The organism is Pseudomonas sp. ZY71 (genome assembly GCF_036542145.1).
Taxonomy (GTDB): Bacteria; Pseudomonadota; Gammaproteobacteria; order Pseudomonadales; family Pseudomonadaceae; genus Aquipseudomonas; species Aquipseudomonas koreensis_A.
Genome location: NZ_CP144274.1, coordinates 2349906 through 3272651, shown reverse-complemented (window position 1 = coordinate 3272651; position 922746 = coordinate 2349906). Strand labels below are relative to the sequence as shown.

At 59.4% G+C, this 922746-nt stretch carries 796 protein-coding genes, 4 tRNA genes, 13 pseudogenes and 3 riboswitches (2 of these 816 running past the window's edge); of the genes and pseudogenes, 422 read left to right on the top strand and 391 right to left on the bottom strand.

Features of this window, described 5'->3' with window-relative positions:
• Both VY732_RS14505 and VY732_RS14500 read left to right on the top strand, forming a co-directional pair.
• Nucleotides 1-15, top strand: partial view of an alkene reductase gene (locus VY732_RS14505; protein ID WP_331695786.1) — the 3' end only. 1098 nt of this gene lie to the left of the window's left edge; 15 of the gene's 1113 nt are visible here — the last part of the coding sequence; the start codon falls outside the window, past its left edge; the stop codon is at nucleotides 13-15.
• Between the two features lie 255 nt (nucleotides 16-270).
• Nucleotides 271-1230 (top strand): EamA family transporter, encoded by a 960-nt coding sequence (locus VY732_RS14500; protein ID WP_331695785.1) that lies wholly within the window; start codon nucleotides 271-273, stop codon nucleotides 1228-1230.
• A gap of 20 nt (nucleotides 1231-1250) precedes the next feature.
• On the opposite strand, the gene VY732_RS14495 is transcribed toward VY732_RS14500, so the two are convergent.
• Nucleotides 1251-2165, bottom strand: a complete 915-nt coding sequence (locus VY732_RS14495; RefSeq protein WP_331695784.1) for a hypothetical protein — start codon at nucleotides 2163-2165, stop codon at nucleotides 1251-1253.
• 388 nt (nucleotides 2166-2553) lie between these two features.
• On the opposite strand from VY732_RS14495, the gene VY732_RS14490 reads away from it, so the two are divergent.
• Complete coding sequence (locus VY732_RS14490; protein ID WP_331695783.1) at nucleotides 2554-3852, top strand: MFS transporter; 1299 nt, start codon at nucleotides 2554-2556, stop codon at nucleotides 3850-3852.
• Nucleotides 3853-3894: 42 nt separating this feature from the next.
• Here the strand turns inward: VY732_RS14490 and VY732_RS14485 are convergent, their stop codons facing one another.
• Both VY732_RS14485 and VY732_RS14480 read right to left on the bottom strand, forming a co-directional pair.
• On the bottom strand, nucleotides 3895-4953 hold the full coding sequence (locus tag VY732_RS14485; protein ID WP_331695782.1) for an aromatic ring-hydroxylating dioxygenase subunit alpha: 1059 nt from the start codon (nucleotides 4951-4953) through the stop codon (nucleotides 3895-3897).
• Between the two features lie 141 nt (nucleotides 4954-5094).
• Nucleotides 5095-5706 carry a dTMP kinase gene (locus tag VY732_RS14480; protein WP_331695781.1) on the bottom strand — a complete coding sequence of 204 codons (612 nt, stop codon included), beginning with the start codon at nucleotides 5704-5706 and terminating at the stop codon, nucleotides 5095-5097.
• Nucleotides 5707-5833: 127 nt separating this feature from the next.
• Between VY732_RS14480 and VY732_RS14475 the strand changes: the two genes are divergently transcribed.
• From VY732_RS14475 to VY732_RS14465, 3 genes are all read left to right on the top strand, one after another.
• Nucleotides 5834-6967, top strand: a complete 1134-nt coding sequence (locus tag VY732_RS14475; protein ID WP_331695780.1) for an alanine--glyoxylate aminotransferase family protein — start codon at nucleotides 5834-5836, stop codon at nucleotides 6965-6967.
• A gap of 166 nt (nucleotides 6968-7133) precedes the next feature.
• The gene (locus VY732_RS14470; RefSeq protein WP_331695779.1) at nucleotides 7134-8255 is read left to right on the top strand and encodes an SMP-30/gluconolactonase/LRE family protein; all 1122 of its coding nucleotides are present in this window, start codon (nucleotides 7134-7136) and stop codon (nucleotides 8253-8255) included.
• Nucleotides 8256-8510: 255 nt separating this feature from the next.
• The gene (locus VY732_RS14465; protein ID WP_331695778.1) at nucleotides 8511-8762 is read left to right on the top strand and encodes a DUF2790 domain-containing protein; all 252 of its coding nucleotides are present in this window, start codon (nucleotides 8511-8513) and stop codon (nucleotides 8760-8762) included.
• Between the two features lie 76 nt (nucleotides 8763-8838).
• On the opposite strand, the gene VY732_RS14460 is transcribed toward VY732_RS14465, so the two are convergent.
• The gene (locus tag VY732_RS14460; RefSeq protein WP_331695777.1) at nucleotides 8839-9765 is read right to left on the bottom strand and encodes a LysR family transcriptional regulator; all 927 of its coding nucleotides are present in this window, start codon (nucleotides 9763-9765) and stop codon (nucleotides 8839-8841) included.
• A 221-nt stretch (nucleotides 9766-9986) separates the two neighbouring features.
• On the opposite strand from VY732_RS14460, the gene VY732_RS14455 reads away from it, so the two are divergent.
• The 5 genes from VY732_RS14455 (at nucleotide 9987) to VY732_RS14435 (ending at nucleotide 14801) form a co-directional block, all read left to right on the top strand.
• On the top strand, nucleotides 9987-11423 hold the full coding sequence (locus VY732_RS14455; RefSeq protein WP_016984517.1) for an NAD-dependent succinate-semialdehyde dehydrogenase: 1437 nt from the start codon (nucleotides 9987-9989) through the stop codon (nucleotides 11421-11423).
• Nucleotides 11424-11434: 11 nt separating this feature from the next.
• Nucleotides 11435-11767 (top strand): carboxymuconolactone decarboxylase family protein, encoded by a 333-nt coding sequence (locus tag VY732_RS14450; RefSeq protein ID WP_034154073.1) that lies wholly within the window; start codon nucleotides 11435-11437, stop codon nucleotides 11765-11767.
• On the top strand, nucleotides 11768-12769 hold the full coding sequence (locus VY732_RS14445; protein ID WP_016984515.1) for an NAD(P)H-quinone oxidoreductase: 1002 nt from the start codon (nucleotides 11768-11770) through the stop codon (nucleotides 12767-12769).
• A 206-nt stretch (nucleotides 12770-12975) separates the two neighbouring features.
• Nucleotides 12976-14415 (top strand): ATPase domain-containing protein, encoded by a 1440-nt coding sequence (locus VY732_RS14440; protein ID WP_331695776.1) that lies wholly within the window; start codon nucleotides 12976-12978, stop codon nucleotides 14413-14415.
• A gap of 23 nt (nucleotides 14416-14438) precedes the next feature.
• Nucleotides 14439-14801 (top strand): response regulator, encoded by a 363-nt coding sequence (locus VY732_RS14435; protein WP_093431585.1) that lies wholly within the window; start codon nucleotides 14439-14441, stop codon nucleotides 14799-14801.
• Here VY732_RS14435 and VY732_RS29965 read toward each other — a convergent pair.
• Nucleotides 14796-15251, bottom strand: a complete 456-nt coding sequence (locus VY732_RS29965; protein ID WP_442968573.1) for a fimbrial protein — start codon at nucleotides 15249-15251, stop codon at nucleotides 14796-14798. The two genes, VY732_RS14435 and VY732_RS29965, sit on opposite strands and share 6 nt — an antisense overlap.
• An 826-nt stretch (nucleotides 15252-16077) precedes the next feature.
• On the opposite strand from VY732_RS29965, the gene VY732_RS14425 reads away from it, so the two are divergent.
• Nucleotides 16078-16659 (top strand): hypothetical protein, encoded by a 582-nt coding sequence (locus tag VY732_RS14425; protein WP_331695775.1) that lies wholly within the window; start codon nucleotides 16078-16080, stop codon nucleotides 16657-16659.
• Between the two features lie 37 nt (nucleotides 16660-16696).
• Here VY732_RS14425 and VY732_RS14420 read toward each other — a convergent pair whose 3' ends face one another.
• The 6 genes and pseudogenes from VY732_RS14420 to VY732_RS14395 form a co-directional block, all read right to left on the bottom strand.
• A complete protein-coding gene (locus VY732_RS14420; RefSeq protein WP_331695774.1) occupies nucleotides 16697-18325 on the bottom strand; it encodes a methyl-accepting chemotaxis protein in 1629 nt (542 codons plus the stop codon).
• Nucleotides 18326-18440: 115 nt separating this feature from the next.
• Nucleotides 18441-18872 (bottom strand): hypothetical protein, encoded by a 432-nt coding sequence (locus VY732_RS14415; protein WP_331695773.1) that lies wholly within the window; start codon nucleotides 18870-18872, stop codon nucleotides 18441-18443.
• 339 nt (nucleotides 18873-19211) lie between these two features.
• On the bottom strand, nucleotides 19212-19595 hold the full coding sequence (locus VY732_RS14410) for a type 1 fimbrial protein (RefSeq protein WP_331695772.1): 384 nt from the start codon (nucleotides 19593-19595) through the stop codon (nucleotides 19212-19214).
• Between the two features lie 104 nt (nucleotides 19596-19699).
• On the bottom strand, nucleotides 19700-23332 hold the full coding sequence (locus VY732_RS14405) for a transporter substrate-binding domain-containing protein (protein ID WP_331695771.1): 3633 nt from the start codon (nucleotides 23330-23332) through the stop codon (nucleotides 19700-19702).
• A gap of 7 nt (nucleotides 23333-23339) precedes the next feature.
• Complete coding sequence (locus tag VY732_RS14400) at nucleotides 23340-24047, bottom strand: response regulator transcription factor (protein WP_099759160.1); 708 nt, start codon at nucleotides 24045-24047, stop codon at nucleotides 23340-23342.
• Between the two features lie 174 nt (nucleotides 24048-24221).
• Nucleotides 24222-25442 (bottom strand): annotated as a pseudogene (locus tag VY732_RS14395) (EAL domain-containing response regulator).
• 322 nt (nucleotides 25443-25764) lie between these two features.
• Here VY732_RS14395 and VY732_RS14390 point away from each other — a divergent pair.
• The 4 genes from VY732_RS14390 (at nucleotide 25765) to VY732_RS14375 (ending at nucleotide 30465) form a co-directional block, all read left to right on the top strand.
• Nucleotides 25765-26370: a fimbrial protein gene (locus tag VY732_RS14390; protein WP_077572906.1), complete on the top strand. Its 606-nt coding sequence runs from the start codon at nucleotides 25765-25767 to the stop codon at nucleotides 26368-26370.
• A 68-nt stretch (nucleotides 26371-26438) separates the two neighbouring features.
• Nucleotides 26439-27188, top strand: a complete 750-nt coding sequence (locus VY732_RS14385) for a fimbrial biogenesis chaperone (protein WP_116030287.1) — start codon at nucleotides 26439-26441, stop codon at nucleotides 27186-27188.
• Nucleotides 27189-27406: 218 nt separating this feature from the next.
• Entirely contained in the window at nucleotides 27407-29854 is a 2448-nt protein-coding gene (locus VY732_RS14380; RefSeq protein WP_331695873.1) for a fimbria/pilus outer membrane usher protein, read from the top strand.
• A 215-nt stretch (nucleotides 29855-30069) separates the two neighbouring features.
• Complete coding sequence (locus VY732_RS14375; RefSeq protein WP_077572908.1) at nucleotides 30070-30465, top strand: hypothetical protein; 396 nt, start codon at nucleotides 30070-30072, stop codon at nucleotides 30463-30465.
• Nucleotides 30466-30556: 91 nt separating this feature from the next.
• On the opposite strand, the gene VY732_RS14370 is transcribed toward VY732_RS14375, so the two are convergent.
• The 3 genes from VY732_RS14370 to VY732_RS14360 form a co-directional block, all read right to left on the bottom strand.
• A complete protein-coding gene (locus VY732_RS14370; protein ID WP_086936038.1) occupies nucleotides 30557-30688 on the bottom strand; it encodes a hypothetical protein in 132 nt (43 codons plus the stop codon).
• Nucleotides 30689-30836: 148 nt separating this feature from the next.
• Nucleotides 30837-31346 carry a nucleoside deaminase gene (locus tag VY732_RS14365; RefSeq protein WP_077572909.1) on the bottom strand — a complete coding sequence of 170 codons (510 nt, stop codon included), beginning with the start codon at nucleotides 31344-31346 and terminating at the stop codon, nucleotides 30837-30839.
• Nucleotides 31347-31376: 30 nt separating this feature from the next.
• Complete coding sequence (locus VY732_RS14360) at nucleotides 31377-32708, bottom strand: nucleobase:cation symporter-2 family protein (protein WP_077572910.1); 1332 nt, start codon at nucleotides 32706-32708, stop codon at nucleotides 31377-31379.
• Nucleotides 32709-32922: 214 nt separating this feature from the next.
• On the opposite strand from VY732_RS14360, the gene VY732_RS14355 reads away from it, so the two are divergent.
• Nucleotides 32923-33837 carry a LysR family transcriptional regulator gene (locus tag VY732_RS14355; RefSeq protein WP_116030286.1) on the top strand — a complete coding sequence of 305 codons (915 nt, stop codon included), beginning with the start codon at nucleotides 32923-32925 and terminating at the stop codon, nucleotides 33835-33837.
• Nucleotides 33838-33888: 51 nt separating this feature from the next.
• Here the strand turns inward: VY732_RS14355 and VY732_RS14350 are convergent.
• The 5 genes and pseudogenes from VY732_RS14350 to VY732_RS14330 form a co-directional block, all read right to left on the bottom strand.
• Nucleotides 33889-36978 (bottom strand): annotated as a pseudogene (locus VY732_RS14350) (efflux RND transporter permease subunit).
• Nucleotides 36975-38084 carry an efflux RND transporter periplasmic adaptor subunit gene (locus VY732_RS14345; RefSeq protein ID WP_331695770.1) on the bottom strand — a complete coding sequence of 370 codons (1110 nt, stop codon included), beginning with the start codon at nucleotides 38082-38084 and terminating at the stop codon, nucleotides 36975-36977. The pseudogene VY732_RS14350 and the gene VY732_RS14345 overlap by 4 nt, the downstream one beginning before the upstream one ends.
• A 136-nt stretch (nucleotides 38085-38220) precedes the next feature.
• Nucleotides 38221-39492: an OmpP1/FadL family transporter gene (locus tag VY732_RS14340; protein ID WP_331695769.1), complete on the bottom strand. Its 1272-nt coding sequence runs from the start codon at nucleotides 39490-39492 to the stop codon at nucleotides 38221-38223.
• 198 nt (nucleotides 39493-39690) lie between these two features.
• On the bottom strand, nucleotides 39691-40317 hold the full coding sequence (locus VY732_RS14335; RefSeq protein WP_331695768.1) for a TetR/AcrR family transcriptional regulator: 627 nt from the start codon (nucleotides 40315-40317) through the stop codon (nucleotides 39691-39693).
• Nucleotides 40318-40375: 58 nt separating this feature from the next.
• Entirely contained in the window at nucleotides 40376-41542 is a 1167-nt protein-coding gene (locus VY732_RS14330) for an MFS transporter (RefSeq protein WP_331695767.1), read from the bottom strand.
• Nucleotides 41543-41636: 94 nt separating this feature from the next.
• On the opposite strand from VY732_RS14330, the gene VY732_RS14325 reads away from it, so the two are divergent.
• The 5 genes from VY732_RS14325 to VY732_RS14305 all read left to right on the top strand — a co-directional run bounded on the left by VY732_RS14325 (nucleotide 41637) and on the right by VY732_RS14305 (nucleotide 45030).
• Nucleotides 41637-42542: a LysR family transcriptional regulator gene (locus VY732_RS14325; protein WP_331695766.1), complete on the top strand. Its 906-nt coding sequence runs from the start codon at nucleotides 41637-41639 to the stop codon at nucleotides 42540-42542.
• 147 nt (nucleotides 42543-42689) lie between these two features.
• Entirely contained in the window at nucleotides 42690-43514 is an 825-nt protein-coding gene (locus tag VY732_RS14320; RefSeq protein WP_331695765.1) for an AraC family transcriptional regulator, read from the top strand.
• A 71-nt stretch (nucleotides 43515-43585) separates the two neighbouring features.
• The gene (locus VY732_RS14315) at nucleotides 43586-43972 is read left to right on the top strand and encodes a cupin domain-containing protein (RefSeq protein WP_331695764.1); all 387 of its coding nucleotides are present in this window, start codon (nucleotides 43586-43588) and stop codon (nucleotides 43970-43972) included.
• Between the two features lie 57 nt (nucleotides 43973-44029).
• Nucleotides 44030-44251, top strand: coding sequence for a hypothetical protein (locus VY732_RS14310; protein ID WP_077572920.1), 222 nt, complete (start codon nucleotides 44030-44032; stop codon nucleotides 44249-44251).
• 275 nt (nucleotides 44252-44526) lie between these two features.
• Nucleotides 44527-45030: a cupin domain-containing protein gene (locus tag VY732_RS14305; protein ID WP_212622097.1), complete on the top strand. Its 504-nt coding sequence runs from the start codon at nucleotides 44527-44529 to the stop codon at nucleotides 45028-45030.
• Nucleotides 45031-45219: 189 nt separating this feature from the next.
• On the opposite strand, the gene VY732_RS14300 is transcribed toward VY732_RS14305, so the two are convergent.
• Complete coding sequence (locus tag VY732_RS14300; RefSeq protein WP_123594701.1) at nucleotides 45220-45609, bottom strand: winged helix-turn-helix transcriptional regulator; 390 nt, start codon at nucleotides 45607-45609, stop codon at nucleotides 45220-45222.
• 113 nt (nucleotides 45610-45722) lie between these two features.
• On the opposite strand from VY732_RS14300, the gene namA reads away from it, so the two are divergent.
• Both namA and VY732_RS14290 read left to right on the top strand, forming a co-directional pair.
• Nucleotides 45723-46763: an NADPH dehydrogenase NamA gene (gene namA / locus VY732_RS14295; RefSeq protein WP_077572923.1), complete on the top strand. Its 1041-nt coding sequence runs from the start codon at nucleotides 45723-45725 to the stop codon at nucleotides 46761-46763.
• Nucleotides 46764-46803: 40 nt separating this feature from the next.
• Complete coding sequence (locus VY732_RS14290; RefSeq protein WP_331695763.1) at nucleotides 46804-47187, top strand: nuclear transport factor 2 family protein; 384 nt, start codon at nucleotides 46804-46806, stop codon at nucleotides 47185-47187.
• Between the two features lie 96 nt (nucleotides 47188-47283).
• Here the strand turns inward: VY732_RS14290 and VY732_RS14285 are convergent, their stop codons facing one another.
• Nucleotides 47284-48294 carry a zinc-dependent alcohol dehydrogenase family protein gene (locus tag VY732_RS14285; protein ID WP_331695872.1) on the bottom strand — a complete coding sequence of 337 codons (1011 nt, stop codon included), beginning with the start codon at nucleotides 48292-48294 and terminating at the stop codon, nucleotides 47284-47286.
• A gap of 170 nt (nucleotides 48295-48464) precedes the next feature.
• Between VY732_RS14285 and VY732_RS14280 the strand changes: the two genes are divergently transcribed.
• Together VY732_RS14280 and VY732_RS14275 are read left to right on the top strand one after the other, a co-directional pair.
• A complete protein-coding gene (locus VY732_RS14280) occupies nucleotides 48465-49379 on the top strand; it encodes a LysR family transcriptional regulator (RefSeq protein WP_331695762.1) in 915 nt (304 codons plus the stop codon).
• Nucleotides 49380-49547: 168 nt separating this feature from the next.
• Nucleotides 49548-50009 (top strand): hypothetical protein, encoded by a 462-nt coding sequence (locus VY732_RS14275; protein WP_331695761.1) that lies wholly within the window; start codon nucleotides 49548-49550, stop codon nucleotides 50007-50009.
• Nucleotides 50010-50025: 16 nt separating this feature from the next.
• Here VY732_RS14275 and VY732_RS14270 read toward each other — a convergent pair whose 3' ends face one another.
• Complete coding sequence (locus VY732_RS14270) at nucleotides 50026-51270, bottom strand: MFS transporter (RefSeq protein WP_331695760.1); 1245 nt, start codon at nucleotides 51268-51270, stop codon at nucleotides 50026-50028.
• A gap of 229 nt (nucleotides 51271-51499) precedes the next feature.
• Between VY732_RS14270 and VY732_RS14265 the strand changes: the two genes are divergently transcribed.
• The 12 genes from VY732_RS14265 to VY732_RS14210 all read left to right on the top strand — a co-directional run bounded on the left by VY732_RS14265 (nucleotide 51500) and on the right by VY732_RS14210 (nucleotide 65300).
• Nucleotides 51500-52432 carry an AraC family transcriptional regulator gene (locus VY732_RS14265; protein WP_331695759.1) on the top strand — a complete coding sequence of 311 codons (933 nt, stop codon included), beginning with the start codon at nucleotides 51500-51502 and terminating at the stop codon, nucleotides 52430-52432.
• Nucleotides 52433-52520: 88 nt separating this feature from the next.
• Entirely contained in the window at nucleotides 52521-52976 is a 456-nt protein-coding gene (locus VY732_RS14260) for a (2Fe-2S)-binding protein (RefSeq protein ID WP_123594631.1), read from the top strand.
• On the top strand, nucleotides 52976-55228 hold the full coding sequence (locus VY732_RS14255; RefSeq protein ID WP_331695758.1) for a xanthine dehydrogenase family protein molybdopterin-binding subunit: 2253 nt from the start codon (nucleotides 52976-52978) through the stop codon (nucleotides 55226-55228). The genes VY732_RS14260 and VY732_RS14255 overlap by 1 nt, the downstream gene beginning before the upstream one ends.
• Nucleotides 55229-55245: 17 nt before the next feature.
• Entirely contained in the window at nucleotides 55246-56598 is a 1353-nt protein-coding gene (locus VY732_RS14250; RefSeq protein ID WP_331695757.1) for a c-type cytochrome, read from the top strand.
• 12 nt (nucleotides 56599-56610) lie between these two features.
• Entirely contained in the window at nucleotides 56611-57615 is a 1005-nt protein-coding gene (locus VY732_RS14245) for an XdhC family protein (protein ID WP_331695756.1), read from the top strand.
• Between the two features lie 123 nt (nucleotides 57616-57738).
• Nucleotides 57739-58641 (top strand): bestrophin family protein, encoded by a 903-nt coding sequence (locus tag VY732_RS14240; protein WP_038361505.1) that lies wholly within the window; start codon nucleotides 57739-57741, stop codon nucleotides 58639-58641.
• A 314-nt stretch (nucleotides 58642-58955) separates the two neighbouring features.
• Nucleotides 58956-59513: a GTP cyclohydrolase I FolE gene (folE, locus tag VY732_RS14235; protein WP_077572935.1), complete on the top strand. Its 558-nt coding sequence runs from the start codon at nucleotides 58956-58958 to the stop codon at nucleotides 59511-59513.
• Nucleotides 59514-59594: 81 nt separating this feature from the next.
• Nucleotides 59595-60137: a DUF3833 domain-containing protein gene (locus VY732_RS14230; RefSeq protein WP_331695755.1), complete on the top strand. Its 543-nt coding sequence runs from the start codon at nucleotides 59595-59597 to the stop codon at nucleotides 60135-60137.
• The gene (locus VY732_RS14225) at nucleotides 60134-60844 is read left to right on the top strand and encodes an SDR family NAD(P)-dependent oxidoreductase (RefSeq protein WP_077572937.1); all 711 of its coding nucleotides are present in this window, start codon (nucleotides 60134-60136) and stop codon (nucleotides 60842-60844) included. Before VY732_RS14230 ends, VY732_RS14225 begins: the two co-directional genes overlap by 4 nt.
• A 14-nt stretch (nucleotides 60845-60858) precedes the next feature.
• The gene (locus tag VY732_RS14220; RefSeq protein ID WP_077572938.1) at nucleotides 60859-61164 is read left to right on the top strand and encodes a DUF6482 family protein; all 306 of its coding nucleotides are present in this window, start codon (nucleotides 60859-60861) and stop codon (nucleotides 61162-61164) included.
• 326 nt (nucleotides 61165-61490) lie between these two features.
• Entirely contained in the window at nucleotides 61491-63896 is a 2406-nt protein-coding gene (locus VY732_RS14215) for a glucose/quinate/shikimate family membrane-bound PQQ-dependent dehydrogenase (protein ID WP_331695754.1), read from the top strand.
• A gap of 105 nt (nucleotides 63897-64001) precedes the next feature.
• A complete protein-coding gene (locus VY732_RS14210; RefSeq protein ID WP_331695753.1) occupies nucleotides 64002-65300 on the top strand; it encodes a carbohydrate porin in 1299 nt (432 codons plus the stop codon).
• Between the two features lie 62 nt (nucleotides 65301-65362).
• On the opposite strand, the gene VY732_RS14205 is transcribed toward VY732_RS14210, so the two are convergent.
• Nucleotides 65363-65623 (bottom strand): hypothetical protein, encoded by a 261-nt coding sequence (locus VY732_RS14205; protein WP_163013585.1) that lies wholly within the window; start codon nucleotides 65621-65623, stop codon nucleotides 65363-65365.
• A 165-nt stretch (nucleotides 65624-65788) separates the two neighbouring features.
• Nucleotides 65789-66436: a hydrolase gene (locus VY732_RS14200; RefSeq protein WP_137217134.1), complete on the bottom strand. Its 648-nt coding sequence runs from the start codon at nucleotides 66434-66436 to the stop codon at nucleotides 65789-65791.
• Between the two features lie 178 nt (nucleotides 66437-66614).
• On the opposite strand from VY732_RS14200, the gene VY732_RS14195 reads away from it, so the two are divergent.
• The 5 genes from VY732_RS14195 (at nucleotide 66615) to VY732_RS14175 (ending at nucleotide 69840) form a co-directional block, all read left to right on the top strand.
• Entirely contained in the window at nucleotides 66615-67538 is a 924-nt protein-coding gene (locus tag VY732_RS14195; protein WP_331695752.1) for a LysR family transcriptional regulator, read from the top strand.
• A 31-nt stretch (nucleotides 67539-67569) separates the two neighbouring features.
• Entirely contained in the window at nucleotides 67570-68031 is a 462-nt protein-coding gene (gene alaE, locus VY732_RS14190) for an L-alanine exporter AlaE (RefSeq protein WP_331695751.1), read from the top strand.
• 347 nt (nucleotides 68032-68378) lie between these two features.
• Nucleotides 68379-68708: a hypothetical protein gene (locus VY732_RS14185; protein ID WP_137217137.1), complete on the top strand. Its 330-nt coding sequence runs from the start codon at nucleotides 68379-68381 to the stop codon at nucleotides 68706-68708.
• Nucleotides 68709-68919: 211 nt separating this feature from the next.
• Nucleotides 68920-69444, top strand: a complete 525-nt coding sequence (locus tag VY732_RS14180) for a hypothetical protein (protein WP_137217138.1) — start codon at nucleotides 68920-68922, stop codon at nucleotides 69442-69444.
• A 114-nt stretch (nucleotides 69445-69558) separates the two neighbouring features.
• Complete coding sequence (locus tag VY732_RS14175; protein WP_137217139.1) at nucleotides 69559-69840, top strand: hypothetical protein; 282 nt, start codon at nucleotides 69559-69561, stop codon at nucleotides 69838-69840.
• Between the two features lie 35 nt (nucleotides 69841-69875).
• Here VY732_RS14175 and VY732_RS14170 read toward each other — a convergent pair whose 3' ends face one another.
• From VY732_RS14170 to VY732_RS14125, 10 genes are all read right to left on the bottom strand, one after another.
• Entirely contained in the window at nucleotides 69876-70250 is a 375-nt protein-coding gene (locus VY732_RS14170) for a hypothetical protein (protein ID WP_137217140.1), read from the bottom strand.
• A 54-nt stretch (nucleotides 70251-70304) separates the two neighbouring features.
• Nucleotides 70305-70667 carry a hypothetical protein gene (locus tag VY732_RS14165; RefSeq protein ID WP_331695750.1) on the bottom strand — a complete coding sequence of 121 codons (363 nt, stop codon included), beginning with the start codon at nucleotides 70665-70667 and terminating at the stop codon, nucleotides 70305-70307.
• Nucleotides 70668-71200: 533 nt separating this feature from the next.
• Complete coding sequence (locus tag VY732_RS14160; protein WP_331695749.1) at nucleotides 71201-75589, bottom strand: response regulator; 4389 nt, start codon at nucleotides 75587-75589, stop codon at nucleotides 71201-71203.
• Between the two features lie 43 nt (nucleotides 75590-75632).
• On the bottom strand, nucleotides 75633-76790 hold the full coding sequence (locus VY732_RS14155) for a response regulator (RefSeq protein WP_116030263.1): 1158 nt from the start codon (nucleotides 76788-76790) through the stop codon (nucleotides 75633-75635).
• 139 nt (nucleotides 76791-76929) lie between these two features.
• On the bottom strand, nucleotides 76930-77418 hold the full coding sequence (locus VY732_RS14150; RefSeq protein WP_077572950.1) for a DUF2867 domain-containing protein: 489 nt from the start codon (nucleotides 77416-77418) through the stop codon (nucleotides 76930-76932).
• 167 nt (nucleotides 77419-77585) lie between these two features.
• Nucleotides 77586-78932: a glutamine synthetase family protein gene (locus VY732_RS14145; protein ID WP_331695748.1), complete on the bottom strand. Its 1347-nt coding sequence runs from the start codon at nucleotides 78930-78932 to the stop codon at nucleotides 77586-77588.
• Nucleotides 78933-78952: 20 nt separating this feature from the next.
• Complete coding sequence (locus VY732_RS14140; protein ID WP_212622113.1) at nucleotides 78953-79510, bottom strand: helix-turn-helix domain-containing protein; 558 nt, start codon at nucleotides 79508-79510, stop codon at nucleotides 78953-78955.
• A 13-nt stretch (nucleotides 79511-79523) separates the two neighbouring features.
• Nucleotides 79524-80813 (bottom strand): NAD(P)/FAD-dependent oxidoreductase, encoded by a 1290-nt coding sequence (locus VY732_RS14135; RefSeq protein ID WP_331695747.1) that lies wholly within the window; start codon nucleotides 80811-80813, stop codon nucleotides 79524-79526.
• Nucleotides 80814-80891: 78 nt separating this feature from the next.
• Entirely contained in the window at nucleotides 80892-82010 is a 1119-nt protein-coding gene (locus VY732_RS14130) for an aryl-sulfate sulfotransferase (RefSeq protein WP_331695746.1), read from the bottom strand.
• A gap of 60 nt (nucleotides 82011-82070) precedes the next feature.
• Nucleotides 82071-83054 carry an ABC transporter substrate-binding protein gene (locus VY732_RS14125; RefSeq protein ID WP_331695745.1) on the bottom strand — a complete coding sequence of 328 codons (984 nt, stop codon included), beginning with the start codon at nucleotides 83052-83054 and terminating at the stop codon, nucleotides 82071-82073.
• A gap of 47 nt (nucleotides 83055-83101) precedes the next feature.
• Between VY732_RS14125 and VY732_RS14120 the strand changes: the two genes are divergently transcribed.
• Nucleotides 83102-84205: a GlxA family transcriptional regulator gene (locus VY732_RS14120; protein ID WP_331695743.1), complete on the top strand. Its 1104-nt coding sequence runs from the start codon at nucleotides 83102-83104 to the stop codon at nucleotides 84203-84205.
• A 113-nt stretch (nucleotides 84206-84318) separates the two neighbouring features.
• On the opposite strand, the gene VY732_RS14115 is transcribed toward VY732_RS14120, so the two are convergent.
• The gene (locus VY732_RS14115; protein ID WP_331695742.1) at nucleotides 84319-85647 is read right to left on the bottom strand and encodes an ATP-binding protein; all 1329 of its coding nucleotides are present in this window, start codon (nucleotides 85645-85647) and stop codon (nucleotides 84319-84321) included.
• The gene (locus tag VY732_RS14110; RefSeq protein ID WP_116030254.1) at nucleotides 85644-86366 is read right to left on the bottom strand and encodes a response regulator; all 723 of its coding nucleotides are present in this window, start codon (nucleotides 86364-86366) and stop codon (nucleotides 85644-85646) included. Before VY732_RS14110 ends, VY732_RS14115 begins: the two co-directional genes overlap by 4 nt.
• 147 nt (nucleotides 86367-86513) lie before the next feature.
• Between VY732_RS14110 and VY732_RS14105 the strand changes: the two genes are divergently transcribed.
• The 3 genes from VY732_RS14105 to proP all read left to right on the top strand — a co-directional run bounded on the left by VY732_RS14105 (nucleotide 86514) and on the right by proP (nucleotide 89237).
• Nucleotides 86514-86825, top strand: a complete 312-nt coding sequence (locus VY732_RS14105; RefSeq protein ID WP_077572959.1) for a hypothetical protein — start codon at nucleotides 86514-86516, stop codon at nucleotides 86823-86825.
• Nucleotides 86825-87484 carry a DUF3313 domain-containing protein gene (locus VY732_RS14100; protein ID WP_331695741.1) on the top strand — a complete coding sequence of 220 codons (660 nt, stop codon included), beginning with the start codon at nucleotides 86825-86827 and terminating at the stop codon, nucleotides 87482-87484. The genes VY732_RS14105 and VY732_RS14100 overlap by 1 nt, the downstream gene beginning before the upstream one ends.
• A gap of 250 nt (nucleotides 87485-87734) precedes the next feature.
• Nucleotides 87735-89237, top strand: a complete 1503-nt coding sequence (gene proP, locus VY732_RS14095) for a glycine betaine/L-proline transporter ProP (RefSeq protein ID WP_034154137.1) — start codon at nucleotides 87735-87737, stop codon at nucleotides 89235-89237.
• A 31-nt stretch (nucleotides 89238-89268) separates the two neighbouring features.
• Here the strand turns inward: proP and VY732_RS14090 are convergent, their stop codons facing one another.
• The gene (locus VY732_RS14090) at nucleotides 89269-90156 is read right to left on the bottom strand and encodes a LysR family transcriptional regulator (protein ID WP_331695740.1); all 888 of its coding nucleotides are present in this window, start codon (nucleotides 90154-90156) and stop codon (nucleotides 89269-89271) included.
• A gap of 99 nt (nucleotides 90157-90255) precedes the next feature.
• Between VY732_RS14090 and VY732_RS14085 the strand changes: the two genes are divergently transcribed.
• The gene (locus tag VY732_RS14085) at nucleotides 90256-90918 is read left to right on the top strand and encodes an NADPH-dependent F420 reductase (RefSeq protein ID WP_331695739.1); all 663 of its coding nucleotides are present in this window, start codon (nucleotides 90256-90258) and stop codon (nucleotides 90916-90918) included.
• Here the strand turns inward: VY732_RS14085 and VY732_RS14080 are convergent.
• The 4 genes from VY732_RS14080 to VY732_RS14065 all read right to left on the bottom strand — a co-directional run bounded on the left by VY732_RS14080 (nucleotide 90892) and on the right by VY732_RS14065 (nucleotide 94241).
• Complete coding sequence (locus VY732_RS14080; protein WP_331695738.1) at nucleotides 90892-91536, bottom strand: nucleotidyltransferase domain-containing protein; 645 nt, start codon at nucleotides 91534-91536, stop codon at nucleotides 90892-90894. The genes VY732_RS14085 and VY732_RS14080 overlap by 27 nt on opposite strands.
• 111 nt (nucleotides 91537-91647) lie before the next feature.
• Entirely contained in the window at nucleotides 91648-92226 is a 579-nt protein-coding gene (locus tag VY732_RS14075) for a hypothetical protein (RefSeq protein WP_331695737.1), read from the bottom strand.
• Between the two features lies 1 nt (nucleotide 92227).
• Nucleotides 92228-93016, bottom strand: a complete 789-nt coding sequence (locus VY732_RS14070) for a DUF2092 domain-containing protein (protein WP_331695736.1) — start codon at nucleotides 93014-93016, stop codon at nucleotides 92228-92230.
• Nucleotides 93017-93125: 109 nt separating this feature from the next.
• Nucleotides 93126-94241 (bottom strand): AI-2E family transporter, encoded by a 1116-nt coding sequence (locus VY732_RS14065; protein ID WP_331695735.1) that lies wholly within the window; start codon nucleotides 94239-94241, stop codon nucleotides 93126-93128.
• Between the two features lie 449 nt (nucleotides 94242-94690).
• On the opposite strand from VY732_RS14065, the gene VY732_RS14060 reads away from it, so the two are divergent.
• Nucleotides 94691-96238: a hypothetical protein gene (locus VY732_RS14060; protein WP_331695734.1), complete on the top strand. Its 1548-nt coding sequence runs from the start codon at nucleotides 94691-94693 to the stop codon at nucleotides 96236-96238.
• A gap of 235 nt (nucleotides 96239-96473) precedes the next feature.
• Here VY732_RS14060 and VY732_RS14055 read toward each other — a convergent pair whose 3' ends face one another.
• Nucleotides 96474-97079, bottom strand: a complete 606-nt coding sequence (locus VY732_RS14055; protein ID WP_331695733.1) for a TetR/AcrR family transcriptional regulator — start codon at nucleotides 97077-97079, stop codon at nucleotides 96474-96476.
• A 157-nt stretch (nucleotides 97080-97236) separates the two neighbouring features.
• Here VY732_RS14055 and VY732_RS14050 point away from each other — a divergent pair, with 157 nt between their 5' ends.
• From VY732_RS14050 to VY732_RS14035, 4 genes are all read left to right on the top strand, one after another.
• The gene (locus VY732_RS14050) at nucleotides 97237-98619 is read left to right on the top strand and encodes an aspartate aminotransferase family protein (protein WP_331695732.1); all 1383 of its coding nucleotides are present in this window, start codon (nucleotides 97237-97239) and stop codon (nucleotides 98617-98619) included.
• Between the two features lie 269 nt (nucleotides 98620-98888).
• A complete protein-coding gene (locus VY732_RS14045) occupies nucleotides 98889-100592 on the top strand; it encodes an amidase (protein ID WP_331695731.1) in 1704 nt (567 codons plus the stop codon).
• 330 nt (nucleotides 100593-100922) lie between these two features.
• Entirely contained in the window at nucleotides 100923-102218 is a 1296-nt protein-coding gene (locus VY732_RS14040) for an OprD family porin (RefSeq protein ID WP_331695730.1), read from the top strand.
• Nucleotides 102219-102768: 550 nt separating this feature from the next.
• Nucleotides 102769-103128: a DUF6124 family protein gene (locus tag VY732_RS14035; RefSeq protein ID WP_331695729.1), complete on the top strand. Its 360-nt coding sequence runs from the start codon at nucleotides 102769-102771 to the stop codon at nucleotides 103126-103128.
• 359 nt (nucleotides 103129-103487) lie between these two features.
• Here VY732_RS14035 and VY732_RS14030 read toward each other — a convergent pair.
• From VY732_RS14030 to fdnG, 7 genes are all read right to left on the bottom strand, one after another.
• A tRNA-Sec gene (locus VY732_RS14030) sits at nucleotides 103488-103583 on the bottom strand.
• Nucleotides 103584-103589: 6 nt separating this feature from the next.
• Nucleotides 103590-105506 (bottom strand): selenocysteine-specific translation elongation factor, encoded by a 1917-nt coding sequence (gene selB / locus VY732_RS14025; RefSeq protein WP_331695728.1) that lies wholly within the window; start codon nucleotides 105504-105506, stop codon nucleotides 103590-103592.
• On the bottom strand, nucleotides 105503-106915 hold the full coding sequence (gene selA / locus VY732_RS14020) for an L-seryl-tRNA(Sec) selenium transferase (protein WP_331695727.1): 1413 nt from the start codon (nucleotides 106913-106915) through the stop codon (nucleotides 105503-105505). Before selA ends, selB begins: the two co-directional genes overlap by 4 nt.
• A 313-nt stretch (nucleotides 106916-107228) precedes the next feature.
• Nucleotides 107229-108155 (bottom strand): formate dehydrogenase accessory protein FdhE, encoded by a 927-nt coding sequence (gene fdhE, locus VY732_RS14015; RefSeq protein WP_331695726.1) that lies wholly within the window; start codon nucleotides 108153-108155, stop codon nucleotides 107229-107231.
• A gap of 3 nt (nucleotides 108156-108158) precedes the next feature.
• On the bottom strand, nucleotides 108159-108824 hold the full coding sequence (locus VY732_RS14010; protein ID WP_331695725.1) for a formate dehydrogenase subunit gamma: 666 nt from the start codon (nucleotides 108822-108824) through the stop codon (nucleotides 108159-108161).
• Nucleotides 108821-109756 (bottom strand): formate dehydrogenase subunit beta, encoded by a 936-nt coding sequence (fdxH, locus tag VY732_RS14005; protein ID WP_034154153.1) that lies wholly within the window; start codon nucleotides 109754-109756, stop codon nucleotides 108821-108823. Before fdxH ends, VY732_RS14010 begins: the two co-directional genes overlap by 4 nt.
• A gap of 14 nt (nucleotides 109757-109770) precedes the next feature.
• The gene (fdnG, locus tag VY732_RS14000; protein ID WP_331695724.1) at nucleotides 109771-112836 is read right to left on the bottom strand and encodes a formate dehydrogenase-N subunit alpha; all 3066 of its coding nucleotides are present in this window, start codon (nucleotides 112834-112836) and stop codon (nucleotides 109771-109773) included.
• A gap of 323 nt (nucleotides 112837-113159) precedes the next feature.
• Here fdnG and VY732_RS13995 point away from each other — a divergent pair, with 323 nt between their 5' ends.
• From VY732_RS13995 to VY732_RS13980, 4 genes are all read left to right on the top strand, one after another.
• A complete protein-coding gene (locus VY732_RS13995) occupies nucleotides 113160-114314 on the top strand; it encodes a MalY/PatB family protein (protein ID WP_331695723.1) in 1155 nt (384 codons plus the stop codon).
• Nucleotides 114315-114526: 212 nt separating this feature from the next.
• The gene (locus VY732_RS13990) at nucleotides 114527-115384 is read left to right on the top strand and encodes a glucose 1-dehydrogenase (RefSeq protein WP_331695722.1); all 858 of its coding nucleotides are present in this window, start codon (nucleotides 114527-114529) and stop codon (nucleotides 115382-115384) included.
• Between the two features lie 160 nt (nucleotides 115385-115544).
• Nucleotides 115545-116888: a cation:proton antiporter gene (locus VY732_RS13985; RefSeq protein ID WP_331695721.1), complete on the top strand. Its 1344-nt coding sequence runs from the start codon at nucleotides 115545-115547 to the stop codon at nucleotides 116886-116888.
• A 186-nt stretch (nucleotides 116889-117074) separates the two neighbouring features.
• Nucleotides 117075-117371, top strand: a complete 297-nt coding sequence (locus tag VY732_RS13980) for a hypothetical protein (protein ID WP_077572983.1) — start codon at nucleotides 117075-117077, stop codon at nucleotides 117369-117371.
• Between the two features lie 303 nt (nucleotides 117372-117674).
• Here VY732_RS13980 and VY732_RS13975 read toward each other — a convergent pair whose 3' ends face one another.
• The 4 genes from VY732_RS13975 to VY732_RS13960 all read right to left on the bottom strand — a co-directional run bounded on the left by VY732_RS13975 (nucleotide 117675) and on the right by VY732_RS13960 (nucleotide 124181).
• Nucleotides 117675-118211, bottom strand: coding sequence for a hypothetical protein (locus tag VY732_RS13975; protein ID WP_016983364.1), 537 nt, complete (start codon nucleotides 118209-118211; stop codon nucleotides 117675-117677).
• A 77-nt stretch (nucleotides 118212-118288) separates the two neighbouring features.
• A complete protein-coding gene (locus tag VY732_RS13970) occupies nucleotides 118289-120208 on the bottom strand; it encodes a hybrid sensor histidine kinase/response regulator (protein ID WP_331695720.1) in 1920 nt (639 codons plus the stop codon).
• 5 nt (nucleotides 120209-120213) lie between these two features.
• Nucleotides 120214-122532 (bottom strand): ATP-dependent DNA helicase, encoded by a 2319-nt coding sequence (locus VY732_RS13965; protein ID WP_331695719.1) that lies wholly within the window; start codon nucleotides 122530-122532, stop codon nucleotides 120214-120216.
• Complete coding sequence (locus VY732_RS13960) at nucleotides 122529-124181, bottom strand: VRR-NUC domain-containing protein (RefSeq protein ID WP_331695718.1); 1653 nt, start codon at nucleotides 124179-124181, stop codon at nucleotides 122529-122531. The genes VY732_RS13965 and VY732_RS13960 overlap by 4 nt, the downstream gene beginning before the upstream one ends.
• A 195-nt stretch (nucleotides 124182-124376) precedes the next feature.
• Here VY732_RS13960 and VY732_RS13955 point away from each other — a divergent pair, with 195 nt between their 5' ends.
• Entirely contained in the window at nucleotides 124377-124601 is a 225-nt protein-coding gene (locus tag VY732_RS13955; protein ID WP_077572987.1) for a YgdI/YgdR family lipoprotein, read from the top strand.
• Nucleotides 124602-124712: 111 nt separating this feature from the next.
• On the opposite strand, the gene VY732_RS13950 is transcribed toward VY732_RS13955, so the two are convergent.
• The 14 genes from VY732_RS13950 to VY732_RS13885 form a co-directional block, all read right to left on the bottom strand.
• On the bottom strand, nucleotides 124713-125087 hold the full coding sequence (locus tag VY732_RS13950) for a hypothetical protein (RefSeq protein WP_077572988.1): 375 nt from the start codon (nucleotides 125085-125087) through the stop codon (nucleotides 124713-124715).
• Between the two features lie 241 nt (nucleotides 125088-125328).
• On the bottom strand, nucleotides 125329-127182 hold the full coding sequence (locus VY732_RS13945) for a polyurethane esterase (RefSeq protein ID WP_331695717.1): 1854 nt from the start codon (nucleotides 127180-127182) through the stop codon (nucleotides 125329-125331).
• A 197-nt stretch (nucleotides 127183-127379) separates the two neighbouring features.
• On the bottom strand, nucleotides 127380-129068 hold the full coding sequence (locus tag VY732_RS13940; RefSeq protein ID WP_331695716.1) for a polyurethane esterase: 1689 nt from the start codon (nucleotides 129066-129068) through the stop codon (nucleotides 127380-127382).
• A gap of 77 nt (nucleotides 129069-129145) precedes the next feature.
• The gene (locus VY732_RS13935; protein WP_331695715.1) at nucleotides 129146-132223 is read right to left on the bottom strand and encodes an autotransporter domain-containing protein; all 3078 of its coding nucleotides are present in this window, start codon (nucleotides 132221-132223) and stop codon (nucleotides 129146-129148) included.
• 183 nt (nucleotides 132224-132406) lie between these two features.
• On the bottom strand, nucleotides 132407-135358 hold the full coding sequence (eprS, locus tag VY732_RS13930) for an autotransporter serine peptidase EprS (protein WP_331695714.1): 2952 nt from the start codon (nucleotides 135356-135358) through the stop codon (nucleotides 132407-132409).
• Between the two features lie 322 nt (nucleotides 135359-135680).
• Nucleotides 135681-137051: a TolC family outer membrane protein gene (locus VY732_RS13925; RefSeq protein WP_331695713.1), complete on the bottom strand. Its 1371-nt coding sequence runs from the start codon at nucleotides 137049-137051 to the stop codon at nucleotides 135681-135683.
• A gap of 2 nt (nucleotides 137052-137053) precedes the next feature.
• On the bottom strand, nucleotides 137054-138403 hold the full coding sequence (locus VY732_RS13920; protein ID WP_034154169.1) for an HlyD family type I secretion periplasmic adaptor subunit: 1350 nt from the start codon (nucleotides 138401-138403) through the stop codon (nucleotides 137054-137056).
• A complete protein-coding gene (locus VY732_RS13915; RefSeq protein WP_331695712.1) occupies nucleotides 138400-140175 on the bottom strand; it encodes a type I secretion system permease/ATPase in 1776 nt (591 codons plus the stop codon). The genes VY732_RS13920 and VY732_RS13915 overlap by 4 nt, the downstream gene beginning before the upstream one ends.
• A 209-nt stretch (nucleotides 140176-140384) precedes the next feature.
• Entirely contained in the window at nucleotides 140385-140807 is a 423-nt protein-coding gene (locus VY732_RS13910; RefSeq protein ID WP_331695711.1) for an AprI/Inh family metalloprotease inhibitor, read from the bottom strand.
• Between the two features lie 93 nt (nucleotides 140808-140900).
• Nucleotides 140901-142346 carry a serralysin family metalloprotease gene (locus VY732_RS13905; protein WP_331695710.1) on the bottom strand — a complete coding sequence of 482 codons (1446 nt, stop codon included), beginning with the start codon at nucleotides 142344-142346 and terminating at the stop codon, nucleotides 140901-140903.
• A 466-nt stretch (nucleotides 142347-142812) separates the two neighbouring features.
• The gene (locus VY732_RS13900; RefSeq protein WP_077572997.1) at nucleotides 142813-143898 is read right to left on the bottom strand and encodes a polyamine ABC transporter substrate-binding protein; all 1086 of its coding nucleotides are present in this window, start codon (nucleotides 143896-143898) and stop codon (nucleotides 142813-142815) included.
• A 59-nt stretch (nucleotides 143899-143957) separates the two neighbouring features.
• Complete coding sequence (locus VY732_RS13895; protein ID WP_331695709.1) at nucleotides 143958-144302, bottom strand: cupin domain-containing protein; 345 nt, start codon at nucleotides 144300-144302, stop codon at nucleotides 143958-143960.
• Nucleotides 144303-144344: 42 nt separating this feature from the next.
• Entirely contained in the window at nucleotides 144345-145751 is a 1407-nt protein-coding gene (locus tag VY732_RS13890; protein WP_331695708.1) for an NAD(P)/FAD-dependent oxidoreductase, read from the bottom strand.
• A gap of 52 nt (nucleotides 145752-145803) precedes the next feature.
• Entirely contained in the window at nucleotides 145804-146619 is an 816-nt protein-coding gene (locus VY732_RS13885; RefSeq protein ID WP_116032735.1) for a helix-turn-helix domain-containing protein, read from the bottom strand.
• 263 nt (nucleotides 146620-146882) lie between these two features.
• Here VY732_RS13885 and VY732_RS13880 point away from each other — a divergent pair, with 263 nt between their 5' ends.
• Entirely contained in the window at nucleotides 146883-147155 is a 273-nt protein-coding gene (locus VY732_RS13880) for a DUF1652 domain-containing protein (RefSeq protein WP_038367758.1), read from the top strand.
• 50 nt (nucleotides 147156-147205) lie between these two features.
• Here VY732_RS13880 and VY732_RS13875 read toward each other — a convergent pair whose 3' ends face one another.
• Nucleotides 147206-149680 (bottom strand): UvrD-helicase domain-containing protein, encoded by a 2475-nt coding sequence (locus VY732_RS13875; RefSeq protein ID WP_331695707.1) that lies wholly within the window; start codon nucleotides 149678-149680, stop codon nucleotides 147206-147208.
• A gap of 279 nt (nucleotides 149681-149959) precedes the next feature.
• Between VY732_RS13875 and VY732_RS13870 the strand changes: the two genes are divergently transcribed.
• On the top strand, nucleotides 149960-150655 hold the full coding sequence (locus tag VY732_RS13870; protein WP_137217924.1) for a pirin family protein: 696 nt from the start codon (nucleotides 149960-149962) through the stop codon (nucleotides 150653-150655).
• A gap of 69 nt (nucleotides 150656-150724) precedes the next feature.
• On the opposite strand, the gene pgm is transcribed toward VY732_RS13870, so the two are convergent.
• The 4 genes from pgm to VY732_RS13850 all read right to left on the bottom strand — a co-directional run bounded on the left by pgm (nucleotide 150725) and on the right by VY732_RS13850 (nucleotide 156964).
• Complete coding sequence (gene pgm, locus VY732_RS13865) at nucleotides 150725-152371, bottom strand: phosphoglucomutase (alpha-D-glucose-1,6-bisphosphate-dependent) (protein ID WP_077573003.1); 1647 nt, start codon at nucleotides 152369-152371, stop codon at nucleotides 150725-150727.
• Nucleotides 152372-152476: 105 nt separating this feature from the next.
• Nucleotides 152477-153877: an aminotransferase-like domain-containing protein gene (locus VY732_RS13860; protein WP_331695706.1), complete on the bottom strand. Its 1401-nt coding sequence runs from the start codon at nucleotides 153875-153877 to the stop codon at nucleotides 152477-152479.
• A gap of 49 nt (nucleotides 153878-153926) precedes the next feature.
• Nucleotides 153927-155393 (bottom strand): hypothetical protein, encoded by a 1467-nt coding sequence (locus VY732_RS13855; RefSeq protein WP_331695705.1) that lies wholly within the window; start codon nucleotides 155391-155393, stop codon nucleotides 153927-153929.
• A 548-nt stretch (nucleotides 155394-155941) separates the two neighbouring features.
• Nucleotides 155942-156964, bottom strand: coding sequence for a zinc-dependent alcohol dehydrogenase family protein (locus tag VY732_RS13850; protein ID WP_016983050.1), 1023 nt, complete (start codon nucleotides 156962-156964; stop codon nucleotides 155942-155944).
• 270 nt (nucleotides 156965-157234) lie between these two features.
• Between VY732_RS13850 and VY732_RS13845 the strand changes: the two genes are divergently transcribed.
• Nucleotides 157235-158149, top strand: coding sequence for a LysR family transcriptional regulator (locus VY732_RS13845; protein WP_034154182.1), 915 nt, complete (start codon nucleotides 157235-157237; stop codon nucleotides 158147-158149).
• Between the two features lie 127 nt (nucleotides 158150-158276).
• Here VY732_RS13845 and VY732_RS29960 read toward each other — a convergent pair.
• From VY732_RS29960 to VY732_RS13835, 3 genes and pseudogenes are all read right to left on the bottom strand, one after another.
• A pseudogene (locus VY732_RS29960) lies at nucleotides 158277-158792 on the bottom strand (methyl-accepting chemotaxis protein); the annotation flags it as partial.
• Nucleotides 158793-159140: 348 nt separating this feature from the next.
• A pseudogene (locus VY732_RS29955) lies at nucleotides 159141-160064 on the bottom strand (HAMP domain-containing protein); the annotation flags it as partial.
• 521 nt (nucleotides 160065-160585) lie between these two features.
• Nucleotides 160586-161836 (bottom strand): MFS transporter, encoded by a 1251-nt coding sequence (locus VY732_RS13835; RefSeq protein ID WP_331695703.1) that lies wholly within the window; start codon nucleotides 161834-161836, stop codon nucleotides 160586-160588.
• A gap of 102 nt (nucleotides 161837-161938) precedes the next feature.
• Between VY732_RS13835 and VY732_RS13830 the strand changes: the two genes are divergently transcribed.
• Nucleotides 161939-162907, top strand: coding sequence for an AraC family transcriptional regulator (locus VY732_RS13830; RefSeq protein WP_331695702.1), 969 nt, complete (start codon nucleotides 161939-161941; stop codon nucleotides 162905-162907).
• A 21-nt stretch (nucleotides 162908-162928) separates the two neighbouring features.
• Here the strand turns inward: VY732_RS13830 and VY732_RS13825 are convergent, their stop codons facing one another.
• From VY732_RS13825 to gcvA, 3 genes are all read right to left on the bottom strand, one after another.
• The gene (locus tag VY732_RS13825; RefSeq protein WP_077573013.1) at nucleotides 162929-163690 is read right to left on the bottom strand and encodes an SDR family oxidoreductase; all 762 of its coding nucleotides are present in this window, start codon (nucleotides 163688-163690) and stop codon (nucleotides 162929-162931) included.
• Between the two features lie 29 nt (nucleotides 163691-163719).
• Nucleotides 163720-164547 (bottom strand): DMT family transporter, encoded by an 828-nt coding sequence (locus VY732_RS13820; RefSeq protein ID WP_331695701.1) that lies wholly within the window; start codon nucleotides 164545-164547, stop codon nucleotides 163720-163722.
• Between the two features lie 74 nt (nucleotides 164548-164621).
• On the bottom strand, nucleotides 164622-165527 hold the full coding sequence (gene gcvA, locus VY732_RS13815; protein WP_331695871.1) for a transcriptional regulator GcvA: 906 nt from the start codon (nucleotides 165525-165527) through the stop codon (nucleotides 164622-164624).
• 227 nt (nucleotides 165528-165754) lie between these two features.
• On the opposite strand from gcvA, the gene VY732_RS13810 reads away from it, so the two are divergent.
• The 5 genes from VY732_RS13810 to VY732_RS13790 all read left to right on the top strand — a co-directional run bounded on the left by VY732_RS13810 (nucleotide 165755) and on the right by VY732_RS13790 (nucleotide 174393).
• A complete protein-coding gene (locus VY732_RS13810; RefSeq protein ID WP_077573016.1) occupies nucleotides 165755-166270 on the top strand; it encodes a hypothetical protein in 516 nt (171 codons plus the stop codon).
• A gap of 244 nt (nucleotides 166271-166514) precedes the next feature.
• Nucleotides 166515-168254: a dipeptidase gene (locus tag VY732_RS13805; protein ID WP_331695700.1), complete on the top strand. Its 1740-nt coding sequence runs from the start codon at nucleotides 166515-166517 to the stop codon at nucleotides 168252-168254.
• 272 nt (nucleotides 168255-168526) lie between these two features.
• Nucleotides 168527-169780: a multidrug efflux RND transporter periplasmic adaptor subunit MexE gene (mexE, locus tag VY732_RS13800; RefSeq protein WP_331695699.1), complete on the top strand. Its 1254-nt coding sequence runs from the start codon at nucleotides 168527-168529 to the stop codon at nucleotides 169778-169780.
• A gap of 15 nt (nucleotides 169781-169795) precedes the next feature.
• Entirely contained in the window at nucleotides 169796-172975 is a 3180-nt protein-coding gene (locus tag VY732_RS13795) for an efflux RND transporter permease subunit (RefSeq protein ID WP_331695698.1), read from the top strand.
• Nucleotides 172972-174393 carry an efflux transporter outer membrane subunit gene (locus VY732_RS13790; RefSeq protein WP_116032660.1) on the top strand — a complete coding sequence of 474 codons (1422 nt, stop codon included), beginning with the start codon at nucleotides 172972-172974 and terminating at the stop codon, nucleotides 174391-174393. Before VY732_RS13795 ends, VY732_RS13790 begins: the two co-directional genes overlap by 4 nt.
• 197 nt (nucleotides 174394-174590) lie before the next feature.
• Here the strand turns inward: VY732_RS13790 and VY732_RS13785 are convergent, their stop codons facing one another.
• Genes VY732_RS13785 through VY732_RS13775 form a run of 3 tightly spaced genes read right to left on the bottom strand, consistent with a single transcriptional unit; the run spans nucleotide 174591 to nucleotide 177886 of the window.
• Entirely contained in the window at nucleotides 174591-175556 is a 966-nt protein-coding gene (locus VY732_RS13785) for an HlyD family secretion protein (protein WP_331695697.1), read from the bottom strand.
• Between the two features lie 4 nt (nucleotides 175557-175560).
• Complete coding sequence (locus VY732_RS13780; RefSeq protein ID WP_007914938.1) at nucleotides 175561-175761, bottom strand: DUF1656 domain-containing protein; 201 nt, start codon at nucleotides 175759-175761, stop codon at nucleotides 175561-175563.
• A complete protein-coding gene (locus VY732_RS13775) occupies nucleotides 175751-177886 on the bottom strand; it encodes an FUSC family protein (RefSeq protein WP_331695696.1) in 2136 nt (711 codons plus the stop codon). The genes VY732_RS13780 and VY732_RS13775 overlap by 11 nt, the downstream gene beginning before the upstream one ends.
• Nucleotides 177887-178057: 171 nt before the next feature.
• Between VY732_RS13775 and VY732_RS13770 the strand changes: the two genes are divergently transcribed.
• From VY732_RS13770 to VY732_RS13760, 3 genes are all read left to right on the top strand, one after another.
• Entirely contained in the window at nucleotides 178058-179113 is a 1056-nt protein-coding gene (locus VY732_RS13770; RefSeq protein WP_331695695.1) for a tetratricopeptide repeat protein, read from the top strand.
• Between the two features lie 131 nt (nucleotides 179114-179244).
• A complete protein-coding gene (locus VY732_RS13765) occupies nucleotides 179245-180747 on the top strand; it encodes an ATPase domain-containing protein (RefSeq protein WP_331695694.1) in 1503 nt (500 codons plus the stop codon).
• On the top strand, nucleotides 180744-182414 hold the full coding sequence (locus tag VY732_RS13760) for an ATP-binding protein (RefSeq protein ID WP_331695693.1): 1671 nt from the start codon (nucleotides 180744-180746) through the stop codon (nucleotides 182412-182414). The genes VY732_RS13765 and VY732_RS13760 overlap by 4 nt, the downstream gene beginning before the upstream one ends.
• 36 nt (nucleotides 182415-182450) lie before the next feature.
• On the opposite strand, the gene VY732_RS13755 is transcribed toward VY732_RS13760, so the two are convergent.
• Genes VY732_RS13755 through VY732_RS13735 form a run of 5 tightly spaced genes read right to left on the bottom strand, consistent with a single transcriptional unit; the run spans nucleotide 182451 to nucleotide 188995 of the window.
• Nucleotides 182451-182828 carry a response regulator gene (locus VY732_RS13755; protein WP_003225116.1) on the bottom strand — a complete coding sequence of 126 codons (378 nt, stop codon included), beginning with the start codon at nucleotides 182826-182828 and terminating at the stop codon, nucleotides 182451-182453.
• A gap of 44 nt (nucleotides 182829-182872) precedes the next feature.
• The gene (locus VY732_RS13750; protein ID WP_077573026.1) at nucleotides 182873-184087 is read right to left on the bottom strand and encodes a hybrid sensor histidine kinase/response regulator; all 1215 of its coding nucleotides are present in this window, start codon (nucleotides 184085-184087) and stop codon (nucleotides 182873-182875) included.
• Nucleotides 184081-184674 carry a chemotaxis protein CheB gene (locus tag VY732_RS13745; protein WP_331695692.1) on the bottom strand — a complete coding sequence of 198 codons (594 nt, stop codon included), beginning with the start codon at nucleotides 184672-184674 and terminating at the stop codon, nucleotides 184081-184083. The genes VY732_RS13750 and VY732_RS13745 overlap by 7 nt, the downstream gene beginning before the upstream one ends.
• Nucleotides 184671-185504 (bottom strand): CheR family methyltransferase, encoded by an 834-nt coding sequence (locus tag VY732_RS13740; protein WP_123595650.1) that lies wholly within the window; start codon nucleotides 185502-185504, stop codon nucleotides 184671-184673. The genes VY732_RS13745 and VY732_RS13740 overlap by 4 nt, the downstream gene beginning before the upstream one ends.
• Nucleotides 185504-188995, bottom strand: coding sequence for a response regulator (locus VY732_RS13735; RefSeq protein WP_137217904.1), 3492 nt, complete (start codon nucleotides 188993-188995; stop codon nucleotides 185504-185506). The genes VY732_RS13740 and VY732_RS13735 overlap by 1 nt, the downstream gene beginning before the upstream one ends.
• 262 nt (nucleotides 188996-189257) lie before the next feature.
• Here VY732_RS13735 and VY732_RS13730 point away from each other — a divergent pair, with 262 nt between their 5' ends.
• The 12 genes from VY732_RS13730 (at nucleotide 189258) to VY732_RS13675 (ending at nucleotide 202853) form a co-directional block, all read left to right on the top strand.
• Nucleotides 189258-189626: a response regulator gene (locus VY732_RS13730; RefSeq protein ID WP_137217903.1), complete on the top strand. Its 369-nt coding sequence runs from the start codon at nucleotides 189258-189260 to the stop codon at nucleotides 189624-189626.
• Nucleotides 189627-189695: 69 nt separating this feature from the next.
• A complete protein-coding gene (locus VY732_RS13725; RefSeq protein ID WP_331695691.1) occupies nucleotides 189696-191006 on the top strand; it encodes a glycosyltransferase in 1311 nt (436 codons plus the stop codon).
• Between the two features lie 119 nt (nucleotides 191007-191125).
• Complete coding sequence (locus VY732_RS13720; RefSeq protein ID WP_331695690.1) at nucleotides 191126-192013, top strand: phospholipase; 888 nt, start codon at nucleotides 191126-191128, stop codon at nucleotides 192011-192013.
• Nucleotides 192014-192081: 68 nt separating this feature from the next.
• On the top strand, nucleotides 192082-192987 hold the full coding sequence (locus VY732_RS13715; protein WP_077573033.1) for an AraC family transcriptional regulator: 906 nt from the start codon (nucleotides 192082-192084) through the stop codon (nucleotides 192985-192987).
• A 343-nt stretch (nucleotides 192988-193330) separates the two neighbouring features.
• Nucleotides 193331-194641, top strand: a complete 1311-nt coding sequence (locus VY732_RS13710; protein WP_116028944.1) for an ABC transporter substrate-binding protein — start codon at nucleotides 193331-193333, stop codon at nucleotides 194639-194641.
• Between the two features lie 154 nt (nucleotides 194642-194795).
• Nucleotides 194796-195722 carry a carbohydrate ABC transporter permease gene (locus VY732_RS13705; protein WP_077573068.1) on the top strand — a complete coding sequence of 309 codons (927 nt, stop codon included), beginning with the start codon at nucleotides 194796-194798 and terminating at the stop codon, nucleotides 195720-195722.
• Between the two features lie 8 nt (nucleotides 195723-195730).
• Nucleotides 195731-196561: a carbohydrate ABC transporter permease gene (locus VY732_RS13700; RefSeq protein ID WP_095120887.1), complete on the top strand. Its 831-nt coding sequence runs from the start codon at nucleotides 195731-195733 to the stop codon at nucleotides 196559-196561.
• A gap of 163 nt (nucleotides 196562-196724) precedes the next feature.
• The gene (locus tag VY732_RS13695) at nucleotides 196725-197828 is read left to right on the top strand and encodes an ABC transporter ATP-binding protein (RefSeq protein ID WP_331695689.1); all 1104 of its coding nucleotides are present in this window, start codon (nucleotides 196725-196727) and stop codon (nucleotides 197826-197828) included.
• A gap of 19 nt (nucleotides 197829-197847) precedes the next feature.
• On the top strand, nucleotides 197848-199320 hold the full coding sequence (locus VY732_RS13690; protein WP_331695688.1) for a mannitol dehydrogenase family protein: 1473 nt from the start codon (nucleotides 197848-197850) through the stop codon (nucleotides 199318-199320).
• A 419-nt stretch (nucleotides 199321-199739) separates the two neighbouring features.
• Nucleotides 199740-201236, top strand: coding sequence for a xylulokinase (gene xylB, locus VY732_RS13685; protein ID WP_331695687.1), 1497 nt, complete (start codon nucleotides 199740-199742; stop codon nucleotides 201234-201236).
• A 13-nt stretch (nucleotides 201237-201249) separates the two neighbouring features.
• A complete protein-coding gene (locus VY732_RS13680) occupies nucleotides 201250-202188 on the top strand; it encodes a carbohydrate kinase family protein (protein ID WP_331695686.1) in 939 nt (312 codons plus the stop codon).
• Between the two features lie 44 nt (nucleotides 202189-202232).
• Complete coding sequence (locus VY732_RS13675; RefSeq protein WP_095120893.1) at nucleotides 202233-202853, top strand: transglycosylase SLT domain-containing protein; 621 nt, start codon at nucleotides 202233-202235, stop codon at nucleotides 202851-202853.
• A 143-nt stretch (nucleotides 202854-202996) separates the two neighbouring features.
• Here VY732_RS13675 and VY732_RS13670 read toward each other — a convergent pair whose 3' ends face one another.
• A complete protein-coding gene (locus VY732_RS13670) occupies nucleotides 202997-204298 on the bottom strand; it encodes an OprD family porin (protein ID WP_331695685.1) in 1302 nt (433 codons plus the stop codon).
• Between the two features lie 374 nt (nucleotides 204299-204672).
• Between VY732_RS13670 and VY732_RS13665 the strand changes: the two genes are divergently transcribed.
• The 7 genes from VY732_RS13665 (at nucleotide 204673) to VY732_RS13635 (ending at nucleotide 214495) form a co-directional block, all read left to right on the top strand.
• Nucleotides 204673-206721, top strand: coding sequence for a type VI secretion system Vgr family protein (locus VY732_RS13665; RefSeq protein ID WP_331695684.1), 2049 nt, complete (start codon nucleotides 204673-204675; stop codon nucleotides 206719-206721).
• On the top strand, nucleotides 206712-207569 hold the full coding sequence (locus VY732_RS13660; RefSeq protein WP_123595625.1) for a DUF4123 domain-containing protein: 858 nt from the start codon (nucleotides 206712-206714) through the stop codon (nucleotides 207567-207569). Before VY732_RS13665 ends, VY732_RS13660 begins: the two co-directional genes overlap by 10 nt.
• Nucleotides 207570-207597: 28 nt before the next feature.
• Entirely contained in the window at nucleotides 207598-211152 is a 3555-nt protein-coding gene (locus VY732_RS13655) for a LysM domain-containing protein (RefSeq protein ID WP_331695683.1), read from the top strand.
• Nucleotides 211149-212156: a tetratricopeptide repeat protein gene (locus VY732_RS13650; RefSeq protein WP_331695682.1), complete on the top strand. Its 1008-nt coding sequence runs from the start codon at nucleotides 211149-211151 to the stop codon at nucleotides 212154-212156. The genes VY732_RS13655 and VY732_RS13650 overlap by 4 nt, the downstream gene beginning before the upstream one ends.
• A gap of 98 nt (nucleotides 212157-212254) precedes the next feature.
• On the top strand, nucleotides 212255-213241 hold the full coding sequence (locus tag VY732_RS13645; protein ID WP_331695681.1) for a tetratricopeptide repeat protein: 987 nt from the start codon (nucleotides 212255-212257) through the stop codon (nucleotides 213239-213241).
• The gene (locus VY732_RS13640; protein ID WP_331695680.1) at nucleotides 213238-214245 is read left to right on the top strand and encodes a tetratricopeptide repeat protein; all 1008 of its coding nucleotides are present in this window, start codon (nucleotides 213238-213240) and stop codon (nucleotides 214243-214245) included. The genes VY732_RS13645 and VY732_RS13640 overlap by 4 nt, the downstream gene beginning before the upstream one ends.
• Nucleotides 214246-214255: 10 nt before the next feature.
• Entirely contained in the window at nucleotides 214256-214495 is a 240-nt protein-coding gene (locus tag VY732_RS13635; protein ID WP_331695679.1) for a hypothetical protein, read from the top strand.
• A gap of 203 nt (nucleotides 214496-214698) precedes the next feature.
• Here the strand turns inward: VY732_RS13635 and VY732_RS13625 are convergent, their stop codons facing one another.
• Nucleotides 214699-214995, bottom strand: coding sequence for a hypothetical protein (locus tag VY732_RS13625; RefSeq protein ID WP_331695678.1), 297 nt, complete (start codon nucleotides 214993-214995; stop codon nucleotides 214699-214701).
• A 78-nt stretch (nucleotides 214996-215073) separates the two neighbouring features.
• Nucleotides 215074-215472 carry a hypothetical protein gene (locus VY732_RS13620; RefSeq protein ID WP_331695677.1) on the bottom strand — a complete coding sequence of 133 codons (399 nt, stop codon included), beginning with the start codon at nucleotides 215470-215472 and terminating at the stop codon, nucleotides 215074-215076.
• A gap of 14 nt (nucleotides 215473-215486) precedes the next feature.
• On the opposite strand from VY732_RS13620, the gene VY732_RS13615 reads away from it, so the two are divergent.
• The gene (locus VY732_RS13615) at nucleotides 215487-215756 is read left to right on the top strand and encodes a DUF2790 domain-containing protein (protein ID WP_331695676.1); all 270 of its coding nucleotides are present in this window, start codon (nucleotides 215487-215489) and stop codon (nucleotides 215754-215756) included.
• A gap of 89 nt (nucleotides 215757-215845) precedes the next feature.
• Nucleotides 215846-216244 (top strand): hypothetical protein, encoded by a 399-nt coding sequence (locus tag VY732_RS13610; protein ID WP_095050875.1) that lies wholly within the window; start codon nucleotides 215846-215848, stop codon nucleotides 216242-216244.
• Here VY732_RS13610 and VY732_RS13605 read toward each other — a convergent pair.
• Nucleotides 216241-216510, bottom strand: a complete 270-nt coding sequence (locus VY732_RS13605; RefSeq protein ID WP_007912157.1) for a DUF1652 domain-containing protein — start codon at nucleotides 216508-216510, stop codon at nucleotides 216241-216243. The genes VY732_RS13610 and VY732_RS13605 overlap by 4 nt on opposite strands.
• Nucleotides 216511-216877: 367 nt before the next feature.
• On the opposite strand from VY732_RS13605, the gene eco reads away from it, so the two are divergent.
• Complete coding sequence (gene eco, locus VY732_RS13600; protein ID WP_064391153.1) at nucleotides 216878-217363, top strand: serine protease inhibitor ecotin; 486 nt, start codon at nucleotides 216878-216880, stop codon at nucleotides 217361-217363.
• Nucleotides 217364-217384: 21 nt separating this feature from the next.
• Nucleotides 217385-217690, top strand: a complete 306-nt coding sequence (locus VY732_RS13595) for an NIPSNAP family protein (RefSeq protein ID WP_064362707.1) — start codon at nucleotides 217385-217387, stop codon at nucleotides 217688-217690.
• Between the two features lie 30 nt (nucleotides 217691-217720).
• On the opposite strand, the pseudogene ilvA reads toward VY732_RS13595, so the two are convergent.
• Nucleotides 217721-218710 (bottom strand): annotated as a pseudogene (ilvA, locus tag VY732_RS13590) (threonine ammonia-lyase, biosynthetic); the annotation flags it as partial.
• 249 nt (nucleotides 218711-218959) lie between these two features.
• Here ilvA and VY732_RS13585 point away from each other — a divergent pair.
• On the top strand, nucleotides 218960-219298 hold the full coding sequence (locus tag VY732_RS13585; protein WP_077573053.1) for a DUF2834 domain-containing protein: 339 nt from the start codon (nucleotides 218960-218962) through the stop codon (nucleotides 219296-219298).
• A gap of 119 nt (nucleotides 219299-219417) precedes the next feature.
• Here the strand turns inward: VY732_RS13585 and VY732_RS13580 are convergent, their stop codons facing one another.
• Nucleotides 219418-220191: a methyltransferase domain-containing protein gene (locus VY732_RS13580; protein ID WP_331695675.1), complete on the bottom strand. Its 774-nt coding sequence runs from the start codon at nucleotides 220189-220191 to the stop codon at nucleotides 219418-219420.
• A gap of 159 nt (nucleotides 220192-220350) precedes the next feature.
• Here VY732_RS13580 and VY732_RS13575 point away from each other — a divergent pair, with 159 nt between their 5' ends.
• From VY732_RS13575 to VY732_RS13565, 3 genes are all read left to right on the top strand, one after another.
• On the top strand, nucleotides 220351-220884 hold the full coding sequence (locus tag VY732_RS13575; RefSeq protein ID WP_331695674.1) for a tetratricopeptide repeat protein: 534 nt from the start codon (nucleotides 220351-220353) through the stop codon (nucleotides 220882-220884).
• 63 nt (nucleotides 220885-220947) lie between these two features.
• On the top strand, nucleotides 220948-221430 hold the full coding sequence (locus tag VY732_RS13570) for a sigma-70 family RNA polymerase sigma factor (protein ID WP_405124204.1): 483 nt from the start codon (nucleotides 220948-220950) through the stop codon (nucleotides 221428-221430).
• Nucleotides 221430-222194: an anti-sigma factor family protein gene (locus VY732_RS13565; RefSeq protein ID WP_331695673.1), complete on the top strand. Its 765-nt coding sequence runs from the start codon at nucleotides 221430-221432 to the stop codon at nucleotides 222192-222194. The genes VY732_RS13570 and VY732_RS13565 overlap by 1 nt, the downstream gene beginning before the upstream one ends.
• Before the next feature lie 77 nt (nucleotides 222195-222271).
• On the opposite strand, the gene VY732_RS13560 is transcribed toward VY732_RS13565, so the two are convergent.
• From VY732_RS13560 to VY732_RS13550, 3 genes are all read right to left on the bottom strand, one after another.
• A complete protein-coding gene (locus tag VY732_RS13560) occupies nucleotides 222272-222646 on the bottom strand; it encodes a hypothetical protein (protein ID WP_331695672.1) in 375 nt (124 codons plus the stop codon).
• Between the two features lie 137 nt (nucleotides 222647-222783).
• Nucleotides 222784-224085, bottom strand: coding sequence for an ATP-binding protein (locus tag VY732_RS13555; RefSeq protein WP_331695671.1), 1302 nt, complete (start codon nucleotides 224083-224085; stop codon nucleotides 222784-222786).
• 4 nt (nucleotides 224086-224089) lie between these two features.
• Nucleotides 224090-224791, bottom strand: a complete 702-nt coding sequence (locus VY732_RS13550) for a response regulator transcription factor (RefSeq protein WP_007912171.1) — start codon at nucleotides 224789-224791, stop codon at nucleotides 224090-224092.
• A 266-nt stretch (nucleotides 224792-225057) separates the two neighbouring features.
• Here VY732_RS13550 and VY732_RS13545 point away from each other — a divergent pair, with 266 nt between their 5' ends.
• The 8 genes from VY732_RS13545 to VY732_RS13510 all read left to right on the top strand — a co-directional run bounded on the left by VY732_RS13545 (nucleotide 225058) and on the right by VY732_RS13510 (nucleotide 235629).
• A complete protein-coding gene (locus VY732_RS13545) occupies nucleotides 225058-226215 on the top strand; it encodes an efflux RND transporter periplasmic adaptor subunit (protein WP_331695670.1) in 1158 nt (385 codons plus the stop codon).
• Between the two features lie 15 nt (nucleotides 226216-226230).
• Nucleotides 226231-229329, top strand: coding sequence for an efflux RND transporter permease subunit (locus VY732_RS13540; protein WP_331695669.1), 3099 nt, complete (start codon nucleotides 226231-226233; stop codon nucleotides 229327-229329).
• 182 nt (nucleotides 229330-229511) lie between these two features.
• Nucleotides 229512-230153, top strand: a complete 642-nt coding sequence (locus tag VY732_RS13535; RefSeq protein WP_095113319.1) for a DUF1345 domain-containing protein — start codon at nucleotides 229512-229514, stop codon at nucleotides 230151-230153.
• Between the two features lie 141 nt (nucleotides 230154-230294).
• A complete protein-coding gene (locus tag VY732_RS13530) occupies nucleotides 230295-231326 on the top strand; it encodes a LacI family DNA-binding transcriptional regulator (protein WP_331695668.1) in 1032 nt (343 codons plus the stop codon).
• Between the two features lie 151 nt (nucleotides 231327-231477).
• Complete coding sequence (locus VY732_RS13525) at nucleotides 231478-232260, top strand: sugar phosphate isomerase/epimerase family protein (RefSeq protein WP_077573080.1); 783 nt, start codon at nucleotides 231478-231480, stop codon at nucleotides 232258-232260.
• Nucleotides 232253-233230 carry a sugar kinase gene (locus VY732_RS13520; RefSeq protein ID WP_331695667.1) on the top strand — a complete coding sequence of 326 codons (978 nt, stop codon included), beginning with the start codon at nucleotides 232253-232255 and terminating at the stop codon, nucleotides 233228-233230. The genes VY732_RS13525 and VY732_RS13520 overlap by 8 nt, the downstream gene beginning before the upstream one ends.
• A gap of 109 nt (nucleotides 233231-233339) precedes the next feature.
• On the top strand, nucleotides 233340-234638 hold the full coding sequence (locus VY732_RS13515) for an MFS transporter (RefSeq protein WP_331695666.1): 1299 nt from the start codon (nucleotides 233340-233342) through the stop codon (nucleotides 234636-234638).
• Nucleotides 234639-234651: 13 nt separating this feature from the next.
• Nucleotides 234652-235629: a 2-hydroxyacid dehydrogenase gene (locus VY732_RS13510; protein WP_331695665.1), complete on the top strand. Its 978-nt coding sequence runs from the start codon at nucleotides 234652-234654 to the stop codon at nucleotides 235627-235629.
• A gap of 141 nt (nucleotides 235630-235770) precedes the next feature.
• Here VY732_RS13510 and VY732_RS13505 read toward each other — a convergent pair whose 3' ends face one another.
• Entirely contained in the window at nucleotides 235771-236958 is a 1188-nt protein-coding gene (locus VY732_RS13505; RefSeq protein ID WP_331695664.1) for a pyridoxal phosphate-dependent aminotransferase, read from the bottom strand.
• A 231-nt stretch (nucleotides 236959-237189) separates the two neighbouring features.
• Between VY732_RS13505 and VY732_RS13500 the strand changes: the two genes are divergently transcribed.
• Nucleotides 237190-237921 carry a hypothetical protein gene (locus tag VY732_RS13500; protein WP_331695663.1) on the top strand — a complete coding sequence of 244 codons (732 nt, stop codon included), beginning with the start codon at nucleotides 237190-237192 and terminating at the stop codon, nucleotides 237919-237921.
• 69 nt (nucleotides 237922-237990) lie between these two features.
• Here VY732_RS13500 and VY732_RS13495 read toward each other — a convergent pair whose 3' ends face one another.
• The 3 genes from VY732_RS13495 to VY732_RS13485 form a co-directional block, all read right to left on the bottom strand.
• Nucleotides 237991-239616: a methyl-accepting chemotaxis protein gene (locus VY732_RS13495; RefSeq protein ID WP_331695662.1), complete on the bottom strand. Its 1626-nt coding sequence runs from the start codon at nucleotides 239614-239616 to the stop codon at nucleotides 237991-237993.
• 200 nt (nucleotides 239617-239816) lie between these two features.
• A complete protein-coding gene (locus VY732_RS13490; RefSeq protein WP_116028975.1) occupies nucleotides 239817-240959 on the bottom strand; it encodes a glycerate kinase in 1143 nt (380 codons plus the stop codon).
• A gap of 217 nt (nucleotides 240960-241176) precedes the next feature.
• Nucleotides 241177-242295, bottom strand: coding sequence for a sugar diacid recognition domain-containing protein (locus VY732_RS13485; protein ID WP_077573087.1), 1119 nt, complete (start codon nucleotides 242293-242295; stop codon nucleotides 241177-241179).
• A gap of 171 nt (nucleotides 242296-242466) precedes the next feature.
• Between VY732_RS13485 and VY732_RS13480 the strand changes: the two genes are divergently transcribed.
• The 3 genes from VY732_RS13480 to rarD all read left to right on the top strand — a co-directional run bounded on the left by VY732_RS13480 (nucleotide 242467) and on the right by rarD (nucleotide 246349).
• Complete coding sequence (locus VY732_RS13480; RefSeq protein WP_331695661.1) at nucleotides 242467-243777, top strand: MFS transporter; 1311 nt, start codon at nucleotides 242467-242469, stop codon at nucleotides 243775-243777.
• A gap of 382 nt (nucleotides 243778-244159) precedes the next feature.
• The gene (locus VY732_RS13475) at nucleotides 244160-245173 is read left to right on the top strand and encodes an aldo/keto reductase (protein ID WP_331695660.1); all 1014 of its coding nucleotides are present in this window, start codon (nucleotides 244160-244162) and stop codon (nucleotides 245171-245173) included.
• A 294-nt stretch (nucleotides 245174-245467) separates the two neighbouring features.
• Nucleotides 245468-246349, top strand: a complete 882-nt coding sequence (rarD, locus tag VY732_RS13470; protein WP_331695659.1) for an EamA family transporter RarD — start codon at nucleotides 245468-245470, stop codon at nucleotides 246347-246349.
• Nucleotides 246350-246526: 177 nt separating this feature from the next.
• On the opposite strand, the gene hppD is transcribed toward rarD, so the two are convergent.
• Both hppD and VY732_RS13460 read right to left on the bottom strand, forming a co-directional pair.
• Complete coding sequence (hppD, locus tag VY732_RS13465) at nucleotides 246527-247603, bottom strand: 4-hydroxyphenylpyruvate dioxygenase (RefSeq protein WP_007912211.1); 1077 nt, start codon at nucleotides 247601-247603, stop codon at nucleotides 246527-246529.
• Nucleotides 247604-247848: 245 nt separating this feature from the next.
• Entirely contained in the window at nucleotides 247849-248796 is a 948-nt protein-coding gene (locus tag VY732_RS13460) for a DMT family transporter (protein WP_331695658.1), read from the bottom strand.
• A 78-nt stretch (nucleotides 248797-248874) separates the two neighbouring features.
• On the opposite strand from VY732_RS13460, the gene VY732_RS13455 reads away from it, so the two are divergent.
• From VY732_RS13455 to VY732_RS13445, 3 genes are all read left to right on the top strand, one after another.
• Nucleotides 248875-249744 carry a LysR family transcriptional regulator gene (locus VY732_RS13455; RefSeq protein ID WP_331695657.1) on the top strand — a complete coding sequence of 290 codons (870 nt, stop codon included), beginning with the start codon at nucleotides 248875-248877 and terminating at the stop codon, nucleotides 249742-249744.
• A 118-nt stretch (nucleotides 249745-249862) separates the two neighbouring features.
• Entirely contained in the window at nucleotides 249863-251398 is a 1536-nt protein-coding gene (locus tag VY732_RS13450) for a cyclic diguanylate phosphodiesterase (RefSeq protein WP_331695656.1), read from the top strand.
• A gap of 234 nt (nucleotides 251399-251632) precedes the next feature.
• Complete coding sequence (locus tag VY732_RS13445) at nucleotides 251633-251998, top strand: histone-like nucleoid-structuring protein, MvaT/MvaU family (protein ID WP_077573093.1); 366 nt, start codon at nucleotides 251633-251635, stop codon at nucleotides 251996-251998.
• Nucleotides 251999-252216: 218 nt separating this feature from the next.
• On the opposite strand, the gene VY732_RS13440 is transcribed toward VY732_RS13445, so the two are convergent.
• The gene (locus VY732_RS13440; protein WP_137217865.1) at nucleotides 252217-252735 is read right to left on the bottom strand and encodes a DUF4946 domain-containing protein; all 519 of its coding nucleotides are present in this window, start codon (nucleotides 252733-252735) and stop codon (nucleotides 252217-252219) included.
• A 139-nt stretch (nucleotides 252736-252874) separates the two neighbouring features.
• Between VY732_RS13440 and gloA the strand changes: the two genes are divergently transcribed.
• Nucleotides 252875-253396 carry a lactoylglutathione lyase gene (gene gloA / locus VY732_RS13435; protein ID WP_038368197.1) on the top strand — a complete coding sequence of 174 codons (522 nt, stop codon included), beginning with the start codon at nucleotides 252875-252877 and terminating at the stop codon, nucleotides 253394-253396.
• Nucleotides 253397-254195: 799 nt separating this feature from the next.
• Here gloA and ahpF read toward each other — a convergent pair.
• The 3 genes from ahpF to VY732_RS13420 all read right to left on the bottom strand — a co-directional run bounded on the left by ahpF (nucleotide 254196) and on the right by VY732_RS13420 (nucleotide 257522).
• Nucleotides 254196-255758 (bottom strand): alkyl hydroperoxide reductase subunit F, encoded by a 1563-nt coding sequence (ahpF, locus tag VY732_RS13430; protein ID WP_331695655.1) that lies wholly within the window; start codon nucleotides 255756-255758, stop codon nucleotides 254196-254198.
• A gap of 124 nt (nucleotides 255759-255882) precedes the next feature.
• Nucleotides 255883-256446, bottom strand: a complete 564-nt coding sequence (gene ahpC, locus VY732_RS13425; RefSeq protein ID WP_007912224.1) for an alkyl hydroperoxide reductase subunit C — start codon at nucleotides 256444-256446, stop codon at nucleotides 255883-255885.
• A gap of 137 nt (nucleotides 256447-256583) precedes the next feature.
• Nucleotides 256584-257522: a site-specific integrase gene (locus VY732_RS13420; protein ID WP_116028984.1), complete on the bottom strand. Its 939-nt coding sequence runs from the start codon at nucleotides 257520-257522 to the stop codon at nucleotides 256584-256586.
• A 177-nt stretch (nucleotides 257523-257699) separates the two neighbouring features.
• Between VY732_RS13420 and VY732_RS13415 the strand changes: the two genes are divergently transcribed.
• Nucleotides 257700-258716, top strand: a complete 1017-nt coding sequence (locus tag VY732_RS13415) for a DNA-binding protein (RefSeq protein WP_331695654.1) — start codon at nucleotides 257700-257702, stop codon at nucleotides 258714-258716.
• Here the strand turns inward: VY732_RS13415 and gorA are convergent.
• From gorA to galU, 3 genes are all read right to left on the bottom strand, one after another.
• Nucleotides 258713-260071, bottom strand: coding sequence for a glutathione-disulfide reductase (gene gorA, locus VY732_RS13410; protein WP_008082669.1), 1359 nt, complete (start codon nucleotides 260069-260071; stop codon nucleotides 258713-258715). The genes VY732_RS13415 and gorA overlap by 4 nt on opposite strands.
• Before the next feature lie 106 nt (nucleotides 260072-260177).
• Nucleotides 260178-261707 carry an MFS transporter gene (locus VY732_RS13405; RefSeq protein WP_331695653.1) on the bottom strand — a complete coding sequence of 510 codons (1530 nt, stop codon included), beginning with the start codon at nucleotides 261705-261707 and terminating at the stop codon, nucleotides 260178-260180.
• 291 nt (nucleotides 261708-261998) lie between these two features.
• Entirely contained in the window at nucleotides 261999-262838 is an 840-nt protein-coding gene (gene galU / locus VY732_RS13400) for a UTP--glucose-1-phosphate uridylyltransferase GalU (protein WP_007912230.1), read from the bottom strand.
• A 258-nt stretch (nucleotides 262839-263096) separates the two neighbouring features.
• On the opposite strand from galU, the gene VY732_RS13395 reads away from it, so the two are divergent.
• Both VY732_RS13395 and VY732_RS13390 read left to right on the top strand, forming a co-directional pair.
• Complete coding sequence (locus tag VY732_RS13395; protein WP_008082671.1) at nucleotides 263097-263282, top strand: hypothetical protein; 186 nt, start codon at nucleotides 263097-263099, stop codon at nucleotides 263280-263282.
• Between the two features lie 142 nt (nucleotides 263283-263424).
• The gene (locus tag VY732_RS13390; protein ID WP_331695869.1) at nucleotides 263425-263706 is read left to right on the top strand and encodes a hypothetical protein; all 282 of its coding nucleotides are present in this window, start codon (nucleotides 263425-263427) and stop codon (nucleotides 263704-263706) included.
• A gap of 3 nt (nucleotides 263707-263709) precedes the next feature.
• Here the strand turns inward: VY732_RS13390 and VY732_RS13385 are convergent, their stop codons facing one another.
• Both VY732_RS13385 and VY732_RS13380 read right to left on the bottom strand, forming a co-directional pair.
• On the bottom strand, nucleotides 263710-263940 hold the full coding sequence (locus tag VY732_RS13385; protein ID WP_008082673.1) for a hypothetical protein: 231 nt from the start codon (nucleotides 263938-263940) through the stop codon (nucleotides 263710-263712).
• A gap of 71 nt (nucleotides 263941-264011) precedes the next feature.
• Nucleotides 264012-264368: a hypothetical protein gene (locus VY732_RS13380; RefSeq protein WP_077573101.1), complete on the bottom strand. Its 357-nt coding sequence runs from the start codon at nucleotides 264366-264368 to the stop codon at nucleotides 264012-264014.
• 210 nt (nucleotides 264369-264578) lie between these two features.
• On the opposite strand from VY732_RS13380, the gene VY732_RS13375 reads away from it, so the two are divergent.
• The 5 genes from VY732_RS13375 to ada all read left to right on the top strand — a co-directional run bounded on the left by VY732_RS13375 (nucleotide 264579) and on the right by ada (nucleotide 267716).
• Nucleotides 264579-264881 (top strand): DUF1883 domain-containing protein, encoded by a 303-nt coding sequence (locus VY732_RS13375; RefSeq protein ID WP_016984992.1) that lies wholly within the window; start codon nucleotides 264579-264581, stop codon nucleotides 264879-264881.
• A gap of 28 nt (nucleotides 264882-264909) precedes the next feature.
• Nucleotides 264910-265086 (top strand): hypothetical protein, encoded by a 177-nt coding sequence (locus VY732_RS13370; RefSeq protein ID WP_194933039.1) that lies wholly within the window; start codon nucleotides 264910-264912, stop codon nucleotides 265084-265086.
• Nucleotides 265087-265179: 93 nt separating this feature from the next.
• Entirely contained in the window at nucleotides 265180-265890 is a 711-nt protein-coding gene (locus VY732_RS13365; protein WP_331695652.1) for a 2OG-Fe(II) oxygenase, read from the top strand.
• Nucleotides 265891-265895: 5 nt separating this feature from the next.
• Nucleotides 265896-266561, top strand: a complete 666-nt coding sequence (alkB, locus tag VY732_RS13360) for a DNA oxidative demethylase AlkB (RefSeq protein ID WP_331695868.1) — start codon at nucleotides 265896-265898, stop codon at nucleotides 266559-266561.
• A gap of 87 nt (nucleotides 266562-266648) precedes the next feature.
• Entirely contained in the window at nucleotides 266649-267716 is a 1068-nt protein-coding gene (gene ada, locus VY732_RS13355) for a bifunctional DNA-binding transcriptional regulator/O6-methylguanine-DNA methyltransferase Ada (RefSeq protein ID WP_331695651.1), read from the top strand.
• Here the strand turns inward: ada and acuI are convergent.
• Together acuI and VY732_RS13345 are read right to left on the bottom strand one after the other, a co-directional pair.
• Nucleotides 267713-268696 carry an acrylyl-CoA reductase (NADPH) gene (acuI, locus tag VY732_RS13350; RefSeq protein WP_331695650.1) on the bottom strand — a complete coding sequence of 328 codons (984 nt, stop codon included), beginning with the start codon at nucleotides 268694-268696 and terminating at the stop codon, nucleotides 267713-267715. The two genes, ada and acuI, sit on opposite strands and share 4 nt — an antisense overlap.
• A gap of 21 nt (nucleotides 268697-268717) precedes the next feature.
• On the bottom strand, nucleotides 268718-268954 hold the full coding sequence (locus VY732_RS13345; protein ID WP_137217853.1) for a hypothetical protein: 237 nt from the start codon (nucleotides 268952-268954) through the stop codon (nucleotides 268718-268720).
• Between the two features lie 96 nt (nucleotides 268955-269050).
• On the opposite strand from VY732_RS13345, the gene VY732_RS13340 reads away from it, so the two are divergent.
• From VY732_RS13340 to VY732_RS13300, 9 genes are all read left to right on the top strand, one after another.
• Entirely contained in the window at nucleotides 269051-270115 is a 1065-nt protein-coding gene (locus VY732_RS13340) for an NAD(P)H-dependent flavin oxidoreductase (RefSeq protein WP_331695649.1), read from the top strand.
• A 171-nt stretch (nucleotides 270116-270286) separates the two neighbouring features.
• A complete protein-coding gene (gene modA / locus VY732_RS13335) occupies nucleotides 270287-271054 on the top strand; it encodes a molybdate ABC transporter substrate-binding protein (RefSeq protein WP_331695648.1) in 768 nt (255 codons plus the stop codon).
• Nucleotides 271055-271735 carry a molybdate ABC transporter permease subunit gene (gene modB / locus VY732_RS13330; RefSeq protein WP_331695647.1) on the top strand — a complete coding sequence of 227 codons (681 nt, stop codon included), beginning with the start codon at nucleotides 271055-271057 and terminating at the stop codon, nucleotides 271733-271735.
• Between the two features lie 3 nt (nucleotides 271736-271738).
• Nucleotides 271739-272818, top strand: a complete 1080-nt coding sequence (modC, locus tag VY732_RS13325) for a molybdenum ABC transporter ATP-binding protein (protein ID WP_116028992.1) — start codon at nucleotides 271739-271741, stop codon at nucleotides 272816-272818.
• Nucleotides 272819-272890: 72 nt separating this feature from the next.
• Nucleotides 272891-273928 (top strand): DNA topoisomerase IB, encoded by a 1038-nt coding sequence (locus tag VY732_RS13320; protein WP_331695646.1) that lies wholly within the window; start codon nucleotides 272891-272893, stop codon nucleotides 273926-273928.
• A gap of 144 nt (nucleotides 273929-274072) precedes the next feature.
• Entirely contained in the window at nucleotides 274073-275710 is a 1638-nt protein-coding gene (locus VY732_RS13315) for an ATP-binding cassette domain-containing protein (RefSeq protein ID WP_331695645.1), read from the top strand.
• A gap of 71 nt (nucleotides 275711-275781) precedes the next feature.
• Nucleotides 275782-276012: a hypothetical protein gene (locus VY732_RS13310; RefSeq protein WP_123595533.1), complete on the top strand. Its 231-nt coding sequence runs from the start codon at nucleotides 275782-275784 to the stop codon at nucleotides 276010-276012.
• 118 nt (nucleotides 276013-276130) lie between these two features.
• Nucleotides 276131-276361 carry a hypothetical protein gene (locus VY732_RS13305; RefSeq protein ID WP_008082703.1) on the top strand — a complete coding sequence of 77 codons (231 nt, stop codon included), beginning with the start codon at nucleotides 276131-276133 and terminating at the stop codon, nucleotides 276359-276361.
• 269 nt (nucleotides 276362-276630) lie between these two features.
• Nucleotides 276631-276915, top strand: coding sequence for a hypothetical protein (locus tag VY732_RS13300; protein WP_331695644.1), 285 nt, complete (start codon nucleotides 276631-276633; stop codon nucleotides 276913-276915).
• Nucleotides 276916-276982: 67 nt separating this feature from the next.
• On the opposite strand, the gene VY732_RS13295 is transcribed toward VY732_RS13300, so the two are convergent.
• Nucleotides 276983-277069 (bottom strand) — tRNA-Leu (locus VY732_RS13295).
• Between the two features lie 699 nt (nucleotides 277070-277768).
• On the opposite strand from VY732_RS13295, the gene VY732_RS13290 reads away from it, so the two are divergent.
• Complete coding sequence (locus tag VY732_RS13290) at nucleotides 277769-278932, top strand: acyltransferase family protein (protein WP_331695643.1); 1164 nt, start codon at nucleotides 277769-277771, stop codon at nucleotides 278930-278932.
• Between the two features lie 320 nt (nucleotides 278933-279252).
• Here the strand turns inward: VY732_RS13290 and VY732_RS13285 are convergent.
• From VY732_RS13285 to VY732_RS13255, 7 genes are all read right to left on the bottom strand, one after another.
• A tRNA-Cys gene (locus VY732_RS13285) sits at nucleotides 279253-279326 on the bottom strand.
• A gap of 47 nt (nucleotides 279327-279373) precedes the next feature.
• Nucleotides 279374-279449: transfer RNA gene (locus VY732_RS13280), tRNA-Gly, on the bottom strand.
• A 60-nt stretch (nucleotides 279450-279509) separates the two neighbouring features.
• The gene (pgsA, locus tag VY732_RS13275; RefSeq protein ID WP_007950102.1) at nucleotides 279510-280070 is read right to left on the bottom strand and encodes a CDP-diacylglycerol--glycerol-3-phosphate 3-phosphatidyltransferase; all 561 of its coding nucleotides are present in this window, start codon (nucleotides 280068-280070) and stop codon (nucleotides 279510-279512) included.
• A gap of 32 nt (nucleotides 280071-280102) precedes the next feature.
• Nucleotides 280103-281926: an excinuclease ABC subunit UvrC gene (gene uvrC, locus VY732_RS13270; protein WP_110719179.1), complete on the bottom strand. Its 1824-nt coding sequence runs from the start codon at nucleotides 281924-281926 to the stop codon at nucleotides 280103-280105.
• A 2-nt stretch (nucleotides 281927-281928) separates the two neighbouring features.
• Nucleotides 281929-282570, bottom strand: a complete 642-nt coding sequence (gene gacA, locus VY732_RS13265) for a response regulator transcription factor GacA (RefSeq protein WP_016984198.1) — start codon at nucleotides 282568-282570, stop codon at nucleotides 281929-281931.
• Nucleotides 282571-282697: 127 nt separating this feature from the next.
• Nucleotides 282698-283141 carry a GNAT family N-acetyltransferase gene (locus VY732_RS13260; protein WP_331695642.1) on the bottom strand — a complete coding sequence of 148 codons (444 nt, stop codon included), beginning with the start codon at nucleotides 283139-283141 and terminating at the stop codon, nucleotides 282698-282700.
• Entirely contained in the window at nucleotides 283141-283899 is a 759-nt protein-coding gene (locus tag VY732_RS13255; RefSeq protein WP_331695641.1) for a carbon-nitrogen hydrolase family protein, read from the bottom strand. The genes VY732_RS13260 and VY732_RS13255 overlap by 1 nt, the downstream gene beginning before the upstream one ends.
• Before the next feature lie 615 nt (nucleotides 283900-284514).
• Here VY732_RS13255 and VY732_RS13250 point away from each other — a divergent pair.
• Nucleotides 284515-285591: a 3-deoxy-7-phosphoheptulonate synthase gene (locus VY732_RS13250; RefSeq protein WP_331695640.1), complete on the top strand. Its 1077-nt coding sequence runs from the start codon at nucleotides 284515-284517 to the stop codon at nucleotides 285589-285591.
• 53 nt (nucleotides 285592-285644) lie between these two features.
• Here VY732_RS13250 and VY732_RS13245 read toward each other — a convergent pair whose 3' ends face one another.
• Nucleotides 285645-286724, bottom strand: coding sequence for a hypothetical protein (locus tag VY732_RS13245; RefSeq protein ID WP_137217843.1), 1080 nt, complete (start codon nucleotides 286722-286724; stop codon nucleotides 285645-285647).
• 336 nt (nucleotides 286725-287060) lie between these two features.
• Between VY732_RS13245 and VY732_RS13240 the strand changes: the two genes are divergently transcribed.
• The 10 genes from VY732_RS13240 to VY732_RS13195 all read left to right on the top strand — a co-directional run bounded on the left by VY732_RS13240 (nucleotide 287061) and on the right by VY732_RS13195 (nucleotide 300146).
• A complete protein-coding gene (locus VY732_RS13240; RefSeq protein ID WP_331695867.1) occupies nucleotides 287061-287930 on the top strand; it encodes a lipase family alpha/beta hydrolase in 870 nt (289 codons plus the stop codon).
• Between the two features lie 97 nt (nucleotides 287931-288027).
• A complete protein-coding gene (locus VY732_RS13235) occupies nucleotides 288028-288309 on the top strand; it encodes a peptidylprolyl isomerase (protein WP_007912303.1) in 282 nt (93 codons plus the stop codon).
• A 133-nt stretch (nucleotides 288310-288442) separates the two neighbouring features.
• Complete coding sequence (locus VY732_RS13230; protein ID WP_331695639.1) at nucleotides 288443-290311, top strand: extracellular solute-binding protein; 1869 nt, start codon at nucleotides 288443-288445, stop codon at nucleotides 290309-290311.
• Nucleotides 290311-291372: a microcin C ABC transporter permease YejB gene (locus VY732_RS13225; RefSeq protein ID WP_077573122.1), complete on the top strand. Its 1062-nt coding sequence runs from the start codon at nucleotides 290311-290313 to the stop codon at nucleotides 291370-291372. The genes VY732_RS13230 and VY732_RS13225 overlap by 1 nt, the downstream gene beginning before the upstream one ends.
• Nucleotides 291372-292394 (top strand): ABC transporter permease, encoded by a 1023-nt coding sequence (locus VY732_RS13220; RefSeq protein WP_095120956.1) that lies wholly within the window; start codon nucleotides 291372-291374, stop codon nucleotides 292392-292394. The genes VY732_RS13225 and VY732_RS13220 overlap by 1 nt, the downstream gene beginning before the upstream one ends.
• A 9-nt stretch (nucleotides 292395-292403) precedes the next feature.
• Nucleotides 292404-293978: an ABC transporter ATP-binding protein gene (locus tag VY732_RS13215; RefSeq protein WP_331695638.1), complete on the top strand. Its 1575-nt coding sequence runs from the start codon at nucleotides 292404-292406 to the stop codon at nucleotides 293976-293978.
• A 167-nt stretch (nucleotides 293979-294145) separates the two neighbouring features.
• Entirely contained in the window at nucleotides 294146-295552 is a 1407-nt protein-coding gene (locus tag VY732_RS13210; RefSeq protein ID WP_331695637.1) for a sigma-54 interaction domain-containing protein, read from the top strand.
• A gap of 307 nt (nucleotides 295553-295859) precedes the next feature.
• Nucleotides 295860-297251: a GntP family permease gene (locus VY732_RS13205; protein WP_331695636.1), complete on the top strand. Its 1392-nt coding sequence runs from the start codon at nucleotides 295860-295862 to the stop codon at nucleotides 297249-297251.
• Between the two features lie 7 nt (nucleotides 297252-297258).
• Nucleotides 297259-298032, top strand: a complete 774-nt coding sequence (gene hbdH, locus VY732_RS13200; protein ID WP_331695635.1) for a 3-hydroxybutyrate dehydrogenase — start codon at nucleotides 297259-297261, stop codon at nucleotides 298030-298032.
• A gap of 158 nt (nucleotides 298033-298190) precedes the next feature.
• On the top strand, nucleotides 298191-300146 hold the full coding sequence (locus VY732_RS13195) for an acetoacetate--CoA ligase (RefSeq protein WP_331695634.1): 1956 nt from the start codon (nucleotides 298191-298193) through the stop codon (nucleotides 300144-300146).
• Between the two features lie 48 nt (nucleotides 300147-300194).
• Here the strand turns inward: VY732_RS13195 and VY732_RS13190 are convergent, their stop codons facing one another.
• Nucleotides 300195-303962, bottom strand: coding sequence for a hypothetical protein (locus VY732_RS13190; RefSeq protein ID WP_147304404.1), 3768 nt, complete (start codon nucleotides 303960-303962; stop codon nucleotides 300195-300197).
• A 133-nt stretch (nucleotides 303963-304095) separates the two neighbouring features.
• Nucleotides 304096-305205, bottom strand: coding sequence for a PilT/PilU family type 4a pilus ATPase (locus VY732_RS13185; protein WP_331695633.1), 1110 nt, complete (start codon nucleotides 305203-305205; stop codon nucleotides 304096-304098).
• A gap of 113 nt (nucleotides 305206-305318) precedes the next feature.
• Here VY732_RS13185 and VY732_RS13180 point away from each other — a divergent pair, with 113 nt between their 5' ends.
• Complete coding sequence (locus VY732_RS13180; RefSeq protein ID WP_331695632.1) at nucleotides 305319-307856, top strand: PAS domain-containing hybrid sensor histidine kinase/response regulator; 2538 nt, start codon at nucleotides 305319-305321, stop codon at nucleotides 307854-307856.
• 51 nt (nucleotides 307857-307907) lie between these two features.
• Nucleotides 307908-308183, top strand: coding sequence for a peptidylprolyl isomerase (locus VY732_RS13175; RefSeq protein ID WP_007912322.1), 276 nt, complete (start codon nucleotides 307908-307910; stop codon nucleotides 308181-308183).
• A gap of 108 nt (nucleotides 308184-308291) precedes the next feature.
• On the opposite strand, the gene VY732_RS13170 is transcribed toward VY732_RS13175, so the two are convergent.
• The 8 genes from VY732_RS13170 to VY732_RS13135 form a co-directional block, all read right to left on the bottom strand.
• A complete protein-coding gene (locus tag VY732_RS13170) occupies nucleotides 308292-309230 on the bottom strand; it encodes a sugar kinase (protein WP_331695631.1) in 939 nt (312 codons plus the stop codon).
• 130 nt (nucleotides 309231-309360) lie between these two features.
• Nucleotides 309361-310575 carry an amino acid deaminase gene (locus tag VY732_RS13165; protein WP_331695630.1) on the bottom strand — a complete coding sequence of 405 codons (1215 nt, stop codon included), beginning with the start codon at nucleotides 310573-310575 and terminating at the stop codon, nucleotides 309361-309363.
• Nucleotides 310576-310614: 39 nt separating this feature from the next.
• Nucleotides 310615-311379, bottom strand: coding sequence for an IclR family transcriptional regulator (locus VY732_RS13160; protein ID WP_331695866.1), 765 nt, complete (start codon nucleotides 311377-311379; stop codon nucleotides 310615-310617).
• Between the two features lie 294 nt (nucleotides 311380-311673).
• A complete protein-coding gene (locus tag VY732_RS13155) occupies nucleotides 311674-312063 on the bottom strand; it encodes a RidA family protein (protein WP_007912330.1) in 390 nt (129 codons plus the stop codon).
• Between the two features lie 30 nt (nucleotides 312064-312093).
• Nucleotides 312094-312885 carry an amino acid ABC transporter ATP-binding protein gene (locus tag VY732_RS13150; protein WP_116029009.1) on the bottom strand — a complete coding sequence of 264 codons (792 nt, stop codon included), beginning with the start codon at nucleotides 312883-312885 and terminating at the stop codon, nucleotides 312094-312096.
• Complete coding sequence (locus tag VY732_RS13145) at nucleotides 312882-313544, bottom strand: amino acid ABC transporter permease (protein ID WP_116029010.1); 663 nt, start codon at nucleotides 313542-313544, stop codon at nucleotides 312882-312884. Before VY732_RS13145 ends, VY732_RS13150 begins: the two co-directional genes overlap by 4 nt.
• A gap of 9 nt (nucleotides 313545-313553) precedes the next feature.
• On the bottom strand, nucleotides 313554-314216 hold the full coding sequence (locus VY732_RS13140) for an amino acid ABC transporter permease (RefSeq protein ID WP_116029011.1): 663 nt from the start codon (nucleotides 314214-314216) through the stop codon (nucleotides 313554-313556).
• Nucleotides 314217-314267: 51 nt separating this feature from the next.
• Nucleotides 314268-315116, bottom strand: a complete 849-nt coding sequence (locus VY732_RS13135) for a transporter substrate-binding domain-containing protein (RefSeq protein WP_007912334.1) — start codon at nucleotides 315114-315116, stop codon at nucleotides 314268-314270.
• Between the two features lie 425 nt (nucleotides 315117-315541).
• Here VY732_RS13135 and VY732_RS13130 point away from each other — a divergent pair, with 425 nt between their 5' ends.
• On the top strand, nucleotides 315542-315946 hold the full coding sequence (locus VY732_RS13130) for a hypothetical protein (protein WP_331695629.1): 405 nt from the start codon (nucleotides 315542-315544) through the stop codon (nucleotides 315944-315946).
• Nucleotides 315947-316037: 91 nt separating this feature from the next.
• Nucleotides 316038-316469: a thioredoxin family protein gene (locus VY732_RS13125; RefSeq protein ID WP_077573139.1), complete on the top strand. Its 432-nt coding sequence runs from the start codon at nucleotides 316038-316040 to the stop codon at nucleotides 316467-316469.
• Nucleotides 316470-316505: 36 nt separating this feature from the next.
• Here the strand turns inward: VY732_RS13125 and VY732_RS13120 are convergent, their stop codons facing one another.
• From VY732_RS13120 to VY732_RS13085, 8 genes are all read right to left on the bottom strand, one after another.
• Nucleotides 316506-316754 carry a type II toxin-antitoxin system Phd/YefM family antitoxin gene (locus tag VY732_RS13120; RefSeq protein WP_038368375.1) on the bottom strand — a complete coding sequence of 83 codons (249 nt, stop codon included), beginning with the start codon at nucleotides 316752-316754 and terminating at the stop codon, nucleotides 316506-316508.
• 294 nt (nucleotides 316755-317048) lie between these two features.
• Nucleotides 317049-318608, bottom strand: coding sequence for a TerC family protein (locus VY732_RS13115; protein ID WP_331695628.1), 1560 nt, complete (start codon nucleotides 318606-318608; stop codon nucleotides 317049-317051).
• A gap of 346 nt (nucleotides 318609-318954) precedes the next feature.
• Nucleotides 318955-320601, bottom strand: a complete 1647-nt coding sequence (locus VY732_RS13110) for a phospholipase D-like domain-containing protein (protein WP_331695627.1) — start codon at nucleotides 320599-320601, stop codon at nucleotides 318955-318957.
• Nucleotides 320602-320776: 175 nt separating this feature from the next.
• Nucleotides 320777-321439, bottom strand: a complete 663-nt coding sequence (locus tag VY732_RS13105) for a vWA domain-containing protein (protein ID WP_331695865.1) — start codon at nucleotides 321437-321439, stop codon at nucleotides 320777-320779.
• A 2-nt stretch (nucleotides 321440-321441) separates the two neighbouring features.
• On the bottom strand, nucleotides 321442-322443 hold the full coding sequence (locus tag VY732_RS13100) for an ATP-binding protein (RefSeq protein WP_331695626.1): 1002 nt from the start codon (nucleotides 322441-322443) through the stop codon (nucleotides 321442-321444).
• A 223-nt stretch (nucleotides 322444-322666) separates the two neighbouring features.
• Nucleotides 322667-326515 carry a cobaltochelatase subunit CobN gene (cobN, locus tag VY732_RS13095; RefSeq protein WP_331695625.1) on the bottom strand — a complete coding sequence of 1283 codons (3849 nt, stop codon included), beginning with the start codon at nucleotides 326513-326515 and terminating at the stop codon, nucleotides 322667-322669.
• 3 nt (nucleotides 326516-326518) lie between these two features.
• Nucleotides 326519-327592, bottom strand: coding sequence for a cobalamin biosynthesis protein CobW (gene cobW / locus VY732_RS13090; RefSeq protein WP_105708975.1), 1074 nt, complete (start codon nucleotides 327590-327592; stop codon nucleotides 326519-326521).
• Nucleotides 327593-327691: 99 nt separating this feature from the next.
• Nucleotides 327692-327902, bottom strand: a riboswitch (cobalamin riboswitch).
• A 919-nt stretch (nucleotides 327903-328821) separates the two neighbouring features.
• Complete coding sequence (locus VY732_RS13085) at nucleotides 328822-330123, bottom strand: IS4 family transposase (RefSeq protein ID WP_331695864.1); 1302 nt, start codon at nucleotides 330121-330123, stop codon at nucleotides 328822-328824.
• Nucleotides 330124-330320: 197 nt separating this feature from the next.
• A riboswitch (cobalamin riboswitch) is annotated at nucleotides 330321-330542 on the top strand.
• Nucleotides 330543-330666: 124 nt separating this feature from the next.
• On the opposite strand from VY732_RS13085, the gene VY732_RS13080 reads away from it, so the two are divergent.
• From VY732_RS13080 to cobM, 4 genes are all read left to right on the top strand, one after another.
• The gene (locus VY732_RS13080) at nucleotides 330667-330864 is read left to right on the top strand and encodes a CbtB domain-containing protein (protein WP_003225486.1); all 198 of its coding nucleotides are present in this window, start codon (nucleotides 330667-330669) and stop codon (nucleotides 330862-330864) included.
• A gap of 11 nt (nucleotides 330865-330875) precedes the next feature.
• Complete coding sequence (locus VY732_RS13075) at nucleotides 330876-331574, top strand: CbtA family protein (RefSeq protein WP_137219333.1); 699 nt, start codon at nucleotides 330876-330878, stop codon at nucleotides 331572-331574.
• The gene (locus VY732_RS13070) at nucleotides 331571-331984 is read left to right on the top strand and encodes a cobalamin biosynthesis protein (protein ID WP_137219332.1); all 414 of its coding nucleotides are present in this window, start codon (nucleotides 331571-331573) and stop codon (nucleotides 331982-331984) included. The genes VY732_RS13075 and VY732_RS13070 overlap by 4 nt, the downstream gene beginning before the upstream one ends.
• A gap of 81 nt (nucleotides 331985-332065) precedes the next feature.
• Nucleotides 332066-332812 (top strand): precorrin-4 C(11)-methyltransferase, encoded by a 747-nt coding sequence (gene cobM / locus VY732_RS13065; protein ID WP_331695624.1) that lies wholly within the window; start codon nucleotides 332066-332068, stop codon nucleotides 332810-332812.
• A 158-nt stretch (nucleotides 332813-332970) separates the two neighbouring features.
• On the opposite strand, the gene nfuA is transcribed toward cobM, so the two are convergent.
• From nfuA to VY732_RS13050, 3 genes are all read right to left on the bottom strand, one after another.
• Nucleotides 332971-333555: a Fe-S biogenesis protein NfuA gene (gene nfuA / locus VY732_RS13060; protein WP_007912592.1), complete on the bottom strand. Its 585-nt coding sequence runs from the start codon at nucleotides 333553-333555 to the stop codon at nucleotides 332971-332973.
• Nucleotides 333556-333612: 57 nt separating this feature from the next.
• The gene (locus tag VY732_RS13055; protein WP_331695623.1) at nucleotides 333613-334635 is read right to left on the bottom strand and encodes an acyltransferase family protein; all 1023 of its coding nucleotides are present in this window, start codon (nucleotides 334633-334635) and stop codon (nucleotides 333613-333615) included.
• 184 nt (nucleotides 334636-334819) lie between these two features.
• Nucleotides 334820-337126 (bottom strand): fatty acid cis/trans isomerase, encoded by a 2307-nt coding sequence (locus VY732_RS13050; protein ID WP_331695622.1) that lies wholly within the window; start codon nucleotides 337124-337126, stop codon nucleotides 334820-334822.
• Nucleotides 337127-337280: 154 nt separating this feature from the next.
• Between VY732_RS13050 and metH the strand changes: the two genes are divergently transcribed.
• Together metH and VY732_RS13040 are read left to right on the top strand one after the other, a co-directional pair.
• Nucleotides 337281-340991: a methionine synthase gene (gene metH / locus VY732_RS13045; protein ID WP_331695621.1), complete on the top strand. Its 3711-nt coding sequence runs from the start codon at nucleotides 337281-337283 to the stop codon at nucleotides 340989-340991.
• A 181-nt stretch (nucleotides 340992-341172) separates the two neighbouring features.
• Nucleotides 341173-341391, top strand: coding sequence for a DUF2970 domain-containing protein (locus VY732_RS13040; protein ID WP_077573152.1), 219 nt, complete (start codon nucleotides 341173-341175; stop codon nucleotides 341389-341391).
• A 4-nt stretch (nucleotides 341392-341395) separates the two neighbouring features.
• Here the strand turns inward: VY732_RS13040 and VY732_RS13035 are convergent, their stop codons facing one another.
• Entirely contained in the window at nucleotides 341396-342469 is a 1074-nt protein-coding gene (locus VY732_RS13035) for an ABC transporter substrate-binding protein (RefSeq protein WP_331695620.1), read from the bottom strand.
• Nucleotides 342470-342993: 524 nt separating this feature from the next.
• Between VY732_RS13035 and VY732_RS13030 the strand changes: the two genes are divergently transcribed.
• Nucleotides 342994-344652 (top strand): nitrite/sulfite reductase, encoded by a 1659-nt coding sequence (locus tag VY732_RS13030; protein WP_034152311.1) that lies wholly within the window; start codon nucleotides 342994-342996, stop codon nucleotides 344650-344652.
• Nucleotides 344636-345130: a DUF934 domain-containing protein gene (locus tag VY732_RS13025; RefSeq protein WP_038368934.1), complete on the top strand. Its 495-nt coding sequence runs from the start codon at nucleotides 344636-344638 to the stop codon at nucleotides 345128-345130. The genes VY732_RS13030 and VY732_RS13025 overlap by 17 nt, the downstream gene beginning before the upstream one ends.
• A 68-nt stretch (nucleotides 345131-345198) precedes the next feature.
• Here VY732_RS13025 and sohB read toward each other — a convergent pair whose 3' ends face one another.
• Entirely contained in the window at nucleotides 345199-346230 is a 1032-nt protein-coding gene (sohB, locus tag VY732_RS13020; protein ID WP_077573155.1) for a protease SohB, read from the bottom strand.
• Nucleotides 346231-346434: 204 nt separating this feature from the next.
• On the opposite strand from sohB, the gene VY732_RS13015 reads away from it, so the two are divergent.
• Nucleotides 346435-347145 carry a histidine phosphatase family protein gene (locus VY732_RS13015; protein ID WP_150705592.1) on the top strand — a complete coding sequence of 237 codons (711 nt, stop codon included), beginning with the start codon at nucleotides 346435-346437 and terminating at the stop codon, nucleotides 347143-347145.
• 63 nt (nucleotides 347146-347208) lie between these two features.
• Nucleotides 347209-347526, top strand: a complete 318-nt coding sequence (locus tag VY732_RS13010; RefSeq protein ID WP_007912567.1) for an SCP2 sterol-binding domain-containing protein — start codon at nucleotides 347209-347211, stop codon at nucleotides 347524-347526.
• 143 nt (nucleotides 347527-347669) lie between these two features.
• Here VY732_RS13010 and VY732_RS13005 read toward each other — a convergent pair whose 3' ends face one another.
• The 10 genes from VY732_RS13005 to VY732_RS12960 form a co-directional block, all read right to left on the bottom strand.
• Nucleotides 347670-349289: an ABC transporter ATP-binding protein gene (locus VY732_RS13005; RefSeq protein WP_331695619.1), complete on the bottom strand. Its 1620-nt coding sequence runs from the start codon at nucleotides 349287-349289 to the stop codon at nucleotides 347670-347672.
• Nucleotide 349290: 1 nt separating this feature from the next.
• The gene (locus VY732_RS13000) at nucleotides 349291-350313 is read right to left on the bottom strand and encodes an ABC transporter permease (RefSeq protein WP_331695618.1); all 1023 of its coding nucleotides are present in this window, start codon (nucleotides 350311-350313) and stop codon (nucleotides 349291-349293) included.
• Nucleotides 350313-351377: a microcin C ABC transporter permease YejB gene (locus VY732_RS12995; RefSeq protein ID WP_331695617.1), complete on the bottom strand. Its 1065-nt coding sequence runs from the start codon at nucleotides 351375-351377 to the stop codon at nucleotides 350313-350315. The genes VY732_RS13000 and VY732_RS12995 overlap by 1 nt, the downstream gene beginning before the upstream one ends.
• Entirely contained in the window at nucleotides 351364-353205 is a 1842-nt protein-coding gene (locus VY732_RS12990) for an extracellular solute-binding protein (protein ID WP_331695616.1), read from the bottom strand. The genes VY732_RS12995 and VY732_RS12990 overlap by 14 nt, the downstream gene beginning before the upstream one ends.
• A 226-nt stretch (nucleotides 353206-353431) precedes the next feature.
• Nucleotides 353432-356086, bottom strand: coding sequence for a TonB-dependent receptor (locus VY732_RS12985; protein ID WP_331695615.1), 2655 nt, complete (start codon nucleotides 356084-356086; stop codon nucleotides 353432-353434).
• Between the two features lie 118 nt (nucleotides 356087-356204).
• Entirely contained in the window at nucleotides 356205-356708 is a 504-nt protein-coding gene (locus tag VY732_RS12980; protein WP_077573163.1) for an RES family NAD+ phosphorylase, read from the bottom strand.
• Entirely contained in the window at nucleotides 356705-357181 is a 477-nt protein-coding gene (locus VY732_RS12975; RefSeq protein WP_177412546.1) for an antitoxin Xre/MbcA/ParS toxin-binding domain-containing protein, read from the bottom strand. The genes VY732_RS12980 and VY732_RS12975 overlap by 4 nt, the downstream gene beginning before the upstream one ends.
• Before the next feature lie 270 nt (nucleotides 357182-357451).
• On the bottom strand, nucleotides 357452-360361 hold the full coding sequence (locus VY732_RS12970) for a TonB-dependent receptor (RefSeq protein ID WP_077573164.1): 2910 nt from the start codon (nucleotides 360359-360361) through the stop codon (nucleotides 357452-357454).
• 91 nt (nucleotides 360362-360452) lie between these two features.
• Nucleotides 360453-361400, bottom strand: a complete 948-nt coding sequence (locus VY732_RS12965; protein WP_331695614.1) for a FecR family protein — start codon at nucleotides 361398-361400, stop codon at nucleotides 360453-360455.
• Entirely contained in the window at nucleotides 361397-361903 is a 507-nt protein-coding gene (locus VY732_RS12960) for a sigma-70 family RNA polymerase sigma factor (protein WP_331695613.1), read from the bottom strand. Before VY732_RS12960 ends, VY732_RS12965 begins: the two co-directional genes overlap by 4 nt.
• Before the next feature lie 297 nt (nucleotides 361904-362200).
• Here VY732_RS12960 and VY732_RS12955 point away from each other — a divergent pair, with 297 nt between their 5' ends.
• The 4 genes from VY732_RS12955 (at nucleotide 362201) to VY732_RS12940 (ending at nucleotide 367890) form a co-directional block, all read left to right on the top strand.
• Complete coding sequence (locus VY732_RS12955; RefSeq protein WP_331695612.1) at nucleotides 362201-363919, top strand: hydrogenase maturation protein; 1719 nt, start codon at nucleotides 362201-362203, stop codon at nucleotides 363917-363919.
• A 778-nt stretch (nucleotides 363920-364697) separates the two neighbouring features.
• Nucleotides 364698-365561: a LysR family transcriptional regulator gene (locus tag VY732_RS12950; RefSeq protein WP_077573167.1), complete on the top strand. Its 864-nt coding sequence runs from the start codon at nucleotides 364698-364700 to the stop codon at nucleotides 365559-365561.
• Between the two features lie 110 nt (nucleotides 365562-365671).
• Nucleotides 365672-366817, top strand: coding sequence for a sterol desaturase/SRPBCC family protein (locus tag VY732_RS12945; protein ID WP_331695611.1), 1146 nt, complete (start codon nucleotides 365672-365674; stop codon nucleotides 366815-366817).
• A gap of 56 nt (nucleotides 366818-366873) precedes the next feature.
• Nucleotides 366874-367890 (top strand): SMP-30/gluconolactonase/LRE family protein, encoded by a 1017-nt coding sequence (locus VY732_RS12940; RefSeq protein WP_442968572.1) that lies wholly within the window; start codon nucleotides 366874-366876, stop codon nucleotides 367888-367890.
• 148 nt (nucleotides 367891-368038) lie between these two features.
• On the opposite strand, the gene VY732_RS12935 is transcribed toward VY732_RS12940, so the two are convergent.
• Together VY732_RS12935 and VY732_RS12930 are read right to left on the bottom strand one after the other, a co-directional pair.
• Entirely contained in the window at nucleotides 368039-368203 is a 165-nt protein-coding gene (locus VY732_RS12935; protein WP_007912545.1) for a hypothetical protein, read from the bottom strand.
• A 107-nt stretch (nucleotides 368204-368310) separates the two neighbouring features.
• On the bottom strand, nucleotides 368311-368553 hold the full coding sequence (locus VY732_RS12930; RefSeq protein ID WP_077573170.1) for a YdcH family protein: 243 nt from the start codon (nucleotides 368551-368553) through the stop codon (nucleotides 368311-368313).
• Here VY732_RS12930 and VY732_RS12925 point away from each other — a divergent pair.
• Entirely contained in the window at nucleotides 368552-368728 is a 177-nt protein-coding gene (locus tag VY732_RS12925) for a hypothetical protein (protein ID WP_331695609.1), read from the top strand. The genes VY732_RS12930 and VY732_RS12925 overlap by 2 nt on opposite strands.
• Before the next feature lie 30 nt (nucleotides 368729-368758).
• Nucleotides 368759-369280, top strand: a complete 522-nt coding sequence (locus VY732_RS12920) for a DUF4142 domain-containing protein (RefSeq protein WP_331695608.1) — start codon at nucleotides 368759-368761, stop codon at nucleotides 369278-369280.
• 297 nt (nucleotides 369281-369577) lie between these two features.
• On the opposite strand, the gene VY732_RS12915 is transcribed toward VY732_RS12920, so the two are convergent.
• Entirely contained in the window at nucleotides 369578-369841 is a 264-nt protein-coding gene (locus tag VY732_RS12915) for a hypothetical protein (protein ID WP_331695607.1), read from the bottom strand.
• 249 nt (nucleotides 369842-370090) lie between these two features.
• Here VY732_RS12915 and VY732_RS12910 point away from each other — a divergent pair, with 249 nt between their 5' ends.
• From VY732_RS12910 to VY732_RS12885, 6 genes are read left to right on the top strand one after another with little or no spacing between them, the layout of a single operon-like run.
• Entirely contained in the window at nucleotides 370091-370942 is an 852-nt protein-coding gene (locus tag VY732_RS12910) for an STAS domain-containing protein (RefSeq protein ID WP_116029042.1), read from the top strand.
• Nucleotides 370943-370944: 2 nt separating this feature from the next.
• Entirely contained in the window at nucleotides 370945-371307 is a 363-nt protein-coding gene (locus VY732_RS12905) for an STAS domain-containing protein (RefSeq protein ID WP_007912539.1), read from the top strand.
• The gene (locus VY732_RS12900; RefSeq protein WP_008084828.1) at nucleotides 371304-371708 is read left to right on the top strand and encodes an anti-sigma regulatory factor; all 405 of its coding nucleotides are present in this window, start codon (nucleotides 371304-371306) and stop codon (nucleotides 371706-371708) included. The genes VY732_RS12905 and VY732_RS12900 overlap by 4 nt, the downstream gene beginning before the upstream one ends.
• Nucleotides 371705-372715 (top strand): ATP-binding protein, encoded by a 1011-nt coding sequence (locus tag VY732_RS12895; protein WP_150774570.1) that lies wholly within the window; start codon nucleotides 371705-371707, stop codon nucleotides 372713-372715. The genes VY732_RS12900 and VY732_RS12895 overlap by 4 nt, the downstream gene beginning before the upstream one ends.
• Entirely contained in the window at nucleotides 372708-373583 is an 876-nt protein-coding gene (locus VY732_RS12890) for a sensor histidine kinase (protein ID WP_331695606.1), read from the top strand. Before VY732_RS12895 ends, VY732_RS12890 begins: the two co-directional genes overlap by 8 nt.
• Entirely contained in the window at nucleotides 373573-375516 is a 1944-nt protein-coding gene (locus VY732_RS12885) for a response regulator (protein WP_077573177.1), read from the top strand. Before VY732_RS12890 ends, VY732_RS12885 begins: the two co-directional genes overlap by 11 nt.
• A gap of 231 nt (nucleotides 375517-375747) precedes the next feature.
• Here the strand turns inward: VY732_RS12885 and VY732_RS12880 are convergent, their stop codons facing one another.
• The 3 genes from VY732_RS12880 to VY732_RS12870 form a co-directional block, all read right to left on the bottom strand.
• The gene (locus tag VY732_RS12880; RefSeq protein ID WP_331695605.1) at nucleotides 375748-378381 is read right to left on the bottom strand and encodes an excinuclease ABC subunit UvrA; all 2634 of its coding nucleotides are present in this window, start codon (nucleotides 378379-378381) and stop codon (nucleotides 375748-375750) included.
• Nucleotides 378382-378412: 31 nt separating this feature from the next.
• Nucleotides 378413-380524, bottom strand: a complete 2112-nt coding sequence (locus VY732_RS12875; RefSeq protein WP_331695604.1) for a hybrid sensor histidine kinase/response regulator — start codon at nucleotides 380522-380524, stop codon at nucleotides 378413-378415.
• A 134-nt stretch (nucleotides 380525-380658) separates the two neighbouring features.
• Complete coding sequence (locus VY732_RS12870) at nucleotides 380659-381348, bottom strand: GntR family transcriptional regulator (RefSeq protein WP_116029047.1); 690 nt, start codon at nucleotides 381346-381348, stop codon at nucleotides 380659-380661.
• Between the two features lie 129 nt (nucleotides 381349-381477).
• On the opposite strand from VY732_RS12870, the pseudogene VY732_RS12865 reads away from it, so the two are divergent.
• Nucleotides 381478-381632: pseudogene (locus VY732_RS12865) on the top strand (flavin reductase family protein); the annotation flags it as partial.
• A gap of 137 nt (nucleotides 381633-381769) precedes the next feature.
• Here VY732_RS12865 and VY732_RS12860 read toward each other — a convergent pair.
• The 8 genes from VY732_RS12860 to VY732_RS12825 form a co-directional block, all read right to left on the bottom strand.
• Nucleotides 381770-382429, bottom strand: coding sequence for a DUF799 domain-containing protein (locus VY732_RS12860; RefSeq protein ID WP_137219646.1), 660 nt, complete (start codon nucleotides 382427-382429; stop codon nucleotides 381770-381772).
• Complete coding sequence (locus VY732_RS12855) at nucleotides 382426-382797, bottom strand: DUF4810 domain-containing protein (protein WP_137219647.1); 372 nt, start codon at nucleotides 382795-382797, stop codon at nucleotides 382426-382428. The genes VY732_RS12860 and VY732_RS12855 overlap by 4 nt, the downstream gene beginning before the upstream one ends.
• A gap of 28 nt (nucleotides 382798-382825) precedes the next feature.
• The gene (locus VY732_RS12850; RefSeq protein ID WP_161986630.1) at nucleotides 382826-383512 is read right to left on the bottom strand and encodes a CsgG/HfaB family protein; all 687 of its coding nucleotides are present in this window, start codon (nucleotides 383510-383512) and stop codon (nucleotides 382826-382828) included.
• Between the two features lie 264 nt (nucleotides 383513-383776).
• A complete protein-coding gene (locus VY732_RS12845; protein ID WP_331695603.1) occupies nucleotides 383777-386875 on the bottom strand; it encodes an error-prone DNA polymerase in 3099 nt (1032 codons plus the stop codon).
• The gene (locus VY732_RS12840; RefSeq protein WP_331695602.1) at nucleotides 386851-388266 is read right to left on the bottom strand and encodes a Y-family DNA polymerase; all 1416 of its coding nucleotides are present in this window, start codon (nucleotides 388264-388266) and stop codon (nucleotides 386851-386853) included. Before VY732_RS12840 ends, VY732_RS12845 begins: the two co-directional genes overlap by 25 nt.
• Before the next feature lie 7 nt (nucleotides 388267-388273).
• Nucleotides 388274-388891 carry a translesion DNA synthesis-associated protein ImuA gene (gene imuA / locus VY732_RS12835; protein ID WP_016986862.1) on the bottom strand — a complete coding sequence of 206 codons (618 nt, stop codon included), beginning with the start codon at nucleotides 388889-388891 and terminating at the stop codon, nucleotides 388274-388276.
• Nucleotides 388891-389508 (bottom strand): transcriptional repressor LexA, encoded by a 618-nt coding sequence (gene lexA / locus VY732_RS12830; protein WP_137219653.1) that lies wholly within the window; start codon nucleotides 389506-389508, stop codon nucleotides 388891-388893. The genes imuA and lexA overlap by 1 nt, the downstream gene beginning before the upstream one ends.
• 38 nt (nucleotides 389509-389546) lie before the next feature.
• A complete protein-coding gene (locus VY732_RS12825; protein ID WP_212622256.1) occupies nucleotides 389547-390464 on the bottom strand; it encodes a LysR family transcriptional regulator in 918 nt (305 codons plus the stop codon).
• Between the two features lie 103 nt (nucleotides 390465-390567).
• Here VY732_RS12825 and VY732_RS12820 point away from each other — a divergent pair, with 103 nt between their 5' ends.
• The 3 genes from VY732_RS12820 (at nucleotide 390568) to VY732_RS12810 (ending at nucleotide 395080) form a co-directional block, all read left to right on the top strand.
• Complete coding sequence (locus VY732_RS12820; protein ID WP_331695601.1) at nucleotides 390568-392310, top strand: amidohydrolase; 1743 nt, start codon at nucleotides 390568-390570, stop codon at nucleotides 392308-392310.
• 152 nt (nucleotides 392311-392462) lie between these two features.
• Nucleotides 392463-393200 (top strand): TorF family putative porin, encoded by a 738-nt coding sequence (locus VY732_RS12815; protein WP_331695600.1) that lies wholly within the window; start codon nucleotides 392463-392465, stop codon nucleotides 393198-393200.
• Nucleotides 393201-393421: 221 nt separating this feature from the next.
• Complete coding sequence (locus tag VY732_RS12810) at nucleotides 393422-395080, top strand: phosphoethanolamine transferase (protein WP_331695599.1); 1659 nt, start codon at nucleotides 393422-393424, stop codon at nucleotides 395078-395080.
• Between the two features lie 127 nt (nucleotides 395081-395207).
• Here VY732_RS12810 and VY732_RS12805 read toward each other — a convergent pair whose 3' ends face one another.
• Genes VY732_RS12805 through VY732_RS12790 form a run of 4 tightly spaced genes read right to left on the bottom strand, consistent with a single transcriptional unit; the run spans nucleotide 395208 to nucleotide 398069 of the window.
• Nucleotides 395208-395486 carry a DUF971 domain-containing protein gene (locus tag VY732_RS12805; RefSeq protein ID WP_331695598.1) on the bottom strand — a complete coding sequence of 93 codons (279 nt, stop codon included), beginning with the start codon at nucleotides 395484-395486 and terminating at the stop codon, nucleotides 395208-395210.
• Entirely contained in the window at nucleotides 395483-396445 is a 963-nt protein-coding gene (locus tag VY732_RS12800) for a HEAT repeat domain-containing protein (protein WP_331695597.1), read from the bottom strand. Before VY732_RS12800 ends, VY732_RS12805 begins: the two co-directional genes overlap by 4 nt.
• On the bottom strand, nucleotides 396442-397290 hold the full coding sequence (locus VY732_RS12795) for an ABC transporter ATP-binding protein (RefSeq protein WP_077573190.1): 849 nt from the start codon (nucleotides 397288-397290) through the stop codon (nucleotides 396442-396444). Before VY732_RS12795 ends, VY732_RS12800 begins: the two co-directional genes overlap by 4 nt.
• On the bottom strand, nucleotides 397290-398069 hold the full coding sequence (locus tag VY732_RS12790; protein ID WP_331695596.1) for an ABC transporter permease: 780 nt from the start codon (nucleotides 398067-398069) through the stop codon (nucleotides 397290-397292). Before VY732_RS12790 ends, VY732_RS12795 begins: the two co-directional genes overlap by 1 nt.
• A gap of 104 nt (nucleotides 398070-398173) precedes the next feature.
• Between VY732_RS12790 and VY732_RS12785 the strand changes: the two genes are divergently transcribed.
• Nucleotides 398174-398368: a hypothetical protein gene (locus tag VY732_RS12785; protein ID WP_331695595.1), complete on the top strand. Its 195-nt coding sequence runs from the start codon at nucleotides 398174-398176 to the stop codon at nucleotides 398366-398368.
• 144 nt (nucleotides 398369-398512) lie between these two features.
• Here the strand turns inward: VY732_RS12785 and VY732_RS12780 are convergent, their stop codons facing one another.
• The 6 genes from VY732_RS12780 to VY732_RS12755 all read right to left on the bottom strand — a co-directional run bounded on the left by VY732_RS12780 (nucleotide 398513) and on the right by VY732_RS12755 (nucleotide 404978).
• Nucleotides 398513-399916, bottom strand: a complete 1404-nt coding sequence (locus VY732_RS12780) for an ABC transporter substrate-binding protein (RefSeq protein WP_331695594.1) — start codon at nucleotides 399914-399916, stop codon at nucleotides 398513-398515.
• A 231-nt stretch (nucleotides 399917-400147) separates the two neighbouring features.
• Complete coding sequence (locus VY732_RS12775; protein WP_003225615.1) at nucleotides 400148-400393, bottom strand: 4Fe-4S dicluster domain-containing protein; 246 nt, start codon at nucleotides 400391-400393, stop codon at nucleotides 400148-400150.
• A 28-nt stretch (nucleotides 400394-400421) separates the two neighbouring features.
• Entirely contained in the window at nucleotides 400422-402152 is a 1731-nt protein-coding gene (locus tag VY732_RS12770; RefSeq protein WP_123595398.1) for a fumarate reductase/succinate dehydrogenase flavoprotein subunit, read from the bottom strand.
• On the bottom strand, nucleotides 402149-402901 hold the full coding sequence (locus VY732_RS12765; protein WP_038368826.1) for a GntR family transcriptional regulator: 753 nt from the start codon (nucleotides 402899-402901) through the stop codon (nucleotides 402149-402151). The genes VY732_RS12770 and VY732_RS12765 overlap by 4 nt, the downstream gene beginning before the upstream one ends.
• Nucleotides 402902-403111: 210 nt before the next feature.
• On the bottom strand, nucleotides 403112-404080 hold the full coding sequence (locus VY732_RS12760) for a Gfo/Idh/MocA family protein (protein ID WP_331695593.1): 969 nt from the start codon (nucleotides 404078-404080) through the stop codon (nucleotides 403112-403114).
• A 10-nt stretch (nucleotides 404081-404090) separates the two neighbouring features.
• On the bottom strand, nucleotides 404091-404978 hold the full coding sequence (locus VY732_RS12755; protein WP_116029061.1) for a Dyp-type peroxidase: 888 nt from the start codon (nucleotides 404976-404978) through the stop codon (nucleotides 404091-404093).
• 396 nt (nucleotides 404979-405374) lie between these two features.
• Between VY732_RS12755 and VY732_RS12750 the strand changes: the two genes are divergently transcribed.
• Nucleotides 405375-406558 (top strand): IS3 family transposase gene (locus tag VY732_RS12750; RefSeq protein ID WP_331691757.1). Its coding sequence is split into 2 segments (ribosomal slippage): nucleotides 405375-405639 and nucleotides 405639-406558, totalling 1185 coding nucleotides; the frame shifts between segments, so codons are not numbered across the junction.
• 65 nt (nucleotides 406559-406623) lie between these two features.
• Here the strand turns inward: VY732_RS12750 and VY732_RS12745 are convergent.
• On the bottom strand, nucleotides 406624-407721 hold the full coding sequence (locus VY732_RS12745; protein ID WP_331695592.1) for an AraC family transcriptional regulator: 1098 nt from the start codon (nucleotides 407719-407721) through the stop codon (nucleotides 406624-406626).
• 211 nt (nucleotides 407722-407932) lie between these two features.
• Here VY732_RS12745 and VY732_RS12740 point away from each other — a divergent pair, with 211 nt between their 5' ends.
• From VY732_RS12740 to VY732_RS12730, 3 genes are all read left to right on the top strand, one after another.
• A complete protein-coding gene (locus tag VY732_RS12740; RefSeq protein WP_331695591.1) occupies nucleotides 407933-408880 on the top strand; it encodes a SphA family protein in 948 nt (315 codons plus the stop codon).
• A gap of 255 nt (nucleotides 408881-409135) precedes the next feature.
• Nucleotides 409136-409330, top strand: a complete 195-nt coding sequence (relB, locus tag VY732_RS12735; protein ID WP_077573204.1) for a type II toxin-antitoxin system RelB family antitoxin — start codon at nucleotides 409136-409138, stop codon at nucleotides 409328-409330.
• The gene (locus VY732_RS12730; RefSeq protein ID WP_331695863.1) at nucleotides 409311-409604 is read left to right on the top strand and encodes a type II toxin-antitoxin system RelE/ParE family toxin; all 294 of its coding nucleotides are present in this window, start codon (nucleotides 409311-409313) and stop codon (nucleotides 409602-409604) included. The genes relB (VY732_RS12735) and VY732_RS12730 overlap by 20 nt, the downstream gene beginning before the upstream one ends.
• A gap of 45 nt (nucleotides 409605-409649) precedes the next feature.
• Here VY732_RS12730 and VY732_RS12725 read toward each other — a convergent pair whose 3' ends face one another.
• From VY732_RS12725 to gspG (VY732_RS12685), 9 genes are all read right to left on the bottom strand, one after another.
• Nucleotides 409650-422162, bottom strand: coding sequence for a filamentous haemagglutinin family protein (locus tag VY732_RS12725; protein WP_331695590.1), 12513 nt, complete (start codon nucleotides 422160-422162; stop codon nucleotides 409650-409652).
• Between the two features lie 189 nt (nucleotides 422163-422351).
• Nucleotides 422352-423461 (bottom strand): substrate-binding domain-containing protein, encoded by a 1110-nt coding sequence (locus VY732_RS12720; protein WP_077573207.1) that lies wholly within the window; start codon nucleotides 423459-423461, stop codon nucleotides 422352-422354.
• Between the two features lie 470 nt (nucleotides 423462-423931).
• Nucleotides 423932-425143 (bottom strand): type II secretion system inner membrane protein GspF, encoded by a 1212-nt coding sequence (gene gspF, locus VY732_RS12715; protein WP_331695589.1) that lies wholly within the window; start codon nucleotides 425141-425143, stop codon nucleotides 423932-423934.
• Nucleotides 425143-426549 carry a type II secretion system ATPase GspE gene (gene gspE / locus VY732_RS12710; RefSeq protein WP_331695588.1) on the bottom strand — a complete coding sequence of 469 codons (1407 nt, stop codon included), beginning with the start codon at nucleotides 426547-426549 and terminating at the stop codon, nucleotides 425143-425145. Before gspE (VY732_RS12710) ends, gspF (VY732_RS12715) begins: the two co-directional genes overlap by 1 nt.
• Before the next feature lie 166 nt (nucleotides 426550-426715).
• Nucleotides 426716-429106 carry a type II secretion system secretin GspD gene (gspD, locus tag VY732_RS12705; RefSeq protein WP_331695587.1) on the bottom strand — a complete coding sequence of 797 codons (2391 nt, stop codon included), beginning with the start codon at nucleotides 429104-429106 and terminating at the stop codon, nucleotides 426716-426718.
• Nucleotides 429103-429651 (bottom strand): type II secretion system protein GspM, encoded by a 549-nt coding sequence (gspM, locus tag VY732_RS12700; protein ID WP_331695586.1) that lies wholly within the window; start codon nucleotides 429649-429651, stop codon nucleotides 429103-429105. The genes gspD (VY732_RS12705) and gspM overlap by 4 nt, the downstream gene beginning before the upstream one ends.
• Nucleotides 429644-430822, bottom strand: a complete 1179-nt coding sequence (gene gspL / locus VY732_RS12695; RefSeq protein ID WP_331695585.1) for a type II secretion system protein GspL — start codon at nucleotides 430820-430822, stop codon at nucleotides 429644-429646. The genes gspM and gspL overlap by 8 nt, the downstream gene beginning before the upstream one ends.
• Entirely contained in the window at nucleotides 430819-431778 is a 960-nt protein-coding gene (gspK, locus tag VY732_RS12690) for a type II secretion system minor pseudopilin GspK (protein ID WP_331695584.1), read from the bottom strand. The genes gspL and gspK overlap by 4 nt, the downstream gene beginning before the upstream one ends.
• Nucleotides 431779-431786: 8 nt before the next feature.
• Nucleotides 431787-432245 (bottom strand): type II secretion system major pseudopilin GspG, encoded by a 459-nt coding sequence (gspG, locus tag VY732_RS12685; protein ID WP_273914941.1) that lies wholly within the window; start codon nucleotides 432243-432245, stop codon nucleotides 431787-431789.
• Nucleotides 432246-432392: 147 nt separating this feature from the next.
• On the opposite strand from gspG (VY732_RS12685), the gene gspI reads away from it, so the two are divergent.
• The 3 genes from gspI (at nucleotide 432393) to VY732_RS12670 (ending at nucleotide 434860) form a co-directional block, all read left to right on the top strand.
• Nucleotides 432393-432779, top strand: coding sequence for a type II secretion system minor pseudopilin GspI (gspI, locus tag VY732_RS12680; protein WP_122843694.1), 387 nt, complete (start codon nucleotides 432393-432395; stop codon nucleotides 432777-432779).
• A 404-nt stretch (nucleotides 432780-433183) separates the two neighbouring features.
• Complete coding sequence (locus VY732_RS12675) at nucleotides 433184-434287, top strand: hypothetical protein (protein WP_116029071.1); 1104 nt, start codon at nucleotides 433184-433186, stop codon at nucleotides 434285-434287.
• A 3-nt stretch (nucleotides 434288-434290) separates the two neighbouring features.
• Nucleotides 434291-434860 (top strand): LemA family protein, encoded by a 570-nt coding sequence (locus VY732_RS12670; protein ID WP_331695583.1) that lies wholly within the window; start codon nucleotides 434291-434293, stop codon nucleotides 434858-434860.
• Nucleotides 434861-434971: 111 nt separating this feature from the next.
• On the opposite strand, the gene VY732_RS12665 is transcribed toward VY732_RS12670, so the two are convergent.
• A complete protein-coding gene (locus VY732_RS12665) occupies nucleotides 434972-435430 on the bottom strand; it encodes a winged helix-turn-helix transcriptional regulator (RefSeq protein ID WP_331695582.1) in 459 nt (152 codons plus the stop codon).
• A gap of 96 nt (nucleotides 435431-435526) precedes the next feature.
• On the opposite strand from VY732_RS12665, the gene VY732_RS12660 reads away from it, so the two are divergent.
• Nucleotides 435527-436468, top strand: a complete 942-nt coding sequence (locus VY732_RS12660) for an aromatic alcohol reductase (RefSeq protein ID WP_331695581.1) — start codon at nucleotides 435527-435529, stop codon at nucleotides 436466-436468.
• Between the two features lie 176 nt (nucleotides 436469-436644).
• Here VY732_RS12660 and VY732_RS12655 read toward each other — a convergent pair whose 3' ends face one another.
• Nucleotides 436645-437004 (bottom strand): DUF6124 family protein, encoded by a 360-nt coding sequence (locus VY732_RS12655; protein ID WP_158830392.1) that lies wholly within the window; start codon nucleotides 437002-437004, stop codon nucleotides 436645-436647.
• A gap of 592 nt (nucleotides 437005-437596) precedes the next feature.
• On the opposite strand from VY732_RS12655, the gene VY732_RS12650 reads away from it, so the two are divergent.
• Together VY732_RS12650 and VY732_RS12645 are read left to right on the top strand one after the other, a co-directional pair.
• On the top strand, nucleotides 437597-437938 hold the full coding sequence (locus tag VY732_RS12650; RefSeq protein ID WP_331695580.1) for a hypothetical protein: 342 nt from the start codon (nucleotides 437597-437599) through the stop codon (nucleotides 437936-437938).
• Nucleotides 437939-438068: 130 nt separating this feature from the next.
• On the top strand, nucleotides 438069-438458 hold the full coding sequence (locus tag VY732_RS12645) for a hypothetical protein (protein WP_175554536.1): 390 nt from the start codon (nucleotides 438069-438071) through the stop codon (nucleotides 438456-438458).
• A gap of 157 nt (nucleotides 438459-438615) precedes the next feature.
• On the opposite strand, the gene VY732_RS12640 is transcribed toward VY732_RS12645, so the two are convergent.
• The 5 genes from VY732_RS12640 to VY732_RS12620 form a co-directional block, all read right to left on the bottom strand.
• Complete coding sequence (locus tag VY732_RS12640; RefSeq protein WP_034155636.1) at nucleotides 438616-438975, bottom strand: DUF6124 family protein; 360 nt, start codon at nucleotides 438973-438975, stop codon at nucleotides 438616-438618.
• A gap of 474 nt (nucleotides 438976-439449) precedes the next feature.
• On the bottom strand, nucleotides 439450-439737 hold the full coding sequence (locus VY732_RS12635) for a hypothetical protein (protein ID WP_331695579.1): 288 nt from the start codon (nucleotides 439735-439737) through the stop codon (nucleotides 439450-439452).
• Nucleotides 439738-439799: 62 nt separating this feature from the next.
• Nucleotides 439800-440180 carry a hypothetical protein gene (locus VY732_RS12630; RefSeq protein ID WP_331695578.1) on the bottom strand — a complete coding sequence of 127 codons (381 nt, stop codon included), beginning with the start codon at nucleotides 440178-440180 and terminating at the stop codon, nucleotides 439800-439802.
• A 90-nt stretch (nucleotides 440181-440270) separates the two neighbouring features.
• Nucleotides 440271-440654 (bottom strand): hypothetical protein, encoded by a 384-nt coding sequence (locus VY732_RS12625; protein ID WP_331695577.1) that lies wholly within the window; start codon nucleotides 440652-440654, stop codon nucleotides 440271-440273.
• On the bottom strand, nucleotides 440651-441799 hold the full coding sequence (locus tag VY732_RS12620; RefSeq protein WP_331695576.1) for a hypothetical protein: 1149 nt from the start codon (nucleotides 441797-441799) through the stop codon (nucleotides 440651-440653). Before VY732_RS12620 ends, VY732_RS12625 begins: the two co-directional genes overlap by 4 nt.
• Before the next feature lie 609 nt (nucleotides 441800-442408).
• On the opposite strand from VY732_RS12620, the gene VY732_RS12615 reads away from it, so the two are divergent.
• The 4 genes from VY732_RS12615 (at nucleotide 442409) to VY732_RS12600 (ending at nucleotide 445705) form a co-directional block, all read left to right on the top strand.
• Entirely contained in the window at nucleotides 442409-443485 is a 1077-nt protein-coding gene (locus tag VY732_RS12615; protein WP_331695575.1) for a pentapeptide repeat-containing protein, read from the top strand.
• On the top strand, nucleotides 443485-444111 hold the full coding sequence (locus VY732_RS12610) for a nucleotidyltransferase domain-containing protein (RefSeq protein ID WP_331695574.1): 627 nt from the start codon (nucleotides 443485-443487) through the stop codon (nucleotides 444109-444111). The genes VY732_RS12615 and VY732_RS12610 overlap by 1 nt, the downstream gene beginning before the upstream one ends.
• Complete coding sequence (locus VY732_RS12605) at nucleotides 444095-444391, top strand: hypothetical protein (protein ID WP_331695573.1); 297 nt, start codon at nucleotides 444095-444097, stop codon at nucleotides 444389-444391. The genes VY732_RS12610 and VY732_RS12605 overlap by 17 nt, the downstream gene beginning before the upstream one ends.
• Before the next feature lie 264 nt (nucleotides 444392-444655).
• The gene (locus VY732_RS12600; protein WP_331695572.1) at nucleotides 444656-445705 is read left to right on the top strand and encodes a ParA family protein; all 1050 of its coding nucleotides are present in this window, start codon (nucleotides 444656-444658) and stop codon (nucleotides 445703-445705) included.
• A 331-nt stretch (nucleotides 445706-446036) separates the two neighbouring features.
• Here VY732_RS12600 and VY732_RS12595 read toward each other — a convergent pair whose 3' ends face one another.
• The gene (locus tag VY732_RS12595; protein WP_331695571.1) at nucleotides 446037-446468 is read right to left on the bottom strand and encodes a type II secretion system protein N; all 432 of its coding nucleotides are present in this window, start codon (nucleotides 446466-446468) and stop codon (nucleotides 446037-446039) included.
• Nucleotides 446469-446588: 120 nt separating this feature from the next.
• Between VY732_RS12595 and VY732_RS12590 the strand changes: the two genes are divergently transcribed.
• Together VY732_RS12590 and VY732_RS12585 are read left to right on the top strand one after the other, a co-directional pair.
• Nucleotides 446589-447035 carry a GspH/FimT family pseudopilin gene (locus VY732_RS12590; protein ID WP_331695570.1) on the top strand — a complete coding sequence of 149 codons (447 nt, stop codon included), beginning with the start codon at nucleotides 446589-446591 and terminating at the stop codon, nucleotides 447033-447035.
• Nucleotides 447032-447640, top strand: coding sequence for a prepilin-type N-terminal cleavage/methylation domain-containing protein (locus VY732_RS12585; RefSeq protein WP_331695569.1), 609 nt, complete (start codon nucleotides 447032-447034; stop codon nucleotides 447638-447640). The genes VY732_RS12590 and VY732_RS12585 overlap by 4 nt, the downstream gene beginning before the upstream one ends.
• Before the next feature lie 698 nt (nucleotides 447641-448338).
• On the opposite strand, the gene VY732_RS12580 is transcribed toward VY732_RS12585, so the two are convergent.
• Genes VY732_RS12580 through VY732_RS12570 form a run of 3 tightly spaced genes read right to left on the bottom strand, consistent with a single transcriptional unit; the run spans nucleotide 448339 to nucleotide 450522 of the window.
• Nucleotides 448339-449277 carry a FecR family protein gene (locus tag VY732_RS12580; protein ID WP_331695568.1) on the bottom strand — a complete coding sequence of 313 codons (939 nt, stop codon included), beginning with the start codon at nucleotides 449275-449277 and terminating at the stop codon, nucleotides 448339-448341.
• Nucleotides 449278-449308: 31 nt separating this feature from the next.
• A complete protein-coding gene (locus VY732_RS12575; protein ID WP_008087984.1) occupies nucleotides 449309-449860 on the bottom strand; it encodes an RNA polymerase sigma factor in 552 nt (183 codons plus the stop codon).
• Entirely contained in the window at nucleotides 449857-450522 is a 666-nt protein-coding gene (locus VY732_RS12570; protein ID WP_331695862.1) for a secretin and TonB N-terminal domain-containing protein, read from the bottom strand. The genes VY732_RS12575 and VY732_RS12570 overlap by 4 nt, the downstream gene beginning before the upstream one ends.
• Before the next feature lie 207 nt (nucleotides 450523-450729).
• Between VY732_RS12570 and VY732_RS12565 the strand changes: the two genes are divergently transcribed.
• Nucleotides 450730-451044, top strand: a complete 315-nt coding sequence (locus tag VY732_RS12565; RefSeq protein ID WP_331695567.1) for a hypothetical protein — start codon at nucleotides 450730-450732, stop codon at nucleotides 451042-451044.
• 129 nt (nucleotides 451045-451173) lie between these two features.
• Here VY732_RS12565 and VY732_RS12560 read toward each other — a convergent pair whose 3' ends face one another.
• Nucleotides 451174-451614 carry a carboxymuconolactone decarboxylase family protein gene (locus VY732_RS12560; protein ID WP_331695566.1) on the bottom strand — a complete coding sequence of 147 codons (441 nt, stop codon included), beginning with the start codon at nucleotides 451612-451614 and terminating at the stop codon, nucleotides 451174-451176.
• 311 nt (nucleotides 451615-451925) lie between these two features.
• Between VY732_RS12560 and pdxR the strand changes: the two genes are divergently transcribed.
• From pdxR to VY732_RS12540, 4 genes are all read left to right on the top strand, one after another.
• Entirely contained in the window at nucleotides 451926-453359 is a 1434-nt protein-coding gene (pdxR, locus tag VY732_RS12555) for a MocR-like pyridoxine biosynthesis transcription factor PdxR (RefSeq protein ID WP_331695565.1), read from the top strand.
• A 123-nt stretch (nucleotides 453360-453482) separates the two neighbouring features.
• Entirely contained in the window at nucleotides 453483-453776 is a 294-nt protein-coding gene (locus VY732_RS12550) for a putative quinol monooxygenase (RefSeq protein ID WP_331695564.1), read from the top strand.
• 236 nt (nucleotides 453777-454012) lie between these two features.
• Nucleotides 454013-454417, top strand: coding sequence for a cupin domain-containing protein (locus VY732_RS12545; RefSeq protein ID WP_116029092.1), 405 nt, complete (start codon nucleotides 454013-454015; stop codon nucleotides 454415-454417).
• A gap of 217 nt (nucleotides 454418-454634) precedes the next feature.
• Nucleotides 454635-455348 carry an ATPase gene (locus VY732_RS12540; protein WP_331695563.1) on the top strand — a complete coding sequence of 238 codons (714 nt, stop codon included), beginning with the start codon at nucleotides 454635-454637 and terminating at the stop codon, nucleotides 455346-455348.
• Nucleotides 455349-455513: 165 nt separating this feature from the next.
• Here VY732_RS12540 and VY732_RS12535 read toward each other — a convergent pair whose 3' ends face one another.
• Both VY732_RS12535 and VY732_RS12530 read right to left on the bottom strand, forming a co-directional pair.
• On the bottom strand, nucleotides 455514-460409 hold the full coding sequence (locus tag VY732_RS12535; RefSeq protein ID WP_331695562.1) for an NAD-glutamate dehydrogenase: 4896 nt from the start codon (nucleotides 460407-460409) through the stop codon (nucleotides 455514-455516).
• A 480-nt stretch (nucleotides 460410-460889) separates the two neighbouring features.
• The gene (locus VY732_RS12530; RefSeq protein WP_331695561.1) at nucleotides 460890-462284 is read right to left on the bottom strand and encodes a hypothetical protein; all 1395 of its coding nucleotides are present in this window, start codon (nucleotides 462282-462284) and stop codon (nucleotides 460890-460892) included.
• A 283-nt stretch (nucleotides 462285-462567) separates the two neighbouring features.
• On the opposite strand from VY732_RS12530, the gene VY732_RS12525 reads away from it, so the two are divergent.
• The 10 genes from VY732_RS12525 (at nucleotide 462568) to VY732_RS12480 (ending at nucleotide 475661) form a co-directional block, all read left to right on the top strand.
• Nucleotides 462568-462921: a hypothetical protein gene (locus VY732_RS12525; RefSeq protein ID WP_007913918.1), complete on the top strand. Its 354-nt coding sequence runs from the start codon at nucleotides 462568-462570 to the stop codon at nucleotides 462919-462921.
• Nucleotides 462922-463190: 269 nt separating this feature from the next.
• A complete protein-coding gene (locus VY732_RS12520; protein ID WP_007913915.1) occupies nucleotides 463191-464150 on the top strand; it encodes an AAA family ATPase in 960 nt (319 codons plus the stop codon).
• A 5-nt stretch (nucleotides 464151-464155) separates the two neighbouring features.
• Entirely contained in the window at nucleotides 464156-465100 is a 945-nt protein-coding gene (locus VY732_RS12515) for a DUF58 domain-containing protein (RefSeq protein ID WP_116029096.1), read from the top strand.
• The gene (locus VY732_RS12510; protein ID WP_077573233.1) at nucleotides 465097-465594 is read left to right on the top strand and encodes a DUF4381 domain-containing protein; all 498 of its coding nucleotides are present in this window, start codon (nucleotides 465097-465099) and stop codon (nucleotides 465592-465594) included. The genes VY732_RS12515 and VY732_RS12510 overlap by 4 nt, the downstream gene beginning before the upstream one ends.
• Nucleotides 465587-466666, top strand: coding sequence for a vWA domain-containing protein (locus VY732_RS12505; RefSeq protein WP_007950106.1), 1080 nt, complete (start codon nucleotides 465587-465589; stop codon nucleotides 466664-466666). Before VY732_RS12510 ends, VY732_RS12505 begins: the two co-directional genes overlap by 8 nt.
• Nucleotides 466663-468402: a tetratricopeptide repeat protein gene (locus VY732_RS12500; protein WP_331695560.1), complete on the top strand. Its 1740-nt coding sequence runs from the start codon at nucleotides 466663-466665 to the stop codon at nucleotides 468400-468402. The genes VY732_RS12505 and VY732_RS12500 overlap by 4 nt, the downstream gene beginning before the upstream one ends.
• Nucleotides 468399-470036 (top strand): BatD family protein, encoded by a 1638-nt coding sequence (locus tag VY732_RS12495; RefSeq protein ID WP_331695559.1) that lies wholly within the window; start codon nucleotides 468399-468401, stop codon nucleotides 470034-470036. Before VY732_RS12500 ends, VY732_RS12495 begins: the two co-directional genes overlap by 4 nt.
• A gap of 161 nt (nucleotides 470037-470197) precedes the next feature.
• Nucleotides 470198-471442, top strand: a complete 1245-nt coding sequence (locus VY732_RS12490) for an exonuclease SbcCD subunit D C-terminal domain-containing protein (protein ID WP_116029101.1) — start codon at nucleotides 470198-470200, stop codon at nucleotides 471440-471442.
• Complete coding sequence (locus VY732_RS12485) at nucleotides 471439-475080, top strand: AAA family ATPase (RefSeq protein ID WP_331695558.1); 3642 nt, start codon at nucleotides 471439-471441, stop codon at nucleotides 475078-475080. The genes VY732_RS12490 and VY732_RS12485 overlap by 4 nt, the downstream gene beginning before the upstream one ends.
• Entirely contained in the window at nucleotides 475077-475661 is a 585-nt protein-coding gene (locus VY732_RS12480; RefSeq protein ID WP_331695557.1) for a glutathione S-transferase, read from the top strand. Before VY732_RS12485 ends, VY732_RS12480 begins: the two co-directional genes overlap by 4 nt.
• Nucleotides 475662-475740: 79 nt before the next feature.
• On the opposite strand, the gene VY732_RS12475 is transcribed toward VY732_RS12480, so the two are convergent.
• From VY732_RS12475 to VY732_RS12440, 8 genes are all read right to left on the bottom strand, one after another.
• Nucleotides 475741-475998, bottom strand: coding sequence for a hypothetical protein (locus VY732_RS12475; protein ID WP_123593797.1), 258 nt, complete (start codon nucleotides 475996-475998; stop codon nucleotides 475741-475743).
• Nucleotides 475995-476207 carry a hypothetical protein gene (locus VY732_RS12470; RefSeq protein ID WP_137218191.1) on the bottom strand — a complete coding sequence of 71 codons (213 nt, stop codon included), beginning with the start codon at nucleotides 476205-476207 and terminating at the stop codon, nucleotides 475995-475997. The genes VY732_RS12475 and VY732_RS12470 overlap by 4 nt, the downstream gene beginning before the upstream one ends.
• 350 nt (nucleotides 476208-476557) lie before the next feature.
• A complete protein-coding gene (locus VY732_RS12465; RefSeq protein ID WP_007917967.1) occupies nucleotides 476558-476737 on the bottom strand; it encodes a hypothetical protein in 180 nt (59 codons plus the stop codon).
• A 156-nt stretch (nucleotides 476738-476893) separates the two neighbouring features.
• Nucleotides 476894-478069, bottom strand: a complete 1176-nt coding sequence (locus tag VY732_RS12460; protein WP_123593799.1) for a lactonase family protein — start codon at nucleotides 478067-478069, stop codon at nucleotides 476894-476896.
• A complete protein-coding gene (locus VY732_RS12455) occupies nucleotides 478066-478368 on the bottom strand; it encodes a DUF5629 family protein (RefSeq protein WP_331695556.1) in 303 nt (100 codons plus the stop codon). Before VY732_RS12455 ends, VY732_RS12460 begins: the two co-directional genes overlap by 4 nt.
• A gap of 166 nt (nucleotides 478369-478534) precedes the next feature.
• Nucleotides 478535-480115 carry an aldehyde dehydrogenase (NADP(+)) gene (locus VY732_RS12450; protein WP_331695555.1) on the bottom strand — a complete coding sequence of 527 codons (1581 nt, stop codon included), beginning with the start codon at nucleotides 480113-480115 and terminating at the stop codon, nucleotides 478535-478537.
• Between the two features lie 9 nt (nucleotides 480116-480124).
• A complete protein-coding gene (gene araD1 / locus VY732_RS12445; RefSeq protein WP_331695554.1) occupies nucleotides 480125-481117 on the bottom strand; it encodes an AraD1 family protein in 993 nt (330 codons plus the stop codon).
• Between the two features lie 145 nt (nucleotides 481118-481262).
• A complete protein-coding gene (locus tag VY732_RS12440) occupies nucleotides 481263-482585 on the bottom strand; it encodes an MFS transporter (RefSeq protein ID WP_093437814.1) in 1323 nt (440 codons plus the stop codon).
• A 193-nt stretch (nucleotides 482586-482778) separates the two neighbouring features.
• Here VY732_RS12440 and VY732_RS12435 point away from each other — a divergent pair, with 193 nt between their 5' ends.
• Together VY732_RS12435 and VY732_RS12430 are read left to right on the top strand one after the other, a co-directional pair.
• A complete protein-coding gene (locus VY732_RS12435) occupies nucleotides 482779-484515 on the top strand; it encodes an IlvD/Edd family dehydratase (RefSeq protein ID WP_007917984.1) in 1737 nt (578 codons plus the stop codon).
• A 188-nt stretch (nucleotides 484516-484703) separates the two neighbouring features.
• Nucleotides 484704-485423 carry a FadR/GntR family transcriptional regulator gene (locus tag VY732_RS12430; protein WP_095122912.1) on the top strand — a complete coding sequence of 240 codons (720 nt, stop codon included), beginning with the start codon at nucleotides 484704-484706 and terminating at the stop codon, nucleotides 485421-485423.
• A 304-nt stretch (nucleotides 485424-485727) separates the two neighbouring features.
• Here VY732_RS12430 and VY732_RS12425 read toward each other — a convergent pair whose 3' ends face one another.
• Nucleotides 485728-488112 (bottom strand): efflux RND transporter permease subunit, encoded by a 2385-nt coding sequence (locus tag VY732_RS12425; RefSeq protein ID WP_116029110.1) that lies wholly within the window; start codon nucleotides 488110-488112, stop codon nucleotides 485728-485730.
• Nucleotides 488109-489152 carry a WD40/YVTN/BNR-like repeat-containing protein gene (locus VY732_RS12420; protein WP_331695553.1) on the bottom strand — a complete coding sequence of 348 codons (1044 nt, stop codon included), beginning with the start codon at nucleotides 489150-489152 and terminating at the stop codon, nucleotides 488109-488111. The genes VY732_RS12425 and VY732_RS12420 overlap by 4 nt, the downstream gene beginning before the upstream one ends.
• 438 nt (nucleotides 489153-489590) lie before the next feature.
• Between VY732_RS12420 and VY732_RS12415 the strand changes: the two genes are divergently transcribed.
• The 7 genes from VY732_RS12415 (at nucleotide 489591) to VY732_RS12385 (ending at nucleotide 494921) form a co-directional block, all read left to right on the top strand.
• Nucleotides 489591-490181, top strand: coding sequence for an amino acid synthesis family protein (locus tag VY732_RS12415; protein ID WP_007917992.1), 591 nt, complete (start codon nucleotides 489591-489593; stop codon nucleotides 490179-490181).
• A gap of 31 nt (nucleotides 490182-490212) precedes the next feature.
• Nucleotides 490213-491046 carry an alpha/beta fold hydrolase gene (locus tag VY732_RS12410; protein WP_034155597.1) on the top strand — a complete coding sequence of 278 codons (834 nt, stop codon included), beginning with the start codon at nucleotides 490213-490215 and terminating at the stop codon, nucleotides 491044-491046.
• Nucleotides 491043-492524 (top strand): aldehyde dehydrogenase, encoded by a 1482-nt coding sequence (locus tag VY732_RS12405; protein WP_331695552.1) that lies wholly within the window; start codon nucleotides 491043-491045, stop codon nucleotides 492522-492524. The genes VY732_RS12410 and VY732_RS12405 overlap by 4 nt, the downstream gene beginning before the upstream one ends.
• 12 nt (nucleotides 492525-492536) lie before the next feature.
• Nucleotides 492537-493022 carry a flavin reductase family protein gene (locus VY732_RS12400; protein WP_331695551.1) on the top strand — a complete coding sequence of 162 codons (486 nt, stop codon included), beginning with the start codon at nucleotides 492537-492539 and terminating at the stop codon, nucleotides 493020-493022.
• 134 nt (nucleotides 493023-493156) lie between these two features.
• Nucleotides 493157-493561 (top strand): carboxymuconolactone decarboxylase family protein, encoded by a 405-nt coding sequence (locus VY732_RS12395; protein WP_016984498.1) that lies wholly within the window; start codon nucleotides 493157-493159, stop codon nucleotides 493559-493561.
• Between the two features lie 42 nt (nucleotides 493562-493603).
• Nucleotides 493604-494356 carry a GntR family transcriptional regulator gene (locus VY732_RS12390; RefSeq protein WP_077573257.1) on the top strand — a complete coding sequence of 251 codons (753 nt, stop codon included), beginning with the start codon at nucleotides 493604-493606 and terminating at the stop codon, nucleotides 494354-494356.
• Nucleotide 494357: 1 nt separating this feature from the next.
• Nucleotides 494358-494921 carry an NUDIX hydrolase gene (locus tag VY732_RS12385; protein WP_007918003.1) on the top strand — a complete coding sequence of 188 codons (564 nt, stop codon included), beginning with the start codon at nucleotides 494358-494360 and terminating at the stop codon, nucleotides 494919-494921.
• Nucleotides 494922-495046: 125 nt separating this feature from the next.
• On the opposite strand, the gene VY732_RS12380 is transcribed toward VY732_RS12385, so the two are convergent.
• A complete protein-coding gene (locus VY732_RS12380) occupies nucleotides 495047-495343 on the bottom strand; it encodes a DUF1330 domain-containing protein (RefSeq protein ID WP_236430166.1) in 297 nt (98 codons plus the stop codon).
• 68 nt (nucleotides 495344-495411) lie between these two features.
• Here VY732_RS12380 and ribBA point away from each other — a divergent pair, with 68 nt between their 5' ends.
• The 5 genes from ribBA (at nucleotide 495412) to VY732_RS12355 (ending at nucleotide 500904) form a co-directional block, all read left to right on the top strand.
• On the top strand, nucleotides 495412-496521 hold the full coding sequence (gene ribBA / locus VY732_RS12375; protein WP_212622305.1) for a bifunctional 3,4-dihydroxy-2-butanone-4-phosphate synthase/GTP cyclohydrolase II: 1110 nt from the start codon (nucleotides 495412-495414) through the stop codon (nucleotides 496519-496521).
• A gap of 426 nt (nucleotides 496522-496947) precedes the next feature.
• Nucleotides 496948-497973, top strand: a complete 1026-nt coding sequence (locus VY732_RS12370; RefSeq protein WP_331695550.1) for an ABC transporter substrate-binding protein — start codon at nucleotides 496948-496950, stop codon at nucleotides 497971-497973.
• Nucleotides 497970-498917, top strand: coding sequence for an ABC transporter permease (locus tag VY732_RS12365; protein WP_331695861.1), 948 nt, complete (start codon nucleotides 497970-497972; stop codon nucleotides 498915-498917). Before VY732_RS12370 ends, VY732_RS12365 begins: the two co-directional genes overlap by 4 nt.
• Before the next feature lie 6 nt (nucleotides 498918-498923).
• Nucleotides 498924-499733 carry an ABC transporter permease gene (locus tag VY732_RS12360; protein ID WP_122594265.1) on the top strand — a complete coding sequence of 270 codons (810 nt, stop codon included), beginning with the start codon at nucleotides 498924-498926 and terminating at the stop codon, nucleotides 499731-499733.
• A 16-nt stretch (nucleotides 499734-499749) separates the two neighbouring features.
• Nucleotides 499750-500904 carry an ABC transporter ATP-binding protein gene (locus tag VY732_RS12355; protein WP_331695549.1) on the top strand — a complete coding sequence of 385 codons (1155 nt, stop codon included), beginning with the start codon at nucleotides 499750-499752 and terminating at the stop codon, nucleotides 500902-500904.
• Nucleotides 500905-501350: 446 nt separating this feature from the next.
• Here the strand turns inward: VY732_RS12355 and map are convergent, their stop codons facing one another.
• From map to VY732_RS12340, 3 genes are all read right to left on the bottom strand, one after another.
• A complete protein-coding gene (gene map / locus VY732_RS12350) occupies nucleotides 501351-502142 on the bottom strand; it encodes a type I methionyl aminopeptidase (RefSeq protein WP_331695548.1) in 792 nt (263 codons plus the stop codon).
• Nucleotides 502139-502366 (bottom strand): ParD-like family protein, encoded by a 228-nt coding sequence (locus VY732_RS12345; protein ID WP_007918027.1) that lies wholly within the window; start codon nucleotides 502364-502366, stop codon nucleotides 502139-502141. The genes map and VY732_RS12345 overlap by 4 nt, the downstream gene beginning before the upstream one ends.
• A gap of 64 nt (nucleotides 502367-502430) precedes the next feature.
• Nucleotides 502431-503288, bottom strand: a complete 858-nt coding sequence (locus tag VY732_RS12340; RefSeq protein WP_331695547.1) for a LysR substrate-binding domain-containing protein — start codon at nucleotides 503286-503288, stop codon at nucleotides 502431-502433.
• 109 nt (nucleotides 503289-503397) lie between these two features.
• Between VY732_RS12340 and phnD the strand changes: the two genes are divergently transcribed.
• From phnD to VY732_RS12285, 11 genes and pseudogenes are all read left to right on the top strand, one after another.
• Nucleotides 503398-504264 (top strand): phosphonate ABC transporter substrate-binding protein, encoded by an 867-nt coding sequence (gene phnD, locus VY732_RS12335; RefSeq protein WP_331695546.1) that lies wholly within the window; start codon nucleotides 503398-503400, stop codon nucleotides 504262-504264.
• Nucleotides 504261-505052 carry a phosphonate ABC transporter ATP-binding protein gene (gene phnC, locus VY732_RS12330; protein WP_331695545.1) on the top strand — a complete coding sequence of 264 codons (792 nt, stop codon included), beginning with the start codon at nucleotides 504261-504263 and terminating at the stop codon, nucleotides 505050-505052. The genes phnD and phnC overlap by 4 nt, the downstream gene beginning before the upstream one ends.
• Before the next feature lie 2 nt (nucleotides 505053-505054).
• Nucleotides 505055-505873: a phosphonate ABC transporter, permease protein PhnE gene (gene phnE, locus VY732_RS12325; protein ID WP_095123397.1), complete on the top strand. Its 819-nt coding sequence runs from the start codon at nucleotides 505055-505057 to the stop codon at nucleotides 505871-505873.
• 110 nt (nucleotides 505874-505983) lie between these two features.
• Nucleotides 505984-507075 carry an iron-containing alcohol dehydrogenase PsrA gene (psrA, locus tag VY732_RS12320; RefSeq protein ID WP_331695544.1) on the top strand — a complete coding sequence of 364 codons (1092 nt, stop codon included), beginning with the start codon at nucleotides 505984-505986 and terminating at the stop codon, nucleotides 507073-507075.
• A gap of 129 nt (nucleotides 507076-507204) precedes the next feature.
• Nucleotides 507205-508500 carry an MFS transporter gene (locus VY732_RS12315; protein WP_331695543.1) on the top strand — a complete coding sequence of 432 codons (1296 nt, stop codon included), beginning with the start codon at nucleotides 507205-507207 and terminating at the stop codon, nucleotides 508498-508500.
• 10 nt (nucleotides 508501-508510) lie between these two features.
• Nucleotides 508511-509380, top strand: a complete 870-nt coding sequence (locus VY732_RS12310; RefSeq protein WP_331695542.1) for a LysR substrate-binding domain-containing protein — start codon at nucleotides 508511-508513, stop codon at nucleotides 509378-509380.
• 74 nt (nucleotides 509381-509454) lie between these two features.
• On the top strand, nucleotides 509455-510282 hold the full coding sequence (phnX, locus tag VY732_RS12305) for a phosphonoacetaldehyde hydrolase (RefSeq protein ID WP_137218173.1): 828 nt from the start codon (nucleotides 509455-509457) through the stop codon (nucleotides 510280-510282).
• 352 nt (nucleotides 510283-510634) lie between these two features.
• Nucleotides 510635-511570, top strand: coding sequence for a Ppx/GppA family phosphatase (locus VY732_RS12300; protein ID WP_331695541.1), 936 nt, complete (start codon nucleotides 510635-510637; stop codon nucleotides 511568-511570).
• Between the two features lie 42 nt (nucleotides 511571-511612).
• A riboswitch (cobalamin riboswitch) is annotated at nucleotides 511613-511807 on the top strand.
• Nucleotides 511808-511951: 144 nt separating this feature from the next.
• A complete protein-coding gene (locus VY732_RS12295; protein ID WP_331695540.1) occupies nucleotides 511952-512965 on the top strand; it encodes an ABC transporter substrate-binding protein in 1014 nt (337 codons plus the stop codon).
• Between the two features lie 8 nt (nucleotides 512966-512973).
• Nucleotides 512974-513978 (top strand): FecCD family ABC transporter permease, encoded by a 1005-nt coding sequence (locus VY732_RS12290; RefSeq protein WP_331695860.1) that lies wholly within the window; start codon nucleotides 512974-512976, stop codon nucleotides 513976-513978.
• A 92-nt stretch (nucleotides 513979-514070) separates the two neighbouring features.
• Nucleotides 514071-514739 (top strand): annotated as a pseudogene (locus VY732_RS12285) (ABC transporter ATP-binding protein); the annotation flags it as partial.
• Here VY732_RS12285 and VY732_RS12280 read toward each other — a convergent pair.
• A complete protein-coding gene (locus VY732_RS12280) occupies nucleotides 514723-515229 on the bottom strand; it encodes a GNAT family N-acetyltransferase (protein WP_331695859.1) in 507 nt (168 codons plus the stop codon). The pseudogene VY732_RS12285 and the gene VY732_RS12280 sit on opposite strands and share 17 nt — an antisense overlap.
• Before the next feature lie 217 nt (nucleotides 515230-515446).
• Nucleotides 515447-517735, bottom strand: coding sequence for a 5-methyltetrahydropteroyltriglutamate--homocysteine S-methyltransferase (metE, locus tag VY732_RS12275; RefSeq protein ID WP_331695858.1), 2289 nt, complete (start codon nucleotides 517733-517735; stop codon nucleotides 515447-515449).
• Between the two features lie 423 nt (nucleotides 517736-518158).
• Here metE and VY732_RS12270 point away from each other — a divergent pair, with 423 nt between their 5' ends.
• The 3 genes from VY732_RS12270 to yecR all read left to right on the top strand — a co-directional run bounded on the left by VY732_RS12270 (nucleotide 518159) and on the right by yecR (nucleotide 521521).
• On the top strand, nucleotides 518159-519535 hold the full coding sequence (locus VY732_RS12270) for a pyridoxal-phosphate dependent enzyme (RefSeq protein WP_123593815.1): 1377 nt from the start codon (nucleotides 518159-518161) through the stop codon (nucleotides 519533-519535).
• Entirely contained in the window at nucleotides 519532-520704 is a 1173-nt protein-coding gene (locus VY732_RS12265) for a cystathionine gamma-synthase (RefSeq protein WP_331695538.1), read from the top strand. The genes VY732_RS12270 and VY732_RS12265 overlap by 4 nt, the downstream gene beginning before the upstream one ends.
• 508 nt (nucleotides 520705-521212) lie before the next feature.
• Nucleotides 521213-521521, top strand: coding sequence for a YecR family lipoprotein (gene yecR, locus VY732_RS12260; RefSeq protein ID WP_008082757.1), 309 nt, complete (start codon nucleotides 521213-521215; stop codon nucleotides 521519-521521).
• 105 nt (nucleotides 521522-521626) lie between these two features.
• Here yecR and VY732_RS12255 read toward each other — a convergent pair whose 3' ends face one another.
• Nucleotides 521627-523249, bottom strand: coding sequence for an ATP-binding response regulator (locus VY732_RS12255; protein WP_123593817.1), 1623 nt, complete (start codon nucleotides 523247-523249; stop codon nucleotides 521627-521629).
• 115 nt (nucleotides 523250-523364) lie between these two features.
• Between VY732_RS12255 and VY732_RS12250 the strand changes: the two genes are divergently transcribed.
• On the top strand, nucleotides 523365-523970 hold the full coding sequence (locus tag VY732_RS12250) for a response regulator transcription factor (RefSeq protein WP_331695537.1): 606 nt from the start codon (nucleotides 523365-523367) through the stop codon (nucleotides 523968-523970).
• Here the strand turns inward: VY732_RS12250 and VY732_RS12245 are convergent.
• From VY732_RS12245 to VY732_RS12230, 4 genes are all read right to left on the bottom strand, one after another.
• Nucleotides 523905-524330, bottom strand: coding sequence for a fe2+ zn2+ uptake regulation protein (locus tag VY732_RS12245; RefSeq protein ID WP_331695536.1), 426 nt, complete (start codon nucleotides 524328-524330; stop codon nucleotides 523905-523907). The two genes, VY732_RS12250 and VY732_RS12245, sit on opposite strands and share 66 nt — an antisense overlap.
• Nucleotides 524331-524462: 132 nt before the next feature.
• Nucleotides 524463-526679, bottom strand: a complete 2217-nt coding sequence (locus tag VY732_RS12240) for a TonB-dependent receptor (RefSeq protein WP_331695535.1) — start codon at nucleotides 526677-526679, stop codon at nucleotides 524463-524465.
• A gap of 109 nt (nucleotides 526680-526788) precedes the next feature.
• Complete coding sequence (locus VY732_RS12235; protein ID WP_331695534.1) at nucleotides 526789-527190, bottom strand: ParB N-terminal domain-containing protein; 402 nt, start codon at nucleotides 527188-527190, stop codon at nucleotides 526789-526791.
• 25 nt (nucleotides 527191-527215) lie between these two features.
• Nucleotides 527216-528106 (bottom strand): HpcH/HpaI aldolase/citrate lyase family protein, encoded by an 891-nt coding sequence (locus VY732_RS12230; protein WP_331695533.1) that lies wholly within the window; start codon nucleotides 528104-528106, stop codon nucleotides 527216-527218.
• 614 nt (nucleotides 528107-528720) lie between these two features.
• On the opposite strand from VY732_RS12230, the gene VY732_RS12225 reads away from it, so the two are divergent.
• The 13 genes from VY732_RS12225 (at nucleotide 528721) to VY732_RS12165 (ending at nucleotide 544643) form a co-directional block, all read left to right on the top strand.
• Nucleotides 528721-530115, top strand: coding sequence for a Y4yA family PLP-dependent enzyme (locus VY732_RS12225; RefSeq protein ID WP_331695532.1), 1395 nt, complete (start codon nucleotides 528721-528723; stop codon nucleotides 530113-530115).
• Between the two features lie 14 nt (nucleotides 530116-530129).
• The gene (locus tag VY732_RS12220) at nucleotides 530130-531173 is read left to right on the top strand and encodes a PLP-dependent cysteine synthase family protein (protein WP_331695531.1); all 1044 of its coding nucleotides are present in this window, start codon (nucleotides 530130-530132) and stop codon (nucleotides 531171-531173) included.
• Between the two features lie 28 nt (nucleotides 531174-531201).
• Nucleotides 531202-532362, top strand: a complete 1161-nt coding sequence (locus tag VY732_RS12215) for an NAD/NADP-dependent octopine/nopaline dehydrogenase family protein (RefSeq protein ID WP_077573288.1) — start codon at nucleotides 531202-531204, stop codon at nucleotides 532360-532362.
• Between the two features lie 36 nt (nucleotides 532363-532398).
• Nucleotides 532399-534249 carry an IucA/IucC family protein gene (locus tag VY732_RS12210; RefSeq protein WP_331695530.1) on the top strand — a complete coding sequence of 617 codons (1851 nt, stop codon included), beginning with the start codon at nucleotides 532399-532401 and terminating at the stop codon, nucleotides 534247-534249.
• A gap of 13 nt (nucleotides 534250-534262) precedes the next feature.
• Nucleotides 534263-535504, top strand: coding sequence for an MFS transporter (locus VY732_RS12205; protein WP_331695529.1), 1242 nt, complete (start codon nucleotides 534263-534265; stop codon nucleotides 535502-535504).
• 15 nt (nucleotides 535505-535519) lie between these two features.
• Nucleotides 535520-536704 (top strand): aminotransferase class V-fold PLP-dependent enzyme, encoded by a 1185-nt coding sequence (locus tag VY732_RS12200; RefSeq protein ID WP_331695528.1) that lies wholly within the window; start codon nucleotides 535520-535522, stop codon nucleotides 536702-536704.
• 85 nt (nucleotides 536705-536789) lie between these two features.
• Nucleotides 536790-537305 carry a sigma-70 family RNA polymerase sigma factor gene (locus VY732_RS12195; protein ID WP_016987079.1) on the top strand — a complete coding sequence of 172 codons (516 nt, stop codon included), beginning with the start codon at nucleotides 536790-536792 and terminating at the stop codon, nucleotides 537303-537305.
• Nucleotides 537306-538283, top strand: a complete 978-nt coding sequence (locus VY732_RS12190; RefSeq protein WP_331695527.1) for a FecR domain-containing protein — start codon at nucleotides 537306-537308, stop codon at nucleotides 538281-538283.
• 97 nt (nucleotides 538284-538380) lie between these two features.
• A complete protein-coding gene (locus tag VY732_RS12185; RefSeq protein ID WP_331695526.1) occupies nucleotides 538381-540795 on the top strand; it encodes a TonB-dependent receptor in 2415 nt (804 codons plus the stop codon).
• Nucleotides 540796-540857: 62 nt separating this feature from the next.
• Nucleotides 540858-542039, top strand: coding sequence for an ABC transporter substrate-binding protein (locus tag VY732_RS12180; protein ID WP_331695525.1), 1182 nt, complete (start codon nucleotides 540858-540860; stop codon nucleotides 542037-542039).
• Nucleotides 542036-543097 carry a FecCD family ABC transporter permease gene (locus VY732_RS12175; RefSeq protein ID WP_077573294.1) on the top strand — a complete coding sequence of 354 codons (1062 nt, stop codon included), beginning with the start codon at nucleotides 542036-542038 and terminating at the stop codon, nucleotides 543095-543097. The genes VY732_RS12180 and VY732_RS12175 overlap by 4 nt, the downstream gene beginning before the upstream one ends.
• Complete coding sequence (locus tag VY732_RS12170) at nucleotides 543091-543846, top strand: ABC transporter ATP-binding protein (RefSeq protein ID WP_331695524.1); 756 nt, start codon at nucleotides 543091-543093, stop codon at nucleotides 543844-543846. The genes VY732_RS12175 and VY732_RS12170 overlap by 7 nt, the downstream gene beginning before the upstream one ends.
• Nucleotides 543847-544013: 167 nt before the next feature.
• Nucleotides 544014-544643, top strand: a complete 630-nt coding sequence (locus VY732_RS12165; RefSeq protein ID WP_116029146.1) for a hypothetical protein — start codon at nucleotides 544014-544016, stop codon at nucleotides 544641-544643.
• Between the two features lie 82 nt (nucleotides 544644-544725).
• Here the strand turns inward: VY732_RS12165 and VY732_RS12160 are convergent, their stop codons facing one another.
• A complete protein-coding gene (locus tag VY732_RS12160) occupies nucleotides 544726-545724 on the bottom strand; it encodes a bile acid:sodium symporter family protein (protein ID WP_116029147.1) in 999 nt (332 codons plus the stop codon).
• An 84-nt stretch (nucleotides 545725-545808) separates the two neighbouring features.
• Here VY732_RS12160 and VY732_RS12155 point away from each other — a divergent pair, with 84 nt between their 5' ends.
• The gene (locus tag VY732_RS12155; protein WP_123593825.1) at nucleotides 545809-546597 is read left to right on the top strand and encodes an AraC family transcriptional regulator; all 789 of its coding nucleotides are present in this window, start codon (nucleotides 545809-545811) and stop codon (nucleotides 546595-546597) included.
• A 209-nt stretch (nucleotides 546598-546806) separates the two neighbouring features.
• Nucleotides 546807-547277: a hypothetical protein gene (locus VY732_RS12150; RefSeq protein WP_331695523.1), complete on the top strand. Its 471-nt coding sequence runs from the start codon at nucleotides 546807-546809 to the stop codon at nucleotides 547275-547277.
• 18 nt (nucleotides 547278-547295) lie between these two features.
• On the opposite strand, the gene VY732_RS12145 is transcribed toward VY732_RS12150, so the two are convergent.
• Entirely contained in the window at nucleotides 547296-548240 is a 945-nt protein-coding gene (locus VY732_RS12145; protein WP_331695522.1) for a Dyp-type peroxidase, read from the bottom strand.
• A gap of 164 nt (nucleotides 548241-548404) precedes the next feature.
• Between VY732_RS12145 and VY732_RS12140 the strand changes: the two genes are divergently transcribed.
• Nucleotides 548405-549379 carry a TerC family protein gene (locus tag VY732_RS12140; protein ID WP_331695521.1) on the top strand — a complete coding sequence of 325 codons (975 nt, stop codon included), beginning with the start codon at nucleotides 548405-548407 and terminating at the stop codon, nucleotides 549377-549379.
• 116 nt (nucleotides 549380-549495) lie between these two features.
• Here VY732_RS12140 and VY732_RS12135 read toward each other — a convergent pair whose 3' ends face one another.
• Nucleotides 549496-550596, bottom strand: coding sequence for a polyamine ABC transporter substrate-binding protein (locus VY732_RS12135; protein WP_331695520.1), 1101 nt, complete (start codon nucleotides 550594-550596; stop codon nucleotides 549496-549498).
• 250 nt (nucleotides 550597-550846) lie between these two features.
• Nucleotides 550847-552253: a purine-cytosine permease family protein gene (locus VY732_RS12130; RefSeq protein ID WP_331695519.1), complete on the bottom strand. Its 1407-nt coding sequence runs from the start codon at nucleotides 552251-552253 to the stop codon at nucleotides 550847-550849.
• Between the two features lie 324 nt (nucleotides 552254-552577).
• Here VY732_RS12130 and VY732_RS12125 point away from each other — a divergent pair, with 324 nt between their 5' ends.
• Together VY732_RS12125 and VY732_RS12120 are read left to right on the top strand one after the other, a co-directional pair.
• The gene (locus tag VY732_RS12125) at nucleotides 552578-553063 is read left to right on the top strand and encodes a flavin reductase family protein (protein WP_016987069.1); all 486 of its coding nucleotides are present in this window, start codon (nucleotides 552578-552580) and stop codon (nucleotides 553061-553063) included.
• A gap of 152 nt (nucleotides 553064-553215) precedes the next feature.
• On the top strand, nucleotides 553216-554259 hold the full coding sequence (locus VY732_RS12120) for an LLM class flavin-dependent oxidoreductase (RefSeq protein WP_007910852.1): 1044 nt from the start codon (nucleotides 553216-553218) through the stop codon (nucleotides 554257-554259).
• A gap of 84 nt (nucleotides 554260-554343) precedes the next feature.
• Here the strand turns inward: VY732_RS12120 and VY732_RS12115 are convergent, their stop codons facing one another.
• From VY732_RS12115 to VY732_RS12090, 6 genes are all read right to left on the bottom strand, one after another.
• Nucleotides 554344-555351 (bottom strand): glycosyltransferase family 2 protein, encoded by a 1008-nt coding sequence (locus tag VY732_RS12115; protein ID WP_331695518.1) that lies wholly within the window; start codon nucleotides 555349-555351, stop codon nucleotides 554344-554346.
• 225 nt (nucleotides 555352-555576) lie between these two features.
• Nucleotides 555577-555771 (bottom strand): hypothetical protein, encoded by a 195-nt coding sequence (locus tag VY732_RS12110; protein ID WP_331695517.1) that lies wholly within the window; start codon nucleotides 555769-555771, stop codon nucleotides 555577-555579.
• Nucleotides 555772-556036: 265 nt separating this feature from the next.
• Nucleotides 556037-556480: a hypothetical protein gene (locus VY732_RS12105; protein WP_331695516.1), complete on the bottom strand. Its 444-nt coding sequence runs from the start codon at nucleotides 556478-556480 to the stop codon at nucleotides 556037-556039.
• Between the two features lie 3 nt (nucleotides 556481-556483).
• On the bottom strand, nucleotides 556484-569872 hold the full coding sequence (locus VY732_RS12100) for a hemagglutinin repeat-containing protein (RefSeq protein WP_331695515.1): 13389 nt from the start codon (nucleotides 569870-569872) through the stop codon (nucleotides 556484-556486).
• 25 nt (nucleotides 569873-569897) lie between these two features.
• Nucleotides 569898-571604, bottom strand: coding sequence for a ShlB/FhaC/HecB family hemolysin secretion/activation protein (locus VY732_RS12095; protein WP_331695514.1), 1707 nt, complete (start codon nucleotides 571602-571604; stop codon nucleotides 569898-569900).
• A 168-nt stretch (nucleotides 571605-571772) separates the two neighbouring features.
• A complete protein-coding gene (locus VY732_RS12090; RefSeq protein WP_331695513.1) occupies nucleotides 571773-572222 on the bottom strand; it encodes a winged helix-turn-helix transcriptional regulator in 450 nt (149 codons plus the stop codon).
• Between the two features lie 179 nt (nucleotides 572223-572401).
• On the opposite strand from VY732_RS12090, the gene VY732_RS12085 reads away from it, so the two are divergent.
• The 10 genes from VY732_RS12085 to argE all read left to right on the top strand — a co-directional run bounded on the left by VY732_RS12085 (nucleotide 572402) and on the right by argE (nucleotide 580953).
• Entirely contained in the window at nucleotides 572402-573220 is an 819-nt protein-coding gene (locus VY732_RS12085; RefSeq protein ID WP_331695512.1) for an alpha/beta fold hydrolase, read from the top strand.
• A 129-nt stretch (nucleotides 573221-573349) separates the two neighbouring features.
• Nucleotides 573350-574114 carry a COG4705 family protein gene (locus VY732_RS12080; RefSeq protein ID WP_331695511.1) on the top strand — a complete coding sequence of 255 codons (765 nt, stop codon included), beginning with the start codon at nucleotides 573350-573352 and terminating at the stop codon, nucleotides 574112-574114.
• A gap of 27 nt (nucleotides 574115-574141) precedes the next feature.
• A complete protein-coding gene (locus VY732_RS12075) occupies nucleotides 574142-574579 on the top strand; it encodes a hypothetical protein (protein ID WP_331695510.1) in 438 nt (145 codons plus the stop codon).
• A gap of 96 nt (nucleotides 574580-574675) precedes the next feature.
• On the top strand, nucleotides 574676-575341 hold the full coding sequence (locus VY732_RS12070; RefSeq protein ID WP_331695509.1) for a response regulator transcription factor: 666 nt from the start codon (nucleotides 574676-574678) through the stop codon (nucleotides 575339-575341).
• Nucleotides 575317-576687 (top strand): ATP-binding protein, encoded by a 1371-nt coding sequence (locus tag VY732_RS12065; protein WP_331695508.1) that lies wholly within the window; start codon nucleotides 575317-575319, stop codon nucleotides 576685-576687. The genes VY732_RS12070 and VY732_RS12065 overlap by 25 nt, the downstream gene beginning before the upstream one ends.
• Before the next feature lie 57 nt (nucleotides 576688-576744).
• A complete protein-coding gene (locus VY732_RS12060; RefSeq protein ID WP_331695507.1) occupies nucleotides 576745-577011 on the top strand; it encodes a FecR/PupR family sigma factor regulator in 267 nt (88 codons plus the stop codon).
• Between the two features lie 207 nt (nucleotides 577012-577218).
• Nucleotides 577219-578538, top strand: a complete 1320-nt coding sequence (locus tag VY732_RS12055; protein WP_331695506.1) for a flavin-containing monooxygenase — start codon at nucleotides 577219-577221, stop codon at nucleotides 578536-578538.
• 57 nt (nucleotides 578539-578595) lie between these two features.
• Nucleotides 578596-579012, top strand: coding sequence for a RidA family protein (locus VY732_RS12050; RefSeq protein ID WP_127926852.1), 417 nt, complete (start codon nucleotides 578596-578598; stop codon nucleotides 579010-579012).
• Between the two features lie 118 nt (nucleotides 579013-579130).
• The gene (locus VY732_RS12045; protein ID WP_095050052.1) at nucleotides 579131-579808 is read left to right on the top strand and encodes a DUF1028 domain-containing protein; all 678 of its coding nucleotides are present in this window, start codon (nucleotides 579131-579133) and stop codon (nucleotides 579806-579808) included.
• Complete coding sequence (gene argE, locus VY732_RS12040) at nucleotides 579805-580953, top strand: acetylornithine deacetylase (RefSeq protein WP_331695505.1); 1149 nt, start codon at nucleotides 579805-579807, stop codon at nucleotides 580951-580953. Before VY732_RS12045 ends, argE begins: the two co-directional genes overlap by 4 nt.
• 18 nt (nucleotides 580954-580971) lie before the next feature.
• Here argE and VY732_RS12035 read toward each other — a convergent pair whose 3' ends face one another.
• A complete protein-coding gene (locus VY732_RS12035) occupies nucleotides 580972-581883 on the bottom strand; it encodes a LysR family transcriptional regulator (protein WP_077573310.1) in 912 nt (303 codons plus the stop codon).
• A 235-nt stretch (nucleotides 581884-582118) separates the two neighbouring features.
• Here VY732_RS12035 and VY732_RS12030 point away from each other — a divergent pair, with 235 nt between their 5' ends.
• Nucleotides 582119-583534 carry a purine-cytosine permease family protein gene (locus VY732_RS12030; protein ID WP_331695504.1) on the top strand — a complete coding sequence of 472 codons (1416 nt, stop codon included), beginning with the start codon at nucleotides 582119-582121 and terminating at the stop codon, nucleotides 583532-583534.
• 100 nt (nucleotides 583535-583634) lie between these two features.
• The gene (locus VY732_RS12025) at nucleotides 583635-584258 is read left to right on the top strand and encodes a glutathione S-transferase family protein (protein ID WP_331695503.1); all 624 of its coding nucleotides are present in this window, start codon (nucleotides 583635-583637) and stop codon (nucleotides 584256-584258) included.
• A gap of 6 nt (nucleotides 584259-584264) precedes the next feature.
• Here the strand turns inward: VY732_RS12025 and VY732_RS12020 are convergent, their stop codons facing one another.
• Complete coding sequence (locus tag VY732_RS12020; protein ID WP_331695502.1) at nucleotides 584265-584762, bottom strand: winged helix-turn-helix transcriptional regulator; 498 nt, start codon at nucleotides 584760-584762, stop codon at nucleotides 584265-584267.
• Between the two features lie 98 nt (nucleotides 584763-584860).
• On the opposite strand from VY732_RS12020, the gene VY732_RS12015 reads away from it, so the two are divergent.
• Nucleotides 584861-585499 (top strand): isochorismatase family cysteine hydrolase, encoded by a 639-nt coding sequence (locus VY732_RS12015; protein ID WP_331695501.1) that lies wholly within the window; start codon nucleotides 584861-584863, stop codon nucleotides 585497-585499.
• Nucleotides 585496-587064 (top strand): aldehyde dehydrogenase (NADP(+)), encoded by a 1569-nt coding sequence (locus VY732_RS12010; RefSeq protein WP_331695500.1) that lies wholly within the window; start codon nucleotides 585496-585498, stop codon nucleotides 587062-587064. Before VY732_RS12015 ends, VY732_RS12010 begins: the two co-directional genes overlap by 4 nt.
• A gap of 59 nt (nucleotides 587065-587123) precedes the next feature.
• On the opposite strand, the gene VY732_RS12005 is transcribed toward VY732_RS12010, so the two are convergent.
• The 3 genes from VY732_RS12005 to ptrR all read right to left on the bottom strand — a co-directional run bounded on the left by VY732_RS12005 (nucleotide 587124) and on the right by ptrR (nucleotide 589336).
• Nucleotides 587124-587552: a TOBE domain-containing protein gene (locus VY732_RS12005; protein WP_077573316.1), complete on the bottom strand. Its 429-nt coding sequence runs from the start codon at nucleotides 587550-587552 to the stop codon at nucleotides 587124-587126.
• Between the two features lie 141 nt (nucleotides 587553-587693).
• Nucleotides 587694-588374: a M24 family metallopeptidase gene (locus VY732_RS12000; RefSeq protein WP_331695499.1), complete on the bottom strand. Its 681-nt coding sequence runs from the start codon at nucleotides 588372-588374 to the stop codon at nucleotides 587694-587696.
• A gap of 83 nt (nucleotides 588375-588457) precedes the next feature.
• Nucleotides 588458-589336: a putrescine utilization regulator PtrR gene (gene ptrR / locus VY732_RS11995; protein WP_116029165.1), complete on the bottom strand. Its 879-nt coding sequence runs from the start codon at nucleotides 589334-589336 to the stop codon at nucleotides 588458-588460.
• Nucleotides 589337-589439: 103 nt separating this feature from the next.
• Here ptrR and VY732_RS11990 point away from each other — a divergent pair, with 103 nt between their 5' ends.
• Nucleotides 589440-590831, top strand: a complete 1392-nt coding sequence (locus VY732_RS11990; protein WP_331695498.1) for an aldehyde dehydrogenase family protein — start codon at nucleotides 589440-589442, stop codon at nucleotides 590829-590831.
• Between the two features lie 313 nt (nucleotides 590832-591144).
• Here VY732_RS11990 and VY732_RS11985 read toward each other — a convergent pair whose 3' ends face one another.
• A complete protein-coding gene (locus VY732_RS11985) occupies nucleotides 591145-592689 on the bottom strand; it encodes an MFS transporter (RefSeq protein ID WP_331695497.1) in 1545 nt (514 codons plus the stop codon).
• Between the two features lie 203 nt (nucleotides 592690-592892).
• Here VY732_RS11985 and VY732_RS11980 point away from each other — a divergent pair, with 203 nt between their 5' ends.
• Nucleotides 592893-593783: a LysR family transcriptional regulator gene (locus tag VY732_RS11980; RefSeq protein ID WP_331695496.1), complete on the top strand. Its 891-nt coding sequence runs from the start codon at nucleotides 592893-592895 to the stop codon at nucleotides 593781-593783.
• 3 nt (nucleotides 593784-593786) lie between these two features.
• Here VY732_RS11980 and VY732_RS11975 read toward each other — a convergent pair whose 3' ends face one another.
• Nucleotides 593787-594956: a DUF1624 domain-containing protein gene (locus VY732_RS11975; RefSeq protein ID WP_331695495.1), complete on the bottom strand. Its 1170-nt coding sequence runs from the start codon at nucleotides 594954-594956 to the stop codon at nucleotides 593787-593789.
• Between the two features lie 216 nt (nucleotides 594957-595172).
• Between VY732_RS11975 and VY732_RS11970 the strand changes: the two genes are divergently transcribed.
• Together VY732_RS11970 and VY732_RS11965 are read left to right on the top strand one after the other, a co-directional pair.
• Complete coding sequence (locus tag VY732_RS11970) at nucleotides 595173-595769, top strand: paraquat-inducible protein A (protein ID WP_077573324.1); 597 nt, start codon at nucleotides 595173-595175, stop codon at nucleotides 595767-595769.
• On the top strand, nucleotides 595766-596452 hold the full coding sequence (locus tag VY732_RS11965) for a paraquat-inducible protein A (protein WP_077573325.1): 687 nt from the start codon (nucleotides 595766-595768) through the stop codon (nucleotides 596450-596452). Before VY732_RS11970 ends, VY732_RS11965 begins: the two co-directional genes overlap by 4 nt.
• Here the strand turns inward: VY732_RS11965 and ydiJ are convergent.
• On the bottom strand, nucleotides 596385-599411 hold the full coding sequence (gene ydiJ / locus VY732_RS11960) for a D-2-hydroxyglutarate dehydrogenase YdiJ (protein ID WP_331695494.1): 3027 nt from the start codon (nucleotides 599409-599411) through the stop codon (nucleotides 596385-596387). The genes VY732_RS11965 and ydiJ overlap by 68 nt on opposite strands.
• Before the next feature lie 157 nt (nucleotides 599412-599568).
• Here ydiJ and VY732_RS11955 point away from each other — a divergent pair, with 157 nt between their 5' ends.
• Nucleotides 599569-600453, top strand: a complete 885-nt coding sequence (locus VY732_RS11955) for a LysR substrate-binding domain-containing protein (protein ID WP_331695493.1) — start codon at nucleotides 599569-599571, stop codon at nucleotides 600451-600453.
• 97 nt (nucleotides 600454-600550) lie between these two features.
• On the opposite strand, the gene VY732_RS11950 is transcribed toward VY732_RS11955, so the two are convergent.
• Both VY732_RS11950 and VY732_RS11945 read right to left on the bottom strand, forming a co-directional pair.
• Nucleotides 600551-601825 (bottom strand): glucarate dehydratase family protein, encoded by a 1275-nt coding sequence (locus tag VY732_RS11950; protein WP_123593851.1) that lies wholly within the window; start codon nucleotides 601823-601825, stop codon nucleotides 600551-600553.
• 30 nt (nucleotides 601826-601855) lie between these two features.
• A complete protein-coding gene (locus VY732_RS11945; protein WP_331695492.1) occupies nucleotides 601856-603223 on the bottom strand; it encodes an MFS transporter in 1368 nt (455 codons plus the stop codon).
• A 118-nt stretch (nucleotides 603224-603341) separates the two neighbouring features.
• Here VY732_RS11945 and VY732_RS11940 point away from each other — a divergent pair, with 118 nt between their 5' ends.
• On the top strand, nucleotides 603342-604241 hold the full coding sequence (locus VY732_RS11940; RefSeq protein ID WP_077573330.1) for a LysR substrate-binding domain-containing protein: 900 nt from the start codon (nucleotides 603342-603344) through the stop codon (nucleotides 604239-604241).
• Between the two features lie 126 nt (nucleotides 604242-604367).
• On the opposite strand, the gene VY732_RS11935 is transcribed toward VY732_RS11940, so the two are convergent.
• Together VY732_RS11935 and VY732_RS11930 are read right to left on the bottom strand one after the other, a co-directional pair.
• The gene (locus tag VY732_RS11935) at nucleotides 604368-604973 is read right to left on the bottom strand and encodes a DUF6338 family protein (protein ID WP_137217326.1); all 606 of its coding nucleotides are present in this window, start codon (nucleotides 604971-604973) and stop codon (nucleotides 604368-604370) included.
• 198 nt (nucleotides 604974-605171) lie between these two features.
• Entirely contained in the window at nucleotides 605172-605507 is a 336-nt protein-coding gene (locus tag VY732_RS11930) for a hypothetical protein (protein ID WP_077573332.1), read from the bottom strand.
• A gap of 184 nt (nucleotides 605508-605691) precedes the next feature.
• On the opposite strand from VY732_RS11930, the gene VY732_RS11925 reads away from it, so the two are divergent.
• A complete protein-coding gene (locus tag VY732_RS11925; RefSeq protein WP_007910805.1) occupies nucleotides 605692-605931 on the top strand; it encodes a hypothetical protein in 240 nt (79 codons plus the stop codon).
• Between the two features lie 66 nt (nucleotides 605932-605997).
• Here the strand turns inward: VY732_RS11925 and VY732_RS11920 are convergent, their stop codons facing one another.
• A complete protein-coding gene (locus VY732_RS11920) occupies nucleotides 605998-606195 on the bottom strand; it encodes a hypothetical protein (RefSeq protein ID WP_034152400.1) in 198 nt (65 codons plus the stop codon).
• Nucleotides 606196-606419: 224 nt separating this feature from the next.
• Between VY732_RS11920 and VY732_RS11915 the strand changes: the two genes are divergently transcribed.
• Nucleotides 606420-606782: an NUDIX hydrolase gene (locus VY732_RS11915; RefSeq protein ID WP_331695491.1), complete on the top strand. Its 363-nt coding sequence runs from the start codon at nucleotides 606420-606422 to the stop codon at nucleotides 606780-606782.
• A gap of 4 nt (nucleotides 606783-606786) precedes the next feature.
• On the opposite strand, the gene VY732_RS11910 is transcribed toward VY732_RS11915, so the two are convergent.
• The 3 genes from VY732_RS11910 to VY732_RS11900 all read right to left on the bottom strand — a co-directional run bounded on the left by VY732_RS11910 (nucleotide 606787) and on the right by VY732_RS11900 (nucleotide 609119).
• Nucleotides 606787-607029 carry a DUF1652 domain-containing protein gene (locus VY732_RS11910; protein WP_016983016.1) on the bottom strand — a complete coding sequence of 81 codons (243 nt, stop codon included), beginning with the start codon at nucleotides 607027-607029 and terminating at the stop codon, nucleotides 606787-606789.
• 111 nt (nucleotides 607030-607140) lie between these two features.
• Nucleotides 607141-608040: a polysaccharide deacetylase family protein gene (locus VY732_RS11905; RefSeq protein WP_123593854.1), complete on the bottom strand. Its 900-nt coding sequence runs from the start codon at nucleotides 608038-608040 to the stop codon at nucleotides 607141-607143.
• A gap of 131 nt (nucleotides 608041-608171) precedes the next feature.
• Nucleotides 608172-609119, bottom strand: a complete 948-nt coding sequence (locus VY732_RS11900; RefSeq protein WP_331695490.1) for an ABC transporter substrate-binding protein — start codon at nucleotides 609117-609119, stop codon at nucleotides 608172-608174.
• 293 nt (nucleotides 609120-609412) lie between these two features.
• Between VY732_RS11900 and VY732_RS11895 the strand changes: the two genes are divergently transcribed.
• From VY732_RS11895 to VY732_RS11880, 4 genes are all read left to right on the top strand, one after another.
• On the top strand, nucleotides 609413-610393 hold the full coding sequence (locus VY732_RS11895) for an aliphatic sulfonate ABC transporter substrate-binding protein (protein ID WP_137217322.1): 981 nt from the start codon (nucleotides 609413-609415) through the stop codon (nucleotides 610391-610393).
• Nucleotides 610394-610455: 62 nt separating this feature from the next.
• Complete coding sequence (locus tag VY732_RS11890) at nucleotides 610456-611298, top strand: ABC transporter permease (protein ID WP_331695489.1); 843 nt, start codon at nucleotides 610456-610458, stop codon at nucleotides 611296-611298.
• Between the two features lie 29 nt (nucleotides 611299-611327).
• A complete protein-coding gene (locus VY732_RS11885; protein ID WP_077573338.1) occupies nucleotides 611328-612008 on the top strand; it encodes an SOS response-associated peptidase in 681 nt (226 codons plus the stop codon).
• A 332-nt stretch (nucleotides 612009-612340) separates the two neighbouring features.
• The gene (locus tag VY732_RS11880; protein WP_077573339.1) at nucleotides 612341-612613 is read left to right on the top strand and encodes a hypothetical protein; all 273 of its coding nucleotides are present in this window, start codon (nucleotides 612341-612343) and stop codon (nucleotides 612611-612613) included.
• Nucleotides 612614-612659: 46 nt separating this feature from the next.
• On the opposite strand, the gene VY732_RS11875 is transcribed toward VY732_RS11880, so the two are convergent.
• The 3 genes from VY732_RS11875 to VY732_RS11865 are packed head-to-tail and all read right to left on the bottom strand — an operon-like array spanning nucleotide 612660 to nucleotide 613869.
• Nucleotides 612660-612806, bottom strand: a complete 147-nt coding sequence (locus VY732_RS11875) for a hypothetical protein (RefSeq protein WP_174244442.1) — start codon at nucleotides 612804-612806, stop codon at nucleotides 612660-612662.
• 53 nt (nucleotides 612807-612859) lie between these two features.
• Nucleotides 612860-613171: an AzlD domain-containing protein gene (locus VY732_RS11870; RefSeq protein ID WP_331695857.1), complete on the bottom strand. Its 312-nt coding sequence runs from the start codon at nucleotides 613169-613171 to the stop codon at nucleotides 612860-612862.
• Complete coding sequence (locus VY732_RS11865) at nucleotides 613171-613869, bottom strand: AzlC family ABC transporter permease (RefSeq protein ID WP_016983007.1); 699 nt, start codon at nucleotides 613867-613869, stop codon at nucleotides 613171-613173. The genes VY732_RS11870 and VY732_RS11865 overlap by 1 nt, the downstream gene beginning before the upstream one ends.
• 186 nt (nucleotides 613870-614055) lie before the next feature.
• Between VY732_RS11865 and VY732_RS11860 the strand changes: the two genes are divergently transcribed.
• The gene (locus tag VY732_RS11860) at nucleotides 614056-614430 is read left to right on the top strand and encodes a DUF2784 domain-containing protein (protein WP_077573342.1); all 375 of its coding nucleotides are present in this window, start codon (nucleotides 614056-614058) and stop codon (nucleotides 614428-614430) included.
• Here the strand turns inward: VY732_RS11860 and VY732_RS11855 are convergent, their stop codons facing one another.
• The gene (locus VY732_RS11855; protein ID WP_331695488.1) at nucleotides 614431-614958 is read right to left on the bottom strand and encodes a DUF3087 domain-containing protein; all 528 of its coding nucleotides are present in this window, start codon (nucleotides 614956-614958) and stop codon (nucleotides 614431-614433) included. It abuts the gene before it with no gap.
• A 223-nt stretch (nucleotides 614959-615181) separates the two neighbouring features.
• On the opposite strand from VY732_RS11855, the gene ppnN reads away from it, so the two are divergent.
• A complete protein-coding gene (ppnN, locus tag VY732_RS11850; protein ID WP_331695487.1) occupies nucleotides 615182-616555 on the top strand; it encodes a nucleotide 5'-monophosphate nucleosidase PpnN in 1374 nt (457 codons plus the stop codon).
• A 208-nt stretch (nucleotides 616556-616763) separates the two neighbouring features.
• Here ppnN and VY732_RS11845 read toward each other — a convergent pair whose 3' ends face one another.
• Nucleotides 616764-618158, bottom strand: a complete 1395-nt coding sequence (locus VY732_RS11845) for an FAD/NAD(P)-binding protein (protein WP_331695486.1) — start codon at nucleotides 618156-618158, stop codon at nucleotides 616764-616766.
• A complete protein-coding gene (locus VY732_RS11840; RefSeq protein ID WP_116029181.1) occupies nucleotides 618158-618721 on the bottom strand; it encodes a helix-turn-helix domain-containing protein in 564 nt (187 codons plus the stop codon). Before VY732_RS11840 ends, VY732_RS11845 begins: the two co-directional genes overlap by 1 nt.
• A gap of 85 nt (nucleotides 618722-618806) precedes the next feature.
• Here VY732_RS11840 and VY732_RS11835 point away from each other — a divergent pair, with 85 nt between their 5' ends.
• The 7 genes from VY732_RS11835 to VY732_RS11805 all read left to right on the top strand — a co-directional run bounded on the left by VY732_RS11835 (nucleotide 618807) and on the right by VY732_RS11805 (nucleotide 626047).
• Nucleotides 618807-619742 (top strand): DMT family transporter, encoded by a 936-nt coding sequence (locus VY732_RS11835; RefSeq protein WP_212622365.1) that lies wholly within the window; start codon nucleotides 618807-618809, stop codon nucleotides 619740-619742.
• A 247-nt stretch (nucleotides 619743-619989) separates the two neighbouring features.
• Nucleotides 619990-622908, top strand: a complete 2919-nt coding sequence (locus VY732_RS11830; RefSeq protein ID WP_331695485.1) for a monovalent cation/H+ antiporter subunit A — start codon at nucleotides 619990-619992, stop codon at nucleotides 622906-622908.
• Complete coding sequence (locus tag VY732_RS11825; RefSeq protein WP_007910763.1) at nucleotides 622908-623252, top strand: Na+/H+ antiporter subunit C; 345 nt, start codon at nucleotides 622908-622910, stop codon at nucleotides 623250-623252. Before VY732_RS11830 ends, VY732_RS11825 begins: the two co-directional genes overlap by 1 nt.
• Nucleotides 623249-624928 (top strand): monovalent cation/H+ antiporter subunit D, encoded by a 1680-nt coding sequence (locus tag VY732_RS11820; protein ID WP_331695484.1) that lies wholly within the window; start codon nucleotides 623249-623251, stop codon nucleotides 624926-624928. The genes VY732_RS11825 and VY732_RS11820 overlap by 4 nt, the downstream gene beginning before the upstream one ends.
• Nucleotides 624925-625413, top strand: a complete 489-nt coding sequence (locus VY732_RS11815) for a Na+/H+ antiporter subunit E (RefSeq protein WP_331695483.1) — start codon at nucleotides 624925-624927, stop codon at nucleotides 625411-625413. Before VY732_RS11820 ends, VY732_RS11815 begins: the two co-directional genes overlap by 4 nt.
• Nucleotides 625410-625688 (top strand): K+/H+ antiporter subunit F, encoded by a 279-nt coding sequence (locus tag VY732_RS11810; RefSeq protein ID WP_007910754.1) that lies wholly within the window; start codon nucleotides 625410-625412, stop codon nucleotides 625686-625688. Before VY732_RS11815 ends, VY732_RS11810 begins: the two co-directional genes overlap by 4 nt.
• Nucleotides 625685-626047, top strand: a complete 363-nt coding sequence (locus tag VY732_RS11805) for a Na+/H+ antiporter subunit G (protein WP_016982998.1) — start codon at nucleotides 625685-625687, stop codon at nucleotides 626045-626047. The genes VY732_RS11810 and VY732_RS11805 overlap by 4 nt, the downstream gene beginning before the upstream one ends.
• 108 nt (nucleotides 626048-626155) lie before the next feature.
• Here VY732_RS11805 and VY732_RS11800 read toward each other — a convergent pair whose 3' ends face one another.
• On the bottom strand, nucleotides 626156-626596 hold the full coding sequence (locus tag VY732_RS11800; protein ID WP_331695482.1) for a DUF3995 domain-containing protein: 441 nt from the start codon (nucleotides 626594-626596) through the stop codon (nucleotides 626156-626158).
• 94 nt (nucleotides 626597-626690) lie between these two features.
• On the opposite strand from VY732_RS11800, the gene VY732_RS11795 reads away from it, so the two are divergent.
• Together VY732_RS11795 and VY732_RS11790 are read left to right on the top strand one after the other, a co-directional pair.
• Entirely contained in the window at nucleotides 626691-627080 is a 390-nt protein-coding gene (locus VY732_RS11795) for a DUF2946 domain-containing protein (protein WP_331695481.1), read from the top strand.
• 92 nt (nucleotides 627081-627172) lie between these two features.
• Complete coding sequence (locus tag VY732_RS11790) at nucleotides 627173-629305, top strand: TonB-dependent receptor (RefSeq protein WP_331695480.1); 2133 nt, start codon at nucleotides 627173-627175, stop codon at nucleotides 629303-629305.
• Between the two features lie 90 nt (nucleotides 629306-629395).
• On the opposite strand, the gene VY732_RS11785 is transcribed toward VY732_RS11790, so the two are convergent.
• From VY732_RS11785 to VY732_RS11775, 3 genes are all read right to left on the bottom strand, one after another.
• The gene (locus VY732_RS11785; protein WP_331695479.1) at nucleotides 629396-630412 is read right to left on the bottom strand and encodes an ABC transporter substrate-binding protein; all 1017 of its coding nucleotides are present in this window, start codon (nucleotides 630410-630412) and stop codon (nucleotides 629396-629398) included.
• 127 nt (nucleotides 630413-630539) lie between these two features.
• Entirely contained in the window at nucleotides 630540-630737 is a 198-nt protein-coding gene (locus tag VY732_RS11780; RefSeq protein ID WP_038366428.1) for a hypothetical protein, read from the bottom strand.
• Entirely contained in the window at nucleotides 630734-631183 is a 450-nt protein-coding gene (locus tag VY732_RS11775) for a hypothetical protein (RefSeq protein ID WP_174245057.1), read from the bottom strand. Before VY732_RS11775 ends, VY732_RS11780 begins: the two co-directional genes overlap by 4 nt.
• Nucleotides 631184-631606: 423 nt before the next feature.
• On the opposite strand from VY732_RS11775, the gene VY732_RS11770 reads away from it, so the two are divergent.
• Entirely contained in the window at nucleotides 631607-631858 is a 252-nt protein-coding gene (locus VY732_RS11770; RefSeq protein ID WP_331695478.1) for a hypothetical protein, read from the top strand.
• A gap of 48 nt (nucleotides 631859-631906) precedes the next feature.
• Nucleotides 631907-632143 carry a DUF2789 family protein gene (locus VY732_RS11765; protein WP_116029189.1) on the top strand — a complete coding sequence of 79 codons (237 nt, stop codon included), beginning with the start codon at nucleotides 631907-631909 and terminating at the stop codon, nucleotides 632141-632143.
• A gap of 7 nt (nucleotides 632144-632150) precedes the next feature.
• Here VY732_RS11765 and VY732_RS11760 read toward each other — a convergent pair whose 3' ends face one another.
• The 3 genes from VY732_RS11760 to VY732_RS11750 form a co-directional block, all read right to left on the bottom strand.
• Nucleotides 632151-632354, bottom strand: a complete 204-nt coding sequence (locus VY732_RS11760; protein WP_116029190.1) for a hypothetical protein — start codon at nucleotides 632352-632354, stop codon at nucleotides 632151-632153.
• Between the two features lie 111 nt (nucleotides 632355-632465).
• On the bottom strand, nucleotides 632466-633689 hold the full coding sequence (locus VY732_RS11755) for a methyl-accepting chemotaxis protein (RefSeq protein WP_442968571.1): 1224 nt from the start codon (nucleotides 633687-633689) through the stop codon (nucleotides 632466-632468).
• 599 nt (nucleotides 633690-634288) lie between these two features.
• Nucleotides 634289-634693 (bottom strand): TraR/DksA family transcriptional regulator, encoded by a 405-nt coding sequence (locus tag VY732_RS11750; protein WP_003225981.1) that lies wholly within the window; start codon nucleotides 634691-634693, stop codon nucleotides 634289-634291.
• A gap of 402 nt (nucleotides 634694-635095) precedes the next feature.
• On the opposite strand from VY732_RS11750, the gene VY732_RS11745 reads away from it, so the two are divergent.
• Nucleotides 635096-636004 (top strand): MurR/RpiR family transcriptional regulator, encoded by a 909-nt coding sequence (locus VY732_RS11745; RefSeq protein ID WP_331695476.1) that lies wholly within the window; start codon nucleotides 635096-635098, stop codon nucleotides 636002-636004.
• A 55-nt stretch (nucleotides 636005-636059) separates the two neighbouring features.
• Here the strand turns inward: VY732_RS11745 and VY732_RS11740 are convergent, their stop codons facing one another.
• Entirely contained in the window at nucleotides 636060-637400 is a 1341-nt protein-coding gene (locus tag VY732_RS11740) for a hypothetical protein (RefSeq protein WP_331695475.1), read from the bottom strand.
• A gap of 355 nt (nucleotides 637401-637755) precedes the next feature.
• Here VY732_RS11740 and VY732_RS11735 point away from each other — a divergent pair, with 355 nt between their 5' ends.
• The 5 genes from VY732_RS11735 to VY732_RS11715 all read left to right on the top strand — a co-directional run bounded on the left by VY732_RS11735 (nucleotide 637756) and on the right by VY732_RS11715 (nucleotide 641797).
• Complete coding sequence (locus VY732_RS11735) at nucleotides 637756-638361, top strand: glutathione S-transferase (protein WP_331695474.1); 606 nt, start codon at nucleotides 637756-637758, stop codon at nucleotides 638359-638361.
• Between the two features lie 2 nt (nucleotides 638362-638363).
• The gene (locus tag VY732_RS11730) at nucleotides 638364-639470 is read left to right on the top strand and encodes a DNA alkylation repair protein (RefSeq protein ID WP_331695473.1); all 1107 of its coding nucleotides are present in this window, start codon (nucleotides 638364-638366) and stop codon (nucleotides 639468-639470) included.
• A gap of 341 nt (nucleotides 639471-639811) precedes the next feature.
• Complete coding sequence (locus tag VY732_RS11725) at nucleotides 639812-640204, top strand: hypothetical protein (protein WP_331695472.1); 393 nt, start codon at nucleotides 639812-639814, stop codon at nucleotides 640202-640204.
• Nucleotides 640204-640620, top strand: a complete 417-nt coding sequence (locus VY732_RS11720) for a hypothetical protein (RefSeq protein ID WP_331695471.1) — start codon at nucleotides 640204-640206, stop codon at nucleotides 640618-640620. The genes VY732_RS11725 and VY732_RS11720 overlap by 1 nt, the downstream gene beginning before the upstream one ends.
• Before the next feature lie 619 nt (nucleotides 640621-641239).
• Nucleotides 641240-641797, top strand: coding sequence for a hypothetical protein (locus tag VY732_RS11715; RefSeq protein WP_331695470.1), 558 nt, complete (start codon nucleotides 641240-641242; stop codon nucleotides 641795-641797).
• A 301-nt stretch (nucleotides 641798-642098) separates the two neighbouring features.
• Here VY732_RS11715 and VY732_RS11710 read toward each other — a convergent pair whose 3' ends face one another.
• The 14 genes from VY732_RS11710 to VY732_RS11645 all read right to left on the bottom strand — a co-directional run bounded on the left by VY732_RS11710 (nucleotide 642099) and on the right by VY732_RS11645 (nucleotide 651873).
• Nucleotides 642099-642755 (bottom strand): DUF2931 family protein, encoded by a 657-nt coding sequence (locus VY732_RS11710; RefSeq protein WP_331695469.1) that lies wholly within the window; start codon nucleotides 642753-642755, stop codon nucleotides 642099-642101.
• A 31-nt stretch (nucleotides 642756-642786) separates the two neighbouring features.
• Nucleotides 642787-643446 carry a DUF2931 family protein gene (locus VY732_RS11705; RefSeq protein ID WP_331695468.1) on the bottom strand — a complete coding sequence of 220 codons (660 nt, stop codon included), beginning with the start codon at nucleotides 643444-643446 and terminating at the stop codon, nucleotides 642787-642789.
• An 11-nt stretch (nucleotides 643447-643457) separates the two neighbouring features.
• The gene (locus tag VY732_RS11700) at nucleotides 643458-644114 is read right to left on the bottom strand and encodes a DUF2931 family protein (RefSeq protein WP_095120308.1); all 657 of its coding nucleotides are present in this window, start codon (nucleotides 644112-644114) and stop codon (nucleotides 643458-643460) included.
• The gene (locus VY732_RS11695; RefSeq protein WP_331695467.1) at nucleotides 644114-645655 is read right to left on the bottom strand and encodes a DUF2235 domain-containing protein; all 1542 of its coding nucleotides are present in this window, start codon (nucleotides 645653-645655) and stop codon (nucleotides 644114-644116) included. Before VY732_RS11695 ends, VY732_RS11700 begins: the two co-directional genes overlap by 1 nt.
• Before the next feature lie 130 nt (nucleotides 645656-645785).
• Nucleotides 645786-646148 carry a DUF6124 family protein gene (locus VY732_RS11690; protein ID WP_331695466.1) on the bottom strand — a complete coding sequence of 121 codons (363 nt, stop codon included), beginning with the start codon at nucleotides 646146-646148 and terminating at the stop codon, nucleotides 645786-645788.
• 638 nt (nucleotides 646149-646786) lie between these two features.
• The gene (locus VY732_RS11685) at nucleotides 646787-647266 is read right to left on the bottom strand and encodes a GNAT family N-acetyltransferase (RefSeq protein ID WP_331695465.1); all 480 of its coding nucleotides are present in this window, start codon (nucleotides 647264-647266) and stop codon (nucleotides 646787-646789) included.
• A 13-nt stretch (nucleotides 647267-647279) separates the two neighbouring features.
• Nucleotides 647280-647492, bottom strand: coding sequence for a DUF4287 domain-containing protein (locus tag VY732_RS11680; RefSeq protein ID WP_331695464.1), 213 nt, complete (start codon nucleotides 647490-647492; stop codon nucleotides 647280-647282).
• On the bottom strand, nucleotides 647489-648298 hold the full coding sequence (locus tag VY732_RS11675) for a hypothetical protein (protein WP_331695463.1): 810 nt from the start codon (nucleotides 648296-648298) through the stop codon (nucleotides 647489-647491). The genes VY732_RS11680 and VY732_RS11675 overlap by 4 nt, the downstream gene beginning before the upstream one ends.
• Before the next feature lie 35 nt (nucleotides 648299-648333).
• Nucleotides 648334-649029, bottom strand: a complete 696-nt coding sequence (gene arsH, locus VY732_RS11670; RefSeq protein ID WP_123593893.1) for an arsenical resistance protein ArsH — start codon at nucleotides 649027-649029, stop codon at nucleotides 648334-648336.
• 9 nt (nucleotides 649030-649038) lie between these two features.
• The gene (locus VY732_RS11665; RefSeq protein WP_331695462.1) at nucleotides 649039-649509 is read right to left on the bottom strand and encodes an arsenate reductase ArsC; all 471 of its coding nucleotides are present in this window, start codon (nucleotides 649507-649509) and stop codon (nucleotides 649039-649041) included.
• 14 nt (nucleotides 649510-649523) lie between these two features.
• Nucleotides 649524-649871: a metalloregulator ArsR/SmtB family transcription factor gene (locus VY732_RS11660; protein WP_331695461.1), complete on the bottom strand. Its 348-nt coding sequence runs from the start codon at nucleotides 649869-649871 to the stop codon at nucleotides 649524-649526.
• 148 nt (nucleotides 649872-650019) lie between these two features.
• The gene (locus VY732_RS11655) at nucleotides 650020-650451 is read right to left on the bottom strand and encodes a VOC family protein (protein ID WP_331695460.1); all 432 of its coding nucleotides are present in this window, start codon (nucleotides 650449-650451) and stop codon (nucleotides 650020-650022) included.
• A complete protein-coding gene (locus VY732_RS11650; RefSeq protein WP_331695459.1) occupies nucleotides 650441-650893 on the bottom strand; it encodes a GNAT family N-acetyltransferase in 453 nt (150 codons plus the stop codon). Before VY732_RS11650 ends, VY732_RS11655 begins: the two co-directional genes overlap by 11 nt.
• 74 nt (nucleotides 650894-650967) lie before the next feature.
• Nucleotides 650968-651873, bottom strand: a complete 906-nt coding sequence (locus tag VY732_RS11645; RefSeq protein ID WP_331695458.1) for a LysR family transcriptional regulator — start codon at nucleotides 651871-651873, stop codon at nucleotides 650968-650970.
• Between the two features lie 132 nt (nucleotides 651874-652005).
• Between VY732_RS11645 and VY732_RS11640 the strand changes: the two genes are divergently transcribed.
• Nucleotides 652006-653658, top strand: a complete 1653-nt coding sequence (locus VY732_RS11640; protein WP_331695457.1) for a GMC family oxidoreductase — start codon at nucleotides 652006-652008, stop codon at nucleotides 653656-653658.
• A 130-nt stretch (nucleotides 653659-653788) separates the two neighbouring features.
• Nucleotides 653789-655411 carry an MFS transporter gene (locus VY732_RS11635; RefSeq protein ID WP_007910646.1) on the top strand — a complete coding sequence of 541 codons (1623 nt, stop codon included), beginning with the start codon at nucleotides 653789-653791 and terminating at the stop codon, nucleotides 655409-655411.
• Nucleotides 655412-655466: 55 nt separating this feature from the next.
• On the opposite strand, the gene VY732_RS11630 is transcribed toward VY732_RS11635, so the two are convergent.
• Both VY732_RS11630 and VY732_RS11625 read right to left on the bottom strand, forming a co-directional pair.
• Complete coding sequence (locus VY732_RS11630; protein ID WP_331695456.1) at nucleotides 655467-655835, bottom strand: DUF427 domain-containing protein; 369 nt, start codon at nucleotides 655833-655835, stop codon at nucleotides 655467-655469.
• A gap of 288 nt (nucleotides 655836-656123) precedes the next feature.
• Entirely contained in the window at nucleotides 656124-657530 is a 1407-nt protein-coding gene (locus tag VY732_RS11625) for a serralysin family metalloprotease (protein WP_331695455.1), read from the bottom strand.
• A gap of 277 nt (nucleotides 657531-657807) precedes the next feature.
• Between VY732_RS11625 and VY732_RS11620 the strand changes: the two genes are divergently transcribed.
• The 3 genes from VY732_RS11620 (at nucleotide 657808) to VY732_RS11610 (ending at nucleotide 661143) form a co-directional block, all read left to right on the top strand.
• Nucleotides 657808-659751 carry a DNA topoisomerase III gene (locus VY732_RS11620; RefSeq protein ID WP_331695454.1) on the top strand — a complete coding sequence of 648 codons (1944 nt, stop codon included), beginning with the start codon at nucleotides 657808-657810 and terminating at the stop codon, nucleotides 659749-659751.
• Nucleotides 659752-659799: 48 nt separating this feature from the next.
• On the top strand, nucleotides 659800-660303 hold the full coding sequence (locus tag VY732_RS11615) for a GNAT family N-acetyltransferase (protein WP_331695453.1): 504 nt from the start codon (nucleotides 659800-659802) through the stop codon (nucleotides 660301-660303).
• Between the two features lie 510 nt (nucleotides 660304-660813).
• Nucleotides 660814-661143: a hypothetical protein gene (locus VY732_RS11610; protein ID WP_077573387.1), complete on the top strand. Its 330-nt coding sequence runs from the start codon at nucleotides 660814-660816 to the stop codon at nucleotides 661141-661143.
• 257 nt (nucleotides 661144-661400) lie between these two features.
• Here VY732_RS11610 and cynR read toward each other — a convergent pair whose 3' ends face one another.
• Entirely contained in the window at nucleotides 661401-662288 is an 888-nt protein-coding gene (gene cynR, locus VY732_RS11605; protein WP_331695452.1) for a transcriptional regulator CynR, read from the bottom strand.
• 121 nt (nucleotides 662289-662409) lie between these two features.
• Between cynR and cynS the strand changes: the two genes are divergently transcribed.
• The 3 genes from cynS to VY732_RS11590 all read left to right on the top strand — a co-directional run bounded on the left by cynS (nucleotide 662410) and on the right by VY732_RS11590 (nucleotide 663866).
• A complete protein-coding gene (gene cynS, locus VY732_RS11600) occupies nucleotides 662410-662877 on the top strand; it encodes a cyanase (protein ID WP_016982959.1) in 468 nt (155 codons plus the stop codon).
• A gap of 80 nt (nucleotides 662878-662957) precedes the next feature.
• Nucleotides 662958-663194, top strand: coding sequence for a DUF2790 domain-containing protein (locus VY732_RS11595; RefSeq protein ID WP_331695451.1), 237 nt, complete (start codon nucleotides 662958-662960; stop codon nucleotides 663192-663194).
• A gap of 12 nt (nucleotides 663195-663206) precedes the next feature.
• Entirely contained in the window at nucleotides 663207-663866 is a 660-nt protein-coding gene (locus VY732_RS11590) for a carbonic anhydrase (protein WP_099758674.1), read from the top strand.
• A 122-nt stretch (nucleotides 663867-663988) separates the two neighbouring features.
• Here the strand turns inward: VY732_RS11590 and VY732_RS11585 are convergent, their stop codons facing one another.
• Together VY732_RS11585 and glsB are read right to left on the bottom strand one after the other, a co-directional pair.
• The gene (locus VY732_RS11585; protein ID WP_331695450.1) at nucleotides 663989-665491 is read right to left on the bottom strand and encodes an aldehyde dehydrogenase family protein; all 1503 of its coding nucleotides are present in this window, start codon (nucleotides 665489-665491) and stop codon (nucleotides 663989-663991) included.
• A gap of 207 nt (nucleotides 665492-665698) precedes the next feature.
• Nucleotides 665699-666607 (bottom strand): glutaminase B, encoded by a 909-nt coding sequence (glsB, locus tag VY732_RS11580; protein ID WP_034152462.1) that lies wholly within the window; start codon nucleotides 666605-666607, stop codon nucleotides 665699-665701.
• A 137-nt stretch (nucleotides 666608-666744) separates the two neighbouring features.
• Here glsB and VY732_RS11575 point away from each other — a divergent pair, with 137 nt between their 5' ends.
• Both VY732_RS11575 and VY732_RS11570 read left to right on the top strand, forming a co-directional pair.
• Nucleotides 666745-667233, top strand: coding sequence for a GFA family protein (locus tag VY732_RS11575; protein WP_331695449.1), 489 nt, complete (start codon nucleotides 666745-666747; stop codon nucleotides 667231-667233).
• 227 nt (nucleotides 667234-667460) lie between these two features.
• Nucleotides 667461-669653 (top strand): TonB-dependent siderophore receptor, encoded by a 2193-nt coding sequence (locus VY732_RS11570; RefSeq protein ID WP_331695448.1) that lies wholly within the window; start codon nucleotides 667461-667463, stop codon nucleotides 669651-669653.
• Nucleotides 669654-669918: 265 nt separating this feature from the next.
• Here the strand turns inward: VY732_RS11570 and VY732_RS11565 are convergent, their stop codons facing one another.
• The 3 genes from VY732_RS11565 to VY732_RS11555 form a co-directional block, all read right to left on the bottom strand.
• Nucleotides 669919-671205: an ATP-binding protein gene (locus VY732_RS11565; RefSeq protein WP_331695447.1), complete on the bottom strand. Its 1287-nt coding sequence runs from the start codon at nucleotides 671203-671205 to the stop codon at nucleotides 669919-669921.
• Nucleotides 671206-671913, bottom strand: coding sequence for a winged helix-turn-helix domain-containing protein (locus tag VY732_RS11560; RefSeq protein ID WP_077573396.1), 708 nt, complete (start codon nucleotides 671911-671913; stop codon nucleotides 671206-671208).
• Between the two features lie 251 nt (nucleotides 671914-672164).
• Nucleotides 672165-672770: a tRNA-(ms[2]io[6]A)-hydroxylase gene (locus tag VY732_RS11555; protein WP_116031199.1), complete on the bottom strand. Its 606-nt coding sequence runs from the start codon at nucleotides 672768-672770 to the stop codon at nucleotides 672165-672167.
• 159 nt (nucleotides 672771-672929) lie between these two features.
• Between VY732_RS11555 and VY732_RS11550 the strand changes: the two genes are divergently transcribed.
• Nucleotides 672930-673793: a universal stress protein gene (locus VY732_RS11550; RefSeq protein WP_331695446.1), complete on the top strand. Its 864-nt coding sequence runs from the start codon at nucleotides 672930-672932 to the stop codon at nucleotides 673791-673793.
• A gap of 201 nt (nucleotides 673794-673994) precedes the next feature.
• Here VY732_RS11550 and VY732_RS11545 read toward each other — a convergent pair whose 3' ends face one another.
• On the bottom strand, nucleotides 673995-674465 hold the full coding sequence (locus VY732_RS11545) for a DUF1289 domain-containing protein (RefSeq protein WP_038366489.1): 471 nt from the start codon (nucleotides 674463-674465) through the stop codon (nucleotides 673995-673997).
• Between the two features lie 468 nt (nucleotides 674466-674933).
• Here VY732_RS11545 and acnB point away from each other — a divergent pair, with 468 nt between their 5' ends.
• Nucleotides 674934-677543 carry a bifunctional aconitate hydratase 2/2-methylisocitrate dehydratase gene (acnB, locus tag VY732_RS11540; RefSeq protein WP_077573399.1) on the top strand — a complete coding sequence of 870 codons (2610 nt, stop codon included), beginning with the start codon at nucleotides 674934-674936 and terminating at the stop codon, nucleotides 677541-677543.
• Between the two features lie 204 nt (nucleotides 677544-677747).
• On the opposite strand, the gene VY732_RS11535 is transcribed toward acnB, so the two are convergent.
• Together VY732_RS11535 and VY732_RS11530 are read right to left on the bottom strand one after the other, a co-directional pair.
• Nucleotides 677748-679394: a SulP family inorganic anion transporter gene (locus VY732_RS11535; protein ID WP_137217279.1), complete on the bottom strand. Its 1647-nt coding sequence runs from the start codon at nucleotides 679392-679394 to the stop codon at nucleotides 677748-677750.
• Nucleotides 679395-679533: 139 nt separating this feature from the next.
• A complete protein-coding gene (locus VY732_RS11530; RefSeq protein ID WP_064117620.1) occupies nucleotides 679534-680814 on the bottom strand; it encodes an HAAAP family serine/threonine permease in 1281 nt (426 codons plus the stop codon).
• 974 nt (nucleotides 680815-681788) lie between these two features.
• Here VY732_RS11530 and VY732_RS11520 point away from each other — a divergent pair.
• The 5 genes and pseudogenes from VY732_RS11520 (at nucleotide 681789) to VY732_RS11500 (ending at nucleotide 685327) form a co-directional block, all read left to right on the top strand.
• Nucleotides 681789-682172: a tautomerase family protein gene (locus VY732_RS11520; protein WP_116031208.1), complete on the top strand. Its 384-nt coding sequence runs from the start codon at nucleotides 681789-681791 to the stop codon at nucleotides 682170-682172.
• Between the two features lie 218 nt (nucleotides 682173-682390).
• Nucleotides 682391-682914, top strand: a pseudogene (locus VY732_RS11515) (cysteine hydrolase family protein).
• A 347-nt stretch (nucleotides 682915-683261) separates the two neighbouring features.
• Nucleotides 683262-683741 carry a DUF4822 domain-containing protein gene (locus tag VY732_RS11510; RefSeq protein ID WP_077573405.1) on the top strand — a complete coding sequence of 160 codons (480 nt, stop codon included), beginning with the start codon at nucleotides 683262-683264 and terminating at the stop codon, nucleotides 683739-683741.
• Nucleotides 683742-683759: 18 nt separating this feature from the next.
• Nucleotides 683760-684188: a hypothetical protein gene (locus VY732_RS11505; RefSeq protein WP_077573406.1), complete on the top strand. Its 429-nt coding sequence runs from the start codon at nucleotides 683760-683762 to the stop codon at nucleotides 684186-684188.
• Between the two features lie 170 nt (nucleotides 684189-684358).
• The gene (locus tag VY732_RS11500; protein ID WP_123593910.1) at nucleotides 684359-685327 is read left to right on the top strand and encodes a 2-hydroxyacid dehydrogenase; all 969 of its coding nucleotides are present in this window, start codon (nucleotides 684359-684361) and stop codon (nucleotides 685325-685327) included.
• On the opposite strand, the gene tssA is transcribed toward VY732_RS11500, so the two are convergent.
• The 5 genes from tssA to VY732_RS11475 are packed head-to-tail and all read right to left on the bottom strand — an operon-like array spanning nucleotide 685324 to nucleotide 692837.
• Nucleotides 685324-686406: a type VI secretion system protein TssA gene (gene tssA / locus VY732_RS11495; RefSeq protein WP_331695445.1), complete on the bottom strand. Its 1083-nt coding sequence runs from the start codon at nucleotides 686404-686406 to the stop codon at nucleotides 685324-685326. The genes VY732_RS11500 and tssA overlap by 4 nt on opposite strands.
• Complete coding sequence (locus VY732_RS11490) at nucleotides 686403-690233, bottom strand: type VI secretion protein IcmF/TssM N-terminal domain-containing protein (protein ID WP_331695444.1); 3831 nt, start codon at nucleotides 690231-690233, stop codon at nucleotides 686403-686405. Before VY732_RS11490 ends, tssA begins: the two co-directional genes overlap by 4 nt.
• On the bottom strand, nucleotides 690230-690994 hold the full coding sequence (locus VY732_RS11485) for a DotU/TssL family secretion system protein (protein WP_331695443.1): 765 nt from the start codon (nucleotides 690992-690994) through the stop codon (nucleotides 690230-690232). Before VY732_RS11485 ends, VY732_RS11490 begins: the two co-directional genes overlap by 4 nt.
• Nucleotides 690995-691012: 18 nt before the next feature.
• A complete protein-coding gene (tssK, locus tag VY732_RS11480) occupies nucleotides 691013-692344 on the bottom strand; it encodes a type VI secretion system baseplate subunit TssK (protein ID WP_331695442.1) in 1332 nt (443 codons plus the stop codon).
• Nucleotides 692345-692390: 46 nt separating this feature from the next.
• Nucleotides 692391-692837, bottom strand: coding sequence for a type VI secretion protein (locus VY732_RS11475; protein ID WP_077573412.1), 447 nt, complete (start codon nucleotides 692835-692837; stop codon nucleotides 692391-692393).
• Nucleotides 692838-693064: 227 nt separating this feature from the next.
• Between VY732_RS11475 and tssB the strand changes: the two genes are divergently transcribed.
• The 11 genes from tssB to VY732_RS11420 all read left to right on the top strand — a co-directional run bounded on the left by tssB (nucleotide 693065) and on the right by VY732_RS11420 (nucleotide 706491).
• Nucleotides 693065-693607 carry a type VI secretion system contractile sheath small subunit gene (gene tssB / locus VY732_RS11470; RefSeq protein WP_064390536.1) on the top strand — a complete coding sequence of 181 codons (543 nt, stop codon included), beginning with the start codon at nucleotides 693065-693067 and terminating at the stop codon, nucleotides 693605-693607.
• 30 nt (nucleotides 693608-693637) lie between these two features.
• On the top strand, nucleotides 693638-695119 hold the full coding sequence (gene tssC / locus VY732_RS11465; protein ID WP_007911038.1) for a type VI secretion system contractile sheath large subunit: 1482 nt from the start codon (nucleotides 693638-693640) through the stop codon (nucleotides 695117-695119).
• 74 nt (nucleotides 695120-695193) lie between these two features.
• Nucleotides 695194-695691, top strand: coding sequence for an Hcp family type VI secretion system effector (locus VY732_RS11460; RefSeq protein WP_007911046.1), 498 nt, complete (start codon nucleotides 695194-695196; stop codon nucleotides 695689-695691).
• Between the two features lie 15 nt (nucleotides 695692-695706).
• A complete protein-coding gene (tssE, locus tag VY732_RS11455) occupies nucleotides 695707-696150 on the top strand; it encodes a type VI secretion system baseplate subunit TssE (protein ID WP_123593913.1) in 444 nt (147 codons plus the stop codon).
• Nucleotides 696134-697927 (top strand): type VI secretion system baseplate subunit TssF, encoded by a 1794-nt coding sequence (tssF, locus tag VY732_RS11450; RefSeq protein WP_077573414.1) that lies wholly within the window; start codon nucleotides 696134-696136, stop codon nucleotides 697925-697927. The genes tssE and tssF overlap by 17 nt, the downstream gene beginning before the upstream one ends.
• Nucleotides 697891-698916: a type VI secretion system baseplate subunit TssG gene (gene tssG, locus VY732_RS11445; protein WP_116031221.1), complete on the top strand. Its 1026-nt coding sequence runs from the start codon at nucleotides 697891-697893 to the stop codon at nucleotides 698914-698916. The genes tssF and tssG overlap by 37 nt, the downstream gene beginning before the upstream one ends.
• 2 nt (nucleotides 698917-698918) lie before the next feature.
• Nucleotides 698919-701459 (top strand): type VI secretion system ATPase TssH, encoded by a 2541-nt coding sequence (gene tssH, locus VY732_RS11440; RefSeq protein WP_116031223.1) that lies wholly within the window; start codon nucleotides 698919-698921, stop codon nucleotides 701457-701459.
• 13 nt (nucleotides 701460-701472) lie between these two features.
• A complete protein-coding gene (locus VY732_RS11435; RefSeq protein ID WP_077573417.1) occupies nucleotides 701473-702477 on the top strand; it encodes a hypothetical protein in 1005 nt (334 codons plus the stop codon).
• Nucleotides 702478-702510: 33 nt separating this feature from the next.
• Nucleotides 702511-703869 carry a hypothetical protein gene (locus tag VY732_RS11430; protein ID WP_077573418.1) on the top strand — a complete coding sequence of 453 codons (1359 nt, stop codon included), beginning with the start codon at nucleotides 702511-702513 and terminating at the stop codon, nucleotides 703867-703869.
• A gap of 57 nt (nucleotides 703870-703926) precedes the next feature.
• Nucleotides 703927-705936: a type VI secretion system Vgr family protein gene (tssI, locus tag VY732_RS11425; RefSeq protein ID WP_331695441.1), complete on the top strand. Its 2010-nt coding sequence runs from the start codon at nucleotides 703927-703929 to the stop codon at nucleotides 705934-705936.
• A 12-nt stretch (nucleotides 705937-705948) separates the two neighbouring features.
• Nucleotides 705949-706491 (top strand): toxin-antitoxin system YwqK family antitoxin, encoded by a 543-nt coding sequence (locus VY732_RS11420; RefSeq protein WP_116031228.1) that lies wholly within the window; start codon nucleotides 705949-705951, stop codon nucleotides 706489-706491.
• Between the two features lie 237 nt (nucleotides 706492-706728).
• Here the strand turns inward: VY732_RS11420 and VY732_RS11415 are convergent, their stop codons facing one another.
• Nucleotides 706729-707124, bottom strand: a complete 396-nt coding sequence (locus tag VY732_RS11415; RefSeq protein WP_007911072.1) for a DUF4280 domain-containing protein — start codon at nucleotides 707122-707124, stop codon at nucleotides 706729-706731.
• Between the two features lie 190 nt (nucleotides 707125-707314).
• Here VY732_RS11415 and VY732_RS11410 point away from each other — a divergent pair, with 190 nt between their 5' ends.
• Both VY732_RS11410 and VY732_RS11405 read left to right on the top strand, forming a co-directional pair.
• The gene (locus VY732_RS11410) at nucleotides 707315-708382 is read left to right on the top strand and encodes a phosphotransferase family protein (protein WP_034152478.1); all 1068 of its coding nucleotides are present in this window, start codon (nucleotides 707315-707317) and stop codon (nucleotides 708380-708382) included.
• A 22-nt stretch (nucleotides 708383-708404) separates the two neighbouring features.
• Nucleotides 708405-709172 carry an SDR family oxidoreductase gene (locus tag VY732_RS11405; RefSeq protein ID WP_034152479.1) on the top strand — a complete coding sequence of 256 codons (768 nt, stop codon included), beginning with the start codon at nucleotides 708405-708407 and terminating at the stop codon, nucleotides 709170-709172.
• 123 nt (nucleotides 709173-709295) lie between these two features.
• Here VY732_RS11405 and VY732_RS11400 read toward each other — a convergent pair whose 3' ends face one another.
• The 7 genes from VY732_RS11400 to VY732_RS11370 all read right to left on the bottom strand — a co-directional run bounded on the left by VY732_RS11400 (nucleotide 709296) and on the right by VY732_RS11370 (nucleotide 717682).
• Entirely contained in the window at nucleotides 709296-709889 is a 594-nt protein-coding gene (locus VY732_RS11400) for a trimeric intracellular cation channel family protein (protein WP_240049765.1), read from the bottom strand.
• Nucleotides 709890-709930: 41 nt separating this feature from the next.
• Nucleotides 709931-710143, bottom strand: coding sequence for a hypothetical protein (locus VY732_RS11395; RefSeq protein ID WP_331695440.1), 213 nt, complete (start codon nucleotides 710141-710143; stop codon nucleotides 709931-709933).
• Between the two features lie 1875 nt (nucleotides 710144-712018).
• Nucleotides 712019-712276, bottom strand: coding sequence for a DUF1652 domain-containing protein (locus VY732_RS11390; RefSeq protein ID WP_212622423.1), 258 nt, complete (start codon nucleotides 712274-712276; stop codon nucleotides 712019-712021).
• Nucleotides 712277-712413: 137 nt separating this feature from the next.
• The gene (locus VY732_RS11385) at nucleotides 712414-713910 is read right to left on the bottom strand and encodes a helix-turn-helix transcriptional regulator (protein WP_331695439.1); all 1497 of its coding nucleotides are present in this window, start codon (nucleotides 713908-713910) and stop codon (nucleotides 712414-712416) included.
• A 197-nt stretch (nucleotides 713911-714107) separates the two neighbouring features.
• Complete coding sequence (locus tag VY732_RS11380; protein WP_116031236.1) at nucleotides 714108-714998, bottom strand: LysR substrate-binding domain-containing protein; 891 nt, start codon at nucleotides 714996-714998, stop codon at nucleotides 714108-714110.
• A 6-nt stretch (nucleotides 714999-715004) separates the two neighbouring features.
• Nucleotides 715005-717218: a xanthine dehydrogenase family protein molybdopterin-binding subunit gene (locus tag VY732_RS11375; protein WP_331695438.1), complete on the bottom strand. Its 2214-nt coding sequence runs from the start codon at nucleotides 717216-717218 to the stop codon at nucleotides 715005-715007.
• Nucleotides 717218-717682 (bottom strand): (2Fe-2S)-binding protein, encoded by a 465-nt coding sequence (locus VY732_RS11370; protein ID WP_331695437.1) that lies wholly within the window; start codon nucleotides 717680-717682, stop codon nucleotides 717218-717220. The genes VY732_RS11375 and VY732_RS11370 overlap by 1 nt, the downstream gene beginning before the upstream one ends.
• Nucleotides 717683-717800: 118 nt before the next feature.
• Between VY732_RS11370 and VY732_RS11365 the strand changes: the two genes are divergently transcribed.
• The 9 genes from VY732_RS11365 (at nucleotide 717801) to VY732_RS11325 (ending at nucleotide 727739) form a co-directional block, all read left to right on the top strand.
• The gene (locus tag VY732_RS11365; RefSeq protein ID WP_331695436.1) at nucleotides 717801-718724 is read left to right on the top strand and encodes a LysR substrate-binding domain-containing protein; all 924 of its coding nucleotides are present in this window, start codon (nucleotides 717801-717803) and stop codon (nucleotides 718722-718724) included.
• Nucleotides 718725-719098: 374 nt separating this feature from the next.
• Entirely contained in the window at nucleotides 719099-720028 is a 930-nt protein-coding gene (locus tag VY732_RS11360; protein WP_116031241.1) for an amidohydrolase family protein, read from the top strand.
• A 4-nt stretch (nucleotides 720029-720032) separates the two neighbouring features.
• On the top strand, nucleotides 720033-720938 hold the full coding sequence (locus VY732_RS11355) for an amidohydrolase family protein (RefSeq protein ID WP_008081961.1): 906 nt from the start codon (nucleotides 720033-720035) through the stop codon (nucleotides 720936-720938).
• Between the two features lie 247 nt (nucleotides 720939-721185).
• Nucleotides 721186-722571, top strand: a complete 1386-nt coding sequence (locus tag VY732_RS11350; RefSeq protein ID WP_331695435.1) for a UbiD family decarboxylase — start codon at nucleotides 721186-721188, stop codon at nucleotides 722569-722571.
• Nucleotides 722568-723185: a UbiX family flavin prenyltransferase gene (locus VY732_RS11345; protein WP_331695434.1), complete on the top strand. Its 618-nt coding sequence runs from the start codon at nucleotides 722568-722570 to the stop codon at nucleotides 723183-723185. The genes VY732_RS11350 and VY732_RS11345 overlap by 4 nt, the downstream gene beginning before the upstream one ends.
• Before the next feature lie 99 nt (nucleotides 723186-723284).
• Entirely contained in the window at nucleotides 723285-724328 is a 1044-nt protein-coding gene (locus VY732_RS11340; RefSeq protein ID WP_331695433.1) for a CobW family GTP-binding protein, read from the top strand.
• A gap of 233 nt (nucleotides 724329-724561) precedes the next feature.
• A complete protein-coding gene (locus VY732_RS11335) occupies nucleotides 724562-725929 on the top strand; it encodes a nucleobase:cation symporter-2 family protein (protein ID WP_116031247.1) in 1368 nt (455 codons plus the stop codon).
• 13 nt (nucleotides 725930-725942) lie between these two features.
• The gene (locus VY732_RS11330) at nucleotides 725943-727331 is read left to right on the top strand and encodes an amidohydrolase family protein (protein ID WP_331695432.1); all 1389 of its coding nucleotides are present in this window, start codon (nucleotides 725943-725945) and stop codon (nucleotides 727329-727331) included.
• A 216-nt stretch (nucleotides 727332-727547) separates the two neighbouring features.
• On the top strand, nucleotides 727548-727739 hold the full coding sequence (locus VY732_RS11325) for a hypothetical protein (protein WP_077572215.1): 192 nt from the start codon (nucleotides 727548-727550) through the stop codon (nucleotides 727737-727739).
• Nucleotides 727740-727858: 119 nt separating this feature from the next.
• Here VY732_RS11325 and VY732_RS11320 read toward each other — a convergent pair whose 3' ends face one another.
• From VY732_RS11320 to VY732_RS11305, 4 genes are all read right to left on the bottom strand, one after another.
• Nucleotides 727859-728494 carry a Vgb family protein gene (locus VY732_RS11320; RefSeq protein ID WP_123593929.1) on the bottom strand — a complete coding sequence of 212 codons (636 nt, stop codon included), beginning with the start codon at nucleotides 728492-728494 and terminating at the stop codon, nucleotides 727859-727861.
• Between the two features lie 31 nt (nucleotides 728495-728525).
• Nucleotides 728526-729737: a helix-turn-helix domain-containing protein gene (locus VY732_RS11315; RefSeq protein WP_331695431.1), complete on the bottom strand. Its 1212-nt coding sequence runs from the start codon at nucleotides 729735-729737 to the stop codon at nucleotides 728526-728528.
• 121 nt (nucleotides 729738-729858) lie between these two features.
• Nucleotides 729859-730305, bottom strand: a complete 447-nt coding sequence (locus VY732_RS11310; protein ID WP_331695430.1) for an NUDIX hydrolase — start codon at nucleotides 730303-730305, stop codon at nucleotides 729859-729861.
• 88 nt (nucleotides 730306-730393) lie between these two features.
• A complete protein-coding gene (locus VY732_RS11305) occupies nucleotides 730394-730624 on the bottom strand; it encodes a hypothetical protein (RefSeq protein ID WP_116031257.1) in 231 nt (76 codons plus the stop codon).
• A gap of 119 nt (nucleotides 730625-730743) precedes the next feature.
• Here VY732_RS11305 and VY732_RS11300 point away from each other — a divergent pair, with 119 nt between their 5' ends.
• The gene (locus VY732_RS11300) at nucleotides 730744-731172 is read left to right on the top strand and encodes a nuclear transport factor 2 family protein (RefSeq protein ID WP_331695429.1); all 429 of its coding nucleotides are present in this window, start codon (nucleotides 730744-730746) and stop codon (nucleotides 731170-731172) included.
• 169 nt (nucleotides 731173-731341) lie between these two features.
• Nucleotides 731342-732598: a hypothetical protein gene (locus VY732_RS11295; protein ID WP_331695428.1), complete on the top strand. Its 1257-nt coding sequence runs from the start codon at nucleotides 731342-731344 to the stop codon at nucleotides 732596-732598.
• A gap of 82 nt (nucleotides 732599-732680) precedes the next feature.
• Here VY732_RS11295 and mqo read toward each other — a convergent pair whose 3' ends face one another.
• The gene (gene mqo / locus VY732_RS11290) at nucleotides 732681-734327 is read right to left on the bottom strand and encodes a malate dehydrogenase (quinone) (RefSeq protein ID WP_331695427.1); all 1647 of its coding nucleotides are present in this window, start codon (nucleotides 734325-734327) and stop codon (nucleotides 732681-732683) included.
• Between the two features lie 470 nt (nucleotides 734328-734797).
• On the opposite strand from mqo, the gene VY732_RS11285 reads away from it, so the two are divergent.
• On the top strand, nucleotides 734798-735229 hold the full coding sequence (locus VY732_RS11285) for a nuclear transport factor 2 family protein (RefSeq protein WP_038369331.1): 432 nt from the start codon (nucleotides 734798-734800) through the stop codon (nucleotides 735227-735229).
• Nucleotides 735230-735370: 141 nt separating this feature from the next.
• On the opposite strand, the pseudogene VY732_RS29950 reads toward VY732_RS11285, so the two are convergent.
• A pseudogene (locus VY732_RS29950) lies at nucleotides 735371-735964 on the bottom strand (methyl-accepting chemotaxis protein); the annotation flags it as partial.
• A 312-nt stretch (nucleotides 735965-736276) separates the two neighbouring features.
• Nucleotides 736277-736924 (bottom strand): annotated as a pseudogene (locus VY732_RS29945) (methyl-accepting chemotaxis protein); the annotation flags it as partial.
• A 305-nt stretch (nucleotides 736925-737229) separates the two neighbouring features.
• Between VY732_RS29945 and sodC the strand changes: the two are divergent.
• The 3 genes from sodC to VY732_RS11265 all read left to right on the top strand — a co-directional run bounded on the left by sodC (nucleotide 737230) and on the right by VY732_RS11265 (nucleotide 738707).
• Entirely contained in the window at nucleotides 737230-737751 is a 522-nt protein-coding gene (sodC, locus tag VY732_RS11275; protein ID WP_331695425.1) for a superoxide dismutase [Cu-Zn] SodC, read from the top strand.
• A gap of 159 nt (nucleotides 737752-737910) precedes the next feature.
• Nucleotides 737911-738225, top strand: a complete 315-nt coding sequence (locus tag VY732_RS11270; RefSeq protein ID WP_016983279.1) for a DUF2388 domain-containing protein — start codon at nucleotides 737911-737913, stop codon at nucleotides 738223-738225.
• Nucleotides 738226-738305: 80 nt separating this feature from the next.
• A complete protein-coding gene (locus VY732_RS11265) occupies nucleotides 738306-738707 on the top strand; it encodes a hypothetical protein (RefSeq protein ID WP_176091710.1) in 402 nt (133 codons plus the stop codon).
• Here the strand turns inward: VY732_RS11265 and ligD are convergent, their stop codons facing one another.
• The 4 genes from ligD to VY732_RS11245 form a co-directional block, all read right to left on the bottom strand.
• A complete protein-coding gene (gene ligD / locus VY732_RS11260; protein ID WP_331695424.1) occupies nucleotides 738708-741299 on the bottom strand; it encodes a DNA ligase D in 2592 nt (863 codons plus the stop codon).
• 17 nt (nucleotides 741300-741316) lie between these two features.
• Nucleotides 741317-742270 (bottom strand): methyltransferase, encoded by a 954-nt coding sequence (locus VY732_RS11255; protein WP_212622437.1) that lies wholly within the window; start codon nucleotides 742268-742270, stop codon nucleotides 741317-741319.
• 11 nt (nucleotides 742271-742281) lie between these two features.
• The gene (locus VY732_RS11250) at nucleotides 742282-743658 is read right to left on the bottom strand and encodes an iron-containing redox enzyme family protein (RefSeq protein WP_331695423.1); all 1377 of its coding nucleotides are present in this window, start codon (nucleotides 743656-743658) and stop codon (nucleotides 742282-742284) included.
• Between the two features lie 162 nt (nucleotides 743659-743820).
• Nucleotides 743821-744591 carry a tellurite resistance TerB family protein gene (locus VY732_RS11245; RefSeq protein WP_077572191.1) on the bottom strand — a complete coding sequence of 257 codons (771 nt, stop codon included), beginning with the start codon at nucleotides 744589-744591 and terminating at the stop codon, nucleotides 743821-743823.
• 260 nt (nucleotides 744592-744851) lie between these two features.
• Between VY732_RS11245 and pcsA the strand changes: the two genes are divergently transcribed.
• On the top strand, nucleotides 744852-745574 hold the full coding sequence (gene pcsA / locus VY732_RS11240) for a phosphatidylcholine synthase (protein ID WP_007919592.1): 723 nt from the start codon (nucleotides 744852-744854) through the stop codon (nucleotides 745572-745574).
• Between the two features lie 124 nt (nucleotides 745575-745698).
• Here the strand turns inward: pcsA and VY732_RS11235 are convergent, their stop codons facing one another.
• Both VY732_RS11235 and VY732_RS11230 read right to left on the bottom strand, forming a co-directional pair.
• Nucleotides 745699-746511 (bottom strand): class I SAM-dependent methyltransferase, encoded by an 813-nt coding sequence (locus VY732_RS11235; RefSeq protein ID WP_116031269.1) that lies wholly within the window; start codon nucleotides 746509-746511, stop codon nucleotides 745699-745701.
• A gap of 33 nt (nucleotides 746512-746544) precedes the next feature.
• Nucleotides 746545-746817: a DUF4242 domain-containing protein gene (locus VY732_RS11230; RefSeq protein WP_331695422.1), complete on the bottom strand. Its 273-nt coding sequence runs from the start codon at nucleotides 746815-746817 to the stop codon at nucleotides 746545-746547.
• 225 nt (nucleotides 746818-747042) lie between these two features.
• Between VY732_RS11230 and VY732_RS11225 the strand changes: the two genes are divergently transcribed.
• The gene (locus tag VY732_RS11225) at nucleotides 747043-747504 is read left to right on the top strand and encodes a GNAT family N-acetyltransferase (RefSeq protein ID WP_331695421.1); all 462 of its coding nucleotides are present in this window, start codon (nucleotides 747043-747045) and stop codon (nucleotides 747502-747504) included.
• Nucleotides 747505-747521: 17 nt separating this feature from the next.
• On the opposite strand, the gene VY732_RS11220 is transcribed toward VY732_RS11225, so the two are convergent.
• The 3 genes from VY732_RS11220 to VY732_RS11210 are packed head-to-tail and all read right to left on the bottom strand — an operon-like array spanning nucleotide 747522 to nucleotide 749318.
• Nucleotides 747522-748733, bottom strand: coding sequence for a cytochrome c biogenesis protein DipZ (locus tag VY732_RS11220; protein WP_331695420.1), 1212 nt, complete (start codon nucleotides 748731-748733; stop codon nucleotides 747522-747524).
• Between the two features lie 37 nt (nucleotides 748734-748770).
• Complete coding sequence (locus VY732_RS11215; protein ID WP_331695419.1) at nucleotides 748771-749025, bottom strand: hypothetical protein; 255 nt, start codon at nucleotides 749023-749025, stop codon at nucleotides 748771-748773.
• Nucleotides 749026-749054: 29 nt separating this feature from the next.
• Nucleotides 749055-749318 (bottom strand): DUF2790 domain-containing protein, encoded by a 264-nt coding sequence (locus VY732_RS11210; protein WP_331695418.1) that lies wholly within the window; start codon nucleotides 749316-749318, stop codon nucleotides 749055-749057.
• A gap of 296 nt (nucleotides 749319-749614) precedes the next feature.
• Between VY732_RS11210 and VY732_RS11205 the strand changes: the two genes are divergently transcribed.
• Complete coding sequence (locus tag VY732_RS11205) at nucleotides 749615-750355, top strand: response regulator (RefSeq protein WP_007919579.1); 741 nt, start codon at nucleotides 749615-749617, stop codon at nucleotides 750353-750355.
• On the top strand, nucleotides 750352-751659 hold the full coding sequence (locus tag VY732_RS11200; protein ID WP_331695417.1) for a HAMP domain-containing sensor histidine kinase: 1308 nt from the start codon (nucleotides 750352-750354) through the stop codon (nucleotides 751657-751659). Before VY732_RS11205 ends, VY732_RS11200 begins: the two co-directional genes overlap by 4 nt.
• Before the next feature lie 119 nt (nucleotides 751660-751778).
• On the opposite strand, the gene VY732_RS11195 is transcribed toward VY732_RS11200, so the two are convergent.
• On the bottom strand, nucleotides 751779-752528 hold the full coding sequence (locus VY732_RS11195; RefSeq protein WP_331695416.1) for an HvfC family RiPP maturation protein: 750 nt from the start codon (nucleotides 752526-752528) through the stop codon (nucleotides 751779-751781).
• Nucleotides 752521-753360 (bottom strand): HvfB family MNIO-type RiPP peptide maturase, encoded by an 840-nt coding sequence (locus VY732_RS11190; protein ID WP_331695415.1) that lies wholly within the window; start codon nucleotides 753358-753360, stop codon nucleotides 752521-752523. The genes VY732_RS11195 and VY732_RS11190 overlap by 8 nt, the downstream gene beginning before the upstream one ends.
• 407 nt (nucleotides 753361-753767) lie before the next feature.
• On the opposite strand from VY732_RS11190, the gene VY732_RS11185 reads away from it, so the two are divergent.
• Together VY732_RS11185 and VY732_RS11180 are read left to right on the top strand one after the other, a co-directional pair.
• Nucleotides 753768-754814, top strand: a complete 1047-nt coding sequence (locus VY732_RS11185; RefSeq protein WP_331695856.1) for a class I SAM-dependent methyltransferase — start codon at nucleotides 753768-753770, stop codon at nucleotides 754812-754814.
• A 54-nt stretch (nucleotides 754815-754868) separates the two neighbouring features.
• Nucleotides 754869-755711, top strand: coding sequence for an NAD-dependent protein deacetylase (locus tag VY732_RS11180; protein WP_331695414.1), 843 nt, complete (start codon nucleotides 754869-754871; stop codon nucleotides 755709-755711).
• 321 nt (nucleotides 755712-756032) lie between these two features.
• Here the strand turns inward: VY732_RS11180 and VY732_RS11175 are convergent, their stop codons facing one another.
• Nucleotides 756033-756920, bottom strand: a complete 888-nt coding sequence (locus tag VY732_RS11175) for a LysR family transcriptional regulator (protein WP_116031283.1) — start codon at nucleotides 756918-756920, stop codon at nucleotides 756033-756035.
• 293 nt (nucleotides 756921-757213) lie between these two features.
• Between VY732_RS11175 and VY732_RS11170 the strand changes: the two genes are divergently transcribed.
• The 3 genes from VY732_RS11170 to VY732_RS11160 are packed head-to-tail and all read left to right on the top strand — an operon-like array spanning nucleotide 757214 to nucleotide 759795.
• Nucleotides 757214-757912, top strand: a complete 699-nt coding sequence (locus VY732_RS11170; RefSeq protein ID WP_016983257.1) for a CoA transferase subunit A — start codon at nucleotides 757214-757216, stop codon at nucleotides 757910-757912.
• A gap of 24 nt (nucleotides 757913-757936) precedes the next feature.
• The gene (locus tag VY732_RS11165; protein ID WP_007919566.1) at nucleotides 757937-758602 is read left to right on the top strand and encodes a CoA transferase subunit B; all 666 of its coding nucleotides are present in this window, start codon (nucleotides 757937-757939) and stop codon (nucleotides 758600-758602) included.
• Between the two features lie 11 nt (nucleotides 758603-758613).
• On the top strand, nucleotides 758614-759795 hold the full coding sequence (locus VY732_RS11160) for an acetyl-CoA C-acetyltransferase (protein WP_331695413.1): 1182 nt from the start codon (nucleotides 758614-758616) through the stop codon (nucleotides 759793-759795).
• 223 nt (nucleotides 759796-760018) lie between these two features.
• Here VY732_RS11160 and cobF read toward each other — a convergent pair whose 3' ends face one another.
• Together cobF and VY732_RS11150 are read right to left on the bottom strand one after the other, a co-directional pair.
• Nucleotides 760019-760774 (bottom strand): precorrin-6A synthase (deacetylating), encoded by a 756-nt coding sequence (gene cobF / locus VY732_RS11155; protein WP_331695412.1) that lies wholly within the window; start codon nucleotides 760772-760774, stop codon nucleotides 760019-760021.
• Complete coding sequence (locus tag VY732_RS11150) at nucleotides 760774-761328, bottom strand: histidine phosphatase family protein (RefSeq protein ID WP_331695411.1); 555 nt, start codon at nucleotides 761326-761328, stop codon at nucleotides 760774-760776. The genes cobF and VY732_RS11150 overlap by 1 nt, the downstream gene beginning before the upstream one ends.
• Nucleotides 761329-761657: 329 nt before the next feature.
• Here VY732_RS11150 and VY732_RS11145 point away from each other — a divergent pair, with 329 nt between their 5' ends.
• From VY732_RS11145 to VY732_RS11110, 8 genes are all read left to right on the top strand, one after another.
• A complete protein-coding gene (locus VY732_RS11145; RefSeq protein WP_007919561.1) occupies nucleotides 761658-762512 on the top strand; it encodes a MurR/RpiR family transcriptional regulator in 855 nt (284 codons plus the stop codon).
• 2 nt (nucleotides 762513-762514) lie between these two features.
• The gene (locus VY732_RS11140) at nucleotides 762515-763159 is read left to right on the top strand and encodes an isochorismatase family cysteine hydrolase (RefSeq protein ID WP_116031288.1); all 645 of its coding nucleotides are present in this window, start codon (nucleotides 762515-762517) and stop codon (nucleotides 763157-763159) included.
• The gene (locus tag VY732_RS11135) at nucleotides 763156-764487 is read left to right on the top strand and encodes a glutamine synthetase (protein ID WP_331695410.1); all 1332 of its coding nucleotides are present in this window, start codon (nucleotides 763156-763158) and stop codon (nucleotides 764485-764487) included. The genes VY732_RS11140 and VY732_RS11135 overlap by 4 nt, the downstream gene beginning before the upstream one ends.
• Nucleotides 764471-765223 carry an N-formylglutamate amidohydrolase gene (locus VY732_RS11130; RefSeq protein WP_331695409.1) on the top strand — a complete coding sequence of 251 codons (753 nt, stop codon included), beginning with the start codon at nucleotides 764471-764473 and terminating at the stop codon, nucleotides 765221-765223. The genes VY732_RS11135 and VY732_RS11130 overlap by 17 nt, the downstream gene beginning before the upstream one ends.
• An 81-nt stretch (nucleotides 765224-765304) precedes the next feature.
• A complete protein-coding gene (locus VY732_RS11125; RefSeq protein WP_331695408.1) occupies nucleotides 765305-766654 on the top strand; it encodes an APC family permease in 1350 nt (449 codons plus the stop codon).
• Nucleotides 766655-766772: 118 nt separating this feature from the next.
• A complete protein-coding gene (locus VY732_RS11120) occupies nucleotides 766773-767789 on the top strand; it encodes an arginine N-succinyltransferase (RefSeq protein ID WP_116031295.1) in 1017 nt (338 codons plus the stop codon).
• Nucleotides 767790-767850: 61 nt separating this feature from the next.
• Entirely contained in the window at nucleotides 767851-768885 is a 1035-nt protein-coding gene (gene astA / locus VY732_RS11115) for an arginine N-succinyltransferase (protein ID WP_116031297.1), read from the top strand.
• 168 nt (nucleotides 768886-769053) lie between these two features.
• Nucleotides 769054-769923: an isocitrate lyase/PEP mutase family protein gene (locus VY732_RS11110; protein WP_007919546.1), complete on the top strand. Its 870-nt coding sequence runs from the start codon at nucleotides 769054-769056 to the stop codon at nucleotides 769921-769923.
• 133 nt (nucleotides 769924-770056) lie between these two features.
• On the opposite strand, the gene VY732_RS11105 is transcribed toward VY732_RS11110, so the two are convergent.
• The 3 genes from VY732_RS11105 to VY732_RS11095 all read right to left on the bottom strand — a co-directional run bounded on the left by VY732_RS11105 (nucleotide 770057) and on the right by VY732_RS11095 (nucleotide 773414).
• The gene (locus VY732_RS11105) at nucleotides 770057-770359 is read right to left on the bottom strand and encodes a hypothetical protein (protein ID WP_034152534.1); all 303 of its coding nucleotides are present in this window, start codon (nucleotides 770357-770359) and stop codon (nucleotides 770057-770059) included.
• A 533-nt stretch (nucleotides 770360-770892) separates the two neighbouring features.
• The gene (locus tag VY732_RS11100) at nucleotides 770893-772131 is read right to left on the bottom strand and encodes a M20/M25/M40 family metallo-hydrolase (protein WP_331695407.1); all 1239 of its coding nucleotides are present in this window, start codon (nucleotides 772129-772131) and stop codon (nucleotides 770893-770895) included.
• Nucleotides 772132-772340: 209 nt separating this feature from the next.
• Nucleotides 772341-773414 carry a diguanylate cyclase gene (locus VY732_RS11095; RefSeq protein WP_077572152.1) on the bottom strand — a complete coding sequence of 358 codons (1074 nt, stop codon included), beginning with the start codon at nucleotides 773412-773414 and terminating at the stop codon, nucleotides 772341-772343.
• Nucleotides 773415-773591: 177 nt separating this feature from the next.
• Between VY732_RS11095 and VY732_RS11090 the strand changes: the two genes are divergently transcribed.
• The 19 genes and pseudogenes from VY732_RS11090 to VY732_RS11000 all read left to right on the top strand — a co-directional run bounded on the left by VY732_RS11090 (nucleotide 773592) and on the right by VY732_RS11000 (nucleotide 795712).
• The gene (locus VY732_RS11090; RefSeq protein ID WP_331695406.1) at nucleotides 773592-775046 is read left to right on the top strand and encodes a flavin-containing monooxygenase; all 1455 of its coding nucleotides are present in this window, start codon (nucleotides 773592-773594) and stop codon (nucleotides 775044-775046) included.
• 21 nt (nucleotides 775047-775067) lie between these two features.
• The gene (locus tag VY732_RS11085; protein ID WP_242206552.1) at nucleotides 775068-775994 is read left to right on the top strand and encodes an alpha/beta fold hydrolase; all 927 of its coding nucleotides are present in this window, start codon (nucleotides 775068-775070) and stop codon (nucleotides 775992-775994) included.
• A gap of 119 nt (nucleotides 775995-776113) precedes the next feature.
• A complete protein-coding gene (gene glcD / locus VY732_RS11080) occupies nucleotides 776114-777613 on the top strand; it encodes a glycolate oxidase subunit GlcD (RefSeq protein ID WP_331695405.1) in 1500 nt (499 codons plus the stop codon).
• The gene (glcE, locus tag VY732_RS11075) at nucleotides 777613-778662 is read left to right on the top strand and encodes a glycolate oxidase subunit GlcE (protein ID WP_212622458.1); all 1050 of its coding nucleotides are present in this window, start codon (nucleotides 777613-777615) and stop codon (nucleotides 778660-778662) included. The genes glcD and glcE overlap by 1 nt, the downstream gene beginning before the upstream one ends.
• Nucleotides 778663-778664: 2 nt before the next feature.
• The gene (gene glcF / locus VY732_RS11070; protein WP_331695404.1) at nucleotides 778665-779885 is read left to right on the top strand and encodes a glycolate oxidase subunit GlcF; all 1221 of its coding nucleotides are present in this window, start codon (nucleotides 778665-778667) and stop codon (nucleotides 779883-779885) included.
• 88 nt (nucleotides 779886-779973) lie between these two features.
• Nucleotides 779974-781356, top strand: a complete 1383-nt coding sequence (gene hglS / locus VY732_RS11065; RefSeq protein ID WP_331695403.1) for a 2-oxoadipate dioxygenase/decarboxylase HglS — start codon at nucleotides 779974-779976, stop codon at nucleotides 781354-781356.
• Between the two features lie 345 nt (nucleotides 781357-781701).
• Nucleotides 781702-782217, top strand: a complete 516-nt coding sequence (locus VY732_RS11060) for an Hcp family type VI secretion system effector (RefSeq protein WP_007919523.1) — start codon at nucleotides 781702-781704, stop codon at nucleotides 782215-782217.
• Nucleotides 782218-782347: 130 nt separating this feature from the next.
• Complete coding sequence (tssI, locus tag VY732_RS11055; RefSeq protein WP_331695402.1) at nucleotides 782348-784390, top strand: type VI secretion system Vgr family protein; 2043 nt, start codon at nucleotides 782348-782350, stop codon at nucleotides 784388-784390.
• Nucleotides 784380-785117: a DUF4123 domain-containing protein gene (locus VY732_RS11050; RefSeq protein ID WP_331695401.1), complete on the top strand. Its 738-nt coding sequence runs from the start codon at nucleotides 784380-784382 to the stop codon at nucleotides 785115-785117. The genes tssI (VY732_RS11055) and VY732_RS11050 overlap by 11 nt, the downstream gene beginning before the upstream one ends.
• Complete coding sequence (locus tag VY732_RS11045) at nucleotides 785117-789802, top strand: RHS repeat-associated core domain-containing protein (protein ID WP_331695400.1); 4686 nt, start codon at nucleotides 785117-785119, stop codon at nucleotides 789800-789802. Before VY732_RS11050 ends, VY732_RS11045 begins: the two co-directional genes overlap by 1 nt.
• 6 nt (nucleotides 789803-789808) lie before the next feature.
• Nucleotides 789809-790096 (top strand): barstar family protein, encoded by a 288-nt coding sequence (locus VY732_RS11040; RefSeq protein ID WP_175554716.1) that lies wholly within the window; start codon nucleotides 789809-789811, stop codon nucleotides 790094-790096.
• A gap of 64 nt (nucleotides 790097-790160) precedes the next feature.
• A pseudogene (locus VY732_RS11035) lies at nucleotides 790161-791090 on the top strand (RHS repeat-associated core domain-containing protein); the annotation flags it as partial.
• Nucleotides 791087-791518, top strand: a complete 432-nt coding sequence (locus tag VY732_RS11030) for a hypothetical protein (protein ID WP_150752177.1) — start codon at nucleotides 791087-791089, stop codon at nucleotides 791516-791518. The pseudogene VY732_RS11035 and the gene VY732_RS11030, both read left to right, overlap by 4 nt.
• A 162-nt stretch (nucleotides 791519-791680) precedes the next feature.
• A complete protein-coding gene (locus tag VY732_RS11025; protein WP_016983321.1) occupies nucleotides 791681-792082 on the top strand; it encodes a hypothetical protein in 402 nt (133 codons plus the stop codon).
• A gap of 156 nt (nucleotides 792083-792238) precedes the next feature.
• The gene (locus tag VY732_RS11020) at nucleotides 792239-792661 is read left to right on the top strand and encodes a HEAT repeat domain-containing protein (protein ID WP_331695399.1); all 423 of its coding nucleotides are present in this window, start codon (nucleotides 792239-792241) and stop codon (nucleotides 792659-792661) included.
• Nucleotides 792662-792911: 250 nt separating this feature from the next.
• A complete protein-coding gene (locus tag VY732_RS11015) occupies nucleotides 792912-793349 on the top strand; it encodes an immunity 22 family protein (RefSeq protein ID WP_331695398.1) in 438 nt (145 codons plus the stop codon).
• Nucleotides 793350-793635: 286 nt separating this feature from the next.
• Nucleotides 793636-793947, top strand: a complete 312-nt coding sequence (locus tag VY732_RS11010; protein WP_331695397.1) for a hypothetical protein — start codon at nucleotides 793636-793638, stop codon at nucleotides 793945-793947.
• 240 nt (nucleotides 793948-794187) lie between these two features.
• On the top strand, nucleotides 794188-794562 hold the full coding sequence (locus VY732_RS11005) for an SMI1/KNR4 family protein (protein ID WP_331695396.1): 375 nt from the start codon (nucleotides 794188-794190) through the stop codon (nucleotides 794560-794562).
• Nucleotides 794563-794686: 124 nt separating this feature from the next.
• A complete protein-coding gene (locus VY732_RS11000; protein WP_331695395.1) occupies nucleotides 794687-795712 on the top strand; it encodes a hypothetical protein in 1026 nt (341 codons plus the stop codon).
• Between the two features lie 70 nt (nucleotides 795713-795782).
• On the opposite strand, the gene VY732_RS10995 is transcribed toward VY732_RS11000, so the two are convergent.
• Both VY732_RS10995 and VY732_RS10990 read right to left on the bottom strand, forming a co-directional pair.
• Nucleotides 795783-796757: a tetratricopeptide repeat protein gene (locus VY732_RS10995; protein WP_331695394.1), complete on the bottom strand. Its 975-nt coding sequence runs from the start codon at nucleotides 796755-796757 to the stop codon at nucleotides 795783-795785.
• 51 nt (nucleotides 796758-796808) lie between these two features.
• Nucleotides 796809-797627 carry a VanW family protein gene (locus tag VY732_RS10990; RefSeq protein WP_331695393.1) on the bottom strand — a complete coding sequence of 273 codons (819 nt, stop codon included), beginning with the start codon at nucleotides 797625-797627 and terminating at the stop codon, nucleotides 796809-796811.
• A gap of 224 nt (nucleotides 797628-797851) precedes the next feature.
• On the opposite strand from VY732_RS10990, the gene VY732_RS10985 reads away from it, so the two are divergent.
• Nucleotides 797852-798655 carry a glycosyltransferase family 2 protein gene (locus tag VY732_RS10985; RefSeq protein ID WP_077572120.1) on the top strand — a complete coding sequence of 268 codons (804 nt, stop codon included), beginning with the start codon at nucleotides 797852-797854 and terminating at the stop codon, nucleotides 798653-798655.
• A 354-nt stretch (nucleotides 798656-799009) separates the two neighbouring features.
• On the opposite strand, the gene VY732_RS10980 is transcribed toward VY732_RS10985, so the two are convergent.
• The 7 genes from VY732_RS10980 to VY732_RS10950 form a co-directional block, all read right to left on the bottom strand.
• Complete coding sequence (locus VY732_RS10980) at nucleotides 799010-799594, bottom strand: hypothetical protein (protein WP_137217336.1); 585 nt, start codon at nucleotides 799592-799594, stop codon at nucleotides 799010-799012.
• An 85-nt stretch (nucleotides 799595-799679) separates the two neighbouring features.
• Nucleotides 799680-799862, bottom strand: coding sequence for a hypothetical protein (locus VY732_RS10975; RefSeq protein ID WP_077572118.1), 183 nt, complete (start codon nucleotides 799860-799862; stop codon nucleotides 799680-799682).
• A gap of 10 nt (nucleotides 799863-799872) precedes the next feature.
• Nucleotides 799873-800115: a hypothetical protein gene (locus tag VY732_RS10970; protein WP_116031342.1), complete on the bottom strand. Its 243-nt coding sequence runs from the start codon at nucleotides 800113-800115 to the stop codon at nucleotides 799873-799875.
• Between the two features lie 194 nt (nucleotides 800116-800309).
• Nucleotides 800310-801377 (bottom strand): lipocalin-like domain-containing protein, encoded by a 1068-nt coding sequence (locus tag VY732_RS10965; protein WP_331695392.1) that lies wholly within the window; start codon nucleotides 801375-801377, stop codon nucleotides 800310-800312.
• Complete coding sequence (locus VY732_RS10960; RefSeq protein WP_331695391.1) at nucleotides 801367-803838, bottom strand: ABC transporter permease; 2472 nt, start codon at nucleotides 803836-803838, stop codon at nucleotides 801367-801369. The genes VY732_RS10965 and VY732_RS10960 overlap by 11 nt, the downstream gene beginning before the upstream one ends.
• Nucleotides 803835-804488 carry an ABC transporter ATP-binding protein gene (locus VY732_RS10955; protein WP_331695390.1) on the bottom strand — a complete coding sequence of 218 codons (654 nt, stop codon included), beginning with the start codon at nucleotides 804486-804488 and terminating at the stop codon, nucleotides 803835-803837. Before VY732_RS10955 ends, VY732_RS10960 begins: the two co-directional genes overlap by 4 nt.
• Nucleotides 804489-804662: 174 nt before the next feature.
• On the bottom strand, nucleotides 804663-806360 hold the full coding sequence (locus VY732_RS10950) for a sulfatase-like hydrolase/transferase (protein WP_331695389.1): 1698 nt from the start codon (nucleotides 806358-806360) through the stop codon (nucleotides 804663-804665).
• Nucleotides 806361-806749: 389 nt separating this feature from the next.
• On the opposite strand from VY732_RS10950, the gene VY732_RS10945 reads away from it, so the two are divergent.
• From VY732_RS10945 to VY732_RS10865, 17 genes are all read left to right on the top strand, one after another.
• The gene (locus VY732_RS10945; protein ID WP_116031352.1) at nucleotides 806750-808102 is read left to right on the top strand and encodes a UDP-glucose dehydrogenase family protein; all 1353 of its coding nucleotides are present in this window, start codon (nucleotides 806750-806752) and stop codon (nucleotides 808100-808102) included.
• A complete protein-coding gene (locus tag VY732_RS10940) occupies nucleotides 808099-809136 on the top strand; it encodes an NAD-dependent epimerase (protein ID WP_034152563.1) in 1038 nt (345 codons plus the stop codon). The genes VY732_RS10945 and VY732_RS10940 overlap by 4 nt, the downstream gene beginning before the upstream one ends.
• An 18-nt stretch (nucleotides 809137-809154) precedes the next feature.
• Nucleotides 809155-809901 (top strand): sugar transferase, encoded by a 747-nt coding sequence (locus VY732_RS10935; protein WP_331695388.1) that lies wholly within the window; start codon nucleotides 809155-809157, stop codon nucleotides 809899-809901.
• Nucleotides 809901-810548, top strand: a complete 648-nt coding sequence (locus VY732_RS10930; RefSeq protein ID WP_213028214.1) for a CpsD/CapB family tyrosine-protein kinase — start codon at nucleotides 809901-809903, stop codon at nucleotides 810546-810548. Before VY732_RS10935 ends, VY732_RS10930 begins: the two co-directional genes overlap by 1 nt.
• Before the next feature lie 21 nt (nucleotides 810549-810569).
• Complete coding sequence (locus VY732_RS10925; protein ID WP_331695387.1) at nucleotides 810570-811595, top strand: polysaccharide biosynthesis/export family protein; 1026 nt, start codon at nucleotides 810570-810572, stop codon at nucleotides 811593-811595.
• 16 nt (nucleotides 811596-811611) lie between these two features.
• Nucleotides 811612-813204: a GumC family protein gene (locus VY732_RS10920; RefSeq protein ID WP_034152567.1), complete on the top strand. Its 1593-nt coding sequence runs from the start codon at nucleotides 811612-811614 to the stop codon at nucleotides 813202-813204.
• On the top strand, nucleotides 813201-814292 hold the full coding sequence (locus tag VY732_RS10915; RefSeq protein WP_331695386.1) for a glycosyltransferase family 4 protein: 1092 nt from the start codon (nucleotides 813201-813203) through the stop codon (nucleotides 814290-814292). Before VY732_RS10920 ends, VY732_RS10915 begins: the two co-directional genes overlap by 4 nt.
• The gene (locus VY732_RS10910; RefSeq protein WP_123593984.1) at nucleotides 814289-815662 is read left to right on the top strand and encodes an O-antigen ligase family protein; all 1374 of its coding nucleotides are present in this window, start codon (nucleotides 814289-814291) and stop codon (nucleotides 815660-815662) included. The genes VY732_RS10915 and VY732_RS10910 overlap by 4 nt, the downstream gene beginning before the upstream one ends.
• The gene (locus tag VY732_RS10905) at nucleotides 815659-816627 is read left to right on the top strand and encodes a glycosyltransferase (protein ID WP_077572106.1); all 969 of its coding nucleotides are present in this window, start codon (nucleotides 815659-815661) and stop codon (nucleotides 816625-816627) included. The genes VY732_RS10910 and VY732_RS10905 overlap by 4 nt, the downstream gene beginning before the upstream one ends.
• A complete protein-coding gene (locus VY732_RS10900) occupies nucleotides 816620-817756 on the top strand; it encodes a glycosyltransferase (RefSeq protein WP_077572105.1) in 1137 nt (378 codons plus the stop codon). Before VY732_RS10905 ends, VY732_RS10900 begins: the two co-directional genes overlap by 8 nt.
• A gap of 13 nt (nucleotides 817757-817769) precedes the next feature.
• Nucleotides 817770-818771 (top strand): polysaccharide deacetylase family protein, encoded by a 1002-nt coding sequence (locus VY732_RS10895; RefSeq protein WP_108227203.1) that lies wholly within the window; start codon nucleotides 817770-817772, stop codon nucleotides 818769-818771.
• Nucleotides 818768-820075, top strand: a complete 1308-nt coding sequence (locus VY732_RS10890) for a lipopolysaccharide biosynthesis protein (RefSeq protein ID WP_331695385.1) — start codon at nucleotides 818768-818770, stop codon at nucleotides 820073-820075. The genes VY732_RS10895 and VY732_RS10890 overlap by 4 nt, the downstream gene beginning before the upstream one ends.
• On the top strand, nucleotides 820072-821991 hold the full coding sequence (locus VY732_RS10885) for a hypothetical protein (RefSeq protein WP_331695384.1): 1920 nt from the start codon (nucleotides 820072-820074) through the stop codon (nucleotides 821989-821991). Before VY732_RS10890 ends, VY732_RS10885 begins: the two co-directional genes overlap by 4 nt.
• 68 nt (nucleotides 821992-822059) lie before the next feature.
• Entirely contained in the window at nucleotides 822060-822749 is a 690-nt protein-coding gene (locus tag VY732_RS10880) for an N-acetyltransferase (RefSeq protein ID WP_331695855.1), read from the top strand.
• Nucleotides 822750-822753: 4 nt separating this feature from the next.
• Complete coding sequence (locus VY732_RS10875; protein ID WP_331695383.1) at nucleotides 822754-823938, top strand: GNAT family N-acetyltransferase; 1185 nt, start codon at nucleotides 822754-822756, stop codon at nucleotides 823936-823938.
• Nucleotides 823910-824701 carry a ChbG/HpnK family deacetylase gene (locus VY732_RS10870; RefSeq protein ID WP_331695382.1) on the top strand — a complete coding sequence of 264 codons (792 nt, stop codon included), beginning with the start codon at nucleotides 823910-823912 and terminating at the stop codon, nucleotides 824699-824701. The genes VY732_RS10875 and VY732_RS10870 overlap by 29 nt, the downstream gene beginning before the upstream one ends.
• A 114-nt stretch (nucleotides 824702-824815) precedes the next feature.
• On the top strand, nucleotides 824816-825508 hold the full coding sequence (locus VY732_RS10865; RefSeq protein WP_331695381.1) for a GNAT family N-acetyltransferase: 693 nt from the start codon (nucleotides 824816-824818) through the stop codon (nucleotides 825506-825508).
• A gap of 127 nt (nucleotides 825509-825635) precedes the next feature.
• On the opposite strand, the gene VY732_RS10860 is transcribed toward VY732_RS10865, so the two are convergent.
• The gene (locus VY732_RS10860) at nucleotides 825636-826433 is read right to left on the bottom strand and encodes a class I SAM-dependent methyltransferase (RefSeq protein WP_331695380.1); all 798 of its coding nucleotides are present in this window, start codon (nucleotides 826431-826433) and stop codon (nucleotides 825636-825638) included.
• A gap of 318 nt (nucleotides 826434-826751) precedes the next feature.
• On the opposite strand from VY732_RS10860, the pseudogene VY732_RS10855 reads away from it, so the two are divergent.
• Both VY732_RS10855 and VY732_RS10850 read left to right on the top strand, forming a co-directional pair.
• Nucleotides 826752-826889, top strand: a pseudogene (locus VY732_RS10855) (helix-turn-helix domain-containing transcriptional regulator); the annotation flags it as partial.
• 98 nt (nucleotides 826890-826987) lie between these two features.
• Nucleotides 826988-827335, top strand: a complete 348-nt coding sequence (locus VY732_RS10850) for a hypothetical protein (protein ID WP_034152578.1) — start codon at nucleotides 826988-826990, stop codon at nucleotides 827333-827335.
• A 124-nt stretch (nucleotides 827336-827459) separates the two neighbouring features.
• On the opposite strand, the gene VY732_RS10845 is transcribed toward VY732_RS10850, so the two are convergent.
• The 5 genes from VY732_RS10845 to VY732_RS10825 form a co-directional block, all read right to left on the bottom strand.
• Entirely contained in the window at nucleotides 827460-828890 is a 1431-nt protein-coding gene (locus VY732_RS10845) for a sigma-54-dependent transcriptional regulator (protein ID WP_016983353.1), read from the bottom strand.
• On the bottom strand, nucleotides 828859-830352 hold the full coding sequence (locus VY732_RS10840) for a sensor histidine kinase (RefSeq protein WP_331695379.1): 1494 nt from the start codon (nucleotides 830350-830352) through the stop codon (nucleotides 828859-828861). The genes VY732_RS10845 and VY732_RS10840 overlap by 32 nt, the downstream gene beginning before the upstream one ends.
• 94 nt (nucleotides 830353-830446) lie before the next feature.
• Nucleotides 830447-831550: an SCO family protein gene (locus VY732_RS10835; RefSeq protein WP_331695378.1), complete on the bottom strand. Its 1104-nt coding sequence runs from the start codon at nucleotides 831548-831550 to the stop codon at nucleotides 830447-830449.
• Nucleotides 831547-834354, bottom strand: a complete 2808-nt coding sequence (locus VY732_RS10830; RefSeq protein WP_331695377.1) for a multicopper oxidase domain-containing protein — start codon at nucleotides 834352-834354, stop codon at nucleotides 831547-831549. Before VY732_RS10830 ends, VY732_RS10835 begins: the two co-directional genes overlap by 4 nt.
• Nucleotides 834355-834644: 290 nt before the next feature.
• Nucleotides 834645-836093 (bottom strand): ATP-binding protein, encoded by a 1449-nt coding sequence (locus VY732_RS10825; protein WP_331695376.1) that lies wholly within the window; start codon nucleotides 836091-836093, stop codon nucleotides 834645-834647.
• Nucleotides 836094-836644: 551 nt separating this feature from the next.
• Between VY732_RS10825 and VY732_RS10820 the strand changes: the two genes are divergently transcribed.
• From VY732_RS10820 to VY732_RS10795, 6 genes are all read left to right on the top strand, one after another.
• The gene (locus tag VY732_RS10820) at nucleotides 836645-837991 is read left to right on the top strand and encodes a hypothetical protein (protein WP_331695375.1); all 1347 of its coding nucleotides are present in this window, start codon (nucleotides 836645-836647) and stop codon (nucleotides 837989-837991) included.
• 35 nt (nucleotides 837992-838026) lie between these two features.
• The gene (locus tag VY732_RS10815) at nucleotides 838027-840261 is read left to right on the top strand and encodes an Ig-like domain-containing protein (protein WP_331695374.1); all 2235 of its coding nucleotides are present in this window, start codon (nucleotides 838027-838029) and stop codon (nucleotides 840259-840261) included.
• 72 nt (nucleotides 840262-840333) lie between these two features.
• Nucleotides 840334-840798 (top strand): curlin, encoded by a 465-nt coding sequence (locus VY732_RS10810; RefSeq protein ID WP_077572090.1) that lies wholly within the window; start codon nucleotides 840334-840336, stop codon nucleotides 840796-840798.
• A gap of 28 nt (nucleotides 840799-840826) precedes the next feature.
• Nucleotides 840827-842278 carry a curlin gene (locus VY732_RS10805; protein WP_077572089.1) on the top strand — a complete coding sequence of 484 codons (1452 nt, stop codon included), beginning with the start codon at nucleotides 840827-840829 and terminating at the stop codon, nucleotides 842276-842278.
• A gap of 270 nt (nucleotides 842279-842548) precedes the next feature.
• Nucleotides 842549-842755 (top strand): type II toxin-antitoxin system RelB family antitoxin, encoded by a 207-nt coding sequence (relB, locus tag VY732_RS10800; protein ID WP_034152589.1) that lies wholly within the window; start codon nucleotides 842549-842551, stop codon nucleotides 842753-842755.
• Nucleotides 842745-843029 carry a type II toxin-antitoxin system RelE/ParE family toxin gene (locus VY732_RS10795; RefSeq protein ID WP_331695373.1) on the top strand — a complete coding sequence of 95 codons (285 nt, stop codon included), beginning with the start codon at nucleotides 842745-842747 and terminating at the stop codon, nucleotides 843027-843029. The genes relB (VY732_RS10800) and VY732_RS10795 overlap by 11 nt, the downstream gene beginning before the upstream one ends.
• 173 nt (nucleotides 843030-843202) lie before the next feature.
• Here VY732_RS10795 and VY732_RS10790 read toward each other — a convergent pair.
• From VY732_RS10790 to VY732_RS10690, 21 genes and pseudogenes are all read right to left on the bottom strand, one after another.
• Nucleotides 843203-843573 (bottom strand): annotated as a pseudogene (locus VY732_RS10790) (DUF6124 family protein).
• Nucleotides 843574-844536: 963 nt separating this feature from the next.
• Nucleotides 844537-845397: a CsgG/HfaB family protein gene (locus VY732_RS10785; RefSeq protein ID WP_077572085.1), complete on the bottom strand. Its 861-nt coding sequence runs from the start codon at nucleotides 845395-845397 to the stop codon at nucleotides 844537-844539.
• Nucleotides 845398-845425: 28 nt separating this feature from the next.
• Nucleotides 845426-845857 carry a curli assembly protein CsgF gene (locus VY732_RS10780; protein ID WP_077572084.1) on the bottom strand — a complete coding sequence of 144 codons (432 nt, stop codon included), beginning with the start codon at nucleotides 845855-845857 and terminating at the stop codon, nucleotides 845426-845428.
• Complete coding sequence (gene csgE / locus VY732_RS10775) at nucleotides 845854-846246, bottom strand: curli production assembly/transport protein CsgE (RefSeq protein WP_077572083.1); 393 nt, start codon at nucleotides 846244-846246, stop codon at nucleotides 845854-845856. The genes VY732_RS10780 and csgE overlap by 4 nt, the downstream gene beginning before the upstream one ends.
• Entirely contained in the window at nucleotides 846243-846782 is a 540-nt protein-coding gene (locus VY732_RS10770) for a type II secretion system protein (RefSeq protein WP_077572082.1), read from the bottom strand. Before VY732_RS10770 ends, csgE begins: the two co-directional genes overlap by 4 nt.
• Nucleotides 846757-847131: a type II secretion system protein gene (locus tag VY732_RS10765; protein WP_007919395.1), complete on the bottom strand. Its 375-nt coding sequence runs from the start codon at nucleotides 847129-847131 to the stop codon at nucleotides 846757-846759. Before VY732_RS10765 ends, VY732_RS10770 begins: the two co-directional genes overlap by 26 nt.
• Before the next feature lie 5 nt (nucleotides 847132-847136).
• A complete protein-coding gene (locus tag VY732_RS10760) occupies nucleotides 847137-847610 on the bottom strand; it encodes a type II secretion system protein (RefSeq protein ID WP_077572081.1) in 474 nt (157 codons plus the stop codon).
• Nucleotides 847611-847612: 2 nt separating this feature from the next.
• On the bottom strand, nucleotides 847613-849460 hold the full coding sequence (locus VY732_RS10755) for a secretin N-terminal domain-containing protein (RefSeq protein ID WP_077572080.1): 1848 nt from the start codon (nucleotides 849458-849460) through the stop codon (nucleotides 847613-847615).
• Nucleotides 849457-849969, bottom strand: coding sequence for a hypothetical protein (locus VY732_RS10750; RefSeq protein ID WP_077572079.1), 513 nt, complete (start codon nucleotides 849967-849969; stop codon nucleotides 849457-849459). Before VY732_RS10750 ends, VY732_RS10755 begins: the two co-directional genes overlap by 4 nt.
• A complete protein-coding gene (locus tag VY732_RS10745) occupies nucleotides 849969-850517 on the bottom strand; it encodes a GspMb/PilO family protein (protein ID WP_212622496.1) in 549 nt (182 codons plus the stop codon). The genes VY732_RS10750 and VY732_RS10745 overlap by 1 nt, the downstream gene beginning before the upstream one ends.
• Entirely contained in the window at nucleotides 850504-851049 is a 546-nt protein-coding gene (locus tag VY732_RS10740) for a PilN domain-containing protein (RefSeq protein WP_212622497.1), read from the bottom strand. The genes VY732_RS10745 and VY732_RS10740 overlap by 14 nt, the downstream gene beginning before the upstream one ends.
• Before the next feature lies 1 nt (nucleotide 851050).
• Nucleotides 851051-851854, bottom strand: coding sequence for a hypothetical protein (locus VY732_RS10735; protein WP_077572077.1), 804 nt, complete (start codon nucleotides 851852-851854; stop codon nucleotides 851051-851053).
• Entirely contained in the window at nucleotides 851835-853541 is a 1707-nt protein-coding gene (locus tag VY732_RS10730; protein WP_116031134.1) for a GspE/PulE family protein, read from the bottom strand. Before VY732_RS10730 ends, VY732_RS10735 begins: the two co-directional genes overlap by 20 nt.
• An 81-nt stretch (nucleotides 853542-853622) precedes the next feature.
• A complete protein-coding gene (locus VY732_RS10725) occupies nucleotides 853623-854153 on the bottom strand; it encodes a response regulator (RefSeq protein WP_034152602.1) in 531 nt (176 codons plus the stop codon).
• A 219-nt stretch (nucleotides 854154-854372) separates the two neighbouring features.
• Complete coding sequence (locus VY732_RS10720; RefSeq protein WP_331695372.1) at nucleotides 854373-855134, bottom strand: peptidylprolyl isomerase; 762 nt, start codon at nucleotides 855132-855134, stop codon at nucleotides 854373-854375.
• Between the two features lie 15 nt (nucleotides 855135-855149).
• Nucleotides 855150-856700: an ABC transporter substrate-binding protein gene (locus tag VY732_RS10715; protein WP_331695371.1), complete on the bottom strand. Its 1551-nt coding sequence runs from the start codon at nucleotides 856698-856700 to the stop codon at nucleotides 855150-855152.
• 9 nt (nucleotides 856701-856709) lie between these two features.
• Entirely contained in the window at nucleotides 856710-857330 is a 621-nt protein-coding gene (locus VY732_RS10710; protein WP_331695370.1) for an SCO family protein, read from the bottom strand.
• Nucleotides 857327-857977, bottom strand: a complete 651-nt coding sequence (locus tag VY732_RS10705; RefSeq protein WP_116031129.1) for an SCO family protein — start codon at nucleotides 857975-857977, stop codon at nucleotides 857327-857329. The genes VY732_RS10710 and VY732_RS10705 overlap by 4 nt, the downstream gene beginning before the upstream one ends.
• Nucleotides 857978-857991: 14 nt before the next feature.
• Nucleotides 857992-859914, bottom strand: coding sequence for a YncE family protein (locus VY732_RS10700; protein WP_331695369.1), 1923 nt, complete (start codon nucleotides 859912-859914; stop codon nucleotides 857992-857994).
• 431 nt (nucleotides 859915-860345) lie between these two features.
• Nucleotides 860346-866171 carry a manganese-oxidizing multicopper oxidase MnxG gene (gene mnxG / locus VY732_RS10695; protein ID WP_331695368.1) on the bottom strand — a complete coding sequence of 1942 codons (5826 nt, stop codon included), beginning with the start codon at nucleotides 866169-866171 and terminating at the stop codon, nucleotides 860346-860348.
• A 200-nt stretch (nucleotides 866172-866371) separates the two neighbouring features.
• Nucleotides 866372-866980: a lytic transglycosylase domain-containing protein gene (locus tag VY732_RS10690; protein ID WP_077572069.1), complete on the bottom strand. Its 609-nt coding sequence runs from the start codon at nucleotides 866978-866980 to the stop codon at nucleotides 866372-866374.
• A 205-nt stretch (nucleotides 866981-867185) separates the two neighbouring features.
• Between VY732_RS10690 and gspG (VY732_RS10685) the strand changes: the two genes are divergently transcribed.
• From gspG (VY732_RS10685) to VY732_RS10675, 3 genes are all read left to right on the top strand, one after another.
• Nucleotides 867186-867614 carry a type II secretion system major pseudopilin GspG gene (gene gspG / locus VY732_RS10685; protein WP_034152611.1) on the top strand — a complete coding sequence of 143 codons (429 nt, stop codon included), beginning with the start codon at nucleotides 867186-867188 and terminating at the stop codon, nucleotides 867612-867614.
• Between the two features lie 14 nt (nucleotides 867615-867628).
• A complete protein-coding gene (locus tag VY732_RS10680) occupies nucleotides 867629-868816 on the top strand; it encodes a type II secretion system F family protein (RefSeq protein ID WP_077572067.1) in 1188 nt (395 codons plus the stop codon).
• A gap of 75 nt (nucleotides 868817-868891) precedes the next feature.
• Nucleotides 868892-869488, top strand: coding sequence for a hypothetical protein (locus VY732_RS10675; RefSeq protein WP_331695367.1), 597 nt, complete (start codon nucleotides 868892-868894; stop codon nucleotides 869486-869488).
• A 530-nt stretch (nucleotides 869489-870018) separates the two neighbouring features.
• Here the strand turns inward: VY732_RS10675 and VY732_RS10670 are convergent.
• Nucleotides 870019-870918 (bottom strand): LysR family transcriptional regulator, encoded by a 900-nt coding sequence (locus VY732_RS10670; RefSeq protein WP_331695366.1) that lies wholly within the window; start codon nucleotides 870916-870918, stop codon nucleotides 870019-870021.
• A gap of 128 nt (nucleotides 870919-871046) precedes the next feature.
• Between VY732_RS10670 and VY732_RS10665 the strand changes: the two genes are divergently transcribed.
• Entirely contained in the window at nucleotides 871047-872066 is a 1020-nt protein-coding gene (locus VY732_RS10665; RefSeq protein WP_331695365.1) for an alpha/beta hydrolase, read from the top strand.
• A 108-nt stretch (nucleotides 872067-872174) separates the two neighbouring features.
• Complete coding sequence (locus tag VY732_RS10660; protein ID WP_331695364.1) at nucleotides 872175-873602, top strand: mechanosensitive ion channel family protein; 1428 nt, start codon at nucleotides 872175-872177, stop codon at nucleotides 873600-873602.
• Between the two features lie 208 nt (nucleotides 873603-873810).
• On the opposite strand, the gene ycaC is transcribed toward VY732_RS10660, so the two are convergent.
• The 6 genes from ycaC to VY732_RS10630 form a co-directional block, all read right to left on the bottom strand.
• Nucleotides 873811-874434, bottom strand: a complete 624-nt coding sequence (gene ycaC, locus VY732_RS10655; RefSeq protein WP_007913541.1) for an isochorismate family cysteine hydrolase YcaC — start codon at nucleotides 874432-874434, stop codon at nucleotides 873811-873813.
• Between the two features lie 70 nt (nucleotides 874435-874504).
• Nucleotides 874505-876343 carry an amidohydrolase gene (locus tag VY732_RS10650; RefSeq protein ID WP_331695363.1) on the bottom strand — a complete coding sequence of 613 codons (1839 nt, stop codon included), beginning with the start codon at nucleotides 876341-876343 and terminating at the stop codon, nucleotides 874505-874507.
• Between the two features lie 43 nt (nucleotides 876344-876386).
• On the bottom strand, nucleotides 876387-877013 hold the full coding sequence (locus VY732_RS10645; RefSeq protein WP_331695362.1) for an antibiotic biosynthesis monooxygenase: 627 nt from the start codon (nucleotides 877011-877013) through the stop codon (nucleotides 876387-876389).
• Entirely contained in the window at nucleotides 877006-877422 is a 417-nt protein-coding gene (locus tag VY732_RS10640; protein WP_331695361.1) for a DoxX family protein, read from the bottom strand. Before VY732_RS10640 ends, VY732_RS10645 begins: the two co-directional genes overlap by 8 nt.
• A gap of 214 nt (nucleotides 877423-877636) precedes the next feature.
• Nucleotides 877637-877996, bottom strand: coding sequence for a DUF6124 family protein (locus VY732_RS10635; protein WP_331695360.1), 360 nt, complete (start codon nucleotides 877994-877996; stop codon nucleotides 877637-877639).
• Between the two features lie 514 nt (nucleotides 877997-878510).
• Complete coding sequence (locus VY732_RS10630) at nucleotides 878511-879434, bottom strand: LysR family transcriptional regulator (RefSeq protein ID WP_331695359.1); 924 nt, start codon at nucleotides 879432-879434, stop codon at nucleotides 878511-878513.
• Nucleotides 879435-879645: 211 nt separating this feature from the next.
• On the opposite strand from VY732_RS10630, the gene VY732_RS10625 reads away from it, so the two are divergent.
• Nucleotides 879646-880077, top strand: coding sequence for a helix-turn-helix domain-containing protein (locus VY732_RS10625; protein WP_116031109.1), 432 nt, complete (start codon nucleotides 879646-879648; stop codon nucleotides 880075-880077).
• A gap of 125 nt (nucleotides 880078-880202) precedes the next feature.
• Entirely contained in the window at nucleotides 880203-883091 is a 2889-nt protein-coding gene (locus VY732_RS10620) for an ATP-binding protein (protein WP_331695358.1), read from the top strand.
• On the opposite strand, the gene VY732_RS10615 is transcribed toward VY732_RS10620, so the two are convergent.
• On the bottom strand, nucleotides 883068-884525 hold the full coding sequence (locus VY732_RS10615) for an ATP-binding protein (protein WP_331695357.1): 1458 nt from the start codon (nucleotides 884523-884525) through the stop codon (nucleotides 883068-883070). The two genes, VY732_RS10620 and VY732_RS10615, sit on opposite strands and share 24 nt — an antisense overlap.
• A gap of 90 nt (nucleotides 884526-884615) precedes the next feature.
• Nucleotides 884616-885566, bottom strand: coding sequence for a GlxA family transcriptional regulator (locus VY732_RS10610; RefSeq protein ID WP_331695356.1), 951 nt, complete (start codon nucleotides 885564-885566; stop codon nucleotides 884616-884618).
• Nucleotides 885567-885781: 215 nt separating this feature from the next.
• On the opposite strand from VY732_RS10610, the gene VY732_RS10605 reads away from it, so the two are divergent.
• Nucleotides 885782-886504 carry a pirin family protein gene (locus tag VY732_RS10605; protein ID WP_331695355.1) on the top strand — a complete coding sequence of 241 codons (723 nt, stop codon included), beginning with the start codon at nucleotides 885782-885784 and terminating at the stop codon, nucleotides 886502-886504.
• Nucleotides 886505-886552: 48 nt separating this feature from the next.
• Here VY732_RS10605 and VY732_RS10600 read toward each other — a convergent pair whose 3' ends face one another.
• Together VY732_RS10600 and VY732_RS10595 are read right to left on the bottom strand one after the other, a co-directional pair.
• Nucleotides 886553-887038: a hypothetical protein gene (locus VY732_RS10600; protein ID WP_331695354.1), complete on the bottom strand. Its 486-nt coding sequence runs from the start codon at nucleotides 887036-887038 to the stop codon at nucleotides 886553-886555.
• Between the two features lie 180 nt (nucleotides 887039-887218).
• The gene (locus tag VY732_RS10595) at nucleotides 887219-888094 is read right to left on the bottom strand and encodes a LysR family transcriptional regulator (protein WP_123595900.1); all 876 of its coding nucleotides are present in this window, start codon (nucleotides 888092-888094) and stop codon (nucleotides 887219-887221) included.
• A gap of 111 nt (nucleotides 888095-888205) precedes the next feature.
• On the opposite strand from VY732_RS10595, the gene VY732_RS10590 reads away from it, so the two are divergent.
• From VY732_RS10590 to VY732_RS10580, 3 genes are all read left to right on the top strand, one after another.
• Entirely contained in the window at nucleotides 888206-889405 is a 1200-nt protein-coding gene (locus VY732_RS10590; protein ID WP_331695353.1) for a YbfB/YjiJ family MFS transporter, read from the top strand.
• Nucleotides 889406-889465: 60 nt separating this feature from the next.
• Nucleotides 889466-890464: an NAD(P)H-quinone oxidoreductase gene (locus VY732_RS10585; RefSeq protein ID WP_331695352.1), complete on the top strand. Its 999-nt coding sequence runs from the start codon at nucleotides 889466-889468 to the stop codon at nucleotides 890462-890464.
• A gap of 112 nt (nucleotides 890465-890576) precedes the next feature.
• The gene (locus tag VY732_RS10580) at nucleotides 890577-891521 is read left to right on the top strand and encodes an alpha/beta hydrolase (RefSeq protein WP_077572049.1); all 945 of its coding nucleotides are present in this window, start codon (nucleotides 890577-890579) and stop codon (nucleotides 891519-891521) included.
• Here the strand turns inward: VY732_RS10580 and VY732_RS10575 are convergent.
• Nucleotides 891518-893329 (bottom strand): ABC transporter ATP-binding protein, encoded by a 1812-nt coding sequence (locus VY732_RS10575; protein ID WP_331695351.1) that lies wholly within the window; start codon nucleotides 893327-893329, stop codon nucleotides 891518-891520. The two genes, VY732_RS10580 and VY732_RS10575, sit on opposite strands and share 4 nt — an antisense overlap.
• A gap of 19 nt (nucleotides 893330-893348) precedes the next feature.
• On the opposite strand from VY732_RS10575, the gene VY732_RS10570 reads away from it, so the two are divergent.
• Nucleotides 893349-894041 (top strand): hypothetical protein, encoded by a 693-nt coding sequence (locus VY732_RS10570; RefSeq protein WP_139353588.1) that lies wholly within the window; start codon nucleotides 893349-893351, stop codon nucleotides 894039-894041.
• A gap of 159 nt (nucleotides 894042-894200) precedes the next feature.
• Entirely contained in the window at nucleotides 894201-894620 is a 420-nt protein-coding gene (locus tag VY732_RS10565; RefSeq protein ID WP_331695350.1) for a VOC family protein, read from the top strand.
• 51 nt (nucleotides 894621-894671) lie between these two features.
• Here the strand turns inward: VY732_RS10565 and VY732_RS10560 are convergent, their stop codons facing one another.
• The 5 genes from VY732_RS10560 to VY732_RS10540 all read right to left on the bottom strand — a co-directional run bounded on the left by VY732_RS10560 (nucleotide 894672) and on the right by VY732_RS10540 (nucleotide 900101).
• The gene (locus tag VY732_RS10560) at nucleotides 894672-895001 is read right to left on the bottom strand and encodes a hypothetical protein (protein WP_331695349.1); all 330 of its coding nucleotides are present in this window, start codon (nucleotides 894999-895001) and stop codon (nucleotides 894672-894674) included.
• A gap of 151 nt (nucleotides 895002-895152) precedes the next feature.
• Complete coding sequence (rtcA, locus tag VY732_RS10555; protein ID WP_331695348.1) at nucleotides 895153-896178, bottom strand: RNA 3'-terminal phosphate cyclase; 1026 nt, start codon at nucleotides 896176-896178, stop codon at nucleotides 895153-895155.
• A gap of 8 nt (nucleotides 896179-896186) precedes the next feature.
• Nucleotides 896187-896975, bottom strand: a complete 789-nt coding sequence (locus VY732_RS10550; RefSeq protein WP_331695347.1) for a nucleotidyltransferase domain-containing protein — start codon at nucleotides 896973-896975, stop codon at nucleotides 896187-896189.
• Between the two features lie 15 nt (nucleotides 896976-896990).
• Nucleotides 896991-898217 carry an RtcB family protein gene (locus VY732_RS10545; RefSeq protein WP_331695346.1) on the bottom strand — a complete coding sequence of 409 codons (1227 nt, stop codon included), beginning with the start codon at nucleotides 898215-898217 and terminating at the stop codon, nucleotides 896991-896993.
• A gap of 336 nt (nucleotides 898218-898553) precedes the next feature.
• Nucleotides 898554-900101: an RNA-binding protein gene (locus VY732_RS10540; RefSeq protein WP_331695345.1), complete on the bottom strand. Its 1548-nt coding sequence runs from the start codon at nucleotides 900099-900101 to the stop codon at nucleotides 898554-898556.
• A gap of 204 nt (nucleotides 900102-900305) precedes the next feature.
• On the opposite strand from VY732_RS10540, the gene rtcR reads away from it, so the two are divergent.
• Together rtcR and VY732_RS10530 are read left to right on the top strand one after the other, a co-directional pair.
• The gene (gene rtcR, locus VY732_RS10535) at nucleotides 900306-901910 is read left to right on the top strand and encodes an RNA repair transcriptional activator RtcR (protein ID WP_331695344.1); all 1605 of its coding nucleotides are present in this window, start codon (nucleotides 900306-900308) and stop codon (nucleotides 901908-901910) included.
• A gap of 99 nt (nucleotides 901911-902009) precedes the next feature.
• The gene (locus VY732_RS10530; RefSeq protein WP_331695854.1) at nucleotides 902010-902288 is read left to right on the top strand and encodes a hypothetical protein; all 279 of its coding nucleotides are present in this window, start codon (nucleotides 902010-902012) and stop codon (nucleotides 902286-902288) included.
• 8 nt (nucleotides 902289-902296) lie between these two features.
• Here the strand turns inward: VY732_RS10530 and VY732_RS10525 are convergent, their stop codons facing one another.
• From VY732_RS10525 to VY732_RS10485, 9 genes are all read right to left on the bottom strand, one after another.
• A complete protein-coding gene (locus tag VY732_RS10525) occupies nucleotides 902297-904114 on the bottom strand; it encodes a glycoside hydrolase family 28 protein (RefSeq protein ID WP_331695343.1) in 1818 nt (605 codons plus the stop codon).
• Between the two features lie 13 nt (nucleotides 904115-904127).
• Nucleotides 904128-904496 carry a 5-carboxymethyl-2-hydroxymuconate Delta-isomerase gene (locus VY732_RS10520; protein WP_331695342.1) on the bottom strand — a complete coding sequence of 123 codons (369 nt, stop codon included), beginning with the start codon at nucleotides 904494-904496 and terminating at the stop codon, nucleotides 904128-904130.
• Between the two features lie 23 nt (nucleotides 904497-904519).
• Nucleotides 904520-905296 (bottom strand): ABC transporter ATP-binding protein, encoded by a 777-nt coding sequence (locus VY732_RS10515; RefSeq protein WP_102902870.1) that lies wholly within the window; start codon nucleotides 905294-905296, stop codon nucleotides 904520-904522.
• Between the two features lie 10 nt (nucleotides 905297-905306).
• Complete coding sequence (locus tag VY732_RS10510) at nucleotides 905307-906146, bottom strand: ABC transporter ATP-binding protein (protein WP_026000816.1); 840 nt, start codon at nucleotides 906144-906146, stop codon at nucleotides 905307-905309.
• Between the two features lie 11 nt (nucleotides 906147-906157).
• Nucleotides 906158-907075: an ABC transporter permease gene (locus VY732_RS10505; protein WP_177412589.1), complete on the bottom strand. Its 918-nt coding sequence runs from the start codon at nucleotides 907073-907075 to the stop codon at nucleotides 906158-906160.
• Between the two features lie 62 nt (nucleotides 907076-907137).
• Nucleotides 907138-908748 carry an ABC transporter substrate-binding protein gene (locus VY732_RS10500; RefSeq protein ID WP_331695341.1) on the bottom strand — a complete coding sequence of 537 codons (1611 nt, stop codon included), beginning with the start codon at nucleotides 908746-908748 and terminating at the stop codon, nucleotides 907138-907140.
• Nucleotides 908749-908793: 45 nt separating this feature from the next.
• Nucleotides 908794-909807 carry an ABC transporter permease gene (locus VY732_RS10495; RefSeq protein ID WP_419789267.1) on the bottom strand — a complete coding sequence of 338 codons (1014 nt, stop codon included), beginning with the start codon at nucleotides 909805-909807 and terminating at the stop codon, nucleotides 908794-908796.
• An 84-nt stretch (nucleotides 909808-909891) separates the two neighbouring features.
• Nucleotides 909892-911502, bottom strand: coding sequence for an ABC transporter substrate-binding protein (locus VY732_RS10490; protein ID WP_331695340.1), 1611 nt, complete (start codon nucleotides 911500-911502; stop codon nucleotides 909892-909894).
• Between the two features lie 72 nt (nucleotides 911503-911574).
• Nucleotides 911575-912729 (bottom strand): mandelate racemase family protein, encoded by a 1155-nt coding sequence (locus VY732_RS10485; RefSeq protein WP_008079679.1) that lies wholly within the window; start codon nucleotides 912727-912729, stop codon nucleotides 911575-911577.
• A gap of 360 nt (nucleotides 912730-913089) precedes the next feature.
• On the opposite strand from VY732_RS10485, the gene VY732_RS10480 reads away from it, so the two are divergent.
• The 3 genes from VY732_RS10480 (at nucleotide 913090) to VY732_RS10470 (ending at nucleotide 915644) form a co-directional block, all read left to right on the top strand.
• Complete coding sequence (locus tag VY732_RS10480) at nucleotides 913090-913815, top strand: oligogalacturonate-specific porin KdgM family protein (RefSeq protein ID WP_331695339.1); 726 nt, start codon at nucleotides 913090-913092, stop codon at nucleotides 913813-913815.
• A gap of 96 nt (nucleotides 913816-913911) precedes the next feature.
• Nucleotides 913912-914754 carry an NAD-dependent epimerase/dehydratase family protein gene (locus VY732_RS10475; protein WP_331695338.1) on the top strand — a complete coding sequence of 281 codons (843 nt, stop codon included), beginning with the start codon at nucleotides 913912-913914 and terminating at the stop codon, nucleotides 914752-914754.
• Nucleotides 914751-915644, top strand: coding sequence for an SMP-30/gluconolactonase/LRE family protein (locus VY732_RS10470; RefSeq protein WP_331695337.1), 894 nt, complete (start codon nucleotides 914751-914753; stop codon nucleotides 915642-915644). Before VY732_RS10475 ends, VY732_RS10470 begins: the two co-directional genes overlap by 4 nt.
• 4 nt (nucleotides 915645-915648) lie before the next feature.
• Here VY732_RS10470 and VY732_RS10465 read toward each other — a convergent pair whose 3' ends face one another.
• A complete protein-coding gene (locus tag VY732_RS10465; RefSeq protein ID WP_038364752.1) occupies nucleotides 915649-916404 on the bottom strand; it encodes a FadR/GntR family transcriptional regulator in 756 nt (251 codons plus the stop codon).
• Nucleotides 916405-916602: 198 nt separating this feature from the next.
• On the opposite strand from VY732_RS10465, the gene VY732_RS10460 reads away from it, so the two are divergent.
• Complete coding sequence (locus tag VY732_RS10460) at nucleotides 916603-917745, top strand: pectate lyase family protein (protein ID WP_331695336.1); 1143 nt, start codon at nucleotides 916603-916605, stop codon at nucleotides 917743-917745.
• Nucleotides 917746-917958: 213 nt separating this feature from the next.
• Here VY732_RS10460 and gspF (VY732_RS10455) read toward each other — a convergent pair whose 3' ends face one another.
• The 3 genes in view from gspF (VY732_RS10455) to gspD (VY732_RS10445) are tightly spaced (each overlapping or abutting the next) and all read right to left on the bottom strand, a layout consistent with a single transcriptional unit that may run on beyond the window.
• On the bottom strand, nucleotides 917959-919170 hold the full coding sequence (gene gspF, locus VY732_RS10455; protein WP_123595936.1) for a type II secretion system inner membrane protein GspF: 1212 nt from the start codon (nucleotides 919168-919170) through the stop codon (nucleotides 917959-917961).
• Nucleotides 919170-920576 carry a type II secretion system ATPase GspE gene (gene gspE, locus VY732_RS10450; protein ID WP_331695335.1) on the bottom strand — a complete coding sequence of 469 codons (1407 nt, stop codon included), beginning with the start codon at nucleotides 920574-920576 and terminating at the stop codon, nucleotides 919170-919172. The genes gspF (VY732_RS10455) and gspE (VY732_RS10450) overlap by 1 nt, the downstream gene beginning before the upstream one ends.
• Nucleotides 920573-922746, bottom strand: the 3' portion of a protein-coding gene (gene gspD / locus VY732_RS10445) for a type II secretion system secretin GspD (protein ID WP_331695334.1). 199 nt of this gene lie beyond the right edge of the window; only the last 2174 of its 2373 coding nucleotides appear in the window; the start codon falls outside the window, past its right edge; the stop codon is at nucleotides 920573-920575. The genes gspE (VY732_RS10450) and gspD (VY732_RS10445) overlap by 4 nt, the downstream gene beginning before the upstream one ends.

Genomic DNA, 922746 nt, shown 5'->3' with positions numbered 1-922746 from the left:
CCATTTCATGCTTGAGCAGAAGCAGACCACCCGCCTGTCATGAATGTGTAAATCCCTGGAAGCAGGGGCCGATACGCCCCTGCCCTATTAAGTCATACGATCTCTACGCTTAATCAAATAGGTAAAAATCCACCTTAACGCCGAGAATATGAGTAGCTGTGCGCTTTCAGGTCTATTGCCCGACGTCGCCGAATGCGATAAAACGGGTTGGTTGTACGACAACTAATAAAAACCAAGTCGTTCGAACGGCTAACAATCGTGAGATCTGCCATGCCTCGCCCTACCGCTACGCAAACCGTACCGCCGCCCTACCCTCGTTATCTGGCTGTGATCATTCTGTTGTGCATGGGCTGTGCGTTTGCCGGCAATCATGTGGCGGCGCGAGTCGCATTTGATGATGGTGCGGGAGTGTTGCTGGCGATTTTGATGCGTTCCGGCGGGACCTTGCTGGTGCTCGCCATCCTGGTGCTGTGGCAAAGACAAAGCCTGCGTTTGCCGGCGGGCGCCTGGCGTTGGCAACTGTTGCTGGGGTTGCTGATCACTGCGCAGAGTCTGTGCCTTTACTCTGCTGTCGCGCGGGTGCCGGTGGCGCTGGCCCTGCTGGTGGCGAACGTGTTCCCTATTCTGCTGGCATTGCTCACCTGGGCGCTGGGTGGCCCGCGACCGAGCGCGCGCACCGCGATATTGATGGGTTTGATTCTATTGGGTCTGGTGTTTGTGCTGGATGTCCCCGGGCGCCTCTCGACCACGACAGACGTCAGTGCGCAATGGCTGACGGGCGTCGCGCTCGCGTTCTGCGCCGCCAGCGTGTTCGCCTGCGCGCTGTGGATCACCGACCACAAGTTGTCTCAGGTACGTGGCTCGGTGCGCAGTCTGCTGACCATTTTCATCGTGTTCAGCAGCGTCAACCTGGCGGGGCTGACGGGCGCCCTCCCAGGCGGACTGAACCTGCCCGCCACCTCGACCGGATGGCTGGCCCTCGCCACTTTGGTGGTGCTGTACGGCACAGGTTTTATCGTCCTGTTCATTTCGGTACCTCGCCTCGACATGCCGCGCAATGCGCCGGTCATGAACATCGAGCCATTGGCAACGCTGCTGATGGGCTGGATTGTGCTGGATCAGATGCTCAGCAACGGACAGATTCTCGGCGGGGTGATTGTGGTCACGGGCATCGTTTTGCTGACATATCGTAAATCAGTGGTTAAGGCTGAGGTTAAAGTCAGTGCGTGAAGGGTTCTCGCCAGCGGTTCTCACGGTCGAGTTTGGCCTGCTTCGGCCAGCTTCTTTTGCACATAAAAAAGCATCAACACCGAATTTGTCTGAGCCTGTCGAGATTGCTGCTCAAACAACGCCACAAGCTCTTCTTCACGCTTGCACCCTGCGTTGACATCGCCCTTTGTAAATTCGCAGCTAGCGTATTGGCCCCAGCCTTTGCGAGCCTCATCAGTATCTCGGGCGGGATACACCCAATACGCTTGCCATGCACCGTCGACGACAGGTTTGCCGGCTGCGTCTATCTGTTCTATCGCCTGCAAGGTGGCTGTGGCGGCGGCGTCCAGAAAACCTTGAGGGGTGGCGTCGGCTTTACTCGCCTCATCACGAAGCGCCTGACACTGCGCTTCAGACAAACCGAACACTGGCAGCGCTTCAATACTCTCGAACTCATCAAACGGATCGGGATCATTGCCCGGCAACTTGGCGTGGTAAGCCGGGACTACATGGCCGGGTACACTCATGTCCTGTATGTAATGCAAGACCCTTCCCGCTTGCTCGTATACCGCAACGGGATCGGCATCAGGTTCCGCCAGCAGCGCGTTCAGCTTTTCAATACGTTTGGAAAAAATCACATCCAGGCTGCGATTGGCGAACCAGAATGGCTCAAGCTTTTTGTTGCGGTTGTAGAAGTGCCAATTGGTAGCGCGCTGAGGGAGCGTCAGCAGGTTTGAATCCTCAGCGTCAGTGCCTGCCGCCAAAGCCTCGGCCAACTGCTCGGGCAACTTCACCCCCGGGCAGCGTTGATACGCCTGCGCTGCTCTCAGTGCATAGGCCGAATGCAGGTCGGGGTTGAAGGCGAAGGCCGGGGTTGAAGGGTTGAACAGCAGCGATAGACCAAATGCTGCGAGGTAACGTGTTGCGGCTGTTCGGCCTATCGGGGTGGCTTCCATGCTGTTGATCTCCAGAAACTTGCGTGATTGCGCAACACTTACCGTACACGAGGCAATTTAGCACTTGGGTGATGGCAAAAAGCTGTTTTTTCTCCGTCCGCTCAGGACAAGCATAAATGGCAACACCTGCGTCCTAACGTCGCAGCAAACAGCTCTTGGCAAATCCTGCACAAGCCTTAGAATCCCGCGCTCTCTTGCGGCCCCCATCGGTGGCTGCCTGCATCACTGTCACAAAAACGCGTACCTGAATGGCTGGCCACACCTCGTTGACGAGTGGCCGACTCAACCGCCCTGCCCGTTCGGCAGGCATTCGCACCACACATTTTTTCGGCTTGGCAATCGCATGCGCAGAGGCGCACGTTGCGCTGTTCGATCTCCAGAGGTTTTTATGTCTCCGCGTTTGCTGGCCATGGCGCTGGCGCCCCTGCTCGGGCTGTTCATTGTTGCGCTGGGCAACGGTTTTCTGTCATCGCTGACCACCCTTCGACTGGACGCCGCCGGCGCTTCGGCGACGATGATCGGTATCGTTTCATCGGCCTACTTCATCGGCCTGACCCTGGGCGCCGTATTCAATGACCGCCTGATTTTGCGCATCGGTCATATCCGCGCCTACGGCAGCTTTGCCTCGCTGATCGCCGTGACCATTCTGCTGCAGGGATTGTTCTATGACACCTGGGGCTGGTTCGCCCTGCGCCTGATCAATGGCTGGGCCACGGTCGGCGTGTTTCTGGTGATCGAAAGCTGGCTGCTGCTGGCGGGCGACGCGAAGATTCGCGGGCGCTTGCTCGCGTTGTACATGATCGTTTTGTACGGTGCCGGTGTGCTGGGTCAGGCAACGTTGGGCAAGATCACTGGGTTGAGCGACAGCGCACCGTTCATGGTCGCCGGTATGCTCGCCTCGTTGTCGGTGTTGCCGATCGTGATTCTGCCGCGCGTGTCGCCACTGCTCGATCAGGTCGAGCCGCTCAAGCCTCGGCAACTGCTGGGCGTGACGCCGACCGGGCTGGTCGGCTGTTTCGGCTCGGGTGTGACCATCGCGGCGATCTACACCTTGCTGCCGCTGTATCTGCAACGCAGCGGTCTGAATGTCGGTGAAGTCGGCAGCATGATGGCTTGGACGATTCTCGGCGCGATGCTCCTGCAATACCCGGTCGGACGCTGGTCCGATCGCAAGGATCGTTTGCAGGTGCTGACCATTCTGACGGTGGCGTGCACAGTATTGTCGCTGCTGATCGTATTGCTGCCGTTGTCCACGACGATGCTCGCGGCGATGTTGTTTCTGCTCGGCGGCGGTGTGTTTGCGCTGTACCCGGTTGCCGTCAGCCACGCCGCCGACCGTGCCCCGGCCGAAGCGTTGGTGCCGATGATTCAGGGCCTGCTGCTGATCAACTCTCTGGGCTCGGCGATCAGCCCGATGATGATCTCGCCGGTGATGAATTCGTTCGGTGCCAATGGTTTGTTCTGGGTGTTTGCACTGGTCAATCTGTGCATGGTCACCTTCTTCCTGTGGCGCCGTGGCAAACGCCCGGTTCCGGCCAATCCCGCGCCGTTTGCAGCGGCAGCAACCTTCTCGCCGACAGGTGCGGAGCTGCGGGTGACCGAAGACTTGCGTCAAGCGGTGCAGGAGCATCCGCCGATGGTCGATGCATTGAGCGGTGAGCCTTCGCCTCAGTGCGAGACGCGCTAAGCGTTGCGCCAGTCTGCGTCAAGCGCAGGCTGGCTCGCACCACTATTCGGATTCGTGGGTGATGTCCACGAGCGGAATCGGCTCGATTGCCCACGCGCGAATCTGACGACGTTCGGGGCTGGGTATTGCGCAGGCCTTGCGTCCGGTGAAGGTTCGCGCAAGACGCTCTTCATCGATGCGCCAGCCGCGCAACTCCAGCGCCTGCAGGCCTTTGCGAAAGGCAATCTGCAGCGCATCGGATTTCAACGAAACCTCCTGCTGGAAAGAATCCGGCACACGCTCCGGCCGCACGTTTTTCAGCACGGCATGATCTTGTTCGAAGATACGGATGTTGCTGGCAATAAATCTGCGATCCAGCAGTCCGGAGCGCAGGAACGTTCTGCCCATCATCCACCAGGTACGCGTGCGGTTAGCATCAATCGGCACATGCGCCGAGACGATGTAGATCCGCCAGCCGTTCGGTAACTCAAGCTCAAGCGTTGTACACGGGCCGGACAAATGGAAACCCGGGACGGTGACCACACTGACAAACTCGGTGGAGGATTTGCGCCGCAGCAGCCCTTTGCGTGCCGGCCTGCGCATAAGCATTTGCGCGCTGCCGCTCCACGCATCGCTGTCGACCTCGAACGATTCAATCTCGGGATGATCCGGATCGCCGAAGGTTGATCCATGGACAAACGGTGCGTGCGCGAAATCCAGACCGTTTTCGATAATCCGGTCCCAACTGGCCTGCCAGTCAAAGTGACCCGAGACCACGCGGATCGCGGGATCGTCGACCCAATCGAGCGTCGGCAACGGTGGACGCTCAGACTCAGGCAGATCACCTAAAAACGCCCAGATCCATCCGTATCGCTCCAGCGTCGGGTACGCATCGACGCGGGCCTTGGCGGGAATCCGCAGGTCGGGCTGCGCCGGTATCTGCGTGCACACGCCATCAGCGCCAAACCGCCAGCCGTGATAGGGGCACTGCACGCTATTACCCACCTTGCTGCCGGCGGACAGTGAGCCGCCGCGATGCACGCAAATATCCGAGAGCACGTGAGCGACGCCAGCGTCATCGCGGAACGCTACAAAAGGTTGTCCGAGCAATCGAACCGGCATCAATCCATCAGTCAACTGTGACGATGGGAGAACGACATACCAGAGGTTTGTGAGCATGGGGGGCGTGTGATCCGTTAGTACGGTTAGCTCAGATCAGAAAAACCTGAAATTCAAATTAGACCAGCGCCTGCGCAGCGACAATCAGCCAAGCACTTTATAGATCTCTGCAACTACCTGAGTCGTTGCGGCTTCGATGGTTCCTTCGTTACGGCACAACACCCAGCCGTGATCGGTAACTGCCTGCTCGAACATCTCGCTACACACAACGTGCTCTGCGTGTTTCTGGATCACCGTGCCGCCCAGTCCTCGAGATCGTGCCGTTGCCCGCGCCCATGAAATATCCGGCGCGGTGACGACGCCGACATGCAGATCCGGCACGCGCACGCCTCGCTCGATGTTCAACTGCAGAATCTCGGCAAACGGAACGCTATGGCGAAATGCGGCGTCCGACGGATACCAGCGGTCGATCAGGATGATGCTGTCCAGCGGCTGTTTGGGCAGCACTTCTTGGGAAATCCAGCGACGACTATCGGCAAGGCGCTGACACACCGCCCACTCCAGTTCCCGCGAGGGATGTCTGGCGAGCTGGTTGACCAGGGCCATGGTTTCGCCGCGGTACGGATCGCTTTTCCTCTCGCAAAGCCGAACGACTTTCTGCTTGTCTGCCCGCAGTGCGGCGGTCACAGCCTCCAGCAGCGTGGTTTTACCGGTGCCCTTGGGCCCATCCAGAGAAATAAACAGCGGCAGCTTCATGGTTCACGCAACGACAGAGACATTGCTGAGCACTCTAACCTCATTTGCTCAATTCAATGAGCTGATCCCTGCCCTTTGCCTACACTTGCTTGCCAAAGATGTTTACCTCTCTGCCGAAGGAGTCATCATGTCCAAGCTCTATCCGAGCATCGATCCCGAGGGATTGGTCGAGTATTCCGTGGTCTACACCGACCGCTCGCTGAACCACATGTCGCAGTCCTTTCAAGGCGTGATGAAGAACATTTCCACGACCCTGAAACAGGTCTACCACGCCGAGGCGGTGGCGGTGGTTCCGGGCAGCGGGACATTCGGCATGGAAGCGGTGGCGCGACAGTTCGCCACTGGCCAGCAATGCCTGGTGATACGCAACGGCTGGTTCAGTTTTCGCTGGAGCCAGATTCTGGATATGGGCAACATCCCGGCGGCCACTACGGTGCTGAAGGCCCGACCGGTCGAGACGGGTCGACAGGCCGCCTACGCCCCGCCGCCGCTGGACGAAGTGCTGGCCACCATTGCCGCGCAGAAGCCGAAAGTGGTCTTCGCGCCCCACGTCGAAACTTCATCCGGGATCCTCCTGCCCGACGAGTATCTGCGAGCGGTCGGAGACGCCGTGCATGCGGTGGGCGGTCTGTTCGTGCTGGACTGCATTGCCTCCGGCACCATTTGGGTGGATATGCACAAATGCGCCGTCGACCTGCTGATCAGCGCCCCGCAAAAAGGCTGGAGCGCATCGCCTTGCTGCGCCCTGGTGATGTTCAGCGCTCTGGCACGTGAGCGCATCGAACAGACGCAAAGCAGCAGCTTCGCCTGCGACCTGAAAAAGTGGCTGCAGATCATGCAGGCCTACGAACAGGGCGGACATGCCTATCACGCGACGATGCCCAGCGATTCCCTCGCACGGTTCAACGACGTGATGAAAGAGACGCAAGCCTACGGTTTCGACAAGATCCGCGACGAGCAACAGGCGCTGGGCGATCGGGTGCGTGCGTTGTTGACCGGCAAAGGCTTTAAAAGCGTGGCCGCGCCAGGCTTTCAGGCTCCCGGCGTGGTGGTGAGCTACACCGATGATGCCGATATCAAGAGCGGCAGGAAATTTGCCAATCACGGCCTGCAGATCGCCGCCGGCGTGCCGTTGCAATGCGATGAACCGGCGGACTTCCAGACCTTCCGCCTCGGGCTGTTCGGGCTGGAGAAGCTGCAGAATATCGAGCGCACGGTCAGCCTGCTGGAGCAGGCGTTGGATGAGGTGGTGGCTGGCTAAGATCTGTTCGTTCCCGCATGCCAATTTTACGGTGGAGGTCGCGCTCACTCGCTTCCACCGCTACATGCACCCTATGGCCCGCACACAACGTACAACTTGTACGATGTCCTATCACAAGGTATTACTACGTCTCCTCGAAAAAAAATAAAACCACGGAGATCGCTACATGGACTCACGCCTGTCCACCAAGCCTGACAGCCTCAACCAAGCGCAAGGCAACACCCGCCGCAGCTTCCTGAAAAAGTCCCTCGCCGTTTCCGCCACGCTCGCCACCGTCGGCAGCACCGCACTGACGCGGATCGTCGAGGCCGCCGAACCCTTGAGTCAGCGCTACCCTGATCCGCTGATTCACATCCTCGACGATAGCTTCCTCGAGCTACGTGTTTTCAACGCCAGTGTTGAGAAACTTGCCACCGGTATGCGCTGGGCCGAAGGACCGGTCTGGGTCGGTGATGGCCGCTATTTGTTGGTCAGCGACATTCCCAATAATCGCATCATGCGCTGGGACGAAATCACCGATACCTTCTCCGTTTACCGCGAACACTCCAACTTCTCCAACGGCATGTGCCGGGATCGCCAAGGGCGTCTGCTCGTCTGCGAAGGCTCCACCACCACCAGCGAAGGTCGGCGCATCACGCGCACCGAAGCCAATGGCACGATCACCGTGCTGGCCGACAGCTTCGACGGCAAGCCCTTCAACTCGCCCAACGACATCGTCTGCAAAAGTGACGGATCGATCTGGTTTACCGACCCGCCCTTCCAGACCGGCAACAACTACGAAGGCCACAAAATCACCCCGAGCCAACCCCACGCCGTGTACCGCATCGACGGCGAAACTAAAAAAGTTACGCGGGTCATCGACGACCTCAACGGCCCCAACGGCCTGTGCTTTTCGCCCGATGAGAAGACCCTGTACGTCGTCGAAGGACGCGCCAAGCCCAATCGCCTGATCTGGGCGATTGCCGTAAAAGACGACGGCACACTGGGCGAACGCCGCAAGCACATCGAAGGGCTGGAATATGCAGCTATCGACGGCATCAAATGCGACGAAGCCGGCAACCTGTGGTGCGGCTGGGGCGGCAATGGTGACCCCAAGGCCGACCTGGAAAAACTCGACGGCGTGCGCGTGTTCAATCCGCAGGGCAAGGCCATCGGGCACATTTCCCTGCCAGAGCGTTGCCCGAATTTGTGCTTTGGCGGGCGCGAAGGCAATCGGTTGTTCATGGCCAGTAGTCACTCGATCTACTCGCTGTTTGTGAATACTCGGGGGACTACGTTTGCGTTGTAAAAGCGAGGTTCCTTTCGCGATAGATTCGTGAGTGTCGAAACGATAGTCTGCCGCGCATCCGAGGATGTGCGGTATTCAATCGCGGTTACTGTCTCCGCCTTGCCGGACCCGGTGAAACGCCCTAGCGTCAGACACCGCAAGATTGTGTTCGGAATTGATAAAAGTCTTTCCCGGATTCACGCCTGTTTGCGCAAAACCCTCAAGCCTAAAGTTCGTCCTGCCAGCAACATCACACTTACTTTAGGAAATCTCATCATGAAAACGGCAATGATCATCGTCGCACTTTTGGGCTTCAGTTCAGTGGTAGCGGCACAGGACGGTTCTGCAAAGACTCAACAGGTCGAGCAATATCGCTACGGCACCCACCTGGATGTCGCCAAGGTCATCGCTGAAGACCCGGTGCCGGATGTTTGCGCAGTGGTACCGACGCACATGACCTACCAGGATTCGCAAGGCAAACGCCACGTACTGGCCTATAACGTCATGGGCCGTTGCAGCCAGGGCTAAGTCATCTGTTCGCCGATCATTGCGCCTCGGAGAGTGGTCTCATCGAGGCGCAAATACCTTTTTGCTCCGCGGCGGTTCAATCGATCAGTGCTTGGGCCGTGGCTGCCAGCTGACTGCCAACCCGATCTTTCAGCGTTTCAATAAACCGGGTGATTTTTGCATCGACGAACTGCCGAGAGGTATAGACGGCATACACGTTGCGCTCATAGGTATGGTAGTCAGGCAAAACCCGCACTAGCTTGCCGGAACGTAAATCATCGATGGCCGTAAACCCGGCCAGCAAGCCAATCCCCGCGCCCTCTCGAATGGCATGTGCCATCGCATCCATATCGTTAACGCTGAAACTTGCCCCTGTCGGGACAAATGTCGCGTCCCCCGCCTTGCTCTTCAACTGCCACTCGTCCCGCACATAGTCGACGGTGCCCAGCAACAGACACTGGTGATCGCGCAGATCTTCAGGTGTTTCCGGGGCCGCATGCCTAGCCAGGTAGTCTGGCGACGCCACCAGCACACAATGGCTGACACCGATCTTCTGGCTGACATACGCCGAATCGGGTAGCGCGCGGGCGATCAGAATCGAGACGTCCAGTTGATCTTCCAACAGGTTTGGCATGCGTTGCGAGAGCAATAAATCCACCGTCACCTCCGGGAATTGCTGACGGTACTCCAGCACGGCCCCCGTAACCAGATGTCGAGCCAGCCCGGGTACGCAATGCACCCGCAGTGTTCCCCGAGGCTCCAGCGCGGCATTGCTGGCTTCGGCTTCGGCACTCTCCAGATCAGCGAGAATCTTCGTGCATCGCTCATAGAACCGTCGCCCCGCATCGGTGACCGACAGGCGTCGGGTCGAGCGTTGCAACAGACGTGCGTCGAGCACGTTTTCCAGCGCCGATACAGCACGCGAGACGTTACCGACGGTGGAATCCAGATGATTGGCCACGGCCGTGAAACTGCCCATCTCGACAACCTTTATGTACACCGACATGTTCGAAAGCTTATCCATCGCGACCTTCCTGTAGATCTGACGCTTACCCGTGATAGCGCGCACTTTTTCCGGATGCTACACGTTCGGCCCGCGGCTCGATATTACCTCTGGCGACAACAATGATTCCCTCTGGCCCGTCTAAATCAATGGCCCCTCCTTCCATAGACTTGGTTGCACAGGCCGTCTGAACAGGCGCCGGGTTTCATCCGAATCTCTGACAACCAACTGAAGGGCAGATCATGAAAACCTCCTACGACCCGCTTTATCTTTTCATCGGTGGCGAATGGATCAGTGCCGAAGGGCGCGATACTGCCGCCGTCGTCAACCCGGCAACCGGCCGGGAAATCGGCCGCGTCCCACTCGCCACCGCAGGCGATCTTGATCACGCCTTGGAAGTGACTCGCCTGAGCTTCGAGCAATGGCGCCAGACCGTGCCTGACAAACGCGCCAAGATCCTCAAGCGTGCCGCCGACCTGATCCTCGAGCGTTCACCGCAGATCGCCGCGCAAATGACCCTGGAGGAAGGCAAGCCGCTGAATGAAAGCCTCGATGAAGTGACCCGTGCGGCGGAGTATTTCGAATGGTTCGCCGAAAGCGCCCGGCGTATCGATGGCCGTGTGGTCCCGGCCAACCGGCCAGGCGTGTTGCAACTGGTCAAACGCCAGGCCATCGGCCCGGTGGCCGCATTTACGCCGTGGAATTTCCCGGCAATCACCCCGGCACGCAAGCTCTCGGCAGCACTGGCCGCCGGTTGCAGCGTCATTCTGAAACCGGGTGAGGAAAGCCCCTCCACAGCGCTGGCCCTGGCGCGTGCACTCGACGATGCAGGATTGCCCAAGGGTGTGCTGCAAGTGGTCTTCGGCGTACCGGATCAAGTGTCCAGCCATCTGATCGCCTCGCCGATCATTCGCAAAGTGACCTTCACCGGTTCGGTGCCGATCGGTCGCCTGCTGTCTGCACGCGCTGCCGAAGGCGTGAAGCCCATCACCCTTGAACTGGGTGGGCACGGACCGGTGCTGGTGTTCGAGGATGCCGACATTGAAAAAGCCGCCGTCGAAGGCGTCGCCAACCGCTTTCGCGGCACCGGGCAGGTGTGCATTTCATCCACTCGGTTTCTGATCCAGCGTGGCGCCTATCAAGCCTTTGTCGATCACTTTGTCGCTGCGACCCAAGCCCTGAGAATCGGTGACGGCCTGCATCCGGATACTCAGGTCGGACCTTTGGCCAACCCAAGGCAACTGGCAAAAATGGAAGAACTGGTCGCCGATGCCGTCGAGAAAGGTGCACGGGTATTGGCCGGTGGTGAAGCCTTGTCTGGCGAAGGCTACTTCTTCCAACCCACGGTTCTGGCCGATGTGCCGATGAACGCCCGCGTCATGCACGAAGAACCCTTCGGCCCCATCGCCGTGCTGATGCCGTTCGATGAACTGGCCGATGGACTGCAAGAAGCCAACCGCCTGCCCTACGGACTCTCGGCCTACGCGTTCACCTCCAACGCGCGCACGGCCATTGATGTCGCTGACGGGTTAGAGGCCGGGATGATCGGGATCAACCAATATCGCATCGTCGCGACCGAGCTCCCGTTCGGCGGCATGAAAGAAAGCGGTCACGGCTCCGAAGGTGGCATTGAAGGCATCGAGCACTATCTGACCCACAAATTCATCAGCCAGGTTTAAGGAACTCGCCCATGTCCAAGCTCAATTTCAGCAGTCCTCGCGAAGCCGCGCGCGCGTTCACGCCAAAGCTTTCGCAATTCGTCGACTCGACGCTTTATCCGCAGATCTGGAGTGACCCGGCGTTGTCCCCGCGCGACCGTAGCCTGATCACCGTGGCGGCATTGATAGCCGCTGGTCACTCGGAAGAGTTGCCTGCTCACTTGCGCCGGGCGGCTGGCAACGGTGTGACCCAAGACGAACTGGCGGCAGCGATCACGCACCTGGCTTTCTATGTGGGCTTCCCTGGCGCCATCACTGCGTCTGCTATCGCCAACGCCACGTTCAGCGAAACGGAGAACAACTGAATGAAAGCCATCAACATCAGAGAATTTGGTGCGCCAGAAGTCCTCGAACTCGTCGAGGTCGCCGATCCTGAAGTCCGTCCTGACGACCTGCTGGTGCGTGTCTATGCCGCCGGGGTGAACCGAGCGGATCTGACGCATCGAACCGGTGGGTACGGCCATCCGAATTTCGGCGACTCGCTGATCATCGGCCTGGAAATCGCCGGCGAAGTGATCGGCAAAGGTAGCGCGGTGACCGGGTTCGAGGTCGGAGATCGCGTCATGGGCGTGGTCGGCGGCGGTGCCTACGCCGAGCTGGCACGCATCGATTACCGCATGGCCATGCACATCCCTGCGCAGCTTGATTATGTACACGCGGCGGCCATTCCCGAGGTCTTCGTCACGGCCCATGAAGCGATGATGCACCTCGCTCGACTCAAGGCTGGCGATTCGGTGTTGATTCATGCGGCCGCTGGCGGCGTCGGGTCCGCTGCGGTGCAGTTGGCTTACGCCACCGGCGCCACGGTGTATGCGACCACCGAAGGCAGCAAGCTGGCGCGTGTCGAGCATTTGGGCGCAGACGTGGCGATCGATTACAAGACGCAGGACTTCGCTCAAGTGATCGCCGACAAAACCCAGGGGCGTGGCGTCGATGTGATCATCGACTTTATCGGTGAGCCCTACTTCGCCCGCAACATCGCGTCCCTTGCCAAGGGCGGTCGCCTGATTCAGGTCGGCATCCTTGGCGGTGGCGGCAACGTCACGGTGGCGCTGGAGGACATTCTTTACCGCCACTTGCAAATCATCGGCACGGTGATGAAGTCACGCACGCAACCGGAGAAGCACGCCATGATCAAACGCTTTCGCGAGCACTGGCTTGATCGCTTCGAGGGTGCCGGAAGCCTTGAGCCGGTCGTCGATAGCACGTTTGCGCTAGCGCGGGCTGCCGATGCGCATCGCCGGATGGAGTCTTCCGAAAACGTCGGGAAAATCATTTTGACGATGCAGCCGGAAGACTTGATTTGAAACGGGTTGAGTTCTCGATTAATGACGGTGCCCTGGATGGGCACCGTTTTCGAAAGGCTTGGCAGAAGTCACGGGGCATGGAACACGCCAAAACGATATGTTCCAACGCTACTTTCCCTCCACCGGCATGGCCCAAAAATGGAAATGGCGTTAGCATTTCACCCATTCGGCTTAACAAGCCTGTTTTTTCAGATCAGGGTCGCAAAGTGGAAAAGCTAAAACGCCTTCAAAGCGGAATCGAAGGGCTCGACGCGCTGCTTCAGGGTGGCCTGGTCGCGGGTGCTTCGTACATCGTTCAGGGCCGCCCCGGTTCCGGCAAGACCATCCTCGCCAATCAGCTCGGCTTCAATCATGCCCGCAATGGCGGTCGCGTTCTGGTCGCCACGTTGCTGGCCGAGTCTCACGACCGACTGTTTCAGTTTCTGTCGACCATGAGTTTTTTCGACGCATCCCGAGTGGGCGCTGAAATACAGTTTGTCAGCGCTTTCGATACGCTGGAAAACGAAGGCCTCGATGAAGTGGTGAAACTGCTGCGGCGCGAAATCAGCCGGCAGAAAGCGACGGTCATGGTCGTCGACGGTTTGCTCAACGCGCGCTCGAAAGCCGACTCACCGATCGACACGAAAAAATTCATCTCCGAACTGCAAGGCCACGCGGCATTCGCCGGTTGCACCGTGCTGTTTCTCACCAGCTCGCGCCTGGACGACGGCAGCCCGGAACACACGATGGTCGACGGCGTCATCGAAATGGGCGAAGAGCTGTTCGGCACGCGATCGGTGCGACGCATTCACCTGCGCAAGACCCGCGGCAGCGGGGCCTTGACCGGTGTTCACGAGTGTGAAATCACCGAAAAAGGCCTCGTGGTCTATCCGCGCCTGGAAAGTCTGTACAAACGCCCTTCCGCCCCCGACAGCGCAGACATGACACGCATTCCCAGCGGCATCGTTTCGCTGGATGACATCCTCGGTGGCGGCTTGCACAGCTCCAGCGTCACGCTCGTAATGGGGCCTTCCGGGATCGGCAAAACCACGCTGGGGCTGAAGTTTCTCGCGCAGTCGACGACCGAAGCGCCGGGCCTGCATTTCGGTCTCTATGAGAGCCCGCAACGGCTACGACTCAAAGGCCATTCGCTGGGCATCGATATTGAACAAATGGAACACAGCGGTGCGCTGAGCATTGCCTGGCAGCCGACCACCGAGGGCTTGCTCGACGCCCTCGGTGCGCGCCTGCTGAGCCTGGTCGATGAAAAAGGTATCAAGCGCCTGTTCATCGACAGCCTCAGCGGCATGACTCGGGTTTCAACCACACCGGAACGCATCACCGACTTTTTCAGTGCACTGATGAACGAGCTGCGATCCCGAGGCGTCACGGTCTTCGCCTCTTGGGAAATGCGCGATCTGTTCGGCTCCGAGGTCAGCGCACCGAATTCCGACCTGTCAAGTATTGCCGACAACCTGATTCTCATGCGTTTCTTTGAAAATCACGCTGAACTTCGCAGGACGCTTTCCATTCTCAAGATACGTGATAGCTCCTATAACCCTTCGCGGTTCGAGGTAGTCATCCGTGATCAAGATGTGTTCCTGGAAAAGGCTTTGAGAAATGAACCTTCCGTCTCATCTGAGTCATTGCCTGGTTCAATATCGTAAGTCTTCGAGCGGGTTGAAATAACATGACCACCATCCTGGTAGTCGACGACGAGTATCTGATTGCTGACATTCTTGGCTTTGCGCTGGAGGATGAAGGCTTCATGACGGTGACGGCCAGCAATGGCAAAAAAGCCCTCGAAGTGCTGGAGAGAGAACGGCCAGCACTGATCATCACGGACTTCATGATGCCGGTCATGGACGGCCTCGAATTCGCCGAAGCCGTGCGTGCCCAGCCTTGCGTCAAACACCTGCCGATCATTCTCATGAGTGGAGCGCAGGCGCACATTGGCATGCAGCGCTCGGATCTGTTTGACGTGGTGCTGCCCAAGCCTTTCGACATTGAAGTGATTGTGGCTGAGGTGAAGAAGCTGTTGGCCTCCTCATAGATACTCAACGACAAAGGCAATTTCGGCATTGGCATTGCCCGCTCGCATTTGCGCATTGGAAGGCTCGATGCGCACGAAGCGGGCTTGCAAGTCTACAGATGCATTCCCGCCTTCCGATGTGGGCGCTTTCATTATGTAGTTCTGATTCAGCTTGAGTGGCTTCCCGTCTCTGAAGCGCATCTGCAATGCCAAACCTTTGGCAGTGGAGCTACTGTTCAGATTTACCATGCCAGTATTAGCGTCCCACGCAGGGCTGCCCGCAGTGGGCGAAAAGGAGTAGCGGAAGTTGTTTATTCCGGTAGGACAGTTTTTCATACTGAGAAAAAAGTATTGCTCCTTGGCATAGGCACCGTTCTTTGGGAAATCGCTCAAGTTATAACTACCCATATCAACTTTCACATCGGGTGTTTCGCAAGACTGTGAGACGACCCGGGTGCCATTTGTATTCATTGCCAGAGGCTCGATTTCAGCGGCGACAAAGACTCCCAATTGGCCTGAGGGTATCGTCGCACTCCCTGAAATAGTGCCCGTCTTTACGAGCCGCAAGATGTGCTCACTGCCATTCCAACCCCAACCGCCAGCAACGTCGCTGTCTCCCGGAAAGCCTTTCCATGCTTTACCCGAGGGCGGTCGAATCCATTGCCAGCCGATCCCGGTATTTCCAACAGGAAAAATCTGCGCGCCTGATTGGGTGACACCCACAGAGTTGCGCACACCTTCATTGTGTACCGCAGAGCACCTGAACGAACTGGGAATGGCTCCCAGGGTCACGATTGGGCTTTCATAGATAACCGTGCCGTTCGGTGTGTCCTGCGGCACCGAGATCGTGGCCGGAAGGACAACTTGGACGTTGCCCTTGGAGTTGTCGGGATAGAACTCGCATACCGCCGCCATTGCATTTGACGACAGCACATACAAGAGCCCGACAATTAATATATAGCATAACTTCATAACACTCTCTCTGACTCTGCGTTGCATGCAAACAACTGAATGATTGACGATGGTGCGAATATTCAACCGGCAGCAAAATCACCACAACCGGAGCGAGAAGATAATGAATAAATAGCACTTGGGCAAAAAGTTTATTTATTCAACAATCAGACAATTCTCATGGATTTATAGTCAACTAACTAAATCTTGAAACCTATAAAAAGGACGCGTTGTTGAACACCTCCTTTACCAGCGTAAATAACCAACACCCAATTTAAGACTCGTCTTAAAGGCGCAACGAAACTCGGCCATTACACTGGCGGCTCTTGATAGGAGAAACGATTCCGTGAGAGCCCTCGATACCCTCAATAGTCCAAAACCCCAGAGCAACGCCGCCATCTACTGCCTGACGATTCTGGCACTGGCGCTGATCACCATGACTGTGGTCGCCGGTTACCAGCTCAATGAACTGTTTCCACTGAAGGCTGTGGTGCAGCAACAGGAGGTCCAGCTCACCCACCGCGCTGATGCTATCCAGTCAATGAGCGCAGAACTCAAGCGTCTGGCAGAACAGAAGCAAGCCCTGGAAACCGACCTGCTTACCACGAAGGAACAAGTGAAGGCCGCCGAGGCGGCAAAGACGGAGCTCGAAAACACTCAACGCGCGGCGCAAACCAGCGCCGCGTTAGAGGACGAAGATTCTCTGTGCGCGATCATCGAGCAAAATATCCGCCTCGTAGCGGATCAGCTCAGTCGCGACGACTTCTTTCGCTTGCGTGATGAGCGCGAAGCTGAAGCCGAAGCCGTGCTTGAAAGCTATGAAAAACAACTCGCCACCTGCATTGAACAACTGACGGCACAAACCGCATCACCAGCTCAGAATTCTGCACCCGATGCGCAAGACTTCACTTCACCGATCAAGCACTGATAAAAAAGCCCTGGCAACCAGGGCTTTATGCTCACAGTCAGAGCTTGAATTCCTTGGTCAATTTGTTCAGCGACGCCGCTAACTGCGAGAGCTCCGCCGATGCAACCGCCGTCTGTTTCGATCCTTCTGCGGTTTCACAGGACAAGTCGCGAATGCTGATCAGGCTGCGATCCACTTCACGCGCAACCTGAGCCTGCTCTTCAGCGGCGGTCGCCATCAGCAGGTTTCGTTCATTGATGAGATTCAGTGAGCCAGTAATGTCGGTCAGCACTTCGCCGGCGATATTGGCCATCTCGAGTGTTCTTTCGGCCTGAGAGCGGGTGTGGCTCATGGACGTAACTGCCCTGCTGGTGCCCGACTGAATGGAGCTGACCATGGACTCAATGTCCTCGGTCGATTTCTGCGTACGCTGCGCCAGCCCTCTCACCTCATCTGCAACCACGGCAAAGCCACGGCCCGCCTCCCCCGCCCGCGCCGCTTCGATCGCTGCGTTCAAGGCAAGCAGATTGGTTTGTTCGGCGACTTCTCGGATCACGTCCAGCACGCTGCTGATATCGCTCGCCATCGTAGAAAGCGCCTGCACTTCTGCCGAGGTGCTATGCACGCTGGAAACCATCAGGTTAATTGCCGCAACCGTTTCGCTGACCCGGGTTTTACCGGCGATGGCTGCGGCGCTTGATTCCGACGTCAGTTGCGAGGTCGATGCGGCGTTGTCCGCAACCTGTTCCACCGCTGCACTCATTTGCGTCACGGCCGTGGCGGCCATTTCGATTTCATGGCTCTGACGCTGAGTGATACGCGAGATATCTTCGGTGACGCCGTGCATGACTTCCGAGGTTTCGGCCAACTGCGTGGACGAGTCACGGATCATGATCAGGGCGTCACGCAAACTGGTTTGCATCGCCGCCAGTGACGACAGCATCTGCGCCGCCTCATCGGAACCATCCAGCGCGATGGTTTCGCTCAAATCGTTGGCGGCGATGCATTCCGCAACCCTTAGCGAGCCTGCAATCGGCACCGTCAGGCTGCGCGTGTACAACACTGCCAAGGCCAAGGAAGCACCGATGGCAATGACAATGAACACACTGACGATCAACAGCGTGTGTTCGTAAACATTGTCGGCCTGCTTGCCCGCTTCATAAGCTTCGATCTCGTTGAGAGCAATCAGCTTTTTGAGCGCGACCTGCACGCCGTCCGAGGCGGCACGCATCTGATTCTTTGACAGCGCAATGGCCGCTTCAAGCTGCCCTTTCGCCACGGTTTCAAGGTATTGGTCCTGCGCCTGATCATTGACCTGTTGTGCTTTGGCGAACGTCTCGAAGGCCTCACGCCCGGCGTCAGTTGCCAGCAGATCAATAAGCGCTCGCTGATGATTTTTGATGAGCTGACGCGACTGCTGAATGTCCATCAGAGCCTGAGCCTTGCGCTCAGGGGTTTCGATAGGGTTGCGCAGGCGGGCGTTATTGCCCTTGATTTCGATGAGTTCACGATCCAGTTGTCCGAGCAGCTTGATACTCGGCACGATGGTGGTCTCAACGTACGTTTCTGCTTTGTTGAGTAAATCGACTTGCTGCAAGGCGATCAGTCCGATCGCGATAATCATGAGACAGAACAAGCCAAAACACAGCGCCGAACGCGGCGCGAGATTGAGTTTACGAAGCAGCATGATGCCTTACCTTAGAGTGTATTCAAGACAATGGGGCAAACGAGTGGGCAGCACAGCAGGCGCTGGGCAATAGCACCTCAAAGCACAAGCGGATTACCGCGCGAAGGCGCAACAGCTAGCGGTTTGCACCTGAAGGAAGCGTGGAATCGGATGAGGCCGGCTCCGCCAGTTCCCTGAGCGTCGGGTCGGCCAGCATCAGAAAATCCGCCAATCGCGGCAGATCGATTTTCGAGACCAGACGCATCCAGCGTTGCGGATGCGGGTTGAAGAAGGTCTTCGACCACTGATGATCATCACTGGGGTTGAAAATCAGCAGGTGACGAATCAGCGGGTTTTCCCCAAAAAAATCGAGCGGATCCATCGCCATCTCGTTGAGCAACTCAGCATTGACCACGACCAGGCTGAGCCGTTGGGGGCAGTAATACGTCAGTACTCTCAGGTCACGATAAGTACAGACATTCACTACGCTGAGACAGCCCAGCTTGTTGAACTGTTGTTCAATCGACAGACCTCTACGCACGTCGTTATCGGCGATCAGGATCCGCAAGGATCGACTTCGGTTATTTTCAAGAAACATCGGACACCTTTGGCAGCTCCATTCTTCCTTTCAAGAAAATAACCAAGGGCCAACCTGTCCGATATGAGACTTGTCTCAAAATGACCACGGGGATCGCTGAACGAAAACCACACCTTGATGACAAGCCCGCGCTAGCGGGGCCAGGCCTGGTTCAAAGTCTTTGGAGGGAGGGGGTTTGCAACGGTGGCGAGCGGCGCAATGCCAGAAGCGCGGGACGGTTGTGCACGAACCAGACAATTCTCATTATTAACGCCCCTTGTTGTCAGTAACCTTGAAACAAGAGGCGCAAACTCATTCTTTCTCAGCCCATCAAGGCAGCGTCAGCGTCACGACGTAATTGCCAGTCGTTATCGGGTGGCCCTTGGTGTCCGTGAGCAGCAGGCGCTGATCGTAATATTTTTCCTGCTCGTGGGTATCGGCAATCATCTTTACGAACACTTGCTGGCGCGGCTCACCCCGCCCTGCCGCACTGACGTTGGTCACCGAGAACATCTGACCAGTGCTCGCCTGCGGACAATCAAGCAGCTCGACAGAAGCAGAAGCACGGCTGGCGCCACTCGCCATGCAACTTGCCTCGACGATCTGTCCGCTGAAGCGAATCACTCCGCTGACGGGTGCAGACTGGGCCGCGCTGACGGTGTCAAAACCCAGCAGGCAGAGACAGGCAATCAATAAAGGACGTCGAATGATCATCGCGAAACTCCATGGTTATTAACCAAGGTATCGCCCGTTGCAAAATGATCTTTAGCATCCCCCTTCAATGCAAGGCCAGTCAGCAGAGCCCTGCGCCAATACGGTTACAGCTCGACCCGTTTGATTTTCTTGATCAGATCAGCCTGTGCATGCTCCAGCTTCAACGCGCTGCGATTGATATCCAGTGGATCGATGACCGGCGCTTCGCACTCGGCCTCAAGCTCGTTACACGCCTCGATGACCTGATGCTCGGCGACAATGCGCGCCGCGCCCTTGATCCGATGTGCCAGGTCAGCCAACAACCCGGGATCGCTTTCGGGTATCAGCGAATGCAGTTCCTCCAGATCCTTCTCACAACTCGACAGCGCCTCGCGCAGCAGTTCTTTCATCATGTCGAGATCGCCTCCGGTGAGCTCGTTCAGACGCTCGCGAATCGACCCCAGCTCCTTGATACCCGCCGCAGGCGGGCTTTCCACTGGCTCGGTTTCGACGTTCTTTTCCCAGCCGGCAAGCAGGGTCGACAAGGTGCTGAGGCTGATCGGTTTGAACAGACAGTCATCCATCCCCGCCTCTCGGCATTTCACTTTTTCTTCCGGCTGCGCGTTGGCTGTGAAGCCCAGCACGATACACGGCGCTTCACCACTACCGCGTTCGTCCTGGCGAATGGTGCGGGCCAGTTCATAGCCGTTCATGACCGGCATGTTGCAGTCCGTGATCACAATGTCGAACGGCTCCGAGCGCCACAACGCCAATGCCTGGGCACCATCGGCAGCATCACGCACCGCCTGGCCAAGAAAACTGAGCTGCTGCGTCAGCAACAAACGGTTGGCGCTCTGGTCGTCCACTACCAGAATCCGCAGCGTCGGCACTGGCTTGTCCTGGACAACCGAAACAGGCAGCACCTTGCCGCCGAGCGGACTGAGGATATTGAAGAACAGCGACACTTCCAGGCAGGTGCCTTTGCCCAGCGTACTGGTGATGTTCAGCCGCCCGCCCATCAACTCGCACAACGAACGTGAAATCGCCAATCCCAGACCGGTGCCGCCCCGGTTCGAGGGGCCGTGATTGGCTTGCGAAAACGGCTGGAACAGGTTCTGCAGATCAGCACTGGAAATACCGATGCCGGTGTCTTCGACTTTGAGGTCGACTTGCAAACGTTCGTCAGCAAGGCGTTGGCCGCGAATCGAGACGCTGACATGCCCGGTATCGGTAAACTTGATGGCATTGCCGACCAGGTTCGAGAGCACCTGCTGGAAGCGCATCGGATCAACCAGTACGTCACAGCCGACCGTGGCGTCGATATCGAGCTTCAATACCAGACTCTTCTGCCTGGCCAGGCCGTCGAACACCCGCGCCACGGATTCGACCAGTTCGCGCAGGTTGGCACGTTTCGGCGAAAGACTGACATGCCCAGACTCGATGCGAACCACATCGAGGATATCGCCGATCAGCTCCAGCAGGCCTTTGGCCGAGTCGTAGGCCACTTCAATCGCCGGTCGATCGAAGTGGCCCTGCTCGGCGCGCTTGAGTGTGAGTTCAAGCATGCCGATCACGGCGCTCATCGGCGTACGGATCTCGTGGCTCATGGTCGCCAGGAACGTGGTTTTGGCACGGCTCGACTCATCGGCCAGCTCTTTCGCCGAACGCAACTCTTCGATCAGTTCGCGGCGTTCGCTGATGTCGATCCAGCCGCAGATCACGCCTCTGACTTCCCCCGTTGTGTCGTGATAAGGCTGAATCCAGTGATAAATGATCAGCCGCGTATCACCGACATGCAGTGTGCGATCCACCTCGTAAGGTTCGTCCCGCTCGATGACGCGCAGATAGTCATCGTGAAATTGCAACGCCTCCTGGCGATTGCGCTTGCCGCTTTCGAGCACGGTCTTGCCAATCACGTCCTTTTCCAACAGGCCAAACGTTTGCAGATAATTGTTATTGCAGGTGACAAGCCGACCTTCACGATCGCGTACGTAAATGGGATGCGGTGTGCCGTTGATCAGCGCCCCCATGAACTTCAGTTGATCACCGAGCAAGCGCTCTGCCCGACTGCGCTCGCGGATCTGCCGGCGGATATAGAAATTCCACGCCAGCGATCCGAGGATAATCAAGAAAGCGCCAGCGCTGATCTGGTAGATCAACGTCTTGTAATCGCGCCACGACAAGCCCGAGAACGCAGCAATGGGGCGCCAACGGTTGAGGATCACGTCCAGCTCGTCGGGTGGAATGCTCAGCAGAGCCTTGTTCAGAATGCTGACCAGTTCGGTATCGGCGCGTCGGGCGGCGAAGGCGAGGAAACCTTTGTTCATGCCGACGATGTTGGAGATGCGCAAACTGTCGCTGTAGATGTGAGCGATGTAATAGCGCGCACTGTGCAGCGTGGTAATCATCGCGTCTGCTCGCCCATCCTTCACGTCAGCCAGAGCGCCGAGCACTGTCTCGTTGTCGACAATTTCAATGTCGGGATAATCCTTGAGCAGCTCACGCTCCGCCGAGCTCTCGGGGACGGCGACGCGCTTGCCGCGTAGCTCCTGCAGGCTTGAAGGCGCGCCAGCGTCCTTGGCGGTGACGATCACAAAAGGACTGGCGAGGAACGGGTGGGTGAAACGCATACCGACTTCACGGGAGACGGTTGGCGTCAGCAACGAGATATCGGCGCTGCCATCCAGCAGGCGTGTGCTCAAGCTGGAAAAGCTGTCGGTGCGCTTCACATCGATCTGCAAACCAGTGCGCCGCTGAATCAGTTCCAGCAGATCGGCGCCGATTCCGCCAAAGTTGCCATCGCCATCAAAGAACGCAAATGGCGCCTGATCGTCATTGATCACGAACCGCGCGACCGGGTGCAGCTCAAGCCAGCGTGCTTCGCCGGGTGTCAGGTCAATACGTTTGGGGGTCAGTGCCCCGCCGCCACCGGACCAGCGTTTGGTGATTTCGGCTATCTTGCCCTCTCCCATCGACTCGATGACCGAGTCGATCAGACGCAGCAATTGATCATTACCTCGGCGCAGGGCAAAGCTGAAACCGTTGGTTTGCGTTTTGACGAAAGAGTGCAGGCGCACATAGTTGAAGTAGTTGAGGTTGATCAGATAGTTGCTGGACACCGTGTCGCCCAGAAACAGATCGACTTTGCCAAAGGCCAGCGCAGCCAGTGCCAACTCGTTCGATGGGAAAAGTACGAACTCGGCGTTGGGATACAAGCCATGCAGCTGACTGGATGGCAGGTAATCGTCGGCAACCGCAATACGCAAACCGGCCAGATTGGCCGGCATCGGTCGCCGATCATCGCCGCGCATGAACATTGCCGGCACGTCTTCGACATAAGGCTTGCTGAGCGTAACGAGGCCGTCGATCAACTCGAAACTGTTGGAGCTGCCCAACATGTCGATGTCGCCACGTTCAAGCGCCGCCATGGCATCGCGACGGTCGGGATATGCCTTGACGGTAACTTCGACATGCAGGGCCTGACCGATAATGCAGGCGATGTCGGCGGCAATCCCCTCATAACGCGTACCGCTGGCGGTCATGACATAGGGCGGGAAATCCGGAAGCGCCGATCCCAATACGAGGCTGCGTTTCTGCCGGAGCCAACTCCAGTCTTCATTGCCCAGATCGACCTGCACCTCCTTGCAGTCTGATCGACCGAACACCTGCAGAGTGCGCGGCTCTGCTGCCCACAACGACCCGCTACCGAATACGAAAAGCACACTGACGAGCAAAACACCGCGCAACAGATGAAACATAAGCGAGTTATCCCTGGTTGTCGGCTGTCAGGCTGTGCTGCAACTTGAACAGCTCTGCATCACCACGAATGCCAAGCTTTTTGAAAGCGGCCTGTTTTTGCCCACTGATGGTTTTGCGACTGCGCGAGAACTTCAAAGCGATCTGCGTCACCCCCATGCCCTCGAGACAGCAGCGCAAGACTTCTTTCTCCTTCGGCGACAGCAAAGGATTGCTCAGAAAATCGTCGCTGTGCACCGCGCCGTCATCATTGGCACCAGCAGGCTCATCGACCGACGCAGGCAGCACATCAAGCTCGAAGGCCATTGCCGGCGACAGGTACAACTGGCCGGACGCTGCGCAGCGGATGCCCGTGATCAGGTCATCGACTGGCTGGGACTTGCCGAAGAATCCACTGACGCCCGCTCCGATCGCCATGTTCACCACCGCCGGGCGCTCTTCAGAGGATGAGACGAGGATGCGCATGTCTGGATATTGCTTGCGCAGCAGGCGAATCAGATTAAGCCCGTCCAGCTCGCCATCGTGCAGCTTGTAGTCGAGTATCAGCAGGTCGATGTCGACCTCGCGCAATCCAGCGAGCAACTGCGCGCTGCTCCCGTACACACCCACGACACTGAACTCGGCTTCGCGCGTCAACCGCGATTTCATCGCCAGACGTATGAGCGAGTGATCATCAAGGATGGCAACGCGTAACGGATTCACGACTGACCAATGCATGAGCAGCTCCATGATGAGGAGGGTTGAAGGATCATCAGCACTTGGCAACCGCAGCCGATCCCGGGCATCACCGAAGCTTTCAGGTGCATCTGATTGATTTCTCGGCACATGATGATTGTTTTAAAGACACGACGAAATAGGGCTTTGTCCCAAAAGTCAGACCGCGAGCGCGCATCAAAGGTCGGACGTACCTATTGCGCGGCGCCAGGACGACTTTTGACCCTCGAAGCGCCAATCGACCAGGTGCGCCCAATTCATGGGTCGAGCATAGAAGAAGCCCTGCCCCCACTGGCAACCGAGTCGAGCCAGGTGATGAACCTGGTCTGCGGTTTCAATACCTTCTGCGACCACACGCATGTCCAGCTCGCGCGCCAGGGCCAAGGCACCGTGGATAACCGCACTGTAGCGAGCCTACTGGAAATTCTGCACAAAACCGGCGTCGAGTTTGATTTCGTTGAACGGCATCTGACACAGTCGCTCCAGCGAAGAGTAGCCGACACCGAAATCATCGATCGCCAGGCTGAAGCCGAGCATGCGCAGACGCACCATGTTTTCCATGCTGATCTCGGGCATCTGCAGCAGACCGGTTTCCGTCAGCTCGAATATCAGCCCGGCTGGCGAGGCGCCGTGAATGCGCAACAGCGCCTTGATCCGGTCGACGAGATTCGGGTTGGCCATCTGCGTGACGTCGAGATTGAAGGCGAGCTTGAACGGCTTGCCGTGGGACTGCACGAAACGCTGCAGACTCAGTCCTTGCGTGAGCAGGCTGAAAAACATTTCGTCGAGCAGTCCGCAACGCTCGATCGTTGGCAGAAACATACCCGGTGAAAGCAACCCGCGACTGGGGCTTTGCCAGCGCACCAGCACCTCGGCGCCATCCACCTCACCACTGCGCAGGTGAAACTTGGGCTGGAAGTACGCGCGAAATTCCTGCCGGCGTATCGCTTCGAGCACTTCGTTCTCCGTAGGCTGATCGAGATGACTTTCCGCCAGTTTGGCATCGACCTGGCTGTGCGGCCGATAGCGAGCCAGCAATGGCGCCAGTACATCGACCATCAAGGGCTTGCCGACACTGCCAAGCAATTCCAGGCCCTGCAACGTGACAATTCGATCAACCGTGCGTAACAAGTCCTCAGGCAGTGAACTGCAGATGATCACTGCGCGAATCAATCCGGCCTCTCTCGCCAGGCGCAAAAAGGTCAAACCATCCATCCCGGCCATGCTCAAGTCACACAACGCAACGTCCACGCCCCCTGCCTGAGAAATCACAGCCAGCGCATCTTTGCCATCAGCCGCCTGAAAGATATTTTTGTAACCCAGACTATTAAGCGCGCTGACCGCAGCCGTGCGCTGGAAGGCGTGATCTTCCAATACCAATATACGAAGCGTGTTCACAAACCGGGAACCTCTTTCTATCAGCCATTAATAGCGAAAAGCCTGAATCTTCTTCCAACAGAAAGATCGCTCACAAACTTTGCATTGACTGAGAATTTCTGCCTCCGCGAATACTAATCAGATAGAGCTCGCGCGACTTTGAGAATTGTCTCATTTAGTCCGCCATACAATTGACTGAAAATATAAACACGCACTTCCGATATTGCTGAATAACTCGCACTTGCGACGCTTTAAGACAAATCTCAAAGACCCATCGCCATCACCGACCTAAGATGGCCAGGCATTTCAAATGCAGCACTTCACAATAACTTCGGATATAAACATGAAAAAGTTCGCTTTCGCAGTACTCACTCTTTCCGTACTGGCTGCCTCCACTGGCGCACTGGCTGCAGAAGAAGCCGCTAAAGCTGTCAAGGGCGGCAGCGGTCAGATCAGCTTCACCGGCGTCATCAACAACGATGCCTGCTCGGTAGATGGCGCTTCGGGTAACGACAAGATGATTGCCGTGGACATGGGCAGCGTATCGATCAAAGACATGGGCACCGATTCTGCCCCGGGTGCTGGTCGCGTGGCTGCCAATGATTTCAACCTGAAAGTGAACTGCAACGCCGGCACCAAGGTGTCGATGCTGTTCAAACCAACCGTCAACGGCGGTTCGGGCCTGGTTGATGGCAAGAAAGTTCTCAAGCTGCAAGGTACTGATGCGGCCAAAGGCGTAGGTATCGCGCTGCTGGACAGCAACGGCCAGTTGATCGACCTGAGCTCCGAAGCCACAGCCAAAGTACAGACCAGCCTGACTGGCGACGGCACCACTGGCGGCGACGGCACCCTGTCGTTCGCAGCCGCTTACGTCACCACCGGCGACAAGACCACCGCTACTGCAGGTACCGGTAACGCCACTCTGCCGTTCGTTCTCGAATACGAATAAGCAGCGCGCAATACCTGGACGGGGCCGCTGTGCCTCGTCCTTCCCCACCAGATCAATCGGTGAAAACTATGTTAAGTCGCTATTTTCCGCTGTGTCTGGGGCTTGCCGGGGTGTTGATGACGCACTCGGCATTCGCCAGCATCTCCTTGAGTTCCACCCGGGTCATCTTCGATGGCGCGCACAAAGAGGCAAACGTCACCGTGCGCAACGGCGGGCAAACCATCCTGGCGCAATCGTGGCTGGATGCCGGCGACACGGCTGGCAGCGCGCCGCCATTTGCGGTGACTCCACCGCTGGCCCGACTCGAACCCAATCAACAGCAACTGTTGAGGATTCTGTATGAAGGCCGCGGCATGCCTGCGGACAAAGAGTCGGTGGTGTGGCTGAACGTGCAGGAAATCCCTCAGGCCAGTGCTGCCGATGTCAATACGCTGCAACTGGCGGTACGTCAGCGCATCAAGGTTTTCTTCCGTCCGGATGGACTCACCGGTGACGCCGCGCAAGCGCCGGTGCAACTGGTATGGCAACTGGTCACGCAAGCTGGCAAGTCGGTACTGAAAGTAAAAAATCAAAGCAATTACCACGTATCGCTGGCCGACCTGAAAGTCGCTGCAGGAAAAAAAACCGAACTGGTGATTGATTCGACAATGATCGTTCCGGGCGAAGTCCGTTCATTCAACTTGAAAGAGTTGCCACCTGGATCTCCGCGTCTGACGTTTTCAGCCATTAACGATTACGGCGCACAACAACGATTCGATGCACCACTCAGCGCTACCGAAAGTCATGCCGAACGCTTGAAAGATGCATCCGCCCAATAACTTCCCCGCCCCACCCCGCCAATTCACAAGCTATTTACGAGTTCCGGACTCCGGTTGAAGCAACACGGACTGATAAGGCAAATTGCATGTTCTCCTCCCAACACCACACATCTTCAAGTTGTGTAAAGCATCACGTTGTGCGCCATAAAAGCAAAACGGCGTTGGGCTGCCTGCATCCATTGTGCTTTGCCATCAACATGGCCATTTGTGGCTTCGCCATGGGTGCCGAAGCCCCGGCCGCGGTAGCGGGTGAAGCGTTCAATACCTTGTTTCTTGAAGGTTCATCGGCGGTCGATCTGCAACCCTTGTTGAATGCCAACAGCGTTCTGCCAGGCCGATATCGCGTTGACGTTTTCAGCAACGGCACGCTGGTCGGGCGTCGCGACGTTGATTTCGCGGCCAACCCGCTCAACGGCAAAGTCGAGCCACGTATCACCCTGGAATTGTTACAGCAGCTGGGTGTGGACATGCGCAAACTGCGTGAGCAAGGTCTGGTTGATGAGCAACGGCCTGCCGATCACTACGATCTTGCGTCGATGATCGAGCAAGCCAGTATCAGTTTTGACGCCAACCGCCTGCGCCTCAATATCAGCGTGCCGCAGGTTGCTATGGCACGCGGCATGCGCGGCTATGTTGACCCAGAGCTTTGGGACGATGGCGTGGCCGCCGGATTCATCAACTATCAGTTGAGCAGCACCCGCAGCAAAACCGATTACTCGACGCAAATCTCCAATAATCTGGGGCTGCGCAACGGCATCAACTTCGGTGCCTGGCGTTTGCGCAACGAGTCCAATCTGAGCAGTGCCACCGGCCGGCCCAATCGGTTTGTCAGCAATCGCACGTTCATCCAGCGCGACCTCACGGCGATCAAGGGGCAACTGAGTGCGGGTGAAATCTTTTCCGACTCAGACCTGTTCGACAGCGTGCGCTATCAAGGCGTCAAGGTGGCCTCTGATGAGGGCATGCGCGCAGACAGCGAGCGCGGCTATGCGCCGATCATTCGTGGCGTGGCTGAAACCAATGCGAAGATCGAGGTCCGCCAGGATAACTACATTCTTTACACCACCAACGTGCCGCCGGGGCCGTTCGAGATCAGTGATATCTATCCATCGGGTTCCAATGGCGATCTGGAGATCACCATTGTCGAGGCGGATGGTCGGCGCAAGGTCACCCGGCAGGCGTTCTCCGCCTTGCCGACGATGGTGCGTGAGGGACAGTTGAAGTACAGCCTGTCGAGCGGCAAATTCAACAACAACAGCGAGGGCTACGACAAGCCGGCCTTCCTGGGCGGCACTTTCGCCTACGGTCTGACCAGCAACCTGACAGGCATTGCCGGCATTCAGGCCAGCAATGGTTTCAAGGCGCTTTCCGTCGGTGCGGCGAAGAACACTTCGATTGGCGCGATGTCGCTGGACGTGACGCAATCGTCCAGCAAGGCATTCGGTAAAACGACCCAGGGCAGCAGCGTACGCGCGCTCTATGCAAAGACCTTCACCGGCACCGATACCAGCTTCACCCTCGCCGCCTATCGTTATTCGACCGAGGGTTACCGCACGCTGACCGACCACGTTCAAGACACCAGCACCGGCGCTACACGGCGCGCAGGTAACGCCAAAACCCGTACCGACCTCACGGTCAACCAGACCCTGGGCGAAGCGCGCCAGTACGGCTCGCTGTACTTGAATGCCAGTGATCAGCGCTATTGGGATCGCGGCGGCTCGCGCAGCTTCTCCGCCGGTTACAACAACAATTGGCGCGACCTGAACTACAACATCAGCTTGAGTAAAACCGAGGAATTCGGCACACGCGGCGACACCACTCACGACACCCAACTGAGCGTTTCGATCTCATTCCCGCTCGGATCGACACCTCGCGCACCTCGCGCCTATATTTCCAGCAATCATCAGAACACCGGCACCAGTACGCAAGCCGGGATCAATGGTTATCTGACTGAAGACAGTGATACCTACTATTCCGTACAGACCGGGCGCAGTGTGCAAGGTGATCGCTCCGGCTCACTCAGCCTGAGTACCCGGACAGCGATGGGCGATCTGGGATTGGGCTACAGCCGAGGCAGCGGTTATGAATCACAGAACCTGAGCGCGGCCGGATCGATCGTGGCTCACGCGGGGGGAATCAACATGGGCCAGACCGTCGGCGAAACATTCGCAATGGTGGAAGTGCCTGGTATGTCAGGGGTAGAAGTCAGCAGCTACTCCGGCGTGAAAACCGGCCTCAACGGCTATGCCGTCCTTCCAAACGCACAGCCCTATCGGGTGAATTGGGTGACGCTGGACACACGAAATCTCGGCGGTGACATAGAGCTGGACAACGCCACCCAACAACTCGTACCGAGACGAGGTTCAGTCGTGCTCGCGCGCTTTGAAGGCAGCAAAGGTCGACGGATCCAGTTCGAACTCTACGATGCCGAGGGCAAACCCCTCCCATTCGGAGCCGTACTGATGGACGCCGATGGTAAACAACTGGCGCTTTCCGACCCCACCGGCAAGGCGTTAGCGCTTGTTACCCAAGATCAAGGCATCATCACAATCAAGTGGCAGGGCAAGAGTTGCCCCGCCCCCTACAAGCTTCCAGAAAGGCTAAAGGATTTGAACTATGAGCATTACCGGCTTTCTTGCTCTACCAGCGTAGACACATCGAAATAACACGTTCAATTCTTCAATCTTCAACATCAAGGCTCTGATTTATTCAGAGCCTTGTCGTTTCTGCGCGTCTAGCCATGGCGCATAAAAACAAGACAATTCCTATATCCACACGCAGAAGACTCATTACCATAAAAGGCGTAGTGAGCACTCACGCGCAACCGTGTGAGATCAATAGCCCCACCGCCCTATAGGCGAGAAAGCCAAGAGAATTAGCCATGCCAAAAATCAGTGCAATGAGCGTAACCATCTATAAGAAAAAACCAGAGAACAACCAACACATAAAATCAGATTCGCAAAATCATCTAGCACTTACGAAGAAAACCACAAGCGACGACAAGATTAGAATTGAGTCCAGCGAAGAAGGTGTTAATACGGTCAAACAGCCTATTAGTGCAGTCGAGCTCATAAAAAAACAAATTGCCGAGATACAGCAACAACTTGCAACTCGCAGAGCAGAGCTGGCTAAAACCGAAAGAATGAATATGCCAGAAGAAGAGAAGGCTCAAAGAACAATCGAGATTCAAAATCAGATTTCTGTATGCGCTGGCAACCTCCACGCGCTGCAGGCAACATTGATCCAAATGACACTCAGCGTTGACACACACGCTTGAAATCCCCGCCGATGGCCGCACAGGCACGGACCAGCGCCTCATGGCGCGTCGCAAAGCGACGCGCCGAAGGTATGTGTCCCGAGCCTACCGATCAGCAACTGCCGGGCGGGATGCCTTCCTTGTTAAAATCTTTAAGGCGCTTTTGCTCTTCCTCTGTGGAATGCGCCGGCGTCGATTGATCCGGTACTTCTTCCTCTGGAAATTGTGCTGTTTCTTCAGTCATTGCTTTGCCCTCGTTCTGGTTACTCATTCGGCATCGGCCGAGGGCTGGCAGTTCCAAAACTTCGCACCTTCTCCCTCTCGGCGAGCAAGTGCTCTTAAGTCTCTGGATAGCGCAACCTCACCCCATTCGAGCTTCGTTGCAAAGCTGGTTACGACCAAAAACCCTTGTGCGGCTCAGCCGCCTCCCCCTCCAGCATCGGCCCCAACACACTGACCTTGCGCTGCCCCTTGGCGAACACCTCGCGGCATGGCAGCGAGAACGTCGGGTTCTCCGGATGGTCACCGGTCAATCCCAGTAACGCATGCTCCGACAAGGCATAAACCACCCGCCCGATCCCGGTCCAATACACCGCGCCGGCGCACATGCAGCAAGGTTCGGCGCTGGTGTACAGCGTGCACAGTTCCAGCTCTTGCGGCGACAGCAGTTTTGCCGCTGCGGCGGCCGCCACCAACTCGGCATGCTGAGTCGGATCGCCTTGCGGCGGCATCGAGTTGTTCCCCGCTTCGACAATCACCTTGCCGTTGCGATCCGCCACCAATGCCGCGAACGGATGGCGACCGCGTTGTTTCGATGCCTCGGACAAGGCGATGGTCTGGCGCAGCAAGGTCAGATCAAGCTCGCTGACGCCGGCCGGAATGAGCTGAGTGAATTGATTCATGGGTAACTCCTGGGCAGTGGAAAACAAAAGTCAGTCGGCCAGTTCAGCGCCGATGGTTTCGGTCGATTTTTTATCGTTGTTGAGCAGGATGTTGAGGACAATGGCGGTGATCGCGCCGAGGAAAATCCCGCTGTCGAGTACCAGTTTCAGCGTTGGCCCAACGTGTTCGAACAGCGCCGGAAAGGACATTGGCAGCACTCCGACACTTACCGATACGGCGACGATGATGCCGTTGCGAGTGCCCTCGAATTGCACCCGCGACAGTTCTTGAATGCCCGCCACCGTGGTCATGCCGAACATGACGATCGCACAGCCGCCGAGCACCGGAGTCGGTACCGCGGCGATCAAAGCACCGAGTTTCGGGAACAAACCCATCAGCACCATGATTGACCCGGCGGCGGCCACGACGAAGCGGCTTTTCACGTTTGAGAGCGCAATCAAACCGGTGTTCTGGGTGAAGGCGTTGTAGGGAAAGCTGTTGAACAAGCCGCCGAGCATGGTCGACAACCCATCGGCGCGAAACGCATTGCCGAGGGTTTGTTGCGTAGTCGGTTTGCCGGTCAGTTTGCCGATCGCCAGGCAGTTGCCGGTGGTCTCGGCCATGATCACCAGCATCGCCAGGGTCATGATCAGAATCGGCACCGGCGCGAATTCCGGCGCGCCGAATGCCATCGGCGCGCTCAGCTCAAACCACGCCGCTTCGCTGACCCGATTGAAGTGAGTCATGCCGCAAGCCGCTGCGATCAGACTGCCGACAAACAGCCCAATCAGCACGCTGAGGTTGCCGATGAAGCCCTTGAATTTGGCGTAGATCACCAATGTCACGCTGACCGTGGCCAAACCGAGTAACAGGTTCGCGGGATTGCCGAAATCCGCCGAGTCGGGATTGCCGCCGCCCAGCCAGATCGCCGCCGCCGGCATCAGCGAGATGCCGATAATGGTGATCAGGCTGCCAATCACCACCGGCGGAAAAAACCGCAGCAAGCGGCTGAACACCGGCGCCAACGCAATAGTGATGAAGCCTGCGGCAATCACCGCCCCGAAAATCTGACTGAGGCCGAACTCCTTGCCGATCATGATCATCGGCGCCAGAGCAATGAACGAGCAGCCCTGAATCAGCGGCAGCCGCGCGCCGAATTTCCAGAAACCGAGAGTTTGAATCAGCGTCGCCACGCCAGAGGTCAACAGGTTGGCGTTGATCAGCAACACCACCTGCGCTGAGGTCAGCCCCATCGCACTGCCGAGAATCAGCGGCACGGCCACCGCTCCCGCGTACATCACCAGCACATGCTGCAAGCCAAACGTGAACAACTGTCGCAGTGGCAAAACCTCGTCCACCGGATGAATGCGTTGTGTAGTCATTTCACACGCTCCTGAAGGTGCGGCATCTGTTGAGATCGCGGGCATGCTCAGGGACGCTTGAAAGTCAGATCCGCCCCGGAGATCGTTTGACGCGAGGGCATATTTGAACGTTTATTGCGATGAAACAAATTAGCAACCATCGCTTTTTTCGATGGCACAATCAGGCATTCGTTAGCCGCTCCAAACCTTCATTTTCGACCCGGGAGTTCACCGCTTGCGCTTCTCACTCGATCAACTGTTGATGTTCGTCCAAGTGGTCAAAAGCGGATCGTTTTCCGCCGCCGGGCGCCAACTGGGCAAGACCCAATCGACCATCAGCGCGGCGATTGCCAACCTCGAAACCGACCTTGGCGTCGACCTGTTCGACCGCAGCAACCGCAGCCCTGCCCTCACCGCCAGCGGCCACAAATTGCTGGTGCAGGCCGAAGCCGTGCTCGAACGCTGCATGACCTTCGAAGCCCACGCTGACTGCCTTTCGGACAGCGTCGAAACCAGCCTGACACTGGCGATTGAAACGCCGTACGGGCCGATCATGCCGGTGCTCAAAGCCTTCGAAGCCGCGTTCCCCTTTGTCGACCTGATCATCCGCCATCCGGTTTACGGCGACGTTAGCGAACTGGTCAGCAGCGGCGAAGCGGTACTCGGTGTGGCGTTTTCACAGCCCGGCTACCCCAAGGAACTGGCGTTCCAGCAACTGGGCAAACTGATCATGCTGCACGTCTGCCATCCCGACCATCCGTTGGCGCAACTCGACAACGTCACCTTCGACGACCTGCACGTCCATCGCCGCCTGGCCTTCAGCGCCCACGCGAGCAAACTGCCGAGCAGTGAATACCTGCGCTCGACCCAGTTGTGGCAAGCGGAAAGCTATCTGGCGTTACTGGAAATGGTCCGCGCCGGGCTCGGCTGGGCCACCCTGCCCCGCCAGCTCATTCAGCGTGAATTGGCCAAGGGTGAGCTGGTGGAGCTGCAGCTCTCGGCGTATCCGCATACCGACTGGCAGATTGGTGTCGATCTGCTCTGGGCGCGGCAACGGCCGCTGGGTAAAGCGGAACGGTGGTTGAAGGAGAAATTGCAGGGCAACAAGGTGTATGAGCTGGATCGCAATGGGCAGATCACCACGCTTTGACGTGGGGACAACAAGGCCCGCGAAAGCGGGCCTCGATTGCAGGCGTTGTCACTACGCCAGTTTGACTGTCTCGGTCTGAACCTCGTGCTCAGGGCGGATCTTGAACCAGATCGAATACATCGCCGGCAGGAACACCAGCGTAATGATAGTGCCGACGAACGTGCCGCCAATCAGGGTGTAAGCCAGCGTCCCCCAGAACACCGAGTGTGTCAGGGGAATAAACGCCAGGATGGCCGCCATTGCCGTCAGCAGTACCGGTCGCGCACGTTGCACCGTGGCTTCGACCACAGCGTGGAACGGGTCCAGCCCTTCCAGCGTGTTGTGGTGGATCTGCCCGATCAGAATCAGCGTATTGCGCATCAGGATCCCCGACAGCGCAATCAGCCCGACCAGCGCATTGATGCCAAACGGCTGATTGAAGATCAGCAGCGTCGGCACCACACCAATCAAGCCTAACGGCGATGTAAGGAAAACCATGATCATCGCCGCGATCGAACGCACCTGCACAATGATGATCAGCAACGTCATGGCGATCATGATCGGCAGCAAGGGCAGGATCGCCTTGCCCGCCTTGCCGGATTCCTCGATGGCGCCTGCCTGCTCGATCCGGTAACCGGCAGGCAGTGTCTCGATGATCGGCTGCAACTGCTTGAGGATCACGCTCGAAACATCCGGTGGTTGCAAGCCTTCGGCAATGTCGCCCCGCACGGTGATGGTCGGCGTGCGGTCACGGCGCCGCAGAATCGGATCCTCCATGCGCACATCGACCTCGCCGATCTGCGACAACGGGATGCGTTGCCCTGTTGCGCCGACCAGGGTGAAACCTTTGATTTGTGCCGGGTCGAGCCTGATATTGCCAGCGGCACGCCCGACCACCTGCACAGAACGAATATCCTCGCGGACCGCGGTGATCGGCACTCCGCTCAACAGAAACTGCAGTTGCTGAGCAACCGCATTGGAGGTCAGCCCCACCGCCTGCAGGCGGTCCTGATCGAGACTGAAATGCAAGGTCGGGGTCAGCGGCCCCCAGTCAGTGTTCACCGTTCTCATCATCGGGCTGTCTTGCAGCACGCCGCGAACCTGATCGGCGATATCGCGCAGCTTCGCCGGATCAGGGCCCATCACCCGGTAGGCAACCGGAAACGGCGAATAAGGGCCAAAGACAATTTGCGTAGCCCTGACACGGGCCTCCGGCGCGAGGCCTTCAGCTACCGCTTCGCGCAAGCGCAACTTGAGGGTTTCGCGTGCATCCTGACTCTCTGTCAGCACGACGATTTTGGCAAACGACGGATCGGGTAATTCCGGCGCCATCGCCAGGAAGAAACGCGGCGCACCCTGGCCGATATAGGCCGTGACGATTTTTGCCTCATCCTGCTTGTGCAACTAGGCCTCGACCTTGGCGGCCGTGGCGCTGGTCTGCTCGATCGAAGTCCCATAGGGCATCTGCACCTCGATCATCACCTCGGGACGGTCGGAGGTCGGAAAGAACTGTTTCTTCACCAGCCCCATGCCTGGCACGGCGACGAAGAACAGCGTGACCACCGTGCCTGCCACCAGCCATTTGCGAGCGATCACTGCGGTCAGCAGCTGGCGGAAACGGTTGTAATTCGGCGTGTTGTAGATCGCCGCGTGGCCACCTTCGACCTTCTTGATGTCCGGCAACAACTTCACGCCCAGATACGGGGTGAACGCCACCGCAACGACCCAGGACGCGATCAACGCGATGCCGACGATCCAGAACATGTTGCTGGTGTACTCGCCGGCAGTGGACTGGGCAAACCCGTTCGGCAAGAAACCGATTGCGGTCACCAGCGTACCGGACAGCATCGGCGCCGCCGTATGGCTCCAGGCATACGCGGACGCTTTGATGCGGTCGTAGCCCTCCTCCATTTTCACCACCATCATTTCAATGGCGATGATCGCGTCATCAACCAACAGCCCGAGCGCGAGGATCAATGAGCCGAGGGTGATGCGATCAAAGTTCTTGCCAGTGGCGGCCATCACCACGAACACGATCGCCAGGGTCAACGGCACAGCGGCAGCGACCACCACCCCGACCCGCCAGCCCATGCTGAGAAAGCAAACGAGCATGACCACTAGCAGCGCGACAAAAAACTTGACCATGAACTCTCCGACCGCCGAGTCGATATTGACCGCCTGATCGGTGACTTTGGCGAGGGTCATGCCCAATGGTATTTCCGCATTGATCCGGGCGGTCTCCGCATCCAGCGCCTTGCCCAGATCCAGACCATTCCAGCCCTCGCGCATCACCACACCCAGCAGCAGCGCGTCTTCACCGTTATTGCGCACGACAAAAGTGGCCGGATCTTCGTAACCGCGTTCAACCGTCGCCACATCAGAGAGCTTGAGTGTGCGGCCCTGCACGGATACCGGTGTGTCGCGAATTTTCTGCACCTTGTCGAAAGCGCCGTCGAGACGCAGAAATACCTGTGGCCCGTTGGTTTCGATGGAGCCAGCGGGCGTCAGCACGTTCTGGCTGTTCAGTGCGGCGAAGATGTCCTGCGGCGACAAGCCGAGGGTCGCCAACCGGTCATGGGAAAACGAAACGTAGATGCGCTCGGCTTGCTCACCGATGATGTTGACCTTCTTCACCCCCGGCACATGCAGCAGACGCTGGCGCATGGTTTCCGCATCACGCACCAGCAAGCGCTGCGGCTCGCCTTTGGCTTTCAAGGCGAACAGCGCGAAAGTCACGTCGGAAAACTCATCGTTGACCATCGGCCCGATCACACCGGCCGGCAGCCTGATGGCTTCATCGTCGAGTTTCTTGCGCGCTTGGTAGAACTCTTCCTGCACTTGCGACGGCGGCGTGCTGTCGAGCAACGACACCATCGTGAACGCCAGTCCAGGGCGGGTGTAGGTTTCCGAGCGGTCGTACCACTTGAGTTCTTGCAGGCGCTTTTCAAGGGGTTCGGCGACCTGATCCTGCATCTCTTGCGCCGTCGCGCCGGGCCACGCGGTAATCACGGTCAACTGCTTGACCGTAAACGGTGGATCTTCCGCACGTCCCAACTTAAAGAACGACAACGTCCCTGCAACAGCAATCAGAAAAATCAGGAACACCGTGATTGCCCGCTCACGCACGGCGATGGCCGAAAGGTTAAATCGCCCCTGACTCATGGACGACTCCCGGCAACGCTGGCTTCGCTCTGCTGTGGCAATCGCACCTCTTCGCCATCGCGCAGCAGATGGGCGCCCAACGCCACCACCTGCTCACCGGCAGTGAGGTCGCCGGCGATGCGCGCCGAATCATCGCTCAACCCCAGCACCTGAACCGCTCGCCAGGTCACCTTTGCCGGTGTTCCGGCAATCACCCACACACCGGGGCCTTTGCCCGGGTCGTAAACGGCGGCAATGGGAACTTGTAACGCCTGAGTCTGATTGGCACCCTCGGCAATTCTGAGAGTTACGGTCGCACCGATTGGCGCATTGGCCAGCGGCCCCTCGAGCACATAGCGCGCTTCGAACGTGCGCGTTGTGCGGTCTGCCGAGTCCGAAAGCAGCCGCAGTTTCGCCGTCACCGCCGCAGAATTCACCCCGTAAAGGCTGGCTTGCGCGGTGGAGCCGGCAGCCGGACGCAGGGTTTCGGGCAGATGCACGATGGCTTCGCGCTGACCTGCACGGGCCAGTCGCACCACCGGTTGTCCCGGACTGACGACTTGTCCAGGTTCAGCGAGTGTTTCCACCACCACGCCGTCCGCATCAGCGACCAGCAACGCATAACCCGAGGCATTGCGCGCTACATCGGCTTGCGCTTGCGCGGCATTGAGCTGCGCCTTGGCAGTCTCCGCGGCGGCTCTGTACTGATCGTAGGCTGATGCCGAAATGGCACCAACGCCGACCAGTTTGCGATAGCGAACCTCATCGTCGGCTGTCTGTTTGGCGCTGGCGCGAGCAGCGATGACCGCCGCCTGCTGCGCCCGCGCTTGCAGTCCGAGGTCGATCGGGTCGAGACGCATCAACGGCTGACCCCGCTTGACGACCTCCCCCGTATCAACCAGGCGTTCGAGCACCTTGCCCGATACGCGAAACCCAAGGTCGCCCTGAACGCGCGCCGCGACCACTCCGGTGAAAGAGCGAGCGACATCGGGTGATGCTTGCACCGCAGCGGATCTGACCAGCGGCGCCTGGGTTCGGGGATCTGCAACGCTGGAAGATTCGCCACAGGCGGTCAGGGCAAGAGGCAACAAGCATGCGGCAATGGGGAAAGGTCGGAGCCGGCGCATAGGTTCACCTACTGAGGAATAGGATGATCATCATATTCTCAGTCTTGTGACCAATATCGTCAATAGTCACTATTTGAGAAATGACTGCATCCTGACCATCAGCAATATCGGCCTACGAATCGACTCACATGCCCGACTAAAAACGGTAGCTCACAGAAGTCCCCAGCCCGCTCGCACTGTTCTTGTATCTGGCACTGTAGGCACCTCTCGATGCCGAGGTGTCGTTGACCTCAACGCTCTCCTCCCAAAGGTAGGAATAAGCCAGGTCGATCGTGACATTTTCCACGGGCGTCCAGCCGGCACCGAAGCTGAGCACCTTGCGGTCGCCCGTCGGAATGCGCGGCCCTCGATTGGTGTTGTTGGCCGGTGACTGATCAACCGAGAAACCGGCGCGCAGCACCCATTGGTCATTCAATTGATAGGCTGCACCGATCGCGTGAGCCCAAGTGTCATGCCAGTTCTGCTCTTCGCTGATCGTGCCCAATTGGCCACTCAGCAACGGCGGCAAGCCACTGTTCTCGATCGTCAGTTCCTTGAAGCGGCTCCAGCGCGTCCAGGTACTGCCCAAATAAAGCGTCCAGTCGTTATTGAATTGATGCGTGACCGAAAAGTCCACCGACTCCGGCGTGTCCACGTCCAGCGATGCGTCATAGCTGCGGCCGCTGACGCCCAGCACGCTGAAGATGCCATCGGTGACCTTGGTTTTCGCATCCAAGTGGTAACTGACTTTGGAGTGATAGGTCAGCCCCAGGCGAGTCCGGTCTGTGGCCTGCACCAGCACGCCGGCGTTGAAGCCCAGCGCGGTGTCATCGCCGGTGCTTTTCAGCTTGCCGTCATTACGCCCCGGGCTCAGTGGATTGGGAACCATGCCGGATATCTCGCCGCTGATACGGTTAATGGTCGGACCGAAACCGATCGAGACGTTTTCGTTAAAGGCGTAGCTGATGGTTGGTTGGAAAGTCAGCGTGGTGACTTCGCTCTTGTTGGCGTAATAGCGTCCGGCAAAGCCACTGCCGTAGTCGGTGATCAGCCCGAACGGTACATAAAATCCGACGCCGAATGCCCAGTGGTCATCAATGGGTTTGACGTAATACCCCATCGGTACGGTGGTCGTCGGCACCATGTCGCCATCTTCATTGCCGCCGAACGTACTGCGCGTCCGGCTGATATCTGACTTGGCGAACAGCGTCGCTGCGCCCACGCTGACCTGCTCTCGTTTAAGCCGCGCCATGCCCGCCGGGTTGCCGTAGATCGTACTGGCGTCTTCGGCTGAAGAAGAGCGCCCGGCAAAACCGGAGCCCATCCCGCTGATGCTTTGTTCGTTGAGTGCAAAGCCACCGGCAAACACATTGGAAGACGCAAGCACGAAGGCCAGGCCCACGGGGCTCTTGAGCATTGTTTTTTTCATTATTGGACTCTATGGAAATCACTGGAATAGAACATCGAGCACTACAGCGAAACCATATTATCCATGTGACCGATTCAGTCAATGGTCACATAAGACTAAATTCAATGCCCTCCCGGCACTGATGTGCCGGTGGGCAGGAAACGTAATGAGAGGATGTCGTTTGACTCGAATCGCCTGAAAACCTTGCTCAGCGATGGGTCAAGGCATGAGGCTGCGCAGGATGAGGTTGGTGGTCAGCGTGGGCGCTTGCTCGATCAGATCCAGATTGTGTTGCAGCAGCAGCGGGTTGACGAAAGGTCGCAACGCCAGATTGATCGCCTCGACGGTCTCGTCCAGCGGGGTCTTGCGCTCGAACTCCCCCGCCTCTCGACCATGGCGCACGATGTCGAAGATAAAGGCCTTGATCTGCGCCTCATACACCTGGGCACTGTTCCAGCGCTCCGAAGCGGAAAACGCCGCGATGTCGTAAAGCTTGCGGTCGTTGAAGAACAGATCCACACCCGTAGCGATCACGGTTTTCACCAACCTGCGCAAACGCTCGGTGGCTGAAACCGCTTCGGTATTAATCGCTTGTTCGACTGCCGCAGCAATTTGGCCCAGACAGTTGGAGCAAATGGCCTCGCCAATTGCCTGCTTGGAATCAAAGAATTTATAGATGTACGCCTTGGAAAAACCGATGGCCTTGGCCAGGTCGGAAACCGTGGTTTTACCGTAGCCATATTGGCTGAAGTGCTCGTTGGCCGCGGCGACAATCTGGTCACGAATGTCGTGTTCGGCGGGGCCGCGAGTGCTCGGCGAGGAGGTAGACAGGGATGGCTGATTCATGGGGGCAGCTTACTCACCCTGTCGGTGACTGACAACTCGCCGAGCATTGTTGAACGTGTTACACCACGGCGGCTTCAATCGTTCTCGAGCGCCACGCAAACCCCAACACCATCAGCAACCCCAGGCCCGCCATTGCCGCGCCGGCCAGGGAGATCGCCGGATAACCCAGCCCGCTGCTGATCACCGCGCCGCCCAGTGCCGCACCAATCGCATTGCCGAAGTTGAAGGCGCCGATGTTCACCGCCGAGGCCAGATTGGGCGCGTCCTTCGCTGCTTCCATAACGCGCATCTGTAGTGGCGGCACCAAAGCAAAGCTGGCAATACCCCAGATCAGAATGGCCACGGCGGCCGTCAGCGGCCAACGCATCAGTACGGTGAACGCCAACAACACCAGAATCAGCACGCTCAGCGAGACGATCAGGGTGCGATCGATCGAGCGGTCAGCGGCCTTGCCGCCCCACATGTTGCCCAGCGTCAACCCGACACCGTAAAGCATCAGCATGGCGGTGATGTAAGCAGTGGACGCATGGGTCTCGCTGCTGAGGATCGGCGCGATGTAGGTGAAGACGGTGAACATGGCGCTCGAGCCGACCACGGTCAGGGCCAGCGCGGCCAGCACCGGGCCGCGCCCCAATACTCGAATTTCCGCCATGACACCGACACTTTGCGGCGCCCGCACGTTGGGCAAGGCGAACCACAACGCCGCCATGGTCAGCACGCCCAGGCCGGTAATCCCCCAGAAAGCCGTGCGCCAACCAAACATTTCGCCAAACCAGGCAGCCAGCGGCACACCGCCGATGGTCGCCAGGGTCAGGCCCATGAACATCGCCGCAACCGCCCCGGCACGTTTTTCCGGGGCGACCAGGGTGGCGGCGACGACGGAGCCAACGCCAAAGAAGGCACCGTGGTTCAGCGAGGTCACGACCCTGGCAACCATGAGGCTGTAGTAGTCGGTGGCCAGGGCCGACATCAGATTACCGAGGGTGAAAATCGCCATGAGCCCGATCAGCAGATAGCGCCGGGGAATTTTGCCGGTGGTCAGGGTCATCAGCGGCGCGCCGAGCAATACCCCCAGCGCATAAGCACTGACCAGCAAACCGGCAGCGGGAATGGAAACGCCCAGATCCGCAGCGATACCCGGCAACATGCCCATGGGGGCGAATTCTGTAACGCCGATGCCGAAGGCACCGATGGCGAGTGCAACAAGTGGTGGATTGATACGCATGGAAAACTCCTTATCTATGCCGCCAATGCTACGATCCCGTCTTTTAAGGCGGTAGATAGCATTTTTGGCAATCACCTTTGCGTAGGAGGCACAAGTGGATTTCAACGGCAGGTCAGGTGAAATGAGCGTGTTCACCACCGTGGCGCAGGAAGGCAGTCTGTCGGCTGCCGCGCGTGTACTGGGCCTGACACCCTCGGCCGTCAGTCGGATCATCGCGCGCACCGAGCAACGGCTCGGCACTCGCCTGCTATTGCGTACCACCCGAGCGATTACCTTCACTGCCGAGGGCGAAGCTTTCCTGCGCGGCGCCCGGCGGATCCTCGCCGACATGGACGAGGTCGAAGAAGCCATCGCCGATCAAGGCGTGCCCAAGGGGCGACTGCGGGTCAGTGCCGCCCTTGGCCACGGCCGTCTGGCCATCGTTCCCTTGGTCGCAGCCTTCAGCGCCCGTTACCCGAACATCGTCGTCGACCTCACCCTCGGCGACGAAGTGGTCGACATTCTTGCCGGACAGGCCGACGTCGCAGTGCGCTTCGGCCATCTGCCCGACAGTCCGCTGACCGCACGCAGGATTGGCACCACCGGCCAGGTCGTGGTGGCATCGCCCGAGTATCTGCAGCGCCACGGCGTCCCGCAGGAGCCGGAAGACCTGCTCCAGCACAACTGCCTGCGCTTCAATTTCAAGCGTGCCGAACCCAACTGGCCATTCATCCGTGATGGCAAAGCGTTTTCCCTGAAGGTCAGCGGCAACATCGAATGCAGCAGTGGTGAAGCGTTGGCACAATTCGCGCGAATGGGCGCCGGCATTGCCCGTATCGGGGAGTTCAGCGTGAGCGAGGATCTGCAGCGTGGCGACCTGATTGCGCTGTTGCAAGACTGGAACCCGGGGGATCAGGAACCGATTCATGCGGTGTTCGTTGGCGGCGTGGCGATGCCGGCGCGGGTGCGGTTGTTTGTGGACTTCTTGCTGGAGAATCATCGGATGTCAGCGCAGGCATAAGCTGATATTTGCGGATACTCGTGATGGTGGATGGCCGCCGTTAAAGACCGCTTTCGGGCAGGAGCAGACATCTGAATACCCGCACTTGTATATTTCCGACAGACCAATCTTCACCACCAACGCGCAGAATCGGGAAGGTACACATTCATGGATCAGAAAAATGGCCAGGCCGGCACTGCCGACTGGGTCATCCGCAGTGTTCAACCTGGAGGCATCGAGCGTATCGAAGCGTGGTTCGGCAGCCACGGCTACGATCCTCATCGACACGACACCTACTCGATCGGCCGTACGTTGGCGGGCGTCCAGAGCTTTCACTACGCAGGCTCGATGCGCCACGGTCTCCCCGGCAATACGCTCGTGCTTCACCCAGACGAACTCCACGATGGTATGGCCGGCACCGATGCAGGCTTTCGTTATCGAATGGCCTACGTTGATCCGGCATTAATCCAGAACGTCCTGGGCGGGGAACCCTTGCCCTTTATCGCTGGGGGACTGTCGAGCGATCCGCGTCTGTTCCGTGCCAGCGAAGCATTCGTGCAAGCGGTGGATCATCCACTGGAAACACTGGAGGAACAGGACGCGCTGTATGACCTGGCGATGGCGTTGCGTGCGGTCGGCGGCAAACCGCGCGGGCGCAAGCGTGTGGATTACCGCGCAGCCGAGCGCGTCAGAGCATTCATCCTCGAACATCTGCACACGTGCATTACGCTGGAAATGCTGGAGCACGCCAGTGGGCGCGAGCGCTGGAGCCTGTCACGCGACTTCAGAACACTTTACGGTACGAGCCCTTACCGATTTGTCACCCTGCGCCGTCTGGATCGGTTCCGCGCATTGGTGCTTGAAGGTTTCACCCTGGTGGATGCGGCCCTCGTCGCGGGTTTCCACGATCAAAGTCATATGACGCGACACTTCACCCGCTGCTACGGAGTTCCGCCCATGCGCTGGCTGGAACGATTGCGGGCAGCACGCTGACTTGCAGGATCGTACAAGAGCGCCCTGCTCCATGCTCTTAGGATGGCGACTTCGAACACCGAGGATCCGTCATGTCAAAGCTCTGTCATCAACAATCATCAGTTCCTGTAAACCTGGCACATAAAGCTTCGCTCATCGAACAGCAATGGAGTCCCAGGGTTGTCGCGGAGATGAATGACTACCAGTTCAAGGTTGTGCGAATCGAAGGCGAATTCATCTGGCACTCACATCCTGAGACCGACGAAGCATTTCTTGTCCTGGAAGGCACCTTGCGCATCGACCTGCCGGATGGCTGCGTCTATGTGAATCCGGGTGAACTCTATGTAGTACCCCGTGGCGTCGAACATCGGACAGCTGCTGAAGGTGAAGCAAAACTGATGATGATCGAGCCTCGAGGCATTTTGAACACCGGGCATGAAGATGGCGAAAGAACGGCATTGAACGACGTCTGGATATAATCCAGCGTTATCCATTATCAAAGCCGATGAATTCACGATTTTGCGGGAGATGTGACAGTGCTATCCGATCCAGAGGCGCGCGTAGCACTCAAAGAACTGATTGAAAAATACCTCAAGGGAAGAGATCCCGATTACGACCGTCTGATCGAAATTGTTCAGGATCCTTCGCGGCAAGTTCCGATCAGGGGTGTGCTTGAGGATATTAGACGGTACAACAAGGTCCAGTACACGCAGCAGGACCTAGAACTGATCGACAACCTTTTGTACATGTATGGCTGAGACAGAACGTGCTGGTCGCGGGCAAATGGTTGAAATAGGGTTGCACAGTGAGATGGGCATCCACCTGTGCGGCAACAGGTCGGAAATATCACTCGCCCGGCGCGTCGGCAGACGCGTCAGACCTTCTTTCAGACATCGGCCTGAGTCATGCATCATGACTTCGGTGAACGCTTACGCATCGGGCAAGTGAAATTGAAGAGCTGCTGCCGCATAAATGGCAACTCGATTAGCTACGCGAGGCGGGATGCCCGTACAAATACTTTCGGGAGTGAGTAATGAGCAATGACCCCTGTGCTTTAGCTGCGCGCATGATTCGCAACTTCAATGATGTGCCGCTGCAATACGAGCGCCGCGACCCTCTTTACGAGAGCCATGGCGCGCGCCTCGGCACTGACACCGTCGCGCAGAAACTCGGTGCGTCGATGGACATCGTCGCGCCAGGCAAGCGTTCTTGCCCCTACCATTTTCATTATGCTCAGGAAGAGATGTTTGTCATCCTGGAAGGGTTCGGCACCCTGCGCGTGGCGGGTGAAATGTTGCCGATCCGAAGCGGCGACGTCATCTTCATTCCGGCCGGCCCCGAGTATCCGCATCAAATCATCAACACCTCGGATGCGCCGCTGAAGTACCTGTCCATTAGCACCCGAGAAACCCCCGAAATCTGCCAATACCCGGACTCCGGCAAATATCAGGCGATGGTCACAATCAATGGAGCTCGCGCGTTCACCGCTGTGCAGCGGCCCGGGACTACGCTTGATTATTGGGACGACGAACCATGAGGGGGCATCCACATTAGTTATCAGTCAGCCAGGAAGCTCGGTTTCATTCATGATGACGGGCGCCATCATGTCCAGATCCGGCGCAACCAGTTCGATGTGGCTTTATCTCGGAATGCGCTTGAGACATTACTGATTTGAGCAACAAACTTCGCATTGTTCACCCCCTCCACCTCTCAACATCGGCGTGATTCAAGCCAGAGATTCCAACTTGTCGTCACAGACGGCAGAGCGCCTGAGCTCCAGGATCGTGCGTTCATGCACTGCGCCCCACTCTCGCATCGCACTCACCAATGGCGCGAGTGAATGACCTAACGCTGTAAGCGAATACTCCACTTTGGGTGGCACCTCGCGATAGATTTCGCGATGAATCACCCCGTCCGTCTCCAGTTCTCTGAGCTGGAGTGTGAGCATCCTCTGCGTGATATCTGGAATCAGCCGACGTAGCTCGTTAAAGCGCTTCGTGCCTGACATCAGGTGAAAAAGTATGAGCGATTTCCATTTTCCACCGATGACATCGACAGTGAATGCGACGGGACAAGCGAAAGCCTCGATTTCATCCTGGGGGTTACATTTTTTCACTGTTATCACCATGGTATAAAAAGTGTGCCTACCGCACAAAATTGTGCGTACTTACGTCGATGTGCTGCAAAAGTTAGCATGGATTCCATATTCACCACTATGGAATCGGACAGATGAGTTTGTTGTTATCACCCTATGAAATTAAGGGCCTCACCCTGAAAAACCGGGTCGTCATGTCCCCTATGTGCATGCATATGGCGGCGGATGATGGTTTCGTCACTGACTGGCACCGCGTTCATTACGGCGCTCGTGCTCTGGGTCAGGCGGCGCTGATTTTTCCCGAAACGCTGGCCATTCAGGCTGACGGTCGTATTGGCGCCGGTGACCTTGGCATCTGGAGCGATGAGCACGTTGTCGGCTTGAAGGCGCTGACGGAATTGCTTCACGGCTTTGGTGCAAAAGCCGGCGCTCAGATCGGCCATGCGGGGCGCAATGCTGACCTGCCCGGTCTGATTCACATCGCGCCATCGGCGATTCCATTTACGCAAACCAGCCCTGTTCCTCGCGAACTCGCGGCTGATGAGATTCCGGCTCTGGTAAAGCTGTACGGCGATGCCGCACGTCGAGCCAGCGAAGCTGGCTTCGATGTGCTTGAGATCCATGCCGCGCACGGCTACTTGTTAAGTGAGTTTCTCTCGCCGTTGGCTAATACCCGCGACGACGAATATGGCGGAGATGCCGAGCGTCGTTATCGCTTCCTGCGCGAGGTGCTGGAAGAGGTCAAAACGCATTGGGGGGATCGCCCTCTGTTCGTGCGCATCTCCAGTTCTGATTACGCCGAAGGCGGAAACACGCCCGAGTCGTTCCTCGAATATGGTCGCTGGATGAAAGCGCAGGGCGTTGACTTGATCGACTGCAGCTCCGGCGGGATCAAGATGGTCAAGGTCGAGACCTACCCGGGTTACCAGGTGCCGGCCGCTGAATTACTGCGTAAGGAGTTGCATATAGCAACAGGCGCTGTGGGTGTGATTCAGAGTGGACGTCAGGCTGAAGAAATCTTGCAGAACGGCCGAGCTGATCTGGTGTTTGTCGGGCGGCAAATGCTCCGAGATCCATTCTGGGTTCGCAGCGCTGCAGATGATCTTGAAGAAATCATTGAGATTCCTACCGCCTACACACGTTATGGATCTGTCTGGCTTGATGCCAAAGCCTGATGCCTTTGTTGCACTAATCCTATGAAGCAGGAGCAAGCACATGAGCAAGCCGACTTACGTTGAAGAATACCAAGCCATCACCGAGGTGCTTAACCAGTACATTGAGGGCTGCAAGCAGGCCAAAAGCAGCATCATGAAGCCAGCCTTCAGTGAGCAAGCGACCATGTTCAGCGTCGATGGCGACGGTAAGCTGACGGGCGGCGCAATTTCAATCCTGTTCGACGGGATCGACAAGGGTTTCCGCCCTTCTCCTGATGCACCGGCGGCTATCGTTCGCGTCGAAGTCGTCGGTACGGCGGCGAGCGCTCGCATCGACGCCAACGACATGTCAGGTATCTCTTTCACCGACTTTTTTCATCTGCTGAAAGTTGATGGCAAGTGGACTGTGATTAGCAAGATTTTTCAAACTCATGTAGCGCCTTGATGACTTGGGTCGTCCGGCGGCCCTTGCTTATGCGTTGACATCAGAATCTGCTGCGATGAGCGAGAAAAAAGGCGCCAAATTGGCGCCTTTACGTTATCAAGCGACTTTGATCACAACCTTCCCAAATGCTCCCCTCGCGAGATGTTCGTAAGCTTCTCGTGCTTTCTCGAACGGATAGACCTGATCGATCACGGGACGGATTTCGTGCTCGTTGAGGAAAGTATTCATCCGGTCAAATGATGAACGCGGCGCCACGGCGATTCCGCGAATGGTCGTCTGGCGGAAAATAAGTGGCATCAGATTGAGCTCAACGGTTTGTCCCGTGAGAAAGCCGATCTGCGCAATACGCCCCGATGCCTTGGTTGCTGCGACCGATTGGTTGATGCCGCTGCCACCGGCCACATCGAGGAGCAGATCCACGCCTTTGCCGTCGGTTAGCTTCAGCACTTCGTCCGCCCAATTCGGCGTCGTTCTGTAGTTGATGCCAGCCACGGCCCCCAGCCCCGTCACGGTTTGCAGATTCTGGTCGCTGCTCGACGTTGCGATGACCTTCGCGCCAAGTGCAGTAGCAATCTGCACGGCAAATATCGATACACCTCCAGTGCCTTGAACCAATACGGTCTGGCCCGGCTGGATTTGCCCAAAGTCCACCAGCGAATACCAGGCTGTGAGCGCAGCAATAGGCAGTGTTGCCGCCTCCTCGTCGCTCATGTTGTCGGGGGCACCGACGGCGCTGTCTTCATGGATGATCATGTATTCGGCCAGACCGCCGGGCAACGGCGAACCGAAGCAGTAATCGGGTTCGTTCGGCCCTGGTTCGCCATCCAGCCAACGTGAGTAAAGGTGGGAATTGACACGATCACCGACTTTAAAACGCGTGACGTTGTCACCAATCGCAACCACCGTGCCGGCTGCATCACTTACGGGAATCAGAGGTTTGGGCACCCTGTGCGGTTCATAAATGCCGTCGACGATAGCCTTGTCGCGAAAGTTGAGCGAGACAGCGCCGACCTTCACCAGTAACTCGCCTGCCTTGGGTTGCGGGGTCGCAACCTCTCCCAATTGCAGGTTGTCGAGTCCGAAATCGTTCAATAACCAAGCTTTCATTGCCAATCTCCAAATACACATCAATGGCCTCGAACCAGAGCCGGTTCCGCCTTGGGTGCATTTTTCGCTGTTGAAGGTGCGCAATAAATGCGTGGAAAAAGACATGATTGTTCTATTCTTGGATAACAATCATGTTCAACCGTTGATGTCCGGGTTCATAGGAAAGCGTCATGGAATTGCTTCAATCGATGCGACTGTTCGCCAGGCTTGCCGAACTTGGCAGCTTTACCAAAGCTGCCGAATCGCTGGACATCGGGCGACCGCAGGTCACTCGGTATATCCAGGAGTTGGAAACGTCATTGGGCGTGCGCTTGTTCCAGCGCACCACGAGAAAGGTCGCCCTCACCGCCGAGGGCGAGAGGTTCTATGAGCGGGTACAGGAAATTCTGGCGGGTATTTCTGCTGCGACCTCAATGTTCGATCGATCAGGAGCAACGCTCACAGGCCGGCTGCGCGTCGATATCCCAAGCGCCTTCGCGCAGATGAAATTCATCAATAGCCTTAAAGAATTCACCGTCTGCTACCCCAGTATCAACCTGGTGCTGGGCGTGACTGATCGGGCCATCGACTTGATCGGCGAAGGCGTCGACTGTGCGTTGCGTATCGGCGATCTACCGGATTCGACCTTGATCGCTCGCCCTATCGCGATGGCGACGATGGTGACGTGTGCCGCGCCCGAGTATTTGAACGAGCATGGCGAGCCCAAGACACTCGACGATCTAGCCTCCCATCGAGGCGTCAACTTCTTGTCCGGTCAGAGCAACAGAACATTGCCCTGGCATTTTTCGGTGAAAGGTCAGGATCGATCCTTTGTGCCTGACGCCGGCATCACCGTCACCGAGTCGAATGCGTACGTTCAGTGTGGCGTGTCGGGTTTCGGAATAATTCAGGCACCCGGGATCGCCGTGGCCAAGCATTTGGAAAGTCGCGGTTTGGTGGAAATTCTAAAGCCTTATCGGCCAGCCCCTCGCCCGGTGTCGTTGCTATACCCGAGCCGGACTCATCTGGCGCCCCAGGTTCAAGCTTTTATTGAGTGGCTGCAAGAGCGCTTTCCGCTGCTTCATTCCGACTGGCTGGAACTGTAGCGATTGAGCTGTAAACGGTGGTCACGGGGCAGAACCGGTCCTTCGCGAATGTGCATTCCTGCCCAATTCCCATAACCCCCTTATGTAACCCGAAAACACGCCGATACCGTGCTGCAGCACGGAAGCACCGCAGCAGCACTTACTTCATGGACGGCAGGAACCCGAACAATGTTGGAATACCTCTGGCGCAGCATCCATTCCCCGGACTACTTGCCCAACGTACTGGACTGGATGATCCATATTCTCCTCAGCCCGTTCATGGTGATCATGTGCCTGATGGTCGGAGCGCTCGCCGGCAAATGGTGGAGAGCACTGCCCTACGGCAGTCTGACTTGTTATGTGGTCTTTCTGAGCCGGTCTTCTTTCTATCGGTGGGAAAGCATTTTCCCCGTAGCCGGTCTGCCTGCACTGGCAATCGATGGCGCGCTATTGGCGCTCCTCGGCTTTTACTTGAAAGGCGTACTAAGAACCCGCGCAGACGCAAAACCCGAAGGCCATTGGCTGCGCAGGCTTTATCAAGGCCTTAAGGTCTTCCTGCTGACAGTCATGGTGATTTTCTGGGGATTGGTCGTGCTGTTTGTCGTGGTCTTCACTGTCTCGGTCGCGACCCAACCGTCATTGGCGCACTGAGCAGCGTCCTGCTTGATCAGACCAATCGGGACCCAGCTTTGCCGGAAACAGCGTCCGAATGAACTGCCGACTCAACAAGATGAACTTCAGTGGCATTACGCCCCGCCAACCAGGCAAGCACTGACGCGACAACCAATACAGCGGCGCTAAATTCGAATGTAGCTTTATAACCACTCAAATCAAAAGCCAGACCACCAATGATCGCGCCACCGGCGATAGCCAGTTGAACAATCGCCACCAGCAAGCCACCTCCGGCCTCCGCATCATCCGGCAGCGTTTGCGCCAGCCATGTCCACCATCCAACCGGCGCGGCCGTGGCGACCAGTCCCCAGAGGCCGAGCAACACGGCGGTCAGCACCGGTGATTTGCCGAAGCTGACCAACGCCAGCGCGATGGCCGCCATGATCAGCGGGATGACGGTCAACGTGCGGTAGAGGCCGCGACCCATAAACCGTTCGATCAGAAAAGTGCCGATAAAACCGGCCAGTCCCAACCCCAGCAGCATCAAGGACAACGTTGAGACACTGACGCCCGTCACGCCTTCAAGAAAGGGCCGCAGGTAGGTGAACAACATGAACTGGCCCATGAAAAATACGCTGACAGCGACCATGCCCAAGGCCACTGGCAATTGCTTCATCAGGCGCAGGACATTGCCGCTACCGGCCTGGCGCTCGACCTTGAAGGACGGCAGGCTGATCAGCAGCCAGACGGCGGCCAGCACGGCGACCGGAACCACGCAGAAAAATGCGCCGCGCCAGCCGATCAGCGAGCCGAGAAAACTCCCCGCTGGAGCCGCGATTACCGTGGCCAGCGCGTTACCGCCATTGACGATGGCCAGCGCTCGCGAAACCTGTTCAGGCTTCACCAGACGCATCGCAGTCGCCGCCGACAATGACCAGAAACCGCCGATCGCGATCCCGATCAACGCACGTCCAAACATGAATGACGGGTAACCCGGTGCGACCGCGACCACCGTGCCGGAGACGATCATCAGTAAGGTCAGGCCCAGCAGCAATTTCTTGCGTTCGACGCGAGCAGCGACCGAGGCAATCAGCAGGCTGGTGATCAGGGCAAAGGCACCCGACACGGAAATGCCCTGCCCGGCCTGGCCTTCGGTGATGTGCAGGTCTGCCGCAATCGGCGTCAGCAGGCTGACGGGCATGAACTCTGAAGCGACCAGGGCGAATGCGGCCAGCGACATGGCCAGCACAGCGCTCCAGCCGCCTGTTGTTTTAGAAGGATCTGTAGAAGGAAACGTCATGGGAACTACCTGTGGTGCGAAAAACCTGTGGATGTGATGCGCAGGGGCAAGCAGCTTGAAACCCATTCGGGCACTGCCCCTGTAACAGATAGACACATTCTCCCGGTCAATCCGGCCCTTCCCTAGCGCATTCCTCTTGAATGCTTGCCTGATCCTCTGGCGATGCAGGGTGATGGATAGGAAACGTCTCGCGCGCGGATTAGAGTTCAGTCAACAGGAGTGACCCGACATGATCGATACCCCCCTTCGCCATGAGCCACCGTTGGCGTTGCACATTGACCCGCGCGTGAGCGCACCGGGTGACTTCGCCACGGCCATACCCGGCTTGTCGTTGTTTCGTCGCGACCAACCGGCGCCCCCCGTTGTGTGCATGATCGAACCGAGCCTGATTCTCGTCGGTCGCGGTGAAAAGCGTTTGTGGGTCGGTGGTGAAGGCTACAGCTATGACCCTTCGCGGTTTCTGGTGACCTCACTGGACCTGCCCGCCAATTCCGAAGTGATGCTCGCCAGTCCTGAGCAGCCCTGTGTCGGCCTCGTGCTGAAACTGGATGTGAGCATGCTCGCCGAGGTCATCACCAAGAGCGGCCTGCCGGCCAAGCGGCAGCCAGCCACGGGCACGGGCGCCGCGATTGGCAGTCTGTCGTCGGCGCTGGAGGGCGCGCTCGATCGCCTGCTGGCATTGCTCGATGAACCCGAGGCAATCCCGGTGCTGGCGCCGCTGATTCTGCGCGAGATCCACTATCGGCTGCTGCATACCGATCAAGGCGCACGGCTGCGGCAGATCACGGCCGTCGATGGTCAGGGTTATCGCATTGCCAAAGCGATTGACTGGCTCAAGGTCAACTACACCGATGCCCTGCGCATTGACGATCTGGCCGCGCGGGTGCAGATGAGCGCGCCGACCTTTCACCATCATTTCCGCCAGCTCACCGGCATGAGTCCGCTGCAGTACCAGAAATGGCTGCGGCTCAACGAAGCGCGGCGACTGATGCTGGTCGAGCGCCTCGACGTTTCACGGGCGGCGTTTGCGGTCGGCTATGAAAGTCCTTCGCAGTTCAGCCGCGAATATGGCCGCCTGTTCGGCACTGCACCGAGTCGTGACATTGCCCTGTTGCGCGGGCAGCCATTCGAGGCAGAAGCGCTCGGCAGCGTAGCGAATTGAACGAAACAACCAGCTTCACCGGTGATGCGCCTCGCCGCGTGTCACCGCAAATAACAATGCACGTCAACCGATGATCAGCGGGTGAATCATGGAACTACGAATCAACCAGAAGACCTATCAGGTCGATGCCGACGCCGATACGCCCTTGCTGTGGGTGATCCGCGATGATCTGGGCATGACCGGGACCAAGTACGGCTGCGGCCTGGCGCAATGCGGCGCCTGCTCCGTGCTGGTGGACGGCAATGTGGTGCGCTCGTGCGTCACGCCGGTGGCCGGTGTGGTCGGCCGCGAGGTCACCACCATTGAGGCCATCGAAAACGATGACGTGGGCAAACGGGTGGTCTCGACCTGGGTCGATCTGCAGGTCGCGCAGTGCGGCTACTGCCAGTCCGGGCAAGTGATGGCCGCCACCGCGTTGCTCAAACAGAACCCCAAGCCGAGTGATGCGCAGATCGAGGCAGCGATGGTCAATCTGTGCCGCTGCGGTACCTACAACGCCATTCATGCCGCCGTGCATGAGCTGGCCGGCAAGGGAGACGCGTGATGAACGTTCGAATCGACCCTTCACTGCAAGCCTCGGTACTGGATCTGCACGAACCGATCAATGTTTCGCGCAGACGTTTTCTCACCGGTACCGCCGTCGGCGCACTGGTCCTCGGCTTCGGCCTGCCGCTCGGTACAACGCGCGTGCAAGCTGCCGTTGCAGCGGCGACGGCCGAGCGCGGCACACAGGTGCCGGCGTTTCTCGAGATCCGTCCGGACAACCGCGTACGTCTGCTCTGCCCGTTCATGGAAGGCGGACAAGGCACGTTCACGGCGATGGCACAAATCGTCGGTGAAGAGCTGGATGCCGATCCATCGACCTTTCTGGTCGAAGCGGCGCCGCCCGGCGAAGCCTATGTGGTGTTGGAAAACGGCATGCGCATCACCGGCGGCAGCATGTCGGTGCGCATGAGTTACCCGGTGATGCGCCGCCTCGGTGCCCTCGCCCGCGCCATGTTATTGCAGGCGGGCGCGCAGCAACTTGGCGTGCCGGTGAGTGAATTGACCACCGAGCCTGGCAAAGTCGTGCACGCCAAGTCGGGCCGCTCGCTGGCCTACGGTGAACTGGCCGAGCGCGCGATGGATCTGCCGGTTCCCGATCCGGCCTCCGTGACACTGCGTGATCCGAGTCAGTTCCGCTGGATCGGCAAACCGGTGAAGCGCCTCGATGCCTACGACAAGTCCACCGGCAAGGCGCTCTACAGCATCGATCTCAAGGTCGACGACATGCTCCATGCTGCCGTTCAACATGCCCCGCGCCTGGGCATGACGGTCGGCAACCTGCGCAACGAAGAGCAGGTCAAGGCAATGAAAGGCGTGCATTCCGTGCATCGTCTGCCGGGTGCCGTGGCGGTGGTCGCCGAGCGCTGGTGGCACGCCAAACGTGCCGTCGAGGCAATTCAGGTCGACTGGCAAGAGCCAACGGCCGAAAGCAAAGTGCGGCCGATGCCCGCCGACTTTTCCAGCGATGCCTGGTTCAAGCGCCTCGCTGAAGACAAAAGCCCGGCCAAGGATGATGAAAACCAAGGCGACGTGGCTGCGATTCTCAAGGAAACCAAGACGCGGATTGACGCCACTTACCACAACCAATACCTGAACCACGGGCAGTTGGAGCCGCCTTCGGCGCTGGCCCGATTCAACCCGGACGGTTCGCTGGAAGTCTGGTTGCCGAATCAGGCACCGGACATGTTCCGCGCCGACATCGCCAAACGCACGGGCCAAGATATTTCGCGCATCACCTTGCATTCGCCGCTGCTGGGCGGGTTCTTTGGTCGGCATTTTCTCTACGACTCGGCCAGTCCCTATCCGCAAGCGATCGCGCTGGCGAAAGCGGTTGGACGTCCGGTCAAACTGATCTGGAGCCGCGAAGAAGAGTTCCTGCGTGACGTGCTCCGTCCCGTTGCTGCGGTGAATTTCCGCGCCGCGCTGGACAGCGACGGCTGGCCGCTGGCAATCGAAGCGATCAGTGCCACCGAAGGCCCGACCGAAGCCCTCGCCGGCAAGCAGGGTGAGAAGCTTGACCCGACGGCGCTTGAAGGCTTGTCCGGCAAGTCCTACGCGATCCCCAACAAACGCATCGCGCAGATCTACGTCAAAGGCCCGGCGATGCTCGGTTACTGGCGTTCGGTGGGCAATTCGCTGAACGACTTCTTCTATGAATCGTTCCTTGATGAACTGGCCGACAAGGGCGGCAAGGACCCGTTCGACCTGCGCCTGCATTTGCTGCGTGACAACAAACGCCTGACCACGCTGCTGCAAGCGGTGGCTGAACTGTCGGGCGGCTGGAAGCGTGGGCCGTTTACCGCCGAGGATGGCAGCAAACGTGCGCGCGGCGTGGCCATGGCTTCGCCGTTCGGTACAGAGACGGCGGTGATCGCCGAGGTGTCCATCGAGAACGGCCAGGTCAAGGTGCACGACATCTGGCAGGCGATTGACCCGGGCAGCATCGTCAACCCAGCGATTGTCGAAGCGCAGGTCAATGGCGCCGTGGCGCTGGGACTGTCGCAAACCCTGGTGGAAGAAGCCGTGTGGATTGATGGCAAACCCCGGGCGCGCAACTACGACTTGTATCCGATCCTGCCGCCTGCGCGGATGGCTCGGGTCCGTGTGCGTGTGGTCGAGAGTGGCGAAAAAATGGGTGGCATCGGTGAACCGCCGTTGCCTGCGGTCGCGCCTGCCGTCGCCAACGCAGTGGCAAGGCTAACCGGTCAGCGGGTGCGCAGCCTGCCCATGAGCCGACACACCTTCACTTGATCAGCGCCGGAGCGTCCATGAATAACAGCCGATTCGCAAGAACCGCAGGCTGGCTGGCAGTGCCGTGCCTGGTCGCGGCAGGCCTGCTGGCCTGGTATGTCACCCGCGAGCCTGTCTCGCGCCTGGAAAACCATCAGATCGCCGTGGCCGACATCGACCCGGCACTGGTCGCCCGTGGCGAATACGTCGCCCGGCTCAGCGATTGCGTGGCCTGTCACAGCGTGCCGGGCGGTGCGCCGTTCGCTGGCGGCCTGGAAATGGCCACGCCGCTGGGCTCAATCCATGCGACCAATATCACCCCGGACACGGAGACCGGCATCGGCCACTACAGCCTGGCGGATTTCGACCGGGCGGTGCGTCACGGCGTGGCGCCCGACAGTCGCCGTTTGTACCCGGCGATGCCCTACCCGTCCTACGCCAAGCTCAGTGACGATGATGTACGTGCGTTGTATGCGTTCTTCATGAAAGGCGTGGCGCCGGTGAAACAGGCCAACATCCCCAGTGCGATTCCTTTTCCGCTGAACCTGCGCTGGCCGATTGCACTGTGGAACGGCGTGTTTGTCGACGCCGAGCCCTACGTAGCCAAACCGTCGCAGGATGAACAGTGGAACCGTGGCGCTTACCTCGTTCAGGGCGCCGGGCATTGCGGCAGTTGCCACACGCCGCGCGGCCTGGCGTTCAACGAGAAGGCACTGGATGAATCCGGTAAACCGTACCTCGCTGGCGCCTTGCTCGATGGCTGGTATGCACCGAGCCTGCGTGATGACCACAACACCGGGCTGGGCCGCTGGAGCGAGCCGGAGATCGTGCAGTTCCTCAAGACCGGTCGCAATAAACATGCGGTGGTCTACGGCTCGATGACCGAAGCGTTCAACAACTCCACGCAGTTCATGAGCGATGATGATTTGACCGCGATTGCCCACTACCTGAAATCGCTTCCCGGGGATCGCGAACGGGATGGCGCGCCGTGGCAGTATCAAGCGGTTTCGGCAGCGCAACGTCTGGACTCGCCCGGTGCTCATACCTACGTGGCGCGCTGTGCTTCCTGCCATGGCCTCGACGGCAAGGGTCAACCTGAATGGATGCCGCCGCTGGCCGGCGCGACTTCTGCGCTGGCCAAGGAAAGCGCCTCGTCGATCAACATCACTCTGAATGGTTCGCAGCGTGTGGTCGCGGCTGGCGTGCCAGATGCCTATCGCATGCCGGCCTTCCGTGAACAGCTGTCGGATCAGCAGATCGCCGAAGTATTGACGTTCATGCGCAGCACCTGGGGCAATCAGAGCACGGCGGTGGATGCGCAGACGGTGGGCAAACTGCGTGAACACACCGATCCGGCCAGCAGCAGCCCGATCATTCTGCAGATGCGCTAAGAGGAGACACCGATGGAAAGCATCGACTTGCTGGTCCTGCGCACGGCGCGGGACTGGCTGGCCGCCGGCGAGCGTGTGTTGCTCGCCACGGTGGCGCGCACCTGGGGTTCATCACCACGCCCGACGGGGTCGATGATGGCTTTGCGTGACGATGGTCGCGTGGTGGGCAGCGTGTCCGGTGGCTGCATCGAAGACGATCTGATCCATCGCTACACCACGGCCCATGGCGGCAGCGCTTTTAGCGACAGCGCACCGCAAGTGGTGCGCTATGGCGTCAGTGCCGATGAAGCGCATCGTTTCGGCCTGCCCTGCGGTGGTACGCTGGAACTGATCCTTGAGTTCAACCCTTCGTGGCAGTCACTCGATGAACTGCTGTTGCAGCTGGACGCCGGGCAACTGGTTCGTCGTCTCCTGGTGTTGGAATCCGGACAGGTGATGCTCGAACCGACCGCGACGCCGGAACAGTTCAGCTTCGATGGCGCGCAGATGCTCAACACCTTGGGGCCGGGTTATCGGATGCTGATGATCGGTGCCGGCGCGCTGGCCGAGTATCTGGCGACCATGGCCTTGTTCAACGGTTTCAAGGTGGCGGTGTGCGATCCGCGTCCAGAGTACATCGAGACTTGGGCGGTAGACGGTGTGGAGCGGATTGTCGGCATGCCGGACGACGTGGTCCGCGACTTCGCGGTCGATCTGCGCACCTGCATCGTCGCCTTGAGTCATGACCCCAAACTCGACGATCTGGCATTGCTGGAAGCGCTGCACAGCCCGGCGTTCTACATCGGTGCAATCGGCTCGCGGCGCAACAGCCAACTGCGCCGCGAACGCCTGATCGAGCATTTTGGCGAGACCGAGGCGTCGCTTGCGCGCCTGCACGGACCGATCGGCCTGTACATCGGCAGCAAGACGCCTGCGGAAATCGCCGTTAGCGTGATGGCCGAGATTCTTGCGGCGAAGAATGGTGCGCGCCTGCCGCAAGCGTTTTCAATTGCCAGGGGCAAGGCGCTCGTGGAGTGAGTGGCCCGTCTACACCGCGTCGATGTCATCGGCCGGGCGGTGACGGCAAAAACCGAACCTTTCCCGCGAAAACAGCGTCCGAGCTAAGGCGTTAACGCTTACCGCTCACCACGAGGTTTCCGTTTGAAAGCAGCCATCGTCAGAAAATACCGTTTGATCATCAAGACTCTGGGCTATGTCGGCTGGGCGTTGTTCTGGCTGCTGCTCTGGGACATCGCCGTCACCGTCGACTTCATGCTGTTCCTCAACGCCAAGCTGAACCTGCCGTTGATGCCTCTGACGTTATTGGGTTCGGCATTGATCGTGCTGATCAGTTTCCGCAACAGCAGCGCTTACAACCGCTGGTGGGAAGCACGCACGTTGTGGGGGTCGATGATCAACAATTCGCGCAGCTTCGCCCGGCAGGTGCTGACTTTGCTGGATGATCCCGATGGCGAAGTCAATCCGGTCAAGTCGACCCTGTTGCGCCGCCACGTCGCTTATGTGAATTGCCTCGCCGCGCATCTGCAAGGCCAGCCTTGCCCTGAGGAAGTCCGCGCGTTTATTCCCGCCAATGAATTCGCCCGCAGTGGCACGACCAATAACTTTGCCAATGACATTCTCACCGGTTCCGCGACCTTGCTCGCGCGGGAATACAAGGCCGGGCGCCTGGACAGCATTCGTCTGGCACGGCTGGAGTCGACGCTGGTGGATTTGTCCAACAGCCAGGGCGGCATGGAGCGGATTGCCAATACGCCGCTGCCCTACCCTTATGTGTATTTCCCGCGGCTGTTTATTTCGCTGTTCTGCCTGATCGTGCCCGTCGGGCTGGTGGAGTCTTTGGGCTGGTTCACGCCGTTGGCTTCGACCGTGGTCGGTTTTATGCTGCTGGCCATCGAACGCATCGGCACCGATCTGCAAAGCCCGTTTCGCCACAGCGAACACCAGATTCAGATGGAAGCGCTGTGCGAAACCATCGAGAAAAACCTGCAGTCGATGCAGCGTGATTCTTTGGGTGACGTGCGCAGGCTTGAAGAGAACGCTTGAGGTGCAGCAATCGGTAACCGTCAGGACGTCTGACGGTTTCCAAATCAATCAGAACGCCGCACAACATCGCTTGTGATCGCACGCGCTCACACATCTCCCGGAGCGCTCACTGTCATCCCCCTCTGCTTCCCGCTCCTCGCGGTCTCACATTTTGCGATGTGAGGTTTTCGCATCTGCATAAAAAAGATTGCCGATTCATTGTCAGGTGATTTTTTTCAGCCTATCTTCAATAAAACCTATACAAAGCACTTCATTGCGTACAACTCTTTCGCTATGGATTGGCCTCACGCACAGCACTGCCGCGAGCACCTTGAATGAACCCACTATTAGCCAGCCATTACCGTGAAATTCTCGTCGGCGTCGGTGAAAACCCCGAGCGCGAAGGACTGTTGGACACACCCAAGCGCGCCGCCAAAGCGATGCAGTACCTGTGCAACGGCTACACCATGAGCCTGGAAGACGTCACCAACGGTGCCTTGTTCGAGTCGCAGAGCGATGAAATGGTGATCGTCAGCGACATCGAGCTGTATTCCTTGTGCGAGCACCACATGCTGCCCTTTATCGGCAAGGCACATGTCGCGTACATCCCCACCGGCCGGGTCCTGGGGCTGTCGAAGGTCGCGCGGGTGGTAGACATGTTCGCGCGTCGCCTGCAGATCCAGGAAAACCTTACACGGCAGATTGCCGACGCCATCCAGCAGATCACCGATGCCGCCGGTGTGGCGGTGGTCATTGAAGCGCGGCACATGTGCATGATGATGCGCGGCGTTGAGAAGCAGAATTCGGTCATGACCTCCTCCGTGATGCTGGGGGCTTTCCGGGATAGTTCGACGACACGGCAGGAGTTCCTGCAACTGATCGGACGTCGATAAAGCTATACAGGGGACAGTCACTGTACAAGCCGATAGTTCGAATCTCACCCTCTTCACTTGTGTGTTTCAGGGAGTTAGGCGATGACCCGATTTCTGCTGTTACTGGCACTGGTCCTCAGCGTCGCAAGCTGCGGCAGCGTAGATGTTGCCCGTTATGCCGAGCAACAACCGGCCCTGGACCTGCAGCGTTTTTTCAGCCAGCCCGTCAAAGCCTGGGGGATGTTTCAGAAGCGCAACGGTGAGGTGGCCAAGCGTTTTGAGGTCAACATCGTCAGCCGGCGTGAGGGCAACAACCTGATTCTCGACGAGCGCTTCCTGTACAGCGACGGCACCCGCCAACGTCGCGTCTGGACTCTCACGCCCGAAGGCCAGGGGCGTTGGAGCGGTCGCGCGGCTGACGTGTTGGGTGTCGCCGAGGGCCAGGTCGCGGGCAACACGTTGCACTGGCGTTATCGCCTGAATCTGCCGGTCGATGACTCGACTTACGAAATGAGCATGGACGACTGGATGTACTTGATGGACGAGGACACCTTGATCAACCGTACCAGCATGTCCAAATTCGGCGTAGAGGTCGGACAGGTGACATTGTTCTTCCGTCGCCAGGGTGCCGGAGTCAGCGAATGAACCGCGCATTGACCCTGGCCTCGCTCGGCGACGGTTATCGCGCGCTGGTGATCGGCGCCAGTGGCGCCCTCGGCACAGCCTTTTGCCAACTGCTGAAACAGGATCCGCGCTGTGCCGACGTTCGTGCGCTGGGGCGCCGTACCCTCCCCGCGCTCGACCTTGAACGGCCCGAAACGATTGCCAGTGCCGCCTCCGAACTGGCAGGCGAAGCGCCGTATCAACTGATCATCCACGCGGCCGGTCTGCTCCATCGCGAAGGGATCAAACCGGAAAAAAGCTTCAGCGCAATCGAGCCGGAGGCGCTGCAAACCGTGTTTCAAGTGAACACGCTGGGACCGGCATTGGTGTTGCGTCATTTCCTGCCACTGCTCGATCCTCGGGGAGCGATGGCGATGCTTTCGGCCAAGGTCGGGAGCATTGGCGACAACCGTTTGGGCGGCTGGTACGCCTACCGCGCCTCCAAGGCTGCGTTGAACATGCTGATCAAGACCGCCGCCATCGAACTGGCACGCACGCGCCCGCAGAGTCGCTTGCTCAGTCTGCACCCGGGCACGGTGGTGTCGGGGTTGTCGCAACCTTTTCGCGGCGCCTCCAGCGCCCGTCCGGCAGACGTTGCCGCTGAACAGTTACTGACCTTGATAGACCAGTTGACGTCGGCCGACAGCGGCCATTTCTTTGCCTACGATGGAGAACGCCTACCCTGGTAGGCAAGGAGTGAAGCATGAACCTGCAAGCCCTCACCGAACGTGCGGCCAACAGTGAAATACGTGAACTGGAGCTGCTGTCACTCGAAGGTGGTTTTTATCTGGCGCGGATCCGTCTGGATCACGGCCAGTTCACCCTGCTGGATGACGCAGCCAAGCCGATGCACCTGCGCTCGATCACCCACCTGCGTGACTTGCTGCAGACCGTGCCGGCCTTTCCCTGCGTGCTGGTGCAGCAATGCGTGCACGACGAAATGTGCGGGCGCGATACAGGGCCTGTCGAAGAGCTGCGTATTCCCTTTTCGCTCACTACGCCCGTATGAGTCGAACCACGCACATCAACTGGTAACGAGCGGGGGCCGCCCCATTTGTCGCGTACCCGCTAAGCTGGTGTTACGGCCGTGCGTCAGTTGAACGTTGTTGGCTGAGTGAAAACAGCAAAATATAAATGCTGTCATAACCATGATTTTTTCTGACAAAACGGCGTCTTTTGCAGGTTTTCAAAAGCTCTGTTGAAGCCTGTCAGAGCGCCATTTGCGGCCCAAGCGGATTATCAAAAATCCAATAACGCTTTATTACTGAATTAGTGATTTAACTAGGTAGTTACCTAACTATATAATGCCCTCCTCATTTCAACGGGACACTCAACGTGAAGCAGAGTCAACGCCTCTCGGGCATATCAAAATTCATTCTGATCGGGCTGGGCGTCGTCATCGCCCTGCTCGGCTTGGCGCTGGCTGCGGGCGGCGTGAAGTTGGTCAGCCTGGGAGGCTCGTGGTACTTCCTGGTGGGTGGCTTGGTCATGGCCGTTTCCGGTCTGCTGATCGCGCGCTTCAAGCTTGCCGGCGCGTGGTTGTTCGCCGCGTTCCTGGTGGGCACCGCGATCTGGGCGGTGAGCGATGCCGGGCTGGTGTTCTGGCCGGTGTTCTCGCGCCTGTTCATGTTCAGTGTGATCGGCCTGGTCGTGGCGCTGGTTTATCCGCAGCTCAAGCGTGCCAACGGTGGCGTTGCCGGTCGCGGCGCTTACGCTGTGGCTGCGGTGCTGGCGGTCGGCGTGGTTGTGGCGGCCGGCAATATGTTTGTCGCCCATCCAACCGTGGCGGCAACCGGCACTGGCCCGGGCCTGACCCCGGTCGAGCCGGACAAGGCGCAAAAGGACTGGGCTCACTACGGGAATACCGAAGGTGGCAGCCGCTTCGCTGCGCTGGACCAGATCAACCGCACAAACGTCGACAAGCTGAAAGTGGCGTGGACCTACCACACCGGTGACGTCGCCGAGAGCGATGGCAACGGTGCTGAAGATCAGCTGACCCCGCTGCAGGTTGGCAACAAGGTGTTCATCTGCACCCCGCACAACAACCTGATCGCCCTCGATGCCGACACCGGTAAAGAGCTGTGGAAGAACGCGATCAACGCTCAGTCGAAAGTCTGGCAGCGCTGCCGTGGCATGGCCTATTTCGACGCCACCAAAGCCATCGCACAGCCGAGCAACTCGTCGATCATCGAAGCCAAACCGGCGCCGGCCGCCAATTGCCAGCGTCGTCTGCTGACCAACACCATCGATGCGCGCCTGATCGCGGTCGATGCGGACACCGGCGAGTTCTGCCAGGGTTTCGGCAACAACGGCCAGGTTGATCTGAAGGCTGGTTTGGGTAACGTGCCGGACAGCTACTATCAGTTGTCCTCCGCGCCACTGATGGCCGGCACCACCGTGGTGGTTGGCGGTCGCGTGGCTGACAACGTGCAAACCGACATGCCAGGCGGCGTGATCCGTGGTTTCGACGTGATGACCGGCGCCATGCGCTGGGCGTTCGACCCGGGCAACCCGCAGGATAAAAACGCACCGGCCGACGGCAGCACTTATGTGCGCAGCACGCCGAACAGCTGGGCGCCGATGTCCTATGACCCGGCGACCAACACCGTGTTCCTGCCGATGGGCAGCTCGTCGACCGACATCTATGGTGTCGAGCGCAGCAAACTCGATCACACCTACGGTGCTTCGATCCTCGCGCTGGACGCCACCAGCGGTGACGAGCGCTGGGTATTCCAGACCGTGCACAACGATCTCTGGGACTTCGACCTGCCGATGCAGCCGAGCCTGATCGACTTCACCAAGGACGGCAAAAGCATTCCGGCGCTGGTCATCGGCACCAAGGCCGGGCAGATCTACGTGCTCGACCGTGCCACCGGCAAACCGCTGACCGAGGTTAAAGAAGTCCCGGTGAAAGCGGCGAACATCCCCAACGAACCGTACTCCCCGACTCAGCCGAAATCGGTGGGCATGCCAGAAATCGGTGCTCAGCACCTGACCGAATCGGACATGTGGGGCGCTACTCCGTACGATCAGTTGCTCTGCCGCATCGACTTCAAAGGCATGCGCTACGACGGCCTGTACACCGCGCCGGGAATGGACAAATCGCTGAGCTTCCCGGGTTCGCTGGGCGGCATGAACTGGGGCAGCCTCTCCACTGACCCTGTACACGGCTTCATCTTCGTCAACGACATGCGTCTGGGTCTGTGGATTCAGATGATCCCGTCGCAGAACAAAGGCCAGGCCGCTGGCGGTGGCGAAGCGCTGAACACTGGCATGGGCGCCGTTCCGCTGAAAGGCACGCCTTACGCGGTGAACAAGAACCGCTTCCTGTCGGTAGCCGGCATTCCTTGCCAGGCACCACCGTTCGGCACGCTGACGGCGATCGACATGAAGACCCAGAAAATCGCCTGGCAGGTTCCGGTCGGCACCGTTGAAGACACCGGTCCGCTGGGCATCCGCATGCACCTGCCGATCAAGATCGGTCTGCCAACCCTCGGCGGCACCCTGTCGACCCAAGGTGGTTTGATCTTCATCGCCGGCACTCAGGACTTCTACCTGCGTGCGTTCAACAGCGGCAACGGTGAAGAAGTCTGGAAAGCGCGTCTGCCGGTTGGCAGCCAGGGCGGCCCGATGACCTACGTTTCGCCGAAGACCGGCAAGCAATACATCGTCATCACCGCCGGTGGTGCGCGTCAGTCGACCGATCGCGGCGACTACGTGATGGCTTACGCCCTGCCGTAAACCACGGCGTCCACGTGAAACGCGGACGCTTGCTTCGAGCGCGGCACCTTCGGGTGCCGTGCTGCTTTCCCCCCTATTGCTCAAGTTTTCTGCAGGAAGATTTACATGCTATCGGCTGTTGGTTTTTCCCGTTCCGACCTGTTCAAAGGCCTGTTGCTGGGCGTCGCGTGCACCACCACCCTCCCCGCGCTGGCCGACAACGATTCCGATCTGTTGACCCGCAGCACCCTCACCGGTGACTGGGGTGGCTTGCGTCACCAGATGGATGAACAAGGCATCAAGTTCACCGGCGATTACAGCGGTGAAATGGCCTACAACGCCGACGGCGGCCTGCATCGCTCGGCGCGCTACTCGCAGAACATCAAACTCGGCGTGCAGTTCGATCTGAGCAAGCTGTACGGCGTCGACAATGCCGGCAAGGTCCAGCTGACCATCAACGACCGTCGCGGCAACAGCGCTTCGGAAGACCTCGTCGGCAACCGTCTGCCGATCCAGGAAAACTACGGTGGCCTGTACACGCGCCTGACCGAACTGAGTTACGAGCGCAGCCTGTTTACCCCGGCGCTCAACGTGAAGCTCGGTTACATGGCCATGGGTAATGACCTCGGCGGCCTCGACAGCGGCATTCTGTGCAACTTCATGAACGCCGGTTTCTGCGGCCATCCGCTGAACATGTCCGGTGGCAGCGGCTGGACCAACTACCCCAATGCCCATTTGGGCGTGCGGGTGAAATACGACCTGTCGTCCTCGTGGCAACTGCGCGTGGCCGCGTTCAACGTCGACCCGCAAAGCAACGGCAACTCCAGCCGTGCCTGGCACCTTGGCCCGAAACACACCACCGGCACCGTGGTGCCGATCGAACTGGTGTACAAACATGCGGGTGAGCTGCCCGGCGAATACAAGCTCGGCTACTACTACGACAGCTCTGATGTAAAACGCATCGGCAGTGACAAAGAAGTGTCCGGTCGCGGCGGCCATTACCTGCTGATCGATCAGGCGGTCTGGAACTCGCCTACCTCCGAAGGCCGCAGCCTGCACGCCTTCGGTCAGTACTCGGCGGCCAGCGAAGCGGCCTCGCCGTTCAGCAAGTGGTACGGCACCGGCGTGGTGCTGTACAAACCGTTCGAAGGTCGCCCGCGAGACACCGTTGCTCTCGGTTACGGCCGCGCCGTGCCGAACCCGCGCAGCCGCGACGTGCTGCAGGACGCCGCATTGAACAACGGCACGGCGTTCCCGAACCTGGACAGCGCCGAGCAATTGATCGAACTCGGCTACGGTTATCAGGCCACGCCTTGGCTGACCCTGCGACCGAATATGCAGTACATCATCGAGCCGGGCGCGTTTTCCGGGCAGGACATCGACAATGCGCTGGTGTTTGGTTTGCAGGTCAAAGCGGCGCTCTGATCTCCAAATAGCAGGCAATAAAAAACCCGGTTTGAATGCCGGGTTTTTTATTGTTTTCAAGATCACTTTTTCTTTTTAGCCGGCTTATCAGCCTTCTTTGAATCCTTGGCCTTCTCAGGCTTGCTGTCCGCTTTTTTGGCAGACTTCTTCGGCTCGGCATCTTTCTTCTTGTCTTTCTTGTCCTTGTCGGAGGACTTTGAAAGCGCCGAAGCCGCCGCTGATTTTTTCTCGGGTGATGACTTTTTGTCTTTCAAGTCCTTGCTGGCTTTCGAAGCGTCACCTTTGTCTTTGCTTTTCTTTTCGTCTTTAGCCACGTTGACCACCTCTCGGAGTGTGCCGTTATTGACACAGCGCCTGTGCGATTGACCACAAGCTAATCATTAGGCGAGCAGGTCCTACAGCGGTTCAGATTATTTTCAGGCGTTCGAAAAAGCCTAATAAAGCAGCGCCAGCTATTGCCGGCGCCACCTTTAACAACGGCCCGTTAATCAGGCCTTGTTGCCCGCCGCCTCCAGCGCCTTTTCAGCATTGAAGCCGTCGTAGTTTTCGAACACGCCCATAAAGCCCGGCACGGTCACCTCTCGCGCCCAGTCGCGCTGCAGTTCGCAGTACATCTGCACCCGGCTGATGAGCTTCGCACCCGCCTGCTCCATTCGGCGCAACGCTGCCTCGTGCGCGGCCAGCGACGTGCCGCCCACCGCATCGATCGGCACATAAACTTCATAACCTTCCTGGATCGTGTCGAGCACCGGGAAAGTCAGGCAGGCTTCAGTCCACAGCGCAGTCATGATCAGTTTCTTGCGCCCCAGCGCCTTGACCGCCTGCTTGAACTCGGTGTCCTCCCAACTGTTGATCGACGTGCGGTCATAGGTTGGCAGATGGCCCAGCACCGCTTGCAACTCTTGAATCGGCGGTTTGTTGCGGCCGGTCGCGACATTGACGGTCGAGTGGATGATCGGCAGGTTGAAGTTGACCGCCGCCTTCGCGACGCTGGTGATGTTGAAGACCAGTTCATCACGCGGCATCGAGCGGATCGAGGACACCTGAACCGGTTGATAGTCGATGATGATCAACGCTGAGTTCTCGGGCGTCAGGAGTTGATCGGTGTGGGGGTTGCGGATTGCTTCGCTTGCCATTTGCAGGTCCTTTTGTCTGGGTAACGCACGCGGGTAAAACGGCCGGAGCCCGTGCGGCTAAGTGTTCCAGAATGCACGCGAGTGACGCCGTGCCTGGAAAACCCATTGTGCTGTTCCCCTATTCGCTGCAGTAGTAGCATCCCGAGGCGAACTGTGTCGCGCCAAGGGGAACGCGAAAATGGATATCGAAGAACTGCAAACCTTTGTCGAAGTGGCCGATGCCGGGGGTATTTCACAGGCTGCGCTGCGGCTCGGAGTCTCGAAATCAATCGTCAGCCGCCGGCTGGCCCGGCTTGAAGCGGAACTCGGCGTGCAACTGCTGGCACGCTCGACGCGCGGAGCGTCACTCACCGAGGCCGGCGCGACGTTCCGCGATTACGCCGCCCGAGTCTGCAGCGAAATCGATATCGCCAAGGAAACCATCCTGCCCGCCGGCGCCCTGCGCGGTCGCTTGCGCGTCGCGGTGCCGTTGTCGTTCGGGCCGACACACTTCGCCCCGGTGCTGGCGAAAATGGCTCGCCGTCACCCTCAATTGCACATGCAGACCTGCTACAGCGATCGCTTCGTTGACCTCATTACCGAGGGTTACGATTGCGCCATTCGCGTGGGTTATCTGCAGGACTCCAACTTGATCGCAAGGCGTATCGGCCCGGTCTACACCAAGCTCGTCGCCAGCCCGGACTACATCAAAGCGCACGGCGCCCCGGAAACCCCGGACGAACTGCACGCCCATCAGGCGCTCATGCAAGGCACCGAAGCCTGGCAATTCATGGCGGCTGACAAGATCATCACGGTGCGCCCGCAAGGACGCTTCAAGGCTGACAACGGCACCGCGCTCGCCGCGGCCGCGACTGCCGGCCTCGGCGTCGCCTACTTGCCCGATTGCCTCACCCACGAACACATCGCCTCGGGTGCACTCGTGCCGATCATGACCAACCATCCACCGCCCCCCGCCGGTGCCTACCTCCTCCGCGCGCCGGGCCCGCATCCCGCGCGCAAGATCCGCGTGCTCACGGATTTGCTGATCGAGTACTTCGGCGAATCTCCGCACCTCGCGGTGCAGCCGCTGTCACAGCACGAAGAAGCGCCGGCGTTTAGCTGAGGAAAGCTGAAGCCATGAAAGGAGAAATGGTGTGCCGCACCGTCTGCAACAGCCAACGCGTCGGACTGCATTTATCGCAGACACCACGGCGCTGATCCTGTTTTTCACCACCACCGGCGTCATCAATGAACGTTTCATTGCCGGCATGACCTGGGACCAGGTTCTGCATGCGCGCCTGCTAGGCGCGGCGCTGATGATTCCGGTCGCGCGACCTTACGGTATCTGGCGCGACTGGGTGATGACACGCGCCAGTGAGGGTCGGGTGTCGAGGCTGCTCTGGGACAGCATCGCCCTGGTCAGTTTTCAGGTGCCGATCTATGCGGCGATCATTGCCTTCAGTGGTGCATCGGGAGAAGGTCTGCTGCGTGGCACGCTGGGTGCGGCGGTGATGATGCTGGTGCTCGGTCGACCTTATGGGGCGTTTCTTAACGGGGTGCGGAGGCTGTTTGGCTTGCCTCCGGGTGGGGACAAACCGATGTCGTTGAAGGGTTGAGTGGCTATTATCAGCCCAGAGCGGACGTAATGGCGTTTGTGTAGTATCTGCCTCTATTCCCTCGTATATGAGGTACTCGATGCCTGGTCGCCACTCCTCGTCCCCAGCAAGATCTGGCCGAAACCTGCAAAACGCCCGTTCGCTTTTGGGAAAGCGACTGAGCGCGCTGCTGCACGACCAATACTATTTCAACGACGAGAAATATCTGGGAGACGCAGGTTCTCTAGAATGGCGGTTTGGCGAGCGAGAAGTTCTATCGATGTATCTCTTGAGTGATGGCGAAAGCTTCGTTACCTCAATTTGACGAACGCCTTGGCGTCGATTGCAGCCTCGGGGGGCGGAAGAAGATGAACGAAGAATTCAGCTATGTCTGGCTATTGCCGCTTCTTGAGAAACCTTTCGAAACAGCTGCACTCGATTTGCCAGATGCGGTAAAAACCCTTGGCAAAAAATATACGCTACCTGCCGATATAGCGTTGCAGCCATTGGTGATTACGGCTTTGATGTCGCATTCCGAATATTGGTCGGGACTGGCGCTTAAATGGCTGGAGGATGGCTTTCCTATAGACATTCCGCTGACCGCGCTCTTGGCTCATTGCGCCGAGGACAAAACGTTGTCTCAGTCTCGCCGTCATAGAGCACGCAGGCTTGTCGGCCGGAAAAAATTATGGGGCTGAACGCTATGTTTGACTGTTATCGACCGATTCTGTTGAAAAAGTCGGCTTCGGTTTTCACGGCAGAAAAGTTCGTGCCTGAGATTGAAGCCTGTGCTTTAGGCAAACAGATTTTTTCAACAGAATCGACCCAAAGCGGCCAGTCGTGAAGGCAACTTAAAGCTTTCGAGGGAAATGTTCCTCAGTCTGCGCTTGATAGGTTAGGGGTGAATTGATGAAAAGTTATCAAGGTAATATTTCTAAAGAATCATTGAATCTGTTTGTTTCAGATATTGGCTCAGGAGAGTTTTTTTCATACGTGGGAAACTCGGTGTCATTAGAACAAGCCATTGCGGTTCTAGGTTTGCTTTCTCCTGATTTTATTGAGTCTGACGGCCACGTTTTCTGGTTGCCTGACGCTCATCAATATGATCCGCAAAAGTTTCCTTTAATGGGATTGGTCGAAACTAAAGCTGGCGCGTATGAAAAAAGTGCGTCGCGCAGAAATGTTGAACGATATAGAAATATTTTCCCTATAAATCAATTCTTTACAAAATGGGAAGAGACATCGAGTCGTCCTATATTGAAAGTTGGTTTGTCGGAGGAAGATTATCGTCTTTGTCATTTGTTTGCTGAGCAGATAGTCAGATATTGGGCGCGCGCCTTATCAGAATGCTTTCCAGAGAAGGTATTTCAGTTTGAAGTTGCCGATGGTCTTCTCGACGAATATGGAGTTTGCCTGACATTCTGGCAGTCGTAGCAGCAAACTCCGATCAATGCTGATGACACACATGAATGCTCCTTGCTAACGTCGTGCGGTTACTTGAATGACAGTTCCCAGTCGATCTTATAACCCCTCCCCCGGTGCAAACCTATGAACCTCTCCCACGCTGCAAATGGCCATTTACTCATCGAATTCGGTGAGTTGTCGGATGCCGACTGGAAGGCGCTGGAAAGCAAACTGGTTAATGCCTGGGGCTTTCGACGCGTGGGCGAAGTCGTTGTCGGCCTGGACGGAACAATCTGTCCCGACTTCGAGCGCCAGGATCTGACGCTCGCTGCAGGTTGGGACATCTGGTTAGGGTATCACTTGCTTTCTGAGTGCGCCGCCGGCGACGAATTCTTGCAAAGGATGTGTGATGATCTGCAGTTCTGAGGTGTCCATTTTCGGGATTTCAGGGACAGACCACATTAAAAAACACTAAAAGACTCTATAGTGCGTTTTGCCGTTTTGCCGGCGCGGATTGTCGGAACTGCAAAAACACCCCCAAAAATAGCGCCAATCAGCAGGTATGTCGTCAACTCCGGAATTTCCGGCATTAAAATTGTTCGTGATGAAGTGGTGGCGGCCCAAAAGAAATAATTAGTCCACACCCCCGTAAGTAAAACCACAAAAGCTGTAATAGCTCGTTTCTTCAGTTTTTTTTGAGTCAGGCTTTGTTTCTTGCATGTTATTTCCAGGTAATGCTTGGGTAGTTCATTAAGCGCGTCTCTGAAATTATCTGTGGTTTTCTGGTCACAATCTCCCTTGTTCCGATCAAGCATCATCTCAGAGACAGACCCCATTCAGAAAAACGTGATCTGTTCTTTAATCCCGCTCTACTGGCCAGTTTCAGCGGTTCAACCTCTCGCTCCGGTTTCATAGAAATGGTCAACGCAATAGGCTCTTCCCTTGAGTACACGTTGCTCGCAGTCCTTCGCCAGACAAGCAGAAGTATCCAGACCGCCATGATTCTCGACGATGCGTAGCTTGATCAAGGATTCCATATCAGCTGATTCCCAGCCCTCGGGCGTATCCAGCTTGCGCGCGTACAGCGGTTGATACTTATCCCACTCATCGGTTCGCCAAAGCTGCCCACACCCGGGGCATTGCAATAGTTTGACCCAGTCCGCCGTTGCAAGGCAGCGCATTCCTGCGACAAACGCCGTGTACTTCTGACCAATCTCTACCAGGTCGCCCTTGGCGTTGCAGGTACATTGCATTTTCCTACTCCGAATCTTCTTGCTTCTACTCGTTTCAAGGTGAGGCCCTGCTTCTGGCCGAAAGCAGTCGTTCGTGACGAGTGTCCATCGACCATAAGCAGCTCTTGGTGGGGAGCAATAATTGTCTGACGCAAAGATTCAATTGGCGACGTCAGCGGGGCCCGGAAGGAGTTCATAGGCCAACCCGGCCTCATAAAAGCATGTTCGCCACTCTAGAAAACCAGGACGGTCCTCGCACAGAAGGCGAACGATCTGCCCATCCTCTGCGATACAGACTTCTTCCACCAAAGCGATATCTCCCGGTGCCGCCTCCCGAGAGCTAATCCAATCAGTTAAAGCTACTTTTGCTTGATCAGCGCTGATTAGTTTTATGAGATCGCCTTTACAAAGTGCCATGTCCTTTCACCTGGATTTTTACTGATAACAAGTACATGAGCCTATCGGTTTTTTAAGACGAGGTCTTTTTTCGGCCCGAAGGCTTCCTTTGGGCTAGGTCCGCTTGTGGCCCGCATTAGACGTTCGCGAATAGCGTTCTACTGCCCATCGCAGCCTTTCACAAGCTGCAAGGCGCGATCAAAGTCGAACAGTTCCACCTGCGCCGCGACGAGTGTCAGACGCTCTGCCAACGCTCGATCGAGTGGCCTGTTGCGCAGTGCCGCCAGCACGTCCAAAGCCGCCGTATCACCTTCGTCCAAAAGAACAATTAGCCTGTTCAGTTGCTCGCTGATGGCCGAGTCGTCCAGCCGGTCACCATCTGTGGAGGCCGTTGTGTCCGCTTTAAGGTCGGCCAGAGACGCCAGGGTCGGGCGCAAGCAATGCTCGACCTGCGTCGCTAGCGCTTGCACTACCGTCGCCGGCTCGCCGTTCTGGCAGGCCTGTTCCAGCAAAGCGCAAGCCTGCGCCACCGCTTTGGCGCCGAGGTTGCCGGCGATACCGCGCAAACTGTGCGCCAGCCGCCCGGCGGCAGCAGGATCCGGATCGATCCGTGCGGCCTGGAATTGCTCGGCAAAGTCTGTCTGAGTATCGCGAAACTTGCAGAGCAGACGTAAGTAGAGATCCCGCCGCCCCATGCAGGTGGCGAGACCCGCCGCCAGGTCAATGCCCTCAAGATGATCTGGCAAGCCATTGGCAAAACCGGCGTTCAGCGGTGTTTGAGCGGCTCTTGGTTTGATCCACTTGGCCATTGTCGCGAACATGGTTTCGACATTCAGTGGCTTGGAAATATGGTCGTTCATGCCGCATTCGAGCGCGCGCTCGCGGTCACCGTCCATGGCGTTGGCGGTCATGGCGATCACCGGAAGACTGCTGAAGCGCGGTTGCTGGCGAATGTGCCGGGTGGCCGTGTAGCCATCCATCACCGGCATCTGGCAATCCATCAGCACGCCATCGAAGTCGCCATCCTCGCCGAGGATATCCAAGGCCTCCTGGCCGTGCGTGGCAAGTCGCAAGCGTATTCCGACGCTCTCCAGCAGTTCGCTGGCCAGTTCCTGATTCAGCTCGTTATCTTCGACCAGAAGCAGCCGCGCGCCATTGAGACTGGCGACGGTACTGGCATTGTGTTGGGAGCGTTCGCCAGCCCGAGTGTCGCTGTGCGTGTCTCTGCCCAGCACGACACCGATGGCTTCGAGCAACGATGACGGCGTGACGGGTTTGGTCATTACCACCGGCAGCTGGATGCCCTGGCGTTCGGCTTCTTCGCGGGCTTCTTCGCGGCCAAAAGCCGTCACCATGATGACCGATGGCGTGCGCAGCAGACTGGCGGAATGCATTCTGCTCACGGTTTCCATGCCATCCATGCCGGGCATGCGCCAGTCCATCAAGACCAGATCGTACGGCAGGGCCTTGTGTTCGGCGTCGGCCAACATGCGCAGCGCCAGACTTCCGCTCTGTGCGACATCCACTTCCAGGCCAAAGCTGCGTGCCATGCCCGAGAGAATTTCACGGGCACTGGTGTTGTCATCCACGACAAGCACACGCATGCCCAACAGTTCGCCAGCCTTGAACATGCGACGCGGCAGAACGTTTTGCTGTACGCCGAGTTGTACCTGGAAGTGGAACGTGGAGCCGACTCCCGGCTCGCTCTCGACCCAGATTCGGCCGGCCATCAGTTCCACCAGTTTCTTGGAAATAGATAATCCTAAACCGGTGCCGCCATATTTGCGGGTGATCGAAGTGTCCGCCTGACTGAACGACTGGAACAGGCGTGAACACTGCTCGACGGTCATGCCGATGCCGGTGTCGCGCACCCAGAAATGCAGCTCCACGCTGTCCGTGTACGCGCCCACTTGTTCCAGACCGACCACGATCTCGCCGTGTTCGGTGAATTTGGCCGCGTTGTTGCCGAGGTTGATCAGCACCTGCCCCAGCCGCAAGGGATCGCCCAGCAGTGCCGTGGGCAAGTCGGGCGGGATCTGGAACAACAACTCGAGGCCCTTGTCTTCGGTCTTCAAGCCAATCATGGCAGCGAAGCTGTCGAGTACGTCTTCCAGGCGGAACGGCACCTGTTCGAGGCTCATCCGGCCGGCCTCGATCTTGGAGAAGTCGAGGATGTCGTTGATGATCCCCAGCAGGTTCTCCGCCGAGCGGTGGACCTTTTCAATGTAGTTGCGCTGGCGTTTGTCCAGTTCGGTACGCAGTGCCAGGTGGCTCATACCGATGATGGCGTTCATCGGCGTACGGATTTCATGGCTCATGTTGGCGAGGAACTCGCTCTTGGCCTGCGTGGCTTCTTCGGCCGCAGCCCTTGCCTCTGCCAGTGCGGTGACGTCGATGTTGATGCCGGTTGCGCGCAATGGTTTGCCGTCAGGCGTGCGTGAGAAGCGGTTCAGCGACCGCAGCGTGCGCACCCGTCCATCGTTTTTGCGGACGATCCGGAAGTCGAACTCGACGCGGTCATTGCCACTCTGGATGGCGCTCTCGAAGGCGCTGCTGACGCGTGCCACGTCCTCGGGATGCATCAGCGCCTGCCAGTGCGCCAACGTGCCACCGAATCCGCCAGGCTCAAGTCCGAACAGGGTTTCGAGCTGAGGCGTCCAATAATTTGTGCCGCTGACCAGATCGACGTCGAACAGCCCGATGTCACCGGCCTCTTGTGCCAGGTTCAGGCGATCGCTGGCGGTTCGCAGCCGGGCTTCCATCGCGCGGCGTTCACTCACGTCGCGCACCGAGGCACACACGCAGACACCACGCCCCTCCAGACGCGGTAGATGAGAAAGGCCGATTTCCACGGAGAACAGACTGCCGTCTTTGCGTACCCCGCTCAGATCGTCAAGGTCGCCGCCCATCTGCCGGGTTCCGCCGCTGGCAATGAAGCCGTCGCGTAACTTGACATGGCGCTCGCGGGCAGCCTGCGGTACCAGACGTTCGATGCTGGCGCCAATCAGCTCGCCGGGGGCGTAGCCAAACAAGGTGTCCATTTGCGGGTTGGTCATCAGAATACGGCCGTCGGCCCCCAGCACCAGCATGCCGTCCGGTGCGGCCTCGATGATGCCGCGGTACCAGGCCTCGGTGGCGCGCAGTGCGGCCTGCTGGGCCTCCAGCTCTCTGGCCTGGTGTTCCAGCTGCAAGGTTTGCGCGCCCATTTCGTCAGCCTGGCGTCGAGTTTCCTGCAGCAGCGCCTGGGCTGCCTCGCTGCGTTCCATAATGGCCATCGCACCGGCCAGCCTGGGCAGGACCTCTTGCAAGAGCAACACCTCGTTCTCCTCCAGCGAGCGAAAGCCTGCCATTTCCACAACCCCGAGCAGGCGCTCGCCACGCAGCACCGGCTGCACCATCAGGTGGCTGGCGGCAGCTGCGCCCAACTGCGCGCGCACATGCCAGAACGATTCGGGCAGATCCTCAAGCTGACGGGGTTGGCGATCCAGAGCGCACTGGCCAAGCAAACCCTCACCGAGTTCAAGCTCGGCGGGCAACGGGTGCTCACTGTCCACCGCATAACCGCCGACCAGTCGCAGGCGTGATGCGCCTTCATAGAGCACGTAAAGCGCCCCCTGGCACATGCCCAACTGTGGCGCGATACGGCTGAAAAAAGCCTGGGCCAATTGTTGCGGCGTCTCGGCCTGTTGCAGATCGACTTGCAGGAGCGAGGCGTGAGCTTTCACCCAGCGCTGCCGTTCAAGTTGACAAGCCTCCACCTGCAGCGTGGCAATGGCGCGCGCCAGATCGCCGGTTTCATTGCGCAGGTCGGTGTGCGGGATCTGACCGTCCAGCTTGCCCGACGCCAACTCATCCACGGCCACGCGTACGCGATTCAACGGCACGCGAATGGAATAACTGACCAGCCAGGTCAACAGCAAAGCCAGCGTCGAACCGCCCAGCAGCAAGATGTACGTGATCGTAGTACTACGCTCTGCGTACTCAGCCAGGTTCTTCGCTGTATCGTGGATGTCGGTTTCCTTGTTTTTCTCGATCTGCGTAAGCAGCCCGTCACCGCCCTGCTCCAGCGCAAGAAAGTCCTTACTGTTGAGCAACATCAAGGCCTGCCCCAAGGAACCCTTGCCGGCGAACTCCAACGCTTCATCGCCATCTTTTTGCAGACGCTGCAATACCCGTTCGAATTCCAGCAGGCTGCTGATGCTGCTCTGTCGGCGCAGTGTTGGACGGACCTGCTCCAGCGCTTCATGGAGTCGCGCCTGGGCGACATCCATCTGGGCTCTGGCGCTGATACGGATGTCGGCGTTGTTGGTAGCGATTGCACGTTGCATGGCGAGCAACAGATGCGGCAACTGCACCCGGACTTCCTGCACATGCTGGATACCCACCAGATCCTGTTGGTACAACTGCTGCATTTCATTTTTGAGCGAATACTGGGTGCGCAGGCTTTGCACGCCCAATATCAGGATCAACGTCAGCAGCGCAGCGAAGCCGATGATCAATTTACTGCGCAGGGACAGGCGCTCGAGCATCTCGAACAGTCTGTTCATAAACGGCCTCTTTCAACTGGATGTGCAAACGGATTCGCGGGGCTCAGGGACGGTCGGCAATCTGCTCAAGCAGAGCTACCTGCCTGGCCATGTCCTGGTCACTGTCGGCGAAGCGCTCGGCAATTTCGCGGAACTGCTCGGCATTGGCCAGAAACGCGTCACAGATGTCCGGATCAAAATGCGAGCCGCGGCCTTCGCGGATGATTTTTACCGCCTGCTCGTGGGGCATGCCGGGCTTGTACACGCGGCGACTGATCAGGGCGTCGTAGACATCCGCCACGGCCATCAATCGGGCGCTGATCGGGATGTCATCGGTGGCCACGCCTTGCGGATAGCCACTGCCATCCCACTTTTCCTGATGGCCGTAGGCAATTTCCTTGGCCAGATGAAGGAAGTCGACGTTTATTCCCAATTGATCCTCTGCGTGCTGGATGGCGTCGCGCCCCAAGGTGGTGTGGGTCTTCATGATCTCGAACTCTTCGGCGGTGAGCCGTCCCGGTTTGAGCAGGATGCGATCAGGAATGCCAATCTTGCCGATATCGTGCAGCGGCGCCGATTTGAAGAGCAGCTTGATGGTGTCCTCGTCGAGAAAGTCGCGGAAGCGCGGGTGATTGCACAACAGTTCAGCCAGACGCTTGATGTAGTGCTGGGTGCGGCGAATGTGGTTGCCGGTTTCGTTGTCACGGGTTTCGGCCAGCGAAGCCATGGCGTGGATCGTGACATCCTGGATGGCGATCACCTCGCGGGTACGCCGCTGCACTTCCTGCTCCAGAAAATCGTTCTGATTGCGCAGGAAATCGGCAACGGCCTTGAGCTTGATCTGAGTCTCGACCCTGGCCATGAGCACCGGCGGGATGATCGGCTTGGTGATGTAATCCGCAGCACCGAGGCTCAAGCCGCGAATCTCGTCCTCCGTAGCGGTCATCGAGGTCAGGAAAATGATCGGAATATGGCGAATGCGAGCGTCACGCTTGAGCTGCTCGGCAACCTCATAACCGGACAGGCCGGGCATCATGATGTCCAGCAGGATCAGGTCGGGAAGCGGGTCGGCCTGTAGAAGGCGCAGGGCTTTTTCGCCGCTGTTGGCGGCCTTGACCCGATATTTGTCCTTGAGCAACTCGGCGATCAGCATCAGGTTATCGGGGGTATCGTCGACTACCAGAACGGTAGCTGATGGGTAAACGCCGTGAGTGCTATCCATGGTTGTTGGCTCCCTTGCCAGACAATTAAGGAGTCGGCGTACTTGCACCAATCTCTTGCTGGCAAGCGTAGCTAGAAAAGCTGCAATCGCTAGGTGGAAATTGGTCGATAGCGACCCCTCTCGACGCTGGCGTCGACAATCACGTTGCGGCGGCGCCTGTCTCGCGTTTCAGACGCTCGAGGTCCCTATTGACCAGTAACTTATGGACCAGGCCCACCGGCAACATGTAGAGGCGCCCAAAGACGTTATGCGTTACGACAGACGATGTGATCGTGAACACCCGATCTGTTATCGAAAGACAAATCATGACATCCAGGTGCCGGTCTCTCACGCTCAGAACGAGCAAGTCGGGGGCGCTATGCTCCACCAGAAAAAAATCCAGCTTTTCGCCAGCCTGTACGGTTTCTCGCCTGGCACCGGAGAACCCGCCGATGCGCTCCACACCGAATAACGAAGAAATCGCATCCCTCGTTCGAAACGCCAGCCGCATGCACCGTCCCGGCTTGGCCCGCATGAAGTTCCAGGCATCAAGAGTGGTGATTTCAACAGGCAGCAGCACCGATCTGCTGTGATAGTAATCAAGATCGGGCAATGCACTCAGGGTGTGAGCAGGTGATGGGGTGGTCATACGTGATTCCTTTCAGTGATCCGCCTGCCCTTGCCGTACTGCCGGAGACCGGCACTTCGAGTTTCGGCAGAGAACCGATGGAATAATTGCACGGGTTACATCCTTCTTCTCACAGGCACTCTGCAAGCTCGCGTGAATTCATTACATTCAAGAAATTGCCCTCGCCCTCACAAATACCATCGATACTCCCGCGCACTGATCTCCTGCATAAACGCCAAATGATCCTGGCGCTTGTTCTCGCAATACACATCGACAAACTCAGCACCCAGCCCCTCACGCAACTGCGGCTGATGCTGCATCGCGCGCACGGCCTCGAACATTTCCTTGGGGAAATCGATCCCGCTGCTGCGATCTTCATTCAGCGGCGCAATGGGTTCTTTGCCCGACTCCAGCCCGTGTTCAAGCCCCACCAGAATCGCCGCCAACACCAGATACGGATTGGCGTCCGCGCCCGCCAAGCGATATTCAACCCGCAGGTTCTTCACGTCCGACTCTGGAATCCGCAGGCACGCATCGCGATCCTCAAAGCCCCAACTGGCCTTGGTCGCGGTGTTCACCGTACCGCCCAAGCGACGCATCGAGTTCTGGTTCGGGGCGAAGATCGGCATGCTGTGCGGCAGCAATTCCAGGCACCCGGCGACTGCATGGCGCAACGACTGCTGCTCATTGGCGGCCAACAGATTATCTCCCTCAGCGTCATATAGGCTGACATGCACATGCATGCCACTGCCCGGATGTTGCAAGTACGGCTTGGCCATGAAACTGGCGCGGTAGCCGTGTTTAAGCGCAACGCCGCGCGTGCTGCGGCAGAACAACGCTGCCCAATCCGCCGCGCGCAAACCGTCGTCGAGATGGCCGAAGTTGATTTCAAACTGGCCGGGGCCGAGCTCAGCGGTAATCACCGTGGCATCGATACCTTGCGCCCGGGTGGCTTCGACCATGTCATCCAGCACCGGCGCGAAACGTGAGAGCCGTTCGATGTGCAAGTTCGGTTGATCATCAGCATCGTCGGTCAGATCGTCGCGGGCAAATTGCGGCAGGCCGTCGCGCAGTTTTTTGTCGAACAGATAAAACTCCAGCTCGAACGCCACCACCGGGTGAATGCCTTTGCGCGCCAGGCGTTTGAGCACCTGCGCGAGGACTTCACGGGGTTCGAATTCGATGGGTTTTTCGGTGCCGTCCGAGGTGATCAGCATCTGCCCCAGCGGCTGCGCTTCCCACGTCACCGGCTTCAGCGTGCCCGGCACCAGGCGGCGCACGGCATCCGGGTCGCCGTCGTTGAAGCAGTAATCGCCGATCGGGAACAAGCCACCCTGCACGCCCAGCAATACGCAATTCTGCGGCAGCTTCAGTACGCTGCCGGCGGCGACTTTTTCGAGCATTTCGATTGGATAGCGCTTGCCATAAAAGTGCCCGGGAATGTCCAAGCAAATCAGGTCGACATAACGCACCTCGGGGTAGCGTTGGCGAAAGGCACGCACTTCGGCGAGCAGGTCAGCGCAGACAGCGTCCATCGTATTTATCCTTTTTGTAATCAGGTGTAGACCCAGAGCACGCGGGTCAGCTGCTCAGTGAGGTTGCCGTAGCGGCAGCGGGTATGACTGTCGAATTGAAAGCTGTCGCCGGCCTTCAACGTCGTCGGTTCTTCGTCGTCGCCCAGCCAAAGCGTCAATTCGCCTTCGAGGACGTAACCGCCCTGCTCCGAGCTGTCGGTCAGATGGCGGTCGCCGCTGCTCGCACCGGCTTCGAGATGACTTTCGAGCATGGAGAACGAGGCGCGGATCTGCGGCGACACCAGAATGTCGGTGATGCCGTTGGCGAAATACAACGTGCGGCGCTCGTCCGGACGGGTCACCCACGGCAATTCCTTGGGCTTGGGCAAACTGTAGAAATAGGTGGTCGGCACGCCGAAGGTTTCACTGATCGCGGTCAGATCCGCCACCGTCGGCCGCGACAAACCGCGCTCGACCTGCGAGAGAAAACCCACCGAACGGCCGATCTTGTCGGCCAGTTCCTTGAGGGTCCACTTCTTGTGCTTGCGCAGGTCGTGGATAAGGATCGCCAGTGCGGCGATTTCTTCTTGCTTGTTCATCGTCAAAATCTCATCAAATGCTGTCGCGCAGTCGATACCAGGCCTTGCCAATGGCCTCCAGCGGTGCAGCGAAATGTTTGCCGCCGGGGAAACGGCCATTGCTCAAGCCCTGATACAACGCCAGTTCATCCGCGTCGCCGAGAATCGCAGCGGACACCGCGCGCGCGGCGGCCAATGTCGGCAGAACGCCGTGGCCCGAATAGCCTTGCAGCCAATAACGATTACCCGCGCCGCCAACGTCGGGCGTGCGGTTCATCGTCAGGTCGATATGCCCGCCCCAGGCAAACTCGATGCCGATGCCTTTGAGCTGCGGGAACACCCGCTCAAGAAACGGCCGTGTCGCCGCCGCAATGTCCTTGGGCATGCCGCCCAGATAGGTGCAGCCGCCGCCGAACAACAAACGGTTATCCGGCGTGCGGCGGAAGTAATCGAGGACGAATTGGTTGTCGGTCACGCAGACATTGCGCGGCAACAGCGCAGTGGCCTGCTCGGACGCCAGTGGTGCGGTGGCGACCTGGTAAGTGCCCACCGGCAGAATGCAGCTGGACAGTGGCGGGTCGAGTTCATCGAGATAAGCGTTGCACGCCAGCACCAGCACATCGGCGCGCACCGAACCGCACTCGGTGTTGACCCGGAATCCGCCGCCCTGCTCCTGATAACTCAGCGCTTTGCTTTGTTCATGAATACGCCCGCCGGCCCGCTCGATGGCATCCGCCAGGCCCAGCGCCAGTTTCAGTGGATTGAGGTGCGCGCCCTCAGGGTCGTAAAGCCCGGCCTGATAGCGGTCGGTGGCCACCCATTCCGGCAGTTGTTCCCGAGGAATGAACTGCAACAGATCGTGGCCCCACTTGTGGCTGGCCTCGTGTTGCCATTCGCTGAGCAGGCTGACCCGCCGTGGCATCACCGAGGTCCACAGGTGCCCGGGGCGATAGTCGATGTCGAAGCCGTGACGACCCGGCAATTCACGCAATTCCCGAGCGGCCCAACGCATGCCGTCCCACAAGCGTTTCGCCCGCTCATGACCGAGTGCAGCTTCCAGCGGCGGCATGTCGCACGACCAGCCGAGAATCGCCTGCCCGCCGTTACGCCCCGACGCGGCCCACGCCACGCGACTGGCCTCCAGCACCACTACGCGGTTACCCGCCAAGGCCAGACGCAACGCCGTGTGCAAACCACTGAAACCGGCGCCGACGATCACCACGTCGGCGTCAACTTCACCTTCCAGAGCCGACCGATCACGCAGAATACCGGCGCAACTGTGGGCGTAATAGCTGTCGACGTGCTGGCTGGATTGCAGGAACATTCGCGACCTCATGAAATTATCTTTTTATAATTTCATGAAAATCTACAGAATAAATTTCACGACAGCAAGCCAGGTTGCTCAGTCACGCAGCCAAGGCAGGTCTGCGCGCTGATAACGGTGAGCACGGAATATCGCGTTATTTTCCCCCGGCAAATAACGTCGTGAGGCCGCATCGGGGTACGTGGCGAAGTGCGGATTGACGTACTCCCAGACCACTTCGCCAGTCGGAGTGACTTCGAACAAACGGCCGAAGTTGGCCTCGGTGATCAGCGTATTGCCGTTGTGCAAACGCTGCGCGCCGCCCATGAACGGGGTGAAAAACGCATACCCCGGGGTGTCGGCGTATTGCCATTCAATGCGTTGCGTCGACGGGTTGATTTCGAGAATGCGCGAGTGCGGCATGCTCACGTGCGGGCGGAAGATGCCGTTGTCGAACAGCAGCACGTTGCCGTTTTCCAGCTCACTTGGGCAGTGCTGCTGCGCGACCAGATCGTGGCCCAATCGCCACAGCACTTCACCACTGCCACGCTGCACGGCAATCACCGAAGAAACACTGCGCAGGCTGAGGATCACTTTACCGTCGCGACCCGGCGTGACCGCGTTGGTCATTGGCCAGTGATGGCGTTCGAAGCATTCGTGCAGCGGATAGTCTTCAGGTCGCAGATGTTCCCAACTGCGCCACTCCCAGACCACATTGCCCTGACGATCGACTTCCTTGACCACGTCAGCATAAATCACCCCGCCCGGCGCCTCGCTGCCGGGAATACCGCCGACCACACGCCGGGCCAGCTCGGCGCTCAATGGCTCGGCGGTGGTGTACAGCAGATTGCCGTTGTCCAGCCATTGCGCGTCGTGGTGGTGAAGCAGATCGGTGTGCTCCCAGACCACTTCGCCTTGCGGCGTCACTTCGCTGAACGCGCCGCCATGCCACACCGACCAGCCCGGAAACAGATCCGGTGAATCAGGATGGTTGCCGTTGTAGCCAAGGTTGCCGTTGCGCAGGATCACCGCGTCGCGGCCGGGGCGCTGGGGTAGTTTCCAGCGGTGGACGACCTCGCCATCGAGATCGATCAGGAACACATTGCCATCTGCTGTTTGTGGCGCGAACAGCGTGTAGCCGCCAGCGCTGCGCGCATGATCGACAGCGATCAGGCCGGTTTTGCGGCGCTTGAGTGTGGTGGTTTCAAGGTTGGGCATGGCTTTTCTCCGGGCGAGTGAGCCCTCGCCGCGAGCAACGCGGCAAGGTGAACTGAAGGGTTATGGGTGGCTTGGCAGTAAAGGGTTGAAGCGATCGTCGAAGATCTGCCCGACCTGCAGTGGTCGCGGAATCAGACGTTCGCTGGCAAACAGGTCGGCCAGATGCTGTTGCGAGGCGATGACCGAGGATTCGATCGGCACATAGCGAAGATTTTGATGCGCGAGCATTTCTTGCACCAGCGCCACGGGAAGTCGGGTGGTTTGCGCGAAAACTTCGGCCCATTCTTCAGGGTGTGCCGTGGCCCAGGCTTGAGCGCGGGCCAGCCTGGCGAGCAAATCGCCCAACGGCCCTGCCCGCTGCGGATCACTCAGTGCCTGCAGGCTGGCGACGGTGAAATTCAGCCCGGTTTCCGGCCAGGCGCTGCCATCGACCAGAACCCGTGCACCGCGCGATGTCGCCTGGCCGACGAAGGGATACCACACCGCCCAGGCATCAAGCTTGCCGCTGGCAAACGCATTCTGTGCGTCCACCGGACTGACGTAAGCGATGTTCACATCCCGAGGCGTGAGGCCTGCTTTATGTAGCGCGGCCAACAACAAATAATGCCCGCTGCTGCCCTTGGCCACGGCCACCCGCTGACCTTTCAGATCGGCGACCTGCTGAACGCTGGAGCCTGCGGGAACCAGCAGCGCATTGTTGTTTTGTGCACCGCTCGCGACGCCGATAATGCGGATGTCGAAGCCACCAGCCTGAGCGAACACCGGCGGTGCGTTGCCGACGACACCGGCATCGATCGCCCCGGCGCTCAAGGCTTCGAGCATCGTGGTTCCGGCCAGAAACGGGTGCCAGGACAGCGCATAGGCAAGGTGTTGATCTTCGCCGGCGGCATGCAGCAATGCCTGGGTCAAACCGCTTTGATCGCCCAGTTTCAAAGGTTCGGCAGTGGCCGACAGCGGCTGGCTGAGCAGCAACGCAACGCCGCACAGCAGCGCTTTTACAGGGTGTGCCAGCAGACGCTTGGCAGCAGGAAGTTTTACCGGCATTGTCGTGCGCTCATTTGTGCATTGATTTCAGTATGTCGAGGCCCGCCGTGTCGCTCCATGCCAAACACCCCTCCTTTGCTGCCATGACGGACGCCGCGCCGCTGCCTGCTCGCACTGTCGTGGTGTTGGCGTTCGATGACTTGCTGCTGCTCAATGCGGCCGGCCCGCTTGAGGTGTTCGCAGCCATACCGCGCGTGTTGGCTGCGCCCTACAGCGCAAGTCCGCCGTACCGCTTGCTGGTGGCATCGCCGCGTGGCGGTCAGGTGATGTCCATTTCCGGCATCAGCGTGACCACCTGTTCGCTGGAACAGATCGATGCCATGGCCCCGGTGATCGACACGCTGATCGTCGCCGGTGGGCCGGGCATGGCCGCGCTTGAAGCTGACGAAGCCGCGTGCGCTTGGCTACGCCGCCGCTCGGTTGACATCCGTCGGCTGTGCTCGATCGGTACGGGGTCGTTTGCCTTGGCCGCAGCGGGCCTGCTCGATGGTCGCGAAGTGGTGACACACTGGAAATTCGCTGCCGAACTGCAGGCGCGCTACCCAGCGGTACGCTGCCAGACCGATGCGCTGTATCTGCACGATGGCAACCTCTGGACTTGCGGCGGCGCCACCGCCGGTATCGATCTGGCCCTTGGTCTGGTTGAACAAGACCTCGGTGCCGACGCGGCGCTGGCCCTGGCGCGGTACTTCACGGTGTTCATGTGGCGTGATGCCGAACAGCCGCAGCTCAGTGCCTCGCTCAATGCTCAATCCAAGGCCCTGCGCACCGACCCGGACGCGCGTCTGGCGCGGCTGCACGCCTGGATTGCGGCGAACCTGAACGGAGACTTGCGCGTCGAGCGGCTGGCCGAACAATTCGGCATGAGTCCGCGCCATTTTGCCCGTGCCTATGTCGCCGCCACCGGAGAAACCCCGGCGCAAGCGGTGGAGAACCTGCGTCTGGAGACGGCGACTCGACTACTCAAGACCACCCGCGAGCCGATCAAGCGCATTGCCGAAACGGCGGGATTTGGCCGCGAGGAACGTATGCGCCGGGCCTTCCAGAAGCATTTGGGCATCAGTCCCCACGGCTATCGCAGTGAAATGAAAGCCGCTGCGACGGGAGCGGCGCAGCCGTTGGGCATTGCACTCGCCGGGCTGGCCCAATGACTCGCTGCGTGGATCAATGCTGCAGCGCATAGCGCCGGCAATGTTCCAGATAGACGCCTACGCCGCTCGAATGCTTCAAAGTGTTCCAGCGAACTTCGTACAAGCTGTCCGCCCTAGAGTGGCAGTTCGACTCGCGCCAACAACCCTCCACCGTGGCGGTTGCTCAACGTCAACTCGCCACCCTGCTCGCGCGCAATCGCCCGTGCCGCCGACAGCCCGAGGCCCACACCGCCGGTGTCACGATTGCGCGAAGCTTCCAGACGGAAGAACGGATCGAACACTTGCTCCAGCGCTGCCTCGGGAATCCCTGGGCCTTCGTCGCTGACCTCGATGCAGATCGAATACTCGTCACGCGTCAACGCAATGACCGGACGCTGCGCATACTTCAGCGCATTCTCGAGCAGATTGACGATCACCCGCTTGATCCCCAGCGGCCGGCCTTCGTACACCAGATGCGCCGGGCCATCGAAATCGACATTGATCTGCTGATCGCGGTAATCGTCGACGATGGTTTGCAGCAGCTCCGACAGATCGAACGCGGTGGTTTGCTCGCGGTGGGTGTCTTCGCGGAAGAACGCCAATGCAGCGTTGATCATTGACTGCATCTCTTCAACGTCGCGAATCAGTTTGCCCTGATGATCGAGGTCTTCCATGAACTCACTGCGCAAACGCATGCGTGTAAGCGGTGCACGCAGGTCGTGGGAAATTGACGCGAGCATGTGCGTGCGCTCGGCGATGAAATGCTGAATCTGCGCTTGCATGGTGTTGAAGGCGATGATTGCCTGGCGGATTTCGTCGGGGCCTTCAAGCTTGATCGGCGGTGCGCGCAGATCGGTGCCGAAACGTCTGGCGGCCCGCGTGAAACGCTGCAAGGGGTTGGCCAGTTGCCGGGTGGCGACCCAGGCGACGAGCAATGTGGCAATCAGTCCCAAGGCGATGACGATCGCGATGCGCACGCCAAATTCCAGACCCCAACTGCGCTCCGGCGGGATAAATGACAACCAACTGCCATCGACCAATTGCACGACGGCGGCGTAATGCGCCTGGGGACTGCCGTTCGGCCAATCGCCTGGGCTGAACACCTCGATTTTTCGATCATTGCCCAGCAGTTGCTGGAGCACCGGCACCCTGCTCGCTGGCAGACGAAGGCCGTCATTGGGCAGATCGAAATCCGCGCGCTGCGCTTGCCACGACACCTGCAGCATGGCGCTGCTCGCCGCCGCGGCCAGTTGCGGGCGCAGGTTGGCCGGGGCCGCCTCGATCACCCGCGAGGTCGCGGCAATCTGCTCCAGCAGGCCGGTGCGTTCAATCGGTGGTCGCGCCCAGATGCCGGCGACTTGCACGAACAGCGCATTCAACGCCAGCGAAGCGAGCATCGCCGCCACGATGGTCAGGGCGATGTGTCGGCGCAGGGTGTCGCCGCGCCACAGCCGGCGAATCACGAGCGAGTGACCTTGGCGGTGAACAGATAGCCGCCGTTGCGCACCGTACGAATCAGGTCCGGGCGCTTGCTGTCGGGTTCGATCTTGCGCCGCAGGCGACTGACTTGCACATCGATGCTGCGATCGAAAGCGTCATGGCCGTGGCCGTGGGTCAGGTCGATCAATTGCTCGCGAGTGAGGATGCGCTGCGGGTGATCGAGGAACACCACGAGCAAATCGAACTCGCCACCGGACAGCGGAATCATCACGTTTTCCGGTGAGCGCAATTCGCGACAGGTGATGTCCAGATGCCAACCGGCGAAGGCAATCACCGGTCGCGAAGGCTCGACCGGATTGCGCTGTTCACCGGCACGACGCTGCAAAGCGCGCACCCGGGCGAGCAATTCCTGCGGGGCGAACGGTTTGGTCAGGTAATCGTCCGCGCCCAGTTCCAGCCCGACAATGCGATCGCTCAACTCGGCCATGGCGGTGAGCATGATGATTGGAATGCCCAATTGCGCGCGCACCTTCTGACACAGGCTCAGGCCGCTTTCGCCGGGCATCATCAGATCAAGAATGATCGTGTCCGGACGGTTCTGCGCGATCGCCGCCCACATGGCTTCGCCGTGCGGCGCCACGTCGACTTCATAGGCGTGCTGCACGAAGAACTTCTTCAGCAGCGCGAGGATTTCCACGTCGTCGTCGACGAACAGCAGTCTGCTCACAGTCACAGGATCCATGCACCAAAAAAAGCCAATCTAAAGCCATTTTGCCGCCCGGGTCATTTATTTCAATCGAGCAACATTTCTACGCGCCAGACATCAAGCGGACATTCTCTGGCAAAACCTCGCGGGCACTCTGCCGGTATTTCAAGCAGGGGGATTGGCATGAAGGTCATAAACAAAAAACCGGGCGTCGCGCAGCACAACGGCAATCGACCACTGATTCTCAGCCAGCGCACCGCCGCGCTCGGCCCGGACACACCGGTGGTCTTTCAGGAATCGTGCCTGGGGGTTTCCATTGATCAGGGTACGGTGGTTCTGCGCCGTTACTTCGAGCATTTCAGCCCGACCAATGCGCACTGGGTGGAATACGTGCACAGCGTCAACACCGCCGATCTCATGAACTGGATCATGGCCCATGGCCGATTGCACATCGAATGCTCGGACAACCTGGCGCAAAACAAGGAAGCCGTTTGATGTCGCGTATTCGTTCGCTGTCGCTGTCAATTGTCGCCACGCTGAGCCTGGCGGCGTGCAGCAACAAAACGCCGGAACACACAGGGTTTCTGCATGACTACAGCGTGTTGACCGAGCGCCAGTCGCCGTCCGGGCAACCCGTGTTGGCGTGGGTCAGCCCGGCCCTCGCCCGGGGTCGATACACCCAGGTTTATCTGGCGCCAAGTCAGTTCTACCCGAGTGCCGAGCCGACGCAACGGATTCCGTTGAGCACCCTGTCCGGCGTCACTGACTACTACGACGCGGCGCTGCGGCTGGAATTGAGCAAAGTGATGCATCTGGTCAATCAACCCGGGCCGAACACCCTGATAGTGCGCCCCGCTATCACGCAAGTGGCGACCAGCACTCAGGGTTTGCGCTTTTATGAGTGGCTGCCGGTCACCCTCGTCGCTGCCGGTGTCAGTACGGTGACCGGCATCCGTGATCAGGACAGCAAGGTTGCCACCGAGGTGTCGTTCGAGGACGGTTCGACCGGCGAAGTGATTGCCGAAGTGGTGCGCAAAGGCACCGGTGTGCCGCTGGAGAACGACAAACAGGTGCTGACTGCCGATGACGTCAAGGTGGTGCTGGATGGCTGGGCTAGCGACCTGCGGCAATCGTATACGGCCATCCGCCGGTAAACACATGTCCCCTGTAGGAGCTGCCGAAGGCTGCGATCTTGTTGGGACGCGGAGCGTCCCCGGCTGCATTCCCACGCAGAGCGTGGGAACGATCAATCGCAGCCTTCGGCAGCTCCCACACAGGTGCGCCAGGAAAAAAAGCAGCGAGCAGTGAATTATTTCGTGTCCTCATGTATCTGAGCCAAAGAGTACGCGCCATCAAATAGATGGCATCTACGCGGCACGATGGATCAGCAAAGAGAAGACCCGGATGAAATCACGCAAGAAAACCGTCAAGCCGATTGGCCTGAAAGACATCACCATTGTCGACGACGCCAAGATGCGCAAGGCGATCACCGCCGCCGCACTGGGCAATGCCATGGAATGGTTCGATTTTGGTGTCTACGGCTTTGTCGCCTATGTGCTCGGCAAAGTGTTCTTCCCCGGCGCCGACCCGGGCACGCAGATGATTGCCGCGCTGGCGACGTTCTCGGTGCCCTTCCTGATCCGGCCGCTGGGCGGCTTGTTCTTCGGCGCATTGGGCGACAAGTACGGACGACAGAAAGTCCTCGCCGCGACCATCGTGATCATGTCGCTGAGCACCTTTGCCATCGGCCTGATTCCGTCCTATGCCTCGATCGGCATCTGGGCACCGATCCTGTTGCTGTTGGCGAAAATGGCCCAGGGTTTCTCGGTCGGTGGCGAATACACCGGTGCGTCGATCTTCGTCGCTGAATATGCGCCGGACCGCAAACGCGGCTTCCTCGGCAGTTGGCTGGATTTCGGCTCGATTGCCGGTTTCGTCCTCGGTGCCGGTGTGGTGGTGTTGATCTCAACCACGCTGGGCGAAGCCAAGTTCGAGGAATGGGGCTGGCGTCTGCCGTTCTTCCTCGCCTTGCCACTGGGCATGATCGGCCTTTATCTGCGTCACGCCCTGGAAGAAACCCCGGCGTTCCAGCAGCACGTTGAAAAGCTTGAGCAAGGCGATCGCGAAGGCCTCGCCGGTGGCCCGAAAGTCTCGTTCAAGGAGGTCGCGACCAAACACTGGCGCAGCCTGATGACCTGCATCGGTGTAGTGGCGGTGACCAACGTCACCTACTACATGCTGCTCACCTACATGCCGAGTTACCTGTCGCACAACCTGCATTACAGCGAAAACCGTGGCGTGCTGATCATCATCGCGATCATGGTCGGCATGCTGTTTGTGCAGCCGGCAATCGGTTTCATCAGCGACAAGATTGGCCGCAAGCCTTTTATCGTGGTCGGCAGCATCGGTTTGTTCATTCTGGCGATCCCGGCCTTCATGTTGATCAACAGCGGCAAGATCGGTTTGATCTTCGCCGGCCTGCTGATGCTGGCCGTGTTGCTGAACTTCTTTATCGGCGTCATGGCCTCGACGCTGCCGGCGATGTTCCCCACGCACATTCGCTACAGCGCGCTGGCGGCGGCTTTCAACGTCTCGGTATTGATTGCCGGCCTGACCCCGACCGTGGTCGCCTGGCTGGTCGAAAGCACCAACGATCTGTACATGCCGGCGTATTACCTGATGGTCATCGCCGTGGTCGGTCTGGCCACCGGTGTGACCATGAAGGAAACCGCCAACAAGCCGTTGCGTGGCGCTGCGCCGGCGGCCTCTGACCTCGAAGAAGCCAAGGAACTGCTGCAAGAGCACCACGACAACATCGAGCAGAAAATCGAAGACATCGACGCTGAAATCGCTGCGCTGGAAGCCAAGCGCAAGGAACTGGTGCAGCAGCATCCGCGAATCAACTGAATCGCTTTATTCGCGCATCCGAATCGCCCGGTCAGCCAAATCGGCTGACTGCGGCATCGATGAACTGGCGAACTTTCGCGGTCTTCTGCCGATGCGCGGTGTACAGCAAATGCATCGCTCTGCTCGGCGCCTCAAAGCCCTCCAACAACCTCACCAATTCCCCCCTGCGCAATGCCGGCTCAAGAAAATCGGCAGGCCCCAGCACAATCCCGAACCCATCAATCGCCGCTGACAACAGCGCCTTGCTCTCGTTGACGTGCAAGCGACTGCGCACCGGCACACGCTCGACTTGGGCGCCGTTGAAAAACGACCACTCGTGGTCGGCGGGCCGTGACCAGTATGCATACCCCAAGCACTCATGCTGTTGCAGATCGGCGGGCACTTGCGGCGTGCCGTGTTCGGCCAGATAGCGCGGCGCTGCACAAACGATCAAGCGATACGCAGCCAACGGTCTGGCGGTCAGACTGGCCGTCGCCAGCGGGCCGATCCGAAAAGCCACCTCAAACCCCTCCTCTACCAGATCCACGGCACGGTCGGTCAAGTGCAGGTCGATTTCCACCTCGGGGTACTCGCGCAAGAACGCGGTCACGAACGGCATCAGACTGTAAGAGCCAAAGCTCACCGGCGCGCTGATCCTGAGCTTGCCGCGCGGCGTGTCGTTCATGATCTGCGCCAGCGAATCAGCGGCTTCTGCCTCAGTGACGATGTGCTTGCAGCGCTCGTAATAGGCCTGGCCCAGCTCGGTCAGGCTTTGCCGGCGCGTGGTGCGATTGAGCAACCGTGCGCCGAGCCGTTGCTCAAGAGCGGCCACGTGCTTGGCGACCATTTGCGCTGACATGTCGAGGCGTTGCGCGGCACTGGCGTACGAGCCCGCTTCGGCCGCCATCACGAAAGCCGCCATGCTGGACAGCCGATCCATTCGAAACTCCTGTTAGCGAAAGTAAGTAACAGAGTGCAATTTATCTGCATCTGATCAGCAATCATCATAGTGGCTCCCCACCTGAAAGAGGAACACACCATGCGCATTGGAATCGTTGGAGCCGGCTTCATCGGGCGCGCCGTCGCGCAAATCGCCCTCGCCGCCGGGCACGAAGTGATGCTCAGTAACTCCCGCGGCCCGCAGACCATGAGCAGCGTGCTCGCCGGCATCACCGGCTGCCAGATCGGCACGGCCGAACAGGCCACGCAGTTTGCCGACGTGGTGTTGCTGGCCATCCCCTACGAACACATCCCGAGCCTGCCGCCGGCGTGGTTCGAGGGCAAAACCGTGCTCGATGCCAACAACTATTACCCCGATCGCGATGGCCACATCGCCGCACTCGACACCTTCCAGACCACCACCAGCCGTTTGCTTGCCGAGCATTTGCGCGGCGCCACGGTGGTCAAGGTATTCAATGCCATCCTCGCCGCAGACCTGCTCACCGATACCCGGCCGCACGGCTCCAGCGAGCGGCGCGCCCTGCCCGTCGCCGCAGATGACGCTGACGCCAAGGCGTTGGTCGTGGGTTTGCTGGACGAACTTGGCTTCGATGCGGTCGACGCCGGAAGCCTCGATGAGAGCTGGCGATTCGAGCGGGCGAAACCGGCTTACTGCGCGCCGCTGGACAAGTCCGGGCTGGAGATCGCCTTGGCTGCTGCCGAGCGCGAGGTCGAATTACCCTTGGGCAGCTGGCGGCGCTGATAACACCTGAACGCTGCTGAGGCAGTCGTGCTCTGGGTGCAACAGCGTCAGATGCCGAATTAGCCACGCGCGCTCCGGCGCAGACAAATCAGGCCAGACCGTCGTGAAGTCGATGCGGTCTTTGGGGCGCGTGTGCTTGGCTTTGAACAAGAGAACGGCGGCAGGTCGCAGATACGGGATGCCGCCCGTGCTTTGCAGAACCATTTCCGCGCGTGGACCGGTAATCGACGGATCGCGTTTATAGGTCCAGGTTTGCGGGGTGCCCGGCTCGATCATCACGTCCACGCGCCAGGCCGGTGCGGTGCGGTCGTAAGCCCATATCTGAAAAACGTCTTCGGCGGGCACGCAAGTCGCTGACAGAAACTGGAACGTACCGTCCTTTACTGCATAGAAATCGAGATCACCGAGTGCCTGGCGAAAACAGGCGAAATCGGCCCGAAGCACCGTGAATTCCAGGTCACTGTGCGCGCGGGTTTGCCGACCGAGCCAAAGGTCCAGCGCCCAGCCACCGACCACACACCATGGGCGGTCTACCGAACGCAGTCGCCGCGCCAACTCATCGGGTGTCCAGGCTTGCCATTGCTTTTGGTCGGGCACCACCGGATGGGCTGTTGTCATGTCTGGGGCTCGTAGATTAATCGAAGGGCTTCGTAACGGCGCCATTCGACCTGCTTTCACCACCCGGCTCAACATTTTTATCAGCTAGCCTTGAATCCGATCGCACGTGACTCAAGGCGCATTGACCACCACATACGTCACATCACTGCCCTGATACTGCGGCTGGTACCAGGTCGAACCGCACTGCATGTAGGCGACGTTGTACTGAATCACCTGCACACAACTGCTGGGCATTTGCGCCGGGGTAAAGATCGAGCCCACCACCGCCGCCGTGACCGCGACGGTTGCCGTGACCGCCGCTGCGGCCGCCAGCGGATGGTAGTGATCGTCGTAGCCATAACGGCCATGGCCGTCGACATCAATATCGACATCGCGACTGTTATCGATATTGACATTACGGTTGACGTTGCGATTGCTGTTATTGACGTTCGTGCGGTTGCCGACATTGTTGCCGGCATTGACCCGATTGCCCGAATTGACCCGATTGCCGGCGCTGACATTGTTGCTGCGCTGTGGCGCATTGATGCGCTGCGCCCGTTGCGCATTCGGCGCCGGCGCGCGGTTGACGTTGGCGCGGGCATGTCCCTGAGCGCGTTGCCCCCGGGCGTCGGCTTCGGCGACATAACCGGCGGTGAGCAGCGTGGCGACGGCCAGCGACAACAACAGACTCCACATCATCGACTTGTTCATGTCACTGCCCTCCCTGATCGCTGGCTTTTTTAAACGCAATCGCCACATCGCCTTTGCCCGGTTTGAAGGTGAATTGCGTGTCCGGGATGGTCGGCTTGAGGTTCCACTGATACACCGCGCTGTACTCGGGGAAGCTCTTCTCGTCAGTAGTAGTGATCACCAGTTTGCACGGCAAAGGTTTGTCAGAACGGGTCAGCCACAATTGCCAGTCGATGCCTTCCTGGCGAAACGCCAAATGGTCGCAGAGCTGGCCCTTGATGACCGACGGGCCCACGTACAGCGCGGCTTTCAAGGCATCGATCTGCGCCTGATCACTGCCGAACAGAAACAGGTCCTCCATCGGTACCTGCACACCGTAGAAGTTCTCCACCTTGTGCAGGGTTTCCGCGACGGTGGCCGGGGCGTCGACGGTGGTGTAGTACTTCAGGTACGGCGAATACTGGGTGAGTTTTTTGCCGTTATAGAAGAACTCGCGGGTGCGCACGTCGCCTTCGCTTTTCGCATACAAACGATCCTGGCCGATCACTTTAAGGGTGTTGGCGGACTCGGTCTTGATCTTCTGCCCGGACTCCAGAACCGTGTCGCGCGAGACTTGAGCATCGACCTGAAACTTCGGCAGGCTGCGCAGGTAATTGCCCATGTCGATGAGCTTGTCGACCACTTGCGGGTTGATCAACGGCGCGTCGTCCGTGGCCTCGGCAGTGGGCGTAGCCGGCGGGTCTTCGGCGCGGGCTCCCGGCGCGAGAACCAGTGTGAACATCAGGCAGACAATACTGGCTGGGGCTTTCATCGGTTCCGCTCCTGTCCCTGGGTGGGCATTGCGCCCGAAGGGCGACTGATTGACCAGCCTAGACCTCAGTCCGGGGGTACGCCAATGCATCAGCGAGAGGGGGTGAATGTCACGGCAGATGTTCTTTGCGCTGGCTCTCCAGAAGCTCGGTGACATCGGCCGGTTGATACACCCAACCGATGAACAATTCATAGCCAACCGCGAGGATCACCGGCCCAGTGAACAGACCGATAATGCCGCTGGTGACCATGCCACCCAGTGCGCCAATCAGCACCACCGGCATCGGCACCGCGACGCCGCGCCCCAGCAACATCGGCTTGAGCACGTTGTCGGCAAGCCCGGCAATCGCCATCCACACCGCAAAGATAATCGTGCCGGCGCTGACCCCGTCCACGGCGAAGACATAAATCACGATGGGCAGCGTGATCAGCAACACCGGCAATTGGGTGATGCCCAGCAGCAACACCATCAAGGCGAGAACACCGGCCGCTGGTACGCCCATGACCACCAGCGCCACGCCGACCAGCAGCATCTGAATAAACGCGATGCCAACCACGCCCTGCGCCACGGCGCGGATGGTTGCCGTGCACAGTTCGGCAATCTGCGGGCCGCGCACCGGCCCGGAAATGCGTGTGGTGACAGCCACCGCTGTGCGGTGGCCGCGCTCGCCGTGATGCATGATCAGCCCGGCGACGATCAAGGCAACCACGAACACCACAATGCCCGCTCCGACACCGGCGGCTTGATGCAACACCACTTTGCTCCAGTCCTTGAGGTGTGGCGCCAGTTCCTGAAACACCCAGCTCAGATCCTGGGACGCATGCGTCCAGATGCCGTACAGCGGCGCGCCAATCAGCGGCCAGCCTTCCACACTGGCCGGGGGCGGCGGAATTTCGAACTGCCCGGCCTCGAACGTGTGCATGCTGCCCTTGATCGAATCGGCGATCGACGCGCCCAACAGACTTAACGGCAGCATCAGAATCACCAGGCCCAGCAGCACCAGAATGATTGCCGCCCAGCCGTAGCGATTGCCGAGTTTCGCGCCCAGCAGCTGATTCAGCGGATACAGCGTGACGGCCAGGATCAGCGCCCAGAGCATGACATTGAGAAACGGATGGAAAATGTCGTAGCAGAACAGCACCAGAACGGTGATCAGCCCCGCTCGAATGAGCACATCCAGCAGCGCTCTGGAACTTTGAAACGCTATCAGCGGTTTGTCTTCCATGTCGGCTCTCCTGATTGGGCCAGCGTTGAACCGCTGTGAGCCTAGTTCACATCCCGGCAGGCACCGTAAATTTTCCCGCCAAGCTGGAACAGGCGTACACCCGGCCCATCAACCCTTTCAGCAAATTTTTATCCCGCACCACGAGCAGCCATATGTGGATGCTGCATAAGATTGCCTGCCGCCGTGGAATATCTGACCACTGATGCTCTGTTCAAAGGCCTGCCGACCCGGATGATGGCGTGTTAACATCACTCGCAATATTTTTATCTTTGTGTGTTTTTTTAACCGGCCGACTTAGACGGGCTACTACCGCTGCCAGCAGCAACTGTGCGGGGCTACTTATGGAAACGTGGGCTTTTCACGATTACAGACTCGCAAACCTGCAATCGCACTTCATGTTGTACATCCAGTAGACATCGATACCTGACAACTATTTTTTGAGGGCCTTTATGAGTGCCAAGGACGTTTCTCCAAATCCCGACTCCAACTTACATAACAAGCCACATAATAAAAAAAGGATAGCGGCGCCTTTCTTTCGCGCACTGCCGCCGATAATTATACTTGTTGCCGCAGGGTTGCTTTCATGGATCATGTATCCCTGTCTAAAAGCAATTCAAAGAGACGGCGAAAAGCTAAAGGCTAATCTTGCATTCATCGACATAAACCGAGCCTTGAATAATTATAAACCGCTCACCATTTCAGATATTCGCCAACAAATGAGTTCGCAAAGCGCCGAAATCACCAAGGAGTTCGGCGGAAAAGACTTGGTTATTATTCTGCCAAGCGACCCGAAGTCAGATTTCTTCCTAGTGAATTACCCCAACAAGCTTGACGCTCAATTCAACTACCCAGACCACGGGGATGGGGGCACGACCACCAGAAAGCTCAAATATCTCAACAATCCTGTCGGAAGATACTTTTTTGACTTCACAAAGGAGGACTGGAATTTTCTGATTGATCGAAGTTACATGTTTTCAAACAGCACAACAGCAAACGTTAATCGCAGCGGTTTGGATGATGGTCAATCGGTAGCTTTTCTCCGGCCCGAGTCGCCCACCAACTTTATAGAGGACTCACCGCGAGCTGTGCCTTACGCGACCACACTGGAGGAACTTAATCAGTGGGCGTTCTTTCATGAAATGACCCATGCTCACGACCAGGCAGTTCATACCCGCAACTACTTGGATACAACACAAAAATATGGCATGGACATTGATGAGGACACGGGTCAACTCATTGCGGAATCGATTGCTGATACAGGTGCTGCGTTGATTGCGCTACGCGTGACGGAAAACATGGATACCTTCAAATTCTTGATAAGACCGATGAGATTCCGAGATCCAGGAGATAACATCCATAGCACTCAGCATGTGTCTGAAGCTGTGCTGCGAGAGATATCTTTAGTCGACGTAAAGGGTAAATCCGATATCGAACTAATGACTCTGGCCGAGCGACTGGTGGACCTCTATGTAATCGAGGAAGTGAAGAAATATCAAGAAGCGCGTTATTGGTTATTTTCTTCAAGCCTGTCTGACAACCTCCTTAACATTAAAAGCGGAATGCTTTACCCAGCAGCAGACATGATGAGCGAAAGCTCATCTGCAATTGAGGCATCACTGCAAAATTTATTGTATCAGGGTCAGTTTCGCGAGCTTTTTCCAGAACTGGACGCATCGATACGAAAACATATTTTCAAGTTCTTTGATTACGCCATGATGAAGGCGTATTGGAAGGCGACTCATGGCCGCATCTTTTCTCACGCAGAAGACTTTAACCCTCAGGCCTTTTCAACAGAAATGCACTACGCGATTGATTACTCGGCTCGCGAACGAAAAGATCAAAACAATAAAAAACTTCATGACTACTACATAAGCGCCACCAACAACCGACTGGGATTTGATCAGCACGACATCATCGACAGTCGCTTGAAACTGGAAATGGAAGAGTTCACTTTGATGAAAAACAGACCCAAGCAATCTCCCGTGAATTCACACTAACGTTGCAACCCGAGAACCTTGAACAGTCCATTTCCTGCGAGAGGTTCTTGGTGATGGGTCGAAACAGGGGAGTATCAACGGCCTTCATCGATTTCACTGCTTGCGCTTCGAAAGAATACTCTTCAACAGCAACGCCCATCAGTTGAACGAACAATGGACGCTGTTGAGTTCGGTGAACTGGCAGGACTGGAGCGACTTTACCGACACAGGCTCATGGCGATTTTGATCGAGACGATCAGCGCGCAAGCATGCCGTGGCACAACAGATTCAAGACCCCGCGCATGTGCAAGGCGTGCGCGGCCCGATCCGGGACTTCCTGCGTGGCCAAGCGAATAAACGCCATGTTCGCGTACTGGTTGAACAGCGTCGCCACCACGTCGAGATCGATCGATTCACGCACTTTGCCCGTCTGCTGGAAATGCAGGAGCAGCGCTTTGGTTTCTTCGATCACCGCCGCATTCCACGGGCTCATCGCTTCGGCCAGTTCGCCGGTCAGCAGAAACGGCGCCAACTCCCGCCACAGCGAAGCCGGCATCGCCTGCAGCTGGTAATCGGTCATCAGCCCTTCGAACTCGCAAAGCGCCTCCAGCGGATCGCTGTCCTCGTCCAGATTCGCCCGCGCCTCGCGCATGGCTTGCTCGTCGGGTTGCTTGAGCAAGGCCAGCAGAATCTCCTGCTTGCCGCCGAAATAATTCACCACCGTCGGCGCGGAAACCCCCGCCTGCACGGCGATCTGGTCCAGCGTGGTGGCCGCAAAGCCGTTGCGCTTGAACAACTCGAGCGCCGCCTCGGCAATCACTTGCCGGCGCTGTTCCTTCTGACGTTCTCTGAGTCCGCTCATGTTGCCTCTGATGATCCTTGCCAATGGCCCTCAGCCTACGGAGATCTTTTTTCACCGACAAATATTTTCTTTACAAAAATATTTTTAGATGACAAAACTTTCTCCGTGCAGCGCTGCAACGAACTCACTCACTTGCCCTTTGCTCTGGAGATCCGCCATGTCCGCCGAATTCGATTCGACCCGCAGTACCCGCGATTACCAAGCCTCTGACGCTGCTCACCACATCCACGCGTTCGTTGATCAGAAGGCCCTCAACGAGGAAGGCCCAAGGGTGATGGTCAGCGGTGATCGGCTGGCGTTGTGGGACAACGACGGCAATCGCTATCTGGACGGTATGTCGGGCCTGTGGTGCACCAACCTCGGTTACGGGCGCAAGGATCTCGCCGCTGCCGCGACCGCGCAGTTGGAGCAACTGCCCTACTACAACATGTTCTTCCACACCACTCACCCGGCGGTAATCGAGCTGTCCGAGCTGCTGTTCAGCTTGCTGCCCAAGCACTACAGCCACGCGATCTACACCAACTCCGGTTCCGAAGCCAACGAAGTGCTGATCCGCACCGTGCGCAAGTTCTGGCAAGTGATGGGCAAACCCGAGAAGAAAATCATGATTGGCCGCTGGAACGGCTACCACGGCTCGACCCTCGCCGCGACGGCGTTGGGCGGGATGAAGTTCATGCACGAGATGGGCGGCACCATTCCTGATGTGGCGCATATCGATGAACCGTACTGGTTCGCCCACGAAGGTAATCTCAGCCCGCAAGAATTTGGCCTGCAAGCCGCGCGGCAACTGGAAGACAAGATTCTCGAACTGGGCGCCGACAAGGTTGCCGCATTTGTCGCCGAACCGTTTCAGGGTGCGGGCGGCATGATCATTCCGCCGGCGACGTACTGGCCGGAGATTCAGCGAATCTGCCGCCAATACGATGTGTTGCTGTGTGCTGACGAAGTGATTGGCGGTTTCGGCCGTACCGGCGAATGGTTTGCGCATCAGACGTTCGGGTTTGAGCCAGACACGCTGTCGATCGCCAAGGGCCTGACCTCCGGCTACATCCCCATGGGCGGTTTGATTCTGTCGCGGCGCATGGCCGAGGCGTTGGTGGAAAAAGGCGGCGTGTTTGCCCACGGCCTGACCTATTCCGGCCACCCGGTGGCGGCCGCCGTGGCGATTGCCAACCTCAAGGCCTTGCGCGATGAAGGCGTGGTCGCGCAGGTGAAATCCGATACCGGACCGTATCTGCAGAATTGCTTGCGCGAGGTGTTTGGCAATCACCCGTTGGTGGGAGAGATTCAGGGCGTTGGTCTGGTGGCGGCGTTGCAGTTTGCTGAAGACAAGGCCAGCCGCAAGCGCTTTGCCAATGAAAACGACATTGCCTGGCGTTGCCGCACGATTGGCTTTGAGGAAGGGCTGATCATTCGCTCGACATTGGGGCGGATGATCATGGCCCCGGCGCTGGTGGCCACGCGTGCGGAGCTGGACGAGTTGATCGACAAGACGCGGATTGCGGTGGATCGGACGGCGCGGGAGTACGGGGTTTTGTGATTGGCTGAAGGAATATGGCGGCCGGAATACAGCTATCGCGAGCAGGCTCACTCCTACATTTGGAATGCGTTCCCCTGTAGGAGTGAGCCTGCTCGCGATGGCGTCAGTCGGGTTGAAAACAGGCAAGATTCAATCCCGTCGATTACTCCGCACGCCGCTTGGTGTTAAATAGGCGCCAGTCTTAACCTTGTCGCTTATAGCTGTGCAACGAGAACCGATATGAACACCCATTCCAGGAAAAACACCCAAATTCAAACAGCGGTGAGCGCATGATTGAAGTCACCGAAGTTTCCATTGCCCAACTGCGCGCCGCGCTTGAGTCCGGCCAGACCACCGCAGTCGAACTGGTGCAGGCATATCTCGCACGCATCGATGCCTACGATGGCGCCGACACCCCAACGGCGCTAAATGCCGTGGTCGTGCGCAACCCTGAAGCGTTGAACGAAGCACGGGCGTCCGATGCCCGTCGTGCCAAAGGCGAAACCCTCGGCCCGCTCGATGGCATTCCCTACACCGCCAAAGACAGCTATCTGGTCAAGGGCCTCACCGCCGCGTCCGGCAGCCCGGCCTTCGTCGATCTGGTTGCCTATCGCGATGCCTTCACCATCGAACGCCTGCGCGCGGCCGGGGCAATTTGCCTGGGCAAAACCAACATGCCGCCGATGGCCAATGGCGGCATGCAGCGCGGCGTCTACGGTCGCGCTGAAAGCCCTTACAACGCCGATTACCTGACTGCGCCGTTTGCCTCCGGTTCGTCGAACGGTGCTGGCACCGCCACGGCAGCGAGTTTCGCTGCGTTCGGTCTGGCCGAAGAAACCTGGTCGAGCGGGCGTGGCCCGGCGTCGAACAATGGTTTGTGCGCCTACACGCCGTCGCGCGGGGTGATTTCCGTGCGCGGCAACTGGCCGTTGACGCCGACCATGGACGTGGTCGTGCCTTACGCACGGACCATGGCTGACTTGCTCGAAGTCCTCGACATCGTCGTCGCCGAAGACCCGGACACCCGTGGCGACCTCTGGCGCCTGCAACCGTGGGTGCCGATCCCGAGCGTCAACGAAGTGCGCCCCGTCGCTTACGCCGATCTGGCCGCCGACGCCAAAGCACTGGCCGGCAAGCGATTCGCCGTACCACGCATGTTCATCAACGCCGACCCTGAAGCCGGTACCAGCGCAGCACCCGGCATCGGTGGCCCGACCGGCCAGCGCATCAATACCCGCGCTTCGGTAATCGACTTGTGGAAGCAGGCGCGCCAGGCCCTCGAAGCGGCCGGTGCCGAAGTCGTCGAAACCGATTTCCCGCTGGTCTCCAACTGCGAAGGCGATCGTCCCGGTGCGCCAACCGTATTCACCCGTGGTCTGGTCTCGAAAGAGTTCCTTCACCATGAGCTGTGGGACCTGACTGCGTGGGCGTTCGACGACTTCCTGCAAGCCAACGGCGACCCGAAACTGAATCGTTTGGTCGACGTCGACGGGCCGAAGATCTTCCCGCACGAACCGGGCACGCTGCCCAACCGTGAGGGCGATCTGGTTGCGGGCATGGATGAATACGTGCGCATGGCCGAGCGCGGCATCACGCCGTGGAATGAAATCTCTACCGTACCCGACGGCCTGCGCGGTCTCGAGCAGACTCGACGTATCGATCTTGAGGAGTGGATGGATAAGCTGGGCCTCGACGCCGTGCTGTTCCCGACCGTCGCCGATGTCGGCCCGGCGGACGCCGATGTCAATCCTGAGTCAGCCGACATCGCTTGGAGCAACGGCATCTGGGTGGCCAACGGCAACCTCGCGATCCGTCACCTCGGCGTGCCGACCGTCACCGTGCCGATGGGCGTGATGGCCGACATCGGCATGCCGGTCGGCCTGACCTTCGCCGGCCGCGCCTACGACGACTCGAACCTGCTGCGCCTGGCCGCCGCATTTGAATCGACCGGCAGCAAACGCCAGATCCCGCCGCGTACGCCGCCACTGTCGTAACGCGATCAAAACTGTAGGAGTGAGCCTGCTCGCGATGTGGTGTGTCAGCCTGGATAAACTTGACTGACACACCGCCATCGCTGGCAAGCCAGCTCCCACAGGTTTCAGCTCCGCCACAAAATCCCCATTCAACCCAAATCCCTGTAGGAGTGAGCCTGCTCGCGATAGCGGTCTGTCAGTTAAATTTATCGAGACTGACACACCGCTATCGCGAGCAGGCTCACTCCTACAGGGGTTGTGTGATGCCGTTCATTGAGCACATCCGCTCAATCCCCGGCGCTGAAATCCCTCGATCATCCAGGCCACCTTCATTGCCGCTGGCCACCGACCATGATCGACCGCGCCCCTTTGCGTCTCACCCTCCTCGCGCTGCTCTGCGGTCTGAACCCAACCGCCCACGCCAGCGGTTTTTTCGACGACGCCAAAAGCGAAATCCTCAGCCGCAACTTCTTCCTCAGCAACGACTACCGCTCTCCCTCACCGTCCGGTAAAAACTACAAACAAGAATGGGCTCAAGGCTTTATCGGTACCTTCTCATCCGGTTTCACACCCGGCACGGTCGGCTTCGGCATTGACGCCCACGCCTTCACCGGGCTGAAACTCGACGGTGGCCGGGGCCACTCCGGCACCGGTCTGCTGCCCGTCGACAGCGATGGTCGCAGCGAAAACGATTACTCCAGCGCCGGCGGCGCGCTCAAGCTGAAAGCCTCGCGCACCACCCTCGCCTTCGGCGAAATGACCGTGGAAACCCCGGTGTTCGACACCTCCGACAAACGCCTGCAACCGGAGTACGCCACAGGTTTTCTGCTCAACAGCGCCGAGTTCGATCACCTCAATCTGGTAGCAGGGCATTTCACCGCGTTCAAGAATCAGGACAGCTCATCCGGCAAAGGCGACTTCTACGGTTACGGCGCCAATACCGAGGCCGGTGGAATCAGTTTTCTCGGCGCTGACCTGTTCACCGACAGCCCGGTGGGCGGCGCGTTGTACGCCTCGGAACTGAGCGACACCTGGCACCAGTACTACGGCAATCTGCATTTCAAGCAGCCCGGTGTATTGCTCGACGCCAACCTCTACCGCACCCGCGACACCGGCCGCGCACTGGCCGGCGCCATCGACAACACCGCGTTGAGCCTGTCCGGCAGATACGCCTTCGGCCCCCATGCGGTAATGCTCGGCTGGCAACGGATCAATGGCGACACGCCGTTCGACTTCGTTGGCGGCGACTCGATCTACCTCGCCAATTCGATCAAATACGCCGACTTCAACGGCGCCAACGAACGTTCCTGGCAGGCGCGCTACGACCTCGACCTCGGCGCCTTCGGCATCCCCGGCCTGACCTTCATGACCCGCTACGTCTCCGGCAGCCACATCGACGGCACCCACGCGCCCAAGGGTGGTGCCTATAACCCGTTCGATCCTGACAGCGATGGTTACCAGCCGCAGCAAGGTGACGGCGGCAAGCATTGGGAACGCGATATCGATTTGAAGTACATCGTGCAATCGGGCGTGGCGAAGGATCTGTCGGTGCAGGTCTCGCATGTTTCACATCGGGCCAATGAGGCACAGGCCGGTGATGACATTGACCGGATTTACGTGGTGATCCAGTACCCGCTGGGTTTCTAACCCACCACCCATCCCGATTTGAAACGCTATCCCCTGTAGGAGTGAGCCTGCTCGCGATAGCGTTTTTCCAGCAACATTCATGCTGACTGATACACCGTTATCGCGAGCAGGCTCACTCCTACAAGGGAATGAGGAAATTCGCTAGTTTCGTGTCGGTTGACGGGTTCGTAACAGGGAAAGACCACGTTTGCACCCAGCCAGTCGCCCGATTTTTTGCCTTTTAAACTCCCGTGTTTAAAAGACACCTCCAGACACGCCTTCAAGGCTACAAATTCTTGCGCCATTGCCTACAGCTACGCCAGAATCCGCCGGCTTGTGCGCCTTGGGGGCGGGTTCTATTGTGGGTCGGTCGCTGACGAATCAGCGATCGGGTTTAGCAGCTCGGCAATTTTCAAGGCACGCGAGTACTGCCATTACGTTATGGCGGCTTTGCGTGGGGCACTTCGGTGCGCCGGGATCCTTGAGCCTGGTCTGCTAACCCGCGTACAGCCGCCACCCTATCCGTTTAGCAGCGATGGATGACGGCTCCACATCTCAAGGAGCTTTACCCATGATCAAACCAACGCCAAACCCACCCGAAACCGACCTCGCCTCCCCCTACGAAGCCCTCGATTCGAAAAAGCTCAACGACGCTGCCGAACGCGCCCTCGATCACTACCTCTGCCCGCCCGGCTCCACGCCACCGCCACGTAAAACCCGCCGGATGTACGCCGTTACCGCAGACTTCAAAAACGAGGAACTGCTGGCCGATGCCAGCGAAACACTCGCCTCGGCCAGAACCATCGCCCATGACTTCGCCCACCTCATCCCCGCGTCACAGCGCAGGACGTTGTTGGGTATCGCGCAATTGATCATGCTCGGCGAGCTGGCGGTGAATCGGGTGATGGATAATCTGGAGTTGCCGCAGTAGCGGGCCTCGCGACAGACTCTGAGTCAGGCGCCGGCAGTGCCGACGCCTTCGCGAGCAGGCTCGCTCCCACAGGGATTCGTGTCGCTCACGTGGGTGCGGTTCCACCGCCGAATTTGTGAGAGCGAGCCTGCTCGCGAAGGCGGTGGGTCAGTCAGCGAGATGTCGACTGAAAAACGGCATTCGCGAGCAGGCTCGCTCCCACAGGGATTCGTGTCGCTCATGCGGTTGCGGTTCCACCGCCGAATTTGTGGGAGCGAGCCTGCTCGCGAAGGCGGTGGGTCAGTGAGATGTCGACTGAAAAACGGCATTCGCGAGCAAGCTCGCTCCCACACTGGATGGGGGAGGTTCGGAGGGAAAAGTGGCGGAAGGCAGCCGGAGTCGAACCTGCCCGGGAACGGATGCCGCCCCCAACCGGGTTTGAAGCCCGGCCGCGCCACCGGGCGCGATTGCCTTCCTTGAACTCATTGTGCGCAGGCGTTGGCCAGCGCGTTGTCGGGGCGGATCTGGCGGGATTCGCCGAGGCGTCGGGTCAGGCCGACGCGGTCGAAGTATTCGAGGTACTGAATGCAGCGTTTGCGTCCCAAGCCTAGCGCATCGCGGAAGGTTGTCACCTGGATCTGCGGATTTTCCTTTGCCAGTTTGATCAACACGTCAGCCATTTGGCGCAGTTGCACGTCACTCAAGAACAGATCGCGCACGACTTGATGCATCAGACCGAGCCGGGCCAGTTTGCGTAGCAGCAGGCGTACGACGGCGTCGTCCTGCCCGAGCATTTTCGCGATGTCGCGCACCCACGGCGGGTCGAAACCAGCCTGTTCGAATAACGGGTGTAATTCCAGCCAGAGGCTTTCGTCCTCGGCATTCAGACGTACCTGATGATCCGGCAAATGCAGCCACGGCCCGCTCACCTGAATCGATCCGGCGGTGAGCAATTCGTCCAGCAAACTGACAAACGTCGAGCGTTCCAGTGCCAGACCGCTGAAGCGGCGCAGGCGATCGCGGTCCGGGCCCAGCTGGTCGGGTTCCAGTTCATGGAACTGTGCGAGTTGCTCCAACAGGGTGAACTTCAGTTGTGCCCAGCGCTGCACATTGAACAGCAGCGGGCCTTGGCGGGTGTCGATCAGGCGGACGTTTTCCGCTAACGACCAGGTTGCGCGCGGGCGATTGAATTGGCGTTCAAGCCGCAGCGGATCGAGGCCGCCCGCGCTGTAGTTGAGCAACACGGGCAGGACCTGTTCGAACTCGTCGCCCGAAACCAAGGCGTGCAGTTGCGCGAGACGTTCGGGGCTGCGACGATGCCGCGCCGGGGCGAACGGGTCAAGGACCTGTCCGCCGCCCAAGGTGCGTTGCGCGCTCTGGTCGCGCAGGATCAAGCGATCACCTTTCACCGCGTGCACCGGCGCGTTGATCAGCAGTTGCGCGAACATGCGCTCGCCGGGACTCAGGCGCGGGCCTTCGAGCAAAGCCACCCGCGCAATGACATCCTGTGTACCCAGATGCACATGCACCGGGTGAAAGTGTTCGAAGGTACGTTCGCCGGGAAGCAGTTGAAACTCGATATCGACTCGCTGCGTCGGCGCATGCAGCCATTCGCTCAGCAGCCACTGGCCGCGATGGATCTGCGCCAGTTCAAGACGCTCGCCGCTTATATTCAAAGCCACTCGCTGCCCGGCGAAAGCCTGTTCGGCGGGTTGATTTTGCGCGTGCATGCCGCGAACCCGGACCGATTTGCCGGAAGGTCCGAGCAACAGTTTGTCGCCGACTGAAACAGTGCCCGACAACGCTGTGCCGGTAACCACAATCCCCGCACCGGCAACGCTGAACGCGCGGTCGATGGCCAAGCGGAAACCACCTTCACGGCTACGCTCGTGCACTTCACTTTGCGTCTGTACCAACAACTGGCGTAACCCATCAATACCCTGCCCGCTCAGGCTCGACACGGTCAGGATCGGCGCCTCGGCAAACGGCCCCGAGGCAAGCAGATCCAGCACCTGACGTTGCACTTCTTCCACCCTGCCCGCCTCAGCCCGATCGCATTTGCTGATCGCCACCAGGGCGCGCGGGATGCCGAGCAATTCGACAATCGCCAGATGCTCGCGGGTCTGCGGCATCACGCCGTCATCTGCGGCAACCACCAGCAACACCAGATCGATGCCTTGGGCGCCGGCGAGCATGTTATGAGTGAATTTCTCGTGGCCGGGGACGTCGATAAACCCGGTCAGGCCGGCGCCCGGTCCCAGTTCGGCATAGAGATAGCCAAGGTCGATGGTCATGCCGCGTTCGCGTTCCTGCGGGCGGCGGTCGCCGGTCTGTCCGGTCAGGGCTTGCAGCAGCGAGGTCTTGCCGTGGTCGATGTGCCCCGCTGTGCCGACAATCATGAATCGACCTGCAACCGCGGCAACTGCGCGAGCCACGCGGGCTCATCATCAAGCTGACGCAGATCCAGCCACAGCGCATCGTCGTCGATGCGCCCGAGTACCGGGATCGGCAAGGCGCGCAACGCCGCTTCCAGACTAAGCAGAAAGCGACCGCGCAAACGCTTCGATACTTGCGGACGCATGCACAGCGCCGCACTCGGCAAGCGCGCGACCGGTTGGCTGCCACTGCCGATCATGCCCAATGCCTCGACTGCGCTGACCTGCCACAGCGAACCCAAGACTTCAGCCATCAAGGGCTGCAACCGTGAGGCCTGCGCAAAGATATCTGCCTGCGGCCGGGTGAGCAGACGCAAGCTCGGCAGACGTTCAGCGAGGCGATCCGGATCGCGATACAACCCCAGCACCGCTTCCAGCGCCGCCAAGGTCAACTTGTCCACCCGCAGCGCGCGTTTCAACGGGTTCTTCTTGATCTTCGCGATCAGCTCTTTACGCCCGACGATCAACCCGGCCTGCGGGCCGCCGAGCAGTTTGTCGCCACTGAAAGTGACGATGTCCGCGCCATCCAGCAGCGCTTGCCGCACCGTCGGTTCCGCCGGCAACCCCCAACGGGTCAGATCCAACAGACTGCCACTGCCCAGATCTTCCAGCAGCGGCAAACCGTGTCTATGGGCTAACTCGGCCAGTTCAGCCGTCGGCACCCGCGCGGTAAAACCTTCGATGCTGTAGTTGCTCGCATGCACACGCATGATCAAACCGCTGCGTGGGCTGATCGCCGCTTCGTAGTCGCGAGCATGGGTGCGATTGGTCGTACCGACTTCATGCAGGCGCACGCCAGCGCGGGCCATGATGTCGGGGATGCGGAAGGCGCCGCCGATTTCGATCAGCTCGCCACGGGAAATGATGCCTTCCTTGCGCGCGCCCAGACTGTTCAGCGTCAGCAACACGGCGGCGGCATTATTGTTGACCACGGTGACGGCTTCGGCGCCGGTCAGTTCGCGGATCAGGCCTTCGATCAGGTCATCGCGATCGCCGCGTTTGCCGCTGGCCAGATCGAATTCCAGATTGAGCGGATATCGCGCGGCCATTTGCACCGCGTCGATGGCTTCGTCGGGCAACAAGGCGCGGCCGAGGTTGGTGTGCAGGACGGTGCCGGTGAGGTTGAACACCCGACGAACCTGACTGCGCTGCTGTTGCGCCAAGCGTTCGCCGACTCGGCCGGCAAGGACTTCGGCGCCGATTTCAACGGCGGACAACTGCCCGCTCAACACGCCGGGCCGCAGCTCATCGAGCAGTTGACGCAGCCCCGTCAGTAACGAATCCCGGCCGTAACGCTCGGCCAACGGCGCGCACGCCGGGTGACGCAACAAGCCGTCAATAGACGGCAACCGCAGGGCAACGCTGGAAGACATCAGCCACTCCTGATTCAACTGAAACAGCCCCTTCGGGAACAAGCTCCGTCCCACAAGGGTTTCAGAAGTGTAGACGCACTGTGGGAGCGAGCCTGCTCGCGAAAGCGGTGTGCCAGTTAGTGTGGATGTGACTGACCTCACGCCTTCGCGAGCAGGCTCGCTCCCACATTGCTTTGGGGCGGCCTGCAAAATGAATGCACACAGCCATTCCCTGTGGGAGCGAGCCTGCTCGCGAAGGCGGTAAGTCAGTCAAAGCTGATGTGGCTGAAATGGCCCCTTCGGGAGCAGGCTCCCTCCCACAGTTTTGCTCTCGTCATTCGTCTCCCGGGGCCAGTAACAGATTCGGTGCCAGCCGCTGATAACCGTCCTGGGCCAGACGCATGTCCAGTAACAAACTGCTGAGATCCGCCGACAACGCCTCCGCATCAGCATCGTTTTCCAGATACACCAGTTTCAGATAACTGTTACAACCCGGACAGACCTCCGCCCTTATCGGCGCCTGATTGGCCGCATGGCGATCGTCCTCAAGGCTGAAATAATCCAGACCCTTACTCGACTCGCAGTACACGCACTTGACCCGCACCACATGCCATTCACAGGCACACAGCGAGCAGACCAGATAACGCAAACCGTTGTGCTTGCCGCGATGACGGATTACCCCGGCCATGGCCGGTGAACCACAGGCCGGGCATTGGCTGAGGCTGTCGCCGGGTTTCAGTTGCAGATTCGCCGCGCTGAGCAGCCAGTGGCTCCACGCCACTTGCAGTGCCGCGCCAAGAAACGGCACCAGTTGCGCCGGCACCATCGAATACTGACCACTGACCAACGCCACGGCCCATGCACGTAACTGGCCGGGACTGGCGACCCGCAACGTTGTCACCGCCTCGATGACGGCGGGCTGTTCATCAGGTTCATAACGCTGCAGCAAAGCTTCGAGATAAGCCTGCCAGCCCTCTTCGCGCACCAAGGTATCAGCCGCGAACGGCGGCAACCCATGCTGCTGACAAGCCTCGATCCGTTGCTGATCGAACGGCGCCGTCAGCGGCGGATCGTCAAACACCTGCTGCTGCACCCGACACAACCCGGCAATCAGCCGCAGATAGTCAGCCAGCGCATGCCCCTCGGCCAGTTGCTCCAGTCGAGCGGCCCGCAGCGCAAACAGGTTAGGCGGCGGCAGGTGCAGAAACGGCGGCGAACTCGCCGCCGCTTCGATTTCCCCAGGTTCCAGAATGGTTGGCAAACGTCAGCCCTTTTTGGTGATCGGTCGTTCCGGCACGTCCGGTTGGCGTTCATCGCGGGTGATGTCGCGATACCAGAGTTCATGGTGTTTCTTCGCCCAGGCGCGGCTGACCCAGCCATGCATCATCGCGTCCACCGAACCCTTGATCCACAGCCCGGCGTAGATGTGAATGATGATGCTCAGCACCAGAATGAACCCGGCCAGCGCATGCAACAACATTGCCCAGCGGATCACGGTGATGCCGAAATACGCACTGAACCAGGCGCGCCAGATCACCAGCCCGGTGAACAGCAAACCGAGCATGCACAGCAGTAAAGTCCAGAACAGCAGCTTTTGCCCGGCGTTGTATTTGCCCACTGGGGGCACGGTTTCTTCGTCGTTGACCAGCACCCGATCAATGCGCCGCAGCCATTTACCGTCGTTGCTGATGAAAAAATTCGCCCGCCAGAAATTCAACACCAGACCGAGGAACAACACGAACATGAGCACGCCCATGTACGGATGCAGAATCCGCGTCCACGGCCCGCCGCCGAACAGGTTGCTCAGCCAGAACAGCGACGGATGAAACAACGCCAGCCCGGACAGCCCGGCCATGAAAAACAGGATCGCTACCAGCCAGTGATTGGTGCGCTGGTTGGCGGTGTAACGCAGGATCGTCTTGTTGCTCATGGCCGCTCCTCCCCGCGTGGATCGAAGGTGTGCACCGCCGGATCGACGACGTGCACCGAGGTGTCGGGTGGCGTCGGATGTTCATCCTCTTCAACGCGATTCGGACCGATGCGCACGTAATGGAAGAACCCGGCCAGCACCGCCGCGCCCATAGCCAGCAGGCCCAGCGGTTTGCTGATGCCTTTCCACAAGCCCACCAACGGACTGATCGCCGGATCCTGCGGCAAGTTGGCGTAGATGGTTGGCGTATCGGCGTGGTGCAACACGTACATCACATGCGTGCCGCCAACACCGGCCGGGTCATACAGACCGGCGTTTTCAAAGCCACGGCTTTTCAGATCGACGATGCGTTCGGCGGCGTGTTCCTTCATGTCTTCCTTGGTGCCGAAAACAATGGCGCCGGTCGGGCAGGTTTTCACGCAGGCCGGTTCCAGCCCTACCGCTACGCGATCCGAACACAAGGTGCATTTGTAGGCCTTGTGATCCTTCTGCGAAATACGCGGAATGTTGAACGGGCAACCGGTGATGCAATAACCGCAACCGATGCAGTGATCCTGATCGAAATCGACGATGCCGTTGGCGTGCTTGATGATCGCGCCGGGGCTCGGGCACGCCGCCAGACAACCGGGCTCGGCGCAGTGCATGCAGCCGTCCTTGCGGATCAGCCATTCGAGGTTGCCGGCGTCGGTTTCGTGCTCGGTAAAGCGCATCAACGTCCAGGTTTCCGCGCTCAGATCCTGCGGATTGTCGTAGGTGCCGTGGTTGTGACCGACCTCGTCGCGCAGCTCGTTCCATTCCGAGCAGGCGACCTGGCAGGCTTTGCAGCCGATGCATTTGGTGGTGTCGATCAGCTTGGCCACCGCCTCCTGATTCCTCACCGACGGCGGCACCGTGGTGGTGGCCGAGCGGGCAATGATGTCTTGGCTGGCCATTTAAAGATTCTCCATCAGAGCTTCTCCACGTTGACCAGGAATGACTTGGATTCCGGGGTCTGTGTGTTGCCATCGCCGAGGAACGGCACCAGGGTGTTGGTCAGGTAACCGTGACGCGTCAGGCCGGTGAAACCCCAATGCAGCGGGATGCCGATCTGATGCACGACCTGGCCGTTGACCTGCAGCGGCCGGATCCTTTTCGTCACCACTGCCACCGCTTCGATAAAGCCGCGTTTGCAACTGACGCGCACGCGATCACCGGCGGCGATGCCCTTCTCTTTCGCCAGCACTTCACCGATTTCGACGAACTGCTCGGGTTGAGCAATCGCGTTCAACTTGCAGTGCTTGCTCCAGAAGTGGAAATGTTCGGTGAGCCGGTAACTGGTGCCGGCGTACGGGAAGTCCTTGGCCTCGCCGAGGGTTTCCCAGACCGAATCGAAGATCCGCGCCGCCGGATTGCTGGTGGCTTTCTTGTTTTGCGGGTGCAGCGGGTTGATGCCGATCGGCGTTTCGAACGGCTCGTAGTGCTCGGGAAATGGCCCCTCGTTCATCTTGTCGACGGCGAAGAACCGAGCCACGCCTTCGGGGTTCATGATGAACGGGTTCATCCCGGCTTCCGGCGGTACATCGGCCTTGTAGTCCGGCACATCGGTGCCGCCCCAGGTTTTGCCGTTCCACCAGACCAGACGTTTTTTCGGATCCCACGGTTTGCCGGCGACGTCCGCCGAAGCGCGGTTGTAGAGAATCCGCCGATTCGCCGGCCAGGCCCACGCCCAGCCGAGATGCTGGTGCATGCCGAACGGATCGCTGTTGTCGCGCCGCGCCATTTGGTTACCGGCCTCGGTCCAGCTACCGGCGAAAATCCAGCAGCCGGACGCAGTGCTGCCGTCATCCTTGAGCAAGCCGAAACCGGCCAGTTGCGAGCCGGCCTTGACCGCGACACCCGTGGCGTCGGTGAAATCGGCAACAGCGCTGCCGTTGATTTCCTTGGCCAGCTCTTCCGGCGAAGGCTCGTCAGGGATCTTGTATGGCCACGTCAGTTTCAACAGCGGATCAGGGAATTTGCCGCCCTCGGCCTGATAGCGCTTACGCAGGCGCAGGAACAATTCGCTCATGATGCGGATGTCGGTCTGCGCTTCGCCCGGGCCGTCGGCACCCTTCCAGTGCCATTGCAGCCAGCGACTGCTGTTGACCAGCGAGCCGTCCTCTTCGGCAAAACAGGTGGTCGGCAGGCGAATGACTTCGGTCTGGATTTCGTCGGTTTTCACATCGTTGTACGGCCCGACGTTGTGCCAGAACTCCGAGGTTTCGGTGGCCAGCGGATCCATCACCACCAGCCATTTCAGCTTGGCCAGTGCGCCCATCACGCGGTTTTTGTCCGGCAGCGCGGCGATCGGGTTGAAGCCTTGGCAGAAGTAGCCGTTGACCTTGCCCTGGCTCATCAAGTCGAACATCTTCAGGACGTCGTAGTTGGGGATGTCGAGTTTCGGCAAATGGTCGTAGCACCAATTGTTCTCGACGGTGGCGTTGGCGCCGTACCACGACTTCATCAGGCTGACGTGGAATTTGCTGTAGTTCTGCCAGTACGACAGTTGCCCCGGGCGAAGCGGAACTTGCGTACGTTTATGGATGAAGGCGTTGTAGTCCTGCTCGCTGTCCTGGCCCAAGGTCAGATAGCCCGGCAGTGCATTGGAGAGCAAGCCAAGGTCGGTCAGGCCCTGAATGTTCGAGTGACCGCGCAAGGCATTCACGCCGCCACCGGGCATGCCAACGTTGCCCAGCAGCAGTTGCACCATCGCCGCGCTGCGAATGATCTGCGCGCCGATCGAGTGCTGCGTCCAGCCCAAGGCGTAAAGAATCGTCATGGTCTTGCCCGGTGTCGAGCAAGTGGCGATTTCGTCCCAGATTTTCTGCATGGCGTCGACCGGCATGCCGCAAATCTGGCTCGCGAGGTCGATGTTGTAGCGGCTGTAATGCTGCTTCATCAATTGATAGACGCAGCGCGGGTCTTGCAGGGTCGGGTCGACTTTGGCGAAGCCGTCCTCACCCAGCTCGTAACCCCAGCCGGATTTGTCGGTGTAGCTGCGCTTGGCGACGTCGTAACCGCTGAAGATGCCGTCTTCGAAGCCGTAGCCTGCTTTGACGATGAACGACACGTCGGTGTAGTTGCGCACGTACTCGTGCTGGATCTTGTCCTCGGTCAGCAGGTAATTGATCAAGCCGCCCATGAAGGCGATGTCGGTGCCGGTGCGGATTGGCGCGTAATAGTCGGCCACGGACGCGGTCCGGGTAAAACGCGGATCGACCACGATCAGCCGCGCAGCGTTGTGCGCTTTGGCCTCGGTCACCCATTTGAAGCCGCACGGATGCGCTTCTGCTGCGTTGCCGCCCATCACCAGGATCAGATTCGCGTTGGCGATATCGGTCCAGGTATTGGTCATGGCACCACGGCCGTACGTCGGGGCAAGACTTGCCACCGTCGGGCCGTGTCAGACACGCGCCTGGTTATCGAACCCCAGCATGCCGAGACTGCGAATCACCTTCTGAGTGATGTAACCGGCTTCGTTGGACGCCGCCGATGCCGCGAGGAACCCGGTGCTCAGCCAGCGATTCACCGTTTGCCCGTTGGCGTTTTTCTCGATGAAGTTGGCGTCGCGATCGGCTTTCATCAGATCGACGATGCGGTCGAGCGCTTCGTCCCAACTGATCCGCGTCCATTCACTGCTGCCCGGTTTGCGGGTTTGCGGGTAGAGCAAACGGCCGGGGCTGTGAATGAAGTCGAGCAGGCCTGCGCCTTTCGGGCAGAGGGTGCCGCGGTTGACCGGGTGGTCGGCGTCGCCCTCGATGTGAATGATGCTCTGCGCTACGTTCTTCGCGGTATCGCCCTGGCTGTACATGATCAAACCGCAGCCGACCGAGCAATACGGGCAGGTGTTGCGGGTTTCATGGGTGTGGGCAAGCTTGAAGTGGCGCACCTGCTCGGCGAAGGCTTGCGTCGGGGCCATGCCCAACGCGCCCAGGCTCGAGCCTGCAAGGCCGATACCGGCGACCTTGAAGAACTGACGACGGCTGAGATCCATCGTGCACTCCTGATCAGGTGGAACCCGGTACTTGAGCCGGGTTTTATCTGGACAATCACGGTTGCGGCAATTGAGTGCCGACCTTTTCACTGTAGACAATGACCACACGATCTGTGTGAAAACCGACCGTCGGCGACAATCGGTCATGCACTGGAAAACCTGTGGGAGCGAGCCTGCTCGCGAAGAGGCCCTGTCAGTTGAGACAAATATTGACTGGCACACCGCCTTCGCGAGCAGGCTCGCTCCCACAGGTTTTGTGTGCTCCTGCACGGCCATGGGCTTATCATGCCCGCAGGACCAATCCCGCCTTCACGAGACCGCGCATGACTTTCGATTTTGATCAGCTATTCGACCGCCACAACACCGGCAGCACCAAGTGGAGCCGCTATTCGGCCGAGGTGTTGCCGATGTGGGTCGCTGATATGGATTTCGCCGCGCCGCCGGTGGTCATCGAGGCGCTGCAGCAACGCTTGCTGCATCCGCTGGTGGGCTACAGCGTGGCGCAGGACAACCTGCGTGAAGCCATCGTCGCCGACCTCTGGAACAAGTTCGCCTGGAAGGTCAAACCGCAAGAGCTGATCTTCCTACCGGGCGTCGAGTCCGGTTTCAACATGGCTTTGAAAGCACTGGTGCAACCGCAACAGAACGTCGTGGTGCAGGTGCCGAACTACCCGCCGCTGCGCCATGCGCCGGGGCATTGGGGGTTGAACAAGGTCGAGCTGGAGTTCGTCGCACAAGCCGACGGCACCTACGCCACCCCGTTGGACGTACTGCGTGAGTCGCTGAACGGTGGCGGCGCACTGTTGCTGAGCAACCCGCACAACCCGATCGGCAAGGTGTTTGGCCGTGAGGAACTGCAAGCGGTGGCGGATATCTGCGCGGCGCAGGACGCGTGGATCATCTCCGACGAAATCCACGCCGAGCTGTGCTTCGACGGTCGCGTGCATACTCCGACGGCGTCGCTGAGCACGGAGATCGCCGAGCGCACCATCACCCTGATGTCGGCGAGCAAGGCCTACAACATCGCCGGCCTGAAGACTTCGTTCATGATCATCCAGAATGCCGCCCTGCGCGAACGCGTCAACCACGCCCGTTGCGGCATGGTCGACAGCGTCAACCCGCTGGGCATGGAAGCCACCCGCGTCGCCTACAGCGAAGGTGCGCCGTGGCTGGCCGAGCTGAAAACCTATCTGCAGGCCAACCGCGACTGGCTGGTTGACGCCGTACGCAGCCGCTTGCCGGGCGTGACCATCAATGTGCCGCAGGGCACGTATCTGGCGTGGCTGGATTGCTCGGCGCTGGACCTGGATAACCCGCAGCAGTTCTTCCTTGAACAGGCCAAAGTGGGGCTCAGCCCAGGTCTGGACTTCGGCGATCAACACCAGCAATTCGTGCGCCTGAACTTCGGCTGCCCGCGCTCGTTGCTCGAAGAAGGCATCGCCCGCATGGAACGCGCGCTGACCCACCGCAACATTTAAGAGCACCACATCCCCCGTGTAGGAGTGAGCCTGCTCGCGATAGCGTCCTGACATTCAACATCATTGTTGACTGAAATACCGCTATCGCGAGCAGGCTCACTCCTACAGGGAATGTATGTTCACGCAAAATCCTCGTCGTAAATCCGATCGAACTCACGGCAAACGCACCGGGTCAACCACCCATACCAGCCATGAGACCTCGGAGACCCGCGATGACCGACTATCCAAAACCACCCTTCCCCGCACAAGCCCAGACCGTTCCCGGTTCGCAACGCAAAATGGAGCCCTATCCCGATTGCGGCGAGCAAAGCTATGTCGGTACCGGGCGACTGGCCGGCAAGATCGCCCTGATCACCGGCGCCGACAGCGGCATCGGCCGCGCCGTGGCGATTGCTTTCGCCCGTGAAGGCGCTGACGTTGCAGTCGCCTATCTCAATGAACACAAAGACGCCAAGGAAACCGCGCGCTGGGTCGAACAGGCCGGGCGTCAGTGTCTGTTGCTGCCCGGTGATATCGCGCAGAAATCCCACTGCCAGGCCTTGGTCGACAAGACCGTCGAGCGCTTCGGCCGCATCGACGTGCTGGTCAACAACGCCGCGTTCCAGATGACCCACGAAACCTTCGAGGAAATCCCCGATGACGAATGGGTGATGACCTTCGACGTCAATATCACCGCGATTTTCCGGTTGTGTCAGGCGGCGATCAAACACATGGGTGCAGGGGCATCGATCATCAACACCAGTTCGGTCAATTCGGACATGCCCAAACCCACCCTGCTCGCCTACGCCACCACCAAAGGCGCGATTGCCAACTTCACCGGCGGTCTGGCGCAAATGCTCGGGCCGAAAGAGATTCGCGTGAACTGCGTGGCACCCGGACCGATCTGGACGCCGCTGATCGTCTCGACCATGCCCGATGAAGAAGTGCAAAACTTCGGCGGAAACACACCGCTCGGCCGCCCCGGGCAACCGGTGGAGGTGGCGCCGATCTACGTGCTGCTGGCCTCGGACGAAGCCAGTTACATCACCGGCCAGCGCTATGGCGTGACCGGTGGTAAACCGATGCTGTGAGTAAACGCACTGCAGGAGCTGCCGCAGGCTGCGATCTTTTGATTTCGATGTTAAAAACAAGGTCAAAGGATCACAGCCTGCGGCAGCTTCTACAGGAGCGGCGTCAGAAGCGAAAGGGTCTCTGCAGGCGGCCGTCATTAATCACTGAGGGCGGCACATCATGAGTTTTGTCGTGTGGGTGGCGGTGCTCGGCGCCGTGCTGCTGACCTTGGCACTGACCTCGTCGTACCTGCGCTGGATGCCGGTGACCACCTCGGCGGTCTGCCTGCTGCTAGGGATCGGCATCGGCCCCAGCGGCCTCGATCTGCTGAAACTGTCGTTGGAAAACGCCTCGTTGTGGATGGAGCACCTGACGGAAGTCGCGGTGTTGTTTTCCTTGTTCGTCTGCGGTTTGAAGTTGCGTTTGCCCCTGCGCGACAAGCGTTGGCGGATTGCTTTTGGCCTCGCCGGACCGGTGATGGTGTTGACCATTGTCGGCGTTTGTCTGCTGCTGCACTTTGGCTTGAGCTTGCCGTGGGGACCGTCGCTGTTGATCGGCGCGATTCTGGCGCCGACCGACCCGGTGCTGGCGGCGCTGGTGCAGGTCAACGATGCGCGGGATGTCGACAGTGTGCGTTTCGGCCTGTCGGGTGAGGCAGGGCTCAATGACGGGGTGGCGTTTCCGTTCGTGATACTCGGTTTGTTGCTGATTCACGGGGACGGTTCTGCCGCCGAGTGGCAGGGCTGGGTCTTGCGCAGTTTATTGTGGGCGGTGCCTGCCGGATTGCTCACCGGTTACTGGATGGGCCGCGGTATCGGCCGCGTGACTTTGTCGCTGCGTATCCACAACGACGACAGCACGCTCAGCCCCAATGATTATCTGGCGTTGTCGTTGATTGCCCTAGCCTATGTCGTCGCCGAAGCCATCGGCGGTTATGGCTTTCTGTCGGTGTTCGCGGCCGGGCTGGGTTTGCGCCAGGTCGAAGTGAAATCCACTGGCGCCGGCCAACCGCCCGCCGAGCATCTGGTGCAACCGGTGGTCGGTCATCAGAACGTCGAACCGCAATACGCGGTGCACGGCGACACCGAACGACTGGAAAGCAGCCAGGTCGCCGCCGGAATCATGATGGGCGATATGTTGTCGTTCGGCAGTCTGGTCGAGCGTGCCATGGAAGTGTTTCTGGTGACCCTGCTCGGCGTGGTGCTGGTTGCGCACTGGGATTGGCGGGCGTTGCTGGTGGGCGGCGTGTTGTTTTGCCTGATCCGCCCGGCCTGCGTCGCGTTGATGCCGTGGGGCGCGTTGCTGGAGGGGCGGCAACAGCTGTTGATCGGCTGGTTCGGCATTCGCGGGATCGGTAGCCTGTTCTATCTGTTTTATGCCTTGAATCACGGGCTGACCGACACCGTAGCCAGCGTGTGTACCGACCTGACCTTGTCGGTGGTGGCGCTGAGCATTTTGCTTCACGGCATCAGCACGCAACCGATCCTCGCTCGCTATGAGCAGCACAAGAAACTAAAAACCTGATTTTTAATTCAGAGCTTTATCGGCTGATTGATCGAATTTTTTTCTGTAAAAAAATGGATCCCTGCGTAATGGCCGGCAGTCACAAGCATAACCCCTCGCCGGAAACATCAGGCGGGGCCCGGCAGGTTCGGTTCCACTGCGGCGTTTAAGCCTGTTAAAGGAATCCTGAAGAATAAGGTTACGGTCATGAAAGAATGCTCGACTCCGGCACAAATCAAGGCTTGCAGAGCACTGGCTCTGGAACGCAATCGTCAATTGTTCGATAACGCCCACACCCTCAACCGCGCGGCCAATGCGCTGCTGGAAGTTGAACATCTGGACATCGAACAATTCGAGCACTATCGAGCGCTGCGCAAGAAAGCCGATTTGATGTTTGAAGATGCCATTGATCATTTGTGCGTGTTGAACGAGGATTTTCCGCCGATTCCAATGTCCTCGCAGAACTCGGTGGCGTTGCGTCGAGAGCTTGAGACTGTGGAGTGAGCCAGAGCAGCCCCTCACCCTAGCCCTCTCCCAGAGGGAGAGGGAACTGACCGCGGTGAATGGTTGAGGTACGCCGACTTGAGATACCGGGTTGCACGCGGATTTTGACCACGACACTGAGATACCGAGTTGAACGCAGATTTTGACCACAACGAAGATCTGCTCCCTTCCCCCTCGCCCCCTTGGGGGCGGTCCGACGTTTCGGGAGGGTTGGGGTGAGGGGGATCGGTCTGAATGGCAACACAAAATCCAAGCGAATGAAAAAGCCCGGCCACATAAGCCGGGCTTTTCTATATCTGCCCATCACCCTCCAGGATTGGTCACCTGAATAAATACCGCATAACTCCCCAGCAACACCCAGAACGTCGCAAAAATCCACGGTGTACGTACCGAAAACAACAGCGACTTGCGATACCCCTTGTGGCTCGACTCCATCTCGCTGAACAGCGGTGATTCGTCATACGCCAGCCCCATCAGCGGCTCACTGTGCAGCAAGTGGCTCTGCTTGAAATGCCAGTGATCGATGATGTCGTACGCTGCGCGAATCCCCGGCCAGGCATTCAGTGAGCTGAGCAACCCGAGCAGCGCCAGAAACGGTGGCACCACCAGCGTGAACAATTTGCCCCACTCCGGGTTGAGGTTGGCCATGCAGGACGCGAAGGCAATCACCAGAAACGACTGCGCCGCCAGATAGGCGTCGGTGCGGTTGGCGAGGATGCTGGTTTCGTACTGGATCTCCCGGCGATAGAAATCCAGCCGTTCCTTGGGTGAGCCGAACATTTTCGCGTCATGTTCGGTCAGGGTTTCTTCAGCGGTGGGCTCAGTCAGTATGCGAGACAAAAGATGCACGCTCCGGGTTGGGGAAAACATTTAGAAATCCCCACCGGCGCGCAAGTTCAGAACGATTGACCGCTGCCTCACTTCATCGATTGAGCAATGATCGCCACCAGATTCATTTGCGTGAACGGCTTGGGCAAGCGTGGCAGTTGCGCAGCAAAACCTTCCAGACGTTCGGCGTAACCGGTGGCCAGGATAATCGGCAGATCCGGTTTAAGCAGACGCACTGCGTGGGCCAGTTGCGCGCCGCTCATCTGCGGCATGGCCATGTCGGTGATCATCAGGTCGATGACTTCACCCTGATCGAACAATGCCAGCGCCTGCGCACCGGACGTCGCACTGACCACGCGATGACCGAGGTCTTCGAGCAACAGACTGGTGCTGGTCAGTACCAGCGAGTCGTCATCCACCACCAACACGCTGAGCCTTGGCACCACCACCGGCTCGGCGTGTGGCAGCAGCGGCTTGCTGGTCGAGCCCTCGACGGCCACCGGAATCCACAGTTCAGCCGTGGTGCCTTGGGCCTTTTCGCTCTTGAGGACGAAACGCCCACCCAGTTGCTCCATGAAGCCGTGGACCATCGACAATCCCAGTCCGGTGCCCTTGCCCAAGCCTTTGGTGGTGAAGAACGGATCTCTGGCCGAGGCCAGTGTGTGCTCATCCATGCCCTCCCCGCTGTCGATCACGCTGAGACAAACGTAACGACCTGCCGGTAGATCCGAATGACTGAGTTCGAGCACCACTTGCGGTTCAGCAGTGATGCTTACCGTACCGCCGTCGGGCATGGCGTCGCGGGCGTTGGTTGCCAGGTTGAGCAAGGCCAGTTCCAGCTGATTGGTGTCCGCCAGCACCAGTTCGAGATCTTCGGGAAACCGCGTGTCGATACGGATACCCGGACCGAGGGAGCTACGCAGCAAACCGGTGATGCCCTGGACCAATTGCGCAATGTCGACCGACTCGGTTTTCAGTTCCTGACGGCGGGCAAAGGCCAGCATGCGCTGGGTCAGCGACACGCCGCGCAACGCACCTTGGGTGGCGTTTTCCAGCAAGCGGTTGATTTTCGGGTCATCACCGGTGCGCTTCTGCAGAATCTCCAGGTTTCCGAGAATCACCGTCAGCAGATTATTGAAGTCATGGGCGATGCCGCCGCTGAGCTGTCCGATCGCCTGCATCTTCTGCGCCTGAAACAGCGCTTCACGGGTTTTTTCCAGCGCCTGCTGGGCCTGATGGGCTTCGGTGATATCGCGGGTGATCTTGGCAAAACCGAGCAATGTGCCGGTGTCGCCACGAATCGCATCGACCACCACATGAGCGAGAAACCGTGTGCCGTCCTTGCGCATGCGCCAGCTCTTGTTCTCGAAGCGGCCCTCGCGGGTGGCGATTTCCAGCGCCCGTTGCGGTTCGCCGAGCTCACGGTCTTCGGGGGTATAAAAGATCGAAAAGTGCTGACCGATGATTTCTTCCGGCAGATAGCCCTTGATCCGCTGGGCGCCCTGGTTCCAGTTGCTGACCCGGCCTTCGGGGCTGAGCATGTAGATCGCATAATCGGTGACGCCCTGCACCAGCAAGCGGAACTGCTGTTCGCTTTGCTTGAGGGTTTCCTCGGCCATTTTGCGGTCGGTGAGGTCGCGAGTGATCTTGGCGAAACCGAGCAATATGCCGCTGGGATCAATGATCGGATCGATGACCACGTGCGACCAGAAATTGGTGCCATCCTTGCGTACCCGCCAGCCCTCGCCCTCGAAGCGCCCTTCACGGATCGCCGTATCAAGCGCCCGTTGCGGCAGACCGGCGGCGCGATCATCGGCGGTATAGAAGCGGGAGAAATGTTCGCCGAGGATTTCCGCTTCTTCGTAGCCCTTGAAGCGTTTGGCCCCGGAGTTCCAACTGGTGATGATGCCGTCGGGATCGATCATGTAGATCGCATAGTCGACCACCGCATCGATCAGCAGACGAAAACGCATCTCTTCGATCGCCGCGGTCTTGTTTTTCTCGCTCATCACACTCACCAGCCATTGTCATGATCGGAAGTATGCGTCAATCCGGCGAATTGGGAAGCGGCCGACTCATGATTGATTGCCCACCAACGCGGCAGCAGCTGTTTGATCCGGCTCTCGGCAAAGCGATCGTCAATCAGCATCACCACGCCGCGATCCTCGCGGGTACGGATGACCCGCCCGGCGGCCTGCACGACTTTCTGCACGCCGGGGTACAGGTAGGTGTAGTCGTAACCGGCGCCGAAGATCGCCGCCATGCGGTATTTCAGCTGTTCGTTGACCGGATTGAACTGCGCCAGCCCCAGCGTCGCAATGAACGCGCCGATCAGCCGCGCACCTGGCAAATCGATGCCTTCGCCGAACGCACCGCCCAACACGGCAAAGCCGATGCCTTGGCTGTGCGCGGTGAACTGATCGAGGAAAGCCTGCCGCGCGCCTTCGAGCATCCCCCGCGATTGCTGCCACAGGGTGATGTGCGGATAGCGCTCGGCGAGTAACGACGCCACTTGTTGCAGATAATCGAAGCTGCTGAAAAACGCCAGATAGTTGCCCGGACGTTCGCTGAACTGCCGCGCGATCAATTCGACGATCGGCTCCAGCGAGGCTTGCCGATGGTTGAAGCGCGTCGAGATGCGGCTGACGATCTGCACCTGCAACTGTTCGGCGCAAAACGGCGATTCGACATCGATCCACACGCTGTCGGCAGGCGTGCCGAGCAAATCGGCGTAATAGTGACGCGGGCTGAGGGTCGCGGAGAACAGCACGCTGCTGCGCGCCGCTTTCAAGCGCGGACCGATGAATGCCGCCGGCACCACGTTGCGCAGGCACAACTGTGACAGCGGCTTCTTGCGCTCGAGGTCGCGCTTGCTGATGTCGAACAGGTAATGCGCGTCGTACAGCTCCGCGACCCGGGCGAATTGCAGCAAGTCGAAGTAGAAGTTCTGCAAGGCGCTGTCGAGACCCTGCGGATGATCATTGAGGTAATCGCCGATGGCCGCGCAACATAACGAGATCGCTTGCAGAAGTTTTTCCGGCGCCTTGTCGTAAGCCTGATAGGCCGCCAGTTGCGGCGCATGCAGGGCGTTCCATTCACGGTTGATCCGTTGCAGGGAGTTTTTCAGCGCGGCGGGCGCGGTTTTGCGCACGCTGCCCAAGGTGAACTGATCGAGACTGGCGCTGTACATCTGCCGGCCCCGCTCGACGAGGTTGTGCGCCTCGTCCGCCAGCACCGCGACTTTCCATTGGTTGAGCTGGGCGAGACCAAAGAGCATGGCGCTGAAGTCGAAGTAATAGTTGTAGTCGGCGATGACCACGTCGACCCAGCGGGCCATCTCCTGACTCAGGTAATACGGGCACACCGCGTGTTGCGCGGCGACCTCGCGCATGGCCGCTTGATCAAGCATGCGGATTCGACTGGCCGCTTCCCGGGCGGCGGGCAAGCGATCGTAAAAGCCTTGGGCCAACGGACAGGATTCGCCGTGGCAGGCTTTGTCCGGGTGTTCGCAGGCCTTGTCGCGGGCGACCATTTCCAGCACCCGCAAGGGCAAGGCTGGCGACTGATCGAACAACACCTGACTGGCGTCCAGCGCCAGCTTGCGCCCCGGCGTCTTGGCGGTGAGGAAGTACACCTTGTCCAGTTGCTGCGGTGCCAGCGCTTTGAGCATCGGGAACAGCGTGCCAAGGGTTTTGCCGATGCCGGTCGGTGCCTGGGCCATCAGGCAGCGCCCGGTGCTGACAGCCTTGAACACCGACTCGGCCAAATGCCGCTGACCCGGACGAAAATCCGCATGGGGAAACGCCAGTTGTTGCGCGGCCAGATTGCGCGCCTCGCGATGGGCCATTTCCTGCTCGGCCCATTGCAGGAACAGCGTGCATTGCTGCTCGAAAAACGCTTTCAACGTATCAGCGCTGAACGCCTCGACCAGGCAAGTCTCTTTCTCGCTGACGATATCGAAATACACCAGCGCCAGATTGATCTGTTCAAGCTCGAGTTTGCGGCACATCAACCAGCCGTAGATCTTCGCCTGCGCCCAGTGCAACTGACGGTGATTGGCCGGTTGTTTGCTCAGATCGCCACGGTAGGTTTTGACTTCTTCCAGGCAGTTTTGCGCCGGGTCATAGCCGTCCGCCCTGCCCTTGACCTTCAATTGCCGGAACTCGCCTTCCAGTGCCACTTCACTTTGATACTTTTCGCTGCGCCGCGAGGCCACAGTGCGGTGGCCGGCGATGCCTTCCAGCGCCGTGGGTGATGGGGTGAAGCGCAGGTCGAGGTCGCCGGTCTTGGCGGTGAACTCGCAGAGTGCGCGCACGGCAATGCTGTAGCTCAAGCGCTCTGCTCCGCCCATTGCACGTAACACACCGCCACTGGCATCTGGTGCTGGTGGCAGAATTCCAGCCAGCGCAGTTGATTGTCCTGCAAGCGATCGCCGGGGCCTTTCACTTCAATCATCCGGTAGGTTTTGTGTTGCGGCCAGAACTGGATCAGATCAGGCATGCCGGCACGGTTGGCCTTGATGTCGAGCAATAAACGGTTGAACCAGTGCTTGAGGTGTTCGGCCGGCAGACAGGCCAGCGCTTGCTCCAGCAGTTGTTCATTCAATGCGCCCCAGAACACGAATGGCGACTGGATACCCCACTTGTCGATGAAGCGCTGGCGAATGGTCGCGGCATAGCGGCCGTCGTCGAGCTCGCTCAGACACGCCTGAAAAAGTTCGGCGCGGCGCTGCTGGAAATCTTCATTGAGCAGGTCCACCGGGCCACGCTGGAACGGGTGAAAGAACGCGCCGGGCAACGGCGCGAAAATCGCCGGCCAGCACAACAGGCCGAACAGTGAGTTGATCAAGCTGTTTTCCACGTAATGCACCGGGCCGTCGTCATCGTGCAGATGCGCCTGCACGTAAAACTCCACAGACAAGGCTGGGTCGGTGCGTGGCAATTGCAGATCCAGCCGCTCGACCGGTCTGGCCGCTACGCGTTTGAGCGGCGGGCCGCCGAGTTTGCGCCGCACCCTTGGCAATATGCGTTGCAGGCCTTGCTGCTCGGCAGCGCTTTCCGGCGCCTGTTCGGCCAGCGTGGCGAGCTCCAGTGCCAACGAGTATTCGCCGCTGCGTTCCAGCACGCGAATCATGCGCAAACGGGCACCGGGATAGGCGCAGTCGCGGTAAATGCTCAGGGCCAGGGCAAACTCGGTGATGCGCTCGCAATACTGGCCGATCTGGAACAGCACCTTGCCACGCCGGCGTTGCAGCCACGGGTTGTCGAAGTGCAAGGCGCTGACCTGCGCGACGATGATTTCCAGCGGTTCGCCGGCCTCGAAACGCAATTGGCAGTCGTGCAGGAACAGGCAGGCGTCGACGTCTTCGCGGCTGCGCAGGCCTCGCGAGTCCGAGCAGAACTCGACTTTTTCATAGGTGAAGATGCCCAGGTCGGCGAGGACGAATTCCGACCAGTCCTGATACAGGTTGCCGAAGAACATCAGACGCAAGCGGTCGCACAGGTCCATGATGGTCAAGCTGAACAGCCGGTCATCGAGCAGTGGCGCCCAGTCGCGCAGGCAGCGCAATTCGCTGAACTGCTCGGCCAACAGCGGCAGCCAGTCATCCTTGCGCCCCTTGGGCTGTTCGATGGCGGCGCCGAAGGCTTGCAGAATTTCGGCCTTGAGCAACACGTCGAACAACTCGGCGAGGGCCAGCGGAGCGTGTTCGTCGATCCAGCCACGTTCCAGCAAGGGCTGCGCGGCCGCAGCGATATCACCGATTTCAGCGTAATTGAGTTTGCCGGCGCGAAAATGCACGCCCTTGCGCATGACCATCCGCACCAGTAAACCCTGCGACGCGCGCGGCAAGGCCTTGAAGTCGCGAATGAACGCGTGTTCCGTTTCGCTCATCACATCGGCATAACGAAGTTCAAGCCAATCAAGCACTTGCCGGAAGTTGTTAAGGTAATAGAACGGGTCGTCGAGGGGATTGGCAGTCACGGGAAGTCTGGGGCCATGGCGAACGAATACTGGTTATGCGTACAGATACCAGCTGTGCCCTGCTCGGTGCAAACGGAAAATGATCAATGGCATTTTTTCGCCGGGCTATCGAACTTTTCCCCCGGGGATGGCACCAACCGCGTTAGAAGGCCGACAATGCTCGGCATCACATCGAATGAGGATTTAGAGGTGGGTATGAAAATCAAGTCACTGGGCATCCCTTTCGCCGTCGTTGCCGCGCTGGCACTGGCCGGTTGCTCGACCCCGACGGTGGTCACTCTGCAGAACGGCACCCAGTATCTGACCAAGGACATGCCGAAGACCAAAACCAAGGACGGCTTCTATGAGTTCGAGGATATTTCCGGGGCCAAGGTGAAGGTGCGTGCTGATGAAGTCGCGACCGTGCGCGAAGAAGACTGACACCCCGCGATACGTGTAGGAGCTGCCGCAGGCTGCGATCTTTTGATCCGGATCTTGAAAATCAAAGGCAGAAGATCGCAGCCTGCGGCAGCTCCTACAGGGATATTTGTATTATTCGAAGGTCGGCATACCCGGAATGCTGCCATCGCAAGGCATGTACGTGCCGCCCCGCTTGACCACTTCACCCTGCAAACGCCGGCAGCGTTCCAGATCCTGCTGCGCCATGCGATCAATGCTCAGATTGCCGGTGGTTTGCGGCTGTTTGCCGTCACCCAGGCGCAGGGTCACGAACGGTTGTTCGGGCTGAATCTGAAAGCGGCTCTTCTCTTCAACCGGCTCGACCACCTCGGTTTTCGGCGGACTCGGCAGTTGGTCGGTGGTGATGCCGTAACGGCTCAGAATCGAAGTTTGAGGTAGATCGGCGCAGGCATTGGCCGAACACAGCGCCAGTGCAACGAACCCGACATACCCCTTGAAACCTTTCACGTTTGAATCTCCTGTACTCAATGGCGGCTAGCTATAGAACGTGTGCGCACGTGCTGGCTTTAGGCCGCATTTCCTGTTTTCGCAGGGGTTTGAGTCAGGGAATGGCTGTCGAGTCACTTTTGAAACCGAGTTATCGTTCTTCGCGAGCAGGCTCGCTCCCACAGGGGATTTGTAAACGACACAGATCCAGTGTGGGAGCGAGCCTGCTCGCGAAAGGGCCCTTACCGGCACCCCATCAACATCAGGCGATCACAACACCGTCAGCACTCAGGCTGTTCAGCGACACCCCGACCAACGTCACCGAATCATTGCCAAACGTCAGCACCGTGTCCTGCCCGACAGCGGCGGCATGGGCGCGGAAATCCTCCGCCGGCAACACACCCTGCACGCCGAGAAACACCAGTTTGTCATTCGACGTAAACCCGACCACCCGATCCTGCCCGAACGCGCCGTTGAACAGGAACGTATCCGCCCCGCCTCCCGATTCCATCAGGTCATTACCGGCGCCCCCAACAAACACGTCATTGCCAGCACCACCAATCAGGTGATCGTTGCCATCCAGCCCGAACAACCAATCGCCACCCGAATGCGCCTTCAGGGTGTCGGCGCCAGCGCTGCCTTTGACGCTGGACTCATACGCGGTGACGTTGTTGCCGACTTTCAAGCCGCTGGCCGTGACGCTGTGGGTCACGTCGTCCTTGAACAATCCCCAGAGAAACCCCGGTTCTTTGGTGACGATGCTGCCGATGTCGCGGGTGATGCTGATCCCGCCGTTGGCATCGCGCACGTACAAGTTGCCGGCGCCGTCATTGGCAAAGTCGAAGTTCTTCACTGCGCTTTGCAGATCGAGGGTGTTGCTGCCCTGCCCGCCCAGAATGACGTTGTAGCCGCCGCTGTCGCGGAAGGTGTCGTTGCCGGCGCGACCCTCCAGGTAATCGTTGCCGCTGCCGCCCTGGATCAGGTCATTGGCGTCGCTACCGATGATGAAGGTGCTGCCCTTGTGGGTTTCGGCGTTGCGGTTGAGGTCCTGCACCCAGGTGTTGGCCCGCGCCGGGTCTGAGAGGTTGGCGACGATGATCGTCGAGTCGCGGCTGGTCAGGTCGTAGAATTTTGAGTCGATCACGCGGTTCATGCCGTCGCCGTAAGCGGTCGGCAAGTGCGAGATCCAGGTGGGAATGTTGAGGATCGAGTACGGCAACAGATTCCACGCGGTCGAGGCGTAGTGATCGTTGAAGCTGACGATGTTGTCGGTGGCCGAGGCCTTGGGCGCGTCGTGCACGCCGATCGAGGCGCCGGTGAAGGTCGAGCCGTCGAGGGCGCGGAACACCGGGTCGTTTTCGTAGCCGACGTTGAGCACTTTGTCGGTGCTGCTTTGCGTCGGCGAGGCGTAGGCGATGTAGTTGGAGTCGGCAAAAAAACCGCCCCACTTGCCGCCGCTCAAGTCGGCCATGCTGTTGACCGCCAGGCCACCGAGGCTGTGACCGCTGACCAGTACGTCCTTGCCGCTGAGGCCGTTGGCCTTGGCAAACGCCACCACATCATTGAGCAGATTGCCGAACGCTTCGCCGACGTAGTTCTTGGCGTAATCCTTGGGGCCGAAGGCGGCGAGCAGGTCGTTGATCACGTCGCCGATGGAGTCGAGGATCAGGTTTTCCCGCGGGCCGCTGGTGCCGCGAAAGGCAATGCCGAGTTCGGTCAGATGGCCCTGAGCATCGTACTTGCCGAGGATTTCCACTTGGGCGGTGGTGTAACCGGCCTTCTCGCCAAAGAAGGTTCCGCGCGCATCGGTCTTGCCGTCGTAGCCCAGTTGCGAGGCGGTGATCGGCGTCCAACCGGCCTTTTTCACGGCGTCGAGGGCGAGTTTTTCCGAGTCGGGGTTCCACGGAATGCCGGGAATCACCCCTTGCGAATCGGTGCCGCCGAGCAGCGCCGCGACCAGCGTGGCGGGCAGGCCGAGGCCGAAACCGTTGTGCTGATAACCGGCGGCAAAGCCGTTATCGAGGTTGTGATAGGAATACAGCGTGATCGCCATGGCATCGCTGAACAACGCCTTGGAATCGGCTGTACCGAAGTTCTTGTAGTCATACACACCCATTGCTATTGCCTCTCTCTTGTTGGAATTGTTAGAGATAGCTCACAGCCAGGGCGCCCCACGGGGACGCCCCGGAGCATTTCAGAATCTACATAGCTTTAAACTGTAGGCCTTCGCCTGCTCGCGATAGCGGTGTGCCAGATGAAAAAATGCAAACTGACACAACGCTATCGCGAGCAGGCGAAGGCCTACAGGGATTACTAGGCGAACACGAACGCCGAGTCCGACAGGTTAGCCACTCCCACCCCGATCAGGGTCACGGCATAGTCGCCAATCTTCAGCACGGTGTCGTTGCCGTTCTGCGCCGCGTGCTGCTTGTAGTCATAGCCCTGCCCCGCGCCCTCGACGCCCATGAATACCAGTTTGTCGCTGCCCTGATAGCCGTTGATGGCATCGAAACCGAACGCGCCGCTGAACAGGAAGGTGTTGTTGCCACCCACGGCGCTCATCACGTCATTGCCGGCGCCACCGACGAAGGTCACATGGCCCTTGTCGCTGATCAGTTTGTCGTCGCCACCGAGGCCGAACAGCCAGTCACCGTCAGCCGAGGCATGCAGCGCATTGCCGTAGCCATCGCCGCTAAGCGAATGGTTGTACTGGGTCAGTTCACTGCCATTGGTCAAACCTTTGGCGGTGACGCCCCAGGTGATTTCCTTGCTGCCCCACCACGAACCCGACTCCTTGCTCACCAGCGCGCCAATGTCGCGGGTCATGCTGATGCCGCCGTAGGCGTCGCGCACGTACAGCGTGCCGTCACCGTCGTTGGCGAAGCTGAAGTTCTGCAATGGTTTCTGCAGTTCGAAGGTGTTGTGGCCCTGGCCACCGAGCAGGATGTTGTAGCCGCCGTCATCACGGAACCGGTCATCACCGCCCAGGCCTTCGAGGAAGTCGTTGCCCGCGCCGCCCTTGAGCCAGTCGCTGCTCTGGGTGCCGATGATGAACGTGCTGCCGGTGTGCGGCTCGCCACTGCGGCCGAGATCTTCGACCCAGGTCTTGCCGCGAGAAGCTTCTTCCAGATTGGAGACGATGATCGTCGAGTCTTTATGCGTCAGGTTATAGAACTTCGAGTCGATGACCCGATTCAAGCCATCGGCATAGCCGAGCGAGCTGTGGGCCGACCAGTTCAGCGGATTGACGATGCTGAACGGCACCAGGTTCTGCGCGGTGGACGCGTAGTTGTCGTTGAAGTTGACGATGTTGTCGGTGGTCGAATCGTGCGGCTTGTCGTGCTTGCCCATCGAGGCGCTGCTGAACGTGGTGCCATCGAGCACGCGAAAAACCGGGTCGTTCTCGAAACCGATGTTCAGCACATTGTTGCCGGTGCTGCTCTGAGTCGGCGAGGCGAAGGTGATGTAGTTGGCATCCCTGAAGAAGCCGCCCCAGTTGCTCGCGCTCAATTCGGCGACGCTGTTGACGCCGAGCCCGCCGAGGCTGTGACCGCTGAGCAGCACGTCCTTGGCGGCGATACCGTTGGCAATGGCGAATGCGGCGACAGCCTTGAGCAGATTGTCGAAGGCGTTTTTCGCGTAATTGCTCGCGTAATCCGACGGCCCGATGGCGGCCAGCAGGTTGTTTTTCAGGTCGCCGAACGTATCGCTGTAACCCAGCCCACCGGTGCCGCGAAAGGCCACGCCGATGCCAATCAACTTGCCGGCGGCGTCGTATTTGCCGAGCACTTCCGCCTCGGCGCTGGTAAAGCCGTCCTTCTCGCCGAAGAACGTGCCTTGCGGCCCGACCTTGCCCTGATAGCCCAGCGCCGTCGCTGTGAGCGGCGACCAAGCGGTGGCCGGCAACGGTTTGCCGGTCGGCGTGTAGGCATACAGCGTGAGTGCGATGGCGTCGCTGTACAACGCTTTGCCATCGGCATTTTTATAATCGAACAGTCCCATGTTGTGCTCTCTCTTCCTTCAAATGACTGGCAGCTCTTTGCAGAGCTGCCAGCACGCCTTAGAACTGCCAGTACTCTTTAGAACTGCCAGTCGAGGGTCAGACCCACGCCGTGGTCCTTCTCGTTCGAGCCGATCAGGCCGTTGTAATCCAGGTTCACCCGCACATCGCGGTTGAGCGCCAGACCTGCGCGCACGCCGACCACTGCGGCATCGCGATCCATCGACACGCCCTGCACGGTGAACGCGCTGTTGCCGTTGGCAAAGGCCAGATGGCTGTCGGCATCGACGTTATTCAAGTTGTGCTGCCAGCCGAGGCTCGCGCCCAGTTCAAGTTGCTGCTGATCCGACAAGGCGAACGAACGCTTGGCGCGCACGCCGAGGGTCGACAGCACCACATCGCGATTGTCCTCATCGCTCTTCAACGCTGCAGCATCACCCTTCTCGGTGAAGCTTTCGGTATTGAGGTGCACGTAAGACAGATTGGCGAACGGCTCCAGGTTCATCGGTTGCAGGCCCAGATCATAAGCGGCCTCGGTGAACACTTGCGTGGTTGCGGCATCGTGCTTGGTCTTTTGTTTACCGCTGACGTCCCCGAACTGCAGGTCACGTTTGACGTCGACACGGTGCCAGCTATAGGCGCCGCCGACGGTCAGACGCAGCGCATCGATCTGATGCCCGAGGTACGCGCCCAAGTGGTAGCTGTCGACCGACGCCGACGAATGCGTGCCGCTGCCCATGCTCAACGAGCTGTCGCTATAACCGGTAACGAAACCGAGACGGGTATCTTCAGCGATCAAGCCGTCAACACCGGCCAGCAGGCCACCGATGGAGCTGTTGGAGTCGGCATTGTCATGCCCGCCATCGCTCTTGCCCCACGAACCCAACACCTTGACCCATGCATTGCTGCGCTCGTCGGTCGGTGCGCCAGCGTTGAACAGATCACGCTCACGCAGACGCTCGCCCACCGCTTCACGCAGGTAACGGCTGTCGTTGATCAGCATGGTGCCAATGGCCGGATGGATTTCGCCGGACAACTGCTGGAAGGCTTGTTGCGCCGACGCCGCATTCGGCGACAGCAACAGGGTTTCGAACAGCGCGTTACCAGCGCCCAGACGCTCAGCCGCAGCGCCCACGGCGCGTTGGTTCGGCGTCAAACCGACGCTGGCGAACGACGCACCGTTACGCCCGACTTCCAATTGGATTCCATCGGCCGAGTACGCCAGCGTGCCGCCGAGGAAGGCGTAATCCGGCAACACCTGACCGAAGCGCCCTTCAATGCCGCCCGCCGCTTGCAGGATGTTGTAGCGCGTGCCGAGCAGGCTTTGTACTTCGTTGGTGCTCAGCAAGGTCGGGCTGTTTTCCAGCGACATGCTCACCGTCGCGCCTTCGATGACCGCTTTGCCTGTGGCGATGATCTGATCGCTGCTGGTTGGCGACAGCTCTACGGCGTAAGTCGAACCCGGTGCAAACGTCACGTCACCGGCCACGTTCAGGGTGCCGATGGAATTACCCGGCGCCACCATACCGCCGCTGTTCACCGACAGCGCGCCAATATGGCCATTGCCGCCGAGGATACCGCCGTCATTCACCGTCACCGCCGATTGCAGCGAACCGTTGATGGCCAGGCGGCCCTGATTGACCAGGGTCGGGCCGCTGTAGGTGTTGTTGCCGGTCAGCACCAGCGTGCCGAGACCTTGCTTGGTCAAACCGCCGTGACCGGAAATGTCGTTGCGCCAGGTATCGAGGCCGCAGGTGATGTCGGTGCACACGCGTTCGGTCGGTTTGCCCTGATCGATGATCGCGCCGATGCCCGGCAGATCGGCGACAAACTGGCCGGAGCCATACGCGCCATCGATGCGGAATTCCGCCGGAATGTCCTGCTCGGTGACGAACATCGACGGGCCGTCGATGCCCTTGCGCAGGTTGATCATGCCCCAGCCGTACAAAGCGTCGATGCCCGGCGCGCCGAGGTCGGTGGCGGTAGTACGCAAGACTGTGGCGACTTGATCACCGCTCATGTACGGGAAGCGCTCCATCAGCACCGCCATGGAACCGGCGACGTGGGGCGCGGCCATTGAGGTGCCGTTGTAGTTTTTGTAGCCGGTGGTGAGGTTGTCGGCGTTGGTGCCTTCGATGATCGAACTGAAGATTTTCGTGCCCGGCGCCGAGACGCAGAAACTCGCGGTATAGCCGCAGCGCGAGGAGAACGTGCTCATGATGTACGGATTGGCGCTGGCCAGGTCCGGGTTCTTCTGCAACGCGGCGACAGTGATCCAGTTCGGCGCGATGTCCGGGACGAAATAGCCGAGGCCGGCGATGGCATCCGGGTTGTTGAGGTTGTAGTCGTTGCCGGCGGCGAAGATCGTCACGATGCCACTGCGCGCAGCAGCTATCGCGCCGTCGTAGGCGCCACCGGGTTTGGTGCCGAGCAGCGTGCGGATCTCGTTGAACTGCAACTGCGCGTCATTGACGGTGAAATGCGGGTACGCCGGATCGCGGCCGCCGAGGTCGAAACGGTCAGTGATGCCGATGCCCCAACTGTTGTTGATGATCCGCGCGCCGCTGGCGATCAGCGCATCCCAACCGGCCTTGTACACCGCGCCGTCGTTGCCGCGAACGATGCCGTCTTCCGGGCCCGGATCACCGTTGTCGGCGCTGATGATCTGCGCACCGAACGCGACGCCGTGCATCGGCCCACCATCGCGACTGCCGGCGGCGATACCGCCAACGTGAGTGCCGTGGGCGCCGAGTTTGCCGTCGGAGCCGACCGAGGGCGAACCGTCATAGCGGAACGCATCGCCGGCTTTGACCGGGATGTACGGGTCGGTGTATTCGCGGATCCCGCTGGTGACCAGGGTGACGACTTTATTGCTGCCGGAAAACTCCGGGTGCGCGGCGTACACCGGCTGGTCAAAGATCCCCAGTTTCACGCCTTTGCCGGTATAGCCGGCGGCGTAGGCGTGATCGGCACCGATCGCGCCCAGGCCCCAATCGGCCTGGAACTCGGCGCTGCGCCAACTCGATGGATCGCCCGTGCGACCGCTCTCCACGTAGGGCGCGGCATGGGCGGTGCCGATGGCACAGAGCACGGCGAGCGTGAGGGTTTTCAGGGCAAAGCGGCCTCCCGTTTGCGCGGGGGTATTGTTGTTATTCATCCAGCGACCTTCCTTAGTGATGTTGCGAAAAATCCTGATCGTTGCCACACAGAGCAACTGATCGTTCCCACGCTCCGCGTGGGAATGCCTCTAGGGACGCTCTGCGTCCAGTGACGCGGAGCGTCACGGGCTGCATTCCCACGCGGAGCGTGGGAACGATCACCAGAAGCCGGGTTATCTTGCTTAGAACTGCCAGTTCAAGCTCAAGCCAACGCCATGCAGCTTTTCGCGATTGGCCAGTTGTCCGTTGTAATCAAGGTTGACGCGCACGTCTTTGCTCAGCGCCAGGCTGGCCTGCACGCCAACCAGCGCGGCATCGCGCACCAACGCCGAGCTCTCTACCGAATACGGCGTGCCGCCGCTGGCAAAGCGCAGATGCTGTTCGGAGTCGATGTCGCTGAGGCTGTGCTGCCAGCCGAGGTGGCCGCTCACATCCAGTGATTGCCCGGGCGAAAGGTTGAAGGTCTTGATCGCCCGCACGCCGAGGGTGCTCAGCACGGCGTCACGTTGATCGCCCGAACTTTTCAGCGCGGCTGCGTCGCCCTTCTCGGTCAAGCCTTCAGTGTCCAGATGCACGTAGGCCAGGTTGGCGAACGGTTCCAGCGCCAGAGGTTGCAGATGCAGGCGATAAGCCGCTTCGCCGAACACTTGCGTGGTTGCTGCATCGACCTTGGCTTTCTGTTTGCCACTGACGTCGCCGTATTGCAGATCGCGTTTCACATCAGCGCGATGCCAGCTGTAGGCCGCTCCGGTGCTCAAACGCCAGGCGCCGATTTCGTGACCGGCATAAGCACCGAGGTGGTAGCTGTCGACCTTGGCCGAGGAATGCGTGCCCGAACCCATGCTCAGTGAACTGTCGCTGTAACCGGTAACCAGACCGATGCGGGTCTGCTCGTCCAGCGCGCCGTCGACACCGGCCAGCAAACCGCCAATCGAAGTGTTGTAGCCCGCCGTGTCATGGCTCGAATCGGTCGTGCCCCATGCTCCGAGAGCCTTGATCCAGCCGTTGCTTTGCGCTGCGTTGGTATCGTGCAGACGCTCGCCGACCGCATCGCGCAACTGGCGGCTGTCATTGATCAGCATCGAACTCAATGCCGGGTAGATCTCGCCGCTCAACTGCTGGAACGCCTGTTGCGCCGAAGCGGCTGTTGGCGAGAGCAACAGGCTTTCATACACCGCGTTGCCGGCGCCCAGACTTTCGGCGGCAACAGCCACCGAGCGCTGATTGGGCGTTTGTCCGACGCTGGCGAAGGTTGTCGAGTTACGTTCGATATCGAGCTGAATACCGTTAGCGGCGTAGTCGAGGCTGCCGCCGATAAACACATAATTCGGCAGCACCGCGCCAAACTGCCCCTGAATGCCACCGGCCGCTTGCAGGATGTCGTACTGGCGACCGAGCAGGCTTTGCGCTTCGGTGGTGCTGAGCAGCGTCGGGCTGTTTTCCAGCGACAGGCTGACAGTGGCGCCGCTGATATTGGCGGTGCCGCCAGCAACGATGCGGTCGCTGCTGGTCGGCGACAGTTCAACGGCGTAGGTCGAGCCCGGCGCGAAGTTCACATCACCGGCCACGTTCAAGGTACCGATAGAGTTGCCCGGCGCCACGCGAGCGCCGCTGTTGGCGAGCAGCGCAGCGATTCGCCCGGAACCGCCGAGGGTGCCGCTGTCGTTCACCGTGACAGCGGAAGTCAGCGAACCGTTGACCGTCAGCAAACCGCCATTGACTGTAGTCGCACCGCGATAGGTGTTGTCACCAGAGAGGATCAACTGCCCGCTGCCAGACTTGATCAGGCTGCCCTGGTACACCCGACTCGCCGCCGCTGCATCACGGGCAGTGCCGACCGCGTAGTCGGTCTGATCCTGTTGGCTGGCGCCTGCGGCAACGCCGTTCTGCCAGCCCTTGTCCTGCAGGGTTTGCTGCCAGGCGCTGTGTTCCGCGAGGTCTTCGGCCTGACGCTGAATCAGCGCCTTGTCAGAGATGTCATTGCTCCAGACATCGCGCTGCCCTGCCCCCAGGTTGGCATCAAACGCACCGAGCAACTGCCCCGGCCCGCGCATCGCCCGATTCAGATTGGCCACGCCCCAGCCGACCCGTTCGGTCGGCGCATCGGTGACCGAGCCATCCAGTTGCGTGGCGGTGGTCAGCAACACTTCAAGTGCCTGCTGATTGTTCATGTACGGGTAGCGTTCCATCACCAGTGCCAGTGCACCGGTCGCATGCGGCGCCGACATCGAGGTGCCGGACTTGATCGCGTAACCGCCACCGGGAATGGTGCTGTCGATCTTCGCCCCCGGCGTGGTGATGCACCAGTATTTGGCGAGGCCGCATTGGTTGTACTTCTGCTGATTGCTTTGATCGAGGCCCGATACGGCCAGCCAGTGACCTTCCAGATCCGGCTGGAAATAGGGCAACGCCGAACGCACGCTGGCATTCGGATAGCCGCTGTTGCCGGCGCTGAACACGTTGATCACACCGCGTCGGGACACATCGGCGGCGGCATCGAGCCAGGTGCCCTTGTTCCAGTGCTGGGCGTAAGCAGCGTGCAGATCGGCCAGGGTGCGGTAGCTGACATCCGGCGGCTGGCTGCCCCAGCTGTTGTTGATCGCACGCACGCCGGCATCGGCCAAGGCGTCATACACCGCTTTGAAATAGCGCGGATCGGGATTGGGGCCGAAGAGGAAACTGTCGTTCTTGTTGGTGTTGCCGACGTAGATCTGCGCGTTGTACGCCACGCCGTGCATGCCGCTGCCATCGCGCGAGGCGCCCATGGTGCCGACCACGTGGGTGCCGTGGGAGTCGTTGTTGGGATTGAGGGTGCCATTGACGTTGAACAGTGAGCCGTCGATGTAGCTGCCGCTGGCCGTGACCGGGTGATAACGGTCGCTGGCGAACTCCGGGTGGGCGGCATCGAAACCGGAGTCGAGGGCACCGATTTTCACGCCTTGGCCGGTGATGCCGGCGGCGTAGGCTTGCTCGGCCTGCATGCGGCTCAGGCCCCAGTCGCGGAGGAATTCGGCGCTGCGCCAACTGGCGGGATCGCCGGGTTGGCCGCTTTCGAGGTATTGCGCCTGAGCCTGGGTCGCAGAAATCACAAGCAGCAGGGTGCCGACCGAAATCGGCTTGATGCGTACGTCCATGTTCACCACTCACTTTTATTGTTTTATGCCGGTTGTTTTGCGGTGTTGCCTGCTCCCCTCACCCCAGCCCTCTCCCCCAGGAGAGGGAGCCGACCGCGGTGTCTTGCGTCTTACATCGACCTGAAACACCGGGTCGATTATGGATTCGGTAGAGCACTTCCCTCACCCCAGCCCTCTCCCCAGGGAGAGGGAGCTGACCGAGGTGTCTCTCGTCATACATCGACCTGAAAGACCGCGTCGATGCTGGATTCAGTGACGCTCGTTCAAGTCGGTGTACGTCTGCAATATCCCCCGATCAGTCCCCTCTCCCTTTGGGAGAGGGTTAGGGTGAGGGCTGTTGAGCGACCACAAAAGCCTCATCCACCCGCGCCAGATCCTGCTCGTTCAAGGTCCCGGCGTAGTAATGCAACTTGGTCCAGGCCATCAAGTAGTCGTACCGCGCCTGCGCCAGATCACGGCGGGTGGTGAACAGCTGCTGCTCGGCGTTCAACGCGTCGAGGTTGGTCCGCTCACCACCGAGAATGCTCTGCTTGGTCGACACCACCAACGCTTCCGCCGAGCTCAGCGCTTTCTGATAAGCCCGCAGTTTGCTCACCCCGGACAAACAGGCGCTGAACTGACGACGCAATTCGATCAGCGTCTCGCGCGTCTTGCCATCAAGCTCGTACTCAGCCTGTTCCATAGTGCGGCTGGCCTGACGCGTCGACGCCGAAACACCGCCACCGGCATACAACGGCACGCTGACTTCAAAACCGATGGTGTTGGTCTCGTAGCGCTGGTTGTAAGTGTTGCCGCTTTCCGATTCGTTTTGACGCATCGACGCATAAGCACTGACTTTCGGCAGATGCCCGGCGCGATTGCGCTCCACTTCATACCGCGCAACTTCCACCGCCTGGCGCTGTGAGGCCAGATTCGGGTTATTGCTCACCGCCATTTCGTGCCAGGTGTCGTAATTGGCCGGCATCAGCGCGAAGGTCTGAAAGTTTTGACCCAGCGGCGCCAAATCACCAATATCCACCGCCGGCACGCCAACCAGCGCACTCAGTTCCCGCAGCGCGGCATCCTGTTCGTTACGCGCCTCGATCTCCTCGGCGGTCGCCAGTTCATAGCGCGACTCAGCCTCAAGAATATCGGTACGCGTGCCCTCGCCCTGCTTGAACATGTGCTCGTTCTGCTGGAACTGCTGCTCGTAGGCCTTCTTCTTCGCCTGGGCGATGTCGATCTGGTCCTGCGCGAACAACGCCTTGGTGTAGTTATCCAGCACGCGGACCAACAATTCCTGGCTCTTGCCACGAAAGTTTTCGTCAGCAAACAGCGACTGCGCGACACCTTTGCGATACGCGGCATAAGCCTCGTAGTCGAGCAGCGGTTGTTGCAGGGTCAAGGCCGAGCCGTAACTGCTGTAGTTGCGGTCATCGGTACGATTACGCGCGCGCTCATCGAGAGAGGTAGCTTTCGACGAGTTGCGGCCCTTGTTGTAGGTGTAACCGATGCGCGGCAGCAGGCCGGCGCGGCCAATCGCACGGTTTTCCAGGCCGGCGTCACGCTCCTTGATCGCCCCGAGGAACACCGGGTCATTGCGCAACGCCTGTTCGTAGATCTCGAACGGCCCCATGGCCGCTACTGCTGAGTGACTCGCGAGCAGCATCATTGCCGCGCCGAGCAGGGAAAGCTTATTCATACAGCCGAACATCCTTATTCCTCGGTCAACGCGGAGCCGGCCCGGTCGAGCAGCGGTTTGAACAGATAGTTGAGGAGTGAACGTTCGCCGGTGCGCACGAACATTTCTGCCGGCATGCCGGGCTTGATCACCAGACCGTTGAGTTTTTCCATGGCCTGATCGCTGACGCTGCTGCGCAACACGTAGTAAGGCACGCCGGTTTTCTCATCGACCATCTGGTCGGCGGAAATCAGGCTGACTTCACCCGGTACGCGCGGGGTTTTGCTCTGGTTGAACGCGGTAAACAGAATGTCCACGGGCAGATGCGCGCCAACCTTGTCGATCAGGTTGATCGGCAAGTGCCCTTCCACTTCCAGGGTGGTGCCTTGCGGAACGATCTCCAACAACGTTTCGCCTTGGCGCACCACAGCGCCTTCGGTGTGCACACCGAGGTTGACCGCGACGCCGTCGGCGGTGGCGATGATTTCGCTGTGTTGCAGGTCAAAACCGGCCGAAGTCAGTTGCTCCGACAGGGTCACGCTTTTCAGCTGCGCGTCGGCCAATTGCGTGCGAACTTCCTTCTGGTATTCCTCGGCGTGCTGTTGCAGCTTCAGCCGCGACTCGAGGATGCCCTGCTCGACCCGACCGCTTTCACCGGTGTTTTCTGCCAGTTGCTGCTGCACTTGCGACAGTTGCCGCTGGTATTCCATCAAACGGTTGCGCGGGATGTAGCCGTTGTCGGCGAGCGGTTGCAGGTTGCTCAACTGCTGTTGCAGCGAGTCGGCCTGAGCATTGAGATCGGTTCGGGCGCGACGCATGCCGGCCAGTTGCGCGGTGGCGCCTTCGATGCTCGCACGCAGTCCGGCCTGCTCGCGGTAGTACGCCTCGCGACGGCTGCTGAACAGTTGTCGCTGGCCTTCCAGCACCAGTGCCAGACGCGGGTCCGGGTCATTGCTCAGTTCTGCCGGAAAGGTCACTTGCTTGAGGTTGTCGCGTTCGGCCTGCCAGCGCGCGAGGCTGGCCCAGGCCATGCGGTATTGCGCTTGCAGCGACTGCACATCAGCAGCGACTTGCGTCTGATCGAGGCGGAACAGCGGCTGGCCCTGCTTGACGATTTCGCCTTCGCGCACCAGAATCCGGCTGACCACACCGCTGCTCATCGACTGTACAGCTTTGCGTTTGCCCGACACGACAACCGTGCCCTGCACCGGGATGCCTTGATCCAGCGGCGCCAACGCCGCCCAAGTGAAGAAACTGCCGGCGCCAACGATCGCCAGAATCCAGCCCATGCGCGCGAAAAACTTCGCATCGCGTTCCGGGCGCTCGGTGATGTAGGCGTGTTCCATGCTCGCTTCGTTTTCAGTGTTCATGCTTGCGCTGCTCATACACCCGAATTCCTTGTCGAGGGCTGATACTGTCGGCTCATGCTGAGCCCGCCCGGTGCCTGTGCAGCTTTTTCCCGTTGTTGTTCCTGCTGGCCGGAAAGTGCCTTGAGCACGTCCTGACTGGGGCCAAACGCCTGCAAGCGACCGTCATTGAGGACCAGCAGTTTGTCGGCCTGGGCCAACACCGAAGAACGGTGCGTCACCAGCACCACCGTAGTGCCTTGAGCTTTCAGCGCGGCGATAGCGCTGGCCAGTGCCGCTTCGCCGACGGTGTCGAGGTTGGAGTTCGGTTCATCCAGCACCACCAGACTCGGCGTGCCATACATTGAACGCGCCAGTGCCACGCGCTGTTTCTGGCCACCGGACAAACCACTGCCGTCCTCGCCCAGTTGCGTGTCGTAGCCTTGCGGCAGGCGCAGGATCATTTCGTGTACGCCGGCCTGTTGCGCGGCGGCGACGACTTTCTGCGGATCGGCCTCGCTGAAACGGGCGATGTTCTCAGCGATGCTGCCGCTGAACAGTTCGATGTCTTGCGGCAGATAGCCGATATAGGGGCCGAGCTGGTCGCGGTTCCAGCGATGAATATCGGCACCATCGAGACGCACAGTACCGCCGAGGGTCGGCCAGACACCGACCAGCACGCGGGCCAGCGTCGACTTGCCGGAACCGGAAGCACCGAGCACGCCGAGCACTTCGCCGGCATTCAGATTGAAATTGACCATTTGCAGGGTCGCCGCACGTTGCCCCGGTGGGCCGGCGCTGACCTGTTCGAAGGTAATCTGGCCTTTCGGCGCCGGCAGCGCCATGGCGTCGTCACTCGGCGGGAACGCTTGCAGCAGCGCATCGAGACGGCGGTAAGCCAGCTTCGCCCCGCTCCACTGTTTCCACACGGCTATCAACTGGTCGATCGGGCTCAGTACGCGGCCCATCAGGATCGAACCGGCGATCATCATCCCGGCGGTCATATCGCCCTTGATCACCAGCAATGCGCCCAGGCCCAACACAAGCGATTGCAGGCACAGACGCAGGGTTTTACTCACCGAGCTGATCACCGCACCGGTGTCGCTGGCCTGATTCTGCAGACCGAGGAAACGCGAGTGCACCTGAAACCAGCGTTTACGCAGCGAACCGAGCATGCCCATCGCCTGAATGGTTTCGGCGTTGTGCAGGTGGCTGGTGGCCAACTGGCTGGACTTTTGCGAATAACCGGCGGCTTCGCCCAGCGGCTTTTTGGTCATGTATTCGTTCAGGCAGGCCAGGCCGATCAGCAGCAGAGCGCCCGCAGTAGCGAGCACGCCGAGCCAGACGTTGAACAGGTAAATCACAAACAGGTAGACCGGGAACCACGGCGCATCGAAAAACGCGAACAGCGCAGGCCCGGTGACAAATTGGCGAATGTGCGTCAGATCGCCCAGCGACTGCCCGGCATTGCCCTCGCCCTTGAACAGGTTGCGTTCGAACGCAGCTTGGTAAACCCGCAAGTTGAAGCGGCGCTCCAACTGACTGCCGATGCGGATGACGATAAAGCTGCGGATCACTTCCAGCATGCCGATGAAGGCAAAGAAGCCGACGACCATCAGCGACAGCATCGCCAAGGTCGTTTCGTTCTGCGACGACAGCACCCGGTCATAGACCTGGAGCATATAGATGGAGGGCACCAGCATCAGCACGTTAATCAGCGCGGTAAAGCAGCCGACGCTGATCAGGATACTTTTATAGTCACCCAAAGCCTTGAATAACGGAGCGGTGGCTGGGGCCTTCGCCATCTTCATTGATTCTTCCTGAAATGTCCGGTCTCGCCACACTTGGGCGAGGTTTCAATTAATGTTCCGCTTACCTGCGAAAGATGACTTGCAAGTACCCGCTTACACTTTCATAACAACTTGCGCAATTAACAGCGGTGCAGTTGCCACTCGGTGTTTCTTATAACCAACGGCTGGCGCTTTATATTAAAACCTTGTCGCAGTCTGGATCATCACAACTAGTGCGCCGCGCGTTCGAGGGTAATCATCAGGCCCGACTTCAAGGTAGTCAGATAAAGCCCGTCACGTTGTCGGCTGAAAAACTGGATTCTTGAGCCTTCCTTGCCGGTGATGGACAGACCGTCAGGGTCGGGAAACCAACCGATCGGAAGTTCTTCAAGCCAGGCACCCAGGCAGTCGGCGCCCTCGCCCAAGGTCTTGTTTGCCTTCAATTCCAAGGCGCAAGTGTTGGAAGGTTTGTCCTGCTGCTTTTGCGCTTGTGGATCATCACCTCGGGTGGACAGCGTCGCTTGCCACTGCCCGGCAAATACGGACGGTTCTTCGAGTCTGAGGCTGCTTGCCATGCTGGTTTCTCCTGAAATCATGAAGAGCGCCGCCGAGAGCCACGCCGCTACCGTGTAGGTAAAAGCTTTATAGATCATGGGAATATTCGCTCCGGCCTGTAGCCTTGCTTACCTGCCAATACGATGCAAGCAAAGAAAGCGGCGCATCACACGCCGCTTTCCACTGCTACATCACGCTACGATGTCGCTGGTCGCTGCCTGGCCAACGGTGCTGACCTGGAAGTCGGCCACGCCGTGCCCGGAGAAGTCCACCGACAACAAGCTGTTGCCGCCCGACGACGTCAGGACTGCGTCACCGGCAGCACCGGTGAAGCTGCTGACGAAGTGCAGGCCTGCACCGTTGGTGATGCCGGTCAGGTCGATTTTGTCCAGACCGCTGACAAAATCGAGGATCTGATCGATCGCACCCGGCTTGGAATCGGAGCTGGCGGCGAACACAAAGGTGTCCGAACCGGCACCGCCCCACAGCTTGTCGGCACCACCGCCACCCCAGAGGATGTCGTTGCCGGCACCGCCCTTGAGTTCGTTGGCCACGCTGTTGCCGATCAACAGATCGTTGCCGGAACCGCCAATGGCGTTCTCGATGATCGCGCCCTTGGCGATGGACACGTTGCCCACCAGGCCGCCAACGTCGGAGAACGAGGCGTCATTAAGGTTGATCTTCTGGTTCTGGGTGAAGCCCGAGAAGTCCAGAGTGTCCTTGCCGCCCGCGTCCCACACCGAGAACACCACTTTGTCACTCGACGACGAAGCGCTGAGGAAATCGCGGCCCGTGTTGGAGTTGAAGCCGTAGGTGGTGTCGCCGGTACGGGTGGTGGTGTTGGCACCGTAGAGTTTCTGGATGGCAGCGATATCGTCCATCAGCGGGCCGGACGAATACGCTTCGACACCGCCCTTGCTGAAGTTCTGACTGGTGTTGCTTTCGCTCCAGTAGCTCATGACGCTGTAGCCGCGGGTGTCTTGCCCGTAGGACGCGTCGTTGTAGGTCGGGTTGCCATTACCGGCGTTGTAGTCGCCAGGGTGAGCGAGACCCAGGCTGTGGCCGATTTCGTGCGTCAGGGTCTGACGACCGTAGTTGTTCAGATCCGGGTTCTTGTTCTGCGTGTAGCCACTGTTGATCAGGTACCACGAGGTGCCGTCATAACCGGCGCCGGTGCCTGGCAGATAAGCGAACGCTGCAGCGCCATCCTGGCCACCGCTGTAGTTACCGAAGGTCATGTGGCCGTCACCGCCCGAGGCTTTCTCGGTGAAGGTCACGTTGGCCACGTCAGCCCAGGATTGCATGGCGAGCTTGGCCTGGGCTTGTTGTTGCGCACTGAACTGACTGAACCCAGTGATCCCGTGCTTGTTCATCGTGCTGGACGATGCCGAGGTCAGGAACGTGTAGGTGAGTTCGATCTTGCCGCTGCCGTCCTTGTCCTGGTAGGCAGCGCCGTCGCGCAGCAACTGGGTTGCGGCCTGGTCGACGGAGAAGGAGGGTTTGCCATTGACCGTGAGGTTGCCGCCACGGTCGTACTGATGGCTGAAGCTATTGATCTGGTTGTACGCCGAGCTGAAGGCTGCCAGCTGGAAAGCCTGTTCGGCGGTATCAATAGCATTCGCTTTAACTTTCGACATAAACACACTTCCTTGTTTAGCAATGGAACAGTTTTTGTCCGATAGGACTCTCTCTGGCGAGATCGTCCTATCACTCGCCCAATGAAGGCGTAAGAAACCTGACACAATTTGAAATCTGCCGTAAAGGATTTTTTTGAGATCAAATCGGGCTGTTTCGTAAAACTGCCGTAAACAAAGCGTGCGGAGGTGAAAGAATGTTTTAGTTGCGCGGCCTTTGCCTAATTGTCTGACGATTTTCTATTTAAATATTAAATATGGGTAAGTTGTTTTTTGTTAGGCGCGTCTCACTTTCCTGCACTTTATTAGTGCAATGCCAGTGTATTGATATCAACCAGCCAAACACTGAAAGACATTGTGGGAGCGAGCCTGCTCGCGAAGGCGTCGAGTCAGACAACATTGATGTTGAATGACCGGCCGCCTTCGCGAGCAGCCTCGCTCCCACAGGGATTTATGCATGCCTGGGTGATTAGCTACCCGTGCGGATCTTGTTCCACACCCGCGTGCGGATCCGGTCAATGTTCAACGGCATCGCCTCCAGCGCAAACAGCTTGCCCATCATCTCCGGACTCGGATACACCTTGGTGTCGTTCTTGATCGCCGGGTCGATCAGGCTGTCGGCCTGTTCGTTACCATTGGCGTAATGCACGTAATTGCTGATGCCGGCCATCACGTCCGGGCGCAGCAGGTAGTTCATGAACGCATAACCGGCCTTCTCGTCCGGGGCATCGGCGGGCATGGCGACCATGTCGAACCAGATGGCTGCGCCTTCCTTGGGAATGTTGTAGCCGATGTCGACACCGTTCTTGGCTTCCTTGGCGCGATTCTCGGCTTGCAGAATGTCGCCGGAGAAGCCGACCGCCACGCAAATGTCGCCGTTGGCCAGGTCGCTGGTGTATTTCGACGAGTGGAAGTAGCTGACGTACGGCCGCACTTTCATCAGCAGCGCTTCAGCTTTTTTATAGTCCTCGGGATTTTTGCTGTGGTGCGGCAGGCCCAGGTAGTTGAGCGCCGCCGGCAATAATTCCGGGCCGTTGTCGAGGATCGCTACGCCGCACTTCTGCAGCTTTTCCATATATTCGGGCTTGAAGATCAGGTCCCAGGAGTCCACCGGCGCGTCGTCGCCGAGCACGGCTTTGACCTTGGCGATGTTGTAGCCGATGCCAGTGCTGCCCCACAGATAGGGAAAGCCGTGTTCGTTGTTCGGGTCGTTGGTTTGCAGCGCTTTGAGCAGCACCGGATTGAGGTTTTTCCAGTTGGGCAACTGGCTCTTGTCGAGTTTCTTCAGCGCCCCGCCCTGAATCTGCCGGGCCATGAAGTGGTTGGACGGAAACACCACGTCGTAACCGGATTTACCGGTCATCAACTTGCCGTCGAGGGTTTCGTTGCTGTCGTAGACGTCATAGGTGACACCCACGCCCGTCTCTTTCTCGAAATTCTTGGTGGTGTCCGGCGCGATGTAGTCGGACCAGTTGTAAACCTTGACCGTTTCCGCTGCCTGAGCAAGGGAAACGGCGAGCATCAGCGGTGCCAGAGCGAGGGTCTTGCGGATCATGGATCGATTCCTGTGTGGGTTTTCTTTTTTGTTGGCAGGCAATCAAAGGATCAAAACAATCAGAAAATCAGCACGTAGCTCTTGCGCACGGTTTCCTGGATATCCCAGACACCGAGCGTGTTGGCCGGCAACATCAGTGCGTCGCCACCTTGTATGTGCAGGGTTTCGGCGCCACCGTCGGGGGTGAACGTGCAGCGCCCGGAAATGAAATGACAGAACTCCTGCGCGGTGATCTGCCGGCGCCAGCGCCCGGGCGTGCATTCCCAGACGCCGGTTTCAACGCCGTCGTCGCGCTCGACGCTGGTGGTCGAGGCAATCGCGATCGGCTCGCCGAGGGGCACGGCCACCGGGTTGGACTCATCCAGCTGCAGGGTTGCAGTGTTTTTAAACTGGGTAATGCTCATGGTCTGACCTGTCTTTTGGGCTTTCTTCAAGTAAATCGGCTTTTAGTGCATGAACCCTTCCATGAAGCCCGCCACCTGACTGGCGAGCTTGCGCCGCCATGGCGCGGTCGCTGGGTTGGCCAGGGTCTGATCTTCATGGACGAAGCTTTTGATGATGGCGTTGTAGCCAAGCCAGCGGCACGGCTCCGGTTCCCAGGCACGCAGTGCATGAATGCCACCGTCGGGCAGCACCCACGGCTGCTGAGTCAATTCGGTATCGCGCTCAAGAATCAAGTCCGCCAGGGTGCGCCCACCGAGATTGCTGGCGCCGACGCCCTCCCCGCCATAACCGCCGGACAGCGCGATGCCGTTGGCGCGATCACAGAGCATGTGCGGTTTGAAGTGCCGCGACATGCCGAGGTTGCCGCCCCAGGCGTGGGTGATCTGCACGTTTTTCAATTGCGGGAACAGCTCACCGAACAGATAGCGGCGCAGCTCGACTTCATCGCGGGTCAGATCGAAGTTATGGCGCAACTTGCCGGCGAACTGGTAACCGCCACGGGCGCCGAAGATCAGGCGATTGTCGGCACTGCGCTGGCCATAAGTGACCTGACGACTGAATTCGCTGAAGGCTTGGCCACGATTGAGGCCGATTTCGTCCCAGGTCGCCGCCGACAAAGGCTCGGTGGCGACAATCAAGCTCTGCACCGGCAATTGATAACGGCCCAGCGGCGGCAGAGTCACCGAATACCCTTCGACGGCCGGCACGATCCAGCGACTGCGCACACTGGCTTTCGCGGTGCGCAAACTGCCCGATTGCCAGTGCGTGACCGGGCTGTTTTCGTAGATCTTCACACCCATGTTCTGCACGGTGCGCGCCAGACCGCGCACCAGTTTCGCCGGGTGGATGGTCGCCACGTGCGGCGCGTAAATCCCGCCGTACGGTTTGGCCACACGGATCTGCTGCGCCAGTTGTTCGGGACTGAGCCAGCGGTAATCGTCGTCGGTCAGGCCTTGGGCGTGCAGTTTGGCCAGATATTTACGCAGCGTGGCTTCCTGCTCTGGATAGCGCGCGGCGCAGTACAGCACGCCGCCCTTGCGGTAATCGCAGTTGATACCTTCGCGTTCGAGGACGATCTCGACTTCATCGGGAATGCTGTGCAGCAGATCGAACGACGCGCGGCGCTGCTCTGGCGACAACCCGGCCAGCAGACGATCCTCTCCAAGCAGGTTGCCCATCAGCCAGCCGCCATTGCGACCGGACGCACCGAAACCGGCGGTCTGCGCTTCGACGATCGCGATGTCGAGCCCCGGCGCAAGCTTCTTCAGGTAATACGCGGTCCACAGCCCGGTGTAACCGGCGCCGATGATCGCCACGTCGACGTCCAGATCTCGCTCAAGCTCGGGCCGCGCGGTCAGCGGCTCATCGAGTTGATCCATCCACAAACTGATAGTGCGCCACGCCGGCATGCAAGACTCCGCCACTGAAAACCTTCGATGGCGTCGATCCTAGTGGCTGTGCTCAGTTGATGTCTTGCGCGCGTGCCCGCAAAGAAATTTGTTTGGCGTAGGCCTTGGGCGACTGACCAGTGTGCTGGCGGAAACAGCTGTAAAACGCCGACAACGAATTGAAACCGGCAGCGAACGCCAATTCATCGATGCGCACCGGCGGCGTGGCGTTATCGAGCGAGCGCAACAGATGTTGCAGGCGCGCCTGATTGACGTAGCGATAGAAGCTTTGCCCGAGCACCTGGTTGAGCAGATAGGAAATCTGATTGCGGCTGTAACCGCATTCCTTCGCCACCCGTTGCAGGTCAAGTTCGGGATCGAGGTACGGCTGCTGCTTTTCGAAATACTGCTGCAGGTCTTCGGCCATGAAGCTTAACTGTCGCGGCGAAAGGCCCAGACGACTGACCGCCGGGCGCTGGCTTGAAGAGGTTGGGCCATGGGTTTGCGTACGCACCAACGAAGCGTATTCGTTGACGCGCCAGATCAGCCCGTCCTTGACCGTGATCGCTTCGCTTGAGCGAAACGACACCAGCCCGTCGCCGCCGCGCAAGGTCACTTCGTATTGAATGAACGCGGTATTGCCGTCGACGCGAATGCGGTCGCAATGCTCCAGCAGTTCGTCGGATTCGCGCGGCATGCTGACCCGCACGTACTCGCGCAATTCGTCGAGGCCGAGCACGCGATTCTGGAAGAAATCGTTGTACTGGATGTCCCGGTGGTACAACGCCATGACGCTGTCGAGGTCGCGGTGTTTCCAGCTCAGGTGATAGCGCATGACCGTGGCCGCCGTGGCCTGGGTCTGTTCTGGGCCGTCGTCGTCGGCGTGCATAAGGGGCTCGGCGCAAAAGAATCGAGCTTGCCGAAGTTCGGCGCGGGCTTCAATGGCTAATCCGTAGTGGCCATTTGGCGATGATTGCGTAGGCCATGACTTACATCAAAAAATGCGAAGCAATCGCAAAATGAACTGAAAAATCTCACAGGAATTTCACATCCGGATGCTACTTTTAATGTCAGTCACCGGTTGAGCCAATGAAGGCTCTTCCCACCTAACATGAGCAAACGGAAGCGCTCGATGAAGAAGGCGGGCAACACATGAATAAAGGGTCAAGCAAAGTCACGTTCCCCAATGCATGCCAGCTGATGCGCTGGCATTTTCATCCCATGGGTTTCGAGGCAACGATGGATGCGCCGGGCAGCATGATCGCCCGTCTGTTTGATCGCGCCAGTGGCGAAACCATGATCGCCATCGCCGGTATCCCGTGCGCGACGGTGATGAATGCAGCGGATGTCGAGCGAATTATCGAGGCTGTGGAGGATGAGCTGGAAGCTTTCGTACCTCCTGAATCTCTCAGGAGTTACGCATAAGCTTATGATTTAAAACAAAAAAGCCCACATTTCTGTGGGCTTTTTTGTACCTATGCGGTGTGCTTGATGACACGGTGATCAACAAAGAACGGCTTGCCCTTGGCCACCCGGTCGGATGCCCTAGGCATGTTCACCGCTTGCGCTTCCTGCGGCTCGACGTACCAGTAGCAATGACTGACCGCGCGGGTGATGCCGACATACGCCAGGCGCAGGATCTCGTCCTTTTGCGCCGTGTCATACGGCTCGCTGTCACCCGATTTACCCAAACCTGCCATGCGATAGACCTGGTTCTTGTAGGGCGAACTGGTCAAGTGCTGGCAATCACCGAGCAAAAACACTGCATCCGCCTGCAAGCCTTTGGCGCTGTGGTAGGTCAGTTGTTTCAGGCGCCGCGCCTCGTATGGCAAGCTCGAATCCACATTAACTACGGACTGAATATGCTCTTCAATCAATGACTTATCGCTGCTTTTTCGATAAAGCATCAAGATCGAATGACCTTGGCGGTAGTGTTCTGCGAGGCGCTGTCCCAAGGACTGATCATCGCGTTCCAGCACGTTGACGGGCTGCAACGGTTTAGGCGCGCCGCTGGCCTTGGCTTTTTTGCCGGGAATCGCCGGCGCGGCGCGAACGATGTGTTCAGCGGCATCAATGATGTGTTGATGGCTGCGATAGTTGTCACTGAGCATCACCCGCGTGGTGCTCGGCGACGGGAACTCTTTGTCGAACGCCATGAAGTAGCTTGGCGAGCTGCCGCGCCAACCGTAAATCGACTGCCAGTCATCGCCGACGCACAACAGCGATGAGCGTTGCGCCCCCCGTCCGACATGCATCGCCGGACCTCGACTGCGGATTTCCGTGAGGCTGGCGCGAATCCACGAAACGATCTGCGGCGATACGTCCTGAAACTCGTCGATCATCAAGTGCGACAACGGCCGTAGCAACTCATCGCTCAACAGCTTGAGGTTTTCCGGCGAGTGCTCGCTGAACAGCGCGAACATGCGGTTGTAAGTCATGATCGGCGGTTTCTGGTCGAGCAGATGATCTTCAAATGCACGCCAGAACAGACTCAGGGCCTCAAAGAAAAACCGGTCCGGGTCATCCTTGGCAAAGCTCATGCGACTGACCGCGTCAGGCACGTCCAGGCCGAGGTTCTCGATGAAGCCTGCCGCTGCAACAAAACAGTCGAGCAACGGCGCGGAGGCCAACTCGCCTTTGACCTTGTAATCGAAACCCGGCCCGGCGCTGGCATCGCCGGCCAGCGTCGCCAGAACGCGCTTTGATGACTCGTAACTATCCAGCCAAATCAACGGCTTACGACAGAAAGCTTGAAACAGGGTGCGCTTTACTGCCCACTCTGCGCGCACGCTGAGCTTGGCGTTTGGCCGGCTCACCTGCGGATTTTCCCGCGGGTCGAAACCGAGCACCACCCACGCATCCAGGCTCGGAATATAGCCATGGCAATGGAATTTTGCGCCGTTGATGTCGAAACTCTGCCGGTTCGGCTCAATGCCCTTGATCGGCCAGGCGCCGGCGCGGAACCACAGATCTTCGATGGCATCGCACAGTTCTTCGTCGCGCTGGGAGGCCAGCTGCGTTACCGCTACGCGCTTCTGCACGTCCGGGTGATCACGCTCCAGCTCCTTGAGCTGCAAACCGGCGCGAGACAACGGCTGAATCAATTGGCGGAAACGCTCGTCCTGGTTGAACAAGCGGTGATAACAGGCGTTGAGTTGCTGGCGTTGCGCATCGTTGATGCGCAGATCGAACGGATTGCTGTCGACCTCCTCGTCAGCGCCTTGCGCTCGATGACTGAGGTTTTCAAAAGCCTGCAAGCGCTCGAAACCCGGCAAGCTGCGCACCATCGGCAGGATACGCGAGTGGAACGTGCGCACCAGTTCGCGCGCCTGACGCAGGTTCAACGCCTGGCCCCAGAGTGCGAACAACTCGATCAGCTTATTAATGAAATCCTTGCGCGACTCGCGGGTGAAGGTCACCACGGTCATCGAATCAAGTTCAAAACCCAGATAGTGGTTAAGCAACAGAATTCGCAGTACCAGTGTGGTCGACTTCCCCGCACCCGCGCCGGCAACTACTGAAGTCGACGGGGTTTCACTGAAAATCATCTTCCATTGCGCGGCGCTTGGCTGAGCATGCTCAGGCAACAAACGGGCGACATCGGCCTTCATGCGCTTCTTCAATTCCGCTGTCAGCGGCAGACGCCAATCGTCGAACAGATGATTATCGACGCTTGGCGGGCGATGCTCGGTGTTGCGGCTGTCACGGATCAGCAGCACCTGCCGACCTTCTTCCAGCCCCTCAAGCTTGCCTTCCTTAAAGCCATATTCGACACCAGCGGTATGCCCGCTGCGGAAACCATCGGCCTGACCGTGCAACCACGATGCACGGTGCTGCGCGCGCAGACGTGTCAAGCCATGGCCGAAGAAGCGCGCTGCCAGGCGTTTGAACCATGGCATCTCGGCCAAGGGGCGAAGTTCGGGAGGAAGATCGGGGGTGTGTTGCGCCACGCTGACGGGCTCCAGTGTGTGAGGCTGTTGCGGCTATGGTGTCTGTATTTGCCGTTCAGTTCTAGCGAAATGCTTACAGGTCATTGGTTTAGGCGATGAACTGAAGGTGAGATGAGACGCTTTCGAGCTGTTTTCCTATCTGAAATCTCGATCATAACGCCGCACTTTTTACGCTTTTTATCGATTATTAACTGATAGATGATGGCCGTCATAACCCACCGGTGTCGCGTCGGGTGTCAACCATTCACACCCCATGACGAACCTTTTGAGGAGACGATCATGCTTGAACTCAGACCTTTCAGCTCGCTGGGCGGCGCCCATCACGGCTGGTTGGATGCCCATCACCACTTTTCGTTCGCCGAGTACTACGACCCACAGCGCATGAACTGGGGCAACCTGCGGGTGTGGAACGATGACGTGATTGCAGCAGGCACTGGTTTCCCGCAGCACCCGCATCGCGATATGGAAATCATCACCTATGTCCGTGAAGGTGCGATTACTCACCAGGACAACCTGGGTAACAAGGGCCGCACCGAGGCTGGCGACGTCCAAGTGATGAGTGCCGGCACCGGCATCGCTCACAGCGAATACAACCTGGAAGCGAAAGACACCAAGATCTTCCAGATCTGGATTCTGCCGACGGAAACCGGCGCACCGCCATCGTGGGGCGCAAAACCGTTCCCGAAAGGCCAGCGTGAAGGCTTTGTCACGCTGGCCAGCGGCAAGGACGGCGATGACCAGAGCCTGCGGATTCGCGCTGATGCGCGATTGGTCGCGGCCAATCTCAAGGCGGGTGAAACCGCGGAATATCGTCTGGATGAAGGCCGTCGCGCGTATCTGGTACCGGCCACCGGCGTGATTGAAGTCAATGGTTTGCGTGCACAAGCTCGAGACGGTGTGGCGGTAGCGCATGAGCGCGTGTTGAGCGTCACGGCCATTGAGGACAGCGAAATCGTCCTGGTGGATTTGGCTTGATCGCCTGACGCGCAGACAAAAAAAGGGGCAACCATCATGGTTGCCCCTTTTTTCATGCGCTTGCGAGCATCACTTGCTGGAGATGGCGCCATCCACCAGCGTCTGCGCTTCAACCACCAATTGCTTCAGATGGTCGTCACTGATGAAGCTTTCGGCGTAGATCTTGTAGATGTCTTCGGTGCCCGACGGACGCGCGGCGAACCAACCGTTTTCAGTCATCACTTTCAGACCACCAATCGCCTGATCGTTACCCGGGGCATGGCTGAGAATGCTCTGGATTTTCTCGCCGGCCAGTTCGGTCGAGGTGACCTGGTCAGGTGACAGCTTGCTCAGCAGTGCTTTCTGCTCAGGATTGGCCTTGGCGTCGACGCGCACCGAGAACGGTTCGCCCAGCTCATCGGTCAATGCCTTGTAGGCCTGGCTTGGATCGCGACCAGTGCGTGCGGTCATTTCAGCGGCGAGCAGCGCCGGGATCAGACCATCCTTGTCGGTGCTCCACACGCCACCGTCCTTGCGCAGGAACGATGCGCCGGCGCTCTCTTCACCACCGAAACCCAACGAGCCATCGAACAGGCCGTCAGCGAACCATTTGAAACCGACCGGAACTTCGTACAGACGACGGCCCAGACGCTTGGCCACGCGATCGATCAGACCGCTGCTGACCACGGTTTTACCCACGCCAGCATCCGCGCGCCACTGCGGGCGGTTCTGGAACAGGTAATCGATCGAGACGGCGAGATAGTTGTTCGGCGCAAGCAAACCACCGGACGGCGTCACGATGCCGTGGCGGTCGTGATCGGGGTCGCAGGCGAAAGCGACGTCGAAGCGCTCTTTCAGGCCGATCAGGCCTTGCATCGCGTGGCTGGACGACGGATCCATACGAATCTGGCCATCCCAGTCGACGGTCATGAAACGGAATGTCGCGTCGACTTCCTTGTTGACCACTTGCAGATCGAGGCGGTAATGCTCGGCAATCGCCGACCAGTAGCGCACCCCTGCTCCGCCCAGCGGATCAACGCCCAGACGCAGTTTGGCGTCACGAATGGCGTCGAAGTCGATCACGTTGATCAGGTCGGCTACATAAGTGTTCAGGTAATCGTGGCGATGCGTGGTGCTGGCCTTGAGCGCCTGCTCGTAACTGATGCGTTTCACACCGGCCAGTTTCGCGGCCAACAGCTCATTGGCCTTGGCTTCGATCCACTTGGTGATGTGGGTGTCAGCCGGCCCGCCATTGGTTGGGTTGTATTTGTAACCACCGCTTTGTGGCGGGTTGTGCGACGGCGTGATGACGATGCCGTCCGCCAGGCCCGAGGTACGGCCACGGTTGTAGCAGAGAATCGCGTGGGAAATCGCAGGTGTCGGCGTGTATTCATCACCTTCGGCGATCATCACCGTCACACCGTTGGCGGCCAGAACTTCCAGCGCGCTGGCCCCGGCCGGGGTCGACAGTGCGTGGGTGTCGATGCCGACAAACAGCGGCCCGGTGATGCCTTGGGCTTCGCGGTACAGGCAGATCGCCTGGCTGATGGCCAGAACGTGCCACTCGTTGAAACTCAAGTCGAACGAGCTGCCCCGGTGTCCGGATGTACCGAATGCCACACGCTGAGTGGAAATCGAGGCGTCGGGCTGTCCGGTGTAGTAAGCCGTTACCAGTCGCGGGATATCGACCAACAATTCTGCCGGTGCCGGTTTGCCCGCAAAAGGACTGAGTGTCATGCAAAACCTCTGAAATAGAGTGGTTCAGGAATAGAGCGCAGTTTACTGGCAGTTTGACCGCAGTGCGATGGGATCTATCCGGGACGCTCCCGATGTTTTTTAACGTTATTCAGCAGGCGCCAGACGCAAGGCGTCACCGAGCAGCCCAACGACGCTGGCCAGGTCGTGGTCGCCATGGTTCAGCGGGCTCAACCGCAGATGGTGCGCATGCAGGCCTTGCAGGCTGAACAGCTCGCCCGGTGCAATGATGATTTGCTGTCTGAGCAGGCGCTGGAACACCTGTGCCATGTTCACCGGGCGCAGAGAACGTACCCATATCGTCGCGCCACCTTGCGGTTCGACAATCTGCAGCGCATCGCCAAGACGCTCTCGCAACAACTCGATCAATTGCGTGCGACGCTCCTTGAGCATCCGTCTCAGTACCAGCAAGTGCTGATCCAGCCGCCCTCCCCCAAGCAGCCTGGCAACGGCCTTCTGGCGGATCGGCGACAAGCGAAACGCGCGTAACAGGAATTGCCGCTGCAGCTCATTGCGCCAATGTCGTGAGAGCAAAATGCCAAAAGGCGCCTCGGCCCCGATGAATTTTTCGAACGTGGAAAACACCAGCAAACGGTCAGGATCGAGCCAGTCGCGCAACCGTTGGGCATCAGCGCTTTCATGAAGCTCGCTGTAACAGTCGTTTTCCAGCACCCAGGTACCGTGACGCCCGAGCAAATGTGCAATTGCCTGCTGGTTACTCAGCGGTATCAGGCTTCCCCGGGGCATGCTCAACGCTGAAGACAACAGAATCAACCGCACCGATTCGCTCTTGAGCAGCGACTCCAGTCGCTGCGGGTCAATCACGCCACCAGCGAGCAGTGGCAACTCGATGACGCGCACCTCGGCGGCGGCCAGCAGGCGCAAAATCACCCAGTCACAGGGCGATTCAACGATCACAGTGGCCCGACGCAGTTCAAGCACGGAAATCAGAATTTCCAGGACGCCGCGCAGATCTGCGCCAATGTAAACGTCGTCTGCACGCCAATAGTTGGCGGTTGAAGAGGTGTAACGTGCGGCGAGTACCGTACGCAACTCCAGTTCGCCACAGGGTTGCACCAGCGCTTGCGGCTGGCGCGGATACTGGCGCAGCAGCTCCCGCTCCAGCGTTAACAACGGACTGTCGAGCGGTTGCAATGAGGCCGGTTCATCAGCGCTGAGCACGCACATACCCGGGCGCCTTGCGTTGACGTAAACGGTTTCCAGCAAATCACTGCCACTTTCTGGCGAATCCATCACGTGCAACGCTTGCGCGTAGTAACCGGACTTGGCGATCGAATACACCCGGCCTTCCTTTTCCAGCAGCGAATAGGCGTACTGGACAGTCGAGATCGAGACGTTGAGTCGATCAGCCAGTTGACGCAGTGAGGGCAAGCGCACCGCCGCACTGCTCCCCGCCTCGTCTATCAACAACGTCAGATATCGATACACCGCCTGATAAACGAAGTCGTTCGCCCTCGACGCTTTCACGAGCCCGCATCCGTGGGCATGGTTTTAGCTCCCGGCAAGTGGCTCACGATCAACCTTCAGCGGATCGGTCGACTGTCGGTTCGACACTCGCGTTGTCCTCACCTTCGGTGTTCGAAGCCGCGTCGCTGGCTTCGGGCATACGAATCGGGCCCATTTTGTAAAGACGCACAATCAATTTGACGGGCAGACCACTGACATCTGTCATCCACTTCATGACCTGTTCCGGCGCATGCAGGCCCTGCATGGCCCGGTGCAGTTCCGGCAACGCCACCAACATGCCGGGGTGACAATTACGCAGGAACCGCTCAAGCCCGGCACCACGGTTGATGAACGGTGCAAACAGCAGGCACGTCAGCTGAATTTCATTCAGGTCGAAGTTGGCCAACAAGGAGCTTCCCGCCTGCAAACGCAGATTTTCAGGTTCCTGCAGATTGCCGAAGCTCGCCAGCAACTGTTCGCAAACAGGTTCGGGGACCTGCTTTTGCCGCATCGTGATCAGGCTGCTTTTCAGGTAATCAGCGACGCCGGCCTCATAGGTCCGTCCCTCGATGAATTGCGCCTGCATGCCTTGCAAATGCGCGGCCACCAAAGGCTCCACGTGTTCGTCATCACCTTGATAAAGCGTCAGGTCATCCGCCTGAAAACCCAGAAAGTCGCTCAGCAGAGGCCAGCGCTCTTCGAGTTTGCCGACAATCATGTCGTTGACACTGACAAAACTGGTGCGCCGGCAGGCTTCAAACTGACCTTCCGGCCGCCAGGTTACCCGCTCGTCTTCGGGGTAAAACTCGCGGTAAAAATCGCCACCCAACCCGTCGAGCAGCGGAAAGAGCATTTCAAAGCCGACAGAAGCCGCCTGCGGCCCGGCAATCGCGGCCTTCTGCACAGCGCGCCCCAATCCGTCGAGGAAGTGCTTCTGACGGCGCGTGGACTCACTGCCGATCATCGCATCGACGCCATTGTTCCAGCGGGCAACCTGTCCATAGAACTCGGCCGTGGCCAGATAAGCGTCATCCCATAATTCGAGCGGTTCGTTCCAGCTTCGACAATGTCCAATCAACAGCAGATTGATGCGGTTGGCCTCACGCCCCACCTCGCCAATGGGAGCCTGATGATCAAACGGCAGAACCTCGCGGTGATCCACCATCACCAGTTCGACCCGGGGATCGTCATACAGAAACAGTGCGCTATAGCTGCGATGCATGTTTTGCAGCGACACCTGGCTGCTGCCGTTCCAGCGCAGATTGGCGACCCGCAACTGGAAGGTCGCGGGCGAACGGCCAGCGATGGTCAGTTGTGCGGCCCGCAGCAATGCCAGCGTATAACAACTGTCGCGCGACCCTGACTGGTTCACCAGTACCTTGAAATGACCGATGTTCTCCATACCGCCGGCAGCCACTGCCAGTCGCTGGATCAGCAACTGCAGCGCCGTACGTTCTGCTCGAGAGAAGAAACTCAGCAAACGCTGCAATACTTGCTGGTAGACATAGTTCATTGCCTGATCATGGATCGTGCTCATCGGTATTTACCCGGTATCGAAAGTTTCATGCCACGCGGACTGAAAATCAGTCAGGCGACAATTCATCAATAAGTAATAGACGTTCGAATGCTAACACTTACAAGTTTGTAGTTATTTGAAACACTTGAACTGACAAACCGCCTTAAACTGCCAAAGCAGACCTCCAAGCCCCTGTAATTGTTGAGATATTTTTTCCCGGACGCAATCCTAGGAAACTTCCCACAACGTCCCACGGAAAGTGAGCACAAGAAAAAGAGAAGCGGTTTCCGAATAGCCCTACAACAATTAAACAAAAACCGGCTTGATCAATCGCTTTATTCGTTTGATATCGCGCCGGACAAATTGAATGCACAGCCATGGCTCATTCCTTGAGATGAAAGTAATCATTCAATTATCAGGGCTTACATTGTGATTAGAAGATACAGATGGAGAGCAAAAACCAGTTCAGTTGCTGAACGGCCCCGGGCATCGTGCCAGGGAGCTCTGTTTTTCAGGAGGGAAGGTAAACGCACAAGAGTCCGTGGGGCCACGGACTCTGCTGACAGGGCTTACGCCGGTTCGACCTGCAGCGCGACCCGTTCGCGGCACGGACATTCGTCCATGTAGCGATGCGCTTCGACGAACTCGTTGAACGGGAATACACGCGTCTTCAGCGGCAGTAACACGCGATCAGCGGTCAACTGGTTGATGTCACGCAAGGCACGCTGCAAGGCGACGTGATCCTGAGTGATGCCCAACTCGGGCTTGCCGGTGAAGTTGCCGATGCAGTGCACAAAAAACTGGATGTTCTTCTGGAACGCTGCACAGGCCGGGAACGGCGTCTGATTGCCGCCCTGCAAGCCATACAACACCAGGCTGCCACGCGGCGCCAGCACATCGCCAAGCAGCGACATCTGCGGACCGCCGAGGCCGTCGAACACCACGTCGACACCACGGTTGTCAGTGATCTTGTTGATTCGCATCAACAGATCTTCCTCTTCAGTGACGATGACCTTTTCTGCACCAAGGGACAGCAGGTACTCGCGCTCTTCAGCTTCTTTGGTCGCGGCAATCACCCGCACGCCCATCGCCTTGCCCAACTGGACAAACGATGGACCGGCGCAATGACTGGCGTCAGTGACCAGGGCGAACTGCCCCGGCTTGACCCGTGCCAGATCGGCGTAGGCAAAGTAGGCGATCAGCAACGGCGTGTAGTGCACGCTGGCTTCGATCGGGCTGAGCACATCCGGATAACGGGTCAGTGCGGTGCGCGGCAGCACGATCGATTCGCCGTAGACCGGGTAGTCGTTCGCACTCTCGGCCGGAAAGCTGGCGACCTTGTCACCCACTGCCAGATCATCGACACCGTCGCCGACAGCGGTGATCACACCGGCCATCTCGTGACCAAGACCGGCAGGCAGTCGCGCCTGAGACGAGGCCAGATTCTGACGCCAAAGGGTGTCGTACCAGCTGATGCCGATCGCCTCGACGCGCACCTGCACTTCGCCAGGACCTGGCTGAGCGGCCGCATGCTCTTCGCATTTGAGCACCTCGGCCGGACCAAACTTGTGAAAACGGATCGTGCGGGACATCGCAAACCTCGTCAAAGTAACCTCTAATGCCATGAACTCTATCTGGGCTTTTGACCCAAGACTATCAGTGGCTATTAATAGTCGACATGCCTGTCATTGATTCCGCAGCAGGGGCGGCGTTGGCAAAATCCATGAAAAAACTGCTGCCACCGTCTCAGTAAAGCTGAATTTTCCGGTGCAGAGTACCAGCCTTTCCCCGTAAGATTCATGCCGGCCATTGTTCTCATATGGCCGCTCTCGTCAAGCTTGATGACTCTGCCAGGACTCCAGATGAATCGTAATGACCTGCGTCGTGTCGACCTGAACCTGTTGATCGTATTCGAAACATTGATGCACGAACGCAGTGTGACCCGGGCGGCAGAAAAGCTCTTTCTTGGTCAGCCGGCGATCAGTGCGGCGCTCTCGCGCCTGCGCAGCCTGTTCGATGACCCGCTATTCGTGCGCACCGGGCGCAGCATGGAACCGTCCGCCCGCGCGGTGGAAATCTTCGCCCTGCTCTCGCCGGCCCTCGATTCGATTTCGACCGCCGTCAGCCGCGCGGCCGAATTCGATCCGGCGACCAGCACTTCGGTATTTCGGATCGGTTTGTCCGACGACGTCGAATTCGCCCTGCTGCCGATGCTGCTCAAACGCCTGCGCGCCGAATCGCCGGGCATCGTGCTGGTGATCCGTCGCGTCAACTACATATTGATGCCGGGCCTGTTGGCCTCCGGCGAGATCTCCATTGGCGTCAGCTACACCACTGACCTGCCGGCCAACGCCAAACGCAAGGTCCTGCGTCGCAGCGCACCAAAACTGCTGCGCGCCGATACCGTGCCGGGGCCGTTGAGCCTGGACGACTACTGCGCACGTCCGCATGCGCTGGTGTCATTTGCTGGCGACCTCAGTGGCTTTATTGATGAAGAGCTGGAGAAACTGGGCCGCAAACGTCATGTGGTGCTGGCCGTTCCGCAGTTCAATGGCTTGAGTACGTTGCTGGCAGGCACTGACATCGTGGCGACCGTGCCGGATTACACGGCAGATGCGTTGACGGCGGCTGGTGGGGTTCGCGCGGAAGATCCACCGCTGCCGACGCGCACGTTTGAGCTGCATATGGCTTGGCGGGGGTCGCAGGATAATGACCCGGGTGAGCGGTGGTTGCGGTCGCGGATTCAGATGTTTTTTGGGGATCCGGATAGTCTCTAGGGCTAGGACTCTGTGCTATTCGATAGACCGGTCTGAGGCTTTCAGCGGAACAATGGAAGCAATAAAACTGCGTATGTCGGCCGAATGAAAACGGTGAGTGCTCAACGTTTTCATTCGGGTCGGGATACTAATATTTGAAACGACCCACCAGGCCTTTGAGCTGACCGGAAATGTCTATCAATCGACCCGAGCCAGCCTGTGACGACTGAGCAAAGCCTTCGACCAGTTGGGCATCGGCATGGATCTGCGCGATGTGGCGATTGATCTCTTCGGCCACTTGGTGCTGCTCCTCGGCGGCTGTGGCGATCTGGGTATTCTGGTCGCGGATCGAGTCCACCGAGCCACGGATCTTGTCGAAGCTGTCACGCGCCTGCTGAATGCGTTCCACACTGGCGTGGGACACTTGCAGGCTGCCTTGCATCTGCTGCGTGACCTCTTGGGTGCGGCGGGCGAGATTGCCCAGCAAGCTGTCGATCTCGCCGGTGGAGTCGGCTGTCCTGCGAGCCAAGGCGCGGACTTCGTCGGCGACCACGGCGAAGCCTCGGCCTTGGTCACCGGCGCGCGCGGCTTCAATCGCCGCATTGAGCGCTAGCAAGTTGGTTTGCTCGGCAATCGAGCGGATGGTATCGAGAATGGTGTTGATGTTCTGGCTGTCCTGCTCCAGCAACTGCATGGTCTGGGTCGACTTCTGCAGGTCTTCGCTGAGCTTGAGCACGCTGCCGGTGGCTTCGCCGATGTGCTGCTGGCCGTCATGTACGTCGCGGTAGCCTTCGTCGGCACTCGTCGCGGCAGCACTGCACGAACGTGCAACTTCGTTGGCAGTAGCGACCATTTCGTTGAATGCGGTGCTCACCAACTCCACGGCCTCACGCTGGCGACCTGCAGCCTGGTTCATGTTGTTGGCCACTTCGCTCGTGTCGGCGGCCGCGGTCTGCAGGTCAGATGAGGCGCTGCCTATGCGTTGCACCAATTGTGCAATCATGCTCAGGAACTGGTTGAACCAGCCCGCCAGGCTGGCGGTTTCGTCCTTGCCCTGCACCTGGAGTTGGCGCGTCAGGTCGCCTTCTCCTTCGGCGATTTCTTGCAGGCCGTCGGCCACGCCGCGAATCGGACGCACGATGACGCTGGCAAAGCTGGCGCCTACTATCGCGAACACCAACGCCAATGCCGCGGCAATGGCGGCGATCAGCCAGGTCAGCCGGGTGACGTCGGCCATCACTTCATCACGCTTGATCAGGCCGATAAAGCGCCAGCCCAGGCCTTTGGAACTGACCACGTTGGCCATGTAGGCCACGCCATCAATCTCGATTTGGGTCACGCCGTCGCCTCCCTTGGCTAGTTCGGCGTAGTTGGGACCCAGATCGGCCAGAGGTTTGAAGTTGTGCTTCGCATCGCTAGCGTCTACCAGCACGTTACCGTTGTCTTCCACCAGCATCAGGTAGCCGCTATCGCCCAGCTTGATGTTGCGCACCAGTTCAGTGAGCTGTTTGAGCGACACGTCCAGGCCAACCACTCCCAGGATATTTCCGGCGGCGTCGGCGACAGTACGCACAGTGCCGATCAGCGTCACATCGTCCGGCGCCCAATAGTAGGCACCCGTGCGCACAGTGGCGCCTGGCGTGGCGATGGCCGCTTTATACCAGGGACGGACGCGCGGATCGTAGTTGTTCAGCTTGGTGTCGTCCGGCCAACTGGCGTAGCCGCCGTCGCTCAGACCCAGGGACAGGTAAGCAGTACTCGGATGAGTTTTGGCGAACTGGTCAAATATCGCCAGCAGCTCTTTGTTGGCCTGAGTAAGTGGAATTTGCGCGGCTTCGGCACCCGCGTAGCTCTTGAGGTCTTTGGCCGCAACGACGCGCGGGTCCTTGGCTACATAGTCGACGTTTTGGCTAATGCCGTCGAAAAACTGCTTCATGCCATTGTCGATCTGGCGGATCTCGCGACCGCTGCTGTCGAGAAAATTGGCCAGGGCCCCCTCTCGCAGATTCAGCACTACCAAAACGGCGACCAGGATGACCGGGACGCATGCGATTGCCGCAAACGCCCAGGTCAGCTTCTGCTTGATATTCATGACTTCACCTGCGGATATTTATAGTTTTGGCAAGGGGAAACGCTAGCACTGAACGTCGCATGTGTTGTTATGAGGAGATAGAGCCCATGCGTACTCTGAGTTATCGACCGCGACGGTGCGCACTTTAGAACGGCGAACATCGGCAAACTCAGCGCAATCTATCTGCGATTAAAGAAAGGCTTCCCTGCCTTGGAAAACCTTCCAGAACGTCGCATCGATTTTCCTGGCCGCCGCTTCACTGACCCAACCCTGCCAGATTTCGGGATCCGGCTTCTGCGCCAGTTGGACCCAATCCAACTGGCCCATCAGCGGCGTGGGAGTTCAGTAACAGAACAGGACGGATTTAGGCGGTTTGGCAAACCGGATCAAAGGTGCAGCGCGGGCTTGGACTGGCGAACGCCATGGGCAGAAGGGACGCGGACACGCAGGGCAATCAGCAACGCGGCCAGCAGCATCAGCACGGCTGCCGCTACGAATACGCCTGCGCTGCCACCGAGGCTGAACATTGCACCGCCAGCGGCGGCGCCCGTGGCGATGGCTGACTGCACAGAGGCCACTACCATGCCTCCGGCGCTTTCCGCCTGATCAGGTACCGCGCTGGCGACCCAGTTCGACCACGCCACCGGCACACCACCAAAGGCCATGCCCCAGACCGCCAGCAATAGCGCCTGCCCCGGCACCGAGGCCGGCAACAGCACCAACGCCAGTGCTGCAACGCCGACCAGCGCGGGCATCAGCACCAGAGTGGCCAGCGGGTGGCGCTCCAGCAGCCTGCCGGCCAACAGCGTGCCGACGAAGTTCGCCACACCGAACCCCAGTAGCATCAGTGACAGCCCTTGCGCGCCGATGCCGGTAGTCCCTTCAAGAAATGGGCGAACATAGGTGAACATGGCGAAGTGGCCGCTGTGCACCAGCACACAACCGAACATGCCGATGGCGATGCCTGGGCGCTGCAACACCTCGAGTACGGTGCGCAGACGTGCCGGCCGGCGCGGCGCAAGGCGCGGCAACGTGAATGACTGAAACGCCAGGGTCACCATGCCTACCGCCGCCGCGGCAAAGAACGCGCTGCGCCAGCCATACAACCCGCCCAGATAGCTGCCCAGCGGCACTGCCACGACCGTGCCGATGGCGATGCCGCTGAAAATGATCGACAGCGCCCGGGGCAACAAGGCACTCGGCACCAGGCGCATCGCAACCGCCGCCGCCATGCTCCAGAACCCGCCAAGGGCAATGCCCAGCAAGATACGCATCAACAACAGCACCGCGAAGCTGGAGGAAACGGCGACCAACAGATTGGAGGCGACCATCAACGTCGAAAAACCCAACAACACCCAGCGTCGGTCGATACCACGGGTCAGACCTGGCACCAACAAGCCTGCGAACAGCGCCACCACGGCGGTTACCGTTACCGCCTGGCCAGCCAGCGCTTCGGACACTCCCAGGTCAGTAGACATCAGCGTCAACAAACTGGCCGGAAGGTACTCAGCGGTCAGTAACCCGAACACACCCATTGCCAACGAAAATACTGCCATCCACGCGGGGGTTGCAGGTTCTACGTCCGCGCCGACGCCGCAATGGCGGTCGGATAGGGTGTTACATACACAGTCAGTCATTGCACGGATCTCCCAATCTTCATTAAGAGCCGAAGTCTAGGCGCCGAAATCCGGATGATCTATGATCCAAAGTCTCTACTTTTTGACTAAAACACCTGAACGATGCCTGCAGATCAGTTTGCTCTTTCCTCGGACCTCATCAACGAGCTGTTGCGCGGCATGCGTCTGCGTGGTGTTGAATACCGGCGTATCCAAACGGGTCCAGATTTCGGTTTGGGCTTTGCTGAAAAACCTGGGCACGCCTGGTTCCACTTCATGGCCGTCGGCAATGCGGTACTGCGAATGGACGACGGCAGCACCTACGCGCTGTCTGCCGGCAACGCCGTGTTCATATCCCATGGCGCGGCCCATCAACTTTTTTCCCATCAGGGCGCGCCTGTCCAGGACATCGATCGTCTAAACGGCGCGCCCTTGGGTGACACCGTCAGCGCGGTGGATACCGGAACCGATGCCAGCGCCACTCCGAGCACTATTCTGTTCAGTGCTTGTATGGAGTTTGAACTGGGCAGTATCCATGGCCTTGGCCGGCTGATGCCGGGACTGATGCTGATTGATGCCGGCGGCCAGCGTTACCCCGGGCTGGTGCCAATCCTCACCACCATGGAACGTGAGGTCAGCGCCGCACGCGTCGGCTTCGCCGGTATCCTCGCGCGGCTGGCCGACGTGGTGGCGGCCATGGTCGTTCGCGGCTGGGTCGAGTGCGCCTGCGGCAATGCCTCTGGCCTCGTCGCCGCCTTGCGCGATCCCCGCTTGGCCGGTGCACTGCTTGCGCTCCACCAACAACCGGGCCGCGACTGGACTGTTGCGCAGTTGGCAGAGCACTGCAATACCTCACGCTCGGTCTTCGCGGACCGCTTCCAGGCGACGATTGGCATGGCTCCGCTGCGCTATGTCACCGAACTGCGGATGCGGCTTGCAAGCCAGTGGCTGACCCTCGAAAGGCTACCGATTGAAGAGGTGGCGCAGCGTTTGGGCTATACCTCCCAGGCCGCTTTCAGTCGTGCATTCAAGCGCATTACGGGCAATACGCCTGGATTGAGTCGCAAGGTGCGGCAAGCCGAATGCAGCTAGTCGATGATCCCTGCCACCGACTCATTTACCCCCCGTTACATCGAGGAATGTACCGGTAACGAAGGATGCCTCCGCGCTCGCCAACCATAGAATCGCGCGTGCCACTTCCTCAGGCTGTCCGCCCCGCCCCATCGGGATCGAATCCTTGACACGATCGACCCGCCCCGGCTCACCGCCGCTGGCATGCATTTCGGTATAGATATGTCCGGGGCGAATACAGTTGACGCGTATTCCTTCCCGAGCCACCTCTTTTGCAAAGCCAATGGTGAACGTCTCCAAGGCTCCCTTTGACGCTGCATAGTCGACGTACTCGTTGGGGCTGCCGAGGCGCGCCGAAGCCGAAGAGACATTGATCACCACACCGCCCTGGCCGTTGTGGCGGTAAGACATACGCTTCACCGCCTGTTGGGCACAGAGTATTGGCCCAATGGCATTGACCGCAAAGATGCGCTGCATCCGCTCGAAGCCGAGGTCTTCCAAGCGAGACTGAGGCGCCAGCATCCCGGCGTTATTGACCAGTACGTCGATGCGTCCGAACGTGCGGTCGATGGCCGCGAATAAATCGGCCACCTGTTGGGGGTCCGCACTGTCGGCCCGCATCGTCAACGCCCGGCGCCCCAATGCTTCTACATCTGCGGCCACGGCCAGCGCTGCGGACGCGTTGGCAACGTAGCTGATCGCCACGTCATAACCTCTTTCGGCGGCGAGCCGCGCGGTGGCAGCCCCCACTCCACGACTTCCACCCGTGATTAGAATCAGCGGTGCCTGCGAGACGTTGACCATGAAATAAAGCTCCTGAGCCGTTGGCTGTATCAGCCGATGATGAGGGTGCCGCCGGCGATCACTACGCATGCCAGTATCCGGCGCGCGGTGAGCGTCTCGCCGAGAAACACATAGCCGATCAACGCCGCAAACAGCACGCTGGTTTCGCGCAATGCCGATACCGCGCCCAGCGGCGCTTCGGTCATGGCGTAGATGACCATTGCATACGCGAGCAAAGAGACCAGCCCGCCGACCAATGCGGTCACTGTTCCGGGCCGGACGCAGAACAAGCTGCGGGTATCGCGTAGGCCGATGTAGACCACCGGCATCAGCACGCCCCACAGGGCGCACATCCACACCGTGTAGGCCAGCGGCGCGCCGGAGAGCCTGGCGCCTATGCCGTCGACCACGCTGTAGGCCGCGATAAAGCCGCCCGTTCCCAGCGCATAAGGCAGGCTGGGAACCGACAGACTGCGCCCTCTGAAAGCCAGCGACATAATCCCGCCTGACACCAGCGTAATACCGAGTAACACGTCAGGCGTGATGCGTTCTCCGGCAAACACGGCGGCCCCCAGGGTGATCAGCACCGGCGACGATCCACGTGAAATCGGATAGGTCTGCCCCAGGTCGCCGACCCGGTAACTGCGCACCAGAAACAGGTTGTAGCCGACATGCAGCAACCCCGACAGCAGCGCATAGCCCCAGCTCTCAATCGCGGGGGGATCCATGAACACTGCGGCGACGACACTGGTGATGGCGATGGCAATACACATCACTGTCATCGACCACAGCCGATCGGCACCGCTACGCAGCAGCGCATTCCAGCTGGCATGCAGGAGCGCAGCGAAAAGCACAAGGAAGATGATATGGATAGGCATGCGCCACTTTAGGCAATGCGGCGCCGGGGCTAAAGCGAAGTCTCCTCATCGCAGCATGAACGAATGCTCATGACTCACTCATCCAGTCCTTGGACTTTCAGTGCCTCGCTGACCAACCATTGGCGAAAGCTGGCGATGTGTGGTTGTGATTCGATGCCCTTGGGGCAGACGAAGTAGTACGCCAGCGGTGATGGGAATGGCACATCAAACAGTCGCACCAAACGGCCATCGCTGATTTCGTTCTCGACATGCCCGCTGCGCACCAATGCAACGCCCTGGCCGAGCAAGGCGGCCTCGACCGTCATGTTGGTATCGCCAAATCTGACGCTCTCCTTGAGCGGCAAATAGGCCAGCCCGACGGCTTGAAACCATACCTCCCATTTTGGTACCAGTTCGGCACCATCGCGCGTGAGCAGCGGGAAATGCAACAGTTCTGCGGGGCTCTGCGGAGTCCCGACGCGTCGCAGCAGTTCAGGGCTGGCCACAGGAAATACCTGCTCCCCAAACAGGAACTCCGAATGCAGACCGGGGTAATCGCCCTTGCCGAGCCTGATCGCAACATCCGCCTGGCCCTGAGAGAAGTGGATTATTTTATCCGTGGTGTCCAGCGAGACCAGCAGCTCGGGGTGCTGACGAGCGAGACGTGGCAAGCGTGGCAGCAGCCATTTGAGTGCGAAGGAATAGGTGGTGCTGACGCTGAGTCGAACTCTGTCTTTTTGCTCGCGCAAATCACTCAAAGTCGCCTCCAGACTGATGAAAAACTCGCGCACGATGGGCGCCAGCGCAGCCCCAGCGGCGGTGAGGCGTAACGCCTTGCCACGTTCAAACAACTGCACTCCCCAAAGGGCTTCAAGATGCTTGAGCTGATGACTGACTGCACTTTGAGTCACATGTAGCTCTTGTGCGGCCGACGTAAAGGTCAAGTGCCGGGTGGCAGCTTCAAATGCGCGCAAGGTCGCGGTGGGCGGCAGGTCTCTCATAAGAGCAGTATCCAGCGAGTTATAAGAAAGGTGCATACATGAAGGCCAGCTCATGATAGAACCAAACTCACTCTAAACTTCACTTCGATTATCGAGGCAGATCCGATCAGCAATAAAACCATTGATAAACACCATGCTTCTGCTGAGTGGCTGTTTATAGAGCCGGTGCAAGGGACGAAGTCCGCCTGCGATCTGATTTTTGCTTCAATCAACGGTATCTTCGGCCAATGAACAGATTCCGCACGGTCATTTACCTTGGCGTTCTTCTCTGCGGCGGTTGTGTAAAAACGGCGAGCATCCCGCCCGCCGACCTCACGTTATCGTCATTCGGCCTGGGCCCTGACAATCTGTTCACGGCGCACTTCAGTTCCACTGTGGACCTGGAGCGCGCGTTCAATGACTACGAAAACGCCCATCAGCTGACGCCGACTCTGATCTGCTCTCTCAATCGAGACCCGGAATTCTCATCCGAGCATTCAATCACGATAAAAGCCGAGGGACGGGTGACTGCAAGCAGTCAGGCCGAGCCCAATTACAAGTTTTCCTCCGATCTGATCTTCTACTACACCAATGCGGATGGAACGCAACGCGACTTGAATGACTACGACGCCATCAAACCGTTGCTGGCGTCGCAAGCTTCAATCCCGTGCAAAGTTCGCATAACTGCCTATGGGTATGAGGCCTATTACACGAACACGTTATTCATCCCGGCCAGGATCATGATTGAACAGATCTTCAGATAACCGCCCTTTGCTGAGCCTGGCGCAGGGAATTGGCGAAGCTCTGATCGTCACTTGATTGCACCCATAAAAAAGCCCGGGAACCGTCCCCGGGCTTTTTCATTTGTGCGCCTCTTTTGCGTTTTTGTGCGACACATCCCCTTTCAGGACTCCCGCAAGGCTCTGGCACGGTGTTAGTTTGTAAGTGTATGTGTCTCAGCGTTGAGGCACGCCTAACTCACTGCCCTGCAAAGGAATGCCCTTCGTAATGAATGTCCCTTTCAAAAAACTGGCTGCCACCACCTTGATGCTGGCCGGTCTTGCCGTGTTCACCGCGCCCGCGCAAGCCAATATCACCCCGCAGCAGAGCGCAGAAATCCTCAAGAGCTACAGCGCCGATAAAGCCACGGACTTCCGTCAGTTCCTTGGCAATCTGGGCAAGAGCGATCTGGCGAAAACCGTCGACATCGGTCCGGCCATTGCTGCTTACCTCGACAACAAGACTTTGAATGCCGATCAGCAGAATGAAATCTATCGTCTGCTGGGTATCTACACGCGCGCGAAGTACAGCGCCGCCGCTACCGAAACCCTGCGCGAACTGGTGGAGATCCCGACCTTTCGCAAGGATGGCGTCGAACAGCACGACAACCCGGAATTCACCAAGATCGCGGCGAAGATTCAGAGCCTTGCCGAGTCGTTCAATCTGAAATTCCGCAACATCGACAACCGCGTGTACGAGATCTCTCTCGACGGCAGCGGCGATGAAGTGGTTGGCATTCATGCGCACGCCGACGTGGTACCGGTGACACCGGAAAACTGGGTGCTCAAGGATGGCACCCGCCTCGACCCGTTCAAGATCACCCTGATCGGTGACCGCATGTACGGTCGCGGCACCGAGGATGACAAGAACGGCATCGTAGTTACGCTGTATGCCATGAAAGTCATCAAGGAAGAAAAGCTGCCGCTGGTGCGCAACTTCAAGCTGCTGGTCGACACCACCGAAGAAACCACGGGCGACGCGATCCCTTACTATTTCGAACGCAACCCGACGCCGAACTACAACCTGGCGCTGGATGGCGGTTACCCGGTGGTGATTGCCGAGAAAGGCTACGGCACCGTCATGGCCAACTTTGCCAAGCGCAAAGGTGAAGGCAAAGGTGCGGAAATCATCTCGATGACCGGTGGCCTGGCGACCAACCAGATTCCATCGGCGTCGGTCGCCACGCTGGTCACCGACAAGTCTGCGGAACTGGCCGCCAGTCTGCAGAAGGCCGGCGACGAGTTTGCCAAGCGCAATGGCGGCGATTTCCAGGTGAGCGCCAAGGTCGACGGCAAAGACGTCAAACTGACCGTGACCGGTGTGTCCGCGCACTCCTCCGAGCCCGAATCCGGGGTCAACCCGGTCGCGCGGATGCTGGTCTTTATCAATAGCCTTGATGGCAAAGTCGCGTTCAAGCACAACCACATCACCGATGCCGCGCGTTACGCTGCCGACAACTGGGGTCTGGATTACCTGGGCAACAAGCTGAATGTCGGTTTCTCCGATGCCTTCATGGGGCCGCTGACAACGTCGCTGACCTACGTCGGCATGGACGAAAAGGCCTTCAAACTCGCGGTCAACCTGCGCGTGCCGAAGGGCAAGTCGCCGGAGAAACTCAAGGCTGAAATCGCTGAGAAACTGGCGGCCTGGAGCAAGAAAAGCCACGTAGCCGTAGCCTTCGATTATTCGATCGCGGAGCCGATGTACCGCAATCCTGAGGGTGAGTGGGTCAAGGCATTGTTGGCGGTTTCGACAGAAAACCTCGGTATGAAACACGAGTTCGGCACCTCCGCCGGCGCTACCTCGGTGCATGAACTGCCGAATGGCGTGCAATTCGGTCTGGCCATGCCGAACGTGAAGTACACCGGTCACACCGATGGCGAGTTCAAGACTGTGGAGCAATTCCAGCTGGATCTGCAGATCGTCACGGAAATGATTGGCCGCATCGGTCAGTTGCCGAAACTCTGACCGCAGTGTCGAACCCGCCGCCATGGCGGGTTCGGCATTTTTAATCCGCGCATAATCCCCGCCGCGCAGCCTCGCCCCAGACTTTTGCACACTGGGCAACACAGAGTTGCCCTCAGAGAGATTGATAGCCACCTAACGAAAGGTGCATGCTAGAGGGCTTGTTCGGGTCTTATATCATTCCGAATGATAGTTACCTTTGCTTCATTCGATTCGTGCCATCACACCCCGCCGAGCATCATCCGCCCATCTTCAATACATTGGCGGATGCATCCATGGAACAGTCACTCAAACATTTGCGCTTCCCGTTGGCCATGTTGGCCGTACTGGTGATGAGCGCCTGCGGCAAGACTCCGGAGACTGCCGCCACTATGCCCGCTGCGAAAGTCAGCGTGGCCAAGGTGCTGGAACAACCGGTCAACGAGTGGGACGAATTCACCGGGCGCCTCGAAGCGCCGGAAACCGTTGAAATCCGTCCACGGGTCTCCGGCCAGATCGACGACGTCGCCTTCACTGAAGGCGCGCTGGTCAAGAAAGGCGACCTGCTGTTCCAGATTGACCCGCGTCCGTTCCAGGCTGAGGTGCGCCGCCTCGAAGCCCTCGTAGCCCAATCCCGCGCCAACGCCACCCGCAGTGAAAACGAAGCCGGTCGCGGTGAACGTCTGCGCGCCAGCAACGCCATTTCCGCCGAATTGGCCGACTCGCGCACCAGCGCCGCTCAAGAAGCCCGCGCCGCCGTCGGTGCCCTGCAAGCGCAACTGGACCTGGCCAAACTGAACCTCAGCTTCACCCGCGTAACGGCGCCAATCAGTGGTCGCGTCAGCCGTGCAGAAATCACCGCCGGTAACCTGGTGACCGCCGACACCACCGCGCTGACCAGTGTGGTATCCACCGACCGCGTTTACGCCTACTTCGACGCCGACGAGCGTGTGTTCCTCAAATACACCCAGCTCGCCCGTAACGGTCAGCGCGGCGCCACCACCCCGGTGTACATGGGCCTGTCCAATGAAGACGGCAACCCGCACCTCGGCCAGATGAACTTCGTCGACAACCAGGTCAACCCGAAAACCGGCACCATCCGTGGTCGTGCGGTGTTCGATAACAGCGATGGCACTTACACCCCGGGCCTCTACGCACGCTTGAAGCTGGTCGGCAGCGGCACCTACAACGCCATGCTGATCAACGACGAAGCCGTCGGTACCGACCTCGGCAAGAAGTTCGTACTGGTGATGGATGCGGACAACAAAACCGCATACCGCGCCGTCGAACTCGGCCCGAAAATCGAAGGTCTGCGCATCGTTCGTACCGGCCTGAACAAGGACGACACGATCATCGTCAAGGGCCTGCAGCGGGTTCGTCCTGGCTCACCGGTTACCCCTGAAGTGGTGCCAATGGCCAGCGAACAGACCATCGCGGCACTCGCTCAACAACGTCAAGCGCTGGAAGCCAGCAACCTGCCCAAAGTCGCCCCTGCCAAAGGCGCGTCCGGTTCGGTTGTGAAGCTGGCTGCTACGACCCCACGCGGTTAAGGGACGACAACTCCGATGAATTTTTCCCAATTCTTCATTTCACGGCCAATCTTCGCAGCGGTGCTGTCGCTGCTGATCCTGATCGCCGGTGCTATCTCGCTGTTCCAGCTACCGATCAGCGAATACCCGGAAGTCGTGCCGCCAACCGTGGTGGTACGGGCGAACTTCCCGGGCGCCAACCCTAAAGTCATCGGTGAAACCGTGGCCGCTCCGCTGGAGCAGGCCATCACCGGCGTCGAGAACATGCTGTACATGTCCTCGCAGTCGACCGCCGACGGCAAGATCACCCTGACCATCACCTTCGCCCTGGGCACTGACCTGGACAACGCGCAGGTGCAGGTGCAAAACCGGGTGACCCGTACCGAGCCGAAACTTCCAGAGGAAGTGACGCGCATCGGTATCACCGTCGACAAGGCCTCGCCTGACCTGACCATGGTTGTGCACTTGACCTCGCCGGACAAACGCTACGACATGCTCTACCTGTCCAACTACGCGATCCTCAACATCAAGGATGAGCTGGCTCGTCTGAACGGTGTCGGTGACGTGCAGCTGTTCGGTATGGGCGATTACTCGCTGCGGGTCTGGCTCGATCCAAACAAGACCGCTTCGCGCAATCTGACCGCGACCGATGTGGTCACCGCGATTCGTGAGCAAAACCGCCAAGTGGCTGCCGGTCAGTTAGGTGCACCCCCTGCCCCGAATGCCCAGAGCTTCCAGCTGTCGGTCAACACACAGGGCCGTCTGGTCTCCGAGGAAGAGTTCGAGAACATCATCATTCGTGCAGGCGACGACGGTGAAATCACTCGCCTCAAGGACATCGCTCGCGTTGAACTAGGCTCCAGCCAATATGCGCTGCGTTCGTTGCTGGACAACCAACCGGCGGTGGCCATCCCGATCTTCCAGCGCCCTGGCTCCAATGCCATCGACATCTCGAACGAAGTTCGCGGCAAGATGGACGAGCTGAAGAAAAACTTCCCGCAAGGCATGGATTACAGCATCGTCTATGACCCGACGATCTTCGTGCGCGGTTCGATCGAGGCGGTTGTTCACACCCTCTTCGAAGCGCTGATCCTCGTGGTACTGGTGGTGATCCTGTTCCTGCAAACCTGGCGCGCCTCGATCATTCCGTTGGTGGCGGTGCCGGTATCGTTGATCGGTACGTTTGCGGTGATGCACCTGTTCGGCTTCTCGCTGAACGCGCTGTCGCTGTTCGGTCTGGTACTGGCGATCGGTATCGTGGTCGACGACGCCATCGTGGTGGTGGAGAACGTCGAGCGCAATATCGAGCTCGGATTGAATCCGGTGGAAGCCACCAAACGCGCCATGCGTGAAGTAACCGGTCCGATCGTTGCCACGGCGCTGGTGCTGTGTGCGGTGTTCATCCCGGCGGCGTTCATCTCCGGCCTCACCGGGCAGTTCTACAAACAGTTTGCACTGACCATCGCCATCTCGACCGTGATCTCGGCGTTCAACTCGCTGACCCTGTCGCCAGCATTGGCCGCGGTATTGCTGAAAAGCCACGACGCACCGAAAGACCGCTTCTCCAAGGCACTCGACAAGATCTTCGGTGGCTGGCTGTTCCGTCCGTTCAACCGTTTCTTCGATCGTGCCAGCCATGGCTACGTCGGCACCGTGCGCCGGGTTATCCGCAGCAGCGGCATCGCCCTGCTGTTGTACGCAGGCCTGATGGTGCTGACCTTCTTCGGTTTCTCCAGCACGCCGACCGGTTTCGTGCCCGGCCAGGACAAGCAATACCTGGTGGCCTTCGCACAACTGCCGGATGCCTCGAGCCTGGATCGCACCGAAGAAGTGATCAAGCGCATGTCCGACCTGGCACTGAAACAGCCAGGCGTGGAAAGCGCCGTAGCGTTCCCGGGTCTGTCGATCAACGGCTTCACCAACAGCCCGAACGCCGGCATCGTCTTCGTGACCCTGAAACCGTTCGACGAACGTAAAGATCCGAGCATGTCCGCCGGTGCAATCGCCGGGGCCTTGAACGGCCAGTACGCGAACATTCAAGAGGCGTACATGGCGATCTTCCCGCCACCGCCGGTACAAGGTCTGGGCACCATTGGTGGTTTCCGCCTGCAAATCGAAGACCGGGGCAACCTGGGCTACGACGAGCTGTACAAAGAAACCATGAACATCATCAACAAGAGCCACAGCGTGCCGGAACTGGCCGGGCTGTTCACCAGTTACACGGTGAACGTGCCGCAGGTCGATGCCGCTATCGACCGTGAAAAAGCCAAGACCCACGGCGTGGCCGTCAGCGACATCTTCGACACCCTGCAGATCTACCTGGGTTCGTTGTATGCCAACGACTTCAACCGCTTCGGGCGCACGTATCAGGTCAACGTTCAGGCCGAGCAACAGTTCCGCCTCGAATCCGACCAGATCGGCCAGCTGAAAGTACGCAACAACAAAGGCGAAATGATCCCGCTGGCGACCTTCATCAAGGTCAGCGACACCTCGGGCCCGGACCGCGTGATGCACTACAACGGCTTCATCACCGCAGAAATCAACGGCGCGGCTGCCCCGGGCTACAGCTCCGGCCAGGCGGAAAAAGCCATCGAGAAACTGTTGAAGGATGAACTGCCGAACGGCATGACCTACGAGTGGACCGACCTGACCTACCAGCAGATTCTGTCCGGCAACACCGCGCTGTTCGTGTTCCCGCTCTGCGTATTGCTGGCGTTCCTGGTACTGGCCGCTCAATACGAAAGCTGGAGCCTGCCACTGGCGGTGATCCTGATCGTACCGATGACCCTGCTGTCGGCCATCACCGGTGTGATCATCTCGGGCGGTGACAACAACATCTTCACCCAGATTGGCTTGATCGTACTGGTGGGACTTGCCTGTAAGAACGCGATTCTGATCGTCGAATTCGCCAAGGACAAACAGGAAGAAGGCCTAGACCCGCTCGCTGCGGTTCTCGAAGCTTGCCGTCTGCGTCTGCGGCCGATCCTGATGACCTCCTTCGCGTTCATCATGGGTGTGGTGCCACTGGTGTTCTCCAGCGGCGCCGGTGCCGAAATGCGTCACGCCATGGGTGTGGCGGTGTTCTCCGGGATGCTCGGGGTGACCTTCTTCGGTCTGTTGCTGACGCCAGTGTTCTACGTACTGATCCGTAACTTTGTCGAACGCGGCGAAGCCCGCAAAGCGGCCAAAGCTCTGAAACTGGAGGCGCAACAATGAGTCTGAAAGTCTTCCTGCCGAGTCTGCTGGTGCTGGCCCTCAGCGCCTGCGCTGTCGGCCCCGACTACAAGACCCCAGCCACGGAGGCGGCCAATATCACGGCCGTCACCGACGGCGCCGCCGGGCAAAAGAACTTCGACCGTTCGAAATTCGAAGGCATCTGGTGGCAGCAATTCGATGATCCGACCCTCAACCAGTTGGTGACCCAATCGCTGCAAGGCAACCGTGAACTGCGCGTGGCGTTCGCCCGCTGGAAAGCCGCCCGGGCGATCCGCGACGACGCCAGCAACGATGCGATGCCGACCATCACCAGCCGCGCCAGCAGTGACTTGGCCAAGGGACAAATCCCTGGCCAGACCACCAACCGGGTCAATAGCGAACGCTATGACCTCGGTCTGGACATGGCCTGGGAACTGGACCTGTTTGGCCGCATCCAGCGCAATCTGGAAGCCAGCGACGCTGACCAGCAAGCGGCCGAAGCCGATCTGTATCAACTGCAAGTCACCATGATTGCCGAACTGGTCGACGCTTACGGTCAACTGCGTGGCGCTCAGCTGCGCGAGAAGATCGCCGTGGCCAACCTGAACAACCAGCAGGAGTCGCGCAAGATCACCATCAGCCTGCGTGACGCCGGTGTCGGTGATCAGCTCGACGTCGAACGTGCCGATGCGCGTCTGGCCTCGGTTGAAGCCAGCGTGCCGCAATTGCAGGCAGAACAGGTTCGACAGAAAAACCGTATCGCTACCCTCTTGGGTGAGCGTCCGGACAAACTGACCGTCGATCTGAGTCCAAAAGACCTGCCAGCGATTGCCAAGGCCCTGCCAATCGGTGATCCGGGTGAACTGCTGCAGCGTCGTCCGGACATTCTCAGCGCTGAGCGCAATCTGGCTTCGGCCACGGCGCGCATTGGCGTGGCGAAAGCCGATCTGTTCCCACGGGTCAGCCTCAGCGGCTTCCTCGGCTGGACGGCCGGGCGTGGTTCGCAGATCGGTTCCTCGGCGGCCAACGCCTGGGCACTCGGCCCGAGCATTACGTGGGCAGCGTTCGACCTTGGCAGCGTACGCGCCCGTTTGCGTGGCGCCGATGCTGAAGCCGAAGGCGCACTGGCGACTTACGAGCAACAAGTGCTGCTGGCCCTGGAAGAGTCGGAAAACGCCTTCAGCGATTACGGCAAACGTCAGCAACGCCTGATCTCGCTGATACGTCAGAGCGAATCAAGCCGCAAGGCTGCCGACCTCGCTGAAATCCGCTATCGCGAAGGCACGACTGACTTCCTCGTGCTGCTCGACGCGCAGCGCGAACGGTTGAACGCCGAAGACAGTCAGGCTCAGGCTGAAGTCGACCTGTATCGCGGCATTGTCGCGATCTACAAGGCCCTTGGCGGCGGCTGGCAACCGGAGACTGTTGCCAGCAAGTAATCGATTGTTAAAGAGCTCCTTTGGTTGGCCGCAACCAACCAAATTTTTTGCCCCGCGTATCATTCGGTCGCGGGGCTTTTTTTGATTTTTAATCAATGAAATCTTGTGGGAGCGAGCCTGCTCGCGAATGCGGTGTGTCAGGCAACACCATCAGGGCTGATCCAATGCATTCGCGAGCAGGCTCGCTCCCACAGGGGTTAACGGTGTTCTTTGGATTGGGTGTCTTCCAGCACGGTGACGGTCGCTGTGGTGCCCGCACGCAGGCGGTTCTTGCCGGCATAGTCGCCATCAATGTCGATCCGCACCGGCACCCGCTGTGCCAGTTTTACCCAGGTGTAGCTCGGGTTGATGTTGGCCAACAGCCGGCTGCCCGGCGCGTTTTCCCGGTCGGCGATGGCGAAGGCGATGCTCTGCACCTTGCCGCCGAAGGTCTCCCCACTCATCAATTGCACCCGCACCCGATCGCCCTCTGTAATTCGCGGCAATTTGGTTTCTTCGAAGTAACCACTGATGTAGAAAGAATCGCTGTCGACCAGCGCCAACAACGCGCCTCCACTCACTGCATAGTCACCTTCGCGAGTCAGCAGGTTGGTGACATAACCGCTCACCGGGGACTCGACGCGGGTGCGCTGCAAGTCCAGTTCGGCCTGGGTCAGCGCGGCAATCGCCAACTGCACGTTGGCCTCGGCCAGACCGAGATTGGCCTGATTGCGTAAAAGATCCGCCTGGGCCACCGCGACATCGGTACTGGATTTTTCCCACTCTTCCCCGGAAATCGCAAAACCCTGCTTGAGCGTACGCCGCCGACGCTCTTCACTTTGCCGCTGCTTGAGCAAGGCTTCGCTGGCAACGATCGCCGCTTGCGACTGGCCCAGCGTTGCCTTTGCGACTTCCACCTCACGGCGCGAGTGTTCCACCGCGAGGCGGTAGCGCGCCGGGTCGATCTCCATCAACAATTGCCCCTTGTCGACATGCTGATTGTCCTGCACGGCCAGACTGACAATGCGCCCGGAGACATCCGCCGACAGCGTCACCACATCGGCTCTGACCCGCGCATCGCGAGTCCACGGCGCGCGGGTGTAATGCTCCCAGGCAAACCAGCCGAGCACGATCGCCAACAGCACCACTGCCAACGTGATCAATCGCGTGAATAACACTTTCAAGGCATCAGGCTCCCATCAGCAAAATCAGCGTGGCACAGACGCAGGCATACAAAGCGCCTTCAAACAGCGCTTCATGCCAGACCAGGCGCAGTACGCCAAGTCGCCGCAAACCCCAGTCCAGCAACATGAAAATCGGTATGGCCAACAGTAACGCCTGGGCAATGGGCGGCAGGTAGACACCGCCAATCTCGAAATCAATGGGCAAGGGCTGCTTCTCCTTCCGGAACAGAGTGCTGGATAGCGTCACCGTGGCGTTGTAGAAATGAAAGGACGATCAACAGGGCCACACGCATACGAAACAGCGACCAGACATGCTCATGGCTGGCGACGTGCAGTTCATCCAGTTCATCGCCCAATGTATGCAGCGTGGTCATCAATGGCGCCAGTTCGACATCCTGCCGCCCGGCGACAAAGCGCCCGGTCTTGCGCACGGCCGAAGCCAGACGCTGAGTAAAGGCTTCTGTCAGCAGCGCATTGTTGTGCGCCTGCTGCCGCAACTGGTGCATTGCCACACCGAGTGCCACGCAAGCGAGGCTGATTTCATAGAGTTGCTGCATGGCCCGGTTGTTCACCGCTGGCAGCAGGCCGAGCATGCTGGTCAGGCGATCGACCATGCGGCTTTCAAAGGCAAACTGTTGTTCATCGGTCGCCGGGGTTTTGCTCAGTGCATACACCTGCTCGCGCGCTTCGTTATACAAACGGCGAAGGCGCCACGCCGGGCGAAACGGGAAAATCCACGCGTAAACGATCAAGGCAAGCATGGCCGCACTGACGTAGGCGCCGGCAAATTCGAACCATTGAATCGCCGTGTTCTGCCCGGTCCCGACATTCTGCGGGCCGAGCATGAGGAAACTCGACAACCCCAACCCCATGCCGATGCCCGCCGTCGCCGGACTGGCCAGACCGATTGCGATCACATACAGCAGCGGCGCCAGCAGCAATGCCAACAGCTCGAAATCACTGATCGCCGGCACCAGCATGAATTGATAGAGCGCCGAGACCACCAGCGCCAGGCCCAAGCCTCGGGCATAACTCTGCGCGGCCATGAGTGGACGCGGAAACGTCGCCATCAGCGAACAGAGAATTCCCACCAGAATCATTCCGCCCCGCGCACCGTCCCAAGCGGTTTCGATCCAGATCAACCCGGCCACCAGCAACGCGGTGAAAGCGCGGATCGCATTCATCGACGCCAGGGTGAAATCCAGATGCAGCGGGCTGACCTGACCGCGATAGAGGCAACTGGCCTCGCGCCCTTCCTGGATGGCATCGCTCAATTCGAGGATCTGTTCCAGTTGCTGCAACAGCCGCGCCTGCTCCCAGCGCAACGCCCAGGCCAGTGAACGCAACGTGGCGCTCATGTCTTCAGTCAGTTGTTCGGCCTGATAAGCCAGCGCCTCGAACTGTTGCTGCAGCGTGATAAACCGGTGCCGTGTGGGCTCGGGCAGCGATCGCCCCTGCTCGGCCAACTGATCAAGAAGCGCCAGTTCGTCCGCACGCAGGCGCTGGATGTCCAATGGCAGATCACCCTCCCAGCGCTCGGTGAGCAGTTCGCGCTGATGGCGTAGCGCGGTCAATCGCGAGGTCAACAACATCAGCTGGTTGCCCAACAGCAGTACCAGATGGTTGGCGCTGCGCAACCGTGGCGCATCGAAATACAAGTGCCGGCGCAGGCCTTCGAGGGCACTGATCTCACCGAGCAATTGCATTTGCCGACGCTGGAAATCGGCCTCGCTTTCTTCCGTGCGAAGGACCGCCGCAGCGTGACTGGCGGCCAGTTTGATGACTTGATCGACTTTGGCGAAATAACCCTTGGCCACCGCTTGCGGGCGTGCCGTCAACAGGCTGACTACGCATACGCAGGCCACGGCCAGCAAGGTTTCGGTGACGCGGGTAACCGCCAGTAAAAAGGTGCCGTCCTGATCCGGAATCGCCAGCAACGCCACCACCACGGCGGTGTAACCACTGAGCACAAAGGCTTGCGAACTGGTGTAGCGCAGTAGCGTGCCGCCGGCGGTGCACAGCGCCAGCCAGAGGGCCAGGGTGGTAATGAATGGCAGCGGTGCCTGAGGAAAGATCGCCATGATCAACACCGCCACCGCCGCCCCGAGGGTCGTGCCGATCACCTGACCGAAGCTGCGTGCCAGCGCCATCCCGGCCAACGGCTGGCTGACAATGACCACTGCCATGATCGACCACTTCGGCTGATCGAGATCGAACAAGAACGCCAGGTACAGCGTCAGCAAGCCCGCCACAATGGTTCGCAGGGCAAACAGCAAGGCGGCCTGACCGGGGTGGATCACGGCTCGGAAATAATTGAACAGGGCTTGCATGGGCACACTCATCAAAGCGACTTCTGCAAGCGTAGACACTGCATCGAAAGCCTGACGGGTAACTGAGTCGACGCAGCTTGTAGGGCGATTCGCATCCACAGGGTTTGACTCGTGGCCCGCGCTGACCGAAGCTTGCCGCTCTGCTCAAGTACGCCTGTTTCGGAAACCTGCATGCCTCAGTCTCGCCGCTACCTGCTTATCAGCCTGGGCCTTGTGCTTGTCGTCGTCGTGGCCTGGCTGTCGGTGCGCAGCACCGTTCCGGTCATACCCGATGCAATCAAGCACGGTTATAGCGAAGCGCTCGATGCTGCCCGCAAGGGTCAACCGGGCGCGGCGCGTCAGTTGTATCAGCAACTGGGCCGCCCGGACATTTCGGTCAAACGCCGCGTGTGGCTGCACGGTGAGCTGGCCAATTACCCGAGCCCGCAAGCATTGAAACTGGCCGACACCGACCTGCAGAACGAAGCCCCCGCCGTGCGGCTGGCGGCGATCAAAAGCGTGGTGGGCCTGGTGCCGGGCGGGCAACGCAGCCTGTTGCTCGGGCCGATGCTCGAAGATGACGATCAAACCGTGCGTTTTGCCGCGATCAACGCCCTGCTCGGCTTGACGCCGGATGAACTGGGTCTGTATTTCGCGCCGTTGCAACAAGCGATCGACGGCTGGGAACAAACGCTCAAGGCGCAGCCGGAAAGCGCCACGAACTACGCACAACTGGCCCGCCTGCACATTCACAACGCCGAACTAAAGGAAGCACAGATCGCGCTCGACAATACCCTGCGCCTGGAGCCCGGCAATCTGCAGGCGCTGGTGATGCAGATCGATGTCCTCGACCGCCAGGGCCAAACCGACGCCGCTCGACAACTGCTGGTCAAACAGCTCAAAGCGCAACCTGATTCTGCCTACCTGCAACATGCCTTGGGTCTCTGGCTGTTGCACCACGATCAGCGCGAATACGCCCTGCTCGGTTTGTCCAAAGCCGTCGAGCTGGAGCCCGATAACAAGGATTATCGCTACGACCTCGCCACCACCCTGCACAGCGCCGAAGAACTGGAAGCGGCGCAAAACCAGTTGCAGGAAATCGTTCAGCGTCACCCCGCTGACCGCAAGGCGCGGGTGTTGCTGATCAACTACTGGAAAGAGAGCGGCCAATTGCAGAACGTGCAGATTCTGTTGGCGCAGCTGGAACAGCTCAACCCGGATGATCCGGCCTTGCAGCAGGGTCTCTGAGCCACTTTTGACCGTTCAATCGACACATTTGGCAAGGAATTTCGGAACTGCCATCACGGCGCAGGGTCAAGTTATTCAGGCCGCTCGATAAGTTGGCGGCCTCGCTTCCCTTAGTCATGAGAGGGCATTTTTTGTCTACTTCTAACGAGTTGATCAGTGCGAAAGCCGCTACCGGCATTGTGGGTCTGGATGACATCCTCGCCGGTGGTCTGCCTCGCGGTCATGTTTTTTTGCTGGAGGGTGAACCCGGTACCGGCAAAACCACGGTCGCTTTGCATTTTCTCTTGGCCGGCGCGAAAGCCGGCGAGCGCTCGTTGTACATCACGCTCTCGGAAACCGAGCGCGAACTTAGGCAAGGGGCGTTGTCCCACGGCTGGACGCTGGATGACAACATCAAGATCTTCGAGCTGACGCCCCCGGAAAGCCTGCTCAATGCTGAACACCAACAGAGCTTGCTGTATTCCTCCGACCTGGAACTGGGCGAAGCCACCAAGCAGATTTTCGAAGCGGTCGAACGCTTCAAACCTACGCGTGTGGTGCTCGACAGCCTGTCGGAGATCCGTTTGCTGGCGCAGAGTTCGTTGCGTTATCGCCGACAGATTCTGGCGATCAAGCATTACTTCGTGCGTTATAACGCCACCGTACTGCTGCTCGACGACCTGACCACCGAGTCCCTCGACAAAACCGTGCACAGCGTGGCCCACGGGGTGATTCGTCTTGAAGAACTGACACCCAACTACGGCGCCGAGCGGAGACGCGTGCGGGTGGTCAAGTACCGTGGCCAGAAGTATCGCGGCGGTTTCCACGACTTCACCATCATGGGCGATGGCGTGCATGTGTTCCCACGCCTGGTGGCGGCTGAACATCGCGGCGACTATGCGCGTTTGCAGCTGTCCAGCGGCATCCCGGAAATGGACGCTCTGCTCGGCGGCGGCATCGAAACCGGCTCCAGTACGCTGATTCTCGGCCCTGCCGGTACCGGTAAATCGCTGATCTCGATGATCTTCGCCGCCGCTGCGGTACTACGCGGGGAAAAAGCAGCGCTGTTTATCTTCGATGAAGAACTCGGCCTGCTGTTCGAACGCATGAAAAACATCGGCATCGACCTCAAGGCGCTGCAAGCCACCGGCAATCTGTTGATTGAACAAGTCGACGCCGCCGAACTGTCACCGGGCGAGTTCTCCCATCGCGTGAGGCGCTGCGTCGATGAAGGTCAAATCAAAACCGTGGTCATCGACAGCATCAACGGCTATCAGGCGGCAATGCCGGAAGAAAACGCGCTGGTGCTGCACATGCACGAACTGTTGCTGTACCTGAACCGCAAAGGTGCGGCGACCTTCATGACCGTTGCCCAACATGGTCTGGTTGGCGACATGCAAGCGCCGGTCGACATTACTTATCTGGCTGACACGGTGATTCTGTTGCGCTACTTCGAAGCACTGGGCAAAGTCCGCCGCGCGATCTCGATCATCAAGAAACGCACCGGCAGCCACGAATCGACCATTCGTGAATACCGCATTTCCACGCAAGGCATGACCATCGGTGAACCGCTGGAAGCCTTTCAGGGCGTACTGCGTGGCGTCCCCACCTACCTCGGCGCGAGTAACCCGCTGTTGCAGGAAGAGCACTTGTGACGGTTCAAGTGCCGCTGGCCGAACGGGCGCTGATTCTGGCGCCCGTGGGTCGCGACAGCCAGATTGCGCTGATGATCCTCAAAGAGGCCGGCTACGGCGGAGTCGTCGCGCCCGATCTGGGGTCGCTGTGTACGGAACTGGAACTGGGTGCCGGGCTGGTGCTGGTCGCCGCCGAAGCCTTGCGCGGGCCGGAACTGGAAGCGCTGTTCCTGTATCTGGAACAGCAACCTGCGTGGTCGGACCTGCCGATTGTGCTGTTGACCCATCACGGCGGTCAGGAACAAGGGCCCTCCTCTCGCCTGAGCGATCTGCTGGGCAACGTGACATTTCTTGAGCGACCGTTTCATCCGGCGACACTGGTCAGTATGGTCTCGGCCGCATTGCGCGGGCGACGACGACAGTACGAGGCCCGCGACCGGCTGATCGACTTGAGCGAAAGTGAACGGCGTCTGCAATCGACCCTGGAAACCCTTGAGCAACAAGTCGAGGAGCGTACCGCGCAACTGCGCCACAACGAAGAAGCACTGCGTCAGTCGCAGAAAATGGAAGCGGTCGGCCAACTCACCGGCGGCATCGCCCACGACTTCAACAACATGCTCACCGGCATCATCGGCAGCCTTGAGTTGCTGCGTCGACGTCTGGCCCGTGGGCGCACGGATGACCTCGACAGTCTGATTGATCTGGGCGTGACCTCGGCCAACCGTGCCGCCGGCCTGACCCATCGTTTGCTGGCGTTTTCACGCCGCCAGTCGCTGGATTCCAAAGCCGTACAGATGAACACGCTGGTGCTGTCCATGGGTGAGCTGCTGCAACGCAGCCTCAACGAAAGCATTCAGCTGGACATGCGCCTCAACGACAAATTATGGGTGGCCGAGGCCGATCCCAATCAACTGGAAAGCGCCCTGCTCAACCTGGTGATCAATGCCCGCGACGCCATGCCTGACGGCGGCAAACTGGTGGTCGAGACCAGCAATCAAGTGCTCAAACGTGAATTCACTGAAGCCTACAGCAACCTCGAACCCGGTGATTACGTGATGCTCAGTGTCACCGACAACGGCAGCGGCATGCCGCAAAGCGTCATCAACCGTGCGTTCGACCCTTTCTTCACCACCAAACCGATCGGCCAGGGCACGGGGCTGGGTCTGTCGATGATCTACGGTTTCAGCAAGCAGTCCCGCGGACATGTCTCGATCGACAGCGAAATCGATGAAGGCACCACGGTCAGGCTTTATCTGCCGCGCTTTCGCGGTGAGGAACTGGCTAGCCCTGCCCCCGATGTTCAACAACTGCCAGATGCACTGGACGGCGAAACCGTGCTGATCGTCGAAGATGACCCGGCCGTACGCGTGCTGGTTTGCGCGGTACTCGGTGAGTTGGGTTATGCCTTTGTCGAAGCGTGGGATGCCGACAGCGCCGTGCCGATTCTGAACTCGACGCAGCGCATTGATCTGTTGATCAGTGATGTCGGCTTGCCGGGCATGAACGGCCGGCAACTGGCGGAAGTCGGCCGTCAATATCGGCCAGGTCTGAAGGTGTTGTTTATCACCGGATACGCCGAGCACGCGGCGGTGCGTGGCGGCTTCCTCGATTCGGGGATGCAGATGATCACCAAACCGTTCACTTTTGATCTGTTGACCGCCAAGGTGCGGGAGATGATCAAAAGCTGATCGGGAGAATACGGCCTGCTGAAGCAGGCCGGGTGGTCAGGCAAGCAATTCCTGAATCTTTTCCTGCAACACATCCAGGTCGAACGGCTTTTCCAGGATCGGCGCCTTGCGCGTGATCGGGCTACCGGTTTCGCGGATTTCCTGCGGATAACCGCTGATGAAAATCACTTTCAGATCAGGTCGCAGTTTTACCGCAGGTTCGGCGATCTGCACGCCAGAGATCCCGCCCGGCAAACGGAAATCGGTGATCAACATGTCCAGATGCGGCTTGCTCGCAAGAATCTCGAACGCCTGCTCGCCGTTTTCCGCCTGCAACACGCGATACCCCTGCCCTGACAAGTAATCCGTCAGGACCATCAAGATAACCGGTTCGTCCTCGACGACGAGTACTACATCTTGTGCATCTACGCTCATGGGAAGCCTTTGTTCGGTCAATAGCTGCTGATACGACCGTACGGTCAATCAGAGGTTGCGTCGGATGTGCCGTTTTCCTGAATTGGCAGACAAACGCGAAACAGGGCGCCTTCGTTGATTTCACTCTCGACGACGATGGAGCCGCCATGGGCGGCGATGATCTGTTCGGAAATGAACAGACCCAGCCCGAGCCCGGCCACTACCGTCTTGGCGGAAACCCGTTCGAACTGTTGGAAAATACGCTTCTGGTTCTCTTGGCTGATGCCGATGCCACGGTCCTGCACTTCGACCCGAGCCTCATTACCTTCACGGTAAACCCGCACCTGAATGGGGCTGCGACCGCCGTAGCGCAGGGCGTTGGTCAGCAGGTTGGTGACCACCTGCTCGATGCGGAACTCATCCCAGTTGCCTTCCACCGGCGCTGGCGCGGTGAACGACACTTCGGTTTCCGCAGCTTCGATCTGTGCCGCGAAGTTTTGCAGCAGGTTGCTCACCAGTTGCACCAGATCGAAACGACTCGGGCGGATCGACAACTTGCCGGTACGAATGCGTGAAACGTCGAGCATGTCTTCGATCAGGCGGATCAGGCTTTTGATCTGCCGCTCATCGCGGTCGACCATGGCGTGCATCTTGTCGAGGGTGAACGCCGCGGCGTTGTCTCGGGCCAGGTGCATTTTGCGCAACTGGGTTTCGAGGATCAGGCCGTTGAGCGGCGTACGCACTTCGTGAGCGACGATGGACATGAAGTCGTCGCGCATGCGCACTGCCTGCTCCAATTCCAGCTGAGTGCTCTGCAGTTGTTGCAGCAGCGCTTCCTGCTCGCGTCGAGCCTGTTCCAGCGCTTCGAGCTGTTGCTTCATCGCCTTGCTCTGGCGGTACAGATCGACGAAGACATTGACCTTGCTCTTCACCGCATGGATATCCAGCGGTTTGTGCAGAAAGTCCACCGCCCCGCTCTCGTAACCCTTGAACGCATAATTCAGTTCACGGCCGGCGGCGCTGACGAAAATGATCGGGATGTTCTTGGTTTTCTCGGTGCCGCGCATCAACTCGGCGAGCTCGAAGCCGTTCATGCCCGGCATCTGCACGTCGAGGATGGCCATGGCGAACTCGTGTTGCAGCAGCAACGACAGTGCTTCGTCCGCCGACAACGCTTTGTAGACGGTACGGTCTTCACGCTTGATCAGCGCTTCGAGTGCCAGCAGGTTCTCCGGCAGATCGTCGACGATCAGCAGTTTGGCTTGGATATTACTCAGCATGCGATTCGTTCCAGCTCGACAAGCAGACGGCCGATGCCGTGAATGGGTAGGACATGATCCGGCTGCTGAATTTTCAGTGCAGCCAGCGGCATGGTGGCGACTTGCGCCTCTTCGGGATCCTGGACAATGGTCAAACCGCCGCAACGTTTGACTTCGGCCAGCCCGCGCGCGCCATCGTGATTGGCGCCGGTCAGCAGGACAGCGGCCAGTGATGAACCGTACGCGTCGGCGGCCGATTCAAACAGGTAGTCGATCGAAGGCCGGGAATAATGTACGCGGTCCTCAAGACTCAGCGACAGGCTGCGATCCTGCTCCACCGACAGGTGATAACCCGGTGTAGCGAAATACACGTTGCCGGCAACGATATCCTGCTTGTCGGCAGCCTCGTGCACCGGCATGTCCACGCGCCGGGCGAAGACCTCGGCCAATTGGCTGCGGCGCTCTTCGGGCAGGTGCAGAACAACAATGATCGGCAACCCATAGCCGCGGCGCAGCGGCACGAGCAAGCTCAGCAGCGCCTCAACGCCACCGGCGGAAGCACCGACCACAATCGCCTCGACGCGAGGTAAAGCCACGGCCTCGTTCATGTTTTGCGGTAGATCCGTTCTTGTTTCACCAGCGCTTCGAACTGGTTGGCATAGCTGGAAAAATCCAGCGTCTCTTTACTGCCGAGCACCAGAAAACCACGATGGCAAAGCGATTCATGGAACAAGCCAAACGCCCGATCCTGCAGCTTCTTGTTGAAGTAGATCAGCACGTTGCGGCAGGAAATCAACTGGGTTTCGGAGAACACACTGTCGGTCGCCAGACTGTGGTCGGCGAAGGTCACGTTTTCGCACAGGCTCTTGTCGAAAATCGCGTAACCGTACGCTGCGGTGTAGTAGTCGGCAAACGAGCGCTGACCACCGGCCTGCTGATAGTTGGCGGTGTACGCGCGAACATTCTCCATCGAAAAAATCCCCTGCTTGGCCTTGTCCAGCGAGCGCGGGTTGATGTCGGTGGCATAAATGATCGTGCGATCGAGCAGGCCTTCTTCGCGCAGCAGAATCGCCATCGAATAGACCTCCTCGCCCGTGCTGCACCCGGCAATCCAGATCTTGATCGACGGATAGGTGCGCAGCAGCGGCACCACTTCCCGGCGAATGGCGAGGAAGTGCGATGGGTCACGAAACATCTCGCTGACCGGGATCGTCAGCAATTGCAGCAACTGCATGAACGCCGTCGGATCGTGCAGAACCTTTTCCTGCAATGCGGAAATGGTCGCGCACTCGAACTGGCTCAGCGCGTGCTGCACCCGGCGCTTGATCGAAGCGCCGGAGTAATCGCGAAAATCGTAGCTGTACTTGAGGTAAATCGCCTCGATCAACAAGCGCAGTTCGATTTCACTGTTTCGTTCGGCTGGCGTACTGCTTTCCACTAAATGCGTTCCATCTTCGGTAACCACACGCGAATCAGCGAGAACAGCCGATCCAGGTCGATGGGCTTGGCCAGGTAATCATTGGCGCCCGCCTGCAGGCAGCGTTCCTGATCGTCCTTCATGGCCTTGGCCGTCACCGCGATGATCGGCAGCTTGCGCCAGCGCGGATCCTTGCGGATTTCAATGGTGGCTTCGAAACCGTCCATTTCCGGCATCATCACGTCCATCAACACCAGATCGATGTCCTCGACTTCATTGAGTCTTTCAATCGCCTCACGCCCGTTACGGCCGATGACCACGACTGCACCTTTGGTCTCCAGGGCGCTGGTGAGGGCGAAAATGTTACGCACATCGTCGTCCACCAGCAGCACCTTGCGACCCTCGAAGACCTTGTCGCGGCTGCGCGCGGTCTTGAGCATCTTCTGCCGTTCATGGGACAACTGCGATTCGACTTTGTGCAGAAAGAGTGTGACCTCGTCCAGCAAACGCTCCGGCGAACGTGCGCCCTTGATGATGATCGAGCGCGAATACTTGCGCAGTTCGGCTTCTTCATCGCGGGTCAGGTTGCGCCCGGTGTAGACGATGACCGGCGGGAACGAGCAGATATCCTCGGTGGACATGCGCTTGAGCAGGTCATTGCCGAGCATGTCCGGCAGCTTCAAGTCGATGACCATGCAGTCGTAGATCGTCGTGCGCAGCAGCTCCAAAGCGTCCTGCGCAAGACCGACGGCGGTGATTTCGATGTCTTCGTCGCCAATCAGTCGCGCGATGCTTTCGCGCTGCAGATCGTCGTCCTCGACCAACAGCACGCGTTTGACCTTCTGGGTCAGCTTGGCTTCGAGGCGGGCGAACACGTCCTTCAGCTCTTCGCGGGTGGTCGGCTTGACCGCGTAACCGATCGCGCCCATGTGCATGGCCGCTTCGACACGGTCCTCGACGGAAATCACATGCACCGGAATGTGCCGGGTTTCAGCGTGCTCTTTCAGGCGCTGCAACACGGTGAGGCCAGAGTGATCCGGCAGGCGCATATCCAACAGAATGGCGTCCGGCACAAACTCTTTTGCCAGGTCATAACCCTCGTCTGCGCCATGGGCTACCAGGCACTGATAGCCGAGTTCATGCGCCAGGTCGTAGAGGATGTGCGCAAAGTTCGGCTCGTCTTCTACCACCAGAATGCAGCGCGTGGCGAATGGCGCCTTGTCGCGGTCGTCGGCGAAGCGCGGAATATGCACCGGCGCCAACGGCGAAACCACCGGCGCCAATGGCGCGCTGGCCACCGCCGCTGGCGGAGTAAAGGTCAACGGTGCGAACGGTACGTCGCTGGACTCGTCGAACTGCTGCGGCAACACCAGTGTGAACACACTGCCCTGCCCCGGCGCACTGCTGACGCTGATCGAACCGCCGAGCAAGTTCGCCAGATCCCGCGAAATCGACAGGCCCAGACCAGTGCCGCCGTATTTGCGGTTGGTGGTGCCGTCGGCTTGGCGGAACGCTTCGAAAATGCTCTCCTGCTGATCAGCGGCAATGCCGATACCCGAATCACGCACAATGAACGCAATCCGATCATCCGGCTGGCCAGCGATGGTCAGGCTGACGGTGCCCTTTTCGGTGAATTTCACAGCGTTGGACAGCAGGTTCTTGATCACCTGCTCCAAACGCTGGCGGTCGGTGAACAACATCGCCGGCGTGCCGGGCTGCAAATCGACACTGAAGGTCAGTTGTTTGTCTGCCGCCAACGGCTCGAACACATTGCGCAGGCCCTCGGCCAGGCGCGCGACGCTGGTGTTCTCGGGAATCACTTCGAGCTTGCCCGCCTCGACCTTGGAGATGTCCAGAATGTCGTTGATCAGGTTGAGCAGATCGTTGCCGGCAGAATAGATCGACTCGGCAAACTTGACCTGCTCGGCGCTGAGGTTGTCCTGCGGGTTCTCCGCCAGCAACTTGGCCAGAATCAGCGAACTGTTCAGCGGCGTGCGCAGTTCGTGGGACATGTTGGCGAGGAATTCGGACTTGTACTTGCTCGAACGCTGCAACTCTTCGGCGCGTTCTTCGAGTTGTACCTGAGCCTGATTGAGTTCGGTGTTCTTCAGGTCCATGGCGTCGCGCTGCTCGGCCAAAGTCTGCGCCTGCTCGGCAAGCTGCTCGTTGGTCTGTTCCAGTTCGACTTGCTGGGTTTCCAGATGCGCCTGGGATTCCTTGAGAATCCGCGATTGCTCCTCCAGCTCTTCGTTGGCGGTTTTCAGCTCTTCCTGCTGCACCTGCAACTCTTCGTTGAGCTGCTGGGTTTCGGCCAGCACTTCCTGCAAACGCTGACGGTAGCGCGCCGCTTCGATGGAGGTGCCGATGTTGCCGGCAATCAGCTCCAGCAGTTCGATATCGCGATCATTGAGCGGACGCAGGAAACCCAGTTCGATCACGCCATTGACCCGATCGTCATCGCTGGTCGGCACCACCAGCACACTGTGCGGCAAGCCTTCGCCCAGCCCTGAACTGACTTTGAAGTAGTCCGACGGCACCGAATCCAGACGAATCAGCCGCGCCTGCTGCGCCACTTGGCCAACGATGCCTTCGCCGCTGTAGATCGACTGGTCCTGCTCTTCCTGCTCGCGGGAGAAGCCGTAAGTGGCCACACGCTTGAGGCCACCGTGCTCTTCCCGCACATACAGCGCGGCGACGGCGGTGCCGAGGTATTGCGCGCAGAATTGCAGAATATTGCGTCCCAACAGATTCAGCGTCAGTTGCCCCAGCACCTGCTCGGCCAGCTCGGTCTGACCATTGCGCAACCACGCCTGTTGCTCCAGGCGCTCGGCGCTGGCTTGCTGTGCGGCCATGTTAGCGCTGTAGTTGGTCGACAGATTGACCAGATCGCGACGGCCGATATAGGCCAGCAAGCCACTGATACCGGCAATGAACAGCAGGTACAGGCTGATGCTCCAGATCGTCGTGCGGCGCACGTCTTCATTGCGCGTGGTGCGCAAAACCTGTTCGGTCTCGATGACATCTTCGAATTGCTTGCGGATTTCGTCCGTCAGGCGCTTGCCGCGTCCGGCCTTCACCGCGCCCCGGTAATCGCCGCTGGAACGCTGCAGATCAATCATCGACTGTGCGTAATTGGCCCACTCGATCTGCAAGGCTTGCAGACGGCGCAAGCGATCGGTTTGCACCGGGTTGTCGGCGGTCAATTCAAGCAAGGTGTTGAGCGCCACGGCGATGCGTGGCTTGGCCGTTTCATACGGATCGAGGAAGTGCTCGTCACCGCTGAGCAGGAAACCACGCATGCCGGTTTCCAGGTCCACGGTCAGCTTCACCGCTTCGTTGGCGTTATTGATCACCCGGTCGGTGTGCTCCACCCACTGGATCACCGACAGCAGATAAGTGATCAGCGAGACGAAGAACACGGCACTGAGCACACCGACGCCCAAAGGCAGACTGATGTTGCGACTCAGGAGTTTGCGAAACCGTTGCTCATCAACCGTAGACGGAGAGGACATGGGGCAGCCTTGTCGAACTGTTGAAAAACAGGCAGTTTGCCCCAAAACGACGGCATGGATCCATTTTTCTCACACCTTTCGCAGCAAATTCCTACGCTCACCGGCATGTTCGCGCCCCCGAACAGTTATCCTTGCGGCCCCATCTGCGGCTATGCTTTTTTGTCTCCGACGGGGAACTTGTGGCACTGCGCCACTTACTGATGCAAGAGCCCGGCACTTTTGATCGACCGGCGACCCTGAACTGACTTTCGAGAGCCTTAATATGTCTGCCACCCCATCCACCATCCTGGTCGTAGAAGACGACAACATCGTGCGCATGCTGATTGTCGATGTGCTCGAGGAGCTGGAGTTCAAGGTGCTCGAAGCTGACGGTGGCGAACAGGCTCTGGAGGTTCTCCAGGACGCTAATAAACACATTGACCTGATGATGACCGACGTCGGCCTGCCGGGCATGGATGGCCGCGAACTGGCCACCGAAGCACGCAAACTGCGCCCCGCCCTGCCGATCCTGTTCGCCAGTGGTTACGCAGAATCGATTGATGTTCCGGCGGGCATGCACGTTATCGGCAAGCCGTTTTCGATCGATCAACTGCGCGACAAGGTCAAGGCTGTTCTCGACCAGAACACCTGAGTACCGGGCGACCTGTGGTTTAATTGCGCGCCTTTTTTTGCCACAGCCCGCCTCAAGGAATACCCGCGCATGAACCAAGCCCCCTCCACCAAAGTCCTGGTTATTGGCTACGTCTGGCCGGAACCACGCTCTTCGGCTGCCAGCGGGCATGTCATGCAGATCCTTGAAACGTTTTTGCAGCAAGGCTGGCAGATCACCTTCAGCAGCCCGGCAGGTCCGGGCGAACACAAGGCCGACCTGACGGCGTTGGGGATCCGCGAGGTGCCGATCGAACTCAACAACAGCAGCTTCGATGCATTCATTAGCGAACTGGCACCGGACATCGTCTTGTTCGACCAGTTCATGATGGAGGAGCAGTTCGGCTGGCGGGTTGAAAAGCACTGTCCTCAGGCGCTGCGCGTGCTGGAGACTTCCGACCTGCAAAGCCTGCGGCATGCGCGTCATCAACGACTCAAGTCGCGCCTCAAGGTCAATCCTGACCAGAATGATTTCAGTGATGTCTTTGCCCCAGACCTGCGCGATGAATTCGGACTGATGGCCGAAACCGATCTGGCCAAGCGCGAAATTGCCGCACTGTATCGTTGCGATCTGAACCTGATGATCTCGGAAGTGGAAATCGAACTGCTGATCGAGCAGTTCGGCTTGCCTCGGCAGTTGCTGCACTGGTGCCCGTTGATGATCGATCCGCCTGCGGCCGCACCTGCCACATTTGCAGACAGGGCGAACTTCTTGAGCATCGGCAACTTCCGTCATGCACCCAACTGGGATGCCGTGCTGTGGATGAAAACCACGATCTGGCCGCTGATTCGCGAGCAATTGCCCCGGGCCCAACTGCACATCTACGGCGCGTATACGCCGCCGAAAGCCACCGCACTGCATAATGCCAGCGAAGGCTTCCACATCATGAACTGGGCCGAAGATGCGTTGCAGGTCATGTCTGCCGCACGGGTCTGCCTGGCGCCTTTGCGCTTTGGTGCCGGGATCAAGGGCAAACTGATTGATGCCATGCTGTGTGGCACGCCCAGCGTCACGACACCGGTGGGTGCCGAGGCCATGCATGGCGATCACGCGTGGCCCGGTGCAGTTACGAGCAGCGCCGTCGAGTTCGCCAACAATGCCGTGGCGCTTTATAACGACGAAGCACGTTGGCAGGAAGCCCGTTTGGCAGGATATACGCTATTGAAACAACGCTACCCACAGTCAGTACATGGTTTGGCGTTGATAGAGAAATTGCGTTATTGCCAACAACACCTGCATAGCCTTAGAGCGAAAAACTTCACGGGCAGCATGCTTCGCCATCACGCCCACAAAAGCACTCAATATATGTCGCAATGGATTGAAGCAAAAAACAACAGCAGCCAACAAGTGCAAAATTCATAAGCAATGACTTCTACACGACTTGCATTAAAAGCCAACTTTGCCAATTAACCGACAACCGTTATAAACATCCTGCGCGCAAAACCTCCTACAAACTTTAAATCCATCGCAGGATGTATAACATGAACCAGCTTGAAAATTTCCAGGCCTCCCAATGGATGGCCGACACACCGCAAATTGACAACTTGTCGCTTTTTGAACTGACCTTGCCAGGCACACATAATGCCGGCTGCGACGGGGAAGCGAGTTATGCGCTGATCCCCGGCAAGAACTGGCTCGCCTGTCAGGACGTATCCTTCTATTCACAGCTGAATCGCGGCGCGCGGGCCCTTGATGTACGCCTGACGGTCGATAACAAGGCGACAGGTCTGGCTAAGTTTCGTTTTCACCACAATGGCTACCTGTCTTCTCGTACGCTCGAAGAACTTGTACGTGACTTGAAAGGTTTTTATGAAAGAAACACCAATGAGTTCATCATTCTGGACTTTCATGAACTGGGAAATGGCAAGGTTCCTTTTGATCATTCCGAGTTTCAGGCGTTGTTACTGGAACATCTGGGTGAACGAATGATTCCCAATCGGAATCTGCATATGACCCTCGGCCAGCTCAAGGCAACCAGTCCATTGCAAAGAATAATGGTGGCAGCCCCGATGTCCTGGGAAACACAGGATTATCGAATTTATGGAAGAATCGAGCATATGTGGATCAATAAACAGCTTGTCAGTGCGCTCGACCTGCAGGGTTATATCAAAGAAGTATTGAAAATCCACAAAAGCACGTTATACCCATGGTCGCTGTCGGCAACCAGTTTTACCCTTGGCGGCCCTCAACGGATTCTCGACGATCTCGACACATGGTTCGACCCTGACAAATCCGACTGGGCAAAAAAGTGCAACATCATCAATTTCGACTTTATTAAAAACTCGAACATTGTGCGTTTCTGCCAGCGGGTCAATCAGCAAAAAGCCGCTGATAAGTCCCGCAGCATGGTTCATGAACAAGCCGTTTGAGTGAAGCTGGCGCACACCCCGAGAAACGAGGCATGATCGGCAGGCGATAACAAGAAAAGTAGCTCGCCATGACCCGAACCGCCCGCGTGACCGACCCTTCATACGAGTTGATGGATGACCATAACGGCTTGTCCATCATCTACCGCCAGCACGGTTTTCCGTGCCCGCTGGTGCGCTGGCATTTCCACAAGGAATACGAGCTGCACCTGATCGTCGCCAGCTCCGGCAAGGTGTTCATCGGTGACTACATCGGCAATTTTTACCCCGAAACCCTGTTTCTCACCGGCCCTAACTTGCCGCACAACTGGATCAGCCAGGTGGCCGAGGACGAGGTCGTTGAGAAGCGCGACATGCTGGTCAACTTCACGGACGAGCTGTTCGAGAGTGGCCACCAGGTGTTTGCCGAACTGAAAACCCTGGCGCCTCTGCTGGAGCGCGCGCAGTACGGCATCGAGTTTCGCTGCAAGCGCACCATCCGCCAGGCCATGACGCTCATGCAACGCATCGCCGACAGCAAGGGCATTACCCGCCTCGGGCACTTTTTCATCCTGATGGAGTTGCTTGCGGCCAGCGATGATTTTCAGTTGTTGTCCGGCGCCACCACTCCGCAACTGGCCGATGAGCACAATATCGATCGCACCAACCGGGCGGTCGATTACATTTTCAGCCACTACGCCCGCGATATTTCGCTGGAAGAAGTCGCCGAGCATCTGGGCATGACACCGACCTATTTCAGCCGGGTGTTCAAACAGGCCACCGGGCGCAATTTCATCGAGTTCGTCAATCGCCTGCGCATCAGCAAATCCTGCGAACTGCTGGCCGACGGCGATAAACCGGTGACCGAGGTGTGCTTTGAATCGGGGTTCAACAATATTTCCAACTTCAATCGGCGCTTCCAGCAGCTCAAGGGCATGACGCCCTCGCATTACCGACGGCTCGCCGTGCAGCGCCTGACTGAACAAAACCACCACTGACAACGCAATTCCCCTGTAGGAGTGAGCCTGCTCGCGATAGCGGTGGGTCAGCTTGCAGAAATGTTGGCCGACATTCCGCTTTCGCGAGCAGGCTCACTCCTACAAGGGGCTATGTCGGCATCAGAAACCTGTACGCATTCGATAGCACCTCGGCGCTGAAAAGCCCTTCTCTGCATTCACCACGTCAAAGCCCAGTGCAAAAAAGTATCGACAAAAGTGCTAGGGATGATTTGTCAGCCCCGCGATTGAAGGCTGTAATCAGCGCACATTCTTCCTGCACAGGAAGACACAAAAACAATAACTGTCCTTCTGTAACCCACCGGGTGCAGAAAAGGAGTGCACGATGCAACCCACTGCAAAAGCTCTGCTTGCCCTCACCTGCATGACCCTCAGCAGCGTCAGCCTTGGCGCCCAGACCCTGACCATCGCCACCGTCAACAACAGCGACATGATCCGAATGCAAAAACTCTCGAAAACCTTCGAGACCGAGCATCCGGACATCAAGCTCAATTGGGTCGTGCTGGAAGAAAACGTCCTGCGCCAACGCCTGACCACCGACATCGCCACTCAGGGCGGGCAGTTCGACGTGTTGACCATCGGCATGTACGAAGCCGCACTGTGGGGCGCCAAAGGCTGGCTGGAGCCGATGAAGGATCTGCCGGCCAGTTACGCCCTCGACGACGTGTTCCCGTCGGTGCGTGAAGGCCTGTCAGTCAAGGGTTCGCTGTACGCCTTGCCGTTCTACGCGGAAAGCTCGATCACCTATTACCGCACCGACCTGTTCAAGGATGCTGGGCTGACCATGCCGGAACGTCCGACCTGGGAACAGATCGCCGGCTTCGCCGAAAAACTCACCAACAAAGACAAAGAACAGTACGGCATCTGCCTGCGCGGCAAGGCCGGCTGGGGCGAGAACATGGCGCTGATCACCACCGTCGCCAATGCTTACGGCGCACGCTGGTTCGATGAGCAGTGGAAACCGGAATTCAGCGGCCCTGAGTGGAAAAACGCGCTGAACTTCTATGTCGACACCATGAAGAAATCCGGCCCGCCGGGAGCCTCCAGCAACGGTTTCAATGAAAACCTCGCGCTGTTCAACAGCGGCAAATGCGCGATGTGGGTCGATGCCAGCGTCGCCGGTTCGTTCGTCACCGACAAGACTCAAAGCAAGGTCGCCGACCACGTCGGTTTCACTTTTGCCCCGCATCAAGTGACTGACAAAGGTTCGGCGTGGTTGTATTCGTGGGCGCTGGCGATTCCGACCAGCTCCAAAGCCAAAGACGCCGCTAAAGAATTCAGCGCCTGGGCAACGTCCAAAGAGTACGGCGAGCTGGTGGCCAAGACTGACGGCATTGCCAACGTACCGCCGGGGACTCGCGCTTCGACCTACAGCGACGCTTACATGAGCGCGGCGCCGTTCGCCAAGGTGACCCTGGAATCGTTGAAAGTGGCTGACCCGAGCAAACCGACGCTGAAACCGGTGCCGTACATTGGCATTCAACTGGTGACCATTCCTGAGTTCCAGGCCGTGGGCACCCAGGTCGGCAAGCTGTTCTCGGCGGCGCTGATCGGCCAGACCACGGTGGATCAAGCCTTGGCTGCCGCCCAGCAAACCACTGAACGTGAGATGAAGCGCGCCGGTTATCCCAAGTAACCGCAACAGCTCGCTCCTGCCTTTTGTAGGAGTGAGCCTGCTCGCGATAGCGGTGTATCAGTCACCGGCGGTGTTGGATGGAAAACCGCTATCGCGAGCAGGCTCACTCCTACATTAGATCTCCATAGGTCTGTATGACTCGGTTGTGATCGCCATGAATACTTCAACTGCCAAAGCCCACCTCGACCTGTCGCCACCTGCGCGCAAGGTCCGCGTACGCAATCCCGGCTGGTTTCTGGTCAGCCCTTCGGTGGCCCTGTTGCTGCTGTGGATGATCGTGCCGCTGGGCATGACCATTTACTTCTCGATGATCCGCTACAACCTGCTCTACCCCGGTGAGAACGAATTCGTCGGGCTGGAGAACTTCAGCTATTTCCTCACCGACTCAGGCTTCATGCCCGGTGCCACCAACACACTGTTGCTGGTCGGTAGCGTGTTGCTGATCAGTGTGGTGTTGGGCGTGTTGATCAGCGCGTTGCTTGAGGCCAGCGAATTCCTTGGGCGCGGCATTGTGCGAGTCATGCTGATTTCGCCGTTCTTCATCATGCCCACGGTCGGTGCGCTGATCTGGAAGAACCTGATCTTCCATCCGGTCTCGGGGATCCTCGCTTACATCTGGAAGCTGTTCGGCGCGCAACCGGTGGACTGGCTCGCGCACTACCCGCTGCTGTCGATCATCATCATTGTCTCGTGGCAGTGGCTGCCCTTCGCGATCCTGATTCTGATGACCGCGATGCAGTCCCTCGACCAGGAACAGAAAGAAGCCGCGCGCCTCGACGGTGCCGGGCCGATCGCGATCTTCTGGCACCTGACCCTGCCGCATCTGGCGCGGCCGATTGCCGTGGTGGTGATGATCGAAACGATCTTCCTGCTGTCAGTGTTCGCCGAGATTTTCACCACCACCAACGGTGGCCCCGGCTACGCCTCGACCAACCTCGCCTACCTGATCTACAACCAGGCGCTGGTGCAGTTCGACGTCGGCATGGCTTCGGCGGGCGGCTTGATTGCCGTGGTCATCGCCAACATCGCCGCGATCATTCTGGTGCGGATGATCGGCAAAAACCTGACTGACAAAGCCTGAGGCCTGCCATGACTCTCCAACAATCCCGCCGGCTGCAAAGCCTGCTGCTCGGCACCCTGGCCTGGGCCATCGCGATCGTGATTTTCTTCCCGATCTTGTGGATGGTGATGACCAGTTTCAAAACCGAAATCGACGCGTTCGCCACGCCGCCGCAGTTCATCTTCACGCCGACGCTGGAGAACTACCTGCACATCAATGAGCGCAGCGATTACTTCAGTTTCGCCTGGAACTCGGTGGTGATTTCCTTCAGTGCCACGGCCCTGTGCCTGCTGATCGCGGTGCCCGCCGCTTACTCGATGGCGTTCTACGAAACCCAGCGCACCAAAGGCACGCTGTTGTGGATGCTCTCGACCAAAATGCTGCCGCCGGTGGGCGTGCTCATGCCGATCTACCTGCTGGCGAAGAGTTTCGGCCTGCTCGACACGCGCATCGCGCTGATCGTGATCTACACGCTGATCAACCTGCCGATCGTGGTCTGGATGGTTTACACCTACTTCAAGGACATCCCCAAAGACATCCTCGAAGCCGCCCGCCTCGACGGCGCCACGCTGTGGCAGGAAATGGTCCGCGTGCTGCTGCCGATTGCCAAGGGTGGACTTGCTTCGACCGTATTGCTGTCGCTGATTCTGTGCTGGAACGAGGCGTTCTGGTCGCTGAACCTGACCTCCTCGAAAGCCGCGCCACTGACTGCGTTGATCGCCTCGTATTCAAGTCCGGAAGGTTTGTTCTGGGCCAAATTGTCGGCGGTCTCGACCCTGGCCTGTGCGCCGATTCTGATCTTCGGCTGGATCAGCCAGAAACAACTGGTGCGCGGCCTCTCCTTTGGTGCCGTGAAATGAACATCCCGAATCCAACACATTCCCCTGTAGGAGTGAGCCTGCTCGCGATGAGGGCGTGTCAGTCGCCATCATTGTTGAATGACACTCCGCTATCGCGAGCAGGCTCACTCCTACAAAAACGCGTTCGATTCAACTGAATAATAAATTGCGGAGGCCCATCCTCATGGCCAACCTGAAAATCAAGAATCTGCAAAAAGGCTTCGAAGGCTTCTCCATCATCAAAGGCATCGACCTTGAGGTGAACGACAAGGAATTCGTGGTCTTCGTCGGCCCGTCGGGCTGCGGCAAATCCACTCTCCTGCGGTTGATCGCCGGTCTGGAAGAAGTCAGCGACGGCACCATCGAACTCGACGGCCGCGACATCACCGAAGTCAGCCCGGCCAAGCGCGATCTGGCGATGGTGTTCCAGACCTACGCGCTGTACCCGCACATGACCGTGAAAAAGAACATGTCCTTCGCCCTCGATCTGGCCGGCGTGCCGAAAGCCGAAGTCGAGAAAAAAGTCGGCGAAGCGGCGCGGATTCTCGAACTCGGGCCGATGCTTGAGCGCAAACCGAAACAGCTCTCCGGTGGTCAGCGCCAGCGGGTGGCGATTGGCCGTGCCATCGTGCGCAATCCGAAAATCTTCCTCTTCGACGAACCGCTGTCCAACCTCGACGCCGCGCTGCGCGTGCAGATGCGCCTGGAGTTGCTGCGTCTGCACAAGGATCTGCAAGCGACGATGATCTACGTGACCCACGATCAGGTCGAGGCGATGACCATGGCCGATAAAGTCGTGGTGCTCAATGGCGGCAAGATCGAACAGGTCGGCTCGCCGCTGGACCTGTATCACAACCCGGCGAACCTGTTCGTCGCGGGGTTCCTCGGCACGCCGAAAATGGGCTTCCTCAAAGGCAAGATTGCCCGCGTCGACGGTCAGAGCTGCGAGGTCTCGCTGGACGCCGGTACGCGCATCACCCTGCCCTTCAACACCGCCAACCTCAGTGTCGGCAGCGCCGTGACCCTGGGCATTCGCCCGGAACATCTGGAACTGGCGCAACCCGGTGATTGCACCCTGCAAGTCACCGCTGACGTCAGCGAACGCCTGGGCAGCGACACCTTCTGCCACGTCACCACCAACGCCGGCGAAGCCCTGACCATGCGCGTGCGCGGTGATCTGGCCAGCCGTTACGGCGAACAATTGAGCCTGCACCTGGACGCGGCTCAGTGCCATTTATTCGATGCCGAAGGTATCGCGTTGACCCGTCCGCTGCGCGCTGCGGCCTGATTTTCGAGAGACTTGCCCGATGAAACTCAATCAACAAAATCTCCATCGTCTGGCCGCCGAAGTACAACTGCCGGCCTACAGCCTCAGCGATACCCGCCACGGCATCGCCCACATCGGCGTCGGCGGCTTTCACCGCGCGCATCAGGCGTATTACACCGACGCCTTGATGAACACCGGCGAAGCCCTCGACTGGGCGATTTGCGGCGTCGGCCTGCGTGCCGAAGACCGCCGCGCCCGCGACGATCTCAAGGAGCAGGATTACCTGTTCACCCTGTTCGAACTCGGTGACAGCGACGACACCGAAGTCCGCGTGATCGGCGCGATTCGCGACATGCTGCTGGCCGAGGACGGCGCTCAGGCGTTGATCGACAAACTCGCCGACCCGCAAATCCGCATCGTCTCGCTGACCATCACCGAGGGTGGATATTGCATCGACGACAGCAACGGCGAATTCATGGCGCACCTGCCACAGATTCAACACGATCTGGCTAACCCGGATACGCCGAAAACCGTGTTCGGCTTCTTGTGTGCAGCCCTGGAAAAACGCCGTGCGGCGGGCATTCCGGCGTTTACCGTGATGTCGTGCGATAACCTGCCGCACAACGGCGCCGTGACGCGCAAGGCGTTGCTGGCGTTTGCCACACTGCGCAACAGCAATCTATGCAGCTGGATCGACGCCAACGTCAGTTTCCCCAACGCCATGGTCGACCGCATCACGCCGATGACCAGCACCGCGCATCGCCTGCAACTGGCCGATAAACACGGCGTCGACGATGCCTGGCCGGTGGTCTGCGAGCCGTTCGTGCAGTGGGTGCTGGAGGACAAATTCGTCAACGGCCGCCCGGCTTGGGAAAAGGTCGGCGTGCAGTTCACCGACGATGTTTCGCCGTATGAAGAGATGAAAATCAAACTGCTCAACGGCAGCCACTTGGCGCTGACCTATCTGGGCTTTTTGAAGGGTTATCGGTTTGTGCACGAGACCATGAATGACCCGCTGTTCGTGCGCTATATGCGTGCTTATATGGATCTCGACGTGACCCCGCAACTGGCGCCGGTGCCGGGCATTGATCTGACGGATTACAAAAACACCCTGGTGGCGCGGTTTTCCAATCAGGCGATTGCCGATCAGCTGGAGCGGGTGTGCTCGGACGGTTCGGCGAAGTTTCCCAAGTTCACCATTCCAACGATCAATCGGTTGATTGCCGATGGGCAGGAGACTAAACGGGCGGCGTTGGTGGTGGCGGCCTGGGCGTTGTATTTGAAGGGGGTTGATGAGAATGGTGATACCTATTCGATCCCGGATCCGCGCGCGGCGTTTTGTCAGGCGTTGGTGGCGGACGATGCTTTAATGACTCAGCGGTTGTTGGCGGTCGAAGAGATTTTTGGCACGGTGATTCCGCGTTCGGCGGAGTTTGTCGCGGCGTTTGAGTGGTGCTGCAACAGCTTGCGTGAAGAGGGTGTGACACGGACTTTGCAGCGGATTCTGGATTGAAAAGCCCCTCACCCTAGCCCTCTCCCCGAGGGAGAGGGGACTGACCGAGTGGTTTGTGCACCTTACATCGACCTGAAAGTCCGGAGTTGAACTCAGGTTTTGAACAGCTCCGGTTTGAGAGAACCGCAGTCGAACTCAGCTTTTGAACAGCCCCGGTTTGAGATATCCGGAGTCGAACTCAGATTTTGAACAGCACCTGATTGAGATATCCGGAGTCGAACTCAGGATTTGAACAGCTCCTGATTGAGATATCCGGAGTCGAACTCAGGATTTGAACAGCTCCTGATTGAGAGAACCGGAGTCGAATTCAGGTTTTGAACAGCCCCCGATCGGCTCCCTTCCCCCTCGCCCCCTTGGGGGAGAGGGCTGGGGTGAGGGGGTAAGCTCTTGATCTTCACCACACCCCGAGTGGTTCACACATGACAACCCAACAATTGTTCCTAGGCATCGACTGCGGCACCCAAGGCACCAAAGCCATCATCCTCGACGCCATCAGCGGTCAAGTCCTTGGCCAAGGCGCCGCCGCACACACAATGATCAGCGGCGCCAACGGCCGCCGCGAGCAAGACACCCAGCAATGGCTCGAAGCCTTCACCCTCGCCACCCGCCAAGCATTGATGGCGGCGAATGTCGACGGCCAGTCGATCCTCGGCATCGGCGTCTCCGGCCAGCAACACGGTCTGGTTCTGCTCGATGATCAAGGTGAAGTCCTGCGCCCGGCCAAGCTCTGGTGCGACACCGAAACCAGCGCCGAAAACGACCGTCTGCTCACTCATCTGGGCGGTGAAAAAGGCTCGCTGGAACGTCTCGGCGTGGTTATCGCACCGGGCTACACCGTGTCGAAACTGCTCTGGACCAAAGAACAGCACCCCGTGGTGTTCTCACGCATCGCACGCATCCTGCTGCCCCACGACTACCTGAACTTCTGGCTCACCGGCCGCGCCTGCAGCGAATACGGCGACGCCTCCGGCACCGGCTATTTCAACGTGCGCACGCGCCAATGGGACTTGCAACTGCTGCGCGACATCGACGCCAGCGGACGCCTGCAAGCGGCGCTGCCAGAGCTGATCGATGCGCACCAAAACGTCGGCACCATCCTCCCGGCCATCGCCGAACACCTCGGCATCAACCCCAATGCGCTGGTCTCCAGCGGCGGCGGCGACAACATGATGGGCGCCATTGGCACCGGCAACATTCAGCCCGGCGCGATCACCATGAGCCTCGGCTCTTCCGGTACGGTGTACGCCTATTCCGAAGTGCCGAAAGTCAGCCCGGACGCCTCGGTCGCGACGTTCTGTTCGTCGAGTGGCGGTTGGTTGCCGCTGATCTGCACCATGAACCTGACCAACGCCACCGGCGCGATTCGCGAGTTGTTCGACCTCGACCTGCAGCAGTTCAACGACCTCGTCGCCCAAGCCCCCATCGGTGCCGACGGCGTCAGCATGCTGCCGTTCCTCAACGGAGAACGCGTCCCCGCCCTGCCCCACGCCACCGGCAGCCTGCACGGCTTGACGCTGGACAACCTGACCCAGGCCAACCTGTGCCGCGCTGCCGTCGAAGGCACCACCTTCGGTTTGCGCTACGGGCTGGATTTGCTCCGCCAGAATGGTTTACAAAGCCGCAGCATTTGCCTGATCGGCGGCGGCTCGAAAAGCGCGGTGTGGCGGCAGATCGTCGCTGACATCATGAACACCCCGGTGATCTGCACCGAACAAAGCGAAGCCGCCGCCCTTGGCGCGGCGATACAAGCGGCGTGGTGCAAATCCTGGTCGAACGGCCACGAAGACAGCCTCGCCGACCTGTGCCAACGCTGCGTCAAACTCGATTCAAGCAGCGAAACCCTGCCGATCGCCACCAACGTCGCGGCGTTTCAGCAGGCCTATGAACGCTATCAACAGCATGTCGCAACCCTATAAAGAGCAAACAATTATGTATTTGGTGTGTGGCGAAGCCCTGTTTGATTTTTTCAGTGAAGACGACGCCAGCGGTCTGGCCTCGAAGGTAAATTTCAAGGCGATTGCCGGCGGCTCGCCGCTCAACGTCGCCGTCGGTTTGCGCCGTTTGGGCGTGGACTCGGCCTTGTTCGGCGGACTGTCCACCGACTACCTCGGCCGCCGCTTGCAGCGAGTGCTGCAGGACGAAGGTGTGTGCCCGGACTATCTGGTGGACTTCGCCGCGCCGACCACGTTGGCCATGGTCGCCGTCGGTGCCAATGGCTCGCCGCACTACAGCTTTCGTGGTGAAGGCTGTGCCGATCGGCAGTTGAGTCTTGCGCATCTGCCGACGCTGGGTGCGGATGTTCGCGGCTTGCACATCGGCTCGTTCTCGCTGGTGGTGCAACCGATCGGCGACACCTTGCTGACGCTGGTACAGCGCGAGAGCGGCAAACGCCTGATCAGCCTTGACCCGAACGTGCGCCTCAATCCCGAGCCGAACATTGACCTGTGGCGCGAGCGCATCGCGACGCTGGTGCCACTGGCCGATCTGATCAAGGTCAGTGACGAAGACCTGAGCCTGCTCTACCCCGAACAGGATCCGCAACGGGTGATCAAAGGCTGGCTTGAACATCGCTGCCAGATCGTTTTCCTCACCCGTGGCGGAGACGGGGCCAGTGTGTTCAGCCGCCAGCATGGCAACTGGTCGGTGCCGGCGGCCTCGGTGAAGATTGCCGACACCGTTGGCGCCGGTGACACCTTCCAGGCCGCGCTGATCACCTGGCTGACCGAGCACGGTCTGGATTCGGTCGAAGGCGTGCAGCAACTCGCTCGCGAGCAGATCGACACCATGCTCAAGTTCGCAGTCCAAGCCGCCGCCCTGACCTGCAGCAAGACCGGCCCGGATCTGCCCTATCGTCATCAATTGAGCTGAGCGCGTAAACTGTCGGCCTTTTGCGCACGACGGGATAACGGCTTTTGAATTACAGGCAGACGCTTGGACTACTGACACTGGCAACGCTACTGAGCGGGTGCGGCACCTCGCCGCCCCGTTCGCCGGAAGACATCTGCGAAATCTTCCGCGAAAAAAGCGACTGGTACGACGCTGCGCAAGTCACGCAAAAACGCTGGGGCGTGCCGATTCAGGTGCCCTTCGCGATCATGTATCAGGAATCCGGCTACCGCTACGACGCCAAGACCCCGCGCAAATACCTGCTCTGGGTGATCCCGTGGGGCCGCGTCTCGACCGCCTCGGGTTATGCGCAAGCCAAAGATGAAGTCTGGGCCGACTACCAGAAAAGCACCGGCCGCAACTGGGCCGACCGCGAAGATTTCGACGACGCCATCGACTTTGTCGGCTGGTACATGGACAAGACCTATTCGATCAACGGCGTGTACAAGTACGACGCCTATAACCAGTACCTCAACTACCACGAAGGCTGGGGCGGGTTTCGCAACAAGACTTACGCGAGCAAAGCCTGGCTGATGCCGACGGCGCGCAAAGTGCAGAACCGCTCGGACGTGTATGCGCGGCAATATGCCGGGTGCAAAGAGGATCTGAATCGGGGGTTCTGGAGCCGGTTCTGGCATTGGTTGTAACGGTGACTTCAAGGGCCTCATCGCGAGCAGGCTCACTCCTACAATGGATCAATGTTGAACACGATATCCGCGTCCACTGAAGATCCCCTGTAGAAGTGAGCCTGCTCGCGATAGCGCCCGATCAAGCACTACACATCCAAGACCTACAACACCGAAAAGCTATAACTCACAATCAACCGTGTCTCATCCACATCCCGGGCAAACTTCTCGTAATTGGTGCGATATGTCGCATTCCTCAAACGCAAACTCACATCCTTGAACGTGCCCGTCTGAATCACATACTTCAACTCGCTGTCGCGTTCCCACTCCTTGCCTTCCTGATCACTGCCCAACACCTTGATGTGATCACCGTTCACATAACGCGTCAGGAAGCTCAAACCATTAATGCCAATGGCCTTGAAGTCATAGTCATAACGCAACTGCCACGAGCGTTCCTGCGCAGCGGCGAAATCATTGACTTGCACATAGTTGACCAGATACGGATTGCTGCCATCGAGGTACGGCATCGAGTTGTCGCCGTTCATACGCTGCCAACCGGCACTGAACGTGTGACCGCTGTGCGCATAGGACAACATGCCGCTCAACGCCCGGTTATCGATGGAACCGGCCTTGGCATCACCGCTGTCGGCACTTTTCAGCACGCGCAGATCCGCTTTAACTACACCGCCGCCTAACGGTTGATTACCCAACAGCCCGACAAAGTGCTGACGATAAATGTCTTCCAGTTCGGCGTAGTGATACTGCGCGGTCAGGCGATCGTTGATCTTGTAGTCGAAGCCGTACATGTCGAAATGATCGGCGGTGGTGTTACAGGCGTAGCGCTTGTTCTTGCAGTGCACGCGGATATCTTGCGAATCGGTGGAATCGCGCGCGGTGTACTTGTCCAGGCGCGCGGCCATGAAGGTCAGGTCTTTCAGCTCTTTAGAGGTGAGCATGGCGCCGTTGAACATGGTCGGCAGCAAACGGCCGTCGTTGTATTTCAGCAGCGGCAGATCCGGCAGCAGCGCACCGTACTTCAGCACCGTGTCCGAAACCTTCACTTTGGCGGTCAGGCCCATTTTCGCGTACTGGCCTTTCGAGCCGCGCGGGTCGTTGCCGCTGGAGGGCAGCAAGCCGCTGTTGCTGCGGTCCGGGCTGGAATCGAGTTGAAAGCCGAGCATGCCCAGCGCATCAATACCAAAACCCACCGTACCCTCGGTGTAGCCCGATTGCAGGTTGAGAATAAAGCCCTGTGCCGACTCTTCACGCTTGGAGGCGCCCTGAGCGTTCGAGGTGCTCCCATCACGGAAATCGCGGTTGAAGTACACCGTGCGCGACTCGATTCTCGCCGTGGTGTCTTCAAAGAATCCGCTGGCCTGAACCTGTGCGGTAAAACCTGCGCACAGCACAACGGCTCCGAAGCCAAACGACTGGCGCGGGGTGATGAGGGGAAATGGGGGACGCATGAAAAACTCCAACAATGCAGCGTTTGCGCAAGCGCGCAACAAGCCAGAAAAATAGCTCCCGTCCCGGGTCAGATTGAACCAGGAGAAAGTGAACACGCAGGGGTGAACGGCAATGATGGCAGATGGCTTTGACGTGCTACAGGCGACTTTAGTCTGAATCTGACTGACGATTCTTCTACTCAGGGTCGTGGGAAAAGTTGCCGGCAGTGAGCACCGATTCGCACAAACCGCCCGGTTTCATTGGGCGAAACACCTCACCTAAGGGTTTTCCCTATACCGCAAACCTGCCAGACCTACGGCTTTTGTGCCTTGAACGAGGCCGCTTAATCCTCCATCATCCGTCACCTGCTTATTCAACGGACGGAATTCAAGGCATGCTGGACGCCAACGCAACCCACATTACCCTCACGCTTGAAGGCGCCAACGCCGACCTGCAAGTCCTCAGCTTCACTGGTCGCGAAGCCCTCAACGAACCGTTCCGTTTCGACCTCGAACTCGTCAGCGCCCGCCCCGACCTGAAACTCGAAGAGCTGCTGCACAAGCCCGGCGTCCTGACCTTCGGCGCCACCGGCGAAGGCAAGATCCACGGTCTGGTCTACCGCATCGAGCAAGGCGACTCCGGCAAGACCCTGACCCGTTACAGCCTCAGCCTGGTGCCACAACTGGCCTACCTGCGGCACAACCACGATCAGCAGATTTTCCAGCAACTGACCGTACCGAAGATCATCGCTCAGGTCCTGGAAGATCGCGGCATACTCGCCGACGCCTACAGCTTCCAGCTCAGCGCCGAATACCCGCAGCGCGAATACTGCGTGCAGTACGACGAATCCGACCTGCATTTCATCCAGCGCCTGTGCGAGGAAGAAGGCATTCACTTCCACTTCCAGCACAGCAGCAGCGGCCACAAACTGGTGTTCGGCGACGACCAGACCGTGTTCCGCAAGCTGAAACCGGTGAGCTACCAGCAAGACTCCGGCATGGCCGCCGACAAACCGGTGATCAAGCGTTTCAACCTGCGCCTGGAAACCCGCACCACCCGCGTCAGCCGCCGCGATTACGACTTCGAAAAACCGAAGATCCTCCCCGAAGGCGCGGTGAAAACCGAGTTCGCCCCGGACCTCGAGGACTACGACTACCCCGGCCGCTTCACCACCCGCGAGCGCGGCAAGTTCCTCTCCACCCGCGCCCTCGAACGCCATCGCAGCGACTACAAACTCGCCGAAGGCAAAGGTGACGAACCGACCCTCACCAGCGGCCACTTCCTCACGCTCGCCGAACACCCGCGCGCCGAGTGGAACGATCTGTGGCTGCTGCTGGAAGTCTTCCACGAAGGCAAACAGCCGCAAGTGCTCGGCGAAAACGTCACCAGCGACGTCACCGACAACAAAAGCGATTTCCACCAGGGCTACCGCAACAGCTTCCTCGCCACCCCGTGGGACGCGCACTACCGCCCTGCCCTTGAACACCCGAAACCAAAAGTCCTCGGCAGCCAGACCGCCGTCGTCACCGGCCCGGCAGGCGAAGAAATCCACTGCGACCAATACGGCCGCATCAAAGTGCAATTCCACTGGGACCGCGACGGCCAGTCCAACGACAAAACCACCTGCTGGATGCGCGTCGCCAGCGGCTGGGCCGGCGCCGCGTACGGCGGCATCGCCATCCCGCGCATCGGCATGGAGGTCCTCGTCACCTTCCTCGAAGGCGATCCCGACCAGCCGCTGGTCACCGGTTGCCTGTACCACAAAGAAAACGTCGTCCCCTACGACCTGCCGGCGAACAAAACCCGCAGCACCTTCAAAACCCTGAGTTCACCGGGCGGCAAGGGCTACAACGAATTCCGCATCGAAGACAAGAAAGGCGCCGAGCAGATCTACATCCACGCCCAGCGCGACTGGGACGAAAACATCGAGCACGACCAGAAGATTCGGGTGGGCAACGAACGGCACGACACTGTCGAAGCCAACACGCTGAGTGAGTTCAAGGTTGAAGAGCACCGGATTACGCATCTGGATCGGATTAGCGAAATGCGTGCGGATGATCACTTGACGGTGGCGGTGACTCAGCATGTGAAGGTCGGGACCGCGCAGTTTGTCGAGGCTGGGTCAGAAATCCATTACTACGCCGGCCAGAAAGTGGTGGTCGAAGGCGCAATGGAACTCACGGCCAAGGCTGGCGGGAGTTTCGTCAAGGTCGATGCGGGTGGAGTGACCATCAGCGGCGCGGAAGTGAAGATCAATACCGGCGGCTCGCCGGGGGTTGGCACGCCGGCGGCACCGCTGTTGCCGGGACCGATGAAGGTAGCGGATGCGGATAAGGCTGGTAAAGCACCACTCCCCGCCCGCCTGAATGAATCAGGCATCACACCGTTGTGCGGAAAACAGAGTAACGGCGCTTGCAGCCGTAAGGATTGCACATGCATGTAAAAGCACTGAGCACTCTGCTGGCAGAGCCTCGCTACAACTTCTCGGACCTGCCGACTGCGAGCGAATCGCTCTGCTTCATCATTGACCAGGGACTCCAGCCAGAAGCCTTGAGTCAACTCTACCGAGTAGGCGAACCGGTGGTTTCCCAAGGGCTGTTTTTCGGCACTGACTTCGCAGAGATTCCTGATGGCCCCCTGTGGCTAGTGGCCCCCAAGGGCAGCAAAGTGGCAAACGTAGCGGCAAAACTTTGTGAGGAACGCTTTTCGGGAATTGCGATCTCAACACCTGATCCTGAACAAGCATTGGCTCATGCGCGCTGGTTGCTCCGAGCCAATGACGGTTCCGGCGGGCAGAGCTTGTTGAGCTTTCACAAACCGAGTCTGTGGGCAGCGCTGACTTATACAGCTGGGAAAACCTTCGACCAGTTGCTGGGTTGCTGGAGCGCCGTCTACTGCCCTGCGCCGATACATTTCGGTCAGCAGCGCGGTCCATGGTTGGCCTGGAAAGCCAACGAGGAATCGACGTGGTTTGGTGACAAAGCGGCGTTCAACCTTCCCGAGACAGCCGCGCAAGTTCAAGCGCGCCTGGGATGGGTTTATTGGATTGATGAGGAATACGCAGCGTTTGAAGAACCAGACGATGAGCGCCTGAACGATATCGCTGACAACCTCGACCTGCTGCTCAAAAGCAATATTTATGACGGTGATCACCTGCTCAAGCTTGGCCACGCCGTGAACGGCCCGCTATTCGAAACACAGCCTGAGATCATGGCGATCCTGCAATCTAAGGACGAGTCGTTTATCAAAGTAGATCGGCTCCTGGAATCAGCCGCCGTCGCCCAACGTTAGGGCGACGCGACAACAGAACGGAATCACCATGGAAATCACGAATCACGCCGTCATGCCCGGCGAAACCCTGGGCCAGATCGCTTCGCGCTACAACACCACCGTGGCGCAACTTCGCCAGCTCAACCCCTTCATCACCAATGCGGATAACGTCAAAGTCGGCTGGAACCTGAGCGTCCCCAAAAGCGCTCAAGCGGCCGCCACGCCTACCGTTCAGCCGCCCGCCGCGCCGCAAGCGCCTGTGCAGGCAACCCCGGAAGCCGCCACTCAGTGTTCCGCTGAGGATCTGGTTGAACTGGATCCGGTCAAGGACGCTCCTGATCAGAGTTCAAAGACCTTCAAACCCCACGCACCTCCGTGTTCTAAAAAGTTTGCCAGCGCGATTTATGCCACTGAGGAGCAAGAGTTCTGGCTGCTCCCTGAGCGGGCAAAGTCTGCCATCAAAGAATCGATGTTCGCGCTGGATAAAATGATTGCCCCCAGCAAACCACGTGATGCACGCCTGAACGGGCTGCAGGAATCAGGTTTGCTGGAATACTTCCTTGAGCCCAAGTTGAGCAACTTCCTCACGGGCGAGAAGCGTACGCGAATGGAAGAGTTTGAAGCGATGGGGGATGAGATCGAAATCGATCCAGCCACCGCCAAAAAGAGGCAAAACGAAGCTAACGGAAACAAACCGGCAGCGGCTCCTGCGCAGTCTCCACAAGAGGACACCGCGCAATCGCGCATGGACCGTCTAACGGCAGACCTGGCTACTGACCAGGACGTCCACAAAGCCTATGCCGACTTTTACAAGCGGAGGGCTGAGTGGCATGCGCTGAAAAAAGAAGCGGTAGCGGCTGCGAAGCTGGAAGGCTACACCTACGAAAGCGGCTCGCTGTACTCCAAGGAGGCGATTGAAGCGCGCGCACGTGTGCAAGCTTATCTGGAGGCTCGTAAAAAACTCCTCGGCAACAAAGACTTCAAGCAGGTCCCGCTGGAAGACGTGGCCAAAGCCCTGGCGGAAAAGAAAAAAAGCTACGAAAACATCTGCAGCGGCATGAATGACTGCACCGCCGATCTGGTCGGGTATGTCTTGACGCTCTACAAAAACGCCGATGCGCTTGATTACCATGCTTACACTGAATCCATTATCAAAGCGTCTGAGTACGGCATCGCACTACCAGAATTCGCTTTGATCAGTGACGGCCTTCCTTCCGGCATCGAGCAGTTCAAACTGTATCTGGATACCGAGAAAGAGCAGGCGGAAGTTACAGCGCAGCTTCAAGAGAAATACAAACGCTGGATCGAGGCAACAGGCCAGAACGCCCAAGCGCCGGCGGGCCTGGTTGATGTGGAACGGACCAAATGGGATAGCCTGCAAAAGACCAAAGACGACCTTCAAGCAAAAGCCCAAAGCAATGTCAGCAACAGCAAGCCTGCGCGTTATCTGATTTGGGAACCGGAAGAGTTCCAGCCAAAACCGGTGGACCGCATGGTGAAACCGGGCTTTCCGCTGCGTGAAGTCAGTCTTTCGGATGCCAAGGGTACGCCCCTGGGCTGGTTCAGCATGGCGAACCTGAAAGACGCAAAAAAGATCATGAAAGAGGATTCAAAAAACGCGGCCGGCGCAATAAAAAAGGTAGGTAAAAGTTTGCCTGCGGACGCTACCGAAGGCTCCGATAAAAACAGTGAAATCAACTCGTTCCGCCAATGGCTTCTAGATCAGGGCGCCATCAAGTTCAGCGATCAGGTCGGCGACTGTTTCGATGAAAAAGGCTGGTTCAAAGCCAAAGACTTTTATGCTTACTTGAAAAAGCAAGGCTATGAGGTCACTGAACTGGAAGACGACGCGACCCTTACCAACTGGGGCGAACACCTTCAGCAACTGGTTTTCAAGAAAAGTGTGCGCGGCAAAGTAAGACTCTTTGATGCCAGCCCTCAGGCGCAATTGGTCCGCTGCCTGACACCGCCCCAGCCAAGCATTCACGGCGAAGTAAAGCTCGAAGGCCCGAAAATGTCTGCCGCCGAGGGCTTCCAGATATCGGGAGAGATGGGCTTGAGCCTGGACCTGGCCCGTGGCGAAGTTCAGTTGATGAAAGTCGACATGCCTGCCAAAGCCAGCGCTCAAGACATCACGCTTGATTACTTCCTGGACGGCAGCCCGCAAAAAATGAATTTCGGCCGCTTCTCCTTCCACTTTGGTGTGAAGGCATGGGGCTACGCCGGAGCATCGTTGCTGCTAGCCGGCAGCGTCGAGCTGAGCCCGATCTTCGGCAACGTCAAGTACGGAGCGTCACTGAGCCCGGTAAAACGCGCACAGCGTGAAGATGCTTCGGCAAAAGAAGAACGCTCCGATCACGCCGCCGCCAAGCAAGCCAAGGCCGACAGCGGTGACGACAGCCCTACTCCCGATCTTGAACACAAATCGAAATCCGGCACCTACGCCGATTCCAAGAGCACAGACCAACTGCGAGGCGGCCGCTTCGCCAAAGTGCAAATCGAAAACGGCGCAAAAGCCAGCTTCAATGTGTTTGGAGGCTTGCAAGCCGCCATCGAACTCACCGGAGCGCTGAACTGGGCACCGCCAAAGGAACTCGTCGCCCTGCGCACCGCGCCAACGATGGGCGTTGGCAGCGCTAAAGACGCGAAAAGCGCAAATCCATGGCTGACAATGGCCAAGCTGAGCGGCTCCGTTGGGGTGGCGTTAGGTGCAGGCTTTCAGGGAACAGCGCAGGTGTCTCTGGATAAGGGGCGGTTTATTCTGAACTTGAAAGCGGCGGTAGTGCTGGGTCCTGGTGCTAACGGTAGCTTTAAGTTTGAAGTTGGTTATGAGGCAGTAGTTGACCTTATCAACTTGTACCGCAAGGAGTTGCATAAGACCAAAGGCCGTAAAGTCGAGTGGATGGAACCTGAAGCGGGTGAATATGCGTCTGCGCTAAACGCATTGGGCGCTGCCGGGTTGAGTGTCACGATGGCGTATATGCTGCGTTGGGATGTTGTGATGAATCTTTATCAGGCTTTGACTCGTAGTGGTAAAGGCGGTCCGATTGCTCACACGATCATGAACTACAGAAACCAAAGTGAACTCGAGGAGTGGATCGTTAATGCAATCCCTAGCGCGCTGGGTCCACTACTCAGAACGCTAATAAGCCAACCTGAAGCGTTTAAAATTACAGTAGCCTCCTCTGAGAACAATGGAATATCTGATAAGGGACGCGTATATAGCCAACCCCAAGCTCACGTTCTTCAGCAAAAAGCCATAGAAAGAATTTCACGCTGGATAGTCGACAACGCAAAGAAAACCAACACTATTGACAAAGCCCAAAGTCAATTTGAACTCGCCTGCATGTCTATGAATGAATTTGGCATAAAAGAACAAGCGGGAGAACAAGAGTACTGCAAAAACCGGACAATACTGGATAGTTTTATGGCTGAAAGTGTACTTGGCCTATTTGATGACACGGGTGTTGAAGCGCGCGAAAACTACAAATCCCATGTAAAGTTACTTGGCGCAAATTTGGCCGAATACTGTAGAGCAAATTACATCCCTGAACCAAGCTACTCCCCTAGTGGAGCGACTCCCTATTTGAAAGGCTACAAATGAACAGAATTGTAAAAATAAAGCTAAATCAAATCGCCCTACTGTTCAGCTTGAGTTTAATCTCAATATTGCCGTACAGCTTTAATTCTGCCAGTGCATCTACTGCAAGGCCGAGTAGTGAACAACGCGGAATTATCCTTTATAATCAGATGAAAATAGACGCTGCCATTCCGCAATTAAAGGAAGAAGCGAAAAATGGCGAAATTGAATCACAATATTATCTTGCCGAGTCTCTTCGAAAGAAAAATGGATATATGACTCCAGAGGCGCAGTTATGGTACGAGTCGGCAGCAGAGAAAAAAAACGTATACGCAATGATTCAGTTGGGCAGAGCAAAAAACGATCTTTGCGCGATAATGGAAAACTGTCCACCGTCAAAAAAAACTCAAGCCGAGTGGTTCATGGAAGCCAAGAAAATCGCTTTGCCAAAGGCAAATGACGGCGATCCAGAATCTCTGTATTTAATGTATGAAATCACCTTGGATCATAAGTGGTTAGAGAAATCTGCAAATGCAGGATATCCACTCGCGCAATATTGGATGGCTGTAAGTGAAAGACAAGGTGAAGGTTACTTCTTCATTCCTGGAGGACGTGATGCGTCAGTAAGAAGATGGCTACTACTCTCTTCCGAGGGTGGCAACCCAAAAGCTATGATGGAATATCTAGAAACACTGTATGTAAAAGGAGAAATGGAGAGCACTCGGCATTGGCTTGAAGTGGCCGCAGCAACCGGCGAGCAAACAGCTCTGAGCAACTATGGAGCGTACATTTCACATACTCCCGACAAAGTTGGCTACCCACTGGACCTAGTTAAAGGCTACGCTATTTTTTCTTTGTTAAAGGAACTCGGCGACAGCGGTGGAGTGCAAGATTATGTTGACCGCAAAATTGAAAAGATTGCTGAAAAAATGACACCAGAACAAATTGAACAGTCAAAAATTGTTGCGCAAGAGTGGAAAGCCACCCATCCACCTGTTTCTTTTTTCCCCGAAAAACTTAGCGACTGACTCCGATTTTTTGGTATTTCTTTAGGGAGGCGCGGACCGCCGAATTTTAATCGGAGACTAACCGCCCCCTTACTTTCGCAGAGAAGAAACAACCACCCATGAGTTCAGCAAAGATACCAATAAAACTAATGACTGCGGCGTTAACGCTGTTAACTATAATAGCAACCGAATCATCTGCTCTTACGCACGAACAGCTTCAGGCAAAAATCCAGGGCATTGAACTCTACAATCAATACAAACCTGCGGCTGCAGAATTAAAAATTGCCGCCGAAGCGGGTGATGCCGAGTCGCAATATTATTTGGGAGAGGAGCTTCGACAGCAAAAACAATACATTACTGCCGAGGCTCAAAAATGGTATGAAGCCGCAGCTTTGCAAGGCGATTTGTACGCAATGTTACGACTCGCGACATCAAACAATGACTTATGCGAGGTCATGAATAATTGCCCTGAGGGCACGAAAGAACGCACCGACTGGCTGGAGTTATTAAACAAAGAAAGTGAACAAAAAGCAGATAATAGTGATGGCGAAGCAATGTACATTAAATATCTGTCGTCTGGGCAATTAGAGTGGCTGGAAAAATCCGCAGCAGCTAACTTCTCCAGAGGTCAGTGGCTTTTGGCAAATCGCTACAAAGAAGGTGAAAAATTTTTTCTGCCTTGGAAACGAACTGAAGAAGTCGGACGTTGGTTAAAAGCGTCAGCTGAAAATGGTTTCCCCGCAGGAATGCTTGAATACTCCGCATTTCTTTATGAAAACGGTGGCGATATCGAGGTAGCCCGGCATTGGATCGAAGAGGCGGCAAAAACGGGGTACGAGTCTGGCGTCAGCAGCTACGGGGCCTATCTTGCTCATGCCCCTTCCCTATATGATTTTCCGCTTGAACTAGTAAAAGGTTACGCACTGACATCATTACTGAAGGAACTTGATGGCGGTGGGAATATACAGCCTTACGTGGATGAAGTTCTGCTAGAAATTTCTGAAAAAATGAGTGCTGAGCAGATAGCAGAAGCCAGGGTATTTGCACAGCAGTGGAAAAATACGCATCCTCCCCTATCCTTTTATCCCGGAAAATATGGATTTTGACGAAACATTTTTATTCTACAAAAGGAACGCGCCTTACAAAAACATTGTGTATTGGTTATTTCACCTTTTTGACTTCGCTCACATTTTCCAGTTACGCGTCGGTGCCGTTGAGCACCCAACAACAGAGCGCAAAACTGCAAGGAATCAAGCTATTCAATCAACATAAAAAAGCCGAGCGTGAACTACGCATTGCGGCTGAGGCTGGAGATACTGAAGCACAATTCTATTTAGCCGAAGAACTCCGCCAACAAACAACAGTCCTTAATGCTGAAGCCCTTCAATGGTATGAGGCGGCAGCCTCCCAGGGCGATTACTATGCAATATTCAAACTTGCAAAGACTTCAGAAGATCCTTGTTTCGTCATCAATCAATGTCCTCCAGGAAGAAAAAAACCGAGTGAATGGTTAGACCTATTGATAAAAACCGCAACTCCTCGCGCAGTGAGTGGAGATGGCGAAGCGATGGCGATTTTGTACAATGCAACTGCAGAGTTAAAGTGGTTGGAAAAGTCAGCGGCAGCTGGATACGCACCTTCACAGTGGTTACTCGCCAATCGTTATGCCGAGGGCGAAGGCGCATTTTTACTTCCTTGGAAAAGGAAAAATGCTGAGGAGGAGTTGCTAAAATCCGCCTCTGAAGGTGGCTACCCCCCAGCGATGATTGAATATATATCGATCCTTTTCCAACGGAACGATTTAGAAAGTGTTCGACATTGGTGGGAAGTGGCGGCAAAAACTGGATACCAAGCCGCCGTTGCAAGTTATGGTGCATATCTATCCCAAACTCCCGACAAGGTTGGTTATTCCATAGATCTGGTTAAAGGCTACGCACTCGTATCCTTGCTTAAAGAACTGGATGGCGGTGGAAACATTCAAGCTTATGTCGAAGGCAAGTTACCTCAAATAGCGGAGAAAATGACGCCCGCTCAAATTGAGAAAGCAAAAAATATGCGATTGAATGGAAGGCTACTCACCCGCCTCTTTCTTTCTATCCAGAAAAATTAGGTTTCTAAATTTGGGTCAAGAGCTTTACACCGTAAAAGGCAACGCTCATACGTCTAGTGACTTAGCCGTACGGCGAGCTATGGGTTTAAGTCTGGTACTTTTTTGCACCGTATTTGGTGATGGCCCAATTTCCGGAATGACCGTTGAACAGCAAGATGCAAAAAATAAAGGTTTTTTTTCAAAAAATACAAACCTGCTGAAACGCAGCTACGAATTAATGACAAGTTACCTAAAATCGCTGCAAAAATGACTCAAACTCAAATAGCTGAAGCAACGGCATTTGCACAAAAGTGGAAAGCCACTCATCCACCCCTCTCATTTTTCCCTGACAAACTAGGAGATTGACCGCAGCCCCAGCGGTTAGTCGCACAACACCCCGCCTTCATTAACCGGCAGCAAGTGAATCAGCCCGCGTAAATTCAGCTGTTCACCCCTGCCGTTTTCACTAGCTCATCAAACCGGCGCCTTCCAACTCAACATCTGCTGCTGCGCGACCTGCATCAAATCATTGCCATCCTGCGTCAGCAGGTAAAGCGCATGGGTGATGTGTGGAATGTCTTGCACGTCGGCGTGCTTGAAGCACAGGCAATGCAGGGTTTCGAGCAGGTCGGCGGCGGCGCGGATGCGCTGGACGGCGGCTTCGAGGATGTCTTTCGGGTTAGCTTGGGTGTCGATGAGCAGCGTCGGGGTTCCGGTGACGTTGCTGCTGAGGGGGAGATAGCGGTTTTGTAGCAGTTTGATTATCGGCATATTGATTACTCGATTGTTTCAAAAGTAACCGCCGACACCGTGACCAAACGGTGGGAGGCGGACCGTGTACAGGCTTGGTCAACCGAGAACAATCAACTCAGCTCGCCCGAAGGCGTCCTGCACACGGCCGCCACAGCTATGCACTTCACGGTCAAAGAACTCCGCGGAGCAGATGATGGCACATATGCAATCGATTATTCCCGGGTGACCAAACCCGAACCACTGATTTTGCAGCGGCACCGGACAATAACCTTCCCCTTCCACCCGCCGAAAGCAGACAAGGCACCAGCCTTTGTAGGAATTCGCCAAACCTTCCTGAGAAAACCGCCGCACTCCCTGACAGCCGGCGTTCAGCTCGGTTAACCATCCCTTAACGCCGTGGTCAAAAACTCTACTGAACCGTACGCCCTCAGCCGCTTTGGCTGTTGCCCAGTGCGGCAGGTTCGGGTGCATCACGCCGAACGCTAGAACCGCCACTCGGGAGTCCTTTCATGAACATTCGCCCTTTATTGCTCACTGCCGCCCTCGCCTCCACCGCGTTTGCCGGGCTGGCCCAGGCCAATGACACCTCTGCCACTTCCAAAGCCGTGCCGTATGAGTACGGCATGCCGCTGCAGGTGGCCAAAGTGGTGTCGTTGACCGAGCCACCAACGCAACTGTGCAAAGTGGTTACGGCCGATATGAAGTACATCGACAACGCCGGTAAGCCTGAGGAAATCAGCTATCGGAAATTGTCTGACGCGTGCAACTTCCAGAACTGACAGAAACGTCTGATTTGCGGGTTTGCGGTAGGCGTGGGGAGTTTCGGCGGTTATGCTCGGAGCCCTCCTCACTGCCGCAAGGATTCGCCATGCAGTTGTCGTTTCGCACGTTGTCGGGCTTCACGTGTTCGTTGTGTTTTTTACTCGCGCTGGCCTGGGGTGTTTTCCCGCAGAGCCTGCTGGCTATCTGGAGCATCGAGTATTCCGACGCTGCCGGGTTTGTCGCGCGGCGCAGTGCGGTGCTGTTTGCGGCGTTGGGGGTGATGTTTTATCTGGTGCGCAACGCACCGCCGTCGCTGGGGCGCAATGCGCTGAGCAACGGGTTTATCGTTGGTTGTTTTGGGTTGGCGGTGCTGGGGTTTGCGGAATGGTTGAACGGCCATGCCGGCCCCGGGATTTTGCTCGCGGTGCTGGTCGAGTTCGCGCTGGGCCTTGGTTTTGTGCAGGCCCGGCGCGTGACGGTCGAACTGGGTGAAACGGTGCGTTAGACGACTCTGGAGCGTGGGCTGTAGTGATGTTGCACAGTTTGCTGGTTCAGATCCGAGCGCAGCCCGGCGATCAGTTCGTTGATTTCACGACAGCCATTGAGGTGGCTGGCGTCGATGCCACTGACCAGCAGATCGACCTGATCGGTCTGGTGATCGCCGAAAACCTTGACGGTCATCGACAAGTCCGGCGACAGCGTGCACTGGCAGCGTTTCGGCAGAAAACTGCTTTCAATGATATTGCGTAGTTCCAAGGCAGACAGAAACATGGCGAAACCCTCTCCTTACTGTGAGATGCCAATCAAGTATTCACGCTGACCGTTGCTGCTCCTGCACGGGTGTGTCCCCGCTGTTTCCCTGGTGCGACAAGCGGTGGTACTGCGAAATGCCCATTGGAGTGTAGGCGCCCAAGGCCGGTGCGCCGCACTGAAAAGACGCATAAAGCGTGCCTTTCATCGGTTCATTTTCACCCTCATGAAATCAAGCACTTGGCGGCGGCGCCAGTATTTGGCTACTTGCAAATTGCAAGAATGGCCTCGGCGGGTACTGCAATTTGCAACTCGACGCTGGTTTGCAATCACGGCCCATGACGGTAAGAATGCCCGTTATCCACCCTACACCCGCACGGAGGCTTCCATGGGTTCTTTCCGCGTTTACGCGACCACCGGGCTGTTCATCGCCAGCCTGTCCACCCTCGCCCACGCCGCCAAACTTGAAGACGTCGCGCCGTACCCGAAAGCTGAAGCCGGGTTCACCCGCCAGGTCATTCACTTGCCCAAGCAAGAGCAGGAAGACAACTTCCAGGTGGAAATACTTGCCGGCAAAACCCTTGAAGTGGACTGCAATCGCCAGCGTTTGGGCGGTGTTCTCGATGAGAAGAATCTTGAAGGCTGGGGTTATCCGTTCTATCGCCTGGAAAAAGTCATTGGGCCGATGAGCACGATGATGGCCTGCCCGCCCGGCAGCCAGAAGAAGCGCGCGTTCGTGCCGGTCGTCGGTGACGGTTTCATGCTGCGTTACAACAGCAAGTTGCCGGTCGTGGTGTATGCGCCGTCGGATGTCGAAGTGCGATATCGCATCTGGTCGGCCTCGGACAAGGTCGGTACAGCCCTGCAGGAATAACCCGAACAAGGAGTGCGACGCTTGATTACCTGCCACGTCCGATATGTCATTGATCCCTACCAATTGCCCGAGTTCGAGGCCTATGCCAAGGCCTGGCTCGGCATCGTCGAGCGCTTGGGCGGCACTCATCACGGCTACTTTTTGCCGTCCGAGGGCGCGAGCAACATCGCTTATTGCCTGTTCAGTTTTCCGTCACTGGCGGATTACGAGAGCTATCGGCACATCGCGATGACCGATCCGGAAAGCACCGCACTGGTGGCCAGCCTGGTCGAGAAGAAGTTTATCGTCAGCTACGAGCGCAGCTTCCTGCGCCCCTTGCTGCCGTAGGCCTCATCATGCCGAGACGCCGCACACCGCGGCGCGCTCGGCGACGTGACGCAGGCTGTCAAAGTTGATATTGGCGCCCGAGTCGATCGCCACGAATGTCTGCTCGCTCACCCCGGTTCGCGCTACGTACTGCTTGATCCCGGCCACGGCCAAGGCCCCGGACGGTTCGGTGATCGAGCGGGTATCGTCGTAAATGTTCTTGATCGCCGCGCAGAGGTCGTCGTTGCTGACGGTGATTACCTCGTCGACGCAAAAGCGGCAAACCTCAAACCCGAACGCGCCGATCTGCGCTACCGCCACACCATCGGCGAAGGTGCCGACATTGGGCAGCACGACACGCTGATCGGCTTCCAGCGCAGCCTTCAGGCACGCGGAGTGTTCTGATTCGACGCCGATGATGCGCACTTCCGGGCGCAGGTATTTGACGTACGCCGCGATGCCGGCGATCAGACCGCCACCGCCCACCGGAACAAAAATCGCATCCAGCGAACCTTGATGCTGACGAAGGACTTCCATCGCCACGGTGCCCTGCCCGGCGATTACCTCCGGGTCATCGAACGGTGACACGAAGGTGCGCCCGGTCTGTTCCGCCAGTCGCAGCGCATGGGCCAGCGCAAACGGGAAACTCTCGCCGTGCAGCAACGCTTCAGCGCCGCGACTGCGCACACCCAGCACTTTCAGTTCCGGCGTTGTCGCCGGCATGACAATGGTCGCCGCAATCCCTAGCTCGCGAGCAGCCAGCGCCACGCCTTGCGCGTGATTGCCGGCCGATGCGGTGATTACTCCACGCGCCTTTTGCTCGTCACTGAGTTGCACCAGTTTGTTGTAGGCGCCGCGGATCTTGAAGGAGAACGTCGGTTGAAGGTCTTCGCGCTTGAGCAGAATCCGGTTGCCCAGCGCCTCAGACAACGCAGGCGCCGCTTGCAACGGCGTGCGCACCGCGAGGTCGTACACCGGCGCGGCGAGGATCTTTTTCACGTAGTGCTCAAGCAGGGTTTGTTGATCGGGGCTGTGCAGCATGGTCGTCTCCTGACATTTTTCAAAACCCCGGAGACAGAAAGTAAAAACCCGCCTCTAGGGCGGGTTGGGTGCTGCAGTCGTGAGCTAGCCCGCCAAATGAGGAATGGCGGTAATAATCATTGGCTGGCAGCGCGATACAGTCGAAGTCATGGGCTGGAAATTAGCCTGCGCGCTACTGGCAAGTCAATGGCCAATTTTTGCCGGCGGCGTTAGTCTGGCGACTCTCTCATCACACCACGGAAGGAATGCATGATGGCTATCGCCCTGCCCCTCACGGCTTTGCTCGCGTTTAGCGGTTACACCGTTTCGGTAATGCTGCAGGCTGAACAGTCATTGATCGACTTCGGCATCAGCCTGATGTCGCGGCCCGATACTGCGCAGGTGGTGATTGATCTGTATCTGCTGGCCACGCTGGCGGGTATCTGGATGGTCAAGGATGCGCGGTCGCGTGGGCAGTCGGTTTGGTCAGTAGTGCCTTACTTGTTGCTGACGGCGGTTTTTGTCTCGGTTGGGCCGTTGTTGTATCTGGTGGTGCGTGGGGTTCGCGAGCGGCGCAAGGCGGTGGAAAAGTGCAGCCAGATACTATGAACACCTGAAAACCCTGTAGGAGTGAGCCTGCTCGCGATAGCCGAGTGTCAGCCAAAAATGAGGTGACTGACTCTCCGCTATCGCGAGCAGGCTCACTCCTACACTGGAATGTCGTGGCATCAGGCCTTTTTTACGGCGACGAACGCGGCGGTTTCGTAAGGCACTGTCACCACATCCCTGCCGCGTAACTCAGGCTCGGCGGCAATCAACGCACGAATCTGCTCATCAACCTTCGCCCGCTGCCCCTCCGGCAGCGCGGCGATGAAACTGGTCGAGCGCACGCGGTTGAAGATCACGTCTTCCGGCGAGCCGGTATGGCTGTGGTGAAACCGTTCAACCTGCAGAGGCGCGAACGCCGGGTGCGGAAACGCTGTGCGCCAGGCGCCGGTGTAATAGCGCGGCGTGTCACCTTCCAGCGCGTTGACGATGGCGTCCAGTTTCGGCACCCAGCTGACATGGGTGTCGCGCAGGTTCCAGATCAGCCCCAACTTGCCACCGGGTTTGAGCACCCGGGCGATTTCGCTCAGTGCGTCGGTGCTGGCGAACCAGTGAAACGCTTGCGCGCAGATCACCACATCGACTGAGGCGTCCGGCAACGGCAGATCGGTCGCGGTGCCGCTCACGGCTAGCACGTCAGGCCAGGCGTCCGAGAGCTTTTCCAGCATTTGCGCCACCGGTTCAACGGCGATCACTTGCGCACCGGTCGCCACCAGACGTCCGGTGAACTTGCCGGTACCGGCGCCCAGATCGATCACGGTCTTGCGCCCATCCAGACCCAGTGTCGCGGTCAACCACTCACTGACCTGCGGCGGATAGTCCGGCCGTCCTTTGACGTAGGTGTCGGCGGCGGTTTTGTAGCCGGTAGCGGCTGAGTGATGGACGTGGTCGGTCATGGCAACGCTCCTTACGGCAAAACATCGGATCGACGGCAGACGCTGACGAGCATAGCGCTTGAATTTACGCTGAACTTGAACAGTCACTGATAAAGCAATGAATAAAAATTCACCCTGTGGTGTTCAAAGTGAAACATAAGCCCCTGTGGAGCCTTGCCCATGACTATCCGTTCCGTTATGTTCGCCGCCCCGTTGCTGCTGGTCGCGGCGATGTCCAGCCAGTTGGCCTTGGCCAATGGTGATGAAGAAGCACCGGTGCAGAAACCGGAATGCCCGAAAGGTCAGGTCTGGGACAGCAAAACGCAGAAGTGTGTGATGCAAGTCAGCAAAGCGCTTTCGGATGCCGACCGTACCGATTACGCCTATCGCCTCGCCAAGGCCGGTCGCTATGAAGAAGCTTTGGCACTGCTCGATACACTGACGCAACCGAACACCGCCAAGGCGCTCAACTATCGCGGTTACGCCACGCGCAAACTGGGACGCACTGACGAGGGCATCGGTTATTACCTGCAATCGCTGAAGCTCGATCCGCGGTACGCGCAAGTGCGCGAATATCTCGGCGAAGCCTATGTGATCAAAGGCCGCGTCGATCTGGCGCAGGAACAGTTGCAGCAGATCAAATCGATTTGCGGTATGTCCTGCGAGGAATACCAGGATCTGGCCGAAGCCATCAACGATTCATCGAAAACCTGAGCACTTATAAGGGCCGTCATCATCGTCAACGATCAGGCATTCAGAGCAGAACTCGGACAGCATCTGGCGCGATTGTGGCGCTACGGTTTGTTGCTGTCGCGCAATCGGCATTTGGCCGAGGATCTGGTGCAGGCCACGTGTGTGCGGGCGCTGGAACGCGCCGGTCAATACGCCGCCGGCACGCGTATGGATCGCTGGTTACTGAGCATTCTGCATTCGATCTGGCTCAACGAAGTGCGCGCTCGACGCGTGCGTCAGGGTGCGGGACAGGTCGATGCCGATGGCCAACTGGCGTTCGATGGTGAGTATGCGGCGCAGACGCATGTGATGGCCGCGCAGGTCATTCGTCGCGTCGATGCCTTGCCGGAAACCCAGCGTGAAACCGTGTATCTGGCCTATGTCGAAGGCCTGTCCTACCGCGAAGTTGCCGAGATCCTGCAAGTGCCGATCGGCACGGTCATGAGTCGTCTGGCCACCGCACGGCTGAAACTCGCCGAATACCCGCCACTGCAAGCGGTGCCGAAATCCACCGAAGGAGACCGTTGATGAACACACCTTCGGATGAGCAACTGGTCGCCTATCTCGACGGCGAACTCGAGCAGGAATATCGCCATCAACTCGACAGCGCCATTGCAGAAGACTCGCTGCTGAGTCTGCGCGTGCAATGGCTCAGCCGCAGCAACCTGCCGTACAAGAACGCCTATGACGAACTGGCGCAACAGGCACCGCTGGATCGCCTGCAAGCGCGGCTGGATGCCATCCCGGCGCCGCAGCGTCCGGGCTTCAACCGCCGCTGGTTTATCGGTGGTGCCGCCGCAGCGCTATTGGCCGGTGGAGTGTTGGCCGATCGGTTGTTCCTCGGCTGGCATGCTGCGCAATCGAACAACTGGCGCGCATTGGTCGGCGATTACATGGCGCTGTACGTGCCGCAGACGCTCGATCATCTACCCACCGATGAAGCCTCCCAACGCGCGCAACTGCGTACGATTGATGCACGCCTTGGCCTGAACCTTTCGCCAGCCACTTTGAAGTTGCCGGGTGCCGAATTCAAACGGGCACAAATGCTTGAGTACGACGGCGTGCCGATTGCACAGATTGTTTATCTGGATGCGAAGCATGGGCCGCTGGCGTTGTGTGTCACGCGCTCGAACAGCGGCAGTCAGGCACTGGCACACGAGCGTCGGCATGCGATGAATGTGGTGTATTGGACCGAACGTGAACATGCGTGGATGTTGATCGGGCGTAATCCCGCAAGCGATCTGGAAAAACTAGGCGAACTGTTAGCGAGTGGTAACGTGTCGGCAAAATGAAATGAGCATTTTAAAGTGCAACCTGATTTGGAATCAGGCTGCACTCGTTCCGCAATGTGTGTACGAGGTTATTCTGGCTACTTATCACCGATTCTGTCGCCAACAGAATATTTGCCTTTGGAGGCTGAAAACTCTTTCTCGCCCCCTTCATCCAGCTTCACCACTACCCGCTCATTATTTTTCCCATCAAGGACAGCTTCATAGGTCCCGATGACCGTTCCTTTACTAGGCTTTGCAGGTGCTGCAACTCGAGTCACCTGCTCAGCGACGCCGTCCAATGTTACGGGGATGGTTTCGTCCTCTGGCTCTTCTGGTACCGCGCCCCCTTTTGGTGATCCTTTCGTTGACCTACCGGTGCGCTTAACTGTGTCTCCTTCTTCTATTTTTTCATACTCGCCGAGCACTACTCCGGAAATTTGGCTGCTCGAATCATCGCTCAGTTCTTTGCTCATTTCTTTCTCCTTGAGAACGGTTCGGCGTTGACCTGAAAACCTGTTGCACCGAAACACCATTGAGCTTCCTGAAAGCCTGAGCGTCTACTGTCATTCCTGACAGGTAAAAGGCATATTTTCTACCGTTAATCGGAAATTCACACTCTCGCGGGTAACCACAACCTGAACCGCGCACCGCCCAACGGCGAAGACTCCACCGTCAACGTCCCACCCTGCGCTTCCAGTGCCCGACGGCTGATCGCCAGACCAAGACCAAACCCACCTGTGGCTCGATCCCGGCTGCGATCCAGCCGATAGAACGGTTCGAAAATCCGCTCCCGCTCATCATCGGGAATGCCGATGCCGTCATCGTCGACCCAGATTTCACAGCCCTCGGCATTGACCTGCACGCCAATCTGAATGCGCTTTTCGCAATAGCGCATGGCATTGCGCAGCAGATTCTGGATCGCCCGCGCAGTAAGGCGTGGATCGAGGGAAAAGCGTTCGAGCTGACCGTGCAGCAACACATCGATGACGATTTCCGGCGATTCCAGTTCTTCATCGACACTGCCCAGAATGCTATCGATGAACTCGTCCAGCGACACCTCGACCTGCTCCGGCAGTTGCGCCGGATTCTGCAAACGGCTGTAAGAGAGCAGCTCCAGCACCAGCTCATCCAGCTCGCGAATGTGCGCGACCAGCCCCAGCAAGCGCTCGCGGCTGGCGGTCGGCAAGTCATCGGACAGGGCCAGGGCCAGGCCAAAGTCCAGACGCGTCAGCGGCGTGCGCAGTTCATGGGACACGGCGTTGAGCAAATCGCGTTGTTGGTTGAGCAGGTTTTCGATATCGCCGGCCATGGTGTCGAAGACATTGGCAAGGCTGCCGATGTTGGAGCTTGGGGCGATTTCCGTGCGCTCGCTCAAATGGCCCTTACCGAAGCGTTCGGCGGTGCCTTTGAGCCGTTCCAGATCACGCCAGTGCGGGCGCAGCCACATCAGCAGGCAAGCGAGCAGCGTGGCGCCGACCAATACGTTGATGCTCCAGTACAACAGATTGACGTCCATCGGGTCCGGCGGCACGACCATTTGCACCGCCGAGATGTCGTCCAGCGGCGTCACCGCCAGCGTGCGCCAGCCCCAATCGCCGATACGCACAACGTTTTCACCACGCCGCAGGCGTTCCTGCTCAATGGCGGTGAACTCGGCATCGTCGATCCGCGCCAGGACGATGTGCAGCGGCTGGAAATCCTTGTCCATCGACGCCGCCAGTGCTGGCCATTGCTCGTGCGGCACGGCGTGAAACTGGCGGGTGATCAGCGATTGCAGGCCGCGCGAATAGTCGAGGTTGTAAGTGACGAAGCGATCCCGAAAGGCCATGACCACCAGATCCGGCACCAGATAAATCGCCGCGCTGTACGAAACGATCGTCACCAGATACAGGCGAAACAGGATGCGAAACATCAGCTCAGCATTCCCACTCGGAACGGCTGAACAGATAACCTTTGCCCCACACGGTCTTGATCTTGCGCGCTTCGCCAGCGTGGTCGTCGAACTTGCGGCGCAGCTTGGAAATCGCCACGTCCACCGAGCGGTCGGTGCCGTTGAATTCGATACCGCGCAGACGTTGCAGGATCTGGTCGCGGCTCAACACTTCGCCGGCGTGGCGGGCGAGGACCACGAGCAGGTTGTATTCGCCGCTGGACAGTTCGACCGGTTGATCGCGCCAGGTCACGGTGCGTTCAGACAGGTCGATGCACAGATTGCCCATGAGGATGCGGTCATTGGCGGTCAACGGTTCGCCGAGGCTGCTGCGGCGCAACAAGGTACGCACTCGCGCCAGCAACACCCGTGGCTCGCACGGTTTGGTCACGTAATCGTCAGCGCCCATTTCCAGGCCCAGCACCTGATCGTGGCTGTCGTCGCGGGCGGTGAGCATCAGGATCGGCAGCGTCGCCGAATCGGCGCGCAGCAAACGGCAGACTTGCAGGCCATCGAGGCCCGGCAGCATGAGGTCGAGGATCACCAGATCCGGCGGATTGACCCGCGCCCGTTCACGCACATGGTCGCCACGGCCGATCACGCTGACGGAATAACCGTTGCGCTCCAGGTAGCTGGAAATCAGTTCGGCGAGGGCGGTGTCGTCTTCGACCAGGAGGATGTTGGGCATGGGGTGATCCAGAAAGTGCTGTGGCGACGGATAAGGCCCATTCGCGAGCAGGCTCGCTCCCACACTTGGAATGCGATCCCATGTGGGAGCGAGCCTGCTCGCGAAAGCTATCTATCTGTCGCAATAAATTTCAAGACCTGAAGGATATACGCCCCCGCCCGTCCCTGAGTAAAACCCTTACACAATTTCACACAGCGCCTACAAAGCTTCACCGCTAATCTCGGCGTCTGCCCGTAGGATGCGGACATCAATATTGGGGGTTGTACATGTCGAACAAACTGCTGGCCGGGCTCGGCCTGATCGCGATGGCGCTGACGCTGAGCGCCTGTGATTCGTCCTCGAAGGCAGAGGATCAGACGCCACCGGCCACGGTGCGCATCGAGACGATCGAAGCGCACCCCCTGACGATCAGCAGCGAACTCAGCGGCCGCATCGCCGCGCCACGGATTGCCGAAGTGCGCGCACGGGTGGCCGGTGTGGTGTTGCAGCGCACTTTCCGCGAAGGCAGTGACGTGAAAAAGGGCGATGTGCTGTTCCGCATCGACCCGGCGCCGTTCAAGGCTGACCTCGACAGCGCCGAAGCCGCCCTGCGCAAGGCCGAAGCCAATGCGTTTCAAGCGAAACTGCAGGAGCAACGTTACGCGCAGTTGATCGACGACAAGGCCATCAGCGCTCAGGACTATGACAACGCCCGTGCGAACGCCCGGCAGACCGCCGCTGACGTTGCGGCCAACAAGGCTGCCGTCGAACGGGCAAAACTGAACCTCGGTTACGCCACCGTCACCGCGCCGATATCCGGCCGTGTCGGTCGTGCACTGGTGACCGAAGGCGCACTGGTCGGGCAGAACGAAACCACGCCTCTGGCACTGATTCAGCAACTCAACCCGATTCACGCAGACCTCACTCAGTCGACCCGTGAACTCAATGAATTGCGCCGCGCGTTCCGCTCCGGGCAGTTGCAGGAAGTCGGCCAGGATCAGGTCAAAGCCACGCTGATTCAGGATGACGGCAGCCTGTATCCGCTGCCGGGCAAATTGCTCTTCAGCGACATCACTGTCGACCCGGGCACTGGCCAGATCATCCTGCGCAGCGAATTCCCCAACCCGGATCTCGACTTGCTGCCGGGCAGTTTCATTCGCGTGCGTCTGGAGCAGGCCACCATCCAGAACGGCATCACCGTGCCGCAACGCGCCGTACAGCGTGACAGCGCCGGCATTGCTCAGGTGCTGACCGTCGACGAGCAAATGCGCGTCGCCGAACAACCGGTGCAACTCGGTGCAGTGCAGAACAATCGCTGGATCGTTACCGGCGGCCTCAAGCCCGGCGACCGTATCGTCATCGAAGGCCTGCAACACGCCCGTCCCGGCGAAACCGTGCAGATCGACGACACCCCTCTTCCACTTGCCCAGACCTCTGGTCAGTAAGCAGGACGCTTTTCTATGCCGCAGTTCTTTATCGACCGCCCGGTGTTTGCCTGGGTCGTCGCGCTGTTCATCCTGTTGGCCGGTGCGCTGGCCATCCCGCAGTTGCCGGTGGCGCAATACCCCGATGTCGCCCCGCCGCAGATCGAAATCTACGCTGTGTACCCGGGCGCCTCGGCGCAGACCGTCGATGAAAGCGTGGTCAGCCTGATCGAGGAAGAGCTCAACGGCGCCGATCACCTGCTGTACTTCGAATCGCAAAGCAGCCTCGGCAGCGCGACGATCAAAGCCACGTTCCAGCCGGGCACCAACCCGGAACTGGCGCAGGTCGACGTGCAAAACCGCCTCAAGGTGGTCGAGTCGCGCTTGCCGCAAGCGGTCAATCAGCAAGGTTTGCAGGTGGAAAAAGTCTCGTCCGGCTTCCTGTTGCTGATCACCCTGACGTCCAGTGACGGCAAGCTCGATGACGTGGCGCTCAGTGATTATCTGGCGCGTAACGTGATGAACGAGATCAAGCGTCTGGATGGCGTCGGCAAGGCGCAGTTGTATGGCGCCGAGCGGGCCATGCGCATCTGGATCGATCCGCAGAAGCTGATCGCGTTCAACCTGACACCGGCTGACGTCAATGAAGCCATTGTGGCGCAGAACGCCCAGGTGTCCGCCGGCAGCATCGGCGACCTGCCGAATCCGTCCAACCAGGAAATCACCGCGACCATTCTGGTGAAGGGTCAGTTGTCGACGCCGCAAGAGTTCGCCGACATTGTCCTCAAGGCCAATCGCGACGGCTCCACCGTGCGCATCGGCGATGTCGCACGCGTGGAAATCGGCAGTCAGGAATACCAGTTCGGCACGCGTCTCAACGGCAAGCCGTCCACTGCGGTCGGCGTTCAACTGTCGCCGGGGGCCAACGCGCTGAACACCGCGACGCTGGTGCGGGCGAAGATGGATGAGCTGGCGCGCTACTTCCCGGCAGGCGTGGAATACAAGATCCCGTACGACACTTCGCCGTTCGTCAAAGTCTCGATCACCAAAGTCGTGTACACCTTGGGCGAAGCGATGCTGCTGGTGTTCGCGGTGATGTTCCTGTTCCTGCAGAACGTGCGCTACACGCTGATCCCGACACTGGTGGTACCGGTGGCATTGATGGGCACCTTCGCGACCATGCTGGCGCTGGGTTTCTCGATCAACGTGCTGACCATGTTCGGCATGGTGCTGGCCATCGGTATTCTGGTGGACGACGCCATCGTGGTGGTGGAGAACGTCGAACGGATCATGGCCACCGAGGGCCTGTCGCCCAAGGAAGCCACGCGCAAAGCCATGACGCAGATCACCGGCGCGATCATCGGCATCACGCTGGTGCTGGTCGCGGTGTTCATTCCGATGGCGTTCATGCAGGGTTCGGTCGGGGTGATTTACCAGCAGTTCTCGCTGTCGATGGCGACGTCGATTCTGTTCTCGGCGTTCCTTGCCCTGACCCTGACGCCGGCATTGTGCGCGACGCTGCTCAAGCCGATCGCCAAGGGTGAGCATCATGAAAAGTCCGGGTTCTTCGGCTGGTTCAACCGCCGCTTCGAGCACCTCACCGATCGTTACCAAGGCTGGGTCGGCTATGCGCTGAAACGCAGTGGCCGTTATCTGCTGATCTACGTGGTGCTGCTGGTCGGGCTGGGCCTGTGCTTCGCGCGTCTGCCCTCCTCGTTCCTGCCAGTGGAAGATCAGGGTTACACCATCACTGACATTCAACTGCCGCCCGGTGCGACCAAGAATCGTACCGTGGCAGTGGCTGAACAGCTTGAGGCGCATAACGCCGGCGAGCCGGGGATCAGCGACAGTGTGGTGATTCTCGGTTTCAGCTTCTCCGGCAGCGGCCAGAACGCAGCCTTGGCGTTCTCGACGCTGAAGGATTGGTCGCAGCGCAGCAGTGATGATTCCGCCAGCTCGATTGCCGATCGCGCCAACATCGCGCTGAGCGAGATCAAGGACGCCATGGCGTTCTCGGTGTTGCCTCCGCCCGTGGATGGCCTCGGTACGTCGAGCGGCTTCGAGTTCCGTTTGCAGGATCGCGGCGGCCTCGGCCATGCGATTTTGATGCAGGCGCGTACTGAGTTGCTGGCTGCCGCCGAGAAAAGTCCGGTGCTGATGAACGTGCGCGAAAGCGCACTGGCCGAAGCGCCGCAAGTGCAATTGATCGTTGACCGTAAACAAGCGAACGCCTTGGGCGTGTCGTTTGCCGACATTGGCAACGTGCTGTCCACTGCCGTCGGTTCCAGCTACATCAACGACTTCCCCAATCAGGGGCGCATGCAGCGCGTTGTCGTGCAAGCCGAAGGTGATCAACGCAGCCAGGTCGCCGATCTGCTGAAAATGCACGTGCGCAACAACGCCGGGCATATGGTGCCGCTGTCAGCGTTCGTGCAGGCCAACTGGATTCAGGGCCCGGCGCAATTGACCCGTTACAACGGCTATCCGGCGATCGCGATTTCCGGCGAACCGTCACCGGGGCACAGTACCGGTGAGGCCATGGCGGAAATCGAACGTCTGGTGGCGCAGGGGCCGAAAGGCCTGGGTCAGGAATGGACAGGGCTGTCGTTGCAGGAACGCTTGTCCGGTAATCAGGCACCGATCCTGCTCGGTCTGTCGTTGCTGGTGGTGTTCCTGTGTCTGGCGGCGCTGTACGAGAGCTGGTCGATTCCGACCTCGGTGTTGCTGGTGGTGCCACTGGGTGTGCTCGGCGCGGTGCTTGCCGTGACGCTGCGCGGGATGCCCAACGATGTGTTCTTCAAGGTCGGCCTGATCACCATCATCGGGCTGTCGGCGAAGAACGCGATCCTGATCATCGAGTTCGCCAAGAGCCTGTATGACGAAGGTCACGACCTGATCGATGCAACGTTGCAGGCCGCGCGGTTGCGTCTGCGGCCGATCGTGATGACTTCGCTGGCGTTCATTCTCGGCGTGGTGCCGTTGGCCATTGCCACTGGTGCCAGCTCGGCAAGCCAGCAAGCGATCGGCACCGGCGTGATTGGCGGGATGATCACTGCGACGCTGGCCGTCATCTTCGTACCTGTCTTCTTCGTCGTCGTCATGAAGCTCGTACAACGCTTCACCAAATCCCACTGATCCAAACTGTAGGAGCGAGCCTGCTCGCGAAAGCGTCGGTACATTCAACGTTGATGTTGACTGACCGGAAGCATTCGCGAGCAGGCTCGCTCCCACAGGGATTCTGCAAACATCCAGCGCTGTGGTCACACCTGCCATCGCTGGGCTAAGGTGTCTGAACCACCCTGGCCCATCGAGTCCCCATGCGCTTCCTCGCCCGCACCCACCCTCGCCTGTCTGCTGCCGCCCTCCTCGGCCTTGCCACCGGTCTCCTGGTCCCCGCCGATTCCATCGTCAGCAAAATCCTCATTGGCTGGAACGCCGGTGTCTGGACTTATCTGATCCTGATGTTCTGGCTGACCGTGCGCGCCAAGGCCCCGGACGTCAAACGCATCGCTGAAGTCGAAGACGAAAATGCCGGGCTGGTGCTGTTCGTGGTGTGCATCGCCGCGCTGGCGAGTTTGGCGACCATCACCTTCGAGCTGGCTGGCAGCAAGGACCTGGAAACCACGCGCAAACTGCTGCACTACGGTTTTACCGCCCTCACGGTAATCGGTTCGTGGCTGCTGATCGGGGTGATTTTCTGTGTGCACTACGCCAGGTTGTATTACACCTGGGATGGCAAGGAACCGGCGCTGCGCTTCGCCGAAGGGCTGACCACCCCCAATTATTGGGACTTCTTGTACTTCTCGTTCACCATCGGCGTGGCCGTACAGACTGCAGATGTCGGCGTGGCCACCCGCGATATCCGCAAAATCGTATTGGCGCAATCGTTGATCGGATTCGTGTTCAACACCGCGATTCTGGGATTTTCGATCAATATCGCCGCGGGTTTGTTCGGCTGACGCCACCCCGCCCGTCGGCAGCCCGTTGATGGCAGGTAATCATTTACTTGACGGAAGATTTGTTTTTGGTGTTTCCTGAAACCGGTTTCAGCGCTGCATTCAGACGTTGAGCCTATAAATCCAATAACAAGGTTTCAGACCGTGAACGACTTCTCCGCCGCCCAGCGCAGCCGCGTGACCATGCTTGATGTCGCCGAACGCGCCGGGGTGTCCAAAGCCAGCGTCTCGCGCTTCATCGGCGATGATCGCGCCCTGCTCTCCGATGCCATTGCCTTGCGCATCGAACAGGCCATCAGCGAACTCGGCTACCGCCCCAACCAGATGGCTCGCGGTCTGAAACGCGGGCGCACACGCCTGATCGGCATGCTGGTGGCCGATATCCGTAACCCTTATTCGATTGCCGTGATGCACGGGGTGGAAACCGCTTGCCGTGCGCACGGCTATAGCCTGGTGGTGTGCAACACCGACCGCGATGACGAGCAGGAACGCCAGCACCTGGCGCTGTTGCGCTCGTACAACATCGAAGGGTTGATCGTGAACACGCTGGGCCATCACCGTGATGAACTGCATGAGCTGCGTCGCGAGATGCCGCTGGTGCTGGTGGATCGCAAAGTCGACGGGCTGGACAGCGACATGGTCGGGCTGCACAACCCGCAAGCGGTGCAGATGGCGCTCGCGCATCTGGAGCAGCGTGGTTATCGGGATCTGGTGCTGGTGACTGAACCGTATGACGGCACCAGTTCGCGGATTGAGCGGGTCAGCAGTTTTCAGGCACAGATTGCGCAGCGCTCGGGGTTGACCGGGGCGGTGCTGGAAACCGGAGATGATCTGAACGCGCAACTTCAAACCTTTTTAAACACACCCGGTAATGGTCCGAAAGCGCTGTTTTGCGCCAATGGAGTAGCGGCGCTGGCTGCGACGACTGCGTTACGCCAAATGGGTTGCCGATTGTTCGAGGACGTCGGGCTGATCGCCTTGGATGATCTGGATTGGTATCCGCTGGTGGGCAGCGGGATTACCGCGCTGGCTCAGCCGACGCAGGAGATAGGCGCGCGGGCGTTTGAGTGTTTGCTCAAGCGCTTGCGTGGGGATGATGATGAGGTGGCGCGGGTGGTGGATTTTGCGCCGGTGCTGGTTGAGCGTGGGTCGACCCTGGGGATTAGCGTTGTTTGAGCTGACGCTATCGCGAGCAGGCTCACTCCTACATTTGGAATGCGTTCCCCTGTAGGAGTGAGCCTGCTCGCGATAGCGCCCGAGAGAACAACACAGAAACACCTGATATTTTTTTGAACAAAAATGAAACCGGTTTCAGAGGTCAATAACAATGAACAAACCCGCCGTTTCCATCAGTCTGTCCAGCTACGGCGCCGAGCTTGTGCGCCAGCGCGGTCAAGGATCCTTCATCGATGTGCTGGCCACCGCCGGCGCCAATCGCATCGAATGGCGCGAAGAATTGCTGACCCGTGAAGACCCTGCGCAACTGGCTCAAGCCACCCAGGCGCAGGGCTTGCTAAGCATCTATTCCTCACCGACCGAACTGTGGCTGGCCGGTCAGGCACAACCCAATCCAGAACTGATCACCGCCCTGCAACAGGCCGAAGCCTTTGGTTCGAAATGGCTGAAAGTGTCGCTGGGCTATTTCACCGACACCAACGATCTGCAAGCCCTGGCCGAACGCTTGCAGCACAGTCCGGTGCAGTTGCTGGTGGAAAACGACCAGACCTTGCATGGCGGGCGCATCGAACCGTTTCAGCGTTTCTTCGCCGCGGTTGAGCAGCACAATCTGCCGATCAAAATGACTTTCGACATCGGCAACTGGCAGTGGCAGGACCAGTCCGCCGCCAGCGCCGCGCGCTTGCTTGGCCGGCATGTCGGTTATGTCCACTGTAAAGCCGTGGCCCGTCGCGCCGACGGCAAACTGGTGGCGGTGCCGCCAGCGGTCAGTGACTTGCATCTGTGGGAACAACTGTTGCGGCACATGGCCCAAGGCGTTATGCGCGCCGCCGAATACCCGTTGCAGGGCGAAGATCTGGTGCAACTGACCAGCGAGCATGTCGCCGCCCTCGCCCGCCTCGGCCAATCCCGCCTGGAGCCTGCTCATGTCTGAGATCGATATTCTTTCGTTCGGCGAAACCATGGCGATGCTGGTCGCCGAGCAGACCGGTGATCTGGCCTCGGTCGAGCACTTCCACAAACGTATTGCCGGAGCGGACAGTAATGTCGCGATCGGACTATCGCGGCTGGGTTTCAACGTCGCGTGGCTGAGCCGGGTCGGCAATGATTCGCTCGGGCGTTTTGTGGTCGAGACCTTGATCAAGGAAGGTCTGGATTGCAGTCACGTCGACGTCGATAAACAGCACCCGACCGGTTTCCAGTTCAAATCGCGCAATGACGATGGCAGCGACCCGCAGGTCGAGTATTTCCGTCGCGGTTCGGCGGCCAGTCATCTGTCGCCGCAGTCGATCAACGCCAGCCTGCTCAGCGCGCGGCATCTGCACGCCACCGGCATTCCTCCGGCGTTGTCCGCCTCGGCGCGGGAGATGTCTTTCGAACTCATGACCCGTATGCGCAACGCCGGGCGCAGCGTGTCGTTCGACCCCAATCTGCGCCCGAGCCTGTGGGCCAGTGAAGACGAAATGATCCGCGAGATCAACCGCCTCGCCGGCCTTGCCCATTGGGTGCTGCCGGGGCTGAGTGAAGGTCGTTTGCTCACCGGTTTCGAAGACCCGGCCGACATTGCCGCGTTTTATCTCGATCAGGGCGCTGAGGCGGTGGCGATCAAGCTTGGGCCGCAAGGCGCTTATTACCGCACGCACCTGGATCAGGGTTTTGTCGCCGGCGTGCCGGTGGCCAATGTCGTCGATACGGTCGGTGCCGGTGATGGCTTCGCGGTGGGGATGATCAGTGCCCTGCTGGAGCACCAGAGTTTTGCCGAGGCGGTGCAGCGCGCGAACTGGATTGGCAGTCGGGCGGTTCAGAGTCGCGGGGATATGGAAGGGTTGCCTACCCGCCAGGAGTTATCGGTTGAGTTTCAGGCCGCCTTCGCGAGCAGGCTCGCTCCCACAGGGGTTATGTGAGCTCAGAAAATCCACTGTAGGAGCGAGCCTGCTCGCGAAGAGGCCCGCCTAGTCACTGCAAATAATTGAACCTGCTGCGACAAAAACAACAAGCTCAGGAGCAACACCCATGAAAACCGTAACCCTCGCCACCCGCCGCTGGTGGTACATCATGCCCATCGTGTTCATCACCTACAGCCTGGCGTATCTCGATCGCGCCAACTACGGCTTCGCCGCCGCCTCCGGGATGGCCGCCGACCTGATGATCACTCCAGGCCTGTCATCGCTGCTCGGTGCGCTGTTCTTCCTCGGTTACTTCTTCTTCCAGGTACCGGGTGCGATCTACGCGCAAAAACACAGCGTGAAGAAGCTGATTTTTGTCAGCCTGATTCTCTGGGGCGGTCTCGCCACGTTGACCGGCGTGGTCTCCAACGCCTATTGGCTGATCGTCATCCGCTTCATGCTCGGCGTGGTTGAAGCGGCCGTAATGCCGGCAATGTTGGTCTATCTGTGCCACTGGTTCACCCGTGCCGAACGCTCGCGGGCCAACACTTTTCTGATCCTCGGCAACCCGGTGACGATGCTGTGGATGTCGGTGGTTTCGGGGTATCTGGTGCAGCATTTCAGCTGGCGCTGGATGTTCATCATCGAAGGTTTGCCGGCGGTGTTGTGGGCATTTATCTGGTGGCGTCTGGCTGATGATCGTCCGGCGCAGGCCAAGTGGCTCAGCGACCAGGAAAAACAGGATCTGGAAAGCGCACTGGCCGCCGAACAGGTCGGCATCAAAGCGGTGAAAAACTACGCCGAGGCGTTCCGTTCGCCGAAAGTGATCATTCTCGCGCTGCAGTTTTTCTGCTGGAGCATCGGCGTCTACGGCTTCGTGCTGTGGCTGCCGTCGATTCTCAAGGCTGGCGCGCAAATGGACATGATCGAGGCCGGCTGGCTGTCGGCGCTGCCGTATCTAGCGGCCGTGATCGGCATGCTTTTGGTGTCGTGGGGTTCGGACAAGTTGCAGAAGCGCAAACGCTTTGTCTGGCCGCCGCTGCTGATCGCTTCCATCGCGTTTTACGGTTCTTACGCATTGGGCGCTGAACATTTCTGGTGGTCGTACACGCTGCTGGTGATTGCCGGCGCCTGCATGTACGCGCCCTACGGGCCGTTTTTTGCCATCGTCCCGGAAATTCTCCCGGCCAACGTTGCCGGTGGCGCGATGGCACTGATCAACAGCATGGGCGCACTCGGCTCGTTCGGCGGCTCGTATCTGGTCGGTTATTTGAACAGCTCCACCGGTTCGCCCGGCGCGTCGTATCTGCTGATGAGCGGCGCGTTGCTGCTGTCGGTGGTGCTGACGATTTTTCTCAAGCCCGGCGCCAGTGATCGCGTCGTTGCCAAAGCCGTTGCCACGCGTGCCGTGCCAGCGCATTCCTGAAGAGACTTTTGCCATGAAAAAACAGGTCGTGTTGTACAAGAAACTTTCGCCCGCGCTGATGGCGCGTCTGCAAGAACAGTGCGAAGTGACGCTGATCAATAGCCTCGACGCCGACGGCCTCATGCAACTGCGCGATGCCCTGCCCCGTGCCCACGGCTTGCTCGGCGCCAGCCTGAAGCTCGATGCCGCGCTGCTCGATCTGGCGCCGCAACTCGAAGCCATCGCCAGCGTCTCAGTCGGCGTCGATAACTACGACATCGATTACCTGAGTCAGCGCAAGATCTTGCTGAGCAACACCCCGGACGTGCTCACCGAAACCACCGCAGACACCGGTTTCGCCCTGATTCTCGCCGCCGCGCGGCGTGTGGTCGAACTGGCGAACATGGTGCGCAGCGGCCAATGGAGTCGCAATATCGGCCCGGCGCATTTCGGCACCGATGTGCATGGCAAGACGCTGGGGATTATCGGCATGGGCCGTATCGGCGAGGCGTTGGCGCAGCGTGGGCATTTCGGTTTCGGCATGCCGGTGCTCTATCACAGCCAGTCGCGCAAACCGGCGGTCGAGGCGCGTTTCGATGCGCACTATCGCAGCCTTGAAGACTTGCTCAAGCAGGCCGATTTCATTTGCCTGACCTTGCCGCTGACGGCGCAGACCGAAGGCTTGATCGGCGCCGAGCAGTTCGCGCTGATGCGCCCGGAAAGCATCTTCATCAATATCTCGCGGGGCAAGGTGGTCGATGAGGCGGCGATGATCGATGCGCTGCGTCATCAGCGGATTCGGGCGGCGGGACTGGATGTGTTTGAGCGTGAACCGTTGCAGCATGACTCGCCGTTGTTGCAGCTTAGTAATGTGGTGGCGACGCCGCACATGGGTTCGGCGACGCATGAGACGCGCGAGGCGATGGCGCGCTGTGCGGTGGAGAATCTGTTGACGGCGTTGAGTGGGGAGAAACCGGCGAATCTGGTGAATCCATTGGCTTGGCAGGGCTGAGATTTTATTGCCTGTTAAATAGCTATCGCGAGCAGGCTCACTCCTACAAGGGTCCGGGTGAACACTGAGTTTGTGTACACCTCAAATCATTGTAGGAGTGAGCCTGCTCGCGATGAGGCCAGTAACGGCGCTGCAAAACCATCAGGCACTGCGCGCTTGTAACAACTGCGCCGCACACAACGCAATCCGTGCACAAGCATCCGCCAGTTTCACCCGATCCAACACCAAACCAATCCTGATATGCCCCGCCGCACTCGGCCCGAACGCCTCACCGGCGAGGACCGAAACCCCATAGCCCTCCAGCAACTGCTCGGCAAACGCCTGAGCGCCCAAACCGGTTTGGCGCACATCGACCATCACAAACATGCCGCCGCCGGGGCGAATCGGGTACAGCCCCGGACAACCATTCAAACGCTCGCAGACCAGATCCCGGCGCAGGCGATATTCCTCGCGCATCTGCGTCACTTCCGGCAGGTCTGACTGCAACGCAATCTCTGCGGCCTTCTGGACAAAGTCCGGCAGGCCGAACAACATGCTCAGCGACAAATTGACCAAATGCTCGGCCAGCGATTTCGGCCCGATCATCCAGCCAATGCGCCAGCCGGTCATGGCGTGGGATTTCGACAGGCTGTTGATCGTCGCAGTGCGCTCAGCCATGCCCGGCAGACTCGCCGGACTGACGTGCTGCCCCTCGTACAGCAAGTCGCTGTAGACCTCGTCGCTGATCAGCCACAAGTCATGCCGTACGCATAACGCCGCCAGCTCCTGCCAGATCAGCAGTGACAGACTCGCGCCGCTGGGATTGTTCGGACTGTTCAACAGCATGGCGCGGGTTTTCGGCGTAATGCGCGCAGCGACATCGACCGGGTCGACGCGAAAGCCGTTTTCCGGGCGCACCGGCACCGGCACCACCGTCGCGCCGCAAGCGCCAAACACGCCTTCGTAGGTGACATACATCGGTTCGGCAACAATCACTTCATCGCCCGGATCCAGCAAGCATTGCGCCACTGAATACACCGCGCATTGCGCGCCGGGCATGACGATCACATGGTCAGCATCGACTGTTTGACCGCTGCGCCGACGATGGCGTTCGGCAATCAGCGTGCGCAGCGCCAAACGGCCACGCACATCGGAATAATGGGTATCGCCGGCCAACAAGCTGTCGATCGCGCCGTGGACAATTGGCAGAGGTGTGTCGAAATCCGGATCGCCGATGCTCAGCAGCAGGATATCGACACCCTCGGCGCGCAACTCCAGCGCTCGGTCGTGAATCTGCCAGGCGGCGGCTCCTTCTCCGGCGATTCGTTGGGTCAAGGCTGAATAGCGCATGTACGTCTCCTGATTGCGCGGTCTCCAGCCTTCACCGTATCTCAAATCACGAAACGCGCCAGCCGTTTTATCCGCAAGATGGATTTGAAGAGAAACTTCGTACTGTGCTCGATTTCCGGTCGGACGCCTACCTGTCAGAGTTGACAGTAGACCAATTTCAAGAACGCCCCCTAAATTAGCCTGCGGAAACATTTGCAGGTCTTTCTTATCGAAACAACGGAGCGTTAAACAATGACAAATCTTAATAAAGAAATTCTCGAACTGGCCCCACCGGAAATCCCCGCCGCGTTAGTAAACTTCCCTGGCAGTCAAATTAACTTGTTGCCATTGAGCGCGTTGGCAGCATCCCTGCAAATAGTGATTCAGAAATGGGCGGATTCAGATCATCCAGTTAGCGTACCCGTAAAATTGACGCTGCTTTTAAACGGGACCAGAGTGGAAGAAGTTTCTTTCACGACGCCTATTGATCCAGGGCTTTTTCCATTTTCAGTCTATATCCTCGAGCAATACCTGCAACAGGAAGGCGTACACGAGGTTTCATACATAGTGAATACAGCAGGGAATCCAGCGCCGTCAGAGAACACGCCTTTTACGATCGATAAAACAGCTCCAAATTTCGGCAATCCTGGAGAAATCGTACAGTTTCCGCCAGAGGTCATCCGTAACGGGATTACACAGAAGTATCTAGACGAAAACGATGATGAAGTTCTGGGAATCATTCCCCGCTATCTGCTGCAACGAGCCTGCGACATTATCGAATTTCACTATGGCTCATTTACGAATAGTCCTGTCATCATTACAACGGTGCATGACTCGAACTCACCTACTGTTATTAAACTGAGTGGCGAGATTATCCGTGCGCATGGCTCCGGCAATAAACTTGCTTTTTACAGAACCAAGGATCGCGCAGGAAATTACGGTCCGTTCTCAGCCTTCGTGAGTATTCATGTACACCTTCCTTGAAACAGCGATTTGTCAAAACGGGCTGAAGCAATAATCTGTTTCAGCCCACTTCAGACAATTCCATTTTTCTCAAATCACGAAACGCGCCACCATCGCGTTCAAATCCACCGCCAGACGCGACAGTTCGTGGGTTGCGGCGCTGGTCTGGTTAGCCCCGGCGGCCGATTGCGTGGCCAGATCGCGGATGTTGACCAGGTTGCGGTCGACCTCGCGCGAGACTTGCGCCTGTTCTTCCGAGGCGCTGGCAATCACCAGGTTGCGCTCGTTGATCTGGTGGATCGACTGGGTGATCTGCTCCAGCGCCACGCCGGCCGCACGGGCCATTTCCAGGGTAGTTTGGGTGCGCTGGTTGCTTTGCTGCATCGACGAAACCGCTTCGCCGGTGCCGTTCTGGATACCGGCGACCATTTTTTCGATTTCCTGAGTCGACTGCGCGGTGCGATGGGCCAGTGCCCGCACTTCGTCTGCGACCACGGCAAAACCACGTCCGGCTTCACCGGCGCGGGCGGCTTCGATCGCTGCGTTGAGCGCCAGCAGGTTGGTCTGTTCGGCGATGGCGCGGATCACGTCGAGGACTTTGCCGATGTCGCGGCCCTGCGCGGCGAGGCCTTCGATCATGTGCGCGGTGTTCTGCACGTCGTGGGTCATGGTCTGGATCGCGTCGACGGTTTTCACCACTTGGTCGCGACCTTCGCGGGCGGCGTGGGTCGACTGGTTCGAGGCTTCGGAGGTCGACACGGCGTTGCGCGCGACCTCTTCGACGGCGGCGGTCATCTCGTTGACGGCGGTGGCGGCTTGTTCGATTTCATTGTTCTGCTGCTGCAGGCCACGGGAGGCTTCTTCGGTCACCGCGCTGAGTTCTTCGGCAGCAGCGCCCAGTTGCGTGGCGGAACCGGCAATCTGCTCGATGGTTTTGCGCAGGTTGGTCTGCATGGTGGCGAGCGCCTGCAGCAACTGCGTCGCTTCATCCTTGCCATCGATTTCGATGACTTTGGTGAGGTTGCCGTCAGCAATGGTTTGCGCGGCCTGCACTGCACGGTTCAGCGGCGTGACGATGCTGCGCGTCAGCAGCCAGGCCAGCAACACGGTGGCCAGCGCTGCAAATACCGACACGATGATAATGCCGGTAATCGCGCTGTCGTAATGTTCGCCGGCCTGACTGGAAGCGGCTTTCGCGTCAGCCGCGTTGATCGCAATGAGTTTGTTGAGCTGCTCGCCCATCTGATCGGTGCCGTCCTTGATTCGCGTGTTGATCAGAGTGCGCATTTCATCGACTTTGTCCTGGCGCGACAGGTCCATCATCTGATTTTGCGCTTGCAAGTAGTTGTCGAGCGTCGTCGCGAAAGCCTGATACAAGGCACGCTCATCGGCCTCTGCAGGCAGCGCGGCATAACTCGCCTGAGCACCGCGTACCTTGTCCACCAGCACGCCAATGCGTGTTTGCGCCTCTTGCAGACCCGCAGGGTCGCGGTTGACCAGAATCCGGAACGACAGAATCCGCAGGCGCAGAACGTTTTCGGTTACCACGCCAAGGTACGTAACGCTTGGCAGTTGGTTGGTATCCATGTCTATGGAGGCCTGACGGATGGTGGTCATGCGATTGACGGCGAACACGCCGAGCACGATCACCAGCAAGGCGATAAAGGCAAAACCGAGGAAGGCACGGGGCGCGATATTGAGGTTACGCAGGGACATAGTTGAGCTCTCGAAAGATAGAAACTACGAGCGTCCATGCGTCATCACTGGCCCGTGGGGGCGGGCTCAGTCCGGCGTCACTGTTTTAGGAAGTTATCTGCGCGCCTGTTAGCTGTATCGGCCAGGCTTTAGGAAGATTGCGGGTCAAGCGCAATTATTTTTCAGGGTGTTACAAGATTGAAACACCCTGTGGACCTGTTTCACACGTTGTGTTTCGCCATCTGCCAGACGCGGGCAATGTCGGTCGCGCGTTCGCGCAACAATCGCGGAGCCTCGGCGCAGGCCTGCTCCAGCGTCATCGGCCCGCTGGTCACGGCAAATGCCGCATCGATGCCGTGATCGTAGAGTGCCTGGTAACCCTCACCCAATGTCCCGGCAATGACAATCACCGGCACATCGTGTTGCTTGGCAATCCGCGCGACGCCGAACGGCGTCTTGCCGCGCAAGGTCTGGGCATCGAATCGCCCTTCCCCGGTGATTACCAGGTCGGCGCCTTTAACGGCTTCGGCGAGGCCGACCAGTTCGGCAACCACTTCAACCCCGGCTTGAAATTGTGCTCCAAGGAATGCCTTGGCCGCGAACCCCAAACCACCCGCCGCGCCGCTGCCCGGTTCGTCACGAACGTCTTTGCCCAACGCTCGCGCGCAGAGTTCGGCGAAGTGCCCCAACGCCTGATCGAGTTGCTGCACCTGCGCCGGCGAGGCGCCTTTTTGCGGACCGAAAATCGCCGAGGCACCGTGCGGGCCGCACAGCGGGTTGTTCACATCAGCAGCGATATCGAAGCGCACCTGCGCCAGACGCGGGTCGAGTTCACTCAGGTCCAGCTGCGCCAGTTGCGCCAACGCCAGACCGCCGGGCACCAGCGATTGATGCTGCGCATCGAGCAACTTCACGCCCAACGCCTGCATCGCTCCGGCGCCACCATCGTTGGTCGCACTGCCGCCAATCGCCAGAATGACCCGTTGCGCGCCGGCATCCAGCGCTGCGCGAATCAATTCACCGGTACCGAAGGTGCTGCTGATGCAGGCATCGCGTTGGCTGAGCGGCACCAATTGCAGGCCGCTGGCCTCGGCCATTTCGATGATTGCCGTGTGGTTGTGTGGCAACCAGCCCCACGCCGCGTCGACCGACGCGCCCAACGGGCCACGCACACGAGTGCGGCGAAGTTCGCCTTCGCACGCGGCGAGGATCGACTCGACCGTGCCTTCGCCGCCGTCGGCCATCGGGCATTTGACCATCGTTGCCTGCGGCCAGACCTGAGCGAGGCCGAGGGCAATGGCTTCGGCGACGCCTTGGGCACTGAGGCTGTCCTTGAACGAGTCGGGGGCGATGACGATCTTCATGGGAATTCTCCGGTTGCAATGCCCTTCATGCTGCCAGTCGGCCTGCGTATTGACGCCTGTCCGCTGCACAAGTGGCGGGGGCGTTTATTGTTCATTTTCACAAAAGGCTCTGCGGTGAATGTACCGCCGCCATCGCGAGCAGGCTCACTCCTACAGGGGAATGCATTCCAAATGTAGGAGTGAGCCTGCTCGCGATGGCGTCTTTGAAGGCGCCCAATCAATTCGGATCAGTCTGCGGCAGCAACTGCACCCCCAGATACAGCGCCAACATCCCATCCAGCCTGAGCGGATCAACCCCACTCAACTCGGCAATCCGCTCCATCCGATACCGCAAACTGTTGCGATGAATCCCCAACGCATCGGCACAGGCCTGACTCTGGCCATCGTGCTCGCACCAACTGCGCAGCGTCGCCAGCAATTGGCCGTTGCCGTCCTTGGCGATCACTTTGCGCAGCGGCTTGAGCAATTCGTCCAGTGCGTCGTCATTGCGGTGCCGCCACAACATCACCGGCAACCGATAGCGGTTCAACGTCAGCAGCCGTGAGTTCGGCAACACTTCCCGGCCATAGGCGAGCAAATCACCGACGCGCCGATAACAACGGCGCAACCCCACCAGTCCATCGGCCTGCCCGCCCACGGCGATGCGCAGAATCTTCCAGCCCAGGCCATCGAGTTTTTCCAGCAGGCGATCATGCTCGACCTGCTGACTCGCCGGCCGACACCACAGCAGTGACGACTTCGCCGAACTCACGCACCAGCTATCGGGATAACGCGAGATCAGCCAGGCACTCAGCGCCTCGACGGTTTGCCCCGGCCCATGTTCAAGTCCCAGCTCAAACAGATACGGCACCCGCGTCAATTGCGGTTTAAGCCCAAGTTGCTGCGCCTCATCGACCAGACGCGGCGAGTCCCCTGCCTCGCTCAACAGCAATGCCAGCAAATCATCACAACGCTGGCGACGCCATTGCTGCTCGGCCTGCTGATTGCGCTGGCCGACGAGCATTTCGGCGGTCATGCGCACCAGTTCGGCGTAAGTGCGCAACTGCTCCGGTTCGCCGGTAATGCCGAGCACACCGATCAAGCGCTGATCGAGCAACAGCGGCAGGTTGATCCCCGGTTGCACGCCTTTCAAATGCACAGCGGTCTGCGCGTCGATCTCCACCACGCGCCCATTGGCCAACACCAGTTGCGCACCTTCGTGGCGGGTGTTGATGCGCTCCGGTTCACCGCTGCCGAGGATCAGCCCCTGGCTGTCCATGACGTTGACGTTGTAGGGCAAAATGGCCATGGCCCGGTCGACGATGTCCTGGGCGAGGTCGTGATCGAGTTCAAACATGATGGGCAAGATCCTTGAATAACGCGGCAGTCGGTTGTTCACCCGCACAGGGTCTGGCGGCAAACCCTGTGCTCAGGCACAAAGACAATCCGGCCAAAGGTGACCGAGACTCTCGGGGCGATCAACGTTACCCTTTGCATCGCAAAAAATCATAATAAAGAGAGAGCCGCTATGTCGCAGAGCGCCGCAGCTACCCAGACCATCGATGACGATAAAAACGCCGTCTACAAACGCATCACCCTGCGTTTGATCCCCTTCATTTTCATCTGCTACTTGTTCAACTACCTCGACCGGGTCAACGTTGGATTTGCCAAACTGCAGATGCTCGATGCACTGAAATTCAGCGAAACCGTGTACGGCCTCGGTGCCGGTATCTTCTTCATCGGCTACGTGCTGTGCGGCGTGCCGAGCAACCTGGCCCTGACCAAATTCGGCCCACGGCGCTGGATCGCCGTGATGATGATCACCTGGGGTACGTTGTCGACCTGCCTGCTGTTCGTCACCACCCCGACCGAGTTCTACACCCTGCGCCTGTTCACCGGTGCGGCCGAAGCCGGGTTCTTCCCGGGCGTCGTGCTGTACCTCTCGCAGTGGTTCCCGACCTTCCGCCGTGGCCGGATCATGGCGTTGTTCATGTCGGCGATCCCGGTTTCCGGATTGCTCGGCAGCCCGTTCTCTGGCTGGATTCTCAATCACTTCGCCGCGGGCCAGGGTGGTTTGGCCGGCTGGCAGTGGATGTTTCTACTGCAAGGCATTCCGACGGTGATCCTCGGTGCCCTTGCCTATTTCCTCCTGAGCGACAGTTTCGCCAACGCCAAATGGCTGAGCCCGCATGAGCGTGCGGTGCTTGAGGCGGATCAGGCTGAAGACCTGGCGAACAAACCGAAAACCACCTCCGACTCGCTGCTGGCGGTGTTCAAGAACCCGGCGATCTGGGCGTTCGGCCTGATCTATTTCTGCATCCAGAGCGGTGTATACGCGATCAACTTCTGGCTGCCGTCGATCATCAAGAACCTTGGCTTTAGCGATAACCTGGTGATCGGTTGGCTGAGTGCGATTCCGTATCTGCTGGCAGCTGTGTTCATGCTGGTAGTCGGGCGCTCGGCGGACTTGCGCAAGGAGCGCCGCTGGCACTTGGTGGTGCCGATGCTGATGGGCGCGATCGGTCTGGTGATCGCGGTGAATTTCGCGGCTAACCCGGCGATTGCGATTCTCGGTCTGACCATTGCCACGATGGGCGCGTTGACGGGTCTGCCGATGTTCTGGCCGGTGCCGACGGCGATGTTGAGTGCCGGTGCTGCGGCCGGTGGGCTGGCGTTGATCAACTCGATGGGGCAGATGGCTGGGTTCCTTAGCCCGTACCTGGTGGGTTGGGTCAAGGACAGCACGGGGTCGACGGATGCGGCGTTGTATCTGCTGGCGGGGGTGATTGTTGGCGGGAGTTTGCTGGCGTTGCGCATGACGCGGACGTTGCGGGTTTGAGTTTTTGATGCACAGGAGAACGGCCCTTTTCAGGGTCGTTTTTTATTGGGGGTTCGGCTTGGGTTTTGTGGTGTCCTGTAGATTTTTTCCCCCTCACCCCAGCCCTCTCCCCCAAGGGGGCGAGGGGGAAAGGGAGCCGATTGCCGTGTTTTTCAAGATTTGAGTTCGACTCGGGAGAAGGGAACCGATTTTGGTGTTCTTCAAGACTTGAGCTCGACTCGGTATTGCACGTCGGCGTACCTCTTTCAAACACCTCGGTCGGTCCCCTCTCCCTCCGGGAGAGGGTTAGGGTGAGGGCTGTGTTTAGCCAATAATTCACTTTGCCGCATTGCACGGTTCTGGTATTTGATTAACCCTTTCCCACCGACAAAAGGATTTCGGCATGAGCTTTCGCACACTCGGTCACTCGGGCTTGCAGGTGTCCACCCTCACCCTCGGCACGATGATGTTTGGCGAGCAGACCAGCGCAGATGATTCGCTGCGCATCATCAACAAGGCCTGGGATCAGGGGATCAATTTCATCGACACCGCCGACGTCTACACCAACGGCCGTTCCGAAGAGATCGTCGGTGAAGCGATTGCCCGTCATCGGCATGAGTGGGTGCTGGCGACCAAGGTCGGTTTCGGCCCGGTGGACGATGTGCCGAACCGCAGCGGGCTGAGCCGCAAGCATATCTTCAATGGCATCGATGCCAGCCTGACCCGGCTCGGTACTGACTATCTCGACATCTATTACCTGCACCGCGAAGACCACAACACGCCGCTGGAAGTGAGCGTGTCGGCGATTGGCGATCTGATTCGTCAGGGCAAGATTCGCTACTGGGGCTTGTCGAACTATCGCGGCTGGCGGATTGCCGAGGTGATTCGCATCGCCGACAACCTTGGCGTTGATCGCCCGGTGATCAGTCAGCCGTTGTACAACATCGTCAACCGTCAGGCCGAGACCGAACAGATTACGGCGGCGCAAACCTATGGCCTTGGCGTGGTGCCTTACAGTCCGCTGGCCCGTGGCGTGCTCAGTGGCAAGTACGCGCCGGACGCGACACCTGACGCCAACAGCCGCGCCGGGCGTCAGGACAAGCGCATTCTGGAAACCGAATGGCGCGTGGAATCGCTGCGCATTGCCCAGCAGATTCAGCAATACACCGAGCAGCGCGGCGTCGGGATAGTTGAGTTTGCGATTGCCTGGGTGTTGAACAACAGTGCCGTGACGTCGGCGATTGTCGGACCGCGCACTGAGGCGCAATGGGATGCCTACAGCAAAGCGCAGACGGTGAAGATCACGGCGGAGGATGAAGTGTTTATCGACTCGCTGGTGACACCGGGGCATTCATCGACACCGGGGTTCAATGATGTAAGCCATTTTGTGTCTGGGCGTAAACCGCGTTCGGCTTGAGATCCCTGCCCTCACCCTAGCCCTCTCCCAGAGGGAGAGGGAGCCGATTGGGGGATATTGAGGCTACGCTTTTGCCTGAAACTTTCGTAGTGAATCCATAATCGACTCGATATTTCACGTCGCTGAATATCGTGAAGCATCCCAGGTCAGTCCCCTCTCCCTCAGGGCGGTCCGACGTTTCGGGAGGGTTAGGGTGAGGGGCTTGTGTGGGGAATATTGATCACTCGGCCAATATTCAGCACAAAAACCACGTATCCTTCGCGCCCCGTTTGACCATCAACCCGCGAGGACAGCTTGTCTAAAGGTATCGCTCTATCGGTTTCAGCCTCGGTGCTGTTTGCCGTCATGTATTACTACACTTCGCTGCTCACACCGTTGAGTGGCGTAGAGATTTTCGGCTGGCGGATGCTGCTGACCGTGCCGTGCATGACCGTGTTCATGCTGGTGTCCGGAGAATGGCGGCGGGTGCTGGAGTTGATTCGCGTGGTTGCGGCAAAGCCAAAACTGATCGCCGGGCTGACCGTCTCGGCCGCCCTGCTCGGTGTGCAGCTATGGTTGTTCATGTGGGCGCCGCTCAACGGCTACAGCCTCGACGTCTCCCTGGGCTATTTCCTTCTGCCGCTGGCGATGGTCCTGACCGGGCGGATTGTCTACGGCGAGAGCCTGTCGTACCTGCAAAAGGTTGCGGTGTTCTTCGCCACTTTGGGGGTGTTGAACGAGCTGTATCAGGTTGGCGGATTTTCCTGGGCGACACTGGTGGTCGTGGTTGGCTACCCGTTGTACTTCGTGCTGCGCAAATACCTGAAGACTGACAATCTGGGCGGCTTGTGGGTCGACATGACGCTGATGCTGCCCGTCGCCTGGTGGTTTGTGCAGGGTGGCGAGCAAGGTTTCGGCGTGTTCGATCAGTACCCGGGGTTGCTGTGGCTGATTCCGTTGCTCGGCCTGATCAGTGCGTCGGCGTTGGTGGTGTACATCATTGCCAGCCGTTTGCTGCCGTTCAGTCTGTTTGGCTTGTTGAGTTATGTTGAGCCGGTGTTGCTGCTCGGTGTGGCGTTGTTGCTCGGTGAGAGCATCAAGTCCGGGGAGTGGCTGACGTACATTCCGATCTGGCTGGCGGTTGTGGTGCTGGTCTTCGAAGGCTTCAAGCACCTGATGCGGCAACGCCGCCCCTGACTGCAACTACGAAAATGTGGGAGCGAGCCTGCTCGCGAATGCGATCTTTCACTCAACATCGTTGCTGATTGAACGGACGTATTCGCGAGCAGGCTCGCTCCCACAGGTTTTGTATGAAGCAAAAAAATCCCGGCTCTGCATCGCTGCAGGCCGGGATTTTTTCATTTCAGTTGCGGATTACTCGGTAGCGAGCACACCACGACGCACCTGATCACGCTCGATCGATTCGAACAGGGCCTTGAAGTTGCCCTCGCCGAAACCATCATCGCCTTTGCGCTGGATGAATTCGAAGAACACCGGGCCCATCAGGGTTTCCGAGAAGATCTGCAGCAGCAGACGCTTGTCGCCCTGTTCCGAGGCGCCGTCGAGCAGGATGCCGCGCGATTGCAGCTGATCAACCGGCTCGCCGTGGTTCGGCAGACGGCCTTCGAGCATTTCGTAGTAGGTGTCCGGCGGCGCGGTCATGAAGCGCATGCCGATCTTCTTCAGTTGATCCCAGGTCTTGATCAGGTCGTCGGTGAGGAACGCGACGTGCTGGATGCCCTCGCCGTTGAACTGCATCAGGAACTCTTCGATCTGGCCCGCGCCTTTGGACGACTCTTCGTTCAACGGGATGCGGATCATGCCGTCCGGTGCGGTCATCGCTTTCGAGGTCAGGCCGGTGTATTCGCCCTTGATATCGAAGTAACGGATCTCGCGGAAGTTGAACAGCTTCTCGTAGAAGTTCGCCCAGTAGGCCATGCGACCGCGATACACGTTGTGCGTCAGGTGGTCGATGATCTTCAGGCCGGCACCGACCGGGTTGCGATCAACGCCTTCGATAAACACGAAGTCGATGTCGTAGATCGAGCTGCCTTCGCCGAAACGGTCGATCAGGTACAGCGGCGCGCCGCCAATGCCTTTGATCGCCGGCAGGTTCAGCTCCATCGGGCCGGTTTCGATGTGGATCGGCTGGGCGCCGAGTTCCAGTGCGCGGTTGTAGGCTTTTTGCGAATCCTTGACGCGGAACGCCATGCCGCAAACGGACGGACCGTGCTCGGCGGCGAAGTACGACGCGACGCTGTTGGGTTCGTTGTTGAGGATCAGATTGATCGCACCCTGACGATACAGGTGCACGTTCTTGGAGCGGTGGGTCGCGACTTTGGTGAAGCCCATGATCTCGAAGATCGGCTCCAGGGTGCCCGGCACCGGCGATGCGAGCTCGATGAATTCAAAGCCCATCAGGCCCATTGGGTTTTCGTATAAATCTGCCATGGTGGCGCCTCATCATTTCTTATCAATTAACCAGGGTTATTTGTCAGTCATGGGAGGTCGGTGGGTGGCGCGCAGGAGATGCCACGCACACTGCGGGCGAGGAAGTCACCGTAGATCAGTTGAAACCCGAATATCTTCATTGTCGACCCAAGGCTCTTGCGGGCGAGGCTTCTGCTGCCAGAAGACGATTATTATTGTATGCGTAACCCGATTCTACACAGCGTAAATAGGCTTGTCTGCCCTCCCTATAAAATCCGCTTTTTTGCGCCCGCTGCAAGGGGTTTGTTGCACAGGTAGATGCCGCCCAGGATCAGCGCACCGCCCAGACACATGGTCGGCGTCAGTTGCTCGCCCAGCAGCAGCGCGCCAAGGATGACCGCCGTCAACGGGTTCAAAGCGATAAACACGCCGCTACGCGTCGCGCCGATTTTACGAATGCCATCGTAATAGCCGATGTAGGCCAGCGCCGAGCCGAGGACGCCGAGGTAGATCAGGCTCAGCCATTGCGGCAGGCCGAGGTTATCCAGCGCCTGCCAGCTCAGCTCGCCGCGTACGGCCGCCAGAATCCACAACATCAGCGTGCCGATCAGGATCGAGTACGTCACGGTCTGCACCGGCCCCAGTGTTTGATTCAATTCACGGGAAAACAACGAGTAAACACCCCAACCCAACACACAGCCGAGAATCAACAGATCACCGATCCATGCATCCGGCGTTGCAGCCAGTAATTGCGGATTGCGACTGACAATTACCAGACCGGCGCCGGCAATACAGGTGGCGATACCGGCGGTTTTCATCCGGCCCAGGCGTTCCTTGAACAACCACCATGAGGCCAAGCCGATCACCGCCGGATTTAACGCGACGATCAACGAGGCGCGCGAGGCGTTGATGTAGTGCAGACCGTAAAAGAAGCACAGGTTGTAGAAGAAAATTCCGAAGAACCCCAACAGCAGCAGTTGCAGCCATTGCCGTGGGCTCGGCCGCACCAAGGGGATCCGCGCCAGCCACAAAAAGCCGAGCAACGCCGCACTGGCGAGCAGGAAGCGCAGGCTGGCGGCGAACATCGGACTCAGGCTGCCGGCCAGGAAACGTCCGGCGACAAAGGTCCCGCCCCAGATCATGGTCACCACCGCCAGTGTCAGGTAAACGGGGATATCCGACGATGTTGTGTACAGCGGCTCGACGTTGCGCATAACGCTCCAGACCTAAGAACTTGAGGATTGCCGTATCATTCACCTCATTCCCCATCATCGTAAAATGAGCAAACACTCATGACCCTCACGCAACTGGAGATTTTCTCGCTGGTCGCCGAACTGCGCGGTTTCACCCTCGCGGCCCATCGGCTGGGGATTTCGCAGTCGGCGGTGTCCCACGCAATGAAGTCGCTGGAGCAGGAACTGGGTGTTGAACTGCTGCGTCGACATCAGTCGCCAGTGGAACTCAGCGATATCGGCGAGCAATTGTTGCTGCGCGCCCGCGCCATGCTCGGTCTGGCCAACACTTTGCGCCAGGAGGCCGCCGATGCTCGCGGGATGAAAAGCGGCACCTTGCGCATCGGCTCGTTCGGGCCAACCTCGTCGATCAAACTGCTGCCCAATATCCTGCGACGCTATCGAGAAGCGCATCCGGGCATCGAAGTGCACATCGATGAAGGCCCGGATCGACAAGTGACGCAATGGCTGGAGGAGCGGCGGATCGACATCGGTTTTGTGGTGTTGCCCGAAGAGCGCTTCGACACGTTTGCCCTGATCGAAGACCAGATGGTTGCCCTGCTCCCAGTGAGCCATCCGCTGACAGCACGGTCGGCGTTGAGCCTCAAGGACTTGTGCGACACCCCTTTCGTGCTCACTGAGGCCGGCTCTTCTGAACTGGTGTCGCGGCTGTTCATGGCCGCGCGCTTGCAACCGAACATTCGCTATCGCTGCTCGCAACTGCTCAGCACTCTCGACACGGTCAGCCGTGGCGATGCCATCACGATTGTTGCCGAAGGGTCTTTGCCGGACGGCGGCTCACCTCGTTACGTGAAGAAGCCGTTGTTGCCCGCCGTGCAGCGTGAGATTGGACTTGCCGTCCTCGATCAGCGCCAAGCCACCCCCGCCACTCTGGCGTTTATCGAATTGGCGACGCGGATGACGTATTGATGACCGGCGCAAGCGCCTTCTGCCATCTATCCTCCCCTCTGACTGATGTGTTTTTCAGCGGCGCGCCGTTACCCGGCCTGCACTCGAGAGCCCCACTCCACCGCGACAGGATGCGCCCATGCCGTTAACCGTCAGACCCCGCCGCAAGCGCAGCACCCGCATCGTATTTACACTGCTCTGCGGTTTACTTCCGGTGCTGCTGGGCAGCGCGATTCTCTATATGCAGGCCGAACGCACGCTGGAACAGGGTTCACAACAGACTGCCGAAGAGGCGTTGCGCCAGTTCGAATTGATGCTCGACAACACCGCCCAGGCAGCCCGTGAATTACTGCCACTGGCCGGCCAGACGTGTGAGAACGTCAAACTCGCTTTACGCGAACAAGTAACCCGCCGCCCGTTCGTGCGCTCGACCAATCTGGTGTGGGACGACAATCTCTATTGCAGCTCGTTGTTTGGCGACTATAAAGAAGCCGTCAACGCGGGCGACTACAACCAGGGCAAGTTGTGGCTGATGAATGGCAACCCGGTGACACCCAACACCGCTCTGCTGGTCTATCGGCTCAGCGAGGGTCGCGGCGGTGCCCTGACAACACTGGACGGTTACCATCTAAGCAACATGTTGCGTCTGATCGGTCGGCACATGCTGCTGGTATTGCAAGTGGGCGAAAACTGGCTGTCGGCCGACGGCAAAGTACACACTGGCGCCCTCCCCGCGTTGCCGATAGCACAACACACACTGGATTCTTCGCGTTATGCGTTCAGCGTTTCTGCGGGGTTTCCCGAGGGCGAAACCTGGCGCTACATGGCCGATGAATATCCGCCGCTGTTCAGTCTGTTGATCTTTTTTGGCGTGGTGTCGGGGGCCATCGGCCATGTTTTACAGAAGCGCTCCACTTCACCGAGCCACGAGATGCTCCGCGCGTTGGAGGCCGGCGAGTTCATTCCTTACTTTCAGCCCGTGGTGCATGGCGACAGTAAGGCATGGTCGGGGGCCGAAGTGTTGATGCGCTGGACTCACCCCAAAGAAGGTCTGGTGCGCCCGGATCTGTTTATTCCGTTCGCCGAGCATTCGGGGTTGATCGTGCCGATGACTCGCGCACTGATGCAACAAACCGCAGCGCTGCTGGGGCCGCTGTCCTCAACGTTTACCCCGCCGTTTCATATCGGCATCAATATCACCGCGAGCCATTGCGAGGACCTGGAACTGGTGGAGGACTGCCGAACGTTTCTCGCCGCGTTCGCGCCCGACAGCATCAGCCTGGTGTTGGAGCTGACCGAGCGCGAATTGATCGAGCCGACCGACATTACCCGGAAACTGTTCGAGCAACTGCACGCGCTGGGCGTGAAGATCGCGATTGACGACTTCGGTACCGGCCACTCTAGCCTCGGCTACTTGCGCAAATTCAATGTGGATTTCCTCAAGATCGATCAGAGTTTTGTCGCCATGATCGGCATTGATGCGCTGTCCCGACACATTCTCGATACCATTATCGAACTGTCGGCCAAGCTTGATTTGGGTATTGTTGCCGAAGGTGTCGAAACCCAGGCGCAAGCCGATTATCTGACCGCACATCACGTCAACTTTCTGCAAGGCTACCTGTTCGGCAAACCGATGCCGGCGGCGGACTTCATCAGCGCATTAACTCATCATTAACTAAGCCGGATTAAGACGGGCGTCCCGATCAGGCGCACCAAATTGATACAAAAGACCGCTGTTGTTACATGAAGACAACATCAGGATTTACTCTTGGCGCATTAACTACTACAATTTTTTCAACCTGAGCAAGATTGGCAGGTGAGCCATTTATCACCGAGTCGCTTCAAGGCTCTTGGCTTACAGCTTTGTTTGCGGTTGGTATCAGCCAAATACACTATTGGAGTAAAGATATTGTCCAGACTCGCTGAATTTCGTGCAGCTGAAAAGGCCCTTCAGGAACAGCTCAAGCAGCTGGAATCGCTGAAGAACGATGCCGGGCTCAAGAAAGAAATCGAATTCGAAGAAAAGCTCCAGGGGCTGATGAAACACTACGGCAAAGGCCTGAAAGACATCATCGCCATTCTCGATCCGAACCCGGCAAAATCCGGTCTGCAGACCTCTGCAGCGCCTAAAACCCGCCGCGCTCGTGTGGTCAAGGTTTATCACAACCCGCACACCGGTGAACTGATCGAAACCAAGGGCGGCAACCACCGTGGCCTGAAAGCCTGGAAGGAACAATACGGTGCAGCCACCGTTGATTCCTGGTTGCGCGGTTAATCCGACGCCAAAAAAAAGCCCTGCATGATGCAGGGCTTTTTTATTGACAATATCTAACAAATGAAATGAATTTCATCTAACAATTTTCGACTTTTCTGTAACGTTGCTGAGTCAGCCCGCTAAACATTTTGCTGCGCAATGTTGCGATCGCAGCCCTGCGTTAAACTTTGTGCTTAATCCCTTCGGGTATCTAATCAAGCCATGAAGAGTACAGCGACTTAAAGTTTCAAGCTGTTTCTCACCGCCACTATCTCGTCTGCGCTCGCCTTATAAACCTCTGCCTGTCCGGCGTAGGAAAGAACATAAGCCTTGTCCGCCTCGACCGCCGCGACCAAGGTTTGCGACAACACATGCCGACCGTTTTCGGTGATCGTGCAAGTGGTTTCCAGTGCTGACAAAGTACCCAGCGTGGCCGGATGCACTTTGTTGCAGACACTTTGGTAGCCGGTCTGGAAGAAATCCTTCTGTATCGACTTGCGCATTTCCAGCAGCACGCCTTGCAGATTGACCTGATGACCTTCCTCAACCTGAGTCATGGTCAATTCCATCACCATCACCTGATTGCCATCAGCGTCGTTCTTGACCGCCCGCTGACGGGAAACCTGTGGAGATGACTCAGGCAGCGCCTCGACTTGCCAACCGGCCGGCCAGGTGATGCTCGGCTCGTCCGCTGACGCGCACACCGCCACAAGCGACAATAAAGAAAAAACAAACACGGATTTGAACAGTCGGATCATTGCCGGACGCACTCGCAGATTGAGCGGTAAAGTCTGAGGCTCGCCCGCACGCAGGGCAAGTCTGCCCTTTCATTTGGCGATGCCGACAGGCATGCGTATCATTGCGCCCATTCACTCGCCCATAGTTATTGGAGGGCCCATGAGCCTGCACGAACTCAACACTTTCCCCGGCGTTACCGCTACGCCAGACAGCGCAACCCGAAACTTCGTTTTCAACCACACCATGTTGCGTGTCAAAGACATCAGCAAATCCCTGGACTTCTACACCCGCGTGCTGGGTTTTTCGCTGGTCGAGAAGCGTGACTTCCCGGAAGCGGAATTCAGCCTGTACTTCCTCGCACTGGTCGACAAGGCACAGATCCCGGCCGACGCCGCTGCTCGCACCGAGTGGATGAAGTCGATTCCAGGCATTCTGGAATTGACTCACAACCACGGTACTGAGAACGACGCCGATTTCGCCTATCACAATGGCAATACCGATCCGCGTGGTTTTGGCCATATCTGCATTTCGGTTCCGGATATCGTGGCAGCGTGCGCACGCTTTGAAGAGCTGGGTTGCGACTTTCAGAAGCGCCTGACCGATGGTCGTATGAAAAGCCTGGCCTTCATCAAGGATCCAGATGGTTACTGGGTCGAGATCATTCAGCCTGCGCCGCTGTAAAAGCTGAAAAGCCCCTCACCCTAACCCTCTCCCAGAGGGAGAGGGGACTGATTGGGGGATATTGGAGAACTACGCCGACCTGAACGATTGGCGTTGAATCCAAAATCGATCAGGTCTTACAGATCGACACCCCACTTCGGACATCTCGATCGGCGCCCTCTCCCTCTCCTGTAGGGAGAGGGAGCTGATTGGGGGATATTGGAGAATTACGCCGACTTGAACGATTGGCGTTGAATCCATAATCGATCAGGTCTTACAGATCGACACCCCACTTCGGACATCTCGATCGGCTCCCTCTCCCTCTCCTGGGGGGAGAGGGAGCTGATTGGGGGATATTGGAGAACTACGCCGACCTGAACGATTGGCGTTGAATCCAAAATCGATCAGGTCTTACAGATCGACACCCCACTTCGGACATCTTGATCGGCTCCCTCTCCCTCTCCCTCTCCTGTAGGGAGAGGGAGCTGATTGGGGGATATTGGAGAATTACGCCGACTTGAACGATTGGCATTGAATCCATAATCGACTGGATCGTTCAGGTCGACGGACAACGCCAGACACCTCGGTCGGCTCCCTCTCCTTCGGGAGAGGGACTGATTGGCTGGTATTGCAGAGGCTCACCGACTTGAACGATTGGCGCTGAATCCATAATCGACTGGATCTTTCAGGTCGACGGACAACGCCAGACACCTCGGTCGGCTCCCTCTCCCTCGGGAGAGGGCTGGGGTGAGGGGCCGCTTTTTACGCGCAATAAAAAACCCGTGATCGCTCACGGGTTTTTTCATTTCTGGCTGGACGTTTAAGCCGGAGCCGAAGTGCGGATCAAGTGATCAAATGCACTCAAAGAAGCCTTGGCACCCTCGCCCACCGCAATCACGATCTGCTTGTACGGCACAGTCGTCACGTCACCGGCAGCGAAGACCCCCGGGATCGATGTTTCACCACGGTTATCGACAATGATCTCGCCACGCGGCGACAGCTCGACAGTGCCCTTCAGCCAGTCGGTGTTCGGCAGCAAACCGATCTGCACGAAAATCCCTTCCAGCTCGACAGTGCGCAACTCATCAGAATTGCGATCCTTGTAACGCAAACCGTTGACCTTCTCGCCATTACCAGTGACTTCAGTGGTTTGCGCACTGGTGATCACGGTGACGTTCGGCAGACTGTGCAGTTTGCGTTGCAATACGGCGTCGGCACGCAGTTGTACGTCGAACTCCAGCAGCGTTACGTGCGACACAATCCCTGCCAGGTCGATGGCCGCTTCCACACCGGAGTTACCGCCGCCAATCACCGCGACACGCTTGCCTTTGAACAGCGGACCGTCGCAGTGCGGGCAGTACGCCACGCCTTTGTTGCGGTATTCCTGCTCGCCCGGCACGTTCATTTCACGCCAGCGCGCACCGGTCGCCAGAATCACGCTTCTGGCTTTGAGGGTCGCGCCGCTGGCGAAGCGAACTTCGTGCAGCTCGCCGTTTTTGCCCGGGATCAGCTTATCGGCGCGTTGCAGGTTCATGATGTCGACGTCGTACTGCTTGACGTGTTCTTCCAGCGCCGTGGCCAGTTTCGGCCCTTCGGTTTCCTGTACGGAAATGAAGTTCTCGATGGCCATGGTGTCGAGCACCTGCCCGCCGAAACGCTCAGCCGCAACACCGGTGCGAATGCCTTTACGTGCAGCGTAAATCGCTGCCGAAGCACCGGCCGGGCCACCACCCACAACCAACACGTCGAAGGCTTCTTTGGCGCTGATTTTCTCGGCCTGACGCTCGATCGCGCCAGTGTCGAGTTTGGCCAGAATCTCTTCCAGACCCATGCGGCCCTGACCGAAGTTCTCACCGTTCAAGTAGATGCTCGGCACGGCCATGATCTTGCGATCGTTGACTTCGTCCTGGAACAACGCGCCGTCGATGGCGACGTGGCGGATGTTCGGGTTGAGCACGGCCATCAGGTTCAGCGCCTGGACCACGTCCGGGCAGTTCTGGCAGGACAGCGAGAAGTACGTCTCGAAGCTGAACTGGCCTTTGAGCGAGCGGATCTGCTCGATCACTTCAACACTGGCTTTCGAAGGGTGGCCGCCGACTTGCAACAAGGCCAGCACCAGCGAAGTAAATTCGTGGCCCATCGGGATACCGGCAAAACGCAGACTGATGTCAGCGCCCGGACGGTTGATCGAGAACGATGGCTTGCGCGCGTCGTCACCGCTGTCGATCAAAGTAATCTGGCTCGAAAGACTGGCAACGTCTTTCAGCAGTTCGAGCATTTCACGGGATTTCGCACCGTCGTCGAGGGAGGCAACGATCTCGATCGGCTGGGTGACCCGTTCCAGGTACGATTTCAACTGGGCTTTAAGATTGGCGTCCAACATACGGGCGATTTCCTTTATTTGAGGCGAAAAAAAGCCCGAGCGAAACTCGCCCGGGCATTTTTATTGGGCGGTGCAGCGTACTTAAGAAGGTGCGGCGTACCGCCCTGAGTTGCGTGTCACAGACTTAGATCTTGCCGACCAGGTCCAGGGACGGTGCCAGAGTGGCCTCGCCTTCTTTCCACTTGGCTGGGCAAACTTCGCCTGGGTGAGCAGCGACGTACTGAGCAGCCTTGATCTTGCGCAGCAGCTCGGAAGCGTCACGGCCAACGCCGCCATCGTTCAGTTCAACGATTTTGATCTGGCCTTCAGGGTTGATCACGAAGGTGCCACGGTCAGCCAGACCAACTTCTTCGATCAGCACGTCGAAGTTGCGGGAGATAGCGTGGGTCGGGTCGCCGATCATGGTGTATTCGATTTTGCCGATGGCTGGCGAAGTGTTGTGCCAGGCAGCGTGGGCAAAGTGGGTGTCGGTGGAAACGCTGTAGATTTCTACGCCGAGTTTCTGGAAGGCAGCGTAGTTGTCAGCCAGGTCTTCCAGCTCGGTTGGGCAAACGAAGGTGAAGTCGGCTGGGTAGAAGAACACGACCGACCACTTGCCTTTCAGGTCAGCGTCCGAGACTTGAACGAAGTCGCCGTTTTTGAACGCGGTAGCTTTGAACGGTTTTACTTGGCTGTTGATGATAGGCATTGATGACTCTCCGTCAGGGGTTATGAAGTTGATGGGTGAATCCTACCCACTCACTCGACGGATGGCTCATTGGCAAACCTGATGCTGCTGATTTGTTTTCGCTATTAGCTGACTGTATTAATAGAAGAAAACGATCTCTACGACGTAGCCGGTTTATCCGTAATCCGAGCCATCCCCTGGAATGGGCTGGCTTCAACATAGCGCATCGCGGACTTCATATCCTTCCAGCCGACGTAGCTCATCAACGATTTCAGATCCCAGCCACTTTGGTGCGCCCAAGTTGCGAAACCTCGACGCAAGGAATGGCTGGTGTAGTTTTCGGCGGCAATGCCCGCGCGCTGCAACGCCTGGCGCAGCAGCGGAATGATGCTGTTGGCGTGCAGCCCCTCCTCGTTCAGGTTGCCCCAGCGGTCGATGCTGCGAAAAACCGGGCCACGCACCAGCGCCGCTTCGGTGATCCAGTCGATGTAGGCCTGCACCGGGCACAGCTTGAGCAGCGCCGGCGCTTGATAGGTCTGGCCGAGGTTTTCCCGATCGCCCTTGCTGCGTGGCAAATACAAGGTGATGCCTTTTCCTGCGTGCGCCTGCACGTGTTCGATTTGCAAGCGACACAACTCATCACTGCGGAAGCCGCGCCAGAACCCCAGCAGAATCAGGGCGCGATCACGGTAAGCCTTGAGCAGTAACGGACGATCCTCCTGCTCTCTCGCGGTTTGTACTTCATGCTCAAGCCAATCGATAACGCGCTGCAGATCCTGCAACTGCAACGGTTCTGCCTGTTTCTCCTGTGCCGGGTGCAACGCGCGAATCCCCTTGAAGACCTTACGCACCACCGGCGCCTTGGTCGGATCGGCAAAGCCCTGACTGTTGTGCCACTGCGCCAGCGCCGATAGCCGCAGCTTCAACGTATTGATCGACAACTCTTCGGCGTGCGCCACCAGATAACGCGCAACGCTATCAGCCGTCGCCGGCAGAAACCCGCCCCACTTCACTTCGAAATGCTCAATAGCCGCGCGATAGCTACGGCGGGTGTTGTCACGGGTGGCGGCTTGCAGATAGCGATCCAGATCGCTCATGGGCTGTTTTCTCGCTGGCGTACTGAGACAGGGATGCAGAAACGCATTTTGCCGTCTGACACTGGGTAATACCAGTATATCCCGTGTCTTTATTATCAAAGGTTTACCTTTATTTTCTGAATGGTACACTGCGTACTTTAGTGGCATGTACCACAGTACGTAACCGTAGGAGTTCACATGGCCCGTGGCGGCATTACCAAAGCCCTGGTGCAGATCGCGCGCACAGCAATCCTCGCCCGTGGCGAACACCCGAGCATCGATGCAGTACGCATTGAAATGGGCAACACCGGCTCGAAAACCACGATCCATCGGTATTTGAAAGAACTGGATGACGGCGCGCAGCCGGTTGAAGCCTCGGCAGAGCCCATCGATGACGAGCTGAGCGCCCTCGTCTCGCGCCTCGCGCAACGCCTCAAAGAACAGGCGCAAGAGCCTATCGAGCAGGCCCGCGAGCAGTTCGAGGAACAGCGCGAAGCACTGGAATCGGAGCTGAAACAGACTCGCCAGGCACTGGAAAAGCTCGAACACGATCACGATATTCAGGGCGCGGCACTGGCGCGTGAGTCCGAAGCGCTTGGCAACACACGGTCGATGCTGCAAACCGAACAGACCCGTAATGCCGGGCTGAATCAGGCACTGGCCGACTTTGAATTGCGCTTGCAGGACAAGGACGAGCAGATCCGCTCACTGGAAGAAAAACACCTGCACGCTCGCGATGCACTGGAGCACTATCGCAACGCCACCAAAGAGCAGCGCGAGCAGGAACAGAGCCGTCACGAAGCACAGGTGCAGCAGATTCAGGCCGAGTTGCGTCAGGCGCAGCAAAGTGCGCTGGTCCGCCAGGACGAGATCACGCAACTGCACCGCGACAACGAACGCCTGCTCACGGAAAACCGTGGCACGCAGCGTGAACTGAGCCTGATGCAGGACCAGCTCAAGCAGAGCAATCAGCGCCAGGATCAACTGCTCGAACAAGCGACCCGCGTTGACAGCGAACGCACCCTCCTCCAGGAACGCTTGCGCGTAGCCACCTTGGAAAGCCAGACACTCAAACAGAGCGTCGAGGAGCAGACGCTGCTCAACCAGTCACTGGAGAAGGAATTGAACAAGGCTCAGGCAAGCCTGGAAGAAAGCCAGCGTCTGGCGGCTACCGTTGCGGCAGCGCCAGACTCAGCCAAACCGAAAGACGCTTAAGCGCCGACCGGCGTACGCATGGTGACAAACTCTTCGGCGGCCGTCGGGTGTACCCCGATCGTGTCGTCGAAGTCACGCTTGGTCGCGCCAGCCTTCAACGCAATCGCCAGACCCTGAACGATCTCGCCGGCGTCCGGGCCAACCATGTGGCAGCCGAGGACTTTGTCGGTCTTGCCGTCGACTACCAGCTTCATCAGGGTTTTTTCCTGACACTCGGTCAGGGTCAGCTTCATCGGTCGGAAACGGCTTTCGAAGATCACCACATCGTGACCGGCCTCGCGCGCTTCTTCCTCGGTCAAACCGACCGTGCCAATGTTTGGCAAACTGAACACCGCTGTCGGAATCATTTTGTAATCCACCGGACGGTATTGCTCAGGCTTGAACAGACGCCGCGCCACCGCCATGCCCTCCGCCAACGCCACGGGCGTCAGCTGCACACGACCGATGACATCGCCCAGCGCCAGAATCGATGGCTCGCTGGTCTGATACTGCTCGTCGACTTTTATGAAGCCTTTGTCAGTGAGCTGCACATCGGTGTTTTCCAGGCCCAGATTGTCGAGCATCGGGCGCCGGCCAGTGGCGTAGAAAATGCAATCTGCCTCCAGCTCACGACCATCCTTGAGGGTAGCTTTCAAGCTGCCGTCAGCCTGCTTGTCGATACGCGCGATGTCGGCATTGAATTGCAGATCCAGACCACGCTTGGTCAGTTCTTCCTGCAAATGCTTGCGCACCGAACCATCGAAGCCGCGCAGGAACAGATCACCGCGATACAACAACGTCGTATTGGCGCCGAGGCCGTGGAAAATCCCGGCAAACTCGACCGCGATGTAACCGCCGCCAACCACCAGCACACGCTTTGGCAGCTCCTTGAGGAAGAACGCCTCATTCGAACCGATCGCGTGCTCGCGCCCCGGAATCTCCGGAATCTGCGGCCAACCACCGGTAGCAATCAGAATGTTTTTCGCGGTAAAGCGCTCGCCATTCACTTCGACTTCATGCGGACCAACGATTTTCGCGTGCGCCTCGTGCAAGGTCACGCCGCTGTTGACCAGCAGATTGCGATAAATGCCGTTGAGGCGATTGATCTCGCGATCCTTGTTGGCGATCAAGGTCGCCCAGTCGAAATTCGCCTCACCCAGGCTCCAGCCAAAACCGGACGCCTGCTCGAAGTCTTCGGCGAAATGCGCGCCGTACACCAGCAGCTTTTTCGGCACGCAGCCAACGTTGACACAGGTCCCGCCCAGATAACGGCTCTCCGCCACCGCCACTTTCGCACCAAAACCGGCCGCAAAACGCGCAGCGCGCACACCGCCGGAACCGGCACCAATCACATAAAGGTCAAAATCGTAGGCCATTTCTATCTCCTCGGCAGGGGATCAGCATACCTGCAGATGCTCATTGAGCAAGCCTCTGCCGTTATGCCGATGACCAATGCCAAGGGTTCGAGCAGCAAGCTTTTGCTCAGTGACATTCTGCGGACTGAGCCTTTGGTAACCGCAGCGTACGCCAGGCGATCAAAACTGCTATGAATGCCAAACCGAAAGCGACCCACGATACCAATGCAATTCCGCCTTCAAATGCACTTCCCGCCTGCTGCATTAACTGTTGCGCTTGATCCCCCGCCAACCCCGTCGCCACATGATGAGCGCCAGCCAGCGTTTCACTTGCCAGCATCGTCTGGGCATCGCTCAAAAACGCTGGAAGCTGCAAGTCTGCGCGATAGTGAGCCGTAACCAGGCCACCAAGCAGGGTCGTCCCCAAAACGACGCCTACCTCATAGGCTGTTTCACTGATAGCGGAAGCTGCACCGGCCTTAGCTGGGGGCGCCGCCGACAAAATCACGTCATTGGAAACCGTAGAGATCGCGCCTACTCCGATATTCAGCAACGCGAACGCCGCAACCAATACCGCAAGACTACTGCCCACGCTGGCCACGAGTAAAAACGCCACAGCGGCGAAGGCCACCAGAATCGGTATCAGCACATGCACAGGCATACGCTGAGCGACCGGGACGACCGCCATTCCCACCACAATCGCCATGATTTGGCCCGGCACCAACGCTAGGCTCGCACTCAAAGGCGACATCTGCAGGACAATCTGCAAAAACTGAGTGGTGAAGAAAACAAAACCAACGAGGAACGCAAGACTCATCAAATTGATCAGAACAGACCCGCTAAAAGTCCCGTTGCGGAACAGAGTCATATCCATCAGCGGCACAGGAAGACGTAACTGGCGCCGGACAAACATCCAGCCTGCCAATACGCCGACCAGAAAGGCCCCCAGTACGACCCCGTCAACACCTTCACTGGCGGCATGCTTGATGCCGTAAACGATGCCACCCAAGGCGGCCATCGACTGAAGAATGCTGATCGGATCCAACGGCCCAGATGCATCACGCTCCGACTCAGGAAGCAATAGCGGACCCAACACCAACAGCGGAATCAGAACGGGTACCGCCAACAGAAAAATCGCGCCCCAATCAAAGAACTGCAGCAACACTCCGCCCACCAAAGGCCCCAGAGCCGAACCGACGGTCAATGTCGTGGCCCAGATCGCGACAGCCAGCCTGCGCTCCTCTCGATCCTCAAACACCGAACGTATCAATGCCAATGTGGAAGGCATCAGCATCGCCCCGAAAATCCCCATGCAGGCACGCCCGATAATCAACTGCAAGGCCGTCTCGGAATAGGCGGTCAGCACCGATACCACAGCAAATCCGAGCGAGCCGATAAGCAGCAACTTGCGGTGCCCGACCCGATCTCCCAGACTTCCCATGGACACCAGCAGTCCGGCGAGCACCAACGAGTAGGCGTCGATCATCCACAGTTGTTGACTGGCACTTGGGCGCAAAGCTTCGGCGATTTTGGGTAATGCGAAACCCAGTACGGTGTTATCAACGGTTACCAGTAGCACTGGCAACATCAACACGCCGAGGCCGAACCAGCGCGTAGATTTTGCTTTGGTATGTGTAACCTGATGAGTAAGCGGCACCGGCAAATTCCTTATGCTGCAATCTTGATTCCGCTGACGTGTTCAGACAGTCGCGAAAGTTTTACCTGCGCACATCCGTGGCGAGGATTGACGAGTTCAACAGCGATCAAACGCGCTGACAATTACTCATTTGTTTCATATTACAACTCGGAAATTTCCTTCGACTTTCGACCCTTTTCGCTTGGAAGCGAACTTTTTCCAGCGAAAAAAAACGCCCAGAACCAGTCGGGGCGTTTTTTTGACCTACACGAATGACGCAGTGCAAAGTCGCTACTGACCAATCAAGTGCTCTTAGTAAGCCTTGCCAGTCTTGTAGAAGTTCTCGAAGCAGAAGTTGGTGGCTTCGATGTAGCCTTCAGCGCCACCGCAGTCGAAACGCTTGCCTTTGAACTTGTAGGCCATGACGCAGCCATTCTGGGCTTGTTTCATCAGGGCGTCGGTGATCTGGATTTCGCCGCCCTTGCCTGGCTCGGTCTGTTCGATCAGGTCGAAGATGTCCGGGGTCAGGATGTAACGACCGATGATCGCCAGGTTCGACGGCGCATCTTCCGGTTTTGGCTTCTCGACCATGCTGTGCACGCGGTAGATGTCGTCGCGGATCATCTCGCCGGCGATCACGCCGTACTTGCTGGTTTCCTGCGGATCGACTTCCTGGATGGCGATGATCGAGCAGCGGAACTGCTTGTACAGTTTGACCATCTGGGTCAGTACGCCGTCGCCTTCGAGGTTGACGCACAGGTCGTCCGCCAGTACCACGGCGAATGGTTCGTCACCGATCAGCGGGCGACCGGTCAGGATCGCATGGCCCAGACCTTTCATTTCGGTCTGACGGGTGTAGGAGAACGAGCACTCGTCGAGCAATTTGCGGATGCCGACCAGGTATTTCTCTTTGTCGGTGCCTTTGATCTGGTTTTCCAGCTCGTAGCTGATGTCGAAGTGGTCTTCCAGAGCACGTTTGCCACGACCGGTCACGATGGAGATTTCCGTCAGGCCAGCATCCAGAGCTTCTTCAACGCCGTACTGGATCAGTGGCTTGTTTACCACCGGCAGCATTTCTTTAGGCATGGCTTTAGTCGCTGGCAGGAAGCGAGTACCGTAACCGGCTGCTGGGAACAAGCATTTCTTGATCATATAAGTCCTTGAAAGGGCTGTGTGTACGAGTTTCGGCGCAGTCTAATCAGGCGGCGTGCACCTTACAATGCCCCGCACTGGCTAACCGATGCCAACATAGAGAAATATTCTCGCCGATAGTTCCATCGACATCCGGGCGCAGCCAGATCAGCGTAGCTCAAAGCTGCCGGTAAACTGAATCACCATACGCTCATCGCCCCCCAATGCGAGCATTTGCCGGTATCATGGCGCCTTTGAACCAGCGAACGAGACAGATAGATGGCCGCGGTAAAAATCGTCAACGGGTATGTGATCGACAAGAAAGACGGCAAGTGGACCCTGACCACCACCAATGGCGAACATATCGCCGGGCCTTTCGACAGCGAACAAATGGCGACCGATGTTGCTTCCGTATTCACGGACACTCCGGCATCGGCCAAGCGCCGTGGCAAAGATCAGGACTGATCTGCTGCGATATGCCCCAGCCCTGCCTTTGAGCAGGGCTTTTTTGTGCCCACGTACAAACAAGTGGCCAAACGCTATAACCTTTTCACACCGGCGCTGTCAGAGCGTCTAGTCCCCCTCGCTGAAGACCATGAACATGACCCTGAAAAAACTCCTGCCACTGATTGCGGTATTGGCGCTGGCCGGCTGTGCCACCTCTCAACCCACGTACCTGAACAACGGCGAACAGGGGCTGGCGATCGATTGCTCCGGCGAAGCCAATTCCTGGGCGACCTGCTATGAAAAAGCCGATGCGTCCTGCGCGGGCACCGGTTATCGCATCGTTGGCACTGACGGCACGCCCCAGCCCAAAGAAAGCGACAAAACCCTGGGCGTCGATGTCGGCAACTACAAGAACCGCAGCGTTGTCGTGGTCTGCAAATAGACCTTACATATGAATTTCGGCGAATTTGATCCCGAGTCCGCGCACGACTTCGATCAGATCGTCGAGGCGGTTGAACGATTCGACTTCGTCGTTATCGTCGACCAGAAAGTAACTGCGGCCGGCGCTCTTCTTGAAAAACACGATCCACTCACCCGGATTCGCCGGGTTCTGGATGACATGGGTGGCAGAGATCAGGCCCTCTACGTGGCGCTCCCGTACTTGCTCTCGCTTCATCGCGACTCCAGAAATGAAAATGCCGTCACAGCATGACTGCGACGGCATCGGTGCTGATGACTGCCAGTCTATCAGCCGGAAATACACGCATTGGCGGCCTTTTGCACGTCACGCGGGCGAACCGGCACATTCGACATGCGCTCATGCAGCTTGATGCTGCTGCCGCCGGAGCGATCTTCGATATCAAACACCGCTGCCGCACCGGTAGAAAGTTTCCCCGGCACGATGACCCGAACCCCGTCCTTGTGCGGCTGCACTTGCAGCGCGCCGCGGCTGTCTGCCAGTTTCTCGGCCAGACACTGGGCATATTCATGGGGTTTCTTGCCGGAGATCACGCTCATGGTCGGCAGCGTTTCATTGATTTCGGAAACACTCGCACAACCAGCCACAGCCAGAACCAACGGCAGACACACCACACCCCACTTCATACAAAACCTCCGTTAAAGACCGTCCGACAGCACAAATGCCGTTTTTCTCCGGGGCCTTCTGCATTTAACCCGCATCCAATCGCGAATATCTGTTCAAAATTGTCAAACCAACGCCCGACGGCCAGATAATAACCCGTGCGGGCTGATAAACTGCGCGCAATTACAAGCTATCGTTTTGATTTTGTAGAAAAAGCCCTTCTGGAGGCGCCCATGAAATTCATTCACCAGCGCGAACACCTCAACGAAGACGACATCGTCGTCATCCAATGCTCGCAAATGTGCAACATCCGTCTGATGAACGACGCCAACTTCCGCAGCTTCAAGAATGGCGGCCGTCACACCTATCACGGCGGCGCCTTCGACACCTTTCCGGCCCGAATCACCGCGCCGAGCACCGGTTTCTGGAACATCACCATCGACACCGTCAATCGTCGGCCGATCAGCGTCACGCGCAAGCCGACCCTGACCCACTCGATCAAGATCATCCGTCGTTCCAGCACCAAACTGAGCTGAGACACGCCGTTCAACCAGAAAGGAATGCATGACCGTGGCCCAAACGACCAAATACGTCATCAAGTACAAACTCAACGGTGAACGCCGCTTCGAGTTCGCGCAACTGGAAAACGGCACTGAAGAAGAAGCCAAGGCTGCTCTGGATGCCCTTCACGGCCAGAGCGACGACGTGATCAGCGACATCGCCGTCAGCAAAGCGCTGTAAGCATCGACAGGAATTCGACCGCAAGCGGCGGAGTGTTCTGCCGCGAGGCCCTGCCTAGACTGACTTTCTTCGACCATGAGTCAAGGAGTCAGTATGTCGATGTCCCCTTCCCGGCTGGATTCGCTCGCCTGGGCAAGCCTTGAGCAGCAACTGGATCAGCACGGCTACGCGATCATCCGTTCGCTGCTGCTGGTCGAAACCTGTGATCAATTGAGTGCGCTGTATCCGCAGACCGAACCGTTTCGTTCGCAGGTCATCATGGCCCGCCACGGTTTCGGTCGCGGCGAGTACAAATATTTTCGTTACCCCCTGCCGACACCGGTAGAACGCCTTCGCGGCGCGCTGTACCCGCGTCTGGTTACGTTGGCCAATCGCTGGTACGAACGCATGAACCTGCCCGAGCGCTTTCCGGCGAGCCACGCCGAGTTTCTTCAGCGTTGCCATGCCGCCGGTCAACGCCGCCCTACCCCTCTTTTGCTGCAGTACGGCCCGCAGGACTACAACTGCCTGCACCAGGATTTGTACGGCGAATCGGTATTTCCACTGCAAATGGCGATTCTTCTGTCAGAACCCGGGCAAGACTTTATCGGAGGAGAATTCGTGCTCACCGAGCAGCGCCCACGCATGCAATCCCGACCTCACGTGCTGAACCTGACGAAAGGTGACGCAGTGATCTTTGCCGTCAACCAGCGCCCGGTCAAAGGCGTGCGCGGTGATTATCGGGTGACGATGCGTCATGGCGTCAGTCGCCTGCACAGTGGAAAAAGGCATACCCTAGGCATCATCTTTCACGACGCCACATGACTGCCATGCACCCGAACACTTTCGATCTGTTCGACGATCATGAACCCGAGCAACGCCTCCGCACCGAACAGATTGGCGAGCAATCGTGGGTGCTGCATGGTTTCGCCCTGCCGCTGATCGAGCAGCTCCTGCCGGCGCTGGATGCGATTCTTGCCGCCGCGCCCTTGCGCCACATGGTCACGCCGGGTGGTTTCAGCATGTCGGTAGGCACCAGCAGTTGCGGCGCTCTGGGCTGGATCACTGATCGCCACGGTTATCGTTACTCAAGCGTCGATCCGCTCAGTGATTTGCCTTGGCCAGCGATGCCAGAGGTATTCTCGACACTGGCGCACTCGGCAGCGGCGCAAGTCGGATTTGCTGACTTCAACGCTGATTCCTGCTTGATCAACTGCTATGTCCCCGGCGCCAAGATGTCATTGCACCAGGACAAAGACGAAAAGGCCTACAGCGCGCCGATCGTTTCGCTGTCACTCGGGTTGCCGGCGATGTTCCTCTTCGGCGGTTTCACTCGCAGCGACAAGAGCCAGCGGATTGCCTTGCTGCATGGCGACATGGTGGTCTGGGGCGGCGTTGATCGCTTGCGTTATCACGGTGTGTTGCCGATCAAGCAGGGTCGGCATCCACGCCTGGGTGAACAGCGGATCAATCTGACCTTTCGCGTGGCCGGATAACCTGCAAAAGTTTGACCGCAAGGCCCGGAGTGTTGTGCCTTGCGACGCTGGTTAACCTGAATCAAACAGGTCAACGGATAACCCCTCATGAAAACGCTTTCGACCACCTTCAACACCGAAAACGATCCACGCTGGGCCGCCGTGGTTGCGCGAGATCCACAGGCGGACGGGCAATTTGTCTACGCGGTGAAAACCACTGGCATCTACTGCCGCCCGAGTAGCCTCTCGCGCTTGCCGAAACCGCAGAACGTGGAGTTTTTCGATACCGCTGAGCAGGCCGAAGCTGCCGGCTATCGTCCGAGCAAACGAACCAGCAAGGATCAGAGTGATGTCGCCGCGCAGCATGCCGCGACCGTCGCCATTGCCTGCCGCCATATCGAATCCGCCGAGACGTTGCCGGCGCTCAACGAACTGGCAAAAACCGCCGGCCTGAGTCCGTTTCATTTCCATCGCGTATTCAAAGCCGCGACAGGGTTGACGCCCAAGGGCTACGCAACGGCGCATCGCTCGCGCAAAGTCCGTCAGCGCCTGGCGGACGGCGGCTCGGTAACCGATGCGTTGTACGACGCGGGCTTCAATTCCAATAGCCGTTTCTATGAATCAGCGGATCATCTGTTGGGGATGAAACCCGGTGACTATCGCGCGGCCGGGAAGAACAACGACATCCGCTTCGCCGTTGGCCAATGCTCGCTCGGCGCGATTCTGGTGGCACAAAGCGAGCGTGGCGTGTGCGCGATTCTGTTGGGTGACGATCCGCATCAACTGGTGTGCGATCTGCAGGATCAGTTTCGCCAAGCCAACCTGATCGGCACCGATGCCGGGTTCGAGCAATTGATCGCCAAGGTTGTGGGATTTATTGAAGCCCCGGCGCTTGGTCTCGATCTGCCACTGGACGTTCGCGGCACGGCGTTTCAGGAGCGCGTGTGGCAGGCGCTGCGGGAAATTCCGGCGGGTCATACAGCTAGCTACGCCGAGATTGCCCAGCGCATTGGCGCACCGACATCCATGCGTGCGGTGGCGCAGGCGTGCGGGGCCAACCGTCTGGCGGTGGCGATCCCGTGCCACCGCGTGGTGCGCAGCGATGGCAATCTTTCGGGCTATCGCTGGGGTGTCGAGCGCAAGCGTCAGTTGCTGGAACGCGAGACCCAGGCTTAACGATTGACGTCCACCACAACCCGTCCGCGAAGTTGCCCGGCGAGCAATTTTGGCGCTGCATCGATGGCCTCACTCAGGCCGATTTCATGGCTGATCAAGGCCAACAAGGAGAAATCCAGATCCCTGGCCAAACGACCCCACGCTTCGAGGCGGCGCGCCTTGGGCTGGGTCACGCTGTTGATACCGGCGAGGGTCACGCCACGCAAAATGAACGGTGCCACCGAAGCCGGGAAATCCATGCCTTGCGCCAGACCACAAGCGGCGACGGTGCCTTCCGATCGAGTGCTCGCGCAGGCATTGGCCAAAGTATGACTACCGACCGAATCGATCACCGCTGCCCAGCGCTCTTTGGCCAGTGGCTTGCCGGGCGCTGACAAGGTCGCGCGGTCGATGATTTCACCGGCGCCCAACTGCTTCAGATACTCATGCTCGGAAACACGGCCGGTGGATGCGACGACGCGATAGCCGAGCTTGCTCAGCAAAGCGATGGCGAAACTGCCAACGCCACCATTGGCCCCCGTGACCAACACTTCACCCTGATCCGGCGTCACGCCATTACGTTCGAGTGCAAGAATGCACAGCATCGCCGTATACCCAGCCGTACCGATGGCCATGGCTTGCGCCGCCGTAAAGGCTTTGGGCAATGGAATCAGCCAATCACCATTGAGTCGCGCCTTCTGCGCCAGCCCCCCCCAGTGATTTTCGCCGACACCCCAGCTATTGAGCACCACCTGATCACCCACCTTATAGTCGGGGTGCGAACTGGCTTCTACGGTGCCCGCCAGGTCGATCCCCGGCACCATCGGAAACTTGCGCACCACCGGACTGCTGCCGGTAATCGCCAGACCATCCTTGAAGTTCAGCGTGCTATACGCAACAGCGACGGTGACATCGCCTTCGGGCAATTGCTCTTCGTTGATCTGCTGCAGGTTGGCGCGATAACCGCTGTCGTCTTTGTCGATCACAATGGCGTTGAACATGACTGCCTCGCATGACTGTTTTCAGAATGTCGTGCCTTGAAATACCACATCGCAACACCCTGCCACATTCGACTTTGCGCCAATCGCCGAATCCACCGAGTATTTCCATGGCGGGCGACTATGCTTTTTCGACGGTCGTGGTTTCGCCGAAATTTTTAAAGAGTCCGCCATTGCCGCGACCACCGGCGTACCAGCAATTTTCATCACGCTTCTGGAGGCCGAAGAACGGCGGATTTCATCGATGCTGAAAAACTGCACGGGTTGTTCTGAATTTCGAACTGGCCCCGAATCCGGTTTTGCTGCTAAAAACCGGCTTTGCCCCCTGCCCGCTGCACCGTTCGGAGAACTTCCCTCATGAGCCAATGGCCAGACACGCGCATTCTTGACCTGCTCGGCATTCAACTGCCGATCATCCAGGGCCCTATGGCCGGTGCGACGAATTCGTCCATGGTCATCGCCGTGTGCAATGCCGGTGGCCTGGGCTCGATGCCGGCGGCGATGCTGAGCCTCGAGCAATTGCGCGAAGAGCTGAAAACCATTCGCCAGCACACCGACAAGCCCTTCAACGTCAACTTCTTCTGCCATCAGCCACCGGCAGCCGATGAGCAACGCGCGCGTGACTGGAAGAATTTGCTCGAACCGTATTACCGCGAACTGGGCGTGGATTTCGCTGCACCGACACCCGTGTCCAACCGGGCACCGTTCGATGCGGCAGCCTGCGAGGTGCTGGAAGAATTTCGACCTGAAGTCGTGAGTTTCCACTTCGGCCTGCCAGAGAAATCGCTGCTGGATCGGGTCAAGGCAACCGGGGCAAAAATTCTTTCCTCGGCCACCACTGTCGATGAAGCGATCTGGCTGGAACAGCATGGCTGCGACGCGATTATCGCCATGGGTTATGAGGCCGGCGGCCATCGCGGCATGTTTCTCAGTGATGACCTGAGCAGTCAGGTCGGCACGTTTGCCTTGGTGCCTCAGACAGTCGATGCGGTTAACGTGCCGGTGATTGCCGCCGGGGCTATTGCCGATGCACGCGGTGTGGCGGCGGCATTTGTATTGGGCGCATCGGCGGTTCAGGTGGGCACGGCCTATCTGTTCACGCCGGAAGCCAAAGTCAGCGCCGCTCACCACAAAGCGTTGCGCACCGCCAAGGAAAGCGAAACCGCGGTCACCAATATTTTCACCGGGCGGCCGGCGCGGGGCATTCTCAACCGCGTCATGCGTGAGCTGGGACCGATGTCGCCGAAAGCACCGGCGTTTCCTTTGGCCGGTGGTGCGCTGATGCCGTTGCGAGCGATCAACGAGGCAGAGTTTGCCAACCTCTGGGCCGGTCAGGCATTCACCTTGGGCAAAGACATTGGTAGCGCTGAACTGACCCGGCAACTGGCTGAAGGTGCGCTGGCAAAACTTACTCGTCATTGAAGCTGCCCATTGTGAGAATTCAGGCATCCTCACACGGGTTTCAACCAACACTTCCTGTTTGGCGGCATTTCGCTATATATTCCGCTATATAGCGAATTCACCCCCACGCAGCGGCGCAGTCCACCTCTAACAATAGCTGCCCTCTGCACTAGCCAATCCCGGAGCTGTTACATGACCATTCGTGCCTCACGTTTTGCCCCTACCTGCCTGGCCTCTTTGCTCGCAGTCTTCGCCATCGGAGCAGTTCAGGCTGATGAAGTGCAGGTGGCGGTTGCAGCCAACTTCACCGCGCCGATCCAGGCCATCGCCGCCGATTTCGAAAAAGACACCGGGCACAAACTGGTCGCAGCCTACGGTGCAACCGGCCAGTTCTACACTCAGATCAAAAACGGCGCGCCGTTTGAAGTGTTCCTCTCCGCTGACGACACCACCCCGGAAAAACTTGAAAAAGAAGGCGACACCGTCAAAGGTTCTCGCTTCACCTACGCCATCGGCACCCTGGCGTTGTGGTCGGCCAAAGAAGGTTATGTCGATGCCAAAGGCGAGGTGCTGAAAAACAACGAGTACCAGCACCTGTCCATCGCCAACCCGAAAGCGGCGCCTTACGGCCTGGCAGCCACGCAAGTGCTGGAAAAACTCAAACTGACCGAAGCCACCAAAGCCAAGATCGTTGAAGGCCAGAACATCACGCAGGCTTACCAATTCGTCTCCACCGGCAACGCCGAACTGGGTTTTGTCGCCCTGTCGCAGATCTACAAGGACGGCAAAGTCAGCAGCGGTTCGGCATGGATCGTCCCTGCGAGCCTGCACGACCCGATCAAACAGGACGCGGTCATTCTGAACAAAGGCAAAGACAACGCCGCTGCCAAAGCCTTGGTTGAATACCTCAAAGGCCAGAAAGCCGCTGCGGTGATCAAGTCCTACGGTTATCAGCTCTAAATGTCGCTGACGAGTGCCGATTTCGCGGCGATCTGGCTGACCCTGAAACTGGCGTCCCTGACCACCGTGATCCTGCTGATTGTCGGCACTCCGATTGCCCTGTGGTTGTCGCGCACCCGTTCGTGGCTGCGCGGCCCGATCGGGGCGATCGTCGCCCTGCCCCTCGTGTTGCCACCGACCGTGATCGGTTTCTATCTGTTATTGATGATGGGGCCGCACGGCTTTCTCGGCCAATTTACCCAATGGCTGGGCCTGGGCACTTTGACCTTCAGCTTCACCGGCCTGGTGATCGGTTCGGTGATCTATTCCATGCCGTTCGTGGTGCAACCGTTGCAGAACGCGTTCTCGGCGATCGGCACCCGCCCACTGGAAGTCGCCGCGACCTTGCGCGCCAATCCGTGGGACACTTTTTTCAGCGTGATTCTGCCGCTGGCGCGCCCCGGTTTTATTACTGCGGCGATCCTCGGCTTCGCACATACCGTCGGTGAGTTCGGCGTGGTGCTGATGATTGGCGGCAACATACCCGACAAGACCCGCGTGGTTTCCGTACAAATCTACGACCACGTCGAAGCGCTGGAATACGCGCAGGCTCACTGGCTGGCCGGGGCGATGCTGGTGTTCTCGTTTCTGGTGTTGCTGGCGTTGTACTCCAGCCGCAAGACCCGCGCAGGCTGGAGCTGATCGATGATTGATGTACGTCTGAAACGGGCCTATACGGGCTTCAGCCTCGATGTCGACCTGAACTTGCCCGGCCGTGGCGTTACTGCGCTTTATGGGCACTCCGGCTCGGGTAAAACGACCTGCCTGCGCTGTATCGCCGGGCTTGAACGCGCTGAACATGGCTTCATCCAGATCAACGACGAAGTCTGGCAGGACAGCGACAACGGCATTTTCGTCCCGCCACACAAACGCGCGCTCGGTTATGTGTTTCAGGAAGCCAGCCTGTTTCCGCACCTGTCGGTGCTGGCCAATCTGCAGTTCGGCCTCAAGCGCATTGCCAAGTCACAGCGTCGGGTCGACATGGCCCAGGCCACCGAACTTCTGGGCATCGGCCATTTGCTCGAACGTCATCCGCAGCATTTGTCCGGTGGCGAACGCCAGCGCGTCGGCATCGCCCGCGCACTGCTGACCAGCCCGAAACTGCTGCTGATGGACGAACCCCTGGCGGCCCTCGACAGTCAGCGCAAAAGTGAAATCCTGCCATACCTGCAACGCCTGCATGACGAGTTGGATATTCCGCTGCTGTACGTCAGCCATGCGCAGGACGAAGTCGCGCGGCTGGCTGACCATCTGGTGTTACTCAGCGAAGGTAAAGCGCTGGCCAGCGGCCCGATCGGTGAAACCCTCGCGCGTCTCGATCTGCCAATGGCGATGGGCGATGACGCCGGTGTGATCATTGAAGGCCAGGTCAGCGCTTACGATGCGCAATATCAGTTGCTGAGCCTGCAATTACCAGCTACCGAGATGAGCATTCGCGTCACACATGCACCGATGAAGATCGGCCAGACACTGCGTTGCAAAGTACACGCCCGGGATATCAGCCTGACCCTGCAGAACAGCGAGTTCAGCAGCATTCTCAATCGACTGCCGGTCACGGTGGTCAGCGAGCAGTCGGCAGACAACGCCGCCCACGTGCTGATTCGTCTCGATGCTGGCGGCACCCCGTTAGTCGCGCGCATCACCCGCTATTCCAGAGATCAATTGGCCGTGCACCCGGGCCAGTTATTGTGGGCGCAGATCAAAGCGGTCGCGGTCCTCGCCTAAATCATTCGGCACCACGGCAGCGGTGTGCGGTCAATGGTTTTACAGACCGTCGCGCCACCGAAGGAAACCGCCATGCCCGATACCGAGCTGATTGCCGAACTGCCATCCGACCTGCATTACGTCGATGACACCCAGCCCGGTATCACCCGCAAAAAACTGCGCGGCAAGTTCAGCTATTTCGAACCTTCAGGCCAACGCATCAACGATCCGGACGAAATCAAACGCATCAATGCCCTCGCGGTGCCGCCAGCCTATACCGACGTGTGGATCTGCCCCGACCCGCGCGGTCATCTGCAAGCCACCGGCCGTGATGCCCGTGGCCGCAAGCAATATCGTTATCACGCGCGCTGGCGCGAAGTGCGCGATGCCGACAAGTATTCGCGACTGCGCGAGTTCGGTCTGGCCTTGCCGAAACTGCGCAAGCAACTGGAAGCGTTGTTGGCGGCGCCCGGCTTCAGTCGCGACAAGGTCATGGCCACGGTGATCACCCTGCTCGACGCCACGCTGATTCGGGTCGGCAACACACAATACGCCCGAGATAACCGCTCCTATGGCCTGACCACCCTGCGCAGCCGACATGTCGAGGTCAACGGCAGCGCGATCCTGTTCCAGTTCCGCGGCAAAAGCGGCATCGAACACCAGATCACCGTCAAGGATCGACGCCTGGCGCGGATCATCAAGCGTTGCCTGGAAATTCCCGGGCAGAACCTGTTTCAGTACCTGGATGAAAACGGCGAGCGACACACCGTCAGTTCTTCCGACGTCAACGCCTACCTGCAAACCCTGACGGGCGCCGATTTCACCGCCAAGGATTACCGCACCTGGGCCGGTAGCGCTTTGGCTCTGGCGGTGTTGCGCGAGTTGCAATGGGAGTCCGAAACCGAGGCCAAACGGCATGTGGTGGAGATGGTCAAAGGCGTCGCCAAGCAGTTGGGCAACACCCCGGCGGTCTGCCGAAAATGCTACATCCACCCCGCCGTGGTAGAAAAATTCATGCTCGGCGCCCTCGCTGAACTGCCACGTCCGCGCGTGCGCAAGGGCTTGCGTGCCGAGGAAGTGGCGTTGGCGATGTTTCTTGAGCGAATGAGCGAAATGACCGACGTGCCTTGATCCGCTGCACAGCGTCGTCTAGGCTAGCCACCTTCTCACCCTCCGGACGACTGCAGAAGTGAACAATCCAGCCTTCTAAAAATGTAATCGCGACACGCCGCTTCAGGCGCTTGTCAGTTTTCACGACATTTTTTCGAGGTGCCGATGACTCACGTCTCGCGTACACCCGCGCTCGTATCCCTGAATCAACTGGGTTTTCAGTTTGCCAACGGCGCAACACTGTTCGAAGCCCTGAACCTCAATTTTGATGGTCAACCGACCGCTATCGTCGGGCGTAATGGTGTTGGCAAAAGTGTGCTCGCACGCTTGATCGCCGGGCATTTGCAGCCCACTTCCGGCAGCGTGGCACGCTCAGCTTCCGCGCATTACGTCGCGCAAACTTTCGTCACCACATCTGGGCAAACCGTAGCCGAGGCGACAGGAACGGCCACAGTTTTCAGCGCGCTGGAACGACTGAAACTCGGCTGTGCCATAACCGACGATTTCGACCTCATCGGCGAACGCTGGGATCTGGCGGAGCGCTTGCGGCAGATGCTTGATGAGGCCGGGCTAACTGATATCACCGCGACGGCTCTGACCGAAAATCTCAGCGGTGGCCAGCAGGCCAGAATCGCCTTGATCGGCGCACTGTTGAGTCAGGCGCAAATTCTGGTACTCGACGAGCCGAGCAACCACCTCGACAGTGCCGGCCGACAATGGCTGAAGAATGCGCTTGAACGCTGGCGTGGTGGACTGATCATCGTCAGTCACGACCGCCAATTACTCGAGCAGATGCAGCGAATCGTCGAACTTTCGCCTACGGGGGCAAGCGTTTTCAGCGGAAGATTTTCGGAGTTTGCCGAGCAGCGCCGAATACATCGACAGGCAGCACAGGCGCAACTCGATCAGGCTCGAACCGAGCGTCAGCGCGAACGCACACGGTTACAACGCGAGCACGACACCATCCAGCGCCATGCCGCCGGCAGCCGTCGCAATGCGCAAACCGCCAACGTCACGGGCTTCGAGCGGGCGGCGATGAAAGCGGCCGCGCGGGACATCATGGGACACGTAAAGGTCGGCCATCAGGCACGTAAATCCGATCTGGATGAACGCGTCCGTGAGGCGTACGCAAACGTCCAGCCGGACGATGGCGTGCTGATCAATCTGCCGGGTAGTGTGGTTCCAAGTAATCGCCGGGTGTGCACACTCATCGACGCCTGTTTGCCATGGTTGTCGGCAGATGCGCCCAGCACTCGGCTTGACCTCGCCATTCAAGGGCCGATGCGCATCGCAGTCTGCGGTCCTAACGGTTGTGGCAAATCGACGCTGTTGAAACTGCTGGCCGGCGAGTGGGCGCCTGTGGGTGGCGAGTGCATCACGCATGTGCCTTTCGCCTTTCTCGATCAACAGTTGAAACTGCTGGATCCCGGTACATCGATTGTCGATCAATTGCTGGCACAGCAAACGCCCCTGAGCGAAGGCACGTTGCGCAGCTACCTCGCGCAACTGCAACTGGATGCGCAGCGTGTAACCCGGCCGTGCGCCTCACTCAGTGGCGGCGAACGCTTGAAGGCAGCCCTCGCGTTGGCGTTGTGGCGCCAGACGCCCGCGCAATTACTGCTGCTGGATGAACCGACCAATCATCTGGACCTGGCGTCGGTGGAAGCTTTCGAACAAGCCCTGCAGAACTTTCCCGGTGCGATTGTCGCGGTTTCCCACGATCAAGAGTTTCTTCATGCATTAAACCCGAGCCATCATTTGACCTGGCACCCTGAAGGCTGGCGATGGCAACCGACGAGCTGAGCTGTGTATTTTTTGCACGATTGCCGAGGGCTTCTATAGTTGATCTGACACGAATCAGCTGCGGTGACGCCATGGAAGACATTTTCGTCGTGAAGCGTTGCAACAAGATCATTATTCACGGTCGACGTGCCGGAGACAGTCAGCATGATCCAGCCGAGGCGCATAGCTGGTTTCGCATCTGCGACACACGTACTGACGGTTTCATCGGCGATGGCTATGACGCGGAGGAAGACGCACAGCGCGAATGCAAGCGTCTCAACGCAGCGAGTTCCCCACTACCGGCCCGCGAGTCATCCGGCTGATGCCGATCAGAAGCGGGTCTATACTGAAACCAGCTGAAGGAGCAGCGCCCCACGGCAGAAGGCTCGCAACACGCGGGCTTTTTGCTGCAGCTCAGGTTTCATAGAACGGAGGTGTTCCATGTCCGAAAAAGAGTCCATCACCACCCTCCTCACCTTGCTCGACGCTCGGCAAGCCCGCCTCGCGGCTGCCTGCAAAGAGATCGCCGACTGGGTCGATCACCAAGGCGGACACCCTACCGCCCTGCGCATCCGTGACCGGCTGAACGACATCGAGAAGGATGCTCCGCTGATTCGCAATACGCTGTCGGCGCTCAAGCCTGTCGATCGGCCACTGCCACGGTTCAGATGACAGCGACCTCGCCAAGGTCTCAGGAATTCGCCTAAGAAGCGGTGACACACAGGTCACCGCGCATTTGCCTGTCCGAGATGTTTATTTTCTTCCCGGGATTGCGCTTTTTCACATAACGATCGCATCTACGCGTCTACAGTGAAATCACTCCTTTGCAAAACACCCCTCTCACCCGCCCGCATGCGGGTGTTTTTTTGCCTGCGCCGCATTGCCGAACGGCATAGGACGTGAGTTGTCAAAAGCAATACACGTCGCAAAGGAGACAGTTCATGGTTATCCATTTCAACGTTGACGGGCATCTGGCCTGTGGTCACAAAGGCAAACAACTGTTGGCAAGCCGAGAACTCAATCGTGTGAAATGCCGCAGCTGCCGCAATACCGATGCCTACAAGCAGGCACGAAAAGATCAGCGCAATGCCGCCCGCAGAATGGCCCGCCAGACCAAAGCCACGCACAGCGAAGCAAACTGGCGCGCAGAATGGATCGAACGGCTGACAGCAATGGCCGGACTTCAGCGCTTGCCTCGGGGCTTTAGCGGGCAAGCATTCGTCTAGCAGTGCGTATTTGCAGGGCACAAAAAAAGGCCTGCATGAGAAAACTCATGCAGGCCTTTGATATTCATGGTGCCCGAAGCCGGAATCGAACCGGCACGCCCTTACGAGCGGGGGATTTTAAGTCCCATGCGTCTACCTGTTTCGCCATTCGGGCGGTAGCGCGGTGTTGCTTTCTGCGGCAAAGTCGCGATCCTGACAGGATCAACCTTGAGCAGCAGAGCGGGAAATATATACATCAGTTCCCGGTGAAGCAAGCTTGCAGTGGGCGTTTTTCAAATCTGAATCCTGCGAACACTGCAAATAAAAAGTGCTTTAAATCATGGTTCTACGGAGCTTGCTTAAAGTAACAGCCAAGGTCGGAAACCAAGACGGCGAAGGTGGATTGCAAACCACCTATAAAGCTACGTATTTCAATAGGTTAGCACTATACCCGCTTCGCAAGCTACTGATTTTTAACGCGCTGCGGGCAACGCAATACAACAGGGTATTTTTCGGGAAGTAATAGATCCTGCTTCGATCGAGAAATGCTATCTCTGCGGAGGTAGTCCGCTTAAAGACCGTATTGGTGATTTTCTCGAGGTTTTTTATTTGCCTGCCGTTCGCGGACCGAGCACGAGTCGCTTGTCCTACTCTACCTGCCGCTGCCATGGTCAGGTTATTCGGGGCTTGCGCGCAGCCGAACCTGCTAGACGCTGATTGTCTCCAGGGTAAAAAGCCCCCCGCGACATGGAGGCCCTTGATAGAATCCAGACCAATCGCGGCCCTTCATGCACGTCAAAGATTCAGACGAATTACTTTGAAAACAGAATGGCCTATTGCTGAAAACACGAACCGTATGTTGAATGAGTCACCCATGCAAACAGCTCACACCACGCTCAGAAAGAATAGTGATATCGAAGCGCTCAGAACGCTCGCAATTATTCTTGTAATTTTCGCCCATATCTCTGCTTTGCTGTCTCCTGACTCTGTATACCGAGTAGTTCTCGCCTACTTTCGATTTGGTTACGGCGTTGACGTATTTTTTTGCATATCCGGATTTATCATCACCAAATCAATAATCAACGAAATACCATCCTCAAGAAGCCTCAAATCGATTCTCGACTTCTCTATTCCGTTCTGGACTCGAAGATTCTGGCGCCTGATGCCATCCGCGTTCTTCTGGGTATTGATGGGTCTTTTGCTATCCGCATGGCATGGCGGCGAAGGGTATATCCCTAAACTGAAGGATTTCGCGTGGCCGGCGTTTGCAGCGGCTTTTCAGTTTTTTAACGTCATATTCCCAGCATGCCGGGACGCCAGTACTTGCGGCACTGTTGGTATATATTGGAGCCTCCCGCTTGAGAATCAGTTCTACTTGATACTACCTGTCATCGCTGTATTGGCCGGAACGCGGCGGATGGCGATGATCTTCGGTGCGGTCTTCCTTGCACAGTTTTTTTTATCAAGGCAATTGACCGACCCAACCCCCTATTTGTGGGCATTTAGAACTGATGCCATTGCCCTCGGCGTCGTCCTGGCCATCTGGCAGAAACATGCTTCATATCAACGCGCAAGGCCAGACTTCCTACGAAACGGCCCACTTTGCACTCTCCTGCTATTGCTGATGATCGCCGGATTGGGAGCCATAACGATTCCTGTGGCACCAATTCCGTTTGCTATGGGGATTACTTCTGTCGGGGCGTTTTTACTCGTTTGGGCTGCTAGCTACAACGAAAATTACTTTACGCGCTGGAAACCAGTGGAGGTTTTCTGTGATTACCTGGGCTCAAGATCTTATGCTATCTACCTGGTCCACTTTATAGTCCTGTTTACAGTTCGCCAGCTTATGTTCAGCCCCGCAGAAAGCTCAACAAATACTAACTACGACACACTGAGCGTCGCGTCATACGTTTTCGTTTTTATATTCTTCACACTCGCTCTCTCTGAACTGAACTACAGATTCATTGAGACACCACTTAGGAAAAAAGGCGAAAAGATTTCAAAAGGTATGAAACTAAGAGTTATTCAACAACCTTAAACAGATAGTCAGGATTTTTAGTCTATTCGAGCGATGGCAGCTCTTGCCACTCCGAGGGGATGCCCTTCCCCCCGAGAAAGAGCTGCACCATCTTCAGCAGGCTCGTAGCCATGATCGGCGTTGACCGTTCGAGAAGGGCTATTAAAACCAGAGCTGGTAATGCCTCTGCCAAGTAGGCAGGTTGAACCAGCACATGATGAACAATTCAGTACAAACAACTGGTTGTTTACGTGACGCCTAAGAAAATTTTTGGCGCAGACCACCTTTCCCCCAGACAATAAAAAACCCCGTAGATCACTGATCTACGGGGCTTTTAATAGTGGAGGCCGAGGTCGGAATCGAACCGGCGTAGGTGGATTTGCAATCCACTGCATAACCATTTTGCTACTCGGCCTCAAAACATTTGTTATCAGTAGCACAACAACAAATGCGTTTTAAACTTGGAGCGGGAAACGAGACTCGAACTCGCGACCCCGACCTTGGCAAGGTCGTGCTCTACCAACTGAGCTATTCCCGCTTGGTGATGCGCATTCTATAGAATTAAGAAGCGCCGTCAACCCCTTGATTCAAAAAAGTTTTATTTCTTTTCGACATCGGTCTTCAGGTGCGGCCAGGCAGCGCGAAGGTATTGAACCATCGACCACAATGTCAGGCCAGCAGAGACCATCAGCAAGGCGTAACCCAGGATAACCCAGAAACTGAAGTCCTTTGGATTGGCCAGCAGGATCACCAACGCGAGCATCTGCGCGGCGGTTTTCCACTTACCGAGATTCGAAACGGCTACGTGGGCACGGGCGCCGAGTTCGGCCATCCATTCGCGCAAGGCAGATACCACGATCTCGCGACCGATGATCACAGCAGCCGGCAGAGTGAGCCAGAGATTGCCGTGCTCCTGGACCAGCAGCACCAGTGCCACCGCAACCATGAGTTTGTCGGCGACCGGATCGAGAAACGCACCGAACGGAGTGCTTTGCTCGAGACGACGGGCCAGATAACCGTCCAGCCAGTCCGTTGCTGCCGCGAAGGCAAACACCGAGGCGGAGGCCATGTAACTCCACTGGTAAGGGAGATAGAACAGCAAAATGAAGATCGGGATGAGCAGGACGCGTAGAACGGTAATCAGATTAGGGATATTCATCGGCACAACTGGCTACGAGGTGAAGGGGCATTCTACTCGCTATGCAGGTTCGCATAAATCGACTCTGCGAGCTTTTTACTGATCCCCGGGGCTTTGGCGATCTCTTCGATGCTTGCACGAGTCAGCTCCTGCAATCCACCAAAATGTTTCAACAAATCGCGACGTCGGGTTGGCCCAACGCCCGCAACGCCTTCCAGCGTTGACGTACGGCGGGTTTTGCCTCGGCGTGCGCGGTGTCCGGTAATTGCAAAACGGTGGGCCTCATCGCGGATCTGTTGAATCAAGTGCAGCGCCGGCGAGTCGCCCCGCAAGGTGAACTCGTGCGCCGCATCATTTAGATACAACGTTTCGAAGCCCGCCTTGCGAGTAGCGCCTTTGGCGACGCCGAGCAGAATCAGATCCGGTACGGCCAACTCGTTGAGAACATCTCGAGCCATCGACAGCTGACCCTTGCCACCGTCCACCAGCAAGATGTCCGGCAACTTGCCCTCGCCTTCCTTGAGTTTGCTGAAGCGTCGCGTCAGGGCTTGGTGCATGGCGGCGTAGTCGTCACCCGCCGTGACGCCTTCGATGTTGTAGCGCCGATAGTCCGACTTGATCGCGCCTTCCGGGCCAAACACCACACAGGAAGCAACCGTGGCCTCACCACTGGAATGACTGATGTCATAGCATTCCAGACGCTGCGGCGGCTCATCCAGGTTCAATACTTCGGCCAAGGCTTCAAACCGCGCTGCGGTGTGTTGACGATTGGCCAAACGTGCGCCCAACGCCTGCTCTGCGTTGGTCACCGCCAGTTGCTGCCAGCGCGCACGCGTACCACGCACCCGATGACTGATGGCCAATTCGCGGCCACGCAGTTCATGGATCGCTTCGATCAGCGTCGGAAAATCTTCATGCACCACGTTGACGATCAGTTCGCTCGGCAAATCGCGCTCAGGGCTGCTGATGAAGTACTGGCCGAGAAACGCGGCCATGACTTCCGACACGTCTTCTTCGATCCCGACTTGCGGGAAGAAATTCTTGCTGCCCAGCACGCGTCCGCCACGGACACTGATCAAATGCACGCAGGCGCCGCCCGGATTGACGAATGCCGCGATGACATCGATATCTCCCGTGCCGCCTTCCATGCTTTGTTGATCCTGGACCCTGCGCAACAGCGCGATCTGATCGCGCAACTCGGCAGCTCGCTCGAACTCCAGGTTGATTGCCGCCTCTTCCATCGCCGTCGACAACTCGTTGGTCAGCGCGTGACTACGCCCCTCAAGAAACATGACCGAGTGACGCACGTCTTCGGCATAGACCTCAGGCTCGACCAGCCCGACGCAAGGCGCTTTGCAGCGTTTGATCTGATATTGCAGACATGGCCGGGTACGGTTCTTGTAGTAGCTGTCTTCGCACTGGCGAACGAAGAAGGTCTTTTGCAGCAGGCTCAAGCTTTCGCGTATGGCGCCGGCGCTCGGATAGGGACCGAAGTATTTGCCTTTGGCTTTTTTCGCCCCGCGATGAATGCTCAGGCGCGGGAATTGGCCGTCGGACAGAAACACATAGGGATAGGATTTGTCGTCGCGCAACAGAATGTTGTACGGCGGCCGCCACTCCTTGATCAGCGTTTGTTCAAGCAGCAGCGCTTCGGTTTCGTTGGCGGTGATGGTCGTTTCGACCTGCGCAATGCGCCCGACCAACGCGGCAGTCTTGGGCGCCAGACCGGTTTTGCGGAAGTAGCTGGCCAAGCGTTTTTTCAGGTTCTTGGCCTTGCCCACGTATAACAGGCGCGCATCGCTGTCGAACATGCGATAGACGCCCGGGCGCCCACTGACTGTCGACAGAAACGCGCCGGAATCGAATGTTTCAGTCATGGTCAGAGGCTGGCATCAACCATGCCGTGACGAACCGCCAACAGTGTCAACTCGACGTCGCTGCTGATCGAAAGCTTCTCGAAAATACGGTAGCGATAGGTGTTCACGGTTTTCGGCGACAGGCACAACTTGTCGGAAATGATCTGTACCTTCTGACAGCCGACAATCATCAACGCGATTTGAATTTCCCGCTCGGACAAGGCATCGAAAGGCGAATCATTGGACGGCTGAAAGGACTTGATCGCCAATTGCTGGGCAATCTGCGGACTGATATAGCGCTGGCCGGCAAACACCAGGCGAATGGCCTGAACCATTTCCGGCAAACCCGCGCCCTTGGTCAGATAACCCGCAGCACCAGCCTGCAGCAAGCGTGTCGGGAAAGGATCCTCTTCACACACCGTCACTGCAACCACCTTGATATCCGGATGACTGCGCAACAGTTTGCGCGTGGCTTCGAGGCCGCCGATGCCAGGCATCTTGACGTCCATCAGCACCACATCGGGCTTCAACTCTCGGGCCTTGATCAGGGACTCTTCCCCGGATTCGGCCTGGCCAACCACCTGCAAGCCATCGATATCGGCCAGCATACGTGTAATGCCTGTGCGAACGAGATCATGGTCATCGACCACTAGCACCCTAATCAAGCAGACACCTCGCGATATGGTCATATTGGGATGCCGGACACCTTAGCAAAAAGTACCCCACAGACCTAGCGGAAAGCGTCATTTAAAAAGTTTCAATTCATCATTGAGGGCTTGCCGGCCGTGGGTTTCAGAGCACATGTGTACTTATATCAAGCTGCATTCGCAGAAAACACTCGTCCGCGCCCTGAGCCTGTAGGCCTTTTCTTTCATACAAGTTTCTCGCCGGATTATTGTCGAATACGGTCAGTCGCAAAGCCGGGCGCCTTTCGTTGCGGGCCATGTCGATAACCTGATCAATCGCCCAGGAACCCGCGCCCCGCCCCTGAAACGCTTCAGCAACCTGCAGTTCACGAATGTACAACGCGCGCATATCCCGGCTGAGGCTGAGAAATCCTATCGACACATCACCCTGCACTATCAGCCAGTTCTGCCGCCCCGACCACGCCACGTCAAACGCTTCGTCCTGCCATAACAGGCCATGGTGAATGTAGTAACGCAGCATGTTCTGACAGGTGAGATCGCGGGCAAATTCCAGGTCTTCTGGAGCCGCAGGACGTAAGTGGAATGTCATCAGGCTTGCTTAACAGGAACAACCCGTCCCTGCCATACACCTTTGTTACGTTGAGCGACGACCAGAAGATCGCCCGTTCCCAGCGCTGCAACGATCAGCGAACCGTCTTCAGACCAGATGCAACTGCGCCCGGCGGATTGCCAACCGCCGGTCAACCCGCCGTGATTGGCCATCAGCACAGCCATCGAGTGTTGCCGGGCGTAGCCTTGAAGTATCGTTGTGTCGGCCGCGTAGCCTTTCTCGCTGATCAAGACACCGGCGGCGTATAAGCCAGCGCCCTGACCTGCAGCCGCCAAGGCATGACTGGAATGAGAGAAATCGGCACATACCGCCAATGCGACCACTTCCTCGCCAATGTTCAGGGTTGGCCCGCCAGAACCGGGTGCAAAAACGAGTTCCTCGCCTGTGTGCAGATGCTGTTTGCTGTAAACACCGAGAGAGCCGTCAGCGCCCAGAACCAGAGCACCGATCAGCACCGAAACACTGCCCTCCAACCGGATAGGCATACCGACAACGGCAGTCACCTTAAGCTCTCGGGCCAAATCCCTCAGGGGACGTAGCACAGCATCTTGCGGGTCGATCGCCAATGCTGCCGCATCCTGCCCTTCATAGCCCGTCAGCGACAACTCGGGAAAAACCAGCAACTCGACACCCTGCTCCGCTGCTGCCTCAATAAAGCGGCAATGTCGGGCAATGTTCCCGGGAAGGTCCCCGGCAAGGGAGAGGCTTTGGGCAGCGGCAATGGTCAGTGTCGACACGGTTCATCCTTGGCAATCAGGCAAAACGCAGAGTGTCGCCACTCTTGCGTGCCCCTGGCAATAGGCCTTTTGTTGATGACGCGATAGCAATTTCTGATTGCTGAGGCGTATCGGCCTCTAGTAAGCTCGGCCCATTCATCGGAGACAAACCATGTTCAGCACCCTCTCACAGCTTCCTACCACCAGCGCCCTGCGCTCGGTTGCGGCTGCCCGGGTGAATGACGTTTGCGCTCCGGTCAGCTTTTATTTTGGGTATTGGTTTAGCCACTGGCGCGCCTGATACCCAAACGGCGCCCATGACAACGGGTCGCCTACCAGAGAATTCTCAACCCCCGGTCGGCCTCCCGACCGGGGGTTTTGTTTTTTCAGCCCCAAATTTTTCAGCAGCACACCAGACACTTTGAGGAATCACGAAATGAACTACGCCACTTATTACCGTTACGACAGCTTTAGCGCCTGGCGATTTACCAGCTTCCGCTCGGGACAGCCTGCCGCCTCCGATCGGTCACCTACAGGTGGCAAGCACACACATATAGCCAATACGGCCAACTGTCGAACACCCCAATAGGGCCGAGCGCGCGGGACGAACCCGCCGCCAGCCCAGGAAGACCGAATATGAACTCGTCCGTTTCTGCTCTGCCACTGTCCACTCTGAACTCTGCCAACGAAGCATTGACCCTGCGTCTGCCCAGCTCGTTGCAACTCAAACAGCAATTGCCCCTGAGCAATCCCTTGAGCCTGCAAGTCGCCGCCCATCGCCAAGCGGTTCGCGCCATTCTCAATGGCCAGGATCAGCGTCTGCTGGTCATCGTCGGTCCCTGCTCTATCCACGACCCCCAATCCGCACTTGAGTACGCCGGCAAGCTCGCTCGACTGGCTGAAGAAGTCAGCAGCGAAATGCTTTTGGTGATGCGCGCCTATGTCGAAAAACCGCGTACCACGGTCGGCTGGAAAGGCTTGGCCTACGATCCGCATCTGGACGGCAGTGATGACATGGCTGGCGGTCTTACCCTCTCGCGGGAGCTCATGCTGGAAATGATCCGCCTCGGCTTGCCGGTGTCCACCGAATTACTGCAACCGATGGCGGCCGGGTACTTCGATGACCTGTTGAGCTGGGTGGCCATTGGCGCGCGTACCACTGAATCGCAGATCCACCGTGAAATGGCCAGTGGACTGAGCATGCCGGTGGGCTTCAAGAACGGCACCGACGGTGGCGCAGCCATTGCCGTTGACGCGATGCGTTCGGCAGCCCATCCGCACCGACATTTCGGCGTCGATAGCCAAGGGCATCCGGCCGTCATTCAAACGCCTGGCAACCCCGATACTCATCTGGTCCTGCGCGGGGGCCATAAAGGGCCGAACCATGATCGCGAGAGCGTGGCAAAAATCCACGCTGACCTGGACAGGCTGAAGATTCCGAGCCGAATCATGGTCGACTGCAGCCACGCCAACAGTGGCAAGGATCCATTGCGTCAGCCAGGCGTCTTCAACGAAGTGCTTGAGCAACGCTTGCAAGGTGATCGCGCGCTGATCGGCATGATGATTGAATCTCACCTGTTCGAAGGCTGCCAAGCGCTGACCGAATCCCTGCGCTACGGGGTTTCAATCACCGATGGCTGCCTCGGTTTCAGCGCAACAGAACACTTGCTGCGTGCCGCCGCCCAGCGCCTCGCCGAACACGCCAAAGACTGACTTGCAGACCATCCCTCCGGACTTATGGCAAGCCGGAGGGATGGTCGGTCCCGCTACGCCTCTACTCGCACCGGTGTGGCAGCAGATTCCTGACTGACATCGTCCAGACGCTCGACTGTGTAGGCTACCCGCACGGTCGTGCCATCGTGCTCACGCCAGAATCGGTGCGGCACGATAAAGATCAGCGGCTTTCCCGCCGTCTCCCGCGTGATTTCGCGGTCATCCCGGTGATTGAAAAGATCTCCGTCGCACTTGAGATACACCAGCTCACCTTCCTGCGTCTGTGCATTACCAATCACGATGGTCACCCCGTCGATCGAATCCTCTTTCAGCAACACGCCATCTTCAGCTTCAAGCACGTCGGGAGCGTCCAGCTCACCACGAAGGAACGGCGTGACGAGGATTCTTGCCGACTCGGATTCTCGAACCGCGCCACCGGACTGTTCCACTCGATAGCGCACCGACACCTCACCACCGAGATGTGCAGCGATGTGCGCCCCGTCAACCCAAAATGACAGCACGTCAGCGACAGCAAAGGTTTCGACCTTCAGGCTGTCGCTGAACGTTGCCGGCATTGCTTCAGCGCCCCACAGCAATGTGACCCGATCCCCCGCCGCCATTCGGGCATAAGGCTGAAGCACGACAAGCGTGCCGTCCGTCACTCGCTCCGGATCCAGTGTTCCCCTTATCGCTCCCTCGACAATTGGCGCAAGCAACTGCGGCCGTGTATCTCCCACCGACAATTGCACGCGTGCAGATAACGCTGGGACTGACGAGCTCGCACTGAGCAGTTTCCAGTAAACCTCCAGCGAACCGCCATCCAGTGCGGCGATGTGCATGCCTTTGATAACGAAAACGACATCCTTGCCGACCTGGGCTTCGCTGACATAGCGCACCATTTCATGCTGATAGACGAAGCCTTCTATATCCAGCCCCTCCCAACTCAACAGCAACTGGTCGCCACAGGTCATGTTTGCATAAGGCGCGATACGCACAACAACCTTGCCCAGCGAAGGATCAAGCACCGTCCCCCCCGGATAATCAAGGGTCGCCGCGGGCAGTAGTTCGCTCGAAACACAGGGAGTGACGGGGTGGCGCATCCGGTAGCAAAACTCGACTTCGTGCGTGTTCATTAGTGGCTCCATTCCTTGGAAAAACGCCGCATTCATGGACGGCGTCGACAGCCAACATTTAACGCGCTTCCCGATATTTTCGATGTCAGCCCGATCCGCCGCAGACACCCGGCAAACGCCTCCAGCGGGGTAGGCAAAAGTGAGCAAAACCGCCCTCAACCAAGCGAAAGATGTCCTCAACTTCCGATTCGGATCTCACAAGTATCTGAAAATTCGTACAGCCCCTAGTCCAGATTCAACGGCCAAGAGAAGCCTCTTCTTACTTCTTCAACGGGATGAGTGTTTTAGAGTGGCCTCCGGATTCCCCCGATGAACTTCTGTGAAAAAGGTAAGAACATGCAACGGAATGCTTCAACTCGCTATCCCATCCTGCTGGTACACGGTCTGTTCGGATTCGAGCGCATCGGTCATTTCGAGCTGTTCCATGAAGTAAAGGACGCTCTGAAGATGGCCGGCAGCCGAGTGTTTGTTCCCCACCTTTCTGCCACTCATAAAAACGAAACAAGGGGTGAACAACTGCTTGCACAGATTGATCGTGTTCTGCGCGGCACAGGTGCCGACAAAGTCAACCTCATCGGCCACAGTCAAGGAGCACTGGCTGCCCGATACGCTGCGGCGCTCGCGCCACACGCCGTAGCTTCGGTGACTTCCGTCAGCGGCCCGAATCACGGTTCGGAGCTGGCCGATTTTCTGCGCAAGGCATTAGTGCCTGGACGACTGCCAGAGGCGGTCGCCCAGAATGTGGCGACACTGTTTGGCAATTTTCTTTCGTTGCTCAGTGGCAGTGTGACGCTGCCGCAAAACGCTTTGGCGGCGCTGAATGCGCTGACGACCGAAGGCGTGGGCGATTTCAACGACAGGTTTCCGCAGGGGTTGCCCAGCACCTGGGGCGGGCACGGCGCGGAACAGGTCAACGGTGTGCGCTATTACTCCTGGAGCGGCGTCCTGCCCGCCAACAGTCCGTCGACACTCGATCCGACCCGCAACGTATGCCATGCGCTGTCGCAATATTTCATGACCGAGACCGAACAGAATGATGGCTTCGTCGGCCGTTTCAGCTCTCACCTGGGGCAAGTGATCCGCTCCGACTATCCGCTGGACCACTTGAACAGTCTGCGTCGCTCGGCCGGCCCCGTGACTGCGCTGCCCGACCCGATTGAACTGTACGTTGAACACGCCGAACGTCTGCGTGCCGCGAATCTCTGACCAAAGCCACGGACAACCGAACGGAACTTTGCCGAGAATTCGCCCACTGAATCCGGTAGGCTCCACACTTTACTGAAATAGATTGGAGAGTTTCCCCATGGCTAAAGCCACTGCCCGCCACATCTTGGTTTCCAGCGAAGACAAGTGCAACGAACTCAAGGCCCAGATCGAAGGCGGCGCCGATTTCGCCGAAGTCGCAAAGGCCAACTCCACCTGCCCGTCCAGCCGTCAGGGCGGTGATCTGGGTTCGTTCGGTCCTGGCCAGATGGTCAAGGAATTCGACACCGTGGTCTTCAGCGCGCCAATCAATGTCGTGCAAGGTCCGGTGAAGACTCAGTTCGGTTATCACCTGCTGGAAGTCACCAGCCGTCAGGACTGATCCGTCGCCTGATTGCTCACCAACGGCCCGCCTTCTGGTGGGCCGTTGTGTTTCAGTTACATATACGGCTGGCGACTGACGCGCCTCTCGCGTACAACTTGCGCTTATCGATTTCCCGGTTCCAAGGCTGACAATGCGACTGGTTTTCCCCACATTGATGCTCACCGCCCTCGCCCTGCTGACGGGCACCGCCGGCGCGAACGCTGCACCACAACACGCGTTGACCGTTTATGGCGAACCCGCCAAGTACCCTGCCGGTTTCAGCCACTTCGACTACACTAACCTGCAAGCGCCCAAGGGCGGGACGATGCGCCGTTCGGCCATCGAGATCGGCCACTTCGACCACATCCTTCCTTATATAGACAAAGGCATCGGCGTCACGCAGATCGATGGTTTGCTCTATTCGCCGTTGGCTCAGCGTTCGCTGGACGAGCCTTACACGGTTTACGGACTGGTCGCGCAAAAGATGGAGCGCTCGGACGATGGTCTGTCGCTGCGGTTCTTCATCAATCCCAAGGCACGTTTTGCTGATGGCAAGCCGATTACCGCCGAGGACGTACGCTACACCTACGATTTATTGATGACCCAGGGCAGCCTGCGTTATCGCACCCAGTTTGCTGACGTCAAAGGCGTCGAAGTCGAAGCACCGTTGACCGTGCGTTTCGACTTCAAGAGCAATGAAAACCGCACCCTGCCACTGGACATCGCAACCCTGCCAGTCTTCCCCGAGCATTGGTGGAAGAGCCGCGATTTCGCCGGGGGTGGCGGCTATGAACCACCACTGGGCAGCGGCCCTTATCGAGTCGGAAAAGTCGATTCGGGGCGCAGCATCACCTTTGAACGCAACGCTGACTGGTGGGGCAAGGATTTGCCGGTCAGTCGCGGTCTCTACAACTTCGATCATTTCAGCATCGAGTACTTCGGCGATACCGATGTCGCCCGGCAAGTGCTGCGCGGCGGTGCCTACGACTACAACCGCGAGTTCTCGGCCACCGGCTATTCAATCGGCTACGACAGCCCGGCACTGAGCGACGGACGCCTGCAAAAGGCGCATCTGGCCACCGAGGCACCCCAGTCGGCCCAAGGCTTTGTGTTCAACCTGCAAAAACCGATGTTCGCCGATCGCCGCGTGCGCCAGGCCTTGGCCATGCTCTGGGACTTCGAGTGGAGCAACCGGCAGATGATGCGCGGCATGTATATCCGCCAACAAAGCTATTTTTCCAACACGCAACTGGCAGCAAGCGAACTGCCCGATGCGCAGGAGCTGAAAATCCTCGAACCGCTGCGCGGTCAGGTTCCCGACGAAGTCTTTAGCAAAGTCTTCGAGGCCCCGAAAACCGACGGCAGTGGCCTGATCCGCGATAAACAACTGCAAGCCCTCGAACTGCTCGAACAGGCCGGCTGGAAACCGGATGGCGATCAACTGGTGAATGCGCAAGGCGAGCCGCTGAGCTTCACCTTCCTGGTCAGCCAGAACGGTATGGATCGCTTGCTGCTGCCGTACAAACGCACGCTGAAACAGATCGGTATCGACCTGAACATCCGCCGTATCGACTCCTCGCAATACGTCAACCGGCTGATGAGCCGCGACTACGACATGATCGTCACCGGCTACCCGGTCAGCACTTCGCCGGGGGGCGAGTTGCTCAATTACTTCGCCTCGGCGTCGGCCAACGACCCGGGCGCGAACAACTACATGGTGTTGAAAAACCCGGCGGTGGATACCCTGATCAACGGTCTGATTCGCGCATCCACGCAGTCCGACATGCTGCATTACGCCCATGCCCTGGACCGGGTGCTGCAATGGAATTACTACTGGATTCCCAACTACTATCCGCCGGGCACGTCGACGGTGTGGTGGAACCGCTTCGGCATACCCTCAGTGCAAGCCAGCAATGACGAAGCCATCGAGAGCTGGTGGGAAATCAGCAGCACGCCGCTGACCAATCAGCAGATGACCGCCGAGAAAATCGCCCGTGGCAGACCCGGAGGACCGCACTGATGTGGGGTTACATACTGCGGCGTCTGCTGCTGATCATTCCGACGCTAGTGATCATCCTGCTGGTCAATTTCGTGATCATCCAGGCCGCACCCGGCGGCCCGGTAGAACAGGCCATCGCCCACCTGCAAGGGATCGGCGGCGCCGGTGTCGGTGGCGGCGCCAGCGAAACCATGAGCGGCACCTCCCGTGCCAGTCGCGGCCTCGATCCGCAACTGATCAAGGACATCGAAAAACAGTACGGCTTCGATAAACCGGCCCACGAACGCTTGTGGCTGATGTTGAAGAACTACGCGCAACTGGATTTCGGCAAGAGCTTCTTCCGTGGCGCGACGGTCACCGACCTGATCCTGGAAAAAATGCCGGTGACCATTTCCCTCGGGCTGTGGGCGACGCTGATCACTTATCTGGTGTCGATCCCGCTGGGGATCCGCAAGGCTGTGCACCATGGCAGTCATTTCGATATCTGGAGCAGCACGGCGATCATCATCGGTTACGCGATGCCGGCGTTTCTGTTTGCGATGTTCCTGATCGTGGTGTTTGCCGGCGGCACGTCGCTGAACTGGTTTCCGGTTCGCGGCCTGGTGTCGGACAACTTCGAATCGCTGTCGACCCTCGGCAAGATCGCTGATTATTTCTGGCACCTGGTGCTGCCAGTGACGGCGCTGGTGATCGGTGGTTTCGCCACGCTGACGATCCTGACGAAAAACTCGTTTCTCAATGAGATCACCCGCCAGTACGTGGTGACCGCGCGGGCCAAAGGCCTGAGCGAGCGCCGCGTGCTCTACGGGCATGTGTTCCGCAATGCGATGTTGCTGGTGGTGTCCGGCATCCCGCAGGCATTCATCAGCGTGTTCTTCGCCGGCTCCTTGCTGATTGAAGTGATCTTCTCCCTCGACGGTCTCGGGCGCATGAGCTACGAAGCCGCGGTTTCGCGGGACTACCCGGTGGTGTTCGGTTCGCTGTTCATCTTCACCCTCTTCGGCCTGCTGATAAAACTGGTCGGCGACCTGTGTTACACGCTGGTCGATCCGCGTATCGACTTCGCGGCGAGGAACGCCTGATGTTCAAGCTCTCGCCTCTGGGCCGTCGGCGCTTCGAGCGCTTCAAGAAAAACCGCCGTGGCTGGTGGTCGTTATGGCTGTTTATCGGCCTGTTTGTGCTGACACTGGGTGGCGAGTTGATCGCCAATGACAAGCCATTGGTCGTCAGCTATCAGGACCAATGGTACTTCCCGGTCTTCAAGCGCCACACCGAGCAGGAGTTCGGCGGGCAACTGCCGTTCCAGGCGGATTATCGCAGCGACTATGTGCAGAACCTGATTCGCAAGGACGGTGGCTGGCTGCTGTTCCCACCGATTCCGTTCAGTGATGACACACCGAATTACGACCTCAACAAACCGGCGCCGAGTCCGCCGACGTCGGTCAACTGGCTGGGCACGGACGATCAATCGCGCGATGTGTTGGCGCGGGTGATTTTCGGCGCACGGGTATCGATTCTGTTTGCCCTGATGCTGACCTTTGTCAGCGCCCTGATCGGTATCGCCGCCGGTGCATTGCAGGGCTACTACGGAGGCTGGGTCGATTTGCTCGGGCAACGCGTGCTGGAAGTCTGGTCGGGGCTGCCAGTGCTGTACCTGTTGATCATTCTCTCCGGTTTTGTCGAACCGAACTTCTGGTGGCTGCTGGGGATCATGGCGCTGTTTTCATGGCTGGCACTGGTGGATGTGGTGCGCGCCGAGTTCCTGCGCGGACGCAATCTGGAGTACGTCAAAGCCGCCCGCGCGCTGGGCCTGAGTGATCGCAAGGTGATCTTCCGGCACATTCTGCCCAATGCGATGAACGCGACACTGAGTTACTTGCCGTTCATTCTGACCGGGGCGATTTCCACCCTCACCGCGCTGGATTTCCTCGGCTTCGGCATGCCCGCCGGCAGTGCCTCCTTGGGTGAGTTGATCGGGCAAGGCAAACAGAACCTGCAAGCTCCGTGGCTCGGGTTGACGGCGTTTTTCACCCTGGCGCTGATCCTTTCTTTACTGGTGTTCATCGGCGAAGCGTTGCGTGACGCGTTCGACCCTCGATCCTGAAGCGTGGCCATGACTGACAACCTGATTGAAATCCGTAACCTCAACGTCGCCTTCCATGGCCAGAGCGTGGTGCGCGACCTGTGTCTGGACATTCGTCCTGGTGAGTGCCTGGCGTTGGTGGGCGAATCGGGCTCGGGCAAATCGGTGACCGCGCATTCGATTCTGCAGTTGCTGCCCGAAAGCGAAGCGCAAACCACCGGCAGCATTCGCTATCGCGGACAGGAACTGATCGGCGCTGATCCCAAGGTCTTGCGCGAGTTGCGCGGCAACCGCATCGCGATGATCTTCCAGGAGCCGATGACCTCGCTGAATCCGCTGCACACCATCGAAAAACAGATCGGCGAAACGCTGCTGTTGCACCGTGGCCTCGGTGGTAAAGCAGCACAGGCACGGATCCTCGAACTGCTCGGTCTGGTGGGCATCCAGAAACCCAAGGAACGCCTCAAGGCTTACCCGCATCAACTCTCTGGCGGACAACGGCAACGGGTGATGATCGCCATGGCCCTGGCCTGCGAACCGGAGCTGTTGATCGCCGACGAACCGACCACGGCGCTCGACGTGACGGTACAGCGCAAGATCCTGCTGCTGCTCAAATCCCTGCAACAACGCTTGGGCATGTCGCTGCTGCTGATCAGCCACGATCTCAATCTGGTGCGCAGTATTGCCCAGCGCGTGTGCGTGATGAAGGCCGGGGAAATCGTCGAACAGGCGCCCTGCGAAACCCTGTTTACCGAGCCGAAGCATCCTTACAGCTGCGTGCTGCTCAACGCCGAACCCGACGGCGAAGCCCTGCCCCGCGATGAGCGCGAGAACGTACTGGAAGTCGAGGATCTGAAGGTTGAGTTTGTCATCGGTGGCGGTCTGTTCCAGCGCAAGCAATACCTGCGCGCGGTGGACGGCATCAGTCTGAGCATCCAGCGTGGCAAGACGTTGGGTATCGTCGGCGAATCCGGTTCCGGCAAGTCGACATTGGGCCAGGCGATCCTGCGTTTGCTCGACTCCGAGGGCGGTATCCGCTTTCAGGGTCAGGCGCTCGACGGTCTCAATCAGAAACAGATGCGCCCATGGCGTCGACAGATGCAGGTGGTGTTTCAGGATCCGTTCGGCAGCCTCAGCCCGCGCATGTCAGTGGCGCAGATCATCAGCGAAGGCCTGGAAGTGCATTGCGAGTCGACGGCTGATGAATGCGACGAGCAAGTCATCCGTGTGCTTAAAGAAGTCGGCCTCGACCCCGAGAGTCGCCATCGCTATCCCCACGAGTTCTCCGGTGGCCAGCGCCAACGCATCGCTATTGCGCGGGCACTGGTGCTGAAACCGGCGCTGATCCTGCTCGACGAGCCGACCTCGGCACTCGATCGTACGGTGCAGAAACAAGTGGTCGCCCTGCTCCGCCAGCTTCAGGAAAAACACGGTTTGACCTATCTGTTCATCAGCCACGATCTGGCGGTTGTGCGCGCCCTGGCCCACGATATGATCGTTATCAAGGACGGCAAAGTGGTCGAGCGTGGCGCCAGTCATGAGGTGTTCGATGCGCCGCAGCATCCGTATACCAAAGAGCTGTTGGCGGCGGCGCATCCGCAGTAGGCATCATATGCGTTCGGCTTGAAACCGGGTCGCGGCTTTCGCGAGCAGGCTCGCTCCCATAAGATTCACGGTCGTTTACAAAATTTGTGAACACCCCGGCCCACTGTGGGAGCGAGCCTGCTCGCGAAAGGGCCGGCGCAGGCAACAAACAATCAGGATCAGCCTCCATGAACACCACCGAAAGCCTCAAGGACTACCAACGGGTCCGCACCCTGGCGATCCGTTCGCTGTTCGAGATCATCGAGCAATCCAGCGAAGGCACGGTGATCGTCGATCGCGATGCCAACATCGTCTGGATGAACGAGCGTTACGCCCGGCGTTTCGGTCTCGAATCGGCTGAAGGCGCCATCGGCAAACCCTGTGAAAGCGTGATCCCAGGCAGTCTGTTGCGCGAAGTCGTGCGCACCGGGCGCCCTATCCTGCTGGATATGCAGGACACCCCGAAAGAGCCGTTGGTGGTGATGCGCCTGCCGATCCATGACGACGCCGGCACGGTGATCGGCGCGATCGGTTTTGCCCTGTTCGACGAGCTGCGCACCCTGTCGCCAATGCTCAAACGTTACTTGAGCATGCAGGAAGAACTGGCTTCGACCCGCTCCCTGCTGCGCGCCCGGCAGACCAAATACAACTTCGCCCACTTTATCGGCACCAGCGCCGCCAGCCTCGAAGTCAAACGCCGTGCCCGGCGCAGCGCCAGCGCCGAGTCGCCGGTGTTGCTGCTCGGCGAAACCGGCACCGGTAAAGAGTTGCTGGCCCAGGCGATTCATGGCGCCTCGCCACGAGCACACAAGGCCTTCGTCAGCATCAACAGCGCGGCGATTCCCGAGGCGTTGCTGGAAGCGGAGTTTTTCGGCACCGCACCCGGCGCGTTCACCGGCGCCGACCGCAAGGGTCGCACCGGCAAGCTGCAGATCGCCCAGGGCGGCACATTGTTTCTCGACGAGATTGGCGACATGCCGCTGCCCCTGCAAAGCAAACTGCTGCGCGTGTTGCAGGAAAAGGAATTCGAACCGGTCGGCTCCAACGAGGTGATTCAGAGCGACGTGCGTGTGATTGCCGCCACTTCGACCGATCTGCAAGCGGCGATCAAACGCGGTGAGTTCCGCGCCGATTTGTACTATCGCCTCAACGTATTGCCGATTCAGGTGCCACCATTGCGTGAACGTCTCGATGATCTGCCGGCGCTTAGCGAAGCGATTCTGGAAGAGCTGCGCAGTCAGCACGAGCTGCACGGTGATGCGCTGGCGTTGCTTGGTCAGCACGCCTGGCCTGGGAATATTCGCGAGCTGCGCAATGTGCTGGAGCGGGCAGCATTGCTCAGTGATGACTTGATGCTGACCGAGCAGGATATTCGTGCGGCGATTGGTACGTTGACGCCGGTTGAGCGTGCCTCGGTGCCGACGATGGAGACGCTGGCTGACGAGACTTTTGCTCAGGCGCGGGAGCGGTTTGATCGGCAGTTGATTCAGGCAGCTCTTGCGCAATGTGCGGGTAAAGTGCCGGAAGCGGCGGCTCGACTGGGGCTGGGGCGGTCGACGCTGTACAAGAAGATGGTGGCGCTGGGAATCGCTTGAGTCTTCATACAGAGATATAGATCTCCACATAGAGACAGACACACAGGAGTGCTTCGCACTCATCGCGAGCAGGCTCACTCCTACATTTTTACAGGTGTGCACATCCCCCCTGTAGAAGTGAGCCTGCTCGCGATGACGCCAAATCGATCAACACCATCTCAAAACAGAGACAAACAACTCATTTGCGATTCAATCACTCAGATTAACTTCATATATTTCAGCAACTTACATATCTGGCACAGTTCTCGCTAACGCCTCTCCCACACCCGTTCCACCCACAAAAATAACAATTCTGGAGAGACACACCATGAGTGTGATCATTGCCTTGGCAGCCCTGGCGCTGCTGATGCTGGCTGCCTACCGTGGCTACAGCGTTATCCTCTTCGCCCCGATTGCCGCCCTCGGTGCGGTCCTGCTCACCGACCCTTCTGCCGTCGCCCCTGCGTTCACCGGGGTGTTCATGGAGAAAATGGTCGGCTTCATCAAACTGTATTTCCCGGTTTTCCTGCTCGGTGCCGTGTTCGGCAAATTGATCGAACTGTCGGGGTTCTCCCGCTCGATTGTCGCTGCGGCCATTCGTTTGCTCGGTACCAAACAGGCGATGCTGGTGATCGTGCTGGTCTGCGCCCTCCTCACTTACGGCGGCGTGTCGCTATTCGTCGTTGTGTTCGCGGTGTATCCGTTTGCAGCGGAGATGTTCCGCCAGAGCAATATTCCCAAGCGGCTGATCCCGGCGACCATCGCCCTCGGCGCGTTCTCGTTCACCATGGACGCCCTGCCCGGCACGCCGCAGATCCAGAACATCATCCCCAGCACGTTCTTCAATACCACCGCGTGGGCGGCGCCGTGGCTGGGCGTGATCGGCACGATTTTCGTGTTCTGCGCCGGCATGCTGTTTCTGCAGCGTCAACGCAACAAGGCCCAGCGCGCCGGCGAGGGCTACGGCACCGAGCTGCGCAACGAGCCGGAAACCGCTGAAGACCTGAAACTGCCAAACCCATGGGTTGCGCTTTCGCCGTTGTTGGCAGTGGGCATCATGAACCTGTTGTTCACCCAGTGGATTCCACAGTGGTACGGCAAGACCCACAGCCTCGCACTGCCAGGCATGGCCACGCCGGTCACCACCGAGATCGCCAAACTGACGGCAATCTGGGCGGTGCAGGCGGCGTTGCTGGTCGGCATTGTGATGGTGCTCGCGTTCGGCTTTCAGGCCATTCGCAGCAAGCTCGCCGAAAGCAGCAAAAGCGCGGTCAGCGGTGCCTTGCTGGCGGCGATGAACACCGCTTCCGAGTACGGTTTCGGCGCGGTGATCGCGTCGCTGCCGGGCTTCCTGGTATTGGCGGACTGGCTCAAGCAAATCCCCAATCCACTGGTCAACGAAGCCATCACCGTTACGCTGCTGGCCGGTATCACCGGTTCCGCATCGGGTGGCATGAGCATTGCGCTGGCGGCGATGTCCGAGCAGTTCATCAGCGCAGCCCACGCGGCGAACATCCCGCTGGAGGTGCTGCACCGCGTGGCTGCGATGGCCAGTGGCGGCATGGACACCCTGCCGCACAACGGCGCGGTCATCACCCTGTTGGCGGTCACCGGTCTGACCCACCGTGAAGCCTATAAAGACATTTTCTGTATTACGCTGATCAAGACCCTGGCGGTTTTCGTCGTGATCGGCACTTTCTACGCCACTGGCATTGTGTGAGGTATTCATGACCACTCTTTCCGGCAAGACTGCACTGGTTACCGGTTCCACCAGCGGCATCGGCCTGGGCATCGCACTGAGCCTGGCCAAGGCTGGGGCGAATCTGATTCTCAACGGCTTTGGTGATGCGTCCAAAGTCATCGCCGAGGTCGGGCAATTCGGCGGCAAGGTCGGCCATCATCCGGCCGATGTCAGTGACCCGGCGCAAATCGCCGACATGATCGCCTATGCCGAGCGCGAGTTCGGCGGTGTCGACATTCTGGTCAACAACGCGGGCATCCAGCATGTTGCCGCCGTGGAAGAATTCCCCGTCGAGCGCTGGGACTCGATCATCGCGATCAACCTGTCTTCGGTGTTTCACAGCACGCGCCTGAGCCTGCCGAGGATGCGTACCAAGGGCTGGGGACGAATCATCAATATCGCCTCGGTGCATGGCCAGGTCGGCTCGGCCGGCAAAGCGGCTTATGTGGCCGCCAAGCACGGCGTGATCGGTTTGACCAAAGTGGTTGGCCTGGAAACCGCCACCAGTAACGTCACTTGCAACGCGATCTGCCCGGGTTGGGTGCTGACGCCGCTGGTGCAGAAGCAGATCGATGATCGAGCGGCCAAGGGTGTCGATCCGCAGCAGGCGCAACATGATCTGCTCGCCGAGAAACAGCCGTCGCTGGAGTTCGTCACACCGCAGCATCTGGGCGAACTGGTGCTGTTTTTGTGCAGCGAGGCTGGCAGCCAGGTGCGCGGGGCGGCGTGGAATATTGATGGTGGCTGGCTCGCCCAATAGCACAGCCATCCCCTCTCTGTGGGAGCGAGCCTGCTCGCGAAAGCGGTGGGTCAGCCGATGAAGTCGTTGAGTGCACGGACGTCTTCGCGAGCAGGCTCGCTCCCACAGGTGTCATGTGTGCGCTCGACCTTGTGCATGAATAAAACAAGAGGCAACCAATGTCCGACATCCTCTGGCAACCCGACGCCAACCGTATCGCCCAATCGCGCATGGACACCTTCCGCTGCGCGGTCAATCAACGTCATCATCTGAAACTCGACGACTACCCGGCCCTGCACCAATGGAGCGTCGAGCAGCGCGCGGAGTTCTGGCAGGCCATCGTCGATACCTTCGATATCCGCTTTCACACCCAGCCCGACGCCGTGCTGTGCGAAGGCGCACAAATGCCCGACGCCGAGTGGTTTCCCGGCGCCACGCTGAACTTCGCCGAACACCTGCTGCGTCGTCGCGACGATGCTGTGGCGGTGATAAGCGTGGCGGAGAATGGCCAGCGCGAGCAGTTGACTTGGGCCGAACTCGCCGAGCACGTCGCCGGTTTTCAAGCAAGCCTGCAAGCCGCCGGCGTTGGCCTCGGCGATCGTGTCGCGGCGTGCATGCCGAATACCTGGCAGACCCTGGTGGCGATGTTGGCCACCACCAGCCTCGGCGCGATCTGGTCGTGCTCCTCACCGGACTTCGGCACCCACGGCGTGATCGACCGCTTCGGTCAGATCGAGCCGAAGGTGTTGATCACCTGCGCCGCTTATCGCTATGCCGGCAAGACCATCGACCAGACCGACAAGATCAACGGAATACTCGAACAGCTGCCAACGTTACGGCAGTTGATCATCGTGCCTTACGCCCAGCCTCAGGCCCAGGTCGAGTCTTACCGCACTGGCGCCGACGTGACCTTGTGGGACGAGTTTTATGAGTCGGGTGGCGAACCGGACTTTGTCGCGGTGCCCTTCAACCATCCCCTGTACGTGCTGTATTCCAGCGGCACCACCGGTGTGCCGAAATGCATCATCCATAGCACCGGCGGCGTGTTGCTGCAGCACGTCAAGGAGCACGGCCTGCACTGTGATCTCGGCCCCGGGGACCGGCTGTTTTACTACACGACCTGCGGCTGGATGATGTGGAACTGGCTGGTCTCGGCGCTCGCGGTTGGCAGTGCCGTGGTGCTGTACGACGGTTCACCGTTTCACCCGGACAATCAGCGCTTGCTCGACTTGATCGACGATGAACGCATCAGTGTTTTCGGCACCAGCCCCAAGTTCCTCGCGACCCTGGAAAGCAGCGGTGCCATACCCCGCGAGAGTCATGATCTGGGCAGCCTGAAGACGCTGCTGTGCACCGGTTCGGCGTTATCGCCGCAAAGCTATGACTTCGTCTATCGCGATTTCAAACCTGATGTGTGTCTGGCCTCGATGTCTGGCGGCACCGATATCGTCTCGTGTTTCGTCAATGGCAACCCGATGAGCGCCGTGCGACGCGGCGAGAACATGGGCAAGAGCCTGGGCATGGCGGTTGAAGTCTGGAACGATGACAGGCAACCGGTGATTGGCGAAAAAGGCGAACTGGTCTGCACCCGGCATTTTCCGGCCATGCCGATCGGTCTGTGGAATGATCCGGACGGAACAAGACTGCGGCAGTCGTATTTCAGCCTGTTTCCCGGTGTCTGGGCACAGGGCGATTACGCCGAACAACGGCCGCATGGCGGGATGCTGATCCATGGGCGCTCGGACGCCGTGCTCAATCCCGGCGGCGTGCGCATCGGCACCGCGGAGATTTATCGTCAGGTCGAGAAGGTCGCCGACGTGCTGGACAGCGTCGCCATCGGTCAGCAGTGGCAGGATGACGTGCGCGTTGTGCTGTTTGTCAGGTTGCGTGAAGGGCTGACACTGGACGAGGCGCTGGAACAACGAATCCGCCAGGTGATCCGCGCCAATACCACCCCAAGGCATGTACCAGCGAAGATCGTTGCGGTGACGGACATTCCGCGCACCATCAGCGGCAAGGTTGTGGAACTGGCCGTGCGCGAGGTGGTGCATGGACGGCCGGTGAAAAACGCCGATGCGCTGGCCAATCCCGAAGCGTTGGAGCAGTTTCGGGATCGGCCGGAGCTTGATACTTGAATCGGGCGCTGATGCGCTGACCGTAAACGTTGATGGCAACGCTGGACGTCAGCGGGGTTTGTTCAGCGTAATGACAACCGGCTGCACAATCGCTCGACCGGCACTGACGTCAAGTGCATCGCGAATGATCGTCATGTTGCGGTCGAAAGTAGCTCTGTCCGTAGCCATTTGACTCAGTAACGAGGTGGCAACTGCTAGAGAGTCCGCATTTTCGAAGGCTTCGGACACCGCATGGTAACTCGCGATCGAGTCCGCCACTGCCAGGTTGCCGGACGCAAGATTCAGCAGTTGCGCCACGTCCAGCCGCTGCCCAGTGTTGCTTTGATGCTCGGTGTCGGTGGCGTAGCCAACATCCGCGGTCTGCGCACTACCGTGGAACAGTTCATGAATCAGGTCGTCTGCCACCACATCATGGTTGAAGCCCAGATTGACGAAATGTTTATTCAGGTTTTGAGTGTAAATCTCGACAAACGCAATATCAGCCGCGTCGCTGGAGCTGGCGCTTTTCCAACGCTTGTAGTTGTTCACGTCAAAAGAGGCGATTGTCTCGTTATGCTTGAATGCATTGAGCAGTGTATTGCTCATCGAGAAACCAGCAAAGTCAAAGCGAATCAACCGCAAATAATTAACCAGTCGAGTCGTAGCCGTCTGCGAAGTGTTACCGAACAGTGCCTTCATCAGCAAATCGCCATCTCGCTTGAATTCATGTCGGCTGATGACTTCGATGGCGTTGTCGATCTTCGCCCGAGCACGGGGCAGGCTTTTTTCGATGAAGTTGCGCGTGTAACTAGCCGGCAGTGTCTTTGGTGAGTACGGCAACTGTAGTGGCGCTTGATAGGCGAAGCCTGTCAGTGGTTTCCCCCACAGATTGCCACGACGGTTCAAGGCATACCATTTGTTGCCACTGCGTGCGGCCAGAACAGTAAGGATGTTGCCGGTGGTGCCACGTGGTTGCCAATGCCCCACTCCCAGATGTGCACTCTCGGAAGCACTGATCAGATCATAGGATTGCCGGCGACCACTGAGTTTGTGCAACTGGCTGTTCGCCTTAGCGAGGAGCTCATGGCTGTTTTTGTTAAAGCGCAACAAGCCCTTGTGCACCAGTTTACCGCCCACCTGTATGCCAGACGGCACGCCATCCAGCGGATTGAAAAGGCCAATGGCCGAGGTGAATGCCAACCGGGTAAACCGTGCAGCTTTGGATGTCGTTGAAATAGCCTTGGCCGAAATGCTCAACACCTTGGAGCTGGCTCCCGCCACCGTTCCGACCAGACCAATTCCATCCATCAAACATCCGTAGATCCCATCCACCACCTTGTCATGTTCACCCGAGGCAATATCCTCGATGCATTTTTTGAAAGGCACCAACAAGTCAATGAAATAAGTCAGCAATCGATCCCCCTCCTCCCTGGAGAGCTCGAGCGGGGTCGGTATGCGGACTATTTCTCTCAGCTCATTTTTATTCAGGTAGGGTCGATTCTTGACGAGAAACTCGGCGATACGTTCGATATTCGGATCGTTGAATTTTCGATAGAACCCGGTTTTTGGCGTCGACGGTGTTTGCGATTCTTTCAGCGTGCCAAAATTATCGATGATGGCCATGCTGCTGGTAATCGAAGAGTCTTCGGCAGTGGCATGGGTATAGCGTTTTACGTCGAGCGGGAGGCGTTGCGTCGCGGTAATACTCAGTGGAAACGTTACATCCCCGCTCGCACTCATTCTCGAACGTTGCTGCAGTTTCTGCTCTCGTTTGATGAAAACAGCCAAGGCGTCATTTCTTCGAGTTTCTCCACGCGATGTGAACAATTCATAGCAGATGTCGCCATTCTCGTTGGACGCATACATCACAATGCCAAAACGTCCCGTAGCGGCATCTCTGCTTTGTCGTGTTTCCTGGTCGAGATCAATCTTCAGCGGGCCACTGAGCCGGCGCGTTTTATGATAAACGGCGGACTCGCGTACCGTGAGGAAGTGAATATCGGCATTCATGAAGACGCGCAGGTCCGCCTCCGGCATCTGCGCCAATGCCAGTTTCACGGTAGATAACATGGCGCTATTCAAATCATTGAAATGCACGGCCAACTGCCGATCCATCTCCTCGTCACAGGATGCCAGTTTCAATAAATCCGGATAACGTTTGTAGACACTGACACCGGACGGGTTGTAGTTGATGACCGGCAAGGGGATACCGTTAGTGACCAGACGCACGGTACGCCTGTCCCACTGACCAGTGAACAGGTCGCCCGATTGATGCAAGTCGACCATGGACATGACCTGCTGCCCGCCTTGCTCGGACAGTGCTTTTTCATCCAGGGTGTCACAACCCGGTGCGGCGATTTTCAAAGCCGCACGGGCAATTTTCGCTCTGTCGGGTAACGGGGTTGAAAATGCCCTGGCGATTTGAGCGAATTTCTCCGAGTGTTGCTCGAACGCTTCAACCGCACGGCGGGTGCTGGTTTCTTCGGCTTGCTCGAGTTCCGCCGTTGTCACAATCTGGTTGATCAGGGCCCAATCGACGATGGGGTCGATCATGGCCAGATCATACTTGTGTTTCTGCGACTCACTGACCGGTTGCAGTTCGCCATACACCATTACCTGGGCATAAGTCATGACTCGCGTCGCCCCGGCTTTTACACTCTCGACCAACATGACCGCACGACAGAAACTGATCCACCCTATCGAGCCGAGAGTAATCGACGACGGGATCTCCCTGACCAGAAACTCCGGGGCGTTGCGTGCCAATAACAGGTGAGCGACCACAGGCTCCAACCCAATATCAACCCATTGTCTGGTTCGCAACAAAGTGGTCAGTTCTTCACGCACGACCGATGGGTGACGGTCTAGATTGCCCGGCGCATACAGATCAAATCCAACAACACGATTGCGCTTCACGCCATGACCAATAGATGGATCCAGATCAAGCAATATTGCCGTCATCAGCAATTGCCGGAGAATATCAGCGGAAACCGTTTGCCCTTGGTTAACACCGAACCAACCCAACTCTTTCAGATAGTCGCCGGCAAGCGTCTGTGCAATCGGATGATTGACAAACTCGGTGATGAGTTGGGCAGCGCTATCATGGGTGACAGCGGCGCGACCGGTTACATTGTATAGGGCGGACAGAAGCTTCCTCCCCGGCATCAACTTGGAAGTTGCATTACGAATGGCCGACAATTGATCCTCGCTCAACACGACCAATGTTTGATCTTCCGTTTGAAAATGCTCCCAATAGTTTCCAGGCCCACTGACAGGAGGATCAAACTTGAACAAGGCAATCAGCTCCCTGACCTTTGCCTTGTTCTCTGGCATATTTATGTCATGAAACCGAAACCATTGATCGAGGGTTATATCGTTATCGGGCCATATATAACCGCCTGCCACCTCGGCCACATCCGTGATCAATTTCAATGTAGACCGGGTCGGTTGACTGTATTCAAAGTGACGCGCCGCCACCAGATCCACCCAACCTCTGACGGCACGGACTTCCATCTTTCCGTCAGACGTAACGCGTATAAGCCCGTCATGATCACGCGCCTCTTCCCGGCCTAGCGCACCGATTACCGGGCCGGTTACCAGCAGTTCGTTGAGCACGAGCCGACCGGGGTTATAGATTTCGTACAACGACGATCCCGGCTGCAACTCCACTTCATGCGCATACCAATTGATCTTTTGATCATCCGTATAACGGGTTAACGCTTCCTCCAACCGGGCCAAGACCCACTGGCGTTCAACAGCATCTGCTTCAGACCTGTACTTCCATTCGGAAAGCGCAACAGCCGAAGACCAGAATAGTTTACTGCGGGCTTTATCACTCACACTTAGAACCTCATCAAGTTAGTTGGCTGACAACTTCAGCCCGATGACGTTCTACTTTCTTTGATACGGCCGATCCACATCAAACATATGAGGTGTTATGTCGCGTCAATGCACAGAAGCTACTCACTGAACATCAATCCATTAGTCCCCACTCCCCTGACGGCGAACCCTTGTTACTACTTTCATCTCCAGCCAGCTTAATTCGCAATTTAAGATTATTCATCGAGTCTGCATTTTTCAAAGCATCCCGTGCACTGATTGCACCTTCGGCAACCAACGAAAACAGCGCTGCATCAAATGTCTGCATACCCGGTTCGGTGGATTTCTCCATGATCGGCTTGAGTTCATCGAACTGACCGTGTCGGATCAGATCAGCGATGGTTGGCGTGCCCAACAGCACCTCGACCGCAGCCCGTCGTTGCCCGTCGACAGTGCGCACCAACCGCTGCGAGATAAATGCTTTCAGGTTATTGCCCAGCGTCTGCAACAACTGCGGCCGCCGCTCTTCCGGGAACATATTGATGATCCGGTCCAGCGCCTGATTGGCGTTGGTGGCATGCAACGTCGACAACACCAGGTGCCCGGTATCGGCAAATGCCAACGCATGCTCCATGGTTTCGCGGTCACGAATTTCGCCGATCAGCACCACGTCCGGGGCTTGGCGCAGGGTGTTTTTCAACGCGGCGTGAAAGCTGCGTGTATCGACTCCGACTTCACGTTGATTGATGATCGAGCGCTGATGCCGATGGATGTATTCGATCGGGTCCTCAATAGTGATGATGTGCCCACTACTGTGGCGGTTGCGATGATCGATCAGCGCGGCGAGCGAGGTTGATTTCCCCGAGTCGGTGGCGCCAACAAAGAGGATCAACCCTTGCTTGAGCATGACGGTGTCGAGCAGTACCGCCGGCAGTTTCAGATCGGCGAAACGCGGAATATCGAGTTTGACGTTACGAATGACGATCGATACATCGTTGCGCTGCTTGAAGATGTTCACGCGAAAGCGACCAATGCCCGCTCGCGAAATCGCCAGATTCATTTCCAGATCCCGGTCGAACTCCCGTCGTTGCTCGACGTCCATCAGTGAGGCGGCGATGGCAGCGGTCTCACCGTTCTTGAAAGGCTGTTCGCTCAACGCCGTGAGCACGCCATCGATACGCGCACTGGGCGGTGCTCCTGTAGACAGGAACAGATCCGAACCGTTTTTATTGGACAAAACTGACAACAGTGCATCGATTTCCATGGCAAAAAGCACCCGCGAAGCATTCAATGAACAGAAAATGGCCTGCACCTGGCGCAGGTCAACTGCAACAATGATAGACGTCGCCTCACCGAACCACGCTCAGGACTGATGTAATGAATGCTGTACCGAACACCGACGACGCTCAGGCACTGATCGCCCGCACCGACTGGAGCCGTGGCCCGCTGGGTGCTGCCGGCAACTGGCCGCAGAGCTTGCGTACCGCGGTGGACATCGTGATTCACTCGCCCATGCCGATGCTGTTGCTGTGGGGCCCGCAACTCACGCAGATCTACAACAACGGCTTCGCTCTGCTCGCCGGCCACAAGCATCCGCACGCTTTCGGACAGCCTGCACACCAGATCTGGCCGGAACTTCGCGACTTTACCGACCCGATTTACAGCGCCGTCCTACAAGGCCAGGTACGCACCTACAGCGAAAGACGTTTCACCCTGCAACGGGACGGCAAAGAATCCGACTTCTGGCTGGATCTGACCTACAGCCCGATCCGTGATGAAACCGCGCAAGTGGCCGGCATCCTGGTCACCGCCATCGAAACCAACGAACGCCGGCGCATCGCGCTGGAACTGCAACGACGCTCCGAAGAAAGCCTCAAGGCGCAACGCGAAACCGAGGAGCGTCTGCAACTGGCCTTGGCCGCGACCGATGCCGTCGGCACCTGGGATTGGGACATCGGCGAAGACCGCTTTATCGCCGATGCGCATTTCGCCCAACTGCACGGCGTTGATCCCGGCCTGTCCGGCCGATTGCCGATCAGCGATTACCTGCAAGGCGTGCACCCTGAAGACCGCGCGATGGTCGCGCGCAGCATCAAACACTGCATCACCTACGGCACCGAATACGCTGAGGAATATCGCTTGCTGCAAGCCGATGGCGAGGTGCGCTGGGTATTCGCTCGCGGACGCTGCTACAAGGATCATCACGGCCGGCCCGTGCGATTTCTCGGTGCGGCGCTGGACCTGACCGAGCGCAAACACACCGAACAGGCGTTGCGCCAGAGCCAGACCGAACTGCAGTTGATCATCAACGCCATGCCGATCCTGATCAGTTATGTCGACCGTGAAGAACGCTTCCGCCTGAACAACGCGGCCTATCTGGACTGGTACGGGCTAACACCGCAGGAGCTTTACGGACGCACGATTCGCGAAGTCATCGGTGAAGAAGCGTATTTCCTGCGCCTGCCTTACATAGCCGAGGCGCTGGCCGGCAGACCGTGTTCGTTCAGCCTGTACACCCCGCATCGCGATGGCAGCAGTCGTCACGCGCTGATGAATTACCTGCCACGTTACGGGGCGGACGGCGCCGTCAACGGCTTCTATATCTTTGTGATCGACGAGACCGAGCGCAAGAAAACCGAAGAAGCCTTGCGCAATCTCAACGAAACTCTCGAAGAGCGGGTCAGCGCCCGCACCGAGCAATTGGCCCAGGCCAACCAGCGTTTGCAGAACGAGATGTTCGAACGCGAGCGTGCCGAAGATGCCTTGCGCCATGCGCAGAAGATGGAGGCTGTCGGCCAGCTCACCGGCGGTATCGCCCACGACTTCAACAACATGCTCACCGGGATCATCGGCAGTCTCGATTTGATGCAGCGCTATATTGCCAACGGCCGGGCCGACGAAATTGGTCGTTTTACCGAAGCGGCGGTGTCATCGGCCAATCGTGCAGCGGCGCTGACCCATCGCTTGCTGGCGTTTTCGCGGCGCCAATCGCTGGATCGCAAGACCCTCAATGTCAATGATCTGGTGCATTCGCTGGAAGATCTGATCCGGCGAACCAAGGGCGATCCGATCGACCTCAAACTGCGTCTGGCAGAAAATGTCTGGCCGGTCAGCACCGACGTCAGCCAACTGGAAAACGCCCTGCTCAATCTGGTCATCAATGCCCGCGACGCCATGCCTGATGGCGGCGAGTTGTTGATCGAGACCGCCAACGTCTATCTCGACGGCAGCGATATCACCACGCTCGAACCGGTCAAGGCCGGCGATTACCTGATGCTCGCGGTCAGCGACAACGGTACCGGCATGACGCCGTCCGTGCGTTCCAAGGCCTTCGATCCGTTCTTCACCACCAAGCCCATCGGCCAGGGCACCGGGTTGGGGCTGTCGATGATTTATGGTTTTGCCCAGCAATCGGGCGGGCATGTCAGCCTCGACAGCCTGCCGGGCCAGGGCACTTGTGTGCGGTTGTACTTGCCGCGCTTGTACGGCGTCGAGGCGGAACGGCCGGCAACCGCGCCCATTGAACAAGCGCCGGCGACGGCGACTGGCGAAACCGTGGTGGTGGTCGAAGATGACCCGGCGGTGCGCATGCTGGTGCTCGATCTACTCAGAGAGTTGGGTTACCAAGCCTTCGAAGCCGAAGATGCCAAGGCCGCCCTACCGCTGCTGGAGTCAGATCTGCGCGTGGATCTGCTGGTCACCGACGTCGGGCTGCCCGGCATGAATGGCCGGCAACTGGCGGAAATCGCCCGTCAGCATCGGCCGGGTCTCAAGGTGTTGTTCATGACCGGTTATGCGCAGAAAGCCGCCGAGCGTCAGGGTTTTCTCGAGGATGGCATGGACATGGTCGCCAAACCGTTTGCCATTGAGCTGCTCGCCAGCAAGATCCGCACGATGATCAGCCAAACCCCGTGACTTGAGGCATAATCCGCGCCCCGCCGTCACCCCGTTATCAGGTACCGCACGATGAAAGCCCAAGCCCGCCACATTCTGGTGAAAACCGCCGAAGAGGCTGAACAGCTCAAACAACGCATCGCCAAGGGCGAAGCGTTCGATGTGCTGGCGAAGAAATTTTCGACCTGCCCGTCCGGCAAACGCGGCGGCGATCTGGGTGAAGTGCGGCCAGGGCAGATGGTCGGGGCGATTGATGCGGTGATTTTCAAAAAGCCGTTGCGCACCGTGCATGGGCCGATCAAGAGCAAGTTCGGGTATCACCTGGTGCAGGTGTTTTACCGCGATTGAGTGGTTGGCTTCAGGGCCTCTTCGCGAGCAGGCTCGCTCCCACATTTGGAATGCATTCCCCTGTGGGAGCGAGCCTGCTCGCGAACCGATTGCGCAGCAAGCGGCCATTCAAGCCTGTTTCTGAATCAATGCCCCCGGCACCTGAATCACTCGGCTGGCCAGCAAATGCCCGGCCTCGGCAGCCTCAGCCGGACTGCCGCCCAGCAAGCGACTGGCCAGATACGCCGCACTGAACGAATCCCCCGCCGCCGTGGTGTCCACCACTTTCTCGACCTTCTGCGCCGGCACTTCAAATGTCTCGCCATCACAACGAATCAGACACGCCTCGGCGCCACGCTTGAGTACCACTTCCGGCGTGCCGAATTGCGCATACGCCGCAAACACCGCTTCGCAATCGGCGAAACCGAACAGCGCCTGTTCGTCATCCACCGTCAACAACGCCAGATCAACGTAGGGCAACACACTGCGATACGCCGCGCGCGCATCTTCGACAGAGGCCCACAAGCGTGGCCGGTAGTTGTTATCGAAGACGATGCGCGCATCACGCTGACGCGCTTCGATCAGCGTCTGGATCAGTTTTTCCCGGCCCAGCGCACCGAGTACAGCGAGGGTAATGCCGCTGAAATACAGCACATCGTAGTCTGGCAATGCCGCCAGAATCGGCTCGGCGGCTGGCGTGGTGAAGCAGTCGCGAACCGCCGCTTCGTTGCGCCAATAGAGAAAACGCCGCTCGCCGCTGGCATCGGTCTGGATGCAATACAGTCCCGGCAGGCGACCCGGTAGACGTTGCACCAGATCGAGACCGATACCTTCGCTAGTCCAGATCTGGCACATGGCGTCGCTGAAGCTGTCATCACCCAATGCGGTGACGTAATCGACCTGCGCCTTGTCGCACATTGCACGGGACAGATACACCGCGGTGTTCAGGGTGTCGCCGCCGAAGCTTTGCTGCAGGCTGCCGTCGGCGCGCTGCTGCAGTTCGATCATGCATTCGCCGATCAGGGCAATGCGCGGGGTGTTCGGGCCCAGGGGGCTGAGGGTGTTCATCTTGTGCTGTCTCTGGTTGATCGATGGTGTCTGGACTGGCGCCTTCGCGAGCAGGCTCGCTCCCACAGGGGAATGCATTCCAAGTGTGGGAGCGAGCCTGCTCGCGAAGGCCGCGACTCGGTTTCAAGTCTTAGAAACAGGTCTCCATGCTCTCGATCACCGACAACTGCTCATCCACCAACAACCCCACACGCCACTTGTCGAACGTCAGGCACGGGTGCGAAGTACCAAAGGAAATGATGTCGCCTACGCGCAATTCAACGCCCGGCGCCACCGTCATGAACGCGTGCTGATCCATCACTGCCGTGACCTTGCAGGCACCGACGTCATCGCCCAGCGCCGGCACCACATCCGCCTGGTAACGCAACAATGGCACCGGCAAACCGGCATCGAACGCGACATCACGTTTGCCCAGTGCGATCACCGCAAAACCCGGCTCCGGCAGCGACTGCACGTGCGCCCAGACTTCCAGCGCCGGACGCAGTCCTTCGTGCAAATCGCTGCGGCGGTCGAGTACGCAGCACTGCGCCTCTTTGTAGATACCGTGGTCATGCGCGACGTAACTGCCCGGACGCAACACGCTAAGGAAACGCCCGGCGGCGTTCTGCGCTTCGAACGATTCGGCGATCAGGTCGTACCACGCCGAACCCGAGGCGGTGATGATCGGCTTGGCGATCGCGAACGCACCGCTGTTCTGCAATTGCACCGCCAGACGCACCAGCGACGCAGCGAATTCACGAATCCCGCTGACCGCGTGATCACCGTGAATCACCCCTTCGTAACCTTCGATGCCAGTCAGGGCCAGCGCCGGTTGCGCGTTGATCGCCTTGGCCAGTTCGATGACTTCCTGCTCGCTGCGGCAACCGCAACGCCCGCCGACCACGCCGTATTCGATCATTACGTTCAGCTTCACCCCGCGCGAGGCGAAGTAGGCGCCGAGGTCGGCGACGTTGTCCGGGTGATCGACCATGCAATAGAAATCGAACGACGGATCGGCGAGCAGATCGGCAATCAGTGCCATGTTCGGCGTCCCGACCAATTGGTTGGCCATCAGCACGCGACGCACGCCATGGGCGTAAGCGGCGCGGGTCTGGGTCGCGCTGGCGAGGGTGATGCCCCACGCGCCGGCATCGAGCTGCCGCTTGAACAGTGCCGGGGTCATGCTGGTTTTGCCGTGGGGCGCGAGTTCCGCGCCGCTGTCGCTGACAAACTTCTGCATCCAGCGGATGTTGTGTTCCAGCGCTTCGCGGTGCAGCACCAGCGCCGGCAGGCTGACGTCGCGCGTCAGGCGCGCGCCGATGGCCGCGTCGCCCTTTTCCACAGCAGTATCGATGGCAGTCGTCATGGTCGAACTCCTCACTTTCGCGGCCGCAGGCGGCCGCGGTTATTCGTTGATCCGCCGGGCGAGGCTGTTGGCGCTCTCGATCAGTACCCGGCGATAGTCGTTGTAATTTTTTTTCGCATCGGCCCGCGGGGCGACGATGCACAAGGTGCAAATCGCGATGCCATTGCGGTCTTTGACCGGCGCGGCGAAGCAATGGGTAAAGGTGTCGGCAACGCTGTCGAAGGAGAAAAATCCCTCGATGCCGGCCTGACGGATTTCGCCGAGAAAACGCTCCAGTGGCAAACGCTCGCCGTCGGGCAGGATGTAATCATCTTCGTCGATCAGGTCGATGATCTGTTGATCGCTCAGGTGTGCGAGCAACAGGCGTCCGGAAGCGGTCCACGGGATCGGCGCGTTTTCGCCGATGTCGGAGGAAATGCGGAAATGCCGCTCGCCCTCCTTCATCAATGCCACCGTGTATTTGCGCCCGTTGAGCAGGCACATCTGCGCGGTTTCATGGGTCTGGCTGACGATCTCCTGCAAGGCGTGATCGGCCTCGCGGCTGAGGTCGAAGTGACGCAAATGCGCCTGACCGAGGAAGTACAACTGCCGACCCAGATAGACGTGACCGTCCTTGCCCACCGGTTCCAGAATCCGTCGTTCGAGCAGCGAAGCGACCAGTTCGTAAACGGTGGATTTCGGGCTGCCGATGCCGTTGGCGATGTCGTTGGGGCGCAGCGGCTGGCCGATCTCCTTGAGGAAATCGAGGATATCGAACGCCCGGTCCAGACCGCGTGCCCGGCGTTTGATGGTGTCTTCGGTCATTTCAGTGGTTCCCATTCAAAGTCGCCGGATGGTAACTGGCCCTTGGTGTTGTGTCAGTTGGATTGCTGCCCTCACCCCCCGCCCTCTCCCAGAGGGAGAGGGAGCCTGACCGTATCGATGTAAATGTAAGCGTCATACGCAAAATCCGCATCGATACAGATCAGTCCCCTCTCCCAGAGAGATAGAGCCTGACTGTATCGATGCACATGTTGTGATCAGCCGCCAAAAGCTGCATCGATAGAGATCGGTCCCCTCTCCCTCCGGGAGAGGGTTAGGGTGAGGGAAAGCCGTCACTCAGGCCTTTTTCTTGTACGCAATGCAGTCGATCTCGACCTTGCAATCGACCATCATGCTCGCCTGCACACAGGCCCGCGCCGGTGCGTGTTCAGGCTTGAAGTACTCGCCGAAAACCTTGTTGAAACTGCTGAAATCCCGCGGATCGTCCAGCCACACGCCAGCACGCACGACATCTTCCAGGCCATAACCGGCCTCTTCGAGAATCGCGATCAGGTTCTTCATGGTCTGATGGGTCTGCTCGACGATACCGCCAACGATAATCTCGCCATCCACCGCCGGCACCTGGCCGGATACGTGCAGCCAGCCATCCGCTTCAACAGCGCGAGCGAAGGGACGTGGCTGGCCGCCAGCGGCGGTGCTGCCGGTGCCATATCGAGTAATGCTCATGGGTGTTTCTCCTGATTACAAACCGAAAAATTAAAACCGCGTGCTTTTCAGAAACTCAGCCAGACGCGGCGATTGCGGGCGTTCGAACAGCTCCTTGGGAGGCCCCTGCTCTTCGATCCGCCCCTGATTCATGAAAACGATCTTGTCCGAGACCTCGAAGGCAAAACGCATTTCGTGGGTGACCAGCAACATGGTCATGCCGTCCTCGGCCAGGCCCTTGATCACGTTGAGCACTTCGCCAACCAGTTCCGGATCGAGCGCCGAGGTGACTTCGTCGAACAGCATCAAACTCGGGTTCATCGCAATCGCCCGGGCGATCGCCACGCGCTGTTGCTGGCCGCCGGACAACTGACCGGGAAAGTGATTGCGCCGTTCCAGCAGGCCGACGCGCTCCAGCCATTTCTCGGCGAGCACCACGGCTTCGTCCTTGAGCATTTTCTTCACCTTGAGCAAGCCCAGAGTGACGTTCTGCAACGCGGTCAAATGCGGGAACAGGTTGAACTGCTGGAAGGCCATGCCGGTCATCGCGCGATGGCGGGCGATGACTTTTTCCGCATGCCGCACACGCTTGCCGTTGACCTCGTCATAGCCGATGGATTCGCCGTCGAGCAGAATCTGCCCGCCCTGGAATTCCTCGAGCATGTTCACGCAACGCAGCAGCGTGGTCTTGCCCGATCCGCTGGAGCCGATCAGCGTCACTACGTTGCCGCGCTGCATGCTCAGGTCGACACCCTTGAGCACTTCGACTGCGCCGTACTGTTTGTGCAGGCCACGGATGTCCAGCAACGCCTGAGGCTGTGAAGAAACTTGAGCTTGAGTCATGGCAGGGCCACCCGTTTTTCAATGTGCCGGCCGAGTAACTCGATGCCGTAGTTGATGACGAAGAACAGAAAACCGGCGAACAGGTAGAACTCCAGGGTCATGAAGTTCCGGGCGATGATCTGTTGCGTGCTGAGCAACAATTCGGCGACGCCGATCACCGACAGCAAGGTCGAAGCCTTGACGATTTCGGTGGACGAGTTGACCCAGGTCGGCAGGATCTGCCGCAATGCCTGAGGCAACAGCACGTAGCCGAGGGATTGATAGAACGTCAGGCCGATGGCCTTGCTCGCTTCCATTTGCCCGCGCGGCAACGCTTGCAGCGCACCACGGACAATCTCGGCAACGTGCGAGCCGCAGAACAGCGTCAGGCCCAAGGCACCGGCCTGAAATGCGCTGATCTGCCAACCGAGTGCCGGCGCCATATAGAAGCAGGCCAACACCAATACAAACACCGGTGTACCGCGAATCAGGTCGACGTAAAAACGGAACGGCGCGCGCATCCAGAACTTGCCGTAGGTCAGCACCAGACCGGTGACCACGCCGAGCACAGTGCCGAGCAGAATCGCCAGCGCCGACACTTGCACACTGGTCAAAAAGCCCTGCCACAGCGGTTCACGCGCGACCCACAATTCATGTAACCAACTCGGAGATTCGTACATCGCAGCCTCCTATCGGCGGATCGCCAGACGCTGCTCGAGGTAACGCAGCAGCATGGCAATGAGGTAACAGGCCGCGACATATAACGCCGTGGTCACCAGCCAGGTTTCGATCACCCGGTAGCTCTCGACGTTGATCTTGCGCGCGTAGTAGGTCAGCTCCGGCACCGCAATCGCGGCCGCCAGCGAGGTGTCCTTGAACAGCGAAATGAAGTTGTTCGACAGCGCCGGCAACACATTGCGCAGCATCACCGGAACGGTGACATAAGCTTTGACCTGCCACTCGCCGAGGCCGATGGCCAGCCCGGCTTCGCGTTGTCCCTTCGGAATGCTCAGCAAACCACCACGGAACACTTCGGTCAGGTATGCCCCGGCATACAACGAGAGCGTGATGATGAACGATGGAATCTTGTCCATCCGAATGCCGAGGCTCGGCAAGGCAAAGTAGATCAACAGAATCAACACCAGAATCGGCGTGTTACGCACCACCGTGACGTACACCGAAGCCAGCACCCGCAAGGCGCGGTGCTTGGAGAGCAAGGCAAACGCCATCAGCAGGCCGATCACGCAGCCGATGGCGATCGACACCAGCGCCAGTTCAAGACCCAGACCGAGCCCCGCCAGCAAGGTGTCGAAATCGCGCCACACGGCGGCAAAATTCAACTGATAGTTCATGGTCAGCAGTACCTTGAGCGGGGCGACGGGAATCGCCCCACTCTCACGGGATCATTTGAATTCGACTGGGAAACCGATCGCTGGCGACGGCAGATCTACACCGAACCATTGTTTGAACGACGCCGCATAAGTCGGGAATTCAACGCCGGTCATGGCTTCATGCAGTGCGGTGTTGACGAAGTTCAGCCAGTCCTGATCGCCACGCTTGACTGCGCAGGCGTAGGTTTGCGGGCTCCACGCATAGCTTGGGCTACGGTAGCGGCCAGGGTTCTGCACCATCAGGTATTTGACCGAAGACTGGTCGGTGGCGGCGGCGTCGGCGCGACCGGAGTTCACCGCCTGATACATCAGATCGACGCTGTCGTACTGATCGACCTTGGCTTTGGGCAAGGCCTGATGCACCAGTTCTTCGGCATAGACGTTTTGCAGCACGGCTACGGTGACGCTGTCGCCGGCGGCTTGCAGGTCTTCGATTTCCTTGTACTTGCTGTTGTTCGGCAGCAGCAGGCCAACGCCTTCGCGGTAGTACGGCAGCGTGAACGCCACTTGCTGCGCACGGCTGGCGGTAACGGTGATGAACTGGCAGCTCATGTCGACCTTGTCGGTGAGCAGATTGGGAATCCGCGCATCGGACGACTGTACGACGAACTCGACCTTGCTCGGGTCGTTGAACAGACCCTTGGCGACGATCCGCGCGATATCGATATCAAAGCCCTGCAACTTGCCGTCCGCACCCTGAAAGTGCCACGGCGCATTGGTGCTGCCGGTGCCCACGATCAACTTGCCACGGGCCAGAACACTGTCGAGCTTGCTGTCGGCTGCCTGGGCCATACCCATGACAGCGGACGAAGCCGCAAGAACAAAAACACACGCTTTGAACAACGAAGGACGGCGATGCATGGCAAGCACTCCAGGATGGTGTTTATTCCGCTATACCGGAACACGGTTTGTTACTACGGAATAGACAGCAGAAAGTGTGCCATAGCTTTGGCAATAAAACCCAGGTCTTCGGAAACATTAATCGGTTCAACAAGTTAGCCCGCGGATTTGCGCGCGACTATCGCCAGTAGAGGTTTTTACCTTCGCTACTGAAGGCAACCGATTGGGAAGTAACGTCACATTTAAGGGCGTGTGCGCGACCGATTGATGCACAGATATAGCATTGAATCGAACTTGGAAAATGGCTTGACCGCAAGTGACCGCTCATCGGATTTACCGCTCGACCTGTCAGAGTTGACAGTTGTTGACCGGTGAATTGATAGGCCTACTGGTCCGGACCGAACGGGTCAGGAACCGAACTTAAAATCTCAATAAGGACTTTTGAAATGGCCAATCTGATTAAAAATGGTGATTTTGCCAATCAAGGCGATCACTGGACAGCAACAACCCCGAGTAACGTCAGTTACGTAGTTGGTCACTGCATAATCGCGCCTCCTGACTCCATTAGTCAGGACGTTCTCCTGGGTAGCGATGGCGGCGGTAAATTCATGATCTCGGCAAGAATGAAAACACTGCATGGCTATGCTGGCCGCGTCACTGTGCAACCACTTCCGACAGGCAACCCGGTTCAACTTGACGTCGGAGGTAACCAAGGCTGGACGATCAAGTTCCAAGAGTTCGACGCCCCTCTCGCGACACTCAAGTTCACGGTGACGGTAGAGTGCAATGACGGTACGTTTGATGAACTTGGCTCTTATTTCGGCGATGTAACGCTATCCAGGCTGCTCTGAGCCAATACTCTTGAAAGCAAGCTTTCATCTCGTGACGGCTTGCTTTCTCCGTGAACGCATCACCACTGCATTCCGAAAAAGAGAGTTTCCAATGGACTCGACAACCCCTTTCGCAGCCTTGCCGGCCACCTACCGCAAAGCCCTGAAAACCTGGCGCCCCGTTATCCTTTACTTCACCAACAAAGATTGCCCCGCCTGCGAATTGGCCGGGCCGATCTTTCGCCAGACGGCCGAGCCGTACCGGCATCGCGCCAATATTTACATGCTCAATACCAGAGAATGCCCGCGCCATCCGCAGGTCTCCGGGACGCCTACAGTGCTGTTCTTCCAGAACGGCAAACTGGTGAAAAAACTCAAAGGCATCGGCACCGAAGAAACCCTCGCACGAGATTTCGCCGAGCATATAGGCAAGACCAAAGCGCCCGTTGCCGTCCGCAAACAAACGCATGATCTGCCTTGGCTGCGTCATACGCTTCGCACTTTGCGCACCGTTGCACGTGCGCGCCTGCGGAGTCAGTGCTGAACGGGGTGAATCCAGGCCTTTTCAGAAAACTCCAGCTCATAGGTCATCTATCGAGACCTTGATGGTGGGGTCGTTTTCTCGCTCCTTGCAAAGCGCGATCAACTCCAGATCATCAAGACGCGTCATCATTGCCTCGTACTCTTTGGCAGGTACGCAATAAAACGCTGGTTCATTTCGGTTGAGAATCGCTACAGAGCGTCCACCTCCAGCAGCCACGGTGCCCATCGGATTTTTTTTCAATTCGGAAATACTCGCTACTACGTGGGAAAGAACGATGTGTGCCATTAAGGTGCTTCCTGAAGTACTTTTAGTAGCACCTAAAATAGCACCCATGAAGTTCTTAACTTCGATCCATTTGACGATACCACGTGATTTCCAGCGACGTTTCTGCGTTGTCCGTCAGACGTTTCTCGCACTTGGGTGGGAACAGGAAGGATCGCTACACTTTTCATCAGTGAATAGTGCGGTGCCTGAACCCAAGCATTCGCGAGCAGCTCGCTCCCGCATTTGAAACGCGTTCCAATGTGGGAGCGAGCTTGCTCGCGAAGAGGCCGGCCCAGTTAGTAGAGAACTCAAGGATTACGCTGGCGCGCGCTCCAAAAGCACCCGCGTCACCCGCCGCTCTTCCACCGCTTTGACCGTCATCTGCCAGCCCTCAAGCTCCAGACGATCACCGATCACTGGCAAACGATCCAGCAGGCTCATCACCAACCCGGCCATGGTCTGATAATCCTCGGTCGGCTGCGCACCAAACCCGGTGCGTTGACGCACACGCGCCAGGTTCAACGCGCCGCTGACGATAAACCCGCCCTGCTCCTCAACCACGTCCGGGCCTTCGATTTCGCTGGCATCCGGCAACTCACCGGCAATCGATTCGAGGATGTCGGTCATGGTCAACACGCCGACGAAGTCACCGAATTCGTTGACCACAAAAGCAATGTGAGTCGAGGCTGCGCGCATCTGTTCCAGCGCGTTGAGGATCGAATAACTGTCGAGCAGGTTGATGGTCTTGCGCGCCAGGTGCTCCAGATTCGGCTCGGTGCCGGCCAGGTATTCCTTGAGCAGTTCCTTCTTGTGCACGAAGCCCAAAGGCTCATCCACCGCACCGTTGCGAATCAACGGCAGACGCGAATAGGACGAGTGCATCAAGCGGGTACGAATCGCCTCGCGATCATCGGCCAGATCAATTGTGTCGACATCGGCGCGCACGGTCATCAGCCCGCGAATCGGGCGCTCCGCCAGTTGCAGCACGCCGCTGATCATCACCCGCTCGCGACGGTCGAACAGTTCGGCACTTGGCGCATCACCGTCATCAAGCAGATCGGAGATCTCCTCGCCGACCTCCTCCGCCGCCAGTTTGCGCCCGCCCAGCAAGCGCAGGACCGCATGAGCCGTGCGCTCGCGCATCGGTCGCAGGCCTTGCATCGAGCGCTTGCGCCGAGCCCGGGCGATCTGGTTGAACACCTCGATCAGGATCGAGAAACCAATGGCGGCGTACAGATAGCCTTTCGGAATATGGAAGCCCAGACCTTCGGCGGTCAGGGCAAAACCGATCATCATCAGGAAGCCCAGACACAGCATGATTACCGTCGGGTGCGCGTTGACGAAGCGCGTCAGCGGCTTGCTGGCAACGATCATCAAGCCAATCGAGATGATCACCGCGATCATCATCACCGCCAGTTCATCGACCATGCCCACGGCGGTAATCACCGCATCCAGCGAGAACACCGCGTCGAGTACCACGATCTGCGCAACGATCGGCCAGAACATGGCATAAGCGGCGTTGGTCGTGCGTTCGCCGACGTGGCCTTCCAGGCGCTCGTGCAATTCCATGGTGGCTTTGAACAACAGGAACACACCACCGAACAGCATGATCAGGTCACGGCCGGAGAAGCTCTTGTCGAACACCTCGAACAACGGCTGCGTAAGGGTCACCAGCCAGGAAATACTCGCCAACAGGCCAAGGCGCATGATCAGCGCCAGCGACAGGCCGATAATCCGCGCGCGGTCACGCTGATGCGGTGGCAGTTTGTCCGCCAGAATTGCGATGAACACCAGGTTGTCGATACCCAGCACCAGTTCCAGCACGATCAAAGTCAACAAGCCTAACCAGGCCGTGGGATCCGCTAACCATTCCATAAAACGTCTCTATCTCTCTCGATGAATTCAGGCTGCCGGACACGGCAAAGCGCAACGCGAAGGCTCTGGAGCCGCGTTGGCAACGATAGTCGGATGTCGGAAAACTGGATGCTGCGAGTGCGTCAAGACCGCGCCATGGCGCGTGGGGAAGGTGCGACTGGGAGGCTCCGAGAGGGTGTTCATGTAAATCCTGAATGAAAAATGGCCTTGGAGCGTACAGGCTTTGGGAACATTTCCTACAGCGGCAAATCATTTCAAAATCTGTACAGTCTGGAGAGATGTGTTGATTGTGCTGGCCTCATCGCGAGCAGGCTCACTCCTACGGGGGGCGTATTGCAACTTCGTGTCAACGGCCGGCAAAACGCAAACGCGACAGCTGGCGCAAATCCCCTTCGATGTAGTAATCGTTGGTCCAACTGTCGCCTGCCGCCAATGGACTCACCTGTTTCAACGCCAGTTTCTTCGCGAAATAACGGAAGCGGTAATGCTCGTAGAACCGCAGCAATTCCAGACCATAGCGGTCGGCCAGATCGGTATCGCCGCGAATGATCAGGTAGTTTTCATCATTGCCATTGCTGGCCGAAGCGCTGAGGTTGTGGCTGCCGCTGATGATCGTCGGCGAATCGCTGGTAAAGTCGGTAACCACCGCTTTGGTGTGCACCAGCAGATTGCCTTTCTGACCTTTCATGTTCTCGCGCAACCAGCCTTCCAACCCAGTGTTGAGCAACGCGGTGGCGGCGAATTCGGCGCTGCGGTCGGCATGGAAACCGGTGATGCGGCTGGCAGTGTTTTGCAGGCCATAACGCAAAATCTCGTCGTGGGGCTGGCCGAGTAGCGCGTTGAGAATCGCATCCGGCAGCGAAAACGCCGTGACGAACAGCACGTCCTTTTTCGCCGTGCTGATGATTCGCTCGAACGTTTGTAGATCGGCCCCGCCGGTACGCGGTGAAAACCCGGCAAGCAACGGCTGTTGTGCATTCATCAGGTTGTGTTCGGTGATCCACTCGCGGGTTGCGCCGACGTCGTCCGGTCGCGTCCAGATCTGCTCGAACGTTTGCAGATAACTGGCAGCAACCGATTCGTCGTCCAGCACATGCACCACGTTGGCCTGTCGATAAACCCCGTTGGCAGTGAAATTGGTGCTGCCACACAGAACCGCTTCAGGCTGCTGCTCCCCACTGGCGTCGGCGCGGCTGAGAACGATGAATTTGTTGTGAAAGATGTTGTGGGTCATTCGCCCGCGTTTGCTCGCAGGAGGCAGCGCCGCTAGGCTTGCTTCGTTGATCGTAGTGTCTTCGTCATCCGGCCGGGCGTGATACAGCACCCGCACCTGCACACCCCGCGCGAACGCTGCGTTCACCGCATCGATGATCGCCTGTAACTGGTATTCGTAGATGGCAATGTCCAGCGCCCACTGACCATCGACCGCACGCTCGATAAAACCCAGCAAGCGCCCGAGCAAGCCGTTTTCCAGCCACTGACGGGCCGCATCCGGCCAGGTTTCGATGGGCATGTTTTTATTGGCGCTGATCTGCGCGTCGAGGTCGGGAAACTTGCGCTGGAATGCCTGACTGGCGGCAACGGCGCGATTGAATATCACGCTCTGGTTGCTCGGGTGACCGTCATCGGAAGTGATCGTCAGCTCCAGCGATTCGCCCAACTGCACGGCATCGGCAGTGCCGTAGGCCAGGTGCACGCGATAGTGAAGGGTCATGCCCGGATTGACCGCGTAATCGGCCCAGCGAAATTTCTGCAGCGGCGCGATATCGCTCGGTGTGGCGTGGAACTGGGGAAAGGTGTGCGCCTTATTCGGGAAGGTCAGGCTGTTGAACAGGAACAACCAGGGTTTGGCGCCCTGCTGCTTTTCGATGGCGAAACCCAGCAGGCCCTGGCGCCGTGGTTCGGCCAGATCCATGGCCAGCAGCACGCCGTTGGTGCCGGCGTAGGCTTTGACACGGAAATCGTCCGCGGGATTTTTGACCAGTACGCGCATCGCTCACTCCTTGTGATTGGGCTGGGGGGCAGCATAGAGCAGGGATGCGGGTTTTGGTTGTTCGGCTCAAGACCGGGTCGATGCCTTCGCGAGCAGGCTCACTCCTACAGGGGAACGCATTCCAAATGTAGGAGTGAGCCTGCTCGCGATGAGGCCCGACCAGACACAGAAGGTATCAGAGAGAATTCAGCTCATCGATATGTCGATACTCTGCACTCAACGCTGAAGCCAGATCCCGCGCCCGCCCCAACCGGATCGGTCCTCGCTCGATATCGATCAACAAGCCCGGGCATTCCAGCGCCGGCAATCCTGACCACTGTTTCAAACGCCCATCGGTCACCACCAGCAAACGTTGCTGTTCAGCGGGAAAGCGCTTGCGCCGCACTGCCAGCCATTGCTCCGCCTGCATCAGTGCCGCCATTAACGGCGTGCCGCCGCCAGCTCCCAAGGCTTCCAGCCAGACGCGCAAGCCGCTCGATGCCTTCAACCCTTGCACCTGCCATCGCGGCGCCGAACCACTGGCGGTCAGCAATGCCAGCCGCGCACGCTGGCGATAGGCATCATCGAACAGTTGCGCGAGCAGGCCTTTGGCATCGCTCAAGGCGTGATGACGCCGCGTCGAGCCTGAGGCATCGACGATGACCAGCCACAGTTCATGCGGCGAGCGTGTGCGCAGTTGGAACAGCAGATCTTCACGTACTCGAGGACGTCCGTTGAGCAGCGTGCCCGGCCAGTTCACTGTACCGCCACGAGCGGCATGACGCTTGCCTTGGCGTCCGCTGTCCAGCTGTCCGGCGCGGGGTCTGGCATTCGCCCCCGCGTCGGATCGGGGGCGAATGCCTAGGGCTTTTTTGGCCAGCTCGGCACTTCACGACGGGCGCCTGTGGCAAGCCCGGGCGCCGGCAGGTCGCCCCACTGGCCCTGCCCTTCGCTCGATGAGGCCTGGGTTTCGGCCGGCGACTGCGCCGGTTGTTGCGGACTCGAAGGCGCTTGCTCACGGCGACGATGGCGCAGGGCAAACTCGGCCACGGCGTCGATGTCTTCTTCGCTAATCTCCTCAGCTCCGCGCCATGCCGCGTGGGCCCGAGCGGCGCGCAACCAGACCAGGTCGGCACGCAGACCATCGACCCCGGCGGCGAAACAACGTTCGGTGATCTGCGCCAGTGCAGCGTCGTCCAGCGCAATACTGGCCAAGGCTTCGCGGGCGTTTTCGCAACGTTCGCGCAACGCTTGTTGCTGTGTTTCCCAGTGTGCGCAGAACGCTTGCGGATCGCTGTCGAAATCCAGTCGCCGACGAATGATCTGTCCGCGCTCGGTCGGCACCGTGTGCCCACTAAGGGCGACATTCAAGCCGAAGCGGTCGAGCAGTTGCGGGCGTAATTCGCCCTCTTCCGGGTTCATGGTGCCGATCAGCACGAACTTCGCCGAATGCCGATGGGAGATACCGTCACGCTCGATCAGGTTGGTACCGCTGGCGGCAACGTCGAGCAGCAGATCCACCAGGTGATCAGGCAGCAGATTGACTTCATCGACGTAGAGCACACCGCCGTCAGCCTTGGCCAGCACGCCCGGTGAGAATTGCGCGCGGCCCTCGCTGAGCGCGGCGTCGAGGTCGAGGGTGCCGACCAGACGTTCTTCGGTGGCGCCCAGCGGCAAGGTGACGAATTGACCGCTGGCGAGCAGATCAGCCAAGCCACGGGCCAGAGTCGATTTGGCCATGCCACGCGGCCCTTCGATCAGCACGCCGCCGATTTTCGGGTCGATGGCGGTGAGGCACAGGGCGAGTTTCAGGTCATCGGCACCGACCACGGCGGAGAGCGGGAAATGTGGGGTGTCAGTCATTTGGGTTTTCTCTGTCGTGGTCGTGGGTGTACTTGGCATTGTGGGGTGTCAGTTGGGGTGGCCCTCACCCTAGCCCTCTCCCGGAGGGAGAGGGAACTGACCGAGTTGTTCTGGCGAGTTACGCCGACCTGATATATCGAGCCGAGCTCAAGTTTTGACAGCAACATAGATCGGCCCCCTCTCCCTCCGGGAGAGGGCTGGGGTGAGGGTAGCTTTTGACTGGCTAGACATCTTCCTCTATATCCAGCAGCAGATTCTCCAGCGCCTCTTTATAAGCCCCCGGCTCCTGCCACATCCCCCGCTGCTGCGCTTCCAGCATCCGCTCGGTCATATCCCGCAGCGCGTGCGGATTATGCTCACGAACAAACTCCCGGGTCGCCGGATCCAGCAGATAAGCATCGGCCAGCAAAGCGTACTGGTGGTCATCGATCAACTGCGTGGTGGCATCGAACGCAAACAGGTTATCAACCGTCGCCGCCATTTCGAACGCGCCTTTATAGCCGTGGCGCTTGACCCCGTCGATCCATTTCGGATTGGCCGCGCGCGAGCGAATCACCCGATTCAGCTCTTCTTTCAGCGTGCGAATCTTCGGCAGATCCGGTTGGCTGTGATCGCCGTGATAACTGGCCGCTGCTTCACCGCGCAGGCTTTCCACGGCGGCGAGCATGCCGCCCTGGAACTGGTAGTAATCGTTGGAATCGAGCAGGTCGTGCTCGCGGTTATCCTGATTCTGCAGCACCGCTTGCACCTGGCTCAGGCGCTGGACGAATTGCTCGCGGGCGGCGGTACCTTCGTCGGAACCGCCGTAGGCGTAGGCACCCCAATTCAGATAAACCTCAGCGAGATCGTCGCGGCTCTGCCACAAACGCCCGTCGATGGCGCCCTGCACGCCTGCGCCATAGGCACCGGGTTTGGCGCCGAATATCCGCCAACCGGCCTGACGCCGTGCGGTGTCTTCATCGACGCCCGACTGCAGCAGTGCCTCGCGCTCGGCTCGTACTTTGGCCGCCAATGGGTTGAGATCGTCCGGTTCATCCAGTGCCGCTACTGCCTGCACCGCCGCGTCGAACAGGCGAATCAGGTTGGCGAAGGCATCACGAAAGAATCCGGAGACGCGCAACGTGACATCAACACGCGGGCGGTCGAGCAGGCTCAGCGGCAGGATCTCGAAATCATCGACGCGCTGACTGCCGGTGGCCCACACCGGCCGCACGCCCATCAGCGCCATCGCCTGAGCGATGTCGTCGCCGCCGGTGCGCATGGTCGCGGTGCCCCACACAGATAGTCCGAGCTGACGCAGGTGATCGCCGTGGTCTTGCAGGTGTCGCTCAAGAATCAACGTCGCTGACTGGAAACCGATGCGCCATGCGGTGGTGGTCGGCAGGTTGCGCACGTCGACCGAATAGAAGTTGCGGCCGGTCGGTAACACGTCGAGGCGACCACGGCTGGGTGCGCCGCTGGGGCCGGCGGGGACGAAACGACCGCTGAGGGCGTCGAGCAGGCCGCGCATTTCGGCGGGGCCGCAGGCATCCAGGCGTGGGGCGACGACTTCGCGCAGATGGTCGATGATTGCACTGACCTCGGCCCAACGCGGTCCTTGTAGGAGTGAGCCTGCTCGCGATGGCGGTGTGTCAGGCAAATCTGTATCGAATGACACTCCGCTATCGCGAGCAGGCTCACTCCTACAGGGGATTTGTAGTGTTTGGGAGATTAGGTTCGAAGCAAACAGTTCCAGGCGTTCGCGGGTGTCGCCGGCAGTGCGCCAGACTTCATCGCTTTGCGATTGCAGCTCTGTCGGGCGTGGGCCTGTCCATGGGTCGGCCAACGCGCAGTCGAGCGGATCGAAACCGAGTTCGAATGCTTTGGCCAGTGCGCGCAGCAGACTCGACTGCGCGCCCTTCCCGTCTCCGCGTGGAATGCGCAGCAACGCCAGCAACGTATCAATGCGCAATCGCCCGCTCGGTGACTCGCCAAAAATGTGCAAGCCATCGCGAATCTGCGATTCCTTCAAATCACACAAATACGTATCGAGGCGCGGCAGCCAGATCGCCGCATCAGCGTCGCTGTCCAGCCCGGCATCGAGTTGCAGTTCGCGGTCGATCTGCGTCTCGCGCACCAGTTGCAGAATGTCGCGCTGCAACTCGCGGGCGCGGCGCGGATCCAGCAGTTGCGCTTCGTAATACTCGTCGGCCAACAGTTCCAGATTGCGCAGCGGGCCGTAGGTTTCGGCGCGGGTCAGCGGCGGCATCAGGTGGTCGATGATCACCGCTTGTGTGCGCCGCTTGGCCTGCGCGCCCTCACCCGGGTCATTGACGATAAACGGATAGATGTTCGGCAGCGGCCCGAGCAGTGCATCCGGCCAGCAGTTTTCCGAAAGGCCAACGCCTTTGCCCGGCAGCCATTCGAGGTTGCCGTGCTTGCCGACGTGAATCACGCCGTGGGCGCCATAGGTGTTGCGCAACCAGAAATAGAACGCCAGATAAGCGTGCGGCGGCACCAGATCCGGATCGTGATAGACCGCACTCGGATCGACCTGATAACCGCGTGCCGGCTGGATGCCGACGAAGGTCAGGCCGAAGCGCAGACCGGCAATCATCATGCGCCCGTCGCGGCACATCGGATCGTTTTGCGGCGCGCCCCAGCGTTCGATCACGGCGGCACGATTGGCTTCGGGCAGCGCATTGAACATCGCTGAATAATCGTCCATCGCCAGGCTTTGTTGGCACGGACGCAGGTCAATCGTGTCGAGATCGTTGCTGACGCCACCGAGCAATTGCTGGATCAACTCGGTGCCGCTATTCGGCAGTTCGGCCGCAATGGGATAACCCTCCGCCTGCAACGCGCGAAGAATATTCAGCGCCGCCGCCGGCGTGTCGAGACCGACGCCATTACCAATGCGGCCATCGCGGGTCGGGTAGTTGGCGAGAATCAGCGCGATGCGTTTTTCGCCATTCGGCACCCGCGCCAGATCAATCCAGCGCCGCGCCAGTTCGGCGACAAAATCCATGCGCTCGGGTTGCGCGCGGTAGCAGACCACATCGGACTGACTGCGCTCGCTGCGCCAGGCCAGATCCTTGAAGCTGATCGGCCGGCTGATGATGCGCCCGTCGAGCTCCGGCAAGGCAATATGCATCGCCAGATCGCGCGGGCCGAGGCCTTGCTCGCTGTCGCGCCAGCCGGGCTCGTTGTCCTGCGCGCAGATCGCCTGGATCACCGGGATATTGCGACGAAACGGCCGCAAGTGCGGGGCCTCAGGGCTGGACTGGGCGAATCCGGTAGTGTTGAGAATCACCCCCGCCTCGACTTCATCCAGCCAATCCTCGACCACCGTCAGACAACCGGGTTCTTTCAGACTGGCCACCGCGATCGGCAGCGGATTCAACCCCGCTGCCTGCAAGCGCTGGCAGAAAACATCGATGAACGCCGTGTTCGCCGCTTGCAAATGCGAGCGGTAAAACAGCACCGCCGCGACCGGTTGCTCAGGCAGCCATTCGGCTTGCCAGTCACTCAGTGCGGCGCTGGTTTTTTGTGGATGGTAAATCGCCGTGCGCGGCAGGGTTTGCGGTTCTTTCCAAACGTAATCACGGGCGAGCCAACGGTTGGCCAGGCAGCGGAAGAAATCCAGCGCATTGCCCAGGCCGCCCTGACGCAAGAACTGCCAGAGCCGGTCGCGATCTTCGGCATTAACGGTGCTCAGGTCGCTGAGTTCCGGATCGGGCCGGTCATCGCCCGGCACCAGAATCACCTGCACACCGCGCTCGGACAACTCGATCAGACGCTCGACGCCGTAACGCCAATAGGCAATGCCGCCATGCAGCGAAATCAGGATCACCTTGGCATGACGCAGCACTTCGTCGACGTACAGATCGACCGAAGCGTGATTCTGCACCTGCATCGGATTGGCCAGACGCAGGCTCGGATAATCCTCGGGCAACTGCTGCGCAGCTTCGGCGAGTAGCGCCAGACTGGAGTCGCCGCTGCACAGGATCACCAGCTCAGCGGGGGTCTGTCCAAGGTCGGCAATGTTGTCATCCGAGACGAATCCGCCGGGCTGAGTCCTGAGCAGGTGCATGGTTTAAACGCTGAGCGCAGCGCGCAGTTGCGCTTCGAGTTGGGCGGCGTCGAGTTGCTGACCGATCAGCACCAGACGGGTAACGCGCGCTTCATCGGCGCCCCACTGACGGTCGAAATGCTTGTCGAAACGCGTACCCACGCCCTGGATCAACAGGCGCATTGGCTTGTTTGGAATGGCGGCAAAACCTTTGACACGGAGGATGCCGTGCTTGACCACCAGTTGCGTCAGGGCATCGAGCAGCAGGCTTTCGTCGGCTTGCGGCAGTTCGATGGAGATCGAATCGAAGGCGTCGTGATCGTGGTCATCGTGGTCGTCATCGCCTTCACCGTGGTGGTGATCATGGTGGCTGTGGCGGCTGTCGATGTGTTCTTCGGAACCGGCGCCGAGGCCGATCAGCACGTCCAGCGGCAGACGGCCGTTGCTGGCTTCGATGATTTTCACCGCCGGTGGCAGCTCTTCGGCGACTTCAGCACGAACGCGAGCGAGATCTTCCGGGCTGGTCTGGTCGGCCTTGTTGAGGATGACGAGGTCGGCGCTGGCCAGTTGGTCGGCGAACAGTTCGTGCAGCGGCGATTCGTGATCGAGGTTCGGGTCGAGTTTACGCTGGGCATCGACCTGATCCGGGAACGCGGCAAAGGTGCCAGCGGCCACGGCCGGGCTGTCGACCACGGTGATCACCGCGTCAACGGTGCAGGCGCTGCGGATTTCCGGCCACTGGAAGGCTTGCACCAGCGGTTTCGGCAGGGCCAGGCCCGAGGTTTCGATAAGGATGTGGTCGAGATCGCCGCGACGCGCGACCAGTTCGCGCATCACCGGGAAGAATTCTTCCTGAACGGTGCAGCACAGGCAGCCGTTGGCCAGTTCGTAAACGCGGCCGGTGGCTTCTTCTTCGGTGCAACCGATGGTGCATTGTTTGAGGATTTCACCGTCGATGCCCAACTCGCCGAACTCGTTGACGATCACCGCGATGCGACGGCCCTGCGCGTTGTCGAGCATGTGCCGCAGCAGTGTGGTCTTGCCCGAGCCGAGGAAGCCGGTGACGATGGTGACGGGGAGTTTGGCCAGTGTTTTCATCGGTATGCCCTTTGGCAAGCGGCGGGCATACGGGACGAGAACCGGCAACGCGCGTGCGCGCCGGAAGCATTCGCCACCGGATCACCCCGCCCGGTTGTAGTGAGAATCTGTGACGAGGCAGGTCTCCTGGCTGACGGTGTTCAGGTATGAGCCTGGCGTTGGCTGCGCCTTCCCGCGGGCTCATGGGTTGAGCTGGCAGTGGCGTGGCAGCGAACTTCACCGTTCACAGTTGCGGGGGCAGCCGCGGCATTGACCGCGTTCCCTTCTTAGCTTCGGCAACGGCCGAAGAACCTCGAAAGCGCAAGGCTACGCATCGGGTGGTTATGGGTCAATGGGGTTGGGGTTTGGTTATGGGGGCATATCCGTTGCTGCGGGTGCCGCCGCTGGCGGTTTCGCTCTTACAGCGACTCACTTTTCCAGACGCCGAAAAGTAAGCAAAAGGCTTTGCCCCGGCGTACGGCACTTCGCTGAGGCTCAGTGTTCCCTCGCTACGGTGTCCATCCGGGGGCATCGCCTACGGTTTGCTTCGCTGCACCTCCTCTCGATGAATGCGGCTTCGCCGCACGGCGCTACGCGCCTAACCCCCGGATGAACACCTACGCTCGGCCTGCCGAAGGGGCAAAAAAGCCAGATCAAAAGCCAGATCAAGAGCCCCTCACCCTAGCCCTCTCCCAGAGGGAGAGGGGACTGACCGGGGCGTTTGGAAGAGGTACGCCGACCTGCGATACCGCGTTGAACTCAGGCTCAAAAAAGCAAAAAAATCGCCCCCTATCCATGAGGTTAGAGGGACTGATCGGGGTGTTTGGGAGAGCTACGCCGACGTGCAATACCGAGTCGAACTCAGATTTTGAAAAGCCCACAAATCGGCTCCCTCTCCCTCGGGAGAGGGCTGGGGTGAGGGGCGAATCCACCACAAATCCAAAGTCGACCGCATGCTCTTCCACCACTCAACAGGATGAGCGTTAGCTCGGCTGCAGCTCTTGATCTGTAAGGCGACGTCGGAAGGCTGAGTGGAGGGATTGATCCGGGCGTGGGAGCGCAGCGACCGTTTGGCGAAGCCAAACACAGCGAGAGGAGGTGCAGCGCAGCAAACCGTAGGCGCTGCGCCCGGATCGATCCCGCAGCGAAGGAACCCCGAGCCCCAGCGAGCGGGCCGCACGTAGGAGCAAGCCTTTTTGGTTACTTTTTCGGCGTCTGGAAAAAGTGACCCGCCGTAAGGGCCATCCCTTTCAAGGTCTTTTCGTTTTGGCAGCCTTGATAACTCTGTCCGTTGAAACATGAGCATGGACCGCTGTGCCTTGAACCCATGTCTTGGGTTTAGGCACCTTGGGACCGCGGGGGCTTTTCGCAACTTGTTTGGGCTGGATGTTTCTGGCCAACTCCAACAGGCGTTGGGCCAGTTGCTCCAGAGGGACAACGGGAAGATATTCTGAGGGCAGTGCAATCTGCATTCCCTCATAACCACTCCTGACCTGAACCGCCAAGTGATAGATGGAAGCTTCCCATCCTTCAGGTTGAGTCTCCCGGTGAGCTTGCTCGACACTTCGTTTGAGGATGGCCAGGACGTTGTAGGCCAATACCGCAGTAGCGAACCCGAGCAAGGCAGCCTTCGGGCTGCCAAGGGTTTCGATTTCACTTTCCAGAATCGCTTCCAGTCGCTGGAACATACCTTCAATGCTCCAGCGGCGGCGATAGAGCTCTGCGATCCGCTGTGCACTGACGCTCTGGGGTAGGTTGCTCCAGAACATCAAGCTGCTGTCTCCCGAGTCCGTTGGAGAATGAAGCGTCAGCTCGACACGCCGACATTGGTAACCGCCTCTGACCTGGATGATCTGCTCACGCACAGTGCCTGTTTCCACAGGCACCGGCTCTTGCCACTCACCTTCTTGAATCAAGCGTGGATGCTTGGCTTGCTGGCGAATGACAAAGGACGTCTGGGCCTGCTCACAAGCTTCCATGACCGGGAGCGTGCAATAGAGTCGATCAGCCAACCACACTTGGCCCGGCTCGGCATCAGCCAACAGCGGCAGCACGCAAACACGCTCGCTTGCGTAGGCATCCTCACACGCCTGAAGGTCGATGACCTGATCGAGGTCGGGGTCGTAGGCCACCACCGAAAAACCGGGACGAGCGGCGCCGCGCTCGTGACGTAAAGCTCCCAGACGTTTCTCAGTGGATGCCAAGTGATTACCGTCCACTACCCGAACCTGCCAACCCGGCAGCATCGTCGTGCAACCCAGCTCTTTTATGGTTGGAGTCAGGCGTTGAGCGCAGCCCGTAACCAGGGCGCGCAACAGCGCCGGCTCGGTACGACTGATCTTGTCGTAGAGAGCCGCCAAACTGACAGGAAGATCTTCCAGTTGCCGCGCGGCGGCGTGCAGGGATGGCTTCAGGCCCAATGAAACAAGGGACATCAGCTTGATGATGGTCGAGAACAGCAGCTCACGAGAATACTGCCGTTGCCGATGCTCTTCGAAAACCTGATCGACCCACTCAGGGGCAATAGCCTGCTCCAGAGCCAATTTAGCCATGACACTGGCAGGTGCTTTTTTCTCGAAACGCGCTAGAACATCGGCCCACATCGTTTGGGGATCCCTGAATGAAATTTCAGGGGATTTTACCGAAGACCTTGAAAGGGATGGCCGTAAGGGCGGAACCGTAATCAGCAACACCCGCAGCAACGGATAAGCCCCCCACAAAATTGACTAAAATCCCCAACCCATGCTCTCCTACACAACTTGTTACGGGTGCCCTTCACAGGGTGAAACGGGAAACCGGTGAATCATGTGCTTTACTCAAGCCCATGTCAGTCCGGTGCTGCCCCCGCAACGGTAAGCGAGCGAAGCGTCAAAACCACTGTGTCAGCAAGACATGGGAAGGTGACGCTTGCAGGTCGGCCTGACGCCAACCCCTCGTGAGCCCGGAGACCGGCCCGCAACACACAGCCCGCACCTCGTGCGTCGCTGAACATAACAAACCCGCGGTGGGCGGGCGCTGTTCGAACCTCTGCGAGCCCGACCCGCAGGGGTTTTCATGCGCTCGATTCACCCACTGACATTCCAGAGGGAAGCGCCATGTCGATCATCAGCAGCACCGGCAGCAACACGGACAAAATTTCCAGCACCGCCACCCTGAGCCAACGCCTGACCGCCGCGATCTTCGCGTCGATCCTTGGTGCCAGCCTGGTCTACTTCGCCGGTTTCTCGCACATCGAAGCGGTGCACAACGCCGCCCACGATACCCGCCACAGCGCCGCGTTCCCGTGCCACTGAGACCTGTCGACATGATCAAGCGTATTGCGCAAACCGCAGGTTTCACCGGTCTGCTGGCCGCCCTGCTCCTCACTCTGCTGCAAAGCTTTTGGGTCTCGCCGCTGATTCTGCAGGCGGAAACCTTCGAGAAGTCCGAGCCGGTGGCGGTTCACGAACACGCCGCTGGCGTGGCTGCGCACACCCACGACGCCGAAGCCTGGGAGCCGGAAGACGGCTGGCAGCGCGTGGTCTCGACCACAGGCGGCAATCTGGTGGTTGCGGTGGGTTTCGCCCTGATGCTCGCGGGCCTCTACACCCTGCGCGCACCGACCAAAACCTCGCAAGGCTTGCTCTGGGGCCTGGCTGGTTACGCGACATTCGTACTGGCACCGACGATGGGCCTGCCACCTGAATTGCCGGGCACTGCCGCTGCTGATCTGGCTTCACGCCAGATGTGGTGGATCGGCACCGCCGCTTCGACCGCTGTCGGATTGTCGCTGATTGCGTTCAGCCGCCACTGGCTGATGAAAATCCTCGGCGTGGCCATCCTCGCCGTGCCGCACGTGATCGGCGCACCGCAGCCGGAAGTGCATTCGATGCTCGCGCCGGAGGCATTGGAAGCCCAGTTCAAAATCGCTTCGCAGTTGACCAACGTGGCGTTCTGGCTGGCCCTGGGCCTGATCAGCGCCTGGTTGTTCCGCCGCAAAAGCGCTGGCCAATACCACGCATGACCGATGACAGCGCAGCGCCGACCTTCGTGGTCGGTCTGGGCTGCCAGCGCGGCTGCCCGGCCAGCACGCTGCGCGCGTTACTCGACCAAGCCTTACAGGCGCACCGTATAGAGCTTGAAACGGTCAAGGCGTTGGCCAGCATCGACCTCAAGCGCGACGAGCCGGGCCTGCAGGAACTTGCCACTCAGTTGGCTTTGCCCTTGCTGTATTTCAGCAGTGAAGAACTGGCCAGTTATCAGCAACGACTCAGCCACCATTCGCAGATCGCCTACGAACGCACCGGTTGCTACGGCGTGGCGGAAAGTGCAGCGTTGGCACTCGCCGAACAGCTGATTCAGGCACCGGCAAAACTGCTGATTTCCCGGCAAAAATACGCTCAGGCCACGTTGGCATTGGCCGGCGCAGCGTAAATTCCCGATAATCCCCGCCACCGATCATGAGCAATCTTCATCTGAAGCGATTGCCGTGCCCCTTTTTCACAGGATTTAACCATGACCGTCTACTTCATCGGTGCCGGCCCCGGCGACCCGGAATTGATCACCGTCAAAGGCCAGCGGCTGATTCGCAGCTGCCCGGTGATCATTTATGCAGGCTCGCTGGTACCGGCGGCGGTGCTGGACGGTCATCAAGCCGAGACGGTGGTCAACAGCGCTGAATTGCATCTGGAACAGATCATCGAGCTGATCAAAACCGCGCATGCCAATGACCAGGATGTGGCGCGGGTGCACTCCGGCGACCCGAGTCTGTATGGTGCGATTGGTGAGCAGATTCGTTACCTGCGTGAGCTGAATATTCCGTTCGAGATCATTCCCGGGGTGACGGCGACGGCAGCCTGTGCGGCGTTGCTAGGTGCGGAACTGACCCTGCCGGACGTCTCGCAAAGCGTGATTCTGACCCGTTACGCCGACAAGACCGCGATGCCGGCCGGTGAGGAACTGGGCAGTCTGGCGCAACACGGCGCGACGATGGCGATTCATCTGGGGGTCAACCATCTGCAGAAGATTCTGGCGGAGCTGTTGCCGCATTACGGTGCCGATTGCCCGATCGCGGTGATTCACCGGGCGACGTGGCCGGATCAGGATTGGGTGGTGGGGACGCTGGCGAATATCGCTGGGAAGGTCGAGGCCAAAGGGTTTCGGCGTACGGCGTTGATTCTGGTTGGGCGCGTTTTGGGCAGTGAGGTGTTTAGCGAGTCATCGCTGTATCGCGCCGGGCATGCTCATCTCTATCGCCCATAAAGGCCCCTTCGCGAGCAGGCTCGCTCCCACATTTGATCGCATTCCAAAGGTGGGAGCGAGCCTGCTCGCGAAGGCGTCAGTACATTTCATCCATAAAAAACTCACCCATAAAAAACGGCGCTCACGGGGCGCCGTTTTTCATGTCCGCAGCGAACACCTTAGTAGTAGGCGTTTTCTTTCTGCGTGTGGTCGGTCACGTCGCGAACGCCCTTCAGCTCCGGGATGCGCTCGAGCAAGGTGCGCTCGATGCCTTCCTTCAGGGTTACGTCCGCCTGGCCGCAGCCCTGGCAGCCGCCACCGAACTGCAGCACGGCGATGCCGTCTTCAACCACATCGATCAGGCTGACCTGACCGCCGTGGCTGGCCAGCCCCGGGTTGATTTCGGTTTGCAGGTAGTAGTTGATACGCTCGTTGACCGGGCTGTCGGCATTGACCATCGGGACTTTGGCGTTTGGCGCCTTGATGGTCAGTTGGCCGCCCATGCGGTCGGTGGCGTAGTCGACCACGGCGTCGTCAAGAAACGCTTCGCTGAAGTGATCGATATAAGCGGTGAAGCTTTTCAGCCCCAGCGCGGTGTCTTCAGGTTTTTCTTCGCCCGGCTTGCAGTAGGCAATGCAGGTTTCGGCGTACTGGGTGCCAGGCTGGGTGATGAAGACGCGGATGCCGATGCCCGGGGTGTTCTGCTTGGAGAGCAGATCAGCCAAATAATCGTGGGCGGCGTCGGTAATGGTAATAGCGGTCATGGAAACTCCTCGCAGGCTTGGGCGCAGTTTACGCCAATCGTTGCGCCGGACAAAGTCCTAGTATTTTTGTCGGGAAAGATTCTCGTCCGCCCCGCCGTCGATCCGCGCCTTGAGCCAGCGATAGCTGCGTTTTTCCACCCATTCGTAGCTCAACCAGGAGCCAACGCCGATGGCCAGCGCACACACGACAAACATCAAATACGGGTTGATGCCGTAGCGCCGGGCCAGATAACCGCCAGCCGACAGCACCAGAACGTGCATCAGATACACCGAATACGAGCAATCGCCGAGCAGTTTCAGGACCCGGCTGCGCTCGACATAACGCTCAAGCGAGATACACGCCATCACCAGCAGCGCACTCGGTACGCCCCAGTTCAGCAGCCTCGGCGCCGGTGCCAACTGATAGATCGTCAGCAACGCAGCGCCAATCGCGGTCAGCGGCAGCCAGAAACCCGGGCCAATCCAGCCCCGGCGATAGAGCATGCCGATGCCAATCCCCAGCAGAAACTCATAAACAATGTCCGAACGATAAAACTCGCTGATCCAGCCAAACCCGGTCCAGGCCTGACACACCGCAAACAGCAGCGCCGCGACCACCAGCAGGCGCACCTGCAGACGGAACAGCAACGCCCAGGCGAACAAGACGTAAAACAGGATTTCGTAATTCAGCGTCCAGCCGACATTCAGCGTCGGATAGAGGCCGTAACCGCCGGGGTTCTCAGTCGGAATGAACAGCAACGACAGCAGCAAATGGCTCCAGTCCACAGACTGATCCGGCAGCAACGGCTGGGCGAACACCACCAGCAGCGCCATCAACAGCGTGTACAGCCAATACGCCGGGACAATGCGAAACAGCCGATACAACAGAAAACGCGCGGGTGGCAGCGGTTTGTTTTCGGTCGAGAGGAAAATCACCAGACCGCTGATGACGAAGAAGATATCGACGCCCACTGCACCCTTGTCGATGAACAGCTGGCCAATCGGCCCGCGTGCTTTGAAGTCAAAGAAAATCTGCATGAAGTGGTGGCAGACCACCGTCCACGCGGCCAGCGCACGCAGGGCTTGCACTGAAATCAACATCGGCCGCTCCCGATCACAATTCCTGAAACCACCGCAGACCCCTTGTAGGAGTGAGCCTGCTCGCGATGGCGGCGGCACATTCAACATCTCCAGTGCCTGATTCTCCGCTATCGCGAGCAGGCTCACTCCTACAGGGGTTTTGCGGTGTCGCTTGAAGTTGGGACAGCATCCTCGCCTCAAACGATCAAAGATTCTCGTAGCGGTTCATATCCAGCACACCCTCTTCCACCGGTTCGGTTTCGTGGATGTACTGACTCAAATCGTGGAAATAGAACCAGAATTGCGGATGACTGCGGCGGATCCCCCAGCGTTCGACGATTTTCTCGAAGCGGTTGGCATCCTTGGCGTTTTCCATTGCATCGACAAACGCCGGCACCTGATCGGCCGGGACATTAAAGATGAAGTTCGGATAGCTGCTGAGCACGCCCGGGTAAATGGTCAGCGTATCCAGCCCGGGCTGATAACGCCGTGACTCGCCGAGCAGGAACGCCACGTTACTGTGCGCGCGGTTGCGCAACAGGCTGTAGACCTCGCGTTTGCCGCTGGCGGTTTCAATGCGCAGCATCGTCGCTTCCGGGAGCTGATCAATCACCTTCAAACCGGCGGCCGGGCGCGAAGTCAGTCGGCTCAACGCCTGTTCGGCATTTTGCAGCGCCGGGTCGATATTCGGCCGCGAGCAATAAGCGCCATCGCAACGGTTGATCGGATCGGGCCGCGCATTGAGATCGCCGTAACGCGCCAGCAATTGCATGGCGAAGTCGTATTTCGGGTCTTTCTCATCGAGCTTCAACGCGGTCGGCTTATCGTCGTCAATCGCCTCGTAATCCATCCACATCTTGAACTGGCCACCGTTCTGGTACCAATCGTCGAGATAGTCTTCGCGCGAATCAGCGGGCATCAGGCGCAGGAAGTTCTGCTCGGCGCCGTTGCGGATCAGGTCGAAATACAGACGGGTTTGCGCCTGATGGGAGACGTTGCCGAACACATCGAAGTTGACCGCCAACTGGTAATAGGTGCGTTCCAGCAGCGGATAGTCAAACAGCCACATCGTCTGCGGCACCTCGCCAATCAGGCCTTTGGTCACCGAAGCGCTGTCGAAGTGGCGAAAAATGCTCAGCAAGGCGTTGTCGTTGCCGGCCCACAGGGTCGACCAGCTCGGGGCCGGGAGATCAGCGTAGCTGTCGCGGCGCAGAGCCTCATATTCATTGCGCTTGTCGCGGTAGTTGCGCCACAGGCTCAACACGCTGCCGACATCGTCGTTCTGCCCGGGCATGGCCAACAGCGGCGTGGCCTGGCCGCGATAGTTCGGGTCGGTGATATAGAGGTCGTGTTCCGGTGCCTGGAACAGTGCCCAGAAGTTGTCGCGGATCACGTCGGTCGCAATCTGTCCACGGCACACCGGGCCGCGAATAAACGTGCGGACGAAGTATTCGGCGTTGTCGAGCATGAACTGGTAACGCGCCTGCGCCGGAATCGCTTCGAACGTCGCGAAGGGATTGGCACGGCTCTGCGGGCCGTAACCGGGCAGCGCATTAACCTGCCAGTTGCCGCTATAGAACAGGCTTTTCACCCGCGCCATCTTCGCCGCGCTCAGCGGATAGGTGATGTGGGTTTTATGCACAATCACGCCCTGCACCGGCCACAAGCGGTAATACACCTGGGTGCCCGGATCGTCGTTTGGGCGGCGAGTGGCGATAAGGTCGATCGGCTGCCCGCTCGGTGTGCGCGAACGCACCCACTGGAAGTAATGCCCCGGCTCGCCATCCTTGAAATAGATGTGCGCGAGGTACAAGTGCTCGTAAAGCCAGCGTCCGACCAGACTCTGCCGGGCGCCGGGAGTATTAAGCAGATTTTCCCACTGGACGATTTGCAGCGCCTCTTTCGCGCTCGGCGCCAGGCCTTGTTCGTCAATCGGCGCACCCGAGGCCAGCCAGCGCTGCAGCGTCTGATATTGCTGATCGGTCAGCCCGGTCACCGCCAGCGGCATGCCTTCCTTCGGATGGGCACCGGCGTAGCCCTCAAACTCGGCGGGCAGCGAGCACATGTTCTCGCGGTTCAGGCCCAGCACAATCTCTGCCGGGAGTTTGGCGTTGGGCGTCAGCGGCGTCTTGTGCCCGAGTTCGAGCATGCGCGCCATCAGCGCCGCCTGACTGCCCTGCGCATCGAGCACCGAATAGAAGTCTTTCTGCTGCCAGGCACGTTTACCGAAGGCGTCGTAAAACAGCCTGGTGGTCGGTGCCGCTTGTGTGCGCTCGCCATCGTAAACCGGCATCTTGCTGGCGCCACGGGCCGCGCCCTCGCCACTGCCCAGATTCAACTGGCAGGCCGAGTCGTAGCACGCATGGCAGGCAACGCACTTCTCGGTGAAGATTGGCTGGATGTCGCGGACGTACGAAATCGACTGAGAAATGCCCGGCACAGTCGCTGGCTCTTGCGCCACGGCGCCCCAGCTGAGAAACAGCAACACAAAACCAATGACGCGGTAAGACATGCTGCTGATCCCGATTGTAAAAAAACGCCGCGATTCTACAGTATGACGCCCGTACCAACATGAGCGATATTCATGCAAAAGCCCCGCATGCTCCAAAAGCGCACAGGTTTGCTATGATCCCGCTCCTTCGTAATGGTCTTTCCGAGTAGTCCAAATGTCCGATCGCAGCGTCCGCCTTCAAGCTCTCAAGCAAGCCCTCAAAGAGCGCATCCTGATACTCGACGGCGGCATGGGCACGATGATCCAGAGCTACAAGCTCGAAGAACAGGATTATCGCGGCAAACGCTTCGCGGACTGGCCGAGTGACGTCAAGGGCAACAACGACCTGCTGGTGATCACCCGTCCGGACGTGATCGGCGGCATCGAGAAGGCCTATCTGGATGCCGGCGCCGACATCCTCGAAACCAACACCTTCAACGCCACGCGCATTTCCATGGCCGACTACGGCATGGAAGAACTGGCCTACGAACTAAACGTAGAAGGCGCACGTCTGGCGCGCAAGGTCGCCGACGCCAAGACCGCCGAGAACCCGGACAAGCCACGTTTTGTCGCCGGCGTGCTCGGTCCTACGAGTCGCACCTGTTCGCTGTCGCCGGACGTCAACAACCCCGGCTACCGCAACGTCACCTTTGATGAATTGGTGCAAAACTACACCGAAGCCACCAAAGGCCTGATCGAGGGCGGCGCCGACCTGATCCTGATCGAAACCATTTTCGACACCCTCAACGCCAAAGCCGCGATCTTCGCCGTGCAAGGCGTGTTCGAAGAGCTGCACATCGAACTGCCGATCATGATTTCCGGGACCATCACCGACGCCTCCGGCCGCACCCTGTCGGGCCAGACCACCGAAGCGTTCTGGAACTCGGTGGCACACGCCAAGCCGATTTCCGTCGGCCTCAACTGCGCGCTCGGCGCCAGCGAGTTGCGTCCGTACCTGGAAGAGCTGTCGAACAAGGCCAGCACCCACGTTTCCGCGCACCCGAACGCCGGCCTGCCGAACGAATTCGGCGAGTACGACGAACTGCCGTCGGAAACCGCCAAGGTCATCGAAGAATTCGCCCAGAGCGGCTTCCTCAACATCGTCGGCGGCTGCTGCGGCACCACGCCGGGGCACATCGAAGCCATCGCCAAAGCCGTCGCCGGTTACGCGCCACGGCAGATTCCGGACATCCCCAAGGCGTGCCGCCTCTCGGGTCTGGAGCCGTTCACCATCGATCGCAGTTCGCTGTTCGTCAACGTCGGCGAACGTACCAACATCACCGGTTCCGCCAAGTTCGCCCGTCTGATCCGTGAAGACAACTACACCGAAGCGCTGGAAGTCGCCCTGCAGCAGGTCGAAGCCGGCGCGCAGGTGATCGACATCAACATGGACGAAGGCATGCTCGATTCGAAGAAGGCCATGGTGACCTTCCTCAATCTGATCGCCGGTGAGCCGGACATCTCGCGCGTGCCGATCATGATCGACTCCTCTAAATGGGAAGTGATCGAAGCCGGCCTCAAGTGCATTCAGGGCAAGGGCATCGTCAACTCGATCAGCATGAAAGAAGGCGTCGAGCAGTTCATCCACCACGCCAAACTGTGCAAGCGCTACGGCGCGGCGGTGGTGGTGATGGCGTTCGACGAAGCTGGCCAGGCCGACACCGAAGCGCGCAAGAAAGAGATCTGCAAACGCTCCTACGACATTCTGGTCAACGAAGTCGGCTTCCCGCCGGAAGACATCATCTTCGACCCGAACATCTTCGCCGTCGCCACCGGTATCGAAGAACACAACAACTACGCTGTGGACTTCATCAATGCCTGCGCCTACATCCGCGACGAACTGCCGTATGCGCTGACCTCGGGCGGCGTGTCCAACGTGTCGTTCTCGTTCCGTGGCAACAACCCGGTGCGCGAGGCGATCCACTCGGTGTTCCTGCTGTACGCGATCCGCGCGGGCTTGACCATGGGCATCGTCAACGCCGGTCAGCTGGAGATCTACGACCAGATCCCGCAAGAGCTGCGCGACGCCGTTGAAGACGTGATCCTCAACCGCACCCCGGAAGGCACCGACGCCCTCCTCGCCATCGCCGACAAGTACAAGGGCGACGGCAGCGTCAAGGAAGCCGAGACCGAAGAGTGGCGCAGCTGGGAGGTCAACAAGCGTCTGGAACATGCGCTGGTCAAAGGCATCACCACGCACATCGTTGAAGACACCGAAGAATCCCGTCAGTCGTTCGCCCGCCCGATCGAAGTGATCGAAGGCCCGCTGATGTCCGGCATGAACATCGTTGGCGACCTGTTCGGCGCCGGCAAAATGTTCCTGCCGCAAGTGGTGAAATCCGCCCGCGTGATGAAACAGGCTGTGGCGCATTTGATCCCATTCATCGAACTGGAAAAGGGCGACAAGCCAGAAGCCAAGGGCAAGATCCTCATGGCTACGGTGAAAGGCGACGTCCACGACATCGGCAAGAACATCGTCGGCGTGGTGCTCGGTTGCAACGGCTATGACATCGTTGACCTCGGCGTGATGGTCCCGGCCGAGAAGATTCTGCAGGTGGCCAAAGAGCAGAAATGCGACATCATCGGCCTGTCCGGCCTGATCACGCCGTCGCTGGATGAGATGGTTCACGTTGCTCGCGAGATGCAGCGTCAGGACTTCCACCTGCCGCTGATGATCGGTGGCGCGACCACTTCCAAAGCGCACACCGCGGTGAAGATCGAGCCGAAGTACAGCAACGATGCGGTGGTTTATGTGACCGACGCCTCCCGCGCGGTGGGCGTCGCGACGCAGTTGCTGTCGAAAGAATTGAAGGCCGGTTTCGTCGAGAAGACGCGTCTGGAATACGTCGATGTACGCGAACGCACCTCGAACCGCAGCGCCCGCACCGAGCGCTTGAGCTACGCCGCCGCCATCGCCAAGAAGCCGCAGTTCGACTGGGCGAATTACCAGCCCGTCAAACCGACGTTCACCGGCAGCAAGGTGCTGGACAACATCGACCTCAAGGTCTTGGCCGAATACATCGACTGGACGCCGTTCTTCATTTCGTGGGACTTGGCCGGCAAGTTCCCGCGCATCCTTGAAGACGAAGTGGTCGGTGAAGCCGCCACCGCGCTGTACAAGGACGCGCAGGAAATGCTCGCCAAGCTGATCGACGAGAAGCTGATCAGCGCCCGCGCGGTGTTCGGCTTCTGGCCGGCCAATCAGGTGCATGACGACGACATCGAGTTGTACGGCGATGACGGTCAGCCATTGGCCAAACTGCATCACCTGCGTCAGCAGATTATCAAGACCGATGGCAAACCAAACTTCTCGCTGGCCGACTTCGTTGCGCCGAAAGACAGCGAAGTGACTGACTACGTCGGTGGTTTCATCACCACCGCCGGTATCGGCGCCGAAGAAGTGGCGAAGGCTTATCAGGACGCTGGCGACGATTACAACTCGATCATGGTCAAAGCCCTCGCCGACCGTTTGGCCGAAGCCTGTGCCGAATGGCTGCACCAGCAAGTGCGTAAAGAGCACTGGGGTTATGCCAAGGACGAAGTGCTCGACAATGACGCGCTGATCAAAGAGCAATACAGCGGCATCCGCCCTGCTCCGGGTTACCCGGCGTGCCCGGATCACACCGAGAAGGCGGCGTTGTTTGCCCTGCTCGATCCGGAAGCTGAAGAGATGCGCGCCGGTCGCAGCGGGGTGTTCCTCACCGAGCACTACGCGATGTTCCCCGCGGCCGCAGTCAGCGGCTGGTACTTCGCCCATCCGCAGGCGCAGTACTTTGCGGTGGGCAAGGTCGACAAGGATCAGGTCGCCAGCTACACCTCGCGCAAAGGCCAGGAGTTGAGCGTGACCGAGCGCTGGCTGGCGCCGAACCTCGGCTACGACAACTAAGCCAGCTTCAACGCATCACCCCCTGTGGGAGCGAGCCTGCTCGCGAAGGCGGTCTATCAGCCAACACTCATGTTGAAGCTGATGGCCTCTTCGCGAGCAGGCTCGCTCCCACAGTTCGTTTTGCAGTGTTCTGCAGAGGGTTGGCTATGCTTGTCTGACACACACGGCAGACGAGGGATTTATGGACGATCCAGTCGACAACAAACCGCCGACCTTCTGGCAGATGCTGCACAGCGTGATGGCGGCGGCGTTCGGGGTGCAAAGCGGCAAGAACCGGGCAAGGGACTTCACCCATGGCAAGCCCAGCCATTTCGTGATCCTGGGGATTCTGTTTACGGCTGTGTTTGCGTTGACGCTGTTTGCCATCGTCAAACTGGTGCTGCATTTCGCCGGGGTTTGACGAATCAGCGCATCAGGGTTTGCAGGGTGAACGGGTAGCGGTAGGAATTCGGCTGCCCCTTGGCTGAGAGCTTGCGGAAATTCACCCCGTAGTGCGGCGACTTGCCCATGGCCAGCATTTGTCGGGCGTGCGGCTTGTCGATCAGTTGCAGCAACGGAATTTGTCGATCCCGGCCGCCGTAGTGATTCAGTTCGACGCCTTGCTCGACGTCATGCAACTCGACCAACGCCCAGCCACCCAAGGTGAAATGCCCGCCGACCAACGCGCTCAGGCGTCCGTCGACCAGTGCCTGCAAGGCCGCCGGCGACGTATTGACCGCGCTGAACAAGGCATCTTTGCCGGGGACCTTGCCCGTCTCGGCATACGCGCGCATTGCGCCGAAGGCCATTTCATCATTGGCCGACCACACCAGCGACACTTTCGGATAACGCGCAAACAACTGTTTGGCCTGTTCATAGGCGCGTTCCTGGGTCCAGCCGCTGTAAACCAGCTGGCGCAAGCGGGTCTGCGGATGTTCGGCCAACGCCCGCTGCATGCCGCGCTCACGCAACTGCGCCGAGGGGGTGACCTTCAGGCCGGAGAACGCCAACACTTCAATCGGCTCAGCGTTTGCCGCCGACGGATGCAGGCGGATCAGCTCCTTCATCATCAAGTAACCGCCCTCCTCGTCGTTCGGCACCAGGCTGCCGATGCGGTCGTCACGCTCACCGACCAACGCCTGCTGGTCCGGGGTCAGCGCGGCGTTGACCATAAACAGTTTTACGCCACTGTTCTCGGCCAGACGCAGGATTTGCGGCGCGACGTATTGTTCGTTGACGAAAATCAGGTACTCGGGACGATTCGGCCCCTGCAACGCAAGGCGCGCCTGAGCCAGGGTCAGTTCGGGCTGGCGTTGGGAATAGAGAATCTGCAGGTCGATACCCAGATCATGCGCAGCCGCCTGCATGAATTGCGAGTAACTGACCCAGAAGGCTTCCTGCGTCGAGCCCGGATTCAAAAACAGCACAGACTCCGCCCGCGCGCCGGTCTGGAACAGTGCGCTGAACAGCAGAAGACTGAAATGGAAAAACTTGAACATGAAACATCCGGGCCCAAGGAAAAATGGCCGCGCATTATAGCCCTCGATCTACCGGCTATTGATGCCTGATCCCGCTTTTTGTCCGACAACTCGTCGGGCACGGGCCCGGATGGGTCGTTTACTGATGGCTGACCCAGAATACCGCTGTCCCTACTACGAGAATGATCAGGAACAGAATGGCCCACGCATCGACACTGCTGTCGCTTTTTCTTGCCTTGGTCGGGTTGCTCATTGCATCGCCTCTTGTCGGTTTTATCGGTGATTGCAGAAAGACTCGACCACAGTTAAGACGATGATTGTCCGCACGACAAATGTGGGTTAGTTGACAGCCATTCTCGTTAGGCGATTTGGTTCTTTACATATACTCAAACATCACTTTTGCGCATAACTGCAAACGGGTATATTGCCCCGGCTCCTCTAGGGAGTGCGCGGCCGTGCGCGCAGAATTGCAGAGGCAAAATCGGACTCCAGCACGCGAAAACGCAGCGTTTTCCGAGTAGCCCAAGCCTGAGAACAGGACTTATATGTACGTATACGACGAGTACGATCAGCGGATCATCGAGGACCGCGTCAAGCAGTTCCGTGATCAGACCCGACGCTATCTGGCAGGTGAGCTGAGCGAAGAAGAATTCCGCCCCCTGCGCCTGCAAAATGGCCTGTACATCCAGCGCTTCGCGCCGATGTTGCGGGTGGCGGTGCCTTACGGCCAACTGACTTCGCGTCAGACGCGCATGATGGCCAAGATTGCCCGCGACTACGACAAGGGCTACGCCCACATCAGTACGCGGCAGAACGTGCAGTTCAACTGGCCGGCGGTGGAAGACATCCCGGACATTCTGGCTGAACTGGCCACCGTGCAGATGCACGCGATCCAGACCAGCGGTAACTGCCTGCGCAACGTCACCACCGACCAGTTCGCCGGTGTCGCTGCCGACGAAGTGATCGATCCGCGCCCATGGTGCGAGATCGTCCGTCAGTGGACTACGTTCCACCCGGAATTCGCTTACCTGCCGCGCAAGTTCAAAATCGCCGTCAACGGTTCGACCGCTGACCGCGCCGCCATTGAAGTCCACGACATCGGCCTTGAGCCGGTGCACAACGCCGCTGGCGAACTGGGTTTCCGTGTGTTGGTCGGCGGTGGCCTTGGCCGTACCCCGGTAGTCGGCGCGTTCATCAACGAATTCCTGCCGTGGCAGGACCTGTTGAGCTACCTCGACGCCATCCTGCGCGTGTACAACCGCTACGGCCGTCGCGACAACAAATACAAGGCGCGGATCAAGATCCTCGTCAAGGCGCTCACGCCGGAAGTGTTCGCGCAGAAAGTCGATGCGGAAATGGAACACCTGCGCGGTGGCCAGACCACATTGACCGACGCCGAACTGCAGCGTGTCGCCAAGCACTTCGTCGATCCAGACTACAAGGCGCTGGACAACCAGACCGCGCAACTGGCCGATCTCGACAAGGAGCATCCGGGTTTCGCCCGCTGGCGTACCCGCAACACCCTGGCGCACAAGAAGCCGGGTTATGTCGCCGTGACCCTGTCGCTGAAGCCGACCGGCGTTGCCCCGGGCGACATCACCGACAAGCAGCTCGACGCCGTCGCCGATCTGGCCGATCGCTACAGCTTCGGTCAACTGCGCACCTCGCACGAGCAGAACATCATTCTCGCCGACGTCGAGCAAAGCCAGTTGTTCACCCTGTGGGGCGAACTGCGTGAAGGCGGTTTCGCCACGCCGAACATCGGCTTGCTGACCGACATCATCTGCTGCCCGGGCGGTGATTTCTGCTCGCTGGCCAACGCCAAGTCGATCCCGATTGCCGAATCGATCCAGCGCCGCTTCGACGACCTCGATTACCTGTTCGACATCGGCGAGCTGGACCTGAACATCTCCGGCTGCATGAACGCCTGCGGTCACCACCACGTCGGCCACATCGGCATCCTCGGCGTCGACAAGAAAGGCGAAGAGTTCTATCAGGTCTCTCTCGGCGGCAGCGCCAGCCGTGATGCGAGCCTGGGCAAGATCCTCGGCCCGTCCTTCGCTCAGGAAGCCATGCCTGACGTGATCTCGAAGCTGATCGACGTGTACGTTGAACAACGTACCGAAGACGAGCGCTTCATCGACACTTACCAGCGTATTGGCATCGACCTCTTCAAGGAACGCGTCTATGCAGCGAATCATTAAGAACAACGAGGTCGTCGACGAAACCTGGCACTTGCTGCCCAAGGATTTCAACATCGACGAGATCAGCAACTGCGACGACTTGATCGTTCCACTGCAGCTGTGGCGCGAACACAGCCGCATGCTCAAGGCCCGCGACGGTGGTTTGGGGGTTTGGCTGGACGCTGACGAAGAAGCCGAAGAAATCGGTGAAGACGTGGCTGAGTTTCAGGTGATCGCGCTGAATTTCCCGGCGTTCACCGACGGCCGCAACTACTCCAACGCCCGCCTGCTGCGTGACCGTTACGGTTTCAAAGGCGAACTGCGAGCGATTGGTGACGTGCTGCGCGATCAGCTGTTCTATATGCATCGCTGCGGTTTCGATGCCTTTGCCATTCGCGCGGACAAAGACCCGTACGAAGCGCTGGAAGGCCTCAAGGATTTCTCGGTGACTTATCAGGCCGCCACCGACGAACCGCTGCCGCTGTTCCGTCGCCGCTAAGTCTTCAGGTTTAGCGCGGACAAAAAAACGCCGGTCATATGACCGGCGTTTTTTTATGCCTGCTCGAATTACCAGAAGCGCTGTTGCGTCAGACGACTCCACCAGCTCAGCAGTACGCGGTCGACCGAACCGCTGGCGGCCATGCCGATACGCTCCTGCAAGCTTTTGCGTTCGGCGTAGTGCAGGTGATAGACCTCGGCCTTTTTCGCCCGGTCTGCCAGGTATTCATCACTGGTCTTGAGTTCATCGACCAGTTGTTTGTCCAGCGCCGCAACGCCGAGCCAGACTTCACCGGTGGCCACATCGTCAATCGCCAGTTGCGGGCGATAGCGGGCGACGAAGTTCTTGAACAGTTGATGGGTGATGTCCAGGTCTTCCTGAAACTTCTCGCGGCCCTTCTCGGTGTTTTCGCCAAACACGGTCAGGGTGCGTTTGTACTCACCGGCGGTGAGGACTTCAAAGTCGATGTCGTGCTTCTTCAACAAGCGGTTGACGTTGGGCAACTGTGCAACCACGCCGATCGAACCGAGAATCGCGAACGGCGCACTGATGATCTTCTCGCCGATGCACGCCATCATGTAGCCGCCACTGGCCGCAACCTTGTCGATGCACACGGTCAACGGCACGCCGGCCTCGCGAATACGCGCCAGTTGCGACGACGCCAGGCCGTAGCTGTGAACCATGCCGCCACCGCTTTCCAGACGCAGAACCACTTCGTCTTTTGGCGTGGCCAAGGTTAGCAGCGCGGTGATTTCATGGCGCAGGCTTTCAGTGGCGGACGCCTTGATGTCGCCATCGAAATCGAGGACGAATACGCGGGATTTGGCTTCAGGTTGCTTCTTCTGCTTTTTCGCGCTTTTCTCGGACTTGGCTTCACCCTTGCGCAAAGCCTTTAACTGATCCTTGTCGAGCAAGGTCTGCTCCAGGCGCTCACGCAGGCCTTTGTAGAAATCATTGAGTTTGCTGACCTGCAACTGACCGGCCGATTTGCGCCGGCCCTTGCTGCGCAATGCAGCAAAACTGGCGAGCACCACCAGAATGGCGATCACCAAGGTAACGGTCTTGGCCAGGAAACTGGCGTATTCGGTGAAAAACTCCACAGAGACTCCTTAAACGATGCGCGGATGTGAGGCACACGCGGGATGGCTCCAGCATACCCATGCGCCGGCTTGTCGGCCAGCCGTGAAACCTCTGGCAACACCCCTGTAACGGGCATTTCAAACAAGCGTATGTTTTTTCATTGACAGCTACCCGTCATCCTCATAACCTCGCCACAACCTTCAACGTACCGGGATGACGCGGACGTGGGCAGCATCTACTTGATTCGACATGGCCAGGCCTCCTTTGGTGCAGACGACTATGACGTCCTGTCGCCGACCGGTGTGCGCCAGGCAGAAATCCTCGGTCAGCACCTCGCTGAACTGGGTATCAGCTTCGATCGCTGCCTCGCCGGTGACCTGCGTCGCCAGCAGCACACGGCCACCAGCGCGCTGGCGCAATTCGCCGCCAAAGGGCTGCCGGTACCGACGCTGGAAACCGATTCCGCTTTCAACGAGTTCGATGCCGACGCGGTGATCCGTGCCCTGCTCCCGGACATGCTGGCAGACGAGCCGGAAGCTCTCGACATCCTGCGCAACGCCGCGCAGAACCGTGGCGAATTCCAACGTATTTTCGCCCTGATCATCGAGCGCTGGCTGGCCGGCACTTACGACACACCGGGGCTGGAAAGCTGGCTGGGTTTCGTCGAACGGGTTCAGGCCGGGCTGCAGCGGATTCTCGATCTGGCCGATAAAAACCAGAAAATCGCCGTGTTCACCTCCGGCGGCACCATCACTGCCCTGCTCCACCTCATTACGCAAATGCCTGCGAAACAGGCCTTTGAATTGAACTGGCAAATCGTCAACACCTCGCTCAACCAGCTGAAGTTCCGCGGTCGCGAGGTGGCTTTGGCCTCCTTCAACAGTCATGCACATCTGCAACTGCTGAAGGCTCCGGAACTCATCACTTTTCGCTGAGTCCGGTTAGCTGTGAACCTTGCTGTAATCAACCAGCTCTTATTACCAAGAAAGGATCGAACCATGACCTCCGTAGCTGATGCCGTAAAAGCAATGCAAGCCAAGTTCAACCCAGCCGCTGCTGCCGGTCTGGATCTGGTTTTCGGTTTCAACATCACCGACGAAGACAAGCAGTACTCGCTGATCGTCAAAGACGGCACTTGCGACATCCAGGAAGGCGAAAACCCTGACGCCAACTGCACGCTGGTGCTGGACAGCGAAACCCTCAAAGGTATCGTCAGCGGCGAAACCGACGGCATGCAGGCTTTCATGGGCGGCAAGCTGCGCGTTGAAGGCGACATGATGCTGTCGATGAAACTGTCCGAGCTGTTCCCGTCGTAATAGCGACGTTCAGTGACACAAAGATCCCGCCTTCATGGCGGGATTTTTACATTCGAGCGCTGAGGATTACTGCTCGCACCCAAGACCTGTGGGAGCGAGTTTGCTCGCGAAGGCGTCAACTCAGTCGACATCACCGTTGCCTGTCACATCGCATTCGCGAGCAGGCTCGCTCCCACATTTGATACGGGGTCGTCAGTAAACGAAGCGGCCAGTAACTCTCGGGTATACGGATGCCGCGCTGCATGAAACAGCGCATTTGTCTCACCTCGCTCCACCACCTCGCCGTCCTTCATCACAATCAGGTCATGCGCCAACGCGCGTACCACCGCCAGATCGTGGCTGATGAACAGGTACGTCAGGCCATGTTCTTGCTGCAAACGCCGCAGCAAAGCAACAATCTGCTTTTGCACCGTACGATCCAGTGCCGAGGTCGGTTCATCGAGCAAGATCAGATCCGGCTTGAGCACCAATGCCCGGGCAATGGCGATGCGTTGTCGCTGGCCACCGGAAAACTCGTGGGGATAGCGATGCCGTGTGACAGGGTCGAGACCGACTTCACGCAACACATCGATCACCGCCCGTTCGCGCTCAGCGGCGTTCAAATCGCTGTGCACCTGTAGACCTTCGGCGATGATCTGCTCCACACACAGGCGCGGACTGAGGCTGCCAAACGGATCCTGAAACACCACCTGCAGGCGTTTGCGCAGCGGCCGGAGTTGCTTGCCGCTCAACTGCTCCAGCGCCTCGCCCTGAAAGCGGATGCTGCCCTGGGCATCGAGCAACCGCAGAATCGCCTGACCCAACGTCGACTTGCCGGAACCGGACTCGCCGACGATCCCCAAGGTCTTGCCGCGCTGAAGATTCAAATCAATGCCATTGACCGCGTGCAAGTACGACTTCGCGCGCAGCCATCCGCCGCCCAAACGGAAACGCACATTGAGATCGCGCACCTCCAGCAAATTCTCAGCGGGCTCACGGCACAATGCCTCACCACCCGGTTCAGCGTTGAGCAACTCAATGCTGTAAGGATGTTGCGGCGCGCTGAACAGCAGTTCACAGGACGCCTGTTCGACAATCACCCCGCCACGCATGACCGCCACCCGCTGAGCGATATTGCGCACCAGATTCAAGTCATGACTGATGATCAATAACGCCATGCCCAACCGTTCTTGCAGCTCCTTGAGCAGCAGCAGAATCTTGCGTTGCACGGTCACGTCCAGCGCCGTAGTCGGCTCGTCGGCGATCAACAACTGCGGTTCGCAGGCCAGCGCCATGGCAATCATCACCCGTTGGCGCTGACCGCCCGAGAGTTGATGTGGATAGGCCTTGAGCCGCTCGCGCGGGCGCTGAATACCCACGAGTTCGAGCAACTGCACAATTCGCTGACGTGCAGCCGCTCCGGCCAACCCCTTGTGCAGCGCAAGGCTTTCGCCCAGTTGCCGCTCAATCGTGTGCAAAGGGTTCAGCGAGCTCATCGGCTCCTGAAAAATCATCGCGATGCGGTTGCCACGCAATTGCCGCAAGTAGCGCTCATGCACGCCCAGCAGTTCCGTGCCGTCATAGCGGATGCTGCCGTCGATCCGCGCGATGGCCGGGTCAAGCAATTGCAAAATGCTGTGCGCCGTCACCGATTTGCCCGAGCCGGACTCCCCAACCAGCGCCACGCACTCGCCGGGGCGGATATCAAGGTCGATGCCGTGCACCACAGACTGGCCATTGAAGGCGACGCGCAGGTCGCGTATTTCGATCAGATGTTCTGGCATCTCAAGTCCTCGGATCAAACGCATCGCGGCAGGCTTCGCCGATGAATACCAGCAGTGAAAGGATCAGCGCCAAGGCAAAGAACGCGGTGAGACCAAGCCACGGCGCTTGCAGATTGCTCTTGCCCTGACCGATCAACTCCCCCAGCGAAGCGCTGCCGGCCGGCATGCCGAAACCGAGAAAATCCAGTGCCGACAAGGTTGCAATTGCTCCAGTGAGAATGAACGGCAGATACGTCAGCGTCGCGCTCATGGCATTGGGCAGGATGTGCCGAACGATCACCTGCGCATCACCGACACCCAGCGCTCGTGCGGCTTTCACGTACTCGAGACCGCGGCTGCGCAGGAACTCGGCACGCACCACATCGACCAGGCTCAACCAGGAAAACAGCGCCATGATCCCCAGCAACCACCAGAAGTTCGGCTCGACAAACCCGGACAGAATGATCAGCAGGTACAACACCGGCAGCCCCGACCAGACCTCCAGCAAACGTTGACCGATCAGGTCGACCCAACCGCCGTAATAACCCTGCAATGCCCCGGCGGCGATGCCAATCACTGCACTCGCCGCGGTCAGCGCCAAGGCAAACAACAGCGATATGCGCGTGCCGAATATCACCCGTGCCAGCACGTCGCGCGCCTGATCATCAGTGCCCAGCCAGTTGTCGCCACTGGGCGGGCTCGGTGCCGGCTCCGTGAGGTCGTAATTGACCGTGTCGAACGCGAACGGGATCGGCGCAAACCACAACCGCCCGCCCTGCCCCTCGATCAATTGCCGCACCTGCGCGCTGCGATAGTCCGGTTGAAACGGCAGTTCACCGCCAAAGTCCTGCTCGGTGTAGCGCTTGAACGCCGGGAAATACCAGTCGCCCTGATACGTCACCAGCAGCGGTTTGTCATTGGCCACCAACTCACCGCCGAGGCTCAGGCCGAACAGCGCGAGAAACAGCCACAACGACCACCAGCCGCGCCGATGTGCCTTGAAGCGCGCCCAGCGGCGCTGGCCAATTGGAGATAACGTCAGCATCAGGCAGCCCTCGCGGTGAAGTCGATACGCGGGTCAACCAGCGTGTAACAAAGGTCGCCGAGCAGTTTTATCAGCAGGCCGAACAAGGTGAAGATGAACAGCGAACCGAACACCACCGGATAGTCGCGCGCGACCGCTGCTTCGTAACTGAGACGGCCGAGACCATCGAGGGAAAAGATCACTTCGATCAGCAACGAGCCGCCGAAAAACACCGTCACCAACGCTTGCGGCAAACCAGCGACGACCAGCAGCATCGCATTGCGAAACACATGGCCGTACAACACCTGCCGTTGACTCAGTCCCTTGGCGCGCGCGGTCACCACGTACAGTCGCGAGATCTCGTTGAGAAAACTGTTCTTGGTGAGGATCGTCAACGTGGCGAAACCACCGATGACCAAGGCAGTCACCGGCAGCACCAAGTGCCAGAAATAGTCGGCCACCTTGGCCCACGGCGACAGTTCGGCGAAGTTGTCCGAGACCAGCCCGCGCACCGGAAACCAGTCCAGCGCCGTGCCACCGGCAAACACCACGATCAGCAGCAGTGCGAAGAGAAATCCCGGCAGCGCATAACCGATGATGATCGCCACGCTGCTCCAGACATCGAACGCCGAGCCGTTGTGCACGGCTTTGCGAATGCCCAGCGGAATCGACACCAGATAGGTGATCAGCGTCGCCCAGACGCCCAGCGACAAGGTCACCGGCAGCTTCTGCCAGATCAATTCGGTGACGCTGGCACCGCGAAAAAAACTCTGGCCGAAGTCCAGTCGCGCATAGCTTTTGAGCATCAGCCACAAGCGCTCGCTGGCGGGTTTGTCGAAGCCATACTGACGCTCGATATCGGCCACCAGTTTCGGGTCCAGGCCTCGGGTGGCGCGAGACTCGCCCCCGACGGTTTCGACATGACTGGAACCCACCGCTGCCCCCAAGCCAATCCCCTGCAAGCGCGCAATGGCTTGCTCGACCGAGCCACCGGGTGCGGCTTGCACGATAACGAAGTTGACCAGCAGGATCGCCAGCAAGGTCGGCACGATCAGCAGCAGACGCCGCAGGCTATAACCCCACATGGGCGTACTCCTTGTGCATCTGCGTTGTGCTCAGTGCGGTCGGGCTGATTTCCCACCAGGTGTCGAGGCCGGCGTCATACAGCGGCGCAATCGCCGGTCGGCCGAAGCGGTTCCACCACACCGTGGAAATCCCTGGCGGGTAATAGTTGGGCACCCAGTAATAGCCCCACTGCAACACCCGATCCAGCGCATGAGCATGGCGCAGCAGACTCTCGCGATTGTCGGCCTGCACCAGCCCTTCGAGCAGGACATCGACGGCCGGATCGCGCAGCACCATGTAATTGTTTGAGCCGGGATCAGCGGCACCGTCGGAGCCGAAGTAATTGAACATCTCGCGCCCCGGTGCCTGACTCACCGGGTAACCGGCGACGATCATGTCGTAGTCGCGATTGCGCACGCGGTTGGTGTATTGCGCGGTGTCGACCTGGCGGATATCGAAGCCGATGCCGATCTGCGCCAGGTTGCGTTTGAACGGCAATAGCAGCCGTTCGAAACCTTTCTGGCCATTGAGAAACGTGAAGTGCAGCGGCTCGCCATTGGCGTTCACCAACTGATCGCCCTGAGGTTTCCAGCCAGCGGCCTCCAGCAGTTTCAGTGCCTGCAATTGTTCAGCGCGGATGTTGCCGCTGCCGTCGGTTTTCGGTGCTTCAAACACCGTGGTGAACACTTCATCGGGAATCTGCCCGCGCAACGGCTCAAGAATCTTCAGCTCTTCGGCATCCGGCAATGCAGTAGCCGCCAGTGCGCTGTGGGAGAAGAAGCTGCGCTGACGCAGGTACATGCTGCGCATCATTTGCCGGTTGCTCCATTCGAAATCCCAGAGCATGGCGATCGCCTGACGCACGCGACGATCCTGAAACGGCGGTTTCTGCAGGTTGAACACAAAGCCCTGCGCGCCTTGCGCGGCACCCGGTGCGAGGTGTTCACGAAGCAATTTGCCTTGCTCGAGTGCAGCGCCCGCGTAGCCGATGGTGTAACTGGTGGCAGAGAATTCGCGGTTGTAATCGAAGCCGCCGGCCTTGAGCACCTGCCGCGACACGTCGGTGTCGGCGAAGAACTCCACGCTCAGTTGATCGAAGTTGTAGAGGCCGCGAGTGATCGGCAGATCCTTGGCCCACCAGTCCTGCACCCGTTGAAATTTCACGCTGCGCCCCGCATCTACCGCGCTGATGCGATACGGGCCGCTGCCCGGCGGAATCTCGAAACCGCCGCCCTCGGCGAAATCGCGGGTGCGCCACCAATGTTCGGGCAGCACTGGCAGTGTCGCCAGGTCCAGCGGCAAGGTGCGGCTGTCGTTGTTCTTGAAGAGGAAGCGCACTTGCGTCGGCGACTCCACGACGACTTCAGCGACATCGCGAAACTGCTGACGGTATTTGAGGCTGCCCTGAGTGGTGAACAGCTCGAAGGTGTAGCGCACGTCTTCGGCGGTGATCGGCGTGCCGTCGTCGAAACGCGCCTTCGGGTTCAGGTAGAAGCGTATCCAGCGGCGATCCGGATCCAGCTCCATCTGCTGCGCCACCAGACCGTAGACGCTATAGGGTTCGTCCTTGCTGCGATAGGCCAGTGGCGCGTATAGCCAGCCATCGATATCGGCCACGCCGGTGCCTTTGTCGGTGTAGGGAATCAAGTGGTCGAACGGGCCGCTTTCCAGCGAAGAACGGCGCAGGCTGCCGCCCTTCGGTGCGTCGGGATTGGCGTAGGCCAGGTGCTGGAAGTCGGGAGCGTATTTGGCGGGTTCGCCGTAGACCGTTAACGCGGGTTGCGGGGCGGCCCAACTGAACGGCGTTAAAAGCGCGAAAGCGCTGAACAAAATGAGCCTTGAGAACATGGGCAGATCCTTTTACTCGGTGCTGCTACTGGCTTCATCGCGAGCAGGCTCACTCCTACAAGGGTCTGCGGTGAACACAAATCCAATGTAGGAGTGAGCCTGCTCGCGATAAGGCCAGAACAGTCACCACTCTTCCTGCCTACCTGTGATGTGCAACAGGCCGGCGATTTTTATAGGGCAGGCTTTAGATCGATAGGTGACTAAAACCGGCCATCACTGATCATTCTCAAAACTTGTAACTGACCCGCGTGTACAGCGTCCGCCCAAACGGGTCGCCATATTTCGGGTCGTAGCCGCTCTGGAACGTGTAGGTCTGGTTGCTGAACGGTGGTTCGCGGTCAAACAGGTTTTTCGCGCCGAGGGTCACGCTCAGGGTCTTGCGCCAGGTGTAGGTGCCGGCCAGATCCCAGACGTTGTACGAGCCGACGTAATCGTGGGTGTCGCGATCGGAGTCGTGGTAACCGCTGGTGTAGCGGTTGGTCAGGGCCGCGCCGAACGGACCGTAATTCCAGCTGCCGATCAGGCTGTGGCGCCAGCGCGCCACGGCACCCGCCGACGCAAAGTCACCGCCACGGAAATCGCCGAGCTTGTCGATGTAGTCGCCCTTGAGTTGTTGCTGGTAGTCATAGCGGGTGACGTAAGTGCCTTGCAGGCCAATGCCGAAATTGCCGTACGGTGTGCTCGGCAGACGGTAATCGAAGCTGACATCGACGCCGTTGGTCTTGATCTTGCCGAGGTTGGCCAGGCCGGTGACGATATGATCGATGGAGCCATCCGGCTTGCGCACCAGGCGATCCGGGTACAGTTCAGGGTTCTCGAACACCGCCGACTCGGGGAATTCGGCAATCTGGTTGGCGATGTCGATCCACCAGAAATCCAGCCCGGCCGTCAGGCGTTCGAACGGCTGGTAGACAAAGCCAAGGGTGACGTTGCGTGCGGTTTCCGGGCTCAGATCGGTATTGCCACCGCTGGTGCGATTGAACTGCTGCGCGCAGTCGCGGTTGGCGATGCCGCCATTGCTCGGATTGCCGCCAGCGCACAAGCGTGGATCGTTGTAGTTGGCGTTGGTGAAACTGGTGAAAGTCGGGTTGTACAGCTCATACAACGACGGCGCACGGAACCCTTCGCTGTAGGCACCACGTACCACCAACTCCTTGAACGGCTGGAAGCGGAACGAGTATTTCGGATTGGTGGTGCTGCCGAAGTCGCTGTACTTGTCGTGGCGTACGGCCGCGGACAATTCGAGGCTGTCGAGCACCGGCACATTGACCTCGGCGTACTCGGCCGAGACGCTGCGATCCCCGGCAACGCTGCCGTTCGGATCAACACCAAGGCTTTGCACGTCGCCGGCAAATTGCGCGAAATCCTGATGGAAGTCTTCCTTGCGATACTCGCCGCCCAGTGCCAATGCCGAAGGGCCGGCGCCGAACCAGTCGCCGATTTCACGACTGATACGCCCGTCGATGGCCTTCACCCGCCCTACCGCCGTGGCGTAATCACCGTCCACCGCGTTGGCCGCCAACAGCGCGGAACCGGCAGCCGTCTGCGGACCGAACGGGTTGATCACGCCATTGGCAATACCGGCGCTGACGGCGCGGTCGTTGACGTAACCGTCCTGAATGCTGTTGACCACTTTGTTCTGGTTGTACGAGGCACCGAGGTTGTAATCCCAGCCGACCAGCGTGCCGTCGAAACTCAGCAGCAAGCGCTGACTGGTGTTGTCGTCTTCGTGCTGACGCGCGCCAACGGCGGTTTCGCGCCAGTTCACGTCGACCGGTTGCGTCGGGTCGAGGGCAAAACCGTTCGGCCCGGGGGTGATGCCGTTGCCCGGATAGAACGCCGTGCCGGGGTTGACCTGATTACCCATCAAGGTGCCGGGGCCGATTTGCGTGCGGTTTTCGTTTTGCGCCCAGAAGTATTCGAGGCTGACGTTGTGATCGTCCGACAGCTTGCCGGTGGCTTTGGCGAAAGCCGAAGTCTTCTCCGTTTCCGGCACCAGATCGAGGTAGTTCCACAGGCTCTGCCGGCAGATGCCGTTGCGCGCCAGCAAACCCGGTGCGTTGCAGCCAGAACCGGCCAAAGGGTTGGTGGCGTTACTGCCCTGACTCCAGTTGGCCGGCGAGGCGGTGCCTGAGGTGTAATCAAGTCCGCGGTTGGGCTGATAGTTGTAGGTGTAACCGCGGTCTTCAGCGGCCAGGCGTTGCTGCTTGTCGTAACTGACCACACCAAACACGTTGAAGCGATCCTCCTGCAAATCACCGAAGCCCCAACTGCCGCTGAAGTTGCGGCTTTCCCCGCCCCCCGAATGGGTTGGCGTGTCGTAGTTGGTGCTGATCTGCCCTTCGGTGAGGCTGGTCTTGGTGATGAAGTTGATCACCCCGCCAATCGCATCGGTGCCATACAGCGCCGAGGCGCCATCGCGCAGCACTTCAACACGGTCAATGGCGGCGAACGGAATGGTGTTGAGATCGACACCGGAGCCGTTGATCGCATTGGTGGCGTTGTTGCTCAGGCGCCGACCGTTGAGCAGCACCAAGGTTTTGTTGGCGCCGATGCCGCGCAGATCCGCATAAGACGCACCGCCACTGCTTGACCCCACCGAACGCCCGGAGCCGACCGAAGACTGGTTGGCAGAAATGCGACTGACCAGCTCTTCGGTGGTGGTGACGCCCTGCTCGCGCAACTCTTCGACGCGCAGGATGGTCACCGGCACCGCCGTTTCTGCATCGACCCGGCGGATTGCCGTCCCCGTGACTTCGACACGCTGCAGTTGAGTGGTCGGTTCGGTTGCCGTGCTGTCAGCGGCAATGGCCGGCAGCGTGTTGATTGCCAGCAGCAAGGCCAGGCTCAAAGGTGATTTGACGGGTGAAAACTGAATCATGAACAGCCATCCCTGCGTTTTGGTTTATGCAGGGATGTGCAATGACGAATAAGGATTTATAGAGGGCGACTTAGACTGTTGGGTGCTGAGGTTATGCAAAGAATGCCATGCCTCCGTATCAAGCCGATGCCATCTCCCTCAGCAACCGTGTATCCAGGCCAAAACGTTCTTGAGAGACCATTTTGAACTGCCCCGCTGCGAGGTCGCAGCTCACCAGCAGATTCCACGAGTGGCGGGTTGCCGCCGAGGGAATCAGGACAAACGGATGCTCATCCAGTAAAGCGTCGGCAAACCGCTGTTGATTGGGCGAAGGCCACGCGGGACTCAACCAGTAAGGATTCGGTACCTCTTCAGGCTGAACGACTTTGACCCGTGCATCGCGGATGACTTCAAAGCACGTCAGCACATATGGCTCTCTGTCCAGTGCATCAAAACTATTATTGGCCGCCACCTCCAGAATGGCCGAGGACGGGTCGACAGATGCATAGACGACTCGCCGGCCAGGCGCATTCCATCGACCGCCCTTCAGTTTTGAACCCATCCCGCTGTCCCATGTCTCTCCGTAGGCCTCCTGATCCAGGCGCCAGCCATACCAGTGCCCTTCCCAGGGCAAAGGATTCATGGGTAACCCCCGTACAGAACCCGACACAAGTATTGCTCGACCATCTGGAAACCCAGTGGATGGTGGGTCAACTCCAACGGCACGTAGCCGTTAAGGTAAGGGATGGATTTCTGCATCCATATTTCCGCCTGTGACAGCCCCCCGAATGCACGAGTGGCCATCTCCAGCACCAGCGCATATTGGTAGGCGACAACACTCTGCTGCGCGTCAAGCCGTATCGATTTGCCTTCCTTCAGCAGCCGCTGCACGGTTCTGACAGACCTGCCGGTGATGCGTTTGACCATGTCTTCGCGCAGGTACATTTCGGAAGTCGAAAGCATGTTGACGACGTCGCTCAGCTCAAAGCCCTCCTCGGTAAGGCGGACAATCAGCATGGCGTCGTCACCGAGGTCCTGGCCGTTCACGAGAAGATCGACAGGCTTGCCCGCGACCTTCTTCAGCCCCGTCAGCCGGGGCACTTTTGCTTGGGGCATCGCGACATCCTCCATCGGGCATCTGGCGCGATCGTCGATCCAGAAGTTGCGCAGGGAATAAACAGAGGTTTCATGCTCAATGAGTGGGGTACGCATAATTGATCCTTTATCCGGGAGCCTGAGCGCTCAAGCTGCTCAGCGACTTCAATGTCAGATCCAATGCTATAGATCGCGCTTCCGACGACCAACCTGAAAAGGTCGTCGGAAATATCCCCTGCTTATCGCAAAACCTGCCATTTTCCGTAGGACGTAAACGCGAGATGCCTGCCCTCAGCCGCCGAAGTGATAACTCACATCGAGCCACCATTGCCGTCCATACGGGTCATAGTTGCCGGTCGGGTAATACGGCCACCCCGCCGAGTCATCGTGTTTGACCTGATTGAGCACGTTGTTCACGGTCAGCCCGACACTTGCCCGATCATTGAGCTTGTAACGCGCACTGGCGTTGAACACCGTCCACGGCGACAGGCGCCCGTCTCCTGCACCGTTGGTGACCGAACCGTAACGAATGCCCATCAGCGTCGCCGTGGCCTTCTGGTAATCCCAGGTCAGGCTGGCGTTGACCTTGCTGCGCCAGTCGTAATTGGTGCGTGAAGTGCGCCAGTCTTGCGTCGGTGCTTCTTCCGATTCCTTGTAGTAATGCGAAAGCACCAAGGTGTAGCCCAGCGCCGAACTGAACGCGCCGTACTGCCCGGCACCCCAGCGGATATTGCTCTTGAAGTCCAGACCACTGACCCGCTCGCTGGCGGCGTTGATCGCATTGACCCGCACGCGATTCAGCTGGTTGGGATCGACTGCGGCATTGCCGGCGTTGCGATCGATGCGCGCCAAAGTCGACTGGCAATTGGCCGAATTGATGTCCTGCGTACCGTTGCGGCACTCGTTCTCTTGTTGCAACAAGCGGTTTTCATCGACGGTGGTCAGCAGATCATCGATCTCGACGCGCCAGAAATCCGTGGAGAAATCGAAGTTGCGCGACGGCGACCAGACAAACCCGTAGGTCCACGATTTGCCGCGTTCAGACTCCAGATTCGCGGTGCCGCTCTGGGTGTAGTCGACTCGCCCACGATCACACGCGCCCTCCACGCCCTGGCTGCAACCGTAGTAATCGATCTGCGCCGGGTAGTAGCCGTTGCTGTCGGACTGGTAGATGTAATTCAGGTCCGGCGCACGGAAACTGGTGCCGTAACTGCCGCGCAGCAACAGGCTGGTGACCGGGCGCCACTCAAGCCCGAGGTTGTAGGTTTTCTGCTGCTCGGTGCGGCCGCTGAATTTGTATTGGTCCCAGCGCCCGGCGGCAGTCGCCAACAGCGTGTCGGTGACCGGAATGCTGAACTCGCCACCCGCCGCATAGCGCTTGCGCGAGCCCCCGGAACTTTGTTGTGGGCTTACGCCGTAAAACGTGCCGTCGTTGAGGCCATCGTCCGGGTCAACGCGATACTCCTGCTTGCCCGCTTCCAGCACCCCGGCGAAACCCACCGGGCCGGCCGGCAAGTCGAACAGATCACCATTGACCGAAGCGTTGTAACTGGTCGACACCGACTTGCTGCTCTGGGTCAGATTGCCGCGAAACTGCTGCCACTCCTGCGGCGTTAGCGGCCGGTCCAGCCTAGAGGCATCCGGGGCGAACACCGGATAACCGCCGCTGACACCGAGTTGCGGGCCGAGGTAGAAATCCTGAATCGATGACAGTGGCGTGTAGCGCGTGGTCCTGACGCTGCGATATTCCGAGCGATTGGCTGCCAGATCGTAACTCCAGCCGGTGTCGGCGATCTTGTCCGAGAGCCCCAGGGTGCCGGTCCACGAGGTGTCGCGCCACTTGCTGTTGTTGCTGGTGCGCCCGCCGATTTCCTCTTCGCCGAAGCGTCGATACCAGCGCTCCAGATTGCCGCTGTTCTGGTTAATGAAATCCGGCGAGGTGAAGGTCGGCCCGCGCGTGTTGTTCTGGATATGGTCGAGGCCGTACATCAAATCGGCGAAGACCTGACCGCTGTCGCTGAAATGCCAGGTGCCACGGGTGTAGCCGTCGTAGTTTTCCTTCTGGGTCTGCACGGTCCAGTAATCGTTGTACATCTGATCGGTGCGGCAGCGCCCGCCGCTGTTGACCAGTTTGTTGTCGAAGGTGCCCTGATATGCACCGCAACCCGGTCCCAGATAACGACTGTTGCTCAGGTCGCGGCGGTAACCGACGTCCGCCAACGGGCCGTTTTGCATAAAGCCACGGTCATCGGCCCAGATCGGATCGCGGTTAGTCAGTTCCAGACCGAACAAACCGTCAAAATCCCCCCAACTGCCGCCGCCGCTGATCTGCAAACGCTGGTTGTCACCGCCGCCGCGCTCACTGGTGCCGCCCTTGAGGTTGACGTCGACGCCGTTGATCTTGTCCTTGAGGATGATGTTGACCACCCCGGCGATCGCGTCCGAGCCGTAAATCGCCGAGGCGCCGCTGCTGAGGATTTCGATGCGTTCGATAACCGCCGACGGAATGTTCGCCAGGTTGGTGAAGTTGACCTTGCCGTCGTACGGCGTCGGGTAGTCGGCGACGCGACGGCCATTGATCAGCACCAGCGTATGGTTCGGGCCGAGGCCGCGCAGGTTGAGCGCGCTGGCCGCCGGTTGCCAGGTGTTGCCGTAATCTTCGCCTTGGGTCATGCCGGTGTTTTGCGTCTGCGTCGCGAGGGCGTCGTAGACGTTTTTGTAGCCGCGCGCCTCCATTTCCTCGTGGGTGATGACGTTGACCGGCGTGGCGCCATCGCTCTGCGCGCGGGCGATGCGTGAGCCAGTGACGGTGACTTTTTCCATGCGGTAATCGGCGCTGGTGACCGGTGCCACGGTCGTGACTTTCGCCGGCGCATCGGCTGCACGAACGGTCAGGCCCTGAGTGCTTTGCTCGACTTGCAGGTCGCTGCCGAGCAAGGCTTTTTCTACTGCCTGACGACCGCCCAACGCACCGCGCACCGCCGCGCTGCGTTTGCCCTGCACCAGCTCCTGACTAAAGGAAATCGGTACACCGCTCTGCCGCGAGATTCCCAGCAGCACTTCGTCGAGCGGTCCGCTGGCGATGTCGAAGGTAAACACCGCTGCAGCAGGTTCCTGGGCAACCGCCGCCCATGGACTGATGCCCATCGCCAACGCAGCGGCGAGGGTCAATCGAGGTAATTGTTGTTTGATTGAGAACATCGAAGGGTTTCCCTGTTGAAGGCATCTGCAGGGAATGAGCAGCGGGCCGGCGCTTTTTATAGGGCGGCGATTAGGCCAAGAAGTTATGGGTTTATAACCGCGCGTCGATGCTGACCCAGTACGGGTTGTGCCAGGTGACGCGGATCGGCAGCGAGCGTTCCAGCAGTTGCAACGTACGATCGCTGTCGTCGAGCGGATAGAGGCCACTGAGGTGCAGATCGGCGACTTCCGGACTCAGATGCAAGATGCCGCGACGGTAGCGACGCAGGCTGTCGATGACCTCGCGCAGAGGCCGGTCGCGCACCTCCAGTCGACCTTGCACCCAGGCACTTTCCTGACCGGTGCTGCGTTCCAGCGACAGCACTCCAGCGCCGTTGAATAACAGACTTTCTCCGGCCTGCACCACTTGCCGCTCGCCACCCGCCGTGACCACTTCGACCTGCGAATGGAGCATCACCAAACGCGTCGTATCTTCGCTGTACTGCACGAGAAACTTCGTCCCCAGCGCCCGCATGCGCCCATGTTCGGTCTCGACCACGAAGGGCCGCGCCGGCTCTTTTGCCACGTCGACCAGCAACTCGCCACTGCGCAACGCGAGCAAGCGTTGCTGGCCATCGAACAACGGCACCACTCGACTGCGCGCATTCAGGGTCAGCGCACTGCCGTCGGCCAAGGTGAAGTCACGTCGTTCACCGGTCCCGGTCGACAACTCCCCCGCCTCCGGCAGCCAGCCGTAGCGCCGTCCGAGCAACCCGGCCAACAGCGCAATGCCGAGCACACTCAAACTGCCGCTGATGAATCGTCGGCGACTCGACGGCGCATTGAGGCTGTGCAGCAGGCTGTTGCGCGGCACGTTGCGCAAGGTTGGATTACGCAGCAGATTGAGGCCGCCGCCCATCTGCTCGATGACCTGCTGATGCCGAGGATCGGCAACGCGCCAGGCCTCAAACGCGGCCCGCTCAGCCATGCCCGCCTCGCCCGACTGCAGCAACGCCAGCCATTGCGCCGCCTCGTCGATCACCGCGTCGTCCGGCCTCATGCCTGCATTGCCTGATAGCAACGCTTGAACGCTTCGACCATGTATTGCTGCACGCGACTGGTCGATACGCCGAGGCGTTCGCCGATCTCGCTGTAGGTCAAACCGTCGAGTTGATGGTAGAGAAACGCCGCTTTGGCTTTGGCCGACAGCCCGTTGAGCAAGCGATCAACTGCCAGCAACGCTTCGATCACCATCGCCCGCTCTTCCGGAGACGGATGCACCGGTTCGGGCGCCAGCGCCAGACTTTCCAGATAGGCGCGCTCAAGGTCCTGACGGCGCCAGCCTTCGTACACCAGCCGCCGGGCGATGGTGGTGAGCAGCGCGCGTGGCTCGCGAATGGCCGTGGGGTCAGGCAGTGCCAGCACCCGCAGAAAGGTTTCCGAAGCGATGTCCTGCGCACTGTGCGGGCAACCCAGCGTGCGGCCAACGGCAGCACACAGCCAGCGATAGTCCTTTTGGAACATCTGCCCGATGATCTGGTAATGCGGGTTGTACCCACCCATGCCTTGCTCCCTGAAACGGGTCCCACCCGCTGCGAAAAACCATCGTTCTGCCGGGATCGTCCGGCTCTGATCAGGCGCGACTGTGCAATAGCCTCGAAGACATTTGAAGTAATAAAAAATCAGCACAAGCAAACCATTGAGCATAAGCCGCTTCGTCGCCGCAGAAACATTGGCTGACACAACGTTGACCTCGGTCACTGGCGCGTGGCCGGCCACTGATTAATCTCGCGGCTCCATCGAAAGCCAGGGACGGCTCACCGAGAGCCCGAGGCTGAACTCACTCAAGGAAGAGCAAGCATGCGACCACTCAACATCATTCTGCTGTCATCGGCCTTCAACGGCCTGACCCAACGCGCCTGGCTGGAACTGCGTGAGGCCGGGCACTCACCCAGCGTTGTGCTGTTTACCGATGAACAAGCGGTGTGCGAGCAGATCGAACACAGCGGCGCGGATCTGGTGATCTGCCCGTTCCTCAAAGACCGTGTGCCGCAGGCGCTGTGGAGCAATACCCAGCGTCCGGTGGTGATCATCCATCCCGGCATCGTCGGCGATCGCGGCGCCAGTGCCCTCGACTGGGCGATTACCAACGAGCTGCCGAGCTGGGGCGTTACCGCGTTGCAGGCTGTTGAGGAAATGGACGCCGGCCCGGTGTGGGCGACCTGCGAATTCAACCTGCCGGCGGGCCTGCGCAAATCCGAGCTGTACAACGGTCGGGTCAGTGACGCAGCGATTCGTTGTATTCGCGAAGTGGTGGAGAAATTCGTCGAAGGATTCGAGCCGATTGCCCTCGACTATGCCAATGCGAAAGTGCGTGGGCGTTTGCAGCCGAACATGAAACAGGTCGACCGCAGTTTCAGCTGGCACGACTGCGCGCGCTTCATCAAACGCTGCATCGATGCCGCCGACGGCCAGCCCGGTGTGCTGGCGAGCCTGGCCGGCGGTCAGTATTACGTTTACGACGCACACCTCGATTCGCGCAGCGGCGTGCCCGGCGAAATTCTCGCAGTGCATGACGATGCCGTACTCGTCGCGGCCGGCGATCAAAGCCTGTGGATCGGCGCACTACGGCGCAAACCGCAACCCGGCGAGGAAACCTTCAAGCAACCGGCGCGGCACCTGTTGGCCGGGCAACTGGACGATGTGCCGGTGCTCGACTGGTCGATTGCCACGCAGCCGTTCAGTGACGAAGCGTATCAACCGCTGCGGTATCGCGAATCCGGCATCGTCGGCGAGCTGACCTTTGAGTTCTACAACGGCGCCATGAGCACCGAGCAATGCCAGCGCATGGTCGCCGCGCTGCGCTGGGCCAAATCCCGTGATACCCAGGTGTTGCTGATCAAGGGCGGGCGCGGCAGTTTTTCCAACGGCGTGCATTTGAACGTGATTCAAGCCGCGCAGGATCCGGGCGCCGAAGCCTGGGCAAATATTCAGGCGATCGACGATGTCTGCGCAGAACTGCTGACGGCCCGGCAACTGGTGGTCAGCGGCGTTACTGGCAATGCCGGCGCCGGTGGTGTGATGCTCGCACTGGCGGCCGACATTGTTTTTGCCCGCGCCGATGTCGTGCTCAATCCGCATTACAAGAGCATGGGTTTGTATGGCTCCGAATACTGGACCTACAGCCTGCCCCGCGCCGTCGGCCCGGCCATGGCCGAGCAATTGACCCAGGCCTGTCTGCCGGTGAGCGCGGTGCAGGCGTGGCAACTGGGCATGGTTCAGGAAATCGGTCCGCGCTGCCCGGATGAGTTTTCGCTGTGGTTGCTGCAACGGGCCAATGGAGTTTTGAGCGATCCGACCTATGCGGCGGTGCGTGAACGCAAGGCGCGGGTTGATCAGGTGTTGATCCAGCAAAGCCGCGAAACTGAACTGCAAGAGATGCAGGAAGACATGCTCTACAACCGCAATCAATTTGCCGAGAAGTGCCGCAATTTTGTCTTCAAGCGCAAGGTCTGTGGCACGCCGACGCGGTTGATCGAGGAGTGGGCGCGGGGGCGTTTGACCGAGTTGGCCAGTTGATTTTGGCGGTGACTGCTTTCCCCTCACCCTAGCCCTCTCCCGAGGGAGAGGGAACCGAGCCGGGGATATTGGGGATTTACACCGACCTGAGGGTCTTGCTCTGAATCCATAATCGACTCGATCTTTCAGGTCGATGTATGGCGCAAGACACCTAGGTCAGTCCCCTCGCCCACAACTTCTATACAAGCGCATGGTGTGTGGCACGCCGACGCGATTGATCGAGGAGTGGGCGCGGGTGCGGTTGACCGAGGTGGCCAGTTGATTTTGGCGGTGACTGCTTTCCCCTCACCCTAGCCCTCTCCCGAGGGAGAGGGAACCGAGCCGGGGATATTGGGGATTTACACCGACCTGAGGGTCTTGCTCTGAATCCATAATCGACTCGATCTTTCAGGTCGATGTATGGCGCAAGACACCGAGGTCAGTCCCCTCGCCCACAACTTCTATACAAGCGCATGGTGTGTGGCACGCCGACGCGATTGATCGAGGAGTGGGCGCGGGTGCGGTTGACCGAGGTGGCCAGTTGATTTTGGCGGTGACTGCTTTCCCCTCACCCTAGCCCTCTCCCCAAGGAGAGGGAACTGACCGAGGTGTCTGGCGCCCTGCATCGACCTGAAAAAACGTGTCGATTATGGATTCAACGCTGATCGTTCAAGTCGGTGCATTTCTTCAATATCCCCCAATCAGTCCCCTCTCCCTCCGGGAGAGGGTTAGGCGGGCGGCGATCCGATGAGGGGCTTTTGCCTTTACAATGCCCGACACCTCAAACACCGGCCCGCCCATGGACATCGATCTCGCTCGCACCTTCCTGGAAATCGTCCGCCACGGCAGCCTCGCCGCGGCCGCGCAGAAGCTGTTCGTCACGCAAACGGCGATCACCGCCCGGGTGCAGAAACTCGAAAGTCAGCTGGGCAGCACACTGTTCGTGCGCAACCGCGCCGGGGCCAAACTGACGCCCAATGGCGAGGCCTTTGTCATCTATGCCAATCAACTGGTGCAGACCTGGGAAGCCGCGCGCCGCGATCTGCCGCTGCCCGAGGGTTATCACAACGTGCTGCACATCGGTGGCGAAGTCAGCCTGTGCAACCCGTTGATGCTCAGTTGGGCGGCGGAGTTGCGCGAAAAGATTCCCGGGCATGCCCTGCGCATGGAAATCCGCGACGGCGAAAACCTCCTGCGCCAGCTCGAACTCGGTGTGCTCGACGCCGCACTGGTCTATCAGCCGGAATACTGGCCCGGATTGCAGGTCGAGCAGGTGCTGGAAGAAAAACTGATTCTGGTGCGCGCGCCCGAGCGCCCCGATCCCTACGTCTACATCGACTGGGGCCCGGACTTCCGCCGCCAGCATGACGCCGCCCTGCCGGAAAAAGCCAAAGCGGCGCTGAGTTTCAACCTCGGTCCACTGGCCCTGCAATACATTCTCGAACACGGCGGCAGCGGCTACTTCCGCACCCGTGTGGTACGCACGTATCTGGAAAGCGGCGCCCTGGAAGCAGTGACCAAAGCCCCTGAATTCGGCTACCCGACTTATCTTGTCTACTCACGCGACCGCGATTCGGCAACGCTGCAACAAGCCTTCCATCTGCTGCGCGAAGTGATCCGCACCGATGACGACTGGTCGCAACGCTGGAACCCTCTGAGCTGAAGCGGCAGCTTCGTACCGGAGCATGGCGCATGTGACACCGAGGTCCGGCCTGCACAAACGGCCGGATCGGCTAATCTGCCGGGTATAACAACAATCCCGCAGGTGATGCAGTGAGGCAGACCACCGAGGCATTTCGCAGCCGCTACCGCGCGGCCATTCACCCGCTGTACAACCCGTGGCTGCACGGTGCCTTCGTGCTGCTGTTCGGCGTTCTGGCGATCGCTGCGTTCTGGGGCAGCGTGCGGCAGGTCAGCCTGCTGGAATGGCTGACGGTGCCGTTGACCCTGCTGCTGTTCAATTTCGGCGTGTACATGGTCCATCGCCATCTCGGCCACCACAAAAAAACCTTCGCGAAAATGTTCTACGCCCGGCATGCCGGCGATCATCACAGTTTCTTCACCCCCGGCCATATGACCTACGACAGTGCGCGTGACTGGCGGGTGATTCTGTTCCCCGCCTGGCTGATTGTGCTGCATACGCTGGTGATCACCTCACCGTTGTGGTGGCTGTTGGCACAGGTAAACGCCAACGTTGCCGGGTTGTTCGGTGGCTGCATGGTGCTGGGTTATCTGACTTACGAGGTGTTCCACGCCTGCGAGCATTTGCCGGCGGACAACCCGCTGACGCGGCTGCCATGGATCCGCCAGATGCGCCGCTTGCACGAGCTGCATCACCGCCGCGAACGCATGCAGGAGCGCAATTTCAACATCGTCCTGCCGCTGATGGACTACCTGTTCGGCACCCTTTACCGGGAGCCGGAAACCGCCCCGTTGAACTATTCGAGACAAGCCATGACCCGCATGCAGCACACCATTGACATCGCTGGCGACCCGATTGCCGTACTTGCCTACGCCGCCAGTGTCGGGCGCTGGCCGGAGTGGCACCCCTCGTCGCTGAAAATCGACGGCCCACACGGCCCGCTGCATGCCGGCGCGCGCTTTGAAGAGGACATTCATTCCGGCGGTCGTGAAGGCCATTTGAGCTGGGAAGTCACCGAGTATTTGCCCGGCCGACGCTGGTGCGCGCGGGCGCAGGGCGATCATGGCTTATCGCTGCTGCTGACCTATGAATGCAGCGCCGAAGGCAGCGGCACGCGATTTGTGCGCACGCTGGATTATCGCTTCGGCGGTCTGGGAATGCGCATCGCCAATCACCTGCTGCTGAAACGCCGCATCGAGCGCGAATCCGCCGCATCGATGCTGGCGCTGCGTGACATGGCCGCCCAGTACCTGGCCTCGGCGAGGGCCAGCGCGTGAAGCTAGGGCATCTGTTGTTGCTGCTGATCCTCATCGTCATCGCGTTCTTATTGTTGATGCCGACCAAAGTCGAACCGGTGGCCTGGACACCGCCGCCAGCGCCATCGCTGCAAGAAGGTCTCTACGCCGAGAATCAGAAACTCAAAGCCGCAGCGCAGGTCGGGCCGAGCGACATCGAAGGGCCGGAAGCCTTGCTGCTGGAGAGTGATTTCCTGATCACCGGGCTGCACGACGGCCGACTGATCCGTACCAGCCTCGACGGCCAGCAACGCAAAGTACTCGCCGACACCGGTGGCCGTCCGCTGGGCCTGGCCCGGCACCCGAACGGCTTGCTGGTGATTGCCGACGGGGTGAAGGGTTTGCTGTCCCTTGATGCGCAAGGTCAGTTGATCCCTTTGACCACGGAGGCCAATGGTCTGGCGTTCGGTTTCACCGATGACGTGGCCATCGACAAGTCCGGGCATTACGCCTATTTCAGCGATGCTTCCAGTCGTTGGGGCTATGGCCATGACGGCGAGGCAATCATCGAGCACGACGGCGACGGACGTCTGCTGCGCTACGACTTTCAGAGCGGTAAAACCAGTGTGCTGCTGGACAAACTGCAGTTCGCCAACGGCGTCACCCTCGGCCCCGACGACGCCTATGTGCTGGTCAATGAAACCGGCGCTTATCGCATCAGCCGTTACTGGCTGACCGGGCCGAAAGCCGGCACTCACGATGTGTTTATCGACAACCTGCCGGGGCTGCCGGACAACCTCGCGTTCAATGGAAGTAACCGGTTTTGGGTGGCGTTGTACGCGCCGCGCAATACTCTGCTTGATGGCACCGCCGGGCACCCGTTCGTGCGCAAGATGATCGTGCGGGCGTTGACGGTTTTGCCTAAGCCGGTGGAGAAGCGCGGGTTTGTGCTGGGGCTGGATCTGGAGGGCAAGGTGATTGCCAATTTGCAGGACGCGAGCAGTGGCAATTACTCGCCGATTACCACGGTGCGTGAGTATGGGCCGTGGTTGTATTTTGGCTCGTTGAAGGCCACACATATGGCGCGGATGCCGTTGGATGCGGCCCTGAAGTGAATCTGGCAGTTTTGTGGTGAATGGGCTGAAGTCTTCGCGAGCAGGCTCGCTCCCACAGGGGTTCTTTGCTGACCACAGCATTAGTGGTCAACACAATCCACTGTGGGAGCGAGCCTGCTCCGGGCGGCGTTCCGACGAAAGCGGTCTGTCAGTTACTGGATTTATCGAACTTGTCCGGATCTTCGTCTTCAGGCAGATCCTCATCCGGCTCTTCGGGATTGGCCGTGGTATGCGCCGGGCTGTTGGGTTCGGGATGCGTGGGAACCGGGTCGAATGCGCCCTGCTCTTCACTGGGGAATTTGGGATCGTTCATAAGGCACCTCGCAATGAGTCGGATGGAAGACTCTGTACATTCGAGGTGCCGGTCGTGGCTGTCGTTCCCGTCAATCCGCGACCGCAGGTCGGCGGATCAACAGGGTTTCAGGATCGCGCCTGTAATTGCTCGACGATCTTGTCTTTGACCTGCAAGCGCTTTTCTTTGAGTTTTTTCAGCGTGTCGTCGCTGGGAGCATCCGAGGTGGCAGTCTCGGCCTTGACTACTTCGGCGTCCGCCTGGGAGTACTTGTTGATCAGTGCGTCCAGATGTGGATCCGCGGTGCGTTTTTGCTGGATCTCTTCCTTTGTGAGTTTCAAGTCCTGTAACAGATCATGGGTCACCGGCATGGAACACCTCCGTCAGTTGATCGGCTGGCCAACGCGACCGATTGCGCTGGCCAGTTATCAGAATGGCCTCGGTTGCACGGTTCTGTCGACCACCTGTCAGACCAGCGGTGCCCGTTCGTCGCCCTGTCGCAAATGCGATCAAACCTTTGCTTGCCGCAATCCCTCCATTGGTTAACACCAACAAAAACTGCGTGGAGATACACCAATGGACGGATTCAACCTGCGTCATCTGGTTTTGGCTGTCGCTTTGAGCAGCGGCATGGGCAGCGCGTTTGCTGCGACTGACAATGACTTTGTCGATAACGCCGCGGCCGGTGGCATTGCCGAAATCGAAACCAGTCGTCTGGCCCTGGAAAAGAGCCAATCGGCCGACATCAAGGCGTTCGCCAATATGATGATCACCGATCATGGCAAGGCCAACGATGAGCTGGCGACTATTGCCAGGGCCAACGATATCGAAGTCCCGGACACCACGACATTGGTCAAACAGGCCAAGGAAAAAATCCTTGAAGTGCGTGATGAGTCCTTTGATGCCGCTTACGCCAATAATCAGGTGAAGGCACACGAAGAGACCATCGAGCTGTTCAAGAAACAAGCCAATACTGTGACGGATGACAAGGTCAAAGGCGCCCCTGAATTGAAGGCGTTTGCGCAGAAAATGCTGCCGGCGCTGGAAAAACACCTCGCCGCCGCTAAAGAACTGCAGGCCAAACATCCGAGCAAGTAAAAAGCCTTACCCTCACCCCAGCCCTCTCCCGGAGGGAGAGGGAGCCGACCGAGGTGGATGTTCGAGTTACGCCGACCTGAAAGTCTTGAGTCGAACTCAGGCTCTGAACAGCCCCTGACTTGAAATCTCGAGTTGAACCTGATTTTTGAAAAGCACCGAGATCGGCTCCCTTCCCCCTCTCCCCCCTGGGGGAGAGGGTTGGGGTGAGGGGGATCGATCTCAGCCACACCACCAGACTCCAGCGAAAAAAAGGCCGCATCCAATAGATAGATGCGGCCTTGTCATCTCCACCGAACATCAACCGCCATCCGTATCAATATCGGCATCCGTCTCCTCCCCCGGTTTCGCCCGATCCGGCTGCGGTTCGAAGCCCGGACTGAACTCATTGTCGTTGTCCGTGTGCTTGTTCTTCTGTTCCACCGCCGGATCGCCACTCTGCGCCTGCCCGCCATCGCCCTGCTGCTGCGCCGGCGCCGGTTGCCCCGGCACCTGCGGGTCAATCGCTGGATCGTTGCGATTGATCGGTTCGCCAGATTGGCTCTGCTTCGTTTGCTCGTTCATGACCACCTCGCTCGTCAAATCAAGCCCGACGCAAACACGCCGGGGCTTGAAGATTCGAAGCATGCCCTACGCCAACGTTCAAAACTTCGCCGCGCCCGGCGACGCCGACTAGAGTTACCGGGACGTTCCTTGCGCCAGAGCAAAAATATACGTGCATGAACGAACAACTATTTCGAACGGCAAATGTCGATCATTTCGCGGCGATCATTTTCACGATCGCCCCCCAATTCGCGACGGAGCAACAGGCACATGGCAGCACTGCAGAACAGCACACTCGATGCGATGAAAAACAAGCAAGCACAACTGCTGGGCGAATGGATCAACGGCCTGCAAGCCAGCGGCGCCACGCGTAATCTGAAAGATCACGATCTGCAGCAACAAACCACGGAATTCCTGCAACTGGTGGTCAACGGCCTGGAAAGCGACAACGGCACCAACATCAATGCACCTGGTTGGGAATCGACGCGTCAATTCCTGGAAAAACTGTCCCACAGCCGCGCCCTGCTCGGCCAGGATTCGCAGCAGACCGCCAGTTTTATCTTCGCCCTCAAAGGCCCGCTGTTTAACCTGCTGCAGAGCCATTACAAAGACCAACCGGCGCTGCTCGCCGAACAACTCTGGGAAGTCTCCGAGCTGCTCGACGCCTTCGGCATGCACACCATCCGCACCTTTCAAAAATCCCGCGAAGCGGTGATCAAGCGTCAACAGGAAGAACTGCTGGAGCTGTCGACCCCGGTGGTCAAGTTGTGGGACGGCGTGCTGGCGCTGCCAATGATCGGCACCCTCGACTCGCAACGCACGCAAGTGGTGATGGAATCGCTGCTGCAACGCATCGTCGACACCGGTTCGGAAATCGCCATCATCGACATCACCGGCGTGCCGACCGTCGATACCCTGGTCGCCCAACACCTACTGAAAACCGTGACCGCGATCCGCCTGATGGGCGCCGACTGCATCATCAGTGGCGTGCGTCCGCAAATCGCGCAAACCATCGTCCACCTCGGCCTCGACCTGCAAGGCGTGGTGACCAAAGCCAATCTGGCCGATGCATTGAAACTGGCCCTGACCCGTCTGGGTGTCAGCCTCGTCAAGACGGTATAAGCATGGAACGTATTCCGATTCTCCAGATGGGCAAGTTCCTGCTGGTGACGATTCAGGTCGACATGCATGACCAACTCGCCCTCACCTTGCAGGACGACTTGTCCGAGCGCATCAGCAAGACCTCGGCGCGCGGCGTGTTGATCGATATCTCGGCGCTGGACATGGTCGACTCGTTCATTGGCCGGATGATCAGCACGATCTCCGGTCTTTCGAAAATCATGGATGCCGAAACCATGCTGGTCGGCATGCAGCCGGCCGTGGCGATCACCCTGGTCGAACTCGGCCTGACCCTGCCCGGTGTCAGCACGGCATTGAACGTCGAGCGCGGGATGAAGCTGCTGCAGGAACGAGTAGACCGGCAATGACCGTACGCAGCAGCGGTACTCAACCCATCCACATCGAGCAGGATGTCGTGCTCGCGCGCCAGACCGCACGCAAACTGGCCACCGAATGCGGAATGCGCTTGATCGACCTGACGAAAATGGTCACGGCGGTCAGCGAACTGGCGCGCAACACCATGGTTTACGGTGGCGGCGGCGACATGGACTGGCAGATTCTCGATGAGGATCACAAGGTCGGCCTGCGCCTGACCTTCCGCGACGAAGGCCCGGGCATTCCCGACCTGAAACTGGCGATGACCGACGGCTGGACCTCCGGCAGCGGCATGGGCCTGGGGCTCACCGGCGCTAAACGCTTGGTCGAAGAGTTCGAACTGGACACCGAGCCCGGCAAAGGCACGCGCATAACGATTACCCGATGGACATGAATATCAGCGGGTCGATGACCCAGGTTTTGCTGATCGAAGACAGCAGCCAGATCGGCCACGCACGGCGCACGGCGCAACAACTGGCCGAACAGCATGGATTCGACGAGCGTGATGCCGGTCGTGTGGCACTGGTCGCCACGGAGCTGGCGAGTAACGTGCTCAAACACGCCAGCCACGGTGAAATGCACCTGCGGGTGTTGCCGCGCGCCAATGGTTTTGGCATTGAGTTACTCGCCATCGACCGTGCTCAGGGGTTTGATCTGCAGGCCTGCATGGCCGACGGGTTTTCTACTGGCGGCACCCAAGGCATCGGCCTCGGCTCGATATCGCGTCAGACCGAAGTGTTTGATGTGTACGCCGATGCCCGTGGTGCGGTGTTATTGGCCCGACTTTATCCACGCACGGATCGCGCGCCTGACATGCGCTTTGGGATAAGCCAGCACTCACTGCACAACGATCCGGCCTGCGGCGATGTCTGGCACCTGGCGTATGACAACGGCAGCATCAGCGCGCTGATCATCGACGGCCTCGGTCACGGTGAAGAAGCCGAACGCGCCGGTCGCGCCGGAGCGCAAACTTTCGCCCTGACGCCTTTCGCCGAGCCGGTGATGCTGATGGAAGACATGCACCGCGACATGATCGGTACTCGCGGCGGCGCTGTCGCGTTTGCCCGGTTCGATGCGCGGCGCGACAGCCTGACCTTTGCCGGCGTCGGCAACATCGGCGCCAGCCTGATCAACGCCGACAAGTCCCGTGGACTGGCCTCGCACCCGGGCATTGTCGGCGTGCAGTATCGGAAAGCCAGACCCTTTGACTATGCTCACGTGAACGGACATCTATTGATCATGTACAGCGACGGCTTGCAGTCCCGTTGGAATCTTCAAGACTACCCCGGTCTGGTGCACCGCCATCCCGCCGTGATAGCCAGCGTCCTGCACCGCGACTTCTGTCGCGGGCGCGACGATGTAACGGTGCTGGTCGTTGCCCTGGAGGCCGCCCATGGCTGAGTCGCCGATTCTGAGCAGCACGGAACAGGCCGCACTGATTGCGCAGTTGCAGAGCGAAACCGCGGCGCTGCGCGAAGAACTCGATGAAACCAATCAGGGCGTGCTGGCCCTGTACGCCGAACTCGACATACAGGCTGAGGAATTGCGCCAGGCCTCGGACTTGAAAAGCCGTTTCCTGTCGTACATGAGCCATGAGTTCCGCACGCCACTGGGTTCGATCCTGAGCATCAACAGCCTGCTCGCTGATGAACTCGACGGCCCGCTCAGTCCCGAGCAGCACAAGCAGGTCGCGTTCGTCAGCACGGCTGCGCGCGAACTCAGCGACATGGTCGATGACCTGCTCGATCTGGCGAAGATCGAGGCCGGGCGCATCAGCATTTCTCCGGCGTGGTTCGACATGTTCGACCTGTTCTCGGCCCTGCGCGGGATGTTCCGGCCGATTGTCGATGCCTCCGCCGTCGATTTGATCTTCGAAGAACCGGTCGGTTTGCCGCGCCTGTACACCGATGACAAGAAACTCGCGCAGATCCTGCGCAACTTCATTTCCAACTCGCTGAAATTCACCACCCGTGGCGAAGTGCGTGTTTCCGCGCGGCTCGAAGGTGCGGACAAGGTGCGCTTTGCCGTCAGCGATACCGGAATAGGTATCGCTGCCGAGCTGCATGGCGCATTGTTCGAGGACTTTTCCCAGGTCGACTCGCCACTGCAGAAACGTCTGCGCGGCACCGGGCTGGGCCTGTCGCTGTGCAAACGCTTCGCGGCCCTGCTCGGCGGTGAAGTCGGGATGGACAGTGCCCCGGGGGTCGGCTCGACCTTCTTCGTGATCATTCCGTTGGCGATCGCTCTGGAGAACGTCGATGAAACGTGACATCCGCCTGTTGATCGTCGATGACAACGTCGCCACCCGCTACGCCTTGCGCCGACGGCTGGAGCGTCACGGCTATGAGGTGCTGGAGGCCGGCACCGGTGGCGAGGGGCTGGCGCTGATCGACAGTGAAGCGCTCGATGCGTTGATCCTCGACGTCAATCTGCCGGACATGAGCGGCTTCGACATCGTAAGGATTCTGCGCGCGGACAGCCGCACCGCGCTGTTGCCAGTGATCCACGTCTCCGCAGCATCGATCCAGACCGGTGACATCATCACCGGCCTCGACGCCGGGGCCGACGCCTATCTGATTCACCCGGTCGACCCCGACGTACTGCTGGCCACCCTGCGCACGTTGCTACGGGTGCGCGATACGGAAAACGCTCTGCGCGAAAGTGAAGCGCGGTTTCGCGAGATTTTCGCCAATGTGTCGGCGCCGATCGCGGTGCTCGATGCCAGCCTCAAGGTGCATGAGTGCAACCATGCCTTCGCGCAACTGATTCTCGACAATCAAGACCCTCTAGCCCTGCGTGAATGCTTCGCCGAGGATCAGAGCGCCATCCTCAATGAACTGCGCCTGCGTCTGGTCGATGGCGAGCGCTGGAAAGGCACGCTGAACATGCGCGTGCAGGGCCAGATTCGCGAGACCGAGTGGCAAATTTCACCGTATCGCACGCCCGAACTGAGCCTGGTGTTCGTCGAAGACGTTACCGAGCACCGCCACCGTGAGCGCTCGCATCTGGCGCGCCTCGACGACACCACCACGCAACTGGCCAAGGAAACCGCCGAACGCGTGCGCGCCGAGGCGCAACTGCTGCAAGTGCAGAAAATGGATGCGCTGGGCAAGCTCACCGGCGGCATCGCCCATGACTTCAACAACCTGCTGACCGGCATCATCACCAGCCTGGAGTTGATCCAGAAGCGTGTCGCCGACGAGCGCCTGGACAAGGTGCAGTTCTACAGCGAAGCGGCGCTGAATTCGGCGATGAGTGCCGCGTCCCTGACCCATCGCTTGCTCGCCTTCGCCCGGCAGCAGCCGCTGGATACACGGCCGGTGGACATCAACGACCAAGTCCGCTCGCTGGAAGAATTGCTGATGCGCACCATCGGTGAGCGGATCACCCTCAAGCTGGAGCTGACCAGCAAACCGGCGATCGCCTTGGTCGACCCGGTGCAACTGGAAAGCGCGGTGTTGAATCTGGTGATCAACGCCCGTGATGCGCTGCCGGCGGGTGGCAATATCTGGGTCAACACTTATGCCGCGTACTCCCATGGCGACCCGAATCTGGCCGATGGCGCTTACGTGGCGTTGTCGGTGCGTGACGACGGGACCGGGATCGAGCACAACGTCATCGATAAAGTCTTCGATCCGTTTTTCACCACCAAACCGTTGGGCCAGGGCACCGGGCTGGGGTTGTCGACCATCTATGGTTTTGCCCGTCAATCGGGTGGCGACGCGCACATCCGCAGTGTCGCGCGGCGCGGCACCGAAGTGACGATCATGTTGCCGGCCAGCACCGACCCGACCGGGGCCGACATCCCTGCTCCCGTGGTCGATCCGCAAGGCAGCGGTGAGCATGTGCTGATTGTCGAGGACATGCCGTCGGTGCGCATGTTTGTCACTGAAGTGCTGGAGGACGCGGGTTATCGCTGCACCCAGGCGGCGGATATCGAAACGGCGCTGGAGCGTCTGCAGAATGATCCGTCGATCAACCTGCTGCTGACCGACGTTGGCCTGCCGCGCATGAGCGGACGGGAATTGGCGGATGTGGCGCGGGGTTGGCGTGAGGGGCTGCCGATTCTGTTTATGACCGGGTATGCGGAAACGGCGATCAATCGCCAGGTGTTTCTGGGCAGTGGCATGGACATGCTGGTCAAACCGTTTCAGATCAGTGAATTATTGGATAAGGTCCGCCGCACCCTTGATGGTGCCTGACCACAGCTTCACAGGGATTAATGTCGAACACAGATCCAATGTAGGAGTGAGCCTGCTCGCGATAGCGGAGTGTCAGCCACAGATGAATTGACTGACCTGGCGCCATCGCGAGCAGGCTCACTCCTACAGGGGCTCTGTGTGGACAGATAACGTGTTCACACCACAAAAACCTGTGGGAGCGAGCTTGCTCCGGGCGGCGTTCCGACGAAGACGTCAGCCCAACCAACCCAACTAGCGGCTCAAAGCCCTAACCAGAAACGGCGCAGTCTTGCTCTTCTTGCTCGCCGCAACCTTCTGCGGTGTACCCGCGACCACGATTCGGCCGCCCTGATCCCCTGCCCCCGGCCCGATGTCGATCACCCAGTCACTCTGCGCGACCACGCGCATTTCGTGCTCGACCACAATCACCGTATGCCCCGCCGTGACCAGCGTATCCAGTTGCTCCAGCAGCCGATCGACATCCCGCGGATGCAACCCGGTCGTCGGTTCGTCCAGCACGTACAAGGTCGCGCCGCGCTGGTTGCGCTGCAACTCGGTGGCCAGTTTGATCCGCTGCGCTTCACCGCCGGACAGCTCCGTGGCCGGCTGGCCCAGGCGCAGATAACCCAGGCCAATATCGCGCAGCACCTCCAGTGACCGACGAATCCCCGGTTGCCCGGCAAACACCGTCACCGCTTCATCGACGGTCAATTGCAGCACTTGGGCGATGCTCAAACCCTCCCAGAGAATCGCCAGCGTTTGCGGGTTGTAGCGTGCGCCATGGCAGGTCGGGCACGGCGCATAAACACTTGGCATGAACAACAATTCAACACTGACAAAGCCCTCACCTTCGCAGGTAGCACAACGGCCCTTGGCGACGTTGAAGGAAAACTGCCCGGCGTCATAACCTGCGGCCCGAGCAGCATCGGTCGCGGCATAGAGCTTACGGACGTTGTCGAACAACCCGGTGTAGGTCGCCAGATTCGAGCGTGGCGTGCGGCCGATGGGCTTCTGGTCGACCTGCACCAGTCGCTTGATCGACTCCAGCCCGGACGTAACCTGGCCGCTGCTGACCTGCGGTGCGTCGTCTTCGAGGCTGAGTTCTTCCGGCTCGCTCTCCACCGTCGGCCGCCCCAACTGCGCGCCGACCAGTTCCAGCAAGGCCTGACTGACCAGACTCGATTTGCCCGAGCCGGACACGCCAGTCACCGAGGTGAAGCAACCCAGTGGAAATTCGGCGCTGAGGTTATTCAGGTTGTTGCGGGTGATCCCGTCGAGTTTCAGCCACGCCGTAGGCTTGCGCGCAACGCGCGTCTGGCGCTGCGACTCAGCAAACAGATAAGCCCGCGTCTGCGACGCTTCGATCGCGGCCAGACCTGCCGGCGGGCCGCTGTACAGCACCTGACCACCCTGCTCGCCCGCCGCCGGGCCTACATCGATCAGCCAGTCGGCGCGACGCATGGTTTCCAGGTCATGCTCGACCACGAACAGCGTGTTGCCGTCAGCCTTCAAGCGTTGCAAGGCCTCGAACAACGCCTCGCCGTCGGCCGGATGCAAACCGGCGGAAGGTTCGTCGAGCACGTAAATCACCCCGAACAATTGCGAGCCCAGTTGCGTCGCCAGGCGCAAGCGCTGCAATTCGCCCGACGACAGCGTCGGCGTGCTGCGCTCCAGCGCCAGATAACCGAGGCCCAGATCGGTCAGGGTGCTGACCCGCTCCAGCAGATCCTCGGCAATACGCTGCGCCGCCAGGCGTTTTTCCAGCGACAGATTTGGCGTGTGGCGCACATCCGGCGCGCTGCCGTGGCCGCTGGCGCCATGGGCCACGCGTTGTTGACGGGCCTCGCGGGTTTGCGCGTGGCTCAACGTCTCACCGGTTTCTTCAGCTTGCTGCAGATAACTGGCCGCCGCCACCGGCCGCAATACTTCGGCGACTTGCAGCAATGGCATCTGCGACAACTCACCGATGTCATACCCGGCAAACGTCACCGACAACGCTTCACGCTTCAGGCGTTTGCCGTCGCATAACGGGCAAGGGCTGCCGAGCATGAACTGTGAAACACGCTTCTTCATCAGCGCACTTTGCGAATGGGTGAACGTGTGCAGGATGTAGCGTCGCGCACCGGTGAAGGTGCCCTGATAACTCGGCTCCATTTTGCGTTTGAGGGCGATGCGGGTTTCTTCCGGGGTCAGCCCGGCGTACACCGGCACGGTCGGGGTTTCTTCGGTGAAGAGAATCCAGTTGCGTTGCTTTTTCGGCAGTTTCTTCCACGGGATGTCGACATCGATGCCCATGGTCACGAGGATGTCGCGCAGGTTCTGCCCCTGCCACGCCAACGGCCATGACGCCACGGCGCGCTGGCGGATGGTCAGGTTCGGATCGGGCACCATCAGCGCTTCGGTGACTTCATACACCCGGCCGAGGCCATGGCATTCAGGGCACGCGCCTTGCGGGGTGTTCGGCGAAAAGTCCTCGGCGTACAACATCGGCTGCCCCGGCGGATAACTGCCGGCGCGGGAATAAAGCATGCGGATCAGGCTCGACAACGTCGTCACACTGCCCACCGACGAGCGCGTACTCGGCGTGCCGCGTTGCTGTTGCAGGGCCACGGCCGGCGGCAAGCCTTCGATGGAGTCGACATCCGGCACGCCGACCTGATCGATCAGCCGTCGCGCATACGGCGCCACTGATTCGAAGTAACGGCGCTGGGCTTCGGCATACAAGGTCGAGAAGGCCAACGAAGATTTGCCCGAACCGGACACGCCGGTGAACACCACCAGCGCATCGCGAGGAATGTCGACATCGACGTTCTTCAGGTTGTGTTCACGGGCGCCGCGCACCCGGACCATGCCGGTTGGCGCTTTGGAGGTGCGTTTGGAAGTCATCGACCTGCCTTGGTGAAGGAATGTTCAACGCTCAGCTACCGAGCACCACCCGAATCATCTGCAGCATGACTTCAGGGCTATACGGTTTGCTCAGCAAATGGGTGTCGGGGCTCAATTGGTGATTGCGCGAAATGATGTCGCGGGTGTGCCCGGAGGTGAACAGCACCGCCACCGGCGGCGTCTGCACCTTGGCCCAGGCGAACAGGTCGGAACTCTTGATCAGCCCCGGCATGACCACGTCGGTGAAAATCAGGTCGACCTCGACACCTTCAAGGAGCATTTGCATGGCCGCATCGCCGTGGCCGGCGGTCAACACGCGATAGCCCTCCTCGCGCAACAATTCCACCGCCGAAGTCCGCACGGCGTCGTTGTCCTCGACCACCAGAATCGTCTCGTGGCCGCCGCTCTGCTGCCTTTGCAGATTGGGCGCCTCATCAAGGATCGGCCGCAGGCTGCGCGGAAAATACAGCTGCACCCGCGTGCCCTCGCCGAGGGTACTGGCGATCTCGACGTGGCCGCCGCTCTGTTTGACGAAACCGAACACCATGCTCAGGCCCAGGCCAGTACCCTGGCCATCGGCCTTGGTGGTGAAGAAAGGTTCGAATACCTGCTCGAGAATTTCTGGCTCAATGCCGGCGCCGCTGTCACTGACGGCGACTCGGACAAACTCGCCGGGGATGATGCCTTTACCGGCACAGAACTCGCGATCGAGCCGCACATTGGCAGCGCTGAGCGCAATGGTGCCCTCACCCTTCATCGCATCACGGGCGTTGATCGCCAGATTGAGAATGGCGTTTTCCAACTGGTTGCGGTCGACGTTGATATGCCACGGTTGCTGCGGCAACTGCACGTCGATCTGAATGGTTTCACCCAGCGCTCGCTGCAGTAATTCGCCGACACCTTCGAAAATCTGTCGCGGGTTACACACTGCCGGCGACAACGGCTGGCGCCGGGCAAACGCGAGCAATTGCGAGGACAGCTTGGCACCGCGTTCGACCGCCGCCAGCGAGGCACTGACCCGGCGCTGTACATTGGCGTTGTTCGGCTCGTGACGTGCAAGCAGATGCAGATTGCCGGCGATCACTTGCAGCAGATTATTGAAGTCGTGAGCGACGCCGCCGGTCAGCCCGCCAATCGCTTCGAGCTTCTGTGATTGGCGCAACTGCTCTTCAGCCGCCAGCCGCGCCTCGACTTCTTCGCCGACGCGCTGTTCGAGGTTGCGGGTAAATTTGAGCAGGGATTCTTCGGCAATCTTGCGTTCATGAATGTCGATCAGTACGCCGGGGAAGCGCAACGGTTTGCCGTGTTCGTCAAACTCGCAACCGCCACTGGCCAACACCCACAGATAACTGCCGTCACTGCGCCGGACGCGATATTCGGCGTTATACGGCTCACCGGTCTGCACGGAGTGGGCGACGCGCTCTTGGACCCAGGCGTGGTCATCGGGATGGATACGCGATTCGGCAATGTCCTGGGCCAGATTGCTCAGGTCATGATCCGGCGGATAAGAAAACGTGCGGGCGAACCGTTCGTCTGCCGACAACGTGTTGTTTTTCACGTCCCAGACAAACGAGCCAAGCAAAGCGCCGGCATTCAGCGCCAGACGAACCCGCTCGTTGTCGGCGCGATAGGCCTTTTCAGCGGCCTGACGCCGACGCTCGGAGTGCATGAATTCGGTGGTTTCCACCACCATCGCCATCACCCCGGCCGGCACGCCGTCATCGTTGGCGACGGGGCTGTAATACAAATCCATCCAGACGTCTTCGGGGACGCCGTCGCGCAACAGCACCAGCTCTTTATTGCGAAAAGACAAGGTGCCACCCGCCAGGCAAGTGTCGACCACATGTCGATTGAATTCAGCGACTTCCGGCCAGCCCAGCTCCACCGGTGCACCGAGTAGATACGGATGCCGACCACCGGCAAATATCGAATAGGCATCGTTGTAGATCATGTAGCCGGCGCGGCCCCAGAGCATGACCATCGGCAGTGGCGAGGCCAGCATCAGTTGCACCGCGCTGCACAGGCTGGCCGGCCAGCTGTTCAGCGGGCCAAGTTCGGTGTGGCTCCAGTCGAACGCAGTGATGCGCCCGGCCATTTCGCCTTTCCAGCCCTCACAACCATGGCTATCGGATAAAAACTGCATCGACTGACTCAGTGTCCTTAGGTGGTTGCCCGATAAATCGCGACGCCATAACGACGCGACGCCCGTCTGTTTCGAGCGTCTGCAGTCGTATTGGTTTCATATGAGGTATAGCCGATTTCATTCCCGCGCGGAGACTAGACCCCGATCAGGTGCTTGAGCGGATGGTAGCCAGTTTTCATCTTCGCGGCGACGTCGAGAATGGCCTTCTCGATACCGTTGAGATGGGTGCAGGTCAGCTCGATGGCGGCGCTCTGATTGCCGGCTTCGATGTACTCGATCAGGCGCAGGTGTTCGTTGTCGCGGCAGACTTCATGGCTGTCGTCATCCAGCGCGGCGGCGTATAGCGAGGCACGGGAGATCAGCTTCTGGAACCAGTCGAGCAGCACCGGGTTATTGAGGCTGCGCGCCAGTTTGATATGGAACTCGCCGAGCAGATGAATCAAGCGTTCATGATCGCCCGCCGCGTGGGCTTGATCTTCGAGCAGCAGGTGCTCGCGCAGGTCGTGCATCGCCGCGCCGTCCTTGCGCCGGCACAGTTCGGTGACGATGCCGATCTCGATCAGCCGGCGGGTTTCAAACAGCGAGCGGAGCTCTTCATTGCTCGGCAGCGATACCGACGCCCCTTTATTGGGCTCGGTGGTGACCAGCCCATCGGCCTCCAATTGCTTCAATGCGGCGCGCACCGACGTGCGGCTGACATTGAATAACTCGGCCAACGAGGCCTCGCCCAGTTTCATTCCCGGGCGCAACGAGCGCTTGCTGATCGCCTCGTAAACCCCTTGGTAGACGCGGTCGACCGTGGTTTCCGGTTTCTTCTCGGTCATTCGAACACTCCTTTAGCGTCAGGCAACCAGCCCCTGGCGATGCCTGGCCATGGAAAAGGGCGGCAGACGCAGGTTAATCCGGGCCTTGGCAAATTGCATTCATATATTGCATACCGACGGAGGATGGCGCTGAACATCGGTCAATTGGGCCTGGATGCGATCGGGCGCAGGGTGGCCATGGCTATGCGCGAACCCGCGATTACTCCGATCTGACGACCCGCTCGTTGCAAGCGTGGACGGAAGCACCGGGCGGTGGCGAGCGGTTTTGGCCGGCCGCGAAATAACCCAGAAGAGAAACGCATTCCCCTGTAGGAGTGAGCCTGCTCGCGATAGCGGTGTGTCAGGTGTCGATGTGTTGTCTGACACACCGCTATCGCGAGCAGGCTCACTCCTACAGGGGGTTTCTGCCGCAGCTGATAATTCAGTCCGTGCCGTACTTCGGCGAGCGTGGGCCGTACAGCAGGCCTGCCCGGTGTCCGGCCGAGAGCAGACGATTGCTCGCCACACCGGCAATCGGGTAGCCGGCATCGGTGGCGCTGTTGATGACCTGCTTCACAGCCGCCGTGATCAGCATGCCGATCAGACCGCCACCGCCGTTGTTACCGCCCTCTTCGCTCGACGCCCGCGCCGAACCGGTCCACAGCGTCGTGCCGCTTTTCAGGTCAACCAGTTTTGCCGTCGCAGTGACCGCAGTTTCGCTGCTGATCACCATGTAGCGCGTGCCGTATTCGGTCACGGTGATGTACAGCGCCGCGTCCGCACCGAAGATGTCCCTCAGTTTGTTTGCCGGTGCCTGATGGATATCGTCCGGGGTGGTCAGGCCATTCTGGCGGAACGTCTCGTCAACCAGCGTAATCGGCAGCACGTAATAACCGGCTTCCGCCAACGGAAACGTCACCTGCGACAACAGGCTGTACGACGCCTTCACGTCCGGCGAAGTGTTCAGCGGTGGCAGCACCAGAATGGTCTTCGGCCGCGCCTGTTTGTAGGCCGCGTAATCCACGGTCTTGGGCGCGACGCAGCCACCCAGCACAGTCAGGGCCAGACCGGTGGCCAGCAGTTTCAAGGTACGCGCAATCATTTCGCGTCTCCGCTCTTGGCGTTCTTGAGCAGAAAGTCCATGTACGTGCCGGACTCGGGGAACAGGGTTTTCTCGGTGTTGAACTGCTGCACCATCTGATCGTCCTTGCCCATGCTCAGATAGAGCAGGCCAAGGTGCGCATGGTAGCCCGGCGGTACGGCTTTGCCGGTGGAGCGGATTTTCTGCAGGTCACGTTCCAGCGCTTCGGCCTGGGCTTCCTTTGGCTCTTCGCCTTTGAAGTATTCGTAGACCTGGGGTTCGTAGCCTTCCCACTGGTACAGGGTTTGCGGGCCGGGGGCACAACCGGTCAGCAAGGCGCTGGCGGCCAGCGTCAGCGCCATCAACGCGCGCGACAAATTCAGAGTCATGGGTGTTGCTCCTTGCAATGGGCGTCGATCAGTTGCCCGGTTTCCAGGCACCGGCGTTCATGCCATCGACCAGACGATTGATCGCCTCGCGCATGGCCAGATCCAGTACTTTGCCGTTGAGGGTCGAGTCGTAGGCAGCGGTGCCGCCGAAGCCGATGATTTCGCGGTTGGACAGAGCGTATTCACCGGCGCCCTGGGTCGAATAGACCACTTCGGAAGTGCTGATGTTGACGATGTTCAGGTTGACCTTGGCGTAAGCCACTTGAGTCTTGCCACGGCCGAGAATGCCGAACAACTGGTGATCGCCGGTCTCTTTGCGGCCGAACTCGGTGACGTCACCGGTGACCACATAATCAGCACCTTTCAGACGCTGGGCCTGGCCTTTGATCGCGGCTTCCTGCTGGATTTCACCCATGTTGTCGCGGTCCAGCACGCTGAAGCGATTGGTCTGCTGCAAGTGGGTGATCAGGATGGTCTTGGCCTGACCGCCGAGACGGTCGACGCCGTCGGAGAAGATCCCGCGCATGTAGCTGGAGCGGTTGTCGAACTTGCCCACGGCCATTGGCACGCGAACGCCGGTCCAGACTTGTGTGGCGCTTTCAACCTTGGCCACCGGCAATGCACGGGAGCTTTCGGTGGCGCAACCGGCGAGTGTGCCGGCAATCGTGCCGAGCACAGCAATCGCGACGCCTGAGACCAGCATCCGGGAGATCATTCTCACTGAGTATTCCTTTGAAAAACGGGGATGTCCCGGCGCGGCAATGCGCGGCGGGAGCTGAAAAGGGCCGGCATTATGACAAAGTGCCATCATTCACGACAGAGTTTTTTGACGCCAATGAATTGGCTGTCTTGAGCGCATACAAAACCCTGTAGGAGTGAGCCTGCTCGCGATAGCGGTGTGTCAGACAACATCACCGTGAATGACACACCGCTATCGCGAGCAGGCTCACTCCTACAGGGGTTTTGTGTTTGGCTGGAATCAGTGGAAATCGCGGCTCTGCACGCGGATGCCGTTGAGCAGCGGGCTGAGATCGCTCAGGCGCCCGGCAATCAGGTGGCGCACTTCGCCTTCGCGCTCCCAGCGGCCATCGACCTTGAGCAATTGCGAACCCACCAGCACTTGCCGCTGACGCTCGGCCAGATCACGCCAGACCACCACGTTGACGTTGCCGAACTCGTCTTCCAGGGTCACAAACGTCACACCGCTGGCGGTGCCCGGTCGTTGGCGCCCCGTCACCAGCCCGGCGACGCTCACCGGCCGACCGTGTTCGACGTCGAGCAATTCCTGCGAACTGCGACAACGCCGGGCTTTGAGTTCACCGCGCAACAGCGCCAACGGATGCGGCCCCAACGTGGTGCCGACGGTGCTGTAATCGGCATGCAGATCCTCGCCAACGCTGGGTTTGGGCAGCACCACCTCGGCCTCCTCCTGACTCGGCAATCCGGCAAACAGGCCCAGCTGTTTCTGCACCCCGGCGACTTCCCAGCGCGCCCGATGCCGATGTCCGGCCAAGCCGCGCAACGCCCCGGAATCGGCCAGCAACGCCTGCGCCCGACTGTCGAGCGCCGCCCGCTCGCCCAGATCAGCGACATCGGCAAACGCCCCGCCCGCCCGCGCCGCCTCGATGCGTCGGGCATCGTCCTCGCGAAAGCCCTTGATCATCCGCAGGCCCATGCGAATCGCCGGTTGCGCCGCCGTGGTGGTTTCCAGACTGCAATCCCAGTCACTGGCGCGCACGTCGACCGGGCGGATCTGCAATTGATGTCGGCGCGCATCCTGGAGAATCTGGTCCGGGCTGTAGAAACCCATCGGCCAACTGTTGATCAATGCACAGGCGAACGCCGCCGGTTCGTGGCACTTGAGCCAGCAACTGGCATAGGTCAGCAAGGCAAAACTGGCGGCGTGGGATTCGGGAAAACCGTAGCTGCCAAAGCCTTTGATCTGCTCGAAGATCTGCGCGGCGAACTCTGGTGTGTAGCCGTTCTTCTTCATGCCGGCGGCGAGGCGTTCCTTGTGCGGTTCCAGTCCGCCGTGGCGTTTCCACGCGGCCATCGAGCGACGTAATTGATCGGCCTCACCGGGGCTGTAATCGGCAGCGACGATGGCGATCTGCATCACCTGTTCCTGAAACAGCGGCACGCCGAGGGTGCGTTTGAGCACCACTTCCAGCTCCGGCGACGGATAGGTTTCTTTTTCTTCCTTGTTCCGGCGACGCAGATAGGGATGGACCATCCCGCCCTGAATCGGCCCCGGGCGGACAATGGCCACTTCAATCACCAAGTCATAGAACTTCGCCGGTTTCAGGCGTGGCAGCATCGACATCTGTGCGCGGGATTCAATCTGGAACACGCCGATGGTGTCGGCGCGGCTGATCATCTCGTAGGTCGGTTTGTCTTCAGCCGGGATGGTCGCCAGGCTCAGATCCAGATTGCGGTGACGGCGCAGCAAATCGAAGCAACGGCGGATTGCGCTGAGCATGCCGAGGGCGAGGATATCCACCTTGAGCAGGCCGACCGCGTCGAGGTCGTCCTTGTCCCACTGGATGATCGTGCGCTCGGCCATCGCCGCGTTCTCCACCGGCACCAGCGTGTCCAGCGGCTGCTCGGAAATCACGAAGCCGCCGGGATGCTGCGACAGGTGCCGGGGAAAACCGATCAGTTGCCCGGTCAAGCTCAACACCCGGCGCAGCACCGGACTGTCCGGGTCGAAGCCGCCTTCGAGCAAACGCGCGAGCGGCGGGGTTTCATCGCTCCAGTGGCCGCAGCAATCGGCCAGTGCATTGATCTGATCGGGCGGCAGGCCCAGGGCCTTGGCCACGTCGCGCACCGCGCCGGCAGCGTGGTAGGTGCTGACCACCGCCGTCAGCGCCGCCCGACCACGGCCATAACGGCGAAACACGTATTGCAGGACTTCTTCGCGGCGTTCGTGCTCGAAGTCGACATCAATGTCCGGCGGTTCATTGCGCTCCTTGGACATGAAACGCTCGAACAGCAGCGTGGTGCGATCCGGGTCGATCTCGGTGATGCCCAAGGCAAAACACACCGCCGAGTTGGCTGCCGAGCCACGGCCCTGACAGAGGATTTCTTGCTCACGGGCAAAGCGCACCACGTCATGTACGGTGAGGAAGTAGCTTTCATAGCCGAGTTCGGCGATCAGCTTCAGCTCTTTGTTGATCTGCCTCAGCACCTTGAAGGGCGCACCTTTCTTCCAGCGCCAGGCGATACCTTCCTTGGTCAGTTGCCGTAGCCAGGAACTGGCGCTGTGCCCCTCGGGCACCAGTTCCTTGGGATATTGATAACGCAATTCGCCCAGATCAAAGGTGCAGCGTCGGGCCAGCTTCACCGATTCATCCAGCAAGGCCTGCGGATACAACTCGCGCACGACCTCGACACTGCGCAAATGCCGCTCGCCATTGGGGTGTAAACGCAGCCCGGCCTCGGCCACCGGCACGTGATGACGGATCGCCGTCATGGTGTCCTGCAAGGCGCGGCGACCACGGGCGTGCATGTGCACATCGCCGCTGGCTACCGGCGGAATCTGCAACTCGGCGGCCAGACTCAACAAGCTCGCCAGCCGTTGCTGATCGTCCTGGCCACGATGCAATTGCACCGCCAGCCACAGGCGTTCGGCGAAGGTCTGCTGCAGCCAACGGCCCTCTTCCACGTCATCGAGTGAATCCGGCACCCACAACACCAGCAACCCCGGCAACGGCTCGGCGAAGTCCTCGCGCAGCACCTGATACTGGCCCTTCTGCGTGCGCCGTCGGGCGCGGGTGATCAAACCACACAAGGCCTGATAACCCGCCAGGTTCTCCACCAACAGCACCAGTTTCGGACCATTTTCGATGCGAATTTCACTGCCGATGATCAGCGGCAGCTCAACCGATTTTGCCGCTTGCCAGGCTCGGACGATCCCGGCCAGCGTGCACTCATCGGTGATCGCCAGCGCCTGATAGCCGTGCTTTTTTGCGCGCTGAAACAGTTCCAGCGCACTGGAGGCACCGCGCTGAAAACTGAAGTTCGACAGGCAGTGCAGTTCGGCATAACCGTCGTTCATGCAAACCAGCCCTGCAGCCACAACGGACCACCCTCACCCACCGCGCGATAAGCCCAACCCTGTTGGCCGGCGCGGTTCTGGATCAGGTAATAATCGCGGCGCACATCGTCACCGTCCCACCAGCCGGATTCGATACGCTCCGGACCCATGAGAATCCGCGCCGAACCTTCTGCCACACTTTGCGGCTCGCCGAGCAACCAGCCCGGACGGTGCACGCTCGGCAAGCCTGCGCAGCGTTGTTTGTCGACACCGTGCTGCCATGCGCACTCGGGGCGATGATCGGCCTGAAAACGCAGCCCCTGCACGGCGTCATCGCCCAAGCGTGCACGCAGGCGTTCGCGCAACTGCTCCCACGGCAAGGTCTGTTGCGGGCGGTCGTCGAACAGTTCCTGAAACTGCGGGACGAAGCTCGGCAGGTCCTCGGCGCGCAGACGAAAGCCGCGTACCGGTGCCTCGACCTGTACTTGTTCCAGCCGACCACGGGCCAGTTCGAAGAGCATCGCCGGATCACGTTCGGCGCTGAGCAGGCCGACCTTGATCACGCTGTCCGGCAACCCGGCGTGTTCCAGATGCAGGTCGAAACGCTGTACGCCGCTGTCGCGCCCGCAGAGGAACGCCGACAGATCGCCGGTCAAACGGCGTAACGGGAACAGCAATGCCTGATGGGATTGCACGTCGAAATTCAGTTCGATTCGTACGTCGAAACGATCCGGCGGCAGATAAAACGCCAGCGCCAATGGCCGCGCACCGAACAGAGTGTCGAGGTGCTTGAGCATCTGCGCTTCAAAACGCCGCGCCAGCGCCTGACGCGGCAGGCTCTGCACCTGATTGAGAGTGCGCAGGCCCATGCGCGACAACACCGTGGCCACGCTTGGCTCCAGGCCGACGCGGTCGACCGGTAACTGCCCGAGGTGATGCTGCAAGGCCTCGCCGTCCGGCACCACCAAGCCGTCATAAGCATTGGCCAGCACCCGCGCCGCCACCGGATTCGGTGCAGCGACGATGCGATGACGAAAGCCCAGTTCGGTCAGTTCCTGGCGCAGTCGTGCTTCGAACTGCGCCCACGAACCGAACAGACCCAGGCTCGATTCGATCTCGAATACCACGGTGCGTGGGTAATGCACGCTGACCTGCGAACTGAAACGGTAGGCCCACGCAGCGAGAAACTGCTGCCAGTGTTCGACCTCGGCAGCCTCGTAATCAGCGGTGGCAAAACCTTTGCTCATCGCCTGCGCAGCGGTCATCGACTGGCCGGCACGCAAACCGAGTTTGCGCGCCGCCGGGTTGACCGCTTGCAGCACCCGGCGCTGGGCCGGGCCGTTGAGCAGCACCAATGGCTCATCAGGATCGGGACGCTGACGCAGCACGGCGTCGAGGGCCAATTGCGGAAACAGAATACACACCCAGCGCATGACGACCTCAATGACCCACGGCAAAGGCAATCGGCGCCGCACGCGCCAAACCGCCACGGCACTTGAGCACGCGCAACTGCGCAGGTTTGGCGTCGATGGCAATGCGCAACGCCGCCGGTGACGGGTTGACCGCTTCACTCAACGGCCGCCAGGCAAATGCCAGGGTCTGGCCGGTTTCCGCCGCCACCTGCAAACGCCGCAACGCGCGGTCATCAGCCTTGTGCGGCCAGCACAGTACGGCGCCGCAACTGCCCGAACGCAAGCACTGTTCCGCCGCCCACAAGGCATCGCGTTCACTGGCCTGAATCACCGACAACTGGCGCAAATCGACCCCGGCGTTTTCCCACGCCTGCGGGTACGGCACGAACGGCGGCGCCACCAGCACAATGCGCTCGCCCGCCGCCGCCAACCGCGCCAGCGTCGGCCAGACCAGTTGCAGCTCGCCGACACCCGGGCCGGCCAAGAGGATTTCGCTCAGCGCCGCTTCCGGCCAGCCACCGCTGGGCAGTGCCGCGTCCAGCGCTGCATGGCCGGTCGGTTGCGGGCTGGCAGCGGGGGGCGCAGGTCGGCCCTTCCAGACCTGGCCGCCATTGAACAGCGTGTCTAACGCAACGACGGCGCCCATCAGCCTTGCCTCACCAGACCACAGAACACCCCTTCGATGGCCAGATCCTGATCGTCGCGCACGACAATCGGCTGATACGCCGGGTTGCGCGGCAGCAGCCGTACTTCATTGCCGAGCCGTTCGAAGCGTTTGATGGTGACTTCACCGTCAAGGCGTGCCACGACGATCTGGCCGTTGAGCGCCTCGGGATTGCGCTTCACGCCGACCAGATCGCCATCGAGGATGCCGTCCTCGATCATCGAATCGCCCTGCACCCGCAGCATGTAATCGGGTGTGCGCGAGAACAGCGCCGGGTCGAGCAGCAAGCGGCTATGGATGTCGGCATCGGCGCCAATCGGTGCACCGGCAGCGACGCGGCCGAGCACCGGAATGTCGAGCAGTTCCGGGCGCGGCGGTTGCCCGAGCAGGCGAATGCCGCGGGCCTGATTGGGGTTGACCTCGATAAAACCGGCTTCAGTGAGCGCGAGCACGTGCTTGCGCGCCACGCTGCGCGAGGCAAAACCAAAAGCCTCGCTGATTTCAGCGAGGCTTGGGGGCTGACCGTGCTCGGCGATTCGATCGCGGATAAAGGTCAGGATGGCGGTACGGCGGGGAGTCAGGTTCGTCATGGAGTACATTTGTACTCCTGTAGGATTTTCCTGACAAGCGCCGCCAGTCAGCTCAAGCCACGTTCGGCCAGAAATGCTGCGATGTAATCGATGAACGCGACGACCTTGGCCGTGGCCCGCCGATGGCTCGGATACACCGCCAGAATGTGCGGGCCGAAGGTGTCCGGGTCGATCTCGTAATCGGCCATGACCCGCACCAATCGCCCGTCGGCAATGTACGGCGCAGCGCTCCACAGCGGCGTGTGCAGCAAACCACGCCCGGCCAAAGCACTCGCCAGCAACAAATCGTAATTGTCACTGCGCAACAACGGCGCTGCGGGTTGCGCCAGGCTCAAACGCTGCCCGTCACGCTCGGCCCACCAGAACTCGCGGCTGAGCAACGGGTGCTGATAAAGCAACCATTCGTGCTGCTCAAGCGTCTGCGGATTCACCGGCAAGCCCTTGCGCGCCAGATACTCCGGGCTGCCGCACAACGCCAGACGATTGCTGCCAACCACCCGCGCAATCAGCCCCGGCAAGTCATCGTGGCCCTCGCGCAACGCCAGGTCGTAGCCACTTTCCAGCAGATTGACGAAGGCATCGCACAGGTCCACTTGCAGGCTGATCTGCGGGTATTGCTGCAAAAAGCCGTCACACACCTGATCGAGAAACGCCCGGCCATACGCCAGCGGTGCGGTGATTTTCAGGCTGCCGCGCAAGCCGTGCTGCAACTGCTCGATTTCCTCGCTGGCTTCATCCAGTCGCTGCAATACCAACCGCGCGGTTTCCAGGTACACACGGCCGATTTCGGTCAACAGAATCCGCCGCGTGCTGCGTTCGAACAGTCGTGCGCCCAGCTCCGATTCCAGGTGATTGACCGCTTTGGTCAGCGCCGACGGGGTTTTGCCCAACTGCTCGGCGGCGCGGCTGAAACTGCCGAGCTGCGCGGTGACGACGAACATTTTCAATGCACCCAACTTGTCCATGCTTTTTCCATTCAGGCAAAAACGTTTTTCGTGAGGGAGGCGTTCTGTCCGCCGTTGCCAGCCACTAATCTCGCCATCAGACGCAATAACAAGGAAATCTTCAATGAAAAGATTCATCCCGAGTCTGTTGGTAGCCGCTGTAAGTTTTGCCTCGATGGAAGCCATGGCCGCACCTGATCTGATCCTGCTCAACGGCAAGATTTTCACCGCCGACCGTGCGCAACCCAAGGTGCAAGCCCTCGCCGTAGAAAACGGCAAAGTGCTGAAAGTCGGCACCGACGCGCAGATCAAAGCCTTGATCGAACCCGGCACCCAAGTCATCGACCTCAAGGGCAAAGCGTTGATGCCCGGCCTGATCGACAGCCATTCCCACGCGATTTTCGGCGGACTGGAAATGGTCTCGGCGAACATGGAAGACGAAGTCGTCGGCCTCGACGAACTGCAAAAACGTCTGCGCGACTGGCGTGCAGACGGCAAGGCCAGACACGGCGATGTGCTGAGCATTGCCGGCATGAGTTCGGTTTATTGGGCGCAAGCCGAGGCCTTGGGCACCACCTTCAACAGCGGCGAATGGGCCGATGTGCCAGTGGTGTTCATTGGCAGCGACCACCACACGGCGTGGGCCAACAATGTGATGCTCAAGCGCGCCGGCATTGACGCGGCGCTGCTGAAAAACCTGCCCGATGCGGAAAAAGACACCATCGGCAAACTGGCCAGCGGCGAGCCGAACGGCTTTGTCGTCGACGCCGGTTGGGATCGGGTCGCCTCGAAAATGCCGGTGCCGAGCCCTGCCGACATGTTGAACGCCGCGAAATCAGCGGTGCGCTACAACAACAGCCTTGGTATCACCGCGTGGATGGACCCGGCTGCCAACGCCGCACCGGGCGAAGCAGTGTTCGCGCTCAAACCGACCGAAAAAACCGTCGGCGTGCTGCCGGCTTATAAAGCGCTGTCGGAAAGCGGCGACATGAGCGTGCACGTCGCGGCGCTGCTGGTGGCCAACCCGAAAAGCGTGCCCGCCGACCTCGATACGCTGGACAAGGTGCGCCAGCAATTTCAGGGCATTCCCAACCTGACCCTGCCCGGGATCAAGATCTTCGCCGACGGCGTGATCGAATTCCCGGCACAGAGCGCGGCGATGATCGACCCGTACAGCAACTCGCACAAACAGGGCGAATTGCTGATCGATCCGCAGCATTTCGGCGAACTGGTCAGCGCCATCGACCAGCGCGGCTGGCTGGTGCATATCCACGCGATCGGCGACCGCGCCGTGCGTGAGTCGCTGAACGGCATCGCTCAGGCACGCAAGGATCGGCAGAGCGGCGTGACCCACTCGATCACTCACCTGCAAATGGTCAACCCGAAAGAGTTCGCCCGTTTCAAACCGCTCAACGTCATCGCCTCGATGCAACTGCTGTGGGCCAGCGCCGACGACTACACCACCGACATGATCAAGCCCTACGTCAGCGCCCTCGCCTTTCGCTATCAGTACCCGGCGCATTCGCTGTTGAAACAGGGCGCGACGATTGCCGGCGCCAGTGACTGGCCGGTATCGACGCCGAACCCGTTCAACGCCATGGCCCAGGCGATCACCCGCGTCGGCCCATTGGGCGTACTCAATGCCGAGGAGCGTCTGGACCGCGACACCATGTTCTATGCCTACACCGTTAACGCCGCACGGACGATTGGCCTGGAGAAGCAGATCGGTTCGCTGACGCCGGGCAAGCAGGCGGACTTTATCGTGCTCGACCGCGACGTGTTCAGCGTCGACAACAAAGCCCTGCATGACACCCAGGTCCTGCAAACCTGGTTCGGCGGCCGTCAGGTCTACACCGCCACCCAATAACAACACAATCTTTCCTTTGTAGGAGTGAGCCTGCTCGCGATAGCGGTGTGTCAGCCAACAACAATGTTGAATGCAATACCGCTATCGCGAGCAGGCTCACTCCTACAAGGTTTTCGTACTGCCCAAAAATAATCACAACATCGGGACTTCACATGAAAGCCTTGCCTCTGTTCGCCCTGAGTTTCTTGAGCGTGCTGCCGTTGAGCAGTTTTGCAATCCCCTTGAACGATGACTTTGCGCTGGAGGTAGACCTGACCCTCGCCAGCGACTACCGCACGCGGGGCATCTCGCAAACCCAGAATGACCCAGCGGTGCAAGCCGGCCTGACCCTCGCGCACAGCAGCGGTCTGTACCTCGGCGCCTGGAGTTCCAACGTCGATTTCGGCGACGGGCTGAAAACCCGCCAGGAAGTCGATTACTACGGCGGCTGGCTGTGGCAGGCGACCGAGGAGGTCAGCCTCGATCTGGGCTACATCAAGTACGCCTACCCCAAGGAAAGCCAGTTCAACCAGAGCGAGGTCTACGGGATTCTCGGGGTTTATGGGGTGAAGCTGGCGGCGTATTACTCCAGTGATGCGCCGGGGATCGATAGCAAGCAGAGTTCGCTGTACAGCTATATCGGCTATGAAACCGAGTTGCCGTACGACTCAGGATTGAAGTTGCGCTACGGCAATATGGATTTCAAGGATGCGCATTTGTACTCGGCGTCCGGGCAGGCGGAGGACAGTTATCGGGAATGGGAAGTAAAACTCACCCATAACCTGGCCGGGGTGGTGTTGGGCCTGAGCTACATCGACACTGATCTCTCACAAACCCAATGCCTGAGCAATTGGGGTTTCAAAGACGTCTGCACCGCCACCGTCGTCGCCAGCGTCAGCAAATCTTTCTGACCCCACCGAGATCCATTGCAGGAGTGAGCCTGCTCGCGATAGCGGTGTGTCAGACAACACATCGACACCTGACACACCGCTATCGCGAGCAGGCTCACTCCTACAAGGATTTGCTTTGAATTCGGTAGTTGTTACAGGATGTTTACGAATTTTTTACTAATGTTCTTCTACAGTTACCCGCGCAACCGCGTGGTTTTCATTCATGTAGAGGAATGTTTGACATGGCTTTGGGCAACGGACTGCGTTTACCGTCCATCACTCCTACCCGACTGGTGCTGCTGTTTTCCCTAGCACTGGTGGCGTTGTACAACCTGGCGACCTGGAAGGCGCTGGGTACGCTGATCACCCTGCAAGGCGCGCACAAAGTGGCATTCTTTGCTTCGTTTGGGCTGTTTTTGTGGGCCGCGATCACCCTGCTGCTGACCCTGGTGTCGTTCCGCTGGACACTGAAACCGGTGCTCACCGTGGTCGCCCTGCTCTCGGCGTGCGCCGCGTATTTCATGAACGAATACGGCATCACCATCGACACGGTGATGATCCAGAACGTCTTCGAAACCAACCCCGCCGAAGCCACCGCGCTGTTCAACGGCAAACTGCTGGCTTACCTGCTGTTGCTCGGTGTGTTGCCGGCGGCGTTGATCTGGCGTTGGCCGGTGAGTTATCGGCCGTTCTTTCGCGGCTTGCTCAACAAGATTCTGGTGATCATCGCCTGTGTAGTGGTGATCGCGGCTTCGGTGGGCACGTTCTATTCGACCTACGCGCCGATCTTTCGCGAAGAAGACAAGCTCACCCACTTCATCAACCCGACCAACTACATCTACGCGATCAGCAAGTACACCAAGCAACGCCTGGGCATCAAAAAGCACTTTGTGGTGCAGGCCATTGGTGAAGACGCGGTGATGAGCGCCAAGGCCGCCAGCCGCGAGAAGAAATCGCTGATGGTGTTTGTGGTCGGTGAAACCGCGCGCGCCGATCACTTCTCACTGAACGGCTATGAACGCGAGACCAATCCGGAACTGAGCAAACTGGACATCCTCAATTTCACCCAGGTGCATTCCTGCGGCACGTCGACGGCGGTCTCGGTGCCGTGCATGTTCTCGATGTTCCCGCGTGAGGATTACAGCGACAAGAAAGGCAAAACCTACCAAGGCCTGCTCGACATCCTTCAACGCGCCGGCGTGCAGGTGCTGTGGCTGGACAACAACAGCGACTGCAAAGGCACCTGCCTGCGGGTGCCGCATCGCGACATTTCGAAGAATCAACCGGGGCCGTTCTGCGATGGCAACAACTGCCTCGACGAGGCGCTGTTGCAAGATCTGCAAAGCTACATCGACAGCCTCAAGGGCCACGCGATCATCGTCCTGCACGCCGACGGCAGCCACGGCCCGGAATACTACGAGCGTTATCCGAAAGCCATGGAGCGCTTCAAACCGATCTGCCACACCAACCAGTTGGGCAGTTGCAGCCGCGATGAACTGGTGAACGTGTACGACAACACGATTCTGTACACCGACCATTTCCTCGCCAAGGTCATCGAACTGCTCAAGCGCAATCAGGACTCGCTGGACACCTCGATGGTGTACGTCTCCGACCACGGTGAATCGCTGGGCGAGAACGGCTTGTATCTGCACGCGGCGCCGTATGCGCTGGCACCTGAAGCGCAGACCCATGTGCCGATGGTGATGTGGTTCGGCGACGGCACGCTGGCGAGTGAAGGGATTGACCGCGGCTGCCTGCAAGGCAAGACCGGGCAGGCGGATCTGAGCCACGACAACCTGTTTCATTCGGTGCTGGGGTTGTTTGAGGTGAAGACGTCGCTGTATCAGCCGGGGCTGGATATTTTTCATGGTTGCCGGCCTTCGATGACAGCTGCGCAATAACCCGGATATTGCGTAGATCCCTTGTAGGAGTGAGCCTGCTCGCGATAGCGGTGTGTCATTCAACAACGATGTTGGCTGATCCACCGCTATCGCGAGCAGGCTCACTCCTACAGGGGGCTGTGGTGTATCAAGAATTGAGGTTTGCCAGGTAGGCCCACGGGTAAATGCCGCGCTGGTGGCCGTCGCTGAACACCAGTTGCACGCCGTAGCCCTGGGGGTTGAGTTCGATCAGGCGTACGCGATCATCCACCAGCGGCGTCAGACCTTTCAGGCGAAACGCGCGGCATTGCGAGCACGGGCACTGGCGGCGCAATTCGGCGTGATTGAGTTGTTGTTCGCGGCCGTCCGGCCAGCTCAAGCGCAAGGTGCCTTCGCTTTGCGAATTCCCCACCGTTAGCGGGTTCATTGCAACTGACTCAACGCGATGCGCACGGCTTTGCGCACTTCCGGGTCGCCGTCGTCCTGCGCGGCCTGCAGCGCCGCCACGGCACCACGATCATTCAGTTCACCCAAGGCCAGCGCGGCTTCCTTGCGCAGGTTGCTGATGCGATGACCGAGGGTTTCAATCAGCGCGTCCAGTGCCGGGGCAAATTGCAAACGACCGAGGCTGCGGGTGGCGCGCAGGCGCACTTGCCAGTAATCGTCGCTCAAGGCTTCGACCAGCGCCGGGCCGGCGTCGCGGTGGCCGACTTTGCCCAGTGTCGTTGCGGCTTCTTCGCGCACTTGCCAGGCGTTGTCCTGCAAGGCCTGGCGCAGGGCCGGGAGGACGTCGGCGCTGGAGGCCAGGCCCAAAGCGCCGGTGGCGGCGCGGCGTACTTCGGTGTCCGGGTCATCGCTGGCCAATCGCGCCAGGGCTGGCAGTGCGTCGAGTTGCTTGAGCCAGCCGAGCACGCCGACGGCTTCGCGACGGACATTGGCGTCGGCATCGTTCAATGCCGCGACGGCTGAAGGAGCCGCGTCGGCGAAACGCAGTTCTCGCAAGGCGCGAAATGCGGCGATGCGCACGCTGACGTCGGCGTGATCGGTCCACGGCAGAATCACCCGCCCCGCTGCTTCAGTCTTGAGCAGACTCAGACTTTGCGCTGCGGCGGATTGCACGGAGGGCGACGGGTCAGTCAGCGCCTCGCACAACGCTTGCACGACGTCCTCATCTTCCCAAGCCTCCAGCAACCGTGCGGCTTCGGCGCGGACTTCTTCGGCGGGATCCTGACCGAGGCGATCGACCAGCCAGAGCAAGCCATCCGGCTCTTCGAGATCGGCCAGATCGATCAGCGCAATACGCCGCACACCCGCATCGTCAGCAGTCAGGCGCGGTTGCAGATCGAGAATGTCTTGGTTATCGGTCACAGCAAAAATAGAGGTCATAGGGCAAATCGCGGCAAAGGGTTTTCAGGAGGCAGGCCGAGCGGATTGAGGCGCGGCAGCGGTCGGTCATCGTCATGGCGCAGCAGGTCGAGACAGTGGCGTTTGAGGCGCGAGAATTCAGGACTGGTGACCAGTTCGCTGGTGCGTGGCCGGGCGAAATCCAGGCGCAAGTCTTCGATGATTCGCCCCGGTCGTGCGCTCATCACCAGCAGGCGATCGGCGAGGAACAACGCCTCGTCGATGTCATGGGTAACGAAGACCACGGTGGTGCGGATGCGCGTCCAGATGTCCAGCAGCAGCTCTTGCATATTCAAACGGGTGAGCGCATCCAGCGCGCCGAATGGCTCGTCCATCAGCAGCAGGCGCGGACGATTGACCAGCACACGGGCGATTTCGACGCGTTGCTGCATGCCGCCGGACAGCTGATCTGGCCAACGTTCGGCGAAACCTTCGAGACCGACCAGTTTGAGAATGTCATCGGCGGCGCGATGACGTTCGGCCTTGCCGATGCCACGCATTTTCAGGCCGAAGGCGACGTTGTCACGCACCGTACGCCACGGAAACAGCGTGTGGTGCTGAAACACCATGCCGCGCTGCGGTGACGGGCCGGACACCGCCGCGCCATCGACTTTCAGGCTGCCGGCATGCGCGTTCAGATGCCCGGCCAAGGCACCGAGCAAGGTCGATTTACCGCAACCGGACGGGCCAAGAATGCAGACGAACTGGCCGGGCTCGATCTGGCAATCGAGTTCGCGCACGGCTTCGAACGCTTCCCGTCCTGCGCCGAGAACGATGGACAGTTGGCGAATATCGATCCGCCCTTCCGGGGTTTGCATCACGCTCATCAGGCTTTTCCTCGCGGTCGATGCCAAGGCGTGAACAACCCGCCGAGGCGTTTGATCAGCAGACTGCTGCCCATGCCCAGCACGCCGATCAGCAACATGCCGACGACGATGTCGGCGTAGTTCTGAATGGTGTAGGACTCCCAGGTGTAGTAACCGATGCCGAACTGGCCGGAGATCATTTCCGCCGTGACCAGGCAGAACCAAGACGTGCCCATGCCGATCGCCAGACCCGTGATGATGCTTGGCGCCGCGCCCGGGAGGATCACTTCCAGCAGGATCGCCCGGCGCCCTGCCCCGAGGCTTTTCGCTGAGGCGATCAGGCGTGGATCGACGCCTTCGACACCGTGCACGGTGTTGAGCAGGATCGGGAACAGCGCGCCGGTGAAGGTGATGAAGACCATCGACAGTTCCGAGGATGGGAACATCAGGATGGCCAGTGGAATCCATGCGACGGCGGGGATCGGGCGCAGGACTTCCAGTGGGGGCAGCAGCAGGTCTTCGGCCCATTTTGAACGGCCGATGGCCAGACCGAGGGCGATGCCGATCAGCAATGCGGCGAGGTAACCGGCGAAGACGCGGCTGAGGCTGGCGGTGAGGTGTTGCAGGAGCTTGCCGGAGTCGCCCAGACCCAGCGCCGCTTCGATCACCGCGATGGGTGTTGGCACGTTAGCGAAGGTGACCAGGCCGAGGTTCCAGTGGTGGCTGGCGGCGAGTTGCCAGAACAGCAGGCAGAGCAGCAAGGATGAGGCTCTTGATGTCCAGCGGATGGGTGTTTTCATGGAGCGGGTTTCCAGTTCTGGATCTGTGTGATGGCTGAGATTTCCCCCCCTCACCCCAGCCCTCTCCCCCCAAGGGGGGCGAGGGGGAAAGGGAGCTGATCTTCATGCCTTTCAAACCTGAGTTCGGCTCAAGAAGGAGCCGATCTTCATGCCTTTCAAACCTGAGTTCGACTCAAGAAGGAGCCGATATTCGTGCTTTTCAAAACCTGAGATCGGCTCAAGAAGGAGCCGATCTTCATGCTTTTCAAAACCTGAGTTCGGCTCAAGAAGGAGCCGATCTTCATGCTTTTCAAACCTGAGTTCGGTTCAAGAAGGAGCGATATTCGTGCTTTTCAGAACCTGAGTTCGACTCGGTATTTCAGGTCGGCGTACCTTGCCAAAACACCGCGGTCAGTCCCCTCTCCCTCCGGGAGAGGGCTAGGGTGAGGGGCTTTTGATCTTCATCAACGCGCAGCAACCGCCTGGGCAGTGGCGTCGGTGAAGTCGAAAACCTTGCCACCCTGCGCTGAAGCATATTGCTGAGCCTGCCCCTTGAGCAGAAACGCACTCAGACGCCCCTTCGCATCACTGGCAAACCACGCCTGCTCCGCGAGCAACTTGATCCCGCTGTCACTGGCCTGCGCATACACTGCCCGCACGTTTTTGCCTGCCTGCTTCAAAGCCGCCAGCGCGGTAAACGCCTCTTCCGCAGACGCGTACTGCCGCACCTTGCTCTCACCGCGCACCCAGATTTCCGCGACATGGCTGAAGTCACTGATCGCTTTACCGGTCGCCGCATCCGTGGCCTTCAACGGCGTCTGCGCGTAGTTCGCCAATTGCGCGGTGTAATCCAGACCCGACGCCTTGAACGCCGCACGGATGTACTGATCATCAATGAAGCTGTTCAGATCGAGCCCGCGATCAGCCTTCTTCAACAGCTTCAACGTATCGATAGCCGTGCCGACCGCCTGGCGATATTCCGGCTTCCAGCTCAGGTCGCGGGTCTGCACGCCGAGCGGGCCGTGGAACAGGTAATTCACCTCGGCATCGACACCGGTGACTTTGGCGATCAGCTCGCTGTACTTCTCAGGCTCGGCAGCGAGCAGTTGATTGGCCTCGATGCTCGCGCGCAGGTACGCGACGACGATCTCCGGATACTTCTTCGCATAAGCCTGATCCACCAGCGCACCGTGGAATGTCGGCGCATTGGCCTGGGCGCCGTCGTAGATCTTGCGGGCGAAACCCCGGCTCGGGAACAGCTCGGCGAACGGCACAAAATCGGCGTGAGCGTCGATTTTGCCGGCCTGCAACGCGGAGCCGGCGACTTCCGGCGGCTGGGCGATGATGTTGACATCCTTGAGCGGATCCCAGCCCTGCGCCGCCACCGCACGCAGCAACATGCCGTGGGCGGTGGAGGCGAACGGCACAGAAATCGTCTTGCCCTTGAGTTCGCTGAGCGACTGCACACCGGATGCGCTCGGCACGACGATGCCGTTGCCGCTGCCCTTGATGCTGCCCGACAACACGCTGATGAACAGGCTGTGCTTGCCGGCGGTTTCAAACGCGACACCGTTGAACGCACCGGGGAAATCGGCCATGGCGCCGAAGTCGAGTTTGCCGGCGACCATCTCGTTGGTCAGCGGCGCGCCGCTGGTGAAGTTCTTCCACTGCACGTCGTACTTGGCGTCTTTGTAGGCGCCGTCGTGGGGCAGGTATTTGTCGAGCAGACCGAGTTCACGAATCAACAAGCCGCCGGCGGCGCAGTTGATGGTGGTGTCCTGGGTGCCGATGGCAATGCGGATGGTTTCGGCCGAGGCCGACAAGGTGAACGAAGCCAGTACCAGACCGGCGATTGCTGCACGCAACATGGTTATTTCCCCTCGAATCATTTATTTGAGTTCGTCTCCGCCGCGATCAGGGCGCGGTGGGAAACGAGGGGTTTTCGGTGAATCCAGCGTCCGGGGTTCACCGGATGGCTTTGGGTTGTCACAGTTCAAATGTAGGAGTGAGCCTGCTCGCGATAGCGGTTTTCCAGATGTTGATGTGCTGACTGACACACCGCTATCGCGAGCAGGCTCACTCCTACAGGGGATCGGGTTTCAACGCAGGAGATAGGGGATGTCGACTTTCACGGCACCCGTCGGGCAGTCCTTTTCGCACGGCATGCAGTACCAGCACTCATCGAACGCCATATAGGCCTTCTGCGTCGCCGGGTTGATCGCCAGCAAATCCATCGGGCAAACGTCGACACACACGGTGCAGCCCTTTTCGGCGATGCATTTGTCCTCGTCCACGGTGACGGGGGCGTTGGAGCGGAAGAAGATTTCCTGAGCTTGATAGGCCATGGTTCGGACTCTTTGATTTATTGATGTATCAAGCGGCGAATGCACCGACCCGCAAACGGTCGTAAGCCTGCATTTCTTCAGCATCGAGCGGGATGATGTAAGGCTCGACGGCTTTCTTGAAACTGGTCATCTGGCCGTCATCACCCTTCTTCAGGTGGCAATGGCAAAACCATTCGCTGTCGTTGCGCTGCGGATGATCGACGCGATAGTGGTACAGGCCCCAGCGGCTTTCGGCGCGGAACAACGAGGCGCGGGCGGCCATTTCGGCACAGTCGCGGATCACGCTGGTTTCCATCGCGCGCATCAGTTCGTGGGCGTTGTTGGCCTTCATCTGCTCGAGATCGCGTTCGATGTCGCTGAAGCGTTGCAGGCCTATCTGCATTTTCTTGGTGACTTTCGGCGGTTGCAGGTAATCGTTGACGAAGCGCCGCAGCTTGTATTCGACCTGGGCCGGCGGCAGACCGTGCTCGCGATCCAGCGGTGCGTAGACGCGGGCTTTTTCCTTTTCGATCTGCTCGGCATCCAGCGCGGAAAACTCGCGCCCGGCGACAAAGTCGGCGGCGTTATGTCCGGCGAACCAGCCATAGGTGAACGCGCCGAGCATGTAGTTATGCGGCACGGCGGCCATATCACCCGCCGAGTACAAGCCTTTCACCGACGTCTCGGCACGCTCGTTGACCCACACACCAGACGCCGAATGACCGCTGCAAAAGCCGATTTCGGAGATGTGCATTTCGACCATCTGCGTGCGGTAGTCGGTGCCACGATTGGCGTGAAACTGCCCACGGCTCGGCCGCTCGTTGCTGTGCAGAATCTCCTCGATGTTCTGGATGGTTTCTTCGGCCAGGTGATCGAGTTTGAGGAACACCGGGCCGTTGCCGCTTTCCAGTTCCTGGTGGAATTCCCACATCATCTGCCCGCTCCAGTAGTCGCACTCGATGAAGCGTTCGCCCTTGTTGTTGGCGGTGTAACCACCCAGCGGGCCGGTGACGTAGGCGCAGGCCGGGCCGTTGTAATCCTTGATCAGCGGGTTGATCTGGAAGCACTCGAGGTTGGCCAGTTCGGCGCCGGCGTGATAGGCCATCGCGTAACCGTCGCCAGCGTTGGTCGGGTTTTCGTAGGTGCCCATCAGATAGCCCGACGACGGCAGACCGAGACGCCCGGCCGCGCCACAGGCGAGGATCACCGCTTTGGCTTTGATCACATGGAAGTCAGCGCTGCGGCAGTCGAAGCCCATCACACCGTTGACAGTGCCCTCCTCGTCGGTCAGTAACCGCGTGCAAACGAGGCGATTGGTGATGCTCACCCGGGCACGTTTCAACTGGCGATAAAGAACCTTTTTGATGTCGTGCCCTTCCGGCATCGGCAGCACATAGGCGCCCATGTGGTGGACTTTTTTCACCGCGTAATCGCCGGTCTCGTCCTTCTCGAACTTCACGCCCCAACGGTCGAGCTGTTCGATGGTTTCAAAGCTGTGGGTGGCGTAGGCGTAAACGGCGGCCTGATTGACGATGCCGTCGTTGGCGATGGTGATTTCCTTGGTGTACTGCTCAGGCGTCGAGTGACCGGGAATGATCGCGTTGTTCAGGCCGTCCATGCCCATGCTGATCGCGCCGCTGCGTTTGACGTTGGCCTTGTCGACCAGCAACACGCGCAAGTCGCGGTTCTTTTCCTTGGCCTTGATCGCGGCCATCGGGCCTGCGGTGCCGCCGCCGATGACGACGATGTCGTATTCCTGTTCGAGAACGTTGCGGGTCATGCCTGCTCCCCTTTTTGCCGGTCGATCCGCAGACGGTACTGGAACGCATCGCCACGGTAGTAAAGGTGTTCGAAGTCCAGCGGCTGGCCTTGCGCGTCGTGGGTCAGGCGTTCGATACGCATGATCGGCGAGCCGGCTTCGACGTTCAGCGCCTGGGTCAGGTCGCTGTCGGCGAGCACCGCGTCGATAGCCAGATCAGCGTGCCCGAGGGCAATGCCGCAGTCGTTTTCGAGGATCAGGAAGATGTCGCGAGTGACCAGGTCGGCCTTCTCCAGTCGCTCGCCGACGGCTTTGGGCAGGTAGGTGATTTCCAGCGAGATCGGCTCACGGTTGATCAAGCGCACGCGTTTGATCTGCGCGACGGTCTCGCCTTCGGCGACTTGCAAACGCTCGGCGACGCGCTTGTCGGCGGGGATGAATTTGAAGCTGCGCAGGCGGTTGATCACCTCGTAGCCACGCCCGGTCATCGACTCGGCGAGGCCTTGCAGGCTGCTGACGTTTTGAAAGGTTTTCGGCTTGGCGACGAAGGTGCCTTTGCCGTGGATCTTGAAGATCAGCCCTTCCTTTTGCAGATCGCCGAGCGCCTGGCGCACGGTGATGCGGCTGACTTTGAACAGCGCACCGAGTTCGCTTTCGGAGGGCATCTGGCTGTCTTGCGGGTATTCGCCGTCGAGAATCCGCGCACGCAGGACGTCGCGCAGCTGGGTGTGCAGAGGAACGCTGCTAAGGGAAAGAACGTTATCGGTCATCACGGGATCACTTGTTATAACGAGTTATGACGTGATCTTAGATTTGTTATGACGAGGTTGAGAAATATTGTTTGGGCATAACCTTAGATGCTTCACACGATCGCTTTTTGTAGGAGTGAGCCTGCTCGCGATAGCGGTGTATCAGATACGAATCCGGTGCCTGACACACTGCTATCGCGAGCAGGCTCACTCCTACACGGGAATTGTGTGCTACTGGCGTTTGAGGATCTGGTCCATGACCCAATCGGTCTTGAGGGCTTGTTCGGCGACGGCGGGATGTTTGGAATCACCACGAATGTGAGCGTTCATGCCCAGCACGTGATGCCACTGAATGTGTTCGTGATGAGGGATGTCCAGGCTGATGATTTCCTCCGCATGCAATTGCACGGGATGCTCATCAAACACCGAAAAACTGATCCGCCCAAGGCTGCCGATGATCTCGACCCGATCCTCACGCCGATCCGCAACAAAGCTCCAGCAACCCATGCCCAGTGCCCCGGAGGCAAACCGCCAACTGGCGCTGACGGCGTCTTCTGCCGCGTACAACCCGGCCTGACGCGCAGTGAAACCGGCGACCTCGACAATGTCGCCGAGCAGGTACTGGAACAGATCAAAACCATGACTGGCCAGATCAGCGAAGTAACCGCCACCGGCCACCGCCGGATCCGTGCGCCAGTTGTCGCGTCCGTCCAGATCCGCCGGCGACGGTGCCTTGGTCAGCGTCCAGCTCAAATGCCGCACGTCACCGATGCGCCCCTCCTCCAGCCATTGCCGCACTTGCGCAAAGCGTGGCAACGAACGGCGATAGTAAGAAACGAACAGGTGCAAACCCGCCTCGGCAAACGCCTGCTGCATTTCCCGGCTCTGCCCGGCATGCAACGCCATCGGCTTTTCCACGCAGCAATGCTTGCCGGCAGCGGCGACTTTCAGGCTGTAGGCATGGTGGCTGTCGGGTGGCGTGGCGATGTATACCGCGTCCACCTCGGGATCGTTGATCAACGCATCGACGTCGGTGTAGACGCGATCGATGCCGTGGCGCGCGGCGTAGTCAGTCACGGCCTCAAGCCGTCGGCCCATCACCGCCACCAGCGCTGAACCGGGTGCTTTGTAGAAAGCCGGGCCGCTCTTGCGTTCAGCGACGCTGCCACAACCGATCATGCCCCAACGCACCACGTTCATGTCTCTTCCTTTAGCCAATGCGCAGGGCGCGCAGATCGAGGTGACCGTCCTTCAGCGGCGGGCACCAGTAGTAGCCGCCAGTAATCGGGCGGCTGATGCGATAGAGGCCATCGGTGATGCCGTCTTCCAGACCGCTCATGCGCCGCAGTTGTGCTTCGAAGGCATCCAGCGAGAAGCCGAAGGCGAGGAACATCAGACCGGCACGATCACCTTCGATCCACGGCATCGAGCGGCGCACGACGAACGCTTCCGGGGCGAAGCTTTCCTGCGCCGTGCGTTTGACGTGGGCAGAGACTGGCGCGTCGTCGATCTCTTCGTTATCGCTGAGGCGACGGCCCATGATGTTGTCTTTGTCGTCGGCCGACAGTTTGTGGAAACCCTTGAGATCGTGCTGCCATTGCTGGATCGCGGCGAAGCTGCCACCGACCATGCCATCAGTGCCTGCGCTTTGCAGGGCGGCGGCGATGGCGGCTTCGTCGTGCGGGTTTTCGGTGCCGTCTTCGTAGCCGGTCAGGTCGTGGCCATCCTTGTGGCGGAAGGCTTCCTGCATCTCGACCAGACGCAGGGCCGGGGCCAGTGCGGCTTCGAGGGCGTTGCAACGGTTGAGCAGTTCACCACGGTCGACGCCGTGCAGCCAGACCCACAGCGCGTGCTGGGTCGACGGGTTCTCGACGCCAACGCCGGTCAACGCCGGGAAACTGCGCAGGCCGTCGATCTGCACGTTGAGCGCCTTGGCCAGGGATTCGCCGAAACCGACCACCGCCGACTTGCCGTCCACCTGATTCAGCAGATTGTCGATCGCCTGCGGCAGCGCTTCCACCGACTCAAGGGCGAAAAACAGGTGACGTGCTTGCGCAGGAACTGGGGTGGCGAGAATGCCCGGCTGGTAGTAACTCATGTGAACTCCTTGGAAAGTGCGCGGGAGTTTACCTGTGGCCGGAGGATTTGTGGGGGTTTGGATGGAAGTCAAAAGCCCCTCACCCTAGCCCTCTCCCGGGGGGAGAGGGAACTGATTGGGGGATGCTGTGGAGATACGCCGACTTGAAAGTGCTGTACCGAATCCATAATCGACAAAAATCTTTCAGGTCGATGTATGACTCAAGACACCCCCGTTAGCCTTCACTCTCTCAAGTCCATAATCGACGCAATCTTTCAGGTCGATGTAACTCGCAGGACACCTCGGTCGGCCCCCTCTCCCTCTGGGAGAGGGCTGGGGTGAGGGGATAATAGTGCAGTGGTCTAATTTCCCCGGACACCCCGATAGGTGGAAAATACATCTATCGAGGAGTTATTCATGACTAAAAAACGCAGGGCATTCGACGACAGCTTCAAGCTGCAAGTCGTGAAGATGATCAAGGATCAGGGACTGACCGTTGTGCAGGTTTGCCAAGATCTGAACATTGGTGAGACAGCCGTTCGACGCTGGGTGCAGCAATACGAGGCAGAGCAACTGGGGCAGGCCGGAATCGGCAAGCCATTGACGGCGGAACAGCAGCGCATCCGGCAATTGGAACAAGAAAATCGGCAGCTCAAGATGGATAACGACATCTTAAAAAAGGCTACCGCCTTCTTTGCCCGCGAGCTGAAGTAAGGTATCGACTGGTTCGGCAGCTGCAACAGAAGGCTTACTCAGTGGCTCATGTCTGTCGGTTGCTGAGCATTAGTCGTTCAGGCTTCTATGAGTCTCAGAAGCGTGCCGATGCGCCTGTTCGGCAGAGTTGTCCTGTTCTTGTGCAACTCAAGGCGTCTTTCGCCGAGAGTGGAGGCTGCTACGGCAGCCGCCCTTTGCGCGACGCTTTGCGCGGTAAAGGCATGCTTGTCGGGCTGTATAAAATCCGTCGATTGATGCGGGCTAACGGACTGCGTTCAGCCTGGAAGCGCAAGTTTGTACACACAACCGATAGTAATCATGACCTGCCGATTGCAGAGAATGTACTGAACAGAAAATTTGATCCAGTAGCGCCAAACAAGGCCTGGGTAGCCGACATCACCTATATCCGCACCCGCAGTGGCTGGTTGTATCTGGCCGTAGTATTGGACTTGTTCTCGCGCAAGATAGTGGGCTGGTCGATGGCTCCGAACATGCCGGCAGAGCTGGTGTGCACCGCGATGCAACTGGCTATCGCGCAGCGTCAACCGCCACCAGGCTTGATTGCCCACTCAGATCGGGGCAGTCAATACGCAAGTGCAACTTACAGAGAGTTACTGGCAAGAAACGACATGCAGCAGAGCATGAGCCGTAAAGGTAATTGCTGGGACAATGCGGTGATGGAACGCTTCTTCCTGAGTTTGAAAATGGAGCGGGTATGGCGACGTGACTACGCCAACCATGCTGAAGCGATCCGCGACATCACCGAGTACATCGTTGGGTTTTATAACAACGAACGGCTGCACTCGAAACTGGGATATCTGCCACCGACCGTCTATGAGCGGGCGATGGCGTCAGAACCACCTATCGAGGTGTCCGGAATTAGTTGACCACTGCATAGAGGTAAAACACCGCCCTGAACGTGCAGCGCTGAATCCATAATCGACGCAATCTTTCAGGTCGATGTAACTCGCAAGACACCTCGGTCGGCCCCCTCTCCCTCCGGGAGAGGGCTGGGGTGAGGGTTGGCGTCATTACGCCAAGCACTCGGACTCAGCCCCGTCCAGCGCTTGAACGCCCGGCGAAAACTGCGCACATCGCTGTAGCCGACTTCCTCGGTAATCCGCTCGATCGGCATATCCGGATTGGTCAGCAGACTCATCGTCCGCGCCTGCCGCACCTGCTCCAGCAACGCCTCAAACGTCAGCGCATGTTCAGTCAGACGCCGCCGCAACGTGCGACTGCTCATGTTCAAATCACCGGCAATCTTTTCAATGTGACTGCCGCTACTCAGATCCCGGGCAATCGCCCGTTCCACGGCCTGAATCAGATCGAGCTTCTGATGCACCTGCGCCGCTTCCAGCTCCAGCAACGCCACTGCCTGACGCAATGCCAGCGAATGATGATTGGGCAGGTTTACATCCAGCCATTGCCCATCGATCAACATGCGATTGTGCAGGCAGCCGAAGCGCACCTCCGGCCCGAGCAGGCGCTGGTATTCGCTGAGGTAATCCGGCGCGGCATGCACAAATTCCACGGCAATCGCCTTGAACTCAGGCCCGACCAGCGCGCGGCCATACACCAGCAAACTGGCGAAAAACTCCTCGACCGCAAACACCTGCACATCAGCAAATGGCAGACGACATTCAGCATCGAGATGCACCTGCCCGCCAACCACATCGACACTGGACACCACGATCCCGCCCGAGGTGTGCTGATGCCGAATGCCCAACGCAAAGGCATCGCGCAAGGTCTTGCACAGCGACAACACATGCCCGAGCAGCCCCAACGTCCCAAGCACGTTTTGCGCACCCACCCACAGCCCCAGGCCTTGGTTGGGCAGCACTTTGAGCGCGCGCTGAATCATCGCCACCGCCTGACGATAGGAAATCCGCTGCGCCGGATCCTGTAGATCCTCAAGGGTGAAACCCAGCCCACGGCACAGGCTCTGGGGATCGATGCCCTTGTTCTGCGCGACTTCAGCGAGGGTTTGCAAAAGAAATGGCGAGACCAGCGCCAGTTCGAAGGTCGGGTCTTGGACTTTTACGTTCATGGGGGCTGACATTCCGGATCACGCTTGATTGTTATTTTTGTAACCGGTTATGTCGAAGGAAGTTAGCACAGGGTGCGCGAACTGTCCGCAGATGCCCCCCTCGGTGTCCGCCAATACCCTGCCGCAACGTACGCCAAACGCTTATTTCTAGCGTACCGGCGCTCCGAGCGACCGGTACCAGGTCCCAATCACAATAATAATGAGGACAGTCATGAGCCAGAACCGTGCAACATCCTTCTTGCCGCTCGCCCTTTTCATCGCGGGTTGCCCTCTGACGTTGCCCGCCCTGGCCACCGAAGCCGGCGTCGACAACATCGGCACCGGCACCGACGGCTTTTTCATGCTGCCGCTGGAAGTCGACAGCCTTCCGGAGAACATGGTCGCGTTCAACCTCTACTACAACCACTACAAGGCGCGAAAGCTCAACATCAGCTCGTTCGGCGGCAAAGTGCCGAATGTCGAGATCGAATCCACCGCAGTGATTCCGCGTCTTGATTATTTAAGCCCGGTGCGCATCTTCGGCGGACGCCTGGCCGGTTACATCGCCCAGCCGTGGTTGAAGCAGGAAGTCTCGGTGTTCGGCTTGAGCGACACCCGCGAAGGCATGGGCGATACCACCTTCGCACCGATCATCCTGTGGGACATGGGCAAAAACCTGACCCTCGGCGCCGCCGTGGAAATCACCGTGCCGACCGGCGAATACAGCGTCGATCGGCTGGCCAACACCAGCAACAATTTCTACACCTACAAACCGCTGTTCTCGTTCACCTGGCTGCCGACTGAACGCACCGAAGTCTCGATGAAGACCACCTACAGCTTCAACGAGAAGAACAAGGACACTGACTACAAGTCCGGGCAGATCTTCCACTTCGATTATTCGGCCAGCTACAAGATCACCGACGACCTGATGCTCGGCGTCAACGGCTACTTCCTCAAGCAGACCACCGACGACAAACAGTTCGGCCACACCGTGCAGTTTGCCGGGCAGGACGTTGATGATGGCGTACGTGGCAAGGTGTTCGCGATTGGCCCGGCGCTGCACTTCACCTTTCTCAAGTACGCCAGTGCGGAGATTCGCTGGGCCAAGGAGTTTGATGTGGAGAACCGGCCGGAGGGGGAAATGTTGTGGGCGAAGGTGAGTATTCCCTATGCGTTCTGAGTGTATTTGTAGGAAAACGCACCTGGATTTGTAGCCTGAAAACCTGAAAAACGGAGGGGAAGAATACGCCTACAGCGGCGGTCGAGATTACCGGACAACGGGGGGAAATGTCTGGCAGATTTAAAGGGTGCGCTTGCAGATACTGGGCTCCGTTATCCCATGGTTGCTCAAGGGCTCATGGGGTGCATCGTCTGCCAGTGACGACAACGGGCCATGTCCCCCCTTAAACTGCCGAGATTGATCACGGAGATCACTATGAGCATATTACTTTCCCCGTTTTACTCTGACTTCGAATCCGAAGAAGAGGCCGAGAGCTACGATCGCTGGTTTCGTGCCAAGGTGCAGGCTGTACTGGATGATCCTCGCCCGGGCATTCCCCATGAGGAAGCCATGGTGCGGCTCGACCAATTATTAGAAGAGAAACGCAAGAATCGACGCGCTGCCGCTTGAATGGAGCGATCAGGCTCTGGACGATCTGGCTGACATTATCGATTACATTGAACAATACAATTCCAACGCTTCAGCGGCTCTGCAGCACAAGGTGGGTGCAGCAACGCAAAGGCTTTCATCAATCCCTTATGGTTACAGATCCGGTCGAGTGCCAGGCACCCGGGAAATGGTGGTCAATCCAAACTATCTGCTGGTATATCGAGTGAACGGGCGCATCAAAATACTGACGTTAGTCCACACCCGACAACAATACCCACGAACGTCATCAACATAAAAAAGGGCGACCAACCGGCCGCCCAAACTTACTACACGAGAGTCTTTACAACGTCAGTTGCCCACGCTCCTCCTCGGTCAACTGTTGCTTCGCCTGTTCATCCAGCGCCCCGGCACCCAACACCTGCACCGGGCTGTTCGGGTTGTAACCCGGTGCTGGCACGCGGCTGGCACCATCACGAGACGGCGCCAGCTGTTCGTTGCCGAAGCTCAACACCTGCACGGTGAACACCGACGCCTGATTCTGTCGCGACGCCGCTTGCTGCTGACGTGCAACATCCTCCGCCGCTTGCGTGGCCGACGACGCGGCGGAACTGGCCGAAGTGATCGCCCCGGTATTCACCGCCGAGACCACTGGCACGCCGGTCGCCTTGCCCTGCACCGAAATGTTCGCGGCGTTGACCACCGTCAGCGCGGCGATGTTGACGTTGCCCGACACGCGAATCCCCGCCTCCCCCGCGTCGATGGTACCCAGCGGCGCGATCAGGTCGATGTCGCCCGGCGCCACTTCGGCGATCGGGTTGAGCGTGGCGATACCGGCGCCGGTGCTCGGTACCGATGGCGACAGGGTGACGTTGCCCCAAGTGTCGTAAACCCGTTTCGGCGGGGTATAGACCACGGTGGTTTTCGAGCCGCGACCAGCGTTGATATCGCCCTCGGCCGACCAGCCGAGAATCGAACCGCCGAAGGTGGTCATGATCCGGCTCTGGCCGAGCAAGATACTGCCCTGCGAATAGAGCTGAATGTTGCCCGAGCCCTGAGTGATGATCCCCGCCGTCGATGGCGGCGCTGCGCCTTCGATGCCAAACACCTGACCGCCGCCCGGTGTGAGCATCTGGATGTCGCCGCCGAACAGCGTCTTGACCCCTGCCCCGCCGTACATTGTGATGTCGCCGTCGTAGCGGATCGGATTGCCCGCCACATCGGTGGTCGGGAACAGCGCTGCAATGGCGTTGCGACCGCGCAGATAACTGCCAGTGCGCGGGCCATCGACGTCGTTGTATTCCAGGCCACCGGCACGCAGTTCGGCGAAGTAGACCTGCCGCGCGAAGATCGCCTGTTCGGTACTCGGCAGTGCGGCGTAGTACGCTTGCGCCTGCTCATCACTGCCTTTGAAGCCGTAACCGAGGGTCAGCCAGCTCTGCAGTTCATCGAGGTAGGTCTTGACCACTTTACCCGGCTGCGCGCTCAGGGACTGGTCAGGCCTGGCGACGTTCTGGCGGTTCAGATAACGCGCGATGAAGGCGGCATAACCGGGCCCCTGCGCGCCCACACCGGCCTGCATCACGATACTCGCGCCGGGGCGGTTATCACCCGCTACCACAGGCCCGATGCTAGTAATACTGGCGCGGTCTTCCATGAGGATGTTGCGCCCGGCGTTGATGTCCAGAACACCCGGCCCTGCGATGTCGAAGCTGCTGTAGAGAATGTCGCGGCCTGCCGATACCCGCGAGATATCCCGCGCATCGTTATGCACGAACAGGTTGCCTGTCGACGCAATGCCTTCGGTACGAGGCGTGCCCATTTCCGCGTTGGGTGCGGTAGCAGGCTGGCCGAGGAAAGTGCCGGACGCCACAATGTCGCGCCCGGCAAGCATCCAGACCGGCCCGGCCGCTTCGTACCAGGTGCGTCTGGAAAGATTGAACGTCAGCGTTTCACCGCTGCGCACGCCCACCAGATCCCCGGTCAGGGCATAGAAACGTGCCGGTGCCTGCACATCACTCAACCCCGAGTAACTGTTGGGCCCAAAGGCAAACAGCGGATAGCGCACATTCTTGTCCGCTGAAACACCGTCACTGTTCAGATTGGTCATGATTGGCGTCGCCGACGTACTGCTGCCGTAGCCATTGAATGCCGGAGCGAACGGCGTGGCGATGGCCAGTGGACTGGCGCCCGACTGGTTGATCGCATAGCCGCCGGCATAAATCGAATCCTGCGCCAGCAACTCCAGTTGCCCTGCATTCGACGGCGCCAGCAGCAATGAATAACTCGTTGCCGGCACTACGCCGCTGCCTTGGCTGTACACCGCTGACGGCCCGGCATAGATCGAGCCTTGCGCAGCCACTGCGCGCAAGATCGACGGATAGACAAAGCGCCCGTCGGTCGACGAGGTATTACGCGCAGTAACGGGACCTTGCCCGGTGGTTTCGCCCAGTTGGGTGCTCGGCGTCAGATTGCCGCCCGCTGAAAACAGGTTGATTGCCGTGTGATCGGTCCACAGCGAGAAGCCGCTCAAGCCGCCGCCGTCGTGTAAGACGCCGTCATCGGTGGTGAACGGCGTAGAGTTCTGCAAGCGCACCCGCCCCGGGTCCGCCGCCCCACCCAGCACCAGATCGCCACGGGTGTTCAGGCTCATGGCCGAATCGCCCGGGATCAACACCAGGCCGCCGGAAGCGCTGCCCAGCGTGGCCGTAAACGGATCGTACGGGCGGACTTCACGAACGTCCTGAACAGGGGCGGCAGCGCCATACTGAAGATTGATACCACCCAGCGCACCACCGGTCAGTTGTGCGGCACCGCGCAGGTTGATCAACGCACCTTGCAGATCATGTTGCGCAATACCGATGCCATTTTGTCCCGCCCGGGCCTGCAACGACGGGTTGACCGAGCCACCCACGCGGATGTCCATGTCGCCGCCGCCGGTCAATTGCAGAGTACCGTCGCTGCCCACACGTCCGGTGCTGCCGACTGCCACGATCAAGCCCTGCCCACGAGGATAAAGGTTGCTGTTGCCGCTGCCGCCCATGGCCTTGAGCATGCCGGCGTCAGCACCGGCGCGCAGGTTGATGTTGCCGCCACCCAACGTCCCGAAACCGGTGAACCCCACCAGGAAGGGGCCAGTGTCGACGCTTTGATCCGGCAACGGCTGAGTCGCGTAGCTGCCGAAGTTGATCCACCACGCCGTCGGCACATCGCTGCTGCCGGTGCCCTGACGCCAGAGCCAATTGCCCACGGCCACACTCGGCACCTGTTCCGGGGTATCCATGTTTTGCGAGTACCCGCGACGACCCAGCACATCGCCGGAAATCGAACCGCCGGCATTGATTGTCAGGTTGCCACCCATTTGCGGGTACCAGGCCTGATACAGGCTGTCGTTGCCACTGACCCATTTTTCGTAATCGCTGCCGCCACTGCCCAGCACCGAGCCGTTGTCCGACAGGCGTCCGCGCGGCTGGTTGTACAGCGGATCGACATCCTGCGACTGTGTGCCGGCGGTGTACACGCCGAACGGTGAGTCCATGCTCAGATCGCCCGCGGCGAGCACGTCCAGATCGCCGGTGCCGGTGCGCAACACGCTGAACATTTGCGTGCGGGTTTTGACGGTGATGCCCGGTTTGTTTTCGACGCACAGTTCCGGGAACGCACCGCACCAGGACGCCACGTCATCGTCGCTCATCGGGGAGCCGGCAGGCATGCCCAGCCAGTTGTCCGGCGCCCACGCCCAACGCGGCGCCGGCACGCAAGAGTTCGGCGCCCAGTCACACCAGTCTTTCAGATCGTCAGGCACTGGCTCACCGGGAGTAAAACCACCCAGATTGCCGTCGCCCCAGACCAGCGTCGGCGGTTTTTCCGTCACCTTCAAGCCGTAGTGGGTGTCGGCCAGACGCAAGTGCCCATCACTGGAAAGCGGCTTGATCGCGCGGCTGTCCGCCGCACTCAGATCCGCACCCGCCACCACGCGCATCGACCACGACGCACTGCCGGCCGGCAACATGCTTGCGACTGCCCAGTTGCGCCCCTGTTGCGTGCCGCTCAACGGTCGCAACTCAATGAACGCGGTGCCGTCGGCCAACACGACATCCGTCATCGACGGGATCAGCGAGCCACGCAACAGAGCAAGCGAACCGCTCAGGCGCACGCCCTTGATCGCGTTGGTGCCGGCCTCGACGTTGCCTGGCAACGGCACGCCTTTGGGCCAGCGCACGGCGCCGATCGCCGTTACGTTGTTCAAGCGGATGCCCGCGCCAAGGCGACTGCCCGCCGGCAAGGTCACGCTGTCGGCAAGTAACGTACCGGCGGCGTACAGCAACTGGCCCGTCGCATCGTGTACCGCAGCGGCCAGCACTGTGCCTGCGCCCAAGGTATACGGTCCGGCCAGGGTCGCCTCGGTGGGCAACAGGGTCCCGGTGGGCAGCGTCGCCGCTTGCAGCGGCGCGTCGTAGTTCAACGTGACACCGGCCGGGAACAGCGTGCCTTCGGCCAGGGTCACGCCCGCCGTCGGCACGATCAGGTCGCCACCAAACGGCTGGATGCCCGGCAAGAGTTTCCAGCCGGCATCGTCGACGGTTTCCGGCGGCGGCGCGAAGCCGTCGTTGAGGCTGCCATGAATATCGAGGTTGCCGCCGGCACGCATCACCAGACTGCCCGCCTCGCCCGAACCGTACACAGCGGTTTTCTGCGTATGCGGATTGAGGCTGGCATAGCGGTAGCCGGACAAGTCCACATCGCCCTGCACCACCAGATCGCCGTCGGCGGTTTTGCTGGCGATTTCCACGCCCGGCCGTAAATGGAACGCATCGGCGTAGGTGGCATTGTTCAGCCCCGCCAGCTTGTTCTGCAGCAGGTTGCGGTTGGCCAGCGCGGCGTCGATGAACGCACTGCTGTCAGCATGGATGCGGTCGAAGTAGGCCTGATCGATCACCTGATACGGCCGTCCGCTGGCCGCCGGGTCGACGCCGTCGGTGGCATCGGTATAACGCCGCGTGGCGTTAAGGCCAATCGACCGTGCGCCCTGAATGCTCAGCGCACCGCTGGCATCAATGGCGATGTCATCGGCACCGAGGCGCGGCGCGTTCAACTCCAGCGTGCCGCGCAACAGCCCGTCGGACTGCCCGGGCAATGTGCCCCGCACGGCATCGGTGCCATGACGCAGATCGATCCGCGCACCGGCGCCAAGGGTCAACAGACCCGCAGCGGAATTGAGCTCAACCGTCGCCCGGTTCGGCGCGTCGATGATCTTGCCGTAGCTGTCGACCCGCAGCACACGACCATGGGCGTCGAGCACGGCGTTGCCGGCCAGGGTCAGGCCGTTTTGCGCCGACAGGCGAATGTTGCCGACCCGCTCGCCGCTGGCATCGATCAAACCCGCGACGGTCAGGCTGCCGTTGTCCACCGAGACGTTCACTTCGCCAGCCTTCAGTCCGTCGCCAATCAGCAGATCCCCCTGCTTGAGTTGCAAACTGCGACTGCCGAAGACCTGACCGGCATTCAAGCGCTGGTTGAGGGCGGCAAACTGCTGACTGGCATCACCGTTCAGGTGCTGGGCGCGGATGTCCACGCCGGCGGATTTGTACGGCACCCACGTGCCGCCGGCATCGTAATGGCCGCTGCTGGTTCCGAGGATCTGGCCTTGCAGATCAACCATGCCCGCATCGCTGGCCAGCGCGACGGCACTGAGGGTGCCGGCCTGATTGTTCTGCGCCGAGAGGTCGATGCGCGAACCGGCGGCCTGGCGGATATTGCCGTGGCTGCTGTACAGCGCCACATCGCCGCCCCAGCTGTACTTGCTGACATCATTGAACGGCAAGGTGCGTCCGGCCATGTCCACAGACGCGCCATCGGCGAGGGTCAGATCGCCCTCGGATTTCACCAGCAGTTTGCCGCTGGCCAGGGTGATGCGGCTGTCCAGAACGACGCTGCGGGCATCGAGCGTCAGTTCCGCGCCCAAGGCATTGGCGGCCGCTGGCGTGCCGGCGCCGGTGAGCGTCAGGTTGTTGCCGGCCTTGAGCAGGTTGACCGAAGCGGCCTCCCCGGTCAGCAAGGGTGTGCTCAGGTTGAGATTGCCGCCGCTGTAGACATAGCCCTTGACTGGATCGTAAGCGCCCTGTTCCTGGTACACCGCTAGGCTGCCCTTGTGATTGGCGGTGATGCGCTCACTGGCGCTGAGGTTGACGTTGGCAAAACCCAGCGCCAGCCGATTGTTCTGCTCCAGACCGCTGGCCTGCGGATTGGGGCCGTAACCGAATTCGATGCGCTGCGCCTGAATATCGAGAGTGCCGCGGCCCGTGCCGGCGCCGCCAGTGATGACGGCGCCGGGATGCTGGCTGGCGCCGTTCCAGATCAGATTGGCGGTGCGAATGGACGCCACGTCAGCGCTTTCACCCAAGCCGTAAATGGCTGGCGTGGTGAATATCAGGTTCTGCAATTTACTCACGCCCGTCTGCGCGTCCAGCGTATCGAGGCTGACGTTGCCGTAAAAGTTGAACGCATCGCGGCTGGTCAGGCTCAAGGTTTCCAGCGCGGGTGCAGCAAACTGCGTATCACCGCGCAACAGGCGATCGAGCACGTTCTGGTTCAGGGTCAGACCGGTCGGCACGCGGTTGCCGGCAGCGCTCAAGGCTTCGGCGCTGCCAGCGTTGACGGCGCCGACAGCCAGGGCCAGATGGCGGGTGCCGAAGCGTACCGACTCATCGAGTTCAAACTGCTTGTCGGTGGCGGCGGTAATGCTGCCGTTGGAATAGAGCAGCGTCGGGTTGTTACAGACGGTCGTCGGGCACTTGCCAATACGAATGTCGCCCGCACCGGAAGTACCTTCCGCTACCGCAGGCGCCAGGACGTTGGTCCAACCGTTCGACACCATCAGCAGCGCGGCCGCCCCCGGCTGGTAGATGAAACCACTGCTGGAGTCGTACGGCGCGTTGCCACGGCCCAGGGTGTTGATCCCCGAGCCGGCTTCGAGGGTAATGCCACCATCGCTGCGGGCGGTGCGCAACAGCACCTCGGGCGCCGACAACATCGCCCCTTCGCGCAGGGTGATCGACGTCGTGTAGCCAGTGAACGAGATGATATTGCCCGCGCCGCTGTAATCGATCAGCGGTTGCGCGCCGAGGGTCAGGCGCCCGGCATTCAGACCGTTGAGGCTGTCGGCATACAGCGACACGCCAGTGAAACCGTCGGTGCGAGAATGCCCGGCGCCGAGAATTTCAAAGTCCATTGCCCCGCGTACCGTGGCCGTTCCGACCACCCCGCCGGCGGCCGGGGCGAATAACGCGCGGCCGTTGAAATCCAGGGCAACGTCCTGCTCGGCACCTGGCATCAAATACAGATTCAGCGATTTGCCATCCATAGGGGCCAAGGCCCGGGGCACGCCACGCCGTGTCGCGTCACTCTGGATGAATTGGCTGAAACCGGTCTCGTTGTACTGCGAATAACGGCGCAGGACATCCGCAGACGTCAGAATGACCTGGCTGGGCAGGCTGTTACGCAGCCCGGTGTTGGCAATCGACATCTGCCCCGAACGGGTCCACGAACCATTGCGCATCTGCAACGCGTCGTTGCTGACGCCTGCTGTGGCCTGACCATTGACTTCGACCCGGAACGCCCCGGGCAGCAAGGCAAAGGTCGAGGGCAGCAATGTGTAGGTGCCCGCCGCCAGACCCGGCACGCCGGCACCGAGGGTAATCTGCTGGCCGATGCGCGGGTCGACCGCCCCAGCCTCGGCGAGCATCGGCGCGTAGTCACTCTGATTGCCCGGCACGATGGCGTACACCGGATTGCTGGCAAGGCCCGGCAGGCTGAAGGTGCCGTCATTGGCGTTGCGCACCAGCGGGTTGTAGCGGGCATCGGTAGAACCGCCGCGCCCGGAGACAAACCCGGCGCCGCGCAGATCACCGCCACCGGACAAATCAATCAGCGCGCCGCTCTGTACATCGACATAGCGCGAGGTCAGCGTCACCCCGGCCGTGTCCGCACTGATGCCCTTGAGCTGAACGGATTTGCCAGCGTAGCGATAGTCGATGCCGTCGGTGGTTCCGCCATACGGCATGACCAACCCGGCGGCGCTGACCGAAGTCACGCTACCCGGCAGCAGGTGCAGCTCGCGGGTATTGACCACCGTCTCACCGCCAAGGCTGATCATGCCCAGCGGTGCGCGGATTACCCCGCCTTGTTCTATGCGCCCGGCCGCCAGTGTCAGGTTGCCAAACACCGAATACGGCAACGCGGCCGGTGCGGCCCCGCTGCTGCTGATGCGCAAGGTGCGAGCCGGATCGGCACCGGGGATCACGCTTTGGTAGCCCACCCGCACCTCGGCGGTGACATCGCTGGCAGGATAGATCTGCGCGGCACGCAGGTTGAGGTCGCCCGGTGTCCACAGTTCGGTTTTCTCGACATAACCGGTCGGCGCCAGAAAGCGCAGGTCACCACGGCTGTGCAGGGAGACCTGATCAAAGCCACGACGCGTCACCTGCAAGTCCGCACCCGTGAGCTGGACAATATTGCCCGCGGTACCGAACGACAGGCTGTTGCTCAGGTCCAGTTGATCCGCACTGGCATTGAATTGCCCCATCGATACACGCGTAGTCGGCGTGTTCATCACCCGTGGCCGAAGGTTGCCCGGCGCCTCGAAATACTTGCCCGTACCCGACAGGCGCAGGTAGGGCGCAGACAGGTCGATACGCGCATTGTCTTGCGCGCCTTCGGCCAGCGAAATCGCGCCGGCATACAAACTCAGACTTTGCTGCATGTGCAGATTGACGTCCCCGTCGAACGACAGCAGGCCGTTGCTCAGCACACTCAGATTATCGAACCCGCCAGCCATCAACCGGTCGGCACTCAGGCGGGCACGCCCGTATTGCAACGCGGGCGCCGCTTCTCCCGGTTGCACATCGGCCGGCAACAGGGCATCAGCGGTTTGCTGGCTGATGATGATTTCGCGCGGCACGCGCACCTCATTGCTGGCGTCACTGCGCAGATAACTCGGCGTCTCCAGGGCGATCTCCAGGCGCCCCCCCGCCGCACCGACGCCACCGGCTGCCGCGCGCAGGTCGCCGTCGATGAACAGGCCGTTATAGGAACTCAAGGAAATTCGCCCGCCGTCCGTAGCGACCGCCGTCGGCCCCTGCCCGGCGATATCCAGCAGCGCCTGCGCACCGGATGCGTCAAGCCGCGCGCCATTGCGCACGACGACATAGGCATCGGCCGCCGTGGCGGTGGCCTTCCTCGCATCGGTTTCACCGCCAATGATGATGCTGCCGCCCTTGCCCACCAACCCATACACCCGGCCCAGCGCATCCATGCCCGTGGCAGCGCGCCCGGCGACATCGAGCACGGCGTGGTCGCCGATCCAGATCGAGCGGTTGTGGGCATTTTTGTCAGCGACTTGCGAGGCCTCGGCGACATTCATCGAGCCGAACTGCTGCTGGCGAATGTCGATGATGCCGCCCCAGGCATTCAACTCACCGTCGACAGTAATCTGTCCGGCGCCGCGCACGTTGATGCTTTGCCCCGGGTCGACACTGATGCGCGAGCCCTGGCCAAGGGTTAACGCATTACGCGCAGGATCGCTCAACGCCACCTCGCTGGAACCGGCCTGCAAGCTCAGGCTGGCACCCGCGCGTTGCGTCAGTTGCGCCTTGCCCGGATTGTCCTGATAGAGCGTCGGCGTCCACAGTTCCAACGCCTGTTGCGGGGCGACACCGCTGGCCTGACTGGCTGCCGCGTCAGCAAACCGGTAAACCGGCATCAGCACGTCAATCAGCGTGTTGTCCGCAACGTCCAGGCGGTTGAGCCCGATCAGGTTGTAGGCCGAAAAGCCCTTGTCGAACAGATCTGCTTGCAGCTGCAAGGTATTGTCGGCGAGATCTTTGTCGGTCTGGCCGATCAGCACATTGCCGGCCTGAATCAACAGGCTGCCACCGCCCGTCACACCGTAGCCACGCAACTGGCCAGCGAGGCGCAGATGACTGTCACCCGGCGCTGACAACGCACTGGACTCCAGCGTCATGTCACCGCCCTTGCCCCCCCAAGTCTTGCCGTTGGCCAGGATCGCGCCGCCGGAGGACACGTCGAGCAGGCTGCCGGTGCCGATTTCGATGTCGCCGCTGCTGCGGATCGAAATCACGCCACCGTCCAGATACGCAAGACTGCTCGCGTCATCCGGGTCAGTGCGCAAATTGCTCCACAGCCCCCGGGTGTCCAGTTGCACTTTTTCCGCCACGCGAACACCTGTGGTCGTGCCCGCAGGCGCAACGATGCGGGTATCGGTGACACGGTCGGTATTGAGCTGGTTGAGCACGTTGCCCACATGCAGGCTGCCGCCCCGCGCAATCAGGTCGGCGTTGACCTGCACCTGCGGCGCGTAGAGGGTGATATCGCCACCGTTGCCGACCGTCACGGCGCCGTCCACGTCGATGCGCTCTTTGGCGGCGACCTTCAGTGCGCCCAGTTGCCAGTCACTCAGTTGTGCGGCATCGAGAAACAGCTTGCCATTGCGCGCCTCGGACACCACGCCGGTCAGGCCCGCGTCGTTATCGCCGAGCGGACGCTCAATGCCGATCTGCACCTGATCGAGCAACGGACTGAGGCCATAGAGCACGCCACCCGCCGCCGCGACGTAGGCGGCATCGTAACCACCGACGATCAACTGCCCGCGCCGCGCGAGTGCGGTCTGACGCTGCGCGTAGCCATCGAGCACGGCACGCGGCGCCTGAGTCTGGCGCTCGCCCTGATAAACCTGCCCCAGCAGTTGCCCGTCGAGCACCGCGTTACGGGTGCCGATCACCAATTGCCCGGCATCGCGACCCACGGTGTAGCCCGCCTCCAGGCGCTTGGTCGGTGCGATCAGCGGATTGTAGTAATAGCTCGTCTGACCCCAGCGTTCGCTGCTGTCTTCATAACCGTTGTACAGACCGCTGTAGAGCAGATCGCCTGGCGCCTTGGACAATTCGTAGAGATGCCCGTCAGCACCGCGCAACCAACTCTGGCGAATCTCGCCACTTTGCACATCGAGCGTGCCGCCAGACAGGTTGATCAACGAGCCCTTCTCGGTCACCACGTCATTGCCGGCGAAATTTACCGTCCCGCCCTGGGCCATCCATTCACCGATGCTGTGGCCCTGGGTGCCAAGGTAACCACCGACTTCGAGCAACCCCCCTGCCGTGTACCAGCGATCCGTGGCGTAACCGTTGGTGCCGGCGGGCACGTAGACCAGTTCACGCACGTCAACCCAGACGTCGTTGCTGTTCAGCGCAGCTTTGTCGCGGTTGCCCGAAGCGTCGCGCTGTTCGTTGCCCTGCACATTGATCTTGATGCTGTTGGATTCCATCGCGACTTTCACGCCGATGGCGCCGGAAACGTCGATCAGCGCACCGTCGCGCACCAGGCTGCGACGCTGCGCGGCCACGGCGATTTGTCCGCCCGTGGCCAGGGTAATCGAACCGTTCTGGAACTCGACGCTGCCACCACTCTGGATGTCGATGCGCGATTGGTCACTGCGAATCGAATTGGTCGGGGTAACGGCGGTCAGTGCGGACTGATGCTGGCTGTCGAGGGCCGTGAGGTCACTGCTGTCGAGCATGATCGCCGTGGCACTGCCCTGCCCCAGCGTCACGCTGCCTTGGGTGTCCGTCGCCGGGTTGAGCAGATGAATCGTGCCGCGCGTGGCGACCGATGTGCTGGCGAGCAATACGCCGTTTTGCACGACCTCATGGCCGGTCAGGGTGATGTCGCCGGTCGCGGCCTGAATCAGTCCGTTGTTGCTGACCTTGCCGGCAACGCTGGCGGCTTTGAAGCCCGGCGTGACTTCGTTGCCGAACGTCGTGGAGAAGCCGTTGCCTTCAGTGCCCGAACCCTTGCGAATATAAAAGCGATCCCCCGCCCCCAGCACGGTCTGGCCCTTGGCGGTGTTGATGCTGCCGTCGTTCTGCACTTCGCTGCCCAACAGCAAGGCATAACCGCCGGCGTCGGTGGACTTCGCCGGTCGCGCGGTTTCAATGGACGCCCCGCGCTCCACCAGCACTTTGCCCACCGCGTCGGTGAACGTCGGCTGGCTGGCGCTGCTGTCGAAATACAGGCCGCGATCACGGAACTGGATATCGGTGATGTTGGCGGCGGCCGCCACCAGGTTGCGCACGTTGACCTGACTGGTGCCGCTGAAAACGATGCCGTTGCGGTTGATCAGCATCACCGTGCCGTCGCCCTTGATCTGCCCCTGAATCTGACTGGCGCGTGCACTCGGATCGTTGACCCGGTTGAGCACCGCCCAATTCGCTTGCTGGGCAAATTCAACGCTGGTGTTACGCCCGACGTTGAAGGTTTCCCAGTTGAGAATGGCTTTGTCGGCGGTTTGCTCGATCTTCACCGTGGTCTTGCCGTCGGCCTGAGTCTGTTGCGGGCCTTTCGCGTTCTGCCAGCCCTGGGTGAGGCTGTTGTCGACCTTCAGCCCCCCCTCGGCCAAACCGTCCGGAACAAACTGCACCGAGCCCAATGCCGTCGCGCGTCCGGCCGCTTGCGCCGCTTGCTGTGCAGCAATCGCGGCGACGGTGTTGTTCAAGGTCTGAATCGAACGCTGCAGCTGTTGGTTGGCCTTCTGCTGTTGCGCCAGCGGCGGCGTCATCCCCGGCAAACCGCCGGTGCTGGGCCGTGCAGCGCTCGCCTGCTGCGCCGCGCCCTTGGCGGCAAACCATCCCGAACTGAAAGCAGTGGCCGCCTCGGCGCTGCCCGCCACCAGACACAAGGCAATCGCCTGCGCCAACGGCTTGAGCATCCACAGCGCCGGATCGACGACAAGACGCTGTTGAGGCTGGACACGGGTACTGCGACGGGATGGGCGAGCGAGCATCACTACGAGATCCTTTTGGGTTGCCACACGAGGCCGCAGGTCGGGTGGACCCTGCTGTTATGACATAGGCGGTTGGCGAAGGCCGCGACCGAACGGATGTCACACAAACTTCATGATTGAGGAGTAGATCGGCCAAAAAAAAGCAGCAGCCCGAAGGCTGCTGCGATTGCATTGCGGTTGAAGCGAGGCTTACAAAGGACGACCGATAGCGTTGCAGACGCTGGCGTTGTTGATGTCCAGGTTGTTGCCCGAAGTGTTGGTGACGAAGTTGGCGGTCACAGCGGCTTTCCAGTTGGTTGGAACCGGAGTGAAGCTGTGCGCGATGGTGGCAGCGTTGTTGCCCGGGTTGCTGTAGTGAGTGGTCAGGAAGCTACGGACATCGTTGGCCACGGTTGCATCCTTGTAGCACTGGCCGAAGATGAAGTTGGTGTAAGCGACGATCGGGTAGCCGCTCGCCGGGTTAGGCACAACCGGTACCCACTGCGCCGGGTTGGCAGGCGCGGCTGGCAGAGCGGCCGAACCCAATGCCAGGGAAACGTTGGCAGTGGTTGGCTGCACGCCGTTGACGCGGGCAACAACAGCGTTGCTCGCAGCGTTCACACCGTCCGGACCGACATAACCGATCGAACCGTCAACGGCGTTGACCTGGGTGGCGACGTCAGACGTACCGGCAACACCTACCCAGTTCGCTGGCAGTGCGGAGCCGGCTGGCAGGCGAGCGTTGGTGAAGGTTGAGTTGGTGGCGAACTTGGTCGGGCAGATCGAGTTCAGGTGGCGGGTGAGGATTTCCGAGGTGCCGCTGGAAACGTTGCGATAAACAACGCGAATCGGCGTGGTGTCGGCAGTACCCAACAGCGCACCCCAAGTGGTTTTGGCGCCCGAGAAGGCATCACACAGCTGAGTGCTGGTCAGGTTCAGCGCGGTCTGGCCAGACTTTTTGTAAGGAATGGCAACCGAAGTGGCCACCGAAGGCAGTTGGATCAGCGGGCCGTACGAAGCGCCGTAGGTGCTGTTGTAGGTGCTGATTTCCGTAGCGCTGAGGATCGAGTCGCTACCGGCGAAGTGCACCGAACCGGTGGTGCTGAACAGTGCGGAGTTGTTGGTCAGGAAAGCCGTTTTGCCAGTACCGCTACCGGTGCCCAGGTAGCTGAAGTTGGCTGGCAGGATGCTGTTGGCAGAACCTTTGTACAGAGCGGCAGGCAGAGTCGCGCCACCACCGGTAACGTTGGCGGCCATGGCCTGGGCGGAAGCCAGAGCGGCGACAGTCAGTGAGGCTGCGATCAGAGTGCGCTTGAACATGAAGAATCTCCTTTTCAACTAGGTTGTGAACACAGGTTTTCGGGTGACTTGCATGACACTGGGAGGACTCACCGGGGCCCTCGCTAGCGTTGGCCTTGGTTAAGTCGCACTGAGAAATTCGCAGTTTCCGGTGACAGATAAAGGAAAAAACCTCGGGAGGTGCGAGCTGTTTCTGAAGGGATTTTCTCGGGTGTTTGCCGGGTGCAGCGCAGGGTCTGGATCAGCGGTTTGGCGGAATCGGGCTGGAGGCAGTGGCGGGTGGTTGCAGATGACAGAAAGGAGAACCCGAGGATGGTTCTTTTGAGGGTCGGGTGATGCTGAAGTCCTGGAAAAAAGATTGGATTATTTGTTGCCCTCTCTGGCCCCTTCGCGAGCAGGCTCGCTCCCACATTTGAAATGCTTTCCCCTGTGGGAGCGAGCTTGCTCGCGAAGGGGCCAGTCCAGCCACCACCAAAACATCAGACACACCACTACTGGACCAATTGGTTGATCTCAATGATCGGCAACAACACCGCCATCACAATCACCAGCACCACCCCGCCCATCACCACAATCATCAGCGGCTCCAGCAGCGCGGTCATGCCCATCGCCCGCCGCTCAATATCACGCGACAACGTCTGCGCCGCACGCTCAAGCATCGGTGGCAATGAACCGGTTTTCTCGCCGCTGGCGATCAGGTGAATCAGCACTGGCGGGAATACGTTCTCCACGCGCAATGCAGCGGCGAGGTTGACGCCCTCACGCACCTTGGCCGTGGCCTCAGTGACGCTCAAACTCAAGCGGTCATTGGACAAGGTCTGCCGCGCCGCTTCCAGCGCACGCAACAACGGCACCCCGGCGCCGCCGAGAATCGCCAGCGTCGAGGCAAACCGTGCGGTATTCAGGCCGAGGATGAAGCGCCCGAATAACGGCAACTTGAGCACTCGATGATGCCAGCTCAAACGTGCCGCTGCATTGCGCAGATACAGGCGCCAGCTCCAAAACGCGCCGGCCATGATCGCTGCGCACAGCCAACCCCAACTGCGGATGAAATCACTGGCGTTGAGCATCGCCAAGGTCAACCCCGGCAAATCCTGCCGCGCCTGGGAAAACGCGCTGACCACCTGCGGCACCACGTAGCTGAGCAGAAAAATCACGATGCCGATCGACACCAGACCAACTACGCCCGGATAGATAAACGCGGTGAGAATCTTGCCGCGCAGGTTGTTGCGCTCTTCGATGTAATCCGCCAACCGTTCCATCACTTGCGCCAGATCCCCGGACTCCTCCCCGGCCGCAATCAACGCGCGGTAGATCTCGGGAAAATCCCGTGGCCGCGCCGCCAGTGATTCGGCCAGACGCATGCCGCTGCGCACATCCGCACGAACGGCGCTGAGGGTATGGGCGATGTGCTTTTTTTCGGCCTGCTCGACCGTGGCACTCAGCGCTGCCTCCAATGGCAGACTCGCCCCCAACAGACTCGCCAATTGCCGCGTGGCCCAGGCCAGGTCGTTGTCCGAGAGTTTCGGGCTGAACAATCCGCCCCCGCCGTGATGGGCGACGTTGCTTTCCTTGTGCACCGACAGTGCGGTCAAACCGCGCCCGCGTAAAACGCTGAACGCGGCGCCTTGGCTGTCCGCCTCAAGGTGCCCGGATTCGATCTTGCCGGTGGCGTCGGCGGCTTCAAAACGATAGCGGTTCATCAGGCGTCCCGTGTCACACGGAGGATTTCTTCAGGGGCGGTGGCGCCGCTGCGAATCCAGCGCTCGCCGTCCTCGCGCAGACTGAACATCCCGGCCTTGGCGGCAGATGTGCGCAAGGCCTGCTCCCCTGCCCCTTGATGAATCAAGGTGCGGATGTCGTCGTCGATGCAGAACAATTCGTGGATGCCGGTGCGGCCGCTGTAACCGGTTTGATTGCAGTTTGCGCAACCGACCGGGCGCCAGGTGCCGGGCGCGGTGGGGTCTTCTTCCTTGCAGTGATTGCACAGCCGCCTCACCAGTCGCTGCGCCAAAACCCCGAGCATTGAAGACGCCAGCAGAAACGGTTCGACGCCCATGTCGATCAAGCGGTTGACCGCCGACACCGCGTCGTTGGTGTGCAAGGTTGCCAGCACCAAATGCCCGGTCAGCGAGGCCTGCACGGCAATTTGTGCAGTTTCCAGATCGCGGATTTCGCCGATCATGATGATGTCAGGGTCTTGCCGCAGAATTGCCCGCAGTGCGAGGGCGAAAGTCATGTCGATCTTGGCGTTGACCTGAATCTGGCTGATCCCCGGCAAGTCGTATTCCACCGGGTCTTCCACGGTGAGAATGTTGCTGGTGCTCGCATCCAGTCGTGCCAGTGCCGCGTAGAGGCTGGTGGTCTTGCCGCTGCCGGTGGGCCCGGTGACCAGCACGATGCCGTGGGGCTGGCGGATCAGGTGGTCGAGTTTGGCCAGCACCTGCGCATCCATGCCGAGGGTTTCCAGATGCAGACGCCCGGCCTGTTTATCGAGCAGACGCATCACCACTCGCTCGCCATGCCCGGTCGGCACGGTTGAAACACGAATATCGATCGGCCGCCCGGCCACACGCAAGGCGATGCGACCGTCCTGCGGCAGGCGTTTTTCGGCGATGTCGAGCTGGGCCATGATCTTGATCCGCGACACCAGCGCACCGTGTAACGCCTTGCGCGGTGAGACCACGTCACGCAGCGTGCCGTCGACGCGGTAGCGCACCACCGAATGGGTTTCGAACGGTTCGATGTGAATGTCGCTGGCCTCATCGCGCGCGGCTTGGGTCAGCAGTGCGTTGATCATGCGGATCACCGGCGCGCCGTCCTGAGTGTCGAGCAGGTCAGTGATTTCCGGCATGTCCTGCATCAGCCGATCCAGATCAACTTCATTCTCCGCTGCCCCGACCACCGCCGCCGCACTACCGGTGTCGGCGTAAGCCGCGGCCAGCAAACCATCCAGCTCATCATCGCGCACCCGCTGTATCGTGGTCGCACCGAATTGGCGCCGTGCCTCGCTGATCGACCAACCCGGCGTCGACGGGCAAACGGTCAGCACGCCATCGCACAAAAGAATGCGCTGCGCCTTGGCCCAAGCGTAGGGCAACGCACTCATCTCAAGCCCTCCCGAACCCCTGTAGGAGCTGCCGAAGGCTGCGATCTTTTGATCTTTGGCCGCTTGGGTCCGTCGAAGAGCAAGATCAACAGATCGCAGCCTTCGGCAGCTCCTACAGGTCCGGTGTTGTTCGTTATCCCTGTGGTTTTCACATTGAGGGTTGGTTTCAAAAGCGTGTGCTCCCTTCAATCGGCACCGCTTTGATCGTCGCCCGTGGGCCAGAACTCGGCACCGCCGCCGGCACACCTTGCGCCGCCGTCGGCAACTGTGGCGCCTGCATGTCCGGCATCGCCCAGCTGCGTTCAGGCTGCAAACCGCCCTGTGCACGGCGCATGAAGTCGTAGCGATTCAAAGTAATGCTGCGCCCCGCTTCGCTGTCGCGGATGATGTACGGACGCAGGAACACCATCAGGTTGGTCTTGGTAATCGCCCGGCGCTCGTTGCGAAACAGCGCGCCAATGCCCGGCAAGCTGCCCAGCCATGGCACCGCGTCGTTGCTCTGGCTATAACCGTCCTGCAGCAAACCGCCGAGCACCATGATCTGGCCGTCGTCGAGCAAAATACTGGTGTCGATTGCACGTTTGTTGGTGACGATGCCCGTCGATGTCGCGCTGTTGGAAGCGCGTTCGTCGATGCTGCTGACTTCCTGATAGATATCGAGCTTCACCGTGCCGCCCTCAGAAATCTGCGGGCGCACGTTGAGCTTCAAACCAACCTCTTCCCGGGTCACGGTCTGGAACGGGTTGTTGCTGGTGCCCCCGCCGCCGGTAACGTAACTGCCGCTGACAAACGGGATGGTCTGGCCGACAAAAATACTCGCAGCCTCGTTGTCGAGAGTCAGCAGGTTCGGCGTCGACAATACGTTGGTGCCGCCCTTGCTCTTCAAGGCCCGGGCCAGCACTTTCAAGTCAAGAATCTTGCCGATGCCGGGAATGTCGACAGTGCCGTTCACGTAGCCCAGGTTCAACCCCTGCGGCAGCACATCGATACTGGTTTTGCCGTTGGTGTTGATCCCCGAACCACCCAGATTCGCCCCGCCAATCACGCCATTGCCACCGAGATTACCGGTCTGCCACTGCACGCCGAACTCGCTGGCATCGTCCTCGCCGACTTCGACGATCAAGCTTTCGATCACCACTTGCGCGCGACGCTGGTCGAGCAGATCGATCACCTCGCGCAAGTTGCGGTACAACGGCTCCGGCGCAGAAATCAGCAAAGTGTTGGTGGTAGCGTCAGCCTGGATGGTCACACCGCCGGCACTGAAGGCGACGTTCTGATCGCTGTTCTGCGTACCGCCACTGCTGGTTCCGCCGCCACTGCTGCCCTGCGCGTAACTGCCACCCGTGCTGCCGCTGCTGTTAGTGGTCGACGTGCTGCCGCTGCTTTGCGTGCCGCTCTGGCCGTTCTGCCCAGCGCTGCCGCCGGTACTTGCGCCCATGGCACTGAGCACCGAACGCGCACTGTCGCTGGTGCCGCTGTCACTTTCACCCGTGAGCAAACCACGCAAGGCCTGCGCCAGTTTCGCCGCCTGCGCGTTACGCAGATAAACCACATGCAGATTGCTCGGATTACTCTGCGCGTTATCCAGTTTGTAGATCAGATTACGCGCCAGTTCCGTACGCTCCGGACTACCCGCGCGAATGATGATGGTGTTGGAACGCGGATCACCAATCACCGCAATTTTCTGCGTCGGATCATTGCCCGGCGCATCCAGTAAATCCGCCACCATCGGCGCAATGTCGGCAGCGATGCCGTTCTGGATCTGCACCACATCCGTGTCAATCGCACTCGGCGAATCAATGCTCGCGATCAACTGCGCAACGCGGGTCAGGTTCTCCGCGTAATCGGTGATGACGATGGTGTTATTGCCCGGATAAGCGTTGATCGGATTGTTCGGCGAAACGATCGGCCGCAGCACCGGAATCAGGTTCACCGCGTTCTCGTATTGCAGGCGAAACGTTCGGGTGAGCATGCCGTTGCCGGCCGGTTTGTCGGCACTGTAAATCGGCCCACCAAGCAGTTTCGCATCCGCCTCCGGCACCACCTGCGCGACACCGCCGACATCAACCACACTGAAACCCTGCATGCGCAACGCCGCCAGCAGCATGTCGTAAGCCTGCCGCGCCGGCACCTGACCTTCCGAGACCAGCGTCAACGTGCCCTTCACCCGAGGGTCGACCAAAAACTGCTGCCCGGTGGAACGCGACAACGCCCGCACCACCGCTTGAATATCAGCGTCGACAAAATTCAGCGTCACCGGTTGATCGCCCAAAGGGTTGCTCGGCAACGCAATGCCCGATGAGGCTGAGCCGCTGCGCGCACTCTTGCTGATGTTGTGTAATGGCTTCGGCACAGGTCGCGCCTGAGCCTGTGCGCGTTCGCGGTCGAGCACCGCGTCGCCGCTGCGCTGAGTGTTGGCCAGCGGCCGCCCGAGTTCACTGTCGACCAGCAACGGCGGCTGATTCTGCGGCGTGGTGCTGGTGTTGCTGCACGCGCTCAACGCCATCAGCAGCATCGGCAACGCCAGACGTGCTGGTTTGGATCCTGACCCCTTCATGAAGCTTCCTTAGCGCCCAGCGCCTGATCCATGCGAACGGTGCCTGACAAAGTGCCGGCGGTGACTTCGGTCGAGGGGTTGTCTGCGCGTTGCAAACGGGCCTCGACCACCTGCAGAGAAAGTTGTGCCGGGTTGCTCAACAGCCAGTCGAGCACTGCGTCGGCCGGCGCCGCGTCGAAGGTCAACTGCCAGGCGCCGGCCTCCCCGGATTGCAATTGATAGTGCCCGCCGAGGCCGCTGGCCTGCAGGGTCTGCTCCAGCGACTGCGCCACGCTTTGCCCCTCCGGGCGCACGCTAACTTCGCGCAACAGCACTTCCAGCGCCTCGGTCTGCGCGCGCAGCTTTGGCGTTTCGGTTTGCCAATAGGTGATCTTTTTCAGCGGCGGCTGGATCAGCGCGACCCACAGCAGCAGGCCGATCAGCGCAATGGCCATACCGGCGACCATGCGTTTTTCGCGCAAGGCCAACGGCTGCCAACGCGCCTGCACCTGAGCGCTAAAGCGTTGCCACTTGGCGCGGTACAGCGCGAGCGAGGCCTTATTCATCTTCTTCTGCTCCGCCGCTGTCATCGCTGTCGCTTGGGCTGGCCTCAGTGGACGGACGCAAGGTCCAGCCCTCGTCATCTGCCGTCACGCTGATACCGGCCTGGGCCAAGGTGCTTTGCCACTCCTGATCATTGCCGCCGCGACGGGCTTCACTCAGCAGACTCAGTTGCAAAGCGCCGTCGACAAACGCCAACCGCTCGACACTGCCAGCCATCGACGGCATGCCGCTGCCGGCCTGCAACACCAGACGATTGAAAGTCTGCGCCGGATCATCCGCCGCGCCCTTCTGCCGCGCCGCCAATTGCTGACGGGCCTGTTGCAACGGATTGAGGATCACCGGCAACTCAGGGAAGGCCTGCTTTACCCGCAGGTTCATTTGGGCTTTCAGTTGCTGGCCCTGCCCGGCTTCGCGAGCGGCATACAGATTCAAACCAACGACCCAAACAGCCACGGCCAACGCGGACAGAGCGATCGCCCTGCCCCAGCCGCGATGCTCGGTTTTTTGTTGCTGGACTGCGCCATGCAATCCCCAACCGGGTAACGGCCCGGTCCAGCGCTGCGCATCCGCCATCGGCAGTTCAGCGCCCGGCGGCGGTTGCTCACCGATCCAGTGCAAAGTGACGCCCGGTTCCCACACAACACCGTCAAAACCGTCATCGAACAACGGCTGCACCCGCGCCGCTTGCACGCTATCGCGCAACAACAAATGCCCGTCCTGCACGCAAGCGACGGTGCCGGGCAGCACCGGCAAACAGTACGGCGCCGGGTAGAGACCGCGCAGGTTCAGCCCGGCGCTTTTCAGCAACTGGCCAAAGCGCAACAAGTGCTGCCAAGGCGCCCAGGCGATCTGCACCTGCCCGGCCTCGTCCCGCGAACTGTGCGCAATGTGCATCTCACTGCTGTCGCCCAGCATCAAGGCCTGCGCCGCACATTGCACCGCCGCAACAATCTTGTTCGCAGGCAACGGCGGCAAATCGAGACTCGCCAACAGGCTGTCGGCCGGGTGCAGAAAACACACCAGCGGCGGCAGTTTCGCCTGCTGACTCAACTGGCTCAGACTGAGGCGTTCTTCGCGCGTGACCTGGCCCTGACGATCCAGCCAAGCACAGTGCAATTCACTGTGCAGATCCAGTTCCGCCAAGGGCGGCAACGCCACCTTCAACTGGCTCATACGCCCACCCGCGACCAGATCACTTGCGGCAAGCGGTCCTGACTGCGATGCAGCAACGCCTCAAGACTGACCCGCCGCTGATCGCGCCGCGCCTCGCCGCGCAATCGAAACCAGTCACTGGTGATGCCGACTTTCACGCTGGTCAGCTCCAGTTGCGGCATGCGCAAGCGGTTAACGAAATCGCCACGGTTGATAAACCAGCGCCCGGCATCACGCTCGGCGATCAGCGCATTGGCACGCTCCAGCGACAACCCCGGCACATAAGCAGCCAAGACCGGCGCGGTGGCCGTGTTGCCGTTGAGCCAGGTCGTCGCGGGGATCACCGTCAGGTACGGCGCCAGTTTGCCCATCACCGCCTCATTAACACCGTCGACACTGCGCAAATCATCGATGCTGCGCAGCATCGGCAACGTCGGCTTCTGCGGTTTGTGTGAAGCGTTGGGCGAGGTGGCGCGCCCACTGTCAAAACCACTTTTCGGCGCCTCGGCAATCGACGGATTCAGCAGTCGCGGGTACGAAGCAATCACCCGCTGACTGATGCGCTGACTCAAACCGGCACTGACCCCGATCAACTCGCACAAGCGCTGAAAAGCCGCGACCTGCGCCTCATCCACCCGCTCGTTGGCCACCAGATTGCGCAAGTTGAACTTGCCCTGCTCATCCTCCAGCCGCCCTTCAAAACCTTGCGCGGAGAGACGCTGCGCCCACGGCTGATCGAGCCGGGTCAACGGATCGCGCTGACGTGCATCCCAGAGCAATTGACGGCTGATCTCCAACCCACCCTGCACCAGCCAACGCCCCTGCACACGTTGCTGATCCGCCTCCAGCGCACGGGTCGACACGCTCTGACGCGTCAACATGCCCGCCGCAATCACCGCCACCACCGCCGCAATCAACAACGCGCTGATAATCGCCATGCCCTGTTGCTTCGCCCCCTCAGGCGAGCGGCTGTTCATGGCCGGCCTTACAACTGCCAGGAACCGATATCGGCATTCACGCCGTCGCCGTCCGGCTGACCGTCGGCACCGAGGGAAAAGATGTCGATCTCGCCATTGGCGCCGGGGTTGAGGTACTGATAAGGACGCCCCCACGGATCGTTCGGCAAGCGCTCCAGATACGAGCGCCAATTGCTGTTCTTCGCATCCGCCGGCCGCTCCACCAACACCTTCAGCCCCTGATTCATGCTCGGGTAAGTGCCGTGATCGAGGCGGTACAACTTCAACGCCTGCATCAACCCACCAATATCCTGCTTCGCCGCCGTCGCCCGCGCCTGATCCGGCCGGTCGAGCACCTTGGGCACCACCATCGCCGCGAGAATCCCCAAAATCACCACGACCACCATGATCTCGATCAGGGTAAAACCCTGCTGACCACGGGGCGCGCGCAACGGTTGCTGAAGCGATTTGAAAGGTGCGATATCCATCTCGACATACCCTGGCTTGATTCGATTCGACGCGCAGTGTTGCAAGAAGATATGTCAGTGATGTTGAAAATCCTCGGGTGTTTTCGTCGTCAAGCCGTCAAGCACGCGGGTTAGCGTCGAGGGCTGGGTTTTGGTTTTGGGCGGTTTATGCGTGCGCGTTCGCGGGAAGCGGGTTTCACATTGATTGAAGTGCTGGTGGCGCTGGCGATTATTGCCGTGGCGATGTCGGCGGCTGTGCGCGTGGCGGGGTTGATGACGCAGAGCAGCGGGGTTTTACGGGATCGGTCGGTGGCGCTGATTGCGGCGCAGAGTCGGATGGCGGAGTTGCGCTTGGAAGGGAAGTTGCCGATGGGTATGAAAGCGCAGGAATGTGATCAGGGGCGGTTATTGTTGCGCTGTGAACAGGTGATCAGCGCAGCCGAAAATGGCCGCTTACTCAAGATTGGCATTCAGGTATTCGACCGCAACCAGGATGCGCCGCCGCTGGCCAGGCTTGAGACCTTGTTGTCTCGAACGGAAAGCCCCTCACCCTAGCCCTCTCCCAGAGGTAGAGGGGACCGATTGGGGGATATTCGAGAGCTACACCGACTTGAAAGCCATTCATTGAATCCAAAATGGCCAAGCTCACAAAGCCAAATCGAAGATCCTTCACCAAAGCCATAATCGCCAAGGCCCTTCACCAAAACCATAATCGCCAAAATCTTTCAGGTCGACGTACCCCGCAAGACACCTCGGTCGGCCCCCTCTCCCTCCGGGAGAGGGCTGGGGTGAGGGTAGCTTTTGCCCTCCAGACTGAAACAGGCGAGAAGCCATCACTGCCATGACAATGGTATCGTCCCCTCCTTTTTCAAATTTCTGACAGATTATGAATAGCGCCAAATCCTCAATCCGGGCCGCTGCTCCCGCTTCAGGCATCTCTGAATCAATGGATACCTGACATGGCCAACCCATCGCAGAACACGAGGTTAAATAAGTTGCTGGCCGTGAGCGAAGCCAGTGTTGACAGGGCTAAGTCCAACACCGACTTATTGAAGGTGATCCATGAGTTCGCCTCGTATCGTGGCCCGCTCGAATTCGATCGCACACGCGCATGGTGGTTTTTCGGCACTGGCCTGTTATTGCTTGCGAGTGCTGTGGTCCTTTATTGGATTGGGAATATCTCTAGCGTCGCTCTGTTCTTTTACCGGTTGGAAATTGATCCCGACTCGTTCGGCATCGGTACTGGTTTTCTTGGCATCGTGATTGCCATTTGGAGTCTGACATGGATGAAATCCAAATCTGATCGGTTGCCGTCGCTCAGTAAAAGAATTGCTCGACTGTCATCCTACTTCCACAACGGACTGACTTTCCTGAGAGAAGACTCGGCCGCGATCCTCAAGGAGCTGGACACGGAATTTGGTGATTACCGCCGGGGCGACTACAGCCGCAAGTTGGTCGAGTCGATACAGGGCGTATTCACCGGCACGTTGCGCGACCTCCCTTACACGTACCGCCAGCTGCACTATGTCAACCAACGAGAGGTACATACCACGGTTACCGACGAAAAGGGCAATACCAAAACGGAGACTCGAGTGGTTTATGACCACTACGATCGCTACAGTTTGGTCATCGAATTTCCATGGGTCACCGGAATATCGGTCAGATCGGATCACCAGTCAAAGAACGACTATTCGCACCCCATGGACACGACTTCTCCGGATTTCAATAAAGCGTTCCGTTTGACCGGTCGCAGCGAGATGCTCTGTGCGAAATTCATCAAGCCTTCGACGGTGCTCCACTTGCTGAAGCTGTTCGACATCCTCCATCGTCCGAACCTGGAGTTCTCCGACAGTGGAGAGCTCTGCCTCAGTTTTGAGAGCAGCGACCTGCTCGCGTACGGTGCTCAGTATTCGCTGGCTTCGCCCAAATATTTTTACGCAGAAATTTCTGCTGGTATCGAACTGCCGCGCCTGATGTCTGTGCTCCAATGGAGCCATGCACTCAGTGAGCTGCACGATGACAACTTCAGCTCCCTTACCCCTACAAACCGCAAAGAGAAGTAAGCCATGGACATTGCACTCATCCTCGCCGCTGTTATCGCTGTCGTCATGATCATCGGGGGATTCAGCATCTACAACGGCATCATTGGGGGACACAACCGAGTACAACGTGCATGGTCAGACGTCCTCGTTTACGAACGCCAGAAGACCAAAGTGCTCGACCAGCTTCAAAAAGTGCTCGCAGATTTCATGGTCTATGAGGCCAGCCTCCTGGAAAAGATCACCGGCCTTCGCAGCGCGGTCAACGCCCTGCCTGCGGGCGCCAATGGCAATGCCCTCACGACCGTTGAAACCGCCACCCGGGAGCTGATGGGTGGCTTGCGCATCGCTTTCGAGGCCTACCCTGACCTGAAAGCATCGGAAGCGGCAAACAACATGATGCGTGAAATTGCCGAACAACAAGAGAACGTCGGCGCAGCCATCACCATCTACAACCGCAACGTCGAACTGTTCAACAACACCGTCGAAATGTTCCCCGGCTCGGTCGTCAATGGCCTGTTCAACAAGAAACCGCGAGTTACGCCATTCACCGATACCGAAGCTTCGCAGAGTTTCTCTTACACCCCGAATATCTAACCTGCGTTAAGCAATCAACCATCACCCGTGAGGGTGGTGGTCGATCACCTGCCTTCTTGAATAGATCCGCCGCTGATTTCTGGGGCGCGAACCATTCAATGGCACGAGCGTTCAATCAGCCCCTTCTGAATCAACCAGCCCCACCACCGGAACCTGCCACGAAGGCTTTTTCCCACTCTGACCATCAAACACCCGACGCGCCTCGCGAAAATCATCCACGTGCTGCACAACCCAAGTCCAAATCGGCGACATACGAACCAACAGCTCCATCCCCAACGCCGTCAACTCGTACTCAACATGGGGCGGCACTTGATCCAACTCCCGCCGTATCAGCAGACCATCGCGTTCCAGCGCGCGCAGCGTCTTGGTCAACATGCGCTGAGTCACGCCCGTCATTTGCCGTTTGATCTCGGCATGACGCATCGTGCCGTACACACCCAGGGTATGCAGGATACCCAGTGACCAGCGGCTACCGGCGTGCGCCAGGACTTCGCGCCGCACGCCATCATCGTCTCGTCTTAGCGTCTGGCAGATCGCTTCTGCCTGGCTAAGGGTTTCCTCATCGGTCATGTGTCCCCCTGGTATCACGCGTGTGCCTTCTTCTGAGCGCTGCGCAATCGTGCCAGCATCGGCAGATCATACAGACGACGAATCTCAGGAGACATCATGACCGCAGCGACCCACCCCTCCCCACAATCCATTCTCGTACTCGGCGCCGGCGAACTCGGCCTGCCGGTGCTGCGCAATCTTGCGCAGGTAGCAAAGCGCTCGCCCGGCAGCACCATCAGCGTCCTGCTCAGGGATTCGACCATCAACACGCAAGCCCCCGAAAAAAAACTGGAAATCGATGAACTACGCAGTCTCGGCATCCAACTGGTCGCTGCAGACTTGGTTAACGATTCCATCGATCAACTGGCCGAAGTGTTCGCAGCATTCGACACCGTCATAGGCTGCGCAGGCATGGTCGCGGGCCGTGAAACGCCGATGAAACTGGCCACAGCAGCGCTCAGGTCCGGCGTGAAGCGCTATTTCCCTTGGCAGTTTGGCGTCGATTTCGAAGTGATTGGTCGGGGCAGCCCACAGGATTTGTTCGATGCGCAACTCGACGTGCGCGAGTTGCTGCGCGCCCAGGACAAAACCGAATGGGTGATCATCTCGACCGGCATGTTCACCAGTTTTCTGTTCGAGCCGGTCTTTGAGGTCGTCGATTTTGACAACCACACCGTCAACGCCTTGGGCAGCCTGGAAACCAGCGTGACGCTCACGACACCGGAGGACATCGGCAAGCTGACAGCGGACATCGTTTTCTTCGAACCGCGCTTTCGCAATGAGATCGTGTACCTGGCTGGCGACACGGTGACGTATGGGCAGGTGGCGAGCCTGCTTGAACGTGTGCTGGGGCGGCCGTTCAAGCGTAATGTCTGGACGGTTCCGTACCTGATGCAGGAACTGGAAAAAGACCCCACTCACCACATCAAAAAATACCGCGCCGTATTTGCCCAAGGCAGAGGCGTGTCGTGGCCGAAAGCGGGGACATTCAACGAACAGCAGTCGATTCAGGTCACTACGGCTGAACAGTGGGCTCGGGACAACCTGGCAGTCGATTGATGCAAAGAAAGCCCCCCAATCGCAGGTACAGAAACTCGTAGGTCTCTCGACATTTATCGCGGCTGAAGAGCCAGCACACTCCCACCTTGGAACACACTCAAAGGTGGGAGCGAGCCTGCTCGCGAAAGCGCCAGAATGAACACCCGATTAATCACCAAGTGATCCCAGCACCCGCATCACTCCGGCAATTGCAAATTATCCAGCGCCCGATTCACCGCCAACTCCCCGAGCATGATCAACTGCGCGATCCCCAACAACGCCCGACGCTGCGACGCCGGCAACAGACTGGCAACGTTCTGCGCAATGGTTTTGGCCGAAGCGAGCGTTTCGCTGGCATCCGTCAGCAGTTCTTCGTTTTTGTTGTCGGCAGTGACGGCGTACATCCCACGGTTTTTGCGTGGCGGCGGCGTGGAACCGGGTGGACAGAGGTAATGATCGAGCGCGCGGTCGGCGGCTTCGTGGAGTTTTCTGGAATCGATGGATTCGTAGGGGGAAAGCGAGACGGTTTCGGGCGGGTTGGGTGTTGGTTTGATCATGGTGAAGCTCCTTGATGATTGGAGCCGCCACCGTTCGCGGTCAAACAAACTGGGTGGCAGCTGTACGCGGGTTGACCGACCGGACATCAAGGACTCCGGCACACCCGAAGGTGTCCCACGCACAGCCACCGCGACATGATTTCAGACAATGCCTGAACACGTGCAGAACGCTGGCGCGCCTTGATATTGGGCGGACGGTCAAATCCGATCGCTGATGCGTCAGCGACCGCACCACAATAGAACCCGCCCCCAAGGCGCACAAGCCGGCGGATTCTGGCGTAGCTGTAGGCAAAGGCGCAAGGATGTGTAGCCTGAGAGAGTATCTGGAGATGTCTTTTTAAACATTGATGTTTATCGAGACGTTAATGCGGCACCTCCCCCACTTAAACGAATCTGCCCCATTACCGGCAATTTTTCCCGCGCACAAAACGTAAACCCAGTCGGGGCGTAAAGGCATTGCGAGTGACTCGACAGAAGCCACTCACCAACAGTCAATCAAAGGACTGTAAGAAATGTTGAGCGCAACTTTTGCCTCAGGCATTCTGTGCGACGCAAATGTACATGGACGGTAGATTTTTGGCGGTACTGTTAAATGAAACTAAAAATATTAGCCATCAGCCTTTTATGTTGCGTCAGTTTATTTTCTAGCGCAGCAGACGTTCCTATCAAAGAGGGAATGCCATTTTCGAAAGCCCGAAAAGCTTTGATTGAAAATGGCTGGAAGCCGAATCCGTCCTACTCAGGTGAGTTCGGGGTCGAAAACGTCATCCAAAGAAAAGGCTACATTGAAATCGAGTCTTGCACGGAGGGCGTCCGTTTCTGCAGCTTCAACTACATCAAGAACGGAGCTTGTTTAGGTGTAGGAACTGTCGGCGAAGAAGTCAAAGACATGAAAATTTATTCCTGGAACTTCAAATGCCCTGAAAAGGATTGAAACCAGAAATCGACAACGAAGTGGGCGGCGCTTCCCGAAGGTCCAGGCAAGAAGAATCACTATCCTCCGCAACCTTACGCCGAGTATCCAGACTTTTTATCGACCTACAAATCTGCGGAGGAGCTGTCCAATGAAGGCCTCAACCCTCGTACTTGTCGCAGTTTATTGCATGGGTATCAGCGCAGCGTTTGCCGATGCCTCACAGGCGCCAAACGACCAGCGAGGGCCAGCAGACATCGTCGTCGGTGAGCGTTTGGCTGCGGCCAAGTCCAAGCTAGTCAAACAAGGCTGGAAGCCGACGCGAATGCACACCACCGACGGCTATGAATACAGTGGCGTGGAGAAGGAGCTGGCAGCACACAAGTTCTTCGAACTGGATAACTGCTCTTTTGATAGTACGCGCTGCATCTTGTACTACGCGAAGAAAGGAATTTGCCTACGCGTCGATACCATCGGTGAGCAATTCAATGACATGACCGTGACGCGATGGACCCGCGAATGTCCCGAGGCGCCCCAATAACCACCCGAAGACGACACGGTAATAATCGACTGCTCCCACAGGTTTCAGCGTCGCACACAACATCTGCAATCAGCACAAAACCCTGTGGGAGCGAGCCTGCTCGCGAAGGCGCCAGAGTTCACACCTGATCAATCACCAAGTGATCCCGCCCCCCGCATCACTCCGGCAACTGCAAATTATCCAACGCCCGATTCACCGCCAACTCCCCGAGCATGATCAACTGCGCAATCCCCGCCAGCGCATGGCGCTGCGATGCCGGCAACAGGCTGGAGACGTTCTGGGCGATGGTTTTGGCCGAAGCGAGTGTTGCACTGGCATCGACCAGCAGTTCTTCGGTTTTGTTGTCCGCCGTCACGGCGTACATCCCACGGTTTTTACGTGGGGGCGGCGTGGAACCGGGTGGACAGAGGTAATGGTCGAGCGCGCGGTCGGCGGCTTCGTGGAGTTTTCTGGAATCGATGGATTCGTAGGGGGAAACCGAGGCGGTTTCGGGCGGGTTGGGTGTTGGTTTGATCATGGTGAAGCTCCAAATTTATACCTGGTGGAACCACCAACACCTGTCGCTAAACAAGTAAGGGTGGCAGCTGTGCGCGGGTTAGCGAACCGAGAGGTATAAGACCCGGCAGACCCGAAGGTCTCCCACGCACAGCCACCATATCGTCGTCGCAAACGTCTGCGACAAACTGGAGCGTCGTTGTACTTATACCTGGTCGGGTCGCTAAACCCGGTCGCTGGGTTGCCAGCGACACGTAGACAATAAAGACCAGGTACAAAGCGCACAAGCCGGCGGATTCTGGCGTAGCTGTAGGCAAAGGCGCAAGGGTGTGTAGCCTGAGAGAGTGTCTGGAGATGTCTTTTTAAACATTGGCGTTTATCGGGCCGCTCATTGCATCTCGGATACCACGACAGACTTGTCCCCTCGCCCCAACAGACGAAAGAAAATGGCCGAGATTGCTAGTTGTAACTGACGACCTCGGCCATACAAATATTGCTATTTCTTCCAGCACATATCGACGTCATCCTGAGTGCTCAGGTCTGTATCGATGCCCAACCGGTACCTACAGTAATCAATAATCCATCCCCGCTCCCTCGTCGTCAGGCGCTCTACCTTCCTGATCTCTCCATCATTGGCGTGGATGTTGTAGAACTTCATCTGGAACGTCGGGTGCTTTTTGATGAAGACAATCGTCTCGATGTCGCCATCCTCAACGGCGTTGTAGTAGCCGACGTAGAGCATGGTCGCCACAACGAGGATTGCCGCGATTAAAAGCTTTTTCATTTTTTCGGTGCCGGAGGTGGAAGCAGATTTTTTTGGCTTTGATGACTCAGTGTTCAGCAGCGCTAAACAAAACCTGACTTAACAGCGATTCCAAAGCTGATCATGACCAACAACAGAGAAATGACGCTCCATTGCAGCATTACCAGCTTCCGTTTGAGGGGAGCTGGGAAACTGGCCAAATCTTCAGAGCTCAGCTCACCCCTTTTCAAATAGAACCGAGGGAACGTCACAACTCCCGAAATGCCGCCTACAAGCAGAAGCTTTCCCCATGGCCCACCATGCCGAAGCGGCGCCCGAGTCATGATGGCCGAGCAATTCCTCAGGTGCTCCAACATCAAATCCATCTTCGTATAGGCCAGGTGCAAACAGAGGCCTATCCAAAGAATCAGCCCTGCCAGATCAACGATGGCAATGGACAGAAGTACCTTATCAACCACGTTCAACTCACTTCCCTGCCGAGTAGATTTTCTCACCAGTTCACTCGCTTTTAGTTTCCAAGCGCTCAAACGGGGCTGAGCACACTTCTCATCCGGTTACTTGAGTACTCCTGATTTCCCCAAAGCAACCAGCACAACCATCGCAGAAAGCAGTGCTATTGCGCTCCATTGCATCAACACAAGTCTCTGCTTGAGTGACGAAGGAAAATTCTCTACGTCATCGGCGCTGAGCGTGCCGCGTCTCATATAGAAATTCGTGAACGTAACGAGGCCAGAGGCACCACCTACTAAAAGCAATCTGCCCCACGCACCTCCGTGCTTCAGCGCAGCTAACCTAGCGCCGGCAGAGCTGTTTTTGAGGTGTTCAAGGATCACGTCCATCTTGATATGTGCAATGTAGAGAGCAATCCCGATCCAGATGAGCATCGAGATAATTACTACGCCACACAATCCTCCGACTACCAGTTCAGCGGTATTCATTTAGTCACCTCGTAAATCACTTCGCCGAACATTTCACCGCCGGCCCCTCCTACCGCCCCGCCAGCATATGAGCCTGCCGCTACAACTACCACGCCGCAAGCGAGGGTTCCCAATCCACCCGTTGGCACGCCAAGCCCCACACAGATTGCACCTACCACTGGAGCAGTGAGTGCTGCTCCTGTCATCGCGCCACCGGCCACCCCACCAATGAAACTACCACCCTCGGTATATTTGATCTTTTCGCAGGCATCCTTGTTACCTGCCGCACAGACTTCTTGAACCTTCATGTAAGACGCCCCGCCTCCTACGGCAGTACCAATCCAGCCGCCGTACTTAACAACCTTGGCCGCTCTGGCGACACCTTCTGCGTGAGTGGCGTAACCGGGAATCTGTCCCGGAGCACCGGCTAGGGTCCAGTGATGCACCAAGCTTTTGCTCGAGATGCCGAGGGCTGATTTCAAACTTGGATGATCAGGGAAACCGATGCCCTTTCTGGTTAACCCGGTGAGCTGCCTATCAAGCTTGGCAAACAGTCGTGCGCGTTCATCAAAGAACTCCGAACTACGCAAGTGACCGTCACGCTGAAAACTTTTCTGGTGCAGCGTTTCGATTTCCTTCAGCGACGTTGTCACGTCTCCCAGGTTCTTGGCGAATATCGACTCACCAACACCGATTGATGTTGAGCCTTGCGAAAGAATGGACTCAATCTGGCTCTGATAGCGAACCATGAAGCTCGCCTCTTCGTCGCTCATGGGTTTGAGCGCCGCGTCCACTTTCTGCGCCGCTTCCATGAGCAACGCTTCTTCACGCGTGCACTGAGGATTGTTCGGATCACTCAACACGATGAGCTGCCCGGGCTTGGCGTACCCGGTGACGTGAGGGTTGAGGCGCGAGAATTTCTCGAGCGTTGCACCATCCGGCTTATCGAACAATGCTGCTTCTAGCGCAGAGCGCGGCATGACTTGCTGAACGATATAGAAACCGGGTTCCGCTGGTGGCTTCGCAGCGGTCGGTTTCTCTGCGGGAGCCTCAGGGTATTCTGCCCAGTGCTTGGCGTGCAGATCAGTCGGTTCTACGCCACGGTAGACCTGTTTTCTTGGCGGGTTAGGTAGTGCGGGCCTTGGTACGTTTCCATATTCACTCATGCATCATCCTTGTTCACTTCGGGAATCCCGACTTGAGGTTCCGACAGTCCGACGCTATCGAAAAGCCCACGTGCTGGCTGTAGGACAAAGCCTAAAAAGCTGTGCCCAAACGGCTGATTCCTGTCATTCGCGGGGTGCGCAGGATAACTGGTGAGGGAAGATGGTTGTATGGCAGCAGATGGCCACTCACGGTAGGGCCGTATAATTTGCCAGCGCTGGCTGTCTTTTATGGCCGGTAGCGACCGCCGCTTTCGGCCCAAGCAGACGCTCAGCCCATCGGTGACTACAACCAGAAGCGGACGGTGGATCAGGGTTTTGAGGAGAAAAAAGATTAGGCAAACTGTGGTTAGCGATTTTTGCATCATCCTTCCCAGCAAGCGGAGCATGCGAGCATTTAACGCGCGTTATTATTTTGGAAAGAGACGCTGATTTTTTATTTTTGACCATTCCCGCTGAGCCCTGGCGTCGGTTAAGATGCTTGTCAGTTGGGCTATTCGGGGGTGGCAGACGTGTGATGGCCGACAATACTTTTGCGGGACTGGTTTTGATACAGATGAGTTCGGTCGAAGATGAATTTAGATTTTTTCATTAGCCATGGATTGACTGACTATGTCCTCGAACCAGCTGGACGGTGCTGAACTGGTGAATCGGCACAACGAGCACCATCAAACGTCAACAGACGTTGTTCCTACGGTAATGGACGCCACCGAGGATCTCTTGGTTCCGACTGCCGAACCAGTGGCAGGTTCATCCCCACGTTCGGAAACGGCGATTCCGCAAGCAGACGTTATGGATGCAAAACTGCATACATCCGGTGTACCGAACAACGCCGCCAACTCCGAAATACCTGAAAAGCCATCACTGCTCAAAGCTGACGAGCGTGAGAAGATATCTGATCGCTGGATAGACGTCGAATTAAAGACAGTTGAAAATGATCAAGATACGTTTCATCGTAAAGTTCTCACGCGGGTCAGCGCGAAAAATGTAATATTTAAAAATGTTTCTTTCTTTCAAACCATATTTGATACGTGCTATTTCAATCACTGCGTATTTGATTCTTGCAACTTCACTGGATGCAGGTTTATTTCTTGTAATTTAAACCAATCCACGTTTCCAGGCTGCAAATTTGAATATGCGATTTTCGAACGCAGTCAAATTGACGACGATATTTTGAACGCTGCGCCGGAACGCAATAATTTGAAATTGAAATTTGCACGAACCTTAAGGATGAATTACCAACAAATTGGGGATGCAAAAGCCGTTAATCGTGCAATCGTTGTAGAGCTTGAAGCTACGGAAATTTTTTTAAAAGAATCCTGGAGTAGCAATAGCGATTATCATCGTAAAAAATATGTTGGACTATCCCGGGTCTGGCAGTTTTTTAAATGGATAGAATTCAGAGCTTTAGATTTTATTTGGGGGAACGGTGAAAGCGTTACAAAATTGCTCAAATCAATCATTTGGGTGATTTTTGCCGTGGGGCTCATCGATATGATCTACTCGCCTGACGCGAAGCCGTTCTCAGGCTTCCTGCAAAGCTTTTTCGATGCCCCTGCTCTATTCTTAGGTGTGAAGCCGCTTCCTGACGTTATTCCACCGCTGCTGTCCGCGAGTATTGCGGCGTTGCGCCTGCTGGGATTTGCGTTCTTGACCGCTATCTTAGTCAAGCGTTTCGGGAGGCGGTGATGCATATCTACGCTTTTGGATCCGTTTGCCGCGGTGAGATCGACCACGGGTCAGATATCGATATGTTGGCATGCATAAAAGGTGGCGAACCCCCTATTGATGCTAAACAGTTCTCTATTTACACCTACGATAAGCTCCAAGAACTTTGGCGCGTTGGCAACCCCTTTGTATGGCATCTCCATTTTGAGTCGAAACTGGTGTTTAGTTGTGATGGTAGTGACTTCTTGTCAGGACTAGGAGTGCCAGCGAAGTATCAAGAAATTGAGTTCGATCTCGCCAAGTTTAGAGAGCTTTTTGATGGCGCCGTCGCTGCATTGCTGGCAGGCGCGGAAAACTCTATTTTCAATCTTTCGTGCGTATTTTTAGCTGTTCGTAACGCAGCGATGTGTTATTCCATTTATTGCGGCAAGGCGGAGTTTTCTCGTTATTCGGCACTAAATGTAGAGCCTGTGCTGCCAGTATCCCGTAACGTTTACGAAATTCTCGTCAGGGCACGGTTGTTGTCATCTCGTGGTTATGGCAGCCTAATTTCGAAGCAAGAGGTTGCGGCGGTGGTAGAAGTCATCGATGTGATCCGATTATGGATGGATCGCCTGGAGGAAAACACGAATGAAACGCGAATTTAATAACCGAATTGATGCACAACGAGCTGTTATTAGTATCGTCAACAAGCTCGAGTGGCAGGAAGAGCTCTTTGGTTTGTCATCAGGCGGTATTGCACGCTGGGCTCATTCCAATCGTATCTCCTTAGATGACCCACTACACACCTTAGTAATTCGTGCGGCGGAGAAGCTGTTTTTCTTAGCGAACAAGAGCCAGGAGCAGATTACTGAGGAGTACCGTACTCTTTCAGTAGAGGTGGAGAGCCTGATTCATGAAGTGGAGAAAACTGTCATGGCTCGCTGATCGCTGAGGGTTCACCAATCTGAGGAGTGGAGCACCATTTTTCAAAACTTAGAGGTAGTTTCATACTCTGAGATGGATGGATTTTGGCCTTGTCTGTATTGCTATTCCCTCTAGCGGTAGTCCGGCAGCTGATTTTACCGATTCCACCATCAAAATTAAATTTTCCGCACACGCGACATCAGGCAATATGCTATTACTTATTGTCGACTTGCCTTCTAGGCCGAAATACTAAAATTTTATTAATCACACAGAAAAGGAATCGGTATGACAAATAAAAGTTACGTGATGTGGAACAACAAAGGTGGAGTGGGAAAAAGCACTATTACTTTTCATGTTGCTTCGGTATATGCAGAAGAAAATCCGGATCGCGACGTTGTCGTTATTGATATGTGCCCCCAAGCGAACGTCTCGATGATGCTGATGGGTGGTGGAAAGGAAGCAGAGATAAAACTCCAAGAATTCATCACATTAAGCACGCCAAAAACGGTTGTCGGGTACATTACTGACAGCATTACCCGCTCAGGGACCTCTGATTTAGATAAATACATCACCAAGCTAATTGATGTAAATCAGCACGTACCTGAAAACCTCTATCTTTTGTCTGGCGACGGAAACTTGGAGTTAATCGCTCCACTTCTGTCTGAGCGCGCAGATGCGACACCACTATCTGAGACAGATAAGCCATGGATCGACATTCATACAATTATAAAGGATTTGACAACCCGTCAATTAAGTGATCGCCCTTGCACTTACTTTATCGATACAAACCCTAGCTTCTCAGTTTATACGCAAATAGCTATCTTGTCCGGAGATTATCTATTAGTACCAATCAACGCTGATGACTCTTCGATATTCGCAATTACAGGACTATTTAATCTTATTTGGGGCACTGAAAAAACCCATCCAGTCTATGGTAAATATACTTTTTCATCAAAAGTAGATGCGTTCGGTATTGAGCGACCAAAGATAGCGCTGTTGTTAGGGAACAGATTTACTCAACAGAAAGGTGCTGCTCACGCGTTCAAAGCATTGTCTAATGAAGCAACAAAAAAAATGTACGAAGAGTACAGTAAAAACCCGGACAGATTCATTACTACGAAAGTTACTCCAAAGACACAATCTGAGTTTGAAGAAGCCTATAGTGTCGAGCTAAGGGATTTTAACAGCGCTGGTGTAGTCGCAGCGAACCAAGGAATCCCCATGAGTCGAATGGACAGAAATAAATACGAGGTATATGGCGAACAGATTCAAGTAGCCAAAGAGCAGCGAGATTTGTGTAAAAAGACTATTGAAGATCTGGTCCATAAACTCTGAATACGCCTGACCCTCTCAAAGGCTTTGCACATAACTCCATTCATAATTATCCCATCGGGTTTTAATGAATGGGGTTCTTGATATAACCATTTTCAGGCTTAGGTTGCCTAACTTCATGTCTTCTTCACTGGTGGTTTTAGTTTGAAGAAGGTTGACCTGAACACCTGCTATACTCTAGTCCACCCTGATCGTCCTTAGTATTGTAGAAACTTCGAATATCCAGTTTTGGTCGAAAGCAGCAACAAATATTTTTGTGTCAGTTCACTTTCTGCATAGATGCTCGTACTGGCACCGATTGAACGGCAAAAACAGCCTACTAAGACCATACAATTCAGGGCCTTGTTAGCCTCGGCAATACAAGCACTCCCGGCAATTTATCCAAGACCAGCCGCACCCTCTCCCCACCCTGCTCAATCACCACCCCATCCCCCTCCACAGCCACCAACTTCACCCCAGGCCCAACCTTCTCCCCCTGCAAAAAACTCCTCGGCGGCCCATCATTCAAACTCAATATAGCCACCGCCCCCCGACTCCCCGCCATCACCCCGCTCACCTTGATCTCCACCGGTGCCGTTTGATTGGAAAACCACTGCAACGCCGGGCTATCACTGCGCGCCGCCAGCAACTGCGGGGCGGCTGCCGGGGTGTGTGATTCGGCGGAGGTCAGCAGCAGCGACGACCACGTCGCTACGCCGACCAGCGCGGCGAGCAGTGCGAGGGCCTGGACCATTTGGGGTGGGGAAAAGCGTGCGGTGAAGGTCATGGGTTGAATCTCCTTTTTATCCCTGCTGTCAGCCTACGCGGCAATTCTCTCCGTTTTATTTCACACGCCTTACATGTTGGCCGTGCACGATGGCGCAGGACGCAAAGGAGCGCGCGCGTGATGAACAGGCAACAGGGTTTTACGCTGATCGAGTTGATGGTGGTGCTGGTGATCATCGGCATCGCCAGTGCGGCGATCAGCCTGAGTATCAAGCCGGATCCGTTGCAATTGCTGCGCAAGGATGCCGAGCGTGTGGTGCAGTTGCTGCAGGTGGCGCAGGCGGAAGCCCGCGCGGATGGCCGGGCGATTGTGTGGGTGAGTGATGCCAAGGGGTTTCGGTTTAGTCGGCGCAGTGACAGTGGCAAGGGGTTTGATCATTTCGCGCAGGATCCGCAGTTGCGGCCGCGTGCCTGGCAGAGTCCGAAGATGGAGGTGCGGGTGGAGCCGAAACAGAGGGTTGTGCTGAACGCTGAGTGGATCAATCCGCCGTTGCAACTGACGTTGTCGGATGGGTTGAATCGCTTGAGTGTGCTGCGTGATGGCAGTGGAAGGATCAGCCTGCAATGAAGCGCCAGCAAGGGTTTACGTTGATTGAGGTGATGGTCGCGATTTTGTTGATGGCGGTGGTGAGTCTGATTGCCTGGCGGGGGCTGGACAGTGTGACGCGGGCGGACAGTCATTTGCAGGCGAGCAGTGAGCAGAGTGACGGTTTGTTGCGCGCGCTGAATCAGTTGCAGCGGGATGTGGAGATGCGCGCGGGGATTGAGTTGACCGAGCCGAAGAAGGTTGGGGTGGATGATGAGCCGCCGACCGCCCCGCCCGCTCTGACTGTGCGCAGTAGCGACAGTAAGGGGTTTCGGCTGGACATTATTCGTACGGCGGCGGATCAGCCGGGGGCTTTGCAGCGGGTGCGGTGGTGGGTCAAGGGCGACACTTTGTATCGGGCGGTGGCTGAAGCGCGGAGTCGGTATCCGTTGCCGGCGCCTGGGAATGGGGTTGCTGTTTTGCAGGATGTCAGTGATGTGCAGGTGCGGGTTTGGGAGGTGGATAAGGGGTGGCGGCAGTTGAGTGGGAATCGGCGGGAGGATCCGTTGGGGTTGGAGATTCGGTTGAGTCGGGGGACTGCGCAGGGGGTGGAGAAGTATCGGCAGGTGATTGGGCCGTTGGAGTGATTTGCTGGCCATGAATTAAATGTGGAAGGGGATTGCTCGCGGGCGTGGTGGGTCAGTCAACATGGCTGTTACTGATGGATCGCTTTCGCGAGCAGGCTCGCTCCCACAATTGGATTGGGGGTAGTCAGTTGGAGGTTGGTTGGCTGTGAGGTCGTCATCGCGAGCAGGCTCACTCCTACAATTGGATTGGGGGTAGTCAGTTGGGGGTTGGTTGGCTGTTGGGCCGTCTTCGCGAGCAGGCTCACTCCTACAGTGGGATTGGGTGAGGTCAGTTGGGGATTGGTTGGATGTGAGGACGCCTTCGCGAGCAGGCTCGCTCCCACAGTTTTTAATTTGCGTACAACCCAAGCGGCAAAGCCGCCCCACTCAACAGGATGAGCGTTAGCTCGGCTGCAGCTTTTGATCTTGTTCCACGGGCGACGTCGGAAGGCTGAGTGGAGGGATTCATCCGGGGGTAGGAGCGCAGCGACCGTTTGGCGCAGCCAAATGCATCGAGAGGAGGTGCAGCGAAGCAAACCGTAGGCGATGCGCCCGGATGGATCCCGGAGCGAAGGAACCCCGAGCTTTAGCGAGCGGGCCGCACGCAGGAGCAAGCCTTTTGGGTTACCTTTTCGGCGTTTGGAAAAGGTGACCCGCCGTAAGGGCGGAACCCTAAGCGGCCGTTACCGCAGCAACGGATATGTACACGTTCAAACCAACTAACTCAAAACAACGACGCCACCCGGCAACTCGGTGCATTTGACGCCATAGGCATCCCGAATCAGCAGCGCGACACCGGCGAGTTGGTCAAGACTGAAGCGCGCCTGGACTCGGCGTTGGCCGAGTTCGCGGTTGAGCAGCAGCAACATGCCGGGGCGGTAGCGGTTGATTTCGTCGATCATCTGGCTGAGGGTTGCGCCGTTGAAGACCAGCACTTGTTGGCGCCAGTTCATCACGGCGGCTGTGTCGACACTTTGTACGCTGCCGACTTGCCGTGCGTCGTAGGTCACTTGCTGGCCCGGCTCGAGGCGCAGGCTACGACCTTCAACATCCACTTCAACCGCACCATCGAGGCAGGTCACGCAGACTTGCTGATCAGTGTTGCGCAGGTTGAAACGTGCCTGACTGGCGCGCAACCACCCTCCTCCAGCCTGCATCGCCAGCGGCAACCGCGCGGTCTGCACTTCGACTTCGCCGCTGACCAATTCGAAGCCCTGCACGCCGTTATCGATTGAGCGCTGATTGATCCGCGTCTGAGTATTCAGCTCCAGGCTCACACCCTGCGCCGGTTCAAAACGACGCTGCTGGCCAACTTCAGTGATGAAGTCCGCGCCCAGCCCTTCAAAACCACCAGGAATCGTCCCGCGCACCAGCAAAAACGCCGCCGACGCAGCAATCGCCCCCCCGAGAAAAGCACGTCGACCAAACCCGCGCGGCGCCTGCATTTGCTCCACGGCCGGTTGCAACTGCTGCCACAACCGCTTGGCCTCTTCGAACGCGCGGGCATGCTCGGCGCTCTGCGCACACCATTCGCGCAAGGCGCGGGCGTCGGCCACGGTGGCGCGGCCGGAGGTCAGCAGGACCAGCCAGTCGCGGGCTTCGCTGTGCAGATTGTCGGCCGCCGATGGCTCGGCAGGTGTCAGTCGAAAGATGTTCAAACGCGCAGATTCTCAACGAATTGATCGGGCACTATTCAGAAGACGGTTTTCCGGCCCCGCGACCGAACCGCTGAAACACTTTTCTTTCCAGTTTTGCGGCGCAGAAGCCCAATGCGGCTTTGATTTCCTTCTCGACCATGCGCGTGGAGATGCCGAAGCGCTGGGAGATTTCCAGGTGCGGCGCCTCCTCCAGACGCGCGGCGATGAAGATTCGGCGACGGCGTGCGGGCAGTTCGTAGAGGGCGTTGAGCAGTGACTGGATTTCCTTTTGCCCACCGACCACTCGCGCCGGGTCGAGGGCTTCGTCGCCGATTTGCAGCAGCTCCTCGACTTCCTCGCCGGTGAGCAGGCGCGCATCGGCCTGGCGCCGGTCGGCGGCGATGTTCAGGGCCATGCGATAGAGGTAGGCATTCGGCCGCAGGACGTTCGGCGGCGTCTCCATGCGGTCGACGCGCAGGTAGGTTTCGTGCAGCACGTCGTTGGCCAGATCCTCCGAGCCGAGACGCCGGCGCAGGCGCACCCGAAAGTCCTCGTAGGACGTCAGGAACAGTTGGACCATCGAACCTTGTCCGGTGTCTTTCATCCCCCGGAAACTCCTTCCCATTTGGTGCATTCCATGCGTTTTCCTGACGACTCCGGTAACAACAGCAACGTGACCGGCTGACGCAAGGCGCTGGGCGTCGGCCGGTCGATTTTGAGATTGCGAAAACTTTCCACCAGCGCGTTGTCGCGCCGTACATCGCCGGTCGAAGTGACCAACCGGTTGTGCTGCACCAAACCATCGCGGCCAACCCAGACCTGCAACACCGCGCGATAACTGCCCGGACGGGTCAGCGGCGAGCGACACAGGTTGCGCTCGATCGCCGCTTGCACCGCCGTGGCGTAACTGCGGTTGACCGCGACGCTTTCCGGCGTCTGTTTTTGTGCCGGCGCCGGCACGTCTTCGACCTGCGCCACTTGCAAGGTAAACGCATCGTCGCGGGCATACCGCGCCATCAAACCACTGCCGCCGAGCAATCGACGCAGGGCATCGGCGGCGGTGTATTCACCGTCCACCGCGAGCGAACGTCGACCGCGACTCAACTGACTGTCGACCAGCACCGCAACGCCAGTGGCGTGGCTGTACTGATCCAGCGCGTGTGCCAGATCCTGTGCCGGAATGTGCAGCGTCATGCGCATATCCGCCGGCACCGCGTCGGCCATGGCGTGGCCCACTGAACAGCCGAGCAGCCACCCCAGACACATCCGGCGCACAAGCCTCGTTGAACGCTGAAAACCGTCCGTGGAATTGCCTCGCTGCACGGCTGACGAATCCTTGGAAATCGTCATCCTGAGGGCTGTTTATGAATCTGGTGTGACGGGCGGTGCAAAAAAACCATCACGGGAATTGCGCACGGCTTGCACTAGACTCAAGCCAAAGCGCGGCCCCTCCGGGCCGGCCAGGAGGCGAGCATGAACACACTGTGGCGATTAAGCCTTGGCGGGCTGTTGTTGATGGCGCTGGCGAGCGCCTATGCCGAGGAACCGTTGGGCTGTGTCGAGGTGACGGTCGGCGGTTACAAGGCGCCGAATTACGACTGTTTGAGCCAGCAGATGGGCAATAACCCGCAAGGTGCTGCGGCGGCGGAGAAGAATCAGGAGGCGCTGAATGTGCCGGTGAATAAGCGGCCGCCGAATCAGGTTGGGCTCGCGACGCCAGCGGCGACCAGTACGCGGATGGGCAATACGTTTGGTACCTCGGTGAAACCGCAACGCCCACCGCAATGACACGCCACCGATCGTTCCTACGCTCCGCGTGGGAATGCCTCAACGGACGCTCCGCGTTCGGCTCTGGAGGGGACGCGGAGCGTCCCGGGCTGCATTCCCACGCAGAGCGTGGGAACGATCATTGCGGGCTCAATCGCTTGGGGTTTGGCGGAAGCTCACCGCGAGGCGATTCCAGCTGTTGATGGTAGTCACGGCCATGGTCAGGTCAACCAGTTCGCCTTCGCTGAATTGCTCGCGCGCCTGCTCATAAACGTCATCAGGCACACGGCTCTCCGCCAACAACGTCACCGCCTCGGCCCAAGCCAGCGCCGCACGTTCGCGCGGGTTGAAGAAGTTGCTGTCGCGCCACACCGCGATCGCATACAACCGCCGATCACTCTCCCCGGCCCGCCGCGCATCCACCGAATGCATATCGGTGCAGAACGCGCAGCCATTGAGCTGCGAGGCGCGGATCCGGATCAATTGCAGCAGCGGCTGCTCGATGCTGAGATTGCTGGTCAGCGCCTCCATGGCAATCATCGCTTTCATCGCCTTGGGCGAAGCGTTGTAGTAATCCAGGCGCGGGGACATGGCGGTTCTCGGTGGACGGAATAATGAGTTCACCGTAAACGCCGACAGCCATGCATTACAGCCCCAATTGCACGGAAAACCGCTACACCAATCACCATGAGCCGAGCACGAATCCCTGTAGGAGTGAGCCTGCTCGCGATAGCGGTGTGTCAGGCAACATTTTTGTCGGATGTGCCACCGTCATCGCGAGCAGGCTCACTCCTACAGGGGATTGGGGCCAATTTCGGGTTTTTCGGGTAGGCAACTATTGCCGATCACGCTTCAGCGGTAATCTGGCAGGCACGCCAAATAGCCTCGGGAGCCTCGTCGGTATGGAACTTCACGTCGTGATCAACGGCCGCAAGGATCTTGCCGGTCAGTTGTATCAGCAACTGCGCGGGGCCATCGAGTCCGGGCGCTTGGCCGCTGGCACACAACTGCCGCCCAGCCGTCTGCTCGCCGAGCAACTGGGCATCTCGCGCAAGACCATTTCCGATACCTACGCGCAACTGACTTACGAAAACTTCCTCACCGGGGTCATCGGCAAAGGCACCTACGTCAACGCCCGTCCGGCGCAGATCCAGCGCAAGCAAAGCCACAGCGAACTGGCCAGTGCCGAAGTGATCGAGAGCTGGCGCAATCTGCCGGTGTTCCTGCGCCATCCGACGCTGGAAGGCTCGCTGCGCTACGACTTCATCGGCGGCGCCACCAGCAAGGGCCAGTTTCCGCAGGATGACTGGCGCCGCTGCGTCGCCCATGCGATGCGCCAGATGAGCCAGTCGAAAGGTTTCTACAGTGTCGCCGAAGGCCTGCCGGCGCTGCGCAATGCGATTGCCCGGCACATCGCGTTTTCCCGCGGGATCAACTGTCAGGATGAAGACATCGTCGTGTGCAACGGCGCGCAACAGGCGCTGGACCTGATCACCCGTGTGCTGATTCGCCCCGGCAGTCGGGTGGCGATGGAAGATCCGGGTTATCCGCCGGCACGCCTGTTGTTCGGCACCCATGGCGCCGAGGTGGTCGGGATTCCGGTGGATGCCGAGGGCATTCAGGTCGAGCACATCCCCGATGGCACGCGCCTCATCTATGTCACGCCGTCGCACCAGTTCCCGCTGGGCATGCCGATGAGTCAGGCGCGCCGCGAAGCCTTGCTGGCTCGCGCCCACGAACTGGGTGCGATCATCATCGAGGACGACTATGACAGTGAGTTTCGCTACGAAGGCCGGCCGACCGATTCGCTGTACAACCTCGACCAGCGCGGCATCGTCGCCTACGTCGGCACCTTCTCGAAAACCCTGCTGCCGGAGTTGCGCCTGGGTTATGCGATTTTGCCGCCGGCGATTCTCGAGGCGGTGATCCGCGCCAAGCAGCTCACCGATCTGCACGCCTCGACCCTGCCGCAATGGGCGCTGGCCAAGTTCATCGCCGAGGGCTGCCTGCTCAAGCATATCCGCCGCTGTCACGCCATTTATGCCCAGCGCCGCGAGCGGATTCTGGTGCGCATGGCCAGCGATCTGGCGCCATGGCTGGAGGCGGTACCGGCCAGTGCCGGTTTCCACATGGCGGTGTTCTGCAAGGTGCCGATCGACTTGCCGCTGGTAATCGAACTGGCAAAAAAAGTCGAAGTCGGGCTGTACTCGATCAATGGTTTTTATCATCAGCAACCGGCGAAGAACGGCCTGTATTTCGGCTTCGGCGCCATCGAAACCCTCGACATCGACATTGCGCTGGATCGCCTGCGCGACATCCTCCAGCAGGTCGCCTGAGCGATTGGCCTGAAGATTTAACCGCCGATTGGTTATTGGTGTTCCGGGGGTGCAGGCCTATCCTGCACAGGCGTTATCCCTCAATGAGCAGGATTCGTCCGGCCTGATTCAGGAGTGTGAGCAATGTCCAACGAAGTGATCAATACGGTCCAGGTGCAGGCTGCGGCCGGCCGCTCGGATGAACTGGGCCGGCAACTGCAGAAGATCGTCGAGACCCTGCGCGAAACACCGGGCTGCGATTCCTACCTGGTCGACCGCTGCCCCGAGGACAGCCACCGCTGGACGGTCAGTGCCCGCTGGCAGTCGGAAGCGGCGATGCAGGCGCATTTCAAGCGGCCCGAGGCGCAGGGGTTTATTGACCTGATCGATAGTCGGTTGGCCAATAGCGTTGATTTCAATAGTTTCCCTATCGTCTGATCTGACGCCTTCGCGAGCAGGCTCGCTCCCACAGGGTTATTTGTTGTTCACAAAATAGGTGAGCAACCGCAGAACCTGTGGGAGCGAGCTTGCTCGCGAAGGCGTACTCCGCCACACCGATAACCTTTCTGAAACCCCGCCAATTGGTCACCCAATCTTCCCGAATATTGGCCGTTTGAATGCTTACCCCTGCGGACTACTGTGATTGCACCCCCAATCCTCACAGGTAACCCGCCATGAAAGCCCTGCCCTTCTTCGCCGCCGCCCTCGCCCTGAGCCTTTGCACCTCGGCCGCCTTCGCCCACGACCCGTCGGAAAAAGTCACCGTCCTGCAAGACCAGATGCTGAAAAACGCTCCCGGCAAAAAAGCCATGATGATCGAGGTCGACTACAAACCCGGCCAGTCCTCCATTGCCCACAAACACGACGGCACGGCGATGGCTTATGTGCTCGAAGGCGAAGTGATTTCCCAGGTCAAAGGTGAACAACCGATTACCTACAAGAAGGGCCAGTTCTGGTACGAGCCTGCTGGTTCCGAACATTTGGTCTCGAAAAATGCCAGCCAAAGCAAACCTGCGAAGTTACTGGTGTTCATGGTGCTGGCCCCGGATGAGCAAGTGTTGATCCCGCTGAAAAACTGATGGCTGTTTAACCAGCCATAAATAAACGGGCGCAAATCGACGATTGGCGCCTTTTTATTTCCCGGGGCAATTAGTGATTAAGGGTTAAAGCGAATCAGACTATTGCTCAGCTTTTATTACAGCAAATTGTCAGCTTGGCGGGTTTAGTCTGAATTAACTGTCGTCGCCGACGGCATTTCAAACTTTCCGACTGATGTTGTTTCACGGGAGAAACACCATGAAACTTGCGTTCACCAGTGTACTGGCGATATCGGTTTTAGCTCTGTCAGCCTGTTCGGTACCCACCGCACCCCAAGCCATTTCCTCACTGGACACCCTGCTCCCCCATCCCACCGGCCGCAGCAGCGCCACCCAGGTAAAAAGCGGTCCCGGCGTGTCGCTCGGCGTGGTCTACAGCCCAAGCACCCAAACCAACCGCGAGTACCTGCGCGACTATCAAGCCAACGCCGGCACCGGTTTCGGCCAGAGCCTGCTGGTGCAACCGATCCACGACGCCTACGTCGCCAGCTCGAAACCGGACATGGCGGTGGAATGGGTCAACGCCTCGCTGCAACGCCAGTTCGGCTCGGTGACGGTGTATCCGGACATGCAAAGCCTGCGTGCGGCCAAGCCTGATGTGGTGGCGATTGTCGACACCCACAGCCAGTTGATTACCTCGCGCAGTTCCGACATCACGGCGGATGTCAGTGCCGATTTTTATGATGCGCAGTTGAACTATATCGGTACGGCGAAAGGTTCGGATGCTCGGGAATTGACGCCAGTATGGGCGGACTTCAAGCGGTCGGAAGAGATAGTGGCGGATATTAATCAGCAGCAGGATGTGCAAGTTCGGGCGTTGCAGAAGTTTGACCAGTCGCTCAACAATTTAGTCGCAAGGCCTGCGGATAAAGTGTCGATACTGGATAGTAAACAAGGTCAGAAGTTGTATTGATATAAAGGGCGCCATCGCGAGCAGGCTCACTCCTACAGTTGGAATGCGTACCCCCTGTAGGAGTGAGCCTGCTCGCGATGGCGCCGCATCAGGCACCAAAAAAACCTCAGACATAAAAAAGCCCCGGCATCTCACGACACCGGGGCTTTTTCATTCAGCCACTACTTACGCCAATTCAAGCTCGGCATTCGCAGCAACAGCAGGCACTACCGCTTGCCCGCTCAACGCCAGATCCAGCAGTTCACGGTTGGCCACGGCATACATGGCGTAGTCCGTGCCGCTCGCAGCACGGATTTCCACCAGCATGGCGCGCCAGCGCGAGATCATGCTTTCGTGCTGCTCCATCCACAGCGCCAGACGTGCTTCCACGTCCAGCGTGCCGTCGCCCTGTTGCAGGACGGAGATGGTGATCGCGCGTTGCTGCCAGTCGACATCGTCACGGAACGCTTCACGGGCCAGGGCTTGCCAGTTGTTTTCAACCGGCAGCGCACTGATCTGTTGCAGGTACCAGGTGATGTCCAGCGCACTGCCCACGGCAAAGTAAGCTTTCGCCACTTCGGCAGGGTTCTGGCCAGTCACGTCGGAGGCTTCGATGATCGGCAGCAGGGTGTACAGGTGCGAGGTGCCCGCAACCATACGCGCCAGCAATTCCGGTACACCGGCTTCGACGTACGCCTGATAACGCGCCTGCCAGTTTTCACGGATTTCGCCGCTCAGCAGTTCGTCGAGTTTCAGACCCAGCTCTTTCAGGTGCGGACCGAAATGCGCGACGTCACGGGCAGCGTTCTGCTCGTTGCGACGGGCACGCAGGAACCAGCGTGTAGCGCGACGGCCCAGACGCATCAGTTCGTCCATCAGCTCCAGCTGCACATCAGCGGAAACCTGATAGTCCAGCGCTTCGATCTGACGGAACCAGTGCGGGAGGTGGAAGATGTCGCGCACGATCACATAAGCGCCAGCGACGTTCGCCGGGCTCATGCCGGTCGACTCTTTGAGTCGTTGAACGAAGGTGATGCCCATGTGGTTGACCAGGTCGTTGGCGATCTGGGTGCTGACGATCTCGCGCTTCAGACGGTGACGACGCATGGCTTCGGAGAACTTGCTGACCAGGGTCGGCGGGAACGCCGTTTCCATGTCGCGGGTCAGGTAATCGTCGTCCGGTACCAAGGAGCCCAACAGCTGCTCTTTGAGGTCGATCTTGCTGTAGGAGATCAGTACCGACAGCTCAGGACGGGTCAGACCGTGGCCTTCAGCAATACGCTCGTTGATCTGCTCTTCGGTCGGCAGGAACTCGATGGCACGGTCCAGCTTGCCGCGGCCTTCCAGATCGCCCATCAGACGCTTGTACTCAGCGATGCGCGCGTAAGCACGACGCGCCGCCAGGGACAGCGCCTGAGTCTGCTTGTAGTTGTTGCCCAGCACCAGATTGCCGACTTCGTCGGTCATGCTCGCGAGCAACTGGTTGCGTTGCTTGTCGGTCATGTCACCGGCCTGAACCACTTCGTTCAGCAGGATCTTGATGTTCACTTCGTGGTCGGAGCAGTCGACGCCACCGGCGTTGTCGATGAAGTCAGTGTTGGAACCGCCGCCATTCAGACCGAATTCCACGCGACCCAGTTGGGTCATGCCGAGGTTACCGCCCTCGCCCACGACTTTGCAGCGCAGTTCGTTGCCGTTCACGCGCAGCGCATCGTTGGCCTTGTCGCCGACATCGGCGTGGCTTTCAGTGCTGGCCTTGACGTAAGTACCGATACCGCCGTTCCACAGCAGATCCACCGGCGCCTTGAGCAAGGCGTTCAGCAGTTCGGTCGGGGTCAGCTTGTCAGCCTTGATGTCGAAGCGTTCCTGCATCTGCGGGGAGATCGCGATGCTCTTCGCGCTGCGCGAGAAGATACCGCCACCTTCGGACATGATGCTGGTGTCGTAGTCGGTCCAGGCCGAACGCGGCAGGTCGAACATGCGCTGACGCTCGACGAAGCTGGTCGCCGGGTTCGGGTTCGGGTCGATGAAGATGTGCAGGTGGTTGAAGGCCGCGACCAGTTGCAGCTTGTCGGACATCAACAGGCCGTTACCGAACACGTCACCGGCCATGTCGCCGACGCCCACTACGGTGATGCTGTCTTCCTGAACATTGATGCCGCGCTCGCGGAAGTGACGTTGTACGCCAACCCACGCGCCTTTGGCGGTAATGCCCATTTTCTTGTGGTCGTAACCGGCCGAACCACCGGACGCGAACGCGTCACCCAGCCAGAAGCCGTAGTCGATGGCGATGCCGTTGGCGATATCGGAGAAGGTTGCAGTGCCCTTGTCCGCTGCTACTACCAGGTACGGGTCGTCATCGTCGTGGCGAACCACGTTCAATGGCGGCACCAGCGCGCCGTCTTTCAGGTTGTCGGTGATGTCCAACAGACCGGAAATGAAGATGCGGTAGCAGGCGATGCCCTCGGCCGCGATCTCGTCACGGCTGCCGCCCAGTGGCAGACGACGCGGCAGGAAGCCGCCCTTCGCACCCACTGGCACGATGACCGAGTTCTTCACTTGCTGGGCTTTTACCAGGCCGAGGACTTCGGTACGGAAGTCTTCTTCACGGTCGGACCAGCGCAGGCCACCACGAGCGACGTTACCGAAGCGCAGGTGCACGCCTTCAACGCGTGGCGAGTAGACGAAGATTTCGAACTTCGGCACTGGCTTCGGCAGTTCAGGGATCGCGTGCGGGTTGAACTTGAAGCTGAAGTACGACTTGTTCTGGCCGTTGGCATCAGTCTGATAGAAGTTGGTCCGCAGGGTGGCTTTGATCAGGTCGAGGTAACGACGCAGGATGCGGTCTTCGTTGAGCACCTGGACGTCGTCCAGTGCGGTCAGAATCGCTTGTTCCAGACGCAGTTGCTTGTCTTCCAGATCGTCGTCGCTGAGTTTGCGCGCCAGATAGAAGCGGGTCTTGAACAACCGGGTCAGCTCGCGAGCGATGTCGGTGTGGTTGTTCAGGGTGCTGGCGATGTAACCCAGATCGAAGCCCAGACGAATCTGCTTCAGGTAACGCGCGTAAGCACGCAGCAGCGCCACGTCGCGCCAAGGCAGGCCGGCGGTCAGTACCAGACGGTTGAACGCATCGTTTTCGGCGTCGCCGCGAACGATGTGGACGAAGGCGTCCTGCAGGGTGTCGTTGAGTTGCTGGATGTCGAGGTCGAGGCCTTCAGCGGCAGTGAACGCGAAATCGTGAATCCAGAACTCGCGGCCATTGGTGTGACGCAGACGGTACGGGAATTCACCCAGCACGCGCAGGCCGAGGTTTTCCAGAATCGGCAAGACGTCGGACAGCGCCAGCGGCGTGTCGGCGTGGTACAGCTTGCAATGTAGCTCGCGCTGGCCGGAGACCTGACCGAGCGGCTGATAGAAGCTCATCACCAACGGATTTTTTTCGTTGAGGCTCAGCAGGTGCTGCATGTCGACCACGGCCGAATGCGCAGCGAAACGCTCGCGGTAACCGGCCGGGAAGCCTTTCGGGAAGTCGGCCAGCACATTGGTGCCGTGGGCTTCGCCGAAGCTTTCGACGGTCAGTGCGGCGTAGTCGTCCTGCCAGCTGCGGCAGGCTTGCACGACTTCTTTTTCCAGCAGCACCGGGTCGATGTCGAGACGGTTTTTCGGATCGACACGCAGGATCAACTGCACGCGCGCCAGTACCGACTCGGAGAAGAATGTCCAGAATTCGCAATCGGAAGCCTTCAGGCGTTCCATCAGCACTTGCTGGATCTTCTGGCGAACTTCGGTGGAGTAGATGTCGCGCGGCACGTAGGCCAGGCAGTAGCAGAAACGCCCGTACGGGTCTTTGCGCAGGAACACGCGGATCTTGTTGCGTTCCTGGATCTGCACGATCGACATCACCGTGGTGAACAGTTCGTCGACCGGGGTCTGGAACAGATCATCACGCGGCAATACTTCGAGAACCTGCGCCAGTTCCTTGCCCAAGTGAGCCTTGGACTGGAAGCCGGAGCGCGTTTCGATTTCTTCGACCTTGCGGCGGATGAACGGGATGACCCGCACGCTCTCGCCATACACCGAAGAGGTGTACAGGCCCATGAAGCGGTGTTCTTTGATGACTTTGCCGTCAGCGTCGATTTCACGGATCGACACGTAGTCCGGGTACGCCGGACGGTGCACGCGGCTTGGATGCGCAGCCTTGGCGAACGACAGCAGGGTCGGTTCGCGCAGGTAAGCAACGGCGTAGTCTTCGATGCGCAGGTCATCGTAGGTCAGGCCAGTGCGCAGCAGTTTGGTCAGGCCGAGGAAGGAGTTCTGGTCGTACTCGATATGGCCGCCATCGGCCTGATCGGTGACCACGAATTCTTCATAGCCGAGGAAGGTGAAGTGGTTGCCCACCAGCCATTCCAGGAAGCTTTTGATTTCGTTCTTTTCGTCGGCATCGACGGCGAAGGCGCTGTTGTCGAGTTTGGTGAGGATTTCCTGCACCTTGGCTTTCATCGGCTCGAAATCGGCGACCGCGACGCGGACTTCACCGAGAACCTGTTCCAGCTCTTTGCTCAGCACATTCAGTTCGGCCGCGTTGGCGCAGCGGTCGATTTCCAGGTACATCAACGACTCTTGCAGAATGCCGTCGCCCTGGGTGCCTTTCGGCAGGATTTCCAGCAACTCGCCCTTGCTGCCACGGCGTACGCTGAGCACGGTGGTTTGCAGGGTGTGGATGCTGTAGCCGCGGCGGTTCAGCTCGGTGCGGACCGAGTCGACCAGAAATGGCAGGTCGTGGTGCAGCACTTCGACCGCGGTGTGGGTCGACTGCCAGCCATGACGCTCGTAATCGGGGTTGTAGACGCGCACTTGCGGTTGCGCGTGATCGAAGCGCTCAAGCAGGCGCCACGCAGAGAGAGTACAGCCAGCGAGGTCGGAGAGGCGACGTTGAGTCAGCTCGTCCAGGGAAATGATGCCGAAGAATTGTTCAGCGAACAGCGCCACTTGTGGCAGTGCCTGTTCACTGATGTGCTGCGCCAGTGCCGCTTGCAGTTGGTGCTGGAAGTCGGCTTTGCTGGCTGCGGTGAAGAACGCCATCTGTGGTACTCCGCTTAAGCTTGTTATTGATGGAAAGCGTCGCGTGCAACACCCCTTTCGGGGCTTGTGTCGCCCTGTTCCTGATTCTCGGGCAGAGGAAACAGGGGGACAGGTGGGTGAAGCTGGACGGGACACTCAGGTCACATTCACCTTCCATAGAATGAGCATCTGCAAAAGCGACTGCCAGCGGTGCCGACAATGCCTTTACGGGTGCTCATCCGTTGCGCAGCTTAAAGGGTGCGACAATGTGTCTGCTTGCGGTGCTGCGACATATTCGGTCATTGGCACGTAAACCGAGGCTTTGGCAACGATAAACACTAGCACTCGTGGCGCAAAACGCCGGGTTGCATGCCCGTATTTACGGGACATTCGTGCCAGATGCAGACCTTTTTCCTCTACATATCCAGAAACGAAAACGCCCAAGGCCGTTCTATCGACCTTGAGCGTGGCATCGGGTTCAGCGCCAGCGGTTGATGCCGATCAGTCGGGCAGCTCTTCGTAAGCGCGAAATCTGCTCACGGTGGCGCAGTCGTAGCACTGCATCTGCAGGGTCAATTTATCCATGCTGGCGTCGATGTTGCTGGAGTCGCACTCGCGGCAGAACAGCTGTGGATGGTCGAATTGCGGCGCGGCGATCGGCGACCCCGTGAGAAACCGAGGCACAAACTCGTCTCGCCAGAACAGCCCCGGCGACTTGGAAAAACCGCCACCACTGTCCTTGAGCACGACGTCGTAAAGCAGACGGGTCATGGCCGGCTGCGGCACGCGCGAATCGCGGTAGCTGTCCTTGCGCCAGTTCTCCGCCAAGGCGAGTTGCGCAGTGCTCTGCATGTTGCGCGGAATCGTGTTGGAGGCGTGGGTGCGGCCCTTGGAGTTGCCGGTAGCATAGAAGTGCGCGGCACTTTTCACCGCCACTCTGGCGAAGTAGTAGATCTGGCTGACCGAGAAATTCTGCAGCAAAGTGCCGATCACCGAGTCGGCGCGGGCTTCGGCGGTGAACGCCATACCGACCTGATTGGCCAACAGGTGAACGTATTGAATCGACTCCTCCCGCGCGAGCCTGAAGATCAATGCGTACAACTCACGCTTCCACCCTGGCAGCACAGGCCCGGACAACTCTTCGTACAGCGCCAGATAGAGCGTATCGCGCGTGCAGCGCACGCCTTCGTCCAGCGCGACGTTGGCTCGCCAGTAAATGGTCGAACAAGTGCTGATGCTGAAATCGTCGGCCCGATTGAACGCCCGAATGTCCGATGCCGTATCGACCTGCAAGGCGCCCGCCTCGTGCAGGCCTTTCACCAGCTCTTCACTGAAAGTTTCAGTGGACGTGAGCTTTTCTCCTCTGAGTTCAGCATCGAGCGCGGCAATGCGTTCGCCTGCGCCTTGGCCGCCGTCATCCAGTAATGCCAGCAGAGCAAGTTTTTGCTGGAATCCAAGACTGGTAAAGGGCACCGGTGGGCGTGGTGTGCCGTAACGCATGGCTAAATCACTGCGGTCACGTTCGGCCTGATCGGCGATTTGCTGTTTGCGCAGTCGGACACAGGCATCACAACCACACACGTTGCGTCGCGAGCCAAAACCGGCGGTGAAGTATTGATGCTCGCAATTCACACATTTGTAAGCGCTGCGCAGGGAAACCGGCGCCCCCCGGGCGGGCCGGCGCATCCACATCGGCAAATCGCAATACGGGCATCTCAGGTCGGCGCTGACAATCGGCGGCAGTACTTTCAGCACACTGCGTACCGTGTCCGCGAGCTTGTATTCGGCGATCAAGTCTGCGGTTTTCTCGCCGTTGAGATAGCGCTGGTAAAGCGCTTCAACCTGTTCCTCGGACAGATGCCGGATTTCTTGCGCCCATTCGAAATACTGCTTCATCAAAAGAGATCCTTTTTTTCATGTCGTCCATCGCACTCCCTTGCGCTCGAGCAGCAAAATCTGACGGTAAAAAGCCTTCAAAACAAGCGAAAACACCTCTAACTCACGCCATCTATCGGCTTTTCAAAAACCCTACGAGGCCGTCGGATATTTCGTACCCGCTTAGACGAAACATCCTTAAGAGCACGCCCTGGCCCAACGATGTTCAGCAGAATTTTCCTCAGACTGGCAAAATCGCCTTTTTGCGTCCCGCCTGCCGCGCCCGCCCAACCAGGAATTCCCCATGCAAATGACCACCGCCCTACTCATCGTCAACCCGTGCGATGACGAAGAAGACAACATGGCCATGCTCTGCTGCCACAGCGACAAGGGCGACATGTTCCTGATGAGTCGCTACCCGGACGAGGACGAGCTGGAGATCACGCTGGATGGCGAGCCTTCGACGCTCGACGGGGTGAAAGTGACATTGACTTCGACGCTGTTGAAGATCGAGATCGCGGCGGCGGATGCCGATGCGCTGAACGGGGATGATGTGCTGGAGATCAGCTTTAACCCGGACATGGTTGATCTGGATGAGGTTGTCGAGACCTTGACGAACATCCTTGATGGGACGGGTACCTTCATTAACGAAGTTTGATTGCGCTCGAACTGGCCCCATCGCGAGCAGGCTCACTCCTACAGGTCCGTGTACGACGATCCATTGTAGGAGTGAGCCTGCTCGCGATAGGGCCGGCACAGGCAACCAATCACTCCCCCGCTACAAAAATTCAACAAATCCCCCAGTCATTTCCCGCACTTTGCGCAAAATGCCGTTAGTCGCCACCCCCTGCGATGGATTAAAGTAACGCCCCCAGCCCCGGCGTTATCCGAACGCCTGTGGCCACCCCTTTCCAGGAACAGTCACCGATGGAACATCGTGAAGCGCTGCTGGCGCTGCGAACCTTTCTTTCAACGCAGATTCTCGGCCAGGAAAAACTCATCGAGCGTTTGCTCATCGCCCTGCTCGCCGACGGCCACATGCTGGTCGAGGGCGCGCCGGGTCTGGCCAAGACCAAAGCGATCAAAGAACTCGCCGAGGGCATCGAAGCCCAGTTCCATCGCATCCAGTTCACCCCGGACCTGCTGCCGGCCGACATCACCGGCACCGAAATCTATCGTCCGGAAACCGGCAGTTTCGTGTTCCAGCAGGGGCCGATCTTCCACAACCTGGTGCTGGCGGACGAAATCAACCGTGCCCCGGCCAAGGTGCAATCGGCGCTGCTCGAAGCCATGGCCGAGCGTCAGGTCAGTGTTGGCCGCAGCACCTATGAGTTGTCGCCGCTGTTTCTGGTGATGGCCACGCAGAACCCGATCGAGCAGGAAGGCACTTACCCGCTGCCGGAAGCCCAGCTCGACCGTTTCCTGATGCACGTGAAAATCGGTTTCCCGGACGCCGCCGTCGAACGCCGCATTCTGCAGCAGGCGCGTGGCGAAGCGTTGAACGGTGAAACCAAGCCTGAACGCCGCGTCAGCCAGCAGGCGATCTTTGCCGCGCGCAAGGAAATCCTCGGTCTGTACATGGCCGACGCCGTGGAGGAATACCTGGTGCAACTGGTCATGGCCACGCGCAACCCGGCCAAGTTCGACCCGGAAATGGCCGAGTGGATCGCCTACGGCGCCAGCCCGCGCGGCTCGATCGCCCTCGACCGCTGTGCCCGCGCCCACGCCTGGCTGGCCGGTCGCGATTTCGTCAGCCCGGAAGACATTCAAGCGGTGCTGTTCGACGTGTTGCGTCACCGCATCATTTTGTCGTTTGAAGCCGAAGCCGCCGGCATCGATCAGGATCGGGTGGTGCAGCGGATTCTCGACGTCGTAGCCGTCGCTTGACCCCCATGAACGCCCCCCTGCCGTCCGAACCGGGTATCCGCGTCAGCCTCGCCGAGCTGATCGAGATGCGTCACCGCGTGCGCGAAGTGCAGCTGTTTTCCACGCCGAGTCAGCGCAGCCCGCTGATCGGCCTGCACCATTCGAAATTCCGTGGTCGCGGCGTCGACTTCGATCAAGTGCGCGTCTATCAGGCCGGCGACGACGTGCGCACCATCGACTGGCGCGTGACCGCACGTACGCAAGAGCCGCACACCAAGCTGTTCCATGAAGAGCGCGAACGGCCGATTTTCATCATGGTCGAGCAAAGCACGCGGCTGTTTTTTGGTTCCGGGCTGATGTTCAAATCGGTGCTCGCGGCGCAAGTCGCGGCGTTGATCGGCTGGGCCGCGCTCGGCCATAACGACCGGGTTGGCGGGCTGGTGTTTGGCGACAACGAGCACTACGAAATCAAACCGCGGCGCAGCAAACAGAGCCTGCTGCAATTGCTCAACCGTCTGGTCAAGGTCAATCAATCGCTGCACAGCGAGCGTGAGCCGGATCGCGATGCGTTCGGCGTGGCCCTGCGCCGCGCCCGCGAAGTGTTGCGCCCCGGCAGTCTGGCCATCGTGATCTGCGACGAACGTGCACTGTCCGACAGCGCCGAACAACAGCTCAGCCTTTTATCGCGTCATTGCGACCTGTTGATGTTGCCGATTTCCGATCCGCTGGATCACGCCCTGCCTGCTGCCGGCCTGCTCAGATTCGCCGAACGCGGCGCGCAACTCGAACTCGACACGCTGAACTTCGATCTGCGCCAGACCTATCGCGCCCAGGCCGAAGCACGCATCGCTCGCTGGGAATTGCTCGCGCAAAAGCTGCGGGTATTGCTGATGCCGCTAAGCACGCAGAGTGAAATGGTCGAGCAGATGCGCGAATTCCTCAATCCGCAGCGTCCGGGGAAAGGTCGATGAACGGCCTCGAACAACTGCAACCGCTGATCTCGCCGCCACCGATCGCCTTCTGGCCGCCGGCACCGGGCTGGTGGTTGCTGCTGTTGTTATTGCCGCTGCTCGGTTTTGCCGCGTGGAAGCTGCGCCGCTTCATTCCCATCAAGAAACGTCCGATCGTGCGTGCCGAACAGCCGCTCGACCCAGTGCGCATCGCCGCCCTCGCTGAACTCGCACAAATGCCCAAACCCTACGACGGCGCCCCGGCCGGTGCCTGGCTGCAGCAACTCAACGGCCTGCTCAAACGCCTGTGCCGCAACCACTATCCCTACAGCCAGAGCCACACCCTCAACGGGCGTAAATGGCTGGCCTTTCTCGATAATCGTTGCCCGGCGGCGGGCCTGACGCGCTGGATGGTGCTGGTCGAAGGCGCGTACAAACCAGAATGCAAACTCGACGACAAAGCCATCGCCGGCCTGACCCAAGCCGTCGACACGTGGATTCGCAAACATGTTTGAGTTCGCCTGGCCGTGGATCTTCGTGCTGGTGCCGCTGCCGTGGCTGATGCGCCTCGTGCTGCCAGTGGCCGACAGCGGCGAGCCGGCGCTGAAAGTGAGCTTCCTCGCCGATCTGGAAGGCCTCGCCCGCCGTCGCGCTCGCGCCAACCTGCCTGCGTGGCGTCAACAGGCGCCGTTCATGCTGCTGTGGCTGTTGCTGCTGACTGCCGCCGCCCGCCCGCAATGGCTCGGCGAACCACTGCCGATTGCCGCCAGCGGGCGTGATCTGCTGGTCGCGGTTGACGTGTCCGGCTCGATGGATTTCCCCGACATGCAGTGGCAGGACGAAGAAGTCAGTCGCCTGACGCTGGTGCAGCATCTGCTCGGAGATTTCCTCGAAAGCCGCGATGGCGACCGGGTCGGCCTGATCCTGTTTGGCAGTCAGGCTTATCTGCAAGCGCCGCTGACGTTTGATCGCCACACCGTGCGTGTGTGGCTCGACGAAGCGCGCATCGGCATTGCCGGCAAGAACACTGCGATCGGCGACGCCATCGGTCTGGCGCTGAAACGCCTGCGCATGCGCCCGGCGCAAAGTCGCGTACTGATTCTGGTCACTGACGGCGCCAACAACGGCGGCGAAATCGATCCGCTGACGGCGGCAAAACTGGCCGCCAGCGAAGGCGTGAAGATCTACCCGATCGGCATCGGCGCCAATCCTGAGGACAGCGGCTCAACCGGCCTGCTCGGCGTCAATCCGAGCCTGGACCTCGACGAGCCGGCGCTCAAAGCCATCGCCGAAGTCACTGGCGGCCAGTATTTCCGTGCCCACGACGGCAAAGAGTTGCAAGCGATCAAGGACACCCTCGACCAACTCGAACCGGTGACCCAGCAACCGACCCAGGCGCGCCCGGCGCAAGCCTTGTATCACTGGCCTCTGGCGCTGGCGTTGTGGTTGAGCCTATTGCTGGTCGCCCGTGAATTGTGGCCGGACAACCCGTTGCAACGCCTGTTCACCAAGGAGCTGTATCTGCAAAGTCCGCTGCCTGACTGGCGCGAGCGCCTCAAGCGCCTGCGTCTGCGGAGGCGCCGATGATCGCGCTCTGGCCGCACTGGTTCCGTCCATGGTGGTTGCTGTTGCCGCCGCTGCTGGGCTGGCTGATCTGGCAACTCTGGCACCGACAGAAACGCGCCGGGCGCTGGCAGATGATTTTGCCGCCGGCGTTTCATGCCACCCTGCTCAGTGGCGGCAATGGTCGCGACAGCAAACTGCCGTGGATCGCCCTTGGTGTGGCGTGGCTGCTGACGGTTCTGGCGCTGCTCGGGCCGAGCTGGGAGCGCGTTGAACAGACCAGCCAGAAACCCGCCGACCCGTTGGTGGTGGTACTGGAGCTGACCCCGGAAATGCTCGCCACCGACTCGCCGCCGACACGACTGGAACAGGCGCGGCGCAAGCTGTTCGACCTGTTGCAGGCACGCAGCGATGCGCAGACCGCGATCGTCGTCTACGCCGGTAGCGCGCACACGCTGGTGCCGCTGTCGGATGACCTCGCGACCAGTCGCAATTTGCTCGACGCGCTCAAACCGTCGCTGATGCCGGAAAGCGGCCATCGTGCCGACCTGGCCGTGAGTAAAGCGCTGGCCCTGCTGAAACAGGGTGCGCTCGGCCAAGGTCGGATTCTGCTGATCGGCTCGTCGCTCGATGAAGCAGAACGCCAAGGCATTCGCCGCGCCCTCAACGGGCAATCGACGCAACTGTTGATGCTCGGCATCGGCACCGCTGAAGGCGCACCAATCGCTCAAGAGGACGGCAGTTTCCTCAAGGACGAGCAAGGCGCGATTCGCGTGCCGCAACTCGACAGTCCGGGCCTGAGCGCGTTCCTCAACAGCGTCGGTGGCGAATACCACCCTGCTCGCCTCGACGAAGCGGATCTTGGCGCGCTCGGTCTGCTCAACGGCCCGCGCAGTCTGCGCGACGATGGCCAGACCGTGCGCCTCGATACCTGGGCCGATCAAGGTTACTGGCTGCTGTTGCCGCTGTTATTGCTCGCGGCGTGCGCCGGGCGACGTGGCTGGTTGTTCTGCCTGCCGTTGCTGTTTTGCTTGCCACAGCCGAGCTACGCTTTTGACTTTGAGGATTTGTGGCTGCGTCCCGATCAACAGGGCCTGCACTTGCTCAAACAGAAGCGCCCGGCCGAAGCCGCGCAGCATTTTGACGATCACCAATGGCAAGGGGTGGCGTTGTACGAGGCCGGCGACTACAGTGGCGCCGCTCAGCGTTTCGCCGAAGGCAGCGATGCCCGCGCCCACTACAATCGTGGCAACGCTTTGGCGAAAAGCGGTGAGCTGGAAGCGGCAATCGACGCCTATGAACAGGCCCTGGAACTGCAGCCGGATTTGCGTCCGGCGCAGACCAACAAGGCCCTGGTAGAAAACCTGCTCAAGCAGAAAAACACACCGCCGCCCGCCGAGCCGGACACCCAGCCCAGCGAACAGCAAAGTCTGCCGGGCGACGAACCAGCGCCCGCGACCACGCCGCCGCCGGCGGTAAAAAGTGAAACCCAGAGCGAAGCGCAACCGAGCGAATCGGCCAGCGAACCGCCACCGACTACACCGCCGCAGCCAGGCCCCAACGAAGTGCCGGGCAGCGCCGAGGAAGAACAAACGGACACCGTGCCGACGCAGCGCCCGAGTGAAGACAACCTCCAAGGCGAGCAGCGTCAGGCGCTGGAACAATGGCTGGGCAAGATCCCGGATGATCCGGGCGAACTGCTGCGACGCAAATTCTGGTACGAACAGCAACAACATCAGGATCAGGAAAACACTCGATGACCCGCTTCACCGCTCTCTTGCTGCCCCTGCTGCTCTGCACGGCCACCGCTCAGGCGGCCGAGCTGACGGCCAGTGTGGATCGCAGTCGCCTGAACTCCGGCGAGACGGTCGAGCTCACCCTCGAAACCAGCGACGTCACCCAGTTTGGCAAACCCGATCTGACCGCGCTGGAAGCGTTGTTCGAAGTGCGCGGCACGCGCCAGGTCAACCAGCTCAACACCCTCAACGGTGACAACCGCGCGACCACGCGCTGGATCATCACCCTGCTGCCGAAAGAGAACGGCAGCGTGGTGATTCCGCCGCTGCAACTAGGCGATGCGCAGAGCCAGCCGATCACCGTGCAAGTGGTCGAAAGCGACACCCGCGAGAACAAGAACAGCCTTGATCCGGTGTTCATCGAGGCCAGCCTCGATCAGTCCAGCGTCTATGTGCAGGCGCAGGCGATCCTGACGTTGCGCATCTACCATTCGGTGTCGCTGTACGACGACAGCAGCCTGACCCCGCTGCAAATCGCCGATGCGCGCATCGAGCAACTCGGCGACACGCGCACCTATGAAAAAGACCTCAACGGCGTGCGCCACGGAGTGATCGAAATGCGCTATGCGATCTACCCGCAACACAGCGGTTTGCTGACCATCGCACCGCAGACATTCAGCGCCACACTGGTCGACACGCAGCCGTCACAGGATGCCAATGCACAGGGGCCGAAACCGGGCAAACTGATGCGCGTCAGTTCCGCCGAAATCCCCCTGACCGTGAAACCCAAGCCACTGACCTATCCGGTCGACGCGCCATGGCTACCCGCGCGCAGCCTGAGCCTCAGCGAAAGCTGGAACCCGGAACCGGAACACACTCAGGTCGGCGATTCCCTGACCCGCAGCCTGACGTTGAAAGTCGAAGGTCTGGCTGCCTCGCAACTGCCGGCGCTGCCCGCTACCGACGTCAACGGCCTGCGCCGCTACCCCGATCAACCAGTGCTGAGCAACCAGAGCACCGACCGCGGCATTGTCGGCAGCCGCGAAGAGCGCGAAGCCCTGGTGCCGAGCCGCAGCGGCACCATCGACTTGCCGACCGTGGACATGGTTTGGTGGAACACCTTCGAAGACCATCTGGAACACAGCAGCCTGCCCGCGCGCACCCTGCAAGTGGCCAACAACCCGAGCCTGCAAGTCGACACCCCGGCCGGCACTCTGCAGGTGAGCGTCGTCGATAACGACGTGCTGTGGTGGTGGAAACTCAGCACCCTGATCCTCGCCTGCACCACCCTGCTCGGCTTCGGCCTTTGGTGGCGCGCGCGCTGGCAACCGGCAGTGCACCGCGCCGCCCAAACTGGCCCGAGCCCACGCACGTTGATGGATGACATCAAGCGTGCGAGCCAGGCGAATGATCCGCAGGCGACGCGGCAGGCACTGGATGCCTGGGCGCGGCAGCAACCTGAGACATTGGCGGATATGGCTGCGCGGTTTGTGCCGTTGTCGGATGCGCTGGATGGGTTGAATGGTGCGCTGTACAGCGAGACGGGGCAGCATTGGCAGGGTGAGGATTTGTGGCGGGCGATCCGCACGATTCCGACCGCTGAGCGCGTACACGACCCAGTGGGTGACAGTGGCCTGCCACCGCTTTATCCGAAGTAAAAGAAAAAGATCGCAGCTGCGACAGCTCCTGCAGAGTAAACACGTATACCGTGTAGGAGCTGCCGCAGGCTGCGATCTTTTGCTCTTGCCAGTAAATTCAACTTTATTTAGCCGCCTTCATTGTTCTGCGGCCATCACCTTAATTTGTTGCGGAGTCCACCTTGCGTCTGTTCCACACCTCCGACTGGCACCTTGGGCAAAACCTGCACGGCCAGGAGCGCGATTTCGAGCATGCGTGCTTCCTCGAATGGCTGCTGCGCCAACTGCAACTGGCGCAGCCGGATGTGCTGTTGATCGCCGGGGACATCTTCGACACGGTCAATCCGCCGGTCAAAGCCCAGGAACGCCTCTACGATTTCATCGTCAGCGCCCACGAGCAGCAGCCGTTGCTGACTATCGTGATGATTGCCGGCAACCACGATTCCGGCTCGCGGATCGAACTGCCCGCGCCGCTGATGCGCCGTTTGCGCACCCATGCGCTGGGCCGAGTGTTGTGGCTGGATGACGGGCAACTGGATGCCGAACGCCTGCTGCTGCCGTTGCCGGATAAAACCGGCGAAGTCGCCGCGTGGTGCCTGGCACTGCCGTTTCTGCGTCCGGCGGAAGTCACCGGCGCGCATCTGGGCGACAACTATTTGCGTGGCATCGGTCAGGTACATGAATGGCTGATCGAAGCGGCCAATGCCAAGCGCAAGCCCGGTCAGGCATTGATCGCCATCAGCCACGCGCACATGGCTGGCGGCTCGGTTTCAGAGGATTCCGAGCGCAGCCTGATCATCGGCAACGCTGAAGCCCTGCCCGCCAGCCTGTTCGGGCCGAGCATCAGCTACGTTGCCCTCGGCCACCTGCACAAGCCGCAGAAGGTCAATGGTGAAGAACGCATTCGCTACAGCGGTTCGCCGATTCCGTTGTCGTTCTCGGAAATCGGTTATCAGCACCAGATTCTCGACGTCACCCTCGACGGTGAAACCCTGGTCAGCGTTGAGCCGAAACTGATCCCGCGCTCGGTCAACCTGCAACGCATCGGCCCGGCACCGCTGGCCGAGATCCTGCTGCAACTGGCCGATCTGCCGAACATCGACCTGCTCGCGGAAACCCAGCGGCAACCGTGGCTGGAAGTGCGCGTAACCCTCGACGAACCGCAGCCGGATCTGCGCCATCAAGTCGAAAGCGCTCTGCAAGGCAAAGCTGTGCGCCTGGTGCGCATCGCCGCTGAATACGCCGGCAACCGTGGCGCTGACGGATCGGAGGACGGCAGCGCGCTGATCGAACTCGACCAGCTCACTCCGCAGGAATTGTTCAGCCGCGCCTGGCTCGACAACTATGGCAGCGAGGTCGACGAGCAGACGCTGAAGGACTTCGCCGAATTGCTGCAAGACGTGCAACTGGAGGGCGAGCAGCCATGAAGATTCTCGCCATTCGTTTGAAGAACCTCGCCTCGCTGGCCGGCCCGTTCGAGATCGATTTCACCGCTGAGCCGTTGGCCAGCGCCGGTCTGTTTGCGATCACCGGCCCGACCGGTGCCGGTAAAAGCACCCTGCTCGACGCGCTGTGCCTGGCGCTGTTCGGCGCGGTGCCGCGTCTGAACAACACCGGCCGCGACGCCAAAGTCCCGGATGCCGACGGTGAAATCGCCACTGGCGACCCGCGCACCTTGCTGCGTCGTGGCACCGGCGAAGGCTATGCGGAAGTGGATTTCGTCGGTGTCGATGGCCGTCGTTATCGGGCGCGCTGGGAAGCCAACCGCGCCCGCGAGAAGGCCGGCGGCAAGTTGCAGGCGAGTCGTCAGAGCCTGCGCGACATCGATCAGGATCAACTGCTCGCCAGTCAGAAAGGCGAATACAAAACTCAGCTGGAAGCTGCGCTCGGCCTGAACTTCGAACAGTTCACCCGCGCCGTGCTGCTGGCACAAAGCGAGTTCAGCGCATTCCTCAAGGCTGACGACAACGACCGCAGCGAACTGCTGGAAAAGCTCACCGACACCGCGCTGTACACCCGTCTCGGGCGCCGCGCCTTCGACAAGACCAAAGAGGCCCGCGAAGCGCACAAGCTGTTGCAGGATCAGGCCACCGGCGTCACCCCGTTGGCACCTGAAGCCCGGGCCGAGCTGGACGAGCGCTTCAATGCTGCGCAACAGCAAATGAAGTTGCAGCAGGCGCAGCTCAAACAGCTTGAGCAACAACACAGCTGGCTCAAGGATTTGCGTGTGTTGCAGGACGCGCAGCAAGCCGCCAACGAGCAATTGCACAGTGCACAGCAGCAATCGGAAAGTCTGGCCGGCGAGCGAGTGAAACTGACGCGACTGGAGCAGCTCGGCCCGCAGCGGCATCAGTTCGCGCGTAAAACCGAACTCGATGCCCTGCTGATGCCACTGGCCGCGCAAATCGCCGCGCACACCCAACAACACGCCGAGCTGACTGAGCGCCAGACGCAACTGGAGCAAACTCTGGAAGCGGCGAAAGTCGCCCTGAGCGAAGCGCAGCAACGGCAAAGTGAAAACGCGCCGCTGTTGCGTCAGGCTTTTGAAGAACAAAGCACCCTCGCCCGCTTGGCCAAGGATGTCGCGCAAAGCACCGAAGCCAAGCTCAGTGCGCAGCAGGCTTGCACTGATGGCCTGAAAGCCATTCAAGCCTTGCTGGATAAACAGACCCAAGTCGCCGAGCGCCTGCAACGCATCGCCGCCGAACTGGAACAAAGCGCTCATCTGGCGCCGTTGAGTGACGCGTGGAATGCCTACCGCGATCGCCTGCAACAGCTGATGCTGATCGGCAACCGCTTGAACAAGGGCCAAGCCGAACTGGCGAGCCTCGAAGAAAATGCAACGCGCAGCGCCGCAGAACTGACCACGCAGAAGCAGCAACTGGAAGTGCTGTTCAAAGAGGCCGGCGCCGAACCCGATGCCGTCGCCGAGCAGATCGGTATCCTCGGCACGCTGCTGCAGGACAACCGCAAACAACTGCGCGCCTTCGAAGACCTGTCGCGTCTGTGGTCCACGCAACAGGATCTGGACAAGCGCAGCGCCGAGTTGCAACAGCGCCAACTCAGCGCCCAGCAGGAACGCGAGCGGCTGACTCAGGACGGGGTAAAAACCAAGGCCGAATTGACCGTCGCCGAGCAAACCCTCAACGTCACCCGCGAGCTGCTTGAACGTCAGCGCGTGGCGCGCAGTGCCAGCGTCGAAGAGTTGCGCGCGCAGTTGCAGGACGATCAGCCGTGCCCGGTCTGCGGCAGCAACGAGCATCCCTATCATCAGCCCGAAGCGCTGCTGCAAAGCCTTGGTCGTCATGATGAAAGCGAGCAGGCCAACGCCCAGAAAGTCGTCGATCAGCTCAAGGAAAAGCTTATCGAGTTGCGTGCCGAAGTCGGTGGCGTGATTGCTCAGCAGAAAGAACTGCTGCAACAGCAAGAACAACTGGCAACCCAGCAGCAAGCGTTGGCGCCTAGCCTCGATGCGCATCCGCTGTCCGCGCAGTTGTTCAATCAGGACGCCGACAAGCGCGATGCCTGGCTCGCCCGGCAAAACGAACAACTGAACCAGAGCATTACTCAGGACGAGCAACGCCAAAGCGCCCTGCTCACCCTGCAACAGGATGCCGCGCGTCTGACCCAGCAATTGCGTCAGGCGGAAACCGCGCACCAGCAAGCGGCGCAGCACCTGAGCAATCAGCAGCGCGAGCTGAGCAGCGACCGTCAGCGTCTCGACGAAGAACTGACGGCGTTCGGCAATCTGCTGCCGGCCGACACCCTCGAAGCCCTGCGCCAGGAACCAGCGGCAACCTTCATGCAGCTCGACCGGCAGATCGCCGAGCGCCTAGCGCAAGTCGATCAGCAGAAGGAGGAACAGGCCGAGCAGCAACAGCGGCAACAAACGCTGGAGAAAGAGCAGGATCGCCAGCAGACCCGCGCACAGCAGTTGCTCAGCGCCGAACATCAATTCACTGCGCTGACCGAGCAACAGCAAGCCTGCCAGCAAAAACTCGCACAGTTGCTTGGCGAGCACAGCAGCGCGGAGCACTGGCAGCAGCAGCTCGAGCAAGCGGTCGAACAGGCGCGCAACGCCGAAACCGCTACCGCGCAGGAACTGCAGAACGTGCGCACGCAACTCGTGCAGATCGCTGCCGAGCTCAAAGCGCAGCAGGAACGTTTGCAGGCGCTGCAAAGCGAAGACCAGGATCTGGCCAGCAAGATTGTCGACTGGCGCGCTCGCCATCCTGAACTGGATGACGGCGGCCTCGAAGAACTGTTGCGGATCGACGACGGGCAAGTCGCCGAACTGCGCCAGCGCTTGCAGCACAACGAAAAAGCCATCGAACAGGCCAAGGTGTTGTTGCAGGAACGTGACCAGCGTCTGATTGATCATCAGGCGCAGCACAACGGCAATCTGGATGCCGAACAACTGGCCAGCGCCCTCACAGATGTGCAAAACCAGTTCATCGTCAGCGAACAGCAGTGCGCCGAATTGCGTGCCGAACAGGCCGAAGATCAGCGCCGACAGAACGCCAATCAGGCGCTGGCGCAGCAGATCGCCTCGGCCTACGCCGAGTATCAACGCTGGGCGCGACTCAGTGCCTTGATCGGCTCGGCCACCGGCGATACCTTCCGCAAGATCGCCCAGGCCTACAACCTCGACTTGCTGGTGCATCACGCTAACGTGCAACTGCGCCAACTGGTCAAACGCTATCGCTTGAAACGTGGCGGCAGCATGCTCGGTTTGCTGGTGATGGACACGGAAATGGGCGACGAACTGCGCTCAGTACATTCGTTGTCCGGCGGCGAGACGTTCCTCGTGTCGTTGGCATTGGCGTTGGGTCTGGCGTCGATGGCGTCGAGCACGCTGAAGATCGAATCGCTGTTTATCGATGAAGGTTTTGGCAGCCTTGATCCGGAGTCGCTGCAACTGGCCATGGATGCCCTCGATGGCTTGCAGGCGCAGGGCCGCAAGGTCGCGGTGATTTCCCATGTGCAGGAAATGCACGAACGGATTCCGGTGCAGATTCAGGTGCAGCGCCAAGGCAACGGTTTGAGCACGCTGGAGGTGAAATGAACACGCTGTATTCCTTCCGCCGCTGCCCGTATGCGATGCGGGCGCGGATGGCGTTGCGTTATTCGGGTGTGCCGGTGGACATCATCGAAGTCAGCCTCAAGGCCAAGCCGGCAGAGATGCTGGCGATCTCGCCCAAGGGCACGGTGCCGGTGCTGGATGCCGGTGGGCGGGTGATTGATGAGAGTCTGGAGATCATGCGCTGGGCGTTGGCGCAGCATGACCCGCAGGGTTGGTTGCTTGATGGCGACTCGCGGATTGCTGAATTGATCGAGGCGAATGATCAGGGGTTCAAGGTGCACTTGAATCGCTATAAATACGCCGAGCGCTACCCGGAGCAGCCGATGGAAGTTTATCGGGCTGAGGGGGCGTTGTTCTTGCGGAGGCTGGATGAGTTGCTGACCGATCGCGATTATTTGCTGACCGATCATCCCAGCCTGGCGGATATCGCTCTGCTGCCGTTCGTGCGGCAGTTTGCCCATGTTGATCGTGAGTGGTTTGCGCAGACGCCTTATGTGCGGTTGCAGGCCTGGTTGCAGCGTTTCCTCGAATCCGAGCTCTTCACTTCGATCATGAAGAAGTAACTCATGTAGGAGCTGCCGAAGGCTGCGATCTTTTGATCTTGCCTTTAAAAGATCGCAGCCTTCGGCAACTCCTACAGGGTCAAGCCAGCGCTTGGCACATGCCGAGTGCCATGCAATCGACTTCGAATGGCCCGAGAAAATCCGCCGAGACTTTCACCGGTGGATTGCCGGCCATCAGCCCCAGCGTATTCGCCCGTTCGATGTTGTGCGCAATGCTGTGATTGGCCTCTATGGCCCGTGCAAGTGCCCCCACCGAGCCTTGGCCGATACCCAATAATGAAGCGCCGTTGGTGAAAAACGCCAAACCGGCGACCACCCAAAGTCTGTAGCCTTTCATGCGCCGCCGACTCCCGCGAGTTCGGCCCGTTCGACCATCACGCTTTGCGAGCGGACTTCGAACTGGATGCCGGGGTGGTCGACTTGAATCGGTGCGTCGAAGCTGTGTTCCATCTGCGATGCGATGCTGACGAACAACACCACGGCCAGGTACAGACCGATGGCCAGGTAGGCGCCGCGTTTGGCTGAATGAAGGATTGCGCTGGCCATGGTGTTCTCCCGTGGGCATGTTTCGATGCCCACAGAATCGATCAAAAAAGCCGTGGTAACCACTCAGGGTTTTCCATAGTAAACATCAGCTTCGTTGATTATTTAGCCAGTCTATTTGCGTGTTTGAACAAACCTATCGTGCTGCGAAAACACACGGGTAGGAGCTGCCGAAGGCTGCGATCTGATCGTTCCCATGCTCAGCGTGGGAATGCCTCTTGGGACGCTCTGCGTCCAGTGACGCGGAGCGTCACGGGCTGCGTTCCCACGCAGAGCGTGGGAACGATCCCAAGGGCAAGATCAAGACTGCAGCCTTCGGCAGCTCCTACAGGGAGTTGTGCGCAATGGGCATTTCAGTGTTGGGCTTTGTGATCCAGGGCGGCGTAGAAGTTGGCGCTCTGTTGCAGGTATTTCTGGGTGTAGCTCTGGGTGTGGGATTTTTTGCTGTTGATTTCGACGTTGGCACTGGCTGGCAGCACTACGGTGGCGGAGATGGCGGAAGCGGCGATAACGGAGAAGAGATTGAAGTTCATGGCGGTAACCCTCGTGTTCGGTTGGCTTGCTTGCCCGGTTGGGCTGTGAAGCAAACTTAACGCTCGAGGGTTGATCGCTTGAAATGCTTTGTAGCATTACCGGATATCAGCGCGATTAATACAAAGAGGCAGGCCCCGCAAACCGGGGCCTGTGGCTTATTGTCGCACTAGAAACTTGAGGTCGCTGGGCGCGTCCATCGGCAGTTTTTGCACGGTTTTGCCGAGCAGACCGGTCTTGCCATCGCGCTCGACGACGACAATTTCGTTGCTCTTCTGGTTGGCGATCAGCAGGAATTTGCCACTCGGGTCGAGGCTGAACTCGCGCGGGTGATCACCGTCCACCGAGCGCTTTTGCAGTTCTTTGAGCTGGCCGCTCGCCGGATCAATCGCAAACACCACCAACTGATTGGCGGTGCCACGGTTGCTGACGTAGAGGAACTTGCCATCCGCCGAGGCGTGTAGCGCCGCACCGGCCTTGTCCGAAGTCGGCTGGCCGGCAGCCAGATCGACCAGTTGCGTCTGGGTCAGCACGCCGTCGTTATAGTCGAACACCGCAACCTGCGCGCTCATTTCCATGGTCAGCCAGGCGTGTTTGCCGTCAGCGCTGAACAGCAGATGACGCGGGCCGCTGCCGGCCGGCAAGGGCACTGCGGCGGTCATCGCCGGCGTCAGCGGCAAGTCCGGGTTGGCCTTCGGATCGAAAAGGTAGACGAAGACCTTGTCCGCGCCCAGATCATTGGAGAACACGTAGCGGCCGTCAGGCGAAGAAACCGTCGAGTGCACGTGGTTGGAGGCCTGGCGCTCAGGATTGATCCGGCTCGCCGGGTGCGCGCTCATCTGCACGACGGGTTTGAGCTTGCCATCGGCACTGACCGGCAATACCGCCAGCGTTCCCCCCGGATCTTCCATCACCGAATAGTTGCTGACGAACAAGTGGCTGGCGTCAGCGCTGAGGCTTGAATGGGTCGGCTCGTTGCCCAGGCTCTGCACTTGATTGATCAGGGTCAGCGCGTGGGTTTTCGGATCGATCGAGTAGCTGCTGACACGGCCGACCGGGTCTTTCTGGCCCGGGCCGTTTTCATTGACCACGAACAGCCTGCGCTGGTCTTTGGACAGGGTCAGCCATGACGGATTTTCGCTTTTGACCACTTGCAGCGGTTTGGCGGCGATCTGGCCGGTGGCACTGTCGAAGTTCATTCGATAGAGGCCCTGGCTGGTGTTGGCGGTGTAGGAACCAACCAGCAACTGGAAGTTCTCGGCGGATGCGCTGGAAAGCCCCATGGCACCGACGCTGCCGGCCATCAGCAGCGGCCAGAATTTACGCATTTTCATTGATTGTCATCCTCGTCATCGCTGCTGCTGACTACGTCGCCATGACAAACCAAGCGGTGTTCGCCGATCGCTTTGGTCTCATTGAAATAGCCGACGATCAGCCAGCTTTGCAGGGAGTCATCAAATGTTGCCGCTGCAACCTGAGCCGGAGTGAATTCCCAATGCTTGGCCGCTCGGCCGTCGATGCATTCGATGTGCAGGTTGTCGTCTTCATCGAGGAAAAATTCGAAGGCGTGCAAGCCGTCGATTTCGACCATATCGGATTGTTCGAGGACGTCGAGAAGGGTTTGGGCAGTCATGGCAAACAGTCTTTCTAGGGGGGAAAGGGCCAATGATAGCTCATTGTCGTACGCGGCCCTTGTAGGAGTGAGCCTGCTCGCGATCGCGTTGTGTCATCCAACAGATATGTTGAATGTGAAACCGCTATCGCGAGCAGGCTCACTCCTACACGGGATTGGTGTGATGTCAGAGGGCGTCGCGCGAGGGCTTGCCGTCGACGAGGCGCTGGATGCGCAGCGGGTTGGCGTTTTTCAGCGGCTCCGGCAGCAAGCTGTCCGGGTAATTCTGGAAGCACACCGGGCGCAGGAAACGGTCGATGGCCAGCGTCCCGACGGAGGTGCCACGGGCATCGGACGTCGCCGGATACGGCCCGCCGTGCACCATCGAATCACACACCTCGACACCGGTCGGATAGCCGTTAAGCAGGATCCGCCCGACTTTCTGTTCCAGAAGTGGCGTCAATTCCGGGAAACGTTCGAAGTCCGCCAACTCACCAATAATCGTCGCGGTGAGTTGCCCGTGCAGGCCATGCAACGCCGCACTGAGTTGCGCCTGATCCGCCACTTCGACAATCACTGTAGTCGGGCCGAACACTTCTTCCTGCAGCACTTCATCGCCATCGATCAACAGGCTCGCATCAGCCTTGAACAATTGCGGCTGTGCCTGATTACCCTGCTGCGAATTGCCAGCCAAATGCTCGATGCCGGGATGCGCCAACAGCTTCTGCAAACCTTTGCCGTAGCTGCCGAGGGTGCCGGCGTTGAGCATGGTTTGCGCCGGTTGATCGCCGATCAAACCCGCAACCTGCTGGACGAACGCGCTGAACTCTGGCGAGCGGATGCCGATGACCAGGCCGGGATTGGTACAGAACTGACCGCAGCCCTGCACCACCGAAGCGGTCAGGTCGCGGGCAACCGTTTCCGAACGCTCGGCAAGGGCTTGCGGCAGGACGATCACCGGGTTGATGCTCGACATCTCGGCGAACACCGGGATCGGTTGCGGGCGTGCCGCGGCCATGTCGCACAGTGCACGTCCGCCCCTGAGCGAACCGGTGAAACCCACTGCCTGGATCGCCGGATGCTTGACCAGCCATTCGCCGACGCCACCACCGTAGATCATGTTGAACACACCGGCGGGCATGGCGGTTTTTTCGGCGGCACGGATCAGTGCATCGGCGACCAGTTCAGCCGTGGCCATGTGACCGCTGTGGGCCTTGAACACCACCGGGCAACCGGCAGCCAGCGCCGACGCGGTGTCGCCGCCAGCGGTGGAAAATGCCAATGGAAAGTTGCTTGCGCCGAACACCGCCACCGGGCCGAGGCCGATGCGGTACTGACGCAGATCCGGACGCGGCAGCGGCTGACGATCCGGCAGCGGTAGATCAATCCGCGCACCGTAGAAATCACCACGTCGCAGCACCTTGGCGAACAGGCGCATCTGCCCGCTGGTGCGTCCGCGCTCGCCTTGAATGCGTCCGGCCGGCAACGCCGTTTCACGGCAGACCACGGCGACAAAGTCATCACCAAGGGCATCCAGCTCATCGGCAATCGCGTCGAGAAACTGCGCGCGGCGTTCGGCGCTGAGGCTGCGGTACGCAGGATACGCGGCAGCGGCGGCTTTAGCGGCGGCGTCGACCTCTTCAACCGTGGCCTGAATGAAATCGTGCGGCAATTGTTCGCCCGTCGTGGCATCGACGGATTGCAGTTTGACGTCGCCAGCAGCGCTACGCTGACCGCCAATGTAGTTGTGACCGAGAATCTGAGTCATGGGATCTCCTTAAAGGGTGCCGATGCTGTCCGGCTCAAAAGCGGCCGCGATCGGCACGATGCCGTTGACCAGCGGTGCGCCGAATTCGGCCTGGCTGATTTCGAACAGGTCGCCCGGTTGCGTGCGAATGCCATCGGCGAACGACAGGGTCGCGGTGCCGAAGAAGTGAATGTGCACGTCGCCCGGACGCAAGAACTGACGGTATTTGAAGTGGTGGTATTCGAGGTTGGCGAGGCTGTGGCACATGTTCGCCTCGCCGCTGAGAAACTCGTTCTGCCAGAGCACTTCGCCGTCACGCAGAATTCGACTGGTGCCGGCAAGGTGTTGAGGCAGTTCACCGGTACGAAGTTCCGGACCATAACTGCAACTGCGCAGTTTCGAGTGCGCGAGGTACAGGTAATTCTTGCGTTCCATGACGTGGTCGGAGAACTCGTTGCCGACCGCGAAACCGAGACGATAAGGCTTACCGTCGTGACCGATCACATAGAGGCCGGCCATCTCCGGCTCTTCACCGGCATCCTCGGCAAACGGCGGCACCGGGAAAGGTTGGCCCGGACGCACAACGATGCTGCCGTCGCCCTTGTAGAACCATTCCGGCTGCACCCCGGCCTGCCCCGCCGCCGGTTTGCCGCCCTCCACGCCCCATTTGAAAATGCGCATGGTGTCGGTCATCGCCGCTTCGTCGCCGGCCTGCTGATGCATTTTGTCCCGCGCCGAGGCGCTGCCCAGGTGAGTCAGACCGGTACCGCTGACCAGCATGTGTGCCGGGTCCGGGTGGTCGAGGGGCGGCAGGATGCGCAGTTGCGCGAGCAGTTCGGCGTAATCGTGGCTGATGCCGAGGCCGAGGGTTTGCACTTGCTGCTCAAGGGAGTGGCCGGCCTCGATGGCGGCCAGCGCCAGATCACGCACGCTGCGCGCGTCCTGCACCTCGCGCACCAGACCGTTGTCGACCACGCCGACGCGGCGCTCGCCGTTGCTTAATTCGAATTGAACCAGATGCATGATTTTCTCCTGTGTTATTCGAAACACCGCAGATCCTTGTAGGAGTGAGCCTGCTCGCGATAGCGGTGTGTCAGCCAAAAAGTTGTCAACTGATAGACCGCTATCGCGAGCAGGCTCACTCCTACAGGGGACCGGTGTGGGTCTGTCAGGTTCGGGTAGCGCCTCGGGCGCTGGCGGCAAATTGGTCAACCGGCAGCACGTGTTTGCGTTCCAGCACGCGATAGACGATGCCGGTCAGAATCAAGCCGAACACCATCACACCCGAGAGGAAGTACAGCCCAGACGCCAGATTCCCGGTGTATTCCTTCAACGCCCCAATCACAAACGGCCCGATGTACCCGCCCAGATTCCCCACCGAATTGATCAGCGCAATCCCCGCCGCCGCACTTGCGCCAGCAAAGAACCGTCCCGGCAACGTCCAGAACACCGCCGTGCAGGAAAACAGCGCAAACGCCACCAGACACAGCGCTGCCAGTTGCGCCACCGGCAACGACAGCCATGCGCTCAGGAACAGGCCAATCGCGCCCAGCACATACAGAACAGCCAGATGCCCGTAACGATCATTCAAACGATCAGAACTGCGCGGCACGATCAGCAAACCGATAATCCCGAAGATGTACGGCACCGACGAGACGAAACCGGTGACCAAATCACTGCCGCCAAACTGTTTGATCAGCGTCGGTAACCACAAACCCAAGCCATAAATGCTCAACGTGACCGGCAGATAGAACAGCGCCAGCAGCAACACGCGTTTGTCTTTCAGCGCATGCAGCGGGTTGCCGTGACGGGTCTGGCCGTACTCCTGCAGATCCTTTTTCAGCTCGCCGGTCAGCCAGTCTTTCTCTGCCTGATCCATCCATTTCACTTGCTGCGGGCCGTCCGGCAACCAGCGCAGCACCGGCCAGGTCAGCAGGATCGCCGGAGTACCGATGACGATGAACAGCCACTGCCAGCCGTGCAGACCCAGAACGCCGTCCATGCCGAGCAAACCGCCGGACACCGGGCCGGTGATCATCATCGCGATCGGTTGCGAAAGGATGAACAGCCCGAGGATCTTGCCGCGATGGCGCACCGGGAACCATTGGGTGATGTAGTAGAGAACGCCGGGGAAGAACCCCGCCTCGGCCGCGCCGAGCAGAAAGCGCATCACATAGAAACTGTGCGGGCCCTGGACGAAGGCCATGCCGATGGTGATCGCGCCCCAGGTAATCATGATTCGCGCGAACCAACGCCGTGCGCCGAAGCGTTCGAGCATCAGGTTGCTGGGAATTTCGAGGAGGAAGTAACCAATGAAGAACAGCCCGGCGCCAAGGCCGTAAGCCGCATCGCCGATGCCGATGTCGGCGCCCATGTGCAGCTTGGCGAAGCCGACGGCGGAGCGATCCACATAGGCGATCAGGTACAGCAGGATCAGGAAGGGAATCAGTTTCAGCGTAATGCGCCGTATCAGCCGCAGTTCCTGGCTCATGAGATCGGTCTCCGATTGTTGTTTTTATAGAACCTCGGGGGACGCCTCTCACGGAAAACCGTCAGGGCCATCCCTCCGTCGAAAACGACTATATAGTATTACTAATTCACCAACAACACTTCCAAACCTAGGATTTTGCGCTTAGATTAAGCCGTAGCTGGAACACTATAGTCATACAATAAGAGAATCGATCATGTCTGATAAGAAACCCACCCTGCGCTCCGCCCAATGGTTTGGCACGGCCGACAAGAACGGCTTCATGTACCGCAGCTGGATGAAGAATCAGGGCATCGCCGACCACCAGTTCCATGGCAAGCCGATCATCGGCATCTGCAACACCTGGTCGGAACTGACCCCGTGCAACGCGCACTTCCGCCAGATTGCGGAGCACGTCAAACGCGGGGTGATCGAGGCCGGTGGCTTTCCAGTGGAATTCCCGGTGTTCTCCAACGGCGAATCGAACCTGCGCCCGACCGCCATGCTCACCCGTAACCTGGCGAGCATGGACGTTGAGGAAGCGATTCGCGGCAACCCGATCGACGGCGTGGTGCTGCTGACCGGTTGCGACAAAACCACCCCGGCGCTGCTGATGGGCGCGGCCAGTTGCGACGTGCCGGCGATCGTCGTCACCGGCGGGCCGATGCTCAACGGCAAGCACAAGGGCAAGGACATTGGTTCCGGCACCGTGGTCTGGCAGCTCAGCGAACAGGTCAAGGCTGGCACCATCACCATCGACGATTTCCTCGCGGCCGAGGGCGGCATGTCGCGTTCGGCAGGCACCTGCAACACCATGGGCACCGCATCGACCATGGCCTGCATGGCTGAAGCACTCGGCACTTCGCTGCCGCACAACGCGGCGATTCCGGCGGTGGATGCGCGACGTTATGTGTTGGCGCACATGTCCGGCATGCGTGCGGTAGAGATGGTTCGCGAAGATTTGAAACTGTCGAAGATTCTGACCAAGGAAGCCTTCGAAAACGCTATCCGCGTGAACGCTGCTATCGGTGGTTCGACCAACGCGGTGATTCACTTGAAGGCCATCGCCGGGCGCATCGGCGTTGAACTGGATCTGGATGACTGGACCCGCATCGGGCGCGGCATGCCGACTATTGTCGACCTGCAACCGTCGGGGCGTTTCCTGATGGAAGAGTTCTATTACGCCGGTGGTTTGCCGGCGGTGTTGCGTCGTCTCGGTGAAGCCAATCTGATTCCCAATCCGAATGCGTTGACCGTCAACGGCAAGTCCATCGGCGAGAACACCAAGGACGCGCCGATCTATGGCGAAGACGAAGTGATCCGCACCCTCGACAATCCGATTCGCGCCGACGGTGGCATCTGTGTGTTGCGCGGCAATCTGGCGCCGCTCGGTGCAGTGCTCAAGCCTTCTGCCGCGACCCCGGAATTGATGCAGCATCGTGGCCGTGCGGTGGTGTTCGAGAACTTTGATATGTACAAGGCGCGGATCAACGATCCGGAGCTGGATGTCGATAAAGATTCGATTCTTGTGATGAAGAACTGCGGGCCGAAGGGTTATCCGGGCATGGCAGAAGTCGGCAACATGGGCTTGCCGGCCAAGCTGCTCGCGCAGGGTGTGACCGACATGGTGCGCATTTCTGATGCGCGGATGAGCGGCACCGCGTACGGCACCGTGGTGTTGCACGTGGCGCCGGAAGCGGCAGCCGGCGGGCCTTTGGCGACGGTGAAGGAAGGCGACTGGATCGAACTGGATTGCGCCACCGGGCGTTTGCATCTGGATATTCCGGACGCCGAACTGGCGGCGCGCATGGCTGACTTGCAGCCACCGCAGCAGTTGTTGGTGGGCGGTTATCGCCAGCTGTACATCGACCATGTGCTGCAGGCGGATCAGGGCTGTGACTTTGACTTCCTCGTTGGCTGCCGAGGGGCTGAAGTACCGCGCCACTCTCACTAACACCGCCGCCCCCCCTGTAGGAGTGAGCCTGCTCGCGATAGCGGTGTGTCAGTTAGCAATTGTTCATCTGGCACACCGCTATCGCGAGCAGGCTCACTCCTACATTTGGCTTTGTGTACTCCCTCAAGATTGTCTGGTGCCTGCTATGATGCGCGGCATCTCCATCGCTCAGGATCGCGCCGCTCCCCATGGATTACCGCAAACCCTCCGACCGCAAAAGCATGCACTCGCGCATCGTCCAGGAACTGGGCATGCAGATCGTCTCCGGACGCTTCAAGCCCGACGACAAACTGCCCGCCGAAGCCTTGCTCTGCGAGGAGTACGCGGTCAGCCGGCCCGTGCTGCGTGAAGCCACGCGGGTGTTGGTCGCCAAAGGTCTGGTGTACTCCAAGCCGCGTGTGGGAACAGTGGTCAAGGCGCGCCGCGAATGGCACATGCTCGACCCGGACGTGCTGCACTGGCTGATGCAAAGCAGCCCGCAGAATGAGTTCTTCAATGTGCTGACCAGTGTGCGCAGCATCATCGAACCGGCGGCCGCCGCCCTCGCCGCTCAACACGCGACCGAGGCGGACATCGCCGCAATTGGTGAGGCGTACCAGCGCATGGAAGCGGCGCCGACCCCGGAAGCGTTGTTGCAGCCGGATCTGGACTTCCATAGCCGGATTGCCGATGCGACGCACAATGATTTGCTGGCGAACCTGTGCAACATGTTGTCGGTGGCGATTGCCGAGGCGTTGAAGCATTCGAATCAGCGGCCGAATCTGCATGAATTGGCGTTGCCGCGGCATAAGGCGATTTTGACGGCGATTGAGAATCGGGATGCCTTGGGGGCTCGGCATGCGACGTTGGTGCAGCTGGATGATGCGCGTAGTGCTTTGAGTGTTGTGCTGGGTACTGAATTGTCATAGGGCTTGAGATCGCCTGCCCTCACCCTAGCCCTCTCCCAGAGGTAGAGGGGACCGACCGGGGGATATTTGGGATTTACGCCGACTTGAACGATTTGTAGTGAATCCACAATCGACTTGTTATCTCGATCGAATGATTTGCTGTGAATCCATAATCGACTCGGTATTTCAGGTCGATGAATCAAGCCGCACACCTCGGTCAGTCCCCTCTCCCTCCGGGAGAGGGTTAGGGTGAGGGGCTCTTGATCTTAAAACACAAAAAAGCCGCAACCCTAAGGTTGCGGCTTTGTCGTTTCAGCCTTTCAGATCAGTGGGCAAACAGCGAATTGCCCTTCTGCCCAGCCAGTTTCTCCGGCTTGATCAGGAACTTCGCCAGGGCCGGCAGCAGCCACAGCGCACCGAACATGTTCCACAGCAGCATGAAGGTCAGCATCAGGCCCATGTCAGCCTGGAACTTGATCGCCGAGAAGATCCACGTGCACACACCAATCGCCAGGCACAGACCGGTAAACAACACGGCCTTACCGGTAGATTTCAGCGTCTGGTAATAGGCTTCCTGCAACGGCAACCCGGCACGCAGGAAACTTTCCAGGCGGCTGTAGATGTAGATGCCGTAGTCGACACCAATCCCCACACCCAGCGCCACCACTGGCAGCGTCGCCACTTTCACACCGATGCCCATGAACGCCATCAGCGCGTTGCCGAGTACCGAGGTCAGCACCAGCGGCAGGACGATGCACAAGGTCGCCGCCCACGAACGGAAGGTGATCATGCACATCACCGCCACGCAGATGTACACCAGAATCAGGATGGTCAGCTCGGCCTGTTTGATGACTTCGTTGGTGGCCGCTTCGATCCCGGCGTTACCAGCGGCGAGGATGAACTCCAGACCGTCCTTGTTATTGTCCTTGGCGAACTCCTGCACCGCATGCACCGCCCGATCGAGGGTTTCGGCCTTGTGATCGTTGAGGAACACCAGCACCGGCGCCAGCGAGCAACTGTTGTTGTATAGACCGTCGGCGCGGGCAATCGAGTTGTTCAGCACGTCCGGGTTGCGCGACAGGGTTTCCCATTTCAGGTTGCCCTCGTTCATGCCCTTGATCATCTGCTTGGACACGGTCACCAGTGAGATCGCCGACTGCACGCCCTCGGTGTTCTGCATCTTCCACATCAGTTCGTCGATCGGCGCCATGGCTTCGTAGCGTGAGCAGCCTTCCGACTTGGTCTTGACCATCACCACCAGCACATCGGAACTGGTCGAGTAGTTGTTGATGATGAAGTTGTTGTCCTTGTTGTAACGCGAGTCCGGACGCAGTTCCGGTGCGCCCTGGTCGAGGTCGCCGATTTTCAGGTTCTGGCTGTACCAGAGACCGCCACCGAAGGCGATCAGTGCAAGCACCACCGAGATGCGGGCGACTTTCGGGTTGGCGAAGTTCGACAGCAGGCGCCAGAACGGATGCTCGCGGTTCGCGTCTTTCTTGCTCCGGGCAATCGCGCGCTTGCTGATGCCGACATAGGAGATGGCGACCGGCAGCAGAATCAGGTTGGTGAACACGATCACCGCCACGCCGATCGACGCGCCGATGGCCAGTTCACGGATCACGCCGATGTCGATGATCAGCAGCGTGATGAAACCCACCGCGTCCGCGAGAATCGCGATCATCCCCGGCAGGAACAGTTGCCGGAAGGTGCGCCGCGCAGCGGTCAGGGCGTTGTCGGCCTCGCTGGATTGCAGGGCGATACCGTTGATCTTCTGCACGCCGTGGGAAATACCGATGGCGAAGATCAGGAACGGCACCAGCATCGAATACGGATCAAGCCCGAAGCCGAAGAAGTGCATCAAACCGAGCTGCCAGACCACCGCCACCAGCGTCGTACTCAACACCGCAATGGTGCTGCGCAGGCAGTTGGTGAACCACAGCAGCAGGATCAGGGTGATGACGAAGGCGATGCCGAAGAACAGCACGACCATCACCAGACCGTCGATCAGGTCACCGACCTTTTTGGCGAAACCGACAATGTGGATCTTGACGTTGGGGTTCTGTGCTTCGAACTTGTTGCGGATCTTGTCTTCGAGTTCATGGGAGAACTTGCGATAGTCCAGCGCGAGCAACTTGCCCTGGTCTTCCGGGTCCGGGTAGGACTCCAGCAGCGGGATGTCGACGATGCTCGACTTGAAGTCGTTGGCCACCAGACGCCCGACCTGACCGGACTTGAGCACGTTGTTACGCAGCAGGTCGAGGCTGTCCTGCGAGCCGTTGTAGCTCTGCGGGATCACTTCACCGCCGGCAAAACCCTCTTCGGTCACTTCGGTCCAGCGCACGCTCGGACTCCACAGCGACTTCAGGCCGGAACGATCGACCCCGGAGATGTAGAACACCTCGTCGTTGATCTGCCGCAGGGTCTCCATGTACTCCTTGGAGAAGATGTCGCCGTCCTTGGCTTCCACCGAAATACGCACGGTGTTGCCCAGGTTCGCCAGATCGTTGCGGTGCTCCATCATCTTCTCGATGAACGGATGCTGGAGCGGGATCATTTTTTCGAAACTGGTGGAAGGCCGGATCAGCGTGGCCTGCCAGAACAGGAAAATGCTCACCACCAGACAGATCAGGATCACTGCCGGGCGGTTGTTGAAAATCAGGCGTTCAAGAAACGTCGCCTTGTCCTGCTGAGGAGTGATCAAGGAAGTCATAGCCCCGCCTTCTTATTATTGATCTCGGCACCGTTCGGCTGTGTGGTGTGAAGACCACCCTGCCCGCTCAGAATCAGGTTGCCATCGCCGGCAGCGGTGACCGATGACAGCGAGATGCGGTCCGGACGGTTGAATACGCTGAAGGTCTCGCCGTTGTCGCTGCTGCTGATCACCGAACCGCCGTTGCCGACGATGACGATCGAGCCATCCGGGAGCAATGTGGCGCCGGACAGTCCGAACTCCAGCGCCCCGCGCGCGGCTTTCAGCTCGACCTGTTCCCAGTTGCTGCCGAAATCAGTGGAGCGATAAAGATTGCCGCGCAAGCCGTAAGCCAGCAGGGTCTGCGGTTGTGCCGTGCCGATCACACCGAACAGCGAACCTTCGTACGGGCCTTCGAGTTTTTCCCAGGTCTGGCCGTCGTCGGCGGAGCGAAACATGCTGCCCGACTCGCCGACGATGAACAGCCCGGCGTCCTTCACTGCCGCGATGGCGTTGAGGTGGAATTGATCTTCGTTGTCGAGGCGGTCGCTGACGTCTTGCCAGTTTTTGCCGCCATCGGTGGTTTCCAGCAGCGCGCCGTACGCGCCCACGGCGAGGCCGCTGTTGACGTCCTTGAACCAGACATCGAGCAGCGGCGATTCACGTTTGAGGTCTTCGAATTGTTTGCTCCAGGTCAGACCGCCGTCTGCGCTGGCGAGGATTTGCGCGTCGTGGCCGACCGCCCAGCCGTGCTTTTCGTCGACAAAGTACACCGCGGTCAGCAGTTGCCGGGTCGGCACCTTGGCCTGGGTCCAGGTTTTGCCCTGGTCATCGGAATAGAGAATGTGCCCGCGATCCCCGACCGCGACCAGACGCGTGCCAGCGTGGACAACATCAAGTATCAGGCTTTTCGTGGCTTTGGCGGATTCGGTGGCGTAGACCACGTCGGCTGGCGCCTCGGCGGCAATCACCGGTGCCGATAACGTGGCAAAGCCCAGCAGAGAGAGTGCTGTGGCCAGCAACGCGGTGTTGCGTAACGCCGGCGGGCGGCAACGACTCATAGACCTTCCCCTATTTATTATTGTTAGGCCATCTGGCCTTCAAGGGCGCCGCAAGTGTGCTCCGCTGATGGCTGCTCAGGAGCATAGTCCTGAAACCCGCAATCCAGAGCCACTTCGGAAGCTGGCTCATCCTATCGGGCTTTCGAAACGTCTGACAATCGGCGCCACGTTATCTTTTGTTAACCACATTGCCGACGGATTCCCCCTGTAGGAGTGAGCCTGCTCGCGATAGCGGTGTATCAGGTAAGAATTCATTGACTGACACACCGCTATCGCGAGCAGGCTCACTCCTACAGGGGATCGATGGGGGCTTTGGGATTTGAATACATGACCATTCGCCGGGGTGATACGGCAAAAGTTACCGAGGGGACTTGCACGATCGGTATTATGGTATACCATCAGACGCACAGACTCTCTCAATCCCCAACGGAGCAGCTCATGAGTTTCGAAATTCGCAAGATCGTCAGCTATGTCGAAGAAACCTTCATTGAAGGCGGCAAAGCCACTGACAAACCCGTGACCATGGTTGGCCTCGCCGTGGTGATGAAAAACCCTTGGGTGGGCAACGGTTTCGTCGAAGACCTCAAGCCGCAGATCCGCGCCAACTGCTCTGACCTCGGTGCGCTGATGGTCGAGCGTCTGGTCGGCATCATCGGCGGTGCCGAGAAGATCGAGGCCTACGGCAAAGCCGCTGTGGTCGGCGCTGACGGCGAGATCGAACACGCCTCCGCGGTGATCCACACCCTGCGCTTCGGCAACCACTACCGCGAAGCCGTCAACGCCAAAAGCTACCTGAGCTTCACCAACAAGCGCGGCGGCCCGGGCACTTCGATTCAGATCCCGATGATGCACAAGGATGACGAAGGCCAGCGTTCGCACTACATCACTCTGGAAATGCAGATCGAAGACGCGCCGCGTGCCGACGAAATCGTTGTCGTGCTGGGTTGCGCCGACGGTGGTCGCCTGCATCCGCGCATCGGCAACCGCTACATCGATCTGGAAGAACTGGCCGCCGAAAAAGCCCAGTAATCACAATAAAAAGGCACTGCAGGAGCGCTCCATGATTCGGCTCACCGCTGAACTCACCCCGGCTGGCACCAGTTACCTGGCGACCGGCCAAGGCCAGCCCGTGGTTTTGATCCACGGCGTGGGCCTGAACAAAGAAATGTGGGGCGGGCAGATTGTCGGCCTGTCCAGCCAATACCAAGTGATCGCCTACGACATGCTTGGGCATGGCGCCAGCCCGCGACCGGCCAGCGGCACCAATCTGCTCGGTTACGCCGATCAGTTGCTGGAGCTGCTCGATCACTTGAACCTGCCACAGGCAGCGGTGATCGGTTTCTCCATGGGCGGCCTGGTCGCGCGGGCCTTTGCCCTGCATTACCCGGAGCGCCTGCAAAGCCTGGTGGTGTTGAACAGTGTGTTCAATCGCAGCGAAGAACAGCGTGCCGGCGTCATCGCGCGCACCGCACAAGCGGCGGAACATGGCCCGGACGCCAATGCCGAAGCGGCGCTGTCACGCTGGTTCAGCCGCGAGTATCAGGCAGCCAATCCGGCGCAGATCGCCGCATTGCGCCAGACCCTCGCCAATAATGATCCGCAGGGTTACCTGACCACTTATGAATTGTTCGCCACCCAAGACATGTACCGCGCCGACGACCTGGGCAGCATTCAGGCGCCGACGCTGATCGCCACCGGTGAACTCGACCCGGGTTCGACCCCGGAAATGGCCGAGCAACTGGCCCGACGCATCCCCGGTGCGAAGGTTGCCGTGCTGCCCGAGCAACGGCATATGATGCCCGTAGAGTCACCGCGTCTGGTCAATCAGACGCTGCTGGAATTTCTGCAATTCGCACACTCCCGACAAAACCATATAAAGGGGATCGTTGCATGACACTCGCACGCTTCCAGATGTGCATCGGCGGAGAATGGGTCGACGCCCTCTCCGGCAAGACCTTCGACAGCCTCAACCCGGCCACGGCACAAGCCTGGGCGCAACTGCCCGACGCTGATGAAGCCGATGTCGAACGCGCCGTGCAATCGGCACAGACGGCTTTCGACAGTCCGGCTTGGCGTGGTCTGACCGCCACCGCACGCGGCAAACTGCTGCGCCGTCTCGGCGACTTGATCGCCGAAAATAAAGAACAACTGGCGCAGCTGGAAAGCCGCGACAACGGCAAACTGATCCGCGAAACCCGTGGCCAGGTCAGCTATCTGCCGGAGTTCTTCCACTACACCGCCGGCCTTGCCGACAAGCTCGAAGGCGGCACGCTGCCGCTGGACAAGCCCGACCTGTTCGCCTACACGGTTCACGAAGCCATGGGCGTAGTCGCGGCGATCATTCCGTGGAACAGCCCGCTGTACTTGACCGCAATCAAACTCGCCCCGGCCCTCGCCGCTGGCAACACGATTGTGATCAAGCCGTCCGAGCACGCCTCGGCGACCATTCTTGAGCTGGCGCGTCTGGCCCTCGAAGCGGGGATTCCGCCGGGCGTGGTCAACGTCGTCACCGGTTACGGCCCAAGCACTGGCGCCGCCCTCACCCGCCATCCGCTGATCCGCAAAATCGCTTTCACCGGCGGCGCGGCGACGGCACGGCATGTGGTGCGCAGCAGCGCCGAGAACTTCGCCAAGCTGTCGCTGGAACTGGGCGGCAAGTCGCCGAACATCATCTTCGCCGACGCCGATCTGGACAGCGCGATCAACGGGGCGATTGCCGGGATCTATGCCGCGTCCGGGCAAAGCTGCGTGTCGGGTTCACGGCTGTTGGTGCAGGACGAAATCTACGACGAGTTCGTCAATCGACTGGTCGAACGCGCCCAGCGCATCCGCATCGGCAACCCGCAAGAAGACAACAGCGAGATGGGCCCGATGGCGACCGCGCAGCAACTGGCGGTGGTCGAAGGCCTGGTGGCTGATGCCATCGCTGAAGGCGCGCGCTTGCGCACTGGCGGCAAACGCCCGACCGGTCTCGGCGAAGGCTGGTTCTACGAGCCGACGCTGTTCGAATGCGACCGCAATTCGATGAAGATCATGCAGGAAGAAGTCTTTGGCCCGGTGGCTTCGGTGATTCGCTTCAAAGATGAAGCAGAAGCGCTGGCCATCGCCAACGACTCGCAGTTCGGCCTCGCCGCCGGCATCTGGACCCGCGATCTCGGTCGCGCCCATCGCCTCGCTCGCGATGTGCGTTCGGGGATCATCTGGGTCAACACTTACCGCGCGGTTTCGGCAATGGCGCCGATCGGCGGCTTCAAGAACAGTGGCTATGGACGCGAAAGCGGCATCGATTCGGTGCTGGCCTACACCGAACTGAAAACGGTGTGGATCAACCTTTCCCAGGCGCCAATGCCTGATCCGTTTGTGATGCGCTAGGAGTCCTGCGAAATGATCGAACCCGGCATTTACAAAGACGTCATGAGCTCGTTCCCGTCCGGCGTCACGGTGGTCACCACCGTTGACCCCGAAGGCGGGATCGTCGGCATCACCGCCAGCGCCTTCAGTGCGCTGTCGATTGATCCGGCGCTGGTGCTGTTCTGCCCCAACTATGCTTCCGACACCTACCCGGTGTTGCGCAACAGCAAGAAATTCGCGATCCATTTGCTGTCCGCCGACCAGACGGCTGAGGCCTACGCCTTTGCCGGAAAGGGCAAGGACAAGGCCAAAGACATCGAGTGGCATTTGAGCGAATTGGGTAACCCGATTCTGGCCAAGGCCACCGCGATCATCGAGTGCGAGTTGTGGAGGGAATATGACGGCGGTGATCACGCGATCATTGTTGGCGCGGTGAAGAACCTGATCCTGCCCGCGCAACCGGTGACGCCGATGATTTACCACAAAGGCAAGCTCGGCCCCCTGCCGACCCTGGCCTGACGGATTCACACAAAACCCTGTCGGAGTGAGCCTGCTCGCGATAGCGGACTGACATTCAACATTGATGTCGACTGATCCACCGCTATCGCGAGCAGGCTCACTCCTACAAGGGATCTGTGGTGACTGGAGGAATGATGAGTAACGAAAAGTACGAAAAAGGCCTGAAAATCCGCACTCAGGTATTGGGCGAAGCCTACGTGCAGCGTTCAATCGACAACGCCGACGACTTCACCCGCCCGCTGCAGGAAATGGTCACCGAATACTGCTGGGGCCATGTCTGGGGTCGCGAAGGTTTGTCGCTCAAGGAGCGCAGCATGATCAACCTGGCGATGATCTCGGCGCTCAACCGTCCGCACGAACTCAAGCTGCATGTGCGTGGCGCCTTGCGTAACGGCCTGAGTCGTGAGCAAATACGCGAAATTCTGCTTCAGGTCGGCATTTATTGCGGCGTTCCGGCAGCCGTGGACAGTTTCCGGCTGGCCCGTGAAGCCTTTGCCGAAGCCGACGCCGAAGCCTCAGTTAACCCCTCGGCTGTTTAGATGCCCGTCTGGCATGGACAGCCAACTTAAAGAGCGGACCCCATGAAACGCCAGCCACTCGACGACAGCTTCAAGGTCAATCGCAACCCCGTTACCCTGCGCGAAATCGTGCTGGATAAACTGCGTAGCGCGATCATGAATTTCCAGCTCATGCCCGGCGATCGTCTGGTCGAGCGCGATCTGTGTGATCGCCTTGGCGTCAGCCGCACCTCCGTGCGCGAGGCCTTGCGTCACCTGGAATCCGAAGGCCTGGTCGAGTTCGCCGATGCCAAAGGCCCGCGCGTAGCGATCATCACCCTCGCCGATGCCGTCGATATCTACGAGTTGCGTTGCGTACTTGAAGGCCTGATCGTTCAGCTGTTCACTCTGCGTGCCAAGGCCAAGGACATCAAAGCCCTGGAAAAAGCCCTCGACGACAACCGCAAGGCGTTGAAGGACGGCGAATTGCAGCAGGTCATCGACTCGGTGCAAGGCTTCTACGACGTGCTGCTCGAAGGCTCGGGTAACCACGTGGCGGCCACTCAGTTGCGTCAGTTGCAGGCGCGCATCAGCTACCTGCGCGCGACTTCGGTATCGCAGGAAAACCGTCGCGGCGCGAGTAATCAGGAAATGGAAAAAATGGTCGAAGCGATCAAGAGCGGTGATCCGCTGGTGGCGCATCAGGCCTGTGTCGATCACGTTCGCGCCGCTGCTGCCGTGGCGCTCGACTATCTCAAGCGCAAGCAGGAAGAGACCGGCGCAACCCCGGCCATGACCCTGCCCATCGCGCTGAAAGAACCGCGTATAGGTCACTGATATGTTCAGCCCGAGCTATTGCCCGAAATGCGGTGGCCCTGACCTCGGTCAGCAGATACCGGCGGGCGATACGCACGAGCGCCTGATGTGTCGCGGCTGCGGCTACATCCACTACGTCAATCCGAAGATCATTGCCGGCTGCATCATCGAGCAGGACGGCAAATACCTGCTGTGCCAACGGGCGATCCCACCGCGCCCGGGCACCTGGACGCTGCCCGCCGGTTTCATGGAAAGCGGCGAAACCACCGAGCAAGCAGCCCTCCGTGAAGTCTGGGAAGAAAGCGGCGTACGTGCGGAAATCGTCTCGCCGTACTCGATTTTCAGCGTGCCGAAGATCAGCGAGGTGTACATCATTTTTCGTGCGATCGCGCTGGAGATCACCGGGCAGTACGGGCCCGAAACCATGGATTACAAATTCTTCGCGCCTGAAGACATTCCGTGGGAACAGATCTATTACCCGGCGATCCGGCAGATTCTCGAGCGCTATATCGAGGAGCGCCAGGCTGGGGTGTATGGGATTTACATGGGTAATGACGATAGCGGGAAGATTCACTTTATCCGCTGATCACGCAACCCGCTTTTTGTAGGAGTGAGCCTGCTCGCGATAGCGGTGTATCAGTCGGTGATGATGTTGACTGATACACCGCTATCGCGAGCAGGCTCACTCCTACAGGGGTTCTGCGGTGTCCGTTAGATAGGGGCGATACCTTCAACGATGATGATTTCCGCCCTCGCCCATTCCTCGCGGTAACTTTTCGCCTCCTGGTACGCCGCCGAGTGGTAACACGCCACAGCTTTCTCGTAGCTTTCAAACTCGATCACCACGCTGCGCTGCGGCGTCTCACGCCCTTCCATCGCCTCGCTGCGCCCGCCTCTGGCCAGAAACTTCGCGCCAAACTCAGCAAAGGCTGCCGGCGCGCGCTGGGTGTATTGGCTGTAGTGATCGGCATCAGCTATATCCACATGAGCAATCCAGTACGCCTTCATAGTGACCTCTTTGTTGATTTTGTATTATGGTATACCAATATATTTCCAACGAACCCTGAGAGTCCAGCATGGCCTTCAACAGCATCGAAGAAATCATCGAAGATTATCGCCTCGGCAAAATGGTCCTGCTGGTCGATGACGAAGACCGCGAGAACGAGGGCGACCTGCTGCTGGCCGCCGACCGTTGCACGCCGGAGGCGATCAGCTTCATGGCCCGTGAAGCGCGCGGGCTGATCTGCCTGACCCTGACCGACGAACATTGCCAGCGTTTGGGCCTGGAGCAAATGGTACCGGCCAATGGCAGCGTGTTCAGCACCGCGTTTACCGTGTCGATCGAGGCGGCGGTTGGCGTGACCACCGGCATCTCCGCGGCGGATCGCGCCTGCACGGTTGCCGCCGCCGTCGCGCCGAATGCGCGTGCCGAAGACCTGGTGCAGCCGGGCCATATCTTCCCGCTGCGCGCCAAGGAAGGTGGCGTGCTGACTCGCGCGGGTCACACAGAAGCGGGTTGCGATCTGGCGCGTCTGGCCGGTTTTACCCCGGCCTCGGTGATTGTCGAGGTGATGAACGACGACGGCACCATGGCCCGTCGTCCGGATCTGGAGGTGTTTGCGCGCAAGCACGGGATCAAGATCGGCACCATCGCCGACCTGATTCACTATCGGCTGAGTACCGAGCACACCATCGAACGGATTGGCGAACGTGAATTGCCGACGGTGCATGGCACCTTCCGCTTGATCACGTTTGAGGATCGCATCGAGGGCGGCGTGCACATGGCGATGGTCATGGGCGAGTTGCGCCGTGAAGAGCCGACGCTGGTGCGTGTGCATGTGATCGATCCACTGCGGGATCTGGTCGGTGCCGAATACAGCGGGCCGAGCAACTGGACGTTGTGGGCGGCGTTACAACGAGTTGCGGCGGAGGGGCATGGGGTTGTTGTGGTGTTGGCTAATCATGAGTCTTCGCAGGCGTTGCTGGAGCGTGTGCCGCAACTGACCCAGCCGCCGCGGCAGTTCAGTCGTTCGCAATCGCGGATTTATTCCGAGGTGGGGACTGGGGCGCAGATTCTGCAGAATCTGGGGGTCGGCAAACTCCGCCATCTCGGCCCGCCGCTCAAATACGCCGGGTTGACCGGGTATGACCTCGAAGTGGTCGAGAGTATTCCGTTCACTGAATAAAGCTGCCCTCACCCCAGCCCTCTCCCGGAGGGAGAGGGAGCTGACCGAGGTGTTTAGTCGCTATACGCCGACCTGAAATACCGAGTCGAACTCAGGCCTTGAACAGCATAAAGATCGGCTCCCTTTCCAATACCGGGTCGGACTCGGTTTTGAACGACATGAAGATCTGCTCCCTTTCCCCCTCTCCCATTGGGAGAGGGCTGGGGTGAGGGGCTGGATCTGAAGTGCGCCCTGCATCTCATGCCGAGCACATCCAAAAAACCATAATCAACAGATAACCGGTAAGGCAAAGTGCTTGCACAAAGTTTGGAATACCATAATATGATATTCCATAGACCGGACACTCCAACGAACGTCCATCTACTGCTCCCGATAGGCGGGCAACAACGCAAGCCCGCTCAAAAACACAACAATGAGGGCGTGAAAATGGTGTTGAACAATGCTGCAACCGCGATCTTTTTTGCGGGACTGCTCAGCGTCACCGGCCAGGCTGCAATGGCTGCCGAAAGCGTGAACTTCGTCAGCTGGGGCGGAAGCACCCAGGATGCGCAGAAACAGGCCTGGGCCGATCCGTTCAGCAAGGCCAGCGGCATCACCGTCGTGCAGGACGGCCCCACCGACTACGGCAAACTCAAAGCCATGGTCGAGAGCGGCAACGTGCAGTGGGACGTGGTGGATGTCGAAGCCGACTTCGCCCTGCGCGCCGCCGCTGAAGGCCTGCTCGAACCCCTCGATTTCAAAGTCATCCAGCGCGACAAGATCGACCCGCGTTTTGTCAGCGATCACGGCGTCGGCTCGTTCTTCTTCTCCTTCGTCCTCGGCTACAACGAGGGCAAACTCGGCGCCAACAAGCCGCAGGACTGGAGCGCCCTGTTCGACACCAAAACCTACCCGGGCAAACGTGCCCTGTATAAATGGCCAAGCCCCGGCGTGCTTGAACTGGCGCTGCTGGCCGACGGCGTGCCTGCCGACAAGCTTTACCCGCTCGACCTCGACCGCGCCTTCAAGAAACTCGACACCATCAAGAAAGACATCGTCTGGTGGGGCGGCGGCGCGCAGTCGCAGCAACTGCTGGCGTCCGGTGAAGCAAGCATGGGCCAGTTCTGGAACGGCCGCATTCACGCCCTGCAAGAAGACGGTGCGCCGGTCGGCGTGAGCTGGAAACAGAACCTGGTCATGGCCGACATTCTGGTCATCCCGAAAGGCTCGAAAAACAAGGACGCGGCGATGAAGTTCCTGGCCAGTGCCAGCAGCGCCAAGGGCCAGGCCGACTTCTCCAACCTGACCGCCTACGCCCCGGTCAACCTCGACAGTGTGGAGCGTCTGGATTCGACGCTGGCCCCCAACCTGCCGACTGCCTACGCTAAGGATCAGATCACTCTTGATTTCGCGTACTGGGCCAAAAACGGCCAGGCCATCGCGACACGGTGGAACGAATGGCTGGTCAAATGAAAATGGCGGCCACCGCGTCCCGTCCCTCCACTGCCACCGGGAGCGCGACCAGCGCTTCCGGCTCGGCCCACGGAACACAGGCGGTTGCGATGCAGCAAGCCCCGTCCCTCAGACAACGCTGGCGCGGCGCCGGCAACCTCGCCCCAGCGCTGCTGTTCATCGGCCTGTTCTTTCTCGCGCCGTTGATTGGCCTGCTGTTGCGCGGCGTGCTTGAACCGACGCCAGGCCTTGGCAACTACGAACAACTGTTCGCCAACTCGGCCTATGCCCGGGTGCTGCTCAACACCTTTTCGGTGGCCGGGCTGGTGACGCTGTTCAGCCTGCTGCTGGGCTTTCCTTTGGCCTGGGCGATCACTCTGGTGCCGCGTGGCTGGGGGCGCTGGATTCTCAACATCGTATTGCTGTCGATGTGGACCAGCCTGCTCGCCCGCACCTATTCGTGGCTGGTGCTGCTGCAAGCTTCGGGCGTGATCAACAAGGCGTTGATGGCGCTGGGCATCATCGATCAGCCGCTGGAAATGGTCCACAACCTCACCGGCGTGGTGATCGGCATGAGCTACATCATGATCCCGTTCATCGTCCTGCCTTTGCAGGCGACCATGCAGGCCATCGACCCGATGATTCTGCAGGCCGGTTCGATCTGCGGCGCCAGTCCGTGGACCAACTTCTTCCGGGTGTTCCTGCCGCTGTGCCGGCCCGGTCTGGCCTCCGGTGGCTTGATGGTGTTTGTGATGTCGCTCGGTTACTACGTGACCCCGGCGCTGCTCGGCGGGGCGCAGAACATGATGCTGCCGGAGTTCATCATTCAGCAGGTGCAATCGTTCCTCAACTGGGGCCTGGCCAGTGCCGGCGCCGCGTTGCTGATCGCGATCACTTTGGTGCTGTTCTACTTCTACCTGAAGCTTCAGCCGGAATCCCCGGTTGGCGCCAGTAACGCGAGGTAAGCCGACATGCTCCTGACTCCCAATGCGATGAGCCGGCGCATGCGCTTCGGCCTCTACGCCACCACCGGGCTGATCGGTCTGTTCCTGCTGTTGCCGATCGTGTTCATCGTGCTGCTGTCATTCGGTTCTTCGCAGTGGCTGGTGTTCCCGCCACCGGGCTGGACGCTGAAATGGTACGGCCAGTTCTTCTCCAACCCCGACTGGATGAACGCTGCTGCGGCCAGCCTCAAGGTCGCCGTGCTGACGACGATTTTCGCCGTAGCCCTCGGTTTGCCGACGGCGTTTGCGCTGGTGCGCGGACGTTTTCCCGGCCGGGAAATGCTCTACGGCTTGTTCACCCTGCCGATGATCGTGCCACTGGTGATCATCGCCGTGGCGGTGTACGCGCTGTTCCTCAAGCTCGGTTACACCGGGACCATGTTCGCCTTCGTCGTCAGCCATGTGATCGTCGCGCTGCCGTTCACTATCATCTCGATCATCAACTCGTTGAAGCTGTTTGATCAGTCGATTGAAGACGCGGCGGTGATCTGCGGTGCCTCGCGCCTGCAAGCGGTGTTCAAGGTGACGTTCCCGGCGATTCGTCCGGGCATGGTCGCCGGCGCCCTCTTCGCTTTCCTCGTTTCTTGGGACGAAGTAGTGCTCAGCGTGATGATGGCCAGCCCGACCCTGCAAACCCTTCCCGTGAAAATGTGGACCACCTTGCGCCAGGACCTGACGCCAGTGATCGCCGTCGCTTCGACGCTGCTGATCGGCTTGTCGGTCTTGGTCATGGTCATCGCCGCCGCACTGCGCCGGCGCAACGAAATCAGCGCTTGAGCGCCAGGAGTACGACATGAGTGCCGTGATCAAAGACGCTTCCCAGCAGAATGACAAACCCTTGGTCAGCCTGCGCAATCTGAACAAGCACTACGGCGATTTTGCTGCGGTCGACAACATCTCGCTGGACATCAAGGACGGTGAATTCCTCACCTTCCTCGGCTCCAGCGGCTCGGGCAAAAGCACCACGCTGTCGATGCTCGCCGGCTTTGAAACGCCGAGCAGCGGCGAGATCCTCGTTAACGGCCAATCGCTGGTGAACGTGCCGCCGCACAAGCGCGACATCGGCATGGTGTTCCAGCGTTATTCGCTGTTCCCGCATTTGTCGGTGCGCGACAACATTGCGTTTCCTTTGGCGATTCGCAAACTGGCGGCGGCTGAACGTGAGAAGCGCGTCGATGCGATGTTGAAACTGGTGCAGCTTGAGCAGTTCGCCCATCGCCGCCCTTCGCAATTGTCTGGCGGCCAACAACAACGTGTCGCCATTGCCCGGGCGCTGGTTTACGAGCCACGCATTCTGTTGATGGACGAACCGCTCGGTGCTTTGGATAAAAAGCTGCGGGAAGATTTGCAGGATGAACTGCGCCAACTGCATCGTCGCCTGGGCATCACCATTGTTTACGTGACCCACGACCAGGAAGAAGCCATGCGTTTGTCCCAGCGCATTGCGATTTTCAGTCATGGCAAGATTGTTGGTCTGGGCAGTGGTTATGACCTTTATCAGAACCCGCCGAATGCGTTTGTGGCGTCGTTTCTGGGGAACTCGAATTTCCTCAAGCTCAAGGCGCAAGGTAATGCGGCGGCTTCGTTTGAAGGTCAGTCACTGTCGATTCGCCTGACCGCTGGTTTGCACACCGATCAGGATGTGTTGCTGATGGTGCGGCCGGAAAAGGCACTTGCGTTGAGCGTGGCACAGGCGATCAGCGAACCGTTGCCGTCGGGTTGGAATGAGGTTTCAGCGAAGGTTGTGGAAGTGCTGTTTCTCGGTGAGAGCCAGACTTGCAGCGTGGTCACCTCGGGTGGGACTTCGATGACGGTGAAAGCGTTGTCGGCTGCTGGCATGCCGCTGAAGGCTGGCGACCCGGTGCAAGTGCGCTGGGCCACCGCTGATGCTTGCGTCTACACCGAATGGACCGAAAGCGATCTGAACAAGGCTGCCGGCGCTCACTGATAGCGTGTTGTCTGTGAGATCTACCCCCTCACCCCAGCCCTCTCCCCCAAGGGGGCGAGGGGGAAAGGGAGCCGATCTCCGTGCTGTTCAAAATTCGAGTTCGACTCGGTATCCCAAGTCGGCGCACCTCGAAAGAACACCTCAATCAGTCCCCTCTCCCTCTGGGCGGTCCGACGTTTCGGGAGGGCTTGGGTGGGAGCCAATCTCCATGTTGTTCAAAACCTGAGTTCGACGCTGCATTTTCAGGTCGATGTAACTTGTCCAAACAACCCGGTCAGTCCCCTCTCCCTCCGGGAGAGGGCTAGGGTGAGGGAGGCGATCTCCATGTTGTACAAAACCTGAGTTCGACGCTGCATTTTCAGGTCGGTGTAACTTGTCCAAACACCTCGGTCAGTCCCCTCTCCCTCCGGGAGAGGGCTAGGGTGAGGGAAACAGTCGACGCGGTATCAGACGATGGCGCGGTAGCCTTCGATTTCATCCGGCCAGGCGGTGAGGATTTCGAAGCCCGTCTCCGTCACCGCCACCATATGCTCCCACTGCGCCGACAACGAGCCGTCCTTGGTCAGCACGGTCCAGCCATCCGGCATGTTTTTCACATGACGTTTACCGGCATTGAGCATCGGCTCCACGGTAAAAATCATCCCCGCCTTCAACTTCATGCCCTGATCGGGAAAGCCGTAATGCAGAATCTGCGGCTCATCGTGATAGACCTTGCCGATCCCGTGCCCGCAGTACTCGCGCACGACGCTGAAGCCTTCCTTCTCCGCCAACGTCTGGATCGCGTGGCCGATGTCGCCCAAGGTGGCGCCTGGCTTGACCACGCGAATCCCCGCGCACATCGCGTCATAGGTGGTCTTGATCAGGTGCTGCGCTTCGGGCGTAGCCTCGCCGACCACGTACATGCGGCTGGTATCACCGAACCAGCCGTCCTTGATCACCGCGATGTCGAGGTTGACGATGTCGCCATCCTTCAACGGCGTGCCCGACGGAATGCCGTGGCACACCACGTCATTGACCGAGGCGCAGACGGTTTTCGGAAATCCGTGATAACCGACGTTGGCCGGCACGGCTTTCTGCACGTTGACGATGTAGTCGTTGCACAGCTGATCCAGTTCATCGGTGGTCACGCCGGCCTTGACGTGCGGCACCAGCATGGCCAGCACTTCAGCGGCGAGTTTGCCGGCAGCGCGCGATTGGGCGATGTCGGCCGGGGTGTTGATCTTGATCTGGTTTCTCATGCGCTGACGGCTTCCTGAGTCAGTTGTTGCAAATCCAGCCCGCCGTTCTGTTCGGCGCGGATCAGCAAGCGGCAAATGGCGCTATGGTCGAGGTTGGGGTGCAGTTCGGCGAGCATGCCGATGCGCATCCAGTGCTCGGCCTGCGCGTTGATCGAGCGGCTGAGGGCGTTGCTGGAGATGCGCAGGTTCTCGTGCATGTCCTCTGAAATCTTTACGATGCCCATATATGAATCCGATACGATGTGTATATGGATCGTATATTAGCCAAGCCTTACGCGAAATTGCAAATCAACTCAGCGCCGCATCGAAAAACGATGAGATGAGCCGACTGGAACGCCGTTCGGCCAGGCAGTACAGATAAGTCTCGGTAAAGAGTTCTTCGCCCTCGATTCTGATCGTGCGGATGTTCGGGTCAGCAATGAACTCCGCTTCCGACACCACCCCCAAACCCAGCCCACGCACCACCGCTTCCCGCAACGCCTCGCGACTGCCGATTTCCATGGCGATGCGCGGTTTGACCTGCGCCGCATTCAGCGCCTGTTCCAGCACCAGCCGCGTGGTCGAGCCGGGTTCGCGTTGCAGCAGGCGCTGCCCTTCCAGTTCTTCCAGGCGCACGCTGCCGCGATTGGCCAGCGGATGCTCATGGTGCGCAAACAAGATGATCGCGTGCCGCGCATAACGCACCGCACACAACGCCGGATCATCCTGACGCCCGGCCAGCACGGCGATGTCGGTCACATAGTTTTCCAGATCCGACAACACTTGCGCCGAGTTGCCGACGCGGATCGACACGTCGATATTCGGATGCTGTTGCAAGTAGCTGTCGACCATTTCGATCACATGAAACGGCCCCACCGCACCGACCTTGAGCTGGCCGCTGTCGAGGCGCCCGGAATCACGCATCAGGTTATGCGCTTCCAGTTCCAGCAGGGCGATGCGCTGAGCGATAGGCAGCAGTTGCCGACCCACATCCGACAACTCGATGCGCCGCCCACGCCGATGGAACAGCTCAACATTGTGCTGACGTTCCAGAGCCTGCACTTGCGTGGTCAGCGTCGGCTGGCTCAAGCCTGACGCCCGCGCCCCGGCACTGAAACTGCCGTGACGGGCAACGGCGAGAAAGGCCCGAAGTTTGGCGCTCGACATCCATAGACTCCATCAATAGTTAGCTGTCGTTTCGCATATTGAATTGATTGAATGACTGTCACGTGACAGACCTAGCCTGTGGCAACTCCCAACCACACCGTGGAATGCCATGAAAACAATCAAACAGTTTCTGCGTGTCGTCAGCTTCACCGCACTTGCCTTCGGCGCCAGCCAGGTCTGGGCCAAGGACAAACTGACCATTGGCCTGATCCCCTCCGAAGACTCCCAGGCAATGATCGAATCGAGCAAACAAGTGCTCGACGATCTGCAAGCCAAAATCGGCATGCCGGTGGTGCCGTTCGTGGCTACCGACTACAACGGCATCATCGAAGCGCTGCGTTCGGGCAAGCTCGATGTCGCTTACCTCGGGCCGTTCTCTTACGTGCTTGCAACCTCGGTGGCCGATGTCGAAGCGTTCTCCGTGGCGGTGACCAAGAAGACCGGCCAGAGCGCTTACAAGAGCGTGATTCTGGCGCGCAAGGACAGCGGCATTCATACGCTGGCCGACCTCAAGGGTCATACATTCGCGTTCGTTGACCCGAGTTCGGCGTCCGGCCACCTCTTTCCAAAAGCGGGCCTTGAGCAGGCCGGTTTTGCTCCGGACAGTTTGTTCAAACGGGTGATTTTCTCCGGTTCCCACGACGCCAGCATCCTCGCGGTCGAGAACAAGAAAGTCGACGCGGCAGCCGTGGCTGACCGCATCTTCGCCAGTGCCGTGGCCAAAGGTGTGGTGAAGCAGGATGACTTCGAAATCGTCTGGAGTTCCAAGCCTATCCCCGAGTCGCCAATGGTCTGGCGCAAGGCGCTCGATCCGGAACTGAAGAAGAAAGTCGCCGACGCGCTGGCCTCGATCAAGGATGTGCCGTGGGGTGATCAGGGCGTGCTCAATGGTTTCCAGCCGACCACCGACGCGTCGTATGACGTGGTGCGCGAAACCGCCAAGGTGCTCGATCTCGATCTGCGGAGCATGAAATGATCAGCATCCGCCAACTGACCAAACACTACGGCAGCAACCCGGTATTGCGCGGCATCGACCTGGAAGTCGCTGCGGGCGAATTCGTCGTGGTGCTCGGTCAGTCCGGCGCTGGTAAATCGACCTTGCTGCGTTGCATCAATCGCCTGGCAAAGGCCGACAGCGGCACGCTGAACGTGGCGGGCATTGATGCCCTCGCCTGCCCTGACACCAGCGTTCTGCGCCGTGAAGTCGCGATGATTTTTCAGCACCACAACGTCGTCCCACGCCTGAGTGTGTTGAAGAATGTACTGACCGGTCGCCTCGGTTCCGTCGGCACCCTCGCCTCGATTCTGCAACTGTTCCGCCGTGACGATGTGGCACTGGCGATGCAATGCCTGGAGCGCGTCGAGCTGGCGCACAAGGCCGGTGAGCGTACCGATTCGTTGTCTGGCGGGCAGAAGCAGCGCGTCGGCATTGCCCGCGCCTTGGCGCAACGACCGCAGGTGATTCTGGCCGATGAACCGATCGCCAGCCTCGACCCGAAAACCGCGCGACTGGTGCTGCAATACCTGCGCGATGCCACCCGCGAGCTGGGCATCACCGTGCTGTGCAATCTGCATCAGGTCGAATACGCCCGCGAGTTCGGCGACCGTGTGGTCGGCCTTGCTCACGGCAGCCTGGTGTTCGATGGCAACGCGTCGAGCATGACCGACGCCGATCTGGCGCGAATCTATCCGGGGCAATCGGCGCAATCCCCTGCTGACGTGCCCACGCCCACCCTGTCCTACCGCACTGCCTCGAGGGCCTGAGCATGTCATCGCAAAACTATCAGTGGGTCGGCGATCGTCCGCGTGGTCCGCGCAGTTGGCTGACCACCGGTGCCGTCGTCCTGATCGTGCTGTGGACGCTGAACTGGAGCGCGCAAGGTGCGCAGCTCAGCCTCGGTGAATTGGCGGCGGGGTTGCCGCAGATTGGTGATTTCCTTTCGCGCACCTTCCCACCGGATCTGAGCATTCTTCCGCGTCTGCTCGCGCCAGCGGTGGAGACCTTGCAGATCGCCATTTGGGGCACCCTGCTCGGCGTGTTGCTGGCGATTCCACTGTCGTTTCTCGCGGCGCGTAATTTGAGCCGTAACCGTTGGCTGTTTCACGCCACCCGTCAGGCACTCAACTTCACCCGCAGCATCAACGAACTGATCCTCGCGCTGATTTTCGTTTCAGCCGTCGGCCTCGGCCCCTTCCCCGGTGTATTGGCGCTGGCACTGCATGGCCTGGGCATGCTCGGCAAGTTCTTCGCCGAGAGCATCGAAGAGATTGATCAAGGCCCGATTGAAGCGCTGCAAGCCACCGGTGCACGACCTTTGCAGGTGATCGTGTTTGGCGTTTTGCCGCAGGTGATCACGGCGTGGATTGCGGTGATTTTGTACCGCTTCGAAGTCAATCTGCGCTCGGCCACGGTGCTGGGCATGGTCGGCGCCGGCGGCTTGGGTTTCGAACTGGTGAGCAGCCTGAAGTTGTTCAAATACCAGGAAACCGCGACCTGCATCATCGTCATCACCTTCATGGTGATTGTCGCCGACGCCATCTCCAGTCGCCTGCGCGCGGCGATCCAGAGCGGTTCGGCGCACTAGCGTAAAGCTGCTATCGGCTGAGCCGATTCAAACCTGCGTTTTATCGATTTGTGCCGTTGTCGGCCGCCATCGAGTATGTGGCCACACGACAACAACAATAAGGATCCACCATGACTGCCCGCTTCCAGAACCCCGTCGATACCCGTTTCGGCTGGGGCAGCCTGCAAGACCTCGCTGCCATTACCGACCAGCAAACCGTGGCCCTCGTCACCTTCCCTGAGGCCCGTGGGCTGGGGCTGGTCGATCGCCTGCAAGCGTTGCTCGGTGAGCGGCTGGTCTACGTGTTCGAAGACGTTCAGCCCAACCCGGACGTCGCCCATCTGCGCAGCACTTATGAGCAGTTCTGGCAGCAAGCCGGTGATTGCGACGTGGTGCTCGCGGTCGGGGGTGGCAGCGCCATCGACACCGCCAAAGCGTTGATCGTCGGCACCGAATCCGGCCGGTTCGATGAACTGTTGAACCTGCTGGCGACGGGAAAACCGTTCACCCCGGCCCGTTGCAAACAACTGATCGCCGCGCCGACCACCGCCGGCACCGGCAGCGAAGTCACGCCGTGGGCGACGATCTGGGACAGCGCCAGCCAGAAAAAATACTCGCTGCATCTGGATTGCACCTGGCCGCGGGTGGCGATCATCGACCCGCAACTGATGCTCACCGTACCGGCCGGCGTGACCGTTTCCACCGGACTCGATGCGCTGTCCCATGCGCTGGAGGCGATCTGGAACGTCAACGCCAATCCGGTCTCCGACACCTTCGCGATTTCCGCGATCGAGGACATTCTGGAATGCCTGCCGCGCCTGCACAAAGACCTCTCCAGTCACGACTTGCGCAGCCGCATGGCACTCGCTGCGCTCAAGGCCGGGCTAGCGTTTTCCAACACCAAAACCGCGCTGGCGCATTCGATCTCCTATGAGATGACCTTGCGTCACGGCTTGCCCCACGGCATCGCCTGCTCCTTCACCTTGCCGTTGGTATTGGGTTTGGCCTGGGGTCATGACGCCACTCGCGACCGTACCTTGCAACGGGTGTTCGGCGCGGACCTGGGCAAAGCCCAACAGCAACTGCGCGAGTTCCTGCACAGCCTCGGGGTGAAGACCGAGTTTGCCGATTACGGCGTCTCGGCCAAGGACGCCGAAGCCATCATCCACCTCGCAATGCAGGGCGCGCGCGGCAAGAACTTCATCGGTTCGCAAGCCGCCTGACGCCTGATGACACCCGAGTAACCCAAGCACCGCCAGCGGCGTCACGCCGCGGTGATTTCCTGCCGCACCGAAAAAGAGTGCACCCACCGACGACAAACGGCGGGAACCGACAACAATAAGGAAAAGATCATGAATCGTGCCGAAACAATGCCTGGTCTCGCCGTACGTTCTGCCTCGTTCCGGGTCGCGCAGTGGCGCATGCTGCTGGCGGCGATGTTCTGTTACCTGTTTTTCTACACCGGTCGGCAGACCTTCGGTTTTGCCATTCCGGGGATTCAGGCCGAGTTCGGCCTGAGCAAGGAAACCCTCGGCTGGGCTTCTGCGGCGATGCTCTGGGCCTACGCGATTGGTCAGGCCATCAACGGCAACCTCGCCGATAAATTCGGTGGCCGGCGGATCATGACGCTGGGTGCGCTGTTGTCCTGCGGTGCCAACTGGGTGACCAGTTTCGCCAGCGGTTTCACCAGCCTGATTCTGCCGTGGGGCGTCAACGGCTACTTTCAGGCCTTGGGCTGGGCGCCGGGCGGTCGGTTGATTGCCAATTGGTGGGCGGCGGGTGAACGCGGCAAGGTCTATGGCTTCTACACCTTCGCCGCCGGTTGCGCGTCGATTCTGTCGTACGTCACCTCTATCGTCGTGCTCGAAGTGCTGCAACTGGAATGGCGCTGGATCTTCCGTTTGCCGGTGCTGCTGATGCTCGCCGGCGGGATCATTTTCTATCTGGTGGCCCGCGAACGCCCGCAGGATCTGGGCTTCGAACCGGTGGGCGATACCGGTGTGGCCAACGCTGACGACAAGCATCAGGAAGCCGCGCAGGGCGAAGTCGAGTCCTCGGCCCAACGCTACAAAGCCGTGCTGAAAAATCCCCGGCTGCTGATCGCCGCGCTGTCACTGGGTTTTCAGAACGCTGCACGCTACGGCTTGATCGTCTGGGTGCCGGTGCACTTTCTCGGCGCGGACTGGAAAAGCGGTGACGGCATGATCGATCCGAAATGGATCACCGTCGCCCTTCCCGTCGGCATGGCGGTCGGTGCGTTGAGCAACGGCTGGGTGTCGGACAAGCTGTTCGGCTCCAAGCGGTATCTGGCGATCATGCTCTATATGTTCCTCGGCGCCGCCACCAGCCTGTGGATGTGGAGCCTGCCGCCGCACAGTGTCATCGGCCTGGTGGCGCTGTTCCTTTGCGGCTTCTTCGTCTACGGCCCGGCCTCGAGTTTCTGGGCACTGTGCCCGGATCTGGTGGGGGCAAAACGCGCCGGTACAGCGACCGGAATCATGAACTTTTCCTCGTACCTGTTCGCCGGATTGGCCGAGCCACTGATCGGGCGTCTGCTTGACACCACGGCAAATACGTCTCTGATCTTCATAGTGGTCACCAGCGCCTGCCTGTGCAGTGCGGCAGTGGCATTGTTCATTCGACGCTGACGGGGCTTGCATGTACCAGTATCACAAGTGGTTGCGTTCGTTTCATGCGGTGGCCAAGACCGGTAGCTTTACTCTTGCGGCGGAGTACCTGAGCGTCGGTCAGCCGACCGTCAGCGAACAGGTCAACGCGCTGGAAAACACCTTCTCGGTGGAGCTGTTCCACCGGCGCGGCCGCTACATCGAAATGAGCGCCGCCGGGCACAAGCTCTACGCCATCACCCAGGGCCTGTTCGGTCAGGAGGATGAAGCCGTGCAGCTGTTGCAGAGCTTCAAGCAGCGCAAGACCGGCATGTTGCGCCTCGGCGCGGTGTCACCGCCGATTGCGATGAACCTGACGTATGAGCTGATGCAGCGCCACCCGGATATAGAACTGGAAACTTCATTTTCTTCGGAAAAGGACACCCTGGCGCGGTTGTTCAACTTTGATATCGACGTGGCGATTCTGGCTTTGTCGGAATTCGATGAGCGCTTCCACACGCGGCTCTATCACCGTTATCCGATCATCGCCGTGGTCCGCGATGACCATCCGTGGGCCCGCCAAGCGCAGGTTCACGTCAGCGAGATCAGCGGCGAAAAATGGGTGATGCGCGAATCCAGCGCGCGCACCCGGCAACTGGTGGAAGAAAGCTGCAAGCGCCTCGACATCGCTCTCAACTGCGTCATGCAACTCAACAGCCGCGAAGCCATCGTGCATGCCATCGTCAAGGGCATCGGCATCGGGTTTGTCTCGGCGGTCGAGTACGCCGAAACCCCAGGTACCACGCCCATTACGTTTGTCGACCACCCGTTCTTTATCGAATACCACCTGTGCTGCCTCGGCATCCGCAGGAACCGGCCAGTAATTGCCGAACTGTTTGATGCGAATCCACCGCTGACCTGATCAGCACTGCCCCTTGAACCGCCTACCTCATCACCGAGGGACGGCCCATGCTTACCTGAAAACGGAGATTGACCATGCAGTACCAACAACCGACTCACCTGCAAGCCGCGATCCTCGACTGGGCCGGCACCGTTGTCGATTTCGGCTCGTTTGCACCGACGCAGATATTCGTCGAGGCCTTTGCCGAGTTCGGCGTCGCGGTGTCGCTGGAAGAAGCGCGCGGGCCGATGGGCATGGGCAAGTGGGATCACATCCGCACCCTGTGCAACCTGCCGCAGATTGCCGAGCGTTATCGTGCAGCGTTTGATCGCTTGCCGAGTGACGACGATGTCACGGCGATCTACGAGCGCTTCATGCCGTTGCAGATCGAGAAAATCGCCCTGCATTCGGCGTTGATACCGGGTGCGCTCGAGGCGATTGCAGCGTTGCGCGACAAGGGTTTGAAAATTGGTTCGTGCTCCGGTTATCCGGCGGTGGTGATGGCCAAGGTCGTCGAACTGGCGCGGGAAAATGGCTACGTCGCTGACCATGTCGTCGCCACCGATGAGGTGCCGAATGGCCGGCCCTATCCGGCGCAGGCGTTGGCCAACGTGATTGCCTTGGGCATCAGTGACGTGGCGGCGTGCGTCAAGGTCGATGACACCTGGCCCGGAATTCTTGAAGGGCGTAGCGCGGGGATGTGGACGGTGGCGTTGACCTGCTCGGGGAATGCGTTGGGGCTGACCTATGAGCAGTTCAAAGCGCTGCCATCGGATCGTCTGGCAGAGGAACGTGAGCGAATTGGCAAGATGTTCGCGCCTTCGCGTCCGCATTATCTGATCGACACCATCGCCGAACTGCCTGAGGTCATCGACGACATCAACGCACGCCTGGCCCGCGGCGAAACCCCGCAAGCCTGCTGACGCATCCCCCTTACCCCTGATCGTTCCCACGCTCCGCGTGGGAATGCAGCCCGTGACGCTCCGCGTCACTGGACGCGGAGCGTCCCTAGAGGCATTACCACGCGGAGCGTGGGAACGATCAGTTCGCGGCATTGCCAAATCGCGGGCAAAAAAAAGCTGCCAAAACTGGCAGCAAAAACTTTAAGAACACGCGATGTATTGGCCTCAGCATAGACGCCGGATAATGACAGTGTCATGACAGCCGCAAATTCATTGAACCGCCCCTGCCCCGTCATCAGGATGTCATCAAGATTACGGCAGAATCCTCGCAAACCGTCTCGCGCCTCCCGACGGACGCTCTGCAAGGACTCCCATGAAAGACGACGCCTCGCTGTTTGCCGCCATCGACCTGGGTTCGAATGCCTTTCGCCTGATGATCGGCCAGTCGGTGCGCAGCCGCAAAGGCTTGCAGATTCAGGAAGTGAAAACCCTGCGTGAACCGGTGCGCCTCGCTGAAGGTTTTGACGGTGGCGCGCTGGATGCGTTGGCACTGGATCGCGGCTGGCAGGCATTGGCGCGGTTCGGCAAGAAACTGCGCGGTTTCGAAGCCGGCCGGGTTCGTGCGGTGGCCACCAGCGCGGTGCGTGAAGCGGACAACGCGCAACTGTTTCTGGCCAGCGCCGAGCGGCATCTGGGCTTTCCCATCGACGTCATTTGCGGCCATGAAGAGGCGCGGCTGGTCTACGCCGGCGTGACCCACGCCTTGCCGAGCGCCGCAGACATGCGGCTGGTGGTCGACATCGGCGGCGGCTCCACCGAGCTGATCCTCGGCCAAGGCTCACAACCATTGCTCACCGAAAGCATCGCCATCGGCAGCGGCACCTTGAGCACGCGGTTCTTTCGTGGCGGTGACGTGTCTGCCGGCGCGCTACAGGAGGCCGAACGCTTCGCCATCCTGCAGTTTGAAAAGGTTGCCCGGCGCTACCGTGCTCAGGGCTGGCAGCAAACCATCGGTTCGTCCGGCACTGCGCGCATGCTGGCCAAAGTGCTCAAGGCCAATCGCCTCAACGACTTCGGTCAGGCCGGCATCACCTATGGCGGGCTGCTGCGCCTGTCGCTGCTTTTGCTGAAAGTGAACAACGTGCAACAGCTCAAGCTGGCCGGTCTGCAACCACACCGCCAGAGCATTCTGCCCGGCGGTCTGGTGTTGATGCTCGCGGCATTCAAAGTGTTCGGCATTGCACAAATGCTGCCCTCCGAACCGGGCCTGCGTCTGGGCGTGTTGCACGGTTTGATGAGCCAGCACTGATCCTCGCCACGGCAGATTCGTCTCCCCTTCAGCGGCTCGATCGACTACCATGCCGCCGTCGGTTCCCGAAGGGGACTAATAGGGAATCCGAGGTGCTTGCACAGCATTGATCGGAACTGCCCCCGCAACTGTAGGTGCCGAGCCTGCTCCACGACTGCCACTGGGTGAACCCCGGGAAGGCCGGAGCCAAGGCGATGACGCATCAGTCAGGAGACCTGCCGGCACAGTGATTACTAACCGGCGGGGTGTCCGGGAAGGACATCGTGCCGTGCGCGTCTTCGTTGGCTGCCCGGCCTTGCGCTGTTTTCCTGACCGCGTTCGATGGTGTGTTTCCAGACCGTACTCTCCCGCTCCCCGTACGGTTCCCTCGGAGACTGCCCCATGCTGCTGCCCCGCATCGCCACCCTCATCACCGGCCTGACCCTTGGCGCCATGGCCCAGGCGGCGCCGACTGTCTATCCACTGACCGTCGAAAACTGCGGCAGCAGCCTGACCTTCCAGCACGCCCCGACGCGCACCGTGACCATCGGCCAGGCCGGCACGGAAATGCTCTACGCCATGGGCCTGGGCGACAAAGTCGTCGGCACGTCGCTGTGGTTCAACAACGTGCTGGACAAGTACAAGGCGCAGAACGACAAGATCGAGCGTCTGGCTGACAACGAGCCGAGTTTCGAATCGGTGATCGGCAAGCGCCCGGAACTGGTCGCCGTGGAGCTGGAATGGATGGTCGGCCCGCAAGGCGCGGTCGGCACCCGCGAGCAATTTCATGAGCTGAAGATTCCGACCTACCTGCTGCCCTCCGATTGCGAAGCCAAGGACAACTTGGTCGGCGCCGACGGTACGCGACTGGCACCGTTTCGCATCGAGACGATTTACAAAAGCGTGAGCCAACTGGCGCAGATCTTTGATGTGCAGGAGCGTGGCCAGCAGCTCAACGACGAACTCAAGGCCAGCCTCGCCAAATCGATTGCCACCGCCCAGGGCAAACGGCTGAAGGATGCCAGCGCGCTGGTCTGGTTCTCCAGCGCACAAATGGACATCGAGCCGTTCGTGGCCGGACACAAAGGCATTCCTGATTTCATGCTCAACACCCTCGGCGTGCGCAACGTGGTGGAGTCCGATGAAGAGTGGCCAACGGTCGGCTGGGAAACCATCGCCAAAGCCAATCCGACCTTCCTCGTCATCGCGCGCATGGATCGTCGACGTTTCCCCGCCGACGACTATGAAAAGAAACTCGCCTTCCTGCGCAGCGATCCGGTGACGCGCAACATGGACGCGGTGAAACACAACCGCATCATCATTCTTGACGCCATGGCCATGCAGGCGAGCCTGCGCATGTTCGACGGCATCGAGCAACTGGCTACGGCCATCAACGGCTATGACCTGTCGCAATGAGTGCCAGCCTGATCCGTACGTTGCTGGCCCTGGCGACGCTGTTGATTGCAGTGGTTGCAGGCGTGGCCATTGGTGAGACCTCGATTGAGCCGGGCGTGGTCATGCAAGTGCTGGCGAACAAATTGTGGGGCGCCGGGTACGCGCTCGACCCAATCGATGAAGGCATCGTCTGGAATTACCGTTTGACCCGCGCACTGGTCGCAGCGGCGTGCGGTGCCGGGTTGGCAACGTGCGGGGTGATTTTGCAGTCGCTGTTGCGCAACCCGTTGGCCGATCCGTATCTGCTGGGGATTTCTGCCGGCGCCTCGACCGGAGCCGTGATGGTGGCGCTGCTCGGTGTTGGCGCAGGGATGATTTCGCTGTCAGTCGGTGCCTTCGCCGGCGCGGTCACGGCGTTCGTGCTGGTGATTCTGCTGGCGCGGGTCAGCGGTTCGGCCAGCGGCACCGGGCAGATCATTCTTGCCGGGATCGCCGGTTCTCAGCTGTTCAATGCGCTGACGGCGTTTCTGATTACCCGCTCGGCAAGCTCCGAGCAGGCACGCGGGATCATGTTCTGGCTGCTGGGCAATCTTGGTGGCGTGCGTTGGCCGTCGGTGTGGCTGGCGGTGCCGGTGGCCGTGTTCGGGTTGGTCGTGTGTCTGTGGCATCGGCGCGCGCTGGATGCGTTTACCTTTGGTGCGGACTCGGCGGCATCCCTCGGTATTCCGGTGCGACGCGTACAGATTCTGCTGATTGGCTGCGCGGCGTTGGTGACGGCGGTGATGGTGTCGATTGTCGGTTCGATCGGTTTTGTCGGGCTGGTGATTCCCCATGCAGCGCGGCTGTTGCTTGGCACGGGTCATGCACGACTGCTGCCGGCCAGTGCCTTGGGTGGTGCGGTGTTTCTGATTGCTGCCGATGTGTTGTCACGCACGTTGATCAAGGGCCAGGTGATTCCGGTCGGGGTGATTACTGCATTGGTCGGGGCGCCGGTGTTTGCCCTGATTCTGGTGGGTCGGAGATCGGCGCGATGAGCAGTGTTTTGAGCTGTTCTGGTCTGAGCTTCAGAGTGCGCGGCGCCGAGTTGCTCAGCGGTGTCAGCCTTGAAGTTCAGCGCGGCGAAACCCTCGGCATCGTCGGGCCGAATGGATCCGGCAAATCCACCCTGCTCAAACTGCTGGCCGGGTTGCGCGAACCGAGCGCTGGCGAGGTGCTGCTCGAAGGTCAGCGCTTGGGCAAAATGGCCCGGCGCAGCATTGCGCAAAAACTCGCGGTCGTTGAACAACAAGCCGACACCGACGACGGCATTCGCGTGTTCGATGCCGTGGCGCTGGGTCGCACGCCATGGCTGTCGGCGCTGCAACCGTGGTCGCAGGTGGACGACGCCATCGTCGAGCAGGCGTTGACTGACGTTGACGCGATGCACCTGCGCACGCGCCTGTGGCGCAGCCTGTCGGGTGGTGAGCGACAACGGGTACACATTGCTCGGGCCCTGGCGCAGCGACCGCAAATCCTGTTGCTGGACGAACCGGCCAACCACCTCGACATTCAGCATCAACTGACCATCCTCAACGTGGTACAGGCGTTGCCGGTGACCACGCTGATCGCCTTGCATGATCTTAATCAGGCGTTGAAGTGTGATCGTCTGGCGGTGCTGGAGCGCGGGCGGTTGGTGGCGTTGGGCAAACCGTTGGAAGTGCTGACACCGCAGCGCTTACAGGAGACGTTCGGGGTCAGGGCGCACTATCTGACGGACCCGTTCGATGGGGCGCAGATTCTCAGATTTCACTCATGACGTTGTGCATGTGAGTGGTCTGCCACACCGGGTCAGCGTCGACATCGATTATCTCGAAGCCCTGCCGCTGCCAGAACGCGATGGCCCCCGGCAGAAACGGATGGGTGTGCAGGTAGATCACCTCGACTCCGTCGGCGAGTGCCAGGTCTTTGAGTGATCGATATATCGCCGCGGCCAACCCTGAGCGGCGCTGCGATGGCAGGACAAACAGACGGACGATTTCCACCACTTCAAGATCCGGATAGGGCAAGTGCGCGAAGCGCCGGTCGTAAGGGAGATAGCCGATGGACGCGACGATTTGTCCTTCATGGCGAGCGATCAGAAAGCGCCCTGCCCCACGCAGATAAACCTCGGCAAAACGCGCCAGATCGTCGGGCATGCCGGTCGCGCTGAGCTTGGGGAAAAGCTCGGCACGGGCCTTTAGAACAAAATCCAGAACTTCAGGAATGTCTGCGTCGGACACGGTCTGGATAACGGGTTGATCACTCATGTAGCGGCAAACACCTGGGATGCGGCTGGCCACATTAACAACAGCTTTTCGGCGATGCCATGAGAATTCCCGTTTCTGAAAATACATACACAACCCCTGTAGGAGTGAGCCTGCTCGCGATAGCGGTGTGTCAGTCACCGATGAGTTGACTGACACACCGCTATCGCGAGCAGGCTCACTCCTACAAGGGGTTGTGTTTATTCAGGTGGTTAAGGTGTCAGGCCAACTCTTTGCGCAGCTGCCGGGCGGCAGTAACCATGTGCACCAGCGCCGCTTCCGTCTCCGGCCAGCCACGGGTTTTCAAACCGCAATCCGGGTTGACCCATAGCCGCTCAGCCGGAATCCGCTTGGCAGCCTTGCGCAGCAGATTAGCCATTTCAGAAGCATCCGGGATGCGTGGCGAGTGAATGTCGTAGACGCCCGGGCCGATGTCGTTCGGGTAAGCGAAGGCTTCGAAGGCCTCCAGCAATTCCATGTCCGAACGCGAGGTTTCGATGGTGATCACGTCGGCATCCATCGCCGCAATCGACTCGATCACATCGTTGAACTCGCTGTAGCACATGTGCGTGTGGATCTGCGTTTCGTCGCGCACACCCGAGGCGCACAGGCGAAATACTTCCGTCGCCCAGTCCAGATAATGCTGCCACTGCGCCTGACGCAACGGCAGCCCCTCACGGAACGCTGCCTCGTCGATCTGTACGATCTTGATGCCGGCGGCTTCCAGATCGACCACTTCGTCGCGAATCGCCAGCGCCAGTTGCCGCGCCTGCACTTCACGGCTGACGTCTTCACGGGGGAACGACCACATCAGCATGGTCACCGGGCCGGTCAGCATGCCTTTCATGACTTTGTCGGTCAGGCCTTGGGCGTAGCGGATCCACTCGACAGTCATGGCTTGCGGACGGCTGAGGTCGCCGAAGATCACCGCCGGTTTCACGCAGCGCGAACCGTAACTTTGTACCCAGCCGAAACGGGTGAACACATAGCCGTCCAGTTGCTCGGCGAAATATTCGACCATGTCGTTGCGCTCGGCTTCACCGTGCACCAGCACATCGAGGCCCAGACGCTCCTGGATTTCCACCGCGTGGCGGATTTCGCTGTGCATCGCTTCGGTATATTCAGCTGCGCTCAACTTGCCTTGCTTGAACGACTGACGCGCGAGACGGATCGAAGCGGTTTGCGGGAACGAACCGATCGTCGTGGTCGGGAACAATGGCAGATCGAGTCCGGCGCGCTGCTTGGCGATGCGCTGGGCGAACAGCGACTGACGCTGACTGTCCTTGGCCGTAATCGCGGCGACACGTGCCTGAACGGCCGGTTTGTGAATGCGCGGCGAGGCAGCGCGGGCCGCCTGCACCGAGCGACTTTCAGTCAATACACGCAGCACTTTCGGCGCCTCAGGCTGATTGACGGCATGCGCCAGAACAGCCACTTCTTCGCACTTCTGCACGGCGAAGGCCAGCCAGCTTTTCAACTCGGCATCGAGTTTGTCTTCACGCCCCAGATCCACCGGGCTGTGCAGCAGCGAGCAGGACGGTGCGATCCACAGGCGATCACCCAGACGCTCATGGGCATGCTGCAACGTCGCCAAGGCACTTTCCAGATCGCAGCGCCAGACGTTACGGCCGTTGACCACACCCAGAGACAACACTTTATAAGCCGGCAGACGATCGAGAATGGTCGGGTACTGTTCCGGTGCGCGCACCAGATCAATGTGCAAACCGTCGACCGGCAGGTTGGCCGCCAGACCGAGGTTTTCTTCCAGACCACCGAAGTACGTGGCCAGCAGTTTTTTCAGCGGATCACGCTGGATCTGGTTGTAGGCACGCTCGAAAGCGTTCTTCCATTCCTGCGGCAGATCGAGCACCAGAATCGGCTCGTCGATCTGTACCCACTCGACACCCTGGGCGGCGAGGCGCGAGAAGATCTGGCCGTACAGCGGCAGCAGGCGATCAAGCAATTCGAGCTTGTCGAATTCGGCGCCCTTGGCCTTGCCCAGCCACAGATAAGTCAGCGGGCCGATGATCACCGGTTTGACGTTGTGGCCCAGTGCGCGGGCTTCTTCGACTTCTTCGAACAACTGCTCCCAGCCCAACTGAAACTGCTGATCCGCGCTGAATTCCGGGACCAGATAGTGGTAGTTGGTGTCGAACCATTTGGTCATTTCCTGGGCGTGCGCACCGCCGCAGCAACTGTCGCTGACGCCACGGGCCATAGCGAACAGGGTCTGCAGATTGGCTTTGCCGTCGTGCGGACGGAAGCGTTCAGGAATCACACCGAACATCAGCGAATGCGTCAGGACCTGGTCGTACCAGGCGAAATCGCCGACCGGCAGCAGTTCGATGCCGGCGTTTTTCTGCAGGTCCCAGTGCGCCTTGCGCAGCTCGCGCCCCACTTCACGCAGGCCGGCCTCGTTCAGTTCTCCTTTCCAGAACGCCTCTTGCGCTTTCTTCAGTTCGCGGTCGCGACCGATGCGCGGAAATCCAAGGGAATGGGCCAGTGCCATAACAAACAACTCCAATGTCTTGTTGATGGCGGCCATTGTCGGCATCGTTCGCTAGTGAGACAAACTCAATTTAATCTTGATCAACACGAGTTTCCCTCATGATCAAATCATCGCAGCCTGTCACCTGAAGACATTGCAGAGTTGAGAGCGCGGGCGACGGCTGGACGGTTTTTGCGGCAGTAAATTTCTTGGTAATTCAAGCTGTTCGTCGCCATGAAGACGCCCTTTGAAAACTCGATGACGCCTCCGTATAAACGCCCCCGAAAGCACCCCGGCAGGTCTTTGATTTCGATCTATCGTTAGATCGAAATGGCTGTATTTGCGACCGACTAAAGGTTGCGACAGCTGATGTCTGAGCCTATGTTGCACGCGAGTCTTTTCCCCGCGATTGGAACGCGATCAACACCACTAAGAGGTGAAGAAATGTCAAAGGAATCACGCCCTGCCGTACTTGGGCTGATCGGCAATACTCCACTGGTGCAAGTCACCCGCTTCGACACCGGGCCTTGCACGCTGTTTCTCAAACTTGAATCGCAGAACCCCGGTGGTTCGATCAAGGACCGCATCGGTCTGGCGATGATCGACGCCGCCGAGCGTGATGGTCGTCTGCAACCCGGAGGCACCATCGTTGAGGCCACCGCCGGCAACACCGGCCTGGGCCTGGCACTGGTTGGCCGCGCCAAAGGTTATCGCGTGGTGCTGGTGGTACCGGACAAAATGTCCACCGAGAAAGTCCTGCACTTGAAGGCCATGGGCGCCGAGGTGCACATCACCCGCTCCGACGTCGGCAAGGGCCATCCCGAGTATTACCAGGACGTCGCCGCCCGTTTGGCGAAAGACATTCCCGGCGCATTTTTCGCCGACCAGTTCAATAACCCGGCCAACCCGCTGGCCCACGAATGCAGCACCGCGCCGGAAATCTGGGCGCAGACCGAACATGATCTGGACGCGATCGTCGTCGGTGTCGGTTCGGCCGGTACGCTGACCGGCCTGAGTCGCTTCTTCAAGCGTGTGCAACCGGATCTGGAAATGGTCCTCGCCGATCCGATCGGCTCGGTCATGGCGCAATACAGCCGTGACGGCACGATGCCGACGCCCGGTTCATGGGCGGTGGAAGGCATTGGTGAAGACTTTATTCCATCGATTACCGACCTCTCCAGCGTGCGCCACGCCTACTCGATCAGCGATGAAGAAAGCTTTGATCACGCGCGTCAGTTGCTCAAGGCCGAAGGCATTCTCGGCGGCTCCTCGACCGGCACCTTGCTCGCGGCGGCGCTGCGTTATTGCCGCGAACAGACCGAGCCAAAACGCGTGGTCAGCTTCGTCTGCGACACCGGCACGCGCTACTTGTCGAAGGTTTACAACGACCAATGGATGACCGATCAAGGCCTGTTGCAGCGCAAGGGTTACGGTGACCTGCGCGACCTGATCGCCCGCCGCTTCGAGGACGGCCGCGTGATCAGCGTCGGCCCTGACGACACCCTGCTGACCGCGTTCCAGCGCATGCGCCTGGCCGATGTTTCGCAATTGCCGGTGCTGGTGGAAGGCAAGCAACTGGTCGGCGTGATCGACGAATCCGACATCCTCCTGCCGGTGCACGAAGACGCCGCGCGCTTCAGCCAATCGGTGTCCAGCGTGATGACCGACAAGCTGCAAACCCTTGCCCCCGGTGCCAGCCTTTCCGAGCTGGAAGCGGTGCTCAGCCGTGGTCTCGTCGCGATCATTGCCGATACATCGGGCTTCCATGGCCTGATCACCCGCACCGACATGCTCAACCAATTACGGAGATCCCTCGCATGAGTCAGCACGACGATAAATCCCAAGGCTTCGCGACCCGGGTGATCCACGCCGGGCAGACGCCAGACCCGACCACCGGCGCGCTGATGCCGCCGATCTACGCCAACTCCACGTACCTGCAAGACAGCCCCGGTGTGCACAAGGGTTTCGACTACGGCCGCTCGCACAACCCAACGCGTTTTGCGTTGGAGCGTTGCGTGGCGGACCTTGAAGGCGGCACCCAGGCGTTCGCGTTCGCCTCCGGGCTGGCGACGATTTCCACGGTGCTCGAACTGATCGATGCCGGTTCGCACGTGATCTCCGGCAATGACTTGTACGGCGGCACGTTCCGCCTGTTCGACAAGGTCCGTCAGCGCAGTGCCGGACACCGTTTCAGCTACGTCGATCTGACTGACCTGGCGGCGTTCGAAGCGGCGCTGCAGGACGACACACGCCTGGTGATTGTCGAGTCACCGACCAACCCGCTGTTGAGCCTGTCGGACCTCGCCGCTATCGCCCGTATCTGCCGCGCTCGCGGGATCATCAGCGTGGCCGACAACACCTTTGCCAGCCCGTATATCCAGCGGCCGCTGGAGCTGGGTTTCGATATCGTCCTGCACTCAACCACCAAGTACCTGAATGGTCACTCCGATGTGATCGGCGGTATTGCGGTGGTTGGGCAGAATGCTGAACTGGCCGAGAAGCTGGGCTTCTTGCAGAACGCCGTCGGTGCGATTGCCGGGCCGTTCGATGCGTTCCTGACCTTGCGCGGGGTGAAAACCCTGGCGTTGCGCATGGAGCGTCATTGCAGCAACGCACTGGATCTGGCGCAGTGGCTGGAGCAGCAGCCTCAGGTCAAACGCGTCTACTATCCGGGGCTGGCCTCGCATCCGCAGCATGAGTTGGCCAAGCGCCAGATGCGCGGTTTCGGCGGGATGATTTCCGTGGATCTGAACAGTGATCTGGCGGGCGCGCGGCGCTTCCTTGAGAACGTGAAGATCTTCGCCTTGGCGGAAAGTCTCGGCGGCGTGGAGAGCCTGATCGAGCACCCGGCGATCATGACCCACGCGACCATTCCGGCTGATACCCGGTCGAAACTGGGGATTGGCGATGGTCTGGTGCGTCTGTCGGTGGGCGTTGAAGACGTCGAAGACCTGCGCGCCGACCTGGCGCAAGCGCTGCAATCGATCTGACCTGGCAAGAACGACAAAGCCCGCACGAAGCGGGCTTTGATGTTCGAGCAGGCGGCCAGTGCTGGTCTCTGGCTTACAAGGTTTATCGGGCTTCCCACAGTACCGGGCCAAATTGAAAAGGTACGGCCTCGGCTGCTTCACACGGCATAAGGGCTGGATCTCAGCGCGGAGATCTTTCTAACCGTGTACCTTTCGGAGCGCGCCCCACGCCCCCTTGCTATCCGATTGCGCATCAGTCTGCGTCTTCGCCTACATCTTTGAGCCTAGCAAAGGCTCGTGGACGCGGGTGAGTGTTTTTAGACTGATTCGAGCTTTGCCCCAATCGGGCAGGAAGAGAAGCGCCTAACGGCCGCCGCCCCCCGCCGCACTAGCACATTTGTGCTAATCGACCGCCCTGCCAGGCGGCGTTATATTCCCTCGCACCCCTCGATGCTCCTCCACGTTGCCTGTTCGCAGCGTGCGGGATCGTTGTGCCTGGAAATCAGAACAACACCAAGGAAGAAACACCATGAAATCCCTGATCGCAACACTCACCCTCAGCGCCCTGTTCCTCACTGGCTGCGCCACGCCGAAACAATGGGAAGCCACCGGCGGCAGCAAAAACGATGGTGTCGTCCAGGTCTCCTATGAACTGGGCCAGTTCGAAAGCGGCCAGACCAGCGCCGAACAAGGCCTGACCGTCGCCGCGCAACGCTGCAAGACCTGGGGCTACAAAAACGCCGAGGTCACCGGCTCCGAAAAAAACATCTGCCGCACCATGGGCCAGTACAACTGCCTGCAAACCACCATCACTCAGGATTACCTGTGCAAGCGCTAGACGCTTGACCCTGTAGGAGCTGTCGAGTGAAACGAGGCTGCGATCTTTTGATTTTGATCCTGACCCTGAAAAAGAAGATCAAAAGATCGCAGCGCGCCGCAGCTCCTACAGGGGTTGGATTTGCGGTCGGCGGTCGCGCAAGGTTCGCAACGTCGCGCGCAGTTCGGCCGGGCGCACCGGCTTGGACAAGATCGCGATGTGGCGGTCATGCAAGGCGGCCTGGATTTTTTCGACGTCATGTCCAGTGATGATCATTGCCGGCACTGCCCAGCCCCGCTGTTGACGCACATCGTCGATGCATTCGATGCCAGTGGCGTGGGTGCCGAGGTCATAGTCGGCGACGATGATGTCGCAATCGGTGACCAGGTCCTGAGCCGTCAACTCGGCCTGAACCACACAGCCCCAACGCTCCAATAACGCCGAAGTCGCGAGCAATACGTTGCGATCATCCTCCACCAGACACACCTTCAACCCGGTCAGCAAACCGACCTGACGTGCTTCATCACGATTGACCGTTACTTGCGGCGGCGCGGTGATCGGCAAGCCGTACAAAGTCACCGCCGTGCCCCGTCCAAGCTGCGAACGCAGGGCAACGCCGACACCGATCAACTCGCCCAGTCGCTTGACGATCGACAGCCCCAACCCGACGCCTTCGACATCCTTGTCGCGTACTTGGCGCACCCGATAAAACTCCTCGAACACCTTGGCCAGATGTTCTTCGGCGATACCGTTGCCGCGGTCATAAATCACGATGGCCAGCCCTGCCCCGCGCCGGCGCACACCGATCAGCACCGGCCGATGCGCACCATATTTGAAGCAGTTGGAAAGCACGTTCTGCACCATGGTCGCCAGCAACGCCGGATCGGTTTGCACCCAATACTCACAGGGGCGAAAACGCAACTCCACTCCAGCCCAACGTGCCGCTTCGGCGTTCTGGCGAATCAGATCTGTGAGCCATTCACCTAAATTGAAGGTTTGCAGTTTGGGCAGAACCCGGCCGTTATCGAGGGTGTACAGATCGAGAATCGAGCGGAACAGTTGCGAAACGTTGAGCAGCGATCGGTCGATGTTATCGACCAGACGCCGCTCCTCATCGCCCAACTGCGATTCCCGCAGGCACGCGGTAAACAGACCGATGGAGTGAATCGGCTGGCGCAGGTCATGACTGGCCTGGGCGAGAAACCGCGACTTTTCCAGATTCGCCGCCACCGCTTCTTCGGAGGCCTTGCGCGTACGCTCCAGCAGCAAGTGCGCATAAAACGGGATCACCGTGCTGGTGATCATCAGCATCAACACCATAAACGGCTGTGCCTGCCACACCGGGGTCAGGCGATAAACACACAGCAACGCCAGCAAGGCCAGCACCGTGGCAATCGCCAGATAGCGTGAGCCGTAACGCATGCCATTACCCAGATTGACCCAGATAATCACCGCATACAGTGGCAACGCCGCCTCGCCACCGACCACCAGACCGAAACAGGTGCCGGTGTAATCGTGGACCATGGAAAAAATCCGCCGCGCCGGGTAATGCCCCGGCCAGCGTGCAATCGCCTGACGCAAACCGATCGAGGCCAGCAAAAACAGGATGATGTAGGTGACAACGGGCAGATAGGTATCGAAGCGCTGGCCTGGCAAAAAACCCAGTATGAGCATGTAAACCACGGCAATACTGGCGATGATGATGCGCAGGTTGGCCTGGTCGAGTTCGGTGTTTTTCTCGAACTTCATGGTTAAACGTCCTTGTGCGGCAATCGTCAGTTTCCGAATCAGCCTACAGGCAAACTTCGCGCCCGGTGCTAAGGTGCAAGCCTTGAGTAACGCCTGACCCAGGGAGGGTCATGCCATGACCTGCCGAATTATCATAGCCGACGATCACCCGCTGTTTCGCGAAGCGATGCTGCGCACGGTTCAGCGGTTGCTGCCCGAGGCCGTTATCGACGAAGCCGGCGATCTCGACGCCGTGCTGGCGCTGCTGCCTTTGGGTGATGAGCCGGACACGCTGATGCTTGATTTGCGTTTTCCTAGGCTCACGTGTGTAAGCCAGCTCGGCGAACTGCGTCGGCGCTTGCCGCGTACCACGCTGATTGTGGTGTCGATGGTCGATGATGAGTCGCTGATCAGCGAAGTCATGGCCGCCGGTATCGACGGTTTTATCGGCAAAAACATCGCTCCGGACGAAATCGGTCAGGCAATTCTGGCAATTCGCGAAGGTGAAGTACTGGTGAAGTTCGCGCCGTCAGGCCTGCTGCCGCTGGAAACCGGCGCCGCCCTCACGCCTCGTCAGCAAGACGTGCTGCGCTTGATTGCCCAAGGCAAAACCAACAAGGAAATCGCCCGCGAACTGGAGATCTCCCCGTTCACGGTGCGGATTCATGTGTCTTCTTTATTGCGTACGCTGAACGTGCCCTCGCGAGCGGCCGCCGCCGTGAAATACACGGGGACTCTGTAGCTGCAGCAATTCCATGGCCGCAGAGGAAAATCGGTAGGTCTTGTCACTGCCAAGCACGATCAGCCCCTCTTCACCCAGACGCTTGAGCACTTCACGCACACTGACGAACGACAGCTCGGGCGATGAAGACTCGACAAACGCATGCACGCCATTCACCCCGATCCCATGCCCGTCGCGGCCGGCCACCACCAGTGCATTGATGACTTTGAAGCGGATCAGGCTGGTGCGCAGCCCAAAGTGGCGCAGCAGTTCGCGAATATGCGTATTGGCGCTGCGATCAAACTCAAAGGCCAATGGGTTGTTCGCTGCCCGAAACGCTGAAGGTGCGTTTACAGCGCCAACGCCTGGGTGGTTAAACATGGCGAATACTCCCTTTCTGAAATGTTCAGGCGGGTTGCAGCTGCTTCCCGCCTGCCGACCACGTGTCGGACAGGCAACGTGATCGTGACTTTCTATATAGAAGGTGACGACAGCGCCGCCCTTCCCGCCCCGTCAGAAATCGACCGTGGCCGACAGCTGCAAGGTCCGCGGGTAACCCGGAGAGAACGCGCCGTAGGACGCCACGCCCGACCAGTACTCACGATCGAAGACGTTCTGCACGGTGGCGCGGAACGTCGTTGGCCGGCCTTCGATTTTGGTCGCATAACGCGCGCCGGCGTCGACGCGGGTCCAGGCATCCAGCTCCTGAGTATTGGCCTGGTTGACGTACTGGCTGTCGGTGTAGATCGCCCCGCCGGTGAGGGTGAAGCCTTCAAGCCATGGCGTGTCCCATTCGGCCCAGAGGTTGGCTTGCACGTCCGGCACGCCAACCGGTTTGTTGCCACGGTTGGCCTTGGTCGCCGAATCGGTCAGTTCACCGTCGAGCACGGTCACGCCGCCCATCAGGCGAGTGCCCGGGGCCACTTCGCCGAACATGCTCAACTCGACACCACGGTTGCGTTGTTCAGCCTGCACAGAGAACACGTTGTCGGCACCGACTTCACCGCTCGGCTTCTCGATCTGGAACAACGCCAGCGTGGTCATGAACGTACCGTGCTCGTACTTGACGCCAATCTCATGCTGCTTGGATTCGTACGGGGCGAAGGTTTCGCCAGCATTGGACGCCGTGCCCGGGGCGATATCGCCCTTGCTCAAGCCTTCGACATAATTGTAGTAGAGCGAAACGTCTTGCCAAGGCTTGACCACCACGCCGACCAGCGGGCTCGTGGCGTTGTCCTTGTATTTCGAACTGACCGCACCGGCCGCGTTGTAGTTACGCGATTCGATGTCCTGACGACGCACGCCGAGGGTCAACTGGAAGCGGTCATCGAGCATCGACATTGTGTCGGTCAACGCCACCCCGGACAGCTCCGATTCGGAAACGCGCAACACCTTTGGCGAGTTGATGTACTGCTGCGGCCTGTCGATCGGGTGGTAGATATTCGACAGGATGGCCGTGCCGTTGTTGATGCCGCGTGACAGCTCATCCTGATAACGGGTCGCCATGACCGTGGTGGTGTGGGTGATCGGGCCAGTAGCAAACACACCACGCATACCGACGTCAGCCGTCGAGCGATCAACGTTGAATTTGTAGTAGCCGGGAATGTTGCTGGTATCACCGGCGTCGTTGAGGATTCTCGGCACCTGGTCGGACAGGCGCTTGACGTCGGACTTGCCGCCACCAGCATGGGCGAACACGGTGACGTTGTCGGTCAGGTCATATTCGCCACCGAGCAACGCCGACTGCTCTTTGGTATCCGACCAGCCCCAGTCCTGCGAGTGATTGGTGCGGCCGTTCGGCGCAGACGGCACATCAACGCCCGGCGCGATGGTGAAGGGCCGCGAAGCGCCCTCCCAGCTTTCTTTCTGGCTGATGTAATCGAGGTTCAGGCGCAGACGCTCGCCGCGATAATCCAGAGCGATGGCGCCGACACCGAGGTCGCGATGCTGATCATCGACGGCGGTATCGCCACCCTGCAGGTTGCCGTTGAAACGCACGCCGAACTGGTTCTCCGAACCGAAGCGCCGGCTCAGGTCCAGGTGCCCGCCGACCTGAGAATCCGAGGCATAGGTGCCGGTAAACCGGGTCAGGTCTTCATCCAGCGGACGCTTGGGCACGATGTTGATCACGCCGCCGACGCCGCTGTTCGGCGAGATGCCGTACATCAGCGCGCCCGGCCCCTTGAGCACTTCAACGCGCTCGGCGTAGTCGGTGAACACCCGATAATTCGGCGCGACACCGTAGACGCCGTCGAACGCCAGCTCACCAAGGTTGCCTTCGCCAATCGGGAAGCCACGGATGAAAAACGAGTCGACGATACCGCCAGTCTGCCCGGTCGAGCGTACTGAGGGATCACGTTCCAGCGCATCGGCGACGGTCACGGTTTGCAGATCGGCGAGGGTTTTGGCGGTGTAACTGGTGACGCTGAACGGCGTGTCCATCACGTCTTTGTTGCCCAGCATGCCCAGCCGTGCGCCGCGCGCCACCTGACCACCGGCGAGGGTTTCCGGCAACGCGGTCGCGCCGTTGTAACGGGCGTTGACGTTGGTGGTGTCGAGGGTCAGCGCGTCCGGCGCGGCGTTCGCAGTCGGGTCGGCGGCAACGCCTGTTTGCTCGGGGCTGGCGGCCCAAGCGTTGGCGCTTCCTGCGACCAAAACGAAATTCAGCATGGCGGTACGCACGGCGAGTGTTAACACCCGCTCACCGCAAGGACGACTGACAACAGGCATGACGTGAGGATCCTTTTCATCGAGGGAAAATGGTAATCACTCCTATTGCCAGTCGATCTGCGAAAAAGTATCACCCGCAGTAAAGTTTTTTTCCGTCGCCTGATCAGGGTCAGGCGTAGAGGCGCTCCAGCGGAATCGCGACCACCGGCAGCGCGGGGTCAAACGCGTGCCGGGTGGTCTTGTACGGAAAAATCTCGCCGCGGGCGATGGTGGTGAAAATTCGCGCCACCTCGAACGCCTGCCCGGTCTGCCAATGCCGCACACAGACGCGCGGATCGGAGTAGTCGAACTGGATGCACGGCACCCGTCTCAAGCCCAACTGCAACGCCGCGGTGAAACGGTGATTGCCGTCCATCACGATGCCGCGCGAACGCTCGACGATGATCGGTTCCAGCCAATGCCCGGCGCGGACAATCGACTCGCGCAGCAGCGTCACGTTGGCCGGATCGACCTGCTCCGACTGCAACACGTCGCACAGTGGCCGCAGCGCAATCTGATAACCGTGGTCCATGGTGATCTCCTGATTCGCCGGGGATTCAGCAGGCATCGGCGCGGGCAACCGGCGCATGCTGGCTGGCCACATCGAGCAGGCGTTGGGCGAGTTCGATCAGCGGCAAGTCGACCATCTCGCCGTCCACTTGCACCGCATGGCTGCCCGTGGCCACCGCTCGCATCACACGGTCGGCCCACGCCAGTTGGCGCGAATCCGGCAGGAAGGCGCGCTGCACCGTCGCCAGTTGCCCGGGATGGATGCACAGCTTGGCGCCGAAGCCCAGCGAACGCGCGTATTGCGCGTCTTGGGCAACCACCGCCAAGTCGCTGATTGCCGGCGTCACGCCATCGATCGGCGACGGCAGATCCGCCGTGCGCGACGCCAGCACGATGCGGTTGCGGGCAAACAGAAACGCCTCGGGCACCTGGCTGCAGTTGATATCGAGCGAGAAATCCAGCGAGCCAAACGCCAGCCGCGCCACGCCCGCAATCGCAGCGATCGACTCGACCTGCTGCAGGCCTTTGGCGGTCTCGATGATCGCGACGATCGCCAGCCTCGGTTGCCACTCCAGCAAGCGCTCGACCGCCCGCGCCAGCGTCTCGGGACATTCGGCCTTGGGCAGGAAAATCCCGTCACAACGCTCAGGATGGCGCAGGTCGCTGAGCCAGCTCAGGTCCTGGCGAAACAGCGAACTGCTGACGCTGTTGAGGCGGATGTAACGCTCACAAGCAACGCTCGGCGTTTTCTCCTGCCACGCCTGGATGGCGTCACGGGCGGCGACTTTGCTGTCCGGATGGACGGCGTCCTCGAGGTCGAGAATGATCGCGTCCGGGCCCGCTTCGCAGGCTTTGGAAAAACGCTCGGGACGGTTGCCCGGCACGAACAGGTAGCTGATCGCGAGTGGCGCTTTGCGGCTGAGTCGATCGGATTGCATGGCGTTGCTCCTTTGACGTGAACCCGTCGTGGTTTTTGAAAATTTTCAGGCCCCTTCAACGGCGGATTTGCCTGCCGTGCCGGGGCTTATCGCAACAGCCCTTAACGCCTTATTGATCAAGCAATTAAGAGACTTTTAATCTCGGGACGAACGAGTCCTTGAGCGTGTAAATGCACGTTCATGGATTCGCCTGAAACAGGTCTTTATTGAAAAATATTTGAAAACCTTACTTGATAATCGTTCCTGTTCGCAATATTGTTCACGCCGCCAAGAGGAACTATTCTCGTTTCAAAGCAAGTCATCGGTATCTGCAAAAGTACCTGTCAGTGATGTCACTTAAACATCAGCTACAGGCTGCTACAGGGCAATGGCCAGCAACTAATGGCCATTCAATACATCCGCACAAACCTTATGGAATGGGGTTCTCATGCAATTATTTTGTGAACCATTTATTACGATCAGGGCTACAGATCCAATAGCGGATTTCACTTGGCACCCGCCTCCCGGTTGTTTAAAGCCTCGACGCTGACGAGCAAAAAAAGACAACCCGCATCGATAACGATCGATGATCGGACTATCAATGGCGACGCAACTTTCGACGCTATGGGTCAACTATGCCTACAACAAATAAATCTGCTGTTGAACAGCCGTATAAAGTTCATCACCCGGAAATGTTAACGCCGCTGATCGACCCGGTTATTGCCACGTTTATCAACAAGTTCCCGAACAAACTTGCAGACTTGGTGGAACAACAGGGCTCGCCGTTAAATCTGGTCTGGCCCCATGCGTTTGAATTAAACACGCAAGCGCTGCTGAACGTGTTGAAGCAATACCAGGTTCCCCATGCCATTTTCTACGGGGCCAAGGCCAACAAGTCGCAAAGTATGCTCGGCGCTGCAGCGAATTCGGGGATCGGCGTCGATGTGTCGAGCATTCACGAGTTGAATGCTGCCCTGCGCGCAGGTGTGCCGGGCACCATAATCTGCGCCACAGGACCGGCCAAAACAGCCGTTTTCCATCAAGCGCTGATCAGCGCCGGTTCATTGATCTGTGTGGATTCGCTGGAGGAATTCGATCACCTGCATTGCGTGCTCCCACCACAACCAGGTCCGACGAAAACCAGAGTTTTACTGCGTTACAGACCAAAAAGCAGTCAGAACAGCCGATTCGGAATGGGTTCGAAAGACCTGCTGCAATGCCTGCAACGGTTGGCAGAAAAACCTGAACTTTTTCATTTTGAAGGTTTCCATTTTCACCTCGGCGGCTATGGATTCGAATCCCGCGCACAGGCCTTTCGTGAGGTCAGCGGATTTATCGAGGCGGCCAGGGAAATGGGCTTGAATCCGCAGATGATCGACATCGGTGGCGGCTTGCCGATTCGCTATGTCGAACCTGAGACCTACGCTCAGTTCCTGCAAAATGACAATAACCCGAGCCACTATGACAACCAGAAAGTTCCCGCCACTTATTATCCTTACGGCAGTGAACTGACCGCGACACAATGGCTGACGTTATTACTCGAAGCCGAGCATTCTCACGGCTTGTCGATTGCCAATTACTTGAAGACCCAGCAAGTAACACTGGCACTCGAGCCGGGCCGAAGCCTGGTCGATCAAGCCGCCATTTCAATCTTTCGCGTCACGCGCAGCAAACAATTGGCTGACAATAAAACTGTAATCTTCGTTGAGGGCAGCAGTTTCAGCGCTTGCGAAACCTGGTTTGCCTCGGAATATCTGCTAGATCCAATACTTGTCAGCACCAAACAACAGCCAAACACCCCGACTCAGGCTTATATCGCCGGCCATAGTTGCCTGGACGATGACGTCATCACCCATCGCCTGATCAACTTTGCAACGGCACCGCAAGCCGGTGACTTATTGATTTATATCAACACCGCCGGTTACCAGATGGACTTGCTGGAAAACGAGTTTCATCGCCATCCCCTGCCCCGGCGGCTGATGGCGACCTGTTGTACGGAAGGTAACTATGCGTTTTCACCTGACTACTAAAGGGAACAATTGCAATGATCTTGAATAAAGTCTCTGACCTTATCGGTAATACACCGATGTTGGGCATCGATGTTCCGGATACCAACGCGCGTTTGTTGTTGAAGATTGAAAAGAACAATCCCGGCGGCAGCATCAAAGACCGCATGGCGCGCAACATGGTGCTGGCCGCGCTCAAGTCCGGTCGCTTGAAACCCGGCGGCGTGGTGGTTGAGTCATCGTCGGGCAATACCGGGATTGGCCTGGCCATGGCGGCGGTCGAGTTTGGTCTGCATTTCATCGCCGTGGTCGATCACCACGCCGCGCAAGACAAGATCGCCGTGATGAAGGCCCTCGGTGCCGACATTCGTTTCGTCAAAGGCACTTATCGCGAAGATGAAGTCGCGGTGGTCGAGCGGCAACAGATGGCCGCCGAACTGGCGAGCGAGATTCCCGGCGCGGTGTTCATGAACCAGTCCGACAATGCGGCCAATGCCGGCGGCTACAGCGATTTCGTCCGCGAAACCATCGCGCAGGCTGAAGGCGTGGTCGGCGCTTACGTCGGTTGCGTCGGCACCGGCGGTTCGATGACCGGCATCGCACGCGGCTTGAAAGTGCACAACCCGGACACCGTCACCGTCGCGGTGGAACCGGCCGGTTCGATTGTCTTCGGCCACCCCGGCTACCCGTACTACCAATCCGGCACCGGTACGCCGGCCGGCGACACCGTGGGTCTGGTGCTCGACTACAGCTGCATCGATCTGGGCGTGCAAGTCACCGATTCGCAGGCATTCGAAACCGCCCGCTACATCGCGCGCAACTTCGCCCTGCTGGTCGGCGGCTCGACCGGTGGTGCGATTTTCAAGGCACTGGAGCTGATCCACAAAGGCGTGCTGAGCGGCAACGTCGTGGTGCCGATCGCCGACGGCGGCGAGAAATACCTGCATACCGTGTTCGACGACAAGTGGCTGCAGGAGCGCGATCTGATCGACCCGAGCATCGCCCCGCAACTGGATGCCTGGCTGGGCAAGACCCACTGGCTGGACTCTGTTTCCGCGCCGCTGCAACTGAGCGTCGCATGACCCACCCTTCACACAGGAACGCCTCTCGATGAATCTGTTGAAAGTCGCCATCTGTGGTGGCGGCAGGACCGGCCATCTCAACGCCATCCTGTTCAAGCAGCTACCCAATGTTCAGGTTTCGATGCACACCCATAATCAGGAGGTCATCGAACACCACGCTCGCCAGACGCCGATGCAGGCCTTGTTGCCGGACGGCTCGTCGCTGAGCGCCCGACTCGATCGGGTGACCAGCGACGCGAAAGCCGCGGTGGAAGATGCCGACATCGTCATCATCACCGTGCCGGCCCATGCGCGTCCGCAAACGTTGAAAGACATCGCGCCGCATCTGACCACCAGCAAACCGGTGTTCATCGGCGCAATTCCCGGCTTCTGCGGTTTCGACTGGCTGGCCGAAGCCACCCTGCCCGACCGGCCGAACGTGGTGATCTGGGGCATGAAAGATGTGCCGCACACGGCGTTCGAATTGACCCCGGGACGCTCGATCAAAATGGGCGGCGGCAAAAGCCAGTTGTACGTCGCGACCCACGCCCGGGAGCCACAAACCGCGCGCCGCCAATTGGAAAAAATACTCACGCGGCTGTACGGCCCGTGCGTGACGATGCTCGAGCACTTTCTGGAAATCACCCTGACGCCGGGCAACCCGATCATGCACAGCTCGGTGATCTACGGCCTCATCGGCCCCTACGGCCAGTGGCACCGCAAGATCTTCCCGCAGCGCATGTGCTGGTGGACCGAATGCCCGGAACTCGGCGCCTATTTCCTTGAACGCATGGATCAGGAAAGCCAGCAACTGTGCGCGGTGATCAGCCAGCGCCTGGGCATCGACCTGTCTTCGGTGAAATCGCTGAAACAGGAAATCGTCGAGGCCTACGGCGAGCAGATTCGCGACCCGAGCAGCATGCTGTCGATCCTGCGCACCAATCAGGCCTACAACGACATCCTTGCGCCGATGGTGCCGGCTGCCGACAACCGCGCCGGTTACGTGATCGAGCGCGAGAGCCGCGCCTTCAACGAAGACGTCGCCTACGGCCTGGTGCTGCTGGTGGAAATGGCCAAACGCTTCGACCTCAAGGTGCCTTACATCGAGGAAGTCCTGCAGTGGAGCGTGGCCTACATGGAAGGCCTGCGCGGCTCGGCACTCGACTATTTCCCGCGCCAATGGCCGCACACGACAAGCGCCGCCGCTTGATCTTTTCATTCAATTTTCGATGAGCAGACCGCTGATATGGATGACTTCAAGACACTGATCGCCTACTCCCGCAAAAACGCCATGCGCCGTCTGGTGCGTTGCCTGTTTGCGGAAAACATCCTCGACCGAGCGGCCCTGAGCTTTTCCGTCGAGGGCAACCAGGCCACGTATCCGCTCAAGGGCGGCCGCGCCCACCTGGCTTTTTCCGACATCGCCAAAGGCCCGGCCGATACGGTGGTCAACGACGGTGACGTGGTGTTGGTCACCGATGAAGGCGTGCGCCAGGTGATCACCAGCCACCAGGACATGCTCGATGTGCTGCGCGACAGTTTCGACTTCGCCCCGACCGACGAAGGCGTGGCCGGGCTCAAGTCCGACATGGAAAACAGCCTGAGCAACGACGCCCACGCCCGTCAGCATCGCCAGCATTGGAACGCCCGACTGGCACAAGCCGCCAAGGATCAAGGACTGCACAGCTTCACTGATTACTTGCGCCAGCACGCCAAAACCAAGGACGCCGCGATCCTGCTCGACCAGTGGGGTTCACTGGAAGGTCACCCGTATTACCCGACCTGGAAAGCCCGCCCGGGCCTGACCGATGAAGAGGTCGAGCAACTGTCGCCCGAGTTCAACGCACAGGTGCCCCTGCGCATCGCCGCACTGCGCGCCGACAACGCGAAAAGCGAAAGCATGCCGCACGTGATCGATTACCGCGCCTGGTTCGCCGAGCATTTCCCGACGCAATGGGCGCAATGGAAAGCCTCGCTCAACAGCAAGGGACTGGACGAAAACCAATGGCTGCCCTTGCCGATCCACAGCTGGCATTTACAAGCCTACGTGCTGGAAACCTTCGCGCAGGAAATCGCCGACGGCATTCTGATCACCGATGGCCCGGACCTGCCAACCCTGCCGACCATGTCGTATCGCACGATGATGCCGGTACTGGACGAATCCGCGCCGCTGATCAAACTGCCCATCGCGGTATGGATGACCAGCGAACTGCGCAGCCTGCAAGCCAAGTCGATTCACATGGGCCCGCGCATCAGCACGGTGATCAGCAAGATTCTCGAGACGGAAAACGGCTTCGATCAACGCCTGGAAATCTTCCCGGAAGAAATCGGCGTGCGTTACAAAAACGCGGTAACGCAGGACGATCACCCGGGCCGTCATCTGTCCGTGGTGTATCGCGCCAGCGCACCAGCGTTCGAACGCAACGATGAGTGCCTGCCGATAACCGTGGCGTCACTGTTCACCCGTTTGCCCGGCAGCGGTCGTCCGCTGTTCACCGATCTGATTGAACGTGACGGTGTGCGCGCCAATGCTGCGCAGGTCGAGAACTGGTTCCGCGAGTACGCGAAGGTGGTGACTCACCCGGTGGTGGCGATCTACTTGATGTACGGCATCGGCCTTGAGGCGCACCAGCAAAACACCATGGTGCTGTTCTCCCCGGATGGCAAAGCACGTAGTCTGCTGATCCGCGATTTCGGTGATGGCCGCACTTACGCGCCGTTGCTCGAGGGCCGTGGTTACAGCCTGCAACCACACGTGCAGCCGGGTATTCTGCCGACAGTGTTCTGCGGTGATATCGAGCCAGTACGCATGTTTGTGCTCGACGCGGCGTTCCTCACGCACCTGCATGAGATCGCCCTGTGGCTGACCAAGGAGTACGGTTTCAACAACACACGGCTATGGAAAATCTTGCGCGAAGAAACCGACCTTGCCTTCGAAGCGGTGCGTGACCGGGTCGCGGCAGATGTGTGGGAAACCGAGCACAAGGCGTTCGTCGAAGAGCCTTGGCCAACCCGTTCGTTGTTGCGCATGCACTTGATGCAGTACAGCAACTATCGTTTGCAACACACCCTGACCAACCCGCTCGCTAGCGTTTAACCGAGGCTGACTCATGTCCCAAGCAGGTGCCATCCAGGGTTCGAGAGTAAGAATCCTGATTTATCTTCTATTTGCGATCCAGTTGGTATCGATGGGCGCGATGGAAATGAGCGGGCCGTTCTGGCCTGTCCACCTGCGTGGGCTGACGACCTCCGAGTCGCTTTTCAGCTTCGCCAGCATCGCCGTGTACGTCGGGCCGATGCTGGGCATTATTCTCACCAGTGCATTCTGGGGCCGGATCGGCGATCGCTACGGCCACAAGTTGATGATGATCCGCGCCCTCGCCGGCTTGTCGTTGACCCAGCTTGGGCTGGCGCTCTTCAGTGATATCTGGGTGATTCTGATCCTGCGCTTTCTGCAAGGCGCGTTTGCCGGCTATATCGCGCCGGCACAGGCCTATGGCGTCAGCATTGAAGCGCCGTCGCGGCGCGCACGGCTGTTCGCCATTCTGCAAATCTCGACCAATGTCGGCTCGCTGCTGGGTGCGGTGGTCGGCGGCTTGATCCTCGATTACGCGACGTTCTTCTGGATCAACATCATCGCTTCGGCGCTGTGTGCGGTGTGTACCGTGATCGCCGCCGTGACCTTGCCGGACGTGCCGCCGGTGAAGAAAGCCGTGGTCGTCGACAAAACTGCGCCGGCGCGTTCCGGCAGCCTCTGGCAAGGCTCGCCATTGCTGTCGCTGCTCGGTGTGATGGGCATTCTGTTGCTGGCGCGGATGCTGCCGCAGACCTCGTTTTCGCTGTATGTCAGCTCGGTGTTCGAGGTCAGCAATTCGGTGGTCGGCCTCTGCTACGGCTTGCTGGCGCTGGGCTTCATTCTGTCGGCAACGGCGTGGTCGCGTTATTTCGAACAGCGTGGTCAGCAGGACACCTTGCAGCGCATGACTTACGTGGTCATCGGCTGCATCGTCCTCACTGCGGTGGCAGGCGTCACCCACAACCCGGTGGTGTTTGTCATTGCCTACTTCATTTGGGGCGTGCTGCTCGGTGCAACCACGCCGGTGTTGATGGCGCTGATCTCGAAGACCGCCGACAGCTCGCAACAGGGTCATGTACTGGGCATCGCTCAGGGCACTGCGCAATTCGCTTCGATTGCGGGGATTTCCGCCGGTGGTCTGCTCAGTCAGGTCTACGGTTTGCAGTACACCTATCTGTTTGTTTGCCTCGCTTACGTCGTCGCACTGATCCCGATCGTCGCGTTGCGCTACTGGCCGGCGGCGATGCAAGCAAGCCCTGCCCCGGACGGCGAATGATCAAGGAGTCTGCTTTTGAATATTGAACAACTGCGCGCCGACACCCCCGCCGTCGCGCAACTGATCCACTTCAACAATGCCGGCGCGGCGCTGATGCCCGCGCCGGTGATCGAGACCATGACCCGTCATATTCAGCTTGAAGCGACTCTGGGCGGCTACGAAGCCGCCGGGCAACAATCGGCCGAAGTGGAAAATGTCTACGCCGCCATCGGGCAATTGATCAACGCTCAGCCTGACGAAATTGCGGTGATCGAAAACGCGACCCGCGCCTGGGACATGGCGTTCTACTCCTTGCCATTGCAACCCGGCGATGTGGTGCTGACGTCGACCACCGAATACGCCGGCAACTACATTCCTTATCTGCAAATGAAGCAGCGGCGTGGTATCGAGATTCAGGTCATTCCTAACGATGAACACGGCCAGGTTTGCTTGTCGGCACTAACGGCCATGCTCGACGATGCTCGGGTTGCGCTGATTTCCCTGCCGGTGATCGCCACCAATGGCGGCCCGGTGCAACCCATCGAGCAGATCGGCGCCCTCGCCCGTTCGGCTGGCGTGCTGTTTCTGCTCGATGCCTGTCAGGGGGTCGGGCAGATGCCGATCGACGTGCAGAAAATCGGCTGCCACATGCTCGCGGCAACCAGTCGCAAATACCTGCGCGGGCCGCGTGGGATGGGCTTCTTGTATGTCGAAAGATCCCTTTGTCAGAACCTCGAACCGGCATTTCTCGACTTGCATGCTGCCGCGTTGCAGAGCGCCGACACATTCACCATCCGCGCCGACGCCCGACGCTTCGAGAACTGGGAATGCAACGTCGCCGCCAAACTCGGTCTCGGTGCGGCAGTGGAATACGCGCTGGCGCAAGGCATCGAACCGATGTGGCTGCGAATTCAGCAACTGGCAGATTACCTGCGCCGACAACTGGCAGATATTCCTGGTATCACGCCGCGAGACCTCGGAGTGCAGAAGTCCGGCATCGTCACGTTTACTCATCGCGACAGCAGCGCCGCGCACGTTCAGCAGTGGCTGGCCGGCCAGGAAAAGCGCATCAACGTCAGCACATCGACCTTGCACTCGACTTTGCTCGACATGCAGCACAGGGACTTGCCGGAAGTCAGCCGTGCCTCGGTGCATGCGTACAACACCGAGGCGGAAATCGACACGATGATTGCTGCGCTGAGCCGTCTGCCGAGAGTCTGAAGCGGAAAACAATCGGCGCTTGCGTCGCAGCGGCTTTGTAAACTAGCATTGGGAATACTTCTCAATTGCATGAAAATCTGCAGCCATGAGCGAAACCCTTCCCGCGAATAATGCCAATCACCTGCGCGCGATCGAAGCCCTGTACAGCGGCCATCATGGCTGGCTGTACGCGACGCTGAGAAAAAAACTGGGAAACGCCATGGATGCGGCGGATCTGGCGCAGGACACCTTCACCCGTATCCTCGCCTCGCAAGTCACCGTCATTGAGCAGCCGCGCGCGTATCTGAGCTGCGTGGCCAAAGGCATTCTGGTCAACTGGTATCAACGCAAGGCGCTGGAACGGGCCTACCTGGACGCCCTCGCCCATGTGCCGGCGCCGGAAGTGCCTTCGCCGGAATTGCGTTTCATGGTGCTGGAAACCCTGCACGAAATCGACGCAATGCTCGATGCCCTGCCGCCGTTGGTCAAACGCGCCTTTCTGTTGTCGCAGATCAGCGGGCTGAAATACGACGACATTGCCGAGCAGCTGGGCGTGTCGCTGATCACCGTCAAACGCTACATGAAGCAAGCCTTCGTGCAGTGCCTGTTGCTGGTGGAGTGAATGCTCAGCCGCCGCCATGAGCCGCACCTCGATCACCAGGCCCTGGAAGAAGCCGCCGACTGGTTGATCCGCATGAGTGAAGGCGAACTCAGCGACAGCGAGCGCGGCGAATGGGAATACTGGAAAGCCAGCACCCCCGAGCGCGGTCGTGCCTGGGCGCGGGCGCAGTTGTTGCAGAGCAAACTCGGCGGCCTGCCACCATCCTTGGCGATGTCCGCACTCGATCGCCCGAGCAGCCCGGAGCGCCGTGCGGCGTTGGGCAAACTGGCGATGATTCTGGCCATCCTGCCGGCCGGTTGGGGCAGCTGGAAGCTGGCAGAGTCGCAGCAATGGTCAGCCGACTATCGCACTGCCGTTGGCCAGCAACGCGAGCTGACCCTGGCCGACGGCTCGAAAATCACCCTGAACACCGACACCGCCATCGACGTGCTGTTCGACGCCAATCAACGCCTCATTCACCTGCGCGAAGGCGAAATACTGGTGCAGACCGCGCCGGACATTTCGCCGCTGGCGCGACCGTTTCTGGTCAGCACCCGTCAAGGTCGGATGCAGGCGCTGGGCACGCGTTTCACCGTGCGCGAACTGCAACCGCGCACCCACCTCGCCGTGCTGGAAGGCGCGGTCAAAGTCGAGCTCGCGGACAATCGCCAGACCACGCCGCTGATCGTCAACGCCGGTCAACGCACCGACTTCTCGTCCCACACCTTTGGCCAGCTCAGCGTTGCCGACCGCTACGTCGGCGCCTGGAGCCAAGGCATGCTGATGGCTGACAAGATGCGTCTGGCCGATTTCGTCAACGAGCTGACGCGCTATCGCCGTGGCTTCGTGCGCCTCGATCCGGCAATCGCCGATCTGCGCATTTCCGGCGCCTACCCGATCAGCGACAGCCAGCGCACCTTGAACATGCTGGCGCAAACCTACCCGATCCTCGTCAGCGGCCATTTGAATGGCTACTGGGTCATGCTCTCCCCGGCCTGAGTGAAAAAATAATTGCCGTAGCGGTGATACTTTTTTCGATCTCGACTGGCTATTGGGGAGAAGCACCTTTTCGTCCTGTTCATAGGCTCATTCATCCATGCTTGCCGCACGCCACCTGCGCCCGGAACGTCAGCTCAAACCCGTTGTTCGCAGTGCGTTGCTAAGCCTTGTCCTGATCGGTGCCGTTTGCCCGTTTGCCTTGGCCGCCGTGCCGGTGCAACTGGACGCTGTCGCGGTTCGTGCCTACAACATTCCCGCCGGGCCGCTGGGTGCGACCCTGTCGAGCTTCGCCGTGGACGCCAACATTGCCCTGTCGTTCGAGCCCTCGCTGGCCGAAGGTCTGACCAGCCCTGCGCTGATCGGTAATTACTCGACTCAGGAGGCGGTCAATCGCTTGCTGGCTGGCAGTGGCCTGGACATGGTCTTGCGCAGTGACGGCAGCTACACGCTGGTGCCGCGCCGGGTGACACTGGACGAAACATCGATCATCGGCACCGAAAAGCGCGCCGATTCCCTGCCAGAAGTGTATGTAGGTGGCCAGGTGGCCAACGGCGGGCGCCTGGGCATTCTTGGCAATACGGATGTCATGGACGCCCCCTTCAGTATCAGCACCTACACCTCGTCGCTGATCAAGGATCAGCAGGCCGTCACCGTCGGCGATGTGCTGGAACGTGATTCTTCGGTGCGTTCCACTGGCCAGACCGGAGGGATTGTCGACTCGTTCTTCATCCGTGGCTTTCCCGTCGGCGAAGGCAACCTCGGTGAACTGGCCTTCGACGGCGTTTACGGTGTGGCGCCCAATTACCGCGTGTTCACCGAATACGCCGAGCGCATCGAACTGGTCAAAGGTCCCGGCGCCCTGCTCTACGGCATGTCCCCCAACAACGCGGTGGGTGGCGTGATCAACGTGGTGCCGAAACGCTCCCTCGATGAAGACCTGACCCGTTTCACCGCCAGTTACGCCATGGATGCTCAGGCCGGAGGCCATCTCGATGTCAGTCGCCGCTTCGGTGAAGAGCGTCGTTTTGGCGTGCGCTTCAACGGCAGTACGCAACTGGGCAACACGGCGATCGACGATCAATCGCGCCACGTCGACATCGGCGCGATTTCCCTCGACTATCAGGGCGAACGCCTGCGCACAACCTTCGACTGGCTCAACCAGAAAGAAAGCTTCGACGCCGCTTCGCGACCGTTCCTGATTGCTCCGGGCGTGGACATTCCTTCCGCCGCCAACGGCCGCAGCAACGTCAGTCAGGATTGGGGCTGGTCGAAAACCCGTGACAAATCGGCGCTGCTCAGCGGCGAATATGACCTCAGCGATGCATTGACGGTGTTCGCCCATGCCGGCGGCGGTAAATCGGATGTGGCGCGAATGTCCGATCAGACGCCGACCATTATCAATGCCGCAGGCGACACCTCATCGATCCCCGGTTACTACAAGTTCGAAGTCGAGCGTTACACCGTTGATACCGGTGCGCGGCTGCGCTTCGATACCGGGCCGATCAGTCACCGCACCACTGTGCAGGTCAGTCGCTATCGCGATGTGTTGTCGCGCGGGATCATTTCCGGCGCACCGATTCTGTCGAACATTTATCACCCGGTGGATCGCCCGCAACCTTACATTCCCAAGCCGGATACGCCGAAGGTCTCGCAGAGCGAACTGACTGGCGTGGCGCTTGCCGACACGCTGTCGATTCTCGATGACCGCGCACAGGTAACCCTGGGCTTGCGTAAACAGAACATCAAATCCGACAACTACAACGCCGCCGGCGTGGTGACCACGTCCTACGACGACGGCCGGACGACCCCGTTGTTCGGCGCGGTGATCAAGCCTTGGGACCACGTTTCGTTCTACTACAACTACCTCGAAGGGCTGAGCAAGGGCGACATCGCGCCTTCCACCGCGTCCAACGCTGGCGAGATCTTTGCCCCTTATGTTTCCCGCCAGCACGAACTCGGGGTCAAAGCCGACTACGGCACGTTCACCTCCACCATCAGCCTGTTTCAGATCACCAAACCCAGCGGCGAACTGGCCTCCGGGGTGTTCTCGGTACAAGGCGAACAACGCAATCGCGGGCTGGAGCTGAACGTGTTCGGCGAAGTCACGCCGGGCACTCGCCTGCTCGGCGGCGTGACCCTGCTCAATGCCGAACTGACGAAAACCGGCGTGGCCGCCAACCGCGGCAACAAACCGGTCGGCGTGCCCGAGGTTCAGGCCAACCTCTGGGCCGAATGGGACACCTCTTGGGTCGAGGGGCTGACACTGACCGGAGGCGCGATCCACACCGGCAGCCAGTACGTGAACCAGGCCAACACACAAAAACTCGATGACTGGACCCGCTTCGATGTCGGCGCCCGCTACAGCACGCGCATCGATGATCGACCGACCACGTTTCGCGCCACCGTGCAGAACGTGTTCGATCACGAGTACTGGTCGGGCGTCGCTTCCTACGGCGCGTTCTCCCAAGGCTCACCGCGCACCTTATTACTGTCGGCGACTGTCGATTTCTGAAACGTTCAGCCGGCCAGCGGTGTGAGCCGTTGGCCGAACTGACCTTTGCAAAGGCTTTGACCATGGTGATTTTCGATCGACGCAGCCTCGCGATGGCTGCGCTGTTACTGGCAGGACTGCTGAGCCTGTCTGCGCTGGCGCCGCGCAATGCAAACGCCAGCGAAGCGGATACGGCGCGCACCGAAGTGACCGATCTGCTCGGGCGCAAGGTCAAGGTGCATCTGCCGGTCAGACGGGTCATCCTCGGTGAAGGCCGGCAGTTGTATCTGCTCGCCGCGCTGGACACACAGAATCCGATCGAACGCATCGTCGGCTGGCGCAAGGACCTGATCCAGTCCGACCCGGACACCTACAATGCCTACCTGCGCAAATTCCCCGGCATTGCCAAGATCCCCACCTTCGGCGGCTTTGAAGACGGCACCTTTGATATCGAACAAGCGATCTCGCAGCGCCCGGATGTGATCATCCTCAATATCGAAGCGCAGCACGCCACCGAAGATGCGCGCTACATCGAGAAGCTCGACGCGTTGGGCATCCCGGTGGTGTACGTCGATTTTCGCAACAACCCGATGCAGAACACCGAGCCGACCATGCGCCTGTTCGGCAAACTGTTCGGTAAAGAGCAACGCGCCGAAGCCTTCATTGATTTTCGCAACCAGCAGATTCACCGCGTCACCGACGTCATCGAGAAACAGCAGCCACCGCGTCCAAGCGTGTTCATCGAGCGCATCGGCGGCTACACCGACGATTGCTGCCTGAGTTTCGGCAACGAGAATTTTGGCCTGTTTGTCGACATGGCCGGCGGCAACAACATCGCCCGGGGGATCATCCCGACCACGTTCGGCCAGTTGAATCCCGAGCAGGTCATCGTCGCCAATCCGGCGCACGTGGTGGTCACCACGGCCAACTGGGAAGCCTTTGCACCCGGCGGCCATTGGGTCGGTGTCGGGCCAGGCGCCGACATGAACCAGGCGCGAAAAAAACTCGCGTGGTATACGCAGCGTCCGGCCTACGCCGGGATCAAGGCTCAGGAGACACAAGCCCTCCACGCCATCTGGCATCAGTTCTACAACAGCCCCTACCAGTTCGTGGCCATTCAGCAATTGGCCAAATGGTTTCACCCGGAGCTGTTCGCCGATCTCGACCCGGACGCCTCCTTCCGCGAACTGCACGAGCGTTTTCTGCCCGTGCCGTATGAGTCGGGCTACTTCGTCAGCCTGCGCAATACTGAGGTCAAACCATGAGTTCGTTGACCGACACCGTCGAGGTGCAGCGCGAAACCTACCGGCGACTTGTGCTGCGTAAACGCCTGATCCTCGCCGGGCTGGTGGTTCTGTTGCTGTGCAGTGTGCTGCTCGATCTGGCACTGGGCCCGGCGAGTTACAGTTTCAGCGAAGTGCTCGGCGCCCTGTTTTCGCCGGACAGTGCTTCGCCACAAGTGCGCGTGGTGATGTGGGACATTCGTTTGCCGGTGGCGCTGATGGCAGTGGCGGTCGGCGCGGCGCTGTCGCTGGCCGGCGCGCAGATGCAGACCATCCTCAACAACCCGCTGGCCAGTCCGTTCACCTTGGGCATTTCCGCCGCCGCCAGTTTCGGCGCGGCGCTGGGCCTGGCCTTCGGTGTGGCGTTGTTCCCGCTGGCCGCGCAATTCATGGTGCCGCTCAACGCCTTCATCATGGCCATGCTCTCGGCGCTGTTGATTCACTTCCTGAGCATGCGCCGTGGCGTCACTGCCGAAACCATCGTGCTGCTCGGCATCGCGCTGGTGTTCACTTTCAATGCGCTGCTGGCGCTGGTGCAGTTCTTCGCCACCGAGCAAGCCGTCGCCGCCGTGGTGTTCTGGACCATGGGCAGTCTGACCAAAGCCACTTGGCCGAAACTCGGGGTGATCTGTCTGGTGATCCTGATCACCCTGCCGATTTTCGCCAAACGCGCCTGGGCCTTGACCGCCCTGCGTCTGGGCGACGACAAGGCTGCCAGTTTCGGCATCAACGTGCGCAGCTTGCGCTTTCAGACGCTGATCATGGTCAGCCTGCTCGCCTCGTTCCCCGTGGCCTTCGTCGGCACCATCGGCTTTATCGGACTGGTCGGCCCGCACATCGCGCGCATGCTGATCGGTGAAGATCAGCGCTTCTTTTTGCCGGCCTCCTTGCTCACCGGTTCGTTGATTCTCTCGGCCAGTTCGGTGGTCAGCAAAACCCTGATCCCCGGCGCGATTTTCCCCATCGGCGTGGTCACCTCGCTGATCGGCGTGCCGTTCTTCATTTCACTGATTCTCGGCGGGAAGAAAAACTCATGGTGACGCTGCAACTGGACAATCTCGGCGCCCGCTACGGCCAGCGCGAGATCATTCGTGGTGTCTCGACGGCAACGTTTTCTGGCGGTCAGGTGGTTGCCGTGGTCGGGCCCAATGCGGCCGGCAAATCGACGTTGTTCAAACGCATGGCCGGACTGATCGAAGGCCCCGGGCAGGTGATTTTGCAGGACTCGAAAAAAGGCCCGACCGGTATCAGCTACATGCCGCAAGGCCTGAATGCCAGTGCGCGTTTGACGGTGTACGAATCCGTGCTGCTGGCGCGTAAGCAACTGACCCCGGGCTGGGTGGTCCACGATGATGAGCTGAAACTGGTCGACGAAATTCTCGCCGCGCTGGGCATCACCGGGCTGTCGTTCCGAAACCTTGGTGAACTCAGCGGCGGTCAGCAGCAGTTGGTCTCCATCGCCCAGACGCTGGTGCGCGAACCGGAAATCCTGCTGATGGACGAACCGACCAGCGCCCTCGACATGCATCGACAAGTGCAAGTGCTGAACTTCATGCGCAGCCTCGCGCGCAAACGCGAGGTGATTGTGTTCATTGCCATCCATGATCTGAATCAGGCGTTGCGCTTCGCCGATCAGGTGCTGGTGATTGCTGATGGCACCAGTCAGGGCAGCGGCCCGAGCAGTGAAGTGATCACCGAACAGATGCTGCGCGATGTCTACAAGGTCGAGGCGCGGATCGAGCAGTGCAGCCGTGGGGTAAACCACATTCTGATCGACGACATCGTATGAATTGCAATCGCTGCTGGCAACGGTGCAGCGCGGTGTTGTAACGTTGTGCCCGCCTCGTGCCAAGCGCCAATCAGCGCCGATCTTTGCCGTAGAGCATTGCTCGTCGAGAAGTGGCAAAACACCGTCGTCACTGGACTGGCCGTCAATAATTTCAGGAAGAAAAAGGCATGAAAATCACAGCCATTTCACCGTTGAACAGCGCAACACCGCAGTCTATTGTCGACCTGATATCGACCCTTCGTTCAGACCTCGTTGTACTGCCAGGCTTCGCAGAAAACATTCCTGCTGCAGCGGCCATTCAGAAAGTACTCCACCCCGGCACCAAGGTTTTCCTGGAGTCGGGAAAGAAGCAATCAGTCACTCCCTGGCTCGTTTCCCCGACGGAAATCATCGGGATGCCAAAGCAGATTTTTGCTCAAGCCCCAAACGCTGAAAACTTGCGACAACTGGAATCGAGTTTTCAGGGCCGGACGTTCAAGATCCGCCATCGTGAGGTCTCATTCATACTCTGCGGTGAAATCAACGCCTTCAACACCGATGGTTTGGCGAAAGCTGAAATCCAACTGCCTTTTGACGTTCTGGTGAATCCGGCCCACTCACTGATGGGCCGTTGGCATATTCTCGGTGCCAAGCTCCGTGCTCTGTCTGTCGGTCGCACAGTCGTACACGTCGCGAATAACGCCAAAGGGAGTCGTTCGCCCACTACAGATGTTCGTATCTACCACGACGGAGCACCCGTGGGAGTAAAGGAGCGCAACGACAGTGCGGCGTGGTGCACGTTTCAACTAAGCGCCTGAAAGACGCCTTGCGACCACCTGCATTCGCGGTGCAACCGGGCTAATACTTCGTCATCAGCGCTCCGATAGACCCGAGTCGGAATCATGGATCGACTTGTGCCATCAGCTCTGGCACCGATTCCGGGCGCTTGGCGTAGCGCTGAGCGAGCACCGCACAGACCATCAACTGGATCTGATGGAACAGCATCAACGGCAGGATCAGCACGCCAATCGTGCTGCCGGCAAACAACACCTGCGCCATTGGCACGCCGGTGGCCAGACTCTTTTTCGAGCCGCAGAACAGAATGGTGATGCGGTCTTCCTGGCTGAAGCCAAAGGCCTTGCCGAGCAACGTCGACGCCAGCAGCACCAGCGCCAGCAGAATGCAGCAGACCACCACCAGCCCCAGCAGCTCGATGAGCGGAATCTGATGCCAGATACCTTCGTTGACCGCCTCGCTGAATGCGCCGTAGACCACCAGCAAAATCGACCCCTGATCAACGAACTTCAGCCAGTTCTTGTTGCGCCCGACCCACGCGCCGATCCAGCGCCGAGCGATCTGCCCGGCAATGAATGGCAGGAGCAATTGCACGCTGATTTTCAGGATCGCATCCAGCGTCGAACCACCATCACCGTGGACGTTGAGCAGCAGCGTCACCAACAGCGGCGTGAGGAAAATCCCGAACAGACTTGATGCCGCCGCGCTGCAGATCGCCGCCGGGATATTGCCGCGCGCCAGCGAGGTGAAAGCAATGGCCGACTGCACCGTGGCCGGCAGTGCACACAGGTAAAGCATGCCCATGTACAGCTTGTCGCCGATCAGCGGTGACAGCAGCGGTTTCAGCGCCAGGCCAAGTAACGGGAAAAGGACAAACGTCAGGCCGAACACCAGCAGATGCAGGCGCCAGTGGCCGGCGCCGGCGATGATCGATTCGCGGGACAGTTTGGCGCCATGCAGGAAAAACAGCAGCGCGATGGCGATGTTGGTCAGCCAGCCGAAGCCGACGGCGACCTGGCCGCTGGCCGGCAGGAAACTGGCCAGCAGCACGACGCCGATCAGCGTCAGGGTGAAGTTGTCGGGCAAAAAACGGGGGCGAGTCATGGTCGGTTCATCCGGGGGTTGCCAGTGCGTGCCGACGACTCTAACGTGACTGCCAATTACCGACTAACGCCGAAGGGCCACAAGATGCCGCCTAAAGGACATGACAAAAGCGTGCGACGCAGCATTCCCGGGCTGCCCAGCCTGCCGCGTCCACTATACGGGCGCACCGAATCGCTGCCCAATCGCGCCCTGACCCGGCGCCATAGTCACCCGTGGGTGCAGTTGTCCTACGCGATTCAGGGTGTGCTGGAAATCCAGACCAGCGTCGGCCGTTTCGTCGCCCCGCCGGAGCGCGCCGTGTGGATCCCGGCGGGCGTACCGCATCGGGTATTCAGTTCGCCGCACACGGAAATGCGCAGCCTGTACATCGATTGCAGCGTCGCCGGATGGGCGCTCGAGCGTTGTCATGTGCTCGGCGTCAGCGATCTGCTCAGGGAGCTGATCCGCGCGTTCAGCCAGGTTCCGGTGGAATACGACCAGAGCGGCCCGCATGGCCGCCTCGCCCAGGTTATCCTCGATCAACTGGCCGAAGCGCCGCAGATCGACTTGATGCTGCCGCTGCCGCAAGACGCGCGCTTAAAGCAGATCTACCAGAGCCTGGAACAACATCCGGAACAGCAAACCACGCTGAGCCACTGGAGCGAGAAGTTCGGCGTCACCGAAAAGACCCTCACCCGCCTGTTTCTGCGCGACACCGGCCTGACCTTCCGCGCCTGGCGCCAGCGCTTGCGCCTGCTCGGTGCGCTGACACCGCTGGAGAAAGGCGAACGCGTCACCGACGTCGCGCTGGCCTGTGGTTACGACTCGACGTCGGCGTTTATCGCGGCGTTTCGTCAGCAGTTTGGTGAAACGCCGGGAGAGTTTTTTCGTTGAATGGCAAAAGACTTCTGTAAATAAATGAACGCCTTACGCTTTTGCAATTGAAAAATAAAACCCGACTACCACATTGTTTAAAAGTTGCCAACTGACAGATCTGTCAGTTGTTCTATCTGCAGGCAACACGTAGCGTCCTGATTAACTGAAGAGCCTGCAAGGCTCTGTTCAACGGTGAGATCAACTACTCTCAATCAGGAGTTCATGTCATGAGTGACCAAAAATTCTACACTCAACTCGACCTCGACAAATCCCTGCAACCGCTACCTTGTACAAAATATGCCACCACCACAGACAACAATCATTTCCAGGCGACCATTACCCCGCCATTTGGTACCTTCGGTGACTTCAAAGCCACCCAACATACCTATCGCTCTTTCACGCCGGACACCATCAGCATCATCGGGCGCAGAACGAATGGAGCAACCTTGGATCAGCTCCATATTTTTATTCCCGCCACGTTGAAAAACGGTAAATACCGTATCGAGGATTCTTCGGGAATTTCGGTAGGTTTTGTTACAGGTGGTTTTTTATATGAAGGCGTTAAAGGCAAACTATCTATCGAGCAAAATGGCGATAAGACATTCGTTGAGGCAAATTTCGATTATGAAATTTTACACTTGGGCAACAAACACATAGTTAACGGTAAACTTGCCCTCCAAGCCACCGAGTTCCTATAACCCTTTTACTGGGCTTCTTCATTTATCCGCCAATGCTTCCAGCAAATCGGCTGAAGGAACGAAATACAGGCTGCCAGTGACGGCCGTGCTGAAATCCAACAACTTGTCGTAATTACCCGGCGGCTTGCCGACAAACATGTTTTCCAGCATCTGCTCCATCGGCTCCGGCGAGCGCGCGTAGCCGATGAAGAAGGTGCCGAACTCCCCGGCTCCCGGCCGGCCGAACGGCATGTTGTCACGGAGGATTTTCACTTCCTCGCCGGCAGCGTTGGTGATGGTGGTCAGCGCACTGTGTGAATTGCTCGGTTTGACCGTGTCATCCAGTTCGATATCGGACAGCTTGGTGCGACCAATGACGCGCTCCTGAGCTTCAACGCTCAGGCCGTTCCACGCGGTCATGTTGTGCAGGTATTTCTGCACCAACACGTAACTGCCGCCGCTGAAACCCGGATCTTCGTCACCGACGATGGTGAAGTTGAGCGCTTTGCGCCCGACCGGGTTTTCCGTGCCGTCGACAAAACCGATGATGCTGCGCATGTCGAAATAGCGGAAACCCTGCACTTCGTCGACCACCGTCACCGCATCGCCGAGAACCGCCATGATTTGCGTGGCCAGTTCAAAACACAGGTCCATTTGATCGGCGCGAATGTGCAGCAAGAGGTCACCCGGGGTTGCCGGAGCGTGCCGCCCTTCCCCGCCAAACTCGCGAAAACCATGCAGCGCCGCTGGCCGTGGATGGCCGAACAGGCGATCCCAGGCGTTCGAGGAAAAGCCACAGATGCAGGTCAGATTGCCGGTCGGGACACGCTTGCCAACCGAGCGCACCAGCCCGGCGACATCGCCGCACCAGTCTTTCACGGTTTGCGCGGCTTCCGGCCCCGCATTCAGCGTCGCAACGATGAAAATCGCGCTGCTGGTGATCGGACTGCACACCGCTTGAGGTTCGAGAATGTCGGTATTCATCGTTGAAAACATTGCTCCGTAAAAAGTGCCCGAGCTGTCAACGAGGGCGGATAGTTCGTTTTTATCGAACTGTTGCGCAGAAATAAACGATTTTTCTTTGCTGCAAAGTCGTCGCTAGCATGGCCCCGTCTGACCCCAATCCAAGAATAGACAGGGAGCGTGACATGCCAGCCACAAACATCAATATCGGCGAACCGTGGATGTGGGGCGCCTTCGTCGTCTTCGTGCTTGCCATGCTGGCATTGGACCTGTTCGTCTTCGGTGGACGCAAGGCGCATCGGGTGTCAGTGCGCGAAGCCTTGTCCTGGGTCATCGCCTGGTGCTTGCTGGCACTGAGTTTCGCCGCCCTGCTCTGGTGGTATCTGCACGGTGCGTTCGGTGCCGAGATCGCCCGGGAAAAAACCCTCGAATTCCTCACCGGTTATCTGATCGAGCAATCGCTGTCGATCGACAACATGTTCGTCTTCGTGATGATCTTCAGCTACTTCGCCGTACCGCCCGAATTGCAGCGGCGAGTGCTGCTGTACGGCGTGCTCGGGGCGATCGTAATGCGCGCGGTGATGATTTTTGCCGGGGTGTGGCTGGTGTCGCAGTTTGAATGGCTGCTGTATGCGTTCGGCGTGTTCCTGATCTTCACCGGGATCAAGATGCTGGTGTTTGCCGACCACCAGCCGGACCTGGACAAGAATCCGTTGCTGCGCTGGGTGCGCGGGCATATGCGCATCACCAGTAGCTTTCATGGCGAACGCTTTTTCGTCCTGCAAAACGGCGTGCGCTGGGCCACGCCGATGTTTCTGGTGCTGGTGCTGATCGAGGCCAGTGACTTGATGTTCGCGGTGGACAGTATTCCGGCGATCTTCGCCGTGACCACTGACCCGTTCATCGTCTTCACGTCGAATATCTTCGCGATCATGGGATTGCGCGCGTTGTATTTTCTGCTGGCGGACATGGCTGACCGCTTTCATCTGCTCAAGTATGGGCTGGCGATTGTGCTGGTGTTTATCGGCGGCAAGATGGTGTTGATGCCGTGGTTGCACATGCCGGTGGAGTGGTCGTTGGCGGTGGTGGGTGGGGTGATTCTGGGGTCGGTGCTGCTGAGTCTGGTGATGACCAGAGAAAGCGAACGCAGCACTGAATGACACACCACAAAACCTTGTAGGAGTGAGCCTGCTCGCGATAGCGGTCTGTCAAACGACGCGATGTTGACTGATCTGGCGCTATCGCGAGCAGGCTCACTCCTACAGGGGGAGCGGTGTTATTTGTCAGATTTGATACTGGTCCATACGCGAGTACGCACGCGCTCAAGCTTCTGCGGCAACGGCTGCACGACGTAGAGGTTTTTCAGCGCTTCCGGGGTCGGCGTCAGGTTCGGGTTGTCGGTGATTTCCTTGTTGATCAGCGGCATCGAATCCTTGTTCGCATTCGGGTAGCCGAGGAAGTCGCTGATCGGCGCGATCACCTTCGGGTCGAGCAGGTTGTTGAGGAATTCATGCGCCTCGGTGACGTTCTTCGCGCTTTTCGGAATGGCGAAGGTGTCGAACCAGATCGGCGCGCCTTCCTTCGGCAAGCGCCAGTCGACCACCACGCCGTTTTTCGCCTCTTTGGCGCGGTTGCCGAACTGGTAGAAACTGCCGGAGTAACCGATGGCCACGCAGATGTCACCGTTGGCGATGTCGGTCATGTATTTGGCCGAATTGAAGTAGGTCACGTACGGACGAACCTTGAGCATCAGCTCCTTGGCTTTTTCATAGTCGGCGGGGTTCTGGCTGTTCGGGTCGAGGCCCAGGTAATGCAGGGCCAACGGCAGGATTTCCGTCGGCGAATCGAGCATCGCCACGCCGCAGGATTTGAGCTTTTCCATGTTCTCCGGTTTGAACACCAGATCCCAGCTGTCCACCGGCGCGTTGTCGCCCAGTGCAGCCTTGACCTTGGCCGGGTTGAAGCCGATCAGCACAGTGCCGACCATGTAAGGCACGCCGTACTGGTTGCCCGGATCGTTCTTGCCCAGCAGTTTCAACAGTTCCGGGTCCTGGTGGCTCCAGTTCGGCAGTTTCGATTTATCCAGCTTCTGAAACACGCCAGCCTTGATCTGCGTTTCGAGGAACTGGTTCGACGGCACCACCAGGTCGTAACCGGAGTTGCCGGTCAGGAGCTTGGCTTCCAGGGATTCATTGGTATCGAAGGTATCCCAGGTCACTTTGATGCCGCTTTTTGCGGCGAAATCCTTGGGCACGGACGGCAGGATGTAGTCCGCCCAGTTGTACACGCGCAGTTCGCGTTGCTCAGCCTGGACCGCGCCGGCCAACAGCGACAGCCCACACACAGTGGCACCCAGAATGCGTTTCATCGTGACCATGGTTGTTCCCCAAAAGGCAGCGTGAGTTCGATGGTTTTTATGTTCTGTACACGGCAGCGGCTGTAAAGGTAGCCAAGGGTAAAAAAAGGTTCAGCGTCTGGTTATGGTTTTGATTCTTGCTGACAGCGTAGCTGGAGCACAGTGGGGGATGGGCCAAAAGGGGATCGATGTGGCCAATTTGATTGACCGCCGGGATGCGGAAACGAGAATGCCCGGCGAATGGCCGGGCATTGTGCTGGAGCGGATCGACTCAGTCGGTGTAACCGAACCGGGCCGCCCTGCTCTGCTGAGTCTGGCCGCGTGTCGCCAGGCAGTAATACAACGGCACGGTGACCACCAGGCCAACCAGCCAGGACAAGTCCGCGCCCTCGACCAGATTGGCGTAAGGCCCGACATACAGGGACGTGTTGGCGAACGGCAGTTGCACGAGAATGCCGATGAAATAAGCAATGATCGCGTGCAGATTAAAGCGCCCGTAAACCCCGCCATCGGCGCGGAAGATCGAGGTGATGTCGTAGCAGCCGCGCTTGATCAGGTAAAAGTCGATCAGGTTGATCGACGCCCACGGCACCAGCACCAGCAGCAACGCCAGAATCAAACCGATGAACTCGGAAATGAAATCCGCCGACGCGCCCAGGGCGACCACGCAGCAGCCCGCCAGTACTACGCTCGACAACACTACACGCACCTTGATGCTCGGCGTCCATTGGCTGGCGAAAGTCTGTATCGAGGTGATGATCGAGAGCACCGCGCCATACAGATTCAGCGCGTTGTGGCTGATGATGTTGAGCAGAAACAGCACCATCAGAATCGGCCCGAGCCAACCGGTCGACTGCTTGACCGCGACCATCGCTTCGGTGCCTTCCGGGGTCGCCAACACAGCCACCGCACCAAAGCTGAACGACAGAATCGTCCCCAGCGTCGCGCCCAGATAGGTCGCCCAAAACGGCTTGGCAATGCCGATATCCGCCGGCAGGTAACGCGAGTAATCGGAGACGTACGGCGAGAAGCTGATCTGCCAGATAATCCCCAGCGACACCGTCGCCAGCCAGCCCGACAGGTTGAAACTGCCGCGAGTGAGAAAGTCCGCCGGCAGATCATGGGCAAAGATATAGATGAACCCGGCCAGCAACGCGCTGCCCATCACCCAGGTGCCGATGCGGTTCAGCGTGTGAATGAAGTTGTAGCCGATCACACCGATCGCCGTAGCTGCCAGTGCACCGATCAGAATGCTCAACGGCGCCGGCACCGACGGCGCAATGCCGACGATGGATTTGCCCGCCAGGACGATGTTGGAAATAAAGAAACCGATGTAGATGATTGCGGCGAAGAACACGATCAACAGCGCACCGTAACGACCGAACTGGCCGCGACTCTGGACCATCTGCGGAATGCCCATGCGCGGACCTTGAGCCGACGCCAGCGCAATCACCACGCCGCCGATCATGTGCCCCAGCGCAATCGCCAACAGCCCCCAGAGCAGATCGAGATGGAACACCTGAACCACCATGGCGCCGGTGACGATGGGCAGGGGCGCAATGTTGGTGCTGAACCAAAGGGTGAATAGGTCGCGGGCCTTCCCGTGGCGTTCCGCGAGTGGGACGTAGTCGACCGTATGGTTCTCGATCAACGGATCTTGCCGGGACATCTGGGACATATGCATGAACTCGAGTTTGTCTGTTCTTATCGTTGTATGAAGCCAAACCGGGGGGACTCTCTGGCCGCCCCTCAGATGCAGACCATATTATGGTATTCCAAACAATTCACAAGACTGATCCGTAGTTTGCGGTGCTATCTGATACGCCATCCTTACTGAAACCGCGGCTTGCAGACCAGTCGAAAGCCCCGTAAACGCTGAGTTTCCGACGAACGCGGCACGTTTATCGGTTCAGCTTAAAAGGCCTTGCAAAGATCGAATACTGGTATACCATCAGACCAACAAACACATAAAAACAGTAGCACCACACCCGAGGACCGACCAATGATCGATGCCGCCATCTACAAACAAGTCATGGGCTCGTTCCCGTCCGGCGTAACCGTTATCACCACCCTGGACGATGACGGTCAGATCGTCGGCCTGACCGCCAGCGCGTTCAGTTCGCTGTCGATGGACCCGGCGCTGGTGCTGTTCTGCCCCAACTACAGTTCTGATTCCTACCCGGTGCTGATCAAAAACAAACGCTTTGCCATCCACGTTCTGTCCGGCGGCCAGCAAAGCGAGGCCTACGCCTTCGCCCGCAAAGGCAAAGACAAGGCCCAAGGCATCGAGTGGACCTTGAGCGAACTGGGTAACCCGATCCTCGCCAACGCGACGGCTATCATCGAATGTGAGCTGTGGCGCGAATACGAAGGCGGCGACCACGCCATCATGGTCGGCGCGGTGAAGAATCTGATCGTTCCCGAGCAAATCGCCGGGCCGCTGGTGTACTGCCACGGCAAGATGGGCGCCCTGCCCGTCCTGGCCTGATCGTCAGATCCGCACAAATCAACTGTAGGAGTGAGCCTGCTCGCGATAGCGATTTATCCGATGTCGATGTTTTTTCTGACACACCGCCATCGCGAGCAGGCTCACTCCTACAAGTTTTGTAGCCTCAACAACAAAAGATCCGAGGAAGCGTCATGAAATTTTCCCTGTTCATCCACATGGAACGCTGGGACGAAAGCGTCAGCCACCGCCAACTGTTCGAAGACCTCACCGAACTGACCCTGATGGCCGAGGCCGGCGGTTTCAGCACCGTGTGGATCGGCGAACACCACGCGATGGAATACACCATCTCGCCGAGCCCGATGCCATTGCTCGCCTACCTCGCCGCGAAAACCACCACCATCCACCTCGGCGCCGGCACCATCATCGCGCCGTTCTGGCATCCGCTGCGGGTTGCCGGTGAATGCGCGTTGCTCGACGTCATCAGCAACGGTCGCATGGAAGTCGGCCTGGCCCGTGGCGCCTATCAGGTTGAATTCGATCGCATGGCCGGCGGCATGCCTGCCTCCAGCGGTGGCCAGGCATTGCGCGAAATGGTCCCGGTGGTCCGCGCCCTGTGGCAAGGCGACTACGCCCACGACGGCGACATCTGGAAATTCCCCACCTCCACCAGCGTGCCAAAACCAATTCAAAAGCCCAACCCGCCAATGTGGATCGCCGCCCGCGACCCGGATTCGCACAACTTCGCCGTGGCCAATGGCTGCAACGTAATGGTCACGCCGTTGATGAAGGGCGACGAAGAAGTCCTCGACCTGAAGAACAAGTTCCAGACTGCGCTGGATAACAACCCGGATGTGCCGCGTCCGCAATTGATGGTGCTGCGCCATACCCACGTGCACACCGCTGACAATCCGGATGGCTGGAAAGTCGGCGCAAAAGCCATCTCACGTTTCTATCGCACCTTCGATGCGTGGTTCGGCAACAAGCAAACCCCGGTCAACGGCTTCCTCGCGCCAAGCCCGGAAGAGAAGTTCGCCGGCCGTCCGGAGTTTGAACTGGAGAGTCTGCACAAGACGGCGATGATCGGAACGCCGGAAGAGATCATTCCGCGGATCAAGTACTACCAGGAACTGGGCGTGGATGAGTTCAGTTTCTGGTGTGACAACAGCTTGCCGCATGAAGAGAAGAAGAAGTCGCTGGAGCTGTTTATCAAGCATGTGGTGCCAGCGTTTCGCTGAGAACCGCGTAATTGAACAGCAATAAAAAGGGGCGAATTCATCGATATGAATTCGCCCCTTTTTGCGTTTGTCGGCGAGTGAACGTTACCCCTGAACGGCGGCTTTCCGACTCCGGCGCGACTGCTTGAGATTGAAACGCAGCTTGCGCACCCCATGAACGATGCGCGGAAACCACAGCGTCCAGCGAGTGTGCAACATCACCCCGCAATCACGGCTGTCTTGTCGCGTCATTGAGGTGATCTGCTGTGGCAACGGCACACCATACTTGATGCACTTGGTGATCAGTGCGTCGACATTGCGCTCCATGAAATTCAGCGCAACTTCGCGCCCGGCACTGAACACAGCAATGTGCTTTTTCAACGCTGCCAGCGTGTCGCGATACGCGGCATAACTGCCCATCACGTACTCAACGTCCTTATGGCTCTGCGTCAGCGAACCGCTCCTGACCCGTTGAAAGTAATAGTCCGCTGCCGTGGCAAAAGTGGCCTGGCTGTGCAGGTAAATATTCATGCTGAACACATGATCTTCATGCGCCCGCCCTTCCAGCCGAACCACAAAACGCTCGCACACCGAACGCTTGAAAATGTATTGCCACGTCGCCGCGTGGTACTTGCCGGACAAAATCAGATCCTGCAGCAAGTCGCGCCCCGCCTCGAACCAGCCATTGCGACTGGCGGCGGTGTTACGTCGCAACAGTTGCTTCTCGCCGTCCACTTCGGTGTAGGAACGCTTGGAAAAATAAAACAACTCAAGCGCGGCGTTGGCCTGCACCTGCTCCACCAGCGTCGAAAACAACTCCGGGCTGACCACATCGTCCGGATCGCAGAAGAACACATACTCCCCGCTCGCCAGCGCCAGACCATTGCGCCGGGCAGCGCCAACGCCCTGATTGATCTGGGTGACCACTTTGACTTCCGGGCGATGGCCAAAACCAGCTTCAATCACCGCGAGCGTGCCATCGGTCGAGCCGTCGTTGATCAAGATGATTTCATGCAACGGCACGGCTTGATTGATCAGCGAATCGAGGGTTTCAGCGATGTAGGACTCAACGTTGTACGTGGGGATGACGACGGAAATTTTCGGGACAGACACGTTGTTGAGCACCTGAAATGACGGCCTAGGCCGATACGGGATTGGTGAGGCAGGGTTGACGTGCGCGGCCGCAGGAAGGCACGTACTCGAATGATTCACGACACCGTGATGCCGTTATGCTTTCGCATGATAAATGGCCAACGGTTGGGGCGTCAAAGAACGAGGCCGGCTGTATTGCAGCGATTCACTGTTGCGGGGTAACCGGGGACGGAGCACTGACTAGTACTACTCAACATGGAGTTCGGCTAACTGCGCCTCAAGCGCAGACTCGCTCTCAAACCAGTAATCAAACCCTTCGCTACCACTTTTTTTCAAGTACAAATAATACCCACCCGTGTCGCCATCACGATCATCCTCAACAATGATCTCCCAGCCCGAATACTCACCACCCAAAACCACACCTTCCCTGATCACTGCCATGAATGCATCCTCACCCTACAGGTTACAGCGAATATCGGAGAAGTCTGGCGAAAGCTCTGCGTGCTGAGGTGCATCATCAGGCGCAGAGCCTAGAGTAGATTTGAGGGGATCCCTCAGGGTCTGTCCACATTTATCAAATTTACCCGTTTACTCTCGCCATTTTGACGCCGCCCGCCCCTAGATGATATTTAAACTCACTTATCCAGGTGACCTTGCACAAGTGACCTGTCATATAGGATCCAGAAATTCTTCGCCCTCCAGTTTTTCAAAATATCGAGAATTCCGAGCGAATATGTTCTGTCAGCCCAGCCAAATCCTTGTATGCCAACGGGCCAAGTAAAGGCTCGTGGATAGATAAATACACTGCGGCAGAAATATTCGATTTAAACGCGCATTCTTCCACCTCCCACAGTCTGGAGGGCGCGATCATCCAATTAATCCCAGGTAGTCCCTCGCGTGACCGCCCGACAAAAGACCATGACAACGCCCCCTTGTAGCCTTCCACCGTGGCCCTCAATTTATCAATAGCATCCTCGCTAATAAACTTGAATCTGAAAGCGATAAATGGAGGAAGCCCAGAATGATCTTCACGCCGCATTTCATTACCAACCTTCACTTCAGGAAATCGCTGCTGATATTTCCGCCACTCCAGGACGCCTATATCAGCAATAACATTGAGAAGAAGTCCTTCTTGATTCTCAATCTTCATAAACTAAAGACCTTTTAAGTTATCTGAAATCTTAACACCTTCGGGATTCATCCCTTTGATGTGCTGCTCCCAATCTCCTTTTGGAATCGGGTTCGAAGACAGACGCGGATCATATACGTAGCGGCCATCTGTATAAACCTGATGGTATATCTGATCTGCTTCGATTTTGCCATTTTCAAATAGCGTTAACTTCCCAGACTGCACGGGCCTAACTTCTATAATTTTCCCTTTGCCTTCAGCGGCGTCAAAGAGTTTTATCGCAATTTCCGAGCAGTCGACGCTATCGCACGCTACCATTTTTTTGATCAGTGGGCTTTCCATTGCATCAACCACAGATTGGATAGGTGGATGTTCGGGATTCACTGGCCTGAATGGTCGATCCATTCCTGGTGGAATAAATTCGTCAGGGACCTTTTCAGGAGGTGGCGGCTCAACTTCCGAAGGCTTGACGCCATCTTTAGGAGGCAGATCGCCATCCTTAGGGACTGTCGTATCTACCTTCGGAGGCGTGACGTCAGTTTTTGGCGGGGTTACCGGTTTAACCGGATCAATGATCGGTACATCTGTGTCCCGTACGACGCTTGGCAGCTTAGTGATTTGAGTTTTAACAACGTCGAGATCAAACGAAGCTCCAATTTTCTTGACCGTATTCACCGAGACGTCAATACCCATTCTCGACAAGATCAATGCACTATTTGCAGAGCTGCTGCCTCCGCCAATCAGAAGCTGGATAACAAGCGCAACGGACTGGCCCATCTGCCGTCCGAGGTTTTCAGCGTTGGCATCGCCGCCTTCGACAGCTGCCTGCTTAATCTGGTCGATTTGAGATTTGAACGCATCGGCAACAGCCTTACCCAGAAGCGCTTGGGCTTCATCGGAGCCTGCGAATTCCTCGATAGCCTCCCAGCTTTTCATAGGATCCCGCATAAGCATGACGGCGCTATCCAGAGTTCCCAAGCCCGCTCCGGCCATGCCATCTGTGAAACCCTTCATGACTCCAGCCGTTGTCAGGAGATCTTGACGCAGTGACGTCACCCCCCACTTTTCGATGATCGCCAACTTCTTGAGCACATTAGGCTCAGCATCAATTTCTTTCTTGGCCTGCACATACTGCTGCGTCGCTAACCAGTTGTTATCGACGTTTGCCGCAGCCGCGTTGTTCGCGGTGGCGGCACCATTCGGAGTACTCATGGCCGCAATGCCGGTCACGATGCTGGCGATGATGTTGCGTTTGGCCTCTCTCGATTCAGCGGTTTCGTTCGGATCGGCGTCAGCGAACAGGCCGGCCAGCAGACTGGCGGCAGATCCGCCCAAGGCACCTGCCGCGCAGCTCTGGCTGCTTGCGGCGGCGCCGGCACAACCGAGAATTGCGTGCAGCGCTGCGTGTTCAGGGCTGCCTTCCTTCAAGCCTTTTTTCACGAGGTCGCCGATGTACGCCGAGCCTTGTTGCTGGAGGTAGTTGACTACCATGTTTTGCGCGAACTGAGCGCCGCTCCCAGCCACGTTGCCGCTGATACCGGCGACCAGCGCCGTTGCGATTTGCCGGTAAGTTCCACCGGCGCCCCAGTTATCGCCAATCTCCTTGATCTGCTGATTGAGCTGTAAATAATTTTCGTGGTGCGCTATTCGATCGCTGAGAGACAAACTCTCATTGTCAGCAGCGGCTTTTTCAGCGTTGGCCTGCTCCTTTTTCTGATCGATTTCCCGCGCACGACTATCGATATACTGGGAAACGTTTTGCACAAACTTGCCGACGATCTCGAAATCCACGCCGATTTCCTGGGCGTCGAAAATCGGTTTTAGTTTGTTGCTGCCGTCACGTTCACTGGAGACATCGGTATTGATCGCGGCAATGGCCTGCTCCGCCGTCTGACCGGTCAATTCCTGCTGTTTGGTGCCATTGGTAATAGTAACGGCCGCACCGCTGATGCCACTTTGGGTGGTGCTACTGGAACTGTCTCCGGCGTATAGCACCACCGGCGTGGACATGCTGACGCCACCTTTATTGGGCACCTTGGGACCATTGGGGTTGGCCGTAGCGCTGGCATTACCGTTGCCATCACGACCGAGACTGCCACCATAGCCACCGCTCAGGTTGATGCTGGTTGCGTCGTACTCAGCCTTGTTCTTGATGTCAGACGTGGTCAGCGTTCCAGTACTCAGGGTGTTCTTGCCATCGGCTACCGCTTTGTCGGTGCTGGCAATGACCGCACCCACAAGGTCGGTATTGCCTTTGACCTCAACCTGGAAGCCGCCATTACCGGCCTTGATTCCTGATTGCTCGCTGACACTGGCGTACTCACTGTTCATGTTCTGCGCAGCGATGCCTCCACTGATCGTGCTCATGCCTGCACAGATCGGTGGAACGCAAATATTGACGCCGATGTTTGCGCTCAATTGTTTGGAGGTGTAGGTACTGGTGTCCTGCTGGCTCTCAATATTGAGATCACCGCCCACGTTGACCTTGACCTGATCAGCCGAAACGACGCCGCCTTTGATGTTGGTGTCGCCACCACTCTCCAGTTTGACGCTGTTGCCGCCCTTGATATACGTGTTGGTATGGGTGACATCGTCCCCATCTGCCATACCACGTCCCGCGTTGGCAGCCAGCTCAAACGAGACACCGTTTTGTGCCCCGCCAAAGCCGATGCCGATCCCGGCGCTCCAGCCAGAATTGCTGTTGGTGCTTTCCTGATGCGCGGTGTTTTGTGCCGACAGCAGGTTGATCTCACCGTCGGCTTTAAGGCTGACGTCACCGCCACCTTCAATCCGGCTGCCGATTACGTTGATATCGCTGTTGGCACCATCACCTGTGGCAACGATTTTTACATTGCCGCCTGCCACGACATCGCTGCCCACCACGTTGCGCCCACTTTGACTGCTTTCGCTATGGCTGCGACTGTCGCTCAGGTTGACACTGATCTTGATCCCGGCGTTCGGCGAGTTCATCAACGCCTTGCCCGCATCAACCGCCTGGTTGGCACTCATTGCCGCATTCACGGCAGCCAGCGCGACCATCCGGTCATCACTGGTTTTCTGCGCAGCTTCGCCCATCTGCTGAATACCCCGCAGAGCATCAAGCAATGGAATACTCACCGACCCGCCAATCGCGGTACGGCTGGTACTGGCGGTTCTGCTCGAATTGAGGGTATCGAAACCGGCCTCAATATCGACATGCTTGGCAGTGATGCTCACATCACCCAATGGGGTGACTAACTGGCTGGCGGATTGGGTGTAATGATCGCCCGCTGTGAGGCTGACATTGCCGCCCAGCGAGGCGATCTGACTACCCGATTGCCGAGTAGAATCATACTTCTCGCCTTCTTTTTGCTTGATGACACCTGTCGCGCCCTGCCACCAAGAGCCAATTTCACCAACCTTTTTGCTGCCGGATTTGGCGCTTGAACTCTCAGTGTTTTCAGCGCTGATAATTTCCAGATTGCGACCGGCATCAATCCCGATATTTTTGTCGGCAACCAGCGTGCTGCCCTCGACAACTGTATCGCGGCCACTCTTGATCTGAATGCTGCCGCCACTGATATCGCTACCAACCATTCGCGTCGAGGTCGTTTGCCGCTCCTGAGATTTCTGCGCGGAAGTCAGGTAGCCGGTGAGATTCGCACTGGTTTTGCTGGAGCTCTTCGATTGAGCGGTTGTTTTAGTTTCCTCACTGGCACCTACCAATATGTCGTTGGCGGCCGTAAGTTTTATCTCCTCCTTTGCACGCAATGCCGCAGCCGCCAGCGAAATATCATGGTCAGCCTTCAGTTCGATATTTTTCGCGACCAACTCCGTACTGTTCAAACGGGATTCAGTGACTTTCGATGAGCTGGACTTGCTAGAAGTCCAACCCTTCTTGGACGAAGCACTAGCGGTACTCGCGTAGTCTTGCGCAGCATCAAGATTGATATCGTGACCCGCAGTGGCGAGCAATGTCCCATCGCTTTTCAGCTTGGCACCGGTGGCGTTGAAATCCTCTCCGGCGGAAATCGCCAGCTTGTTGCCTGCTTGAACAACGGAGCTGACCGAAACGGCGCTTTCGCTTTCAGACATCGTCGACTTTTTCTTGCCGAACGAGCCTTTTTTGGTCTTCGAGTAGTACGAGTGATCTAGGTTATCCGCGGTTTCCAGATTTACATTGTTGCCAGCAAACAGATAAGCCTCATCCCCTGCACTGACTCGACTGGCAATCAGTTCCAGATCCTTGCCGGCATTCAACGTCATGTCACCGCCGGCAGTAATACCGGACATCACCTGTCTGACCTGATCATCCTGACGCGACATTTTCTTGTTAGCAGAACGCGAGTGCTCTTCATCCGCCGCCGAACTGATCACCAGATTTTCAGTCGCCGACATCGACACATTTCGTTTGGCCTCAATGTCACTGGCAATCACACTGAAGTCACGCTTGGCATCCGCCTTGAAATCACGCCCGGCATCAATATCCGCGCCCAATTGCGTGACACTGCTGACGGTGCCCCTCCAGCCCAGCGACGCGCTGTCGTTGACCTGCACAGAGGCCACGTTGACATCGCGACCGGCGTTCAACGCCATGTCCTGGCCGCTTTTCAGGACGCCGCCGATGACGTTGATGTCGTTGGCCGCTTTGACGGTCAGGTCGTTGGCCGCCTCGATCCGCGCTGCGTTATCGGCAAAATCCTGATGCCGGGTGACGGTGCCGTACTGGTCGTCCATCGAGGTGATGGTTCGTTCGTTGATCACATCGCCCGTGCGCGTGGTCAGGCTGACGTCCTTGCCGGCAATGATGCCGCCGGCCTTGTTGACGATGTTGTTGGTGGCCAGCAAGTCCAGACGGTTGCCCGCTTCGATCGAACCGCTGTTGACCAGGTCCTTGCCCGCTGTCGCGGACAAGTTGTTGGTGGCCTTGAGCGTGCCGACGTTATCGAGGTTTTCCCCCGCGATCAGGGTCACATCGTTACCGGCAATCAGTGCCCCGGTCGGGCCGAGACGGCCGCTGGCTTGCGCCAGATAAACCACCGGCACCAGGACTTTTTCGCCATTCACTTCGTGCTCTTCGAGCCAGACAATATCGTGGGTCAGCGCGGCGACTTGCTGCGAGGTGAGACCGACGCCGACGGACAGGTTGAGCGCGTCCTTGCTGGCGATGGCGTTGTTCATCAGGTATTTGAACATGCCCTCGTTGGAGGTCTGGCCGTCGAGGAAAGCCTGCCCCGTGCGGGCGGTGACGGCTTGCTGGATCAGGCGTTGTTCATAGAGGCCATCGCCCAGGCGTTTGGCGCTCTGATCGGGGTTGTAGCCGAGTTTTTCCAGCAGGTAGTCGGAGCTCATGAACGACTTGAGGTCGGTGAGTACCGGGTTGGTTTCGATCAGGTATTTGTGCGGATTCGAGGGCGCTGTGGTGTCCGGCAGGCCAGTGACACGCGTGACCGGACGAGTGTCGATCGACTCTTTGATGTCGTTACCGCGGCCGGGCTTGCCCGAGCCGGCAGAACTCTCCGGCACTTTTGCATCGACGGTACTGGCGACTGCCTGAACCATGCTCGGGGTCGGGTGGAATGTATCCACGAAGCGGGTGCTGTCGGACACCCGCGCAGGTGCATCAATGAACAGGTTGCGCGGCCCGCCGCTGCTGGCGGCAACCATATGGTCCTGGGCATTTATCGACTCACTGGCAACCGTCCACGTCGGTGCTGGGCCAATGTTGCCGGCAGTGACGCCACTGCTGCCCTGCCCGCTCAGACGGAACAAACCGTTCTCGCCCGTCGGCAGAGAGAAACCAGGCAGGCTCAGCGGATTGACTTGCTGTTGCGCAAGGTCCGGCGGCAACTGGCTGTTGATGCGCACAACGACGGTGCCGCTGTTTCCGACCGTGGTATTGGCAACTTTGTTGGTGCCACCCGTTGAACCGTAGTCCTGATGGATAACGCTGTTTTCAACTTCCCGGGTGGCGGTAATCGAGACGTTACCGCCGGCCTGAATCACTGCGTTGCGCGAGTTGGTGGTATCGGCAGCACCGGTGCTGTTAACCGGTTTCTCGACAGCAACGCCTTTTTCGAACGGTGCCAGTTCACTCGGTATGGCCATCAGGTTATTCGGGTCATACAGCGATGGCGTTGAGGTTTCGAAGCCCGCGGTATACCCAGACATGGCCCGGCCATATTTGCGACTACCGACGTTTTCGCCCGTCTCGGCGTCGACGATGACGATGCCATTGCCCACGGTTTTGGCGATCGCTTTACGGATCAGGCCTTCCGGCGCAATAACGTAATACACGAAAGGGAAATCAGGGTTGTTACGCTGGTTGTACGGCAGGATCACGTTGGCCATGAATTGCGCCGTGCTGCCCGTGCCCATCTCGAAGTTGTATTGACGCGTGACTTCGACGGTTCCGCTTTTGGCACCGATATTCTTCAGGCTGTCTGCGGTGATGGTGATGTTGCCGCCCGCCGCTACCGTGCTTTTGCTGTTGAGGAACGTGCCGCCGGTGAACGTAAAATCCTTGCCGACATTGAACATCGCCGAAGCGCTGGTATCGGTGTCGAAGAATTGGTAGGTCTCGCGAGTGGCGAGGAAGTTGTTGAAGGTGCCGCCAACGCAGTCGCCACAGCTGGCTGCAATCAACCCGGAAATGAGCTTGCGTTCAACCGACGCCGTCGGCCCTTCTGTGCGGTTTTCAAACACATCGGCACTGAGCGTAAACCCGCGCCCGCTCTCCATCGAGCCGGAAATGTTGTACACCCCCGCTGCCCGTGCCGCGCCGGCATACCCGCCGATCACCACATCGCCCAGACCGTAGAAATCACCGTGCTGGTTGGTCAGCGTGCTGACGCCGAGGGTCATGTTATTGCCGCTGAAAATCAGCCCGCGATCGTTGAGCAACGAAGGCGTGTTGATGATGAGGTTCTGCGCCGCGCCCAGGGTGCCGTAGTTGGCAACACTGCCCGCGTTGATCGTCAGGTCTTCGCTGGAGGTCATGCGTCCGGCGTTGCTGAGTTGCCCGCCAACATTGACGGTCGACGTGGCGCCCACCGCGAAACTGCCGGCCGCCGCGACGTTCATCTGCGCGACGGAAAGGTAAGCGCCGCGCTGACTGGTCAAGCGGCCGCTGCCGGCGTAGGTTCCGCCGATTTGCATATCGAGGATGCCATCACTGGCGATCAAGCCATCGTTGGTCCAGTTGCCGCCACGGATCTGCAGGGAATCGGAAGCCAGCAATTTGCCGCTGGCGGTCTGGCTGAACTGCCCGACGTTAACGTTCAGGCGACCGGCCTGAATGACGTTGGAGTTGCTCCAGCTGTCGGCGTTGAGTTCCAGCAGCCCGCCGGTGACGATGCTGCCGCCCGCGCCGATGACATTGGCGGTGGAGATGTCGAACCTGCCGCGCCCGACGTGGTTGAGTTGCCCGCCGGCATTGAGCAGGCCGCCGACGGCCAGGGTCATGTCGGTGTTGGCGGTTTCCAGTACACCGTTACGGTTATCGAGCAAACCGCCGATCTGGAACAGGGTTTTGCCGGTGTTGCCCAGCGAACGCAGACGACCATTCTGGTTGTCGACGCTGGCAGCTTTTACGCTCAGTTGGGTATCGCTTTCGATGACACCCGTGCCGTTACGCAACGCGCCGCTGAGACCGAAATCGATGCGGTTGGCAGCGATCTGCCCGCCAGCATTTTCCAGACTGGTGCCGGTGACGCCCAAAAGTCCTTTCGAATACATCACGCCAGAGCTGTTATCCAGCGCGGCTGTGGTGATGCCAAGGTCTGCCGCTCGTGCAGAAATCCGCCCGCCATTGTTGTTCAGGCCGGCCAGTGCCGTCAGGGTCAGACCCTGCGCCTGAATGATGCCGCCCTGGCGATTGTTATTGAGGTCGAAACCGTTGCGCAGCACACCGACGGTGCGCGCTTCCAGAGCACCTTTGATGCTGGAAAGCGTGCCGCCACGGTTATCGATGTTGGCCGCTTTGACCAACACATTGCCGCTTTGCGCGATGACCTTGCCGCTCTGGTTATCGAAGTCAGCGCTGGTTTCAAGGCTCAACGCGCCTTCGCTCTGGATCGAACCTTTGCCGTTGCGCAAGCTGGCGGCGGTCAGTTGCACGCCAGCATTCTGGCTGAAGATCAGCCCGTCCGCGCTGTTGTTTACGACGCCCGTGGCAATGATCTGCAGCTGTTCATTGGCCGCGAGGGTGCCCTTGTTGCTGTTGTCCAGCGAACCGGTGCGCGCCTCCAGCGTGGTCTGGCTGGCGATCTGACCGTTCTGGTTGCGCAGGTCGGTGACGCCCTTGATCAACATCGCGCCGCTGCTCGCCAGTTTGCCGGCGTTGTTGTTCAGCTCTCCGCTCAGGTTGAGGGTAAGCGCAGCGTTACTTGCGATCTGGCCGCCGTTGTTGTCCAGACGTGTGGCCGTGGCCGTGAACGCCTGTTCGGCATTGATTGAGCCGCCGGCATTGGTGAACGCGGTGCTGACGATATCCAGTGCCGCGCCACTGAAAATCAGCCCTTGGCTGTTATCGAGTGCGCCGCCCAGCATCAGGACTTGCCCTGCGCCACTGCTCAGATTGCCCTTGTTGCTGTTATCGAGGCTACCCGCCTTGACGTTCAGATTGCCTTGGGCGACGACAGCCCCGGCGTCACTGTTGAGCAGCGCGTCCTTGAGGTCGACCGAGACATCGGCGAACTTGCTGGAGAGTGTGCCGCTTTTGCGGTTGTCCAGGCTGTCGGCGTTGACAGTGAGTCCTTGCCAACCGGAGATCAGGCCTTTCTGGTTGACCAGCTCGGTGCCACGCAACAGCAGTTTTTCACCGCTGATGATTTTGCCGGCGCTGTTGTTCACGGCTCGGGCAATCAGCTCGAAACCGAGGTTGCTGGAAATCTCCCCGCTCTGGTTGTTCACCTCACGCAGACGTTTGAGTGTCAAGGGCCCTTGAGCCGTGAGCACGCCGCGCTGGTTGTCGAGATCACCATTGGCCAGATCGAGAGTGACGGCTTTGTCACCTACCAGGCGTCCGCCGTTCTGGGTCAGGGAGGTCAGCTTCAGATCGATGTCACCGCTGGCGGAAACTTCGCCGCCATCGCTGGAATCCAGTCCGGTGGCAGTCAGCGTCAGATTGCCTTGGCTGTTGATCAGACCGCTATCGCGGTTGTTCAGGTCGGCACTGGTGATCTCAAGGGTTTGCGCCGCACTGATCAGCCCATGGCCGTCATTGCGTAGCAGACCGTCCACGGTCAGGCCGAGGTTGCCCCGGCTGACCAGGTTGCCGCTGCTGTTGTTCAAGCTTGCGGCACGCGCGTCGATGGTGGCTGCACCGATCATGCCTTTGACGTTGTCGAGTGCGGCCGCGATGCGCAGGGTCAGGCCCTGATTGCTCAGGAGCTTGCCGTTGCCGTTGTCGAGGCTTTGCGCGGTCAGGGTCAGCGCTTCGGCGCTGGAAATTGTGCCGCCCTGGTTGTTGACGCCGTTGAGTTGCTTGAGCAGCAGCGTGCCCGGCGCGTTGATCAACCCACCGATGTTGTTCAACTGGCCGTGGTTCAGGTCCAGGCTCAGTTGCGTATTGCTGAACAGTTTGCCGCCCTGTTGATCGAGGCCGCTGACCGAAGCCGTCAGCGCATTCTGACTGCCGATACTGCCGTCGCCACTGTTGGTGACCTGGCCAGCCGTGAGGTTCAGGGTGTCGGCGCTGCTGAGGCGACCATTGCTGTTATCAAAGGCACCGGTGGTGACCGTGACGGCACCTTTACCGCTGAGCGTGCCCTGCTGGCGGTTGTCGAGGCTGGTGCTGTTCAGTACCAGCACGCCGTCGGTGACGATCTGGCCACCCTGATTGTCGATGCTGGTCTCGCTGTCCAGCGTCAGGTCCGCAGCACTGGACAGGCTGCCTTTGACGTTGGTCAATTTCGCGTTGTTGACCGTCAGCGTGCCTTCGCTGCTGACCTTGCCCGAGGTGTTGTCAAAGCCGCCGGTGAGGTGCAGCAGCATGCCTTGCTGACTGAGCAATTGGCCGCCGTTGTTGTCCAGCGAGCGCCCCTGCAGGTTGAACTGCGAGCCCGCATCGAGCAGACCTTTAGTGCGGTTGAGCACTTCGTCGACGGTCAGCGTCAGGGCCGTGCCGGTGAAGATTTTGCCGCCGTCGCTGTTATCGAGCTTGGTACCCGTAACGCGCAAATCGCCTTTGCTGCTGATCTCGCCGCCACGGTTGTCGAGGTCAGCGACGGTCAGGGTCATATCTTTGCTCGACCCCAGCAGACCGTTCTGCCGGTTATCGAATTGATCTGCCTCGAGCTTGAGCACGCCGGTAGCGATCAACTGACCCTTCTGGTTGTTGACGGTTTTTGCTTGCACGCTGGCATCGGCCTTGCCGGTGATATTGCCTTCACGGTTATCCACGCCATCAGCGTTGACGGTGAGTTGGCCGTCGGCGATGACGGTGCCGAGCTGGTTAGCCAGGGTCTTGTCGGTGGTGAGCAACAACTCGCCGCGACTGCTGATCAGGCCTTCGTGGTTGTCCAGACTAGCGCTGTGGCTGTCCAGCGTGGCGGCGGAGATGACGCCTTTGAGGTTGTTCAGTGCTGCGGCAATGCGCAACGTCAGACCCTGCTGGCTGAGCAGTTTGCCGTTGCTGTTGTCGAGGTCGTGCGCGGCGAGCGTGAAGGCTTGCTGGCTGGAAATTTCCCCGCCCTGGTTGTTCACACCGTTGAGGTTTTTCAACAGCAGCGTGCCGGGCGCATTGATCAAACCGCTCTGGTTGTTCAACTGGCCGTGATTCAGATCGAGGGTCAGATCAGTCTTGCTGAACAGCTCACCGCCCTGCTGATCCAGCCCGGTGAGCGAAACGTCCAGCGCCTGCTGGCTGGCGATACGGCCCGTGGCGTTGTTGACCTGCCCTGCCTTGAGCGTCAGCGCCGCGCCGCTGGTGAGTTTGCCACCCTGGCTGTTGTCGACTGCGCCGGTCTCGATCCGGCTGAGGCCTTGGCCGTAGATCGCGCCTTTTCGGCTGTTATCAAGACTGCCGCTGTTGAGGGTCAGCGCGCTGTCGGTGTTGATCGAACCGGCCTGATTGAGCAACGCGCCAGTGCTGGTGAGTTTCAGGTTGCCGGCACTGCCAAGGCTGCCGTTGCTGTTGTCGATGCGCGCAGCATTGACAGTCAGCGTGCCGTCGCTGCTGATCGCGCCGAGCGAATTGGTCAGCGCGTCATCAAGGGTAATCACCAGACCGTTGAGGCTGCCGAGATTGCCGCCGCTGTTGTCCAGCGTGGCGCCGGTGACTGTTACCGCGCCTTTGGAGGCGGCAATCAAGCCTTTGCTCTGGTTGATCAGTTTGGTGACGCTCAGCCCAATGTTGCTGCCGGAGAGGATTTTGCCGCCATCACTGTTATCCAGACGCAGGCCTTTGACGTTCATCAGCAGGCTGCTGGAGATCTCGCCGCTGCGATTGTCGACGTCGTCGACCGAGAGTGTCAGCGCTTTTGTTGTGCCGACCAGCCCGCCGTTGCGGTTGTCGAGCGTCTTGCCAGTCAGGCTCAGATTGCCTTGGGCAACCAGCGCACCGCCCTGTTGTTGCAGCAGGCCGATGGTGGCCAGCAGATCGCCCTGGCTGGAAATCCGTCCAGCCGCGTTTTGAATTTCCGCAGCCGTAAGGTTGACGGGGCCGACCGCACTGACCAGACCACCACTGTTATCCAGACGAGTGCCAACATAGGTCAGGCCTTGCTTGCTGCTGATCACGCCTTTTTCGCGGTTATCCAGTTGCGCGACATTCACGGTCAACTGCTGGTCGGCCTGAATCACCCCGCCCCGGTTGTCGGCCGTGTCGCCGCGCAGAGCCAGCGTGCTGTTGCCAGTGACTTTACCTGCGCTGTTCAGCAGCGTGCCGGCCTGCGCATCAATCGCGCCTTTGGCCGAGATGTCACCCTTGTTGCGGTTGTCGAGTGTGCCACTGATGCGTGCAGTCAGGCTGCCATCGCTGACCAGCGCCCCGGCCTCGCGGTTATCCAGACTGGCTGCCTTCAAAAACACGGTGCGTGCCGAACCGAGAACACCGTCACGGTTGTCCAGCGCACCGCTGAGATCGATATTCAGGCCCAGGTCACCGAGAATCTCCCCGCGGCGGTTATCAAGCCTGCCGCCGGTGACGACGATGTTCTGCCCGCTGAGCGTACCGCCCTGGTTGTTCAGGGTTTGCGCGGTATTGACCGTCAGATTGCGGCTGGCGGTGAGGCGCTTGCCGGTGTTGTCGAGATTCTGCGCGGTGAGGTTCAGATCGCCGCTGGCGTTGCGACTGCCATCGGCGTTGACGCCGGCTTCGATGGTCCCGGCATTGGTCAGTTGGCCGCCGGAGCTGAGAGTGATGCTGTCGCGGGCCGCGAGGGTCTGGCGGTTGCTCAGGTTGCCCTGGGTTTGCACGTTGACGCTGCTGCCGGCGTAAACCGCGCCGCGTGCATCGAGGCTGGCGGCCTTGACGTTGACCGCGCCCGTGGCCGAGGTGTCGGCCAGACTCAACTGACCGTTGGCATCCAGTTGAATATCACCGCCGCTGGCAATCAGCTTGCCGTCGAGTTTCACCCCGACGCCGGCCTCGGTGCCGACCAGTTTGATCGCGCCCGCGTACATGCCGCCGAGTGCCGACGAGTCGATGGCCAGTTGCGGTTTGCTGCTGCCGTCCTCAGCGCGCGCGGTGGCATTGAGCGTTTGTGCATTGACGTCGTTGCGACCGGCGACAATCGTCAGGTTCTGCGCCTGAAGTTGCGCGTTGATCTTTGCGCTGCGGGTGATGATTTCAAAACGGTCGACGTTAGTCGCGTTGAGGCCCGCGCCCTCGATGGCCACAGAACCCTGGTCAACCTGATAACGCTCCAGCCGGCCGTTATCGAGCACGGGTTTGCCGGTAGTCAGCGTGACGCGCGGCGAGTTGATGAAGCCACAGCCATTGCAAGTGATGCCGTAAGGGTTGGCGACGATCACCCGCGCCGACTGCCCCGCCACTTCGGTGTAACCGCGCAACTGGCTCGGGTTGCCGCTGATGACTTCGTTGAGAATCGCCTGCGCCGAACCGCTGTTTTTCAGGTTCGGGTTGTCGACGATGTGCCCCCCCAGTTGCGTAACCGTATTCTGTGTTGAGCCGTTGTTGAGGATCAGCCCCTGCGCGCCGACGTTGTAGTCGTGGAACTGGTTATGCGACAGGCCGCTGGCATTGGGCGTGGCAATATTGATGATCGGCACGCCATTGCCGGCGCGATCCAGCGAGGTATTCGGGTTGGCCACCACGATGCCGTCGGCCTGCGCCCACATCGGTTGCCAGAACATGACATTCGCCAACAGGAACGCCAGCCCGCGTTTCGGCATGCCGAGGAAGAGTTCGCGGTTTTTAACGGCAGCAGCAGGCTCACTGGCGATAAAGGCTAGTTGACGAATGTCCATGTCAGAATCTCGGGGCAGGCGGTATTTAGAGGAAGAATTCCAGACGGAAGTAGATCGGTGCTTCACGCTCGGTCAGCGCATCCGGGCGTTCCAGGGAATGGGCAAACGTCACCCCGGCGGACAGGTGTTTGCCACGGGCAAACAGATCCAGCGAGTTGCTCGACATGCGCCCGTGCTGATCACCGTTGTATTGGTTGTTCTGAATCACGCCCTGGTCGTAACCCAGACTCGTGCCGTACTCGGTAAACACCGGTTGCAGCCACTCGACAGTGACCGGGCGCGACCAACGCAAATCATTGCGCCAGTAACCACCGCTGTCGCCGGACAGCGACTGATCCTTGTAGCCACGGATCGACGACGAGCCGCCGAGGCTGGTGCGCTGCGGACTGAACAGCACGTCTTCACTGCGCTGGCCAGTCATCAGGCTGCTGAAGCTGAACGACTCGCCCCATAGCTTGAACGGCTGCAAGTAGCTCAGGGTTGCGGTGTATTTGCGGTAGCGTGCATTGGGCTCGCTTGGGCCGGGGTCGTGACTGCCCTGCGCATCGAAGGCGCCGATACCTTCCTGCATGCCCGCGTCAAAGTTGACGAAAGCACTGCCGACCCGACGACCGTGGTTGAAGCCGAACTGCGCTTCGCTGATGCGGTTGCTGCTCAGTTTGAGTTTGCTGTCTTCGATGAAGTTGTTGGTGCGCAGATACGACAGACCCGCGCTGAGCGAGGTCTTGCTGACGGCGTCGCGATGGATCACCCGCTCGGCGCGCAACTGATGGTTTTCGCTGTCGCCGGTCTGTTTGAAGTTGTAGAGGTTGGCGGCAATTTGCGAGCGGTATTCGCTCTGGCTGTAGGTGTAGCTGAAGGTCCACCAGCCCCACGGCAAGCTGTAATTGAGCATGGCGTTGTTGGAGGTGTGCTGATGGTCAGTCATCGCGTCGTGACCGCCACGCAGGCTCAACTGATCCGTCAGGCCGAGCGGGCTGTCCCAGTCAAACGTGGTGCCCCATTGCTGTTCGCCGGTGCTGCGCTGGCCGTCGTTGTTGCGCGACAGCCCGACTCGCCATGGTTTCTGCGGCGTGTTGGTGACTAGCACTTCACTGCCACCGACGTTCTGGCCCGGCGCCAGCTCCATTTTTGCCTGATTGGATGGCAGGCGGTTGAGCTGATCGACCATTTGCTCGATCTCGCGCAGGTTGACCAGTTCACCGGTTTTGCCGGGAAAGGCCATGGCCAGTTCGCGCTCCGAGAGCTGGCTGTTTTCCGCGCCTTTCATGCCTTCAAGCTTGCCTTCGACCACCAGCACTTGCAGGTGCCCGCTGGACAGATCCTGCTGCGGCAAGTAGGCGCGGCTGGTGACCAGGCCTTTCTCGATATAGTAATCGGTGATGACCTTGAGCAGCTCGTTGAGCTGAGGTACGCCCAGGCACTCACCGATATAGGGCTTGAGCAGACGGTTTTTTTCGTTGTCCGACAGGCTGTCGGCACCCTTGAGCTCAATGTCTTTGATCGGGAAACAACGGGTATCGGTGGGGGCAGCCGGTTGCGCAGGCTTGACGTCCCTGCCGGGCAGATCCTTGAGTTCTTCGAGGCGCCGCTGCTGTTCTTCGAGCAGGCGATTCTGGCGGTCACGGATAAGGTCGGTGTCACCGGGTGTAGGGGCCGCTACGGCAATCTGGAGTGGAGACAGGCACAGCAACGCTACGCACAACCTCGCCACGAGGGCGGGTGAGGACATGTTCGATCCCTCGAGACGAAAAGTGACATCAAAATAGTGGCGCGATATTAGATGGCCATCATTTTGACGTCAAACAATCGTTTCGACCATTTGTCGGGTTTGTAACGAGGAATGTACAAATGGGATCGCAGTCCCGCGAGGCATAGCCTGATTAATCAGCGCCGCCTTTCAGTGTTCAACGCCCAGCCGCGTCGCGACGTCTTCCGGGGCCAGCACGCGACCATCGGCCGCCGTCAATTGCAGCTTGCGAATTGGCTGACGATCCTTTGCATCAACCATCACCGACCCTGGCTCACCCGGCGCATACATGAATTCACCGCCCCACTGCGACAGCGCGACGATCACTGTTTGCAGGGCTTTGCCACGCTCTGTCAGCACGTATTCCTTATAAGCCCCGCCGTCGGCGGCTGGCATCGCCTGCAGAATCCCCTGCTCCACCAGCCCCTTGAGGCGCGCGCTGAGCATGTTCTTGGCGATATCCAGACTCTTCTGGAAATCATTGAAACGCCGGATGCCGTCCAGCGCATCACGAATGATCAGCAGCGACCACCAGTCACCGATCAGGTCCAGCGTGCGGGCGACCGGGCAGGCATTGCCCTGCAAACTTTTGCGTTTCACGTAAATGTACTCCCTCGAATCAGTGGACAGCTGTGCGGCTCAGGGTTGCATCATACAACTCTGGCGCGGATCCACGACTGAACTGCGCAAAACCAGCACCTGCATACAAGTAGCCGGATCGCTTTGCGCTGATAGTGAATGCCGCCATTTCGGCAGCGAACCCTAAAGCAGGAGTTTCCATGAGCACCTTCACCACACAAGACGGTACCGAGATCTATTACAAGGACTGGGGCAGCGGTAAACCCGTGCTGTTCAGCCATGGCTGGCCACTGGATGCCGACATGTGGGAATACCAGATGGAATACCTGAGCAGCCGAGGCTATCGCACCATTGCGTTTGATCGTCGCGGTTTCGGCCGCTCAGATCAGCCATGGACCGGTTATGACTACGACACTTTCGCCGATGACATCGCGCAACTGATCAACCATCTCGACCTGCGCGATGTGACGCTGGTGGGCTTTTCCATGGGTGGTGGCGACGTCAGCCGCTACATCGCCCGCCATGGCAGCGAGCGGGTTGCCGGTCTGGTGCTGTTGGGCGCCGTGACGCCACTGTTCGGTAAAAAAGCCGATTTCCCGCAGGGCGTCGACAGCTCGGTATTCGACGGGATCAAGTCCGGCCTGCTGAAGGATCGCGCGCAGTTCATCGCCGATTTCGCCGCGCCGTTCTATGGCACCAATCAGGGCCAGAAAGTCTCCGACGGCGTGCTCACGCAAACGTTGAATATCGCTCTGATGGCCTCGCTCAAAGGCACGGTGGATTGCGTCACGGCGTTCTCGGAAACCGACTTCCGCCCGGACATGGCCAAGATCGACGTGCCGACGCTGGTGATCCATGGCGACGGCGATCAGATCGTGCCGCTCGAAACCACCGGTAAACAGGCGGCGGCGCAAATCAAGGGTGCCGAGTTGAAGGTTTACGCCGGGGCACCGCATGGCTTTGCGGTGACGCATGCGCAGGCGTTGAACGAGGACTTGCTGGCGTTCCTCAAGCGCTGAAAACTCAGCGCAGCAAAGTCCGTCAACATCCGTTTGACGGACTTTGTGCTCCCCTCAGTCTCAGCTAAGTTTCCCTCGTTAATGTCTCTCCTGCGCACCTTCAGCGCTGCTCAGGAGAGGCCCCCGCCCATGAATTCCGCGAAAGCCGGATGGCTCAACAAAGTACCCGAGGTCACCCTGGCCTTCTGGGTGATCAAGATTCTGTCGACGACCGTCGGTGAAACCGGTGCGGACTTTCTCGCCGTGGACGTCGGTTTCGGCGCCGGCCCGACCAGCCTCGGCATGGCGTTGCTGCTGGGCGGCGCACTGTTCCTGCAAATGCGCAAAGTCACCTACACGCCGTGGATCTATTGGCTGACCGTGGTGCTGGTGAGCATCGTCGGCACGCAGATCACCGACATCATGACCGACATGCTCGATATCAGTCTGTACATCAGCACCGCGGTGTTTTCAGTGCTGCTGGCGATCAATTTCGTGCTCTGGTATCGGGTCGAACACAGTCTATCGATCCGTGAAATCAACACCCCGCGCCGGGAGCTTTTCTACTGGACCACGGTGCTGTGTACGTTCGCCCTCGGCACCGCCGCCGGTGATCTGGCCACCGAAGCACTGGGCCTGGGCTTCACCCTTGGCGCAGTGATTTTCGGCGCACTGATTGCCGCCACCCTGATCGCCTGGCGCATGGGCGCCAATGTGGTGTTGACCTTCTGGGTCGCCTACATCCTGACCCGGCCGTTCGGCGCTTCTCTGGGCGATCTGCTGACCCAGGCGAAAACCTATGGCGGCCTCGGTATGGGCGCGGCCTGGACCAGCGCGATTTTTCTGACCGTCATCGTTCTGCTCGTGGCTGTCGCGCAGATCAGCGTCGGCAACCGCAAAACCCTTACTCAGTAACCTTCAATGTCTATTCGAGGAATCATCATGCGTCCCTTTCAAAATGCCATTCGTCACGTTGCCATCGTCACCTCGATCGTTCTGCTGGGCATCGCCGCCGGCTGCTCGAAACCGGCGGACAAACCGGCGGGCGGTGCCGCCACGACGTCAATGAGCGCGCCGACGCAATCAGGCTCGAAGCTCGGCGACCTGAGCGAGTTCCGCAGCATCGCCGCCGACGTCGCCGTCCTCGTCGATAAAAACGATCTGCGGGGCGCCAAGGCGCGGATCAAGGATCTGGAATCGGCCTGGGATTCCGCTGAAGCCGGGATCAAGCCGCGTGCAGCAAGCGACTGGCACGTGCTCGACAAAGCCATCGACCGCGCCCTTGACGCCCTGCGCGCCAGCTCGCCGAAGCAAAGTGACTGCAAAGCGGCGATGGACGACGTGCTCAAGGCATTCGATTCGATGAAAGGTCAGGCATGACCGTGCGCTGCGCCGGTGGCGGACAAACGCCGGCTCAGGTGCTTCAATACAGGCGCGACGGTCTCGACCGTGGCGCCTTTTTTTGCGGAGCGGGACATGCGGATATTGCTGGTCGAAGACGACCCGATGATTGGTGATGCGATACAGGGCGCACTGGACGATGCGAGCTACGCCACCGACTGGGTGAAAAACGGCCTCACTGCCCTCGCGGCACTGGACACGCAAGCCTACGACATGGTGCTGCTCGACCTCGGTCTGCCCGGCAAGGACGGCCTCGATGTGCTCGACAGCATTCGCGCGCGCAACAATCCTGTGCCGCTGTTGATCATCACCGCCCGCGAGGGTCTTGATGAGCGCCTGCGCGGACTGGACGGCGGCGCCGACGACTTCCTGCTCAAACCCTTTGCCATGGCCGAACTGCTCGCGCGCATGCGTGCGGTGTTACGACGCAAGGGCGGCAGCGCGCAGTCAGTGCTGGACAACGGCGTGGTGTCGCTGGACCTGCTGGCCAAACAAGCGCGCACCGCCGAGGCGGACGAGGTGCAACTTTCCGCCCGCGAATTTGCCCTGCTGCAAGCCTTGCTGATCCGGCCCGGGGCGATTCTGTCGCGCAGTGAACTGGAGGATCGAATCTATGGCTGGGGCAATGAAGTGGAAAGCAACGCCGTGGAGTTTCTGATCCATGCGTTGCGACGAAAACTGGGTAACCACGTGATCAAGAACGTCAGGGGAATGGGATGGATGGTTTCAAAAAGCGCCTGAATGATTCGGTTCAGTTGCGCCTGTCGTTCACGCTGTCCGTCGCCATCCTGATCATCGCGGTGCTCGCCGGGGTCTTCGCGTTTTTCTCCGCCCTCGACGAAGCCCACGAGATGCAGGACGCGCACCTGCATCAAGTGGCCATGCTGTTCGATCGCCAACAGATGACCCTGCGCTATCCCGCTGCCGAGCCGTTGGCGGGCGACGATGAGGAATCGCGCGTCATCGTCCAGTACCTTGCCGACGGACGCCTGGCGCGCGGCAACGACGACAACGTCATTCCGCTGCCCTTCCCTGCCACGCTCGCTGACGGTTTGGCGACGGTAACCATTGCCGGTGAAGACTTCCGCGCGATGGTCAGGACCACCGCCCGTGGCGAGCGCATTGTCGTGGCTCAGGAAACCGGCATCCGTGACCGCGAAGCGCGGGAAAGCGCCTGGCGTAGCCTGTTGCCGTTTTTGATTCTGTTTGCCGTATTGCTATTGGTCGTGGGCGATCTGGTGCGCAAGCTCTTCCGACCGATCGCCGTGCTCTCCGATGAGATCGACCAGCGTGACCAGCAAGCACTGCACCCGATTGACGAACAACATCTGCCCAGCGAAATCCGCCCTTTCGTGGTAGCCATCAATCGCTTGCTGGGACGGGTCGCGACGTCGATGGAAAGCCAACGCCGCTTCGTTGCCGACGCCGCGCACGAACTGCGCTCACCGATGACCGCCCTGTCGTTGCAAGCCGAACGTCTGGCGGCCAGCGACATGCCGACGGCGGCTCTTGAGCGTTTGCTGCCGCTGACTCAAGGCATTGAGCGCAGTCGTCAACTGATCGATCAATTGCTGGCGTTGGCAGCGGCGCAATCGAGCGTGGAGCGGCCTCAGACAAGCATCTCCGTGCATGCGGTATTTCGCCGGGTGCTGGAAGACTCAATGCCTTTGGCCGAGCGCAAACATATCGATATCGGCGTCGAAAGCCTTGAGGACGTGCAGGTGTTGATCAATGAAATGGACCTGACGATACTGGTCCGCAATCTGCTCGACAATGCTATCCGCTACAGCCCCGAAGGCAGCCAGATTGATTTGTCGGTGACACAAACACAGGATGCCGCCATTGTGCAGGTCAAGGACTCGGGGCCAGGCATCAGCGTTGAAGAACAACAGCGGGTGTTCGATCCGTTTTACCGCAGCCTCGGCACCGAGGTGTCCGGCTCCGGGCTGGGACTGTCCATCGTCAGGGCCATTGCCGAGCGCACAGGCGCCAGCATTCACTTGAGTTTTACTGACGAATGCCAGCAGCGCGGGCTGTGTGTGACGGTCCGTTTCAAACGCACCGAGAAAACCATCACGCCGTTTTGACATTTTTTCCCAATCCGCTTCGTAGGGTGCGTTATTCGGCTAATCAGGAACCCGCTCATGACCTCTTCCGACCTTGGCGAAATGGACGAAGACATCCTTACTCAAGCCGCCGACTGGTGCATGCGCTTGAACGACGATGATTGCTCACCTGCTGACCGGCAGGATTTCCAGCATTGGATTCAGCTCGATCCGCGCCACGCTTTCGAGTACGCAAAGATGCTCGAGATCTGGGATCTCAGCGGACAATTGCCGGAAGAACCCGGGCCGGCGAAAAAGCTCCTGTCCGGTGATGCATCGATGCACAAAGGCAGTCGCGAAATGTAGGGGCAGGTTTTGCCGCTCCTGCCCCCCTTCATAGCGCTCAACCCACAGTATTCAAAGGCTTTCCCCCGTCTGCATCAGAATTTTATCTTCACATCCCAGCTTAATAATATTTTACCGATACCCCCCTCCTCCCTAGTCTGACCTCAAGCCAAACGGACAAGCCAACAGCGGCCCGAATCCCACTGCCTTGCTAGGAAGGATGTAGAGATGACCCCTGAAATAATAAAAACAGACACGCTGATCGTGGGTGCCGGCCAAGCGGGCGTGGCGATGAGCGAGCACCTGAGCAAACTCGGTGTGCCGCACCTGGTGCTGGAGCGCAATCGCATTGCCGAACGCTGGCGCACCGGGCGCTGGGACTCGCTGGTGGCCAACGGCCCGGCGTGGCACGACCGCTTCCCCGGCCTGGAATTCGATGACGTCGATCCCGACGGTTTCGCCCCGAAAGAGCGCGTAGCCGATTACTTCGAAGCCTATGCGAAGAAATTCAATGCGCCGATCCGCACCGGCGTTGAGGTGAAAAGCGTGGTGCGCAATGTCGGTCGCCCGGGTTTCACCGTCGAGACCTCCGAAGGCGTGATCGAAGCCAGCCGTGTGGTCGCCGCCACGGGTCCGTTTCAGAAACCGGTGATCCCGGCGATTGCCCCGCAAGACCAACGTCTGCTGCAAATCCATTCCGCTGACTACCGTAACCCGAAGCAATTGCCGGCAGGCGCGGTATTGGTGGTGGGCGCAGGTTCCTCCGGTGTGCAGATTGCCGATGAATTGCAACGTTCCGGCAAGCAGGTTTACCTGTCGGTTGGCGCCCACGACCGCCCGCCTCGCGCTTATCGCAACCGGGATTTCTGCTGGTGGCTGGGTGTGCTCGGCGAGTGGGATCAAGCGGCGATGAAACCCGGTCGCGAGCATGTGACCATCGCGGTCAGCGGCGCCCATGGCGGGCGCACCATCGATTTCCGTGGTCTGGCCCATCGCGGCATGACCCTGGTTGGCGTCACCGAATCGTTCAATAACGGCGTGGTGACCTTTAAGCAGGACCTGGTCGGCAACCTCACTCGCGGCGACGAAAATTATCTGGCGCTGCTGGACGCCGCCGATACCTACATCGAGCGCAACGGCCTTGATCTACCGGAAGAACCGGAGGCGCGCGAAACCTTTCCGGATCCTGAGTGCGTGAAAAATCCGCTGGCCGATCTCGATCTGGCCAAGGCTGGCGTGACCTCGATCATCTGGGCCACCGGGTTCGCCGTGGATTACTCGTGGCTGCAAGTCGCGGCGTTCGATGACAAGGGCAAGCCTGTGCATCAGCGCGGCGTGTCGAGTGAGCCGGGGGTGTATTTCCTCGGTCTGCCATGGCAGTCGCGCCGTGGCTCGTCATTTATCTGGGGCGTGTGGCACGACGCCAAACACGTCGCCGATCACATAGCCACTCAGCGCAAGTACCTGGACTACCGCGATGCCGAGCAGCGTGAAGCCGCGCTGCATTCGAACGCCCACAACAAGGCCGCTGACACCGTCGACGCTTGATGTCCTTTTCGCTCCGGCGCCGATTGCGCCGGGCAACCCCTCTTTCAGGAGCTGCACATGAGCAAGCCAACCCACACTCGCATCCGCATGTTCAACACCAAAGACACCTACCCCAACCAGACGCTGGACAACGATTTGTGCCAGGCCGTGCGTGCAGGCAACACGGTGTATGTCCGTGGGCAGGTCGGCACCGATTTCGACGGCAATCTGATCGGTTTGGGTGATCCGCGTGCACAAGCCGAACAGGCCATGCGCAACGTCAAGCAACTGCTCGAAGAAGCCGGCAGCGACATGAGCCACATCGTCAAAACCACCACCTACCTGATCGACCCGCGTTATCGCGAGGCGGTGTATGGCGAAGTCGGCAAGTGGCTTAAAGGCGTGTTCCCGATCTCCACCGGGCTGGTGGTGTCGGCGCTAGGGCAGCCGCAGTGGTTGATGGAGATTGATGTGATTGCGGTGATTCCTGAGTAAGTCAGGAAACCGAGTTGTGGCCATCGCGAGCAGGCTCACTCCTACAGGGAATGCATTTCATTGTGGGAGCGAGCCTGCTCGCGAAGAGGCCAGTCCAGACACACAAGGAGTTCATTAGATGACCTTTTCAATCACAGCCCGCTGCGCCGAAACCGGCCAGTTCGGTGTCGCCATCAGTTCCTCCAGCATCGCCGTCGGTGCCCGTTGCCCGTGGCTGCTGCCGGGCGTTGGCGCAGTGTCGAGCCAGAACATCACCCTGCCGTCTCTCGGCCCGGAAGTTCTTGCGCTGATGGAGCAAGGTTTGGCGCCGGACGATGCGCTGGACAAAGTCCTCACGCGCAACGGCTACAGCCAGTACCGCCAGATCACGGCGATCAACCACCTCGGCCAGACCGCACATTTCAGCGGTGCGCAAACCCTCGGCGTGCACAACGCCGTGAGCGGCGAACAATGCGTCGCCGCCGGCAACATGCTCGCCGGGCGTTCGGTGATCGAAGCCATGGTCAGCGCCTTTGAGGATGGTGAAGGTCAACTCGCTGATCGTCTGCTCAAAGCGCTGCACGCCGCACAAGCTCTCGGTGGCGAAGCCGGGCCGGTGCATTCGGCCGCTGTCGTGGTGGTCGGCGAGCAGACCTGGCCGATCGTCAACCTGCGCGTCGACTGGGCCGATGAAGATCCGATCGGCCAACTGCAAAAACTCTGGAACGCTTACGAGCCTCAGCTTCAGGACTACATCGACCGCGCCCTCGATCCGGCGAAAGCGCCAGGTTATGGCGTGGCCGGTGATGACCGATGAACAGCGTCGAGTTGCTCAAAGTGCTGGTGGGGTTCGATACCACCAGCCGTGAATCCAACTTGCTGTTGATCGAGTTCGTCCGCGATTACCTCGCGGGTTTCGACGTGCCGTGTGCGCTGATCTATAACGATGAGCGCAGCAAAGCCAACCTGTTCGCCACGATCGGCCCGGTGGATCAACCGGGCATTGTGCTGTCCGGGCATACCGATGTGGTGCCGGTCGATGGCCAGCCGTGGACGCTGCCGCCGTTCGAACTGAGCGAACGCGACGGCAAACTGTACGGCCGTGGCACGGCGGACATGAAGGGCTACATCGCCTGCGTGCTCGCCCTGGTGCCGTCACTGGTTAAAACGCCGCTGCGCATGCCGGTGCACATTGCCTTGTCCTATGACGAAGAGGTCGGCTGCCTCGGCGTGCGCTCGCTGCTGAAGGTCTTGCAGCAGCGACCGATCAAACCGCTGCTGTGCATCATCGGCGAACCGACCGAATTGAAACCGGTGCTCGGCCACAAGGGCAAACTGGCGATGCGCTGCGATGTGCAGGGCCATCCGTGCCATTCGGCCTATACGCCGCTCGGGGTCAACGCGATTGAATACGCCGCCGAACTGATCGCTGAACTGGGCCGTCTCGGCCAGCAACTGAAAGCGCCTGAGCATCATGATGCGCGCTTCGATCCGCCCTACAGCACGGTGCAGACCGGCGTGATCAGCGGCGGCAAAGCCTTGAATATCGTTCCGGCCGATTGCCGATTCGACTTCGAGATCCGCGCCCTGCCCTCACAGGATCCGGCGCTGGTTGCCGAGGCGCTGAAAGCCTATGCCGAACGCGAAGTGCTGCCGCGTATGCGCGCGGTCAGTGCGCAGAGTGATATTCGCTTCAGCGCCTTGTCCGCGTATCCGGGGCTGGCCACCGATGCGCAAAGCCAGGCCGCCGAACTGATTTCGGTCTTCTGCGGTTCAAAGGATTTCGGCACTGTAGCGTTCGGTACCGAGGGTGGACTGTTTGATACGGTGGGGATTCCCACGGTGGTCTGCGGTCCCGGCAGCATGGACCAGGGCCATAAACCCGATGAGTTTGTCAGCCTCGAACAGTTGCAGGCGTGCGATGCCATGCTCCAGCGGATGCTGGCGTTTATCAGCCTCTGACCAGCGGCTCGACGGCACTCACGGGTGCAGTCGGGCCAACTCTTCGCGGCAATGATCGACAAACAACTGCGCCGGTTTGGTCAGTTGCACACGACGCAGCCAGGCCGCCGACAATCCCGAACCGGTGACGTTTTCCGCCAGCGGTACACACACGACTTGCTGGCCGTCGTAGGTGTAGTCGCTGAACGGTTTGGTCACCAGAATCGAAAAGCCGAAACCATTGCCGACCATGCCACGCACCATCTCGATCGACGGTGAGCTGAAGACGATGTTCGGCGTCAGGCCGCGCTCTTCGAAGATGCTCACGAAATAGGTGCGGCTCGGCACCACGTCGAGCAGGATCATCGGTTCCAGCACCAGATCATCCAGCGAGACCTTGGCCTGTTGTGCAAAACGGTGGCTGGCCGGCAGCAAAGCGTAAGGCTGTTGCGGTGGCATCAGCGGTGCGGTTTCGATGGTGCTGTCCAGATCGTGCTCGAACAGCATCGCCACGTCGATGCTGCCGGCGGTCAGCGCCTGCACCAGTTCTTGTTGCTCGCCATCACGAATGCGGATTTCCACCCCCGGCCAGCGCGCCTTGAAGCCGGCGATCAAGCGCGGCAAGTACAGTGGTGCGACGGTTTCGAAACAGCCGATATCGATCTGCCCCGCTACCACGTCATTGTCAGCCAGCGCATTTTGTTCGAACTCGTGAGCCACCCGCAGCAGCTCCAGCGCCTTGCGATAAAAGCGCGAACCGCTGGGCGTCAGAGAGACGCCTTGGGCGTGATGGCGGATGAACAACTGCACACCGAAGCTTTCTTCCAGATGCTTGATAGCGGTGGAAACCGACGGCTGCGCGATGTAGAGCTTGCGCGAGGCCTCGGCAACGCTGCCGCAGTCGGCGGTGGTGACGAAATACTTGAGCTGGCGCAGGTTGTAGGCGGCCATATGAGTCTCCAAAAGAGCGCGAGTGTTCGCCCTGTTTCCCTGGCGCACGATCAAACTTGAACATACCGGACACGGGCGCCAGCCGAAGCATATTTTTTTTAAGGTCTGAAGCAACAAACTTACTAATTTATCTATCCCGACGCTTTGCACATGATCGCTTCAACAAGAAATGCGCCGCCCGTGCCGGCGCTTGCCGAAGTACGTCCACGTACTCATCCTTGCCTTGGAGTTCGTCATGGCTACCCCTGCAGCATTCTCCGCTCCGCTGATTGAAAAACACACGATAGGATACGTGCCCCCCGAAGATCGCCACGGAAAGGTCAGGGATCTGTTCACGCTCTGGTTCGGCGGCAACATCGCGCCGTTGCCCATCGTCACCGGTGCGCTGGGCGTGCAGTTGTTTCACTTGAATCTGCTCTGGGGCATCGTCGCGATTCTGGTCGGCCATCTGGTCGGTGGTGTGCTGATGGCACTGCACTCGGCGCAAGGCCCGCAGATGGGCATCCCGCAAATGATCCAGAGCCGCGCGCAGTTCGGCTCTCTTGGCGCGTTGCTGGTGGTGTTGATTGCCGGCGTCATGTACATCGGCTTTTTCGCCTCCAACATCGTGCTCGCCGGCAAGTCGCTGCATGGCGTGGTCGACAGCGTTCCGGTGCCGGTCGGCATCGTCATCGGCGCAGTCGGTTCGGGGATCATCGGCATCATCGGCTACCGATTTATCCACGTGCTCAACCGCATCGGCACGTGGGTGCTGGGGATCGGCATCGTCGTCGGTTTCGGCTACATATTCACTCATATTCAAACCGATGACTTCCTCACCCGGGGCAGCTTCAACCTCTCCGGTTGGCTGGCCACCGTGTCGCTGGCCGCGCTGTGGCAGATCGCGTTTGCGCCCTACGTGTCCGATTATTCGCGGTACTTGCCGGCCGACGTGAAGGTTTCTTCGACCTTCTGGACGACCTATTTGGGGTCAGCGTTGGGTTCGAGTCTGGCGTTTATTTTCGGCGCCGTCGCGGTGCTGGCAACGCCAGTCGGCATGGACACCATGGACGCGGTGAAACTCGCCACTGGCTCTATTGGCCCGCTGATGCTGGTGCTGTTCCTGCTCAGCGTGATCAGCCACAACGCCCTCAACCTGTACGGCGCGGTGCTGTCGCTGATCACTTTGGTGCAGACCTTCGCCTACCGCTGGATTCCTACCGCCAAGAGCCGCGCAGTGATCTCGATCATCGTCTTGCTGGCCTGCTGCTTTGCCGCCGTCGGCGCGTCGAAAGACTTTATCGGCCACTTCGTCGACATGGTGCTGGTGTTGTTGGTGGTGCTAGTGCCGTGGACGGCGATCAACCTGATCGACTTCTACGCGATCCACAAAGGCCAGTACGACATCCAGTCGATCTTCCAGGTCGACGGCGGCATCTACGGCCGCTACAACCCGCAGGCGCTGCTGGCTTACGCGATCGGCATCGCCGTGCAGATCCCGTTCATGAACACGCCGTTGTGCGTCGGCCCGGTGTCGGCACACATCAACGGTGCGGATCTGTCATGGCTGGTGGGACTGCTGGTGACCTCGCCGCTGTATTTCTGGCTGGCGAATCGGGACACGTCCTACCGTCGGCGGATGATGGGCGGGAAACTGGCGAGCAGTCTGTGAGATTGATTTGATGAAAAACCAAGGCCCGCTTAGTGCGGGCCTTCTTTATTTCGGTATGGTATTTCTTCAAGCCTGAAGACTCTGAGGAAAGGGACATCCAATGCTGCGAATACTCGGTAAAGCCTCATCGATCAACGTGCGCGAAGTGCTGTGGACTTGCGCTGAATTGCGCATTCCTTTCGAGCGTGAAGACTGGGGATCGGGGTTCAGATCGACGAACGATTCGGAGTTTCTCGCGCTCAATCCCTGTGCCATGGTGCCGGTGATTCAGGACGGTGATTTCACCTTGTGGGAATCGAACACGATCATTCGCTATCTGGTCTCGCGCTACGACGGCACGCAGCTTTATCCGACGGAGCCGATGGCGCGGGCGCGGATTGATCAGTGGATCGATTGGCAGGCTTCGGAGCTGAATCGCTCGTGGTCGTACGCGTTTCTGTCGCTGGTGCGCCAGTCGCCGGAGCATCAGGACAGCGCCGCTCTGGCAGCCGGTTGCCGGGACTGGGCGCGGAACATGGTCATCCTCGACCGACAACTGGAGAAGACCGGCGCCTACGTCAGCGGCGAGACGTTTTCACTGGCGGACATTCCCATCGGACTGTCGGTGAACCGCTGGTTCGAAACACCATTGGCTCACCCGGATTTTGCCGCGGTAAAGGCCTATTACGAGCGCCTGAGCCTGCGCCCCGGCTACGTACTGCACGGTCGAAACGGTACGCCGTGATCGAGGTTATTTGCCTTTGAACGCCTCACGCCGCGCCTGTCGCTCAGCGGCGTAAGCTTCTTGTGGCTGGCTGATCAAATCTTCCCGACGCAAGGGTTCGCCACAGTGATCGCACAGCGGCCCGAGGCCGGCGCTGTGGTTGCAGCTTTTGTGGGTCATGTTCACCGCCAGTCCCTCCTCCGGTGTTTTGCACCAGGTCTCTCCCCACGCCCGCAGCGCAATGATCACCGGGTAGAACGCCTCGCCTTTCGCGGTGAGGTGGTACTCGTAGCGTTTCGGTCGCTCGTTGTACAAGCGTCGTTCGACCAACCCATCCGCTTCCAGACATTTCAGACGCGCGGCGACCATCTGCGGCGTACCGCCCGTCTGCGCCTGGATCTCGTCATAACGATGATTGGCCATGAACAACTCGCGCAAAACCAGCACCGTCCAGCGGTCGCCGACGATCGTCTCGGCCCGGGAGATCGGGCACAGCGTGTCAGGAAGACTATCGTTTACTGCCATCAGGGCTTGCCTCTTTTACAGTTACTATGATTATCATATCTACACGATGCCAGGACAAGCCCTGTGCACCGATAATCTCATTGCCGGAGCAAGCAGCCATGTCGAATACCCCCTATCCACTGGACAAAACCGCCTACCTGTTGGTCGATCCGTACAACGATTTTCTGTCGGACGGCGGCAAGATTTTCCCTCTGATCAAACCCATGGCCGAACAGAACGGCCTGCTCGACAACCTGCGCAAACTCGACCGCACCGTGCGCGACTTGAAAATTCCGGTGGTCATCGTACCCCATCACCGCTGGGAAAAAGGCGACTACGAAACCTGGGATCACCCGACCCCGACGCAATGCAAAATCATGCACATGCATCATTTTGCCCGGGGCGAATGGGGCGGCGAATGGCACCCGGATTTTGCGCCGAAGGACGGCGATATCGTGGTTCAGGAACACTGGGGTTCCAGTGGTTTCGCCAACACCGACCTGGATTTTCGCCTGAAGCAGCAAGGCGTCACCCACGTGATCATCGTCGGCCTGCTGGCCAACACCTGCATCGAAGCCACCGCGCGCTATGCCTCGGAACTGGGCTACCACGTCACCCTCGTACGCGATGCAACAGCGGCCTTCAAAGCAGAAATGATGCACGCCGCCCACGAGCTCAACGGCCCGACATTCGCTCACGTGATTGCCAGCACGGACGAACTGATTGCCAACCTCAAATCACAGGGTGAAGCGCAATGAATCTGACCGGCCATTTGCTGATCGGCGCGGCGGATGTTGCCGCCACCGCAGGAACGATGAAAGCGCTGAACCCGGCCACCGATCAACGGATAGAACCGGACTTCGCTTTCGGCGGTGCGGCCCAGGTTGATCAGGCTGCAACACTCGCTGATGCCGCGTTCGACCACTACAGCCACACCTCGCTGGCCGAGCGTGCCGCGTTTCTCGAGAGCATCGCTGACAATCTCGATGAAGTACGCAGCGAACTGGCGGCACGCGCGGCACTGGAAACCGGACTGCCCGAAGCTCAGTTTGAGGGCGAAGCGTTGAGAGCAGCGACCCAGTTCCGCCAGTTCGCCGATGAGGTGCGCCGGGGCCGCTTTCTGCGACTGGCGATCGACCCGGCGCAACCTCAGCGTCAGCCGCGCCCACGGATGGATCATCGCCTGCAAAAAATCGCCATCGGTCCGGTAGCGATTTTCGGCGCGAGCAACTTCCCGATCTCCTACTCGGTGGCGGGTGGCGATACCGCGTCGGCACTGGCGGCCGGGGCGCCGGTGATTCTCAAGGCGCACAACGCCCATCCCGGCGCCTCGGAAATCCAGGCCCGCGCCATTCGCAAAGCCGTGCAGGCGCAGGGTTTGCCCGAAGGTGTTTTCTCGATGGTGCGTGGCGGCGGCAATGCCATCGGCGAAGCGCTGGTCGATCATCCGTTGATCAAGGCTGTGACCTTCACCGGCTCCGAAGCGGGCGGCATGGCGCTCTATCGCCGTGCGCAATTGCGTCCCGAGCCGATCCCGGTGTTCACCGAAATGACCAGCGTCAACCCGACCTTCATCCTGCCCGAGGCACTGGCGGCTCGCGGCGCCGAAATCGGCGACGGCTTTATCGAACGGATGCTGGTCAACGTCGGCCAGGCCTGTTTGTGCCCATCGATCCTGATCGCCATCCGCGGTGCGGGGTTTGATGAGCTGCGCAGCGCCATGCGCAAACGGCTCAGCGCGGCACCGGCGCAGACGATGCTGACGCCGGGCATTCATGGCGCCTACGTCGCGGGTCTGAGGGTGATGGAAGGTGCCGGCGCGCAGGTGATCGCGACAGGCACGCCAGCCGATGCCACGTTCGCCGGACGTGCTGCGTTGCTGGAAGTCGAGGGACACCAATTGCTCAGCGAACCGGGGTTGGCCCACGAAGTGTTTGGCCCGTCGGCACTGTTGGTATCGGTCAGTGATGAAGCTGAGCTGCTGGCAATCGCCCGTTCGTTCAAGGGACAGCTCAGCGCGGCGATTCACCTTGAAAGTGTCGATCTGGGATTGGCGCGGCGCCTGCTGCCGATTCTCGAACGCCGCACTGGACGCATCGTGGTCAACGCCTTCGCCCACCCACAGGAAGTGACCTTTGCTACGGTGCACGGCGGCCCTTTTCCGGCTACATCTGACAGCCGCTTCACTTCGGTCGGCATGACTTCGATTGAGCGCTTCTTGCGGCCCGTGGCTTATCAGGGTTTTCCGGATGAGTTACTGCCAGAAGTGTTGCGCGAAGGTAATCCGCTGAACGTGCCACGCAGTATCGACGGGGCCTTTTGACAGGCAAAAAAATGCCGGCCTCTTGTTCAAGAGCCCGGCATTTTTTATTGCAAAATCAATCAGGCCGGCACACCCAGAATGATGTGCGAAGCCTTGATCACTGCCGTCGCGCTAACACCCTTGGCCAGGCCCAGCTCGGCAACGGCATCGCGCGTCACGATCGAGTAAACCTTCGAGCCACCGGCCAGCTCGATGACCACTTCGGCGTTGACCGCGCCATCGGTCACGCTCAGCACTTTGCCTTCCAGGCAGTTGCGTGCCGACAGGCGAATGTCGCTGGATTCGGTCATCAGCATGACCCATGGCGCCTTGACCAGCGCGACGGCTTCTTTGCCCACCGCGATGCCGAGGTTCTTGATGCTTTCCATGGTCACGACGGCAACCAATTGCTCACCGCCAGCCAATGTCAGTACCACTTCGGCGTTGACCGCGCCGGCCTGAACATTGCTGACTTTGCCTTTGAATACGTTGCGTGCACTGACTTTCATGATGGACGTCCTGTTTTTTTGACTTTGGAGTTAGGAAACGGCGTGCATCATCGAAGTTGGCGCTATATAAAAACAACTACAGCGCTGCGCTCTGTTGTCACGTCCCCTACATAAAAGCACGCCTCAAAAAATCAGCACGGCTCAGATCAGCAGGTCCTCATAGAAAGCGCCAAACGGCCGCGTGGGATGGGAGATCTGGATTTCCAGAATCCACACGCCGGCATTCGGTGCCTGTTCGAAATCGCCCAGATCGCCGCCGCGATGGACCGCATGAGGAAAATCGCTGACCCGATGGCCTTTGATATTCAGGTTCAGCACCCAGCCCATCGCCTCGGTCTGATCACAGGCATAGCGATAAAGCTCCACTCCGGAAACGCCCTGACGCCAGAAGGCTTCAACCCGGTTGAACAGTTCTTTGGAAGCAGCCGCGCAAGCGAGCATTTCCGGGTCGGATCCGGTAGTGAATGTCGCGCCCGCATCACCTTCATGCCCCTGCCAGACCACGCCCATGTCGATGAAGAAAATGTCTTCTTCAGCCAGCACCGGATCGCCGTCGGAACGCTGTTTGAAGGTCTTCAGCGTGTTGGCGCCAAAGCGGATCAACAGCGGATGCCAGATCCGGTCCATGCCCAGTTCGGCGAGGATTTCCTTGCCGCGCGCCGTCGCCTCGGACTCGAGCATGCCCGGTTTGATCACCGCAGCAATGGCGTCGACGGCCTTCCAGGTCAATTGCTGGGCATGGCGCATGGTTTCCAGCACAAAACCTTCGCCAACGGCTTCTTTACCGCTCAGAACTGCTTTTTCGCTTAGGGCTGTGGTCATTTGTTTGTTCCTCATGGCTGCGCTGTATAGTTTTTTATATTGCGAAACGCCGATAAAGATACAACCATGACACAAAGTGTCAATTACTCTTCTGCACGCACCACCCCGCGCTCTTCCAGCAAACGCACAAACATGCTCAGACTGCGCGACACCGTGCCCCGTCGCCACACTAGCCAAGTGGTCAAATAGCGAAAATCCGCCGCCAATGGCCAGACGCTGACGGTCGCACTCCCGGGCATGCTCTGCAGCATTTTGCGCGGCATCAGCGCCAGTCCGGCACCGGCGCTGACGCAGGCGAGCATGCCGTGATAGGACTCCATTTCGAAAATCTTGCCCGGTACGGCAGCGTCAGTGCTGAACCATTTTTCAAAGTGGTGACGGTAGGAGCAGTTGGAACGGAAGGCATAAATGTTCTCGCCGTTTACGTCCGCCGCGCGCTTGACGGGCGCATGGTTGATGGGGGCGATGATGACCATTTCCTCCTCGAACGCCGGCACGCCTTCCAGCGCTGGATGCAGCACCGGGCCGTCGACAAATGCCGCCGCGAGTCGCCCGGAAAGCACACCGTCGATCATCGTCCCCGATGGCCCCGTCGAGAGGTCGAGATCGACTTTCGGGTGCAACTGGTTGTACGCCGCGAGCAACTCGGGGATGCGCACCGCCGCTGTGCTTTCCAGCGAGCCTAACGGAAAGGCGCCTTGCGGCTCCTCGCCCGCCACCGTCGCCCGGGCCTCCTGCACCAGGTCGAGAATCCGTCGTGCATATTCAAGAAAACTCCACCCCGCCGGGGACAAACGCAAACGACTTTTCTCGCGGATAAACAGATCAACGCCCAGATCCTGCTCAAGTTGCTTGATCCGCGTGGTCAGGTTCGACGGCACGCGATGGATCTGCGCGGCGGCGGCGCTGATGCTGCCGTGTTCGGCAACGGCTTTGAAGATTTCCAGCTGCACCAGATCCACAGTCATTCTCCAATCGTGAAAGAAACGATCTTTATTATTCAGTTTCCAGAAAACAAACACCACCCTACTCTAGGCTCATCCGACGAACCTGCAGGACGACGCCATGAGCCAGATTTCCAGCCAGACCCACGCTATCTCGATCAACCCCGCCAACGGCGAGCAGATCGGTGATTACGCGTTTGAATCCGCCGCCGCCCTCGACGCGGCACTGACTCGCGCCGCTTATGGTTTCGGCAAATGGAAGCGCAAGCCGCTGCAGGATCGTTCGCGCTTGTTGAGCGCCCTCGCCGGTGCGCTGCGTGAAACCAGCGATGCCATGGCCACCATGATCACCCTGGAAATGGGCAAGCCGATCGCCCAGGCTCGCGGTGAAATCGAGAAATGCGCCAAGCTCTGCGAGTGGTACGCCGAACACGGCCCGGCCATGCTCGATGCCGAACCGACTCAGGTTGAAGGCGGCAAGGCGCGCATCGAGTACCGTCCGCTCGGCCCGATTCTCGCAGTAATGCCGTGGAACTTCCCGATCTGGCAAGTGCTGCGCGGTGCCGTGCCGGCGCTGATCGCTGGCAACACTTACGTGCTCAAGCACGCGCCGAATGTGATGGGCAGCGCCTACCTGTTGCGCGACGCCTTCACCCGTGCCGGTTTCGCCGATGGCGTGTTTGAAGTGATCAACGTCACCCCTGAAGGCGTTTCCACCGCCATCGCTGACCCGCGCATTGCCGCTGTGACCCTGACCGGCAGCGTCCGTGCCGGTATCGCCATCGGTGCTCAGGCCGGTGCCGCGTTGAAAAAATGCGTGCTGGAACTGGGCGGTTCCGATCCGTTTATCGTGCTCAACGACGCCGATCTGGATGAGGCGGTGCAAGCCGCCGTTATTGGTCGCTATCAGAACTCCGGTCAGGTTTGCGCCGCTGCGAAACGCCTGATCATCGAAGAAGGCGTGGTCGAAGAGTTCACCCGTAAATTCGTCGAGGCCACGCGTAAATTGAAGGTCGGAGATCCGCTGTCTGCCGAGACCTACATCGGCCCGATGGCACGCTTCGACCTGCGTGATGAGCTCGACCAGCAAGTGCGCGACACTCTGGAAGAAGGCGCCACCCTGCTGCTCGGCGGCGGCAAATCCGAAGGCCCGGGGAACTACTACGAGCCGACCGTGCTGGCCGACGTCACCGACCGCATGACCTCGTTCAAACAGGAACTGTTCGGCCCGGTCGCGTCGATCATCACCGCCCGTGATTGCGCGCATGCCGTGGCCCTGGCCAACGACAGCGAGTTCGGCCTGACCGCAACGATCTACACCGCCAACGTCGCACTGGCCCAGCAACTGACCAGCGAACTGGACACCGGCGGCGTGTTCATCAACGGCTACTCCGCCAGCGACCCGCGCGTGACGTTTGGTGGTGTGAAGAAGAGCGGTTTCGGACGTGAACTGTCGCACTTCGGCGTGCGCGAGTTCTGCAACGCCCAGACCGTTTGGCTGGATCGCAAATAATCCAGACACCGGAAAACCCTGTGGGAGCGAGCCAGCTCTCACAATACTCAGCAGTGCTGTCACTTTCTTTGCTCACACAAAACCCTGTAGGAGTGAGCCTGCTCGCGATGAGGCCGGCACAGTCACCATCTCCATTGTCTGAACCACCGACATCGCGAGCAGGCTCACTCCTACATTGATCGGTGTAACCCCATCATTCCTGCCCGACACAAAACCCTGTGGGAGCGAGCCTGCTCGCGAAGGCGTCGTGTCAGTCGACATCAATGTTGAATGATTGAACGCTTTCGCGAGCAGGCTCGCTCCCACATCGGGTTTATGCGGTGGCCTGTTGTGGGTCTGCGACGCTGCGATCCTTGCTCAACAACCCCAACACCACCGCCGCCGACACCAGCGTGACCACCGTCAGGATGTGCAACAGATACTGAAACGCTGCAGCATATCCTTCCACCAGACGCCCGTTGGCCAGCCCCGGAACCGTGTTGATCGCATGCGCCATATCACCCGTGGTCACCCGGTGCGCGGTCTCGGCAATCAACGAGGCTTCGGCGCTACCCGTCAGCGCGTGTACCGCACTCGACAGATCAGCGTGCAGCAATGACGCCAGCACTGCCGCGACAATCGCCAGGGCAATCCCCTCACCCGCCACCCGCACGGTGCTGAAGATACCCGCCGCCATGCCGGCACGTTCTTTCGGCACGACACTGACCGACAAACCATCCATCAACCCCCACGGCAAACCTGCGCCAACACCGATCAGCAGCATTGGCACCACCAACGCAAATTTCGCCTCACCGACGGTGTACAGGCTCAGCCAATGTAGGCCCACGGCGGCAATCAGGAACCCGGCGCCAGACAAAATGCCGGCGGAAATAAAACGCGCCAGCGACGCGGCGAGCATCGGCACCACCAGCATCGGCGCCGACAACGCCAGCAACAGCAGACCGGCATCGATCTCGCTCAAGCCCTCAACGCCGATGAAACGCAGCGGCAACATCACCACCAGCACGATGTAGCAGAAACAAGTGCCGATCGGCAGCATCTGCACACCAATGAATCGCGGATAACGGAACAGGGTCAGATCGAGCATCGGCCGTTCGACACGCATTTCGACGAGTACGAACGTCGCCAGCAACACCGCCGAAGCACCCAGCAAAGCGATGACCAGCGGACTGCCCCAACCGCTGTCCGGCGCCTGAATCAGGCCAAACGTGAACAGCGCCAGCATTGCGCTGAACAGCAGCGTGCCCGGCCAGTCCAGCCCTTTGGCCTCCGGATCACGGGTTTCGCGCATGCGTGGCAGACCGAAGACCATCGCGATCCCACCAATCAACGCCGTAAAGACAAAAATCGCCCGCCAGTTGAAGACCTCGATCAACGCCCCGGCCACCAAGGGTCCGAAGGCCAGACCAATGCCGAACGTGGTGCCGAGCACGCTGTACGCGCGGGTCCGGGCATGCCCTTCGAACTCCTGCGCCAACGCCGCCGAACCACTGGCCAGCGCCGCCGCGCCTGCCACACCTTGAACGGCACGCAACACGTCCAGCCAGAACACCGAAGGCGCCAGGCTCTGCGCGATCGAGGCCGCGGTAAACAGCAACATGCCGAAGGTGAACAGGCGTTTGCGTCCATAAACATCAGCCAATGCGCCGGCGGCCATCAGCAAACTGCCGAACGTCAACATGAACGCATTGGTGATCCAGGTCAGCGCCACCGGGCTGCCGCCCAAGTCACGACCGATGGCCGGTGTCGCTACAGCGCCGCCAGTAAAACTTAACGGCAGGATCAGTGCCGAGAGGCACACGGCCGCGAGTATGAGCAACTTGTCGCGCGCTCCGTGCGGCTGAGTCATAGCGTTCATCATTCCATCCTTTGAGCAATCCAAAAGCTGCATAACGCAGCGAATAAGGCGCGAAATCCGCAGAAAAATCCACCACCGTTTCCAGTCGATAAAAAAGAAAGCGAGCAGCCTCAAATCTTGTCGACGTTGATGCGACTTTAAAGCCGTGCTACTGATGCGATAATCCCAATAATTTTGCATGACTTTGTGAAAGGCGTTCACAGATGAAATCACCTTCGGCGGCAGATCTGTCCGTGTTCCTGTGTACCGCGCAACATCTGAATTTCAGCAAAGCCGCCATCGAACTGGGCCTCACGCCTTCCGCCCTGAGCCATTCGGTGAAGGCGCTGGAAAACCGCCTCGGCGTGCGCCTGTTCAATCGCACCACTCGCAGCGTGGCATTGACCGAGGCTGGCGAACGCCTGTATGCCCGACTGAAACCGGCATTCCGCGACATCGACGATGCGCTGGAAGATCTCAACCATTTCCGCGACAAACCCTCGGGCAACTTGCGCATCACCTCGGGGCGGCAAGCCTGCGAACTGGTGTTGCTGCCAATTGCCAGTGAGTTTTTGCAGCTGTACCCGGACATTCGTCTGGAGGTGGTCGAGAGCGATGCGCTGCTGGACATCGTCGCCAACGGCTTCGATGCCGGTGTGCGCTTCGGCGATCGCCTGGAGGCCGACATGGTGTCGCTGCCGATCGGCCCGACGATGCGTTCAGTGGTGGTCGGTTCCCCAGCGTTTTTCCAACGCCACGCGGCACCGCAAAAGCCCGAGGACCTGCACGCACTGCCGTGCATCCGCCACCGTTACCCCAGCGGTTCGATGTATCGCTGGGAGCTCGAGCGCGGCGGCATCGCCCAGGAAATCGAAGTCAATGGCCCGCTGACTCTTGGCGATGTCAGCCTGATGGTCGGGCCCGCGCTGCAAGGGCTGGGCCTGGCCTATGTGTTCGAAGACATGGTCAGCGAACACCTAGCCAGCGGGCGTTTGCTGCAAGTGTTGGCAGACTGGTGCCCGTACTATCCGGGTCTGCACTTGTACTACCCGAGCCGCCGTCATGTGCCGGCAGCGCTGAAGGCGTTTATCGAATTCGTACGCAACCGGCACTAGCGCTTACAGGTACTTCAGCCAGGCGATGTCGCGGCGGCGGGCCTTCAATGCCGAGAACCAGCGTACGGCCGGGAACAGCACAATCGCCAGAAGCGCTGCCGCCAACCAGATGGCCGCGACTGACGAGAAGCCAAAATAGCTGCCCTGATTCAGCCCGAACAGGGCCACGCCGATCAGATACAACACCTTCAACGTGTACAGGTGCAGCAGGTAGAAAAACATCGGCGCCGAACCGAACACGGTCAGCCAGCGAATCCAGCGACGCTCCTGCAAGCGTTCGAATGCCAGTAGCAGCAACAACCCGAAGCTCACGGTCAGCGCGATAAACAGCAACGACGGCGGGTACTTGGTGATGTTGAAAAAGCTCATCAAGGTTTGCACCGACGTGTCGCCCACGGCCCACGGTTTCTCGCCATAGCCGTTGATCAGCCGCAGCCCGACAAAGCCAAGCAGTCCTGCGCTCCCCGCGATCAGCAGTTGCCACTGACGCAAGCCTGCTTCAACGCCGCGAGCGAACCACGGCCCCAGCGCATAACCCAGACCAATCACACCGATCCACGGCAACAACGGATAGGAGGTGCGCAGGCGCAGAGTGTCGCTGACGTCGATCCAGCCGCGATCATGCAAAATCGCCCACGGCACATGCAGCGCCGACTCCACCGGGAAATGCACAGTGTCGAGCAGGTTGTGTCCGGCGATGATCATCAGGCTCAACGTCAGCAACAGCCAGCGCGGCAGCCAGACCAGCAGCGACAAAGCGATCATGCTCAAACCGATCGCCCAGATCACTTGCAGATAAATCACACTCGGTGGCAACTGGAAGGTCCACGCGAAGTTCACCAGGGTGAATTCCAGCAGCACCAGAAACAGACCACGCTTGAACAGAAAGGCGCTGACATCAGACTTGCCCGCGTACTTCTCACCGAACAACCACGCCGACAATCCGGTCAGCAGCACGAACACCGGCGCACACAGATGCGCCAGGGTGCGACTGAAAAACAGTGCCGGCTCGGTGCTGGCAATGTCCATCGGGTCGCTGACCTGGCGATGCAGCAAAAAGGTTTCGCGCACGTGATCCAGCAGCATGAACAGAATGACCAGGCCTCTGAGGGCGTCAATCGACAGCAGCCGGCCAGTGGCCAACGGGGCAGAACGAGGAAGCACAATCGTCATGAGCGTTTCGCAATCGAAGGGTTAACAGCAGGTGCCCAAAAGGAACACCGCTAAAAATTTGCGTTACCTTATAACAATAAACAGCAAAAACCCAAGCCCAATCGATAGCGATTCTCAGAAAAACGTCGGTTGATCCAGCCGCACAAGTTGCCCAATAGCCTCAGGCTTCTATAGTGATCAAGTCCCTGCCCTTGCGGCTGCTGTCGAGCGTTGTCCATGGTCAACACCGAACACCTGATCATCTGCGAGCACTGCGATTGTGTGTACGAAAAAGCCGTGCTGGCCAAACACCAGAAAACCTCATGCGTGCGCTGCGGCGGCGTACTCCAGCGCTTCAACGGTTTGACCGTCGAACAGCGTCTGGCCCTGACGTTCACGGCGGCGATGCTGTGGTTGTTTGCGAACTTCTATCCGGTGATGAGCATCAGCCTCAAAGGCCTGAAAAACAGCGCGACGCTGTGGGATTCGGTGCTGGCGCTGAGTCAGGGGCCGATCACCTTCATGGCGATGGTTGCGGCGATTTCGATCATCATTGCCCCCGCGTTTCAACTGGTGCTGCTGATCTGGGTGCTCAGCTTCGCGCTGTCATCGCGACGCGCGCCGGGCTTCAAGCTGTGCATGCGCTGGCTGGAAACCCTGCGGCCGTGGAGCATGCTTGAGGTGTGTCTGCTGGGAGCGATGGTGGCGGTGTTCAAACTGGCCGGATTGCTCGACGTGTTGCCTGGCATCGGCCTGTTCGCACTGGCCGTGCTGAGCCTGATGATGATCAGGATTGCCGGCCGCGATATCCGCGACCTCTGGGACATTCTATGAAACGGCCACCGACTGCCAGCGAACTCAATCTGTGCCTGTGCCACAGCTGCGGCCTGGCCTGCGACATGACCGACGAGCCGCATGAATGCCCGCGCTGCGATGCGCCGCTGCACCGACGCAAAACCAATTCACTGGCGCGCACCTGGGCCTACATGCTCGCGGCGCTGGCGTTTTACGTGCCAGCCAATCTGCTGCCGGTGATGAACACCACCATGCTCGGCAGCGGCGCCGACAGCACGATCATGAGCGGTGTACTGGAGTTCTGGGAACACGGCGCGTGGGACATTGCGCTGATCATTTTCATCGCCAGTATCGCCGTGCCGGGAGTCAAATTCGTCGCCCTGACGCTGCTCCTGATGACCGTGCAACGCGACAGCGCCTGGGCGCGCAAGGAGCGCTCGAAGCTGTTCCGCTTCGTCGAGCTGATCGGCTATTGGTCGATGCTCGACGTGCTGGTGGTGGCGCTGGTCGCAGCACTGGTGAAGTTTCAGGCGCTGGGCGATATCGAGCCACGACCGGGCATTCTGTTTTTTGGCCTGGTCGTGGTGTTCACCATGCTCGCGGCGATGAGTTTCGATCCGCGCCTGATCTGGGACAAGGACACGGACGAATCCCTCAGCGACGCTGAACCTCAAGCAGCACCTGCAACGGATGGCGCAGTGCCTGATCCGACTGGCGCTTGACCTGACTGCGGCAAGAATAACCGGTCGCCAAGGCTTCGCCCTGCTCTGCCGGCGCGTCGACCTGACGTGCCCACGACTGCTCGTAGATCACTGCTGAAGTTTGTCGATTGCGCGCCTCGTGGCCATAAGTCCCGGACATGCCGCAGCAACCGGTGGCTTGCGTCGCCAACTTCAAACCTGCGCGCTCGAACACTTGCTCCCATTGCCGCGTCGCGGCCGGGGCGTTGGTTTTCTCGGTGCAGTGGGCGAGCAGTCGGAACGATGCGGAGTTGTCCTGTTTCGTTTGCTCCGGCATCACCTTGAGCAACCACTCCTGCACCAGCGCCACTTCCGGGCATTGCTCCATTCCCGGCACTTTCAGGTATTCCTGGCGATACACCAGCGTCATCGCCGGATCGAGGCCCAGCAACGGCACGCCCACATCGGCCAATTCACGCAGTTGCCGAGCGTTGCGCAACGCCGCGCGATTGAACGCCGATAGGAAGCCCTGCACGTGAAGCGGTTTGCCGTTGGCGCTGAACGGTGCGAGGTAGACCTGATATCCCAGACGCGAAATCAACTCGACCAGATCGGCCAACAGCGGCGCTTCGAAGTAGCGGGTGAACGCGTCCTGCACGATGACCACGCTGCGTTCACGTTGCGCCTCGGTCAGCGCCGACAACGTCGAAACCTTCGCCGGTTGCACCTGCCAACGGCGCATCGCCGCATGGAAATCAAAACGACTGAGCAACGGCACATCGATCATGCCGCCGACCCGTTCCAGCAGGCTGCGAACGAATGAAGCGCCCATCAAGCCGTTGTACAGCGCCGGAATCCGCGCCATGTGCGGGATGCTGTACTCCAGCGAGGCGATCAGATAATCCCGCGCCGGACGCAGATAACGGCTGTGATACAGCTCGAGAAAGCGCGAACGAAACTCCGGCACATTGACCTTCACCGGGCACTGCCCTGCGCAGGATTTGCACGCCAGGCAACCGGCCATGGCGTCATAAACTTCGTGCGAGAAGTCCTCGGACTGGGCACGGCTGTTGCGCCAGCGCTGCCACAGCGTGCTGAAAAACGCAGGCTTGCGAATCGCATCGGACAACACGTCGACACCCGCCTCGCCCTGCAAACGCAGCCACTCACGGATCAACGAGGCGCGGCCCTTGGGCGACTGAGCGCGTTCACGGGTGGCTTTCCACGACGGGCACATGGCGTCATCGGGATCGAAGTTGTAGCAGGCGCCGTTGCCGTTGCAATGCATGGCGGCGCCGTAGCTTTGCCAGACCTTCTCGTCGATCTGCCGGTCGAGTTCGCCGCGCAACGTGACCTCGTCGATTTTTAGCAGCGCAGCGCCGGTGTTGGCTGGGGTGGCGATCTTGCCCGGGTTGAACTGGTTGAACGGGTCGAACGCGGCCTTCAAGGCTTGCAGTGCCGGATACAGTTCACCGAAGAAGGCCGGTGCGTATTCCGAGCGCAAGCCTTTACCGTGCTCGCCCCATAAAAGGCCACCGTAACGCTGGGTCAACGCGGCGACGCCATCGGACACCGGACGCACCAGCGCCGCTTGCTGCGGATCTTTCATGTCGAGAATCGGCCGCACGTGCAACACGCCTGCATCGACGTGACCGAACATGCCGTACTGCAAACCGTGGCTGTCGAGCAGGTCGCGCAACTCGGCGATGTACTCGGCCAAGTGCTGCGGCGGCACCGCAGTGTCCTCAACGAACGGCTGCGGCCGCGCTTCACCGGCAACATTGCCGAGCAGGCCCACTGCACGTTTGCGCATGCCATAGACTTTGTTCACCGCTGCGTGGCCGACCGCCAGCGTGTGGCCCAAACGCTCGACCGTGCGGTCGCTGCTCAAGTGCTCGACGAATGCTTCGACCCGGCGCTGCAAATCCTCCGGATCGTCGCCGCAGAACTCCACCAGATTGATGCCCAAGGTCGGGCGCTCGGCGCTCTCCGGGAAATACTCGGCGACGCCGTGCCAGACGATGTCCTGCATCGCCAGCAGCAGGACTTTCGAGTCGACGGTTTCGATCGACAATGGCTTGAGTGCCATCAAGGCCCGCGCATCGCGCAGTGCGTCCATGAACCCGGCGTAGCGGATGTTCACCAGCATCGTGTGTTTGGGGATCGGCAGTACGTTCAGCCGCGCCTCGACGACAAACCCCAGCGAGCCTTCCGCGCCGCACAGCACGCTGTTGAGGTTGAAACGCTTGTCCGCCTCACGCAGATGCGCGAGGTCATAACCGGTCAGGCAGCGGTTGAGATCGGGGAAACGCGCTTTGATCAGTTCGCCCTGTTCATCAATGATCTGCCGCGCGCAGCGATAGACCTCACCGACGCGATCTTCGCGGGCGCACAGTGCTTCAAGTTCGCTTTCCTCAAGCGGCAAACCGTGCAGACGCTCGCCGCCGCGCAAAACCATGTCGAGTTCGAGCACATGGTCGCGGGTCTTGCCGTAGGTGCAACTGCCCTGACCGCTGGCGTCAGTGTTGATCATGCCGCCGACGGTGGCGCGGTTGGAGGTCGACAGCTCCGGGGCGAAAAACAGTCCGGCGGATTTCAGCGCAGCGTTGAGCTGATCCTTGACCACCCCGGCCTGCACGCGCACCCAGCGTTCCTCGACGTTGATTTCGAGGATGCGGTTCATGTGCCGCGACAGGTCAACGACGATGCCGTCGGTCAGCGATTGGCCGTTGGTGCCGGTGCCGCCACCGCGCGGGGTGATCACCACTTGCTGGTACGCCGGCTCGGCGATCAATCGCGCCACCCGCGCTACGTCCTCGGCGTCCATCGGGAACACAGCTGCTTGCGGCAGACGCTGATAGATCGAGTTGTCGGTCGCCAGCACCACGCGGCTGGCGTAATCAGCGCTGATTTCACCGCGAAAACCGCTGGCTTTCAGGGCTTTGAGGAACTGCTGGTAATCGCTGGTCAGGGCGTTGGCGGGGGACAGCTGGGCAATCATCGGTCAGGTCATCTCGGTCAAATCGGGCTGTGTGGCGGTAAACAGTTGTACGCAACGAATGATTGCGTCAGGCTCCGCCATCTCATGGTGCCCATGTTCATTGCTGGCGAACGCCGGGACAACCGTAAATTCGACCCGCTATTGATGACTTTTACGAATGAATCCGCGCACGCTCACCCCTTCCATGTCGTTATTGCTGGCCTTCGAGGCCGCCGCGCGCCATGAAAGCTACACCCGCGCCGCCCATGAACTGTCACTGACGCAGAGTGCGGTCAGCCGTCAGGTGCAGATTCTCGAGAAGATGCTCGGCATGCGCTTGTTCAGCCGTGAAGGCCGACAAGTGGTGCTGACCGATGTCGGGCGCATGTATCAGCGCGAACTCGCCGAAGCGCTTGGGCAGATTCGCAGTGCGACATTGCAGGCGATGGCGTTTGGCTCGGGCATTCACAGTCTGCGCCTGGCGACGCTGCCGACTTTCGGTTCGAAATGGTTGCTGCCGCGCCTGAAGGATTTCTACACCGCGCACCCGGGCATGACCGTGCATTTGCATTCACGGATCGCAGCGATTGACTTCGATACCAGCGAAATCGATGCGGCAATCTGTGTCGGCGGTGGTGACTGGCTGGGGCTGACCGCCCTGCCCTTGCACACCGAGGAACTGGTGGTGATTGCCAGTGCGCAACTGTCTGACGCTGAGCGCGACGACTCCGAACAACACATCGCCGGGCAACTGCTGCTCAATGTCAGCAGCAATGCGCAGGCGTGGGCGGAATGGTTCAGCCATCAAGGTCTGCCGCACCGAAGCATGCGTATCGGGCCGAGCTTTGAAATGACCTCGCACTTGATTCAGGCGGTGCGGGCCAATATTGGCGTGGGGCTGGTGCCGCGAATTCTGGTCGAAGATGAGTTGTTGAAGGGTGAACTGCTGCAACTGGGTGAGCCGATTACCAGTCGCCGCAGCTATTACCTGGTGTATCCGCCGCGCAATGAGAATTTACCGTCGCTGAAAGCGTTTCGGGATTGGCTGGTAGAAACGTTGTAACCGTGAGGACGCCAATCGCGAGCAGGCTCACTCCTACAGTTGGAATGCGTTTCCCTGTAGGAGTGAGCCTGCTCGCGATGGCGCCAATTCAGGCACCTCAAAACCTTGGTTTAACCGCTTTCCAGTCCGGCTTGTACCGCTGCATCTGCCGCACATCATCGCGCTGACGAATCCCGCACGTCAGGTACTGATCATGCAGCTTGCCCAACTGCTCATGATCCAGCTCCAGCCCAAGCCCCGGTGCGCGGGTGATCTTCACGCAGCCATCGACAATCGGCAGTTTGCCGCCCTTGATCACCTCTTCATCCGGCTCCTGCCACGGGTAATGCGTATCGCAGGCGTAATCCAGATTCGGCACCGCCGCCGCGACATGCGCCATCGCCATCAGGCTGATGCCCAGGTGCGAGTTGGAATGCATCGACACACCAACGCCGAACACATCGCACATTTTCGCCAGCGTCTGCGTGTCGCGCAGGCCGCCCCAGTAATGGTGATCGGCGAGAACAATCTGCACGCTGTTTTGCGCGATGCTGCGGCGGAACTCGTCGAAGTCGGTGACCACCATGTTGGTGGCCAGCGGCAGACCGGTGCGCTTGTGCAGCTCGGCCATGCCGTCGAGGCCCGGAGTCGGGTCTTCGTAATATTGCAGATCATCGCCGAGCAATTCGGCCATGCGAATCGAGGTTTCCAGCGACCAATTGCCATTCGGATCGATGCGCAGCGGGTAACCTGGGAAGGCCTTTTTCAGCGCCTTGATGCACGCCACCTCATGCTCCGGCGGCAACGTACCGGCCTTGAGTTTGATGCTCTTGAAACCGTACGCCTCGATCATCCGCGCGGCCTGCGCAACGATCTGCTGCTCGCTGAGTGCCTCGCCCCAATTGTCCGGTTTGTACGGCGAATCGACATGCTGCGCATACTTGAAGAACAGATAGGCGCTGAACGGCACTTCATCACGAATCGCGCCGCCGAGCAGGTCCACCAGCGGCACATTCAGGTAATGCGCTTGCAAGTCGAGGAAGGCCACTTCGAACGCCGAGTAGGCATTGCTCACCGCTTTACTGGCGTGGGAACCGGGTGCCAGTTCAGCACCGGCGAGACTGGCCGGTTTATTCGCGGCGACGGTGGCCTGCACGATCGCGCGTAACTGATTGAGGTTGAAAGGGTCGAGGCCGATCAGTTGCGCCTGCAACTGCTGCTGAATCGCCAGCGCCGGGGCATCGCCATAGCTTTCGCCGAGGCCGATGTAGCCGTTGTCGCTTTCGATCTCGATGATCGAGCGCAGGGCAAAGGGTTCGTGGATGCCGCTGGCGTTGAGCAGCGGCGGATCGCGAAAGGCAATCGGGGTCACGGTGACACGGGTGATTTTCAAGATAACGCTCCTGACAGATCAACAATCAATTCAATGGCTCGCGGCCGGGCTGGCCGTCGCAACAACGGCGGTCTCGTCATGGGGCTTTGCCGGGGTTTTACCCTTGGCACCCGGGGCCGTGCGGGCGAAGAAGATCACCACCGCAGCGACCAGTGACGTCGCCGCCAGGCCGTACAGTCCGCCCTCGATGGAGCCGGTGGTTTCTTCGAGGATGCCGAACGCCGTCGGCGCAACGAACCCACCGAGGTTGCCGATGGAGTTGATCAACGCGATCACTGCAGCGGCGATACGCGCATCCAGATAGCTTTGCGGAATCGGCCAGAACAACGCCGACGCAGCCTTGAAGCCGATGGCGGCGAAACAGATGGCGACGAAGGCGAAAATAGGCCCGCCAGTGGTCGACATGAACATGCCGATCGCCGCGATCACCAGCGTCAGCGCGACCCAGGCTTGCTGGAACTTCCACTTGCCGGCCATTGCCGCGAAGCCGTACATGGCAACAATGGAAATGATCCACGGAATCGAATTGAGCAGGCCGACCTGGAAGTCGCCGAGATTGCCCATCTTCTTGATCATGCTTGGCAGCCAGAACGTCGCGCCGTAAATGGTCAGGGCGATGGAGAAATAGATGAAACAGAACAGCGCAATCTGCCGATCCGCCAACAGCCTGAACATCGAAGGCTTGGCCACCTGCGACGCCTCACGAGCGCGCTGCTCTTCGGCAATTGCCGCCACCAGTGCTTCGCGCTCTTCTTCGCTCAGCCACTTGGCCTGACGCGGATGCGATTGCAGCCAGAACCAGACGAATGCGCAGAGCACCACTGAAGCCGCGCCCTCAATCAAAAACATCCACTGCCAGCCATGCAGGCCCAGTCCGCTGATGTGCAGCAACGCACCGGAGACCGGGCCGGAGATCACCGAAGCAATGGCCGAACCGCTGAGAAATACCGCCATGGTCTTGCCGCGCTCAGAGGCCGGCAGCCATTGGGTGAAGTAATAAATGATCCCCGGAAAGAACCCCGCCTCCGCCGCGCCGAGAATAAAGCGCAGCACATAAAAACTGGTTTCACCTCTGACGAAGGCCATGGCCATGGCCGCTGCGCCCCAGGTGAACATGATCCGCGTCAACCAGACCCGCGCGCCATAACGCTGCAAAAGCATGTTGGACGGCACTTCGAACAGCGCGTAACCGACAAAGAACAATCCGGCTCCGAGGCCATAAGCCGCCGCGCCGATGCCCAGATCGGTTTCCATGTGGCTGCGCACGAAACCGATGTTGACCCGGTCGATGTAGTTGACGATGAACATCACCACGAACAGCGGCAGCACGTGGCGCTTGACCTTGGCGGCGGCACGGGCGAGAACCGTGACGTCCAGCGGACTCTGGAGGGTTTTCAAGGGCGACTCCCGATCTTGTTTTTTTAGGGATGGCGTAAAGCGATGGACCGATCATGGACGGCGATCATTGATCCCGTCTAATCTAACTTGGCATTCGATTGATACCCGGATTAGATCAATGTTCGAACTGACCCAGCTACGCTGCTTCACCACCGTCGCCACCGAACTCAACTTTCGCCGCGCCGCCGAGCGACTGAACATGACGCAGCCGCCGCTGAGCCGGCAGATCCAGTTGCTGGAGCATCACCTTGGCGTCGAGTTGTTCACCCGCAGCACCCGCAGCGTCGCGCTGACCGCCGCTGGCCGTGCATTTTTCATCGAAGCACAGAATCTGCTGGAGCGCGCGCAGCAGGCCGCCGTCACCGCCCGGCGGTTTGCCGAAGGCGACATCGGGTCAGTGAACATCAGTTTTGTCGGCAGCGCGGTGTATGAGTTTCTGCCCAAGGTCATTGCCGAGGCGCGACTGAAACAGCCGCAGGTGAAAATCGATCTGGCGGAAATGAACACATACCAGCAACACGAAGCCCTGCGCGCCCGCCGCATTGATCTGGGCATCGCCCGTGCGCCGTTATTGGAGCCGGGCTACGCCACCGAATGCCTGGTGCGCGAGCCGTTTGTATTGGCGGTGCCGAGTGGACATCCATTGGCAACGGCGGCTGAAGTGGCGGTCAGTGACCTGGATAAGCAACCGTTCCTGATGTACTCCCACGCCGCGTATCCGCCGTTCAATGAACTGCTGACCGGCATGCTGCGCTCGGCACGGGTTGCGCCAGATTATGTGCAGTGGCTGGGGTCATCGCTGACAATTCTGGCCCTGGTCAACGCCGGCATGGGCCTGGCGCTGGTGCCGCGTTGTGCGACCAGTGTGGTGTTCAGGAATGTGGTGTTTCGCGATATCGATCTGGGCGAAGGGGTGCAGAGCGAACTGCATCTGATCTGGCGGGAGAACAACGACAACCCGGCGTTTGCGATGTTGCTGGAAGCGATTCGCCGGGCGGTGGCTGAGGGTTGGGGCTAAGGAAATACTAGCTCTTCAACGGTGGTGGAGCGCTCGGTGCTCTAGGCTGCGCATTTGCCACTGGCTTGCCATCTTTCGTGTAGCGACGCGCTACCCAATCCGGCATTGGTTGCGGTGCTCTGGCTGTCATAACGAAACCTCCGATTTCGGGCCGAATTCGACCCACTTGACCTTCCCGGAATCTATCAGCAAAAACTCAGCGCCAAAAGGCACTTCTGCCCCTTCGGCATCCAGCCAACAGGGATTCTGCATCACGAACTGGCCACTGCTGGATTCCGGCGGCCACTCCACGGGCCAGCCAAACACGCGCCTTTCGTCGTTCAAATGCAGTGTGACCAAACGATGGTGCTGAGCAAAAATACTGAACCATTCGCTGGGGTAGGAAGTTTGTTTCGTGACATTTCGACTGCGTAACCAGCCATGCAACTTGTCATTCGTAGCCAGGTAGCAGGAAAGCAATCCGAGCGTCACCGACACAACGAATGCCCACATCGTTTCCGCTTTGGCATCCCATTGCCCCAGAGAAAATCCTTTCGACCCCACCCACAAACTCAGAGCTCCGATTCCCCAAACCGCTCCCTGAATCACAAACGTAAAAATCAGCGCCTGCACAATCTGCCCGAACGTATCCGGTCGCTTGAACGCCGTCAGCGAATAAAAAATCCACGCTGACAAGAATCCGGGAATCAAGTACTGCAACAGCGGTATAACTTCTTTGACCAGATCATCCATGATCCGCGACTCCTTGAAAGACCGGCCGACCTGACTATCGACCGTCCCTCAAAAGCCTAGTGCACACGAATAAAAACCCTCGTGCACAACTGTCACCGTTCATTTCGCGAATCAGATCCACACCTTTCAGCCTCCAGGCAGCCAAAAAAAACAGAAACCGACGATACGGCTTCTGCTTTTTTGTCTCTGTAGGCGTCGTTACAGGCAGTCACGCACCGATTGGCGCAACGAACCGGACTTCGCCCACGGCGGCCCCTGATACAACGAAACCCGACTGCCGTCCTTGTATTTGACGATATCGAGAATCTCATCGGCCGTGATGATGCTTGGCGCCGTGATGCGATAGCCGTTGGAAATCGATGTCTGCGAAGTCTTGGCCACATCCTTCTGCCACAACGGTAATACACACGCGGCATAGTCCTTGGGTGCCTTGTCACTGGTCTTGCTGACGTTCGGCTCACCCGGCACCAACGACGCCGGCAACGAGCAACCCGCCAACAGGGCCAACGCCAACGTCCCGATCCATATCCGCATAGTGTTTTCCTGATCTGAAAAAAGTGAATGTAGCGCGTAACCCGGCGCGCATCCATCGTGGCAACGCGCCCTTGACGCAATCTGCACAACTTTTCACAACCGCTGGGCGTACAGACGAAAGCGCTTTGCCCATCAGCGAAAAATGCGACTACTCTTTTCTACCGAGAATGTTCTGGAGGTGATCATGCGGCTCAATGAATACGAACACGAACTTCAACGCGACCTGCAAAGCGTTGCATCGGACTTGAGATGGTCGGCGGTCGACCTGAAGCGTATCGCCGAACAACTGCGCAAATCCGGCAACGAGGCGGATGCGCAATCCGTGCTTAGATCCTGCGAGGTGCTGCAAAGCGATGAAGAACGACTGCAACTCTATGCCAGGGAAGTGAAAGCCCGCGCCATCAGCCGAACCAAGGTCCACTGAGACCTGCATCCCCTTCCCCCAAACAAAAGCCCCGACACATGCCGGGGCTCCTTCTATTACAGCCAGTCAGTGGGTTTTGTGACTTTGCGCGCGCGTCGAGCGTTTTTTGTAGCCAGGCAGCGCGGCGGCGTAGGCCAGTGCTTCCTCCCGGCTGCCAAACGACGCCAGCCGATCGCCCTGAGTGCAAACCCGCCATGGGCCATTGTTCACGCTAAGCACGTCATAGCCGTTCATGTGCATCTTGTTCAACATCGGCATGCTCATGGACACCTCCATTTTTACTAACGGTCAGATCCAGCTTCACGCTTTTACCTTACACCCTGATCCACCCGAAATGCCGACCGGATGTCGCAAGACGCGTCCGTCATGGTTCTGGCACTTTTCGCCGCCGCGAACACTCCAAATTCCGGTGAAACCTTTACCTCACGGCCCGGCTCAAATATTGCAGTTTTATTTCCATTTTGTGACAGGCAGTAAACAGGTAACACATGAAAGTACGCGCAACCGTCATATGCGAACAGGATCGCCACGTGCTCCTGGTGCGCAAACCCCACTGCCGCTGGACATTGCCCGGTGGCAAGGTCGAGCCCGGGGAAACCCGAGCGCAGGCAGCCGTGCGCGAATTGCAGGAGGAAACCAGCCTCAACGCCGACGACGTGTTGTATCTGATGGAACTGCAGAGCGGCAGCACGCGGCATCATGTCTACGAGGCATCAGTGCAGGATCTCGCGCAAGCGCGCCCCCAAAACGAGATCACCGAATGCATCTGGCATCCGCTGGACGCAGTGCGCAATCTGCACACCAGCGAGGCGACGCTGCGCATCGTTCAAGCGTTTCAACGGCGTTTATGACGCGTTAACCAGCGAACGCTCGGCGGCCGGCGCTCATTTCGGTGCGTAATTCACCGATGAAGTTGGAAATGTCACGAATCGTGACGAGGTGTTCCGGGGAGACGCCATTCAACAGCAACTCGACTCGCCCGCTGTCCGGCTCATACACCTTGATTTGCAATAGCCCCTGCGTGCTCGGGATGCAATCGCACTTGAACGCAGGAAAGCCGGATTCGACAATCCGGCAGATATCGTCAATGGCAAGCATGAGTGGACGCCTCGCAGGCGGTGGGTCGGTCGACTCGTAGAGCATAGATGAGCAATTTGTGTCTCGCTCGACACAAAAATGCCAACCCGATCACAACTTTCAAGTACGCCGTCAATGCGCGTCATGATCCCAGATCCAGTTCCACATCCCCGGCAAATTCACCGACTCCGAACTGTTCTCCACGGTGCGCGCCAACGCGGCTTTCTCAAGTTCAGCGTGATCATCATAGAAAGGCTTGTCCGCCAGCCTCACGCCCGTGGCAGCGGCGCTATCCAGCAGAATCTGCAGGTATTCGCGGGTGTGCCGCGCGGTATAGCGGTTGAGGTCATGAAACGTCACCACGACCGGGATGACCCCGTCCACGGTGGGCAATTCGCCAAGGGCGATACGTTCACGGACTGCCGATAACTGTCGCAACATGTTGGCCCGACGTCGCGGGCTGGCATTGAAGCCCCAGATCTTGCCGTCATTGGCGCTTAAATCGGTGAGCAACACATGCAAGCCATGCTGCTGATAGGCGGCGAAGGTACGTTTGTCGTAATTCCAGAACGGCGGGCGCAGCAACTTCGGCGGCGCGCCAGTGATGGCAGCGATATCAGCCGTGCCGTTGGTCAGCGACTCTTCGAGTTCTTGCGGGTCAAGCAAGCGATGATTGGTGTGCCAATGGGTCGCTGTGTGAAACGCGAGGATGTGCCCCTCCTCATACTCACGCCGCATGATGCCGCGACCGATGTCACTGTTGCCCGCTCGCGGTGCACGCGTCTGCACGAAGAACACCGCTTTGATATTCGGCATCAGCGGATTGTCCTTGAGACCGTCGAGCACCGTGGCCGACGGATTCCAGAAACTGGATGCGCTGGGGCCGTCATCGAACGTCAACAGGAAGCGCACCGGTGCCTGGGCTTTCAGGCGCGTTTCGGTTTGCGCGGTCATTTCGATCGGGGCGGCGATACAACCGGCCAGCGCGAGAGCAATCAGCGCGGCACAAAGAAGTTTGAATCCGGATGTCATGTTTTGCCTTGAGCACGGCGGCTGCCGTCATGTGATCGATTGGCAAAACTCCCTCGCCCTTATCCATCCCTGCGCTCGGATATTCGAGCCGAGGTTGGATAAGGTACACAGGGTTTGGTTCCGGCCCTCGCTCAGTGAGCCAATGCCTGCTGAAAAGACGTGTCGATAATTCCGGCGGTGGCCAACGGAGCCGGCAGCGCTTTCACTTTGAACAGGAAGTCGGCAGTACTTTGCAGATCCGTCGCCGCTTGCGTGTCCACCGGCCCGACCGTCATGTGCGCCTGACGCAACCAGTGGCGCGACACCTGCTGATCGAGATTGGCTTTCTTCGCCCACAGATCGGCGTATTCGTCCGTATGGCTGTCGACCCAGGCCCGCGCCTGTTTCAGACGTCCGAGAAAATCTGCGATGGTTGCGCGTTTGCTATCAATGGACGGCGTCGACGCGGCGATTGCACTGAGGCCCGGCATCAGGTTTTTTGCGGTCAGGATCGGCCGAGCGCCGGAGAACACGATTTGCTGGGAAATGTACGGTTCCCACACCGGGAAAGCGTCAATGCTGCCCTGTGGCAGGGCTGCGGCGGCATCGATCGGCATCAACTTGACGAAGTCGACGTAGTTTTCCGGCAGACCGCCCTGCTCCAGGGCGCGCAAGGTCAACTGCTGACTCCAGGCGCCGGGCCAATAAGCGACCTTCTTGCCCTTCAGGTCGGCAATGGTTTTCACCGGAGAATCCTTGGGCACCAACAACGCAATGGTGTCCGGATTCTGCCGTGATACGCCGATCAGTTTCACCGGCGCCTGTTTGGCGGCCAGAAACAGAAAACCGGAATCGCCCAAAAAGCCCAAATCCAGCGAACCCGATTGCAAGGCTTCCGCCAAGGGTGCAGCGGCCTGGAAGTGCTTCCAGTCGACGGTATAAGGCGCGTCTTTCAACACGCCGGATGCCTCCACCGAGGCACGGATGTTGTAGTAGTTCTGGTCGCCGACATGCAGGACCAATGGCTCGGCTGCGTAGGACAGCGGCGAGGTGAATACTGCAGTGATTAACGCACTGCGGAGGAAACGAGAAACCTTCATGGCGAGTCCTGCAAAGATAATTGCATAGACCATAACGCTCTTGATAAACCGTTTTGAAATTCGATAAGTGCATAAGCTCATCACGGTTGATACATGCTGTTTGCTTGGCAACAGTAGCGGATCACACTGTTGCCCACGCAACAGCTGAAATCCTGCACTTGGCGTTAAAACCCTTATAAATCGGCGCTTTCAAGCACATGGCACAGAGCCTGCAATATTCCATTCATGCAGGAAGCATTCGATAAAAATATCTTTTTGGACATAAGAAACCTGTGCCTTTGCCGGAGCGCCCCATGACATCGTTCTTTCCTCGACTCAAAACCCTGCTGGCTGCCAGCGCCATGGTGCTGAGCCTGCAACCGCTCGCCCACGCCGCTGAAACGGCGCCAGCAGAAGTGCATCTCGACTACGCCTATTACTCGCCAGTCAGCCTGGTGCTCAAGCACTTCGGCTTCCTCGAAAAAGCCTTGCCGCAGACCAAGGTCAGCTGGGTACTGAGCCAGGGCAGCAACCGCTCGCTGGAATACCTCAACAGCGGCGGCGTGGATTTCGCTTCCAGTGCCAGCCTCGCCGCGGTGCTGAGCCGCGCCAACGGCAGCCCGATCAAATCGGTCTACGTTTATAGCCGCGCCGAATGGACTGCACTGGTGGTGCGCAAGGATTCTCCTTACCAGACCGTCGCTGACCTCAAGGGCAAAAAGATCGCCGCCACCAAGGGCACCGACCCGTACCTGTTCACCCTGCGCAGCCTGCAACAGGCCGGGCTGAAAAAAGACGATGTCGAATTGGTCCATCTGCAGCATCCGGACGGCCGCACCGCGCTGGAAAAAGGTGATGTCGACGCCTGGGCCGGACTCGATCCGCACATGGCCGCCAGCCAGGTTCAGGCCGGTTCGCGCCTGCTCTATCGCAACCCGGCGTTCAACAGCTACGGCGTGGTCAGCGTCACCGAGCAGTACGCCAAAGAACATCCGCAGACCATCGACACCGTGATCAAGGCTTACGAACAGGCCCGCGACTGGGCGCTGAAAAATCCCGATGAGTTCGCCGCCCTCCTCGCCAAGGAGTCCGGCTTGCCGCTGGATGTGGCCAAGTTGCAACTGTCGCGCACCGACCTGAGCAGCCCGCAACTTACTCAACAGGACATCAGCGCCTCCAAGGCAGCGGCGCCGATTCTGGTCTCCGAGGAACTGGTGCGCCGTGGGGTGAATGTCGATCAAGTCATCGATCAATTGCTCGACAGCGGTGTGCAGCAAGCCGTCGCCCACCAGTAACCGATCAGCCTCACGACAAATCCGCGCCCCGTCGCGGATTTGTCGTGAGCGGAGCCAAACCCATGACCACTCACAGCAAAGACTTGCCCGCGCCACTTGCCGTACCGCGCCAGCGTCCTGCGAGTTTGAATCCGACGTGGCAGCGCCGCGGCAAAGGCCTGGCCCTGCCGCTGCTGATCATCGTCGCGCTGGAAATTATCGTCCGCATCGGCTGGCTGCCGTCCTACCAGATGCCGGCGCCGAGCGAGATCGCCCTGACCCTCACCGACCTCGCTGAGGGCGCGCTGTGGAAACACGTCGGCGCCAGCCTGATTCGCGTGTTGCTCGGATTTGCCATCGGTGCCAGCCTGGCGCTGGTATTTGCTGCCTGGGTCGGCTTGAGTCGCGAAGCCGAGGCTTATCTGGAACCGACCTTTGCCGCCCTGCGTTCCATTCCAAGCCTGGCCTGGGTGCCGCTGCTGTTGTTGTGGCTGGGCATCGACGAGACGTCGAAAATCGTCTTGATCGCCATCGGCGCGTTCTTTCCGGTGTACGTCAACGTAGTCGCGGCCATTCGCAACATTGATCGCAAACTGGTGGAAGTCGGGCGCATCTATGGTTTCAGTCGCTTGCAACTGGTGCGACGAATATTGCTGCCGGCCGCCCTGCCCGGCCTGTTCACCGGGCTGCGCAGTGGCATGAGCCTGGCGTGGATGTTTCTCGTCGCGGCGGAGTTGATCGCGGCCACCAAAGGCTTGGGCTATCTGCTCAGTGACGGCCGGGAAACCTCGCGGCCGGACATCGTACTGGCCGCGATCATCGTGCTCGCCTTGCTCGGCAAACTCAGTGACGGCTTGCTGGCCATGCTCGAACGCCGCTGGTTGAACTGGCGCGACACGTTCACCGGGCAGGACGCCAGCGACTAAGCTGAACTCTCCAACCGGAGATTCAGCCCATGTGCGGAAGACTCTCGCAGTACCGTGGCATTCACGACTTTGTCGCGGTGCTGAGCATTCCCGACGCGTTGATCAATCACGTCGGCGACGCACCGCTTGATCGCTACAACGCGGCGCCGACCACCGCGCTGGCCGTCCTGCATCAACAAGGGCAACACCTGCATGCCGACACTCTGCGCTGGGGCTGGCGCCCGCATTGGGCCAAGGATCGCCCACCACCGATCAATGCCCGGGTCGAGAAAGTCGCCCACGGCCCGTTCTTCCGGGCGATCTGGCGACATCGTTTGATTGTGCCCGTGGACAACTGGTTTGAATGGGTCGATAGCGCAGACAAGACACGACAACCATGGCTGATCCGTCGCGCGGATCACGAAGCGGTTTTCTGCGCAGCCATCGGGCAATTTCCGACAGCCGAAACGCCAGCTCGGGATGACGACGGTTTCGTGATCATCACCGCCGATGCTGTCGGCGGCATGCTCGATATCCATGATCGCCGACCCGTCGTGTTCCGCGCAGACTTGGTGCATGAATGGCTGGATCCTGCGACACCCGTTGAACGCGCCGAGCAAATGCTGCTGTTCGAAGGTGAACGCAGCGAAGTGTTCGAATGGTACAAAGTCGGCAAAGCTGTCGGTAACGTACGCAATCAGGGTGCCAGTTTGATTATTCGGCAAACTTGAACAATTGCCGACTTCATGCGTTTATCAATTGTAGGAGCTGCCGAAGGCTGCGATGTTTTGACGCAGCGTTATAAGAAATAAAACTATTGCAAATTTTAGCAACTCATAAAGCGAATCACTGCCGTTACAAACCCTGTTTCATTTTTGAGACGGCGCATATAAAACACACGTTCGAATGAACTAACCGCCTGTCTGACATTTCAACCGTCATACATACATTTATATGCACTACGGCTAGCATGCGCGCCGCATTTCCATTTGGTATACCAGTTGACCAAAGAGTCAACAAACCAGGAACCCCCTAACGTCTACAAGCCTTGCAGAGAAATAAGTTGCGCGACGATTTTGCAATCAAACAGGTCAGCGGCCTGGAGTGTATTTATCTGTCGATGACAGAACGCTTTGAACTCGACTGTTTTATCGGCCACTACATCAAGACCCGAAACCTGCGTTCCGTACCTGATATCGAACGCATCCTGCGCACCACCCTCGAAGGGTATCCTGGCCACGCGCCGGTGATGGTCAACGAGCTGAATGCGTGGATTGATCGAACCTTGGGATATCGGGCCACACACCCCGATTTCACGCAGTTGGACGATCTCTGAACCACAAAAAAGCCCTGCATTTGCGGGGCTTTTTCGTAGAAGTCACTCAAAACTTGCGGTCAGGATCGGAAAGCTCTCGGCCATCATCGTGCTTCCAGGTCTGTTCCTTGTGCTTTTCACGCTCTATTTCTTCTTGCGTCGGTTCGTCCGTATCTTCGTCATCCGTGTCTGGATGCTTTTGCTCAGTCGCCATGCGCACCTCCCGTTATCAGTAAACCTCCATCTCTGAAGCGTAGAACAGACAACTTACAACCACCAGCGCAGCAAAAAGAAGAACGCCATGCTCAACAGCATGCTGAGCAAAGTATTGCGCGTGTAGATCACCAGTGCGATCGCCACCAGCGAACTAAGCAGATAAGGATTATCCCACTGCAGATTCAGCTGTTTGTCGGGCATGAAGACAATCGGCCCACAGATAGCGGTCAGCATCCCCAGTACCGCAAACCCGAGAAACTGCCGCGCATTGCTGCTCAAACGCACCGGCAAACGCGGTTCGAGAAACACGTAGCGGTTGAGAAACACCAGAAGCCCCATGCCGAAAATCACCGCCCAAACCATCATGTGCGCTCCCGATACAGCTTGTTGCAGATAAACCCTGCGGTCATTCCGGCCAGTCCGGACAACACCAGTGCCGAGCCCCATTGCCAGTAACTGAAAAGCACCGAACAAAACAGCGACACCGCCACACACACCACCGTCGGCACGTTCCGCACCACTGGCGTGATCAACGCGATAAACGTGGCGGCAATCGAGAAGTCCAGCCCCAGGTGCTCAAGCCCCGGAATGCTGCTGCCGAGGACAATGCCGGCCAGGGTGAACAGGTTCCATGCGATGTAGAACGTCAGGCCGACGCCCAGCGCATACCAGCGATTGAATTGTTGACGATCATGTTGACTGGTCAGTGCAAACAACTCATCGGTGAGCAAAAAACCCAGACCTATGCGCCAGCGCCCCGGCAGCGGTGAAATGACCGAACGCATGCTCATGCCATACAGCAAGTGCTGCGACGTCAGCAGCAGCGTGGTCAACAGAATCGAGAAAATCCCCGCGCCGCCCTTGAGCATGCCGATCGCCACCAATTGCGCCGCCCCGGCAAACACAATGCTCGACAAGCCTTGGCCTTGCAGCGGTGTGAGATTGGCTTCGATCGCCATGGAGCCGGCCAACAGCCCCCACGGCGCGGTGGCCAGAGATAACGGCATGATTGCCGCAGCGCCGCGGAGGAACGCACTGCGCGGCATAAGAGAATCAGACATAAACGTTCTTCAACCAGGAAAACGGTCGAAGACTGTGCCAGCCGTTTCGCCTTTCTGGCTTGAACAATCTTGCGCACTTGTGGGAAATCGGCCGGATGCGCGCGCAATTCGCTGACTTTCGCACTGACCTTTGATCCCCTGAACGGCGTAACATAGTGCCATTCACAATTGCGTCAGGGAGACGACATGCTGTACCGAATCGCAGCCGACGGGCTGGTGCTGTTCCATTTGTGCTTCATTTTGTTCGTGCTGTTTGGCGGGCTGCTGGTACTCAAATGGCCGCGTTTGATGTGGCTGCATCTGCCGGCTGCTGCTTGGGGGGTGGCGGTCGAGGTGCTGCATCTGACCTGCCCGCTGACGTACTGGGAAAACCTCATGCGCCACGCGGCCGGGCAGACTGAATACGCCGGCGGCTTCATCGAGCATTACATCTGGCCGATCATCTATCCGGCCGGGCTCACCCCGCAGATTCAACTGGCGCTCGGCAGCGTGGTACTCGCGGTCAACCTGCTGGTTTACGGCCGTTTAATCCGGTCGTGGAAACTGCGCCGCGCACTGTAATCAGCGCGCCGTTTGCTTCAACGCCTCCAGCCAGGCCGGATCCAGGCGCGTCTGCTCGGTATCGAGCCCCAGCGCCTGCATCCGCTCCTTGTGTGCTTCAACTTCCCGCCACAATTGCCCATGATCACTGGAGTTGCCGTCCAGTTCGTGCATTTGCGTCAATCCCAGATGGTAGAAGCGCAGAACCTTCATCGCCGTCGGATCATTCTGGTCCACCGCCGCCGTAACCTGATGCATCACATTGGTGATGCTCATCAGGTTGCGCTTGAGTCGCCAGCTGTAGACGGCTGGAGCCATCCAGCTCTGATTCCAGAAGCGCCCGCGCAACAGCGCAGCCGTCAGCAGAAACGCCACAAACACCCCGCCGACATTGAAGCGCAGGTTATCGCCGCCAGGCTCGCCGAACAGCGCCACCGCGACGCTGGAAAACAACATCGCCAGCACCAGGAACAGCACGGCGATGATGATCGTGCTGCGTCGGGTCTGCTGGCGAAAGGTAGCGGCATCCATCGGCTGAATCTCGAACATCACAAATGACTTCCTTGAGCGACAAAAGGGCTAACAGAAAAAACCGGCCGGCGCATTATCGCCTCTAGCGCGGATTTAGCTATGCTGGGGCTCCTTTTCATCTTTTCAGCGTCCAACGGGGACATGGCGGTACAGCGCAGATCGTGCCATCTTCATTCATGGATACACACTATTCGGATGCCATCGCCTAGTCTTGAGATGACATCGTTTTAAGGATCATTGCATGACCCAACGACACGTAATCAATGCCTCGGTCAGCCCGAAAGGCAGCCTGGAAACCCTTTCTCAACGTGAAGTTCAGCAACTGAGCGAAGCCGGATCCGGCAGCACCTACACCCTCTTCCGCCAGTGCGCCCTGGCCATCCTCAATACCGGCGCCCATGTTGATAACGCCAAGACCATTCTCGAAGCCTACAAGGACTTCGAAATCCGCATTCACCAACAGGATCGCGGCGTACGCCTGGAGCTGCTGAACGCTCCGGCCGATGCCTTCGTCGACGGCGAAATGATCGCCAGCACCCGCGAAATGCTCTTCAGCGCCCTGCGCGACATCGTCTACACCGAAAACGAACTCGACAGCCAACGCATCGACCTGACCACCTCGCAAGGCATCAGCGACTACGTTTTCCACCTGCTGCGCAACGCGCGTACTTTGCGTCCGGGCGTAGAGCCGAAGATCGTCGTGTGCTGGGGCGGCCATTCGATCAACACCGAAGAATACAAATACACCAAGAAAGTCGGCCACGAACTGGGCCTGCGCAGCCTCGACATCTGCACCGGTTGCGGCCCCGGCGTGATGAAAGGCCCGATGAAAGGCGCGACCATTGCCCACGCCAAACAGCGTATTCACGGCGGGCGTTATCTGGGTCTGACCGAGCCGGGCATCATCGCCGCCGAAGCGCCGAACCCGATCGTCAATGAGCTGGTGATTCTGCCGGACATCGAAAAACGTCTGGAAGCCTTCGTCCGTGTTGGCCATGGCATCATCATCTTCCAGGGCGGTGCCGGTACCGCTGAAGAGTTCCTTTATCTGCTCGGCATCCTGATGCACCCGGACAACGCAGGGCTGCCGTTCCCGGTGATCCTTACCGGGCCGAAACACGCCGCGCCGTATCTGGAACAGCTCGACGCCTTCGTCACCGCGACCCTGGGTGAAGCGGCCAAGCAGCACTACGAAATCATCATCGACGACCCGGCCGAAGTGGCGCGGCAGATGACCCAAGGTCTGAAAGCGGTGAAGCAGTTCCGCCGCGAGCGCAACGATGCGTTCCATTTCAACTGGCTGCTGAAAATCGACGAAGGCTTCCAGCGTCCGTTCGATCCGACCCACGAAAACATGGCCAACCTGAAACTGCACCGCGACCAGCCACCGCACGAACTGGCGGCCAATCTGCGCCGGGCGTTTTCTGGCATCGTCGCTGGCAACGTCAAGGACAAGGGCATTCGCCTGATCGAAGAACACGGGCCGTACCAGATCCGTGGTGATGCGGCGATCATGCAACCGCTCGATGCGTTGCTCAAAGCCTTCGTCGCCCAGCACCGGATGAAACTGCCGGGCGGCGCGGCGTATGTGCCGTGCTATCGAGTGGTGGCGTAACTCTTTCGGTTTCCACGCAACACGTGTAGGAGCGAGCCTGCTCGCGATAGCGGTATATCAGTCACCTTTTATATTGACTGAACCACCGCTTTCGCGAGCAGGCTCGCTCCCACAGGGTCTGTGGTGTGGCGCAAATGGTATTTGCAACCTGAATCCCCCTGTGGGAGCGAGCCTGCTCGCGAAGAGGCCTGAAAGAACACCATCAACCTCATCCCACCAACCGCGCCGCCAACGCCTTGGCCTGCAACGCCACATCCGTCACCGCCGTACTCTCCCACCACATCCCGCGTAACGGTGGTCCCATGGCAAACAACCGGCTAGCCGCACGCCCCTCGGCATCCAGCATCGCGCCATCCACCGCCGCCGCAATCCCCAACGCCAACGGTCCCGGCTGCACCAGACCGCGCGCCAGCACCTGCTGCGGCAACGGTCGCGCCACCCGACGCCAGTCGTACTCGATGCCACTGGAGTTGATCAACGCGGCGCCCTGCACCACGCAGGTTTGCGACTCACCGCGACGTCGAATACGAATGCTGACGCCATCTTCAGGGCTCGGCTCAAGCCCTTTGAACGAAGCTGCCTGAATACGCAATCGCCCTTCTTTATAAAGCCGCTCAACCAGCGCCGCACTCAGCGGCGGCGAACGGTGATGATGACTTTCCCACCACGGCCGCACATGCCGTACGAATTGTCGACGCTGCACGTCAGTCGCCTGACTCCACAACCGGGCGATGTGCACGCGGACTGTGTCCAGCGGCGCCTGCCAATCGATGCCTTGGGCCATGGCGTCGCGACACTGCCGACGCAATTCACGCAACAGCTGTCGTGGCGTGCGCAGGCTGTGATCGACGCCAAGAAAATCAACCCAAACCGGTGGCTGTCTGCGCACATGGGGCAACAAACCATGCCGCGAAAACACTTCGATCGGCCCGCGATGCCCGGCCTGCTCCAGCGACACCACGGCATCGACCATGGTCAGGCCGGAGCCAATGATCATCACGGTGGATTGCGGATCGAGCTGGCGCATGGCCGCGACATCCCAAGGATCGAGGGCGGCGGCGTTGAGGCCACTGGAGGCTTTTTGCGGAGTTCGTGCGGCAGGGAACATTCCAGTCGCCAGCACTGCGCAGACTCCAGACAATGACTGACCATTGCTCAGCGTGAGCTGCACCGAATCGGCATCGACCTGCAGATCGACGACCTCTGCACGAATGTGTTCAACGCTCGAACCATAACGCGCCCCGACAGTGCGCGCTTCAGCCAGACGCTGCTGCACATAGACCCCGAACAATCCACGCGGCGGAAACAGTTCGCTGACCGGTACGTTCTGCTCTGCAGACTCCGGCCAGCCTCCGCCGGCAATGTGCTCAGTCAGCCATTGCGTCAGATCATCAGGAATATCCGGATCGACGCTCATGCGCGCCGCATTGCCGTTGAGTGTGTGGCCCAGCTCGACTGCACTGTAGGCCTCGCCGCGTCCCAATTCATTACGCGGCTCAATGATCAGGACCTTGCGCTGGCCCGGCAGACGCAACAATTGCACTGCCAGCATCGTGCCGCTGAGGCCACCGCCGATAATCAGGATGTCTGCACTCTGACTCATCAAATCACCACATTACGCACAAACCGCGCCGCAACATCGCCATCATTGCGATAGGAGTGCGGCTGGTTACTGGCAAACATGAAAAACTCCCCAGTGCCGATGTGCTGCGGCTGGTCGCCGAGCATCAGCGTCAGGCAACCTTCAAAGACGAAAATCTGCTCGCTCCAGCCCTCGGCATCCGCTTGCGACGGGTAGACCTCGCCCGGTTGCAGACACCATTCCCATTGCTCGACTTCGCGCGTGGCCGTGGCTTTGGAGAGCAGCACCGCTTTGCTGCCCGGGATCGTGCCCGCCCATGCCACCTCGTTGATGCGGCTTGGATCACGGGCATCCGGCGCCTGGATCAGATCGCTAAACGCCACATCAAGCGCTTCGGCAACGCGGTCGAGAGTGGTCAGGCTGACATTCTTTTCGCCGGCCTCGATCGCCACAAGCATGCGTCGACTGACTCCGGATTTTTCCGCCAGCGCGGTCTGGCTCATGTCGGCGGCATGACGCAGCCGCCGGACATTCAGGCTGACGTGTTGCAGAACGGAGGCTCGTTGACTGGAATCTTTGTGCACTATATTGCTCACTCGCTGAGGTTGGGCAGTATACTGCGCAACGTTGGGCGCATTGTGCGTCCTGTCTTTTATAGTGCGCAAGGTCGTGACGTCCGTGAACAGCCCCCAAACACCGCTTCGCTTCAACCGCTTCAGCAAAGCCGAGTGCGTGCTGGTGCTGATCACCATGATCTGGGGCGGCACCTTTCTGCTGGTTCAGCATGCGATGACCGTCAGCGGCCCGATGTTTTTTGTCGGCCTGCGTTTTGCGGCGGCGGCTTGTATCGTTGCGCTGTTCTCGTGGCGGCATTTGCGCGAACTGACCCTGTTTGAACTCAAGGCCGGCGCGTTCATCGGCGTGGCGATCATGCTTGGTTACGGCCTGCAGACCGTCGGACTGCAAACGATCCCGAGCAGTCAGTCGGCGTTCATCACCGCGTTGTATGTGCCGTTCGTGCCGTTGCTGCAATGGCTGGTGCTGGGGCGGCGGCCGGGGTTGATGCCGAGCATTGGCATCATGCTGGCGTTCACCGGGCTGATGTTGCTGTCGGGGCCGTCCGGGGCTGAGCTGAATTTCAGTCCGGGCGAAATCGCCACGCTGATCAGTGCTATCGCCATCGCGGCCGAGATCATTCTGATCAGCACCTATGCCGGTCAGGTGGATGTGCGCCGAGTGACCGTTGTGCAACTGGCAACCACTTCCGTGCTGTCGTTCCTGCTGGTGGTGCCGACCGGTGAAGCGCTTCCGGATTTCTCCTGGACCCTACTGGTGACCGCGCTGGGGCTGGGCGCAGCAAGTGCGGCGATTCAGGTGGCGATGAACTGGGCGCAGAAGAGTGTCTCGCCAACACGGGCGACGTTGATCTATGCGGGTGAGCCGGTATGGGCCGGGATCGTCGGGCGGATTGCCGGGGAACGGTTGCCGGCGATCGCGCTGGTGGGAGCGGGGTTGATTGTGGCAGCGGTGATTGTCAGTGAGTTGAAGACCAAGGGGAAGGTCGCGGAAGCCGAAGCGGAGCTGGAGCGGGAAGCACAGGGATAACGCTCCGAAATCTTCACAGTCTGAATTATTGCTATCGCGAGCAGGCTCACTCCTACAGGTGAACGCATTCCAAATGTAGGAGTGAGCCTGCTCGCGATGAGGCCATTCCAAGCAACATCGACCTTCCTGAAACAATGCCAAACAGAAAATTCCAGACTACTTTGTAGGATTCTGAGACATCCTCGCGTTTGGTGATCGGGGAGCTGGCACGTATGATGCTTCACAAACTTCCGCAGATTAGAAGCCTATGTCCCTGATAGTTCTACTGCTTCTGCCATTCATTGGCAGCTGTCTGGCAGCGGTGCTGCCACACAATGCGCGCAATACCGAATCCCTGTTGGCAGGTCTGGTCGCTCTGATCGGCACCGTCCAGGTCGCGATGCTGTACCCGCAAATTGCCCACGGCGGCGTGATCCGCGAAGAATTCATGTGGCTGCCCAGCCTCGGCCTGAACTTCGTTCTGCGCATGGACGGCTTCGCCTGGCTGTTCTCGATGCTGGTGCTCGGCATCGGCACGCTCGTTTCTCTCTATGCGCGTTATTACATGTCGCCGGACGATCCGGTGCCGCGTTTCTTCGCGTTTTTCCTGGCGTTCATGGGCGCCATGCTCGGTCTGGTGATCTCCGGCAATCTGATCCAGATCGTGTTTTTCTGGGAGCTGACCAGCCTCTTCTCGTTCCTGCTGATCGGCTACTGGCACCACCGCGCCGACGCCCGTCGCGGCGCGTACATGGCGCTGATGGTCACCGGTGCCGGCGGATTATGCCTGCTGGCGGGGGTCATGATTCTCGGCCATGTCGTCGGCAGCTATGACCTCGACAAGGTCCTGGCCGCCGGCGATCTGATTCGCGCACATGCCCTCTACCCGATTCTCCTTCCCCTGATTCTTATCGGCGCCCTCAGCAAAAGTGCGCAGTTCCCTTTTCACTTCTGGTTGCCGCACGCAATGGCGGCGCCGACACCCGTCTCCGCCTATCTGCACTCGGCGACCATGGTCAAGGCCGGGGTTTTCCTGCTCGCGCGCCTGTGGCCGTCGTTGTCTGGCAGTGAAGAATGGTTCTACATCGTCAGCGGCGCCGGCGCGTGTACGCTGTTGCTCGGCGCCTATTGCGCGATGTTCCAGAACGATCTCAAAGGTCTGCTCGCTTACTCGACCATCAGCCATCTAGGCCTGATTACCCTGTTACTCGGCCTGAATAGTCCGCTGGCGGCAGTGGCGGCGGTGTTCCACATTCTCAACCACGCGACGTTCAAGGCTTCGCTGTTCATGGCCGCAGGCATCATCGACCACGAAAGCGGCACCCGCGATATCCGCAAGCTCAGCGGCCTGATCAAACTGATTCCCTTCACCGCGACGCTGGCCATGGTTGCCAGCGCCTCGATGGCAGGCGTGCCGCTGCTTAACGGCTTCCTGTCGAAGGAAATGTTCTTCGCTGAAACCGTGTTTATCAACGCCACCGCGTGGGTCGAAGCGGCGCTGCCGATTGTCGCGACGATTGCCGGCACATTCAGCGTTGCCTACTCGCTGCGCTTCACCGTCGATGTGTTCTTCGGTCCGCCGGCCACCGACCTGCCGCACACGCCGCACGAACCTCCACGCTGGATGCGTGCGCCGGTAGAGCTGTTGGTATTCACCTGCTTGCTGGTGGGGATATTCCCCGCGCAGATCGTCGGCCCGTTGCTTGCCGCTGCTGCGTTGCCAGTCGTTGGCGGCACCTTGCCGGAATACAGCCTGGCGATCTGGCACGGCCTCAACGCGCCAATGATCATGAGCCTGATCGCCATGTCCGGCGGCATCATCGTCTATCTGTTGCTACGCAATCAGCTCAAGCGCGGGCGCTTCAAATACCCGCCACTGGTGGGGCGCTTCAACGGCAAGCGCCTGTTCGAGCGCAGTCTGGTGGTGATGATGCGCATGGCCCGGCGCGTCGAGCGGCGACTCGGCACCAAGCGTCTGCAGATGCAGCTATTCCTGATGGTGTTGGCGGCGGTACTCGCAGGTCTGATCCCGATGTTGCACAGCACGCTGAGCTGGGGCGACAGGCCGAAGATTCCCGGCTCGATCGTGTTCGTGACCCTGTGGCTGCTGGCGATTGCCTGTGCTCTTGGCGCCGCATGGCAGGCCAAGTACCACCGTCTCGCCGCTCTGACCATGGTCAGCGTCTGCGGCTTGATGACCTGCGTGACCTTCGTCTGGTTCTCCGCGCCTGATCTGGCCCTGACGCAACTGGCGGTCGAAGTGGTCACCACCGTGCTGATCCTGCTCGGTCTGCGCTGGTTGCCACGCCGTATCGAAGAAGTCTCGCCACTGCCAAGCAGCCTGCGCAAGGCACGCATTCGTCGTCTGCGCGACTTGCTATTGTCGATTGCCGTCGGCGGTGGCATGGCGCTGCTGTCCTACGCGATGCTGACGCGGCAGACGCCGAACGACATTTCCTCGTTCTACCTCAGCCGCGCCATGCCCGAGGGCGGCGGCAGCAACGTGGTCAACGTGATGCTGGTGGATTTCCGTGGCTTCGACACCCTCGGTGAAATCACCGTGCTGGTCGCCGTGGCACTGACCGTATTCGCCCTGCTCCGCCGTTTCCGCCCACCGAAAGAAAGCCTGCAACTGCCCGCCCAGCAACGCTTGCTGGCGCCGGACGTGGTCACCGATCTGGTCAACCCGCGCTCGGCCAGCGACACCGCGCTCGGTTTCATGATGGTGCCGGCAGTGCTGGTGCGTCTGTTGCTGCCAATTGCGCTGGTGGTGTCGTTCTACCTGTTCATGCGCGGGCACAACCAGCCGGGCGGCGGTTTCGTTGCCGGTCTGGTGATGTCGGTGGCGTTCATCCTGCAATACATGGTCGCCGGTACGCAGTGGGTCGAAGCGCAAATGAGCCTGCGACCGCTGCGCTGGATGGGCACCGGACTGCTGTTCGCCACCGCTACAGGTCTGGGCGCGATGCTGGTCGGTTATCCGTTCCTGACCACGCACACCTGGCATTTCAGCTTGCCAGTGCTGGGTGACATCCATGTTGCCAGTGCACTGTTTTTCGACATTGGCGTATACGGCGTGGTGGTCGGCTCGACGCTGTTGATCCTCACTGCTCTCGCCCACCAATCGGTGCGGGGTCACAAGACCGCATCGCTGCCCAAGTCCGTCGCCACCAAGGGAGCCGTCTGATGGAAGAAGTCATCGCAATCGCCATCGGCGTGCTCGCCGCGTCCGGCGTCTGGCTGATCCTGCGGCCACGGACGTTCCAGGTGGTCATGGGCCTGTGCCTGCTGTCGTATGGCGTCAATCTGTTCATCTTCAGCATGGGCAGCCTGTTCATCGGCAAGGAGCCGGTGATCAAGGACGGCGTCACCCAGGATTTGCTGCACTACACCGATCCGCTGCCACAGGCACTGGTGCTGACTGCGATCGTCATCAGCTTCGCCATGACCGCGCTGTTCCTCGTCGTTCTGCTCGCCTCGCGCGGCCTGACCGGCACCGACCACGTCGACGGCCGGGAGCCTAAAGAATGATGGCGATGACTCACCTGATCGCCGCACCGATTCTGCTGCCGCTGCTGACCGCCGCCATCATGCTGATGCTCGGCGAACGGCACCGGCCGCTGAAGGCGAAAATCAACCTGTTCTCCAGCCTTGTCGGCCTGTTCATTTCGGTGCTGTTGCTGCAATGGACGCAAACCACCGGCGTACCCGGTTCCATCGGCGTGTACCTGCCGGGCAACTGGCAGGCGCCGTTCGGTATTGTGCTGGTGGTCGATCGCCTGTCGGCGCTGATGCTGGTGCTGACCGGGATCATCGGCGTTAGCGCCCTGCTGTTTGCCATGGCCCGTTGGGATGGCGCCGGTTCGAGTTTCCACGCGTTGTTCCAGATTCAGTTGATGGGTCTTTACGGCGCGTTCCTGACGGCGGATCTGTTCAACCTGTTCGTGTTCTTCGAAGTCCTGCTCGCCGCGTCTTATGGGTTGCTGTTGCATGGATCGGGTCGGGCACGGGTCTCGTCGGGGCTGCATTACATCTCGATCAACCTGCTGGCCTCGTCGCTGTTTCTGATTGGCGCGGCATTGATCTACGGTGTCACCGGCACGCTGAACATGGCCGATCTGGCGCTGAAGATTCCGCTGGTGCCGGAGGCCGACCGGGGTTTGCTGCACGCCGGTGCGGGGATTCTCGCTGTCGCGTTCCTGGCCAAGGCTGGCATGTGGCCGCTGAACTTCTGGCTGGTGCCAGCCTATTCCTCGGCCAGTGCGCCGGTGGCGGCGATGTTCGCGATCATGACCAAGGTTGGCGTCTACACCTTGCTTCGTCTGTGGACGCTGTTGTTTTCCGGGCAGGCCGGAGCCTCGGCATTCTTCGGTGGCGACTGGCTGATCTACGGTGGCATGGCGACCATGGCCTGCGCAGGCCTGGCAATTCTCGCCGCGCAACGCCTGGAGCGCATGGCCAGCCTGAGCATTCTGGTGTCGGCGGGGATTCTGCTGTCCGCCGTCGGTTTCGCCCAGCCGAACCTGATCGGCGCGGCACTGTTCTATCTGGTCAGCTCGACGCTGGCATTGAGCGCGCTGTTCCTGCTGGCCGAGTTGATCGAGCGTTCGCGCTCGGCCAATGAAATTCCGCTGGAAGACGAAAGCGAACTGCTGCCGCGCCCGCAGGAATCCCTGCAACCGCCCAAAGGCATCAACCTCGATGACGAGCAGAAAGCCGTGGTCGGTCAGGTGATCCCGTGGACCATGGCGTTTCTCGGCCTGAGCTTCATTGCTTGCGCGCTGCTGATCATTGGCATGCCGCCGCTGTCCGGCTTCATCGGCAAACTCAGCCTGATCGGTGCATTGCTCAATCCGCTGGGGCTGGGCACTGGCGAACCGATCTCCACGGCAGCATGGGCGTTGCTGGCGCTACTGATCCTTACCGGGCTGGCGTCGTTGATGGCGTTCTCGCGTCTCGGCATTCAGCGCTTCTGGACGCCAGAGGAGCGCCCTTCACCGCTACTGCGCAAACTCGAATGCGCACCGATTTTCCTGTTGCTGGGGCTGAGCATTGTCCTGACCTTCAAGGCTGAACCGCTGCTGCGCTACACCCAGGCCACCGCCGAAGCGCTGAACAACCCGCAGCAATACGTCATGGCGGTGCTCGGCACCCGTGCCGTACCGAGCCCGGAAGCCAAATCGGCGATGCTGGAGGTGCAGCCATGAAGCGTGTGTTTCCTGCACCGTTGTTGTCGCTGGCGCTGTGCGCCTTGTGGCTGACCCTGAATCTGTCGGTCAGCCCGGGCAATCTGCTGCTCGGCGCGATACTGGGTTTTGCTGCACCGTTGATGATGCGCAAACTGCGTCCGAAACAGGTACGCATTCGCCGCCCTGGAACGATTCTGCGCCTGTTCCTGCTCGTGGGCCGTGACGTGGTGACGTCCAACCTGATCGTCGCGTGGGGCGTACTCAACGCCGGTCGTCGCCCGCCGCGTTCAGGCTTTATCAAAGTGCCACTGGACTTGCGCGACGCCCACGGCCTGGCGACTCTGGCGATGATCTGCACGGTGGTGCCCGGCACGGTGTGGTCGGAGCTGTCGCTGGATCGCAGCATTCTGTTGTTGCACGTCTGGGATCTGGATGAAGAAGCGCAATTCATCGAGCACTTCAAGAGCACCTACGAGCGGCCGTTGATGGAGATTTTCGAATGAGCCCATTACTGTCGAACGCGATTCTGCTGACGCTGTTCCTGTTCTCGCTCGCGATGGTGCTGACGCTGGTGCGCTTGTTCAAAGGCCCGTCGGCGCAGGATCGGGTCCTGGCGCTGGATTACCTGTACATCGTCGCCATGCTGATGATGCTGACGCTGGGTATTCGTTATTCCAGTGACACTTACTTCGAGGCGGCGCTGCTGATTGCGCTGTTCGGCTTCGTCGGCTCGTTTGCCCTGGCGAAATTCCTGCTGCGTGGCGAGGTGATCGAATGAATGCAGAATTGTCTCTGTGGGTCGAGATTCCGGTGGCGATCCTGCTGGTGCTCAGCGGTTTGTTTGCGTTGATCGGCGCGATCGGATTGTTGCGCATGAAGGATTACTTCCAGCGCATGCATCCGCCGGCACTGGCTTCGACACTGGGCGCGTGGTGTGTGGCACTGGCGTCGATCATCTGTTTTTCGGCGTTGAAGTCCGGGCCGGTCATACATGCCTGGCTGATTCCGATTTTGCTGGCGATCACTGTGCCGGTGACTACTTTGCTGCTGGCGCGGGCGGCGTTGTTCCGCAAGCGCATGGCTGGGGATGATGTGCCGGCAGAGGTCAGTAGCCGCCGTACCGAGAGTGGTAGCTGAAGATTTGTAGATGACGCCATCGCGAGCAGGCTCACTCCTACAGGGGAACGCATTCCAAATGTAGGCCTTCGCCTGCTCGCGATAGCAATCTTCATATCACCTCAAATTTCAAACCCAAGCCACCGCCAACAACCCCGCCCCCAACACCGCACACAACGGCGAATACACCCAGGTGTCGAGCCGCGCAAACCGCGAGTCCTTCACTTCCTTGAAGAACCCGACCAGATTGGAATCACCAATCGCCCGGGCAAACATCAACAGCGCGATCGCGCTGATCACCCATTGCAGCGCCTTGTGCGTCACCGCCGGCATTCCCCAGCCAACCCGCATGCACACCAACGCCGCAATCACCAACAGCGCCGCCGCCACGATCAACGTGAGCCAGCCCGAAGGCTTGAACGCCGGCCGCATCGTTGCGACAAATCCGCGCACCGGCACCTGCGGCACCACCACCGCTGCCGCCCATTGCCCACCCAACGCCCAATACACATGCATCAAGGCGATTACCGCAAACGTTGTCACCAGCCATTGAGCCAACACAAAGGTCATGGTTGAAATCCTTGGAAAGGGATTTGAACAAATCATCCTAGTCGGATTTTTTTCAAGTGCACGACCGATCAGCGGTACGGTAAAGTGCCGCCCCATGAAATTCTCCCGTTCCGATCGCTCACTGCTGGCCTGGATGCTTTATTGCTGCGTCCTGTTCAACGTGTTCGCCTGCAGCATCGGTCACGGACAAATGGTCGGCATGCAGTTGAACGGTATCGGCGGCCAGTTCTGTGCGGTCAACCCGACCACCCAAGCGCCGCTCGCCAGTAATCCCAACGAAGAACAACTGCCGACCCTGTCCAAGGCATTCGGCTGCCCGCTGTGCTCGGTCGGCGGCGGCATGGGCCCAGCGTTCAATTCCAGCCTGACGCTGGCGATCCTGCCGGAACAGCACAGCCCGCCGCTGGCGCCCATCGTCAGCGCCGACCTTCCTGCCCGCTTCACCTGGCCTTCGGCCAATCCTCGCGCCCCACCGCTCGCCTGAGTGTCCCTGCCTTTTTGATTTGTCAGCCCACTGCGCCAACGCGCGGCGTTCGCCTGTGCGCTGACTCCTAGACAAGCATTCAGGATTCAATGATGAAACAACTCACTTTGCTGGCGAGCCTGTGCGGCTGCCTGTCCGTTAACGTCTGGGCGCAATCCACCGTGGATCTGGCGCCGATCACCATTGATGGCGAGTCCGGCGCAGAACCGGGTCTGAGCCTCGAGCAATCCAGCGGCATGGCCTCGCGCCTCGGCTTAAGCGTTCGCGACACACCGGCTTCAGTGGCCATCGCCAATCGCAATGACATCGAGCGCCACGGCGCGCAGAACTTCCAGGACGCCGCCAACACCTTGCCCGGGGTCAACGCCAGCGCGCCGCCGGGGTTCGGCGGTTTCGTGTCCTATCGTGGCTTCACCAGCAGCCAGATCACCCAGATGTTCAACGGCATCAACGTTTCCGGCGGCCTCGCGCGGCCGGTCGACTCATGGATCTACGACCGCGTCGAACTGGTCGGCGGCCCGTCATCGCTGATCAATGGTGCAGGCTCTGTGGGGGGATCGCTGAACTACGTAACCAAACTGGCCAGCCGCGACGAACAAGCTGTTGAAGGGCGGGTCAGCTACGGAACCTACGACACCACCGAAACCGCGTTCGGCCTCAACCATGCCCTGACCGAGCCGGGTGCCGACGTGCAGCACTACGCGCGACTCGACGTCAGCCACAACACCAGCAACGGCTACATCGACCGCCAGGAGCGCGATGCCTGGAGCGTGGCGTTCTCGCTGCTCAGCGACCTGACGCCCGACCTGTCGCACACTCTGGCTCTGGAATATCAAGACGAGCACGAAGACAGTCCGTACTGGGGCACGCCCGTGCTCAATCCCAAGGCCGGTGAGTTGAAGATCGACAAACACAACCGCTTCAATAACTACAACGTCGAGGACGGTCGTTACGAGCAAAGAACGATCTGGGTCCGTTCGATCATCGACTACCGCATCAACGACAGCACCAGCCTGCGCAACACGCTGTATCACCTCGACAGCCAGCGCGATTACCGCAATCTCGAAACCTACCAGTACAACGCCGACAACACCGCGGTGAACCGCTCCACCGCCTATCAAGTGCGTCATCAGGGCGAGCAGAACGGCAACCAGTTCGAACTGCGCCACGACAACACGCTGTTCGGTCTCGATACGACGTGGTCGGGGGGCTTCGAATACAAGGTCAACCAGACCACCAACTCGCCACTGAACATCAAAGGCGCCAGCACGGTAGATCCGAACAACTATCGTCCGGGGCACTTCTACGACATTCCCGGCACCAACCCCAAATTGATCAGCGACAAAACCAACGAGGTCACCACCAAAGCATTGTTCGTGGAAAACCGGCTGGCGTTGACCGAAAAACTGTCGCTGCTCACCGGCCTGCGCTATGACGACATTGACCTCGACGTGACCAACCATCGCACCGTGACCGCCGCCAACCCCAAGCACCTCAAGCGCAGTTGGGAGCCAGTCACCGGCCGCGCCGGCCTGACCTACCAGTTCATTCCGTCGGCCAACGTCTACGTGCAATACAGCACCGCCGCCGAGCAACCGAACGGCACGCAGGACTTCGACGTTTCGACCGGCAAGCAATGGGAGATTGGCAGCAAATTCGATTATCTGAACGGGCGCGGCTCGGCGACGATTGCCGCCTACACCATTGAGCGAAAGGACTTCGCCGTGACCGATCCGCTGGATCCGACCGGCAGCATTCCGGTCGGTCAGCAGACGTCGAAAGGGGTGGAAATCGCCAGTTCGTTGCGCATCACTGACAAGTTGCTGGCCGAGGGCAACTTCGCCTGGGTCGATGCGCAATACGATGATTTCACCGAAAAGAATGCTGCCGGTGTCGTGGTGTCACGCAAGGGCAATACGCCGACCAATGTGCCGGATCGAGTCGGCAATCTGTGGCTGACCTATGACTTCTCGCCGCAATGGCAAGGTGGGGTGGATGCGCGGTATGTGGCGTCGGTGTACGCGGACACGGCCAACACCATGACCGTACCTTCGTACACCTTGTTCGGCAGCTTCCTCAGCTACAAGGTTGATTCGCACACTACCGTGACCGGACGCGTGCGCAACCTGACCAATGAGGTGTATGCCGAGTTTGCGCATGTTTCGCCGGCGTATTACCTGGGGACACCGCGTACCTTTGAATTGGCGGTGCAAACGAAGTTTTAAAAGCATCGCGAGCAGGCTCACTCCTACAGGGGAATGCATTCCAATTGTAGGAGTGAGCCTGCTCGCGATGAGGCCATCAGCCTCAACCCTTTACTTCAAATCAGCCGAAACCTTCTCCGCCACATCCTTCGGCAACCAGGCCTGCCACACGTCCGGGTGCGCCTTCATGAACGCCACCGCCGCATCACGCGGCGCCGTGTGCCTTTCGCTCATGTCCGCCAACGCCTTGTTCAACGGCTCGATGGGAAAATCCACCTTGCTGAAGAAATCGGCAATCTGCGGATACTGTTTCTGAAACGGCGTAGACACACCAATCGACAGCTTCGATGCCAACGACCGGGTCGGTTTCGGATTGGGATTATCGGCATCGGTCAGCGTCTTCCACGCCTCGGCATCAAACGGCGGCTCTTCCAGTTGCACCAGTTTGAACTTGCCGAGCAAAGGCGTCGGTGACCAGTAGTAAAACAGCACCGGCTTACCGCGACGAATCGAAGAGCTGATCTCGGCGTCCAGCGCCGCTCCCGATCCACTGCGGAAATTGGTGTAGTCGTCCTGCAGCCCGTAAGCCGTCAGCTTCTGCTTGTTGACCACTTCCGAGGTCCAGCCGATCGGGCTGTTGAGGAAGCGCCCTTTGCTCGGGGCCTCCGGATCCTTGAACACGTCCTTGTACTTTTTCAGATCACTGACACTGCGCAGATCCGGTGCCAGCGGCTTGATGCCTTTGGCCGGGTCACCTTTGATCACGTACTCCGGCACCCACCAGCCCTCGGTAGCGCCTTTGACGGTATCACCGAGACTGACGACTTTGCCTTCGGCCTCAGCCTTGACCCACACCGGACTGCGCCCGGCCCACTCTTCGCCAATGACCTGGATGTCATTGTTGGCCAGTGCGGTTTCCAGCGTGATGGTGGTGCCAGGCAAGGTGTCGGTTGGCAAGCCGTAGCCCTTCTCGACGATGATCCGCAGCACATCGGTAATCAGGCTGCCGCTTTCCCAGTTCAGGTCGGCAAAATGGATCGGCGCCTGAGCGGCCATCACCGATTGCGCTGATGTCAGCAAACCGAACGTGGCCACGCTGGCGGCCAATAACCGTCGAAATCCGTTCATGCATTGCACCTCGTGCTGTTCACAGCAATGGCAGGTTGGCCTGACAGAAGACCGCAAGCCTCTGAATACTCAGTCAACTGACTGTAGCCGAGGTTCCTGCTTTTTCCGGGCCGCACTCCGGACGAGGTTATGAATCAGACTTTTCCTGCAGGCTTTGCAGCTCACGTCTGACCATGCTGGCGTATTCCGCAGGACGCAGCGTGTAGATCTGCGCAGCCAGCCAATTCAGCCAGGCGCCTTGCAGTTCGGCCTTGGCGGCGAATAAACGCCGAGCCTCCTCGCGCGCAGTGTCGAGGTTCTGCGCATGGAAATCCGCGCGGCTCACTCGCTGGCCTTGAACGTCACCAGTTCACCCTTGCGCCACTTGGCGGCTTTGGCGGTAACAGCTTTTAGGGTCTTGGTCAGGCCTTCCTGCAACTGCTGATTGGCCGCAAACACGGTCACCACGCTGTGGCCTTCCTTGAACAGGATCGCGTGCCCGTCGGCAGTGTCGACAAAGGCGTAATCGCCCAGCCCATACACCGTGAGTTTGATTTCGCGAAAACGGATATCCATCTTGCCGCCTTCGCGGCTGGGCAAGACCGATGCACTGAAATGATCGCCGACCTTGAGCTTCAGCCCCGGTTTGTCATCGACCACCAAGGCACTTTCGGTGTCGATCTCGGCCACGTAAATGCCTTCGGCGTTCTGCTCGGTGATGTAAACAAAACGCGACTGGAACAGCTTGACCAGCTTTGCGCGCAAATCACCCAACACGAACAAAGCATGCATATCGAGATTACTGACTGCCAAAGAAACATCCCCACATCTGAAAAAACCGCACACGGAAAACGCGCACGGCAAAAAAACGGCCAGGCCGATGTAACTGCCAAATGACTCAAATAAAAACCCGAATAGAGCAGAGTGCTCATTCAGCGCGAGGTCCGTAAGACTACTGGATTGTCACTCGCGAAACTCATCCCGATGTCGCCAAAGCTTGAAGGAAAATTCCTCACCGCTGGCAAGAGCAGTCTGACTACGAACTTTAGGGAAAATTCTCACGAAAAAAAGCACTTTTCCGACATATCGCTGGCGAAAAATTGCTTTAGATAAGCCCTGTCGTCAACAGGTACTGGCGATTCTAGAGCAGCGATGCTCATTCCGACTACCCGAAACGGCCTGTAATTACCGGCCAACTGATGAAAAGGACTTCACATGTGCACTCGGACTCACTTTGCCATGACTGCTGACGCACGGATCGAATCGCCACTGATACTACGTGTCACCGATATCAATGACCATTGTCCGCGCTTCCAGGTCGTGCCTGCTGGCAATGCTTTTTTCCATATAAAAGAAACATCGACCGGCCGTGTAAGAGGTTTCCGCGAAGATCACAACGAAGCCTGCGCCCTCGCCCGTTCGCTTGAGTCAAAGATCGAACTCCTGGCGAGTGGTTGCCTCAGATAAAGAGAGTGATCGACCGCGCCGTACCGGCGCCCACCGAAGGAGTACACGATGGAACTGCCAGCATACGATCTGAAAACCCTGTTCGATCAACTGGGGTTGCCTTCAGAAGGCACAGCAATCGACGATTTCATCGAAGAGCATCCACTGGATGCCAACACCAAACTGATCGACGCCGACTTCTGGTCGCCGCAACAGGCGCAATTACTCAAGGAATGGTTAAGGGCCGACGGTGAAGAAGCGGTCATGGTCGACGAATTGAATGTGCGCTTGCATCGCGGCAAGTAAAAACGGGTCAGTGAAGGCTGTCGGTCGGCTCGGCGTGCAATTGCGCGAGCCACGCAGCCTTGCACTCCTCGGCCTCGTCGCGGCTGGCAAACGCAGTGCCGCGACGCTCGCCATTGAGTAACACCACCCAGCACACGCTCCGCCCCAACGCGCGCAAACCGGCCGGCACGCCACTGCCGATCATCACAGCAACATCAACTCTGCACTGCATGCAGCCCCCGAAATCATTAGCAACCTAACTAAGCGGGCAGATTAATGGTTTCTTGCGGGCGGAAACAGCAAGCTCCGTGCACAGATTCATTGCATCAGAAGTAACAATCCCTCAGCGCGGTTTTTCCGGCTTATAGCCCAGACGCAATCCACCCCAGTGCCGGCCCTTGATCATGATCGGCACCGAAAGGTCATGCATCAGTTCACCGGTGTCGCGGGTGTAGGTTTGCAACAGCACCGGTTGCTGATGGCTGCCGCAACGAATACCGGTGCGATCAGCAAATTTACGCTTGGTGCGATTATTTACGGCATCGACCTGCGCATCACCCGTCAACGGCTGACTGAACAGCTGATTGTGCGTCGGCACATAACCCTGTTGCGTACAGGCGATGGCGAACACCAGCCCCTCGTGACGCGGCAACAATGGCTCCTGAATCGCCGGCAGCACCTGATCGGTGTATCGGTCGAAACGGGTTTGAAACTTCGCCGGTTGCGTATTCGGGATTGGCTGATATTGGCGGTCGAACAAGTCTTCAATACTGATTCGCCCCTGATCGACGTCTGCTTCGAACCGCGCAGCAATCTGGCTCGCCCCTTCGCGGGCCAGATCGTAGATACGCTGGTGATAGTCATCCAGCCCGACCTCGGCCAGACGCTCGCTGATGGTTTCCGCCTGCCCTTCCATCTGCACCGCCGCTTCGGCGAGGCGGCGGGTCTGTTGATCGCTGATCGCCAGATCGCTGCGCATCTGCTCGATCGCCTTGAACAGGCTGTCGAGTTGTTCGCGATTGGTTTCCGCGCCTTGAGCAATTTCACCGACCTGAGTTTCCACCCCGGCGGCCAGTCGCGCGATGTTCTCCAGATGCTGACCGGTGTGTTCGACCTGCTCGACACCGGTCTGCAGATCACTCGACAACTCGCGAATCTGCTCCACCACCTGCGCCGTGCGCTGCTGAATGTCAGCGACCATCTCACCCACTTCACCGGTTGCCGACGCCGTGCGCGCCGCCAACCCGCGAACTTCGTCCGCCACCACCGCGAAACCACGACCATGTTCCCCGGCCCGCGCCGCTTCGATCGCCGCGTTCAACGCGAGCAGATTGGTCTGGCTGGCAATCGACTGAATCACCAGGGTCACGCGCTGAATATCATCGCTGCGCACACTCAAGGCTTCGATCAATTCACGGCTGGCATTGGCGCGCTGACTGAGCTGATGCATGCGCGCGATCGAATCCACCAGTTCCGTGCGCCCCGCCGCGCTGCTGTGATGCGCCTGACTCGCCGCCTCAAGGGCTTCGCGACTGAGCTGCGAAGTCGCGTGTTCGGTGGCAATCATCACCTCAGCATTGCTGACGATCCGCGCCGCCGCATCGAGTTGCGATTCGAGTTTGCTCGCCAGTTCCTTGACCGAAAATGCCACGCCGGCTGCCGACAAGGCGTTATGACTGGTGGTGTAGGAAAGGTCGCGGGTGAGTTCAGACATGGCGCTGCCGCTGTCGGCAGGCTGAACATCGGGGATGGTGCGGGAGCGCAGGCGCGGCAGCCAGATAATCAGCACCGCCAGCGGCATGCCGATGTACAGCGACCATTCGGCCAGGCTCATGCCGGCGAGCAACAGCATCAGGGCGATGCTTTGCAGGGTCGGCGCGATCCAGCGGTTTTTCGGCAAAAGCACTGGTGCAGGCAAAGCCCCAACCAGAGATCCATCTCTCGTCATATCAACACCCCCACGCTTGTTCTCATTGTTGTGGCTGCATTAAACGCCACTACAACGCCATTATCCATGGTCCGTTAGTCGTGGGGTCTGTGGCAGGTCAATGGAATCGCGCGGAAATATTGCGGACGATAAAAAGCTTCGCGGGCAAGCCCGGCTCCCACAGGTTCGGTGTTGAACCTTGTGGGGCGGACTTGCCCGCGATCACAGCGCCGGAAAAATCAGGCCTGACGCTGGTGCTTATCGATCTGCTCGTGACGCTCTTGAGCTTCGATGCAGTACTTGGTGGTCGGGCTGATCAGCAGGCGTTTCAGGCCAATGGCCTCGCCGCTGTCATCGCACCAGCCAAAGCTGTCTTCCTTGATGCGCTCAAGGGCTTGTTCCAGTTGCGGCAGCATGCGCTGGTCGCGATCGATCGCGTTCACCAGCCAAGTGCGCTCTTCTTCAACCGAAGCCGCGTCCGCCGGGTCAGCCGGGGTGTCCAGGCTTTCGATGGCGATACGATTTTGCTCAATGCGCTCGTGGGTTTCGACTTTCATGTTCTGCAACAGCTCAGTGAAGAAAGCGTGCTGCTCGGCATTCATGTAGTCATCTGCCGGCATGGCCAGCAACTTGTCCTTTGTCATTGATATCTCTATAAAAAAACGTGCATTAAGGCGAATTAGGGAGCGTTTCGGCGAACCGCGTGCGGTCGGCGAAAAGGCATCGTTTATTGCAAATGCCACCCGGCACTCAATTTACGAGGGGCGGCAGTCTAAGGCCCGAATGAGGCCTCAGCAACTGTAAATACAGGGAATTTGTCCGACAACGTCCGGAAACTGCTCTGACACAGCGTTCACACGGGCAATCGGAGTGCGTTTATAGCAAGAAATTCAGTCGAGCGGCTGTATATAGAAGACAAACGGCTAACCAAGCAGCGCCCAGACGCAATTTTTTACCACGCACTGCATCGTTTCAGCAAAGCAGAACCGCAAAAGCCCCCCTACTATCAGGCCCACCGTGAGATCAAACAGCCTGAAGGATGACCTATGTCCCGCCCCGATCTGCCGGCCACCGACGAGGTTTCACTCGCCAGCCCCCCGATCAATGCCGAGCGCCTGCTGCAACTGATCACCGACGAATACGACGCCCTGCCGCGCCAGCTCAAACGCATCGCCAGCTACATCAGCCAGCAGAGCGACCGGATCATGGTCGACCGCATCAGCGACATCGCCCGCGAGTGCGAAGTCCACCCATCCGCCATCGTGCGCTTCTCGCAACGCTTCGGTTTCAGCGGCTTCAGCGAAATGCAGGCGCTGTTCCGCAGCGCCTACACGCACAAAGCCTCGCCGGTGCAAAACTACCAGCAACGCATCCGCAGCATGATCGCCAACCAGTCGCAGCAAGCCAGCGCCGGCGACCTCGCCCGCGAATGCATCGACGCCACGCGCTCCGGCATCGAACGCCTGGGCCGCGAACTCGACGACGCCGCATTCGAAAAAGCCGTCGACCTGATCGTCAACGCCGACAACATTTATGTCGTCGGTGTGCGCCGCTCCTTCGCCGTCGCCGACTACCTCGTTTACAACTTGCAACACACTCAGAAAAAAATTCATCTGGTGTCCGGGCTAGGCGGCAGCTATCGCGAGCAAATGCGCAGCGTGCGCGCCAACGATCTGGTCATCGCCATCAGCTTCGTGCCCTACGCCAAGGAAACCCAACATTGCCTGCGCTTCGCCCGCCAGCAGCAGGCCAACACCCTGATCCTAACGGACAGCCACCTCTCGCCGCTGGCCAAATTCGCCAACAGCGTATTGCTGGTCAACGAAGGCAGCGCCCTCGCCTTTCGTTCGCTGAGTGCGACGCTGTGTTTGTGCCAGGCGTTGTTTGTGGCGGTGGCGTATCGACTGGAACTGAATGTCGATGAGATTCACGAGCAAGCGGGGTTTGACGAGTAGTGCGCCGGCTGGTGCGGGGCATCGGCCGGCGCACAGCTTTGCTCAAGGATATTGCCTAATCCGCCTTGGGGGCGTCTTCATTCATTAGCTTCAATATTATTTTCAAGATGGTGCTCGGATCATCGCCTTTGCGGACAAGCACAACAGGAGTGGACCCCGGAGATACCCGCGGCACGTTGGCAATCTGATCGGCATCCTTCGGTGGCAGTAACGATTCAACGCTGTAATTGATGCCTCGGAAACCTATGGCTACGGGCCGGGCGAACGCCTGACGCAGTGTCACACCCAATGCAGATGATCTGACCACTGAACCCGTAACGCCAGGCAAGTCAGGCGCCACCTTGCTGACCTTTTCACGCAGCTGTGCGTTGACTTGCACCAGTTCGGCTTCCACTTGATCGATTTTTGCTTGAGAACTCGCTGCTACCGGCGCTTCTGCCGGTTTTTCCTCTGGCTTGGGGGTATCCGGGGTTTTCGGGTCGGCCATTTTTGTGACCTTGTCTTCTTTGGTTTGCACCTTGCCCGCTTCCCCTTCGCCTGCGGCCTTCGGTGCCGGGCGGAGTTTGGTCAACTGCGCCTCAAGGCTTTTTTTCTTGTCACTCAAATCGACCATGGCCATGGTCAATGCCGAAAACGAGGCACTCATTCCCTCCTCCGAAGAAACACTGACATCAATGGCTCGAGCCAGGTAAACATCCGTGATCAACACCAGAACGGGTGGCGAGCGATCAAAAAATATCGAGCGCTTCTTGCGCAGCGATTCTGCAGCCTCTTGCATCATTTGCCGATCTGCGATGGTGTAACGCTTTGGAGCCAAGGCGGCAAACCGACGCCTCGCCTGCAGATAGCTGACACCATAGGTTTCAGCTGCCGGCACCGAGTAAGACACGCTGTATTGTGATCGGCGGCCAAACCCAAGCATTGCCCCGATCGCGTTGCTGGCGACGTTAACGCCAATGTCGCTTTCCGATAGCGATGCAAAGGTGAATCCGGGAAACGCCACAAGGCTGTTGACCGCCCTGTCGCGAACCATCAGTGGCAAGACCTTGCGCGCCTGGACGGTGCCATTTCCCGTCCCGTCATCGTAGGTGTCGGTTGACTCGAACCTGACAGTGGGCGCCGATTCATATAGTTCCTCACTGAGATCGATGTGATCGATTCGTAACGACCCCAGCACATAGTCAGCCGTCTTGGCCTTCTGCCCATTCGGGACCGAGCGCGCGATAAATACGTCCCCGACCTCGAACTGGGCGCGAGGTGGATAAATAGCCTGAATGCCCAACTGCTCTGTATTTGTCGCCCAGTTTTCGGCAACAACCCCGGGCTCCGGCCTGGAACCACATCCCGCCAATCCCACTCCGATCACGCACCAGCACAGGTACCTGTATTCCCTCATTGGATGCCCCTCCCTCCAGTTTCGAAAGCACGAACTGCCGCATCGAATGCGCTCAGGTCGGCGCCTCAACGTTCTAGGGGTCGTGGACTGCAAGGGAGTAATACAAACGAGTACTGAATCAGAGGGCCTGAAGCTCGCTTAACTTTTCCATCCCTGGACGGTGCTGGCACTCTGACTATAGAACCCTCGCAACAACTGGCAAGGCCAGGTGAAGCCTTTATTTTCGGGTGTTTCATGCGTGTTACGGATCGCGACGACGAACGCTTCGAGGGCGTTACAGTAGTCAGCCGACAAACTTTCCCGCTACATTCGACATCCATTGCCCGTCATCATCAGTCCCGCCAAGGAATTGCACATGAAACTGATCGGAATGCTCGACTCACCCTACGTACGCCGCGTAGCCATCTCCGCCAAACGCTTAGGGATCGACCTCGAACACGAGTCAGTCTCGGTGTTCCGCCACTTCGAGCAATTCCAGCAGATCAACCCGGTGGTCAAAGCCCCCACACTGATCCTCGACGACGGCGTGGTCCTGATGGACTCGACCCTCATCCTCGATTACCTCGAAACCAGCTCCGGCAAAAGCCTGCTGCCAACCGACCTGAAACAACGCGCCCAAGCCCTGCGCCTGATCGGCCTCAGCCTCGCCGCCTGCGAAAAAGCCGTGCAGCTCTACTACGAACGCAACCTGCGCCCAGCCGACATTCAATACCAGCCGTGGGTCGAACGCGTCGAAGGCCAACTCGCCGCCGCCTTCACCGCCCTCGAGCAAGAACTGGAAAAAACCGGCCTGCCCACCGACGGCACCCTCACCCAGGCCGGCATCAGCCTGGCCGTCGCCTGGAGCTTCACCGACCTCGTCCTCCCCGACCAGATCGACACCCGCCGCTACCCCCACATCGCCCAATACACCGCCTACGCCGAAACCCTCGAAGCGTTCGTCAGCACCCCGATGACCTGACCATGAGCACCACCGAAACCGCCGCCCCGGCGTTAAAGGAAATCTTCAACACCGAGCGCTTGCAGCATATCGCCAACGAAATGAGCGCCGTGTACCCAGCGTTCAAGGCCAAGGCGTTTCTCAAACATGCCCAGGACGGACTCGCTGAATTATCAGTGATGCAACGCATGGCCCGCGTCAGCGAAAGCCTGCACGCCGTGTTGCCGCTGGATTACCAAGATTCCCTCGAAGTGCTTTTCGAACTCGCGCCAAGGCTGAACAGCGGATTCGTCAGCATGTGCCTGCCGCATTACGTCGCGAGCTATGGCGGACACGCCTTCGACACCTCCATGGACGCCCTGAAGTACTTCACCACCTTCGGCTCCTCCGAATTCGCCATCCGCCACTTTCTGCGCAGCGACCTGGAACGGTCGTTAGAGCTGATGCACGACTGGACCCGCGACGAAAACCACCACATTCGACGCCTCGCCAGCGAAGGCAGCCGCCCTCGCCTGCCCTGGTCGTTTCGGTTGGAAGCGGTTCAGGCGGATCCGCGGTTGGCTGCCGGGATACTCGATCGGTTGAAGGCGGATGAGAGTTTGTACGTGCGCAAGTCCATGGCGAATCATTTGAATGACGTGACGAAGGTGCATCCGGAGTGGGTGTTGGACACGATTGAAGGTTGGTCGATGGAGAACAAGCACACGGCCTGGATTGCCAAGCATGCGTTGCGGAGTTTGATTAAGCAGGGGGATTTACGGGCGCTGACGGTGATTGGTGCCGGGGCGAAGGCTGAGGTTGAGTTGTTGGATGTGCGGGTTGAGCCGGCGGTGATTAGGTTGGGGGAAGCGATTACGTTGTCGTTTGTGGTGAAGTCGACCGTGGCGCATGAGCAGCGGTTGGTGATTGATTATGCGATTGACTATGTGAAGGCGAATGGCGGGGTTTCGGGGAAGGTTTTTAAGTTGAAGACGGTTGTTTTGGCGGGGTTTGAGAGTGTGGTTGTGGGGAGGCGGCAGGTGATTAAGGATTTTACGACGCGGAAGCATTTTGTGGGGCGGCATGGGGTGCGAATGATTGTTAATGGGGAGGTTTTGGGTGGTACTGCGTTTGACATCGTTGCTGGATGAGGCCGTGTGTGTGTGTGTGTTTTCGTTGATCTGGCAGTACTTGGACAGGAATGGGGTCGTCCAAGTACTGCCAGATCAACGAATGACAGCTTTGGCCTTTGGCTCGCTCCGATGATGGGTTAAGCGTAGTCGTTGCGCTTTAGCACGGTCTTGAATAGATTATCGATGTTATCGTTTACGCCATCTGGCGTGTTTCGGTCAAAAATAGGCTCGGCTGACTAGAATTCTGTGGGCATGGCTATACCTATTGTTAGTCTCTACGAAAAATATGCGGTAATTAATGGAAGTAGATCGACATCTCGTTGCGATGCGTCTGGTCCAAATCACAGAAGGAGCGGCTGGTGAACCAGTCTTTGAAACGCCATGAGGCTGTGGGCCATTGGCTAGCAAGTGTCGGCCTAAACTTGCTACTCCCTATGCTACCGTTGCTTGTCGAATTTGTTATTTCAAAAAGCGTCAGCTCATCAAATCTAGTGTTAGCTGCAAGCATGTATTCAGTGACTACCGGAGTCGTTTCTAAAAACAGACTGGTATTTATCGCCTCAATTATGATATGTGTTTTTTATGCTGCTATGTTTGGACACTTATTATCATTGGACCCTGCAAAAGAGGCATCAAGCTTCTCCGCCTCTATAGTTCTTCTTCTTTTGTTTGGGACAAATGTTATTGTAAAATTTTGGTATCACGTCGTAGAACTCCGTGAATATACTGATTTCTCCTTGGGGGATGACTAATGGAAGAATTAATTGGAATTGTTCCGCTGGTACTGGCTACTGCCTCCTTGCTCGTCACTCTCTTTAACCTAAAGGACCGGGTAAAGGCAGAACAGAATTTCGTTGAGGCTCTACAGACTGAACTGAAAAAGGAAATCGAAGTAAAACAAACGCCATCTGAAGGAAACGTTCAACTCACTGATGATGGAGAGAAGTTAGGAAACCATGATCCAGCTCTTGTGCGTGCGATTTTCAGAGATGCGCTTAGGTCTGTGGAAAGCCCAGTTCAGGTTCAGGGTGTGGTTTACAAGGCACTTAATGATCTTGCGGAAAAAGATAGAAAGTATATTAAATTGACGTTAAAAACCAATACAGTTGCAGGGCGAGCACGATATTTAGGGAAGTTATTCCGCAAGGCGCTTGGCATAGCATCTTAGTCGTTTTTTTTGCGTACATACGCCGCCCTTGCCAAAAATCCTCAACTTGGTGATGGTGGCTATACCCGCAACTTTTAAACTAGCACACCAATATCTGCCGATTGATGAAGGGCGACCACCTGCTTTTCACCGAACGCGAACATATTACTCTGGACTTTCAACCAGCCATTCTTGTGGCCATTGTCTAGGCCAAGTTCAATGACGATCCTTCCTCTGACAGTTAGAGTCGCCAATACTTAGCTTACTTTAGAGCCCACTCGACATCGGCGCAACTGAAACCCAGCGCGATGTCGTCACCATGAGCGTTAAGTCGACGCATCGAGAACTCTTATTCAGACTACAGGACGGGTTCATCCATAGATCGTGCACCTCGTTTTCGCTGGTACCGCCCTCACATAGTTGTGTGGGCTTGATTGGACGATATCGAACTCAATGCCCTGGCAGTAAAATCTAGAACGCTGTGTGCCTCGATGCTCTCGGGCTCCAGCGTCCCCTCGCGGGCACCTATCATTCCGTATACAGTTTTCCCTGTCAGGCAACACGTTAAAGAGCTGGCGTGATTCGTTGAACTGGGATATTTGTACTCGACCCGGCATCGAGCAGGAAGGAGCAGATAGATTTGAATTGGATGGATAGTCACTCAGGACTAGCATCGTGGGCTCAAGCTATTGGGTCTTTCGTTGCCTTAGTTATCGCCATAGGCGTCGCTTGGTGGCAAGGGCGCCAGTCGCGGAATTTGTTTCGAGACCAGATTAACCATGTGGCGGAAGAAGCCAGACTTCAGCGTATTGCGTCGCTAAGAGCTACAGTTGAAGTTTCTGAAATTGTAGCTAGGCGCGTGATTGAAACGGCAAGGAAGATGCCAGATATTCTGATCGAAGGGAGTTCATCACGCCACAGGGACGCTCTTGAGATCGCAGCGCTATGGATTGCAAAGCTTCCCATTTACGAACTCCCCGGAGCTTTGGTCGCGAGGGACGTGCATAACATAGCTCTGTCCGCGAATCGAATGCTCAAAGTTTTAGAGAAGATTTCCATTGATAGGAAGCTATCAGATGAAAACTACAAATCGTTGTGTGGGCTCAGCAATGCTGCTGAAAAGGCTCTAGTGAACGTGACTTTTTTTGCGGATGAATATAGTGGCAGGGTCGAAATAATCAGAGCTGCTGATCTTTAAACAGCCGTCAGTGCAATAGGTGAGGACGGAGCAGGCGCGTCGAACCTTGAAGAAGCACTATGCGCTTACTCAGAATCTCGCGGCGCTGCTGCGGAACACCATTACCCGCATCCGGCAATCAGTCGTATAGGTTCCCCATAAAACGAGAAGGCAGCAGATTTACTTTTTTCCAGCACTGAATGTCAGTTTCTGGACGAAAATGGTCTTTTCGTTGAACACAGCATGAACGCGATATCTGTCAAAATGATTACTCAAACACAACACTGAAAGACAGGCAGGAAAAGTGTCTCCTGCCTGTCTCCTACCAACTTCCGTAAGGAATGCCGTACTTTTCCACATATCGCTTAGCTTTCTCACTTACCGGATAGGCATAACGACCACCGTGCTTCCCTTGTTCCGGTCCCAAAACTTCTATCCCTCCTTGACCTCGGGCAACCGCAACCGGATTTCGACATGAATCTCTGACCCATGCCTGGAGTACACCGCCCGGAGCGAGCCCAACGTAGAGTGACGCCATAAACCGAGCGGTTTTCTCCGGTGTTTCCGGGCAACGCTGGTGTGTTGACTTCACCATCAGTTGCCTGCCCTCCTCCGGAATTTCGATGAAACCTTGGTAGGTTTTTTGCTCTGTTATGGATTGCCAGCGGACAAAGATCTGTTTTGGAAGATCGGCCCCCGTCACAGGCCTCCCGGTCCCCGATACTGTCCCCCAACCACGAGCAGACTCTGTGCGGATATCGGGTTCACCGCTAGCAGCAGTGCTCTTGCCAGCGCGAAAGAAAATTCTGTTATTGATGTCTTGGACGGAGCTGTCCTCTACCCAGACCTTCATGTAATTCGGCTGAACGAACACTAACTCCCACCATGGATATTTAGGGTCATTTTCGTCGGTTTCTGGGCCTCCGATTTGGCAGCCAGATATCAATAAAGCGCCCAGCAGCGCAATCCTTGCGTACATTACAAAAGATCCATTCAGTTAAGTGTCACGACTACCAACTTCCGTACGGAATGCCATATTTGTCGATATACCGCTTTGCCTTTTCACTCACCGGATAAGCGTAACGCCCTTCGTTCTTACCTTGGCTCGGCCCCAGCGGCTCAATTTCAGCCTGCGCTCGAGCGACTTTGACCGGGTGGTGGCAAGAATCTCTTACCCAAACCTGCACAACACCACCGGGGGCCAACCCTAGATAAACCGACGCCATAAATCTCGCTTCTTGATCAGGCGTCTGCGGGCAACGTTGATTGACCGAAGCCACCATCAACTGCCTGGCTTCCTCTGGGATTTCTACCCATGCCTGCCACGTTTTCTGTTCGACAATCGATTGCCAACGGACCCAGATGCGAACAGGTAAATCTGCTCCCACCACTCTCCTTCCGCTGCCGCCTACCCCACCTGTCCAACCTCGGGCGGACTCCGTTCCATCTTCAGGCTCTCCCCCCGCAGCTGTGCCGCCGCCGGTTTTGTAGAAAATCCTGCCATTAATGTCTTGAACAGAACTGTTCTCTACCCAGACCTTCATGTAGTCCGGCTCGGTAAACGCCAACTCCCACCACTCGGATTTCGGGTCGTTTTTGGCTGACAGTGGATCAGCAACCTGGCATCCCGTGACTAGCAAGATGCAAAGCATCGTAATGAGTTGCTTCATTGGCGCACGGCTTACCAACTCCCATACGGAATGCCGAACTTGTCGATATACCTCTTGGCCTTTTCACTCACCGGGTAGGCATAGCGCCCACCGTGCTTCCCTTGCTCCGGACCTAGCGGTTCAACTTCGCCTTGGGCATGAGCAACTTGGACCGGGCGATGGCATGAGTCTCTGACCCAAGCTTGTAATACGCCACCCGGGGCCAGCCCCACGTACAGCGAAGCCATGTATCGAGCGGCCCTTTCGGGTGTTTCTGGGCAACGTTGGTGCGTTGAGTCCACCATCAACTGTCTGGCTGATTCTGGGATTTCGATGAATCCCTTGTAAGTCTTCTGCTCTGATATGGACTGCCAACGAACGAAGATGAGTTTGGGAAGATCGGCACCAGTTACCGGAATACCAGAGCCACTGACAGTGCCCCAACCACGGGCGGACTCTGTGCCATCTTCGGGTTCACCTCCGGCAGCGGTTCTCCCTCCTGCCTTGAAAAACATCCTGTTTTGAATGTCCAGAACGGAGCTGTCCTCTACCCATATTTTCATGTAGTCCGGCTCAACAAACCCTAGTTGCCACCACGGGGACTTAGGGTCACTTTCGCCACTTTCTGCGGCTCTCGTCTGGCAACCCGCCAACAGAAAAACGCCCAGCAGAACAATCAACGCTCTCATTACCAAAGCTTCCAATCAGGTACGTGTGGGTGTTGTACGCGAATTGCGTCTGCCGTCGGCGCGTTGATGTAAACGGCTTCTATGCCGCTTGCATCCCTCCTGCCGAGGGGATGATTCCAGTTCGCGGAGGTGTGAATGTATTTGAGCTTTAGCAGCTTTTCTTCCTCCGCCGTGGTGCTGTAGTCGCCGGCGACAAAACGATTACACAATGCTTGCAAGTCATCTGGCACAGCGTACTCATCGCTCTCAGGCATATCGATGAACTGGACGCCCTTTTCCTTCGCCAGTTGATACATGACTCTCAAGTAGACGCGCGAGAGCTTGCCGCTCACTGGTCGCTTGAGTTGCAGCGCGGCGTACACACGCTTCTCTCGGGGTGCCAGTCGATCCTGATTGTCCGTAGGGAGTAAGAGCGCGGCCGGTGTGACAACTTCCAGTAGATTTGCAGGCCACCCTTTGGCAACCCACTGACTTTTCAGGCGTGCAGCATCCCGGTAGATCGATGTAGTTGCAACGTCAGTTTGGACTGAGACTTCAAGCGCTTGCATGGGACTGACCAACACGCATTCCTCGACTTCATCGAGGTAGCTTCCTCCGATATCCGAATGGACGCCGGGAAAGGTGTATTCCGGATGGTCGGGCTTAACCCGACTGAGCGCGAAGTTGGCGCGGCACTCATCGCGAGCTACGAGATGGACAACATCTTTGAAGAATCTGCGATCCAGATAAAGCTTCACACCGGGAGCGATAGGGCTCGTCACTTGACCAAGGTTGGTAAAACCGGCGATGGATGGCACTGTGTCGAACAGGCCGATAAATCCCATTTTGATACCATTTCCGTATTGGCTATCAAAACTGCGGCTGAAATCTTTGGCGCTGTTGTTCAACAAGCTTCCTAGTGGTCCTTGCTTGCCTCGCACGATTTCATTTGAGAAATGCCGTGCAGCTGCTGCTCCACGACTGAAGCCAAACGTATCAAAAGTCAGAGACACTATTTCACTGCCAGGACTATCTAGCAGGGCTTCTTCGATGGTTTGTTTTATTTGTGCGAAAGACGCCTGAACACGTCCCACGACACCGGTATCACCGCGACCCATGCCAGAGCCTACGGCGCTGTCTTTCTCATTGTTTACAGTGCCAATACCGTCGACATAGACAGGACGTGATATGCATCTAAAGGCGCCAGCGCCCTCGGCTTTCTCGGTCTTTTTATATAGATCATGCAGTTTTTTAACATTGGTGAGTCCGGCTCCGTAACTGCTGTCCGGGTCACTCATGTACGGCATGCAACTGACGGGAATATCCTGAGGCGCGATCGGATGCTGCGCCCCACACAACAATCCAGCCGCCGTGTTGTTCGCATTATTCCCAGTGCCATCAAAGAAAACCCCAATCCTCAACGAGATCCCGATTTTCTCAGGTTCGCGCGCGGGTTCTTTCCCGTGCTTCTCATATTCCGCCCAACGCTGGGCGTGAATATCGACGGGTTTGGCTTCTTCGTAACGATAATTTTTCGGGGGGTTGGGTACGTAGCCACTCATCCGTGATTCCTGGTTCTGATCCTTGAGAACGGCCCGAAGGGTGACAGCCGCGACTTTGGGGCGCAAGCCGTGGCCGTGTGCCAGCCAGGGTGTGACAGCGGGGTTCGACGAGGGTTTCCCCTCGTCGGGGTTAGCTGGCGATTTCGACGTTATCCAGCGCTTGGTTGACGGCAATTTCGCCAAGCATCACGACTTGGGCGATGCCCAGTGCTGTTTTGCGGTGAGGGGTGTCAAGCATGGCGGCGAAGTTGAGGAGCATTTCGCTGGCGGAGCCGAGGGTTTCGCTGGCGTTGGCGAGCAGGGATTCGCTGCTGTACTTCGGGTTGGCGAGGTACATGCGTTCGGGTTGTTGGGTGCTGGCCATGATTTGGCTGGCGGGTTTGAGGTAGTGGTCGAGGGCGCGTTCGGCGGCTTCGTGGAATCGCTTGGAATCGGGGGATTCGTAGGGGGATGTTGGGTCGGTTTCTGGTGGGTTGGGTGTTGGTTTGATCATGGTGAAACTCCTAGTTAATAAAAAGGAGCCTTCACATTCGCTACCAAACGAAGGTGGCGGCCATACGCGGGTTGGTAGACCGGTAACTAGGACCCGGCACACCCGAAGGTGTCCTGCGCATGGCCACCATTGAGCAGAGACCTGATGAGGTCTGCGAACGGTTCGCGATGCGACTAGTTATGGCGGGCTACCAAACCCGATCACTGTTTTTCAGCGACCGACAGACGATAGAACCCGCGACCTAGACGCACAAGCCGGCGGATTCTGGCTTAGTCGTAGGTAACGGCGCAAGGCGTTGTAGGGTTTCGGTGGTTACTTGAGGCTTCGTTTAAACAGTGGTGGTTTTGCTGTTTATTTCGGTCAGTGGTTGATGGGGTGACTGGGTGGGCGTTTTCGCGAGCAGGCTCGCTCCCACAGGGATTTGTGGTTGAGGTGGGATTGGTGGTGGCTGAGCTGGCGTTATCGCGAGCAGGCTCACTCCTACAGGGGATTGAGTCTGGCTTGGGATTGGGGTGATTGGGCTGGCGTCTTCGCGAGCAGGCTCGCTCCCACAGGTTTTGTGTTGGGCTTATGGGTTCGCGGCGGCCGGGCTGGCGTCATCGCGGGCAAGCCCGGCTCCCACAGAGATTGAGGGATGGTTAGGGTCGGTGGCGCGTCATGTTGATCAGCGCTGAACGTTTGCCACCCGGCGTCGGACGTTCTTCGATGGAGTACGGCACGAAGCCAAGTTTTGGGTAGAGCAGCAGGCCGGCGGTGTTTTCGTTGAAGCAGGACAGTTGCACTTCCTTGGCCTGGTATTTTTCGAAACCCAGCGCGGTCATGGTCTCGACAATGTACCGCGCAACACCCTGGCCACGGGCGTAGGGCGCGACGATGACGTTGCCGATGCAGCAGATGCCATCGTGCTCAGCGCGGTAGAAATTGGCGAAGCCAACGAACTCGCCGTTGGCCAGAAAAGCCGTGGAGTCGAAGCGTTGGCTGATTGCGCTGTGCATCTGCTCTTCCGTCAGCGGGAAGTTGGCTTTCGGGAACATGAAGAACAGTTCTTGTTCGCCCTGGGGAAAGCTGCAGAGGGTGTTGACGTCGTCGGCCGTCACTGGCCGGTGGGAGAAATTCATCGCTGCCCTGCCCTCACTTTTTACCCGCCAGATGATGCGCAACCAAGGCGTTGGCATGACCGTGGCCCATGCCGTGTTCCTCCTTGAGCCACGCCACCAGTTCCATGTGTTTCTTGTCGCTGATGCTGGCGAGGAGGTTCAGCCAGTGATCGATCGGCTGGCCGTACTTCTTTTCAATGGAGGGGAAGTAGGAGGCTGGGCCTTTTACTTTGTTGTCTTCGCTCATGCTGTTGGCTCCGTTTGCTTGCTCATCGATAAAACCGGCGAAGACTCCACCGGATTCAATTCTCGAACATCCTGAACCGCTTCTTCCAGATCATAGGCGGCCAGATCAACATAGCGTTTTATCCGCAGTCTTTGGTAGGGCGTGCTTTGAATGCCATCCCAGACAATCCAGTAAATAAACGACACCGCAGCGACCAGAATGAGGATGGCAGCGCCCTTCCCTCCTATAAAAAATGACGTCGCTTTGATCAGTTCAGTGGACAGCCCGATCATCAGAGCGAAGAGCGAAACGAAGACCAGATTTTGCGAAAGTGCAGGTTTGGCTGGCGCGACGGTCAAGTCTGAATACGCCGAGAGTTCCCGAAGCTTGGCAGCCGTATAGCCCTCATCGTGCACAATCTGCAAAAAGAACGCATAGCAAAGAATGTTCTCTTGCTCGCCCCAGCGTTGCTGGCCAATGGCATGTTCAGCGAACTGCACGGGATAAACCCTGCGAAGGGCATTGAGTCGAGTAAAGAATAACCCCACTGTCCACACGGCAAGACCGGCGTAGGAGATCGGAACGAAGATCGGGTATTTGATGCCCAGAGCGGACAAAGCAATAAGGGGCAACGTTGACACGGCGACCGCCCACATCGGCCACAACCGGCGCGCATTCTTCCATGTGAACAGCAACTTGTTTGGCTGTCTGCGGCTGCGTTTATACAGTGCCGTCAAGTCCACCCATTCCTTGAATTTCACGACCACTTCCTTGAGTTTGCCCGTCACACGGTGATGCGCCGATATCCTAGGTGAATCGGCCAGCATTTGCAGCCGGCCTTGTCATGCTGCGAAAGCGCTACTCAAATCGAGCGCTGATTCACCCGCGCCATCAATTGCTCGGCGCTTTCCTTGCGCTCGGAGTAGCGGTCGACCAGATGCGCCTGTTGATCGCGCAGCAGCACGGTGAACTTCACCAGTTCTTCCATCACATCGACCACACGATCGTAGAACGGCGACGCTTTCATCCGCCCGGCGTCGTCGAATTCCATGTAGGCCTTCGGCACCGAGGATTGGTTGGGGATGGTGAACATGCGCATCCAGCGGCCCAACACGCGCAACTGGTTGACCACGTTGAACGACTGCGAACCACCGCAGACCTGCATCACCGCCAGGGTCTTGCCCTGGGTCGGGCGTACCGCGCCGAGTTCCAGCGGGATCCAGTCGATCTGTGCCTTGAACACGGCCGACATCGCGCCGTGACGTTCGGGTGAGCACCAGACCTGGCCTTCCGACCACAGCACCAGATCACGCAGTTCCTGCACTTTGGGATGGTCGACCGGAACGTCGTCGGGCAGTGGCAGACCGGACGGGTTGAAGATGCGCGTTTCAGCGCCGAAATGTTCGAGCAGGCGCGCGGCCTCCTCTACCAGTAAACGGCTGAACGAGCGTTCGCGGGTCGAGCCGTAGAGCAGCAGGATGCGCGGTTTGTGCGCGCCCGCTTGCGACGGTTTGGCGTTATCGAACAGATTGAGATCGAGGTTGGGCAGTTCGGACATAAATCCTCCTTAAAGCGTGCCGACGCGGTCGAGCTCAGCCTTGAGTTGATCGCGGCTGAGCGAGTGGAAAGGCAGATCGAGGAAGGCCTGACAGCGTTGGCCGATGCGCATAAGGGTGGCGTGAAAAGCCGCGTCGACAATGGCTTCGTCGCCCTTCACTTCGGACGGATCTTCCAGCCCCCAGTGGGATTTCAACGCCGGGCCGAAATACACCGGGCAGGCCTCGCCAGCGGCTTTGTCGCACACGGTGATGACGATGTCCGGCGGGTTGCTTTCAAAAGCGTCGTTGCCTTTGCTGTGCAAGCCATCAATGGCGATGCCATGCTTTTGCAGGGTCAACAGGCTGCGCGGCAAGACTTGGCCTTTGGGAAAACTGCCAGCACTCACCGCTTCAAACCCGGCAGGTGCCAAGTGATTGAACATGGCCTCAGAGAGAATGCTGCGGCAACTGTTGGCCGTGCACATGAACAGGATTCGCATGGGTTTCTCCTTCCTCAGCAGCACGCGGTTTCACGGACAGGACGGCCATCCATGTTCTGCAGGCGCGCGGCGTTGTCCTTGAGCCAATCGGCGTTGGCTTTGGACGTCACTTGCAGAATCTCGCGCACCCACGCCGGCAGCTCCGGATTGAGCCGGTAATAGACCCACTGGCCCTGACGGCGATCGAGCAGCAAACCAGTGCTGCGCAGTTGCGCGAGGTGGCGGCTGATTTTCGGTTGGCTGTCGCCGAGTGCGCACATCAGCTCGCAGACGCAGAGTTCACCTTGATCGGAAATGAGCAGCATGGCGCGGACGCGGGTTTCGTCAGCGAGGCTCTTGAAGACTTCGGTGGGAGTGATCATGGGACGGGCTCTGCACATATGGAAATTCGAATATACGGATATCCATATATTAATCAACCCCAAGAATTTCCTTTTTGCCAAAGCGCTGTAGAAGGCACAGTCTTCAATGCCGCACGCAACGTCATTCCTGCCAGCCCTGCAAACGGGACTACAGGTGCGTGTCCACCGGCGCGACGATCTCTACTTTGATCTTGTCCGGATCCTCACAGTAGAGGGCGTAGTGCCCCGGGCCGCCGGCGTACGGATAGGCGCTCTCGTAGAGAAGACGAAAACCGGACGTTCGCAGCCAACCCGCCATTTCATCCACTTGCGCCTGTGAACCCGCCTGAAACGCCAGATGATTCAAGCCCACGCCCCGGCGGTTGAAGCCCTGTTGCAGATCGCTTGCCTGAACGAACACCAGGTAGGTGCCGTTGAGCATAAAGCTGCGCCCGGCGGGCCAGTTTTGATGCTGCGTATAACCCAGCATCAAGAGCAACGGCTGCCAAAAGCGCAGCGAGACTTCCAGCGATGAGACGTTGATTTCAACGTGATGAAGCCTGCCGGTTTTGGGTGTACTGCCCAGATCGCTACTGATCATCGGCGGCATTTCCTGGGGTTGCACCAAGGGTTTTCAACAGCGTATGACGACTCCACGGGCCGCAGTACTCAGGCACGTGCGCGATCAATCGGTAGCCGCAGCGGGTGTACCAACGGGCGACGTCGTCATCCAGCGTTTCGATCAAGGCATCCACGCACGCCCTTTCAACGGCCAGCGCCTCAAGCTTGTGCAACGCCTCAGTACCCAGCCCGGTTCCGCGCCATTGCGCGTCGATCCACAGGTAATTGACAAACAGGCGCCGGAATTCGGTTCTGCCGGTAGCGCCGCCAATCAGTGTTCCATCCTCCATCAGCGCACAGGCGATGGCTTCAGCGTGCCCGCCGCGCGCCTCAGACAAGGCTCGGCCATGCCGTAAGACGCCGTCACTGATGGCCTTCAAGGTGTCCGCATTGATGTCGCGAACGCTAAGCCATTCCCTCATTGCTGCTCTCCATTGCCAAAGGCTTTGAAGCTATTCAAGCAAAAGCGGCGCCAACAGCAGCACAGCCAAAAGGATTAACGGCTGCCGGCCCGAGATCTGCCCAGCAACAACCCCTGCTCCGCTTCACATAACCCCACCACATAATCCCAGACCACCCGCAGCCGCACCGACTTGTGCAACTCGCGCCGCGTGCTGATCCAGTAGCTGCGCTCGATGCTTTCATCCGGCAGCAACGGCACCAGATCGGGATCCGACTCGGCCATGTAGCAAGGCAACACCGCAATGCCCAATCCCGACCGCGCTGCTTCCTGCTGAGCGATGACGCTGGTGCTGTGAAACACAACCCGAGGGCTGCGGCAGAAGCTGTTGAGAAACATCAGTTCCTGACTGAACAGCAAATCATCGACATAACCGATCCACGCATGCCGCCCAAGGTCTTCGCGGCTTTGCAGCGGCGGGGCTTTATCGAGATAGCGTTGGCTGGCGTAGAGCGCCAAGCGATAGTCCGTGAGTTTGCGCGTCACCAGCATGTCCGCCGCCGGGCGCTCCAGATGAATACTGATTTCCGCTTCACGGTTGAGGATGCTGACAAAGCGTGGCACGGCGACCAGTTCCACTTCCAATCCCGGATAGCGTTCGAACAAGCCGATCATGCGACTGGCGAGAAACTTGATGCCCAGCCCTTCCGTCACCCCCACACGAATCTTGCCCAGCGGCGCGGTGGATTGGGTGATCTCTTCCTGCGCCAGCAGCGCAACGTTTTCCATCGCTTCAGCGTGTTTAAGCAGCGCCTCCCCCGCCGGGGTCATTTCGTAGCCTTGCGCATGCTGGACGAACAACGCGGTGCCGAGGCTTTTTTCGATGGCTTCGATGTGGCGGGCGACGGTGGCGTGGGTGGTGTTGAGGCGGCGGGCGGCGGTGAGCAGGCGGCCGCTGCGTTGCAGTTCGAGAAAAAACCGCAGGTCGTTCCAGTCGAACATGGCGTGTCCTTGTCGGCTATGGTCAATGCAGGCTGTTTGAAAACGCACAGCGGCTGCGCAAAAACTAACATTCTTTTAACGAAAGCTAACAACTAGAGTGTCCGACAATAAAAACAAAAGCGAGGTCAGGGAATGCAGACTTCCCTCGATGAATACGACTACATCGTGGTCGGCGCCGGCCCTGCCGGGTGCCTGCTGGCCAATCGGCTGTCGGCAGATCCGCAGCAGCGCGTGCTGCTGCTCGAAGCCGGCGGGCGCGACAACTATGCGTGGATTCACATTCCTGTCGGTTACCTGTTCTGCATCGGTAACCCGCGCACCGACTGGTGCTTCAAGACCGAAGAACAACCGGGTCTCAACGGCCGCGCACTGAGTTATCCGCGCGGTAAAGTGCTGGGCGGTTGTTCGTCCATCAACGGCATGATCTACATGCGCGGCCAGGCCAACGACTACGATGGCTGGGCGGCCGAGGGCAATCCGGGCTGGGCCTGGAATGACGTGTTGCCGCTGTTCAAACAGAGCGAAAACCACTTTGCCGGTGCGGCTGAATTCCACGGCGCCAAGGGTGAATGGCGGGTTGAACAGCAGCGCCTGTCGTGGCCGATTCTGGATGCGTTTCGCAGTGCGGCTGAGCAAAGCGGCATCGCCAGCATCGATGACTTCAATCAGGGCGACAACGAGGGTTGCGGCTACTTTCAGGTCAATCAGAAATCCGGCGTGCGCTGGAACGCGGCCAAGGCGTTTTTGAAACCGGTGCGCGACCGGACGAATCTGACGGTGCTGACCGGGGTTGAGGTCGATCGGGTATTACTCGAGGACGGACGCGCAACAAAAGTCAGCGCGCGTCATGAAGGCCAGATCAAACAGTTCAAGGCGCGCAAGGAGATCGTCCTGTGCGCCGGCGCGGTCGGTTCACCGAGCATTCTGCAACGCTCCGGGATTGGTCCGCGGCCATTGCTCGAACGCTTGGGCATCGGCGTGATTCATGAGCTGCCGGGCGTCGGCGGCAACCTGCAGGATCACCTGCAATTGCGCCTGATCTACAAACTGGAAAATGCCCGTACGCTGAATCAGATCGCCGGCAGCGTGTGGGGCAAGATGGGCATGGGTCTGCGTTATCTGTATGACCGCAGCGGGCCATTGTCGATGGCGCCGAGTCAGTTGGGCGCGTTTGCGCGCTCGGGGCCGGAGCAGACCTCGGCGAATCTTGAATATCACGTGCAGCCACTGTCGCTGGAGCGTTTTGGCGAACCGTTGCACAGCTTTCCGGCGTTTACCGCTTCGGTTTGCGATCTGCGTCCGCAGAGTCGTGGACGCATCGACATTCGCTCGGCGGATCCGCAGGAAGCGCCGCTGATTCAGCCCAACTACCTCAGTCATCCTGAAGATTTGCGCGTGGCGGCGGATGCGATTCGCCTGACCCGACGCATCGTCAGCGCCCCTGCCCTGCAAGCATTCAAACCGGTGGAATACCTGCCCGGCGCCAACCTGCAAAGTGAAGAAGAGTTACAGGAAGCAGCGGCGAAGATCGGCACGACGATTTTCCATCCGGTCGGTACTTGCCGCATGGGCAATGACGGCGATGCGGTGGTCGATGCGCAACTGCGCGTCCACGGCGTGCCCGGTTTGCGCATTGCCGATGCGTCGATCATGCCGCGCATTACCTCGGGCAACACCTGTTCGCCTACGCTGATGATTGCCGAAAAGGCTGCTCAACTCATTCTCAATTCCAAAGCTGTAAACACCGAACCTGTAGGAGTGAGCCTGCTCGCGATGACGGAATAACATTCGACATCTGTGTTGGCTGATACACCGCTATCGCGAGCAGGCTCACTCCTACAGGGGATATGCGTTTGATTCATGGACATCGAGCACCAGTGGAACAACAAAAACAATCACTGTGAGGGATACCGATATGTCAGAACACGTTCAGCCGCTGGACGCCGTGCGCAGCGTCGAGACCAGCCCGGATACACGCAAAGTCATCTTCGCTTCCTCACTGGGGACGGTGTTCGAGTGGTATGACTTCTTCCTCTACGGCGCCCTTGCGGCAGTGATCAGCAAACAGTTTTTCGCCGGGGTCAACGACACCACGGCGTTCATCTTTGCGCTGATGGCCTTCGCCGCCGGCTTTATCGTGCGGCCGTTCGGGGCGCTGGTGTTCGGTCGGTTGGGGGACATGATCGGGCGCAAATACACCTTTCTCGCAACAATCATCCTGATGGGCGTGGCGACGTTCTGCGTCGGTCTGCTGCCGACCTACGCCAGCATCGGCATCGCCGCTCCGATCATTCTGGTGGTGCTGCGTATGCTCCAGGGCCTGGCGCTTGGCGGTGAATACGGCGGTGCTGCGACTTATGTGGCAGAGCACGCGCCAATCGGCAAACGCGGTTTCCACACCAGCTGGATTCAGTCGACCGCGACCCTCGGTCTGCTGCTGTCGCTGCTGGTGGTGCTGGGTTGCCGCTACTTCACCGGCGATCAGTTTGAAGTGTGGGGCTGGCGCATTCCGTTCCTGCTGTCGATCGTACTGCTGGGCATCTCCACCTGGATTCGCCTGAGCCTGCACGAGTCGCCGGCGTACCTGAAAATGAAAGAGGAAGGCAAAACTTCGAAAGCGCCGATCCGCGAATCCTTCGGCAAATGGGAAAACCTCAAGGTCGTGCTGATCGCCCTGTTCAGCATCAATGCCGGGCAAGCGGTGACCTTCTACGCGGCGCAGTTCTACGTGCTGTTCTTCCTCACCCAGTTCCTGAAAATGGACCCGGCGGTGGCCAACACCTTGCTGATCATCAGCGTGGTCATCGGCGCGCCGTTCTTCATCTTTTTCGGCTGGCTGTCGGACAAGGTCGGGCGCAAACCGGTGCTGATGCTGGGCTTGCTGCTGGCCACGGCGCTGTACTTCCCGATCTTCAAATCCCTCGCGCATTACGCCAACCCGGCGATCGATCAGGCCAGCCGTCAGGCACCGATCACCGTGCTGGCGGATCCGGCGACCTGCACCTTCCAGTTCGACCCGGTCGGTAAAGCCAAATTCGACAGCCCGTGCGACAAGGTCAAAACCTTCCTGGTCAAGCAAGGCCTGCCCTACTCCAGCGCAGCTGCGCCTGCTGGCAGCGCCGTGCAAGTGAGCGTCGGCGACGTCAAACTCGACGGCTTCGATGAGGCTGCACTGCGCGGCGCGATCACGCTGGCCGGCTACCCGCAACAGGCCGATCTGCAGCAAATCAACAAACCGATGATCGTCGCCCTGATCGTGGCGCTGATCATCATCTCGGCCATGTGCTACGGCCCACTGGCAGCGCTGATGGTCGAACTGTTCCCGACGCGCATTCGCTACACCTCGATGTCGCTGCCGTACCACATCGGCAATGGCTGGTTTGGCGGGTTCCTGCCGACAGTGTCGTTTGCGCTGGTGGTGTACACCGGGGACATCTTTTATGGGCTGTGGTATCCGGTGTTGATTACCGGGGTAAGCCTGGTGGTGGGGATGATCTGTTTGCGTGAGACGAAGAATATCGATCTCGACAAGAACTGAAACTCAACCAGCCAAATCAATCGGCGAGGGCTTTTACCCTCGCCGTTTTTTTTGCTCAGGCATCAGCCTTGATCACTTCGAACTTCACCTGATCGGGATAAAACGCCACGTAGTCCTTTATCGGCCCGACCGATATTTTCGGTTTCTCATAAGTCCACACCGCGTTCGCCCCTTCATGCCCCGGCACTTGCAGGCTGAAGTAATTGGCATCGCCCTTGTACGGGCAATAACTGGTGTGGTCGGTGCGGGCGAAGTACTTTTCGTCGATGTCTTCGCGAGGGATGTAATAGACCGGCGGATAGTTGGCTTCGTTGAGGATCAGTACGTGGGAGGACGCGGCGACCTGGATGCCGTGGAATTTCACTATCAGGCAGCCGGGAAGTTGTTCGAGGGCAATGACGGGACTGGGGCCGGAGGCTTTCATGGGGTTCTCCTGGGTACGGCGAAGAGACCGGTTCAGGTATAGCCCATTGGTGCGGGTTGGGTTGGGTTTGCAGCCGAACGGCCCTTCAACATCAAAAGCCCCTCACCCTAGCCCTCTCCCGGAGGGAGAGGGAACTGACCGAGTTGTCTGGCGAAATCCATCGACCTGAAAAATCGAGTCGATTATGGATTCAAAGCCAATCGTTCAAGTCGGTGAATTTCGCCAATATCCCCCAATCGGTCCCCTCTACCGCTGGGAGAGGGTTAGGGTGAGGGCCGCTTTCAGGCATCACACAACGATATCAGTCGCCACCGCCTGCCCCACCACACCCACAGCAAAGTCCACCGAACCCTGCCCCGTCAGGTCCACCATCAGGCTGGTCTGATTGGTCTGCGCGAAGTAAGTCAGAATCGCATCACCCGCATGCCCGGTGAAGCCGCTGACAAAGTTCAGCGACGCCGCGCCCGTGGCGAAACCGGCGATCCCCGACAGATCGATCTTGTCCAGGCCGCTGGTGAAATCCATGATCCAGTCCGGCGCGGTCATGGTCGAATCACTGGCTGCACCGAACACGAAAGTGTCTGCCCCTGCACCGCCCCACAATGTATCGCCACCGCCACCACCGTAAATGATGTCATTACCGGCACCGCCGACCAGTTCGTTGGCAACGGCGTTGCCGATCAACAGGTCATTGCCCGATCCGCCGATGGCGTTTTCCACGGTCACGCCATGAGCGATGGACACGTTACCGACCAGACCGCCAACATCGGAGAACGAGCCTTCATTGAGGTTGATCTTCTGGTTCTGGCTGAAGCCGGAGAAATCCAGGGTGTCATTACCGCCGCCATCCCACACCGAGAAAACCACTTTGGAGGAGGCCGAAGTGGCGCTGTAGAAATCGCGCTCGGCGCTGGAATTGAAACCGTAGGTGGTGTCATCGGCGCGGGTCGCGTAGTTGGCGCCATACAGTTTCTGCACCGCGACGATGTCGTCGAGCAACGGCGCCGAGCCGTACGCGCCGCTGCCGTCCTTGCTGAAGTTCTGGTCGGTGTTGGCTTCGCTCCAGTAGCTCATCAGGCTGTAGCCACGGGTGTCTTCGGCGTACTTGGCGTCGTTATAGGTCGGGTTGCCATTACCGGCGTTGTACGCGCCCGGGTGCGACAGGCCAAGGGTGTGACCGATCTCGTGGGTCAGGGTCTGGCGCCCGTAGTTGTTGGTGTCCGGGGTTTTGTTGACCTGATACTGATCGTTGATCAAGTACCACGACTGGCCGTCATAGCTGCCGCCGCTCGGCAGGTAAGCGAACGCTGCGCCACCGGTGCTGACATCGTAGTTACCGAAGGTCATGTGGCCATCGCCGCCCTTGCCTTCAGTGAAAGTGACGTTGGCGACATCGGCCCAGGATTGCATGGCCAGCACGGCTTGGGCCTTTTGCTGAGCGCTGAACTCGCTGAAGTTGCCCAGTTTGACGTTGTAGTTCGCCGGTTTCTCGGTCAGGAAGGTGTAACTGAGGTCGATCTTGCCGTCAGCGTTCTTGTCGCTCCACGACAGGCCTTTGCGCAGGATTTCGTCAGCGGCCTGGTCGGCGGTGAATGAGGGTTTGCCATTGACCAGCCCGACGCCACGGTCATACAGGTGGCTGAAGGTATCGATTTCGTCGAAGGCGCTGCTGGTTTTCGATTTGGCTTGAGCCATGATGGACTTCCTTGTTTCTGAGTAGTCAGTGTCGACAGACCACGGCGATCTTCTGGCGAGATCGTCCTGTCACTCGCGTGTTTGCATCGGCAAAAAACCTGACACAGGCGCAAACCGGGCGCTAATCAATTTCTCGATAGCCCGGGCCGCGTCCCTGTATTGCCCGTCACCTGCTGCAATGCTTTTTATCTGTATATCCATACAGATAAAAGTTGCCCCTAGCGCCAAGTCCGGCCATTCTGTGCACCTGTTCAGACCTTGATCGACGATGGTGGTTATGCGGCTGTACCTCTGTGAAAAACCCTCCCAGGCCAAAGACATTGCGGCCGTGCTCGGCGCCAAGCGTCGGGGCGACGGCTGCTGGCTGGGAACGGACGTCACGGTGACCTGGTGCATCGGCCACTTGCTCGAAACCGCGCCGCCGGACGCCTACGACGCACGCTACAAGCGCTGGGTGCTGGCTGATCTGCCGATCATTCCGGACAAGTGGAAAATGACCGTCAAACCGCGTACCGCCAGCCAGTACAAAGCGGTCAAGCGCCTGCTCGGCGAGGCCAGCGAGCTGATCATCGCCACCGACGCCGACCGTGAGGGCGAGATGATCGCCCGGGAACTGGTCGAGCACTGCCGTTATCGCGGGCCGATCCGTCGCTTGTGGCTGTCGGCGCTGGACGAAGCTTCGATCCGCAAAGCCCTTGCCGCATTGAAACCGGGGGCCGAGACCTTCAGCCTGTATCACTCGGCGCTGGGCCGCTCGCGGGCGGATTGGCTGATTGGCATGAACATGAGTCGACTGTTTACGCTGCTCGGTCGGCAATCGGGTTATCAAGGCGTGTTGCCGGTAGGCCGGGTGCAGACGCCGACCTTGCGCCTTGTGGTGGATCGCGACCGCAGCATCGCCGATTTCGTGCCGGTGCCATTTTGGGCGATCGATGTCGATCTGCTGCACAACGGCATTCCGTTTACCGCGCAGTGGCGGGCGCCGTCGGATGTCTGTGACGATCAGGAGCGCTGCCTGCATCAGGCGTTGGCCCAGCAAGCGGCTGCGGCGATCAGCAGCGCTGCCAGTGCTCGAGTGATCAAGCTGAAAACCGAGCGCATGCGCGAAGTGGCGCCCCTGCCCTTCGATCTCGGCACCTTGCAGGAAGTCTGTTCGAAGAAACTCGGACTCGGCGCGCAGGAAACCCTCGTTATTGCCCAGGCGCTCTACGAAACCTACAAAGTCATCACGTATCCGCGCAGTGATTGCGGTTATCTACCGCTGAGCCAGCACAGCGAAGCGCCGGGGATTCTCGCCGCGTTGCGTCAGGCCGATCCGGGTCTTGAGGTGCTCAACGGGTTTCTGGAGCCGCAACGCAAATCCCGGGCATGGAACGACGCCAAGGTCAGCGCTCACCACGGCATCATTCCCACCGCCGCCGCGAAGAATCTTGAACGCCTGAGTGGCAAGCACCGCGCGGTCTACACGCTGATCCGCGCGCGCTATCTGGCGCAGTTCCTGCCCAATCACGAATACGATCGCACCCAGGCCGATTTCGATTGCGCCGGTGAAGCGTTGCGCGCGGTCGGCAAGCAGATCATCGAACCGGGCTGGAAACGCGCATTGCCCGAAGCGCTGGCACCCGCCAAGGGCCGCGAGGCACCCGCACCGCAAACCTTGCCGGCCCTTAGCCAAGGCGTCGAATGCGCCATCGCGTCTGTGAAACTCAAGGATCTGTGGACGCAACCACCGAAACCCTACACCGAAGGCGATCTGATCAAGGCGATGAAAAACGTCGCCAAACTGGTCGAGGATCCACTGCTCAAACAGAAACTCAAGGACACCACCGGTATCGGCACCGAAGCCACCCGCGCCTCGATCATTCAGGGCTTGATTGACCGTGGTTATCTGGTGAAAAACGGCAAGGCCCTCGCCGCCACACCGGCGGCGTTCAGCCTGATCGATGCGGTGCCGCGCGCGATTGCCGATCCCGGCACCACGGCGATCTGGGAGCAGGCACTGGACATGGTGCAAAGTGGCGAAATGAGCCTGGAAGAATTCGTCACCAAACAAGCGGCGTGGATGAGCAAACAGGTGACACGCTGCTCCAGCCTCAGCCTGACCATCAGCGGCCCGCCGCCGGCCGGCAAAGCCGCGGCACCGTGGAAGAAGAAACGTAAATCGACGCGCAGCAAAACCACGGGTACGACAAAACGCACAGCGAAACCGTCAGGCAAATAAAACCCGCTAGTGTTTCTGCCAGGCTCATCACTTTCAGGAACCCGGCGCATGGCCAATATCGAACTGCATCTTGCTCAGCGCGATGAGCTGGACATCATCGAAAACCTTATGCAGTTCTACATGTACGACTTCAGCGAATGGCTGCCGCTGAAGCTCGCTGATCATGGTTTCTTCTCCATCCAGCCGAAAACCGACTACTGGCGCCACCCGGCTACCCGCCCCTTTCTGATTCGCGTCGGCGGCGAACTCGCCGGTTTCGTGATCGTCGATAACGAAACCCATCTCGCAGGTGCCGAACACAACATCGGATACTTTTTCATCGCGCGACGCTTTCGTGGCCAGGGCGTCGCGCAGTTTGTCGTCTCTGCCCTCTTGAGCCAGATCTCAGGTCAATGGCAGATTTTCCACATCGACGCCAACCTGCCGGCCCAGCGCTTCTGGGCCAGGCTGATTCCGTTGTTGAGCAATGGCCACTTCACCCTGCAGCAGCGCGAAGTAGACGGTTATCCGTGCACCTTCTACGGGCTGCGCACGCCTTTTTCCGTTGCCTGAACGGATTCTTTCTCATTCCAAAACAGCTTTGTCCGACAATATGTAGTGAACAAAAATAATCACTACAAAACCGTTGACGGCATCGTTTTGCTTTTGCATGATGAAGACGTTCCCCGATCGGGAACATCGGTAACACGCTTGAGCAAACTCGTCTGACCGCCGAGTTGTTTTTTCCGGATACACGCTGCCCACAAGGCAGATTGAAGAAGCTGACCTGGCCTGAACGTCCAGTACAAGGACGAGAAGCGCTGGCGAAAATTCTCAAGACGCTTGTGGTCGACACTGAAAATGTCGTCAAGGAGCCTCCCGGTTTTCGCTGCTTCTCCTCGTTGTGACGCTATTGCGTAGCAGTTATTCAACACGACTACATGCAACAGATGCACGACCCCGTACTGTCCACGGGCGAGCGCTGACGTCCTGGTTTCGGTGCCAGGGATCAACTAACCGATGGGCTACCTGTATTAGCGAATCAACTTTGAAAGATCACCAGACTGGTCAAGGGGCAATATCATGAATCTGAACAATCAACCAACTATCGAAGAATTGGCTCGTATGTTCGCTGCGCAGAAAGACAGCCATGACAGCCATATTCTGTGGATCAGCAAGTCGGGGCAGGTGCATATCGACTGCCTGGCGCCTCATGCTGGCGAAGAAGAGTTCGACCGCAACCATCAGAACCTGCTGGCCCGCCTGAAGATGTACCGTCGCGGCCACGGTTATGTTGGCAAGAAAGCCGCGGCCGACAAGGACTTCATCGGTAATGTTCTGCAAACGCTGAAACAGGCGTGGGGTTCGATGCAGAACAACAATGAAGTTCGGGTGATTGATCGGTTCTGCTGAGTTAGTCATTAAATAATTGAAAGGCCTGCTTCCTTAAAGGAAGCAGGCCTTTTTTTGTTCGCTTGCATTGATTTGGCGTGACTGGAATTGTAGCCCCTCACCCCAGCCCTCTCCCGAGGGAGAGGGAGCCGACCGAGTGATCTCAAGTCATTCGTCAACCCGGAACACCGAGTTGATTATGGATTCAGCAAAAGACTCCCAGGTCGGCGTATTTCTTCAACATCTCGCGGTCAGTCCCCTCTCCCTCTGGGAGAGGGTTAGGGTGAGGGGCTTCCCATGTCCAACACCAATTCCACAAACGCCACCGCCGCCGCACTGTGATAATTATTGCGCCGCCGCAACAACGCCGCCCCACGCTGCGGCGCATCACTCTCCACGCGCAACCTGCGCAACGCCCGATCCTCCGTCGCAATCGCTTCCGGCAACATCGTCGCCAGCGGCGAATGCCGCACCACTTCCAGCAACGTACTCACCGAGTTCACCTCGATCCGCACCTGCGGCGTAATCCCCTGCTGACGGAAATACTCGTCCACCGATAACCGCGTGATGAAGTCCGGCGCCAGCAAGGCGAAATCCAGTGAAGCGATATCCTCCGGTGTCAGCACCGCCACACTGTCATACAACGGATGCTCCCGCCCGACCATGATCCCCAACGTTTCGATAAACGCCGGAATACACTCGATATCGGCGCTGCGCACCGGCGTAAACGCAATCGCAATATCCAGCGAGTCATCCGCCAGCCCCGCCTCGATGTCGTCCATCGACAACTCGAAAATCTGCAAATGAATCCCCGGGTACCGCGCGGCAAAGTCGCGCACCAACGGCCCGACCAGATACGCCATGAATGTCGGCGTCATCGCCAGACGCAACGTCCCCCGAGACAGATCCTTCACGTCATGCAACGCGCGCTTGCCCGCCTCCAGTTCGACCAACACCCGCCGCGCACATTCGATGTAAGCCTCGCCGGCGTCCGTCGGTTTGACCGTACGCGAAGTGCGATCGAACAGGCTCACCCCCAGGGTTTCCTCCAGTTGGCGAATCTGCTGCGACAGGGTTGGCTGCGACACATGCAACGCCTCGGCGGCACGGGTGAAGCCGCCGTGATCGGCTACGGCCAGCAGATAACGCAAATGTCGCAGCAGCATGGGAATCACCATCTATAGGCAGGACTTATGCCAAGCATTGTATATCGATCTTGGACGCTATGGATGAATCGGTAGAAGATCGATCCCACACAGCAAGCCAACCCCTGAAAGGAGTGACACCATGCAACAGTCCCACGCCTACAACGACACCAGCCTGGCCCTGACCACCCGCGTTCTCGACGCCAAGGCACGCAAAGATCTGTCGTGGCAGGATCTGGCCGACGGCACCGGCCTGAGCCTGGCGTACGTCACCGCAGCCCTGCTTGGCCAACACCCGCTGCCAGAAAACGCCGCCCAAGTGGTCGGCGACAAGCTTGAACTGAGCGCTGAAGACGTCGCGGCGATGCAGATCATCCCCCTGCGTGGCAGCCTCAGCGGCGTGCCGACCGACCCGACCATCTACCGCTTCCACGAGATGATCCAGATCTACGGCACCACCCTCAAAGCGCTGGTTCACGAGCAATTCGGCGACGGCATCATCAGCGCGATCAACTTCAAGCTCGACATCAAGAAAGTCGAAGACCCGGAAGGCGGCTCCCGCGCCGTGGTCACCCTCGACGGCAAATTCCTGCCCCTGCGTCCGTTCTGATCCGCACCGGCCCGCACCCTGCGTGCGGGTCAACCCATCCCAAATGGCTACCCGTCACCAACACATCTGGAGGCTGCCCCATGCAAAAAATTCTGTTGATTCTGGCCCTGCTCGGCGGCGTTTGCGCCCAGGCATCTGCCGCTGACGAGGCCGTCGCCTACCGCTACGGCATGCCACTGGATATCGCCCAAGTGCTGAGCATTACCCCGGTTGCCGACGTGTGTGGCGTGGTGCCGGTGGAGATGACGTATCTGGACAGCCACGGCGGCAAACACATTCTTCAATACAGCGAATTCGGCAGCGGTTGCTCGAACTGAGAGGACAACACCATGAAAAACCTGATTGATGGCTTCCTGAAATTCCAGAACGAAGCGTTCCCGCAACGCACCGAACTGTTCAAACACCTGGCGACCACGCAACAGCCCGGCACCTTGTTCATCACCTGTTCCGACAGCCGTGTCGTGCCGGAATTGCTGACCCAGCAAGAACCTGGCGAACTGTTTGTGATTCGCAATGCCGGCAATATCGTCCCTTCGTATAGCCCGCATCCGGGTGGCGTTTCGGCGACGGTGGAGTACGCGGTGGCGGTGCTTGGCGTGACCGACATTGTCATCTGCGGGCATTCGGACTGCGGTGCGATGACCGCGATCGCGAAGTGCAAATGCATGGATCACCTGCCCGCCGTCAGTGGCTGGCTGCAGCATGCAGAGTCGGCGAAAGTGGTTAACGAAGCGCGGCCACATGCCAATGACGCGGCGAAGTTGAGTTCGATGGTGCGCGAGAACGTGATCGCGCAACTGGCGAATATCCAGACCCACCCGAGCGTGCGTCTGGCCCAGGAAAAAGGCCTGCTGAATCTGCATGGCTGGGTGTATGACATCGAGACCGGCTCGATCGATGCGCTGTCCGCCGACCGCCGCACGTTCGTGCCACTGGCCGAGCAACCGGCGACTTGCGCGATCCATGCACAAACCACCCACGCGGCCTGAGCAACTGATCGTTCCCGCGCTCTGCGTGGGAATGCCTCAAGGGACGCTCTGCGTCCAGTGACGCGGAGCGTCACTGGCTGCGTTCCCAGGCTGGAGCGTGGGAACGATCATTGTCCGCCAGATCAGCGTTTTACCGTGAGATCGATCTGGGTCATGCGGCTGCGCACAGTGAACACGCCATCCCCCGAAAGAATCGCACTGCGCGCAAACAAGCGCCCACTCTCCCAGTTCGAAAGCCCCAACTCCGGCTTGTTCAGCGCGTACTGCCCATCGACCCAACGGGTAATGCCATTGCCCACAAACGGCGCATTCACCGCGTTGTAAAAACGCTCTTGTACGGCTGGATCCTCACTGATCAACGACACGGTAAATTGCGGGCTGTAGCGATTGAACAGCGCAATCGCCTGATCCAGATCGTCGACAATCATCAGGCTGACTTCCGGGGTTTCTTCCCATTCCCACTCGCGACCCAATGCGGATTCCGCCAAGGGCTCAGCCAGTGCTTCAGTCTGATAACCCTCAGCGCGATAGACCTCGACCGTCGCGTTCTGCCACTCACTCGGCAAGCAGCCTTCGCTGCCTTCGACGATGTGCAATTTGCAGCCCTGCCCACGCGCGGTGCCGGCCTGCTGCAATGCATCAAGAAACAACGGCACCAGTTCCGCCGCGCGATCACGCTGGATCAGACAGACGTTGAGGGTGTTGCACACTTTGCGGTCCAGCGAGTTGCGCACCACGGCGGCAAAGCGTGTGGCATCGGCAGCACGATCGGCGATCAACCATGCGCCACCCGTACCGTGCAGGCTGACGGCGGTGCCAGCCTGCTGGGCAATGCTGCCCAACTGACTGACCGCACGACCCGAACCACGCGCCACCGCCAGCGACAAACGTCGGTCAGCAAACATCGCCCAACCGGCGGCGTGATTGACGCTTTCCACCAACGACACCGCGCCGGCCGGCAGACCTGCATCAGCCAGCGCCGGGTTCAGTGCGTGAGTAACGATGGCTTGCGCGGTGCCCAAGGCATCGCTGCCGATACGCAGCACGGCGGTGTTGCCGGTGCGCAAGACACCCGCCGCGTCGGCGAACACGTTCGGCCGACCTTCAAAGACAAACGCGACAATGCCCAACGGCGAGACCACCTGCTCAACCTTCCAGCCGTCGTGCTCGACGCTGCTGATGACTTTGCCGCGCGTGGCGGCGGCATCGCGCCAGGCACGCAGGCCGGCGATCATGTCGTCGCGCATGCGCCCATCGGCGAGCAAACGGGTGGTCGAGCGGCCGCGCGCCTTGGCCCGTTCGATATCGGCAAGGTTGGCGGTTTCGATGTGCGCCCAGCAGTCCGGGGTTTCCAGACGTTGTGCGAACAAGTCGAAGAACTGGCTGATGGCCTCATCGGACACCGCCGACAGTGCGGTGAATGCCGCTGCCGCGCGTTCGATGGCCACGGACGCCGCCTGCTGATCCGCCACGGGGATCAACAACAACTCGCCACTGACCTGCTCCACCAACAGGTGGTCACCGGGCTGAAACCGCGCGGCCAGTTCGGGGCTGACCACGGTGACGCGGTTACCAGCGAAAGGGATCGGCGTGCCAGCGACTAGACGTTCGAGCGCGAGAGACATGAAGCGAATTCACCATGCAGGGAGCGGCCGGAAAATGTATAGGAACAGCCTCCCCACAGGCAACACAAAACCCTTGTGGACAACAACATCCTGTGGGAGCGAGCCTGCTCGCGAAAGCGGTGGATCTGATACATCAATGTTGGCTGACCTGACGCCTTCGCGAGCAGGCTCGCTCCCACAAGGTTTTGCGGTGTTTGGCGGATTGGGTCAAAAGACTGACCAGCCAATCCGCGAACTGAGCATCTCCAGTGCCGCCATCCCCGCCAGCGAATTCCCCGCTGCATTCAACTCCGGCGACCACACGCACACCGTGAACTGCCCCGGCACCACCGCGACAATCCCGCCACCGACGCCGCTCTTGCCCGGCAAGCCAACGCGGTAAGCGAAGTTGCCCGCTTCGTCATACAGCCCGCTGGTGGCCATGATCGAGTTGACCTGCTGGGTTTGCCGACGTGTGAGGATCTGTTCGCCGCTGTGTTTGCAGAAACCGTCGTTGGCCAGAAAGCAGAACGCCCGCGCCAGATCGATGCAGTTCATGCGCAACGCGCAGTGGCTGAAATAGCTGCGCAGCACCGCTTCGACGTCGTTGTGAAAGTTGCCGAACGACTGCATCAGATACGCCATCGCCGCATTGCGCGCGCGGTGCTGGTATTCGGAGTCGGCGACTTTGCCGTCGATCATGATCTGCGGATTGCCGGACAGGCGCCGGACGAAATCGCGCATCGACAGGGTCGGCGCGGCAAAGCGCGACTGGTTGATGTCGCAGATCACCAGCGCGCCCGCGTTGATGAACGGATTGCGTGGCCGACCGCGCTCGAATTCCAGCTGCACCAGCGAGTTGAACGGTTGCCCGGACGGCTCGTGACCGAGGCGTTCCCAGATCGCTTCGCCGGAATGATCGATCGCCTGCACCAGGCTGAACACCTTGGAAATACTCTGCACCGAGAACGGTGTCTCGGCGTCACCGGCGCAGTACATCTCGCCGTCGTTGCCGTACACGGCGATGCCCAGCTGATTGGCCGGCACCGTGCCGAGGGCGGGAATGTAGTCAGCCACCTTGCCCTGCCCGATCAGCGGGCGGACAGCGTCAAGAATCTCGTTCAACAGCGCTTGCATGCCGGGTTCCGAAGTCTCGCCCCATGGGATTGCGGGGACACTGGGGCTAGACGCTGCGCCCGCCCGTCGAATCACACCGGCCTGCATCGCACTGAATGTTCTAGGCTCAACCGCACATTCAAAACGGGAGAGCTCCCATGCATCTTGAAGGCTCCTGCCATTGCGGCGAGGTCACGTTCAGCCTTACCAGCGCCCACCCATACCCTTATCAACGCTGCTATTGCTCGATCTGCCGCAAGACCCAGGGCGGTGGCGGTTATGCGATCAACCTCGGCGGCGATGCGACCAGCCTCAAGGTACGCGGGCGCAAACATATCAGCGTCTATCACGCGAAGATGAAAGACGAGGGCGACAAACGCGCCCATCGCAGCAGCGCTGAGCGGCATTTCTGTTCACTGTGCGGCAGCGGCTTGTGGCTGTTCAGCCCGGAGTGGCCGGAGCTGATCCACCCGTTCGCCTCGGCCATCGACACACCGTTGCCGGTACCGCCGGAGCACACGCATCTGATGCTCGGTTCGAAAGCAACCTGGGTCGAAGTCGAGGCCAAAACCAAAGACCAACAGTTCGACGTCTACCCCGAAGAGTCCATTGCCCAATGGCATGAGCGCCTCGGTTTGACCCGCTGACCTCGCAACTGCAGCCTACCCCTGTAGGAGTGAGCCTGCTCGCGATAGCGGTGTGTCAGACAACAACAATGTCAACTGATAGACCGCTATCGCGAGCAGGCGAAGGCCTACAGGGGATCGCCACTGCTTCACTATTTTTTGTTCCAGCAGTTCCCCTTTGCGTTGTTCGTTCGGTTAACCCCCAGAAGCACTTCAACTACCGATCGATTCGATGCAAAGGGATCTCCATGTCGCACGTCCGTTTCGCCCTGTGCCCGCTGGCACTGGCCTTGCTGAGCATTTCTGCCAACGCCGCTGAAAAAACCGACCAGACCTTGCAACTGGGCGCCACCAACATTTCCGCCCAAGGCCTCGGCGCCACTACCGAAGACACCCGCTCCTACACCACCGGCGCGATGTCCTCGGCTACCGGCCTGCCACTTTCGATCCGCGAAACCCCGCAATCGGTGACGGTCATCACTCGCCAGCAAATGGACGATCGCGGCGTACAAAGTGTCGGTGATGCGCTGCGCAATACCCCCGGCATTTCCATGCAGAAGTACGACAGCGACCGCACCGAATTTTCCGCGCGCGGTCTGGCGATCACCAACTTCCAGTACGACGGCGTCAACATTCCATACGACGGCGTGTACGGCGAGAACCCGAACAACGGCGACGACGCCGCCAGCATCGACCGCATTGAAATTATCAAAGGCGCGACTGGCCTGATGACCGGCTCCGGCGACCCGTCGGCCACGGTCAACCTGATCCGCAAGAAGCCGACCAAAGAGTTCAAAGCTTCGATCAGCGGCACCGTTGGTTCGTGGGATGCCTACCGCACCGTCGGTGATATTTCCGGTTCGCTGACCGAATCGGGCAACGTGCGCGGACGTTTCGTCGGTGCCTATTCCGATCAGAATTCCTATCTGGATCACTACAGCCAGCGCAAAGACCTGTTCTACGGCATCCTCGAAGCCGACCTGAGCGACGACACCCTGCTGACCTTCGGCGTCGACAAATCCAGTACAACGCCACGCGGCTCTTCGTGGACCGGCAACCCGGTGTATTTCGCCGATGGCGGGCGCACTGATTTCGGCCGTCACTTCAACTCCGCCGCGGACTGGAGCCGCCGCGATTTCGACAACATCACCTACTTCGCCTCCTTGGAACAGGCGTTGGCCAATGACTGGAAATTCAAGGTCAGCCTCGACCAGAAAACCACCGATCACGACACCCGCCTCGCTTCGGCCAGCGGTGGCAATCCGAACCGCGCCAGCGGCGAAGGCATGTTCATGTACTGGGGACGCTGGGAAGGTCACCGCGTGCAGAACACCGCTGACGTCAACGTCTCAGGCCCTTTCACCCTCGGTGGTCGCGAGCATGAACTGATCGCTGGGGTCATGACCTCGCACTCGCGACAGACTGGCGCGACCTACGACAGCAGTGCGTTTTCCGAAGTGCCGGGGAGCATCTACGACTGGGACGGCAATCTGCCGAAACAGGATTTCCCGAAGAACGGCAAGTACGAGCGCACCCAGAGCCAGAACGGCATTTACCTGGCCACGCGCCTGCGCCCGACCGACGATCTCTCGGTGATTCTCGGCAGCCGCTTGAGCACCTTCAAATACAGCGAAGACTACCGCTACAACCCCGGCGCCGGCCTCGACGACACCCGCACCAGTTACAAGGAACACGGTGTTGTTACGCCGTACGCCGGGGTGATTTATGACCTCGACGACACCTACTCGCTGTATGCCAGTTACACCAGTATTTATCAGCCGCAGACCTACAAGGACGCCAACGGCTCAACGCTTGCGCCGGTCGAGGGCGACAGCTATGAAACCGGTTTGAAAGCGGCGTATTTCGACGGTCGCCTCAATGCTAGCCTGGCGTTTTTCCGCATCGAGCAGGACGGCGTTGCCGAGTCGATCGGTACCAACGCGGTGACCAACGAAGGCATCTACAAAGCCATCGACGGCGCCACCACCAAAGGCGTGGAACTGGAACTGGCCGGCGAACTGGCCGAAGGCTGGAACGTCTCCGCCGGTTACACCTACGCGCGCACCCGTGATGCCGATGAGCAGCGCATGTTCGGTTATCCGTTGTCGACCACCAAACCCGAGCACACGGTGCGTACCTTCACCACCTACCGTTTGCCCGGCGTGCTCGACAAGGTCACTGTCGGTGGCGGCGTGAGCTGGCAGAGCGCGTTCTACGGAAAGATCTACAGCGCCCCGGCCGGCGACTACACGCGGATCAAACAGGGCGGCTACACCCTCGTCGACCTGATGAGCCGCTATCAGTACAACGAACACCTGAGCTTCACGGTCAACGCCAACAACGTGTTCGACAAGCGCTACCTGACGGGTCTGGGCAACTTCGACACTACGTTCTACGGAGAGCCGCGCAATTTGATGCTGACGACCAAGTGGGATTTTTGATTCTGGGCTGAAATAGCGGCGCCATGGATGGCCCTATCGCGAGCAGGCTCACTCCTACAGGGGGGTCTGCGTCGCCTACAAATTTTGAGCAAGACACAAGATCCTGTAGGAGTGAGCCTGCTCGCGATAGCGGTGGGTCAGCCGCAAAAATGCTGATTGGACTGACCCCTTCGCGAGCAGGCTCGCTCCCACATTGGATTTGTGAACGCCGCAGATCACTGTGGGAGCGAGCCTGCTCGCGAAGAGGCCGGCACAGATCACAGCATTAATCCAGATGCGCCCAGGTCATCCGGAACGACGCCCCACCCCAAGCCGAATCCCCCACCTCAACCTGCCCGCCATGGGACTGTGAGACCCGGCGCACCAACGCCAGCCCCAAACCAAACCCACCCGTACGCCGATCCCGACTGGCATCCAGCCGCGAAAACGGCTCGAAGATCTTCTCCCGCCCGTGCACCGGCACGCCCGGCCCATCGTCGTTGACCCGCACTTCGTAATAATCACCCGTGCGCACCAGCGTCACTTCAACCCGCTGCTCGGCGTAGCGAATCGCGTTGCGCAGCAGATTGATCACCGCTCGCGCCATGAATCGCGGCTCGATACGCACGGTGTCGAGCCGGCAATCACCGATCAGCAGCTGCACCCCCGCCGCTTCGGCTTCTAGCGCGACGCTGCCGACCACACTGTCGAGCCAATTGGCAGCCTGAATGTTTTCGCGTTTGATCACCGTTGCACCGCGCTCGAGGCTGGCGTAGGTCAACAGTTCCGAGACCATTTCCTCGAGCTCACCGAGGTCGGCGTACATATCGGCAATCAGCTCACGGTTCTGACTGGCATCCGGTTGCTGCTTGAGCTGGTCGAGTTCAAACGACAGCCGCGCAATCGGCGTGCGCAGTTCGTGGGAGACGGCATTGGTCAGTTCCCGCTGATTGGCGATCAGGCCTTCGATGCGCGCCGCCATCAGGTTGAAGTGCTCGGCCAGATCGCGGATGTTCGAGCGCTTCGACAATTGGATGCGCACCGACAGATCGTTATCGCCGAAACGCTCTGCAGCGAGGCGCAGTTTCTCCAGATCACGCCAGTGCGGACGCACCCAGAAAAACAGGACGATGCCGATCATCACGGCAATCATCAGGTAGGCGCCGGCGATGTAGAACGGCATCAGACTCGGCTCGGCCGGCAAGCGGATGCTGAGTAATTGCGGGCCATCGTCAATCGCGGAAATGTACTGGGTGTATTTATCACGGATCACCAGCAGCCCTTTGGCCAGCTCGGCTTTTTCCGTTTCGCTCAGTGCCAGTTCAGAGGCGTCGACCAGCGTCAGTCCCAAGCCGTAATGCGGGCGAATCGTTTCCAGCTGCTTTTCCCGGGCCGCGCCGTCGAGATCCCGCAATTGCTGACCCAACGTCCAGGCCTGTCCGCGCACGGCCTCACGGTTGTAGTCCTGCATCTGGTAATCGAGCAAGGCATCGAAGGTACGCTCGACCGTCTGCAAGGCCAGCACCAGCCCCATCGTCATGACCAGAAACAGCCCGAGAAATAACCGCAGCATCTACAGCTCCCACGCGAACGGATTGAACAGATAACCCTTGCCCCACACGGTCTTGATACAGATAGGCTCGCGGGGATTGTCTTTGAGTTTGTTGCGCAATTTGCTGATGTACACGTCGACGCTGCGGTTGAGGCCGTCGAAGGCGATCCCGCGCATGCGATTGAGGATGTCGTCACGCGACAGGACCTTGCCGGCGGCGCTGGCCAGCAACCACAGCAGTTCGAATTCCATGGTGGTCATTTCAATGACCTCGCCCGCCAGCCGCACTTCCCGACAACTGCGGTCAACGCTCAACTGGCCGAACTCGAGAAAACTGACCACATTGCTGTCCGGCACCTGGCGCCGTTGCAGCGCTCGCAACCGGGCCAGCAACACCGGCGGCTTGATCGGTTTGATCACGTAGTCATCGGCGCCGGATTCCAGACCAAGAATGTGGTCGAGATCGTCTTCCTTGGCGGTCAGAATCACGATCGGCGTGTCCGACACGCTGCGAATCTCGCGGCATACGTGCAAACCACTCTGCCCCGGCAGCATCAGGTCGAGCACCACGACTTTCGGCTTGAATTCGAGAAAGGCCGCCACGGCCAGGTCGCCGCGCAGCACGGTGCGCACCTCATAGCCGTGTTGTTCGAGAAAGTGCGCGATCAACGCCGCCAGACGCTCATCGTCTTCCACCAACAGGACTTTGCCAAAACCCAGGTTATCCATAACGACCGTCTGCCACCCATGTGTGAAGTGGTCGGCATTATGGCGGCAATCGCGCTGAAGGCGTTTGCTTCAGACAGCAAAAACCGGCCGCTGGGGCCGGTTTTCGGTGATGTTTCATACTCTTAAGAGTTTTTAACATTCACCCGATGATCGCCATACGTGCAGGAGCTGCCGCAGGCTGCGATCTTTTGATCTGGCTGTTAAAAAACAACATCAAAAGATCGCAGCCTGCGGCAGCTCCTACAGATACGTCAGATGGCAGGCACACCGCTGTGGAAGCGGAACTCTTCGTCCGGCGACTCGATCAGTTCCTGCTCGGCGGCGCGGACCTTGTCGATGACCTGAGCAATATCTTTCGCATCACCGTACTGATAGGCCAGCTTCAGATAACCCTGAAAATGCCGCGCCTCGCTTTTCAGCAAGCCAAAGTAGAACTTGCCGAGTTCTTCGTCCAGGTGCGGCACCAGCGCTTCGAACCGCTCGCAACTGCGCGCTTCGATAAACGCGCCGACCACCAGCGTATCGACCAGTTTCACCGGCTCGTGGCTGCGCACAACCTTGCGCAAGCCCGAGGCGTAACGACCGGCGTGGAGCTGGCGCAGTTCGATCTTGCGCCGCTTCATGATGCGCATGACCTGCTCGTGGTGCACCAGTTCTTCCCGGGCCAGACGCGACATCATGTTGATCAGGTCGACGTGGGAATGGTACTTGGCAATCAGGCTCAGGGCGGTGCTGGCGGCCTTGAACTCGCAGTTCTTGTGGTCGATCAGCAAGGTTTCCTGATCGGCCAGTGCGGCCTGAACCCAGGCGTCGGGGGTGCGGCAGCCAAGGAATTCGTGGATTTCGGGAAGGATCATGGGGCTCACGGTAAAAGGTGTTCGAGCGAAGGGCGCCGATTATACCGGCCTGTCCGCAGACCACCAGCGGCTGGCGTTGATATGCATCAAGTCGCGCACGATCGAGCAGCAACTATAGTTGTGCAACGCCGTGCCTTTTCTTTGCTGGAGACTCCGCTCATGCAAGCCATTCGCAGCATTCTGGTGGTCATCGAACCCGAACATTCGGAAAGCCTGGCGCTCAAGCGCGCCAAGCTGATCGCGGGCGTGACCCAGGCCCATCTGCACCTGCTGGTGTGCGACAAGAAACACGATCATGCCGGCATGCTTGGCGTACTCAAGGCTGCGCTGGTGGCCGATGGCTACAGCGTGACCACCGAGCAGGCGTGGAACGAGAGCCTGCATGAAACCATCATCGATGTGCAGCAGGCCGAGGGCTGCGGGCTGGTGATCAAACAGCACTTCCTGGACAGTTCACTGAAAAAAGCCCTGCTGACCCCGGCCGACTGGAAACTGTTGCGCCACTGCCCTACCCCGGTGCTGCTGGTGAAAACCGCCGGTTCCTGGAAGGACAAGGTGATTCTGGCAGCCGTGGACGTAGGCAATGCCGATGGCGAACATCGGCATTTGCACACGACGATCATTGATCATGGCTACGACATTGCCAGTCTGGCCAAAGCGCATCTGCATGTGATCGCCGCACATCCATCGCCGATGCTGTCAGCAGCGGACCCGACGCTGCAACTGAGTGAAACCATCGCGGCGCGTTATCGCGAGCAATGTCGGGCGTTTCAGGCCGAATTCGATGTCGATGATGAACATCTGCACATCGAGGAAGGCCCGGCGGATGTGTTGATTCCGTTTATGGCGCACAAGCTGCAGGCGGCAGTGACCGTGATTGGCACGGTGGCGCGTACCGGGTTGTCAGGGGCGTTGATCGGGAATACGGCGGAAGTGATTCTGGATGCGCTGGAAAGCGATGTGCTGGTGCTCAAGCCGCAGGAGGTTGAGGATCATCTGGTGGAGTTGGCGGTGAAGCATTAAGAATTGCGGTGCCTGAACCGGCCCCTTCGCGAGCAGGCTCGCTCCCACAGGGGTACGCATTCCAAATGTAGGAGTGAGCCTGCTCGCGATGGCGGTGTATCGGCCGAAGACTATGTTGAATGTACCGGCCTCATCGCGAGCAGGCTCACTCCTACAGGGGTACGCATTTCAAGTGTGGGAGCGAGCCTGCTCGCGAAGCTTCTAGGCGCCGAAGGCGTCCTTCAGAAAGCCCGGGGCGATGTAGCGCTGATAGTGCGCTTCCGACAGCAGGAAGAATTCCCGATCAATGGCATCGCGCAGTTCCGGCAGGTTCCAGTCACGAAACTCCGGCAGCAACACCATTCCGTACGCCTCCAGATTAATGATCACCCGCGCACCGCGAGCAATCAGCTGATACGCCCAGCAATATTCCGACTGATGCGGTACGAAGCGGATCTTGCGCTGTTCCAGTTGCTCGCGCAGGCGCGCCGAATCGAAAATCTCGACCTTGCCCGCCATCACTTGTGACAGCAATTGCTCCAGACGCAGCCACACCGCGCGCTTTTCCTCCTCGTTGTATCCATTCCAATGGATCACTTCGTGGTGGAAACGCTTGCAGCCACGGCACACCAGATCACCGTAAACAGTGGAGCAGAGGCCGACGCAAGGGGTCTTGATGGTCTGATTGGGCATAAGATAGGCAAAACACTGAAACGCGGAACAGGTCGGCATGTTAGCCCTTTGTCGGCCATTGATCACCCCTCAAACATCAGGGTCTCAGCCGTACCGCGCGTTTGACCCGGCCGCGCGCATTGCCACGAAAGTCCAATAGAGCGCGACTTACCTTTAAATTTTTTTTGCCGTAGAATCAGCCAGCCTTTTAAGGCGCCAATGTCCGTTAGAAGCTGTTTTCAAAGCGTCACGAGCACAGTCGTTCCTTCAGAGCGGTGTTGGCGAGGGATTTTTCCAGCGGGGAAAAATCCAGCGCCAACCCTCATCAGCTCCCCGTTCTGCAGGCGTAAAACTTTGAAAGCAGCTTCTGTAAGGAATTGCCGGTAATTCTGGCCGAACGACCCACAACGTCGTGAGGAGCATGAGTACGGCAATTTCGGGATGAGCGTCCCGGACACCCATTTGGGACCACTGATGAGGGTAATAACTGTGCTTGAAGCCTACCGCAAACATATCGAAGAGCGTGCAGCCCTGGGTATCGTTCCCCAGCCGCTTAACGCCGAACAAACAGCAGGCCTGGTCGAGCTGCTGAAAAACCCTCCGGCTGGCGAAGAAGAATTTCTCGTTGACCTGATCACCAATCGCATTCCACCAGGCGTGGACGAAGCGGCTTATGTCAAAGCCGGCTTCCTGTCTGCACTGGCCAAGGGCGAAGTTTCCTCCCCTCTGCTGGACAAAAAGCGCGCTGTAGAACTGCTCGGCACCATGCAGGGCGGCTACAACATCGTCACTCTGGTTGACCTGCTGGACGACGCCGAGCTGGCGCCAGTCGCTGCCGCGCAACTCAAGCACACCCTGCTGATGTTCGATGCGTTCCACGACGTCGCGGAGAAAGCCAAGAACGGCAACGTTCACGCTAAAGCCGTGCTGCAATCCTGGGCTGACGGCGAGTGGTTCAAAAACCGCCCAACGCTGGAAGACAAGATCAGCCTGCGCGTTTTCAAAGTCACCGGCGAAACCAACACCGACGACCTGTCCCCTGCTCCAGATGCCTGGTCGCGTCCAGACATCCCGCTGCACGCCCTGGCCATGCTGAAAATGGCCCGTGACGGCATCGTTCCTGATCAGCAGGGCGCCATCGGCCCGATGAAGCAGATCGAAGAAATGCGCGGTCAAGGCTTCCCGATCGCCTACGTCGGTGACGTGGTCGGTACCGGTTCGTCGCGTAAATCGGCGACCAACTCGGTGCTGTGGTTCTTCGGCGACGACGTTCCTTACGTGCCGAACAAGCGCGCTGGCGGTTTCTGCTTCGGCAGCAAAATCGCTCCAATCTTCTACAACACCATGGAAGATGCCGGCGCACTGCCAATCGAGTTCGACGTTTCCAACATGCACATGGGCGACGTGATCGACCTGTACCCGCATGCTGGCAAAGTCTGCAAACACGGCACCGACGAAGTCCTGACCACCTTCGAAATGAAGACTCCGGTGCTGTTGGACGAAGTTCGCGCTGGCGGCCGTATCCCGCTGATCATCGGCCGCGGCCTGACCGAGAAGGCTCGCGCCGAACTGGGTCTGCCAGCGTTCGACCTGTTCAAGAAGCCTGATGCACCGATCGAAAGTACCAAGGGTTACACCCTGGCGCAGAAAATGGTCGGCAAGGCTTGCGGTCTGGCAGAAGGCAAAGGCATCCGCCCTGGCACCTACTGCGAACCGAAGATGACCACCGTAGGTTCTCAGGACACCACCGGTCCAATGACCCGTGACGAACTGAAAGACCTGGCGTGCCTGGGCTTCTCCGCTGATCTGGTAATGCAGTCGTTCTGCCACACCGCGGCGTATCCAAAGCCGATCGACGTGACTACCCACCACACCCTGCCTGACTTCATCATGACCCGCGGCGGCGTTTCCTTGCGTCCGGGCGACGGCATCATCCACTCGTGGCTGAACCGCATGCTGCTGCCAGACACCGTCGGTACCGGTGGTGACTCGCACACCCGTTTCCCGATGGGCATCTCGTTCCCGGCCGGTTCCGGTCTGGTTGCGTTTGCTGCGGCCACCGGCGTTATGCCGCTGGACATGCCGGAATCGATCCTGGTGCGCTTCAAAGGCAAAATGAAACCTGGCATCACCCTGCGTGACCTGGTTCATGCGATTCCTTACTTCGCCATCCAGAACGGTCTGCTGACCGTTGAGAAGAAAGGCAAGAAAAACGCTTTCTCCGGCCGCATCCTGGAAATCGAAGGTCTGGAAGGTCTGACCCTGGAGCAGGCGTTCGAACTGTCCGACGCCTCGGCCGAACGTTCGGCTGCCGGTTGCACCATCAAGCTGTCGAAAGAGTCGATCACCGAGTACCTGAACTCCAACATCACCCTGCTGCGCTGGATGATCGGCGAAGGCTACGGCGATGCGCGTACCCTGGAACGACGTGCTCAAGCGATGGAAGCCTGGGTGGCCAACCCGGAACTGATGGAAGCCGATGCCGACGCCGAATACGCCGAAGTCATCGAAATCGATCTGGCCGACATCAGCGAGCCGGTACTGTGCGCGCCGAACGATCCGGACGATGCCCGTCTGCTGTCCAGCGTTGCTGGCGAGAAGATCGACGAAGTGTTCATCGGTTCGTGCATGACCAACATCGGTCACTTCCGCGCTGCCGGTAAACTGCTGGATCAGGTCAAGGGTCAGCTGCCAACCCGTCTGTGGCTGTCGCCGCCGACCAAGATGGACGCTCACCAACTGACCGAAGAAGGCTACTACGGCATCTACGGCAAGGCTGGTGCACGCATGGAAATGCCGGGCTGCTCGCTGTGCATGGGTAACCAGGCACGTGTAGAGCCGAACAGCACCGTGGTGTCGACGTCGACCCGTAACTTCCCGAACCGTCTGGGCGACGGCGCGAACGTCTACCTGGCTTCGGCTGAGCTGGCGTCCGTGGCTTCGATCCTGGGTCGCCTGCCGACCGTCGAGGAGTACATGGAATACGCTGGCAAGATCGACAGCATGGCGGCCGATATCTACCGCTACCTGTCCTTCGACCAGATCGCCGAGTTCCGTGAAGCTGCTGCGAACGCCAACATCCCGGTCGTTCAAGCCTAACGTTACAACGCAATGAAAAACGCCGCCCATCGTGAGATGAGCGGCGTTTTTTTATGCTTCACATATAGACCCTGTGTGCGAGCCTGCTCGCGAAAGCGATTCATCATCCAATAGTTACATCGACTGACACACCGCTTTCGCGAGCAGGCTCGCTCCCACATTTGATTCTTGCCAGACAGGAGAACTGCATTTCCCCCCATAGGGTTATGGGTTGAGCTTGAGGGCTTTCTGCACGGCGCCATCGACGCTCAAACCGCTGAGGATCACACCGTTGGCCAGTACTTCTGGCAGAACGTCCAACACCGTCAGCGCCTCATGCTTGAGCCGCGCCAGAATCAATCGCTTGCCTTCCTGATGCACCCGCAAGAAAAACTCCTGCATCGCCTCAATGCTGGTGCCATCCAGGTCCGGCGTCTCTTCAAGACTCAGAATCACCGTGTGCACTGGCACCTCTGCATGGCGGATCAGCCGTAGTGCCGCCCCCAGAATTCGTTCAACGTTGGCAAAAAACAACGCCTCACTGGGCCGAATGATCAATACGCCGGGCTCCGCTTGCGCAATGGGATGACGCTGCACATCGACAAAATCGTGCCCACCATCAATCCGCCCGAGCACCTGAATGTCCGCCGCCGACATCTGCTTGAGCATCAGCAACACACTGATCGCCACCGAGACCAGCAAGCCGTCCAGCACGCCCAATAGCAGCACGGCAGAGACTGCGCAGATCACCAGCAAACGATCCCGGCGCCAGATGAAATACCGGCCCAGCGGCTGCAAACTCAAGCCGCGACCCAACGCATGCATGACAATCGCGGCGAGGATCGGCTCCGGCGTCAGGGCAATCCATGGCAACACCGTCAGCACGATGATCAACACCACCAGTGCTGCCACCGCGCCGGCCCAGCGTGACGTCGCACCCGCTGCTTCATTCGCCGAAGTCGCCGAATACCCGGCGCCTGCCGGCATGCCATGAAACAACCCGGAAAGCAGGTTCGACGCGCCCAGCGCCAGCAGATCGCGGTTTGAAGTGACGCGGTCGCCATGCTTGAGCGCATACGCACTGATCGAGCCATACGACTCCGCATACAGAATCATCACCAGCGCAAACCCTACCTCGCCCAAACGCAGCCAGTCGGCGAACGGCAGCACTGGCAAATTGGGCACTTCGAGGCTGAGGTCGATCATGCCGATCATCTTCACGCCATATGCCGGCAGGTTCAGCCATTGCCCGGCGACGATGCCGATCACCACCACCAGCAAGCCACCGGGTAACCGAGGGAATCGTGAAAACAACCCTAGCAACACCAGCGCAACGGCAGCGACAGCGGCGGCTGGCCAGTTCCATTGCGGCAGTTGTTCAAGCAATTGCGGGGCGAATCGCACCAGATTGGCGTCAGTCAGATGCACGCCGACCACGCTGGCGACCTGTTTGAGAATGATCGTCAGCGCCAGGCCGAAGGCAAATCCGCGTAAAACCGGTTTGGCGATGAAGGCGGTGACACTGCCCAGACGAAAGAGCCCGGCCAATAGAAACAAGCCGCCCGTGACCAACACCAGGCCGACTGCCAGGGTCGAGCGCAATTGCGTGTCACCATTGGCCAGCGTCGCCGTCGCGGCCGCCAGCACTGCGGCCGACGAGGACGTCGCCGACACAATCGCAAAACGACTGGTGCCGAACACCCCATAACACAGCAACCCGGCAAACAGAGCGATCACCCCTGCCTGAGGCGCCAGCGCGGCGATGGTCGAATACGCCACCGCTTCGGGCAGCAAGAGGCCTGCGATGGACAGGCCGGCGAGCACGTCCTGCCAGCGATTGATGGGTGCAACAGGTGGCGCGAGGCTCGACAATCCACTGTCTCCAGACGAAAAAAAACCGCTGCGCATCGGTGATGCGCAGCGGCGTACTGTAGCTCAAAAACAAAAGATCGCAGCCTTGTGCAGCGTCTGCTCAGGGATTCAGGCAGTGGCTGCCGCAGGCTGCGAACTTTTACATCGTCAGCTTGTAAACCAGTGCCGAAATCGCTACCAGACCTACCGCCGTTACAAACACGTTAGAGGCCTGACCACGATAGCGCGCCATCGCCGGAATCTTGCGAATCGCATACATCGGCATCAGGAACAGAATCGCCGCGATTACCGGGCCGCCGACGGTTTCGATCATGCCCAGAATGCTCGGATTCAGGGTCGCGATGATCCAGCAGATCACCAGCATGAACGCCGCCACGATGCGATCCAGTGCCTTGGCGCTCGGACGCTTGCCGCTCTTCACGATCAAGCCTTTCAGGCCCTCACTGGCGCCGATGTAGTGACCGAGGAACGACTTGGAGATCGCCACAAACGCGATCAACGGCGCGGCGAACTCAATGGTCGGATTGTTGAAGTGGTTGGCCAGGTACGACAGGATCGACAGATTCTGCTCTTTGGCTTCCGCCAATTGCTCCGGCGACAACGTCAGCACGCAACTGAAGACGAAGAACAGCACCATCAGCACCATCAATGCATGGGCGCGGAACAGGATCTGCGAGCTGCGCTCATCGGCATGCACGCCGTACTGACGCTTCTGATCCACTGCAAACGCCGAAATGATCGGCGAATGGTTGAACGAGAACACCATCACCGGAATCGCCAGCCACAGCGTGTGCAGCAGCGCCGACGGCGGCGGCACCTGCGAAACGGTGGTCAGGATGCCGCCGTTCCAGTGCGGAATCAGATATACCGCCAGAAACAGCAGCGCGACGATGAACGGGTACACCATTAGGCTCATCGCCTTGACGATCGCCTCCTGGCCGCAACGCACCACAGCCAGCAAACCAAGAATCAGCACGAACGACAGCAGCGCACGTGGCGGCGGTGTGATGTGCAATTGATGCTCAAGGAAACTGGCGACCGTGTTGGTCAAGCCGACGCTGTAGATCAGCAGGATCGGGAAGATCGCAAAGAAATAAAGCAGCGTGATCAACGCACCAGCCTTGATGCCAAAATGCTGTTCGACCACTTCAGTGATGTCGGCGCCTTCGCGACCGGAAAGCACAAAACGGGTCAGACCGCGGTGAGCGTAGAACGTCATCGGGAACGCCAACAGCGCAAGGACCACCAGCGGCCAGAAGCCACCCAAGCCTGCGTTGATCGGCAAATACAGGGTACCGGCGCCAATGGCCGTTCCAAACAACCCCAACATCCAGGTGGTGTCCTGGCGATTCCAGCTCGAAAGTTCAGCGGGTGCTGCTGCATCAAAGCGCTCTTCGACGCTATTGGCCTGATCATTCATCCGGTCGGATCTCCGCATTCCGGTCACTTGCCACTCGGTCAGGACGCGTCGGAAAAAACCGACAGACATGCTCCGGCCGAAACAGGGGCGCGATTCTCCGCGATAAATGAGCAGAAGCAAAGACTTAGCTGAGGAATGGTTGTGCGGAGCAGATCAGTGGGATGTCGTTTTCTGGAAAATTGCTGTCGCCCACAACTACGTCGAATGTCGTTTTTGGCCCGCATCAGCGACAAGCGCGCCCGTCAGGAAAACATTTCAGATCACACGAAGAATCATCGTCCCGATTGTGATGACGACCAGCGCAAACACTGCCCCCATACCGAACCTGAATAATTCTGAGCGAATCTCCGCTGGGGACAGACCTTTGGCCTCTTCAGCAAACTCGGCGTCCTCTCGTCGAAGTCGTTCAACTCTGGCTTCAGGGTCTTCTCTGTACATATTTAACGTCCTTTGCTAGGTCGCGAGACCAATCTGTTATGTAAAACGTTATTGAGCAGCCGGTACGCCTGATCGCAAACCATGATGGGTGAAGCGCTTCATTTAAAACCTGGTCAATATTCCGAATACAGCAGTAATCGCAGTTAGCAGCCCCGTGCCTACTGCTACCGGGTACCAGAATCTCTCTCGCTTTAGTTTGTTTTCCTCAGCCATAAGCTTGCGTCTCTCGACAATGAGCTTGCGTGATTCGTTTTGTAGCCTTTCGAGTTCCAGATTTTCCCGATCATTCTGAAGCATTTGCCTTCCTTGGCTGTTGGCAGTGACTGAACAGGCTGCTTTGGATCCTGATGATTTCGCATTCATCACTTGCCAGGTAGCAGACGAGTCTGGCGGATTCGTAGGTAAATTCCTCAAATCAGGTAGGTCGCCTCAAATAGAGACTTTTAGGTAATGCGCAGAGATCAAGCGCCCTATTCTTTCAATTTGGCCCACTTGATCTAGCGTGAGATGAATCCCCTGCCCTGCGGAGCCTTCCCATGCCACTGGTTCGCGTCGATATCCAGCAAAACCCCGACCCCACTTTCGCCAAACGCATCGGCGAGCACATCTACGCTGCCCTGCGCAGTTGTATCGATGTGCCCGAGCACGACAACTTCCAGATCCTCACCGAGCACGACAGTCAGCACCTCGTTTACGACCCGCAGTATCTGGGGATCCAGCGCAGTGATGGCGTGGTGTTCATTCAGATCACCATCAGCGAAGGGCGCTCGATAGAGAAGAAACAGTTGCTGTTCAAAACCATCGCCGAAAGCCTGCACACCCAACTGGCGGTGCGCCTGGAAGACGTCTTCATCAATCTGGTGGAGGTGAAAAAAGAGAACTGGTCATTCGGTAACGGCATTGCGCAATACGTCACTTGAGCGGGTGATTGACAGCCCGGCATCGGTGCCAGCATGATCGGCCCCATGAACATTCGCGCGCTGCAACTCACCCGTACCACCACGACCGCCACCGGCGGGTCGTGGTGTTTCTGCCTGAGGTAAACCCAGCGCAGCAAACCCAAGGCCCCGCCAGCAATGGACGGGGCCTTGTTGTTTCTCCCGTCCGTGCGGCATCTGCAGCCCCAAGGAGAAACACCATGCCCGCAGCACTGTTGATCATCGATATGCAGGTTGGTCTGTTCCACGGACCGGAAAAGCCCTACCAGGGCGAACGGGTTCTGGCCAACATCCAGCGCCTGGTCGCTCAGGCCCGCGCGAATCAAGTGCCGATCTTTGCCGTGCGCCACACCGGCCCGGACGGCTCACCGATTGCCGCTGGCAGTCCTTTCTGGCAATTACTGCCAGCGCTTGAGCTGGACGCAGACATCGACACCCTCTTCGACAAATCCCGTCCCGATGCTTTCCATGGCACTGACCTGCGCAGCAACTCAAAGCCGCACAGGTAGAAGAGCTCTATGTGGTCGGCATGAAAAGCCAGTTTTGCATCGACAGCACCTGTCGCAGCGCTGCCGATCTGGGCTTCAGACCACTGCTGGTCACCGACGCCCACACCTGCATGGACACAACCGAGCTATCGGCCGAAGCAATCATCAAACATCACAACGCGACGCTCGGTGCCGCCTTTGCACGATTGATCGACAGCGCTGAAGTGACGTTCTAAGGAAATCCACTCTGAAGTTGACGCAACTTGACTTGCTGCGGTTGCGTCAACCAGACATTTGTTACGGCATCCTCTGTCCTACAGCATCGTGTAATTAATTAAGGGTGCCAGCGACTTCAACTACAGACAACACCAACAAACAAGCAAATCGAACACCAACTTTTCAGAATATTCCTACAGCCTAAACAGCCAAAAAAACCAACAACAAAATATTACTTAAAGCCGAATGCCAGCCATTTGTTACAAACAACTACCCAGCCATTGAACAATATTCCGCGGCAGGTCTATATTTTTATCGCCCTGAAGTTGAACGACCAACAATTAAAGTGTGATCAAGAGGACACAGCATGCAGAAGAACATGATGACCGGCCTGTTGTTGGCCGCACTGCTTGCCCCGCTCGCCAGCGCCAACGCCGACGTCCGCGAGCTGGCTTCTTCGCCCCGATGGCTGACCACCAAGGTCTACCTCGACGGCGCCCCTGAAACCGACGTCAAAGCGAAGTACCCCGGCGTCGTTGGCATATCGACCTGGGATCCCGAGCGTAATCGATACGAGTTCTTTTACACCGATACCGGCGAATCAAAGTACAACAACGGCGGCGGCGGTTATTTCTTTGTCACCGGCGATCAGCAACAGCACATTCTTGTGCCGGATATCGGCCCGACCAGAACATGGGTCAGACGTCTGGAAACATTGAACAACCGCGAATTCACTTACTCTCGGGAAGTACCCCGCGACATGGTCGACAATAACCCTCTCGTTCGCATTCATGTCGTTCACGAGCCCTATACCGGAACGATAGAAACCAGGTCCGTCATCAAATAATAAAACCAGGAGTTCAATATGCAAAAATCACTTAAAAACCTGCTGATGTCGGCGTTACTGATTTCTTCCGTCTATTGCGCCGGGGTCAGCGCACAAACCGCTACCCAACCCGCAAAAAATGCCGTCGCCACTGCCGACAACGCGATGATGCTGACTGTGTTTCTGAAGCATGATCAAACCCGACCATTAAGTGAACTCAAGGCCCAGCTCGCGCAACAGGGTTTCCATAAAACCTTTCCCCCGGCCGGAGTCGAGGTGGTGAGCTGGAACATCATGATGGGTATCGGCCAGGTCGTGACCGTGCGCTTTCCTGTCTCGCGTCTGGCGGAAGTGAATCTTGCACTGGAAAACACTGCTTGGGGCAGCTACCGCACCGAGTTCTATCCGACCTACGATTTCAAGCCGATCGCGATGGCTGAGCAAGCCAAAGCCCAAGCGGCTCAATGATGTCGGCAGCACACCGGATCACCGGTGTGCTGCCAGCCTTGCTTCTTGTCCGAAGCCGTCCAGAATCAACGCACCACTGCGCGAATGACAACGATTGCCAAGTCGCTGCGGATTCAGCACTCTGAAACGACTTTCGCGACCAACCCGCCGACGTTCACAGGAGCCGCGCAATGCCCGCAACCGTTCTGGTACTGGTTGAAACCATCAATGACTATTTGCCGATCCTCGAACATCAGGGCTTCCACCTGATTCTCGCCCCCACGCCCGCCGAACGTGCGCACGCCATTGCCTCCCAAGGCAGCCGCATCGATGCGGTGCTGACCCGCGGTCCGCTGGGCCTCACGGCGGAAGAGATCGCCGCCCTGCCCGCGTTGAAGATCATTACCGTCATCGGCGCCGGCTACGAACAGGTCGACCTGCAAGCCGCCAGCAACCGTGGCATTACCGTCACCAACGGCGCCGGGGTCAACGCCTCGTCGGTGGCTGACCATGCGATGGCGATGTTGTTGGCACTGGTCCGGGATATCCCGCGGTGTGATGCCGCAGTACGCCGGGGTGAATGGCCGAAGATCATGCGCCCGTCGCTGGCCGGCAAACGCCTGGGGATTCTCGGGCTGGGCGCCGTCGGGCTGGCGATCGCCAAACGTGCGAGCCTCGGCTTCGACATGGAAATCAGCTACCACAGCCGCCAGGTGCGTAGCGATGTGCCTTATGCGTTCTGCTCGACGCCGACCGAACTGGCCCGGGCTTCGGACTTTCTGATTGTCGCCACGCCCGGTGGCATTGGCACCCAACATCTGGTCACCCGCGCGGTGCTCGATGCGCTCGGGCCGAAAGGCTTCATCGTCAACATTGCCCGCGCCAGCGTCATCGCTACGGCGGATCTGATCACTGCGCTTGAACAACGCAGAATCGCCGGCGCCGCACTCGATGTGTTCGACCACGAGCCACAAGTGCCGGATGCACTGAAAACCCTGAGTAACGTGCTGCTGACGCCACACGTCGCCGGCCTGTCACCGGAAGCGACGCAAGGCACGGTCGAACTGGTAGGCAAAAACCTCGTGGCGTTCTTCTCAGGCGAGCCCGTGCTGACGCCCATCGCGCTGCCACCGAAACTCAACAACCAGCGTGTGCACTAAAGCACGCCGAGCAACGTCCATAAACGCCGCGATTCGGCGTCGGCACTGATCAGCTCACCGAGTAACTCGCTCAGCGGTTTGTTGCCCCACTCGACTCCCCGGCGGATCAGATACGGCACCGGGCTATGGGGTTCGGTGCGGGCCAGGTATTCGGCGATCAGCAGCAATTGTCGATAGGCCTCCTCACGATTGGCCGGCTCGCGAAACACCTGAGCAACCGGCGCAGGCTCTTCAGGCTGCGTCATGATTGCAGTGGCTTCGACCACGGGCACGGGCGGCGCCGGTTGTTGTGGGTGCATGGCGATAAACTCCTGAACCAGCTTCAGCAACGCTTGAGTGATGTCCTGCAAGGGGCGTAATCCCGGGCCTTGCTCACCCAGATAAGCATTGCTCCAGCTGTCGAGCCGTTGCAGGTGTTGCAGGCTCAACAGCAGATTGCCCTGGGTGCGCAGCCAGAATGCCAGCGGTGTGGCACGGATCTGGTCGCTGAGTTTTTTCTGTTCATTGCGTGCAGTTTCTGCCGAGTTTTTGGCATTCTTGCTGTCGTTGACCTGCACCTGTTGAATCTGCAAACGCCGCCAGACTTCCAGGGTATAAGCTTCGAAATCGCTGTTGCGAGTGCCGAACAGCGGCACGCGAGTGAGCAACACTTCACTGTAGCGACGCACCAGCCATTCCAGCGGAATCACGCGCCACGACTGATCGCCCTCCTCGGCCTGCGGGTGCAAGTGTTCAGGGAAGCGCTCACACAAACCGGCAATCAGCGCGAGGCTGCCGGGCAAACCGTCCAGTGCGTGCAGGTGCAGCCACGCTTCGCCGAGCCAGGCGCTGAGCATCAAGTCCTTGCTGCGTTCGAGCAATAAAGCAGTGGTGAGTTTCTCGACCTCCGGCCAGTTCGCCCGCTTCAGTGTCGACTGCCAGACCCCGGTCGGCAGGCTTGCATCATCCTCGCGGCGCAAGTCGCGCAACTGATCGAACTCACGCTCATAGCGCAAATCGACACCGCACGGCGCATCCGCGCTGATCGGCGCGAGCAGTTGATCAATCAGGTCTGGCACAGCGGTCGATGGCAGGCTCACAAGCCCTCCTTCTGCGATTCAAGGGCGACAGTGCTGCCGGTCACCTGAAACGGTGAGCGCGGCGCACGGGTGGGCAACGGGGCAATCGACAGCGGCAATTTCGAACCCTGGCTCATCAATGACAGGCGCACGAACATCCGCGTGAATTCGCTGGTGACGCTGTTGGCCGACGCGGTCACGGGCAGGCGCAGGGTCAGCGGGAAATCGGTGTAATCCATGCTCGGCTGACGCTGCACCGAGAAGTGCGCACGCATCATCCGCAGCAACGACCATGGCCCGCCGTATTCCCAACCGGCCTCCAGATCACGCACCACCAGATTCGGTTGCAGCGGATCATTGACCGGACGTTCCTTGCCGTTGCGCGCCCAGCGCAGGGTCAGGCGAATCGGCTGGCCGAGCATCCAGCGCAGACTCGGCTGCTCGGCCGCGACCGGGTAGTTGATCTGCTGATTGCCGGCGAGCAAACCCCAGGCAATCACTTGATCGGCACCCTGTTCATTATCGCGATCGGTGCGCCAGCGCACGTCGAGCTCGACGCCGAGGATGCCGCTCTTGTCGCGCACGAACAGCGGCGTCAGCCAGGTGCTGGCCTGCTTCAAACGATTGAGAAAGTCTTCAGCGGCGACGCGTTCCGGCGTCTGATTCGTGGCCAGTCCGGCCTGGGCGACCGGCAGGCGTTTATCGATCAACTCCAGCAAATACTGAACCCGCGCCGGTTCGGCATCCGGCATCTGCACGCCGTTGGCGAATGGAAACCGGTCAGCGAGGTACTGATTGAAGTAGTTGGCCAGCTCATTCCACGCGGCCGCCGCCTGTTGCACTTGCAACTGCTGACAACGCTGCATGGCTTCCTGTTGCAGCTCGACCGCGCGCATCGCCAGGGTGCCGCGCCCACCGGCAAGGTTGGCGGTCTGCAACATTTGCAGGCAGGAGTTGACGTCCATTTCGATGAAATCGCGGCTGACCAGTTGTTCGATCTGCGCTGGCGAGCTGGCCGGATTGGCTTCCTTGTATTTACGCAGTTCATCGTTCAGCGCGCTGAACTGCGTCACGCGTTCGTAATCCAGCGCCGAGAGATTGGCTTGCTGTGTCATCAACCACTGTAACGAAGACGTGCGCCGCTCAGTGATGCCGAGCATGGTATTGAACTGCTGCTTGAGGCTCAGCTTCAGGTCCTGCACATCACTGGCGCCAAACAATTGCAGGCCGAGGTTTTTCGAACCGTCCCACTGACTGATTTCGGTACGGCCGCCGAACATCGGTTGTGCGGTGATGTCTTCCAGCCCCCCGGTAATCTGCGCCATGGCGCGACGGTTGAGGGCCGCTTGCAGGCGTGTGGAGAGATCCGCGCGGTGCACCTCGACAAATGCCTTCTGCAGGGCCATGGCTTGCTCGGCCTGGACGTTGAACACGGCGTAAGGATGCGCTTGGTCGTTGTGATCCTTGAGGCTTAGCCACATCGCCTGAGCGGCGGCGCGTTCGGCGGTTTTGAGCAGGGCAATCCGATAGTCCGGCGGAATGCGCGGCAGCTCTTCAGCGACGTAGCTGTTGTAGTCGGCGAAATACTTCAGCGACTCATTGAGATCTTCGCCGTCTACGGTCTGGCCTTGCAGGTTGACGTTGTCTTCACTGTCGCGCAGAGCAACCGAAACGAATTCACGCTTGAACAGCGCCTGTATCGCGTTATCCAGCTTGATCACTTGTTCCTGCAAGGCCAATTGCCCGCTGACTTGCTGCACCAGCAGGTTGTCCCGCGAACCGATCTGGGCGATCCATTGATCGCGAAAGCTCTGCTGCAAGCGTGACGCTTGCGTGTCGAGGTCTTGTTGGACTTGCGCGTCCAACAATGTGCTCTTGCCGACCTTGGCGAGGAAGTCACCATAACCCGGCACCAATTCCTGGCCTTTGCCGCGACTCCACGTCGAATTGGTCAGGGCAATCGCCGCTTGCAGATCGTCGACCAGCGCGGTCAGGTCTTCCAGCTCCCGCAGGCTGTTGCCACTGCCGGCTTGCAGTTGATCCAGATGCAATTTGAGGTAGCCAGCCTTGCTGACAAAGTTGTCGGCGAGGAAATACTGATCCAGCCAGCGCTGCATCAACCCGGAAAAGTTGCTGACGATCTGCGGCCGGTCGACGCTCAGATCCAGTGCCTTCAAGCTGCCGTCTTCCCCGGCCACGAGCAGCCGATTGTAGAACGCCGCATACGGCAAGGTGCCCGTGTTGAGGTTCAGTGACAGCGCGTTGTTGCTCAATTGCACCAGGTCGTCCAGGGGCGCGCGCGGGTTGTTCTGCACTTGATTGAACAACTGGTTCTGCTGCTCCAGACGCAAGGCCCGATCCACCAGATCGTTCGCCTTCAGATAGTTCTGCCACTGCGCCGGGTCGTCGCTTTCGACACTGCTGCGCCGGTCGGTGCTGCGGATTGCCTTGATCTGTGCCAGTTGCGCGCTCAACAGGTCATGCAGCGGCACCATGATGTGGCGCTGGGTGGACTGCAAGACTTGCTGCTCAAGCTGATTGTCCAGCGAGGAAAACCACGACGTCGGAAACACCAGAGAAACATAGTTCCAGTGCGGCGCACGCTCGAGCACGCGCCAGAAGGTCTGCACGTTGCGTCGGGTCGAGTCGACCCGCTGCGCCTCGTCGCTGATCGCCACGTAGCCCTTTTGCGCGCCTTGCATCTGCCGCGCCAGTTCGTGGGCATCCTTGACCGACACCTGCCAGACCCAAAGCATCGCCACCGCCCAGATCACCCCGACCACCAGCGCCACGCCGGCCGTCAGCCGCTGCCAACGCTGACGCAAGCGCAACAGACGCGGCACGCCTTGCGCCAGCCCGCGCTCGCCGACCAGACGCTGGCGCCACAACTGGCGCACAAAGACGCTTTGCTGCAAGCCCCTGTCATCAGCGGAAAATCCATCCTTGGCATCCTCCGAGGCCTGACTGGCGCTGAAATAGACACCGCGAAAACACGGTGCTTCACCCTGGGCGTTACCTTGAAACACCGGCTCCAGAACACTCTGCAAACCACGCCGCAAGGTTTCCAGACGCTCCGGCAAGGCGTACAGATCGGCGCTCAACTGGCCGGACAAGGTGCCGATTTCGATGATCGCTTCCGCCACAGCGCGATGGATGCGATCGAGCGCCTGATCGCTCCATTGCCCTTGCCAAACCGCATCACGTGAATAAGGCGACGACCAGCCAAGGGTACGTTCGCGGGCCTCGTCGGGCAGCGCGCTGATCAGTTCCTGGAAGCCCGGCAACTCTTCAAGCCCGGTGATGATTACGTACACCGGCACACTCAGGCCAAAACGTTGCAGCAGATCGATGAAGCGCCGGCGCGCAGCCAGCCCTAGGCTGGCAGCCTGTTCGAGATTACTCAGGCGACTCACCGGCACCAGCCAGACCACCCCGTCCAGCGGCCGCTTGCTGCGCATCCGCAAGATCAAACCGAGCAACCGCCACCAGCCGCCACGCTGCAAATGCATGCCGTCGTCGGGCAGAAACAACGCCTGCGGCACCACCAGCACGGCGCCTTCCGGGTCCGACCACCAGCGGCCGAACCACGCCGGTTTGTCGGTCGGTTGCAGACGCCATTCACTGACCAGTTGCGTGCCCTGGGTTTCGTCGCCGAGCATCAGCAGCCATGGCATCTGATAGCGATCGTGACTGCCCTGCTCCTGCTCCTGCTCCATTTGTCGCACGGCTGCGTAGAAACTGCGGATAGCGGCGCCGCTCTGAGTGCGCAACCACCACACCGCCAGCGCAATGATCACCACGACCAGCAGCAGTGCGACACCCCACACGACCATCGTCAGGGTACTCATGAGTCTTGCTCCGCTGGCGCCACCGAATCGATGATCTGCAGCACCGGGTCCAGCTCCGAACGAATGTCACGCCAGAGGAACTGGCCAAGCCCGGTCAGCAACAGCACCATCGCCAGAATCCCCAATGCCAGGCGAAAGCCGTCCGGCAGCGCCGTGCGCACCGGCAGTTGCAATGGCGTGGTCAGCGACGGCTGCACCAGGCGCTGACTGACATCGGCGTAACTGGCATCGTCCTGCCAGGCGAAGGTGTACAGCGCCAGCCGCCACTTCTCCAGTTGCGCCTGGCTGTGTTCGCCACGCAGACGCCCGTGGAAGCCGAGGATCAGACACTGCAGATAGACATTGGCCAGATCGCGGGTGGTCGGTTGCTGCTCGTCGAGCAAGGTTTGAATCGCCGCCGGCACTTGTTCGCCGGCCTGACGACTGGAATACAGACGCGACTCCAAGGGTTTGTCCTGCCACGCCGACTGCCCGGGCCATGGTGTGAACAGCAGGGTTTCATCGACCAGCGCGACGAATGCATACACCAGTGCCTTGACCTGCTCGGTCGCCGAATCGCCGACCCGCGCATAAGCGGTGCGCCACAATCGCTGCGAAGCCTGTGTCGAGAGTTCGACAACGGTTTCCACGAGTGCCGTTTCGTCCTCGCTGTCCTTGGGCAATTGCACCCAGTCCTGCTGCCATTGCTGCCACGTCTGGCGGAACGCGCTGCTCAACGGTGCGTCCTGCAACCCAAGGCTTGCGGCACTTCCTTGCGACATACGGCGTTCCTTGTGTGATCAGGCGCTTTCACTGTTCTGGGCGACAAACAGCACCACTTGCCACGGACTGCTGGTCAACTTCGCCGCCGGTGCGGCGATCATCAGCGGCAGTTGCGCGTCGAACCACGCGCCTTCTGCAGTCAGCACAAACAGCCGGGTGTCCTCGCCGACGCTATAGGCCACCTGTTCGCTGCGGCTCATGGCCTGATGGGACAAACCGCTCATGCGCTGACGACTGAGCAGCGCGATGTGCGGCGCCGAAGCGATGATCGCGCCGCGCAACCAGTCGATCGCGGCTTGTTCGCTGGCACCGTTGGGCATGCGCAGACCGATGACCAGGCGCTGACTCGGCTGCTCGTCCGGCAGTTGAATCGAAAAGCTCTGCTCACCGCGTTCGAACGGCAGGCTGCGGTAGCCGGCGCGAATCAGTTCGAGGGTGGTTTCCAGCCATTGCAGCACCGCGTCATAACCGCGCTGCAATTCGACAAAATCCAGCGGGGCAAACGCCGGCACGCCGGCCAGCGGATCCAGCGCTGACCACGCGCCCGCCAGTCCGAGCAGGTGCACATACAGCGTTTGCGGATGGGCGATGCGGCTGTTCAGCGCGCCTTCGACTTCCGGCAGGCGAACCCACAGCGCGGTCAACTGCCGACGGATTTCCAGCGCGTCGTCCTGATTGCCGGCCTGCTGCGCCTGTCGCAAACGGCCGCCGAGAAACAGGCACTTTTCCCGTGCCCGCGCACAGAGGCCGGCGAGGCGTCGACCGAGCGCCGATTCAGGCAACAGAGTCGGCGTCGGTGGGGTATAAGACAGCGGCAGGAAACCACCGCCCTCCTTGCGGATTTTCAGCAGCGGCAGACAGATCGAATCGGCCTTGTTCTGTTGCGTGCACAGGCGTGGATTGGGGCGCCACACGGTGATCGACTCAGGAAATTCACCACTGGTGAGATCCGGCAGTGCGTCACCCACCACCGACTGCAAGCGGCCCTTGAGCGGCAGCAACTGCCCGGCCCGCCACATCGGGCTGATCGCCAGGTACACAGTGACAGTGGCATCGTCGGTGGCATCGATCAGCGCACTCACATCCAGTTCCAGTGCCGGCCCGATCCCGGCCTGCAAATCCACCGGCAAGCCGTCCGGCATCGTCCCTTGCAGCGACAAGACGCGCACCACGCCAGCGCTCAGCGCCGAAGGATCGAACTCCATATGGCTGACACCCCAGAACCACGGATTGCAGGCTTGCGCCAGATGCGCGCCGAGCGCTTCGGCTCGCAGCCCTTGCAACTGAAAATGCTGTGGCAGCAATTGCATGCCTTCGTGCCAGCAAACCGCGTCAGGTAGCAGACTCATACGACTCCCTTCGACAAGGCCGCAATCCGGCGGCAGCGGTGGTGTGTCAGTGTTCGGTGTTGACCAGGCTCATCTCGCGGCTGTCGAATTTCAGCCACGCCTCACTCTGATCGTCGAGGCGCAAGCGGTGTGCTCCGGGTGTGGTATAGCTGGCGAAAACCAAAAGTCCAGCGGCCTTCTTGCCCCCTAACGGGAAGGGTTGACGGTCGATGAATTGCCCCGGCACCAGCTCCAGTCCCCACACGCTCATCAGCTGGCGATAGTCGCGCTGGTACTGCTCGCGTTCGGCGAACCACTGACTGGCACTGATGCCGGACAGTTGCTTGAGCAGATCAGGGTCGACGACCGCAATGAAGTCCACGGCAATCGGCGTGTCGTCGTTGGCTTTCGGAGCGACGTCGAGCGTCAGGCTATCGAGGTCCACCTTCGGCCCGAAGAGCGAGCAACCGGCCAGGGACGCAAACAGCAATGTTAGAAAAAGTCGTCTACGCAAAATGAATTTTCCTTTTCGCGAACCTGTCCAAAAATGTTTTTGCTTGCATTTTTATAGACCTGTTCTAGCGTCTTGGGTAGTTCGGTTCCTACAGCCGAATGAGGAAGGTTTGTCAAAGGAACGACAGGTCATCTGCCTCCCTTTCTAACCTACGGTCCAGCAAGGGAAAGCGATGAACGGGCCACCCCGATGCATTGCGCCCGCTCATCGCATCGGAGTCCGCCGACATGGCAGAAAGTACTCAACACAAGCTCGACCGGGTGCGCCCGCCCCGAGTGCAAATCACCTACGACGTCGAAATCGGCAACGCCATCGAGAAAAAGGAGTTGCCGCTGGTGGTCGGGATTCTCGCCGACCTCTCCGGCAAACCGCTTGAGCCATTGGCAAAACTGACCGAGCGGCGTTTCACCGAAATCGACCGTGACAACTTCAACGAAGTGCTCGCCTCGATCAGCCCGCGCGCCACACTGCAGGTCAATAACACCCTCAGCGGCGACGACAGCAAGCTCAATATCGAACTCAACTTCAAACACATCGACGACTTCGACCCGGTCAAGGTGGTGGAGCAAGTCACGCCGCTGCGGCGCCTGTTCGAGGCCCGCCAGCGCCTGCGCGACCTGCTGACCAAACTCGACGGCAACGATGACCTGGACAAGCTGTTGCGCGATGTCATCGCCAACACCGAAGGCCTGCAGGAAATCAAATCGGCCCGCCCAGACACCGCTACCCCGGCCGCTGACGCCGAGGCACCGGCCGAACCGCAAGCCTGATCGTCCACTTAATCGAGGGGAGAATTCGCCATGCCCGCTTCTGCTCAGAAACAAGCCAGCGACAGTACGACCGAGACACTTTCCCTGCTCGACCAGATCATTCTCGACGGCCGCATGGCCCACGATGACAGTCAGCAGGATTACGCCCGCGACATGCTCGCGGAATTCGCCACCCAGGTGCTCGACGAAGGCATGGCCATCGACAAGGACACCGTGGCGATGATCAACGACCGTATCAGCCAGATCGACGAGCTGATCAGCGCCCAGCTCAACGAGGTCCTGCATCACCCCGACCTGCAAAAACTCGAAGCCTCGTGGCGTGGTCTGCACCTGCTGGTGCAGAACACCGAAACCAGCACGCGGCTGAAACTGCGCCTGCTCAACGTCACACAGAAAGAGTTGCAGAACGACCTGGAAAAAGCCGTCGAGTTCGACCAGAGCGCATTGTTCAAGAAGATCTATGAAGAGGAATACGGCACCTTCGGCGGCCACCCGTTCAGCCTGTTGGTCGGTGACTACACCTTTGGCCGTCACCCGCAGGACATCGGCCTGCTGGAGAAACTGTCGAACGTCGCCGCCGCGGCGCATGCGCCGTTCATTGCCGCCGCCAGCCCGCGCCTGTTCGACATGAACAGCTTCACCGAACTGGCGGTGCCGCGTGATCTGTCGAAGGTGTTCGAGAGCCAGGAACTGATCAAGTGGCGCTCGTTCCGTGAGAGCGAAGATTCGCGTTACGTGTCTCTAGTGCTGCCGCATTTCCTCCTGCGTCTGCCCTACGGCCCCGACACCTCGCCAGTGGAAGGCATCAACTACGTCGAAGACGTCAACGGCACCGACCACAGCAAATACCTGTGGGGCAACGCCGCGTGGGCGCTGTCGCAACGCATCACCGAAGCGTTCGCCAAGTACGGCTGGTGCGCGGCGATTCGTGGCGCTGAAGGCGGCGGCGCGGTGGAAGGTCTGCCGGCACATACCTTCCGCACCAGCTCCGGCGATTTGTCGCTGAAATGCCCGACCGAAGTGGCGATCACCGATCGTCGCGAGAAAGAACTTAACGACCTCGGTTTCATCGCCCTGTGCCACAAGAAAAACAGCGATGTGGCGGTGTTCTTCGGCGGCCAGACCACCAATAAATCCAAGGTCTACAACACCAACGAGGCCAACGCCAACGCGCGCATTTCGGCGATGTTGCCGTACGTGCTCGCGGCCTCGCGTTTCGCCCACTACCTGAAGGTGATCATGCGCGACAAGGTCGGCAGTTTCATGACCCGCGACAACGTGCAGACCTACCTCAACAACTGGATCGCCGACTACGTGCTGATCAACGACAACGCGCCGCAGGAAATCAAGGCGCAGTACCCGTTGCGTGAAGCGCGGGTGGACGTCACCGAAGTCGCCGGCAAGCCTGGCGCCTACCGGGCGACGGTGTTCCTGCGGCCGCACTTCCAGCTCGAAGAGCTGACCGCGTCGATCCGCCTGGTGGCGACGTTGCCGCCACCGGTTGCTGCCTGACCTGCTTTGCCCCCGCCGCCGCTGCGGTGGGGGTTTTCTCTATTTAGCGCGACACCCTTCAGGAGTTTCAAGCGATGGATGCAATCATTCTCGACCTCGGCGGCGACATCAAAGGCGACAGCCTGCTCGAAGGTTTTGCGGACAAGATTGAAGTCATGTCCTACAGCCACAACGTGGCGATGCAAGTCACCAACGACGTCAGCAACTCGGAACGCACCTCCGGCAAACCCCATGTCGGCGAGTTCACCGTGACCAAGTTTATCGACAGCTCGACCCCGTCACTCAACGAATACTGCTGCGCCGGCAAACCGATCCCCGAAGCCATCATCACCATCGGCCGCAACGCCGCCGAAGGCAGCGGGCAGTTGATGCCCTTTATCGTCTACACGCTCACCAACGTGGTGCTGTCCAACGTCAGCGTCAGCGGCGGCACCGGCGGCAAACCGGTGGAAACCGTGTCGCTGAACTTCACCAAGATCAAATGGGAACTCACCGCACAGAAAGACGACGGCACCAAGGAAGGCACCGCCGCGTCGACCTGGGATATGGCCGCCAACAAGCTTGTCAGCTAACCCGGCGCTCTGGCCATGGCAGGCACCGGCATGCGCGCGCCACTGTTCGAACGCCTCGCGTCCAGCGAGGCCGAAGGCGCGCGCGAGTTCGATCGGCAGGACTTGCTCGACTCGGTACACGCCGAGCTCGGGCGCTTGTTCAATACGCGACGAGGCCCGCGCACGCTGACCACGCCACCCAGTGTGATCGACTATGGCATCGCCGACTGGAGCGCTCTGCAACAACAGCGCAGCGACGACCGTCGGCGACTGGCGCGGGACATCCGCGAAGCCATCACGCATTTTGAACCGCGCCTGCTGCTGGCCGACGTTCAGGTCAATCCCTTGCCCGAGCACCCGCAGCAAATGAGCATTCGCCTGCTCGGTGAGTTGCGTAGCGGCCAGCAACACTGGCCGGTGGCCTTTGTCATCGAGCCCGGTGGCCAAGGGCTGGAGGTGCGCCATGAGCGACTCGATTGACCCGCAACTGCTCGACTACTACCAACGCGAACTGACCTGGCTGCGCCACGCTGGCAGTCAGTTTGCCGAGCGCTACCCGAAAGTCGCGCGGCGTCTGGAGCTGTCACCGGGCGAGTGCCCCGATCCGCACGTCGAGCGTTTACTGGAAGGTTTCGCCCTGCTCGCCGCACGCTTGCAACGGCGTCTGGATGACGACTACGCCGAGTTCAGCGATGCACTGCTTGAGCAACTATATCCGTTGGCGATGCGGCCGCTGCCGTCCTGCGCCATCGTGCAGTTCGAGCCTGATCCGAGCAAAGGCAATCTCGATGACGGCTATCCCCTGCCCCGTGACACGCCGCTGTTCGTGACCACCAGCAAGGGTGAAAGCATTCACTTTCGCACGTCGGCCGCCGTGCGTTTGTGGCCGATCGAAGTCACCGAGGCGTTGTTGCTCGGCAGCGATGAAGCCCAGGCATTGACCGGAGTGGCGCAGTCGCGTTCGGCATTGCGCCTGAGTCTGCGCTGCCGCGGTGAAAGCCAATGGTCGGCGCTGGGCATCGAGCAATTGCGCATTCATCTGGCGGCCTCACCGGTGGTCAATGCCTGCCTGTATGACCTGCTCGGCGCCCATGCGGTGCAAGTGCTGGCGGGATCGCCGGGCAGCGTTCCGACAGCGCTGAAAGGCCTGCCGAAGATCGTCGGTTTCGCTGATGACGAAGCGCTGTTGCCGGATGAAGACGGGGTCCATCCGGGCATGCGTTTGCTCGCCGAATACTTTGCTTTCCCGGACAAATTCCACTTCTTCGATCTGCCACTGGGCGGTGTCTCCAGCGACAGTCAGACACTCTATCTGTACATCGTTTTCGACCGTGCCCCAGGCAGCCGCGTGCACTTGCAGGCCAGCGACATCGCCTTGGGCTGCGCGCCGGTGATCAACCTGTTCCCGCGTACTTCCGAGCCGCTGCGCCCCGACGGTACGCGCAGCGAGTATCGGTTGATCGCCGACAGCCACCGCGAAAACAGCGTCGAGATCCACAGCATTCGCGGCATGCGCGCCAGCTCCAGTGCTGGCGTGCAGCGTCTGCCGGCGTATTACGGCAGCCAGCACAGCGGCGGCGATCAACAGCGTTACTGGCATGCGCGGCGGGTCAACGGCATGACGCCGAACCGGCTCGGCAGCGATTTGCTGGTGAGCGTGGTCGACACCCGTTTCGAGCCACAGACCGACCTGCCCGATTACAGCCTCACGGCAGAATTGCTCTGCACCAACCGTCATCTGGCGCAAAGTCTGCCGGCCGGTACGCCGCTGGGTTTCGAGCGCCCTGGCCCGGTTGCCTGGGCACGCCTGCGCAACCCGCCGAGCGCGCAAAGTCTGCCGCGCCTGGACGGTGATTCGCGCTGGCGACTGGTGTCGCAACTGACCCTCAATCACCTGTCACTGGTCGAAGGCCCCCAGGCGCTGGACGCACTGAAAGAGATTCTGCATCTGCATAACCTGCGTGATGAGGCCAGCGCCTTACGACAAATCGAAGGCTTGCTGCAGCTCAATTGCCAACGCGTGATCGGCCATGTCGGCGCCGATGCCTGGCGCGGCTGGCGCAATGGTCTTGAAGTGCAGTTGCAGCTCGATCCGCAGCACTTTGTCGGCAGCAGCGCGGTGCTGTTTTCGGCGGTGCTGGCGCAATTCTTTTCCCTGTACGCCACGGCCAATCGCTTTGTGCGCACCGTCCTGATGCAGTCCGACAAGGAGGTCAAGGCATGGCAACCCCAAGCCGGCATGCCTCTGTCGCTCTGACGCTGAGCCAACGTCTGCGCCGCGATCCACAGGCGTTCGAGTTGTTGCAGGCGTTGCTGGTGCTGGAACGCGAGCAACCTCAGGCCGAACCCCTCGGCAGCGGTACCTCACCTCAGGCCGAAGCGGTGAAACTGCGCGGACCACTGACGCCGATGTTTGCCATCAGCCAGCTCGAAGCACTGCGCGAAGAACCCGGCGAGCCGCTGACGATCGACACGCCGATATTCGGTCTCGGCGGCCCTGACGGCCCACTCCCCTACGCTTATCAGGATTGGCTGCAACAACGGGCGCGGGCCAAGGATCACGCGCCGGCGGCGTTTCTCGATCTGTTCCAGCATCGCTTGCTCAGCCTGCTTTACAAAGTGATGCGCAAACACCGGGTGGCGCTAGGCTTCGTCACACCGGGGGCGTCACCGGTGCAGGCGCAATTGCGCGCGCTGACCGGTTTGCTGCCCAAGGCTTTGCAGGAACGTCAGGCGGTGCCCGATTGCGCGGTATTGGCCTGCACCGCGCTGTTTGCCGACGGCCGCCGGTCGCTGGCCGGGTTCGCCGCGATTGTGCGCGAGCAGTTTGCCGTGCCAGTCGAGTTAAGCGCCTACGAGGGTGCCTGGCGGCAGATCCCGCCGACCAGCCGCAGCGTGATCAAACCGGGTGGACGCAACCTGCAACTGGGCCGCAGCGCCGTGGCCGGCACCCGGGTCTGGGATGAACATGCCGGCATTCGCCTGACCCTCGGACCGTTGCCGTCGGCGCAGGCCGCATGCTTCTTGCCGGATGGCGAAGCGCACCCGGCACTGGCCAGTCTCGCGGCACTGTATTTCGGCCCGGATCTGGAGGTCAGACTGGTGCTGCGGGTCCGCGGTGCCGTGCCGCTGAAACTCAGTCGACAGGCGCCGGCCCTGGTCAGCTGGAACGGCGGTTTGCAGCGTCAGGCCAGCCTCACCGTGCAAACGATCGAAACCCGCCTTCGTCAGCTGGAGATCACCTGAACATGGAACTGGCCAGCCTGATCGGACGCCTCAACCCGGACAATCGTCGCGCTCTCGAACGCGCCGCCCAGCGCTGCTTGCAACGCGGCCATCACTTTGTCGAGATCGAACATCTGTTGCTCGAGCTGCTCGACATCGAAGGCGGCGACTTGGCTTTTCTGTTGCCGCGCTTCGGCCTCGAACGTGACGCGTTGACGGCTGAGATCAACAAGGCGCTGGATCTGTTCAAGGCCGGCAGCACACGCACGCCAGCACTGTCGTCGCACACTTTGGGTTTGCTCGAAGACGCGGTGGTCCAGGCCAGTGTGTTGGGGCTCGACAGCATTCGTTCCGGGTTGCTGTTGTTGGCGTTGGTTGATCGCGATGAGCGCCGCAGTCTGTTGCTCAACAGTGCCTCGTCGTTACTGCGGATTCCCAAAGAAGCACTGCGCGCGAATCTGCTGGAATGGACGGAAAACTCTCGCGAGCATGTCGGCCCGCGCGCGGTGTCATCGGCAAATCCAGCAACACGTCAGGACTCGGTGCTCGATCAATACACCCAAGACCTGACCGCCGACGCCCATGCCGGGCGCATTGATCCGATCGTGGGTCGCGACGGCGAAATTCGCCAATGCATCGACATTCTGCTGCGCCGCCGGCAAAACAACCCGATTCTGGTCGGCGCGCCGGGGGTGGGCAAAACCGCCGTGGTCGAAGGCCTGGCCCTGCGCATTGCCGCCGGCGACGTGCCGCCATCGTTGCAGGAAGTCAGTTTGCGCGTGCTGGATCTGGGTCTGTTGCAGGCCGGCGCGGGGGTCAAAGGTGAATTCGAACAGCGTTTGAAAGGCGTGATCGATGCGGTGCGCAGTGCCGACAAACCGATCATCCTGTTTATCGACGAAGCGCATACGTTGATCGGCGCTGGTGGTGCCGAGGGTGGCAGCGATGCGGCCAACCTGCTGAAACCGGCGCTGGCCCGTGGCGAGTTGCGCACCCTCGCCGCCACGACATGGCTGGAGTACAAAAAATACTTCGAGAAAGACCCGGCCCTCGCCCGCCGCTTTCAACTGGTGCAGGTTGAAGAACCGGACGAAATCACTGCCGTGGAAATGCTTCGCGGCGTGGCCGCCAAACTTGAACAGCACCACGGCGTACAGGTGCTCGATGCCGCTATTCATGAAGCGGTGAAGCTCTCGCACCGCTACATTTCCGGCCGCCAATTACCGGACAAAGCCATCAGCGTGCTCGACACCGCGTGCGCCCGGGTCGCCCTCGGCCAGCACGACGTGCCGCCGCCGCTGGAAAGCCTGCGTCACCGCCAGCAAAGTCTGCAAGAGGAAGTCGAACGCCTGCGCCGCGAACAGGCCACCGGGCTGGACCATCGCGAACGCATCACGCTGCTGGAAAGTGAGTCGAAGAGCAACGTGCAGGCGATTCGCGAACTGCAAACCCGCTGGAGCGAAGAGCGCGTGGCCGTGCGCGAACTGCTCGATACCCGGCGCGAACTGCTGGCCTTGAGCGAACGTGCCGACAGCGACAAACCCGATGAAGCCACCGACAGCCGCATCGATCATCTGGCCGCCGAACTGCTGCGCCTTGAAGCCGGACTCGATGCAATCCGCCAGGACGATCCACTGGTGCCGGAACAGGTCGACACCAAAACCGTCGCCGCCGTGATTGCCGGCTGGACCGGCATCCCCGTCGGCAAAATGCTCGCCGACGAAGCCCACGCGGTGCGCACACTCGGCACGCGTATGGGCCAACGGGTGATGGGCCAGAGCACCGCACTCAACACCATCGCCCAGCGCTTGCAGGCCTACCGCGCGGGACTGACCGATCCGCAAAAACCAGTGGGTGTGTTCCTGCTGGTCGGCCCTACCGGCGTCGGTAAAACCGAAACCGCTTATGCCCTGGCCGATGCGTTGTACGGCGGCGAACGCAATCTGATCAGCATCAACCTTTCGGAATATCAGGAAGCCCACACCGTCAGCCAACTCAAAGGCGCACCACCGGGTTATGTCGGTTATGGCAGCGGTGGCGTGCTGACCGAAGCGGTGCGGCGCAAACCGTATTCGGTGGTGTTGCTGGATGAGATCGAAAAGGCCCATCCGGATGTGCTGGAAGCGTTCTACAACGTCTTCGACAAAGGCTTGATGGAGGACGGCACCGGGTTGGTGGTGGACTTCAAGAACACCGTGATGCTCGCCACCAGCAATGTCGGCGCTGAGCTTTTACTCGATACGCCGGTTGCACAACTGGGTTCCGAGGCTTTCAACGAAGCGCTGCATAAAGTCTTGCTGCAAGCCTTCCGCCCGGCGTTTCTGGCGCGCATGACCGTGGTCGCGTATCGGCCGCTGGATGAGGCGACGCTGGAAGGGATTGTGCTCGCCAAGCTGGAAAAACTACGTGGCCGTTACAAGGCTGCGACCGGCAAGCAATTCGAGTTTGATTCGGGAATTGTCAAAGCGGTGCTCGCCAAGTGCAGCGCGGCGGGTGCGCGGGATGTCGAGAATGTGTTGATGACGCAGGTGACGGGGAAGTTGGCGGAGTGGGTGTTGGAATAGTTCAGGAGGCTCCATGCTTTTTATGCATCATGGCTCTGAAAACTGCATTGAATTTGCGGTGTACTCAGGCGAGAACCCTAAAGGCAACGAAGCCGCTTATCAGCTGATCGACAGTAGTAACGAAGCTGGGGTCAGGCGACGCGCGCAACTAATGTTCAATATGCTCGGCATCGAGGTGACCGCTCACGCGGGGATGTTTGACATCCTTGCGCAATGGATCCGATGCACCGACTACGACAAGCTTCAGGCAGACATTTACAAGCGAATGTCAGCAGAGGGCATGCAAAAAAGACAGGAAGCCGGCATCAATGCCGAATGGCGCTATTACAACAATTATGTTGACCTGGCATTGGCCTTGTTTGGCGAATACCTTTCCAAACCCACGCTCGACCAGGAAACAGAGGTTGCGGGACTGGTACTTACGTCTGAAAAGGTGAATACACAGTTGACGTCTGTCTGCAAAAAAATAAACGCCTACGCCGAGGAAAAATTTGAAGAGGTTGATCGCAATAAACTTGTAAAGGGTGCTTATTCCACGCTGCATGCCAACCTGACCTGGACTCAGTGGGACGAAGGCTATGAAGGAATGAGCACGACCGAAAAGTTGCCATTTCTTTACGACATCACGATGTCCTTCAAGAAAAAGCTGGATTGGACCGAGCAACCCATGGACCAAGGCCAAATCACTAAAGACAACATGCGAATCAATGTGAGTACGCCCAACGAGGATTTCTACTGGACGTCACAGGCACGCTGGGCCGCAGTGCCGATATGGGCAGCGCCCTCCTACACCACTCAACTCATGCTGCTGGTTGCGCAAGAGGCCGGGGCCACGGTCGACGAACTGCAAGCATTCGCCTACGTCATATTCGCCTACTGGTGTCGGGTTTATCCACATACCGCAACGCCCATTCACCGTATGTACGGTGTGATGACAGCGGCAAGAGAATTCAAAGTACCGGTACTTGCCTGTGATCCTGCGCAAATGTACCTGCAAGCCGTGATGTTCATGAGCTAGTACTGACAGGGCTTTGGCCCAGGGAGACGGGCAATGCGCGTATTCACGATTTTGTGTCATGGGACTGACTTCAATCGACATGTCGAGAATGAACTGGTGGCGGAATTTGGCCGGTTTCTGCATGGCAGCGAAGTACAGGTGGCAGGACTGGCAACGCGGACGGCCCGTACGCCACTCAGTGGCGAGTATTTGATTCTGGAAGGTGTCGGTTCAGAAAGTGGACCCGGTGCGCCTATGCCGGGAACCGTCAATCCCTACACCCTTGCGCCGAAAGTCGAGGAGCCCCAGCCTGTCACCCTGCTGGATGCCATGATACTGGGACTGGGAGCAGACTCTGATTTCAAACGTGAATTCGACGGCGAAGGACTGCCCGCCCCCTACAGAATCAGCGGAAAAGTAACCGGTGAAGGTTGGGACGACAATGTTCAAAGAGCTGTCGGCATCGTCGTCAATCTTGCACAGTCGCCACAGGTCATCAACATATTGGGGTGGAGCCGCGGAGCAGTGACCGCGATAAAAATCGCCAACAAGCTCAACGAGGTTTTCGCGACATCGATACAGGTCAACCTCTTCTGTGTTGATCCGGTCTACGGTGGTTTTGGTGTATCTACTGAGCCAGATGTAACGATCATTCCAGTCAATGTGAACTGCGCGGTCATCGTTCTGGCATTACATGATCAACGGCAGACGTTCGCGCCCTCGGATCTTTCGCGACTTCACGTAGAAAACCCAATGGTCACCACGGCCATCTTCTTGCCCATGAGCGGCACACACGTCGAAGTTGTCCGAGCGACATCAATAGATCATTCGCACTCTTCAAAAGTCGTCAGGCATCTGGCGTATCGGTTCCTGGTGAAATTCGGCACTCGTTTCAAGGGCGGTTTCGATGCGTCGATGGACCTGTTGGATACCTGTTATTGCTACGCCAAGATGCTGAAGAATGCGGGGTCCTATGACGCCGGGGCGAAGTCATCATGGATGGATTACATCATGGGTGTGGGGTACAACAATCGCGATTTCACCGGCCAATTGCCAACCTATACGGCGCACTCTGATCACTTCATCAATGAACATCACCGTGCCTGCTTCAGACAAGCATTTCCACGGTTATACGCGTTGCTGTTCACTCAAGGAGGACCTGTGGTGTCATCCACGACCCTCCCCGAGTTGCGTCGGCTCTATGTGCAGACCAAGCAGGAACACCCTCTGATCTCCGGAACGCTGGAGCCGCTATTCCGAACCGAATTCATGAAGTACGTCGCGGCCTATCACTCCAACCGGATTTCGCCCCGCATGCTCGCGTGCATCCTGATGCTGGTAAAAACGGGCACTTCGCCAAAACTGGCTTTGCTCAACAGGGCCTGGCCGGCCGGTATTTTGCCCGTCCCGTAACGATCCACGGCTGTTCTTTGCGCTACTGACTATCTCTGCCATTGCCTGAGGTATGAAATGCCCCGCGCCACCGACAGCAACACTACGCTTTCGTTGACCGCCTCGTCATTGTCGGCGCTTTACCCTGAGTCACTTTCCGGCGAAGAAGCGCTCAATCTGTTGAGCACACAAACCCTGCACGGCCTCAACGACGGCACCTCCCTCACACTGACCAGCGCCGTCGCCACCCACGTCACCACGACGTTTCACAACGATGCACAACTGCGCCCGTTCGACGCGCTGGTCGCCGAGATTCGCCAACTGCCTGCCGACGCCACCGCCGAGCGTTATCAACTCCTATTAAGACCATGGCTCTGGTGGCTGACCCTGGCCAGCAATAACCGCGTATTCCAGAACCTCGCCACCTCGGACATCGTCACGACGATTTTCAAAGCCCACGGTTTCACCGACTTCAAGCTGTCGCTGACCGGCAGTTACACCCCACGCGAGTACTGCGTGCAGTACGGAGAAACCGATTTCGCCTTCGTCTCGCGGTTACTGGAAGAGGAAGGCATCTTCTGGTTCTTCACCCACGATGAAGGCAAGCACACGCTGGTGCTCGGCGACAGCAACGATGCCTTCGTACAGATACCCAACGGGCCGACGGTCAAGTACCTGGGCCAGGGCCTGGGCGAGCGTGAATTGCATGGCATTCGCTCCGGGCAGGTCTGTCTGCAAGCAGTCGCCGGGGTGTATCGAGCGACGGATTACGAATTCAGCACACCGACCACCTCACTGTACGGGCAGGCTGAAGCGGTGGCCGGGCCGCTTTCGATGTACGAGCATCCGGGCGGTTATACCGCCAAGGCACGCGGTGATGCGTTGACCAAGCAACGGGTCGATGGCTTGCGCAGCGAGGAGAAACGTTTTGTCGGCGAAAGCGACTGCCGTTGGCTGATTCCGGGGCACTGGTTCACCCTCGCAGGCCACGATGATGCCAGTCTGAATATCGATTGGGTGGTGACGCGGGTCACCCACGACGTCAGCCACGAGCGCTATCGCAATCGTTTCGAAGCAATCCCGAAGGCCACGCCGTATCGCCCGCAACGGTTCACGCCAAAACCGCGCATGCACCCGCAAACAGCGATCGTGGTGGGCAAGTCCGGTGAGGAAATCTGGACCGACGAATACGGCCGTATCAAGTTGCAGTTCCCGTGGGATCGCGACGGCAAGAACGATGAAACCAGTTCCTGCTGGGTGCGCGTGGTGTTGCCGTGGAGTGGCAAGGGCTTTGGCATGCAGTTCATTCCGCGCATCGGTCAGGAGGTCATCGTCACGTTTATCGACGGTGATCCGGATCGGCCGCTGGTGACTGGTTGCGTCTACAACGGTGACAACGCCCTGCCCTATGCGCTGCCGGCCAATCAGACCCAGTCCGGAATTAAAACCCAGTCCTCCAAGGGTGGCGGTGGCTTCAACGAGTTGCGCTTCGAAGACAAGAAAGACGCCGAAGAAGTGTTTTTGCAGGCGCAGAAGGATCTGAATATCAACGTGCTCAACGACACCGCGGCCACCGTCGGTCACGATGAAACCCTCACGGTACAGAACGCCCGGACCCGCACGGTCAAGGATGGCGATGAGACTGTGACGCTGGAAAAAGGCAAACGCAGCGTGACGATTCAGACCGGCAGCGACAGCCTCGATGTCAAGGACAGCCGTACGGTGAAAGTCGGCGCCGACCAGAATCACAGCACCGGCGGCAATTACACCGACAAGGTCACCGGCGATTACAACCTGACGGTGGATGGCAACCTGACGATCAAGGTCAGCGGCACCCTCACCCTGCAAAGTGGCGGCAGCTTCACGATCAAGAGCGGCGCCGATCTGGCGACGTCCGCCAGCACCTCGATCACGCACAAGGCGGGCACTGCCTTGACCAATCAGGCCGGCACGTCACTGGACAACAAGGCCGGAACAACGCTGACCAACGACGCCGGCATCAGCCTGACCAACAAGGGCGCAGCCTCGCAGACCGTGGACGGCGGCGGCATGCTGACCATCAAGGGCGGTCTGGTGCAGGTCAACTGACAAGGAGAAGCCATGGCGATCACACCACTGGATCTGCAGCAGGATGACAAGCAACTCAAGGGACGTTTGCAGGACGGTCAACTCGATGGCCCGCTGAACATCAAGGATGACGGGCACAAACAAGCCGATCTGAATTACAGCCAGGGTGAGTTGCAAGGCACATCGCTGCTTTATCACCCCAACGGCAAGGTCTCGGCGCAGATGCCGTTTGTGCGCGACAAACTGCAAGGCGTGGCGAGTTTTTACGCTCCGGAGGGATTTTTACAGCGTAAGGCGACGTATCGACGCGGGCTGCTGCATGGCGAAGCGTTCAACTATTTCCCTGATGGCCAAGTGGCGGAGGCTGAGTTCTATCGCGATGGCGTACGTGAGGGGCGTTATCAGCGCTTTCATCCCAATGGCAAGCCGGCGCTGGAAGCGCGCTATGTGAACGGGCAATTGCTGGAGCCGGAACAAGGGTTTGCCGAGGACGGGCGGCCGCTGGGGGCGGATGGCAAGCCGATTTCGCGGGTGCGCTGGTGGTATCGGCAGTGGGCGGATCCGCAGCAGGCCTGAGAACCTTGAAGAGCCCCTCACCCTAGCCCTCTCCCAGAGGGAGAGGGGACCGATTGGGGGAGATTGAAGAGGTTCACCGACGTGAAGGATATGTGCTGAATCCAAAATCAACTCGGTTCGATGCGCAGAGCTAATAATCGACTCGGTCGTTCAGGTCGATGTACAGCGCAAGACACCTCGGTCGGCTCCCTCTCCCCCTGGGAGAGGGCTGGGGTGAGGGTTCAACGGTTCAACGGTTCAGGGAATCAGCATCTGCATCTGCCCCGGCACCACAATCTTGATCACCCCCGCCCAGTTGCACATCAACGTCGAGTTGGCATCGATCGCCGGCATCCCGCCCAACAACAACGTCGGCGCCCCGCCCGGGATCCACGGCGTGGCCGTCGCCGGTATACACGGCATCGGCGTCAACACCCCCAATGCCGCAGCGGTGGCCGCGGCGACCATCGGATTGGCCATGCTCATGCACACACCGAACGGCAGGATATTGACCAGCGGGATGTGATCCATGATGTTCGCCGCCGGCATCCCGCCAGTCAGCGTGCGATTGACCGGCAACACGTTGAGCATCGACGGCGCGGCGCCGAAACTGCATTGCAACGTGGCCGTGGCACAGACTTGCGGACAGCCCATTTCAACGCTCCTTTTTGCCCATGACATACCCGCTAAACCTTAGTCTGCCGCGGCCCTTCGCGCACATTCTCAAAGGTGATTATCCAGCAACACGCTAACCTATAAGACCGCATCGCGCTTGTGAGCAATCGGGCGCGCCATTAGATTAGCCAATGATGTCTGGCCTCCAAAATAAGCAGAAGGGATAAGCATGGCGCTTACTGACCAGTCCACCCGTATCCGCTCTGGCGAAGAACTCGATGCCAGCCTGATCGATCCGTACCTCAAGGCGCACATTCCAGGCCTCAGCGGCACACCTGCGATCAGCCAGTTCCCCGGCGGTGCGTCGAACCTGACCTACCTGCTGGAATACCCGGAACAGGAATTCGTCCTGCGCCGTCCGCCGTTCGGCCACAAGGCCAAATCCGCCCACGACATGGGCCGTGAATTCCGCATCCTCAATCAATTGCGTGACGGCTTCCCGTATTGCCCGAAAGCCTACGTGCACTGCACCGACGAATCGGTGATCGGCGCCGAGTTCTATGTGATGGAGCGGGTCAAAGGGATCATCCTGCGCTCGGAACTGCCACCGGAACTGGGCCTCGACTCGGCAAAAACCGAAGCGCTGTGCAAAAGCTTCATCGATCGCTTCGTCGAACTGCACCGCGTCGATTACAACGCCTGTGGCCTCGGCGACCTGGGCAAACCGGAAGGCTATGTCGCGCGCCAGATCAAAGGCTGGAGCGAGCGTTACGAGAAGGCCCTGACCCCCGACGCGCCACACTGGGAAAAGGTCAAAGCCTGGCTCAACGACAAGATGCCGGCCGACCACCCGACTTCAAGCATCGTCCACAACGACTATCGCTTCGATAACGTCATCCTCGATCCGCAGAATCCGATGCAGATCATTGGTGTTCTGGATTGGGAGCTGACCACCCTCGGCGACCCGCTGATGGACTTGGGCAACACCCTCGCCTATTGGATTCAGGCCGATGACCCGGCACCGGTGCAACTGATGCGCCGCCAGCCGAGCCACGCACCGGGCATGCTCACCCGCCGCGAATTCGTCGATTACTACGCCGAGCGTTCGGGCATCCAGATCGACAATTTCGACTTCTACTACACCTACGGCCTGTTCCGCCTGGCCGGCATCGTGCAGCAGATCTACTACCGCTTCTACCATGGCCAGACCCAAGACAAACGCTTCGCGCAGTTCATTCACATGAACAAACTGCTGGAGCAGATGAGCTTGCAGGTCATTGCGAAATCGAGCCTCTGACGGCCCACACCCAGGAACCCTTATGTCCAAGACTCAGTTGTTCGACCTCGACGGCAAAATCGCTTTCGTTTCCGGCGCCAGCCGTGGCATCGGTGAAGCCATCGCCAAACTGTTGGCCCAGCAAGGCGCCCATGTGATCGTCTCGAGCCGCAAACTCGACGGTTGCCAGCACGTCGCCGACGCGATCATCGCCGCTGGCGGCAAAGCCACCGCAGTGGCGTGCCACATCGGTGAAATGGAACAGATCAGCCAAGTATTCGCCGGCATCAAGGAACAGTTCGGCCGCCTCGACATTCTGGTCAACAACGCCGCGACCAACCCACAGTTCTGCAACGTGCTGGACACCGATCTGAGCGCGTTCCAGAAGACTGTCGACGTGAACATTCGCGGCTACTTCTTCATGTCGGTTGAGGCCGGCAAGCTGATGCGCGAAAACGGTGGCGGCAGCATCATCAACGTGGCGTCGATCAACGGTATTTCGCCGGGGATCTTCCAGGGCATCTACTCGGTGACCAAGGCGGCGGTGATCAACATGACCAAAGTCTTCGCCAAGGAATGCGCGCAATTCGGCATCCGCTGCAACGCCCTGCTGCCGGGCCTGACCGACACCAAGTTCGCCTCGGCACTGGTGAAGAACGATGCGATCCTCAAGCAAGCGCTGACACAGATCCCGCTCAAGCGTGTGGCGGATCCGAGTGAGATGGCCGGTGCGGTGTTGTACCTGGCCAGTGATGCGTCGAGCTACACCACGGGTGTTGCGCTGAATGTGGACGGCGGGTTCCTGTCCTGATCCCCAAAGCAAACACATACCCCCTGTAGGAGTGAGCCTGCTCGCGATAGCGGTGTGTCAGTCAACATTCATGATCTGACACACCGCATTCGCGAGCAGGCTCGCTCCCACAAGGGTTTTGTATCAGGCAATGACTTTCGGTAGTTGCCAGCCGAAATGCACCGACAGCAATCGCAGGATCAAACACGCCGCCCCGGCCAACAGCGCCGCCGCGACCGGCGAAACGCCCAGCCTGCGCCCGCCGATCAACACCGCCGCGCCAACAAACGCCGAACTGGCATACAAATCCGCCTGCAACACTACCGGAATCCGCGCCAGCACAATATCGCGAATCACCCCGCCGCCAACCCCCGTGATCGTGCCCATCAACATCGCCACGAACGGCGTGATACCGAAATTCAACGCCTTCTGCGCACCCGCCACGGCAAACAGCGCCAACCCCGCAGCGTCGAGCACAATCAGCGTCGATCCAGACCAGCCCAGCACCTGCTCATGAAAGACAAACGCCAACCCGCCCATGAAAAACGCCAGCGCCGGGTAGCGCCAATCGGCCACGGCATTGGGTGGCGTCGCACCAATCAAAAGATCACGGGTGACCCCGCCGCCAAGGGCGACGATAAACGCAATCACCATCACCCCGAGCAAATCGAGCTGACTGCGCATTGCCGCAATCGCACCCTCGACAGCAAACACCGCCGTGCCGACCAGGTCGGCCACCAGCACAATCCGCTCAACCCGGGACTTACGCCCCGCCGGCGCTATTGCGTGACGCAACGGGTGGTGGTGATGTGACGAGTCACCTGCCCGTCGGCGTACACGTCACCAGCGACCTCGGTGTTTTCGAGCACCTGGCAAGTACGTTCCGGTGGCGGAGGTGGCGCTACCGGCGGAGGTGTCGGTGGACTGGCACAACCCGCCAGCAAAACGGCAAAAAAAGCCAACGGCAACACGCGTTTCCCAAGATTGTTCATAGGACGACCCGCGATGAATGGAAGAGCAACTCCCGCGACCGAACCGACCACGGAAGACCTGACCACTCATTCTTTATAGCCGAGCCCCCCGCAAGCGCCAGTGAACGGGCCGTATCGGAGGGGTATGGCTGTCGATTTTGCGTTGGAATCAGCGAGGGTTGGCAGGCTTGGATTCGCTTTGCCAGACAGGCCGCCTTCGCGAGCAAGCTCGCTCCCACATTGGAATTGAGTGCCGCCAGCAAGAAATTGGTCGGTTGGCAGACCGCCATCGCGAGCAGGCTCACTCCTACAGTTGGAATGAGTACATCTGCAAGAAACAGGTCGGCTGTCAGGCCGCCTTCGCGAGCAGGCTCACTCCCACATTGGAATTGAGTGCCGCCAGCAAGAAATTGGTCGGTTGGCAGACCGCCATCGCGAGCAGGCTCACTCCTACAGTTGGAATGAGTACATCTGCAAGAAACAGGTCGGCTGGCAGGCTGCCTTCGCGAGCAAGCTCGCTCCCACATTGGAATTGAGTGCCGCCAGCAAGAAATTGGTCGGTTGGCAGGCCGCCTTCGCGAGCAGGCTCACTCCTACAGTTGGAATGAGTACATCTGCAAGAAACAGGTCGGCTGTCAGGCTGCCTTCGCGAGCAGGCTCGCTCCCACATTGGAATTGAGTGCCGCCAGCAAGAAATTGGTCGGTTGGCAGACCGCCATCGCGAGCAGGCTCACTCCTACAGTTGGAATGAGTACATCTGCAAGAAACAGGTCGGCTGTCAGGCCGCCTTCGCGAGCAGGCTCACTCCCACATTGGAATTGAGTGCCGCCAGCAAGAAATTGGTCGGTTGGCAGACCGCCATCGCGAGCAGGCTCACTCCTACAGTTGGAATGAGTACATCTGCAAGAAACAGGTCGGCTGGCAGGCTGCCTTCGCGAGCAAGCTCGCTCCCACATTGGAATTGAGTGCCGCCAGCAAGAAATTGGTCGGTTGGCAGGCCGCCTTCGCGAGCAGGCTCACTCCTACAGTTGGAATGAGTACATCTGCAAGAAACAGGTCGGCTGTCAGGCTGCCTTCGCGAGCAGGCTCGCTCCCACATTGGAGTTGAGTGCCGCCAGCAAGAAATTGGTCGGTTGGCAGACCGCCATCGCGAGCAGGCTCACTCCTACAGTTGGAATGAGTACATCTGTAAGAAACAGGTCGGCTGTCAGGCTGCCTTCGCGAGCAGGCTCGCTCCCACAGTGGAATTGAGTGCCGCCAGCAAGAAATTGGTCGGTTGGCAGACCGCCATCGCGAGCAGGCTCACTCCTACAGTTGGAATGAGTACATCTGTAAGAAACAGGTCGGCTGTCAGGCCGCCTTCGCGAGCAGGCTCGCTCCCACAGTGGAACCGAGTACATCTGTAAGAAACAGGTCGGCTGTCAGGCCGCCTTCGCGAGCAAGCTCGCTCCCACAGAAAAGCAAAAGCAAAAGCAAGGCAGCTCCCACCTCGCATCGCTTCTGCTTTTCACCACTCAACAGGATGAGCGTTAGCTCGGCTGCAGCTCTTGATCTTGCCGTGCTGGCCCCTTCGGCAGGCTGAGTGGAGAGATTGATCCGGGGGTGGGAGCGCAGCGACCGTTTGGCGAAGCCAAACACAGCGAGAGGAGGTGCAGCGAAGCAAACCGTAGGCGCTGCCCCCGGATCGATCCCGGAGCGAAGGAACCCCGAGCCCCAGCGAGCGGGCCGAACGCCGGGGCCCAGCCTTTTGGTTACTTTTTGGCGTCTGAAAAAGTGACCCGCCGTAAGGGCGGAACCGCCAGCCGCAACACCCGAAAAAACGGATATCCCCCCACCCCCCAAGAGCATGGTCGGCCCAAAGGCCGCCAAGCCCAAAGGCCGTCAAGCCCAAAAGCCCTAAGCCAAATCCGGATCCCGAGAAGAACGCAAAGAGTTGCTCTCAAGCTCATACCGCAACTCTTCAACCAACGCCTCGACCGACTCAGCCGTACGCAACGCATCAAGCTTCAACCCACTGATCACCAGATCCACCTGCCCCGACACCGGGTGATACAGCTTAACCGTCAGCGAATGTTCACCATCCACCAGACACTCACACGCCAGCGGCGAAAAACTGCGCTCGAGCTGCGCGCGCAACTGCGCAAGATTCATCATTGCGGTTGTTCCTTTAGCCACTTCGAAGGGACGCGACCACAAACCTCAAAAGGCTTGCACCGCACCCCACCAGACTAAGAACAGCCGCCGCCCGCCAACACCTCAAATTGCACCAGATCAACTAGTGCATTTGCACCCTATCGCTGACCCTTGCCACCCGAATCCCCAGAAAACAATCCACGCTCCCGCGCCCAGACAATCGCCTCACTGCGACTGTGCACATCCAGCTTGGAATATACCGTGGCGACATGATTACGCACGGTGTTCGGCGCCAGTTTCAGCCGCGCCGCGATCTCCTTGTCCGCCAGCCCTTCACAGATCAACCCCAACACATCACGCTCGCGCGCCGTCAGATCGGTGAACGAAACGCTAGGCAATTGCGGCGAATTGACCTTCTTCACATTGGCCAGCTTCTCGATCAACGTACGGCTGAACCAGGAAGCGTCCTTCATCACCTCTTCAATCGCCGCCACCAACTCAAGCTCGGTGCGTTTACGCTCGGTGATGTCCATCAACACCAGCAAATAACACGGCGTGTCCTGAATATTTACGGTGTCGGCGGACAGCGCACATTCGAGCAGGTCCGCATCCTTCTTGCGCACCCGCACATCCACCCGATCCACCCGACCGTTTTTCGCCAACGCCGCCAGCAACCGCGTACGCGCACCGCTGTCGTCGATGAAATCCAGCTGCGTCACGGTCTTGCCGAGCACGTCTTCGCTGTCATAGGCCAGGGTTTCGAGGAACGCCTGATTGACGTCGATCACCAACTGCTCATCGGCACTGCAGATCAGGATCGGCACCGGCGTCAGGCGAAACGCCTTGGCAAAACGTTCCTCACTCTGACGCAGCGCCACCTCGGCCTTGTGCCGCAGCTCCATGTCGACAAAGGAAAACAGCATGCAATCTTCATCGTTGAGCGTCAGCGGCTGGCCGGCGACGATCACTTGCTTGCTGCTGCCATCGGGCAGGCGCAGTTCAGCCTGCATCTGCGGGATGGTCGCGACGTCGCGCAGACGCTGAATCGCCAGATCGCGGTGTTCGGCCTGCTCGAAAATGTCGATTTCATAAGAGGACGTGCCAATCACTTGCTCACGGGTGTACCCGGTCATGTCCAGAAACCCCGAATTGACCTTGATGTAACGCAGATCACTGAGCCGGCAGATCACCGCCGGTGCCGGGTTGGCGTTAAACGTCCTTTCGAAGCGCTGCTCGGCGTTGGCCCAGTCGGTGACGTCGCTCATGATCAGCACCAGCGACTCGGGCTGCCCTTCGCGATCGGTGAGAATCATGCTGCGCACGCTGTGCACCCAGATGCGCTCCGGATCGTCAGCGGGCGACACTTCGATCAATACGTCATTGAAACTTTCACAGCGCGCAACGCGGCTGATCGGGTAGTTTTCGGCGGTGATCGAGTGATTGTTGCGATAACGCAGGTTGAACTGTTTGGCGTATTCGTCGGCATTGTGGCCCAGATCGGTGATGCGCTTGACACCGTGCATGGCCAGCGCGGCTTCGTTGGCCCAGAGAATGCTCTGATCCAGCTCCAGCAGAATCACCCCGTCGGACAGCCCGGCGATGATCTGCTGCAACTGGCGGCGGTTGGTTTCGGTGGTCAGGACTTCCTGGCTCATTGGATCTCCACAAGTGATACGCCCATGTGAAGAGTACGACCGCGGCGGCCTCTGATCGTGCCGAGCATAAATGTTCGCAACGGCACAAATCCCTTTGTAGGCCTTCGCCTGCTCGCGATAGCGGTGTGTCAGTCAGCAGATCCGTTGAATGACACATCGCTATCGCGAGCAGGCTCACTCCTACAGGGGATTGGGTTTCAGTTCGAGTTTTGCGTCTTGAGTTCGCGCAGTGTGTCGAGAAAAAGTTTAAGGACTGGCGACGCATCATCCGCGCGATAAGTGGCATACAACGGCACCTCCGGCAACGCCGGGGTCAACCGCCTAAACACCAGCCCCGCCGGCGCCAATTGCTCGATGGACGCCGGCAACAGCGCCACACCAAACCCGGCGCGCACCAGACTCAGCAAGGTCTGCACCTCGATTACTTGCTGACGAATCTGCGGGGTGAACCCGGCTTGAATGCAGCACTGATAAAGAAAATTGGCAAACCGCGACTGCTTCAACTCCAGCGCCACAAACGACTCCTGCGCCAGATCCGCCGGCGCCAGCACCGCACGCTCAGCCAGCGGATGATCCGCTGGCATCACCACATGAATCGGCTCATAGATCAGCAATTCATTGCGCAACAGCGGATCGTCATAACCGACGCGAAACACGCAGGCATCGATACGCTTCTCCTTCAACGCCTTGACCTGCGCTGCCGGGGTCATTTCATGCAAGCGCCAGTTGACCTGCGGATAGCGCTCTCGAAACAGGTGCAAGGCCTTGGGCAACACGCCGACCATCACCGAACTGATCATGCCGATTTCCAGCTCGCCCAATTGCCCGCGCCCGGTCTGTCGCGTCAGGTCCAGCGCCCGCTCGAGTTGCTCGAACACCAGCGGCGCCTGCTCCTTGAGCATCTGCCCCGCTGCGGTCAGTTCAACCCGATGATGGCTGCGCTCGAACAGCGGCGTGCCCAGTTCCTCCTCCAGCAAACGAATCTGCTGACTCAGTGGCGGCTGGCAGATATGCAAGCGCTCGGCGGCGCGACCGAAATGCAGCTCATCGGCGAGCGCCATGAAGTAGCGGAGCAGACGCAAGTCCATGGCGGCTTACCCCAGACTCAGCGGTGTCGAACGCTGGCGCACGCCGGTCAGCGCGAACAGCGCGTTGGCGATGGCCGGCACCACCGACGGACTGCCCAATTCGCCGACGCCACCGGGTTTGCTCGGCTCACCGTCGAGCACGAGGATGTCGATGGCCGGCATGTCCGACATGCGCGTAACGCGGTAATCGTGGAAATTGCTCTGCACCACCCTGCCCTGTTTGATCTCGAGCCGGTCGAACAACGCGTGGCCGAAGCCCCACATCAGACCGCCATAGATCTGCTCTTCGACACCGCCCGGCGAGACCGCCAGACCGCAATCGACCACGCAGGTGAGTTTCTCGACTTTCGCCTTGCCATCGACCGTCGCCACGCGCGCGACGATGGCGATAAAACTGGTGTAACCCTGATTGGTCGCGATCCCCAGCGCCGTGCCGGGCGGCAATGGTTGGCCCCAGCCGGCGCGCTCGGCGGCTTGCTTGAGCACTGCCACATGGCGAGGTCTTTCCTGCATGTTGGCGAGACGAAACTCCAGCGGATCAGCGCCTGCTGCATGGGCCAGCTCATCCATGAAACTTTCTACGGCAAACACGTTGGGGATGAAACTGACCGAACGATACCAGCCGCTCGGCACCTCGCTTTCGTGCTTGACCCAGTTCAGCTCCAGATGCGGCGGACGATAAGCGAAGTCCCACGCGGTGATTGCCTCGGTGGTGCTGTAATCCATCTTGTCGGGGCGCTCGAAATAGCCCGGCTCCCACTGTTCCGGCGAGGCTGGCGATACCGCGTGCAGTTGCAGCGCACTGAGTCTGCCTTGGTCATCAAGCGCACCTTTGACCCGATGCAGAGTCGCCGGATGATTGAACAGTGCGTGCATTTCATCTTCGCGGCTGTTGAGCAATTTCACCGGTAAACCGGTTCTCTGCGCCAGATACGCGACCTCGAACAACCAGTATTTGGCCTCCCGCGCGCCGAAGCTGCCGCCGGAGACCAACTCATGAATGGTCACGTTGGCCTTGTCGATCCCGCACACGGTTTGCGCCGCTTCCAGCGCCGAGGACGGCACCTGCACGCCGCCCCAATAGGTGATTGCCTTGTCCTTGACCTGCGCGGTGATGCAGATAGGTTCCAGCGGGTTTTGCACTTTGTAGGGCATGGTGTAATCGGCTTCGATCAGCTGCGCCGCACCGGTCCATTGCCCGGCGACATCACCTTGGGTCATGGCGTTGACGGTTTGAGCTGTTGGATCGCCGATGGCTTTAGCCTGCGCGCTGGCCAGTTGCTCGCTGTCGAACCCGGCCAGCGGCGAATCACTCCATTTGATCTCCAGCACATTGCGTCCCTGCTGCGCCGCCCAGAACGTATCCGCGAGCACGGCGACACCTTCCAGATTGCCGCCGAGCACATCGGGACGCCCCGGAATGGCCAGCACCTTGCGCACGCCCGGCACTTGCAGAGCTGCCGCCGAATCGAAGCTGACGACCTTCGCGCCAACCACGGGAGCACGCTGAACCACCGCCACCAGCATGTCCGGCAATTGCACGTCGATGCTGTACTTGAATTGCCCGCAGACCTTGGCTGCCGCATCGCGTTTGTGCCGCAGCTTGCCAATGTATTTGAACTGCGCCGGATCCTTCAGCGTGACGTTGGTCGGCGCCGGCAGATTCGCCGCAACGCCGACCAGTTCGCCATAACCGAGGCTGCGTTTGCTCGCAATATGAACGACCCGACCGTCTTCAGTGACGCAGCTGTCAGGGCTGACTTTCCATTGCTTCGCTGCCGCCGTGATCAACAGCGCTCGTGCAGTCGCTCCGGCCATGCGCAAGCGATCGTATTCAAGGGAAACACTGGTGCTGCCGCCAGTGGAAAACACCTTCCAGACCGGATGAATGTAAGTTTCGAAAAACGGATCTTCCGGAGTGATGACCTGCACGGTCATCGGATTGACGTCCAGCTCTTCAGCCACGCACGCAGCCAGAGCGGTTTGCGTACCGGTGCCGGAATCGTGCTTGTGCACCACCAGTTTCACCGTGCCGTCGGGAAAGATCCGCACCCAGGCATTCGGTTCGAACTCGTTGGCCGGCGCCATGGCTTTCGGGTCAGTGGCGGCGATGCCGCCCGGCAGATACAGAGCAATCGCCAAGCCTGAAGCAACCGTCACCGCTTGCTTGAGAAAAACCCGGCGCGGCAGTTCGATGCGAGTGTCGTCGATAAGGCTCATCAGGCCTCCTTCGGCGCATTCGCCGCGCGCTTGATCGCTTTGTTGATGCGTCCGTAAGTGCCGCAGCGGCAGATATTCCCGGACATGGCATTGCGGATCGAGTCGTCGGTCACCGCCGTACCGGTGTTGAGCAACGCGGCGGCGGACATGATCTGCCCGGATTGACAGTAACCGCATTGCGGCACATCTTCGGCGACCCAGGCCAGTTGCAACGGATGGCTTTGCGTCGGCGACAAACCTTCGATGGTGGTGATGCTGTGACCCGCGACGGCGGCCGCTGGCAATTGGCAGGAACGCACCGCGACGCCGTTCAGATGCACGGTGCAGGCACCGCACAGGCCCATGCCGCAACCGAACTTGGTGCCGGTGAGCTTCAGTTGATCACGCAGTACCCATAACAAGGGCATGGAGGAGGACGCTTCATCCAGCTCGCGTCGTTCGCCGTTAACCGTGAATGCAATCATTGTCAGGCTCCAGAAGAGCGGCCCGTCTTTGTGCGGGCCTGGTCACCGATTATTGGAACCCTGAGCAACACGCGGCCAGCGACGATTTCTGCCAACCGCTGTAAGCAGGACTAACAACATGTACAAGCGATACCCGTCGGTGCAGTCCATGAGCGCGTTTATCCACGCGGCGCGCAGCGGCAGTTTCTCCAGCGCTGCGCGCAAACTTGATCTGACCCACAGCGCGATCAGCCAGCAGATTCGTGCGTTGGAAGATTTCATTGGCCAGCCGCTGTTCGTGCGTGAAGGTGGCGGCAGCAACCTGACCGATGCCGGGCAGTTGTTTGCCAGCGTGTTGTCGGACGGTCTGGCGCAGATTGACCGGGCGATCTCGTCGGTGAAAAACCGTAGCGTGGCGCAACGCCTTACCCTCGACATAGACAGTGAACTGGCGCAGAGCTGGCTCAATCCGCGCTTGCCGCAGTTGCTTGATGAGCTGCCGGATTACGAGGTGACACTGCTGTCGATGCCGCGCAGTGATCGCAGTACGTTTGAGCGAGTCGATCTGGCGCTGCGTTATGGCTATGGCGATTGGGACGACTGCGAGATGACGCAGATTTGTGGCGATCGGGTGTTGGCGGTGGCTTCGCCGGCGTTGCTGGAGCGCTATGGTTTGCAGGCGCCGTTGAGCCCGGCGCAGATTCTTGAGTTGCCGTTGTTGGGCTATACGCGAAGGTCGTGGATTCCGTGGCTGGATGCGGCCGGGCTGACGCCGACTGAACCACCGGCGCGGGTGATTTTTGATAATGCGGCGAATTTGATTGCGGCTGCCGAGGCTGGCGTTGGCGCGGGGTTGGTGCGTGGATTATTGGCGGCTGATGCGCTGCGCAGTGGGCGGTTGGTGGCGTTGAACGAGGCGCAGATTGCGGCGCATTACAACCTCTACGCGGTGTGGCCGCATGGGCAGGCTGAGCGTGTGGCGCCGGTGGTTGATGCGGTTAGGCAGTTAGTCCTGTGTACGCTTGAGAGCCCTGCCCTCACCCTAGCCCTCTCCCAGAGGTAGAGGGGACCGATCGGGGAATATTGGCGAATGACACCGACGTGCACCTCCTGCTGTGAATCCATAATCGACTGGTTCTTTCAGGTCGATGTACAAGGCAAGTCACCTCGGTCGGCCCCCTCTCCCTCCGGGAGAGGGCTGGGGTGAGGGTAGCTCTTGATCTGCCCATATCGAACAAGTATCACCACCCCGCCCAATTAATATTGTACGAACCCAACCCCGCCTTCCAATACTCGCCCTCAGCAACCACCCACCCGGGCCGGATGCGAACAGGCGAGGGAATGCGCGAATCCTGCGCATAGAAACGGCCGATTGCCCGGGACGTGGATGCCGAGAGCCGCAAGGCTCCCTTCCCCGCTATCAGGAGATCGACTGCAATGATCATCGATATCAGCTGCTATCCCACGGATCTCGTGGACCTCGCCTGGAGGCATGACGGTGACCCGTTCACCGGCGAGCGTCTGCTGGAGATGATGGATGGCCCGTACATGGTCAACGGCAAGCCTCGCCGCATTGACAAAGCCTTCATCCAGCCGCCGCAGGGCAACACGATTTACACCTGGACCGACGGCGACCTCAGCGGCCGCGAATCCATTGACGCCTACATGGCCTACACCCTGAAAATGGTCCAGACCTACCCGGACCGCTTCATCGGCTGCTTCGTCTACAACCCGCGCTGCGGCGTGGAAAACGGCGTCGAGGCGATCGAGCGCTACGTCAAGGAACACGGTTTCGGCATGGTGCAGATGCAGGCCAACATGCACGCCTACCGTCCTGACCGTGCACTCGACTGGGTGCGCCCATGCTTCGAGAAGTGCGCCGAACTGGGCATCCCGGTCAAGCTGCACACCGGCGACGGCCCTTACAGCATCCCGTCGGAGTGGGTGCCGATGATCAAGGAATTCCCCAACGTCAACTTCATCATGGCCCACTTCGGCGTGCAGACTGGCGGCGTCTACGTGTTCGAACCGATGCAATGGGCGATGGAATTGCCCAACGTCTACTGCGAGTCAGGCTGGTGCCTGCAATCGCGGATCGTCGAATTTGCCAAGGTCTTGCCGACGCACAAGATCCTCTTCGGTACCGACACGCCGCCTAACGAACCGGGCATGTGGCTGCGCCTGCTCGAAGTGCTCTGCCACGAACCGCCGCAAGGCCTGAACCTCGACGAGGACACCCTCGAAGACTACTTGGGCAACAACACCGCGCGGATGATCGGCCTCGAGCCAACCCCGCCACCGCGTTCCGTTTCCGAAGCAGAGGCGCAACTCAAGCGCCCCGTCACCACTCAACTGGCCAGGAGCTGAACCGATGATCATCGACACCCATCTGCACCCTACCAACCTGGTCGACGAGGCCTGGCGCCACACCGGCGAACCGTTCACCGGCGAGCGCATGCTCAAGTTGATGGACGGCCCGTACATGATCAACGGCAAACCGCGCCGCATCGACATGGGTTTCATCCAGCCGCCACCGGGCAACACCGGTTATCGCGACGGCAACCGCCGGGGCCGCGAGGGCGTGCGCGACTACATGTCGTACATCGCCGAACTGTGCATGAAGTACCCGGATCGCTTCATCGGCAACTTCAACTTCAACCCGCGCTGGGGACCGGAAAACGGTGCGGCGGAGCTGGAATTCCACATCAAGGAATACGGCTTCAAGATGCTCAAACTGCACGCCAACATGCACGGCTATCGCCCGGATCGCGCACTCGACTGGTTGCGCCCGGCGATGAAGGTCTGCGCCAAGTACAACATCGTTGTGCTGATCCACACCGGCGACGGCCCGTACACCATTCCGACGATGTTCTACCCGATCATCCGCGAGTTTCCGATGGTCAATTTCATCATCGGCCACTTCGGCATCCAGACCGGCGGCAACTACTCGTTCGAAGCGTTCTGGATGGCCATGGACACGCCAAACGTGTACTGCGAATCGGGCTGGTGCTTCCAGTCGCGGATCGTCGAATTCGCCAAGGAACTGCCGCGCAACAAGATCGTCTTTGGCACGGACTCACCGCCGAACGAACCGGGCATGTGGCTGCGCGAACTGGAGGTGTTGTGCTCGCCGGCACCGCAGGGTCTGGGGATTGATGAGGATCATCTCGAGGACTACCTGGGGAACAACATCGCCCGGTTGTGCGGGATCGAACCGACGCCACCGCCGAAAGACCTGGCCGAGGCCGACATTCGCCTGACCACCACGTACCTGTAGCCACACACATATCCCACTGTAGGAGTGAGCCTGCTCGCGATAGCGGTGGATCAATCACCATCACCGCTAAATGACACACCGCTATCGCGAGCAGGCTCACTCCTACAGGGGATCAGTGTTCAACCCAGGCACACAGCGACTTTACAGGCACGAAGATGACCCGGCGTTTCGCTCGACCGGCAGGCCAACGGCTGGCCGTTTGAACGCCCTCTCACCCCTGCGTGCCTGCTTTTTACGAGGTGACACCATGACCCGTTCGACGCTCGGCGATTCTCAGGACTTTCACGTGTTCATCGACGCCTATCGCCGTGAGTACCCGGACGATGTGCTGACTGTTACCCAAGCGATTTCCGCCGATCAGGACGTCACCGCCCTGGTCGATGCCCTCGCCGCCCAGGGCCGAGATCCGCTGCTGATCTGCGAAGATGTCGGCAGCCTCGGCGTGCCGGTGGCGACCAATCTGTTTGCCTCCAGAACCCGCATCGCCCGGCTGTTCGGCGTAACGCCGGCGCAACTGCACGAAACCTTTCAAACCCGCGCCAACCAGCCTATCGCACCGCGCTACGTGGAAAGCGGCCCGATCCTCGATGAAGTCTTCGAAGGCGAAGCGCTCGATCTGGCGCTGCTGCCGATGCTCAAGCATTTCGACAGTGATCGCGGCCCGTACATCACCAACGCGATCATCGTTGCCGAAGACCCGCTGACCGGCATCGCCAACATGAGCTATCACCGCTCGATGCGCCACGCCCGGCAAGCGCTTGCGACCAGCCTGCACTCACGTGGGCACTTGTGGCGGATGTTGCAGACCGCTCGCGAGCGTGGCGAAGAATTGCGCGTGGCAATGGTCGTCGGTGCGCATCCGTTGTTCATGCTCGCCGCCGCTGCACGTTTGCCCTACGGCAGCGATGAACGCGCTGTGGCTGGCGGCCTGTTCGGCGCGCCGCTGGAGTTGGTGAAAACCCCGCGCTACGGCATCGGTGTCCCGGCCTATGCCGAGTTCGTGCTGGAAGGCGCCATCGACCCGGCCGCTTATGCCGAAGAAGGTCCGTTCGGTGAATTCAGCGGTTATTCCTCGGATCGCTCGACCAACAATGTCCTGCGTGTCGACACCTTGTTAAAGCGCAAAGACGCTTGGCTGGTCGACGTTATGGGCGGCCGCTACGCCGAGCATCTAACCCTCGCCCGCCTGCCCCGCGAAGCCGAGATGAGCGAGAAACTGAAAGCGCGTTTCCCTGCCGTCACCGCTGTGCATTACCCCAATTCCGGCACGCATTTTCACTGCTACGTGGCGCTGGATCAGAGTCGCGACGGCGAGGCGCGGCAGATCATGCTGGCCTTGCTCGGCTGGGATCCGTACCTGAAAACCGTGATCGCGGTGGACAGCGATATCGACATCAGCGATGACAGCCAGGTGTTGTGGGCGCTGGCCACGCATTTCCAGCCGCACCTGGATATTTTCACCATCGATGGCTTGCCGGGCAGTCCGCTCGATCCTTCGTCGTCGGTCAACGGCACCACTTCGCGGATGGGCCTGGATGCGACTCGCGGTTCCGGGTTTGACGGGATCAAGGCGCAGCTCGATCAGGAAGTTCTGGAGCGCGCGCGGAGTTTGCTCAAAGGGCTTGAATCGTGAACCGGCAACGGCTGGTGGTCGGCATCAGCGGCGCGTCCGGGTTTATCTATGGCGTACGCCTTTTGCAATTGCTCGCTGAACTGGATATCGAAAGCCACCTGATCATCAGCCGCGCCGCACTGCTGACCATGGCCCACGAGACCGACTACAAACTCGCTGACGTCACTGCGCTGGCCAGTCATTACCACCGCGCCGATGACGTCGCCGCCGGGATCGCAAGCGGTTCGTTTCGTTGTCTGGGGATGGTGGTTGCGCCGTGTTCGATGAGGACGCTGGCGGAGATTGCCACTGGCACTTCCTCGGGACTGATCGGCCGCGCCGCCGACGTCACCCTCAAGGAGCGCCGCACGCTGGTGTTGATGGCCCGCGAAACGCCGCTGACCCTCGCCCATCTGCGCAACATGACCGCCGTCACCGAGATGGGCGGGATCATCGCCCCTCCAGTGCCCGCCTTTTACGCGCGCCCGGAGAACCTGGCGCAAATGGTCGACCACAGCCTCGGTCGCGTGCTCGACCTGTTCGGCCTCGATGCCGGCGTCGCCACCCGCTGGAGAGAACACCCAACCCCCTGTAGGAGTGAGCCTGCTCGCGATGACGTTGTATCAATCACATAAATGTCGGCTGATACACCGCCATCGCGAGCAGGCTCACTCCTACAGAAAAGCAGCATCACCCGAATTCAGTGTGCACCGGTCAATCAAAGGAGCCTCACCATGAACACCCCATTCAACGCCCCAACCCGCAACACCAAAATCCCCGTGACCATCCTCACCGGCTTCCTCGGCGCGGGTAAAACCACCCTGCTCAATTACATCCTCAAAGAAAACCACGGCCGCAAAATCGCCGTGATCGAAAACGAGTTCGGTGAAGTCGGTATCGACGGCGACCTCGTCCTCAGCTCCGAGACCGAAGAAATCTACGAGATGGTCAACGGCTGCGTGTGCTGCACTGCCGAGGTTCGCGAGGACCTGGTGCGCATCGTCCGCGAACTGGTGGCGCGGCCGGTGCGCCTCGATCACATCCTCATCGAAACCAGTGGCCTGGCCGATCCGTATCCAGTGGCGCAGAGCTTCTTCATCAATGACCCGATCGCCGAAGAAGTAGAACTCGACGCGATCGTAACCATGGTCGACGCCAAACACATCGCTCAGCATCTGGAGGATCTGCAACTCGATGGCGTCGACAATCAGGCGGTGGATCAGATTGTCTGCGCCGACCGGATCGTCATCAACAAGGTTGATCTGGTCAGCAGCGACGAGTTGGAAATTCTGCGCGGCAAGATCCGTGGCTTGAACGCCACAGCGGATCTGGTGACCTCGACCCATGCGCAAATCGACCTGACGAAAATCCTCGGCATCGGCGCATTCGAATGCACGCAGAAGCTCATGGAAATCGGTGCTGAACCTGAGCACCACGACCACCACGATCATCATCACGAAGCGCCCGATCACCAACACGACCCAAGCGTGTCATCGGTAGGCATCGCCGTGGACGGTGCGGTGAACCTGATGGCGTTCCATCGCTGGATCAGCGAACTGCGCTCCTCCCAGGCCGACAACCTGTACCGCATGAAAGGCGTGCTCGCGGTGGCCAACGAAGACCAGCGCTATGTGCTGCAAGGCGTGCACAGCCTGGTCGAATTTCGTGCCTCGACCGCGTGGGGCACGGAGCCCCGCTCGAGCAAGATCGTATTCATCGGCCGCGACCTGGATCGCGCGGCGTTGAACCAAGGCTTCGCCGCCTGCCTGGCAGGCTGAAACAAGGCATCGAAGCCGGTGGATGGCGGCTTCGCAGCACGAATGACTGATGCCACAAAACCTGTAGGAGTGAGCCTGCTCGCGATAGCGGTGAATCAGTCACATCACCGTTCAATGACACACCGCTATCGCGAGCAGGCTCACTCCTACAGGGGATCTCAGTGTTCCCGGATCCAAAGGCATCAGACGAATACCCCTCTCTACCGCATAAAAACAGCCAGAGGTGTTTCCCCATGTCGTCAGCCACATCCCCATCAAAAACCGCATCCACCGTGCACCCCGTCGACCGGATTTTGCCGGTGCGACAGATGCTCACCCTCGGCCTGCAACACATGGCCGTCTCGTACATCGGCGCCATCGCCGTGCCGTTGATTGTCGCCAGTGCCCTGAAAATGTCCCACGCCGACACGGTGGTGCTGATCAGCACCACGCTGTTCTGCTCGGGTATCGCCACCCTTCTGCAAACCGTCGGCTTCTGGAAATTCGGCGTGCGCCTGCCGATTCTGCAAGGCGTGGCGTTCAGCAGCGTCGGCCCGGTGATCGCTATCGGCAGTAACCCGGAAGTAGGGTTCGCTGGGGTCTGCGGAGCGGTGATCGGTGCAGGGTTGTTCACCATGCTGATGGCGCCGTTCGTGGGGCGATTGCGGCGATTTTTTCCGCCCGTGGTCACCGGTTGCATCGTCACCGTGATTGGTCTGCAACTGTTCCCGATTGCCTATGAATGGGTCGGCGGCGGACGCAACGCGAGCAACTTTGGCGCCCCGGCGTTTCTCGGCGTGGCGGTGGTGGTGTTGCTGACGATTCTGCTGGTCAACCGTTATGGCAGCCCGCTGCTGCGCAACATGGCAGTGTTGATCGGCATGCTGATCGGCGCCGGTCTGGCCTACGGTCTCGGGATGGGCAGTTTTCACAGCGTCGAAGAAGCGCCATGGCTGACCGTGCCCTACCCGTTCTACTTCGGTTTGCCGACCTTCAGCCTGATCCCCATCGCGACCATGGTCGTGGTGATGATCGTGCAAATGGTCGAGTCGATGGGGCTGTTCGTGGCCATCGGCGACATCGTTGAAAAACCGGTGGAAGACAAACAGGTCATCAACGGCCTGCGCGCCAATGGTCTGGCCAGCACCATCGCCGGCATGTTCGCCGCGTTTCCGTTTATCGCCTTCATGGAAAACGTCGGCCTGGTGATTCTTACCGGCGTGCGCAGCCGTTGGGTGGTCGCGGTCAGCGGCTTGCTGATGTGCTCGATTGCCTTGGTGCCGAAGGCCGGCGCGATCATCGCTTCGATGCCGACTGCGGCCCTCGGTGGTGCTGGCATCGCCATGTTCGGCGTGGTCGCGGCGGCGGGCATTCAGACCCTCGCCAAAGTCGATTACGAGCGCAATCGCTACAACGTGCTGATCGTCGGTTTCACCATCGCCGCCGCGCTGGTGCCGGTGCTCGCCCCCACCTTGTTCAAGCAACTTCCCGAGTGGTCGCAGCCGTTCCTGCACAGCAGCGTGGTCATCGCGTGCCTGGTGTCGGTGCTGCTCAACGCCGCGCTGAATGGCGTCAGCGTGGCGCAAACCACCGCCAGCAAATCCGCCTCGCACATCCTTTAGTTTGGAGCTGCCCATGACTCAACTTCAGAACATCCTGATCAAGAACCCGGTCGCGGTGATGACCGGCCTGCGTGGCCCCCGCGCGCGGGCCGGTGCCGTGGACATCCGCGTGGTCAACGGTCGCATCGCCGAAATGGCCGCCGACCTGCAAGCGCAACCCGGCGAACGGGTGATCGATGCGCGCCATTGCGTGGTCTATCCGGGCTGGATCAACACCCACCATCATCTGTTCCAGAACCTGCTCAAAGCCGTGCCCGCAGGTCTGAATCAGGATCTGCAAGGCTGGCTGGCCAGCGTGCCCTACCCGCGCCTCAACCGCTTTACCCCGCAATTGGCACGGATCGCTGCGCGTTTGGGCATGGTCGAGTTGCTGCTGTCCGGCGTCACCACCTGCGCCGACCACCATTACCTCTACCACGCCCACGGCAGCACCGAGACCGGCGACTTGCTGTTCGATATGGCCGATGAATTCGGCCTGCGTTTTGTGCTGTGCCGTGGCGGCGCACTGGAGTCGGCCAGCGCGCATCCGGGCTTCTCGAAAACCGCGCTGCAACCGGAAAGCCTCGACCAGATGGTTGGCGATATCGAGCGGCTGAAATCGCTGTATCACCAGGACACCCCGGACGCGATGCGCCGCGTGGTTGTCGCCCCAACCACGCCAACGTTCTCGCTGCCGCCGACGCTGCTGCGCGAACTCGCTCACACCGCGCGCGGCCTCGGCTTGCGCCTGCACACGCACTTGTCGGAAACGCAGAACTACGTGAATTTCTGCCGCGAAAAATACAACTGCCTGCCGGTGGAGTTCGTCGCCGAACACGAATGGCTCGGCCCCGACGTCTGGTTCGCCCACGCCGTGCACCTGCAACCGGGTGAAATCCGCATGCTCGCGCAGACCGGTACCGGCATCTCCCACTGCCCGGTGAGCAATGCCCGACTGGGCAGCGGCGTCGCGCCCGTGCCGCAGATGTACGAAGCCGGCGTGCCGATTTCCCTTGGCGTGGATGGTGTGGCCTCCAATGAGTCCGGGAGCATGGTCGGCGAAGCCAACACCGCGTGGCTGATCCACCGCGCCGAACAAGGCGCCTCGGCGACCACCGCTGAAGACGTCATTCACTGGGGCACGGCGGGTGGCGCGCAGGTGCTTGGCCTCGGCGCCGTTGGCACACTTGAAGTCGGTCAGGCGGCGGATCTGGTGATCTACAGCCTCGACCATCCACGGTTCTATGGCTTCCACGACAGCGCCGTTGCACCGGTAGTGGCGGGTGAACCGATCACGGTGAAATACAGCCTGGTGGGCGGCAGGATCGTAGTCGACAACGGCGTGATTCCGGGTCTGGATATCGAACGCATGCGCGCCGAGGCGTGGGAAGGCGTCCAACAACTGATGAACGTCGACGACTGATTTCCAATCCACCACAACTTCAATGTGGGAGCGAGCCTGCTCGCGAAGGCATACTGTCAGCCACTGCAACATTGACTGATCCAACGCTTTCGCGAGCAGGCTCGCTCCCACATAAAGCCGTCGCATTCGCGACTTCCGGGTTTGTCGACTAACGTTATTACCTCATCGGATTGAGCCCCCGCCCGCAACACCGGGCTCTTGATCAAGGAGAGACTGATGACGTCGCGTCGCAACATCGAACAGACCTACCGCACCTGGTCCAGCCCGATTCTGCTGGAGCTGAAAAAACGTGAACACCAAATGGCGCCGGTCGAGCGTCAGGCACTTGAGAATGTTTTGCTGGAAAGGAGGTTGCTGGACATCGGCGGCCCGGAGGGTATTGAACGTCGTCGAAACAGCGGTGCCTGACACTGCGCTTTCGCGAGCAGGCTCGCTCCCACAAGGTTTGGAGTGGTTCACAAAATGTGTATTCACCCGCAATCACTGTGGGAGCGAGCCTGCTCGCGAAGAGGCCGGTGCAGTCACCCTCACGACTTGGGCCGACGCACCGCCCTTACCCGTCCACTGTCGCCGCCACCGCAATAAAAGCGATCCGCACCATCAGCCTCCAGACCCGAAACGCCCTGCCCCGCCGGCATCTTCAGCGACTCCAGGACCTTGCCGTCCTGCGGATTGATATGTCGCAGCTCACTCTCATCCCCCTCCCAAGTGCCATGCCACAATCCGCCATCCACCCAGGTCACCCCGGTGACAAACCGGTTCGACTCCAGCGTGCGCAGGATCTCGCCGGTCTGCGGATCAATCTGATGAATCTTGCGCTCGCGATACTGCCCGACCCATAACGAGCCATCCGCCCAGGCCATGCCTGAATCGCCGCCATTACCGGGGGCCGGAATGGTGTGCAGTACGCGCCCCGTGGCCGGGTCGATCTTGTGGATGTGGCGATCGGCAATCTGGTACAGATGCTTGCCGTCAAAAGCGGTGCCGCCGTCGGCGCCAACCTTGATCGTGCGCACAGTTTCACCGCTGGCCGGATCCAGTGCGTTGAGTTGACCGTCGCTGGCAAACCAGACCTGCTGGCCATCGAATGTCACGCCGTGAATGCCCTTGATGTCGTCAAAAGGACCGTACTCGCGAAGGACTTCTGCATTTGCTTGTTTCATGGCAACTTCCTCGTGGATGTGTGGGTCCAGCCTAGCCATTGCCCAGCGACACCGGGAGTAACAAGATCGTCGCGAAACCCGGCAGCGGCGGCGTCATCCAGCGCCGCGCCCGGCCGACACCGAACGCCTGCACTTTGTCCGCCTGCGCCAGAACCTCCAAGGCACGTTGCACCTGGCGCTGGCTGTTGCCCAACGCCAGTGCCAACGCCGAACTCGACCAGGCCTCGCCGTCAGCGAGTAAAGCGAGCAACGCCGCGTATTTGTCTTCGACCGGCAGCGTCAGCAATGCCACATCCGCGGCCACCAGCGCAAAGCCCCTCGGCGTTGCGGCGATATTCGCCAGCGGCTTCAGTGCCGCACGCAATCGGCCAATTTCGACCCGCAAGCGAGCACGGTGCGATTCATCCGTGAGGGGAAAACCAAAGGCTGTGACGAACAGCGTTTCGCGCGCAACATCGCCCGGCCAGGCTTGCGCGAGTAACCGCACGAGCCGGAACAGCACCGGCCGCGTGGCCAGCGCCACCGTCATGCCGGCACCGCGCACGCTGTAGCGGCAGGCATCGACGATGAGTGTCGACGAGGTGAATAGCGCTTCAACCTGCGCCAGATTCACCGGTTGCGCCTGACCGGCAACGATCAGCCGCGCTGCCGGCGCGGCGAGCATGTGACTGGCCTGATCGACCTCGGCGCTCAGTGCGGCGATCCCGGCCTGTTGCGCCGCAGCCTGCGCCCGCGCCAGCGCCGCGCGGGCCTTGTGCGCCCGGACTCGACGCACGGAAATCCCGGCGGCGATCAACTCATGAGCGGTACGCAGCGCCGGCGGCAACGGTGCCGGGTCAGTTTCAGCCAGCAGCGTTTCTGCCTCCTCCAGCTCGCCAATCAACAGCAACCGGCGAATCTGCAAATAGCGCGCGTGCGCCGCGTTCACCCCGTCACCGTGCTCCTGCAAGACCCGCCGCGCCGCCTCCAGCGCTTTCACCGGCCAGCCCAGATCCCGCGCCGCCAGCGCGACCTCGGCCTCGGCGACCACACAACGCGCCCGCGACAGCGGTTCATTGTTGCCAAACGCCTTCACGGCTCGTTGCAATAACGCCTTGGCGCGGGACAGATCACCGAGCTGAGCCATGGCAATTGCGCGCAGGGCCAGCGCCGGCGGGTCATCACGCAGAGCGACGTAATTCAACGCGCCCAGCGGGTCACCAGCAGACAGCGCGCGACCGGCGGCGTTGATCAGCGAATCCATGGCAAATTCATCTCCCGGCGAGCGAATCGTCAGTTGAGTCTAATACCTGGAAGGACGGTCGACGTCGCAGCACATTTGATAGGGGACGGGAAACGCAGGAAGTCGAGCGCGGGGCCCACCCTCAAGCCAGCAATCCGACGCTCTTCAGCAGATCGTGCAAGCCTTTTGGCACCAAAGGCGCCTGCTCGCTGAAGCTTGAGCTGTCATGCCAGCGCGCGGTGAAGGGCGCGCCGTCGCTTTCATGGCCATCGATCTGTGCGTGGTCGTAGACGCCCTGATCGACAAACGTCGCGTCGTATACCTGGACAATTTCGTGTCCCGGTTTGCCGTTGTAGACGAAGAGGCTTTCGAGTGTGCCGAGCAGACGCACGTCACTCATGGACAGGCCCAACTCCTCCTGCACTTCGCGCACGATCGCTTCGGCGCTGGTCTCGCCAAATTCAATACCGCCGCCGACGGGCCGAAAGCAGGTTTGCTGGCTGACCGGGTCGCGAAATTCGTTAACCAGAATTTTGCCGTTGTGATGAAAAACGCAAAGTGCGAGCGCGCGAATGCGGTGTTCGGCCATGACTGAAGTCCATTTACAGGTGTGGGGGCGCGGCATTTAAACATGCTTTGCGCGACACACCCGTGGACGTCACAGTAAAAGGCTCGACTCAGACCGGAGAAATCGTTGCGAGCAGGCCGATCAGAATGGTCAGTGTCAGAAAGCCACCCAGAAAAAACGCCATCTTGTTCATGTTGCTCTCCTCAATGCTGAGCTTGCGGTGCACTGGGCGCTTCGGGATGAAGAACTGCCGCGAGTGCCGAACCGTGGGGCTATTTTGAGCGGATGACTGAGCTGGTAACAGAGGCAGATCCAGTGAAAAAATACGGATCAGATGCACATCTGATCCGCATGGGCCATGGGCCGATATTCAGATCGCGGCACAAGGGTTCAATTTCGGCGAGGTTGATCTAGAGTCATTGCCGTCGCGACAACAACAAGAAAAATCCTGGAGTGAACATGACCGACCTGAACCTGCAACCCAACGTCGCCGCATCGCTAGGCAAATGGCACGAAATGATCCGCACCAGCAACCTCAGCGCCCTGCCCGGCCTGCTCGACCCGCAAGCCGTGTTCCGCTCGCCTATGGCCCACACGCCTTATCCGGGCGCGCCAGTGGTCTCGATGATCCTCAATACCGTGTTCGAGGTGTTTGAAGACTTCACCTATCACCGTGAGCTGGCGACTGCCGATGGCTTGAATGTGATTCTGGAGTTCAGCGCCAAGGTGGGTTCGAAGGAGCTGAAAGGCATCGACATGATTCGCTTTGATGAGAACGGCAAGATTGTCGAGTTCGAGGTGATGGTGCGGCCGCTGAGCGGATTGCAAGCCTTGGGCGAAGAGATGGGCCGGCGGCTTGGGGCCTATTTGACCGCCAGCAAGGCTTGATGCACTACCACAAATATAAAGTCTGACAAAGGTGCGATCATTCGATAACAAATAATTAACCGCACCTATCCCATACGGTTAAATGGAGTTCGGCAGCTCTACAATGGAAAGCCTACAATAAGCTTCCTCCAACCAATTCAACAACAGAAAAACCTAACAGTCAGGCCTTATGAATCCTCAATCGCAGAAAATCCTGCAAGAAATCACTAACGAAAAAGACGCCAATCGAATTTTCTCCCTATGGCAACTCTATAGGCACGAACTTCGCGGTGTAAGGCTACTTACGCATATAGAAAATCACGATTCAAAGCTATTACCAAAAAGTCTTGAGAAAAAAGAATTTGAAGGAAAATCGACAGCCTTTCTTCAAGAATTTTACAAGAACCAAAGTCTACTCGCCATAAGCAACGAGATACTGGACAATCATAACTCCCAAGAAACCATCGACTTCCCAATAGACTATTCATTATTACTTGACTCGAACTTCGTAGGGTCAATAGATTGTTTTTTGAGACGCGTCCCCATCAAAAACAATCATGAAGCTGTGACAAAGGCGCTTTATTACATCAGAAGCAACCAATTGAATTGCGACGCGCTGCCTTACCTGTTCGAAAATGCAGAGCACTTTAAAGAACGAAAAACGGAAATAAAAAGGACGCTTGCCAGTTTTCTGCGCTTTTCATCGTCAACCCCGAAAGGAGCCAGCATTGAAGATCCGGCCGATTTGGAGTTCAAGATGAGCGAGACTGAATCCTTAGTCGAGGCTGAGCGAAGAATAACTAAATTCTATGGCGACAAAAAATTCATCGACATACAGGTTACTCGGCAAAAACTCGATTTCTACATGATATTGTCCATCATACATATCGAAAACTGTACGACGGGAGGCCTTTTCGAAAAATTTACATCACTGATTAATATCATGCATTCAGAGCTCGGCGGAATATCCTTAAGAGAGTTGCTTGTGGGCTACAAATACTTCAAGAACAGCAACTCTATATTCATCCTGGCAAATGTACCAAAACTTGTTAAGGAAGCGAACAGCTCTGCTACTGCGATCAGAAATATTAGTTGGGATTTCCATTTTTTTCGACTGATGGAAACCTGGGCATCAGATACATCGAAAGGAAAATTCTTTATCCCAATGCTTTTGACACTTGACAAGCGGCTTGCAGATTTGAATGAGATATACCCTGTAAAATATTCTGCATTTCATGACACTGAACAAAAGATGTATTCGGTGCCACTATTTAATTTCGAAGACAAGATCGACAACAAAGCGTGCCGAAATATACTCAACGAGCATTTCACCCCCGAATCAATTATACAGCGTCGCGAAATCGGTAGACCTACTATCATCAAACTTGAAAAACTTATTGCCCAAAAGTGCAGGGAGCTGGACAGATTCTTCCTGCCACGGAAGTAGTACTAGATGGCGTGTCTCCATTGACCAAAAAAAACCCACTGACCGTCGCCGGTTCAGTGGGTTTTGTGCATCTGGCGGCTAGTTACAGCGCCATATCACGTGCAGCGTTTTCCTTCGGAGCTTCAGCTTTTTCAGCTGCAGGTGCAGCCGGAGCAACCACCTGACCGATCACTGGAGGTGTCGGCAGTTCGAGGATCTTGGCGGTGTAAGCCCACTCTGCAGCTACTTTGGCTGGATCGCTGTTCAGCTGAGTGCCGTAGCTTGGCACGATCTGGTGCAGCTTGGTTTGCCACTCAGGGGTAGCTACTTTGTCTTTGAAGACTTTCTGCAGCACGCTCAGCATGATCGGAGCAGCGGTCGACGCGCCTGGCGATGCGCCCAGCAGGCCGGCGATGGAGCCGTCTTGTGCAGCAACGATTTCGGTGCCCAGTTTCAGCACGCCGCCAGCGGCTTCATCACGCTTGATGATTTGCACGCGTTGGCCGGCTTGCCACAGGCGCCAGTCTTCGGCTTTGGCGTTCGGGAAGTATTCCTTCAGCGCGTTCAGACGGTCTTCATCCGACAGCATCAGTTGGCCAGCAAGGTACTCGACCAGCGGGTATTCCTTGATGCCGACCTTGGTCATAGGCCAGATGTTGTGGGTGGTGGTGCTGGTCAGCAGGTCCAGGTACGAGCCTTCTTTCAGGAACTTGGTGCTGAAGGTCGCGAATGGGCCAAACAGGATGACGCGCTTGCCGTCCAGAACACGGGTGTCCAGGTGCGGAACGGACATCGGTGGTGCGCCAACCGACGCTTTACCGTAGGCCTTGGCCAGGTGCTGTTCAGCGATGGCCGGGTTATCGGTCACCAGGAACGAACCACCGACCGGGAAGCCAGCGTATTCCTTGGCTTCAGGAATGCCCGACTTCTGCAGCAGGTGCAGTGCACCGCCGCCCGCGCCGATGAAGACGAACTTGGCGTCGGTTTCGGTTTTAGTGCCGTCTTTCAGGTTTTTGTAGCTGACGCGCCAAGTGCCATCGGCATTCTTGGTGATGTCCTGCACTTCGCTCGACAGTTTCAGATCGAAGTTAGGCTTGGTCTGCAGGTACGTGGCGAACTGGCGGGTGATTTCGCCGAAGTTCATGTCGGTACCCAGCGGGCTCCAGGTGGCCGCGATTTTCTGGTTCGGGTCACGCCCTTCCATCATCAGCGGGACCCACTTCTTGATCACAGCCGGGTCTTCGGAGTACTGCATGCCGGCGAACAGCGGGCTCGCTTGCAGGGCTTCGTAGCGCTTTTTCAGGAACTTGATGTTGTCATCGCCCCACACAAAGCTCATGTGCGGAGTGGTGTTGATGAACGAGCGAGGGTTCTTCAGAACGCCTTGCTGAACCTGCCAGGCCCAGAACTGACGGGAGACCTGGAACGCTTCGTTGATCTCGACGGCTTTCGGGATCGTCACGTTGCCTTTGTCGTCTTCCGGGGTGTAGTTCAGCTCAGCGAGTGCCGAGTGACCGGTACCGGCGTTGTTCCAGCCGTTGGAGCTTTCGAGGGCGACGCCGTCGAGGCGCTCGACCATTTCCATCGACCAGCTTGGCTCCAGCTCATTGATCCACACACCGAGGGTGGTGCTCATGATGCCGCCGCCGATCAGCAGGACGTCGACTTTCTTTGCTTCGTCAGCATTGGCGGATGTCATCCCCATCGCCAAAGCCAGACCCAGCAGGGCTGTGTTCACTTTTTTAAACATCTGTTGCACCTATGATAAAACGCCTTCCGCCCGCCGCTGTTATCAGTATGCGATCCGCTTTGATGACGCTCAGGCTAGCGTCGCAGATTCCGGCACACTTCAATTTTGACGGGTGGGCACACAAGGCCGACATGCTGCATCGACCTCAGTTAATGTCCCTTCTGAACTGACTTCTTATCATTATTGGCTCAGCTACTTGAGCGACAGGGATTCCGTCGGCCCGCCCGAAGGCAAGCAAACTGAATAAGGTCAAACCAAGTTGGCGCGAAGAATATCACGTCAGGGCAAACCCGCGCGTCTGTTCCCGACTTGAGAGTCTTTTTCCGCTCTGGACGGTATCGGCAGATGAAAGCTGAACATGACCCCGACGATTAGCGTTTTGGAGCAGTGCCTTATCTATTCATTATCTGCTAGGTTGTACGATGACTGACAAAGCAGTCATCACTCATAACAACAAGGAAACACATGTCATGACCAAGACCCGACTCCTGATCGGCTTTCTCTGTGCCTTCAACGGTTACGCCATGGCCGCATCGGCCCCGGCGGAAAAAGATGTCGCCCAAGCGGTGGATCATCTGACCCAGGCGATGCTGCACAAAGACATCGCCGAACTGAACGCCCTCACCGCGCCTAACCTGACCTACGGCCATTCCAGCGGCAAGATTCAGGACAAGAAAGAATTCATCGCCGACATTGAAACCGGCAAGAGCGCCTTCAAGACGCTAGAGATGCAGAACCAGACCATCACCCTGTCCGGCGATACCGCGCTGGTACGCCACCACTTTTCCGCACAGGCGTTGAAGGGGACCGAGGTGGTGCCGACCGAGATCGAGAATTTCCAGATCTGGCAGAAGCAGGACGGCAAGTGGTTGCTGGTGGGGCGGCAGGCGTTCAAGTTTTGATCGGGGTTAACTGACTCTGAATAGATGTTGACTGGGCTGCCCTCTTCGCGAGCAGGCTCGCTCCCACAGGGGAACGCATTCCAAAGGTGGGAGCGAGCCTGCTCGCGAAGGCGGCAGCCCAGGCACTACACATCTTTCTGGTTACAACCGAAACCGATCCACCGACTGCGCCAACTGCCCCGCCAGGCTCGACAACTCATCGGTGGTATTCGCCGTTTGCCCGATCACCCGGCTATTGCCCTCGGACATCCCGGCAATCATTTCCACCTGATGGGCAATCTCGTTACTGGCCTGACTCTGCTCGCCAATCGTGCGGGTGATGTCGTTGACCAGTTGCGTCGTGCTCAACGTCGCCTCGAGGATTTCGCGGATGGCCCTCTCGACATCCGCCGTCACCGCCATGCCCTTGTCGACCTGCGCGACACCCGCCTCCATGCTGCTGACCGCCTCGCGGGTGCTGTGCTGAATGCGCGCGACCATCGCGGCGATTTCCTGGGTAGAAGCGCTGGTGCGTGCCGCCAGACTACGCACTTCATCCGCCACCACCGCAAACCCCCTTCCCTGCTCGCCGGCCCGAGCCGCTTCAATGGCGGCGTTGAGCGCCAGCAGATTGGTCTGGTCGGCAATGCTCTTGATCACCTGAATGATGTTGAAAATGGCTTCGGATTCCTGATCCAGCGTGCGGATCACCTGTGCCGACTGTTGGGCTGATCGGGCGATATCGTCCATGTCGCTGACCACTTGATGAATCACACCACCGCCCTCCTTGGCCAGGGTTTCGGCTTGATTGGCCATGCTCAGGGCACGTTCGGCGTGGCGGGTGATTTCCTCGATGCTCGCGGTCATCTGGCTGGCGGCGGCGGCCATGGTGCCGGCAGCCACGCTTTGCTGCTGGCTGCTGTCGGCGACCTGATGGCAGCCGTGGCTGAGCTGTTCGCTCATGCCACTGACACCGTGAGCATTGCGCCGCACCACATCGATCATGTTGCGCAAGTCGCGTTGCATGGTCGCCAATGTGCGAATCAAGACACTGGCTTCGTCCTTGCCGGACGGCTCGGCGATCGGCTCGCTGAGGTTGCCGTGGGCGATGCTTTCGGCGATGCGACTGGCAGTTTTCAACGGCCCCATGATGCTCAGAATGACCCAGCGCCCCTGGATCAAGAGCAGCACCAGACTGGCAATCAACACCACGCCGAGCGCGACGTTGGCACTGCGGATGGCTGATTCGGTTGCTGCGCTGGTCTGCTGCGTATTGGTCTCGATCAACTCGCTCAACGCAGCCATTTGCTCTTCCAGCTGGCCAAACACCGTGTTGAAGGTGCCCAGTTCCTGTTGAGCGGCATCAGGATTGTCTAGCGCCAACCCGACGATCCGCTCGCCCGCGTTGATGTAGGTATCGAGGCTCGGTTTGATCTGCTCCAGCGCCGTGCGCAATGTCGGGTTGATCGGCAGCTTGAGGTTCTCCTCGAGCACCTCACGAAAATGCCCGGCATGCTCGTTGATCGAATCGCGCACCTCGCTCGCCGTGTTGGTGCTTTTGCCCAGCCCGACCAGCATCGCCGAGTAGACATCGGCGCGCAGGGCGTCGTGCATCATGTCGGCTTCCATGTGGTTGCGCAGCGCGCTCATGCTGACCGCGTTGTCGCTGACCGCCGAGGCCATCCGCTGGTTGCCGACGTAACTGACCAGACTCACGATCAACGCCGTCAGCAGACTTGTCACAATCAGCAACACTAAACGCAGTTTGATCGACACCGGATTTTCCTCTCTCGTTACGCCCGTAAGCGCTTGTCAGCCTTCAGTTAAGCCTATTTGCGCAGGTCTGCCGCGCCATAGCGTGTCAGCAGGTGTCGGCATGCTGGCTAAAGGCAGCAAAACTTTCGGATTGCGCAGCAAGTCTCACTTTTCAACGCGCACGGCCAACGCCTTCATCGCCGGTTAATGCCGTCAGGCTATTGAGTCCGTCGCTCTGAACATTCGTACAGCAAAAGGAAACGCCTATGAAACGCGCATTGTGGTTGGGTTTGCTCGGCACCTTCGCCATCGGCGCCGCACACGCGGCGACGGAAAAAGTCGCCATCAATCTGGTCAGCGCTGACGGCGCGCCGCAGGCGATCGGCTCGGTCACTATCAGTGAAACCGCCTATGGCCTGTTGTTCACGCCCGATCTGAAATCCCTGCCGGCCGGCGTGCATGGCTTCCACGTGCATGAAAACGCCAGTTTTGAGGCCGGCATGAAGGATGGCGTGAAAGGTGCTGCGCTGGCCGCGGGCGGTCATTTCGACCCGCAGAAAACCGGCAAGCACCTCGGCCCCTACGCTGATGGTCATTTGGGAGACCTTCCGGCGGTTTACGTGACGGCAGACGGCGTCGCCAATTACCCGGTACTGGCTCCGCGCCTGAAAAAGATCTCCGAGGTGAAGGGCCACGCGCTGATGATTCACGCCGGCGGCGACAACCACGCCGACATGCCCAAACCGCTGGGCGGTGGCGGTGATCGCATGGCGTGCGGGGTGATCTGAACCCTCATGACATAAACCCGGGCAGCCCGCCATGGCGTTGCCCGCGTCTGTCTCGCAATAACGCAGACTTTCCCGCTCCACGGAACTCCCGCCGCGTGCGCCCCTCTCACATTATGTAATCCTTCCCTTTTTGCTTCGCGCTTGTGGAGGAACACCGTCATGCGCAAGTTAGTGCTCGTTTCTTCTTTACTCTTATGCCTGCCCGTCGGTTCGGCGTTGGCCCGCGTCGATGCGGGTGATGTCGCCACCTCGGCCGGTGTCTCCGCGTCGCTGTACTCGACCTTCAAGGATCACAAAATGGTGATTCCAGCCCGTGACGACTTGTCTGCATTTGTCGCCAGTGGCGGGGCCATTCGTGGGGTTTATCTTGAATCGGTACTGCAACAGGTTCGCCAGGACAATCCTGGCATCAACGCCAGCGATGAAGATCTGGCCAACGCGATTCTGGTGCATTACGAAGGCCTGAATCAGTAGCCGTCACGGATAAAGCAGCCGATGGATGGCCGCTGACGGCGCATAGGCAAAACTGTCCGACGGCCTCTATGATGGAGGCCATGACGACTTCTGTGCCCTTGCGCTCACCCTGCCCGCCCGGCGCCTGCAATTGCGGGCGCGACCCGTTGCTGGAAATGCCCGGCGCAGATCTGCGCATCCTGCGCCTGACACGAGAGGAAGAAAAACGCCTGCTCGCTCGCCTCGAAATGCTCAAAGACCTGAATGATCTCAAGCATCTGCAACAGCGGATGTTCGAGCAACTGGGCGTTCGCGTCGACGTCGCCCCCGGTTTCAACGAAGTGCGCACCATGCGCGGCATTGCCATTCAGATCGACGAGTTACCGGGCCTGTGCCGCAAGACCCGCGCAGCGATTCCGGCGGCCATTCGCCGCGGACTGGAAAATCGCCCGGAGATCGCTTTCGAACTGCTCAACGCCCACGACTTGCTGCGCGACACCTGATCACTTTTTCAGCCCCAAGCGTTTACGCATCTCGGCGGTAATGCTCTGGCGGGTTTTCTTCATGTCTGCCCAAGGCTCGTCACCGACCTCGGCCAGCCGCTGGTGAACGTTATGCACGTTCCACTGATTGCCGCCCTTGATCTCGGCGACTTCCTCGCGAAACAGCGGCACCGACACCGGCAGACCTTCGCGGGTGCGCGCGGCGTAAGCGCAGATGGTGGTGGCGCCCAGTCCGTTGCGCAGGTAATCGATGAAGATCCGCCCGACGCGATTTTTCGGCCCGGACACCGCCGAAAAGCGCTCCGGCAACAGCTTGGCAATATGACTGACGATAGCGTGGCTAAAGTCCTTTACTTCGTCCCAGCCGAGTTTGCGGGTCAGCGGTACGACCAGGTGAATACCCTTGCCGCCGCTGGTTTTGAGGAATGCCTTGAGGCCAAGCTCATTGAGCACGGTCAATGTCAGCGCCGTCGCTTCGACCATGCTTTTCCACGGCAGCGCCGGATCCGGGTCAAGGTCGAGAACGAAGCGATCGGGCTTGTCCAGATCGACCGTGGTCGCGTTCCAGGTGTGCAGTTCGACCGTGCTCATCTGCACCGCGCCGATCAGCGCTTCGGCGTTGTTGATCAACATCACCGGCTGCCCGGTAACGTCCTTGTCCAGCGTGGTGATGCCGGGGATCGCCAGGCGTTCGGCGTTTTTCTGGAAGAACAGTTCGCCGGCGATGCCGTCCGGGGCACGCACCAGCGCGACCGGACGATCCTTGAGCTGCGGCAGGATCCATTCGGCGACGCTGGCGTAGTACTCGGCCAGTTGCATCTTGGTGGTGCCGCTGACCGTGTCGATCACCCGATCCGGGTGCGTGATGCGCACTTTGCCGTTGGCCAGTCCGAGCTGTGACGGCGCGGTATCCGGATTGCTCGCCGGGGCTTTTTTCGGCGGTTTTTTCGTGGCGGTTTTTTTCTCTGCAGTCTTCACCGGTTTCGCTCGCTCCTCTGTGATGCCCTTGGCTGGTTTGTCATCGCGCAAGCCATGGAACACGGCGTGGCGTACCGAACCGTCCTGGGTCATTTCCGCGAATGCGACTTCCGCCAGCAGTTTCGGCTTGAGCCAGTGCACGCCTTTGACCTCGAAACCACTGGGTGGATTGACCACCGCCGGCTTCTTCACCTGCAACGGTTTGAGCTGGGTCAGAATGCTTTTCAACGTCGACTCGTTGAAACCGGTGCCGACCTTGCCGGCGTAGCGCAACTCGCAGCTGTCGCGATCATGCAGCCCCAGCAACAAGGCACCGAAAGCACTGCGCGAACCTTTCGGATCGGTGTAACCGACGATCACAAACTCCTGACGATGTTTGCACTTGAGCTTGATCCAGTCACCGCTGCGCCGCGACACATACGGCGAGCCGAGGCGTTTGCCGATCAGGCCTTCCATCTGCATCTGGCAGGCGCTGTTGAGCAGTGCATCCGGGGTTTCGTCGAAGGCTTCGGAGAAACGCAACAAGGGTTGCTCATGACTGCCGAGCACCGTGGCCAGCGCGGCGCGCCGCTCTTCAACTGGCACTTCACGCAGGTCGACACCGTTGAGATAAGGCAGATCAAACAGGTAGTAGAGGATGTTGCCGCTGCGCCCGGCCTCGAAAGCATTTTGCAGGGCCTGAAAGTCCGGTACGCCCTGTTCGTTGGCGACGACCATTTCCCCGTCCAGCCATGCGGATTCCAGCCCCAGCGCGGCCACTGCTTTGGCTTGTTGCGGCAACTTGTGCGTCCAGTCATGTCCGTTGCGGGTGAACAGTTGCACCTGATCGTGATCAATGCGCGCCATGATCCGGTAGCCGTCGAATTTGATCTCGTAACTCCACTGCCCTTCCGGTGCGCTGTCGACCAGCGTGGCCAGTTCCGGCTTGAGTTGCGTCGGCAGTTTGGCCTTGTGCGCGCCGGTGAGCTTGCCGGTCGCGGCTTTGCGCGTCTTGGACGGGGGCTTTTTCAGTGGTTTGCTTTGCTCGGCGGCCAGTTTGGGTTTGCCCACTATCGTGCGTTCGCTCAGGACACTGTCCGGTTCGGCCAGCAGCACGTCGTAATCATCCTGCGGCCGCGCGGCATCGTCCTGATGCTTGATCAGAAACCATTGTTCCTTCTTGCCCGGCATGTGCGTGCGCACAAGGTTCCAGACACCGCCGAGCTTTTCGCCTTGCAGCTCGAACTTGAGCTTGCCCTTTTCGTAGGCCTTGTGCGGATCTTCCAGCGGAATCCACACGCCACGATCCCAGACGATCACATCCCCGGCGCCGTAATGCCCTTCGGGAATGCTGCCTTCAAATGTCGCGTAATCGAGCGGATGATCCTCGACATGCACCGCCAGACGCTTGACCTTGGGGTCGAGCGACGGCCCTTTCGGTACCGCCCAGCTTTTCAGTGCGCCATCGAGTTCCAGGCGAAAGTCGTAATGCAGGTGCGATGCGTCGTGCTTCTGAATGCAGAACTGCAAAGCATGCTCGGCGGCGGTTTTACGTCCCGAGCGCTTGACGGCGGCCGGTTCCGACGTCGCTGAAAAATCGCGCATGCGGTTGTAGTCGTCGAGGTTCCTGTTCATCGTCCACCTGCCTTGTTTCAGCCAATCCGCGTCACGGTCAGCGCCACCACCGCGATGCGGTCGACCCGTTGATAGCCGGGGTTGAGCAGTTCTTCGCCAAAGACATCCGGATCAAGTTCGCGGTAAGTCCAGCCGAAGCGTTTTTCATCCAGTCGCGGTAGCACGGTGTCGAGAAAAGGATCGCGACCATCGACCATCGCCACGCCGGTGTAGAGCAGCAGCGAGCCGCCCGGCGCCAGTCGATTCAAGGCCTGTTCGACGATGCGCAGTGAGAGTCCTGCTCCCAGCGTCCCGCCGCCATGGCGATAGGCGCGTTCTGCCGGATCAGCCATGTACGGAGGGTTGGCGACAATCAGATCGAACTCGCCCTCGACGCCCTGCAACAGATCACTGGCGCGTACGTCGACGTTGGCAACTTCCGCCAGCGCCGCGTTGATCGCGGTCAAACGCAGCGCTGCAGGGTTAATGTCCAGCGCCAGCACCTCTGCCTCGCGACGGGCACGGCCGATCAGGATCGCACCGACGCCAGCCCCACAGCCGATGTCCACCGCGCGATGAATCGGCGCAAAGTTCTGTTGCAGGTGGGCGTGGATCAGTTGCGCAAAACGGTAGGTGTCGGGGCCAAAAAACACCGCGTCAGCCGCCTCGGTGGGGAATGCCGAATGGACGAACAGCAAATCATCCAGACTTGACCAGCGCACCCTACTCTTCAGGTGGCCTTCGTAATTATCAATGACCTGCGCATCTTGCAGTTGCCGCTGTTCATCGGCCGACAACAACCCCGGCGCGAATGGCCGCGACCAGCCGAACACATCGCGCAAAGAGTCGGCCATCTGGCCCTCGTCACGCTGGTTGACCCGCTGGTGGGTCAACGGCGTCGGGGTGATGAACCGATACCCGTCTGCCACCAAGCGTCGGCCCAATTGCAGCAGCACGAGATCGTTGGGGCAGAGTTGTTCTTCCTGATTCATCGGTGATGTCCTTAAGGCAAGCGGGATTTGAGTTCGATAAAGCGCCGGGTGGCGAGCAGTCCGGCGGGGTGTGCATGGCGGGCCGGTGCGAGCCAGGGGATCAGAATCGCCATTTGCGCCAAGCCGTCCTGACCTTGCAGCGCGGCGTCGAGTGCCTGTACATCGGGATCCTGTTCAAGCCCTTCGATGGCCGCTGCGGTCTGACTGTGCCGTCGAGCGGGTTTCGTTTTATCCGCAGAGGTCCAGTCACCCGCAATCCAGTCGTGCACAAGTTGCTTTTCATAGGCATTGAACACGCCAAACATCGCCGCACCGTCGCCCGCGATCAGTTGCCAAAAACGACTGGCCTGCGGGTCTTCGTGGCGTTTGATCCAGCCTTTGTTCTGCAATGCCTGCAGAAATCCGGGCAATTGCTCCGGTGCAGCCAGCCACTGATTGACGGTCTGCCCTTCGAAGCGGCAGTAATCGGAATGCATGTGCTGGGCGAATGGGCATTTGCGCTCAAACATCGCCAGCAATTCGTGCTCAAGGTCGAAACCTTCGATGATCGCGCGACTGCCCTGCCCCAGATCGTTGAGTCGATAGCCCAGCGCTACCCGACGCAGAAATTCCCCGCGATCGGCCTCAAGCGGTAGTAGATCGAGCGCCGCTTGCACGGCTTTTTGCGCATGGCCAGTGCTGGCATTGTCGATGGTTACGTGCAGGGTGAAATAGTACGGGTCGATGCCTAGCTCACTGAGTTCGTAACTGCTGATCAACAGATGCAACGGCAGCTGTTCGTAGCCGAGGTTGTAGCCGATCACCTCGGGCAGGTAATCAGCGCCACAGACACCGAGGGCTAGTTGTATCGCGCCTTGCAGGTAGCGTTCATCGTCGATGGCAGCACTGTCCTGCAAGTCGTGCTCGGCGAGCAGTTTGCGGTAGATCACCACATGGTTTTGCGCCGGATTGCCCTCGCCCAGCTCTTCCAGAAAGGTTCGCAGCAGACCCTGGAAACGCGGGTCCTGCCAGCGCGGCAACAGACCATGGAGCCAAGCGCCGTCAACCAGTTTGGTGGGGGCCACCGCTTGCAGGAAATACAGCGCCTGCGCCTTGCCCCGGAAGAATTGCCGAGGCCCGCCGGCCTTGCGCTGCTGCAGATAGTCGGCATATTGCCGGGCGACATCGGCGCAATGTTCGGCCACCCAGGCGTGCCAGGTCGTGGGATCTTCGGGCAGGGAATCGGAGAGTGGCGCGGCGTGTTGCAGTTGCTCCTGCAAAAACGCCCGCGCAAGGTCGAGGGGATTGTCATCACGCAACAACGCTTCATAGACCTGCCGGATATTCCCGGCGGCATTCATAAGATGCGGTTGGGCAGGCGCAGCCTGCAGGTGTGTCAGGACAGTCATGGCAAAGTTCTCGGTCGGTTGGCAGGACGCTGTTCCACACGCCTCTACAGCAGCAGAGAGGCGGCGCCTGCGAAAAATTCAATCGACGTGAAAATTGCCCGGACGGACGGCGAAGCAGCTCCTTGGCGGAGCTGCTGGTGGCAATGATTTTTTAACGTGACTTCAGGCCTGACCTTTGGCCTGCTGTTCCAGATGCACCTGCAAGTCCGGATCGATCTGCAAGGCTGCTGCCAGCTCATCAAGATAACTGCGCTCGGCGTCCTGCTGGTCGTCCACGAGGATTACGCTGACCAGATACATTTCAGCGGCCATGGCCGGATCGCCTTTGGCCGCCTGCGCGACTTCGTTGGCGTCCAGCGGTTTCGAGACTTCGTCCTCAAACCATTGCTGCAATTGTGGGTCGTCGGTGTGTTTGCTGATTTCCCCATTGATCAACTGTTGTTCCCGGGCGTCGATCTCACCGTCAGCCTTCGCCGCCGCGATCAACGCACGAAGCACCGCGTGGCTGTGTTCTTCGATGTCCGGGCCTGCAAGGAGATTCGCGGTCTGGGGAATCTGTTGCGGGGCCGCGCTGGCCTGGCTGCGTTGCCAGGCCTGATACGCCTGAAACGCCATCATCCCTAGCGATGCCAGCGCCGCATAGTTGGTGCCGCCGGAGCGGCTTTGCGTGCCGCCACCGCCACCCAGCGCCCCACCCAAGGCGCCGCCAAGACCACCACCGGCACCGCCGCCGAGCAAACCACCGAGCAAGCCGCCCAAGCCGCCAAGTCCACCGGCAGATCCGCCGCCGCTGGCCGCGCCCGAGCCGCCACCGAGCAGTCCACCCAGCAACCCACCCAAACCACCCAAACCATCGCCGGCAGACGCTGAAGATTGTTGGCCGGTCGAGGCCTGGCCTCGCAGCAGTTTTTCAAGCAAATCGCTGGTGTTCATGACGTCATCCTCAAGCATTGGCAGTGACTGCGTCTGGCAACGATAGTCCCCTTAAGCCATAGCGCCAGCACCGTTTGGCTGACACCCAAGGGTCTGGCGGATTTCGCCCGCGTATTTTTTCGCCGGCCAGCTAAGATTGATCAATGGTGAACCTTATCCCGGCCAGACCGGTCGATAGCTGCAACCCCGACCCGGTTTGCCGGCGCCCTTGTTGCCCAAGGGTGATACCCGGCTTGCTTCACTTTCTGGAGAACGCCCCCGTGATATCGACCGTACACATCGCCAGGCTCAAAGCATGGGGCGCCCATGGTTTTACCGCGACTGGCGTGGTCACTGCTTTTCTGGCCACCCTCGCCCTGTTGGAAAACCAGCCCACCCACTGCCTGATGTGGCTGGGCGTGGCGCTGATTGTCGACGGCCTCGACGGCGCACTGGCGCGCAAGGTCAATGTGCAATCGGTGCTGCCGAGCTTCGACGGTTCGATCCTTGATCTGGTGATCGATTACCTGACGTACGTGTTCATTCCGGCGCTGTTCATCTATCGCTACATTCCATTGCCCGATTACACCCTGCTGCTGACCGTGTCGCTGATTCTGGTGTCGTCGCTGTTCTGTTTCTGCAACGTCAACATGAAGAGCAAGGACAACTACTTTGTCGGGTTTCCGGCGGCGTGGAATGTGGTCGCGCTGTGTCTGTACATCATTGGGCCTGGGCCGTGGATTACCTTCCTGACGGTGATTGGCCTGGCGCTGCTGACGGTGACGCGGATGAAATTCCTCCACCCGTTCCGTGTGCGCCGGTTCATGCCGATCAACATTGCGGTGACGGCGATCTGGTTGCTGTGCAGCCTGTCGCTGGTGCTCAACCACCCGGTGATCAACCCGTTGGTGATGGGCTTGTGGTTGCTGATGTCGGCGTACTTTCTGGGGATCTGCATCTGGCGCACGGCGCTGGAGTGGTTTGATCGGCCGCAGGTGAAATAGGCTCCAGAGCCCAACATAAATCCAATGTAGGAGTGAGCCTGCTCGCGATCGCGGTCTGTCAGCTGAATATTTTTGACTGAAAGAACGCTATCGCGAGCAGGCTCACTCCCACATGGATCTCCATTCAGCGTTTAGTGATCACCACCTCCAGATACTCACTCGGCACCACCAGCGACGCCTCCCCCGCCCGATTCAACCGGTTGAGCAAATCCGCCAGATCACTCTCCAGCGCCTGCCCGCTCTCCGGCGGCAGTGCCGCAAAGGCCTTGTGCACCGGCCCATACCAATGGCGGAAAATATCGATGAAATGCGCGGCCGAGCGATAGCGAAAATTGAACTCGCGTCGCGTCACGCGCAGCAGAAAATCGCGGTCATCGAAATGCTTGTGCAGCCACGCATCGGAGCCCCAGTTCGACGGCGGTTGTGCGCCGGCAGGCGGTGGCAGATGTCGGCCGAGGGTCTTGAACATCTGGCCAACGAAACCTTCCGGCGTCCAGTTGGCCAGACCGATCCGCCCGCCACGGCGACAAACCCGGCCCAGTTCAACAGCAGCCTTGTCCTGATCCGGCGCGAACATCACGCCAAAGGTCGACAGCACGGCGTCATAGCTCTCGTCGGCGAACGGCAGCGCTTCGGCATCGGCCACCTGAAACGTCACGTCCAGATGCTCCGCCCGGGCACGGTCCTGTCCGCGTTCCAGCAAAGCCGCGACGTAATCGGTCGAGGTGACCAGGCAACCGCGCCGCGCCGCCGCCAGCGTTGCATTACCGTTGCCGGCAGCGACATCCAGCACCTCCTCGTCACAACGCAGGTCGCAGGTTTCGGCGAGGTTTTCGCCGACGATTTGCAACGTCGTGCCAATCACGGCGTAGTCGCCACTGGCCCAGGCGACTTTCTGGCGTTCCTTCAGGGCAGTCAGGTCAATCGGGGTACTCATAAGCGTGAACTCCGCTGCGAGTGGGGCCGGTGATCATTCGGCGGTCGTCGGGTCGATGACCGTCATCACCCGCTCCACACTGTTGGCCGGAAACCCACCGAGTCTGGCGTGTTCGCGCACCTGCTGTTCGTCTGGTGCAATGTACACGCAATAGATCTTGTCAGCGGTGACGTAACTTTGCAGCCACTGCACTTGCGGACCGAGTTCGCGCAGGACATCACAGGACGTTTTCGACACAGCTTTGAGTTCTGCTTCCGACAGCTTTCCGGCCCCTGGAATCTCGCGTTCAATCACGAATTTAGGCATGGCAACCTCGCGCTCTTGTTATGAGGCAAGGCCGGCAGTGACCCTGCTCAAGCACTATCGCGCCGAGACCGCTCGGCGTCCCTGCCAATCGTCTGGCAACCCCGTAAAGCCGGGGGTTTGCCGATGAGCGGTGGAAATATGTAAAGCGTCTGGAACACCTTGAGGATTGCCAAGGTTGGGGGATTGGTTTCTGATGCTCCCTCGCTTCTGGAAAGGACTCGACTGATGTCACTGAAACTCGATTGGCTCGCGCATCACATGCACCACAGCGACCGTTATGCCCAATGGATCCACCAACAATTCCCCTACGAATACGTCGACCAGCCGCTGGCCGAGTGGCAGCGTGAATTTGCCGAGGGCCAAGGCAATGGTGACTGGTCCTGCCTGATCGCCATGGACGGTGAGCGTCTGCTCGGCGGCGCCGCGCTGGCACGTGATGACCTCGCCCTGCGCCCCGATCTCGGCCCTTGGCTGGCCTGCGTGTTCGTCAGCCCTGAGGCACGCGGGCAAGGGTTGGCGGAGCGCTTGATTACAGGGATTTGTCAGGAGGCGAAAGACTGCGGCTTTGCGCGCCTGTATCTGCACACGCAAAACAAGCAGGACTACTACGCCAAACGCGGCTGGCAGGTGCTGGAACGTTTTCGCGCCTGGGACAACGAGCAATGGCTCATGGTGCGTGACCTCTGAGCCATTGCTGTTGCTGATCAGGCCGCAGGCGCCTTCGCCTCCTGCAGCAACTGCTGGATCATCTGCTCCTGCGCTTCGTAGCGACCTTCGCCGAAGTGGCTGTAACGCACCTGCCCCTTGGCGTCGATCAGGTAATGCGCCGGCCAGTACTGGTTGTCGAAGTTGCGCCAGATCGCATAGTTGTTGTCGATGGCCACCGGATAGGTGATGCCGAGTTTTTTCACCTGATCCTTGACGTTGTCGATGATCCGCTCATAGCCGTATTCCGGGGTGTGGACACCGATCACCACGAGCCCGTCTTTTTCGTATTTCTTCGCCCAGTCTTTGACGTACGGCAGGGTGTGCTGGCAATTGATGCAGTCGTAGGTCCAGAAGTCCACCAGCACCACTTTGCCGCGCAGGGCTTCAGCGCTCAGCTCGGGCGAGTTCAGCCATTGCACTGCACCGGCCAGCGACGGCATCGCGCCTTTGCCCTCCTCCATCGGCGAGTCCGCACGGGCTTTGCTGACGAAGTAGTCGACCACTTTCGGCACGTTTTCCAACACGCTTTTTTCCACGCTGGCGACGCCTTCAGAGGAAGTCTTCGCCAGCAAGGTTTTATCTGCGCCCGTGGCAATCACTGCAGCGGTGGCGAGCACCGCCACGCCAGCACCTCGGCGCAACCAGCCAGTAAACGGGATCGACGGCTTCAGGCAATTGACCAGGCCGCGCCCGGTGAAGATCAACGTGCCCAGCGACAATGCACTGCCGGCGCCGTAAGCCAGCAGTAACAGGCTGGTCTGCGCGTTGGCACCTTGCAGCATGGCCCCAGTGAGGATCACACCGAGAATCGGTCCGGCGCACGGTGCCCACAGCAACCCCGTAGCGACGCCGAGCATGATCGAAGCCATCGGCCCGGCCTTTTTCCGGGTATCCGGATCGAGACGGTTGCCGAGCATCACGAACGGTCGTGTCAGCCAGTCGCCGATGCGCGCCGAGATCAGCGACAGGGCGAACACGCTCATCACGATCAGTGCGACGTAACGTCCGCTGTTGCTGGCCTGGATCACCCACTCGCTGCTGACCACCGCCAGGCTGGAAATCAGCGCGAAGGTCAGCGCCATGCCGCCGAGGGTCAGCAGTATCGAAGCGCGGCTGCGTTGCGCGCCGGCAAACAGAAACGGCACCACCGGCAGGATGCAGGGGCTGAGCACGGTCAGCAGACCGCCGAGGAATGCGATGAGGTACATAGTGAGTCACCCTTGATCAATGAATGTGACGAGCCGTTCAGACGCTTTGGCCCTCCAGCCAATGGCTCTGCGGCGTACGGCTGGCGCCGTTCTCGGCAAACATCTGGCCCTGCGGCGTGCGGCTCGAGCCATCCGCTGCAATCAGGCCGTCGCTGCCCTGCTTGGCCTCCGGCGTCAATTGGAAGCAGGTGCTGCTATGGCAGCTATGCTGTTCAACCGCGGCGTTGGCATGGGCGGCGACGCCGGCCAGGGAGAAGGCGATGGCGGTCAAAAAGCGCGATACGTTGTTCATGGTTGTTTCCTTCTATAAAGAGTGATGACTCAGTTGTCGTTGTTGCAGCCGTCGGCGAATTTGCTGTAATCGAGCACGCGGGTCTGACCGGCTGAATCGAGATAGGTCATGCGCGCCTCGACAATCCCGCAATTCACCGAGTTGTCCTGTTTCAGCGAGAGCACTTTCTGGATATCCAGGTGGGTGCCGTAGGTGTAGGTTTGCGCGGTGACAGCGGCTTCGGCGCGGGCCGACAGCGTGCAGATGTTCAGCGCGGCAAACAGGCAGGCGGCGATTACGGATTTGTTGTTCATGGCGTGTTCCTCAAGGCTTCAGTGGGTTTGAGCCGAGGCGATCGGTGAGGGCCTCGATGGAGCCTATTTGAGGCTCGCGAGGTATCGCGTCTGTGTCAGGAACAGGCGCGTTTCAATCGCTGTGTATCCCTGCCAGCGGGGGATACACAGCGATACAAACCCCAGGAAAATTGGCGTTTTTGCGTTCCTGTGTATCCGCCGACACGGCAGATACACTGCAATACAAAGGCAGGCAGGCGAGCCGCCGCAGGCTCGATACACTGCACCGCAGTCCCTTTTGATAGAGGTTTGCACCGATGGATCATGTCGATCACATTCTCATCGTCGACGACGACCGCGAGATCCGTGAACTGGTGGGCAACTACCTGAAGAAAAACGGCCTGCGCACCACGGTGGTCGCCGATGGCCGGCAGATGCGCAGCTTTCTCGAGGCCAACACCGTCGACCTGATCGTGCTCGACATCATGATGCCCGGCGACGATGGCCTGCAGCTGTGCCGCGAACTGCGCGTGGGCAAACACAAGGCCACGCCGGTGTTGATGCTGACCGCGCGCAACGATGAAACCGACCGCATCATCGGCCTGGAAATGGGCGCCGATGATTACCTGACCAAACCGTTCGCTGCCCGTGAACTGCTGGCGCGGATCAACGCCGTGCTGCGCCGCACGCGGATGCTGCCACCGAATCTGGTGGTCACCGAAGCCGGCCGCTTGCTGGCCTTCGGCCGTTGGCAACTGGACACCTCGGCCCGTCACTTGCTGGACAAGGACGGCACCATGGTCGCCCTCAGCGGCGCCGAATACCGCTTATTGCGAGTGTTCCTCGATCACCCGCAACGGGTGCTCAGCCGCGATCAACTGCTCAATCTGACCCAGGGCCGTGATGCGGATCTGTTTGACCGCTCGATCGATTTGCTGGTCAGCCGTTTGCGTCAGCGTCTGCTCGATGATGCGCGCGAGCCGGCCTACATCAAGACCGTGCGCAGCGAAGGTTACGTGTTCTCGCTGCCAGTCGAAATTCTCGGTGCCCCGGCATGAGCGTCAATCTGCACTGGCCTCGCACCCTCGCCTCGCGCCTGTCGCTGATCTTTCTGATCGGCCTGCTGCTGGCTCAGGCGCTGTCGTTCGGCGCGCAGTATTACGAGCGTTACCAAAGCGCCAAGAACACCATGCTCGGCAATCTCGAGACCGACGTCTCGACCTCGATTGCGATCCTCGATCGACTGCCTGCCGAAGAGCGCCCTGCCTGGCTCGAGCGTCTGGCGCGAAAAAATTATGGCTACCTGTTGAGCGAAGGCGAACCGGGCACGCCGATCGAGGTCGGGGATGTGCCGGTGGCCGTTACCTCGATCACCGAAGCCATCGGTGAACGCTATCCGCTGACCTTCACCGATATTCCCGGGCCGAAGAAACACTTTCAGGGTCATCTGCGCCTGAGCGACGGCAGCCCGGTGACCATCGACGTGCGCCCCGCCATGGTCCCGTTGTCGCCCTGGTTGCCGGTGGTCTTGCTCGGCCAGTTGGCGCTGATGATCGCCTGCACCTGGCTGGCGGTGCGCATTGCGATTCGTCCGCTGACGCGCCTCGCCAACGCCGTGGAAACCCTCGACCCCAACGCCCACCCGATCAACCTCGACGAAAGCGGCCCAAACGAAGTGGTCTACGCCGCCCGTGCATTCAACGCGATGCAGGCGCGTATCGCCGCTTACCTCAAAGAGCGCATGCAACTGCTGGCAGCGATTTCCCACGACCTGCAAACGCCGATCACGCGGATGAAACTGCGCGCCGAGCTCATGGACGATTGCGCCGAGAAAGACAAACTGTGGAATGACCTCAGCGAGATGGAACATCTGGTGCGCGAAGGCGTGGCCTATGCGCGCAGCATCCATGGTTCGACCGAAGAAAGCCGCCGCACCAACATGGATTCCTTCCTCGAAAGCCTGGTGTTCGACTATCAGGACATGGGCAAGCAGGTGCACCTGGTCGGCAAGAGTGCGGCGGTCATCGACACCCGTCCTCATGCGTTGCGCCGAGTGCTGGTGAACCTCACCGACAACGCGCTGAAGTTCGCCGGCGCCGCCGAAGTCTGGGTCGAAGCCAACAAGGGCAGCCTGGCGATCACCGTCATGGACCGTGGCCCGGGTATCGCCGACGCTGAACTGGCGCAAGTGCTGCAACCGTTCTACCGCGTAGAAAACTCGCGCAATCGCGATACCGGCGGCACCGGACTGGGACTGGCCATCGCCCAGCAACTGGCCATGGCGCTGGGTGGTTCGCTGATCTTGAGCAACCGCGAGGGTGGCGGATTGTGCGCGGAACTGAAACTCCCCCTCAATCTTTGAACGCTACATAACCCCTGTAGGAGTGAGCCTGCTCGCGATCGCGTCCTTCCAGTCAACCCGCATTGAATTGAAGGACGCAATCGCGAGCAGGCTCACTCCTACAATGGGTTGCTATACATTCAAGCTATGCCGATCACCTGGTCCTCATGCATCTGCTGCAACAACACCAGGCCGTTATCCATGAACGAATTGCTGGCGGACTGCCCGGCCTCCTGCGCCAGAGCTTGCAACTGCTCGCGCCCCGTCAACGGTGCAAACTCGTCAATGCGCTGCAGCAAGCGCCAGGCCAGCGGGCTCAGTTCGGAAAACTTTACACTCCAGTCTGCCGCACGCCGCACCAGCAAAAATGTCGGTTGGTCCGGTGGCGTGGCGGGCTGACAGTTCGGATCGAGCTCATGCACCGGCCACTCGTACGCCAACGGCCAGGCCAGCGGCGAGATTTGCAGCGGCCGCTCCAGCAACAACGCCGGATCTGTCGGCAGCAGCGCTTTAGCATCGGATTGCTGCAAGACCATCTCGACCCATTCGTAATGCGCCAGCTCCAGCAAAAACGCCGGCCACTCACCTTCGCGCAACACCTGCGGTTGCGTGGCCAGATAGTCGAGAAACGTTTCGGCAATCTCGCCAAACTTTGGGGTCTGCGCCCGCCAGTCGCGCAAGAAACCTCGCACCAGCAAGCGCCAGCGTTGCTCCCCGATAATCCGGATCAGCACCGGAAACGTGCCGCTTAACAGTTGCGACACATTGTTGAACACCAGATCGCGATAGACATTAACCCGCGCCGCGTTCATGTCGGCCGGCGGCAATTGATGTTCGGGATCGCGCAAATATCGGGTCAGCGCCTGTTGTTGCTGTAGCAGGTTAGCCACGATGGCGACCTCCCGCTTGCAAGTGGCGAATGGTCTGCAACTCGTCGACCAGTTCGGAAAATGCCGGGAAATTGAAATCCCGCTCCAATAACGTTGGCTGCGCGCCGAACCGCGCGTAGGCCTCAGCCAGCAATGCCCAGACCTGCGGTTTTACCGAGGCGCCATGGGTGTCGATTTTCAACGTATCGGACTCATCGAAATGCCCGGCCACATGCATGCCGACCACCCGCCCCGGCTCGATACCGGCTAAAAATGCTTGCGGATCAAATCCGTGGTTGATCGCGTTGACGTAGACATTGTTGACGTCCAGCAGCAGGTCGCAATCGGCCTCACGCAGCACGGCATTGGTGAAGCTCACCTCGTCCATGTCCTGGCGCGGTGCGGCGTAGTAGGAGACATTTTCCACGGCCAGACGCCGGCCGAGAATGTCCTGGGACTGACGGATTCGCGCGGCGACGTGGTGCACTGCCTCTTCGGTGAACGGCAATGGCAACAGGTCATAAAGATGCCCGTCATCGCTGCAATAACTCAGGTGTTCGCTGTAGAGCGGCACGTGGTAATGGTCGAGAAACACCCGCACTTCCTGCAAGAAGCCGACATCCAGCGGTGCCGACCCGCCAAGTGATAGCGACAAACCGTGACAGGACAACGGGAAGCGTTCGGCCAGTTCACGCAACGCCGCACCATGGGCGCCGCCGACGCCGATCCAGTTTTCCGGAGCGACCTCGAGAAAGTCAAAATCGCCGGTACGGGCAGCTTGCAGGTCTTTCAGCAGGCCACGGCGCAGGCCGAGGCCGACGCTGGGTTGCAGTGATGAGACAGGCGTTTGCATAGGGAGTACCTCAGCGGTGGGTTTTCTCCAGTTGAAGCGCTGGCTGTATCGCTGGTGTGTGCAACTGACTAAACATTTGCAGCCCGATGTATCTCTCAACAACCGCGATACACAGTGATACACACCGAAAAACCTGTGGGAGCGAGCCTGCTCGCGAAGGCTGCCGAACAGTCGACAACGATGGCGACTGGGCTGGCCTCTTCGCGAGCAGGCTCGCTCCCACCGAGGTTTTCAGTGTTCACAAATACAGCGGCAGACCGGGACCGGGGCTAGACTCCTTTATTACCCAGTCGAGGGGGACGCAGGACGTCAGCCGTGCCCTGCCCAACTCCGTGACCACCGCCCGGTGGCGCACGCCTCGACCTTCGACGCCGCCGGACCGTGATCCTGTTTCAGGAGCACACATGATGGACGAGGCGAAGCTCAACCAATTCATGGGCAAACTGGTCAACGACATGGGCGGTGCGGCGATGCTGGCCAATGTCATCGTCGGCGAAGAACTCGGCTTGTACCGGGCAATGGCCGACAGTCAGCCGATCAGTGCCGATGCCCTCGCCGCCAAAACCACCTGCAACCCGCGTCTGGTGCGCGAATGGCTCAGCGCCCATGCGGCTTCCGGCTACATGGAGCACCACGACGGCCAGTTCCGTTTGCCAGAAGAGCAGGCACTGGCGCTGGCCGTCGAAGACTCGCCGGTTTACGTTGCCGGTGGTCTCGGCGTGGTGGCGTCGTTTTTCCATGACAAGGACAAACTGGTCAAAGCCATGCGCGGCAACGGCGCCCTGCCTTGGGGTGATCACCACCCGTGCATGTTCAGCGGCACCGAGCGGTTCTTCCGGCCCGGCTACAAAGGTCACCTGATCGCCGAATGGCTGCCGGCGCTGGACGGCGTGGTGGCCAAACTGGAAGAAGGCGCCAAAGTCGCCGACATCGGCTGCGGCCATGGCGCCTCAACGGTGATCATGGCCCAGGCGTTTCCCAACTCGCGCTTCGTTGGCTATGACTATCACGCGCCGTCGATCACCGTCGCCACCCAGCGCGCCGAGGAAGGCGGCGTCAGCAGCCGGGCGAAGTTTTTCCAGGGTTCGGCGAAGAGCTACCCGGGCAATGACTACGACCTGATCTGCTATTTCGACTGCCTGCACGACATGGGCGACCCGGTCGGCGCCGCCCGTCACGCCTATGACTCGCTGAAAGACGACGGCACGGTATTGCTGGTCGAGCCATTCGCCAACGACACGCTGGACGACAACATCAACCCGGTCGGACGGCTGTTCTACGCCGCCTCGACGTTTATCTGCACACCGAACTCGCTGTCGCAGGAAGTCGGCCTCGGCCTGGGTGCGCAGGCGGGGGAAATGCGTCTGCGCAAAGTGTTTGTCGAGGCTGGGTTCAAGCACTTCCGCCGGGCCACGCAAACGCCGTTCAACCTTATTCTGGAGGCGCGCAAGTAACCCGCGCGGGTCGCGTGCTAACCTGCTGGCACTGCCCATTTCGGAGCGCTGACCATGCTTGACAGTCCGACCCGCGACCACCTCGACACCCTGCAAGAGGTGATGGCTGATGGCGACTTCATCGTATTGACCGGGGCCGGCATCAGCACGCCGTCGGGCATTCCGGACTACCGCGACAGCGACGGTGTACGCCGTGGGCGGCAACCGATGATGTACCAGGAATTCCTCGCTGCCCCTGAATCACGCCGCCGCTATTGGGCGCGGGCCATGCTCGGTTGGCCAAGGGTGCGTCAGGCGCAACCGAATGCGGCTCACGAGGCATTGGCCGATTTGCAGCGCAGTGGGCTGATCCGCGATCTGATCACTCAGAATGTCGACACCCTGCACGATCAGGCTGGCAGTCACGATGTGATCGAGTTGCACGGCAGCTTGCATCGCGTTGTGTGTCTGGACTGTGGTCAGCGCAGTGAGCGTGATTCGATTCAGCAATTGATGGAACGACAAAATCCGTATCTGGCCGGGGTCGATGCCGTGCAGGCACCGGATGGCGACACCCTGCTCGACCCGGCGTTCGAGGCGCGCTTTCAGGTACCGCACTGTCCGCATTGCTTTGGTGAGCGGATGAAACCGGACGTGGTGTTTTTCGGTGAAAACGTCGCGCAGCCCACGGCGGCTCGGGCGATGGCGGCGGCAGAAAATGCGGCGGGGATGTTGGTGGTGGGGTCTTCGTTGATGGCGTATTCGGCGTTTCGCCTGTGCCGGGTGATTGCCGATCGCGGTAAGCCGCTGATAGCGATCAATCTGGGCAAGACCCGCGCGGATGATTTGCTGGATTTGAAGATTGAAGCGTCGTGTGAACAGCTTCTACCCCTGTTGGTCAGGGAGCTGGATCGGTGAGTTGCTGCACTCTGCGCTCGACTCCGGACCCAGGCCCCTCACCCTAGCCCTCTCCCAAGGGAGAGGGAACTGACCGAGTTGTCTGGGCTGAATACTGCGACCTGAAAATGCTGAGTCGAGCTCACAATCTGCATAACCCATGATCAGCCCCCTTCCCCGTAACACTAGGCCTCTCCCAAGGGAGAGGGGACTGACCGAGTTGTTGTCAAGCGATACACCGACCTGAAAATTTCAAGTCGAACCCATTTTCTGAAATGCCCCCGATCAGCTCCCTGCCCCCTCGCCCCCCTGGGGGAGAGGGTTGGGGTGAGGGGGGAGATCTCACAGTCGCCCCAGATCTTCAGCCTTGAGAATGTCGAACAACGCCTGCGCCGCCGCCGACAGTTCATTGCCCGGTTCAGTCAACACACCAATCGCCCGCTCCACCGAGTCGTCCAGCGTCAGGCAATGCGCGCCCAGCTCCTGCATCTGCCCGGCGCACAACGCCGGCACGGCACTGACGCCCAGCCCGCTGGCGACCATGCGCCCGACCGTCGCCAATTGATGGCTTTCAAACTCGACCGGCAACTTCATGCCGCGCGCCTGCAAGTGCTCTTCGAGCATCACCCGCACCGTCGAGGGCCGCTGCAAGGTAATAAACGGCTCCTGCAACAACGTCTGCCAGTCGATCTCGCTAAGGCGGGCCAACGGCGAATCCTTCGACACCACCGCGACGAAGCGATCCGTGTACAACGGCGTAAACGTCATCGCCGTGTTTTGCATCGGCTCGAACGCCACGCCCAGCTCAACCTGGCGATCTCGGACCATTTCCAGCACTTGCTCGTTGATCACGTCATTAACCGTGACGTTGACGTTCGGATAGCGCGCACGAAAGGTCTTGAGAATCGGCGGCAGCAGGTTGCCGGCAAACGACGGCATCGCCGCCAGCGTCACCCGCCCGCGTTGCAAACTGAAGCGCTGACGCATTTCGTCTTCGGCGTTATCCCAGTCGGCAATCAGCCGTCGCGCCAGTGGCAGCAAGGATTCACCTTCGGCAGTCAGCGCGACGTTGCGTGTATTGCGGCTGAACAGGCGACCACCCAGCCCTTCTTCCAGCGCTTTGATGGTCAGGCTCAACGCCGATTGCGACAGGTGCAGGCGCTCGCAGGCGACGGCGAAGCTGAGGCTCTGGGCCACGGCGAGGAAGGCGCGGATCTGTTTGATGGTCATGCTCGCTTCGCTCCAGTTGTAAGCTACAAGCGTTAAGCGGCAAGCCATGATGATCGTTCCCACGCTCATGCGTGGGAATGCAGCCCGTGACGCTCCGCGTCACTGGACACGGAGCGTCCCTAGAGGCATTCCCAAGAGGGGCGTGGGGAACGATCAAAGCAGCACGCGGTAACGCGACTATTGAGCTTTATCAATCAATCGACCTTAAAAATCAACTTAACAAATATATCCTCCAGCGCGACACTCCAACTATTCGGCTAGCCAGCCGCCCGCAAATAATAAAAGAGGTGCATATGGCAGGTTTCGACAAGCGCGTGAGTTCCTACGAGGAAGCCCTGGCCGGGCTTGAGGACGGCATGACCGTCATCGCCGGCGGCTTCGGTCTGTGCGGCATTCCGGAAAACCTGATCGCCGAGATCAAGCGCAAAGGCACCCGCGACCTCACCGTCGTCTCCAACAACTGCGGCGTCGACGGTTTCGGCCTTGGCGTACTGCTCACCGACCGTCAGATCAGCAAAGTCATCGCCTCCTATGTCGGCGAAAACAAGCTGTTCGAAGAGCAACTGCTCAAGGGCGACATCGAAGTCATCCTGACCCCGCAAGGCACCCTCGCTGAGAAGATGCGCGCAGGCGGCGCCGGCATTCCGGCCTTCTTCACCGCCACCGGCGTCGGCACTCCGGTTGCCGAAGGCAAGGAAGTGCGTGAATTCAAGGGGCGCAAGTATCTGATGGAAGAATCCATCACCGGCGACTTCGCCATCGTCAAAGGCTGGAAAGCCGACCACTTCGGCAACGTCATCTACCGTCACACCGCGCAGAATTTCAACCCGCTGGCCGCCACCGCCGGCAAGATCACCGTGGTTGAAGTCGAAGAAATCGTCGAACCCGGCGAACTCGACCCCTCGCAGATCCACACCCCGGGCATCTACGTCGATCGGGTCATTTGCGGCACGTTCGAAAAACGCATCGAACAGCGCACCATCCGCAAATAATTCAGGCTGACGGAGAATAACAACATGGCACTTACCCGCGAACAAATGGCTCAGCGCGTCGCCCGCGAAATGCAGGACGGCTTCTACGTAAACCTCGGCATCGGCATTCCGACCCTGGTCGCCAACTACATTCCTGAAGGCATGGAAGTCATGCTGCAATCGGAAAACGGCCTGCTCGGCATGGGTCCGTTTCCGACCGAAGAAACCATCGATGCCGACATGATCAACGCCGGCAAACAGACCGTGACCGCGCGCATCGGCGCGTCGATTTTCAACTCCGCCGAATCCTTCGCGATGATCCGTGGTGGCCATGTCGACCTGACCGTACTCGGCGCCTTCGAAGTGGACGTCGAAGGCAACATCGCCTCGTGGATGATCCCCGGCAAACTGGTCAAGGGCATGGGCGGCGCGATGGATCTGGTGGCCGGTGCCGACAACATCATCGTGATCATGACCCACGCATCCAAGGACGGTGAGTCCAAGCTGCTCGCCAAATGCAGCCTGCCGCTGACTGGCGCCGGTTGCATCAAGCGGGTGCTGACCGACCTCGCCTACCTGGAAATCGAAAATGGCGCTTTTGTCCTCAAGGAACGCGCACCTGGCGTCAGCGTCGAGGAAATCGTCGCCAAAACCGCTGGTAAACTGATCGTCCCGGATCACGTACCGGAAATGCAGTTCGCTGCCCAGTGAGGAATTCGAAAATGCAAGACGTCGTAATTGTTGCCGCCACGCGTACCGCGATCGGCAGTTTCCAGGGTTCCCTGGCCAGCGTGTCCGCCGTTGATCTGGGCGCGGCGGTGATCCGCCAGTTGCTCGAACAAACCGGTCTGGACGGTGCGCAGGTCGATGAAGTGATCATGGGCCAGGTGTTGACCGCCGGCGCTGGCCAGAACCCGGCGCGTCAGTCGGCGATCAAGGCCGGTCTGCCCCACGCGGTACCGGCGCTGACCCTGAACAAGGTCTGCGGTTCGGGCCTCAAAGCCCTGCACCTCGGTGCGCAGGCGATCCGTTGCGGCGACGCTGACGTGATCATCGCTGGCGGCCAGGAAAACATGAGCCTGTCCAACTACGTGATGCCAGGCGCACGCACCGGTCTGCGCATGGGCCACGCGCAAATCGTCGACACCATGATCAGCGACGGCCTGTGGGATGCGTTCAACGATTACCACATGGGTATCACTGCCGAGAATCTGGTCGACAAATACCAGATCAGCCGTGAGCAGCAGGACGCCTTCGCTGCCGCCTCGCAGCAGAAAGCCGCTGCAGCGATTGAGGCCGGTCGCTTTGTCGATGAGATCACGCCGATCCTGATCCCGCAGCGCAAAGGCGATCCGGTTGCGTTCAAGGTCGACGAACAACCACGCGGCGATACCACCGCAGAATCCCTGGCGAAACTGCGCCCGGCGTTCAAAAAGGACGGCAGCGTCACCGCCGGCAACGCCTCGTCGCTGAACGACGGCGCCGCTGCGGTAATCCTGATGAGTGCCGAAAAAGCCAAAGCCCTCGGCCTGCCCGTACTGGCGAAAATCGCCGCCTACGCCAACGCAGGCGTTGATCCAGCAATCATGGGCATCGGCCCGGTGTCCGCCACCCGCCGCTGCCTCGACAAGGCTGGCTGGAACATCGACCAGCTCGACCTGATCGAAGCCAACGAAGCCTTCGCCGCGCAATCGCTGGCCGTGGCCAAGGATCTGCAATGGGATCTGGACAAGGTCAACGTCAACGGCGGCGCCATTGCGCTGGGCCATCCGATCGGTGCCTCGGGTTGCCGCGTATTGGTGACCCTGCTGTATGAAATGATCAAGCGTGATGCGAAAAAGGGTCTGGCGACCCTGTGCATTGGCGGCGGTCAGGGTGTGGCGCTGGCGCTGGAACGCGCTTAACCAGAGTTCAACAGTGAGCGGCGGATCCACGACATCCGCCGCTTGCTGGCAACAAAAACCCGGTGCGACTTGCGTTGCACCGGGTGTTTTTTTGCCTGTTCGAAATCGGCTTTGAATGTTCCGGCCCTATCGCGAGCAGGCTCACTCCTACATTGGAATTGTGAACCCATTCAATTGTAGGAGTGAGCCTGCTCGCGATAGGGCCAGTCAAAGCACCAACAATCTAGGGCTTGCGCAGCAAATAGGTATCCATGATCCACCCATGCTCGGCCCGCGCCGCCTTGCGCACCCGCTCGATCTCATCCGCGACATCCGCCAGCCTGCCACTGATCAGAATCTCGTCCGGCGTGCCCAAGTAGGCGCCCCAATAAATCTGAGTCTGCTGATCGGCGACCCGCTGATACGAATCTTCAGCATCTAGCATCACCACCAGACTGTCCGCATCACTCACCTGCCCTGCCGCCAAACGCCGCCCGGTGGTGATTTCAATGGAGCGGCCGATCGTATTCAACGGCACCTTGTGCTGCGCCGCCAACGCCTGAACGCTGGTAATCCCAGGAATCACCTCAAATTCGAAGGCGCACGTGCCCGAGGCCAGAATCGCCTGAAGGATGCGCACGGTGCTGTCGTACAGCGCCGGGTCGCCCCACACCAGGAAACCGCCGCACTGCCCATCAGACAATTGGTCATTGATCAGGCGCTCGAAGGTCTGCTGCTTGGCACGGTTCAGCTCATCGACACTGGCGATATAGTCGACATCACCGCGCTCGCGTTCCGGGCTGTGGGCTTCGACGAAGCGATAGTCGAGGTCGTCGATGTAGCGCTCACAGATCTCCCGGCGCAAGTCGATCAGCTTGTCCTTGCTCTGGCCTTTATCCATCAAAAAGAACACGTCGACCCGGTTCAGCGCCTTCACGGCCTGCATCGTGATGTAGTCGGGGTTACCGGCGCCGATGCCGATCACCAGCAGTTGTTTCATCACAAAGCTCCTTTAAGGCACAGGCGCCAGCGCCCGGTGAAGCGTAATTCGACCATCGACAGCGGTTCGACATCAATGTCATGAAATGCCGAACCGCGCATCACGTGGATCAGCGCGGCGCGGATGACAAACGGATGCGTCACCGCCACCACCTGTCCCGGCATGGCTTCCAGGCTGCTCAACCATATCGCCACACGCTCGCATAACTGCGCCACCGACTCACCACCATGGGGCGTTGCGTGGAGATCTTCCAGCCAGGCCTGCAGCGCGGCGTCTTCCGAGCGTTGCAGATTCTTGATCGACATCCCATGCCAACGGCCCCAGTCACAATCGCGCAGAGCCTCGTCGATCTGCGCATCCGCGCCAAACCACGCCGCCGTCTGCCGTGTGCGCAATTCCGGCGCGCAAATCAAGCGTCGCGCGGCGTCGAAACGCTGGGCCAATTCACCCGACGCCAACCCACTATTTTCAACAGGCTCATTCGTAGGAAAACACGCCAATTTTTGTGCGACGGTTCGCGCATGGCAAATCAATGTCAAACGAGTGGTCTGCACAGGCATCGCTCCGGTAGGCCTTGATGAAAATCAACGACGTAAAGCCGTTCTGTTGGCAATTGTGCCGTAAACCGAGGGTTGCGGGGCTGCCGGATAGCCACCGGAAAAACGGACGACGCCAGGAATACGGCAATATCTGACACCGTTGTAGGCAATGGACTACAAGGACGGTCGAATTCCGTGTAGCCCTTGTTACACGGGCACCGCGCGCCATTTTGGCGCCTTTTCAACACGCTGAAAAATTCACTAGACATGTAACGCCAGTTACATAAATACTGTTTTAACGGATTATGAAGCGAATTCAACACCCTCATCCAGCAGGAGCCCGGATGCCCCCTCTCAGAGACCTGATCACCGATCCCGGCCTGGATCTTACGCCGTCGGAGCGCAAAGTCGTTCGCGCCTTGCTGGATCAGTACCCCCGCAACGGTCTGGGGCCGATGGCGCGTCTGGCTGAACATGCCGGCGTCAGCGATCCGACCATTGTGCGGCTGGTGAAAAAACTCGGCTTTGGCGGTTACGCCGAATTCCAGGAAGCACTGCTCAGCGACATGGATCACCGCCTGCGCTCGCCGCGCACGCTGTTGCAACCGCGCGCCCATCAGCACAAGGACGACGCCTGGAGCCACTACCTGGGCGACAGCCATCGCCTGCTGGTCGAAACCCAATCGCTGACCCAACCCGAAGACGTGCGCATTCTCACCGACTGGCTGCTCGATGCCCGGCATCAGGTGTACTGTTTCGGCGGGCGCTTCAGCAGCCTGATGGCCACTTATCTGCTCAATCACTTGCGCCTGCTGCGCCCCGGTTGCTTCGCCCTGGAAGACAACGCGCAACTGCCTGATCGCCTGTTCGATCTGCAACGTCAGGACGTGGTGCTGCTGTTCGACTATCGCCGCTATCAGACTCAGGCCCTGCGGGTCGCCAGTGCGGCGAAAAACAATAACGCACGCGTGGTGCTGTTCACCGACATCTATGCCTCGCCGCTGCGCGAACTGGCCGACCTGATCATCAGCGCGCCGGTGGAATCGGCCTCGCCGTTCGACACCATGGTGCCGGCGCTGGCGCAGGTCGAAGCACTGATCGCCTGCCTGACCCTGCGCACCGAAAACCTCGCCGATCGCCTGGAAGGCATCGATGCCCTGCGCAATGACTTCAACACCCACCTGCTGGAGGATAAATAAGGATGTTCAGCCTTCCCCACCGCTCGCCGCGGGACTTGCCGTTTGTCACCGATCACACCGCGCTGTTGCTGGTGGACATGCAGCGTGCCTGGCTCGAGCCGCAGTTCGATGCGCACCTCAACGGTCCTGAAGCCGAGTATTTCCTGACCCGCGCGCACATGCAGGTGGTGCCCAACCAACGTCGCCTGCTCAGCGCTTTTCGCGAAGCGCGGCAGAACGTGCTGCACACCATTATCGAAAGCCTTACGGCTGATGGTCGCGACCGTTCGCTCGACCACAAACTCTCGGACATGCACCTGCCCAAAGGCAGCGTGCAGGCGCGGATCATTGAAGACCTGAGCCCGGTGGAAAACGAAATCGTCCTGCCGAAGACCTCGTCCGGGGTGTTCAACTCGACCAACATCGACTACGTGCTGCGCAACCTGGAAACCCGTCATCTGATCATCGCCGGCATCGTCACCGACCAATGCGTCGATATGGCCGTGCGCGACGCCGCCGATCGCGGCTATCTGGTCACACTGGTCGAAGATGCCTGCGCCACCTACAGCGCCGAACGCCATCACGCCTGCCTGAATGCGATCAAGGGTTACTGCTGGATCACCGACACCGACACCGTGCTCGCCCGCCTGCAGGAGATGCGGCCATGAGCGCGCGCCTGACGCCACTGCCGATGACCACGCTGGTTACCACCGACCTGATCGGCATCACCCGTGGCCGTTCGTTTCCCACTGATGAGCTTGAGCACTATCAAGCCGCCGGGTGCGGCTGGGTACCGGCGAACAGCGCGTTGACGCCGCAGGACATCATTGCTTCAACCAATCCGTGGGGCGCCTATGGCGATCTGCGGTTGATTCCCGATCTGGGCAGCCGCGTCACCGTCGGCAACGGCCCGGACGCCGACGCGCCGGCGCTGGATTTCATCCACGGCGATATCCGCGAGACCGATGGCCGCCCATGGGGCGCCTGCCCGCGCACGCTGTTGCGCGATGAAATCGAACGTTATCGCGATGAACTGGGCTTGCAGGTCAACGCCGCGTTCGAACACGAATTCAACCTGCATGCCGGTTTTGCCGAGCATCTGGCGTTTTCCCTCGAAGCTCAGCGTCAGGGTGCCGAGTTCGGCGGCTGGCTGCTCAGTGCCTTGCGCGCCGGCGGTGTCGAGCCGGAAATGTTTCTCCCCGAATACGGCAAGCACCAATACGAAATCACCTGCCGCCCGACGCTCGGCGTGGCGGCGGCGGATCGCGCCGTCAATGTGCGCGAGATCACCCGCGAAATCGCCCGGCAAATGGGCCTCGACCTGAGCTTCGCGCCGAAGACCGCCGCCGACGCGGTGTGCAACGGCGTGCACCTGCACGTCAGCCTGCTCGATCTGGCTGGTCAACCGATGCTTTACGACGCCGGCACCAGCAATGGTCTGTCGAGCCTCGGCCAGCATTGGGCGGCGGGGATCCTGCATTACCTGCCGGCACTCTGTGCGTTCACCGCGCCGACGCCGGTGTCGTACGAACGCTTGCAGCCGCATCACTGGAGCGCGTCTTACGCTTGTCTGGGTCAACAGAACCGTGAAGCGGCGCTGCGCATTTGCCCGACCGTAACCCTTGGCGGCAAGCCTGTGGCCAACCAGTTCAACCTCGAATTCCGCGCCATGGACGCCACCGCCTCACCGCATCTGGCCATGGCTGCGCTGCTGATCGCCGGGCGTCTGGGCATCGAACAACGCTTGGCACTGAACGCGATCACCGATGAAATTCCCGATTCACTCAACGACGAGCAACGCCAGGCCCGGGGCATCGTTGCCCTGCCCGCCTCGCTGGCCCAGGCGCTGGATTGCCTGCGCAACAGTGGCGCCTTCACTGCATGGCTGCCCAAGCCGTTGCTCGACACCTATTACGCCCTGAAAACCGAGGAACTGGCGCTGACGGAACAGCTCTCGCCCGCTGACTTGTGTGAGCACTATGCACGCCTGTACTGAATCCGCCGAACTGGGGTTGTACACCCGCCCGGCCTACAACCTGAGCCGCGAAGATTCGACGCACCCGTTGATTCTGGTGTGCGAACACGCCAGCCGCTACATCCCCGAAGCCCTGAACAATCTGGGTCTGGACGCTGCCGCCGCTGCTGAACACATCGCTTGGGACATTGGCGCACTGCAACTGGCCGAGCAACTATCGGAGAGGCTCGGCGCAACCCTGTTGAGCGCCAATTATTCGCGGCTGCTGATCGATCTGAACCGGCCCCGCCACGCCCCGGACAGCATTCCGGCGCAGAGCGAGATTTATCAGGTGCCGGGCAACCGTGAACTGGACGAAGCCACCCGCGAATACCGCCGCCAGACCTTGTTCAAACCGTTTCACGCACGCTTGCAAACGTTGATCGACGAACGTGTTGCTCAGGGCCAAGCGGTGCGTGTGGTGGGGATTCACAGTTTCACCCCGGTGTATTACGGCCAGCCGCGACCGCTGGAAGCCGGCGTGCTGTTCGGTCAGGCCAAGGCCTATGCGCAACGCCTGCTCGACGGCCTCGCTGAACATCCGCTAAAAGTGGCCGGCAATCAGCCGTACAAGATCGATCCGCTGGGCGACATGACCGTGCCGGTGCACGGCGACGCCCGTGGCCTCGACTCGGTGCTGATCGAGGTGCGCAATGACTTGCTGCGCAGCCCCGAAGCCGTATCGCGCTGGGCCGGATACCTCGCGCCATTGCTGTAATGAATGAAAGATTGCTGACGCTGTAAACGATGGATCGATAACAACTAAAACGACCGACTGGCTGACAAGGAGTTGCGCTTCATGGAAATTGAAGAATTCGGCTACAAGCAAGAGTTGAAACGTAGCCTGACGCTGACCGACCTGGTGGTGTACGGGATGATCTTCATGATCCCCATCGCCCCGTTCGGGGTTTACGGCTACGTCAACGCCGAGGCACCGGGGATGGTGCCGCTGGCGTACATCATCGGCATGGTGGCGATGCTGTTCACAGCGCTGAGCTACGGCAGCATGGCCAAGGCTTTTCCGATTGCCGGCTCGGTGTATTCCTACGCGCAACGCGGCCTCAATCAACACGTCGGCTTCATCGCCGGTTGGCTGATGCTGCTCGATTACCTGCTGATTCCGCCGCTGCTCTACGTTTACGCGGCGATGGCGCTCAACCATTTGTACCCGGACATTCCGAAAGTCGGCTTCATTCTGGCGTTCCTGGTCAGCGCGACCTTCGTCAACCTGCGCGGCATCACTTTCACCGCGCGGATGAACATCATCTTCCTGCTGGCGCAACTGGTAGTACTCGGCATCTTCCTGTTCTACGCGTGGAATGCCTTGCACAACGGTGGCGGTAACGGCGAGCTGACCTTGGCGCCGCTGTATCACGCGGAAACCTTCAACTTCGCCCTGCTGATGCAAGCGGTGTCGATTGCGGTGCTGTCGTTCCTCGGTTTCGATGCGATCTCCACCCTCGCTGGAGAAATCAAGGGCGATCCGGGCAAAAGCGTCGGCAAAGCCGCGCTGATCACCCTGGTGGTGATGGGCGTGATCTTCGTTGCGCAAACCTGGATTGCTACCGACCTGGCGGCAGGCATGGGCTTCAAATCCGCTGACACTGCGTTCTATGAAATCGCCGAAATCGCCGCCGGCAGTTGGCTGGCGACCCTGACCGCTGTCGCCACGGCGCTGGCCTGGGGCGTGGCCGTGGCCATCACCTCGCAAGCGGCGGTGTCGCGTCTGCTATTCGGCATGGCCCGCGACGGCAAGCTGCCGAAAGTGCTGGCCAAGGTACATCCGAAACACAACACGCCGTACCTGAGCATTTATCTGGTCGCCGTGCTGTCGCTGGTGATCTGCTACCTGTTCATCAACTCGGTCGACACCCTGACCTCGCTGGTCAACTTCGGCGCGCTCAGCGGTTTCATGCTGCTGCACCTGACAGTGATCAACTACTACTGGCGTCGGCAGAAGTCCGGTCAGATCGTGCGCCACCTGATCTGCCCGGTGATCGGCTTCATCATCGTCGCGGCCATCATGTACAACATGGGCGTCGATGCGCAGAAACTCGGGCTGATCTGGATTGCCCTGGGTCTGGTGTACCTGTTCTTCCTCAACAAACTCGGCGCCAGCACCGCGCTGCCTGACCCGAGCAACGGCTGACAAGAAAAAGAGCGGCGTCTGACAACAAATCAGGCGACCGCCGATTTATCGCGTGGAAACCGACAGTGATAGTCAGGTTCGGCGACTTTGCCGAACCTTTTGATACAGGAGTACATCCATGCTGGTCTTACGCCCAGTCGAACAGACTGACCTGCCCCAGCTCCAACAATTGGCCCGCGACAGTCTGGTGGGCGTGACCTCCCTGCCGGACGACAGCGAGCGCCTGCGCGAGAAAATCGCCGGTTCCTGCGCTTCGTTCGCCAGCGCGGCAGAGGCTAACGGTCCGGAGAATTACTTTTTCGTGCTGGAAGATCTGGATGATCATAGCCTGCGCGGCTGCTCGGAGATTCTCGCGACGGCGGGCTTCGACGAGCCGTTCTACAGCCTGCGCAACCGCCATTTCACCAGCGCGTCACGCGAGCTGAACATCGAACACGGCGTGCCGGCGCTGTCGCTGTGTCACGACCTCAACGACCACACGCTGCTGCGCGGTTTTCATATCGACGCCGCGCTGGTGCGCACGCCGTTCTCCGAATTGCTGTCACGGGCGCGCCTGTTGTTCATCGCCGCCCATGCGCCGCGCTTTGCTGAGGCGGTGATCACCGAAATCGTCGGCTACAGCGACGAGGAAGGCCATTCGCCGTTCTGGGATGCGCTGGGCAAACACTTCTTCGACCTGCCCTACGCGGAGGCCGAACGCCTGTGCGGCCTGCAGAGCCGCTCGTTCCTGGCTGAACTGATGCCGCAATACCCGATCTACGTGCCGATGCTGCCGCAAGCGGCGCAGGACTGCATCGGTCGGATCCACCCGGACGGTCAGGAAGCGTTCGACATCCTTGAGCGTGAAGGCTTCGAAACCAATAGCTATATCGACCTGTTCGACGCGGGCCCGACCCTGTATGCGCGTACCTCGAATATCCGTTCGATTGCCCGCAGCCAGACTGCAACGGTGCAGCAACGGCCACAGATCGATGCCCGTGGCCGTTATCTGTTGAGCAACAACGCACTGCTCGGCTTCCGGGCGATCATGGCCGAACTCGATTTCCAACCCGATCAACCGCTGTCCCTCACCCCTGCAATGTGTGCGGCGCTGAACGTGACCGATGGCAGCCCGATTCGGCTGATTGCCCTGTGAAACCCGCGCGGTTGCGCAGCCAACGACAGTGCCCGAACAGGCGCGCAGAAGGAGTTACAGCATGATTGTCCGTCCGGTCAAAGTCAGCGACCTGCCTGCCTTGCTGGCGCTGGTGCAACAGGCCGGCCCGGGGTTCACCACCCTGCCGGCCAACGAAGATCGCCTGTCCCACCGGGTCCGTTGGGCACAACGGGCGTTCGCCGAACAGGTCGAACGGGCCGACGCGGACTATCTGTTTGTGCTCGAAGACGACGACATGCGCGTGGTCGGCGTCAGCGCCCTGGCCGGGGCGGTCGGCCTGCGCGAGCCCTGGTACAACTATCGGGTCGGGTTGACCGTGAGTTCGGCGCCGGACCTGGGCATTCAACGGCAGATACCGACACTGTTCCTCAACAACGAACTGACCGGCCAATCCGAGCTGTGCTCGCTGTTTCTCGGCCATGATCAGCGCCACGGCAGCAATGGCCGCCTGTTGTCACTGGGGCGCTTGCTGTTCGTTGCCGAGTTCCCGCACCTGTTCGGCGAGAAGATGATTGCCGAACTGCGCGGCAGTGCCGATGAACACGGTTGTTCGCCGTTCTGGGACAGTCTGGGCCGGCATTTCTTTCAAATGGACTTCAGCCATGCCGATCACTTGTCCGGGCTGGGTAACAAATCGTTCATCGCCGAACTGATGCCGCGCCAGCCGCTGTATACCTGCATGCTCACCGAACAAGCCCAAGCGGCGATCGGCCAGGCACACCCCAATACCGAACCGGCGCTGAAAATTCTCCAGGCCGAAGGGTTTACCCACAAAGGCTACATCGACATCTTCGACGGCGGCCCGGTGATCGAAGCGCCCGTGCGCAATATCCGCACCGTACGCGAAAGCCTTGAGCTGACCCTGAGCCTCGGCAGCCCGGATGAACAGGCGCCGCTGTGGCTGATTCACAACCGCCGACTGGAAAACTGCCGCATCACCGTCGCCCGCGCCCGCCGGGTCGGCAGCAGCCTGGTGATCGACCGCCTCACCGCCAAGCGCCTGCAACTGCAACCGGGCAATTCGGTGCGCGCGGCGATGCTGCCCAATCAACAGCAACAGGCGGTGGCGGCCTGACGGTCATCACCGCAAAAAAGGTAAATCCTTTCAGCAAAAGGGTCCGCGACAACCTGTCCCTTGCAAATTCGTCATGATCATTGACCCATTCGCGTGATAGCCTTTTCATTCTTCGGCGTTGACACCTTTGTTCAAGCCTTTCCATTCCTTTGTATTGGTGGAACTCGTATGACCAGGCTTTCCCATCAAGATTTGCGCCGTAACTTCCGTCAACTGCTGGCTTCCGACACCTGCTATCACACGGCGTCGGTGTTCGATCCGATGTCCGCGCGCATTGCCGCTGACCTGGGTTTTGAAGTGGGGATCCTCGGCGGTTCCGTGGCCTCATTGCAGGTGCTCGGTGCCCCGGACTTTGCCCTGATCACCCTCAGCGAGTTCGCCGAACAGGCCACCCGCATCGGCCGCGTCGCCCAATTGCCAGTGATCGCTGACGCCGACCACGGCTACGGCAACGCCCTCAACGTGATGCGCACCATCGTTGAACTGGAACGCGCCGGCGTCGCCGCCCTGACCATCGAAGACACCTTGCTGCCGGCACAATTCGGCCGCAAATCCACCGACCTGATCACCGTTGCCGAAGGCGTCGGCAAGATCCGCGCGGCACTGGAAGCCCGGGTTGATACGGAAATGGCGATCATCGCCCGTACCAACGCCGGCATCCTGCCGAATCAGGAAATCATCAGCCGCACTCGCCAGTATCAGGCGGCCGGGGCTGACGGTATCTGCATGGTCGGGATTCAGGATTTCGATCAGCTTGAACAAATCGCCGAGCACCTGACCGTGCCGCTGATGCTGGTGACCTACGGCAACCCGGCGTTGCGCGATGACAAACGTCTGGCCGAACTCGGTGTGCGTGTGACCATTGATGGCCATGGCGCTTACTTTGCCGCGATCAAAGCGACGTATGACAGCTTGCGTGAACAGCGGCAGATCTTTACCCAGGCGTCCGATCTGAGCGCGACCGAGTTGACGCACACCTATACACAGCCGGAGGAATACATTCTCTGGGCCAAGGAATACATGAGCGTCAAGGAGTGATGGGTTGGCCGGGCTGACGCCATCGCGAGCAGGCTCACTCCTACAATTGATCAGTGTTGAACACAAATGCTGTGTGCACTGAAGATCCAATGTAGGAGTGAGCCTGCTCGCGATAGCAACAGCCGCTATACCGCTAAACCGGCGTCTTGTAAGCCTCCTCCCGCTGCACCGCCCGCGCCTGAATCACATTCAGAATCGCACAGCCCTCGCGCATCAACAGATGCACCGCACTGGTCACCCGCGTCAGATCACAATCTGAAATCCCCTTGAGGTTGAGGCTGGCGAAGGTGTCGGCCAGATCGCGCACAACCACAAACCGGTGCATCGCACAGGCGGCCATGTCGCTGAGTTCAGAATGAGTGTTGAGGAAGAGCACCGGGGATTCGGCGTCGTAGGTGTCGATGGGGAGGAAGCGGGGCATTACTTGGTCGGTCATAGAGTTCACTCCAGAAAGGTCAGGTTCTGTATTCGACCGGCCAAGATCGTCGCAGAGTTTTCTGCGAGCCGAGACTATAAGAGCAGCGCTCAACGGCTGCAACGAGAGCTTCTGTCGGAATTTTCGGTATTTTTTGTACGCTGCCCGCGCCTTCCACTTTTCCCACAAAAGCCCCTCACCCTAGCCCCTCCCAGAGGGAGAGGGAACTGATTGGGGGATGCTCGGGAGCTACGCCGACCTGTGGCACCGCGCTGAATCCGATTTTGAATTCAAAGTTAATCTTTCAGGTCGCCGTGTTAATCACAAACAACACGGCCAGTCCTCCCCTCGGGAGAGGAAACTGATTGGGGGATGCTCGGGAGCTACGCCGACGTGAGAGATCGCGTTGAATGCAAATTTGAATTCAACTTGATCTGCCGGTTGCCACATGGACCACAAACAACGCGGTCAGTCCCCTCTCCCTCTGGGAGAGGGTTAGGGTGAGGGCAAATGCACCTGACACCCCACCCGCATCAGTCACACCACAAACCCACTCACCGCGGCTTGGCCAGCTCCATAATCATCCGCGACAACAGATAAATCCGCGGCGCCACGCTCGCCACTTCGGCGTATTCCTCCGGCGTGTGAATATTGCCGCCAACAATCCCGAAACCATCCAGCGTCGGCGTGCCAACCCCGGCGGACAAACTCGCATCCGCCGCGCCGCCACTGCCCTCCTCGGTCAACTTACGGCCAATCTCGCCGTAAATCCCCTGGGCCATGGCCATCAGACGGTCCGACTCAGGCGTCTGCGGCATCGGTGGCAAACCGCGCTGCAACGAAGTCTTCACTTCAGTTTCAGCAATCAGCTTGTCCTGCGACACCCGCGCCAGATCCTTCTCGATCCGGTCGAACTCCTCCGGCACTGCCGCGCGCACGTCAGCCTTGGCCGTGGCTTGATCGGGAATCACGTTGGTGCGGTCGCCGGCCTTGAGCACGGTGAAGTTGATGGTGGTTTTCTTCGCCTCATCACCAAGTTTGCCCAACTGAAGAATCTGATGCGCCGCTTCCATCGCGGCATTGCGCCCCAGTTCCGGAGCGACGCCAGCGTGCGCGGCTTTGCCCTTGACCTCGACCAGCGCCGTCGCGCTGCCCTTGCGCCACACCACCAGGCCATCGGCCGGGCGGCCCGGCTCCAGATTGAGGGTCACGTCGTGCTGTTTGGCGGTTTTCTTGATCAGGTCGGTGGCGACGTCCGAGCCGGTTTCTTCACTGGCGTCGAGCAGGAAGGTGATTTGCGCGTAGTCCTTGAAGTCGAGGTTTTTCAGGATTTTCAGCGCATAGATCCCGGCGACGATGCCGCCCTTGTCATCCATAACCCCCGGCCCGTAAGCGCGGCCATCCTTGATGTGAAACGGCCGCTCCGCCGCCGAACCCTCCTTGAACACCGTGTCCATGTGCGCCATCAGCAGGATTTTCGCCTTGCCGGTGCCTTTCAGCGTCGCCAGTACATGGTTGGATTTTTCCGGCGTGTTGGGCACCAGTTCGATGGTGGCGCCGAGCTTTTTCAGCTCATCGATAGCGATGTCGCTGACTTGCTTGAGGCCCGGTTCATAGCCGGAACCGGAGTCGATATTGACCAGCCGTTCCAGCAGCTTCAGGGCTTCTGGCTGGTATTGTTCGGCGTCAGCGAGCACTTGTTTGTGCGGTTCGGCGAAGGCGTGGGCAGCGGAGAAAGCGAGAGACAGGCCGAGGCTGGCGGCCAGCAGGGAGCGAGAAAATGAGAACGTCATGAAGCGATCCTTGTTTCGCGTCGGGGGGATTCAACCGTACCCGACATCGGCGCGAGGCTCTACACCGAATGCGACATCTCCCTGACCGACACCGAACAAATTTGTAGGAGTGAGCCTGCTCGCGATAGCAATCTGTAAGTGACATTGATGGTGACTGACACAACGCTATCGCGAGCAGGCTCACTCCTACAGGGGATTGGGGTCAAAGCTCAAACCGAATCCAGCAATGTCCGGCGGGGCTTGCCATCGCAATTGCAGATCACCCGGTTACGCCCGCTCGCCTTGGCCTCGTACAGCGCCTGATCGGCATCATTGAGCCAGCGCGTCGCGTCGGCATGCGCCGGATCGTAAGCCGCGAGGCCAATACTCAAACTGACCTTCAACGCCGGGTTCTGCTCATAACCGAGAATCGCGAAACGCTCGCGCAACGCTTCCATGGCTTGCGCGGCGTTGAACAGCGGCAGATCCGGCAAAATCACGCAGAACTCATCACCGCCATAACGCCCGGCAACGTCTGTCGCCCGCAGGTTTTGTTTAAGTAATTTGCTCAACTGGCGCAACACGATGTCGCCGGCAACATGGCCGTAGGTATCGTTGATGGCCTTGAAGTGATCGATGTCGATCAACGCAATCGCCGCCCCCTGCTTCTGCCGCTTGCAGCGCTGAAAAGCGATCTCCAGTTGATCTTTCCAGGCGCCATGATTGAGCAACCCGGTCAGGCTGTCGGTGCGGCTCAAGGCGAGCAATTCGCGTTTATGTCGACCGAGGGTGTAAGCCTGGCGAAAGCAGATCCAGCCCAGCGCCAACGGGTACAGCAGCAGCAACGGAAAACAGGCGTACATCTGCGCAGGCGTGGTCTGAGGAACGAATGCCGGAGCAAAAACCACCAGCCCGACGCCGACCCCGAGCAACTGCGCCGCAGAGCCTGCCAATAGAAAACGTGAACCACCGATAGCGACGTTGTTCATCGCCATCATCGAAATGGTCGTCGCCGTGGGCAGCGGATTGAAATGCATGGCGGCAAGCCAAAAGCCGCCGAAAAAGGCGTCGATCAACAGATTGCGGTGTTCAGCGTGGTAAGGAACCCGGGCGCGGCGCGCCCATTGAAACGCCAGATGCGGCCAGACCAGGCCGTTGAAGAACATCAGTGCCCAGACCCACAGCGGCGGATCGAGCGAGTACATCGCCACGCTCACGCACACGAGCCCCAGAATCAACCCGAGGATGCGCGATGTATAAAGCCTCCTGGCCAATGAAAGTCCCTTTCCTCCGGTATTTCCCATAAGGACCTCGATCACGCACACCGCAGGACGGATGTGCTGGAAGTCTAACAGGGCGACGTTAAATAGCCATCACCGGCCAGCGGGCTGAATAGAGCGACATCAGGGCCGCACACAGTGCAAATATTTGGCTATACATGAAAGGAGCAAAATGGAAAAACAACTATAAGAAGGAGGCCCATGCACACCTATCACGTGTTGATCATCGGCAGCGGTTTTGGCGGTCAATGTGCTGCGGTCAACCTGCTCAAAGCCGGGATCGACGATTTTCGCCTGCTGGAGCGAAGGGACTTTTTTGGCGGCACCTGGTGCCAGAACACCTACCCTGGCGCAGCAGTGGACGTGCCGTCGCCGCTGTATTCGCTGTCGTTCGCACCGTACCGCTGGTCGCAGATGTTCGCCGGGCAGGCCGAACTGCAGCGCTACACCGAACATGTCATCAAGGAATTCGGTTTGCGCGAACGCGTTGAGCTGGAGGCCAATGTCGAGCGCGTCGAATGGGACGACACGGAAAAACGCTGGGCCGTGCATACCGCCAGCAAAGGCACCTTTTATGCGCAGTTCCTGATCAATGCTACCGGACCATTGAGCCAACCGGTCATCCCACACTTTCCCGGCGAGGAGCGCTTTCAAGGCAAGACTTTTCATACGAACAACTGGGATCACAGCTACGACTACCGGGGTAAACGCGTGGCGATTGTCGGCAGCGGCGCCAGTGCGGTGCAGGTGATTCCGGTGATTGCGCCGCAGATCGAGCAACTGCACGTGTTTCAACGCACGCCACACTGGGTGCTGCCCCGCGCCGATCGTCAGTTCGGGCCGTTGCAACGCTGGCTGCTTGGCCGCAAACCCGCCTACAAGCTGTTGCGCTGGCTGATTTACTGGCAATTCGAAACCCGGGTCATCGCGTTCAAATATTCGAAAGCAGCGATTCACATGGTCCAGCAGCACGCCCTGCGTTTTCTCAAACGCCAGGTACCGGACCCGGTACTGCAAGAAAAACTCACCCCGGACTTCACCATCGGCTGCAAACGGGTACTGGTGTCCAGCACCTATTACCCGGCGCTGAACCGTCCCAATGTCACCTTGCATACCCGCGAGCAAGGCATCGCTTCCATCGACGAAACCGGCATCAACACTCAGGACGGTCAGCACATCGATGTTGATCTGATCGTCTGGTCGACCGGTTACGACGCCACCGACGGGGTGATTTCCTACCCGGTCAGCGGAAAAAACGCCGTGCAACTCAGAGAGGTCTGGGCGCAATACCCGCGCGCGTATCTCGGCACCAGCCTGCCGGACTTCCCCAACCTGTTTATCGTCACCGGCCCCAACACCGGCATCGGCCACACCTCGGCGCTGTTCATCATCGAATCGCAGATGAACTACATCCTCGACTGCATTCGCACCGTGCAGGCCAAAGGCCTGCGCAGCATCGAAGTGCGCCCCGAAGCGGAACGTACCTACACTGAGATGATTCATCGGGAGATGGAACGCACGGTCTGGAAGTCCGGCGGCTGCCACAGTTGGTATCAAAGCAAGAGCGGTCATGTGATCGCGATGTTTCCCGGCTTCAGTTTCAGCTATCACCGCTTGACCCGGGCGCTGAAACCGGCCGACCACATTCTGTCCTGAACACGTAAAAGGAAGACGTCGATGCTTTTGCTGTTTGTCGCCCTCGCGGTTTTCGTGGCCTGGAGCTGGTTGAGTTATCCGGCGGTCGGTCATTGGCTGTACGACCTGAACATGGCCATCGAGGCCAAGTTGTACAAATTGCACAAGATCGAAGTGCCGATCGCCGAGATGACCGTCTCGACCTGGCAAGGAGGGCCGTACGAAGCGGCCAGCGCGATTCTGATGCTGCATGGCTACAGCGCCGACAAGAACCTGTGGCTACGCTTTTCCCGGCACTTCGTGCGCCAGTACCGGGTGATCATCCCGGACCTCGCCGGGCATGGTGAAACCGGCTTCAAGGCGGGCGGCGGCTACGACATTCCGCTGCAAGCCAAACGCATGATCCAGTTGCTCGACGTTTGCGGCGTGGAGAAAGTCCACGTAATCGGCAACTCGATGGGCGGCTACATCGCCGCGTGGCTGGCGGCGACGTATCCCGACCGCATCGCTTCGGTGGCATTGATCGACCCGGCGGGCGTCACCGCGCCCGAGGCCAGCGACATGGAGCGGCATCTGGCGCGCGGGCATAACCCGTTTCTGATCAACTCCCGGGAAGAGTTTCGCCAGTTTTACGCGATGACCATGGAATCGCCGCCGTGGGTGCCGAACCTGGTGCTGGACGCCATCGCCCAGCGCTACGAACAACAACGCGATGAACTGGAAGAGATCTTCCGCGATTTTCGCGCCAGCCCGCCGATGGAGCCGAAACTCGCCGACATCAAGTGCCCGGCGCTGTTGCTCTGGGGGCGCAAGGATCGGCTGATCGACGTCAGCAGCGTGCCGGTGTGGAGCAAGGGCATCGCCAATCTGCGCGTGGATGTCTGGGATCACGTCGGGCACATGCCGATGGTTGAACAGCCGGGGAATACTGCGCGGCTGTATCGCGAGTTTCTGGGAAGCCAGAGATGACAACGCACCCAGCTCCTGATCGTTCCCACGCTCTGCGTGGTAATGCCTCAAGGGACGCGGAGCGTCACGGGCTGCATTCCCACGCAGAGCGTGGGAACGATCAAGGGTAAGGGCCTGAGATGAACATTCTTTATGACGAACGCCTCGACGGTCCGTTGCCGCAGGTGAACAAGGCCGAATTCCTCAAGGCATTGCAGCAAGCAGTACCGGATCTGGATATTTTATGGCGCGAGGACGAACTCAAACCCTACGAATGCGACGGCCTCTCCGCTTACCGCACCACGCCGATGCTGGTCGCCCTGCCCCGTCGACTCGAACAAGTGCAGACCCTGCTCAAACTCTGCCATCAGAAGAACGTCCCGGTGGTTGCCCGTGGTGCCGGCACCGGCTTGTCCGGCGGCGCCTTGCCGCTGGAACAGGGCCTGCTGCTGGTGATGGCGCGCTTCAATAATATTCTGCACATCGACCCGGCCGCACGCACCGCGCGGGTTCAACCGGGGGTGCGCAATCTGGCGATCTCCCAGGCAGCGGCGCCATTCGGCCTGTATTACGCGCCGGATCCATCCTCGCAGATCGCTTGCTCGATCGGCGGCAACGTCGCCGAAAACGCCGGCGGTGTGCATTGCCTCAAGTACGGATTAACCGTGCACAACCTGCTGAAAATCGAAGTGCTGACCATCGAGGGCGAACGCCTGACCCTCGGTTCGGACGCCCTCGATTCAGCGGGTTTCGATTTGCTCGCCTTGTTCACCGGTTCCGAAGGCTTGCTGGGGATCATCACCGAAGTCACGGTCAAACTGCTGCCCAAACCCCAAGTCGCGAAAGTCCTGCTGGCCAGTTTCGATTCCGTGGAAAAGGCTGGCCGTGCGGTCGCCGAAATCATCGCGGCGGGGATCATTCCCGGCGGGCTGGAGATGATGGACAACCTCGCCATTCGTGCCGCTGAAGATTTCATCCACGCCGGTTACCCGGTCGACGCCGAGGCGATTCTGTTGTGCGAACTCGATGGCGTCGAAGCCGATGTTCACGACGACTGCCAGCGGGTGCGCGAGGTCATGACCGCCGCTGGCGCCACCGATGTGCGTCAGGCCCGCGACGAAGCCGAGCGCGTGCGGTTCTGGGCCGGACGCAAAAATGCTTTCCCGGCCATCGGTCGTTTGTCGCCCGATTACTACTGCATGGACGGCACCATCCCGCGCCGCGAATTGCCCGGCGTTTTGCAAGGCATCGCCCGCCTCGGCGAAGAATACGGTTTGCGCGTGGCAAATGTGTTCCATGCCGGCGACGGCAACATGCACCCGCTGATTCTGTTCGACGCCAATCAACCCGGCGAACTGCATCGCGCCGAAGCCTTGGGCGGCAAGATTCTTGAGCTGTGCGTGCAGGTCGGCGGTAGCATCACCGGCGAACACGGCGTCGGCCGCGAAAAAATCAACCAGATGTGCGCGCAGTTCAACAGTGACGAACTGAGCCTGTTCCATGCAGTAAAAGCCGCGTTCGACCCACAAGGCCTGCTCAATCCCGGCAAGAACATTCCGACCCTGCACCGCTGCGCCGAATTCGGCGCGATGCACATTCACGCCGGGCAATTGCCGTTCCCCGAACTGGAGCGTTTCTGATGGCCGATGTCGACGCCGCCAGCGCCCTGCTCGATCAGGTCAACGAGGCGCGGGCCAACGCCACGCCGCTGAAGATTCAGGGTGGCAATAGCAAAGCCTTTCTCGGTCGCGAGGTGGCCGGCGAAGTGCTCGACACCCGCGCCCACTGCGGCATCGTCCGCTACGAGCCGACTGAACTGGTGATCACGGCGCGCGCCGGTACGCCGTTGTCCGAGCTGCTGGCGGCGCTGGATGCTGCCGGACAAATGCTGCCGTGCGAGCCGCCGGCATTCGGCGAAGGCGCGACCGTCGGCGGCATGATCGCCACGGGGTTGTCCGGGCCACGACGGCCATGGTCCGGCTCGGTGCGCGACTTTGTCCTCGGCACCCGGGTGATCACCGGCCTCGGTCAGCATCTGCGTTTCGGCGGCGAAGTGATGAAGAACGTCGCCGGTTATGACCTGTCGCGGCTGATGGCCGGCAGTTATGGCTGCCTCGGCGTGCTCACCGAAGTGTCGCTGAAAGTCCTGCCGAAACCACGTCAGTGCCTGAGCATTCGTCTCGATATGGAATGCGCGCGGGCGCTGGCGAAGCTCGCCGAATGGGGCCAACAACCGTTGCCAATCAGTGCCGCCTGCCACGATGGCCAGAGCCTGTATCTGCGTCTCGAGGGCGGCGAAGGCTCAGTGACGGCGGCGCATCAACGACTCGGTGGTGAGCCGCTGGATTCGGGGTTCTGGCGGGATCTGAATGAGCAGCGTCTAGGGTTTTTCAACGAGGGTCTGCCGCTGTGGCGCTTGTCGTTGCCGAACAATCTCGGGCCACTGGATCTGCCCGGCGAGCAACTGATCGACTGGGCCGGGGCACAACGCTGGCTGAAATCCGACGCGGCGCACATTCATATCCTCGCTCAGGAACTCGGCGGCCATGCCACCTGCTTCAGCCACGGCGCCAGCTCTTCGCCATTCCAGCCGCTGGCCTGGACACTGCTGCGCTATCACCGACAACTCAAGGCGCAACTCGACCCGCAAGGGCTGTTCAACCCCGGGCGCATGTACGCGGAGTTCTAGCCATGCAAACCACCCTCAGCGAACAATCGCGACAACTGCCCCGCGCCGCCGAGGCGGAAAAGATTCTGCGCACCTGCGTGCATTGCGGCTTTTGCAACGCGACCTGCCCGACCTATCAATTGCTCGGTGATGAACTCGATGGCCCGCGCGGGCGCATCTACCTGATCAAGCAAGTGCTCGAAGGCGCGCCGGCAACGGCGCAGACGCAACTGCATCTGGACCGCTGCCTGTCGTGCCGCAACTGCGAAACCACCTGCCCGTCGGGCGTCGACTATCACAACCTGCTCGACATCGGCCGCGCGGTGGTCGATCACGCGGTGCCACGCCCGGCGGCGCAGCGTCTGTTGCGTGAGGGCTTGCGCGCATTGGCGCCGAATCCGCGGTTGTTCAAAGGCTTACTGCGGGTGGGCACGACGTTCCGGCCGCTGTTGCCGCGCTTGCTGGAAAGCAAACTGCCACAGCATCTGCCGCTTTCCGGTTTGCGCCCCGCCACGCGCCATGCCCGGAAGGTGTTGTTGCTTGAAGGCTGCGTACAACCGGGGTTATCGCCAAACACCAATGACGCCACGGCGCGGGTGCTGGATCGCTTGGGCATCAGTGTCACCCCGGTGGCCGAGGCCGGGTGTTGCGGCGCATTGGACTATCATCTCGACGCCCAGGCCAAAGGCCTCGACCGCGCCCGGCAGAATATCGATGCCTGGTGGCCGCACCTGCAAAACGGTGCCGAAGCGATTGTGCAGACCGCCAGCGGTTGCGGTGCATTCATCAAGGATTACGGGCATTTGCTGGCAGACGATCCGCTGTATGCGACCAAGGCACAGGAAATCAGCGAGCGGACGGTGGATCTGGTGCAGATACTCGCGCAGGAACCGCTCGAACAGATCTGCGCCGCCACTGAACGGCGGATTGCCGTGCATTGCCCCTGCACGTTGCAGCACGCGTTGAAACTGGGCGGCGCGGTGGAAGCCGTGCTGACGCGCCTCGGTTTCAATCTCACCGCCGTGCCCGACGGCCATTTGTGCTGCGGCTCGGCGGGCACGTATTCGCTGACGCAACCGCTGCTGGCCCGGCAATTGCGCGACAACCGTCTCAACGCGCTGGAGAGTGGCCGCCCTGAGCTGATCGTCACCTCCAACGTCGGCTGCCAGAGCCATCTGGGCAGCGCCGGGCGCACGCGCGTGATGCACTGGATCGAACTGGTGGATCAGTCGTTGGCAGAATGAAGTTCGTAGGATTCTTCGTTTGCCCGCGTGCGAGAAGGCTGCGATCTTTTCCCTCATCCATTCCGTGACCGTGGCAGGAATTTTTTTCATGACCGTGCAGCCGTTCGTCAGCCCCGACCTGATCCGCCAACGCTTCTCCAAAGCGATGTCCGACATGTACCGCGAAGAAGTGCCGCTGTACGGCGCGCTGATGCAATTGGTGGAACAGACCAATCGCGAGGTGCTTGCACGCCAACCGGACATCGCCCGGCAGCTCGACAGCACCGGCGAAATCCAGCGGCTGGACATGGAGCGCCATGGCGCCATTCGCGTCGGCACCGCGACGGAACTGGCCACCCTCGCCCGCCTGTTTGCGGTGATGGGCATGCAACCGGTGGGTTATTACGACCTGACTCCGGCGGGCGTACCGGTGCATTCCACAGCGTTTCGCGCGGTGCATGAGCAGGCGCTGCAAGTCAGCCCGTTTCGGGTGTTTACGTCGTTGTTGCGCCTGGAGTTGATTGAAGATCCCGAACTGCGCGACTTTGCCGAATCCGTGCTGGCCCAGCGTTCGATCTTTACCGCTGAAGCATTACGCCTGATCGCGCAGGCTGAAACCGCGGGCGGATTGAATGAAAGCGAGGCCGAGGCATTCGTCCTGCAGGCACTGGAAACTTTTCGCTGGCATCACAGCGCTACGGTTACCGCTTCGCAATATCAGACGCTGAGCGCCCAACACCGCTTGATCGCCGACGTGGTGGCGTTCAAAGGCCCGCACATCAATCACCTGACGCCGCGCACGCTGGACATCGACCGCGTCCAGGAGCAAATGCCAGCCCATGGCATCACCCCGAAAGCGGTCATCGAAGGCCCGCCTCGCCGGCAGTGCCCGATCCTCTTGCGCCAGACCAGTTTCAAAGCGCTGGACGAGCCGATCGCCTTCACCGATCAGGACCAAACCCTTGGCAGTCACAGCGCACGTTTCGGCGAAATCGAACAGCGCGGCGCGGCACTCACGCCCAAAGGTCGGGCGCTGTATGACCGTTTGCTGAATGCCGCACGCGATGAACTCGGCGACTTCCCCAACGAGGCCAATGCCGCACGCTACAACGCGCTGATGGCTCAGCACTTTGGCGAATTTCCTGACAGTGTCGAGGGTATGCGTGAACAAGAGCTGGCGTACTTTCGCTATTTCGCCACGGAAAAAGGGCTGGCTGCTGGAGGGCTTGGGCAGTCGTCTCTGGAGGTTTTGTTGCGCGATGGTTATGTGAAAGCGGAACCGTTGGTGTACGAAGACTTCCTGCCGGTGAGCGCAGCGGGGATTTTTCAGTCGAACCTTGGGGATGCGGCGCAGGCGCACTATGGCGAGCACTCCAATCGGCAGGCCTTCGAGCAGGCGCTGGGGCGCGCGACCATTGATGAGTTGGGGTTGTATGCGGCGACGCAGCAGCGTTCGATCGATGAGTGCCTGACACAACTTGCGATCTTTTGATCTGAAAATCTTGAAGCAGCCGCCTCGACCAAATGATGGCGCGTGGCCATTGTGCGCAAGAAGTTGCGCACTTGTTTTGTAAAAAAGCCTGATAAAACCGCTGAGAGCCACGTCGTACAAGGCCTGCAGCCAAGTGCGCAAGAAGTTGCGCAGTACTGCGCAACTTCTTGCGCACTTTTGCCTTGAGCGAGCGCTTTATTTCGCACAAGCGCCTGAAAAATCAGTCAAACACCCCGGCCCGTATGGCCGCCACAATTGTTGGCACGCTCCTTGATAACAGTCAGGCACCCACCGGGCGATTTCGCCTCCCGGGCACCTTAAATTATTCCGCAAGGAGAGCACCCCATGGCAACACCAGCGTACATGTCGGTTACCGGCGAAAAACAAGGCCTGATCACTGCAGGCGCTTTCACCGCTGACTCCGTAGGCAACACCTACCAGGAAGGCCACGAAGACCAGGTGATGGTTCAGGCTTTCAGCCACGACGTGATCATCCCGCGTGACCCACAATCCGGTCAGCCAACCGGTCAGCGCGTGCACAAGCCAGTTGTGATCACCAAGGTCTACGACAAGGCTTCGCCTCTGCTGCAAGCTGCTCTGACCTCCGGCGAGCGCATGAGCGAAATCGTTATCCAGTGGTTCCGTACTTCTGCTCAAGGTACCCAAGAGCACTACTACACCACCAAACTGGAAGACGCGATCATCGTCGCCATCAACAACAAAATGCACAACTGCCAGGATCCAGGCAACTCGCACTTCACCCACCTGGAAGAAGTGCAGTTCACCTACCGTAAAATCACCTGGACCCACGAAGTATCCGGTACTTCGGGTTCCGATGACTGGCGTGCTCCAGTCGTTTAATTACGGCTGATCGTTACAAGCATCGGCCAGCTCTGCTGGTCGATGTTGTTTTCGCCCTCCAGAATTTCGCGTAAGTTGAGCCGTTTTGCGGTCGTCAACTCACGCCGCTGTACAGCACGAGGAACAAGGGATGTTCGCGCCGGCCAATGAAACTCACTTTGCCCTGACCATCGAAGGTCTTTCTGCTGACTTTCAGGTATTCACCCTGCAAGGTCGCGAAGCCATCAGCCAGCCTTTTGTCTTTGAGGTGGAGCTGGTCAGTGAGCAGCCGTCGCTGGACCTCGAAACCCTGCTGCACAAACCGGCCTTCCTGCAACTGTCGCCCGACGGCAGCGGCATCCACGGCCAGATCTACCGCGCTGCGCAAGGCGATTCGGGCAAACGCCTGACCCGTTATTCGGTGACCCTGCGTCCGCAATTGTCTTACCTCGCGCATCGCGTCAATCAGCGCATCTTCCAGAACCTCACCGTGCCGAAAATCATCGGCAAGGTCCTCGAAGAGCACGGCATCCAAAGCAACGCCTACGAATTCAAGACCGGTTCGATTTATCCCGAGCGCATCTACTGCGTGCAATACGATGAATCGGACCTGCATTTCATCCAGCGCCTGTGCGAGGAAGAAGGTATTCATTACCACTTCGAGCACACGGCGACGGCGCACAAACTGGTGTTCGGCGATGACCAGACGGTGTTCCCGAAACTCAAGCCTGTGGCCTATCAGCAAGACTCCGGCATGGTCGCCAGCGACCCGGTGATCAAGCGCTTCGACCTGCGCCTGGAAACCCGCACCAGCCGCACCACCCGCCGCGATTACGACTTCGAAAAACCACGCCTCACCCTCGAAAGCGAAAACCGTGGCGACGCTCTGCCCGACCTTGAAGACTACGACTACCCGGGCCGCTTCATCGACCGCGAGCGCGGCAAACACCTGGCCAAACGCGCCCTCGAACGCCATCGCAGCGACTTCCAGCTCGCCGAAGGCAAAAGCGATCAGCCATTGCTGGTCAGCGGCCACTTCCTTGCGCTCACCGCGCACCCGAAAGCCAAGTGGAATGACCTCTGGTTACTGACCGAAGTCCACCACGAAGGCAAGCAGCCGCAAGTCCTCGAAGAGTCGGTGACCAGCGACACCACCGCGCTGAAAGACGATTTTCACCAGGGCTACCGCAACCGCTTTCAGGCCACGCCGTGGGACGTGCCGAACCGCCCGCCCCTGCGCCACCCGAAACCGCGCATCCTCGGTAGCCAGAGCGCCGTGGTCACTGGCCCGAAAGGCGAAGAGATCCACTGCGACCAGTACGGCCGCGTCAAAGTGCAGTTCCACTGGGACCGCGAAGGCCAGGCCGACGACAAAACCAGCTGCTGGCTGCGCGTCTCCAGCGCCTGGGCCGGCGCCCAGTATGGCGGCATCGCCATCCCACGCATCGGCATGGAAGTGCTGGTCACCTTCCTTGAAGGCGACCCCGATCAACCGTTGATCAGCGGCTGCCTGTACCACAAGGAAAACACCGTCCCGTATGAACTGCCGGCGAACAAGACCCGCAGCACCTTCAAGACCCTCAGCTCGATGGGCGGTGGCGGCTACAACGAACTGCGCATCGAAGACAAAAAAGGTCAGGAGCAGATCTACCTGCACGCCCAGCGCGACTGGGACGAAAACATCGAGCACGACCAGAAAATCAGGGTCGGCAACGAACGCCACGACACGGTCGAAAAGAACAGCTACACAGAATTCAAAGCCGAAGAACACCACACCGTCTACGCCGACCGCAAAGTCGAAGCCCGCGCCAACGACCACCTGACCGTCGGCGTCAATCAGCACATCAAGATCGGCACCGGCCAGTTCATCGACGCCGGCCAGGAAATCCACCTCAGCAGCGGCATGAAAGTGGTGATGGAAGCCGGCAGCGAGCTGACCCTGATCGGCGGCGGCAGCTTCATCAAGATCGACGCCGGCGGCGTGACCCTGAGCGGCCCGGTGATCAACATGAACTCCGGCGGCAGTCCCGGCAGCGGCACCGGCGCCGCCCCGCTGATACCCGGAATCCTGAAACAGGCCGACGCCGACAAGGCTGGCCAGGTCCTGACCCCGGCCCAGATCAACACCCTCAAACGAAACGCGCCGTTCTGCGAAGAATGCGAAAAATGCAAGGCAGGTGCCTGTGCCATCTGATCGAATTACGCCCAAGGATTGGCTGACGCAACAGCCGTTGCAGACTGGTGAGCGTTTGTATCTGGTTATTAGTGCGGCGAGTGATTCCGACGCGCTGAAAAATCTCTACCTGACCGAACCCACCGCCCAGCTCCTACCGATCTGGGGCGGCACGCCCTACTCCACCTGGCAACCGGTGATGCCCTACGTCACCGAACTCAAAGCCAACTCCGCGTTCCTGCCGTGGATCGCTGAAACCGATGCCCTTGATTGGGGCTGGCTGGCGGTGTCGCGTTCGGAACCGAACGAAGTGTTCGAGCATCTGCGCAGTCTGACGCAGGTGAAGATGCCGGACGGGACCGAGGTGTTTTTCCGGTTTTGGGATGGGCGGCATATCTATCCGATTCTGCATGGGCTGGGGGAGAAGGCTGGGGAAGTGATGTCGATGTTTGAGCGGTATCTGATTAATGGGCAAGCGCTGGAGGTTGGGACGCGGGTTGTGCCGAAGGTGAAAGATTGGCCGTGGTGGGAGGTGCCGAAGCCGTTACTGGATGGCTTAGCCAAGGAAAATCCGACGACGCTGATCAGCAACTTGATGCAGTGGCTGGAAGAAGACCGTCCGGACATTTACACCGCTTGGCCCGAAAACAACCTGAAGCTGAAAATCAGCCGTTTCGTGCGCCGTCCGGACGCACCGAAAAACCTTAAAGAAGCACTGTTAAACCACCTGATTCTGGAGCAAGGCTGATGGTCGCAAAGGAACGCATTGCCTTCGTTGACAACCAACTGAAGAATTTCAAGAACAGCCTGACGATTTACCAGAAGCAAACCCATTCCTGGTACGCAAGTCTGGCTGATGAAGTCAGCCACAAGACCGATAAACCTTCCCTGCTGGGTATGGAACGGATCCTCAAAGCCGGCAGATCCTCGACCGCGGTAAGCATGACAGATGACAATTTCAGCGTCGTGGCTCAATGCCCGCTGAAAGGCCCTATGCTGATCGAGAGCAAATTCGAATCTCTTTATGATATTCCCGTGGGGAATATTGAAGTCGAGATCGTTCCAGAGGGTGGCGGCGCCATCAACAAGGTCAAGCTTGATGCTCAGGGTAAAGCCAGTTGGTCAGGTGGGGTCCCGGGTAAAAAATACGTAATCCGTGTTCATAACGAAGTAACGCCAGCGCAGATTGACACACTGTTTGACTCGTACAAGGGACTCAACAGTGAACTCGAAGGTTTTCTGCGCAACAAATGGACCGGGCCTGGCGGATATCGCCAGCAGTGGTCAAGCCTATCTCTTTCCGGCACGGTCATGGCTATTGGTAGCGGCATCCTTGACGGTGGTTGGGAGGCAATTAAAGGCGTTTGGGATGGGATCAAACTTGTCCTGGATATCCTTCAGGACCCCGGCAAGTTTGGTAAAAAACTCGGCGAAGGTGCACAAGAGCTTATCGAAGTAGCAAAAACCGCCCCTGAAGTCATGAAAAAGGCCATGCTTTTGGCCAGTGACGAAGCAGCGCTTTTCCTGATGATGCATACAGCGGTTATTTGGCTGGCTAGCTTGCCCCCAATGAAAACAGCAGGTGATGCCGCGAAAATGACTACGGCGGCAGTCGTCGGCATTGCCATCGATATCGTCATCTCGATCGTTTTGACGGTGGCCGCTGAAGGAACTGGCCTGATTTATCTGGTCGCACGCATAAAGAAATATGGAGAAATCGTCCTCAACGCCGTAGTTAATTTTGTTAAGTCGATCTTCGAAATTATTAAGGGCTTCATGGCATACGTTACCAAGTATGTTCCAGTTGCGGCGCGCGGAATAGGAAGGCAGATTAAGCAAGGAACAGTGCAAGTTCGCTTCGATGGAAAATCGAATGCTCGGATAGGAACTGCGGCGCACGCTGACGATGCATCTAGACAAGCCACGACCCCCGCTAATAAAAGCGCGGAGCCTGTGTCCTGTACGCGCGTCGACAAGTGCCCGGTTTCGATGGTTACCGGCGAAGAGTTATTGACGCTGACCGACGGTCAACTCGACGGGCTACTGCCATTTGAGTGGACGCGTCTCTACAGAACCAGCGCGGTGGAAATCGACTGCGGCTTGGGTTATGGCTGGAGCCATGCCTTGGCTCATCGCATCGAAATCAATGGCGATGAAGTCACCTGGACCGACCACGAAAACCGCTCAACCCCCTTCCCACTTCCAACCGAACAACGCCCGGCCATCACCAACAGCCTCTCGCGCGCGGCAATTTTCCTCGGTGACGATCCATCGGAACTGATTCTGGCCCAAGCCGGCAAGCGACCATCGTTCTACCACTTCCGCTTTAACAGCAAAGGCGCCACCCTGATCGCCATTAGCGACAGCTATGGCAATAGACTGCACGTCACACGCGATATCCATGGTCGTATCAAACGCCTCGACAACGGCGCCGGTCGCGCCTTGCTTCTGCGCTACGACCGAAAACACATCGTCGCGATCGACTATCAGCAGTTCCTGCCCGCGGATAATCTGGAAGACGCCTGGAATACGGTGCAAACGCTGGTCACCTACAGCTATGACACTCAGCATCGTCTGATCGAGGCGAAGAACGCGGCCGGTGAAGCCGAACATTATCGCTACAACGAACAGCACGTCATTCTCGAGCGGCAACTGGCGGGCGGCGCTGCGTTCTACTGGGAGTGGGAGAACGAAGGCAAACTGTCTCGTTGCACACATCACTGGGCCAACTTCTCGCAGATGGAGGCGCACTACGCCTGGGATGACAAAGGCAGCGTGACTGTCACCAACGCCGACGGCAGCGAAGAGGTGTACACCCACGATGATCAGGCACGACTGATCAGCAAGATCGACCCGGACGGTGCCGAGCATCTCAAGGCCTACAACGACAAAGGCCAATTGATCGCGGAAAAGGATCCGTTGGGTGCCGTCACCGAGTACCGCTACAACGACAACGGCTTGATGACTGCCGTCATCCCGCCGGAAGACGAAGCCACCACGTATGAATACGTCAACGGTTTCGTCAGTGATGTTCATCGCGGCAAAGCCAGTTGGAAGTACCAACGCAACCGTCAAGGCGATATCACCCAGCAAATCGATCCGGACGGCAATGCCACGCTATACAGCTACGACGGCCAGGGGCGTCTGCTGGAGATTCGCCACCCGGACGGCAGCCGTCATCAACTCGGCTGGAACAACCTCGGCCAGTTGCTGGAAGAACGCCTACCCGATGGCGGCCAGCGCAAGTATCGCTACGACGCGCTGGGTCGGCAGATTACCCGCCAGGAAGAGTCCGGCGCCATTACCCAATACCAGTGGGACGCCGCTAATCGCCTCGCCCAAGTTACACTGCCGGGCGGTGCAACCCGTGCGTTTACCTATAACGCCTACGGTAATGTCACCGCTGAACGCGATGAACTCGGCCGCATCACTCGGTACGAATACGCCGACAACCTGCATCTGGTCTGCCGCCGCATCAATCCGGACGGCAGCCAACTTCGCTATCGCTATGACAACTCTCGTCTGCTGCTGACTGAAATCGAAAACGAGCGCGGCGAGCAATACCACCTCGACTACTACGCGAACGGCCTGATCCAGCAGGAAACAGGCTTCGACGGTCGTCGCACGGCTTACGAGTATGACCTCAACGGCCAACTGCTGAAGAAAACCGAGTTCGGCGACGATGGCAGCGAACTGGTCACTGAGTATCAGCGCGATGCGGCTGGCCGGCTGCTGGTGAAAACCCTGGCCGATGGCGAAGAAATCCACTACAGCTACGACGCCCTCGGTCGCCTCGTAAACGTCGATGACGGCAACTGGCCGCTCGCCTACAAATACGACCTGCAAGACCGCCTCATCGAAGAACACCAAGGTTGGGGCACCCTGCGCTACGAGTACGATAGCGTTGGTCAGCTCAAACACTGCCGCCTCCCTGACGGCAGCAAACTCGATTACCGTCACCAACCGGGCGGACAACTGAGCAGCATCGACCTCAATGGCTCGCGCCTGACCTCTCACCAGTTCAGTGCTGGGCGCGAACAAAAACGTCAGCAAGGTTTGCTGCTCAGCCAATACCAGTACGACGAACAAGGCCGCCTGCAAGCCCACACTGTTGGCCAGCGAGACAAGAACCTGTTCCAGCGTCGTTATAATTACGATGCCAACGGCAACCTCGCTGGCATTGATGACAGCCGCAAAGGCAATCGCAGCTACCACTACGACCCGCTCGATCGACTCATCAGCGTGCGCGGTGCTACTCCGGAAAGCTTCGCCCATGACCCGGCGGGCAACCTGCTGGGCCAAAACAATGAAGGCACAGCAAACCTCGCCAACGTCAAAGGCAACCGCCTGCTGATGCAGGGTGATCGTCACTACGAGTACGACGCGTACGGCAACCTGAGTCGCGAACGCCGTGGCACAGGACAGAAACTCGTCACCGAGTATCGTTACGACTGCCAGCACCGCTTGATCGGCGTTAGCCTACCGGGTGGCAGCACTGCAACCTACAAGTACGATGCCTTCGGTCGACGTATAGAAAAAACCGTCGACGGCCACATCACCGAATTCCTGTGGCAAGGCGAACGCCTGATTGCCGAAAGCGCCGAAAACCGTTACCGCAGTTACATCTACGAACCGGGCAGCTTCCGCCCATTGGCGATGCTCGATGGCGAAGGCCCACGTAAAGCAACGCCGTTCTATTACCAACTCGACCACCTCGGCACACCGCAGGAGCTCACCGACTACAGCGGCGAGATCATGTGGTCGGCGAAGTACCGAGCCTACGGTAATCTCGCCGCGCTGGACGTCAGCGAGATCGATAACCCGTTGCGGTTCCAGGGTCAGTATTTCGATGCCGAGACAGGGTTACATTACAACCGGCACCGCTACTACAATCCGGGAACTGGACGGTTTTTGACTCCGGATCCGATCAAACTTGCAGGTGGTTTGAATAGCTACCAGTACGTGCCGAACCCTACGGGGTGGGTGGATCCGTTGGGGCTAGCAAGTAAAGAGTGTGATGAGCCTGAACCCTATAACAACTCCGCTCATAACGCCGCCAAATACGAAGCCATGAAGCGTGATCTTAGAACGACTGAGGCTGCGAATCCCTTAGTCGAAAGTTTGCGGGCCACTGGTGATCTTCCCCCAAATTACGTTACAAAAGCTCAGGCAACACAAAGCGGATGGAAAAAAGGTAAAGCAGTCAACAATAGCGTTCCTGGCGGGCAGCTAGGCGGTGATGTTTTTTACAATGATACAAACGTACTTCCTTCAGCCCCCGGCCGAACCTGGTATGAAGCTGACGTCGGTCTCAATAACACGATGTCGCGGAGCAATCAGCCGGGGACCAGGCTACTCTACTCAGATGACGGACTCCTCTACATAACTAGTGATCATTACGAAACTGTTACCCCTATTGGAAAGTGGAAGTGAATCAAAATGATAGTTGAGCTTGATGGATTGTCCATCTCATCTGAGCAAGAATTCCATAAGCGGATAGCGTCTGCTTTTTCTGTTACTCAATACTATGGAAATAATCTTAATGCGCTTTGGGATCTACTCAGCACCGATGTAGAGCGCCCAATTGAATTAATTTGGACAAACTCAAAACATTCAGAAGAACTAATGGGCGACTCATATAGAAAAATATTAATTATTCTTGATCGAGTCAAAACTCAAGATGAAAACTTTGGACTGGATGAGAAATTTAGTTACCAACTGAAATAGTAAAGCTGTAAACGGGGAGCAGACCACGTTTTATTTTGTCTGAAGGTGGTCTGTCCCTGAATAACACCGCAGCTACATCTACGAACCTGGCAGTTTCCGCCCATTGGCGATGCTCGATGGCCCACGTAAAGCCACGCCGTTCTATTACCAACTCGACCAACTCGGCACACCGCAGGAGCTCACCGACTACAGCGGTGAAATCATGTGGTCGGCGAAGTACCGAGCCTACGGTAACCTGGCAGCGCTGGACGTCAGCGAGATCGATAACCCATTGCGCTTCCAGGGTCAGTATTTCGATACCGAATCAGGATTACATTACAACCGCCACCGCTACTACAATCCGGGGACTGGACGGTTTTTGACGCCGGATCCGATAAAGCTAGTCGGTGGATTGAACGGTTACCAATACGTGCCGAATCCAACGGGCTGGGTAGATCCGCTAGGTTTAAATTGTACGCCAGGACAATGTCCTGATGCCGAACCTCCCAAATGGACTGAAAATTCAGTATTTAATAAATACCCAAAGAAAACGGTCATAAAAACCTCTGGGCCAGAGGAACAAGCCGCTTTCCTACAAGAACATTTGCCTGGACTGCCTAAGGAGCAGGCTCAAATGATCCTTGAACAATCGTATAAAAAAGGAACGTCCGTTGTCATCGGCGGAAGTCGAGTAAGGGGGGACAGTCACCCCGGTAGCGACTTGGATGTTGGATTCGGAGATGTCAATGCAAATAAAGCCGGCAAAATACTTAAGGACCTTAAAAAATCATTTGAGGGAAAGGAAGGCTTTTTGTCGCTCGAAGAAACTAAAATCGCGCCGGGTAACAAAACTGCATCCATTGAAGAAATAAAATCTCCAGAAGAATTTTTCCAACGCTCAGGTAAACGTTCTGAGCAGGATCAGAAAGCAGGTGAAGCTTATAGACCATCAGGTTCAATAACGCTTAAAGAGGATGGTACGATCACGCTAATACCACCTGGAGAACTTCCATGATATTTAAATCAGCCGGCACAGAAGTCAATCTAAACACGGTCACTTACAGGAGCCTTGGCTTCGGTGAGAAATCAATTCTCGAAACAAAAAAATACGAAATGACGATAAACAACGATGAGTTCCCGGAAAACTTCATCAACCATGCAAACTCATTTATTGCCGAATGCAAAATTGATGACTCTGAGCAAGGCTACGCTGACATTCCCGAACTAAAAAAAATAGGTTATCCAACCTTTAATGAAATTTTAAACGACCATCACAATTTGGCTGCCAGCCTTATAAAAGATTATCTTTACTTCGAGCTTTTTTACTTCTTATTCCCCAACTCAAGAGAGCTTAAGGTGGTTATTAACAGCATCGAAGACATAAAATCAGATGGAAGATCAATTACAATCACGGGCGACACGTATCCAGTTCAGAAAATTTAGAAAATCAAATCTACAACTCAAAGGAGAAAAACTACAATTGCAATGACAAAAAAACAGAAAAGGGGAGAGATTCATTTTCTACAAGCTGAAAATAAATCCGCCCCTTTTTTCTGTATTATTGGAATCTTTGCCTGTCTAACGCGCGAGAACTGGAAATCCTCAATGAACTGCCTAGAAAAAGAAATCGACTCGGCATTAGCAGAGCAGAACTTAGCGCATGAGAAAGTACGCAACAATGAACTAGCCAAATTGATCGCCAAGCTAACGAGATCATTTTTTTCTTCTGAGACAAAGAGCCTCGACCCTTTCTACTTGAAGAACCCCCAGAAAAAACACAACCCAGACTTCTGGAAAAAAGTAGACACTCTCGAAAATTTTGAAAACCCCTTACTAATAGTTCAAGACAGTAAGATTCACGCTTGGAAACTAGCAAACTCTGCAGATCTTAAAACGTTATTTTCCGAAACGACTGGATTCCCATTCTGGATAGTCGACGACAACTTCAAAGTGCTAATCTATATGGATGATCATGATTGCGTTCATACCAGCGATAGCACTCAATAAAAACAAATCGACTCCAGGTAATTTAAATAAATAAAACGGGGACAGACCACAACTCCTTATTTTAAACGGGGCAGATCACAGTTTTTTACATCCATAATCTGCCACTTGGGAACTCTCCTCTTTCTCGCTATTTAACGTGATCCGTCCCTGAACAACATGAACAGCAAGATTTACGAAAAATATAACTACTGGCTTGGACCGAATGAAGACTCAAATTGGAATGAGTACATTACTGAACAGGTAGCTCATGGAGTTTTAGGAAAATTTAACGCCATGGACTGGCAACAACTTAATGAATCAATTCTTTTAAAAGAGGAATACTGGCAAGAAAGAAGCGCTGCTGCTCTGGGAGAGTTGCGATCGCCCGAAGCGATAGAGCTTTTAAAAAAACTTCTTGACTCTACGTTCTCCGAGGTAGCAATCGCCGCAGCTTCCGAACCTGATTGGACTGAAGCAGTTATTGATGAAAAACACTCTAATAAAATTCAGCGAATCATAGACAATCTACCCGATGAAGAAATTGATTCTTACCCTGAACTCAAAAACCTACTAAAAAAATCACAAAACCAAGGTTCCTAATAAAGACGACAAAAAAGGGGACAGATTTATTTTCTACAAACTGAAAATAAATCTGTCCCCTTTTCTGCTGAGCAGATCTATGAGCTACGGACCGCGATTGCTGAAGTGAAATTTGTGAACCCTACTGGTCATCATGGGGGCAAAGGGTCCACAAAAGCACATAATGAAATACTTAAAATAATTGACAATTCGAAAGATTACGGCGAGTTCCGACAGGGCCTCAATGAGTGGGCGGGTCGGAGGTTAGAAGGTGGAGTTGACTCTCTCCCATCCGGCCTTAAAAATTGAGGAGAAAAAGATGAGTAATAAAAAAACAGTATCAATTTGGACTGCAAACGCCGACTGGCAGCAATCCACTCTTCGGGAAATAGTGACGCCTGCCTATTCTGACGATGGAGAATCTCTAGGATCAGAGTTCAGCAATGCATTTTCTCTGGGCTTTATTAACGACGACTTTATTGAATCTGATATCGTAGAGCCAACTAAAAATTTGGAAAAAGCAATCGAGGATTTTTCTTATGACTCCGACATCATCGCTGAAATAAAAAAGAAAAACCTCTCTATCTCACCTGAAAAAATAAACACTGTTATTGCAATTTATAATTGTGCTTATAAAGGAAAAACCACAGCCTCCATATTACGAGGCATCGAATTTACATATCGAGGTCAGTTTGAATATCAAGATTAGGACACATGAGACGCAACCGATAAAGATTGAAATTTTTACTTTCCTAAGTGCCCATCGGATGACCTTTACCCGTCAACCTTAAATGCTCGTGACTAGCCTCGTCGATGTCAAAGACAAGCACCCGACGACATCCTTCCTATATGGGTAATTGCACCGTAACGAGGGACAAACCACGTTTTCTTTTTCTGAAGGTAATCTGGAAAATATGGCGATGGCGGAGCACAACAACTCCATCTAGATGGGCAAAAAGTAAACTTCGACAAACTCGACGTACTTCCGAAAAAAAATGAGAACTTTTCATGTGATTGCTAGTAAGGATATGGAGCCAAACCTCCCGCATAGCTCAAACTGGCCAAAGGTTATAGGCTACTCCTTCGCAGATAACTATTTTTACTTATCCGAAGGCAAAGGCCACGGCTTTGCCGCGAACGACATGCCTGAATCGAAAGCTAAAAGACCAGAATGGCTTGAAATATTTACAGCTTTAGACGCGACTTGGTTCCTTAACATGATTGACAACACTAACTTCACCAGCGAGACGGATTTCCGTGAAAAATTAACAGCACACATTGGCAACGTAGATACAATAATATTTTGACCAACTCGAGTTCGGTATTACACCAGCAGGCAGGGCTCAACTGGCATCGAAGTGATGGTGTAATCCAAGTACAGGAAAACAATCGTGTCTACGTGAAATCTGCCAACGCCTACCAATGCGTAAATGGCGGACAGACCAGACAAAAAAGGGGACAGATTTATTTTGTCTGACGGTGGTCTACCCCGAACGGCCATCAATCTTTCCGCGTTCTAAACGTGGTTTTCTCCTGATTAATTACTTATGCAAATCCATCTTAACATCGAAGGTCTACCGGCCTACCCATACCCTACAAACTTCCTGCATTTTGCATCCATTGAACCAGAAACAGACATCGAGCCTTGGTGGCTGCTGGTATACAACGAAGGTACAATCAACAACTGGTACAAAATACTCAAACAGCTTTATCCAAAACGCACATTGATCCCATTTGCCAAATTCAACGCGAATGATGACATCGCGTGTTTTGATGGAGATGATTTTCCTGGGCAGCCCCATGTGTTGATAATTCATGCTTATGCGTCAGAGGGCTGGGAACTTCACGCCACCTACGCTAGCTTTGATAAGTGGCTAGAAGAAGCCATGGTGCAAAATGCCGAGTGGCTCAATGAGGATTAAAAACTTTAATCCCGACAAGCCTGGTATTTGCTTTAGAAAAAACGAGAGAACCGCAGGCAGCCCCTGAGCAATCTCGTTGTTTAACCTCTACTCCCCCGGACTGAACAATCAAAGGACTGTACCCTTGAAACGCCTGAATCGCCCATTTTCCATCCTCCTCGCCCTCACCTTCTCCCTTAATGCGACTGCACTGTCCCTTCGCTCCGAACAACGCCCCGACGGCACCACTGCCCTGTTACTTTCAAACGAACCCGCCGCAGAACGCGCGCCAAAGCTCAACCAGGATCCAGCGGTGCGCTCAGCACTGGTCGATTTTTTTGGCTATCAGACCGGTAGCTACACCAACGACAACACAATGATTGTGCAGCAAGTTCTGGAAGCGCTTGATTCGGAAATGTCGATGTTTGCGGACGGTGTGCCTGCCGGCAGCAAAATGATTACTGCCATGGATGATGGCAACAATGGGTTTGAGCGCGGCGCATTGTTGCTTAACGACAAGGGCCAGTTGGTCGCTGTCGGGCTGGTCAATGGCCACTGCACGGTCAAGTCGCGTGAGGAGGCTTTGACCTGTAACGATGCCCCGCAAACCGTGCTGACCATTTTCCAACCGCAAGGCGCTAAACAAGCTGATGCCGAATCTTTGATTGGCTGGAGCAAGCAACTGCCTCCCATGATGGCGATATGGGAGGAAAGTGATGATCCGGAACGCCGAGCCGCCGCGCAGAAAATTGCCAGCGTTGAATACGCTGCAACCAAACCGGAACAGGGAGCGTGGACAGCGGCACAGTTACCTTCCGACTTTCCCAAAGCCATGCTGGCGATGCTTCCGCAGCGGGCTCACCTGATCGGTGCTGGCGCACACGGTGTTTTCACGACACCGGGGATGGAGGGCACGCCGATTGAAGGTGACTGGGACAAAATAGCCGGCCGTCCACAACATGAGTTCGAAGTCATTCTCCGGACTTTTACAGAGTACGCGGACGTCATCGACTTCTATCAGCAGCATGCGAAGGATGCCGAAATCAGCGGCAACCAGAGAAAGGCACTCGTTGAAGGCTATATTGGTGGCGGCACCTACAAGATTGAAATCAGTAATAGAAAAGATGAAGGCACGGTGATCACACTCTCTGCTTGGCGACAAGAAGTCTGATTTATCCAAATAAAAAAAGGGCGATCCCATGATCGCCCTCTTTCAAATCAAGATACCCTTCCTTTGCACATTAAAGCTTTTTCAGCTCTTCTTTAGCTCCCGGAGCACCGCGATCAATTGCTTTGAGCATCCAGTACTCAGCCTTGGATTTGCTTTTTGGCAAGCCGCCACGTCCTTGTGCGTACATTTTCCCAAGCGCCAACTGCGCGTTGCCAAAATCGGCATCCGCAGACTTGCGGTAAAGCTTGGCTGCTTCACGTTGGTTTTTTACAGTGCCTCGCCCCTGTTCAAGCATTTGCGCCATTTCATACTGCGCGTACTTATTGCCGAGCGCAGCCGACTTGCCAAACCAGGAAAATGCCAGAGCTTCATCCTTGTCCACACCACGTCCTGCGGCAATCATCTCCGCGAGGTTCTGCTGTCCGTAATCGTCACCGGTTTCAGCCAGTTTGCGATACCACTGAGCGGCAACAACATCATCCTGTGTAACTCCGTCCCCTTTCTCATAAAGGCTTGCCAGCAGCATGTAGGCTGAGGGATATCCACCTTCGGCGGATTGGTGGTAGTACGCTAATGCTTTGTCCATGTCCTTGAGATTTTTGATCGATCGGCCACCGCGATGGTAGATCTGCGCCAAACTGAACTGGGCCTTGGCATTACCTTGCTCCGCAGCTTTCAGATCCCAGTAAACACTTGCGTCTTCACCCTCAACGCTTCGATCCCAACGAAGTTCCTCAGCCAATCCGACTTGCGCTTCAGCATTACCTTGCTCTGCAGCTTTGCGAAACCACGCTTCCGGCATGCCCGGTGACCACTGCTCAACCACCCCGCAGAGGTTCTCCTGAATGGCTTTGCCAAACTGCGTCTGCGCGTCGAGATCACCTGCGACCGCTTGTTCATGCAGCCGCTCAGAATTTGGCGCGCACTTCCCTGCCTTCATACCGTCGTAGTAATCACGCGGCGCTTGTGCCCACGTATTACAGGTGATGAACAGTGAAAAAAGTGCCGTGCCCGCCGTACCGACAGTTTTGAAACGCTTGATCATTTGTTACTTCCTTGTGGCTTAAAAATTCCAACGAAAATCTTGCGCAAAATACTAGCTCGCTTCGAACATCCGCTCGTCCACCTCGTACTTAACCACCACCCGATTCCGATACAACCTCACCCGCTCCACCAATTCCCCAACCTGCCCCTTCTCCCGCACCTCCCGCCAGATCTCATTCTCCCGATACACCCGCGCCCCCTCCCGCACAAACCGGTGCGCCTCTTGAAACACGTGATAGCGATATTCCCTCACCCGATCACACAGCAACTCCCCTTCGAGTTGTGTCTCGCCGACGTTCAACTTCAGTTGAAAGTGCCGATCCGTCGGGTTGTGCAGCACCAGATCAACGTAGTTATAGAAAATCGCCGCCCCGGATCCAAACGGCAGCACCCGCCCTTCATCTGGAAACGGGTCGAAGCTGTGGTTGGAGCGTTCGACTACCACCAGCGGTGAATGAATGGCCATCCAGTGAATCAGGTTGCTCAGTTGGCAGATGCCACCGCCTACCCCGCGTCGTGCCTCGCCGAACGACAGTTCCATGCCTTCAACGTAGCCGCGCTTCACAGTCGGGCGGCCGACGAGGCGGCAGAAGGAGAAGTGTTCGCCGGGGGCGATGATGACGCTGTCGATGGCGGCGACGGCGAGTTTGAGGTTGATGACTTTGTTGTGTTGCAGGGCGAGGTCGGAGTCGCCGAGTTTGCGGATGAGTTTCGAGGTGTGTTTGAGGTAGCGAAATGGCAGGCGTTCGGCTGCGGCGACGGGGCGTGCGTAGCGTTTGCTGGAACAGTGCCAGGCAATTTGGCGGAACAGTCTTTTTTGCCACACGCGCAGCCAGTACAAGGCCGGGTGGTAGAGGGAGAGTGGTTTCATCCGTGACACAACGGCGTGCGCCGTTTCTTCCTTGAACCGTGAGAGGGGCGCGTATTTTATCCGGTAATGACCGGCAGCACCCCATGCATTTCATAAGATCAGTCGTCTCTCTTCGGCATACATCTACCGTCACATCCGTAAATTAAGGTTCGACTAAGGTTGCCTCGCTACGATCGCGGCCACGAAACCCTGTTGTCCTTGAATCGCAGATGAGTCCTTCCGACATGAAAGCGTTTGATTTACCAGCCCAGCCAGCGTCGAATTTCAGCCTTGTCTTGGTAAATTACAAAACCCCGGACATCACCCGAATGTGCCTCGAGCTTTTGCGTGAGCACGTCCAGGAGCAGCGCATTCCGGTGTGGGTGGTGGATAACGATTCGGCGGATGCGAGTCTCGATTACTTGCGCACGCTCGACTGGATCAACTTGATCGAACGGCCTTCGCCGGGCAAGGAAGCCGGGCATATTGCGCACGGTAAAGCACTGGATCTGGCACTGGAAAAAGTCGAGACCGACTATCTATTTCTGTTGCACACCGACACCTTTGTCTACGACAAAGAAGTGTTTGCGATGATGATGCGTGAATGCACGAAAACCCCGGATATGGCTGCAGTCGGTTGTGTCGAACAACTCAATCGCGGGATTGTGCGTGACACCTGGCGTTTAACTTCGCGTTTCTGCAAGCACTATGTTCGTAAAGCGAAAGTGCGTCTGGGCCTGCGCTCGAAAATGCCAAGACCCTACAAGGAAACTCATCTGAAAAGTTTCTGCACATTGTGGAATGCGCGTTTGATGAAGTCCCAGGGCTTGCACTTCTGCATGGATGAGCAGGTGCCCGGTTATGCGCTGCAAGACCGCATGAGCAGTCTGGGCTATGGCATCAAGTTTCTGTCGCCGCGCAAGATTTTCAGCTATCTGGATCACATTCAGTCAGGAACCGTCGCGGCTGCAGGCACCTACGGGGAAAATCACCGCAGGACAAAAATGTATCAGGCCACGCTGAAGCGCTTTCAAGGGCAGCAAGGCTAGCCTGCAGCGAACACCTCGGTTTAATTTCCGACAAACAAAAAGGGCGACTATAAAGTCGCCCTTTTTGTTTGCAGAAATTGTATACATCTACTCCGAAGAGGTGTTCGCCCAGTGTAATGGCCTGGCAATCCATGCACCGGTAAAGAGCCCTGACACTGGGCGAACGGGTAGGATTTTAATAGAAGTTGGCGCTTATGTCCTCATTCTTGAATGTAAAAATTATGTACGAAAAAGTTAATAGATATTTATCGACGAATTCTTTCGCGAAACTTTCAATAACACCAAAGATAACTAATAGTATGACTACTCTCATACAAAAACTGTACAAGAGCAGTCACTCTGTAGAGCTAATACTCAACTTTCGTGTTGACTAGTCACTTTCAAGATATCGGTGTAAGTGACAATAACGCTCTGCCCTTCTTTCAGATCTTTCAGTTTGGCTTGGATTTCAGGCTTTTTCACGTCGAGAACTTTCGATACGCCCGCCGGGTTTTGCAGGGTCACCTGATTTGTCTTCAAATCAATTTTGGTGATTTTCAGTTGCACCTGAACCTGACGGTACGCTTCGCCACCGGGGTTATCGCTGCCCGGAGCCTTACGCAACTCACCGGTACGTTCGGTGGTGCCAGGCAGACCTTTATCCACATCGGTGTCCAGGTAAGCAGCTACGGAACGCTGTACCTGGATGTTGACCTGATCGCCGGCCTTGAGATTGGCGAGGTTTTTCGCCTTATCAGTGAGCTGAACATGAACCGGCTTGCCTTCGGCGCCTTCGAGCACAACCTGATGGTTGGCGGCGTCGACGGAGATCACTTTGGTGGTGACCTGATCGGCTTCAACAGTGGCAGACAGCGGAATATCGGCAGCCAGAGCGCCGAAGCTGGTGGCGGACAGTACGGTTGCGAGAGTGATGGCCTTGGCCAGTGCGTCGAGCTTCATAATCAATACTTTCCCTGTGATGAATGGCAGCGCCCGGCACCGAAGTGGCTTCAGCGGCGGACGTGCCACTGAGCATAGACGCTGTTCAGGGCTTGGCTGGTGTTTGTTGTTTTGCGGTGTCCTGCGCGGTTGATTCGCCACTGGGCGTGCCCTTCCCGCTATTTTGACGTTGTTTGGGATCGGTGGGGCGCAGGGCGTCGTTGTCGCGTTCGGTTTCGCCCGGTGGACGGGGTTCGTCGGGGTGTTCGCCTTGGGTGATCGGTTTCATGGAGTGGTCCTCAAGCTTCGGGGTCGTCGAGTTCACGGGTGACGTTGATCGCGGGTGAATCCTTGTGCAGGTCGTCGGCTTTGGCGCGCAGGATCTGCCATTGCTCAAGGTCGATGGCGCCTTGGCCGAGCAGGTCGTCGGCGATGCGTTGCAGGTCGAAATAGTGCGCGTCGGGGGATTGCTGCCAGTAGGTCTGGTCGTCGAACAGGCGCTGCCAGGTGGTCATGTCTGGGGGTTGCAGGTCGTCGCTCATGGGGAAATCCTCGACGGCGTTTCGCAAAGGTGTGAGAGATATTTGGTAGAGGGGTTGAGAAGTAGCGGAGTTCCGGCCAATTTCTCTGTGGTGTGTGGGCGGGCGCTTTCGCGAGCAGGCTCGCTCCCACATTTTGATCTCGGTCAGATCCGGATTCTGCGCCCGTTACAACTCGCAGTTTTTACGAGGTGCTGTCAGTACCCGGTCATTTCCAGATAGCCCCGGCCGGGATGGCTGCCGCTGATGCGTACCGGACCTTCCCAGTAAGGGATGCGCAGGTTCATCCAGGCATTGGGGTTGAGCGCGTCGAGGGTGATGTCGAGGTGTTTGTCGGGGATGCTGATCGACCATTTCACCGGCATCGCCCGACCGGCGACTTTGGCGGTGTCCTGCGGAGTGAGCTGAATCTGCGAACGGCGCAGGGTTTGCGTCTGGCCATCGGCGGCGATCCACGTGCCGGTGAGATACGGCGCGCCGTCCTTCTGGCGCATGCGGTACAGCATCACGTGTTCGCCGCTGTCCAGATGCAGGGAAAACCAGTCCCAACCGGTTTGATTGGCGGTCAGCGGCTGGCTGCTCCATTCGCGATCAAGCCACGCCGGGCCGCTGACGGTGTAGGTCTGGCCGTCAATCTGCAACGTGCCGCTGGCCTGAAAAAACGGCTGGCTGTAGTAATACGACGCCTGACCTTCTTCGGATTTCTGACTGAAACCCTTGTCGCCCTGCAGCACCAACGGACGACTCGAGGTGAGGTGCAGTTGATAGGCGAAATCCTTGTCGCGAGCGCTGAGTTGCAGGTCGCTCAACGGATCCTGCGCCTGACTGGCGAACCGCCAATCATCGATCCACGCCTCGAACGGCGCCAGTTGCACACCCGCCTGCCCCACCCCGCCTCGGGCGTAACGTTCGGCGGCGTGATGCACCGTGCTCGAAGTTACCGCCGCATGCCCCAGCCAGATCGTCTGATCAGTCCAACCGGCCTGCTCCGCCAGCGGTTTCAGCGCACTGCGAAACAACGTCCACTGCACGCCGAATTCATTGCCCTGCTGATCCTTGAGATTGGCGGTGACGTACCACCACTCGATGCGAAAACCGTCATGCGCCCCGTGATCTGCGGGAAAACTGAACACCCGCCCCGGCACTACCGGCGTAAACGCCAACGCCTGATCGCCCATCCCGGCGAAGCCTTTTTGCTCCGGAGCCGATTGATCGCAACCACCGAGCAGCAACAAAACCATGAGCACAACGAAGTTAATCCTCATGGGCGAACGTCCTCAGCAGGTCCGCCGGTTGCGTGCGGTACAGCGAGTACAGCGGCCATGCCGAAGCCAGTAACGTCGCCAACAATGCCAACCCCATCAACTGCAGCAATTGCCACGGAAACACCCGCAACGGCAGCCGCCAGCCAAACGCCTGCACATTGATCACCGCGTCCAGACACCACGCCAACGCGATCCCCAGTGGCAATGCCAACACCAGCGTCAGTACCGCCAGCAGCCAGGTCTGCCCGAGATTTAGCAGCATCAATTGCCGCCGCGTTACGCCCAGCGCCCACAGCGGTGCGAGTTGACCGAGGCGACTTTGGCTTTGCGTCAGCAGACTGATGAACAGCGCCACGCCCGCCACCGCCAGGGTCAGACTGTTCAACGCCGCCGTCGCCGCAAAGGTTCGTTCGAAGACCTGCACCGACCAGCCCTTGAGCCGCGCCTGATCGACGATGCGACTGTCATCGAGTTGAAAGCGCGCCTGCAAAGCAGCTAAAAGTCCCGGGATATTCTGCGGCTCGATGCGCAGATTGAAACGGTTCGGCGTCAGTTGTGGCCAGCCGCGCAGCAGGTGGTGGATGTTGACCAGCAAGTGCCCCTTGGGATTGCCGTAGTCGGCGTAGATGCCAACGATGCGTGGCGACCATGTGCCGTTTGGCGTCGGAATCGCCAGGTGTTCGCCCGCGTGCAGTTTCAGGCGCCGGGCGAGTTGTTCACTGAGCATCACCGCATCATCGGACGCCAGATGCGCCCACGGATCGCCGCCCATCGAATCGAGCAACGGCCAGTGCTGGCGATAGTGCGCGTGATCGATAATGCCGAACACTTCCGCCGGCCAGCCCTGCAATGTGACCGCGACCTGCCAGTTGGGCAGAATCGCCGAGACGTTCGGCTGCTGCTTGAGCCAGCTGTACATTTCCCGCGACTGGGCCGGATTGCTCGGATTGATATACAGCTCGGCGCTCAGGCGTTGTTCGAGCCAGTCATCGAAGGTCTGGCGAAAACCGGCGGTCATGCTGCCGGCACCGATGTTGGCGGCGAGCGCGAGGAGCAACGCCATCAACGCCAGACTGAGTGCCGGCAATTGCTGACGGCAATCGGCGAGAAACCATTGACCGAGCACCGAGCGACTGCGCCCGAGCAACTGATTCAACAGCGCGCTGAGCAACACCGGCAGCGCCAATGCGGCGCCAATCAGCAGTCCGGCCATCAAGACAAAACCGCTGGCCAGACTGTCGCCGCCGATCAATGCCGCCAAGGCAATCAAGCCCAACACCGCTGCCAGCCAAGCTTGGCGACGCAACCACCGAGCATATTGCTGATGCCACGCTTGCGGATCCGCCACAGCCAACAACGGCAAACGGGCGGCGCGCAACAGACTGTTGGACCCGGCGAGCAAGGCGCCGAGCAGGCTCAAACCGATGCCGCTGAACCACCACCAAGGACTGAGGCGCAACTGTCCCGCCACTTCCGCGCCATACAAACCGCGCAGACTGGCGGCGACATCCGGCAGCAAGACACTCGCCAGCCAATAACCGCTGATCACGCCGAATAGCCCGCCGATCAGCGCCAGCACACCCAGCTCAACGATCAGGCAAAAGATCAACATCCGCGCGCTGACCCCGCACGCGCGCAGCGTACGCAGCAGACCGCGCCGTTGCTCAAGAGCCAGGCCAATCGCGGCGTGGACGATGAACAAGCCAACCACGAATGACAAAAAACCCAAGGCATCGAGATTGAGGTGGAAACTCTCGGTCAACCGCGCCAGATTGTTTTCCTCGCCGCTGCTTTTGAGCTGCAATTGACCCTTGAACACGGCAGGCAACTCGGCGTGGAAATCCTTGGGCAGCAATAGCCGCGACAATTGTCCGGGTTGTTCCAGCAGGGTTTGCGCGACGCCGATGTCCACCAGCAATACGCCGGGCGCCATGTCCTTTTGCGCGAGCAGCGGTGGCAATCGCAGTCCATTAACTGTTTGCGGTGTGTCGCCTTCACGCAGATCCAGCGCCTGCAAGGTTTCCGGTGAAATCCAAGTGCTGCCCGGCGGCGTGAAAAACTCGACCACACGCTCAATCGGCAACGCCTGCCCGGCCACCGCCGAATCGGCCGGCAGCGACACCGGTTCGATGCCCATCAATTGCAGCCGCTGATTGTCGAAGCCCTTGAGCAGTAACCGACCCTGCAACAGCGGCGACACCGGCCAGCCCTGTCGGCGCAGATCAACGAACCATTGCTGCGCAAAAGTCGCCCCGTTCGGCGTACTGAGACTGGCCTGCGGTTCGCCCCCGATCAATTGGCTGGCCCGCGCGTAGCTGTCGCGCGCCTGACTGTTCAGCGCTTCGACACCGGTTAACAGACTGGTCGCTAGCCACAATCCGGTCAGCACACTGAAAAACTGCACCGGATGGCGCCGCCAATGGCTGAGCAGCGCACGTAGCGTTTGCGCAAAGACGATCACGTCAGCCGTCCGTTGGACAACACCACCCGCTGGGCCAATCGCGCCGCAACCCGCTGACTGTGAGTGACCATCAACAATGTAGTGGGCGTGTCATCGAGCAATTCCAGCAACAGCCGCAGCACTTCATCGCTGGTGGCTTCATCGAGGCTACCGGTGGGCTCATCGGCCAGCAGCAATTTCGGCTGCGAGGCCAAGGCCCGGCCTAACGCGACCCGCTGTTGCTGGCCACCAGAAAGCTGTTCGGGATAACGCTTGAGCAAATCGCCGAGGCCCAGACGCTGCACCAGATGCGCCTGCCAACGCGGCTCATGACGCCCGGCCAGTCGCGCCTGAAAGGCCAGATTGTCTTCGACGCGCAAACTGCCGATCAGGTTGAACTGCTGGAACACCAGACCGATTTCTGTGCGCCGCCAATTCGCCAGTTGCGCCTCGTTCATCGCTTCCAATCGATGCTCGCCACTGCGGATGCTGCCGCTGTCGACTTTGTCGAGACCGGCCACCAGGTGCAGCAAGGTGCTTTTGCCACTGCCGGATTCGCCCATCAACGCCAGGCTGCTGCCGGATGCCAGCGTCAGGTCGATGCCTTGCAGCACCGGCAATGGGCCTTGTGGGGTGAGATAGCTCTTGAAGACGTTTTCAACACGAAGCATGCCGCCACCTGATCGGTCAGTGTGGGGCAAGGATAGCGGATGGCGATGACAGACTTGAACTCAGCGTTGAATTGGCCGGCCCCTTCGCGAGCAAGCTCGCTCCCACAGGTTGATCGCATTACAAAGGTGGGAGCGAGCCTGCTCGCGAAAGCGTCGACCCGGCCAACCCAAAGCTCACTGCCCGGCCGCCACACTGGTGGGCGCCTGCGAAGGCGTGACAATACTGCCCAGATCAATGTGCTTCCACTCAGGCTTGGCCCCCAACCGCGCATTGAACCGGTAGTTGAAGGTGAATTCATCCGCCGTCGCGACACTCAGTGGCTTGCCATAAACCGCCTCGATTCCCGCCAAGTCATAGCCCATCAACTGCAACAGCGTCGGGAAGATGTTGTAGTGGCTGGAGCGATCCTTGTTCGCGGCCAATTGCGCTGACCAGTCCAGGGTTTTCAGATCGCTGCCCTGAATCACCACCAGCGGCACCAGGCCCTCCTCCTCCACCGGGTCGCCGCCGCAATGCGTGTTCAAACCCGGATTACCGCGCTCATGCAAATCCTGGCCATGATCAGAGGTATAGATCAGCAGCGCATTGTTCAGATTGGCCTCGGCGAACACTCGCGCGAAAAACTCGCCGACGTTCCACAACACGGTGTTCTTGTAGGCATTGCGGTACAGCACCCAGTCATCCGGCTGGCCATTGAAACCGTTGCGTTCGCCGGTATCGGCCACCTCGGTGAACTGCCCGCGCGGCAAGGTCGGGCGGTAGGCCATGAACGCATCCGGGTATTTGTCATGCACCGGGAAGTGCGCGCCGACCTTGTTGATCACCACCAGCTCCGGTTTGTCATCGTTGAGCAATTCGATGAGCTTCGCCGCTGCTGCCATGTCGCGATCGCGCACGCTGGTCTGGTCGAATTGCACGAACTGGTCGATGTCCTTCTTCTCGGTGTCGGTCATCAGGTTCTGCAGATTGCCGGCGGTGCGCTGGGCATCGATGTAGACAGTGCGCAGTCCGGCCTTCTTGGCGTACTGCCAGATCGAGGGCAACGTGCTGTTGATGCGCATGTAGTCGGCGCGGGTGCCGCCGTAGCGCAGGGTCACGTTGGTGTCGGCGCTGCAATTGGCGATGGACGCCGCGTAGCCGTAATTGAAGATGTCGACGCCGGGACGCGCCTGTTTGAGGTTGCTGTGCACACCGAACGGCGCGTTGATGTCCAGGTAATTGCCGGAGATGCTTTCGTCGATGATCAGCACGATGTCATGGCCGACCGCTTGCGAGGTGCGCGCCAGAGTCACCGGTTCGCGCGGGCCGACGGTGTTGTGCAGCGCTTCATAGGCAAACAGGTTCAGATAGGCCAGCGGCGTGTACATGATCGGCAAACCCCGCGCGCCCTCGCCCGCACGCAAGAACAGCACCGCACTGAGCAGCAGCACGCCACACAGCGGCGCCGCCACACGCAACGCGTTGGGAATCGACAACCCGTGGCGAGGTTTCAGGCCGATGCCGAACAGCAACAGCAAACCGTTGAGGGCGCCGTGCAGGATCGCATCGCGATACTGATACGCGGCTTCCTGAATGAAACCGCCGGAGTAGACCAATGAGACGAAACTGCTGTAGCTCAGGTAATCCGCCGTGACGCGGGTATAGACATCGAAAAACACCGCCGAAGCAAACATCGCCAACGCGAAAACGTGGCGAATGAGAGTCTGCCTTATATACGCCGTTAGATATAATGCTAAAGTCAGCGCCAAAAACATCGCGCCAAAAAGAAGTACAGGAAAACCGAGACCGATAGCATTTAACCGGTCAATGTAATATTCGGCATAAAGCAACAAATAAATAATTAAAAGCAATTCTTTCGCATATCTGAACATGGCGATACCGGTCTTGCCAAACGGCCAGGAGTCAAAGGTTTGTCATTCAGAATCTGACACTAGCACCCGGCCCTCAAAGCGCAAGAATTGACTGCCTTTTGTGAAAAGCGTCAAAAAACCGATGACTCAAATCTGACACACAACGAACGCCAGAAGCCTTTAAATTAAAGGCTTACGACCGTTTATCGCTTAATTTGAATCTGAACAAATCTGCAAGCAAGCAACAAATTCAATCGCAGCAATGACTTGATGGCCAATCGCCAAAAAATGCTTAAGTGTTATACAGATGCAACATGTCATTTTGCTGACACGCTTTTCAAACCCTGCGCTATACCCCTTTTACAGTCTTCTTCCGAACTTCTTCTTTTCGCTCTATCGAGGGTGCGCAGATGGACGTGAGCGTATTTGGCACGGGTTATGTTGGATTAATACAAGCCGCCGCACTAGCAGATGTCGGTCATCGCGTTTTATGCGTGGATATTGATCCAAACAAGATTAAACAACTGCAACAAGCGGTGCCGCCCATCAGCGAGCCAGGTTTGTCCAGCACGCTTGAGGAAAACATCAAGGCCGGCCGTCTGCTGTTCAGCACCCAGGCCAGTGATGCCGTCGAACACGCCGAGTTGATCTTCATCGCCGTCGGCACCCCGGCCGATGAGGATGGCTCCGCCGACCTCAGCCACGTACTCAGCGTTGCCCGCCAAATCGCCTCGCACATGGAAGCCAATCGCACACTGATCATCAAATCCACGGTGCCAGTCGGCACGGCCGATCAAGTGCTCGCCACCGCCAACAGCGAACTGCAACGCCGCGACAAAACCGGTCTGACCGTGCGCGTGGTCTCCAACCCTGAATTCCTCAAGGAAGGCAGCGCCCTCGCCGACTGCATGCGCCCCGACCGGATCATTGTCGGCACCCGCGACGACGAAGCCCGCGAGCAGATGAGCGAGCTGTACGCACCCTTCTGCCGCAACCACGAAAAACTGATGTTCATGGACAACCGCAGCGCCGAGCTGACCAAGTACGCGGCCAACGCGATGCTCGCCACCCGCATCAGCTTCATGAACGAATTGGCCAACCTCACCGAACTGCTCGGTGCCGACATCGAAGCGGTGCGTAAAGGCATCGGTTCTGATCCACGCATCGGCTACCACTTCATCTATCCGGGCTGCGGCTTCGGTGGCTCGTGCTTTCCCAAAGACCTGCGCGCCCTGCTGCACACCGCCGAACACAACGGCATGCCGCTGAAACTGCTGCGCAGCGTCACCGACGTCAACGACCTGCAGCGGCACATCCTGTTCAGCAAACTCAAAGCACAGTTCCCGCAAGGGCTCGCCGGCAAATCCATTGCGGTCTGGGGCCTGGCGTTCAAACCGAACACCGACGACATGCGCGAAGCCCCCAGCCGTTATTTGATGGATGCCCTGTGGGCTGAAGGCGCCAGCGTGCAAGCCTACGACCCGGAAGCGATGTCCGAGTGCCGGCGCATTTACGGTTACCGTAACGACTTGCACCTGTGCGCCACCCGTGACGACACCCTGGAAGATGCCGACGCCTTGGTGATCTGCACCGAGTGGAAAAACTTCCGCGTGGTCGATTTCGAACTGCTTGCCGAAAAACTGCGCTCAAAGGTGATCATCGACGGCCGCAACCTCTACAACCCGGAACAAGTGGCGGCCGCCGGCCTGCATTACAGCGGCATCGGTCTGCGTCACATTGCCCCTGAAGGACTGCGGCCGTGAAGGTGCTGGTCACCGGTGCGGCCGGTTTCATTGGTGCGCATTGCGTGTTGCGATTGATGCGCGACGGACACTCAGTGGTAGGTCTGGACAATTTCAACGCCTACTACGACCCGCAACTCAAGCACGACCGTGTGCAGTGGGTGCGCGAGCAGGTCGGCGATTTCCAGCTCGCGACGGTTGACCTGGCCGATGCCCCGGCCATCGAAGCGCTGTTCGTCCGCGAACGTCCGCAAGTGGTGATCCATCTCGCCGCGCAGGCCGGGGTGCGTTACTCGCTGGAAAATCCACGGGCGTATCTGGACAGCAACCTCAGCGGCTTCCTCAACATTCTGGAAAATTGCCGGCATCACCCGGTCGAACACCTGATTTACGCCTCGTCGAGCTCGGTGTACGGCGCCAATCAGCACACGCCTTACTCAGTGAAGGACGGCGTCAATCACCCGCTGTCGTTGTACGCCGCGACGAAAAAGGCCAATGAACTGATGGCGCACAGTTACAGCCACCTGTTCGGCATTCCCAGCACCGGTTTGCGTTTTTTCACCGTGTACGGCCCGTGGGGTCGGCCGGACATGTCGCCGATTCAGTTCGCCCGGGCGATCAGCGACGGCACACCGCTGAAACTGTTCAATTACGGCGAGCATCAACGCGATTTCACCTACATCGACGACATCGTCGAAAGCATCGCCCGCCTTGCCGGTCAACCGCCGCATGCGCAACCGGAGTGGGACCGCGAACACCCCGACGCCAGCACCAGCATGGCGCCGTGGCGCCTGTTCAACATTGGCGGCCAGCACCCGGTGGAACTGAAAACCTATCTGGCCCTGATGGAAAAACACCTCGGCCAGAAAGCCATTGTCGAGCTGTTGCCGCTGCAACCGGGCGACGTGCTCAACACTTGTGCCGAGACCGACGATCTGGTCCAGGCCACCGGATTCCAGCCACGCATAGAGCTGGACGAAGGACTTGGTCGCTTCATCGCATGGTTTCGCGACTATTACCCCACTGCCTATCGCCCACGCGCCGCTCGCGGCTGAATTCATGTGGAGGACTCCATGACTGGACATGAAAAAGGTGTACCGATCCAACAACTGCAGCGTGACAAGCGCATGGATCCTGAACAGCGCATGCGCCTCGATGCAGCGATTCATCGTCAAGGTCGCGGCTGGTTCACCGGTCGCGATGGCGGTCGCCCATGGCAACTGTCGCGCACCAATCGCGTGGTCGCCTGCCTCGGTGCGCTGATGATTCTGGTACTGATTTCACCCCTGTTGCTGGGCCTGGCACTGGCCATCAAATACTCCAGCAAGGGCCCGGTGATGTTCGTGCAAAAACGCACCGGCTACCGTGGCCGCAAGTTCGGCATGTACAAGTTTCGCACCATGGTCGCCAACGCCGAAGAATTGAAAGAGTCGCTGCGTCACCTCAACAAGCACGGTGCCGACGCCATCGACTTCAAGATTGACCAGGACCCACGCATCACCCGCATCGGCGGTTTTCTGCGGCGCACCAGCCTCGATGAATTGCCCAACCTGATCAATGTAGTGACCGGCGACATGCGCCTGGTCGGCCCGCGTCCGACCTCGTTCAACGCCTACCGCTACAAGGACAGTCACCTCGCCCGTCTGGCGATCTACCCCGGCATGACCGGCCTGTGGCAGATCTCCGGACGCAGCAATATCGACTTCGACCAGCGCGTTGAGTTGGACCTCAGCTACATCGCCGAGCAGAGCCTTTTGCTTGATCTGAAGATTCTGTTGAAAACCCCCTTCAAAGTATTCAGCGGCCACGGAGCAAGCTAATGGACGGTTCAACCAACAAAAGCCTGAGCATTGCCAACCCCAGCGAATCGAACCTGACCTCGACCGTGCTGGATCTTGATCTGCGGATCCTGTTCCTGACCGCCGCCAACCCCGGCGCAGGCACCACCACCAGCGCCCTGGCGCTGGCCAGCCAGTTGGCACAAATGAGCAGCGGCCAGGTGCTGTTGGTCGACGCCAGCCAGTCGGCGAACAACCTCACGCAGCAGTTGAATTTAAGCAAGGAGCGCGGCCTGCGCGACTTGCTGTTCAACCCGGATAACCCACCGCTGTTGCAGGACTGCGTGGTGCAGGTCTCGAGCCTGCCCTTCCACGTGCTGCCCAACGGCCGGCCGATCCGCACCATGGAACACCTGACCGCCGAGCGTCTGAGCCCGTTGCTCGATCAATTGGGCAGTCAGTACCGCTTCGTGGTGATCGACGGCGACGCGGTGTATTCCGCCGCCGACACGCTGGTGATCAGCACTCAGGTCGATGGCGTGGTGTTTGTCGTGCGCGCCGAGGACACCCGCTGGGAAGTTGCCCAGGCCGCCGTGCAACGCCTGACCCAGGCCGGAGCAAAAGTGGTTGGCAGCGTGTTCAACCGGCGCAAGTACTACATGCCCAAATGGCTTTACAAAAACCTCTAAGCGAACGCGAAGGATGACGCCATGAACGCCAAGATTCTTGTGCTGCTGATGCTGCCGCTTGCAGGCTGCTCAAGCACCTCCGAAACCCAGAACATGCCGGTGAATATCCTCACCGCCACCCCGGCCAACGCCCAGGCGACCGACATGCCGAAGATCGAGCAGACCCTGCGCCCGCAGGATGTGCTCGACGTGATTTTCCACATCAGCACCAGCGGCTCGGACGCGTACCGCGTGCAGTCGGGTGACCAGATCGGCCTGAACTTCACCGCCGCCAGCCAGCTCAACGGCAATCAACTGGTGCTGCCCGACGGCACCATCGAACTGCCGGGCGCCAACACCTCGGTGAAAATCGCCGGGCTGACCAGCGATCAGGCCCGAGAAGAAATCCAGCGTGCCTATCAGCGCAAGCAACTGTTCCAGCCCAACCGCAATCAGTTGACCGTGCAGATCATCAGCCCGCTGACCAATGAGCAGAACCTGAAAAGCGCGCTGAACCACCCGGCCACCGGCATGAGCCGCGAGATCACCGTCGGCACTGACGGTTACGCAAGCTTCCCGGAAATCGGCGCCGTGCCGCTGCAAGGCATGACCGTCAATCAACTGGAAACCTTCCTCAACAAGAAGTACGCGCAATTGCCCGGCCGCATGACCGTGGACGTGCTGCTGAAATCCACCGCCGGCAACGAGATTTATGTGCTCGGCGAAGTCGGCCAACCGGGTTCCTACCCGATCCGCCGTCCGGTCTCGGTGCTTGAAGCGCTGACCCTGGCCCGAGGCACCAACGTCAAGGCGCGCCTGGATTCGGTGGTGATCATGCGCCGCAACGGCAATCAGGTGCAGGCGGTGCATTACGACGTCGAGAAGGCGCTGTCCGGCGACGCTTCGCAGATCGCCTATCTGCAACCGGACGACATGCTTTACGTGCCGAAAACCAAACTGGCCAGCGCCGGCGAACTCGCCCGCCAACTGGCCGACGTGGTGCTGTTCCAGGGCGTCGGGTTCAGCTTCGGCTACCGCGTCGACAACAAAGACAGCAACAACAACTGACTCTCAGGTGACCGACATGAATCCAAAGGAAAACTACCTGCATGAGTTCTTCAGGATCTTCTTCGCCAACAAGCAACTGGTGAAACGGGTCTTCCTGATCTTTGCAGTCATCGCCCTGCTCCTGCCGCTGGTGCTCAAACAGAGCTTCGATATCACCGCGCAGGTCATCGTGCAGTCGAAAAAACTCTCCCAGGGTGACGCCACCACGTCGCTCACGGTGGACAACGCCACGTTCATTCCACCGTCGCTGGCGGACATGGAAACGGAAAGCAACATCCTCCGTTCGCCGGCGCTGATCCGCCAGACCATCAGCGAACTGCGCGACAAGGGCGAATACACGCCTTCGCCGGGCATCTTCAGCAAACTGGTGGCCGAGCCGTTCAAGCGCTACGTCAGTTCGCCGCTGCGCCAGTACGTGATCAACCCGGTGCGTAACCTGCTCGGGCTGGAAACCGATCCGGTGCGCGACACCGCGCTCGACGCGCTGACTCAACAAGCCATCGACAGCCTGAAAATCGAGACCCTGCCCGGCTCCAACGTGATCTCGATCGTCTACAGCTTCCCCGATCCGCATCAGGGCACAACGTTTGTTTCAGCTTTGCTGCAGAACTATCTGTTCAGCCGTCAGGCCTTGCAGTCGATCGATTTGCCGCAGTCCTTCTACGAGTCGAAGAAGCACCTCTATCAAGTGCGCCTCGATGGCCTCGAAGGCAACCGTCAAGCGTTGCTGGAAAGTGTCGGCTCGTCGGATCCGAAGGAAGAAATCACCTTCCGCCTCAACGCCATCAACACTGAAGAGCAAGCCCTGAACCTGTACCAGGATCGCCTGTTACAGAGCCAGCGCTGGCTCGAATACCTGAAAACTGCACTGGCCGCCGCGAGCAATAACAAGCTCAACGATTACACCTTCCCCTACACCTTCACCACCACCGTCGACAACGTGGCGTTCGAGGATCGGGAAATCAAACAGATGGGCGAGCAACTGACCACCCAGGTCAGCCGCTACATGAATGACCTGGCGGTGTTCCAGCCCGGTAGCGAACCGATGCTGCTGACCCGCGAGCAAATCGCCCGCACCCGTGGCCAGTTCCTCAAAGTGGTGAGCAACCGCATCCAGGAACGCACTAACGATCTGGCGGTGGTCAAGCAGGTGATCGATCAGAAAACCGCGCGCATCGCCGAGTTCAAGAACCGCATCCACGAGTTGCAGCAAACGCAAAGCAAGCTGCGGCAAATGGACACCGAAATCGATGCGCTGCACGCCGCGTTCTCGACCTACGCCCAACGTTTCGCCGAAAGCAGCACCACCGGCGCGCTCAACGACGATCTGTCCAACGCCCGGGTGCTCAGCCCGCCGTTCGAACCGACCGAAGCAGCGTTCCCGAAACCGGGCCTGATCATTCCATTCGGTTTGTTCACCGGGTTGTTGCTGGCGATTGCCCTGGTCTACGTGCGTGAGTTCTTCGATCACCGCTTCAAACACCCGGCGCAAATCAGCCACGAACTGGGTCTGCCGGTGCTGTTGGTGATCAACGACCAGAACGCGCTGCCGAGCAATCCGCACAAGAACTGGACGGTGCCAAGCTTCCTGCACTGGGTGCGCAATTGAGCACCGCATCCTCCCCGACTGCCGCGCTGCCGATCATTCATTTGCTCAGCAGCGGCGGCTTCTATGGGGCCGAGCGCATGTTGCTGGATCATTGTCTGGCGACGCCGGGGCAGCATCAGGTGCTGTTCCTCGACGCGCCGCCAGCACTGATCGCGCGCTTTCGCGAGGCCGGGGTGGACTGTCGCGGCTGTGCCGGGCTGGGGGAATTGCTCCGGCATCTACGCCAGCGTCGCAGTGAAAAACCGCTGATCAATACGCACAATTTCAAAGGTCTGTTGTTCGGTTGGGTTGGCGCGACACTCTTGCGCCTGCCGCTGGTGATTACCCAGCACGGCTTCACGCCGCGCAGTCGCAAGCAGAAGTTCTACACCTGGCTGAGCCTGCAACTGTGCCGCACCGCGTCTGTGGATCGAGTGGTCTGCGTGGCGGAAAGCATCGCGGTGCTGCACCGTCAGGCCAGCGTCCGCGCGGAGAAGTTGCAGGTGATCCCCAATGGTTTGCCAGCCGCTGCGGCGCTGGTGCCGGATGCGGATCGGCAACGCTGGCTGGCCGGTTACGTCGGCCGCTTGAGCAGCGAGAAAGGCCCGGATCTGTTTCTTGATGCACTGATCCCGCTGTGTCATCAGCATCCGCAACTGGATGCGGTGATGCTCGGCGATGGCCCGGAACGTGAGGCGTTGCAGGCGCGGATCGACAGCGCCGGTCTGCAGCAACGGATTCGTTTACCCGGTTACCAGATCGCCATGCAACCGTGGTGGCAGCAACTCGATGCGCTGGTGATCAGCTCGCGCACCGAAGGCACACCGATGATTTTGCTTGAAGCCATGCAGGCCGGGGTGCCGGTGGTGGCGTTCGGCGTCGGCGGCATTCCCGATGTGCTGGAACATCGGCAAAACGGCTTGCTCGCCGCGCCCACCGACAGCGCCGCCCTCGCCCGTCAGCTCGACACCCTGCTGAGCGAGCCGAAGCTGGCCCGGCAACTGCGCGACAACGCAAAACGCACGCAACAGGACCGCTACGACCTCAAGGCCCTGGCCGAACGCTGGTCGCAGCTGTACATCCGCACGGCACGGGAGGCACGCGCATGATTTTCCCGCTCTCGATCGTCAGTCTGCTCGGTCTGGTCTGCATCGGTTTGCTGGCCAGCCCTTATCCGTTTCTGGCGCCGGGGGCGGTGCTGGGCCTGGTGGGTTTTGCGGTGTTGTACCGCAAGCCGACCTGGGGTTTGCTCGGCATTGCCGCACTGGTGCCGTTCGAAGGCTTTTTCAAAGACACGTCGTTCTCCGGCAGCAAGCTCATCGGCGCTTCGCTGGCGGTGATCCTGATGCTGCAACTGGCGCTGCACCAGATTCCGTCGGAGCGCCTGCGCAGCAATATCTGGCGCTTCCTGATCTGGTTTCTGGTGCTGTACTTTCTGAGTTTGCTCAACACCGATGACCTGGGCATGTCGCTCGGCCACCTGCGCGAGCTCAGCGTCGGGCTGATTCTGTTTGTCATCACCCTGTTGATCGGCCGTGAGCTGAACCTCGATCTGTTCGCCCGGCTGGTCACCCTCGCCGTCAGCACTACCTGCGCGATGGCGATGTTCTCGACCAAATTCCAGGATCAGGGCCGCGCCGCCGGTTTGCTCGAAGACCCCAACGCGTTCGCCCTATTGATTGCTTTTGCCGTGCCGATGGGTCTGTTGCTGGTAATCCGCAGTCCTAACCTGCTGCACCGCTTGTTCTGGGGCGGTTGCTGCTTGCTGTTACTCGGCGGCATGACCAAAACCGAATCGCGCTCGGGTCTGGTGGTATTGGCCTTGAGCCTGCTGATCGGCTGCTGGCACTACCGCACGCAACTGACCCGTATTCGGCCACGGCATCTGGGTTTCGCCATGCTCGGCGCAGCAATCGTGATTCCGCTGGCGATCTACGCAATGCCCGCCGGGTATCTCGCGCGCATCCAGTCGCTGAGCGTGTTGAGCGCCGGCGCCAAGGGTCACAACGACGAATCCCTCGGTCGCCGCGCCTCGTACATCGTCGTCGGCAGTCAGATGATTCGCGAGAACCCGCTGCTCGGTTCCGGCCCCGGCACCTTCCCGCTGCACTACGCGACCACCGGTTACGCCAAGGCGTTTTCAGCCAACCGCAAGATCGGCGACCTCTATCGTCGCGCGCACAATACCTATCTGGAAATCTTCAGTGAGCTGGGAGTACCCGCCGGGCTATTGTTCGTCGGCATGCTCGGTCTCGGCCTGTACAACCTGATTCGCGCACGGGCGGCGTGGATGCTGCGCGGCAATTCGTATCAGACAGATCTGATGACCCACCTGGGTGTGAGCTTCCTGTCGCTGACCTTGTTCCTGATGTTCCTCAGCGCACCGAACCAGAAATACGTGTGGATCATGCTCGCCATGACCAGCGTCCTGCGCCTGAAAGCCGAGCAGGCGCCCCTGAGCACGGAGGCAAAGGCATGAGCCGCATCAGCATCGTCATCCCGATGTTCAACGAAGCGCGGCACATTGGCCGCACCTTGCTCGCTGCGCAAAAAGCCGCGTTCGCCGCCAATGTCGAGTGCGAGTTGATCGTGGTCGACAACGGCTCCTCCGATCAGGGACCACACATCGCCCGCCAGTTCGGCGCGCAGGTGCTGGTGCAGCCGGGTTTGTTGATCGGCGCCCTGCGCAATCGCGGCACGGCCATCGCCACGGGTGAATGGCTGGCCTTCATCGACGCCGACATTGAAATGCCGGAGAGTTGGCTCAAGCCGTTGTTCGACATTGAGGCCAGCGGCCAGGCCGATGTCTTCGGCCTTGATCTGCACACCCCCGCCGAAGCGCCGTGGTACGCCACAGCCTGGCAACGCCGCACCGCGCGCGCGTCGTCGCAGGCGTCCCACGTCGTTGACTGGCTGCCCAGCTCAAACCTGCTGATGCGCCGAGGCTGGTTCGACAAGGTCGGCGGTTTCAACGAAAGCCTGCGCACCGGCGAAGACAAGGAATTCACCCTGCGCCTGCACGAACAGGGTGCGCGGCTGCTGTCGATCAATGACAACGTCGCCCTGCATTGGGGTTACGAAATGAACTGGCGCGAATGGATGGGCAAGGAGTTGTGGCGTCAGGGCAGTCACCTGCAACTGCTGCGCACCCATGGCTTCAGCCTGCGCCTGCTGCGTTTCCCGATGCTGTCGCTACTGGTGTGGTTGCTGGATTTTCTGGCGATCTCGGCGCTGCTCGACGGCTTTCCGCATCACGCGATCGTCATGGTCAGCCTGACACTCCTACCGGGACTGGTGCTCAGCCTGCGGCAAAGCTCCAAACATCGGGACATCAGCCTGACCCTGCAACTGTGGGGCCTGCACTGGGTGCGTCTGCACCTGGCCGGTGCCGCGTTCATTTTGAGTCTGTGTCATTGGAACGCCAGGAGGCCTGCCCGTGGCTGAATTCATTTTCTGGATGTGCCTGTTGCTGCCGGTCTATGCCTACGTGGGCTATCCGCTGCTGCTGACAATTCTGGCGCCACTGTTTCCGGCGTGGCGCCACACACCGGCGCCGCCATTGAACGTCAGTATCGTGATCGCCGCGCACAACGAAGCCCGGCACATCGAGCACAAGTTGCGCACGTTGCTGGCGCAGGATTATCAGCCAGCAACCCTGCAGATTATTCTGGCCAGCGACGGCTCGACCGATGACACCGTGGCCTGTGCGCACAAGGTTGTCGATCCCCGCATCACCGTGCTCGACCTGCCGCGCCAAGGCAAAGCGGCGACACTGAATGCCGGCGTGGCCCTCAGCACCGGCGACATTCTGGTGTTCACCGATGCCGACAACCAATGGTCACGCGAGACCCTCGGTTACCTGCTGGCGCCGCTGAGTGATCCGAATGTCGGCGGTTGTGCCGGGCACATGGTGATTCCGGTCACCGGCGGCGGCTTGAGCGTCGGCGACAGCCTCTATCGACATTACGAAGGCTGGCTGCGCCGGGTCGAGAACCGCACTGGCTGCATGGTCTCCGCCGACGGCGCCCTGCTCGCCTTGCGCCGCGAGTTGTTCCAGAACGTACCGGCCGAGGTCAACGACGATTTCTTTATCAGCACCTGCGCGCCGGTCGCGCACAAACGCATCGTCTATGTGCCGGAAGCGCAAGTGATCGATCACGGTGTCGATGAGGCCGACAAGCAATTCCGCCGCCGTCAGCGCGTCACCGTCGGCGGCCTGCAAAGCCTCGCCCAGCGCCGCGAACTGCTCAATCCGCTGAAATATGGCCTGTATTCGATCGCGTTGATCAGCCACAAACTGATCCGCCGTCTCGCGCCGGTCCTGTTGCTGCCGCTGCTGCTGAGCAACTTCTGGCTGTGGGAAGACCACGGTTTCTATCGCCTGGCCCTGATCGCGCAACTGTTCGGCTATGCCGTGGCGATTGCCGGTTTGCTGGATTCGCAACACCGCTTGCCGAAACCCTTCCGCCTCGCCGCGTTTCTGCTGGTCACCCTCGCCGGGATGAGTCTTGGCCTGTGGCAGTTCCTGCGCGGTCAGCGGTATGCCCAGTGGAATCCGGAACAGAACCGTTAAGAGGAGCGAAGCCATGGCGATCAAACAATTACTAAAACGCACCAGTGGCTGGCTCTATCTCAACTCGTCCATGGGCCGCAACCAATTGCAGGGCGCCGGGGTGATTCTGATGCTGCATCGGGTGCTGTCGAACGACCGCGCCGCCGACCTGCCGCACCGCAACGAACTGTGCGTCGGGCCGAAAGCCTTCGAGCATTTGCTGGTGTGGCTGCGCAAACATTTCGATTGCGTACCGCTGATGGAAATCCTTCAGCCCAATTCGCTGCGCACCGAGCGCCCACGAGTGGCTCTGACCTTCGACGATGGCTGGCGCGACAACGCGGTCAACGCTTTTCCGCTGCTGCAGAAGCATCAAGTGCCGGCGAGCATTTTTCTTTCCACCGATTTCATCGGCAGCCGTCAGCGCTTCTGGTGGGAAAGCCTCGGTGAAACCCTGTGGGGCAGCCATGGCGACAAGGCGCGGATGCACCTGATCGAATGTCTCCATGCCCTGCATCACCCGTTGCCGGTGCTGCTTGATGACATCGACGTCGACCGTCGCAGCCTGGCGCTGCTGCATTACCTGCAAAGTCTGAAGTCGATTGACCCGCAGGAGCTGGAACGGCTGACCGATGAATGCCCGCAAGAGTCGCAACCGCAGGCGCTGGATTGGCATCAGGTGCGCGCGCTGGAAGCCTCCGGCCTCGTGCGTTTCGGCCCGCACGGCGCCAGTCACGCGATCCTCACCGGCCTTGACGATGTGCGCCTGGGCGAAGAAATCAGTCGCAGCCGCGATGCCCTGCACAACGGCTGCAACCGGCCATTGCCGGTGTATTGCTACCCCAATGGCGACAACGATGACCGCGTGCGCCAACAGATCGCCAGCCATGACTATCCCTTTGCGCTCGGCACCGGCACCGGTATTTATCGCGGTGAAGGCAATCCGCTGAACCTGCCGCGCTTCGGCGTCAGCCAGCGCGCCGCGCGCAATCCGGAGTTGCTGTCGTGGCGGATTTTTCGCGGGGCGCGGCCATGAGCCGAGGCAACTACCTCAAGCATCTGGCGCTGAGCATGGGCACCAAACTGGCGATGATCGCCCTGCGTTTGCTGCGCAATGTGTTGCTGGCGCGGATTCTCGGGCCGAGCGAGCGAGGGCTGTTTGCGCTGCTCAGCACGTTGCCGGACTTGATCAGCGCCGCCACCAGCGGCGGCTTGAACTCGGCGGTGGGTTATCAAGCGGCCAAGCAACGGCCGATGGGCTTGTTGCTCAGTCAGGTGTTGGTGTTCGGTTGTTTGCTGGCGGCGTTGCTGACCTTGCTGGTGGTGGCGTTGGTGCGCGAATTCGGCACTGAGCTGGATGTGACGATGCAGCTCGGCTTGCTCGCCTGGTTGTTGCTGCTGGCGGTCCCGCTGACCGTACTGAAAAGCGGCTTGCTGACGCTGCACAACGCCTCCGGTGGTGTGGTTGCGTTCAACGCCTTGCGTCTGGTCGAATCGCTGGCGCCGTTGTTGCTGTTTCTCGCGCTGTTCTGGATGTGGAAAAGCGCCGCCCTCGAAGCAGCGTTGATCAGTTGGCTGGCCGGCATCAGTCTGGTGGTGCTGGTCGGTTGGGTCTGGCTCAAACGCGCGCAGCCGTTGCAACTGCAATGGGACCGCGCCAGCCAGAAAGAACTGCTGCGCTACAGCGCGCGCAGCCATCCCGATCTGCTGTTCCAGCAAGTGATCCTGCGCTCGGATTATCTGTTTATCGGCGCCCTGCTCGGCAGCACCGCCCTTGGTCATTACGCCATGGCCAGCGCGGCCGCCGAACTGCTGCTGATCGTCCCGGAAGCGGTGACCACACCGCTGATGAAGCGCCTGCTCCAACAGGACGAAGGCATGGACAAGGTCACGCCGCTGGCCCTGCGCCTGACCGCCACGGTGATGCTTGGCGCTTGCCTGACCATGGCGGTGATTGGTGAATGGCTGATCGTCACCTTGTTTGGCGCGGCGTATCAACCGGCGTATCCAGCGCTGCTCGCATTATTGCCGGGGCTGTTGGGCCTGTGCTACGCGAGCATTCTGCGTCTGGATCTGCTCGGCAAGAATCGCCCAGGCACGGTGTCGTTGCTGATGGGGCTGGGGGCACTGCTGAATCTGGCGCTGAACCTTGTGTTGATTCCCGCCTACGGGATTGTCGGCGCCGCGGCGGCTTCGTCGATTGCTTATCTGGCGGTGACCGTGGCGATGCTGGTGCTTTACTGCCGTCTGAGCGGCGTGCCGTTCTGGCAAACCTTGATCATCCTGCCCCGTGACGTCACGCCGATGTGGCTGATGCTGCAACGGCGCAAAACCGCATGAAAGGCCTGGCCCTGCTGTTCGGTCTCGGCCTGTCGCTGGACGCCGTTGCCGCGTCGATGCGTTGGGGCGACATTCGCGACGGCAGCTTGTACCTGCAAGCGGATCGCCCGGACATAGTGACTGTACGCTGGACACCAGCGTGGCAGGCCGAGGCCAATGAAGAGCATCTGTATCTGCTCGATGGTCAGGGCAAACTGGCGGGCGATCGGTTCATCAAGGCCAGCGAAATTCGCGGCAGTCAGAGCTGGCCATTGCTGCCCGGTGCGAGCAGTTATCGGCTGGAAATTCCCGGCTACAGCTTTCGCAATTATCGAATTGAACACGACGAGCGCACGGTCGCGTTGTTCGCGCCGGCGAAAGTGCATTTCAGCGTCGACACCCGCAACGGCGACGAGTTGTATTTCAAGGTCGCGCCGGGTGAACACGCGGTGCTGGCGGGCAAGTTTCATGGTGGTGTCAGTGGTTTGCAGGCGCAGCGGGTCGGCGATGAGCAGCAACTGACATTGGCGCTGAAACCCTATCGTGCTTATTGGCAGTTCGATCAGGTCGCCCTGCCCGTCAGTGAGCGAGAACAGATCTGGCGTCTGCGTTTGCAAGGCAGCGGCAAAGTGGCGTTCTGGCTCGATGGAACGGTGAATCTGTTTGCACAAAATCCGCAGCAACTGAAACCGCTGCGTGAAGACGCCGGCCAGACGCGTCTGGTCCTGCACGACAAAATCCTCGGACGCACGCCGGATCTGGGCATTGCCCTGCCCTACGTGATGCCGCCGCCCGCCAGTCATGCTGCGCTGGATGCGCTGAAACCGACCGCCGCAAGTTATTACAGCTTTGTTGATGTGACGGCGAAGAATGCGCATTTCGAAGACGCGTTCCGTCAGGTGTATCAGGAGCGTTTCGGCATCAAGCAGGACATCACCCTGCTGGCCGGCAGTCAGCGTCAGGCCGATCTGCGCGCCGATGTGCAGAGCAACAGCGGCCTCGATGCGTGGCTGGCCGGCACCCGCGCGCTCGGCGGCAAAGGCACGCACTACATTGGCTTTGCCGACGAGCCGAACCTCAACTATTCCAGCTACGCGCAGTATCAAGCGATTTTCGCCAGCATGGCCCGGCAGGTGCGCAGTGATCCGGCGAATGCCAAGGCTGGCGTGCGCATTGCCATGCCGGCCAGTTCGCGACTGGTCAACGGGCCGTTTGCCAATAACGCGGCAGACAAGCGCGGGATTGATTGGGCGCGGCGTTTACTCAGCGAATCCGGCGATCAGGTCGATGCACTGGCGTGGCACGAATGGATGATCCGCGATTTGCTCGCCACCCGCGTGTATCGCGACAGCGTGCGCCGCGCCGCCGAACTGGTCGGCCTCGACGGCAAAGGCCAGCCGCGCAAAGCCTTGCTGCTCGACCAGACCAACCTGTCCAGCGGCTCCAGCCTCAGCCCCTACGATCAGGAAACCCACTACGCTTCGCTGTGGTGGGCGTCGGTGGTGATCAACGCTTCGCAGGACGGCTTGCTGAGCATGCTCAACTGGTTCCAGGCCGCCGATGAGCCGCAGTATCCCAAGGGCATGTTGCGGATCTTGGGCGGCGATCGTTTCGAGCTGAAACCGGTCGGTCTGGCCCAGCAATTCATTGCCCAGCACTGGCTGCATCGGGTGCTGTGGCTGGAAAACGATGCCTTCGAAGTCGATGTGCTGGCGATGGCCGGCGACGATCAGCGCGGCCTGCTCGGGGTGAACAAAGGCACGCGTTTGCAACGGGTGGACCTGAGCGGCGCCAAATGCCCGCTGAACAACGGCGCCCTGCGCTACTTCGGTGCTGACAATCGCAGTCGCGACGCGCCGTTTACCTGCCAGGACGGGCGTGTGCGTTTCGAGCTGCCGGGGCAAACCCTTTTCGCCCTCGGCTGGAACGCTTCATGAACCGTCCGTTGATGTTCAGCCGCGCAGCCCTGTGCCCGCGCGATGCCTCGTCATCAGGAGCCAAGACCATGAACATGCTGAGCAAACTGACTGAAAATCTGCGGCAGAAAGGACTCACTGCCACCGTCAAGAAAGCCTGGAAACACTACATTTTTTCCCATCAGGAACTGCTGTGGATGGAACGCGACCTGGTCAGCCCGGTGCCTCCGCACAGTCTCAAACCCTACCCGCCGTTGCGGGTGGTGAAGATCACGGCGGACAACGCCAGCGCCTTCGCCCGCTACTTCGGCGACCGTGTCGGCACCATGGCCGAGCTGGCCAACGAAGGTCACACCGGGCACATGCACCTGGACGATCAGGGCGATGCGGTGGCGTTTATCTGGGGCAGTTCACGGGACTATTTCGACCGGCACTACTACGGCTGCCTGTTCCCGGTGAAACCCGGCGAATTCTTCGAGTTCGGCGGTGAACTGACCCGCGCCTATTGGGGCACCGAACTGTCGGTGGATCTGCAACTGGAGCTGTGGAAAGCCATGGCCGCGCAGGGTTGCGACAAGGTTGTCGACGTCTGCGAGTTCCACAACATCCCCGCGCTCAAACTGCACTTGCGCATGGCCTACACCGAGCAAAACCGCATCATGAATGTGTACACCCTGTTGGGTCGCTGGCGCTTCTACCGCGAAAGCCGCTACAGCGGTTCGCGTCTGGAAGCGCTGCGCAAACCTTCCCGTCCACCCGTAACAGCAACGGCGACCTGAGCCTATGGTGACGCGATTTGAATGGCGCACTTCATTGTGCGTCGCCGATTTCCCGGAAGCGGCGTATGAAGCGCTGCGCCTGCGGGTGACGGATCACACGCCGTTCAACAACCTTGGTTGGTTGTGCGCGGCCGAGCAGGCCCTTGGCACGGATGAGCGTTTGCACATCCTGCTGGGTTGGGAAGCGGACGAATTGCGTCTGTGCCTGCCATTGGTGGCAAGTCGCGAGCGCTTTGCCGGCGTGCCGTTTCGGGTGCTGCATCACTTGGGGTATCCGCTGGCCGATCGCTTGGCGTTGCTGTCGTTGCTTGGCGGCGAGGACATGCGTCAGGCGCTGAACGTGATTCGCCAACGCCTGCCCCACGCGCTGTTGCAGTTGAACGAATTATCCGAGCCTGCCGGTGAAGAAAGCGCGCTCACCGAGTGGATGGCGCGCAGCTCCACCGGTGAGCGACGGCTGAGTTGTCGGGTGCCGGTGCATCTGATCAGCGAGGCCGATCATCAGGAGGTCTCCGGCGACCCGCGTTACAAGCTGCGGCGCGCGCGCAAGCGGATTGCCGCGTGCGGTGCCGAAGTGCGGCGAATCACTCCCGATGCGCTGAGCATGGGGCCGCTGTTGCAGGTCATCAGCGAAGTCGAAGCGGTGAGCTGGAAAGGCGATGAAGGTGTGGGGATTTTCGCCAGCGAACGCAGCCGCCAACTGATCGAACGCGCCTTCACCGCCCTCGCCGGCCAAGGCCTGGTACGGGTGGTGACGCTGGAGTTGAACGGGCGCTGCATCAGCTATCGTCTCGGCCTGCTCGAACAGGGGCGACTCTACGATTACAACCTCGCCTTCCTGCCGCAATACGCCGACTTGGGCAGCGGCCGGGTGTTGCTGGAGGAATGGATTCGTTGGGGACTCGACGACAATTGGCGCTGGATCGATGCCTCGCGGGTCAGCCTGGAAAACTCCAGCCATCAACTGCATGAACGCATGACCGGGCAACTCGAGCACTGGCGCTGGAGTTTTTATTCCTGGCGCCCGAGTGGCCTCCTCCTCGGTCTGGGTTTGCGCCTGTGGCATCGACTCAAACCACACGTGCAGGCCTGGCGGGCACATCGTGCCGAACCAGCGAAACCTGTACTGAAACCTGTCGCGATCACCACGGAGGGCGAACATGCCTCGCCAAGTCATAGTCAACGCTGACGATTTCGGCCTCAGCCCGAACGAAAACTCGGTAATCTTCGCCGCGTTTCAGGCCGGGGTCATCAGTTCTGCCACGGCAATGGCCAACATGCCGGCGTTCGAGGCGGCGTGTGCCATGGCCCGGCATGCGAGCCTGCAAGGCCGGGTTGGCCTGCACTTCAACCTGACTTACGGGCGACCCTTGAGCCAGGCAATTGTGGCCCGGCGCACCTTCTGCGATGACTTCGGCGTGTTCGACCTCAGTCTGCCGCGTCACCGTTTTTGGCTGGGCCGCGAGGACCGTGAGGCGGTGCGTGAAGAGTTGCAGGCGCAGTGGCAACGTTGCGTCGATCACGGTATGCGTCCCAGCCATATCGATTCGCATCAGCACGTGCACAACATCTGGCCGATCGGCGAGATCGTCGCGCGGTTTGCCGCGCATCAAGGGGTGCCGGTGCGGCTGGCGCGCAACCTGGGGCAGAACCTCAATCTGCCCAAGCGCGTATTCAAGGGGTTGCTCAATTGGCGTTTGCAGAATCTGGCCGGTGTCACCGCCGACTATGTGTGCACGCCGATCGACCTGCGCAACGACAGCGCGCCGACCGACGGCGTGCTGGAAGTCGTCGCCCACCCGACACAACTCGGCGCCGATTTTGGTGACGCCTATCTCAACCCGGAGGAATCCCTGAGCCGCGTGCTAGAGCAGCGGCTGGCGGGTATACCAAGGGTTTCCTACAGCGATCTGAACAAGGATTTTCTACGCGGCGCTACAGCACTCGATTGAGTTACATACCTTGCAATACATTCGAAGATGGCACTTTGAAATGAATTGGCAAGGCTGATCTATACCCACAAAAGCACCATCCACAACACCCGGGCTACGGCCACGGAGGGCATCATGAGCGTCATCGAAAAACTACAAGAACGCATCCGTCACAAAGGCCTTGGCCGCACCTTCAGCACGTTGTGGAAACGCTACGTGTTCTTCCATTGGGAACTGTTGTGGATGGAGCGTGACCTGGTCAGTCCGGTGCCGCCACACAAGCTGCGTCCTTACGAGGGCCTGCGCAAAGTCGATATCACGGCGGAGAACGCCATCGCGTTCAGCAAGCATTTCGGTGACCGCGTGGAGACCATGGCGCAACTGGCCTCCGAGGGTCACACCGGGCACATGTACCTTGATGCTGACGGGCACGCCGTCGCGTTTATCTGGGGCAGCATTCGTGACTATCACGACCGTCATTACTACGGCTGCACGTTCCCGGTGAAGCCCGGCGAGTTCTTTGAATTCGGTGGTGAGATGACCCGCGCGTATTTCGGCAGCAGCCTGTCGGTGGACGTGCAGGTGGCGCTCTGGGAGGCGATGGCGGCACAGGGCTGCGACAAGGTGGTGGATGTTTGCGAGACGCACAATATTCCGGCGCTGAAGCTGCATCTGCGCATGGGTTACCACGAGCAAGGCCGCGTGATGCACGTGTATTGCCTGTTCGGGCGCTGGAAGTTTTTCCGCGAAACGCGGTATCAGGGTTCGCGGCTGGAACCGCTGCGCAAACCGGGGCGGCCGGTGGTGAGTGCGGCGGCGCAGGCTTGAGTCAAACTCAAGATATCTGGCGATAGTCAGGCCGTCTTCGCGAGCAGGCTCACTCCTACAGGGGAATGCATTCCAAATGTAGGAGTGAGCCTGCTCGCGATGAGGCCGCTAGCCGCGCTGATTATCTTCAGGCCTTGCTGGCAACCAGGGTAAAACACATCGGCATCTGCGCTCGCTGATTCAGATACCGGTCATACACCTCTTCCCGATTCGAATGCGCATACTCCTTGAAGTGCGCAACATTCAGCCCCGCCGCAATCGCGCCACTGCAAATATCCCCCAGCGTATGCACAAACCAGTACGACTTCGCCGTCTGCTGTTCAACCTTGCCGACATACACAATCGGCTCCTCCTGCACAAACGGCTCGGTGCGGAAGTACGAACTGGCGAGCTGATACGGATCTTCCGCATTCGGGTCGACCATTTCCAGAAACGGATGGGTTTCGTAGATCACCAGTTTGCCACCCGGTTTCAGGGTCGAGGCGACATGGCGGAAAAACTCGCCGATGTCCGGCATCCAGTTCAAAACACCAATGGTGATCAGCGCCACATCGAAGCGATTGTGCAAAGACGCTGGCAAATGATGGATATCGCTTTCGATGAACTCGGCGTTGTGCGGTGAACGCTTGTTCAGCTCACGCGCCTGTTCGAGAAACGCCGCCGATTGATCGACACCGACCACGCGTCTGGCACCGAGCGCAAACAGTGAGAGACTCTCACGGCCATTATTGCAGCCCAGTTGAATCACCTCTTTACCGTCAACCTCCAGCAACCCGCTCAACGTCTTATCAAGGCAAGAAAAATCCGCCTGCGCGACTTCGCTGAGCAATGCCTGCCAGTCAGGCGAATCCTGATGATGGCGGGCGGAATCGTTCCACGCCCGTCGATTGCTCTCGATGGCGGTTTTATTGTTGGGCACTTCCATGGCGCACTCCGGACGCTGCTCGTGATTGAGCGGACCCGAGTCTAGATCAGCCCGGCAATTGCGGTTGTTGCAAACTTGTAAGCCAATTCCTGTAGGAGCTGCCGCAGGCTGCGATCTTTTGATCTTGTTTTTAGAGATCAAGATCAAAAGATCGCAGCCTTCGGCAGCTCCTACATATCAGGGTGTTCTGGCCTACAAATGTCGGCGAATTATCAAAACAGATAAAGGACACGGCTGACTATTCAACTCTGCTCACGTGGATACCCTCACAAAGCGCAGTCATCCGACGCGCACAAAAATGGCTAAGGAGGCTTAACCATGAGCCAGACTTTGACGAATTTCGACGTGATAGCACTGCTGGACAGTGACGAAGCCATCAACGAATACATGTCTCAGGTTCTTGCAAATGGGGATAACGAAGAGTTTCTTCGCGCAATCGGCTATGTGCTCAAGGCCTGCGCACAACCGGAGCATGTGATCAATCACCCGGTTGTTTGAATGTCGGGCAGCTATAGTTAATAGCCTTGGGGAAAACCGCACTCGCAGGTGCCGCCATGCATATGTTCGCTCGACTGTTGTTGACTGGCTGTCTGCTTGCTGCCACACAGGCGCAAGCGCTGGACAGCAATTTCAATTATTACGGGCCCAACCAGCCCTTCGCCCACCCTGCCCCGTATTCACTGAGTTCCACGCCGCCCAAACCTTACGACGATACGGCGCCGCAGGATTTTGTGGTGATTCCGGGTGACCATGAGTTCTACGATTCGCAACTGCCGACCGTGGCGGATGCGACGGTGCGGGTGTTTATCCGCACGTACGATGCCGAGCGCGGGATTTATGTGAATGACGAGGTGCTGGATCCGGGGTGTTTGCTGGAGTGTTTGAGTCGGCAGCAGCATTGATCCGGCACCTCCGATCCCTTGTAGGAGTGAGCCTGCTCGCGATAGCGGTGTGTCAGCAATAAAGAGGTCGACTGACACACCGCTATCGCGAGCAGGCTCACTCCTACAGGGGATCGGTGGCGGGTTACCACTGGCGTTTGTCGGGGCGGGCCAGGCCGAGTTTTTCGATGCGGTAGCGCAGCATGTCGCGGCTCAGGCCCAGCAGGCGCGCGGACTTGGTGACGTTCCAGTCGGTCTTGTCGAGCATCTTGCGCACCATGTCGCGCTCGACTTCCGGCAGGTTCATCGATTCGGTGTTGCTCGCCGGGCGCGGTTCGTAGTGCATGGGTGCTTCATGAATATGCAGCGGCGGCTCGTCGACCAGGCTCATGCACACATTGAGCTGATGCGCGGCGATGGTGTCGCTCGGTGCCAGCAACACGGTCTGCTCAAGCATGTTGCGCAATTCGCGCACGTTGCCCGGCCAGGTGTAACTGAGCAGCAACTCCTCAGCCTGCTGACTGAAATGCAGATTCGGTTTGCCATAGCGTTTGCCATGACTGGCGAGGAAGTGCCGCGCCAGCGACAGAATGTCATCGCCCCGTGCATACAGGCGCGGCACCTTGATCGAGATGATCCGCAAGCGGAAAAACAGATCGCGGCGGAATTTTCCTTGCTGCACCATCTGTTCAAGATTGCAGTTGGTCGCGCTGATCACCCGCAGATTGACCTTGCGCTCCTTCACCGAGCCGACCCGGCGAATGGTGCGGTCCTCCAGCAACTTCAAAATCTTTGCCTGTAACAGCAGGTCCATTTCACCAATCTCATCGAGAAACAGCGTGCCGCCATCCGCCGCTTCCACCAGTCCGACCCGGCGATCCTTGGCGTCAGTGAACGCGCCTTTCTCATGCCCGAACAGCTCCGACTCGACCAGATTCGACGGGATCGACGCACAGTTGAATTCAATGAACGGACCTTTGCTGCGCGGGCCGTCGAAGTGCAATGCGCGGGCCACCAACTCTTTGCCGGTGCCGGTCTCGCCTTCCACTAAAACGGGCGGCAGATCGGTGTTGGCCATGCGCCGCTCGGCGTCGAGCAACTGGCCGATGGTGTTTTTCAGATATTGCATCGGCGCCGAATCGCCAATCAGCGCCTGTACCCCGGATTTCTGTGCCTCACGCTCCTGATAGAACGACAGCGTGCGCTCCATCCGTTCGGTGGCCAGGGCCTTGTCGAGGAGCAGTTTGAGTTCCTGCAGCGCGACCGGTTTGGTGACGTAATGAAAGGCGCCCTCCTTCATTGCCACCACCGCGTCTTCGACATTGCCGTAGCCGGTCATCATGATCACTTTGAGATCCGGCGCGCTGATGCGCAGCTTCTGGATCAGGTCGTGGCCGCTCATGCCCGGCAGCGAGTTGTCGGTCAGCACGATGTCAGGCATGAAGGTTTCCAGTTGCGCCAACGCGTCTTCGGCCGAATGGCAGACGGTCACCTCGAAGTCCTTGCGCTCCAGGTAGGTCTGAATATTCTCGGCCAGCAGTTCGTCATCCTCGACCAGCAGAATGCTGTGTTCCATATTCCCCTCCCGATGCCACTTTGAAGTTGAGACTGACGCGGGTTCCTTCCTGCTCTCGGCTGGTCAGCACGACCGAACCTGCGAAACGCTCCATGATGCGTTTGACCAACGCCAGGCCAACCCCGAGGCCGCCCTGTTTGGTGGTGAAAAACGGTTTGAACACCAACAGTTGCTGCTGCGCGCTCATGCCCTTGCCGGTGTCACTCACGGTCAGGCGCACGCGGTCAGGTTGCGGCGATTCGAATTCGACGCTGAGCACACCGCCCTTGGGCATGGCTTCCAGGGCATTGGCAAACAGGCTATTGAGTATTTGTGTGAGCAGCACCTTTTGGCTGACCACCGGTGCGCAGTTTTGCGGGCTGAATCGCACTTCGACGCCACTGCGTTTAATCAGTGCATCAAATGCGCCAAAGGTATCTTCAACCGCCATCACCAGATCCACCGCTTCGCCGTCATCATTCATCGGTCGCAGCGACACGAGCAATTCGCGCACCCAACGCGACATGCGATCGACCTGGCTGATGATGTCGCCAATGTTGCGCTGCGCGCCGGGGCTGGCGATTTCCTGGGCCAGTTCGGCGCTGGAGCGAATGGTTGCCAGTGGATTGCGCAGACTGTGCGCCACCGCCGACGACATCTCGCCAAGGGCGACAAAGGTTTCGTTGCTGATCAATTGTTGCTGCTGGCTCTGCAGCAGTTTCGCGGCGCGGCGGACGATCCAGAACAAGGCGAGGAAGATCGCCGCGCCACCGAAACACGTCGCCGCCCAGATCGAGGCGAACCCACGGTCGATGCGGTCAACCAGATCCGCCGGTTCCTTGTAGATTTCGACCATGGCGATGACTTTGCTTTTGTCGGCGTTGAACATCGGGATGTAGTTCTCGATGAACAGGTATTTCGGTTCGCGCAGCAATTGCTGTTCGGGTTTCTCATCGTCGATCTTGTGGTAACTGGAGGACACCGCGACTTTCATCTCGAACGACTCGTCGAGTTCGTCGTCATCCTCGAATTTGACCCCGATCAGTTCTGGGTTGGTCGACCAGATCACCGTGCGATCCAGCGCATACACGGTGGCCAGGAGAACGTCCGGCAGGTGCTCAACGTGGTCGAGAAACTCGGCGCGGGCTGCCGCATGGGCGCCCGGATCGACGTCGGGAAAGTTGTTGTCCTGGCGCGGGTCGAGCATTTCGCCCATGGTCCGCGCCGGGGTGATACCGGCGTGGCGTATTTCCGCCGCGCCAATGGCCTGAACAAATTGCGCGGTCAGCAACGCATCGCGCTCAACGCTTTCGGTGACGACGAAGCGCGTGGAGATATAGCCAAGGCCCACCGCCACAGCGGCGATGATGAAAAAACTCGCCAGCGAGAACCAGCGCAGCAGATTGAACTGTTCGCGCCAACTCTTGCCCATTGCCGCCGGCGTGTCCGGCGCAGGTGTTTTTTGTGCTTCCAGTCGCTGCATGGGAGTGCCCTGGAGTTTTTGTATCGGGCCAGTTACAGCCATCAGTGTAGGTGGCTCTGACCACGACACACAGTTCAATGATGCTATTTCGCCGCTACCGCATCTGACTCACCGTTGCGGCTGGATCGCCCGGTTTTACTGGCGTCAAAGCACCGTCGGCGACGGCCGGGGTGGACGGTTGCTGACGCTCGGTTTCATCACGGAGGAAATCGATGATCGACTGCGCGGATTGCTCGTCCAGGCGCAGATTGGGCATCGGGATTCGCTCGAACTGTTCGTACAGTTGCAGGGCAATCGGGTCTTTTTCCGCGAGCAGGCGATCCGGTTCGCGAATCCAGCGGTTCAGCCATTTCGGATCTCGATTACGCGTTACACCAATCAGATCCGGGCCGATGCTGCGCATGCCAAGGCCCTGGCCATCCATTGGGCCGAGGCTGTGGCAGGAGGCGCAGCGGGTGCGGAACAGTTCTTCGCCATTGCTCGGCGGACGAATGTCCGGGGCATTGGCGTAGCTTTCTTCGATGCTCGGCTGCTTCCAGTTCTGCAAGGTGTTGGCCAGTTGATCGGCGAGGATCCACGGGTTTTCGAACGGCGAAGCTTTCATCCAGCGCCCGGTGCTCTGGTTACCGACGATCAGGCTGAGGTTGTGGTCCTTGTTGCGGCCGTTGTCGACGCCTTCGATAAACAGCCCGAGTTTTTTGCGCAGGTCGGTGACGTCTTCGAACTCGCCGGTGAGAAACCTCCAGCCGGGGCCGACTTTGAAGCGCTGCGAATAGGCCTTGAGCACTTCGGGCGTATCACTGAGCGGATCGATGCTGATCGAGTAGAAAAAGATGTCTTGGCCGACCCGATCACCGAGCAGTTTTTGCACCTGGCGCAGGCGCGCGGTTTCCAAGGGGCAGGAATCGCTGCACGAAGTGAAGATGAAGTTGATCACCACCACTTTGTCTTTGATCAGGTCATCGAAGAAATGCACCTGCTGACCGTCCTGATCGGTCAGCAAGGTGTTGGGGAAATAGTCGCCACCCCACGGGGTGGCGGATTCTCTCGCCGCTGGTGGCTCGCCGACGCTGGCCTGATGCGCCAGCAGCACACGGCTGGCGAGCACACAGACCACCAGCATCAGCACCAGGTGCATGCCCAGCGCCCGGGAGCGCGGGGTATGCACAGGTTGGCTGTCACCGTGGCGGCGGTTCATGGCTTGACCACCACTTGTGGGCCCATGCCGTCACCGTTGCGGAAGGTTGGCAGCGCGGCGGAGTTGACGTAGCGCACACCGTCCCAGCTTGGCAGCGGGGTTGGCATCAGTTGCAGTTGCCCGGGCTTCTCAAGGTCCCAACGCAGCAGCATCGAGTTGTCTTCATGCTGGGTGTTGTGACAGTGCTCCATGTACGTCCCGGCGAACTCGCGGAAGTTGATCGCCATCTCGACGCTGTCCAGGCCATCCGCTTCCGAGCCGATGCGATAGACGTCTTTGCGCGCCCACTTTTCCCACTCTGGGGGTGCCTTGCCGCCGCGACTGAGGATGATCCCCTCTTCGAAGTGCACGTGCACCGGATGACTCCAGCCCTTGCCGCCGGCCTTGATGTTCCACACTTCGAGGGTGCCGAACCCGGTGACACCGGCGTCGGTCGGGCCGCTGGACAATTGGGTCGAGGCATTGAGTCGGCGTGGGTCCATGTGGAAGCCGAAACCGCCGTCAGTCTTGACCGTCCAAGGCGCTTCATCGGTGCCGTCGGAACGGCCGAAGGTGAAGGTGCGGTGGCGAGCCTTGGCCAGCAAGGCTTTATCGGCGGCGTTGTCGCGATGGAGTTTCAACGGGATCATCACTAGCCCTTCCGCCTTGCCCGGTTTCGCCGGTTCGTAGGCTGCCGGGTTCATCGCCAGATCCTGGCCGGTGTAAGCCTTGACGTTGAGCTGCAAGACCTTGCCCACCGCCGGATCGCCCTTGTCCCACTGCGGCCCTTTGCTGGTCTGCTTGATCACCGCCAGGTATTTCTCCGACAGGATGTCGCCCAACGGAATGACCTCTTTGGGTCCCTTGCCGTCGTCGTGGGCCTGCAGGTTGACGAAGAACAGCTTGTCCCCCGGTTTGATGCCGTTTTTCGAGAAGTTGACGATGATGTCGAAGCGCTCGGCGATGCCCTGGGTCGGCAGGATCGCGTTGTGGTTCTGTTTATCGCCGTCGGCGTCGAGGTCCATGCTGCCGTCGAACGGTACGCTGTGTTCCATGATGTTGCCGTCGTTGGCAATCATGTGGAACGGCACGCGGCTGTAGGTCACGCCGGAGTTTTTCGGCCCCTGGAACTCGCCACCGCTGCCTTTGATTTCGCGCACCAGCGCCAGTTTGAAGTAGCGCGACACCGAGCCGTTGAGGATGCGGAAGCGATAGCTGCGTGCGCGTACATCGAGGGTCGGTTTCCACTGCCAGTTGACCAGAACCTGGTCACCGAGGAAGCCGTCGGTGTTGAACGGGTTGAACCACAACTGACCTTCCTGATCCCAGGCCTTGTCGGCGAACACCAGGTTGACGTCGTAGTCGCGGTTGCCCCACGGCAAGGCGCTGCCGCTGGGCAGACGCAGGTTGACGCCGTCGTTCACCGACTCGTTACCGCGATCCAGGGCGCTGTAGTAGTTCATCATCGCCGCGTTGCCCTTGTAGACGTTCTGCGCGGTGAAATCGAGCATGTGGTCGTGGAACCAGTGGGTGCTCATGGTCTCGCGCCAGTCGCCGCGGATCTTGATGGTGCCGTTGTCGCAGGTCTTCTTCGCCGGTGCGAGGTCGTTGACCCACAGGGTTTCGCCCGGTGCGCAGGGGAACGCCGCGCGCGGGTCTTCGGCCTTGGTGTTGATGCTGTCGTAACCGGCGAGCTGGATCGGCCAGCGATAGTCGTAAAACTGCCCCGGGAAGAAGAACGCGTTGGCATAGCCGTCGCTTTCCGCTGGCGCGTGGCCGTTGTGCTCGTGGGTGCTGATGGTGTGCAGGCCAAAACCACGGTTGGCCGACGGATCGATCGGCAAGCCGTTGTAGTGGCGCATCATTACCGGTTGGCCGTAGCGCACCATCAACAGTTTCGGCGGCAGCGTGCCGTCGAAGGTCCACACTGCGTTGTGGTTTTGCACGGGCATGGCCGGGTGGAAACGCGGATCGACGCCTTTGGCGGTGCCATCGGTCGCCGGTACGCCAACGACGTTGTGGTACAGGCCACCGGGGCCGAACTCGCCCACGGCGTAATGGTGCATTTGCACGTTGTCACGCAAGCCACCATTGAGGCGCGCACCGGTTTGCGCGGTTTTGTAGGCGACTTGCGGGTAGAACTCGTTCCAGCGCTGGTGCGCCCAGCCTTTTCCTGGCGGCCGACCTTCAGCGGAGGAGCCGATGTGCCGGTTGAGGAACACTTCGATCTGCGCCTGCCACGGGTTGCGGTCGACCACGTTAGAGAATTGGCTGGGGAATGGCGTCAGCCCCGGTTGTCGCAGGAATGCATCCAGCGCAGTGCCGGGAGGCGCGCTGCGGGCGACATTATTCGGGTCCTGCGCGGGGGCCGGGCCAATCGCCGCCGGCGGAAATGGCAGTGGCGCGGCCGGGGTGGTCGGGTCGAGTTTTTCCGGGCCAAACTCTTCGAACAGGGTCAACTGCTGGGTGAACGGCTGCGCGCCATAGAGCGGGCTCGGCTTGCCGTTGGTGGGGTAGTTGAAACTGGTCTGCACGGACGGTGGCAGGACGTTTTCGATACGCGTTTCAGCGCGATTGCCTTTGACGCCGTCGGGCAAGTCGAAGGAATCTTCGTTGGCCTCGGGCATGGTCAGGATGGCGTTGAGCGCCGTCGGTTCGTCTGCCGGCTCGTCGTAGTACGCCGACGGGTCGGAGGTTTCTGGCTGTCGTTCGTCATCGATCGGACTGGCGCGAACGCCGGCCATGGTGCCGAGGGTCAACATCAGAAAGACACTCAGAGGCGTCAGCAGAAAGGTATTGCTTGGGTTACGAGTTGTTCTGTCCATCACCAGCCGCCTCATCAAGGAAGGGGTGATGGTGTTTTGCAACTAGTGCGCCAAGAAATTATTTCCAGTTGTAACAGGGACTTGGGGATGCTGTGGGTTTCCCCACTCCCCGGTGACCGGGGCTTGACACCCAGTGATGGGGGAAGTTCATAAATTTTTGCGGCGTTTATAAACTTGCGTACCAACTGACGAAGGCTCGGGCCGCGTTGATCGTTCCCCCGCTCTGCGTGGGAACGATCAAGATCAAAAGATCGCAGCCTTCGGCAGCTCCTACAGGGGGAATGTGTGAATCAGGGGACGAGTTGGAAGGCCAGACGAACGGTGGTGCCCTCGCCTTCGCGGCTGTCGAGGGTCACGCCGCCGCCGAAGCGTTCCATGATGCGTTTGACCAGCACCAGGCCGACACCGAGGCCACCGGACTTGGTGGTGAAAAACGGCCGGAACGCCATGGTGCGTTGCTCTTCATTCATGCCTTTGCCAGTGTCGCTGAGCACCACGCACACGCCACGCTCTTCGCTCGGTTCCAGGCTGACGGTCAGTGTGCCGCCCTTGTCCATCGCCTCCAGCGCATTGGCCAGAAGGCTGTTGAGGATCTGCGTCAGTTGTACCGGCTGACTGAGCACCATCGGCGTGTGTTGCGGATGAAACACCACCTGCACGCCCGCCTTGGCGATCTGCTGTTCAAAAGCGACGAGGCTTTCGTGCAGCGTCGCCACCAGGTTCACCGGTTCCGGATCATCGTTGAGCGGGCGCAACGATTGCAGCAGCTCGCGCACCCATTTCGACATGCGGTCAACCTGGCCGATGATGTCCTTGATGTTCTTCTCGGCCGGGCCGGCATCGAACTCCAGCGCCAGTTCGGCGCTGGAACGGATGGTCGCCAGCGGATTGCGCAAACTGTGCGCCACCGCAGAAGACATCTCGCCCAGTGCGACAAAGGTTTCATTGGCGATCAGTTGTTTTTGCTGGGCGGCGAGCAGAATCGCCGCACGTCGCACGATCCAGTACAGGCCCAGATAAATCAGCCCGCCGCCCAGTGCGGTGGCCAGCCAGATCAGGGTCAAGCCGCGTTCCATGCGTGCGATCAGGTCTTTCGGTTCCTTGTAGATCTCGACCATCGCCGTGACATTCTTGCCCTCGGCGTCGAACAGCGGAATGTAGTTCTCGATGAAGATGTAATCCGGCGGGATGACGAACTTCTGCTCCTCACGGGCCTTGTCGACGTCGTGGTAACTGGCCGACACCGGAATCTTTTCGTTGAAGGCACGATCGAGGTCTTCGTCGGCATGAATGCTGGTACCGATGAGCACCGGGTTGGTCGACCAGATTACCTGACGGTCGGGGGCATAAATGTTGGCGAGGATCACGTCCGGCAGGTGTTCGATGTGATCGAGAAACTCACCCCGCGCGCCCGCCCGGGCCTGCGGATCGACATCGGGAAAATCCTTGTCCTGACGTGGATCGAGCAATTCGCCCATCGTACGGATGTTGGGGATGGACACATGGCGCACTTCAGCCGAAGCGATGGCCTGGATGAACTGCGCCGTGAGCAAGGCATCGCGCTGCACGCTTTCTTCAATCACGAACCGCGTCGACACCGCGCCAAGCGCGATGGCCACGGTACCAATCACCGCCATGCTGATCAGCGAAAACCAGCGCAGCAGGTTGAACGACTGCTTGCGCGAGCTCAAGCGCAGATTGCCCTCCTCGACCGGAAGCGATTTCGACTGCATGTTCATGGCGGCGACTTCTCTATACGTCCCTATAGGGTTATAGCCCACCGTTGGGTGTTTGCCCGGTTGCGGGGATATCGCCCCGATAAGACCGCCCAAACCACCACAAATCCCTGTGGGAGCGAGCTTGCTCGCGAAGGCGGCAGGTCAATCGACATTTTCGTCACAGGAAGTCCGCTTTCGCGAGCAGGCTCGCTCCCACAGTGGCCTGTTTCGCTCACCTGTTTTGTGTTCGTCGAAGAAACTTGTGGGAGCGAGCCTGCTCGCGATGGCGGTGGGTCAGCTGACATTTTTGTTAAAGGGAGACCGCTATCGCGAGCAGGCTCACTCCTACAAGGATATGTGTTCGGCAGGCCATGAGTGTTCATCCCCACCGTCCCCAATCCTGGGGAATGACGCCCTTTCCCCGCTGACCAAAAACCTGACCCTTCTGCGCGTCAAGCCCTCTATCCCGGCCCTCTCCCGCCCATCCACCACACCTTGGCATGGAAGGTGTACAGGCCCTGTGCAACTGACCCATCCCCAAGGGGCAGGTACTTCGATAGAGGGATTAACTCATGCACCCTTTACTGTCCAAAACCGCGACCGTCCTGGTCGTGAGCGCCTTGGCCCAGGGCATTGCTCAGGCCGCTTTGTTCGCTGTTGATCCGGGGCCGTACGCACCGGCCACTGGTGGTTTCGCCAGTTGGTATCAGGACACCCACGGTCGCACCCTGGACCTGTGCCTGTCCAAAGCGCTCAGCTCCCGCGTGCCCAGCACCCCCGGTGCGCCTTCGTACATGTGCTCGCTGCTGCCGGCGCCCGGCATATTCGATGACGCTCAACCGCTGGCCTTCCCCAGCAACTTCCCCGACGAGGCGTTCTGGTTCACCGCTGACGGCACGATTGTCGACGCCGCGCGCGGCATCAACCTTTCCTACGGCTCGGCGATCGAAGCCGCGTTCAGTGGCGGTGACCCGGCGGAAGGCGATCAGATCAGCTTCGCGCGGATCCGCATCCGGGTCGATATTCCTACGGCCGGCACCTACGTCATCACCCACCCGTATGGCGTCGAAGTGTTCAACATCGACACGCCCGGCCGCCGCGCGATCAACATGACCCGCGACATTGGCATCGGCACACCGAAAACCTACGACGGCGCGCTCAAGGGCGACGTCGGACCGTTCCTGCGCAGCCTCAACGGGCCTTACACCGAAACCAATCCGGTGACTGGCTCGGCAGAGCAATTTGTCGGTGATCCGAACCTTGAAGAAGCCGTGACCGGCAGTCCGTTCAACACCAACTTCATCCGCATCGAAGGCCCCAACGGCCTCGATCTGCGCACGACGATATTTGCCGTCTCCGGCAAGTTGTCGGCGGTCGTTCGACCCACACCAATGATCACCCAACGCAGCACCTACTCGCGCAAAGCGGGGACCAGCGCGCCGGTCGCCCAGCAAGACGTGTTCGTCCTCGCACCACCAGCGCCCGGCACCGTCGCCGTGACCAGTTTCACCCCGGTGCTGAACATGACCGAAGCCAACTCCACCGGCGCCTGGTACGCGCAATCGTCGGCCAACCCGACCGTGCCGAGCGTCCTGCAAGTGACCGCCGACAACCACCTGGCCATCGCCAGCAGCACGCCGACCACCCTGCCCATGACCCTGACCGACCTGGTGGTGATCCAGAGCGCGCAATACAGCCTGAGCTCCGGACAACTCACCGTGGTGGCCTCGACCAGTGACGAAACCTCGCCCCCCGTACTCACCGCCACCTCCGGCAGCGGCGCCGCCATCGGTGCGCTGAGCGGCGATGGCGCGGTGAAAACCCTGGCCACCGGCATCTCGCCGATACCACCGGCCAAGGTGCGCGTGACGTCGTCCAACGGCGGCAGCGACACCGAAGAAGTGGTCATCGTGCAATGAACGCTCACATGCCCAGATCCGCATCAGGAGGCATCATGAACAAGTGGCCACGCTTTGCGCTCAACGCGCTCGGGCTCGCTCTCTCGCTGACCGGCAGTGCCTATGCGCAACTCGCCGCCGTCGACCCCGGCCCCTACACCTTCGCCACCGGGAAATTCCCGATGTGGTATCAGGACAACAATCTGCTGTCGATGGAACTGTGCCAGTCACGCGCCGCCAGTTCGCGGGTAGCGGTCAGCACGCCACCGGCCTACATGTGCACCCTGCTGCCGGAACCGGGCGTCTTCGACGACACCCTGCCGATGGTGTTCCCCGACAACTGGCCGCCGGAAGCCTTCTGGTTTCTCGCCGAAACCAACATCCCCAACAATGGCGCCGGCTACGGCATGGACGCCTATGTCGCGGGGATAGAAGCAGCGTTTTCCTCGGATAATCCCGTGGACGGCGATCAAATAGCTTTCGCGCGAATTCGCATCCGGGTGAACGTTCCCGTAGCCGGCACATACACCATCACCCACCCGTATGGCGTCGAAACGGTCAACGTCACCACCCCCGGGCGCCGTGCGATCAACATCACCAAGGACATCGGCATCGGCGCGCCGGGCAACTTCAGCGGCGCATTGACCGGTGCCATTGGCCCGTTCCTGCGCAGCGTCAACGGCCCTTACACCGAAGTGAATCCTGACAGCGGCGGTGTCGAAACTTTCGTCGGTGATCCGAACCTCACCGAGGCGGTAACGGGCAGCCCGTTCGACACCAACTTCGTACGCATCGTCGGGCCATCCGCTGCAGGTACGATTCAAACCAGCCTGTTTACCGTCGCCGGCAAAGTGCTCGACAACCGTCAGCAAACCGCTGTCGAACTCGACCGCGCCACCTATCGCCGCACCTCGACGGGGGTGCGTGCCGAGGTGTTCGCCAAGGCAGACAGCAGCTCGACCCTGTGCTTCCGCGAAACCGTGGCGCTGCTGCCCGGCCCACCGCCAACGCCGTGCCAAACCAGCCTGGCGGGTGACAACACCGGTTTGTTCTTTGGCCAACGCCTGGGGACTGGTGCCGTACCACCGGTGGTGGTCGTGACCGCGACCAACCCGGCCGGGACCACCCGTCCAACGTCGGTGTCGGCCAAGCTCACCGACGTGGTGAAAGTGCAGACTGCGCGCTACAACTGGGCCAACAAAACCTTGTTGATCGAAGCGACATCGACCGATGAAGTGGCGATCCCGGACATGGTTGCGCAAGGCTACGGACGCCTGTCGAAAACCGGCACCCTGCAGCGCATCACCGTCGCCGACCTGACCCAGCCACCGGCCACCGTGACGGTGAAGTCCGCCGCTGGAGGTAGTGATACCGAGCCCGTTGTCGTGGTCGGTACCGCACCGGATACCGGTGAAAACCAGGCGCCAATCAGCAACGCCGACACCGGCAGCACCAGCTTCGGCGTGCCGATCACCCTCAGCCTGCTGACCAACGACAGCGATCCCGACGGCAACAATCCGCTGAGCATCACTGCGTTGACCCAACCGGCAGCCGGCCAAGGCACCGTCGCCCTCAGCGGCACTGCCGCCGTGGTCTACACCCCGCCAGCCGTGGTCAACACGCCACTGACCACCACCTTCACCTACAAGGCGCAGGACGCCAAAGGCCTGGCCTCGGCCAACCCGGCCACCGTGACGATCACCGTCGCGCCGAACCGGCCACCGACCGCCGTCGCCGACAGCGTCGCCACGTTGGGTGTGGCAATCCCGATCAACGTACTGGCCAACGACACCGACCCGGAAGGCAACGTACCGCTGGGCGTCGCCAGCCTGACCCAACCGGCCGCCGGCCGTGGCACGGTCAGCACTGACGGCACGGTAATCACCTACACCCCACCGGCCACCGTGACCACAGCATTCACCACGACCTTCACCTACATCGCCCGGGACAGCTTCGGCGCCCTGTCGACGCCGGCCACGGTCACCGTGCAAGTGTCGCCACGGCCAGCGGCAGAGACCTTCACCATCACCACCTCGACGGTGCAGGCCCGCTCGGGCGGACGCTTCAACTGGGACTTCGCCGGCACCTCGTCGGTGACCACCGGCAACACCATCACCGTGCAGGTCACCACCCCGACCGGGCTGGTCACCCTCGGCACCACCACCGTACCGGTCACCGGTCGCTGGCGGCTGACGCTGAACAACACGCTGGTGGTGCCATCGGCCAACCCGACCGCGACGATCCGTTCATCCCAGGGCACCGTGCGCACGGTCTCGGTGACCACGCTGTAAGCCTGATCCCCAGCCACTCGCGGGTGGCTGGGGCTGAATTGAAACCGGTTAACGCCTGACAGGATGTGAGCCATGAACACGCCGATCGCCGCCCTGCTTTGCCTGCTTCTGCTGTGCAGCACGGCAGGCGTGCGCGCCGACGACCTGATGGACAACGACGACCTGGCCCCGACCAGCAGCGACCTCGGCGAACTGCCCCCACCGGTGGGTCAGCAAGCCCTGATCGACCAGCTCGGCCAGGCCAACGTCGCCCTGCTGCAACAGAACGGTCAGTCGCTGCTCGGGCAGATCGTGCAGTCGGGCAGCAATCAGGAGGCGTACATCCTGCAACAGGGCAGCGACCTGATGGCGCTGATCAACCAGAACGGTTCCGGCAACGCCGCCTCGATCACTCAGAACGGCAGCCACAACCGCGCGCAGATTTCGCAAAACGGCAACAACAACGACGCCAGCATCGAGCAGGCCGGCACGGGGCTGCAAAGCGCCGTGACCCAGTCGGGCAACGGCATGAGCGTTTCGGTCAAGCAATACCGCTAAGCACTGCAAATCATCGGAGAGTTCAATCATGTTCAAACTGACGCCCCTCACCGCCGCCCTGCTGGTCATGATCAGTGCCCAGGCCATGGCCGACGACAGCCTGTCCAACCAAAGCCAGGTCGGCACCGCCAACATCGCCGACGTGAAACAGACCCAGGCTCCGTTCAGCACCGCCACCCAGACCCAACTGGGCCAGGGCAACGACGCCGCCGCCGTGCAAGACCACGCCACCAGCGTGATCACCCAGGACGCGGTCGGCGATTACAACGCCGGTTACGCCGAACAACTTTACGAAGACAACGCCACCATCACCCAGCAACAGGTCGGTGCCTTCAACACCGCCCACGCCAGCCAGTCGCTGGGCTTCGGCGCACCGAACAGCGCGCTGCAACAGCAGCAAGGCACGGGCAACTTCTCGTTCATCTATCAGGATTCGCAGAACGGCAGCGAAGGCAAAACCTTCCAGTTCGGCGACAGCAACGAAGCCAACATCGAACAACTCTATGAAGGCAGCGGCAACAGCTCGGTGATCACCCAATACGGCACCGCCAACTACGGCACCGCCGAACAAGTCACCCACAACGGCGGGCAGATCGGCATCAACCAAGCCGGCGAAAGCAACTACGCCTACGGCGACCAACGCAACGGCACCGGCGGCAACATCACCATCAACCAGTTCGGCAACCTCAACGGCAGCGAAATCTGGCAAGACTCGCAACTGGCCAGCCAAGCCACCGTCAACCAATACGGCGACAGCAACGAAACCGTGGTCGACCAAAGCTTCGGCGCAAACAACACCGCCGCCGTCACCCAGGTCGGCAACACCAATGCGATCTACGCCGACCAGTTTGAATCGGTCAACTCGACCCTGGCGCTGTATCAAGTCGGCAACGGCAACGTCCACTACACCTACCAGAGCGGCGACGGCCACACGCTCAGCGCCACCTCCGTGGGCAACGACAACAAGGTCTACGCCAGCAACTGGAAAGGCCCGCAATCGGGTGGCCAGTTCGGCAGCAACCAGCGTGCGACCGTCACCCAAGCGGGCAATGGCAACATCGCCAGCTTCACTCAGGATGGCGTTGGGCATGTGATGACAACGCATCAGACCGGGACGGGCAACAAGACCACGGTCAGTCAGGCTGAGTCGTATAACGAGCTGTATTTTGATCAGAACGGTAGCGACAACATTTTGATCTCCGATCAACGCGGCACGGGCAACCTGGTGCAGGGTTCTTCGAATGGCACCGGCAACAGTGCTGAGTTTGATCAGTCCGGGTCTGGCAACCAGGCATATACCGCGCAGTTGTATGGCAGTGACAACATGATCACGGTTAAGCAGGCAGATACGATGAACGTGGCGTACGTGACCCAGGGCGGGACGGGGAACATTGCCAATGTCGATCAGAGTGGGGTTACGCAGACGGCGAATATTCAGCAGTTTGGGTCGGCTAACCAGGCGACGGTGTTGCAGCAGTAGGGGTTGGGTGTTGGAAAACCGTGACCTGCTGAGGGTCGCGGTTTTTTTTGCGCTGACGCTTGAGTTGCGTCCTACGGAAAACGGAACGTTTTCAGAAATTCGGGGAGTTTTCTGACAAGTTCTGGCGGTTGGCCGTCGGAAGTACAGGCTCTAGGATTTGCCGGGACAACTTGATCCTCATGGAGCTTGGCCTACATGCAATTCATCCAGACAGCGACGACAGCGATACCGTTAACGAATAGACTTCGAGGCACCAAACCCGGAGGTTCTATGATCGACCCGTCCTTGATCGACCCACTGTGCCCGGTTGTTTCGGATCTTGATCCCGAGGAGCAGGCTGCGAGTTATGACCGTTGGTTTCGGGCCGAAGTACAGGCCTCTCTCGATGATCCGCGTCCGAGTATTCCCCATGAGCAAGTGATGGAGGAAATCAATGCCTTGATGGAATCAATGCGCAAAAGCGCTGATGCAGATTAAGTGGCGACCCAAGGCTCGGGTCGAACTCTCGAAAATCCTGAATTACATTGGCGAGCGAAATTTTGTAGCGGCGACCGCACTTCACAAGTCCGTCGTAAAAACTACATCTGCGCTTTGTTGGCATCCACACCTGTATCGCAAGGGCCGCTCTCCCGGCACTCGAGAGATTGTGGTAAGCCCGAACTATCTCGTCGTTCATCAAGTGGCGGACCAAATTGAGATTGTGAGCATCTTGCATGCGCGTCAGGAGTACCCTCGACGCGACCCCGGTTAAGATCGCTTCCTCGTCTCAACACAAGCAACCGTGCTTCCCGTGGAGGTACGGTTTTTTTGATCGTTCCCACGCTCTGCGTGGGAATGCCTCTCGGGACGCTCCGCGTTCCAACTCGCGAATTTGACGCAGAGCGTCAAGGGCTGCATTCCTTTGCTGCGCGTGGGAACGATCAATCAGCCATCCTTCAGCTCGACGTGATCCAGCGCTTGATTCACCGCCAGTTCGCCCAGCATGACGACTTGTGCGATGCCCAGTGCTGTCTTGCGGTGTGAAGTTTCCAGCGAGGCGGCGAAGTTGATCAGCATTTCGCTGGCCGAGCCGAGGGTTTCGCTGGCGTTGGCCAGCAGGGATTCGGTGTTGTACCTGGGGTTGGCGAGGTACATGGGTTCCGGCTCGTTGGTGCTGGACATGATGTGAGGTGTGGGGTTGAGGTAAAAATCGAGGGCACGGTCGGCGGCTTCGTGGAGTTTTTTGCTGTCGACTGAGGCGTAGGGGGATGTGATGTTGGTGTCTGGTTCTGGGGGTTGGGTGTTGGTTTTTTCATGGTTACTTACCCTGTATGACGGTTATAGCTGGCCCCCATTCGGTTTCCAAGCGAATAGGTGGCAGCTGTACGCAGGTTGGAAACCCGGGACAGAGGCAACCCGGCAGACACAAGGTCTCCCACGCACAGCCGCCATAACAAAGTGCACACAGTGAGGTGCGCAAGGATACGTTATGAATGGCGCTTGTGCGCTCTGTAGTTACTCGGGTTTCCACGCCCGGTCGCTGAATTGACAGCGACGAACACAGGCTAGAGACCGGACGTCCGACGGACAACCTGAAAACATTGTGGGAAGGTTCCGCCGATTCAGACACTTCTTTAAACACACTTCAGATCGCAGCCCTCACCCTAGCCCTCTCCCGGAGGGAGAGGGGACTGACCGAGTGGTTTGGTAGAAGTACGCCGACGTGCGATACCGCGTTGAACTCAGGTTTTGAAAGGCCCACCATCGGCTCCCTCTCCTTCGGGAGAGGGCTGGGGTGAGGGGCGAATCCAACACAAAACCAAACCCGAACACCGCTTGGCCCTTAACCACTCAATAGGCCGAGTGTCAGCTCGCCTGCTTTTGATCTTGATCCACGGGCGACGTCGGAAGGCTGAGTGGAGGGATTGATCCGGGCGTGGGAGCGCAGCGACCGTTTGGCGCAGCCAAACACAGCGAGAGGAGGTGCAGCGAAGCAAACCGTAGGCGCTGCGCCCGGATCGATCCCGCAGCGAAGGAACCCCGAGCCCCAGCGAGCGGGCCGCACGCAGGAGCAAGCCTTTTGGGTTACCTTTTCGGCGTTTGGAAAAGGTGACCCGCCGTCAGGGCGGAACCCTAAGCCGCCGTTACCGCAGAAACGGATATGTACTCAGTCAAAAAGAACCCCGCCGCCTGACAAAAAGCCTTCGCGAGCAGGCTCGCTCCCACAGTGGGCACTGGGTACATCTGCAAGAACCTGGTCGGCCCAAAGGCCGCCACGTTCACTCCGCCTCAGGATCAACCTTGTTCTGAGTCAAATACCGATTCAACACATCATCCTGCCCGGGCGTAGAAGCGTCCCCCGCCACTTGCCACAAATGCCGCTCAATCCCCTGCGCCACCATATGCCCCACCGCCGCCTCAATCGCCGACAGAACACACAACTGCGCCGGCTCATTCGTCGTATACCCCACCTCAGCCTCAAGCAACTTTTTAAACTCGATAAACTTGAAAATCCCGGCGCTACGCGCCACCGAATAAATCGTCTTGCTGGTCATCACATTCGCCAACACCTGCCCACTGCGCACATCCACCGCACGCAAATTCACCGTCACCTGATCCACCCGATACTCACGCTGCAAATCAATGCCCAGATACCGCGCCCCCTCCCCACCGCTACGCACATTGGTGTCATAAGCGATGATCCCGCCCTCAAGCATCATGTTCGCCGCCTGCAACGGCGGCAGCTCACCCTGAATATTCACCGGCGTATTCGGCTTCTTCTGCGACGCGCGAATGATCTTGCGTTCGGTCAACAGGTTCTGCAGCCCTTCCCGCTCCAGCACCACAAACCAGCCACTGGCCTGCATCGCGTCCATCAACATCGACGCCGCACCCTGAGTCACACTGGTGGAAAACGAACTCGCCGGCGTCGGCTTGTACTGCCCGGTCTGGTCACGGAAGCCGTACACCACCGCCATCAACCGGCCCTTGGGCCGCGGCATCTTCAGCAAGTCGTAGTAAGTCGAGGCCCTTGGAGTCAGGGTCGGGGTTTCGGTGTCCTGCTCGGCCGACATCGGCTCACGCAGACTGCACCCTTGTAATGTCGCCAACAGCAGCCCTAACGCGATGATCTTTTTCATGTCCGTTCTCCCCGGAACCGTCAGCCCGTCACGGGTTGAGGCCGTTCACCTGAATTTCCGAAACCTCACCGGTCGCTCGATCGGTCACTTCAATGCTCAGTGCCCCGGAGTCGTCGATGACGTTGACGATAAAAGAGTCAGTGGACAGGCTCCCCGCGTTGCCGGTGGAGATGTTGTCCAGCAACTGCCCTAGCAGCCGTGATTGCAATTGACTGGTGAAGCGCTCCAGCGCCGACGTGCCGGCCACGGTCGAACGGCTCTTGAGGTCCGGGTCGTCGTAATCGTTTTGCGCCTGCGCGTTGTTGAGTAGCCAGGTGCCGTTCAACGGGTTGCCGCCGAACGACGGGTTGACCGGTGTGTAGACCAGTTCAGTGGCCTGGACAGCGGTAGCGCTGGCGAGCCCGATCAACAACCCCGAGATCCAGAATCCGCTGCGCCGTGAGAACGTTGTGCTGTTCATAGTTCGTCCTTCTCAAGGTCGGTGGTGTCCTGCAACAGAGCCTCCAGCTTGCGCTGGACAACCTGGCGTCGAACCCAGTCGGCGGCCGCGTAGGCCTCGTCCTTCAGTTCCACGGTGTTCGGCGGCAGGAAGCGCCGATAAACCAGGCGTTGCTGATATTCCACGGTCACCAGGCTGCCCCAGCGCGCGTCGGGCCGTTCGCGCACCACCAGGTTGAAATCCATCGGGCTGGTGTCGCGCAGGCGTTCACTGAACGAGTAGTAAAAGTCGTGGCCGATGTGCGAGATCGTGTCGTCGACGATGAAGCCCATCATTTCGTCTTCTTCACCGGCCTGGGCGCAGCCCGCCACCACGGTGAGGACCAACGCGCACCACCATTGGCGAGTCATGGCTGCAACGCCTGTGGCAGATTCGACTGGCCTTTCGCCGGGCCATTGGTGCCGTCGAGGAAGGCTTTTTCAGCCACGAACTGCCAGTCCGAATAACGCTGCATGCCTTCGAAATCCGACCACTGCGACGGGAAGCCCGCCTGCTTCAACGGCAGCTCGGTCGACGGGCTGTTGAGGCCGGTGATGCGTCCATCGAAACCGCGTTGCACTGCCCATTCACCCTGACCGATCGGGTCCGGATAAAGCTGACGCAAATGATGTTTCGCTTCTGGAAAACGCTGATCGTCGAGCAGATCGACCAACTCTTTCGGGTACTGCGCCAACCCCGGTGAACTGCGGTAGTAGCTGCGCAACGCCTGGGCGTACTGAGTACCGACCCAGAGCAACTGGCGTTCACGGTCGCGACGCGAAGCGGTCGACCACAACTCGCCGGCACTGGCCAGGCCCATGCCCATCACCACGATCAGGAACAGCACGCCCAGGTAGGTGAAACCACCCTGCTGCGCGCGGTTACCACTCGGAATACTGGCTGCCATCACGCGCCCTCCCGGTAGCACCGCTTTTGATGTCGGCCACACCACCGGCAACGCCGTCCGGTGGCGCGATCAGCACCCACTGGTCTTTGCGTTCGGTAATCGGATCGAGTGGCGCGTTGCGCAGGTAACGTTGTTCGATCAGTTGCTCGATGGAATCCGGATACCGCCCGGTGTCGCCGTAAAAGTGATCCAGCGCCTCGCGCATCGCCGACAGGCTCTGGCGCAAGGTGGTTTCCTTCGACGCTTCAAGGCTGTTGAAGTAGCGCGGCAAGGCGATGGTCATCAGCGTGGCGATGATCGCCATCACCACCATCAACTCCAGCAAGGTAAAACCTTTTTCCCGGCGCATGAGGTTCACCACTCGCGGTAGGCGATGCCGTTGAGGCCCTTGCCCCGGGCGTGGGAGTAGACGTCAAAGACGTCCTCGCCATCGCGCGGGTTCTGAGCCGAACTGTCGTAGGCGCGCACGCCCCAACCCCCTTCGTCATCCCGTTTGGCCGGCACCAGCGGATCGCGCGGGATGCGGCGTAAAAAGTAGAACTTGGCGCCCTTCGCACTGCGCACATCGCGCACGCCTTCGACCAGCACTTTCAGGTTCGGCGGGTAGCCGCTGCTGTTCAGCGACTTCTCGATGTACCCGGCATCGAAGGCGCGTTTGTAGGCGTCGATGCCATCGCGAATCTGGTACAGCGCGTTGCGCAATTCCTGCTCCTTGCCACGCCGCACCAGGGTCTCGGTCAGCGGCGCGGCCATGCTCGCCAACAGGCCGATCAAGGCCAGCGTCACCACGACTTCGATCAGGGTGAAACCGCGTTGGGAGGTGTTCATGGTCAAGGCTTCTCGACAGTGACGCGGGTGGTCGCCACGGCCGAATCACCGACGGCACGCGGCTGCGCGGCAGGCGACGGCATCACGTAACTCTGCGAACGATCCGGGGCCTGGATGTGCATGCTGGTTTCGGTACCGGTGGAGAACTCCATGTCCGACGGGCTCTGGTACGGCAGGTTGCGCACGATCCGTGGGGTGATCGACAGCACCAGTTCCGATTTGCCGATGGTGTCTTTGTTGCTGCCGAACAAGCGGCCGAGTCCGGGAATGTCACCGAGGCCGGGAATCTTGTTGCCGGTGGCGCCGTGGTCGTTGCGCACCAGTCCGGCGAGAATCTGCGTTTCGCCGTCGTGCAGGCGCAGCGAGGTCTGCGCGTTGCGGGTATCGACCTGCACCGGGATCGTGCCTTGGCGGGTCGGTTCCAGCGGCGTGGCGTTACTCACTTCCAGGGCAATCTTGATCGCCACTTCGTTGTTCAGGTGCACAGTGGGCGTCACTTCGAGCTTCAGACCGACATCCAGATAGGTCACGCTTTCGGTGATCACCGGCCCCTGTGTCGACGGCACCGAGGTGGCGCTGATGATCGGTACACGCTGACCAATGTGAATGCGCGCCTGCTCACGGTTGCTGACGCGAATCACGGGACTTGCGAGGGTGTTGATGTCGTTGTCCTGCGCGTTGATCTTGGCTTGCGGCGAAGGGCCGATGGAGATGCGGTCAGAGTTGATGCCCTTGAGCTGGCCCAACAGGGTGACCGGTGAACCATCGGAGTTGACCACGCCGAAGGTGCTCGGCCATTGCAGGCCGAGGTCGAGAATGCGCTGGGTGGCGACTTCCATCACCTCCACTTCAAGCACCACTTCCGGGTTGGACTGGTCTTGCGATTGCAGCAGTTTCTCGGCCATGCGCACGGCGTCTTCGGTGTCGCGCATGGTCAGGGTGTTGAGGCGTTCGTCGACGAACACGTCGCGGGTCTTGAGCATGGTTTTGACCATGTTCAGCGCGGTGTTGGCGTCGATGCTGGTCAAGTAGAAGGTGCGCATCACCAGTTCCTGGTAATCCTTCACTTTCTGCGGCGAGTCCGGGTAGATCAGCAAGGTGTTTTCGTTCACCACTTTCTGGTGCAACTGGTTCTGTTGCAGCAGCAGGGTCACCGCGTCTTCGATGCGCACGTCACGCACGAAAATCGTCGCTTTCATGTCCGGGCGCAGGTCTTTGTCGAAGATAAAATTCAGCCCGGCGACCTGCGACAGCACTTCAAAAATGGTCTTGAGGTTGGCGTCGCGAAACTCCAGGGTCACTGGCCGATCAAGCTTGGTGCGCAGTTGCGGATAGGCAATCACGTTGCGGCTCTGCACCAGGCGAATGTTGCCTTGCAGCTCCAGCGCACCTTCATTGGCCGGGTCGAGTTCGAGGATCTGTTTGACCTGACGATCAGCGCCGTAGATGTCGCCGCGACGCAGGTCACCACGGGCCAGCTCGAGTTTCTCGTCCATGCTGCGCAGGTATTCCATCTGCTTCAGGGCATCCTGCGCGCGGCGGTTGTTCGGCTCGATGGTCAGCACACGCATGTAGGCGGTGCGCGCCGAGGTAAAATCGCGACGCGCGCGGTCGGTGTCGCCGGCCGTCAGCAACGACGTGATCGCCTTGGCCCGACCGGTGTTGAGCAGCAGGTGCAATTCGGTGTCGCGCGGATTTTCGCGCAGGCCTTCTTCGATCCGGGCCAGCCCCGCCTCGTACTGACCCTGTTCAATCAGGTCGGCGGCTTCCTTGTTGGCCACCTGCGCAGTGCTGCACGCGGCCAGCCCGGCACACAGACCGAGGCTCATCAGCAAACGGGAACGGTTCATTGCGTACTCCCCACAGACAAGGTCTGCGACAAATGCAAAGGCAGGTAAACCAGGCTCAATTCCAGATCGGAAATGCCGGTGATCTTCCAGGTGTCGTCGATCACATCCCCGTTGCGCACGACGTAGATCTTTTCGCCGTTCTGCAAAAACACTTGCAGGTCGCTGCGGTCGTGCAGCCTGCCGACGAACTGAAACGGCACCGGTGGCAGGCTCGGGGCTTGCACCACTGTGGCCGGGTTGATCGCTTGTTCGGTGACCGTGGCCAGGGTTGGCGCGGCCTTCCAGGATTTCGCCGCGAACAGATCGCCGGCCGGGCTCAGGTCCCTGATCGGTGCCTCTTTGGCCTTGGCGGTGCTGGCCGGCAGCGCGCCCCGGGTTTTCCCCGGCGTGGCGACGGCTACTGCGTTGGAATCGGCGTCCACGGTTGGCGAGAAATATTCCGGCAACCACGCCAGCGCGGCCGCCACAGCGAAGAACGCTAGCCACCCTGTCACGCGCTTGGTATTCATCACGACCTCGACAGGTAAAGGGTCATACGGATCCGGCCATTGAGGTCGGTGTCGCCAATCTTCTTGCGTTGCAGCTCAAGGTCTTCCACCACCACCGCTGGCAACTGACCGAGCAAGGCGTGCACGAAGCGGCGCAGTTGCGGGTAGCTGCCGCGCACTGGCAAGAGGATCTGATAGCGCGCCAGATGGGTTTTCGGATCGACGCCGAGGGCATATTCACCGCGCGCCAGGGTGATGTGCTCCTGCGCTGCGAGGGCGTAGATGCGGTCGATGGCGACGGTGGCTTGCGGCTGCGCCGGCAGTTTGTTGCGGAAGTCGTCGAGCTGACGCTGCGGCACCACCGGTGGCGCGATGCTGCCGTCTTCAACCTTGGCCAGGTACTCGGTGGCTTCCTGAGTCTGCTGGCTCAAGTGCTGCAACGATTGCCAGCCCGGCAGCAAACCACCGAGTGCCCAAGCCACCGCGATCAGCAGCAACGCCAGCCCGGCCAGGCCCGGAATGCCGAGGCCTTGCAGGTATTCGTGGACGATCAGCCTAGGGATTCGCATCGCCTATCTCCCAAGTCGCCGACAGGTTGAATTGCACCGGTTGTTCCGGCGATTTGACGACGATCTCGTGGCTCAACAGCGAGACGTCGGACAGTTCGTCGCTGGCTTCCAGACGTTTGTGGAAGTCGAGCATCGCTTGCAGATCCCGCGCTTCGGCGCTGATCCGTACCTGACCTTTGCGCGCATCCGGGGTCAGGCTGAGCAGTGCGACGTCATCACGTGGCATCGCTTCGAGCATGGCGAACAGGCGTTCCCATGGGCGGCGCAGTTGCTGCGAGACCTTGCGCATCTCGGCGAGATTCGCCGCTTGCTCACGGGTTTCCGCCGGGCTCAGGGTGGACTTGGCACCGCTGTCACCGGTGAGCTGGCGCTGGGTGGTTTGCAGGTGGCCTTGTTGCTGCTCGGTGTGCGCGTCGAGGTGCTGTTGCACGCCGAAGCACAGCAGCGCCAGCAGCACGCCGCCGCCGAGCAAACTCCAACCCAACGGGCCGGAACGCGGCCGTGGCTGAAAATCCAGATTCAGGGCGCGCATCTCAGGCCACCGCCCGGGACATGACGTACAAGCCGTCACGCACGGTCATCGCGTCGTCTTCAAGGGTGCGCAGTTGCACCCCCGCCACGTCCGGATGCGCATCAAGGCGCGCCGGCGCATGCAGATAAACGTTGAAGGCGCGTTCACTGGTCGAAGCTTGCAGCTGCCGTTCGCGACCGATCAGGGCATTCAACGCGGCATCGCTGTCGCTGCCGCCCACCGAACGCACGCCGGCCCAGCGCCCTTCCCTGGCCAGCAACAACACGCTGCGCTGCGGCTCGGCGACGACGAAGAGGAAGTCGCCGGCATCGAGACTTTTGTCGAAGCGGTTGAACGCCGCCATCAGGTACGGCTGCACAGAGCGCAGGCGCAGACCGCGACCACTGACCAGCGTGCGCAGGCGTTCGAGCAAGTCTTGCGGCAAGGCGCTGGCGATGCGGTCGTAACCGGCCGGTTCGGCGGATAGCACCAGACTCCAGGCTTGGCTTGGCGCGCCGAACAGGTCTTCGAAACACAGTTGGGCGAAACCACGCAGTTCTTCAGGGCTGCTGATCTGCGCGCTCCACGGCACCAGGCAGAAGCGGCTGAAGTGCCCGGAGATGACCACGCTCAGTTCGGCGCCGGCGCCGGCGTGTTCACCGAGCAGGCGGTCGAGGGTGTCCAGCGCCACCGCGTAGCTCTGGAAGCCTTCGTCGATGTAACCGACGCTGCCCCGCCACAGGGTGTCGCTGCCGCGCCGCTGACCGAGGCCAACACCGCTGGCGCCGAGCACGGCGACAAAACGCTCACGCGATAAATGTGACACGGTTGATCTCCTCCAGCGTGGTGCGACCTTGCTCCACCAGCTCCAGCGCCGATTCGCGCAGCAGGCGCAAACCACGGGCGCAGGCCAGGGCTTTGATTTTTTTGATCGGTTGGCGCTCGACGATCATCTGGCGCAGCTCGTCGTCGAGGTGCAGCAACTCGGCAATCGCCGTGCGCCCGCGATAACCGCTGCCCCGGCAATGGCCGCAGCCCTTGCCGTGGACGAAGTGGTAATGATCGACTTTCTGCGGATCGAGGCCCGAGGCGCGCAGCTCTTCATCGCTCGGATTGACCGGCGCGCTGCAACTGGCGCACACCAGCCGGATCAGGCGCTGGGCGAGAATCGCGTTGAGCGCCGAAACCAGGCTGTAGGGGTCGATTTCCATTTGCGTGAAACGGCCAATCACGTCGAAGACGTTGTTGGCGTGGATGGTGGTGAACACCAGGTGACCGGTGAGTGCCGATTGCACGGCGATCTGCGCGGTGTCCGGATCACGGATTTCGCCGACCATGATCTTGTCCGGATCGTGGCGCAGGATCGAGCGCAGGCCCCGGGCGAAGGTCAGGCCTTTTTTCTCGTTGACCGGGATTTGCAGCACCCCCGGCAATTGATATTCGACCGGGTCTTCGATGGTGATGATCTTGTCCACGCCGTGGTTGATCTCAGTGATCATCGCGTACAGCGTGGTGGTCTTGCCGCTGCCGGTCGGGCCGGTGACCAGCACCATGCCGTAGGGTTCGGCGGCGAGGCGGCGCAACTGGCGCAGGGTTTCGTCTTCAAAGCCCAGCGCCTGCAACTGCACACCGCAGACCTTGTCGGCGAGGTCCTGTTTGTCGAGCACCCGCAGCACCGCGTCTTCGCCGAAAATGCTCGGCATGATCGACACGCGGAAGTCGATCTGGCGGCCGCTGATACCGATCTTGAAGCGGCCATCCTGTGGCACGCGTTTCTCGCCGATGTCCAGTTCAGCCATGACCTTGACCCGCGAGATCACTTGTTCGGAGAACTCCGCACCCTGGACTTTGCTGATGTTATTGAGCACGCCGTCGATGCGGTACTTGATCACCAGACCATTGCCGGTGGTGCCGAGGTGGATGTCGCTGGCGTGCATTTTCAGCGCGTCGTAGAGGGTCGAGTTGACCAGTTTCACCACGCTGCTGGCGTCTTCGCTGATGCTGGTCAGCGACAGACTTTGCAGGGTGTCGATTTCGTGGTGAGTGTCGCCCTGAGCGTTCAGCGATTCGACGGCGTGGAAGCTTTCTTCGTGGCGGGCCAGATAGGCCTTGAGGTCATCGGCGTGCACCAGATGCAGCGGCGCGCCGTGCAGGCATTCGTCGATCCAGGCCAGGCGCGCCGGGTCGAAGGGGTCGGCAAACACGCCGATGACTTCGTCGTTGTGGCGCAGCAGGATGAATTCACGTTTGAGGCATTGTGCGAGGGTGACCCGGTCGAACACCGGCGTCGCGGCAAACAGGCTGTCGGTGTCGAGCACCGGGTAATGCAGGGTGACGCCGAGGGTGTGAATGAACGGCATCGGCGCCAGTTCACAGAGTACGCCGAGGGCTTCTAGGACGCGTTCGCCGGAGGTGGCGGCCCGCGCCCGGGCCTGGGCAAGCTGTTCACTGGAAAAGCGCTCGGGGGCGCATTCGGCCAGCAGCGGTTCGACGACAACGGACAGACGTTCCATGGCTTGCTCTCCAACCGGGGCTTAGAGCCCTGTCGGCGCGGCAAACCTTGGCGGCAAGTGCCGGAACGTCTGTTCGCGCCATTACTCCCCGGTGAGCATTTGATCGTCGTCCGGTGCCATGGCGTGCAACTGTCGTCGCCGATCCGCCAACACCCAACTGCCATCGTACAACTGCAACGGGAAGCTCTCGGTCCTGCTCTGGCGTCGTTCGACAAAACCCTCGGAAGGGCTCGCACCGGGTTTCGCTTCGCGCTTGATCCCAAGAAGGTCGCAGACCGCCCGCGCCAGTTCCGCCAAGGGAAACGGTTTGAACAGGATGTGGCTGACCCCCAGTTGCCGCGCCCGCTCACAGACTTCAGCGGTCGGGTGACCCGTTATCAGCACAAAATGGCACGTCCTGTTCTGGCGGACCGCGTCGAGCACCTCAAAGCCTTCCATATCGGGCAAGCGGTAATCGAACACCAGCACGTCGGGGGCAAAGGTTTCGGCCAAACCGATAGCCGTCGCTCCGTCATGTGCAATCGCGACGTCCAGCCCCTGCGCCGACAGATAATCCTGAAGGTTCTGTGCAAGCAGCTGTTCGTCTTCGACAACCAGTACTTTGTTAACCAAGGTCGACTCCTTGAAACAGCAGGTCCGATGACCCCGCCCTGAGAGTGCGCCTTACCATCGGTAACGCACACTTCATGCCAGGCTGAGTGCCGGTAATTTTATGTCTTCATGTCCTTGAAATTAATGACAATGCCCGCTCGTCCCGGTACCCCGTTCCCCAGAAACGGGGAAGCACCTGAATGGGCATCGAAGCCATTCCCCACTATTGGGGGGGAACCTTCAGTCGTCGTCAATTCGTTCGATCCTGTTCTGCCCCCGTAATTGCGCGAGCACTTGGCGACGAGCCTGGGTCTGTTGCTGTCGGGCGAGCTGTGCCCTGACTGTATCCAGCCCATGCAAATCTGGGACATCGGCGGCCTCCAAGTGGTTCTGCAAATAAATCACATGCCAGCCGAACGGTGAACGCACCGGATCGCTGGCGAAACTCGCCCCACTGACAATCGAGGCGCGCATTTGCATCAAGCGTAGACGCGCTTGAGCCACTGTGGCTGCATCCGCTTGCGCGGGCACGCGGATCAACAGGTGGCGGGGTTGCAAGGTATTGGCCCGTATCAACTCGGCGAACATCTGCTGCGCCGCCAGTTCGCGGCGGGTGTACTCGGTGAAGGACGCCTCATCGAAACCGGCATCCTGCAAGCGACGGACAAATTTATCCGCGCCGCCGATGGCCAGGCGGGTTTGCTCGATCTGCTGACGCAGCGCTTGCTCGTCGATCTGTCGGCCACGCTTCTGCGATTCCTGCCACAGCAGTTCTTTGTCGATCAGCATTTGCAACGCCGCCTGCCGCAGTTCCTTATAGGCCTTGGGACTGCGAATGCTGGTTACCGCGCGGCCCTGATCTTCCAGGTATTCGGCGAAGAAACGCTCGAAGCGAAACCCGGAGATTTCATCGCCGTTGACCCGCGCCACGGCCGGTTCGTTGTTGGCCCACGCCTGCGGCAGCCAACAGGTCAGCAGCAAGATCAGCGTTGTGCGTTTCATGATCGGGCCCTCCGTTCAGGGGCTGGCAACAATCGGTTTATAAGGCGCGACCAGATAGAAACGCTGATCGGGCAAATCCACGGTAACCACATGCGCGCCGCTCAAACCCAGGCGTCGGCCGGGGCCGAAACTCAGGCGCGGGGTCAGGCCGGTGTCGAAGTCGTGCAGGCCTTCCAGCGCCGCCACCAGTTTTTCCCGGCTGGCATCACGGCCAGCCTGTTTCATGCCTTCGCTGAGCAGCAGCATCGAGGCGTAGGCACCGACTTGCAGCACCGCGTGCTGGGCGCCGAGGCCTTGGCCTTCGCGCAACAAGGTCAGGGCCATGCGCCCGGCCTGAGTCCAGTCGCTGGGCACAAATGGATAGGCGAGAAACACCCGCCGGGTGAAACCGTCGGGGACTTGCAGCAGATCGCCGGCCACCTGGCTTGAGGCGGCGAACAGGTAAGGCACTTGCCCAGCGCTTTGCAGCCGCGTTGCCAGACGACTGAAGCCGCCGCCATTGCCCAGATAAAACACTGAACGCGAACCCAGCGGCAGCGCATCCGCCGCCGGGTCATAGGCTTGCAGATGGACTTTCTGCCAGCCGTGTTCCTGCAAGTACTGACCGAGGTTTTGCGCGGCCAGTGTTTGTACCGGGTCGTCGGGATAGGCGATCAGCGTCGGCCCTTGCAGCACGCGCAAACTGGCCGTGGCGTAATCGGCCAGCGCGATCAACTGCTCGCGCAATCCCGGCAACGGCTCGAAAATCTGTGGACTGGCCTGCAGGGTGCCGAGGATCGACATCGGCCCGATCAGCGGCACCCCGGCCTGTTCCAGACGCGGCCCCAGTTCGCTGTCGAGAGCCGGTGCCAGCGGTGCGATCAGGGCGAACACCTGCTCCTGCTCGATCAACTGCTGCAAGGCTTGCTCTGCACTGGCGCGGTCCGGGCCGGGATCGATCACCGTCAACCGCAACTGCCGGCCGTGAATGCCACCGGCCTGATTGATCCGCGCGACACTGCCGTTGAGCACCGCCGCAACGGTCTTACCCTCCTCGGCCAGCGGCCCTTGGCTGGGCAGTAAGGTGCCGAGGTGCAAGGTCTCGGCGTCGAGGCCGGGGTCGCGTTCGTCGGCGAGGCGTTTGAGATAGGCGCTGAGGTTGCGCTGATCCTTCATCGACAGAAGAAAGCGCGGCATGCTCGGGTCGAGGCGGTTGTGGCCGGGGTCGCGGCCCTGCTCAATGGCAGTGGCGAGAGTGCTTTCGCTGTAGGCCGGATAACTGCGGCCGTTGACCTGTTGCTGGCCGTACGTGCTGGTCAGTCGCGCCCAATTCAATTCGGATGGACGCACGCCGCCCTCAGGTCGACCGAGGCCGTCGGCGCCATGGCAATTGGCGCACGGCAGGCTGGTCGCCGGCAGCAACACGTCCGCCGCACCCACCCGCGCCATGATCGCCTCGCCACTGGCCGACAGACCCTGGCGGTACAGACGCTTGCCCGCGCCTTCTTCCGGGGTCAGCGGCGCAGCGCCCGCGCCAAGGCTGACGCCAGCGAGCAGGATCAGGGCGAGTACGCGGCAGCGTTTCATGGCGCGGGCTCAGCGACCGGCCACGGGCATTGTCAGCAACTGCAAGCGCTGGGCAATGGCGGCGGCCGGGGCGTCGGGGCGGATTTTGCTCCAGCGTTTATTGGCGACATCGCCGACGATCAACTGCGTGGAGTGCTGCTCGGGTGTCGGCACGATCTGGCCGATGCGGCTCAATACCAGGTCCAACTGCGCCTTGTCGCCGGTAAGAAAAAGCCAATGAGGGTCATCGGAACCCTGCTTCAAGGTGTAAGCCTTGAGCACCGCCGGCGTATCGCGCAGCGGGTCACTGGTAAGGGAAATAAAGGTGATGTCCGGCGCCTTGTCGCCCAACAACTCGCGGACTTCCTTGAGCTTTTGCGTGATCAGCGGGCAGGCATCGGTGCAACTGGTGAAGATCACGTTGAGCAGCACTATGCGGTTTTGCAGTGCGTCGCTGTAGAAGCGCAACGTCTCGCCGTTCTGATCCTGCAACGGCGTGTCGGTGAACCAGGTTTTCGCGTCGTGGGTACCTTTGGCCGGCGCGGCGGCCACAGCGGCTGGTGGCTCAGAGACGTGGCCTTCGTGAGCGAACGCGACGTTACCGAGAATCCAGAAGCACACGCTCAGGGAGATCCAGTCGAGCAGTCTCATGGCTGTTGCTCCATGGCGATGGCGGTGTGTTTGGCGTGGGTGCGCAGGCCGCTGAGTTTTTCCACTTCCTTGGCCAGCAGCGCCGGGTCGGTGAAGCCGTAATAGCGCATCCAGTGACGATTGTTGCCGTCGCCGACGAGGATCAACGGTTGGTGATTCTTGAAGTCGCCGCTGAAACTGCCGAGGCCTTTGAGGGTTTCGTTGATCGACTGCGGCGAACCGGTCAGCCAGCTCCAGCCCGGCCCGCGCTGGAAGGTGCGCGCATAATCCTGCAGGCGTTTCGGGTCGTCACGCTGCGGGTCGATGCTGATCGACACCAGTTGCACTTCGTTGCCGACGCGCGCGCCGAGCTGTTTCTGCACCTTGCCCATGATCGACGAGACCACCGGGCACACCGTGGTGCAACTGGTGTAGATAAAGCTCATGACGACGATTTTTCCCTGTACCAGGTCTTGTTCGAGGCGCACGGTTTTGCCGTTCTGGTCGAGCAGCGGCACGTTGGCGAATTTCACTTGGGCGTGTTCTTGCGTGTTGCTGGCCGGGGCCGTGTGCCCGGCGTGTTCATCTGCCGAATGAGCGTTGGCGTGTTGAATGCCGAGGCTCAACAGGCACAGGGTCAGCAGGCCAGCGGATGCAAATCGGTTCATGTCGAAACTCCTCTTCAACGGGCCTGGCCGGGGGCTACCCGAACACTGGCAAAGGTCTTGTCATCGAAACCGGCGCCCAGCGACGCCGCGCGCACGTGCAGGTACCAGGCGCCGCTGCGGTCAAGGGTGATAGGCGCTTCGTATACGCCGTCGGCGACTTCCAGCGCCGCCACTTGGCGGGGGTGCGAGGTGGGCGCGAGGTAGTAGCGCAATTGCACGTCTTTGACGCCGCTGCGCTGGGTTTTGTCTTTGCCTTGAACGATGCGGAAACGCACGACGTAGGGGTCGTTGAGCGCCACGGCAGTCTTGTCGAGAAGGAACTCGACTTTCGGTGCGCCGAAGTGTTTTACCAGGGCGCCATTGGTTTCGATCTGCGCGGTAAAGCAGTGAATGATGTTCGGTTGGTTGAGCAGGAACGCCACGTCGAAGCGCCCCGCTGCCGGTAGCTTCACCCGCGCGCTGTACAACCCCGGCGAGACTTCGCGCAGGCTGCGGTCGATGACCATCGCGGCGCGGGCGATCTGGCCACGGTTGGGGTAACCGGACATCGGCGCGTTCATGCCTTCGGCGTAGAAATAGGTGGTGTTGTCGACCGGGTTGACCACGAACACCGCGTTGTCGTCGCGTGATACCGCAAGGCTTGAAGCGAGCGGCAAATCGCCGGCCAGGCGCGGCGCTTGCGGGCCGGCTTCGAAACCCTGGCTGATCGGCTGGCGGCCTTCACCGAGCGAGGACAAGTTGATCATGGTGACTTTCGGTGAAGCGAGTCCGCGTATGTAGGCGTAGGCCTGGGTGAACACCACCTGGTAGGGTTCGGCGCTGACGTCCAGATCATGAATGGCGCTGTTGGTGGCGGCATCGATAACCGTGGCGCGGTTTTCCAAGGTGTTGAGCACCACACCGAAGCGGCCGTCGGCGCTGAAGCCCATGGGGCCGAGGCCTTGTTGCAGTTTGATCACCCGGCGAATGGCGTGGGTGTTGGCGTCGATCACAGTGACGGTGCCGTCCTTGCCGTCGGCCACGTAGACCGCGCCGGACAGTGGCGAGTAAGCGACGGATAACGGATGGGAGCCGGTCTTGATCTGCTCGACGATGGTCAGGCTGGCGATGTCGATCACGCTGACGGTGCCGTCGTCGCGGTTGCTGACGAAGGCGAAGCGGCTGTCTTTGCTGAAGGTGATTTCGTGGTGGCCGCGACCGGTCTGTAAATGTTTGAGGGGTTTGAGGCTTTGGCTGTCGATCACTGTCACGCCGGAGTCTTCGGCTTTGCTCGCGTTGTTGCCGACCCACAGCAGGCGTTCGTCTGGTTGCAGCGCGACGCGCACTGGTTGGCTGCCGGCTTTGACCGAATCGAGAACCTTGAATTGTTCACTGTCGATCACCGCGACTTCGCCCGCCGTCGGCATCGAGACGAACACGCGTTTGTTGTCTTTGGGCGTGACCCAGTCCATCGGCGGTTGCTTGAGTTCGATCCGCGCGAGGGTGCTGGTGATGCCGCCGACCGAGACCGACGGATCGACCACGGCGATGCTGGCGTCGCGGTTCATCACCAGCAGGAAGTAGCTGTTGAGGTCGAGCAACGGCCGCGCGCCGATGTTGGATTTGAGGAACACCCCGACCCGGGCTTTGCAGCTCTTTTCGCGGCCCTGGGCTTGATCGGCGGCGAGGGTTTGCGGATCGACCCAGGCGCCCGGCGCCACCCCGGACAACGGCTGGCCGGAGGCGCTGTCAGTGATGTGAAACTGCACATCGGCGAACTCGCCTTCGCGCAGCTTGCCGTCAGCGGCCAGTGGCTTGAAGTTGAAATCCACCGCCACGCCGTCGCGGTTCAGCGTCTGACCCGCAACGGTTTGTGCCAGCGCAATCTCACTCAGCGTCAGCAACGCACCGGCCATGGCCAGCGTGCAAATACCGATGATGTTGATGATCCTGTTCATCTAACTCTCCCCTACCTCTTCACCTGGCAAAACACCGACCCTGTGGGAGCGAGCCTGCTCGCGAAAGCGTCTTCAGCTGCACCCTTGAAAACCGAGTTGCTCCCATTCGCGAGCAGGCTCGCTCCCACAAGGGATTTGCATTCCTACCGCATCCTCACTGCCCACCACCGGCCCCTGTAGGCCTTCGCCTGCTCGCGATGGCGTCTTCAGCCTCACCCTCAAAAACCGGATTGCTCCCATTCGCGAGCAAGCTCGCTCCCACAAGGGATTTGCATTCCTACCGCATCCTCACTGCCAACCACCGGCCCCTGTAGGAGTGAGCCTGCTCGCGATGGCGTCATCTGCCTCACCATCCGAAACCGAGTAGCCCCAATCGCGAGCAGGCTCACTCCTACAGGGGATTTGCATCCACCGGGACATTGTCGTTGTGCCTACTGCCCCTGCGGCGCCGGCTCGGGTTCGTTGGTTACGCGCAGCAGTCCCCATAACCCGGAGGTGTTGCCGTAGGCGGCGTAGTCGCGGAACAGGTAATCCCCCGGTATCGCATTGCTGCCGCCGGCGCTCGGGATCATGAAGCTGAAGTGCGCGGCCGGCAGGACGCTTTCGTGGGCGCCGATGTACATCGACATCGGGTTGTAGCCGAAGCGCACCGAGCCGACGCCCGGCGAGCCCATCGGATAGCCACCGACATCGCTCTTCTCGGCCTGGAACGGATTGACCGACCAGACATGCCCGTCGAGCTGGAACGTAGTGCCGCGACTGCCACCGCTCGGCATCAAAATATGCGTGCGGAACGGCTGCCCCGGTTTGGCATACAGCACCGGCGTCTGCGGATCGCCACCCACCAACGCATTGCTGTAAGCCATGTGCGCGTTGGTCATATCGCCATAACCCGCGCCATCGGCATGCCCGAACGGTGCGTCCGGGGCGAGGCCGAAGCGGTACCACAGCGGTTCGGTCTTGTAGTTGATCGCCATGCTCGAGTTGTCCTGCGGATCGGTCGGCACGCCGAAGCCCTCAGCCGCAATCCCTTCCACCGGCCGGCCATTGGCCCAACGGGTGTTCAACGCCTTGTGCCAGACCATCGCAAAATCGCGGTAGCTGGTTTGCCCAGGCGCCGTCACCGTGGCGTTGACCTTGCGCGCATCGTCGACCCAGGTCGCGCCGATCGGCAGGATGCTCATCGCCCCGCCGAGGCCTTTTTGCGGTTGCTTGATCACGTCCGCCGGGGTGAAATTCAAACCGCCGAACTCCACCGCCGTGGCATTGATGTTGTCGACGCTGCGGCCCAGTTGCGTCACCGGTTTGCCTTCACGCTCCAAGTGCCCGGCGTAGTACTGATAGGTACGGGTCGGGTACGCGCCGCTGTTGCCGACGCGCGGTGGCACGGTCTGGATCGGGTTGGCGCCGACGTTGGCGCCGTCGGATTTAGTGATGTCGTACGCCAGCAATTGCGCATGCAGGCCGACGTGGCTGGATGGCCGCATCAGGTTGTTGCTGAACGTTGTCGAGCCCAGACCGCTGTTGCGATCACGCTTGACCATGCCTTGCATCACCGCCGTCTGGGTCAGGTCAGGCATCACGCTCGGCAGACGGTTTTCCAGGGTGATGTTGATGCAATCCCCCGCCGCTGCGCGCAGCACCAGCGGTTCGACCGGGATGCCGGGTTTGAGCTTGCCGCTGAGCGGATCAAGGTCCGATTTGCGCACATACAGAATCGCGGTCGGGTCATGCAGCGGCCCGCTCTGCCCGCCGATGGTGATGGTTTCGCCATCCTCCGGATCGGTCACGGTGACTTGTGGAATGCTCACCGTGCGCGAGTTCAGCACCAGGGTGCCGCCCGCCGGATTCAGCGGCCCGCCGACATGCTGACCGAGCCCTTCGGGATCGCCGATGGTCAGGCCCAGCGCATTGCCGAGGATGTCATTGGCCAGTGCCGCGACCACTTCGTAGTTGCGCTGTACCGTCGGCCGCGTGCCGATGCCATTGGGGTTGGCGCTGATCCGTGGGCAACTGCCCTCGAACGCCACGGTGTTGCGCATGCCCGCCGGATTCGGGTTGTTGGGGATGGCGAACAGGTCGGCGCGTTTGGCGGTGTAGTTGCGCATCACGCCCCAGATCCCGCTCCAGTAGCCCTCGATCGAGGCATCCATCGAGTACAGATAGTCGCCCGTGGTCGCCGCGGAACTGGAGAGCATCGACACCGGCGCAATGAAGCCCATCTGCTCGGAGATGCCGATCATTTGCGAGGCGCGCCAGCCGGAGTTGGAGCTGTTGCCGAAACCGGAACCGCTCTGCAGCCATTTCACACCGTGCAGGGTGACGTTGTGCTCTTCTTCATGACCGCCGGCATGCACCCGCAGCCGCACGTTGTCGCCGGTGTAAGTACGCAGCATCGGTGTGAACGGATCGCCAGGTTCGGCGCCGCCCTTGTTGATGTGCGGCGGGAACAGCGTGGTGCCCCCGGTGGGTCCGGTCGCCGAGGTGAGCAGATTCGGCGCCAGGTTCATCGCCGGAATCGCGCGGTCGGTGCGGCTTTGCATGGCGAACGACAGATCACCACCGAGGCCGTCGGCCTGCATGCCGCGCTTGCCGTCCGGGCCGACCTTGTTCGGGTCGTACACGCGCAGGGCCAGCGGTTCGTTGCGATAGTTGACGACGAACATGCCCGGATCATCCACCGAGATCGCCTGCGGACATGGCCGGCTCGGGCAGCCCGGGACCTGACCGCCCTGCACTTCCAGTACACCCTCTAGCAAGTTGCTGGCGTTGTTGCGCACGGGCGGATTGATCGCGTAGCGAAAGCTGTCGGCGGTCGCCGGGAACGCCTGGGCATTCGGCACACCGTTGGGGCCGGCACCGACGTAGACACCGGCTTCATAGGCGTGCTGGAAGTCGCTGTATTCGAGGAAGAACTCGCGGAAGCTGTCGTTCTTGCCGTCGCCGTCGAGGTCACCGGTGTTGATCACCGCTTGCCACGACGTCGGCCCGCCATCTTGACGTGCCCCGCTATAAAGAGGCTCGCCGGTTTCGGCGTGGAACCAGGTGGAACCGGCCGGCTCGGCCAACACAGTGGCGTACAGACCAATCTGCTGGTGCGTCGATGGGCCGAGGTGGTCGTGGGTGAAAATCGTGCCGAGGCCGCGATCGACGCCCTTGGCGTTGACCACCGGATCGACGAACCAGCGCTGCATCGCCGTGCGCGCACCGAGCCAGTCGGCGCGGCCGTACTGACCGAAGAACGGATGGTTCTTGGCTTTCGGGCAGGCCTGAGTGCCGTCGCGCGGATCGGTGCCGGCGCACTGATTGAACTCGCGGATCGCATGAATGCGTTCCTGCACGGCGCCGGGCGAGAGCACGCCGTCCTCGTAGTTCCAGCCATTGGACGAGCCGTCCGCCGAGGTCAGGTCCCACTTCGGCAGGTGAATGTGCTGACCGATCACATCGGTCGGCGTGCGCACCTGATAGTCGTCCATCTCGTAGGTGGCCGGCACCAGGTTGGTTTGCTGGTATTGCACGCAATCGAAAGTGTTCATGCGCATCACCAGCGGCTCTGGCGGACGCTGCTTGGTGATCACCGGCCAGGCGTCTTCCCACAGCGCCAGAATGCGCGCCTGCGGGAAGTGGTAACCGACTTTGTTGTACACCGCGTCGAACTGGATGTTGGCGGCTTTGTAGATCCGTGGGCGGTCGGCGGTGAAGCTCGAGGCGCCGACAAAGGACAGGCCGTCGATGCGTTCACCGCTGTTGAATTCGCCGCTGCCGGCGCTGCTGGTCAGGCGTTTTTGCCGATCGTCCATGCACGGTTCGTAATACGGTGCGCCGGCCATCGGCAAGGCGCCATTGGTGCGGAACGCCTTGGCCACCACTTGATTGCCGGGCAGCAAGGCATAACTTGGATGGTCTTTTTTCGCGTGGAAGGCCATCGCCGCTTGTTCGACTTCGGTGCCTTCTTCCGGCAGGTAAATCGGTTTGGCGCGGGTGACTTCCTTGGAGAAGTCCAGCGAGGTGGTCACGGTGTGCGCCTCGCCACCGGCCGCGACGCCGTCCAGTGCGTGCCGCTGCAAGCCACCATTCCAGCCACCGGACTGCGCCGGATCAAGATTGGCCCACAGCGCTTTGCCGCTGGCCTTGAGCGTTTGCGCGGTGGCGGCGTCGAGCATGTCCAGCGGCGGGGTTGGCGGACGTTGGCCGACCGAACTTTCCATGCCACCGATCCAGAACGGATAGCCCGGGTTTTTCAGGCTGCCGTCGGCATTGCGGTTGGCTTCACTGCGATCGACCAGCGCCAGTGAGCCGATGGCTTGACCGCCAGCGTTGCCGCCGTGGTGCTCGCCGTCGTCATCGCCCTCTTCTTCGTCGTCATCATTACCGGCGACCAGGGTTTCACCGATTTTCGGCACCACCACGACTTTGCCGGGCATCGGCGCCATGGCTTTGCCCGGCAGCGGCACAATCGCCGGTATCGGTGTGCCGGCGACGATTTCGCCGTCCGGCAAGGCGCGTGCACCGGCCGCCGGTTTGCCACTGCGCAAGGCAAACGGTTCGCTGTGGTAACCGTCGGCGCCCTGCTGCGACACGTCGAGTCGAGTGCCTTCTTCGAAGACATCGTGCACCCGCCACATGGCCCACATGCCTTGGGCGAAGTGCGGATAGAAATGGCAGTGATAGATCGCATCGCCGGCCACGCGGTTGCGGTTGCCGGAACCGCCATTGGCGATTTCGTAGGTATAACCGGCGCCCGGCCCGATGCCTTGGGCGTCGACATAATCGGAGTTGTCGTCGTTGGGGTTGAACAGCCACTGATGGCCGTGCAGGTGGAAGATGTGTTGCTCGTGGCCATTGTGGGTATTGCGGAATTTGACGAAGTCACCGATATAGCTGTGGTTGACGTTCGACGGCTCCGACGGATACAGGGCCATGGTGGCTTTCACCCCGATCTGATCGGCGCGCGGTGTCTGGCCTGGGGCGATGTTCTCAAGCCCGGCGTTGGCCGGCACATCCACCAGCATTGCCACATCGCCAACGGTGTGCGAACTGAGGAAGAATTCTTCGTAGGCGCACGACAGGCAATCGTGCATCGGCCCTACGCCCAAGCGGTTGGCGACCACTTCGGCGCCCATGCCGCCGGAGCCGTAGTTGATCATGAACGAGTCGCGGGTCGGCTCCAGCACATGGGCCATCACCGGATCCGCCCAGTACGCGGGGAACGCTTGGGTGGCGGCGGTTTCGTCCTGGAATTGCGAGGCAAAATCGCGAAACGCTTCGAGGCGGTTGGGGATCGCCGGGTTGCGTTTGCCCATCGATTCCAGCGGATAGGTGCTGGGCGGGAAACTGCCGTCGGCGTTGCTGCCCATGACAATCGCATCGCTTTCGCTGGAAATGATTTCATTGCCGTCGACCATGCTGATGATCGGCGTACCGGCCTTGCCTTCACGCAACCACGGTTCGCGTTGCGGGTAGCGCGCCTGGTAGTCGACGATCGGTTGGCCGGTGGGCGCGCGGCCCGTGGTGGCCAGGCGCATTTCTTCTTCGGTAAGGGTATTGCGATAAGTGCGACCGCCCTTGGGCAGCACGACGACCTGACCGAACAAGCCATTGGCAACGTTGCCGGCCGCACCCTCGCCACCGAACGTTGCGCCACGGCTGCTGACGGCAAACGCGCCCTCGCGCTCGGCGTACAGGGTGTAGGAACGGCTGGCACCCGGTGGCACCAGACTGTTGGCGTTACGCCCGGTGAACGAAGAAATGTCATCGATGCTGTTCACCGCTTGCAGGCCGTTGACCTGGAAACCGACGTGACGATCCGCCACCTGCTCATCGACTTTGAAGGCTTCGGCGCCGTTGGCGTTTTCGACCCCTTCCTCGCCCTCATTTTCAAAGTGCTTGTTCGGGTTGGCCTGATAGTCGAGCAGGTTCTGCAGATTGATCGTCAGGCAATCGCCGGCAGCTACGCGCAACACCAGCGGCCGCGGACGCTTGTCCGGACGCAGCGAGACTTTGCCCGGCGCCGCTGAGCCGCCGTACGCCAGCGACTGGTCATGTTCATCCACCACGTCGCGGCGCAAGGCGAACATCATGCCGTTGGCGTTCTGCGCACCGAGGCGGTTGAACATCAGCGGTTGATCGAAGGCGACGACGTTGGCCACCAGATTGCGCTCGCAACGCACAGCCGCGCCGGCCAGTTCGACGCTGAGCATCGAGGCCAGAATCAGCAGCCAGTTCAACAGAGACGGAGCGTGATGAATGCCAACCATGATCAGTAACCTCGTAGTGGGTGCTCTTGGGAACACTTCTCGACAAATGCCCCGGAGCAATCCGCGTGCCACAAAAAATCACATGTCCGTTCAAGCAGTTACCGCAACGATTTGAGAGTTCGGGGGATATTCCCCACCCGTTTCCCCCACTTTTCGGGCCTTGGCCGTTTGCCCCGAAAGTGGGGAAAACCAGGTTGGGGTCACAACGGCGCATCCATGGCCAGCCCTTGCAGACGCCGGTACTGACGCAAGACATTCGGCACATAACGCTGGGTTTCGGCGAACGGCGGAATCACCCGGCCACGGCTGAGCACCGCGTCCGGCCCGGCGTTGTAGGCCGCCACCGCGAGAGCAATGTCGTTGTCGAACAGGGTCATCAGGCGCTTGAGGTATTTGGCCCCGCCCTGGATGTTGGCCTTGGGGTCGTAGACGTCGGTCACACCCAGCTCGCGTGCGGTGTCGGGCATTAACTGCATCAGTCCGCCGGCGCCTTTGGCCGAGGTCGCGCCGGGGTTGTAATGGGATTCGGCATTGATCACCGCGTGCAGCAGCGCTTCGGGTAATTGATTGACTTTGGCGGCTGCCGAGACCAGTTCCGCGTAGGGCTGGTTGGCGATCATTTGTGGCTGTTGATCGAGGCTGGCCACAGGCATTTCAGCCTCGTGGATCACCCGTTCGTAAGTGCGTCCGGGCCGGTGAACGTTGGACAGCACGTAGCTGCCCTTGGCGTCCACGGAGATGAACACATCGGCCTGCGCGGCGCCGCTGAGCAGCACACAACCGAGCAATCCGCTGGCGATAAATTTCATGTCGGGCCTCCCGGATCGACCCCGATAAATTGGGGGAAATGCCCCAATGGCCGATCACGTTTGAGCCATACGCAAGCACTGTGCCGACTCTTGAAAAGCCCGTACTACAAGGCCTTCAGCCAAGTTGACGTTCTTGAGTGGGGGCTGAGCATGGCAATTGCATAAGCCCTTCTGGCGACTCGGCTGCCACTCACGGGAGGTCATCATGAAGCTGCAATTTCGTCCGCGTGACCAACGCGGTTTTACCCTGCTCGAATTGCTCGTGGTGTTGGTGGTACTCGGCCTGTTGGCCGGGATCGTCGCGCCGAAATACTTCGCCCAACTCGGTCGCTCGGAAGTGAAGGTGGCCAAGGCGCAGATCGAAGGACTGAGCAAAGCGCTGGATATCTATCGACTGGAAGTCGGCCATTACCCGTCCACCGAACAAGGCTTGCAGGCCTTGGTCACCGCACCCAGCGACGAGGCGAAATGGACCGGCCCGTACCTGCAGAAAAAGCTCCCGCAGGATCCGTGGGGACGTAACTACACCTACCGCTATCCCGGCGAAAACAGCGAGTACGACTTGCTGTCGATGGGCAAGGACGGCCAGCCCGGCGGCGAAGGCGAAAACGCCGAAGTGACCAACTGGCAGTGAGCGGAGCGCGGCCCATGCGATTTCATTTGAAAGCGGTTGGCAAGGCTGGGGTGGTGTCCTTGAGCGTGGAGGCGCCGGGTGACAGCGAGGCGCGGCGCATCGCCGAGGATCAGGGTTTGCGCGTGCTCAGCCTGCACGTAGACAAGCACTGGCGTTCGCTGAAACTGCGTCAGCGTGAGACCTTCAATCTGGTGTTGTTCAGCCAGGAACTGACCACGCTGCTCAACGCCGGCCTACCGTTGATCGATGCGCTGGAAAGCCTCGCCGAAAAAGAATCCGCCCCCGCTGCCCGGAAAACCTTGAGTGAGCTGGTTCGCTTGCTTTACGAGGGCAAATCCTTCTCGCAGGCGTTGGGCCAGTTGTCGGCGGTGTTCCCGCCGCTGTACGTGGCGCTGGTACAGTCCAGCGAGAAGACCGGTGCGGTCGGCGATGCGCTGGGCCGCTATGTCAGTTATCGCCAGCGCATGGACGAGGTGCGCCAGAAGATCATCAGCGCCTCGATCTACCCGATGCTGTTGCTGATAGTCGGCGGTGGCGTGGTGCTGTTCCTGATGGGTTATGTGGTGCCGCGCTTCAGTCTGGTGTTTGAAGGCTTGGGCAATAACCTGCCGTGGCTGTCGCAGGTGTTGATGAGCAGCGGCATGTTTTTGCATGCGCATCAGGCGGAGTTCTTCGGTGCATTGGCAGCCATTGTCATCACCCTCGCCGTGCTGCAAAAGCAACCGGCGTTTCGCCGTGGCCTGGATCGGCTGGTGGAGAAACTGCCGGCCGTGCATCAACGGATTTTCATGTATGAACTGGCGCGGTTTTATCGCTCCCTGGGGATTCTGCTGCAAGGCGGGATTCCACTGGTGACCGCCATGGCCATGGTGCGCGGCTTGCTTACCGTGGCATCACGGGTGCGACTCGATCAGGCGTGCGAGCGGGTGCGCGAGGGGCAATCGCTGTCCACCGCGCTGGAACTCAATCACCTGGTGACGCCGGTCTCGCTACGACTGCTGCGCGCCGGCGAACAGTCCGGCAACCTCGGGCAGATGATGGAACGCAGCGCCGATTTCTACGACGAGGAAATCAGCCGCTGGCTGGAGTGGTTCGTGAAGTTGTTCGAGCCGCTGCTGATGACGTTTATCGGCCTGCTGATCGGGGTCATCGTGATCCTGATGTACATCCCGATTTTCGAACTGGCTTCGAGTATTCACTGACCCCGGGAACGGGTCCGGTCCCTGCAACAACGCACTTTTACGTTCCCAAACAAAACCACAAAGACGGAGAACGATATGCACATTAAAAAGCTCGTGCTCGCAATGGCCATCGGCGCAGTTCTGTCAGCGTCAACGGTACTCATTCCGGACAGTTTGTCTGGGGTATCCAGTGCTTATGCCAAGGATGGTGGGAGTGGTGGAGGCAGTGGTGGCGGTAGCGGAGGGGGCGGCGGCGGAAGTGGTGGCGGAGGAAGTGGAGGTGGCGGTCATGGCGGCAATGGCGGCAATGGCGGTGGGAGCGGTGGAAGTGGCAGCGGTGGCGGTGGCGGTGGCGGCGGCAGTCATGGGGGCGGCGGCAATAGTGGCAGCGGTGGCGGCGGCAACAGTGGCCACAGCGGCAGCGACCACGGCTCGGGACACTCGGGCGACAGCGCCTCATCCGGCCGCAACGGCACGCACGCCGAAGCGGGAGATGACCACGGCGTCCATCGGGCGGGTGAAGTCGGCGATGACCACGGCGTCCACCGCGCGGGTGAAGTCGGCGATGACCACGGCGTCCACCGCGCTGGCGAAGTCGGTGATGATCGTGGCGTCCATGCTGCGGCTGAAGCCGGCGATGATCGCGGCGTGCATGTCGGCGGCGAGCCTGGCGATGACAAGCGCGCCAACTAATCATTAGACACACCGCAAAACCTGTGGGAGCGAGCCTGCTCGCGAATGCTGTGGGTCAGTCAATGATGTTTTGACTGACACAACGCTTTCGCGAGCAAGCTCGCTCCCACAAGGGTTTGTGGCGTGCGCAGATTTCGCAGACAACCACCATAAATTGTAGGAGTGAGCCTGCTCGCGATAGCGGTCATTCAGACACTGAAGCTGTGACAGACAGAACGCTATCGCGAGCAGGCTCACTCCAACAGGGTTTTTGCGGCGTTTGAAGATTACGCAAACGACCGTTAACAAATGTGGGAGCGAGCCTGCTCGCGAATGCTGTGGGTCAGCCAATAATGTTTTGACTGACACACCGCTTTCGCGAGCAGGCTCGCTCCCACAAGGGTTTGTGGCGTGCGCAGATTTCGCAGACAACCACCATAAATTGTAGGAGTGAGCCTGCTCGCGATAGCGGTCATTCAGACACTGAAGCTGTGACAGACAGAACGCTATCGCGAGCAAGCTCACTCCTACAGTTTTGATCTGCGTAAGGATCAGAGGGCGACGTTGTTTTGGTTCAGGCGTTCACGCAAAAATTCAACCAGCGCCTGCACCGGTCTGGAGGCCTGACGATGTTGCGGGTAAACCGCTGAAAGTGTCAGCGGCTCCGGGCGCAAATCATCCAGCACCGGCACCAGTCGGCCATCCTTCAACGCCGCGCCGACAATGAACGTCGGCAAATAGGTAATCCCCATCCCCTGCACCGCCGCATCCCTGAGCAGCTCGCCGTTGTTCACCCGCATGCGCCCGGTGACATTGACCAACAGCGGCTTGCCCTGCCCCGCGTTGAAGCGCCACTGCACCGAACGACTATGCCCGTACGGCAGGCAGTCATGGCTGTGCAGATCTTCCGGCTCGAGGGGCGTACCGCGTTCAGCGAGGTACGCCGGGCTGGCGCAGTACACCCGTTCGATCGACGCGATACGCCGAGCAATCAGTGTCGAGTCTTCCAGCACGCCAATGCGCAGCGCCAGATCGTAGCCCTCACCGAGCAAATCCACCGGCCGATCACTCAGATCAACCTCAACCGTAACTTCCCGATAACGCTGCAAGAACAGCGGCAACAAACAGCCCAGATGCGCAACGGCAAACGACAGCGGCGCACTCAGGCGAATCGTTCCGCGCGGCTCGGCAGTCTGCCCGGCGATGCCCTGCTCCACTTGCTCGACTTCGCCCAACAGCCGTAGTGCCGATTCGTAATAACTCTGCCCCAGCGGCGTGACGTCCAGGCGCCGAGTCGAGCGGTTCAACAACCGCACGCCGAGACGCTCTTCCAACTGCATCAAACGCCGGCTGACGAACTGCTTGGACAGGCCCAACTGATCGGCCGCTGAGGTGAAGCTGCCGGAGTCCATGACCTGGCAGAAAATACGCATGTCTTCGAACGGGTTCATTGTCACTCTCTGGTGGACAGTTAAACGCTTTATAGCCGCTTTTTCACTTCTCGGCACCCTATTAATCTGTGTCCACGGTGTTGAAACCACCCCCCACACACTCAACAAACTCAAAAATGGAATTGAACATGAACATCACGAAAACCCTCGCCGCTTCCCTCCTCGCCCTGTCCATCGGCAATGCATTCGCCGCCGAGACCTCCGGTGTCGAACACAATACCCAAGCCTTCCTCAACGCCCTCGCCGCCGGCGGTGGCAAACCCCTTGAGCAACTGAGCCCGAAAGACGCCCGTGCGGTACTGACCGGCGCCCAGGCTTCGGTGAAAGTGGATCTGTCCGGTGTTGAAGTCAGCGACAAGGCGATCAAGGTCGATGGCCAGACGATCAACCTGAAAGTGGTGCGTCCGGCCAAGGTCAAAGGCGAGTTGCCGGTGTTCATGTTCTTCCACGGTGGCGGCTGGGTACTCGGCGATTACCCGACCCACCAACGCTTGATTCGTGACTTGGTGGTGGGTTCTGGCGCGGTTGCGGTGTACGTCGACTACACACCGTCGCCGGAAGCGCAGTACCCGACCGCAATCAACCAGGCTTACGCCGCGACGAAATGGGTGGCTGAGCACGGCAAGGACATCGGTGTCGACGGCAAGCGTCTGGCGGTGGCCGGCAACAGCGTCGGCGGCAACATGGCGGCGGTCGTGGCGTTGATGGCCAAGGAACAGAAAGCCCCGGCGCTGCGCTTCCAGTTGCTGATGTGGCCGGTGACCAACGCGCAGTTCGACGATGGTTCGTATCAGCAATTTGCCGAGGGCCACTTCCTCACCAAAGGCATGATGCAGTGGTTCTGGGACAACTACACCACCAACCCCGCCGAGCGTGCGCAGATTCACGCCTCGCCGCTCAACGCCAGCGCCGAACAACTCAAAGGCTTGCCTGCGGCACTGGTGCAGACTGCCGAGTTCGATGTGTTGCGTGACGAAGGCGAAGGCTACGCGCGGCACCTCGATGCGGCCGGCGTGGCGGTGACCTCGGTGCGTTACAACGGGATGATTCATGACTTCGGTTTGCTCAATCCGCTGAGTCAGATTGCGGAAGTGAAAGCGGCAGTGCGTCAGGCCGCAGCTGAGCTGAAAACCCACTTGCAGCCTTAACGGCAAAAGATCGCAGCCTTCGGCAGCTCCTACATTGGAATACGTTCTCCTGTAGGAGCTGCCGCAGGCTGCGATCTTTTCACTTGCAGACACCGCGGAGCCAAGGTCATGACATTTTTCTACACCCACCTGCTGTCCTGGAGCGCCGCCCTGCTGCTGCTCGACGCCGTGCTCTGGCACTTCTCGCCCTTCACCCATCGCGCTCCGAGAGTCGGTGTGCGGCTGGCGCTGTTTCTGGCGTTCACGGCGCTGGTGATCAACGCCGGCGTCAGCCCACTGCAAGCACCACAGTTTGTTGATGACCGCGTGGCGCAATTGGGTGCGACGGCACTGGGAATTCTCTGGTGGCTGTACGCCGCGCGGGTGCTGACCGAAGTCATCGGCCTGGCGCTGATGCGTCGCATCGGCCACAGCGGTCGTTTGCTGCAGGACGTGATCGGCGCTCTGGTCTTCCTGGTCGCCACCGTCGCCGCGGCCGGTTACGTGCTGGAGCTGCCGGTGAAAGGTTTGCTGGCAACCTCCGGCGTGGTGGCGATTGTTGTCGGTCTGGCGCTGCAAAGCACCTTGGCCGATGTGTTTTCCGGGATCGTGCTCAACACCACCAAGCCGTATCAGGTGGATGATTTCGTGGTGATCGACGGCGTCGAAGGCAAGGTCTTCGACATCGACTGGCGCGCCACGCACCTGCTGACCAGCGCCGGAACCATGGCGGTGGTGCCGAACTCGGTGGCGGCCAAGGCGAAGATCGTCAACCTCAGCCGCCCGAACAACATGCATGGCGTATCGATCAGCATTCAGGTGCCGAATCACATCCGCCCGCGCCGGGTACTCGATGCGCTTGATCGCACCTTGCAGGGCAGCAGCGCTCTGTTGCTGACGCCAGCGCCGAAAGCCGTGCTGAAAGAGGCCGGTGAAACCATGTCGGAATACGTCGCCAGCGGCTTCATCGCCGAGCTCGGCAAGAAAAGCGAGGTGCGCAATCAATTGTTCGACCTCGCCCACCGGCATCTCGAAGCAGCAGGCATTTCGCGGCATCCGGACGGTGTGATCGAGCCGTCGACCCGTGCCCGCGCGTTGCTCGACGAAGTGAAAATCTTCCGCTCGCTGAGCAGCGAAGAACGTGATCGCCTCGCCGAATCGATGGTTGCGCAACAGTACGCGGCAGGCCAAGTGGTGCTGGATCTGGATGAAGTGCCGGACAGTCTGTTTGTGATTGCCACCGGGGTGGTCAGTGCGACTGTGCCTGACGGTGACAGCAAGGTCGAGGCCGGGCGCATGGGGCCGAGTGAGGTCATGGGTGAACAGAGCATTCTGGCCGATACGCCGTCGCAGGCGACGTTCACGGCGTTGACGTCGAGCATCATCTATCGTCTCGACAAGCACCTCACTCGCGAGTGCATGGAGCAGCGTACGGAGGTGGGTCGGGCGTTGAATAAATTGCAGGCGGTGCGTCAGCAGAACAGTCGCCTCGCGTTGATGGGCAAACCGGTGGCGGTGAGGAAAGGTGGGTTTCTCGGTTGGTTGCAGAAGCGCTGATGCGGGGATTTTAAGATCAAAAGCCTACCCCCTCACCCCAACCCTCTCCCCCAAGGGGGCGAGGGGGAAGGGAGCCGATCTCCGTGTGCTTCAAGTCCGGAGTTCGACTCGATTCCCCAGGTCGGTGTATTCCGAAAGAGCCCCTCGGTCAGTCCCCTCTCCCTCTGGGAGAGGGCTAGGGTGAGGGGCTTTTCAAACTCACACCGAATTACTTGGCAGTGAACTTGGTATAGCTGTTGATCAAATTGCGATAGTTCGGCAGACGCTCCGACAGCAAATGCGCCAAACCTTCCATGTCGTTACGCCAATCACCCTGCAGCTCGCACGCCACCGAGAACCAGTTCAGCAGGTGGGCACCCGCCGCCGACATCCGCGCCCACGCCGCTTGTTGCACGGTGGTATTGAACGTGCCGGACGAGTCGGTCACCACAAACACTTCATAGCCTTCAGCAATCGCCGACAAGGTTGGGAACGCCACGCAAACATCCGTCACCACACCGGCGATGATCAGTTGCTTGCGCCCGGTCGCCTTGATCGCTTTGACGAAGTCTTCGTTGTCCCAGGCATTGATCTGGCCTGGACGCTGAATGAACGGTGCATCCGGAAACTGCTCGCGCAATTCAGGCACGATCGGGCCGTTGGGACCAGCATCGAAACTGGTGGTCAGAATGGTCGGCAGCTTGAAGAACTTGGCGATGTCGCCCAGCGCCAGCACGTTGTTCTTGAATTCGTTCGGAGTGAAATCCTGGACCAGCGAGATCAGACCGGTCTGGTGATCGACCAGCAGTACAACCGCGTCATCTTTGTTCAGACGTGTGTAAGGAACGCTCATGGGAAAACTCCTGATGGACGGATGGATGAAGCGTTGAGCGCCGACCGGATGGCCGGCGCTTCAGGGGAAATCAGAAAGCGAAGCAGGAACAGCCGAACGCGCCCCAGAAACCGGCGAAGTCGCTGACCGGCGCATTCGACATCCGCGCCTTTTCATGGCTGTGGGTGTGCACCGCGCACGGGCCGCTGCACTGGTGAACCTGCGCCTGCAACGGCGAATTTGGCCGCCAGTGGCCCGGGACTTTGACCACCGGCGACCAGTCCGGCAGCACTGGAATCGAGCGCGGGCCGAGGTCTTCGAAGTCGCCGGCCGCGTAGACAATCTTGCCGCCGACCACGGTCATGACCGATTCGATCCACTTGATTGCTTCTTCCTCGACATGGAAGAAGTCCGCGCTCAGCGCCGCCAGATCCGCCAGTTGCCCGACCTTGATCTGACCTTTCTTGCCCTGCTCCGAGGAGAACCAGGCGCTGCCGTGGGTGAACAGTTCCAGCGCGGTGGTGCGCGGCAGACCTTCTTCGTATAGGGCCAGACCACCAACGGTGCGACCGCTGACCATCCAGTACAGCGAAGTCCACGGGTTGTAGCTGGAAACGCGCGTGGCATCGGTGCCGGCGCCGACCGGTACGCCTTCGGCGAGCATGCGCTTGATCGGTGGCGTCGCTTCGGCGGCTTGCTTGCCGTAGCGGTCGACAAAGTATTCGCCCTGAAAGGCCATGCGATCCTGAATCGCAATGCCGCCGCCCAGTGCTTTCACACGCTCGATGTTCTGCGGGGTGATGGTTTCGGCGTGGTCGAAGAACCACGGCAAGCCATTGAACGGAATGTCGCGGTTGACCTTCTCGAACACGTCGAGCATGCGGCTGATCGACTCGTTGTAAGTCGCGTGCAGACGGAACGGCCAGCGCTGTTCAACCAAGTGGCGCACCACCGGTTCCAGCTCTTCCTCCATGGTTTGCGGCAGGTCCGGGCGCGGTTCGAGGAAGTCTTCAAAGTCCGCCGCCGAGAACACCAGCATTTCGCCGGCGCCGTTGTGACGGAGGAAGTCGTCGCCCTGATGCAATTTGACGCTGCCGGTCCAGTTCTGGAAATCGCTCAGCTCTTCTTTCGGCTTCTGGGTGAACAGGTTGTAGGCGATGCGCACGGTCAACTGGTCGTCTTTGGCCAGTTGCTCGATCACTTGATAATCGTCCGGGTAGTTCTGGAAACCGCCGCCGGCATCGATCGCGCTGGTCAGGCCGAGGCGATTGAGTTCGCGCATGAACTGGCGGGTCGAGTTGACCTGATATTCCAGCGGCAGCTTCGGCCCCTTGGCCAGCGTCGAGTAGAGAATCATCGCGTTCGGTCGCGCGACCAGCATGCCGGTCGGGTTGCCATTGCTGTCGCGGACGATCTCGCCACCCGGCGGGTTCGGCGTGTCGCGGGTGTAACCGGCCACACGCAGCGCTGCGCGGTTGAGCAGCGCGCGGTCATACAGGTGCAGGATAAACACCGGGGTGTCCGGCGCGGCCTGGTTGATCTCTTCGAGGGTCGGCATGCGTTTTTCGGCGAACTGGAATTCGTTCCAGCCACCGACCACGCGCACCCATTGCGGGGTCGGCGTACGGTCGGCCTGATCCTTGAGCATGCGCAACGCATCGGCCAGCGACGGCACGCCTTCCCAGCGCAGTTCGAGGTTGTAGTTCAAACCGCCACGGATCAGGTGCAAGTGCGAGTCGTTGAGGCCGGGGATCACACAGCGGCCGTGCATATCGACCACTCGCGTGTTCGGCCCGCGCAGGGCCATGGCCTGGTTGTCGTTGCCGACGACGACAAAGCGGCCGTCGGTGATGGCCACGGCACTGGCCAGCGGTTTGGTGCGGTCGACGGTATGAAATTGGCCATTGAACAGAATCAGATCGGCGCTCATCGCAGTTCCTCAAGCAAAGTAAAAAGGAGCGAACCCCGCGCGCTCAGCGTGGCGAGGTCTCTTGGTAATCGAGGTGTTCATGGGCCTGGTTGGCTTCGAGCCACGGCGTAAACAAACGGGTGACCGGCGGCATCACCACGTAGACCACCGACAGGACAATGGTCAGAGTGATCAAAAATGTCGCGACGACGTAGTTGGAAAGCAGCGGATGCAACGCCAGCAGCGGTCCCCAGATCAACGGCACGAGCAAGGTGTGCGGCAGAATCACCAGCAACGTGACCACGGCTTGCTTCCAGCGCGGCGGCGGCGAAGCGGCATCGGCCAGTGGGGTAAACCAGAATTCCTTGATCGGCGCGACTTCGGTCTGATCGCCATCAGCCAGCATTGGCGCCGCTTCCTCGACCAGCGCCCGGCGCTGCGGTGATTCAAGCCAGCCCTGCATCGCTTCGGTGCTGCTGAAACGCAGCACACAGGTGTAGAAGTCGAGACGGCCGCGCTTGCCACGCACCACGTCCACACCCAAATGCCCCTCACGCTGGCTCGCCACGCGGACGATATTGCGCAGCCAGGCCTCGTACGCCGACTCGAAACCGGCCTTGACCCGGTGCTTGATGATCAGCGTGACCGTCTCGTCGGCCCCCGGTGCTTGTGGATTGAGGACTTCAGGCATAACGCAGCACTCCGGGTAAACGAACAGGAATCACCAGCCGTCCCGGCCCGGCGATAAACACAGTGGTAAACAGGATCAACAGCAACCAGCCGAACTGCCCTTCGGCCACACTCCATTGCGGATGCACGACCAGCAGCGCCACCAGCAGCACAAAGAGAATAGGCACGCAGGCCAATCGCGCCAGTAACCCGGCGATGATCAGTAGCGGACAGAGCACTTCGGCGAAGATCGCCAGAATCAGGGTGAGGTGGGAACCGAGGTGAAACGGGTCTTCGATCAGTTGCAGTTGCGCGGTGAAGTCGAGCAGCTTGGGCAAGCCGTGCACCCATAGCAGAAACAACCCGCCGCTGACCCGCAGGAACAGCAAACCGATGTCGCGTGCCTGTTCATCCCGTTGAGAAGCGTGCATGGACTCACCCGTGAATAATTATTGGGTGAATCATGCCGGGATTGGGTGGGAGGAAATTGGATGGGTGTGCTCAGTTCCACGGCGTGCCAGGATTCTTGAAACACCGCAGAACACTGTGGGAGCGAGCCTGCTCGCGAAGGCGTCGGGTCAGTTGATAAATACTTTGAATGACACAGCGCTTTCGCGAGCAGGCTCGCTCCCACAGGGGGTGCGCTTAGGCCGGTGGCTCGAGGTTATCCAGCACCCGATTCACTGCCAGCTCACCGAGCATGATCAACTGCGCAATCCCCAACAACGCCCGGCGCTGCGGCGCGGGCAACAGATGGGCGACGTCCTGGGCGATGGTCTTGGCCGAGGCGAGTGTTTCGCTGGCGTCGGTCAGCAGTTCTTCGTTTTTGGTGTCAGCGGTTACGGCGTACATGCCACGGGTTCTGCGTGGGGGTGGCGTGGAGCCGGGTGGAAGGAGGTAATGGTCGAGGGCGCGGTCGGCGGCTTCGTGGAGTTTTCGGGAATCGATGGATTCGTAGGGGGATGTGGGGGCGATGTCTGGCGGGTTGGGCGTGACTTTGAACATGGTGAATCTCCTTTTTAGAGCCGGGATCACCACGTCCTGTCGCTAAACAGGATGGGTGGCGACCGTATGCAGGTTAGCGAACCGGTAAAAGGCAACCCGGTAGACCCGAAGGTCTCCCGCATACAGCCGCCATAGCGAAGTGCAGACGATAGCCTGCAACAAAGCATGGAGCGCTGATGCACTTTTTTTGGTCCGAGTCGCTAAACCCGATCGCTGAGTTTTCAGCGACCACCAAACGATAGAGACCCGACCACAAGCGCACAAGCCGGCGGATTCTGGCGTAGCTGTAGGCAAAGGCGCAAGGTTGCGTAGCCTGAAAGAGTGTCTGTGGGTGTTGCTTAAACGGCGATGTTTAAACCACCAACAACTCAAGCATCACACCAAACCAATGTAGGAGTGAGCCTGCTCGCGATAGCGGTTTAGCGGCCACCATCATCTATGACTGACGAACCGCTATCGCGAGCAGGCTCACTCCTACAGGGGATCGATGTGTTTGTGAGATTTGCGCAGGGATTTAAATCGGCGGGATATCCAGCGGCGCCGCCATGAACTGGCTGATCCGCGCGCGCAGCCATTTCTCCGCCGGATCGTTGTCATGCACCCCGCTCCACGCCATCGACAATTGCGCCGCATCAATCGGGAACGGTGGATCTTCGGCGCGCAAGGCACAGCCCTCAACCAGCGCACACGCGGCGTAATCCGGCACAGTGGCGATCATCTCGGTGCCGGCGAGCAAGGCGCGCAAACCGCTGAACTGTGGCACGCCCAGCACCACGCGACGGCAACGGCCGACCTTGGCCAGGTCCATGTCGATATTGCCGCTCAAGTCGCCGGAGAACGACACCATCGCGTGCGGGCGTTCGCAGTATTCGTCGAGGGTCAGCGGCCCCGGACGGTCGTCGCCGCGCAGGACTTTGCAGGGAATGTCGCGTAGTTTTTTGCGCTTGGCGTTGGCCGGCAACTCAGTGGTGTAACTGACGCCGACGGAGATTTCCCCAGAGGCAAGCAGCGCCGGCATCAGCAGGTAGTTGGCGCGGCGCACGACCACGACAATCCCCGGCGCCTCTTGCTGAAGTTGACGCAGCAACGGCGGAAACAGGCCGAATTCGGCGTCGTCTGACAGGCCGATACGAAACACATCGCAACTGCTCGCCGGTTCGAACTCCTTGGCCCGGCTGACCGCGCCAGAAATGACGTCCATCGCCGGTTGCAGCTCCTTGAGAATCGCCAGCGCCCGCGCGGTCGGCTCCATGCCACGCCCGTTGCGCAGCAGTAACGGATCGTCGAACAGATCGCGCAAACGCCCCAACGCCGCGCTGACGGCCGGTTGCCCCATGAACAGTTTTTCGGCGACGCGGGTCAGGTTCTTTTCGAACATCAGCGCTTCGAAAATCACCAGCAGGTTCATGTCGACGCGACGCAGATCGTTACGGTTCATGGGCACAGATTCCTTTTAGCCAGTCAGACGCCAGTGCTGCGCACTTTACGCGATCAACGGGACTGTTAGCGCCGTTTCGCAGCGAAATTAACAACGATTAACTCGTCAGCCTCCAGCCCTCGGCCAACAATGAAACCCTCTGCGCAGCGTTGTTTTTTTGACCTGAGGGGATGCGCCGACCGTGCATTCCCCATCGACACGGACTTTGGCCATGGCTCACTCACAGCACAGCGTCGCCCTCGCCCCTGCCAACGCACCACGCAAGACCGGGATCGGCGGGCTCAGTCCGCAGCGCGAACGACAGGTCAAACAACTGATCCTCGAACGTCTGGGCGAAAGCCTCGAGGTCACCGAACTGGCCCGCGCCTGTTCGCTGTCACGCAGCCATTTTTCCCGCGCCTTCAAATGCAGCACCGGGTTGTCGCCGCAAGACTGGATTCGCACCCAGCGCATCGCACGGGCCAAGCTGCTGATCCAGCACACCGACCTGAGCCTGACGCAAATCAGCCTGGAATGCGGGTTCTGCGATCAGGCGCATTTCTGCCATATGTTCACCCGCAGCGAAGGCATCAATCCGTTTGCCTGGCGCTGCCAGATCATGCGGGAACCGAAAGCTCCTCGTTTACAACCTGCCGTGTTTTGAACCCGGCAACCGTTGCACTGACGCTCAAACCTGAGGATTATGCCGGGACACCCCGGATTAGAAGGCCTGCGCATGCGCGCGGCACTACTCCGCTCTGTCCGCCGCAGCACCGCAGGAGTGAGCTGTTGAGTCTTTCGCCGAATCAGGCCCTCGGTTTTGGCCCCTATCGGATTCATCCGGGACAACGGCGCGTGCTCGAAGGCGAGCAGCCGTTACGTCTGGGCCGACGGGCAATGGACATCCTCCTGATTCTGCTGGCGCATGCCGGCGAAGTGGTGAGCAAGCAACAATTGATGGCCGGGGTCTGGCCGGACAGCGTGGTCGAAGACATCAACCTGCGGGTGCACATGGCAGCCCTGCGCAAGGCCCTCGGTGACGGTCAGGCCGGCCAGCGTTACATCATCACCGTGGCGCAACGGGGCTACAGTTTTGTCGCGCCAGTGTTGCTGGAATCCATGGAGGAGCGTCCTGTGGGCGATGTTGGCGGTCGGCACAACCTGCCCTTGCGGCGCACGCGGATGATCGGCCGCCAGCCACTGGTCGACAGCTTGATGACGCAGTTGCCGCGCCAACGCTGCATCACCCTGGTCGGCCCCGGCGGGATCGGCAAGACCACGGTAGCCTTGCGTGTGGCCGAGCAGTTGATCGGGCATTACCGCGATGGCATTCGTCTGGTGGACCTGGCACCGCTGAGCGATCCCCGGCTGATCTGTTCACACCTGGCCGCCCTGCTTGATCTGGCGCTCCTCGAAGGCGACCCGCAGACAGCGCTGGTCAAAGGCCTGCAACAGCGGCAGATGCTGTTGCTGCTCGATAACTGCGAACACCTGATCGATGCCGTCGCGGCACTCAGCGAAAGCATTCTGCGCGGCGCACCGAGGGTGCATATTCTCGCCACCAGCCGCGAGAGCCTGCGGGCGGAAGGTGAATTTGTGCAGCGTCTGGATTCCCTCGAATACCCACCGATGACGGCCACCTTGAACCGTAAGCAAGCGCTGGATTTTTCGGCGCTGCAATTGTTCATCGAACGGGCCACAGCCGCGCAGGAAAGCTTCGAACTGAGCGACGCGCAGTTGCCGCAAGCGATCGAGATCTGCCACCGACTCGACGGTATTCCACTGGCGCTGGAACTGGCCGCAGCGCAGGTCGCCGAACTGGGTCTGGACGGTCTGCTGAGCCAGTTACAGGGTCGCTTGCCGCCGTTGGCAGCGGGCAATCAAAACAGTCTTGAGCGCCACCTCACCCTGCGCGCCACGCTGAACTGGAGTTTCAATCTGCTCGACCGTTGCGAGCAAACCTGCCTGCGCCGTTTGGGCGTGTTTCGTGGGGGTTTCACCTTGGAGTCCGCGGCGGCCGTTATCGTCGGCCAACATATCGACCCCAGCATGGTGTTTGTATCGATCACCCAACTGGTGGCCAAATCCCTGCTCAGCGTCGAAGTCGGTGACGAAGAGGTGTTCTATCGCCTGCTCGACACGACCCGCCGCTACGCCCTGGAAAAACTCGAGCACGCCGCTGAATGCGAGGAAACCCGTGAGCGCCATGCCGAACGTTGCCTCGCGTTGATGCAGCAGGCGCAAAACGATTGGGAAAACACGCCGACGCTATTGTGGATCGAGCGTTACGCACGAGGGCTGGAAGATCTGCGAGCAGCACTGGACTGGTGCCTGAACGGTGTCGGCCCGGGTGGTTTGGGGATTCGCCTGACGGCAGCGTCGGCACCCTTGTGGCAAGAGTTGTCGCTGCTCAAGGAGTACGGCGGCTATGTCCGCCGGGCGCTGAGCCTGCTTGATGAACTCGGTGAACCTTGCCCACGCCTGAAAGTTGCGCTGAAACTGGCCCTCGGCAGTGCCTGTTATCACACGTGGGGCGGTACTGCAGAGACCATCGAAGCGTTCGCCGATGCCCGCCGGTTGGCGCACGAAAACGATGACGTCGCCGGGCAACTGCGCGCGGTGTCCGGGCACATGGCGGTCAATCTCAGCTGCGGCCACTACCGCATGGCGCTGGCACAGAGCGAGCACTTCGACCGGCTCGGTCTGCACGGCGACCCGTTGTTGTCACTGAGTACCCACCGCTTGCGCGTATTGGCCCTGCATTATGCCGGCGACCAATTGCAGGCTCGCATTCATGCCGAGCAGGTGCTTCAGTGCATGGCGCAGAGCGGCCATGTCAACCGCTTCACTCACGGTTTTGGCGTGCAATACGACCAGAGTGTCGCGTCACTGACGGTGCTGGCGCGTGTGCTGTGGATGCAGGGACTGCCGGAGCAAGCGTGGCGCACGGCGCGGCAGGCGCTGGACATCGCCGTACAGATCGACCATGGCACTTCGATTTGCTACACCCTGGCGCTGGCCAGTTGCCTGATCGCCCATTACAACGGCGATCAACAAAACGCCCGGGCGCTGTTGCAGCTGTTGCTGGAGCAATCGCAGAAGCATTCGGTGCTGCTGTTCAACACCTGGGCGCGGCACTACGCGCAGGTGATTGACGCGCAAGCCAAGGCGCCGGTGCCGACGGACAGTAGCGGGCTGATTCGGGAAATCATGGTCACGCTGGATGGCCGTTTTGTGGATGACACGCTGGTTGAGCGGGCGTTGAGTGGGGATGCGGGGTGGAGCACGGCGGAGATTCTGCGGGCTCGGGCGGACACGCTATTGAATGGAGAGATGGTTTGTCTGGGCGGGCCTCTTCGCGAGCAGGCTCGCTCCCACATGGGGTCTGAGCACACCCAAAATCCCTGTGGGAGCGAGCCTGCTCGCGAAGGGGCCATTCAGGAAGCCGAAGCACTCCTGCAACAATCCCTGACCATCGCCCGCACCCAAGGCGCGCTTGCCTGGGAACTGCGCAGTGCCACGTCACTGGCGCAACTCTGGCAGCGCCAGTCGCGCTATCGCGAGGCGCTGGATTTGCTCAGCCCGATCTATCAACGCTTCACCGAAGGCTACGCGACCCCGGACTTGCGCAAGGTGCGCTTGCTGATCGACGAACTACGCGAGCACGTGCACGTCTGAAGCCTGGCGAGTCCGGTTGATGTAACGCATATGCCGGCGTTCAAGCTCAATCCCTTCACCGCTGCGCTCCAGTTGCTCGCGGGCATAGCAGCGGGTGGTGTTGAGCATCCGGTATCGACCTGCACTGCCGCTGCGTTCCACCGTCAACAATGACTTCTGCGCCAGGCCCTCGATGATCGCGGCAAGCCGCTGCGGAGCCAGTTGCGGACAACTGATCACCGCCAGCGCCGCCTCCAGCGTAAACGCCAGTTTGAACACCGATAAACGCTGCAGGACGCGTTGTTCCTGCTCGCTCAAGCGCTGATAGCTCCAGTCGAGTGCCGCCTGCATGGATTGGTGCCGTGGCACTGCGGTGCGCCGGCCGTGGCTGAGCACTTGCAGGCCGTTGGCCATTTGCGCCTGTAAGCCGACCAGCGCCAGCGCATCGATCTGCGCTGCCGCCAGTTCGATCGCCAGCGGTATGCCGTCGAGTTGCCGACATATCTCCAGAACGGCTTTGACATCCTGCTCACGCAAGCGGAAATCATGCTGTCGCGCCCGAGCCCGGCTGACAAACAACTGCACCGCAGAATGGCCCATGGCTTCAGTGAGGCAATCGCCTGCCGAGCGTTTTGGCAGGGTCAGCGGTGGCACGCACTTAAGGGTTTCCAGACTGACCTGCAAGGCCTCACGGCTGGTGGCGAGTATCGACAGTCGGGGAGCGGCCTCGAGCAACGTTTCAACCGCTGCTCTGCAAGCGTCGCGGCGGTGGTCACAGTTATCCAGCAGCAGCAACGCATGGCGGGTCGACAGTCCGGGCAAGTCGCTTTCGAGGGTGCGCAGCACATGATCGAGCAGCGGTGTGTCGTCGTCGATCAAACTCAGATCGATCTGCCACACGCCGTCTCTGTAGTACTGCAACAGCAATTCCGCGACCCGCAACGCGACAGTGGATTTACCCACCCCGGCCGCCCCCGTGACGGTCATCAGCCGGCACAGCGGCATTTGTCGCACCAACCCGCCAACCAGCGAGTCACGACCGGTGACCGAGGTCAGTCGAGCTGGCAAATTATGCTGGGGTGTCTGCAAGCCCTCGAAGACCACTTGCGCGACACTGTCACAGCGCACCGGGGCGATAAAACTGTAGCCGCATTGCGGCACGTTGACGATGTAGCGCTGACCGTTTTCACCATCACCCAATGCGCGCCGGAGTGCGGCGATGTGCACGCGCAAGTTGATCTCCTCGACCACCGACGTTGGCCATACCAGAGCGATCAATTGCTCCTTTCTGACCACTCGACCGGCACGCTCGACCAGCACTTGCAGAATGTCCAGCGCGCGCCCGCCCATACGCAAGGGCCGATCTCCATCGAGTATCAGCCGTTGCCGCAGGTGGAACGCGTAAGGGCCGAAACGCAGCACCGACGCCGTGTTCAAATCAATGAGGCTATCCATACCAACTATCTTGGCAGGCTCAGATGACGCGACAACCGCTACACAGGGCGCAGCACGGACATACGGGTGCGCCAGACGGACACAAGCGCTCTAGCTGAACTGTTCGCGGTACTGCACGGGGGTCAGACCGAGTTTTTCAGCAAACAGTGAACGCATATGCCGCACGCTGCCGAAACCACTTTTGTAAGCCACGGTTTTCAGCGGCAGATCGCTGGTTTCCAGCAGATTGCGCGCGCAGTCGATGCGCGCACTTTGCAGAAATTCCATCGGCGTCATGTTGATGTCGCGGGCGAACACCCGTGCAAAGTGCCGCGCACTCATGTTGGCGATGGCGGCCATGCGCTCGACCGTAAAGGCTTCGTCGAGATGTTCCAGCACGTAGCTTTGCGCGCGGGTGATCGGCGTTTCCTGCGGTGCCACAGCGGCCATCAGCGGACTGAACTGGGCCTGCCCGCCCTGCCGTTTCATCACCACCAGCAGGACTTTGGCGACATCCTGGGCGAGTTTCTTGCCGTGATCGCGAGCGATCACGGCCAGCGCCATATCGATCCCGGCCGTGACACCGCCCGAGGTGATCAGATTGCGATCCTCGACATAGATCTGATCGGTGGTGACATGGGCTTTCGGAAAGCCCTTGATCAGGCGTTCGGTGTAGTTCCAGTGGGTGGTTACGCGGTAACCGTCCAGCAACCCGGCATGCCCGAGCACGAAGGCGCCGGTGCAGATCGAACCGTAATACTCGACGCGCTGGACCGCGCCCTTGAGCCAGGCGAACAGCGCCGGAAATTGTTGGTTGTAGGCACCCGGGCCGCCCGGCACCAACAGCAGATCATAATGTTCGGTGTTGTCATCGATGGTCGCGTCGGCATGCACCAACACGCCGTTGGATGCCCGAAGTGGGCCACGCTCGGTGCCAAGCGTGACCAATTGATAATGCGCTTCGGCTTTCAGGTAGCGATTGGCAACCGAAAAAACCTCCAATGGCCCGGCCATGTCGAGCAGAAGAAAGTCGGGGAACAGCACCATTGCCACGGTTTTCATGGGCAGACATCACTTAAATCAGGGAGACATGAGACAGGCCAGACATTATGGCCAACTGTAGCCGTTTGAGCGCAAAAGTTTTGTGTGACGGCTATCGCAAAACTGTCAACCTGAAAGGGACAGTCTTTCAATTCTCATCTACTTATTGCATCAAACAGTAAACAGTAACCTTCTCCTCACTCGGACGAATTCACGTCCCGCAAGGAGATTTCATCATGCTGACCCTTCGCAAAGCCTCCGATCGTGGCCTCGCCAATCATGGCTGGTTGAAGTCCTTTCACACCTTTTCCTTTGCCAGCTATCGCGACCCTCGCGAACAGGGTTTTTCCGACCTGCTGGTGATCAACGATGACCGCGTTGCCGCCGGTAAAGGTTTCGGCCAGCACCCGCATCGCGACATGGAGATCTTTTCCTACGTGCTGGAAGGTGCGCTGGAACACAAGGACACGCTGGGCACCGGTTCAGTCATCCGCCCGGGTGATGTGCAATTGATGAGCGCCGGCAGCGGCGTGGCGCACAGTGAGTTCAACCATTCGGCGAGCAAACCGGTGCACTTCCTGCAGATCTGGATCGTGCCGGACGTCAGCGGTGCCAAACCGCGCTATCAACAGGAGCATTTCAGCGCCGAGAAAAAACGCGGTCGCCTGCAGTTAATCATTTCGCCGGACGGCAAGCACGGTTCGCTCAAGGTGCGTCAGGATGCACGGGTCTTCGCCGGGCTGTTCGACGGCAAGGAAAGCGCCACACTGGAACTGGCGGCCAATCGCTATGCCTATGTGCATGTCGCACGGGGCAGCGTTGAACTCAATGGCCAGGCATTGCGCGAAGGTGACGGCGTGCGCGTTCGCGAGGAACAGTTGCTGACCTTGAGCAACGGTGTCGATGCCGAAGTGCTGGTATTCGACCTGCGGCCGCAGGAATTGCCAGAGATGCCATAACGCTGCGTTTCAACGCCCACAAAAACGGCCTGCTTTGAAGGCCGTTTTCTATTGTGCTGATTCGGGTGCTTGTTGCGAAGCAGGTCTTGGTGCGCCTATATCTTTACCTACCTGGATCGCCGCGAGCGTCGTCTGCAAGGTGGTTAACACCGCTGCCTGATTGGCGAAGTGCGCCCCCACGACGACGGTGATCATTCCGAGAAAATGGACGGCTGTCGTCGCCCAGTAATGCGCCTTTATTGTCGAGGCATGTTTGATGGCTTCTTTTGACTCTTCGGCGATTTGTTGTACGCCGTCCCACATCAAATCGTATCGTTTATCCCTCTCCATTTGAGCCTTGTCTCGCTCAGCCTGAGTCAACAGGTAAGCATCGATTCTCGCCGACACACCCTCGACCCGAGCGTCCATCCTGGTCTCGATGGTTTCGATCCTGGCATTGAACTCTTCACGACTTATAGCGTTCATGGCTTTAGCATTCCGATTTTTACTCGACAGATCACTGACTGGATTTTGACTGAATTCCGTGGTTTTCAATTCGACACCTTCCTGGGTCTACCGATACCGTCCCTGGTATTAAATCGGTGAGAGTCCAACGTCCCTCACCGAGCTGACGAAAACAATAGGCCGCATCCAGAATGCTGACAAGCCGGCAGATTCTGCCTCTGGTGTAGGCCGTTTCGTCAGAGGTTGTAGCCCTGCCAAAACAGCCTTTACCTACTCATTCTCCGACGCGAACACGTCGACAATCTGCTCAATCACCGCTCTCACCCGCGCGGTATGGCGCAGGTCCGCATGGGTTACCAGCCAGACCTCATACGGGAGCGGCGTAGTGCGCTCCGACCAGAGCCTGATCAAGCCATCGCGCTCGCCCATGTACACCGGGATTTCTCCTACACCCAACCCTGCTGCAATCGAACGACGGACGAGCAAACTGGAACCGAGGCTGGCGACGATCCGACCGCGACTCAACGGCTCCGACACCAGCGTCAGGTCCTTTTTGCTTTGCAGATACGGTTGATAGACAACCAGGTCATGCCCTTCGAACGCCGTGTCCGGCTGCGGCACGCCATTGGCGTCTATATAGGCTTGGGAGGCAAACAGCCCCACCGGCCATCGGGCAATTCGCCGAGCGATCAGGTCCGGATTGTCCGGCCGGGTGTTGCGCACGGCGATATCCGCCTCGCGCTTGGCCAGGCTGAGGATTTGCGTGGACGCATCCAGTTGCACCCGCACGTCCGGGTGCTGCTCGTGCAAACGGGCGATCGCCGGAATCAGGAAATCGATGGCCAGCGAGTCCGTGGTACTGACGCGCACCGTGCCGGTCAGGCGATCGTCCAGGCCCTGAATCTTCCGCTCCAGTTCAAGAGCCGAATGCTCCATTTTCTCCACACTTTTAAGCGCTGCTTCGCCGACGGCGGTCAAAGCGTACCCATCAGAGGTACGCAGGAACAACGTCGCGCTCAGGGACTTTTCCAGTGCCGTGATGCGCCGCCCGACGGTTGCCTGATCCACCGCCAAAACCCTCGCTGCACCCCGCAGTGTCGACTCGCGGCAAACGGCGAGAAATACCCGTGCGTCATCCCAATTCATGCTGCCCCCGTATGATGCAAATACGCATCAGCGTGCCGCTTAATCGCTGCATTAACGCAGCAACGATAGCCGATATGCTGAACGCCATAAACCTTCCGCGAGATCGCTATCATGCGCACTTCAACCTCCACCGGTATCTGGTTGCCGATCTTTGCTGGCCTGTGCGCCAGCCTGGTCAGCATCGGTCTGGCGCGTTTCGCTTACACGCCGTTGATTCCTGCGCTGATTGAAGCGCAGTGGTTCAGCGCCAATGATGTGGTCTACCTCGGCGCGGCCAATCTGGTGGGTTATCTGATCGGCGCCCTGCTGGGCCGGCCGGCAGCGCGTCAGCTCGGCAATAAAAATGCCTTGCGGCTGATGATGCTGATCGTCACCGCCGCATTTTTTGCCTGCGCGTTTCCGTTGTCGGTGAGCTGGTTCTTCGGCTGGCGGCTGCTGTCCGGGATTGCCGGTGGCGCGATCATGGTGCTGGTCGCCGCGACAGTACTGCCGCATGTTCCGGCGGCGCGTAAAGGGCTGGCCAGTGGCGCGATCTTCCTCGGCATCGGTCTCGGCATTGCCGGCTCCGGGACGCTTGTGCCGCCGCTGTTGAGCCTGGGTTTGCAGGCGACGTGGCTGGGCCTCGGGGCTTTGGCACTGCTGCTGACGGCGCTGAGCTGGTTTGGCTGGCCATCTGATTTCCTGCACCCGGTCGTTGCACAGGAAACGGTGTCCGCAGAACCGACACCGCGCGGTGTGTACTTGCTGTTCGCTCAATACGCCTTTATGGCCGCAGGCCTGGTGCCAGCCATGGTGTTTCTGGTGGATTACGTGGCGCGTGGACTCGGCGCCGGGGCGCATATCGGCGCGCTGATCTGGGTGATGTATGGCCTGGGCGCGATTGTCGGCCCGGTGAGTTATGGCTTTCTCGCCGATCAGCTTGGCGCGCGGTCCGGCATTCGCCTGGTGCTGGTAGTGCAGGCGATTGCCCTTGGACTGCTGGCGATCTCCCACTCGTTTCTGGCATTGGCGTTGCTGGCGGTGATTCTCGGTTCATTTCCGCCCGGCATTGTGCCGCTGGCCCTGGCGCGGGTGCATGAACTGGTGCCGGAGCATCATCGCCAGCAAATCGCCTGGAGCCGTGCCACGGTGTCGTTTGCCACCTTTCAGGCGCTGGCCGGGTTTGCCTATTCGGCGCTGTTCAATGCCAGCGGCGGTCATCACGCGTTGTTGTTCATCATTGCCGCAGGCGCGATCGTCGTGGCGTTGCTGCTGGAGCAAGCCATGAAATGGCTGCCCGCCCCGGTTGAGCCGCGCTGCTGCGCACATTGAAGGGAATCATTACCTGCTCGGCAGGCTCCCACTTACACAACTCAAGCCAAGAGAAACGATATGTCCCTACCCAATGAAATGACCCGAATCGAAATTACCGAGCCCGGCGGCCCCGAGGTCTTACAACCGCGACGCGTGCCGCTGCCGGTCGCCGCAGATGGCGAGGTACTGATCCGCGTCCACGCCGCCGGAATCAACCGGCCGGACGCCTTGCAGCGTGCCGGTAAATACCCGATGAAACCCGGCATGAACCCGATCCCCGGGCTGGAGGTCGCCGGTGAAATCGTGGCGCTCGGGGCGGGTGTCAGCCAGTTCGCCGTCGGCGACAAAGTCTGCGCGCTGACCAATGGCGGCGGTTATGCCGAATACTGCGCCGTCCCGGCCGGCCAGACCCTGCCGATTCCCGACGGCCTGGACTGGGTGCACGCCGCCGCGATCCCGGAAACCTTCTTTACCGTATGGGCCAACCTGTTCGGCCTCGGCGGCGCCAGCCGTGGTCAACGCGCGCTGATTCACGGTGGCACCAGCGGCATCGGCACTACCGCGTTGATGCTGTGCCGAGAGTTCGGTATAGAAGCGTTCGCCACCGCCGGCAGCGCAGAGAAATGCGCAGCGATCAGCAAGCTCGGCGGCCTGCCGATCAACTATCGGGATGAAGAGTTCGCAAAGGTCATCGCCGATAAAACCGCAGGCCAGGGCGTCAATGTGATCCTCGACATCATGGGCGGTTCATACCTCAACGCTAACGTCAGCGCTCTGTCGATGGATGGCCGTCTGGTCATGCTCGGTTTCCTCGGCGGCGCGCGGGCCAACGATTTTGATCTGCTGGCAATGATGGCCAAACGCGCGGTCATCACCGGATCTCTCCTGCGCGCCCGCACCGCTGCCGAAAAAGCCGCGATTGCCGATCAACTGCGTGAGCACGTATGGCCGGCACTGTCTGCCGGGCGCTGTCTACCGATGATCGACAAGGTTTATTCGCTCAAGGATGCGGCTCAGGCTCACGCGCACATGGAGGCTGGGGACCATATCGGCAAGATCGTGCTGCAGGTCGTGTGAGTCTTTGCAGCATTTGGTAATCGTTGCATCGGGACGGTGGTCGAAAAACTCACGCGCAGACCGAGGCATCTGGTAAAAAGCCTTCTTTGTCTGCGCTCGGGTGAAACGTTTAATGTTCCTGTCCTTCATGACGCGTCTGCGCCGCCGCCGTTTGGCGTTCGCCTGCATGGCCGCGCTGATTATCGGCGTGCCGACCAGTTGTGCCGTGCTTGAACACACCGAACGCAAACTGCTGTTTCGCATCGAACCGGGCACGGCCGGCTGGTATCACGGCTTGCCCGGTAGCGTGCAGGAACTCGACCTGCAACCGAAGAGTTTCAAGGCCGGGCAGAACATTCATGCCTGGTGGTGGCCGGCGGAAAAGGCCAATGCGCCGGCCATTCTCTATCTGCATGGCGTGCGCTGGAACCTCACCGGGCAACTGTTCCGCATCGAACAATTGCGCGCGGCGGGTTATTCGGTGCTGGCCATCGACTATCGCGGCTTCGGCAAGAGTCACGGTGATCTGCCATCGGAAAGCAGTGTTTACGAAGATGCGCGGGTGGCGTGGGAGCGCTTCAAACTGCTGCAACCGGATCCGACCAAACGCTTGATCTATGGGCACTCCCTGGGCGGCGCCGTGGCGATCGATCTGGCGGCGGAACTCGGGCAGACCGCCGCCCGCGATCATTCCGCGCTGCCAGTGCGCGGCCTGGTGATCGAGTCCACCTTCACCACGCTGGCGGATGTCGCCGCGTCAGTCGCCAACACTTCACTGCCGGTGCGTTGGCTGCTGTCGCAGAAATTCGATTCGATCGACAAGATTGCCGACATTCACATGCCGCTGCTGGTGGTGCACGGTCTGGCTGACGCTTTCGTTCCGCCGCGTTTCAGCGAGCAACTGTTCAACGCCGCGCAACAACCCAAGCGGCTGCTGTTGGTGCCGGGCGCGACGCATAACAACAGCATGGCGCTCGGCGGGCAGAATTATCGCAAGGCGCTCGACAGCCTGATGCAGAGTAAACCGGCCCCTCGAGTGGCCGGACCTACGACTGTTCGCAACGGACGGGACACTTAACGGTAGCCGCGAGCCTGCAAATCGAACAGTTGCGCGTAATGCCCGTCAGCGGCGATCAGTTGATCGTGGCCGCCCTGCTCGAGGATTTGGCCTTGTTGCAGCACGATGATGTGGTCGGCATTGCGCACGCTGGAAAAACGATGGGAAATCAGCAAGGTCATGCGCCCTTCGCTGTGCTGGCTGAAATGCTCGAACACCGCCGCTTCGGCCGCCGGATCAAGGGCGGAAGTCGGTTCATCGAGGATCAGAATGTCGGCCTCACGGCGCATGTACGCGCGGGACAAGGCAATCTTCTGCCACTGCCCGCCAGACAATTCCTGGCCACCGGCAAACCAGCGTCCCAATTGCGTGGCATAGCCCTTGTCCAGTCCTTCAATAAAGGGTGCCGCCATCCCTTGGGCAGCCGCCTCTTTCCAGCGTTGCGCGTCGTTGAACGCCAAGGTATCGCCGACGCCAATGTTTTCTCCGACGCTGAACTGGTAGCGGATGTAGTCCTGAAAAATCACGCCTATACGTCGACGTAGCGCGGTTTCCTGCCAATCCTGCAAATCGCTGCCGTCGAGCAGGATGCGCCCTTGATCAGGACGATAGAGCCGGGTCAGTAACTTGATCAGCGTGGTCTTGCCCGAACCGTTCTCGCCGACCAACGCCATGCTCTTGCCTGGCACCAGTTGCAGGTCAATGTTTTCCAAGGCCGGCCGACTGGCACCGGGGTAACGGAAACCGACGTTTTCGAAACGCAAACCATCGCCCGGGCAGGCACCGACCGTCAGGTGGCCGGTATCGACCTGAACCGGTTCGGCCAGGTATTCATAAAGACTCGTCAGGTAGAGGCCGTCTTCGTACAGGCCGCTGATCGCACTCAGACTGCTGCTGACAGCGCTTTGGCCTTGCTTGAACAGCACCAGATACATGGTCATCTGGCCGAGGCTGATCTGGCCGTGCACGGCATCGATCACCACCCAGGCATAGGCCACGTAAAATGCAGCAGTACCGAGCAGACCGAGGCCAAAACCCCAGCCGTCGCGCCGCAACGTCAAACGGCGGTCTTCGGCATACAGCCTGGCGAAGGTGTCGCGGTAGCGTTGTAGCAACAGCGGTGCAAAGCCGAACAGCTTGACCTCTTTGATATAGGTTTCGTGGGACAGCAAGGTTTCGATGTAGCTCTGCTGCCGACTCTCCGGCGCGCGGCGAGTGAACAGTCGAAAGGCGTCACCGGAAAAATGCGCCTCGGCAAAGAACACCGGCAACGCACCGACCACCAGCAGCACCAGCGCCCAAGGGGAGAAGTGCACCAGCAGCACACCAAAGCTGATCAGCATGATCAGGTTCTGAATCAGTCCCAGCGACTTCATCACCAGCGCCAGTGGCCGGGTCGAAGCCTCGCGACGGACACGCACCAGTTTGTCGTAGAACTCGGAGTTCTCGAACTGCACCAGTGACAGGGTCTGCGCTTTTTCCAGGATCAGCGTATTGACCTTCTGCCCCAGTTGCACCCGCAACAACGACTGCTGCACCGAGAGTGCCCGTTGTGTGCCGGACAACATTGCCAACACCCCCGCCTCCAGCAACACATAACGCAACACTGGCCACAGCGGCGCACTGCCGTGTTGCGCGTGCAACTGCATCGCCGCCACCACGGCATCGACAATCCGCTGCCCCAACCACGCCGCCAGTGCCGGCAGCAACCCGGCCACCAGCGTTGCCAGCACCAGCCCGAGAAACAAGCCACGCGATGTCCCCCAAACCAAGCGCAAGGCTCGCTGCGCCTGATCGAACAAGGAGGTGATACGCGATAGATCAGGCATGCGGTAATAAGCTCTGCAGATGATGACAGTGGCTCATGGTACTCCAGCGCCACCACTGAATTTCACACCGCAAAGGTTCCTCGGCATACTGGCGCCCTCCCCGACACCACGAAAAGGACTGCGTGTGTTAACCCGCCCCAAAGCTCTATGGATTTACTACCTGATCTGCTGGCTTGCCGCGCTGTCACTGCTGGCGCACATCGTTTTCACTGACTGGAAGCTGTTGAAACCGACCGACATCGGCGGCACCTTGATGGGCGGCATGAACGGGCTAGTGCTCAACGGTGGCTGGCTCATGGCCGTGACGGGGTTGTTGTTGACCTTGATCTTGCGCGCGCCGGGATCGATTTTTGCCTGCGTCGGCGCAGGCGTTTCTACCTTGGGCATTGGCTCCTTTTGCTACCTCAACTATCCAGACAATGCGGATCAGTTGATCTATAGCGTCAGTCCAGACGAAATCGGCCGAGCCATGTTGACCGGTGCAGCCTTTTTGGCCTTGGGGCTGTTCCTGCGCCCGCGCTTCAAGACCACCGCTCTACCGTCCCGCCCTCTCCTCATCGGCCAGTTCGTCGTGGCACTGCTGATCGCCCTGTTGTTTGTCGGGTTTCCGATAAACAACGCCCTGCAAAAGCCGCTGCCGAGTTGCGCATTCGATAAACAAGGCCACCAATTGTCAATTTGCCTGGGCAACGATCGCGTCATCGTCGATTAGGCAGCTCAGTGCAGTGCTAAGCCCAGCACTTCTCATAAGAAAAACGTCTGGAAGACTCTGGCCTTTCCGGCGTCCAACGCTCTGCTATGTTTTAACCGCCCTACGCGGAACCCGGCGCCCCCCCGCCACGCTCCGCACCAGACTGCCGGGAGCAGAGACATGAGAATCAACCCATACCTGATCTTCAACGGTGACTGCCGTGAGGCGTTCACCTTTTACGAGCAAGCCTTGCAAGGAAAGCTTGAGGCGATGATGACGTTCGGCGAGACACCCGCCGCCGAGCATGTGCCCAAAGAGCATCACTCTCTGATCATCCATACCTGCCTGAAAGTGGGTGATCAGATGATCATGGCCTCGGACACCACACCCGACCGCCCGACTCAGGGCATGAGCGGCTGCTCGATTTCGCTGAATGTCGACAGCATTGCTGAAGCTGAGCAGGTGTTTAACGCTCTGGCCAAGGACGGGCGCATCGATATGCCGCTGGAAGCGACCTTCTGGGCGGTGCGCTTCGGCATGCTGGTGGATCGTTTTGGCGTATCGTGGATGGTCAATTGCGAGAGCGAAAAGCAACCCTGACATTTCCTCAGGCATGAAAAAGCCCAACCTGAAAAGATTGGGCTTTCTGCGTTATCGCTGGGCTAGTTCGTGGCGTACGCATTGTTCGTAATACGTCTGTTTGACCGCCGCCGGCTTGAGCTTCGACGTGCTGTTGTAGGTTTGCTCGGTAATCCCCATCGCGGTCATGCGCATCCACGGTTGCTGGAAGCGGCGCACCTGCAATTGTTTGCGTGCGCCGTACAGCGAGACGCCCGACAACTTCGATTGCTGGGCACCGGCAGCAATGTCCGAGCCCCAGGTGCAGGCAAAGCGATGGCTTTTGCTCAGTTCTTTCGCCTGCACCCCCACCGCGAAAACAGCCAGGGAAAGCGTTGCAAGGGTGATGACAATCGTCCGCATAGAGCCAACCTAACCTTTTGAAAAAAGGCGATTTTGCCGGGGAAGCGAATGTCCGGGGGCCAGCAATTTGCCGCCTTTCGCGAGTTTTTTACGGACGTAAAAAAGGGCGGTGGGATTTCCTGATGAAATCCCACCGCCCCTGGCCTGACGATCAGTTGGAGCTGACCTCAACGCGCAATCGATCCGCGCCCTCCTCCCGATAATCAATGCGAACCGGCAAAAACAACTCTATTACTGCGATATTGCTGTGCAGATGCTCGGTCATGCGCGGCGTAGTAAAGGAGCCGCCACCGGCCAGCGCCATTGGCAGCAGCAACTGATCGGCAAGGTGCTCGGCCACCGCAGCACCACTGCGCAACCAGTCGGCAGCCTGATTGATCGCAGTGTCGGCGACCTTTTCAGCCCGTAGCGACACTTGGCCAAACGCGCTGAACACCTCGGTGACGTGCTCGAATGCGTATTCCAACAGCAACACATTGCCCGGCCCCCGCGCCGGATCGAGCGTGACATGTTGCAGCGCCGCAGGCGGCAGACTCAAACGCTTGGCCACCTGGTTCAACTCACGTTCGGCCACCGTCGGTGCCAGCCCGGCGGTCAGCGCCGATGCCTGTTGCGAAACTGCCTCGCCGCGTTCACACAGGTCCAACCGCGTCAGGTTCGACGGCTGCACGTTCACTTCAATCTCGCCACCGCCTGCCGGGACAAATCCATGTCGCAACAAATCCAGCTCGACGTTGGCGCCCATACGCCGCAGCAGCGGCAGCCAACTGCGCGTGAGGAAATCGGTCGGCGGCGCCAGCGGGTTATGCGTGCCACCCGAGATGCGCACCCGGCTCGCCTGCGGAGCCCGCAACAGTGCCGGCAACAAGGTCTGCAACACCAGCGTGCAACTGCCGGCCGTGCCGATGGCGAACTGGTAATCGCCGGAGCGAATCGCGCCGGGTTCAAAGCTCAACGCTTGCGAGCCCAAGTGCGCACCGGAAACCGTCGCGCCACAGACCTCGGCCGCCGCCATGACGGCCGTCAAATGTTGCCTCAGCAGTCCCGGACGGCTGCGTTTGGCGCGGATCTGTTTAATGCGAAACGCCCGGCCTGTCAGCATCGACAGGCTCAAGGCACTGCGCAACACCTGGCCGCCGCCGATGGCACCGTCCAGTTCTATCACTTCCTGTTTCATTGCATTCCTTACGCGTACCGCCCGACGGTATCCCTGAGGTACCGATCCAGGCGTCGCGAGTCTTCCTGAGTTCTGAGTAATGTGGGCACTTCGCGCTCAAGCTCGGCGGCGATGAACCCGTGCAACGCCGGACGACGCGGCCCGTAGGCGCTCTCGTCGGCATTGCGTTTGAGGGCCAGCAATTCGTCGACTTCCGCGAGCAGCGCGCGGTCGTCGACGGTGGTCAGCAGGTCGGCGAACGTCATCGGTGGCCGCCCTCGCCCCTGGTCGATCCAGCGCACCGCCAGCAGCGGCCGCAGCACGTAGAAGTACTTCTTGAACCGTACGGTTTCACCTTGCAGGTAACCGCGAAAGTTCTTCTTCGCCATCGACAGATAGTGATTACGCGCCGCTGGCGGGCTGTAGAACGCTTCGGCGAGCTCGCGCAACTGTGCCACCTGAGCGGTTTCACTGCGATAAACCAGCGGCGAGTCGAGCCACTCAAGCAAGGTCGGATTGGATTTGCGCAACAACCCGAGGGTCTTGCGCAGTTCCCAGCCACTGACGTCGAGCTCATCGTCCAGCGGACGTTCGATCACATCACGCGGCGCATCGACCTGGACGAACCAATCTGGCTTCTCCACGTAGACAAACCGCACATCGTAGTCGCTATCGGTCGAGGCAAAACCCCAGGCCCGGCTGCCTGACTCACAGGCGTATAACACCGTGACATTGCGCTCGCGCTCTATCCGCGTCAGCTCTGCCAGTACCCGCGCACGCATCGTGGCGCACAGCGGATGACGCTCTTGCAGTTCCATGACTTGCTTTCCCTTTTATCCTTTGACGCACACCACCTGACGCAAGGTGTGCAGCACTTCCACCAGCTCACGCTGGGCGTGCATGACTTTGTCGATGTCCTTGTAGGCCATCGGAATTTCGTCGATCACCGCTTCGTCCTTGCGGCACTCCACATGGGCAGTGGCGCGAATCTGATCTTCGACGGTGAAGGTGTTCTTGGCCTTGGTGCGGCTCATGGTGCGACCGGCGCCGTGGCTGCAGGAGCTGAACGACTCTTCGTTGCCCAGACCGCGAACGATGAAACTCTTGGCGCCCATCGAGCCCGGAATAATCCCCAACTCGCCCTTCTTCGCCGACACCGCGCCTTTGCGGGTAACCAGCACTTCTTCACCAAAATGCCGCTCTTTCTGCACGTAGTTGTGGTGGCAGTTGACCGCTTCCAGCGCCACTTCAAACGGCTTGCGAATAATCTGCCGTGTCGCCTGAATCACTGCGCGCATCATCAGCTCACGGTTTTGCCTGGCGAAGTCCTGCGCCCAACCCACCGCTTCCACATAATCATCAAAGTGCTGGCTGCCCTCTTCGAAATAGGCCAGGCCACGATCCGGCAGGTTGGCGATGTGCTGACGCATATCCGCCTGAGCCATCTGGATGAACAGGTTGCCGATGGCGTTGCCAACGCCGCGCGAACCACTGTGCAACATGAACCAGACCCGATTGGCTTCGTCGAGGCACACTTCGATGAAGTGGTTGCCGCTGCCGAGCGTACCGAGGTGCCCACGGTTGTTGGTGTTGGCCAGTTTCGGGTACTTGTCGGTAATCAATTTGAACCGAGGCTGCAGCCCCGCCCAGGCCTGATCGGCTTGCTGCGGGATTTCATCCCAGGCGCCCTTGTCGCGTCGCGAACGGTTTGAACTGCGGCCATGTGGCACCGCTTGCTCGATGGCGCTGCGCAGACCGTGCAGGTTGTCCGGCAAATCAGCGGCGGTCAGCGAAGTACGCGCGGCGATCATGCCGCAGCCGATGTCGACGCCGACCGCTGCCGGAATGATCGCGCCGACGGTCGGGATCACGCTGCCGATGGTCGAGCCCTTCCCCAGGTGCACGTCCGGCATGACCGCCAGATGTTTGAAGATGAACGGCATTTTCGCGGTGTTCATCAACTGCTCGCGAGCTTCGTTTTCCACCGGGACGCCTTCGGTCCAGAGTTTGATCGGTTTGCCGTTGGCGACTTCGAGCAGTTGGTAGGTGTGTTCTTTCATGTCTTCATTCTTTATTCATTGGCCGATGGTTCGGCGTTGTTCTGTAAGTCGCAGCGACAAAAACACAGACACTGTGACTCTGCCAGTTGAGCCCCCGTTGCCGGGGCGGGAGTCGAACCCGCGTTCCGATGTAGTACCTGTCGCATTCGCTGCCAATAACCGCAAAAAAGGTGGCACGACAAAAGTTGATGACTGTTGCGCGTTGCCGCGCTCCGGACTTAACCGGCCTAAGATGTACAGCCATCAGGCATTCGTGCCGTCACTGGCGCTGACAAGGGCTTGATGAGACGTCTTGGATGTAGTCCCATCGGCATTCAGCGCCGGTGATCAATCAATTCATGACGCGTTTTCGATCGCCTCGACCCAGTGCTGCGCACTGTATTGGCCGCTGGTGAACTGCTCGATCACGTCGAACACCGCATCGCTGAAACCGCCGACATTCAAGATGTCATCGCGATCCGCCGCCTGTGTTGCAGGGCCTGGCTGGATGTCGATGCACACCAGTCGGGCCTGTGGGTTGAGCTTCTTGATCCGCTCCCATTGGCGCATCGTCTCGCTGGCGCCGCGACGCTGCGAATCGATCCACGATTCGTTGTCCGAGACCATGATCAACGTATCGACCCTGGCCTTGCTGTCCGCCAACCTCTTCAGCGGTGCCGAGCAGTTGGTGCCGCCGCCAAAAATCCCGGCGAGCTTCTCGGCGTTGCTGATCACACTGTCACGCGGGTTGAGCTGGATATCCACCACGTTGACCTCGAACGGCATGACCCGCGCAGCCGGCTGTTTGCGCAAGACCGCGGCGGCGACCAGCGCCGCCACGTCGATGCAGCGCACCTGCGAAGTCGCGCCAGGGCGATAACCAGTCACCGGGCTGCCCATCGAACCCGACACATCCGGGCAAACCACCACCGCGCCCTCAAGCGTGGGCACGTTGGCCAGCGACAACTCCAGCGCCTCCTGCAAGGCGTCGCGGATCGCTGCCGGGGTGTTTTCGCCGATCATCCGATACGCCGACAACAACTGGTACGGATACACCCGCGCCTTCGCCACTTCCTGTGGATCGGCCAACCGCGCCGCGACATATTCGATGCAACCCGGCACTTCAAATGCACCGTGGCGCGCCAAGGTGTTGAGGTTGATGCGCACCCCCTGCCAGCCCATATTGCGGGCTTGATGGGCCCATTGCTCCTTGCTCAGTGTTTCGTTGCCGAGCAACTGAAACGGCACCGCTGGCACTTCATCACTCGCGCCGCTGCGAAACGCCAGCAAATCGCGAGTCAGCTCCGGCAAGGCCTTTGCCTCCACCGGTTTGCCGATCAACCAGGCGAAAAACGCTTCACGCCACGCTTCAGCAGGTTTGGGGTGAACCATCTTCACCACGTCCGCCAACGACGGTTGATTGCCGATCGACGCTTGCAGCAGTTGCCGCTCGGTCGCGCTGTTCAGCCAGTTCTGCACCAGACGCTTGGGTTGCGAGCCAAGGGATTTACGTCCGGTGGCACCACTACGGAGGATCTGCACAAAGTTGCGCAGCATCTTGCCGCTATCGATGACTTGCTCGAAAACCTCTGGCACCAGACTTGAACGCTGCGCGGTCAATGCCGCCAGTAACAATGCCGGCATGTCTTTCATGTGACCTTTCTTGCGAGCGTAGATCGCAGCTTTCGCCACGAAGCGACTGTCGAGCTCGGCCACCAGCTTCAGCACTTGATCCAGCTGACTTTCTGCGGAGGCGTAGAAGGTCTGGTTCAGGCAACCGGTGACGGCCAATTGCGCCAGTTGGTGCTTCGGGCTGTAGGCATAAGCGCTGGCACCGGAGGCATTCAAGGTATCGCAGGCCGGCAAGTGATTCGATTGCGTGTTGAAGAGCGTTGAGTTGGCCATCTTGGCGTCTCGCTGTGTTTTCCTGTTCGTTGCGATAGGTATTGCAGCGGCTGTGCCAGCTTTTGATTTTCCTCGAAAAATATTTACATCTTATTGATTTATATGGATTTTATTTGATCATCCGTTTTTCATCGAATGAATTGACGACAAGACCCTAATCGAATATTTATCATTGGATATCGTTTTTTATCTTTTGAGATAAACATGCCCAACAAGCAAACAGTCGCCATTGGTTTTATCGGTGCCACCCTTGATCGCGTCGGCAAAGGTGCCAATCGCTGGAGCCATTGGCGCCCCAGCGTTGGCTTGTGCCAACAGCAGGACGTGCTGATCAACCGGCTCGAGCTGATTCACGGCATCGACGCCCGCGACGTCAGCCTCGCCGAGCGAGTGCGCGCCGACATCCAGCAGGTTTCGCCGGAGACCGAAGTGCGTCTGCACCCGATGGCACTGCGCAACCCATGGGATTTCGAAGAGGTCTACGGAGCGCTGCACGACTTCACCACCGCCTACGATTTCGACACCGAGCGCGAGGACTACCTCGTCCACATCACCACCGGCACCCACGTCGCGCAGATTTGCTGGTTCCTGCTGACCGAGGCGCGCTACTTGCCGGCGCGGCTGATCCAGACCTCCCCCGCCAAGCGCACCAGCGAAAGCGATCACGCCATCGGCACGCATGCCCTGATCGATCTCGACCTGTCGCGCTACGATCGCATCGCTTCGCGCTTCGCCAACAAGCGCCTCGAAGGCCTGGAGTTCTTGAAGTCCGGCATCGCCACACGCAACGCCGCCTTCAACCGCTCGATCGAGCAAATCGAACGCGTGGCCGTGCGCTCGAAAGCACCGATGCTACTGATCGGCCCGACCGGCGCCGGCAAATCCTTCCTGGCCCGACGCATCTACGAACTCAAACGCAGTCGCCATCAGATGCAGGGGCGCTTTGTCGAGGTGAACTGCGCCACCTTGCGTGGCGATGGCGCGATGTCGGCGTTGTTCGGCCATGTCAAAGGCGCCTTCACCGGCGCACAGAATGCTCGCGACGGCCTGTTGCGCGCCGCCGATGGCGGCATGCTGTTCCTTGATGAAATCGGCGAGTTGGGCGCAGACGAACAGGCGATGCTGCTCAAGGCGATTGAAGAAAAACGCTTCTTTCCGCTGGGCTCGGACAAGGAAGTCGAAAGCGATTTCCTGATCATCGCCGGCACCCACCGCGACCTGCGCAGCCGAGTCGCTGACGGCTTGTTCCGCGAAGATTTGTACGCGCGCATCAACCTGTGGACGTTCGACCTGCCCGGCCTCGCCGGCCGCCGCGAGGACATCGAACCGAACATTGATTTCGAGCTGGAACGCCACGCCCGCGAACACGGGCAACTGGTGCGCTTCAATCTGGAAGCCCGGCGCAGTTATCTGGCGTTCGCCAGCGCTCGCGAGGCGGCGTGGTTGGGCAACTTCCGCGAATTGTCGGCGTCGATTACGCGCATGGCGACCCTCGCCGACAGCGGACGGATTGATGAGGCGCAGGTGCAGGAGGAGATCGACCGGCTGCGTTATGCCTGGGGCTTGGCGCAACCGCAGGCGATTTCAGGAGAGTTACCGGGGGACGCCGAAACCATGGATCTGTTTGACCGTTTGCAATTGAAGGCAGTGATCGAGGTGTGCCGGCAGGCGGACAGCTTGTCCGATGCCGGCCGCCGACTGTTCGGAATATCGCGCCAGGCCAAGGCACAACCCAATGATGCCGATCGACTGAGGAAATACCTTGGCCGGTTCGGACTTGAGTGGAGCCAGGTCGTCGACCTCACGTGACAAGAACAGCAGCGACTGACCGCCCGTCCAGCAGCGGGCACCTTCGCTTGCCGGGCGCTTCCAATGATCACCATCCGCTTCGACCGGAAGACGACCATCATGAACAGAAAAATTGCAGCGATCACCCTGGCCGGCCTGCTCGCGGCCTGCCCGCTTTTCGCCTCCGCAGCCGCGAAGACTGCTGACGAGTCTGCCGCGCCACCGACCGCGCTTCCCGGCGTGAATCAGGCCGGCAACGCTCAGTCCAACGCAGACAAGGCCGACAAGAAAGGTGAAGAGGCGTCGGGTTCAAACTCCGGCGCCGAGTCGCATGAAACGGCAAAAGATGCTGCTACTTCGAGCGACTCGGAAGACCTCGGTAAAGCGCCGAAACCTTGATCAGGGTTCTACGGAGGTGGTGGCTGCACATCCGTGAACGTCAGCCCGACACTCCCGGTGATTTGCCACGGGTTGGCAGCGCCATGCTCGCTGAACGACACATGGTCGAACAGCGAATCCTTCAACCCGTCGATCTGCGCTTTGGCCGGGCCACTGAAGCGCACGCGCTCGAACACCAACCCCTGATGCCAGGCATTGTGCTGGCTATCGCCCTTGACCTCGATCGCCTTGCCTTGAGCATTTTCGACGCTCACTTCGGCGACGCGGATATCGCGGAACTGCCCGGGAATGGTTGAGCGCTGGTAATCCAGCTTGGCGTTCGGATCGTTGTAGTCGAGGGTGAAAATGAACGCCTGCTTGAGCGTATTGCGGATTGCCGAATCGCGGAAGATCACGTTACGCGCGCCGCCGCCCATGAAGTTGGTGCTCTTCATGCGCAGGCCGGCATCGGTGCCATCGGAAACGTTGTCTTCGGCCAGAATGTTTTGAATCCAAGCGCCGGTATGGCTGCCGGCAACCACCATGCCGTGGCCCTTGCGGAAGTAGTTATTGAAGATCCAGGCATCTTCCTGCGGTTTTTGCTGCACGGCCTCCGCGCCGGTACCCGCAGCAAAATTGACGCAGTCATCGCCGGTATCAAAGAAGTTGTTGAAGACCATCGCGCCCTTGCTGTTGGCGAATTCGATGCCGTCGCCGTTATTGGCGTCGTAGGTTTTATGCGTGGTATTGGCCAGCACCACGTTTTCGGTTTCCAGGTTCATGATCCCGTGGAAGGCCGGGTTCACCACGGTGAAACCGCCGTAGAACACATTTTTTACGTTGCGCAGGGTGATCAGCGACGAGCGCATCTGCCCGTAGGCGTCCTTGACGTTCATGCCGCGTGCGACCGCTTGCTCGACTTGCGCCTTGGCCAGAATGCCGTCCTGCTGGTAGCGGGTGTTGTCGCTGGGCAGGTAGAACGGCAATGGCTGGCCGCGTTCGTCGACGACATCGGCGCGGCGCTTCCAGCCGTTGCCGTCAATCGTGCCTTTGCCGACGATGCGGATGTTTTCGAACGACTGGTGCTGCCGCGGATCGCGCGGCAAGGCGTTGATCAGCGACGCCGGGCGCACGGTGCTCGAATACGGATACTGGATGTAGCCGGCCAGCGGATAGTCTTCGGCCCGCTCAGAACCCAACAGCGTTGCGCCCTCGGCGATTTCCACGGTGATGTTGCTCTTCAGGTAAAGCGCCCCGCTTTTGTAGGTGCCCCTGGGTAACCATACTTTGCAGCCGGGGGTGCAGGCGTCGATGGCGTTCTGGATCGCCAGGGTATCGAGGCTTTTGCCATCGCCCTTGGCGCCATATTTCCTCACATCGAACACGGCGGCGAGCTTACTCGTACGCTGCACAACGGCCGGACTGTCGGCCGACTCCTTGCCATCGGTGCCCACCGAACGCACGGTGAATCGATAGGCCGTATCCGGTTTCAAGCCTTGCGCGGTGTAACTGTGAATGCCGATGCGATGATGAAAACCGGCAACATCCTGTTCGTAGAAGCGGTCGATGTAAGGTTTGGCCGGCGAGACGCGGTCATTGTTGGCGTTGCTGCCACCCAGCAACACACCGTTGGCGTAAACCCGGTAGTCGCTGATGTCGGCGTGATCGGCGGGCTTTTCCCAGACCAGGATGATCTGCTGATCATCGTAGGCCAGGGTCGGCACCTGCAGTTTTGCCGGCGCCTCCAGCGCCCACGACGGCGCACTGCAAACCAGTGTTAACGTGGCTGCCAGCGACAAGGCCAAAGGCTGTTTGCGCTGCGTCGGAACAACATATCGATAAGGCATGAGCACTCCTTGTTCAGGCCGACAATCCGGCTTCTTGCAGATATTGGCTGCGGTTGACGAACGTCTCGCGGGGCATTTCCACAACCTCCATCGACAATGACTCGACGTCTGGCAATAAAGCGACCAGCGCCGCCACGGTGGCCGAGGCCAGACGCCGGCGCTGTTCAGCACTGCGCCCGGACAATACCGACAGAACGACGTGGACAAAATCGTCCTCGCCCGCGCCGCAGCGGTAATGCTCGAACGTATTGATGCGCACCTTGATGTCCCCGACCTTGAACAGGCCGAAGGCATCAAGGGCGTCATGCACGGTAACGAGCAGGGTTTGCTCGCCAACACGTCGGGCCAGGGTTTGCGGGCAATCGATAAGGCAATGCGGCATGTCGCGCTCCTTGATGGATCGGCTCAACCAGCGAGCTGGCGCACCGACTCCTGGCTGAAATCACGACTGGCCTGCACCAGCATCCGCGTGTAGGCGTGGCTTGCCAGATCCTGGCTGAGCGCCTGACTGTCGAGCAGCTCGACGATCTTCCCCTGCTGCATCACCGCCACCCGATCACACAGGTGCGTGACCACACCGAGATCGTGAGTGACCATCAGGTAGGTGAGTTTCTCGCGCCGGCGCAAATCCGCCAGCAGATTGAGAATCTCCGCCTGCACCGAGACATCCAGCGCCGAGGTCGGCTCATCGAGCAGTAACACGCGCGGCTCGAGAATCAGCGCACGGGCAATCGCCACGCGCTGGCGCTGGCCACCGGACAACTGGTGCGGATAGCGAAAACGGTAACTGTCGTTCAGACCGACCTTGAGCAGGATCTCGTTGATCCGGTCGTCCTTGTCGCGCACGCCGTGAATAATCAGCGGCTCACGCAGCGCCGTGTCGACGGTGTGGCGCGGATGCAGCGAGCCATAGGGGTCCTGGAACACCATCTGCACCTGACGGAAATGTTCCTTGGGAATCTTGTGCTGCAGCGGCGCGCCGGCAATGCTCAGCTCGCCGGTCCAGTGCCGGTACTGCCCGGCCAGACAGCGCAGTACCGTGGTCTTACCGGAGCCGGACTCCCCCACCAAACCGAAGGATTCGCCGTCGGCGACACTGAGGCTGACGTCGTGCAGCACCTGATTGAGGGCCGGGCCGGCGCCGAAACTCAGGTTCAGCGCGTGTGCTTGGATCATGGACATGGTCGATTCCTCAGCAAGTCAGCCACAGTGGATCGCGTTGCAACACCGGCAACCGTTCGCGACGGTTGTCCATGCTCGGCAACGCCGCCATCAGGCCGCGGGTATAGGGATGTTGTGCATGTTGCAGATCGCCGGCGGCGAGCGATTCGACCACCCTGCCGGCGTACATCACCAACACGCGGTCGCAGTAATTGCGCACAAGGTTGAGGTCATGGCTGACGAAAATCAGACCCATTTCCTGCTGCTCGACCAGTTCTTCCAGCACGTTGAGCACTTGCTGACGCACCGACACATCAAGGGCCGAGGTCGGCTCGTCGGCGATGATCACTTGTGGACGGGTGATGACCATCATCGCAATCATGATGCGCTGGCCCATACCACCGGAGACCTCATGCGGGTACAGGTTGTAGACCCGTTGCGGATCACGGATATGCACTTTTTCGAGCATTTCCAGCACCCGCTCGCGGGCCTCGCTGCGGCTGGCCTTGTGGTGCGCCAGATACGCCTCGGCAATCTGATCGCCGACCTTGACCACCGGGTTCAGCGAGTATTTCGGGTCCTGCATGATCATCGAAATACGCTGACCACGAATCTTCTGCATGACCTTTTCGCCGGCCGACAGCAGATCGACTTCACCGAACTGCATGGCCTTGGCGGTGATCCGCGCACTGGCCGGGTGCAGCTTCAGCAGGCTGCGACCGACCGTCGATTTGCCCGAGCCCGACTCACCGACAATGGCGAGTTTTTCCCGCCCGAGGGTGAAGGACACATCACGCACGGCGTGGGTTTCTTTCTGAGCATTGACGAAGCGCACATTGAGCCCTTCGACGTTCAATTTGATTGCAGACATACAGCCTCCGGTTACTCGCTGCGCGGATCAAGAATGTCCCGCAGGCCGTCGCCCAACAGGTTGAAAGCCAGGCTGACCAACATGATTGCGGCCCCCGGAACAGCCACCAGCCACCAGCACTCGAGCATGTAGCGGCGCCCGGTGGAGATCATCGCGCCCCACTCCGGCGACGGCGCCTGCGCACCGAGGCCGAGAAAGCCCAAAGCCGCTGCGGTGAGGATGATCCCGGCCATGTTCATGGTCAGGCGGATGATCACCGACGACATGCACATCGGCACAATGTGCCGCAGGATGATGCGCGTTGACGAAGCCCCTTGCAGCTCGACCGCCACGACGAAGTCGGCCTTGCGCAACGACAGGGTTTCCGCCCGCGCCAGTCGCGCAATCGGCGGCCACGACGTCAGCGCAATCGCTACCACTGCGTGTTCCAGGCCCGGACCGAGCGCAGCGATGAACGCCAGCGCCAGCACCAGGCTGGGAAAGGAGATGAAGATATCGGTGAGACGCATGAACACCGTGTCGACAACACCACCGTAATAGCCGGAGACGGTGCCGATAAACAGCCCGATCGGGCCGACGATCACGGTCACCAGGGTGATGATGTACAGCGTGATGCGCGAGCCGTAGACCAGCCGACTGAAGATATCCCGGCCGTATTCATCGGTGCCGAACCAGTGCGCGGTGCCCGGCGCCTGCAGGGCATTGGCGAGGTTTTGCGCCACCGGATCATGGGTGGCGATCCACGGCGCAAACAGCGCCACCACCACCAGCACCAGCGCGACCAGCAATCCGGCCAGGGTCATCGGGTTGCGCAACAAGTGCCGCAAGACTTTCAGGGCACTTTTGCAGAAGGCGTCGAAGCTGGATCCGGGGGTACGATCCGACCGCCGCTTGGCGCTCGAATCAGTAGAAGACATGTTGGCAATCATGGGCATGTTCTCGGATTGAATTCAGGATCACCCGGCGCATACGCCGACGCACCGGGCAGCGTTCAGCGTTGTTTATAGACACCCAGATAACGCGTCGCCTCGGCATCATCACCGGCGAACCCCTTGACGTCGGCGGCACTGACCACGGTGTCGGTCATCTGCGAAATCATCATGATCGGGCCGACCTGCTCGTCGTAGATTTTCTGTGCCTGGTGGTACAGGTTCAGGCGCTGGCCGGCATCGCGTTCGACCCCGGCCTGATCTATCAGGCTATTGAGCTGCGGGCTGAAAAACGACGCGCGCCAGCCCTGGAAATTCGGCAGGCCGGCGTCATCGCTGTTGTTGGGGTTGTAGGCAAACGTACGCAGGCTGAAATACGGATGCGGATAGCGCTCGGCCCCGCGCGCAACGATGATGTCGAAGTTACGCGCACGCATGGCGCCGTACACCTGATTGCCCGTGCCGTTGACGATGCCGGCCTTGATCCCGCCCTCGGCCAGCGTCGCTTGCAGGCGCGCGGCGATGTCGATGAAGGGCGGCTCTGACAATGTGCGAATGGTCGTGCTGAAGCCGTCCGGATAACCCGCTTCGGCGAGGAGTTTTTTCGCCTTGGCGACGTCCATACGATACCCCGGATCCGGCAGGCGCGCCGCCAGACCGAGTTGCATCGGCTGCTGATTCAGCTTGCCGTAATACGGCATCACCTGTTCGTCGAGGCCCTTGTAGTCGATCAGGTTGCGCACCGCTTCGCGCACTTTGGGATTGGCAAATTCAGGCTGTTTCATGCTCAGCGCGACGTAGTACATGGTGCCGCGCGGCAGTGACTGCACGTGGATTTTTTCCGAACCGTCGATGGCGCGGATGTCCGGCGCGGCCATGCCATACGCCAGATCGAGGTCACCGCGTTCCAGCATCAGGCGCAGCGATTGCGATTCGGTCATGTGCCGCACCACCACCCGTTTGAGCTTGGCAGCACCGCCCCAATAACCGTCGAAGCGGGTCAGCAACAGCGAGTCGTTCGCGGTCCATTTGCTCAGCACAAAGGGGCCGCTGCCGGCCTCGTTGGTCACCAGCCAGTTAGCACCGAGATCATTGTTTTTCTCATGCGCCAACGCTGTTTTGCGATCGATCACCACCGCGCTTGGCGAGATCGCCAGCGAGTCGATCAACAACAGCGGATCCATGGTTTGCGGCAAGTCGATGACCAGCGTATGGGCATCGCCGGCGCGGATCAGTGACTGGATGTTGTCGACGTTATAACCGTAGGCTTTCCAGGTCGTGGCCAGGCCGAAGTTGAGCTTCATCACCCGATACAGCGACCAGGCCACGTCTTCAGCGGTCAGCGGATTGCCGGAGTGAAACTTCACGTCCTGACGCAAGTGAAAGGTTATCTGCTTGCCGTCGTCGCTGATCGTCCAGCGCTCGGCCAGTTGCGGTAGATGCTGTTCCGGATTGCCCTGATCACGCTTGACCAGAGTGTCATAAAGATTGGCATTGACGCCGGAAGCATCGAGGCCGGGCGCGTTGGCCGGATCGATGGAAAACAGGTTGACCATGCTCATGCCGACGATCAGTTGATCGGCCGGCGTCTTGGCGCTGGCCTGGGTCATCGGCACCAGCGCCAGGATCGCCGCCAACAGGCCAGCGTGCAGTTTGGTAAATGCAGTCGTCATTGAAAAATCCTTGTTTTTATAGTTTTGGTGCCGCCGCCAGGCGTGTTAACGGGTGCGCGGATCGAAGACCTTGTACAAGGCATCGCTGATCAGGTTGAGCGCGACAAAAATCAAACCGATCACCAGCACACAGCCCATCACCGCGTTCATGTCGCCGAGCATCAGGCTGCTGGTCAGGTACTGGCCGAAACCCGGCCAGGCAAAGACCGTTTCGATCAGCACCGCGCCTTCGAGCAGCGAGCCGTAAGCCAGCGCCACCACTGTGAGCAGTTGCACGAGGATGTTGCGAAAGGCGTGACCCCAGACCACCTGGCGGCGCGACAAACCCTTGACCCGCGCGGTGATGATGTATTCCTGAGACAGTTGCTCGAGCATGAAGCTGCGCGTCATCCGACTGATGTAAGCCACCGAGTTCAGCCCGAGGATCAGCGCCGGCAAAACGATGTGGCGCAAGGCGCTGGCGAAGGCTTCCCAATCACCGGCCAGGCTCGAATCGATCAGCAACAGCCCGGTGACTTCGGGCACCATGCCGTCGTACGCCAGGTCGATGCGACCGGCGCCCCCTGCCCAGCCGAGCCAGGCGTAAAACACCAGCAAGCCCATCATGCCCAGCCAGAAAATCGGCGTGGAATAGCCGAACAGGGTAATCACTCGCGCGACATGATCGCCCAGTCGCCCCTGATTGCTCGCCGCGCAGACGCCCAGTGGCAAACCGATCAGCACACCGAAGAGGATGGCCAGAGTCGCCAGTTCGATGGTGGCCGGGAACACCCGGCGGATGTCATCGAGCACCGGGTGCCCGGTCAACAGCGCGTTGCCGAAATCACCGTGCAGCAAGTCATTGAGGTACAGGCCGAACTGGGTCCAGATCGGCTTGTCGAGCCCCATCGCCCGGTACACCTGATCGTAGGTCGAACTGTCGGCGTCCGGCCCGACCACCGCCAGCACCGGATCGAGCGGCATCACCCGACCGATGATAAACGTCAGCGCCAACAGGCCCAGTAAAGTCACCAGTACCGTGCTGGCACGCCGCGCGGTATTGGAGGCGCGGGCTCCCATGGCAGAGGCAGTCATAACAAACATAGTCAGCTCCTGATAATACGGTCACCGGTGCACCCGGCACGCGAAGTTCATCCGTGCATTTCAGCGTTTTTTGTAGACGTCTTTATAGCGCGTGGTCGCGGCCGTGTGCCCTTGAAAATCGACAACATCGGCGTAAACCAGCACCGTGTCGGTCATCTGCGAGACCGGCAGAATCGCGCCCACTTGCTGATCGAGTTGCTGCTGGATGTCCTGATACTGCGCCTGCTGTTTCTGCGCATCGGGCTCGACTTCGGCACTCTCGATCAACTGATTCAACTCGGGACTGTAGAACGAAGTGCGCCAGCCCTGGAAGTTGCTCAGCTTGGCTTCGTCACGGTTATCCGGGTTGTACACCAGCGTGCGCAGGCTCGAATGGGGATGACGTTCGGCGCCGCCACCGCCACGGCCGACGATGATGTCGAAACTGCGCTCACGCATGGCGCCGTAGATCTGGTTACCGGTGCCGGTGATGATGCTGGCTTCGATCCCGGCCTGCGCCAGCGTCGATTGCAGGTTGGAGGCAATATTGATGAACGGCGGCTCGGCCAGCACGCGAATACTGGTCTTGAACCCGTTGGGGTAACCGGCTTCGGCGAGGAGTTTTTTGGCCTCATCGACATTCAGTCGATAACCGGGATCCGGCAAGCGCGCGGCCAGTCCCAACGGCATCGGCCGCTGATTGATCACGCCGTAGTGCGGCATGACGGTCTGGTTGATGCCCTGATAGTCGATCAACGAGCGGACGGCCTTGCGCACGCGCGCGTCGGCGAACATCGGCTGCTTCACACTCAGTGCGACGTAATACAGCGTGCCGCGTTGCAGAGTTTGCGTGCGGACCTTGTCGCTGCTCTGCAAGGCCTGGATGTCCGGCGCCGACATGCCTTTGGCGATGTCGAGGTCACCGCGCTCAATCATCAGACGCAACGACTGCGACTCGGTCATGTTGCGCATGACAATGCGCTTGAGCTTGGCCGGGCCGCCCCAGTAGCCGTCGAAACGGCTCATCAGAATCACGTCGTTGGCCCGCCAGTCATTGAGCACGAAGGCACCACTGCCGGCGGCGTGCGTCACCAGCCAGGCGGCGCCCAGGTCATTGTTCTTCTGGTGTTCGAGGACTTTTTTGCGGTCGAGAATGAAGGCACTTGGTGACGTTGCCAGCGTGTTGAGCACCAACTGCGGATCGGTGGGTCGCGGCAATTCAATGACGAAGGTATTGGCATCGGTCGCGCGCATCGAACGCTCGACATTGTCGGCGGTAAAACCGTAAGCCTTCCAGGTCGACGCCAATGCGAGATTGAGTTTGAGCACGCGCTGCAACGACCAGGCGACGTCTTCGGCGCTCAACGGGTTGCCCGATTGAAATTGCACGCCCTGGCGCAGATTGAAGGTCAGGGTCTTGCGGTCGTCGCTGACTTGCCAGCGCTCGGCGAGTGCCGGCAACAGCCGATCCGGCGCGGCGACGTCTTGCACCAGCAACATGTCATAGAGGTTGGCATTGATCTCCGACACGTCCAGGCCGGTGGCGGCCGCCGGGTCGAGGGACAGCAGATTGATCATGCTCATGCCGACGATCAATTGATCGGCCGGGGTTTTGGCATGGACGACAGGTAGCGCGGTCACCGTCAGGGTAGCCGCCAGAACCCGCGCCCACAGCGAAGGAAGAATGTTCATAGCGAGAGTGCCTTTCTTATATTTATAGGGCTCTCGGACAGCCCGGCATGCACCGGGCAGCCCGCGTACACGTCAGAAGCTTTTAAGCGTGTTCATCTCGATGAAGTTGAAGTCGATGTCTTCGCCCAGACCCGGCAGGTCGGACAAATGCACAAAACCGTCGCTGTCCATCGGGTCGACCAGGCGCTTGAGGTACGCCGGCACCTCGTCGTAATCCAGGTACGGGTGCAGCAAGCCGCGCTCGTACCAGGTGCAGTTCTTGATCGCGCCGACCACCGTCAGGTTGGCTGCGCCGTTGCCGTGGATTTCGCAGTCCATGCCAAACGACTCGGCCATGTGCGCGACTTTCAGGCAAGGCCCGATCCCGCCGACCCCGGCGACGCCGGCACGCAGGATGTCGCAAACGTCGTGCTTGACCCAACTGGCCCGGCTCAGGTGTTTGCCGGACAGGGTTTCCGGCCCAAGTACCGGAATGTCCAGTTGCCCTGCCAGCCAGGCATAGGATTCGGCAGACTCTTCCATCATCGGTTCTTCGAACCAGGCGAAGTCGAGTTTTTCCAGTTCGCGTCCGATGTACAGCGCTTCGGTGCGGCTGTACCAGTGATAACCGTCGAGCATCAAGGCGATGTCCGGGCCCACCGCTTCGCGCACTGCCGCGCAGGCTTTGACGTCAATGCGCGGGCTCGGCGCGAACGAGACCGGCGGCATCCAGGTGTGCAACTTGATCGCCTTGTAGCCGCGCTTGACCAGCGTTTCGGCAAAGCGTCCGTAGTCTTCCGGCGTCGCCAGGCCCTCAGGCAATTCATCGCCGCACATGGTTGAGCCGTACGCCGGCACCTTGTCGCGAAAACCGCCGATCAACTTGTGCACCGGCACGCCGAGCTTGCGCCCCGCCCAATCCCACAACGCCTGCTCGACCAACGCCAGCGCGCGATCAGTCAACTGGCTGGCGCTGCCGCGCTGCCAGTGCGCCAGGTCATGCCAGATCTTTTCGCGATCAAAGGCGTTCTGCCCGACCAGCACCTTGCGCACAAAACCATCCAGCACATAAGGACGAATCAGCTCGGGTGCACCGAGGGCGTAACCCTCCTTGCCGTCTTCGGTCTGGATGCGCAGCAACGCCATTTGCGCCTGACTGACATCGCCGGGATGAGCATGACCGGCGCTGTCGACTGCGCGGCGGGTGGGATAGGAAAAAACCTGGACGTTGACTGCTGTGATTCTCATGGACGTCTTGAGCCTTCTTATTGGATTTTTGACAGGAGTGTCGTCGGTTGCGACCGATCATAGGTCATCGTACAACACTTGAAAAGACCCAATAACACCTCTTCGAATCGAAGTATTTGCGGCTAAACGTCCAGCAAAGCGCCATATTTAAAGATGACTACGGAATAACAGGACTTGCTTTAGACCCCTATTCATAGGGCATATATGTATCAATATGTTTCTAAACCAGCAAAATCACGTAGACGAGTCATCTTGTCGTACGATAACTTATATCTGCGCCTCAAATGAGAGCCATACGCAACATCGCGGTGCCTGTAGTACTCGTCAAACGACCCTAACAAAAACAAAAAAGAAGACCGTATGAACACCACCCTACGCACGCTCGTCACTGTCGCGGCCCTCGGCCTGCCCTTCACTGCCCACGCTGACTCTGCCAGCCTCAACTACCGCCACCAGTACACCGAGGAGGACAGCGCCCACGCCGACCGAATCAAGCTCAACTACCGCCTGGACAGTGGACTGGGGTTTGAGGCGGAGATGAAATACCGCACGGCCGGTGACCGCAAAGATGTCGCCTACGACAACATGGTCAACAACGGCCATGAGTTCACGGTGAGCTACAACTACAAGCTCAGCGCGCAGTCGACGCTGACCCCGGCGTTTCAGATGGACAGCTCGAAGGATGCGACCGCCTACAAGTTCGGCCTCAAGTACAACTACAAAATCGACGACGCCTTCTACGTAGCGACGCGCTATCGCCTGGACCTGCGCAAACTCGATCGCGATCAGGTCAACAAAGACATGCCCGATCACTACAAGGATGACCAGACCACCCACCGCTTCGAAGGCTGGCTCGGCTACACGCCAGCCAACAAGTGGGCTTACGAATATCAGTTCATCTATTTCAAGACCGACTACATCCGCTACGACAACAAGAAGAGCGACTACGAACAGAACCTGATCGTCAAATACAAGCTCACCAAACAATGGGCGCCCTTCATGGAAATCGGCGACATCAAAGTCGACTCCACCTCACCCGACCGCCAGGCTCGCTGGCGTCTGGGCGTGCAGTACAACTTCATGTAAGCCGCGCACTGGTTTTGCCTGGCGAGCGCGCATCGCTTGTCGGGCAGACACCCTGCCGCCCCACCCTTTCACCACCGCGTAATGGAAGACCCGACCATGACCACACACGCTACGCAAGCCAAACCCTTCAACCGTATTCTGCTGACCGGTGCCGCCGGTGGGCTCGGCCAGATTCTGCGCGAAACCCTGCAGGTTCACGCCGACATCGTCCGCTCCTCGGACATCAGTGCGATGGCGCCGAGCCGCGGCGCGCAGGACGAAGTGATCAACTGCAATCTGAGCGACAAGGCCGCTGTCGCCGCGCTGGTCCAGGACGTCGACGCCATCGTGCATTTGGGCGGGATCTCGGTGGAGCGATCCTTCGAAGAAATCCTCGAGGCGAATATTCGCGGCACCTTTCACGTTTATGAGGCCGCGCGTCTGCACGGGGTCAAGCGCATCGTGTTCGCCAGCTCCAACCACGTCACCGGTTTCTACCCGCAGGACGAACAGATCGACGCCCATTCGCCGCGTCGCCCGGACGGTTATTACGGTTTGTCGAAGGCTTACGGCGAGGACCTGGCAACGTTCTATTTCCACCGCTATGGCATCGAAACAGTGAGCCTGCGCATAGGTTCCTCATTCCCCGAACCGCGCAACTTGCGCATGCTGGCGACCTGGTTGAGCTATACCGATCTGGAGCACCTGATCGCCCGCGCACTGCTGGCCAGCGATGTCGGGCACAGCGTGGTGTACGGGGTGTCCGCCAACCGTGATCAGTGGTGGAGCAACCGGCACGCCGCGCACCTGGGCTTTGCGCCGCAGGACAGCTCCGAGGCCTTTCGCGCAAAGGTCGAACAACAACCGGCACTCGCTGCCGACCACCCGGACCGCTTGTATCAGGGCGGCGCCTTTACTGCAGCAGGTCCGTTTGAAACGCCGGCGCAGACGCGCTCATGAGTGCCGAACTGATTGTCGATGCGCGTAACGCCACCGGTGAAAGCCCGGTCTGGCAAGCCGACGAAAATGCCTTGTATTGGGTGGATATTCCGGCCGGCCGCTTGCATCGCTGGCAGCTCGATGGCCAGACCGACTGCTGGCAGGCGGATGAAATGCTCGCCTGTATCGCCCGCAGCGAAGCGGGACATTGGCTGGGCGCGCAAGAAAGTGGCCTGTTCAAACTGCGCCCGCAGGCTGACGGACGTCTGTCTGCGGAAAAGCTCATCGGCGTCGAGCACGCCCGCCCGCGCATGCGTTTCAATGATGGTCGCTGCGATCGTCAGGGACGCTTCTGGGCCAGCTCGATGCCAACCGCCATGGGCGCCGAGGCGGTCGGCGCGCTGTATCGCTACGACGCGCAAAACCCGCACGATGCATCGGTGCTGGCGCCACAACTGGAGGACCTCGTGGTGCCCAACGGCCTGGCGTTCAGTCCCGACGGGAGCATCATGTATCTGTCCGATTCGCACCCGAGTCGTCAGCTGATCTGGGCCTTCGATTACGACATCGACAGTGGCACGCCGCACAACCGCCGCGTGTTCGTCGACATGAACAATCACCCCGGGCGACCGGACGGTGCCGCCGTCGATTCACACGGTTGTTACTGGATCTGCGCGATTGATGCCGGCCTGGTATTGCGCTTTACCCCGCAGGGGAAACTGGATCGCGCGCTGCCGGTACCGGTAAAGAAACCGACGATGTGTGCCTTTGGCGGCCCTCGGCTCGACACCCTGTTTGTCACCTCGATCCGCCCGCAAGGCATCGACCTCGCCGATCAGCCACTGGCGGGCGGAGTCTTTGCCCTCAACCCGGGCGTTCAAGGCCTGCCCGAACCCAAGGCCCGCGCCTGAGGCTTCAGACGTTCAACGCCGCCGCGTCTGCAGCTTCGTAGGCACGGCGCAGACGCTCGCGGCTGTTGGACAGATGCAAACGCATGGCTGCGCGCGCGGCGTCGGAATCACGCCGGACAATCGCAATGTAAATGTCTTCATGCTCGCGACTGAGGCGCTCCAGATAGGGCTCCTTGCGGTCATTTTCCAGGCGTTTGGAATGCAGGCGTGTGCGCGGCAGAATGTTCGCGCCCAGGTGCAGCATGATGTCGGTGAAATAGCGGTTGCCGGTGGCCAGCGCAATTTGCTGGTGGAACTGGAAATCCGCCGACACGGCGTAGTCGACACTGACGGCTCGGGAGTTGATGGCGTCCAGCGAATCACGCATCAGTTGCAGTTGCTCATCGGTACGCCGTGCACACGCCAGGCCAGCGGCCTCGACCTCCAAAGTGATGCGCAATTCAAGCACCGCCAAGACATCCTGAAGCGTGACGATGCTGTCCGGATCAATGCGAAAACCGCTCGGGCTGGGAATGTCCTGAACGAAGGTGCCGATACCGTGACGGGTTTCCACCAGGCCTGCTGCCTGCAGACGCGATATCGCCTCGCGCACGACCGTGCGACTGACGCCGTGCTCGGCCATGACCTGAGATTCAGTCGGCAGCTTCGTCGCGCGTGCGAGTTCGCCGCTGCAAATGCGTCGGGACAGCTCGGTGACCAGGTCCTCCGCCAGGCTGCGATGCCGGCGACGAACATTGGGTGTGGCGTTGGATCTGTCCATCAGCAACAAAAATCTCGAATTTTCGAATAATTACGCATCATAGCCCATTCAGTTGTACGACAACGCACCAGTTCAATGATAGGATTTCTCATGCAGCGGACGTTCGATTCGCTGCACTGGCGATAAGGACGTCCGCTCGAGAAACACGTCGAAATTTCGCGTGTAAAACACTCAAGTTAATCAAGGATCTGATTACTCATGACAAAACCAACAACCTTCACGGCCTGCAAACTGGCCAGCGCCATCGTCGGCAGCCTGCTGTTTTCCAGCCTGCCCGCACAAGCGGCCGATATCTGGCTGGATGTTGCAACGACTGGCTGGGCCACGCAAAACGGTGGTACCAAAGGTGGCTCCAGAGCGGCAGCCAACAACATCTACACCGTGAAGAACGCTGCCGAACTGAAGACCGCACTCAGCGCTTCGGTCGGCACCAACGGTCGCATCATCAAGATTACCGGGCCGATCGACATCAGCGAAGGCAAAGCTTATACGACGACCGCTGATATGAAAAAGCGCGGTCGTCTGGATATCCCGGGCAAGACGACCATCGTCGGTACGAGCAGCACGGCAGAGATCCGCGAGGGTTTCTTCTATGCCAAGGAAAACGATGTGATCATCCGCAACATCACCATCGAAAACCCGTGGGATCCCGAGCCGATCTGGGACGCCAATGACGGCAGCGCCGGCAACTGGAACTCCGAGTACGACGGGCTGACCATCGAAGGCGCCAACAATGTGTGGGTCGACCATGTCACCTTCACCGATGGCCGCCGCACCGATGACCAGAACGGCACCGCCAACGGTCGTCCAAAGCAACACCACGACGGCGCACTGGACGTGAAAAACGGTGCCAACTACGTGACCATTTCCTACTCGGCGTTCAAATCGCACGAGAAGAACAACCTGATCGGTTCCAGCGACAGCCGCACCACCGATGATGGCAAGCTCAAGGTCACGATCCACAACACCCTGTTCGAAAACATCTCCGCCCGCGCACCACGCGTTCGCTTCGGCCAGGTGCATCTGTATAACAACTATCACGTGGGCAGCACCAGCCATAAGGTCTACCCGTTCAGCTACGCGCACGGTGTGGGCAAGAGCTCGAAGATTTTCTCCGAGAAAAACGCCTTCGAAATCTCCGGCATCAGCGGCTGCGACAAAATCGCCGGCGACTACGGTGGCAGCACTTACCTTGATCAGGGTTCTACGCTCAATGGCACCTTGCTGACCTGCAAGTGGGGCACCAACATCGGCTGGACCCCGCCTTACAGCTACACCCCGCTGAACGCAGACAAAGTCGCGGCCGACGTTAAGGCCAAGGCTGGCGCTGGCAAGATCTGATTGGTCGATGTAACCGTGTTAATGAAAAGCCCTCGGTGACGAGGGCTTTTTCATGTCTGCTTGAAGATGGTGCGGGGGTGGAGTTCTGAAACAGAATCCGAATTATTTATTGCCCTGACGGGCCCCATCGCGAGCAGGCTCACTCCTACATTTGAAATGCGTACCCCTGTAGGAGTGAGCCTGCTCGCAATGAGGCCCTGCGCAACAACAGCACTATTGGACCAATTGATTGATCTCAATGATCGGCAACAACACCGCCATCACAATCACCAGCACCACCCCGCCCATCACCACAATCATCAGCGGCTCCAGCAACGCGGTCATGCCCATCGCCCGCCGCTCGATATCCCGCGACAGGGTTTGCGCTGCGCGCTCCAGCATCGGTGGCAGTGAACCGGTTTTTTCGCCGCTGGCGATCAGGTGAATTAGCACCGGAGGAAACACATTTTCCACCCGCAACGCTGCCGCCAGGTTCACGCCCTCACGCACCTTGGCCGTGGCCTCAGTGACGCTCAAACTCAGGCGGTCGTTGGACAAGGTCTGCCGCGCCGCTTCCAAGGCGCGCAACAACGGCACGCCGGCGCCGCCGAGAATCGCCAACGTCGAGGCGAAACGTGCGGTGTTCAGACCGAGGATGAAACGCCCGAACAGCGGCAACTTCAGCACCCGATGATGCCAACTCAAACGCGCCGCCGGATTGCGCAGGTACAGACGCCAGCTCCAGAACGCCCCGGCGATCAGCGCCGCACACAACCAGCCCCAACTGCGGATGAAATCACTGGCGTTGAGCATCGCGAGGGTTAATCCCGGCAGATCCTGCCGTGCTTGGGAAAACGCACTGACCACCTGCGGCACCACGTAGCTGAGCAGGAAAATCACGATGCCGATCGACACCAGCCCGACCACACCCGGATAGATAAACGCCGTAAGAATCTTGCCGCGCAGGTTGTTGCGCTCCTCGATGTAATCCGCCAGCCGTTCCATCACCTGCGCCAGATCACCCGACTCCTCGCCAGCAGCAATCAATGCGCGGTAGATCTCCGGAAAGTCCCGTGGCCGCGCCGCCAGCGATTCCGCCAGACGCATACCGCTGCGCACATCCGCACGCACGGCGCTGAGGGTGTGGGCAATGTGTTTTTTCTCGGCCTGCTCGACCGTGGCACTCAGCGCTGCTTCCAACGGTAGACTGGCGCCGAGCAGGCTCGCCAGTTGCCGCGTGGCCCAGGCCAGATCGTTGTCCGAGAGCTTGGCGCTGAACAACCCACCGCCACCGTGCTGGGCGACGTTGCTTTCCTTATGCACCGACAACGCGGTCAACCCGCGCCCGCGTAATGTTGTGAAAGCGGCGCTTTGGCTGTCCGCCTCAAGGTGCCCGGATTCGATCTTGCCGGTGGCATCGGCGGCTTCAAAACGATAGCGGTTCATCAGGCGTCCCGTGTCACACGGAGGATTTCTTCGGGGGCTGTGGCACCGCTGCGGATCCAGCGTTCACCGTCCTCGCGCAGGCTGAACATCCCGGCTTTCGCGGCGGATGCCCGCAAGGCCTGCTCCCCTGCCCCTTGGTGAATCAGCGTGCGAATATCGTCGTCGATGCAGAACAATTCGTAGATGCCGGTGCGGCCGCTGTAGCCGGTTTGATTGCACGCCGGGCAACCGACCGGGCGCCAGGTGCCCGGTGCCGTTGGGTCTTCCTGCTTGCACTGATTGCACAGGCGCCGCACCAGTCGTTGTGCGAGCACCCCGAGCATCGACGAGGCCAGCAGAAACGGCTCGACGCCCATATCGATCAAGCGGTTGACCGCCGACACCGCGTCGTTGGTGTGCAGCGTTGCCAGCACCAGGTGACCGGTCAGCGAAGCCTGCACGGCGATTTGTGCGGTTTCGAGATCGCGGATCTCGCCGATCATGATGATGTCCGGGTCTTGCCGCAGGATTGCCCGCAGTGCGAGGGCAAAGGTCATGTCGATCTTGGCGTTGACCTGAATCTGGCTGATGCCCGGCAGGTCGTATTCCACCGGGTCTTCCACGGTGAGAATGTTGCTGGTGCTCGCATCGAGTCGCGCCAACGCGGCGTAGAGGCTGGTGGTCTTGCCGCTGCCGGTGGGCCCGGTGACCAGCACGATGCCGTGGGGCTGGCGGATCAGGTGGTCGAGTTTGGCCAGCACCTGCGCATCCATGCCGAGGGTTTCCAGATGCAGACGTCCGGCCTGTTTGTCGAGCAGACGCATCACCACCCTTTCACCATGCCCGGTCGGCACCGTGGAGACACGAATATCAATCGGCCGCCCGGCCACACGCAAGGCGATGCGACCGTCCTGCGGCAGGCGTTTTTCGGCGATATCGAGCTGGGCCATGATCTTGATCCGCGACACCAGTGCGCCATGTAACGCCTTGCGTGGCGAGACCACGTCACGCAGCGTGCCGTCGACGCGATAGCGCACCACGGAATGGGTTTCGAACGGTTCGATGTGAATGTCGCTGGCTTCATCGCGCGCGGCTTGGGTCAGCAGTGCGTTGATCATGCGGATCACCGGCGCGCCGTCCTGAGTATCGAGCAGGTCGGTGATTTCCGGCATGTCCTGCATCAGGCGGTCGAGATCGACTTCGTTTTCTGCCGCACCGACCACCGCCGCCGCACTACCGGTGTCGGCATAGGCAGCGGCGAGCAAGCCATCGAGTTCGTCATCGCGCACCCGCTGAATCGTGGTCGCGCCAAACCGACGCCGCGCCTCGCTGATCGACCAGCCCGGCGTCGACGGGCACACGGTCAGCACGCCATCGCACAACAGAATCCGCTGCGCCTTGGCCCAAGCGTAGGGCAGCGAACTCATTGAATGGGCACCGCTTTGATCGTCGCGCGCGGACCCGACCCAGGTAAAACCGCCGGCACACCTTGCGCCGCCGTAGGCAACTGCGGCGCCTGCATGTCCGGCATCGCCCAGCTGCGTTCAGGCTGCAAACCACCCTGAGCGCGGCGCATAAAGTCATAGCGATTGAGCGTGATGCTGCGCCCCGCTTCGCTGTCGCGGATGATGTACGGCCGTAAAAAGACCATCAGGTTGGTCTTGGTGATCGCTCGACGCTCGTTGCGAAACAACGCGCCAATGCCCGGCAAGCTGCCCAGCCACGGCACCGCGTCATTGCTCTGGCTGTAACCGTCCTGCAGCAAACCGCCGAGCACCATGATCTGGCCATCGTCGAGCAAAATGCTGGTGTCGATCGCGCGTTTGTTGGTGACGATGCCCGTCGATGTCGCGCTGTTGGAAGCGCGTTCGTCGATGCTGCTGACTTCCTGATAGATATCGAGCTTCACCGTTCCGCCCTCGGAAATCTGCGGGCGCACGTTGAGCTTCAAGCCCACTTCTTCACGGGTCACGGTCTGGAACGGGTTATTGCTGGTGCCGCCACCGCCAGTGACATAACTGCCGCTGACAAACGGAATGGTCTGGCCCACAAAAATACTCGCCGCTTCGTTGTCGAGGGTCAGCAGGTTTGGCGTCGACAACACGTTGGTGCCACCCTTGCTTTTCAAGGCTCGGGCCAGCACTTTCAGGTCAAGAATCTTGCCGATGCCGGGGATGTCGACAGTGCCGTTCACGTAGCCCAGATTCAAACCCTGCGGCAGCACATCAATGCTGGTTTTGCCGTTGGTGTTGATCCCCGAACCACCCAGATTCGCGCCACCGATCACGCCGTTGCCACCGAGATTGCCGGTCTGCCACTGCACGCCAAACTCGCTGGCATCGTCCTCGCCGACTTCGACGATCAGGCTTTCGATCACCACTTGCGCGCGACGCTGGTCGAGCAGATCGATCACCTCACGCAGGTTGCGGTACAGCGGTTCTGGCGCAGAAATCAGCAAGGTGTTGGTGGTGGCGTCGGCTTGAATGGTCACACCGCCGGCACTGAAGGCGACGTTCTGATCGCTGTTCTGCGTACCGCCACTGCTGGTTCCGCCGCCACTGCTGCCCTGCGCGTAACTGCCACCCGTGCTGCCGCTGCTGTTAGTGGTCGACGTGCTGCCGCTGCTTTGCGTACCGCTCTGGCCATTCTGCCCAGCGCTACCACCAGTGCTTGCACCCATCGCACTAAGCACCGAACGCGCACTGTCACTTGTGCCGCTGTCACTCTCTCCGGTCAGCAACCCGCGCAAGGCCTGCGCCAGTTTCGCCGCCTGCGCATTACGCAGATAAACCACATGCAGATTGCTCGGATTACTCTGCGCGTTATCCAGTTTGTAGATCAGATTACGCGCCAGCTCCGTACGCTCCGGGCTGCCGGCGCGAATGATGATGGTGTTGGAACGCGGATCACCAATCACGGCGATTTTCTGCGTCGGATCATTGCCCGGCGCATCGAGCAAATCCGCCACCATCGGCGCAATGTCGGCAGCGATGCCGTTTTGAATTTGCACCACATCCGTGTCGATCGCGCTCGGCGAATCAATACTCGCGATCAACTGCGCAACGCGGGTCAGGTTCTCGGCGTAGTCGGTGATGACGATGGTGTTGTTGCCCGGATAGGCGTTGATCGGATTATTCGGCGAAACAATCGGCCGCAGCACCGGAATCAGGTTCACCGCGTTCTCATATTGCAAACGAAACGTGCGCGTGAGCATGCCGTTACCGGCCGGTTTGTCGGCGCTGTAAATCGGCCCGCCGAGCAACTTCGCATCCGCCTCCGGCACCACCTGCGCGACACCGCCAACGTCGACCACACTGAAACCCTGCATGCGCAACGCCGCCAACAACATGTCGTAAGCCTGCCGCGCCGGCACCTGGCCTTCCGAGACCAGCGTCAACGTGCCCTTGACCCGAGGATCGACGAGAAACTGCTGACCTGTCGAACGCGACAGAGCCCGCACCACCGCTTGAATATCCGCGTCGACAAAATTCAGCGTTACCGGTTGATCGCCCAAAGGATTACTCGGCAACGCGATACCCGATGACGCGGCCCCACTGCGCGCACTCTTGCTGATGTTGTGCAATGGCTTCGGTGCCG

What these genes read in the sequence shown, in the direction of transcription:
- VY732_RS12810 (WP_331695599.1), top strand. Translation starts at nt 393,422, where the DNA reads ATGGCTTTGGGCAACGGACTGCGTTTACCGTCCATCACTCCTACCCGA.
- VY732_RS12390 (WP_077573257.1), top strand. Translation starts at nt 493,604, where the DNA reads ATGAAACGCCAGCCACTCGACGACAGCTTCAAGGTCAATCGCAACCCC.
- VY732_RS12250 (WP_331695537.1), top strand. Translation starts at nt 523,365, where the DNA reads ATGACCTGCCGAATTATCATAGCCGACGATCACCCGCTGTTTCGCGAA.
- VY732_RS10885 (WP_331695384.1), top strand. Translation starts at nt 820,072, where the DNA reads ATGAAAGGCCTGGCCCTGCTGTTCGGTCTCGGCCTGTCGCTGGACGCC.
- tssC (WP_007911038.1), top strand. Translation starts at nt 693,638, where the DNA reads ATGCCCGCTTCTGCTCAGAAACAAGCCAGCGACAGTACGACCGAGACA.
- VY732_RS11565 (WP_331695447.1), bottom strand. Translation starts at nt 671,205, where the DNA reads ATGCTGCGGTTATTTCTCGGGCTGTTTCTGGTCATGACGATGGGGCTG.
- VY732_RS13955 (WP_077572987.1), top strand. Translation starts at nt 124,377, where the DNA reads ATGAAAATCAAGTCACTGGGCATCCCTTTCGCCGTCGTTGCCGCGCTG.
- VY732_RS13040 (WP_077573152.1), top strand. Translation starts at nt 341,173, where the DNA reads ATGGACGATCCAGTCGACAACAAACCGCCGACCTTCTGGCAGATGCTG.
- VY732_RS11460 (WP_007911046.1), top strand. Translation starts at nt 695,194, where the DNA reads ATGGATGCAATCATTCTCGACCTCGGCGGCGACATCAAAGGCGACAGC.
- VY732_RS10820 (WP_331695375.1), top strand. Translation starts at nt 836,645, where the DNA reads ATGCACCCTTTACTGTCCAAAACCGCGACCGTCCTGGTCGTGAGCGCC.
- VY732_RS13650 (WP_331695682.1), top strand. Translation starts at nt 211,149, where the DNA reads ATGAACAGAATTGTAAAAATAAAGCTAAATCAAATCGCCCTACTGTTC.
- VY732_RS11325 (WP_077572215.1), top strand. Translation starts at nt 727,548, where the DNA reads ATGACGTCGCGTCGCAACATCGAACAGACCTACCGCACCTGGTCCAGC.
- VY732_RS14050 (WP_331695732.1), top strand. Translation starts at nt 97,237, where the DNA reads ATGTCCGCCGAATTCGATTCGACCCGCAGTACCCGCGATTACCAAGCC.
- VY732_RS11395 (WP_331695440.1), bottom strand. Translation starts at nt 710,143, where the DNA reads ATGAACAATCTTGGGAAACGCGTGTTGCCGTTGGCTTTTTTTGCCGTT.
- VY732_RS12870 (WP_116029047.1), bottom strand. Translation starts at nt 381,348, where the DNA reads ATGACCGAGAAGAAACCGGAAACCACGGTCGACCGCGTCTACCAAGGG.
- VY732_RS12780 (WP_331695594.1), bottom strand. Translation starts at nt 399,916, where the DNA reads ATGTTGCGTGCAGCAATCGCCGGTCTGGTACTGGCTTCGTTCACCTTG.
- VY732_RS13115 (WP_331695628.1), bottom strand. Translation starts at nt 318,608, where the DNA reads ATGGAATGGTTAGCGGATCCCACGGCCTGGTTAGGCTTGTTGACTTTG.
- VY732_RS13480 (WP_331695661.1), top strand. Translation starts at nt 242,467, where the DNA reads ATGTCGCAGAGCGCCGCAGCTACCCAGACCATCGATGACGATAAAAAC.
- VY732_RS11135 (WP_331695410.1), top strand. Translation starts at nt 763,156, where the DNA reads ATGAGCGCGCGCCTGACGCCACTGCCGATGACCACGCTGGTTACCACC.
- VY732_RS11435 (WP_077573417.1), top strand. Translation starts at nt 701,473, where the DNA reads ATGCTTTTTATGCATCATGGCTCTGAAAACTGCATTGAATTTGCGGTG.
- VY732_RS13720 (WP_331695690.1), top strand. Translation starts at nt 191,126, where the DNA reads ATGAACCAGCTTGAAAATTTCCAGGCCTCCCAATGGATGGCCGACACA.
- VY732_RS10530 (WP_331695854.1), top strand. Translation starts at nt 902,010, where the DNA reads ATGAACAGAAAAATTGCAGCGATCACCCTGGCCGGCCTGCTCGCGGCC.
- VY732_RS12725 (WP_331695590.1), bottom strand. Translation starts at nt 422,162, where the DNA reads ATGCTCGCTCGCCCATCCCGTCGCAGTACCCGTGTCCAGCCTCAACAG.
- eco (WP_064391153.1), top strand. Translation starts at nt 216,878, where the DNA reads ATGGGTTCTTTCCGCGTTTACGCGACCACCGGGCTGTTCATCGCCAGC.
- VY732_RS12440 (WP_093437814.1), bottom strand. Translation starts at nt 482,585, where the DNA reads ATGAGCCAGGAACTGCGGCTGATACGGCGCATTACGCTGAAACTGATT.
- VY732_RS13710 (WP_116028944.1), top strand. Translation starts at nt 193,331, where the DNA reads ATGCAACCCACTGCAAAAGCTCTGCTTGCCCTCACCTGCATGACCCTC.
- VY732_RS10520 (WP_331695342.1), bottom strand. Translation starts at nt 904,496, where the DNA reads ATGCCGCATTGCCTTATCGATTGCCCGCAAACCCTGGCCCGACGTGTT.
- VY732_RS11690 (WP_331695466.1), bottom strand. Translation starts at nt 646,148, where the DNA reads ATGATCAAACCAACACCCAACCCACCAGAAACCGACCCAACATCCCCC.
- VY732_RS14330 (WP_331695767.1), bottom strand. Translation starts at nt 41,542, where the DNA reads ATGCGTATCAATCCACCACTTGTTGCACTCGCCATCGGTGCCTTCGGC.
- VY732_RS13340 (WP_331695649.1), top strand. Translation starts at nt 269,051, where the DNA reads ATGAGCCAATGGCCAGACACGCGCATTCTTGACCTGCTCGGCATTCAA.
- VY732_RS13655 (WP_331695683.1), top strand. Translation starts at nt 207,598, where the DNA reads ATGGAAATCACGAATCACGCCGTCATGCCCGGCGAAACCCTGGGCCAG.
- VY732_RS11300 (WP_331695429.1), top strand. Translation starts at nt 730,744, where the DNA reads ATGACCGACCTGAACCTGCAACCCAACGTCGCCGCATCGCTAGGCAAA.
- ligD (WP_331695424.1), bottom strand. Translation starts at nt 741,299, where the DNA reads ATGAACAGGAACCTCGACGACTACAACCGCATGCGCGATTTTTCAGCG.
- VY732_RS11680 (WP_331695464.1), bottom strand. Translation starts at nt 647,492, where the DNA reads ATGAGCGAAGACAACAAAGTAAAAGGCCCAGCCTCCTACTTCCCCTCC.
- VY732_RS13545 (WP_331695670.1), top strand. Translation starts at nt 225,058, where the DNA reads ATGTCGAACAAACTGCTGGCCGGGCTCGGCCTGATCGCGATGGCGCTG.
- VY732_RS12900 (WP_008084828.1), top strand. Translation starts at nt 371,304, where the DNA reads ATGACCGTACGCAGCAGCGGTACTCAACCCATCCACATCGAGCAGGAT.
- VY732_RS10565 (WP_331695350.1), top strand. Translation starts at nt 894,201, where the DNA reads ATGAGAATCAACCCATACCTGATCTTCAACGGTGACTGCCGTGAGGCG.
- VY732_RS14035 (WP_331695729.1), top strand. Translation starts at nt 102,769, where the DNA reads ATGATCAAACCAACGCCAAACCCACCCGAAACCGACCTCGCCTCCCCC.
- VY732_RS11570 (WP_331695448.1), top strand. Translation starts at nt 667,461, where the DNA reads ATGTCGCACGTCCGTTTCGCCCTGTGCCCGCTGGCACTGGCCTTGCTG.
- VY732_RS12000 (WP_331695499.1), bottom strand. Translation starts at nt 588,374, where the DNA reads ATGACCACAGCCCTAAGCGAAAAAGCAGTTCTGAGCGGTAAAGAAGCC.
- VY732_RS10835 (WP_331695378.1), bottom strand. Translation starts at nt 831,550, where the DNA reads ATGAACCGCCGCCACGGTGACAGCCAACCTGTGCATACCCCGCGCTCC.
- VY732_RS13825 (WP_077573013.1), bottom strand. Translation starts at nt 163,690, where the DNA reads ATGGTCAACGTCTCGCAGGCACCGCTGATTCTAATCACGGGTGGAAGT.
- VY732_RS13715 (WP_077573033.1), top strand. Translation starts at nt 192,082, where the DNA reads ATGACCCGAACCGCCCGCGTGACCGACCCTTCATACGAGTTGATGGAT.
- VY732_RS10630 (WP_331695359.1), bottom strand. Translation starts at nt 879,434, where the DNA reads ATGAACCGTAACGATCTGCGTCGCGTCGACATGAACCTGCTGGTGATT.
- VY732_RS10765 (WP_007919395.1), bottom strand. Translation starts at nt 847,131, where the DNA reads ATGCGCCGGGAAAAAGGTTTTACCTTGCTGGAGTTGATGGTGGTGATG.
- VY732_RS11890 (WP_331695489.1), top strand. Translation starts at nt 610,456, where the DNA reads ATGACCACTCACAGCAAAGACTTGCCCGCGCCACTTGCCGTACCGCGC.
- csgE (WP_077572083.1), bottom strand. Translation starts at nt 846,246, where the DNA reads ATGACTCGCCAATGGTGGTGCGCGTTGGTCCTCACCGTGGTGGCGGGC.
- VY732_RS11795 (WP_331695481.1), top strand. Translation starts at nt 626,691, where the DNA reads ATGAAATTCTCCCGTTCCGATCGCTCACTGCTGGCCTGGATGCTTTAT.
- VY732_RS11530 (WP_064117620.1), bottom strand. Translation starts at nt 680,814, where the DNA reads ATGAATGATCAGGCCAATAGCGTCGAAGAGCGCTTTGATGCAGCAGCA.
- VY732_RS12795 (WP_077573190.1), bottom strand. Translation starts at nt 397,290, where the DNA reads ATGAGCGTGATGCAAACCCCGGAAGGGCGGATCGATATTCGCCAACTG.
- VY732_RS11665 (WP_331695462.1), bottom strand. Translation starts at nt 649,509, where the DNA reads ATGCGAATCCTGTTCATGTGCACGGCCAACAGTTGCCGCAGCATTCTC.
- VY732_RS11510 (WP_077573405.1), top strand. Translation starts at nt 683,262, where the DNA reads ATGCAGAAGAACATGATGACCGGCCTGTTGTTGGCCGCACTGCTTGCC.
- VY732_RS14105 (WP_077572959.1), top strand. Translation starts at nt 86,514, where the DNA reads ATGAAGGTCATAAACAAAAAACCGGGCGTCGCGCAGCACAACGGCAAT.
- VY732_RS11385 (WP_331695439.1), bottom strand. Translation starts at nt 713,910, where the DNA reads ATGAGCCAGGAAGTCCTGACCACCGAAACCAACCGCCGCCAGTTGCAG.
- VY732_RS11520 (WP_116031208.1), top strand. Translation starts at nt 681,789, where the DNA reads ATGCCACTGGTTCGCGTCGATATCCAGCAAAACCCCGACCCCACTTTC.
- VY732_RS11885 (WP_077573338.1), top strand. Translation starts at nt 611,328, where the DNA reads ATGTGCGGAAGACTCTCGCAGTACCGTGGCATTCACGACTTTGTCGCG.
- VY732_RS10895 (WP_108227203.1), top strand. Translation starts at nt 817,770, where the DNA reads ATGGCGATCAAACAATTACTAAAACGCACCAGTGGCTGGCTCTATCTC.
- VY732_RS12020 (WP_331695502.1), bottom strand. Translation starts at nt 584,762, where the DNA reads ATGGCAGTAAACGATAGTCTTCCTGACACGCTGTGCCCGATCTCCCGG.
- acuI (WP_331695650.1), bottom strand. Translation starts at nt 268,696, where the DNA reads ATGTTCAACGCCATTGTGATCGACAAAGACGACAGCGGTTATCGCGCC.
- VY732_RS13080 (WP_003225486.1), top strand. Translation starts at nt 330,667, where the DNA reads ATGTCGATCATCAGCAGCACCGGCAGCAACACGGACAAAATTTCCAGC.
- VY732_RS13535 (WP_095113319.1), top strand. Translation starts at nt 229,512, where the DNA reads ATGCGCTTCCTCGCCCGCACCCACCCTCGCCTGTCTGCTGCCGCCCTC.
- tssI (WP_331695402.1), top strand. Translation starts at nt 782,348, where the DNA reads ATGTTCGCGCCGGCCAATGAAACTCACTTTGCCCTGACCATCGAAGGT.
- VY732_RS11975 (WP_331695495.1), bottom strand. Translation starts at nt 594,956, where the DNA reads ATGACGATTGTGCTTCCTCGTTCTGCCCCGTTGGCCACTGGCCGGCTG.
- VY732_RS11190 (WP_331695415.1), bottom strand. Translation starts at nt 753,360, where the DNA reads ATGCAAACGCCTGTCTCATCACTGCAACCCAGCGTCGGCCTCGGCCTG.
- VY732_RS12165 (WP_116029146.1), top strand. Translation starts at nt 544,014, where the DNA reads ATGAAAATCACAGCCATTTCACCGTTGAACAGCGCAACACCGCAGTCT.
- VY732_RS12875 (WP_331695604.1), bottom strand. Translation starts at nt 380,524, where the DNA reads ATGCAGTTTTTATCCGATAGCCATGGTTGTGAGGGCTGGAAAGGCGAA.
- VY732_RS12435 (WP_007917984.1), top strand. Translation starts at nt 482,779, where the DNA reads ATGTCTGATAAGAAACCCACCCTGCGCTCCGCCCAATGGTTTGGCACG.
- VY732_RS13170 (WP_331695631.1), bottom strand. Translation starts at nt 309,230, where the DNA reads ATGAACACCCTCAGCCCCCTGGGCCCGAACACCCCGCGCATTGCCCTG.
- galU (WP_007912230.1), bottom strand. Translation starts at nt 262,838, where the DNA reads ATGATCAAGAAATGCTTGTTCCCAGCAGCCGGTTACGGTACTCGCTTC.
- VY732_RS10865 (WP_331695381.1), top strand. Translation starts at nt 824,816, where the DNA reads ATGAGCGTCATCGAAAAACTACAAGAACGCATCCGTCACAAAGGCCTT.
- VY732_RS13395 (WP_008082671.1), top strand. Translation starts at nt 263,097, where the DNA reads ATGGCCGCGGTAAAAATCGTCAACGGGTATGTGATCGACAAGAAAGAC.
- VY732_RS11220 (WP_331695420.1), bottom strand. Translation starts at nt 748,733, where the DNA reads ATGTACCTCATCGCATTCCTCGGCGGTCTGCTGACCGTGCTCAGCCCC.
- VY732_RS10490 (WP_331695340.1), bottom strand. Translation starts at nt 911,502, where the DNA reads ATGAACATTCTTCCTTCGCTGTGGGCGCGGGTTCTGGCGGCTACCCTG.
- VY732_RS12510 (WP_077573233.1), top strand. Translation starts at nt 465,097, where the DNA reads ATGAACGGCCTCGAACAACTGCAACCGCTGATCTCGCCGCCACCGATC.
- VY732_RS10990 (WP_331695393.1), bottom strand. Translation starts at nt 797,627, where the DNA reads ATGAAACCACTCTCCCTCTACCACCCGGCCTTGTACTGGCTGCGCGTG.
- metH (WP_331695621.1), top strand. Translation starts at nt 337,281, where the DNA reads ATGTCCGATCGCAGCGTCCGCCTTCAAGCTCTCAAGCAAGCCCTCAAA.
- VY732_RS12455 (WP_331695556.1), bottom strand. Translation starts at nt 478,368, where the DNA reads ATGACTGCCCAAACCCTTCTCGACGTCCTCGAACAATCCGATATGGTC.
- VY732_RS11810 (WP_007910754.1), top strand. Translation starts at nt 625,410, where the DNA reads ATGAGCCCATTACTGTCGAACGCGATTCTGCTGACGCTGTTCCTGTTC.
- VY732_RS11205 (WP_007919579.1), top strand. Translation starts at nt 749,615, where the DNA reads ATGGATCATGTCGATCACATTCTCATCGTCGACGACGACCGCGAGATC.
- VY732_RS12265 (WP_331695538.1), top strand. Translation starts at nt 519,532, where the DNA reads ATGAGTCAGCACGACGATAAATCCCAAGGCTTCGCGACCCGGGTGATC.
- VY732_RS11140 (WP_116031288.1), top strand. Translation starts at nt 762,515, where the DNA reads ATGTTCAGCCTTCCCCACCGCTCGCCGCGGGACTTGCCGTTTGTCACC.
- VY732_RS12910 (WP_116029042.1), top strand. Translation starts at nt 370,091, where the DNA reads ATGGCAGCACTGCAGAACAGCACACTCGATGCGATGAAAAACAAGCAA.
- VY732_RS12145 (WP_331695522.1), bottom strand. Translation starts at nt 548,240, where the DNA reads ATGAATACCGACATTCTCGAACCTCAAGCGGTGTGCAGTCCGATCACC.
- VY732_RS11040 (WP_175554716.1), top strand. Translation starts at nt 789,809, where the DNA reads ATGATAGTTGAGCTTGATGGATTGTCCATCTCATCTGAGCAAGAATTC.
- VY732_RS14370 (WP_086936038.1), bottom strand. Translation starts at nt 30,688, where the DNA reads ATGACTGAAGAAACAGCACAATTTCCAGAGGAAGAAGTACCGGATCAA.
- VY732_RS14090 (WP_331695740.1), bottom strand. Translation starts at nt 90,156, where the DNA reads ATGGATCGGCTGTCCAGCATGGCGGCTTTCGTGATGGCGGCCGAAGCG.
- VY732_RS10955 (WP_331695390.1), bottom strand. Translation starts at nt 804,488, where the DNA reads ATGCTTCGTGTTGAAAACGTCTTCAAGAGCTATCTCACCCCACAAGGC.
- VY732_RS11640 (WP_331695457.1), top strand. Translation starts at nt 652,006, where the DNA reads ATGCAGACTTCCCTCGATGAATACGACTACATCGTGGTCGGCGCCGGC.
- VY732_RS12430 (WP_095122912.1), top strand. Translation starts at nt 484,704, where the DNA reads ATGGATTACCGCAAACCCTCCGACCGCAAAAGCATGCACTCGCGCATC.
- VY732_RS13985 (WP_331695721.1), top strand. Translation starts at nt 115,545, where the DNA reads ATGAGTTTTGTCGTGTGGGTGGCGGTGCTCGGCGCCGTGCTGCTGACC.
- VY732_RS13920 (WP_034154169.1), bottom strand. Translation starts at nt 138,403, where the DNA reads ATGAGCAGCGCAAGCATGAACACTGAAAACGAAGCGAGCATGGAACAC.
- VY732_RS12720 (WP_077573207.1), bottom strand. Translation starts at nt 423,461, where the DNA reads ATGTTCAAGCGCACTCTGATCGCAGCCTCACTGACTGTCGCCGCTCTG.
- VY732_RS12970 (WP_077573164.1), bottom strand. Translation starts at nt 360,361, where the DNA reads ATGTTCTCAATCAAACAACAATTACCTCGATTGACCCTCGCCGCTGCG.
- VY732_RS11720 (WP_331695471.1), top strand. Translation starts at nt 640,204, where the DNA reads ATGGAAGAATTAATTGGAATTGTTCCGCTGGTACTGGCTACTGCCTCC.
- phnX (WP_137218173.1), top strand. Translation starts at nt 509,455, where the DNA reads ATGCAGTACCAACAACCGACTCACCTGCAAGCCGCGATCCTCGACTGG.
- VY732_RS12450 (WP_331695555.1), bottom strand. Translation starts at nt 480,115, where the DNA reads ATGACTCAGATTCTCGGTCACAACTACATTGGCGGTCAGCGTAGCGCT.
- cobM (WP_331695624.1), top strand. Translation starts at nt 332,066, where the DNA reads ATGACCGTCTACTTCATCGGTGCCGGCCCCGGCGACCCGGAATTGATC.
- VY732_RS14265 (WP_331695759.1), top strand. Translation starts at nt 51,500, where the DNA reads ATGATCGATACCCCCCTTCGCCATGAGCCACCGTTGGCGTTGCACATT.
- modA (WP_331695648.1), top strand. Translation starts at nt 270,287, where the DNA reads ATGACCATTCGTGCCTCACGTTTTGCCCCTACCTGCCTGGCCTCTTTG.
- VY732_RS13075 (WP_137219333.1), top strand. Translation starts at nt 330,876, where the DNA reads ATGATCAAGCGTATTGCGCAAACCGCAGGTTTCACCGGTCTGCTGGCC.
- VY732_RS10550 (WP_331695347.1), bottom strand. Translation starts at nt 896,975, where the DNA reads ATGGAACTGCAAGAGCGTCATCCGCTGTGCGCCACGATGCGTGCGCGG.
- VY732_RS12190 (WP_331695527.1), top strand. Translation starts at nt 537,306, where the DNA reads ATGCTCAGCCGCCGCCATGAGCCGCACCTCGATCACCAGGCCCTGGAA.
- VY732_RS10985 (WP_077572120.1), top strand. Translation starts at nt 797,852, where the DNA reads ATGAAAGCGTTTGATTTACCAGCCCAGCCAGCGTCGAATTTCAGCCTT.
- glsB (WP_034152462.1), bottom strand. Translation starts at nt 666,607, where the DNA reads ATGCAAGCGCTGTTGAACGAGATTCTTGACGCTGTCCGCCCGCTGATC.
- VY732_RS12220 (WP_331695531.1), top strand. Translation starts at nt 530,130, where the DNA reads ATGATCTTGAATAAAGTCTCTGACCTTATCGGTAATACACCGATGTTG.
- ahpC (WP_007912224.1), bottom strand. Translation starts at nt 256,446, where the DNA reads ATGCCTATCATCAACAGCCAAGTAAAACCGTTCAAAGCTACCGCGTTC.
- VY732_RS13925 (WP_331695713.1), bottom strand. Translation starts at nt 137,051, where the DNA reads ATGTTCGGCTGTATGAATAAGCTTTCCCTGCTCGGCGCGGCAATGATG.
- VY732_RS13775 (WP_331695696.1), bottom strand. Translation starts at nt 177,886, where the DNA reads ATGCAAGCCCTGTTCAATTATTTCCGAGCCGTGATCCACCCCGGTCAG.
- VY732_RS12985 (WP_331695615.1), bottom strand. Translation starts at nt 356,086, where the DNA reads ATGATTCAGTTTTCACCCGTCAAATCACCTTTGAGCCTGGCCTTGCTG.
- VY732_RS12500 (WP_331695560.1), top strand. Translation starts at nt 466,663, where the DNA reads ATGATCGCGCTCTGGCCGCACTGGTTCCGTCCATGGTGGTTGCTGTTG.
- VY732_RS12660 (WP_331695581.1), top strand. Translation starts at nt 435,527, where the DNA reads ATGACCGCAGCGACCCACCCCTCCCCACAATCCATTCTCGTACTCGGC.
- VY732_RS10720 (WP_331695372.1), bottom strand. Translation starts at nt 855,134, where the DNA reads ATGAAACGCACAACGCTGATCTTGCTGCTGACCTGTTGGCTGCCGCAG.
- VY732_RS13245 (WP_137217843.1), bottom strand. Translation starts at nt 286,724, where the DNA reads ATGAACACGCACGAAGTCGAGTTTTGCTACCGGATGCGCCACCCCGTC.
- cobF (WP_331695412.1), bottom strand. Translation starts at nt 760,774, where the DNA reads ATGAAACAACTGCTGGTGATCGGCATCGGCGCCGGTAACCCCGACTAC.
- gspK (WP_331695584.1), bottom strand. Translation starts at nt 431,778, where the DNA reads ATGAACAGCCGCTCGCCTGAGGGGGCGAAGCAACAGGGCATGGCGATT.
- VY732_RS11870 (WP_331695857.1), bottom strand. Translation starts at nt 613,171, where the DNA reads ATGGTTTGGGCGGTGATTTTCGGCATGGGGCTTCTGGTGTTTCTCAAC.
- VY732_RS11815 (WP_331695483.1), top strand. Translation starts at nt 624,925, where the DNA reads ATGAAGCGTGTGTTTCCTGCACCGTTGTTGTCGCTGGCGCTGTGCGCC.
- VY732_RS14385 (WP_116030287.1), top strand. Translation starts at nt 26,439, where the DNA reads ATGTTAAGTCGCTATTTTCCGCTGTGTCTGGGGCTTGCCGGGGTGTTG.
- VY732_RS12405 (WP_331695552.1), top strand. Translation starts at nt 491,043, where the DNA reads ATGACACTCGCACGCTTCCAGATGTGCATCGGCGGAGAATGGGTCGAC.
- VY732_RS12590 (WP_331695570.1), top strand. Translation starts at nt 446,589, where the DNA reads ATGAACAGGCAACAGGGTTTTACGCTGATCGAGTTGATGGTGGTGCTG.
- VY732_RS14080 (WP_331695738.1), bottom strand. Translation starts at nt 91,536, where the DNA reads ATGACAACAGCCCATCCGGTGGTGCCCGACCAAAAGCAATGGCAAGCC.
- VY732_RS14060 (WP_331695734.1), top strand. Translation starts at nt 94,691, where the DNA reads ATGAGTGCCAAGGACGTTTCTCCAAATCCCGACTCCAACTTACATAAC.
- VY732_RS11920 (WP_034152400.1), bottom strand. Translation starts at nt 606,195, where the DNA reads ATGAGCATGCCGATGTTGAACAAGATGCACATGAACGGCTATGACGTG.
- VY732_RS11760 (WP_116029190.1), bottom strand. Translation starts at nt 632,354, where the DNA reads ATGCAGTGCAGAGTTGATGTTGCTGTGATGATCGGCAGTGGCGTGCCG.
- VY732_RS13000 (WP_331695618.1), bottom strand. Translation starts at nt 350,313, where the DNA reads ATGCTGACGTTATCTCCAATTGGCCAGCGCCGCTGGGCGCGCTTCAAG.
- VY732_RS13260 (WP_331695642.1), bottom strand. Translation starts at nt 283,141, where the DNA reads ATGACATTCCACTTACGTCCTGCGGCTCCAGAAGACCTGGAATTTGCC.
- VY732_RS12570 (WP_331695862.1), bottom strand. Translation starts at nt 450,522, where the DNA reads ATGTGTCTGGGGTGGCTGCTCGGCTGTTCAGTGGGCCACGCCATGGCC.
- VY732_RS11350 (WP_331695435.1), top strand. Translation starts at nt 721,186, where the DNA reads ATGACCCGTTCGACGCTCGGCGATTCTCAGGACTTTCACGTGTTCATC.
- VY732_RS10715 (WP_331695371.1), bottom strand. Translation starts at nt 856,700, where the DNA reads ATGAAACGCTGCCGCGTACTCGCCCTGATCCTGCTCGCTGGCGTCAGC.
- VY732_RS13680 (WP_331695686.1), top strand. Translation starts at nt 201,250, where the DNA reads ATGTATTTGGTGTGTGGCGAAGCCCTGTTTGATTTTTTCAGTGAAGAC.
- VY732_RS11430 (WP_077573418.1), top strand. Translation starts at nt 702,511, where the DNA reads ATGCGCGTATTCACGATTTTGTGTCATGGGACTGACTTCAATCGACAT.
- VY732_RS14225 (WP_077572937.1), top strand. Translation starts at nt 60,134, where the DNA reads ATGAACCGCGCATTGACCCTGGCCTCGCTCGGCGACGGTTATCGCGCG.
- VY732_RS10975 (WP_077572118.1), bottom strand. Translation starts at nt 799,862, where the DNA reads ATGAAACCGATCACCCAAGGCGAACACCCCGACGAACCCCGTCCACCG.
- VY732_RS10945 (WP_116031352.1), top strand. Translation starts at nt 806,750, where the DNA reads ATGGACGTGAGCGTATTTGGCACGGGTTATGTTGGATTAATACAAGCC.
- pdxR (WP_331695565.1), top strand. Translation starts at nt 451,926, where the DNA reads ATGGAACTTCACGTCGTGATCAACGGCCGCAAGGATCTTGCCGGTCAG.
- VY732_RS11910 (WP_016983016.1), bottom strand. Translation starts at nt 607,029, where the DNA reads ATGCTTGCCATTGACGATATCTGCCGGATTGTCGAATCCGGCTTTCCT.
- VY732_RS11705 (WP_331695468.1), bottom strand. Translation starts at nt 643,446, where the DNA reads ATGAAGCAACTCATTACGATGCTTTGCATCTTGCTAGTCACGGGATGC.
- VY732_RS12215 (WP_077573288.1), top strand. Translation starts at nt 531,202, where the DNA reads ATGAATCTGTTGAAAGTCGCCATCTGTGGTGGCGGCAGGACCGGCCAT.
- VY732_RS10660 (WP_331695364.1), top strand. Translation starts at nt 872,175, where the DNA reads ATGACATTTTTCTACACCCACCTGCTGTCCTGGAGCGCCGCCCTGCTG.
- VY732_RS14495 (WP_331695784.1), bottom strand. Translation starts at nt 2,165, where the DNA reads ATGGAAGCCACCCCGATAGGCCGAACAGCCGCAACACGTTACCTCGCA.
- VY732_RS14485 (WP_331695782.1), bottom strand. Translation starts at nt 4,953, where the DNA reads ATGCCGGTTCGATTGCTCGGACAACCTTTTGTAGCGTTCCGCGATGAC.
- VY732_RS11180 (WP_331695414.1), top strand. Translation starts at nt 754,869, where the DNA reads ATGCTTGACAGTCCGACCCGCGACCACCTCGACACCCTGCAAGAGGTG.
- VY732_RS12855 (WP_137219647.1), bottom strand. Translation starts at nt 382,797, where the DNA reads ATGACTCTGAATTTGTCGCGCGCGTTGATGGCGCTGACGCTGGCCGCC.
- VY732_RS12420 (WP_331695553.1), bottom strand. Translation starts at nt 489,152, where the DNA reads ATGAGTCGTTGCCGCCCGCCGGCGTTACGCAACACCGCGTTGCTGGCC.
- VY732_RS11390 (WP_212622423.1), bottom strand. Translation starts at nt 712,276, where the DNA reads ATGATGAATCTTGCGCAGTTGCGCGCGCAGCTCGAGCGCAGTTTTTCG.
- araD1 (WP_331695554.1), bottom strand. Translation starts at nt 481,117, where the DNA reads ATGCATCTGGTTCAATTCGAATTAAGCAACGGCGAGCGCCGCGTCGGC.
- VY732_RS10880 (WP_331695855.1), top strand. Translation starts at nt 822,060, where the DNA reads ATGAACATGCTGAGCAAACTGACTGAAAATCTGCGGCAGAAAGGACTC.
- VY732_RS12950 (WP_077573167.1), top strand. Translation starts at nt 364,698, where the DNA reads ATGGACATCGATCTCGCTCGCACCTTCCTGGAAATCGTCCGCCACGGC.
- VY732_RS14180 (WP_137217138.1), top strand. Translation starts at nt 68,920, where the DNA reads ATGAAAAGTTATCAAGGTAATATTTCTAAAGAATCATTGAATCTGTTT.
- VY732_RS11370 (WP_331695437.1), bottom strand. Translation starts at nt 717,682, where the DNA reads ATGATTGCATTCACGGTTAACGGCGAACGACGCGAGCTGGATGAAGCG.
- VY732_RS13990 (WP_331695722.1), top strand. Translation starts at nt 114,527, where the DNA reads ATGACCGACTATCCAAAACCACCCTTCCCCGCACAAGCCCAGACCGTT.
- VY732_RS11100 (WP_331695407.1), bottom strand. Translation starts at nt 772,131, where the DNA reads ATGACGTTCTCATTTTCTCGCTCCCTGCTGGCCGCCAGCCTCGGCCTG.
- VY732_RS10505 (WP_177412589.1), bottom strand. Translation starts at nt 907,075, where the DNA reads ATGATTGCCAACATGTCTTCTACTGATTCGAGCGCCAAGCGGCGGTCG.
- VY732_RS14160 (WP_331695749.1), bottom strand. Translation starts at nt 75,589, where the DNA reads ATGAACAGACTGTTCGAGATGCTCGAGCGCCTGTCCCTGCGCAGTAAA.
- VY732_RS13770 (WP_331695695.1), top strand. Translation starts at nt 178,058, where the DNA reads ATGCCTCAGTCTCGCCGCTACCTGCTTATCAGCCTGGGCCTTGTGCTT.
- VY732_RS11990 (WP_331695498.1), top strand. Translation starts at nt 589,440, where the DNA reads ATGAGCCAGATTTCCAGCCAGACCCACGCTATCTCGATCAACCCCGCC.
- VY732_RS11085 (WP_242206552.1), top strand. Translation starts at nt 775,068, where the DNA reads ATGCTTTTGCTGTTTGTCGCCCTCGCGGTTTTCGTGGCCTGGAGCTGG.
- VY732_RS10700 (WP_331695369.1), bottom strand. Translation starts at nt 859,914, where the DNA reads ATGAACAGGATCATCAACATCATCGGTATTTGCACGCTGGCCATGGCC.
- VY732_RS11375 (WP_331695438.1), bottom strand. Translation starts at nt 717,218, where the DNA reads ATGAGCCTTATCGACGACACTCGCATCGAACTGCCGCGCCGGGTTTTT.
- VY732_RS10510 (WP_026000816.1), bottom strand. Translation starts at nt 906,146, where the DNA reads ATGTCTGCAATCAAATTGAACGTCGAAGGGCTCAATGTGCGCTTCGTC.
- VY732_RS13750 (WP_077573026.1), bottom strand. Translation starts at nt 184,087, where the DNA reads ATGCTGAGTAATATCCAAGCCAAACTGCTGATCGTCGACGATCTGCCG.
- VY732_RS14185 (WP_137217137.1), top strand. Translation starts at nt 68,379, where the DNA reads ATGAACGAAGAATTCAGCTATGTCTGGCTATTGCCGCTTCTTGAGAAA.
- VY732_RS13555 (WP_331695671.1), bottom strand. Translation starts at nt 224,085, where the DNA reads ATGTTTCGCATCCTGTTTCGCCTGTATCTGGTGACGATCGTTTCGTAC.
- VY732_RS11595 (WP_331695451.1), top strand. Translation starts at nt 662,958, where the DNA reads ATGCAAAAAATTCTGTTGATTCTGGCCCTGCTCGGCGGCGTTTGCGCC.
- tssG (WP_116031221.1), top strand. Translation starts at nt 697,891, where the DNA reads ATGGCAACCCCAAGCCGGCATGCCTCTGTCGCTCTGACGCTGAGCCAA.
- VY732_RS12860 (WP_137219646.1), bottom strand. Translation starts at nt 382,429, where the DNA reads ATGATTGCGCGTACCTTGAAACTGCTGGCCACCGGTCTGGCCCTGACT.
- VY732_RS12655 (WP_158830392.1), bottom strand. Translation starts at nt 437,004, where the DNA reads ATGATCAAACCAACACCCAACCCGCCCGAAACCGTCTCGCTTTCCCCC.
- VY732_RS10605 (WP_331695355.1), top strand. Translation starts at nt 885,782, where the DNA reads ATGCTGACCCTTCGCAAAGCCTCCGATCGTGGCCTCGCCAATCATGGC.
- mnxG (WP_331695368.1), bottom strand. Translation starts at nt 866,171, where the DNA reads ATGGTTGGCATTCATCACGCTCCGTCTCTGTTGAACTGGCTGCTGATT.
- VY732_RS13385 (WP_008082673.1), bottom strand. Translation starts at nt 263,940, where the DNA reads ATGAAGCGAGAGCAAGTACGGGAGCGCCACGTAGAGGGCCTGATCTCT.
- VY732_RS14480 (WP_331695781.1), bottom strand. Translation starts at nt 5,706, where the DNA reads ATGAAGCTGCCGCTGTTTATTTCTCTGGATGGGCCCAAGGGCACCGGT.
- VY732_RS14255 (WP_331695758.1), top strand. Translation starts at nt 52,976, where the DNA reads ATGAACGTTCGAATCGACCCTTCACTGCAAGCCTCGGTACTGGATCTG.
- VY732_RS13550 (WP_007912171.1), bottom strand. Translation starts at nt 224,791, where the DNA reads ATGCCCAACATCCTCCTGGTCGAAGACGACACCGCCCTCGCCGAACTG.
- VY732_RS12770 (WP_123595398.1), bottom strand. Translation starts at nt 402,152, where the DNA reads ATGACCCGCAACGTTCTCGAACAGGAATACGACATCGTCGTCATCGGC.
- VY732_RS14405 (WP_331695771.1), bottom strand. Translation starts at nt 23,332, where the DNA reads ATGTTTCATCTGTTGCGCGGTGTTTTGCTCGTCAGTGTGCTTTTCGTA.
- VY732_RS10475 (WP_331695338.1), top strand. Translation starts at nt 913,912, where the DNA reads ATGACCACACACGCTACGCAAGCCAAACCCTTCAACCGTATTCTGCTG.
- alkB (WP_331695868.1), top strand. Translation starts at nt 265,896, where the DNA reads ATGCACCCGAACACTTTCGATCTGTTCGACGATCATGAACCCGAGCAA.
- VY732_RS10810 (WP_077572090.1), top strand. Translation starts at nt 840,334, where the DNA reads ATGAACACGCCGATCGCCGCCCTGCTTTGCCTGCTTCTGCTGTGCAGC.
- VY732_RS12225 (WP_331695532.1), top strand. Translation starts at nt 528,721, where the DNA reads ATGCCTACAACAAATAAATCTGCTGTTGAACAGCCGTATAAAGTTCAT.
- VY732_RS13605 (WP_007912157.1), bottom strand. Translation starts at nt 216,510, where the DNA reads ATGTTTCTGTCTGCCTTGGAACTACGCAATATCATTGAAAGCAGTTTT.
- VY732_RS11200 (WP_331695417.1), top strand. Translation starts at nt 750,352, where the DNA reads ATGAGCGTCAATCTGCACTGGCCTCGCACCCTCGCCTCGCGCCTGTCG.
- VY732_RS10750 (WP_077572079.1), bottom strand. Translation starts at nt 849,969, where the DNA reads ATGAATACCAAGCGCGTGACAGGGTGGCTAGCGTTCTTCGCTGTGGCG.
- VY732_RS14365 (WP_077572909.1), bottom strand. Translation starts at nt 31,346, where the DNA reads ATGAATCAATTCACTCAGCTCATTCCGGCCGGCGTCAGCGAGCTTGAT.
- VY732_RS12955 (WP_331695612.1), top strand. Translation starts at nt 362,201, where the DNA reads ATGCGACCACTCAACATCATTCTGCTGTCATCGGCCTTCAACGGCCTG.
- VY732_RS10650 (WP_331695363.1), bottom strand. Translation starts at nt 876,343, where the DNA reads ATGAGCGCCGATCTGATTCTGTTCAATGGCCAATTTCATACCGTCGAC.
- VY732_RS13870 (WP_137217924.1), top strand. Translation starts at nt 149,960, where the DNA reads ATGCTTGAACTCAGACCTTTCAGCTCGCTGGGCGGCGCCCATCACGGC.
- VY732_RS12980 (WP_077573163.1), bottom strand. Translation starts at nt 356,708, where the DNA reads ATGAATCCTTTGCCCTGGGAAGGGCACTGGTATGGCTGGCGCCTGGAT.
- imuA (WP_016986862.1), bottom strand. Translation starts at nt 388,891, where the DNA reads ATGGGCGCCGTCGTTGCGTTAGACACGCTGTTCAATGGCGGCCAGGTC.
- VY732_RS13450 (WP_331695656.1), top strand. Translation starts at nt 249,863, where the DNA reads ATGCCGTTAACCGTCAGACCCCGCCGCAAGCGCAGCACCCGCATCGTA.
- VY732_RS13755 (WP_003225116.1), bottom strand. Translation starts at nt 182,828, where the DNA reads ATGAGCGTAGATGCACAAGATGTAGTACTCGTCGTCGAGGACGAACCG.
- VY732_RS12245 (WP_331695536.1), bottom strand. Translation starts at nt 524,330, where the DNA reads ATGTTTAACCACCCAGGCGTTGGCGCTGTAAACGCACCTTCAGCGTTT.
- VY732_RS13010 (WP_007912567.1), top strand. Translation starts at nt 347,209, where the DNA reads ATGACCTCCGTAGCTGATGCCGTAAAAGCAATGCAAGCCAAGTTCAAC.
- VY732_RS14375 (WP_077572908.1), top strand. Translation starts at nt 30,070, where the DNA reads ATGCCAAAAATCAGTGCAATGAGCGTAACCATCTATAAGAAAAAACCA.
- VY732_RS11825 (WP_007910763.1), top strand. Translation starts at nt 622,908, where the DNA reads ATGGAAGAAGTCATCGCAATCGCCATCGGCGTGCTCGCCGCGTCCGGC.
- VY732_RS13110 (WP_331695627.1), bottom strand. Translation starts at nt 320,601, where the DNA reads ATGCGCGTACTGGTCAAAAATCCCGCGGACGATTTCCGTGTCAAAGCC.
- VY732_RS14280 (WP_331695762.1), top strand. Translation starts at nt 48,465, where the DNA reads ATGGAATTGCTTCAATCGATGCGACTGTTCGCCAGGCTTGCCGAACTT.
- VY732_RS13485 (WP_077573087.1), bottom strand. Translation starts at nt 242,295, where the DNA reads ATGTTTGAACTCGATCACGACCTCGCCCAGGACATCGTCGACCGGGCC.
- ahpF (WP_331695655.1), bottom strand. Translation starts at nt 255,758, where the DNA reads ATGTTGGACGCCAATCTTAAAGCCCAGTTGAAATCGTACCTGGAACGG.
- VY732_RS13745 (WP_331695692.1), bottom strand. Translation starts at nt 184,674, where the DNA reads ATGAACGAGGCCGTGGCTTTACCTCGCGTCGAGGCGATTGTGGTCGGT.
- selA (WP_331695727.1), bottom strand. Translation starts at nt 106,915, where the DNA reads ATGTCTTCCAGCGTTGCCCTGCGGTTGCCGTCTATTGACGGCTTGTTG.
- VY732_RS13945 (WP_331695717.1), bottom strand. Translation starts at nt 127,182, where the DNA reads ATGGGTGTGTATGACTACAAGAACTTCGGTACAGCCGATTCCAAGGCG.
- VY732_RS10585 (WP_331695352.1), top strand. Translation starts at nt 889,466, where the DNA reads ATGTCCCTACCCAATGAAATGACCCGAATCGAAATTACCGAGCCCGGC.
- VY732_RS14290 (WP_331695763.1), top strand. Translation starts at nt 46,804, where the DNA reads ATGAGCAAGCCGACTTACGTTGAAGAATACCAAGCCATCACCGAGGTG.
- VY732_RS10615 (WP_331695357.1), bottom strand. Translation starts at nt 884,525, where the DNA reads ATGGATAGCCTCATTGATTTGAACACGGCGTCGGTGCTGCGTTTCGGC.
- VY732_RS13195 (WP_331695634.1), top strand. Translation starts at nt 298,191, where the DNA reads ATGTCCGACATCCTCTGGCAACCCGACGCCAACCGTATCGCCCAATCG.
- VY732_RS11185 (WP_331695856.1), top strand. Translation starts at nt 753,768, where the DNA reads ATGGACGAGGCGAAGCTCAACCAATTCATGGGCAAACTGGTCAACGAC.
- ppnN (WP_331695487.1), top strand. Translation starts at nt 615,182, where the DNA reads ATGACCCAACGACACGTAATCAATGCCTCGGTCAGCCCGAAAGGCAGC.
- VY732_RS10580 (WP_077572049.1), top strand. Translation starts at nt 890,577, where the DNA reads ATGTTCCTGTCCTTCATGACGCGTCTGCGCCGCCGCCGTTTGGCGTTC.
- VY732_RS11165 (WP_007919566.1), top strand. Translation starts at nt 757,937, where the DNA reads ATGGCACTTACCCGCGAACAAATGGCTCAGCGCGTCGCCCGCGAAATG.
- fdxH (WP_034154153.1), bottom strand. Translation starts at nt 109,756, where the DNA reads ATGGCCAGCCAAGACATCATTGCCCGCTCGGCCACCACCACGGTGCCG.
- VY732_RS11740 (WP_331695475.1), bottom strand. Translation starts at nt 637,400, where the DNA reads ATGAGGGAATACAGGTACCTGTGCTGGTGCGTGATCGGAGTGGGATTG.
- VY732_RS11060 (WP_007919523.1), top strand. Translation starts at nt 781,702, where the DNA reads ATGGCAACACCAGCGTACATGTCGGTTACCGGCGAAAAACAAGGCCTG.
- VY732_RS12255 (WP_123593817.1), bottom strand. Translation starts at nt 523,249, where the DNA reads ATGAAGTTCGAGAAAAACACCGAACTCGACCAGGCCAACCTGCGCATC.
- ada (WP_331695651.1), top strand. Translation starts at nt 266,649, where the DNA reads ATGAAAACGCTTTCGACCACCTTCAACACCGAAAACGATCCACGCTGG.
- VY732_RS13850 (WP_016983050.1), bottom strand. Translation starts at nt 156,964, where the DNA reads ATGTCCCGCACGATCCGTTTTCACAAGTTTGGTCCGGCCGAGGTGCTC.
- VY732_RS12890 (WP_331695606.1), top strand. Translation starts at nt 372,708, where the DNA reads ATGGCTGAGTCGCCGATTCTGAGCAGCACGGAACAGGCCGCACTGATT.
- VY732_RS13560 (WP_331695672.1), bottom strand. Translation starts at nt 222,646, where the DNA reads ATGAGCAAAGAACTGAGCGATGATTCGAGCAGCCAAATTTCCGGAGTA.
- VY732_RS13855 (WP_331695705.1), bottom strand. Translation starts at nt 155,393, where the DNA reads ATGAGCACGATCCATGATCAGGCAATGAACTATGTCTACCAGCAAGTA.
- phnE (WP_095123397.1), top strand. Translation starts at nt 505,055, where the DNA reads ATGTCATCGCAAAACTATCAGTGGGTCGGCGATCGTCCGCGTGGTCCG.
- VY732_RS13610 (WP_095050875.1), top strand. Translation starts at nt 215,846, where the DNA reads ATGCAGTTGTCGTTTCGCACGTTGTCGGGCTTCACGTGTTCGTTGTGT.
- folE (WP_077572935.1), top strand. Translation starts at nt 58,956, where the DNA reads ATGAACCCACTATTAGCCAGCCATTACCGTGAAATTCTCGTCGGCGTC.
- VY732_RS12880 (WP_331695605.1), bottom strand. Translation starts at nt 378,381, where the DNA reads ATGACTTCCAAACGCACCTCCAAAGCGCCAACCGGCATGGTCCGGGTG.
- ydiJ (WP_331695494.1), bottom strand. Translation starts at nt 599,411, where the DNA reads ATGATTGCCCAGCTGTCCCCCGCCAACGCCCTGACCAGCGATTACCAG.
- VY732_RS13155 (WP_007912330.1), bottom strand. Translation starts at nt 312,063, where the DNA reads ATGAGCATTACTCGATATGGCACCGGCAGCACCGCCGCTGGCGGCCAG.
- VY732_RS11030 (WP_150752177.1), top strand. Translation starts at nt 791,087, where the DNA reads ATGATATTTAAATCAGCCGGCACAGAAGTCAATCTAAACACGGTCACT.
- VY732_RS14260 (WP_123594631.1), top strand. Translation starts at nt 52,521, where the DNA reads ATGGAACTACGAATCAACCAGAAGACCTATCAGGTCGATGCCGACGCC.
- VY732_RS12460 (WP_123593799.1), bottom strand. Translation starts at nt 478,069, where the DNA reads ATGAAAATGCGTAAATTCTGGCCGCTGCTGATGGCCGGCAGCGTCGGT.
- cynR (WP_331695452.1), bottom strand. Translation starts at nt 662,288, where the DNA reads ATGCTGCTGCGACATTTGCGTTATCTGCTGGCCGTAGCCGATCACGGC.
- VY732_RS14110 (WP_116030254.1), bottom strand. Translation starts at nt 86,366, where the DNA reads ATGGATCCTGTGACTGTGAGCAGACTGCTGTTCGTCGACGACGACGTG.
- VY732_RS12575 (WP_008087984.1), bottom strand. Translation starts at nt 449,860, where the DNA reads ATGAAAGACACCGGACAAGGTTCGATGGTCCAACTGTTCCTGACGTCC.
- VY732_RS13495 (WP_331695662.1), bottom strand. Translation starts at nt 239,616, where the DNA reads ATGTCCCTGCGTAACCTCAATATCGCGCCCCGTGCCTTCCTCGGTTTT.
- VY732_RS11865 (WP_016983007.1), bottom strand. Translation starts at nt 613,869, where the DNA reads ATGTCTGATTCTCTTATGCCGCGCAGTGCGTTCCTCCGCGGCGCTGCG.
- VY732_RS12400 (WP_331695551.1), top strand. Translation starts at nt 492,537, where the DNA reads ATGATCGAACCCGGCATTTACAAAGACGTCATGAGCTCGTTCCCGTCC.
- hbdH (WP_331695635.1), top strand. Translation starts at nt 297,259, where the DNA reads ATGACCACTCTTTCCGGCAAGACTGCACTGGTTACCGGTTCCACCAGC.
- VY732_RS11930 (WP_077573332.1), bottom strand. Translation starts at nt 605,507, where the DNA reads ATGCGGATATGGATCGGGACGTTGGCGTTGGCCCTGTTGGCGGGTTGC.
- phnC (WP_331695545.1), top strand. Translation starts at nt 504,261, where the DNA reads ATGATCAGCATCCGCCAACTGACCAAACACTACGGCAGCAACCCGGTA.
- VY732_RS13490 (WP_116028975.1), bottom strand. Translation starts at nt 240,959, where the DNA reads ATGAAGATCGTCATCGCCCCCGACTCGTTCAAGGACAGCCTCAGTGCC.
- VY732_RS13525 (WP_077573080.1), top strand. Translation starts at nt 231,478, where the DNA reads ATGAACAAACCCGCCGTTTCCATCAGTCTGTCCAGCTACGGCGCCGAG.
- VY732_RS12135 (WP_331695520.1), bottom strand. Translation starts at nt 550,596, where the DNA reads ATGGTCACGATGAAACGCATTCTGGGTGCCACTGTGTGTGGGCTGTCG.
- VY732_RS13805 (WP_331695700.1), top strand. Translation starts at nt 166,515, where the DNA reads ATGAATGTCCCTTTCAAAAAACTGGCTGCCACCACCTTGATGCTGGCC.
- VY732_RS10575 (WP_331695351.1), bottom strand. Translation starts at nt 893,329, where the DNA reads ATGCCTGATCTATCGCGTATCACCTCCTTGTTCGATCAGGCGCAGCGA.
- eprS (WP_331695714.1), bottom strand. Translation starts at nt 135,358, where the DNA reads ATGGACGTACGCATCAAGCCGATTTCGGTCGGCACCCTGCTGCTTGTG.
- VY732_RS10670 (WP_331695366.1), bottom strand. Translation starts at nt 870,918, where the DNA reads ATGAACCCGTTCGAAGACATGCGTATTTTCTGCCAGGTCATGGACTCC.
- gspG (WP_273914941.1), bottom strand. Translation starts at nt 432,245, where the DNA reads ATGGATATCGCACCTTTCAAATCGCTTCAGCAACCGTTGCGCGCGCCC.
- gloA (WP_038368197.1), top strand. Translation starts at nt 252,875, where the DNA reads ATGAGCCTGCACGAACTCAACACTTTCCCCGGCGTTACCGCTACGCCA.
- cobW (WP_105708975.1), bottom strand. Translation starts at nt 327,592, where the DNA reads ATGAAAACACTGGCCAAACTCCCCGTCACCATCGTCACCGGCTTCCTC.
- VY732_RS10795 (WP_331695373.1), top strand. Translation starts at nt 842,745, where the DNA reads ATGCAGATTAAGTGGCGACCCAAGGCTCGGGTCGAACTCTCGAAAATC.
- VY732_RS13460 (WP_331695658.1), bottom strand. Translation starts at nt 248,796, where the DNA reads ATGCGCAACGTCGAGCCGCTGTACACAACATCGTCGGATATCCCCGTT.
- VY732_RS10815 (WP_331695374.1), top strand. Translation starts at nt 838,027, where the DNA reads ATGAACAAGTGGCCACGCTTTGCGCTCAACGCGCTCGGGCTCGCTCTC.
- VY732_RS12825 (WP_212622256.1), bottom strand. Translation starts at nt 390,464, where the DNA reads ATGGACAAGTTGGGTGCATTGAAAATGTTCGTCGTCACCGCGCAGCTC.
- VY732_RS12560 (WP_331695566.1), bottom strand. Translation starts at nt 451,614, where the DNA reads ATGTCCCCGCGCCTGGATTACTACAACGCTTCGCCCAAGGCGATGAAA.
- VY732_RS13370 (WP_194933039.1), top strand. Translation starts at nt 264,910, where the DNA reads ATGACCGTGGCCCAAACGACCAAATACGTCATCAAGTACAAACTCAAC.
- VY732_RS10645 (WP_331695362.1), bottom strand. Translation starts at nt 877,013, where the DNA reads ATGCCTGAAGTCCTCAATCCACAAGCACCGGGGGCCGACGAGACGGTC.
- VY732_RS13905 (WP_331695710.1), bottom strand. Translation starts at nt 142,346, where the DNA reads ATGTCGAAAGTTAAAGCGAATGCTATTGATACCGCCGAACAGGCTTTC.
- VY732_RS11285 (WP_038369331.1), top strand. Translation starts at nt 734,798, where the DNA reads ATGACCAAGACCCGACTCCTGATCGGCTTTCTCTGTGCCTTCAACGGT.
- VY732_RS13795 (WP_331695698.1), top strand. Translation starts at nt 169,796, where the DNA reads ATGAATTTTTCCCAATTCTTCATTTCACGGCCAATCTTCGCAGCGGTG.
- gspE (WP_331695335.1), bottom strand. Translation starts at nt 920,576, where the DNA reads ATGAGTTCGCTGCCCTACGCTTGGGCCAAGGCGCAGCGGATTCTGTTG.
- VY732_RS12745 (WP_331695592.1), bottom strand. Translation starts at nt 407,721, where the DNA reads ATGAACGTAAAAGTCCAAGACCCGACCTTCGAACTGGCGCTGGTCTCG.
- VY732_RS10460 (WP_331695336.1), top strand. Translation starts at nt 916,603, where the DNA reads ATGACAAAACCAACAACCTTCACGGCCTGCAAACTGGCCAGCGCCATC.
- pgm (WP_077573003.1), bottom strand. Translation starts at nt 152,371, where the DNA reads ATGACACTCAGTCCTTTTGCGGGCAAACCGGCACCGGCAGAATTGTTG.
- VY732_RS11925 (WP_007910805.1), top strand. Translation starts at nt 605,692, where the DNA reads ATGCGGCTCAATGAATACGAACACGAACTTCAACGCGACCTGCAAAGC.
- VY732_RS11505 (WP_077573406.1), top strand. Translation starts at nt 683,760, where the DNA reads ATGCAAAAATCACTTAAAAACCTGCTGATGTCGGCGTTACTGATTTCT.
- VY732_RS12650 (WP_331695580.1), top strand. Translation starts at nt 437,597, where the DNA reads ATGAAACTAAAAATATTAGCCATCAGCCTTTTATGTTGCGTCAGTTTA.
- VY732_RS14455 (WP_016984517.1), top strand. Translation starts at nt 9,987, where the DNA reads ATGAAAACCTCCTACGACCCGCTTTATCTTTTCATCGGTGGCGAATGG.
- VY732_RS14065 (WP_331695735.1), bottom strand. Translation starts at nt 94,241, where the DNA reads ATGGAAGACAAACCGCTGATAGCGTTTCAAAGTTCCAGAGCGCTGCTG.
- VY732_RS11225 (WP_331695421.1), top strand. Translation starts at nt 747,043, where the DNA reads ATGTCACTGAAACTCGATTGGCTCGCGCATCACATGCACCACAGCGAC.
- VY732_RS11650 (WP_331695459.1), bottom strand. Translation starts at nt 650,893, where the DNA reads ATGAGGGAATGGCTTAGCGTTCGCGACATCAATGCGGACACCTTGAAG.
- VY732_RS10850 (WP_034152578.1), top strand. Translation starts at nt 826,988, where the DNA reads ATGCATATGTTCGCTCGACTGTTGTTGACTGGCTGTCTGCTTGCTGCC.
- VY732_RS12170 (WP_331695524.1), top strand. Translation starts at nt 543,091, where the DNA reads ATGGTGACGCTGCAACTGGACAATCTCGGCGCCCGCTACGGCCAGCGC.
- VY732_RS14320 (WP_331695765.1), top strand. Translation starts at nt 42,690, where the DNA reads ATGGATCAGAAAAATGGCCAGGCCGGCACTGCCGACTGGGTCATCCGC.
- VY732_RS14010 (WP_331695725.1), bottom strand. Translation starts at nt 108,824, where the DNA reads ATGAGCAACAAGACGATCCTGCGTTACACCGCCAACCAGCGCACCAAT.
- VY732_RS13025 (WP_038368934.1), top strand. Translation starts at nt 344,636, where the DNA reads ATGCAGCGAATCATTAAGAACAACGAGGTCGTCGACGAAACCTGGCAC.
- VY732_RS11660 (WP_331695461.1), bottom strand. Translation starts at nt 649,871, where the DNA reads ATGATCACTCCCACCGAAGTCTTCAAGAGCCTCGCTGACGAAACCCGC.
- VY732_RS11610 (WP_077573387.1), top strand. Translation starts at nt 660,814, where the DNA reads ATGAATCTGAACAATCAACCAACTATCGAAGAATTGGCTCGTATGTTC.
- VY732_RS14075 (WP_331695737.1), bottom strand. Translation starts at nt 92,226, where the DNA reads ATGAACAAGTCGATGATGTGGAGTCTGTTGTTGTCGCTGGCCGTCGCC.
- VY732_RS12850 (WP_161986630.1), bottom strand. Translation starts at nt 383,512, where the DNA reads ATGATCTCCCGGATGCTGGTCTCAGGCGTCGCGATTGCTGTGCTCGGC.
- glcD (WP_331695405.1), top strand. Translation starts at nt 776,114, where the DNA reads ATGAACATTCTTTATGACGAACGCCTCGACGGTCCGTTGCCGCAGGTG.
- VY732_RS11775 (WP_174245057.1), bottom strand. Translation starts at nt 631,183, where the DNA reads ATGCATGCTTTGTTCGTGTTGGGTGATTTGCGCGCAAAGCTGGTCAAG.
- VY732_RS12340 (WP_331695547.1), bottom strand. Translation starts at nt 503,288, where the DNA reads ATGTCGAGCGCCAAACTTCGGGCCTTTCTCGCCGTTGCCCGTCACGGC.
- VY732_RS11550 (WP_331695446.1), top strand. Translation starts at nt 672,930, where the DNA reads ATGCAAGCCATTCGCAGCATTCTGGTGGTCATCGAACCCGAACATTCG.
- VY732_RS11895 (WP_137217322.1), top strand. Translation starts at nt 609,413, where the DNA reads ATGACATCGTTCTTTCCTCGACTCAAAACCCTGCTGGCTGCCAGCGCC.
- VY732_RS12160 (WP_116029147.1), bottom strand. Translation starts at nt 545,724, where the DNA reads ATGACTCGCCCCCGTTTTTTGCCCGACAACTTCACCCTGACGCTGATC.
- VY732_RS10540 (WP_331695345.1), bottom strand. Translation starts at nt 900,101, where the DNA reads ATGGCCAACTCAACGCTCTTCAACACGCAATCGAATCACTTGCCGGCC.
- VY732_RS13735 (WP_137217904.1), bottom strand. Translation starts at nt 188,995, where the DNA reads ATGTCCTCTCCGTCTACGGTTGATGAGCAACGGTTTCGCAAACTCCTG.
- VY732_RS13575 (WP_331695674.1), top strand. Translation starts at nt 220,351, where the DNA reads ATGACTATCCGTTCCGTTATGTTCGCCGCCCCGTTGCTGCTGGTCGCG.
- VY732_RS11915 (WP_331695491.1), top strand. Translation starts at nt 606,420, where the DNA reads ATGAAAGTACGCGCAACCGTCATATGCGAACAGGATCGCCACGTGCTC.
- VY732_RS10640 (WP_331695361.1), bottom strand. Translation starts at nt 877,422, where the DNA reads ATGCACGCTTCTCAACGGGATGAACAGGCACGCGACATCGGTTTGCTG.
- VY732_RS12550 (WP_331695564.1), top strand. Translation starts at nt 453,483, where the DNA reads ATGTCCAACGAAGTGATCAATACGGTCCAGGTGCAGGCTGCGGCCGGC.
- lexA (WP_137219653.1), bottom strand. Translation starts at nt 389,508, where the DNA reads ATGTACTCCATGACGAACCTGACTCCCCGCCGTACCGCCATCCTGACC.
- VY732_RS12670 (WP_331695583.1), top strand. Translation starts at nt 434,291, where the DNA reads ATGGACATTGCACTCATCCTCGCCGCTGTTATCGCTGTCGTCATGATC.
- VY732_RS12345 (WP_007918027.1), bottom strand. Translation starts at nt 502,366, where the DNA reads ATGGGCATCGTAAAGATTTCAGAGGACATGCACGAGAACCTGCGCATC.
- rtcA (WP_331695348.1), bottom strand. Translation starts at nt 896,178, where the DNA reads ATGAAACAGGAAGTGATAGAACTGGACGGTGCCATCGGCGGCGGCCAG.
- VY732_RS13520 (WP_331695667.1), top strand. Translation starts at nt 232,253, where the DNA reads ATGTCTGAGATCGATATTCTTTCGTTCGGCGAAACCATGGCGATGCTG.
- VY732_RS13980 (WP_077572983.1), top strand. Translation starts at nt 117,075, where the DNA reads ATGAAAGAATGCTCGACTCCGGCACAAATCAAGGCTTGCAGAGCACTG.
- VY732_RS13790 (WP_116032660.1), top strand. Translation starts at nt 172,972, where the DNA reads ATGAGTCTGAAAGTCTTCCTGCCGAGTCTGCTGGTGCTGGCCCTCAGC.
- VY732_RS10590 (WP_331695353.1), top strand. Translation starts at nt 888,206, where the DNA reads ATGCGCACTTCAACCTCCACCGGTATCTGGTTGCCGATCTTTGCTGGC.
- VY732_RS11090 (WP_331695406.1), top strand. Translation starts at nt 773,592, where the DNA reads ATGCACACCTATCACGTGTTGATCATCGGCAGCGGTTTTGGCGGTCAA.
- VY732_RS12665 (WP_331695582.1), bottom strand. Translation starts at nt 435,430, where the DNA reads ATGACCGATGAGGAAACCCTTAGCCAGGCAGAAGCGATCTGCCAGACG.
- VY732_RS14345 (WP_331695770.1), bottom strand. Translation starts at nt 38,084, where the DNA reads ATGCGCCGGCTCCGACCTTTCCCCATTGCCGCATGCTTGTTGCCTCTT.
- VY732_RS11845 (WP_331695486.1), bottom strand. Translation starts at nt 618,158, where the DNA reads ATGAGTCAGAGTGCAGACATCCTGATTATCGGCGGTGGCCTCAGCGGC.
- VY732_RS12935 (WP_007912545.1), bottom strand. Translation starts at nt 368,203, where the DNA reads ATGAACGATCCCAAATTCCCCAGTGAAGAGCAGGGCGCATTCGACCCG.
- VY732_RS13615 (WP_331695676.1), top strand. Translation starts at nt 215,487, where the DNA reads ATGAACATTCGCCCTTTATTGCTCACTGCCGCCCTCGCCTCCACCGCG.
- VY732_RS11170 (WP_016983257.1), top strand. Translation starts at nt 757,214, where the DNA reads ATGGCAGGTTTCGACAAGCGCGTGAGTTCCTACGAGGAAGCCCTGGCC.
- VY732_RS13135 (WP_007912334.1), bottom strand. Translation starts at nt 315,116, where the DNA reads ATGCATCGCCGTCCTTCGTTGTTCAAAGCGTGTGTTTTTGTTCTTGCG.
- VY732_RS11755 (WP_442968571.1), bottom strand. Translation starts at nt 633,689, where the DNA reads ATGATTGCCACCGAACACGCGACTTCGCAGCTCAGTCGCGAAGCCCTT.
- VY732_RS11255 (WP_212622437.1), bottom strand. Translation starts at nt 742,270, where the DNA reads ATGAATCAGGAAGAACAACTCTGCCCCAACGATCTCGTGCTGCTGCAA.
- VY732_RS12620 (WP_331695576.1), bottom strand. Translation starts at nt 441,799, where the DNA reads ATGAGTGAATATGGAAACGTACCAAGGCCCGCACTACCTAACCCGCCA.
- VY732_RS13645 (WP_331695681.1), top strand. Translation starts at nt 212,255, where the DNA reads ATGAGTTCAGCAAAGATACCAATAAAACTAATGACTGCGGCGTTAACG.
- VY732_RS13005 (WP_331695619.1), bottom strand. Translation starts at nt 349,289, where the DNA reads ATGCCAGAACATCTGATCGAAATACGCGACCTGCGCGTCGCCTTCAAT.
- VY732_RS12545 (WP_116029092.1), top strand. Translation starts at nt 454,013, where the DNA reads ATGAAAGCCCTGCCCTTCTTCGCCGCCGCCCTCGCCCTGAGCCTTTGC.
- VY732_RS12015 (WP_331695501.1), top strand. Translation starts at nt 584,861, where the DNA reads ATGTCGAATACCCCCTATCCACTGGACAAAACCGCCTACCTGTTGGTC.
- VY732_RS10635 (WP_331695360.1), bottom strand. Translation starts at nt 877,996, where the DNA reads ATGTTCAAAGTCACGCCCAACCCGCCAGACATCGCCCCCACATCCCCC.
- VY732_RS11025 (WP_016983321.1), top strand. Translation starts at nt 791,681, where the DNA reads ATGAACTGCCTAGAAAAAGAAATCGACTCGGCATTAGCAGAGCAGAAC.
- VY732_RS11210 (WP_331695418.1), bottom strand. Translation starts at nt 749,318, where the DNA reads ATGAACAACAAATCCGTAATCGCCGCCTGCCTGTTTGCCGCGCTGAAC.
- proP (WP_034154137.1), top strand. Translation starts at nt 87,735, where the DNA reads ATGAAATCACGCAAGAAAACCGTCAAGCCGATTGGCCTGAAAGACATC.
- VY732_RS11585 (WP_331695450.1), bottom strand. Translation starts at nt 665,491, where the DNA reads ATGTCTCTCGCGCTCGAACGTCTAGTCGCTGGCACGCCGATCCCTTTC.
- VY732_RS14100 (WP_331695741.1), top strand. Translation starts at nt 86,825, where the DNA reads ATGTCGCGTATTCGTTCGCTGTCGCTGTCAATTGTCGCCACGCTGAGC.
- VY732_RS14445 (WP_016984515.1), top strand. Translation starts at nt 11,768, where the DNA reads ATGAAAGCCATCAACATCAGAGAATTTGGTGCGCCAGAAGTCCTCGAA.
- VY732_RS14170 (WP_137217140.1), bottom strand. Translation starts at nt 70,250, where the DNA reads ATGGGGTCTGTCTCTGAGATGATGCTTGATCGGAACAAGGGAGATTGT.
- VY732_RS14230 (WP_331695755.1), top strand. Translation starts at nt 59,595, where the DNA reads ATGACCCGATTTCTGCTGTTACTGGCACTGGTCCTCAGCGTCGCAAGC.
- VY732_RS10935 (WP_331695388.1), top strand. Translation starts at nt 809,155, where the DNA reads ATGACTGGACATGAAAAAGGTGTACCGATCCAACAACTGCAGCGTGAC.
- VY732_RS12055 (WP_331695506.1), top strand. Translation starts at nt 577,219, where the DNA reads ATGACCCCTGAAATAATAAAAACAGACACGCTGATCGTGGGTGCCGGC.
- metE (WP_331695858.1), bottom strand. Translation starts at nt 517,735, where the DNA reads ATGGCACTGGCCCATTCCCTTGGATTTCCGCGCATCGGTCGCGACCGC.
- VY732_RS10495 (WP_419789267.1), bottom strand. Translation starts at nt 909,807, where the DNA reads ATGGGAGCCCGCGCCTCCAATACCGCGCGGCGTGCCAGCACGGTACTG.
- VY732_RS11095 (WP_077572152.1), bottom strand. Translation starts at nt 773,414, where the DNA reads ATGGGAAATACCGGAGGAAAGGGACTTTCATTGGCCAGGAGGCTTTAT.
- VY732_RS12205 (WP_331695529.1), top strand. Translation starts at nt 534,263, where the DNA reads ATGTCCCAAGCAGGTGCCATCCAGGGTTCGAGAGTAAGAATCCTGATT.
- VY732_RS10760 (WP_077572081.1), bottom strand. Translation starts at nt 847,610, where the DNA reads ATGAACACCTCCCAACGCGGTTTCACCCTGATCGAAGTCGTGGTGACG.
- VY732_RS12155 (WP_123593825.1), top strand. Translation starts at nt 545,809, where the DNA reads ATGCCGCCTAAAGGACATGACAAAAGCGTGCGACGCAGCATTCCCGGG.
- VY732_RS12520 (WP_007913915.1), top strand. Translation starts at nt 463,191, where the DNA reads ATGGAACATCGTGAAGCGCTGCTGGCGCTGCGAACCTTTCTTTCAACG.
- VY732_RS13130 (WP_331695629.1), top strand. Translation starts at nt 315,542, where the DNA reads ATGGCCAATCTGATTAAAAATGGTGATTTTGCCAATCAAGGCGATCAC.
- VY732_RS11485 (WP_331695443.1), bottom strand. Translation starts at nt 690,994, where the DNA reads ATGTCGCAAGGAAGTGCCGCAAGCCTTGGGTTGCAGGACGCACCGTTG.
- VY732_RS10560 (WP_331695349.1), bottom strand. Translation starts at nt 895,001, where the DNA reads ATGCGGACGATTGTCATCACCCTTGCAACGCTTTCCCTGGCTGTTTTC.
- gspI (WP_122843694.1), top strand. Translation starts at nt 432,393, where the DNA reads ATGCGTGCGCGTTCGCGGGAAGCGGGTTTCACATTGATTGAAGTGCTG.
- VY732_RS12195 (WP_016987079.1), top strand. Translation starts at nt 536,790, where the DNA reads ATGAGCGAAACCCTTCCCGCGAATAATGCCAATCACCTGCGCGCGATC.
- VY732_RS12470 (WP_137218191.1), bottom strand. Translation starts at nt 476,207, where the DNA reads ATGGCCAGCGCAATCCTTCATTCAGCCAAACGCGGCGCCTACCTGGCC.
- gspD (WP_331695587.1), bottom strand. Translation starts at nt 429,106, where the DNA reads ATGAAGGGGTCAGGATCCAAACCAGCACGTCTGGCGTTGCCGATGCTG.
- VY732_RS10675 (WP_331695367.1), top strand. Translation starts at nt 868,892, where the DNA reads ATGCACATTAAAAAGCTCGTGCTCGCAATGGCCATCGGCGCAGTTCTG.
- VY732_RS10995 (WP_331695394.1), bottom strand. Translation starts at nt 796,757, where the DNA reads ATGATCAAGCGTTTCAAAACTGTCGGTACGGCGGGCACGGCACTTTTT.
- VY732_RS12565 (WP_331695567.1), top strand. Translation starts at nt 450,730, where the DNA reads ATGAACACACTGTGGCGATTAAGCCTTGGCGGGCTGTTGTTGATGGCG.
- VY732_RS13240 (WP_331695867.1), top strand. Translation starts at nt 287,061, where the DNA reads ATGCAACGGAATGCTTCAACTCGCTATCCCATCCTGCTGGTACACGGT.
- VY732_RS12975 (WP_177412546.1), bottom strand. Translation starts at nt 357,181, where the DNA reads ATGCCCCAAGCAAAAGTGCCCCGGCTGACGGGGCTGAAGAAGGTCGCG.
- VY732_RS11805 (WP_016982998.1), top strand. Translation starts at nt 625,685, where the DNA reads ATGAATGCAGAATTGTCTCTGTGGGTCGAGATTCCGGTGGCGATCCTG.
- VY732_RS13900 (WP_077572997.1), bottom strand. Translation starts at nt 143,898, where the DNA reads ATGATCCGCAAGACCCTCGCTCTGGCACCGCTGATGCTCGCCGTTTCC.
- VY732_RS11355 (WP_008081961.1), top strand. Translation starts at nt 720,033, where the DNA reads ATGATCATCGACACCCATCTGCACCCTACCAACCTGGTCGACGAGGCC.
- VY732_RS14400 (WP_099759160.1), bottom strand. Translation starts at nt 24,047, where the DNA reads ATGCATTGGTCAGTCGTGAATCCGTTACGCGTTGCCATCCTTGATGAT.
- VY732_RS11020 (WP_331695399.1), top strand. Translation starts at nt 792,239, where the DNA reads ATGAACAGCAAGATTTACGAAAAATATAACTACTGGCTTGGACCGAAT.
- VY732_RS10610 (WP_331695356.1), bottom strand. Translation starts at nt 885,566, where the DNA reads ATGAAAACCGTGGCAATGGTGCTGTTCCCCGACTTTCTTCTGCTCGAC.
- relB (WP_077573204.1), top strand. Translation starts at nt 409,136, where the DNA reads ATGAGCATATTACTTTCCCCGTTTTACTCTGACTTCGAATCCGAAGAA.
- VY732_RS10690 (WP_077572069.1), bottom strand. Translation starts at nt 866,980, where the DNA reads ATGAAATTTATCGCCAGCGGATTGCTCGGTTGTGTGCTGCTCAGCGGC.
- VY732_RS13820 (WP_331695701.1), bottom strand. Translation starts at nt 164,547, where the DNA reads ATGCCTATCCATATCATCTTCCTTGTGCTTTTCGCTGCGCTCCTGCAT.
- VY732_RS12790 (WP_331695596.1), bottom strand. Translation starts at nt 398,069, where the DNA reads ATGAAAACACCCATCCGCTGGACATCAAGAGCCTCATCCTTGCTGCTC.
- VY732_RS13300 (WP_331695644.1), top strand. Translation starts at nt 276,631, where the DNA reads ATGGTTATCCATTTCAACGTTGACGGGCATCTGGCCTGTGGTCACAAA.
- VY732_RS14145 (WP_331695748.1), bottom strand. Translation starts at nt 78,932, where the DNA reads ATGGACGCTGTCTGCGCTGACCTGCTCGCCGAAGTGCGTGCCTTTCGC.
- VY732_RS12995 (WP_331695617.1), bottom strand. Translation starts at nt 351,377, where the DNA reads ATGTGGGGTTATAGCCTGCGGCGTCTGCTGCTGATCGTGCCGACCTTG.
- VY732_RS14165 (WP_331695750.1), bottom strand. Translation starts at nt 70,667, where the DNA reads ATGCAATGTACCTGCAACGCCAAGGGCGACCTGGTAGAGATTGGTCAG.
- VY732_RS13050 (WP_331695622.1), bottom strand. Translation starts at nt 337,126, where the DNA reads ATGTCTTACCGCGTCATTGGTTTTGTGTTGCTGTTTCTCAGCTGGGGC.
- VY732_RS13375 (WP_016984992.1), top strand. Translation starts at nt 264,579, where the DNA reads ATGAAATTCATTCACCAGCGCGAACACCTCAACGAAGACGACATCGTC.
- VY732_RS10825 (WP_331695376.1), bottom strand. Translation starts at nt 836,093, where the DNA reads ATGAACATGCAGTCGAAATCGCTTCCGGTCGAGGAGGGCAATCTGCGC.
- gspL (WP_331695585.1), bottom strand. Translation starts at nt 430,822, where the DNA reads ATGAGCCAGTTGAAGGTGGCGTTGCCGCCCTTGGCGGAACTGGATCTG.
- VY732_RS11675 (WP_331695463.1), bottom strand. Translation starts at nt 648,298, where the DNA reads ATGCTGGCCGATTCACCTAGGATATCGGCGCATCACCGTGTGACGGGC.
- VY732_RS13250 (WP_331695640.1), top strand. Translation starts at nt 284,515, where the DNA reads ATGAACTCGTCCGTTTCTGCTCTGCCACTGTCCACTCTGAACTCTGCC.
- VY732_RS12530 (WP_331695561.1), bottom strand. Translation starts at nt 462,284, where the DNA reads ATGAAGCAGTATTTCGAATGGGCGCAAGAAATCCGGCATCTGTCCGAG.
- VY732_RS11695 (WP_331695467.1), bottom strand. Translation starts at nt 645,655, where the DNA reads ATGAGTGGCTACGTACCCAACCCCCCGAAAAATTATCGTTACGAAGAA.
- pgsA (WP_007950102.1), bottom strand. Translation starts at nt 280,070, where the DNA reads ATGAATATCCCTAATCTGATTACCGTTCTACGCGTCCTGCTCATCCCG.
- VY732_RS12425 (WP_116029110.1), bottom strand. Translation starts at nt 488,112, where the DNA reads ATGACTTCCTTGATCACTCCTCAGCAGGACAAGGCGACGTTTCTTGAA.
- VY732_RS12505 (WP_007950106.1), top strand. Translation starts at nt 465,587, where the DNA reads ATGTTTGAGTTCGCCTGGCCGTGGATCTTCGTGCTGGTGCCGCTGCCG.
- VY732_RS12230 (WP_331695533.1), bottom strand. Translation starts at nt 528,106, where the DNA reads ATGCAATCCGATCGACTCAGCCGCAAAGCGCCACTCGCGATCAGCTAC.
- VY732_RS13895 (WP_331695709.1), bottom strand. Translation starts at nt 144,302, where the DNA reads ATGAGCATTACCCAGTTTAAAAACACTGCAACCCTGCAGCTGGATGAG.
- VY732_RS13585 (WP_077573053.1), top strand. Translation starts at nt 218,960, where the DNA reads ATGATGGCTATCGCCCTGCCCCTCACGGCTTTGCTCGCGTTTAGCGGT.
- VY732_RS12760 (WP_331695593.1), bottom strand. Translation starts at nt 404,080, where the DNA reads ATGAACGTGGTGCGTTGGGGCATGATCGGTTGTGGCAGCGTCGCTGAA.
- VY732_RS11160 (WP_331695413.1), top strand. Translation starts at nt 758,614, where the DNA reads ATGCAAGACGTCGTAATTGTTGCCGCCACGCGTACCGCGATCGGCAGT.
- VY732_RS12805 (WP_331695598.1), bottom strand. Translation starts at nt 395,486, where the DNA reads ATGAACCCGCTAACGGTGGGGAATTCGCAAAGCGAAGGCACCTTGCGC.
- VY732_RS12605 (WP_331695573.1), top strand. Translation starts at nt 444,095, where the DNA reads ATGAAACGCGAATTTAATAACCGAATTGATGCACAACGAGCTGTTATT.
- VY732_RS11105 (WP_034152534.1), bottom strand. Translation starts at nt 770,359, where the DNA reads ATGACCGACCAAGTAATGCCCCGCTTCCTCCCCATCGACACCTACGAC.
- VY732_RS10950 (WP_331695389.1), bottom strand. Translation starts at nt 806,360, where the DNA reads ATGTTCAGATATGCGAAAGAATTGCTTTTAATTATTTATTTGTTGCTT.
- VY732_RS12310 (WP_331695542.1), top strand. Translation starts at nt 508,511, where the DNA reads ATGTACCAGTATCACAAGTGGTTGCGTTCGTTTCATGCGGTGGCCAAG.
- VY732_RS14410 (WP_331695772.1), bottom strand. Translation starts at nt 19,595, where the DNA reads ATGATCATTCGACGTCCTTTATTGATTGCCTGTCTCTGCCTGCTGGGT.
- VY732_RS12755 (WP_116029061.1), bottom strand. Translation starts at nt 404,978, where the DNA reads ATGAGTTACTACCAGCCGGGCATTCTCGCCACCCCAGTTCCTGCGCAA.
- gspM (WP_331695586.1), bottom strand. Translation starts at nt 429,651, where the DNA reads ATGAATAAGGCCTCGCTCGCGCTGTACCGCGCCAAGTGGCAACGCTTT.
- VY732_RS13475 (WP_331695660.1), top strand. Translation starts at nt 244,160, where the DNA reads ATGAGCTTTCGCACACTCGGTCACTCGGGCTTGCAGGTGTCCACCCTC.
- VY732_RS13705 (WP_077573068.1), top strand. Translation starts at nt 194,796, where the DNA reads ATGAATACTTCAACTGCCAAAGCCCACCTCGACCTGTCGCCACCTGCG.
- VY732_RS13845 (WP_034154182.1), top strand. Translation starts at nt 157,235, where the DNA reads ATGAATCGTAATGACCTGCGTCGTGTCGACCTGAACCTGTTGATCGTA.
- VY732_RS12465 (WP_007917967.1), bottom strand. Translation starts at nt 476,737, where the DNA reads ATGAACTTCAATCTCTTCTCCGTTATCGCCGCTTCCGCCATCTCCGCC.
- gspG (WP_034152611.1), top strand. Translation starts at nt 867,186, where the DNA reads ATGAAGCTGCAATTTCGTCCGCGTGACCAACGCGGTTTTACCCTGCTC.
- VY732_RS11410 (WP_034152478.1), top strand. Translation starts at nt 707,315, where the DNA reads ATGGCGCTTACTGACCAGTCCACCCGTATCCGCTCTGGCGAAGAACTC.
- VY732_RS11590 (WP_099758674.1), top strand. Translation starts at nt 663,207, where the DNA reads ATGAAAAACCTGATTGATGGCTTCCTGAAATTCCAGAACGAAGCGTTC.
- VY732_RS14155 (WP_116030263.1), bottom strand. Translation starts at nt 76,790, where the DNA reads ATGGATAGCACTCACGGCGTTTACCCATCAGCTACCGTTCTGGTAGTC.
- VY732_RS13100 (WP_331695626.1), bottom strand. Translation starts at nt 322,443, where the DNA reads ATGACTGACACCCCACATTTCCCGCTCTCCGCCGTGGTCGGTGCCGAT.
- VY732_RS13915 (WP_331695712.1), bottom strand. Translation starts at nt 140,175, where the DNA reads ATGAAGATGGCGAAGGCCCCAGCCACCGCTCCGTTATTCAAGGCTTTG.
- VY732_RS13220 (WP_095120956.1), top strand. Translation starts at nt 291,372, where the DNA reads ATGTTCAAGCTCTCGCCTCTGGGCCGTCGGCGCTTCGAGCGCTTCAAG.
- VY732_RS11965 (WP_077573325.1), top strand. Translation starts at nt 595,766, where the DNA reads ATGAAACGGCCACCGACTGCCAGCGAACTCAATCTGTGCCTGTGCCAC.
- VY732_RS13660 (WP_123595625.1), top strand. Translation starts at nt 206,712, where the DNA reads ATGCATGTAAAAGCACTGAGCACTCTGCTGGCAGAGCCTCGCTACAAC.
- VY732_RS12140 (WP_331695521.1), top strand. Translation starts at nt 548,405, where the DNA reads ATGCCAGCCACAAACATCAATATCGGCGAACCGTGGATGTGGGGCGCC.
- VY732_RS13540 (WP_331695669.1), top strand. Translation starts at nt 226,231, where the DNA reads ATGCCGCAGTTCTTTATCGACCGCCCGGTGTTTGCCTGGGTCGTCGCG.
- VY732_RS13910 (WP_331695711.1), bottom strand. Translation starts at nt 140,807, where the DNA reads ATGATCTATAAAGCTTTTACCTACACGGTAGCGGCGTGGCTCTCGGCG.
- ycaC (WP_007913541.1), bottom strand. Translation starts at nt 874,434, where the DNA reads ATGAGCGTTCCTTACACACGTCTGAACAAAGATGACGCGGTTGTACTG.
- hglS (WP_331695403.1), top strand. Translation starts at nt 779,974, where the DNA reads ATGACCGTGCAGCCGTTCGTCAGCCCCGACCTGATCCGCCAACGCTTC.
- VY732_RS11360 (WP_116031241.1), top strand. Translation starts at nt 719,099, where the DNA reads ATGATCATCGATATCAGCTGCTATCCCACGGATCTCGTGGACCTCGCC.
- VY732_RS12585 (WP_331695569.1), top strand. Translation starts at nt 447,032, where the DNA reads ATGAAGCGCCAGCAAGGGTTTACGTTGATTGAGGTGATGGTCGCGATT.
- VY732_RS14040 (WP_331695730.1), top strand. Translation starts at nt 100,923, where the DNA reads ATGATCGACCGCGCCCCTTTGCGTCTCACCCTCCTCGCGCTGCTCTGC.
- gcvA (WP_331695871.1), bottom strand. Translation starts at nt 165,527, where the DNA reads ATGAGAGACCTGCCGCCCACCGCGACCTTGCGCGCATTTGAAGCTGCC.
- VY732_RS12785 (WP_331695595.1), top strand. Translation starts at nt 398,174, where the DNA reads ATGCCTTTCAAACCTGAGTTCGGCTCAAGAAGGAGCCGATCTTCATGC.
- VY732_RS11790 (WP_331695480.1), top strand. Translation starts at nt 627,173, where the DNA reads ATGAAACAACTCACTTTGCTGGCGAGCCTGTGCGGCTGCCTGTCCGTT.
- gspE (WP_331695588.1), bottom strand. Translation starts at nt 426,549, where the DNA reads ATGAGTGCGTTGCCCTACGCTTGGGCCAAGGCGCAGCGCATTCTTTTG.
- VY732_RS12515 (WP_116029096.1), top strand. Translation starts at nt 464,156, where the DNA reads ATGAACGCCCCCCTGCCGTCCGAACCGGGTATCCGCGTCAGCCTCGCC.
- VY732_RS13125 (WP_077573139.1), top strand. Translation starts at nt 316,038, where the DNA reads ATGGACTCGACAACCCCTTTCGCAGCCTTGCCGGCCACCTACCGCAAA.
- VY732_RS10745 (WP_212622496.1), bottom strand. Translation starts at nt 850,517, where the DNA reads ATGCGAATCCCTAGGCTGATCGTCCACGAATACCTGCAAGGCCTCGGC.
- VY732_RS10920 (WP_034152567.1), top strand. Translation starts at nt 811,612, where the DNA reads ATGAATCCAAAGGAAAACTACCTGCATGAGTTCTTCAGGATCTTCTTC.
- VY732_RS13210 (WP_331695637.1), top strand. Translation starts at nt 294,146, where the DNA reads ATGAACACCACCGAAAGCCTCAAGGACTACCAACGGGTCCGCACCCTG.
- VY732_RS14490 (WP_331695783.1), top strand. Translation starts at nt 2,554, where the DNA reads ATGTCTCCGCGTTTGCTGGCCATGGCGCTGGCGCCCCTGCTCGGGCTG.
- mqo (WP_331695427.1), bottom strand. Translation starts at nt 734,327, where the DNA reads ATGTTTAAAAAAGTGAACACAGCCCTGCTGGGTCTGGCTTTGGCGATG.
- VY732_RS13810 (WP_077573016.1), top strand. Translation starts at nt 165,755, where the DNA reads ATGAACAGATTCCGCACGGTCATTTACCTTGGCGTTCTTCTCTGCGGC.
- VY732_RS11625 (WP_331695455.1), bottom strand. Translation starts at nt 657,530, where the DNA reads ATGGCTCAAGCCAAATCGAAAACCAGCAGCGCCTTCGACGAAATCGAT.
- VY732_RS10970 (WP_116031342.1), bottom strand. Translation starts at nt 800,115, where the DNA reads ATGAGCGACGACCTGCAACCCCCAGACATGACCACCTGGCAGCGCCTG.
- VY732_RS10545 (WP_331695346.1), bottom strand. Translation starts at nt 898,217, where the DNA reads ATGAAAGAACACACCTACCAACTGCTCGAAGTCGCCAACGGCAAACCG.
- VY732_RS14500 (WP_331695785.1), top strand. Translation starts at nt 271, where the DNA reads ATGCCTCGCCCTACCGCTACGCAAACCGTACCGCCGCCCTACCCTCGT.
- VY732_RS11685 (WP_331695465.1), bottom strand. Translation starts at nt 647,266, where the DNA reads ATGAATTTCTCCCACCGGCCAGTGACGGCCGACGACGTCAACACCCTC.
- VY732_RS14070 (WP_331695736.1), bottom strand. Translation starts at nt 93,016, where the DNA reads ATGAAAGCCCCAGCCAGTATTGTCTGCCTGATGTTCACACTGGTTCTC.
- VY732_RS13665 (WP_331695684.1), top strand. Translation starts at nt 204,673, where the DNA reads ATGCTGGACGCCAACGCAACCCACATTACCCTCACGCTTGAAGGCGCC.
- VY732_RS13290 (WP_331695643.1), top strand. Translation starts at nt 277,769, where the DNA reads ATGCAAACAGCTCACACCACGCTCAGAAAGAATAGTGATATCGAAGCG.
- VY732_RS14450 (WP_034154073.1), top strand. Translation starts at nt 11,435, where the DNA reads ATGTCCAAGCTCAATTTCAGCAGTCCTCGCGAAGCCGCGCGCGCGTTC.
- VY732_RS11250 (WP_331695423.1), bottom strand. Translation starts at nt 743,658, where the DNA reads ATGACTGTCCTGACACACCTGCAGGCTGCGCCTGCCCAACCGCATCTT.
- tssE (WP_123593913.1), top strand. Translation starts at nt 695,707, where the DNA reads ATGGCAGGCACCGGCATGCGCGCGCCACTGTTCGAACGCCTCGCGTCC.
- VY732_RS13515 (WP_331695666.1), top strand. Translation starts at nt 233,340, where the DNA reads ATGAAAACCGTAACCCTCGCCACCCGCCGCTGGTGGTACATCATGCCC.
- VY732_RS14045 (WP_331695731.1), top strand. Translation starts at nt 98,889, where the DNA reads ATGATTGAAGTCACCGAAGTTTCCATTGCCCAACTGCGCGCCGCGCTT.
- VY732_RS12080 (WP_331695511.1), top strand. Translation starts at nt 573,350, where the DNA reads ATGAATTCCGCGAAAGCCGGATGGCTCAACAAAGTACCCGAGGTCACC.
- VY732_RS12675 (WP_116029071.1), top strand. Translation starts at nt 433,184, where the DNA reads ATGGCCAACCCATCGCAGAACACGAGGTTAAATAAGTTGCTGGCCGTG.
- VY732_RS13510 (WP_331695665.1), top strand. Translation starts at nt 234,652, where the DNA reads ATGAAAAAACAGGTCGTGTTGTACAAGAAACTTTCGCCCGCGCTGATG.
- VY732_RS11820 (WP_331695484.1), top strand. Translation starts at nt 623,249, where the DNA reads ATGATGGCGATGACTCACCTGATCGCCGCACCGATTCTGCTGCCGCTG.
- VY732_RS10485 (WP_008079679.1), bottom strand. Translation starts at nt 912,729, where the DNA reads ATGAGAATCACAGCAGTCAACGTCCAGGTTTTTTCCTATCCCACCCGC.
- VY732_RS13940 (WP_331695716.1), bottom strand. Translation starts at nt 129,068, where the DNA reads ATGGGACTGTTCGATTATAAAAATGCCGATGGCAAAGCGTTGTACAGC.
- VY732_RS11635 (WP_007910646.1), top strand. Translation starts at nt 653,789, where the DNA reads ATGTCAGAACACGTTCAGCCGCTGGACGCCGTGCGCAGCGTCGAGACC.
- VY732_RS12025 (WP_331695503.1), top strand. Translation starts at nt 583,635, where the DNA reads ATGCTGCGAATACTCGGTAAAGCCTCATCGATCAACGTGCGCGAAGTG.
- VY732_RS13565 (WP_331695673.1), top strand. Translation starts at nt 221,430, where the DNA reads ATGAACACACCTTCGGATGAGCAACTGGTCGCCTATCTCGACGGCGAA.
- VY732_RS12610 (WP_331695574.1), top strand. Translation starts at nt 443,485, where the DNA reads ATGCATATCTACGCTTTTGGATCCGTTTGCCGCGGTGAGATCGACCAC.
- argE (WP_331695505.1), top strand. Translation starts at nt 579,805, where the DNA reads ATGAACAGCGTCGAGTTGCTCAAAGTGCTGGTGGGGTTCGATACCACC.
- VY732_RS12100 (WP_331695515.1), bottom strand. Translation starts at nt 569,872, where the DNA reads ATGGACATTCGTCAACTAGCCTTTATCGCCAGTGAGCCTGCTGCTGCC.
- VY732_RS10830 (WP_331695377.1), bottom strand. Translation starts at nt 834,354, where the DNA reads ATGGACAGAACAACTCGTAACCCAAGCAATACCTTTCTGCTGACGCCT.
- VY732_RS13690 (WP_331695688.1), top strand. Translation starts at nt 197,848, where the DNA reads ATGAAACTCAATCAACAAAATCTCCATCGTCTGGCCGCCGAAGTACAA.
- VY732_RS13695 (WP_331695689.1), top strand. Translation starts at nt 196,725, where the DNA reads ATGGCCAACCTGAAAATCAAGAATCTGCAAAAAGGCTTCGAAGGCTTC.
- VY732_RS10500 (WP_331695341.1), bottom strand. Translation starts at nt 908,748, where the DNA reads ATGACGACTGCATTTACCAAACTGCACGCTGGCCTGTTGGCGGCGATC.
- VY732_RS10870 (WP_331695382.1), top strand. Translation starts at nt 823,910, where the DNA reads ATGCCTCGCCAAGTCATAGTCAACGCTGACGATTTCGGCCTCAGCCCG.
- VY732_RS11875 (WP_174244442.1), bottom strand. Translation starts at nt 612,806, where the DNA reads ATGGCGACTGAGCAAAAGCATCCAGACACGGATGACGAAGATACGGAC.
- VY732_RS11935 (WP_137217326.1), bottom strand. Translation starts at nt 604,973, where the DNA reads ATGGATGATCTGGTCAAAGAAGTTATACCGCTGTTGCAGTACTTGATT.
- VY732_RS11735 (WP_331695474.1), top strand. Translation starts at nt 637,756, where the DNA reads ATGAAACTGATCGGAATGCTCGACTCACCCTACGTACGCCGCGTAGCC.
- VY732_RS12095 (WP_331695514.1), bottom strand. Translation starts at nt 571,604, where the DNA reads ATGTCCTCACCCGCCCTCGTGGCGAGGTTGTGCGTAGCGTTGCTGTGC.
- VY732_RS11125 (WP_331695408.1), top strand. Translation starts at nt 765,305, where the DNA reads ATGGAAATTGAAGAATTCGGCTACAAGCAAGAGTTGAAACGTAGCCTG.
- VY732_RS12235 (WP_331695534.1), bottom strand. Translation starts at nt 527,190, where the DNA reads ATGGACCACGGTTATCAGATTGCGCTGCGGCCACTGTGCGACGTGTTG.
- VY732_RS10665 (WP_331695365.1), top strand. Translation starts at nt 871,047, where the DNA reads ATGAACATCACGAAAACCCTCGCCGCTTCCCTCCTCGCCCTGTCCATC.
- VY732_RS11010 (WP_331695397.1), top strand. Translation starts at nt 793,636, where the DNA reads ATGAGAACTTTTCATGTGATTGCTAGTAAGGATATGGAGCCAAACCTC.
- VY732_RS12035 (WP_077573310.1), bottom strand. Translation starts at nt 581,883, where the DNA reads ATGGCCGCCTACAACCTGCGCCAGCTCAAGTATTTCGTCACCACCGCC.
- VY732_RS10910 (WP_123593984.1), top strand. Translation starts at nt 814,289, where the DNA reads ATGATTTTCCCGCTCTCGATCGTCAGTCTGCTCGGTCTGGTCTGCATC.
- VY732_RS12645 (WP_175554536.1), top strand. Translation starts at nt 438,069, where the DNA reads ATGAAGGCCTCAACCCTCGTACTTGTCGCAGTTTATTGCATGGGTATC.
- VY732_RS12060 (WP_331695507.1), top strand. Translation starts at nt 576,745, where the DNA reads ATGACCTCTTCCGACCTTGGCGAAATGGACGAAGACATCCTTACTCAA.
- VY732_RS12925 (WP_331695609.1), top strand. Translation starts at nt 368,552, where the DNA reads ATGGAACACCTCCGTCAGTTGATCGGCTGGCCAACGCGACCGATTGCG.
- VY732_RS12120 (WP_007910852.1), top strand. Translation starts at nt 553,216, where the DNA reads ATGAAATTTTCCCTGTTCATCCACATGGAACGCTGGGACGAAAGCGTC.
- VY732_RS10710 (WP_331695370.1), bottom strand. Translation starts at nt 857,330, where the DNA reads ATGAGACTGCTCGACTGGATCTCCCTGAGCGTGTGCTTCTGGATTCTC.
- VY732_RS11830 (WP_331695485.1), top strand. Translation starts at nt 619,990, where the DNA reads ATGTCCCTGATAGTTCTACTGCTTCTGCCATTCATTGGCAGCTGTCTG.
- sodC (WP_331695425.1), top strand. Translation starts at nt 737,230, where the DNA reads ATGAAACGCGCATTGTGGTTGGGTTTGCTCGGCACCTTCGCCATCGGC.
- VY732_RS11335 (WP_116031247.1), top strand. Translation starts at nt 724,562, where the DNA reads ATGTCGTCAGCCACATCCCCATCAAAAACCGCATCCACCGTGCACCCC.
- VY732_RS12415 (WP_007917992.1), top strand. Translation starts at nt 489,591, where the DNA reads ATGAGTTTCGAAATTCGCAAGATCGTCAGCTATGTCGAAGAAACCTTC.
- VY732_RS11940 (WP_077573330.1), top strand. Translation starts at nt 603,342, where the DNA reads ATGTTCGAACTGACCCAGCTACGCTGCTTCACCACCGTCGCCACCGAA.
- nfuA (WP_007912592.1), bottom strand. Translation starts at nt 333,555, where the DNA reads ATGACCGCTATTACCATTACCGACGCCGCCCACGATTATTTGGCTGAT.
- VY732_RS11215 (WP_331695419.1), bottom strand. Translation starts at nt 749,025, where the DNA reads ATGAACAACGTATCGCGCTTTTTGACCGCCATCGCCTTCTCCCTGGCC.
- VY732_RS10625 (WP_116031109.1), top strand. Translation starts at nt 879,646, where the DNA reads ATGGCTCACTCACAGCACAGCGTCGCCCTCGCCCCTGCCAACGCACCA.
- VY732_RS11655 (WP_331695460.1), bottom strand. Translation starts at nt 650,451, where the DNA reads ATGATCAGTAGCGATCTGGGCAGTACACCCAAAACCGGCAGGCTTCAT.
- tssH (WP_116031223.1), top strand. Translation starts at nt 698,919, where the DNA reads ATGGAACTGGCCAGCCTGATCGGACGCCTCAACCCGGACAATCGTCGC.
- VY732_RS13670 (WP_331695685.1), bottom strand. Translation starts at nt 204,298, where the DNA reads ATGCGTCCCCCATTTCCCCTCATCACCCCGCGCCAGTCGTTTGGCTTC.
- VY732_RS14360 (WP_077572910.1), bottom strand. Translation starts at nt 32,708, where the DNA reads ATGACTACACAACGCATTCATCCGGTGGACGAGGTTTTGCCACTGCGA.
- VY732_RS10740 (WP_212622497.1), bottom strand. Translation starts at nt 851,049, where the DNA reads ATGCGCGCCCTGAATCTGGATTTTCAGCCACGGCCGCGTTCCGGCCCG.
- VY732_RS10905 (WP_077572106.1), top strand. Translation starts at nt 815,659, where the DNA reads ATGAGCCGCATCAGCATCGTCATCCCGATGTTCAACGAAGCGCGGCAC.
- VY732_RS11175 (WP_116031283.1), bottom strand. Translation starts at nt 756,920, where the DNA reads ATGACCATCAAACAGATCCGCGCCTTCCTCGCCGTGGCCCAGAGCCTC.
- VY732_RS13055 (WP_331695623.1), bottom strand. Translation starts at nt 334,635, where the DNA reads ATGTTGATTTCAGTGCAAGCCCTGCGTGCGCTGGCCGCGTGGACGGTG.
- VY732_RS14460 (WP_331695777.1), bottom strand. Translation starts at nt 9,765, where the DNA reads ATGGATAAGCTTTCGAACATGTCGGTGTACATAAAGGTTGTCGAGATG.
- VY732_RS12005 (WP_077573316.1), bottom strand. Translation starts at nt 587,552, where the DNA reads ATGAAAGTCAGTGCACGCAACGTATTCAAAGGCAAAGTCAGCAATGTT.
- modB (WP_331695647.1), top strand. Translation starts at nt 271,055, where the DNA reads ATGTCGCTGACGAGTGCCGATTTCGCGGCGATCTGGCTGACCCTGAAA.
- VY732_RS14250 (WP_331695757.1), top strand. Translation starts at nt 55,246, where the DNA reads ATGAATAACAGCCGATTCGCAAGAACCGCAGGCTGGCTGGCAGTGCCG.
- VY732_RS11555 (WP_116031199.1), bottom strand. Translation starts at nt 672,770, where the DNA reads ATGATCCTTCCCGAAATCCACGAATTCCTTGGCTGCCGCACCCCCGAC.
- VY732_RS13995 (WP_331695723.1), top strand. Translation starts at nt 113,160, where the DNA reads ATGACTTTCGATTTTGATCAGCTATTCGACCGCCACAACACCGGCAGC.
- VY732_RS14245 (WP_331695756.1), top strand. Translation starts at nt 56,611, where the DNA reads ATGGAAAGCATCGACTTGCTGGTCCTGCGCACGGCGCGGGACTGGCTG.
- VY732_RS11785 (WP_331695479.1), bottom strand. Translation starts at nt 630,412, where the DNA reads ATGAACGGATTTCGACGGTTATTGGCCGCCAGCGTGGCCACGTTCGGT.
- VY732_RS14085 (WP_331695739.1), top strand. Translation starts at nt 90,256, where the DNA reads ATGCGCATTGGAATCGTTGGAGCCGGCTTCATCGGGCGCGCCGTCGCG.
- VY732_RS12485 (WP_331695558.1), top strand. Translation starts at nt 471,439, where the DNA reads ATGAAGATTCTCGCCATTCGTTTGAAGAACCTCGCCTCGCTGGCCGGC.
- VY732_RS29965 (WP_442968573.1), bottom strand. Translation starts at nt 15,251, where the DNA reads ATGAATACAAATGGCACCCGGGTCGTCTCACAGTCTTGCGAAACACCC.
- VY732_RS12380 (WP_236430166.1), bottom strand. Translation starts at nt 495,343, where the DNA reads ATGAAGGCGTACTGGATTGCTCATGTGGATATAGCTGATGCCGATCAC.
- VY732_RS11630 (WP_331695456.1), bottom strand. Translation starts at nt 655,835, where the DNA reads ATGAAAGCCTCCGGCCCCAGTCCCGTCATTGCCCTCGAACAACTTCCC.
- glcE (WP_212622458.1), top strand. Translation starts at nt 777,613, where the DNA reads ATGGCCGATGTCGACGCCGCCAGCGCCCTGCTCGATCAGGTCAACGAG.
- VY732_RS11955 (WP_331695493.1), top strand. Translation starts at nt 599,569, where the DNA reads ATGAATCCGCGCACGCTCACCCCTTCCATGTCGTTATTGCTGGCCTTC.
- VY732_RS11330 (WP_331695432.1), top strand. Translation starts at nt 725,943, where the DNA reads ATGACTCAACTTCAGAACATCCTGATCAAGAACCCGGTCGCGGTGATG.
- VY732_RS11415 (WP_007911072.1), bottom strand. Translation starts at nt 707,124, where the DNA reads ATGGGCTGTCCGCAAGTCTGTGCCACGGCCACGTTGCAATGCAGTTTC.
- VY732_RS13835 (WP_331695703.1), bottom strand. Translation starts at nt 161,836, where the DNA reads ATGACTGACTGTGTATGTAACACCCTATCCGACCGCCATTGCGGCGTC.
- VY732_RS12765 (WP_038368826.1), bottom strand. Translation starts at nt 402,901, where the DNA reads ATGACCGATAACGTTCTTTCCCTTAGCAGCGTTCCTCTGCACACCCAG.
- VY732_RS12045 (WP_095050052.1), top strand. Translation starts at nt 579,131, where the DNA reads ATGACCTTTTCAATCACAGCCCGCTGCGCCGAAACCGGCCAGTTCGGT.
- VY732_RS12315 (WP_331695543.1), top strand. Translation starts at nt 507,205, where the DNA reads ATGAATCGTGCCGAAACAATGCCTGGTCTCGCCGTACGTTCTGCCTCG.
- VY732_RS11855 (WP_331695488.1), bottom strand. Translation starts at nt 614,958, where the DNA reads ATGTTCGAGATTCAGCCGATGGATGCCGCTACCTTTCGCCAGCAGACC.
- VY732_RS12895 (WP_150774570.1), top strand. Translation starts at nt 371,705, where the DNA reads ATGAATATCAGCGGGTCGATGACCCAGGTTTTGCTGATCGAAGACAGC.
- VY732_RS10755 (WP_077572080.1), bottom strand. Translation starts at nt 849,460, where the DNA reads ATGAACCGTTCCCGTTTGCTGATGAGCCTCGGTCTGTGTGCCGGGCTG.
- cobN (WP_331695625.1), bottom strand. Translation starts at nt 326,515, where the DNA reads ATGCACCTGCTCAGGACTCAGCCCGGCGGATTCGTCTCGGATGACAAC.
- VY732_RS12370 (WP_331695550.1), top strand. Translation starts at nt 496,948, where the DNA reads ATGGTGTTGAACAATGCTGCAACCGCGATCTTTTTTGCGGGACTGCTC.
- VY732_RS14130 (WP_331695746.1), bottom strand. Translation starts at nt 82,010, where the DNA reads ATGCCCAACCTTGAAACCACCACACTCAAGCGCCGCAAAACCGGCCTG.
- namA (WP_077572923.1), top strand. Translation starts at nt 45,723, where the DNA reads ATGAGTTTGTTGTTATCACCCTATGAAATTAAGGGCCTCACCCTGAAA.
- VY732_RS12075 (WP_331695510.1), top strand. Translation starts at nt 574,142, where the DNA reads ATGCGTCCCTTTCAAAATGCCATTCGTCACGTTGCCATCGTCACCTCG.
- VY732_RS12775 (WP_003225615.1), bottom strand. Translation starts at nt 400,393, where the DNA reads ATGGCCTATCAAGCTCAGGAAATCTTCTTCCGCTCCAACGCCCCCGTC.
- VY732_RS13150 (WP_116029009.1), bottom strand. Translation starts at nt 312,885, where the DNA reads ATGACTCAAGCTCAAGTTTCTTCACAGCCTCAGGCGTTGCTGGACATC.
- VY732_RS12030 (WP_331695504.1), top strand. Translation starts at nt 582,119, where the DNA reads ATGGCTACCCCTGCAGCATTCTCCGCTCCGCTGATTGAAAAACACACG.
- VY732_RS13935 (WP_331695715.1), bottom strand. Translation starts at nt 132,223, where the DNA reads ATGAATAACAACAATACCCCCGCGCAAACGGGAGGCCGCTTTGCCCTG.
- VY732_RS12495 (WP_331695559.1), top strand. Translation starts at nt 468,399, where the DNA reads ATGACCCGCTTCACCGCTCTCTTGCTGCCCCTGCTGCTCTGCACGGCC.
- VY732_RS12960 (WP_331695613.1), bottom strand. Translation starts at nt 361,903, where the DNA reads ATGGGTGGGTACAACCCGCATTACCAGATCATCGGGCAGATGTTCCAA.
- VY732_RS12905 (WP_007912539.1), top strand. Translation starts at nt 370,945, where the DNA reads ATGGAACGTATTCCGATTCTCCAGATGGGCAAGTTCCTGCTGGTGACG.
- VY732_RS13830 (WP_331695702.1), top strand. Translation starts at nt 161,939, where the DNA reads ATGCCTGCAGATCAGTTTGCTCTTTCCTCGGACCTCATCAACGAGCTG.
- VY732_RS12920 (WP_331695608.1), top strand. Translation starts at nt 368,759, where the DNA reads ATGGACGGATTCAACCTGCGTCATCTGGTTTTGGCTGTCGCTTTGAGC.
- VY732_RS12125 (WP_016987069.1), top strand. Translation starts at nt 552,578, where the DNA reads ATGATCGATGCCGCCATCTACAAACAAGTCATGGGCTCGTTCCCGTCC.
- VY732_RS10730 (WP_116031134.1), bottom strand. Translation starts at nt 853,541, where the DNA reads ATGGAACGTCTGTCCGTTGTCGTCGAACCGCTGCTGGCCGAATGCGCC.
- VY732_RS12295 (WP_331695540.1), top strand. Translation starts at nt 511,952, where the DNA reads ATGCTGCTGCCCCGCATCGCCACCCTCATCACCGGCCTGACCCTTGGC.
- VY732_RS14210 (WP_331695753.1), top strand. Translation starts at nt 64,002, where the DNA reads ATGCTATCGGCTGTTGGTTTTTCCCGTTCCGACCTGTTCAAAGGCCTG.
- VY732_RS13215 (WP_331695638.1), top strand. Translation starts at nt 292,404, where the DNA reads ATGACTGACAACCTGATTGAAATCCGTAACCTCAACGTCGCCTTCCAT.
- VY732_RS13225 (WP_077573122.1), top strand. Translation starts at nt 290,311, where the DNA reads ATGTGGGGTTACATACTGCGGCGTCTGCTGCTGATCATTCCGACGCTA.
- VY732_RS11045 (WP_331695400.1), top strand. Translation starts at nt 785,117, where the DNA reads ATGGTCGCAAAGGAACGCATTGCCTTCGTTGACAACCAACTGAAGAAT.
- VY732_RS12365 (WP_331695861.1), top strand. Translation starts at nt 497,970, where the DNA reads ATGAAAATGGCGGCCACCGCGTCCCGTCCCTCCACTGCCACCGGGAGC.
- VY732_RS10480 (WP_331695339.1), top strand. Translation starts at nt 913,090, where the DNA reads ATGAACACCACCCTACGCACGCTCGTCACTGTCGCGGCCCTCGGCCTG.
- VY732_RS11405 (WP_034152479.1), top strand. Translation starts at nt 708,405, where the DNA reads ATGTCCAAGACTCAGTTGTTCGACCTCGACGGCAAAATCGCTTTCGTT.
- VY732_RS10890 (WP_331695385.1), top strand. Translation starts at nt 818,768, where the DNA reads ATGAGCCGAGGCAACTACCTCAAGCATCTGGCGCTGAGCATGGGCACC.
- VY732_RS12010 (WP_331695500.1), top strand. Translation starts at nt 585,496, where the DNA reads ATGAATCTGACCGGCCATTTGCTGATCGGCGCGGCGGATGTTGCCGCC.
- VY732_RS13625 (WP_331695678.1), bottom strand. Translation starts at nt 214,995, where the DNA reads ATGCCGATAATCAAACTGCTACAAAACCGCTATCTCCCCCTCAGCAGC.
- VY732_RS10465 (WP_038364752.1), bottom strand. Translation starts at nt 916,404, where the DNA reads ATGGACAGATCCAACGCCACACCCAATGTTCGTCGCCGGCATCGCAGC.
- VY732_RS11615 (WP_331695453.1), top strand. Translation starts at nt 659,800, where the DNA reads ATGGCCAATATCGAACTGCATCTTGCTCAGCGCGATGAGCTGGACATC.
- VY732_RS12540 (WP_331695563.1), top strand. Translation starts at nt 454,635, where the DNA reads ATGAAACTTGCGTTCACCAGTGTACTGGCGATATCGGTTTTAGCTCTG.
- VY732_RS11710 (WP_331695469.1), bottom strand. Translation starts at nt 642,755, where the DNA reads ATGTACGCAAGGATTGCGCTGCTGGGCGCTTTATTGATATCTGGCTGC.
- VY732_RS13725 (WP_331695691.1), top strand. Translation starts at nt 189,696, where the DNA reads ATGAACCAAGCCCCCTCCACCAAAGTCCTGGTTATTGGCTACGTCTGG.
- VY732_RS11130 (WP_331695409.1), top strand. Translation starts at nt 764,471, where the DNA reads ATGCACGCCTGTACTGAATCCGCCGAACTGGGGTTGTACACCCGCCCG.
- VY732_RS11970 (WP_077573324.1), top strand. Translation starts at nt 595,173, where the DNA reads ATGGTCAACACCGAACACCTGATCATCTGCGAGCACTGCGATTGTGTG.
- VY732_RS12840 (WP_331695602.1), bottom strand. Translation starts at nt 388,266, where the DNA reads ATGCGCTGGGTGTGTATTCTGTTTCCGCAATTGGCCCTCGACGCCGTG.
- VY732_RS14195 (WP_331695752.1), top strand. Translation starts at nt 66,615, where the DNA reads ATGGATATCGAAGAACTGCAAACCTTTGTCGAAGTGGCCGATGCCGGG.
- VY732_RS13235 (WP_007912303.1), top strand. Translation starts at nt 288,028, where the DNA reads ATGGCTAAAGCCACTGCCCGCCACATCTTGGTTTCCAGCGAAGACAAG.
- VY732_RS13185 (WP_331695633.1), bottom strand. Translation starts at nt 305,205, where the DNA reads ATGGAAATCGATGCACTGTTGTCAGTTTTGTCCAATAAAAACGGTTCG.
- VY732_RS12050 (WP_127926852.1), top strand. Translation starts at nt 578,596, where the DNA reads ATGAGCAAGCCAACCCACACTCGCATCCGCATGTTCAACACCAAAGAC.
- tssK (WP_331695442.1), bottom strand. Translation starts at nt 692,344, where the DNA reads ATGAGTCTGCTACCTGACGCGGTTTGCTGGCACGAAGGCATGCAATTG.
- selB (WP_331695728.1), bottom strand. Translation starts at nt 105,506, where the DNA reads ATGATTGTCGGCACAGCGGGGCACATCGACCACGGCAAGACCTCGCTG.
- VY732_RS14125 (WP_331695745.1), bottom strand. Translation starts at nt 83,054, where the DNA reads ATGCCGGTAAAACTTCCTGCTGCCAAGCGTCTGCTGGCACACCCTGTA.
- VY732_RS13315 (WP_331695645.1), top strand. Translation starts at nt 274,073, where the DNA reads ATGACTCACGTCTCGCGTACACCCGCGCTCGTATCCCTGAATCAACTG.
- VY732_RS14435 (WP_093431585.1), top strand. Translation starts at nt 14,439, where the DNA reads ATGACCACCATCCTGGTAGTCGACGACGAGTATCTGATTGCTGACATT.
- VY732_RS11500 (WP_123593910.1), top strand. Translation starts at nt 684,359, where the DNA reads ATGCCCGCAACCGTTCTGGTACTGGTTGAAACCATCAATGACTATTTG.
- VY732_RS10930 (WP_213028214.1), top strand. Translation starts at nt 809,901, where the DNA reads ATGGACGGTTCAACCAACAAAAGCCTGAGCATTGCCAACCCCAGCGAA.
- VY732_RS13420 (WP_116028984.1), bottom strand. Translation starts at nt 257,522, where the DNA reads ATGAGCGATCTGGATCGCTATCTGCAAGCCGCCACCCGTGACAACACC.
- VY732_RS14475 (WP_331695780.1), top strand. Translation starts at nt 5,834, where the DNA reads ATGTCCAAGCTCTATCCGAGCATCGATCCCGAGGGATTGGTCGAGTAT.
- VY732_RS11765 (WP_116029189.1), top strand. Translation starts at nt 631,907, where the DNA reads ATGGAACTGCCAGCATACGATCTGAAAACCCTGTTCGATCAACTGGGG.
- gspF (WP_123595936.1), bottom strand. Translation starts at nt 919,170, where the DNA reads ATGAACCGCTATCGTTTTGAAGCCGCCGATGCCACCGGCAAGATCGAA.
- VY732_RS11340 (WP_331695433.1), top strand. Translation starts at nt 723,285, where the DNA reads ATGAACACCCCATTCAACGCCCCAACCCGCAACACCAAAATCCCCGTG.
- VY732_RS11380 (WP_116031236.1), bottom strand. Translation starts at nt 714,998, where the DNA reads ATGGACTTGCGTCTGCTCCGCTACTTCATGGCGCTCGCCGATGAGCTG.
- VY732_RS11750 (WP_003225981.1), bottom strand. Translation starts at nt 634,693, where the DNA reads ATGACAAAGGACAAGTTGCTGGCCATGCCGGCAGATGACTACATGAAT.
- VY732_RS10680 (WP_077572067.1), top strand. Translation starts at nt 867,629, where the DNA reads ATGCGATTTCATTTGAAAGCGGTTGGCAAGGCTGGGGTGGTGTCCTTG.
- VY732_RS13580 (WP_331695675.1), bottom strand. Translation starts at nt 220,191, where the DNA reads ATGACCGACCACGTCCATCACTCAGCCGCTACCGGCTACAAAACCGCC.
- VY732_RS12300 (WP_331695541.1), top strand. Translation starts at nt 510,635, where the DNA reads ATGAAAGACGACGCCTCGCTGTTTGCCGCCATCGACCTGGGTTCGAAT.
- VY732_RS13500 (WP_331695663.1), top strand. Translation starts at nt 237,190, where the DNA reads ATGACAAATCTTAATAAAGAAATTCTCGAACTGGCCCCACCGGAAATC.
- VY732_RS14470 (WP_331695779.1), top strand. Translation starts at nt 7,134, where the DNA reads ATGGACTCACGCCTGTCCACCAAGCCTGACAGCCTCAACCAAGCGCAA.
- VY732_RS10965 (WP_331695392.1), bottom strand. Translation starts at nt 801,377, where the DNA reads ATGAGGATTAACTTCGTTGTGCTCATGGTTTTGTTGCTGCTCGGTGGT.
- VY732_RS14305 (WP_212622097.1), top strand. Translation starts at nt 44,527, where the DNA reads ATGAGCAATGACCCCTGTGCTTTAGCTGCGCGCATGATTCGCAACTTC.
- gspF (WP_331695589.1), bottom strand. Translation starts at nt 425,143, where the DNA reads ATGAACCGCTATCGTTTTGAAGCCGCCGACGCCACCGGCAAGATCGAA.
- VY732_RS10780 (WP_077572084.1), bottom strand. Translation starts at nt 845,857, where the DNA reads ATGAACAGCACAACGTTCTCACGGCGCAGCGGATTCTGGATCTCGGGG.
- VY732_RS14220 (WP_077572938.1), top strand. Translation starts at nt 60,859, where the DNA reads ATGAACCTGCAAGCCCTCACCGAACGTGCGGCCAACAGTGAAATACGT.
- VY732_RS12965 (WP_331695614.1), bottom strand. Translation starts at nt 361,400, where the DNA reads ATGAGGCCGGACGACGCGGTGATCGACGAGGCGGCGCAATGGCTGGCG.
- VY732_RS14140 (WP_212622113.1), bottom strand. Translation starts at nt 79,510, where the DNA reads ATGAACAAGCAAGAAGAAATCGCCGCACTGGCGATCCTTATCCACGAC.
- VY732_RS14275 (WP_331695761.1), top strand. Translation starts at nt 49,548, where the DNA reads ATGTTGGAATACCTCTGGCGCAGCATCCATTCCCCGGACTACTTGCCC.
- tssF (WP_077573414.1), top strand. Translation starts at nt 696,134, where the DNA reads ATGAGCGACTCGATTGACCCGCAACTGCTCGACTACTACCAACGCGAA.
- VY732_RS10925 (WP_331695387.1), top strand. Translation starts at nt 810,570, where the DNA reads ATGAACGCCAAGATTCTTGTGCTGCTGATGCTGCCGCTTGCAGGCTGC.
- VY732_RS10470 (WP_331695337.1), top strand. Translation starts at nt 914,751, where the DNA reads ATGAGTGCCGAACTGATTGTCGATGCGCGTAACGCCACCGGTGAAAGC.
- VY732_RS12740 (WP_331695591.1), top strand. Translation starts at nt 407,933, where the DNA reads ATGAGCCAGAACCGTGCAACATCCTTCTTGCCGCTCGCCCTTTTCATC.
- VY732_RS10785 (WP_077572085.1), bottom strand. Translation starts at nt 845,397, where the DNA reads ATGAAAAAGATCATCGCGTTAGGGCTGCTGTTGGCGACATTACAAGGG.
- VY732_RS11905 (WP_123593854.1), bottom strand. Translation starts at nt 608,040, where the DNA reads ATGACATCCGGATTCAAACTTCTTTGTGCCGCGCTGATTGCTCTCGCG.
- VY732_RS12360 (WP_122594265.1), top strand. Translation starts at nt 498,924, where the DNA reads ATGCTCCTGACTCCCAATGCGATGAGCCGGCGCATGCGCTTCGGCCTC.
- VY732_RS12110 (WP_331695517.1), bottom strand. Translation starts at nt 555,771, where the DNA reads ATGGCAGTGATCAGGGAAGGTGTGGTTTTGGGTGGTGAGTATTCGGGC.
- VY732_RS13310 (WP_123595533.1), top strand. Translation starts at nt 275,782, where the DNA reads ATGGAAGACATTTTCGTCGTGAAGCGTTGCAACAAGATCATTATTCAC.
- VY732_RS13700 (WP_095120887.1), top strand. Translation starts at nt 195,731, where the DNA reads ATGACTCTCCAACAATCCCGCCGGCTGCAAAGCCTGCTGCTCGGCACC.
- VY732_RS12600 (WP_331695572.1), top strand. Translation starts at nt 444,656, where the DNA reads ATGACAAATAAAAGTTACGTGATGTGGAACAACAAAGGTGGAGTGGGA.
- tssB (WP_064390536.1), top strand. Translation starts at nt 693,065, where the DNA reads ATGGCAGAAAGTACTCAACACAAGCTCGACCGGGTGCGCCCGCCCCGA.
- VY732_RS12185 (WP_331695526.1), top strand. Translation starts at nt 538,381, where the DNA reads ATGCTTGCCGCACGCCACCTGCGCCCGGAACGTCAGCTCAAACCCGTT.
- VY732_RS11365 (WP_331695436.1), top strand. Translation starts at nt 717,801, where the DNA reads ATGTACAAGCGATACCCGTCGGTGCAGTCCATGAGCGCGTTTATCCAC.
- cynS (WP_016982959.1), top strand. Translation starts at nt 662,410, where the DNA reads ATGCAACAGTCCCACGCCTACAACGACACCAGCCTGGCCCTGACCACC.
- VY732_RS10845 (WP_016983353.1), bottom strand. Translation starts at nt 828,890, where the DNA reads ATGGAACACAGCATTCTGCTGGTCGAGGATGACGAACTGCTGGCCGAG.
- hppD (WP_007912211.1), bottom strand. Translation starts at nt 247,603, where the DNA reads ATGGCAGATTTATACGAAAACCCAATGGGCCTGATGGGCTTTGAATTC.
- VY732_RS10980 (WP_137217336.1), bottom strand. Translation starts at nt 799,594, where the DNA reads ATGAAGCTCGACGCACTGGCCAAGGCCATCACTCTCGCAACCGTACTG.
- VY732_RS12595 (WP_331695571.1), bottom strand. Translation starts at nt 446,468, where the DNA reads ATGACCTTCACCGCACGCTTTTCCCCACCCCAAATGGTCCAGGCCCTC.
- VY732_RS11980 (WP_331695496.1), top strand. Translation starts at nt 592,893, where the DNA reads ATGAAATCACCTTCGGCGGCAGATCTGTCCGTGTTCCTGTGTACCGCG.
- VY732_RS12385 (WP_007918003.1), top strand. Translation starts at nt 494,358, where the DNA reads ATGTTCAGCCCGAGCTATTGCCCGAAATGCGGTGGCCCTGACCTCGGT.
- VY732_RS10705 (WP_116031129.1), bottom strand. Translation starts at nt 857,977, where the DNA reads ATGAACCGATTTGCATCCGCTGGCCTGCTGACCCTGTGCCTGTTGAGC.
- VY732_RS13160 (WP_331695866.1), bottom strand. Translation starts at nt 311,379, where the DNA reads ATGACCGAAGACACCATCAAACGCCGGGCACGCGGTCTGGACCGGGCG.
- gorA (WP_008082669.1), bottom strand. Translation starts at nt 260,071, where the DNA reads ATGGCCTACGATTTTGACCTTTATGTGATTGGTGCCGGTTCCGGCGGT.
- xylB (WP_331695687.1), top strand. Translation starts at nt 199,740, where the DNA reads ATGACAACCCAACAATTGTTCCTAGGCATCGACTGCGGCACCCAAGGC.
- VY732_RS14390 (WP_077572906.1), top strand. Translation starts at nt 25,765, where the DNA reads ATGAAAAAGTTCGCTTTCGCAGTACTCACTCTTTCCGTACTGGCTGCC.
- VY732_RS12065 (WP_331695508.1), top strand. Translation starts at nt 575,317, where the DNA reads ATGGATGGTTTCAAAAAGCGCCTGAATGATTCGGTTCAGTTGCGCCTG.
- VY732_RS11900 (WP_331695490.1), bottom strand. Translation starts at nt 609,119, where the DNA reads ATGAAGGTTTCTCGTTTCCTCCGCAGTGCGTTAATCACTGCAGTATTC.
- VY732_RS11560 (WP_077573396.1), bottom strand. Translation starts at nt 671,913, where the DNA reads ATGGATAACCTGGGTTTTGGCAAAGTCCTGTTGGTGGAAGACGATGAG.
- VY732_RS14285 (WP_331695872.1), bottom strand. Translation starts at nt 48,294, where the DNA reads ATGAAAGCTTGGTTATTGAACGATTTCGGACTCGACAACCTGCAATTG.
- VY732_RS12820 (WP_331695601.1), top strand. Translation starts at nt 390,568, where the DNA reads ATGAAAAGATTCATCCCGAGTCTGTTGGTAGCCGCTGTAAGTTTTGCC.
- VY732_RS13440 (WP_137217865.1), bottom strand. Translation starts at nt 252,735, where the DNA reads ATGATCCGACTGTTCAAATCCGTGTTTGTTTTTTCTTTATTGTCGCTT.
- arsH (WP_123593893.1), bottom strand. Translation starts at nt 649,029, where the DNA reads ATGTCCGAACTGCCCAACCTCGATCTCAATCTGTTCGATAACGCCAAA.
- VY732_RS11005 (WP_331695396.1), top strand. Translation starts at nt 794,188, where the DNA reads ATGCAAATCCATCTTAACATCGAAGGTCTACCGGCCTACCCATACCCT.
- VY732_RS11860 (WP_077573342.1), top strand. Translation starts at nt 614,056, where the DNA reads ATGCTGTACCGAATCGCAGCCGACGGGCTGGTGCTGTTCCATTTGTGC.
- VY732_RS14420 (WP_331695774.1), bottom strand. Translation starts at nt 18,325, where the DNA reads ATGCTGCTTCGTAAACTCAATCTCGCGCCGCGTTCGGCGCTGTGTTTT.
- VY732_RS12625 (WP_331695577.1), bottom strand. Translation starts at nt 440,654, where the DNA reads ATGAATACCGCTGAACTGGTAGTCGGAGGATTGTGTGGCGTAGTAATT.
- VY732_RS12525 (WP_007913918.1), top strand. Translation starts at nt 462,568, where the DNA reads ATGCAAATGACCACCGCCCTACTCATCGTCAACCCGTGCGATGACGAA.
- VY732_RS10860 (WP_331695380.1), bottom strand. Translation starts at nt 826,433, where the DNA reads ATGGAAGTGCCCAACAATAAAACCGCCATCGAGAGCAATCGACGGGCG.
- VY732_RS11235 (WP_116031269.1), bottom strand. Translation starts at nt 746,511, where the DNA reads ATGAGTACCCCGATTGACCTGACTGCCCTGAAGGAACGCCAGAAAGTC.
- VY732_RS12070 (WP_331695509.1), top strand. Translation starts at nt 574,676, where the DNA reads ATGCGGATATTGCTGGTCGAAGACGACCCGATGATTGGTGATGCGATA.
- VY732_RS14340 (WP_331695769.1), bottom strand. Translation starts at nt 39,492, where the DNA reads ATGAAAAAAACAATGCTCAAGAGCCCCGTGGGCCTGGCCTTCGTGCTT.
- VY732_RS13070 (WP_137219332.1), top strand. Translation starts at nt 331,571, where the DNA reads ATGACCGATGACAGCGCAGCGCCGACCTTCGTGGTCGGTCTGGGCTGC.
- VY732_RS11700 (WP_095120308.1), bottom strand. Translation starts at nt 644,114, where the DNA reads ATGAGAGCGTTGATTGTTCTGCTGGGCGTTTTTCTGTTGGCGGGTTGC.
- VY732_RS12800 (WP_331695597.1), bottom strand. Translation starts at nt 396,445, where the DNA reads ATGACCTCTATTTTTGCTGTGACCGATAACCAAGACATTCTCGATCTG.
- VY732_RS11110 (WP_007919546.1), top strand. Translation starts at nt 769,054, where the DNA reads ATGACCAGGCTTTCCCATCAAGATTTGCGCCGTAACTTCCGTCAACTG.
- VY732_RS12480 (WP_331695557.1), top strand. Translation starts at nt 475,077, where the DNA reads ATGAACACGCTGTATTCCTTCCGCCGCTGCCCGTATGCGATGCGGGCG.
- VY732_RS10770 (WP_077572082.1), bottom strand. Translation starts at nt 846,782, where the DNA reads ATGGCAGCCAGTATTCCGAGTGGTAACCGCGCGCAGCAGGGTGGTTTC.
- VY732_RS10570 (WP_139353588.1), top strand. Translation starts at nt 893,349, where the DNA reads ATGATGACAGTGGCTCATGGTACTCCAGCGCCACCACTGAATTTCACA.
- VY732_RS13205 (WP_331695636.1), top strand. Translation starts at nt 295,860, where the DNA reads ATGAGTGTGATCATTGCCTTGGCAGCCCTGGCGCTGCTGATGCTGGCT.
- VY732_RS11295 (WP_331695428.1), top strand. Translation starts at nt 731,342, where the DNA reads ATGAATCCTCAATCGCAGAAAATCCTGCAAGAAATCACTAACGAAAAA.
- VY732_RS11270 (WP_016983279.1), top strand. Translation starts at nt 737,911, where the DNA reads ATGCGCAAGTTAGTGCTCGTTTCTTCTTTACTCTTATGCCTGCCCGTC.
- VY732_RS13455 (WP_331695657.1), top strand. Translation starts at nt 248,875, where the DNA reads ATGACCCTCACGCAACTGGAGATTTTCTCGCTGGTCGCCGAACTGCGC.
- relB (WP_034152589.1), top strand. Translation starts at nt 842,549, where the DNA reads ATGATCGACCCGTCCTTGATCGACCCACTGTGCCCGGTTGTTTCGGAT.
- VY732_RS11145 (WP_007919561.1), top strand. Translation starts at nt 761,658, where the DNA reads ATGCCCCCTCTCAGAGACCTGATCACCGATCCCGGCCTGGATCTTACG.
- VY732_RS12930 (WP_077573170.1), bottom strand. Translation starts at nt 368,553, where the DNA reads ATGCCGGTGACCCATGATCTGTTACAGGACTTGAAACTCACAAAGGAA.
- VY732_RS13035 (WP_331695620.1), bottom strand. Translation starts at nt 342,469, where the DNA reads ATGTTCAAGTTTTTCCATTTCAGTCTTCTGCTGTTCAGCGCACTGTTC.
- VY732_RS14150 (WP_077572950.1), bottom strand. Translation starts at nt 77,418, where the DNA reads ATGACCACCCCATCACCTGCTCACACCCTGAGTGCATTGCCCGATCTT.
- rtcR (WP_331695344.1), top strand. Translation starts at nt 900,306, where the DNA reads ATGCCCAACAAGCAAACAGTCGCCATTGGTTTTATCGGTGCCACCCTT.
- mexE (WP_331695699.1), top strand. Translation starts at nt 168,527, where the DNA reads ATGGAACAGTCACTCAAACATTTGCGCTTCCCGTTGGCCATGTTGGCC.
- VY732_RS10805 (WP_077572089.1), top strand. Translation starts at nt 840,827, where the DNA reads ATGTTCAAACTGACGCCCCTCACCGCCGCCCTGCTGGTCATGATCAGT.
- VY732_RS12355 (WP_331695549.1), top strand. Translation starts at nt 499,750, where the DNA reads ATGAGTGCCGTGATCAAAGACGCTTCCCAGCAGAATGACAAACCCTTG.
- VY732_RS11575 (WP_331695449.1), top strand. Translation starts at nt 666,745, where the DNA reads ATGCATCTTGAAGGCTCCTGCCATTGCGGCGAGGTCACGTTCAGCCTT.
- VY732_RS12410 (WP_034155597.1), top strand. Translation starts at nt 490,213, where the DNA reads ATGATTCGGCTCACCGCTGAACTCACCCCGGCTGGCACCAGTTACCTG.
- VY732_RS12815 (WP_331695600.1), top strand. Translation starts at nt 392,463, where the DNA reads ATGAAAGCCTTGCCTCTGTTCGCCCTGAGTTTCTTGAGCGTGCTGCCG.
- VY732_RS11490 (WP_331695444.1), bottom strand. Translation starts at nt 690,233, where the DNA reads ATGAGTACCCTGACGATGGTCGTGTGGGGTGTCGCACTGCTGCTGGTC.
- VY732_RS12640 (WP_034155636.1), bottom strand. Translation starts at nt 438,975, where the DNA reads ATGATCAAACCAACACCCAACCCGCCCGAAACCGCCTCGGTTTCCCCC.
- astA (WP_116031297.1), top strand. Translation starts at nt 767,851, where the DNA reads ATGATTGTCCGTCCGGTCAAAGTCAGCGACCTGCCTGCCTTGCTGGCG.
- VY732_RS13140 (WP_116029011.1), bottom strand. Translation starts at nt 314,216, where the DNA reads ATGAACTATCAGTTGAATTTTGCCGCCGTGTGGCGCGATTTCGACACC.
- VY732_RS11230 (WP_331695422.1), bottom strand. Translation starts at nt 746,817, where the DNA reads ATGCCTAAATTCGTGATTGAACGCGAGATTCCAGGGGCCGGAAAGCTG.
- VY732_RS14380 (WP_331695873.1), top strand. Translation starts at nt 27,407, where the DNA reads ATGGGTGCCGAAGCCCCGGCCGCGGTAGCGGGTGAAGCGTTCAATACC.
- VY732_RS13120 (WP_038368375.1), bottom strand. Translation starts at nt 316,754, where the DNA reads ATGGCACACATCGTTCTTTCCCACGTAGTAGCGAGTATTTCCGAATTG.
- VY732_RS13730 (WP_137217903.1), top strand. Translation starts at nt 189,258, where the DNA reads ATGTCTGCCACCCCATCCACCATCCTGGTCGTAGAAGACGACAACATC.
- VY732_RS12915 (WP_331695607.1), bottom strand. Translation starts at nt 369,841, where the DNA reads ATGAACGAGCAAACGAAGCAGAGCCAATCTGGCGAACCGATCAATCGC.
- VY732_RS12475 (WP_123593797.1), bottom strand. Translation starts at nt 475,998, where the DNA reads ATGAAAGGCTACAGACTTTGGGTGGTCGCCGGTTTGGCGTTTTTCACC.
- modC (WP_116028992.1), top strand. Translation starts at nt 271,739, where the DNA reads ATGATTGATGTACGTCTGAAACGGGCCTATACGGGCTTCAGCCTCGAT.
- VY732_RS10875 (WP_331695383.1), top strand. Translation starts at nt 822,754, where the DNA reads ATGGTGACGCGATTTGAATGGCGCACTTCATTGTGCGTCGCCGATTTC.
- VY732_RS10595 (WP_123595900.1), bottom strand. Translation starts at nt 888,094, where the DNA reads ATGAATTGGGATGACGCACGGGTATTTCTCGCCGTTTGCCGCGAGTCG.
- VY732_RS13030 (WP_034152311.1), top strand. Translation starts at nt 342,994, where the DNA reads ATGTACGTATACGACGAGTACGATCAGCGGATCATCGAGGACCGCGTC.
- VY732_RS12535 (WP_331695562.1), bottom strand. Translation starts at nt 460,409, where the DNA reads ATGGCGTTCTTCACCGCAGCCAGCAAAGCCGACTTCCAGCACCAACTG.
- VY732_RS13180 (WP_331695632.1), top strand. Translation starts at nt 305,319, where the DNA reads ATGAATGCTGTACCGAACACCGACGACGCTCAGGCACTGATCGCCCGC.
- VY732_RS12150 (WP_331695523.1), top strand. Translation starts at nt 546,807, where the DNA reads ATGAGTGACCAAAAATTCTACACTCAACTCGACCTCGACAAATCCCTG.
- VY732_RS13320 (WP_331695646.1), top strand. Translation starts at nt 272,891, where the DNA reads ATGCCCGATACCGAGCTGATTGCCGAACTGCCATCCGACCTGCATTAC.
- VY732_RS11985 (WP_331695497.1), bottom strand. Translation starts at nt 592,689, where the DNA reads ATGAACGCTATGACTCAGCCGCACGGAGCGCGCGACAAGTTGCTCATA.
- VY732_RS11545 (WP_038366489.1), bottom strand. Translation starts at nt 674,465, where the DNA reads ATGCCCAATCAGACCATCAAGACCCCTTGCGTCGGCCTCTGCTCCACT.
- VY732_RS11645 (WP_331695458.1), bottom strand. Translation starts at nt 651,873, where the DNA reads ATGTTCGACTGGAACGACCTGCGGTTTTTTCTCGAACTGCAACGCAGC.
- VY732_RS13970 (WP_331695720.1), bottom strand. Translation starts at nt 120,208, where the DNA reads ATGAGCGAGAAAAACAAGACCGCGGCGATCGAAGAGATGCGTTTTCGT.
- VY732_RS11420 (WP_116031228.1), top strand. Translation starts at nt 705,949, where the DNA reads ATGGCGATCACACCACTGGATCTGCAGCAGGATGACAAGCAACTCAAG.
- VY732_RS12990 (WP_331695616.1), bottom strand. Translation starts at nt 353,205, where the DNA reads ATGTTCTCAAGGCTCATTTTGTTCAGCGCTTTCGCGCTTTTAACGCCG.
- VY732_RS13890 (WP_331695708.1), bottom strand. Translation starts at nt 145,751, where the DNA reads ATGCCGGCGTGGCGCACTATCAGTTTGTGGATGGATCAACTCGATGAG.
- VY732_RS14335 (WP_331695768.1), bottom strand. Translation starts at nt 40,317, where the DNA reads ATGAATCAGCCATCCCTGTCTACCTCCTCGCCGAGCACTCGCGGCCCC.
- VY732_RS10840 (WP_331695379.1), bottom strand. Translation starts at nt 830,352, where the DNA reads ATGCAGCGACTGGAAGCACAAAAAACACCTGCGCCGGACACGCCGGCG.
- uvrC (WP_110719179.1), bottom strand. Translation starts at nt 281,926, where the DNA reads ATGACTGAAACATTCGATTCCGGCGCGTTTCTGTCGACAGTCAGTGGG.
- VY732_RS12940 (WP_442968572.1), top strand. Translation starts at nt 366,874, where the DNA reads ATGCCGACCAAAGTCGAACCGGTGGCCTGGACACCGCCGCCAGCGCCA.
- psrA (WP_331695544.1), top strand. Translation starts at nt 505,984, where the DNA reads ATGACTGCCCGCTTCCAGAACCCCGTCGATACCCGTTTCGGCTGGGGC.
- VY732_RS13380 (WP_077573101.1), bottom strand. Translation starts at nt 264,368, where the DNA reads ATGAAGTGGGGTGTGGTGTGTCTGCCGTTGGTTCTGGCTGTGGCTGGT.
- VY732_RS13175 (WP_007912322.1), top strand. Translation starts at nt 307,908, where the DNA reads ATGAAAGCCCAAGCCCGCCACATTCTGGTGAAAACCGCCGAAGAGGCT.
- VY732_RS13365 (WP_331695652.1), top strand. Translation starts at nt 265,180, where the DNA reads ATGTCGATGTCCCCTTCCCGGCTGGATTCGCTCGCCTGGGCAAGCCTT.
- VY732_RS12105 (WP_331695516.1), bottom strand. Translation starts at nt 556,480, where the DNA reads ATGAAGATTGAGAATCAAGAAGGACTTCTTCTCAATGTTATTGCTGAT.
- VY732_RS10515 (WP_102902870.1), bottom strand. Translation starts at nt 905,296, where the DNA reads ATGTCCATGATCCAAGCACACGCGCTGAACCTGAGTTTCGGCGCCGGC.
- VY732_RS13885 (WP_116032735.1), bottom strand. Translation starts at nt 146,619, where the DNA reads ATGCACGCCGACGACGACGGCCCAGAACAGACCCAGGCCACGGCGGCC.
- VY732_RS10525 (WP_331695343.1), bottom strand. Translation starts at nt 904,114, where the DNA reads ATGCCTTATCGATATGTTGTTCCGACGCAGCGCAAACAGCCTTTGGCC.
- VY732_RS11800 (WP_331695482.1), bottom strand. Translation starts at nt 626,596, where the DNA reads ATGACCTTTGTGTTGGCTCAATGGCTGGTGACAACGTTTGCGGTAATC.
- VY732_RS12130 (WP_331695519.1), bottom strand. Translation starts at nt 552,253, where the DNA reads ATGTCCCAGATGTCCCGGCAAGATCCGTTGATCGAGAACCATACGGTC.
- VY732_RS12615 (WP_331695575.1), top strand. Translation starts at nt 442,409, where the DNA reads ATGTCCTCGAACCAGCTGGACGGTGCTGAACTGGTGAATCGGCACAAC.
- VY732_RS12210 (WP_331695530.1), top strand. Translation starts at nt 532,399, where the DNA reads ATGGATGACTTCAAGACACTGATCGCCTACTCCCGCAAAAACGCCATG.
- tssI (WP_331695441.1), top strand. Translation starts at nt 703,927, where the DNA reads ATGCCCCGCGCCACCGACAGCAACACTACGCTTTCGTTGACCGCCTCG.
- ribBA (WP_212622305.1), top strand. Translation starts at nt 495,412, where the DNA reads ATGGCCTTCAACAGCATCGAAGAAATCATCGAAGATTATCGCCTCGGC.
- VY732_RS13085 (WP_331695864.1), bottom strand. Translation starts at nt 330,123, where the DNA reads ATGGCTAAATTGGCTCTGGAGCAGGCTATTGCCCCTGAGTGGGTCGAT.
- map (WP_331695548.1), bottom strand. Translation starts at nt 502,142, where the DNA reads ATGAGAAACCAGATCAAGATCAACACCCCGGCCGACATCGCCCAATCG.
- VY732_RS13165 (WP_331695630.1), bottom strand. Translation starts at nt 310,575, where the DNA reads ATGACGACTGCCATCGATACTGCTGTGGAAAAGGGCGACGCGGCCATC.
- VY732_RS14055 (WP_331695733.1), bottom strand. Translation starts at nt 97,079, where the DNA reads ATGAGCGGACTCAGAGAACGTCAGAAGGAACAGCGCCGGCAAGTGATT.
- VY732_RS12885 (WP_077573177.1), top strand. Translation starts at nt 373,573, where the DNA reads ATGAAACGTGACATCCGCCTGTTGATCGTCGATGACAACGTCGCCACC.
- VY732_RS11745 (WP_331695476.1), top strand. Translation starts at nt 635,096, where the DNA reads ATGTCCCGCCCCGATCTGCCGGCCACCGACGAGGTTTCACTCGCCAGC.
- VY732_RS13305 (WP_008082703.1), top strand. Translation starts at nt 276,131, where the DNA reads ATGTCCGAAAAAGAGTCCATCACCACCCTCCTCACCTTGCTCGACGCT.
- VY732_RS11770 (WP_331695478.1), top strand. Translation starts at nt 631,607, where the DNA reads ATGTGCACTCGGACTCACTTTGCCATGACTGCTGACGCACGGATCGAA.
- VY732_RS12635 (WP_331695579.1), bottom strand. Translation starts at nt 439,737, where the DNA reads ATGAAAAAGCTTTTAATCGCGGCAATCCTCGTTGTGGCGACCATGCTC.
- VY732_RS11310 (WP_331695430.1), bottom strand. Translation starts at nt 730,305, where the DNA reads ATGGCCGAACACCGCATTCGCGCGCTCGCACTTTGCGTTTTTCATCAC.
- VY732_RS14135 (WP_331695747.1), bottom strand. Translation starts at nt 80,813, where the DNA reads ATGTTCCTGCAATCCAGCCAGCACGTCGACAGCTATTACGCCCACAGT.
- VY732_RS14315 (WP_331695764.1), top strand. Translation starts at nt 43,586, where the DNA reads ATGTCAAAGCTCTGTCATCAACAATCATCAGTTCCTGTAAACCTGGCA.
- VY732_RS12175 (WP_077573294.1), top strand. Translation starts at nt 542,036, where the DNA reads ATGAGTTCGTTGACCGACACCGTCGAGGTGCAGCGCGAAACCTACCGG.
- VY732_RS12280 (WP_331695859.1), bottom strand. Translation starts at nt 515,229, where the DNA reads ATGAGTGATCAACCCGTTATCCAGACCGTGTCCGACGCAGACATTCCT.
- VY732_RS11730 (WP_331695473.1), top strand. Translation starts at nt 638,364, where the DNA reads ATGAGCACCACCGAAACCGCCGCCCCGGCGTTAAAGGAAATCTTCAAC.
- VY732_RS11320 (WP_123593929.1), bottom strand. Translation starts at nt 728,494, where the DNA reads ATGAAACAAGCAAATGCAGAAGTCCTTCGCGAGTACGGTCCTTTTGAC.
- VY732_RS13230 (WP_331695639.1), top strand. Translation starts at nt 288,443, where the DNA reads ATGCGACTGGTTTTCCCCACATTGATGCTCACCGCCCTCGCCCTGCTG.
- VY732_RS11265 (WP_176091710.1), top strand. Translation starts at nt 738,306, where the DNA reads ATGACGACTTCTGTGCCCTTGCGCTCACCCTGCCCGCCCGGCGCCTGC.
- VY732_RS14465 (WP_331695778.1), top strand. Translation starts at nt 8,511, where the DNA reads ATGAAAACGGCAATGATCATCGTCGCACTTTTGGGCTTCAGTTCAGTG.
- VY732_RS12240 (WP_331695535.1), bottom strand. Translation starts at nt 526,679, where the DNA reads ATGCCTGTTGTCAGTCGTCCTTGCGGTGAGCGGGTGTTAACACTCGCC.
- VY732_RS12270 (WP_123593815.1), top strand. Translation starts at nt 518,159, where the DNA reads ATGTCAAAGGAATCACGCCCTGCCGTACTTGGGCTGATCGGCAATACT.
- VY732_RS11120 (WP_116031295.1), top strand. Translation starts at nt 766,773, where the DNA reads ATGCTGGTCTTACGCCCAGTCGAACAGACTGACCTGCCCCAGCTCCAA.
- yecR (WP_008082757.1), top strand. Translation starts at nt 521,213, where the DNA reads ATGAAATCCCTGATCGCAACACTCACCCTCAGCGCCCTGTTCCTCACT.
- VY732_RS11245 (WP_077572191.1), bottom strand. Translation starts at nt 744,591, where the DNA reads ATGAACACCAGCGATTTGCTTGAAAAACTGCTGCGAGGCCAGGCCTCG.
- VY732_RS13145 (WP_116029010.1), bottom strand. Translation starts at nt 313,544, where the DNA reads ATGTACGAATCTCCGAGTTGGTTACATGAATTGTGGGTCGCGCGTGAA.
- VY732_RS12395 (WP_016984498.1), top strand. Translation starts at nt 493,157, where the DNA reads ATGAGTAACGAAAAGTACGAAAAAGGCCTGAAAATCCGCACTCAGGTA.
- VY732_RS12085 (WP_331695512.1), top strand. Translation starts at nt 572,402, where the DNA reads ATGAGCACCTTCACCACACAAGACGGTACCGAGATCTATTACAAGGAC.
- VY732_RS14200 (WP_137217134.1), bottom strand. Translation starts at nt 66,436, where the DNA reads ATGGCAAGCGAAGCAATCCGCAACCCCCACACCGATCAACTCCTGACG.
- VY732_RS11620 (WP_331695454.1), top strand. Translation starts at nt 657,808, where the DNA reads ATGCGGCTGTACCTCTGTGAAAAACCCTCCCAGGCCAAAGACATTGCG.
- VY732_RS14270 (WP_331695760.1), bottom strand. Translation starts at nt 51,270, where the DNA reads ATGACGTTTCCTTCTACAGATCCTTCTAAAACAACAGGCGGCTGGAGC.
- VY732_RS12180 (WP_331695525.1), top strand. Translation starts at nt 540,858, where the DNA reads ATGGTGATTTTCGATCGACGCAGCCTCGCGATGGCTGCGCTGTTACTG.
- VY732_RS11315 (WP_331695431.1), bottom strand. Translation starts at nt 729,737, where the DNA reads ATGGATTCGCTGATCAACGCCGCCGGTCGCGCGCTGTCTGCTGGTGAC.
- VY732_RS14175 (WP_137217139.1), top strand. Translation starts at nt 69,559, where the DNA reads ATGAACCTCTCCCACGCTGCAAATGGCCATTTACTCATCGAATTCGGT.
- phnD (WP_331695546.1), top strand. Translation starts at nt 503,398, where the DNA reads ATGAAAACAATCAAACAGTTTCTGCGTGTCGTCAGCTTCACCGCACTT.
- VY732_RS13505 (WP_331695664.1), bottom strand. Translation starts at nt 236,958, where the DNA reads ATGCGCTATTCAGCCTTGACCCAACGAATCGCCGGAGAAGGAGCCGCC.
- VY732_RS13415 (WP_331695654.1), top strand. Translation starts at nt 257,700, where the DNA reads ATGGCCCGTGGCGGCATTACCAAAGCCCTGGTGCAGATCGCGCGCACA.
- glcF (WP_331695404.1), top strand. Translation starts at nt 778,665, where the DNA reads ATGCAAACCACCCTCAGCGAACAATCGCGACAACTGCCCCGCGCCGCC.
- VY732_RS13880 (WP_038367758.1), top strand. Translation starts at nt 146,883, where the DNA reads ATGAATAAAGGGTCAAGCAAAGTCACGTTCCCCAATGCATGCCAGCTG.